Origin of the sequence: Streptosporangium sp. NBC_01469 (genome assembly GCF_036227305.1) — a bacterium.
GTDB lineage: Bacteria > Actinomycetota > Actinomycetes > Streptosporangiales > Streptosporangiaceae > Streptosporangium.
Genome location: NZ_CP109465.1, coordinates 4,534,827 through 5,457,572 on the forward strand (window position 1 = coordinate 4,534,827; position 922,746 = coordinate 5,457,572).

A 922,746-nucleotide genomic window follows, 5' to 3' on the forward strand; every position below is an offset into this window, starting at 1 on the left:
ACGGGTTCGACCTGCGGGTGGCGGCCGGAACGGTCTGCGGCCTGCTCGGTCCCAACGGAGCGGGCAAGACGACGGCGATTCGAATCCTGTCCACGCTCCTGCGCCCCGACTCGGGCCGGGCGAGCGTCGCGGGGTTCGACGTCCGGACACAGGCCCGGCAGGTACGCGAACGGATCGGGCTGGTCGGCCAGTACGCCGCGGTCGACGAGATCCTCAGCGGGCGGCAGAACCTGGTGATGTTCGGCAGGCTGAACCACTTCTCCGCCGCCGGGGCGCGCAGGCGGGCCGACGAACTGCTGGAGCGCTTCTCGCTGGCCGACACCGGGGGCAGGCCGGTCGGCAAATACTCCGGCGGCATGCGCAGGCGGCTCGACCTGGCGGCGAGCCTCATCGTGGCGCCCCCGGTGCTCTTCGTGGACGAGCCCACCACCGGTCTCGACCCGGCGGCCCGCCAGGAGGTGTGGGCGGCCATCCGCGACCTGGTCGGCTCCGGCACGACCGTGCTGCTCACCACCCAGTACCTGGAGGAGGCGGACCGGCTGGCCGACCGGATCACGATGCTCGGGGCGGGCCGGGTCGTCACCGAGGGCACCCCCGAGGAGCTGAAGTCCGCCATCGGCGGTGACTGGCTCGACCTCGTCCTCGCCGACCCGGCGGACGTGGCCGCGACGGAGGCACTCGCGGCGCGGGTCGCGTCCGGCGAGGTCCACGTGGACGCCGAGGCGCGCCGGGTCAGCGTCCCGGTCGCCGAGCGCACCCGGGCGCTCGTCACGATGGCGACCGCGCTCGGCGACGCCGGGATCGAGCCGCTCGACATCACGCTGCGCCGCCCCACGCTCGACGAGGTGTTCCTGCACCTGACGGGCGGTGGGGAAGGGGCGCGGCTCCCGGCCGATGCCCCGCTCACCCGTACGGAGGCGTCCGCTTGAGCACCGCGCTCCCGATCCAGACCATGTGCTCCGAGACGTCGTGCGGGTACGCAGGCGTCCGCTTGAGCACCGCACTCCCCGGCGCGGGCACCCGCGCGAGCACGACGACCCTGTTTCCCGGTACGGAGGTATCCCCGTGAGCACGACGACCGCGACGCCGCCCGCCAGGTCCCCGATGGCCCGGTTCGGCTGGGCGCTGGCCGACTCTTGGACCGTCACCCTGCGCGACCTGAACCACTGGGTCCGGCAGCCGGGCCCGGTCATCCTCGGGTGGTTCTTCCCGATCATGATGGTGCTGATGTTCGGCGGGCTGTTCGGCGGCGCCATCGGCATCCCCGGCGGCGGGGACTACTTCGACTTCCTGATCCCCGGCATGTTCGCCATGACGATGCTCTTCGGCCTGGAGAGCACGATGATGGCGGTCACCACCGACGCGGCCAAAGGGGTGACCGACCGGTTCCGCTCCATGCCGATGAGCGCCTCCGCGGTGGTCATGGGCCGGGGGATCGCCGACATGCTCAACTCGGTCGTCGGGCTGGCCGTCATGATCGTGACCGGGCTGCTGCTCGGATGGCGCGCCGGGGGAGGACTGACCGCGGCGCTGACCGCCGTGGGCCTGCTTCTGCTGTTGCGCTTCGCCCTGCTCTGGGTGGGGATCTTCATCGGCCTCGTCGCGGGAGGGCCGGAGGTGGTGACGTCCGTGCAGATCCTGGTCTGGCCCGTCGGCTTCCTGTCCAGCGTGTTCGTCGACCCCGGCACCATGCCCGGCTGGCTCGGGGCGATCGCGGAGTGGAACCCGCTCTCGGCCACCGCCACGGCCGCCAGGAGGCTCTTCGACAACCCCGGCTGGGGAGGTGAATCCTGGGTCGCGCAGCACGCCACGCTCATGGCGGTGCTCTGGCCGCTGCTGCTGATCGCCGTCTTCCTGCCCCTGTCGACGCGTACGTTCCGCAGGCTCGGCGGCTGACGGGGGCCTCGCCGGTCACCGCTCGGCGCGGGGGTTTGTTTTCCGATGGATCACCGACGGATCACATGGTTCACAATGTTCGCCGCCCCGGGAAGATGCTCCGTGTTTTACATCATGGTGACGGGATCCGTCGGGGACTGTAACCGACGGTAGTGAGCCTGGACGCATGAGTGAGACGGAACGGGAACGATCCGCCTCGGGGTGGACGCTCAACAGGGAACTGCTCAACGTCGGCGCGATCATCGTCGCCGCTGGTATCGCCCATCTCGTCATGGGCCTGATAGGGCACGAGAAGTACGGGCCGTTCATGCTTCTGCTGCTCGGCGGGGTGCTCGTCGTGACAGCGCTCGGTCACCGTTTCTACGAACATCGGCGCCACCGCGTCCCCATGGTCATGGAGTGCGTGAGGTGCGGGGGGATGCCCGGCGGGGGATCCTGAGGCGGCGGGAGGCGATCCCGGGAAGGCAGAGGGAGATGAAGGCCTCCGCCTGGAGCGCCGACACGCCGATCCGAGGGAGGTCCCGCACCGCGGGATAGACCAGGAAGCGGGGTTTCCACAGTGGCTGGAACTTCGCGTTGAACCGGTACAGTGACTCGATCTGGAACCACCTGGACAGGAAGACCAGGAGGACGTACCAGGCACGGAGGATCGGACCCGCGCCCAGCCGCTCGCCCCTGGCGAGCGCGGCGCGGAACATGGCGAAATTGAGCGAGACCACGCTCACGCCGAGGGCCGGGGCCGCCTGCAGGGCCTTGACGATCAGCAGGTCGTTGAGGCCCGGGTCGGCGTCGTGGTCGCGGCGCATCAGGTCGAGGGACATGCCGCTCCTCCCCCAGGGGACGAAGTGCAGGACGGCGTGGATGTCCTCGCCCGGCCCGGTCCCGCCCTCCGCCGCGGCCCCGCCGCTTTTGGCGTCCGCGGTCTCCACGGCGTTTCCGGTGGTCTCGGCGGGCCTGTGCGCCGTGACGACGACGCATTCGGCGTCGGCGGGGTCGCCGAAACGGCCGAGCGCCATGGAGAAGCCCCGCTCGGTGTCCGTGCCGCGCCAGGAGTCGGCGGCGTACCGGATCCTGTCCTTCTCCGCCTCGGTGAGGTCCCCGACCCGCCGTACGAGACAGGTGTAGCCCGCGCGCTCCACCCGGTTCACCATCTGCCGGACGTTGCGCATCGTCCTGCCCTCAAGGGTGAAGGCGGCGACGTCGATGACGGCCTCGTCACCGATCTCCAGGGCGGACAGGCGTCCCTCCCTGGTCCAGACCTCGCCGCCCGTCTCGCTGCAGCCGATCACGGCGGGTACCCAGGCGTGCCGCTCCGCCTCCTCCAGGAACCGCCTGATCGCGCCCGGCCACGCCTCGACGTCCCCGATGGGGTCGCCGCTGGCGAGCATCACCCCCGAGACCACGCGGTAGGCGATCACCGCCTTGCCCGTCGGGGAGAACACGACGCTCTTGTCGCGGCGCAGCGCGAAGTAGCCCAGCGAGTCGCGGGCACCGTGCCGGGCGAGCAGCTCGCGGACCGTCTCCTCCTGCCGGGGGTCAAGTTCGGCCACGGGCCTTTCCGGACGCAGGGCGAGATAGAGGGTGGTCACCGCGGTGAGCGCGCCGAGCCCGAGGAGGGAGTAGAAGACCAGGTCGGCGGTCCGCTCCGAGGAGTACCTGACCGGGCCCTCCACCCCGATGAGGCCGAGCAGCACGTGCTGGAGCCGCTCTCCGGCGCTGGGGTCACCGACGGTCGTCTTGGGGTGGGCGTTGACCACGACCCAGCCGAGGCCGATGTCCAGGACGAGGAGGACGAGGAGGTTCCACAGCGCCCGCCAGCGGGTCCGGGGATCGGAGAGGGCGTAGAACTCGCGCTGCCTGGCCACGAGCAGGGCGATGACCGGCGTGGTGAGGATGGCGGTGAAGGGATGGTGCGAGTGCAGGAACTCCATGAGGGCGCTCAGCGGCAGGAGCACCATCACCGCCCGCCAGGCCCGGTTCTTCCTGCGGCGGAGGCCGTGGGCGAGCATGACGATCAGGATGCCCAGGACGAGCGAGACCGCCTGGGCGAGCGAGGCGAACGTTCCGGGCAGGAACCCGGTGAGCTCGCCGACCAGGCTTTTTCTGAACGCGGGCAGCACGGCCCTGAGGATGTCCAGGACGCCGATCGCCATCGCCGCGTAACCGGCCGCGATGGGCACCCAGGAACGGGGCACACATGACCGATCCCTCATGAGAGGGACATTAATCGGTGATAGGGCCCCTAACTCCACGACAGGGCTCACCGAGCCCGAATCCACCCCGCCCGGATCGGCTGACTTTGCGTTGCGCGGCGCGGACCCTCCACGAAAACAGTGGGGGACGGTATGGAGCCCGCCGCCGTAAAATCGCCGTTCGTTTTCGGTCTGCCCGCCGCGTCGCCCTCGCCGGCTCCGCTCGCCCTCGCCGGCTCCGCTCGCCCTCGCCGGCTCCGCTCGCCCTCGCCGGCTCCGCTCGCCCTCGCCGGCTCCGCTCGTCCCCACGGGGTCTCGCGTCCCACGGGGTCCCGTGTTCCCGCTCTCCGGCCTCTCCCGTGTCCCCGCCCTCTTGCTCTCGCGCTCTCCCGCTCTCCCGCTTCTCCGCTTTCCGTCACGCCCGCCTTCCGGTGTCCCCTCACCCCGGTCGGCCTCTCTCACACCTCTTCTAACCGATTCGTTCTAGATCAAGATCTTGAGGGCTTTCCGGCTTAAGATTCCGCCGTGTCCGTGACTCCTGGGATTTACCGGTTGCTCGGTTGCCTCGCCCTCCTGATCTCGGTGATCGTGCCGGTTCCGGTGGCCGCGCACGCCGCCGAGCAGGCAGCCGCCGGCCCCGCCGCCGCGCCCGTCGACATCGTGCTGCCCGGCACCCGGGTCACCGTCAGGGAGGATTCCAAGGACGCGCTCAGGGTGACCTCTTACTCCTTCGGCAAGATGACCTACCTGCGCAGGGGTGCCGGATTCACCCGGCAGGCCGCCTACCAGGAGATCACGGTCGCGCCGAAGGGGGCCAAGGCCCTCGCGGTGCCCACCTCCTACCAGAGCGGCTACGACTCGGTCGTCCTGCTCGACCTGGCGACCTCAAAGGGCACCAGGATCCGTACGGTGAAGAAGCCGCTCGTCGCGCACTACGCTCACTGGAACCGCAACGGCGGCAAGGCGGTGCTGACCGTCGAGAGGAAGAGCGGATCCGCCTGGGTGACCTCCGGGTTCGTGGTCGTCGACGTGGTGGCGAAGACCGCCAAGACGGTGACCGTGGCCAATGTGGACAAGGCCGCGAGGTTCCGCTGGAGCTCCGACGGCGTCGACGTCGTGGCCGAGTACGCGGGGGGCGCCCGCTTCTACGGGCAGGACGGCGCGATCCGCCGCACCCTGGCCAAGACCGGCAGGCCCGCCGGCGGGGAGGACGCCTTCACCCCCTCGGGACGGGGCCTGATGACCTGGTGCCCGTCCAGCTACACCGAGCACGTCTGCGTCTGGGACCGCACCTCGGGCAAGCTCGCGGTCAAGGTGCCCGGCATCAAGCCGAAGGCCCTGTGGGGCTGGTGGGACGAGAAACACTTCATCGCCGTCATCCCCGCCTCCGGCCACTACCAGGTGGTCCTGTCCACCCTGAAGGGCAAGACCACGCGGGTCCTGGCCGCCTTCTCCGCCGCCGACTGGTCCAACAAGCTCTACCTCGGCTACACCCGGAGGTGATCGGGCTCCCGGCTCGGCGGATGAGCGGAGCGAGGGAGCCCCGCACGCCGGTTCGGGCCGCCCCTACGGGATGCCCGGGGGACCGGCCTACGACCCCGGGGACCCGGGCACGGGGATGCCGGCCGACGCGTGAGCCGGACACTCACGGGCGCGGCCGTCAAAGGTACAGGCCGGTGCCGTTGTCGGTCTGCGGGGTGGCGATGGCGTGCAGGTCGCGCTCGCGCATGACCAGGTAGAGCTGGCCGTGGACCTCGACCTCGTACTGCTCCTCGGGGTTGAACAGGACCTTGTCGCCGACCTTGACCGCGCGGGCGTTCTGGCCGGCGCCGCAGACCTCACCCCAGACGAGGCGGTTGGCCATCTTCACCGTCGCCGGGATGACGATGCCCGCCGTGCTGCGCCGTTCCTCGGACTCCTGCTCGATCTTGACCATCACGCGGTCATGGAGCATCTGGATCTCGAACTTCGGGTCACCCACAACACGAGTTTATGGGAATCGCGGAGCCGTGCCCGCTTGTCCGCGGACTCGGGGTCCGCTCGGGCGTACCCACCGGGTCCGCCGGGGCGTTCGGGCCCGGGTGCTCCTGGCCGACAGGGGACGGACGGGCGACGACACCGGTGACGAGATCATCCGCCAAGTAGGATCCGGCGTTATGACGTCTCCTGAGCTCGTGAGCGGCTTCCTCGACTGGTATCTGGCGGCGAATCCCGCCTACGCCGCCCTCGCGGGCGCGCAGGGGTACGACAGAACCCTCGGTGACTTCACCGAGTCCGGCATCCTCGCCAGGGAGCGGGAGGCGCGCCGCTGGCTGGAGCGGCTCCAGGAGGTCCAGGCTCCCGGGAGTTCCGGGAGTCCGGGGAGCCTCGGGGACGCGGAGAGTCCCGCGAGCCCCGAGAGCCCCGCGAGCTTCGAGGACGAGATCGACCGGGAGCTGGTCATGTCCACGCTGCGCGGCGGGATCGCGTACGAGACGTGGCCGATCTGGCGGCGCGACCCGTCCGCCTACGTGGGACCGATCTTCGCCTCGATGTTCGGGCCGTTCCTGCAGCGGCTGTCCACCGAGGCCGAGCTGGTGGACGCGGCCGTCGCCCGGCTGGCCGAGGTGCCGGACGTCATCGCCGCCTGCCGGGCCAACCTCGACCCCGCCCTGGCGGCTCCGCTGCTGGTTCAGCGAGGGCTGGGCCAGTCGCGGACCGCCCGGCGCTTCCTCACCGAGACGGTCCCCGGCCAGGTCACCGACGAGGCCCTGCGCGCCCGGCTGGCCGCGGCGGCCGAGCCCGCGGCGGCGGCCTTCGACGAGCTGGTGGAGTTCCTCGAGGATTTCCGGGCGACCGGCACCTGGCGGATGGGGGAGGAGCTCTACTCCACCCTGCTGCGCGAGCGGGAGATGCTCGGCTACGGCGCCGACGAGCTGCTCAGGCGGGGGCAGGCCGCCTACGACGAGCTGGACGCGCGGATGCGCGAGGTCGCCGCCAGGCTGGACGGCGGTTCCGGCGACTGGCACGCGGTCATCACCGAACTCCAGGACGACCACGCGCCGACGCTGGAGGACATGCTGGTCGAGTACGAGGCCGAGACGGAGCGGGCCAGGAGGTTCGTCCGCGAGCGAGGCCTGGTGACCTTCGCGGAGGGCGAGGAGTGCCGGGTCGTCCCGTCGCCGGAGTTCCAGCGGCCCATCGTCGCCGTCGCCTCCTACATGTCGCCCCCGCCCCTGTCGACCTCCAGGATCGGGCACTTCTTCGTCCCGTTCACCCCGTCCTCCTTCACCGAGGACCAGATTCGCCAGCGGCTGCGTACCAACTCCAGGGCGCAGATGCCCTCCATCGCCGTCCACGAGGCCTACCCCGGCCACCACTGGCACCTGTCGTGGATGGCGGACAACCCCCGGCGGGCCCGCAGGCTGTTCCGCACCCCGTACTTCGCCGAGGGCTGGGGCCTGTACGTCGAGAAGCTCATGCACGAGCAGGGCTACTTCACCACCCCGGCCCAGGAGCTCGCCTACCTTGACTTCAGGCTCTTCCGGGCGGCCCGCATCGTCGTCGACACCTCGCTGCACTGCGGCGACATGACGATCGAGCAGGCCGAGAAGTACATGACCACGAAATCGTCGCTCACCCCCGGCACGGCCAGGGGCGAGGTCGACCGCTACTGCGCGTGGCCCACCCAGGCGCCCTCCTACCTGACCGGCGCCCTAGAGATCGACCGCATCCGCGACGACTACCTGGCCGCCGGCCGTGGCGACCTGCGCTCCTTCCACGACACGCTGGCCGGTTCCGGCGGGCTTCCCCTGGGACTGGCCCGCCGGGTCGCGCTGGAGGGCTGATCCGCGGTCGCGCCTAGGTACGGACGGGGGCGCGGCGACGGGTCTCGGGGACGATCAGCGGGGTGCCGCTCTGCGGGTCCTCGATGATCTCGCAGCGCAGCTCGAAGACCTCCTCCACCAGCGCGGCCGTGATGATCGAGGCAGGGTCGCCCTCGGCGACGATCCGGCCGTCGCGCATCACGATCAGGTGGGTGGCGTAGCGGCAGGCCTGGTTCAGGTCGTGCAGCACGGCGACCAGGGTCCTGCCCCGCTCGTGCAGGTCGGCGCAGAGGTCGAGCACCTCGATCTGGTGGGCGATGTCCAGGAAGGTCGTCGGCTCGTCGAGCAGCAGGATCGGGGTCTCCTGGGCCAGTGCCATGGCCAGCCAGACACGCTGGCGCTGGCCGCCGGAGAGCTCGTCGACGCAGCGGTCCGCCAGCTCGGTCACGTCGGTCGACTCCATGGCCGCCGCCACCGCGACCTCGTCCTCGCGGGACCACTGCCGCATCAGCCGCTGGTGCGGGTAGCGGCCCCGGCCCACGAGGTCGGCGACCGTGATGCCGTCGGGCACGATCGAGCTCTGCGGCAGCAGGCCCAGCCTGCGCGCCACCTCCTTGGACGGCAGCGAGGTGATCGCGGCCCCGTCCAGGTGGACCGTCCCGGCGCGCGGTTTGAGCATGCGGGCCAGGGCGCGCAGCATGGTGGACTTGCCGCACGCGTTGGGGCCGATGATCACGGTGAACGATCCGTCGGGGATCGTGACGTCCAGGTCGCTGGCCACCACGCGCTTGTCGTAGGAGAGCGTCAGTCCGGTGCCGTACAGTCTCAACGTCGTTCCCTCCGGAGTAGAAACACCAGGTATATACCGCCGATCGCGGCGGTCATGATTCCCGCCGGCAGCTGCACCGGTGCGAAGACGCGCTGTGCGGCCAGATCGGCGCCGACCAGCAGTGTGGCGCCCGTCAGCGCCGAGGCGAGCAGGGTGACGCCGGGAGAGCGGGTGATCCGGCGGGCCAGCTGGGGCGCGGCGGCGGCGAACGCGAACCAGACGTAGAGGGAGGGGTCGCTCACCCCGAGCAGCCCGATGGCGACCGTCACCCCGAACGCGGCGCCCTGGTTGACGCCCAGCAGTCCGGGGTCGGCGAGCGGGTTGCGGGTGAGGCTCTGCATCAGCGCGCCGGCCAGGCCGAGGGCCGCACCCACGGCCGATCAGGATCCTCGGTACGCGCAGGTCCCTGATGACCGTGTGGTCCACCGACCCGTCCGGCGCGAGCAGCGCGTCCAGCGCCGTGGACAGCGGGACCGAGCGCGAGCCCACCGCGACGCTGACCATCGCCGGCAGCACCCGCGCCGCGACTCCGGCCAGCAGTCCGGCCGCCGGCGCCGCCGAGCGCCGTCCCGGCCCTTTCGCCCGCCCGGGACGCGTCCCGTCCGGTTTCCCGGCCGTCTCGGACGCGGTCGTGGCCACACCGGCCCCGCTCACCAGGTACCCCTCTTCGTCGGTAATGGTTAGGTAAGGCTAATCTAACGCATGAGTCATTTAGGTAAGCCTATCCTTTAGAGGGGGAAGTGTCCCTACCTGTCCTGCCCCGGCCAAGGTTCCGGGCCGCGGGCCGCGGGCCTCGGTCTCGCGTTCGTCCTGGCCGCGTGCGGGAGCGGAGCGGAGCCGACCGCGGCGACGGGCGCCTCCCCGGCGGCGGGTCCGTGGACCTTCACCGACGACCGTGGAAAGAAGATCGACACGCCCGGTCGCCCAGCCCGCGTCGTCGCCCAGGTCGGCGCCGCCGCGGCGCTCTGGGACTTCGGCGTCCGCCCCGTCGCCGTCTTCGGGCCGCACAGGCTCAAGGACGGTACGAAGGACCCCCAGGTCGGCGACGTCGACATCACCAAGGTCGAGTCCATCGGCAACGTGTGGGACGAGTTCAACGTCGAGAAGTACATCTCGCTCCAGCCGGACCTGCTGGTCAGCGGCAGGTACACCAAGGACGCCCTCTGGTACGTGCCGCAGAAGTCGGCCTCCACCATCGAGCAGGTCGCGCCTACCCTCGGCGTCAGCCTGATCGGGAGGTCGGTGCCCAAGCGCATCGAGAGGTACGGGCAGGTCGCCGCCCACCGCGGATCGGCTCGCCCGCCTCAGGCGTAGGTGCCGCGGACCTCGACGATGTCGGCCAGCGGGAACTCCAGATAGTCGCCCGCCTCCTCGCACCACGCGTCGAGTACGCCGCTGCGCAGCTCGCCGTGGCTGATGGTGGCGGTCAGGCCGTCGGCCAGCGTGATCGCCGCCCGGACGCCACGGTCGACGACGAAGCCGAGCAGCGACTGCTGGGCGGTCGGCAGGCGGGAGGCCATGCGGCCGATGACCGCCCACGTCCTGCCGACGGACTGTGAGGCCTCGCCCTCGGCGACGAGCAGGCGCTGGGCGTGCTCGCGCGGATCGGGAGGCGGCTCCACCAGCGGGTACGAAGGCTGCTCGAACTCGGCCACCCGGCCCCCGGGAAGCAGGATCAGCCGTCCGTTCCGCGGCTCCTCGACGCGGGCCCTGCGGATGGTGATCTCACCGGTGTCCTCGATCGGCACCGGCGCGTAGCCGTTCTCCCTCAGCGCCGCCAGGGTCTTGTCGGCGGGCATCGAGCTGGCCAGCACGGTCGGGGCGAGCAGCCGCAGGCCCAGCCTGCCCAGCCGCCGGTGCCCGGCGATCTCGGACAGCAGCACCGGGTCGGAGGCCTGCACGATGCAGGCGACCGTGGTCACCGTGACCTCGCCGTGCCGCCTGGCCACGTCGTGTACCAGGTAGTCGAGGGGCTGCGGCACCGCACCCACCTCCGCGAGGTCGGCCAGCAGGTCCTCGGCGGTGTAGCCGGAGTCCATGGCCCGGCGCACGCTGGCCGGGGTGAACCGCCACACCGAGGCCGCGCCCCGTGACTCGCGTTCGGCGGCCCGGTCGAGCAGTTCGGCGAGCTCGCCGGCGGGCGGGCCGGTCACCACGGCGGTGAGGTCGGCGCCGAAGAGCGCGCTCCGCCGCACGCTGGCCAGTGCCCTGGTGGAGCACTCGACCAGCACGGGGTCGTTCTCCACGATGGGCGTCGAGTCGTCGATCTCGTCACCGGGGAAGGCGTCCAGCCCGGCCATCGCCCGGCCGAGATCGGTGATCGTGTCGAGGGCGACCAGCCCGAGCATGCGGGCCTCCTCCAGTACGGCGGGGGCGCACTCGGCCAGCAGCGACTGGTCCAGCAGCGGGGCGTGCCAGTGCGCGGACCCGACGAGCCCCGCCCGGTCGGTGCACGCCGTGCTGGCGGGCAGGCGGGCCAGCACGCCGAGCAGCGCCCGCCGGGCGCGGGCGACCATGGCTCCGGCCGGGTCGTCGCCGAGCACCGTGCCGTACTTGCCGTCGACCTTCCGCAGCGACGAGCGCTCCATCCGCCACCACGCCGACAGCAGCACCCGCAGCCTGGCGGCGGCGTCGTCCAGCCGCCAGCGGTCGAACTTCTCGGTGGGCACCAGCCCACCGGCCGGCTCGTCCCAGGCCAGCAGCCGGGCCACCGCGCAGACCTCCAGCAGCAGCCGGGTCTCGTCCTCGTCGCAGCCGGTGTCCTTGGCCACCCGCCGGACCTCGCGCACCCCGACCCCGCCCGCCTTGAGCAGCGGCAGCGGGAACTTCGCGGTGTTCTCCAGCATGGCGGCGCAGCGCTCCACCACGTGCGGGGCGGCCAGCGTCATCAGGTGGTCGACCGCCTCGGGGTCGACGGGGATGGTGGCGAGGTCGGGCGGTGCGGGGGTGAAGGGAGGGTGGTAGTCGGGGCCGCGCAGCGCGAGCGCCACCTCGCGGGGCATCTCGGCCACGTTCCAGCTGGGGCGGAAGAGCAGCCCGTGGTCGGCCGCCCACTTCTCGGGAGCGCCGGGCACCACGAACCTGCCGCCGTCCACGTCGCGGACCGGACCGTCCCAGGCGAACTCCTCCAGCAGCCGCCTCGCGCCCTCCGGGGCCTTCTCCAGCAGCGCGGTCACCCGCCCGGGGTCGGAGAGGATCTCGGTGACCCTGGTGACCGTGCGCCGCTTGGGACCGTGCGGCAGGCCGAGGGTCCTGGCCAGCCCGCGCAGCGCGTCGGCGCTGACCGTCCAGGAGTTCAGGTAGTGGGGGAGCGGCTCGCCGAGCCCGCAGGGCGCCGTCCACCACCGGGCGACCCCCTCGGCCACCCGGACGCGGCCCTCGCCGTCCGGCCACGCCAGCGCGTGGTCGAACAGCAGGTCGAGCCAGGGTGTCACCTCTGCCTCGGGCACGCCCATGAACCGGGCGACCGTCTCCGGCCCGGCCTGCTCGCCGAGGGCCAGTGACGCCTGCGCCACCTCCAGCGAGGGCAGCGGCAGGCCGCGCATGACCTCCATCACCGCGAACCCGTTGCCCAGCCGCTGCGCCAGGGTGTCCAGGCGGCGCGGCCACGGTGGGGCGATGGCGTCCAGCCGGTTGGCCAGAACTCGGGCGAGCCGTTCTTCGTCGAGGGTTTTCAACCAGCCGAGCAGGTGATCGTCCATCTCGCAGCTCTCTCAGGAATCTCGCGCGGGGACTCTCCGTGAGCCATAAACATCCACGGTAATGCAGAGGGCATCTCTGACGGCATCTACCGCGCAGAATGCGATGCGTTATAAAGCTCTCCGTCCGGTTCTGACCGGTCCCGGGGCCGCGAGGCGGAAGGAGTGGCGGCCCCGGGACCGGTCGGCGCCTTTTAAAAGGGAAGGGACGGCGCCGTCCGGGAGGGTTCGGTAGAGGCCTTGGAAAGGCGGAGAAGGTCGTCGGAGCTCTGAAAGAACCTTCGGGGCCCGGAGAGAAGACGGGCCGGTCCGAGGGCCTTCGGAGGGTTACTCGGGGAGGGGGCTACGGGTGGTCGAGAGGATCAGGCTCCTCGCGGTGGCCCGTCCTGAGGACGGCCCACACGATCTTGCCGTACGGAGCCAGCGGTGCCCAGCCCCATCGGAGGCTCAGCGACTCGACGATGTGCAGTCCGAGGCCGCCGATGTCGAGGGGGGAGGGATCACGGAGCGCGGGGAAGCCGGCTCCCGGGTCGTTGAGTGTGCAGGCGACCAGCCCGCCCCTCCGGAGCAGGGAGAGCCGGATCGGCTCCCTGGCCCGTGACTCGGCCAGTCTCAGGCCGTGCCTGATGGCGTTGGTCGCCAGTTCTGAGACCACCAGCTCCATGTTCTCGCTCAGCTCACCGAGGTTCCAGCCGGTGAGGGTGCCCGTCGCGAAGCTGCGGGCGGAGTGGACGGACTCGGCGTGCGGCGGGAGCACGAAGGTGGCGCTGGCCATGGTCGCCGGGGATCCGGGAAGAAGATCACGCGCGGAATCGGGCCACCAGCCGGCGGGGGGCCACCAGTCGAGCGCCGTCCATGACGTTGACGCTCGGGGGGGCGCGGTTTGGGCGGACTGCACAGCCGTCATCATGCTGCAAACTCCCGTGCAGGTGCAAGAGCGAATGCACGTGCATAAGGCCTGTGCAACCGCTACCGTTACCCCTGATTGGGTGATTCCGGACGAAAGGGGATCTTGGTCGTGGCCAAGGATTCTTAGGCCATGAAGTGACAGACTGTCGATCAGGAAAGCGAGCGAGGAGCACCACGTGTCCATGGATCCGCCCGGTACCGGTTCCACCGTTCGGCGAATCATGCTCGGCGCGAGCCTGCGCCGGCTGCGTGAGGAGAAGGGACTTGCCCGTGAGGCCGCGGGATTTCACATCCGTGCCTCGGAGTCCAAGATCAGCCGCATGGAACTCGGCCGCGTCGGTTTCAAGACGCGTGACGTGGAAGACCTGCTCACCCTGTACGGCGTGCTCGACGACGCAGAACGGCGCGGCCTGCTGGAGATGGTCCGCGAGGCGAACACCCCGGGCTGGTGGCACAAGTACGGCGACCTGTTGCCGCACTGGTTCACCACCTACGTGGGGCTGGAGGAGGCGACGAACATGATTCGCACCTACGAGGTGCAGTTCATTCCCGGCCTGCTGCAGACGTCCGCCTACGCGCACACCGTGATCCGGTTGGGCTACCCGGACGTGCCGGAGGCGGAGATCGAGCGTCGTGTGCATATGCGCATGCAGCGGCAGGATCGCCTGACGAAGAAAGACGGCCCCCGACTGTGGGCGGTCATCGACGAGGCGGCCCTGAGGCGTCCCATCGGAGGCAAGGAGATCATGCGTGAGCAACTCCAGCACCTGCTGGAAGTGTCCACGCTTCCCAACATCACCCTTCAGGTGATGCCCTTCCGATTCGGCATGCACGCGGCCGAGGGTGGTGCGTTCAGCATCTTGCGGTTTCCCGAGTCCGATCTGTCGGACGTCGTCTATGTCGAGCAGCTCTGGGGTGCCCTCTACCTGGACAAACGTGAGGACATCGATCCATACCTCACGGCCATGGAGCAGTTGTGCGTGGAAAGCACCACGCCCGGGGGCACCGCCGAGATCCTCGGCGACCTTCTCAGAGAGATGTAAATGAAGCAGACCTACAACGGCATGCCCGCCACTGACCTTGCCGGGGCCAGCTGGCGCAAGAGCCGCCACAGCAACTCGACGGGTAACTGCGTCGAACTGGCCGAACTGTCGGATGGCAGCATCGCGGTCCGCAACTCGCGTTTCCCCGAGGGGCCTGCCCTGATCTACACGAGGGACGAGATTCGCGCCCTGGTACTCGGGGTGAAGGATGGGGAGTTCGACGGCTTAACGGTGTAACACCGTTTTTACATCGGGGCCGCTGGGTTAACCGTGGCGCGCCTGTGATGTAACCGGGGGAGTGGATCGGCACGGAAGAGTTTGAGATCACAGTGATTGGGGGCTCAAACCGTGCTCGACCAGATGACCTTGTATCCGGTGGCCGACGACGTGCTGTTCGCGCCAGGCGGGCGCGTCGTGATCCGCACTTACGGTGTCGCCTCGGCGGCGACGGGGGAAGGTGCGCACACTCCGGTGTCCTACCGCACATGGGTCACCGGAGTGCGCGACCAGCCGCGTTACTGGCGCTGGGGTCACTTCGAGGACGCCTGCCACGGTCATCGCAAGGTCCTCGAATGGCTGACCGGCCGCGGCCCCCAGCCCGTCGCGGCCGCCGCCTGAGCGAGACCTTCCGCCGTACGAGGTGATCGGGCTCGATCGGCGCGCGGGCCGGGGGGTTCCTCGCGGCGCGGCTCCCGTCTCTCCCCGGCCCAAGCCCCTCCGGGGTCAGACGGGGGCGTTCCAGGCGAGGACCACCGGCTCGCCGTGCTCGAAACCGAGCCGGGAGTAGGTCCCGGTGTCCAGGCGGAAGAGACGCCCGTCCCGCGGGGGCAGTCCGAGCCAGCGGGCGCACAGCACCCGCAGGAAGTGCCCGTGGGCGACCAGGACCACGTCGCCCTCCACGGCCCCGGCGCGGGCGATCACCCGGTCGGCGCGGGCGCCGACCTGTTCCGCGCTCTCGCCGGGATGGCCGGCGTCGCCGAAGACGACACCGTCGCGCCACAGATACCAGCCGGGGCGGCTCTCGCGGATCGCGGCGGTGGTGACGCCCTCGTAGCCGCCGTAGTCCCACTCCCACAGGTCGGGGTCGACCACGTAGTCCTTGACCCCGGCCAGCTCGGCGGTCTCCCTCGCGCGCCCCGCCGGGCTCACCAGGGCGAGGTCGAACGTCCGGCCCGAGATCAGCGGGGCCAGCGCCCGCGCCTGGTCCTCGCCCTTGGCGGTCAGTGGCAGGTCGGTGAGCCCGGTGTGCCTGCCGTCGCGGCTCCACTCGGTCTCGCCGTGCCGCAGCAGCGTCATCTGGTTCATGGGTCCACCATCATGCCGGTACGGCGGGTGCCGCCACCCCTCACCCTCCTCTCTGCTCTCCGGAGGGTGCCCGGGGAGCCCACCCGCGGCTCACAGACGGGCTCATAGACGGCGGGCATGGCACGCAGCCCGGGGCACGCGATCACGGTGGGGGAGCGTGCGAAACTGGATCGGTGACGTTATCTGTGGGTCTGGTAGGCGCCGGACCGTGGGCCGAGATGGTGCACGCGCCGATGCTGGCGGCTGGTCCGTACACGCGTCTGGCGGGCGTGTGGGCCCGCCGTCCCGAGGCCGCGGCCAGGTTCGGCGCCCCGGTCTTCGAGCGGATCGAGGAGCTCTTCGACAACTGCGAGGCGGTCGCGTTCTCGGTGCCGCCCGCCGTCCAGGCCGAGCTGGGGGTGCGCGCCGCCAAGGCGGGCAAGGCGCTGCTGCTGGAGAAACCGCTCGCCGCCGACCTGGACGGGGCCCGGCGGCTGGCCGAGGCGGTCGCCGAGGCGGGAGTGGCCTCGCAGATGGTCCTCACCTGGCGTTACTCTCCCGCCACCCGTGCCTTCCTGGCCAGGGTGTCGGCCATCGAGCCGTTCGGCGGGCGGGCGGCCAACGTCTCCGGGGCGATGCTCGGCGGGGCCTTCGCCACCTCCTGGCGGCTGGAGCGCGGCGCGATCCTCGACGTCGGCCCGCACATGATCGACATGCTGGACGCGGCACTCGGCAGGGTCGTCGGGGTCCGGGCGCACGGCAACCCGCTGGGCTGGGTCGGCCTGCTGCTCGAACACGAGACCGGCGCGGTCAGCGAGGCGTCGCTGTGCATGAGCGTGCCGGGTGAGAACCCGCCCTCCGACGTCGAGATCTACGGACGGCTCGGCAGGGAGTCCCTCGACGGCACCCGGCTGGGCTCCGACGTCTTCTCCCTCATGCTCGCCGAGTTCGCGCTGACCGTACGGCGCGGTGGCGGCCACCCCCTGGACGCCGCGCACGGCCTGCGTCTGCAGGAGATCATCGCCGCCGCCGAGGAACAGCTCGGCTGAGGAGCGGTTCGCCGGAGGGCACGTGCCGGGAGCCATGACGTCGAGGACCCTCGGGGGATGCCCGGTGGGATTGATACCGTTCGTCTGACGCGCAGCGTGAGCGAAGTCCGGTGTGAGCCCGGCGCTGTCCCGCAACTGTCATGGCCCCCAGAGGTCGAGCCAGGTCGCCTCCGCCGCGTCGACGTCGACCCTCGTGGAAAAGGGTGACCCGTCTCTCCTGGGTCTCTCGGTTCCGGCAACTGAAAGGACCTCGTGTGAGGCCCGTACGCAGCGCCCTCGCCGGTGCCCTGCTCGCCGCGCTGACCCTGGCCGGGTGCGGCCAGAGCTCCCCCGCCCAGCCCCCGGCCGCCTCCGCGACCACGGCGGCCACCCCCTCGGCGGCGGGATTCCCCGTCACCGTCGAGGCGGGCAACGGCTCCGTCGCCGTCGCCAGGAGGCCCGAGCGGATCGTCTCGCTGTCGCCCACCGCCACCGAGAGCCTGTTCGCGATCGGCGCCGGACCGCAGGTCGTGGCGGTGGACGACCGGTCCACCCATCCCGCCGAGGCGCCGAAGAGCGACCTGTCCGGTTTCAAGCCGAACGTGGAAGCGATCATCGCCAGGAAACCCGACCTGGTGGTGGTCGCCAACGACGCCGACAGCGTCGTGGCCGCGCTGGGCAAGGTCGGCGTCCCCGTGCTGCTGGAGCCCGCCGCGACCAAGCTCGACGAGGCCTACGACCAGATCACCGACCTCGGCGCCGCCACCGGCAACGGCGACAGGGCCGCCGAGCTCGTCGCCGGGATGAGAAAGCAGCTCGACGAGATCACCGCCGCCGCGCCGAAGGACGCGAAACTCACCTACTACCACGAGTTGGACACCACCCCTTATTCGGCCACCTCCACCACCTTCATCGGCCAGATCTACGGGCTGTTCGGCATGACCAACATCGCCGACAAGGCTCCCGACCCGGCCGGCGGCTACCCCAAGCTCTCCGCCGAGTTCGTCGCCCAGGCCGACCCCGACCTCGTCTTCCTGGCCGACACCAAGTGCTGCGGCCAGTCCAGGGACACCCTTGCCAAGCGTCCCGGCTGGTCCAGGCTCTCCGCCGTCAAGAACGACCGGGTCGTCCTCCTCGACGACGATGTCGCCTCCCGCTGGGGGCCGCGCGTCGTCGACCTCGCCAGGCAGGTCGGCGACGCCGTCCAGAAGGCGGCGGCGGGCTGACCGGCGTCAAGAGGGAACGAGAGATGCTTCCTCCCCGTTCCGAAGGTCGAGACGTCCGCCCCGGACATCCGGTGGGTCCGGGCGACGCGGCCTCGGGATCGTCGCCCCCCGCCTCCGGTACGAACACAGGCACGGACACCGCCTCCGGCACGGACGCTGGTACCAACACAGGCACAGGCACTGGCACCAAGGCTCGGGAGACCGGTGTCCAGGGGAGGCAGGCGGCCAGGCTGAGTCCGCCGGTGGCGCTCTCGGCCGTGGGGGTGCTCCTGGCGAGCATGCTCGCCGGGCTGCTGGTCGGCGCGGCGGGCATCGCGCCGCGCGGCGTGATGCTCCAGTTGCTCGACTGGCTGCCGTTCGTCTCGGTGGACTCGGGGCTGGCCCCGGTCGAGCTGGGCCTGCTGACCGAGCTGAGGCTGCCCCGGGTCCTGCTCGCCGCGATCGTCGGCGGTCTGCTGGCCGTCGCCGGAGCCGGCTACCAGGGCGTCTTCCGCAACCCGCTCGCGGACCCCTACCTGCTGGGAGCCGCCGCGGGCGCCGGCCTGACGACCACGGCGGCGATCGTCTTCACCGGTGGCGACGTCGAGGCGATCGGCATTCCCGCCGCGGCCTTCGCCGGGGCCGTCGGCGGCGTGCTGCTCGCCTACGCGCTGGGCAGCGTGGCGGGCCGGGGCGGCGGCACCGCCACGCTGGTTCTCGCGGGCGTCGCGGTCACCTCCTTCCTCACCGCCATCCAGACGTTCCTGCAGCAGCTCAAGGTGGAGGAGCTCCAGCGCATCTACGCCTGGATCCTCGGCGACGTCGGCGGCGGCTGGGGCCAGGTCACGCTCGTCGTCCCGTACGCCGTCGTCTCGGTGGTGGTCATGCTGCTGCACGGCAGGCTCCTCGACGTGCTCTCGGTCGGCGACGACGAGGCGGTCACCCTCGGCCTGAACGCCGCCCGCGTCCGCCTCGTCGTGCTGCTCGCCGCCTCCCTCGCCACCGCGGCGGCCGTCGCGGTCAGCGGGCTGATCGGCTTCGTCGGCATCGTCGTGCCGCACGTGGTCCGTCGCCTGGCCGGGGCGTCGTACCGGATCGTGCTGCCGATCTCGCTGATCGGCGGGGCCGCCTTCCTGGTCCTCGCCGACCTGATCGCGAGGACCGTGCTCGCGCCCGCCGAGCTGCCGATCGGGGTGGTGACCGCCTTCGTCGGCGCGCCGTTCTTCGTGGCCGTGCTGCGCGTGACCCGCCGGGTGGAGACGTGACGCCGCGCGTGGGCCACGGGATGAGGGCATCGGCCCGCCCGTACGGTGAGCGCGCGACCGTGACCCGCGCCGCGCGAAGGGGAGAGACGGAGGGGAGACCGGTGAGCCACCTGGTGGTGAGGGACCTGTCGGTCGTGCTGGACCGGCGCGCGGTGCTGTCCGGTGTCGGGCTCGAAGTACGGGACGGCGGCTGGCTGGCGGTCATCGGTGCCAACGGCGCGGGCAAGTCCACGCTGCTGCGGGCCCTGGCGGGAGTGCTGCCCTTCGGGGGAGAGGCACTCGTCGACGACACACCGCTCAGGCGGCTCAGGCCCAGGGAGCGGGCCAGGCTGCTGGCCTACGCCCCGCAGTCCCCGGCGCTGCCGGCCGACATGACCGTGTTCGACTACGCCCTGCTCGGCCGCACCCCGTACATCCCCTACCTGGGCCGCGAGAGCCGTCACGACCGCGAGGTGACCGCGTCGGTGCTGGAACGGCTGGACCTGTCGTCACTCGCCGCCCGCCCGCTCGCCCACCTGTCCGGTGGCGAGCGCCAGCGCGTCGTGCTCGCCAGGGCGCTGGCCCAGCGGGCCCCGGTGCTCCTGCTCGACGAGCCCACCACGGCCCTCGACCTGGGACACCAGCAGCAGGTGCTGGAACTCGTGGACCGGCTCCGGCTGGCCGACGGGCTGACCGTCGTCACGACTCTGCACGACCTGAGCCTCGCGGGTCAGTACGCTGACTCGATGACGCTGCTCTCGGGCGGCCGGGTGGCCGCCTCCGGCACTCCGGCCGAGGTGCTGACGGGGGAGCTGATCGGTGAGCACTTCGACGCCCGCGTCCGTGTCGCGACCGGTCCCGGCGGCAGGCCGGAGGTTCACCTTGAGCGTCCCTGAGCGGGACCTGGATTCGTCTGGAGCGTTCGTGAGCGGGTTCGAGGTCCGGCCGGACGTTCCCGGGCGGACCCGGGGTTCACCCGGGGCCGCGCTGACGCTGAGCCACCGCGACGAGGACGGCGCGCGGCTGGCCTCGCTGCTGTGGGAGTTCGGGCCCGGGTGGCGGGCGATCTCCTCGGCCATGGTCGGCGGCGGCATCGGCCCGGCCGCCTGGATGCTCAACGCGCAGGTGGTCGCCGGATACTCGCGGATGGACCCGGTGGACCACCTGCTGGAGCTGGCCCCGCCGGGCCCCGGGGTCGGCATGCTCACCGCGGCGTCGGTCGACCACTTCACCCGGGCCCGCGACGGGGGAGCGGAGGTCGTGGCGACCGTCGGGCTGCGCGTCCCCACCTGGGCCGCCGCCCCGGAAGGCGCCGCCGATCCCGAGCTGGCCCCGATCTTCCTGCCGGGAACGATCAACATCGCCGTCGCCGTACCGGTCGCGATGAGCGACGCGGCTCTGGTCAACGCGGTCATGACGGTGACCGAGGCCAAGACCCAGGCACTGCTCGAGGCCGGTTTCCCCTGCACCGGCACCGCCTCCGACGCCGTCTGCGTGGCCGCCCCCGACCGGGCTCCCGGCGGCCCCGAGGAGCTCTTCGGCGGCCCCCGCTCCACCTGGGGCGCCCGCATCGCCCGCGCGGTGCGCACCGCCGTCCACCAGGGCGCCCACCGATGGGCGAACCGTGATGTGTTGACTACTTAAAGTAGGGGAATTGCGGGAAGTAGCATGTGGGCGAGGGCGAGACTCCCGATACTGAGCAGGTGACCGCGATGGCAACGACGGAGCCGACGACCAGGCGGACGGTTCTCCAAGGAGAGCCGCCGTTCACTGTCGACGACCTGCTCACGTTTCCCGACGACGGGAACCGCTACGAGCTCTTCAACGGGAGCCTACTGGTGAGTTCCTCTCCTGTCCCCCTGCACCAGCGTTCGATCTTGCGTCTCGCGCGAATCCTCGAGGACGCCGCGCCACCCGAGTTCGAGCCGCTGCCGGATGTCAACCTCCGGGTGAGCAGGCGCGACTTCTTCATCCCCGACCTCGTCGTGGTGCCGACTGAGGTCATCGACGAGACGGAGCTGATGTTCGCGCCGCGCGACATCCTCTTGGCCGTCGAGATGGTCAGCCCGAGCACCCAGGCGCGAGACCGCCACCTCAAGAGGGCCGCCTACGCGGCGGCGGGGATCCCCGCCTACTGGCGGATCGAGCTGTCCGAGGGGCCGTCCGTCCACGTTCACGAGCTGGCCGGCGACGAGTACAAACCGGCGGAGAAGCACGAGGCCGGAGAGGTGGCGAACCTGCTCGCCCCGTTCGAGGTCTCCTTCGATCCCGCCGTGCTGCTGCGTCCCCGGAGCTGAGGGGGCCGGGGCCGAGGGGGCGGGCTTTTCCGTACGGACCGATCTTCGTCCGGTATACGTTGTCGCGCCGGAGGGCGGGTCAGGATTAGACTTTGCGTAACTGTCCGCGACGGGGCGTGGACGTGACGATAGGCCGCAAAACGGGATGGTCAAAACGGGGTGGCGATGCCCCGCTCATGACCTTTCACTGGTGATGGCGGAAAGAAAGTCAAGCCCTCGGGCCTGGACGGTTCACTTATTCACCCCTGTTTGCGACCCTGGTCCTATCCCCTGTAGGGAGTGGCGATGCGGCGGTTCGGTTCGGCGCTGGCGTTTTTCGGAGGACTCTCCTTGGCGATCGCCGGGGTGGCTCCCGCCCTGGCTCACGAGCACCCCAGCGGAATCACCGACCTGGTGACCCCCGCGGTGGTCAGGATCGAGGCCACGGCGCGTGTCGACATCACGTTGCTCGACCACATCGGCGAGCTGGTGCACGTGGAGCGTTCCTACGAGGTGCCGATCGGCACCGGCACCGGCACCGTGATCAACCCCGACGGGGGCATGGTCACCCTCACCCGGGTGGTCAAGACCGACCGCGACGTCCGGATCTACGCCGCCAACAAGATCTTCGCCGCGCACCACAAGGTCAAGATCCCCGAGGACTTCGAGCGGCACAAGCTCAAGGACGACCAGCTCAACCACCACCTGGAGGAGTGCTACCCGCCCAAGCAGCCCACCGCCACCTGCATCATCGACGTCACCACCGAGATCACGGTCTTCCCCAACATCGCCCCCGCCGACAAGGAGGGGTTCAAGGCCGAGATCGTCCGTACCGGCGACAGGCCCGACAGTCCCGCGGTGCTGAAGCCGGTCGGCCGCGCCGACGGGAGTGCGGGCCTGCCCACCGCCCCGCTCGCCGCCGCGGTGCCCGCCAAGGACGCCTCGCCGGTGGCGGTCGCGGGGTTCACCGGGCGGCCCGCCGCGAACCTGCCGGAGACCGTCGACATCGCCCACCTGCGGGCGGGCGGCGCCGGAGAGGGCGGCCGTGAGTTCAAGGACCCGGAGAACAAGGTCAACGAGCCGGAGAAGCTGGGTGCCCTCATCGACAGGGGCCTGCTCGGCGGCCCGGTGATCGAGGACAAGAAGGGCGAGGTCGTCGGCCTGCTGCTCGGCGGCGGCAAGGACGCCCGGATGATCGGCGTCCGCGAGGTCACCAAGGCCCTCGCCGAGGCGGACGTCGCGCCCGCCCGAGGCCCGATCGACGCCGCCTTCGAGCAGGCGCTGACCCGCTTCCACACCCACTACTACGGCGACGCCGTCCCCGCCTTCCAGCGCGTGCTGGAGCTCTATCCGGGCCACACCGTGGCGGCCGCGCACCTGAAGACGTCACAGGCCAAGCGCGGCACCGCCGAGGACGAGGCGACCAAGAGGGTGGCCGCCTCCACCGACCAGCCCGGGGGCACGCCCCTGTGGCCGTTCCTCGTCGGCGGCGGCCTGCTGGTGCTGGTCGTGCTGACCACCGCGATCCTGCTCTGGCGCCGCGGGTCGTCGGAGCCCGAGGCCGAGCCCGAGCCCGAGCCGAGCCCGGCCGCGAGGACCCGGCCCCCGATCCCGGCCTCACCACCGATACCGATACCGCCGCGACCGGCCTTCGACGAGCAGACCGACTCCACGATCGTCGTCGGACGCTCCTTCCCGGCGCTGCCCAAGATCTCCTCCACGCCCGGCCAGCCGGTGCTGGTGGCGCGCGATCCGGGTCACAACACGGCTCCGGGTCACAACACGGCACCCGGTTCCAGCCCGGCGCCGGGCACGAAACCCGGAGACGTGGCGCAGAAATACTGCACGGGTTGCGGGATGCGGCTGGGCCCCGCCCACAGCTTCTGCGGTTACTGCGGCCAGCCGACCAAGACGTGATGTCCATGAACGACAGGGCGCTGATCGGCCGGGAAGTGGCCGGCTACCAGGTCGAGGACATCATCGGCAAGGGCGGCATGGCCGTGGTCTATCTCGCGATCGACCCCAGGCTCAACCGCCGGGTGGCACTGAAGATCCTCAATCCGCTGCTCGGTGAGGACGACCGGTTCCGCCAGCGCTTCGTGCTGGAGTCGCGCACGGTCGCGAGCATCGACCACCCCAACATCATCCCGATCTACGAGGCCGACACCGCCGACGACGGCACCCTCTACATCGCGATGCGTTACGTCAACGGCCCCGACCTGCGCAAGCTCTTCTACGACCGGGGCCCGATGCCGGTCAGCCAGGTCAGCCGGATCTTCGCCCAGGTGGCCGCGGCGCTCGACACCGCGCACGCCCACGACCTGGTCCACCGCGACGTCAAGCCCGCCAACATCCTGATCGCCGGCCACACCGAGGGCGACCACGCCTACCTCACCGACTTCGGCATCACCAAGCACCGCACCTCGATCTCCGGGCTGACCCAGACCAACCAGTTCATCGGCACCCCCCGCTACATGTCGCCCGAGCAGATCAACAAGGAGCACATCGACGGCCGCTGCGACCAGTACGGCCTGGCCTGCGTGGTCTACGAGGCCCTGTCCGGGCGGCTGCCCTTCCAGCGTGACAACGAGATCGCCCTGCTCTGGGCGCATCTCGCCGAGACGCCCACGCCGCTCACCACACTCCGTCCCGAGCTGCCGCTCGAGGTCGACGGCGTCATGATGCGGGCCCTGGCCAAGTCGCCCGAGCAGCGCTACGACACCTGCGGCCAGTTCATCGCCGACCTGCGCGACGCGATCAGCGGCGCCGGGCAGCCGTACCAGCTCGCGCAGGCTCCCCCGTCACCGCCGCCGCCGACGGCGTCCGAGACGACCGAGGTGTCCGGGAAACGGAAGGAGCCGAAGAGGTCCTCGTCGGGCGGGAAGGGCATCCTCATCGGCGCGGCCGTGGCGATCACGGCGATCATCGCGCTGGTGGCGGTGCTCGCGACGTTCCTGCGCGGCGGCGACACCTGGACGGCGTACGGAGGCTCCGCCGCGGTGCCGGTCGCCTTCCAGTACCCCGGCACCTGGACGCTGCAGCCGCACGCCGACGTGTTCGTGGCGGCCTCGCCGAAGGTGGAGCAGTTCCGCGCGCTGTTCGCCACGCCCGTCACCGCCGACTGGGCCGCGGCGAACGAGATCATCAAGGACGCCCCGCAGGACGCCACCGGCCTCTACGCGCAGACGCTCGACACCCTCGACCCGCGCGGCGGCGCCAAGCAGCTGGAGGAGACCCTGCAGTCCTCGCTTCCCGGGACGGTGAGCGTCCTCTCCCAGGTGGTCCAGGTGAGCGTGGGCGGGAAGTCCGCCGTGCGCCTGCAGGGGACGATCGTCGACCCGCAGCGCGGCGGCCAGCTCGAATTCACCGGCTGGGTCGTCGAACGGCAGGACGAGCCCGCCCTCCTCATCTACTTCTGCGCGCCCGGCAGGTGTGACGACGCGGTAGCCAACCGGTTCGTGCGGAGTGTCTCGTTCCCGGCGTCCTGACCCGTTGACTTGTGTCCCACTTGTGAGCGGCTTGTCCGGGCGTTTTGTCCTATGGGCAAGACGGTCACCAGGCTTTAGTCTCCCCGCAGGGCGGTTCTCCTCTTCCCTTCTTCGGTACCCGCGCGTACGGGTTGTTGATCGCCCGGCCTCGGAACGAGGTGTCCAGCCGCCTGCCAAGGAGGAGAAGTGAACATCCGCGTCGTGATCGCCGACGACCAGGCGATGGTCCGTGCCGGGCTGAAGCTCGTCGTGGAGAGCGAGCCCGGCCTGGAGGTGGTCGGTGAGGCCCCCGACGGGATCGAGGCCCTCGCCGTGGTCCGCCGCACCAGGCCCGACATCGTGCTGATGGACATCTCGATGCCGCGGATGGACGGTCTCACCGCCGCCCGCCGGCTGCTGGGCCAGCCGGACCCGCCGAAGGTCGTGATGCTGACGACCTTCGACACCGACGAGAACCTCTACGCCGCGCTCCGCGCCGGGACCAGCGGGTTCCTGCTCAAGGTCTCGCCGCCCGAGCAGCTCGTGGAGGCCATCCGTGTCGTCGTCGCCGGGGACGCCCTGCTCGACCCGGCCGTCACCACCCGCGTCATCGCCTCCTTCGCCGGACGCCACGACCCGGCGCCCCCGCCGCAGCTGGCCGACCTCACCCCGCGCGAGCTGGAGGTACTGCGCTCCCTGGCGCGCGGCCTGACCAACGCCGAGATCGCGGGGAAGCTCTTCGTCGGTGAGGCCACGGTCAAGACCCACGTGGCGCGGGTGCTGATGAAGCTCCACCTGCGCGACCGGGCTCAGGCGGTGGTGTTCGCGTACGAGTCGGGTGTGGTCCGGCCGGGGGCGGCCGTCGGGTAGTACGCGATCCACTCCTCGCGGCTCATCCGGATCATCTTGACGCCGAGCCAGCCCAGCGCGACCGCGGGGGCGCCCCACATCGGGATGGTCACCGGACCGTACGGGACCAGCATCGAGGCGCCATAGCCGATGAGGACGACGAGTGGCACCCACCAGTGCGCGAATCCCGCCCGCCAGACGCCGAGCAGCAGGACGGGCATGCCGAAGATGGCGAAGAACAGCCACGGCATCTGGAAGCCGAAGACGACGCCGGGCAGGTCCAGCATCTCGTCGAGGATCCGCTGCGCCTGCTCAGGGGGGTTCCGCTGCCCGAGCCACCACTCCACCGGGTCGCTCATGAGCAGGCCCGACAGGTTGATGTAGCCGAGGATGGTGAGCGGGCCGGCGATGTGGCCGAAGACCACCGCGCGGCGGCGCATCACGTGCAGCAGGCTGAGGGCCGCCAGGGCCATCAGCAGGTAGGCCCAGTGGTACATCACCGACTGGACCTGGGCGAGAGCGGGGTTCTCCCCGAAGCTGACCGCCTCGCGCTCGTCGCCCCAGGTGCCGGGGTCGAGGATGACGGCGATGGCTTGGAGCAGCGGGGCGACGATCAGTAACACGCCGGAGGCGATGCGCCGGAAGTCGGCGGAGTCCTTGAACATGGGGGATTTCCTTGCCTGTGCGCCTGTGTGGGACTGTCGCCAGGAAGGTAAGCCGCCGGTCCGCCCCGGGTCGTCCGCCCCCGGGGTGACCCGGCGTCCCCCGCGCGGGGCACTCACCCGTCGCGGCACGCGTCCGGGACGGTGGCACGAGCGGGACGGGAAAGGGATGACCGGCGGTATGCCGGGTCCGGCCGGGACGGCCGCGGCAGGTCCCGCGTTCCGGGACCTGCCGACACCCGTGTTCTCAGCCCGCGCCGGGGACGATCGGGGTCTTCTCCGTGAAGTTGTAGCCGTTCTTCGTGGCGTTCTGCCGCAGGCTGTCGAAGGAGTTCTTGCTGGCCTCCAGATCGGCCTGGGTGGCGGTGCCGCTCTTCAGCTTGTTGGTCAGGTTGTCGAAGCTGTCGGTGACCGTTTTGACGCCCTTGCACAATGTCGGGTTGGCCAGGGCGAAGCGCCTGGCGACCCTCAGTTCGTGAAGGGTGAAAAGACCGGCCGCGGCGGCCTTCGCGAAGGTCCGCTTCCGCTTCTCCGCCCCGGCCTTGAAACCACCGCTTTGCAGCGGTTTGTAGATGTAGCGGTAGAAGGCCCCCAGTGCGAGGCCCGCGTGCAGCGCGAAGCGGGTCTTGGCGAACCTCTTGGTGTTGGCGCCGACCGGGCACTCCTCCGCGGTGTACTCCTCGGCGTCCGTCGCCGGGAGGTCCGCGGCGGGTGGGGCGCCCGCGGCGGGCGGAACGGCCGCGGGTGCCGTGGCCACGACGGCTTCGGGCTTCACCGCGGTCGGCCTGTCGCCGCCGCAGCCGCCGAGCAGTGTCACGGCGAGCAGTGCCGCTGCCGGGACGGCAACGGATCGTGTACTCCGTACAGGCATTTTCCCCCCTGGAGAACGTTCACGGCATCTTCGTGGCTTCCGTCCTCTTTGTACCCTTTGTAGTTGCTTCAACACTTTCTGTGAGGCATGTGGCCCTCGTCGAGAGAGGCGGCCCGGCCTGTGGGCGGCTGCGCGTGAAGATCATCGAAGGTCGCGAGGTCCGGCGGGACAGGGGGTTGCCGTGCCGTGCGCGCCTCGCCGGAGTGGATGCCGTGCCGGTCCGGCTCGACCTGGTTGGGCTTGCTGCGATCTCACTCGACCCGACCTGATCCGATGGAGATGGCCGTCGCTGCGGGCCACGTGGGACACGGTGTCTCGATCACGAGTAATCGGTTGTTTACTTGTGGTCGTTTTGGCCGCGAAAAAACAGGGTGCAGATTGACTTTCTTCGGCTAATGTCGCCAATGCCCTTATGTCGTCCTTAATACGGACATCGCCCCCTTGGCTCTCCGTAGGCGACATATTTGGCATCCCCTCGTACGAAAGGCGACTGGTGCGGTACCGTCTTGCCCCCGTTGCGGTGGCTGCTGTTTTTTCCCTTCCATTCATCTCGCTTTCAACTCCCGTACAGGCTCACGTCAAGCCGTGCCACGGCACCGGCACGGACAGTGCGGTCCAGACTCCTGTCGTGATCGACCGTTCGGCGGCGTGTCCGGGCACCGGGCCCGCGCTCGCCATCCACTACCCGCACAGTGTCGACGGGACGCTCCTCTTCCAGGACAAGCCCCCGCTGGACGAGGCGAGCGAGCACGACGACGTCAGGTTCGTCATCGGCACCGGCGGCACCCAGCCGTACATCACCTACGGCGGCCAGCGGTACAACCTGAACAACGTGCACTTCCACGGCCACGCCGAGCACAAGTTCGCCGGCCAGCCCTTCGCCCCCCTTGAGGCCCACTTCGTCCACGAGCGGGCGACCGGGCCGAAGGGCTACGTGGTCTTCTCGGTCCTCATCGACGCCAAGTCCTTCCAGGGCCTGTCCCAGCATGACCGCCTGATCAAGTCGCCCCCCGCTCTCGGCGAGTCCAGGAGCGTCCGCGGCGTCGACCTCAAGGCGCTGCTGCCCGACAGTCGCGCCACCTACCGCTACACCGGTTCCCTCACGACGCCGGACGAGACCGGTTCCTACTTCCAGCCGGTGAACTGGGTCGTCTTCAATCAGCACGCCAAGGCGCACCAGAACAACATCCAGTCCTACAGGTCGCTGTGGGGCCCGGAGGGCAACCGCCGGGAACTCCAGGAGAACGACCCGGAGCCCAACATCTACTCGTATCACTGACGCGTTCCGGGTTCGCCCGGCCCCGTGACGACCACGCCGACCGAGGCACGCCTCGGTCGGCGTGGTCGTTTCGCGCGTCCGGCGCGGCTGGACGGGGTCGCGTACGCGAGGGCGGCGGTCCGGACGCCGCCGCCGGGACCGGTCCGGGCCCGCGCGGCCGGTGGGGGATCACCCGGTGGGCCGGCCCGCCGCCCGCCCCCTCCCCGCCGCCCGCCCTTCCGCGATCTTTAACACGGTCGTTCCATAAGGGACGCGTCAAAACGGGCATAGGTTGTGTATATTTTCCGTTAACCAATCTCATCTGAAGGAGGATTTATCGTGACGGCGTTCCCGCGTGTACTGTTCGACGAGGCACACAGCGAGTCGTGGACCATCCGGCGGGACGTGGCCGAGACGATGAATCCCGGCCATCCCGACGACAGCAGCTACGCGCGCGCGGCCGGGCTGCTGCGCGGGCTGGGGCACGCCGTGGACGCGCACGTCGAGGGCCCGCTCACCCCGGGCCTGCTGAGCGCGCGGGACGTGCTGGTGATCGCGCACCCCTCCGGTGATCGGTGGGAGCGCACCACCGGGCTGGGCAGCCCGGTCCTCCCCGTCGAGGAGCTCGACGCGATCGAGGAGTACGTCGAAAACGGCGGCGGGCTGGTCGTGATGGCCGAGTACGAGCAGGAGAAGTACGGCAGCAACCTCACCGAGTTGCTCGCGCGCTTCGGCGTGGGCGTCGAGCACACCCTCGTCCGGGACCCCGGGAGCGCCCACAACGGCGTGGCCTCCTGGGTCCTGGGCACCCCCCGGAACGCCCTGGACAACCCTCGGGACACCGCGGGCACTCCGGGGAGCGGGCAGGACCTGCTCGCCGGGGCCCGGCGTGCCTGTTTCTACCGGGCGGGGACGCTCACCGCCCCCGACCACGCGACCGTCCTGTTCGCCACCTCGCCCACCGCGACCCCCGCGAACCGCCCGCTGGCGGTGGCCGTACGGCACGGGGAGGGCCGCGTCGTGGTGATCGCCGACTCCGACCTGTTCGGTGACGACTCGATCGGCGACTACGACCACGCCGCGCTCTGGGGCAACCTCGTCACCTGGGCCGCTCGCGTCCCCGCGGCCAAGAGCCGGGCCGCCGCCGGAGGCCCGGCCGCCGGAGAGTCCGAGGCCCGCGACGAGGCCCGCGCCGAGTTCCAGGGGCTCAAGGACGCCGTCGAGGCGCTCAGGCCGCTGCAGGCCAAGGACGGCTCGATCCAGGAGGAGGGCGACCGCGAGCGGGCCGCCGGGCTGGTCTCCGAGATCATCGGGCACGTCGAGCGGCTCGCGCCGCGCTTCCCGCACGACGCCGCCTACCTGGCCGCCGTCGTCGCCGACTTCCGCAAGTGGGCCGGCCAGGGGCTGGGCGTCCCCGACTTCCTCGACGCGCTCGACGCCTTCCACCCCGACACCCAGCGGGTGGACGGGCTGGAGCACCTGGTCGTCTTCCCGATGTACACCCAGAACGGCACCATCTTCCGCCACATCGAGGCCGTGTGGATCCGCACGATCTGGCCCGAGTGGCTGGCCGAGCTGGAGCGGACCGGCTACGACAACCCGATGTTCGTGCCGATCGCCTTCGAGGACTTCACCTCCGGCTACGACACCAACTCCGCGGTGCTCTTCCCCGAGACCGTCGCGGTCCGCGAGACCCCGGCCCGCTTCACCTGGGGCGGGATCTTCGCCGACCGGGAGGCCGCCAGGTTCCGCGCGGTGAGCGGTGCCGCCGCGGCCACGCTGAAGCTGGCGCTGCCGCCGGACGCGGCGAGGCTGGTCGCGTCGCAGGAGCTGGCCCAGGACACCTTCGTGCTCTGGGACCTGATCCACGACCGCACCCACAGCCACGGAGACCTGCCGTTCGACCCTTTCATGATCAAGCAGCGCATGCCGTACTGGCTCTACTCCCTGGAGGAGCTCCGCTGCGACCTGACCGCGTTCGGCGAGGCCGTGAAGCTGGAGCGGGAGGGCGTGCCGCACGCCCGCTACGTCCAGCTGGCGATCCTGTTCGACCGGCTGTTCCGCTTCCCGATCACCGGTGACCGGGTCCGCAACTACGACGGCCTGGGCGGGCAGCTGCTCTTCTCGTACCTGCACCGCAACGACGTCGTCCGGTGGACCGACAACCGGCTGAGCGTCGACTGGGACCGGCTCGCCGGAGGCGTCGCGGATCTGCGGGGCGAGGTCGAGAAGCTCTACCGGGACGGCATCGACCGCTCCAAGCTCGCCCACTGGCTCGCCGCCCACCAGCTGGTCGCCGCCCACGTCGAGCCGAACCCCGCCTCGGTCTGGGCGCGCGGGGCCGGAGCCCTGCCGGTGGAAGGGTTCCCCAAGGCCGTGGTGGACGCGGTGCTGCCCGACGAGTTCCCCCTGAGCATGTTCTACGAGGCCCTGCGTCGTAAGCTCGGCGATGTCGTCGACTCCACGAAGGGCATCCGAGCATGATCATCCTTGTCACCGGTGCGGGTGGTCCCGCGGGCCAGGCCGTCGTCCGCAGGTTCACCGGCCAGGGCCACACGGTGATCGGTGTCGACAGGAGCGGTGCCGAGGGGACCCTCGCGGTCGACCTGCTCGACACCGACGCCGTCGCGAGGCTCGCGTGGGAGGTGGAGGCCGAGTACGGCAGGGTGGACGGGATCGTGCACCTGGTCGGCGGCTGGCGCGGGTCCAAGACCTTCGCCGAGACGTCGCTGGAGGACTGGGCGCTCCTGCACGACCTGCTGATCCGTACCCTCCAGCACGTCACGCTCGCCTTCGAGCCGCTGCTCAAGGCGAGCGAGCGCGGCCGGTTCGCCATCGTCTCCGCGAAGGCGGCCGAGCGTCCCACCCAGGGCAACGCGGCGTACGGCACGGCCAAGGCCGCCTCCGAGGCGTGGACCCTCGCCTTCGCCGACGCGCTGGAGGGCACCGCCTCCACCGCGAACATCCTGGTCGTCAAGGCGCTCGTGCACGAGGGCATGCGCGCGGCGAGCCCCGAGCGGACCTTCCCCGGCTTCACCGACGTCGACGATCTCGCCGAGGCGATCGACGACCTGTGGAGGACCGACGCCAACGGCACGCGGATCGACCTCACCACCGATACGAAGGGGGAGGGGAAGGCCACGTGACGGACGCCGTCCGCAGGCACGACCCGCTGGTGAAGGGCTTCGCCAGCGACAACTACGCCGGGGTCCACCCGGAGATCCTCCAGGCGATCGCGCTCGCCAACGGGGGCCACCAGACCGCGTACGGCGACGACGTCTACACCGCCGCGCTCCAGGAGGTCTTCAGGAGGCACTTCGGCCCCGCCGCGCAGGCGTGGCCGATGTTCAACGGCACCGGCGCCAACGTGGTCGCGCTCCGCTCGATGACCGCCCACTGGGAGGCGGTGGTCTGCGCGGAGTCGGCGCACATCCACACCGACGAGGGCGGCGCCCCCGAGCGGTCGGCGGGGCTCAAGCTGCTGCCGGTCGCCACCCCGGACGGCAAGCTCACCCCCGAGCTGATCGACAGGCAGGCGTGGGGCTTCGGCGACGAGCACCGGGCACAGCCCAAGGTGGTGTCGATCACGCAGACCACCGAGCTGGGCACGCTCTACACGCCGGAGGAGATCGGGGAGATCTGCGACCACGCCCACGACCTCGGCATGGTCGTCCACCTCGACGGCGCCCGCGCGACCAACGCCGCCGCCGCGCTGGACGTGCCGCTGCGCGCGTTCACCACCGACGTGGGCGTGGACGTGCTGTCCTTCGGCGGTACCAAGGCCGGCCTGATGTTCGGCGAGGCCGTCGTGGTGCTCAACCCCGGTGCCGTGCGCGGCCTGCGCTACCTGCGCAAGAGCGCCATGCAGCTCGCCTCCAAGATGCGGTTCGTCTCGGTGCAGTTCGAGGCGCTGCTCGCGGGCGACCTGTGGCTGCGCAACGCCCGCAACGCCAACGCCATGGCCCTGCGGCTCGCCGACGCCGTGCGGCACGTGCCAGGGGTGGAGATCCCGCGCCCCGTGCAGGCCAACGCGGTCTTCGCGATCCTGCCCGGGGACGTGACCGAACGCCTGCAGAAGCGCTTCCGGTTCTACACCTGGAACGAGGCGACCGGCGAGGTCCGCTGGATGACCGCGTTCGACACCACCGAGGCCGACGTGGACGCGTTCGCCGCCGCCGTGGCCCAGGAGCTAGACTCACCGGCATGAGCAAGCACGGTCCGGGTCTGTGGCGGGCCGCCGAGAGGCGGACCCGCTAGCCAGTCCCGACCGCGCACAAACGGCCGCCGTTCACCGGCGGTCGTTTTCGCTTCTCCGGAGCGTTTCCGTACGACCGGAGCGGCTGCGCGCCCGCACCCGTGAGGCGGCCACCCTGCTGCTCGCCTGCGGCCTGGACCACTCTCTCGTCTACGTCCGGTCGCGGGTGCCCGCGCACCGGGGCACCCGGGCCGGGCCTCAGTTCTTGTGACCCGTCTCGTGCTCGTACGCGGTCAGCTGCTGTTCGAGGGCCTTCATCAGCTCGAACACCTGGCTCGGGGGGATGCGGATCCGGCTGACGATCCGGGTCGGCACGCTCACGAAGTGCTGCCCAGAGGAGGGGTCGTTGGCCAGCTGGGGCGGTCTGGTGATCACCGCGAAGTCCAGGACGAACCCATCCTGGGTATGCCACACAGAGGCGAAGTTGGCGTACTGCCCCATTTCCACCTCGGCGGAGATGCTCACCTCCAGGCGGTTCTCCGGCTCGTCGTTCACCATTCTCTTTCCTCCGGCCAGGTTGGCTCCATGCTGCCCTGGCCGGAGACCGGCCACACAGGGACGCGCCGACGCTATTAAAGGATGGAAGGCAGTCGCTGGGCGCCGCGCTGCCGCAACATGTCGGTCATCAACTCGATCTCGCCCGTCTGACCGTCGACGATGTGCTGTGCCATGGTGGCCACCTCTTCACGGTCGGACAGTTTCAGCAGACCTCTGCCCATCTGCACGCCGCCCTCGTGATGGCGGATCATGAGTTGGAGGAAGAGGACCTCCTGGTCCTTGCCTGTGGCCTCACGGAGCCTTTTGAGCTCGTCCTCACTTGCCATACCGGGCATCGTGGCGGGCGCGTCCGGTGTTACAGCGTGACCGCCGCCGTGACCGGCCATCCACGCCATGGAGGGACGCTCACTCGACGGGTTGAGGCCCCACTGCTGCAGCCAGCCCGTGAAGATGCCGCGCTGGGCCGTCTGCGTGACGATGATGTCGTAGGCCAGTCGCCGGAGCGCGTCGTCCTGACTCCCGTCCCTGGCGACGAAGGCCATCTCGACGGCCTGCGCGTGGTGAACGGACATGTCGCGGGCGAAACCCGCCTCCGCCGAGGCGTCCGTCGGGGTGGCCGTCCTCCCCACCACCAGCAGCAACACGACCGCCGTGACCAGGCAGCCGAGCAGCACGCCGACCACCACGCCACGCCTGGACTTCGCGCCATCTTTGACCGGGGTTTCCATTACCAGCCCAGAGTACCCACTGTCGGGAATCATCGCTGTATCACGCGTTGTCATCCCCTTATTCTCCACATACGCCGGTAGGGCATAGGGTGACCCGAAGTTGTTTGCTGGCTGGAGGGTTGATGACCAAGGAAAAGGCGCAGGCGAGGCGTGAGCACCTCACCCGTATGCGTGAGGAGCAGAAGCGTAAGGAGCGCAGGGCAGCGTTCCTGATGTGGGGCGCCGGAGGTGCCGTCGTCGTTCTGCTCGTCGGGGTCGTCGCCTACTACCTGGTCACCGAGCGGGCCGCGACCTCGCTGGACAGCGTCGCCACCACGAAGTACACGGGTAGCCAGCACACCCAGACCAAGGTGACGTACAAGGAGACGCCGCCGATGGGCGGTGAGCACAACCCGGCCTGGCAGAACTGCGGCATCTACGAGCAGCCGATCAACAACGAGAACGCCGTCCACGCCATGGAGCACGGCGCCGTGTGGATCACCTACCAGCCGGACCTCCCCAAGGCGGAGGTGGACACGCTGAGGGAACTGGCCGCCAAGGACTACATGCTCCTGAGCCCGTACCCGGGTCTGCCCTCCAAGGTCGTGGCCAGCTCCTGGAACAACCAGCTCAAGCTGAACAGCGCGACCGACGGGCGCCTGGCCAGGTTCGTCACCAAGTACAAGAACGGCCCGGGTACCCCCGAGCTCGGCGCGTCCTGCAGCGGGGGTGTGGGCACCACCACCGCAGAGGCGCCCATCCCGGCGACCGCGCCCAGCCAGGCCCCGTCGGGCGCCCCCGACGCGTCCACGGCTCCCAGCGACGCCCCGGCCACCGACGCTCCCGCCACCGACGCCCCGGCTCCCAGTGGCACCCCGGCGCCCTGATCGGCCGGTACCGACGCCGGTGACGCCGTCCTGACGAGGTGTCCCGGCCGTTAGACCCGCAGGATCCGTTCCAGGGGCACCGCCTCCAGCCCGTGAGCCTCGGCCACGGGCCGGTTGGTCAGGTGCCCCTCGTGCGTGTTCAGGCCCGCCGCCAGCGCCGGGTCTCTCCGGAGGGCCTCCCGCCAGCCCAGCTGGGCGATCGCGAGGGCGTAGGGGACGGTCACGTTGGTCAGCGCGTACGTCGAGGTGTGCGGGACCGCGCCCGGCATGTTGGCCACGCAGTAGAACACCGAGTCGTGCACCCGGTACGTCGGGTTGTCGTGGGTGGTGGGCCGGGAGTCCTCGAAGCAGCCGCCCTGGTCGATGGAGATGTCCACCAGGACGGAGCCCGGCCTCATCCGCGAGACCAGCGCGTTGTCGACCAGCTTGGGCGCCCTCGCACCCGGTATCAGCACCGCGCCGATGACCAGGTCCGCGTTCAGCACCGCCCGCTCGATCTCGTACGTGGAGGAGGCGATGGTCTTGCAGTGGCCCTTGTAGATCATGTCCGCCTGGCGGAGCCTGTCGATGTTGCGATCCAGCAGCAGCACCTCCGCCTGCATGCCGAGTGCGATGACCGCGGCGTTCATGCCGGACACCCCGGCGCCGATCACGACCACGTTGGCCGGGTGCACCCCCGACACCCCGCCCATCAGCACGCCGCGCCCGCCCCCCGGACGCATCAGGTGGTACGCCCCCACCTGGGGCGCGAGCCGTCCGGCCACCTCCGACATGGGGGCCAGCAGCGGCAGGAAGCCGTTCGCGTTCTGCACGGTCTCGTAGGCGATGCCGGTGACCCCTCCCTCCAGCATGGCCCGGGTGCACGCCTGCGAGGCGGCCAGATGCAGGTAGGTGAAGAGCACCTGGCCCTCGCGCATCCGGTGGTACTCCTCGGGGACCGGCTCCTTGACCTTCAGGACCAGCTCGCCCGCGGCCCACACGTCGTCGGCCGAGTCCAGGATGGTCGCGCCGACGCCCTGGAAGTCGGCGTCGGGAATGGAGGACCCCGTCCCGGCGTCTTTCTCGACGAAGACCTCGTGGCCGTGCCGGATGAACTCGTGGGCCCCGGCGGGGGTCAGTGCCACGCGATATTCGTGGTTCTTGACCTCGCGGGGAACGGAGATCTTCACGGCTCCTCCAGGGTGGGCGCGTGTCCTCTTCTTCACTGTGCGTTCCCCGAAAGAGAGTCATCACGCGCAAGGAGGCAGGAATGGGGTTGGAGTTGATGACATTCCGTCAGTGGTCGTCGACGTTCGGTCTCCCGGGAGCCGTCGTGACGTGCGGGGTTACCGGCTCCCCTCGCCGGTCGGTAGGCTCGCCGCGAACAGATGCGAGGAATACGGGGATATGACGATGGGGATGCACGCGGGGCAGGGTGGGCCGCCCGTACCGCAGGGACCTCCAGCCGGGCCTGACGACCCCTCTGACGCGTCGCGGTCCTCGTCCGGCTCCTATGACGCCTTCACGCCGCCGGGGCGCTCCGGCGGCACGCCCGGCCGCCACGCGCGCGGCCCGGGGAAACCGGACGACGACCCTCTCGGCGGTCCCGGTGGCCTCGCTGGTCCCGGTGGTCCCGATGGCTTCGATGAACCGGGTCGTGGCGATCAGGGTTTCGACGGTCCCGGTTCCGGCGGTCCCGGTTCCGGCGGTCCCGGTTCCGGCGGTTCCGACTTCGATGCCTTTGGCGGCCCCGGCCCCGGTCCCGCCGGCCCCGACTTCAATGCTTTCGGCGGCCCCGGTCCCGCCGGCCCCGACCTCGGTGCTCTCGGCGGTCCCGGTGGTTCCGGCTTCGACGCCTTCGGCCGTCCCGGTCCCGCCGACCCTGACTTCAGCGCTTTCGGCGGACCCGGCTCCGCCTCCGGCCCCGGTGACTCCGGTTTTGACGCCTTCGGCCGTCCCGGTGCCGGTTCCGGAGGTTCCGACTTCGACGCCTTCGGTGCCGGGCGTCCCGGTGTCGATGCCTTCGGCCCCGGCGGTGCGGGGCCCGGTGATCCCGGCTCCGACGGCCCGGACCCCGCCGGTACGAGGTTCGGCGATCCGGGGCCGATCGACCCCGCCTTCGGGGGACCGGCCCTCGGCGAGCAGGGCTTCGACGGTACGGAGGGTCCCGGCGTCCCGGTTCCCGAGGGTCCCGGCGTCCCGCCCCCCGCCGCGGGACAGGAGCCTCCCGCCCATGGACCCGCCGAGCCGGGATCGGACGGGCCCGGGAAGGGGACGCCCAGAACCGGCAGGAGGCGGGCCGGAGAGCCGCAGGACGGGGTGCCCAGGGCGAGCCGGGTCACCACCGCGATCCTGGTGACCACCCTGGTCGTCGTCGTGCTGATCACCGGCGTGCTCGGCACCATCGCGGTGCTCATGACCCGCAACCCCGACATGCCGCTCGGTGCCACGCCGCCCAGGCGGCTGGCGGTTCCCATCCACTTCGCCCCGGTGACCGAGGCGAAGGCCGGAGCCTGCACGGTCCCGGAGACCTACCCCGACGACCTCGGGCAGAACTGCTACTCGGTCGCCGCCGGGGTCACCGTGAACGCCGTGCGGAAGATCGAGGCGATCCAGGAGAAGAGCGGCGCCTACTCGGTCAGGATCGCGTTCGCGCCCGCCTTCCGCGAGCAGATCAACGACCTGACCGCGGAGGCGGTCAACGAGGACGACCCGGTCAGGCAGCAGATCGCCATCGTCGTGGGACAGAAGGTGGTGGCGGCCCCCAGGGTCGCCCAGGCGATCACCGACGACAGTCTCAGCATCGCCGGCTCCTTCACCAAGGAAGAGGCGGACGCGATGGTCGTCAAGCTGCTCGGCACCGTCGGCGCCGTCGTCCCGCAGCCGTCGGACGGCGCGCAGCCGAGCGCGTCGGTCTTCGTCCCGTCGGACGGCCCGGTCGCGACCTCCCCGGCCAGCCAGCCCGCGACCCCTCCGGCGAACCAGCCGGTGACCCCTCCGCTCACGACCGGAGCGCCCACCGGCAACCCGGCCGCCACGAACACCGCGGGGGCCGGGGCCGACCCGAACCGCCCGGCGAACACCACCGGGGACACCTCGGGCAACACGTCCGGCGAGGGCACCGACCGCAGGTTTCCCAGCTGCAAGGCCGCGCGGGACAACGGATACGGCCCCTACACCCGGGGCACCCACGAGGAGTACCAGTGGTACATCGACGGGGACAAGGACGGTGTCGCCTGCGAGCAGGGTGACGCCGGCTGACACGGCCCCCTCGGCCCCCGGTCAGTTCTCCAGGGCGATGTCGTGCGGGCGGATGGGCACCCGGGGCAGCCGCAGGCCGGTGGCGGCCCGCACGGCGGCGGCCACCGCGGGGGTGGACGAGAGCGTGGGCGGCTCGCCCGCGCCGCGCAGGCCGTAGGGGGCGTTCGGGTCGGGATTCTCCATGATCGACAGCTGCATGGGCGGCATGTCGAGGATCGTGGGGATCAGGTAGTCGGTGAACGACGGGTTGAGCACCAGCCCGTCGCGGACCTGGATCTCCTCCATGAGCGCCAGCCCCAGCCCCTGGGCCGAGCCGCCGTGGATCTGCCCCTCCAGCGCCAGCGGGTTCATGATCTTACCCACGTCCTGGACGGCCGCCAGCTCCACCACCTTGACCAGGCCGAGCTCCACGTCCACGTCCACCACGGCCCGGTGGACGCACAGGGCGAGCTGGGTGTGCGAGTCGCCCTGCCCGGTGACCGGGTCCAGGGGGAAGGTGGGCCGGTGCCGGTACTCCCTGGTCTCCTCCACCGCCCCGGCCCGTTCCAGCGCGGCCACCAGCGACGACCCGTCGGCCCTCAGCGCGTCCAGCCGCTCCCGTACGGCCTCGCAGGCCGCCCTGACCGCGCCGCCGGTGACGTACGACTGGCGCGACGCCGACGAGGACCCGGCGGAGCCGACCGACGTGTCCGCCCGCGCGACCGTCACCGCGTCGATCCCCAGCTCGGTCCTGGCGATCTGCTCCTGGACCATCAGCAGGCCCTGTCCCACCTCGGCCGCGGCGGTGTGCACCAGGACGTGCGGCTCGCCGCCGATCAGCTCCACCCTCACCCTGGCGGTGGAGTGGTCGTCGAAGCCCTCGGAGAAGCAGATGTTCTTGATGCCCACGCCGTACCCGACACCGCGTCGCACCCCCTCGCCGCGGGTGGTCTGCGAGACGCCGCCGGGCATGTCCAGCAGGTCTGTGGCACCCGTGACGTCCGGCGCGGCGGGCAGCGGCATCGCGGCGAGCTCCCTGAGCATCTCGGCCAGCGGCGCGGGCGAGTCGATCACCTGCCCGGTGGCCAGCGTCGACCCCTGGGAGACCGCGTTGCGGATCCTGACCTCGACCGGGGAGATCCCGCACGCCTCGGCGAGCCTGTCCATCTGCGACTCGTACGCGTAGCAGGCCTGTACCGCGCCGAAGCCGCGCATCGCGCCGCAGGGCGGGTTGTTGGTGTAGACGCCGTAGGCGTCGATCCACACGTTGTCCACCTCGTACGGGCCCACCCCCAGGGAGGCCGCGTTGCCGACCACGGCGGGAGAGGTGGAGCAGTAGGCGCCGCCGTCCAGAAGGATCTCCGCCCTGACGTAGAGCAGCCTGCCGTCGCGGGTGGCGCCGTGCTCGTAGCGCATCCGGGCCGGGTGGCGGTGGACGTGACCGTAGAAGGACTCCTCGCGGTTGTAGACGATCTTCACGGGGCGGCCCGTACGCAGGGCCAGCATGCACGCGTGGACCTGCATGGACAGGTCCTCGCGGGCGCCGAACGCCCCGCCCACCCCGGCCAGCGAGAGCCGTACCCTCTCCTCGGGCAGTCCCAGGCACGGCGCGATCTGACCCCGGTCGGCGTGCAGCCACTGTGTGGCGATGTACAGGTCCACCCCGCCGTCCTCGGCCGGTACGGCCAGCCCGGACTCGGGGCCGAGGAAGGCCTGGTCCTGCATGCCGACCTCGTACTCGCCGGTGACGACCACGGGGGCCTCGAACGTGGAGCCGACCCGGACCGGCTGGTGGCGCAGCACGTTGCCGCGCTCGTGGACCGAGGGGCAGGAGGCGTCGAAGGCGGCCCGGCGCGGGTCGGTGACGGCCTCGCGGACCTCGTACTCCACGACGATGGCCTCGGCTGCCCGCCTGGCGCGCTCGGGGTGGTCGGCGGCGACCAGCGCGACCGGCTCGCCCTGGTAGCGGACCTGGTCGACGGCGAGCACCGGCTGGTCCCTGTGGTCCAGGCCGTAGAACTTCGCGCCCGGCACGTCCTCGTGGGTGAGCACCGCGTACACGCCGGGCATGGCCAGCGCGGGACCGATGTCGATCGAGCGGATCCACGCCGACGGGTGCGGGCTGCGCAGGGTGACCCCCCAGATCATGTCCGCCAGGTACAGGTCCGAGGAGTAGGCGAACTCGCCCGTCACCTTCAGCGTCCCGTCGGGACGCAGGACGCTCTCGCCGACGCCTCGGTGCTGTCGCGTTTCGATGCCGCTCATTCCAGCAGTACATCAGCCGGGCCCGGAGCCGGACATGGCAGAGGCGACGAAACACCGGGTGGGCCGGTCGGCAACTGTTGCGGACCGGCGGCCGTCGCGGCGGCGCCCGCTCCCGCGGCGCCCGGCCGCTACGGGCGCGCCCGGCCGGCCGTGACCGGCTTCGCGGACGCGGTCAGGATCGTCGCCTCCTCCTCCGTCAGCCTCTCCACCACCGGGTTCCCCACCGCGCGGGCGGCGGAAAGGGAGAGCGCCAGGTAGGCCGCGGCCCGGTCCGTCTCGCCGAGGAGGCGCGAGGAGCGGGCCAGGCCGAGCAGCAGGTACGGCTCGGCGATCTTGAGCTTCACGGCACGGGCACAGCCGAGACCGTCCTCGAACGAGTTTCTGGCCGACTCGGGGTCCCCCCGGTCGAGGTGGACGCGGCCGAGCTTCTCGTGCACGGACGTCTCCTGGTACCTGTTGCCGTCCCGGCGGCACCTGGACAGGGCCTCCTCCAGCACCGCCAGCGCCTGGCCGGTACGGCGCATGCCGTGGTACGCCGAGCCGATCATGGTGAGGGCGAAGTGCTCGCCGGACACGTGACCGGCCTGCATCGTGACCTTCCGCTGCGCCTCGCCGCAGCTGAGAGCCTTCTCGTAGCGGCCCAGTTCGAGATAGTTCATGGCGAGACTTCCCAGTGCCTTCTGCTCGCCGTGCAGGTCGGACAGCCGCCGGGAAAGGACCAGCTGCCGCCGGATGTGGTTCTGGGCCTCCTCGAGGCGGCCGACCATGTTCAGGGCGCTGCCGAGGTGGTTGTGCGCGTTCGCCTCGATGCGGTGGTCGTTCAGCCGCCGCCCGACCGACAGCGCCTGCCGGTTGAGCGACTGGAGCCGGGCGGGGAGGCCCGCGTGCTGGAGGTGCCAGAAGAGCGCGAAGGCCAGGGCGGCCCCGAGGCGCGCGATCCGCTCCCCGGGGGCGCCCATCGCCTGGGAGGCGGCGGACACGAGGTTGGCCTGCTCCTGGTCGAGCCAGTCGCGGGCCTGCCGGCCCGAGGCGAGCGGCAGGAGGCCCGCGCCGAGCTCCAGGTCCGTCGGCACGGTGCGGGGGTAACCGCACAGCTTCACGGCCAGGAGGGTCGTCCCGAGGTAGAGGCTCAGCGCCCGGTCCAGCGCGGCGTCGCGGTCGCCCTCCGTCTCCTCGTGGGCGACCCGCTCCTTGGCGAACAGCCGCACCAGGTCGTGCAGCCGGTATCTTCCCGGCTCGTCCATCTCCGAGAGATGCGCGTCGACCAGCCGTTCCATCGCGTGCTCGGCCGTGTCCACGGGGACGCCCAGCAGGGCGCCCACGAGGTGCGCCGTCACGTCGGCCGTCTGCAGCACGCCGAGCGCGCGCAGCGCGCGGGCGGCCGTCCGGTCGAGGCGGTGGTCGCTGCCGGCGAGCATCTCGTAGCTGACCGCCAGGCTGGATCTCACCGCGAGATCGCCCGCCGACAGCTCCCGCAGCCGCCCGCGCTCGTCGTCCAGCCGGCTCACCAGGTCGGTCACGTTCCAGCGCGGCCGGTTCGCCAGCCGGGCTCCCGCGATGCCGACGGCCAGCGGCAGGTCTCCGCAGAGGTCGATCAGGCGCATCGTCGCCCGTGGGTCCTCGGCGGCCCGCTCCGCCCCGATCAGCTTCGTGAGCATCGCGGAGGACTCGGCCCGCCGCATCCCGGAGATCGGTACGCGGGCGCAGTCGTCGAGCAGGGTGAAGCTCTCCCGGCTGGTCGTCAGGATCGCGTTGCCCATCGGCACGGACAGCAGCGGGCGGATCTGGGCCAGATCCGCGGCGTCGTCCAGCACGACGAGGATCTCGCGGCCGTCGAGCTCGCCGCGCCACAGGGCCGCGGCCTCGTCGACGTCGGCGGGGACGGCGTGCGGGGGCGTGCCGAGGTCACGCAGGAACCTGCCGAGCACCTCGATCGGCTGGAGCCGCCTCATGCCCGGCGTCGCCCCGCGCAGGTTCACGTACAGCTGCCCGCCGGGGAAGCGGTCGCGGACCATGTGCGCGGCCCGGACCGCCAGGGTCGACTTGCCGGATCCGGGCGCTCCGGTGATCGCGACGACGTGATGGGGCGGGGCGCCGTCCCGGGGGGAGAGCAGCGCCCTCAGCCGCGCGAGCTCCTCCGCGCGTCCGACGAAGTCGACGGGGTCGCGCGGCAGCTGGCGGGCCACCTTCGTCCTCGCGGCCGTACGGTGCCGCGAGTCCGGGGATCTCCGCTCGCGGGCGTCCGGCTCGGGGGAGGGCCCGGAGGAGGGGATCGGCTCCGGGGAGGGGAGGGACGCCGAGGGCGGGCCCAGCAGGGGGTCGGCGCGCAGGATCAGCTCGTGGCACCTGCGGAGGCTCTCGTGCGGCTGGACGCCGAACTCCTCCATGAGCAGGCGCCGGGTCTCCTGGTAGACCCTCAGGGCCTCCACCTGCCGGTCGCAGCGGTAGAGCGCGATCATGTACAGCTCGCGGAGCCGCTCGCGCAGCGGGTGCTCGGAGGTGAGCAGGACCAGCCGGGCGGCGGCCTCCTGGGGACGCCCGAGCAGGAGCAACAGGTCCGCGTGCAGTTCCAGCGCGGTCAGGCGCAGCCCGCTCAGCCTGTGCCGCTCGAACTCGGCGAACGGGCCGGGAATCCCGCTCAGGCAGGTGCCCCGCCACAGTTCCGCGGCCCTGTCCAGGGAGCGCATGGAGGTCTCGTACGCGTTCTCCGCGCGTGCCTTCCCGGCCTGGTCAAGACGCTGCTCGAACACCAGGGCGTCCACCTGCTCCGGCGCGAGGCGTAGCGAGTATCCGCCGGAGACGGAGACCAGCACCCCTGAGGGCCTGCGCGGATCCCGGCCGGGGTCCAGGGTTCTTCGCAACCTGGACACGTATGTGTAGACGCTCTGTCCGGCCGTCTTCGGCGGGCTCTCTCCCCACACCGCGTCGATCAGCCTGTCCTTGGTGACCACCTGCCCGGCGTTGATCGCCAGGACGCAGAGGACGGCCTGTTGCCTGGGCTCTCCCAGGTCGAGCCTCTGCGAACCCCGCCGGCCGGTCACGGTTCCCAGGATGTCAATGCCGAGCCTCCCCGCCGGGAGGTCCTCCCCGACGGGGGCGGTGGCGTGCGTCTCGTCCATCAGACCTCCACGCGGTCGGGCATGGCGCAGCGAAGTCGTGGAGAAGACACTAGCCGACGAGTTCGTGACGCAGGATTTCCCGCGAACCGCCCGGAGCGCGCCCCGCGCGCCCATCCGCTCCGTCGCGGTGCCGGGTGGCGGGTGGCGGCGTACGGCGCGGGAGGCCGGTCCCGGCGGGCGGCCGACCACCTCGTCCGTCACCCTCTCCGCGGCCATTCCCGGAATGGTTTTCTCCCGGTCCTACCAGGCGGGAGACCTTTCTCCAGGAGAGTGGGGGGATGGGCGGGAAGTGGTCCAGGTGCCCCTCGCGAACCGTGCCGGACCAAACACGCCGGTGTTCCTTCCAGCGGGTGTCGCGGGGCCGCGCCGCGACGGGTTCCCGAGGCGTTCCACGGGTTCCCGAGGCGTTCCACGACGGGGGAGACGGGCGAGGGGGGAGAGCCGCGCGCGCCGGGGCGGGAGGGGCGGAAACCGGGGGAAGCCGAGGCGGAGACGGGGCTGAGAGCGGATCGCGCCCGTGGGTTTCCCGCGGGCGGATCATGTTTTCGGGCTTTCCCGACGGGCGGGCCACATTTCCGGTTTTCCGTGAACCGACTTGGCCGAAAGCTTTCTTTGTGTCCACGACAAAAAGGCGGCCCGCCTTTCGAGAATCAGGCTGACCGCTTTAGGACATTGACTTGATAGTGGATTAATTCAATGTATTTTCTCAGGTAATGGCTGGTTCAAAAGCGGGGCTGCCGAAGGAAGGCGCCGGCGACACGGGATCCGTGGGCCGACCGGCCCGAGGACCGGTCGGCGACGGAGGATGGACGGAAACGGTATGACGCCGACGAGAGAGGCCGGGTGGCCGTCACCGGCACCCTCGACCCGGGCCGTGTGGCCCGCGAGCCGTGACCTGCGATGAAGCCGTACGTATGTAGCGCGAACCATACGTGTGTGTTCCTCCGGCCGGGATCCCCCGTGAAGGACAACGACCTTCACGGAAGGGTTCGGATCCCGGCGCGGCCGCGATCGGTGGCACCCAATCCGGGGGCGCGGACGCCCCGGTGTTCAGCTGTCCCGCCTCGCCGGAGCGTGCATGACGGACGCCTGCACGCTCACGCCGGTGCGATCGCACCGGTTCCGCCAGGTGGAGCCGCTCGCTGGCTGAAAGCTCTCCACTGGGGCGGGCGGGGTTCTTTGTGTTCCTTGTCCTCGCGGTGGCCTGAGCCGCCGCTCAGTCCGCGTGTCCCCAGCCCAGGTTGGACTGGGCGACGTTCGCCTGCAAAGAATACTTGCCGGTGTCCTTCGGGGGGGCAGACGAATCAGCACTCTCGGTCGTAACATTGCTAGTGACGGCAAAAGTGGCCGTAAATAGCATGGCGAGGGCAGACAAGGCAAGACGTCGGCGCACGGGGAGACTCCTGTCGTAGGTTCTGCTGCTCAAATGATATCTTTCAAGGGGTAACGTGACTGGTCAAGACTTGGTGGGGCAGCGCATCAAAACCGTCCGTCGGCAACGTGGTCTTTCTCAGGCGCAGCTCGCTCATCCAGAACTGTCGGACAGTTACGTCTCTCTCATCGAGAGTGGCAAGCGTACTCCGACACCCGCCGTGTTGGAGCTCCTCGCCGAAAAACTCGACTGTTCCCTGACATATCTGATCAACGGCGTCACGGCCGAGCAGATGCAGGAGATCGAGCTCGCGCTGAGCTACGCGCAGATGGCCCTGAACAACGGCGAGGTCGTCGAGGCGCGCACCCGCTACGCCGAGCTCCTCGCCGACAGCGGCCTGGCGGGCCTGCCCCAGATGCGACAGGACGTCGAGTACGGCCTGGCCCTCGCGACCGAGGCCTGTGGCGATCTGGACCAGGCGATCGTCCTGCTCAACGGGCTGCGCGAGAACGACGAGGCGGTCACCGGCCCCGAGCGTCACGTCGCGGTCGCCGTCGCGCTCTCGCGCTGCTACCGCGAGAAGGGGGACCTGGCACGGGCGATGCAGGTCCCCGAGCAGATCCTCACCGGCCCGGTCCGGCCCGCCTGGACCGACGGCCTCATGAGGCTGGGCGGCCAGCTCCTCGCCGCCTACATCGACCGCGGTGACCTGCTCCGGGCCCGCCAGTTCGCCGGCGAGCTGATCGCCGCCGCCGAGCTCCTCGCCAGCCCGCAGGCGCTCACCCTGGCACACTGGGAAGCCGCGATCGCCGCCGTCGAGGCAGGTTACGCCGACGAGGCGGTCACGCACGTCGAGCGCGCCCTGGCCATCCAGTCCGAGTACGGCGACCCGCGACGGCTGGCCCGGCTGCGCAGCGACTACGCCCAGGTCCTGCTGATCGTCCGGCCCATGGAGGCCAAGACCTGGCGCGACGTGCTGCTGAAGGCGGAGAGGGAGCTCGCGGAGAGCGCCGCCAGCTCGATCGACAAGATGCGCTGCGCGATGAACCTCGTCCGGGTGGAGCTGCTGCTCGCCCAGCCCGAGCGGGCCGAGGAGCACATGCGCTTCGTCTGCGACCTGCTCGACGGCATGCCCAAGGTCCTGCAGGCGGAGGCCCGGCTGCTGCACGGCGAGACCCTCGCGGCGCTGGGCATGCAGGCGGACGCCTCGCGGGAGCTGCTCGCCGGGGCCGAATGTCTGGGGCAGGCGCCGGAGACCCGCTTCACCGCCCACGCCTGGCTGACCGCGGCCCGGGTCCTGGAGCGGATCGACGAGCCCGACCGGAGCGTCGACGCCTACAAGCGGGCGATGGCCTGCGTCGGACTGTAGATCGAGAGGGCGGGGGCGACTCGCGCCGGACCGTGGAACGGACAGGGGGGTCGAGACCGCGTGGTCGCGTCGGTAGCCTTGTGGTTGCCATGAAGACTTCCCCTGTCGCGGTCGCCCTCGCGCTTCTCGCCGCCCTCGTTCTCGGCACGGCCTTCGCCTCGCCCGCCCTCGCCCACGACCGGCTCAAGAGCAGTGACCCGGCCAAGGGAGCGAAGGTCGAGAGTCTGGAGGAGGTGAAGCTGACGTTCAGCGCCGGAGTGCGCTTCCCGAACGTCGTCGTGCGCTCCGGAGACGAAACCCACCAGGACGGCAAGCCCGCCGTCGACGGCCCCGTGGTGACCCAGAAGGTCAAGGGAGATCTCCCTCCCGGCGAGTACGTCATCGCCTACCGCGTGGTGTCCTCCGACGGCCACCCGATCGAGGGGGAGATCCCCTTCACCCTGCTCGGCTCCGCCGACTCCTCTCCGTCACCGTCCTCGGCGTCTCCCGAGCCCGCCGGGAGCACGACCGCCGGGAGTGACCCGGCCGCGAGCACGCAGGCCGCGAGCACACCGGTGGCCACGCTCAGCCCGGCCGCCGCGGCCGGGGAGTCCGAGGAGCCAGGCTCCTCGGGAGGCGTGCCAGGCTGGATGTGGATCGTCGTCGGCAGCCTGACCGGCATCGGCATCGGCCTGTTCTTCAGCATGCGCGGCAGGAAGCAGCCATGAGCAAGATCGCGCGGGCCGCGCAGGCGGCACAGGTCGAGGCGCCGGGGAACGGCCGGGCCGTGAAGCTCGCCCTCGCGGGCGCGGCGGCGGCCGTCGCCGCCCTGGTGATCGCCATGATCGCCGGAGGTGCCGCGAGTCCGCGCATCATCCCCGGCCTGCCCGACCAGGGTTCCTTCACCCGCTGGGGTCTGCCGCTGGCGAAGCTGGCGATGGACGCGGCGGGCGTGCTCACCGTCGGCACGCTCCTGGCCGCCACGTTCCTGCTCCCCAACGACAAGGGCCTGCTGGGCAAATCCGCCCTCGGCTACGTCAAGGCCGCCTCCTGGGTCGCCCTCGTCTGGGCCGGGGCCGCCGCCGCCACGATGGTGTTCAGCCTCTCGGAGGCGCTCGGGCTGCCGGTGGCCGACGTGCTCGGCGGCGACGAGCTCACCAGCTTCGCCAGCCAGGTCTCCCAGGGCATCGCGCTGACCCTGGTCGTGCTGTTCTCGGTCGCGATCGCGCTCTTCGCCCGCGGGGCGATCACCGCCGGCGCGGCCGGCGGCCTGCTGGTCCTCGCCCTGGCCACCATGCTCCCGCCCGCGCTGACCGGCCACTCCGCCTCCTCGCCCAACCACGACCTGGCCACCACGGGCGTCGCCGTCCACCTGGTCGTCCTCGCGCTCTGGGTGGGCGGCCTCGGTGTGCTCTGCGTGCACGCGCTGCGCCGTCAGCCGCACCTGGAGATCGCCGCCGCCCGGTTCTCGGCCCTGGCGCTGTGGTGCTTCATCGGGGTGGGGCTGTCCGGCCTGTTCAGCGTGATGGCCAGGCTCAGCGCGCTCTCCGAGCTGTTCACCTCCGCCTACGGCCTGCTGCTGCTGGCCAAGACCGTCGCGTTCGCGCTGCTCGGCGCCGTCGGCTGGTGGCACCGCAGGCGCACCCTGCCGTTGCTCGCGGCGGGCGGGTCCGGTACGTTCCTCCGCTTCGCCACCGGCGAGATCGTCGTCATGTTCGCGGCCGTCGGGCTGGCCGTCGCGCTGTCCCGCACCGCGCCGCCTCCGGCGGTCCTGCCCGTCGACAGGGCCTTCGAGGTGCTCGGCTACACCATGCCGCCGGAGATCTCGCTGGCCAACCTGGCCTCGCTGTGGTGGTTCGACCTGTTCTCCGGCACGCTCATCGCCCTGCTGGCCGGTCTCTACCTCGCCGGTGTCGTACGGCTCGCCCGGCGCGGCGACGCCTGGTCCAAGGGGCGCACGGCCGCCTGGTTCACCGGTGTGCTGATCCTGCTGGTCGCCACCCAGAGCGGCGTCGCCCGCTACGCCAAGGTGCTGTTCAGCGCGCACATGGCCGAGCACATGACGCTGTCGATGATGGTGCCGATCTTCCTCGTGCTCGGCGCGCCCGTCACCCTGGCCCTGCGCGCCCTGCGGCCCGCCGCCCGCAGGGGCGACCGGGGGCTCCGGGAGTGGCTGACGACGATCCTGCACAGCAGGTTCGTCCGCTTCATCGCCCATCCGGCGATCGCCACCGCGATCTTCATCGTCTCCACCTACGCGCTGTACTTCACCCCGTTGTTCGCCGCCGCGATGGAGGAGCACCTCGGCCACATCGTGATGACGGTGCACTTCCTGCTCAGCGGGACCCTGTTCTTCTGGGTGATCATCGGTGTCGATCCCGCCCCCTACCGGCTGCCGCACGTGGCCCGGCTCATCCTGCTGTTCGTGACCATGCCGTTCCACGCGTTCTTCGGCATCGCGCTGATGAGCATGACCACCGTGCTGGCCTCCGACTGGTACGACCAGCTCGGCCGCACCTGGGGCGCGTCCGCGGTCGAGGACCAGCAGACCGGTGGCGCCATCGCCTGGGGGTTCGGCGAGATCCCGACCCTCATCGTGCTCCTCGCGCTGGCCTTCCAGTGGTGGCGTCACGACGATCGCGGGGCCCGCCGCGCCGATCGCCGCGCCGACGCCGCCGCGGCCCGCGACGGTGGCAGTGGCGACGCCCAGCTCGACGCCTATAATGACTACCTGGCCAAACTCAACAGGCGAGACGGCGCGGAGTAGCCGGACAGCTACGGCCCTCTATCTTCGAGCCCCCTCACGGATACCTCCCGGTAGCCTGTATTTCAGGGGGCTCGTGCTCACCGCAGCGGGTGCAGCGCTTCGTCATCGCGCGCCACGCCCAGTCACACATCCGGTCGGGGGGCCGGTGGCTGCAATGTGCATCAGGAAGGTTGAGCAGTGTCCGAGGAAGTGCGCGTACGTGAGGGCCGGAGCCGGAGCCTGGCCCAGGCGCTCGAAGAGCATCTCACCGAATGGGCCGAGCGCACTGGGATCATCGTCGAGATCTGGGCCCTGCCCGCCCAGGACGTCCCGCCGGGGGTCGCCAGAACCGTGCTGGCCGCGCTTGGGGAGGCGCTGGCCAATGTCGAGCGGCACAGCCGTGCCCGCGTCGTCTCCGTCGCCGTCACCTTCGGGCGTGCCGGCCTGCGCATGACGGTGAGTGACAACGGTGTCGGCTTCTTCGGGGAGGCGGAGGGCCGGGGGGTCGTCGCCATGCGCACCCACTTCGAACAGCTCGGCGGTGCGCTCAGCGTCAACGGCGTTCCCGGCGAGGGAACCACCGTCACCGGAGTGGTGCCCCGCCGGGACTAGCCGGGCCCGGACGGCCGTCGGCGGGAGCGGCGCGGGGAAGATGCCGGATCCCGCGATCGCCTCGGCGCAGGGGCCTCAGGCAGCCGTCCCAGATCAGGGGTGTCGGGTCGTCGCCCAGGAGCAGGGATCCCAGGCCGGGGACGCGGCCACGGAGCGGGCCGGAGCTCAGGGAAGTGTCAGGATCTCGTGGCCGGTCTCGGTCACCAGGATGGTGTGCTCGAACTGCGCGGTCCGCATACGGTCCTTGGTGACGGCGGTCCAGCCGTCGGGCCAGATGTCGTAGTCGATGGTGCCGAGCGTCAGCATGGGCTCGATCGTGAACGTCATGCCCGGCTCCAGCGTGACCGCCAGTGACGGGTCGTCGTAGTGGGGGACGATCAGGCCCGAGTGGAACGTGGTGCCGATGCCGTGGCCGGTGAAGTCGCGGACCACGCCGTAGCCGAACCGCTTGGCGTAGGCCTCGATCACGCGACCGGCCACGTTGAGCTGGCGGCCGGGGGCGATGGCCCTGATGGCGCGGTCGGTGGCCTCGCGGGTGCGCTCGACCAGCAGGCGCGACTCCTCGTCCACGTCGCCGACCAGGAAGGTGGCGTCGGTGTCGCCGTGCACGCCGCCGATGAAGGCGGTGATGTCGATGTTGACGATGTCGCCGTCGCGCAGCACGGTGTCGTCCGGGATGCCGTGGCAGATCACCTCGTTGATCGAGGTGCACAGCGACTTGGGATATCCCCGGTAGCCGAGCGTGCTGGGATAGGCGCCGCGGTCGCAGAGGAACTCGTGGCCGATCCGGTCGAGCTCGTCGGTGGTGACGCCGGGTGCCACGTGCCTGCCGACCTCCTCGAGCGCCTGGGCCGCCAGCTTGCCCGCGACCCGCATGCGCTCGATGATCTCGGGGGTTTTGACGTCGGCCTCACCGGTCTTCGGGGATTTCCTCCCGACGTACTCCGGCCGCTGGATGTGAGAGGGCACCTTGCGGAGGGGAGAGATCCGTCCGGGCTGGAGCAGTGTCGTCATGGTCCCCCAGTCTAGTTGTGCTTCTCACTGGGCAGGATTGCCGCATGAGTGACCAATGGTGGTTCTGCCTGACGCACATGGCCGTCGAACCCGACGAGGGGTGCCCGAACAAGGACCGGATGGGGCCGTACCCGACGCGCGAGGCCGCGGCCGGCGCGCTGAAGACCGCGGCCGACCGGAACGAGGAGTGGAAGAGGAACGACCGCGCCTGGGACGGGGACGACTGAGGTCGCCAGCCGGTCGCTAGCCGTCCACCACGGCGTACGCGCGGACGGGGAAGGTCCCCATGCCGGTGGGTGACCCGCGGGCCTAGTCGGTGACCCGCGGGCCGCTGATCCGCTCCAGCAGCCTGGCCAGGCGGTCGCGCAGGCCGGGACGGTGCCCCGTCTCGCCCGCGGCCATGCTCACCAGGTGCTGGGCCCCGTCGAAGGAGAACGGTGCCCGCTCGGGCACCGTCAGCGCGTCGTGGGCCAGACCCGCCAGATCCGGGTCGCCGCCGTCCAGGGCCAGGATCGTCGTACCGGTCCTGCGGGCGTCGCTCACCCGTTCCAGCAGCGTCTCGGGGGCGCGCTCCTCGGCCACCACGAACAACGTCTCACCCCGCCCGGCCCGCTCGATCCGCTCCAGCCCGACCCGCAGGTGCGCGGGCGCTCCGGGGGCGGGCGCCCAGCGGACCAGCGTCGGGGCGAGCTGGGGCAGCCCGGCGAACCTGGCCTCGTCGCTCAGGTGCGCGGTCAGGTGCCAGGGCTCCTCCTGGGGCGTGCCGACCACCAGCAGCCCGCCGGGGGAGCGCGTCGCGCGGAGGGCGAGACCCAGCTCGCGGGTCCGCTCGATCCAGCCGGTCGAAGCGAGGATCTCGCGCAGCAGCGTCACCGACCCAGCGTCCATCGCACCATCGTGCCCCAGAGACCCCGCGCCGATCCTGGAAACGCGACCCTGAGATGATCGGGACAGGCGATATGGTCGATGAAGTCCGGCCTTGAGCGACCGGGGGACGATGAGGAGCGGTGAGTGAGCACTGACATTCCGGATGTGAGCGGGATCTCGATCGGGATCCTGGGCGGGACCGGTGATCAGGGCAAGGGCCTGGCCCGGAGGTTCGCCCTCGCCGGGCACACCGTGCTGATCGGCTCGCGGAGCGCGGAACGGGCTCAGGCCGCGGCGGAGAGCGTCGACGGATCGGTGCGCGGCGCGGACAACGCGACCGTGGCGGCGGAGGCCGACGTGGTGATCGTGGCCATTCCCTGGGACGGGCACCGCTCCACGCTGGAGTCCCTCCGCTCCGAGCTGGCCGGAAAGATCGTCATCGACTGCGTCAACCCGCTCGGCTTCGACAAGCAGGGCGCGTACGCGCTCACGGTCGAGGAGGGCAGCGCCGCCCAGCAGGCCGCCGCCGTCCTGCCCGACAGCCGCGTGGTCGCCGCGTTCCACCACGTCTCGGCCGTCCTGCTGCTGGATCCCGAGGTCGCGGAGATCGCCCTGGACGTGCTCGTGCTGGGCGACGACCGCGAGGCCGCCGGCACCGTCCAGGCGCTGGCGGGCCGGATCCCCGGCGTGCGCGGCGTTTACGCGGGCCGCCTGCGCAACGCCCACCAGGTCGAGGCGCTGACCGCCAACCTCATCTCGATCAACCGCCGCTACAAGGCCCACGCGGGCCTGCGCGTCACCGACGTCTAGCGGGGCGTCCCCGGCCGTGATCGCTGTCCGGCGGCCGCTCGCGCGAGTCCGCGGGCGGCGCCGGATCCATGGATTCACCCGGGGCCGGTTGGCGGGATCCGGTCCTCAAGCCGGACCAATCTTGCCCGATTGGATCTGACAAGTAGCTCGTTAACCGGACATCCTTGACATATGACTGATTTTCGCCCGGAGACCCGTACCGTCCACCTGCCCCAACCGCCCCTGAACGGCAGCCGCTCCATCACGGTGCCGCTCTACCAGACCTCCGGATTCGTCTTCGACGATCCGGCCGTTTTCGCCGACGGGATGGGCCGCCCGGACGGGGCCTTCGTCTACGGGCGGCTGTCGAACCCGACGGTCCGCTCCCTTGAGGAGGCCGTCGCCGGGCTGGAGGGCGGGGTCGGCGCCGTGGCCACCGGCTCCGGGATGGGCGCCATCAACTCCGTGCTGCTCGGGTTGCTGGAGCCCGGCGACCATCTGATCGCGCAGAAGCCGCTCTATGGCGGCACCGCCTCGATGATCAACGACCTGGCGGGGCGGTTCCGGATCGAGGTCTCCTACGTCCCCGAGGACGACCCGGCGGCGCTGCGCGCGGCCGTGCGGCCGGAGACGAAGCTCGTCTACCTGGAGACCATCGCCAACCCGGTGACCCAGGTCGCCGACCTGCCGGGCATGTGCGCCGCGGCTCGCGAGGCCGGACTGATCTCCGTGGTCGACAACACCTTCGCCTCCCCGATCCTGTGCAGGCCGATAGAGCACGGCGCCGACATCGTGGTGCACTCCACGACCAAGTACCTGAGCGGGCACACCGACGTGCTCGGCGGGATCGCCGTCTTCGCCTCCGACGAGCTCTACCGCAAGGTGTGGTCCTTCAACGTCAAGCTGGGCGCCACCGCGGACCCATTCGCCGCCTGGCTCACCCTGCGCGGCATCCAGACGCTGCCGCTGCGGATGGAACGCCACTGTTCCAACACCCGCGAGCTGGCCACCCGCCTGAACGCCCACCCCGCCGTCTCCGTCGTGCACTGGCCGGGACTGCCCTCGCACCCCTCGTACGAGCTGGCGGCCAAGCTCCTGCCCGACTTCGGGGGAGTCTTCTCCTTCGACCTGGCCGGCGGGCGGGAGGCGGGAGAGCGGTTCATGAGCTCGGTGAAGCTGGCCCTGCTGGCCCCGTCCCTCGGCGGCGTCGAGACGCTCATCCTGCATCCCGCGACCACCTCCCACCGTTCCCTGACGGCCGAGGAGCTCGCCCGGCACGGGATCGGCGAGGGCACCGTGCGGGTGGCGGTCGGCATCGAGCACATCGAGGACCTGTGGGCCGACTTCGAGCAGGCGCTCGCCTGACGCCACGGGGAGCGCGATCCGCGGTGTCTTCTACACTGCGGCGCGGGGCCGTCCACGAGACCGGGCGGCCCGCCGGATCACTTTTGGGGAGGGAGCACGCGTGAGCGTGTCGATCGGGGACGTGGAGCGGGCCGCCGAGCGCATCGCCGGACATGTCCTGCGCACACCGGTGGTCGAGGTGTCGCCGGGGCTGTTCCTGAAACTGGAGGGGCTGCAGCACTCGGGGTCGTTCAAGGCGCGAGGAGGCTTCAACCGAGCCCTGGCCTCCGAGGGGATCCCCGAGGCCGGGCTGATCGCGGCGAGCGGCGGCAACCACGGCCTGGCGGTGGCGTACGTGGCGCGCAGCCTCGGCGTCCAGGCGGAGATCTTCGTGCCGACGGTCTCCAGCCCGGTGAAGGTCGCCGGGCTGCGCGCGCTCGGCGCGCGGGTGACCCAGATCGGCGCCGTCTACGCCGACGCGTACGAGGCGTCGGTCAAGCGCGCGGCCGAGACCGGTGCCCTGGACATTCACGCCTACAACCAGGCCGAGGTGGTCGCGGGGCAGGGCACGGTCGGCCTGGAGGTCCTGGAGCAGACCGGGGGAGTCGACACGGTCGTCGTCGCGGTCGGCGGCGGCGGGCTCGTCGCCGGGATCACCGTCGCCCTCGGCGGTCGTGCCCGCGTGATCGCCGTCGAGCCCGAGCTCATCCCGACCCTGCACCGGGCCCTGGAGGCGGGCGGACCGGTCGGCGTCGAGGTCGCCGGGGTGGGGGCCGACGCCCTGGGCGCCAGCCGGGCGGGCGAGATCGCCTTCGAGATCACGAGCGCGGCCGGGGTGCGGAGCCTCCTGGTCTCCGACGAGGCCATCGTCGAGGCGCGGCGCGAGCTGTGGCGGAACCACAGGATGGCCGCCGAGCACGCGGGCGCCGCGGCGTACGCGGCCCTGCTGTCGGGCGCCTACACCCGGGCTCCCGGTGAGCGGGTGGCCGTCGTCGTGTGCGGCGCCAACACCGACCCCGCCACGCTCGTCTGATCCCTCGTACGGAGCCGAGAGGTCCTCGCGGAAGGGGCCGCCCCGGTGCCGCCAGGTTCTCCTGGGGCGCCGGGGCGGCCTCCCGCGAGGACCGGGTCTGTCAGCGGTAGCTGTGCTCGGCGGCGGGGAAGGCGCCGGTCGACACCTCGTCGGCGAAGCTGCGCACGGCCCTGTCCATCTCGTGGGCCAGGTCGAAATACTTCTTGACGAACTTGGCGGGGCTGGCGGTCAGGCCCATCAGGTCCTGCCAGACGAGGACCTGCGCGTCGGTGCCCGGCCCGGCGCCGATGCCGATCGTGGGGATCGACAGGGACGCGGTGACCCGCTCGGCCAGGTCCGCGGGGACGCACTCCAGGACCACGGAGAACGCGCCGGCGTACTCCAGGTCCTTGGCGTCGGCCATCAGCTCGTCGCCCGACTGGCCGCGGCCCTGTACGCGGTAGCCGCCGAGGGTGTTGACCGACTGGGGGGTCAGGCCCAGGTGGGCCATCACCGGGATGCCGGCCGAGACCAGGGCCTCGACCTGGGGGAGCACCCGCCGCCCGCCCTCGAGCTTGACCGCGTGGGCCCCGGCCTCCTTCATGAAGCGGGCGGCCGTCTCCAGGGCCTGCTGGGGAGAGGACTGGTAGGAACCGAACGGCAGGTCGGCCACGACCATCGCGCGGGAGGAGCCGCGGACCACGGCCGCCGTCAGGGGCATGAGATCGTCCACCGACACGGGCAGCGTCGAGTCGTACCCGTACACGACCATGGCGGCCGAGTCGCCGACGAGCAGCACGGGGATGCCGGCCTCGTCGAAGACCCTGGCGGTCATGGCGTCGTACGCGGTGACCATCGGCCACCGCTCGCCGCGCTCCTTGGCGGCGGCGACGTCGCGCACGGTGATCCTTCGTCCAGCCTGGCCGCCGTAGAGAGAGGTCGGCCGGTTGGTGACGGAAGAGGACATGGGACCTCCAGTGAAGTCTCGAGGCGCCCCTGTGGCGTCCCCGGACGGTTTCGATGATTGCACGCGTACGACAGGTTCAACAGACCTGATCGGCGTGGTAATCCGGTGAGGGGTATAGGGGACATATGACACGTTTATCCGGTTGACTCGGTGACGGAGGGTGACGGAGGGTGACGGAGGGCGTGTTCGCGGGGTGATCCGGCGGTGCACGGCACATCCGAGGGGCTTCCGGCGGCCGGGCCGGGACGCGGGAGGTGCGCGGTGCCTCGGTGCGGTAATCCAGTGGCGGAGGTGCCGGGGGTGTACGGCACAATGCTCGCGGAGGTAAGTAATCACAATGGCTTTCGAACCTTACCGTCGCCTGCTGGCGATTCCGGGCGTGCGGTCGTTGCTGCTGGTGGGGCTGGTCGCCCGGATCCCCTCGACCGCGGTCGCCATCACGCTGACGATGCACGTCGTCGACCCCAGCGGGCTTGGGCTCGGCTTCGCCGCGGCCGGGCTGGTGACCATGGCGAGCACGGTGGGGATGGCGGTCGGCTCACCGCTGGCCGGAAGGTTCGTCGACAGCCACGGCCTGCGCCCGGTGCTGGTGGTGACCACGCTCGCCCAGCTCGCCTTCTGGTCCACCGCGTGGGCGATGCCCTTCCCCCTGCTGCTCGCGGCGTCGGTGCCCGCGGGCCTGCTCAGCCTCCCGGTGTTCAGCGTGATCAGGCAGTGCCTCGCGGCGCTGGTCCCGGTCGACCAGCGCAGGATGGGCTTCTCCCTCGACTCCATGATCGTTGAAGTGTCGTACATGACCGGCCCCGCCCTGGCGATCGCGGGGGTGACCCTCCTCGGCAGCGTGCCCACCATGGGCATCGTCGCGGTCGGCCTGGTCGCCTCGGGGGCGACGCTGATTTTGCTGAACCCGCCCATCCGCTCGGACGAGGAGCTTCAGAGGCCGGCGGGGAAGGTCCCCCGGCGCCAGTGGCTCACCCCGGGCATGCTCGGGCTGCTCGGCACGGTCGCGGCGGCGACCTTCGTGCTGGCCGCCACCGAGCTGTCCCTGGTGGCGACGATGAAGCAGAGCGGCGACACCGCGTGGATCGGGCTGGCGATCGGACTGTGGTGCGCCTACTCGCTGACGGGCGGCTTCGTGTACGGCATGCTGCCCCGCGGGCTGTCGCCGCTGGTCCTGATCGGTGCCATGGGGGTGCTCACCATCCCCGTCGGGCTGGTCGGCGCCAACTGGCACTGGCTGATTCTGGCCCTGCTGCCCGCCGGGGTGCTGTGCGCCCCCGCGCTGTCCTCCACGGTCGACACCGTGAGCCGCTGGGTGCCCGCCGGGGCCCGTGGCGAGGCGATGGGCCTGCACGGCACGGCGCTGCTGGTCGGCGCGGGCTGCGCGGCGCCCATCGCGGGCATGATCATCGATGGTCCGGGTCCCGGCTGGGCCTTCGCCGCCGCCGGACTGGTCGGCGTGATGATGGTGCTGATCGCCCTGCCGTTCTGGCGGCGCACCGCGGCCGTGGTCGAGGAACCGGTCCCGATGGCCGCCTGACCTCGGCCGTACCCGCTCCCAGCGCGTCCCTTCGGCGGGGCGCATCCCGGGATCGGGATATTTCATGATAAATACGAAACGATACGGTTGCGTATCGTAATGATCAACGCTACGGTGGTGTTTCGAAACTCAAGCGTATCGAATACGGGGCCTTTCGTGGAACAACAGCTCGGCCACCCGCGACGGTGGCAGATTCTGGGAGTGCTGGTCTTCAGCCTCCTGGCGGTCGTGCTCGACAACACCATCCTCAACGTCGCACTGAAGACGATCGCCGACCCAGTGGTGGGCCTGGGGGCCACCCAGAGCCAGATGGAATGGGCGATCAACTCCTACACGCTCGTGTTCGCGGGCCTGCTGTTCACCTTCGGGGTAATCGGCGACCGCACCGGGCGCAAGCGCATGCTCATGGTCGGCATGGTCCTCTTCGGCCTGGCCTCGCTGGCCAGCGCCTACGCCCAGGACCCCATGCAGCTGATCGTCGCCCGCGCGTTCATGGGCATCGGCGGCGCCGCGATCATGCCGGCCACCCTGGCGATCATCTCCAACGTCTTCCCCCCGCAGGAGCGCGGCAAGGCGATCGGCGTCTGGGCCGGCGGGGTGGGCCTGGCCGTGGCGATCGGGCCGATCACCGGCGGCCTGCTCATCGAGCACTTCTGGTGGGGCTCGGTCTTCCTGGTCAACCTGCCGATCGTGCTGATCAGCATGGTGCTCATCCGCCTGGTCGTGCCCGAGTCGCGTGATCCCAAGCCCTCCAAGCTCGACCCGGTCGGCGTGATCCTCTCCATCGTCGGCCTCGTCGCCGTCACCTACGGCATCATCCGGGGTGGAGAGCTGGCCACGATCGCCAGCGCCGAGGTGCTCGTCCCGACGATCCTCGGCGTCGTCGTGCTCGCCGTCTTCGCCTGGTACGAGCGCCGCATCGACCACCCGGCCTTCGACGTCAGCTACTTCCGCGACCCGCGCTTCGCCACCGCGGTCGGCATGATCGGCATCGTGTTCTTCGCGATGATGGGCGCGATGTTCTTCCTGGTCTTCTACCTGCAGATCGTGCTGGGCTTCAGCCCGATGCAGGCGGGCGCCCTGATGATCCCCTTCGCCGCCGCACAGCTGATCTTCGCCCCGCTGAGCCAGCAGATGGCCGCACGCTTCGGCGGCAAGCTGAGCGCCACCGTCAGCATGGTCATCGTGGCCGGCGCGCTGGCCTCGTACGCGCTGATGGACCAGAACACCCCGGTCGTCCTGCTGGAGATCGTGTTCTTCGTCCAGGGCGCGGCGATGGCCAACATCATGCCCCCGGCGACCACCGCGATCATGGAGGCGCTCCCCAGGGAGAAGGCCGGTGTCGGCTCGGCCATGAGCAACACCGTCCGCCAGGTGGCCGGCGCGCTCGGCGTCGCGCTTCTCGGCTCGCTGCTCTCGGCCACCTACCGCGACCAGATCGCCCCCGCCCTGACCGGCCTGCCCGACCAGCTCAGGCACATCGCGGGCGAGTCGCTGACCGGCACGCTGGGCGTGGCCCAGGGCCTCGGCGCCCAAGGCGCGGCGCTCATCGAACCGGCCAAGCTCGCCTTCGTCGAGGGCATGCACATCACCGCTCTCGTCTCCGCGGTCATCGCGCTGCTCGGAGCCCTGGTGGTGTTCAGGTGGCTGCCAGGAAAGTCCTCCGTGGCTCCCGTCCCCGAAGAGATCAGTCCAGACAAGGAACCAGCGGTAGTGTAGGAAAGCTATGACGACCACCGACGAGATTCAGGCGGCCGGGGTTCGGACGCCCCGCCCCGCGGGCCGTCCCCGCAGCGCCAGGGCGGAGAAGGCCATCATCGACGCGACCCTCGACCTGGTCGGGGAGAGCGTCGGTCTCTCCGAGCTGTCGATCGAGGCGATCGCCGCTCGCGCGGGGGTCGGCAAGACCACGATCTACCGGCGCTGGTCGAACAAGGAAGACCTGCTCGTCGACGCGCTGGCGACCCTCAAGACGCCGCTGCCCCCGGTCGCGGGCGTCTCGGTCCGCGAGGATCTCATCGTCTACACGCGGGTGTTCCTGCGCGACGCGTGCGACGCGCGCAACCGCTGCGTGATGAACATCGCGATGAACGAGGCCGAGAGGCACCCCCGCCTGGTGGAGCGCATCCGCCAGGCGACCATCGAGCCGCGCAGGGCGGCGATCACCGCCCTGCTGCGGCGCGGCGTCACCACCGGTGAGCTGCGGGCAGGTCTCGACGTCCCCATCGCGATGGCGAACCTGGTCGGCACCGTCATGTGGTACATCCGCACCGAGGGTGCCGACGAGTGCGTCGAGTCCTCCGACCTGGCCGAACGGATCGTCGACCACCTCCTGGCGGGCCTCGGCCCCTGAGGCCTCCCGTACGGCTGTCCGGGGGCCTCTCGCACGGGCAGGCGTCCATGGATGTCGTCACGAAACTCGGGTGGGACACGGCTTTGGCCGCGTCGTGGCTCGTCGCGCACGAACGGCGTCATGAAACCCCGGCGGTGGACGCCGGGGTTTCCGCGTTTCTGGTGCTCCGGGGTTTCGGCTGTGGTGTTCCGGTGCTCTGACGCCCCGGATGCGGGACGTCGCACTCCTTCCCGGAGCCGAGATCGTCTGCCCCCTCAAGCCCGGCCCGGCTCGGCGCTTCGTGATCGGATTTCGCCCAGCCCAGCCCAGCCCAGCTCAGCCAGTCCAACCAGGCTCGTGCGCTCCGCGATCGAACGCGGGTGTCAGCCGCCGAGGTGGTCGAACTCGCCGAGCTTCACGCCCGCGATGAAGACGTCCCATTCGGCCCGGGTGAAGAAGAGCTTCGGCCCGCCGGGGTTCTTGGAGTCGCGCAGCACGTGCAGCGCCCCGAGGTCCGCCTTGTGCCCGGTACGAGGGGCGTCGACGACGGCTACCTCGACGCAGTTGCCGCCGCTGGAGCCGCTCAGGGAGGATTTGCGCCAGGTCGCGCCGGTCAGGTCTGCTGCCATTCCGTCATCACCTTCGCTATGAGATCGGCGCTTGCCCGCGCGGGCAGGGCCGCCGAGCGGACCGCTTCGTATCGCTTGCAGATCGCCGCCACGTCGCGAGGATGGTCCGTGACGTGCCCTACGGCAGCGGACTCCACGAATACACTATCCAGGCTGCCCTCGGAGCTCGCAATGAAGAATCCTCCCTCCAGACCCGCGATCGCACCACCGGTCACGTAGGCGCCTTGGGGGACGACCTGGATGGAGACGTTCCTGTGCTCGGACGCGGCCAGAAGCGCGGCGAGCTGGTCGCGCATGATGTCCGGACCCCCGACGCCCCGGTGCAGGACTCCCTCGTCGAGCACGGTCCACAGCGGCGGAGGGGTGTCGCGCGCCAGGATTTTCTGGCGCTCCAGGCGGGCGGTCAGCAGCTCCTGCACCCGCTCGTCGGTCACTCCCGGATAGGCCTCCAGGATCGTACGGGCGTAGTCGGAGGTCTGGAGAAGGCCGGGGATCAGCAACGGGTCCCAGCCACGGAGGGTGTGGGCCTGCTGTTCGATGTCCACCCAGGGGCGGAAGCGCGACGGGAGGACGCCGTAGGTCAGCATCGGCCAGATCCGGATGAGCACTCCGTTGGCGTTGAGCACCCGGTCGCACCGCTCGGTGAAGTCGAGCGACGGGTTGCGCTTGGCCCTCTCGACCATGCTGACCAGGCCGGTCGAATAGGCGATCTGCTGGGCCAGCTGCTCCTGTGACAGTCCGGCCTGATCGCGCAGGCGGCGAAGCTCGGAGGCGAAGAAGGTGAGCGGGCTGGTCTCACCGTCCGGTTCACGCGGGGCGGGCATCGCGGGCTCCTTTCTCGCGCCGGGGCCACTGGGGGACCGGCGCGTGCTTCGTCATCGGATCACTACGAAAAGTAATGGCCCGTTGCCGCAATAGGAAGTGCGTATCCGGAACGCGGTGAAAAGTGCTTTGGGTCCGCGGTCAAGTGCTCCGCCGGATGCATATTTCCCCGATGGCCGCCAGTCTTTTCTTCTCAACATCTTCAGCTGTTGAGAATCGGCGATAATCTGTTGAGGCTTTGTTGTTCTGGCGTCTGTGCCCCGAGGAGGCCGGGTCGAATGGCGGAGTTTGTCGGCATTGATCCGGCTGGCGTACGGCGTCTCATCACCTCCATGGACGACGCCGTTCAGCGCGTCCGGACGCTGAGACCCTCGCTGTCGGCCTCCATCGCCGAGGCCGGCACCGACTGCCCGCCGGACCGGGTGCCGAGGTGCTCGACGGTGTCGGGCGCTTTCTCGACGAGACGCGGCGAGATCTGACCTGGCGGACCCAGACGATCGAGCGCGTCGAGGGCGCCTCTTCGCGGGGAGGCCTCAGGACGGCGGAGTTCGCGTTCGGCGACGCGGCGGCGGCCCGGACCGCCGGGACCCTCGCCGGAAAACGAACTCTGGCGGCATGGCAGGCCTACCAGAAAGACCCCAGCGTCCAGAACTGGGAGAAGGTCCAGGGCGCGCTCCGGGAGGGGCAGGGCAGGACCGCCGACGCAGCCTATTCCGCGGGACTGCTTACCACGCTGGGCACCGGCACTTTCGCGGGGATCTTCGCCGCCGTGAGCGCGAGAAACCAGAACGACGCGCGTGGTTACAGCCCGGCCAACCTGGCGAAGGCGAAGAAGGACCTGGGCCCGCTGGCCGAGGCGTTCGCCTCGACGGACGCGGCGGGCACCCTTCCCAGGGATCTGCGCGACCGCGCATTGGGAGATCTGCCCATCGCGGACATGGCGGCGCTGCTCGGCCTGGCCCGTCAGTCACGCGAGTTCGTCCTCGCGGCCGGAGCCAAGCTGCTCCAGTACAGCGGCTCGCGGGTGGACGGGAAAGACTGGAACGTCTACTGGCTGGCCAAGGCGCTGAGCCAGGACATGAAGGCGACTCAGAGGTTTCTCACCACCGGTGACAACGCGGTGCTGTTGCTCCGCCCCGAGGTGGTGAACGGTCTCGAGGGCACGGACTTCGAGCACCTGTTGGCCAAGGCTCTGGACGGAGCCCTGGCCCCGGGCGCGGGAGATGCCACCCTCCGCCGCGACTCCTGGATCAACATCATCAGCAATCTGAGCAGGAAGAACTTCTGGCCTTCCCTGACCTCCGGTCACGAAAAGGGGGAGTGGATATTCGCGTCCGCTCCTTCTCCTGTCGGCCAGGTGCTCGCCAAACACGTGTCGCAGTACTTCCCCGAGCTCGTCGCCGTCTGGAATCAAGGACACGGAGTGCCGGGTATCACCTTGGGCGAAGGCTGGAAGAAGCTCGACTCTGAGAAGATCGCAGGATTCTTCGGAGGCCTGCTACGAGGCCACGGAACGCTTGGTCCACTCAAGACCGGCTATGGAAAATTCCTGCTCGATCTAGACCTGGGAAAGGATCACCCGTTTGGTGATGCTTCAACCGAGAGCGTGCGCGCAGAACAGCGTGAAATATTTTACGGGAAAGCAGTCGACGCTGGAGCGCTGGCATCGATGTTTTTTTCCGGCCTTCACGAGGCCGATCTGTCTGCCGAGGCGGTTAACGGGATCATCGCAGACCTTTTCCTCCTTCCCGTGGACGCGCTCATCGGATGGGGAACCGGTGAAATGATAAGCAAGGGTGTATGGATGGGGGCGTCAACAGGAAAGACGGCCGACGCGGCGGGGAAGAACGATCTGAAAGATGTTGTCACTGATTTGTTGAACAAAGGCGGTCCGGGAGAGGCGTCAGATCTGCTCGATGTTCTCGTTGATTCTCAGCTGACTGTTTTCAACGTCTCCCGCCAGGCCCACGGGCAGATGCCGCTCGGCGATTCCGATCTCCGCCAGCTCAAGGACTTGTTCTACGGGCGGCTGGAGCCGGTGCTGGAGGACGCGTTCAAAGCGCGCGGAGGGTGACGATGACAGAGAAACCGGCCGAATTATTGCGCCAGGCAGAGGAGAAGGATTTACTGGCCGACCGTTTCGAAGGCTACGTGAAAAATCTTGAGACGCTCCTGGACCGCATCAGGGTCGGTTCGGTGGGTGACGGACCGGTCTGGACGGGGCCTGCCGCTCAGCGTTTTGAACGCGACACCTCTCGGAGAAGTGCGGATGTGAACAGGCTTGCCGAACAGTGCCGGGGAGCTTCGCGAAACCTCAGGCGATCCGCCTCGGCGCTCCGGGAGCGGGCTCGCCTTTCTGGCAAACCTTTGTGATCAACGAGTCGCCGACAGGCAGTCGGTCTTGCCGATTATTTCTACGTTCGGCTGGGAAGCCTGTACGAGAACGATGAAAGTAATGCCAGGGTCCGGTTTGCGTAGTATGACAATGCTCCGGCCGGGCTGCGTCCAGCTGGCATTGCGATCGACTTCGTAGCCGTTTTTTTAAGCTCGTCTCGCAGGGGAAGGGCGAACGAATCGGCTCGCTTGGCCGGTGTGAGCTCGCCGCCTTCACCGAAATCGCCACTGAGTTGATAGAACCTGAGCGCGGTGTCGTTGTTGGAGCAGCTCGCGAAATCGTCGCCGTCCCTGCCGGTCTTGTCGACGATTTTTTTGTTCGCCGCCGGATGAAATGCTTCGAGCTTTTTCGCGTCTCGGGCCAGCATTTGGGCGGCCTCGTCAAGGCTTGGGCCGCCGGTGCTACAGCCGACGGCCAGGAGCAGTATCAGAGCACATCCCGCGATATGACGCACCCTGTCGACTGTACTGATCGCTTCCGCGGTGGGGGAGCCCAACGTCCGGAAACGGGCCGGATGTCAGGTGGTGGTCTCGCGCCAGCGGTTGGTGATGGGGAGGCGGCGGTCGCGGCCGAAGTTCTTGGGGGTGATCTTCGGGCCCGGGGGATACTGGCGGCGCTTGTACTCGGCGAGGTCGACCAGGCGGATCACCCTGGTGACCAGGGCCGGGTCGTGTCCGGCGGCGACGAGTTCGGCGGAGCCCATGTCCTTCTCGACGTAGTCGTACAGCAGCCGGTCCAGGATCTCGTACTCGGGCAGGGAGTCGGTGTCGCGCTGGTCGGGGCGGAGCTCCGCGCTGGGCTCCTTCTCGATCGAGCTCTCCGGGATCGGCGGCACCGCGAACCCGTGCAGGAACTCGCCCGACCGGCCCGCCTGGGCGTTGCGCCAGCGCGACAGCTCCCAGACGAGGGTCTTGAGCACGTCCTTGATGGGGGCGAAGCCGCCCGCGGAGTCGCCGTAGAGGGTGGAGTAGCCGGTGGCCAGCTCGCTCTTGTTGCCGGTGGTGAGGACGAGGTGGCCGTGCTCGTTGGACAGGCCCATCAGGATCATGCCGCGCACCCGGGCCTGGAGGTTCTCCGCGGCCAGGCCGGAGAGCTCGATCTCCTTCTCGAAGCCGCTGACGATCTCGGCGATCGGCACGGTCCTGGCGTTGATCCCCTGCCGGTCGACCAGTTCCCGCGCGTCACTCACCGAGTGGTCGGAGGAGTAGCGGGAGGGCATCAGCACCACGTGCACCCGTTCGGGGCCGATGGCGTCGGAGGCGATCGTGGCGGTCAGCGCCGAGTCGATGCCGCCGGACAGGCCGAGGATGACCGACCGGAAACCGTTCTTGGCGACGTAGTCGCGGACCGCGAGGACGAGTGCCGAGTAGACCTCGGCGGTGTCGTCGAGGTGCTCGGCGATCGTGGGGGCCTGCGGCTCGTACGGCTCGACGGGGCGGGCCGACAGCTCCAGCCGCTCCACCGTGATCACGGTGCCGTCCCCGGCGTCCACCTGGAACGTGCCGAGCCCTCCGTACCTGGCCTCGGGCAGCTCCAGGTCCGTGATCAGCAGCTCCTCCGAGAAGCGCGCCGCGCGCGCGACCAGCTCGCCGGAGGCCGAGACGACCACCGAGTCTCCGTCGAAGACCAGCTCGTCCTGGCCGCCGACCTGGTTGACGTAGGCGAGGGCGCATCCGGCCTCGCGGGCGCGCCTGGCCACCAGCGCCAGGCGTACGTCGTCCTTCTCCTTCTCGTACGGGGAGGCGTTCGGCACCACGAGCAGCCCGGCTCCGGCCTCGGCCACCACCGCGACGGGGCCACCCTCCTGCCAGAGGTCCTCGCAGACCGCGATCGCCACGTCGACGCCGTGCAGCCGGAAGATCGGCAGCCGGTCGCCGCGGACGAAGTAGCGGTACTCGTCGAAGACGCCGTAGTTCGGCAGGTGGTGCTTGGCGGTCTTGACGACCACCTGGCCCCGGTGCAGCAGCGCGGCCGCGTCGAGCGGGGCACCCTTGGGCTGGCCGACGCGCGGGGCGAGCTTCGCGCGGTCCACGTAGCCGACCACCACGGGGATCTCGCCGAGTCCCGCCTCGTCCAGCCGTCGCGCGGCCTCCTCGATCGCCGCGATCGACGCCTCAACGAACGAGGTGCGCAGCACGAGGTCCTCGACGGGATATCCGGTCAGGAACATCTCGGTGAAGACGACCAGGTGCGCGCCGCGGTCGGCGGCACGGCGGGTCCACTCGACCAGTCTGTCCGTGTTGGCGGCCAGGTCACCGACGGCGGGATTGCTCTGGGCCAGGGCGATGCGGAGTTGAGCCACGCGGCCATCCTATTGGGGCGTGCCCAGAGCCCGCCGTTCAGGTGATTCCTCCCCGGCGGACGGTGGATGGGGGCGGACGTCCGGCGGTGACCTCCTGTCGCCTCCCGTTGCCGGGGTTCCCCGGTCGGGCGCTCCCGCGGGAGCCTCGGGTCACTCTCCGGCTCTTTCTCGTTCCCGCTGCGAGGTCGCCCGCGAGTGTGGTCCTCAAGGACTCGCCGGTACTCCATGGTCGGTGGCAGGTGGGCGTGAAGCCCCCCGCGGGACTGAGCTCGTGAGCAACAGTTCCGGTGGGGAGGCCTCACCTCTCCTTCAACGGCACACGACGTCACGGCGAACGTCCGCCGTGGGACCGTCCGGTGTCCGTCCTGTTTCCCTCCGGTGTCCGTTCTGCGCCGGACTCACCGAGGCCCGGTGGGCTTTCGAGGAGGTCATTCGCGGATCCGCGGCGCCTGTGCGCATTCGAACCCGCCAGGCGAGACCGTCCGCCGGGTTTCACGACCGGCTTTCTGGTATTTCCCTGGATCAATAGTATTAATGGAAAAAACGGGATTAAAGGGATAGTTGCGATTGTGCTCGTCCCGCTCCGCCATGAGCGCGGCGGTGCCGTCCGACCACGATCGCGGGACGTGACGGCGCCCGTCGGTGACGGCGTCCTTGGTTCGCCCTCAGTTCGCCGACCAGCAGAAGCGTGCGTAACCGGCGTCGTAGCCGTCCAGGAAGCCCCTGTCGTAGTCGCTGGGCGGCCCGGCGTAGCTCCGTGTCCTGGGCCTGCGGCAGTCCTGCGCGGCGGCCCGGTAGCCGTTCCTGTATCCCCGCCAGTAGTCCCTCGGGTCCTCCGCCGACGGGGCCGGGTCCATCATGGTCTCGCTCTGTGAAGCGCCTGTCGTCACGGCCTGTTCGGGATCCGGTGCGGGTGCGGCATGGGAGAACGAGACCGGTCCCAGGGCGAGTGCCGCGAGAAGCGCCGGACCGAGCACCATCAGTTGTCGCTTGCCATACATGGGTTTCTCCCTTGGTCGGGCCGCGAGCGGAGCCCGCTCGACGGCCATGATTAGGGGGAAAGATATAGGGCGAGCCGTTCGGACTAAAGGACCTAGGCGCTCTTTTCCTTATTTTCGGAGTAAGTTAAGAAGGATTGGAGTTTGCCTATTTTTTATTTATTGCGGCAACTTTCGGGAAAATATCGCCTCTTGCTGGACATGGGCATTCACCGGGTTGTGAGCCGTAAAATCTCGGCGAGGTGCGGATGTCATTCGTGACGTCGCAGGGGAGAGCGGCCGATATCGGGGAACCGTGCGACCGGCGGCGTCCACGGGCCGCAGAGGAGTCCCTCACAGGTTCGTGAGGGACTCCGGTTTTGAGGACTCCGCCGCCCGGACGGCCGGTTTCGACCGCCGGGATCCGCCGGGATCCGCCGGGATCGGCTGAGATCCGTCGGGATTCGCTGAGATTCGCCGGGATCCGTCGGGATCCGCTGATCCGCGTCGGGTGACGCCGCCGAGGTTGACCGCCGGGATCGGCGGGTTCCGTATCGGGCAGCGCCGCCGAGGTTGACCGGAGGAGTCGGCGGGTTCCGTGTCGGGCAGCACCGAGGCCGACCGGAGGAGCCGGTCGGCCGGCTCCTCCGGGCCGGGGAACTCAGGCGGGGAACCCGTCAGCCGAGGACCCAGAGCAGCCCGAGGTTCTTCGCCCTGGCGGGCTCGGTCACCCGCTGGACCTCCTTGCCCGAGCGGGAGAGGACCACGATCGTGTTGGCGGCCGTGCCCCTGACCCGGACCGCCAGGCGGCCGTCGCGCAGGTAGCGCGCGCCCAGCAGCCGCCCCCTGACCGGGATGGCGACCTTCGCGCCGGTCTTGGTGTCGTAGATCGACGGGGTGAACGACAGGGGCCAGGAGCCGTCGCCGCCCTGGGCGTTCGCGCCGATGGCGTTGACCACCACCCGGCGGCTGTCGGGCGACAGGCTCTCCACGTGGTTGGCGAGCTTGACGCCCGGGGCGCGCTTGGAGATCCGCAGCCTGGTGTCCAGGAGATGGACGCCGTCGGTGTCGCCCGCGTACCCGGCGAGGGTCCTGCCGTCGGCCGACCAGGTCAGGTGGCAGGGGCCGAGGGTCTTCCCCGCGTCGAACCGGCCCCTGCCGTCGGCGCCGACCACCGCCACCGTCATCGCCTCGCCCGTGCCCTTCACCGGGTAGGCGATCCGTCTGCCGTCGGCCGTCCAGACCGGGGTCAGGCAGGGGCTGCCGAAGGCGGCGTTCCTGGCGATCACCCTGTCCGCGCCGGACCCGGTGGTCTTGACGCGCAGCCTGTTCCTGTCGTCGATCCAGGCGACCTTCCGGCCGTCGGGCGCGACCGCGAACTGGCCGGCGGAGGCTCCGGCGCCGGCCGTCAGGCTGGTCCAGCCTCCCCGGTGGGTCAGCACCTCGATCCCGCTTCCCCCGTGGCGGAAGTAGACGGCGCCCGAGACGGGAGCCGCCCCGTGCGAGGCCGCCGTAGGAGCGGCGCCCCCGGCGCCCCCGGCCACTCCGGCACCCTCGGTGGATCCGGCCACCCCGGTGTCCCCGGTGGAGGACCTGCTCATCCCGGTGACTCCGGCGGACCCGCCCGCTCCGGCGCCCCCGGTGGACTCGGCGAGCGCGGGAGCGGTGGTGGCGGCCGTCAGGGCGAGTACGACGCCGGTGGCCAGGGCCCAGTGCTTCAAGAAGATCTCCTCGGACGAATTCCGTAACGGCTGGTTAGAGTCCCGAGAGGCCGAAAAGGTTTACAGGTGACCCGCCACGACCGGCGCGGCGGGGATCGGCAGCACGGCCTCCACGACCGTCCCGCCCCCGGGGGCCGCCCCGATCACGCAGGTGCCGCCCAGCTCGGCGGCCCGCTCGCGCATGGAGAGCAGCCCGACCCCGGAGCGCGGCCCCGGGGGCAGCCCGTCCCCGTCGTCCTCGACGCGTACCACCAGCGACTCCCCGCGCCGCAGCGAGATCACCGCGGAGCCGGCCCGCGCGTGCTTGCGGATGTTGGTGAGCCCCTCCTGCGCGATGCGGTACGCGGCCACCTCGGCCGCCGCGGGCAGGTCCGACAGGTCACCCTCGGTCTCCACCGCGACCCGCGGCGTGCCCTCCTGGGCCAGAGCCCGTACGGCCCCCGCCAGGCCGAGTTCGTCGAGGGTGGGCGGGCGCAGGCCGTACACCAGTTCCCTGATCTCCTGACTGACCGCGTCCATGCCGCCGCGCAGTTCGAGCAGGAGCCTGTCCGCCGAGGCGGGGGCGGTGCGCAGGCTGATCCTGGCCATGTTGATCGACATGGCCATGTCGGTCAGCGCGTGGCCGAGCCCGTCGTGCAGGTCCCTGCGCAGGCGGCGGCGCTCCTCCTCGCGGGCGGTGAGGATGCGCTCCCGGGAGCGCTGCAGGTCGGCGGTCATCCGCACGGCGTGCGCCACGTCGGCGACGTACGGGACGGCCACCGCGACCAGGCGGCCGTTGTGCGCGGCGGCGAACCTGCGAGGGCCGGGGGAGCCGAGGAGCAGCCGCCCGACCGGCTCACCGTGCCAGACCAGCGGCACCCCGCGCGGCGCCGGGCCCAGCAGGCCGACCTGGACCTGCCGGGCGCCGGGCCCGTGGACCTCGACGGCGACGCCGGTGACGCTCAGCCCGTCCTTGACCACGGCGGCGACGGCGGCGAGCGCGTTGGCCGGCTCGGTCTCGCGGACCTCCCTGGCCAGGAGCGCGGCGAGCGCCTGCGGGTCGCCGTGCGTGCCGTACATGAGCCGGTCGACCAGGCTCCTGAGCCTGTGCCGGAGCGGATGGAAGATGATCCCGGCGAGCAGGGCCGCCATCAGGCCACCGATCCGGTCGTACCCCGACAGCGCGAGCCCGGCGACCGCGCCGACCGCGTACACGGCGCTGACCGCGGCGATCAGCCCGGCGGCGACGAAGGCGCGGCTGACGACCGTGTCGATGCCGTAGAGCTGGTAGCGCAGCACCGAGAAGACGATGGCCGCCGGGATCAGCCCGGTCCAGATCGTGCCGGCCAGCCACCAGGCGGGCCCGGCGAGCAGGAAGGCGACGTAGACGGCGAACGCGAAGACCGGCCAGGCGATCTGGCGGCGCAGCTCGGGGCCGGCCCGCCGGAAGCGCAGCACCAGGGAGACCAGGGCCAGGACCGCGAGGGCCGAGACCAGGACGGCGGTCACCTCGCGCGCCGCCATGTTGTAGGGGGCGAGGGGGCCCACCACGAGCGGGTTGGGGATGACCCGCGGCCAGGGGTAGAGCGCGGGGTCGGGGTCCGGGCGGGTGAGGTTCAGCAGCAGGTCCGCCGCGAACACGACCACGCCGGCCATCGCCAGCGGCCGCCACCGCCGCGAGGGCAGCCGCCCGTCGGGGGAGTACAGCGGGAACAGGATCGCCAGCAGGAACCCGCCGACCGCCTTCCCCGTGACCATGCTCAGGCGGAGGTGACCGGCGGACTCCAGGTCGCCCGCCGCGGCGAGGGTGAACATCGCCGACTCGGAGAAGGCGTTGACCGCGCACATCAGGCCGCCCGCGCACATCAGCCACGCCGTGGCCGGGCGCGCGCGGTGGGCCAGCAGGAACGCGCCCACCACGGGGAACGTCAGCCCGGCCGCCAGGTCGGGCGTGGCGGGCTGCCCCGGCCGCCACCCGGGTGGCAGGTCGAGACGGAGCACGAGACCGATCACGGTGAGCCCCACCGAGAGGACCGCCGCCGAGACGGCGGCGAGCCGCAGCGGGGAGAGCGGCAGCCCGCGCACCGGCGAGGTGGCGGGCCAGGCGGGGGCGTCCTCGGTCACGGTGACCGCGTCGACGACCGGCCTGGGCACGCCACCGACACCGTCGAGCGTCCGGCCGCGGTCGCGTGGCCGCGGGCGCATCGCTATCTGCCCACGTCGCCGGGGTTGACCAGCCCGGACTCGTACGCGGTGACGACGAGCTGGGCCCGGTCGAACAGCCCGAGGTGGTCGAGCAGCCTGACCACCGACCGAGAGACCGCCCCCTCGGGGACCGCCAGGGTCGCGGCGATCTGCCGGTTGGTCAGTCCCCGGGCGACGAGCTTCATCAGGTCGAGCTCCGCGTCCCCGAGACCGGCGAGGCCGGGCGGCGCCGACGGGTCGGTACGCCCGGCGAAGGCCGCGATCAGGCGGGTGGTGACGGCGGGGTCGATCAACGCGTCACCGGCCTGCGCGGCCCGCATCGCGCTGATGAGCTGCTCGGGCGCCGACGTCTTGAGGACGAACCCGCTCACCCCGGCCCGCAGCGCCGCGTAGAGGTTGTCGTCCGTGCCGAACGTGGTCATCATGACGACCTTCGGCGGCGCCTTGTCGGCCAGGATCCTGCGCGCGGCGGTCAGCCCGTCCAGCCTGGGCATCTGGATGTCCATCAGCACCAGGTCGGGGGAGGTCTCCCTGACGACCGCGATCGCCTGCTCGCCGTTCTCGGCCTCCCCGACCAGCTCGAAGCCGGGTTCGCTGTCCAGCACCACGCGCAGGCCGGTACGGACCAGCGCCTGGTCGTCCACCACCACGATCCGCAGCCCCGGCAGCGCCCGCTCCTCGGCGGGGGCCGCGCGCGCCACCGCCGGTTCCGCGGCCCGCGCGGTCCCGGCGGGCGGGTCGAGGTGGACGGCCTGGGCCAGCATGTCGGACTCCAGGCGCTGCAGGGTGGCGCCCAGGTCGAGGCCGAGCTCGTCGCGGAGCATCACCCTGGCACGCCGGAGCGCTCCCAGCGCGTCCCCCTGCCTGCCGTTGCGGTACAGGGCCAGCGCGAGCAGCCGCCAGGCCTCCTCCCGCAGCGGGTGCGCCGAGGCGTGCGCCTCCAGGTCGGCGACGAGGGCGCCGGAGTGTCCCAGGAGGAGCCCCGCGTCGGCGCGGCGCTCGACCGCGATCAGCCGCAGCTCCTCCAGCCTGCCCGCCTCGCTCGCCGCCCACGGCAGGTCGGAGAACTCGGCCAGGGCCGGGCCGCGCCAGAGCGCGAGGGCGGCCTCCAGGCGCTCCCACACCTCGGCGGGCTCGCCGCCCGCCTTGACCGCGCTCTCGAAACTCCAGGTGTCCACCTGGCCGGGGGAGGCGCGCAGCGCGTACCCCGGCGGGGCGGAGACCAGGACCTCGGCCTCCTCCCGGGGCGCGCGGCCGGGCTCCAGGGCGCGCCGCAGCCGCGACACGTATCCCTGGATGGTCGACAGGGCCTGGGCGGGCGGCTCGCCGGGCCACAGCTCGTCGATGAGCATGGTCACGGGGACGGCACGGCCTCCGGCCACGAGGAGCCGGGCCAGCACCGCCATCTGGCGCTGGCCTCCGAGGTCGAGTGCTGTCTCACCGTGGCGCGCCTGGAACGGTCCGAGAGCACGAAATGTCAGCATTGCAGGCGTAAGGGTAGGGCTACCTGGACCAACCTCATAGAGCAATACTCACCATCGTTCGCAGGCCGTAAGGAATCATCGGTGGTCAGATCTCCACATTCAAGTTCACCGGAAGTATCGCCTCGACCACGGTTCCCCCCTCGGGGGGCGTTGTGATCACGCATGTCCCGCCCAGTTCGGCGGCGCGCTCGCGCATCGACGCCAGCCCGACCCCCGAGCGACGCCCGGCGGGTACGCCGATCCCGTCGTCGCGCACCCGGATGCTCAGGTCGTCCTCGCCCCGTTCCAGCGACACCCGCACCGTCGCCGCTCCGGCGTGCTTGCGCGCGTTGGTCAGCGCCTCCTGCACGATCCGGTACGCGGCGACCTCGGTCGCGGCGGGCAGCCCCGGCAGCTCGCCCCTGACCTCGACGGCGACGCCGGGGCCCGCCATCTCCGCCACGGCCCCGGCCAGGCCGAGGTCGTCCAGCGCCGGCGGACGCAGGCCGTACACCAGGTGCCTGATGTCGCTGGTGACGCTGTCCATGCCGGAGCGCAGCTCGCCGAGCATGCGTTCGGCCGTCTCGGGGGAGGCGCGCAGGGAGAGCCTGGCCGCGTTGATGGACATCGCCATCCCGCTGAGCGACTGGCCGAGGCCGTCGTGCAGGTCGCGGCGCAGGCGGCGGCGCTCCTCCTCGCGGGTGGTGACGATCCGCTCCCGGGAGCGCCGCAGCGCGCCGACCAGCCGGACCGCGTGGGCCGCGTCGGCCACGTACGGCGTGAGCGCGGCGATGACCCGCTCGTTGTGCGCGGCGGGCAGGCGCCGGGCCCCCGGCGGGCCGATGAGCAGGCGGCCGACGGGCTCGCCGTGCCAGACCAGCCGGATGTCGCGCGTCACCTCCTCCAGCGTTCCCACCGTCGCCTCCTCGGGCCAGCCGCCCTGGAAGCGCACGCCGGTACCGGTGACCGCCAGGCCGTCGCGCAGCACGTCCAGGGTCGCGGCCAGCCCGCCCGCGGGATCGGTGCGCTGGATCCTGCGCCCGAGTTCGGCGGCCAGCGCCACCGGGTCGCCCTTGCTGCCGTACAGGAGGCGGTCGGCGCCGCGCTGGAGCATCCGCCGCATCGGGTGGAGGAACGCCCCCGCGCAGAGCGCGGCGAACAGGCCGCCGATCCGGTCCACGTCCGACAGGAACAGGCTGGAGGCGGTGCCCACCGCCACGTACACCCCGCCGATCACGCCGACCAGGCCCGCGCCGACCAGCGCCCTGGTGATGAGCGTGTCGATCCCGTACAGGCGGTGCCGCAGCACCGAGAAGGTGATCGCGACCGGGACCAGCGGGATCGTGAACGACGCCAGCCACCACACCGGATTGCCGATCACCCAGGGGACGATGACGGTGGCGATCGCGACCAGCGTCCAGAGGATCTGCCCGCGCTCCTCGCGGCCGGCCCGCCGGAACCGCGTGGCCAGCGAGGCGAAGGCCAGGATCATCACCGCGTTGGTGAGCATGTCCAGCGAGAACCGCAGCGGGTGGGGGGCGAGGCTCGTGTACCGCAGCCCGGAGAGGGGCAGGAGGTCCATGACGAGCACGTCGGCGCCCAGGACGGCGACGGAGACCCAGACCAGCGCCCGCCAGCGCGGGGAGGGCAGCCTCCCGTCCGGGTAGAGCATCGGCAGCAGCACGACCAGGAAGAGGATGGTCAGCTTCCAGCTCACCCCGGCGACCGCCCAGATCGCCTCCGGCGGGACCGCCCACTCCCGCGCCGTGTCCAGGAGCGCCAGGTTCACCGTGAGACTGTTCAGCGCGGAGCACAGCCCGCCCAGGCAGAGCAGCCAGCCGATGACCAGCCGGGGCCGCTGGAAGACCAGCAGCGCCCCGAGGACGGGGAACGCGGCGCCGGCCACGTCCTCGGGCGCGAACGGCAGCGGCGTGTAGGAGGGCTGCGGGAGCTGCGCCGTGACCCAGATGTTGACGCACTCCATCGCCACGGACGCGGCGGCGGCCACCACCGCCGCCACCCGGCTCTGGACGGGCGTCACCGTCGGGATCACCCGGTACAGCCCGCGCATGATGGTTTAGGCCCTTCATTTTGTACTTGAAGGGACCTTAACCGGCGCAGACCGCAATCTAATCAACGAGTGATCAAAGCCGGTTGGATACCGTATGGCGTCCAGAGGCCGTTGAACCCCCGGCCGAAGCCGGGGGTCCTCACGCCGGAGGTGCCCGACCCGGCACCGGGGCCGGGCGTACGGGCGGATCCACCCGGGGGCGGCCGGTCACGGCACGTCGTACCGGCTGGACTCCAGGAGCCATTCCAGCTGGGCCCTCGGCGCCGTGAGGAACGCGCACGCGACCTTGCTGACATCCCTGGCCTGGCCGGTCGAGAACCCGAACCGGTCGAACAGCGCAGGCAGCCGGCGCGCGGAGGTCCGCAGGTCCTCGGCGCGGGCGGCGATCCGGTTGTTCACCCAGGCGACGGCGGCGGTGTCGGAGAGCCCGAACGCGGTCGCGGCGACCGTCACGTAGTTGTGCACGTCGCCGTTGGCCCGCTCCTTGTGGTGCGAGGCGACGTCGTTGCACCAGGCGGTGACGTCGTTGCAGGCGTCCACCAGCGTCCGCCAGGTCGTGCTCTCGCGCAGCCCCGCGGGCACCTCCACCCCCAGGCAGGGCTCCACCAGGTCGAACAGGTAGGGGCCGGCGGTGCCCCGCCGCAGCCGCGGGTACTGCGCGGGGGAGGGCACGCGGCCCGCGCACCGGTTCTCGGCCTCGGTACGGCAGGCCTCGCCCTGCGCCGCCAGCCCCGCCAGGAACCGGTGCCGCCACCGGGTGCTCATCCGCTCGGTGGTGACCTTCCAGAGGTCGCCGAAGGCCAGCTCGATGGGCGAGGAGGCGTGGGCGGGGGCACGCGCGACGAGGTCGAGCCGCGCGAAGGTGGCCTCGACGATCTCGGCCGCGCGCCCGGCGGGCTTCTCGTCCCACTCGTCGTCGAAGTGGAACAGCCAGGTCAGCCATTTGGCGAACAGCAGCGCCGACTCCACGCCGAACCCGCAGAAGGCGCGGCCCGCCATCCGCTCGAACCCGGCGCCAGGGGGAGGTTCGAGCCCCACCTCGCGGGCCCAGACGGCGAGCTCGGCGCCGATCAGGCCGACCGAGGGGTGCATCGGGCATGGTGCCGACATCACCGGTACGAGCTCGGTGAGGGGCAGCAGCAGGGGCGCGGCCACCCCGGAGGGCCGCGGCGGCCCGGGATGTCCCGTCGTTCCGGCGGGCGAGGCGGGCGAGGCGGGCTCGGTGGAGGCGGCGGAGGCGGTGGGGGCGGGAGACGGGGAGGAGGACAGGGAAAGGGACATTGAGGATGGCAAGGGCTTAGGAAGGGGTCGGGGACGGGTGAGGGGCTCGCCGAACGTCGGGGTGAGGGCCACTACAGCGGACCGAACAGCCAGTTGCCGGCCACTTCCGGATCGGCGCTCGTGTAGAACTGCCGGGTCGCCTCGACCAGCTCGCCCACGGACACGACGCCGTCGCCGTCGCCGTCGAGCCGCTCGAAGGTGGCCCGCACGTCCTCGCGCGGGGTGCCGAACGCGGCCATCATGATCCAGAACTCGTCCGGCCCCACGGCCCCGTCGCCGTCGGTGTCGCACAGGCCGGCCACCGCCTCGGCGGCGGGCGCGAACACCGCGTCGAACCGGTCGCCCTCGATGAACGCGGAGGTCATGCCGGCGCGGAACTCCTCGGACGAGATCGAGCCGTCGCCGTCGGCGTCGATCTCCGCGGCCAGGGTCCGCCAGATCCCCTCGAAGCCCTGGGCGAGCCTGTTGCCGGCCTGCGAGGTCGGCGACTCGCCGAAGCCGACGAGGATCCGGGCGCCGAGGCCGAGGAGGTCCTCGCGCTCGATCGACCCGCTGCCGTCGACGTCCATGTGCCCGAAGGCACGGTCGAGCTTGTGATTGAGGAGCGTGGTGCTCATCGTTTACTCCAGCGTTACTTATTGAGATCGAACAGTTACCGTAAGTGACGATAGCGGGGTGTTTCCAGCAGCCACTCCAGATAGGCCCTCGGGATGGTCAAGAAAGCGCATGCCACCCGCGTCACCTCGCGGGAGGGGGTGAGGCCCAGGTCGTGCCGCTCCGTGAGTGCGGGGACCGCGCGGGCGGCCGTCCACAGCTCCTCCATGCGGGTGGCGACCCTGTCGATCGTCCACTCTTCCGCCTCCCGTTTGGAGCGTTCCAAAAAAATGGTGTCCGCCTGGCCGTGTCCGGCCACCGCCTCCTCGCACCGGGCGGCCACGTCGCCGCTCGCCTCGACGAGCGCCCGCCAGGGCGGGCTCCGCCACACACGTTCGGGCACCTCCACCCCCAGGCAGGGCTCCACCAGGTCGAGCAGGTAGCGGCCGAAGGCGCCCCCGGCGGGCTTCGCGCGATCATCGGCCAGGGGTGCCCCACGGCCGAGGACCGCCTCCCGCTGGGCGGCCAGCCCGGCCGTGAAGCGTTCGCGCCACGCGCCGCTCATCCCCGGCGCGCACGCCGTCCAGAGGCCGGAGAAGGCCCGCTCCAGCGGTGCCGGGCCCGGCTCGCCGCCCGTGGCCACGGCGAGGACCGGGGTGAGGGCCTCGGGAGCCCGGCGCAGGTGTGACATCCAGGTCAGCCAGCGGGCCAGCGACGTGACCGAGCCGGTTTCGCAACGGGCGAACGCCCTCCCGGCCAGCCGGGAGGCGACGGGGTCGGGGGGCAGTCCGGCCGCGCGCGCCCAGTCGGACGTCGCGGCCTCGACCAGGTGTGCCGACGGATGAACGGGGCAGGGCATCGCCAGGGCCGCGAGGCGTTCGGTGAGCCTGGCCGGCGGCGAGACCGCGTGCGGTGGTTCGTGGACTTCGGTGCGTGCCATCGCTTCCCCCCGGATCGAACTTCCAGCGGCTCCGGTCGCACACTGTAGGAGGAGAGGGGGGCCGGAACGCGGAGGCGCGGCGGTCCCGGTGCCACATCTCACCGTTCTTCCCCGTAACGTGTGCGAAACACTGAGAGGGCAAACTGGGAGACCACTAGGCGTGTTGCAGCACGTCGGCAATGAAGGAGAAGCCTTGGACCGCCAGCAGGAGTTCGTTCTCCGCACCCTTGAGGAGCGCGACATCCGGTTCATCCGGCTGTGGTTCACCGATGTGCTCGGGTTCCTGAAGTCGGTGGCCATCGCTCCGGCCGAGCTTGAGGGTGCCTTCGCCGAGGGCATCGGCTTCGACGGCTCGGCCATCGAGGGCTTCGCCCGGGTCTACGAGTCGGACATGCTCGCCAAGCCCGACCCGTCGACCTTCCAGATCCTTCCCTGGCGCAGCGAGACGCCGGGCGCGGCCCGGATGTTCTGTGACATCCTCATGCCGGACGGCTCGCCCTCGCACGCCGACCCGCGCTGGGTGCTCAAGCGCACCCTGGCGAAGGCCTCCGACATGGGCTTCAGCTTCTACACCCACCCGGAGATCGAGTTCTTCCTGCTGAAGAACCGGCCGGAGGGCAACGAGCGGCCCCAGCCGATCGACGGCGGCGGCTACTTCGACCACACCCCGCACAGTTCGGGCCACGACTTCCGGCGCAACGCGATCATGATGCTGGAGTCGATGGGCATCTCCGTCGAGTACAGCCACCACGAGGGCGGCCCCGGCCAGCAGGAGATCGACCTGCGCTACGCCGACGCGCTCACCACCGCCGACAACATCATGACCTTCCGCCTGGTCATGAAGGAGGTCGCGCTGGAGCAGGGCATCTGGGCGAGCTTCATGCCCAAGCCCTTCACCGAGCACCCCGGCTCCGGCATGCACACCCACATGTCGCTCTTCGAGGGTGACCGCAACGCCTTCTACGAGCCCGGCGCCGACTACCAGCTCTCCAAGATCGGCCGTTCCTTCATCGGCGGCCTGCTCACGCACGCCGCCGAGATCACCGCGGTCTGCAACCAGTGGGTCAACTCCTACAAGCGGCTGTGGGGCGGCGCCGAGGCGATCGCCGGAGCGGGCGGCGAGGCCCCGAGCTACATCTCCTGGGGCCACAACAACCGCTCCGCGCTGGTTCGGGTGCCGATGTACAAGCCGCACAAGGGCGGCTCGACCCGCATCGAGTTCCGCTCGCTCGACTCCTCCTGCAACCCGTACCTCGCCTTCGCCGTGATCCTCGCGGCCGGCCTGAAGGGCATCGAGGAGGGGTACGAGATGCCCCCCGGCGCCGAGGACGACGTGTGGGCGCTGACCTCGGCCGAGCGCAGGGCGCTGGGCATCCAGCCGCTGCCCCAGTCGCTGGACGAGGCCATCGCGGTCATGGAGCGCAGCGAGCTCGTCGCCGAGACCCTCGGCGAGCACGTCTTCGACTACTTCCTGCGCAACAAGCGCGCCGAGTGGAACGAGTACCGCAGGCAGGTCACCGAGTTCGAGCTCGGCCGCTACCTGCCGGTCCTCTAGCCGCCGCGCGGTTTCGCGGGCAGGCGCGGGCACGGCGGGCCTCCGGGGCGCTCGCCGTGCCCGCGAGGGCCGCGCGCCCCGGGGCCGGTGGTCACGCCCGGCTCGCACACCCGGCCAGGTCGTACGCGGCCGGCGGCGGTCGTGCCGGGTGCCGGACCTCGTGATCCGGGCGCCGCGGCGACGAGTTGCCGCGGCGGGTAATCCAAGGCCGCCCGCCGAACGTCATACCGGCGTTACCTGCGGCTAATGAGAGTGTCATCGATCTCGAGTTGGCTGTATGTACAAGCAGTCCGATAAAATCGGTCAGTCCCATTACGTGATTTCTGAGGATTGATCGCCATAAAGGCGACAGGAGGTGCGGCATGACGACGACGTCCGAGCTGCAGACCGTGCTGACCGTTCCGGCGCGTTTCCGTGGTCCCGAGGGGTCCGCGAACGGAGGCTGGATCGCGGGTACGGTCTCCGAGGCGTTGCACGGCGCCCGGCACGACTCGGCCGTCGAGGTCACGCTGCACGCACCCACGCCACTGGATACCGAGCTGTCCCTGCGCCACCTCGCCAACACCGCGACCCTCACCCACGGTGAGAGGCTCCTCGTCGAGGCCATCACGGTCGCCGAGGAGCTCGACGTCCCGGACTTCGTGCCCTTCAACGAGGCCGCGCGGGCCGAGGGCGGCTTCGCCGGTCTCGTCGGGCACGCCTTCCCCGGCTGCTTCGCGTGCGGCCTGCGCGACCCCGGCGACGGCCTGCGGATCTTCCCGGGGCCGGTGCCCGGCACCGACCTGGTCGCCGCCGGCTGGCGGGTCCCGATGACCATCACCGACGCGGACGGCAAAGTCCCCGACGCGATCCTCTGGGCCGCCCTCGACTGCCCCACCGGCTGGGCGCACTTCGGCCCCGGCGACTTCGCCCTGCTCGGCCGCCTGACCGTGCGGATCCACCGCCGGATCTACCCCGGCGGCGCCTACTCCGTCGTCGCCCGAGCCACCGGCCGCGAGGGCCGCAAGCTCTTCGGCGAGAGCGCCGTCTACGAGGCCGACGGCACCCTGGTCGCCGCCGCCAAGGCCACCTGGATCACTCCCGCCCAGGCCGGCTGACCCGCCTCCGGCCAGGGCGGTCCTCGCGGATCCCGCGACCCGCACGGCGTGACGCCCCGGCCCTTGGTCCTCGTGTCCCGCACGGGGGGCGGTCGTCCAGCGGTGGTCCCGTATGGCCTCTCCGGCGGCGCCTCGTGCGGGTCGCCGCCGGGGGATCAGCGGGAGAGGTGCCCGGCGACCAGCGAGGCGCAGCGGTCGTCGAAGAGGATCGTGTAGTGGTTGCAGTCGTCGATCACCTCGTCCTCCAGCGCGGGCAGCCGCCCGGCCCACGTGGCGGCCAGCTCGTCGGGCATCAGGCCGACCGGCTGGTTCAGCAGTCCCCTCGGGGCGCGCAGCAGCGACAGGGGAGAGGTGATCGCGCGCAGCGCGGCGCCGACCGCCTCCCCCTCGGTGAGCAGCCACCGGCCGTCCTCGCGGACCGGTTCCCGCCGCACCCGCGAGCGCACCGCCCCCTCAGGCCCCGACGCGTCGTAGCGGACGTACTCCTCCGCCTCCTCGGTCCACGCCTCGGCGAAGGCGGGGTGGGCCCTGAAGAAGTCCACGTACGCGCCGACGCTCGGGAAGGTACGGTCCAGCCGGGCGACGGCCGGGCCGAGCGTGGCCTCCATGACCGCGTCGGGGTCGGCGCCGGGGGGCAGCGGCATCGGGAGCCCGCCGTCGATCAGCACCACCCTGGCGTAGTCGTGCCCCGCCGCGGCGAGGGCCGCGACGTAGGCGCCCATCGAGTGACCGGTGAGCACGATGCCGGACTCGGCGCCCGCGGACCGGGCGACGAGGTTCACGTCCTCGGCGTGCCCGGCCAGGCCGTACGGGCCGGGGAGCCCGGCGCTGTGACCGCGGCCCCGCAGGTCCATCGCGACCAGCGACCACTCGGCGGGGAGCCTGCGGGCGACGCCGGCCCAGGCCATGAGCGAGGCGGTGATGCCGTGCACCGCCACGATCACGCGGGGTCCGGTGCCGAAGCGGGCGACGCGCAGCGCGCCGCCGGGGACCTCGACATCACTCAGGACGGGGTTCATCGGTTCTCCTTGGGCATGGAGCCCCGCCTCCGGTTCCGGCGGGACTGATGCCAAGGTGGCGGGTGCTCGCGTCCGAGGTCAATGTCCGCGGCCGACATGAAGGGTGGCGGTCTCGTATGTCTCTCCGGCCGTGACCGTCTTGTATGCATATCAGCTCATAATTGCCCTATGAGGATTACCGTCATCGAGCACGAGGCCGACGCGGGGCTCGGATTCCTCGCCGGATGGCTGTCCGGGGCCGGGGCCGTCTGCGAGGTCGTCCGGCCCTACCTGGGCGAGGCCGTGCCCGAGCGGATCACCGGAGGGCTGATCGTCCTCGGCGGCGAGGCGGCGGCCTGGGAGGACGAGAGGTGTTCCTGGCTGCCCGCCACCCGTGACCTGATCCGCGTCTGCGTTGAGGAGGGCGTGCCGACCCTGGGGATCTGCCTGGGGGCACAGCTCATGGCGCTCGCCTGCGGCGGTGCCGTCGGGCGCGGGGCGCACGGGCTGGAGGTCGGCGTGACCGAGGTCGTCCCTCTTCCCGCCGCCGGAGCCGATCCGCTTTTCACCGGCCTAGGCCCCTCCCCCGCCGTGCAGTACCACCGCGACGCGATCACCGAGCTCCCCCCGGGCGCGGTGCCGCTGGCCACCGGGGACCCGTACCCCAACCAGGCCTACCGGCTGGGGGAGAACGCCTGGGCGGTGCAGTTCCACCCCGAGGCCACCCCGGAGATCTTCGTCGGCTGGACGGCCGGATCGGCCGACGCCCTGACCGGCCTGGGCCACTCGGCCGAGGAGCTCAACGCGCGGGTGAAGGAGGCCGAGGACGGCCTGGTCGCCGCGTGGAGGCCGCTCGCCGAACGTTTCGCCGCCGCCGTCATCGCCGTCCAAATCGCGTGACCGCGCGATTACGTTCCGAATCCGCTAACGACGCCGCACAGTTTCGGGATTAACCTGTGCGGCGACGCTCCGAACGCCTGGGATGCGAGCGAGGGTGGGGATACGGAGGCAGATCGCGCCGATCCCCCTGCCCGCCGGGGGAACCGAGGCCCATGCGACCGCGGGGAGCGTGCACCTTTGATCGCTCGGGGTAGGGATTGAGGAAGGGCACCCGTGCTTGTGATCGAGGACCATGGAGGGTCGGTGGAAACCGTGCCCCGGATGCAGACGACAGCCGGACGCCTGGCGAGGCTCGGCTTCGCCGACGGCGCCAGGGCCGAGCGACTGCTCGACGAGCTGGGGCCGGAGGCCGTCGGTGACATCGACCTGCTGGCCTCGCTGGTCGCCGCGGCCGATCCCGACCTGGCGCTCACCTCGCTGAACCGGCTGGCCGAGCAGGACCCCAGCGTTCTTGGAGCGCTCCGGTCCGACCCCGGCCTGCGCGAGCGGCTGCTCGGCGTCTTCGGCGTCAGCGCCGCGCTCGGCGACCACGTCGTCAGGCACCCGGACCACTGGCGCATGCTCGGCGGGGCGTTGGCCGTGGACCGCCCGGCCGAGGAGGAACTCCGTTCGGAGCTGCTGCTCGCGGTCGGCGCCGAGCCGGACGACCCCGAGCCGAGGGCGGCCGACGCCTCCACCGCCACCCTGTCGGCGCTGCGCGCCGCCTACCGGGGGCGCCTGCTCCACCTCGCCGCGCGCGACGTCACCGGGGTCGTCTCGCTGTCCGGGGTGACCGCCGAGCTGTCCGACCTGGCCGGAGCCGCGCTGGAGGCGGGGCTCGCCATCGCCAGGTCCGAGCACCCGGAGGCGGGGGCGGTACGGCTGGCCGTCATCGGCATGGGCAAGTGCGGGGCACGCGAGCTCAACTACATCAGCGACGTCGACGTCATCTTCGTGGCCGAGCCGCGCGAGGGACCCGACGGCTCCCCCGACGAGCACGAGGCCATCAAGCTCGCCACCCGGCTGGCCCAGGGCATGATGCGCGCCTGCTCGACCAGCACCCCGGAGGGTGCGCTGTGGGAGGTCGACGCGGCGCTGCGCCCCGAGGGCAAGGCCGGGCCGCTGGTCCGCACCCTCGCCAGCCACCTCGCCTACTACCGGCGCTGGGCCAAGACCTGGGAGTTCCAGGCCCTGCTGAAGGCCAGGCCGGTCGCGGGCGACGCCGAGCTCGGCCAGCAGTACGTCGCCGCGCTGAACGAGATGGTCTGGCAGGCCGCCACCCGCGACAAGTTCGTCGAGGACGTCCAGGCCATGCGCCGCCGGGTGGAGGCCCACGTCCGCAGCGGCGACGCCGACCGCCAGCTGAAGCTCGGGCCCGGCGGGCTGCGCGACATCGAGTTCGCGGTGCAGCTGCTCCAGCTCGTCCACGGCCGCCTCGACCCGCTGCTGCGCCGCCGCGCCACGCTCCCCGCGCTCGGCGCCCTCTCCCGCGGCGGCTACGTGGGCAGGGACGACGCCAAGGCCCTCGCCGAGGCGTACACCTTCCTGCGCCAGGTCGAGCACCTGATCCAGCTGCACCGCCTCCGCCGCACGCACGTGGTGCCCGAGGGGAACGCCGACCTGCGCCGTCTCGGCCGGAGCCTGGGCATGACCGCCGACCCGGTGGGGGAGTTCACCACCCGGTGGCGGCGGCACGCAATGGAGGCCAGGCGCCTGCACGAGAAGCTGTTCTACCGGCCGCTGCTGCAGGCCGTGGCCCGGCTGCCCGAGTCGGAGGACCGGCTCTCCACGGCCGCGGCCAAGGCCCGCCTGGAGGCGCTCGGCTACGCCGACCCGAGCGGGGCGCTGCGCCACATCAGCGCGCTGACCACGGGGGTCTCCCGCCGCGCCGCGATCCAGCGGACCCTGCTGCCGGTCATGCTCGGCTGGTTCGCCGACGCCCCCGACCCCGACGCCGGCCTGCTCGGCTTCCGCCAGGTCTCCGACAAGCTCGGCTCCACCCCCTGGTACCTGCGGCTGCTCCGCGACGAGACCGCCGTGGCGTCGCGCCTGGCCAGGATGCTCGGTACCAGCCGCTATGTGACGGGACTGCTGATGAACGCCCCCGAATCGGTCGCGATGCTCGGCTCGGACACGGAACTGGCCCCCAGGCCCGTCGAGGCGCTGCTGTCCGAGGCGCGGACCGTGGTCGCCCGCCATCCCGGGGACGCCGAGGGCGCGGTGGCCGCGGTCCGGGCGCTGCGCCGCAGGGAACTGCTCCGCACGGCCGTCGCCGACCTCTCCGGCATCATCGGCATCGAGGAGGTCGGCCAGACGCTGTCCGATCTCAACGACGTGACGATCCAGGCCGCGCTCGACGCGGCCATCGACAAGGTCGAGATGGAGCGCCGCACCCCGCTGGGCACGAGGTTCGCGGTGATCGCGATGGGCCGCCTGGGCGGGGTCGAGTCCTCGTACGGCAGCGACGCCGACGTGATGTTCGTGCACTCGCCGCTGGAGGACGTGCCGGATCGCGAGGCCACCGAGACGGCGTTCGAGGTGGCCAACGAGCTGCGCCGCCTGCTGGCCCTGCCCGCCCCCGACCCGCCGCTGCTCATCGACCCCGGCCTGCGTCCCGAGGGCAAGGCGGGGCCGCTGGTCCGCACCCTGGCCTCCTACGCCGCCTACTACGAGCGGTGGTCCTCGCCGTGGGAGTCGCAGGCGCTGTTGCGCGCCCGCTTCTCCGCGGGGGACGCCGAGCTCGGCGTCGGGCTGCTGCACCTGGCCGACCCGCTGCGCTACCCGGAGGGGGGCATCTCCGACGCGGCCGTGCTGGAGATCCGCAAGCTCAAGGCGAGGATGGAGGCCGAACGCCTCCCGCGCGGGGCCGATCCCGCCCTGCACACCAAGCTCGGCCCCGGCGGGCTGTCCGACGTGGAGTGGGTGGCCCAGCTGATCCAGCTCCGCCACGCGGGGCTGCGGCCCTCGCTGCGTACCACCCGCACCCTGGAGGCGCTGAGCGCGGCGGTCGCGGAGGGCCTGCTCTCCGAGGCCGACGAGGCCGTGCTCGCCGAGGCCTGGCGGTTCGCCTCGCGCATCCGCGACGCCATCGTCGCGGTGCGGGGCCGCGCCTCCGACACGATCCCGGTGGACGCCCGCGAGCGCACGCTCATCGCCCAGGCCCTCGGCTACCCGCCCGACGGTGCGTCGGACTTCGTGGACGACTACCGCCGCGCCACCCGCCGCGCCCGCCGGGTCGTGGAGCGCGTCTTCTACGAGGACTGATCCGCCCGGCTCCCGGGAGAGTTCTCGGAAGAGTTTCCGGAAGAGCCGGCCGGTCCGGTCTCCGGGGCGGCCGGCTCCTTTCCGGAGGGCCGGCTCTTCCGGGTTTCCGGGCGATCGGCTCGCCCGGCGCGGACCGTGGGACCGGCCCGCGCCGAAGAGTCCATCCGTTCGTCCGCGTGCTCTCCGGATCTTCGTCCGGGTGTTCTCCGGATCACGAAAACCGACCTGTTTTGAGTGATGCGTTGCGTCGCCCGGGACGGGCGTGTATCAACGGTCCGGGTGATCCTTTTGATATCTGTTTACATTGATCTGGCCATCGGCCTGATCCTGGCCTTCCTGCTCCTGTCGCTCCTGGTGAGCGGGGTCAACGAGGCCTTCGTCCGGCTGCTCGGGATCCGCAGCAAGTTCCTGTGGGCCTACCTCAGGGACACCCTGGACGGCTCCGAGGACGGCAGGTCGTGGATCCCGTCGAGGATAGCCGACGTCTTCGCGAAACTGCCCTTCTCCAGGGACGATCCGCGCCCGGTGCACAGTCCCGACGCCGCGCCCGCGGTGGTCGAGCCGATGCGGGTCGACGCCGCCACCGTCCCGGCCTCCGAGGAGGCCGGGGAGGGGGTCTCGGAGGAGATCGCCGAGGGGATCGCCCCGGAGGGCGCCGCGCGGGAGGCCGCCGAGGAGGCGGGCACCGGCGGATCCCTCGGCTCCCCCGAATCTCCTGACTCGTCCGGCCTGTCCGGCTCGTCCGGTTCTCCGGTGGACGGTGGCCCCGCCGAGAGGCCGGTGCCGCCGGTCGACATGACCGCGCGGCTGTACGAGCGGCTCCAGGAGATCGACCACCCCAAGGGCACCCGTACCAGCATCGCCAACATCCCGCCCGAGCGGTTCTCCGGCGCGGTGATGGAGCTGGTCGCCGCCGAGGAGGGCGGGATCGACGGCCTGCTCGCCAAGCTGGAGGCGATCAACAGTCCCCTCGCGGGCCACCTCAAGGGCGTCTGGGAAGGTGCCCAGCGGGACCTGCCGAGGTTCCGCAAGGGCGTCGAGGACTGGTTCAACGGGGAGATGCAGCGCCTGTCCACGCTCTACGCCCGCTACGTGAAGTGGGTGGTGTTCGCGCTGGGCGTGGTGCTGACGCTGGCGTTCAGCATGGACGCGCTGGAGTACGGCAAGACCCTGCTGCGCGACAACGCCTACCGCGCGGGGGTGAGCGCCATCGCGGGCGGCGGCGGGGACGGGTACGCCGCGCTCAAGGACAAGTGCGCCGGTACCGAGATCGGCCTCGCCGAGCCGTACCAGTGCGTGACCGAGTCCCTCAGCTCCCCGGCACTGGTCAAGATCTTCGATCACGCGATCGTGAGCATCACGATCCCGCCCGACGGCTCCGCCGATGATCCGTCCTTCCACTGGAACGGCGGAGCGTGGTGGGACCGGCTGATCACTCCCGGGCACTGGCCCGGCTACCTGCTCACCATGGTCGCGCTGCTGTTCGGCGCCTCGTTCTGGTGGGACGTCCTGCGCCGCCTCACCGGCGTCCGGGGCGACCGCTCCTAGCGGAGCTGCCCCAGGAGCAGGTCCACCTGGGGCAGCGGGTCCGGTCCGTACGGGCGGACCACGACCGTACGGGCACCCGCCTCCCACAGCGACCTGATCTGGTCGGCGGCCTCCTCGGGAGAGCCCGTCGCCATCACGACCTCCTCCGGGGAGACCTTCAGGAACCCGGCGGTGTCCTCGGCCAGGCCGGTGACCACCGCGGCGTCGCCGCCGAGGTAGAGGTGGACGAAGACCACCATCTCGTGATCACCCTCGCCGGTCAGCTTCAGGGCCTCCTCGATCTGCCGGGGGCCGACCCCCTCGGGCAGGATCGTGCCCTGCGCCACCCGTCCCGACAGCTCCAGCGAGCGGGGCCGTACCACCCCGGCCAGCACCGGCGGCACGACGGCGGGGGGATGCACCAGGCTCACCCCGTCGAGCCGTACGGCCCTGCCCTGGAGGGTGACCGTCTCACCGCGCAGCAGCCCCCGTACCGCCATGATCGTCTCCTCCAGCAGCGCCAGCGGCGAGGGCGCGAGGGCGCCCACCTGGCGCATCCAGTCCTGGACGCCGTGCCCGATGCCGGCCGCGAGCCTGCCCGGGTGCAGCCTGGCCAGGTTGCCCAGCTCCATGGCGAGCAGGGCCGGGTTGCGCAGCGGCGCCGGGGTGATCCCGATGCCCACCCGGAGGCGCTCGGTGACGGCGAGCGCGGTGGCCGCCGACGAGACGGCCCCGGTCCAGCCGAGATCCTCCACCACCCAGACGTCGTCCACCTCGGCCGCGTCCAGATGGCGGCAGAAGGGGACGAGGGACTCGGGGGGAAGGTCACGGTCGAACATGACGCCCAGGCGCATATCTCTCCTAGTGAACGGCGGGAGTTCCCGCTGTGCCGTTTTCGCGGGACCTCAGAGGGCCCTCGCGTAGCGGAAGTAGCCGGCGAGGTCGTCGACGGCCGCGACGCGATCGACTCGCACCTCGGTCCCGGTCCTCCGTGCATTGATCATCTTGCCCTGGCCGACGTAGATGCCGACGTGGTGGGTCCTGACTTTACGCTTGCCGACCTTGCCGTAGAAAACGAGATCCCCCGGCCTCGCCGCCGCGGCGGGGATCCTCTTGAGCCGCTTGACGTGGTCGTCGGTGTTGCCCGGTCCCAGCACGTCGCGCCCGTAGGCGAGGTGGTAGACCCAGCGGGCGAGACCGGAGCAGTCGAGGCCGAGGGTCCTGGTGGCGGGGCAGGGCCGGATCGATCCCCGGTAGCCCTGGCAGGTACCGAGGGAGGGGCCCGGGTCCTCGTCGTGGCCGCCGCCCCAGGAGTAGGGGATCTCCCCGCCCCGCCAGCCGGGCTGGTGCTGCCCGGCCTCGATCGCGTACGCGATGGCGGTGATCCGGTTGGGGGTGACGGGCCGGGTCGGTATCCAGGCGGAGGCGCTCAGCAGCAGGAACGTTCCCAGGAGCACGGCCGCCGCGGCCTGCTTCCGGCGCCTGTGCGGGCCGTGACGCCCGGGGAGACCCTGACCGCCGGGAAGGTCCGGAAGGCTGGGCAGTCCGAGGAACGCCCGACGTCCGGTGAACCGGCCGCGTCCGAGGGGTTCGGGACGCCGTTCCCCGGCCCGGGGAGGCCTGAGATTCGCCTCTTCGTCCCGGAGTGCCGCTGCCACGTCACCTCGCCTGGTCGATCCATGTGGGTCATGACCAGTCTGCCCAACAAGCCGGTGATGCGCGTCGTGCGATGCTTTGCCCTATTTCCGGGCTCGGCGACAGGCGTTGATGTGGTCGTGGAACGGCCCAGGGGGTTCCTGGCCGACCCGAGGCGAGCGGGTGACGGGTGTCACGACACGCCGCGACCCGCGTGCGGGGCACGCGGGTCGCGGTGGTGCCGGGCGCGGTGCCGACGCGCGATACGGAGGCGCCGCCCGGCCGTGCCTCGCGGCCGGTCGTCAGTTGCCGTCGTCGTCCCCGTCACCGTCGTCGTCCCCGCCGGGTCCGGTCGTCGTGTTGACCACGTCGGGGCCGTCGTCCCCGTCGTCGCCGTCGCCCCCGCAACCGCCGACCAGGCCGACGAGCGCCGCCATCGCCGCGGCGGCCAGCGCCGCCTTCCGCGTGGTCTGAGCAAGCATGCACAACCTCCAGCTGGTGGGCTTCGACCGGGCGCGTGTCGTGCCCGGCCCCACCCCTCTGTCCCCTACGGCGGCGATCTAACGGCGGGACGGGATGTCATGTCGGCCGGCCACGCTCGTACCGGTGCGGGATTTCGCGGGAGAGCAGCACGCCGGCGTCCTTCGACACTCGACGCGGAGCGTTCCCGTGGGTCATCGGATCGCCTGGCCGACCTGGGGTGCGATCACTCGACGCAGAGGTAGCGCGGTGAGCACCGCGAGCGTGACAAGGAGGGCGCTGACCCATATCGGGCCAAGATCACCAGCACCGGCTCCGAGGGTCGCCGCCGCGATGGCAGGGCCACCCGCCGCGCCGATGTTGAGTGCCGCGGTCGCATATGACCCGCCCATGGTGGGGGCGCCCGCCGACTCGTAGAGCACCCTGGCGATCAAGGTGCTGCCCACGGCGAAGGACAGTGCGCCCTGTATGAACACGAGGATCAGAAGCGCCACCGGCCGGGCGGCGACGGTCGCCAACGTGACCCAGCCGAGCAACAACATCGGGCTGCCGATTCCGATCACGATGCCGGGGCGCTGATCCGAGAGCCGACCCGCGAGAGTGACACCGACGAAGGACCCCGCGCCGAAGAGCACCAGCACCACCGAGACCCAGAGCTCGTCCAGGCCCGCGGTGTCGGTCACGATCGGCGCCAGGAAGGTGAACGTGGCGAATGTGGCGGCGTTGACCAGGGCACCCAGCAGCATGACCAGGACCAGCCTGGGCATCGCGAGCTGGGCGATCTCGGTCCGTAGGGAGGGGCCGGCCGGAGCGTCCTGTATGGCTTCTTCGGCATGGTCCGGGATGCTTTTCACGATGCCGAAGGCGGCGGGAAGGCAGAGCAGTGCGATCGCCCAGAAGGTTGCCCGCCAGTCGAGCAGCGTTCCGAGCAGCGCGCCGCCCGGAACCCCGGCGATGGTGGCCACCGTCGTGCCGGAGAGCAGTACCGCCAGCGCGCGTCCCTTCTGGGCGGCTGTGACGAGCGTGGTCGCCGTACTCAGCGCGACTGCCAGAAAGCCCGCGTTGGCCAGGGCGGCGATCACACGGGTGGACAGAAGAACCGGGAAGCTCGACGTGAGGGCACCCGCGACATGGGCGACGGCGAACACCAGCACGAAGCCCAGCAGACTGGCCCGGGTAGGCCACCGGCGTGCGAGCACCGCCATCAGCGGCGCCCCGAGGACCATTCCGACCGCGAACGCCGAGGTCAGAAGCCCGGCACTTCCGACCGACACATCCAGGCCGGTGGCGATGTCCGGCACCAGGCCGGAGAGCATGAACTCCGAGGTGCCCATGGCGAAGACCGCCACGGCGAGCAGGTAGAGCGAGAGAGGCATCGAGAACTCCGAGGTGAGAGAACGAGAAGAAAGCGTCTCGTCACCGCGGCCAGCACCCAGGGGTGCGCGCACTTGCCCCGCTCAGCAAAGCTGCCGGGGAGTGGACTACGAACTCAGTGGTTCAGGGGGCTGACGGCGTGACCGAAAGCCCCCACCTTGGATGCCTCGGGGCTCGACATGCCACGAACATTACTCGAACCCGTCGGTTGTCACGCAAACGGATTCCGTCCGGAGAAGGTGCCGTCAACGTCCTGCCCTGCGACAATCAGGCGTCGACGGCGGCTTCCCCGGAGGTCGTCGCGTGGTGACGGCGCGGACGCCGGTTGGCCGGCCGGCGGACCTCACCCCGGCCGGCGGACCTCACCCCGGCCGGCGGGCGCCGCCTGACGCCGATTCCGCTTCCGGGTCCGCGGGCTCGTCACCGCCGCGATCGTGTGGCCGTCCTGGTCCCGTGCGGGCCCGCGGCGGTGACGCTCTCCCGCTCCGCCGTCCGCGGCCAAGAGGTTGACCGGGCGGCGATGATCGCTCACGCTGCGCCTGAAGCGTGTCGATTCCCACTCTCCAAGGAGCGTTCATGGCGCACATCACGCTGGGCAACGACCTGCCGGGCATCTCCGGCCTGTTCCACTACCGGCCGCAGACCGCGCGGCCGATGAGTGAGCTGGCCGAGGTGCTCCTACGCGGTGACAACTCGCTGTCCCGAGGCGAGCGGGAGCTGATCGCGGCCTACGTGTCCTCGCGGAACGCCTGCCGGTTCTGCTTCTCCTCGCACGCCGCGTTCGCCGAGGCGCAGTTGCCGGAGGGCACCGCCCCGGTCGAGGAGATCTGCGCCGATCCGGCGGCCGCCTCCATCTCCGACAAGATGAAGGCGCTGCTGGACATCGCGGGAGCCGTACAGCAGGGCGGGAAGGCGGTCACCGACGGGCAGGTGGCCGCGGCCAGGGCGGTGGGGGCCTCCGACGTGGAGATCCACGACGCGATCCTGATCGCGGCCGCCTTCTGCATGTTCAACCGGTACGTGGACGGCCTGGCCGCGTTCACCCCGGACGACCCCGCCGCCTACAAGGTCATGGCCGACCGCATCGTCGAGAACGGCTATCTGCGGGCGCTCCCCGAGGCGCGAGGCTGACCGAGGGGCTCCGGGCGGTCACCGCACGTCGACGTGCCCGCCCGGAGCCCCTGTCTCCGCCTCGTCCGGCCTGCTCGTGCCGCGGAGGCCTCGACATCACACGCCATGAGATGCGGCGGAGAAACGAAGGACCAACGCTATAAGTATCCGAAGTTCCACGAAGGGGTACTTATGGCTTTTATCTCCCTGAACTCCGACGAACCAGGAGTTCGCAGTCTCTTTCGCTACCGTCCGGAGACCGCCGGCCCGTTGAACGAGCTGGTGGAGGTACTGCTGTGCGGGGAGAGCTCCATGTCCCGTGGTGAACGGGAGCTGATCGCGGCCTACGTGTCGTCGCTGAACGAATGCCGGTTCTGTTTCTCCACGCACGCGGCGATCGCCGCCGCCCACCTCGACGAGGGCATGCCGCTGGTGGAGCAGGCATGCGCCAACCCGAGCGCGGCGCCGGTCTCCGGGAAGCTCCGGGCGCTGATGGAGATCGCGGGCGCGGTGCAGCGGAGCGGGAAGGCGGTCACCCAACGGCACGTCGACGCCGCCCGAGCCCTGGGGGCCACCGACATGGAGATCCACGACACCGTGCTGATCGCCGCCGCCTTCTGCATGTTCAACCGGTACGTGGACGGCCTGGCCACCTACGCCCCGGACGACCCCGCCGTCTACGCCGAGCGGGCGAGGCGGTCCGACGGTTATGTGGCGGGGCTGGCCGAACTGCAGCGCCAGGCCTGAGCACCTTGTGAGCGGGAACGCAGGAGGGGGTGCGGGGCCGTAAAGGACGACCACTGAAGCCATTTTTATCGCGAAATTGAGAAATAATTCGCCTGTTGCCTGATCTGGCGCCGGATGAGGGTTGACCCGGCCGCGATGATCGCTCACGCTGCGCGTGAAGTGCTCCGTCGCCGATCCCTCAAGGAGTGTCCATGGCGCATGTCACGCCGGGTAACGATCAGCCGGGCGTTCCCGGCCCGCTCGCGCGTCGGACGCGGACCACACGCCCAAGGCGCGAGCGGGCCGGGGTGCCCGGCGAGCGGGGGCCGCGCAGCCGATGACAGCGACCTCCCCCCACCGTTACCTGATCATCGGCGCGGGACCGGCAGGGTTGCAGCTCAGCTACTTCCTGCAGCGGGCCGGGGCCGACTATCTCACGCTGGAGCGTGACGCCGCCCCCGGGTCCTTCTTCCGCCACTATCCGCGGCACCGCCGCCTGATCTCGCTGAACAAGGTGCACACCGCCCAGGACGATCCCGAGATCAAGCTGCGCTGGGACTGGAACTCCCTGCTCAACGACTCGCCCGACCTGCTGTTCCCCCGCTACTCGAAGGAGTACTTCCCGCGCGCGGACGACCTGGTCGACTACCTCGCCGACTTCCAGCGCGAGCACAAGCTCAACGTGCGTTTCTCCACCCCGGTGGACCTGATCGAGAAGATCGACGGCCTGTTCGCCGTGCACGCCGCCGGCCAGGTGTTCCACGCGGAGTGCGTCATCGTGGCGACCGGCTGGGGCGGGCCGAACATCCCCGACATCCCGGGCATCGAGCTCGCCACCGGGTACGAGGACATGCCGACGGGCGGGGAGGAGTTCGCCGACAAGCGGGTGCTGATCATCGGCAAGGGCAACTCGGCGTTCGAGACCGCCCAGGCCCTGCTCCCGTACGCCGCCGTCATCCATCTCGCCAGCCCGCATCCCGTACGGCTGACCTGGGCGAGCAAGCATCCCGGAGACGTGCGCGGCCAGTACGGCGCGCTGCTCGACAGCTACTGGTTCAAGACGCTCCACGGTGTGCTCGAATGCGACATCGACCGGATCTGGCGCGAGGGCGGCACGTTCAAGGCCGCCATCACCTACACCCTGGCCGAGGGCGAGCAGGCGTTGCTGGAGTACGACGCGGTGCTGCGGTGCACCGGCTTCCGGATGGACACCGGTCCCTTCGCCGACTCGTGCCGGCCCGAGCTCGCTCCGAACGGGCGGATCCCGGCGCTCGGCCCCGACTGGCAGTCGGTCAACGTCGACGGGCTCTACTTCGCGGGCACGCTGATGCAGGGGCGCGACTTCAAACGCGCGTCGTCCGCGTTCATTGACGGCTTCCGGTACAACCTGCGCACCATGTCGAGACTGCTCGCCGAGCGTTACGAGCGGGCACCGCTCAACCACCAGAAGCTCCCGGCCGACCCCGGCAAGCTGGCCGGCACGATGCTCGACCGGGTCAACCACAGCTCGGCGCTGTGGACCCAGTTCGAGTACCTGTGCGACGCGTACGTGGTCGACCCGGCCACCGGGCAGGTCCGGCACTACGAGGACCTGCCCGAGGACTACGCGGTCGAGCGGTTCGCCGGCGAGGCCCAGGTCTTCACCGTCACCCTGCGGTGGGGCCGCCGGGACTACGGTGACGTCTTCGCCATCCAGCGCCACCCCACCCCGGACCGGGCCGAGGAGAGCGCCTTCCTGCATCCGGTCATCCGCCACTGGCGCCGCGGTGACATGGTCGCCGAACGCCACCTCCTGGAGGACCTGCTCGCCGAGTGGCGCCATCCCGTACGGCACGTGCAACCGCTGTGCGCGTTCCTGGAGGACGAGCTGGGCGCGCGGGACGGCACGTCAGCCGACGCCTCCTGAGGTGGTCTGCTCCACCAGATAGTCGACCACGTCGGCGTGCCGCCCACGCACGGCGAGGGCGGCCCGCTGGCGTGCCGCCCCCGTACCGGCGGCGCGCAGCCACGCCAGCCGCTCGGTCACCATCTCCAGGTCACCGGTCTCCTCCAGGGCCGGCCGGGTGTGCCGTACGAGCGCGTCGAGCAGGTCGCCGGTGGCCAGCAGCTTGCCGGTGACGGGGGAGATGCCGTGCCCCTCCAGGCCGTCGCGGGCGGCCCGCCAGTACGCCGCGCGCAGGAGCTCGGCCGACAGCCTCGGGCCGGGGTCGCCGGCCGTGACCCGCCCCAGCGCGGTCACCACCAGCGCCCGCACCACGGCGGCGAGCAGGGCCGACTCCTCCGCGGTGGCGGGCACGTCGGTCACCCGGATCTCCAGCGTCGGCAGCCGGAAGGACGGCCGGATGTCCCAGAAGATCGTCCCCGGGTCCACCAGCACGCCCGCCTCGGTCAGCCTGCCGACCAGCTCGTCGAACTCGGCCAGCGAGGAGAAGTACGGCGGCGGACCGGCGACCGGCCACTTGCCCCAGCAGAGCGTGCGCCAGCTCGCGTATCCGGTGTCACGACCGGCCCACATGGGGGAGTTGGCCATCATCGCGATCAGGACGGGCAGCCACGGCCGCAGGTGGTTGGAGACCAGCACCGCCGCCTCCCGGTCGGGCAGGTGCACGTGGACGTGCCCGGCGCAGATGGCCTGCTCGTCGTGGAGCGATCGGTAGGTCGCGATCCCGACCTCGTACCGGGGGTGATCGGTGATCAGAGGCGGGACGACGTCGCCCAGCACCGGGGTGCCCGAGGCCACCACGGCGAGCCCGTGCTCCCGGGCCGCCGCCGCCATCGCCGCGCGCATGTGCCGCACCTGCTCCTCCAGGCCGGAGATCCCGGCGTACGGCGGCGTCTTGGCCTCCACCTGGAACCGGGTGATCTCGGTGCTCGTCCGCTCGCCCAGTTCCTTCGCGGCCTGCGCGATCACCTCCGCGGCCCGCGGGGACACCTCGCGTGTCAGGGGGTCGACGACCAGGTACTCCTCCTCCACCCCCACCAGCGGGCGGGTGGCGTTGAAGGGCGGCACTGGCTGCGCGGACTCGACGGTTTCCGTCATCGCTGCTCCGAAGGTGAAGGCTCGGCGGTGATCATTAACGTACTCCGACGTAACCGTACTTATCCGCCTCCGCTTCCGCGGGCGATTCGGCCGCTCGTCGAAAGCCGGGGTACATCAACCCCCGGCCCTGGGGCACCCCGTTCACGCCGCAGAGTAGACCTGGTACCCGTCAACCGTGCCGGTGAACTGGAAGTCATGCGGAGTGATCCGGCCCTGCCCTGGACCGTCGAGCCGCATTATCAGAGGGAGCAGCGCGATCGCATTCGCCGGCAGTTCGAGGTCGATCGGCACGTCGAACCGGCCCAGGATCCACTGCACCCGCCCGGACGAGGGACCGTCGGACAGCACGATCGCAAGGAGCGGCTGATAAGGGCCCGGCTTTTCCCGTACGAAGAGCAGCCGGCCCGGCGGCGGCACGATCAGCCGGTCTCCGATCTGATCGGGTCCTGGCGGACCCGGCGATCGCCGCATGGGCACCGCCACCTCGACCCGAGGTAGCGGTGCGTTTTCTCGCGCCGGGAGGTACCGGTCAAGAAGCCGGCTGGTGATATGACTGAGGATCTGGCTCTGGCCCAGCAGCCAGACGAGACCGGCGAGGATCGGATCCATCTTCGCCTCAGCGCGCCTGACGCGAGGCCCGTTCCAGGACCTGGACGAGGGTTCGCACGGCATCGGTCATTTTGCGGCTGAGGTCGACTGCCTCCCGGGACGCGGTGGAGGCGTTGAGTGTCATGTCGACGTTGCCCGTCCGCAGCGTTATCGAGAGCGCCGCGGAGTCGGGGGGGCCGGAGGCGTACATGACGACCGCCTGCCGCTCGGGTCCGCGCGGCCACGTGACCACCCAACCGGTGCCGCTGGAATCGATGATCCGCTGTACCTGCTCGCCACCCACGGCCGCGCGCAGCGCGTCCTCGATGGCCGCGTGGGCGTCACCGGCGTGGTCGTTGGCACCGGACCGGTGGCCGCCGAGCGTGCGTGCCTCGGCTTCGGCGATGGCGGGTTGCAGGGAGGGAATCACATCGACCACGTGGAGGCTGTCGCCGCCCAGCCGCTTCGGCGCGCCGGGGGCGGTTCGGGTGTACATGTCGAACACCCCGGTGGACAGGCCCGCCGGTTCGAAGCACAGCCCGGAAATGAAGGCGTCCTCGTTGTAGCGGTGGTCGGCGACCGTGGCGGCGTATCCCCGCACGTCGCCGTCGCTGAACTCACGAAGGCCGTTCGGATGGTGGCTGTGCCAGGTACCGAGGTGCTCGATCTCCGGCTCGGCACGCTCGATCTGGCGGAACACGCTTTCCTGGAATTCGCCGTCGGGGTGCAGCGAGGTGGCGCTCGCTTTCGCTCTCGGCCCGGAGCCGATGCTGCCGACCAGTAGAAACGCCTCAGTGTCGGCTGTCTGGCTCCAGAACGCCTCGATCGCCCTGCCGTACGGGCTGTCGGGTGCCGCGGATCCCCGGCGGATGCGGTAGCCCAAGAGCTTGCCTCCAACCTCGATCGCCGAGTTGGCCTCCACCAGGCGTGCCGACTCCTGCAGAACGTCGGAGTGGATGTAGATGCGTTCCGGTGCGCCGCGCTCCCCACGGTGCCGTTTGAAGAACATCTCTCAAGCCTCCGCGGTGGATTTTTCGATGGGCCCGCACGACCGGCATCCGTCGATCATGGGCAATGTCAGGTGGTGAACTCCGAGTGACAGGCCGTCATCTCCGCGAATACGCATCGATATCCAGTTGGCGGTGGACGCGCCGCCGGACTTGCGGTCGAGCAGCTCACCGATGGTCAGGCGTGCGTGCAGGGCGGCAATGAGCGCGATATCGCTGGAGAGGCCGGCAGCCGAGGCGTTGCGAACATCGAGCCCGTACAGCAACTCCGTCTCGTCCTCGGTGACAGGGAGCTCGTCGTCCGAAGGCAGGTGGCCAAGACCCTCCGCGACGGTCTCCATGCAGGTGTAGCAGCCGCCGACGCCCGGCCGATAGGCGAACACGTTGCCGCCGACGCCGCCGCGGTGCACAAGCCCGACGGTCATCGGTGTTGCGTGACGCACACACTGGTCGTTGATGAAGTGTCGAGCCGCATTGGAGTCGGTGCCGGAGACGACGACGGCGGCACCGCCGATCAATTCGTCCAGGTGTGTCGCGGGAAGGGCGAGGACATCGGCGTCGACTGTCTCGCAGCGCACTCCCGGGTTGCGATCGAGCAGCCAGCGCCGGGCGATCGCGGTTTTCGGCTGCCCGAGGTCGGACCGCAGCGCAGGATGCTTGACCAGGTTGCGCTCCTCAAGAATGTCCGGGTCGACGAGCGTGAAGTTCGCCCATCCCGACATGGCGAGGTGCTGCAGCACCGGGAAGCCTCCCGAGCCGAGGCCGATCACTACGACGTGGTCGGCGGCGTTGCGCTGCTCCAGCAGATAATCGATCCTGGAGGTGTCGATGTGGCTCAATGTGTCTGCCCCCTACCCGGCCAGCGATTCGTGTGCATGTACACGTCGTGTTTGTGTATCCAGGTGAAGGCCTTGGCGACGGTATAGGCGAGGGTGTATCGGGGAGTCCACTGCTCCGGCCGCCAAAGGCACAATTCGCTGTGTGGATACGTGTGCAAGGCGCCAGGGTTCCAGCCTATGGCGTACACCCTGGGCGGACGGTAGGGATACCCGTTCGGTACGTCGATCCGGAAATCTCTAATGTTTCCGGACGCCGTCTTAACGACCCCGGCGATGTTTACGATCAAGCTGTGTAGATGGCTGATCGCAATCGTGTTCCAGGCGGACGTCAATTTGATCACCTCGAGCTGGTGGCGGTGCCGCAACGAGGTCGTCCGCTCCGTCATCAGGAACTCCGGTGAGTTGCTCAAGTCCGCCCATCGCTCCCAGGGAGCGGTCATGCGTATTCACCGTGCGGGTCGTGCAGGACAGTACTCTTCTGCCCGGGCGGCGTCGGAGCATTGTGCATCTTCAGGGAGCCGTCGTTGTTCAGCTGGATAATCTGGGCGCCGGCGCTCTGCTGACGAAGGATCTCTTCGGCACGTCGACGGGCCTCCTGGGGAGTCATATGAGTCCGAATCCTTCCGCTATGAGGCTGGTGGCACCAGCGCCGTCGTAGTGGTGGTGGCGTGAACCGTCAACGGGGGATGTGGCTGGAACCGCCACTACAACAACGATCTTCATCCGCAGGCGTCGGACCATGCTAAATACCCTTATGCCCTTTGATGGGGGGACTGGCCACTGTAAAGACGAACGACCGCGGGTGATGGTTGTCGAGTGAGGGGATTCTGTTGGAACTCCCAATCTGAGGCACGCTCAATATGACATGAATAGTCCCTTATGGGCACTTTGCTGCTGACCTTGAAAGGTGGGAGTTACGGCAGTTGAAGGATCATGCCGGTCTGGGCCGGCCAATTTCGCAGGCAGGAGCGGCTGATTCCCAATTCTTGGGCCAGAGTGATGATCGGTTTGTCGCCGAGTCGGGCCGGCGCGACGGCGCGCTCACGAAACTCAGGCGGGTGAGGTGCGGGCACGGGTCTCTTCCTTCCCGGTCGACACAAGGTCGACTCAGACAACGTGTCCGTCCTGCGGGGGGAAGCTCCAAGGCCGGGTAGTTAGCGTTTCTGCAGGTCACACAAGGTGGTGGTCTCTGGCGGAGTTACTGCTGCGTAGCGGCCGGTGCGGACCCTTTTGATCAGCCCTCTCTCGGTCCAGCGGGCGAGTTGTCGATGGGTGGCGACCAGGGTGACGTCGCCGAGAAGCTCGGCGATTTCTCTGGCCCGCCATTGCCGCTCGGGTTGCGCCTGTAGGGCTGTAAGGACGCGGTTCGTGCGGTTGCTGGTCTGGCCGGGGCCGGCGTAGTCGGGGACCGTGGCGGCCGGCAGCGCGGGACGAGGAGGCGGGGGTGGCAGGACAGAGACCGCCACGGAGGTCACGGTCAGGCTCTGGTCGGGGCGGCCGTCCATCTTCCTTTCCGCGTAGCGTGAGATGGGTGACTTCACCTTCCGGGTACTGATGCGGGGCCGACGCGGCGGGGCCAGCTCCGACATCACCCGCCGGCCGATCGCCCCGAGGCCCTGCTCGAAGACTTCTTCGGCGCGTACCAGCAGGTCACGGGCGGTGTGGAGAGCGATCGTGAAGCTGCAACGATCAGGATCGGTGCCCGGCTGGAACTCCGCTGCCTCGGTGATGGCGCGGCGCAGGAGCTGGTAGCACAGCAGCAGGGCCCACATCTCCTGCTCGACGCCGACCGGGTCGCACGAGCGCAGGACCCGGCCGCGCAGAATGGTGTGACGCAGCGCGTAGTAGGCGCTCTCGTGTTCCCAGCGTTCGTGGTAGAGGTGCACGAGACGGTCGGCGGGGTAGCGCCGGGCGTCCAGCAGGGTGGTCACCAGACGGTAGGAGCCGTTGAAGGTGCTGCCGTCGGCGCAGGTGACTCGTACGTCGGCCTCGATGATGCGCACGGCGACTCCGCCGACGACCGAGAGGTAGGAGGAATCCATGAGGGTCTTCAAGGACCGGCGGGCGACGGCACTGTCGGATGCGGCCCACGACGCGGGCGCCGGTGGCGTGCACGGCGGCGAGGAAGTCGTTGCTGTCGAAGCCCCGGTCCCACAGCAGCAGCATCTCGGGACCGAGATGGGACAACAGGCGGGTGGCATAGGAGGTTTCGCTCTCCCGGGTGGGGCCGAACACCGCGCCGATCACGGAGCGGGTGCCGGTCTCGACCAGCGTCATCAACTCGACCTGCGGATAGCCGCCGTGCGGGCATCGTCTCAGCCAGCCACGGTTACGCTCACTGTCCGGGGTCTTGATCGAGCTGCAGCCGTCGAAGGAGACCGTGCGGTACGGGCCGAAGCGCACGCCCGGCGTCCGCGGTGGAGCCAGTACCCCTGCCACCACTTCGAACAGCGCCTTCACCGGAGCGCAGCCCACGCGGCGACGTAGATCACGCAGTCCCTTCGCGCTGGGGCCCGGCAGACAGCCGCCGATGCCGGCGGTCAGCTTGTCCCACACCAGCCGGTATCCGACCTCCGGGAAGAGACACATCGCCACCAGGAAGTACACCCCGACCCGGGACGGCAGGTCTCTCAGCCGCTGCTGGACCGCCCGGGTCTCCTCCAGAACGGCATCCACCAACTCGAAGGGCAGAAACGGAGTCAGGCCACCGAGCTGCCCGGCAGCGAACCTCCCGGCGGCCACAGTGACGGTACGGGTGATGGCCATCACGGGACTCGGCGGGACATGATGAGACGGCAACGGAGCTCCTCGGATGCAAGCTGTCTTGGTCGACTGCCTGTATCAACGAGCTCCGTTGCTCCGCGTCAGGGCCCCCTCAATGGGCTTGCGTGACCTGCAGAAACGCTAACTACCCGGCCTTGGGGGAAGCTCAGGCGATGAACCGGAACCACTTCAACTCGTTCATCTGGAAACCGGCCCTCGAAGCCGGGGGAGTCATCCCGGCACGCGGGATCGGGACTCGCCGGTGGATCGAGAGCGGGGAAGAGGGCTTTCACGCCCTGCGGCATCACTTCGCGAGCGTGCTCCTGGCGGAGGGGGACATTCGCAGCCTCGCCGGGTTCCTCGGCCACGAGGATCCCGGGTTCACGCTGCGGACCTACACGCACTTCATGCCGTCGAGGGAGGAGCGCATGCGAAAGGCCGCCGAGCGTGCCCTCAACGGAGGGACGGTCGACGGCCTTTCGCGGGACGCCTGAGTGCCCTGGATGTGCCCTGGCGGGTTAACCGTCAGCGTTTCCCCAGGTCAGAAGCTTGATTGCTCAGACGTCGTAGTAGAGCTCGAACTCGTGGGGGTGCGGGCGCAGGCGGATCGGGTCGATCTCGTTCTCGCGCTTGTAGGCGATCCAGGTCTCGATCAGGTCCGGCGTGAACACGCCGCCCTCCAGCAGGTACTCGTGGTCGGCCTCCAGGGCCGCGAGCACGGCGTCGAGCGAGCCCGGGACCTGCGGGATGTTGCGGGCCTCCTCCGGGGGAAGCTCGTAGAGGTCCTTGTCGACCGGCTCGACCGGCTCGATCTTGTTGCGGATGCCGTCGATGCCCGCCATGAGCTGGGCGGCGAAGGCGAAGTACGGGTTGCAGGAGGGGTCGGGGACCCGGAACTCGATGCGCTTGGCCTTCGGGTTGGAGCCCGTGATCGGGATGCGGATGCACGCCGAGCGGTTGCGCTGGGAGTAGACCAGGTTGACCGGGGCCTCGTAGCCGGGCACCAGACGGTGGTAGGAGTTGACCGTCGGGTTGGTGAACGCCAGCAGCGACGGGGCGTGCTTGAGCAGGCCGCCGATGTAGTAGCGGGCGGTGTCGGACAGGCCCGCGTAGCCGACCTCGTCGTAGAAGAGCGGCTCGCCGTCCTTCCAGAGCGACTGGTGGCAGTGCATGCCGGAGCCGTTGTCACCGAAGATCGGCTTGGGCATGAAGGTGACCGTGTGGCCGTGCTCCAGGGCCGTGCTCTTGACGATGTACTTGTACAGCATCAGGGTGTCGGCGGCCTTGAGCAGCGTGTTGAACCGGAAGTCGATCTCCGCCTGACCGGCCGTGCCCACCTCGTGGTGCTGCATCTCGACGTCGATCCCGGCGTCGATGAGCTTGCGGACCATCTCCGAGCGCAGGTCGGTGAAGTGGTCCATCGGCGGGACCGGGAAGTAGCCGCCCTTGAAGCGCGGCTTGTAACCGAGGTTGCCGCCGTCCTGGGCCTTGCCGCTGTTCCAGGCGCCCTCGATCGAGTCGATGTGGTAGTAGCTCGAGTGGGCGTTGGTCTCGAACCGCACGTCGTCGAAGATGTAGAACTCGGCCTCGGGGCCGAAGTAGACCGTGTCGGCGATCCCGGTGCCCTTGAGATACTCCTCCGCCTTGCGGGCGACGTTGCGCGGGTCGCGGCTGTAGGCCTCACCCGTCAGCGGGTCGTGCACGAAGAAGTTGATGTTGAGCGTCTTGTGCTGCCTGAACGGGTCGAGCACGGCCGTGGACGGGTCGGGCAGCAGCAGCATGTCCGACTCGTGAATGGCCTGGAACCCGCGGATCGACGATCCGTCGAACATCAGGCCGTCGGTGAAGACACCGGCTCCGAAGTTCTCCGAGGGGAACGTGAAATGGTGCGTCGTCCCCGGCAGGTCGGTGAACCTGACGTCAACGAACTGCACCCCTTCGTCCTTGATGAACTTCAGGACGTCGTCGGCGGAGTTGAACACGCGAACCTCCCATGGGACGGGCTAACAGACCGAAAGTATGCCTGTGCCGTTACCGCCCCGTGTCTCGTTTGTTTCGCCCGTGTTAAGCGAAAGTCGCCTCCACGGTAGTCCTCAAGTCCGCTCTGGACGGGTATGGCGGGTCTTACCTTTACCCGAGTTTCACGTATCCGACTTCAGTACGCGGCAGCCCTCCGACGTGCCCTCGTCGAGTGAGTAGGGGTCCACGGCCGGGCCGTCGGCGGTCAGCTTCCTGTCGGGCGCCGAGTCCGGATAGAACGGGTGTACGAATCCGTCGTCGATATCGCACCGCGCCGGGGCGACACCCCCGCCGTTCCAGTGGGTGACCCAGAAACGCAACCGGCCGCCTTCTCTCCACGCGTCCAGTGTGCCGATGTTGTGCGCGACGAGCCTCGTCAGGGTGTCCGGCCGGCCTGGCCGCCGGATCGCGTACACGAACAGGTAGTTGACCTTGACCCGGACGCCCCGGAGACCGTTCTCCCTGAAGGCCGACAGCCGGGGCCTGCCGTGGACCTTGAAGGTCTCGCTGACGAGTTCGGCGCTCTTCGGTGCCAGGCTCGTCACCCACTCCCGGCTGTAGTACCCCTTCTTCTTGTCGGGTTTCTTGAGTCCCTTGACGAACGGCGCGCGTTGCTCCGGATCCAGCAGCCGGATCAGTTTCTCTGGCCTGCCGCCCATCAGCACCTTCCGGTCCAGGTGCGAGGCCATGAGGAGTTTTCTCGCGTGCCCCAGGGCAGCGGACACCTCTTTGCGGTTCAGCCCGCCCATCGCCCTGGGCCGCGGCATGACCAGCCCCTTGGCGCCGTCGGCGTACTTCTGGGCGGGCGAGCCGACGAAGGGGGAGACCTCCACCGGTTCCTCGCGTGCCGTCTCAGCGGGCTCAGCAGTCTCGGTGGTCTCTCCGGTCGCCGGACCCGAGAGGCGGTCGGAGACGGTGGTACGGACCCGGTCGACGACATCCGGCCGGTAGACGACGAACACCCCGGCCGCCGCCACCAGGACGGCCACAGCGATCGCCGTGTTCCGTAGCCTCCGGCGCTGCCGGAGACGGGGATGCCGCGCCCACTCCTGTGCGGCGACCTTGCTCATCCGCTTGCGTTCCCGCTCGTTGATCTGAGCCGTGAGCGCTTTGAAGCGCTCGTCGATGTCGTCGATGTCAGACACAGGGATTCTCCGGGGGATGCTCTCAGGGGATGCGGATACACATGATCCACGGCTTTCGCGTGATACCGGTAGCGGGTCCGGGTGGATGAGGGGGCGGCGTCCCGGGCGGCTACCGTTGGAGGCATGAGCAGTAAGCAGCCGCGTTGGACCCAGACCTGGCTCGGCGGCGTCAGGTCCGCCGGAGTCGATCTCGGCTACCCGGGGGAGCGGCTCGGGCTGCCCAGGGAGGGCAGCGGCTCGGTGGCCGGGTTCGGCCGCAGGATCGGCGCCCTCCTGATCGACTGGCTGATCTGCACCTGGGCCATCACCCAGGGACTCCTGCGGATCGACGCCACCGCGGCGCCCTGGGTCCCGGTCCTCGTCCTCGCCGCCGAATACCTCCTGCTGGTGGGCACCATGGGGATGACCTTCGGGATGCGCCTGCTCGGCGTTCGGGTCGCCGCGCTCGGCGGCGGCGCCCCCGGGTTCGTCTCCGTGCTGGTACGGACCTTCCTGCTCTGCCTGGCCGTGCCCGCCCTCGTCTGGGACCGCGACCAGCGCGGCCTGCACGACCGCGCGGCGAACACCGTGGTCGTACGTCTCTGAGTCGGCCCCGTAACCGGTTTCCCACTCTCACCTCTTCCCTTCCCCGGCGTCGCCCCGCGCTCGTGATCGCGCCCGCACTACCCTCGTCCGTACCCGCGCTCACCCCGCGCTCGTCCCTGTGCCCGGCCCGGCGCCGATTCCTTTTCAGGCCGCTGGCCGTCATACCGTGGACGCCCGCGCCGGGCGGGACGCCGTACGGGAGGTACGAGGTCGTGACGAAGGACGAGACAGGCCAGGAGCGGCTGGAGGACGGCGAGGTCCTGGCCGCCGCGCTGGCGGGTGACGAGCCGGCGTTCGGCGCGCTCGCGGAGAGGTACCGGCGGGAGCTGCGGGTGCACTGCTACCGGATGCTCGGCTCGTTCGAGGAGTCGGAGGACATGGTGCAGGAGACGTTCCTGCGCGCCTGGCGCAAGAGGGAGAGTTTCCAGGGGCGCTCGACGTTCAGGGCCTGGCTGTACCGGATCGCGACCAACGCGTGCCTGGACTTCCTCGACCGCCACCCGCGCCGCCCGCGCCCGCGCGAGGCGCCGGTACTGGCCACCGCCGGTGTGCCGTCGCCGTCGTCGACCGAGGTCTTCTGGCTGCGCCCCTACCCGGACCGTCTCCTGGAGCCGGCCGCGCCCGCCGGTGCCGAGCCGGACGCCGCCGTGGTCGCCAAGGAGACGATCGAACTGGCGTTCATGGCCGCCATCCAGCACCTGCCTCCCCGGCAGCGGGTGGTGCTGATCCTGCGCGACGTGCTCGGCTGGTCGGCGCAGGAGGCCGCCGCGCTGCTGGAGGTGAGCGTCGTCTCGGTGAAGAGCACCCTGCAGCGGGCGCGGTCGACGATGAGGGAGCACCTGCCCGCGCGACGGCTGGAGTGGGCGCCGTCCTCGGATCCGACCGGTGAGGAACGCGCGGTGCTGCAGCGCTACATCGACGCCGTCGAGCAGGCGGATCCCGCGATCCTGGCGGGGGTGCTGCGCGCGGACGCGTGGCAGTCGATGCCGCCGGCGCCGATCTGGATCCTGGGAGGGCCGTCGATCGTCGACGCGTGGCGCCCGGCGATGGTCGGCCCCGAGGCGTGGGGAGACTGGCGCGTCCTGCCCACCCGCGCCAACCGGCAGCCCGCCGCGGCGGCGTACGTCAGGCGTCCCGGCGAGTCCGAGTACCACGGTTCGTGGCTCGGTGTCCTGCGCGTCGAGGACGGGCTGGTGACCCAGGTCACGACCTTCGGCGCCGAGATCTTCCCGGCTTTCGATCTTCCCCAGACGCTGTGACGGGCGCCGGCGGGAACCCGGCGCCCTCGCTTCCCGGGCGGTTCGGGCCGTCGTTCGACGTGCGGACGGTCGTGGTCGAGCCCGGCGGCTCGCGCGTCCACGACGAAGCCGAGTGGCGGGGGGCGATCGTCCTGCTGGAGCGCGGGCGGATCGAGCTGGTCTGCTCCGACGGCGGTCGCCGGGCTTTCGGGCGCGGCGACGTGCTGTGGCTGGAGGGGCTGCCGGTGCGCGCCCTGCACAATCCGGGACGGGAGCCCGCCGTCCTGCTCGCGATCTCCCGGCGACCCGCGCGGCGCTGATCTCCCGGTCCGGGGACCCGGAGGATGCCGGTTCTTTCGTTCCGGGGACCCGGACGATGCCGGTTCTCCCGGTCGGGGGCGGCCGGAACAGCGTCCCGGCGCCGTCCGGAGGGCGTGGGACACGACGTCTCTTCTTTTTCCCGGCGGCGCCGGACCCCGGACCGATTCCTTTTGCGGCGTCCCGCCGTCGTACAGGTCACACGCCTCATCGCGAAGGGAAAGAACATGAACGATATACAGAAGCGGGTCCAGGAAGCGGCCGACAAGCTTGTGGAGTCCGGCGCCGAGCGGGGCCTGCAGGTCGCCGCGTACCGGCACGGCGAGCTGGTGGTCGACGTCGTCGCGGGCGTCGCCGACCCGGCCACCGGGCGCCTCGTCACGCCGGACGTCCCGTTCTGGAGCGCCTCGACCGGCAAGGGCGTCACCTCGACCGTGGCGCACGTGCTCGTGGAGCGGGGCGTCTTCGGCTACGACACGCCGATCGTCGAGCTGTGGCCGGAGTTCGGCGCCCACGGCAAGGAGCGCGCGACCGTACGGCACGCCCTGACCCACTCGACGGGCGTGCCCGGCGTACCGGTGGCCACCACGCCCGAGGACCTGTGCGACTGGGAGAAGATGTGCGCGGCGATCGCCGACGCCGGGCTCTGGTGGGAGTCCGGCACCGCGACCGGCTACCACCCCCAGTCGTTCGGCTACATCATCGGCGAGATCGTCCGCCGGGCCACCGGCAAGCCGATCTCCCAGGTCCTGCGGGAGGAGGTCGCCGGACCGCTGGGGGTGGCGGATGAGCTGTTCTTCGGCGTCCCCGAGTCCGAGCTGGGCAGGCTGGCCCGCCTGGAGGACGCGCCGAGTGATTTCGAGATGTCTCCGGAGATGTTCGCGGACATCCCGTTCTTCAAGGTCGTGGACGGCTACACGGCGGCGCCGATGGCGGCGATGCCCGACGCCGGTTTCGGCAACCGCGCCGACGTGCTGACCTCCGACATCCCGGCGGGCGGCACCATGTCCGCCCGCGCCGTGGCCCGCATGTACGCCGCCCTGCTGGGCGAGGTGGACGGCGTCAGGCTCGTCTCGCCGGAACGGCTCCGCGAGATCACCTCGGTGGAGTTCAGCGGCGTGGACGAGGTCACCACCTTCCCGACCACCAGATCCCTCGGGTACGCCCTCGGCGCCACCCAGCTCCTCGACAGCCCCACCCTGTTCGGCATGGCGGGCAGCGGCGGATCGGCCGCGTACGCAGACACGGCCACCGGGATCGCGATCGCCGTGACCAAGAACCTCGTCTCCGGCGGGGATTTCACCACCTTCGACGCCCTCGGCGGGCTCGTCCTGAATGTCGGTGGCGACCGCTAGGGTGCCGCCCGTGCCGCACGGCGGATCCGCCGTGCGGCACGCGCCACCCGCTTCGGCGCCGCCCGTCACGTACGCCCATGCCCATGAGTCCGCACGCCCGGATCTCACGCCCCCCGCGCACCGCGCGAGCAGGAAAGAGGAGTCGCCCCGTGACCGTCACCGATGAGAAGACCGGACCGCGAGCGCGGGCCGAGGCCGCGCAGGACGGCATCCGGATCGTCGGGGCCCGCGAGCACAATCTCAAGGACGTCTCCCTGACCATCCCGAAGGACAGGATCACGGTCTTCACCGGGGTCTCGGGCTCTGGCAAGTCGTCCATCGTCTTCGACACCGTGGCCGTGGAGGCCCAGCGCCAGCTCAACGCCACCTTCACCTGGTTCATCCGCAACCAGCTGCCCAAGTACGAGCGCCCGCAGGCGGACGTCGTCGAGAACCTGACGACACCGGTGATCGTCGACCAGAAGCCGGTGGGCGGCAACGCCCGCTCCACCGTCGGCACCATGACCGACATCTACCCCATGATCCGGGCCCTGTTCGCCAGGCACGGCAACGGGCTCGTCTCCACCTACTCCTTCAACGACCCGCAGGGCATGTGCACCGAGTGCGACGGGCTGGGCAGGACCGTCCAGGCCGACGTCGACCTGATGCTGGACCGGACGAAGTCGCTGAACGAGGGCGCGATCCTGCTGCCGGGCTACAAGGTCGGCGGCACCGAGTGGCAGGTGTACGGCAACTACGAGCTGCTCGACCCCGCCAAGCCCCTGTGCGACTACACCGAGCAGGAGTGGCGGACGCTGCTGCACGGCTCCGAGGGCACCGTGCAGCTGAGCATGAAGAACGGCTCGTACCAGATCGCCTACGAGGGCATCGTCGACCGCTTCACCAGGCTGGGTGTCAAGCGCGACCTGAGCACCCTGAGCGAGCGGACCCGCGAGGGCATCCAGCGGTTCGTCACCGACGGCGTCTGCCCCGCCTGCGACGGCGACCGGCTGAATCCGGCGGCGCTGGCCACCCGCGTCGGCGGGCGCAACATCGCCGACTACGCCCGGATGCAGATCAGCGACCTCATCGAGGTGCTGTCCACGCTCGACGAGCCCGCGTCCGCCTCCATCGCCGCCGCGGCGCGCGGCGCCCTGGAGCGCCTGGCCGCGATCGGGCTCGGCTACCTCAGCCTCGACCGGGCCGCCGCCACGCTGTCCGGCGGCGAGGGCCAGCGGCTGAAGCTGGTGCGGCACCTGGGCAGCAGCCTGACCGGGATGACCTACATCTTCGACGAGCCCAGCACCGGCCTGCACCCGCGCGACGTGGGCAGGCTCAACGACCTGCTGCGCGCGCTGCGCGACAAGGGCAACACGGTGATCGTCGTCGAGCACGACCCCGACGTGATCGCGATCGCCGACCACGTCGTCGACGTCGGCCCCAGGGCCGGGACACACGGCGGCGAGATCGTCTTCGAGGGAACGTACGCGCGCCTGCGGGAGGCCGGCACCCTCACCGGGCAGGGCCTGCGCCGCACGGGCGAGGTCAAGGAGGACTTCAGGACGGCGCGGGGCACGCTGCCGATCCGCGACGCCGACCTGCACAACCTCAAGAAGGTCTCGGTGGACATCCCGGCCGGGGTGCTGACCGCCGTCACCGGCGTGGCCGGATCGGGCAAGAGCACGCTCATCGCGCAGGTGTTCGCCGGGGCCTACCCCGAGGCGATCTTCGTGGACCAGTCGGCCATCGCCGCCTCCTCCCGCTCCACCCCGGCCACCTACCTGGCCCTGATGGATCCCATCCGCAAGCTGTTCGCCACGGCCAACGGGGTGGCTCCCGGGCTGTTCAGCTTCAACTCCACCGGGGCGTGCGCGGAGTGCCAGGGCAAGGGCGTGATCATCACCGAGCTGGCCTACATGGACCCGGTCACCACGCACTGCGAGGCCTGCGACGGCCGCCGCTTCAACGACGCGGTGCTCGTCCACAAGCTACGCGGGGCGTCCATCGCCGACGTTCTGGAGATGCCGGTCGAGGTCGCCGCCGACTTCTTCCACGAGCCCGCGCTCCGCGCCAAGCTGCGCACCCTCACCGAGGTCGGCCTCGACTACCTCAGCCTCGGACAGCCGCTGAGCACCCTGTCCGGGGGCGAGCGGCAGCGCATCAAGCTCGCCACCCACCTGCACCGCACGAGCAGCGTCTACATCCTCGACGAGCCCACCACCGGCCTGCACATGTCGGACGTGGACACCCTGCTCGCCCTGATGAACGGCCTGGTCGACAGGGGCAACACGGTCGTGGTCATCGAACACAACCTCGACGTCGTCGCCCACGCCGACTGGATCGTCGACCTGGGCCCCGACGGCGGCAGGAACGGCGGTGAGATCGTCTTCACCGGCACCCCTCGGGAGCTCCTGGCCTGCCAGGACTCGCTCACCGCCGAATACCTGCGCCGCCACCGGTCGGCACGCTCGGCGTGAACCGCTCTCACTGGCGGGTGCGCCCGACGTGAACGGCTCTCACCGGTTCGTACGCTGGGCGTGAACGCGCGCAACCCCGCCGGACGGTCCGGCCGCCCGGCGGGGTTCCGCGCTATCGCGCGCAGGTGAAGATCGCGGTGCCGGGCAGGTGGTGGCCGCGCAGCGGGCTCCAGCCGCCCCACTCGCGGTCGTGACCCGGTGGCCACTCGGGTTCGGTCAGCCCCCGCAGCACCAGCCCCGACGCGGTGATGAGCCCGACCCAGTCGGCCATCGTGCGGTGGTGCTCGACGTAGGAGGGTCGCCCGTCCTCGCCGATCTCCACGTACGCGGAACGGTCGAAGTAGGAGCGGTCGGAGGTGAGCCCGGCGGGGCCCGGGTCGTCGGGGAAGGCCCAGCGGACCGGGTGGCTAACCGAGAAGACCAGCAGGCCCCCGGGGCGCAACACCCGGTGGATCTCGGTCAGGACGGCCCCGGCGTCGGCCACGAACGGCAGCGCGCCGTACGCCGAGCAGGCCAGGTCGAACGCCCGGTCGGCGAAGGGCAGGACCTCCGCGTCCGCCTGGACCACCGGCAGCGCGGATCCGGCCTCCAGGTCGATCCGGCCGGAGTGCTGGAGCTGCCGGAAGGACAGGTCGAAGGCGGCCACCCTGGCGCCCTGCCCGGCCAGCCATCGCCCGCACTGCCCGGCACCGCAGCCGATCTCCAGCACGTCCTTGCCCGCGACGTCGCCCAGCAGGCGGGCGTCGGTCTCGTCCAGGCCCTCGGGGCCCCAGACGAACCCGGAGTCGCGCAGGAACTCCCCGTGCTCCGCCTGGTACTCGTCGGCGGCGCCGTCCCACCAGCCGCGGTTGGCCCGGGAGGTGGCCGCGGCGTCCACCCGGTGGCGGCCCACCCCGGCGAGGCTCATCAGCGCATCTTCGGGCGGGGCATCTTCGCGCCGCGCGGCAGCGGGCCCTTGGGCATCGGCAGCGTCTGGGGGAGAGCCTTCAGCCGGTTGTTGATCTCGTACAGGGCGGGCTTCTTGAGGTTGCGGGGCAGCTTCATCAGATGCCGCTGCAGTTTGGCCAGCGGGATCTGCCCGTCGCCGTCGCCGGACTGTACGTCGTAGACGGGGACGTCCAGCGCGACCCGCTGGACGCGCTTCTTCTCGGCGACCAGCATCTTCTGCACGCGGCTGCCCGGCCCCTCGGAGACCAGGATGATGCCGGGGTAGCCGACCACGCGGTGCACGATGTCCTGGTCGCGGGTGACGGCGACGGCGGGGGTGACCTCCCAGTTGCCGCGCATGCCCTGCAGGATCGCGGCGGCGGCGCCGACCTGCCCGTGCAACATGGAGTACTGGGCCCGCTGGGCGAGCTGGCCGAACACCACCAGCCCGACGGTGAGGGCCAGCATGATCCCGATGAAGAGGAGATACCAGAACCAGCCCGTGACCAGGCCGATCACCACGCACAGCGCGAGCGTGCCCAGCGCCGAGGCGTAGACGATCGGCATCCCCTTGGGATTGGCCTCCTTGATGATCTTCGCGATCATGCGGAGCTGCTTGATGCGCCCCGGGCGCTCTGAGTCTTCGGGCTTCTTGGCCATGTTCTGAAGGATACAAATCCAGGGGTCAAGAAGTGAAAACGTAACCTGCCGGGCGCCGGGTCCTGGGCGGGGTCACGGGCGCCTCCGTGACCGTACGTGTTCGCCGGCGCCGGGCGGCTCGTACGAGCCCGCGAACGCCGTACGGCCGCACGGGTGCGCCGCGCGCGATCCGGCCGTGCCGAGCGGAGGCGAAAACCGGAAGGACCCCGCTCGGGAGCGGGGTCCTTCCGGTTTCACGGGTTCGCCGAGGGGATCAGGCGTGCTGGCGAGCCTCGATGGCCTGCTTGTACAGCCGGCCCGCCCGGTAGGAGGAACGGACCAGCGGTCCGGAGAGGACCCCGGCGAAACCGATGGCCTCCGCCTCCTTCTGGAGCTCCACGAACTCCTCCGGCTTCACCCAGCGCTCGACGGGGTGGTGGCGCGGGGTGGGCCGCAGGTACTGGGTCACGGTGAGCAGGTCGCACCCGGCCTCGTGCAGGTCGCGCATGGCCTGGACGATCTCCTCGCGCTCCTCGCCCATGCCGAGGATCAGGTTGGACTTGGTCACCAGACCGGCCTGGCGGGCCTTGGTGATCACTCCCAGGGACCGGTCGTAACGGAACGCGGGCCGGATGCGCTTGAAGATCCGCGGCACGGTCTCGATGTTGTGCGCGAACACCTCGGGCCTGGAGGAGAACACCTCCTCCAGCTGGGCCTGGTCGCCGTTGAAGTCGGGCACCAGCAGCTCGACGCCGCAGCCGGGCAGGAGCGCATGGATCTGCCGCGCGGTCTCGGCGTACAGCCACGCGCCGCCGTCGGGCAGGTCGTCGCGGGCGACACCGGTCACGGTCGCGTAGTTGAGCCCCATCTGCCGCACCGAGTCGGCCACGCGGCGCGGCTCGTCGGTGTCGTACGCCTTGGGCTTGCCGGTGTCGATCTGGCAGAAGTCACACCGCCGGGTGCACTGGTCACCGCCGATGAGGAAGGTGGCCTCGCGGTCCTCCCAGCACTCGGAGATGTTGGGACAGCCGGCCTCCTGGCAGACCGTGTGCAGCCCCTCGCGTTTGACCAGCGCCCGGAGCTCGGTGTGGTTCGGGCCCGCCCTGAACTTGGTCTTGATCCAGTCGGGCTTCTTCTCGATGGGGGTCTCGGCGTTGCGGACCTCGAGGCGGAGGAGCTTCCGCCCCTCGGGGGCGACGGTCATGCGAGCTCCTTCGTCGGTCGGGGGACCGAGGTGGTGCACATCGAGGTGCTGTAAATGTCGTCACGCTCGCTCACCTCACCAGCTTATGTCCCGCCGTAAGCTGCGGCGGACCCGGGGCGCGGTGCGCGGGACGGTACGGAAGACGGTGCCGGAGGCGGTGCGGAAAGCGGTCCTGGAAGCGGTGCCGGAAACAGCGCCGGGAACGCCGGGAACGGCGTGGGGGGCCGATGCGGGAACCGGCTCCGGCCGCGGCCGGGGGACCGGCCCCGGAAACGGTCCGGGGCCGGTGCCGGGATCAGCGCCGGAAGAGGTCTTCCTCGGGCAGTTCGAAGGCCTGCGCGCCGAGCGCCTCGGCCAGGTGCTTCTCGGCGTACGGCAGGACCTCGTCGACCACGATCCGGCGGCCGGTCTCGGCCGACAGCGAGGAGATCCCGGCGTCGCTGATGCCGCACGGGACGATCCGGTTGTACCAGCTCGGGTCGTTGGAGCAGTTGAGCGCGAACCCGTGCATCGTGACGCCGCCCGAGACCCGGATGCCGATCGCCCCGACCTTCCTGTCCGGCAGGCCGTGCGAGGGGTCTCCGGCCACCCAGACGCCCCCGCGCCCCTCCACCCGGCCCACCTGGACCCCGAAGTCGGCGCAGATCTGCACCAGGGTCTCCTCCAGGAGCCGCACGTAGGCGTTCACGTCGAGAGGGCCGCCGAGCCTGACGATCGGGTAGCCGACCAGCTGGCCGGGGCCGTGCCAGGTGATCCGCCCGCCCCGGTCGACCTCGACGACCGGGGTGCCGTCGGAGGGCCTCTCGTGCGGCGCGGTGCGTTTGCCCGCCGTGTAGACCGGCGCGTGTTCGAGCATCAGGCAGGTGTCGGGAATCTCCTCGGCCACCCGGCGCGCGTGGATGCGCCGCTGAAGATCCCATGCCTGCTCGTAGGGGAAGTCAACGCCAAGACGGACGATTGCCAGGTCACTCACGCCTCAAGAGTAGTTGACCCGTTCGTGGTTAAGACGTGAGAAGCCGAGGCTCGATGCGGAACTCCTTGGCCCCGCCCGCCCCGTCGTGCTCCACCCGGTAGGCGTAGGCGTCCGGGTGCACGCTGACGGCCTGGATGAACTCGGTGCCCACGTAGTGCAGGGCGACGCCCTCGTCGGCGGCGTAGCCCTCGGGCAGCTCGCCCGAGGCCACCGCCTCGTGCAGCAGCCGGCGGCGCTGCGGGTCGGAGTTGTAGTGGACGCCGCAGGAGTAGGGAAGCATACCCAGGCCGTCGGACCACACCCGCAGCGTCGGCCCGAAGGAGTCGGTGTTGCCGCCCACGTGCCAGCAGAGCGCCCCGGCGCTCTGGCCCGCCAGCACGACGCCCGCCCGCCACGCCTCCTCGAAGATCTCGTCGAGGCCGTGCAGCCGCCACAGGGCCGCCAGGTTGGCCACGCTGCCGCCGCTGACGTAGATGATGTCCTGGCTGAGAACCCACTCGCGCGGGTCCTCGACGTTGGTCATCGGGAACACGGTCAGGTGGCTGACCTCGACGTCCCACGCGCCGAAGGCGCCGTACATCTTCAGCAGCCACTCCGCGTCGTCGCCGGTGGCGGTGGCGAGCAGGCCCAGGCGGGGCCGGTCCTGGCCGGTGAGGTCGAGGGCGTACCTGAGCAGCGGGCTCGCCTCCATGGTCCCCTGGCGGATGGAGGCGCGGAACGAGCCGCCTCCGATCGCGAGGATGTGCGACTGCCCGGGGCTGCCCATGTCTGTCTCCCAGTGGTTTCATCGGCCGGAACGCTGAAAACAGGGATCTTAGAGTACGGCGGTCAGTGCCTCGTTGAGACGCGTATGCCGGAAAGCGTGGCCGCTGTCGAGCAGGCGCCGCGGGATCACCCGCTGGCCGGTCAGCACTCCCTCCTCGGCGAACTCCCCGAGGGCCGTGCGCAGCAGGAAGCCCGGCACGGCCAGCGGCATCGTGGGCCGGTGGAGGGCCGCTCCGAGAGCCTTGGTGAACTCGGCGTTGGTGACCGGTTCGGGCGCCGTCACATTCACCGGCCCCGAGATTTCCGGATTTTTCAGGATGTGTCGTACGGCGAGAACCCAGTCGTCGATGGAGATCCACGACCAGTACTGCCGCCCGGAGCCCAGCGGGGCGCCCAGCCCCGCCTTGAAGATCGGGAGGATCCGCGACAGCATGCCGCCCCGGCCGCTCAGCACCAGGCCGGTACGGAGCCTCGCCACCCGGATCCCCGCCTCCTCGGCGGGCGCCGTCTCCGCCTCCCAGGGCACCACGACCTCCCGCGCGAGGAACCCGGCACCCGCGGGCGCCGTCTCGTCCACCGCCACGTCCCCGGTGTCGCCGTAGAAGCCGACCGCCGAACCGGACAGCAGCACCGCGGGCTTCGCCGTCAGCTCGGCGAGCGCGCCCGCCAGGGTCCTGGTCCCCTCGACCCGGCTGCGGACCACCTCGCGTTTGTAGTCCTCGCTCCAGCGCCGGTCGCCGATGCCCGCGCCCGCGAGGTGGACCACCGCCTCCGCGCCCTCCAGCGCCGCCCGCTCGACGACCCCCTTCGCCGGGTTCCAGAAGGCCTCGTCGCCGCCCTCCGGCGCCCGCCGGACCAAACGGACCACCCGGGCGCCGTCGTCCCGCAGAGCCCTGACCAGAGCCGATCCCAGCAGGCCCGAGGACCCGGTCACGATGATCGTCATGCCGTCCAATGTAATCGACCTCCCCCGGAGTCTTCGGAAACCGGACGCCCACCGGATTCGCGTCACCCCCGCGAGCTCTCTCGCGGCGCCGCCGGGTCCGTACGGGCCCGCCTTCGCGTACCGGCGGCCACCGGTCCTCACCCGGGGGAGAACGAGCCGGGCCGGCCCGCGACGTCGCGGACCGGCCCGGTGGGAGAGAACGGGTGACTAGCCGTGCAGGCCCAGCTGGTTCTCGAAACGGCCCTCCTCGAGACGACGCTTGATCGTCGTCAGGAAGCGGGCGGCGTCCGCGCCGTCGACCAGGCGGTGGTCGTAGCTGAGCGCCAGGTACATCATCGAGCGGACGGCGATGACCTCGCCCTCCGGGGTGTCCAGGACCACCGGGCGCTTGACGACGGCACCGGTGCCCAGCATGCCGACCTGCGGCTGGTTGAGGATCGGCGTGTCGAACAGCGCGCCGCGGCTGCCGGTGTTGGTCAGCGTGAACGTGCCGCCGGTGATCTCGTCCGGGCTCACCTTGTTGGTGCGGGTGCGCTCGGCGAGGTCGGCGATCTTACGGGACAGCCCGGCGATGTTGAGGTCGCCGGCGTCCTTGATCACCGGGACGAGCAGGCCGCGCTCGGTGTCCGTCGCGAAACCGAGGTGCTCGGTGTCGAAGTACGTGACCTCGTTGGTCTCGCTGTTGATCGTGGCGTTCAGCTTCGGGTGCTGCTTGAGCGCCTCGATCGTGGCGAGGGCGAAGAACGGCGTGAACGTGAGCTTGACGCCCTCGCGCCGCTGGAACTCGGCCTTCGCCTGGTCGCGCAGCCGCGCGATCTTGGTGACGTCGACCTCGACCACGGTGGTGAGCTGGGCCGAGACCTGCAGCGACTCGACCATGCGCTTGGCGATGGTCTGGCGCAGCCGCGACATCTTCTCGGTGCGCCCGCGCAGCGTGGTGTCCACCGCGATCGGCTCCGGGGCCTGCGGGGCCGCCTGGGCCGGGGCCTGGGCGGCGGCCTGCGGGGCCTGGGGCTGGGCCTGGGCAGCGCTGGCACGCTCGCGCTGGGCGCGGGCGGCCTCCAGGACGTCCTGCTTGCGGATGCGCCCGCCGACGCCGGTGCCGGTCAGCGCGTCGAGGTCCACGCCGTGCTCACCGGCGAGCTTGCGCACCAGCGGGGTGACGTACGGGCTGTCGCCCGACGGCTGCGCGACGGGCTCGGACGCCGCGATCGGGGACGGCGGCGCGGCCTGGGGCGCCGGGGGGGCCTGAGCCGGGGCGGGAGCCTGCTGCGCCTGCGCGGGTGCCGGGGCCTGCTGCTGGGGTGCGGGCGCCTGCTGCGGGGCGGGCTGCGGGATCGAGGAGACCGGCTGTGCCTGCTGCTGCGGGGCGGGCTCGGGCTCCGGCTCGGGGGCCGTCTCCTGCGCCGGGGCGGCGGCGCCCTCGGTGCCGTTCTCGTCGATGACGGCGAGCTCGGCGCCGACCTCGACGGTCTCGTCCTCGGCCACCACGATCTTCGTGAGGATGCCCGCCGCCGGGGACGGGATCTCGGTGTCGACCTTGTCGGTGGAGACTTCGAGAAGGGGCTCGTCGGCCTCGACGCGCTCACCCTCCTTCTTCAGCCAACGGGTGACGGTGCCCTCCGTGACGCTCTCACCGAGCTGGGGCATCTGTACGGACTTCGGCATTGGTTGTCTTCTCTCGCGTTCCGAGTGAGGGCTTGCGTTAGTTGTGGACGTGGAGCGGCTTGCCGGCCAGCGCCAGCATCGCCTCGCCGACGGCCTCGGACTGGGTGGGGTGCGCGTGGATCAGCTGCGCGACCTCGGAGGGCAGGGCCTCCCAGTTGTAGATCAGCTGTCCCTCGGTCACCAGCTCGCCGATGCGGCGGCCGACCATGTGCACGCCGAGGACCGGGCCGTCCTTCTTCGCGATGATCTTGACGGCGCCCTGTGTCTGCAGGATCTGGCTCTTGGGGTTGCCCGCGAGGTCGTAGGTCAGCTCGACGATCTCGTGGCCGCGCTCCCTGGCCTGGGCGGAGGTGATGCCCACCGAGGCGACCTCGGGGTCGGAGTAGGTGATCCGGGGCACGCCGTCGTAGTCGATCGGCACAGGGTTCAGCCCGGCGATGTGCTCGGCCACCAGGATGCCCTCGGCGAAGCCCGCGTGCGCGAGCTGCAGGGTCGGGATGAGGTCACCGACCGCGTACACGCCCGGCACGCTGGTCTGGCAGAACTCGTTCACCGTGACGGCGCCGCGCTCGATCGCGATGCCCGCCTCCTCGAAGCCCATGCCCGCGGAGACCGCGCCGCGGCCGACCGCGACGAGGAGCAGCTCGGCGTCGAGGGTCTTGCCGTTGGCCAGGCTGACGACCACGCCGGTGTCGGTGGTCTTGACGCCCTCGAAGAAGACGCCCAGCTCCTGCTTGATGCCGCGACGGCGGAAAGAGCGCTCCAGCAGTTTGGAGCTGGACTCCTCCTCCAGGGGCAGCAGGTGCGGCAGGGCCTCGACGATCGTCACCTCGGCGCCGAAGGAGCGCCAGACGCTGGCGAACTCCACGCCGATGACGCCGCCGCCCAGGACGACCACCGAGGTGGGCACCCGGTCGAGCTTGAGCGCGTGCTCGCTGCTGATGACCCGCTCGCCGTCGATCTCCAGCCCCGGAAGGGACCTGGGCGCGGAGCCGGTCGCCAGCACGATGTTGCGGCCCTCGTAGACCTCGGAGCCCACCGACACCCGGTTCGGGCCCGCGAGACGGCCCTCACCCTCGATGATCGTGATGCCCTTGCTCTTGAGAAGGCCCTGCACGCCCTTCCAGGCGCGAGTGACGATCTTGTCCTTGAACGCGTGGACCGCGGGCACGTCGATGCCCTCGAAACGGGCCTTGACGCCGTAGGTCGCGCTTTCCCGCGTCTCGTCGGCGACCTCCGCGGAGTGCAGAAGCGCCTTGGTGGGAATGCATCCACGGTGCAGGCACGTGCCGCCGATCTTGTCCTTCTCGATCAGCGCGACCGTCTTGCCCAGCTCGGCCGCCCGCAGAGCGCAGGCATACCCTCCGCTACCGCCACCTAGGACGACGATGTCGTAGGGGCCGCTGCCATCAGCCACAGGAAAGCTCCTTGTCGGATCGAAATACCGTCTTCACGGTCGCGCCCCTCGTCGTGCCCTGGGCGGCCGCGCGGATCCTCGATCGCATCCACACCGCCGCCGGGCCCGGCTCGGCGCCGCGCCGGTGCCCGCCCTTGGCCTGACCCCGGCAACCGCATCTTTTCATTTGTCTAGGTTGCTTGTGACCCGCTTGCGCGGCGACAACGGTTACCGCGAAGGCTCGCCCGCGTAGCGCTCGGCCAGGCCGACGAGCGTCCGGGTGATCGCCCCGGTGCCGCCCTTCGGCGTGTAGCCGTGGGCCTCGCCCTTGTTGAAGGCGGGACCGGCCATGTCAATGTGTGCCCAACGGACCCCGTCCGGCACGAATTCCCGCAGGAAGATGGCGGCCGTCAGCATCCCGCCGAAACGCTCGGGGTGCAGGTTGGCGATGTCGGCCACCGGGGAGTCGAGACCCTTGCGGAGCTCGTCGGGCAGGGGCATGGGCCACGCGGCCTCGCCCTGCTCGCCCGCCGTCGCGACGATCTCCGCGCGAAGGTCGTCGTCGTTGCCCATGACGCCCGCCGTCCGCCAGCCCAGCGCGACGATCTGCGCGCCGGTGAGCGTGGCGACGTCGACGATCACGTCGGGGTCGTCCTGCCCGGCGCGGGCGATGCCGTCGATCAGGACCAGGCGGCCCTCGGCGTCGGTGTCGAGCACCTCGACGGTCTTGCCCGCGAAGCTGGTGAACACGTCGGAGGGGCGCTGCGCGGTGCCGCTCGGCATGTTCTCCGCCAGGCAGAGGTAACCGACCGCGTTGACCTTCAGGCCCAGCCTGGCGATCGCCAGGAGGGCGCCGAAGACCGCGCCCGCGCCGCCCATGTCCGACTTCATCCAGTCCATCGAGGCCGTCGGCTTGAGCGACAGGCCGCCCGAGTCGAAGGTGATGCCCTTGCCGACGTACGCGAGCTTCGTGCCGGCCTCGGGGTGGCTGTAGGAGAGGCGGACCAGCCGGGGCGGGTTGGCCGACCCCTGGCCGACGGCGACGATGCCGCCGTAGCCGCCCTCCTTGAGCGCCTTCTCGTCCAGGACCTCCACCGACAGACCGGCCTCGGCGCCCACCTGCTCGGCGATCTCGGCGAAGCGGGCCGGCCACAGGTCCGACGGCGGGGTGTTGACCAGGTCGCGGACGAGCGAGACCGACTCGGCCAGGGTGGTGGCGCGCTCGATCGCGGCCTGGGCGCCCTCGGCGTCGGTCAGCACGGCCAGCTCGGACACCGGGGAGCTCTGCTCTCCGGCGGTGCGGTATCTGGTGAAGGAGTAGGCGCCGAGAAGGCCGCCCAGGGCGACGGCGCCCGCGTGCTCCGCGCTCGCGGCGGGCAGGGCGAGCGCCACGCGGCCGGTGCCGGTCAGGGCGCGGACCGCGGTGCCCGCGGCGCGGCGCAGGACCTCGGCGTCGTAACCGTCCGCGGGGCCGTCACCGGGGACGTCGCCCAGGCCGACGACGACCAGCAGGGGCGCGGTCAGCGCGCCGAAGGTGGGGATCTTGGAGATCTCGCCCGGCTTACCCTTGGCGCCCACGCTCTCGAGCGTGGCGGCGAGTCTGCCGCCGAGCGCCTGGTCGAGGCCCTCGGCCCCGGGAGCGGGAAGCAGGCCGTCCGGTCCGGTGTGGACGCCGACGACCAGCGCGTCGGTATCGAACGAGACAGCGTTGTCAGTTGGGGTAAGCCGCACAGTGGTCACGTAGGCCGATGCTAGTCGGGCTGGCGCAGTACGCATAAACGAGGGTTCGTCCTACGAATCGTGCTGCCCGATGGTGCTATTCGGAGTGGCACCATCGGGCGGCTTGGTGCTAATGTCGCTAGCACTATGTTGCTTACCTTGGATCTGAACGATCCCCGGCCGCTGCACGAGCAGGTCGCCGAGGCGATCAGACGCGCCGTCGCCGAGGGTTCGTACGCTCCGGGAGACCGGCTCCCGCCGGCTCGCGACCTGGCCGCCGCGCTGGGCATCAACGCCAACACGGTGCTGCGCGCCCTGCGGGACCTGCGCGACGAGGGGGTGCTGGAGTTCCGCCGGGGTCGCGGCGTGAGCGTGCTCAGCCGCCCCAACCCGCGCAGCGTCATCGAGGAGAAACTGCGCGCCCTGCTCGACGAGGCGGTCCAGTACGGCTACCGCCACGACGACGTCATCGAGCTCATCAGGGAACTGTCATGACCGGGCCGGGAGCCCGGTCCTTCGAAGGGGTGACCGACGTGGGGCTACGAGCCCGATTCCTGTCCATCGCCGCCGGCTGGGTCGCGCTGGTGACCGCCGAGCTGATCGCCGCGCCGCTGGTGCTGCGAGACCGGCTGCCCGATCCGATCGCCACGCACTGGGGCCCGTCCGGCGCCCCCGACAACTCGATGCCGTTCATCGCCTCGCTGCTGTTCCAGGTGGGCCTGTGGGTGCTGCTCGCGGGCGGGGCCTGGGTGCTCGCGCTCACCAACACCGCGATGTTCAGGCGCAGGGCGAGCCGCATGGGGCTCGGCGCCCTGCTGGGCGGTGCCGGCCTGTTCCTTCCGGGGTTGCAGGCGGTCACGCTGGTGGCCAATCTCGACGCCCCCGACTGGGGGCAGGCCACCGACCTGGGGTGGGGCGCGCTGCTCGCGGTCGCGGGGCTGGTGCTGGGCGGCTGGATCGGCGCCCTCGCCGCCCGCCCGGGGCCCGACGACCATCCCGAGCCGTCCGTCGTCCCCACGCGGCGGCTCCGGCTCCGCCCCGGCCAGCGCGCGGTGTGGGTCTCCTCGGTGAGCAGCGGCCCGCTCGTCGCGCTCGGCGGTTCCGTCCTGGCCGCGGGCCTGGGGTGCGCCGTGCTCGCCCTGATCGGCGGCGACGGCGCGCTGCGGGTCCCCGCGACGATCATGTCCCTCGCGGGCCTGGTAGGGGTGACCTTCAGCTCGGTGCGGGTGCAGGTCACCGAGGAGGGTCTCGCGCTCTTCTACGGGCCGTTCCGCCTGCCTCGCAAACACATCCCGATCGAGCGGGTGGAGCGGGCCTGGTCGGAGGAGTTGTTCCCGTCCAGCGTCGGAGGCTGGGGCGTCAGGGGGCTGCCGGGAGCCGTGACGGTCATGATCCGCAGCGGGGAGTGCCTCGTGGTGGGCTACGTCTCCGGTGGCCGCTTCGCCGTCTCGATCGACGACGCGGAGAGCGGTGCCGCCCTGCTGAACACCCTCGCGGACCGGGCGTCCACCGGGCCGTCCGCCCGCTGACCCCCGCTCCGGCCCGTCCATCCCTTTCCTTCTCCTTCCTTCGCCCGTTCTTTCCCACCGCGGTCTTCCGGCCCCTTCGTCCCCTTCCGCCTTCTTTCCCCTCGCGGTCTTCACGGCCCTTCCGCGGTCATGTCCGCTGCCTTTCCAGTCCTCTCGCCCGGTCCTCTCGCCCGGTCCTCTCGCGTCCAAGCACCCGAAGGCGGTGTCATGCTTCGTCGATTCCCCGACCTGTGGTTGTTCCTGCTCGTCGCGTTCGGCCTGTCCTGGTTGTTCGCCCTTCCCCTCTGGCTGGCGGACACGCCGACCGGCACGCTCACGTTCACGGCGATCGGGGTGGCGATGATGTTCACCCCGACGCTCGGAGTCCTCGCCGTCCGGTTGCGCGGCAGGTGGCTCGGGGACCCCGCCACCGGGCGCGAGTGGGCGGTGCGAACCGGTCTGTCGGCGGGCGGGAGCCGGGGCCGCACGCTCGCGCTGGTCGCGCTGGCCTGGTTCGGCATCCCCGCCCTGGTCGTCGCCGCGATCGCGCTCAGCGCCGCCCTCGGCCTGCTCTCCGTCGACCTGCGAGAGTTCAGCCTGTTCCGCGAGAGCCTGGCGGCCACGCCGGGCGGGCCGCCCCCGGCGGCGACCGGAGTCCTGGTGGCCGCGCAGGCCGCGGCGATGGTGCTGGTCGCCCCGCTGGTCAACTCGGTCGCGGCCTTCGGCGAGGAGTGGGGGTGGCGAGGCTGGCTGCTGCCGCGTCTGACACCGCTCGGCACCTGGCGGGCGATCCTGGTGTCCGGGGTGATCTGGGGGCTCTGGCATTTCCCGCTCACCCTGCGCGGATACAACTACCCCGAACTGGAGGTGTGGGCCGCGCCGATGTTCATCGTCTTCTGCGTGATCTTCGGAGCCCTGCTCGGCTGGCTCCGTCTCCATTCGGGAAGCGTCTGGCCCGCGGTCGTCGGGCACGGATCACTGAACGCCTCAGCGGGCCTGATGCTGCTCGTCGGCGACGCGGCCGACCCGCCGGTGTTCGCCGTCGCGGGGATCACGAGCCTGGTCGGTTCGGCGCTGCTGGTGGTGGTCTCGGCACTGCTGTTCAAATACCGGCCGGTCGAGCGGCCGGTCCCGGCCGCCGTCGCGTGAGAACCAGACGGGGAAGGTCCCCCGGATCTCTTCGGACCGGGCCGGGAGGGAGATCAGTTCGTGAGAATGGTGCAGGCCAGCAAGGTCGCCGCGGTGGCGATCTCGACGAGGGCGCCGAGCACGTCACCGGTGACACCACCGAGCCGCCGTACGGCCCTGCGCCGTACGGCCCAGGCCACCAGCAGCCCCGCGAGCATGGCCAGGGGGAGACCCCAGGGGGTGATGAACGGCCCCAGCCCCGACATGAGGCCCACACCGGGGATGCTTGACTCGATCTCGGGGAGGTAGTTGGTGATGTCCGCATAGGCCACATAGCCCCGCTCGAACGCGCCGGAGGACTCGGACGGGGAGCCGGAGGACCACAGGTCGAAGGCGCTCACGCCGTGGAGATAGACCAGTGCCGCCGTTCCCGCTAGCACCAGCACGGTCACGGCCACCGCGACGCTTCGCCGCACGGTGCCCGCGACCATCGCGCCGAGCCCGTCGGGGCGTGCCGGGGGAATGCCCGCGCGGCAGGCCCACGTGAGGGCCAGCCGTCCGGCCGCGCAGGCCGCCACCAGGGTGATCGCGCCCGTTCCCGCTCCCGCGCAGGCGGCCTCCCACAGGGCCGTCACCTGCACCAGCAGGACGAAGATCAGCGTCATCACCCCGAAGGGGCCGATGTCCGACCGCTTCATGATCTCCAGCGCACGCTCGGCGGGTTTGGCGCTGCCCAGCCCGTCGGCGAGGTCGGCCAGCCCGTCCAGGTGCAGCCCCCGGGTGAGCAGCGCCACGGTCACCACGGCCAGCACCGACGCCAGAAACGGTGTCGTCCCCAGGGACAGGGAGATCATCAGCACCAGCCCGCCGCCGGCCCCGATCACCGCCCCCACCAGCGGGGCCGTCGCCATCGCGATTCCCCCCGCCCGGCGGTCGACCACTCCGGGACGGACCGGGAACACGCTCAGCGTGCCGATCGCGAGACGCACCCCGTCGGCGAAGGTGGACGGACCGTCCGCGGGCGGGGGCGAGGGCTCGGACATGACCGATGATCGTAGCGCTCGGCCTCTCCGGCGCCGCGACCGCACGCGTCCACCGGATTCGGCGGTGTGCCGTCTCCGGGACGGCCTCGGCCAGGGCCGCCCCGGAGACCCGGTGGGGGTTGCCGGTCACAACGGTTGTCAGCCGCAACGGTCGCTGATCACAACGGTTGCCGACCACAGCACCGGGGAGATCGGGCGGCAGGGGTCAGATGGGGAGGGGGAGGAGGCGGCCGGCGACGACGAGGGTGACGTCCTCCGACTCCAGGGCGAGGCGCTGGTTCAACCGGCCGAGGGTGTCACGGAACATCCGCCCGCTGGCGGTGCCGGGCACCACACCGAGACCGACCTCGTCGGAGACCGCCACGACCCGGGCCCGGGTCTGCCTCCAGGCCGCCACCAGGTCGTCGCACCGGGCCGCGACAGTGTCTCTGCCGTCTCTGCCGTCCCTGCCGCCTTCGCCGTTTTTGTTGTCCCCGCTGTCCCCGCTGTCCCCGCTGTCTCTGTCGTCCCGGCCGCCTTCGCCGGTTTCCTCCGGCCAGGCGTCGCACTCGTCGAAGACGGCGGCCACCCAGGTGCCGAGCCCGTCGATCAGCAGCGGGGTGTCGGCGGACCGCAGCAGCCCGGCCAGGTCGGTGGTCTCGGCGGTCCTCCAGTGGGCGGGCCTTCGGTCGCGATGTGCCCGGACCCGGCGCAGCCACTCGGGGTCGCCGTCGCCGGACGGCCCGGTCGCGACGTAGAGCACCTCGGGCTCGGCCGCCAGCCGCAGTTCGGCCTCCGCGGACTTGCCCGACCGGCTCCCCCCGAGCAGCAGGGTCCTCCTGGGCGGGGGAGCCTGGGCGGGAGGGGGCTCGCTCGTGTCGACGACCGTGCCGTCCGGCACGACGCGCACCCCCCACAGCGCGGCCCGCCGGGTCAGTTCCGCCTCCGTCGGCACCCGGTGGTCGACATCGACGGTCACCACGTGCGTCCGCTCGCCGACGAGGCCTCGCCGGCGCAGGTCCCCCAGCCGTTCGGGCCGGTCCAGCACGTCCAGCAGCACCAGGTCCAGCGCCTCTTCCACGTCATCGGCGCCCTCCACCTGCCCGTCCCGCTCGTCGTACGAGGACTCCCCGTACGAGGACTCGTCGTACGGATAGGAAGGGGAGGAGGCGGCGTGGAGGACGCGCCGGCCGCCGGGGGTGGTGACGGTGAGGCCGTCCGGGCCGGGCGAGGCGCGGTAGCCGGGCGGGAGCGGGCCGGAGAGCGGCAGCCGCACGGAGCCGCCGAATGCCACCGGGCCGTCGGGCACCAGGGGGCCGTCCGGTGCCACCGAGACGTCAAGTACCACGGAGGTGGGGCGGCGGCCGGGCGTGACGCGGGCACAGGAGGCGCACCCGCAGTCCGGGGCCGGCCACCCGCCCGCGCCCGCCGTGCCGGAGATCAGGACCTTCACGCCCGGTCTCCCCTCGGGTTGAGACGCTGGTTGAGAAGCTGGTCGGGAAGCCGCGAGCCTCCGCCTCCGGGTGAAGGCGGACGGCACCCGAGGCGTACGGGGAGTGCCGGGAACGTCCCGGCGGCGTAGCACGAGGCCATGATCTCGCCTTCATGCCCGGGAGTGCCCGGGAGAGGTAGGGTTCGCTGAGCCGCCGAGGGGCACCGGCAGGACCCGCGAGAAGGAGCTATGGCATGACTTGGCGCTGGCGTTATGAAAACGCGAATGGTGGCGAGGTAGTCGAGGGTGTTTCGCCGTCCGACACGTTCCCGAGCCAGGCCGATGCCGAGTCGTGGCTCGGTGAAAGCTGGCGCGAGTTGCTGGAGTCCGGGGTTGAGAAAGTCACCCTGATCGAAGGCGAGCGTGTTGAGTACGAGGGAATGTCACTGCGCCCGGAATGAACCTGAGTGAATGGAAACCTCTCGGCCCCTCGATGAAGACGAGGGGCCGAGGGGTTCTTTCTGTCCCGCGAGCGAATTCCCACGCACGAACTGTCCCGCGAGCGAGCTCCCGCGCGCGAACGCGGGGAGCCACGGTGGACGCCTCCGGCGTTCACGATGACCGGTCACGACCGGTCACGATGACCGGTCACCGCTCTCCGTGACCCGCTCCTGCTCCGCGCTAGGGACGCCGCTCGGGGCTCACGGTCTTGGAGGGGTCGCGCTCGACGATCGGGCCGAGGACGTCGTCGATCTTCTTCAGTACCTCGGACTCCAGTTTCACCCCCGAGGCCTTGACGTTGTCGCGGACCTGCTCGGGCCTGCTGGCCCCGACGATGGCGGAGGCCACGTTGGGGTTCTGCAGCACCCAGGCCACCGCGAGCTGGGCCATGGTCAGGCCGAGGTCGGCGGCGATCGGCTCCAGCTGCTGGACGCGGGTGAGCACGTCGTCGTTGAGCATCCGGGCGATGAAGTTACCCCCGGCGGGGTCGGTGGCCCGGGAACCGGCGGGGGGCGGCTGCCCCGGCCGGTACTTACCGGTGAGCACGCCCTGGGCGATGGGAGAGAAGACGACCTGGCCGAGGCCCTCCTTCTCGCTCAGCGGCACGACCTCGGCCTCGATGACCCGCCACAGCATGGAGTACTGGGGCTGGTTGGAGACCAGGCGGTCGAAGCCCATCTCATCGGCGATCTTCAGTGCCCGGCCGATCTGGTCGGCGGTCCACTCGCTGACGCCGACGTAGAGGACCTTGCCCTGGCGTACGAGGTCGTCGAACGTCTTGAGGGTCTCCTCGAGCGGAGTCTCGTTGTCGAAGCGGTGTGCCTGGTAGAGATCGACGTAGTCGGTCTGCAGACGGCGCAGCGAGCCGTGTATCGACTCGGTGATGTGCTTGCGCGACAGCCCCCGGTCGTTGGGGCCCGGTCCGGTCGGCCAGTAGACCTTGGTGAAGATCTCCAGGGACTCTCGGCGGACCCCCGTGAGGGCGCGGCCAAGGACCTCCTCCGCCTTGGTGCCCGCGTACACGTCGGCTGTGTCGAAGGTGGTGATCCCCTCGTCGAGTGCCGCTCGCACGCACTGCTTGGCGGCGTCCTCCTCTACCTGGGAGCCGTGTGTGATCCAGTTGCCGTAGCTGATTTCACTGACCATGAGACCGCTGCGGCCAAGGTGGCGGAATTCCATGGTCCGAGATTAGTAGGCGTCATATTTCATGACGATTCGGGATACCCTGCCGGGCGTGTTGCGGATGATCACTTCTCGGAAGGTACGGCTCGCGCTCGCCGCCGCGGTGCTGGCGGCGGTCGTCGTGGCGGTCGCCCGCCTGTGGCGCCGAGCGGAGGAGCGCCGGGCCGCCCTTCCGATCGAGGGATCCCGGGGCGTCTCCCCGGCGGAGGGCCCGGTCGCCTCCTCGGTAAAGGAACCGGCCCCCGGAGCCGAGCGCGCGACGCGGTGGCCCCCGGCGCCCATCCTCGGCACCCCCACGGACGAGGACCTCAGGCGGTACGCCGCCAGGCCGCCCTCCGCCTTCCGGGCCGCCGTCGAGCGGACGTTCGAGCGGGGGCCGCGGACACCGGGGAAGCCGTTGGACGAGGGCACCCGGAGCCGCCTGGTCCGCTGGGGCGCCGCCGGGATCGCGCTGTGCCTGCTCGCCTTCGGCACGCAGCTTCTGGAGAGCGCGGTCTTCTCGAACGGGGTGGAGACCGTCGAGGTGACCGATTTCGGGAGCTTGTACGGCACGGACGGGGGATGCGAGCTGGAGCCGGGGCTGCACCTCACGGACGAGCAGGGGACGGCGAGCGTGTACGGGTGCGTGGAACAGGGTTCCTACCCGGCGGAACCCGTCCAGCCGTACGAGACCCCGACCCCGTACGAGACTCCGAGCCCGTACGAGACCGCTGCGACTCCCGTGGCGGTTCCCGACGCCGACTGCCACCCGCGGGCGCGGACCCCGCGGGTGCGGGCACTCAACCCCAGGGTGACCCGGGCGGTGAACCACCAGTGGCGCCGCATCGAGAGGTGGCTGGAGGCCAACGCCCCCGCGAGCCGCCGCACGCTGGGCAAGCCCGCCAGAGCCCGTACGATCGCCGTCGCGGAGGCGCAGATGGGTTTGCGTTTCCCCGACGATCTGCGTGCCTCCCTGCTGCGGCACGACGGGGCCTCCGTCGTGGCCGACACCTGGCCGTTCGGGTTCCTCGGTAACTGGAACCAGGGGGTCCGCGGGATCCGTGACACCTGGCGGCAGCTGTGCGGGATAGACGCGGAGGTCGAGGGCGCCGCCGAACTCGACGCCGACGTACGGGCGGAGTGGTGGGACGGGCGGATGATCCCGTTCGGCGCCGACGGGAGCGGCAATCACCTGGTGATCGACTCCGTGGTGCGTGACGTCGGCGACACCGATCACGAGGGCCAGATGAGTTTCACGCCCGGCGAAACCCGGATCAGTTCCTACTACGGCCTGCTGAGGATGACGGCGGATGCTCTGGAGACCGGCGGGTCCATCGGTTACTGGAAGCCGGTCGTCACCGATGGCGAGCTGGACTGGAACGTGATCGAGAGTGACGTCGTCCAGGAGTGACCTCGCCCGATTCGGATTCAGGGGCGACGTCGTTCAGAGGTCATGCTTCATCCGGCTCGGGAGTCCTGGTTCGGAAGTCCCGGTTCGAAAGTTCGGTTCAGGAGTCCCGAACCGGGAGCCCCGGTTCAAGGGTTCCGGTTCGGAAGTTCCGGTTCTGGAGCGGTGAGATCCCCCAGGGCCGGGCCGCCCCGCCACTGGGAGACGCGAAGAACCCCGCCCCCTCGTGGAGGGGACGGGGTTCGGAGACATGCTCGGCCGCGGTGCTCCTCGGGCGCCGTCGTTGGCTTCGCCGCCGTCAGTTCTTCGGCGGGACGGGCCGGCCGCCGGGCAGCACGGCGGGCGGCGGGAAGCGCAGCTTGCGGATCTGCAGTGCGCGCATGGCGGCGTAGAAACCGACGCCCTTGAGGTTCTCGTTGGGGAACTTCTCGGCGGTGAGCTTCTTCACCTTCCAAGACACCCAGATCGAGGTGAGCAGCACGCCGACCATCATGAGCGGCCAGCCGACCGTGATCACCGCGACGTAGACGTAACCGCGGACGTCCGCCGGGAACGGGATCCAGGTGAGCAGCAGGATAAGAAGGGAGAACGGCAGGAAGTACTGGCTGGCGAGACGGCGGGAGTCGACCCAGTCTCGCGCGAACTTCCTGGCGGGCCCCTTGTCGCGGGCGGGGAAGTAGCGCTCGTCGCCACGCAGCATGCCCTCGCGCGCCTTGACGCGCTCGCTGGCCTGGCGTTCGCGGAGGTTCTTGTAAGCCTCTTTGCGGTTCTGGGGGGCGTTCACCGGCTGCCGGCGACGGCCTTCGGCGTCCCGTCGCTTGGGTGTGGGACGCCCCTTGCCCGCAGGCTTAGGATCGTTAGCGGAGACGGGGGAGTCGTCCGCGGTGGTCTGGGTACGTCGGAACACAACGTCAGCCTACCGGGACTGCAACTTAGTGACGCCCCCGCGCGTTATGCGTAGGGTGAACCCTATGGTGGCTCCGGTGCTTTTTCGGGGGGCTGGAATCACTTGGGGTGACCCGAAGCGCACTTGAAGAAGGGGACGGCCGACGCGCATGAGCGTGATGAAGAGACTTTCGCTGATCTTCAGGTCCAAGGCGAACAACGCGTTGGACAAGATGGAGGATCCTCGCGAAACCCTGGACTACTCATATCAGCGCCAGCTGGAGTTGTTGCAGAAGGTGCGCCGGGGCGTGGCGGACGTCGCCACCTCGCGCAAGCGCGTGGAGCTTCAGATCAACCAGATCGAGGCACAGTCGCGCAAGCTCGAGGAGCAGGGCCGCAAGGCGCTCGGGGTCGGCCGTGAGGACCTGGCCCGTGAGGCGCTGACCCGTCGCGGCAGCCTGCAGACCCAGATCGCCGACCTCCGCGTGCAGCACGACAACCTGCAGGCCGAGGAGGAGAAGCTCACCACGGCCTCCCACCGGCTGCAGGCCAAGGTCGACTCCTTCCGTACGAGGAAGGAGACGATCAAGGCGACCTACACCGCCGCCGAGGCGCAGACGCGGATCAACGAGGCCTTCTCCGGTATCTCCGAGGAGATGGGCGACGTCGGCCTGGCGATCCAGCGTGCCGAGGACAAGACCGCCTCCATGCAGGCCCGCGCGGGTGCCATCGACGAGCTGCTGGCCAGCGGCGCGCTCGACGACTTCAGCGGGCAGCGCGGCGACGACATCCAGGCCGAGCTCGACCGCATGGGCGGCGGGCACGACGTGGAGCTGGAGATCGCGCGGATGAAGGCCGAGCTGGGCCAGGGGCCCGCGCCGCAGGGCGCGATCACGCCCGGATCGGCTCAGCCCCAGCAGCAGCCCCAGCAGCCGCCGCACTCCCAGCAGCCGCAGTCCAACCAGACGCAGCAACTGCGCCAGCCGGGGGAGGGCCTGTGATCGTCCGCATCATGGGGGAGGGGCAGATCGACATCGCCCCCGCCGACCTCGACGTGCTGAACACGCTGGACGCCGAGCTGGAGGCAGCCATCGAGGCCGGCGAGGAGGAGACCTTCCGGGTGCGGCTGCACGCCCTGCTCGACAAGGTCCGCCACGTCGGCAAGGCGCTGCCCGACGACAGCCTGGAGTCCTCGGAGCTGATTTTGCCTCCGGCCGACGCATCCATGGACGAAGTGCGGGAGATGCTCGGCAACGAGGGGCTGATTCCCGGCTAGCTTGGGCATATGGCACAAACCCGGTTCGCCCCGGACCGGGGCCTGACCAGGCGCATGGTGGTCACCATGTTCCTGCTCGGACTGCTCTACGTGGTCTTCGTGGCCGTGTTGATCGCGTTGGGCGTCCGGGCCGTCGTGGTGCTGGTGATCGCCGGCGGCATCCTGCTCGTGCAGTACTTCATGTCCGACCGCATCGCGCTGTTCGCGATGCACGGGCGTGTCGTCTCCCCGCAGGAGGCCCCGGAGCTACACGGCATGATCGACAGGTTGTGCGCCCTCGCCGACATGCCCAAACCACGGGTGGCGATCGCCGACTCGGACGTCCCGAACGCGTTCGCCACCGGCCGTAACCAGAAGAACTCCGTGGTCTGCGTGACCACGGGGTTGTTGCGCCGCGTCGACGGCGGCGAGCTGGAAGGCGTGCTGGCCCACGAGATGTCCCACGTGGCCCACCGCGACGTCGCGGTCATGACGATCGCGTCCTTCCTCGGCATCGTCGCCGGGCTGATGACCAGGGTCGCGCTCTACAGCGGCCTCGGCGGGCGCGGGCGCGACGACAGGGGCGGCCTGCCGATCGGCATGATCATCCTGCTCGTCTCGGTCCTGGTGTACGCGGTCAGCTTCCTGCTCACCCGTGCCCTGTCGCGCTACCGCGAGCTGGCCGCCGACCGTGCGGGAGCGCTGCTCACCCAGCGCCCCTCCGCCCTGGCCAGCGCCCTCGTCAAGATCAGCGGTGAGATGGCCCGCATCCCGACGAAGGATCTGCGTGAGGCCGAGCCGTTCAACGCGTTCTTCTTCGCGCCGGCCCTGTCCGGCAAGGCGGGCCTGGCCGCGCTCTTCGCGACCCACCCGCCGCTGGAGCGGCGCCTGGAACAGCTCAACGGGATCTCCGCCCAGCTCGGGCAGGGCGGGTGACCGGACACCGGGCCGCGGAAGGGCCGAAGGGGCCGGAGGGGCCGGAGGGGCTCGAGGACCCCGGCCCGGAGCCGCTCGACGGGCGCGGGTGACCGGACACCGGGTCGCGGATGGCTCTTAGAGCTCTAAGAGCTCAGAGGACTCGGGGACTCGGGGACTCGGGGACTCGGAGAGCTCAGGGGGAGTGATCTGATGCGCTGGTGGGATGTGCTGATGGGGCGCAGTGAACCGGCCAGGGCCGACCTGGACGCGCTGTTCGCGCTGCCCTCGGCCGCGGTGACCCTGCGGGCCGCCACCGATCTGGCGCCGACGGGCGTGGGGGCGGTCTGCTTCCGCTCGGCCGAGGGCGGGGCGTTCGCCGAGCTGGAGCGCGACATCACCGAGTTGCTGAACGCCGGAGGCGGCCCCCCGGTGGAGGTGTCGAAGGACTCCTTCGGCTACACGTGGCTGCTGGTGCGCCGTACCCCCGACATGCTCGGTGACCTGGTCACGGACCTGCACGCGGTCAACTCCTCCCTCGAGGGGGCGGGTTTCGGCCCCTCCCTGCTCTGCTCGCTGGTCTCCTTCGCCGCCCCCGACGGCCGCGGGCTCGCCCTGGTCTACCTCTACAAGCAGGGCACCTTCTACCCGTTCGCCCCGCTGCCCGCCGAGCAGGGGGCGGGGCGGGAGCAGCGCAGGGACAACGCGCTGGAGCTGCAGGTACGCGGCGCGATCGGCGGCGAGCTGGAGATCGAGCCCGATCTCGGCCGCTGGTTCCCCCTCTGGGGTGCGCCCGGTCTCTGAGAGGTCCTCCCGCCTGGGGTGCGCCAGGCCTCTGAGAGGCACTCCCGCGAAGCCCTTCCCGTAAGGCCTCTCCGCGCGATTCGCGAGGCTTCTGGAGCGTGCCAGGATGGCCCGTCCGGCTTGCGGTTTGATGTACGTCCTGTGACCCTTTGCCCCCACAATGGGACCGGAAATCCATCACGGGAGAAGGGGGTGACCATGGCGGACCTCGCGTCCTTGCGGCCCGGGGATCCCGAGCAGGTGCGGGAGTACCGGCTCACCGCCCGGCTCGGCGAGGGAGGCCAGGGAACGGTTTACCTGGGCGTTTCCCCGACAGGGGCGCGCGTCGCGGTCAAGTTGCTCCGCGCGGATCTCACGCAGGACGAGGAGGCGATGGAACGCTTCGTCCGCGAGGTCAGCACGACCCAGCGTGTCGCGCCCTTCTGCACCGCCGCGGTGATCGACACGGGGGTCGACCGGCATCGCCCGTACATCGTGAGCGAGTACATCGACGGCCCGACGCTCGACGCGGTCGTGACCACCGAGGGCCCGCGCGAGGGCGCGGGACTGCACCGTCTGGCGATCGGCACGGTCACCGCGCTCGTCGCGATCCACCAGGCGGGGATCGTGCACCGCGATTTCAAGCCGTCCAACGTGCTGCTGGCCTCCGACGGCCCCCGAGTGATCGACTTCGGCATCGCCAAGGCCCTCGACCGGACCTCCACGCTGACCGCGATGGCGATCGGGACCCCTTCGTACATGACCCCCGAGCAGCTGGCCGGGGAGAACGCGGGATCGCCCGCCGACATGTTCGCGTGGGGCTGCACGATGGTCTTCGCGGCCACCGGGCAGCCGCCGTTCGGCACGGACAGCCTTCCGGCGATCTTCAACCGGATCATGAACATGGAGCCGGACCTGGGGGCGATCACCGACCCCGCGCTGCGCGACCTGGTCGGGCAGTGCCTGTCCAAGGACGCCGCCCAGCGGCCCGCGGCGGGTGAGGCGCTGCTGCGGCTGCTCGGCCACGCGGGCGGCACGGGAGGCGCGGCCGCGACCGGTGCCGCGCCGCCCACCGCGCCGCGCGGCATCCTCGCCGAGGGCTCGGCCGCCGCGGCGCAGCGGACCGGCCCCGGCCCCGGCGAATACCCGGGCGGGAACGATTACCCGGGCGGGAACGATCCCGGGCACACCGTGTACGGGCAGCGGCGTCCGGGGGGCGACGAGCACGCCCAGCGGCAGCACTCCGGGCCGCAGCCCTTCGCCCAGCACGGGCCCGGCGGGGGATACCCGGCGCAGGGCCCGCAGGGCGGTCCCGCCGGCCACCCACAGCAGTCGGACCCTCGCGGCCACGCCCAGCACTTCCAGCAGTCGGACCCCCGCGGCCACGCCCGGAATCCCCAGCAGTCGGACCCCGGCGGTCATGCCCAGCGGAGCGGGCCCCACGGTCACCCGCAGCAGGGGCCGGCCCCCACGCGGCCCTTTTCCGGCGGGTATCCCGGCCCCGACGGCTACCCCCCGCAGGGCCCCGGGCACCCGCCGCCCGGATATCCGGGGCACCCCGGACCCCAGCCCTACGGCGGTCCTGCGACCTTCCCCTCCTCCGAGGGCGACTCGTACCGGAACCCCGGACCACCGGCGTACCCGGGGCGGGCGGACCCCGACCGGCGCGGGCGCGGGGCGTGGCCGGCGATCGTGGGGGGCGTGCTGGTCACCGCCCTCGTGGCCGGGGGCGTCGTGCTGGTGCTGCGCGGCAACACCGCCGAGACGCCCGGAACCATCCGGGCGGAGGGCACGAAGGGCGCGAGCACCCCGGCCCCCACGGCTCCGACGGTGCCGGAGGCCACCAGCACGATCAAACTGCCCGGCAGCTCGCTCACCCTCCACGAGAGCGACCAGGACCCGATCAGGCTGAGCTCCTACAGCCTCGACTGGGACAAGACCCTCTACGTTCGCAGGCAGGGCACCGAGCGGTTCGCCAAGAACGACAAGTACTTCCAGTACACGGTGAACGCCGAGGGCACCCAGGCGCTGGGCACCGACCGGATGTACGACGCGCAGAGCTACGCGGTCGTGTCGATCGTCGATCATCGATCCGGCGCGGCGAGTAGGATCAGGATCACCAAGGCGCCGATCTACCCGACGCTGCCGCAGTGGTCGCCGGACGGCAGGCGCGGCCTGGTGACCCTCTACGAGGCGGTCGGCGACATCAGCAAGGAGTACGGCTTCGCGATCATCGACGTCGCCACGAAGAAGGCGAGGGTCGTCCGCGTGAAGGAGAAGGACGCGGGCAAGTGGAGCTATTTCTGGCGGGGCGACGGCCGGGCCGTCGGCACCTGGGCGCTGACCGGCAAGACCCAGCGCATCCGCTTCTACGACACGCAGGGCACCGTGCTGCAGACCCTGCTGGACGTGGGCACCCCGATCACGGTCGAGGGCGACGACATCTCCCCGTCCGGCTCGTCCCTGCTGACGTACTGCAAGGAGAGCAAGAAGGAGATCTGCGTCTGGTCCACCGGCTCCGACGCCCCGGCGAAGGTCCGGATCCCGTTCGAGACGGAGCGGCTCATCGGCTGGTACGACGACGAGCACATCGCGGGCTGGCGGCGCAAGGGCTCCGGCCACGAGGCGGTGGTGTTCGACTTCAAGGGGAAGGTGCAGCGGTTGCTGGCGACCAGCACCGACGCCAAGGAGTACGAAAAGCAGTTCATGCGCTTCACGCGAGAGGGTTGACATGAGGGAGTGGACCCACGACGAGCACGCCGCGGCCGTCGCCGCGGAGATCGCCCGGATGGCCGACGTCCTGCGGGGGCGTGACATGTCCGTCTCCGTGCTGACCTGTCCCGGCTGGGATCTGGCGAGGCTCGCCGCCCACACCGGAGGCGTGCACCGGTGGGCGGCCGCGATGGTGCGCGACCTGACCGAGCGGCGCTACGACCGCGACGGCATGGACATGGGCCTGCCCGCCGACCCGGGCGATTATCCCGCCTGGCTCGGCGAGGGCGCCGCCTTCCTGCCCGAGGCGCTGCTGTCGCAGGACCCGCAGGCGCCGATGTGGACCTGGGGCGGGGAGAAGCGGGTGCGGTTCTGGTCGAGGCGGACGCTCCACGAGACCGTGGTGCACCGGGTGGACGCCGAGCTCGCGCTGGGCGTCCCGGTCACGATCGACGAGCACGTGGCGGCCGACGGGGTCGAGGAGTTCCTCGACATCCTGCCGTACGTCAAGTGGAACCCGGACGTGGCCGAGCTCAGGGGCGGGGGCGAGACGATCTCGCTGCAGGCCGACACCGGAGCCGGATGGGTGATCACCCTTGACCCCGACCGCTTCCACCACCGGCGGTCCCTGCAACCGGGCACCGTGACCGTGCTCGCCGCTACGTCGGCCGACCTGCTCCAGGTCGTGTGGGGGCGGCGCAGCCCCGACGACTACGCCATCGAGGGCGACGGCGGGCTGCTGGGCTGGTGGCGGGGGCTCGCCCGGATCTAGGCCGCGTCCACCGCCCGGACCGGGTCCCCGTCAGATCCCGATGCGGCCGGGAAACCGGATCCCGGTCAGATCCCGATGCGGCCGGGAAACCGGGTCCCCGTCAGATCCCGATGCGGTCCCGATCCGGTCAGGATCAGCCCCGGATCCACCCCGGCCGAACGCAAAACACCCGCCCGGGATTCGGCCAAGACACGACAGGGCCCGCGCAGGGCTCGCCGCCGCGACCGCGGCCCCGTGGTGCCATGACTTTATGATCAAGATGTCTCAGGCGGCCGCCTTGGCCGTGCTCGTCTCCACGGGGCTGTTCCTTGCCGGCCTGTCCGGCGGCACCGCGCTCGCGGACTCCGAGCCCTCCGCGGTGACCGTGGAGAGGAGTCGTCCCCAGATCACGGTCGTGGGCGAGGGGAGCATCTCCGCCACCCCCGACATCATGCGGCTGGACACCGGCGTCGAGGTGCGCCGCCCCACCGCCGGGGCGGCGTTCACCGACGCCCGTACCGCCGCCGCCGCCCTGACGCGGGCGCTGCTCGCGACCGGGATCGCGGCGGAGGACCTGCGGACCGACGAGTTGACCCTCAGCCCCGAGTACAAGGAATATCCCACGATCTCCGGCTACCGGGCCACGCAGGGCGTCGAGGCCGTGGTGCGCGACATCGACGACGCGGACGACGTGGTGGACGCGGCGGCCACTGTCGGAGAGGCGGTCCGGTTCGACGGTGTCACCTTCGAGGTGTCCGACAACCACGCGCCGCTCAGGCTGGCGCGCGAGGCGGCCTTCGAGGACGCCAGAAGCCGCGCCACGCAGTACGCCGAGCTCGCGAGCCGCGGGCTCGGCCGCGTCATGGAGATCAGCGAGCAGAGCGTCACCCCGCCGACGCCGGTCCGCGGCTTCGCCGGGATCGCCGACAAGGCGTCGATCAGCCCCGGCCGCCGGAACGTGTCCGTCAGCGTCAGGGTGGTCTACGAGCTCGAATAGGCCCCGCTCACGCGGTGCTCCCCCGACCCCGGGTACGCGACAGGTCCCCGGCACGCGACGGGCCCCGGCGGGTCACCACCCGCCGGGGCCCGTCCACCCTGAGATCGGGGCGGAGCCGCAGGACACCCGGACCCGGCCGGGGGCCGGGGTCTCGTCGTCAGGTCAGGGCCGGAATCAGGGCAGGGCCAGCATCCGGTCCAGGGCGACCCCGGCCCAGTGGGCGGTGTCGTCGTCCACGGTGATCTGGTTGACGACCTGGCCGGAGGCGAGCGACTCCAGCGCCCACACCAGGTGCGGGAGGTCGATCCGGTTCATCGTCGAGCAGTAGCAGACCGTCCGGTCCAGGAACGTCACGTTCTTGTCGGGGAACATGGCGCCGAGCCGCTTGACCAGGTTCAGTTCGGTGCCCACCGCCCAGGAGGACCCGGCCGGAGCCTCCTCGAGCTTCTTGATGATGTACTCGGTCGAACCGACGTGGTCGGCCTTGGTGACGACCTCGTGCCTGCACTCGGGGTGGACCAGCACGTTGACGCCGGGGATGCGGGCGCGGACGTCGTCCACGCACTCGGCGCTGAAGCGGCCGTGCACCGAGCAGTGCCCCTTCCACAGGATCACCTTGGCGTTCCCGAGCTGCTCGGCGGTGAGGCCGCCGTTCGGCCGGTGCGGGTTGTAGACGACGCAGTCGTCCAGCGACAGGCCCAGCTCCAGCACCGCGGTGTTGCGGCCCAGGTGCTGGTCGGGAAGGAAGAGCACCTTCTCCCCGCGCGAGAAGGCCCACTCCAGGGCGCGCCTGGCGTTGGAGGAGGTGCACACGGCACCGCCGTTGCGCCCGCAGAACGCCTTGATGTCGGCGCTGGAGTTCATGTAGGTGACGGGGACGGTGACCCCGGCGATCCCCGCGTCCTCCAGGGCCTCCCAGCACTCCTCGACCTGGTCGAAGGTGGCCATGTCGGCCATCGAGCACCCGGCCGCGAGGTCGGGCAGCACGACCTTCTGGGAGCTCGAGGTGAGGATGTCGGCGGATTCGGCCATGAAGTGCACACCGCAGAAGACGATGTACTCGGCGTCGGGGCGGGCCGCGGCCTCCTTGGCGAGTTTGAACGAGTCGCCGGTCACGTCGGCGAACTGGATGACCTCGTCGCGCTGGTAGTGGTGGCCCAGCACGAAGACCCTGTCGCCGAGCGCCGCCTTGGCCCTCCTGGCGCGCTCGACGAGCGCCGGGTCGGAAGCGGACGGCAGCTCGCCGGGACAGTCGACGCCGCGCTCGCTGTGCGGATCGACACCCTTGCCGAGGACGAAGAGCGGAAGCCCGGTCTCGGTGGTCGTCATGGCCACACCCCCTTATCGTCGAAGTGACGACTAATGATGACACACGGGATTGGGGCTTTATTCCTGGGGAGGGGGTTTTGTCCAAAGGCGGATGGTTCTGGCGGCTGAGGAATGTGTGCCGGGGGGCGGGTGTTGGTAGCGTCTGAGAAGGACGTCATTAACAGACAGCCGTTCCCGGGGAGCGGCTGACGCAGACGCGGGAGTCACCAACATGTCGGTTGAGAGCAGCGAGACCACGGCGCAGGGCCTGATCCTCAGTTCCGCGGCCGCGGCGAAGGTCAAGAGCCTGCTGGAGCAGCAGGGCGAGGAGGGTCTCCAGCTGCGCGTGGCCGTGCAGCCCGGTGGCTGTTCCGGCCTGCGCTACCAGCTCTTCTTCGACGACCGTTCGATGGACGGCGACGTCGTCTCCGACTTCGACGGCGTGAGCGTGGTCACCGACCGGATGAGCGCCCCCTACCTCGTGGGCGCCACCGTCGACTTCGTCGACACGATCGAGAAGCAGGGCTTCACGATCGACAACCCGAACGCCGGCGGCTCGTGCGCCTGTGGTGACTCGTTCAACTAGGCGAGTCGAACAGGCGAGAACGCCCGGCCCCGCGGGGTGACATTGGTCACCCCGCGGGGCTTTCGCGCGCGCGATCGGGGTAGCACGCAGGAACGAGCGAGACGCGAGGAAGGTCGCGTATTCTTGCGTGGCTCATCTTCCCGCGTGGCTCAATCGCCCGCGTTCCCAGAGATGCTGACAACGAGGAGAAGAACCCCGTGCGCATCGCCGTCACCGGCTCAATCGCGACCGATCAACTGATGACCTTCCCCGGCCGCTTCAGCGACCAGCTCATCGCCGATCAGCTCGACCGGGTTTCCCTGTCGTTCCTCGTGGACGACCTGCAGGTCCGCCGCGGCGGCTGCGCGGCCAACATCGCGTTCGGAATGGGCTGCCTGGGGCTCAGTCCCATTCTGGTCGGCGCGGTCGGCGCCGACTTCGCCGACTACCGCTCCTGGCTGGAGCGTCACGGCGTCGACTGCGACTCCATCCACGTCTCCGAGACGCACCACACCGCCCGCTTCCTGTGTACGACCGACGACGACCACAACCAGATCGCCTCGTTCTACACCGGCGCGATGGCCGAGGCCCGCCTCATCGAGCTCGGCCCGGTGGCCCAGCGGGTCGGCGGCCTGGACCTGGTGCTGATCAGCCCCAACGACCCCGAGGCGATGCTCAGGCACACCGCCGAGGCGCGTCAGCGCGCGATCCCGTTCGCCGCCGACCCCTCCCAGCAGCTCGCCCGCATGCCCGGTGAGCAGATCCGCGAGCTGGTCGACGGCGCCGCCTACCTGTTCGGCAACGACTACGAGAAGGGCATGATCGAGCAGAAGACCGGCTGGAGCGACGAGGAGATCCTCGACCGGGTCGGCGTCCGCGTCACCACGCTCGGTCCCAAGGGCGTGGTCATCGACCGCAAGGGCGAGCCGTCCCTGCACGTCCCCCCGGCGCCCGAGCTCGGCAAGGCCGACCCCACCGGGGTGGGCGACGCCTTCCGCTCCGGCTTCCTGGCCGCCCTGGCCTGGGGCCTGTCCCCGGAGCGCTGCGGCCAGGTCGGCAACCTCACCGCCACCCACGTCCTGGAGCGTGTCGGCGGACAGGAGTACGAGCTCGGCCAGAAGGTCTTCCTGGAGCGCCTCGCCAGCGCCTACGGCGCCGACGCCGCCGCCGAGGTGGCCGCCTTCGTGAAGTGCCACCACGCCTGAGCCGCCACGGCTCCGGGGCCTCTCCTGAGCCGCCACGTCCCGGCGTCCTCCCGGCGTCCTCCCGGGGTCCCGCTTCCCGGGACCCCGCTTTCGGAACCACGCTTCCGAACCGCCGATCGGACCACCGGCCGGGCCGACGCCCGGCGGTGGCCCGGCCGCTGCCGGACGCCCGCGCGGGGCGGGTGTGCCGGGTGTGCGGGTGCTCGCGTGAGCGGGTGTGCGGGTGCTCGCGTGAGCCGGGTGCGCCGGGGGTCAGCCGCTCGCGTAGACGCGGTGCACGAACTCGGCCAGCTTGTCGTCGGGCAGTTTCCTGGCCAGGTCCGCCTCGGTGATCATGCCGACGATGCGGCCGTCCTCGATCACCGGTAGTCGCCTGATCCGGTTCTGCTCCATCTTGGCCAGAGCCTCCTCGACGCTCGCGTCCGCGGACACCCAGACCAGGCCGGTGGCCAGGTCTCCCGCGGTCATCGTGGAGGGGTCCAGGCCGTGTGCCACGCACCTGACCACGATGTCGCGGTCGGTGATGATCCCCTTCAGCCGGTCGTCGCTGCCGCAGATGGGCAGCGCGCCCACGTTCATGTCCCGCATCATCTGCGCCGCCCGGTCGAGTGTCTCGTGTGCCTCGACGCACCGGACCCCGGCGTGCATCAGATCTCTGGCCGTCTCACCGCTCATGCCGTCCCCCCGAACCGTTTGGCGTATTTTCGGGGAGGGTCATACCCAATTTCAGGACATGTCAGTAATTGCGGCGTACGTGGATGGCCCAGCCGCGCTCCGGGAGCTCGTAGCTGCCCACGTGGTGGTGCGACTTCAACCGGCACCAGGCCGGGATGTCGGTGAAGGCGGCCGGGTCGTCGGCGAGGACCGCGACGATCTCGTTGCGCGGCACGTCGTTGATCTGCGCCGCCAGCATGATGATCGGGATCGGGCACTTCTTGCCCAGCGCGTCGATCGTGAGGGCCGGGGGCCGCGCCGATCCCGCCGGAGTGGCCTGGCTGGACGTCATCACGTCTTCACTCCCCGAATGTTGATCAAAGCTTGACCCCCGCCTCCTCGCGGATCCTCCGCACCGTGTCCGGCAGAAGGGCGAGAAAACGGTCGACATCTGTCGCCGAGGTGCCCCGGGGTAGCGAAACGCGGACGTTCCCGTGCGTGAGCACGCCCATGGCCTCCAAAACATGCGACGGACGAAGCGTACTCGCCGTGCAGGAGCTGCCGGACGATACCGAGAACCCAGCCTTGTCGAGTTCCGTTAGCAATGCCTCACCTTCCACATAAAGACACGAAAAGGTGACAATATGCGGTGCTCGTACGACCGGATCGCCGATGACCTCGACGTCCGGGACCAGCCGGGGCACCTCGGCCCTGACACGGTCCACGAGCGCCGAGAGCCTGGCCGACTCCAGGGCCGACTCGGTCACCGTGGCGCGCAGCGCGGCGGCCGCCGCGACGACCGCGGGGACGTTCTCGAATCCGGGGACCCGGCGGCGCTCGCGGTCGTCCTCGGGCAGCGGGGTACGCCACCGGGTGCCCTTGCGGACCACCAGCACGCCGACCCCGGCGGGACCGCCCCACTTGTGCGCGCTGGCGGCCAGCACCGACCAGCCGGGGGGCAGCGGCATCCTGCCCGCCGTCTGGGCCGCGTCCACCAGCAGCGGCACCCCCGCCTCCGCGCACGCCGCCGCCGCCTCGGCGACCGGCTGGAGCGTGCCGACCTCGTGGTTGGCGCTCTGCAGGCAGGCGAGGGCCGTGCCCTCGGCGCGGACCGCCTCGCCGAAGGCTCCGGGGTCGACCGCGCCGGTGATGCCGACGCCGACCGTCTCGACCGAGCCGCCGTCGCGCTCGTGGATGCCCGCCGCGTGCAGCACGCTGGAGTGCTCCACGGCCGAGGTGACCAGGCGGCGGCCGGTCCTGCGGCGGCCGTGCAGGGTGCCGAGGACGCCCAGGTGCACCGCCTGGGTGCCGGAGGAGGTGAAGGAGACCTCGTCCGGCCTGACGCCCAGGGCCTCGGCCACCTCGGTCCTCGCCTGTTCCAGTAACATCCTTGCCCGGCGGGCGGAACCGTAAAGTCTCGCGGGGTCGGCCCAGCCGACGTCGAGGGCCGCGATCAGAGCCTCGCGCGCCTGGGGGTGCAGCGGCTCCGTGGAAGCCGCGTCGAAGTACGCCACGTCCCAATCGTCGCACCACGCGCGGTGCGTGCGGGGGCTGCGGGGGAGGGCGAGGGGTGTGCGCGCTAATGTGTCCCCCAGCGTGAAGCTGTGAACTACGAAATCTTGAACGTGAACAAACGACCGCCCAGGAGTGACTCCTGGGCTTCATCTGTGGGGTAGGCGATCCGTGAGTCCGACCCGCCGTTCTGCACGGCGTCCGTTGGCCCGCCGCCGGGTGCCACGCGCTGCCGCTCTGGCGCTGCTGCTGGTTTCCCTGACGGCGTGCAGTGCCGAAGACTGGTCCCGAGCCGGCTTGCCCGAGGGCGTCACCAAGCAGTCCGAAGCCGTCCAGAGTCTGTGGAACGGATCGTGGATCGCCGCCCTCGCCACCGGTGTGGTCGTGTGGGGCCTGATCCTCTGGTCCGTTGCCTTCCACCGCAAGAAGAAGAACTCCAAGGAGGAGCTGCCGCCCCAGGTGCGGTACAACCTCCCGATCGAGATCCTCTACACGGTGGTGCCGATCATCATGGTCGGCGTTTTCTTCTTCTTCACCGCGCGGGACCAGAACTACATCACCAGCATGTCCGCCAAGCCCGACGTGACGGTCAAGGTCGAGGGCTTCCAGTGGAGCTGGCGCTTCACCACGGACTACAACGGCAAGACCGCCCAGGTGGTCGGCCAGCCCGCCGCCGACTACACCAAGGGGCCGCAGCTGGTGCTGCCGGCCGGTAAGAAGATCAGGTTCGATCTCCACTCGCCGGACGTCATCCACTCCTTCTGGGTCCCGGCGTTCCACTTCAAGCTCGACGTGATCCCCGGGGTGAACAACAAGTTCGAGGTCGAGACCTTGGACAAGCCCGGTGTCTACGCCGGCCGCTGTGCCGAGCTCTGCGGCGTCGACCACAGCCGGATGCTCTTCTCGGTGAAGCTCGTGCCCCCGGCCGAGTTCGACCAGTACATCGCTAGCCAGGCGGGTGCCCAGTGACCGCACTTAACGAACCCCTCGTCCTCTCCCCGGTGCCGACCCGCAAGGGTTCGATCATCACGAAGTGGGCGTCGTCCACCGATCACAAGATCATCGGACACCTTTACCTGATCACCTCGTTCATCTTCTTCCTGATCGGCGGCGTCATGGCGCTGATCATGAGGGCGGAGCTGGCGCAGCCGGGTCTCCAGCTGACCAGCAACGAGCAGTTCAACCAGCTGTTCACCATGCACGGCACCGTCATGCTGCTGATGTTCGCGACCCCGCTGTTCGCGGGCTTCGCCAACGAGCTGATGCCCCTGCAGATCGGCGCCCCCGACGTCGCCTTCCCGCGACTGAACATGGTCAGCTACTGGCTCTTCACCTTCGGCAGCCTCATCGCCCTGTCGGGGTTCATCACCCCGGGCGGCGCGGCCAGCTTCGGCTGGTTCGCCTACACCCCGCTGTCGAACGCGATCAGCTCTCCCGGAATCGGCGGCGACCTGTGGATCGTGGGCCTGACCATCAGCGGTCTGGGCACGATCCTCGGCTCGGTGAACTTCATCACCACGATCATCTGCATGCGCGCGCCCGGCATGACGATGTTCCGCCTGCCGATGTTCACCTGGAACGTCCTGCTCACCTCGATCCTGGTGCTGATGGCCTTCCCGGTGCTGGCCGCCGCGCTGCTGGCGCTGGAGGCCGACCGCAAGCTCGGCACGCACATCTTCGACTCCCAGACCGGCGGTGCGCTGCTCTGGCAGCACCTGTTCTGGTTCTTCGGGCATCCGGAGGTCTACATCATCGCGCTGCCGTTCTTCGGCATCGTGACCGAGGTGCTGCCGGTCTTCAGCCGTAAGCCGCTGTTCGGCTACATCGGCCTGGTCAGCGCGACGATCGCCATCGCGGGCCTGTCGATCACCGTGTGGGCGCACCACATGTTCCCCACGGGACAGGTGCTGCTGCCGTTCTTCTCCTTCATGACGTTCCTCATCGCGGTGCCCACCGGGGTGAAGTTCTTCAACTGGATCGGCACCATGTGGCGCGGCCACCTGTCGTTCGAGTCGCCGATGCTGTTCTCGATCGGCTTCCTGGTGACGTTCCTGTTCGGCGGCCTGACCGGCGTCATCCTGGCCTCCCCGCCGCTGGACTTCCAGGTGTCCGACTCGTACTTCGTGGTGGCGCACTTCCACTACGTGGTCTTCGGCACCGTGGTGTTCGCGATGTTCGCGGGCTTCTACTTCTGGTGGCCCAAGTTCACCGGCAAGATGCTGAACGACACCATGGGCAAGGTGCACTTCTGGACGCTGTTCGTCGGCTTCCACACCACCTTCCTGGTCCAGCACTGGCTCGGCGCGCAGGGCTTCCCGCGCCGCTACGCCGACTACAGCCCGATCGACGGGTTCACCGACCTCAACATGGTCTCCTCGGTGGGCGCGTTCCTGCTGGGCGCCTCCACGCTGCCGTTCCTGTACAACGTGTGGAAGACCCACAAGACCGCGCCGAAGGTCACCGTGGACGACCCGTGGGGGTACGGCAACTCCCTCGAATGGGCGACGTCCTGCCCGCCGCCGAGGCACAACTTCACCTCGCTGCCCCGTATCCGGTCCGAGCGCCCGGCGTTCGACCTCAAGCACCCGTACATCCCGGCCCATGAGCTGGAGGAGAACCGATGAAGGTCCAGGGCTGGCTGTTCATCCTCTGCGGCGTCTTCTTCGCCGCCGTGGACGTCGTCTACTGGTACTGGTCCAAGGAGCCGGTCGGCACGACGGCGATGGCCATCTCGGTGGGTTTCGCGTTCATGATCGGTTACTACCTCATGTACACGGCCCGCCGCATCGGCGATCAGCCGGAGGACGACAAGCAGGGCGAGATCAGCGAGGGCGCCGGGGAGCTCGGCTTCTTCAGCCCGCACAGCTGGTGGCCGCTCTTCGTCTGCCTGGCCGTCGCGCTCAGCGCGGTCGGCCTGGTCATCGGCTGGTGGCTGTTCCTGATCGGCGTGTTCGCGATCCTGATGAGCATGATCGGTTTCGTCTTCGAGTACTACCGGGGCAACTTCTCGCACTGACCCCGCGCCTCACCGCCACCCGAGCGGGCCACGGAAAGCTTCCGTGGCCCGCTTTTTGGCGTTTATTTGGGGGTCAAGGTGGATGTCTTATGTGGTGAACCGCTTACTCCGGGTAATAACTAAATCAGTGGTTCAGTCCGGGACAGGGGAGTTCATGTGGGACACGCGATCCGTGATTCGAGCCGGGGAGCGGGACTGCTGGCCCTCGCACTGGTGACGGCCTCCTGCTCGGGAAACACCGCCGAACCGGGCGGCAAGACGTCACAGACGTCCCAGGCGCCGTCCGCCGCGGCGGCCGTCGTCACCGTGGCCCCTCTCGACAGGGCCGGCGGCGTCCCCACGGACACCCCCGTCCTGGTCGCGGCGCAGGGCGGCACCCTGAGGCAGGTCACCGTGAGGGCCGTGAAGGGCGCCAAGGGCTCCCTGCCGGGCGTTCTCAGCGCCGACGGCACACAGTGGCGCAGCCGCGGCACGGCGGCTCCAGGGGCCTCCTACGAGGTCTCCGTGACGGCCGTCAACCCGGCGGGCGCCGTCACCACCAGGACCTCCTCCTTCTCCACGGTGAAGAAGAACCAGACCTTCACGATCGAGAGCTTCATGCCGGGCAGGGACTCGACCGGCCTGACCGTCGGCGTCGGCATGCCGGTGATGATCACCTTTGACCGCGACGTCTCCGACCGGGTCTCCATCGAGCGCAACCTCCTCGTCCGCACCTCCAGGCCGGTCCTGGGGGCGTGGCACTGGTTCGACAACCGGAACGTGCACTTCCGCCCGAAGAGCTTCTGGCCCTCCGGGACCAGGGTCCGGGTCGAGGCCCGCCTCGCCGGGGTACGCGGCGGCGACGGCCTGTACGGGGCCGCGAACAAGATCGTCAACTTCAAGATCGGCCGCTCGCAGATCACCCGGGGCAGCGTCCAGTCGCACAACCTCACGGTGAAGCGCAACGGCAGGGTCGTCCGCGAGATGCCGATGAGCGCCGGGCAGGGCGGCACCTGGAAGTACCACACGACCAGCGGCGTGCACCTGGCCATGTCCCGGGAGGACGTCACCGTCATGACCTCCCCGGGCATCGGCCCCGGTTCCGCCGGCTACTACCAGCTGACCGTCTACGACACCGTCCGCATCTCCAACAGCGGCGAGTACATCCACAGCGCCCCGTGGTCGGTCGGCTCCCAGGGCAACTCCAACGTCAGCCACGGATGCGTCAACGTGAGCCCGAGCAACGCCAAGTGGTTCCTCGACAACACCCTGATCGGGGACCCGATCATCATCACCGGCTCGCCCCGCGTCCTGGAGCCCACCAACGGGTGGGGCCACTGGCAGGAGAGCTGGAAGCAGTGGCTCAAGTGGAGCAGCCTCAAGCACTTCAACACCGAGGACGTCTGACCGCGGCGTCCCCGGCATCCGCCCAGGAAGCCGGGGACGCCCGGGGCACGGCCTGAGGGGGGTTTCGGGCCTCGGCCCGTGAAAGGCCCGGAGAAGCCCTCCTGAGAGCCTCCCTGAGGCCTCGCGGCAGTTCAGGGCATGTCCACGTCGGGAGCGCGTGCGACGGGCACTGTCCCGCCAGGGATATGCATGACGGGCGCCGTCCTGCCGGGAACACGTACGACGAGCATCGTCCGGGCGGGAACGCGTACAGCGAACATCGTCTCGCAGGGAGAGGCGCGCAACGGGCGCTTTTCCGCCGGGGACCGCGTACGACGAAGGGCCCGGACACCGTGCGGTGTCCGGGCCCTTCGTCGTGGCGTCAGCCGTGACGGGTCAGCGGGTCAGTGACTTGTCGTCTCCGCCCTGGCCGACCGCCGCGTGCTCCTCGTGACTCCCGTGACCCTCGCCGATGGCGCCGTGCTCCTCGGCGTGGCCGTGGCCGTGGCCGTCGTCGAGCGGGATCTTCTCGCCGCCGTACGCCGCGCTCATCTTGGCGCGGAGCCGGCCGAGCGGGCCGCGCATCCCCTTGGACGGGATGTCGTCGCGGTCCTTCGGGCCCGCGCCGCCTCCGGAGACGATCGGGATCGCCTCCTTGCCCCGCATGTGGGCCTCGATGGCCTCGTGCGGCGGGACGTGGACCTCGATGTACTCGCCGTGGGGCAGCCGCTTGATCACACCGGACTCCACGCCGTGGCTGATGATCGCCGCGTCGCCGCGCTGCAGGCCCAGGCAGACCCGGTAGGTGACGATGTACGCCACCACGGGACCGGCGATGATCAGGAACCGGCCGGCGTAGGTCGTCCAGTTCAGTGAGATGTGGAAGAACGCGGAGATCTCGTCGTTGGCGCCCAGCAGCCACAGGATGCCGTAGAACGTGACCGCCGACATGCCGATCGAGGTGCGGTGCGGGTTGTTGCGGGGACGCTCCGCGATGTGGTGCTCGCGGCGGTCCCCGGTGACCCACTGCTCGATGAACGGGTACAGCGCCAGGCCCGTCATGACGACGCCCATCGGCACCAGGGCCGGGATCAGTACGCTCATCGCGAGCGTGCCCCCCGCGCCGCCGAAGAGGTTGAGCTCCCAGGCGGGCATCAGGCGCAGCGCGCCTTCGAGGAAGCCCATGTAGAAGTCGGGCTGCGAGCCCGCCGAGATGTCGGCGGGGGTGTAGGGGCCGAACAGCCAGATCGGGTTGATCTGGGCGAAGGTGCCCAGCAGCGCGACGACCCCGAAGGTGAACATGAAGTAGGCGCCGGCCTTGATCATGAAGGCAGGATAGAACGGCGCGCCCACCACGTTCTCGTTGGTGCGGCCCTTGCCCGGCATCTGCGTGTGCTTCTGCACCCACATCAGGATCATGTGCGCCGAGATGAGCGCGAGCAGGATGCCAGGGATGAGCAGGATGTGCAGCGAGTAGAAGCGCGCGATGACGTCCTCGCCCGGATACTCGCCGCCGAAGAGGAAGAACGTGATCCAGGTGCCGACGAGCGGCAGGGAGATCGCCACGCCCTCGGTGATCCGCAGACCGGCGCCGGAGAGCAGGTCGTCGGGGAGGGAGTAACCGGTCAGGCCCTCGGCGAGCGCCAGCGTGAGCAGCAGCACGCCGATCAGCCAGTTCAGCTCGCGCGGCTTGCGGTACGCGCCGGTGAAGAACACCCGGAGCGCGTGCACCATCATGCCGCCGATGAACAGCAGGGCGGCCCAGTGGTGCATCTGCCGCATCAGCAGGCCGCCGCGCACGTCGAAGCTGATGCTCAGCGACGAGGCGTACGCCTCGGACATGACCACGCCCTGCAGCGGGCCGTACGAGCCGGCGTACTCGACGTGGTTCATGCCGGGCTTGAAGAAGAACGTCAGGAACGTGCCGGTCAGCAGCAGGATGATGAACGAGTAGAGGGCGATCTCACCCAGCAGGAACGACCAGTGGTCGGGGAAGATCTTCCGGAGGTTGCGCCGAAGGAAGTTTCCCGCGCCGATGCGGTCGTCGACGAAGGTGCTCGCGCCCTCGATGGGCTTGGGAACGGTCTCGATGCTCATTACTGTTGGGCTCCGTTCTCACGGACCTCGGCCTCGGCGTCGCCGCGCTCCCAGAAGCTGGGACCGACGGGGACCGGGAAATCCGCCGTTGCGATGAGGTATCCCTCACTGTCGACGGCGATCGGCAGCTGAGGCAGGGGCCGGGCGGCCGGGCCGAAGATGACCTTGGCGCCGTCGGCGGCGTCGAAGGTCGACTGGTGACACGGGCACAGGATGTGGTGGGTGGTCTGCTCGTACAGGGCCGCGGGGCAGCCGACGTGCGTGCAGATCTTGGAGTACGCCACGATCCCGTCGTGGGTCCAGTTCAGGTTGGTCCCGGACTTGAGCTCCTCGGGCCGGAACTTGATCAGGATCAGTGTGGCCTTGGCCAGCGCGTTCAGGTCGTGCTCGTAGCCCTCGGGCACCACGGAGAGGATGCCGCCGGGGGAGTTGAAGTCGGCGGCCCTGATGGGCGAGCCGCTTCCCTCGACGATGAGCTTGCGCGGCTTGCCGTCCTTGGTCTTCTCTCCCCAGACGGTGTGCCGGAGCTTGGCCGGGAAGTTGGTGTGGCTCGGGCCGAGGTCGCGCAGCAGGACCAGCGGGGCCAGGCCGAGCGGGGCGGCGGCGGCGAGCAGGGTGCGGCGCAGCAGCGGGCGCTTGGCGATGCCGCTCTCGTTCGCCCCCTGCAGGAAGGTCTCGGCCACGTAGGACCTGGTCTGGGTGTCGGAGGCCATCGGGTGGCGCTCCTGGACCAGGTTGTACTTGGGCATGACCAGGCGGACCCAGGTCGTCAGGCCCGCGGCCAGCCCGAGCAGGGCCAGCGTGAGCGTGCCGCCCAGCGCGAGGTTGGAGACCTGCGTCTTCTCGATGTCGCCGACCTGGAAGACCACGTACGACACCACGAAGCCGATGCCGCCCAGGAAGGCGACCAGGAAGCAGAGGGCGGCGTACCGCTCGCCCTTCCTCGCGGTCGCCTCGTCCTGCGGGGTCACACCGGGAACCTGGACGACGTCCGCCATCCTCGGCTCCTCGTGGCCGAGAATGGAGGTGCTCGTCGCCGGGGAGGGGGTGCCGATCACGCGCTTCGGCGCGCGCTCCTCCGGCTGTTCGATGTCGTGATTGTTGTCAGTCATTTGGCCTGTCGCCTCTTCGCGGTGATCCAGATGGCGGCCAGGGAGAGGAGGCTGAGCCCGACGACCCAGGCCACCAGACCCTCCGTGACCGGGCCGATGCGGCCGAGACCGGCGCCGCCCGGGTTGGGCTCCTCACGCACGCCCACGATGTAGGCGATCATGTCCCGCTTCTGCTCGGGGGTGATGATGCTGTCGTTGAACACCGGCATCGCCTGCGGGCCGGTGATCATCGCCTCGTAGATCTGCCTCTCGGTGGCGTCGTGGAGCGGCGGTGCGTACTTGCCCTGGGTCAGGGCGCCGCCGGAGCCGACGAAGTTGTGGCACTGGATGCAGTTCGCGCGAAACAGCTCCCCGCCCTTGGACTTGTCGCCCTTGGCGGCGTCGACCTGCTCGTCGGTCGGGATGGCCGGGCCGCCGCCGAGTGACTGCACGTAGGCGGCGAGCTGCCGGACGGTGTCCTCGTTGACCCAGGGCGCCGGGGGCTTGCGCGGTGCCTGCGCTCCGGGATTGGCCAGGGGCATGCGGCCGCTGCTGACCTGGAAGTCCACGGAGGCGGCGCCGACGCCGACCAGGGTCGGACCCTGGGCGGTGCCCTCGGCGTTGAGCCCGTGGCAGCTGGAGCAGCTCTGCTCGAAGAGCTTCTTGCCCTCCGCCACGTCGTCGGCCCTGCCGGACGCGATCGCGGCGTCGGCCTGACGGCTGGGGGAGATCGAGAGCGCGACGGTGTAGACCCCGCCGATCAGGCCCAGGGCCAGGAGCAGGACGGCGTATCTCGCGAGGGGATGCCGCCGCCCAGCGGTGATCCTATTCACAGAGATCCCCGATTCCTTAGTGAATGCCATAGATGGTTACGAAAAGGCCGATCCAGACCACGTCGACGAAGTGCCAGTAGTAGGACACGACGATCGCGCTGGTCGCCTGCTCACGGGTGAAGCGCTTCGCGGCGTACGTGCGTCCCAGCATGAAGAGGAACGCGATCAGTCCACCCGTCACGTGCAGGCCGTGAAAACCCGTGGTCAGGTAGAACACGGAGTCGTACGCGGAGTGCGACAGCGTGTGCCCCTCGTGGGCCAGCTCGCTGTACTCGTACAGCTGGCCGCCCACGAACACGGCGCCCATCAGGAAGCTGACGACGTACCAGAAGCGCAGCTTGGCGACCTGGCCCTTCTCGGCGGCCCACACGCCCAGCTGGCAGGTCACACTCGACAGGACCAGGATGATCGTGTTGGCCAGGGCGAACGGGATGTTCAGGTGGGCCTCGGGCCAGGGCAGTCCCTGGCCGATGCTCACCGACCGGATGGTGAAGTACATCGCGAACAGCGCCGCGAAGAACATGAGCTCGGAGGACAGCCAGACGATCGTCCCGACGCTGACCAGATCGGGTCTGCGGGACGAGTGTGCTGTCGTCGTCGTTGAAATTGCGGATGCTGTCGCCACGGGCAGCATTATTGCGGCTCTCCTGCTCGGGTCGCCGCACGACCCCCCGATAGGGGGTGCATACGTCCCCCCAAAGTGGACGTATAGGGCAATTTACTCGCCCCTGGCTCCGGCCTGGGTCTCCGGACCGGCTGACCGGTAGCATCCCAGGTGACCATACATCGACGAGGGATAGTGAGCGCGACCGTGAGCACCGACGACAAGATGAGGGTCCTCGTCTACAGCGACGACGCGAGCACCCGCGAGAAGGTGCGGCAGGCGATCGGCCGCCGCCCCGCCGGCGACGTGCCCCTCGTGGAGATCGTGGAGTGCGCCACCCATGCCAAGGTCATCCAGCACTTCGACTCCGGAGAGATCGACGTCGCCGTGCTCGACGCCGAGGCCCAGCCGGCGGGTGGCATGGGTGTGGCCCGCCAGGCCAAGGACGAGGTCCACGACTGCCCGCCGATCTGCCTGTTGATCGCCCGCCGCGACGACCGCTGGCTGGCCGAGTGGTCGCGCGCCGAGGCCGTCGTGCCGCAGCCGATCGACCCGGTCGTCCTCGCCGAGACCGTCGCCGACCTGATGCGCCGCCGCCTGTCCACCCGTCTGTCCGCCCGGTAGACCCCCCGGAACCCCCCTGGAGACCTCCATGGACGCGCGCACCACCTGGCCCGCGCTGTTGTCCGCCCTGATCGCGGGCGAGCACCTGACGGCCGACGAGACCGCCTGGGCGATGAACCAGATCATGTCCGGCTCCGCCACGTCCGCCCAGATCGCGGGCTTCGCGGTGGCGATGCGGGCGAAGGGTGAGACGGTCGCGGAGGTGACCGGCCTGGCGCGCACGATGCTGGAGCGGGCCACCTCGCTGTCGGTCGAGGGTCCCGTCGTCGACGTGGTCGGCACCGGCGGCGACCGGGCCCACACCGTCAACGTCTCCACCATGGCCGCGATCGTGGCCGCCGCGGCGGGGGCCAGGGTCGTCAAGCACGGCAACCGGGCCGCCTCCTCCTCCTGCGGCGCCGCCGACGTCCTGGAGCACCTCGGGATCGTGCTCGACCTGGTACCGGCCGACACCGCCAGGGTCGCGGTGGAGGCCGGGATCGCCTTCTGCTTCGCGCCGGTCTACCACCCGGCGCTGCGCTTCGTGGGCCCCACGCGCAAGGAGCTCGGCATCCCCACGATCTTCAACTTCCTGGGCCCGCTGACCAACCCGGCCAGGCCCGCCGCCCAGGCGATCGGCATCTTCGACGCGGGCATGCTCCCCGTCGTCGCGGGCGTCTTCGCCGAGCGCGGGGTCTCCGCCCTGGTCTTCAGGGGCGACGACGGGCTGGACGAGCTCACCATCGCCACGACCTCCACGGTCTGGGTGGTGCGCCGGGGCGTCCTGGAGCAGGTCGTCTTCGACCCGGCCGCCCTCGGCATCCCCAGGGCGGCGCCCGACGCGCTGCGCGGAGGGGACGTGGTGTTCAACGCCCAGGCCGTCCGCGACCTGGTCGGCGGCAAGACGGGGCCGGTCCGTGACGCGGTGCTGCTGAACGCCGCCGCCGCGCTGGTCGCCCTCGACGGCGCGGGCGAGGCCGCGGACGACGGTGCCGGTGACGACCTGAACGCCGCGATGGCCGTGGGCTACGAGCGCGCGACGCGGGCCGTCGACTCCGGCGCCGCCGCCGAGACCCTCGACCGCTGGATCGAGATCAGCCGGGCGCTGAAGCCGTCCTGACCCCGCCCTGTGACCTTGCCGGGGAAATCCCGGCCCGCGTTCCCGGAGACCGTCCTGACACGTCCCGGCGGTCTTGGGGAGCGCGGCCGGGGTCCGGGCGGGGAAGCCGTCCCGACGCGTGGCCTCCGGGGCCACGGCCCCGGAGGTCCTCCCCTCCGGGGCGGATGGAAGATCCGCCCAAGAGAGGATGTATCGCTTGGGAGAGCCGTTCTAGATTGCGGCCATGTGGCGTGCTGACCCCCTGACCGAGCAGATGTTCCCCATCCTGCTGTCGTACGCGGCGCTCGTACTGTGCGCGGCCGTGGCGAGCCTGGTGTGGGAGCGCAGACTTCTGCTGCTGAGGCTCAGGTCCTGGGAGGCCAGGTTCGCCGACCAGGGGAAGGCGCTGGCCGGTGCCCAGCTCGCCGAGAGGCGGGCGCGCATCGCCCGCGAGCTGCACGACGTCGTCGCCCACGGGGTCAGCATGATGACGCTCAAGGTGGGCGCCGGACGAATGATCATGGACAAGGATCCCGAACGGGCCAGGCAGACCCTGCGGGTGGCCGAGGAGTCGGGGCGCCAGGCGCTCGTCGAGCTCCAGCGCACCCTGTCGCTGCTCGACCTCGACGGCCCCTCGACCGGCAGGACGCCCCAGCCCAGGCTGTCCGACCTCCGCGACCTGCTCGCCGGGGTCAGGGAGCAGGGTCTGCGGGTGGACGTGATGGAGGACGGCAGGCCCGCCGAGGTCGGGCTCGCCCTCGAACTGGTGGCCTACCGGATCGTCCAGGAGGCGCTCGGCAACACCCTGCGGCACGCCGGTGCCCGCTCGGCCCGCGTCACGCTGCGCTGGCGGCCGGGCTTCCTCGACGTCCTCGTACGGGACGACGGCAGGACCGCCCCCTCGGCGGCCGCGGGGCACGGCCTGCTCGGCATGCGCGAGCGGGCCCTCCTGTTCGGCGGGACACTGGCGGCCGGGACCCTGCCCGGAGGGGGGTTCGAGGTGCGGGCGCGGCTGCCCACCGCGGGCGAGGTGGGAGGCCGCACGGGCGAGGGAGACACGCCCGTCGGGCCGCACCGGGGTCCCGCAGGCGCGGGTGAGGGGGGCGATGCCGGACCCGCCTCGCGCGCCGGTTCCACCCGTACCGGAGAAGCCGGTTTCACCCGTACCGGAGAAGAAGGGACCTCGGCGCCGCCGGACCCGCCGGGCCCGGGGTCAGTCGGACTCGCCGAGGCCGATCGAGAAGGCGGCGTCCAGGTCGTGCCGTGAGTAGGCCCGGAAGGCGACGTGGGTCTCGGTGTGCAGCACCCCGTCGACCTTGTTGATCCGGCCGGGGACGACCTCGGCGATCTCCTCGTAGGAGGTGACGCGGACCATGGCCATCAGGTCGTACTCCCCGGTTATGGAGTAGACCTCGCTCACCCCGTCGATCTCGGCGACCGTCTGGGCGACCTCGGGGATCCGGCCCACCTCGGCGTTGATGTGAACGATCGCGGTGACCACGAGCTTCCTCCTCGTTGAGTGCGGCTTGCCGCCTCAGAAGCTATCAGCGCGGCCGTCAGCCCAGCGGGCGGCCCTCACGTGCCCGGCGCGGCTCGGCCGTCCGGTAGGCGCGGTCGATGCGGGCCTTGAGCCGCCCCGCGCCGGACACGGGCAGGCTCCAGGTGCCCTCCACCTGCACCAGCCGCACCCCCGGCGACTCCAGCCAGCGCAGGACGCACTCGGTCTCCTCGGCGCTCGCCGCGTGGACCGGCCCCGGCCCCGGCTGCACCGTCTCCGCGGTGGCGGTCAGCGCCTCGACGAACGGGGTGGGGTGGGCGCCCTTGGGCATCACCCCGGCCGAGGCGAGCCGCCCGTACCGGATGACGTGGATCTCCCAGGCACCGCCCGGCTGGGGGGCGGCGGCGACCATCTGGGAGATCGCGGTCAGTGACCGCAGCCGCTGCATGCGGGCCGAGGTGCGGACGTAGGAGGCGAGCCGGTCGCGGTCGGCGGCGGCCTCCTCGTAGCGCTGGTCCAGGGCCAGGCGCTCCATCCTGGCCTCGATCGCGGAGAAGACCGGGGCCGCGTCCAGCTCCATCGCCCGGCGGGCCGCCACGACGTGCACGGCGTACTCGCCGGGGCTCTGGCGGCCCTCGCAGGGCGCCCCGCACTTCCCGATCTCGGCGAGGGCGCAGGCGGACCGCCTGGTGCGCGGGGTGATCCGCTCGGTGCACTGCCGCAGCGGGACCGTCTCGTGCAGGGCCGTGCGGGCGTCCTCGGCGGCGCGGGTGCTGTTGAACGGGCCCAGGTAGGAGGCCTCGTCGTCCTTGACCTCGCGGACGACCGACAGGCGGGGGAACAGCTCGTCGGTCAGCTTGAGCCAGAACATCTTCTCGGGGAAGCGCGACCTGCGGTTGTAGCGGGGCTTGGCCGAGCCGATCAGCCGCAGCTCCCTGACCTCGGCCTCCAGCGAGGTCGCGCAGGCGATGGACCTGACCCGCGCGGCGATGCCGATCATCTCGCGGACGCGGGGCCTGGTCTCGCTCGCGGTGAAGTAACCGCGCACGCGGTTGCGCAGGTTGGTGCTCTTGCCGACGTAGAGAGGGTCGCCGCCCTCGTCCTCGAACACGTAGACGCCGGGACCCGCCGGCACCGAGTCGGCCAGGTGCCGCTTGCGGCGCTGCTCGGGGGTGGGCGCGCGGACGAAGCCCTTGAGCTCCTCCAGCGTCCGCACCCCGAAGGAACCCGCCCGCTCCAGCAGGGCGTGCAGCACGTCGACGGTGGCCCGCGCGTCGGCGAGCGCCCGGTGGCAGGGCTCGGTGCCACTGAAGATCCTGGCCAGCGTGGACAGCTTGCAGTTGGGTGCCTCGTCGCGGGTCAGCAGCTTGCGGGCCAGGTCGACGGTGTCGACCACCTGGTGGGCCGGCGGGGGATAGCCGTGCGCGGCGCAGGCCGCCCTGACGAACCCCAGGTCGAACCCAGCGTTGTGCGCCACGAGGGTGGAGCCCGCGGCGAACTCCAGGAAGGACGGCAGCACCGACTCGATCCTCGGCGCCGCCACCACCATGCTGTCGGTGATGCCGGTCAGCACCGAGATGAACGGCGGGATCGGCGAGCCGGGGTCGACCAGGGTGGCGAACTCGCCGAGCACCTCGCCGCCCCTGACCTTGACCGCCCCGATCTCGGTGATCGCGTGCTCGCCCGCCGAGACGCCGGTGGTCTCCAGGTCGAACACGACGAAGGTGATCTGGCTGAGCGGGGTGCCCAGCTCGTCGAGTGTTCCCTGCACGGCGTAGTCCACGATTCACGACCTTAGAAGCCTCGACCGACATTTACCGCACCGCCCCCTTCCCTGGCCGGTGCGCGCCGGGCGCCGGGAGAACCCGCGGTATCCACGCGTCCGGGAGGGGGCTCCCTGGCGCCCTCAGCCCCAGTGACTCCCGTCCAGCATCCGCTCGAGGGTGGCCCGGTGCATCACCAGGTCGTCGGGGTCGCCGGGCATGGCCTGCTCGCCGAAGTGGATCCGGCGGTGCTCGACGCGGGCCATGATGATGCCGTGCCTGAGGGCGGCGTACGTCTCGTAGAACTCCATGTCCCGAGGCTTGTATCCCGTTATTTCGTGGTACGTCTGGCAGACATCCTCGCGCCGCATGAAGTCCGGCATCCCCGGCAGTTCCATGATCTCGGTGATGTCCTGGAAGAAGGCGTGCAGGAAGATCATCCAGGAGATGTCCAGCTCACGGGGGGCGACCGCGGCCATCTCCCAGTCGAGCACCGCCACCGGGGTGAAGTCCCGGTACATCACGTTGCCGATGCGGGCGTCACCCCAGTTCAGCACGTCGGGTCCCGGGTCGGCGGGCCAGTGCTCCTCCAGCCAGCCGAAGGTCCGCTCCAGCAGTGGGATGGGCATGGAGCCGTGCGCCCACTCGTAGTAGGCCCGCTGGTCCTCGACGTGCCTGCGCAGCGCCGTCCCGCCCGTCCCGGGGATCTCCAGGGGGCGCAGCTCCCCGGCGGTGAACGGGGCGTCGTGCAGCGTGGTCAGGATCTCGACGCTGCTTCGCTGCAGCCGGTCGCGGTCGGCGGGGGAGGCGTCCAGCAGCCAGCTCCCGAAGGTGTAGGGCATCAGGTCCGGCGGCACGTCGCCGGTGAGCCGCTCCATCACGAAGAACGGGGCGCCCAGGGGCCCGGGGTCGGGCTCGTACCACAGGGTCCGGGGCGCGAGCACGCCCGCGCGCTCCCTCGCCATCCGCATGACCTCGAACTGCCTGCCGAGGTCGTAGCCAGGGAAGACCGGCACCGCCTCGCTCGCCGGGGCCATCCTGGCGACGCACCGGACGTCGTGCCCGCCCTCGGCGGAGGTCCAGGAGGCGTCGAAGAGCAGGGTCTCGCTGGACAGGCCGTTGCCCGAGGGACGGGACAGCGGGGAGACCGTGACGGGGGACCCCACCCTCGCGCCGAGCCAGGAGCGCATCCGCTCCCGTAACGCTCCGAGGTCGCGGGTCGATGTCCGCATGCCCTCGGCCTGCCGGCCGCGCTCGTTCTTCGGCTCGTCCATCGCGCTCTCCCGGGTGGCGTGCGTCACAAGTCGATCCGCACAGTCGTAACCCACCAGCAAGCGCTTGTCCACAGAGCGTTCACGGCCCCGTCGGCCGCCGGTCGACTTACGGTCAGGTCGGGGTCAGGGTGCGGTAGCCGTACCCTTGACGTGAAGACCGATCCGAGTAGGGGCCGTGATGAGTTCAGCCGGAGAGGGCCTGTCTCGTCCGTTACCCGAGCAGGTCCGCTTACATGTCGTGGAGCTGGCCTCCCAGATTCTCGGTTCGATGCCCGCCGCCTCGGTGCCGCTGCCGCTGAAGGGGATCGCCAGGTTCGAGCCCCGCAAGCGGGCCAAGCTGGGCAGTGCCCCGATCGCCGCGCAGCTGGAGACCGACAAGAAGTTCCGCGAGCTGGTCGCCGAGACGCTGACCGCGGGCTGGCCCGAGCTGGTCGCGAGCCTTGCCGAGGGCACGGTCCCACCGGCGGCCGAGCCCGTCATGGTGGCCGCCGCCGCCTACCTGACCCGGCCGCCGGGCTGGGCGGACATGGTGGAGGTGGCCCGCGCCGACCTTGAGCGGTCGGTCGCCGTGGCCGAGGGCTCCGCACAGGAGCAGACGGTCTCCCGGCTGCGCGAGCAGCTGGCCGCCCAGAAGACCGCGGCCAAGGAGGAGTCCGAGCGGCTGCGCGAGCAGCTCAAGACCTCGCGTTCGGAGGTCTCCGACCTGCGCCGCAGGCTGCACGACGCCCGCGAGCGGACCAGGGCGGCCGAGGCGCGCGCCGCCGCCGCCCAGGAGATGGCCGACGAGGTGAGGGCCGGCGCGCTCTCGGCGGGGAACACGGTGGAGAGCGAGCTGCGCCGCCTGCGCGAGCGGCTGGCCGACGCCGAGCGGCAGCTGGAGTCGACGCGCAGGGCCGCCCGCGAGGGCCGCAGCGTGGAGGACACCAAGGTCCGGATGCTGCTCGACGCCCTGCAGGACGCCGCCGCCGGGCTGCGCAGGGAGCTCGCCCTGCCCTCGGGCATCCACCGTCCCGCCGACTCGGTGGCCTCGGTGGCGCCCGGCAGGCAGGGGGTCCAGGCGGTTCCCGCGCGGGCGCTCGCCGACGACGACCCCGCCCTGCTCGACCAGCTGCTCGCGCTGCCGCAGATCCACCTGATCGTCGACGGCTACAACGTGACCAAGACCGGTTACGGCACGTTCACCCTGGCCGACCAGCGCAGCCGCCTCCTCACCGGTCTCGGCGCGCTCTACGCGCAGACCCGTACCGAGCTGACCTGTGTCTTCGACGGCGCCGAGCTGAACGGGCCGGTCCCGGTCTCGGCGCCCAGGGGGGTGCGCGTGCTGTTCAGCGCCCCGAACCAGATCGCCGACGACCTGATCCGCCAGTTGGTCCGCGCCGAGCCCACGGGGCGCGCGGTCGCGGTGGTCTCCTCGGATCGCGAGGTGGCCGAGTCGGTCCGCAGGATGGGCGCCAGGCCGGTGCCCTCGGTGCTTCTTCTCAGACGTCTGGGGCGCGCGTAAACCTTTCGTGGTCGTGAAGCATCGGATCACCCAGGAGGTTTGATTCGATGAAGAAGATCATAACGCTCGCCCTCGCCGTTCTGGCCGCAGGGGCGACCGTCACCGCCCCCGCGGCGGCCACGACGGTCGCCATCCCCAAGGGCTTCCTGCTGTACGAGAAGGACGCCGCCAGGAAGGACAACGACCCCGAGACCAACTGGAAGGTCGGCAACTCGGCGAAGGCCGGGCTGGCCGTCAACCCGTGCGACAGGAGCACGCTGGCCGCGACCGGCCGGGTGGCCGCGCGGACGGTGACTTTCACCGGCGTGCCGGACTTCATGAAGGTCGAGCAGGTGATCCTGTACGGCTCGCGGGCCTCGGCCGTCTCGGCCGTCGCCCAGGTGCGCGCCGCCCTGACCAGATGCAGGGCCAGGACCGACTCGGGTGCCGGCTACCGCTACGCCTCCTCGCGCCTGACCGGACTCGGCGACGAGGCGCTGAGGATCTCCGGCCAGGTCTACTACGGGGGAAAGGCCGGGGTGGGCGGTGACCGGAGCGTGCTGGTCAGGAGGGGCAACGCCGTCCTGGTCTATCTCTGGGCTGGGGAGTACGCCAAGCCCGAGAGGAGCGACTGGGCCGTCCAGCTGCGCGACGCCAGGAAGATGACCGCCAAGATCTGCGCCGTCGCCACCTGCGGGTAGCGCGACCGGGGTCCGGCCGGACCGCTTCCCGCGATCCGGGGGTCCGGCCAGACCGCTCCCCGCGGCCGGGGCGCCGCCGCTCGTGAGGAGGGCGCCGCCGACCGCGGGTAAAGCGTTTCACCTGCTTTTCACCTGCGAGTAAGGAGCAAACCCGGCGAAAAGGTGAGCCAATCATTACTTCTTCTGTACTATTCGCCGCAGGTCTGGTGCAGTCTGGGAGGCGTTGACGTGGCCGTGGCGGGTTTGCCGGTTGGACTGATTCGGATACCGGTGGCGGCCGGGCTCGCGCTCGCGTTGCTGATGCTGCCGGTGAGCGGAGCGTTCGCCGAGCCGAAGCCGACGCTCGCCCAGGCCAAGAAGAAGCTGGAGAAGCTCAACGAGCAGGCCGACCAGATCGTCGAGAAGTACAACCAGGCCTCGGAGAAGTGGAAGCGGGCCAGGAAGAAGTACCAAACGCTGAACGGCGACCTGACCCGCCAGAACGAGCAGGTCGCCGGGTTGCGCAAGGAGCTCGTCACGATGGCCGTCAGCACGTACCAGGTCGGGGTGATCAACGGCTGGGAAGGCATGATCTACCAGGCCGACCCCGGTGCCCTGCTGAGCGGCCTGGCCGCCGCCGACCAGATGTCCACCTCCCGCGCCCAGTCCCTGAGCGCCTTCGACGAGGCCACCAAGGCGCTGCGGACCAGCAGGGACGAGGCGAAGAAGGCCCTCGCCGAGGCCGACGGGACGCGTGACGAGCTGGTCAAGGAGAAGGCCAAGGCCGACAAGATGGTCAAGGCCCAGACGAAGATCCTGCGTGAGCTCAACGTCTTCAAGACGGGCAACCCCGAGAGCGCCGGGATCCAGTACAACGGCTCCGCCTCGGGCAACGCCCGCGCCGCCCTGCAGTTCGCCTTCGCCCAGGTCGGCAAGCCCTACCGGTACGGCGGCACGGGTCCCAGCGGCTGGGACTGCTCAGGACTGCTCCAGGCCGCCTGGCGGCAAGGGGGAGTCAGTCTTCCCCGTACGACCTGGGAGATGTGGAGCTGGGGCGCGAGCCGCAAGGTCTCGCTGAACGAGCTCCAGCCGGGCGACCTCATCTTCAGCGAGGGCCTCGGCCACGTCACCATGTACGCGGGCAACGGCCAGATCGTGCACGCCCCGCAGACCGGCGACGTCGTCAAGGTCGTCCCGCTGTCCGCCTACGGCCGCGGGATCGTCGGAGCCGTCCGCCCCTGACCGCGGCGGGCCGCGGGTTCTCGCCGGCCTTGTCGGCGGTTCCGGAAGACTCGACAGCGGTGGAAGGCTCGGCGGTGCCGGAAGGCTCCACGCCGATGGAAGATTCGGCGGTGCCGGGAGACGAACCCGACGTGGCGCGGAGAAGATCGCACACCTCCTCGTCGGTCGTCTGGGTGAAGTCCCGGTACGACTGCCCGACCGCGAAAAAATGCGACGGCGTGGTGGCGCAGACGACCTCGTCCACCACGGCGGCGAGGTCCTGGCAGGCGGACTCCGGCGCGGCCGGTACGGCGACGACGGTCCTGGCGGGCCGGAGACGGCGCAGGGCCTGGAGGGCGGCGCGCATGCTCGCCCCCGTCGCGAGGCCGTCGTCCACCACGATGACGGTCCTGCCCGCGAGGTCCGGGGGCGGGCGCCCCTCACGGTAGGCCCGCTCGCGCCGGAGCAGCTCCCGCCGCTCGCGCCGGGCGACCCGCCGGACGGTCTCCGGCGCGATGCCGAGGCCCCCGACGACGCCCTCGTTGAGGACGGTCACCCCGCCGCTGGAGATCGCCCCCATCGCGAGCTCCTCCCTTCCGGGAGTGCCGAGCTTGCGGACGAGGAAGACGTCGAGCGGGGCGCCCAGGGCCGTCGCGATCTCGTACGCCACGGGTACACCGCCCCGGGGCAGGCCCAGGACGACGATGTCGGGCCGTCCCCGGTACGTGTCGAGGAGACCCGCGAGCACCCGGCCCGCGTCGTGTCTGTCCTGGAACAAGCGGTTCGACATGATTACCGCCTCCCTGAAGTACGCGCCTGCCTTACCCCGCCAAAAATTACCCAAACAGGTATATAACCCCTGTGTTCGACGCCGCGGGGGTGGACCTGCAACGGAATCGTTTCGTACGTTAAGCCGGTCAGGTCAGAGGGGGCGCTGAACGGGGTCGGCAGGGAGTCGTCAACGTACGTTCCGGTTCCGGCGCAGACCGTTTTCGATCTTGATTGTGCGGAGGATCGCCCTGGTGGAGTGATGTTCGGTGATGGTGATCTACGTGTCCGGAAGTCCCCGGTAACGGACAAGGTCATACGCGGCCCAAGGCGTCACCGTGGCCGAGATCGCCCGTGCCCTGGGGGGTCGGCCGCGGCACCATCTACCGGGCTTACCGGGCGCTGCAGCAGGCCTCCTTCTGATCCGGGTGCGAATCCGACGGTAGATAGGCCACAGGCAAGGGCCGGACAGTTGAGTGGCCGCCTCCGACAATCTGATTACCGACGACGTCTCGGATCCGGGCCGTCAGCGGTCGCGCATCGGAGTGGTCGAGTTGTTGGTCTCGGTGATGATGGCCGAGGCGAGCCGTCCTGTGCGAGTGGCGATCTCTCGTGGGGAGGATGGCCTGCCGTTCTCCAGCCACCACGTGATGGCCTGGACGAACATTCCCCCCAGGACGATCGGCACAAGCCCGTCGGACGATGGAGGCGGCCGAAGGTGCTCGGTGACCATGTCGGCCAGTGACTGCCGCATCTTCGCGGCGAACCAGGGGCTGCCGTTCTTGCCCAGTAGCGCGCCGTAGAGGCGATGGTATTCGGCGATGTGCGCGAAGAAGACCACCCATCGTTCCAGCGGTGGCTTCTGAACATCATCGGCCATCGTGCCCAGCAGAGCGTCCATCGCTTCCTCGAAGACCTGCTCCACGAGGTGGTACTTGTCGCGGTAGTTGCGGTAGAAGGCGGCCCGGCTGACCATCGCCCGCTCGGTGATCTCGCCCACGGTGAGCCGGTCGAATCCGCGCTCCTCGATGAGCTCGACCAGGGCCTCGCGGAGCAGCTTGCGGGTGCGGCGCACCCGGACGTTGTCCGGTGAGCGAGACAATTCATGGCTCCTTGTCCAGGTCGGTACATAGCTGCGGAAGTGAGACTGGTCGCCCGCCTGAAGTGGCGGCACTATTGCTTGCGGACATCATGCCTGATCTGAGACATATTGTCTCGTTTGGAGGACAACCATGAAGGCCTTGGTGGCAAGGAAGTACGGCACACCCGACACCTTCGGCATCGAGGAGCTGCCCATCCCGGATCCGGGTCCCGGCCAGCTTCAGGTGCGGATCGGCGCGGCCTCGCTCAATCCCGCAGACCTGCTGATGAGCGAGGGCACGGTCCGCGACCTGGTGCCGCTGGACTTCCCCTGTGTGCTGGGCACTGACTTCGCCGGGACGGTGACCAAGCTGGGCCCGGAGGTGGCCGGGTTCGCGGTGGGCGAGGAGGTCTTCGGGTTCGGGGCGCCGCCGTCGTTCGCCGCCGGGGTCGGCATTCCTGCGGTCACCTCGGGCGCGATGGCCGAGTACGCGCTCTTTCACGCCGGCGCATACATTGCCCGGCGCCCCCAGGGATTGAGTGTCGAACATGCGGCGGCGCTGCCGAGCACTGGCATGACGGGCCTGGCGGTGATGGCGGCCGGAGGGTTCCAGCCGGGCGAAACGGTCCTGGTGATCGGTGCGGGTGGCGGTATCGGCAGCGTGGTCGTGCCGCTGCTGGCCGGGGAGAAGCTCGAGGTCATCGCCACCACGGCACCCGCGGACGAGGGCTACGTCCGAGGACTCGGAGCGGCCGGCGTGATCGACTATCTCGCGACCGACGTGGTCGAAGAGACCCTGCGCCGCCACCCCGAGGGGGTCGACGCGGTCGTCAATCTGGCACTCGAAGGCGAGGCAGTGGTGCGGGCTGCCAAGGCGATCCGCCCGGCAGGGCGCCTGCTCAGCACCACGCCCGGCACCCCGGAGCCGTCCGCGTTCGCCCGCGAGGACCTCACGGTAACCGTGGTGATGGGCACGACCGCAGCCCGGCCCGACACCTTCTCCACGATCGCGGCCCTCGCGGTCGCAGGCACACTGCCCGACCCGATCAGCAGACGCTACCGGCTCGAGGACGCCGTGCAGGCCTACCGCGACCTCGCCACCGCACACACCCGCGGCAAGCTCGTCGTCTCCATGGACCTTCGATGAATCCTTCGATGAATGGATCTTCGATGATGCGCACTGTCGAATACGACCGGTACGGCAGCGCGGAGGAGCTGGCCGTACGCACCGTTCCCGCGCCTGAGCCCCGGGCCGGAGAGGTGCTCATCCGCGTGCACGGCTCCAGCATCAACCCGATCGACGTGAAGATCCGCTCCGGCGGCATGAAGATCATGTCCGGGCGGCGTTTCCCCAAACGGACCGGGCTGGACTTCGCCGGCGAAGTGACCGCGCTCGGCGCAGGAGTGAGTGACCTGGCCGTCGGGCAGCGGGTGTGGGGATTCCTCGGCGACGTGGCGGGCCGCGCGGGAGCCGCGGCCGAATACCTCACTGCCAAGCCGTCCGCCGTCAGCGCGGCGCCGACCACAGTTGGCCTGGTGAGGGCAGCCGCCCTGCCCAGCGTCGGCGTGACCGCGTTGCGTGCGCTACGCGATGTGGTACGGCTCAAGCCAGGTGAAGACCTGTTGGTGGTCGGCGCCAGCGGCGGGGTGGGCAGCGCCGCGATCCAACTGGGCCAGGCCATGGGCGCCAAGGTCACCGCCGTGGCCAGCCCGGCCAACCACGCCTTCTGCCGCGACCTCGGCGCCGGCCATACCCTCGACTACGCCGCCCCAGACCGTCTGAGTGGCGACTTCGACGTGATCCTCGACTGCCATGGCACCTCGCTCGACGCCTACCGGCGCCTGCTTCGCCCGCGCGGCAGGATGATGACCACCTCCGCCGATGCGATGGCCTTCGCGTTGCGCTCGGCCGTCCTGCCAGGGCCACGCGTGCGCCTGATGATGGCCCGCTCCCGCCGAACGGACCTGGCGGCACTCGCCGACTACGTCGACCAGGGCAGGCTGCGCCCGATCGTGGAGGAGATCTACCAACTGCAGGACATCGGACACGCCCACCAAGCAGCTGAGACCGGCCACGCTCGAGGCAAGAAAGTGATCACTGTCCTGGTTGATCACGATGCCGATCAGCCCGGCCCCGTTCAGTGACAACCGGCACCGACCGAGCAGGGCGCCCAGTTCGGCTACCGAGATCTGCGTGACCATCCAGACAGTCACCCCCAACAACGGCCGGCAGGATCATGAGAATGAAGTGCCGAGTTACCGATTGGCATCGGCACTTCGCGGGTTGTGAGGTATGTAACGGTCGACGCACTGTGGTTGGTCTCTTTGCAGCGGTAAGCGATCAGGCCATTACATAGCGCTCACGAACTCGTGTTGATAACCCATAATCCGATCTTGTCCGTTACTGAGGACTTCCGGACACGTAGATCACCATCACCGAACATCACTCCACCAGGGCGATCCTCCGCACAATCAAGATCGAAAGCGGTCTGCGCCAGAACCGGAACGTACGTTGACGACTCCCTGCCGACCCCGTTCAGCGCCCCCTCTGACCTGACCGGACCGGCTTAACGTACGAAACGGTTCCGTTGCGGGTCCACCCCCGCCGCCGGATTAAAGATCGTCGAGGCGGGTCTCCGGGGGGTGATCCACGGCGCCCGCGCGTGCGCCGGGCGCCGAAGTCGTCCGGCCGATCGCCCGGGAACGGTCCATCCGCCGGGATCAAACCTGGATCATGGTAAGTGTGATGAATATTACAGAATTGTGATTTATCAGGGTGTGATGCGAAGGATGTGACGAGAGTCATATCTCAATAGCATAAATAGTCATTAAGCAGGGGTAACAGGAAGATCAAGAGGCTCGTTCGACCTCCTGATTTTGAGAATGCTTTGCCGAAAGTTGGAGATCGGGGTAACTTCTGGCGTCGCGACGTGCAAGCCACGCCGTCGCGGCGAATGTCGGTCTTCGGGCCGGTGTCCCTATAGAAATCCAACCGGCCGCCGTGCCCCCACCCGGGGGCAGGGCTCATCACGGCGGCCCGCCGAATCCATGCAGCCAGGAGGCATGGAACCGGGGACCCAAAAGGCCCAGCACAGCGTGGCCAGGGGTGAATCGGCATATTTGTGCCGTAGGGCATCTTCCAAGCCCGAATCCGTCAGCTAACCCGGTAGGCATCAGTGGAAGTCCCAAGGAGAAATCCTGTCTACCACCCCGCACAACCCCCGTCTGTCGCGCCTTTTCCGCCTTTCCATCGGCGGTATCGCCCTCACGTTGACCGCCTCAGCCGGAGCGGTCACCCTCGGGTCCACGGCGGCGCAGGCGACGGCGGACGGTCCCTCCGAGATCCTGGTCAACAGCGCGGCCGGCGTTTCGGAGAAGGCCGAAAGCACCACGAAGACCGCCACTCGGGCCACGACCACGGCGAAGGCCAAGGGCAAGGGCAAGACCAAGCTGAGTAGGGCGGCACTGCAGAAGGTCCGGGCCGGCAAGGCGGTCTCGGCGGCGAAGAAGCAGATCGGCGATCCGTACCGGTGGGGAGCCTCCGGTCCCGGAGCGTTCGACTGCTCGGGGCTCGTCCGATACGCCTGGCGCAAGGCGGGCGTGTCCCTCCCCAGGGTCACGCACAGCCAGTACAGGTCGATCAGGAAGAAGGTCTCGTGGAGCAAGTTGCACCCCGGTGACCTGCTGTTCTTCAGCGGGAAGGGCCACGTCGGCATGTACGTCGGCAAGGGCAGGATGGTCCACTCGCCGAGCAGCGGCAAGACGGTTCGCATCGTGAGGCTGGCGGGCTACTACAGGTCCTCCTTCGCCGGAGCGGTGCGACCCGGAGCCTGAACCCGCGTCCGGGCACGGAGCCCGGGGCCCGCGCGCCGAGCGCGGAACCCGAGACCCGCGCCTGAGCACGGCGTCCGAAGTACGGCGTCCGAGTACAGGAGCCCGAGCCCGCGTCCGGGCACGCGCCCGAAGGCACGTGCCCGAGCACGGAAAAGCGGCCCCGGCCCTCCCCGCGGAGGGCCGGGGCCGCTCCATGCCGGTCGAGTACCATCGGCTCGTATGTCCGTCCCGAAAGGGCGCCGCGCCGTGCTCGCCGGGATGCTGGCGCTGATGAGCGCCGGTCCGTTCGCCGGGACGGGACCCCTCCTGGCCGGAGCCGCCCCGCTCCCGCGCGTCCCCCGCCACCTTTCCCCGTACGACGCCGGGACCCTCCCGGACGCCACCCCGAGCCCGCGCGACCTCCGAGACCTGTGGCCGGGCGCCGCCGTCACCGTCCGGGGTGAGCACTCCCTCGTGATCGGCCACGGCGTCCCGGCCGCCGTCCTGCGGGATCTGGCGGCCAGGGCCGACCGGGCCCGCGCGACGATCGCGGAGATCTGGGGGCCGGTCTTCGCGGTGATTCTCTTCCCCGCCACCGACGCCGAGGCCGCGGCGCTCGCCGGGGCCGGGAGCACCCACGGGCTGGCCGCGATGGCGACCGCGGACCGGGTGATCGTCCTGCCGTCGGGATACGCCAGGCTCACCGCGACCGGCAAAGACGTGGTGATCACCCACGAGCTCGCCCACGTGGCCACCGGCGCGACCCGCGGCGGGCGGGTGCCGATGTGGCTGTCGGAGGGCTTCGCCGACTACGCGGGCTACCGCGACGCCGGGATCGCGGTGCGCACGGCCGCCGCCGAGCTGGCCGCCGAGGTGCGCTCGGGCGTCCTGCCCGGCCGCCTCCCGGCCCCGGCCGACTTCGCCCCCGGCGCGCCGCGGCTCGCGCAGGCGTACGAGGAGGCGTGGCTCGCCTGCCGGTTCGTCGCGGAGCGCTTCGGGGAGAAGGCCCTGGTGAGGCTCTACGGTAGCGATGTCGGGAGCGCACTCGGGCTGCCGGTGGCCGAGTTCACCGGAGCCTGGCGCGACTACCTCAGGAAGGAACTCACGTGACGCTGAGCACGACGGACGCGCCCTCGGGCGTGCGGCCGGCGGGGGGGGCGCTGGCCGGCCTGGGGGTGGCCACGCTGGCGGTCGTGGCGTTCACCACGCCCTGGAGGACGTTGGCGGAGGGGGCTCCGGCCGTCGCCCCCGACCCGGCCCGCGACTTCACCCCCGAGCAGATCGCCAGGGCCGAGACGTTCGACGCGCTGGTGAGCCTCCCCGGCTACCTGTCGCTCGGCCTGACGCTGGTCGTGGCGGGGGTGCTGGTGGCCACCCCGCTGGGCGCGCGGCTCGCCGGCCGGCTGCCGGGGCCGTGGTGGCTGCGGGCGCTGCTCGGCGTGCTGGTGCTGTCGGTGGCCGTGGCGATGCTGCGCTGGCCCCTGGGGATGTGGTCGGAGAGCTACCTGCGCGACTTCGGGCTGTCCACCCAGGCCTGGCCGGCGTGGGCGGCCGACCGGGCCAAGAGCACCGGCATCGGCGCCGCACTGACCGCGATCATGGTGGTGGCGGTGATCGCCCTGGCGCGGCGCTTCCGGCGCTGGTGGATCCCCGCGGCGGCCGGGGCGTTCGTCCTGACCGTGGCCGCCTCCTTCGCCTACCCGGTGCTCGTCGAGCCGGTCTTCAACGACTTCAGGCCGCTGGAGGCCGGGCGGCTCCGCGACGACCTGCTCGCCATGGCCGCCAGGGACGGCGTGCCGGTCGAGAACGTGCTCGTCGCCGACGCCTCCCGGCGGACCACCGCGCTCAACGCGTACGTCTCCGGATTCGGCGCGACCCGCAGGATCGTGGTCTACGACACGCTGCTCCGCGCGCCCGCCGACGAGGTCGAGCTGGTGGTCGCGCACGAGCTGGGCCACGCCAAGGCGGACGACGTGCTGTGGGGCACGCTCGTCGGCGGCCTGGGCGCGGCGTTCGGGGCGTGCCTGCTCTACGTGGTGACCTCGGCACCGGGCGTGCGGCGCCGGGCGGGGGTCACCTCGCTCGGCGACCCGGCGGCGGTGGGGCTGGTCATGGGGTTGCTGAGCCTGGCCACGGTCCTGTCGGGGCCGGCCCAGAACCTGGTGAGCAGGCATATCGAGGCCCGCGCGGACGTGCACGCGCTGGACCTGACCAGGGACCCGGCGACGTTCGTGGCGATGCAGAAACGACTGGCAGTTACTAATATTTCGGATTTGTCGCCCGATTTCATCGAATATGTACTTTATGCATCGCATCCCACGGCACCGCAGCGCATCGCCATGGCGCGCTCCTGGGCCAGGCTGAACGGCCTCCCCGAACCGTGAACCGCACGCTGGTCGTCACGAACGACTTCCCGCCCCGCGCCGGGGGGATCCAGTCGTTCGTGTACGGTCTCATCGCCCGCCGCCCGCCCGGCTCCGTCGTCGTCTACGCCCCCCGGTGGGCCGGCAGCGAGGCCTTCGACCTGCGCCAGCCGTACCCCGTCGTGCGGCACCCCACCTCGCTGATGCTGCCCACGCCCGCCGTGGCCCGCCGGGCCGCCGGGCTGGTCGCCGAGTTCGGGTGCGACACCGTGGTCTTCGGGGCGGCGGCGCCGCTCGGGCTGATCGCGCCCAGGATGCGCGAGGCCGGGGCCCGCCGCGTCGTCATGGTCACCCACGGCCACGAGGCGGGCTGGACCGGGATCCCGATCGGCCGCCGGGTGCTCGCCAGGATCGGGGCGAACGCCGACGTGGTCACCTACCTCGGGGAGTACACCCGGCGGAGGCTGGCCGGGGTGATAGCCGAGGACAAGCTGGTGCGGCTCGCACCCGGCGTCGACACCGGGGTGTTCCACCCGGGGGCCGGGGGAGGGCGGGTACGCGCGGAACTCGGCCTGGGAGAGCGGCCGGTGGTGGTCTGCCTGTCCAGGCTGGTGCCGCGCAAGGGCCAGGACACGCTCCTGCGGGCCTGGCCCGGCGTGATCCGGGACGTGCCCGGCGCGGTGCTCCTGATCGTCGGCGGGGGCCCGTACCGCAGGACCCTGGAACGGCTGGCCCGGCCGTTGGGCGGTTCGGTCAGGATCACCGGCCCCGTGCCCGAGGCGGAGCTGCCCGGCCACCTCGCCGCGGGCGACGTGTTCGCCATGCCGTGCCGCACCCGCCTGGGCGGCGTCGACGTGGAGGGGCTCGGCATCGTCTACCTGGAGGCCTCCGCCAGCGGCCTGCCCGTGGTGGCCGGCTCCTCGGGCGGCGCCCCCGACGCCGTGCTGCGCGGGGAGACCGGCCTGGTCGTCGACGGCACCCGCCCCGACGAGGTCGCGGCGGCCCTGGTCGGCCTGCTCAAGGACCCGGCCGGGGCGCGTGCCATGGGGGAGCGCGGGCGGGAGTGGGCGGCGCGGGAGTGGAGCTGGGAGCTCGCGGCCTCCCGCTTCGCCCGCCTCCTGGAGCCCGCGGAGACCCCTTAGCCGGTTGGACGGTACGGGCCGGCTCGTCCGTCGCGAAGACTCCCGGCGTACCCGGCCCGTGGAGACCCCTCAGCGGTAGAGGGAGTCGACCTGCTTGGCGAAGTCGCGCATCACGATGTTGCGCTTGATCTTCAGGGTCGGGGTGAGGTGCCCGCTCTCCTCGCTGATGTCGATGTCGAGGACGGTGAACTTCTTGATCTGCTCGGCCTTGGAGACGAACCTGTTGGCGTCGTCCACCGCCCGCTGCACCTCGGCGACGATGGCCGGGTCGGAGCTGAGGCCGGCGAGATCCATCCCCGTCTTCCCGTTGGCGGCCTTCCACTGCTCCAGGGCCTCGACGTCGAGCGTGATGAGCGCCGCGACGAACGGCCTGTCGTCGCCGACCACCATCGCCTGGCTGATCAGCGGGTGGGCGCGGATGTGGTCCTCCATCGGGGCCGGGGCGACGTTCTTGCCCGCGGCGGTGACGATGATCTCCTTCTTGCGTCCGGTGATGCGGAGGTAGCCGTCCCTGTCGAGTTCGCCGATGTCGCCGGTGTGGAACCAGCCGTCCGCGTCGATCGCCTCGGCGGTGGCCTCGTCGTTGTTCCAGTAGCCCAGGAAGACGTGGCGGCCCTTGACGAGCACCTCGCCGTCCTCGCCGATGCCGATGGTGACGCCGGGGAACGGCTTGCCGACGGTGCCGATCTTGTTGGCCCCCGGCATGTTGACCGAGGACGGCGCGGAGGTCTCGGTGAGGCCCCAGCCCTCCAGGGTCTCGATGCCCACGCCCCGGAAGAAGTGGCCGAGCCGCTCGCCGAGGGCGGAACCGCCGGACACCGCCGTCGTCAGCCTGCCCCCGGTCGCGGCGCGGATCTTGCCGTAGACGAGCTTGTCGAACAGGGCGTGCTTGAGCCTGAGGCCCAGTCCCGCGCCGCCCGCCGACTCGGCCCTGCTCCAGGCGACGGCGGTGTCGGCCGCGGCGTGGAAGATCTTCCCCTTGCCCTCGGCGGTCGCCTTCTGCTCGGCGCCGTTGTAGACCTTCTCGAACACGCGGGGCACGCCCAGCAGGAACGTGGGCTTGAAGGCCTGTAGGTCGGGGGCGACGTTCTTCATGTTGGGGGTGTGCGCGAGGATCGTGCCCGTCTCGATCAGCACGACCTCGATCATGCGGGCGAAGACGTGCGCGAGCGGCAGGAAGAGCAGCCCCGCCCTGTCCTCCACGGTGAACAGGCGCTCCAGCGGGCCCTTCGCGACGTTCTTGGCGGTGAACAGCAGGTTGTCGTGGGTGAGGCTGCAGCCCTTGGGCCTGCCGGTGGTGCCCGAGGTGTAGACGATGGTCGCCAGGTCGGCGATGCCGCGCCCGGTCCTGCGCTCGGCGAGCGTGTCGTCGGTGATCTCGGCGCCGAGCGCGGTGAGCTCGTCCAGGGCGCCGCTCTCGATGCGCCAGACGTTCTTGAGGCCGGGCAGGCCGGACGCGTCCTCCCTGATGGTCTCCTCGTGCGACTCCAGCTCGGCGAACACGGCCTTCGCGCCGCTGTCGGAGATGATCCAGGCGGCCTGGTCGGCCGAGGAGGACTCGTAGATCGGCACGCCGACCGCCCCCGCGGACCAGATCGCGTAGTCGATCACGGTCCACTCGTAGCGGGTGCGCGACATCAGGGCCACCCGGTCGCCGGGCTCCACCCCCGCCGCGATCAGGCCCTTGGCCACCCCGGCGACCTGGTCGCGGAACTCACGGGCGGTGACGGCGATCCAGTCGTCACCGACCTTGCGGCGCAGGGCGACGACGTCGGGCTCCTCCTCCGCACGCCGGAACACCGTGTCGGTGAGGTTGGCGGAGGCGGGGACATCCACCAGCACGGGGACGCTGTACTCGCGCACGGGTCGCTCCTGGAGACGCACGATCGATGGGCTGCCTGGAAGTTATCGCGATAAGTTACGTCTGGGTAAATTCGTCACCCAGGCGTTATCAAGAGTGATTTCACCGTAGCAAGTACCGTCGCGCCGGACCGTCGGCCGCGCCGTGTGCCTCCCCGTCGCGCCCGCGCCCTGCGAGGTTCATCACATATGGCGGTATTCGTTGGTGGTTAGGATGTCCGACATGCGGGTTCACGTCGTCAGCGACGTTCACGGGAGAGCCGACGCCCTGGCCCGCGCGGGAGACGGCGCCGACGCGCTGATCTGCCTGGGGGACCTGATCCTGTTCGTCGACTACGACGACCACTCCCAGGGCATCTTCGCCGAGCTCTTCGGGGCCGAGCGGGCGGGGGAGTTCATCGCGCTGCGGACGGCCAAGCGGTTCGACGAGGCGCGGGCCATGTCCTCCGGGCTGTGGGCCTCGCTGGAGGGCGACCCGCGCGACCACATCGAGCGCTCCGTCCGGCGGCAGTACGGCGAGATCTTCGCCGCGATGCCGACTCCCGCGTACATCACCTACGGCAACGTGGATCTGCCGACCTACTGGCCCGAGTACGTCCGGGAGGGCCACCACGTGCTCGACGGCGAGACCGTGGAGATCGGCGGTCTCCGGTTCGGCTTCGTCGGGGGCGGGCTGCGCACCCAGTACCGGACCCCGTACGAGATCGACGACGAGGAGTTCGCCCGCAAGGTCGAGGCCGTCGGCGAGGTCGACGTGCTCTGCTGCCACATCCCTCCCGCGATCCCCGAACTGCTCTACGACGTGGTCGCCCGGCGCTTCGAGCGGGGCAGCGAGGCCACCCTGGAGGCGATCAGGCGGACCCAGCCGCGCTACGCCCTGTTCGGCCACGTGCACCAGCCCCTCGCCGCCCGCACCCGGGTCGGCAGGACCGAATGCCTCAACGTGGGGCACTTCCGGAACAGAGGCGTTCCCTACGTCCTGGAGTGGTAGCCGTACCGGAGCGACGGACGCGTGAGGTGTCCGCTTCGTGCCACCGCTTCCTGTCACCGTGGCGGCCACGCCCGGCCCCTCCGGGACGTACGCGGACGATCGTGAAGCAGTACGGTTGCCCCATGGCTGATCGCACCACCTCCAGCATCACGATCGGCGCGGACCGGTCGACCATCATGACGGTCATCGCCGACTTCCCCTCGTACCCGGAGTGGGCCGGCCAGGTGAAGGCCGCGCGTGTCCTCTCCACGGGGGAGGACGGCCGGCCCGCCACGGTCCGGTTCGTCCTCGACGCGGGCGTGATCAGCGACGAGTACACCCTCCGCTACACCTGGCACGGCGACGAGTCCGTCGACTGGAACGTCGCCGAGGCGGGAAAGATGGTCTCCGGGCTCACCGGGAGTTATCGTCTTGCCGACGCGGGCGGCGGCACCGAGGTGACGTACGAGCTCGCCGTCGATCTCAAGGTCCCGATGATCGGCATGATCAAGCGGAAGGCGGAGAAGGTCATCATCGACACCGCCCTGAAGGGGCTGAAGAAGCGCGTCGAGACCCCATGAGCACGAGGGGGCCGGGCGCTTGGCACGGCGCGGTCGCGGAGCGGAGCCCCGCGCCCTTGGGCCGGGAGGCGGTGTGAGCAGGGTCCTGCTCTTCACCGGCAAGGGCGGCGTCGGCAAGACGACCGTCGCCGCCGCCACGGCCACGCTCGCCGCCCGGTCCGGGCTCAAGACCCTGGTGGTCTCCACCGACACCGCCCACTCGCTGGCCGACGCCCTCGACGTGCGGGCGGGCGGGGAGCCCACGGAGATCGCGCCCGGCCTCTCCCTCTACCAGGTCGACACCCAGCGGGCGCTGGAACGCCAGTGGGGCGAGCTGCGTGACTACGCCAGGGGCGTCTTCGCCGAGCTCGGCCTCGACGAGGTGACCGCCGAGGAGATCACGGTGCTGCCCGGCGCCGAGGAGGTCATCGCCCTCCTCGAACTGCGCGAGCAGGCGCACACCGGGCTGTGGGACGTCATCGTCATCGACTGCGCCCCGACCGCCGAGACGCTCCGGCTGCTCGCCCTGCCCGAGGCCCTCGACTGGCACGTGAACCGGCTGCTGCCCATCGGCAGGCGGCTGCTGAGCACCCTCTCCCCGCTGGTCCGCCGCCTGGCGCAGGTCAGCGTGCCGGAAGACCACGTGATCGGCGCCGGGGAGCGGCTCCACCGGGGCCTGATGGAGGTGCGCGAGCTGCTCACCGGACCCGGCGCGAGCGTCCGGCTGGTGCTCACCCCCGAGGCCGTCGTGCTCGCCGAGGCCCGGCGCACGCTGACCTCCCTCAGCCTGTACGGCTACCGGGTGGACGCGGTGATCGCCAACCGCGTCTTCCCCTCCGAGGGCGCCGACCCGTGGCGGCAGAGGTGGGTGCGGGCCCAGGCCCGTCACCTGGCCGAGGTCGAGGAGTCCTTCGCGCCGCTGCCCGTGCACATCGTGCCGTACCTGGAGGCCGAGCCCGTCGGCCTTGACGCCCTCGCCGCCGTCGCCGAGGCCATGTACGGCGAGGGCGACCCCTTCGCCCCGCCCTCCGTCGACCCGCCGCTGCGGATCACCGCCGACGGCGAGCTGATCCTGGCCCTGCCGCTCGCGGACAAGGACGAGGTGGATCTGGCGCGCAAGGGTGACGAGCTGATCGTCAACGCGGGTTCCTACCGCCGTGTCCTGGCCCTGCCCGTCGCGCTGGCCCGCAGGCCGGTGCGGGACGCCGCGCTCCGAGATGGGTTTCTCCGGGTACGGTTCGAATCGGGAGGGCCTGATGACCGATAACACGAACGACGCAGAGAAGACCCCGAAGCCGCGCGCGCCGAGGAGGCCACGGAAGACCGCCGACGCCGTGACGCCACCGCCCGAGGCCGGAGGCGTCGAGGGCGCCGAGGGCACCGCGACCGCCGGAGGCGCCGGGGGTGCCGAGGACGCCGGTAAGGCCCAGAAGGGCCGACGTACCGGGAAGACGGCCCAGAAGGGGCGGAGCGCGGAGCCGGTCGGGAAAACCCCGAAGGGCCGGCGTACCGGAGCGTCCAAGTCCGTCGAGTCCGTCGAGTCCGTCGAGTCCGTCGAGTCCGTTGTGCGGGTGGAGCGGGTGGAGGCCGTCGAGCGGCCGGAGGACGCCGGGGAGCCCGCGCGGGCCGAGCGCGTCGAGAAGGTCGCGCGCCTGGAGGTGGTCGAGGTGGAGGTCGTGGCCGAGGCCGCGCCCTCCGAGCAGGCCCCTCGTGCCGAGCACACCCCGGACCCCGCCCAGACCCCGCGTACCGAGCCGGCCCCGGGTTCGGAGCGGGCCGGGCGCGACGCGCGCGCCGAGTGGTTCGAGCGCGCCGAGCGGGTCAGGCGCGAGGAGCGGGCGACCGGATGGACCCCGTGGACCCGGCCAGGCGACCGCGTCGAGCCCGCGGGGCGCGACAAGGCCGCCGCGGCCGAGGAGCGGTCTCGGGATGAGCGGTCTCGGGATGAGCGGTCTCGGGATGAGCGGTCTCGGGATGAGCGGTCTCGGGATGAGCGGTCTCGGGATGAGCGGTCTCGGGATGAGCGGTCTCGGGATGAGCGGTCTCGGGATGAGCGGTCCCAGGGCGGCAAGGACCCGCTGGGCGCCGCCGCCGAGGAGGCGTTCAAACTCTTCGACACGCTGCAGCGGAAAGCCACCAAAGAACTGCGCAAGAATCTGATCAAGGGCACGATGACCGGTTTCGGCAGCGCGCTTTCCGGTGGTGGGCGAGGAAGAAGAGAGCGGGACGTGTGGGAGGAGGCGGTCTCGGAGCATGAGGAGTACATCTGCCGGGCCTGCCCCGTCTGCCGCGCGATGGCCGCGCAGCGTGAGTCGGGCGGTGCCGTCACCGACCACCTCATGCAGGCGGGCACCGAGCTGTTCGCCGCCTTCAAGTCGGCCGTCGACGGACTCGGCAAGCCCGCGCCCGCGCAGCGGGAGCGGGAGCGCGAGCGAGGAGACACCCCTGTGGAGCACATCGACCTGGGGTGAGCCCAGGGGGAGAGGATGAACGGACAATGGCGCTGACCATCGGTGTGGACATTGGCGGTACGAAGGTCGCGGCGGGAGTCGTCGACGAGGACGGCCAGATCATCGAGCATGTTCTGCGGCCCACCCCGGCGGAGAATCCGGACCGGGTCGCCCACACGATCGGTGACGTGATCCTGGAACTCTCCAAGGGCCGGGAGATCGAGGCCGTAGGTCTCGGCGCGGCCGGGTTCGTCGACGAGACCAGGTCCATTGTCCGCTTCGCCCCCAACCTCGCCTGGCGCGAGGAGCCGCTGCAGAGGAAGGTCTCCGACATGGTCGGCCTTCCCGTGGTGGTGGAGAACGACGCCAACGCGATGGCGTGGGGCGAGGCCAGGTTCGGTGCCGGTCGCGGCGAGACCCACCTGGTCTGCGTGACCGTCGGCACCGGCATCGGCGGCGGCATCGTGTTCGACGGCTCCCTCTACCGGGGTCGCTGGGGTATGGGCGCCGAGCTCGGCCACATGCAGGCGGTCCCCGACGGACGTCTGTGCGGGTGCGGCAACCTCGGCTGCTGGGAGCAGTACGCCAGCGGCAGCGCCCTGGTCAGCGAGGCCAGGATGATCGCCGAGGCCGAGCCCGACCGGGCCGTCAAGCTCCTGGAGATCGCCGGAGGAACGCCCGACCAGATCGAGGGCCAGGAGGTCACCGAGGCCGCCAGGCAGGGCGACCCGGCCGCGCTGGCCGCGTTCTCCTCGATGGCCCGCTGGATCGGCCAGGGCCTGGCCGACCTCGCCGCCGTCCTCGACCCGGGCTGCTTCGTCCTCGGCGGCGGCGTCTCGCGTGCCGCCGACCTGTGGATCGACGAGACCCGCGAGTTCTACAACACCCATCTGAGCGGCCGGGGGCACCGCCCGCTGGCCGACATCCGCTGCGCCGAGCTCGGCGCGGCGGCGGGTGTGGTGGGCGCGGCGGATCTCGCCCGCAGGCGCTGACCGCCTCCGGCGCGTACCGGCCGCCCGCATGCCGATCGGGGCGGGTGGCTGGTACGTCCGGTGATGCGCGGTTATCCTCGCGGCACGCGTCGCGAAGTGAGGTGGCCGTGGTGCTCAGGATCGCCAGCTACAACGTGCGCTCCATGAAGGACGACGTCCCGGCGCTGGGGCGGGTGGTCGCCGCGCTCCGCGCCGACGTGCTCTGCGTGCAGGAGGCCCCCCGGTTCCTGTGCTGGCGCCGCAGGCGAAGGCGGCTGGCCGCCTTCGGCGGGCTGACCGTGGCCGCGGGCCGCCGCAGGGGCGGGGTCGCCGTGCTGACCGGCCCCGGGGTGCGGCTGCTGCACGGGGAGGGCCGTCTCCTGGAGCCCTTCTTCCCCCTGGAGCGGCGCGCCATCGCGATCGCCGTGGTGGAGTCGGAAGGACGGCGGGTCGCCGTCGGCTCCATCCACCTGGATCTCGACGAGACCGCCCGGCGTCACCACGCGGCCGAGGCGATGAGGCTCCTGCGGGAGGTGGCCGACCGGTTCGACGCGCTGCCGGTGCTGGCCGGAGACATCAACGAGCAGTCCGGCCAGCCGAGCTGGCGGCACCTCACCGAGCGGCTGACCGACTGCTACCCGGTCTCGCCGCGCGGCGACGGCTTCACCTTCCCCGCCAGGGGCCCGCACAAGCGGATCGACGCGATCTTCGCGATGGACGGCCTATCCGTGGTCTCCTGCGGCGGGGTCGACGCCGACCCCGCCGACCTGGTGGCCGCCACCGACCACCTGCCGGTGATCGCTGATCTGGACCACCCGCGCCCCGAGGCCGGAGACCGTCCGGGCCCGGCCGCGGGCGCCGATCCCGGTACGACCCCGGTGAGATCATCCGGTGTCGGCGACCACCCGGGCGCCACGCCGGGGGAGCCCGATCCCGACCCTCCCGGGGAGCCGGGAGAGCCGGGAGGGCGGGAGTTTCCGTGACGGGGGCGGAGTGTCTTTCCAGATCGCGCGGGTCAAGTGGGGAGACCGGCATGCGGGGAGCGGACGAGCCCCGTACCATTTGAAACATGACCCGTCGCCTTCCGCGGCGTGCGCTGGTTCTCTGCGCGGGAGGCCTGCTCCTGCTGTCCTCGCAAACGTTCCCAGCCCACGCCGATCCCGTCAGCCCGCCCGCGGCCGAGGCATGGCAGGCTCCGGTCAGCGCGGGCCTGAGCAGTGACGGGTCCCTGTCCGACGTGGCGGGGGTCTCGGCCACGAGCGTGTGGGCGGTCGGCCAGCAGAGCGTCTGGGACGTCTGGCAGAGCCGCGGCGCGATCACCCACTGGGACGGCACCTCCTGGAACGAGGTCGGCATCCGCAACGACCCGACCGGTGCCGGCCCCCTGCGTTCCGTCGCGGCGGCCTCGGCGACCGAGCTGTGGGCCGTCGGCGAGGGGCACGACGGCCTCCCCTACCTGGCGAGGGGAGACGGGTCGTCCTTCGACAGGGTCATCGTCGACAAGCTGCACTCGGGCGACTGGCTGGGCGGGGTGGCGGCCGTTCCCGGCCGGGTGGTCGCCGTCGGGCGCCGCGACAAGCTGCCCATGGTCGTGACCGGCACCGGCTCGAAGTGGAAGCTCACCCAGCTGCCCGACAGGGGCGCGCTGTACGGGGTGGCGCTGTCGGGCAAGAGCGACGGGTGGGCGGTGGGCGACACCGGGGGCAAGCCGTTGATCATGAGGCAGTCCGGCGGGCGCTGGAAGACCCACAAGGCGCCGGAGATTCCCGGCGGCTACCTGCGTGACGTCCACCTCGACGGGCCCAAGCGGGCCCTCGCCGTCGGGGGCGTCTACCGGGAGAACGGCGGGATCGTCCCGCTGGCCCTGTCGTGGAACGGCAAGAAGTGGTCCCGGGTGTCCCTCCCCGACGGTGACGTCCGCCTGTACGGGGTGACGGGCGACCGCAAGGGGCACTTCTGGATCTCGGGTGTCGACCTGGAGCGGCCGGGCGAGGCCTTCCTGCTCCGATACGACGGGCGTACGGTCAAGGCGCTGCGCGGTCCGGAGACCGCCGCCCCCCGGACGGTGAGGCTCCAGTCGGTGGCGTACCTGCCGGGCACCGACACCGTGTGGACCGTCGGCCACGTGGTCGACGCCTCCGGCAAGTACACCGACGTGATCGAGCGCTTCGGCAACCCGGACCGCGCCAAGTCGTAGCCAGGGCACGGTCTGCCCGGTGATCGGGCACGACCGTTCCGGGCGATCGAGGACGGTCCGATCGAGGATCGGGGATCGGGGACGGGCGCGGCCGACGCCCCGCGCCGACGGCCGCGGCCGGACGAACCGCTCAGATGACCGCGCCGTCGTCCCAGCCGGAGTCGTTGGGCGGGCCGTCGCCCATCCGGACCACCAGCGCCACGAAACCGCCGATGAACGCGGCGACCGCGGTGAAGAGCATCCATCCCTGGAGGTTCCAGCTGAGCGCGGCGCTCAGCAACAGGTAGGCGGGACCGCCGAACAGCGCCAGCCAAGCGATCTTGGTGGTGGCGTCGGTCTTGGGCAGGGGAGGTGGGGGCGGAGGCACGTAGTGGCCCTCTTCGTCCTCTCCTTCGGACTGTTCCGTGCCGGTTTCGGCCTCGTCGGCGGGGTCGTCCTCACGCAGGAGGTCTTCCTCGTCCGACTGTTTGATCACCCGTCGCGGAGGCTCGGCCGGAAGGTTCTCGCTGTCCGGCCACGGCTGATCTGCCGAGTCGCGCTCGGCGGTGTCGTTGAAGGACGCGACGATCTGACGCCAGACCTCGTCCTCATCGCTTTGAGGTGTCACCTAGTTGGGCCCGTTGTTCATCGGCCGATCACTTTCTCCCGGAGACCGCGCATCCCCCGCTCGCGATCAGTCTCTCTGCAAGGGTACAGACGCGTTCGAGGTGATGAACTCCAGGCTCCCCGCAAAGATCCGATCAGCATCGTTGTCAAGCGTCGCGACGTGGTAGCTGTCGGCGAGCTCCACCACATTCAGATTCCCCCCGGTCAGCCTCTCACGCAGAATACGCACACTCACCGGTTTCACAACATGATCCTGCGGACTATGGAAAACCAGGACAGGTTGCGTGATCTTACCCAGCTCCGACCGGGTCAGCGACCACAGCCGCAGGAGGGTGGCCGCGGCCTTGACCGGCGTACGCGTGTAGCCGAGCTCGGCCGCCCCCTCCTTCTTGATGTCCCCGGCCACGCCGGGCACCGACGCGATCACGAACTTGAGCAGCGGCGCCAGCCTGAGCAGCGGCGCGTCGTTGACGATCGAGGGGTTGACGACCACCAATCCCTTGATCCCGTCGCCGTGCACCTCGGCCAGCCGCAGCGCCATGCACCCGCCGAGCGACAGGCCCATGACGAAGACCTCGGCGCAGCTGCCGCGCAGGTCCGCCAGGGCCTTGTCCAGCTCGGCGTACCAGTCTTCCCAGCGGGTGCGGGCCATCTCCCGCCAGGTGGTGCCGTGGCCGGGCAGCCTCGGCAGCGCCACCGTCATGCCCGCCGCCGCCAGGTACTCGCCCCAGGGGCGCAACGACTGTGGCGATCCGGTGAAACCGTGGCAGAGCAGGACGCCGACCTGTCCCCCCGCATGGTGGTACGCCTCCGCACCGGGCATGACTGGCATCGCGGCTCCTAGTAAGGTTCGCCCGATCGTCGCACGACTGGGACGTGTTTTGCGAGAGGTCGATTTGGGTGGTTCGGTGGGGTAGGTGGCCGGGATCGGAAGTGGGAGGATAACTCCAGGTCCCCGCCTGCCGATCGAAGGAGCATCGAGTGTTCTACTGGGTGGTCAAGGCCATCCTCTCGCCCCTACTCCATCTGATTTTCCGCCCGTGGGTGGAGGGCGTGGGGAACGTGCCGAAGCAAGGGCCGGTGATCCTGGCCGGAAACCACCTGTCGTTCGCCGACCACTTCTTCGGGGCGCTGTTCCTGCGGCGCAAGGTGATCTCTCTCGGCAAGTCCGACTACTTCACCGGCCGCGGTCTCAAAGGGCTGATGAGCAGGGCCTTCTTCAGCGGTGTCGGCACCGTCCCCATCGACCGCTCCGGAGGCAAGGCCAGCGAGGCGGCGTTGCGCACCGGCAAGCGCATCCTCGAGGAGGGGCACGTGCTCGCCATCTACCCCGAGGGTACGCGTTCCCACGACGGCCGCCTCTACAAGGGCAAGACCGGTGTGGCCCGCCTGGCGCTGGAGTCGCGGGTGCCGGTCGTTCCGTGGGCGATGGTCAACACCTTCGAGATGATGCCCTCGGGCAGGGCCCTGCCCAAGCTGGGCATCCGCCCCGGGGTGAAGTTCGGCAAGCCGCTCGACTTCACCCGTTACTACGGGATGGAGGAGGACCGCCTCGTCCTGCGCGCCGTCACCGACGAGATCATGTACGCGCTGATGGAGCTCTCCGGCCAGGAGTACGTCGACAAGTACGCCGCGAGCGCCAAGGTCGAGGCCGCCCGCGCGGCCAAGGGGGCGAAGGAGGCCGCCAGACAGGCCGCCAAGGAGGCGCGCAGGCGTCCCTGACCGGGCGGAGGCGGGATCAGGGGGCCGACTCGCGAATGATCAGCTCGGGCTGGAACATGATCTGCTGATGGGCGTGCGACTCGGGATTGTCGCACTCGTCCAGCAGCAGCTCGGTGGCGACCCGGCCCAGCCGGTGGGTCGGCTGCCGGACGGAGCTGAGCGAGACCGCCGACGCCGAGGCGAAGTCGATGTCGTCGTAGCCGATGAGGGAGATGTCCCGGGGGACCCGCACGCCCGCCTGGAGCAGACCGCGCAGCATGCCCAGGGCCAGCAGGTCGTTCGCGCAGAACACGGCGTCGGGCAGCCGTCCCCCGGCGATCATCTTCTCCGCCGCCTGCTGCCCCGACCTGGCGTTCATCGCGTTCACCGCGATCTCCTCCAGGGTCTCCCCGGGGTCGCGGCCCGCCGCGGCCAGCGCCCGCTCCGCGCCGATCAGGCGGTCGGCGCACGGGCGGATGGTGAGGGGGCCGGTGACGTAGGCGATCCGCTCGGCCCCGGTGGACAGCAGGTGGGAGACCGCGAGCGAGCCGCCGGTGATGTCGTTGACCGCCACCGAGCACTGGTCGGCGCGTTCGGCGGGGTGGTCGACCAGCACCACGCTGATGCCGCGCTCCTTGAGCTGGTCGAGTTTGGCCAGGTTCGCCCCGGCGGGCGTGATGAGCACCCCGCGGACCCGCTGTTCGGCGAAGACCAGCAGGTTGCGCTCCTCCTTGAGCCGGTCGCCCGAGGAGTTGCCCAGGATCACCGCGTACCCGCGCTCGCTGGCCACCTCCTCGACCCCCGCCGCCACGTCGGTGAAGAAGGGGTTGCCGATGTCGATGACCGACAGGCCGACGGTGCGGCTGTGCCCGGCCCGCAGGCTGGAGGCGGAACCGTGCCGGACGAACCCCAGATCGCGGATGGCCTCCTCGACCCGGGCGCGCGTGCTCTCGGCGACCTTCTCCGGGCGGTTGAGCACGTTGGAGACCGTTCCGGGGGACACCCCGGCCCGTGTCGCGACTTCCTTTATGCTCACCGAACTCATGTGCATTGATTAAAACGTAACAACCGTTGGTCCGCCAGTCAGGCTGGTATTTTCGGCCCGCTTGACGGCTTTCGGCCCGTGATCCGGTGTGACGGCGTTGACAGTGTCGTGAGTGTCCCATAGCTTTTTCACCGTCTTTAAAACGTTTTTAAGAAGATCCAGCCCCGTCGCGTCCCGGTCTCCCGTGAGGGCCCCGCCGGATGTCCGCGGGAGATGACAGGTGGACGAGTGAGCGGAGAGGTGTCATGACGTCGCCGGTTGAGGAACTGCTGCAGCGGTCGCGCGCGCTGGGGGCCGATCCGCGGAACACCAATTTCGCGGGAGGCAACACCTCGGCCAAAGGGACGGCGACCGACCCGGTGACCGGGACTCCGGCCGAGGTGATGTGGGTCAAGGGGTCCGGGGGAGACCTGGGCACCCTGGCCGAGCGCGGTCTGGCGGTGCTGTGGCTGGACCGGCTGCGGGCGCTGACGGGGGTGTATCCCGGGGTCGGGCGCGAGGACGAGATGGTCGCGGCGTTCGGCTTCTGCGCCTTCGGCACGGGCGGCGCCGCGCCGTCGATCGACACCGCGATGCACGGCCTGGTGGACGCGGCGCACGTGGACCACCTGCATCCGGACGCGGGGATCGCGATCGCCACCGCCGCCGACGGCGAGTCGCTGACGACGCGGATCTTCGGGGACCGGGTGGTGTGGGTGCCCTGGCGGCGGCCGGGCTTCCAGCTGGGGCTGGACATCGCGGCGATCAAGGCGGGCAACCCCCGGGCGATCGGATGCGTCCTGGGCGGGCACGGCATCACCGCCTGGGGCGACACCTCGGCCGCCTGCGAGGCCAACTCGCTGGAGATCATCCGCACCGCGGAGGCGTACATCGCCGAGCACGGCCGGGCGGAGCCGTTCGGGCCGGTGCTCGCCGGGTACGAGCCGCTGGACGAGGAGGCGCGGGCCGGGCGGGCGGCGGCGCTGCTCCCCGTGGTGCGGGGCCTGGCCTCCACCGACGCCCCGCAGGTCGGCCACCACACCGCCACCGGCGAGGTGCTGGACTTCCTGTCGCGCGAGCGCCACCCCGAGCTGGCGGCGCTGGGCACCTCCTGCCCCGACCACTTCCTGCGGACCAAGGTGGCCCCGCTGGTGGTGGACCTGCCCGCCACCGCGCCGATCGAGGACGTGATCGCCCGGCTGCGGGAACTGCACGCCGGTTACCGCGAGGAGTACGCGGCCTACTACCGGCGGCACGCCGTGGAGGGCTCGCCCGCGATGCGGGGGGCCGATCCGGCGATCGTGCTGGTGCCGGGCGTGGGCATGTTCTCCTTCGGCAGGGACAAGCAGACCGCGCGGGTGGCCGGGGAGTTCTACGTCAACGCGATCAACGTGATGCGCGGCGCGGAGGCGCTCTCCTCGTACGCGCCGATCGAGGAGAGCGAGAAGTTCCGGATCGAGTACTGGGAGCTGGAGGAGGCCAAGCTGCGCCGGATGCCGCCCGCGCGCCCGCTGGCGACGCGGGTGGCCGTGGTGACCGGCGGCGGCTCGGGCATCGGGGCGGCGACCGCGCGCAGGCTGGCCGCCGAGGGGGCGTGCGTGGTGGTGGCCGACCGCGACCTCGGCGCCGCGCGCGAGGTGGCCGCCGAGCTGGGCGCGAGGGCGTACCGGCCGGAGGACGTCGCGGTCGCGGTGGAGGTGGACGTCACCGACGAGGCACAGGTGGTCGCCGCGATCCGGGAGGCGGTGCTGGCGTTCGGCGGGGTGGACCTGGTGGTGAACAACGCGGGTCTGTCGCTGTCGCGCTCGCTGCTGGAGACCACGGTGGCCGACTGGGACCTGCAGCACGACGTGATGGCCCGCGGGTCGTTCCTGGTCTCGCGGGAGAGCGCCCGGGTGATGATCGCCCAGGGGATGGGCGGGGAGATCGTGTACATCTCCTCCAAGAACGCGGTGTTCGCGGGCCCCGACAACGTGGCCTACGGGGCGGCCAAGGCCGATCAGGCGCACCAGGTGCGGCTGCTCGCGGCCGAGCTCGGCGGGTACGGGATCCGGGTCAACGGGGTCAACCCCGACGGGGTGGTGCGCGGGTCCGGCATCTTCGCCTCGGGGTGGGGGGCGAACCGGGCGGCGGTGTACGGGGTGGAGGAGGAGAAGCTGGGCGAGTACTACGCGCGGCGCACCCTGCTCAAGCGCGAGGTGCTGCCCGAGCACGTGGCGGGGGCGGTCTTCCAGCTGACCCAGCTCACCCAGACCACCGGGCTGCACATCCCGGTCGACGCGGGTGTCGCGGCGGCCTTCCTGCGCTGAACCCGTCTTCTTTTGTCCGGCTCCTGTCCCGCCGGACGGGAGCCGGGGGCATTCCTGTTTCCTGGTTTCTGAGAGGGGATCGTATGCAGCCGGCACCGGGGACCGGACAGCCCACGCGGTCCGGACAGCACGGGCGGGCTGGGCGGACCGGGCGGTACGCCGCGGTCGACCTCGGCGCGTCGAGCGGCCGGGTGGTCGTCGCCGAGATCGGACCGGACACCCTGGAACTGCGCGAGGTGCACCGTTTCGCGAACGTGCCCGTCCGGGCCGGTGGCACGCTGTACTGGGACATCCTGCGGATCTACCGGGGCGTGCTGGACGGCCTGCGCGCGGCGGGCCACGTCGACGGCATCGGGATCGACTCCTGGGCCGTCGACTACGGGCTCCTGGACGACAGTGGCGCGCTGCTCGGCAACCCCGTCCACTACCGTGACGCCCGTACCGAGAAGGCGGCCAGCCAGGTCCCCTTCGAGGAGCTGTACGCCCGCACGGGCATCGCCCGCCAGCCGTTCAACACCATCCACCAGCTCGCCGTGGAGCCCCGGCTGTCCTCGGCCTCGACACTGCTGCTCATTCCCGACCTGATCGCGTACTGGCTGACCGGGCAGGTCGGCGCGGAGCTGACCAACGCCTCCACCACCCAGCTGCTCGACGCCAGGACCCGCCGGTGGGACACCGCGCTGGTGGGCGGCCTCGGCCCCGCGGCCAGGGTCCTGCCGCCGATCCGGCGTCCCGGCGAGGTGATCGGCCCGCTGGCGCCGGAGGTCGCGGCCGAGATAGGGCTCTCCCCGGACACCCGGGTCATCGCGGTCGGCTCCCACGACACCGCCTCCGCGGTGGCGGCGGTCCCCGCGAGGAGTGAGCGGTTCGCCTACATCTCCTGCGGCACCTGGTCGCTGGTCGGCGTCGAGCTGGACCAGCCCATGATCAGTGAGGAGGGGCGGCGGGCCAACTTCACCAACGAGGCGGGCATCGACGGCACCGTACGCTACCTCCGCAACGTCACCGGGCTGTGGCTGTTGCAGGAGTGCATCCGCACCTGGGAGTCGGAGACCGCTCCGGCGGAGATCCCGCCCGGCACGGAGCCGTCCACCGGGTCGTTCACCAGGGCGTCGACCGAATCGTCCACCGAGCCGTCCACGGGGGCGTCCGCCGGGTCGCTCGAAGGGCCGCCCGCCGGGGCTTCGCCTGCCGAGGCGCCGGGAGGGCGGGTCGATCTGGAGGGGCTGCTCCGGCAGGCCGCCCGGGAGGAGCCGTTCCGGTCGGTCGTGGACGCCGACGACCCGATCTTCCGCACGCCCGGTGACATGCCCGGACGCATCGCCGACTTCTGCCGCCGTACCCGCGTCCCATGCCCGTAGCCGCCGGATCCCCTGCCGCACATCTCGGGGGATCCGGTAGCGGACACCTGCCAACCCTCCGGTGAGAACAGGCCGGATACCCGCTTGCCCTCAGCGGGATCAAGCCGGGCACCTGTCAGTGGGAACCAAGGTCGGACGCCCGCTCACCCCTAGGCGAAAACAGACTGCACGTCCGACTCACCCTTCGGCGGGAACGGGCCGGCCGAGCAGCGTCTCCGTGGACGGGATCCCGGCATCGGGACGAGGTTCGTAACGCTCCAGGTGCTGGGTGCGCCGGACCAGGGCGCGCAGGTCGGCGAGGGTTCCGGAGACGACCCCGTCCGCTCTGGCCTGGACCAGGACGTTGCCGATCGAGGTGGCCTCGACGGGCCCCGCGACCACGGGGAGGCCGCAGGCGTCGGCGGTGAGCCGGCAGAGCAGCGCGTTGTGTGAGCCTCCCCCGACGATGTGGATCGTGTCCACCGCCCGGCCGGTGAGCCGCCGGGCGTCCTCGATCGCCGCCCGGTGGGCCAGCGCCAGGGAGTCGATCACGCAGCGGACGATCCGGGCGCGGGTCTCCGGCACGGGCCCGCGCGGTGGCCGGTCAGGGCCTCACGGGGCGCCCGCCCCCGTGAGGTGGGCGCGGATCTGGCGGATGTGCTCCGGGGTGGTACGGCAGCAGCCGCCGACGAAGGCGGAGCCCGCGGCGGTCCACCCGGCCGCGGCCTCTCCGAACTCCACCGGGTCGGCCAGCCCGAGCCAGCGCCGGTTCGCCGAGTCCCAGACCTCGCCGGAGTTGGGGTAGACCATGGTGGGCTTGCCCTTGATCTGCGAGATCAGGCTGAGCACGTGGCGCGGTGCCGTGCAGTTGACGCCGATCGCGATCACCTGGGGGTTCCCGGCGAAAAGACCGGCAGCCATCTTGAGCGGGGTGCCGTCGTTGATGTGCTCGCCGTCGCGGCAGGAGAAGCTCACCCACGCCCGCATCCCCGGTGTCTCGGCGAGCAGCCGCCTCAGCGCCCTGGCCTCGGTGTAGGACGGGATGGTCTCGCAGGCCATCAGGTCGGCCTCGCTGTCGGCCAGGATGTGCCAGCGGTCGCGGTGCCAGTCGGTCAGGCCGTCCTCGTCGAGGTCGTAGTCGCCGGTGTACTCGGCGCCGTTGGCCAGGTATGCGCCGTACGGGCCGACGCTGGCGGCCACGGTGCCCGAGCCGTGGGCGTCCCTGGCCTGGGCGGCCAGGTGCACGGAGAGCAGGATGAGGTCCTCGGCCTCGGCGGCGCTCAGGCCCCGCCGTACGAAAGCGGGGATGCTCGCCTGGTAACTCGCCGTTATCGCCACCTCTGCACCCGCGGCGAAGTAGTCGAGATGCGCCTGCCGGATCACAGAGGGGTTCTCCAACAGGAGTTTCGCCGACCAGAGGTCGTCTCGCAGGTCCGCGCCCAGCTCCTCCAAATGGGTGGCCAGGCCGCCGTCCAGAATCACCATCCCGCTACTTTATGTGTAGCGGCCGGGGATGGAACCCCGCTCTTCACGCCCTCGTCCCCGCGCTGTCCCATATCGGCCCCGCGGGCATCTTCGTCGCGTACGGTGATCCGCGCCCGCGCGAAGGCCGTATCCGCGAAGGCCGTCGCGATCCGCGCCCGTGGGAGGGCCGTACCCGGGGAAGGCCGCTATGGTCCGCGCTCGTGCGAGGGCTGTACTTGTGAAGGCTGTCATGGTCCGCGTCCGTGCGAGGGGCGTCGTATTCGCGAAGGCCGTCGCGCCGACGACCGCTCCGCCGTGCCCGCCGCGCCGTGGACTCCGCCTCGCTCCCGTGAAACGGCGGAAGGCAGGTCCACTCATCGCATCCCGCTGTCGTCCGAACCGGCTCGCCACCGAGTAGATGCCTGTGAGGCTTCAGGACGGAGATCGCGAATGGACGACGGGTTCGACGGTTATGTGGCGACGCGTTACGAGCGGCTCCGACATACGGCGTATCTGCTCACGGGGAACAGGGCGACCGCCGAGGATCTCGTGCAGACGGCGCTGGCCAAGGCATGGGTGGCGTGGCGGCGAATCGAGGGCGATCCCGACCCGTACGTGCACCGGATCATCGTCAACACCCATGCCTCCTGGTGGCGCAGGAAGTGGCGCGACGAGGTGCCCGCCGAGCACCTTCCCGAGCGCGCCGATCCGCGGGACTTCACCGCCGAGGTCGGCAGTCGCCACGTGCTCTGGAAGGCGATCGGCGGCCTGTCGAGGCGGCAGCGCGCGGTCATCGTCCTGCACTACTTCGAGGAGCTCACGCTCGCGCAGTGCGCCGACGTGCTCGGCTGTTCCCTCGGCACGGTGAAGACCCAGCTCGGCCGGGCGCTGAGACATCTCCGCGTTCACCCGGAGATGCAGATGACGGGAGTACGACGATGACCCACACCGAAGAAGAGCTGCGCGCGGTGCTGGCCGAACGCGTCCCCGGCGGCCCTCCCGACATGCGGGAGATCGTGCGGCGGGGGCGCGGGATCAGGCGGCGCAGGGCCGTGGCGGGCGTCGCGCTGGCGGGGGCCGCCGCGATCACCGTGGCCTTCCCGGCCCAGGGGCTTTGGACGGGCCTGGAACCGGTGGAGAAGAAGCCGCCGATGACGGCGGCGGTCTCCCCGTCGTCCGCGCTGCCCCCCGAGAACAGAACGCCCACCTATTCGGCCCCCCTGATCGCGTCGTACGGTTCCACGACCATGCCCGCCGGAACGACGGTCACGTTCCAGCCATTGAGCCTCTACACCTCGTACAAGGTCGTATGCGCTGATCCGAAGGCGTTGGTGGTGATCCGGTCGGCTCGTGGTGGTTCGGTCAGCAGTTGTGGAAAGGACGGCGCGAACGTCTCCAGCAACAAGGAATCGGCGAGCCCCGACTGGTTGGAGCGGCCGCAGAGCTTCAAGGTCTGGGTTCTGCCCGGTGACAGGTCGACCCGCCGTGCCGGTCCGCTCAGAACCGCGTATGACGGCTGCAAGGTGGCCAGGAAGGAGCTGGGGCTGTGTGACGGCAAGTACGTGATGGCGGCGTTGCTCCGGCCCGGGGTCATCGAACGGCTGACCGCCGAACTCGGGCGGCGGCCGGGGCGGTGGGAGGTCGGGGTCTACGACCGGGCAGGTCTGACCGCACCGCCGTGGCCGATCCCGACGAGGACCGTCACCGTCGAACCGGACGATCGAACGGGCACGACCGCACGGCCGGAGCCGATCCCGACGAGGACCGTCACCGTCGAACCAGACGATCGGGTGGGCGCGACCGCACCGCCGAAGGCGACTCCGACGAGGACCGTCACCGTCAAACCGGACGACCAGGTGGAAACAACCGCACCGACGGAACCGATTCCAACGAGGACCGTCACCGTCGAACCGTAGAGACGGTGACGGTGAGACCGCCCGCCGACGGATCCGGGGCCCGGCCCGAAGCGTGGTCTTCGCGCCCTGGGGCGGTCTCGTGACCGTTCGAACGGTCACGAGACCGCCCCAGGGCTGGTCGCGTCGGCCCCGGGTCGCGGCTGCCGCAGTGTCCTGATCCGCTCCCTGTTGCGGGGGCGGGGAGACTATCGCTTCCAGAAGGGGCGCCGCTTGGCGGAGCCCGTCAGGGACTCCAGGACCTCCACGGCCCGCCGCCACAGAGCGTCCACGTCCCCTCCGGCCTGCAGTTCGCTCGCCAGGGCGGCCAGTTCCGCGTGGCCGCCGAGGTAGACGGCCAGGGCCGCGAGACGGCTGCCCAGGTCCTCCAGCAGGCGCAGCCGCTCGGCGGCGGGCAGGGACGCCGCGGCGCGCAGCCGCTTCAGCTCCTCGGCGAGCTGCTCCCTCGGCGGGTCCTGCGGCCTGGCCTGCGGCGCGCCTCCCCTCGGGGGAGCCCCCGCCGGCACGGGACGGGGCAGCATCCGGGCGCGGTCGTCGAAGCCTCCGGCCGCCGACTCCTGGGACATGCCACCGACGGCCGGGCTCGCCGCGAACTTCGGCGCGGCGCCGGGAGGGGCCATCCCGGGCGGCCCCATCGGCGGAGGGGCCGGGGCCGCGCTCCCGAAGGCCATCGAGGTCAGCATCATCGGCGCGGCGGTGACCGGGCTCTCCCAGCCGCTGGGCAGCTCCACCGGCTGGATCACCCGGTGTCCCGGACCGCCCTCGGCGACCACCTGCGTGTCGACCGCCACGAAGGCGGTGAACCGGCAGAGCACCCCGTACCTGAGCGAGGTCTCGACGATCTCGGCCTCCAGCGACCGGTCACCGGCCGCGTAACGGTCCTCCAGGGCCCGCAGCCGCGCCCGCGCCCAGATCGCCCGTACGGCAGGGTTGTCCACGACGGACGCGGTGACCCTCCGCTCCCACGGCGAGCCGTCGGCGGCCAGGCCCCGTACGGTCAGCGCTCCGGCGGCGGTGCCACGGTAGCGGCCGAGCACGGTGAGCGGGACGCCCGAGTAGATCGAGCCGACGTGGCTGACCGTCTCGGTGACCAGGTCGAGCCCGTCGGCCTTGAGGGACAGGTCGGTGACCAGGGGGGCGCCGATCCGGCGGTGGATGTGCTCCATCGCCTCGTCCAGCCGGTCCTCGGACTCGACCAGCTCGCACCTGCCCCCTCCCAGCCCGGCGAGCCTGCCCAGGAAACCGGCGTTGACCGCCCTGTCGATGCCGACCGTGTGCACCCGCACCCCGGCCAGCCCGGCGCCGGTCCGCTCCAGGATCTGGTCCTCGTTGCCGACCTGCCCGTCGGTGACGAGCACCAGCACCCGGTCCCCGGCGGAGTCGGCGAGCAGCGCGACGGCCCGCTCCAGCGGGGACAGCATCTCGGTGCCGCCGCGCGCCTCCAGCCTGGCCAGGTGCTCCACGGCCCGGTAGCGGTTGCGGTCGGACGCCTCGGACAGCCCCTCGCCGAGTCCCTCCGGGTACTCCACGACGGTGTCGAAGGAGAGCACCGCGAACCGGTCACCCGAGGTGAGCGTGTCGACGATGCGTGCGGCGGCGCGCCGGGCGGCCACCATCTTCCAGCCGGTCATGCTGCCCGAGCGGTCGAGCACCAGCACCACGTCCTTGGCCCCGGCCCCGGCGGGCGCAGGTTCGGGGACGACAGTCAGCGTGAACGTGCCCTCACCTTCGCTGTTTTCGTCAGGGACCAGCGCGAGGGAGGTGGAGGCGTCGAAGGCCAGGCGCAGGATGAAGTCGCGGTCCAGCCGCTCACCCGGCTGGAGGCGGATCACGGTGCCCTCCTCCTGGACCACGTGCAGGCTGGAACGGACCTCGCGCAGTTCCAGACCGGCGGGGTCGACGGAGACGGCCAGCGACAGGCGGACCGGGTTGGGGAAGCCGGGCAGCAGCACCGGCGGGGTGATCCGGGAGGCGTCGGGGACCGCGTCGGTGTCCGGGGCCCAGCCGTCGCCCGCCCGCTCGCCGTCCAGCGGGGTGCCCGGGATGTAGCGGGGGGCGACGACCAGCGGGAAGCGGAAGGTGGCCGCGCCGTCCTCGTACGGGAGCGGCTGGTTCAGCGTGAGGTGCACGGTGACCCGCTCGCCGGGCACGATGTTGCCGACCCTCATGGTGAAGACGTCCGGCCGGTCCTCCTCGGCGATCGCGGCCCGCCTCCCCTGGGAGATCGCCTGGTCGTAGTCGGCCCTGGCCTGGCCGCGCTCCTTGAGCACGCCCTCGATGACCCGGCCGTCGGCCTCCATCCTGAAGGCGGTCACGGCGGCCCGGTCGGGCAGCGGGAAGACGTACGTCGCCTCCAGCGCCACGTCGTGCGGGTTGCGGAAGCCCTGGACCACCTCGACCCCGGCACTCAGGCCGGACACGGCGGCGGTCACGTCCACGCTCTCCAGCGGCAGGTTGCCGCGCTCGGTGGTGAGCGCCCCCAGTCCGGCGTCGGGGACGGGGTGGCACTCCTCCGGCGGCAGCGTTGTGATCGAGGTAATCATGCGTGGATTCCTTCCGGAGGTGTGAGGCCGCGTTCGCGGAGGAGCGACAGGAGCCCCTCCGAGGCGGCGGCGATCTCGGCGAGGTCGTCGGGTGTGGGGGCGTGTCCGCCCGTGTCGAGCATCAGCGTCACGCCGTTCGCCAGCCGCACACCGTGGACGATCACGGCTCCCGGTGCGGGCGGTGGTGGGGGCGGGGTCTTGTCCGGTGACTTCTGGGCGGGCGGGGCCTTGCCGGTCTCGGCTGGAGGCGGCGGGGCCTTGCCGGACGAGGCCGGTGGGGATGGGGCCTTGCCGGGCGAGGCCGGGGGCGGTGGGGGTGGCTTCGGCGGAGCGGGGCCGGTGGCCGCCGAGGCCGCGGCCGGTCCGGCCCAGAAACGCGGGCGCGCCGTCCTGGGGGAGCCGGTCTCGGCCGGAGGGGCGGGCGGGTGTCCCGGTGAGGGCTCCGTCGTGTGCTCCGGCGGGGGACCGGGGAGGCGGGCGATCGACTCCAGGGTCTGGTCGGTGGCCCCGGCCAGCTCGGCCTGGATCTCGGCGATGGTCCGGCCGTCGGACTGGCGCCGCTTGACGGCGACGATCTGGAGCAGGTGGCGCCTGCCGTACATGGCGACGCGGCCTCGGCGGGCCGACGGGGGGTCGAGGAGGCCGATCGTGGAGTACCAGCGGATGAGGCGCTCGTTGGGCACGTCCCTGACCCGCCCGTTGAGCTGGGCGGTGGGGGTCAGCGCCGCGGATGCCCGCTCAGCCAGTTCACCGATGGTCCATTCCATGCCCCGATAGTGACACTGTAACTATGACAGTGTCAACTTGATGGCCTGAATAGGAAGGCGGATAGGTGGGTACGGACATTTCGTACCAAAGGGGAAACTAAGCTCGAAACAGGGGGAAGATTCCATGTCCGCGATCACCAGTCCGCTCAAGGCAGAAGACAAGAAAGTCGTTGGCAACGTTCTCCAGGGCTCGCTTGTCGACCTGCTCGACCTGTCGCTCCTGACCAAGCAGGCCCACTGGAACGTGATCGGTCACAACTTCCGCTCACTGCACCTGCAGCTCGACAAGATCGTTTCGTCGGCCAGGAAGCACGCGGACACCGTCGCCGAGCGCGCGGTGGCCCTCGGGTGCAACCCTGACGGCCGGGCCTCCACGCTCGCGGGTACCAGTGAGGTGCCGCAGCTGGAGTCGGGCTACATCAACGACGGCAAGGTCGTGGCCGCCATGACGGACATCCTCGGGTCCATCATCCGCCGGATGCGCGAGCGCATCGAAGCCACCGAGAAGCCCGATCTGGTCACCCAGGACCTCCTCATCGAGATCACGCAGGACCTGGAGAAGCACCACTGGATGATCGAGGCCCAGCGCTAGATCGTCTTTCGAGACGCCCCGGCCGTCACGGGCCGGGGCGTCCTTTTGGTGTTGTGCCCCCGGTCGCTCTTCGTGACGTGGGGGTTCGGTGGGGCTTGGCCGTTGTCCTGACCGTCTCGGGAAGGGGTTGGCTCCACAGATCTGAACCGCCCTGTGGGGCTTGCTTGAGCCGTGTGCGGCGACGAGTTGCACGCACGGTTCTGAGGGGAGGGCGGCGCAGTAATGTGCCGCCCTTGCCCGGCGAGTGGGGGCCTTGATCGTTCGGCGTCCGGACCGGTAGCGTTAATCCGATCTTCGTCTTCCTGTCAGGCCTTGTTCGTAACACTCCGTCTTTGATCACGACAAGCGCGAAGGGTGAAGCCATGCCTCGGGAGCCTCAGCCGACCCTGGAGGACGAGTGGTCGGAATGGGAGACCTATCCCATGAGGCAGGACTACTGGCCGGGGCTCGGCCTCGAACGCGGGGGCGGGGGCGGGGTCGAGGTCCCATACACGCGGTTACAGACGATCGGCGGGAGGCTCATCACCGAGTTCGACCACGTCTACAAACTGCTGCGCACGCCGGTGCTGCCCAGCGAAAAGGTGACCGCCGGCACCATGGACTGGTACCCGGCATGGGCCACGTTCGTCACGATCTTGACGTTCGGGGAGCATCTCTCCTGTCTCGTCGGTGACGTGATGGCGGAATGCGCGGCGGCGGGTGCCCTGGTCGCCACGAGCGGCCGGAACTACCAGTTCGTCGACCAGGGCGCCTGGCGGGCGAGTCCACCTCACTGGGATGTACTGGAAGACCCAATAAAGCGCGAGGACGAGGGTCGCTACCGGGTGAGCAACGCCTACCCGGGCCACATGAGCTGGCCGGAAGGAAACACGATCCAGCTGGCCGGTGCTTTCGGGTTGGGGTTCAACCCGATCGAGGATGTCGAGCGTACCGCTACGTACCAGTACGAAAGCAGGGAGCGGCTCCGGGAGATGCTGATGTCCTGTAAGCCCGAGGCCCTGAGCGGCCACGCCAACGGCACCACCGACATCGCCAACGGCTTGACCGAGGCGGCGCACGCGCTCATGTACCGGGCCCAGGAGATCCGCGACGCCCCCTGGGTGGGCGCCGATGCCGACAAGGCACAGGAGGCGCTTCGGAGCATCTACGAGAACATCCGGGGCCTGGCAGCCGTCCACGGCCAGGTGGCGCGGGGGACGGAGGAGTGCGCGCAGGTCCTGCGCACCGCCCAGTCCCGCTTTGACCATGTGGTCAACAAGGGCGGTTGGGAGATCTCGGATATCTGGAACGGCGACGACAAGGACGCCCGCGCGTTCATGGCGGAAGTCCAGAGACAACTGGGAGACGCGCTCAGGCGCATGCCTCAGGAGGCCAACATCAGACTGCCCGGCCTTATCCCGGAGCATGACCGGGACGTCTACTCCATGGACCTCTACTCCAGGACCAGTTACCAGAACGGCTACGTACCAAAATAGCCAGTTTGAGGATCGATGGTGAAGCCCATCCGCCGGTGGGCCGTCGGCCAGACCGGCCGGGAGGGCACCACCTCCCGGCATCGGCAGGCTGGAAGCCGCCCCCGGCAGGCATCACGATCGCGGGCGGCCACCGTTGGGCCGTGCACGTCCAGACGATGAACTCGTGGAAATGGGCCGGTCGACCAAGGCAAACCTGAACACGGCCCTCCAGCCGGGTCGGTGCCACCAGCGCCAAAGTAGAGGTGCCGGTAAGGATCACGTCATGAGTCCCAGCTTTGCGGATGGTGGGATGGGTGGCGGCGATCTGGTCGATGAGGGTGGTGCCGGCGACCGGATTCTGTACGAGGGCGGCGGTGACCAGCACCGCCGGCAGTAGTCCGAGGGGGTGGACCACGATGCTGCGCTTGCGGCCGACGACCTTCTTGGCGGTGTCGATGCCCTGGTGGGTGGTCGGGACGTTGGTGGAGGTCTTAACGCCCTGGGCGTCGATGAGGCAGGCCGACGGTTCGGGTGTGCGGCCTTCGGCGGCGCGGGCCAGGCGGCGTCACCGGCGGCCGGACCCGGAGGCCTGATGCCACACCGCTGGTGTCCGGGCTACGGGGGAAGCTCGATGGCAGGAATCAACCGATGCGTCAGGGGCCGGTCTCGTAGCTGCCCGGCTCGATCTCGGACGTCCGCCGGCTGTCCCCGAACCAGACAAGGTCGGAGTGCAGCCGCCGCGCGGCACTGTGGGCGCTTGTCCATCGGCCGAAGTCGCGGCCGTTCGCACCGACGGTCGCCGCCGTCCCGCACGGCAACGCCAGTCCGTAGGCCACCACCTCCGTGACGCTCTCCTCGTCCCTCTCGTCGTCCTCGTTCTCCTCGTAGAACAACTCCTGGACCAGGGCGAACATGCGAGGGGGGTTGCCGGTCGGCGTGCGTGCGCGCTCGTGATCCGTGTTCTGCGGGCCACGCTCGCCGAAGTCCGGGGCATGGTCGGAACCAGTGTGGTGCTCCATGTCGAGCACTCCCTTCCGATGCTGAACCTGAGTGGAGATCCGGTGGACGGCCGCGCTCCGATTCCCCTGTGTTTTCGGATAAATGCGTAGCGTGACCGCCGCTACTTCGGTAGCGTGACATCGAATTCAGGATGACGCAAGCTTGCTTGATGAGGTTGTTGGTCTTGTCCTGGTTTGTCTGGTACTAGCCGACAGTGCAAGCGGCGCGAGCTCGAAGGAGACGGCGATGGGCGCGAAGCGAGGACCGACGCTACGGGCGCAGTGGCTCGGCAAACACCTGAGGGAGTTCCGCGAGTCGGCCAAGCTGACACTCAAGCAGGCGGGCGACTACCTGCAACGTGACGCTGGAACCATCAGCCGGTTGGAGTCCGGCATCATCCCGGCGAGGGCGGCCGACGTGCTGGCACTCCTCAACTTGTACGGCGTAGGCGACCAGAAGGTCCGCGACGGGTTGGAGCAGATCAGCCGCGACATCTGGCGCAAGGGCTGGTGGGACGGTTATGCCGACGACTCCCTCGGTGGACTGTTCGACCACGCCTGGCTCGAAACCCGTACCGAGGGGATTCGCTGCTATGCGGCGATGGTCATACCTGGCCTCCTCCAGACCCGGAACTACGCCCAAGCGGTCATCGCGGCGGGTGCCGCCGACGCTCCCGGCGAGCAGATCGAGCGCTGGGTGGAGTTTCGAATGGATCGGCAGCGCGTACTCGATGCCGAATCGGCCCCGAACCTGGAGATCGTCCTCGACGAGGCTGTGCTGCACCGCACGATCGGCGGACCGCAGATGATGCGCGCCCAGCTGGAGTACTTGTCTGAGGCCATGACCAGGCCGAACGTGGTCGTTCGAGTCCTGCCGTTCGCTATCGGGGCGCACGCCAGCCCCGAGGGCGCTTTCACGATCTTCGATATGCCGGAGCCCTACTCCGACGTGACCTATGTGGAGACTCGGGGAGGTGCTGTCTACACCGAAGCGGAGGGCGCCGAGATCTTCGCGCGAGCGTACGATTCCTTACGGAGCACTGCTCTCACCCCGGATGAGTCCGCGACCGTCATCCGGGCTGCGGTTGGCCGTGTCAGACGAGCGAGCGGGAGGAGTACGTGATGATCAGCCCTGAGGAACTGGCAGGCGTGGCCTGGCGCATCAGCACCAGAAGTGCCGATGGTGGTGGTCAGTGTGTCGAGGCCGGTCCGCTGGCTGACGGCAGTGGGCGCGTCGCCGTACGGCACAGTCGTCGTCCCGATGCCGAGGTGATCGTCTACACCCGGGCTGAGTGGGAGGCGTTCGTCGGCGGCGTCAAAGACGGCGAGTTCGACTTCCCCATCGCGTAACCGCGCCGCAAGGATGGGCGTATCGATCTTCCGGGCGTAGCCAAGTGAGCGAGTGGGAGAAGTACGTGATGATCAGCCCTGGGGAGTTGGCCGGCGTGGCCTGGCACATCAGCACCAGGAGCCCTGATGGTGGCGGGCAGTGTGTCGAGGCCGGTCCGCTGGCTGACGGCGGTGGGCGGCTTGTCGGCAGAGTCGTCGAGGTCGGCGATCCGGGCGAAGATCGTGCCGGTGTACGCCGAGCCCGGGACGAGTAACGCGCGGGATCCGGGGGCGGGGGGTGTGGAGACGGCCGCCACGTGATCATTCGCAGGGGCGATGAGCCTTTCCCGGCCGTCCGCGTGCGGGCCGAAACGTACCGGCGCGAGCACGGGACCGAGCCGGTGGTGGTGGATCCGAACGGCATCACCCGAGATTGTCGCAATCATCTGGTTGCTATATGGTTGTGGCAACCAGATGGTTGCCATGGAGGTGCCGAATGCCGATTCCCGACCGCATCGAGCGGACGCTCGATCTCGCCCACCCGATCGAGAAGGTGTGGGCGGCCCTGACCACCGCTGACGGGCTCGGCGGCTGGCTCGGCGACAAGGCGGAGATCGACGACCTGCGGCCGGGTGGCCAGATCAGGATGTGCTGGGGTGGCACGTGGTCGGTCCTGCGGATCGAGACCGTCGAGCCGCCGCGCCGTCTGTGCTTCACCTGGCCCGTCGACGGGCTCCCGCCCGGCGACCCGCGCAGCACCCGCGTCGAGATCGTGCTCCATCCCGTCGGCGACGGCACCCGGCTCGGCCTGACCGAGACGGGGTTCGCGCAGCTACCCGACGAGCTCGCCGCTGCCTACCGGGGCAACGTCGAGGGCTGGCGGGAGGGGCTGGCCAAGCTGGTGCGTCACCTCGATGGCCGACACTGACCCCGAGGAGGTGGCGGTGGCCGTGTTCGCCGCGCTGGCGGACTCCAGCAGGCGGGCCATCCTGGCCGAGCTCGCCGCCCGGGGCCCGGCGACCGCGACCGACCTCGCCGATCGCCTGCCCATCTCCCGCCAGGCGATCGCCAAGCACCTCGCCCTGCTGTCCGGTGCCGGTCTCGTACGGGCGGTGCCGGCGGAACGCCGCCGCGTCCGCTACCACCTCGAATCGGCCCCGATGGCGACCGCGCAATCCTTCCTGGCCGCGCTCGCCCGCGACTGGGACCGAACCCTGCACGCCCTCAGCGCCTACCTCGACCGCGATCAGGAGACCCAGCCATGAGACCCACGTTCCAGGGCGGCCGCAACGTCGCCATGAAACTGCCCAAGGCCCAGTTCGACCGCACCGTCGCCTTCTATCGGGACGTGCTCGGCATGGAGGTGGCCGAGGAGAGCGGCGAGGGGGTGGACGGCGCGGTGGCGCAGTGCGCGTCCGTCCAGTTCGGGCCGGTGAAACTGTGGTTCGACCGGGTGGACAACTACGCCCAGGCCGAGGTGTGGCTGGAGCTTTTCACCGACGACGTGGAGCTGGCCACCCGCCACCTCGCCGAGCACGGCGTGCATCCGCAGGACGAGCTCGAACCACTGCCCTCAAGCTTGGCCGCCCACTGGATCAGCAACCCGGCCGGGATCCCGCACATCGTGCGGCTCTCGGATGACATGAGCGACACTTTGTGATCCTGACGGCGGAGGCCGGGTGGCAGACCAGCTCGGCATCGGCCGTAAGGCCCTGCGTGGCTGGGGCCGCCGAGCCGAGATCGACACGGGACAACGGCCACCCTCGGCAGAAGGGGGCCGTGCCCTGTGCGGGAGTACGAGCCGTGAACCTTCCTCCAGTTGCGGTCCTGCCCTCAGTTCGGTCTGGGTGAGGCAATCAACGGCCACGTCGGCGGCTCGGCATCGTTCCTTTCCTTGACATTGGTCACGGTAGTTCGATCCGTTCCAATCCGACCGGAACCGGCCGATCGAGCCTCAAGGAGCACGCATGAGCCTCAAGCATCCGTCGGCCGCCCGGAAGTCGTCTCTCGCCGTCGCGGCCTGCGTTCTCGCGCTCACCATGACCTGGGCGGCGCCCTCAGAATCGATGCGAACGGTGGCCCAGACCAGGGCCGGCTGCGTCTCCACACCGGCCGAGTACCTGACCGCATGGAACAACCGACAGATTCGATGCGTCTCGCCCTTTCTTTTCGCCACGACACACCCGCGCGGAAGTACGACGCTCTACCCCAGTGGCTTCTGGTACGCCTGGGGGGGATCCAACACCAATCTTGAGCGCTACCTCGTGTTGCGCAGGCTCTACGGTGACAATCCTCCGAAGGTCGGCATCGGAATCCTGTCGTACGTCGGGTTTCCAGACCTGGAAAGCTACGACACCCCGACGGACCTCGCCGTCTACACCCTGCCCCAGGACATCCAGGTGCAGGTGCCGAGCTTCGAGGAGTGGTTCCGCCTCCTCGACCAGGAGTTCGGCAACACCGGGGCGTACCCGCTCGCGGCTCAGGTCGACCTCGTCCTCGCGTACTCCCGGCTCCGCCCGAACGAAGACGTCGTCGGCGTCTTCCAGACGGTGACCGGCTGCAAGCGTGCCGCGCTGCTCAGAGGGCAGGACCTGTCACCGAAGATCGGCTGCAACAGGGACTTCCTCGGCGCGATCGCGGCCGCCGGCCCCTCCCCCTACAGCACCGGCGAGTCGAAGTCGTGCTTCCAGAACTTCGCCTCGAGATACCGGGGAGCCAAGAACGCGGCCGCGATGCGCGGAGTGCTGTACCAGTGTCAGGACGTCGGATACCTCAACACCGGCGTCGGGCTCGGATACAACACCTACGCGAACCCGTTCGTCTGCAAGCCCGCCGTCAAGCAGACAGTCCTGCAGAGATACACCGGCAGGGAGTTCATCCTCCCGAACATGGCGTTCAACGAGCTCCCAAGCTACGTGGACATCGAACTGGACCTCGGCAAGCCGTTCAAGCGAGGCTTCCTGTACTCCGGCTACTGCGGGATCGGCGACAGGGGCTGTGCGAGCGCGGGGTCCGCGTCCGGTTCGGAGGGATCGGCATCCATCCAGAGCAATGCCAAGACCCGTCTGCGGATCAGCCTCAGTCGGCGTACCTCTCCAAGCGATCGATAGATGGTGATCAGGCAGGCCGACGTTCGCAGCGTCGGCAGGGTACGCCCGTGCTCACAGTGATTACTCCTTTCGGTCGTCCAGTCCGCGCCGTACAACCGCTCCAGGCTTAGCGGACGAATTTATGGCGCAGGACACTGGAGGAACGGGCTTGCCCTGGGTCGTCTTGGACGAGCTGTGGGAGCGGATCGAGACGCTCAGCTGTCTCGTGCTCGGGAAACTCTCCAGCGGAAGACGGTGTCGTTTTCGGCGGTGAGCCAGGTGCCGTCTGCGAGCGGACGTGCGTAGCCGGTCACGGGCAGGGGGTAGCGCACTTCGCCGCGGGTGGTCCCCGTGGGGGAATCGATCAAGATGTGCCGGGCATCCTGTGGAGTCTTGGCGTAGGCCGTCGCCGTGGCGAGCACGGTGTCGGCGTCGATGTAGCCGCCCCCTACATCCCAGTAGGGTTCGTCATCGCCGGAGGCCGGACCCCATGCGTCCATGGCGGTGAGACTGCGAATGAGGGCTCCACCGGGGAAGGAGTGCCAGGCGATCTCATCCGGCAGGGTGAAGGTGATGAAGGACAGTCCGTTCGGATGGACATCGGTCAGGATGCGGTCGTCGTCATCGTGCGTCCACACGCGTAGGACGCCGTCTTCCAACCGGCCCCAGTACATGTGCGCGCCGTCTTGGCCTTCCCCGACGCCCAGACCCATGTGCTGACCATCGGGATGTGACAGATGTTCACCACCGACAGCGGCGCAGTCCAGGGTCTCCCGCGACACCACACGTCCGCTGTCGGCCTCCAGCACGAGCCACTCATCGCCGAGGTAGGAGCCACCGCCGACCTCACCGACCAGCATCGCCCACACGTACCGTCCGTCGTCGGTGACCCGGCATGAGGACCGGTTCTCCTTCGGGTGGTCCCGGCCGTGGCCACGGTGTTCCCACAGCACGACACCGGATGATGTGACCGCACAGACGGCGTCGTCCTTGCAGAACACGCCGACGTCGCCGTCGGGGCTGACCGCCGCTTCCCATGCGTGTTCATCCGGCCACGGCACCGTGAACGTATTGATCAATGAGGCTTCCGCGCGGAAGAACCTGTTCAGGTCATACAGCTTCAGGAGCGTGTCTTCTCGACGCAGCAGTCTCGGTGACCGTTCCCGCCGGACCTCGACCGCCGACGGTCTCCCCATCCAACGGGCCGCCTCCCGGATTCGTGCCTGACCGACCAGCGCCGCCCTGATCTCCATGGCGAGAAACTACAAGCTTTGAGCTTCCCCCCGCAGGACGCAGCCCGGAGATCGCCGTTCCGGGCTGCGTGTGTTCAGCCGGTTACCTGGTCAGGACCATCAGCGTGAAAAAGCCCGTGTACTCGCAGTAGTACGACAGGTATGTCCCATTCGCTCGCAGTTGCTTGCCCTTCGCCTTGCACTTCGCATCTGACGAGTAGTCGCCGTACTTGATCCATGTGGACGCGGCGGCGAACGAGGTGCTCGACGTGCCGGCGTTGGCGGGCGTCGCCAGTGCGGATCCCGCAGTTGCCAGGGCGATCGCCGCGAACGATGTCGCGACCAGTCTGGTGAGTTTGGTGGACATGAGCCATCCCTTCGGGTGGGGGGGTTGACCGTTTCCGGCGGGGCGGCGTACCGCCTTCGCCGAAACCATGATCATAGTTACCCCGGTGGCGGAGGGGGAGGGCTTGATCACAACTGTTTTGTCGGACTTGTGCGGGCGGTGATCGGCGCGGTCCCCGACGACGTGCTCGCCCGCCGACAACGAACGTGCGCGAGTTCGATGAACGGCGCCGGGCGACCCGCACCCGCCTCGGCGACGGATCCGCGGGTGTGACCACCTCGCCGGTTACCGGGCGTGATCGCCACCACCAAAGGGACCCGTGGGCGCGGAGCACAGTAGGTGCCCCGTCGGCTGAGGCTCGCTTGCCATATCGATTATCAATGGCTATGTTTATCGATACCATCGAAAAACGATACGCCTTGGAGGCGGCATAATGGCAACACGGCACAGCACGATCGGACGAGTGGCGCGCCGGCCCGCGGTCTTCGCGGTCCTCGTCCTGGTGACCGGGGTGGTCACCGGCATGGTGCTCTACTCCCGGGCCGGTTTCTTCGGCCTGACCTACCGCGTCATAGCGGCCCAGTCGCCCAATGGCTACGGCATTCCTCTCGATCACCCGGCGTTCACGCAGATGGCCCGGCCAGGCGTCATGGCCTCGGCGAACGGCCTCGAGTTCATCGACGGTTCCCCCGACGCCGGCCAGTACCTCTGGCACGCTCTGACCACCTTCCCGGGCTTCGTGGTGGCCGCCGGCGCGTTCTTCCTGCTGTGGCGGCTGTTGTGGCGCGCCCGCGGCGGCGTCTACATCTCCCAGGTCACGCGTCAGGTGCGTTTCCTGGGCTGGTGGCTGCTCGGCGGTGGTCTCCTGGCTCCCCAGATCGAGAACTTCGCGATGATGAGGCTGCTGGACACGATGGCCGTGGGCGAGGCCCGCTACCAGATAGGGGAGATCCCGCTGGTCGTGCCGCTCGTCGGACTTGGGGCGCTGGCAGTGGCGGGCATCCTGCGTGACGGGGTGCGGATGCGCGACGATCTTGAAGGAGTCATCTGATGTCGCCCGCGGAGACGGATACCCACGCCATCACCGTCCACCTCGACCGGCTCCTGGAAGAACGTGGCATGACGCTCACCGAACTGGCCGGCAGGGTCGGGGTGACCGTCGTCAACCTGTCCATCCTGAAGAACGGCCGGGCCAAGGCCGTCCGGTTCACCACGCTGACCAAGATCTGCGAAGTCCTCGGCTGTCAGCCAGGTGACCTGCTCGGCTATCACCCCGGGGAAGAACGATAAGCGGTCGCGTTGTACGGTCCCCCGCGAAGCGCCGCTCCCACCCCGGATGGTTGTCCGAGGCGCGGTCGACCGTCTCGGACGAGTGAGAGGGAGGAGCGTGTGACGATCAGCCCCGAGGAGCAGGCGGGTGTGACCTGGCGACAATGAGGCGATCCACCTTGTCCTGATCTCTGCGGGCCTGCCATACCTCGGCGGTAATCGACGGGTGGCATCCGAAACTGTGAGGATTGCGACATGAGTGATGAAACCCGTGACATCGTGGAAGAGCTGCTGCGTCGGATCGTCAAGGGCGATCACGACCGTACAGCGGAGTTGTTCGCCGAGCCGATCGACTGGCAGCTCTCTTGGCCCGCTGAGGGGCATCCGGCGGTGCCGTGGATTCGCCCCCGGTCCGGCCGGGCCGAGGTGGCGGACCATTTCCGGTCGCTGGAGGCCCATCACGTGCCCGAACTGGACGGCACATCGGTGACGCGGATCCTGGTCGACGGGGCGCACGCCGTCGTGTTCGGGGAGATCGCGCAGACGGTGCGGAACGGCGGGGTCGCGTACACCTCACCGTTCGCGCTGCACCTCACCGTCGAGGACGGACTCGTCACCCGCTACCACATCTACGAGGACAGCCTCACGGTCGCGCGGGCCCTCAGCGCCTAGTCGGTGGTTTGTTGACATGGGACTGATGCCGCGGTAAGCCGGTAGATCGGGACGATTGGTGCTGTTCGGGGGTGGTCGTGATGATGACCGCTCAGTATCTGGGCTCGGTCGGGAAGATCGAGAACGGGATCGTGGCGGTGACCACGCTCTGGGCTGACGAGCGGGTCTACTATCCGCTGCACGCGGCGCCCTATACCCCGCCACTCGGCTGCCCCGCGGCCGCAACGATCCGGCGTTTCGCACCAAGTCGCAGCTCGCGGCCGCGCTCGCGGGTCGGGCACAGGTCGCCGCCATGCCGTTTCGAGCGCTGGTGGCCGATTGCGCCTACGGCGACAATGCGGCCTTCAGCGCTGAACGGTGGGCCGCCCGGTTGCCGTTCGTGCTCGCGCTCAAGCCACACCAGGGCTCCTGGGCCCCGGCCGATGCGGCGCACACGCCGATCGACACCGCCCGAGAGCTTGTCTGGGGAGGTCCACACGCGCCGGGCGCCTGGACCAAGGTCGTGCGGCGGTTTCGCGATGGTCGCACCACCGTGTGGTGGGTCGCCGACGCGGTCCTGGGTGGCTACGGCCCGCACCAGGCGGTCCGGAATGGGCGGCCGCCAGCGTGGACCGTCTATGTGATATCGGGGTACATTTCGGCCATGCGAAAGATGATCTTATCTGCCAGAGCTCTCACCGGAGTTCTGGCCGCCCTCGGGTTATTAGTCGCTTCGGCCAGCCCGGCGCAGGCCTCCGGGCTGGTATGGAGCATATGGACCTGCGGGGTGCATGAATGGTGTCCATCTCCAGGCACCGCCTACTGGTCAGATGATCCGTCGGGCAGCGCCCCGGGTGACGCTATCGGAGCGTGCGACCCAGCTGCTGACGGTTGGGGCGTCGAGGTTCAACTTGACGTTAACCGCAACGGTACGGTGGATCGCATCGCCACTACCCGGGGTCACGCCAGTCCGTACTGCTCGCCCTGGGCGACTGGCGATCTTCCCGAAGGCGCGCCAGTCAGGGTACGGGGTTGCCAGGTAAAGGGCACGCAGCGTGCCTGCGAAGATGAATGGCATAATTTCACAGCTTGAGAAGCTGTTCGCTCGGCAAGTGGAGCACTAACTAGATGTGGTTCGGGTGCCGCGCCCGACCTCATGACCCGTTGACGAGCTCCTCGAAGATGATCCGGTTGACCACCTCCCGGTCGTCCAGGTCCGGCACTTCCGCCGCGATCCCGCGGGCCGCGAGCGCGCGAGGGTAGATCGGGCCGTTCATCGTGTATCCGGTGCCGAGCACGGCGACGCGGGTGCGGCCGTCACGGGCGGCCTGGTCGGCGACCACCTCGGCGATGTGCAGGCCAGGCAGGGCGAGGTCGGGGCCGGGACGTTCGAGGGCCATGTGGGCGGTGTTGTCCGGGCAGGCGAAGAAGGCGGGTTCGGCGGAGCCGTGCGGGCCGACACGGTGTGGCCCGAGGTGCCCGAGGGAGAGCCGCGCGGCCGTCCGCCGGCGGGGCATCCCCGCCGGCGGTGACCAGGTCGTCCATCGAGGCCCGGCGGTCAGGTTGTGGTGGGGCAGGCGCCCGGTCCGGGCCAGCCGTCACACCAGTTCGCCTTCGGTCCCCAGATCTGCCCGACCGAGGCGACACCACCGGTGGTCAGGTCCTTCAGGGTGTAACTGAGGAGATAAGGTACGTTACCGATTTTCAGCTGGTAGGACCCGCCGCCGAGGGGTCCCCAGAACATCCAGCGCTCGTTCTTACCGGGGCTTGAGGGCTTGCCGGCGTCAACGTAATGATCAGCGACGAATATCCCCACGTTCTTCCTCTTGTAGTTGATGACCTGCAAGTGCATCGACACCGCGCACTTGGGGCCGACAAGATATCCGCGGGTCTCAAAGAAGGAGCCACCGATGGGCTCGCTGCCGGGCCTGGCGCCTTTCTGGCTCCAGTACCCCTGGAATCTGCATCTGCCGTTGCGGATGTCGACCAACCGCTTCGGATAGATCACCGTGACCCACTGGTTCACCGCCGCCGCCGCGATCGCCGCCTTCCCCACCGGGGCCGGGATCGCCGTGGCGCCTGTCACGGTGGCCGAGGATGTGGTGGCCGTCAAGGTCGTGGTGTCCATCAGCGTGTCCACTCCCGGTGAGACGGTGGTGGCGGTCTGCAGGGTCCAGTCTTTTTCAGGGCTGTTGTCGGCCGTCCACTGGACCAGCTGGGCGCCGTTGGCGGTGCTGCCGCCGCCGGAAACGGACAGGAGCAGGGAGCTCTTGGTGTTCATGAGGTGGCTCTCCGAGCCCGCCGGGTCGGCCTGCAGGATCCACTGCTGCTCGGTGCCGGACCCGCAGGTCATCTGGATGGCCTGCGCACCATTGGTGATGCTGCCGTTGCGGATCGCCAGGCACTTGCCGCTGCGGGTGTTCTTGAGCTGCCGCACTGTGGTCCCGTGCCAGGTCCACCGCTGTTCGGGACCGCTGCCACAGGTCTGCTGCACGGCACGGGCGGCGTCGGCGGTGCTGGCACCGTCGATCGCCACGCATTTGCCGCTCTTGATGTTGCGGATCTGGTAGCTGGGCGATGCGGGGTCGACAAGTTCCTGGTCACCGCCACCGCAGCTGTCCGGGCCCAGAGGGACGAAGCCGTAGGTCTCGATGATCGCGGCGTTCTGGCAGATCAGCGAGGTGGCGCCGGTGAAGACCTCCCGCCACGGGCTGGTCCGCTGCTTGTCTACGGGGATCACGTTGTACAACCGGCGCACCAGCGGCTGGCTGTAGTTCGAGTTGAGCACGAACGGCCGTTTCACCACCTTGCCGTCCTGGGCGATCCCGCCCAGCACGCGTCCGTAGCGCTTGTCCGCGGCCACCCCGCTGTACCCGATCATCTGATGGATGTAGGCGTCGATGGAGTGGGGGATGACGTAGCTCGACCCCTGTGACGGCTCGTCGTACAGCGGCTGCCCGTCATCGACCGGGATCGGGGAACCGTCACTCAGGGTGGTGCGGATACACGGGTACAGACCTGTGGTTATGTCGGCCTCGGTGATGTCCACTCTCTTCAGCCACGCCGATCGTACCCAGCTCGCCATTGGCAGCAGCGGCGTCGCCGGGATTCCGCGGACCTTCGTGATCCGGCACTGGTAAAGGTCCTTCAACTCACCGGAGGTCATGTCCGGAAGGTTCGAGGAGGCGTGGGTGGTGTAGCTGACCCCGTTGGGGAACGCCGTAGAGAATGCCGCGTTGTTGGGCAGTACGGGAGGTCCCCCGTTTGGCTGGATCTTCCCCATCCGGATGTCAGGCCACCCGTGCGCCACGAACTGCCCGATCGAGATCGGCATGATCGCGGCCTGGTCCGCCGCCACGAGCGAGACGTCGTTCTCGCGGTTCGGCACGCCCGCGATGGTGTCCCTGACGCACGGGTACTTCCCGCCGCTTACGTCCTCCTCTCTGATATCGAGAGCCGCCAGCCACTCACTGCGCAGTTGCGACCCCGATGCCGGCAGAAGAGGATGCCATGTAGTCGCACTGGCACCACATGTGAAAACGTCACGCAGGAAATCCAGACTCTTCCCGAGCAAGGCGGTCCTGCGGTTCGTCACGAATGTGATCCCGTCCAGCGCGTACGGCCGGTAGGTCACATTGGCGATCGGGGAGATCGACTGCTTGATCGGCTCGCCCGCCAGCCGGGCGAAATCCAGACACCCGTCCTGCACCCCTATCGAGTACCCCAGGGCACTCTGCCCGCCGGCGTCCCCCGCCGGGCGGTTCAGCGTGCAGTCCGGATGCGTCGCGGGGTTCTTGGTCGTGATCGTGCGTGACGCGCCCGGGTCCGTCTTGTACGAGGCCAGCACCTTCTGCCCGTTCACCGTCACCACATCCGACAACGCGTCCATCAAGTCCTGCGTCGTCGCCGACCCGACACCGGAGAGCGCTCGGTACACGGGCGATCCGATTGGATCCGCCCGTGCGGGCTGGACGGGCAACCCGCTCAGCATGCTCGCGAGCGTCGCCACGCCCAAGGAGACGGCCAGCAATCCGAACCGGCCGGTCTTTCTACCTTTTCCCCATATGCCGTACAAGTGCTTCCCCATCTGCAGGATCCCCCGGATCATCACAGCAGTGCCCGGCCATGAGACGACCAGAGCACAGACCTGCTGAATGATCGCCGGAGAATCCGTACGCTACGTGAACAATCCGCCGGTTTTCGGAGAGCACCACCTGACATTCCGGTCATCACCCGCCCCCCGAGCGAGGACCCAGGCGGTCACACCCATGTGGGCGGCTCGCCCTCGGTCTCACGATGTGAGAACGCGCTCAGCCCTGACATGCACGCACCAACCCGGACCGAATCCATCACACGCAGTCACACATTTATCGGGACCAGGCACGAGAAAGGCCATGGCGCCGCCCCGTGTCCCGGTGGACATCCACCCGTTACTTCATGATCATTTACGCGTAAGGTCGCGCCCCTACGATCGGCGCTTGCGATCAAGATCACGTCCACGTTTGTGGAGTGCTTGACGATGGCCTACACGGGGTTAGTGAAGAGGGGAATTCATGCTCGGGAAAATCATCAGGACCGCACTGGCCGGCCTGATCATGGCTACGACACTTTCGGCTATAACGACGACACCGGCCCAGGCCACGGCAGCTTATCGGCATTTCAAAAGCACCTGGGCCAACAGATGCCTGTCCGTTCAAGGCGGTTCGACGAGCAACGGTGCGTTCGTCGTTGAGTGGGGCTGCAATACCACCCCTGAGCAGAAGTGGTACTGGAGCGGCCAGAACATCGTCAACGCGAAATCCGGTAAGTGCCTGACCAGCGACAGTCTCAGCCGCGCCGTCATTTGGGACTGCCACGACTGGGAGGCCCCGGAGCAGGACTGGTGGCTGAGTTCCCGCGGCCCGCAGGGCAGCGGGGAGTGGGCCGTGGTCAACTACAAGACCGGAAGGCTCCTGGGTGTTTCTCTCAGCGGACCGACTCGCGTCGCGCTGTACAAAACAGAAGTCGATCCCGAGGGCAGTCTTACCACCTGGGACATCTACGCGGTGGCATAGCGGTCACATAGGAATCTTGCCCGGTAACGACTGGTGCCGGATTCATCGTGAAGTGTCACTGAAGTCGGAGGCTCAGAGGAGATAGCGGGCGAGGTCGGCGATGGGGTGGGGGCGGGAGAGCAGGTCGCGCAGGGCGTCCAGGTGGGTGCCGCCGAGTGTGTGGTGGGCGGTGAGGCCGGTGTCGCCCACGGCCCGCTCCCAGCCCCCGTCGTCGTTCGCGGCCTCCTCCAGCCGCCGCAGCACGCTCGCCCCGTCCGTCTCCATGGCCAGCAGTGTCAGCAGGTGCGGCCACTGGACGGCGAGTGCCGCGAGCTTGGCGACCTCGCCGTCCGAGGCGGGGGCCGCCCCGGCGAGGGCGCGGCGGTAGGTGAGGAACGAGTAGAAGCGGAACACGTTCACGTACCGCTTGATCTCGCGCGGGTTGAAGAACGTCAGGGCCGGGAGCACGAACTCGATCGCCCGGTAGGCGTTCTCGTCGCTGTAGAGGTCGTCGAAGACGCGGTCGGCGGCCTCGCGGGTCGCCGCGCAGAGGCCGCCGACGGCGTCGGAGCACTCGATGCCCAGGGCGTCCTGGGCCAGTCGGGCCGCCTCGTCGAGGGTCGTCGTGGTCGGGCGCAGCGCCCAGATGGCGTCCTGCAACCGGCTCACCTGCACCGGGTCCGGCGGCTCCGCCGCCCGCGATCCGGGCTCGGGCGTCTCCATCGGCGTTCGCGTCCCGAATTCCCGCGGTTCCGTCGTCGCTCGCAGTCCGAGTCCCGGCATTTCCACCGGCGTTCGCGCTCCGGGCCTTCGCGGCTTCGCGGGTGCCCGCAGTCCCGGCACGGCCGCTCCCGGTGACGCGGCGGTGCCGGGCGAGCCCGGTGTGACCGTGCCGGGCGGGGAGGGCCGTGCGGGAGGCAGGGGACCGCGCAAGCGCGGTCCGGCCGGATCCGGTGGCGGGTCGAGCCGTTCCAGGGCGGCTGGGGGACCCGCCGGACGCGGTCCGGCCGGATTCGGTGTCCGTGTGGTGTCCGGGTCCCGCGGTCGCGCGGTCTCCGTGCCCGCGGGAACAGTGGGAACAGTGGAAGCAGTGGAAGCAGTGGAAGCAGTGGAAGCAGTGGAAACGCCCGAGTGTGCGTCCGGAGCGCCCGAGTGCGCGTACGGAACGCCCGGGGCGACGGTCGCGGTCCGCGCGACCTCGGACACGCCCAGCAGGGCCCGTACGAAGGCGGGCAGCCGGTCGGCGTCGTCCAGCAGCGGCACGCTCAGCGGGAGCTGCACGATCTTCTCCAGGAACCGCCAGCCCAGGCCGGACCGCCCGCCGCCCGGCAGCGTCCCGGCCAGTTCCGGGTAGGCCGCCTCGACGTGCGCCACGACCACCTCCGGTTCCATGGCCAGCACGAACACGCAGTTGGGGAACTCCCCGGCGAGGAAAAGGTTGATCGCCTCGATGACCTGCGCCACCGTTCCCGGGGAGCAGCGGTCCAGGTCGTCCACGAACACCACCAGCGGGCGTTCCCCGGTGGCGACCAGGTCGAGGACCTGCCGCATGTCGGTCTGCACCAGGTGCAGGAAGCCGGTCCTGGACCGGTACCCGGGGGTGGTCGCGACCTCGTTGACGAACCCCTCGGCCGCGCCGGGGCCGAGCAGGTCGGGCTGCGTGACCAGGCCGCGGAACGCGTTGTCCGCCGACTCCCCGAAGAACCGCGCCAGTCGTACGGCGCCCGCGCCCACCACCACCGCCGACCCGGCGGAGCCGACGGCCGCCGCGGCGTTCCCCAGGAAGGCGCCGAGCGCGGGCAGCAGCGCGGCGGCGGCCAGGAGCGCCCCGGTGAGGACGACGGTGGCGACCAGGCCGAGGGCCACGGGCGCCAGGCGGGTCACCGCCAGGTGGTAGGCGCGCCTGCGGACCGCCTCCCGGTCGATCCTGGACAGGTTCAGCTCCAGCCAGAACCGTTCCCGCTCGGCGCGGGGCAGCCGCCGGGTGACCTGGCTGATGATCTCGTGGGCCAGCCCGGCCCAGACCTGCTCGCCGCTCTGGTACATCCACGGGTTGAACCAGACCGTGGGCCGCCAGTCCGCCGGCCGCAGCGGGAGCGGGCCGGGCTCGGCCCGCCCGGCGTTCTCCCGGGGGCGCCGTCCCGTCCTGGCCAGTACCTCGGCGTTGGTCAGCGCCCGCTCCGCGCGGGAGCCTGGCAGGTGGATCGGGGCCGGGGCGTCCCCGGCGGCCCCGGGGTCCAGGAGGTCCTGGATCATCCGCATCAGAGAGGTCTTGCCCGCGCCCCAGGGACCCTTGACGCCGATCGTGAGCGGGGGCCGGGTCTCGGGGTGGCGGACGAACGCGGCGATGGCCTCGGCGTAGACCCGGTGTCCGAGCTGGTCCTCGGTGGTCCACCGGTCGGCGGTGAGCCTGGCCCTGGGCCGTACCGTCCGCAGCCCGGCCCGGCGGCGGCGCAGCAGCGCCGAGGTCTGTGCCCGCTCGGCGGCCGACAGCCGCGAGTGGCCGAAGGTCCGCACGTCCGGGTGGACGAACGTGGTCGTCTCGCCCAGCAGGCCCCACTGCCTCAGCTCGGCGGCGTCGCCGAGGATCTCGTCGATCGGCTCGTCCTCGTCGAGCAGGGCCGCCCTGCGCAGGATCTCCCTGGCGGGCTCGCTCAGGTGGAGCTCGTAGACCCGCCGGACGATCTCGATCCCGCAGGCGGGCGGGGCGTGGTCGCCGAGCCGCGCCAGGACGCGGGCGAAGGCGGCGTGCGGCACGGCGGCGGTGTCCCTCGCCGGGGTCAGGGCGACACCCGCGACGGCTCCGTACGAGATCAGGATGGGCGTGCGGGCGGCCGAGGCCGCCGCGTAGCGGGCGAGCGCGTAGGCGTGCAGGTCCCCGACGCTGATCGTCCCGTCCCCGTCGAGGTCGGCGGCCCGCGTCGTCAGGCCTTCCGCGATGACGTCGGTCAGCGTGCGCACCGGGCCGGGCACCGTCTCGTCGAGCCTCAGCGTGAGGGTGAGGGCCGCCGCGGCCACCCTCGGCTCCCCGGCCACGGCGAGTTGCCTGACCGGTTCCGCGGAGCCGTCCAGGGCGCTCCAGCCGAAGTCGACGATCATCAGTACGGCGGCCGCCAGCGACTCGCCGACCTGCCGCCCGAACGCGCCGATCATCGATCCCAGCTGCCCCGAGGTCCAGCCGCCGTCGGCGGGCAGCCGGATCACCAGCAGGTCGCCCTCCCGTGCCGAGCGCAGCAGGTTCCACACGCGCTCGCCGTCCGCGCCCGCTCCCTCGCTGGTCTCGGCGTCGACGGCGAATCCCTCGGCCCGCAGGGCGCTCACCAGCCGCGCGTCCGGCCGGGCGTCCAGCCGGGCGGCGTACGGCCCGGTGGCGTGGGTGTCCATGCCCATGTCCGCGCCCGCGCTCATGCCTGTGCCCATGTTCGCGCTCATGCCCACGCCTGTGTCCGTGCCCACGCCTGTGTCCGTGCCCACGCCTGTGCCCGTGCCCGCGCTCATGCCCGCGCCCGCGTCCGGCGAGGGCGGGAGCGGTGACGAGGCCGGTGACGGGGACGGGGTCGCGGCCGGGGGAGAGTCGAGGAAGACGAGAGCTCGGCGGGTGCCCACGTGGGGCGTGGTCTCGAAGACTGGATTCGCGAACGCGAGTCCCTCGCTCAACGGTCCTCCCGATCTGACGACGGTTCAAGATCCCACTGTGGACGCGCCGGGCGGGAAAGATGGCGATCTTGGCGATAGGTCGACCTGTTTTGACGGATGTTTGCTCTCCGGTTTCCGCAAAGTTTGCGGCGGGGGAGTCTCGGCGTTCATGTGGGTTCGGTCAACTGGCCACGTACCGTGAGGGACGACGAGGAGGGGCCACATGCTTCGCCGTACGGCTCCGCGCACCACGGCCACGGTCACCGCGACCGCCACCGTCCTCGCGGGCTCGCTGTGGCACGAGGCCGCGGGCGCGGTCCTCCGGCGCTCGGGAGGTCCATACGGACCGCTCCGCGAGCCCGACGCCAACGGGATCGCGCTGCCCGAGGGGTTCAGCAGCCGGATCGTCGCCCGCACCGGCCGCAGGATCGGCGGGGTGCTGTGGCACCCGGCGCCCGACGGCGGCGCGTGCTTTCCCGACGGCGACGGCTGGATCTACGTGTCCAACTCGGAGGCCCCGCTGCTCGGCGGGGCGTCGGCCATCAGGTTCGGGCCGGACGGGGCCGTCGCCGGCGCCTACCGCATCCTGTCGGGCACCGACCTCAACCGCGCGGGCGGGCGCACCCCGTGGAACTCCTGGCTGTCGTGCGAGGAGATCCTCCGCGGCCGGGTCTTCGAGTGCGACCCCTACGGCTCGCGGGCCGCGATGCCGCGCCTGGCGATGGGCCGCTTCAGGCACGAGGCCGCGTCCTGCGACCCCGACCGGGGAGTGGTCTACCTGACCGAGGACGAGCCGGACGGCTGCTTCTACCGGTTCCGTCCGGCCTACTGGGGCGACCTGACGTCAGGCGTCCTGGAGGTGCTCTGCGCCGCGTCCGGCCGGGGGCGGGTGACCTGGCGGCGCGTGCCCGACCCCGGCGGGTCGCGGGAGGCCACCCGCGACCAGGTCGGCGACGCCAGGCGCTTCTCCGGCGGTGAGGGCTGCCACTACGCGGACGGCCTGTGCTTCTTCACCACCAGGGGCGACAACCGGGTGTGGGCGTACGACGCGGAGCGCGAACACCTGGAGGTCGCCTACGACGCGGACGCCCCGGCGACCGGTGCCGTGACCACCCCTCCGAGCGACCTGTACGTCGCCGGGGGCGGCGGTGACATGGAGATCAACCTGATCACCCCCGGCCGGGTCGTCACCCCGGTCCTGCGGATCTCCGGCCACCCCAGGTCGGAGATCACCGGCCCCGCCTTCTCACCGGGCGGCGACCGCCTCTACTTCTCCTCCCGGCGCGGCCCTCGCGGTGACGCCTCCGGAACCGACGGCGTCACCTACGAGGTCACCGGCCCCTTCCGCCGCTAGGGTGATCCAAACGGCGGCTCGTGCTCACCGTCGCGCTTTGCCGGTACGGCGGTCGATCCGCGGCCGTTGGAGGATCCTGAGAAGGCGGCCGGGGAGGGAAGGCGACTCCGCCCGCGTTCCCCCCGCCCCGGCGTGCCCGTTCCCGGTCAGGGAATCTTGGACAGGTCGATCACGTACCTGCCGCTCTTGATTTGGTACGTCATCATCCGCCCGGCCCGGTCGGCGACCGGGACCTCGCCCTGCGAGGCCTCCTCCCGGATGCCCAGGTCCGCCAGTGTGTCGGTCTTCAGGTCGTAGAGCCCGAGCCCCGGGGCGTCGCTTCCGATGAGGCGCACGTAGAAGCGGCTCTGGCCGGGCGGCTCCGGGATCTGGAAGCCGGTCGGCACCTCCTGCTGTTGTGCGCCGTCACGCTGCCGGGTGAACGCTCTGGCGCCGCCGGGCGTCGTCTCCAGGCAGGACTGGACGCCGCAGGCGAGCAGTTGCGTTCCCTGGGAGGCCGGGGCCGCGTCGCTGGTCTGCCCGGTCTCCAGGTTGACCAGGTGCGTGAACGGTGCCTTGTCCGGGGGGCTCCACGCGCCCGGCGAGCCCGCCCACGGCCAGGACAACAGGTTCAGCCCGGTCCCGCGCTCGACCGGTGTCACCCGGCCCCCGTTCACGGGAACGCTGAACACCCCGCCCTTCGCCACGGAGAACACGATCGCGCCCTTCGCCACGGCGAGGTTGTCGACCATGTCGTCTCCGATCTTGTGCTCGGCCACCCGCCTGGCCTCGCCGCCGGTCAGCGGCACTGCCCAGAGGTGCACGGAGGTCTTCGTCGCCGTCCACCACGCCACCAGGCCCTCACCCACGCCGAAGTGCGCGGCACCCCCCCTCTTCGGCAGGGGCACGTCCGCGATCTTCCGCAGATCCCCTCCGGCCAGGTCGTAGAGATAGAGGACCTCGGGCCGCTCGACCTCGCGCCACGCCTTGACCAGCAGCTTCCCGTCGTCGGTCAGCGCGACGGGACGCAGTTCCCTGCCCTCGGGGTCCTTGACGGGCATCTTCCACACGGCCTGCGGCCACACCTTCCCGACGGGTTCCGCGGTGACGCCGATCACCGCGGACGGCACGTCCGACGGTCCGGCGGCGGGCAGCGCGATCTCGTCGCCGACCCCCCGCAGGCCCACGGCCACCCCGCCGGTGACCACCGTCACGGCCGCCGCCGCGAGCAGCGCCTGGAACCTGTTCCTGCGCCGCCGGTAGCCGGTCTCCAACCGTTCCGCCGCCGAGGCGTTCAGCCGCGGCGCCCGTTCGGCCACGTTTCCCAGGGTCCTGCTCAACCGCTCTTCGATGTCGGCCATCACCGCTCCCCACGATTCGACATGACGCCTTCCTCGATGTGCTCGCCCACCGCGGAGCGGAGCTTGCCGAGCGCCCGCGACGCCTGGCTCCGCACGGTTCCACGAGAGATCTTCAGGGCCGCCGCGATCTCCTCGTCGCTCAGTCCCTCGTAGTAGCGCAACACCAGCACCACCCGCTGCTTGCGGGGCAACCCGGCCAGCGCCTCCTCCATCGCCCGCTCGTCTTCGCCGGGCGTCGCGTCGTGGTACCCGTGCTCCGGCGGGTCCCAGGTGAGCAGCTCGCGCCGCCGCAGTCGCCAGGCCGCCATGTGCAGCCTGGCCATGGTGGTACGCACATAACTTTCCGGATTGTCCTTGGCGCGCAGTCTCGGCCAGGAGGCGCGTAGCTTCAGCAGCGCCTCCTGCACCAGGTCGGCCGCGTCGTGCGGGTTCCCGGCCAGGACGTGGCCGTAACGCAACAGCGCATCGCCACGCTCGGCGACGAACCCGGCGAACCGGGGATCTGCTTCCAACTGCCTTCGCCTTTCGTCGTCCCTGTCACCTCTCAGATGGAATCGCACGGCGAACTGTTGCATCGTCCTGCGGAAAGGCGGTGAAAGGCACGGAAAGGCGCGGGAGTCCTCCCACGGCCGGAACCACGGCCGGAACCACGGCCGGAGCCGGTCGCGGGAGGACTCGTCAGGGCCGGACGGCGTGGTGCGGGATCCGGTTGACGGCGGCCAGGCCGGGCCGCTCGCGGGGCGGCCTGGCCGGAAGGCTCCACCTGTCCGGCCGCCCGGCGTCGGCTCGCGCCGGGCGTCAGCCGGACGAGGCCGCCTTCCTGACGACCTCGGTCAGTTCCTCGCGCAGCCCGGCGAAGAGCGGGTCGGTGCGGGGGCGCTCCCCGTAGGGCAGGGCGGAGGCGCGGTCGAGGACCACCCGGCCCGGCCTGCCGCTCAGCGCGAGGACGCGGGTGCCGAGGTAGGCGGCCTCGTCGACGCTGTGGGTGATGAACACCACCGTCGTCCCGGCCCGCCGCCACAGCTCGCGGACCTCCTCCTGCATGCGTTCCCTCGTGAAGGCGTCCAGGGCGGCGAACGGCTCGTCCATCAGCAGCAGCGCGGGATCGGGGGCGAGCGCGCGGGCGATCGCCGCGCGCTGCTGCATGCCCCCGGAGAGCTCGTACGGCCTGGCCCTGGCGACGTCGGCCAGCCCGGTCAGCTCCAGCAGCTCGGCCACCCGCTCGCGCCGCGCCGTCCGGGGCAGGCCGCGCAGCCCGAAACCGACGTTCCCCTCGACCGAGAGCCAGGGGAAGAGCCGGTGCTGCTGGAACACGTACCCCCTGGCAGGGTCGGGCCCCGACACCGGCCCGCCGGAGGCCGTGATGGTTCCCGCCGACGGCGCGGTGAAGCCCGCCACCAGCCGCAGCAGCGTGCTCTTGCCGCACCCCGAGGGGCCCACGACCGTCACGAACTCCCCGGCGGCGATCTCCAGGTCGATCGGCCCGAGCGCGTCGACCGTCCCGGCGCGTCCCCGGTAGGAGTGCGACACCCCGGCGAGCGCGAGCGCCGTGTCCCGGGCTCCGGCGTCGAGAGGTTCCGGGTTCCCGTCGGTCACCTCCGCGCCCGTGTCGTCTGCCGCCTCGGGGTCCGTGTTCGTGCCGCCTGCCGCCTCGGGACCTGTGTTCGTGCCGCTTGCCGCCTCGGGATCCGTGTTGGTGCCGCCCGCAGCCTCGGGATCCGCGCCCGTGCGGGCCGGGCCGGTACCCGTGCCCGCGCGGGTGGCCTCAGCTTCCGGCGAAGGCATCCGCGAGCTCCTGCGTGGCCAGGCCCTTCTGGAAGACGCTCAGCTCCGGCACGGCGTCCACCTTCTTCTGGCCCTTGAGGAACTCGGCCGAGCTGCGCAGGTTCTCGGCGAATTTGCCGGGGGCCGAGGGGGTGCCGAGATACTCGGCGGAGCGCTGCTCGCCGGCGTCGAGGAGCACGAGCTGGCCGAGCTGGCGCGCGGCCTCCGCCGGGTCGAGGTTGAGCTGGCGGCCGATGGCCGCGGCGGCGGCGTCCTTGTCGCTCCTGGCCAGCTTGACCGCGCGGTCCTGCTGCTGGAGCCAGACGTGCAGCGCCTTCGGGTACCTCTTCGCGAAGTCGTCGCTCACCACCGCGAGGTCCGCGGTGAGCTTGCCCCGCTGGGCCAGTTCGCGGCTGGTGACCAGCGTCGTGCCGCCGTTCTTCTGCAGCTCGGCCAGGGTGGGCGTCCAGACGTAGGCGGCGTCGATGTCACCGCGCTGCCAGGCGGCCTGGATGTCCGGCGGCTCCATGTCGAGGATCTTCACGTCGGCCTCCGACAGTCCGGCCTCGGCGAGCGCGGCGAGCAGGCTGTAGTGGGTGGTCGAGGCGAAGGGGGCGGCGACCCGCTTGCCCGCGAGCCCCTTGACGTCGGTCACGCCGCCCCGGGCGACGAGCGCCTCGTTGTCGCCGATCACGTCGAAGATCCACGGCACCCGGTACGGGATGTTGAGGGGCGCCGACAGCCCGCGGGTGACCGGGCTGCTGCCCGCCAGCCCGATGTCGAGCGATCCGGCGATCATCGCGGTGTTCACGTCGCCGCCGGAGTCGAACTTGCTCCATGTGATCTTGGTGTTCGGCAGCGCCTTCTCCAGCCACTGCTGGTCCTTGACGATCAGGTCCCCGTTGGGGATGAGCTGGTAGCCGATGCGCAGGGTCGCCGGGGAGCCGTCGGCGGCGGGCTTGGCCTCCTCCGTACCGGACCCGCAGGCGGTGAGGGCGAGGGCGGCGGCGGTGAGGGCGAGGATCATGCGTTTCATGGGGGTCTTTCCTAGGTACGGCCGCGCCAGGGCACCAGGCGGCGGTCCAGCGTTTGCAGGAGGAAGTCGATGAGCAGGCCGGACAGGCCGATGACGATGATCCCGAGCACGACCACGTCCGTCTGGTTGTAGCGCTGGGCGTCGCGGACCATGCCGCCGATGCCGGGCACGCCGTTCACGGTCTCGGCGGCGACCACGGTGGTGTAGGCGACACCCACGGCCACCCGTACCCCCGTGATGATCTCGGGCAGCGCGCTCGGCAGCACCACCCGCAGCGGCAGCTCGTGCCGGCGGGCGCCCAGCGAGCGGGCCGCGTTCAGGTAGTCCTCGTGCACGCCGCGTACGGCGTCGGCGGTGGCCACCGCGACCGGCGGGAGCGCGGCGAGCAGCAGGAGCCAGATCTTGGGCTCCTCGTCGATGCCGAACCAGATCACCAGCAGGCTGAGGTACGCCAGCGGCGGCAGGGTGCGCACGAACGTGACCAGCGGGCCGAGCAGCGCGCGCAGCGTGGGGACCATGCCGATCAGCAGTCCCAGCGCGATGCCGCCCGTCACCCCGTACAGGCAGCCGAGCAGGATGCGGCGCAGGCTGGTGAGCAGGTGTTCTTGCAGGGTGTAGCCGCTCACGCCCTCGACGGTGGTGCGCAGGAACTGGTCCCAGACCGCGACGGGTTCAGGTACGAAGACCGGCGGCCAGATCCCGGCCATGGCCACGGCCTGCCAGATCGCGACCAGCGCGACGATCGCCCCGGCCCGCAGCGCCAGGGCCCGCCAGAACCCCTGCACGGGTCGGAGACGGGATTGGAGACGGGGGCGGGAGGTGAGGACGCTCACGCGACGAGCGCGGGAGCGGCCAGCCGGGGGAGGACGAAGTCGCCCACCCGCCAGGCCTCCTCCAGGTGCGGCCAGCCGGACAGGACGAACTCCGACAGGCCCAGATCGGCGTATTCGCGGATGCGCTCGGCGACCTCCGCGTAGCTGCCGACCAGCGCGGTACCGGCGCCCTCCCGGACCAGCCCGACCCCCGCCCAGAGGTTGGGCGAGATCTCCAGCGCGTCCGCGGAACCCCCGTGGAGGTCGGCCATGCGGCGCTGCCCCACGGAGTCCATCCGGGCGAACCGCGCCTGGGCGGCGGCGATCCTGTCGGGGTCCATGCCGTCGAGCAGGCGCCGGGCGTGCGCCCAGGCCTCCTCGGAGGTGTCGCGGGCGATGACGTGGAGCCGGATGCCGAACCGCAGCTCGCGGCCCGCCTCGGCGGCGAGCCCGCGCATCCTGGCGACCCGTTCGGCGATCATCGCCGGGGGCTCGCCCCACATCAGGTAGACGTCCGCCCCGGCGGCGGCCACCCGCTCCGCGGCGGGGGAGGCCCCGCCGAAGTAGATGTCGGGGGTGTCGGGGAGCGCAGTGGCGAGCCCGCCCCCCGACACCCGGTAGTGGGCGCCCAGGTGATCGAACGGCTCGCCCGCCCAGGTGCGCCTGAGCACCTCGATGAACTCGCCGGTGCGCTCGTAGCGGGCGTCGTGGTCGAGGAAGTCGCCGTAGGCGCGCTGCTCCCGGGGGTCGCCGCCGGTGACCACGTTGAGCAGGAGCCGTCCCCCGCTGATCTCCTGGAGGGTCTGCGCCTGCTGGGCGAGCAGCGTGGGCAGGGTGAAGCCGGGCCGGAAGGCCACCAGCAGCTTGAGCCGGTCGGTCCGTGCCGCGACGGCGCTGCACGCCACCAGCGGGTCGGGGCAGCCCGCCCCGACCGGGGTCAGCGCCGCCTCGAAACCGGCCGCCTCGGCGGCGCGGGCCACCTGGGACAGGTAGTCGAGCGTCGCGGGCCTGGCCGCGGCGCCGCCCGCCGCGACGGTGGTCGTGGCGGGCCTGACGTGGTGGCCGTCGCCGGTGGTCGGCAGGAACCAGTGCAAGCGCATCTTCGCCTCATAGGGCTCATACGGAACGGGGTGGTGCCCCCGATATTAACCACATAATACCTATCTATAAATAGGGAATTAGGGCGGGGTCCTGACCTCGGGGTTCATGGTCGGCATCCCCGCGGATGCCCCTTCGGGGCCGGTGACTCAGGCGCCCGGTTCCTGGCCGGAGTCCGTGGAGGTTGACAGGTAGCCCGTGAGCAGGGTCTTGAGCTCGGCGGTCAGTTCCGCCGCGCGTTCCGGCGGTCCCGCCGCGACCAGCGGGAGCACCGCCCTGATGGTGGCCAGCATCATCGTGGCGATCAGCAGGCGCCGCTCCTCGCCGAGACGGGGCGCGCGTACGGAGAGGACCTCGGCGATGCGCCGGGCGATGTCCCGATGGAGCCGCTCGGACGCCGTCGCCAGCCGGTCGCCGGTGGCGGAGCCGTGCAGCAGGGCCCAGTAGGCCGGGCGGGAGGCCTTGTAGGCGACGATCTCGTCGACCACCTGGTCGATCAGGTCGGCCGCGGGCATCCGTACGACGTCGCCGGTGAGCCTGGCCGCCCAGTGCGCGCTCCGCCCCTCGGTGAAGCGGTCGAGCAGGCCGTCCAGGATCTCCTCCTTGTTGCGGAAGAACTGGTACAGCGAGCCCGGGGACATGCCCGCCCGCTCGGCCACCGCGTTCGTGGTCATGTCGGCGTAGCCGGCCTCGGCGATCACCCCCTCGGCGGCGTCGAGGATCTCCTCCATCCGCCTGAGGCCGCGCGCCTGCCGCTTGACCGGCCGCCGCGTGGTCGCGGCCTGACTGCCATCGGCCTGGTCGTCGGTGGCCTGGTCGACGGCGCGCTGGCCGGTCGCCTGCCTGTCGGTCCGCGGTCTGGTCGTCGGCTGGTCGGTGGCCTGGTCGACGGCGCGCTGGTCGGTCGCCCGCCTGCCGGTCCGCCGCGCGGTCGCGGGCCGGTCGTCCGCCGGCTGTCCGGTCGCCGGACGTTTCTCAGGCATGCGTCATCCCGTTGACAAATGCGAGCATTTACTTGTATTCCTGTCTCGAACCCTAAAACACGAGCAGTTTACCGAATTTCGGGGATGATCATGAAGACTGACCCGCGCCCGGTCGCGGCGCCTCCCATACCGCCGCTGAGACGACTCGGCCACCTCCTCGTGCGGCGCCGCCGCCTGGTGATGGTCCTCGCCCTGCTCGGCGCCGTCGTGCTGGGAGCACTGGCCGCGGGCACGGTGTCCGGGCTCTCCCTGGCCAGGTACGAGGCGCCCGGCTCGGAGTCCGACCGGGCGCAGGCGGAGCTGGCCGGGCGGTTCGGCACCGGGAGCGCCGACCTGGTCCTCCTGGTCACCGCGAGGAACGGGACCGTCGACACCCCCGCCGTCGCCGCCTCCGGACGGGCGCTCACCACCCGGCTGGCGGCTTTCGAGGGCGTGGCCGAGACGGCGTCCTACTGGTCGCGGGGCAACCCCGCCACGCTGCGCAGCGAGGACGGCAGGCACGCGCTCGTGGTCGCCCGCATCCCCGGCGACGCCAACCGGGTCCGCTCCGAGATCCTGCCGAGGATCATCCCCGAGGTCCTGCGCGGCGACGCCGCGACCACCGTCAGGGCGGGCGGCGGCGAGGAGGTCTTCCGTCAGACCGTGCCGCTGGCCAGGCAGGACTTCGTCCGTGCCGAGCTGGTGGTCGTCCCGCTCGTGCTCGTGCTGCTCTGGGTCTACCTGCGGCGCGTCCTCGCCGCCGTGCTGCCGGTCGTGCTCGGCGCGCTGGCCATGGTGATCGGGCTGGCGCTGCTGCGGATACCGCTCCTGTACGCGGACCTGTCGACGTTCGCGCTGAACCTCACCCTGGCCATGGGGCTCGGCCTGGGCGTCGACTACTCGCTGTTCATGATCGCCCGATTCCGGGAGGAGATGGGGCTGGGCAGGGACCGGCAAGAGGCGGTCGCCCACGCCGTCGAGCGGGCCGGCCGCACGGTGATCTTCAGCGGGGTGACGGTCGCCGCCTCGCTGAGCGTGCTCCTGCTCATGCCCTTCGACTTCTTCCGCTCCTTCGCCTACGCCGGGATCGCGGTCGTCGTCGGGGGAGTGGTCGGCGCCGTGGTCGTCCTGCCCGCGATCCTCGCCGCCGTCGGCGACCGGGTGCTGTCGCGCCGGTCCGCGGCGGCGGGGGGAACCTTCTGGCGCGGCCTGGCGACCCGCGTCATGCGCAGGCCGGTCGTCTACGGCGGGGTCGCGGCCGCGGTGCTCCTGCTGCTCGGCTCGCCCTTCCTCGGCCTGCGCCTCGGCGTCGCCGACGACCGCGTCCTGCCCGCGTCCGCGCCCGCCAGGCAGACCTCGGACGTGATCCGCGCCGAGTTCCCCGCCGAGGAGACCGACGCCCTCCAGATCGTCTCCACGGGCGCGGCCGGAGCGCCCCCCGAGGCCGTACCCGGTTACGCCGCCGCGCTCTCCCGCCTCCCGGGCGTCGCCCAGGTCGACTCCGCCGCCGGGTCGTACGCGGCGGGCAGCCGGATCTCCGCCGGAGACCCGGCGCGGTTCGCGGGCACCGGGGGCACCTGGCTGTCGGTGGTCCCCTCCGCCGAGCTGATGGAGGACGACCCCGTCCGGCTGGTCCACGACGTCAGGGCGATGAAGGCGCCGTTCGAGGTGCTGGTCGGCGGCTACCCGGCCGAGCTGGCCGACTACCGGCAGGCCGTGATCGAGCGGCTGCCGCCGCTGCTCGGGCTGATCCTGGCGATCACCTTCGCGGTGCTGTTCGTGATGACGGGCAGCGTGCTGATCCCGCTCAAGGCGACGGTGCTCAACCTGCTCAGCCTGTCGGTGATGTTCGGCGCCCTGGTCTGGATCTACCAGGACGGCAACCTGTCGGGCCCGCTGGGCTTCACCCCCACGGGGACCCTCGACCCGAGCATCCCGATCCTGATGTTCTGCGTCGCGTACGGGCTCTCGATGGACTACGAGGTCTTCCTGCTGTCGCGGATCAAGGAGGAGTACGACCTGACCGGCGACACCTCGGGGGCCGTGGTGACCGGGCTCCAGCGCGGTGCCCCCCTCATCACGGCGGCGGGCGGGATCCTGGCGGTGTCGTTCGCGGCCTACGGCACCGCGGAGGTGGTCTTCGTGCAGATGCTGGGCGTGGGGATGGCGGTGGCGATCCTCGTGGACGCGACCGTGATCCGCGCGATCCTGGTCCCCGCCGCGATGCGCCTGGCCGGTGAGGCCAACTGGTGGGCCCCGGGCCCTCTGCGCCGCCTCCACGCCCGCATCGGCCTGTCCGGCTGAACCTCGCCCGGCGGGCCGGACGCGCCCGCCTCCGCCTCAGGTCTCCCCTACGAAGGGGGCGGGCACGTCCGGCGGGGAGACGCGCCGTCGTGGCGGATCCGGCGCTCCGGCCCGCCGAGAAGGGGGCGAGGTCAGAGGTCGCGGGCCCAGATCTCCTCGACGAAGCTCTTGTCGTCCCCGTCCCCCTCGCCCCGCTCCTTCTCGACCAGCTCGAAGCCCGCCTCCCGGTAGATGCGCCTGGCGCCCACCAGCACGTCCCTGGTCCACAGCACCATCCGCCGGTAGCCGGCCGCCCTGGCGAAGCGCACGCACTCGTCCACGAGCCGGGTGCCGATCCCCATGCCGCGGGTGGACGGCTCGACCAGCAGCATCCGCAGCTGCGCGGTCTCGTCGTCCTTGCGCACGCAGAAGACGCACCCGGCGCGTTCGCCGTCCACCTCGGCGATCCAGGCCGCCTCGTGCCGGGGGTCGTGGCCGTCCACGTAGTCGGACACGACCCTGGCCACCATCGCCTCGAAGTTCATCCCCCAGCCCCGCTCCTGGCTGTAGAGCGTGCCGTGCCGGTAGACCACCCAGCCGAGGTCGCCGGGACGCGGCGGGCGGATGACGTACGGCCGGTCCGGCTTCGGCGCCCGGCCCAGGATCTCCTCGATCGTCGCCATGCTCGCGACCAGCCGCCCGCCGTCTTCGTCGGTCACCCCGGACAGCAGCTCGCGTACCTCCTCCGCCGCGCGCTCGTCGAAGCCCGCGAACCTGGTCCTGCCCTCGGTGGTGAGCTCGACCACCTGCCGCCGCGCGTCGGCGGCGGACCGCTCGCGCACCACCAGCCCGTCGCCCTCGAACCTGCCGAGCATCCGGCTGAGGTATCCGGCGTCGAGTCCGAGCAGCCGCCGCAGGTCGCCCGTCTCCATCCGGCCCGCCCGGTCCAGCTCGAACAGCACCCTCATCTCGGTCAGCGAGTAGGAGCTGTCCAGGAGGCCCTGGTGGAGCAGGCCGATGAGCCTCGTGTAGAAGCGGTTGAAGGCGCGGACCTCCGCCACGTGTCTCTCCATGCTTGACAGCATCAATCAATTCGTTGACGCGGTCAATGAAGTTGGCGCGGTCAATGAATCGATCGGCGTGGGCCCCTGTGAGATCGGCGGTCGGCTGCGCTAGCTTCGCACTTTGGCTGAGAACGGATGATGAGCTGGGGGCGGCGCGGGCCGCGCCCACGGCGGGAGCATGATGGCTGAGGTCGCGTACATCGGTGGATACACCCCGGACACCGACGGGTCCGGGCCGGGGATCACCCTGGTCGAGCTGGGGAGCCTCGCGCGGCTCGGGGAGACGGCGGCCTCCGGCCCCTCCTTCCTCGCCGTCCATCCCACCCTCCCGATCCTGTACGCGGTGGGGGAGAGCGAGCGCGGCACGATCGGCGTCTTCGCCCGCGCCGGGGACGGCACGCTGAGCCCCCTCGCGCAGCGGCCCAGCGAGGGGTCGGCCCCCTGCCACCTGGCGGTGGACCCCACCGGCACGCGCCTCGCGGTGACCAACTACGGCGACGGCACGGTCAGCGTGCACGGCATCGACGGATCCGGCCTTCTGACCGACGTGTGGATCTTCCCCTACCGCGAGGGCGCCCACGCCCACCAGGCGGTCTTCGGCCCCGACGGGGTGCTGTACGTGAGCGACCTGGGCTGCGACGAGGTCCGCCGTTACCTGGTCGGGGACGAGGTGGTCCCGCACCCCGCGGGGCCGGTGCGGCTCGCGTCCGGCATGGGCCCCCGGCACATGGCCTGGTCGGGCGGTCACTGGTACGTGGCGGGGGAACTGGACGGCACCGTGCGCGTCTACGAGGTCTCCGGCGGCTCCGGTCCCTCTGGTTCCTCTGGTTTTTCCGGTTCCCCTGACGTCCCCGACGGCTCCGGCGCCTCCGGTGCTCCCGACGGCGGGTGGCGCGAGATCGCCGTCGTCCCGGCGAGCGGGAGCGAGGGGCGCAACCAGCCCTCGCACCTGGAGGTCTCCGGCGGCCTCGTCTACGTCGCCAACCGGGGGCCCGACACGATCTCGGTCTTCGCGGGCCCCGGACTGGAGCCGGTGGCAGAGGTCCCCTGCGGCGGCGTCTGGCCGAGGCACTTCGCCGCTGCCGACGGTCACATGTATGTGGCCAACCAGCGCTCGGACGGTGTCGCCGTACTCCCGCTCAAGGGAGGCGTCCCGCAGCCCGCGGAGGAGGTCTTCGCCGTCGGCACCCCCTCCTGCGTGCTGCCCCTGCCGTAGTGTGCTCTCAGGAGGCTTTTCCGAGGCCTTCGACCTGCCGTCGACGTGCGCGCCCGGCCGGGCCCGGGGAGCGGAGCCCGTCCCCGGGCCACCGGGTCGCTCTCCCGTCGATCGCGGAAAACGACATGTGAGGACTACTCCACTTGGTCTAGACCATTGGCCGCATCTGCGGGCAGAATGCGTTTCGTCGGTGGCGAAAATCCGTCGCCGGACCGACCGTGCCACTTAGTCTGGCCATCTTGCACCGAACTCACTACCGGAGGATGCCATGCGTATCGGAGTGCTCACCGGGGGCGGCGACTGCCCCGGCCTGAACGCCGTTATCCGCGCCGTTGTACGCAAGGGAGTGGGCGTTCACGGACATGAGTTCGTCGGATTCCGCGACGGCTGGCGGGGTCCCCTTGAAGGCGACACCATGCCGCTTGACATCGAGGCCGTACGCGGAATCCTGCCGCGCGGCGGAACGATCCTGGGCTCGTCGCGGACCAACCCGATCAAGATCGACGGCGGCGTTGAGAAGATCAAGGAAAACCTCGCGAAGGGCGGGGTCGACGCGCTGATCGCGATCGGCGGCGAGGACACCCTCGGTGTGGCCAAGCAGCTCTTCGACAAGGGCGTGAAGGTCGTCGGCGTGCCCAAGACGATCGACAACGACCTCAACGCGACCGACTACACCTTCGGCTTCGACACGGCCGTCAACATCGCCGTCGAGGCGATCGACCGGCTGCACACCACGGCCGAGTCCCACCACCGCGCGCTGATCTGCGAGGTCATGGGCCGCCACGCGGGCTGGATCGCCCTGCACGCCGGAATGGCGGGCGGCGCCAACGTCATCCTCATCCCGGAGAAGCCCTTCGACATCGACAAGGTGTGCGCCTACGTCGAGTCCCGCTTCAAGACGAAGTACGCCCCGATCATCGTCGTGGCCGAGGGCGCGCACCCGGTCGAGGGCCAGATGGCCCTGCAGGCGGGCGAGCTCGACGCCTTCGGCCACGTGCGGCTCGGCGGCATCGGCGAGAACCTCGCCAAGGAGATCGAGAAGCGCACCGGCAAGGAGGCCCGCACCACCGTGCTCGGCCACATCCAGCGCGGCGGCACCCCCACGGCCTTCGACCGGGTGCTGGCCACCCGGTTCGGCCTGCAGGCCATCGACGCGGTGCAGGACGGCGACTTCGGCAAGATGGTCGCCCTCCAGGGCACCGACATCGTCCGGGTCGGCCTCGACGAGGCCACCAAGGAGCTGAAGACCGTGCCGGTCAGCCGCTACGAGGAGGCCGAGGTCTTCTTCGGCTGAGACCCGCCCCCGAGGCTTGGCCGGGGTGTCTCCGGGGCCGGTAGGTGTCCTCCGGGCACGCCTGTAAGTGTTCTGCAAGCGGCCTCCCCTAACCTCCCGGCAGGGCGGTCGCCCGCGATTCCCCTCCATGTACGGCTTGCGCCTTGATCAGGCACCAGCGGGGGCGCAAGCCGTACATCATCGCTCTCGGGAGTCGAACAGTGAAGGACCCCTCGGCGCGGGAGCGGGCGGCGGGACGACCGGTTCCCGGAGCCGGTCCTCGTCGCGACGGCTCTCCAGCCTGGCCAGCAGGGCGGCGTCGTTCTCCAGTTCCCGCTGTGACGGCGACAGGATGACGGCCAGCAGCAGGCCGAGGGTGAGCAGGCCCACCAGGGCCAGCGTGGGCAGCATGAAGTCGACGCCCCTGGCCCCCTCGACCGGCGTCGGCGAGATCAGGGGCCGTACCTCGAGCGCGAACATGCCGGTGTAGTGCATGCCGCAGACCGCCAGGGCCATGATCAGCGCGGCGCCGCCGGTGGCGAGCGCGCCGCTGACCCGCAGGGTGAACCAGAGCGCCACCGTGGAGGCGGCGATCGCGATCAGCACCGAGACCCCGACCAGCGACAGGTCGTAGGAGACCCGCGCAGACATGTTCATCGCGAACATGCCGACGTAGTGCATGCCCGCCACGCCGAGGCCGGTGAGCACGCCGCCGGACAGGAGGGAGAGTGGTCTCTCCCCCCGCTGGGAGACCAGGAACAGGCCCGCGCCCACGACGACGACCGCCAGGACCGCCGAGCCGACCGTGAGCGGCACGTCGTAGCGGATCTGGCCACCGCCGACGGCGAAGCCCATCATGGCGACGAAGTGCATGACCCAGACGCCGGTGCCGCCGATGGACAGCGCCCCGCCCGCCAGCCAGCGGGCGCGTGCCACACCCCCCGTCGCGCGGGCCTTGGCGGTGAGCAGCAGGCCGAGCACGCACCCGACGCTCGACATGGCGTAGGCCAGTACGGGCGTGAGCAGGCCGTAGGAGAAGTGATCTACGTGGGACATGTTCCAGTTTCTCGCGATAGGGAAATCGGTGAATTATTGCAGCTCGTGGCCTTTTCGGGGAAAGGCGTGGGCGGCAGGTGACGGGAATCGAGGGTTCGTTCTGGCGGGCGGTCGCGGTTTTCCGGGTCGCGTCCCTCGCGTACGCGGCGGTCCTGCTCATCCGCGCCGGGGGGTACGCCCATCCGGCGACCGGCTGGCTGGTGATCGGCGTCATGGCGCTGTGGACCGTGGCGACGATCTTCGCCTACTCCGTCGAGGAGTTCCGCGGCCGGCCGCTGCTCGCCGCCGACATGCTCGTGACCGTGGGCTGCCTGCTCGCCACCCCGGCCGTGCAGGGCGTCTACCAGCAGGGCAGCCTGCCGATCACCGGCACCTGGATGGGCGGGGCGGTGCTCGCCTGGGCGGTGTACGGCGGGCGGCGGCTGGGGGCCGTGGCCGCGCTGATCGTCTCGCTCGCCGATCTGTGGCTGCGCGGCGTCCCCGGGGGTGGCTTCGAGATGCTGCCGATCAACGGCACCGTCCTGTTCTTCCTCGCCGGGGTGGTCGTCGGGCACGTGGCCCGGCTGGCCAAGCAGGCCGAGGAGCGCATGCAGCAGGCGATCGAGCTGGAGGCGGCCGGGCGGGAGCGGGAGCGGCTCGCCCGGGGGATCCACGACTCGGTGCTCCAGGTGCTCGCGCTGGTCCAGCGGCGCGGGCAGGAGATCGGCGGTGAGGCGGCCGAGCTGGGCAGGCTCGCGGGTGAGCAGGAGGCAGCCCTGCGCGAGCTGGTCAGGTTCAGGCCGGAGACGTCCGCCCTCGGCACCGCCGACCTGTGCGCCCTGCTGCACAGGTACGGCTCGGCCACGGTCACCGTCTCCGCCCCGGCGACCCCGCTGACCCTGCCCGCGGCCACCGCGGCCGAGATGGCCGCCGCGGTCGGGGCCGCCCTGGACAACGTCGCCCGCCACTGCGGGGCGCGGGCGCCCGCCTGGGTCTTCGCCGAGGGCGACGGCGGGCTGGTCACCGTGACCGTCAGGGACGAGGGGCCGGGCATCGCGCCCGGACGCCTGGAGGAGGCCGCCGCGGACGGGCGGCTCGGCGTCGCGCAGTCCATCCGGGGCCGCATCGCCGACCTCGGCGGCACGGTCACCGTGATCTCGGGCCCCGGCCGGGGCACCGAGATCGAGATGTCGGTGCCGGCCGGTTAGGCCGTGTCGCGGAGGTCGCGGAGGTCGCGGAGGTCGCGGAGACCGCGGAGACCGCCGGGGTCGCCGTGTCACTTCCCGCCCGCACGGCGGGCGGGGCGGGCGCCGCGTACCGGGGGCGGGGGCGGGAGGCGCCGGGAGGTCGGGACGCCGTGTGTGCGGAAGGCGAGGGGCGCCGGGGGAGAAGGGCCGTGCATGAGAGGCGAGGGGTGCCGGGGGCGGGGACGTGGCGTGAAGGAGGCTGACCGGGCGGGAGGGAACAGTTCTAAGGTGGGCCAATGCGCGTGATGGTGGTGGACGACCACCCGATGTGGAGGGACGGGGTGGCCAGGGATCTGGCCGAGGCCGGATACGAGGTCGTGGCCACGGTCGGGGAGGGGCGGCAGGCGGTCCGGGTGGCCGCGGCGGTCCGGCCCGAGCTGGTCGTGCTCGACCTGCAACTGCCGGACCTGCCGGGGGTCGAGGTGGCCAGGAGACTGGCCGCTTCGGAGCCGCCGCCCCGGGTGCTGGTGCTGTCGGCCAGCGGTGAGCAGGAGGACGTACTGGAGGCCATCAAAGCGGGCGCATCCGGATATCTCCTGAAATCCGCGAGCAAGGAGGAGTTCCTCGACGCGGTCAGGCGCACCGCCGGGGGCGACGCGGTGTTCACCCCCGGCCTGGCGGGACTCGTCCTGGGGGAGTACCGCAGGCTGGCCGCCAGGCCCGCGCCCGAGGCGACGCCCCGCCTGACCGAGCGGGAGACCGAGGTGCTCCGCCTGGTCGCCAAGGGCCTGTCGTACAAGCAGATCGCCGAGCGTCTCGTGCTCTCCCACCGGACGGTGCAGAACCACGTCCAGAACACGCTGAACAAGCTTCAGCTCCACAATCGGGTGGAACTGGTCCGCTACGCGATCGAGCAGGGCCTCGACGGGTCGTAGGCGCGACTAAAGTGACAAGGTCGAGATGTTGTCTTTGCGTGAGCACGCGAGAGACTTGACTGTGACTCCCCGGCGCCGGTTCCCCGGCGTCCTCCTGACTCCCCGTTCCCCTCGAAGTTCCACCGGAGGTCGCACCATGACCATGTCCGCCTTGGGCGAGCCCTGCGTTCTGCTCAAACTGGGCGAGGTCGTCCTCAAGGGCAACAACCGCGAGCTCTTCGAGCGCAGGTTGCAGGCCAACATCAAGGCCGCCCTGAAGGACGTCGGCGTCAAGGTTGACGTACGGCAGCGCCACGGTGTCATCGCGCTCTTCCTGCCGGACGGCAGCGGCGCCGAGATCGCCGACGCGGTCGCCGAGCGTGTCTCGTACGTCCCCGGCCTGGTCTGGGTCCACCGCGCCTGGCGGGTGGAGAAGGACCCCTCGGCGATCACCAAGGCCGCCATCGAGCTGCTGGCCGACCGCGACGACGTCAGGCGCGGTGTCTCCTTCGCGGTCCGCTCCCGCCGCCGCGACAAGCGTTTCCCGCTCACCTCGATGGAGCTGGACCGCTCGGTCGGCGGCGAGCTCAACGACATCTACGGCCTGCCGGTCGACCTGAAGCGGCCCGAGCTGGTCGTCTCCATCGAGGTCGACCGCGACGAGGCGTTCGTCTTCACCGGCGGGCAGCCGGGCCAGGGCGGGCTGCCGGTCGGCACCAGCGGCAGGGGCCTGGTGCTGATGTCCGGCGGCATCGACTCCCCGGTGGCCGCCTACCGGATGATGCGCCGCGGCCTGCGGGTCGACTTCCTGCACTTCTCCGGCATCCCCTTCACCACCTCCGAGTCCATCTACAAGGCGTACGCGCTGGTCAGGGCCCTCGACAAGTTCCAGGGCGGGTCTAGGCTGTGGGTCGTCCCCTTCGGCAAGGCCCAGCAGTCGATCAAGGCCTCGGGGCAGGACCGCCTGGCGATCATCACCCAGCGGCGCCTGATGCTGAAGACCGGTGAGGAGGTCGCCCGCCGCCTGCGCGCCGGGGCACTGGTCACCGGCGACTCCCTGGGACAGGTCTCCTCGCAGACCCTGCAGAACATCACCGCCCAGGACGACGCCGTCGACATGCCGATCCTGCGTCCCCTCATCGGCCTCGACAAGACCGAGATCATGGCCGAGGCCCGCCGCATCGGCACCCTGGCGATCTCCGAGCTGCCGGACGAGGACTGCTGCACACTCCTGGCCCCCCGCCGGGCCGAGACCGCCGCGAAGATCGTCGACCTGAAGAAGATCGAGCGCCGCCTCGACGCCGAGGAGCTCGCCGTCCAGCTGGCCGGGTCCCTGCAGGAGTACAAGCTCGACGCCTGAACCCATCCCCCCGGCGTTCCCGGGGGGATGGGGGAGGAGTCAGGCGGGGGACAGGAGGTCACCGGCGGCGACCTTGCCCAGCAGCGGCGGAAGGTGCTCCATCACCTGGGCGAGCTCGTCCAGGTCGCCGTCGACCAGCGCCTGGGGGCCGTCGCAGAGGGCCTGCTCGGGGTGCGGGTGGACATCGATGATCACGCCGTCGGCGCCGGCCGCGATGGCCGCGCGGGTGAGCGGCAGGACCAGGTCGCGGTGCCCGCCGGAGTGGGACGGGTCGACGATCACCGGCAGGTGCGACAGCCGCTGGGCGAGCGGCACCGCCGAGACGTCCAGGGTGTTGCGGGTGGCGGTCTCGAAGGTGCGGATGCCGCGCTCGCACAGCACGATGTCGAGGTTGCCGCGCTGGGCGACGTACTCGGCGGCCATCAGCCACTCCTCGATGGTGGCGCTCATCCCGCGCTTGAGCATCACCGGCTTGCCCGCCGCGCCGACGGCCTGCAGCAGCGCGAAGTTCTGCGCGTTGCGGGTGCCGACCTGGAGCATGTCGGCGTAGGAGGCCACCAGTTCCACGTCGTCGGCGTCGACGACCTCGGTGACGATCGGGAGCCCGGTCTGCTCGCGCACGTCGGCGAGGATGCGCAGGCCCGCCTCGCCGAGCCCCTGGAAGGCGTACGGGGAGGTGCGGGGCTTGTAGGCGCCGCCGCGCAGCAGGGTGGCCCCGGCCGCCTTGGCCATCAGGGCGGCCTCCAGGGTCTGCCGCGGGGTCTCCACCGCGCACGGCCCGGCGATCAGGGTGACCGTGCCCGGCCCGATCGGCACGCCGCCGACGCGGACGACGGACCGTTCGGGGTGGTTGTCGCGGCTCACCAGCTTGTACGGCGCGCTCACCCGCATCACGTCGGCCACCCCCGGCATCCCCCGCAGGTCGAGGGTGGCCAGCTGGGCGATGTCGCCGACCAGGCCGATGATCGTGCGGCTCACGCCCCGGCTGACGAACGCCTCGCCGCCCGCCGCGCCGATGATCTCCACGATCGCCTCGACGTCCTCCCGCGTGGCGCCGGGACCCATGACGATGACCATTTCTCTCCCTCTCGATCACTCCGCCGGCGCCCGCCCGTCCCGGCGGGCCCGGTGGTTCCTGTGGTTCCTGTGGTTGCGACGTTCTCGACGAAGGCCGGAAAAAGCAGAAGGCCCCGAGTCCGAAAACCGGACCCGGGGCCTTCTGTTCGCCAGGCTGTCAGCGCAGCATCTGGGGGCGAACGGTCCGACCTGAGGGTCCGTCGCCATACCAAAACCAGAACGCGGTGCGCATAGCGGCAAATGATAGCGCACGGAGGGAACGCGCCTTTCCGGCGACCCGGGGCCAGGCCGGGGAAGAGGGCTATGCGGTGGCCACCGAGATGCCGGGAAACCCGCGATGGCAGGATTACCCCGTGCCATGGGGGAAACGGCGAGGGGAGTGATGGTGGAGCAGCCCGAACCTTCGGAGGAGTCCCGCCTGCCCCCGGGCCAGTACGTCCCCCGGGGCAGGCCGGTCATCCACTACGGCCGGGTGCCCACGTTCCGCCCCGCGACCTGGCAACTGCACGTCATGGGGGCGACCGCCTCGGGCGAGCAGCACCGCTTCACCTGGCCCCAGTTCTCCGAGCTGCCGCGCACCACGATCGTGGCCGACTTCCACTGCGTCACCAAGTTCTCGATCATGGGCAACGAGTGGAACGGGGTGTCCACGGCGACGCTGATGGAGATCGCCCCGCCCGCGCCCGGCGTGAGGCACGTGATGATCTGGGGCGAGTACGGCTACAGCGCCAACATCCGCATAGGCGACTTCATCCGCTCCCAGACGATGTTCGCGATGGAGTTCGACGAGAAGCCCATCTCCCCGGAGCGTGGCTTCCCGGTGCGGATGATCGTCCCGCACCTGTACGCCTGGAAGAGCGTCAAGTGGGTCCGCGCCGTGGAGTACCTGCTGGAGGACAAACGCGGCTTCTGGGAGGAGCGCGGCTACCACAACATCGCCGACCCCTGGCGTGAGCAGCGCTACTCCTATCAGGAGGAAGCGGGCGAAGGCCCGCCGTGATCGGCGTTCGCCCCTGATCAGAGGGGTGGGTTGACTACCGTTTCCCGCATGTCGACCACCGGCTGGGTGCTGCTCTGCGCCTTCAGCACCCTCCTCGGATTCTTCCTCCCCCGCCCGCGCCGGGAGCACCCGGACCGTTCGGGCGGCCCGACGGACGAGGCCACCTTCCTCGCCCTGCACATCGTGGCGATGGCGGCCCCCTCGCTGCGGGCCGGGCTCACCCGCGAGTCCGCCCGCAAGGCGGTCCGCCACCTGCGCGCCCTGCTGGGCACCAGCGCCATCGCGGTCACCGACACCGGCGGCCTGCTCGCCTGGGACGGCGCGGCCGGCTGCCACCGCGACCACGTGCCCGAGCACGCCCGTACCGTCCTCGCCTCGGCCCGCCCGCGCGTGGTGGCCGGAGACGACCTGACCTGCGACACGCCGGGCTGCGACATCCGGGGCGGCGTCGTCGTGCCGCTCACCGTCGACGGGCGGGTGGTCGGCGCGCTCGCCGCGTACGACACCGTGGTGAGCGCGGCACTGGCGCGGACCGTCATCGAGGTCGCCCGGTGGGTCTCGGGGCAGCTGGAGCTGGCCGAGGTCGACTCCTCGCGGCGGCGGACGATGGAGGCCGAGATGCGGGTGCTGCGCGCCCAGATGTCCCCCCACTTCGTCTACAACGCGCTGACCACCATCGCCTCGTTCGTCCGCACCGACCCCGACCGGGCGCGGGAACTGCTGGTCGAGTTCGCCGACTTCAACCGGTACGCGCTGCGCCGGGTCCGCGACTTCGCCACCCTCGCCGAGGAACTGCACTGCGTGGACCGCTACCTGCTCCTGGAACGTGCCAGGTTCGGCGACCGGCTCCACGTCACCCTCAGGGTCGCCCCGGAGGTGCTGTCGCTCTCCGTCCCCTTCCTCTGCCTGCAACCCCTGGTGGAGAACGCCGTCAAGCACGGCGTGGCCGCGGCGGGACGTCGCGGCGAGGTCCGGGTGGTGGTCAGCGACGCCGGGCCCGAGGCCCACATCAGCGTGGAGGACGACGGCCTGGGCATGCCGCCCGAGCGGACCAGGATGCTCCTGGACGGTGGCTCCCCGCGGGGGGACTCCTGCGGGGGCGAGGAGGGCGGGATCGGGCTGGCCGGAGTCGACGTGCGGTTCCGCCAGATCTACGGCGAGGACTACGGCCTGGTCGTGGAGAGTGCCCCGAACGCGGGCACCACGGTGAGGCTCCGCATCCCCAAGCTCCCCCGTCGGTAGCTATTTGTAGTCAAAGCATTACCTGAAGTTGTCATGAGGCTTGCGGCGGATGTGGTTCAGGGGGCAGCGTAGGGTCATGTTGCGAGTCCTGGCCGTTGACGACGAGGTCCCCGCTCTTGAGGAGATCGCCTATCTCCTCCGCCAGGACCCCCGTATCGAGCACGTCTCCACCGCGGTGGGCGGCGTCACCGCGCTCCAGGACATGGTCCAGATGATCGGCACGGGCGAGCGGCTGGACGGGGTCTTCCTCGACATCCGGATGCCCGGCCTCGACGGCCTCGACCTGGCCAGGCTCATCGCGGGCTTTCCCAACCCGCCCCGGCTGGTCTTCGTCACCGCCCACGAGGAGTGCGCGGTGCAGGCCTTCGAACTGGAGGCGGTCGACTACCTGCTCAAGCCGATCAGGGCCGACCGGCTGGCCGAGGCGGTGCGGCGCCTGGAGTCCATGACTCCGGCGGCGGCCGACCCCGTGCCCGAGGACGTCATCCCGGTCGAGCTCGCCGGGCGGACGAGGTTCGTGCCCCAGCAGGCCGTCTGGTTCGCCGAGGCGCAGGGCGACTACGTCCGGCTGCACACCGACGAGGGCAGCTACCTGGTCCGCATGCCGCTCGCCGCCCTGGAGCGGCGCTGGGCCGGCTCGGGGTTCATCAGGGTGCATCGCAGCACGCTGGTCTCGGTGCGGCACGTGAGCGAGCTGCGTTTCGACGGCGGCCGGGTGATGCTCAGGGTGGGCACCGAGACGCTCCCGGTCAGCCGCCGCCACACCCGCCAGGTCCGCGAGCGGCTCATCCGCCAGTTCCGTGACCGCCCGGCCGTTCCCGGCGTGGTCCGGGCCAGGCCGCTGCCGTCCGCCGCCCTGCGGTAGCCGCCGCCGTCTCCTTCGCGGATCCCGCCGCCGTCCTCTTCGTCTTCTTCGCGGATCGAGGACGCCCACCGTCGCGGGCGGCGCGGGTCGTGTCCCGCCCGTTCTCCGCTTTCTGTCCTCTGGGGCTCATGGGGCTCATGGGGCTCGTGCAGCTCATGGGGCTCGTGCAGCTCGTGCGGCTCGTGCGGCTCATGGGGTGAGCTTGCCGGACCCGTGCGCGGCGGCGCCGCACGCGGTCCCGGACGGGTCCTTCGCCTCCTCGGGGCCGCACGACCGCCGTACGAGACCTCTCGCCGTCCACGGGTCCTCCGGGCCCCGTCTCGCGCCCTTACGCCCCCGTGCGGCGATTCACGCCCTTGTGGACCCCGGCACGCCCGCCCCTCGCCGCCGGATTCCCCGGTCGCCGCCCCGGCCGTGGCCCGGGTGGCGACCCGCGTCCGGGACGCCCACCTGCCGTCGCGGGACCTCCGGCCCTGGATCTCGTTCGCCGGCACGCCCTTCGTGCGCCCCGCCGGTGTTTCCCGCACCGGTGGTCACAGAGGCCCCATGAGCCTCCGATCGACCGTTCGTCGTCCGCCGGCGGCCGTTCGTCGTATCGGCACTCTCCGCACATCGACAACTACGAACCGTTAATCGCGCTGGAGGGAAAGCGCCGCTCACGCGTCTGGACGCGCCTCTAGTGTTCCCTCATCGGAGAGCGAGACCCGCCGCGTCAGGGGGGACAGAGCCGGAAGGCTCGCACAAGGCCTGACGCGCGGACACCGGGTGACCGTCGAGAGCCGGCGACATCCGGCCACTCGGCCGCCGGGTCCTTGGCCGGAAGGGGAGGGGCCGCCGATCTCCGATATGACGGGACGCCCGCGCTAGCCGACGGGCCGGACCGTGATCCGGCCACACGGGGGCGGTCGGATCACGAGGACGGGCGTCCCGTCCGATCTCGCGGATCCCGGTGACACGGCCCTGTCGGCCGGTGAACACCGGGGGCGACCGGTCGTCGCGTCAGGTGTCGCGGAGCTTCTTGAGCACGTCGATGTCCTCGCGGTGCTTCTCGGCACCGCCGGGCGTCTCGATGCAGAACGGCACCCCCGCCACCGCGGGGTGGCGCATCATCTCGGCGAAGGGGGCGGCGCCGATGTGGCCGGAGCCGATGTTCTCGTGCCGGTCCCTCCTGGAGGCGCACGGGTCCTTGGAATCGTTGGCGTGGACCAGCTTGAGCCGCCCCGGGGCGATCGCGTGCAGGGCGTCCAGGGTCTCCTTGACGCCCTCGGAGGTCGACAGGTCGTGCCCGGCGGAGAAGACGTGGCAGGTGTCGAAGCAGACGCCCGCCTTCGGGTGCCAGTCGAGGGCCTCCAGGTAGGGCTCCAGGTCCTGGACGGTCGCGCAGAGCACCCCGCCCTGCCCGGCCATCGACTCCAGCAGCAGGTCGGGCCCGTCGTCGGGGATCTCCTCCAGGAGCGGCAGGAGATGCTCGTGCAGCTGGCGCAGGGCGGCGTCACGGGGCTGGCTCACCGCCGACCCCGTGTGGATGACCACTCCCTTCGCGCCGATCGCGTGGCCGCGCAGCAGGTTGTGCCGCACGGTGGCCACCGACTTCTCCAGCGTCTCGGGGCTGGGGGAACCCATGTTGACGAGGTAGGAGGCGTGCACGAAGGAGAGCACGCCCGATTCGAGCAGCGCGGTGTCCTGGACGGGGTCGCCCGCGGCGAGCGCCCAGCCGCGGGGGTTGGTGACGAACACCTGGATCATCTCGGCACCGATGTCCGCGGCATACCGCAGCCCGCCCTTGGCGAGACCGCCGGTGACGGAGACGTGCCCGCCGATCGGAGAGAGTGAAGTCATAGTGCCACCATTTTAGGCGCTGCCCGGGGGGCCGCCCTGTCCCCGGCGATCGATGTTCCTTATCAACCACCATCGCCCGACGCCTGCGGACGGGGTGGGCGGCTCGCGGGGCCGAGTGGCGTACGGGACCGGACGGGCCGCCCGCGACGACCCGACGGTGGTCCGGCGGGCCGCCCGGCCCGTTTCTTCGAGGCCGATGACCGGTGACGGGCCGGATCCCGCGTCTCCACGGGGCCTCCGGTCGCACGTCAGGGAGGCGGGTGGGCGACGAAGATCAGCGAGTTTGGAGCATGTTACGAAAATCTGGGGCAAATCATGGCTCAGTTTGCGGTTCGTGGCGCTGGACCGCACACGCCGGCGGTGTGTGTACTGCTCACATGCCTAACGTGAACTCCGCGCCGCCGGTCCCGGGGCTGGCCGCGTTCAACGCGCTGGGCGCCGAGGAGGCCGAGGCCGGGCTGCTGGCCTGCTGCGCCTCCCGGGCCTTCGCCCGGGAGGTGGCCGCGTCGCGCCCCTACCGCGACCTCGACCGGCTGGCCGAGGTGGCGGAGACCGCCGTACGGGGACTGGACTGGTCCGGCGTCAGCGAGGCGCTGGCCGCTCATCCCCGGATCGGCGAGCCGCCTCGCGCGGCGGAGCGGCCACCCGCCGCGGAGCCGTCCCGCGAGGACGGTCCGGTGGCGGGTTCCGCGCCGTCCGGCCACCCCGGTCACCCGGAACCTGTGGCGGGTTTCGCGTCGCCCGGCCATTCGGAAAGGCGCCTGGAACACCCGGAGAGGCACTCGGAGAGGGAGGCGGCCTGGTCGCGCGGGGAGCAGGCGGGGGTCGACACGGCCGGGCGGGAGGTCCTCGACCGGCTGGCGGAGGGCAACCGCGCCTACGAGCGGCGGTTCGGCCACGTCTACCTGATCTGCGCCACCGGCCTGTCGGCCGGGGAGATGCTGGCCCGGCTCACCGAGCGGCTCGGCAACGACGAGGACACCGAGCGGGACGTCGTCAGGACCGAACTCGCGAAGATCACCCGCCTGCGGCTGGCGAAACTCCTGGGAGCCGCCGCATGAGCGCCCGCGTCCATGGGAGCCGCCCCATGAGCCCCGCGTCCATGGGAGCCGCCCGCCCCGCGCCTCCGGGAGCCGTCACGAACCCCGTACTCCTCGGGGAGGGGTCCGCGTGAGCCTGTCCACCCACGTGCTGGACGCCGCCCTGGGCAGGCCCGCGGCGGGGGTCGCCGTACGCCTGGAAAGGGACGGCGAGGTGCTCGCCGAGGGCGTCACCGACGCCGACGGGCGGATCGCGGGATGGACCTGCGGGGCGGGTGACCACCGCCTGGTCTTCGACACCGGCGGCTACTTCGCCGCCCGCGCCGTGGACGCCTTCTACCCCCGGGTCTCGATCGACTTCACGGTGGCGGACCCGCGGGAGCACCACCACGTGCCCCTGCTGCTCAGCCCGTTCGCCTACTCGACGTATCGAGGGAGCTAGCATGTCCGTCGTTCTCGGCCCCAACCGCTACGGCAAGGCGGAGACCCGCCTGGTCCGCGTCGTCAGGGACGGCGGCGTCCACCACGTCAAGGACGTCACCGTCGGCTCGGCGCTGTCCGGTGACATGGAGGCGGTCCATCTCACCGGCGACAACGCCGCGGTCCTGCCGACCGACACGCAGAAGAACACCGTGTACGCCTTCGCCAGGAAGCACGGCGTGGCGGAGATCGAGGAATTCGCGATCCTGCTGGCCCGCCACTACGTGGAGTCGCAGCCCACCGTCCACCACGCCCGCGTGGAGATCGAGGAACACTTCTGGGACCGCATCCCGGTGTCCGAGGAGACCGCGGGGGAGCGCGGGCGGCACTCCTTCGTCCGCTCGGGAAGGGAGGTGCGCACCTGCGCCGTCCACCACGACCGGGACGGCACCACCACCGTGGTCTCCGGGCTGAGGGACCTGGTGGTGCTCAACTCGACCGACTCGGAGTTCTCCGGCTTCATCGAGGACGAGTACACCACCCTGCCCCCCACCAAGGACCGCGTCCTGGCCACCGCCGTCTCGGCCCGCTGGCGGCACCTGCCGGGGGCGGCCGGGCAGGGGACGGCGTACGGGGAGTCGTACGACGAGGTGCGCCGCCACCTGCTCGGGGCGTTCGCCGAGACCTACAGCCTGTCGCTGCAGCAGACGCTCTACGCGATGGGCGAGCGGGTCCTGAACGCCCGCGAGGAGGTCTGTGAGGTGCGCCTGGCGATGCCGAACAAGCACCACTTCCTGGTCGATCTCACCCCGTTCGGGCTGGACAACCCCAACGAGGTGTTCTACGCCGCCGACCGTCCCTACGGGCTGATCGAGGGCAGTGTGCTCCGCGACGACGCCCCCGACGCCCGCTTCGCCTGGGAGTGACGAGCATGGACTTCCTGCGACCCGCCACGTGGGCGGAGGCTCTGGCCGCCAAGACGGACCGGCCGGAGGCGGTACCCATCCAGGGCGGCACCGACATGATGGTCGAGCTCAACTTCGACGTGCGGCGGCCCGCCGCGCTGCTCGACCTGAACCGGGTCGCCGAGCTGGCGGCGTGGAGCGAGGAGCCGGACGGCAGGCTCAGGGTCGGCGCGGGCGTGACGTACGCCCGGCTCATCGCCGAGCTGGGCGACCGGCTGCCGGGCCTGGCGCAGGCCTCCCGCACGGTCGGCTCGCCGCAGATCCGCAACCGGGGCACCGTGGGGGGCAACCTCGGCGCGGCCTCGCCCGCCGGGGACAGCCACCCGCCGCTGCTGGCCGGGGACGCGGTCGTGGAGGTCGAGTCCGCGGCCAGGGGCGTGCGGATGATCCCGGCCGCCGATTTCTATCTCGGGGTCAAGCGCAGTGCGCTGGAGGCCGACGAGCTGATCCGGGCGTTCTGGACGAGCCCCGCGAGCGGCCCGCAGTACTTCTCCAAGGTCGGCACCCGCAACGCCATGGTGATCGCGGTCTGCTCGTTCGCGATCGCGCTGCACCCCGGCGAGCGCCGGGTCGGCACCGGCATCGGCTCGGCCGCCCCGACCCCCCGCCGGGCCGTCGCCGCCGAGGAGTTCCTCGCCGCCGAGCTCGACTGGGAGGCCCGGCTCGACCCCGCGGTGCTCGGGCGTTTCGGGGAGCTGGCCGCCGGGGCCGCCTCGCCGATCGACGACGTGCGCGGCACCGCCGACTACCGGCGCCACGCCATCGCGGTGATGGCGCGGCGCACCCTCACCTGGGCGTGGAACGAGTTCCGCTCCGGACACTTCGAGAGGAGGGCCGGATGATGCGTGTCACCTTCACCGTCAACGGCCGCAGGGAGACCGCCGACGACGTCTGGGAGGGAGAGAGCCTCCTGTACGTCCTGCGCGAGCGGGTCGGCCTGCCGGGTTCCAAGAACGCGTGCGAGCAGGGCGAGTGCGGCTCCTGCACGGTCTATCTCGACGGGATCCCCGTCTGCGCGTGCCTGGTCGCGGCCGGACAGGCCGAGGGACGCCAGGTCCGCACCGTCGAGGGGCTCGCCGACGGCGACCGGCTCGACCCGATCCAGGAGGCCTTCGTCGAGTGCGGCGCCGTCCAGTGCGGCTTCTGCACCCCCGGCCTCCTCGTCCAGGCCCACGACCTGATCGAACGGGTCGCGAGGCCGTCCGACGCGGAGATCCGCGAGGCCCTGGCGGGCAACCTGTGCCGGTGCACCGGCTACGAGAAGATCCTCGACGCCGTACGCCTCGCCGCGGCGCGGAAGGCGGCGGCCTCGTGAGCTCCACCCGGATCGAGAACGTCCACGCGGAAGGCGGGGCCTCGTGAGTCCCACCCGGATCGAGAACGTCCACGCGGAAGGCGGGGCCTCGTGAGTCCCACCCGGATCGAGAACGTCCACGCGGAAGGCGGGGCCTCGTGAGTCCCACCCGGATCGAGAACGTCCACGCGGAAGGCGGGGCCTCGTGAGTCCCACCCGGATCGAGAACGTCCACGCGGAAGGCGGGGCCCCGTGAGTTCCACCCTGATCGAGAACGTCCACATCGCCCCGGTGGTGGGCCCGGAGATTCCCTCGGGGCACATCCACGTCGAGGGCGACAGGATCGTGGCCCTGGGCGCGGGCCCCGCGCCGGACGTCCCGGGGGCGGTCAGGATCGACGGCACCGGCTGCCTCGCCACACCCGGCCTGGTCAACACCCACCACCACCTCTACCAGTGGGCCTCCCAGGGGCTCGCCCAGGACGCCACCCTGTTCGAGTGGCTGACGGCGCTCTACCAGGTGTGGGCCGCGATGGACGCCGAGGTCGTCAGGGGCGCGGCGGGCGCGGGGCTGGGCTATCTGGCCCTGTCGGGCTGCACCACCTCCAGCGACCACCACTACATCTTTCCCAAGGGGCGCGGGGACCTGTTCGCCGCGGAGATCGAGGCGGCCCGGGAGGTCGGCCTCCGCTTTCACCCCGCCCGGGGCTCGATGGACCGGGGGAGGTCGCAGGGCGGCCTGCCGCCGGACGTCGTGGTCGAGCGGCTCGACGAGATCCTCGACGCGACGGCCGAGGCCGTCGACACCTACCACGACCCGTCCTTCTCCTCGATGCTCCGCGTCGCGGTCGCCCCCTGCTCGCCGTTCTCGGTCAGCGCCGACCTGATGACCGAGGCCGCCGCGCTGGCCAGGTCCAAGGGGGTGCGCCTGCACACCCACCTCGCCGAGACCCTCGACGAGGAGGAGCACTGCCTGCGGCAGGTCGGGCAGCGCCCGGTCGACTACATGGAGAAGCTCGGCTGGCTCGGCCCGGACGTGTGGTTCGCCCACGCCGTCCACCTGAGCGACGGTGACATCGACGTCTTCGCCCAGACCGGTACGGGTTCGGCGCACTGCCCCAGCTCCAACGGCCGCCTCGGCGCCGGGATCGCCCGCGTCTCCGAGATGCTCCACCGGGGCGCGAACGTCGGCCTGGGGGTGGATGGCAGCGCCTCCGCCGAGCTGACCTCGCTCTCCGGCGAGATGCGGCAGGCCCTGCTGTTCCAGCGGGCCAGGTACGGGCCCACCGCGCTCACCGCCCGCCAGGCCCTGGAGATCGCCACCCTCGGCGGGGCGAGGAACCTGGGCCGAGAGGAGGAGCTCGGCTCCCTGGAGGCAGGGAAGCTCGCCGACATCGCCCTCTGGCGCACCGGGGCATTCGCCTCCGCGGTCGCCGACCCGGTCTGCGCCCTGGTGTTCGGCACCCGGCAGCCCCCGCTGGCCCGGCTGCTGGTCGGCGGCGAGACCGTCGTCGAGGACGACGAGCTGCGTACCGTCGCCCAGGACGAGCTCGGCCGCGCGGGAGGCGAGGCGCACCGCCGGCTCATGCGCCTGGCCGAAGAGCAGGGCTTCACGGCGGCCAAGGAGGTCGGCGGATAGGCGGGCCCGGCGACGACGGCCCGCCGGCCTCGTCCCGCGACGCCTCCAGGGAGGACCGGGCCGCCTCCGAGGAGGACCACGATGCCTCCGGGGAGAACCGGGCCGCCTCCGGCGAGGACCGCGACGCCTCCGGGGAGGACCGGGCGTCGAGGGCGTGCGGGGGTGGATGTGATGATGGTCCTCCGTCTCACCGGGATCCGGCATCCGCCCCCGTCCGCTCGTACCGGCCGGGGACGCGTGCCCCCCATCCGTCATCAGGGAGCAGGGTTTGTCTGAGTCGTCGGGACACGTCGTGATCGCCCCGGACAAGTTCAAGGGCTCGCTGACCGGCGCCGAGGTCGCCGCGCGGGTCGCGGCGGGCCTCGGGTCCGGCGTCGCCACGGTCGCGCTGCCGGTGGCCGACGGCGGTGACGGCACCGTGGACGCGGTCGTGGCCTGCGGGTTCACCCGCGTCGAGGTCGAGGTCATCGGTCCCGTCGGTGAACCGGTCCTCGCCTCCTACGCCTGGCGCGACGCCTCCTCGCCCGAGGACGCCCCTCCGGGAGGGGACGTGCCGACGGCGGTCGTCGAGCTGGCCGAGGCATCCGGCCTGCGGCGGCTGCCGGTCGCCTCCGGGCCCGCCGCCCCGGCGGGATCCCCCGCGCACGAGGGCGTCGAGCTGGCCCCGCTCACCGCGACCAGCCACGGCACCGGAGATCTGATCGCCCACGCCGTACGGCGCGGGGCCCGGCGGGTCGTGCTCGGTCTCGGCGGCAGTGCCTGCACCGACGGCGGCGCGGGCATGATGCGGGCGCTCGGCGTCCGCTTCCTGGACGCCGGGGGACGGGAACTCCCCTTCGGGGGAGCGGCCCTCCTCGACCTGGAAAAAATCGATACGTCCGGACTTATTGCGATTGATGGTGTCGAGTTCGTCGTCGCGGGCGACGTGGACAACCCGCTGCTCGGCCCGCACGGCGCCGCCGCCGTGTACGGACCGCAGAAGGGCGCGGGTCCCGACGACGTGAGGCTGCTCGACCGGGCCCTCGCCCGGCTCGCCGCCGTCGCCGCGCACACCCACGGCCTGGTCGGGGCCATCGAGCACGACGGCGTCGTCCGCTCGATGGGCGTGGCGGGGCGGCCGGGCGCGGGCGCCGCGGGGGGAGTGGGCTTCGCCGCGCTGGCCTTCCTGGCGGCCGACTTCCGTCCCGGCATCGACTATCTCCTGGAACTGCTCGGCTTCCGCGACCGGCTTGAGGGCGCCCGCCTGGTCGTCACCGGCGAGGGCTCGCTCGACGAGCAGACGTTGCGCGGCAAGGCGCCCGCCGGGGTCGCGAGTGCCGCGGCCAAGGCGGGGGTCCCGGTCGTCGCGGTCTGCGGGCGCCGCAGCCTCGGCGACGAGGAGCTGAACGCGGCGGGCATCACGGCCGCCTACGCGCTCACCGACATCGAGCCCGACCCGGCCGTGTGCATGTCCCAGGCGGGCCCGCTGCTGGAGCGGCTCGCCCGCAGGGTCGCGGAAAGGCACCTTTGAGGAGCGACGAGGAACGGAGAGCGGATGAGCGCAGGGACTGAGGACGTACCGGATCTGGTCATCCGGTCCCGCAGGGTCGTGCTGCCTCGGGGAGAGGGACCGGCGGCGGTCGCCGTACGGGACGGGAGGATCGTCGGGGTGCACGCCCACGACGCCGAGCCGGCCGCCGTCGAGCGGGTCGACCTCGGCGGCGTCGCGTTGCTGCCCGGCCTGGTCGACACCCACGTGCACGTCAACGAGCCCGGCCGCACCCACTGGGAGGGGTTCGCCTCCGCCACCAGGGCGGCCGCGGCGGGCGGGGTGACCACGATCGTGGACATGCCGCTCAACTCGCTGCCGCCGACCGTGACCGCGGACGCCCTCGCCGTGAAGAGGAGGGCCGCGGACGGGCAGTGCGCGGTGGACGTCGCCTTCTGGGGCGGGGCGGTCCCCGGCAACGTCGGGGACCTGCGGCCGCTGCACGAGGCGGGCGTGCGCGGGTTCAAGTGCTTCCTGTCCCCGTCGGGTGTGGACGAGTTCCCGCCGCTGGACGCGGACGGGCTGCGGGCCGCCATGGTGGAGATCGCCTCCTTCGACGGCCTGCTGGTCGTCCACGCCGAGGACCCCGCGCTGCTCGCCGACCCCGAGGGGCCGGGATACCCGGAGTTCCTCGACTCCCGGCCGGGAGAGGCCGAGCGCCGCGCCGTCGAACGGGTCGCCGCGCTGGCGGGGGAGACCGGGGTGCGGGCGCACATCCTGCACGTGTCGTCCGCGCTGTGCCTGGAACCGCTGGCGAAAGCCCGGCGGGAGGGGGTCAGGCTCACCGCGGAGACCTGTCCGCACTACCTCACCCTGATGGCCGAGGAGGTGCCCGAGGGCGCCACCCAGTTCAAGTGCTGCCCGCCGATCCGCTCCTCGGCCAACCGCGACGAGCTCTGGCGCGGCCTCGCCGACGGGATCCTCGACTGCGTCGTCTCCGACCACTCGCCGTCCACCCCCGACCTGAAGGTGCCCGACTTCGCCGCCGCCTGGGGCGGGATCTCCTCCCTCCAGCTCGGCCTGACCGCCGTCTGGACCGAGGCGGCCCGGCGCGGGCACGGCCTGGGCGACGTCGTCCGCTGGATGGCGGAACACCCGGCCGAGCTGGCCGGGCTGCGGGGCAAGGGCGTCATCGCCGAGGGCGCGTACGCCGACCTGGTCGCCTTCGACGCCGACGCCGTCCACACCGTGGACGTCTCCGCCCTGCACCACAGGAACCCGGTCACGCCCTACCACGGCAGGACGCTGACGGGGGTGGTCCGCACGACATGGCTGCGCGGCCGGGTCGTGGGGAAGGATCCCCTGGGCACCCTCCTGTAGCACGGCCCCGCCGGAACGATCCCGGTCCGCGGGGCGCCCCGCCCTCCGGTGGTCTCCGGTGGCGGAACCGTCCCGGCGGCCCGGCCGGTTCCCCGCGAGAAAGGTTCACCCCTTGACCGAGTCGACCGAATTCACCGCACTGCCCGACCTCGCCCTGCGCACCCTCGGCGGCTCGGTCATCGCGGCCAACGACGAGTCCTTCGCCGAGAGGGAGAGCCTCATCAGGCCGGGCCGCCCCGGCTTCATGCCGCACACCTTCGGGGCCAAGGGCCAGGTCTACGACGGCTGGGAGACCCGCAGGCGGCGCGAGCCGGGCCACGACTGGGCCCTGGTCAGACTCGGCATGCCCGGGGTGATCAGGGGCGTCGTGATCGACACCGCCTGGTTCAAGGGCAACTACCCGCCGTACGCCTCCGTCGAGGCCGCCGAGGTCGAGGGCTATCCGACGGTCGCCGAGCTGGAGGCGGCCGACTGGGTGGAGATCGTTCCCAGGAGCGGCCTCAAGGGGGACGCCGAGCACCTCTTCGCGGTGTCCGGCGAGCGCCGCCACACGCACGTGCGGCTGAACATGTTCCCCGACGGGGGCATCGCCCGCCTGCGGGTGCACGGCGAGGTCAGGCCCGACCTGTCCCTGTACGAGGGGCTCGGCCTGGACCTGGCCGCCCTGGAGAACGGCGCCCTCGTCACCGCCTGCTCCAACGAGTTCTACTCCTCGCCCAACAACGCCATCTCACCCGGCCTGGCCCGCCATCAGGCCGAGGGCTGGGAGACCGCCCGCCGCCGCGACGGCGGCAACGACTGGCTGGTGATCCGCCTGGCGGGCTCCGGCGTTGTCGGCCTCGTCGAGATCGACACCACCAACCTGGTGTTCAACGCCCCCGCCGAGGTCTTCGTCACGGGCACCGCGGACGGCGTCACCTGGTTCCCGCTGCTGCCCAGGACCCGCCTGCTGCCCGACACCCGGCACCGCTTCCGCGTCCGGGACGCGCCCGCGGCCACGTACGCCAGGGTGGACATCTACCCCGACGGCGGCCTGGCCAGGGTCCGCCTGCACGGTTTCCTCACCGGCTGACCCCGCCCCGGCACGTCAGTACCAGATGGTGACCTCGGTGCCGGGCGGGACCGTCTGGCCGCCCGGCGGGATCTGGGCCAGGACCCTGCCCTTGCCCAGGGTGCGCTTCAGCTTCACCGTGACCCCGGCGGCGCGCAGCTCGTCTCTCGCCGCCCGATAGTCCTTGAACACGATGTTCGGGACCACCACGACGTTGCCGCCGTTGTCGCCCGGCGGGATCTCGCCCTCGCGCTCCCAGGGCCAGCGCCATTCGCTGCTGCACTGCGACAGGGTGAGCCGGACCACGGCGCCCCTGTCGATCTCGGCCTTGGGCTGCGGGTCCTGGGCGATGACGGTGCACGGCTGGGCGGAGTCGGTCTGCTCGACGAACTCGGGGGTGAAGCCCGCCCCGCGCAGCACCCCGTCGGCCTGGTCGCGGGGCATGCCCCTGACGTCCGGCATGACCAGGCCCGCGCTCACGACCAGGTCGACCTTGCTGTTCTCCTTGACCGGGTTTCCCACGGCGGGGATGGTCCGCATCACCTGGCCGCGCGGCACGGTCTCGCTGGGCAGCTTCCTGATGTCGTCGACGAGGAGGGAGGACTCCGCCAGCTTGCTCCTGGCCTGCGGTTCGGTCATGCCCACCACGTTGGGCACCGCCACCCGCTTGGGCCCGGCAGAGGGGATGAGGGTCAGCTTGCTCCCCGGCTCGGCCTCGGTGCCCGCCACGGGATCGGTGCGCAGCACGGTCCCCTTGGGAGCCTTCTCGTCGTGCTCGGCCTTGCCCGTCTCGACCGTGAAGCCGCGTTGCTTGGCCTCGCCGGTGGCGGTCGTGACGTTCTTGCCCACCAGGGTGGCGGGCACCACGATGGAGGTGTTCTGCGAGAACAGCCAGCCGGTCACCCCCACCGCGATCACCATGACCACGGCCAGCCCGATCAGGAACCAGCGGGCACCTGACCCCTTGCGTGCCCTGGGGCCGGCCACCTGGCGGTCGCCGGCCTGGCCGGTGAGCAGCTCGGTGCGGGGCTGGATCAGCGTGTGGTTGGCCGGGGCGGGAGGCGCGGGCGCCGCCGTCTCGTGGCCGTGCGGCGGGCCGACGGGGACGGACGGCACCGGGCCGCTCTCCCTGGGCAGCATCCGGTGTGCCTCGACGGCGGCGACCAGCAGCGCGGTGGCGTCCGCCGGGCGGTTCGCTGGATCGCGGGCCGTCGCCCTGGCCACCAGGGTGTCGAGCAGCGGGGAAGAGCCGGGCAGCAGCGCCGAGGGCACGGGCACCGTGTCGTGCACGTGCCGGTAGGCCACCGACATCGGGGTCTCACCCTCGTACGGCTGGCGGCCGGTCAGGAGCTCGAACAGCATGATGCCGGCCGCGTAGACGTCGCTGCGGGCGTCGGCGCCCCCAGAGGTCACCTGCTCGGGCGACATGTAGCCGATGGTGCCGATCATGACACCCGTGCGCGTCTGGTTGCTCGCCTCGATCGCGCGGGCCAGGCCGAAGTCGACGACCTTGACCCGGCCGTCGTCGGCGAGCAGCACGTTCTCCGGCTTGACGTCCCGGTGGATCAGGCCGGACTGGTGGGCGGCGCCCAGCGCGGCGAGGACGGGGATCATGACTTCCAGCGCCTCGCGGGCGGGCAGCCTGCCCCGGGCGCGGAGCACGTCGCGCAGGGTCCGCCCCGGCACGTACTCCATCGAGAGGTAGACGTTGTCGCCGTCCGTGCCCTGGTCGAACACGTGCACCACGTTGGGGTGCGACAGGCTGGCCACCGACTTGGCCTCGCCGATGAAGCGCCGCACGAAGGCGGGGTCCTCGGCGAGCGAGCGGTGCATCACCTTGACGGCGACCGTGCGGTCGAGCCGGACGTCCAGGGCCAGATAGACGGTCGCCATTCCGCCCCGGGCGATCCGGGACTCAACGCGGTAACGCCCGTCGAGGAGTTTCCCGACCAGGGGGTCCGTAAGCGTCGTGTCCACGTGGCCGAGTTTACGGGCGATTTGGCGCCGACAGGATCCCTGAATCCCAAACCGATGCCGAGACGTGGTGGTTTTCTATCGATGAACCACCGGCGGGCTGTCGATCGAGGGAGAGGAGGCTTCCGCGTAGCGACGCCGGGGTATCCGCCCGGCCATACGCGCGGCCCGGCCCGCGGAGACGGCCGAGCGCATCGCCTGGGCCATCAGGTCCGGACGCTGTGCCCGGGTGACCGCGGTGGCCAGCAGAACCGCGTCGCAGCCCAGTTCCATGGCGAGTGCCGCGTCGCTGGCCGTGCCGATCCCGGCGTCCAGGATCACCGGCACGCTCGCGAACTCCACGATCAGCTCGATGTTGTGCGGGTTGCGGATGCCCAGCCCCGAGCCGATCGGCGCGCCCAGCGGCATCACCGCCGCGCAGCCCGCCTGCTCCAGCCTGCGTGCCAGCACGGGGTCGTCGCCGATGTAGGGCAGCACCGTGAACCCGTCGGCGACCAGCCGCTCGGCCGCGTCGAAGGTCTCGATGGGGTCGGGCAGCAGGGTGCGCTCGTCGGCGATGACCTCCAGCTTGACCCAGTCCGTCTCCAGCGCCTCCCTGGCCAGCCTGGCGGTGAGCACGGCCTCACCGGCGGTGAAGCAGCCCGCGGTGTTCGGCAGCACCTTGATGTCACGCCGGCGCAGCACGTCGAGCACCGAGCCCCGCGCTGCCGGGTCGAGCCGCCGCATCGCGACCGTGGTCAGCTCGGTCCCCGAGGCGGCGAGCGCCTGGTCGAGGACCTCCAGGGACGGAGCGCCCCCGGTGCCCATGATGAGGCGGGAGGAGAACTTCTCACCGCCGATGATCAGATCGTCTGCCATGTCCGCCATATCCGTCATCGCCGATCAACCTCCCTGAACCGCGGTGAGCACCTCGACGCGGTCGGCCTCCGCGAGCGCCGTGGACTCCCAGGCGCCGCGCGAGACGACCTCGTCGTTCACCGCGACGGCCACCCCGCTCCGCACGCCGGTCAGCCGCTGCACGGCCTGTGCGACGGTCGCCCCCGGGGGCAGCTCGTGCGCGGTCCCGTTGATGGTCACGTTCATGGGTACTCCTGCGGTGTGTGCTCCCGCAGGCGGTCTTCCCGCGGCGGGGGTTCCCGGAAATCGTGTCCCCGAGGGCCTTGCTCCCGGGAGCGGTCTTCCCGGGAACGGGGTTCCCCGGGACCGCCCTCGCGGAAGCGGAGGGGTGAGCAGATCGCGGAGAGCCCCGGACCCGTCTCGTCCCCCTCGCCCGGCTCCTCGGCGCAGAGGTCGGCGGTGAGCGGTGCGAGCAGGACCCCGCCCCGGTGGTGCCCGGTGGCCAGGTGGAGGCCGGGGACGACAGTGGGGCCGATCAGCGGCAGGTTGTCCGGGGTGCCGGGACGCAGTCCCGCGGCGACCTCGGCCACCTCCAGCTCGGTCACCCCGGGGACGAGCTCCCGCGCGTCGCGCAGCAGCTCCCACAGCCCCCCGGCGGTGACGCGGGTGTCGAAGCCCATCTCCTCCTGGGTGGCGCCGAGGACCGTCTCGCCGTCGCCGCGCGGCACCAGGTAGACGTGCGAGCCGTGGACCACTCCGCGCACGCACCGCCGCAGGATCGGCGCGGGGGAGCGCAGCCGCATGATCTGGCCCTTGACCGGCCGTACCGGGGGCAGCGCCTCGGGGGGCACCCCCTCCAGGGAGCCCGACCAGGCCCCGGCGGCGAGGATCACCAGGTCGGCCCCGACGGTCTCGCCGCTCGGCAGGCGTACCCCGGTGGCCCTTCCCGAGGTCGTGAGCAGCTCGGCCGCGCGGTCGCGCACCAGGACGCCGCCCGCGCGCTCCAGGGCCGCCAGGAGTGCCGAGGTGACCCTCCGGGGGTCCACCCAGGCGTCGCCGCCCGCCAGCAGGCCGCCGCGGACGGCGGGGGCCAGCATGGGCTCCAGGCGGCGGCACTCGCGGCCGGTGAGCCGTTCGGCGGGCAGTCCCAGCTTGGCGGTGAAGGCGGCGAGGTCGTCCAGCGCGGCCAGGTCGTCCGAGCCGAAGGCGACGTCGAGCGTGCCGTCGGTGCGGTAGTCGAGGTCGTGCCCGCTCGCGTCCGCCAGCTCGGCGGCGAAGGCGGGCCAGCGTTCCAGGGAGGCCAGGCCCAGCCGCAGCAGCGGCTCCTCGGTGTAGGTGACCTCGCTGACCGGGGCCAGCATGCCCGCCGCCGCGTGCGAGGCGCCGGAGGCCGGTGCGGGGTCGGCCAGCGCCACCCTCAGGCCCCGGCGGGCGGCGCGCCACGCCACCGACAGGCCGATCACGCCCCCGCCGACGACGAGGAGGTCGAAATGGTGCGCCATACGTGCTCCGCTCCCTTCGCCGGCATGACCCGGATCAGGTTCGTGGCGGTCGAGGGCTCGCTCGCGGCCGTTTCCGGACCTCGCCCGCCGGTGCCGTGCCGGACCGCGCCCCAGGGCGCGTTTCCTCGCACATCACCAGCTCGCAGGGGGTCCTTCCTCGTCCGCAGCCCTCCTCTCAGCCCGGTGCGTTCCGGGCTCCCGCGCGTCTTCCTCCCCTACCCTAAGGGTTCGGGCAACACGCTTAGCGCGCCAGATGTGAGGTAAATCCCGTTTTCGTTATCAACGACCGTTGGTAGGAGTACGGGGTTCCCGCTTATGGTCGGGAAGTGTGAATCATGTCGTGGTGGTTGGCGCCGGCCTGGCCGGCGTACGCAGCGTCGAGGCGTTACGGGCCCGTGGGTTCGGCGGCAGGATCACCCTGATCGGAGAGGAGCGGCACCGGCCCTATGACCGTCCGCCCCTGTCCAAGGGGGTGCTGCTCGGCGAGACCGACTCCACTGTCGTCGACTCCGACCTCGACGCCCTCGAGGTCGACTTCCGCGCGGGTGTGTCCGCCAAGGGACTGCACCCCGGCGTGGTCGAGACCACCGAGGGCGAACTGGCCTACGACGGCCTGGTCGTCGCCACCGGCGCCCGCCCGATCAGGCTGCGCGGAGACGGCCCCCAGCACGTGGTGCGCACCATCGACGACGCGCTCCGGCTGCGTTCCCTGCTCAGCGAGGGGACCAGGGTCGCCGTCATCGGCGCGGGCTGGATCGGCGCCGAGGTGGCCACCGCCGCCCGCAGGGCGGGCTGCGCCGTGACCGTCGTCGAGGCCGCCGGCACCCCGCTGGCCGCCGCGCTCGGCCAGGTCGGCGCGTACACCGCCCCCTGGTACGCCGAGGCGGGCGTCGACCTGCGCCTGGGCACCATGGTCGCCTCCGTCGAGCACGGGGGGCTCATCCTGGCCGACGGCTCCGCGGTGGAGGCCGACGTGGTCGTCACCGGAGTGGGCGTGCGGCCCGCGACCGAGTGGCTGGCCGGGTCCGGCATCAGGCTCGACAACGGCGTGGTCACCGACGAGCACCTGCGCACCTCGCTGCCCGACGTGGTCGCGGTGGGCGACTGCGCGGCCTGGTGGTCGCGCCGCTACGGCATCCGCCTCCGCGTCGAGCACTGGGACACCGCCCTGGGCGCCCCGGACGTCGCGGCGGCCACGCTCGTCGGCGACGCCGCCGTCTACGACCCGGTTCCCTATTTCTGGTCCGAGCAGTTCGGCCACATGGTCCAGTACGCCGGCCACCACGACGGCGCCCGCCCGATCCGGCGCGGCGACCCGGAGGCCGAGGGGAAGCCCAGGTGGGCAGTGTGCTGGGTGACCGAGGACGACCGGCTCACCGCGGTACTCTCGGTCAACCGCCCCCGCGACCTGGTCCAGGGGCGCCGCCTCATCGAGGGCGGGCAGCGCCTCGACGTCGATCGCCTCACCGACCCTGCGATAGCGTTGCGCGACTGTACGGTGGCGTAACCTCGCCGCCAGGTGTTTGGCGAAGGGCTCGATGTGGTAGTGGTGGATTCGTGACGCTTTCTGTTGCGCAGATCGACCGGGAAACCGACCAGCTGGTGGGCGAGTGGCTCACCCTGACCGAGGTGGCCAGAAGGCTCAACCTGAGCGCCGGTCGCGCCAAGCAACTTCTCAAGGACCGCAAGCTCATCGGAGTGCGGAGGGGCGGCGGCGAGCCGCAGGTCCCCGCCGCGTTCCTCGCCGACGGAGACGTCGTCAAGGGCCTCCCGGGCACCCTCACGGTGCTGCTGGACGCCGGATACGACGACGTCGAATCCCTACGCTGGCTTTTCACCCCCGACGACACGCTGCCGGGCTCGCCGGTCGACGCGATCGTGGCGGGTCGCCATACCGAGGTGAAGAGACGTGCCCAAGCCCTCGGTTTCTGACGCCCGCCTGTACCTCTGTACGGACGGGCGTCGTGACCGGGGAGACCTCGCGGACTTCCTCGACGCCGCCCTGGCGGGCGGGGTCGACATCGTGCAGCTGCGCGAGAAGGGTCTCGAGGCGCGCGAGGAGCTCGATCTCCTCGCCGTCTTCCGCGAGGCCTGCGACCGGCACGGCACCCTCCTGGCCGTGAACGACAGGGCCGACATCGCCTACGCGATCCGCCCCGACGTGCTCCACCTCGGCCAGGATGATCTGCCGGTGCGGGTCGTGCGCGACATGCTCGGCGACGACATCCTCATCGGGCGTTCCACTCACGCCCCCGAGGAGGCGTCCGCCGCGGCCGTCGAGCCCGGTGTCGACTACTTCTGCTGCGGCCCGATCTGGCCGACGCCCACCAAGCCCGGCAGGTTCGCCCCGGGCCCCGGCCTGCTCAGGCACGCCGCGGCCCTGGAGACCGACCGGCCCTGGTTCGGCATCGGCGGCATCGACCTCGCCAACCTGGACGAGGTCATGTCGTACGGCGTGCGCCGGGTCGTGGTCGTGCGGGCGATCACCGAGGCCGACGATCCCAAGGCGGCGGCGGGGGAGTTCAAGCGGAGGCTGGCCGTCCCCGCCTGAAAGCCCTCTCCGCCCGGCGAAGACCGTGTCCCCTGCCGGGCGGACCGTGCCGTTCGCCGACCCGTCGTGAGCCGGGCCGATGCGGACCGGCCTGTCGTGAGCCGGACCGGTGCGAGCCGACCCGTCGCGAGCCGGACCGATGCGGACTGGCCTGTCGCGAGCCGGACCGGTACGAGCCGGGCGCGCGGTCAGGTCCGCCGGGAGGTGGCGGCCACCGCGAGGTCGGCCAGTGCGGCGCGGGCCTCGGGGAGGATCGGGGCGCCCTCCAGCGAGCCGAGGGCGTTCTCCAGGTATCCCTTGATCAGGTCCTCGCACGCCACGAGGGCCCCCGTCTCCTCGATGATCCCGCGCAGCCGGTCGACCCCGGCCTCGTCCAGGTCCGGGTCGCCGAGGGTGGTGCGCACCACCTGGGCCTGGGACTCCGAGGCCACGGCGAGCGCGCGGGCGATGAGCATCGTCCGCTTGCCCTCGCGAAGATCGTCGCCAGCCGGTTTGCCGGTCTCGCCCGGATCGCCGAACACGCCGAGGATGTCGTCGCGCAACTGGAAGGCGATGCCCACGGACTGCCCGTACTCCTCGCAGAGCCGGTCGATCCAGGGCTCCCTGCCCCGGGCGGCCAGCACCAGGCCGAGCCTGAGCGGCTGCTCCACCGAATACTTGCCGCTCTTGAAGAGGGCGACCCGCAGCGCGCTGTCGAAGGTGCCCTCGCCGTGCGCCTGCTCCAGCAGGTCGAAGTACTGCCCGCACATCAGTTCGGTGCGCATGTCGTCGTGGACCTTCTGCGCCGCCGCCAGCGAGGCGGCCGGCAGGCCGCTGTTCCGCCACATCTCACCGGACCAGATGAGCATCAGGTTGCCCAGCAGGATGGCGGCCCCCTCGCCGAACTGCTCGGCCGAGCCGTGCCAGCCCGCCCTCCGGTGCAACTCCTCGAACCTGCGGTGCGCCGAGGGCATGCCCCGGCGCAGGTCGCTGGCGTCCATCACGTCGTCGTGCACCAGGGCGCTGGCCTGGAGCAGCTCCAGCGAGGCCGCGGCGGAGAAGAGCGCGGGATCGTCGTCCCCGCCCGCACCGCGCCAGCCCCAGTAGCAGAAGGCGGGTCGCAGCCGCTTACCGCCCGCGAGGAAGTCCTCGGCCGCAGAGACGAGCGGCGCCAGCTCCGGAGCGCTGACCTGCGGGCGCTGCCGTTCGACGAATCGCCGAAGAGAACGATCGACCTCCGACCGGATCGTGTCCAGCGCGGCTGCAGAAGTGATCATCGAATACCTCCAGTGTGGAGACCCTGGGCTTCAGCTCTGGGGGGGAAACGCGGTACGGCGCCGTGCGTCCCGGCGGCGTGACCGGCGGTGATGGCACCCCGACCACCGTACGCATGATCGACAAGATCCTCTCCGCCGGTCCGGCGGAGAGGTGGAACGCCTGTGCAGCCGGTGTAGGGCACGACACCTCCGGGTTCCTTGCGACTGGCGATGAGGCAGGAAACCCAATCTATGAAAATTGGAATCCCCCGGCTTCGGCGGCGGGAGGAGGTCAGGTAATGAGATTAACGGTCCAAGGGGACATTTCGATCTAGGGAGGTGGTTGTTTTACTCGCTAATTGTGACAAGTCCGTTCCGCGGGCGGCGGACATGATCTGATCGGGCGCCCGAGCGGCCGGGCAAGTATCCTTGACCCCATGGCTCTGGGTCGCGCATCTGTCCTCCCTGATCGTGTCGCCACCGTCCGCGAGCTCCTCGCCGCCGGTGCCCGCTCGTTCTCCTTCGAGTTCTCCCCCCCGAAGACCGACGAGGGGGAGCGTCAGCTCTGGCGCGCGGTCCGCGAGCTGGAGTCCCTGCACCCCACCTTCGTGTCCGTCACCTACGGCGCCGGCGGCAGCACCCGCGACCGCACGGTCGACATCGTCGAGCGGCTCGCCCACGAGACCACGCTCACCCCGGTGGCCCACTTCACCGCCGTCAACCACTCCGTCCGCGAGCTGCGCCACCTGATCGGCCGCTTCGCGGGAGCTGGGGTGCGCAACATCCTCGCCGTGCGGGGAGACCCGCCCGGCGACGTGACGGGCGAGTGGGTGCGCCACCCCGAGGGTGTCCTGTACGCCGAGGAGCTGGTCCGGCTCATCCGCCAGTCCGGCGACTTCTGCGTGGGCGTGGCCGCCTTCCCGTACAAGCACCCCAGGTCGGCCTCGATCGAGGCCGACACCGAGTACTTCGTGCGCAAGTGCCGCGCGGGCGCCGACTACGCGATCACCCAGATGTTCTTCCGCGCCGAGGACTACCTGCGGCTGCGCGACCGGGTGGCGGCCAGCGGCTGTGACACGCCGATCATTCCCGGCATCATGCCCGTCACGCAGATGAGCACCATCGCCAGGTCCGAGCAGCTCTCCGGCGCGCCGTTCCCGCCGGAGGTGGCCGAGAGGTTCGCGGCCGTCGCCGACGACCCGGCCGCGGTGCGCAGCCTCGGCATCGAGCACGCCGCCGAGCTCTGCCAGACCCTGCTCGACGAGGGCGCCCCCGGCATTCACTTCATCACCTTCAACCGCTCCAGCGCGACCCGCGAGGTCTTCCAAGCCCTGGACCACACGTCGAAGATCGCCCCGCTGCCGGTCTGACACCGCGGGCCCCCGGTCCGCCGGGGGCGCGACTCCCAGGCGTGGCACACCGGGGTACGGGAGGGACGGCGTCCCGGTGGAGATCCGGAGCCGGGGCGGCCGGGTGGCTCAGCCGACCAGCGGCAGGGCGGTCCCGAGGATCGCGTAGCGCTCGTGCCCGCCGGGGAAGACGAACTGTGTGAGCAGGTCCACGAAGCCGATGCTCCGATAGAGGTGCCTGGCCGCGGTGGGCTGGTCGCGGGTCGACAGCACGGCGGTGCGCTCAAGGCGGCCCGCGCACAAGCTCATGATCATCGCCCGGCCGATGCCCTTGCCCTGGTAGTCGGGGTGGACGTGGATCTCGGCGAGCTCCAGCGCGTCGCCCAGCCAGCCGTGGGCGCCGCCCTCGCCGTGCCTGTCGGCCAGGGCCCGCCTGACCACGTCGTGCCACCACTGGCCGGGAACCCCGTGGAAGCCGTAGGCGATGCCCACCGGGGTGCCGTCGGGGAGCTCGGCGAACAGGCAGGTGAAGGCGGGGTGGGTGGCGTGGTTTCCCATGATGAGCCTGCGGCCGGCGATCTGGTCGACCGGCGGGTGCATCGCCTCGGTGTAGACGCCGAGGACCGCGTCCAGCCGGAGCGTGAACTCGTCGGGGCCGATCCGTCGCAGTCCGATCACGCGTCGCACCCTAGCAGGGCGGACGTGACGCGGGTCACCGCGTGGGGAGGGAGTGCTGTCCGGCGTTCACCAGGAGGTTTCCCCGCCGCTCCCGCCCGCCTCCGGGCCGGGCCGCGAGGGGCCTGACCGGCTCTCCGAGGCCGCCGGGACCCGTATGGGCCGTACGGGTCCCGGCGGCGCCGTGTCGTGAGCGCGGGGCCGTGAGCGCGGGGTGAGCGCGGGGTGAGCGCGGGGTGAGCGCGGTGCTCAAACGCTGGGGAAAGCCGTCATTCGACTTCGACGGGGAGCCCTCCGGTGATCCGGACGAGCTCGTCGAAGGAGGTCGGGAAGACGGTGTGCGGGTGACCGGCGGCGGCCCAGACGACCTCGTGCTTGCCCAGCCAGGTGTCGACCAGGGTTCTGACCGGGGCGGGGTGGCCGATCGGGGCGACGCCGCCGATGACCTGGCCGGTGGCCGCCCGTACGAAGGCGGGGTCTGCGCGCCGCACCCTTGCCGCGCCGGCCGTCCTGGCGATCAGGTCGGTGTCGACGCGGTGGGCGCCGCTGGTCAGCACCAGGAGCGGCTCGCCGTCGGCGTCGAATATCAGGCTGTTGGCGATGGCGCCGACCTCGCAGCCGAGCTGCGCGGCCGCGGTGGCGGCGGTCGGGGTGGCCTCCGCGAAGATGACGATCTCGCCGGGAACGCCGTGCTCGCGCAGGACGGCGGCGACCTTCTCGATGTTCGGATGCAACTTTTCTGGCACGCGGCCACTCTAAACAGATTGACCGTTGATTGCCGCTTTATAACCGGCCGCCTGCGCGGGGAAACCGTGCGCTATGGTCCCTTGACCCGATCCATAGTGATATGAGGAGTTGATTGAAAGTGGGGGCTGGACAGCGGCTGGGAGTGGCCGCGCTGATGACGGCGGGAGCCGTGCTCCTCTCTTCCGCGGGCGTCACCCTTTCCGCCGGCGCCGCCGCGGCCCAGACCTCGGCTTTCCCGGCCGTGACGGCCGTGACGGCCGTGACGGCCGGGAAACCCGTGACAGCCGGGGCGACGGGGGCGTCCCCGTTCGTCGCACCCGGCAGGACGCTCAAGCTCGGCGCGAAGGGCGCCGCGGTGAAGTTGCTCCAGACCCGGCTGGCCGAGCTCGGCTACGCCCCCGGCAGGATCGACGGCCGCTACGGCGGGGCGACCCTGGTGGCGGTCTGGGCCTTCCAGAAGGTCAACGGCGTCTCGCCGACCAGCACCGTGGCACGCGGGACCTGGGACGCCCTGGAGGCCCCGCGGGCGCCGAAGGTGCTCGTCCCCAACGGCAAGCCGACCCGGGTGGAGGTCAACCTCGCCAAGCAGGTGATGGTCCTCTACGTCGACGGCGCGGTGAAACTGGTCAGCCACACCTCCTCCGGCAGCGGGATCGCCTACTGCGAGACGGCCACCTGGGAGGGCAGGGCCCAGCGGTTCTGCGGCGACGCCCGCACGCCGACGGGCGACTACAAGACCACCTGGCGCAGGGACGGCTGGCACAAGTCCTACCTGGGCCAGCTCTACAACCCGATCTTCTTCAACGGGGGCATCGCCTTCCACGGCGCGCTCTCGGTGCCGCTGGCGCCCGCCTCCCACGGTTGCGTACGGCTGCCGATGCACGTGGCGGAGGTCCTTCCCGGCCTGCTCGGTACGGGAGTGCCGGTGCACGTCCGAGGCAGGTTCGTCCGGTAGGGCGGCGGAGCGGCCGATCCGGCGGGCGTGATCCCGCCGGTCGTGAGCCGGTCCTGAGCCGGTCGTGAACAGGGCCCCGGGAGACGACGATCTCCCGGGGCCCTTTCGCGTGCGCCACATGCCCGAAGATCGAACTTTTGTTCGTCGTTTTACTTGACAGTATTAGTGATCGAATTTATGTTCGATGTGATGACACGGGGCTCGCGGCTCGTGTTCCAAGGGCGGCCGATCGGGCCCACGTCGTCGGCGGAGACGATCGGGCCAGGTCAGGACGGGCGGGGAGAGGGGAAGCTCCTCGTCCGGCCGTCCGGTGGATTTGTCGGTGGGGTCTGCGAGTGTGATACCACCGGCGAAAACACCGGAGCCGCTTGCGACCAAGGAGGCTGAAGCACTATGACCCCTCGGCTCAGCGATTCCGGTGGGCCCCGGTTGTCCCCCACGGTGCGAGCGCACCTCTCAGACGCGCGCGACTGCCTCGAAGAGGCCGCCGCCGCCCGGACCTCCGCCGCGCGTTACGTCGCGGCCCACCTCGCCGCGCTCAGGGCGGCCGCTGCCGTCCTGGCGGCCCGTCCCCGTCCCATGGAGGGCCGCAGGAGGCGCAGGCTGCGCAGCGCCTGGGAGATGCTGCCCGAGGCCGAGCCCCGCCTGGCCGAGTGGGCCCCCTACTTCGAGACGAGCGCGGCCAAGCGGGCCGCCGCCGAGGCGGGCCTGACCCGCACGGTGTCCTCGCGAGACGCCGAGGAGCTCATCTCCGAGGCGGAGCGTTTCGTCACCACCGTGGAGAAGCTGCTCGGCATGCCGAGCCAGCCCGTGCTCCCCGGCCAGATCCCCCTAGCCGGTTAGAGCCGGAGCGGCCTCCCACCCGGGGTCGCCGCCCGTGCTCACCGGCGCCGTCCCCGCACGTCCCGCGTCCACCGGTCCCGCCGGCGGGCACAGGGCGTGCGGGGACGTTTTCGTGTCCCCGTCCCTCGTGCGACCGGTTCCTCGCTCGCGCCGCCGTTCCCTCGGCCCTCGCGTCGCCGTTCCCTCGTCCCTCGCGTTGCCGTTCCTCACGCCGCCGTGGAGCTCTGGCGGGCGGCGCGGTGGCGCAACAGGAGCATCGCGGCGTCGTCGCCCAGCGGCCTGCCCACGTGGTCGAGCAGATCGGCGCGGAGGGCGTCCAACGACCCCTGGGGGTCGTCGCCGTCCAGCAGGTGCGCCCGCTCCAGCAGCGGATAGAACTCGCCCGCACCGTCGCGCGCCTCGATGACCCCGTCGGTGTAGAAGAGGACCTGGTCGCCCGGCTCGAACGGGATGTGGTGCGGCTGCGGCTCGCTGGCCTTGAGGGCGCTCATGCCCAGCGGGAGCGCCTCGTCCGGCGGGTCGGCGAACCAGATCCCGCCGTCGGCGCCGAGCACCATGGGCGCCGGGTGGCCGCAGTTGATGACGGTGATGGTGGAACCGCCGCTGATCTCGGCCAGCACGGCGGTCACGAACTGCTCGCCGGACAGCTCGCGGGTCAGCGCGTTCTCCAGACGCGCCACGACGCCCTGGAGCGTTCTCTCGTCGTGCGCCGCCTCACGGAAGGCCCCGAGCACGACCGCGGCCGTCTCCACGGCCTCCAGGCCCTTGCCCTGGACGTCTCCCACGATGATCCGGACCCCGTGCGGGGTGGTGACGACCTCGTACAGGTCGCCGCCGATCCTGGCCTCGGCCGTGGCGGAGGTGTACGAGACGGCCACGCCGATGCCCGGTCCCGCGCGGCGGGGCACCGGGCGCAGCAGCACCCGCTGGGCGGCCTCGGCCACCGAGCGCACGTCGGCGAGCTGGTGTTCGTGGCGCAGCCGCCCGGCGCTGGCCAGCACGCTGGCCACGGTGACGCCGAGGATGGCGATGAGGGTGATGTCGGTGCGGGGCATCCAGAGGATGTCGTTGTAGACGCCGAGCGCGAGGCACAGCACCAGGGCGACGACGCCGACCACCGTGGTGCGGGCGAGGCCGCACGCCACGCTGGCGAAGGCCGGGCCGAGGGCGAGCAGCGGCAGGAGGCCGGAGGTGGGGCCCGAGCCGAAGTCGATCAGGGCCACCACGGCCATGACGACGAACGGCAGGAGTTTCAGGGTGTCCTGCGTCTTGGTGGTGCCGATCGAGGTCAGCAGCCGCAGGAAGGCGCGCGTCCTGGTCGATCCCAGCGACGCCATGACGGCGCGGAGACGGCTTTTCGGGCTCGATCGAGAGTGATCAAGCCGATCATCTCCCGGGGCCATGTCCACCACATCTCGCTAAACGCATGTTTGCCTTTTCCTACCACAACGGCTGTAGCCCGGGGCGGGACGAAGCGCACGTTTCTGCTGAGAGCAAGATTCTCTGCGGGGTGGGCACGCCGGTTCCGGCGCACCCACGACCGGTCAGGGGTCGTCAGAAGGACTCGACGGCTCGGCGAGCCTCCGGGTCCAGGACTCCCCAGCTGATGAGCTCCTCGGTGAGCTCACTGGGGGACTTGTCGTATATCACGGCGAGGGAGCGGAGGTCCTCCTGGCGGATGGACAGCACCTTGCCGTTGTAGTCGCCACGCTGGCTCTGGATGGTGGCCGCGTAGCGAGCGAGCGCGCCTGCCTTCTCCTTCGGGAGCTGGGCAAGATGCTCAAGGTCGATCACAAGCTTCGGTGTCGGGCCGAGGGGGCTCGGAGCGGCCCCTCCCGGCAGCAACTCCGAGACCGGCACTCCGTAGAAATCAGCCAGTTCGGCAAGCTTCTGCACGGTGACGGCACGGTCGCCACGCTCGTAGGAGCCGACGACGACCGCCTTCCAGCGCCCGCGGGACTTCTCTTCGACTCCGTGCAGGGACAGGCCCTGCTGGGTGCGAATGGCGCGGAGTCGTGCACCCAACGACTTGGCGTACTCAGACGGCATGGTGTGGCCCCCCGGCTCTGTTATGTGGTGCTCTCAACTTGATTGTGCTACCTCGCAACTTATGCCCCGTTCACCGGGTTGGCGCCCGAGGTAGGCACCTTCGGTGACCGGTGCGTCAGGGTTCACCCGATAACGCCACGAGGTGTGGTTACGGACAGTGACGGTAAAGCTGTGGGCGCCTAAGGTCAAGCTGATTGGAAAAAAGATGTCGAATCCGGTCCGATGGGGTCCGCCTCAAACGCCGCACTTGTCCTACTCGGGATCGCGAAACCTCCGGTTTTTTCGGGACTTTCGCCGGATTCCCGCATCTTCTGGAGGATGTCGGGGTGGCGGCATCACCGGGCGCGGCGACGGGCGTATGATCTTGAACGACACATCGACGGGGAATACCCGGTGCGACGGTCCCGTCCGGCCGGAGACGGGAATCGGTGGCGCGCTCGCGTGCCGCCCGGAGCCCGCGAGCGCCGTCCGGATGTTCGCATCTCCGGTATTTCCGGCATCTCCGTACGCCCGGTGATCCGGGGCGGGGACACGTTCCGCGCGGCCGGGTCCCCGGCGGAAGGGTTCAGATGCCGTCGCGTTCGAGCGGGCAGCTCATGCAGCGCGGACCGCCCCGGCCGCGGCCGAGTTCGCTGCCCCGGATCGTGATGACCTCGATCCCGTTCTGGCGCAGGTGGTTGTTGGTGGTCGTGTTGCGCTCGTAGGCCACCACCACGCCGGGACGCAGGGCCAGCACGTTGCAGCCGTCGTCCCACTGCTCCCGCTCGGAGGCGTACACGTCCTGCGTCGCGCTGAGGACCTTGATGTCGTCCAGTCCGATCGCCCGCGCGATGGCCCGGTGCATGTCCTCGGGGGGATGGTCGGTGATCTTGAGTTCCTTCTCGTTGTCGCCGGGCTCGACCGTGTAGGAGGGCAGCATGCCCAGCCCCGCGAACTTGGTGAAGACGCCGACGTCCACGTTGGTCATGACCGTGTCCAGGTGCATGAAGGCCCGCGCCTTCGGCATGTCCAGCGCGACGATCTTCGTCGCCGCCCCCCGTTTGAACAGGCTCCGCGCGAGCATCTCGACCGCCTGGGGCTGGGTGCGCTCGCTGATCCCCACCAGCACCGCGCCCCGGCCGATGACGAGCACGTCGCCGCCCTCGATGGTGGCGGGCGCCGCCGGGATGCCGGGCATCCAGACGTTGTAACCGCCCTCGTCCGGCCGGTCGTAGCCGGGCGCGAAGGCCGGGTGGTAGCGGTAGATCGCCTCCATGTTGACGGTCTCGCGGCGGCGGGCCTTCTTCTTCATCGCGTTGATCGAGACGCCGTCGTAGATCCAGCAGGAGGTGTCGCGGGTGAACAGGTGGTTGGGCAGCGGGGGCAGCACGAAGTCGTCCGGCCTGAGCGTGTGGAAGGCGAGGCTCTTGGGGTCGGTGCCCATGTCCACCAGCTCGCGCTTGGTGATGCCCCCGGTGAGATAGCGCTTGAGCGTGACGGAGTCCATCGAGTCGAGCGCGTTGCGGACGGCGTCGACGGCCATCGGGCCGAAGTAGCGCTCGTCGGCGACGCCGTCCAGGATGTGCCTGCGCGCCTCGGGGATCTCGACCGTCTCGCGGAGCAGGTCGGAGAGCATGTGGACGGTGACGCCCTGGTCGACCAGGAGCCTCTGCCACTCCTCGTGCTCCTCCACGGCGCGCTGCACCCACAGCACGTCGTCGAAGAGGAAGTCGTCCTTGTTCGACGGTGTGAGCCGTTTCAGGGCGAGTTCCGGCCTGTGCAGCAGGACCTGGTGGAGCCGGCCGACCTCGGAGTCGACGTGAAAGGCCATTTCTCTTCCTTCGCGGCTGGTGGCAGGGTCCACCGGGACGGCTGCGCCCGGGGCGTGGTCGTCATGCTTCGCCGTGGTGCGGATGTGAGGCGCATACCCGCAGGACCAACTGGAAGTCAGCGAAGATCGTGATGTTTATTCACTTTTGAGAAGATTACCGGGGCGGATCCGTGCTGTTCGCGGAGCGGACCCCCTCTTCGGGCGAACCGTCACCCGGCTGGTACCTTGAAGTCGTTGACTTCCTTTAAGACCCGTCCCGTGAGGCGGGAAAGGTGGTGTTCTTCCTTGGCCGAGGCCAATTCGCGTGCGCTCCAGCATGCGCAGGGCGGTGCCCGCGCCGTCCTTGAGCAGTCCGACATCAACCGGGCCCTGATCCGCATCTCCCACGAGATCCTTGAGCGGACCAAGGGCGGCGAGAACGTCGTCCTCCTGGGCATTCCCACCCGCGGCGTCCACCTGGCCCGCCGCCTGGCCGCCCACATCAAGCAGTTCGAGGGCCGCTCGGTCCCCGTCGGCTCCCTCGACGTCACGATGTACCGCGACGACCTCCGGCTGCGCCCCGCCCGCGCGCTGGGTCGCACCGAGCTGCCCGCCGACGGCATCGACGGCAGGGTGGTCGTCCTCGTCGACGACGTCCTCTACTCGGGCCGCACCGTCCGCGCCGCCCTCGACGCCCTCAACGACCTGGGCCGCCCGCAGGCCGTGCAGCTCGCCGCCCTGGTCGACCGGGGCCACCGCGAGCTGCCCATCCGCCCCGACTACGTGGGCAAGAACCTGCCGACGTCCAAGTCCGAGAGCGTCAAGGTCTACCTGGAGGAGAACGACGGCAGCGACGCGGTCCTGCTGCTGAAGGAGGGCGACCGGTGAAGCGGCACCTGATCTCCGCGGCCGACCTGACCCGCGACGACGCCCTGCTCATCCTGGACACCGCCGACGAGCTGGCGAAGATCTCGGAACGTTCCATCAAGAAGCTCCCCACCCTGCGGGGCCGCACGGTGGTGAACCTCTTCTTCGAGGACTCCACCCGGACCAGGATCTCCTTCGAGGCCGCGGCCAAGCGCCTGTCGGCCGACGTCATCAACTTCTCCGCCAAGGGTTCCAGCGTCTCCAAGGGCGAGTCGCTCAAGGACACCGCGCTCACCCTGGAGGCGATGGGCGCCGACGCCGTCGTCATCCGCCACAGCGCCTCGGGCGCGCCGCACCGGCTGGCCGGCTGGGTGCGCGGCAGCGTCGTCAACGCCGGCGACGGCACCCACGAGCACCCCACCCAGGCCCTGCTCGACGCCTTCACCATGCGCCGCCGCCTGGGCCCGCTGGACGGCAGGAAGGTCACCATCGTCGGCGACGTGCTGCACAGCCGGGTGGCCCGCTCCAACGTGCTGCTGCTGGCCACGCTCGGCGCCGAGGTGACCCTGGTCGCCCCGCCGACCCTGTTCCCGGTCCAGGTCGGCTCCTGGCCGTGCGAGGTCTCGTACGACCTCGACGCGGTGCTGCCCAAGTCCGACGTGGTGATGATGCTGCGCGTGCAGCGCGAGCGCATGAACGCGGCGTTCTTCCCCACCGAGCGGGAGTACAGCCGCCGCTACGGGCTCGACCGCGACCGCGTCGCCAAGATGCCCGACCACGCCATCGTGATGCACCCCGGCCCGATGAACCGGGGCATGGAGATCGCGGCCGAGGTGGCCGACTCGCCGCGCTCGACGATCGTCGAGCAGGTCGCCAACGGTGTGACCGCACGCATGGCCGTCCTGTACCTGCTGCTTGGCGGCGCCGACCTCGGGGGAGAGATCTGATGAACGACCGCATCGGGGCCACGCGTGACGGCATCGTCATCAGGGGCGCCAGGATCCTCGGCGGCGAGCCGGCCGACATCCTGATCCGCGACGGCCTCCTGGTGGAGATCGGCCGGGGGCTGACCGGCGGCGAGACCGTCGAGGCCGAGGGGCTGATCGCCCTGCCCGGCCTGGTCGACCTGCACACCCACCTGCGCGAGCCGGGCCGCGAGGACGCCGAGACCGTCGCCACCGGCACCCGCGCCGCCGCCCTCGGCGGCTACACCGCCGTGCACGCCATGGCCAACACCGAGCCGGTCGCCGACACCGCCGGCGTCGTCGAGCAGGTCTGGCGCCTGGGCCAGGAGGCGGGCCACTGCGACGTGCAGCCCGTCGGCGCAGTCACCGTCGGCCTGGGCGGCGAGCGCCTCGCCGAGCTCGGCGCGATGGCCGATTCCACCGCGCGGGTCCGGGTCTTCTCCGACGACGGCAAATGCGTCTCCGACGCGGTGCTCATGCGCCGCGCCCTGGAGTACGTCAAGGCGTTCGACGGCGTCGTCGCCCAGCACGCCCAGGAGCCGCGCCTGACCGAGGGCGCGCAGATGAACGAGGGCGCGGTCTCGGGGCGGCTGGGCCTGACCGGCTGGCCCGCGGTCGCCGAGGAGGCGATCATCGCCCGCGACTGCCTGCTGGCCGCCCACGTCGGCTCGCGCCTGCACATCTGCCACGTCTCCACGGCCGGCTCCGTGGAGATCATCCGCTGGGCCAAGTCCAAGGGCTGGGACGTCACCGCCGAGGTGACCCCGCACCACCTGCTCCTCACCGACGACCTGGTCGAGGACTCCCCGGTCGGCTCCTACAACCCGATCTACAAGGTGAACCCGCCGCTGCGCACCCGCGCGGACGTCGAGGCGCTGCGCGAGGCCCTGGCCGACGGCACGATCGACTGCGTGGCCACCGACCACGCCCCGCACCCGGTCGAGGACAAGGAGACCGAGTGGGCCGCCGCCGCCATGGGCATGATCGGCCTGGAGACGGCACTGGCCGTGGTCCAGGAGGCGATGGTCGACACGGGCCTGCTCGACTGGGCCGGCGTCGCCGAGCGCATGTCCCTCGCCCCGGCCAGGATCGGCAGGCTCCAGGGCCACGGGCGGCCGATCGAGGTCGGAGCCCCGGCCAACATCACCCTCTACGACCCGTCGGTGCGTGCCGCCGTCGACCCGGCGGGCTACGCTTCCAAGAGCCGCAACACGCCCTACGAGGGCCTGACCCTGCCCGGCCGCGTCGTCGCGACCTTCCTGCGCGGCAGGCCGACCGTCCTGGACGGAAAGCTCACGTGAGGACCCTCCTCCGACGCGCCCGCCGCGCCCGGCCGGCCGCCGCGGGGACCGCGTCGGATACCTTCTCCTTTCCCTCCCCGGGACGCGAGGGCGTCCCGTCCGGCGGCGGGACGGCGACCCAACGTGCCGGATATTTCATACTTTGCGGAGCTGTAACCGAGATGATCGGGGTGTGTGAGTGACCGCAGTGCTAGTGCTGGAAGACGGACGCGTCTTCCACGGGACCCCTTACGGCGCCGAGGGCGAGACCTTCGGCGAGATGGTCTTCAACACCGGGATGACCGGCTACCAGGAGACGCTGACCGATCCGTCGTACCACCGCCAGATCGTCGCGATGACCGCGCCCCACATCGGGAACACCGGGGTCAACGACGAGGATCCGGAGTCGTCGCGGGTGTGGGTGGCCGGATACGTGGTCCGCGAGCCCGCCCGGATGGCCTCCAGCTGGCGATCCAACCGCTCCCTGGACGACTACCTCAGGGAGCAGGGCGTCGTCGGCATCGCCATCACCGGCACCCGCGCTCTCACCCGCCACCTGCGCGAGCGGGGGGCGATGCGGGCCGGGGTCTTCTCCGGCAAGGCCCTGGCACCGGTCGAGGAGCTGCTGGAGCGGGTGCTGGGCAGCCCCGCGATGGAGGGCGCCGACCTGGCCGGGGAGGTCTCCACCCCGAAGCCGTACGTCGTGCCCGCGATCGGTCCCAGGCGGTTCACCGTGGCCGCCGTCGATCTCGGCATCAAGTCGATGACGCCGCACCGGATGGCCGAGCGCGGCTGCGAGGTGCACGTGCTGCCCGCCTCCGTCACCGCCGAGGAGATCCTCGCGCTCGGCCCCGACGGGGTGTTCTTCTCCAACGGCCCCGGCGACCCCGCCACCGCGGACGGTCCGGTCAAGGCGCTTCGCGGCGTCCTCGACGCGGGTGTCCCGTTCTTCGGCATCTGCTTCGGCAACCAGCTCTTCGGGCGGGCGCTGGGGCTGGGCACCTACAAGCTGCGCTACGGCCACCGTGGCGTCAACCAGCCGGTGCAGCACCGGGGCACCGGCAAGGTGGAGATCTCCGCGCACAACCACGGCTTCGCGGTACGCGCGCCGCTGGAAGGCGTGTTCGACACGCCGTACGGACCGGCGGAGGTCAGCCACGTCAACCTCAACGACGACTGCGTCGAGGGGCTGCGGCTGCTGGACCGCCCGGCGTTCAGCGTCCAGTACCACCCCGAGGCCGCGGCCGGCCCGCACGACTCGGCCGGCCTGTTCGACGACTTCTGCGCGTTGATGGCGGGCGAGCGGGGAACGGTCAGCGGGGTGAGCGCTAACACGGGCGCGACCATGAGTACGAGCACGGAGGGAAGCAAGGGTGCCTAAGCGCACGGACATCCAGTCGATCATGGTGATCGGCTCAGGGCCGATCGTGATCGGCCAGGCCTGCGAGTTCGACTACTCGGGCACCCAGGCCTGCCGCGTGCTGCGTGCCGAGGGCTTCCGCGTGATCCTCGTCAACAGCAACCCGGCGACCATCATGACCGACCCCGAGTTCGCGGACGCCACCTACGTCGAGCCCATCACCCCCGACATCGTCGAGAAGATCATCGCCAAGGAGCGGCCCGACGCGCTGCTGCCCACCCTGGGCGGGCAGACCGCGCTGAACACCGCGATCTCCCTGTACGAGGCCGGGGTCCTGGAACGCTACGAGGTCGAGCTGATCGGCGCCGACGTCGACGCCATCCAGGCGGGCGAGAACCGAGAGCTGTTCAAGGGCATCGTGGCCAAGGTCGCCGCCGAGCACGGCCTCAACGCCGAGTCGGCGCGTTCGTTCGTCTGCCACACCATGGACGAGTGCCTGGCCGCCGCGGGCGAGCTGGGCTACCCGCTGGTGGTGCGGCCCTCCTTCACCATGGGCGGGGTCGGCTCGGGCTTCGCGCACGACGAGGAGGAGCTGCGCCGCATCGCCGGGGCGGGCCTCGACGCCTCGCCGACCACCGAGGTGCTCCTGGAGGAGTCCATCCTCGGCTGGAAGGAGTACGAGCTGGAGGTCATGCGCGACCGGGCCGACAACGTGGTGATCGTCTGCTCGATCGAGAACATCGACCCGATGGGCGTGCACACCGGCGACAGCGTCACGGTGGCCCCCGCGCTGACGCTGACCGACCGCGAATACCAGAACATGCGCGACGTGGCCATCGCGGTCATCCGCGAGGTCGGTGTCGACACCGGCGGTTGCAACATCCAGTTCGCCGTCGACCCGAGCACCGGCCGCATGGTCGTCATCGAGATGAACCCACGCGTCTCGCGCTCCTCGGCGCTCGCGTCCAAGGCCACCGGCTTCCCGATCGCGAAGATCGCCGCCAAGCTGGCCATCGGCTACACCCTGGACGAGATCCCCAACGACATCACGAAGGAGACCCCCGCGTCGTTCGAGCCCTCGCTCGACTACGTCGTGGTCAAGGTGCCGAGGTTCGCGTTCGAGAAGTTCGCCGGGGCAGACCAGACCCTGACCACCCACATGAAGTCGGTGGGCGAGGCCATGGCGATCGGCCGGTCCTTCCCGGAGGCCCTGCAGAAGGCCCTGCGCTCGCTGGAGAAGAAGGGCGCCTCCTTCACCTGGGCGGGGGAGCCGGGCGACAGGGACGAGCTCCTGGACGCCTGCCGCGTCCCGCACGACGGACGGTTGTTCACCATGCAGCAGGCCATCCGCGCCGGGGCCACGATCGGGGAGCTGTCGGAGGCGACCTCCGTCGACCCGTGGTTCCTCGACCAGCTCATGGCGATCGACGAGGTGGCCGCCGAGCTGCGCGAGGCGCCGCAGCTGACCGCCGAGGTGCTGACCCGGGTCAAGCGGTACGGCTTCAGCGACGCGCAGATCGCCGAGCTGCGCGGCATGACCGAGCCGCGGGTGCGCGACCTGCGCCACGCGCTCGGCGTCCGGCCGGTCTACAACACCGTCGACACCTGCGCCGCCGAGTTCGCCGCCCAGACCCCCTACCTGTACTCCACCTACGACGAGGAGACCGAGGTCCCCTACGGGGAGCGTCCCAAGGTCCTCATCCTCGGCTCGGGGCCCAACAGGATCGGCCAGGGCATCGAGTTCGACTACGCGTGCGTGCACGCCTCCTTCGAGCTGTCGGCGGCCGGATACGAGACCGTCATGGTCAACTGCAACCCCGAGACGGTCTCCACCGACTACGACACCTCCGACCGCCTCTACTTCGAGCCGCTCACCCTGGAGGACGTCCTGGAGGTCGTCCACGCCGAGCAGCAGACCGGCCCCGTGGTGGGCGTCATCGTCCAGCTCGGCGGCCAGACCCCGCTCGGCCTGGCCCAGTCGCTCAAGGACGCCGGGGTCCCGATCGTCGGCACCTCGCCGGAGTCGATCCACCTCGCCGAGGAGCGCGGCGCGTTCGGCAGGGTCCTCGCCGAGGCGGGCCTGCCCGCGCCCAAGCACGGCGTCGCGGTGACGGAGGGCGAGGCGCTGGCCATCGCCGCGGAGATCGGCTACCCGGTGCTGGTGCGGCCCTCCTACGTGCTGGGCGGCGCCGGGATGGCCATCGTCTACGACGACGACACCCTGGCCTCCTACATGGCCAAGGCGGGCGCGGCCAGCGACCACCCGGTGCTGGTGGACAAGTTCCTCGACGAGGCCGTGGAGATCGACGTCGACGCCCTGTTCGACGGCGAGGAGCTCTACCTCGGCGGCGTGATGGAGCACATCGAGGAGGCCGGGATCCACTCCGGCGACTCGGCGTGCTCGCTGCCGCCGATGACCCTGGGCGGCTACGACATCAAGCGCATCCGCGCCGCGACCGAGGCCATCGCCAGGGGAGTGGGCGTGCGCGGCCTGCTCAACGTGCAGTACGCCATGTCCGCCAACATCCTGTACGTGCTGGAGGCCAACCCCCGCGCCAGCCGTACGGTCCCGTTCGTCTCCAAGGCCACGGCGGTGCCGCTGGCCAAGGCGGCGGCCAGGGTGATGATGGGCGCCACGGTGGCCGGGCTGCGCGCCGAGGGCCTGCTGCCCGCGACCGGCGACGGCGGCACCATGCCGCTGGACGCGCCCATCGCGGTCAAGGAGGCCGTGCTGCCGTTCAACCGGTTCCGCGGCGTGGACATCGTGCTCAGCCCCGAGATGCGCTCCACCGGCGAGGTCATGGGCATCGACGAGTTCTTCGGCACCGCCTACGCCAAGTCGCAGGCCGCCGCGTACGGCTCGCTGCCCACCAAGGGGCGGGCGTTCGTCTCGGTGGCCAACCGCGACAAACGCGCCATGATCTTCCCGGTCAAGGCCCTCGCCGACCTCGGCTTCGAGATCCTCGCCACCGAGGGCACCGCCGAAGTACTGCGCCGCAACGGCGTCCATGCCAAGATCGTGCGCAAGCACAGCGAGGGGACCGGCCCCGCAGGCGAGCAGACCATCGTCCGGCGCATCCTGGACGGGGAGGTGGACCTCATCGTCAACACCCCCTTCGGCAGTCCCGGCCAGTCGGGGCCGCGCCTGGACGGCTACGAGATCCGCACCGCCGCGGTGCTGCGCGCCATCCCCTGCATCACCACCGTCCAGGGGCTCGCCGCGGCCGTACAGGGCATCCAGGCGATCGTCCGTGGTGACATCGGCGTACGGTCCCTCCAGGAGCACGCCAAGCGTTTGCGGAGCGGCTGAGGAGCGGGGCCGGTGCCTTAGCGGAGGTGAGGGAGACGCCTGTTACCCCGGTGCAGGTGACCGGCACGGTGCTGACGACGCGCCGCGTCGACGCCTACCATGCGCTGACCGTGGTGGCGCCCGGCATCGCCGAGCGCTTCCGGCCCGGTCACTTCGTCGGGGTGGCCGTCGGCGGGGCGCAGACGTCGATGCTGACGCGCCGTGCCTTCTTCGTCCACGACGTCAAGCCCGACTACGGGGGTACGGTCGAGTTCGTCTTCTCCGTACGGGGTCCCGGCACGGCCTGGCTGGCCGAGCGGCGCGCCCGCGACACCCTCGACCTGGTGGGCCCGCTCGGCCGCCCGTTCCCGCTGCCCAGGGACCCGGTGACCTGCGTCCTGGTCGGTGCCGAGCACGGCTCGGCGACGCTGTTCACCGTGGCCGACGCCCTCCAGGGGCGCGGCTGCCGCGTCGACTTCGTCCTCGGCGCGGTCTCCTCCGACCGGGTGTTCGGCGCCCTGCGGGCCAGGCGGATGGGGGAGACCACCACGCTGACCACCGAGGACGGCTCCCTGGGCATGCGCGGCCGGGTGACCGACGTGCTGCCCGGAGTGATCGCCGACGTGCGGGCCGACGCCGTCTACGCCTGCGGCCCGATGCCGGTGCTGCGCGGCGTCACCGCGGTGGCGGTCGAGTTCGACATCCCCGTCCAGGTGGCCGTCGAGGAGGGGATGGCGTGCGGGATCGGCGTGTGCATGACGTGCGTGCTGCCGGTCATCGGGGACGACGGTGTAACCCGGATGGTCCGCTCGTGCGTCGAAGGACCGGTCTTCAGGGGCGAGCGCGTCCGCTTCGACGACGTCGGCACGATCCCGTTCGACGCGCTGGGAGCGCCCGGTGGGGGAACGCGGAATGCCGGTTGACATGCGGACGTACCTGGGGCACGTGGAGCTGGTCAACCCCGTCACCACGGCCGCCGGATGCGCGGCGTCGGGCTCCGAGCTCGCCCAGTTCTTCGACCTGGCCAGGATCGGCGCGCTGACCACCCGGTCGATCACGATGGCCCCCAGGGCGGGCCGGCCGACCCCCAGGATGGCCGAGACGCCCTCGGGCATGCTCAACGCCGTCGGGCTCCAGGGGCCGGGCGTGGACGCCTTCCTGGAGCGCGAGCTGCCCTGGCTGTCCCAGCGGGGCGTGCGGACCGTGGTGTCCATCGGCGGCGGCACCGTGGCCGAGTACACCGCGCTGGCCCGCAGGCTCACCGACGCGCCCGGCGTCACCGCCGTGGAGGTCAACCTGTCCTGCCCCAACATCGAGGACCGCGGCCGGGTCTTCGCCCGCGACGGCGCGGCCTCCGCCGAGGTGATCGCCTCGGTGCGCTCGGTCATGCGCTACGACGTGCCCGTGGTGGCCAAGCTCTCCCCGGACGTCGTGGACATCGTGAGCGTCGCCCGCGCGTGCGTGGACGGCGGTGCCGACGCGCTCTCGATGATCAACAACCCGCTCGGCATGAGCATCGACACCGAGGCCATGCGGCCCGCCCTCGCGGCGGTCACCGGAGGACTCTCGGGACCGGCCATCCGGCCACTGGCCGTACGCTGCGTGTGGCAGGTCCACGCGGCCCTGCCCAGCGTGCCCATCATCGGCATGGGCGGCGTGCTGACCGGCAGGGACGCCTTCGAGCTCATCCTCGCCGGCGCCTGCGTCGTCGCCGTGGGGACGGCGCTGTTCCACGACCCCTACGCCTGCCTGCGCATCCTCCGCGAGCTGGAGGAGCTCCTGGCGGCCCGGGGGTTCCACCGGCTGGCCGACGCGGTCGGGCTGGCCCACCGCCCGCCGGGGGCGTCCACCCGGCACCGGATAGATCTTGAGGAGAGTTCCCTGTGACGCCCGCACCCATCGCCGTCGCCCTGGACGCGCCAGACCTCGAGACAGCGGCCCACTGGGCGAGCCTGGTGACCCCGCACGTCACCACTGTCAAGGTCGGGCTGGAACTCTACCTCCGCTACGGCCCCGACGTGATCGCCTCCGTCCGCGGGGCGAGCGGAGTGCGGGTCTTCCTCGACCTGAAGCTCCACGACATCCCCAACACCGTCGCGGGCGCCGCCAGGGCCGTGGCCCGGCTCAAGCCCGCCATCCTGACCGTCCACGCCGCCGGCGGCCCCGCGATGATCCGGGCGGCCGTGGAGGCCATGCCCAACACCCAGATCGCGGCGGTGACGCTGCTCACCTCGCTCTCGGAGGCCGACCTGGAGCAGGTGGGCGTCAACGGTCCCTCGGAGGACGCCGTACGCCGCCTGTCGGCGCTCGCCGTCGCCGCGGGCGCCCAGGCCCTCGTCTGCTCGCCGCGCGAGGTCGCCGCGGTGCGCGCCGAGGTCGGTCCCGGCATCACCCTCATCACCCCCGGCGTCCGCCCCGTCGGCGCCGCGAGCCAGGACCAGGCAAGAGTGGCGACTCCCGAGCAGGCGCTGGCCGACGGGGCCGACCTCCTCGTGATCGGCCGCCCGATCACCGGCTCCGCCGACCCCGGCGCGACGGCCGCGGGCATCGCCGCGGCCCTCCGGCGCGTCTCCGCCGCCACGGGGCACCAAGTGTGACCCGCGCCCGGGGAGTGTGCCGGGCGTCGTGTGTGGCGCGGTCTGAGGGCCGTGCCGGGCGTCGTGTGTGACGCGGGTCCGGGAACTGCTCCGGGCGTCGGGTGTGACGGGTCCGGGAGTGTGCCGGGCTTTGTGCGGGACGCGGGTCCGGGGACTGTTTCCGGCGTCGGGTGTGGAGCGGTCCGAAGACCGCGCCAGGCGTTGTACGGGACGCGGTCCGGGGACCGTTTCGGGCGTTGTGCGTGGGAGCGGTCCGGGGAGTGCGCCGGGCGTCGCGCGGGACGCGGTCCGAGGCGTGGTCCGGGGAGCGGTCCGAGGCGCGATCCGAGGCGTGGTCCGGGGAGCCGTTCGGCGCCGCGCGCGGCGTGTGCCCGGAACCGCCGGGCGTCGCGGTGTCGCGCGGGCCAGGAAAGCGCCGGGCGCGGCGTGTGCCGGGGCGCGGGAAACCGCCGGGCGTCGTGGATGCCGGGGCGCCGGAGACCGTTTGGCGTCGCGTGTCGGGGCACCGGAGAGCGCCGGGCGTCGCGGGTCGGGTAACGCCGGGAAGCACCCGGTTCCGCGTGTGAGGGGGCGCCGGAGACCGCCGGGCGTCGCGGGTGGGACAACCCCTGAAAACTCGGCGCTGAGAGCAGTTTTGTCGACGTAGAGCGACACAGCGATCACACAAAGTCACGAAGTAGATTTTCTAGGGGGATAAAGTGGCCTTGACGTTGCTTGAAGCGCCATGACCAGCTAGTTTCCCTTCCCGTCCGAGTACATCGACAGGAAATTCGAGGTGACCCGGCGTGGCTCTTCCTCCCCTTACCCCTGAGCAGCGCGCCGCAGCCCTAGAGAAGGCTGCCAAGGCCCGCCGAGAGCGTGCCGAGGTGAAGAACCGCCTGAAGCACGGTGCGGTCTCTCTGGCTGAGGTGCTCAAAGACGGGCAGGCCGACGACGTCATCGGCAAGATGAAGGTTTCGGCCCTTCTCGAGTCGCTTCCCGGCGTGGGCAAGGTCCGCGCCAAGCAGCTCATGGAGCGGCTTGGAATCGCAGAGTCCCGCCGTGTGCGGGGCCTGGGTACGAACCAGCGAGCTTCGCTCGAGCGTGAGTTCGGCGGGGCCGAGAGCTAATCTCGGTTCATACGACCACGCTCGCCCCGCATGGGGGACAGCATCACGGGGGGTTTGGAGTGACCGGAACGTCGTGGTCCGACGAGAGTCGGACTCCGGAGGCAACCGCCGAGGGCGGGGCCGGTCGCTCCACATCCTCGGCCGGAAGTCCGGAGGGGGCGCGAGTCTTCCCCGGGCTCCCGGCCGGTAAGCGCCTGACGGTCCTGTCCGGGCCGTCGGGCGTCGGCAAGTCCACGGTCGTCGCCGAGCTTCGGCGGGCACACCCGGAGGTGTGGCTGTCGGTCTCGGTGACCACCAGGAAACCCCGTCCAGGGGAGACCCACGGCGTCGAGTACTTCTTCGCCGACGACGAGGAGTTCGACCGCCTCGCCGCCTCGGGCGAGCTGCTGGAATGGGCCGAGTTCGCCGGCAACCGGTACGGAACCCCGCGCGGCCCCGTGATCGAGAAGCTCGAGGCCGGGGTGCCCACGCTGCTGGAGATCGATCTCCAGGGCGCCAGGCAGGTCCGCGCGACCATGCCCGAGGCCCTGCTGGTCTTCCTGGCCCCCCCGACCTGGGGAGAGCTGGAGAAGCGCCTGCGCGGCCGGGGCACCGAGCCCGAGGACGTCATCGCCCGCCGCCTGGCGGCCGGCCGGATCGAGATGGCGGCCGAGCAGGAGTTCGACCTGACACTCGTCAACACGTCCGTCCAGGGCGTATGCCATCGGCTGATAGCCTTATTGGCTGATGCTCCCGAGGATTCGCGCCTCGGACGTTCACCTAGCTAGGGGAAATCACACGTGGCAACCAGCGCCGCCTACTCCGAAGGCATCACCAACCCGTCGATCGACGCCCTGCTCGACATCGTCGACAGCAAGTACAGTCTCGTGATCTTCGGCTCCAAGCGGGCGCGTCAGATCAACGCCTACTACTCCCAGCTCGGCGAGGGCCTGCTCGAGTACGTCGGCCCGCTCGTCGAGACCCACGCGCAGGAGAAGCCGCTGTCCATCGCGCTGCGCGAGGTCAGCGAGGGCCTGCTGACCTCCGAGCCGATCGAGGGCTGAACCACCTCGATGCGGACTCCGGAAGAAGCCGGGTCCCCCGGCGGACCCAGGGTCGTCCTCGGTGTGAGCGCGGGCATCGCCGCCTACAAGGCGTGCGAGCTGCTGCGCCTGTTCACCGAGTCGGGCCACGACGTGCGCGTGGTCCCGACCAAGGAGGCGCTCCGCTTCGTCGGTGAGCCGACCTGGGCCGCGCTGTCCGGCAACCCGGTCACGACCGACGTCTGGGAGTCCGTGCACGAGGTGCCGCACGTCCGCATCGGGCAGGGCGCCGACCTGGTGGTCGTCGCGCCGGCCACCGCCGACGTGCTCGCCAAGGCCGCCCACGGGCTGGCGGGCGACCTGCTGACCAACACCCTGCTCACCGCGCGCTGCCCGGTGGTGTTCGCCCCGGCGATGCACACCGAGATGTGGGAGCACCCCGCGACCCGCGCCAACGTGGCCACGCTCCGCGAGCGCGGCTCGATCGTCGTGGACCCCGCCGTGGGCCGCCTGACCGGCGCCGACACCGGCCCCGGCCGGCTGCCGGACCCGAAGGAGATCTTCGAGGTCTGCCGCCGCGTCATCGCCGGACGCCCGGCCGACCTGGCCGGTCGCCGTCTGGTGATCTCCGCCGGGGGCACCCGCGAGGCCATCGACCCGGTCCGCTTCATCGGCAACCGCTCCTCGGGCCTGCAGGGCTACGCGCTGGCCCGCACGGCCGTCGCCCGGGGGGCCGAGGTCACCCTGGTGGCCGCCAACGTCGGCCTGCCCGACCCGGCGGGGGCCAGGGTCGTCCGGGTCGAGTCGGCCCTGGAGTTGCGCGCCGCCGTGCTCGACGCGGTGGAGGGCGCCGACGCCGTGGTCATGGCCGCCGCCGTCGCCGACTTCCGGCCCTCGGCGCGGAGCGAATCGAAGATCAAGAAGACCGCCGACGAGCCTGACTCCATCCATCTCGTGAAAAATCCCGACATTCTGGCGGAGCTGGGTGAGCGGCGCCGCGAGGGGCTCAAGCCGTACCCGCGGGTGATCGCGGGATTCGCGGCCGAGACCGACGACGTCCTCGCCAACGGGCGGGCCAAGCTCGCCCGCAAGGGCTGCGATCTGCTCGTCGTCAACCAGGTCGGCGACGGCCTCGCCTTCGGCACGCCCGACAACGCGGCCGTGGTCCTGGTCGCCGGCGGGGAGCAGATCGACATCCCGCGCGGTCCCAAGGAGGCCCTCGCCGACAGGGTCTGGGATCTTGTCGCCGCACGCCTGGCCTGACCTCTTGCCGCGGGCCACCTCCCGGCGGATACTGCCTCCGAGATGACCTGCAATGTCGTGGCTGGGAGGGGTTTCGATCATGCCGGTCGCCGCCGCCGTCAGGGCTCGATGCCGGGCGCTGCTTCCGCCGGGTGAGGAGATCCACTACGTCCTGCCGGCGCTGTCGGTGGGCACCCCGGGCATGGCGACCTTCCTCATCGTGGTCACCGACCGCACCATCTGCGTGATGTCCACCAAGTTCTTCGACCGCGACGCGCCGACCTCGGTGTACGCCACCCACTCCCGGCGCACCCGGCTCGGCCCGCTGGAGTTCTCCGCGGGTGCGGCCATCGAGCTCGGCGGCATGGTGTTCGAGATCGACGAGGAATACGCCGCGGTGGTCGCCGCCGCTGACGCCGAGGTCTTCGCCCCCGAGACGCTACCGCCCGATCCGCTGCCCGATTTGTAATCCAAATACCGTTTTGGTGTGATTGCTCCTCGTGGCGCGATCGAACCCTCCTCGCACCGCGGTCGCGTGCGTTTCGAGCCTGGATTTCCTTGAGACAGAGCTCTTTTCCGTACGCGATCCGAGACTTTAGAGTGACATGATCTGAGACGGTTTCACGGCTCCACATCAGGTGGGGCTAGAATTCGCCGGAGCGCTACTGGTGTCCGCCGACGCCAGAGCCCCCAAACGCCAGCAGCCGCTGCATGAGGAGCCACTGACTTGTCCCGTCGCCTGTTCACCTCCGAGTCGGTCACAGAGGGCCACCCGGACAAGATCGCCGACCAGATCAGTGACGCGATTCTCGACGCCATGCTCAAGGGTGACCCCAAGAGCCGCGTCGCGGTCGAGACGCTGATCACCACCGGTCAGGTCCACGTCGCCGGAGAGGTGACGACGGAGACCTACGTCGACATTCCCGGTCTCATCCGGGAGAAGATCCTCGAGATCGGTTACGACGCCTCGCACAAGGGCTTCGACGGCGCCTCCTGTGGCGTGTCGGTGTCCATCGGCGCGCAGTCGCCCGACATCGCCCAGGGCGTCGACGACGCCTACGAGAACCGCGAGGGCGAGGCCGGCGACGAGCTCGACCGCCAGGGCGCCGGTGACCAGGGGCTGATGTTCGGCTACGCCTGCCGTGAGACCCCCGAGCTGATGCCGCTGCCGATCCAGCTGGCGCACCGCCTCGCCGAGCGCCTGTCGCAGGTCCGCAAGGACGGCACGGTGCCCTACCTGCGTCCCGACGGCAAGACCCAGGTCACCGTCGAGTACGACGGCGACACGCCCGTCCGGCTCGACACCGTGGTGGTCTCCACCCAGCACGCGGCCGAGATCGACCTCAAGGAGATGCTCGCTCCCGACATCAAGGAGCACGTGGTCGACCCGGTCCTGGCCGGCCTGGAGATCGCCACCGAGGGCTACCGCCTCCTGGTCAACCCGACCGGCCGCTTCGAGATCGGCGGCCCGATGGGCGACGCCGGCCTGACCGGCCGCAAGATCATCGTTGACACCTACGGCGGCATGTCCCGCCACGGTGGCGGCGCGTTCTCCGGCAAGGACCCGTCCAAGGTCGACCGCTCGGCCGCCTACGCCATGCGCTGGGTCGCGAAGAACATCGTGGCCGCCGGTCTGGCCGACCGCGCCGAGGTCCAGGTCGCCTACGCCATCGGCAAGGCTCACCCGGTCGGCGTGTTCGTCGAGACCTTCGGCACCGAGAAGACCGACGTCGAGAAGATCCAGCAGGCCGTGCTCGAGGTCTTCGACCTGCGCCCGGCCGCGATCATCCGCGACCTCGACCTGCTCCGCCCGATCTACTCGGCCACCTCCGCGTACGGCCACTTCGGTCGCGAGGGCTTCTCCTGGGAGTCCACCGACCGTTCCGACGCCCTGCGCAGCGCCGCCGGTCTCTGACCCGCACCACCTTTTCGTACGGCCCCCGTGATCTTCTTCACGGGGGCCGTACGCGTTCCCGGTCCTGTCCCGCCCGGCGGGATGCCGGATGGTTCCGTCACGGTCATGGGGGCGCGTCGCCGACGAGTCGCGGGGGGCACGTCGCCGACGGTAAGTGATATCACTTTCAAGGCTTTGATTGATATCATTGACGCATGAAGCAACTTCTTCTCCGAATCGATGACGATCTTCATCAGCGCATAACGCGCAGGGCCCGCCGCACCGGCCGCTCCATCAACGCGACCGCCGGGGAGATCCTCGCCCATGGCGTGTCCGACGAGGCGCTGGACGCTCGGGCGGAGCTCCGCGCTCGAGCGCGGAGACTCGGGGTGCTCGCCGAGCGGCCCCTCTCTCCTCCTGCTCCTCTCGTGACAGAAGCCGACCGTGAGCGTGCGCTCGCGGCCACCGAGGGCGCCGGCCCGGTTCTCGACGACCTCTGGGCGGAGGGTCGCTGACCCCGATGCTCACCTACGTCGACTCCTCGGTCCTGGCCTGCGCCTATCTCCGCGACGAACCCGGTCACGACCGGGCCAGAGAACTCCTCGAAGACCCCGAGCATCTCCTCGTCACGAGCACCTTGACCGTGGTGGAGGTGACCGGCGTGCTGGTCCGTGCCTCCCGTGCCAGGCGGCTGCTGGAACTGGACACCAGGATTGCCGTACTGGCGGCAGATCTTGGAGAGAACGGCCCGGTCACGTTGCTGAGCGCGCCCCGCGACGCCGTGGAGCGCCGGGCCGTGGAGATCGTTTACGCTCATGCCCTTCGTGCGCTCGACGCCATGCATCTCGCCACGGCCGAGCTGGCGGCCGTATCGCTCCTGGAGGACCCGGGAGACAAACTCGGCTTCGCCAGTCGTGACACCGCTCAGAGTGAGGCCGCCGCGGCACTCGGTTTCACTCCCGTTTGAAGACTGCGACGGCCCGCCGGGTTTGTGTGTCGTACGCCGGTGTCATGCGCTTGGGGGTGCGGGGAGTCTCTCGCCGGTGAACTGAGCCCAGACGGCGTGGCCGTGGGATCGGCTGCCCTGGCAGCCGACCTGGGAGGCCAGGGCGATGACGAGGGGAAGTCCCCGGCCGCCCTCGCCGAGGAGGGCGGGGTGGGTGACGGCGGGGACGGCGCCCTGGCCGGAGTCGTAGACCGTCACGCGGGTGGTCTCGGGTTTGCGGACGACCTCGACGACGAACGTGCCGTACGGCCGTCCGCTGGCGGTGTGGCGGACGGCGTTGGCGGCGAGTTCGGCGACGACCTGCTCCGCGTCCCGGCCGAAGGGGGAGTCGGCCAGGAGGAACCGCACGAAGCGCCGGGCCTCGGGAACCTGGGAGGGGCGGCCGGGGAAGGTCCGCCGCCAGGTCATGCCGCCGGGGCGGAGCCGGACCATCGCGTCGATCAACTCCGGGGCCACGCCGTCGTGGGTAGCGGTCATCTGGGCTCTCCTGGTCGGCGGAAATCGTCAGGAGAACAGTGACCCCGTCTCTCCGGGGAGGTGAACCTCCGGATGGCCGTCGGGGGAATACCCCTCGCATGTCACCTCTGAGCTGCGAGAACGTCTCGTCCGACGGGTGGGCATCCCCACTTCCACGCCGTGCTGTCATTCTCCGTGATCGCTCGAATACGATCCGTGTGTGTTCGGGAAAGGGTTTCGAGCGAGGGAGTGACGATGCCCGGAGAGGGATATCGGATTCTGCTGGGGTGCAGGCGGCGCAGCGAGGCGCTGCGTGCCTGTTCCCTCACGTTCGACCAGATCGCCGGCGTGTTCGCCCTGGACCACGAGGTCAGCCCGCTGCGCCTGTACCGCTACGCCCACGGCCGCACGGCGGGTGAGGTGGTGGCCGCCTACAACGATCTCGACCCGGCGGGCACCGCCACCCTGCGCGCCCCGCGCTTCTACGACTACGAGGCGTGGCCGCAGGCTGGACGGCGTCCCAGCGCCGGGGCGGTCGCCATCTTCGCCCGCGTCTACCAGACCGCGGCGCGGCGTCTGCTCACCGACGAGGTGTACGCCTCCTACGGCGTACGCGACCGGGACCTGCTCGACCAGGCCGACCACCGTCACCTCGACGCGAACCACTCTCGCCAGGTGTCCGCACCGGCCGTCCCGGGCACCAAGGGAACGAAGGCACTTCCCCCACTCGTTCCCGTGCCCGCGCCCGCCCGCTGTGCCGACCTGCTGCGCGCGGTCGGCGCAGAGGAGGCCGACGTGAAACGCCGCGAGCTGCTCTTCGAACTGGCCCTGCTTCTGGGCGGGACACCGGCCCTGGGCCTGCTGCGCCATCTCACCCCGCCGGAACGGGAACGCCTGGCCGCGGCCGCCCGGCACCAGGGCCCGATCGACGCGGCCACCATCGACGTGCTGGACAATCTCACAACTCGTCTCTGGAGGATGGACGAGACGATGGGTCCTCGGCAGATCATTCCGGTAGCCAACGCAAAGCGCGCCCTAGTCCAAGATCTGCTCAAGCAAGGCTCCCTCAGGCCGGCCTCGCGTGATCGTCTTCTTCACGTCTACTGGAGCCTCTCCCATCTCGCTGGATGGGCTCACTACGACCTCATGGACTATCAAGGTGCCACCCAGAGGTATGAGGAAGGGCTGGCGGTGGCTCACGAGCTGCGTGCTCCCGCGCTCCTTGCCCATCTTCATAGCCTGTCAGCCAACATGGCTCTTTATCAGGGAAAGCCCACCGTCGCGATGGACCACTCCTTTGCTGCCGAAGGGTGGGCAAAGAACAGTGGCAACCGTCTGCAGCAGGCGGCCATCTCACTCATGATGGCCCGGGTTTCCGCCGGAGTGAGGCGCGATGAGGGCGGCCTTCGCTTCCTCGACCGTGCCATCGATCTGGCATGTGAGAAACGTAACGAGTCTGATCTTCGTCACCTTTTCTGGATCAGCCCCGAGCGCATCGCCCGTCATGCCGTGTTCTGTCTGGTAGAGCTCAAGCAGCCTGAGCGGGCGATACCTTTGGCGCAACAGACCCTGGTCAAAGCGGATCCAGGCTGGAATCGGGAACGCGGCATTCTGCACCTCGAATACGCTACCGCGCTGATCCAGAAGCGAGAGATCCCGGAGGCGTCGGCGATGATCGGTGCTGCTGCTCAGATCTCCGTGAGACACAGTTCCGTCAGACTTCTGCACTCGATACGGCAGGCCCGTGTCCGGCTCGCGCCATGGGAGGACAACAAACATGTCCAGGACCTGGACGAGAGACTGCGCTCGCTGGCCATCTTAGTTTGACGCGTTCAGGGGCTTTTCCGGGAAATCACTTTATTGTTAGGCATCATTGGAGTTGGGTGATGTTGGTTGACGTGAACGGAGAGCCCGTGATGCACCTCGATTGCGCCCGTGTCGGGTCGGCTGCGATCGTCGCCTTGGGGGTACTGGTGTTGGGGGCGTGCTCCTCTGAACCTCCGGGGCCGACGGTGGCTCAGGCCGAGGTGACATTGAAGGCCGACATCGACTGGTTGGTGAAGTCGACCCACGCAAAAGATGTCACGGTGACGGACGAGGGTGGCAAGGACATCCCCTGCGGAGAGGGGATGGCGAAGCGAACATATGGAGTTGCCGGAGTGGACGCTTCCAGCGTCGACGAACCGGTCATTATATTCAACATGCTGACCGGCGGCCTGGGGAGGCGTGGATATAAAGTTGTTTCCGTTGACTGGAAAACGCCGAGCAATGAGTCTGTCAAGGGTGAATCGCGTGTCAAAATCACTGTCGACTCTTCGAAGAAAAAGCGCTTCGAACTTTCCGGTGAGACTCAATGCCTTAGGGTCGCTTTGTGAACTACCCCAAGGGGCTGGGGTTTGTTTGCGTGTTGTCCTTGGCTCCCCCGAAAGCGTTGTTGAGCCGGGTGGCCGCCTCTCCGACGGTGCTGTCGTCTCCGCTGCCCGAGCCGTTGCGGATCAGCCAGTCGGCGAGGTTCTTCAGCGCCTTCGGATCCTTGGCCAACTCGTTGAAGGGGAGCAGGTTGCCGTCTTTCCCGGTGATGGGAGGCTGGCCGAAGGCCGGATCGTTCGGGGGCACCGGGTAGGAGAACCCGTAGCGCTTCAACTCGTGAAAGATCCAGTATTCACGCCCAAGGGTGGCCAGGCGGTTGTTCTCCTTGAGTTCGTCCAGGCGGGTTCCATCGATGTCCTTGTGCGAGTCGATGGTCTCGCTCATGGACTTGCTGATCATCAACCAGACCAGCTCGTCGGCCGCGTCCAGAGCCAGACTCTTACCCGACGCGTCCAGTGCTGCGGCCCCCAGCTCCCCGATGCCGAACCCCACGATGTCGACTCCCAAGCCCAGGAGGAAGAAGAGTCGATCCCTCATCTTCTGGTCGTACTCATCCATTTTCCCCTGGACCTCGTTCGCCGCGGCGAACTGCATGCCGGAAACGTAGCCCAGGCTCGCGAAGGTGTTTCCGAGGTGCTTGATGCCTGCCCCGCGGTCCTTGGCGCCCGCCTCGTCCATCAGGTGCCTGGAGAACCTGCCCATTCCCGCGTCGAACGGCTTCATCCGCTCCGCCGAATCGGCGAAGATCTTGATGAAACGGTAGGTGTCACCGGGGCTGAGGCGGAACTTCGGATGCAGGCCGGCGGTGAGCGTGGTGGTTTTCTCGAACGCGCTGTCCTGCGTTCGGTTGGCGTCTCCGGCATTGGCACCCTCGATCATCTCGGCGGCGTAGGCGCCCGCGAGCATCGACATGAAGATTCTCGCGCCCTTCGCCACCTCCATCGGCTGTCCCTCCGGATCGCGGAAGTCCGCTCTGGTCCGGAGGTCGCCCATGGTCGTCATGACGTTGAAGGCGAATCGCACCGCTTCGGGGCCGGGGGAGCGTTTCTCGAAGACACCGGCCCCGGCGGCGAGCATCCGGCCGAACTCCGCCTCGGGGTCGAAGGCGATCGCGTCGTGCTCGTTGGTGTAGAGCGCGACCTCCCGGTTGAGCTCGGAGAACAGATCCCGGAGATCTTCGCGCGACAGGTCGTTGAACAGGGCCCTCGCCGTTTCGGGATTGTTGGCCAGGGCGGACAGGAAGTGGTTCAGGTCGGCGGTCCAGCGGGCGAGGACCTCGTCGCCGGGGGACTTCCGGACGCGGGGACGGATCACCTCGGTAAGCCACCCGGAGGGGAACCTGCCGTGGCCGAGCACCAGGCCCAGGCCGGATGCCTGCATCTTCCCGAGGCTCTCCGGCTCCCAGGCCGGGCCGAGCGTTTTCGGTCGCCGGGCCACCGCCGTGGCGAGAGCCTCCCCCATGGTCTTCCAGTGCTCCTTGGCGGACTCGCCACCGTAGTGATTCAGCTTCCGAAGCGCCGCCGCCGCGCCCTGCGGGCCGAGGGTGGCGAAGAACCCCGCGGTGAAGTCGGCGTCCTTCCGCCGGTCGGCGAGCCGGTCGAAGATCCGGTCGTGGTCGTCTCCGAGGGAGTAGGGGGCCGGGTGTCCCAGGGCAGTGAGGGTCTCGGCGAGCCTCTCGCCCTCGTCGGTGGCGAGGGCGCGCGTCGTGAGGGCCCTCTCGTCGAAGGCCGTGAGTCCTCCGCCCCCGGGCCCCGGCGTGAGTCCCGGCGGACCCGGCCCCGCAGCCCAGTCGTTCAGGAGGTCGGGCTCCTGGATCAGCTGGTTGCGCCTGCGTAGCCGCGGGATCTCCTGGTCCAGCCAGCCTTCGATCTCTCGGATCCGCAGCGCCGCGGACCGGTCGGCGTCCACGGAGGAAAGCGCCCTGAGGATTGCCGAGATCTCCTCGCCCACCACTTTCCGCGCCTGCTCCAGCGACGCGATGAATCGTTCCATCAACTCCGGATTGATTCCCGAGTATTCACCCGGAGATGACCCGTTTTCCGATGACGCAGGCGGCGTCGGCCCCATATCGAAAGTCTCCTGCCGAAGGCGGTCCACGTTCACCTTAAGCACCCGGATCGCGGCCGGACAGCAGTTCGGTCGCCCGGGAGCGCGCGGAATGCGGTGCGGGAGAGCGGAGCACCGGTTCCGGTCTCTCGCACGGGCGGCGGCGCGGTGCGTGACAACTCTCTTGCACGGGCGGCGCGGTGCGTGCCAATGCTGTGTATGCCAATGCGGTGCGTGCCAATGGGGGGAGAACGATATTCGGGAGGAACGACGGCCGGGAGGAACGCCGGTCCCCGGGGGAGCGCGCGTCGGCCGTCCGCCTAAGTCCTCCTAAGTCCGCCTAATCTCTGCCTTATGTCCTCACCGTCTTCTCGCCTGCTGCTGCGCAACGCGCGGCTGGGTCCCGGCGGCCCGCTCCGCCACGTCCTGATCGTCGGCGGCCGGGTCGCGGAGGTGGCCGCAGAGCCGCCCCCCTGCGACGAGTCCGTCGACGTCGGGGGCGGCACCCTCCTGCCGGGCCTGTGGGACGCGCACGTGCACTCCGCGCAGTGGGCGCAGGCCCGGCGCAGGATCGACCTGACCTCGGCGCGGTCGGCGCGGGAGGCGGTCGGCCTCGTCGCCCCGCCCTCCGGCGCCGGGGCGTCCGGGGCGTCCGGGTTCACGATCGGCTACGGCTTCCGCGACGCCCTGTGGCCGGACGCGCCGCACAAGTCGCTGCTCCAGGCGGCGGCGCCCGACCGGCCGATCGTCCTGGTCAGCAATGATCTGCACACCGCCTGGTTCAGCCCGGCCGCGCTGGCGGCGATCGGCAGGGGCGGGCACCCGACGGGGGTGCTGCGCGAGCGCGACTGCTACGACGCGATGGCGGAGATGCCCCCGCCGCCCGGGGACGAACTGGACCGCTGGGTCGCTGAGGCCACCACAGCCGCCGCGGCCAGGGGAGTCGTCGGCGTACTGGACTTCGAGTTCGCCGACAACGTCACCGACTGGACCCGGCGGGTCCGGTCGGAGCGGATCGACGTCCGGGTCGGCTGCTCGATCCCGGTGAACCGGCTGGAGGAGGCGATCGGCCGCGGGCTGCGTACCGGCGAGCCCGTCGCGGGTACGGGGGGCCTGCTGGAGGTCGGGCCGGTCAAGACGTTCGTGGACGGGTCACTGAACACCAGGACCGCCTACTGCGCGGACCCGTACCCCGGCGGCGACGCGCGTGGGCTGCTGGAGACGGCGCCGGAGGAGCTGTACGGCGTGATGGCCCTGGCAGCCCGGCACGGGATCGACCCGGCGGTGCACGCGATCGGCGACCTGGCGGTGGGCATCGCGCTGGACGCCTTCGAGCGGACCGGCTGCCCGGGGAGGATCGAGCACGCGCAACTGGTCCGCCCGGAGGACTTCGGGAGGTTCGCCAGGCCAGGCCTGGTCGCGGGCGTGCAACCCGCCCACGCGCCCGACGACCGCGACGTGGCCGACCTGCACTGGTCCGGGCGGACCGGCAGGGCCTTCGCCTACGCCGACCTGCTGGCGGCCGGAGCCGTCATCGAGCTGGGCTCCGACGCCCCGGTGGCGCCGCTCGACCCCTGGGACGGGATCGCCTCGGCGGTGGCCAGGACAGACGACGATCGGCCGCCGTGGCACCCGGAGCAGGCGATCCCGCTGCCGGTGGCGCTCGCGGCGGCCGCCAGGGGACGCGCGGGAGTGCGTCCCGGTGACCCCGCCGACCTGGTGATCACCGAGTACGACCCGGCCGGGCTGGACGGGGACGGCCTGCGCCACATGCCGATCCTCGGCACCCTGCTCGGCGGACGCTGGACCCACCGCCGCTCCATCTGACGCTCCCATGCCAGGCGACCGCCGGAGCGACCGCCGGAGCGACCGTCAAGCGACCGCCGGGTGGCCGCCAAGCGACCCGCCGGAGCAACCGTCAAGCGACCGTCAAACGACCCGCCGGAGCGACCGCCAAGCGACCGCCAAGCGATCGCCGGGCGACCGCTCCGGCGGGTCGCGGCCGGGCGGCGGGTCGAGCCTCCGTCCGACCGGCTCCGGCGGCGGTCCCGTCGGGCACGTCTCCCGTCCTCCCGGCCCGGTCCCGGCCCGAGGCCGGCCCGGGACCGGCCCGCCTCCCCCGCCGTCGTCTGGGCGGGGGCCAGGGTCTGGTAGGACAGGTGGGTGACCCACGCCAGCCCCTCGCCGGACGACGACGCCCTGCTGCCGCTCGACGCCGTCCGTGAGCGGCCCGCGCCCGGCGGTCCCGCGAGGGCGCGGGGCGGCACCGGCAAGGCCGCCAGGCCGGCCAGGGTCGTCAGGGCCGCGGGGACGGCCAGGCCGGCGGGGGTGGCCGAGCCGGTCAGGGGGGTGCCGGAGCCGGCCGCCGAGCTGCCGGTCGCGCGGGTCGTCGTCGACACGCCGCTGCCGCACCTCGACCGGCTGTTCGACTATCTCGTCCCCGCCCCCCTGGACGCCGCCGCCGTGCCGGGGACCCGGGTCCGCGTCCGGTTCGCGGGCAAGCTTGTCGACGGCTTCCTTCTGGAACGGGTGGAGACCACCGAGCACGAGGGCAAACTGACCCGCCTGGAGAGGATCGTCTCCGCCGAGCCCGTGCTCACCCCGGAGATCGCCGCGCTGGCCCGCGCGGTGGCCGACCACTACGCCGGGACCATGGCCGACGTCCTGCGCCTGGCCGTCCCGCCCCGCCACGCCAGGGTCGAGGCCGAGACCCCCGCCCCGGCCCCCCAGGACCCGGCGCGGGGAGTGGGAACGGGACCCGGGCCGTGGGCGGACTACCCGGAGGGGGAGGCGTTCCTGGCGGCCCTGGCGCGGGGGGGCTCCCCCCGCGCGGTGTGGACCGCCCTGCCCGGAACCGGGGAGAACGGGCCGGGGTGGCCGGAGGCGGTCGCGGTTGCCGTCCGGGAGACCCTGCGTGGGGGCAGGGGGGCCCTCGTGGTGCTTCCCGACGGCAAGGACGTGGCCCTGCTCGACGCGGCCCTGAGCGCCGTCCTGGAGCCCGGCGCGCACGTGGCGCTCACGGCCGACCTGGGGCCCGCCGAGCGCTACCGGCGGTGGCTGCGGGTGGCCAGGGGGCAGGTGCCGGTCGCGGCCGGGACCAGGGGCGCGGCGTTCGCCCCGGTCAGGGATCTCGGGCTCGCGGTCATCTGGGACGACGGCGACGACCTGCACTCCGAGCGGCTCGCCCCCTATCCCCACGCCAGGGAGGTTCTCGCCCTGCGCGCCCACCGGGCGCGGGCGGGCCTGCTCATCGGGGGATACGCCCGTACGGCGGAGGCCACCCAGCTCATCGCGGCGGGCTGGGCCGGGCCGATCGTCGCGACCCGCGAGACGGTCAGGGCCAGGGCGCCGAGGGTCCGCCCGGCGGGGGAGGACTCGGAGCTGGCCAGGGACGAGGCGGCCAGGGCCGCCCGGCTGCCCAGCCTCGCCTGGCGGACCCTGCGCGCCGGGCTGGAGAGCGGCCCCGTGCTGGTGCAGGTCCCCCGGCGGGGCTACCTGCCCGCGCTGGCGTGCCAGAGCTGCCGGGCACCGGCCCGCTGCGGGCACTGCGGCGGCCCGTTCGCGCTGCGCGGCGGCCACGTGGCCCCGTACTGCCGCTGGTGCGGCCGGATCGCGGGTGACTGGCGCTGCCCGTCCTGCGGGGGCGTCCGGGTGCGTGCCCTGGTGGTCGGTGCCCGCCGTACGGCCGAGGAGCTGGGGCGGGCCTTCCCCTCTGTGCCGGTCAGGACGTCGGGCAGGGACGGGGTGCTCGCCACGGTCGGCGCGGGCCGCGCCCTGGTGGTGGCCACCCCGGGGGCCGAGCCGGTGCCCGAGGGCGGGTACGCGGCGGCGGTGCTGCTGGACGGCTGGGCACTGCTCGGCCGGCCCGACCTGCGCGCCGCCGAGGAGACGCTGCGCCGGTGGATGAACGCGGCGGCCCTGCTGCGGACCTCGGCCGAGCTGGTCGTGCTGGCCGACTCCTCACTGGCCGCCGTGCAGGCTCTGCTGCGCTGGGATCCGGTGAACCATGCCGAGAGAGAACTGGCCGACAGGACAGAACTCGGTTTCCCCCCCGCGGTGAAAATGGCGACGCTCACCGGATCTCCGGCCGCGGTCAGGGAAATGATCGGCGAGATGATCCTGCCCCCCGAGGCACAGGTGCTCGGCCCCGTCCCCGTGGCCTCTCCCAAGGGGGACCAAGTGCGGGAACGCGCCATGGTCCGGATCGCGAGGGGGTCCGGATCGGCACTGGCCACGGCGCTGAAAGGGGCCGCCGGAGTACGCTCCGCGCGCAAGGCTCCGGAGGTGGTCAAGGTATGCATTGACCCCCTAGATGTGATTTGAGTTGTTTCCCCGATTCGCGGTGCTGGCAGTAAGCCGTTAATTTTCCCCTGTGTCGATCGAATGGGTGAATCGGGCCGTAGACGACCTGCGCGCGTGGGGGCGTGCGCACGGCCTGGACGTTGACGTGGACGAGGTGCGGCTGCTCTGCGACTACGCGAGTGACTATCTGGACGTGAACGAGCTGGGTGACTTCACCCCCGTCGCCTTCGAGGAGCTGCTGCTCAACATCTATCCGCGTAAGGTCATCGCCCCCCCGGAGAGTGCCCCCGAGACCGTCGCCGCCGCCCGTACCCTGGTCGACTTCCTGCTCGCCACCGAGGAGATCGGCGGCAAGATGGCCGTCCGGATGAGGGGCGTCCTCGACCGGATCGAACCCGAGATGCCCATCGCCCTCGCCGACACCTCCCGGTTCGGCATGGCCAAGAGTCTCTTCAGCGCGATGGGCGCCGACTCGCTGGAGCGGGCCACCGAGAGCACCGAGAGCGGGTTTCTCTCCGTCTCGGCGGTGCAGGAGGAACCCGCCGTCGAGCACTGCGACTGTCCCGGCTGCTCGCCCCTCCCGCCCGTGCGCCTGGCGCCCCGCGAGACGCTCGCCCAGAGCGCCCTGCGGGTGCCGCTGGTGACCGACGCGCGCAGGCTGGTCCAGTGGATGCTCGCCGGGGGCCGCACCCCGACCCTCAAGGGCCGGCTCAGGGTCCGCGACGCCGCCGAGGCGACCGCCCAGCTCTCGGTGGCCGACCCCGGCCTGCTGTGGGAGCTCGCGGTCCACACCGGCCTGGTGACGGTCGAGGGCACCGCCATCTTCGACGGCGAGGACTTCGACCCGCTCGACATCTGGGCCGCGACGGTCGAGTTCGTCGTCGAGAAGGAGACCGGCGGCGCCGTGACGGGCGACGTCTCCCTCGACGAGGAGCTCTACGGCCTGTGCGACATGCTCTACCGTCTCCAGGCGCCCGTGCCGATCTCCCTCGTCAGGGAGTACCTGGAGGAGATCGGCCTGGTCGAGGACGGCGAGATCGACGTCCCCGAGGCCGTCAGGCGGCTCGCCTACTGCGGGATGGCCGAGCCGGACGACGAACTGCTCGAGCTCAGCCCGCTGGCCCTGTGGGGGCTGCACGAGCTCTACACCGACCTGGGCATCGAGGCGCCCGAGGCGGCCGACCTGACCACCGCCGACGCGCCCGAGCTCATCGAGGGCCTGCTCTCCGGAATGCCCGCCGAGATGGCCGAGGCCGACATCGGGGGCTGGCTGGAGAACAGGACACCGGAGCAGGCGGTCACCGAGCTGCTCGGCTCCGTCTCCGGCGCGCCCTCGGTCGCCAGGGGCGTCGCGGTGACGATCGTCGACCGCCTCGGCCCCGATGCCGAGGAGGCGGTGCGCGCCTTCCTGGAGGAGCCCGAGCTGCGCCCGCACGCCATCCACTGGCTGAGCTCGCGGGGCCTGGAGGCCCCCGCGCTCACCCAGGAGGAGGTGCTCTGGATGAGCGTGGACATGCTCGCCCTCGCCATGCCCGCCGCCGAGGAGGATCCGGAGACGTTCGCCGAGAACATGTCCGCCTCGGGCCCCCCGCCACACGTGATCGAGGAGATGTGGCGGGTCGACCATCCGGAGGTCGTCGACGTCCTTGAGCTGCTCGGACGCTCCCTCAGAGATCACGGAGCGGCCAAGGCGGCCCGCAAGGCGGCCTTCAAGGCACGTTCCCGCGCCATCGGCTGAGCCGTGTATGCGTGAGGCGCGAGTGCAGTAAGTTTCACGGGTGGCAAAGAGCGGGAACAGTGGGAACGTCTTCGACATCGGCGAACTGCGCAGGCTGGTCGACGAGCTGGGAACGGCGCCCCGCGAGCTGCGGGCGGCCGTTCTGGAGGAGTCCGTCACCGCAACGGGCCGCGGCTGCCCCCCGCGTGGCGACGCGCTGAGCTTCCCACCCGTCGACCTCGCCGACGACGCGGAGCTGGCCGCGCGGGTGCCGTACGTGCCGCTGGTGATCGACGCCCAGCGCCTGGCCGCCTGGACCGGCGCCCGCCAGGTGACCCCCGAGGGCCTGCTGCCCGACCCGTTCGCGCCCTGCGCCGAGCTCGGCCTGCCGGGTCCGGCGCGGCTGCACCTGCTCTGGGTGGTCGCGGTCAACACCGGCATGCTCCGCATCTCCCGGGGCAGCGTGACGCCCGGCCCGCTCGTGCTCTCCCCCGACCTGCCGCCCCGGGCGCTGCTGGGATTCTGGGACGGCGTGGTGATGGACGTCCTCGACCGCGCCGACGACGACCTGACCGGTTCCCCCGTGATCGACGACCACCTCGCCGAGATGCTCGCCACGCTGTACGCCGTGCGCGAGGGGCTGTCCACCGCGACCCTGGCGAAGGGCATCCTGCAGTCGCACCAGGTGGCCTGCGGGGCTCGCCAGGCGGAGATGCGGGTGCTGGCCGGCGCGCTTCCCGCCCAGCTGGAGTCGGCCCTGTCGCTTCTGGGCTACTGCGGGCTGGTCGAGACCTCGCGGGCGGACCGGCCGAGGCTGACCCCGCTCGGCATGTGGGCCGTCCGCCAGGACCTGATGCGGGAGGGCCACGACGCGCCGACGGGCGCCGAGGTCGCCGTCTTCACCGACCTGGGCGCGGCCGAGCTGGTCGAGGCGATCATGAAGGGTTCCGCCGCGCCCAGCGCCGTCACCGTGTGGCTGGAGTCCCGCCACCCCGAGGCCGCCGCCCGCGAGCTGGTCAAGGTCGCCGCCTCGGGCACGGCCGGCCGCCGTGGCGCCGCGGGCACGATCCTGGAGGAGCTCGGCCCCGAGGCCGAGGCCCCGCTGAGGGAGGCGCTCTCCGAGCCCGCCATGTGGCGCTACGCCGCCTCCTGGCTGCACATCCGCGACCTGCCCGCGCCCGCCCTCACGCCCGCCGACAACACCTGGCTCGCGGTCGACTCGCTCGCCTCGCTGCTCGAGCGCGGCGACGCCTCCGAGGCGATCTGCGAGTTCGACGCGCTCGAACCCGGCGAGGACCTCGTCCGCGTGATCGAGGAGATGGCCCTGGCGGACCACCCCGACACCTTCACCGTCCTGGACCTGCTGGGCTCCCGCCACGGTGACGCGGCGGTGGCCAAGTCCGCCCGCAAGGCCGCCATGAAGGCCCGCTCCCGCTGACCCCGGCTCTCCCCCCGGTCCGGGCGGCGGCCCGGGTTCCATCGGTGGCCAAGTCCGCCCGTTCCCGGTAACGGCACGTCGGCCCCCGGTAACGACCCGTTCGCCCCTCCCGGTAACGGCCTGTCCGCTCCCGGCGATGGCCTGTCCGCCCGCTCCCGGCAGCGGCCCGCCCGTCCGGTCCCCGCGCCCGGTCCCGGAGAAGGCCCGGGGGAGGCGGCCGTCGCCCTTAGACTGGGGCAATCCCCTGAAGCGTGAGGAGATCCCTGTTGGCCATTCAGCCGATCCGCCTTTTCGGCGACCCGGTGCTGCGCACTCCCGCCGAGCCGGTCAAGGACTTCGACAAAGAGCTGCGCAAGCTCGTCAAAGACCTCACCGACACGATGATGGACGCGCCGGGGGCCGGGCTGGCGGCGCCGCAGATCGGGGTCGGCCTGCGGGTCTTCACCTACTACGTGGACGACCAGCTCGGGCACCTGATCAACCCCAACCTCGACCTGTCGGAGGACAAGGACGAGGAGGGGGAGGAGGGCTGCCTGTCGTTCCCCGGCCTGTCCTTCCCCACGCCCAGGTCGATACGGGCCGTGGCGACCGGTTTCAGCATGCACGGCGAGCCGGTGACCCTTGAGGGCACCGACCTGATGGCCCGCTGCTTCCAGCACGAGACCGACCACCTCGACGGCGTGCTGTTCATCGACCGGATGGACGTCAAGCAGCGCAAACTCGCCATGAAGGCGATCCGCGAGGCCGACTGGAACGGACTGTCGGCCCCCGCGTTCAAGTTCTCCCCGCACGCCACCCAAGGGAAGGCTCTGTAGGAACCTTGCGCCTGGTCTTCGCCGGAACCCCGGACACCGCCCTGCCCTCGCTGCGGGCCCTGATCGACTCGCCTCGCCACGACGTCGTCGCCGTCGTCACGCGCCCGGACGCCCAGTCGGGCCGGGGCCGCAAGGTCCATCCGAGCCCCGTCGCCGAGCTCGCCGAGGAGGCGGGCATCGAGGTGCTCAGGCCGCCCAAGGCGGGTGACCCGGAGTTTCTCGACCGGCTCGCCGAGCTCGCCCCCGACTGCTGCCCGGTGGTCGCCTACGGCGCGCTCCTGCCGCAGGCCGCCCTGGACATTCCCCGGTACGGCTGGGTCAACCTGCACTTCTCGCTGCTGCCGGCCTGGCGCGGCGCGGCGCCGGTGCAGCACGCCGTGCTCCACGGTGACGCGATCACCGGTGCGGCCACCTTCCGGATCGTCAAGGAGCTGGACGCCGGCCCGGTCTACGGCGTGGTCACCGAGGAGATCCGCCCCGCCGACACCAGCGGGGAGCTGCTCGCCCGGCTCGCCGAGTCCGGTGCGGGGCTGCTGGCGGCCACCCTCGACGGGATCGAGGACGGCAAGCTGGAGGCCGTGCCGCAGCCCGCGGAGGGGGTGAGCCTCGCCCCGAAGATCAGCGTCGACGACGCCAGGGTCGACTGGTCCGCGCCCGCCATGCGGGTCGACCGCCTGGTCCGTGCCTGTGCCCCGGCCCCGGGCGCGTGGACCGGGTTCCGCGGCCAGCGGATCAAGCTGGGGCCCGTGCGACCGGTTCCCGACGCCTCCGGCCTGGCCCCCGGCCAGATCGCGGCGTCCAAGAACTCCGTCCTGGTCGGCACCGCCACCTACCCGGTCGAGCTGGGCGAGGTGCAGCCGCAGGGCAAGCGTCTGATGGGCGCGGGGGAGTGGGCCCGCGGAGTGCGGCCCACCGACGAGGATCGGCTGGCCTGAAGATCATGAGCAGTGGTAACGGCCGTAACGTCCCGCGCGGCGGGGATCACGGCCCGGCGGGCCGCTCACGCGGTGCCGGAGGCAGGGGCAAGGGCGGACGCCCGCCCAAGCCGGTCCGCGACGAGGCGCGCAACGCCGCGTACGACCTGATGCGCGCGGTCGACGAGCGGGACGCCTACGCCAACCTGCTGATGCCCGCGCTGCTGCGCGAGCGCCGCCTCTCCGGGCGCGACGCGGGCCTGGCCACCGAGCTGGCCTACGGCACCCTGCGCGGCCTCGGCACCTACGACGAGATCATCGCGGCCTGCAGCGACCGGGCGCCGGAGGACGTCGACCCGCCGCTGCTGGACGCCGTCCGCCTGGGCGTGCACCAGCTGCTCAAGACGCGGGTCCCCCCGCACGCCGCCGTCGGCACCACGGTCGACCTGGTGCGGCTGCGGGTGGGCATCGGCGCGTCGAAGTACGCCAACGCCGTGCTGCGCAAGGTCTCCACCCGCTCCCTGGAGCAGTGGATCCCGATCGTGGCGCCCGACCCGGCCGACGACCCGGTGGGTCACCTGGCGGTGGCCCACAGCCACCCGAGGTGGATCGTCGACGCCCTGCGCGACGCGGTGGGCGGTGACTTCGACGAGACGGCCGCCCTGCTCGCGGCCGACAACGAGCGTCCCAAGGTGACCCTGGTCGCCCGCCCCGGCCGCTCGTCGGTCAAGGAGCTCCTCGACTCGGGCGCGGAACCCGCCAGATACTCCCCGTACGCGGCCTACCTGCCCGAGGGCGACCCCGGTGCGGTCCTCGCCGTGGCCGAGTCGCGCGCGGCCGTCCAGGACGAGGCCAGCCAGCTCGTCGCGCTGGCCCTGACGCGGGTCCCGGTGGAGGGCTCCGACTCCCGCTGGCTCGACCTGTGCGCGGGGCCCGGCGGCAAGGCGGGCCTGCTCGACGCCATAGCGACCCGCGGCGACGAGGCGGGCCTGGGCGGACCCGGCGCCGAAGGGCCCCTCCTGGCCGCGACGCCCGGACCGGCCACCGGCACGGCCCGGGTCACCGATATGGCCCCGGCCGCCGGTGCGGCCTCGTCCATCGGCACGGCTTCGGCCACCGATACGGCCCAGGCCACCAGCACGGCCTCGTCCACGGGCGCGGCCCAGGACATCGGTACGGCCCCGGTCACCGGTACGGCCACGGGCGCGGCCTCCGGGCCGGGCACGGGCCCGGTGGCCTTCCCCGGCGGGGCACGCCTGCTCGCCGCCGAGCTGCAGTACCACCGGGCGCGGCTGGTGTGGAAGACGACCCGGCAGGCCGCGGTGATCACTGCGGACGGCACCGCGCCCGCCTGGCGGCCCGGGGTCTTCGACCGGGTCATGCTCGACGCCCCCTGCACCGGCCTGGGCGCGCTGCGCCGCCGCCCAGAGGCCCGCTGGCGCCGCGATCCCCGAAGCCTTCCCGAGCTGGGCAGGATCCAGCGCGCCCTGCTCGACTCGGCGATCGACGCGGTCCGTCCCGGTGGCGTCGTCGCGTACGTGACCTGCTCGCCGCACCTGGCCGAGACCGTCGCCGTGGTCGGCGACGTGCTGCGCCGCCGCGACGACGTCGAGGCGCTGGACGCCCGTGAGCACCTGCCCGAGGTCGAGGGGCTGGGCGAGGGGCCGTACGCGCGGTTCTGGCCGCACCGGCACGGCACCGACGCCATGTTCCTGGCCCTGCTGCGCCGCCGCTGAACGAGCGCCTCCCTCCCCTCCGAGGGGGACAACCGGGGTCATCTCCGCAGGTCAGAGGGGGTTGCCTGGGCATATATGGGCACCGCACGCTGTTCGATTGAATGTAACTGCCTCCGAACAGGATGCGGAGTTGTCGAAATGTGCGGAATCTGCGGATGGGTGGACTTCGAGCGCGATCTCCGGCAGGAACAGGCCGTCGCGCAGGCCATGACCGACACCATGGCCTGCCGCGGGCCCGACGACGAGGGGCTGTGGCTCGCCCCGCACGCCGCGATAGGTCACCGGCGCCTCGCCATCATCGACATCGAGGGCGGACGCCAGCCGATGATCGCGGACGAGGACGGGGAACCGCTCGCCGTCCTCACCTACAGCGGCGAGATCTACAACTTCATCGAGTTGCGCGCGGAACTGACCGCCCGCGGCCACCGCTTCCGAACCCAGAGCGACACCGAGGTCCTGCTGCGGGCCTACCTCGAATGGGGCGAGGGCTTCGCCGAACGGCTGAACGGCATGTTCGCCTTCGCGATCTGGGACACCCGCCGTGAGGAGCTGCTGCTCGTCCGGGACCGGATGGGCATCAAGCCGCTGTACTACCAGCCGTTCCCCGGCGGAGTGCTGTTCGGCTCCGAGCCCAAGGCGATCCTCGCCAACCCCCTGGTCGGGACGCCCACGGTCGACGCGGACGGTCTGCGCGAGCTGATCGCCTTCGTCAAGACCCCGGAAAGGGCCGTCTACCAGGGCATGTACGAGGTGCGCCCCGGCTACACCGTCCGGGTGACCCGTGAATACCTGTGCCGCCGCCCCTACTGGAGCCTGGAGTCCCACGAGCACACCGACGACCTCACCACCACCGTCGGGACCGTGCGCGAGCTGCTGGACGACATCGTCACCCGCCAGCTCATCTCCGACGTGCCGCTGTGCACCCTGCTCTCCGGCGGCCTCGACTCCAGCACCATCACGGCGCTGGCCGCCCGCGGGCTGGAGGGGCTCGGGGCCGGGAAGGTCCGGTCGTTCTCCGTCGACTTCACCGGGTACAGCGAGAACTTCACGCCCGACGAGATGCGCGACACCCCCGACACGCCGTACGTGCACGACGTCGTGCGGCACATCGGCGCCGACCACAGCGACATCGTCCTGAACTCCGCCGAGCTCATCGAGCCGGCGGAGCGCGCCGGGGTGCTGAGGGCGCGTGACCTGCCGATCGGCATCGGGGACATGGACACCTCTCTCTACCTGCTGTTCCGCGCCATCCGGAGCCACTCCACGGTGGCGCTGTCCGGCGAGTCCGCCGACGAGGTCTTCGGCGGCTACCGGTGGTTCTTCGATCCCGAGGCGGTCTCCGCGGACACCTTCCCGTGGCTGGTGGCTCCCGGGTTCGGACGGTTCGCCGGGGTGGGGGCGCTCCTCGACGAGGACCTGGCGCGCAAGCTGGACATCCCCGGCTACCGCGCGGACAGCTACCGGCAGGCACTCGACGAGGTGCCCCGGCTGCCGGGCGAGGAGGGCCTGGAACGGCGCATGCGGGAGATCTCCTACCTGCACCTCACCCGGTTCGTGCAGATCCTGCTGGACCGCAAGGACCGGATGAGCATGGCCCACGGGCTGGAGGTCCGGGTGCCGTTCTGCGACCACCGGCTGGTGGAGTACGTCTTCAACGCCCCCTGGGCGTTGAAGACCTTCGACGGGCGGGAGAAGAGCCTGCTGCGCGCCGCCGCCGCGGACCTCCTGCCGCCCTCGGTCCTCGGGCGCCGCAAGAGCCCCTACCCGTCGACGCAGGACCCCTCCTACGAGGAGGCCGTCCGCGCCGAGGTGGTCCGGCTGCTCGACGGCGGGGAGATCGCCGCCGCGCCGCTGATCGACCCGGACAAGGTACGGGTCGTGCTCGACCGGCCGGAGGCGGACGGCGGCCCCACGGGAAGCCGGGCGTCGCTGGAGGGGCTTCTCCAGTTCAACGCCTGGCTGGAGAGGTATCGCGTCCGGGTCAACATCTGACCCGCGCTCTTGAACCCCCGCCCGGCCGGCTTCGGCTCCCGGGGTGGGGACGTTCCATCGGAAGGAGGTCGTCCCATGGCCGATCTGGGACTGTCCGAGCTGCTCATCATCGTGGCGGTGTTCGTCCTGCTGTTCGGTTCCGCGAGGCTGCCCGGCGCCGCCAGGTCGGTGGGCCGCTCCCTGCGCATCTTCAGGGCCGAGGTGACCAGGCCGGACGACGCCTCCCCGCCCCCCGGCGGGACCGGCGACCGGGACGAGCCGCCGCCCGCCCCGCCCGTCTCCCCCTGATGCCTCCGGGCCGTCAGCGCGGCCGGGGCGTGTAGAGGAGCCTCGTCCCGTCCCGGCCGCCGGAGCCGTCCCTGGCCAGGTCGGTCAGGATCCGGCCGTGGAGATCCATCACGCTCGCCGCGTGGCCCTCGCCGTGGCGGCGCCACACCAGCAGATGCTCCTCGTCGTACCAGCGGATCAGATACCGCAGGCTCGTCTCGATCCGGACGAGCGGGGTCCCGGTGGCGGCGTCGTGCACGCAGAGATCCTTGGGACGGTCCGGGCACCACCCGGCCAGCCGCCGCCCGGTGGGGGAGTACGGGTCGAGGATCTCCCCGTCCGGCCTGCCCAGCCGGGGCACGGTGGACAGCGGGGTGCCGTCGACGCCGAACGTGCGCAGCTCGTAGGAGGCGTACCGTTCGCTGGTTCTCAATGTTTCTCTGTGAGGGTTAGCGAGCCGCCGCGTTGCCGTGGCGGCGTTCTCCCTTCCGGGAGTTCCCGTTTCACCGGGGCGAGCCTGGCGCGAACGACAGGGCTTACCGCTCCTCCACGGGCGTTTACCGTCTCCCCGCAACTCTGGGCGACGCCGGCCGCGAGCGCGGCCAGATTCAGCGCGGCATTCAGATCCCGATCCAGGACCAGGCCACACTCGCTACAGGTGTATTCACGGTCGGACAGGGCGAGTTTGGCCTTCACCGCGCCGCATCCCGAACACGTCTTACTGGAAGGAAACCAACGGTCGGCGACCACCAGCCCGCCGCCGCTCCACCCGGTCTTGTAAGTGAGTTGCCGCCGCACCTCGGCCATCCCGGTATCGGCGACCGCGCGGGCGAGGCCGCGATTGGCGAGCATCCCGGAGACGTTCAGGTCCTCGACCACCACCATGCCATAGGTGACCGCCAACCGAGTGGTGAGCTTGTGCAGGCCATCACGCCGCTGGTTGGCGACCCGTGCGTGTGCCCTGCCGAGCGCCGCCTTGGTTTTGGCCCAGCGGGCTGAGGCCTGCCGTCTGGCGCCGTCCGGGGTGCGGGGGCCGACGCGGCGGGCGAGCTGTTTGTTCAGCCTGCGCAGCCGTTTCAGCGCCGAGCGGTGGTGCCTGGGGCTGGCGATGACCTCGCCGGTGGACAGCACCGCGAGATCCTTCACCCCCAGATCGACCCCGACGACGGCGTCCGGCCTGGCCGGGACGCGTTCGGCACGGTCGATCTCGCAGGTGAACGCCACGAACCACCGGCCTCCCTCGGCGCGAACGGTGGCCGACAGGACGCGTCCCGTCCGGCGCTCCAGGTGGCGGGCGAGTTTGCGGGTGGACTCGTGGGTGCGGATGGTTCCCAGCCGGGGCAGCGTCACGTGACGGCGATCGACCTCCACCCGGATGGTGCCGGTGGTGAACCGGCACGACAAGGCAGCGCGGTGCTTGGCCTTGAATCGGGGGAACCCGACCGTCTTGCCTGCCCGCACGCCTTTACGGGAAGCCGCCCAGTTCTTCAACGCCCGCGCGAGGCCGTCCAGGCCGGTGTTGTAGGCCTCCTTGGAGTTCTCCGCCCACCACGGGGCGACGACGTCCTTGGATGCGTTCCAGGCGCGTCGCAGGTCATACAACGACCACGGCACCTCGGTCAACGCCCCATCCGCGATGCCGTAGGACCGCTCAGCCGCACGCTGGTCCATCGCCGCCTTGACGCGGGCCAGGCCCCAGTTGAACGCGAACCGCGCCGCCCCGCAATGCGAGGCCGGCAGACGCGCCTGCTCGGGGGTGGGGTCGAGGGCGTAGTGGTAGGCCTGATGAACCCGCACTACCCCTCCCCTGTCACGGTACGTCGCCGAATATGAACTTACCGTGGACATCATGATCGATGACTACCTGACCAGCGAAAAGGCATGCGCCCGCCTTGGCATCACCTGGCGCACCCCCGACAACCCGCCCAAACGCTCTGAAGGGTCCCTGGCGGCCCATCAAGGTCGGCCCCGCCCGCTGCGGCCCGCTGATCAACTCGATGCCTGGCGTGCTGTTCATCCCACTAGACGGAAGAAGCACAACAAGGGCTGACGAACGCTGATGAAAAGCCGAGCAGTTCGTTACCCTCTCCCTGGTCGGTGTAGAAGTCGCCGAGGCCTGCGCCTACGCCCAGCCGGTCACCACGGCACCCGCGATGATCGTCGCGAGTCCCCGGTCACGGTGAGCCCGAGCCACTTGAGCGGCCAGGCGGTCGCGGGCACTCCTCCCCGCCCGCCCCAGCCGGGCGGGGAGGCGAGGGCGGCCGCGGCGTCCTCCTCGGTCAGCGGCGCCGAGAGCGTCGCGAGCGTGCGCCCGTCGGCGGGGTCGAGGAGGGTGAGCCCCTCGACGAGGATCCTCCCCGCCGCCGCGCCCACGAGGTGGAAGAACGGCCGGGCCGGGCCGTCTCCGACGTAGCCCGAGAGGACGCTCCAGGTCCGCAAGCCGGTCAGGGCGTCGATCACGAGGTGGCGGCCGGTGGAGGCGGTGCTCGATTTTTCCTCCCAGCGATCCTCCTCCGGGTCCATCGGTTTCCCGGACTTTTCCATCAGCACGTCGAACGCGTCCAGCGGCTCACCTTCCCGGGTGCTTTTCCAGAGCACCCGGCCGGTGCGGGAAACCCTCGCGCTGAGGATCCCGTCCTCCTCGGAAACGCGGATTCCGGCGATCGGTGACGGCTCGGCGGTACGGGGCCGGGACGCTGGAACTGCGGCGGGCGGGACGTGGTCGGCCACTACGGACCGGGCGTCCCGTGGGGGTTCGGCCCCTCGGCCCGGCCCCGCTCCGAGGGGGAGGACGGGCAGCGGGCCCCCGCCGCTAGAATCGGCCAATCATGGCCGTACAGATCTCGCCCAGCATCCTGTCCGCCGACTTCGCCCGCCTCGCCGAGGCGGCCGCGGCGGTGCCCAACGCCGACTGGCTGCACGTGGACGTCATGGACAACCACTTCGTGCCCAACCTGACCCTCGGGCTGCCGGTCGTCGAGTCCCTGCTCAAGGCGACCTCGACGCCGCTCGACTGCCACCTCATGATCGAAGATCCGGACCGCTGGGCCCCCGCCTACGCCGAGGCCGGTGTCGGGAGCGTGACCATCCACGTGGAGGCGGCCAAGGCCCCGGTGCGCACGCTGCGCCAGATCCGCCAGGCGGGCGCCCGCGCGGGCCTGGCACTGAACCCGGCCACCCCCGTCGAGCCGTACGAGGACCTGCTCGGCGAGCTCGACATGCTGCTGCTGATGACCGTCGACCCCGGTTTCGGCGGGCAGAAGTTCCTCGACATCGTGCTGCCCAAGATCCGCAGGGCTCGCGAGCTCGTCGACCGGCACGGCGGGCAGATATGGCTCCAGGTGGACGGCGGCGTCTCCGACACGACGATCGAGCGCTGCGCGGAGGCGGGCGCCGACGTCTTCGTGGCGGGCAACGCCGTCTACGGGGCGGAGGACCCGGCCCGCGCGGTCGACGGCCTGCGCGCCCTGGCCACGTCCGCCGAGCCGCCGGGCCGCCGCCTCGGCGGCCACTGAGCCCCGCCCCGGCCCGCCGGAGGGGGCCGGCCGTTCGAGCGGGGCCGGGCTCCTCCCAACGGCGCTCCCCTTGGCGTCAGACAGCGTCAGAGGCCTTTACCGTCGGAGGGCGGGACCCCGATATTGGGGTCCCGCCCTCCGATGTTCCCGGGGAGCCGCGGGGGGACGCGGCGGACGGGAGCCGTCCGGTGAAGGAGGCCGGGGAGGCCGGTCCGCGGGCGCCCGGCACCGGCGGGGATGCCGCTACGGGGTCCTCAGGACTGCAGCGCCGGGTCCAGCACCACGTCCCGGCCGTGCACGGTCGGCTGCTCGGGGAAGTGACAGGCGGTCAGGTGACCCTCCTCGTTGCCCTCCAGCCTGACCAGCGGGGGCTCCTCGGTCGCGCACTTGTCCTGAGCCTTCCAGCAGCGGGTGCGGAAGCGGCAGCCGGACGGCGGGTTGATCGGGGAGGGCACGTCCCCGGCCAGGCGGATGCGCTCGCGCGGCTCCTCGTCCTCCAGCACCTCCGGCACCGCCGACAGCAGCGCGTGGGTGTAGGGGTGACGGGGGCGCTCGTACAGGGAGGCGCGGTCGGCGACCTCGACGATCTTGCCGAGATACATGACCGCGACCCGCTGGGAGAAGTGCCGCACGATCGCCAGGTCGTGCGCGATGAACAGGAACGCGATGCCCATGTCCCGCTGGAGCTGCTGGAGCAGGTTGACGACCTGAGCCTGGATGGAGACGTCGAGGGCGGAGACCGGCTCGTCCGCGATGATCAGCTTGGGGTTGAGGGAGAGCGCGCGGGCCACCCCGATGCGCTGCCGCTGACCGCCGGAGAACTCGTGCGGGAAGCGGTTGAAGTGCTCGGGGTTGAGCCCGACGATCTCCAGGAGCTCCCGGACCCGGTTGTCCCTGCCGCCCGGCGGGTTGATGCCGTTGATCTCCATCGGGCCGCCGACGATGGTGCCGACCGTGTGCCGGGGGTTCAGCGACGAGTACGGGTCCTGGAAGATCATCTGGATCTCGGCCCGGATCGGCTTCAGCTCCCTGCGCTTGGCGTGGCCGATCTCCCGTCCGGCGTACCTGATGCTGCCCGCCGTGGGCTCCAGCAGCCGGGACGCCAGCCGCCCGGCGGTGGACTTGCCGCAGCCGGACTCGCCGACCAGGCCGAGCGTCTCACCGGCGTGCACCGTCAGGTCGATGCCGTCCACCGCGTGGACCTTGCCGACCTGGTGTTTGAAGACGACACCGCCCATCACCGGGAAGTGCTTCTTCAGCCCGGACAGCTCCAGCAGCGCCTCGCCGCGGGGTTCGCCGGTTGTCTCGCTCATTTCTGGATCTCCCTCTTCTGGGCGAGGGTCAGGTAGCACGCGTCGCCGTGGCCGCGGTGCGGGGACAGTTCGGGCCGCTCGGAACGGCACAGCCCGGGGCCGGCCAGCTCCATGAAGTCGCACCGGGGGTGGAAGGGGCAGCCGGACGGGACGTTGATCAGGCTCGGCGGGGTGCCGCGGACCGGCCGGAGCGGCACGTCCACCGGGGCGTTCAGGCGGGGCATGGAGGCCAGCAGGCCCCAGGTGTAGGGGTGGCGGGGCTCGTGGAGGACCTCCCTGACGGTCCCGCGCTCGACCGCCCGCCCGGCGTACATCACCAGCACGTCGTGCGCGGTGTTGGCGACCACGCCGAGGTCGTGGGTGATCAGGATGATCGAGGCCCCCGTCTGGTCCTGGAGCTCCTTGAGCAGGTCCAGGATCTGGGCCTGCACGGTCACGTCCAGGGCGGTGGTGGGCTCGTCGGCGATCAGCAGGTCCGGGTCGCACACCAGTGCCATCGCGATCATCGCGCGCTGGCGCATGCCGCCGGAGAACTGGTGGGGATAGTCGTCCACCCTGGTCTTCGGCTGGGGGATGCCGACCCGCGTCAGCATCTCGATCGCGCGGCTCCTGGCCTCGGCGCGGCTCGCGCCGGTGTGCTTGCGGTAGACCTCGGAGATCTGCTTGCCGATGGTGTGGTACGGGGAGAGCGAGGTCAGCGGGTCCTGGAAGATCATCGCGACCTTGTTGCCGCGCAGCTTCTCCATGGTGGACCGGGAGGCGCCGATCAGCTCCTCGCCGTCCAGCCGGATCTCTCCGCCGATCTTGGTGGTCTCCGGGTTGTGCAGGCCGAGCACGGTCAGGTTGGTCACCGACTTGCCGGACCCGGACTCGCCGACGATGCCCAGCGTGGTGCCCTTCTCCACGTCGAAGGAGAGCCCGTCCACCGCGTGGACGACGCCGTCCTCGGTGTGGAAGTCAACGGTCAGGTCACGGACCGAGAGGAACGGAGTTGACACTTTCTTCAAGGCTCCTAGCTCAGCCGCACGCGGGGGTCGATGAAGGCGTACGCGATGTCGACGACGATGTTGAAGAGGACGATCGCGGCGGCCGCGACGAGCACCGTCGCCATCAGCATGGGCAGGTCGGAGTTGGTGACCGCCTTGACCGACAGCTGGCCGAGCCCCTGGAGGCCGAAGGTCTGCTCGGTGATGATCGCGCCGCCGATCAGCGCGCCGAGGTCCACACCGAAGATCGTGATGATCGGCGTCAGTGTGCCGCGCATCGCGAAACGCATCACGACGCTGCGGCCGGACATGCCCTTGGCCCGCGCGGTGCGGACGTAGTCCTCGCCGAGCTGTTCCACCATCGTCGAACGGGTCATGCGGGTGTAGTTGGCGGTGAAGATGATCGCCAGCACCAGCCAGGGCAGCAGCAGGCCGGTGGCCCAGCCGACGGGGTCCTGGGTGAACTCCACGTACTTGGGACGCCAGAAGATCTGGTTCTGGTAGACGAGGAAGTACAGCGCGAGGGTGCCGATGAAGTAGATCTGCACGGAGGCGCCGATGAGGGACGACACACTGGCGATCTTGTCCAGCGGCTTGCCCTGCCGGAGCGCCGCGATGATGCCGGTCGCCACACCGAAGGTGAGGAAGACGACCGCGGCCCCGATGGTGAGCGAGATGGTCAGCGGGAGCCGGTCCAGGATCGTCTCCCACACCGGCGCGCGGTTGACGAAGGAGAAGCCGAGGCAGGGGGCGGGGCAGTCGCCCAGGCCCCCGTAGTCGCGGCCGACGAAGATCCCGGCCAGCCAGGCCACGAACTGGGCGAACAGGGGCTGATCCAGTCCCAGGTTGTGCCGCGCCTGCTCCAGCAGCTCCGGCGGGCAGACCTTGCCGCAGGCGAGTCTCGCCGGGTCGGCGGGCACGGCGAAGAAGAGGAAGAACGTGACCGCGGAGATGATCACGAGTGTGACCACGGCGCCGAGTATGCGGCGAGTGATGAATGGAAGCATTGCCTGTTTTCCCGAGGTGGCTGGGACCGGTGGGGCCGGGAGGCCCCTGGCCGCGGCCCGGCGGGGATGTCGTCATCCCCGCCGGGCCACGGCCGCCGGTTCTCCTACGGTTTCGTGGGCCGTTACGGCTTCACGAAGATGCTGTTGGGCGAGACGACCCACGACTGCGGGTCGATCTCGGCGCCACCGACCTTGGAGCCGTGCAGGGTGTTGGCGATCCGGTTCTCGGCGACGACCAGCGGGGTGATCGTCTCCTGGATCTTCTTGTCCAGAGCCATCCACGCCTTGTTCTGCGCGTCGATGTCGGTCATCGCCGTGATCTCCTCCATCTCCTTGGCGAGCGCCGGGTCCTTCAGGTGCGCGTAGTTCGGCGCACCGTCGGCGATCGGGCCGAAGATGACGGGCAGGACCGTCGTGCCGGACGGCCAGTCGGCGCCCCAGCCAGCCCAGTAGAGGTCGAACTCGTTCTTCACCTTGCCGATGGAGTCGTAGTAGGTCTTGCGGTCCAGGGGCTTGGCCACGACCTTGATGCCGGCCTTCTCCAGGGCGTTCTTGATCACGACGGTGATCTGCTCCTGGAGCGGCGTCTGGTTGTAGGCGTAGACGATGGTCGGCGTCGGGTTGGTCGACTCGGCGAGCAGCTGCTTGGCCTTCTCGACGTCACCCTCGGGCTTGGCCTCCTTGCCGAACAGGTCGTAGGACTCGTAGCCGACCGTGGTGTTCTCGTTCAGGATCGTGGTGGGCAGCGCCGCCGCCGCCGGGCCGCCGTAGACCTGCTGGATCTGCTTGGACGGCCACGCGTGGTTGATGGCCTGGCGGATCTTGATGTCCTTCACCCGGTCAAGGTTGAAGTAGTAGTAGTTGCCGTACGGCGAGGGGCTCTTCATCAGGCGGGGGGCCAGGTCGGCGTCGCCGAGCACCTGCTGCAGCCGCTCCGGCTGGGTGGTCGCGTAGGGGGTGAACGCGGTCTGGTCGGGGCCGGTGTCCGCGATCAGGCGGTCGTTGATCTGCAGGTTCTCCTGGCCGAACTCCAGGCGCCAGGCGTCGGGGTAGGCGCCGCGGATCGGGTCGGTGGCCGCGTCCCAGTTCGGGTTGCGCTCCAGCTCCATCGACTTGTCGACGACGTGGCTCTTGATGATGTACGGGCCGCTGGAGACAGGCTTCTTGTCGTACTGCTCCTTGGTGTCCTTCTCCTTGGGCACGATGCCGTAGCCGCCCATGGCGAAGGCGTAGTTGGCGTCGGCGTGCGGCGTCTTGAACTTGTAGACGATCGTCTTGTCGTCCGGCGTCTCGATGTTCTCAAGGCGCTTGCCGTCGTACGGGCCCTGGTAGGCCTTCTTGTGGTCGACCTCGGTCAGCCACTGCTGGATGTAGGTCGGGCCCTGGGTGACGAACGGGGCGAACGTCCGTTCCATGCTCCACTTGACGTCCTCGGACGTGATCGGGGTGCCGTCCTGCCACTTCACGCCGTCCTTGAGGGTGAAGGTCCAGGTCTTGCCGCCGTCGGAGACGGTGCCCGAGTCGGTGGCCAGGTCGCCGACCAGCTTGTAGTCACTCGGGCCGATGCGCTTGTAGCCCGTCAGGGTGCGGCCGATGAGCAGGCCGAAGTTCGACATCGTGTTGACGTAGACCTGGGCCGGGTCGAGGTGGCCGATGTCGTCACGGTCGATCATCGTGACGGTGCCGCCCTTGACGACGCCCTCGGGCTCGATGGCCGGGCCCTTGGAGTCGTCGGCCGTTCCGACGGTGATCGTCGGCGGCTTGTAGGTCGCCGCGGGGGCCGCCGCGCCGGACGCGCCGGATGCCGCGCCGCTGGGGGCCGCGGGAGCGCCCTGGTTGCCCTGGGCGCAGGCACTGGTGAGTGCGAGCGCGCCTATGGCGAGTACGGCCATCGCTGACCGTGTACGGACTTTCATCTTTCTCCTATTTCCGATCTAGCGCTTGAGCTTGGGGTCGAAGGCGTCGCGAACCGAGTCGCCCAGGAGGTTGAACGCGATCACGAAGATCAGGAGGGCGACACCGGGAAATATCAGGTAGGTGATGTCGTTCTGGTAGATCTCGGTGCCGCGACGGAACATGCGGCCCCAGTCGGGGATGGGCTCGATCATGCCGACGCCCAGGAAGGACAGCGCCGCCTCGGCCGTCACCAGCGCGGGGAGCAGCAGCGTCGACTGGATGAGGATCGGGGTCCAGAGGTTCGGCAGCAGTTCCTTGAAGACGATCCTGGCGGGAGAGGCGCCGGTCACCTTCGCGGCCTCGACGAACTCCCGCTCGCGCAGGGAGAGCACCTGGCCGCGCAGCAGCCGCGCGAGGCCGGCCCACTGGAAGATCGTCAGCGCGATCACGAGGGTGACCGCTCGCAGCCAGATGGGCGTCTCCTCGTCCGGCCTGACGAACAGGTTCTCCACGACCGGCATGAACGCGATGATGAAGAGCACCGAGGGGAACGACAGGACGATGTCGATGAGGCGGCCGATGAAGTAGTCGGTCTTGCCCCCGGCGTACCCGGCGACGATGCCCATCACGATGCCGATCGCCGTCGCGATGATCGTCGCGGTGACCGCGATCGACAGGGAGGTCCTGATTCCGTAGACGAGCTGGGTGAACACGTCACGGCCGAGGCCGGGCTCGATGCCGAACCAGAACTCCGAGCTGATGCCGCCGTTGGGCAGGACCGGGTAGCCGTAGTCGTTCAGCAGGCCCGGCATGTCCTGGCCGTACAGGGCGTAGGGGTCCTTGCCGTACAGCCAGGCGATGACCGGCGCGAGGAGCGCGACCAGGAAGAAGAAAATCACCACCACGGCCGAGACGATGCCGGTCCGGTCGCGTCGGAAGCGCAGCCACATCAGCTGCCCGGGTGAGCGGCCCACCGTTTCCGGTGTCTTCGCCGCCAGTACCTCCCCGGTCGTGGTCGTGGCTGGTGCAGGGATGGTCATCGTGCGGAGGCTCCCAACGAGCATGGTGAGCGGGATCCCTGGAACCATTGCAAAGCAGACCATGACAATCAATGGCCTGGTCATTACTCATTTTTTTGTTGTATAACGTCCACCTGTTTGTGGCTGCAATTCCGTTGACGTAGATAGGGGGTGACGTGGGAAGATAGGGCTCCCGAAGGTGGATATTCACGGATTTGTGACACGTTCATGACGCGTCCGGGATGGATTTGTCCGGGTCTGACCCTGCTTGTGTCACAAGCTCGTACAGTGTCACAGATCCGAGACAATGGCGTGCCTGGGCGTCGTGCGGGGGTAACCCTCCACTTACCGGGATGCGGGGCATGAATCACGGCCTTTTCGGACCGGAGTCGGTGACCTGGAAGGTGATGGGCGAGCGGATCCTGCTCGCCGCGGGTTTCCGCGCACTCCTCATGCAGGGCCCGCGCCCTCGGGTGACGCGCTCCTGTGGTCGCTCGACGCGCCGCCTCCGGCCCGCCTGCCCCCCGGACGCGCGGAGGGCGTAGAAGGCGCGGCGTGACCCGACCAAACGCTCGCTTGTTCCACATGGTGGAAGAGGGTGCCGCCCGGTTTTCCGGACATGGCACACTGGTAGAGGAGGGTGAACCGTCCGCGGCATGCCCTCCGCGAGAACGAGAGAAGCAGAGCAGCGTGCTCCGGGGTCGGTGAAATTCCGAGCCGGCGGTTACAGTCCGCGACCCGGTCGAAGCCATCGACCGGTTGACCTGGTGAAACTCCAGGACCGACGGTTAGAGTCCGGATGGGAGGAAGCGCGCGAGCGGAGAGTGTCTTCGGGCACCCTCCGCTGATCGGGTGTACGCACCCGTTGATCCCCCGGGGCCCGCCGTGGCAAAAAGCTACTGGCGAGTAGGAGACCTCGGGTGACTGATCCGGCGCGGACGCGCCAAGCAGCCGGGCGCGCCCCTCACGGGCACGGCGCCGTCGGCCCCCGTCATTTTCCGCATTCCCCGTCCGGCCGTTCCCGATCCGGGCACACCGGCACATCCCTTCCTTCGCGCGCGCCCCGCCCTCCGGACGCGCGCCCTTCCGCGCCCCGCGCTCCCGGCCCCCGGACGACTTTCCCGCGGCCCGCAGGAAGGCTTCCCGTTCCCCCGGAGTTCACCTTCGACGGAGAGCCCGGCGGGCGCGACCGCCCGCCCTCGCCCGGTGCCGCCGGGCCGGACGGCGGTCGCGCCCGCCGGGCGAGAGCCTCCCGGAGTCCGAGGACGCCGCACCGCACCGGCCACGACCCGCGCCCGGCCCTCCGGGCGATCCCCCGCAAGGAGCTGTGAATGTTCACCGGAATCGTCGAAGAACTGGGAGAGATCGCCGGGATCGAGCCGCTGACCGACGCGGCCCGGCTGTCGATCCGCGGCAGAACGGTCACCGCGGACGCCGGGCACGGCGACTCGATCGCCGTCAACGGCGTCTGCCTGACCGTGGTGGACGTCGTGGATGGGGTGTTCACCGCCGACGTGATGAAGGAGACCCTCGACCGCAGCTCCCTCGGCGCGCTGAGACCCGGCTCCCCGGTCAACCTGGAGCGCGCGGTCCGCGCCGACCAGCGGCTGGGCGGCCACATCGTGCAGGGCCACGTGGACGGGACGGGCGTCCTGCTGTCGCGGGAGCCCGCCGAGCACTGGGAGGTCGTCCGGATCTCCCTGCCGCCCGAGCTCGACCGCTACGTGGTCGAGAAGGGTTCGATCGCCGTCGACGGCGTCAGCCTGACCGTCATGGGCGTCGGCTCCGGCGGCTTCGCCGTCAGCCTCATCCCCACCACCCTGAGCCTGACCACCCTCGGCGCGAAGCGGCCGGGAGACCCGGTGAACCTCGAGGTCGACGTGATCGCCAAGCACGTGGAGAAGCTCGTCGGGGCGTACGCCCCGGCCGGGGACGCCACGACGGACCAGGTGAGAAGGCCGTGAACCACCTCGAAACCGGATCCGAGGTCCCCGGGACCCCCGGGACCCCTGGGACCCCTGGAAACACGGCCGCGCCGGCCGGACTCGTCAACTGGCTCAAGGAGTACCGGTCGAGGGCCGTGCTCGTCCCCGAGGAGGCCTTGTGATCAAGCTGGACCCGATCGAGCGCGCGATCGCCGACATCCGCGAGGGCAGGGCCGTCGTGGTCGTCGACGACGAGAACCGCGAGAACGAGGGCGACATCATCTTCGCCGCGTCCAGGGCCACCCCGGAACTGCTCGCCTTCACCATCCGGCACAGCAGCGGCGTGGTCTGCGTGCCGATGCGCGGCGAGCACCTCGACAGGCTCGGCCTGCCGCTGATGGTGTACGACAACAAGGAGCGCCTGCGCACCGCGTACACGATCAGCGTGGACGCCAGGGACGGGGTGAGCACCGGCATCTCCGCCGCGGACAGGGCCCGCACGATCCGCGCCCTGGCCGACTCGGCGACCGAGCCGTCCGAGCTGGTACGGCCGGGACACGTCTTCCCGCTCCGCTACCGGGAGGGCGGCGTCCTGGCCCGGCGCGGCCACACCGAGGCGTCCGTGGACCTGGCCAGGCTCGCCGGGCTGAGCGAGGCGGGCGTGCTCGCCGAGGTCGTCAACGACGACGGCACCATGATGCGGCTGCCGGAGCTGCGTGACTTCTGCGACGAGCACGACCTGGCGCTCGTCTCGATCGAGCAGCTGGTGGAGTTCAGGCGCCGGACCGAGCGGATGGTCACCAGGGTCGCCGAGACGCGGCTGCCGAACAGGTACGGCGAGTGGCGGGCCTACGGCTTCGCGAGCTCGCTGGACGGCGGCGAGCACCTGGCCCTGGTCCTCGGCGACATCGAGGACGGCGAGAACATCATGGTCAGGGCGCACTCCGAATGCCTGACCGGCGACGTGCTCGGGTCGCTGCGGTGCGACTGCGGGGTGCAGCTCGACCACGCCATGTCGCGGATCGCCGACGAGGGCCGGGGCGTGGTCGTCTACCTGCGCGGGCACGAGGGACGCGGCATCGGGCTGCTGGCCAAGCTCAGGGCGTACAGCCTCCAGGACGCCGGAAGTGACACCGTCGACGCCAACCTGGAGCTCGGGCTGCCGGTGGACGCGCGGGAGTTCTCCAACGCCGGGCAGATCCTCGCCGACCTGGGCGTGAAGTCGATCCGGCTGCTGACCAACAACCCGGCCAAGCTGCGCGGCATGGACGGCTACGGCATCAAGGTGCTCGGCCGCGAGCCCATGCCGGTGGCGATGAACCCGCACAACGAGAAATACCTGTCGGCCAAGCGCGACCGCCTCGGCCACGAGATCCCCAGGGAGGGCGAATGAGTGAGCGAGCGGGTCGGACGGAGCGGGACGAGCGCGTGAGCGGGCGCGGGGTGATCGCGTGAGCGGGGCCGGGCGACCGTCGGCCGGGGCCGTCGAGGCGAAGGGGCTGACCGTCGGCGTCGTCGCCGCCCGGTGGCACGAGAAGATCACCGATCAGCTCGTGACGCGGGCCGAGCAGGCGGGCAGGGACAGCGGCGCGGCGGTGACCGTGGTGCGGGTGGCCGGGTCGCTGGAGATCCCGGTCGTGGCGCAGGCGCTGGCCAGGAGGTACGACGCGGTCGTCGCCCTCGGGGTCGTGATCCGCGGTGAGACCCCCCACTTCGACTACGTGTGCGACTCCGTCACCTCGGGCCTGACCCGGGTCTCCCTCGACGAGGAGGTCCCGGTCGGCAACGGCGTGCTGACCTGTGAGTCCCTCGACCAGGCCCTCGACAGGTCGGGGCTGCCGGGCAGCCACGAGGACAAGGGCTACGAGGCCACCGTCGCCGCCCTGGGGACGGCGCTGCTGCTGCGGGAACTCCGCTCCTAGGGTCGCCCCGTGCGAGCCTGCCCCGCCGTGCCGCGGTGATCGGTGCGGCGGGGCCGTGCGGTAGGTTGCCATCGGCGCCGTGACCAGCTGTCACAGCCGTTCCGACCGGTGGTTTCCAAAGGATCGTGATCTGAGAGTGAGCCCGGAGAGCGTCTCCCCGCCCCCGTTGCCCGTCGTGTGGCGACCCAGGAAGGGGCGGATCGCGGCCTACGGCTTCGCGGGCCTGATCATGCTCGGCGCGGTGCTGATGGCGATCTTCCTGGCCGAGCCGTTCACCCTGGCCGACAGGATCGCGATGATCGGGCTGGGCGGGCTGGTCGCCGGGGTCCTGCACCTGCTGGGACGGGTCCGGGTGGAGGCCGACGAGCAGGGGATCACCGTCGTCAACCCGCTGCGGGTGCACCGCTACGAGTGGCCCGAGGTGCTCGGGGTCACCCTGGTCGCCCACGAGCCCTGGGCGAAGATCGACTTCACCGACGGGGCCACGGTCGGCGCGATGGGCCTGCAGGGCTCGGAGAAGGACCGCACCGTCCGCCAGGTCCGCGAGCTCGCCGCCCTCATCAGGGAACGCGGCGAGGCGTCCGAGACCCGCTGAGCCGCCGCGCGGGGGCTCGGCGGCCCGCTACCGGCCTCGCCCGACCCGCCGGACAAGGGATCGGGGCCGGGCCGCCGTACGGGGCTCACGGCCGGGATCCCGCGCTCAGGTCTCCTCGGCGAACCGCTCGACCTTGTCGGTATCGCCCGCCACGAGCAGGGTGTCGCCGCTCTGGATCACCGTGTCCGAGGTGGCGTACGTGAATCTGCCGTCGGGTTTCTTGATCCCGACCACGGTGACCCCGTACTTGCTGCGGACGCCCAGGCTGCCCAGGCTCCTGCCGTCCGCCCACCGGGGCGCCATGGTCTTGATCATGGCGTAGTCCTCGTCGACCTCCACGTAGTCGAGCATCCGCCCGGTGACCAGGTGCGCGACCCGCTCGCCCATGTCGTGCTCCGGCTGCACCACGTGGTGTGCGCCGACCCGCTGCAGGATCCGGCTGTGCTGCAGGCTGATCGACTTGGCCCAGATGTCGGCCACTCCCAGGTCCGCCAGGATCGAGGTGGTCAGGATGCTCGCCTCGATGTCGGTGCCGATGCCGACCACGGCCCGGCCGAACTCCCTGATGCCCAGCTGTTCGAGGGCGTCGGGATCGGTGGAGTCGGCGCACACCACGTGGGTGAGCCGCCCGGAGAAGTGCTGCACGTTCTTGGAGTCGTTGTCGACGCCGAGCACCTCGATGTCGCGGCTCACCAGTTCCGCCGCCAGCGCGCCGCCGAACCGGCCGAGGCCGATCACCACGACCGCGTCGCCGCGATTCTTCTTGTCAACCAACGAGGGGACGCTCCTCCGGGTATCGGAACCGACGGGTCTGGACGTGCAGTGCGAGCGCGGCGCCGAGGGTCACCGGGCCGAGCCGTCCGACGAACATCAGGAGGGTCAGGATCAGGTGTCCCGCGGTGCCGACGTCGGCGGTGATCCCGGTCGACAGCCCGACCGTGCCGAAGGCCGAGATCACCTCGAACAGTACGCGGTCGAGCTTGAACGGGGTCACCGTCATCAACGCGAACGTGCCCACGGCGACCGACGCCACACTCAGCAGGGCGATCGTCAGCGCCTGCCGCTGCAGCTGCTCGGGAATGCGGCGGCGGCCCGCCGAGACGTCGGGCTCGCCGCGCAGTTCGGCGAGGATCACGAACCCGAGCAGTGCGAACGTCGTCACCTTGATGCCGCCCCCGGTACTCGCGCTGCCCGCTCCGATGAACATCAGCACGTCGCTGATCAGCCAGGAGCTCTCGCTCATCTGGGAGGTGTCCACGGAGTTCAGGCCGCCGCTGCGGGTCATCGCGCTGTGGAAGAACCCGGCCATGACCCGGAGCCCGGGGGAGAGGCCGCCCATCGTGCCGGGGTTGTTCCACTCGGTGACGGTGACGGCCACCGCCCCGCCGAACAGCAGGACGGCGGTCATCCCCAGCGTGATCTTGGCGTGCAGCGTCCAGCGCGCCGGGCGGCGCCAGTTCTGCCGCAGTACGGCGTAGACGGGGAAGCCGAGACCTCCGGCGACCACCGCGAGGATGAGCGGGAGGCAGATCCACGGGTCGGTGACGAACCTCATCATGCTGTCCGGCCAGAGCGCGAACCCGGCGTTGGTGAATGCCGAGATCGCATGAAAAATCCCGTAATAGATGGCGCGGCCGACCGGCTCCCCGTACCCGATCACGAAGCGGGCGGCGAGCACCGCGGCGGTCAGCGTCTCGGCGACCAGCGTGACCTTGGCGACCCCCACGATCACCCGTCGTACGTCGCCGGGACCGAGGGTCTTGGTCTCGGCCTGGGTGTTGAGGCGGGCGCGCAGGCCGAGCTTGCCGGAGACGACCACCGCGAGGATCGAGGAGAGCGTCATGATCCCGAAGCCGCCGATCTGCATCAGCACCAGGAGCACGATCTCGCCGAAGAACGACCAGTGCGCCGCGGTGTCGTGCACGGCGAGCCCGGTCACGCACACCGCCGAGGTGGCGGTGAACAGGGCCGACGTCCACGAGGCACTCTGGCCCCCCTCGACCGCGATCGGCAGCGAGAGCAGCCCCGTCCCGGTGAGGACCACCGCCAGGAACGCCGCCACGACGACCCTGGACGGGGTGTTGATCCGGTCGAGCAGGTTCTTCACAGGGGGTGACAATACTTCTTCGCGGGGAACGGCAGTATGCCCGCCGGTCCCCGAGTCCCCCGGCGGGCCACCCGCCACGGAGCCGTCACCGGCGTGCCCCGCGTGCCACGGGGTTCCTGTGAGACGCCGGTTCCGGGTCGCGGTGTGATCACGCGAGGACCCGCCGCCGGGCGTAGCCTGAGGTGGTGGTGAGGCGGACAATCGAGGCATCTGATGTGGAGTCGCCCGCGCAGCTGGCCGGGCTGCTCGACGAGCGGTCGTACCTGGCCGACGAGGGGCTCGTCACGGCGGCCTTCCTCGCGCTGCGGATGGGCCGCCCGCTGCTGATCGAGGGCGAGGCGGGCGTCGGCAAGACCGAGCTGGCCAGGACCCTCGCCGAGGTGCTCGGGGCGCCGCTGATCCGCCTGCAGTGCTACGAGGGGCTCGACGCCTCCCAGGCGCTCTACGACTGGGACTTCGCCCGCCAGCTCCTGCACCTGAAGGCGGCGGAGGCGGGCGGCGTCACCGACGCCGCCCGGCTGGAGGGCGAGGTCTACGACCGGAGGTTCCTGATCGCCAGGCCGCTGCTGAAGGCGATCGAGACCCAGCCCTCGGTGCTGCTCATCGACGAGGTCGACCGGGCCGACGTGGAGTTCGAGGCGATCCTGCTGGAGGTGCTCTCGGACTTCGCGATCTCCGTCCCCGAACTCGGCACGATCCGCGCCGCGCGGCCGCCGGTGGTCGTGCTGACCTCCAACCGCACCCGCGAGGTGCACGACGCGCTGAAGCGGCGCTGCCTCTACCACTGGCTGGAGCACCCCTCCTTCGAGCGGGAGGTGGCGATCCTGCGCAGGCGGCTCCCCGAGTGCTCGGGGATCCTGGCCGAGCAGGTCGCCACGGCGACGGGGCGGCTCCGTACTGCCGACCTGATCAAGCCGCCGGGGATCGCCGAGACCCTCGACTGGACCGAGGCGCTCCTGACCCTCGGCGCCCGCGAGCTAGACCCCGACGTGGCGGCCGCCTCGCTGGGCGCCCTGCTCAAGCACAGGGAGGACCACGAGACGGTGCTCGGGAACGGATTCTTCGGTGCGTCCCGGCGCTGACGGCGTTCCCCCCGCCGGGGTCCCCTCCAGCGAGGGGGTTCCTCCTTCCACGATCGGTGCCGGGGAGGACCTGGTCGCGGTCATGACCGGTTTCGCCAGGACCCTGCGCGCCGCGGGGGTGCCCGCCGACCACGAGCGGACCCAGGGCCTGCTGCGTGCCCTGTGTCACCTGGACGCCTCCAGGCCCGACGACGTCTACTGGGCGGGCCGGGTCACGCTGTGCGCCTCGGCCGACGACCTGCCCCGCTACGACCGGGTGTTCCGGGCCTACTTCGGGGGGCTGCGCGCGGGCCGCGCGAGAGCGGCGGCGGTCACCGTCACCCGGCACACCGCGGCGCTGCCGGAGACTCGCCCCGACCGGGGGGAGAGCGGCGAGCCCGCCCTCGCGGCGACCGCGAGCGCGACGGAGGTGCTGCGCACCCGGGACGTGGCCGCGATGACGGCGGCGGAGCTCGCCGAGGCGCACCGGCTCCTCGCCCTGCTGCGGGCGGGCAGGGAGCGGCGCGCGTCGCGGCGTTTCCGGCCCGCCCGCCGGGGGCGGCTGGACGGCCGGGCGACCGTCCGCGAGACGCTGCGCAGGGGCGGGGAGATCGCCGGGCTCCGCTACCGCGCGCACCGGACCAGGCCCCGCAGGGTCGTACTGCTGATCGACGTCAGCGGTTCCATGACCCCGTACGCGGACACGCTGCTCCGGCTCGCCCACGCACTGGTCAGATCGGAGCCGGGGGCGACGGAGGTGTTCAGCGCGGGCACCCGGCTGACCCGGCTCACCGCCGAGCTGCGCCACCGCGACCCGGCGACCGCGATGAACGCCGTCTCCCTCGCCATTCCCGACTGGAGCGGCGGCACCCGCCTGGGTGAGGAGCTCCGGCGCCTCCTGGCGCTGAACGACGCGGCGGGAGCGGTGGTGGTGATCGCCTCCGACGGGTGGGAGCGCGGCGACGTCTCGCTGCTGGGCGCGGAGATGGCCCGGCTGTCCCGGACGGCCCACCGGGTGATCTGGGTGAACCCGCACAAGGGCAGGGAGGGCTACCGGCCGCTCACCGCCGGGATGCGGGCCGCCCTTCCCCACATCGACGACTTCGTGGCCGGGCACAGCCTGGCCGCCTTCGAGGAACTGGCGACGCTGCTGGGAGGCGCTCATGCGTGACGTGCTGTCACAGATCCTGCGGTGGTGGGAGGCGGGAGATACGTTCGGCCTGGCCACCGTGGTCAACACCTTCCGCAGCGCGCCCCGCCCGCCGGGGGCGTCCATGGCGGTGCTCGGCGACGAGGCCGAGGGCAGCGTCTCCGGCGGCTGTGTCGAGGGCGCCGTCTACGAGCTGGCCCGGGAGGTGGTCTCCTCGGGCGCGCCCGTCCTGCAGCGGTACGGCGTGAGCGACGACGACGCCTTCTCCGTCGGCCTGACCTGCGGCGGCATCCTGGACGTCTTCGTCGAGCCCGTCTCCAGGGAGACCTTCCCCGAGCTGGGGGCGGTCGCCGCCTCGGTGCTGCGGCGCGAGCCGGTGGCGGTGGCGACCGTCCTGTCGGGGCCGGGCACGATCGGCACCCGCCGGGTCGTCTGGCCGGACCACTCCTCCGGCTCCCTGGGCGTGACCCGGCTGGACGACGCGGTGGACGACGACGTCCGGGGCATGCTCGCGCAGGGACTGACGGGCGTGCGCAGGTACGGGGCCAGGGGACAGCGGCGGCTCGACGAGCTGTCGGTCTTCGTCCAGTCCTTCGCGCCGCCGCCCCGGATGCTGGTCTTCGGCGCGATCGACTTCGCCGCCGCGGTCGCCAGGGTCGGCAAGTTCCTCGGCTACCACGTGGTCGTGTGCGACGCCCGGCCGGTCTTCACCACGGCCAAGCGCTTCCCCGAGGCCGACGAGGTGATCGTCAAGTGGCCGCACGACTATCTCACCTCGACCGTCGTGGACGAGCGGACCGCGATCTGTGTGCTCACCCACGATCCCAAGTTCGACGTCCCCCTGCTCGAGGTCGCCCTGCGCACCCCGGCGGGCTACGTCGGCGCGATGGGCTCGCGCCGCACGCACGAGGACCGGCTGGCCCGGCTGGCGCAGGCGGGACTGGGGGACGCCGAGCTGAAGAGGCTCCGCTCGCCGATCGGGCTGGACCTGGGCGCGCGTACGCCCGAGGAGACGGCGATCTCCATCGCCGCCGAGCTGATCCAGCTGCGCTGGGGCGGCTCGGGCCGGCCGCTGACCGACGGTTCCGGCAGGATCCACGGGGACGGGCCCGGCGCGTGAGCGAGGAGGCGGGAATCCCGACGGAGGCCCCCGCGGAGGTCCCGGTGAGGCTTCCGGCCGGGGACACCGAGGGGGGCGCGGAGGGGGGTCCCGCGGGGTCGGCGGGCGGGCGCCCGGCGAGCGCCGGGCTGCTGCTGGCCGCCGGGTCCGGCTCGCGGCTCGGCACTCCCAAGGCGCTGGTGGACTTCCACGGGGAGCGGCTGGTGGACCGGGGGGTCAGGGCGCTCCACGACGCCGGCTGTCGTCCGGTGGTCGTGGTGCTCGGCGCGGCCACCGTACGGGTACGGGGAGCGGTGACCGTCCACAACCCGGAGTGGAGCTCGGGGATGGGCTCCTCGCTCAGGGCCGGTCTGGGCGCGATCCCCGCCACCGCCGACCACGTGGTGATCGCCCTGGTGGACCAGCCGTTCGTCGGCCCGCGGGCGGTGGAGCGGCTCATCGGGGCCGCGGCGGGGGGCGCCTCGGTCGCCGTCGCCACCTACGGCGGCGCGCGGCGGAACCCGGTGCTGATCGCCAGGGAGCACTTCGAGGAGGTCGCCCGGCTCGCGACCGGCGACGCCGGCGCCCGCCCGTTCCTGAAAGCCCATCCCGAGCTGGTCGTCGCGGTCCCCTGCGACGACGTCGCCGACCCCGCCGACATCGACACCCCGGCCGACCTGTCCGCGCTCCGGGCCCGCCCGGACCTCGCCACCTGAGCCGCTTCGGCCCCCGAGCCGCCGGGCCGTCCGAGTCGCTGGGCCGTCGGACCGTCCGGGGCCGCCGGGGTGCCGGGTCATCCGAGCCGCCAGGTCATCCGAGCCGCCAGGTCATCCGAGCCGCCGGGGTGCCGGGGTGCCGGGGTGCCGGGGCCGCCGGGCTGCCCGGTCATCCGAGCCGCCGGGCCGTCCGCGTCATGGGAGTTCGAGGCGGCCTCGGCCCCGGGTCGTCTCGGCCACCGAAGCCGTCCGGGTCGTCCGGGTCATTCCGGTCGTCCGGACTCTCCTGGGCGGTCAGGCGGCCAGGCGCAGTGAGGCGACGGCGGCGCGGTGGTCGCTGCCCGCGGCCCGCTCGACGCCCGCCCTGGTGGCGACCATGCCGCGGTAGAGGATGTGGTCGGGGCGGGTGACGGGGAAGGACGCGGGCCAGGTGAAGCCGAATCCCGTACCGGCCTCCTGCTGGGCGTCCGACAGCGGCGGCACCAGGCCGGAGCGCTTGCGGTCGGTGGTGGCGGTGTTGAGGTCGCCGAGCAGCAGCAGGTGCTCGCTGTCGTCCCTGTCGACCATCCTGCGGGCGTAGGAGAGGGTCTCGTCGCGCTGGGCGGTCTGGCCGGGGCGGGCGGAGGCGAGGTGCATGACGTACACGGTCAGCCTGCCCTTGGGGGTGACGACCACCGCGCGCAGCGCCCGCGCCCAGTCGAGGCCGATGTCGGCCTTGCGGGCCTCGGCGATCGGGAACCGGCTCCACAGGCCGACCGTGGCGATCCGGTAGCGGTACGGGAAGCGGTCGTTGAGGACCTTCGCCGCCGGGCCGCCGGCGGTCAGCTCCTGCACCGCGACCAGGTCGCGGTCCCTTGAGACGGTACGCATGGCGTCGGCCGAGTCGGCGTTGGTCGCGCCGACGTTGAGCGTGGCGACCGACAGGTCGCTGGGCCCGCCCGGCGGGCTGCGCAGCAGCGTCGGACCGAACATGAGGCCCCACACGGTCGCCGGGACCAGCGCCGCGAGGATCACCTGCCACGAGCGGGTGGCCAGCGCGCCGACCAGCAGGACCGGCACGACGACCCCGAGCCAGGGGAGCAGACTCTCCAGCACGGGTGTGAAACCGCCCAGCTCAGGCAGGAGCCGGTGCCCCCCGAGTGTCAGGGCGAGCGCTCCCGCCGTCACGATGATCGACTGCCTCAGCACACCGCTCCTCGTCCACCCCTCCGGCGGTCACCTACCGCCGGGACACCCGCCCTCCGGGGTCCCCTACCCCGGAATGCGTAGGCTACCGGCCCGGCGGCGACGGCGCGGGGCTTGGTGCTTCGGCGGTGAGTCGATAACCTTTGTCGTCGAGACAAACGGAACAACATTCGGTTTCGTCGGCACCGCGGAAGGACGATCTCACGATGCGCATCGGTATGGCCCTGAACTACTCGGGGGGCTTCAAGGAGACGGTGGCCGAGCTGGCCGACTACGAGAAGGCCGGTCTCGACATCGTCTTCGTCGCCGAGGCCTACAGTTTCGACGCGGTCAGCCAGCTGGGCTACATCGCCGCCAGGACCGAGAGGCTGCAGATCGCCGCCGGCATCCTGCCCATCTACTCCCGAACCCCCGCCCTGCTGGCGATGACCGCCGCGGGCCTGGACTACGTCTCCGACGGCCGCTTCACCCTCGGCCTGGGCGCCTCAGGCCCCCAGGTCGTCGAGGGCTTCCATGGCGTCCCGTACACCGCCCCGCTCGGCCGCACCCGCGAGGTCATCGAGATCTGCCGTCAGGTCTGGAGGCGCGAGCGCCTGACCTACGAGGGCAGGCACTACACCATCCCGCTCCCCGCCGACCAGGGGACCGGCCTGGGCAAGCCGCTGAAGCTCATCAACCACCCGGTCCGCGAACGCATCCCCGTCGTGATCGCAGCCATCGGTCCCAAGAACGTCGAGCTGGCCGCCGAGCTGGCCGAGGGCTGGGAGCCGATCTTCTACGTGCCGGAGAAGGCCGCCGACGTGTGGGGCGCCTCCCTGGCGGCGGGCAAGGCCAAGCGGGACCCGGCGCTGGGCGAGCTGGACGTGATCGCCCAGGCGGCGCTGGCCATCGGCGACGACGTCTCCGGCTGGCTGGAGCTGGGCCGCCCGATGGCCGCCCTCTACATCGGCGGGATGGGCGCCAAGGGCAGGAACTTCTACAACGACCTCGCCCGCAGGTACGGCTACGAGAAGGAGGCCGAGCAGATCCAGAACCTCTACCTGGACGGCAGGAAGGACGAGGCCGCCGCGCTCGTGCCGCACGAGCTGCTGGAGAAGATGTCCCTGATCGGCCCCGAGGGGCACGTCCGCGAGCGCCTGCAGGCCATGCGCGAGTCGGGCGTCACGACCGTCAACGTCGCCCCGCTGGCCGGCACCCACGAGGAGCGCGTCCGGCTCATCGAGAGGGTCAGGGAACTCGCCTCCTGACCCGGCCTCTCCCACCGGCGTATGGGCAGGGCCGCGGTTGAGGTGAGGGCATCGGTCTGACCCGGCCTTTCCGGACGGGCGGGCGTATGGGCAGGGCCGCGGTTGAGGTGAGGGCATCGGTCTGACCCGGCCTTTCCGGACGGGCGGGCGTATGGGCAGGGCCGCGGTTGAGGTGAGGGCATCGGTCTGACCCGGCCTCTCCCGGCGGATGGGTGTGCGGGCGGGGGCACGGTCAAGGTGACGACATCGGTCAAATCGGTTAATAGCATGCGTACCATGACCGCCACCCATGCCCGGCGCCGCGCGAACCTCGCGGCCCTGCTGCCCGCTCACGAGGCGGACGCGATCCTGGTCACCGGCGGCGTGAACGTGCGCTACCTGACCGGTCTGGCCAGCTCCAACGCGGCCGTCCTGGTCAGGGCCGACGCCACCGCCACGCTGGCCACCGACTCCCGCTACCTCGGGGCCGCCCTGCGCGTCTGCGCCGACATCGAGGTGATCGAGAAGCCCGACGTCGCCGGGGGCCTGCTGCCCGAGACCGGCCGGACGGGCATCGAGGCCGACCACATGTCCGTAGCCGGCTACTTCCGGCTGGGCGGGGAGCCCCTCCGCCTGTCAGGGGTGGTGGAGTCGGTGCGCATGGTCAAGGACGACGAGGAGATCGACCTCATCCGCACCGCGTGCGAGCTCACCGACCGGGCCTTCGCCGAGGTCCTGCCCGAACTGCGCCCGGGGCTGACCGAGAAGGAGGTCGCCAGGGCGCTGGAGCGCCGGATGATCGAACTGGGCGCGGACGGGCTCGCCTTCGACTCGATCGTCGCGAGCGGGCCCAACGGCGCGATCCCGCACCACTCGCCCTCGGACCGGCCGCTGGAGCGCGGGGACCTGGTCACCATGGACTTCGGGGCGCTGTACCGGGGCTACCACGCCGACATGACCAGGACCGTGGCGATCGGCGAGCCCGCGGGGTGGCAGCACGAGCTGTACGACCTGGTCCACGCCTCCCAGCGGGCCGGCGTCCTGGCCGCGCGGACCGGCGCGGCGCTCCACGAGGTGGACGCCGCCGCCCGCGACCTGATCGGGGAGGCGGGGTACGGGGAGTTCTTCAAGCACGGCCTCGGCCACGGCGTCGGGCTGCAGATCCACGAGGCGCCGTTCCTGTCCCGGAGAAGGCCCGAGGACTCCCAGGGAGAGCGGGACGGCTCCCCGAAGCTGGAACGATCTTCACGAGAGCCGGAGCGCGACCATGAGCACGCTAGACTAGAGGATCGAGTTCCGGTAACCGTCGAACCCGGGGTTTACCTTCCCGGCAGGGGCGGCGTCCGCATCGAGGACACGCTCGTGGCGCGCGATGGCGGGCCGGAACTTCTCACACGGACGACCAAAGAGCTGCTCGTCCTTTAAGAGCGGCCGTACGCAGGAGAGACTAGTGGCGACGACGAACGACCTCAAGAACGGCCTGGTGCTCAAGCTCGACGGCGGTGAGCTCTGGGCCGTCGTGGAGTTCCAGCACGTCAAGCCCGGCAAGGGCGGCGCGTTCGTCCGTACCAAGCTCAAGAACGTGCTATCGGGCAAGGTCGTCGACAAGACCTTCAACGCGGGCGTCAAGGTCGAGGTGGCCAACGTCGACAAGCGCGAGATGCAGTTCTCCTACATGGACGGTGACGACTACGTCTTCATGGACACCGAGAACTACGACATGCTCCACGTCACCAGGGTGGCGGTCGGAGACTCGGCCAACTACCTGCTGGAGAACATGCTGGCCACCGTGGCGATCAACGAGGGCAACGTCCTCTACGTCGACCTGCCCGCGGCCGTGGAGCTGCTCGTCGCCGAGACCGAGCCCGGTCTCCAGGGCGACCGCTCCACCGGCGGCACCAAGCCCGCCACGCTGGAGACCGGCGCCGAGATCAAGGTGCCGCTCTTCATCACCACCGGCGAGAAGGTCAAGGTCGACACCCGCACCGGCGATTATCTCGGCCGCGCCTGATGTCGGCACGAGGTAAGGCGCGCAGGCGCGCGCTGGACATCCTCTTCGAGGCCGAGGCGCGCAGTGAGGACCCGCTGAGCGTCCTCGCGGAGCGCCTGGAGCGGGCCGAGCCGCCCGTGAACGAGTACACCACGACGATCGTCGAGGGCGTGTGCAGGCACCGGTCGCGCATCGACGAGCTGATCACCACCTACTCCGAGGGCTGGACGCTCGACCGCATGCCGGCGGTCGACCGCAACCTCCTGCGCGGCGGCACCTACGAGCTGCTGTGGATGCCCGACGTCCCCGAGGGCGTCGTCATCAGCGAGTGGGTCAGCCTGGCCTCCGAGCTGTCGACCGACGAGTCGCCGCAGTTCGTCAACGGCCTGATGGCCCGTTTCAAGCAGCTCAAGCCGTCCCTGGCGCTCTAGCCGCCCCCACGGGGAGCCCGGATCTCCGGTCTCCCCGCCCCGGCGCGCCGCTGCCCGAGGCGTCCCCTTTCCTCCAGGCTTGCCGGCGGGATCCGTCCGCGTCAGGAAAAAGACTCGATCAAGCGGGAGTATGGATACTCCTTGGGCCGCGCCGGGGGGCACGCGGCGTAGGCTGGGTTCGTCACCGGATGAGGAGGCGATCTGAAGTTGCACGCCGTAGGCATCTCACGGCAGGCGGGCACCCCCGCGGTCCGCACAGCGGTCGTGTGGGACGTCCTGAGTGCCGTGCTGGCCGAGCGGGTGGCCGCGACAGGCCGTGAGCGGCTCGACATCGTCGACGCCGGGGGTGGTACGGGTGGTTTCGCCGTCCCCCTGGCCGACCTGGGGCACGCCGTGACGGTCGTCGACTCCAGCCCCGACTCGCTCGCCGCGCTGGAGCGCCGCGCGGCGGAGGCGGGGGTGGAGGTGCGCGCCCTGCAGGGCGACGCCGCGGATCTGGGGGAGCTGCTGCCGACCGGCGGCGCCGACCTGGTGCTCTGCCACAGCGTGCTGGAGTACGTGGAGGACCCGATCGGCGCGGTGAAGGCCATGGCCGGCCTGCTGCGCGAGGGCGGCGTGATCAGCGTGCTCGCCGCCAACCCGCTCGCCGCCGCGCTGCACCGCTCCATCGCCGGCAGGTTCGACGAGGCCCGCCAGGTCCTGGACGATCCCGAGGGCCGCTGGGGCGACCGCGACCCCACACCCAGGCGTTTCACCCGCGAGGCCCTGGAGCGGCTTCTCACCGCGACGGGCTTCGCGCCCGGCGAGGTGCACGGCGTACGGGTCTTCGCCGACCTGGTGCCCAGCAGGCTGCTCGACGGCGAGCCCGGAGCCGCCCGCGCCCTGGTCGCCCTGGAGCAGGCCGCGGCGGCGCACCCGGTGCTCCGCGACATCGCGACCCAACTGCACGTGCTTGGCCACCGGTGAACGCCGCGTCGAACGCGTGTTCCCGTAGGATGGCGGTGTGTCGAGAAAGCAGCAGATGTCGCGTCCGGACTCCGATCTGGGGACGGACGACACCGGCTGCCCGATCCTCCACGTCGACATGGACGCCTTCTACGCGGGCGTCGAGCTGCGCGATCGTCCCGATCTCCGGGGCACCCCCGTCATCATCGGCGCGCCCGGGGCGCGCGGGGTGGTGCTCAGCGCCACCTACGAGGCCCGGAGGTTCGGGGTGCACTCGGCGATGCCCATGACCCGGGCCCGACGGCTCTGCCCGCACGCGGTGATCATCCCGCCGAGCCGGGGCAAATACGCGGAGGTCTCCCGGCGCGTCATGGAGATCTTCCAGACCTTCACCCCCGAGGTCGAGCCGATCGCCTCCGACGAGGCGTTCCTCGACGTCGGCGGGGCGCGCAAGCGCCTCGGCCCGCCGACGGCGATCGCCCGGATGATCCGTGAGCAGGTCGTGCGCGAGCAGGGCGTCACCTGCTCCGTCGGGGTCGCCAACAGTAAATTCGTGGCGAAGCTCGCCTCCCGCCACTGCAAGCCCGACGGCCTGTTCGTGGTGCCCGCCGACCGGGTGGTCGACTTCCTGCACCCGCTGCCGGTGGCGGCGCTGTGGGGCGTCGGGGAGCGCACCGAGCAGTCGCTGGCCCGCCTCGGCATCAGGACCGTCGGAGACCTCGCCAGGGTCCCGGTGGACACGCTCCAGCGGGATCTGGGCCAGGCGGCGGGCGCGCACCTGGCGGCGCTCGCCTGGGGGCGCGACGAACGGCCGGTGACCCCCGACGTCCCCGACAAGAGCATCGGCGCGGAAGAGACTTTCGCCACAGACATCGCCGACCCGGTGGAGATCCGCAGGGAGCTGCTCCGGCTCTCGGAGCGGGTCGCCGCCAGGCTGAGGCGAGGGGGCAGCGTCGGCCGCACGGTCAGCGTCAAGCTGCGCCGCGCCGACTTCACCACCCTCACCCGGTCCCGGAGCCTCCGCGAGCCCACCGACGTCGCCAAGATCCTGTACGACGTCGCCTGCGCCCTCTACACCGCCTCCGGCCTGGAGAACGCGAGCCTGAGGCTGGTCGGCGTGCGGGTGGAGAACCTCAGCCCGGCCGCCGGGGCGACCCGCCAGATCGGGCTCGGGGAGCGCGAGACGGGCTGGCGGGAGGCCGAGCAGGCGATGGACCGGGCGGCCCGCAGATTCGGTCACGACGCCGTCCTTCCGGCCTCCCTTGTTCGCCCGCCGTTTGATGGAATGGATCCATGACGCCGCCTCCGGTTTGGACTACGTTGGACGTTTTCTTTCGTCTACGTCTACAGCCTCGTATTCTGGGGATAACCGACCGCGAGGTTCGGACACCCCGTGTCGTCCGTCACCGTCTTCCCCGTCCTGGGGCTGTCCTTGGGAGGCGCCGTGCCGCTCTCTGAGCACGAGCAGCGCTTGCTCGACCAGATCGAGCAGGCCCTCTACGCCGAGGACCCGAAGTGGGCCAATACCGTCAGGATCAGTGATCCCCGCAGCCACTACAGGCGCCGCCTGGTGAAGGCCTCCATCGGCTTCATCCTGGGTGTCGTCCTGCTGATGGTCGGCGTCGTGATCATCAACATCCCGCTCGGCGTCGGCGGTTTCGTGGTCATGCTCGCCGCGTGTCTGTGGGGTCTGTCCAGCTGGAAGCGGATGAACGGGTTCGGTGAGGCCAACGCGGCCACGCCGTCCGATCAGCCGCGAGGCAAGGGGGGGCGCCGTTCGGGCTCCCGCCAGAGCTTCATGGAACGCATGGAGGAGCGCTGGCGCCGTCGCCACGACGAGCGCTAGCCCGCCAGGGTCCGCCACCGTCCGCGGCGGATCTCCCTGACGATCCCCCTGTGACGACGAGGGTCACTCCCGGTGTGGGAGCGGCCCGCGTCATCCACCGAGTCCGCCCCTCGCGTGCCCCGGCGGCTTCGGACTCGCCGTTCCCCCTACCCCCGGTGATCGATGTTCGACGCTCCGCGCTCCCGGAGTCGCGGCTGTGTCCCTTCGATGTCCCCTCGACGTCCCTTCGACGCTCCGGGTTCGCCACCCGCCGGCTTCGAGGCCCGAGGATCCCGGCCCGCGCCCCCGATCGACCGGAACCTTGCCCTCCCTTGGTGATCGGGACGCGTCGTCGCGCGTCCCGATCACCAAGGGGCGCTCAGGCGCCCTTCCTGGCCGGTCTGCGGAGCCGGATGTTCTCCAGCCGGTCGAAACCGTCCAGCACCCGCCCGCCCATCGCCCGCATCCGCAGGAGCGTGGAGGGCGGTAGCAGCACCGCCCTGATCCGTCTGCCGCGGGTCACGGTGGCCGCCAGCGCCCGCCGTACGCTCCGCATGTCCTCGCGCAGGGTGCCGATCTCGCCCGGGGTCCTGGCGTAGAGCATCCGCTCCACCGCCGAGGCGATCCGTGCCAGCGCGGCGGCGGCCTCCGGCTCGAACACGTACTGCTCCGCCAGCCGCCTGGCCAGCGCGCGCGGGCTCTCGCTCGCCTGCCGCGACATCCCGTAGTCACACAGGGCGTCGTCGAGCTCGGCCCACGCGGCCGTCACCGCAGGCTCCCAGCGGAACCCCCTGACCGCCACGGGGGAGACGACGCCGGTGGAATCCCGGACGGCCGGTCCCTCGCCCGCCGGGTCCCCGGCCCGCCGTGAGTAGGACCTGCCACGGCGGACCCGCAGTTGCCATCGGACCAGCCCGGGGATCAGCGCGACCAGCAGCGCGATCGCGACCCCGATGCCGATCCGCGCGGCCAGCGGCATTCCCTCGTCCACCGGGGTGAGCACGCCGCCGAACTCCCGGTCGAGCATCTCGTCGCGGCGGTCGGCCGCCGACCCGGTGGGCGAGTCGGAGCCGGTGGGGTCCGACGACGGTGCCGCGCTCGGCTCCTCGGGGGTGGCCGGTGCCACCTCGGGGCGGGTGTAGGACGGTATCGTCGCGCTGCCCTGGCCCGCTCCGCCCGCCGGGGTGGGCTCGAAGCGGAGCCACCCGGTCCCCTCGAAGTACAGCTCGGGCCAGGCGTGCGAGTCGTGGGTGCGCACCTGCCACCCGTCGGAGGTGACGCTGCCCCCGGTGTAGCCGATGGCGACCCGGGAGGGGATGCCCAGGACGCGCGCCAGCACCGCCATGGAGGAGGCGAACTGCTCGCAGTAGCCGGTCCTGTTGCGGATCAGGAAGTCCGTCAGCGCCGAACCGTCGTGCCCCTGGGTGGCCAGGCTGTAGGTGAACCCGCCGGTCTCGGTGAAGAACTCCTGCAGCTGGATCGCCTGCTCGTACACGCCGGCCCCCCGCTCGGTCTCCCGGAGGGCCAGCTGCCTGATCTCGTCCGGCAGGTTGTCCGGCAGCGCCAGGTACCGTTCCCTGATCGCCGTGGCGGGCGGGGGCGCCGCCTTGAGGCTGTCCGCCGTGGGCTCGGGCTCGGCGGTGACGGCCTGGTACGTCAGGCCCCCGGCGGTGTTCCGCGTGGAGAAGACCATGAGCGTGTCGCGGTCGGGCCGCCAGTCGCCCGCCACGGTGACCTTGGACACCGGATAGGGCAGGGGGAGGAAGCTCAGCCTCCTGACCTGCTCGCTCACCGTGACGCTGAGGGTCGCCGGCGTGACGGGCACGCCCGCGCCCTGGCCGGGAGGCGGGGGCATCGGCGCGTCGGAGGTCCGGTCCTCCGGGCGGCCCCTGGGCTCCGACATCGTCCACTGCTCGCCGTCGAAGATGTCGAGCGAGTACATCCTCAGGTAGCGCGACGTGCTGTCACTGGCCTTGTAGGTCAGGACGGTGGAGTTCTCCGGCAGCGACAGCTGGCCGCGCAGGTTGACCATGGGGTTCGGGATGCTGATCGAGTTGCCGCCGCCCCTGCCGTTGCCCACGCCGAACCCGAACAGCGGGTCGGGCTCCAGGGTGGGCAGCAGCGCGGGCAGCAGGACGGCCAGCGCGATCGCGGTGAAGCCGATGCGCTTGCCGGAGAGCCGCAGCGCCCCGGTGTCGGAGGGGGCGGGCCGGGTGACGGTGAAGGACGACGTGCGGCGCACCAGCACCGCGCGGCCCCAGTGGCTGACCCGCTCCCGCCCGTCGGCGACGAGGATCCCCAGGTAGCCCAGGGCCCCGATGATGAACGCCGGCCAGCTGATCGGCTCGGCGACCACCGCCGCCGGGACCGTGAACAGCGCCAGCAGCGGCAGCCCGGTGAGCGCGGCCCTGCGCAGCCGCGCGGCCAGCAGGTCCACGAGGACGGCGATCAGGCCGACGCCGCCGCAGGTGAGCAGGACGATGCCGGTGCTGTCGGGCACCGGGGCGGCGAACCGCTGGATGTCGGCGAAGCCCGTCGTCAGCAGCCCGTCCAGCCTGGCGATCGAGTCCCAGGTGGGTATCACCCTCGCCCAGGCCTCGTCCCCGGCGAACGCCGCCGTCAGATAGAGGAACACCGCGAGCACCTGCGCGGGCGGCGCCAGCCAGCCGGGCAGCGTGTAGTGGCCGGCCAGCATGCCGATCCCGGTCACGATCAGGATGGCGCCCAGGCTCGACCAGAACCAGGCGCCCCCCTGGAAGAGCGGGTAGAGCGCGATCGCGACCGCTCCCGTGGCCACGCCCGACGCGATGGGAAGTCTCATGAGCCACCCCTGCTCGCCGCGAATCGTCCGCGCTGCGCGGCGTTCTGCCACACGTCCGCGACGGAGCCGCCGGCGGGCAGGCGCACGACGCGCCAGCCCGTTCCGGTGAACACCGACCGCGCCGCCTGGAACTCCTCGTCCTCGTCCAGCTCGGGATTCTCCCATCCCGCCACGTCCAGCATCACGGCCACGCCGGTCACGTTGCCGTGCCTGGCCCTGGCCAGCTCCCGGGCCTGGTCGAGGTCCATCTTGCCGAGCACGGCCACGATCAGGCCGTCGCCGCCCTGCCGCAGCGCGCCGACGCCGTACTCCAGCGACCGCGCCGTGCTGGCCCGTACCACGGCCAGGGTGTCCAGCAGCGACAGGCTCAGCCCGCTGTCGGTGAGGTGCTCGGCCCCCTGGTCGGTGACCAGGCGCAGGCCGAGACCCTCGTGGGCGAGGTGCACGCCGATGGAGGCCGCGGCCGAGACCGCCGTCTCGAACGACGAGCGCGGGCCCTCGCCCCGGTGGGCGTAGCGCCGGGTGTCCAGCAGCAGCGCGCCCCTGCTCTGCCACTGCTGCTCCTCGCGCCGCACCATCAGCTCGCCGTGCCTGGCGGTCGAGCGCCAGTGCACCCGCCGAAGGTCGTCGCCCTGCCGGTACTCGCGCGGCGCGATGTCGTCGTCTCCCGCCGCCGCCACGCTTCTCGTACGGCTGTCGCCCCCGCCCGTCCACTCGCCGGCCAGGCGGACGTGCGGCAGCGCCACCACCTGGGGGGTCACCATCAGCGTGTCGCTGATGGTGAACGACCTGGTCAGCTCGACCAGGCCGAAGGGGTCGCTGATCCGGACGGAGAGCGGTCCGATGTTGAAGCGTCCGCGCAGGTCGGAGCGGACCCGGTAGTCGATCTCCCGGATGCCCTGCGCCTCCACCCGGTCCAGGACGAACCTGGGCCGGGCACCGAGGGCGTAGGGAACGGTGTCCTCGATCATCAGCAGACCGGTCGGCAGCCGGGTGATGTTCTCCAGCCGCAGCGTCACGGTGGCCTCGCTGCCCACCTCGGCCCTGGGCGGGTCCAGGCGCCGGGCGCAGCTCAGCCGGTAACGGGTGCGGGCGACCACCATGGCCGCCAGCAGCGGCAGCGAGACGATCAGCACACCGATCCTGAGCAGATCGTGCTCGCCGAGGATGAAGGCGCACAGCAGCGCCGCGACGCCGGACGCGAGGAAGGACCGGCCGCGGGCGGTGAGCGCCTTGAGGCCGGAGGTCACCGGGCCTGGGCCTCGGGTACGGGTACCCGGCGGACCAGGTCGGCGATCACCTGCTCGGGCGGGCGGCGCTGCCCCTGGGCCTCGATGCTGGGCAGCAGCCGGTGCGCCAGGACGGGGACGCACAGCTCCTGCAGGTCGTCGGGGATGACGTAGTCGCGGCTCGCGAGCGCGGCGTGCGCCCGCGCGGCCCTGACCAGCTGCAGGGTCGAGCGGGGGGAGGCGCCCAGCCGCAGGTCGGGGGACTGGCGGGTGGCGGTCACCAGGTCGATCGCGTACTTCTTGATCGGCTGGGAGACGTAGACCCCGCGCACCGCCTCGATCAGCGCCTTCACCTCCTCGGTGGTGGCCACCGGCTCCAGCTTGTCCAGCGGGGAGGCGGCGCCGTGCACGTCGAGCATCTCCAGCTCCGCGGAGGGCGCGGGGTAGCCCATCGCGATCCGGGCGGTGAACCGGTCGCGCTGTGCCTCGGGAAGGGGGTAGGTGCCCTCCATCTCGATCGGGTTCTGCGTCGCGATCACCATGAAGGGGGAGTCCAGGCGGTAGGTCGCGCCGTCGACGGTGACCTGGTGTTCCTCCATGCATTCCAGCAACGCCGACTGGGTCTTCGGCGACGCCCGGTTGATCTCGTCACCCACCACGATGTTGGCGAAGATCGGGCCGGGCTTGAATTCGAACTCCCTGGTCTGCTGGTTGTAGGCGCTCACTCCGGTGATGTCGCTCGGCAGCAGGTCGGGGGTGAACTGCACGCGGCGCACCGGGCAGTCGATGGACCGCGCCAGCGCCTTGGCGAGCATGGTCTTGCCGACTCCGGGCACGTCCTCGATGAGGAGGTGCCCCTCGGCGAGTAGTACGGTCAAGGTCAGGCGGACGACGTCGCTCTTGCCCTCGATCACCGATTCGATCGACTGGCGGATCCGGTGCGCGGTGACAACAAGATCATCGAGCTGTGGTGAGACGTCATGGGTTACTGCCACCAGGCCTCCATGAGGGTGCGGCGGTTACGCGCCGGGGGGTTGCCGTTGCGGAATCTTTGTGATCCCGTAACTCATTCTGCTTACCGACACTACGGCGCCATGCGTTCCCACGGCGACTTTATGCGGTCATCAGGGATGATTCCGGGTAAACAGCCATAGTGTGTGCCGCGACCGTCGCGATCCTGTACGGGTGACGTGCCGGTCCTGTGGCGGCGCGGGGGTCCTCGCCTTCCATCATTCTTCACCGTCCTCCGGCTTATTTCATGATCTTTAGTCTATTCGGCGGCCTTACTCGACACGCCCGTGGCATGTGAGGGGCCGCTTACCCCCTCCACTCCGCACCACCCCATTTGAACTGGGGAAATGTCGTCGAAACCCGTCGTGAAGAGGCGTGGAATCAGTTGACGGTGGAGAGAAGTGGAGTATGGTGGTGCGCAGTGGAGGGCAGGGCTGCGACGCCTGGTGCTCCACTGGGCACGGGAGGTGAGGCCGGTGTTCCTCGGCACCCACCACCCGCGTCTCGATGACAAGGGACGGCTGTTCCTGCCGGCGAAGTACCGCGAGGAGCTGGCGGAGGGTCTGGTGATCACCAAAGGCCAGGAGCGCTGCCTCTACGTCTTTCCCGTAGAGGAGTTCCAGCGCATAACCGAGGCTCTGCGCACCGCGCCGGTGACCGCCAAGGCGGTCCGTGACTACAGTCGTGTCCTCTTCGCCAGTGCATCCGACGAGGTCGCCGACAAGCAGGGCCGGATCACCGTTCCACAGGCTCTGCGCGAATACGCCAGCCTGCGCCGCGACTGCGTTGTCATCGGGGCCAACACCCGGCTGGAGATCTGGGACGCAGCCGCCTGGAGCGCCTATCTGGCCGACCAAGAGCAGGCTTTTGCCGATCTGTCGGAGGAGGTGCTGCCAGGGATTCTGTGACTCCACGGTCGACTCATCGGTAAAACGTCGTTCGGCGAGGTCTCCACCCGCAACCACCTGCCCGTCAGCTGATGCACCTTCCCCGGTGTCAGGTGACGGGTGGACACGCGGGTGCGGATGGGGACCTGGCCGGACGGCCCCGAGGGTGGGGGCCAGTTTGCAAGACACCGGTGAGCGTCCGCCGCTCGTCCACGGGACGAGGCGGGAAAGAGGGGGGTTGCGCTTCATGCGCGCCGAGAACCACAACCATGATCTCCAGGCGGATCTTCCCGCACCCGGGGGTCACATCCCCGTCATGCTCGACCGGGTGCTGGAGTTGCTCGCTCCGGCGCTGGCCCGCCCCGCCCCCGTGCTCGTCGACGCCAACCTCGGACTCGGCGGCCACGCCGAGGCCCTGCTGGCCGCGCACCCCTCGCTCCACCTGATCGGGATCGACCGCGACCCCACCGCCATCGAGCGCTCCACCGCCAGGCTCGCCCCGTACGCCGACCGGATCACGCTGGTCCGCGCGGTCTCCGACGAGCTTCCCGAGGTGCTGGCCGAGGTGGGCCGTCCCCGCGTCGACGCCGCGCTGTTCGACCTGGGCGTCTCCTCCCCGCAGCTGGACGAGGCCGAGCGCGGTTTCGCCTACTCCTACGACGCGCCGCTGGACATGCGGATGGACCGCGACGAGGAGCTGACGGCCGAGGTCGTGGTCAACACCTACCCGGCCGCCGAGCTGATCCGGATCCTGCGGGATTACGGAGAAGAACGATTCGCCCCGCGTGTCGCGCACTTAATCCTCAAGGAAAGGGCCAGAGAGGCCATAACGTCTACCAAGCGGCTTGCGGAGATCGTCAGGACGGCGATCCCGGCCGCTACTCGCAGGACCGGGGGCAACCCCGCCAAAAGGACTTTCCAGGCGTTGCGGATCGAGGTGAACGCGGAGTTGACGGCGCTGGAACGCGCGCTCCCAGCCGCGCTCGACGCATTGACGCTGGGCGGGCGCGTCGTCGTGCTCGCATACCACTCCCTTGAGGACCGGCTGACGAAGCAGGTCATCACCGCGCGGACCAGGGACACCGGCCCTGTTGGCCTCCCCGTCCCGCTGCCGGCTCACCAGCCGCGGTTCGCGCTCCTGACAAGGGGAGCCGAGCTTCCGAGCGAAGAGGAGGTGGCCCGCAACCCGCGGGCGGCCTCCGCCCGGTGTCGGGCGGCAGAGAGGATCCGTGAGGCAGTTGACGAGGAGTGAGACAGACGTCCGACGCGCCGCGCCCAGCCGCGGCGCGCGCCCTGTGCGCGTCCCCCGCGCGGTGCCGCAGGGATACGGGACCGGGCCGGCCAGGCCTGCGCCCGCCGCCGCTCCGGCCGCGCAGGTCAAGGCGCCCCCCGCGCCCCGCCGCGCCCGGCCGCCGAGGGCTCCCTTCCTGCTGCTCGTGGTCGGCCTGCTCTGTGGCGGCCTGGTCAGCCTGCTGCTGCTGAACGCCGTGCTCGCACGGGACTCCTACAAGGCCAACGGGCTGAACAACGAGATCAACGGCCTGCGCATCGAGAAGGAGAGCAAGCAGAGCGCCATCATGCGGCAGGAGATGCCCGCGGCGGTCGCGAGGAACAACGAGCTCCAGGGGCTGGGGCCCGACTGGGACACCGCGCGCGTCATCGACCCCGACAGGCCCGCCGTCGGGGCCGCCGGCGACGTCAAGACGCCCGCGGGGCAGGAGCGAGTGCCGGGCACGGGCCAGTGAGGGAGAGCGGGGGGCCGGGGCCTGGACAGGGCCGAGGCGGTTCCGCGGGGGGACCGGCCGGAGGATCGGGCCGCCGCTCGCCCGGCGGTCCCGGCCGTACGGCCAGGCCGGGCGGCTCCTCGGATGTTCCCGGCAAGCCGCGCCGGCCGGGTTCCGGCGACGCCGGGCCCTCCGGCGCTCCCGGCGTGCCCGACAGCCCTCAGAAACCGGCCTCCCCGCGCAGGCCTCCGGCCTCGGGCAGGCCGGGTTCCGGCCGCGCGGGTTCCTCCGGCGGGGCCCGGGACGCCGACGGGCCGGCCGGGTCCGGTTCGCCGGGCAGGTCGTCCGGTTCCGGCCGTGCGGGTTCCCCCGACGGGCCGGGCTCGCCCGGCAGGCCGGGCTCGCCCGGCAGGCCGTCCGCCGGTTCCGGCAGGGGAGCCCCCGCCAGGGGACAGGGCGCGGACGGGACGGGCAGGCCCGGTTCCTCCAGGGGGCGGTCGTCCCCCGCCGACGGTCCGGGCAAGGGGCAGGGGTCCGGGCGGCCCGGCAGGCCCGGTTCCGCCGCGAGGCCGTCCGCCGCGGGCGGATCCGGCCGGGTGCCCGCTCCAGGCGGTTCCGGCAGGACGGGCTCGTCCGGCAGGCCACCGGCCTCGGAGGGCCCCAGCAGGCCCGACAAATCTGACAAATACGATAAATCGGCAAGGCCTGGCAGGCCGGGCTCCCCGGCGAGACCGTCGGCCGCGGGCCCGTCCGGCAGGCCGGGTTCCACCGGCAGGCCCGGCCCCGGCGCGCGACCGCCCGCTCCCGACGGGCCCGGCAGGCCGGGCGGCAGGGGCGGTACCTCCGGCGCTCCCGGGGCCTCCGGGGCCTCCGGGGCCTCCGGCAGGGCCGGCCGTCCCGGGGCGCCGGGCAGGCCCTCCGCCCCCCAGCCGGGCAGGCCGCCGGGCCCCGCGGCGCCGCGCAGGTCCCCGGGGCCCGAGGCCCCGCGCGGGCCGGTGCGGTCCTCACGGACGGAGGGGCCGCCGGACCCGCTGGGCTGGGTGCGTTCCGCGCCGAGGCGCGGGGGCGAGCGGCCCGGGGATCACGAGCACACCCGCATGACGGCGCGCGGCGGCGACGGTGGCAAGCCGCCGCGGCCGCCGCGGCCTCCGGCGCGCCCGTCGGCGGTGCTGCGCCTGGGCAACCCCCGCAGGCGCATCGGCATCGGCCTGATGGCGATGACCTTCGTGCTGTCCATCTTCGCGGGGCGGCTCATCCAGCTCCAGGGCCTCGACTCGAAGGTCTACACGGCGGAGGCGGCCAAGCAGCGCGTACAGGGCGAGAAGCTGCCCGCCAGGCGGGGGTCGATCACCGACGTCAACGGCCACGAACTCGCGCTGACCCTGGAGGCCCGCGAGGTCTTCGTGGACCCGTCCGAGGTCTCCGCCGACCAGCGCGACCGGGTGGCCACGATCCTCGCCAAGGAGCTGGGCACGCCCAAGGAGCCGATCGCCGCCAAGCTGGCCCAGAGCACCAGCCACTACCAGCAGCTCGCCGCGGCCGTCGACCCGGCGCTCGCCCAGCGGATCATGAAGTACGACCTCAAGGGCGTCGGCAGCAAGCACCGCTACCGGCGCGACTACCCCGGCGGCGACCTGGCGGGCACCCTGCTGGGTTTCGTCGGCACCGACGGCACGGGGCTGGCCGGGCTGGAGAGCACCTACGACAAGCTGCTCGCGGGCCGCGACGGCGAGCAGGTCATCGAGACGGGCGCCAAGGGACAGCGCATCCCGATGACCCGCAGTACCGTCCGGGCGCCGGTCGAGGGCAGGGACGTGCGGCTGACCATCGACCGCGACGTCCAGTGGGCCGCGCAGAAGGCGATCGGCGAGCAGGTCAAGGCGACCGGGGCGCGCACCGGCAGCGCCATCGTGCTGGACACGCGGACCGGCCGGGTGATCGCCATGGCCAACGCGCCCGAGCTCGACCTGAAGAACTGGATGAACTCTCCCGTCGCCGACCGGGTCAACCGGTCGGTCACGGACGTGTTCGAGCCGGGCAGCACCAACAAGGTCATCACCGCCGCGGCGGCCCTGGAGTCGGGAGCCGTGCGGCCGGAGAGCCTGTTCACGGTCGCCGACGAGATCAGGTGCGCCGACCGGGTGCTGAAGGACTCCCATCCGCACCCGACCGAGCGCCTGACCTTCTCCGGCATCGTGGCGACCTCCAGCAACGTGGGCACGATCCTCGCCACCCAGAAGATCGGCGACGAGAAGCTCCACTCGATGCTCCAGCGCTTCGGGTTCGGCGCGAAGCCCGGCACCGGGCTGCCGGGGGAGGAGGCCGGGCTCCTGCCCGACTGGAAGAACTGGTCGGGCAGCCAGCGCTGCACGATCGCGTACGGCCAGGGGGTCTCGGTGACGGCGCTCCAGACGGCCAGCGTGTACCAGACCATCGCCAACGGCGGGGTGCGCGTCACCCCGCAGATCGTGGCCGGCACCACCGGGGAGAACGGCGCGTTCACGCCGTCCGCGCCGGGCAAGCGGACCCGGGTGGTCGGCGAGCGTACGGCGCGGGAGGTCGCCACCATGCTGGAGGCCGCGGTGAGCGAGGAGGGTACCGGCAACCTCGCCGCGATCGACGGCTACCGGGTGGCGGGCAAGACGGGTACCGCGATGCGCTACGACACCAGATGTCAGGGCTATTGCGGATATACCGCGACATTCGTTGGTTTCGCCCCCGCGGACAAGCCCCGCCTGGTCGTCCTGGCGGTCCTCCAGGACCCCCAGGAGGGCCACTACGGTGGGGAGATCGCCGCTCCGGTCTTCAAGAAGGTGATGACGTTCGCGTTGAAGAGCGGGAAGATCCCGCCGACCGGAACCAGGCCGTCCCCGGTGCGGATACGCGCCGGAGAGTGACGAGTGAAGGTACGCTCTCGCCGTGCGTCCCCCGTCGTCAATGCGACCCTCAACCAGTTCACCCCGTCCGCTCTCGGGGCTGGCGAGCCTCATCGGCGCGCCCTCGGGCACGTCGCGAGCCCCGCTTGCCGCGGTGTCCGGGATCACCATCGACTCGCGCCAGGTGTGCCGGGGAGATCTCTACGTCGCGCTGCCGGGGGCTACGGCCCACGGGGCCGACTTCTCCGCCCAGGCCCTCGCCGCGGGTGCCAGCGCGATCCTGACCGACGAGGCGGGAAGGGCGGCCGCGGTCGCGACCGGCCTCCCGGTCCTCGTCGTGCCCGATCCGCGCCGCCTGCTCGGGCAGGTCTCCGCCTGGGTGTACGGCAATCCCGCGGCGGACGTCATGGTCGTCGGGGTCACCGGCACCAGCGGCAAGTCCACCGTCACCTTCATGCTGGAGGCCGGGCTGCGGGCCGCGGGGCACAGTCCCGGGCTCATCGGGGGCGTGGAGATCCACGCCGGTGAGCTGCGCTTCGCGCCGAAGCTCACCACGCCCGAGGCCAGCGACCTGCAGGCCCTGTTCGCCCTGATGCGCGAGCGGGGTGTCACCGCCGCGGCCATGGAGGTCTCCAGCCACGCGCTGGCGCTCGGCCGGGTCGACGGGGTGTTCTACGACGTGGCGCTGTTCACCAACCTGTCCCAGGACCACCTCGACTTCCACCGTGACCTCAACGACTACTTCGCGACGAAGGCCCGGCTGTTCACCCCCGAGATGAGCCGCATGGGGGTCGTCAATTTCGACGACGCCCACGGGCGGGAGCTCCTCGGCATCGCGAAGATCCCGATGGCCACCTTCTCCGCCGAGGGCGCCCTGGAGGCCGACTGGCGGGCCGTGGAGGTGCGGCTGGGTCCCGAGGGCAGCACCTTCAAGGTCGTGGGGCCCGGAGGCGTCGAGGAGGCCGCGTCGGTCGCCCTGCCGGGGCCCTTCAACGTGGCCAACGCCCTGGGCGCGATCGTCGCGCTGGTGGAGGCGGGTGTGCCGCTGCGGGCCGCGGTGGCGGGCGTCGGTACGCTGGCGGGAGTTCCCGGCCGGATGGAGCGGGTTCCCGGTGGCGAGGACTTCCAGGCCATCGTCGACTACTCGCACAAGCCCGGCGCGATCGAGTCGGTCCTGCGCTCGCTGCGCGAGGTCACCGAGGGCAGGCTCATCGTCGTACTCGGCTGCGGAGGTGACCGTGACCGTGGTAAACGCCCAATGATGGGAGAAGCCGCCGCAAGGCTGGCAGATGTGGCTATTCTCACCAGCGACAACCCCCGCTCTGAGGACCCCCTGCGGATCCTCGCGGAGATGATGGACGGAGTTCTCGGCGTGTCCCAGGACGGGCGCGCACATGTGATCATTGAGCCGGACCGCGCCGCGGCCATCGACCTGGCCATCGGCCGGGCGGGTTTCGGTGACGTCGTCCTCGTGGCCGGCAAGGGCCACGAACAGGGCCAGTACGTCGGCGACCAGGTGCTTCCTTTCGACGACAGGCAGGTCGTGGCCGACGCGATCGTCAGGCGCAGGAACCGCACCGGGCGCCGAAGCACGTATGGAGAGTAGGGAAGACGCATCATGATCCCGTTGCCGCTGGCCAGGATCGCCGAGATCACCTCGGGGGCCCTCGCGGGCATGGCCGACCCACGCGCGGTGGTGCGCGGCCCGGTCGTCACCGACTCCCGCGCCGTCGAGCCGGGGTCGCTGTTCGTCGCGATCAAGGGTGAACGGGTCGACGGGCACGACTTCGCCGCCCAGGCCGTCGCGGCCGGGGCGGTCGCCGTGCTGGCCTCCCGGCCCGTCGACGCCCCCGCCGTCATCGTCGGCGACACCGTGACCGCCATGACGGGCCTGGCCGCCGCCGTCTGCGCGGCCCTGCCGGCGACCACGGTCATCGGCATCACCGGCTCCGCGGGCAAGACCACCACCAAGGACCTGCTGGCCAGGCTCACCGCCAGGATCGGCCCCACGGTCGCCACGGCCGGCTCGTTCAACAACGAGATCGGCCACCCGCTGACCGTGCTGAAGTCCGGCGAGGACACCCGCTACCTGGTGCTGGAACTCGGCGCCAGGGACGCGGGGCACATCGCCCACCTGACCCGCGTCGCCCCGCCGAGGATCGGCGTGGTCCTCAACGTCGGCACCGCCCACCTGGGGGTCTTCGGCGGCAAGGAGGAGATCGCCAGGGCCAAGGGCGAGCTGGTCGAGGCGCTGCCCGCCGAGGGCGTGGCCGTGCTCAACGCAGACGACCCGCTGGTGGCCGCCATGGCGGGACGCACCGGCGCCCGCGTCACCTGGTACGGCCGGGGCGAGGGCGCGACCGTGCGGGCCGAGAACGTGACCGTCGACGAGCGGGGACGCGCCTCCTTCACGCTGCGCACCCCCTCGGGCGCCGCCCCGGTCGGCCTGCGCCTCTACGGCGAGCACGCGGTGGAGAACGCGCTGGCCGCCGCCGCGGCCGCCTACGAGCTCGGCCTGCCGGTCGCCACCATCGCCGAGGAGCTGTCGGAGGCCGAGCCCCGCAGCCGCTGGCGGATGGAGGTCACCGACCGCGCCGACGGCGTGACCGTGATCAACGACGCCTACAACGCCAACCCCGACTCCATGCGGGCCGCCTTCGGCGCCCTGGACGCGCTCGCCGGCGACCGCCGCCGCTTCGCGGTCGTCGCCGCCCTGCGCGAGCTGGGCGACGAGAGCGCCGCGCTCAACGAGGAGCTGGGACGCCTGGCCGGAGGCGCGGGCCTCGCGGGCCTGTTCGTCGTCGGCCCCGACGCCGGCCCGGTCCTGGCCGGGGCCAGGAGCGCCGTACAGGCCACGGGCCGCGTACCGGTCGGCTCCGCCGCGCACGTCGGGGCGGGGGGACCGCCGGGCGGCCCGCCCGGCACCGGCCGAGCCGGCCTCTCGCCCGTCGCCGCGTTCGGGGAGAGCACCGGAGCGGGCGGCGGGGTTCCGGCCGCCACCGGGATCTCGCACGCCGCCGACGCGGCCCAGGCGGGCGCGGAGCTGTCGGCGCTGCTCGCGCCCGGCGACGTCGTACTGATCAAGGGACCGCGGGCCGCGGGCCTCGAACGCGTGGCCGCGGCGCTGCTCGGGGGTGACCGCCGATGAGGGAGATCCTCGTCGCGGCGGTGGTCAGCCTGCTGCTGTCCATGCTGGGCACGCCGCTGGCGATCCGCCTGTTCTCCCGGCGCGGCTACGGGCAGAGCATCCGGGAGGAGGGACCCTCCGGCCACCACGACAAGCGCGGCACCCCCACCATGGGCGGCACCGTGATCGTGATCGCCGCACTGGTCGGCTTCGCCTGCGCCCACCTGTACAGCTTCACGCCTCCCACGGTCTCCGCGGTCCTCGTGCTGTTCCTGATGACGGGACTGGGCGCGGTCGGCTTCCTCGACGACTTCATCAAGATCTACAAGCAGCGCAGCCTCGGCCTGCGGAGCGGCGCCAAGGCGCTGGGCCAGCTCATCGTCGGCGCGGTCTTCGCGGTCCTGGTGACCCGTTTCCCCGACGCCTACCTGATCACCCCCGCCGAGACGCGCCTGTCGTTCCTGAGGGACTTCGGCCCCTCCATCGGCCTCATCGGGTTCACCATCTGGGTGCTGATCATGATCGTCGGCTTCTCCAACGCGGTGAACCTCACCGACGGCCTCGACGGCCTGGCCAGCGGCGCCACCGGCGTGGTGCTGGCCTCGTACGTGCTGATCGGCAACTGGCAGCTGCGCAACAGCTGCACCACCCAGCTCGGGCCCAACTGCTACTGGGTCCGCGACCCGCTGGACCTGGCCGTGGTCGCCGCCGCGGTGCTCGGCGCGCTGGTCGGGTTCCTGTGGTGGAACGCCCCGCCCGCGAAGATCTTCATGGGCGACACCGGCTCGCTCGCCCTGGGCGGCGTGCTCGCCGGGCTGGCCATCACCACCAGGACCCAGCTCCTGCTGATCATCCTCGCCGGGATGTGCGTGCTCATCACCATGTCGGTGATCATCCAGGTCGGCTTCTTCAAGATGACCGGGAAACGGGTCTTCAGGATGGCCCCGCTCCAGCACCACTTCGAGCTGAAGGGGTGGGCCGAGACGACGATCGTGGTCCGCTTCTGGCTGATCGCCGCCCTGTGCGCCGCCGCCGGGCTGGGGATCTTCTACGTGGAATGGATGCCCAGGCTGTGACCGTACGGACGAGCGCGGCCGGGGAGGGCGCGTGATCTGCGTCGCGGGGCTGGGGGTCTCGGGCACGGCCGTCGCCCGCACGATGGCGGGGCGCGGTGAGAAGGTGGTCGTCCTGGAGGGCAGGGACGGCGAGCGGGCCAGGGCGATCGCCGGGGAGCTGGCCGCGCTCGGCGTCGAGGTCCGCTTCGGCGAGCCCGCCGAGCCTCCCGCGGGCACCTCCCTGATCGTCACCACCGGCTGGCCGCCGCACCACCCGCTGCTCGCCGCCGCGGCGGCGGCCGGGATCGAGGTGATCGGCGAGGTCGAGCTGGCCTGGCGGCTCCGCCCCGAGGGCGCCGCCCCCTGGCTGGCGCTGACCGGCACCAACGGCAAGACCACCGCGGTGCGTATGCTCACCTCGATGCTGCTGGCCGCCGGCCACCGGGCGCTCGCCGTCGGCAACGTCGGCACCCCGGTGGTGGAGGCCGTCACCGGACCCTGCGACGTGCTCGCGGTGGAGCTGTCCAGCTTCCAGCTGCACCGCTCGCCCAGCGTCGCCCCGTACGCGGCCGCGGTGCTCAACGTGGCGCCCGACCACCTCGACTGGCACGGCTCCATGGAGGAGTACGCCCGCGTCAAGGGGGAGATCTTCGCCAGGGCCGGGACGGTCGTGCACAACGCCGACGACGAGTGGGCGGTCCGCCTCGCCGCGCCGTACGAGAGCGCGGCCGGGCGCGGCGGCGCGGTGCGGAGCGTGGGCTTCACCCTCGGGACGCCCCGGCCCGGCCAGCTCGGCGTGGTCGAGGACCTGCTGGTGGACCGAGCGTTCGTGGCCGATCCCGCGAACAACGCCGAGGAGCTCGCCTCGCTCGCCGACGTCCGCCCGTTCGCGCCGCACAACGTGGCCAACGCGCTCGCCGCCGCGGCCCTGGCCAGGGCCTACGGGGTGCCCGCCGCCGCCGTCCGAGAGGGGCTGCTGGCCTTCGTGCCCGACCCGCACCGGATCGCGCACGTGGCCAGGGTCGCCGAGGTCGACTACGTGGACGACTCCAAGGCCACCAACCCGCACGCCGCCGCCGCCTCGCTGGCCGCCTACCCGTCGATCGTCTGGGTCGCCGGAGGACAGCTCAAGGGCGCCGACGTCGGCGAGCTGGTACGCCGCGCCGCGCCCCGCCTGCGCGGCGCGGTGCTCCTGGGCGCCGACCGCGAGCGAATTCGCGAGGCTCTGGCGCGACACGCCGGGAATGTTCCGGTGGTGGAGGTGGCGGGGCAAGACACTGGGGTCATGGACCGCGTCGTCACCGAAGCCGCCAGGCTCGCCGCCCCCGGAGACACCGTGCTGCTGGCCCCGGCCGGCGCCTCTCTGGACATGTTCGCCGGTTATCCCGCCCGAGGGGAGGCGTTCGCCCGGGCCGTGCACCGTCTCGCCGAGGGGCACGACGGGGGAGCGGCGTGAGCGCCACCACCCACGAGGGCGCGCCCGCCCTGAAGGGCGCGCCCGCGCGCCCGAGCGGCTTCCGCGAGCACCTGCTCGCCTTCCGCGAGCTGCTCAACCGGCCGCTGACCTCGTACTACCTGATCCTGGGATGCAGCGCGCTGCTGCTCACCCTCGGCCTGATGATGGTGCTGTCGGCCTCCAGCATCGAGGCGCTGGAGCTGAAGGACACACAGGGGAACCCGTTCTACTGGTTCTTCAAGCAGTCGATCTCGGCCGCGCTCGGCCTCCCGCTGATGTGGATCTGCGCGCAGCTGCCGCCGCGGTTCTTCAGGCTCGCCGGCCTCCCGCTGGTGGCGCTGTCCATCCTCGGGCTGGTGCTGGTGTTGTTCGTCGGCGAATCCCATCTCGGTGCCCAGCGCTGGATCGACCTCGGCCCCATTTACCTGCAGCCGTCCGAGCCCGCCAAGCTCGGGCTGATGCTCTGGGGCGCCGACCTGCTGGCCCGCAAGGCGCGCAACGGCCTGATCGAGTGGCGCAGCCTGTTCATCCCGCTGATGCCGGGCACCGCGATCCTGGCCGTCATGGTCATGCTGGGGCGAGACCTCGGCACCACGCTGATGCTGATGCTGATCTTCCTGGCGCTGCTGTGGGTGGTGGGGGCGCCGCTGAAGCTGTTCGGCGGGATCTTCTCGGTGGCGGTGCTCTCGACCATCGTCATGATCAGCACCGAGGGCTACCGCTCGGCTCGGATCGCGGGCTGGCTCAACCCGTGGGGCAACGCCCAGGGGTCGGGTTTCCAGGCCGTGCAGGGGCAGATCGCGATGGGCAGCGGCGGCTGGTTCGGGCTGGGCCTGGGCTCAAGCAGGCAGAAGTGGGGCTGGATCCCGCACGCCGAGAGCGACTTCATCTTCTCCATCCTCGGCGAGGAGCTCGGCCTGATGGGCACGCTCGTCGTGGTGGCCCTGTTCGGGCTGCTGGGCTACGCGGGGCTGCGGGTGGCCACCCGGGTCAAGGACCCGTTCGTCAGGCTCGCCTCCGCCGCCGCGGTCGCCTGGATCGTGGGCCAGGCGATCGTCAACATCGGCGCGGTCATCGGCGTGCTGCCCATCACCGGCATCCCGTTGCCGCTGGTCTCCTACGGCGGATCGGCCCTGCTGCCCACCCTCGCCGCCCTCGGCATGCTCCTGTCGTTCGCCAAGCACGAGCCCGGCGCCCGCGAGGCTCTCGCGGCCCATGGCCCCGGACCGGTGGCGCGGGGCCTAAGCTGGCTTGGCCTGGGTGGTCCGGCCGGAAAACGACGGCCGGGCCGCGGAAGACGATAAGCGAAAGGACCGACATGAGGGTGGTCCTCGCCGGCGGCGGGACGGCCGGTCATATCGAACCGGCGCTCGCTCTGGCCGACGCGTTGCGCCAACTCGACCCGAACATCGGGATCACCTGCCTCGGTACGGAACGCGGCCTGGAGACCAGGCTGGTGCCCGCCCGGGGATACGAGCTGCAGCTGGTGCCCGCGGTGCCGCTGCCCCGGGCCCTGACGCCCCAGCTCCTGAGCGTGCCCGGCCGTCTGGCGGGCGCCATCAACGCGGCCGCCGGCGTCATGGACCGCGTCCAGGCCGACGTCCTGGTCGGCTTCGGCGGTTACGTGGCGACCCCCGCCTACCTGGCGGCGCGGCGGCGCAACGTGCCGATCGTGGTCCACGAGGCCAATCCGCGCCCCGGCCTGGCCAACCGGCTGGGCGCGCGCCTCACCGAGCACGTGTTCACCGGCCACCCGGACACCCCGCTGAACCGCGCCGAGCACATCGGGATCCCCCTCCGCCGCGAGATCGTCAACCTGGACCGGCTGTCCATGGGCGACAAGGCCAGATCCTGGTTCGGCCTGGAGGCCGACCTGCCCACGCTGCTGGTCACCGGCGGCTCCCAGGGGGCCCGCTCGCTCAACCAGGCGGCCCTGGCCGCCGCCCCCGCGCTGCGCAGGGCCGGGGTGCAGGTGCTGCACGTCATCGGCCCGAAGAACACCCTGGAGGAGGAGCCGCCGCCGGGCGACCCGCAGTACGTCGTGCTGCAGTACGTCGACCGGATGGACCTGGCATACGCGGCGGCCGACTTCGCCCTGTGCCGCAGCGGCGCGATGACCTGCGCCGAGCTGACGGCCGTGGGCCTGCCGGCCGCGTACATCCCGCTGCCGCACGGCAACGGCGAGCAGCGGCTCAACGCCACCCCGATCGTGCAGGGCGGCGGCGGTCTGATGATCGACGACGCGGAGCTGTCGGCGGAGTGGATCATCCAGAGCGTGCTGCCCATCCTGTCCGACCCCGAGCGCGTGGTGACCATGTCCGAGGCGGCCTCCCGGATGGGCAGGAAGGACGCCGACGTGACGCTGGCGCGCAGGGTGCTGCGGATCGCGGCGCAGGGGAGGGGCTGAATGGGCGCGAAGGGGATCCGGGACGGTGAGCGCGAGGCCGCGGAAGACGGACGACGGCCGGACGCGGCGCGAACGCGCACGCGCGGCGAACGAGGAGGGGTGAGCGGCCGATGAGCCTGGTCAAGCTGGTGGATCCGGTCGCGGCCGGCGACCTGGGACGGGTCCATTTCATCGGGATCGGCGGTTCCGGGATGTCCGGGATCGCGCGCATCCTGCTCAAGCGGGGAGTGCCGGTCTCCGGCAGCGACGCGCGGGGCTCGGACATGGTGACGGAGCTGCGGGATCTGGGGGCCAGGGTCCACCTCGGCCACGCCGCCTCGCACATCAAGCACATCGACACCGTCGTGGTCTCCACCGCGATCCGCGACTCCAACCCCGAGCTGGGCGAGGCGCTCCGCCAGGGCCTGCGGGTCATCCCCAGGGCCGCGGCGCTCGCCTCCGTCATGGCGGGCAAGACCGGCGTCGCGCTGGCCGGCACCCACGGCAAGACCACCACGACCTCGATGCTCACCGTGGCGCTGCAGAAGTGCGGCGCCGACCCCTCGTACTGCGTGGGCGGGCAGCTGGTGACGACGGGCCTGGGCGCCGACGAGGGCTCGGGCGATGTCTTCGTCGCCGAGGCCGACGAGAGCGACGGCTCCTTTTTGATGCTGGCCCCCGACATCGCCGTGGTGACCAACGTCGAGCCCGACCACCTGGACAACTACGGCGACCCGCGCGCGGTCCACGACAGCTTCGCCCGGTTCGTCGAGCGCATCACCCATACCATGGTCGTCTGCGCCGACGACCCCGGCTCCGCCGCGCTGATCCCGATCGCCCGCGCCCGCGGCCTGAAGGTGATCACGTACGGTGAGTCGGAGGACGCCGACCTGCGGGTGAGCGGGATCGTCCCCGAGGGGCTGGGCATCACCTTCACGGTCGTGGGGCGCGGGGAGGTCAGGCTCGCGGTGCCCGGCCGCCACAACGCGCTCAACGCCGCCTCCGCCATCGCCGTGGCGGGAGAGCTCGGTGTCTCCTTCGACGAGATCCGCGACGGCCTGGCGGCCTTCACCGGTGCCAAGCGCCGCTTCGAGGCCAAGGGCGAGGCCGGCGGGGTGGCGGTCTTCGACAGCTACGCCCACCACCCGACCGAGCTCGCCGCCGACCTGCGCGCGGCGCGGGACGTGGTGGCGTCCTTCTCCGGCGACGGCAGGGTCATCGCGGTCTTCCAGCCGCACCTGTACTCACGCACGAGGTTCTTCGCCGACGAGTTCGGCGCCGCGCTCGGGCTGGCCGACGAGGCCGTCGTCCTGGACGTCTACGGAGCCCGCGAGGACCCCGAGCCCGGCGTGTCGGGGGCGCTGGTGGCGGGAAAGGTGCCGCTGCCCGCGGAGCGGGTCGCCTACGTCCCCCACCGTGACAGCGTGCCCGCCCTGGTGGCGGACCGTGCCAGGCCCGGTGACATCGTCCTGACCATGGGGGCGGGCGACGTGACGGAGCTGGGCCCCAGGATCGTGGCGGAGCTGGCCGCGCGGTGACCCACGCCAGCGGGCGCGGGTCGCCGGAGGGGGAGTGGCGATGAACGGGGTGTGGCGGTCGGCCTTCCTGGCCCTGCTCACCGTGGGGGTGGTGGGCATCGCCGCGTGGCTGGTGTTCTTCTCCCCGGTGCTCGGGGTGCGGGACATCCAGGTGGTGGGCAACGCGGGCCTGTCCGCCGAGCAGATCCGGCGGGCGGCGGAGGTGGCCGCGGACAAGCCCCTCGCCACCGTCGACGTGGCCGAGGTCGAGGGCAGGATCGGCAAAATCCCGCAGGTCGAGTCGGTGACGGTGAGCCGCGCCTGGCCGGGCACCCTGCGCGTCGAGGTCGTGGAGCGCGAGCCGGTGGCGGTGGTGCCGGTCGGTGACAGGTCCGCGCTGATGGACCGCCACGGGATGGTCACCGAGCTCAGGGACGTCGCGCCCCCGGCGCTGCCCGTGCTACGGGTGTCCCGGCCAGGCCCGGCGGATCCGGCGACCGCGGCGGCGCTCACCGTCATCACCGCGCTGCCGGAGAATCTCGCCCGCCGGGTCGCGGAGGTGCTCGCGCCGTCGGCGGAGACGGTCTCGCTGCGCCTCAAGGACGGCCGCGCGATCGTGTGGGGCGGCGGTGACCGGCCCGCCGACAAGGCGCGGATCCTTGTTACGCTGCTCAAGCGTCCGGCCGACACCTATGACGTCAGTTCGCCTGACGTCGTGACGGTTAAGTGATCTCATCGGATGGCGGGCGTTCCCGGAAAAGGACGGCCCGCGACACGCTGGACGCGCTTGCGGCGCGGTTAGTTGACCCGCCAGGAGCGTAACTCCTACTGTCCGTATCACTCCTCAGGTTGACATAAAGCTAAATCTCAACTTGAGGGTGAGGGTTTTGGAAACGACGGCACGGGCCCCGTGCCGCATGAAATTGCAAGTCAACGAGCGGAAAGGCCCCTCGTCGTGGCAGCACCGCAGAACTACCTCGCGGTCATCAAGGTTGTAGGAATCGGCGGAGGCGGAGTCAACGCCGTCAACCGGATGATCGAGGAGGGACTCAAGGGCGTCGAGTTCATCGCCATCAATACCGACGCCCAGGCGCTGCTGATGAGTGACGCCGACGTCAAGCTCGACGTCGGGCGCGAACTCACCCGTGGCCTTGGCGCGGGAGCCAACCCCGAAGTCGGGCGCAAGGCGGCCGAGGATCACCGTGAGGAGATCGAAGAGGTCCTCAAGGGGGCCGACATGGTTTTCGTCACGGCGGGTGAGGGCGGTGGCACGGGCACCGGCGGCGCCCCGGTGGTGGCCAACATCGCCCGTACGCTGGGCGCGCTGACCATCGGTGTCGTGACCCGGCCCTTCAGCTTCGAGGGACGGCGCAGGGCGATGCAGGCCGACGCCGGCATCGAGACCCTCCGCGAGGAGGTCGACACCCTCATCGTGATCCCGAACGACCGGCTGCTGTCGATCTCCGACCGGCAGGTGAGCGTGCTGGACGCCTTCAAGGCGGCCGACCAGGTGCTGCTCTCCGGTGTCCAGGGCATCACCGACCTGATAACCACACCCGGCCTGATCAACCTCGACTTCGCCGACGTGAAGTCGGTCATGTCCGGGGCGGGCTCCGCCCTGATGGGCATCGGTCACGCCCGCGGCGACGACCGCTCGGTCGCGGCGGCCGAGATGGCCGTCTCCAGCCCGCTGCTGGAGGCCAGCATCGACGGCGCGCACGGCGTGCTGCTGTCGATCGCCGGTGGCTCCGACCTCGGCCTGTTCGAGATCAACGAGGCGGCCCAGCTCGTCTCCACCGCCGCCGCGCCGGACGCCAACATCATCTTCGGTACGGTCATCGACGACGCCCTCGGCGACGAGGTGCGTGTCACGGTGATCGCGGCCGGGTTCGACGAGCCCGCTCCCGAGCCCAAGCCGCTCCCGCAGCCGGCCGCCCGCCCGCAGTCCGTCTCGCGCCCGGCCCCGCCCTCGGCGGCGCCGCAGCAGGTCCGCCCGCTGGCGCCCACGGTCAAGGCCGAGCCCCGCCCCGAGCCCAGGGTGGAGCACGCGCCGCCCCCGCCGATGCGGCCGGTCGCCACCCCGCAGCCGGCGCAGGCGGAGCCCGCACCCCAGCCGCAGCAGATCTACCCGGTCCATCAGCCGCAGTCCTCTGCGGAGCAGGCCGAGCCGCACCGCGTGGAGGAGCCGCACTCCCCGCCGTTGTCGATCCCGCGGCCGGCTCCCGAGCCCTCGCAGCCGACACCGATCTCCGCCAGGGCCGCCGATCCCGCCCGGCGCCGGCCGGTGATCTTCGAGGAGCAGGAAGAGGAGCTGGACGTCCCCGACTTCCTGAAGTGACATCTCTCACGGTGGGGGCGGCGACGGACCGCCCGGCCGTGCCGGGAAGAATGGGCTCCGCCGGTTTGCCAGTGTCCGAGCGGCGGAGATGTGACGGAAACAACACGACGTGATGAGATCGCGGCCGGGCTGGCCCGGGTCGAGGCGGAGATCGCCCAGGCCTGCCGGGCCGCCGGCCGTCACCGCGAGGAGCTGACGCTCATCGCGGTGAGCAAGACCTACCCCGCCTCCGACGTACGGCTCCTGGCCGAACTCGGGATCACCGACGTCGGTGAGAACCGCGACCAGGAGGCCTCGGTCAAGGCGCGAGAGTGCGCCGGTCTCGGCCTCCGCTGGCACTTCGTCGGCCAGTTGCAGACCAACAAGGTCCGCTCGGTGGTCGGGTACGCGGACGTCGTCCACTCGGTCGACCGCACGCGCCTGGTCACCGCGCTCAGCCGGGAGGCGCTCGGAGCGGGACGCCCGGTCACCTGCCTGGTGCAGGTCGCGCTCGACGGCGATCTCGCGCGGGGCGGCGCGCGACCGGAGGAGGTGGAGGCCCTGGCCGACGCCGTCGCCGGAGCCGAGGGGCTTGAGCTGGGCGGGGTGATGGCGGTCGCGCCACTGGAGGAGGAACCGGGCGGGGCGTTCGCGAGGCTGAGGGAGATCGCGCGGTCCGTCCAGCGGGCCCACCCGGGCGCCGATGTCATCTCGGCGGGAATGAGTGGGGACATATCCCAGGCTATCGCCAACGGCGCGACACACCTGCGTGTTGGTACGGCGTTGCTCGGTCGCAGGAAGCCCTTCGTCAGGTAATGTCCCTTCAAGTGGGCCTTGGCGTCCGCGTATCCGAGCAGCGGTCGAACGGTGGTGAGCTCAGGGCGGTCGGGCTGGCCCCTGGGGCACATCTGAAGCAAGACGGAGGAAGAAGTAGCGATGGCCGGCGCGATGCGCAAGATGGCGGTCTACCTCGGTCTTGTTGAGGACGACCGCTATGAGAGATACGACAGCTACCCCGACGACGAGTACGAGGAATTCGACGACGCGCGCCGCGAGGGCGACGAACGTCCTGGCACGGTCCACGACCTCCAGGATGACACCGACCCCGGCGTCCCCGCTCCGAGGCCCGCGACGGCCCTTCTGGAGCGCCGCACGACCGATCTGGCGCGCATCACCACCCTTCACCCTCGTACGTACAACGAGGCGCGGACCATCGGCGAGCACTTCCGCGACGGTACCCCGGTCATCATGAACCTGACCGAGATGGTTGACAGCGACGCCAAGCGACTCGTTGATTTCGCGGCAGGTCTGGTCTTTGGCCTACACGGCAGCATCGAACGTGTTACCAACAAGGTGTTCCTGTTGTCCCCAGCCAATGTCGAGGTGACCGCCGAGGACAAGGCCCGAATCGCGGAACGCGGATTCTTCAACCAGAGCTAGAGTTCCACCATGAACAGTGACCGGCCCGACAGGTCCCGACGGGACAGAGGACGGCAGAGCGGAGTGGAGGCGGGCACGGACCGTGGGGATCGTTAGCGGGATCTTGGTCTTCGTCCTGTCCATCTACCTCGTCCTGCTGATCGGCAGAATGATCTTCGAGACGGTGCAGGCGTTCGCACGTCAGTGGCGCCCCACCGGCATCGTCCTGGTGCTGGCGGAAGCCGTATACACGGTGACCGACCCACCTCTCAAGTTCCTCCGCCGTTTCATTCCACCACTCCGGTTGGGTACGGTGGCCTTTGACCTAAGCTTCACAGTGCTGTTCATTGTGGTCTTGGTCTTGATCCAACTCGTGTCCGCGCTTCGTTGATCGGGTACCGTCCCCCCGGACAGACTCCAAGCGCGCCAAGGAGACCGAAATGCCGCTGACACCCGCCGATGTGCGGAACAAGCAATTTAGTACGACCCGACTCAGGCCGGGTTACGACGAGGAAGAGGTAGACGCCTTCCTCGATGAGGTCGAGTCCGAGTTGGACCGTCTCATTCAGGAGAACGAGGAGCTCCGCGCCAAGCTGGCGGAGTGCCTGCGGGGCAAGGTCCCCGGCGGTATGGGCATGGCCATGGCGCCCGCCCCCATCGCCGAGCCCAAGCCCGAGATGATGATGCAGCAGCCGGAGCCCATGCGTGCTCCCGAGCCGGTGCAGCATCAGCAGCCCGTTCCCGTCGGAATGGGAATGCCTCCGGCCGAGGACAACATGGACACCGCGGCCCGCGTCCTCGCCCTCGCCCAGCAGACCGCCGACCAGGCCATCGCCGACGCCCGCCGTGAGGCGGACGAGACGGTGACCCGGGCGCGCCGCGAGGCCGACGACATTCTCGGCAAGGCACGTCGCCAGGCCGAGCAGGTCATCGGTGACGCGCGCGCGCGAGCGGAGACGCTGGAGCGCGACGCGCAGGAGCGGCACCGTCAGGCCATGGGCTCCCTGGTGCAGACCCGCGACGAGCTGGAGCGCAAGGTCGAGGAGCTCCGCAGCTTCGAGCGCGAGTACCGCAGCCGCCTGAAGCTGTACCTGGAGAATCAGCTCGCCGAGCTGAACGTGGCTGCCGAGGGCAGCGGCGGATTCCCGATCGTGAGCGGGCCCCCGGCCATGTCCCACGCGGTGCCTCAGGGCGGTCAGCCGACCCTCCAGAGCGCGCCCAACCCGTTCGGCGGCGATCCCTCGCAGCATTCTGGCGCCTTCCAGGGCGTTGACGGTCCTCACAACGACCGCCGCTAAGGTGTCGGGTCATCCTGTTGACCCGCATCCGGGAGTCTCTCTGTGATCCTTATCAGCGCCGGTTTGGTACTCACGGCCATCGTCCTGCTCATCGCGGGGTTCGTGCTGGCCAAGCCATTCCTGGTCATGTGGTCGATCGCGGTCAGCGTGCTGTCCGCAGTCTTCCTGGTGATCGGGGCGTTGTTGCGCCGCCACGAGTTGTTCCCCGGCGGGGACGCCGGGGCCTCTCAGCCCCTTCCCCCGAAGGGACCGATGCCGGCCGGGCCACTGCCCGCGCCGCACGGTGTGCCGAACCAGCCTTCCGCGCCACAGCAGATGATGGTGCGGCACGGGATGCCGCAGGCGCCCGCCGCCCCGACCCAGCCGCGACGCGGCCCGGTGGCCGGGCCGGCCACCGCCGCCGCGGCGAGGCGGGGCGCCCTGGACCCCGGGGCGATCGTGCTGGTCATCCCCGGCCGCAAGCGCTATCACGTCGCGGGATGCCGCCAGCTGGCCGGCAGAGATCATGAGGAGCTCACCCACGAGGAGGCGCTGGAGGAGGGCTTCACGCCCTGCACCACGTGCCTGCCCGCCGGCTCCACCTCCGGGCCCCAGTCGCGGGAGACCCCGCCCGGGGTGCGGAAGCCCGACGAGTCCCTGACCGTCTCCCGGGAGTCCGGCCCCCTGGCCGGTGCTCACGAGCCGGGAGCACACGAGGCCACCGCCCGCTTCACCTCCCCGTACCGGCCCGTGCAGCCCGCGGCCCCGTCCGGCGGGCAGCAGGCCCCCGGAGCGCGGCCCGAGCCCCAGCGGCCCGACCCTCAGAGGTCCGAGGCCCAGCGGCCCGAATCTCAGAGATCCGAACCTCAGCGGCCCGAATCCCGGCGGCCCGGGGCCGAGAGCCCGCAGGCCCGGTTCGAGACCTCGCAGACCAGGGCTGAGTCCCCGGCGTCCCCAGTGCCCCCGGTATCCCCGGCACCCCCGGCGCCTCCGGTGGCCAGGCGCGACGTCGCACCCGCCAGGCCGGAAACCTCCGCGGAGCGGCGCGAGAGCACCACGTCCCGCGAGGAGGCCCGGCGCTCCCCGCAGGAGCCCGTCGTCCCGGTCGCCCGGCCCTACGTCAAGCCTCCCGAGCCGCAGGCGCGGCCCCAGGAGCCCGCGAGTCCCCCGGCCCGCCCGGCGGAGCAGCCGACCCGTCCGGCGATCCGGCTGCCGAAGATCCCCGAGATCCCGCACGCCGCGTCCGAGGCCACCAGCTGGTTCAACCGCGACGCGGCCGCGCGGACGTCCGGACAGGAGAGTCCGGAGGCCTCCACCGGGTCCGCGGACACCTCCGCCAGGCCCGATTCCGCGAAGGCCGGGCCCAAGACCGGCAGACCCGCAGGGACCGGGTCCACCGCCTCGGGCTCCCCAGGCTCCTCAGGGACGTCCGCCACGACCGCCTCCGCGAGCCGGGCCGAGGCGCCCGAGCCCGACGAGCCGGACACCCCCGTGGTCGCGCCCGCGAAGTCCGGGTCCACCGGACCCGGGCAGGCCGAGGCCGAGGCCGAGCCCACCAGGCTCGCCAATCCCAAGCCGGCGAAGGCCGAGCCCGTGAAGCAGGCCAGGGGCGGGTCCGCGAAGGCCGAGCCCGCCGAAGGGAAGGCCGGCGCCGGGGCCGTCTCCGGCGCGAAGGCCTCCCCCGAGGGAGCGGAAACCGCGACCGCCGGGCGGGACGCCTCCCCGGAGCCCTCGGGTTCCGCCGGGCGGGCGACCCCCGCCGAGGGCGGTGCCCCCGAACCGGTGGAGCCGGCCGAGACCGCGTCCGGGCGCGCCGGGCGGCAGGTGGCGGCCGACTCCACCTCCGCGAAACCCGCCCCGGCACCCGAGGCGGCCTCTACCGGCGCGACGTCCGAAGCCGCCGAGGCCGGGGGGTCCGCCCCCTCCCGCGATGACCGTGACGCCGATGACCGCGGCGACGACACCTCCCCCGGCGGCATCCCCGCCATCAAGGACCGGCCGCGTCCCGCCGCCCAGGAGCGCGGGGCGGACGGCGAGACGGTCACGGTCATCGTCGGCACCCGCCGCTTCCACGACTCCGACTGTCCTCTCGTCAAGGGCGCCAGCGTGGGCGGCAGCGGCATCGAGACCATGTCCCGGGCCGAGGCCGAGCAGGCCGGTCTGAGCAACTGCCCGATCTGCAGGCTCGACCGCCGGACGTGAGCCGACCGGGCACCGGACCGGTCGCCTCCGGGCTATCCGGACATCGGGCCCGTCATTTTCGCAAACCAGGACGGCCGGGGTGCCGGGGAGGACATCCCCGGCACCCCGGCCGTGTCCGGTCTCACCGGTCCTTCCAGGCCGGTCCGGCCGGTCGGAGCAGGCAGACGGGCCAGACCGGTCAGACCGTCGTCGTCGTGCGGCGGAGCTGGAAGGTCAGGCCGAGCTCCGCGTCGCCGTGGGCGGGGAGGTCGTCCACGCCGCCCTCGGTGAGGGAGACGGCGAGGACCTCGTCGGCCACCGTCCGGCCCTGGGTCCGCAGGGCCTCGGCCAGGTCGGCGTCGCCGGTGGACCACCACACGTCGATCCGGTCGGTGATCGCCAGACCGGTGGACTTGCGGGTGTCCTGGAGCAGGCGGATGACGTCGCGGATCAGGCCGGAGCGGCGCAGCTCGTCGGTGATGGTGAGGTCGAGGGCGATGGTCTCACCGGCCCCGGCCTCCACCGCCCAGCCGGACCTCGGCTGCTCGGTGACGATCACGTCGTCGGCGCCGAGTTCCACGGTGCCCAGCTCTCCCGCTTCCACCGGGACCGGCGAGCCGGTACGGAGCGCGCGGGCGAGCTCGGCGGGGTCGGTGGCGGTGACGGCCGAGGCGACCAGCTTGGTCTGCGAGCCGAACCGCCTGCCCAGCGCCCGGAAGTTGGGCTTGACGGTGAAGGACACCAGGTCCGCCCCGATCCCGGACAGGTCCTCCAGGTCCTTCACGTTGAGCTCGTCGGCGATCAGTTCGCGCAGCTCCGGGGAGAGCGCGGCCCAGCCGGGGGCGCCGACCAGGGCGCGGCCGAGCGGCTGGCGGGTCTTGACCCCGCTGGAGGCGCGGGCCGAGCGGCCCAGCTCCACCAGGCGGCGGACCAGCGCCATCCGCTCGGACAGCTCGGGGTCCAGCAGCTCGCCGTTGACCTCGGGCCAGGAGGCCAGGTGGACCGAGGAGGGCGCACCGGCGTCGCGGAGCACGTCCCAGACGTAGTCGGTGGTGAACGGAACCACCGGTGCCATCAGCCGGGTGACGGTCTCCAGGCACTCGTACAGCGTGGCGAACGCCGCGGGGTCACCGGTCCAGAAGCGGCGCCGGGAGCGGCGCACGTACCAGTTGGACAGGTCGTCGAGGAACTCGGCGAGGCGCCGCCCGACGCGGGCGGTGTCGAAGACGTCCAGCGACGCGGTGACCTCGGACACGGTCCGGTGCAGCTCGGCGAGGGCCCAGCGGTCGATCAGCGGGCGCTCCTCGTACGCGGGCGCCTCGGAGAGCCGGGACGGCGACCAGGACTCGGTGTTGGCGTACAGGGTGAAGAACGACGTGGTGTTCCAGTAGGTGAGCAGGACCTTGCGGACGATCTCCTCCAGGGCGCCGTGTCCCACCCTGCGGGCCGCCCACGGCGAGCCGGAGCAGGCCATGTACCAGCGCAGCGCGTCGGCGCCGTGCTGGTCCATCAGCGGCATCGGCTTGAGGACGTTGCCCAGGTGCTTGCTCATCTTGCGGCCGTCCTCGGCCAGGATCAGGCCGAGGCAGAGCACGTTCTCGTACGAGGACCTGCCGAAGACGAGCGTGCCGACCGCCATCAGCGAGTAGAACCAGCCGCGGGTCTGGTCGGTGGCCTCGCAGATGAACTGCGCGGGGTAGGCCTTCTGGAGCATCTCCTCGTTCAGGTACGGGGCGCCCCACTGGGCGAACGGCATCGAGCCCGAGTCGTACCAGGCGTCGATCACGTCGGGCACCCGGCGCGCCTCGTTGCCGCAGGTGGGGCAGGGCAGCGTGACGTCGTCCACATAGGGGCGGTGCGGGTCGAGCGCGGAGACGTCCTGGCCGGACAGGCGGCCCAGCTCGTCCAGCGAGCCGACGCAGGTGACGTGCGACTCGTCGGCCGTGCAGACCCACAGGGGCAGCGGGGTGCCCCAGTAGCGCGAGCGCGACAGGGACCAGTCGACGTTGTTGCGCAGCCACTCGCCGAACCGGCCCCACTTGATCGTCTCGGGGTACCAGCTGGTCTTCTCGTTCTCGGCGAGGAGCTGGTCCTTGATCGCGGTGGTGCGGATGTACCAGGCGGGGAGGGCGTAGTAGAGCAGCGCGGTGTGGCAGCGCCAGCAGTGCGGGTAGCTGTGCTCGAAGTGGCTGCCGCGGTAGAGCAGGCCGCGCGCCCGCAGGTCGGCCGTGAGCCCCTCGTCGGCGTCCTTGAAGAACTCGCCGCCGACCTGGGGCACGCTGTCCAGGAACCGGCCGTCGGGGCCGATCGGGTTGACCACGGGCAGCCCGTACCGCTTGCAGGTCGTCATGTCGTCGGCGCCGAAGGCGGGCGCCTGGTGGACCAGGCCGGTGCCGTCCTCGGTGGTGACGTAGTAGCCGAGCACCACGTAGTGCGCGCCGGGGATGTCGACCAGGTCGAACGGGCGCGAGTAGGTGGTGTGCTCCAGGTCGGCGCCCTGGAAGGAGGCCAGGACCTCGGCGCCCTCGCCCAGCGCGGAGACCAGCAGCGGCTCGGCCACCACCAGGACCTCGTCGGACCCGGCGGGGCGCGCCGCGACGTAGGTCACGTCCGGGTGCAGGGCCACGGCGGTGTTGGAGACCAGGGTCCACGGCGTGGTGGTCCAGATCAGCAGCGAGGCGCCGAGGTCGGCCAGCGGTCCCGAGGTCGCGGGCATGCGGACGTAGACCGACGGGCTGGTGACGGTCTCGTAGCCGCCCGGCTGGCCCAGTTCGTGGTCGGACAGGCCGGTGCCGCAGCGGGGGCAGTACGGGGTGATGCGGAAGTCGCGGGTCAGGAGGTCCTTGTCGAAGATGACCTTGAGTGACCACCAGACGGACTCCACGTAGGCCGGGTCCATCGTGCGGTAGGCCTGGGACAGGTCGATCCAGTAGCCCATCCGCTCGGTCATCTCCTCGAAGGCGTCCACGTGCTTCAGCACGGACTCACGGCACCTGTCGTTGAACTCGGCGATGCCGTACGCCTCGATCTCCTTCTTGCCGGAGAGGCCGAGGGACTTCTCGACGGCGACCTCGACGGGCAGCCCGTGGCAGTCCCAGCCCGCCTTGCGGGGGACGTTGAAGCCCCGCATCGACTTGTAGCGGGGGAAGAGGTCCTTGAAGACGCGGGCCTCGACGTGGTGGACGCCGGGCATGCCGTTGGCGGTGGGCGGACCCTCGTAGAAGACCCAGTTGGGACCGCCGGCGTTCTGCTCGACCGAGCGCTCGAAGATCTTGCCGTCCCGCCAGCGGTCGAGCACCTCGTGCTCAAGCGCGGGAAGATCGACCTGCGCAGGAAGAGAACGGAAATAGGCGGACATAATGGGTTGGACCTCCACGCTGGAACCGGCTGTGGCGTGGAGGGACGAGGCCGTCGGGCCCCGCGGTACCACCCTCCTTGACCCCGCGCGCGAGGTCCTCTTCCTTTGGTCTGCTGCCGGGTCTACTGGGCCGTCGCGAGCCTCTGGCGGGTCGTCGCGGCCGTTCTTCCGGCGGCTCCGGGGTGATCGTGCCTCCGCGCCTCGCCCCGGGCTCGCACCGTCCCCGGGTCGCTCGTGCGAGGGGATGCGGAGGTTGCTGTCCCCATCAACGCCTTGCAGGCTCAAACGATAACGCACCCGCCCGCTGGAAGCTTCCCCGTATTGAGGTCGGCTGGGTGGAATCAGGGGGAAGCGACCGGATGTTACGGGAGTGGTAAACATTGCGGCGGGTCGTTTGCCGTTCTGTTATGGGAGACCTAAGCTGCCCGCACCGTTTACCACATTGGAGACGGTCCATCGAGCAAGGAGGCCGCCATGGCCGCGACCGTGCGCGCAGACAAAAGCGCGGTGGCGCCGTCCCAGGACGGCGCCGTCGTCACCTGGTCGGCCGAGGAGCTCAAGGAGGTCCGCGGGCAACTGGCCACGGAGATCCGCGAGCTCAACGAGGAGATCGCCAAGGCCGAGACGGAGATCGCGTCGAGCGACGTCACCGACGGGGCGGGAGACGATCAGGCCGACGCCGGAGCCCGGACGTATGAACGCGAGCGCGAAATCGCCCTTACCCTGAACTCGCGCGACCTGGTCGCGCAGAACGAGCGAGCGATCGCCCGGATCGACGCGGGGACCTACGGAGTGTGCGAATCGTGCCATCAGCCGATCGGAAAGGAGCGCCTTCAGGCGTTTCCGAGGGCGACGCTGTGCGTGGCCTGCAAGCAGCGGGAGGAGCGCCGCTGACCGGCGACACCGAGGACGGGGCGGTTGCGGCCGCCCCGCTCCCGGGGCGGCGGATCGCCGTCCTCGCGACGATCGTCCCCATTATCTACGCCCTCGACCTGGCCACGAAGACCCTCGTGCTGAAGACCCTGGAGGGCAGGGAACCGTTCGTGGTCATCCCGGACATCCTCCAGTTCCGGGTAATCTTCAACCCGGGGGCCGCCTTCAATCTCGGCACCGGGATGACGATCGTCTTCACCTGTGTGGCGGCCGCCGTCGTGGTGGCGATCCTGCGCACCGCGCGCAACCTGCGCAGCCTGCCCTGGGCGGTCACGCTGAGCCTGTTGCTCGGCGGGGCGCTCGGCAACCTCACCGACCGGGTCTTCCGCTGGCCCTCGGGCTTCGGCCCCGGCAGGCCCTCGCCGTTCCAGGGGCACGTGGTCGACTTCATCGAGACCTTCCCCGGCCACTTCCCGGTCTGGAACGTCGCCGACTCGGCGATCGTCTGCGGGGGCATCCTGGCGGTTTTCCTCGCCTGGCGGGGCTACCAGATCGACGGCACGCGCGACACGGGAGCCACGAAGGACACGAAGGAAACGAAGGAGAACAACGATGGCTGACCGGCGAAGCCTCCCCGTCCCCGACGGGTTGGAGGGCGAGCGCCTCGACGCCGCCCTGTCACGTCTGTTCGGCCTCTCCCGCACGCGCGCGGCCGAGTTGATCGTCGCCGGCGACGTGCTGGTGGACGGCTCGACCGCGATCAAATCCGACCGGGTCCACGGCGGCGCCTGGCTGGAGGTCACCCTCCCGCCGCCGCCCACCACCCCGATGCCGGTCGCCGAGCCGGTGCCCGGCATGCACATCGTGTACGAGGACGACGACATCGTCGTCGTCAACAAGCCCATCGGCGTGGCCGCCCACCCGACCACCGGCTGGACCGGGCCCACCGTGATCGGCGGCCTGCTGGGCACCGGCCACCGGGTGGCCACCAGCGGCGCGGCCGAGCGCCAGGGCATCGTGCACCGGCTGGACGCCAACACCACCGGCGCGATGGTCGTCGCCAAGAGCGAGCACGCCTACTCCCACCTGAAGCGGGCCTTCAAGGAGCGTACGGTCGACAAGCGCTACCACGCGCTGGTCCAGGGCCACCCCGACCCGCACCGCGGCACCGTGGACGCGCCGATCGACCGCCATCCCGTCGGGGACGGCCGCTGGGCGGTCGTGTCCGGGGGTAAGGACTCGATCACCCACTACGACACGATCGAGGCGTTCCGCGCGGCGTCGCTGCTGGACATCAAGCTGGAGACGGGCCGCACCCACCAGATCCGGGTCCACATGTCGGCGCTGCGCCACCCGTGTGTCGGCGACATGCTGTACGGGGCCGACCCCACCCTGGCCGCGCGCCTGGGGGTGAGCCGGCAGTGGCTGCACGCGGTCTCCCTGGCCTTCGAGCACCCCTCCACCGGCGAGTGGGTCTCCTTCAGCACCACCTACCCCGACGATCTGGCCAACGCCCTGAAGATCGTCGCCGCCGAGTCCTAGCGCGGTCCGCCGGGTTAGGGAGGGGCCGGACCGGGCGGTGGTCCTCCGGGTCCTCCTGCCCAGGTCTTCCCCGGGCCCTTCTCAGAACCCCCCGGCGCCCTTCCCCTCGCCGGTCGCCCCGGCCCTTTCGGCCTCGCCTGCGGTGCCCGTCTCCAGCGCGGCCCTCCCGGCGTTGGGGTCAACCTGGTCGGGTGAGTCGCCCTGCTGGCCCTCGCCCGGCGCGTCGTCCTGGCCCGAGCCCTCGTCGGTCCCCTCGCCCTGGCCCTCCTCCTCGTCCTGTCCCGGTTCGGTGGGGTCCTCCTCGGGCTCCGCGGAGGGGTCCTGTGACGGCTTGCCCGAGGGCTTCTCCGACGGTTCGCCCGTCGGCTTGCCCGACGGCCTGTCCCTGGGCGCGGGGTCGCCGTTCCCCGACCTCTCGGGGGCCTGGCGGCCGGAGGTCCCGCCCCCGTTGTCCCGCGCGGGCACCTTCGCCTGCTCGGGCTCCTTCGAGGGCTTCTTCTCGTCGGGCGCCACGCTCGAAGAGGCCGGCGGATCCTGGGGGGCCTGGGGCGAGGAGTTGACGGCGACCCACGCCATCCCTCCCGCGGTCGCGGCGATGGCGAGCGCCGTCGCGACCAGGGCGGCCGTCGCCGGACGCCGTCTCCTCCGGGGGGCGAAGGCCGGGACCGGCTCGGGTTCGGGGAGCTCGGATGGCATGGGCGGCATGGCCCCGGCCGGGGTGGTGGGGGCGCCGTCCGGGCCCGGGACCGCGGCCACCACGGGAATCGCGGTGGCCGGCCCGGTCCGCGTCCCGACCGGTGGCTCGACGGGCAGCTCGATGGGCATGGTCGGCTGCGGAGCGGTGCCGTTCACCAGCGAGGTCAGCTGGATCTGCACCTCGCGGGCGGACATGCGCCGCGCGGGATCCTTGTGGAGCAGGCCGAAGATCACCGGGGCGAGCGGTCCGGCGAACCGCATCGGTGACGGCTCCTGGTGCATGACGGCGCTGAGCGTCGCCAGCGGGTGGGCCCGCTCGAAGGGGGAACGCCCCTCGACCGCCACGTGGAGCGTCACGCCGAGCGACCACAGGTCGGAGGCGAACTCGGCCGGCCCGCCGCTCGCCCGCTCCGGCGCGATGAACGCCGGGGTGCCGATGAGCGAGCCGGTCCTGGTGATCGACGAGTCGCCCTCCAGGACGGCGATGCCGAAGTCGGTGAGCACGGCCCGCCCGTCCTTGGCGAGCAGCACGTTGTCGGGCTTCACGTCGCGGTGCAGGACGCCCGCCTGATGGGCGGCGAGCAGCGCGCCCAGCACCTCCAGCCCGATCCGCGCCACCCGCATCGGCGGCAGCGGCCCGTCCTCCCTGATCACCGCTCCGAGCGTGCGGGAGTCGACGAGCTGCATGACGATCCAGGGACGCCCGTACTCCTCGATCACGTCGTAGACCGTCGCCACCCCGGGGTGGCCGATCCGCCCGGCGGCGCGGGCCTCCCTGAGGGTCCGTACGGTGAAGACCTCGCGCTCGGGGCCGGTGAGGTCGGGGGAGGGGATGACCTCCTTGACCGCCACCTCGCGGCCCAGGACCTCGTCCCGCGCTCGCCAGACCGTTCCCATGCCTCCTCTGCCGATGCGTTCGAGCAGGCGGTAGCGGGCTCCGATGATCCCCTGAGAATCGGTCATGTGGTGGCGAGTACCCCGGATTTACGCTGGCATTCAGAAAAGTTTACGCAGACCAGGGTATATGTTCCTGCTCGCTCATGAGCGAGTCCACGAATCCGGTGCCGTGCTCACCGGCCGCGAACCGAGGTTGTGCGAGCAGGGCGCGCAGCAGCGGGATGGAGGTGACCGCCCCCGGCCCCTCCACGGCGAACTCGGCGAGCGCGCGGTCGGCCCTGGCGACGGCCTCCTCCCGGGTGGGCGCCCAGACGACCGGTTTCGCGATCACCGAGTCGTGGTCCGGCGGTGGAGGTCGTCACAGGGCACGCTCCTCGGGGGTCCAGTGGTAGAACCGCCGTGCCATCGCGTCGGCGGGGCCGCGCCAGGTGTCCGGGTCGTACGGCCTGACGTGTGGTTCGAGCTCCCGGCTCAGCCGCAGGAAGTCCTCGCGTCCGCGGGCCGCGGCCATCGCCTCGGCGGCGGAGCCCTCGAACTCGACGCGGTGGAGGTAGAGGTCCCGGTAGAGGAACAGGTCGCGGCGCGTCACCCCGAGCGCGCGGGGCAGCTCGCCGGCGTCGGACTCGCCGAAGAGGCGGGAGACCTCGCCGGAACCGCCGGGGGTGAGGCGGGCGACGATCAGGATCTGGTCGGGCACGGGCACTCCTCGGTGGCCGGTCGATCGGGTCCGTCCCACCGTAGGAACCGGCCCCGGCCGCTGTCGCCCGCCGCCGGCGTGAACCGGGGGCTCCTCCGGGGAGGGGACCGTCTCCTTCCCCGGGGGGAGCCGTGCCTCTTCTCCCGGCACTTCTCCCGGCACTTCTCCGGGCGCTTTTCCGGGGACCGGACGGGAGGTGGCTCTGCGGGACGGCCGGACGCGAGACGGCCGCCTCCCGACGAGAGGGAGACGGCCGCCTTCGCGCGCCGGAGCCGTGTCAGCCCCGGGGGGTGGCCGCCACCAGGCCGTTCTCGTACGCGAAGATCACTATCTGGACCCGGTCGCGGACCCCGAGCTTCTGGTAGAGATGCTGGACGTGTGACTTGATCGTGCTGTCGCCGAGCACGAGCGTGCGGGCGATCTCGTCGTTGCCGTAGCCCCGCACGAGCAGGCGGAACACCTCCCGCTCCCGCTCGGTGAGCTGGTCGAGCACGGCGGTCGGCGCGGCCGAGAGCACCGGGCGCCTGGCGAACTCGTCGATGAGCTTTCGCGTCACCGAGGGCGACAGCAGGGCGTCGCCCTCGGCGGCCTCGCGCACGGCGTCCACCAGCCGGTCGGTGGGCGTGTGCTTGAGGATGAAGCCGCTGGCCCCGCTGCGCAGCGCCTCGAAGACGTGCTCGTCCTGGTCGTAGATGGTCAGGATGACGACCTTCGCGGGATAGGCGGGACCCAGCTTGCAGATCTCCCTGGTGGCGGTGATGCCGTCCATACGCGGCATGTTGATGTCCATCAGCACGACGTCCGGGCGGAGCGACTTGACCGACTGCACCGCCTGTATCCCGTGTCGTGCCTCCCCGACCACCACGATGTCGGGCACCCCGTCGAAGATGGCGTGCAGGCCACTGCGGATCAGCGGCTGGTCGTCGGCGATCAGGACACGGATCTTCCGCATGGCTCGTCCTCTCTGAAGATGGCAGAAGTCACGGGAATGACGGCCCTGGTGGCGAACCCGCCCCCGGCCAGTGGCCCCGACTCCAGGTGGCCCCCCTGCTCCGCGACCCGCTCCGACAGGCCGGGCAGCCCCGCGCCGCCCTGCCCGCCGGGAACCCGCCTGCCGGGAAAGGGCACCGGAACGGCCACGGCCATCACACCGGGGCGCGTCTCGTTGACCACCGAGACGCTCAGCTCGTCACCGAAGCAGACGTCCAGCCGGACCGGGCCGGTGTTGTGCTTGAGCGCGTTCGTCAGGGCCTCCTGCGCGACGCGGAACGCGGTCTTGGCGACCTCGGGTGGCACGTGGCGCTCGTCGGCGATGTTGCGCAGCCGTACGGCCAGGTCGGGAAAGGGGAAGCGCCCGGCGAGCTCGGTCAGCCTGGTCGACAGCGGCACCCCGTCGTCGCCGCGCGGAGGTTCTTCCCAGGAGAGGCGGTGTGGCGGCTCCTTTCGTGACGGACCGCGCGGAGGTTCCTCCCACGCGGGGCCGCGTAGCGGGTCCTTCCACTCGGGAAGGTCGCGCCGCCCCCGTGGGAGGGACGGCTCGTGCCGCAGGGCGGCCAGGGTTTTCCGCAGGTCCTCCAGGGTCGCCTGGGCCGTCTCCTCGATGATCTGGGCCACGTGGTGCCCCGTCGCCGATGAGCCGGACAGTCGTCTGGCCTGGAGCGCGATGACGGTCAGGCCGTGGCCCACGCCGTCGTGCAGGTCGCGGGCGATCCAGCGTCGCTCACGGAGCATCGCGCCGGTCTCGCTCCCGGCCGGTGTGGTCCGGGCGTGGCGGGCGTCGATCGTGGACGACACGACGGCCAGGATCACGGCCACCGTGGAGCACAACAGATCGGTCCAGCTCAGCTCGGAGACGAGATAGCCGAAGAAGGCGCTCACCGGACCCACCCCGTTGGGTTCCGTTGAGATCGGCTAATCGGTGAACATGAGAGGTGCTTGCATTTCTGGGTTGTTTTGCCCCGTCGTTCCCCCATGAAAGGTGAGCGTAGTCAGAAAAAGTGGCTATATCAAGCAAATCATATGGGGCGTCACAGAATTCATTAAGATTCTATTCTTCAGGTATGCGAGGTGTCGATCGTCCACCGGGAAATGTTCTCCGGACGGTGGCCCGGATAACTCGAGGGCCTCCTTCCGGCGGATACCATCGGCACGCGTGTCATTCAAGTGATCTATGAGTTCTCACAGAGAAGCCTTGGGGATTCTTAAGATGTGTTGGCCGAATCGCAATATATGCGATGGCTGAATATGTGGGTAAAACGGTACGAATCATCGTGTGTGGCATTGTTTTAATAGCGTTTTAAATTAAAAGCGGGGCGGGTCGGGTCCCGGTGCAATGGCACCCCCGCCCCCGGGAGACTCCACGGTGAGGGGACGCGGGCTCCCACCCGCGGCGGAGACGACCCCACCGCCGGGGGACCACCGGGTTCGGTCACGTGGTGGAAGACAGCCGGACCCGCCGCGAACAGGCTGGTTCCCGAAGGCGGCGGAGGGCCGCCCCCGGCCAAGGGAGACCGATGCGGCGCTACGCGATCACTTTCCAGATCAGGCCCGGCACGGAGGCGGCGGTGCGGGAACTGCTGTCGGGCTACGCGCCCCCCGAGGGGGAGACCCCCGACGGGACACGCCTGCTCAGTACGTCGATCTTCATGCACGGCACCACGGTCGTCCGTGTCATCGAGATCGACGGCAACCTGCCGAGCGTGATGGCACACCTGTCCAGGCAGCCCGGCATCCAGAAACTGGAACGCGAGCTGGACGCCCACCTCGTGGTCCCGCGCGACATGAGCGACCCCGCAGGGGTGCGGGCCTTCTTCGCGTCGGCGCTGATGGACCACGTGACCACCCGCGTCGCGGAACCGGTCCGAACGGAGCCGGCCCGATGAGCGCCCCCGTCTTCCTGATCACCGGAGCCACCGGGCAGCTCGCCGGGCCCGTGATCGAGCTGCTCGGCGGCCGGGGCGACCGGCTGCTGCTCACCGGCCGGGACAAGGACCGGCTCGACGGGCTGCGGCGGCGGCACGGGGTCGCCGGGCGGATCGAGACGCTGGCCACGGACGTCTCCGATCCCGAAGGCGCCCGCCTCGCCGCCGAGGAGGCGATCAGGCGCTTCGGCCGTCTCGACGGGCTGGTCCACCTGGTCGGCGGCTTCCGGGCGGGACCGCTGTTCCTGATGGACACCGGGACCTACGAGCGGATGCTGCGCGACAACTTCCTGTCGGCGGTGACCGCCACCCAGGCGGTCCTGCCGCACCTGGCCGAGGGGGCGCGGCTGGTCTACTTCAGCACCCCGCTCGCCGGCGAGCCGCTGCCCGCGCTGTCGGCCTACACCGCCGCGAAGGCGGCCCTGGTCGCCTGGGTCCGCTCCATCGCGCACGAGGTGAAGCGGAGCGGCATCCACGCCAACACGATCGTCATGACCATGGCCGACACGCCGGACAAGCGCAGGGAACGTCCCGGGATGAACTTCGACCACACCGTCACCCCCGAGCTGGTCGCCAGGGTCGTGGGGTTCCTCACCGGTGAGGCCTCGGACGGCCTGTACGGCAGCTGCGTCCCGGTACTGGGCCGGTTCGAGTTCACCTCCGAGCTCGGCGGCCCCCCGCCCGGTGTGGGGGGTCCCCGATGAGGGCCAGGATCGTCTTCCTGATCAGGGTGCCCGCCGAGCGGTGGGAGGACTTCCTGGCGGCCTACGAGAAGATCCGCCACCAGGTGTCCGGAGGTGTCCCCGGGCACCTGAGGGACCAGGTATGCCAGTCGGCGACCGACCCCGAGCAGTGGCTGATCACCAGCGAGTGGCGCGAGCTGGCCGACTTCCTCACCTGGGAGGCGGCCGAGGAGCACCGCGCGCTCGTCGGGCCCATGCGCGAGTGCGTGACCGAGGCCCGCTCTCTGCGCTTCCTGGTCCGGGAGGAGACGGAGACGGCCGTACCGCCCCCGGAGGGGACGGGGGCGGTGGGGGGCAGGGGAGGCGCGGTGGCCGCCGCCGTCGCGCGGGGGCCCTCGTGAGGGTGGTCGTCGTCGGGGGCGGCATCGGCGGGCTGACCGCGGCGCTCGCGCTGCGGGCCGCGGGAGCCGAGGTCACCGTGTACGAGCGCGCCCCCGAACCGCGTGCCGCGCGGGCGGGACACGGCCTGGTGCTCTGGCACAACGCCGTGCTGGCGCTGCGCGCGCTCGGCCTGGAGCCCGGGGTCGGGAAGATCGGGCACGAGCTCCACCGGCACCTGTTCCAGGACGCGCGCGGCCGGAGGATCGCGGAGTGGTCGATGGCGCGCATGGCGGGGCACTACGACGCCCCCGTCCACGCCGTCGGCCGCCCCGGGCTGCACGCCCTCCTCGCCGATCAGGTCGGGGACGACCTCGTGACCGGCTCCCGGTTCACCGGCCTCACCGCGACCGGGGACGGCGTCGTCGCCCGGTTCCACGGGGGCCGCGAGGAACGGGCGGACCTGCTCGTCGGCGCGGACGGGCTGCGCTCGGCCGTACGCGCCGCGCTGCTCCCCGGCGAACCGCCGCCCCGCTACGCCGGGTTCACCGCCTTCCAGGGGGTCATCCGGCTGCCGGGCTCCGGGGTGCCCGAGCACACCTTCCTCAGCACGTGGGGCCGAGGCCGGTGGTTCGTCTGCTACCGGCTCGCCGACGACCACGTCTACTGGGACGGGGTGCTCGGTGACCGGGTCGCCCCGCGGCTCGGCGAGAGCGCCCTTGACCTGCTGGCCGCGGAGTTCGCCGGCTGGCCCGACCCGATTCCCGGCCTGATCGCGGCCACCGGGGCGGACGACGTCACCCCGGTGCACATCTTCGACCGTCCGCCGCTGCGGCGCTGGAGCCACGGCCCGGTGACGCTGCTGGGGGACGCGGCCCATCCGATGACGTTCAACCTCGGCCAGGGGGCCGGGCAGGCGATCGAGGACGCCCTCGTGCTGGGCGAGGAGCTCGCCGGCGGTGACGTCCCGGCGGCACTGGCCGCCTACGAGGCCCGGAGGGTGGAGCGCACCGCCCGGATGGTCCGGCGGTCGCGGGCCAACGGCGAGCTCACCCGCTGGCGGCACCCGGTCGCCTGCGCGGCGCGTGACGCGTTCATGCGCCTGACGTTCGACCGGCTGGTGTACCGCGAGACGTACCGGCTCACCATGGCCGTCGACTTCACCGGCGACAGGGGTTTCACCGGAGACAGGGGTTCCGTCGGCGACGGAGACCTCACGGAAGACAGGAGCGAGGCGTGACCAGACCAACGGGGGAGCCCGGCCCGCCCACGGGCGTGAGCCGTACCGCGGTGGTGATCACTCAGGCCAGGGAGGCGGAGAGCGCGCGGCCCGACCGGCTCTTCGACGACCCGCTCGCGGGCCCGCTCGCCGACGCCGCCGGGCGGATCACCGGGATCAGCGAGGCGGGCCGCCAGGCCGCCGAGCACTTCGTCCTGCGTACCCGCTTCTTCGACGACCGGCTGCGCGAGGCCGAGGGGGCGGGCCTGCGGCAGGTGGTCCTGCTCGCCGCCGGCCTGGACACCCGCGCCTTCCGGCTGCGCTGGCCCGAGGGCACCCGCCTGTTCGAGGTCGACCTGCCGGACCTGATCTCCTTCAAGGAGAAGGCGCTGGCCGGTCAGGGCGCCCGGCCCGCCTGCGATCGCGCGGTCGTCCCCGCCGACCTGCGCGAGGACTGGCCGTCGGCGCTGCTGTCCGCGGGCCTCGACCCGGACGCGCCGACCGCCTGGCTGATCGAGGGCGTGCTGATGTATCTCACGCCGGACGACGCGGGGCGCGTCCTCGGCCGCGTCTCCGAGCTGTCGCCCCCCGGCAGCAGGCTCGCCGTCGAACACGTCAACAAGGCGTACGCCGAGCTGCCGCAGATGCGGCCCGCCATGGGCAGGCTCGCCTCCACCCGGGCCGCCTGGCGGTCGGCCGTGGAGGACCCGGTGGGCTGGCTGGCCGGGTACGGCTGGCATGCCACGGTGACCCACCAGGCCGACCTCGCCCGAAGGCTGGGCCGTCCCGTCCCCGCGATGGCGGATCTCCGGGCGGTCGGCTCGGCCCGGATCTGGCTGGCCGACGCCCTGCGGGACGACGGCTGACACCCCGGGCCACCGGCCCGCGGCCTTCCGGGACACGGGCCGTTCCGCAGGGAGACCGACTCGCGCCTTCCGTGACGCGGGCCGGTTCCGCCGAGACACCGACGGGACGCGGGCCGATTCCTCCGGGAGACCGGCCCGCCCTTCGACCACCCGGCCCGTGCTCCCCGGGACACCGACGACACACGGGCCGTTCCGCCGAGACACCCGACCCGCGCCTTCCGAGACACCGACCGACGACAGGAAACGATGACGATGCCATTCACCGAAGAGAACGCACGCGAGTTGCTGCTCTCCGTGGGCCTGGACCCCGCGGCCGGGGACGACGTCCTGGAGCTCAGCTTCGACGAGCTGGACCTCGACTCGCTGGCCCGGGTGGAGATCGCCACCCGCATCCAGGACCGGTTCGGCGTGGACGTGGAGGAACAGCTGACGGCCCGGGCCACGCCGTCCCTGATGAGGAAACTCGTGATCGAGCGGCTGGCGGCGACCGGCGTCGGAGGAGGCGAGCGCACATCATGATCGGACACACCGACAACGCGATCGAGATCGACGCGCCCATCGGATTCGTCTGGGACCGGACGAACGACGTCCGGGCCTGGCCGGAACTCTTCTCCGAGTACGCGAAGGTGGAGATCCTCACCGAGTCGGACGACTCGGTGACCTTCCGGCTCACCATGCACCCCGACGAGCAGGACCGCGTCTGGTCCTGGGTGTCGGAACGCTCCTGGGACCGCGACACCTGGACGGTCAGGGCGCGCCGGGTGGAGACCGGGCCTTTCGAGTTCATGAACATCACCTGGGTCTACGAGGAACTCGGCCCCGACCGCACCCGCATGCGCTGGGTGCAGGACTTCCACATGAGGCCCGGTGCGCCGGTCGACACCCGGGGGATGACCGACCGGATCAACGCCGGCTCCGCGATCCAGATGTCGCTGATCAAGGAGAAGGTGGAGAGGCTCCGCCGGCGCGTGGTGGGTTTCCACGACGTGCCGTCCAACACCAGGCGCGGTGGCGACCTGCGCACCCTGGTCTCCCCGGCGACCTGCGGTTCCTCGTCGGGCTTCTGCGGGGCCGTGCGCCTGGCGCCCGGCGAGAGTGTCTCCGAGCACTACCACCCCTACTCCGAGGAGTACGTGTTCGTCGCGACCGGGACGCTCAGGGTGGACCTCGACGGCGAGCCGCTCACCGTCGGCGCCGAGCAGGCGCTGCTGATCCCCCGCGAGGTCAGGCACCGCCTCACCAACGTCGGTGAGGACGACGTGCTCGCGGTCTTCCAGCTCAGCCCGCTCGCCCCGAGGCCCGAACTCGGGCACGTGGACACCGAGCCCCACCCCGGGAAGGTGGGAACGTGAGAAGAGTCGCCGTCACCGGCATCGGGGTGATCGCCCCGGGCGGGGTGGGCCGGGAGGAGTTCTGGAACCGGATCGTGGACGGCAAGCCGGCCGTCCGCCGGATCACCGCCTTCGACCCGTCCCCGTTCCGCTCCCGGATCGCGGCCGAGGTCGACTTCGACCCGGCCGCCCACGGGCTCACCCCGCGCGAGGTCCGGCGCATGGACCGCTTCGTCCAGCTGGCCGTGGCCGGCGCCGACGAGGCGCTGGCCGACTCCGGCCTCGACCTCGGCGCGGCCGATCCCGAGCGGGCCGGGGTCAGCCTCGGCTCGGCGGTCGGGGCCACCATCACCCTGGAGGAGGAGTACGTGGTCGCCAGCGACCGCGGCACGGACTGGGAGGTGGACCACCGCCACCTCAAGCCGTTCCTCTACCAGTCGCTGGTGCCCTCCAGCGCGGCGGCCGAGCTGGCGGTCAGGTTCGGCCTGAACGGCCCGGCCGCCGTCGTCTCGACCGGCTGCACCTCCGGCATCGACGCCATCGGCCGGGCGTACCGGCTCATCCAGGACGGCGAGGCGGACATGATGCTCGCGGGGGCGTCGGACGCGCCGATCTCCCCGATCACCGTGGCGTGCTTCGACGCCATCCGCGCCACCAGCCCGGACAACGCCGAGCCCGAGACGGCCTCGCGGCCCTTCGACGCCGGGCGCAGGGGTTTCGTCCTCGGCGAGGGCGCGGCGGTGCTGGTGGTGGAGGAGCTGGAGCACGCCCGGCGGCGCGGTGCCCGCGTCTACTGCGAGGTCACCGGCTACGCCGCGCGGGCCAACGCCTTCCACATGACCGGGCTGCGGCCCGACGGCCTGGAACTGGGCAGGGCCATCGGCCACGCGCTCGACCAGGCCGCGCTCAACCCCGAGGACATCGGCTACGTCAACGCCCACGGGTCGGGGACCAAGCAGAACGACCTGCACGAGACGTCCGCCTACAAGCGGAGCCTCGGCGACCACGCCCGGCGGGTGCCGATCAGCTCGATCAAGTCGGTGATCGGCCACTCGCTCGGCGCGATCGGATCGATCGAGATGGCCGCCTGCGCCCTGGTCCTGCAGCGGGGCGTGGTCCCGCCCACGGCCAACCTGACCGTGCCCGACCCCGAGTGCGACCTGGACTACACGCCCCTGGTCGCCCGCGAGGTGACCGCCAGGCACGCGCTCTCGGCGGGCAGCGGCTTCGGCGGGTTCCAGTCCGCGATGATCTTCTCTGACCCGGAGGCGGTCCGATGAGCGACCGCAGGGCGGTGATCACCGGGATCGGGGTGGTCGCCCCGACGGGGATCGGCGCGGCCGGGCACTGGGAGGGATCCCTGTCCGGGCGGAGCCGGATCGGCCCGGTGACGTCGTTCGACGCCTCCGGGTCGCCGATCGGGCTGGCGGGGGAGGTCACCGGCTTCGACGAGCGCGAGTTCGTCGACAGCAGGCTGCTGGTGCAGACCGACCGGTGGACCTGGTTCGCCCTCGCCGCCACCCGGCTCGCGCTGGCCGACGCCGCCCTCGACCCCGCGAGGGAGGACCCGTTCGACCTGTCGGTGGTGACCGCAGCCGCCTCGGGCGGGAACGTCTTCGGCCAGCGGGAGATCCAGGCGCTGTGGAGCGAGGGGCCGAGGTCGGTGAGCGCCTACCAGTCCATCGGCTGGTTCTACGCCGCGAGCAGCGGCCAGCTGTCCATCAGGCACGGGATCAAGGGCGCCTGCGGGGTGCTGGTCGCGGACGCGGCCGGGGCGATCGACGCGCTGGCCGAGGCGGCACGGCTGATCCGCGCGGGTACCGAGGTCGTCGTGACCGGGGGCACCGAGGCGCCGCTGTCGCCGTACGCGCTGGCCTGCCAGGCCGGTGAGGCGACGGTGAGCCGCGCGACCGACCCCGTACGCGCCTACCGGCCCTTCGCGCCCGACGCGGCCGGCCACGTTCCCGGTGAGGGGGGCGCGATCCTCATCGTGGAGGACCGGTACAGCGCCCTCGGCCGGGTCGCCCCGACGGTCTACGCCGAGATCGCCGGGACCGCCTCCACCCACGACGCCCACCACGTGAGCGACCCGGCCCCCGATCCCCGCCAGTACGCCAGGGCGATGCGCGAGGCGATCGCCCGCGCCGGGCTCGGCCCGGACGAGGTCGGCGTGGTCTTCGCCGACGGGGCGGGGGACGTGACCAGGGACTCCCTCGAGGCGGCGGCGCTGCGGGAGGTGTTCGGGGAGCGCCGCGTGCCGGTGACGGTGCCCAAGACGATGACCGGCCGCCTGTGCTCGGGGGGCGCGGCCCTCGACCTCGCCTGGGCGGCCCTGGCCCTGGCCGAGGGGGTGCTCCCGCCGACCGTCGGCACCGTCGCCCCCGAGGGGATGGACCTGGTCACCGAGCCCAGGAGGGTGGAGGGGCTCTCGTCCGCGCTGGTCGTGGCCCGCGGCTCCGGGGGTTTCAACTCCGCGGCGGTGCTGACCGCCGTCTGACGATCCGGGGAAAGCCGTCCGACGGCCCGGAAGAAGGAAACACGTGAACGGCCACCGCCTCCCCGGGGCGGTGGCCGTTCCTCGTTCTTCGCGCGGTGGCGTCGTCCCGTCGATGGCCGGGGGGCGGGTGAACGGCCACCGCTGTTCTTCGCGGTGGCGTCGTCCCGTCGGTGGCCGGGGGGAAACGGGTGAACGGCCGTTGCTGTTCTTCACGGTGGCGTCGTCCTGCTGGTGGCCAGGGGAAACGGGTGAACGGCCGTTGCCGTTCGTTGCCGGGTGGGTGGTGTCGTCCCGCCGGGGGAGGGGAGACGTGAACGGCCATCGCCGTTCCGGGCGATGGCCGTTCACGCCGCCGGGTGGACTCCGGGCCGGTGGCCTGGCGGGGCCTAGACCGGTTCCGGGATCCGGGCGGGCTCGGGGTTCTCCCTCCGTAGCGGCGAGGGCTCCACCCGCAGCAGCCGCGCGGCCCAGGCGGGCAGCCACCAGTTCCATCGGCCCATCATCGCGACCACGGCCGGGACCAGGACGCCGCGGATGAGGGTGGCGTCCAGGAAGATGCCCAGGGCCAGGCCGCTGGCGAACACCTTCACGTCCAGCTCGGGGGTCATGGCCAGCGCGGTGAAGGAGATGAACAGGATCAGCGCCGCCGAGGTGACCAGCCGCCCTGTGCGGCCCACGCCCTCGATCACCGCGTGCTCCGTGCTGCCGGACCTGTCGTACTCCTCGCGCATCCTGGCCAGGATGAACACCTCGTAGTCCATGCTCAGGCCGTACAGGAAGGCGAAGATGGTGAGCGGCACGAACTCGCCGATCGAGCCGGTCGGCTGGATGTCCAGCAGCTCCCTGGTCCCCCAGCCGAACTGCCACAGCAACACCATCGCGCCGATCACCGCGCCCAGCGAGAGCAGGTTGAGGACGATCGCCTTCAGCGGCAGCAGCAGCGAGCGGAACGCCCGCGCCAGCATGACGAACGTGACCAGCGCGATCAGGCCGAGCATCCAGGGGAACGCCCCGTAGGTGCGCTCCTGGAAGTCCATGCTCTGCGCGGCGTTGCCGCCGACGCGCGCGGTGGCCGGTGCCGCCTCGCGCACCCGGGTGATGGTCGCCTCGCCGGCCTCGGTGCCGTTCTCCGAGATCGGGAGCACCGTGATGACGGCGGTGCCCTCGCGGCGCCAGGACGGGTCGTCGGGGGCGAGCACCGCGGACACGCCCTTCACGCCCCTCAGCCGTTCGGCGGCCCGGCCCGGGTCGCCGGTCACCAGGACGTCGAACGGGGTGATCGAGCCCTCGGGGACGCCCGCCTGGCGCAGCGCGGACAGCCCCTCGTGGCCGGTGCCGGTGGCCAGCAGGTTCCCGCTCGCGGGCAGGCCGAGGTTGACGTTCAGGGCGGTCACCGTCAGCGCCACCAGCACCCCGCCGGCGAGCAGGGTGGCGAGCAGGCGCATCCGCACCACGCCGCGGGCCCATGCTGACCAGGCCCGCCCGGCCCGCGCCTCGCGATGGAAGGGGACCTCGTCCCGGCCCGCGCGGGCGCGCCTGCGGTCGAGCCGCTGCCCGGCCAGGGCGAGCAGCACCGGCAGCACGGTCAGCGTGGTGGCCACGCTCATCGCCGCGATGATCATCCCGGCGAGGCCGAGGCTGCGCAGGAACGGCACCGGCAGCACCACCATGGTCACCAGGCCGACCGCGACCGCCACGCCGCTGAACAGCACCGCCCGCCCGGCGCCCGCCATGGCCCGGTGCACGGCCTCGTCGCCGCGGTGCCCGCCCGCCTGCTCCTCCCGCCAGCGGGCCACCAGCAGCAGCGAGTAGTCGACCGCGATGCCCAGGCCCAGCAGGGGCATCGTGGTGAGGGCCACGTCGTGCACGGTCGTCACCAGCGTCAGCAGCAGGATCACGATGAACGACAGGAAGATGGACAGGACCGAGATGAGGAGCGGTACGAAGGCCAGCGCCGAGCGGAACACCAGCAGCAGGACGGCCACCGCGGCGAGCACGCCGATACCGATCTTGGCGGGCACGTCCACGCCGCCCGCGTCCACGCTCGGCGCGAGGGTGTCCAGGCCCGTGACGTGGACGCTCGTGCCCGCCGGCAGCGCCGGGGTCATCGCCCTGACGATGACCGGGCTCTCGTCCGGGGTCTCCCCGAGGCCGCCGCCCGGCGGGCTGCCGTCGGAGTAGGTGCCGGGGAAGACCAGCCCGAACGTGGTCCGGCCGTCGGTGCCGATCAGCCGGGGGTCGCCGGTGCTCGCGTAGGAGACCACGCGGGCCTTGGGCAGCTCGGCGGAGACGGCGGCGAAGGCGCGGCCGAGGATCTCCTTGCTCTCCTCGGCCCGCATTCCCTCGGGAAGTACGACAACTGGGACGAATGGTCGCTGATAGCCGCCATTCCCGTAGATCCTGACGATTTCCTGATTGGCATCGAAAGCGGGCATTCCCGGGTGTGAGTATTCCTCGGAGAGCCGCTGAATCGCGATCGGCGTCGCGCCCATGCCCACCAGGAATCCCAGCACGGCCAGCAGGGCGACCAGTCCCTTGCGCCGCAGTACGAAAACCGAGATTCTCTCCATGGCCTCCAGTGCAACAAAATGATCTTCGACGGTTGTGTGCCCGCCCTTAGAGCGGCATGTGAATCACTCTTCACAGAGTTTTCTATGGTCTTTTGAAGATCTTCCGAGTGAGACTTGTCGGGTGAGCCGCATACTGGTCGTAGATGACGAGCCCTATCTCGCCGATCTCGTCGCAACCGCACTTCGCTACGAGGGGTTCGAGACGGCGATCGCCGGGACGGGGGCCGCGGCGGTGTCGCTGGCCGAGACCTTCGGACCCGACCTGATCGTCCTGGACGTGATGCTGCCCGACGTGCTCGGCACGGAGGTCTGCCACCGGATCAGGTCCACGGGCTCCGAGGTGCCCGTGGTCTTCCTCACCGCCCTCGACGCCACCGAAGACAAGATCGGCGGGCTGACCGTGGGAGGTGACGACTACGTCACCAAGCCGTTCAGCCTGGAGGAGCTGATCGCCAGGATCCGCGCCGTGCTGCGCCGGACCCGGCGGACCGGCGCCGAGGGCGGCAGGGTGACCTTCGCCGACCTGGTCATCGAGGAGGACGCCCACGAGGTGTGGCGCAACGGCCGGCGCGTCGACCTCACCCCGACGGAGTTCAAGCTGCTGCGCTTCCTGGCGGCCAACGCGGGCAAGGTCGTCTCCAAGCGGCAGATCCTCGACTACGTGTGGGAGTACGACTTCGGCGGCAACGACGGGGTCGTGCAGACCTACATCAGCTACCTGCGCCGCAAGGTCGACGCGTCACACCCGCCGCTCATCCACACCGTGCCCAGGGTGGGATACGTCCTGCGCCTGCCGAGGGAAGACTGATGTCGCTGCGGACCCGCCTAGTGCTGACCGTCGTGGGCCTGGTCGCCCTGGCGCTCGGGACGGCGGCGGGGGCGACGTTCGGCGCGCTGCAGGACTGGCGCGGCCACAACAGCGCCCGGCTGCTCGCCCTCACCACCCCCGAGGCGCTCGTGGCCGCCTCCGACGAACTGACCGAACGCGTCGCCCTGGTCATGATCGGCTCCTCGGCGTTCGCGCTCGTCTGCCTGACCCTGCTCGCCGCCCACCTGATCCGCCGGGGGCTGCGCCCGCTGGACCGCATCGTCGAGACCGCGGCGGCCATCGGCGAGGGCAACCTGGAGCGCCGCATCGAGGCGGCGCCGGCCACCGGGGAGGTGGGTCGCCTGGGTCACGCGCTCAACCAGATGCTCACCCAGATCGAGGAGGCGTTCCGCGAGAGGGAGGCGTCCGAGGACCGGCTGCGCCGCTTTGTCGCCGACGCCTCCCACGAGCTGCGCACCCCGATCGCCTCCATCCGCGGCTACGCCGAGCTGTTCCGGCGCGGCGCGGACACCCGGCCGGAAGACCTGGCCAAGGCCATGCGCAGGATCGAGGCCGAGGCCACCCGGATGGGCTCCCTGGTCGACGAGATGCTGCTGCTGGCCCGCCTCGACCAGGGCCGTCCCCTGGAGCGCGCCCCGGTGGAGCTGACCGCGCTCGCCGCCGACGCGGTGGCCGACATCCTCGCCATCGAGCCGCTCAGGCCGCTGTCGCTGGAGTGCGACGGACCCGTCGAGGTGCCAGGCGACGCCGCCAGGATCCGCCAGATCGTCGGCAACCTGCTGGCCAACGTGCTCAGCCACACCCCGGAGGGGACCGCGGCGGTCGTCAGGATCCGGGTGGACGACGAGCACGCCGTGGTCGAGGTGGCCGACGAGGGGCCGGGCCTCACCGAGGAGCAGGGCGCCCTGGTCTTCGAGCGTTTCCACCGGGCAGGTCACCCTCGCGAGGGCGCCCGCCAGGGGGGCGCGGGCCTCGGGCTGTCCATCGTCGCCGCCGTCGCCGCCGCGCACGGCGGCGACGCCACGGTGATCTCCCGCCCCGGCGCCGGCGCCACCTTCCGCGTACGGTTCCCGCGCGGCACGGGCGACCTCAGCTCAGGACGTGGCGCAGCGCGGCGGTGACGACGGCCGCCGCGGCGAGGACCACCAGGAACGGGGCGCGCAGCAGCAGTGCCACGACGGCGGCACCCATCCCCGCGGTACGCGGCCAGTCGAGGTGCAGCCCCTGTCCCTCACCGAAGGTCTGCACCGCGATCAACGCCGCCAGCAGGGCCACCGGGACCAGCGTCGCGAAGCGCTGCACCCCCGGGTGGTCGAGGACGCGGCGCGGCGCCGACAGCCCGGCGAGCTTCAGCGCGTAACAGGCGACGCAGGTGACGACGACGGCCCACCAGATGGTCACTTCGGTCTCCTCAGGATCACCGCGAGCACGGCCACGGACGCGAGCAGCACGGGCACGCCCGGCGGGGTGAACGGGGTCGCGGCCAGCGCGACCGCCGCGCCGCCGCCCGCGATCAGGCGCAGCGCGCGGGTCTCGGCGCCGCTCCCGGTGAGCCGGGGCCACAGGATGGCCAGGAATGCCACGGGGCCGACCGCGTCCAGGCCGAACACCGAGGGGTCGGCCACCCAGGAGGTGCCCAGCGCGCCGACCAGGGTGGTGGCGTTCCAGGTCAGATAGAGGCTGGCGAAGGTGACCAGGAACGCGGTCCTGGCCGACTCCTCGTCCGGCTGGGCCAGGGCGACCGCCGTCGTCTCGTCGATCACCCCCTGGGCCGTCAGAGGCCTACGCCATCCCCGGATGTCGAGCACCCCGGCCATGCGGAGGCCGTACAGGCTGTTGCGGGCGCCCAGCAGCATCGCGCCGGCCGTGCCCGCGACCAGGTTGCCGCCGCCCGCGACGACGCCGACCAGGGCGAACTGCGAGGCGCCGGTGAAGGCGAACAGGCTCAGCACGCACGCCTGCGCGACGCTGAGCCCCGCGGTGACCGCCGCGGCGCCGAAGGCCACCCCCGACAGCCCGACGGCGATCCCCACCCCCAGTCCGTCCCTGATCGCGGAGGAGCGAGTGATTGTTTCCATGGAAAGGGAGCTTATGTACGGTTTCAGGCCCCGGTCTTGTACGTTCCTGCGCGCTGGTACGCGGCCGGTGGCACGCCCACCGTCCGCTTGAAGTGCCTGCTCAGGTGGGCCTGGTCGGTGAACCCCACGTCCCCGGCGACCTGCGCGGGAGGCGTGCCCGCCTGGAGCAGCCGCCGGGCCCGGATGATCCGCAGCGTGTTCAGGTAGGCGTGCGGGGGCAGCCCGGTGGCCGCCTTGAAAGCCCGGATCAGGGCGAAGGGGCTCATGCCCACCGCCCGCGCCAGGTCCTCGATCGTGGGCGGGCCGACGAGCCGCTCGTGCAGGATCTCCCGGGCACGCCGCACCGCCGGGTCGTTGTCCCAGCGAGGCGTGCCCGGGGGACGGCGGGAGGCGTGCCGGCTGAGCAGGGCGGCGAAGGCCGTGCGGGCCAGCGTCGAGGAGGCGAGGTCGTCGCCCCCCTCCGCGGCGTCGTGCGCGGCCAGTAGCAGCGCGACGGTGGGCGGGTGATGGACGACGGTCTCGGGGAAACAGGGGGTGCCGGGCCCGGTCATCAGCTCGTCGGCGATGTCGGAGACGAACTCGACCGACGGGTACAGCACCCGGTAGGACCACCCGTCGGGGACGCCCGCGTGGCCGTCGTGGGCCTCCTGGGGGTTGAGCATGGCCAGGCTGCCCGGACCCACGCGGTGGACGGTGCCCCGGTAGGCGAACTCCTCCAGCCCGGACAGGATCATCGCGATCGTGTACCCCTCGTGCGCGTGCGGCGGGAAGCGGTGGGTCACGTATCTGGCCTTGAGGAGTTCCACCCCCGGCAGGGCCGGGGTACGCCAGAAACGCGCCCTCTCCAGGTCGCTCACGGCCGGAAGGTCCTGGTGAACATGTCGAAGAACGAGCGGTCCCACCCGGAGGCCGGGCTCTCCCAGTAGATCGCGTACGGCCTGTCGGCGAGGGTGCGGAAGCCCCGGTCCAGGACGCGCGTGCGGACCCCGTTCTTGAGGTAGGTGAACTCCCAGTCGGCGGCCGGCACCCCCCGGTACACCAGCGGGGTGATGCCGATCCGCCGGTAGCCCGGCCAGACGTTGTCGGCCGTTCCGGCCCGCTCCACCTTCTCCCAGTGCCTGACCGGGTTCGTCTCCGGGTCGTCGGTCGACTCGATCCACAGGACACCGCTCGCGCCGGGGGCGCGGAACTCCACCCTGTCGCGGCCGGAGAACCGCTTGACCTGCCAGTTCCTGGGCACCGCGACGGAGAAGCCCATCGGGTCGCGGTGCAGCCGCCAGCCCCTGGGGACGGTTCTGGCCGGACGCGGCGTCGCCGTCGGGGTCGCCTCCGGGGTGGAGGTCGCCTCCGGCGGCGTGGCGGGGGTGGGGGCGGTGATCGGGGCCGTGGCGTCGGCCCGGTTGTCACCGGTGTCCACCGGAGCGCCCGGATCCCGCAGGACCAGCCACGCGCCGATCCCGACCGTCACCACGAGCGCGGGCACCCCGGCCAGGAGCGCCAGTCGCCCCGCCCTCGCCCGCCGCGCGGGCTCGGCCCCCGTGTCCGTGGTCTGCTCCCGCCCCGGCCAGGAGCCGGGAGGCGGGGGTTCGGAGCCGTACGCCTGCTGCCCGACCTGCCCGACCTGCCCGACCTGCCCGACCTGCGCGTACGGAGGCTGCTCGTGGTGCGCGTAGGCCTGCTGCCCGGGGTGTGTGTACGGGGACTGCCCGGGGTGCGTGTACGGCTCGGGGGGCGTGTGGGGCGTGTACGGAGGCTGCTCCGGCCGCGTGCGCGCCACCGGGGGACGGGACTGCTCGGCGGGCGTGTGCCCGGCCGCGTACGGGGACTGCCCGGGGTGCGTGTGCGCGGCCGGGTGGCGGGGCTGCCCGGGACCGCCCAGGGGATCCCCGTATTCCGGCCGCCACGCGTCCCGCGCCGCGTCCTGAAGCGGCGGCGGGTCGGCACGCGGAGGGTCGGTCTGGAACCCGGGGGAGCCGTACGCCCGCTGCCCGGGACGTGCCGCCCGCCCGGAGGCCGGACCGGAGGAGGAGGCACGGTTGAGCAGGGCCTCGACCTGGTCGGGGACCATCCGGGCGGCGGGGTCCCTGGCCATCAGGCCGAGGATCGCCATCGGCAGGGGACCCGAGTGGGCCATGGGGCTCGGCTCGCCGTGGAGGACCGCCATCATGGTGGCGGCGGCCGTAGCCCGCTCGAACGGGGGGCGGCCCTCCATGGCCGCGTACAGCGTCGCCCCGAGCGACCACAGGTCCGACTCGGGGGTGGCGGGCAGCCCGTGCAACCGCTCGGGGGGCAGGAACGCGGGGGTGCCCACCATCGCGCCCGTACGGGTGATGCCGGTCTCCTGCGTCATGGAGGCGATGCCGAAGTCGGTCAGCACCACCCGGCCGTCGTCGGCCAGCAGCACGTTCTCCGGCTTGACGTCGCGGTGCAGCACCCCCGCGGCGTGCGCGGCCCGCAGCGCGCCCAGCACGTGCAGCCCCACCGTGGCGACCCGCTCGGGCGGGAGCGGCCCGCCCGAGCGGACGATCTCACCCAGCGAGCGGGACCGGACCAGCTGCATCACGATCCAGGGCCGCCCGTCCTCCTCGACCACGTCGTGCACGATGACCACGGAAGGATGGTCGAGGCGCCCCGCGGTCCTGGCCTCGCGGATGGTGCGCCGGTTCAGGTCGGTGCGGGTGGCCTCGTCGACCCCCCGGTGGCGGACCTCCTTGACGGCCACCACCCGGTCGAGGAGCTCGTCGTGGGCGCGCCAGACGATGCCCATGCCGCCCTCGCCGATGTGTTCGAGCAGCCGGTAGCGGCCCGCCACCTTTCTTTCCGCCATCCCCGCCCTCCCAAGCTCACTGACCGCGGGCGGTAGGGCTCCCGCTCACTTTTTCGAGGAGAAGGTCGCGGTGAACCCCTCGAAGAGGTGCATGTTCTTCTTCCAGTCCTTGGCCAGGGTATGCCAGTAAATCGCATACCCCCGGCCGCCCTTGGTGACGAACCCCCGGTTGATCACGCGGACCTTGCCCGAGCTGGTGTTCCAGGTGAACTCCCAGTCGGCGGCCTTCACCATGTACTTGACGTTCGCGATCCTGATCCGGTCGTAGCCGGAGAAGCCGCCCCGGACGACTCTCTCCTGGTTCTCCCAGTCCTTCTTCGGATCGGGGCCCGCCTTGTCGACGTACTCGACGAAGACGAAGCTCGTCCGGTCGGGGCCGCGGAACCACACCTGATTGCCGGGCCGCTTGTCCACGCCCCACCCCTTGGGCAGGCCGATCGAGAAGCCGTTGCTGTCCTTGTGCATCTTCCAGCCGGAGGGGAGGGGGGACTTCTCCTCCGTCTTGGTGGGGCTCGGGCTGGACGACGGGGACGCCGAAGGGGACCCTGACGGGGACGACGGGGACGTTGAGGAGGACGGTGACGTCTCCGGGTCCGGCGAGCCCTCCGGGGTCGTCTCGGTGGCACCGCTCGGGGCGTTCGACGCGCTGGACGCGCCCGCCTCGCCCGGCCTGGCCTGCGGGGTCTCGTCGCCGCTGCGCATGCCGAGCCAGCCGGCGATCCCGCCGACGATCAGCAGCGCGGGCACGAGCACCAGCAGACCCCGCTTCACCCGGGAGGTGTCCGGCCCCCCGGGGGCGAACGTGCCGGTCCCGTGGCCGTGGTCCCCGTAGGAGGGGGCCGGGGGCTCCTCCCGTGCGGCGGGCTCGGCCCTGGAGGCGGAGGCGGGTTCCCGTTCCCCGGCGGGCTCCGGCCTCGGCGCGGGCTCGCGCCCCACGGGCGGGAAGGGGTTGGGACGCGAGACGGGCCTCCGACGCTCGGATCCCGGCTCCGTGGCCGGCGGGGCGTTCTCGCGGCTCGTCCTGGGCGCGACGGGTCTCTTCCCGGCGGCGAGGCCGGCGGACGCGGAGGGCACCGTGCCAGGCTTCGTCTCATGGGCCGGTGCGACGTCGGCGGCGGGCTCGGGTTTCGGGGTGGGCTTCGCGCCGGTGGCGGGTTTCGGTTTGGGCGCGAACCTGGGCAGGACCGGGGGCGCCGCGTCCTCGGGCTCCGGGGCGGGCTCGGGGCTCGGGGCGGGGCCGGTGGCGGGTTTCGGCTTGGGGGCGAACCTGGGCAGGATCGGAGGCGCGGCCTCGGCGGCGGGTTCGGGTTCGGGTTTCGGGGTGGGCTTCGCGCCGGTGGCGGGTTTCGGTTTCGGGGCGAACCTGGGCAGGACCGGAGGCGCGGCCTCGGCGGCGGAGGACGCCGGGGGAGCGGGGGTGGCCTCGCCGGTGGGACGGCTCGCCTTCGAGCCCGCTCCCGCCTCGGGAGCCAGTGCACCCGCTCCGGCGTCCGCGGCGGGTGATCCCGCTCCGGCGTCTGAAGCGGGTGATCCGGCTTCGGCCTCGGGAGGCTGGCCGCCCTTCGCGGCGGACGAGGCCTTCTCCGGTGCCTCCTTCGCCTTCTCCGCTGAACCGGCCGCCGCTGAACCGGCCGCCGAGGGAGCGGGCTTCGCGGGGGCGGGCTTCGGCCGTACGGCTTCGGCCGGTGCCTTCGCGGCGGCCTTGCGCGGCTTCTCGCGGGGCGCGGGAGCGGCCTCGTCCTTGGAGTCCGAGGGTTCCGAGGGTACGGAGTCCAGCTTCGCGCCCGTCTCGGGGACGGCGCCGGGCTGGAAGCGGATCCCGGGATCGGTGTCGTCCCCGGGGTTCACGGCCGGCATGACGGCGGTCCTGGCGGGCCGGTCCCGGTCGCTCTCGCCCTCGGCCACCCTGCGCAGCAGCCGTACGGCCTCCTTGTAGGGCATGCGCAGCGCCGGATCCTTGCGGAGCAGCCCTTCGAGGACGGGAGCCAGCGGCCCGGCGTGGACCGGGGGCTCGGGCTCGTCGTTCAGGATGGCGTGCATGGTCGGCAGCGCCCCGCCCCGGTCGTGCGGGGGCTTGCCCTCGACGGCGGCGTACAGGGTCGCGCCGAGCGACCACAGGTCGGACTCGCGCTGCGCGCTGCCGCCCTTGATGCGCTCCGGCGGGATGAAGGCGGGCGTGCCCGCGATGCCGGTCATGGTCAGCGCGGTCTCGGCCTCGAGCGTGGCGATGCCGAAGTCGGTCAGCACCACCCGGCCGTCGTCGGCCAGCAGCACGTTCTCCGGCTTGACGTCGCGGTGCAGCACCCCCTGGGCGTGGGCGGCGCGCAGCGCCTCCAGCAGCTTGAGGCCGATCTCCGCGACCCGCTGCGGAGGCAGCGGCCCGTCCTGGCGCAGCACCTTGCCGAGGGAGCGCGACTCCACCAGCTGCATGACGATCCAGGGACGCCCGTCCTCCTCGACGACGTCGTGGACGACCACCACGTTCGGGTGCGTCAGGCGCCCGGCCGCACGCGCCTCGCGCTTGGTGCGCCGGTTGAAGTCCTCCTGGCTGTCCTCGCCGAGCATGTCGGCGTAGCGGACCTCCTTGATCGCGACCTCACGGTCGAGGAGCTCGTCGTGGGCTCGCCACACGATGCCCATGCCACCCCGCCCGATGGCTTCGAGCAGCTGGTAGCGGGAGGCGATACGGCGCCCCTCGGGCTGTGCTTCGGCCATCAACCGGCTTACCTCCTTCTGAACCCCCGAATACTCTCATAGCCCGGTAAAGTGATCGACTCACACGCCGTAGAAAAGTCCATATCTTGAGATGCGCTGTCCAGTACGTGGCGGATGTCAGGAAGGTGACCTAGGATTGCCCCCATGACCTGTCACTTCGCGTTTATCGAGCCGGCTCCGGAGAGCCGGTCGTGACGGTGTGAACTAGCGACCAGCCGGAGCCGGCACCAGGCGGAGACGCGAAGTCTCTGCCTTTTTCTCTGTCCGAAGTCCGAAGTCCCTTTCCGAACGGCCGCCGGCTCGCGGGACGCGCGTCGGCCGAACCTGGGGAGTCTCATGTCGTCCACCGCACAGTGCACGGTACACACGGAACGCGCGGCGGTGCGGCTGGGCGCGCTCACGGTGGGGACCGGGCCGGCCGTGGTGATCGGCGGGCCCGGCGCGGACGCCCACTGGATCAGCCTGCGAGACCGCCGCGGGGAAGTCTCCGCGGCCGAGTCCATCGCGGCGGCCCGCGCCCGGGGGGCGGGACCGGTCCTGGTGGAGCCGTCCTCGGCGGGAGACCTGCCGCTGATCGCCGAGAGGGCCGACGGCACGGTGGTCGGCGCGGCCTGGATGCGGGACTCCGGGCTGGTGCGCGCCGCCGCCGGGCTCGGCCTGCCGGTGCTTCTCCAGCGCCACCCCTCCGCGACGCTGGAGGAGTGGCTGGCGATCGCCGGCCGCTGCGTGGCGGAGGGCAACGGCAGGGTCGTGCTCTGCGAGAGCGGCGGCCGTGCCCCCCTCGGCGCGGCCACTCCCGACCTGGCCCTGATGCGCGCCGCGCGCGAGAGATCGAACCATCCCGTCCTGGCCGGGCTCGGCGCCGACCCCGCGCTGGCCTCCGCCGCGGTCGCCGCCGGTGCCGACGGCCTGCTGCTGGACCCCTCCTCCAGCGAGCGGGACGCGCTGGCCGTGCGCGAGGCCGTGAAGATCGTCGGTGCCCTCACCCGCAGGGAGACCCCCGACTCGGTCGTCGCCGCCCGGGAGGCCATCGACCGCGTCGACGCCGCCCTCGCCGTCCTCCTGGAACGCCGCGCCGAACTGGCCGGGACCATCCAGCGCCTCAAGCCCGTCGGAGGCTTCGCCGGTCGCGACGCCGACCGCGAGCGCAGCCTGGTCGCCGAGATGGCCCGCCGCGCCCCCGTCCTGGGCGAGGCCAGGCTCGGCCCCATCATGAACGCCGTCATCGAGGCGGGTCTCCACCTCGCCGAGGAACGCCGGTCCGCGTCTCGGGAGCGGGGCGCGGAGACACCCGGGACCGAGGCGTCCCCGGAGTGAGGGGGAGCCCGAACGGGAGGTGACCCGAAGCGCATGAGTCACTTTCGAAACTCAGATTTGGATACGCTTTCCTCGCCGACGGTGCGACTAGGGGAGGACGGGGCCGCATGTCAGACTCGTTTGTGCATCTGCACGTTCACACGGAATACTCCATGCTGGATGGAGCCGCCCGTTTGAAGCAGATGTTCAAACAGGTCGGTGACCTGGGCATGCCCGCCATCGCGATCACCGACCACGGCAACATGCACGGCGCCTACGACTTCTACAAGCAGGCGACCGGGGCCGGGATCAAGCCGATCATCGGCATCGAGGCCTACGTCGCCCCCGCCTCCCGGCACCAGAAGAAGCCGGTGCTGTGGGGCGAGCCGCACCAGAAGCGCGACGACGTCTCGGCGGGTGGCTACTACACCCACATGACCATCTGGGCGAAGAACGCCACCGGCCTGGGCAACCTGATGAAGCTCTCCTCGCGCGCCTACACCGAGGGCTTCGTCCGCAAGTGGGCCCGGATGGACGCCGAGATCCTCGCCGAGCACTCCGAGGGCCTGATGGCCACCACCGGCTGCCCGTCGGGTGAGGTGCAGACCCGCCTGCGCCTGGGCCAGTACGACGAGGCGGTCGCGGCGGCGGCCAGGTTCCAGGACCTGTTCGGCAAGGACAACTACTACCTGGAGATCATGGACCACGGGCTCGACATCGAGCGCCGGGTCCGCGACGGCCTGACCCGCATCTCACATGAGCTGAACATCCCGCCGCTGGTCACCAACGACTCCCACTACACCTACGAGTCGGACGCGACCTCGCACGACGCGCTCCTGTGCATCCAGACCGGCAAGCAGCTGTCCGACCCCGACCGCTTCCGCTTCGACGGCAGCGGCTACTACATCAAGAACGCCGACGAGATGCGCGCCGTCGACTCCTCGGACCTGTGGGCCGAGGGCTGCCGCAACACCCTGCTGGTCGCCGAGAAGGTCGACCCGAGCGGCATGTTCGGCTTCAAGAACCTGATGCCCATCTACCCCCTGCCCGACGGGGAGACCGAGGAGAGCTGGTTCCGCAAGGAGATCTGGTCGGGCATGGAGCGGCGCTTCCCCGAGGGCGTCGACGAGGAGCACCGCGCGCAGATCGAGTTCGAGATGAACGTCATCCTGCAGATGGGGTTCCCCTCCTACTTCCTCGTGGTCGCCGACTTCATCATGTGGGCCAAGAACAACGGCATCCGGGTCGGTCCCGGGCGAGGCTCGGCCGCGGGCTCGCTGGCCGCGTACGCGCTGGGCATCACCGACCTCGACCCGCTGCCGCACGGGCTGATCTTCGAGCGGTTCCTCAACCCCGACCGCGTCTCCATGCCCGACGTCGACATCGACTTCGACGAGCGCAGGCGCGGTGACGTGATCCGCTACGTGACGGAGAAGTACGGCGCCGACAAGGTCGCCATGATCGCCACCTTCGGCACCATCAAGGCGAAGGCCGCCATCAAGGACGCCGCTCGCGTCCTCGGGCACCCGTACGCGCTGGGCGACAAGGTCTCCAAGGCGTTCCCGCCCGCGGTGATGGGCAAGGACATCCCGCTGTCGGGCATCTTCGACAAGGACCACCCGCGCTACAACGAGGCCGGTGAGCTGCGCAGGCTGTACGAGGAGGACGTCGACGTCAAGTCGGCGATGGACCTGGGCAGGGGCCTGGAGGGCCTGATCCGGCAGACCGGCGTGCACGCCGCCGGGGTCATCATGTCGTCGGAGGTGCTGACCGACTACATCCCGATCATGCGCCGCGACTCCGACGGTGTGATCATCACGCAGTTCGACTACCCGACCTGCGAGACGCTCGGCCTGCTGAAGATGGACTTCCTGGGCCTGCGCAACCTCACGATCATCGACGACTGCCTGAAGATGATCGAGGCCAACACCGGTGAGGCCATCGACCTGCTCAAGCTGCCGCTGGACAACTCCGACGCCTACGCGTTGCTGGCCCGCGGCGACACCCTGGGCGTGTTCCAGGTCGACGGCGGTGGCATGCGGTCGCTGCTGCGGCTGATGAAGCCCGACAACTTCGAGGACATCTCCGCGGCGCTCGCGCTGTACCGGCCCGGCCCGATGGGCGCCAACTCCCACACCAACTACGCGCTGCGCAAGAACGGCCAGCAGGAGATCACCCCGATCCACGCGGAGCTGGAAGAGCCCCTCCAGGAGATCCTCGGCACGACGTACGGCCTGATCGTCTACCAGGAGCAGGTCATGGCCATCGCGCAGAAGGTCGCCGGGTTCTCGCTCGGCAAGGCCGACCTGCTGCGCCGCGCGATGGGCAAGAAGAAGAAGTCGGAGCTGGACAAGCAGTACGAGTCCTTCGAGCAAGGCATGAAGGACAACGGCTACTCGGCGGCGGCGATCAAGTCCCTCTGGGACATCCTGCTGCCCTTCTCCGACTACGCCTTCAACAAGGCGCACACCGCAGCCTACGGCCTGGTCTGCTACTGGACCGCCTATCTCAAGGCCAACTACCCGGCCGAGTACATGGCCGGGCTGCTCACCTCGGTCAAGGACGACAAGGACAAGTCGGCCCTCTACCTCAACGAGTGCCGTCGCATGGGCATCAAGGTGCTGCCGCCGGACGTCAACGACTCCGACTTCGACTTCACCCCGCGCGGCACCGACGTCCGGTTCGGCCTGTCGGCCATCCGCAACGTCGGCGGCAACGTGGTCGACGGGATCATCGCCGCGCGCCGGGAGAAGAGCCGCTTCGCCGACTTCAAGGACTTCCTGCGCAAGGTTCCCATGGTGGTCTGCAACAAGCGGGTCATCGAGTCGCTGGTCAAGGCCGGCGCCTTCGACTCCTTCGGACACGTGCGCAAGGGTCTGGTGATGGTCCACGAGCAGGCCGTCGACAGCATCATCGGGATCAAGAAGAACGAGGCCCAGGGGCAGGACTCCCTGTTCGGCGCCATCGAGGGCGCGGAGGACCAGACCTTCGACGTGCAGATCCCGCTGGGCGAGTGGGACAAGAACACCCTGCTGCAGTTCGAGCGGGAGATGCTCGGCCTGTACGTCTCCGACCACCCGCTCTTCGGCGTGGAGCACATCCTCGCCTCCGGCGCGGACTGCACCGTCGCCGCGCTGCAGGACGAGCACCGCCCCGACGGCCAGGTCGTCACCGTCGGCGGCATCCTGAGCGGCCTGCAGCGCAAGGTCACCAAGAAGGGCGACACCTGGGTCCTGACCCAGCTGGAGGACCTGGAGGGCGCGATCGAGGTGATGATCTTCCCTTCGGCGTACCAGCTCTGCGCGACGGTGCTCGCCGAGGACGCCATCGTGTTCGTCAAGGGCCGCCTGGACAAGCGCGAGGACGTCGGGAAGATCATCGCCATGGAGGTGACGGCCCCCGACCTGACCCGCGAGGCCGGTGGCCCGCTGGCCGTCAGCCTCGCCCTGGCCCGCTGCACCCCGCCGGTGGTCGGCCGCCTCAAGGAGGTGCTGATCGCGCACCCCGGCACCACCGAGGTGCACCTACAGGTCCACAACGGCCCGAAGACCACCATCGTGCGCCTCGCCGACCGCCTGCGCGTCTCGCCCTCCCCGGCCCTGATGGGTGACCTGAAGCAGCTCCTCGGCCCCGCCTGCCTCGGGGCCTGACGGTCAACGGCGGCCTGCGCTTCCGCGCGTCTCGAAGATGATCGGAACAGCTTCGGATCTCAACGGGAACCCGTCATGTCATCGCCGATGGGTGTTCTGCGGCGTGGACACCTGATCCGTTGACCGGGCCGCTCGTCTGCTCTGCCGAGTGGGTGGCCCTGCCTTTTCACTGCAGAGTTGGACGAAGATGAGCTCAGCGGCGGCCGTAACCAGAAAAGGTGTCCCAGCATGATCTCGTACGTGACAGGCGACGCCACCGTCCCTGTCGGCAGCAGTCCGAAGATCATCGCGCATGTCTGTAACGATGCCGGTGGCTGGGGGCGCGGCTTCGTCGTCGCGCTCTCTCGGCGCTGGCCCGCACCGGAGGCCGCCTACCGAGCCTGGTATCGCCAGAATGACGGGTTCGCGCTGGGCGCCGTGCGACTGGTCCAGGTCGATGAGGGCCTGTGGGTCGCCAACATGATCGCCCAGCACGGTGTCCGCGCCACCAAGGCGGGCCCACCCATCCGCTATCAGGCCGTGAACCGTTGTCTGGAGACCCTCGCCGACCATGCCGTCGAGCTTGACGCCGGCGTTCACATGCCTCGCATCGGATGTGGTCTGGCAGGCGGCACCTGGGACCGAATCGAGCCGATCATCACCGATTGCCTGGTAAAACGCGACGTTGAGGTCACTGTTTACGATCTGGACGATCACCGGTGATTTGTTGAATCCGGATGTGGAGGTTGAGGGCGTGTCCGGCTTCGACCGCGGTCCTTTCTGCCGGACTTCAGCGAGACATCGCGCCTTCACCCCGGTCGAGCCAGTCGCGGTAGCGGATCTCTCCCAGGGAGGCGCCGTCATCGGGCACCAGCGTGCGCTCGTCCGGCACGCTGCCGAAGTAGCGCGCCTGCGGGTCGGTGACCACCTCGCGCGGGTCGCCCCAGGCGGTCAAGGCCTTCCGGAAGAACTCATCCATCCTGAACTGCTCGGGCCCGCCGACCTCCACCCTGCCGTTCAGCGGAGATCCCACCGCGACCCGGCCGACCGCCCGGGCGACGTCATCGCCCGCGATGGGCTGGAAGAGCACGGGCGCCATCCGCACCTGGTCGCCGTCCGTGGCCTCGTCGGCGATGCGCCGGACGAACTCGAAGAACTGGGTGGCGTGCACGAGCGAGAACGGGATCGACGACTCCGCGATCAACTCCTCCTGAGCGATCTTCGCCCGGAAGTAGGCGTTCCCGGGCGGCCGCTCCGTACCCACCACCGACAGCGCGACGTGGTGGCCGACGCCGGCCTGCGCCTCCGCAGCGAGCAGGTTGCGGGTGGAGGTCGTGAAGAACTCCATTACGGCGGCCTCCTCGAAGGAGGGGGAGTTCGACACGTCGATCACCACCTGCGCGTCCTTGAGCACCTCGGCCAGCCCTTCGCCGGTGAGGGTGTTGACGCCGGTGTTCGGCGACGCCGCCACGGCCTCGTGACCGTGCTCCCCCAGCTTCGTCACGAGCTTCGACCCGATGAGACCGGTCCCGCCGATTACCACGATCTTCATGGTGAACCCTTCTGTCCGCCGGGGCACTCGCTCGCCCTCGGTCTCCAGCTAAGACAGGACAGCCCTCCGGCCTGTGACAGATCCCGCGAAAAATTTTGGGGGCCTGCGTCGTCGCGGCGGCCCTTCCCGTCCTGTGGCTCTGCGAGATCATCCTGGCCCAGCTCGGCGGGGGGGGCTGATCGCCGGCGCCTACTGGCTCGTCGTGGGCCGCCTGCTCACCTCCGGCACCCTGGAAGGCGCCGCCCCGGCCAGGCCATGACATTTTCCATCGAGGTGCGTACCGGAGGTCATCCTGACGGATTAGGAAGAAGTCGTCCGCGCAGCGGAGGGAGGAATCGGTGAGAATTGCGATGATCGTTATGTCGTACATTCCGGATCTGAGGAGCTGACAGCCGATGACTCTCGCGCGACTTCCCCACCGTGGACGGGCGATCGCCGGCCTCGGGTTGAGCGCGATACTCGTGACATGGGCCGTCGCGCCTCCCGCGTCCGCCGAGCCGGTCCCCGGGCCCTCGGCGTCGGCAGGCAAGGAGGCCGGTCAGGCGGCCGGGCTCGACAGGGAGGCACTCCGGCGGAGCCTCGACGCGATCCACGAGGCCGGCATGTACGGCACCTACTCCGCCGTCCGGGACGGCGGGTCGAAGTGGCTCGGGGCGGCGGGGGTCGCCGACGTGCGGACCCGGCGGCCCGTCCAGTCCGGGATGGTCCACCGGGTGGGCAGCATCACCAAGACCTTCACGGCCGTGGCGATCCTCCAGCAGGTCGAGCGGGGCCGCGTCGAGCTGGACGCTCCCGTCGCCCGATACCTCCCCGGCCTCCTGCCGGGCGAACTCGGCCAGAAGATCACGGTCCGGATGCTGCTCAACCACACCAGCGGCATCGGCGACTACGTCGCGGGCGCCTTCCCCTCCCTCGTCCAGGCGTCCCCGCAGAGCCTCGACGAGCACCGGTTCCGCAGGATCCGCCCGTCGGAGCTGGTGAGATTCGGGCTGGAGGCGCCGCGCACGGGCGAGCCGGGGCAGGTGTGGTCGTACTCCAACACCAACTACGTGATCGCCGGCCTGCTCCTGGAGAAGGTGACCGGTACCGGCGCGGAGGCGTACATCACCCGCCACGTGATCCACCGGGCCGGGCTGCGCGACACGTCCTTCCCGCGCACGCCGGTCATCCCCGGGCCGCACTCCAAGGCGTACGAGGCGCTGTACGGCTACATCGACCCGCCGCGCGACTACAGCGTCTACGACATGTCGTGGGCGGGTACGGCGGGCGCCGTCGTCGCGACGATGGAGGACCTCAACCGGTTCTACCGGGAACTGCTGGGCGGCAGGCTCCTCGCCCCGGCGCAGCTCGCCCAGATGCGGACGACGGTGCCGGTCACCGACGCCCAGGGCAACGTCGTGATGAACTACGGTCTCGGCATCTACGCCCAGGACCTGCCCTGCGGCCGGTTCTGGGGCCACGACGGCGGCGTGTTCGGCATGGGCACGATCTCCCTGTCCGGCGAGGACGGCCGCCGCCAGCTCTCCCTGGGGTTCAACCTCATGAAGTACCAGCAGCTCGACGCGAACGGTTACCCGCAGCCGCACGCGATCGACTACGCGATGGGAGGTTACTTCATGCAGGCGCTGTGCGGCCCGTCTGCGGCGGCGGCGAAGGGCTCCCGGCCTCCGGTGCTCCTGCCGACCCAGCAGGTGCTGGTCAAGCGCTGACCCGCCGGTCGACCGGTTCAGGTGGCGGCGTGCGGGTGCATGTCCGCTGAATCGGGCACCGGGTCGTCGGGCAGGTGCTGACTCACCGGTCAAGCGCCGGTCCGCCGGTCGCCGACCGCCCGTCCCGGGAGCGCCAGGGTGGGTGGTCAGCGGTGGCGGGGGTGGTGAAGGGCTTCCAGCCTTCGGAGGCTCACCCGCTGAATCGGCACCGGTCAGCGGTAGCGGGGGCGGTCGCGCCACTGGGGGGCGCGGTAGCGGCGGTGCGGGCCGTTGTCGCGGTAGCGCCGCTCCTCCCGATATCCGCGTCCCTCCCGGTGCCTGTACTCCTCGCGGAAGCGGCGCCCGCGGTCTCCCCTGGCGCCGCGACGGCCCTCGCCTTCGGCGTCCGCGGCGTCCGCGCCCTCCGCGCCCTCCTCCTCGCGCTCCCTGGCCAGGGCCTCCTTCAGGCCGGGGGTGAACCCGCCGCCGAAACGGCTCATGTCGGGGTGGTGGAAGCGGGTCTCGCGCGTACCGTCGAGGGCCGCCGACATCGACGAGACCCAGATCGGTCCCGGCAGGGAGGCGCCCTGGACCGCGCCGAAGTACTCGCCGCCGATCTCGACGTCGGTCAGCGGGTAGCGGTAGGAGCCCCGGATGTCGCCCACGCTGACCGCCGCGGCCAGGTCGGGGGTGTAGCCGGCGAACCAGGCCGACGTGTAGCCGTTGTTGGTGCCGGTCTTGCCCGCGGCCGGGCGATCGATGCTCTGGCCGGTCATGGTCCCCTTGGTGAACACCCCGGCCAGGAGGTGGTTGGCCGCGTCGGCCACGCCGCGGTCGATCGCCCGCGCGCAGCTGGGCGGGATCCGGACGCGCCTGCCGTCCCGCTCGACGATCTCGACGATGGCCATCGGGCGGCAGTAGCGGCCCCGCGCCCCGAACGCGGCGAACGCGGACGCCACGGTCACCGGGTCCATCTCGTTCACGCCGAGGGTGAAGGTCGGTACCTCCCGCAGCGGGGTGCCGTCGGCGCGGGCGATGCCCAGGGCTTTGGCGGTCGTGACGACCGGGCACAGGCCCACCCGCTGCTCCAGCATCATGTAGAAGATGTTCACCGACTTCCAGGTACCGGTGGACAGGCTCTGTGGGCCGCCCTTGCCCTCGCCGCTCGCGTTGAAGATCTCCGCGCCGGGGTCGTTGACCTTGCGGCCCCTGCAGTCGGTGAAACCGCTGTCGGGGACGAAACCGCCGGGTGTCATGAAGCCCTGGTCGAACCGCCAGCCCTGGGCCAGCGCGGTCGCCAGGGTGAACACCTTGAACGTCGATCCCGCCTGGAAGCCCTGGCCGCCGCCGTGCGCCATGTCTGCGGGCAGGTTGTAGGTGGTGCTGGGGCCGTTCCTGGCGTTGCCGGCGTTGCTGCCGTACCGCTTGCTCGCCGCCATGGCCCGGATCCGCCCGGTGCCCGGCTGGACCATGGCCTCGGCCGCGACCTCGGTGTCCTTCCTGCCGACCCGCGCGGCGATGGCGCGTTCCGCGGCCCGCTGCGCCTTCGGCGCCAGCGTGGTGCGCAGCACGATGCCGCCCCTGGCCAGGCGGCGTTCCCGCTCCGCGCGGGTGTGGCCGAAGGCCGTGTTGGTCAGCAGCTCCCGGTGCACGTAAAGACAGAAGTAGGGGTAGACGCTCCCGTCGCAGCCGCCCGGCTCGGGCTTGAGGCGGATGGCGAGCGGGCGCCTCTTGGCGGCCTCGGCCCGCGCCGGGGTGACGTACGACAGCTGGGCCATCCGGTCCAGGACGATGTCCCTGCGCTCGCGCAGCCGCTCCCGGCGCGCGGCGTCCAGCGACGGGTCGGTGGCGTACGGCGTGCGGACCGCGCCGGCCAGCGCCGCGGCCTGGGGCAGGGTCAGCCGGGAGGCCGGGACCGAGAAGAACCGCTGGGCGGCGGCCTCCACCCCGAAGGCGCCCGCGCCGAAGTAGGCGATGTTGAGATAGCGCTCCAGGATCTCGGCCTTGCTGTACTTCCGCTCCATCGCCAGCGCGTACCGCAGCTCGGTGATCTTGCGCTGGACGCTGGGCGCGCGGGCCTGGGCGCGCTCGGTGTCGGTCTCGGAGTTCTCGAGCAGGATGTTCTTCACGAGCTGCTGGGTGAGCGAGGACCCGCCCTGTCGCACCCCGCCCGCCCTGGTGTTGGTGACCAGGGCGCGCAGGGTGCCCTTGATGTCCAGGCCGGCGTGCTCGTAGAAGCGCGAGTCCTCGATCGCCACGATCGCGTCACGCATGACGGGGGCGACCTGGGCGAGCGTCACGACCGTCCGGTTCTCCGTGTAGAACTGGGCGAACCGCTTGCCGTTCTTGTCCAGCAGCACGGTGCGCTGCGGGAGCGGGTTCTCCCGGGGGCTCGGGGGCAGGTCGGTGAGGGTCCTCGTGACGTTGTTGACGGTGAGCCCGGCCGTGCCGACCAGCGGCAGCGCGGCCATCGCGGCCAGCAGCCCGCCGAACACCCCGCAGGCCGCCAGCAGGCCCAGGCACACGCCGGGACCACGTCTCACCTCTGGGCGCGATGTCACGCATAGTAACGTGCGACCAGATGATCACCTACAAACGCCCGATTGCCAATTCTTACCCGTCCTGCACCTTTTCTCGACTGATCTTCAGCCCGAGCGAGGCGAACTGCTCGAACGGCCGGTGGTAACCCCGCTCGATGTGGTGCACCCCGCGCAGGGTGGAGGTGCCCTCGGCGGCGGCGGCGGCCAGCACGGCCGAGAACCCGGCCCGGATGTCGGGCAGCGTCACGTCGGCGCCGCTCAGCCTGGACACGCCGCGCACGACCGCCGAGTGCTTGGCGTTGGTGTCGTGGTAGCGGCAGGCGGGGCCGCCGAGGCAGACGTCGAAGACCTCGATCTCGCAGCCCATCTTCTGCAGCGCGGGCACGTAGACCAGGCGGTTCTCGAACACCGTCTCGTGCAGCACCGACATGCCCTGGGCCTGCGTGAACAGCACCATCAGGGGCGTCTGCCAGTCGGTCATGAACCCCGGGTGCGTGTCGGTCTGCACCGCCGCGGCCCGCAGCCCGTGCGGCGCGGACGCCGACAGGTAGTCGTCGGTGATGTCGACCTCGGCGCCCATCCTGGCCAGGGTGGTGATCGCGGTCACCAGCCGGTCCTGCGGGCAGCCGTGCACCCGCACCTGCCCGCCGGTGATCAGCCCGGCCGCCAGGTAGGAGAACGCCTCGATGCGGTCGCCGTTGAGCCAGGTGGAGGCGCCGTGCAGGCGCTCCACGCCCTCGATCACGATGCGCCGGTCGGGGCTCAGCTCGATGCGCGCCCCCATGCGCTGCAGGAACAGGGCGAGCTCCACCACCTCGGGCTCCATCGCCGCGCCCTTCAGCACGGTCTTGCCCTCGGCCAGCACCGCGGACATCAGGATCGTCTCGGTGGCCCCGACGCTGGGGTAGGGCAGCTCGATCCGGGTGCCGCGCAGCCGCTTGGCCTTGGCGTACACCCCCGTGTCGCTCACCTCGACCTCGGCGCCCATCGCGCGCAGCGCCTCGACGTGGAAGTCGACGGGCCGGCGGCCGATCGGGTCGCCGCCGACCAGCGGCACGAACGCCTCGCCCGCCAGGTGCAGCAGCGGGCCCAGCATCAGGATCGGGATCCTGTTGAGGCCGGTGAACGCCGCCGGGACGTGCGGGTTGATCTGCTTCCCCGGGGCGACGGAGATCTCCCCGGCGCTGATCTCCACGTCGATGCCGAGTGCCCTCAGCATCTGAGCGGTGATCCCCACCTCGCCCACGTCCGGGGCGTTCTGGATCGTGCTCTCACCGGTGCCCAGCATCGCGGCGACCATGTGCTTGGAGACGCCGTTCTTGGAGCCGCGGACCTCGACGTCACCGCGCAGCGGCCCGGAGGGTTCGATCAGCCATACCTCTTCGTTCACACCGCCAGAGTAACGGGATTCGATCGAGGCCTCGGATGGCGCCGGGCCGAGAGGTATGTAACATCGGGCACATCTGCACAGAGGGTGAGGGAACCATGGTGCGCGGCGTGCGTGATTTTGTGATCACCGTGCTGGTGCTCGCGCTGATCGGGGTCGTCGCCGGGATCCTGTGGTCGCTGGCCGCGCCGCGCCCCCCGTACGTCGTGACGAACGGGGGGCCGCTGCTGGCCGATCCCTCCACCCAGGCGCTGATCGCCGCCGACGGCTGGTTCGCCGTGATCACCGGTGCGCTCGGGCTCGCCTGCGGGGCCGTCGGCTACAGCGTGTCGCGCGGGGGCCGCCCGCTGCCGGTGGTGGTGGGCCTGTCCGCGGGCGGCCTGCTCGGCGCGTACCTGGCGCTGGTGGTGGGGGAGACGGTCAATCTCGGCGCCGTGAGCGTGAGCGCCTCGGGGACGTCCGCGTCGCTGATCGCGGGGCCGCTGGCGCTGACCGCCCAGGGAGTGCTGTTCGTGTGGCCGACGCTGGCCGCCGGCCTCTTCTTCGCCCTGGAGGGCATCGCGGGCTACCGCGACTCCCCGCTGCGCCGCCCTTTCGGCGGGAACGACCCCTACGGGCCGCTGTCGTCGTACGACATCAGCGACCGGACCGGCGACCGGTAGGCCGGCCCGCGTGATCCCGGTGGCGGGTGCGGGGCCGAAAGCCGGGAGGGCGGCAGGGGTCAGAGGGGCGGCCGGTGCGAGCCGTGACCGTGTCCGGGTGTGGCGGGCGCGGGACCGGGACCCGGCCGAGGTCAGAGGGGCGGCCGGTGCGAGCCGTGGCCGGTGGCGCGCTCGAACGCGTGGGCCAGCCGCAGCACCGCCATGTCGGCGAAGGGGCGCCCGACGATCTGCACGCCCACCGGCAGCCCGCCGGAGGTGAACCCGCACGGCACCGACGCCGCAGGGGCGTGCAGCACGCTGACCCAGTAGGCCGAGCGCATCCAGGCCAGGTAGTCGGGCAGCGCCTCCCCGTTGATCTCCGAGACGTACGGGGCGTCCACCGGGAACGGCGGCACCTGGCTGACCGGCGCGATCAGGAAGTCGTAGGTGTCGAAGAAGGAGTTCATCCGCCGGTAGAGCCCGCTGCGCAGCCGCTCCGCGCGAGCCAGGTCGGCGCCGGTCACCTCGCGGCCCCGCTCGACGTTCCAGCGCACGTTCGCCCCCAGGCTCTCCTGCGGCAGGTCGCCGAAGGAGAGCGCGTAGTACCAGGCGCGGTAGATCCGGAAGGCGTCCTCGGCGGCGGACAAATCCAGGTCCACCCGCTCCACCCGCGCGCCCAGCTCCGCGAGCGCGGCCGGGGCGTCCGCGGTGACCTTGGCCGTCTCCGCGTCGACCGGCAGCCCGCCCAGGTCGGGGCTCCAGGCGATCCGCACCCCGGTCAGGTCGAGGTCCAGGGGCCCGGCGAAGGCGGAGCCGCTCTCGGTGATCGACAGGGGGGAGGCGGCGTCGAACCCCGCCACCGCGCTCATCAGCAGCGCGAGGTCCTCCGCGGTACGGGCCATCGGTCCCGGGACGCCGAGGGTGAACCAGGCCGCGACGGGTGACGGCGAGGGGATCCGACCCGGGGTGGGCCGCAGCCCCGCCACGTTGCAGAAGGAGGCCGGATTGCGCAGCGAGCCGCCCATGTCGGAGCCGTCGGCCAGCGCCACCATGCCGGTCGCCAGCGCCGCCGCGGCCCCGCCGCTGCTGCCCCCGGCCGACCTCGACAGGTCGTAGGGGTTGCGGGTGGCGCCGAAGATCTCGTTCACGGTGTGCGAGCCGGTGCCGAACTCCGGGGTGTTGGTCTTGCCGACCGTGATCGCCCCGGCCTCGCGCATCCGCCGCACGATCGGCGCGTCGGAGACGGGGACGTGGTCGGCGAAGATCGGCGAGCCGTACGTGGTGCGGATCCCCGCGGTGTCGGCCAGGTCCTTGTGCGCGACCGGCAGCCCGTGCAGCGGCCCCCGCCACCGGCCGCGGGCCAGGTCCCGGTCGGCCTCCTCGGCCTCCCGCCTGGCGCGCTCGGCCACCAGCGTGACGATCGCGTTGACCTTCGGGTTGACCTCCTCGATCCGCCGCAGGTGCGCGTCGAGCAGCTCGACCGCGCCGACCTGCCTGGTGCGCAGCAGCTCGATCATCTCGGTAGCGGTCAGGTAGTGCATCTTGCCCCCGATGTCCCCGGTCAGGTACGTCCCGTCATACCGAGTCTGACCGAACGCCGCCGCGCGCCGCGTCGGCAACCTTCGACAGGACCCGCCCGGGGGAGCGGGGTCGTCTTGTGGGACTCGCGGGACCTCGCGGGAGCCTCAGTCGGCCTTGCCGATGGGGGCGGTGACGGCCTGGGTGAGCCGTACCAGCTCCGACGGGCCGGTCTCGATCTGCAGCCCGCGCCGCCCGGCGGAGAAGTAGATCGTCGCGAAGCCGAGCGCGGAGGCGTCGACCACGGTCGGCAGGCGTTTGCGCTGCCCGAGGGGGCTGATTCCGCCGACCACGTAGCCGGTGACCCGCTCGACCTTGGCCGCGTCGGCCATCGCCGCCCGCTTGCTCCCCAGCGCCGCCGCGAACGCCTTGAGGTCGAGCTTGCCCGACACCGGCACCACCGCGACGGCCAGCCCGCTCTCCACCTCGGCCACGAGCGTTTTGAAGATCTGTCCGTACGGCACCCCGAGGGCGTCGGCCGCCTCCTCGCCGTAGGCCTGCGCGTTCGCGTCGTGCTCGTAGGGGTGCAGGGTGAAATCGACCTTGGCCTGGGTCAGGGCCACCGTCGCGGGGGTTCCCTGGCCGCCCTTGTTCTTGCTCTTACTCACAGGGAAAGCGTAGCGGCTGGTTAAAATCTACATAGTAAAGGCGTTGTCCGGATAATGGACGGGACGATATCGGGTGGCGGACCTCCGTAGACTGAACGGGTGATTTCGCGTACCGACCTGCGAGGGCCCCTTCCGGGGGACCTCCGCGACGTGCTGCCCCGTGCCGACCTCGACGTCGAAGCCGCCCTGGAGAAGGTGCGGCCCATCTGCGAGGACGTGCGTCATCGCGGGGTCGCCGCCGTGCGGGAGCTGACCGCCAGGTTCGACGGTGTCGAGCTGGAGTCCACCCGCGTGCCCGCCGAGGCGGTCACCGGGGCGCTGGAGGGGCTCGACCCGAAGGTCAGGGCGGCGCTGGAGGAGTCGATCCGCCGCGCCCGCCTCGTCCACCGCGACCAGCGGCGCGCCGACGTCACCACCCAGGTCGTGCCCGGCGGCACCGTCACCGAGCGCTGGGTGCCCGTCGACCGCGTGGGGCTGTACGTCCCCGGCGGCCGGGCGGTCTACCCCTCCAGCGTGGTCATGAACGTCGTTCCCGCCCAGGAGGCGGGGGTGCCCTCCCTGGCGGTCTCCTCGCCCGCGCAGCGCGAGTTCGGCGGGCTGCCGCACCCGGCCATCCTGGCGGCGTGCGCGCTGCTCGGCGTGGACGAGGTCTACGCGGTCGGCGGCGCCCAGGCGGTGGCGATGTTCGCGTACGGCACCGAGGAGTGCCCGCCGGTCACCATGGTCACCGGCCCCGGCAACATCTGGGTGGCCGCCGCCAAGCGCCTGCTCAAGGGCCGCATCGGCATCGACTCCGAGGCCGGCCCCACCGAGATCGCGATCCTCGCCGACTCCACGGCCGACCCGGTGCACGTCGCCGCCGACCTGATCAGCCAGGCCGAGCACGACACGATCGCCGCCGCCGTGCTCGTCACCGACTCGGTGGAGCTGGCCGAGGCCGTCGAGCGGGAGCTGCCCCGTCAGGTCGCCGCGACCAAGCACGCCGAGCGGATCACCGAGGCCCTGTCGGGGCGCCAGTCGGGCATCCTGCTGGTCGACGACATGGAGGCCGGGCTGCGCGTCGTCGACGCGTACGCCGCGGAGCACCTGGAGATCCACGCCGCGGGGGCGCACGCGCTGGCCGCCCGGGTGCGCAACGCCGGAGCGATCTTCGTCGGCTCCTACGCGCCGGTCTCGCTCGGCGACTACATGGCCGGTTCCAACCACGTGCTGCCCACCGGCGGCTGTGCCTGCCACTCCTCGGGGCTGTCGGTGCAGACGTTCCTGCGCGGTGTCCACGTCGTCGACTACAGCCGCGAGGCCCTCGCCGGTGCCGCCGCCCACGTGTGCGTGCTGGCCGACACCGAGGACCTCCCGGCGCATGGCGCGGCGATCCGCGCCCGTTTCGGCTGGGAGGTGCCTTCATGAGGACCTCCCGGCCCGTGCTCATCGGGCGCGCGGCGATCCGCGCCCGTTTCGACTGGGAGGTGCCTTCATGAGGACCTCCCGGCCCGTGCTCATCGGGCGCGCGGCGATCCGCGCCCGTTTCGACTGGGAGGTGCCTTCATGAGGACCTCCCGGCCCGTGCTCATCGGGCGCGCGGCGATCCGCGCCCGTTTCGACTGGGAGGTGCCCTCGTGAGGGCCTTCCCGCCTGTGCTCGTCGGGGATGTTCGTTCCCGGTTCGACTGGGGGACTTCGTCGTGAAGCTTGAAGATCTGCCGATCCGCGACGACCTTCGGGGGCGCACGCCGTACGGTGCTCCCCAGATCGACGTCCCGGTCAGGCTCAACACCAACGAGAACCCCTACGGGCCCTCCGCGTCCCTCGTCGCCGACCTGGCCGAGGCCGTACGCGCCCAGGCGGCCGAGCTCAATCGCTACCCCGACCGCGACGCGCTCGCCCTGCGCGGGGAGCTGGCCGCGTATCTGGGGCACGGCCTGGCCGTGGAGCAGGTCTGGGCCGCCAACGGCTCCAACGAGGTGCTCCAGCAGATCCTGCAGGCCTTCGGCGGCCCCGGTCGGGTCGCGATGGGTTTCGAGCCCTCCTACTCGATGCACCCGATCATCACGACCGGTGCCTCGACCGAGTGGATCTCCGGGGCGCGTGAGGACGACTTCGGGATCGACCCGGACAAGGCCGTCGCCGCGATCGAGGAGCACCGGCCCGACGTCGTCTTCCTGACGTCGCCCAACAACCCGACCGGCACCGCCCTGGATCCGGCGGTGATCGCCAGGATCGTCGAGGCTGCGCCGGGCATGGTGGTGGTGGACGAGGCCTACTTCGAGTTCGCCCGCACCGGTACCCCGTCGGCGCTGACCCTGTTGCCGGACAATCCCCGGCTGATCGTCACGCGGACGATGTCCAAGGCGTTCGCCATGGCCGGGACCCGGCTGGGATACCTGGCCGCCCACCCGGCGGTGATCGAGGCGCTGCTGCTGGTCCGGCTGCCGTACCACCTGTCCACGCTCACCCAGACGGCGGCGCGGGTCGCGCTCGCCCACGGCGCGGAGTTGCTCGGCGCGGTCGACGCGCTGCGGGCCGAGCGGGACGCCACGGTGGAGTGGCTGCGCGGCCGGGGGCTGGCGGTCGCCGACTCGGACGCCAACTTCGTGCTGTTCGGGCTCTTCGAGGACCGGCACGCGGTGTGGCGGGGCCTGCTGGATCGCGGGGTGCTGATCCGCGAGGTGGGGCCGCCCGGGTGGCTGAGAGTTTCGATCGGTACCCCTGAGGAGATGGCGGCGTTCCGCGCCGCCCTGGAGGAGATCCTGTGAGCAGCATCACTGGCGGCGAGACGGCACCGCGTCGCGGTCGCGTCGAGCGTGTCACCAAGGAGACCTCGGTGCTGGTCGAGGTCGACCTCGACGGCACCGGGAACGTCGAGGTGTCCACCGGTGTCGGGTTCTTCGACCACATGCTGAACCAGCTCGGCAAGCACGGGCTGTTCGACCTGACCGTGAAGACCGAGGGCGACCTGCACATCGACGCCCACCACACGATCGAGGACACCTCGCTCGCGCTGGGGGCGGCGTTCCGCGAGGCTCTGGGTGACAAGTCGGGCCTGCGGAGGTTCGGTAACGCGTCCTGCCCGCTGGACGAGTCGCTCGCGGAGGTCACGGTCGACCTGTCGGGGCGCCCCTACCTGGTGCACAGCGAGCCCGAGGGCATGGCTCCCATGATCGGCGCGGAGTACGACACGACGATGACCAGGCACATCCTGGAGTCGTTCGTCGCCCAGGCCGCGATCTGCCTGCACGTGCGCGTCCCGTACGGCCGCAACGCCCACCACATCGTGGAGGCGCAGTTCAAGGCCCTGGCCAGGGCGCTGCGGGCGGCCTCGGAGCGCGACCCGCGCGCCACCGGGGTGCCCAGCACGAAGGGCGTGCTGTGACAGCTTCTCGCGCAGGGAGGGGGACGCGCCGGTGAGCGGCAACTGGGCGGCCGTCGCGATGGCCTTCGTGGCCCTCTTCCTCGTCGGCGGGATTGTCTCATTCCTCAAACAGGGTCTGAGGAAGGGCGCGGTGCTGCTCGCCGTCCTCGCGGCCCTGTCGACCACGGCGGCGGTGCTCTGGTGGTGAAGAAGAAGGTGGCCGTTCTCGACTACGGCTCGGGCAACCTCCGTTCCGCGGAGCGCGCGCTGGCCCGGGTCGGCGCGGACGTCACGGTGACCGGCGACTACGAGACGGCGATGGAGGCCGACGGCCTCGTCGTGCCGGGGGTGGGGGCGTTCGCCGCGTGCATGACGGGGCTGCGCGCCGTGCGGGGTGAGCGGATCATCGGCCGGCGCCTGTCGGCGGGGCGGCCGGTCCTCGGCATCTGCGTCGGCATGCAGATTCTTTTCGAGACGGGCGTCGAGCACGGCGTCACGACCGAGGGCTGCGGGGAGTGGCCGGGCACGGTGGAGCGGCTGGAGGCTCCGGTGCTGCCCCACATGGGCTGGAACACGGTCAAGGCGCCCGCCGGGACCGCGCTGTTCGCCGGGCTCGACGCCGACACGCGCTTCTACTTCGTGCACTCGTACGGCGTGCGCTCCTGGGAGCTCCAGGCGGGGCCGGGTTTCACCGACCCGCTGGTCACCTGGTCCGAGCACGGGGTGCCGTTCGTCGCGGCGGTGGAGAACGGCCCGCTGGCGGCCACCCAGTTCCACCCGGAGAAGTCGGGCGACGCCGGTGCGCAGCTGCTCACGAACTGGCTCGGGACCGTCACGTGATCTCGCGGGTCCCGGGTGGGTTTCCGGCCGAGGTTCCCGGCCGGGTTTCCGGTGGGGTCCTCCGCCGGGTCCTCGTCCGGGTTTCCGGTGAGCGTCCGGTGAGTTCTCGATGAGCAGGGAGCGGGCCAGGCGCAGGGCCGAACGGGAGGCCGAGCAGGCCCGTCAGGCGGCTCTGCGCGCCGAGCGGGAGGCGCGGCTGGCGCGGCGGCGCGAGCGGGTCGGCAGGATGGTCGCGCTGCTGCCGGGCAGGCCCGTGCGCATCGTGTCCCAGGGTGGCATCATGGCCCGCCGCCGCCGGGCGCAGAACGGTGTCGCGGTGGTGCTGTTCCTGATCGTCCAGGTGCTCGTCTGGCTGCTGTGGTCCTCGTGGGCCGCCCGGTTCGGGGCGTTGGTCATCTCTCTGCTGTTCGTACCGCTTTTCATCACCCTTGTTTTCGACCGGAGGTCCTGAACAGATGTCGCTTGAGCTGCTCCCCGCCGTGGACGTCGCCGACGGTCAGGCGGTCCGCCTGGTCCAGGGCGCGGCCGGCACCGAGACGTCGTACGGCGATCCCCTGTCCGCGGCGCTCGCCTGGCAGGAGGCCGGTGCGGAGTGGATCCATCTGGTCGACCTCGACGCGGCCTTCGGCCGGGGCAGCAACCGCGAGCTGCTCGCCACCGTGGTCGGCGCGCTCGACGTCAACGTGGAGATGTCCGGCGGCATCCGCGACGACGCCTCCCTGGAGCTCGCGCTGGCCACCGGCTGCCGCCGGGTGAACATCGGCACCGCGGCGCTGGAGAACCCCGCCTGGTGCTCCAAGATCATCGCTGAGTACGGTGACCGGATCGCGATCGGGCTGGACGTGCGGGGGACGACCTTGGCCGCCCGTGGCTGGACCCAGGAGGGCGGCGACCTGTGGGAGGTCCTCGCCCGCCTGGAGGGCGACGGTTGCCCCCGCTACGTCGTCACCGACGTCACCAAGGACGGCACGCTGCGCGGCCCCAACCTCGACCTGCTCCGCGAGGTCTGCTCCCGCACCGACAAGCCGGTGGTCGCCAGCGGCGGCGTCTCGTCCCTGGACGACCTGCGCGCCCTGGCCTCGCTGGTCCCGATCGGCGTCGAGGGGGCCATCGTGGGCAAGGCGCTGTACGCGCAGGCCTTCACCCTCGAGGACGCCCTCGCCGCCGTGAGTTCGTGAGGGGGCCGCAGATGACTGTCGCGGTACGAGTGATTCCCTGTCTGGACGTGGACGCCGGGCGGGTGGTCAAGGGCGTCAACTTCGAGAACCTCCGCGACGCGGGCGACCCGGTCGAGCTGGCCCGCCGCTACGACGCGGAGGGGGCCGACGAGCTGACGTTCCTGGACATCACGGCCTCCAGCTCCGACCGGTCGACGATGTACGACGTGGTCCGCCGGACGGCCGAGCAGGTGTTCATCCCGCTGACCGTGGGCGGGGGGGTGCGCTCGGTCGAGGACGTCGACAGGCTGCTGCGGGCCGGCGCCGACAAGGTGGGCCTGAACACGGCGGCGATCGCCCGGCCGGAGCTGCTGACCGAGGCGTCCCGGCGGTACGGGGCGCAGTGCGTCGTGCTCTCGGTGGACGCCCGCCGGGTCGTCGACGGCCCGCCGACGCCGTCCGGTTTCGAGGTGACCACGCACGGCGGTCGCCGGGGCACCGGCATCGACGCGGTGGAGTGGGCTCGGCGGGGTGAGGAGCTCGGGGTCGGTGAGATCCTGCTCAACTCCATGGACGGTGACGGCACCCGTGACGGCTACGACCTGGAGATGATCCGGGCCGTACGGGCCGCGGTGTCGGTTCCGGTCATCGCCAGCGGCGGGGCCGGTTCCGTCGGGGACTTCCCTCCCGCGGTCGAGGCGGGGGCGGACGCGGTGCTGGCGGCGTCGGTGTTCCACTTCGGGCAGCTCAAGATCGGTGATGTCAAGGACGCGCTGCGGGGGGCGGGGTATCCGGTCCGCTGACGTCGTCTCTGTTCGTCGTCGTGCGCCGTCGTTCGTCGTTTCGGGGGCGGAGATCTCGGTGCGGGTGGCCGGTTCGTGGTCGCCGTAGCCGAGGCGTCCTCGAGGCAAGGAGTTAGGGACTGAGCTCTTTGGCGTACAAAATGCCAGTGTGCGCGAATTTGACGGCATAAGGTAACTCCGGTGAACACGATCGGCGGCTACGTGCTCAGACGTGAGCTGGGCCGGGGTGGTATGGGCGTGGTGCACCTCGCCGCGACCCCGACGGGGGGCCTGGCCGCGGTGAAGGTGATCCATCCGCAGCTGGCCCGAGACCCGGCCTTCCGGCGGCGCTTCGACCGCGAGGTGGCGGCGGCGCGCAGGGTGGCCAGGTTCTGCACCGCTCCGGTGCTCGACGCCGGGGTCGAGGACGGCGTCGCCTACCTCGTCACCGAGTACGTCAGGGGGCCCGACCTGGCGCAGGCCGTACGCGAGCAGGGGCCGCTGACCGGCGCCAACCTGGAGGCGCTCGCGGTCGGGATCGCCACCGCGCTGCACGCGATCCACGGGGCCGGGGTGATCCATCGCGACCTGAAACCGTCGAACGTGCTGCTGTCGCCCCTCGGCCCGCGCGTGATCGACTTCGGTATCGCGCAGCTCGTCGACACCCAGACCCTGGCCAGCCAGGCGATCCTGGGCACTCCCGCGTTCATGGCGCCCGAACAGGTGCGCGGCGAGCCGCTGACGCCCGCGGCCGACGTCTACGCGTGGGGCGGGGTGATCGCGTTCGCCGGTACGGGGCGGTTGCCGTTCGGCGGTGGCTCGCCGTCCGAGGTCCTCTATCGGATCGTCAACGACGGGCCGAACCTCGACGGCCTCGACGAGAGCGTACGCGCCGTCGTCGAGGGGGCGATGGCCAAGGACCCCGCGCGGCGGCCGAGCGCCCAGCGGCTGCTGGACGAGCTGGTCGGCGGCCGGCCGACCCCGGCGACGGCCAGCCAGGCCGTCGAACGCGCCTGGGCCGTCGGCGGCGGAGGGCCGGCCGGCGGTGGCGGAGGGCCGGCCGTACCCGGGGAGCCGACCGTGCTCGGGGAGCCGGCCGTCGCCGGGGGACCGGCCGCGCTCAGGGAACCGGTCGTGCTCGGAGAACGGGACGTGGCCGGGGAACCGGCTGCGCTCGGGGGACCGGCTGGGGGCGGTGGATCCGTTGGGGCCGGGGAGCCCACCCGGTCGGGTGCGGTGACCTCGAGGAGACGACGGTGGCCGTGGGTCGCGGGCGCCGCCGTGCTCGTGGCGGTCCTGGTGGGCGGGTGGGTCCTCTACGCCGGTCTCGGCGCGCCCGCGTCGTCCTACCATGCCGACTTCGCCGAGTCCTGGGCCGTCGGCGTGTCCAACGGCGGCAGGACCGAGCTGGACGGCGGGGTCTATCTGCTGACCGCCAATCCCGGATGGCGGCTGTGGAAGTCGGCCCCCTTCTCGGAGGGGTCCGCCGGGGGGGTCGTGATCAGTTCCAGGATGCGGCTGGAGGGGGGCTCCGGGGAGTTCGGCGTGTGGTGTCGCGGCGACGCGGACACCGGTGACCGCTACGAGTTCGCGGTCACCGCCTCGGGGGAGGCCTCGATCACCAAGCGGCGCGGCGGGCGGGGCGTCGTCCTGCACGGACCCGTGCGGATGAGAAAGTCGGCCGACAACCGCGTCGTCGCCCAGTGCGCGCAGCGGGGCGGACGGGTCGTCCTCAGTATGTGGCTCAACGAGAAACCGGTGGGGGAGGCCACCGACGCCGAGGACCCCTACGGCCCGGGGGCCACCGGAGTCCACGCGGCGCCGGATGCGGCCACGCCCGTCCGGGTCGGGTTCCGCTCGTTCGAGGCCCGTCCGATGGAGGGGTGAGCGTGCAGTTCAACGTGCTGGGAGTACTGCGGGTCGTCGAGGGTGAGCGTGACCTGACACCCAGTCCCGCCAAACATCGCGCGCTGCTGGCCGCCCTGCTGCTGAGGCCGGGACGGACGCTGACCGTCGGACGGCTGATCGCCGAGGTGTGGGACGAGGAGCCGCCCGCCTCGGCGGAACCGGTGCTGCGGGTGTACGTGAGCGCGCTGCGCAAGGTGGTCGACGGGATCCGCACCGTACCCGGCGGCTACCTCCTCGACGTCGATCCCGACCAGGTGGACGCGCACAGGTTCGAGCGCCTGGTGATCGCGGGCCGGCGGGCCAGGGACGCGGGCAGGACCGCCGAGGCGGCCGACGAGCTGCGCGCCGCCCTGGCGCTGTGGCGGGGACCCGCGCTGGCCGATGTCGACTCGGCCGAACTGCGGCGCGCGTACGCCGTACCGCTGGAGGAGCTGCGGCTGACCGCCCTCGAGGAGCGCGTCGAGCTGGACGTGGCGCTCGGCCGGGGTGCGGAGGTGACGGGGGAGCTGCGCGCGCTCGTGGCCTCGCACCCCCTGCGGGAGCGGGCGTGGGGACAGCTCGTACTGGCGCTCGGCCAGGCGGGGCGCAGGTCGGAGGCGCTGAGCGCCTACCGGGAGGCGCGGCGGCTGCTCGTCGGGGAGCTCGGTCTCGAACCCGGTCCCGAGCTGCGGGCGGCGCACGAGCGCGTGCTGGCGGGGGGCGCCCCCGCGCGGGCCGTGCCGAACGACGTGCCGAACGAGACGCCGCCCGACGTCGCCGACTTCACCGGGCGCGAGCGCGTGCTGGACTGGATCCGCCGGTCCGTGCCCGTCGCCGGGACCGCGCCCGTCCACCTCGTGCTGCACGGTCCCGCGGGGACGGGCAAGTCCGCGGTGGCGGTCCACGCGGCCGGCGGGCTCGACTTCCCCGGCGGGCGGCTGCACGCCTCGCTCGGGGCCAGGACACCGGGCGCGGTGCTGGAGGACCTGCTGCGCTCGCTCGGCTGCCCTGAGGGGGCGGTGCCCGCCGACCTGGCCGAGCGGACGCGCCTCTACCGCAGCATGGTGAGCGGGCGGCGGCTGCTGGTGGTGCTGGACGACGCGGCCGACGAGGCTCAGGTGCGCCCGCTGCTGCCCGTCGGGCCCGGCTGCCTGACGCTGGTGACCAGCCGCTCGCCGCTGTCCGGCCTGGAGGCGGCGCGAGCCTTCGAGGTCGGCGTGTTCGACACGGACGAGTCCGTGGAGATGCTGGCGAGGGTGGTGGGGGAGCGGCGGGTGCGGGCCGAGCCGCAGGCGGCCGCGCGGATCGCGGTGCTGTGCGGAGGGCTGCCGCTGGCGCTCAGGATCGCCGGGTCCAGGCTCGCGCGTCGGCCGAGCTGGACGCTGGAACACCTGGCGGGACGCCTTGAGGACGAGCGTGGCCGCCTCGACGAGCTCAGCGCGGGAGACCTGGCCGTGCGCGGCAGCCTGGCGCTCGGCTACCGCGCGCTCTCGGATCACGAACGCCTGCTGCTGCGCCGTCTCGGCGCGCTGTCCGCGCCCCACGTCGCCCCGTGGGCGGCCACCGCCGTTCTCGGGGCGCCCGCCGGCCGGCTGCTGGAGGCGCTGGCCGAGGCGGGCCTGCTGCGGGCGCGCGGGCTCGACGCGAGCGGCCAGGAGAGGTACGACTGGCATGACCTGACCAGGCTCTACGCCGCCGAGCGGCTGGCCGCCGAGGAGGGGCCGCCCGCCCGGGTCCTCGCCGCGGCCGCCGGGGAGATCCTCGACCGTGCCCGGCGGGCCAGGACGCTGCTCCTGCCCGCCGAGCCGGGTTCCGGCCAGACCGTGGCCCGTACGGCGGAGCAGGCCGCGGACCTGGACACCACGCGGCTGCGGGAGTCGGCCCGCTGGCTGGCCGCCGAGCGGGGGTTCCTGGTCGCGGCCGTCGCCGACCTCCAGCGGGCCGGCCTGGACGAGGCGACCTGGCGGCTGGCCTTCTACCTGACCCCGTTCTTCGAGCTGGGCGCGCACCGGGAGGACTGGCACGCGGTCGTGGAACTCGGCCTGCGGGCCGCGCGGCGTGCGGGCCACCGCCACGGTGAGGCGCTGCTGCTGCGCTCGCTGGCCGACCTGCGTCGTACGGAGGGCCGTCTGGAGGAGGCCGCCGACGCCCTCGGGCGGGCGCTTCCGCTCTCCGAGGCGCGCGAGGTGGCCCGTACCCGGCACCGGCTCGGCCTGGTGCGCCTCGCCCAGGGGCGGCGGCCTGAGGCGGAGGCCTGTTTCGTGGCCTGCCTGGCCGCGTTCTCGGCGGCGGGGGACCGGCGCGGCAGGGCCGACGCGCTGCGTGCCCTCGGCGGGTCGCGGCAGGCCGAGGACCTGCTGCACGGGAGCCTCGCGGCCTACCGGGAGCTGGGCGATCCGCGCGGCGAGGCGGCCGTCTCGCTCGACCTCGCCGGGCTCTACCTGGACCGGCGGCGCCCCTCCGAGGCGCGTGAGCGGGCCGAACGCGCTCTCGGCCTGGCCAGGCGTCTGGGGGACCGGCTCCCCGAGGCCGCGGGACTGGTGCTCCTGGCCAGGGTGGCCCTGGCCGAGGGCCGGCCCGATACCGCCCGCGGGGCCGCGGAGGAGGCGCTGGGGGTGTTCCGTGAGTACGCGGACCGCCGGGGTGCCGGGCGGGCGCTGCTGACCCTGGCGGCGGCACTTCTGGATCTCGATGAGGTGGATGAGGCTATTGGTGCTATATCAGACGCTGTGGGAGAGTTTGACGGCCTCGGCGACCGACACGGCCTCGCCGAGGCCGAAGAGCTCGCCCGTGAGGCGTCGCGGCGCCGTGGCCTGCGCGTGTAGCGGGCTATGCGGCTTCTGAAGGTCGCCCGCCTACGGTCGGGCTCGACGCGATCCACAACGGGCGAAGGGGGACGAGATGCGAAGAGGGACCACACCGGTGGCAGTCGTGGCGGTGGTGGCCGCCATGCTGAGCGGCTGCGGGATGCTCCCCGGGCAGCAGGGGAGCGGCGGGGAGGAGCGGGTGACGGGGACGCTGGAGGTCGCGGACCCCACGAAGGCGACGGAGGCGGCGGAGCCCACGGAGGCGGTGAAAGCGACGGAGGTCCCGGAGGCCACGGAGACCGTGCCCGCCGAGCGGGAGAGGGTGATCGCCCGCAGGGAGGTCAAGGCGAGTGGCGCCGACCTGACCGTGGAGATCACCGGTCTCCGGCGTCAGGGCAGGCTGTCCACGCTTACCTGGACGGTCACCAACAACAGCGACGAACGGTGGCAGATGAACAGCGACATGGGCGACACCCCGGGCGGTCTCGGCCTGACCGTGGCCGGGGTCAGCCTGGTCGACCCGGTCAACGGCAAGCGGTACGCCGTCGCGCGCACCGCGAAGCAGCCCAAACCCTCGTGCCTGTGTTCCGAGTACGACGTGTTCACCCAGCCCGGGGAGGTGCTGCCCCTGCACGCCTCGTTCGCCGCCCCGCCGCCGGACGTCACGAAGATCAATGTGGACCTCAAGGTGCTGGGTGTGTTCAGTGATGTCCCGATCTCCTGAGCGCCTCACGATCCTGGCGCTCGGGCTCGCCCTGGTCGCGGGCCCCGGGACGACCGCGTGGGCGGATCCGGGCGACGAGGCCACGGCCGCGGTGGAGGACGTCGTCGCCCTTGTCGAGGACATCTTCGCCGAGGTGGAGTCCCTCGACGGCGCCGAGAGCGAGTCGCGGCGGGGTGAGGAGATCACCGTGGCGCTCACCAGCGACGTGCTGTTCGCGCTTGACAAGGCCGTGCTGACGCCTCGGGCGCGGCAGCGGCTGGGGAGGGTCGCCGAGAAGGTCCGGGCGGACTCCGCGGGCGGGGCGGTCAGGATCGAGGGGCACACCGACGACCAGGGCGCCGACGCCTACAACGCCGCGCTGTCGCTCAGGCGGGCGCGGGCCGTGCGGGAGGCCCTCCAGGGGACGCTGACGGGCGTGACCTTCCAGGTCGAGGGCTTCGGCGAGCGGCGGCCCCGGGTGCCCAACGTCGTCGAGGGGCGGCCGCTGGAGGAGAACCGGGCGAAGAACCGGAGAGTGGAGATCGTCTTCACCGCCAAGGAGTGATCCCACGGCCCGCCTGGCGCGTCTGGCCCGTTTGACCTGCTAGGCCCGCCTGGCCCGCCTGGCCCGTCTGGCTCGTCTGGCTCGGCCCGCCTGGCCCGCTCGGCCCGCCCGGTCCGCGTGCGTCCACCGTCGCCGTTCTCCCGGTCGGCGGCGCCCCGCTGTGCCGGTTATCTACCTTTAAATCATGAAATATCTAATTTATGACTATGTGAGTGCTATGTGTGATGGGGGGAGGGAAAGGGGGAAGCTGAATCCAAGGGTTCGGAGGATGTCGTGGCGCATGTCTGGGCGAGGCGGGAGGATGCGCGGCTGCTCACCGGCCACGGCCGGTACGTCGCAGACATCGTGGTGCCGGGCTGCCTGGACGCCGTGTTCGTACGAAGCCCCGTCGCGCACGGCCGCCTGCGCGAGGTGGACTGCGCCGCCGCCCGCCTGGTCCCCGGGGTCCGGGGTGCCTGGTCGGCCGCCGATCTGCCGGGGCTGCCCCCGGTTCCCTTCACGGTCCTGGCGGGACTGTCGGCGCGGGACGCGGTGGCCGGGCACGAGTGGCCGTCCCTGGTCTCCGACCGGGTCCGCTACGCCGGTGAGGCGGTCGCCGTCGTCGTCGGAGACGACCGCTACCACGCCGAGGACGGCGCCGCCGAGGTCGTCGCCCGGATAGACCCGCTCCCGCCGATGGTGTCGGCCGCCGAGGCGCTGGACGGCCCGGTCTCCCTGTTCGACGGGCTGGAGAACGTGGCACTGGAACGGTCGGTGGGGACCCCGATCGACGAGGCCGTCTGGCAGGGCGCGGCGGTGGTGGTCGAGGCGCGCTACCGCCAGCAGCTGCTGCTGCCCTCGCCCATGGAGTGCCGGGCGTTCCTCGCCGTCCCCGAGGGGGACCGGCTGACCGTGTGGTGCTCCCACCAGGCGCCGCACCGGCTCCGCCGTGAACTGGCCGAGGCGCTGGACCTGCCGTCGCGGCGGATCAGGGTGGTGACCCCCGACAGCGGCGGCGCGTTCGGGTCGAAGAGCGCGACGTTCCCTGAATACGTCACCGTCGCCTTCCTGGCCGTGACGACGGGCCTGCCGATCCGGTGGATCGAGGACCGCGCCGAGTCGCTGCTGGCCGCGACCCGGGGCCGGGGGCAGGACCAGCGGGTCCGGCTGGCCGCCGACGCCGAGGGACACCTGCTCGCGTACGAGCTGAGGATCGACGCCGACGTGGGGGCCTACCCGCACATCGGGGCGGGGCTCCCGACGCAGACCGCCCGGATGTCCACCGGCGCCTACACCACGCCCCTGGTGCACGCCACGCTCCGCTCGGTGCTGACCACCACGATGCCGACGTACCCCTACCGTGGCGCCGGGCGGCCGGAGGCGACGTTCGCGCTGGAGAGGTCGATGGACGTGCTGGCCCGGCGGCTGGGCATGGACCCGGCGGAGCTGCGGCGCCGCAACCTCATCCCGCCCGAGCGCTTCCCGTACGAGACCCCCACCGGGCGGCTCTACGACAGCGGGGACTACGCGGCGGCGCTCGACCTGGCGCTGAAGACCCTGGAGTACGACCGGTGGCGAGCCGAGCGGGACCGGCGCCGGGCGGATCCGGCCGCCACGCCCCTCGGCATCGGGCTGTGCTGCTACGTGGAACGCTCCGGGGGTGAGCGGGGCGGCCTCCACGAGTTCGGCGGCGTCGAGGCGTGCCCGGACGGCACGGTGGTCGCCCGCTGCGGCACCGCCTCCACCGGGCAGAGCCACGAGACGACCTTCGCCTCGCTGGTGGCCACCGCCCTCGGTCTGGACGAGTCGCGGGTCCGGTTCGTCGAGGGGGACACCGACGAGCTGGCCGACGGCGTGGGCTCCTACGCCAGCCGCTCGGCGCAGGTGGGCGGTCCGGCCCTGTGGCGCGCGGCCACCACGCTGGTCGACCGGGCCAGGGAGCGCGCCGCGCGGCTGTGGCGGCTGCCGGTCGACGAGGTCGCCTGGTCGGGAGGCGTGCTGAGTTCCCGCTGGGACGGGTCCGTAACCCTGGACCTCGGCGGCCTGGTCGCGGCCACCGGGCCGCTCCGGGTGGACGACCGGTTCGAGACGGACATGGCGTTCCCGTTCGGCACCCACGCCGCCGTCGTCGAGGTCGACCCGGAGCTGGGCACCGTACGGATACTGCGGCTGGTCGGGGTGGACGACTGCGGGGTGATGCTCAATCCCGCGGCGGTCGCCGGGCAGGCCAGAGGGTCGATCGCGCAGGGGATCGGCCAGGCGCTGTACGAGGGGGTGCCCTACGACGAGGCCGGGGTGCCGATGCTGCCCTACGGGCTGCTGGACTATCTGCTGCCGACGTTCACCGAGATGCCGCCCGTGGAGATCAGGGAGACCACCACGCCGACCCCGTGGACGATGCTGGGCGCCAAGGGCGCCGGGGAGTCGGGGTGTATCGGCGCCCCTCCGGCCATCGTCAACGCGGTGGCCGACGCGCTGGGGGTGACCGATCCGGACCTGCTGCGGATGCCGCTCACCCCGGACGTGGTGTGGCGGGCCGCCCGCGCCTCGGGCTCCGCCCCGGGGGACGCCTCGGACCCGGGGACCTTGAACTCTGGTCCGGGGGCCGCTTCGGGCTCGGAGGGCGTCTCGGAGACGGGGGCGAAGCCGGATCCGGGGACCTCGAACTCTGCTCCGGGGGCCGCCTCGGGCTTGGGGATCACCTCGGAGACGGGGGCGAAGCCGGGACCGGGGGCCGCTTCGAAGGCGGGGGAGGACCTGTGAAGCCCGCCGCCTTCGACTACGTCGCGCCGGGCACCGTGGACGAGGCGGTGGCCGCGCTCGCCGAGGCCGGGGAGCAGGCGTCGATACTCGCCGGTGGCCAGAGCCTGATCCTGGAGATGCACTACCGGCGCGCCCGCCCCGACCTGGTGGTGGACATCAACCGCGTCCGCGGTCTCGACCGGCTGCGGGTGGACGGCGGCGCCCTGCACGCCGGGGCACTGGTCCGCCACGAGGCCTTCGAGGCCTTCGAGTCGCCCCGGGTCGCGCCGGGGCCGCTCGGCCGGTTGCTCTCGCTCGTCGTCGTCAACATCGCGCACCCGCCGATCCGCGCCCTCGGCACCATGGCGGGCAGCCTGGCCTGGGCGCACCCCGCCGCGGAGTGGTGCGCCGTCGCCGTCGCCCTGGACGCCGGCATCGAGCTGCGGGGGCCCGGCGGCACGCGGGTGGTCGGGGCCAGAGACTACTTCCACGGCCCCCACCGGACCGCGCGCCTGCCGCAGGAGATGATCACCGCCGTACGGCTTCCCCTGCTCGACGACGTCACCGGGGTCGCCTTCGCCGAACACCGGCGGACGCACGCCAGCTTCGCCCAGCTCGCCGCGGTGGTGACGCTGACCGTGCTCGACGGCGTGATCACCGAGGCCCGCGTCGGGCTCGCCAACGCCGCCGACCGGCCGGTGCGGGCCCACGCCGCCGAGCGGTCGCTGGTCGGCTCGTCGCCGCTCGACGACGACCTGTTCGGCCGTGCCGGGCGGATCGCCGCCGAGCGCGACGCCGCCCCCATCGCCCGGCCGTACGCCGACGTCGAGTACCAGCGGCAGGTCATCGCCGTCCTCGTCGGCCGGGCTCTGCGCCAGGCGTACGCCGACCACGGGGGAGCCCGCCGATGAACATCACGCTCACCGTCAACGGCCGGGCGTACAGCCTGGACGTGGAACCCCGTCGCGTCCTCGGCGACGTGCTGCGCGAGGAGTGCGGCCTGACCGGTACGCACCTGGGCTGCGAGCAGGGCGTGTGCGGCGCGTGCACGGTCGTGGTGGACGGCGGTGCGGTGCGGTCGTGCCTCATGCTGGCCGTGCAGTGCGACGGGCGCTCGGTGCGGACGGTGGAGGGGCTCGCGGGCCCCGGCGGCGAACCGCATCCGCTCCAGTCGGCCTTCTCCGCCGAGCACGCCCTGCAGTGCGGCTTCTGCACGCCGGGCTTCCTCATGCTCGCCGCCGCCGCGCTGGAGTCCGACCCCGCGATCGCCGGCGACCCGGAGCGGCTGCGGGAGCTGCTCACGTCCAACCTGTGCCGGTGCACCGGCTACGAACCCATCCGTCGCGCGATCGTCCGCGCCGCGGTGAGGCCATAGCGTCGAGGGGCTCTTAGGCGAGCGTTCCCGGATCTATCGTCAGGGGAACGGGGCCGGGCAGGGTGGCGGCGGTGCCGGGGGTGAGGGCGGCCACCTGCCTGTAGAGATCGCCGTCGAGCTGATAGACGTCGATGACCAGTGTGTTCTGGTCGATGATCCAGTACCACTCGCACTTGGTCCGGGCGTAGCGGTTCATCTTGGTGAGGCGGTCGCGGTTGGAGTTGGTGGACGTGACCTCTGCGAGGATCTCGATCTCGTGCGGTTCCACGTAGAGGTCACTGTCGGTGCCACGCTGGAAGACGGCGATGTCGGGGGCGAACACGGTGTCGGAGTTGAGGCGGTAGTTGACCGGCCCCTCCACGTCCAGGTCCAGATCGTCGGCCTGCAGACATGCCTCTATGGCGTTGATGAGGCGGCGGGCGATGCGCTGGTGGCGGATGGAGGGCGCGGGGGTCATGACGATGCAGCCGTCCTCAAGCTCGAAGCGACGGCCGACGTCGCCGAAATCATGGTTCATGAACTCATCCGCGTTCCAGTAACGCGGAGCCCACGGAAGTGCTCCGTGGGGTTCGTGGCCATGCGGGACGGTCATGCGTACCACGGTATCGGGGTTCGTACGCGCCTCACAGCGTGGCTGAGCGGTGCGCTCGCCGGTGTGGAGGTTTGTGGTTCTCGGTGGGCCGCTCATGGGTTTGATGGTCCTCTTGGAGGTTCTTGGTTCTTGGTTCTTGGTTCTTGGTTCGCGCTGCGGCGGGCCGGTGCTCCGGGCGGCCGTCGTGGCCGGGGTCTGGTTGTCCAGGCCTCCGGCCTGCTCGGGCGCTCGGGGTTGCGCTTTCTTATACGCCGCCCGGAACACCGGCCCGCCTCCGCGCACTGGTGTCCGGCCGTAGGGGGTGTGGACCGTAGTTGCTCCGTTTCCGGCGGCCCAAGGTGCGGTTGGGTGCTGAAGCCTTCGTACGGCCTGGTTCGAGGATTGATCGCCGTAGCTGAAGCGCCACTGCGGAAAGGAGCTCAGGGTTGGGCTCCCACGCGCTCGTGGCTGTCCGGGCTCGACGTCCCGCTCTGTACGGGGGTGCGTTTCAGGCGGTGATGGAAAGGGCGCGGAGCCGTTCGTCCAGGGCGCGGACGTGCCTGTTGTCCTCCCATGGGTGGAGGCGGGCGCGGGCCTGGCGTATGGAGTTGACGAGTCGGGCAGAGCTGTGACCGATGACGATCTGGGTGGCCTCGCCGATCATCGCGGCGGCTGCGGGGATCTCGCGTTTCTGGATCAGCGCGGTCGCGTACTCCAGATACAGGAGGCCCTGTTCTCTGGTCGCCTTGGAGTCCATCGTCGCCAGCCTCTGCTTGGCTTCGGATATTGCTCGGTCGGGCCGTTGGAGTTCGATGAAACAACGGATTCCGTAGGTGGGGACACATTCCGGGGTGAGCCAGAAGAGATGCTGGAGATCGGAGTCGCCTCGTTCGCTGCCTGCCAGATCGGCGGCGCGGTCGAGGAGACGGAGAGCGCCTTCCTCGTGCTTGACCTTGGAGACCGCCCGAGCCACCTGGATGTAGGTGGCTGCTTGTTGCAGGCGGTTCCCGCTTTCCTTTGCCCATCCTTCGGCGGCGAAGGCGTGGTCCAGGGCGATACTGGGTCTCTTTTGGTGCAGCGCCGTATACGCCAGCAATCCGTGCAGATGGGCGATGCGGGCCGGGTCGTTTAGTTCGTGGGCTGCGGCCAGTCCTTCGTTGTACTGGTGTGTGGCGCCTGCGTAGTCGGTCAGATCGAAGCGGCTCCAGCCGGTCATGAGGGAGAGATTCCAGTAGAGGCGGAGGAGGCGGTCGCGGAGGGTGGGGGTGAGGGTTGTCTGGTGGAGGAGGTCGTTGATCAGGGCGCGTTTGGCTTCGGCGACCGGGAGGACCTGCTGGGGGCCGGTGGACTCGTCGGTTTCCCAGAGGCGGGCGGTGAGGCGTTCCAGCAGGTCGATGGTGCGGCTGTCGATCGGGGTGCGCTGCTGGGCGGCGGCGGCCAGGCGTTCGCGTTCGGGTGGGGTGAGGTGGCGGAGCAGGCCCAGGGCGGGGGTGCCGCCGAGGAGAAGAGCGAGTTCGAAGAGCAGTTCGCGTCGTTTCATGTCCGTCTCCTCGGCGCGCAGGGCGCGTAGAAGTTCGGTGCAGTGGGCGGGGCTCGGGTGCTGAACCTTTGCGAGGACCGGTTGCCGTTCAATGCTGTCATGACCGCCTGGAGTGGGCGCCAGACTCCAGGCGGGTAGCCCTTCGTCACGGATGGCCGAGGCGGGCGCCGGGCACGCCGGGGGGATCGCGTCGCCCGAGGTAGAGGGTGGGGGCGGGGTGAGCTGTTGATGGGGGTCGAGGTGGCGGTGGTCGGCGCGGTCGAGGAGGTCGCGGTGAGCGGCGTTGTAGCGGGCGTAGATCTCGTCGGTGAGCAGGCTGCGGGCGGTGGTCTGGTAGATGCGGGAGAGGATGACGACGGTGCGGGCGGGGACGCGGCGGCCGGTGGCGGGCCAGGCCTCGTAGTCGTAGAGGCGGGCCTCGCGCAGGGAGGCGGTGCCAGCGGGGTCGAGGTCGTTGTGGGCGGCGACGATGTCGCCGGCGGTGCGGCCGTGGGCGTAGCGATACAGGCGCAGGGGGCTGACGTCGTGATCGAGGGCCAGAATGTAGGCGATCTGGTCGAAGGTGAACGAGCGGGCGCGCAGCGCCCTGCTGCGGCGTCGGCAGTCGAGCAGGGTGCGGTATCCCTCGCCTGGCATGGCCCCTCCTTGAATCGAACGTGAGCGAATAGTATCCGAACGATTACGCAGAGCGATAGGCGTGTGCGGAAAAGGGGATGCCGGAGAGGCGGAGTCGGCATCTGTGCAGGTCAGTGGGGTGGAGGGTGGGGTGGTGCGGTGTTTCGAGGACGGGGGTTACCGGGTGGGGCGGGGTGGGTCACCCTGCTGGAGGTGAATTTCCCGACGTCCCGCAGGAGATGACATGGCCGTTGTCTGGAACGATGTGGCCCCCGCGCTGATCGAGGCGATGGTGGGGCTGCGGCCCGGTGGGATGATCTACCGGCGGGTCTTTCCCGGCCGGATGGATCAGGTTCCGGTCGCTCGCCGGTTCATCCGGTTCCTGCTGGAGGACTCGCCGTGCCGGAACGACGCCGAGCAGATCGTCGCCGAGTTCGCGGCGAACGCCGTCGCCCACACGAGCAGCGGGCGCCCTCAGGGGACGTTCATCGTCGAGTTGACCCGCAGGACCACGGTCGTCCGGATCACCGTCTACGACTGCGGCTGGGGCGCCACGCCCAGATTCGGTCCGCGTCGCGGCGCCGATCCGCTCGCCGAGCACGGTCGAGGTCTAGCCGTGGTCGCCGCCCTGGCCTCCAGGGTCGGTTTCCGTGGCACCCAGGCGAAGGGCCACGCGGTCTGGGCCGAGATCTTCCCGGTCTGACCGCCTCATACGGCACCATCGCCCTCACGAAAGGGACTCTTTCTGCGTGCGGAAGCCGGCCTCGGACCGGATTGAGGTGGTGTCCAGTCTCTCTGCGGACAACGCGCCTGATTCGGGTTCGAGCACACCGTCACGCTGGGATTTCATGGTTGCCGTGCCGAAGGTGGCACGATCACTATGATGAGACGGTGTCACAACAGAGGACGGAATCGATGGCGGACGCCGCGCAGCGCGAGGTGCTCGAAGAGCATTTCCTTGACAAACCGCTGGACGTCGAAGCTGAGACCGATGGTGAAGACGAGGAACGAGGGCTTCCTTGGAAGCCGGACAGCATCCGGGTGACATCACGGAATTACTCGCTCCGCAACGTCCTTGACATGATCGAAGAGGGCGAGCTGGAGCTTGCCCCTGATTTCCAGCGTAACCAGGTGTGGAAGCTTCCTCAGAAGTCGGGATTGATCGAGTCGATCCTGTTGCAGATCCCGTTGCCCGCGTTCTATTTTGCGCAGGACAAGGACGGGACGATGAAGGTAATTGACGGCCTGCAGCGATTGTCGACGGCGTACGGCTTCGCGCGCGAGGAGGCTTTCACGCTCAGCCACCTGGAATACCTCAAGGACGAGGAAGGCAGGGGCTTCAAGGATTTGTCGCCGGTATGGCGGCGTCGGTTCCACCAGACTCAACTGGTGGTTCACGTCATCGATCCGCAGACTCCGCCTCAGGTCAAGTATGACATCTTCAAGCGGATCAACACGGGTGGCACGCCGTTGAACGCGCAGGAGATCAGACACTGCCTGACCAGTCGCCGCTGCAGGGATTTCCTGAAACGGTGTGCGGAACTACCCGTGTTCCTGGAAACCGTCGGCGAGACCTTTCGCGGTCACGTGCGGATGGCGGACCGCGAGTTGGTGTTGAGGTTCTGCGCGTTCAGGCTGCTCGGCCTCGACGCGTATCGGGGTTCCATGGACCCTTACCTCGACGAGGCAGCCGCGTGGATCGATGACCCCGGGAAAACCTCAGAGGAAGATCTCAGGCATCTCGAACGGGAGTTCGCCGCTGCGATGATACTGGCTCGTCAGGTCTTCGGCCCGCATGCCTTCCGCAAGTGGCCGCTGGAGACCGATTGGCGTTTCCCACTGAATCGCCCGCTGTTCGAGAGCTGGGCCTTCGCGTTCGCCGAGGTCGCAGTTCTTAGTACATCGGCCAACTTCGCCGCGATAGTCGCCGGGGCTCGCGAGCTCATGACGCATGACCAGGAATACGTTGACGCGATCAGCACCTCGACCGGTAGCACGAGGAAGGTCAAGTACCGTTTCGACAAGGCGCGGGAGCTGGTGATAGGAGCGTGATCACCCGGCTGGGGATTCGCAACTTCAAGCGGTTCCTTGATCTGTCACTGCCTCTGCGCCCGTTGACCGTGCTGACCGGTCTCAATGGATCCGGTAAGAGCACGCTGATCCAGTCGCTGCTGCTCGCCCGCCAAGCGGCGTGTCTGCCGGAGGCTCAGGTGGTGGCTCTCAACGGGTTCCTTGGTCTTGCGCTTGGCGAAACCGAGGACATTCAGCACCCCGATGCGGAAGAAGCGACCGAAGTCTCCGTGTGGTTCGAGATCGATGGCGGCTCCCCGGTGAAGTTCGGGTTCGCGGCGCCTGGCGGACGGTCGCTCAATCTCGGTGTCGTGGAGCCGCGGCCGTCGGCCCCGTCAATCCTGTGTGGGCGTGGAGCGGCATTCACCTACCTGTGCGCGGAGAGGTTGGGGCCACGGGACCAACTCGGGGTAACCGCGGAGGATGTCGCGCATCTTGGGGTCGGTGAGCAGGGGCAGTACACCGGCCAAACGCTCGCGGTCCATGAGAACAAGGAGGTCCGTGCGGAGCTTCGGCATCCGCACACCGAGCAGCATGGCGTCACGACACTGCGCGCCCAGGTTGAAGACTGGGCGACGGACATCATCCGGCCGATCCGGGTGACCGCGCAATGGCCGACGGGCATCGCCGCCAGCGTGATCCGTTATCAGGAGCCGGGTTCTCTGCTCGACGGGATCCGGCCTCCGAACATGGGTTTCGGAGTCTCATACGCACTGCCGATCATCGTGGCCGGATTGCTGGCCCCGTCTGGTGGCTTGTTCATCGTGGAGAACCCGGAGGCTCACCTGCATCCGGCGGGCCAGTCCCGGATGGGGCGTTTTCTGGGGCGCTTGGCAGGAGCCGGTATCCAGGTCATCGTGGAGACTCACAGCGATCATGTCCTTAACGGGATTCGCCTCGCTGCCGTGGCTGACGAGAAGGTGGTCACCTCCGATGTCATAGTTCACTTCTTCGATGGTGCCGAACCGATCACGATTGAGATGACTGATCGTGGTGGTCTGACGGAGTGGCCCGACGGATTCTTCGACCAGTTGGAAAACGACCTCGGAGGTATCGCCCGTGCCCAACGACGCTGACTCCCCACGCGTCGTCATTGACGAGAACAGTTTCGACTTCAGAGAGCTGACCGCAGATCGGCTCTCTTCTTTGTTGGATCGTTTCAATGAGGAGTTGAGCACCCTAAAGGCGAGCGGCTGCCCTGCCTGGAAGCCGCCGATGTTTGAGAATGTTCTCTGTGATGACCATCATGAGCTCTACACCTACCTGACCTCCGAACTCGGGTCTCGTATCGATCGTGATGTTCGCAATCGATTTTACAGCTTAGTCCAGAAATGCCGAGAATGGGATGATTCGATTCCCGGCGTCGATGAAGTGACGTTGGGGGATGCGTCGCCGGTTGTCGCATGGTCTGTCGCCTACGCCCTCACCTCCACGCTCAAGGGGAGGGGGGTGGCCTGCCTTGTTCTCGCGGCCTCACCGCACTGCGGTTTCGTCGAGGTGGCTGCATCGGTCGGCCGAGCTGAGATTTACTTCTTTGTCGAGAGTTCGGCGCTTTCGCCTTTCTGGAGATCACTTTACGAGCTGGAGAATGTTCCGGAGAGTGCGTTCTTTCAGTTGGCGGAGCGTTCCTTTTCGAATTTAATATTCCATGAGGATCTGACCTTCGGAAGGTTCGAGGGTTCGTATCGGGAGCTTCGGCCTGAGGTCGTCCGGCATCTCGCCGTGCTCAACGACCACTTCCTCGCCGCGCACGCGACCGCACTGGGCCGTGCCAATGAGGTCGGGGCGGCACTGACGGCCCACGGCCTTACTCGTATTTCTCCTGAAAGTCCCAACACTCATCGAAACGCCAGGGCCATGCGTCATCGATATGTTTGGTACCAGGGCCGAGAGGTCTGCTGTGAGTGGCATTCGAAAATAGAAGGCCATCGCAATCGAATTCATTTCGCCTTTGGCGGCGACTTCGGTGATCGGATTCTTATCGGGATCTTCGTCAATCACCTAATGACCTGACAGGCGATGGATTGCTTGGTCCGTTGACTCCATTGGATATGAGCGGGGAGGGGCGAGATGTCAGATGATTCAAGGACGTTGAGTGAGCTCCTCGCGCTGGCGGCGGAGCGCGACGGGTACAAGGTCGAGTGGTACGCGGGGAAGATCGTGATGCAGGCGTCCGCGTCCGCCTTTCACAATCTGATCGTCAGCGAGACGATCCGTCAGATTCCCTCCGACGCCTGGTGGGCCCTGCCCGACATGAGGGTCGGGACCCCGGGTGACCATCGGGGGCCGCAACCCGACATCGTGATCATCCCTGCCGGAAGCCTCAGCGACGACGAGAATCCGGTCCGCAAGGAGATCGTGGCGGCGGTCATCGAGGTCGTGTCGAAGAACACCCGTTCCGAGGACTACGGCGACAAGCCGGAGACGTACGCCTCGATGAGGATTCCCGTCTACGTGATCATCGACCGTCAGCGCGAGACCATCAGGGTGTTCAGCGAGCCCGACGTCAACCGCTACACCCGCGAGAACGTGAGCCCTTTCGGTAAACCGTTCACGCTGCCGGAGCCGGTGCTGCTGACGGTCGACACGGAAGGTTATCCGGCCGCTTTGTAGCGGGGGTGATTTGGTCGGGACCCGGTGTCTCACCAGCCGCCGGTGCCGAAGGTGCTCTCGTCGCGGTCGCCGTCCGTCGCCCACCACAGGGACAGCGCCGAGCCCCACTCCGGGACGTGGCCGGTGGGGGACCAGGTCAGCAGCAGTTCGTCCCGCCCGTCGCCGTCGTAGTCGGCCGCCGCCCGGGGGTGTGCCAGGCGTTCCAAGGGGCGCAGCCTCCCGCCGTTCGGGTCCGTGGCCGGTCCGGACCGGCGGATCACCTTCCCGCCGCGTCGCAGCCCGTTCCTCCCGCCGTGGAGCAGTTCGACGCCGTCGGGGCCACGGTCGATCGCGAGGTCGTCGGTCCCGTCGCCGTCGTAGTCTCCTGCCACCGTCTCCCGCGCGAACCTGAGGTTCTTGAACACCTGTGGCGCGCGCCGGGCCCCGCCGAAGTAGACGGTCATCACGCCGTCGACCCCGGGGGGCTCGGTCTCGTACCCCGGCTCGTTGTTGCGGCTACCGCTGTCGGCGACCACGACGTCGCCCCTGCCGTCCCCGTCGAAGTCCCCGAACGCGAGGGAGTTGCCCTTGTTCAGCTCGCGGCTCCGGCGGGACAGCCCGCCGGGGCCGCCCCTGACGAGCCACGACGCTGCCTGCCCGCCGTCGCTCCCATCCCGTACGAGCAGGTCGGTGGCGCGGCGTCCGTCGATCCTGCCCGCGATCAGGCCCTGGATGTCGACGCTGACCGGCGAGGGCTGGACGGTGTGACGGCGGGGGACGCCCTTCCGGGTGAACGGCCCGTACAGCACGGCCAGGCTCTCCTGCCTCTCGCCCGTTCCGTTCGTCATCGGCGTCTTCAGCGCCAGGTCGGCCTCGCCGTCGCCGTCGAAGTCACCCGGCACCGTCTCGTGGGAGAAGAAGGGAGGGGCGGCGGACGTCGGGACCGCGGTCGGTACCGCCTCCGGGTCCACCCCCTTCGGGCCGCCCCACAGGATGTGCGGGACATCCGAGTCGGCGCCGGCCTGTACGACGTGGCCGTGGACGAGGACGTCGGCGAAGCCGTCGCCGTCCAGATCGGCCGTGTCGGCGGGCCCGGTGAACTCAAGGTGGGCGCCGGGCACCACCGTCCTGGTCCGGGGATCCAGGCCGTCCTTCGAGCCGTACACGATCACGAGGTCGGGCGACCAGGGGCCGTGGGACATGACGAAGGTCAGGTCCGCGAAGCCGTCGCCGTTGACGTCGCGGGGGTCGCGGCTCCCCTTCCCCTCGGCGGGCGGTGATCCCTGCGACCGTAGTGACGCGGGCCGGGGGGACGACGACGGTGGCGGCGACGGCGGCTCGGGGAGCAGCGCGGACGGTGTCACGTACGGGGCCGGAGACGCGTCCCGCCCGTCTCCGAGGCTGCATCCGCCGAGCAGGAGGGCGAGTGCCAGGACCGTCCCGGTTCTGCTCTTTATCACGCCTCCCGGACATGTGGGATGTACGGCGATCTTAGGGTTTCGGGGCGCTAGAAGACCCGGAAGTGGTGGAACAGTTCGTAGACGGCGTCCTGGGCGGCGAAGGATCGGGCCTCGGAGCGTTTGACGGCCAGGTAGGCGGAGGCTCGGAGGGGGCCGAGGGCGTTCATGAGGACGTCATCGGCCTCCAGGGCGTCGAGGGCCTCGTCCAGGGAGGCAGGCAGACGGGGGACGCGCCCGGAGGGGAGGGTCGCGGGGTCGACGTTGACGGGGTCGCCGGGGTCGAGGCCGCGGCGGATGCCGTCCAGGCCCGCGTGGATGACGGCGCCCAGCGACAGGTAGGGGTTGGCCGAGGAGTCGGAGGGCTTGAGCTCCAGATTGGCGGACGCCGCGGCGTCGCGTCCGGTGGGGGAGCAGATCCGCACCGCCGCCTCACGGTTGTCCATGCCGTAACAGGCGTACGCGCTCGACCACGACCTCGGCGTCAGGCGCCGGAAGCCGTTCACCGAGCCGCAGGTCAGCGCGGTGAGTGCCGGGAGGTGGGCGACCAGGCCGCCGATGAAGCGGTAGGCGGTGGCCGACATGCCGTAGCGGTCTGCGGGGTCGGCGAAGGCGTTGGTCTTGAGGTCGGGGTCCCAGAGGGAGACGTGCAGGTGGGCGCCGTTGCCCGGCTGGTCGGCGAGGGGTTTGGGGGCGAGGGAGGCCCACATCGACATGCGGGCGGCGACGCCCCTGACCGTCTCGCGGTAGATCACGTGGTTGTCGGCGGCCTGGAGGGCGGGGGCGTGGCGGATCGACAGTTCGTGCTGGCCGTGGCCGAGTTCGGGATGGTAGTGCTCGGGCCGCAGCCTCTGGCTCTCCAGGGCACGGACCAGGGCCATCGTGTAGTCGTGGAGCTGGTTGAAGCCGACGGTGGAGTAACACAGGCTGTCGTCGGCGGGGACCAGGCGGTCCGGGCCGCCCGCGGGGTCGGGCTCGCGGCGGCCGAGGGTGAACTCGGGTTCGTAGGCGGCGACGAGGGTGTGGCCCTCGGCGGCCAGGGCGGCGACGGCCTCGCGCAGGAAGGTGCGCGGGCACACGGGCCAGGGGGAGCCGTCGACCCGGCGCAGGTCCGCCAGCATGGCCGCGGCGCCGGGAGCGTAGGGCAGGTGGACGAACGTCGCCGGATCGGGGACGATCCGCACCTCCCCGACCGGGCCGAGGCCCTCGACGTCCTGGAGTTCGTCGAGCATGTTCATCGCCATCATCGCCACGGTGTGCCCGATGCCGGTGTGGATCCGCTCCGCCAGCCGGGAGCGGGAGGTGGCCTTGCCCCTGATCACGCCGCCGTGGTCGGCGTACAGGAAGCGAACCAGCTCGACGCCCTCCGTGTCGGCGCGTTCGACGGCGCGCAGCGCCGCGGCGTCGAGCGTGTGAGGGCCGGTCATGGCCTGGTGGTCTCCCATGCCTCCTGCGTAACACGTCCTCGGGGGGAGGGGAAGCACCGGGGACGCTCGCCCTCGGGTGATCCGGGAAGGTCGCGAGGTTCCGGTCCGGGGCTATGGGGTGAGCGCGTCGGTCACGAGGTGAGCACGTCGCTCGCACCGCTGTCGGAGCAGGGCGCGCCCGCAGAAGGGAGGGACGAGGGGGACGAACCGGCGCACTCGCAGGTGACGGTGATCGTCACCGCGCCGGTGTTGCAACCACCGGAGGCGACGCACGCCTCGACCGGGACCGTCCAGGTGCCGGATACCCGGGAGGTGCCGCCGAGCAGGCCGTCGGCGTCGAGCGTGATCCCGGCGGGCAGGAGGGCGGGGTCGGTCACCTTGAAGGCGAGCGTCTCGCCGGTCGGGTTGGCCAGTGTGATCCTTCCGCTCAGCGGCCGGTCGACGGCGACGCCGAAATGGCCGAGGAAAGGGCGGGCCGAGAGAGACGAGGAGCCTCCCGCGACCGGCTGCCCGGACCCGCCCGCGACCGGTGTCCGGACGGAGGGCGGCATCGGGGCCGGCGCCTGGGTGGATGGCGGCGTCGGTGCCGAGACTTGGGCCGAAGGTGGTGACGGCGCCTGGGCGGAGGGCGGCATCGGTGCCAGGGTTTGGGCCGAAGGCGGTGTCGGTGTCGAGGTCTGGGCGGAGGGCGGCATCAAAGCCGGGACCTGGGCCGAAGACGGTGTCGGGTCCGGGGTCGCGAAGGCGGCTCCCGGGGTCGCCAGCACGCCGCACGCGACGGCTCCGGCGACGATCGCCCCGATCCCGGGGAAACCCTGCTTGCCATGCATGAACGATCCCCCGTACGAGAAACGGACTTTCCCCCAGGGTGCCGGAAAGATCATCAAGGAAGTGCCGTGATGTCTTCCGTGGTCATCCATGATCGGGTCAGGGCGTTCGCCGTACGGGTGGTCTCCGTGTCACGTCGTGTGGGTGTTCTTCCGGACCACCCTGTTTCCGTACCACTCTGTACGGCGGGGCCGCGCGGTCTCGGGCGGGGCGCGGGTGTGACCTCGTCGCTGGTTCGCGGGGGCGGGGGTGCCGTGACGGCTTCCGGCGATCGTCGCGGTACGTTTCCGGGATCGGCGGGGCCGACGGCATGGCGTTCGGCGCGGGGGGTGTGCGCTCCCCTGTGGATCAGCCGGGAGCGCGGGTGACGCGGCTCGGGGCGGGGGAACCCCGCCGGGCGGTTAGGTGAGCACTCGGGTGAAGAACAGAGCCAACTGGTCTGCCCCCCTTATGATCCCGTCGAAGACTCCGTTGACCGCGCTCGCCGCCTCGGCGGGCTTGGTGAACAGATAGAAGACCACGAACGCTACCGCGAGGTAGGTGAGGACCTTCTTGACCTGCATGGGGGCCTCCTGGCAGTTCCAATCCCAGCCGTATATACCCGAATTTTATCGATCTTTGGCATCTGCGGCCCGGGTGGCTCCCGGATTTTGATGATCATACCCGTCCCGCAGCGGCAAGCCGTGGTCTGGTCGCGAGTTTGGCATAGGTCACACCCGCCATCGTGCGGTCGCGAGGCGCTCCTGTCCAATATTCATTGCCAGATATACCGGTAGGGCTAGCCCGGCGCTGTGCATACGCCGATCTCGGGGATTGTTTTTGCCGGTCATCGCCGATTCGGCGACCGGCCGGGCGTGTCGCCCCATGCCGGGGTTCCGGCGCGACGGGCCGATGTCAGAAAATGCGCGGAGACGCCGTCGGGTGGGTCGGGGTGGGCCGCGGCCGGAGTACGCGGGCGGTAGGAAGACGCCCGGCTCGCCGGGACCTCCGGCCTGGCCCGCCCGGCGTGGCCGAGGTGTCGCGCCTCGGGCCCGCGCGGGGCGGGCGGCGCGCAGGTGGCCGGTGCGGCGTTTGTGACCTTAAAAAGGGGGAATTTGTCGATGTGTCATAACTATGGGTAATTATAAATGAGCAAGGAGTGAGGACGATGACATCGCCCGTCGGATCAGGCCAGCCAGGTGATCGGCCGCGCAACGTCTCCTCCAGCAGGCTGACCACAGAGACAAAACCGGCATTTCAGACAACCGAGTTCATCGCCTACATCGTCATCCTGATCGCGATCGTGATCACGGCCTTCGCGGTCGGCGGCGACCCGCGCGGTTACGGTGACCCCTTCGGGGCGGAGCAAGCCCTCAGGTACATCACCTTCCTCACTATCGGCTACATGCTCTCCCGGGGTCTGGCGAAGGCCGGGAGCTGGGACCGGGGCGAGGACGTCCGCTGACGTCCCCGGTCTCCCGGCGTCGGCCGGTCGGCCGCGTGGCCGCGAACCGCCGGCGCCCGGACCTCGGTGGGCCCGGGTCGTCGTCACGGCCGCTTCCCGCTCCCCGGGAGGCGGCCTCGCTCAGACGCCCAGCGGGGCGTCCATCAGCTTGGCCACGGTCTCGTCGTCGCCGCTCACGTCGACCTTGGCGTGGGACTGGCGGCCGAAGCAGAACAGCAGCAGCTCCCCGGCCGTGCCCGTCACCTCGACCTGTGGGCCCTCACCGGGGCCGCCGATGGCGACACCTCCGCCGATGCGGTGCAGGACGACCCGGACGGGAGAGCGGCGCAGGAACAGCCGGGCGCCGCGGTGGATCTGCTTCCAGAACCTCTCCTCCAGGTCGGCGGGCAGCTCCCGCGGCTCCCAGACCCGCTGCGCCCGCCGCACGTCCTCGTGGTGGACGAAGAACTCCGTCGTGTTGGCCGCCTGGTCCAGGCCGGGCAGGCGATAGGCCCCCGAAGGGCCGGAACGCACGAGCTCGACGAGACCCGCGTACCCCTTCCTGGTCTTCATGGACTCCTGCACCCTGGCGGTGTGCCCGGCCAGGGGCTTGAGGATGATGCCTCCGGCGGCGTCGGGGCGGCGCTCGCGGACGACGAGGTGGGCGGCGAGGTCGAAGGTGGTCCAGCCCTCGCAGAGTGTGGGAGCGTCCGGGCCGAGCTGGGCGAACAGGTCGCTGAGCGCGGCTCGTTCGGCGCGGGCGTAGTTCATCCGTGGTCCTAACGATGTCGTTGTGCGGGCAACCAGAGGTGTAGGCGTGACACTACCGAAGGTGGTTCGGGAATAACCGCATGATCCACAGTGATAGGGACTTAGGTAACAACGTTTCCTGTCGAAAGGACACCCCCCGCGTGGCGAGCAAGATGACCACCGCAGTCATGCGCAGGGGACTCGGGGTCCTCGGGGTGGCCATCCGGGCGGAGAAGGCGATCTTCTCCGCCGCGGTGCTGTCCAGTGCCCTGTACGGCGTGATGACCGTCGCCTCGGCGTGGGCGCTGGGCTGGGCCACCGAGAATGTCGTGCTCCCGGCTTTCAGGAACGGGCAGATCACGACGGGCACGCTCACCCTCGGCGCGCTCCTCATCATGGGGGCGTCCCTGTTCAAGGCGCTGGGCGTGGCCGGGCGGCGATACTTCGCCGGGGTCATGCAGTATCGGATGCAGGCCCGCTCCCGCCGCGACGTCACCCGCCAGTATCTGAGGCTTCCCCTGGCCTGGCACCACAGGCACCCGACCGGGCAGCTGCTGTCCAACGCCGGGTCCGACGTGGAGGCCGCCTGGGCGCCGCTCGCCCCGCTGCCGATGGCCGTCGGCGTGGTCGTGATGCTGGTCACCGCCGCCGTCGCAATGGTGATCACCGATCCGATCCTCGCCCTCGTCGGTTTCCTGGTCTTTCCCGCGATCGCCGTGCTCAACCTGGTCTACCAGCGCAGGCTGAACCCGCTCGCCACCCGCGCCCAGCAGTTGCGCGCCGAGGTCAGCGAGATCGCCCACGAGAGCTTCGACGGCGCCCTGGTCGTCAAGACCCTCGGCCGCGAGGACGAGGAGACCGCCAGGTTCCTGGCCAAGGCCCACGAGCTGCGCGACGCCAACATCGCCGTGGGCCGGGTCCGCGGCCTGTTCGATCCGATGCTGGAGGCGCTGCCCACCCTGGGCGTGCTCGCCGTGCTGCTGATCGGCGCGATGCGGCTGGAGAGCGGCGCGATCGGTTCCGGCGTGCTGGTTCAGGTCGCCTACCTGTTCACCCTGCTGGCCTTCCCGATCCGCGCGCTGGGCTGGGTGCTCGCCGAGCTGCCCCGGGCCGTCGTCGGCTACGAGCGGGTCCAGGCCGTGCTCGACGCCACCGGCTCCATGGAGCACGGCGCCGTCGAGCTGCCCGGCACCGAACCCGCCAGGCTGGAGGTGCGCGGCCTCGGTTACGCGTACGGCGACGGCGAGTTCCCCGTCCTGCGCGACGTGAGCCTGGAGGTCGGGTCCGGCCGCACCGTCGCCCTGGTCGGCCCCACCGGCTCCGGCAAGTCGACCCTCGCCCAGACCCTCGTCCGCCTGGTCGACCCGGCGGAGGGCGTCGTGCTCGTGGACGGCACCGACCTGCGCGACGTCGCCAGGAACGGGGTCAGCGACGCGGTGGCGCTGGTGCCGCAGCAGACGTTCCTGTTCGACGACACCGTGCGCGGCAACGTCACCCTCGGCCTGCCGGTCGGCGACGAGGACGTCTGGGCGGCGCTGCGCCTGGCGCAGGCCGAGGGGTTCGTCAGCGCCCTGCCCTCGGGGCTGGACACCCGGGTCGGCGAGCGCGGCACCACCCTGTCGGGCGGCCAGCGCCAGCGGATCGCCCTGGCCCGCGCGCTGGTGCGCCGCCCGCGGCTGCTCGTCCTGGACGACGCCACCTCCAGTGTCGACCCGCAGGTCGAGGCGAGGATCCTGTACGGGCTGCGGGACGCGGCCCAGGTCTCCACCGTGGTCGTCATCGCCTACCGGATGGCCACCATCGCCCTGGCCGACGAGGTCGTCTACCTCGACCACGGCCGGGTCGTCGACCGGGGCGGCCACGCGGAGCTGCTCGCCCGATGCGAGGGCTACCGCAACCTGGTCACCGCCTACGAACGCCAGGGCGCCGAGCGCGAGGCGCTCGACGCCGAGCGAGAAAAAGAGGTCAGCGCGTGAGGAAGCACAACCGGCCGGGGCGGCGCCCCGCCGGGCCGACGCGGGGCGAGCGGGGCCACGGCCCGCTGGGAGGACGGTGCCGGTGAGCTCGTTCCAGGGGGTCGAGCGCTCGGGACTGGCCACCGTCAGGCACGGCCTGTCGCTCACGCCGGAGTTCCGCAGGGGGATGGCCGGGACACTCGCGCTGGCCGTGATGGCCACGGTCGGCAAGATCATCGTACCGATCGCCGTCCAGCAGACCATCGACACGGGGCTCGGGGGAGGGGCCCCGGACGTGGCCTACATCCGCACCGCCGTGCTGCTGTGCGCCGCCGCCGTGGTGCTCACCGCGCTGTGCGCGTACCTGATGAACGTCCGCCTCTACCGGGCCACCGAGTCCTCCCTCGCCACGCTCAGGGTGCGCGGCTTCCGGCACGTGCACGACCTGTCGGTGCTCACCCAGAACACCGAGCGCCGAGGCGCCCTCGTCTCGCGGGTCACCGGCGACGTCGACCAGATCAGCGTGTTCATGCAGTGGGGCGGGCTGATGATCATCATCGCCCTGGGCCAGCTCCTGGTCGCCACCGTGCTGATGTTCGTCTACTCCTGGCAGCTCGCCCTGCTGGTGTGGCTGTGCTTCCTGCCGCTCATGGTCGTCCTGCCGCGCTTCCAGCGGTGGCTGTCGGGCGCCTACACGCGGGTCCGTGAGCGCACCGGCGACATGCTCTCGGCCGTCAGCGAGTCGGTCGTGGGCGCGGCCGTGATCAGGGCCCACGGCTCCGAGGCCCGTACGGCCGAGCGGCTCGACGTCGCGATCAACGCCAACAGGGCGGCGCAGGCCCGCACCCAGCGGATCGTCGCGACCGTGTTCCCGCTGACCGAGATCGTCGCCGCCGTGGCCCTGGCCGCCGTGGTGCTGGTCGGGGTGCGGCTCGGGCTGGCGGGCGACATCACCGAGGGGCGCCTGGTCGCCTTCCTCTTCCTCATCACGCTGTTCGTCTCGCCGCTGCAGATCGCCACCGAGGTGCTCAACGAGGCACAGAACGCCGTGGCCGGGTGGCGGCGCATCCTCGGCGTGCTCGACACCCCCGCCGACGTCGCAGACCCGGGCCCCGACGGCGTCGAGCTGCCGCGCGGTCCCATCTCGGTGTCCTTCGAGGACGTGGGATTCTCCTATCCCGGAGGCGTGCCGGTGCTGCACGAGGTCTCGGCGGACATCCCGCCGCGCTCGCGGATCGCGGTGGTGGGGGAGACCGGCTCGGGCAAGACGACCTTCGCCAAGCTGCTCACCCGCCTGATGGACCCGGTCTCAGGGCGGATCACGGTCGACGGTTACGACCTGCGGGACGTCCGGTTCTCCTCGCTGCGCAGCCGCATCGTCATGGTGCCGCAGGACGGGTTCCTGTTCGACGGCACCCTGGCGGAGAACATCGGTTTCGGCCGCCCCTCGGCGACCGAGGCGGAGATCCGGCTGGCGATGACCGAGCTGGGGCTCACCGACTGGCTGGAGGGGCTGCCCGCCGACCTGGCGACCAGGGTCGGCCAGCGCGGCGAGTCGCTGTCGGCGGGCGAGCGCCAGCTCGTCGCGCTCGCCCGCGCCTATCTGGCCGACCCCGACCTGCTGCTGCTGGACGAGGCCACCTCCGCGGTGGACCCGGCGACGGAGGTGCGGCTGGCCCGTGCCCTGGAGGGCGTCACGCGGGGCCGCACCGCCGTCTCCATCGCCCACCGGCTCTCCACCGCCGAGGCGGCGGACGAGGTGTTCGTCTTCGACAAGGGCCGGATCGTGCAGCGCGGCCCGCACGCCGAGCTGGTACGGCGGCCCGGCGTCTACGCGGACCTGTACGCCTCCTGGGTCTCGGCCGCCCGCTCCTAGCGGAACCGGCCGCGACCCCAGGGAGCGGGGCACGTCTACCCCGATCCCCGGATGGTCTTCTCGAAGGGGTGGGGGCCGACGGCCTCGGGGTCGGCCGCCAGGTCGTAGAGCGGGCTGTATCCGGTCGAGAGATACAGCCCGGCGGCCTCGGGCTGCCGGGGACCCGTGGTCAGATAGACCCTGCGGTAGCCCTGCCGCGCGGCCTCCCGTTCCAGCTCCCGCACCACGGCGACACCCAGGCCGCGCCTCCGGTGGTCCGGATGGGTCCAGATCCGCTTGAACTCGGCGGTCTCCTCGTCGTGACGGAAGAACGCGCCCCCGGCGACGGTCCGCCCGCGCTCGACGAGGATGAGGAACGCGCCCCCGTGCTCCGGGGTGAACCGCTCGTCGGGATAGCGGTTGATCTCGTCGTTGGGGCCGTACCGGCCGGTGTACTCGGCGTGCAGGTCCTTCAGGAGTGGCCTGACCGCGGGGTCGCGGACGGCCACGTACCGCACCTCGAAGGGCTCGCCCGGTGCCGGGGTCGGCGGGGTGTGCTTCGGGTACGGGGACGGTGCCGGGGGGAGGGGCCGTTCGGTGCCCGGGGCGGCGGGCCTCGCGGAGTCGATCGTCACTTCGGCTGCCTCGGCAGGCCGGGCGGGTTGATCCTCGACGTGGGCAGCGCCTCGTTGTCCAGGCCCCAGCGCTTGAGCACCTCGGCGTACTTGCCGTTCTCGATGAGCGTGTTGATCGCCTCGTTGACCGGCTGGATCAGGCCGTTGCCCTTCAGGGTCATCACCGCGATCAGGCCCTCGACCGACCCGCCGCCCGAGAGCGTCCCGACGATCCTGCTGTCGCCGCCCACCGCGACCTGGTAGGCGATGGGCGGGTTCGGGCCCAGGTAGGCCTGGACGCGGCCGGACTTCAGTGCGAGCAGGACGTCGCCGTACTTCTCGTAGTACTGGATGTTCGCGGCCTTGAGCCCGGCCTTCTGGTTCTGCGTGTCCCACTCCAGCAGGATCTTCTCCTGGTTGGTGCCGGATCCGACGGAGACGTTCAGCCCGGCGATGTCGGCGGCCTTCTCGATCTTGGTGATCGGGCTGTCCCTGCCCACCTGCCAGGCGAGCTGGTCCACCCGGTAGGTGGCGAAGTCGTAGATGTCCTTGCGCTCCTCCGTCACCGTGACGTTGTTGAGCACCAGGTCGTACTTGCCGGACTTGGCCGCGAGGAACAGGTTCTCCCAGGAGGTGTTCTCCTCCTTCAGCGGCAGGCCCAGCACGTCGGCGATCAGGTGGGCGAGGTCGGTCTCCACGCCGACCAGGGTGGTGTCGTCGTCGGCGAGGAAGACCAGGGGCGGTGCGCCCTCGCCGTTGAATCCGGCGGTGAGCGCGCCCTTGGACCGGATCGCCTCGGGGACCTTGGCGGCGATCGCCTCCACCTTGTCGGCGCGGACACGGTTCTGCTCGGGCGAGGTGTTGATCTTCACCCCACCGGTTCCCGACGGGGCCGCGGCCGGGGCGGCCTCGGCTCTGTCCGTCGTACCGGCTGAGGTTCCGGTACCGCCGCAGGCGGCGGCGAGGAGGAGAGGCAGGGCGGCGATGGCGGGGGCGAGCCGCGATATGAACGACATGTCGATCCTTGCTGGGGTGGGGTGGCGGGACGGGGGTTCGGAGAGAGGTCAGAGGACCTTGCTGAGGAAGAGGCGGGTGCGCTCGTGCCGGGGGGCGTCCAGCACCTCGGCGGGGGTGCCCCGCTCGACGATCCGGCCCTCGTCCATGAAGACCACGGTGTCGGCGACCTCGCGGGCGAAGCCGACCTCGTGGGTGACGACGATCATGGTGGTGCCGCTTCCTGCGAGGCCCTTCACCACGTCGAGCACCTCGCCGACGAGTTCCGGGTCCAGCGCGGACGTCGGCTCGTCGAAGAGGATGACCTTGGGCTCCAGGGCCAGGGCGCGGGCGATGGCCACCCGCTGCTGCTGGCCGCCGGAGAGTTTGCGGGGGTAGGAGTGTGCCTTGTCGGAGAGCCCGACCCGCTCCAGCAGCCGGGTCGCCAGCGCGTCCACCTCCGCCCTCGGCCTGCGCTGGGCCGACAGGGGCGCCTCGGTGACGTTCTGGTGCACGGTCAGGTGCGGGAAGAGGTTGAAGTTCTGGAAGACGAAACCGATCCTGGTCCGCTGCCGGAGAATCTCGCGCTCGGGCAGCTCGTACAGCCTGTCGCCGGACCTGCGGTAGCCGACCAGCTCGCCGTCGACGCTGACCGACCCGCTGTCCACCTTCTCCAGGTGGTTGACGGTACGCAGGAGCGTGGACTTCCCCGACCCCGACGGGCCCAGGATCACCGTGACCTCGCCCGGGGCGACCCGCAGGTCCACTCCGCGCAGCACCTCCAGCGACCCGAAGCTCTTGTGCACGTCCCGCAGCTCGACCATCGCGGCGCTCATGCGCGGCCCTTGCCGTAGTGCCGCTCGACGTAGTGCTGCGCGACGGACATCACGGAGGTCATGACGAGATACCAGATGGTCGCCACCAGCAGCAGGGCGATCACCCTGCCGTTGCGGTTGTAGATCACCTGGACCTGGTAGAAGAGCTCGGGCAGGGCCATGATGTAGACGACCGAGGTGCCCTTGACCAGGCCGATGATCTCGTTGCCGGCGGTCGGCACGATCGACCGCATGGCCTGCGGCAGGACGATCCGGAACAGCTGTCTGGTTCTGGGGATGCCCAGCGCCGCGGCGGCCTCCCGCTGGCCGTGGTCCACCGAGAGCAGGCCCGCCCGGACGATCTCCGCGGCGTAGGCGGCCTGGTGCAGGGCGAGGCCGAGCGCGGCGGCGGTGATCGGGCTGATCAGATCCATCGTCCCGACGTCGAAGAACGCCGGGCCGAACGGCACGCCGAAGGAGATCCTCGGATACAGCAGGGCCAGGTTGTACCAGAACAGCAGCTGCAGGATCAGCGGTACCGACCGGAACAGGGCGATGTAGCCCCAGGCCACCGAGTTGAGCAGCGGATTCCCCGACAGCCGCATGAGCGCCAGGACCGTGCCGAGCAGGAAGCCGAAGACGATTCCCAGCGCGGTCAGCTCAAGGGTGAACACGACCGCCCGCAGCACGGAGGGCGCGAACAGGTACTCCCCGACCACCTCCCACTCCCAGGCCGGGTTGGTGACCAGCGCGCTGACCGCCATGGCCAGCAGCACCGCGACGCCCAGGGCCGCCACCCATCGTCCGGGGTGGCGGGTGGTGACCACCTTCAGCGGGGGCTCACCGGCCTCCGAGTCTTCCGGGCCGGCCGGGGGGCCGCCCGCGGGAGGAGCGGCGGCCCGGATCACGCGGGGCCCGCCGGGGGCGGACGCGGGGATGAGCCGTGCCCGGCTCCACACGTACCCGTGGTGCGCGCGCCCCCGGCCGTTCTTCGTCGGGGGCGGCGCCTTCGCGGGGGCCGTGAGGGCCGCGGGGGCCGCGGGGGGATCGTGCGTGTCACCGCCGTCGGCGCCTGAGAGTTCGACGGGCATGGCTGAGGCCTTTCTGGCTGGTCGTACCGGGCGGGGTGGGGGCGCGCCGTCGACGGATCGTCGGAGGGGCGGCGGCGACACGGGAGGGGGTGGGGACGGCTTGGGATGACGTGCTCGCCCGTCACCGGCCGGAGCTCCGGGCGCACGGCATCACTTCAACACACGTTCACAATCCCGTCAAGACCTACTTGTTTAGTGGGTTTTTAGTCGAGATGGATCGCCTAGCAGGAGAAAGGGGCGATCGGGAAGGATTAGCCTGCTCAGGGCGAGGTAGAGGCAGGGCGGAGGCGGGCCCCACGCCCGCCCGAGGGAAGGGACCGATGGCAGAGTTGGTTGGTGGGGAGCCTTCGGGCAGCCAGTTCCCCGTGGTGGACGTCCACGCGGCGATAGACCGCAGCGACCTGCTCGACGAACTGTCCGACCTGCGGGTCAACGACGATGACGACGACGACCCCGTCCTGATCCGCCAGGACGGCAGTCCGGTCGACACCTGGCGGGAGAAGTATCCCTACGACGAGCGGATGGACCGGGCGGAGTACGACCGGATCAAGCGGCTGCTCCAGATCGAGTTGCTCAAGCTCCAGTACTGGATCAAGGACACCGGGGGGCGGGTGGTCGTCCTCTTCGAGGGGCGCGACGCCGCGGGCAAGGGCGGCACGATCAAACGGTTCATGGAGCACCTCAACCCCCGGGGCGCGAACGTGGTGGCGCTGGAGAAGCCGAGCGAGCGCGAGAGCACCCAGTGGTACTTCCAGCGCTACGTCTCCCACCTGCCCGCCGCCGGGGAGATGGTCTTCTTCGACCGCTCCTGGTACAACCGCGCCGGGGTCGAGCGGGTGATGCGCTTCTGCACCCCCGAGGAGTACCTGGAGTTCCTGGAGCAGGCCCCGGAGTTCGAGCGCATGCTCGTCCGGGACGGGATCCACCTGGTGAAGTTCTGGTTCTCGGTCTCGCGTTCCGAGCAGCGCACCCGGTTCGTGATCCGCCAGGTCGACCCGGTGCGGCAGTGGAAGCTGTCGCCGATGGACCTGGAGTCACTCGACAAGTGGGAGGACTACACCGCGGCCAAGGAGGACATGTTCGTCACCACCGACACGGAGGAGGCCCCGTGGACGGTGATCAAGAGCAACGACAAGAAGCGGGCCAGGACCGAGGCCATGCGCCACGTGCTGAGCCTGTTCGAGTACGAGAACAAGGACCGCGAGATCGTCGGCACCCCCGACCCCAAGATCGTCGTCCATGCCGCCGACGTGCTCGACGACGATCGCAGCCACTGACCGGCCGGGCCTTCCCACCTGGGCCTGGACCTCGCGCCCGGTGGATCGCCCGGACCGCTCGCGCGGCCGGGCCGGACGTCACCCCTCTCCCCGGTTGCGGCACAATTGCCACATGTCCCTTGACCCCGCCATCGCGGCCCGGCTGAAGCGCACCGCCGACGGGCTGGTTCCCGCCGTCGTCCAGCAGTACGACACCGGCGAGGTGCTCATGCTCGCCTGGATGGACGACGAGGCGCTGCACCGCACGCTCACCACCGGCAGGGCCACCTACTGGTCGCGCAGCCGCGGGGCCTACTGGGTGAAGGGCGACACCTCCGGCCACGTCCAGCACGTCAGGTCCGCCGCCCTCGACTGCGACGGCGACACCGTCCTGCTGCGGGTCGACCAGGTGGGCGCCGCCTGCCACACCGGCGACCGGACCTGCTTCGACGCCGACGAGCTGACGGTGACCCGGGCGTGACGGCCAGGCGGGAGCTGTGGACCTGGCTGGCGGTCTGCGTGGCGGGTGCCGCGCTCGTGCTCCTCGCCGCGGGACGCGACTGGTTCACCGTGACGTACGACACCCGCGAGGTGGCGGTCTCCGCCGCCGAACTGGCCCCCGCGCTCGGCCCCGCCGCCTGGGCGGCGCTCGCCGCGGTGGTCGCCGTCCTCGCGACGGGAGGCGTGTGGCGCCGGCTCGTCGGAGCGGTGATGGCGCTCGGCGGAGCCGGGATGATCGCCGGCTCCTGGTGGGGGAGCGGCGCGGGCGCCGCGCTGCGGATCTCCGCAGCGCAGGCGCCGATGTCCGCGGGCACCGCCCCGCAGGTCACCTCGGCCGTCGTCTGGCCGCTCCTCGCCTCCGCCGGAGGGCTTCTGCTGCTGGCCGGGGGAGTGGCGGCGATCCTGCGCGGCGGGCGCTGGCCGGGCATGTCCGGCCGGTACGACCGGCAGGGAGCCGGTCCCGGTGGCGCGGGCGGTCCCGCTCCCGTTCCCGCCGAGAGCGCCCCCAGCGAGCGGGCCCTGTGGGACGCCATCGACGAGGGCACCGACCCGACGGCCGATCCGGATCCTCGCGAGCGCTGACTCCCGCGAGGTCTGGCCTCGTGAGCTCTGGCTCCCATGAGCGCTGACCCCCGCGAGCGCAGCCCCGGTGGAACGTGGGCTCGGCCCTCCGCGCTTCCGCCGTGCCCGTGATTCCGTCGTTCCCGCCACCGGGACCTTCTCGCGGTCTCGCCGTCGGGAGGGCCGGGATTGTGCGCCCCCGGCTACGACTTGCTCACAACGTGCTCACAAGCGTGAACGGCTTCCCTCTTTGCGAGAGCGTTTTCGCTAGGATTTCGCCCGCAACTCGGATAATTGGGGGTCATTCATGAGCTATGGCGATCAGTCGGGTGGCTATGGCCAGCCCCCAGGGAGCGGCGGTCACGGCTCCCCGGGGGGCTACGGTTCATCCGGTGGGTACGGCCCCGGAGGCTACGGCCCGCCCGGTGGCGGCTACGACCCCTACGGCGGGTACGGCGCGCCGCCGCCGCGGGGCAACAACGGCATGGCGATCGCCGCGCTGATCATGGGCATCGCGGGGCTGTTCCTCTGCGGTTTCACCTCGATCGTGGGCGTGGTGCTCGGCCACATCTCGCTGGGACAGATCAAGCGGACGGGCGAGGAGGGGCGGGGCATGGCCATCGCGGGCCTGGTCCTGTCCTACTTCGGCATCCTGTGCTGGCTGGCGGTGCTGGCCTGGCTGGTCGCGGTCGGCGCCATCCTCGGCAGCGCCTCCCTGGGCGCCTGACACGGGGACGGGCGTCCGGGTCGGGTGTCCGGGCCGGTCCGCGACCGGCCCCGATCTCGCCACGGTGGCGCGCCCGGTACATTCCCGTACCTGCCGGGTCCCGCGCCCCTGCCCGGGAGGCGGGCGGGGGTTCGCGCCGGTGGCGCGGGGACGGCGTGAGTAGGGTGGCCGGTGAGGGCCGGCCACGGGTGAGGTGAGGGCCGGCCACGGGTGAGGTGAGGGCCGGCCACCGGTGAAGGGTGCTGACGGGCCGTGGTGACGGGGAAGGTCGCGGGTTCGCGTGCGGCGGCCGTGCTGGCGCCGCTCGGGGTCGCGCTGGCGGCGGGCGCGGCGGTCGCGTTCGTGGGCGCGGTGGACCCCAACGAGCCCGGCCATTATCCGACCTGCCCGTTCCTCCTGCTCACCGGCCTCTACTGTCCCGGCTGCGGCGGCCTGCGAACGGTGTACGCGCTCGTGCACGGAGATCCCGCGACGGCCCTGGGACTCAACCCGCTCGTCGTGCTCCTGATCCCGGTGCTGGTCCTGCTGTGGGGCCGGTGGGCGCTGCGTGCCTGGTCAGGAGGCGGGTCCACCGGAAAGTCCGGTGCCGCGCCCGCGGGTAAATCCATCCGCCCGGTCTATGTGTGGTTATTGCTCGCCTTGATGGTCGCGTTTTGGATAGTGCGAAATCTTCCTTTTGGGGAATTCCTAGCCCCATAGTCACCGATAGGTCTCACCCCGTGGCGGGGCGACCCCGGCCGGGCCGATAGCATCGGCGGAACAAGGGCAGTCGACCGGGAGGGGCCTTACTCGTGAGCGAGCGGAGCGAGCGAACCACGGATGCGGCGGCGTTCGCGAACCCGGCCCCGGAGCTTCGCGAGGAGGGCAAGTGAGCGTGCTTGAGGAAATCCTCGAAGGAGTCCGCGCCGATCTGGCCGAGCGGCAGGAGCGGGTGACGCTGGCCGAGCTCAAGGAGCGGGCCGGGCGGGCGCCCGCCCCCCGCGACGCGTACGCGGCGCTGGGCGGCGACCAGGTGGCGGTCATCGCCGAGGTCAAGCGCTCCAGCCCGTCCAAGGGCGCCCTGGCCGCGATCGCGGACCCCGCCGCGCTGGCCGGCGACTACGAGTCGGGCGGCGCCCACGTCATCAGTGTGCTCACCGAGCGGCGCCGCTTCGGCGGCAGCCTCGACGACCTGGCCGCCGTGCGCGCCGTCGTCGACATCCCGGTGCTGCGCAAGGACTTCATCGTCACCTCGTACCAGCTCTGGGAGGCCCGCGCCTACGGCGCCGACCTGGCGCTGCTGATCGTCGCGGCGCTCGACCAGAACGCGCTGGTCTCGCTCATCGAGCGGGCCGAGTCGATCGGGCTGACCCCGCTGGTCGAGGTGCACACCGAGGAGGAGCTCGACCGGGCGCTCGCCGCCGGAGCCAGGATCATCGGTATCAACGCGCGGGACCTCAAGACCCTCGAGGTCGACCGTGAGGTGTTCGCCAAGCTGGCTCCCAAGATCCCCGAGGGCATCATCAAGATCGCCGAGTCGGGTGTGCGCGGCCCCCACGACCTGCTCGCCTACGCCAGGGCGGGTGCCGACGCCGTCCTGGTCGGCGAGAGCCTGGTGACCGGCAAGGACCCGCGGGCCGCCGTGGTCGATCTGGTCACCGCCGGTGCCCATCCCGCATCCCGACCCGAGGGGCAGTAAGCAGTGACAACGCACGAGGGAACCGTCATCACCACCGCCGACCTCGCGGGTAACGCCGCCCACGGCGACGACCCGGACGTCCACGGCAAGTTCGGCGTCTTCGGCGGCCGCTACGTGCCCGAGGCGCTCATCCCGGCGCTGGACGAGGTCGCGGCGGAGTACGACAAGGCGAAGAACGACGTGGCGTTCCTGCGGGAGTTCGACCACCTGCTGCGCACCTACGCCGGGCGGCCGACCACGCTGACCGATATCCCGCGCTTCGCGGAGCAGGCGGGCGGCGCCCGGATCATCCTCAAGCGCGAGGACCTGACCCACACCGGCGCCCACAAGATCAACAATGTGCTCGGCCAGGCCCTGCTGACCAAGCGCCTGGGCAAGACGCGGGTGATCGCCGAGACCGGTGCCGGACAGCACGGCGTCGCCACCGCGACCGCCGCGGCCCTGATGGGCCTGGAGTGCGTGATCTACATGGGGGCCGTCGACTGCGAGCGCCAGGCGCTCAACGTCGCCCGCATGAAGCTGCTCGGCGCCACCGTCGTCCCGGTCACCAACGGCAGCCAGACCCTCAAGGACGCCATCAACGAGGCGTTCCGCGACTGGGTCGCCAACGTCGACAGCACCCACTACCTCTTCGGCACCATCGCCGGCCCGCACCCGTTCCCGGAGATCGTCCGCGACTTCGCGCGCATCATCGGCGTCGAGGCCCGCCGCCAGATGCTGGAGCTCACCGGCAAACTGCCCGACGCGGTCGCCGCCGCCGTCGGCGGGGGATCGAACGCCATCGGCATCTTCCACGCCTTCCTCGACGACCGGGACGTTCAGCTGCACGGCTACGAGGCGGGCGGCCGGGGCCTGGAGAGCGGCGAGCACGCCCTCACCCTCACCGCGGGCTCCGTCGGCGTGCTGCACGGCTCGCGCACCTACGTGCTGCAGGACGACGAGGGCCAGACGATCGAGTCGCACTCGATCTCGGCCGGGCTCGACTATCCCGGCGTCGGCCCCGAGCACGCCTGGCTCAAGGACAGCGGCCGTGCCACCTACCACGGCATCACCGACGCCGAGGCGATGGACGCCTTCTCGCTGCTCGCCCGCACCGAGGGCATCATCCCCGCGATCGAGTCCTCGCACGCGCTCGCCGGGGCACTCAAGCTCGGTCGCGAGATGGGCCCCGAGGCGACGATCCTGGTCAACCTCTCCGGCCGGGGCGACAAGGACATGGGCACCGCGATGAAGTACTTCAACCTCTGAAACCTGACGGCCGACTTGCCTCCCCTCCGGCGGGCCGAAGGGGACGAACCGCAACGGAAGTAACGATGACGACTCTTCAGACGGTGTTCGCCAAGGCTAAGGCGGACGACCGCGCCGCCCTCATCGGATACCTGCCGGCTGGGTTCCCCAGCAAGGACGGTGCGATCGCCGTCGCCACCGCCATGGTGGAGGCGGGTTGCGACGTGATCGAGATCGGCCTGCCCTACTCGGATCCCCTCATGGACGGCCCGACGATCCAGGACGCCGTCCACCGGGCGCTGACCAACGGCACCCGCATCGCCGACGTGCTTCGCACGGTCGAGGGCGTGGCCGCCACCGGTGCCGCCACCCTGGTCATGACGTACTGGAACCCGATCGACCGCTACGGCGCCGAGCGCTTCGCCCGGGACCTGGCGAACGCGGGCGGGGTGGGCACCATCACGCCGGACCTGACTCCCGAGGAGGCCGGTCCCTGGCGCGAGGCCAGCGCCGAGGCCGGGATCGACACGGTCTTCCTGGTCGCGCCCAGCTCCACCGAGGCCCGAATCAAGGCCGTCGTCGACAGCTGCACCGGCTTCGTCTACGCGGCGTCGCTGATGGGCGTCACCGGCGCCCGCGACTCGGTCGGCGCGGCCGCGCACGGCCTGGTCGAGCGCACCCGCCTCCACACCTCCCTGCCGGTCTGCGTCGGCCTGGGCGTCGGCACCGGACGGCAGGCCGCCGAGGTCGCGGGGTACGCCGACGGCGTCATCGTGGGTTCGGCGTTCATCCGCCGCGTCCTGGACGCCCCGGACGAGGCCTCCGGCCTGGCGTCCGTCCGCGAGCTGGGCGCCGAGCTGGCGGCAGGCGTCCGAGGCTGAGGATTTCGCCGGGTGCGGTCCCCGTGACGGGGGCCGCACCCGGCTTTCTACCTGTCAGGCAGGCTTATTCGACGCTTATCCAGCCCGTGATGAGGTTTCCTTCGGATACCTTGCGTTCGCCGGAGACGTCCGTGCCCGGGGCCTGGAATAGGAGAATGGTGCTCGTGACCTCTGATAACCCCGCGCCCAATAGGTCGCGTATCGTGATTTCGGCGCTACCCTGGGTAACGACCGTCTCGCGGCTGGTGCTGGCGGGCGTGCTGATCGTCGCGGGTTGGGGCAAGATCGGCACCCCGGTGCTCTCGGTTCAGGCGGTCGAGGCATACGAACTGCTCCCTGAATCGCTCGCCACGGTGGTCGGCTACGGCCTGCCGATCCTGGAGATCGTCGTAGGGGTGTTGCTGGTCGTCGGGCTGCTCACCCGGGCGGCGGGTGTCATCTCGGCACTGCTCATGCTGGCGTTTGTCATCGGGATCGCCTCGGCGTGGGCGCGCGGGCTGCGCATCGACTGCGGCTGCTTCGGCGGCGGCGGTCAGCTGGCGGCCGGGGTGGAGCCCGACTACCTCATCGACATCCTGCGTGACTTCGGTCTCTTCGGACTCGGCGTGCTCGTCGCCTGGTTCCCTCCGGGCCGCTTCGCGCTGGACTCCGCCCTGGGGCTCACCCCGGGACGGGAGCCGTACGACGACCTTGAGGGCGACGACGAGGAGGAGCACCAGGAAAAGGAGACTGACTGATGGGCAAGGCCGCGCGGGACCAGTCGGCGCGTGATCGGATCAAGGCACAGCGCGAAGAGCAGATGCTGAAGGAGAGGCGCAAGCGCATGGCGACCATCGGAACGGCCGCCGTCCTCGCGATCGCCGCCGTCGGGGCGGGCTGGTGGTTCGCCGCCCAGAGCAGCAGGTCCGAGCTGGTCGGTGCCGAACTCGCGCCGATCACCGTCGCCGCGGACGGCTCGGTGGTCATGGCCAAGGCGGGCGTGGAGAAGCCGGTCCTGGACGTCTTCGAGGACTTCCAGTGCCCGGCCTGCAGGGCGCTCGAGGAGACCAGCGGTCCCACGATCAAGAACCTGGCGGCCGAGGGCAAGGCCAAGGTGGTCTACCACCCGATCACGATCTTCCAGGAGCAGACCAACAAGGGCATCACCCGGGGCAACTCCGTGCGCGCGGGGGCTGCCTCCCGCTGCATCCCCGGAGGCGTTCCCTGGAGCAGGTTCCACGACAAGCTGTTCGACGAGCAGCCCTCCGAGACCGAGGAGGGCTTCAAGATCCCCGACCTGATCGCCTGGGGCAAGGACGCCGGGGTGACCGATCCCGGGTTCGACACGTGCGTGACCAGCCAGGCGAAGGCCGCCGAGCACCTCGCCTACAGCACCAAGGTCCTGGAGACACAGAAGCTCACGGGCACCCCGACGCTGAAGCTCAACGGCACCGAGGTGGACACCGGCGTGGCTTTCAAACCGGCCGAGCTACGCCAGGCCGTTCTTGATGCCGCCAAGTAGCTCGTGACACGGTAACGTCACCTGACATGCCCCTCGCCTCGATTCCCAGCCCCTCTCAGGGGGTCTGGCATCTCTTCGGCGTGGTCCCCATCCGGGCCTACGCACTGTGCATCGTGCTCGGCGTCGTCGTCGCGGTCGCCATCGGCGAGCGCCGCTGGCGCGCCCGCGGCGGTGCCCCTGGAACGATCGTGGATCTCGCCGTCTGGGCCGTGCCGTTCGGCCTGGTCGGTGGACGCCTCTACCACGTCATCACCGACTGGCAGCTCTACTTCGGGCCGGACGCGCCCAACGAGCCGATCGAGGCGCTGTTCATCTGGAACGGTGGCCTGGGCATCTGGGGCGCCGTCGCCCTCGGCGGCGTGGGCGTCTGGCTGGGCTGCCGCGGCCGGGGCATCTCCCTGACCGCGGTGGCCGACACCGTCGCCCCCGGCATCGCGGTGGCCCAGGCCATCGGCCGCTGGGGCAACTACTTCAACCAGGAGCTGTTCGGCAGTCCCACCGACCTGCCGTGGGGCCTGGAGATCGACCCCGACCGGCCGGGCACGGTGCCGGGCGAGGACACCTACCACCCCGCGTTCCTGTACGAGTCGATCTGGGACCTGGGCCTGGCGCTGGTCCTCATCTGGATCGGCCGCAAGTACCTGCTCCGCCACGGCCGCCTGTTCGCGCTCTACGTCGCCGGCTACACCGTGGGCCGCTTCTGGATCGAGGGCCTGCGGGTCGACACCGCCCACCACATCCTCGGCCTGCGGCTGAACCAGTGGACCTCGATCATCCTGTTCATCGGGGCGATGGCCTACTTCTGGTTCACCAGGAACAAGACCGGGGAGGAGCGGGTCAGCCCGGTGCCCGACCCCGCCGACCTTGAGGACGGGGCCACCGCTCCGGACGAGGAGGCGGACGCGGATTCGGATTCGGATTCGGATTCGGCGAAGGGCGGGGCCGCCACCCTGGCCGCGGCGGCTCCGGGGGACGGCGCGGGAGATCCCGTCGATCCGGCCCATCCGTCCGACCAGGCAGACCAGACCGAGAACGACGGTGAGGCCGGGCAGGACGACGGGGCACGGCCCGCCTCGGCGACGCTCGCCGCCGAAGGGCCGGTCGAGGCCGGGGGCCCGGTCGATCCGGCCCACCCGTCGGATCAGGCCGAGCCGGTGGAGAGCGACCGGGCCGAGGACGAGCCGGACCGTACGGTTCCGGCCGCCGCCTCTGACAAGGTCGCCTCTGACAAGGCCGCTCCGATCAAGGCCGAACCCGGCAAGGTCGCCTCGGACAAGGCCGTTCCGGGCGGCACCGCTTCGGAGAGCACGACCTCGGACAGGGCCGTCCCCGACGATGCCGCCGACTCCGACGGCACCGCTTCGGGTGCGGAGGGCGGCGATCTCCCCGAGGAGGTCGCGACCAAGGTCGTTCCCGAGGGTGAGAAAGAACGACGGTGACGTTCTTCCCACGGTCGAGGCCCTGGAGCCCCGGACGCGCCGCCGGATCGTCCGGCACGCCGGTGCGTCTCCACTCCGGGGCCGAGACCGGTGGCCCGTCGTCTCCCCCCGGCGCTGAGCCCCGGGGCCTGCCGCCCGAAGGACCAGGGTGAGCTCGGACACCTCCAGGGGACGTGCCGAGATGCACCACCGGCACCGCGACGTCAACGGCGGCTGGCTGCGGCCGTCGGTGTTCGGCGCGATGGACGGCCTCGTCTCCAACTTCGCCCTGATCGCCGGTGTCGCCGGCGGCGCCGCGAGCACCAGGGTCATCCTGCTGGCCGGCATCGCGGGACTGGCCGCGGGCGCGTTCTCCATGGCGGGCGGCGAGTACGTCTCGGTGGCCAGCCAGCGGGAGCTCGCCCTGGCCGAGATCGACGTCGAGCGGCGCGAGCTCGAACGCCACCCCGAGGCCGAGCTGGAGGAGCTCGCCAAGCTCTACGAGGAGCGGGGTGTCGATCCCGCCGTGGCGGCCGAGGTGGCCCGGCAGATCTCGATGGACCCCGACAGGGCCCTTGAGGTCCACACCGAGGCCGAGCTCGGCGTCACCTTCCGCGACCTGCCCTCGCCCAGGACCGCCGCGATCTCCTCGTTCCTGTCGTTCGGCGTGGGCGCCCTCCTGCCCCTCCTGCCGTACCTGCTCGGCGTCACCAGCCTGGTGGCCTCGGCGGTGATCTCCTGCCTGGCGCTGTTCGGCGCGGGCGCGCTGGTCTCCCGGGTCACCGCACGCAGCTGGTGGTACAGCGGGCTGCGCCAGCTCGTCGTCGGCGCGGTCGCCGCCGGCCTTACCTTCACCCTGGGCACCTTCCTGGGAGGAACCGGACTGTGACCACCCCAACCTCGACTCCGCCCCCCGCCTCCGGGCGCAAGCGCCGCCGTACCTCCGGCAAGAAGCCCGGCAGGAAAGAGGAGCCCTGGAGCATCCCCCAGCTGGAGGAGTGGGGGCTGACCCTGACCCAGCAGCGGCTGGTGGTGGTGTTCGGATCGCTGGCGGGGGTGCTGGTCGCCGCGGTCGCCCTCACCCTCGCGATCTCCGCGATCGGCAACGACTTCGAGCCCGAGCGGGTCACCGCCTCGGTCATCGGCACCGAACCCCGGCCCGACGTCTACAGGGGATGGCCCTCCTCCAAGGTGTTCGCGCCGATCGCGGAGAGCAAGGCCGACCCCAAGCCGCTGACGGCCAAGGACCTCTTCGCGAAGACCCTCAAGGAGGGCAGGACCACGCTGAGGCTGGCGGGCAGCCCGCGGCTGGAGACCGACTGTGTGGCGGCGGTCTGGGGCCAGGGTCTCGCCGACCTGCTCACCCGGGGAGGGTGCACCCAGGTGGCCAGGGGCCTGTACGCCAGCGCCGACGGCCGTTACGTCGCCCAGTACACCCTGTTCAACCTCCGCGACACCGCCTCCGCCGACACGCTGGTGACCATGCTGACCACCATGCACCGGGGCGGCTGGGTCCGGCCGCTCCAGGCGTCCAGGGCCGCCTTCCCCGCCGCGGGCCACACCGAGGCCAGCGGTCACGCCATGGGGCACTACGCGGGCCTCGTCTGGCTCGGCAGGGCCGACGGGGTGGAACCGGGCCCGAGGGACGACTTCGTCTCGCTGTCCCTGACGGTCCGCGCCACGGAAAAGGCGATCTTCCGCCGCATCGTCGCCGCCTCCCCGGCGCCCGCCCCGGCCCAGTAGTTCCCGTACGTCATTTCGTTCGCCGGATTGTGCGGGCAGGTCTCGCTAAGCTGGCCGAGTCGGCGATAGCCAAGCCGATATTGTTCGACCGCCCCAGGGCATGGGGTGGCAGCGCGGGGAGCCCTCCAGCCGTTGGGCGGGGCTACGAACCGTGAACCTCTGATTTCGGTCAGGAATCCTGGTTCTTCAAGGACTGGGAGGATGTCAAAGTAAGCTTTTTTCATGCGCAAGTGGATCATCGTTGTCGTGCTGGCCGGGGTCGCCGGGGTGGGGGCTTTTTTGTGGCTCGGGAGCGAGCCCGCCCCGCGCGCCGCGGTCCTGCGCGCGGAGTCCGGTACGGCCCACTACGCGCCCATCGCGACCCGCGTCCTCGATCCCCAGCCGCTGACCGTCGCGGAGATGTTCCCCGGCCCCTCGGTGTCGGCGGGCACGACCAGTCTCGCGCTCAGGACCACCGAGACCCTCGCCGACTGCGCTGAGGCGGCCTGGGGGAGTGCGGAGGACGTGCTCGGCGGGTGCACGCAGGTGCTGCGGGCCCGTTACGAGACCGAGGACGGCGCGGTCTCCGGCCAGTTCCTGATTTTCAATCTCGCCGACTCCGCCGCCGCCGACAGGCTCGTGGCGGCGCTCAAGAGCGGGGGCTTCGTCCGGCCCGCCCCCGACACGCCCGACGGCTTCGACGGCTCGCGCAGCTGGGCCCAGGTCCGCGGCCTCGGGCACTACGTCACGGTGAGCTGGGTCGCCCCCGTCGTCCAGGGGAGCCAGGTGGATCTCACCTATCCGCAGGTCGCGATGGACGGCCTCGGTCTGGTCATCCAGCGTCGGCTGGTGCGCTGAGGGAGCTCTCCACCGCGGCCCGGAGCTCCAGCAGCCGGTGGGCGGGCAGTTCGAGGACGGTGACGTCGCCCGCCCACGGGGCCACGGCGGTGACGACCGCCCTGGCCTGCTTCTTCGTCAGGTCTCCCCTGACCCTGATCAGGGCCTCGCGCCAGGTGTTGGCGAGTTTGCCGTGCGCGTTGTCCAGGACGCGGCGCAGGATCCGGGCCGCGTCGTCCGCGTTCCCGGTGCTCTCTGTGTCTCCCGCGTTCCCGCTGTCCCCGGTGGGCGGCGCCACCCGTACGGCGCGGACGGACGTGCCCTCGGCGGTGAGGTCGTAGACGGGGGCGAGCAGGTCGGCGGGGAGGTCCTTCGGGGCCGACGCCAGCGTGACCCGGACCTCCTCGGCGCGGGTGGCCAGCAGCAGCCGGGGCAGCGCGGCCTCCAGGCCTGCGGGTACGGAGATCGCCACCTTGGTGGGGTCGCTGGCGTAGGGCTTGGCCAGCCAGGTCGTCAGGCGCGCTCTGGGGGCTTTGGGCAGCACGTCGCGGGGCCAGTCGCCCACCAGCACCTCGGGGACGAACCCGTCGCCGGAGTCTGCGGTCGGGGCGGTGGGGGAGGCCGCCGACTCCACGGACTGGGGGCCCTGCGTGTAGATGGCGGTGCCGGGCGCCTCGGCGCGGGCGGCCGCGGCGGGCCAGGTCTTCGTCGTGGGACGCAGGACGTACAGGTCGGCGGCCGAGCCGATGGCCTCGGCGCCGAGGTAGCGGTTGAAGTCGGGATAGATCGCCTCGTTGACGAGGTTGAGCTGCGACAGGGCCTGCTGAACCTTGAGGGCGAGCGCGGGGGTGCGCTCGCTGGCGCCGTACGCCAGCATGATCCGGCCCTGCTCGCGGTCGCGCAGTCCCTCCGCGCAGCGGGCGACGAACAGCCCGACGCCCTCGGGGGTGTAGGGAGGGTCGGTGATCGCCAGGTCGGCCCAGGACCGCGCGGAGGCGGGCAGGCCCAGGCGCAGGTCGGCCCAGCGGGTTCGCACGGCCAGGCCGAGCCGGTCGGCCTCACCGGCGATGTAGGCGAGGATGCGCTCGTCGACGTCGACGACGGTCACCTCGACGCCGGGGTGCAGCATCGCGGTGGCCAGCGAGGTCAGATCGTGGTCGCCCACGCACAGCAGCCGGGCGCCGTCCAGCCAGAACCGGGCGTCCAGCAGCAGCGCCCGCCTGACCACGGTCTCGCCGGTCGCGGCGACGTGGTCCAGCGTGTGGCGGCCCCGGGGCGCCTTGGCGATCAGCTCGTCCATGCGCGCGACCAGGTCGGCGTGGCCGGGGAGCAGGTGGGCCACCGGGTCCGCCGGCCCGAGGGGGTGCGCGCCCGCTCCGGTCGGTGTGGGGTCGGTCACTCTCGGTCCGGCCGGTGGGGGGCCGGTCACTCCTGGGTCGGTCGGTGTGCGGCCGCTCACCCCCGGGCCGCTCACCCGCGGGTCGGTCGGCGGGGAGCCGTTCTCCTGCCGGGCCGGATCCAGCCAGGCCGGAGGGGCCGGGAGCCTGAATCGATCGCCGGACCGCTCCAACTCCCCGTCCACCTCGCGCAGCAGCGCCTCGATGGTCCGCCGTGACGTCGCGGTCTCCCTGACCAGGTCGGCGAGCGTCCACCAGCGCCCGCCGCCCAGGGCCGCCAGCGCGCTCCGCAGTCGCCTGCCGTCGACGCCCGCCCGCGCGACGAGCGCCTCGGCCCCGGTGCCCTCGGGGGTTTCCGGCAGGCCGGGCCGTCCCGACACGCCCGGGGCGTCCGGAGTGGCGCTGTCTGTCAGACCGGTGGGGTCACCCGGGGCGGCGGGGTCGCTCGGTTCCATTGGGCCACCCTAGAGCCAGGACCTGGAATGTTGCGCCACCGTGACGTGTTGAATGAACCGGGCGAACCTGCACTAATTCGGCGGGACCTCACCGGGTAGGTAGGTATCCGGCAGGGTACGGTAATCTCTACCCACCACGCAGCAGGGCCAACGTCGTCCCTTGCTTGTTCGAAAGAAGCAAGACGACGGGAGGGATTCAATGCCTGCTGCCCACCTCGGCTTTCCCGAGCCTCAGGGCCTGTACCACCCCTCGCACGAGCACGACGCCTGTGGTGTCGCCATGGTCGCGGACGTGGCCGGCCGCCGTAGTCACGACATCGTCGCGAAGGCCCTGACCGCCCTGTGCAATCTTGATCATCGGGGGGCCCAGGGTAGCGAACCGGACACCGGCGACGGGGCCGGGATCCTGACCCAGGTTCCCGACGCCTTCTTCCGCGTGGTGGCGGACCTCCCCCTGCCCGCGGCCGGTTCCTACGCCGCCGGCATGGCCTTCCTGCCCGCCGAGGCGCAGGCCCGCGAGACCGCCGTACGGCTGATCGAGGAGATCGCCGCGGAGGAGGGCCTGACGGTTCTCGGCTGGCGCGACGTCCCGATCACCCCCGGCCTTCCCGGGCCGAGCGCCCGCGCGGTGATGCCGTTCTTCGGCCAGCTGTTCGTGGCGTCCCCGGACGGCGAGAGCGGCCTGGAGCTGGACCGGCTGGCCTTCTGCCTGCGCAAGCGGGCCGAGCACGAGGCGAACGTCTACTTCCCCTCGCTGAGCTCCCGGACCATCGTCTACAAGGGCATGCTCACCCCGCTGCAGGTCGAGCAGTTCTTCCCCGACCTGAGCGACGAGCGCTACGAGACCGCGATCGCGCTGGTCCACTCGCGTTTCTCCACCAACACCTTCCCCTCGTGGCCGCTGGCGCACCCCTACCGCTACGTCGCCCACAACGGTGAGATCAACACGGTCAAGGGCAACCGCAACTGGATGCGCGCCCGCGAGGCCATGCTGGGGACGGCGAACCTGCCGGGCAACCTGTCGCGGCTCTTCCCGATCTGCGACCCGGCCGGCTCCGACACCGCCTCCTTCGACGAGACGCTGGAGCTCATCCACCTCGCGGGACGCAGCCTGCCGCACGCGGTGCTGATGATGATCCCCGAGGCGTGGGAGAGCCACACCGAGATGGACCCCGCGCGGCGGGCGTTCTACGAGTTCCACTCCACGATGATGGAGGCCTGGGACGGCCCGGCCTCGATCACCTTCTCCGACGGCACCCTGGTCGGCGCGGTGCTCGACCGCAACGGCCTGCGCCCGGGACGGTTCTGGGTCACCACGGACGGCCTGGTCGTGCTCGCCTCCGAGGCGGGCGTGCTGGACATCGCCCCCGAGGACGTGGTCCGCAAGGGCCGCCTGCAGCCCGGCAAGATGTTCCTGATCGACACCGAGCTCGGCAAGATCATCGAAGATGACGAGATCAAGGCCGAGCTGGCGGCCGAGCTGCCGTACGCGGACTGGCTGCACGCCGGGCTGGTCCGCTTCGAGGAGCTGCCCGCCCGCTCGCGTGAGGCCCTGTCGCACGAGACGCTGATCAAGCGGCAGCAGACCTTCGGTTACACCGAGGAGGAGCTGCGGATCATCCTGGGGCCGATGGCCAGGGCGGGCATCGAGCCGATCGGCTCGATGGGCACCGACACCCCGGTCGCGGTGCTCAGCGAGAAGCCCCGGCTGCTGTTCGACTACTTCAGCCAGCTGTTCGCGCAGGTCACCAACCCGCCGCTGGACGCGATCCGCGAGGAGCTCGTCACCTCCCTGGCCAGCACCATCGGCCCCGAGGGCAACCTGCTCGACCCGGGCCCGGCCTCCTGCCGCCAGCTCGTGCTGCCCTACCCGGTGCTCGACAACGACGAGCTCGCGAAGATCATCCACATCAACGACGAGGGCGCGCTGCCGGGCTTCCACCCGCACGTGGTCTCGGGCCTGTACGAGGTCGCGGGCGGCGGCGAGGCGCTGCTGCGCCGCATCGAGGAGATCCGCGCCGAGGTCTCCTCGGTGATCGAGGGCGGGGCGCGGATCATCGTGCTGTCCGACCGCGGCTCCTCCGACGTCCTGGCGCCGATCCCCTCGCTGCTGCTCACCGGTGCCGTCCACCACCACCTGATCGCCGAGAAGACCCGGACCAAGATCGGTCTGGTCGTCGAGACCGGCGAGGCGCGCGAGGCGCACCACATGGCGCTGCTCGTCGGCTACGGGGCGGGCGCGGTCAACCCGTACCTCGCCATCGAGACCGTCGAGGACATGGTCGACTCCGGTGCCCTGAAGGTCGACAGGCACAAGGCCGTGCGCAACCTCATCAAGGCGTACGGCAAGGGCGTGCTGAAGGTCATGTCCAAGATGGGGGTGTCCACGGTCGCCTCCTACACCGGGGCGCAGATCTTCGAGGCGCTCGGCCTGAGCCAGGAGGTCGTGGACGCCTGCTTCACCGGGACCACGTCCCGCCTGGGCGGCGTCGGCTTCGACGTCCTGGCCGAGGAGGCGGCGCAGCGCCACCTGCGCGCCTACCCCCGGGCCGAGAACGCCCACCGCCGCCTGGAGGTCGGCGGCGAGTACCAGTGGCGCCGCGAGGGCGAGCCGCACCTGTTCAACCCCGAGACCGTCTTCAAGCTGCAGCACGCCACCCGCTCGCGCCGCTACGAGATCTTCAAGGAGTACACCGGCCTGGTGGACTCCCAGGCGGAGAAGCTGATGACGCTGCGCGGCATGTTCAAGCTGCGGGAGGGCGTCCGCGAGCCGGTGCCGATCGACGAGGTCGAGCCGGTCAGCGAGATCGTCAAGCGCTTCTCCACCGGCGCGATGTCGTACGGCTCCATCTCGATGGAGGCGCACGAGACGCTCGCCATCGCGATGAACCGGCTGGGCGGCAAGTCCAACACCGGCGAGGGCGGCGAGGACCCCGAGCGGCTCCACGACCCGGCCCGCCGCTCGGCCATCAAGCAGGTGGCCTCCGGCCGGTTCGGCGTGACCTCCGAGTATCTGGTCAACGCCGACGACGTGCAGATCAAGATGGCCCAGGGCGCCAAGCCCGGTGAGGGCGGCCAGCTGCCCGGCCACAAGGTCTACCCGTGGATCGCCAAGACCCGGCACTCCACCCCGGGCGTCGGCCTCATCTCGCCGCCGCCGCACCACGACATCTACTCGATCGAGGACCTCGCCCAGCTCATCCACGACCTGAAGAACGCGAACCCGGCCGCCCGGGTGCACGTCAAGCTCGTGGCCGAGGTCGGGGTCGGAACGGTCGCGGCGGGCGTGTCCAAGGCCCACGCGGACGTCGTGCTGATCTCCGGCCACGACGGCGGCACCGGCGCGTCCCCGCTGACCTCGCTCAAGCACGCGGGCGCCCCCTGGGAGCTCGGCCTGGCCGAGACCCAGCAGACGCTGCTGCTCAACGGCCTGCGCGACCGGATCGTCGTGCAGGTGGACGGCCAGCTCAAGACCGGCCGCGACGTGGTCATCGCCGCGCTGCTCGGCGCCGAGGAGTACGGTTTCGCCACGGCCCCGCTGGTCGTCTCCGGCTGCGTGATGATGCGCGTCTGCCACCTGGACACCTGCCCGGTCGGCGTCGCCACCCAGAACCCCGAGCTGCGCAAGCGGTTCACCGGCAAGCCCGAGTTCGTGGTCAACTTCTTCGAGTTCGTCGCCGAGGAGATCCGCGAGTATCTCGCCGCGCTGGGCTTCCGCAGCATCGAGGAGGCCGTCGGCCACGCCGAGCTGCTGGACACCACCCCGGCCGAGAGCCACTGGAAGGCCTCGGGGCTGGACCTGGCGCCGATCCTGCACCAGCCCGAGCTGCCCGAGGGCGCCTCGCTCCGCCGTACCGTGGAGCAGGACCACGGGCTGGCCAAGGCGCTGGACAACACGCTGATCCAGCTCGCCGAGGGCGCGCTCAGGGGCGGTTCCCGGGTCACGCTCGACCTGCCCATCCGCAACGTCAACCGCACGGTCGGCACCATGCTCGGCCACGAGGTGACCAAGCGGTACGGCGGCGCGGGGCTGCCCGACAACACCATCGACGTGCGCTTCACCGGCTCCGCGGGCAACTCCTTCGGCGCCTTCCTGCCCAGGGGCGTCACCCTGCGGCTGACCGGTGACGCCAACGACTACGTGGGCAAGGGCCTGTCCGGTGGCCGGATCTCGGTCCAGCCGCACGACGCGGCCCCGCTCGACGGGCACATCATCGCCGGAAACGTCAGCCTGTACGGCGCGACCTCCGGTGAGGCCTTCATCCGCGGCGTCGTGGGAGAGCGGTTCTGCGTCCGCAACTCCGGTGCCACCGCGGTGGTCGAGGGTGTCGGCGACCACGGCTGCGAGTACATGACCGGCGGCAAGGTGGTCGTCCTCGGCCCGACCGGCCGCAACTTCGCGGCGGGCATGTCGGGCGGCGTCGCCTACCTGCTCGACCTCGACGTCGAGCGGGTCAACCGGGAGATGGTCGAGATCGAGGAGCTGGACGAGGCCGACTCCGAGGCGCTGCGCGAGGTCGTCGAGGCCCACCTGGCCGAGACCGGCTCCACGGTGGCCAAGGCGCTCATCGCCGACTGGGACCCGTCCCGCTTCGGCAAGATCATGCCGACGGACTACAAGCGGGTCCTGCGGGCCGCCGAGTCCGCCCGGCTGGAGGGCCGCGACATCGACGAGGCCGTCATGACCGCCGCGGTCCAGGGGTGACGCCGATGTCTGTTTCGAAGACCTTTCAGGCTTTTCAGGGATAAGGGAGGTACGACCGATGGCTGACCCCAAGGGTTTCCTCGCTCACGGACGCGAGCTGCCGGCGCGCCGCCCGGTGGACGTGCGCATCCGCGACTGGCGCGAGGTCTACGAGGACTTCCCCAAGCCCGCGCTGACCAAGCAGGCCGCGCGGTGCATGGACTGCGGCATCCCGTTCTGTCACAACGGCTGCCCGCTGGGCAACCTGATCCCCGAGTGGAACGACCTGGTCTACCGGGACGACTGGCACGAGGCCATCGAGCGCCTGCACGCCACCAACAACTTCCCGGAGTTCACCGGCCGCCTGTGCCCGGCTCCGTGTGAGGCGGCGTGCGTGCTCGGCATCAACTCCGACCCGGTCGCGATCAAGCGGGTCGAGGTCGAGATCATCGACCGCGCCTTCGACGAGGGCTGGGTCACCCCCCAGCCCGCCGCCTCGAAGACCGGCAGGCGCGTCGCGGTCGTCGGCTCGGGCCCTGCGGGCCTGGCCGCCGCGCAGCAGCTCACCAGGGCAGGGCACGACGTGGTCGTGTTCGAGCGGGCCGACCGGATCGGCGGCCTGCTCCGCTACGGCATCCCCGAGTTCAAGATGGAGAAGCGGCACATCGACCGCCGTCTCGACCAGATGCGGGCCGAGGGCACCGAGTTCCGTACCGGCGTCAACGTCGGCGTGGACATCACGGCGGCGCGGCTGCGCGAGGAGTTCGACGCGATCGTCCTGGCCGGCGGCGCGACCCAGTGGCGGGACCTGCCCGTCGCCGGGCGCGACCTGAAGGGCGTCTACCAGGCGATGGAGTTCCTGCCGCCCTCCAACCGGGTCCAGGAGGGCGACTTCCCGGTCTCGCCGATCAGCGCCGAGGGCAAGCACGTCGTCGTGATCGGCGGCGGCGACACCGGCGCCGACTGCATCGGCACCGCGATCCGCCAGGGGGCCGCCTCGGTCACCCAGCTGGAGATCATGCCCCAGCCCCCGGCGAACCGTCCCGGCAGCCAGCCGTGGCCCACGTTCCCCATCCTGTTCAAGATGGAGAGCGCCCACGAGGAGCTGGCCGAGGGCGACGGCGCCCGGGTCTACGCGGTCTCCACCACCGAGTTCGTCGGCGACGCCGACGGCAACGTCAGGGCGCTGCGCCTGGTCGAGGTGGAGGGGCCGGCGGCCGGGTTCAAGCCGGTGCCCGGCTCCGAGCGGGAGATCCCGGCCGAGCTGGTCACGCTGTCGATGGGCTTCGTGGGCCCGGAGAAGAAGGGCCTGCTGGAGGAGCTCGCCGAGGTCGCCGGAGGCGAGTTCTTCGACGCCAGGGGCAACGTCGCCAGGGACAAGGGCTACATGTCCTCGGTCGACGGCGTCTTCGTCGCCGGGGACATGGGCCGCGGCCAGTCGCTGATCGTGTGGGCGATCGCCGAGGGCCGTTCGGCCGCCTCGGCCGCCGACCGCTACCTCACGGGCCGGACGGCCCTGCCGGTGGCGATCCCGCCGACGGCACGACCGCTGGTCTGACACGGCATGGCCGGTCCGGGTGTGTCATGGTTGGTTCATGCGCCCCCGGACCGGTTCGTGTGTGCCACGACTGATCTGGTCGGGCCGCGGTTGGTCTGGTGGGAACACGGCGGGTCTGAGCACATCACGCTTCCGGGGGCGGAGCCGTGCCCGGTATGCCCGGGAATCGTCCGCGTGCCGGATGTCTTACCAGCTGCTTACCGATAAAAACGCGCAGAGCGGGAGTTCGGATTGCTTTGGCGTACATATGCCTGAAAGATAAATGTCTTTGATCAGGCCAGGTGCGGAGGATCGATGAATCGCGGGATCAAAAGCCTGACGGGCGCGGCGACGGTGCTCGCCCTGGCGGCGACCCTCACGGCGGGAGCCCTGGGCGGGACCACGACGGCTGCGGGCCAGACCCGCGAATACCTGGTCTTCTACGCGGACGGCGCCCGCGACCGGGCGATCGGCGCGATCGGCGCGAGCGGCGGCACCGCCCTGTCGACCGACACCAGGATCGGCTACGTCCTCGCCAGCGGTCCCGGCCCCCGCTTCGTGGAGAGCCTGGCCGGCAGCGACGCCGTCGAGGGGGTCTCCTCCGACCGCAGGATCGGCTCCGCCACCGCGATCCCCGCCGCCCCCGCGACCAGGACCCCCGGTGCCGAGAGCGCCTCCGGGGCCGGGATCGCGACCAGCACCGAGGCCGGGACCGCGACCGGCACCAGGACCGCCTCCGAGGCCGCCTCCCAGGTCAGGACCCCGGTCGCCTTCCCCTCCGCCGACGCCCTCGGGCAGGCGGGCACCCCCGCCTCCACCGGTGCGCCGGAGCCGCTGGCCGGGCGGCAGTGGGACATGAAGATGATCGGCGCCACCGCGGAGGGCTCCTACGCCACCGAGCCCGGTGACAAGAAGGTGCTGGTCGGCGTCATCGACACCGGCATCGACGGCAAGCACCCCGACATCGCCCCCAACTTCAACCGCGCCCTGAGCCGCAACTTCGTGACCGACCGGCCCAAGGACCCCAACGGCAAGGCCCTCGACGGGCCCTGCGAGTTCAAGAGCTGCAAGGACCCGGTCGACTGGGACGACGACGGCCACGGCACCCACGTGGCCAGCACCATCGCCTCGCCGCTCAACGGCGTGGGCATCGCCGGGGTCGCCCCCCAGGTGTCCCTGGTGAACCTGCGCGCCGGCCAGGACTCGGGCCTGTTCTTCCTCAAGCCCAGCATCGACGCGCTCACCTACGCCGCCGACGCCGGGATCGACGTGGTCAACATGAGCTTCTACGTCGACCCGTGGCTGTTCAACTGCAAGGCCAACCCCGGCGACTCCAAGGCCGAGCAGCTGGAGCAGCGCGGCATCATCACCGGCATGCAGCGCGCCCTCGACTACGCCCGCAAGCGCGGCGTCACCCTGGTCAGCGCCATCGGCAACGGCGCCACCGACCTCGGCAGGCCCAGCAAGGACACGACGAGCCCCGACTACCCCAAGGACGCCGAGCGCACCCGCAAGGTCGACAACTCCTGCCTGAACGTCCCGGCCGAGTCCAAGGGCGTCATCTCGATCACCTCGGTGGGTCAGAGCGGGCGCAAGGCCTACTACTCCGACTACGGCGTCGAGCAGGCCGACCTGGCGGCCCCGGGCGGGGACGAGTTCGACGGCGGCGGCACGTACGACACCACCAGGGGCATCCTGGCCGCCGCGCCGGAGAACGCGCTCAAGGCCAAGGGGCAGATCGCCGCCGACGGCACGCCGAAGTCCGAGTCGATCATCCGGGACTGCGAGGGCGGCACCTGCGCCTACTACCAGTACCTCGTCGGCACCTCCATGGCGGCCCCGCACGCCACCGGCGTCGCCGCGATCCTGATCAGCCGCTTCGGCAAGCCCGGCAAGGGCGGTCTCACGATGCCCCCCGCGGACGTCCAGCGCCAGCTGTACTCCACCGCCACCGAGAAGGCCTGCCCCTCGCCGCGCGAGTACGCCTACAAGATCGACCTCGTGGTGGACACGGTGCACAAGTGCGAGGGTCCCAAGACGCGCAACGGCTTCTACGGCCACGGCGTCATCAGCGCCGAGAAGGCCGCCAAGGCCGCCCCCCTCGCTCCCTGACGGCCGGTCCCCGGGGCGCCCGCCGCTGCCGGCGGGCGCCTCGCCGACCGCCTTCGCCGGAGGGCTGCCCGGCCTCCACCTCAGGACGCCGGGCCTGCGGGAGGAGGGCGGCCTGCGCCCCTCGCCGCAGGGCATCGTCGTCGCCAAGGACGTATGGCTGCCGGGCATCGGCGCCGGGCCGGTCGCGGAGGAGGCCGTCCGCGACTGCCCCGGGACTTTCGGGACGCGCGGGGCTCCGGTGACCGGTGCGCCCGGGGACCTCCGCGACCGGCCCGCCCGGGACACGCGTTCAGGAGTGTTTTTTGTGAAATCCGGCCTCATGATTCTGGTGACGCCCGGCCTCCCGAGTGGGCCCAAGGGGCGATTCGCAACCTCCTGTTCATCCGGGGTAGCTTTGTGTCACCGAATTTTTCATCGGCGCTATGACCAACGTCACGACCAAGTGGTCTGTACCAATTAGGGTGGGATCCGTGACTCGTCGCGCGAAAATCGTCTGCACTCTCGGCCCCGCCACCTCCTCTCCCGAACGCCTCCGCGAACTCATCGCGGCCGGGATGGACGTGGCCCGTTTCAACCTCAGCCATGGCAGCCACGAGCTGCACAAGGAGGTTTACGACAGGGTGAGGGAGGCTGCCGCCGAGCTCGGGCGTGGCGTGGGTCTGCTGGCCGACCTCCAGGGCCCCAAGATCCGGGTCGGCAAGTTCGGTGAAGGCCCCGTCCGCCTCGGCTTCGGTGATGTCTTCACGATCACCACTGAGGAGGTCCCCGGCGACCGTGACCAGGTCTCCACGTCCTACCTGGGGCTCCCCAAGGACGTCAACCCCGGGGACAGCATCCTGGTCGACGACGGCCGCGTCCACCTGGAGGTGACCCGGGTCGACGGCCAGCGCGTCACCACCCGCGTGATCATCGGCGGCATGATCTCCGACAACAAGGGCCTCAACCTGCCCGGCGTCAACGTCAGCGCCCCCGTCCTGACCGACAAGGACGAGACCGACCTGCGCTGGGCGCTGCGCACCGGCTTCGACCTGGTCGCCCTCTCCTTCGTCAGGCGTCCCTCCGACGCCGACGTGGTGCGCAACATCATGGAGCAGGAGGGCATCCGCCTCCCGCTGCTCGCCAAGATCGAGAAGCCGCAGGCCGTGGAGCGGCTCCCGGAGATCATCGAGGCCTTCGACGGCATCATGGTCGCCCGCGGTGACCTCGGTGTCGAGCTGCCGCTGGAGGAGGTGCCCATCGTGCAGAAGCGCGCCATCGAGCTCTGCCGCGAGAAGGCCCGCCCGGTCATCGTCGCCACCCAGATGCTGGAGTCGATGATCACCTCCCCGCGTCCCACCCGCGCCGAGGCCTCCGACGTCGCCTACGCGGTGATGGACGGCGCCGACGCGGTCATGCTCTCCGGCGAGACCTCGGTCGGCAACTACCCCATCGAGGTCGTCGAGACGATGAGCCGCATCGCCACGACCGCGGAGAAGAGCTCCCTGCAGGCCACGCACAGCCTCGACCGGCTGCCGGAGACCACCGGCGGCGCCATCGCCCGCGCCGCGGCCGAGGTCGGCGCCATCGTCGGCGCCAAGGCGCTGGTGGCGTTCACCATGTCCGGTGAGACGGCCCGCCGCCTGGCCCGCTACCGCTCGCCGATCCCGCTGCTGGCGTTCACCTCCGCCCGCCACGTCCGCAACCAGCTCGCGCTGACCTGGGGCGTGGAGACCTTCGAGGTGCCGTTCGTCCACCACACCGACGACATGGTCCGCCAGGTGGAGGCCTCGCTGCTCGCGAACTCCCGTCTGGAGAAGGGCGACAAGGTCGTCATCGTCGCCGGTTCGCCTCCCGGCACCGCGGGTTCCACCAACGCCCTGCGCGTGCACACCATCGGGGCGGCGGTCTCCAACCCCGCCTGATCCGCGTGATCGCGTACGGCCACCGCTCCGGCGGTGGCCGTACGCGTTTCCGGGGCCTTCCGCGCGACCGCGTATTCACAAAAGCCGAAAAATACGCTCTTGTCGTGTCCGAATAGGTGTCAGAGGATCGGTGCATGGCATGCCCGAACGGGGCTCGCCTGGCGAATCGAACAAACTAAACGAAAGGCGCCGGATGATCCAGGGCAGTCGGCCGGTGGGAGCGGAGCGGCAACGCGAGGGGGACGAGGGGCGACCTTCAGGCCAACCGGGCCGCCCGGGGCAGCGCGTGTCGGCCGCGGACACGGTCGCGGAGATGATCGAGGCCCGCCTGGGCCGGACGGTCGATCCCGACGAGAACTTCTTCGAGGCCGGGCTCAACTCGATGGCGCTGGTCGAGCTGCACGCGGACATCACGGGGGTGCTCGGTATCGACATCCCGGTCACCTCGATGTTCACCCGGCCGAACGTGCGGGCCCTCAGCCGCCTCGTCGAGGGCGCGCAGGAACCCGTCAGGAGCGAACCCGCGCGCCTGCGCCCCGTCGGGGGCAGCCGCCGGGACGTGCGCGCCCGTATCCGCCGGGACGGCGGGGCGCCTCGGTGACGAATACCGCGCCGATCGCGGTGATCGGCATGGGCCCGCGTGCCCCGCTCTCTCCCGGTGCCCTCCCGATCGAGGTCGTCGAGGCCACCCTGGAGAACGCCGGACACGATCCCGCGCGCCCACCGCGCGGGTTCGCCGTCCACGACACGGCCGAGGCCGCCTGCCTGGCCCTCGCCCTGGGTTTCTGCGACCTCGTGGTCACCGTCTCGGGTTCGAGCCTGGGCGCCATCGCGGAACGGGGCACCGCGATCGCGCTCAGGCGCCTGGACGACGCTCTCCTCGACGGGGATCTGGTACGCGCCGTGGTCGAGGCGGTGGTCGGGGAAATGGTCGACTCCTCGCCCGGCGCCGTTCCCTCCCGCACCGGTCCGGCCCGCAGCGGGCCCGGTGGCGATCTGTCCGGAGGCGGTTCGACCGCGCGCCTGCGGGACCCGTTGAGGGTGAAGGAGGGATTCCCGCCGGTCCACCTTCCGGCGGACTCCCGGCCCCGCGTCGTCGCCTGGTCGGGACGTACGGCGGAGGAGGCCGACGCCGTACGGGAAAGCCTGGCGGGGTTCTTCGCCACCCTCGCCGCCGACCGGTTCGCCGACGCCGTGGCCGTCCTCCAGCGGGGCCGCACCCCGCATCCCGTACGCGGCGCGGTCGTGGCCGCCACCCCGGCGGAGGCGTCCGCCGCCCTCGCGAATCCGGTGGCCCCACCCGCGCACGAGCCGCCCCTCGGCGGTGCGGCCGAAACGGGCGTGAGATTCGTCTTCCCCGCCGGTGGCGCCGGACGGCTGGGGGCCTCGCTGTACGGGGTCGAGCGGTTGTTCAGCGAGGCGATGGACGTCTGCCTGGAAGGTTTCGAGCGGCACGGCGTCGATCTCTGCGACGCCTGGCTCACCGGGGAGCGTGACGACGACCCGGTGACGTTCGCGGTGACCTACTCCCTGGCGGCGACCCTGACCGGCTGGGGTGTCACCCCCCGGGGCTGTACGGGAGACGGTGTCGGCGAACTCACCGCCGCGGCCTTCTCGGGAACGCTGGAACTGGACGAGGCGATCGCCCGGGTGGCCGCCTCCGTCGCGGTGCCGGAGCAGGTGCCGGAGCAGGTGCCGGAGCAGGTGCCGGAGCAGGTGTCCGAGCAGGTGCCCGAAGCGGTGGCGGATGACGCGATGGCGGTGTCCGAGCCGGTGGCGGCCGACATCACGGCGCCCGAGCCGGTGCCCGGACCTGAAACGTTCCACGAGCCGGAGACCCGTCGCGAGGTGGTCCCGGGGCAGGGGGCCTCGCCCCGGGGGGAGACCGGGCCGGGAACCGCCGCTGCGGGAGGCACGCTGTCCCTCCTGGTCGGGACGGCGAGGACGGCGGCCGACGAGAGAACGATCGACTGCGGGGACGACCGCGGAGGTCTGCTCACGGCGCTCGCCCGGCTGTGGACGCTCGGCTGCCCGGTGGACTGGGTCGCCCTCGACCCCGACCACCCCCTGCAGCGCCTGCCCGTACCGGGAGGGCGTCGCCCCGCCCAGGTGACGCCCGCTCCCGACTCCGTACCGGCTTCCGAGGCGCGGGAACGTGAGAGCGCGCCGCGGGTCCCGGAGGGCCTGCCGGAGTCCGCCGAGCCGCTGCGCCGACCCGAGGCGGTTCCGTACTCGTTCTGGGTGCTGGAGCAGCTCGCCGGGTCGAGCGGGGTGTCCAATCTGGCGGTGGCGTTCAGGACCCGCGAGCCGCTGCGCAGGCTCCCGCTGCAGATCGCGGTGAACCGCCTGCTCAAGCGGCATCCGGCGCTGCGCCTGCGGTTCCCCGAGGTGGACGGCGCGCCCGTGCGGCACCTCACCGCCCCGAAGGACGCGCAGATCAAGCTGGTGAACGGGGAGACCACGGAGGAGACGCTGGTCGCCGACCTCCAGGGGTTCCTGGACGACCCCTTCGACCTGGGCCGCGACCTGCTCTTCCGGGCCGGGCACTTCGCGCTGCCCGACGGCGGCGGGAGCGTGGTCTGCCTGGTGGCCCACCACATCGTCATCGACGCCACCTCGATGCAGTTCCTCGTCGAGGAGCTGGGCGGCTTCTACGACGCGCAGACGAGCCAGGAGCCGCTCCCCGCCGCGCTCTCCGGCACCGCGCCCATGCTGGAGCCGGGGCAGGCGTCGCGGGAGTCGCTGGACTACTGGCTCGACCGGCTCAGGGACGTCGATCCGGCCGCGATGGTGCTCCCCGGCAGCAGGCCGTCGCCCGCCCGGCCCACCTTCGCCGGGCACACCTGTTCCTGGGAGGTGGACGCGGACACGCGGCGGGCGCTCGACACGTTGCGGACCGGCCTGCGCACCACCGACAACATCGTGCTGGCCGCCGCGTTCATGCTCACCCTGCGTGCCCACGGCGCCGGTCCCGAGCTGGTGGCCGCGATGCCGGTCACCACCAGGACGGCCGCGATGCGCGGCCATGTCGGCTACGGCGTCAGCACCCTGCCGATGCGGGTGCGCACCGACCCGGACGAGGGTTTCGCCGCCCTGGTCAGGCGGGTCGAGGACGTCTTCTTCGAGGGGGTCGAGCACGCGGACGCCTCGGTGGAGGCGGTGCTGGTCGAGCGCGGGCACGGTACCGGCGACTGGAGGGTGCCGCTGTTCCGGCACATGTTCAACTACCGGCCGTGGACCGACGACCAGGTCAGCATCCTGGGCTCCGTCCCCGAGTACGTCGAGGACCTGTTCGACCGCAGCCGCCTGGACCTGCAGTGCATCGCGGTGCAGGAGCCCGGCAGGCTCACGCTCAGGGTCTGGCACAGCACGGAGGTCCACGACGAGGCCGAGATCGCCGCGTTCGTCGCGCGGATGACCGCGCTGCTGCGGCGGGCCGCCGAGGACGCGCACCGGCCGCAGCGGGAGCTGGACTCCCTCTCCGCGGCCGACCGGCGGCTGCTCGACCGGCTCAACGACACCGCGCGGACCTGGGAGGGCCCGGCCACGCTGCTGGAGCGGATCGTCACCCGCACGGAGGGTGTCCGGGGGGTCACCCGAGAGGCCCGCACCGGGACGGCGGTCCGTGACGGTGATCGGGAAGCCGTCCGCGAGACCGGTACCGGGACGGTGACTCATGACGGTGACCCGGAGGTCACCCGAGAGGCCCGCACCGGGACGGCGGTCCGTGACGGTGATCGGGAAGCCGTCCGCGAGACCCGTACCGGGACGGCGACTCATGACGGTGACCCGGAGGTCACCCGAGAGGCCCGCACCGGGACGGCCGTCCGTGACGGTGATCGGGAAACGGTCCGCGAGACCCGCACCGGGACGGCGATCCGCGACGGCGACCGGGAGGTGACCTACGGCGAGCTGCTCGCCTGGGCGGCCATCGTCAGGGACACCCTCGTAGCGCGCGGCGCGGGCCCCGGCGACATCGTGGCACTCGGCCTGGGCCGTTCGGCGGAGATGGTCGCCGCCGTGCTCGGCGTCTGGGCGGCCGGAGCCGCCTACCTGCCGCTGGACCCGCGCCAGCCCGAGCTACGCCTGGCCTACCAGGTGGAGGACTGCGGGGCCCGCCTGGTCATCGCCGACTCCGAGGCTCCCTGGGCGGGTGAGGTCCCCGTACTCTCCATGCCGCAGGACCTCGCGTCCGCCGCCGGGACCGGAACCGATGCCGCCTCCGATGTCGGAACCGGGGCTGGAACCGATGCCACGTCCGGCGCTGATACGGCCGATCGCGATGGCGCGTCCGCGTACCGGCTGGATCCGGCCGAGGTCGCCGCGACGGTCACCGGGGAGTCGATCGCCTACGTGATCTACACCTCGGGGTCCACCGGGAGGCCCAAGGGGGTGGCCGTCACCCACGGCAACCTGGCCAACCTCGTCCTCGACTTCGCCGACCGGCTCGGGACGGGCCCGGCCGACGCGGTGCTGTGGTCCACCACGACCTCCTTCGACATCTCGGCACTGGAGCTGATGCTCCCGCTCACCGTCGGCGGCACCCTGGTCGTCGCCTCCGACGACGACCAGCTCCAGCCGCGCAGGTTCCTGGAGCTCATCGCGGCGCGGGATGTACGCGTCGTGCAGGCCACCCCGACGGCGTGGCGGCTCATCGCCCCCGAGGCGCGCGACGAGCTGGCCGGGCGCGTCGTGCTCTGCGGCGGAGAGCCCATGCCGGCCGCGCTCGCCACGGACCTGCTGGGCCTCGGCTGCCGGTTGTTCAACGTCTACGGGCCGACCGAGACGACCATCTGGTCCACCGCAGCCGAGATCCTCGGTCCTCCGGCCGACCCGGTGCCGATCGGGGTGCCGCTCGCCAACACCCGGATCTTCGTCAGGGACGCCGACGGGCGCGAGGCCCCGCCGGGCGTACCCGGCGAGCTGTGCGTGGCGGGCGACGGGGTGAGCGCCGGATACGTCAACCGGCCGGAACTGACCGCCGAGCGGTTCGGCGAGCACCCCCGCCACGGGCGCTTCTACCGGACCGGGGACACGGCCAGGCTCAGGCACGACGCGACCCTGGAGCTGCTGGGCCGCGACGACCGCCAGATCAAGCTGCGCGGGCACCGCATCGAGCTGGGCGAGATCGAGGCGGTGCTGCACCACCACGACGCCGTCAAGGTCGCGGCCGTCATCGTGCACGACGACCGGCTGGTGGCGTTCGTGCAGCCCACGGACCTGCCCGACGGGGAGACGGGAGCCGCGCTGCGGGAGGAGCTGTGGCGGTACGCGGGGACGCGGCTGCCGGACTACGCGGTCCCGTCGGGGATCGTGCTGGCCGGCGAGTTCCCGACGACCGCCAACGGCAAGATCGACTATCGGGGGCTGACCGTACCCGAGGAGGAGTCCGCGCCCGCCTCCCGCACCCCGGCGAGCTCGGAGCTCGCCGAGGGGGTGCTGCGGCTCTGGCGGGAGGCGCTGCGCCGCCCGGGACTCGGCGAGCACGACAACTTCTTCCTCAACGGGGGACACTCGGTGCTCGCCGTGCGGCTGATCGCCCCGCTGGAGGAGCTCGCGGGCCGGGCGATCAACGTCCGCGCGGTCTTCGACCATCCCACCCCGGCGGAGTTGGCCGCGTTCATCCAGGAAGGGGTGGGTTCTTGATTTCCGCTCCTTCGAAGCCGGGGCCCGGACTTCCCCGGGCCGAGGCCCGCACGCCTTGTCCCGGGATCGCGCTCCGTTCCGGAATCACGCCTTGTCCCGGAGAATCGCCGGGACCGCCGGCGTCCCCGTGGCCATGGGCCTCCCCGAAACCGCCATACTTCTCGCGACCGCCGTCCTTCTCGCGACCGCCGTCCTTCCCGGGGCCCGGATACGACGTCCTCACACTGGAGGGACCCAGATGACCGCGCCGTGGTTCGTACCGGTGGGGGAGCGGCCGGGGGGCCGGATCCGCCTGTACACCTTCCCCAACGCGGGCAGCGGCCCCGCCTCGCTCGTCGACCTGGCCGAGCGGTTCCCCGACGAGGTCGACGTGTGGTCGGTGAACCTCCCCGGCCGCCAGGCCAGGCTGGCCGAGCCGCCGATCGAGGACCTCGACGCGCTCGTCGACGTCCTGGCCCGCGACCTGCTGGCGACCGCCCGCGAGCCGTACGCGCTGTTCGGCTACTGCAGCGGCGCGCTGCTGGCCTACCTGGTCTGCCGCCGTCTGACCGAACTCGCCCCCGCCTCCGGACCGGCCGGGACCGGGCTCCCGGCGTCCGCCGGATCGGCGCCCTCGCCCGCACCCGCCGGGCCCGCCGGAGGCCCGTCACCGGAGTTCGCCGGATCGGGTTCCTCGTCCGGGGCCGGCCGGTGGCCGGAACGGCTCCTGGTGGGGTCCTTCGCCGCGCCGGACGTCACGCTCCTGCTGCGCAGGCTGCCGTCCCTGCCGTCGTGGCTGTTCTGGGACCAGCTGATCGAGCTCGGCGGCGTACCGGCGGAGGTGGCCGAGCGCGAGGTGCTCAGGCCGATCCTCGAACCCGCCCTCCGCGCCGACTTCGGGATGCTCGCCCGATACCGGCACCGGCAGGGGCCGCCGCTGCCCGTGCCCGTCACCGTCCTGTACGGCAGCCGCGACGGCTCCATGTCGCGCGGCGGCCTGCTCGGCTGGCGCAGGCAGAGCGTCCGGCGGCCGTCGATGCGCGAGCTCGACGCCTCACACTGGCTGGCCGAGGAGACCCCGGACCTGCTCGCCACCGTCATCGCAGAGGAGATCGGATGCGTCTCGGTTACAGCATGAGCTACTGGGGCGGTGCCGGGCTCGGTCCCGCCGACCACCTCACCCTGGTCCGCGAGGCCGAGCGGCTGGGCTACGAGTCGGTGTGGGCCGCCGAGACGTACGGCACCGACCCGGCGAGCCTGATGGCGTGGATCGCTGGTCAGACCGAGCGGATCGCGCTCGGTACCGGCGTGCTGCAGATGTCGGGCCGCAAGCCCGTGGTGGCGGCGATGACGGCCGCCACGATCGACCAGATCTCCGGCGGCCGGGCCCGGCTGGGCGTGGGCGTGTCGGGGCCCCAGGTCGTGGAGGGCTGGCACGGGGAGCGCTTCGACTGGCCGATGGCCCGCGCCCGCGACTACCTGTCGGTGCTGCGGCTGGCCCTGGAAGGCCGCCCGGTGAGCTATTCGGGCGAGACCATGACGCTGCCGCTCCCCGGCGGGCAGGGCAAGGAACTGTCCCTGGGCGTCTCCCCGGTCCAGAAGCACCTCCCCGTCTATCTCGGCGCGATGGGCCCGGAGACCACCGCGCTCGCCGGGGAGCTGGCCGACGGCTGGCTCGCGATCCACTTCCCGCCCGAGCACCTGGCGGAGCGCACGGCCCAGCTGCGCGCCGGAGCGGCGCGGGCGGGCCGCACCCTGGACGGCTTCGACGTCGCCCCGATGATTCTCACCCTCGTCGACGAGGACGAGGAACTGGCCTTCGACATGATGCGGCCCATGCTCGCCCTCTATCTGGGCGGCATGGGCTCGCGCCGTACCAACTTCTACAACCGCCTGGCCCGCTCCCTCGGCTTCGAGAAGGAGGCCGAGGCGATCCAGGAGGCGTTCCTGGGCGGACGGCAGGGCGAGGCGATGTCGCTGCTCCCGGACGGCCTGGTCGACGCGATGACGATGTGCGGGCCACCGGGCAAACTCCGCGAACGGGTCGCCGCCTACCGTGAGGCGGGCGCGACCTCCCTCGTCGTCGGCCTGGTCACCCCGACCCTCCGCCTCCGCCTGGAACAACTGGAACTGGTCGCCGACCTGGTCACCTGACCTGCCGGGTTCCCCGCCGCCGCGTCAGCAGGCTTGGGCGACGGCGGTGGGGTCCCAGTAGAACGGGCGGCATTCAAGCATGCGCCCGTCCCTGACGGTGATCAGCTGCAGGATCAGGGTGTCGACCTCCCTGCCGGTGGCGCGGGCACGGAAACGCACCCGGTTCCGCACCACGACGGTGTCGCCGTCACCCCAGTGTTCCTGCTCCAGGAACTCCATCGACTCCCAGACCTCGCTGAACGCGGCCAGGAACCGCTCCATGCCGTCATGCCCCCGCCAGGTCCCCGTCCCCGTGAACGGCAGCCCCGGGGCCTGGTGCAGCACGACCTCGGGATCCAGGTAGGCGGCGACCTCGCCATAGTCGGCCTTGCCGAACCCACCTGCGGTCACGTACGCGGCCTCGGCGGCGTAGAACCGCTCCATCACCGCCCAGGCGTCATCCCGTGACCGCCCGCCCGCCTGCTTCCCTGTCTTCTCCGTCGTGTTCATGATCCCAGCGTCCCCGGTACGCAGGCTCGGTGCTTGCGGTTATCGGACCTCTCGTTCTCTGTCTTCGACCCGCCGGAGGGAAACCTGTGGGTGCCGGAGAACGACTTTTCGTGCTCGGAGGACTGGCGGCGGCCTGGTCGAGGAGCGGGTTCGTCGTCCGGGTCGACGCGATGACGATGTGCGGGCCGTCAGGGAAGCTCCGCGAACGGGTCGCCGCCTACCGTGAGGCGGGCGCGACCTCCCTCGTCGTCGGCCTGGTCACCCCGACGCTCCGCCTCCGCCTGAAACAGCTGGAACTGGTCGCCGACCTGGTCACCTGAGCCGCCGGTTCCCCGCCGCCCGCGTCAACGGGCGTGTGCGGCGGGGTCCCAGTGGAACGGGCGGCGTTCGACTAAGGCCATTCCAGGCCGGCCGCCGATGGTCCGTCAAAGGTTCTCGCGGGGAAATTCTTAGATAGGCCTCTGTTTACAGTCCATTGTGATGATCGATATCTGCGCACACTGTATTTACGAGGCCGTTGGATATTTATGAGGGCGGCAGGCCGAAGGTCGAAAAAAACCCCGTTGAGTGAGCCCTTTTCGTCTTGGGCAACGGCCCTCTCCGATGAATTGCGGCACCAGGATCGCATGTGCGGATGAGCTTGGCCAGGCGGATCAACGCGTGGTTGGACAGTGGAATCGAGGCACGGTACGACAGTGACGAGTCTCCTGGCCGGGACATCGGATCTTGGTCGACCGCTGCCTTGTCGGGAGCCTCCTCTCCTCCGCCATCGCCATGCGTGAAGCCTCGCCGACCAGGGCCGTCAGGGCGGAAATGGCTCGGTGTGCAACCGCTGGGAATCAGCGGTTGCACACGCCTTTCGCAGTGATGGTTCTTTCCTGAAACCAATCTTTACTTTCACGTCGGCCTTATGTGAAGATCGCCTGGTTCGATCGAATCGATCATGGAAGGCCGGAGTGAACACACGCCGACTGAGACTTGGTGCCTTATCCCGCAGTCGCCGCCGTACATCCCTGATAGCTATTCTCGGGCTGTCCGCATCCATACTGGCGGCCGTACCCGCCGCTGCCGATCCCGCCCCTACTCCCGCCCCTTCACCTTTGACGCCGTCCACCGCCTCCGATCCTGTGCGGGCTGCCACGCAGAAGGCGGAACGGGAGAACAAGCAGATCGAAATCGAGAGTCTCCACACCGAGAACTCGACCACGGTCGCCAATCCCGGCGGCGGGACGCTGGGTACCTACGTCTACAGCCAACCCGTCCGCGTCAAACGGGACGGCGCCTGGCGGGCGATCGACACGACCCTGGTCGTGGAGAACGGCGTGGTCAAGCCGCGTGCGGTCAAGCTGGACATCAGCCTGTCCAACGGCGGGAACACCACGCTGTTGACCGCCAAGGGCGAGTCCCTGGGGACGAAGAAGGGCAAGGCCGGCGAGGTGGAGATCACCGCGCCGGGTGAACTGCCCGCTCCGAAGCTGTCGGGCAACAGGGCGGTGTACGAGTCCGCCTACGGTCGCGGCGTCGACCTGGTGGTCACCGTGACCCCCACGGGGTTCCACCGGGAGATCGTGATCCGGGAACGGCCCGGCGGGCAGCTGACGCTGCCGATCTCCGCCGACCTGCCCGCCGGGATGAGCTACGGCAGGACCTCCTCCGGGACGGCGGCCGTGCTGGACGGCGACAAGCCGGTCACCGAGCTGGCCACGGTACGGATGCTGGACGCGACGGCGGCCAAGGACCCCGGCTCCGGCCGCGTCGGCACGGCGAGGACCGCCGTGGAGCGGAAGCAGGACGGACCGGCGCTGGTGCTGTCGCCGGACGCGGGCTTCCTGGCCGATCCGCGGGTCGTCTACCCGGTCACCCTGGCGGCGGACGAGTCGGACTGGTACGGCCCGGGTTACCCCGACGACACGTTCATCAACAACAAGACCTGGAACACCGGCGGCCCCAACCAGAGCATGTTCAAGCTGCTGGTGGGCAACGGCGGCAACGCCATCTCCAACGGCCCCACCAACGACCCGAGCACCGTCTGGCGCAGCTACCTGCGCTTCGACCTGACCGGCACCCCCTTCATGGGGCGGACGATCATCAACGCCGACCTGCGGCCGTGGAACTACCGCTCCCACGCCTGCGGCGACGCCAAGGGCGACATTGTGGTGCGCCGCATCACCAGCAACTGGTCGGTCAACTCGCTGAGCTGGAGCAACCAGCCCACGGTGACCACCAGCGGCCAGGGCGTCAAGGGCAGCGCCGTCGGCGACCACTGCTCCGGCAACCTGACCTCGCGAGACGTGTACTACACCATCGAGGGCATCGTCCGGGACTGGGCCGCGGGTCAGCCCAACTACGGCCTCCGGGTCGGCGCCTTGCAGGAGGGCAACGTCGTCAACTGGCGCGAGTTCCGCTCGGCCAACTACACCGACTTCGACGGCCACCCCCCGCACCTCTTCGTCAAGTACGAGGTACCGCCCCAGGACCTGATGGTGGTACGCACGTACTCCGACGAGCAGGACGCTCCGACGGCTTCGTACGAGGAGGACAAGGCATGGGTGGACGCGGGTAACGTCTACGACGATCTCCCCCCGCCCCAGGAACTGACCCCGGAGCAGGCCATCGAGGAGTCCCTCGCGGACGGTGTTTCGATGGACGCCAAACTCGTCGACGGCGCCTACATTCCCGAGGGGATCTCCGACGAGGATCTCCTGGAGACGGTCGACAACCCCGGGGAGGGGGCGGACTTCCCCGGCGAGGTGCCCCCGGGGAACCCCGTACCGGTGCCGAGGCCCCCCGACCGCCTGCTGAACGCCAACCCCTTCTTCGAGACCGAGTCCGCCCCGTGGACGGTCGCCGACGGCACCCTGCAGCGTTCGACGGACCGCGCGCACGAGGGCACGGCATCGGCGAAAATCGTCGCGGGCGCGCAGGGCGTTGTCCGCTCCGAGGCCGGCCTCCCGGTCGTCGCGGACCGCCTGCACGCGGCCACCGGCTGGTTCTTCCCCGTCGGTGCCGACGCGGAGGTGCAGTACGGGCTCGACTGGTTCAAGGCGGACGGCTCCTCGGCGGGTTCGTCACCGGTGTCGAAGACGCTGCCGCGCGACACCTGGACCGAGGTATCGATCGAGGAGTTCCCGCCGGCTGAAGCGGTGACGGCCCAGCTCAAGCTGATCGTCCCGGGCGCCGTCACGCTGTACGCGGACGAGCTCAAGGCTCTCGGCGCCACCGCTCAGGCCCCACCGGTCCCCAGTTTGGTGGCGGCCTACGGGTTCGACGAGGGTACGGGTTCGACGGTGGGTGACGCGTCGGGCAAGGGCAACGTCGGTACCGGCCGTGACATCTCGTGGACGGACGGCAAGTTCGGCCAGGCGGCGGAGTTCGACGGCTTGACCAGCTGGGTGACGGTGCAGGATTCGGCGTCGTTGCGGCTGGGCTCGGCGATGACGCTGTCGGCGTGGGTGCGGCCGGAGACGGTCACCTCCTGGCGCACGGTGGTGATGAAGGAACTGGCTCCCGGGTCGCAGGGCGCCTCGTACGGGCTGTACGCCTCCAACGGCAGCGGCCCGTCGGGGTGGCTGCAACTGGACGGCACGGTGAATCAGGTCAGTGGATCGTCGGCGTTGCCGATCCACGCCTGGAGCCACGTCGCGGTGACGTACGACGGCGCGAACGCGCGGTTGTACGTCAACGGCGCTCTGTCGGGTGAGGCGCCCGCGAGCGGCGCGCTGGACGACGAGGGCGCTCCGCTGCGCATCGGCGGCAACAACGTGTGGAGCAATGAGCTCTTCGAAGGGGACATCGACGAGGTCCGGATCTACAACGAGGCGCGGACCGAGGCGCAGATCCAGGCCGACATGAACACCCCGATCAACGGTTCCACACCCCCCGACCCGGACCCGGACCCCGATCCGGACCCCGATCCGGACCCTGACCCGCCTGTTCCGGGGCTGGTCGCGGCGTACGGCATGGAAGAGGCCGTCGGCAGCACCGTCGCCGACTCCTCCGGCCACGGCAACACCGGCACCGCCCTTGACACCACCCGGACGACCGCCGGGAAGTACGGCAGGGCGATGGCGTTCGACGGCGAATCCAGTTGGATCACCGTCAACGGCGCCCCCTCCCTGCGACTGGCGGACGACATGACCGTGTCGGCCTGGGTGAAGCCCGACACGGTCGACAACTGGCGCACCGTCGTCATGCAGGACTGGGGCAATGGCGAATACGAGTCCTACGGCCTGTACGCCTCCAGCGAGGACGGCCCCCCGACCGGATACCTGGCCACCGAGTCGGACGAAGCGGTATCTACCGGGACCAATTCCCTGCCGACCGGCACCTGGAGCCACGTAGCCCTTACCTACGACGGCACTCGCGCCCGTCTCTGGGTGAACGGCGTCGCGGTGACGTCAGCACCACTTACCGATGTTCTCATCAGTGACGGAAGCCCGCTCTACATCGGCGGCCACTCCGTCTGGGGCGACTACTTCGACGGTCTCATCGACGAGGTCCGCGTCTACAACGTGGCGCAGACCGCGGCGCAGATCCAGGCCGACATGAACGCCCCGGTCCCGACGGCGACCGGCGCGGCGGCCTCCGCGCGGACGCTCAGGACGGCACCGGTGGCGAAGTCGGCGATCGGCAAACTCGTGTCGGAGGGCACCGTCGTGTCCCGGGGCAGCGCGCTGACCGCCACGCGGAATCCGGAACTGGCGGCCTGGGTGACCGGGAAGGCAGGGGCCTCCTCGGCGGAGTTCGAGGTCGCCGCACCGCCCGCCAGGCTGTCGAAGGCGGGCAGGACGATCTGGTCGGGCACGAGCGCGGCGTCGGCCGAGCCGAGGAAGACCGTGCGGATCCCGGCCGGCAAACTGGACGACGGCACGCGCGTCCGCTGGCGGGCACGTACGATCATCGCCGGTACGCCCGGCCCATGGTCGGCCTGGCAGCCGCTGACCGTCGACGTGTCTGCCAAGCCCGCCTCCGCCAAGCCTGCCTCGGCCAACCCCGTGAAGGCCGGGTCGGAGAAGCGCGCGACCGCGACGTCGGCTCAAGCTCAGGCGCAGGCCAGCGACCCGGTCGAGATTCGCCAGATCTTTCCGGAGCAGAGGGCGAACGCCTCCCGGATGACGCTGGCCGACTGCAAGCAGCAGACGGCGAACACCAATCCCGACAAGATCACCGAGTACAAGCGGAACAGGTTCGACTACTGCCGGCGTATTCCGTTCCGCGCCACGCAATGGCTGAACGGGGAGAAGGCCGGAGAAGTGCTCGCTCACTCCTACTGGCGGATCACCACGAACCAGAACAACCGCGAGTTCAAGACCCAGGAGCACATGGTCATCAGGTCGGCCACGGGAACACTCGCGAACGCTCCCATTATGCTCTCCCGCTACATCTTCCCCGTCGGGGACCGCAACATGGGAACCTGCCTCGCCAGCCAGTCCGACGAGGGGTTGAAGTATTGGCACCGGGTCAGCGCGTGGCAGGCGGCGGCCCCCGATGACTGGCACATCACCGGAGGTTTCAGGTCGACCGAGATGACGGGAGTGGACAAGGAGGGATCGTGCACGGAGACCAACATGTTCGGCGTCAAGTTCCCCATGCCCGATGGAAGCGAGGAGCTGAAGTTCTCGGTGGGTAAGGCGCGCGGCATACGTTGCGACACCTCGCCGCTCTTCAAGAAGTCGTACCCCAACGGAGGGTGTGTGATTTTGCGCGGCGGGCTCACGCTGGCCATGGCTGAGAGCGATCAGACATACAACGCGAGAGAGGATCGCTACACCTCGATCGCGGAAATATACCGTCACGTCAAAAGCGCTTTGCAGTCCCCGGGGCTCAGTAAGCCGGGCAGGAAGACCTATTACGACCTGGATCCCAGCACGAAGAAGTTCGCGGGCGCCTGGGGCGACAAGGAACATCCGCTGACAAGGGCCAAGTACAACACCACTCCCGCGGGCAGCCACGGCATCGTCCACAAGGCGTGCGAGAACGAGTACACCAAGGCCGAGCGGGTGGGCAAGTCGTGCGACGAGTACCCGTTCGCCAGCACCGAGCAGAGCGCCGAAAACGCCAATCCGAAGAACAACTACTCCATCCGCCTCGTGGATGCGAAGGTGAACAGTTTCCATGGACGCGCTCTCGGCTTCTGGTACGCGAACAACCGGGTGACCCGAAGCGATAAGTTCTGGGTCAAGCTCCTCAACTAGCCGAATCGACTAACCGAAAGGCCCCGGCGCGTGCCACCGCGGAACGCGCCGGGGCCCTTCTCCCATCACCGGAAGGCGGGGCTCCCATGGCGGTCCTTCGCGCGAGCGCCCTCGACAGCCTGCGTATCTGGTCGGGCTCCGGCTTCCTCATCACCGAGATGAAGGACGGCGTTCCCATGGGCAGCCCCTCGCCGGGCGACGGCATGAGGCATACGCTCCCCAGAATCGGGGCGGGGCCCAACGGCGTCAGCATCACCAGCGTGGTCCACCCCGGGAACGAGCTTTCCCGGGGCGGTCCGATCCACGTCCGCTACGAGGTCTGGGACGCCGAGCCCGACCTGCTCCCCTCCTGGGAACGCATGTGGGAAGGCCGCCTCCACCTGCGCACCGGCCTGATCGGCATCGCCGAGGACTACGGGGACCCGTACGCGTCGGACGACGAGTACCTGGAGTTCGACACGGGTGAGCAGGACAGCACCTGGTCGGCTCGGGTGTTGACCAGGCTCCTGGTCAACACCGGGGAGCCCGACTTTCCGGCCGGTATCGTCGAGGCCGATCTCTACCGGATGCAGCTCTGGCCGTCCCGGACGGTGTAGCGCCACCCGCCGGCAAGCGGCTCTGCCGCGTCGATCTTGTCAGGCTGCGGTTCCGGCCGCTGGAGAAGGGCTCCCGGTGATCGTGAGAATGAGCCGAGGCCGCCTTCCCGTGTGCGGAGGGGCAGGCGGCGGCTTGGTCAGGGGATGGGCTCATCGCTCGGCGGCGCGGGGCCGGGTTCCGGTCCGGAGCCGGCCCCGCCGGGGAGCTACGCGTCGCTTTTGAGGCCCGCGACGAAGGCCGACCAGGTGGCGCGGGTGAAGACGAGTCCGGGGCCGCCGGGGTTCTTGGAATCGCGGACGGCCACGACGTCGCCCAGGTCCGCGACCTCCACGCAGTCGCCGTTGGCTCCGCTGAGCGAGCTCTTGCGCCACGTGGCGGTGGTCAGGTCTACCGGGTTGGACATCCCGCGCCCCTTCGGCTGGACACTCACGCCAGGTTGTTCGGCGCGTTCATCAGCATAGTCGCCGTGTCGGCGGGGCTGAGGGCCGCTGCCCTGAGGTAGTCGAACACCGAGACGTACCGCCGGACGTCCAGGGCGTCCTCCAGGTACAGGCCGCTGGACATGTTCTCCAGATAGATGAGATCACGCCGAGGCGGGTGGAGCGGTCTGGTTCCGGCTCCCGTATGACGGGCCGAAGGACTCCTGACGTTCGCGAAGCGGGGAAGCCGAACCGTGGACGCTCCGCCCGGTTTTCGCGCCGATCGATGGGCTCGCCGATGCACGGGTTTACGGCGAAGGTACCCGCGCGTGGCCGGGGGAGATCGGCGGTGATGCGGATGTAACAGCCGGGCGCGGACATTTGTGACGTCTACGTAACGCCTGTTTCTTATGTTTCCGTCGTTGGCACCGCCCGATGCGGCTTTGGCGTTCCCGCTGTTCGGCGGAGGGCGTCACGGGCCCCTACTCAGGGAGAAGGGACCTATGACGGCGGCGGAGAGAGTGAAGACGGTCTGCTCGTACTGTGGTGTCGGCTGCGGGATCGTGCTGGAGGTGGACGGGCGGCGCAGGGTCGTCAAGGCCTCCGGTGACCGGAGCCACCCGGCCAACGCCGGTCGGCTGTGCACCAAGGGAGCCACCACCGCGGACATGCTCGCCGCCCCCGGCCGCCTCGAAAGCGGGCTGGTCAGGCCGGACCGGGGTGCCGAGCCCGTGCCGACCGACGTGGACGCGGTGATCAGCGAGACCGCCCGCAGGCTGCGGCGGATCCTGGACGAGCACGGGCCGGACGCGCTGTCGTTCTACGTGTCCGGCCAGATGACGCTGGAGGCGCAGTATCTGGCCAACAAGCTCGCCAAGGGTTTCGTCGGCACCAACCAGATCGAGTCCAACTCCCGGCTGTGCATGGCCAGCGCGGGCAGCGGCTACAAGCTGTCGCTGGGCTCGGACGGCCCGCCCGGCTCCTACCAGGACTTCGACCACGCCGACCTGTTCTTCGTGATCGGCGCGAACATGGCCGACTGCCACCCGATCCTGTTCCTGCGGATGATGGACCGGGTCAAGGCCGGTGCCAGGCTCATCGTGGTCGATCCCCGCCGTACCGCCACCGCCGACAAGGCCGACCTGTTCCTGCAGATCAGGCCGGGCACCGACCTGGCCCTGCTCAACGGGCTGCTGCACCTGCTGGTCGAGGGCGGCCACGTCGACCACGAGTTCGTCGAGCGGTACACCGACGGCTGGGAGGCGATGCCGGACTTCCTGCGGGACTACCCTCCCGAGACGGTCGCGGCCCTCACCGGCATCCCCGAGGACGACCTGCGCCGGGCGGCCGAGTGGATCGGCGCGGCGGGGGAGTGGATGAGCTGCTGGACGATGGGGCTCAACCAGAGCACGCACGGCACCTGGAACACCAACGCGCTGTGCAACCTGCACCTGGCCACCGGAGCGATCTGCCGCCCCGGCAGCGGCCCGTTCTCCCTGACCGGCCAGCCCAACGCCATGGGCGGGCGCGAGATGGGCTACATGGGACCCGGACTGCCCGGCCAGCGCTCGGTGCTGGTGGAGGAGGACCGGCACTTCACCGAGGAGTTGTGGGGCCTGCCGCCCGGCACCCTGCGCACCGAGGTAGGCCAGGGGACCGTCGAGATGTTCTCGCGCATGGCCGAGGGCGAGATCAAGGCGTGCTGGATCATCTGCACCAACCCGGTCGCCAGCGTCGCCAACCGCAGGACCGTCATCGAGGGCCTGGAGGCCGCCGAGTTCGTCGTCACCCAGGACGTCTTCGCCGCCACCGAGACCAACGCCTACGCCGACGTGGTCCTGCCCGCGGCCATGTGGGCCGAGACCGAAGGCGTGATGGTCAACTCCGAGCGGAACCTCACCCTGCTCCGGCAGGCCGTGGAACCACCGGGACAGGCGCTGCCCGACTGGCGGATCATCGCCCGCGTCGCCTGTGAGATGGGCTTCGAGGACGCCTTCTCGTACGCCGACGCGGAGGAGGTGTTCGAGGAGATCAAGCGAACCTGGAATCCCAAGACCGGCTACGACCTGCGGGGCGTCACCTACGAGCGGCTGCGCGAGACCCCCGTCCAGTGGCCGAGCCCGCCGGGCGGCGGTGACCGCAATCCCGTCCGCTACCTCAACGACGGCGTCAGCCAGGCGCCGCTCACCCGGTCCGACGGCAGCCGCCCGCGCCTCGCCTTCGCCACCGCGAGCGGCCGGGCCGCCTTCTTCCCCCGCCCGCACCTGCCCCCCGCCGAACTGCCCGACGACGCCTACCCTTTCGTTCTCAACACCGGCCGACTGCAGCACCAGTGGCACACCCTGACCAAGACGGGGAGGGTCGCCAAGCTCAACAAGCTCAACCCCGGGCCCTTCGTCGAGATCCACCCGCAGGACGCCGCCGAGCACGGGATCGGCGAGGGCGACCTGGTGGAGATCGCCTCCCGGCGCGGCAGGGCCGTGCTGCCCGCCCGGCTGAGCGACCGGGTCATGCCGGGCAACTGCTTCGCGCCGTTCCACTGGAACGACCTGTTCGGCGAGTACCTCAGCGTCAACGCGGTCACCAGTGACGCCGTCGACCCCATCTCCTTCCAGCCCGAGTTCAAGGTGTGCGCGGTCTCCCTCACCAGGGTCGTCTCCGAGGCGTTCCCTGCGGCTCCGGAGCAGGCCTGGACGGCGGGGTCCCCCACGGTTTCCGGGCCCACCCGGACGACCGCGTTCCCCGAGCTCTCCGCGTCCCCAGCGTCCCCAGCGTCCCCAGCGTCCCCGGCGTTCCCCGTGGTTCCGGAGTACGCCGGAACGGCCCCGGAGGCCACCCGGCACGCCCGGATCGCCGCGCTGGCCGGCCTGCTCGGGGTGGCCGACCTGACGCCGCCGGTGCTCGCCGACCACGAGCGCCGCTACATGGCCGGTTTCCTGTCCGCCCTCGACAGTGCGGCGTCCGTGCTCGACGGCCCGGCCTCCGCCCTCGAAGGCCCGGCGTCCGCTCTCGACGGTACGGGGTCCGCTCTTGACGGCACGGTGTCCGCCGGTACGGCCGTGCCGGTCCTGCCGGAGCAGGCTCCCGTCGACCCCGCCCACGCCCTGTGGATCAACGGGGTGCTGGCCGGGATGTTCTCCCGAGCCCTCGCGCCGCCACCTCAGCGGGCGATCGGCGATCCGGTGTCGCCGGCGCGCGACATCGTTGTCCTGTGGGCCTCCCAGACCGGGAACGCAGAGGAGTTCGCCGCCGCCAGCGCCGACCGGCTGACCGGCGCGGGGCGAGCCCCCCGGCTGATCAGCATGGCCGACTGCGCCCCGGACAGCATTCCCCGTGGTGCGGACCTGCTCGTCATCTCCAGCACCTTCGGCGACGGAGAGGCACCCGACAACGGCGTCGGATTCTGGGATGCCCTCATCGGGTCCGGTGCCCCCCGGCTCGACGGCGTGCGCTATGCCGTACTCGCCTTCGGCGACTCCAGCTACGACGACTTCTGCGGCCATGGGCGACGGCTCGACCAGCGCCTTGAGGAGCTGGGCGCCCAACGCCTGGCACCCCGCGTGGACTGCGAGCCCGACGACCATTCACGGGCCCTCGGCTGGCTTGAGCGGTTGCTCACCGCCCTCGCCGAGTCTCCCGTGTCTCCCGTCCCGTCATCGACGCGTCCAGAACCTGAGTCGGCGCGTCCAGAGCCCGAGTCGGCGGGCTCGGAGTCCGAGCCGACACGCGCGGGATCCGGGCCGACGCTCTCAAGCCCTGTTTCGGCCCCCTCGGACCCCGGATCGGTCCCCTCGGGTCTTGGGCCGGTGTCCTCGGGGCCCGAGCCGTCGGCGGGCTCCGGCAGGGCAGCGCGGTTCAGCGCCCCGCTGACCGGTAACCGGCTGCTCAGTCTGCCCGGATCGGCCAAGGAGGTGCGGCAGTTCACCTTCGACACCGGCGGCGAGCTGACCTACCAGGCCGGTGACGCGCTCGGGGTAATGCCGGTCAACAGTGCCGACCTGGTCGCCGAATGGCTGGCCGTGACCGGCCTCGACTTTGCCGACACCGTCGAGATCCCCGGCCTCGGCTCCGTCCCGTTCGGCGAGGCCCTGCGGGGTCACCTGGAGATCACCAAGATCACTTCTGGTCTGCTCAGGTTCGTCGCCGACCGTACCCGCGACCGCGATCTCACCCGGTTCCTGCGCTCGGGCAACGGGGGCGAACTGGCCAAGTGGACCTGGGGCCGCCAGGCCGTCGACGTGGTCGGCGAACTCCCCGTCCGGGCCACGGCCCAGGAGTGGGCGGGCGTCCTCAAACGCCTGCGGCCGCGCCTGTACTCCATCTCCTCCAGCCCGCTGGTCGATCCCCACCGGGTGAGCCTGACGGTCTCGGTCGTCCGCTTCGACAACCCGCGCGGTACGGCGCGCAGGGGGGTGTGCTCGTCCTTCCTGGCCGACAGCCCCGAGCACACTCCCGTGCCCGTCTTCGTCCAGCGCACCAGGCACTTCCGTCCCCCGGCGGATCCGGCGGCCTCGATGATAATGATCGGCCCGGGTACGGGCGTCGCGCCCTTTCTCGGCTTCCTGGACGAGCGCCGGGCACTGGGCCACTCCGGCCGCAACTGGCTTTTCTTCGGCGAGCAGCGCCGTTCCACCGACTTCTACTACCGCGACGAGCTCGACGCGTCTTACCGCGACGGGCTGCTGACCCGGCTGGACCTGGCTTTCTCCCGCGACCAGCGCGCCAAGGTCTACGTCCAGGACCGCATGCGCGAGCACGGCGTCCAGCTCTGGTCCTGGCTCCAGGACGGCGCCCACCTGTACGTCTGCGGCGACGCCAGCCGGATGGCCAAGGACGTCGACCAGACTCTCCGCGAGATCGCCACCGTCCACGGCGGCCTCAGTGACGACGAGGCCGTCGTCTACGTCAAACACCTGGCCACGAGCAGGCGCTACGTACGCGACGTGTACTGAGCCCTCGCCGACCGCGTCCGGGCCGGGGTACGGGCGGGGTTGTGGCCGCCGTGTCCGATTAGGGATACCGGCAGGAAACGTGTCATGAGCCCCGAACAGCATTGATCCTTGTGTGTCGGTGGGTGAGGTGCCGGCTCTCGGAGGCTGTCCGCTCACCAGGTCACCGGCAGCGTGTGCAAGCCGTACACGAGGCCGAAGGCCCGGAAGTCGGCCTGCTGGTCCGGGTCGGCCAGGGCGAGGCCGGGGAAGCGGCGCAGCAGTGCCGGGAAGGCGATGCGCATCTCCATCCGCGCCAGCGGTGCCCCGAGGCAGTGGTGCACGCCGTGGCCGAAGGCGATGTGGCCGGCGGCTCCCCGGGTGATGTCGAGGGTCTCGGGATCGTCGATGAAGGCAGGGTCGCGGTTGGCGGCGGGAAGCGAGCAGATCACGAGCGAGCCTGCGGGGATGGCGTGCCCGGCGATCTCCACATCCGCCGTGGTCGTGCGCGGCGGCAGCGACTGCACGACGGACAGCCAGCGCAACAGCTCCTCGACGGCGGGTTCGACCTGGGCCGGGTCCTCGCGGATCACGGCGAGCTGGTCCGAGTGCCGGAGCAGGGCCAGGGTGCCCAGGCCGAGCATGTTCGAGGTCGTCTCGTGCCCGGCCAGCAGCAGCAGTCCCGCGATGCCGATCAGCTCATCGGTACTGAGATCGTGGCCGTGCTCGCGCACCAGCATGCCGAGCATGTCCTCGCCCGGATCCGCCTGGGCGCGGGCCACCAGGCCGGCCAGGTAGGCGCGGTCCTCCCGCTGCGCCGCGACGCGCTGGTCCATCGGCAAGGAGGTGTCCAGCAGGCGCACGGCACGCTCGTGGAACTCGGCGCGGTCGGCATACGGCACGCCCAGCAGCTCGCAGATCACCAGCGACGGCACCGGCAGCGCGAAGTGCTCCACCAGGTCGGCCGGCTTACCGGCCCGCTCCAGATCGTCCAGGGCCGCCTGGACGATCTCGGTGATCCGCGGCTCAAGCCTGCGCATCCGCCGTACCGTGAACTCCGGGGTGAGCATCCGGCGCAACCGCGTGTGCTCGGGCGGGTCGAACCCGATCAGCTGCCCGGCCCGCATCGTGGCCAGCTCGTCGGCGTTCATCTGCCCAGCTCCTGGGAACGGCGTCAGGGCGCTGCTGAACCGGGCCGGATCCGCCAGCACCTGGCGAACGTCCTCATGGCGGCAGACCAGGTACGCGGGCAGGCCGAACGGCGTCTCCATCCGCACCACACCCTCGCCGTCGCGAGCCCGGGCCAGCTCCTCGACCGGGTTGAGACCGTTCCGCCGCATGTACAGCGGCAAGTCCAGTGCTTTCATCATCTTTTGTCCTTTCATCCGGTGATCGTGTAAGAGCGTCAGGCGTGGGTCTTGGCCAGCAGGTCGATGATTTCGGCGGTGGTAGCGCTCTCGCCGAGGAGTGGGAAGATCCGTTCCATGCTGTGGCGATGCACCTCCGCATCCCGATCGGCGATGGCGTCCGTCACCAGCGTGACGTTGTAGCCGTGTTCGTAGGCGGCGCGGGCGGTGGACTCCACGCCGATGCTGGTGGCGATCCCGGCCAGCACAAGCTGTGTGACACCGCGGCGGCGCAGCCGCAGGTCAAGGTCGGTGCCGTGGAAGGCGCTCCAGGTGCGCTTGGTCACGGTGATGTCGCCGGGGTGGCCGGTCAGGTCATCGACGATGACGTCCCAGCCCGCGGGCAGGGGGCCGGGCGGGCGCGGAATCCCGGTGCGCCCTGGAGCAGCATCCGGTCCGTCCGGGCCGCCCGTGAGCCGGACCAGGACAACCGGAGCACCGTGGTGGCGAAAGGCGTCAGCCAGGTCGACCGCACGGGCCACCACCTCGGGGCCGGTGTAGGGGGTGGTGGGGAGGCCGACGACGAGGTTCTGCAGGTCGATGAGGACGAGTGCGGTCGTTGTGTCGATCGTGGTGAGGGGCATGAGTGAGTCCCTTTCTGAGGATGCGGTGACGAATCCAGGCGCCCAAAGGGATCGGACCGTGCGTTTGGCTCGGAGGGAACCACTGAGTTCCCTAGGGCGAGGTTCGGAGGAAGCCCTTGTTCTCGAAACTCCGGGCCGTGGCGTTCCGAGAACAAGGGCAAGGCCGTACCGCACGGCCGGCTCAGGGTTGGGTGTCGAGCCACTCCCGGAAGGTGGGTCCGGCGAGCTTGGCGTGCGGGCTGGGCAGGAACCCGCCGTTGGCGGCGATCTCGGCATCGGGTATGCCGGAGCCGTCGACGCCGACGACCTTGATGCCTCGGCGGGCGCCGAGGAGTTGGGCCGCCTCCGCCATGGTCTCCTTACGGGGTCCGGCGATCTCGGGGATCGGCGTTCCCGGGGCGGGCGCGTCGGGGTCGGTGGCCAGGTCGACCAGTTCCTCGGCCACGGTGCGGCAGGCCACGAGCTGGGTGGGCAGGGCCGGGAGGTAGGCGACGTCGCCCTGCTGCCAGTCCAGGAGCTGACCGACGAACTCGTGGAACTGCGCGGACCGCAGGATGCGGACGGGAAGCGGGCCGGACAGCAGGAGCTCCTCGTGCACCTTCTTGGCGGCGACGAAACCGGCGGTGGCCTTGTCGACGCCGATGATGGACGCCATGGCGATCTGGGTGACTCCCGCCTTCTGGCCGTACTCGTGCAGATTGCGGGCCGACGTGCGGAAGAACTCCGTCGCCGCCTCCTGCTCGGAGGCGTGCCAGGAGGCGACGTCGATGATGGCATCGACCCCGGTGAGAGCCTCGGCCAGGCCCTCACCGGTGATGATGTCAACGCCGGTGGCTCGGGACATCGGCACCACCTGGTGCCCCCGTTCGGTGAGGATGTCGACGACGTGGCGGCCCAGCCGCCCGGTCGCCCCTGCCACCGCGAACTTGGTGATGCTCATGGTGTGTACCTTTCTCACTCGCTGTAGTTCTGGCCGGGGGGCATGCCGGGGATCGGCTTGGCGATGAGAGCGGCGGGGGTGAAGAAGCCGATGTGGGCGATCGCCATGATGAGCGTCCACATCGCCTTGTCGTCGTAGTGCGCGGACGCCTTGGCGTACAGCTCGTCGGGGACGCGCTCCCCGGACGGGTTCGGGGTGAGGACGGCCTCCACGAGCTCCAGCGCGACCCGTTCGGCGTCGGTGAAGTAGGTGGCGTCGTGCCAGGTGGCCACGGCGGTGATGCGCTCCTCTGATTCCCCGATCCTGCGGAGGTTGTTGGTCTCCCGGATGGTGAAGTACGTGCTGCCGAGGATCTGCCCAGCGCGCAGCTGCAGCAGGCTGATGGTCGTCGGGGAAATCGCGCCGTTCCTGAGGACCTTGTGCAGGCCTTCGCCGACTTCTGCAAGCTCGGGGACGAAGGGGAGGGGGTTGGGCATGCGCGACCGCAGGTCCTCCTGCTTGGTCGTCGTGGGTGTGGACATGGTGAGGTCTTCCTTGTCTTGCGTGCCGTAGTGCCGTACGGATCGTTCGCGCGGCGTCCTGACGAACACGAGACGCCGGCGCCCCGATCCCTGTAACAGCGCGGCCATGTGACATAGGCCACCTGCCGTGGGTGTTACAAAGCGGTGGGGAGCGGCGTCTTGTGCGTGTGGCAGTGCTGGGAGCGAACAGGCGGGAGCCGGGCATGAGCGAGCGCAGCGAACGAAGCGAACAAAGTGCGGACCCAGCCGAGCCGCTCGACCGTGCCGACCGTGCCGACTTCGTGGACTCCGCCACCGAGGCGTTCGTTGCCCACCGCAACCTGCTGTTCACCGTTGCCTACGAGATGCTCGGCTCGGCCGCCGACGCCGAGGACGTCCTGCAGGAGACCTGGCTGCGCTGGGTGGACGTCGATCTGACCACCGTGCGGGAGGAGCGTGCCTACCTGGTGCGGATCGTCACCCGGCAGGCGCTGGACCGGCTGCGCGCGCTCGGCCGGCGTAAGGAGTCCTATGTCGGGCCGTGGTTGCCCGAGCCGTTGCTGACCGCGCCTGATGTGGCCGAGGACGTCGAGCTCGCCGAGAGCGTCTCGATGGCGATGCTGCTGGTGCTGGAGACGCTTCAGCCGACCGAGCGGGCGGTGTTCGTGCTGCGCGAGGTGTTCGATCTGGAGTACGACGAGATCGCCGAAGCCGTCGACAAGAGCCCGGCCGCGGTCCGCCAGATCGCCTACCGGGCGCGGGCGCACGTCGCCGCGCGCCGACCACGCGGCATCGCCTCCCCGGCCGAGACCCGAGCCGCACTCCAGGCCTTCCAGCGAGCGGTCGAAACCGGCGAGTTGCAGAGCCTGCTCGACGTCCTCGCGCCGGATGTCGTCGCCCTGAGCGACGGCGGCGGAGTCAGGCATGCCCTGCTGCGGCCCGTTGTGGGGCTCGACAACGTGGCTCGTTTACTGGCCGTCGGCTGGTGGAAACGCGACGCGGAAAGGTCGACCGAGCTGGTGCAGATCAATGGCGGCCCTGGGCTGCTCGTGCGAGTCAACGGGGAGATCGACGGAGTGGTGGCGGTGCGCGTGGAGAGCGGCTATGTCACCGGCGCCTACCACGTGCGCAATCCCGAGAAGCTGTCGCGCGTGGAGCGGGAGACCGCAGTGAGCCGCTGAGGCCGGAACGACCTACCGCCCGCCGCGCTTCGCCCTCACCCCGGTGTCGGCCAGGCGCTCAGCGACGCCGTAGTAGCCACGACGGTCCCTTCGCCGGCAGAACGGTCAGGAACCCGGCGAACGGTTCCACGTAGTGCGTGTGCTCGGGCAGCATGACGGCGATCCGGTCAGCAAGCTCGGCCGTCCCGCCGTGGTAGGTGATCGGGGGCGGCACCCTGCTCCTCCTACGCCGAGACCGCCTTGTCGAGCTCGAGTCGTTTGTGGCTCATGACACGTTTCTCATCGGCACCCGACTAGGGTCGTGGGGTCGGCGTTCTTGACGAGGAGCACGTGTGATCGGCAACCTGCAGTGCGTGGTGCTGGACTGTCCCGACGCGCCGGCCCTCGCCCGGTTCTACCGGTCGCTTCTCGGTGGCGAGCTCAACCGGCCCGATCCTCGATGGTCGCTCGACGACGACTGGGCGACCCTTCACACCGGCTCCGGCCTCGTGCTCGCGTTCCAGGGTGTGCGGGAGTATCGGCCACCGCGCTGGCCGGACCCGGCGCGCCCGCAGCAGTTCCATCTGGACATCGACGTGGCGGACCTCGACCGGGCCCGGCGGCAGGTCCTCCAGCTCGGCGCCACCCTGCTGGACGCCGGAGACGGCACCCGCGGCTGGCACGTCTACGCAGACCCGGCCGGACACCCCTTCTGCCTGCTCCGCGGCTGACCGGCGACCGCTCGCTCCCCGATCGAGGCCGCGGCTTTCCAGGGTGATACGGAAGGCGCCGTCCACGGGCCGGGCGGTCGTCAGATACCGGGGAACACCCGGCGGAGGTCGTCGAGGATGACGCCGTCGCCGGTGACGGTCACCGACGGCGGGGTGTGCTCGGGGGCCAGCCTGCCGCCGAGCAGGCGCGCCCAGGCCTCGCAGGGAAGCGTCAGGGTGACGTCGGCCGGTTCCGGCGCCTCGCTGAAGCCGACGGTCTCCCCGAGGGTGAGGCCCAGGACGTGCTCGGGGTCGATCGTCTCGACCCGGAGGGTCGTGGCCACGCGCGGGTCCAGGGCGTCGGATCTGCCGATGAAACCGATCATGAAATCGAGCGGCCCGGTGTACAGGTCGGTCAGCACCCCGGCGGCGTCCCGCGCGACGGTGGCCTTGGGGTCGAAGGCGACCTTGACGTCCCAGGCGTGCAGGGCGGCCTCGTTCAGGCGCATCCCGGCCACCAGCGCGACGCTGCCGGGCATGGGGAGGAATCCCAGCTTGATCTGCAGCCGCTCGCGGGCGTCGGCGTCGAGGCTCTCGTACGCCGAGACGATGTCGGCGTCGGCGGTGAGGAAGTCCGCGGCCTGCTCCTCGGGGTCCTTCGCGTTCCAGCGGTCCCACACCGGGTGGTTGAAGTCCTGACCCGGGGCGTCCCGGCCGTCCTGCGCCGCGCGCAGTGTCGCCAGGCCGATCTCGGCGCCGCTGCCGAGGTGGCTGAGCACCTGGGCGACGGTCCACTCCGAACAGCCCGAGGGCCGGGTGAGGTCGGCGGCGTCCAGCCCCCGGACGAAGGCCGCCAGCTCGTCGTGGGTGGTGCGCAGAGCCGTGATGGTCCTGTCGGTGAGTGTGGTCATGGTTCTCCTACCGGGATGGGAACGGGTGGGGACGACGTGGGTCGTCGCGATCGAGCCGGGCGGCCACCCGGGGTCTCCTCCCGATCGTGCCCGCTGTCGTCCGGCCTACCATCATCCTCTCCCGTACCGGCACCCGTCCCCGGTGGGGCCCGGGGACAGGTGCCCGTCGCGCGGCCGCTCAGGTGCCGGGGATCTCCCTCACCTTCGGGATCGGGGAGAAGACCAGCAGCAGGATCGGCAGGATGGCCCCGGCGATCACCGCGAACAGGATGGCCGGGCGCAGGCCGAGGGCCTCGCCGAGCAGGCCCGCGCCCAGGGCACCGAGCGGGGCCGGGATCAGTCCCAGGGAGTAGATCGTGCCGATCACCCTGGCCTGGAGGTGCGGCGGGGTGATCGACTGCACCAGGGTCATGTTGCTGACGAAGAAGACCTGGTTGCTCGCCCAGACGACGAACTGGGAGAGGCCGAGCATCCCGGCGGCCAGCCAGACCGGTCCCGACGCGAACGGCACCAGCAGCAGCGCGCAGTTGCCGATGATCGTGCTCCACAGCAGTGTCGGGCCGATCCCCATGCGGCGCATGGTCCGCACCGACAGGGTCGCGCCGAGGATGGCGCCGACGCCGCCGGTCGCCATCACGATCCCCACCCACTCCACCGGCAGGTCGGGCCCGCCCCGCAGCAGGAACAGCACGTAGATCGACTGCATGGCGCCCATGACGAAGAACGAGTACAGCCCGCTGGCGATGGCCAGCGGCCGGATCATCGGCTGGTCCATCACCCACCGGAAGCCCGCCCAGATCGCCCGGTGCACGCTCCCGGCCGTCTCGTCGTCCGGGGCGGGCACCTCCTCGCGCTTGCGGATGAGGAGGATGGCGATCGCGGAGAACAGGTAGGAGAGCACGTCGATCATGATCAGCAGTGGCGCGGCGACCACCTTGATCAGCGCCGCCGCCGCGCCGGGACCGGCCGTCTGCGCCAGTGACTCGCTCAGCTGCAGCTTGCCGTTGCCGTCCCCCAGGTGACGCAGCGGGACCAGCGACGGGAAGTAGGAGCGGTACGCGACCTGGAACAGCACCGACAGCAGGCTCAGCACGAACACGACCGCGTACAGCACCCCGAGCGTGAGGCCGTCCATCACGTACAGCAGCGGTACCAGGGCCAGCACCGCCGCCCGGCCCAGGTCCGACCAGATCAGCACCGGCCGCTTGCGCATCCGGTCGATGTAGACGCCGAACAGCAGGAATCCCAGCATCGGCAGCCGTACCAGCGCGCCCAGGACGCCCATCTCGGTCGCGCTCGCGCCCAGGGTGACGACGGCGATCAGCGGGATCGCCACGTACGAGATCTGGGAGCCGAACTGGGAGAGGGTCTGGCCGGTCCACAGCCGCAGGAAGTCCTGGTTACGCCAGAGACCGCCGTCGTCACCGGTCTCCTCGGGCCGCTTCTCGTCCCCGGGGGCACCGGGACCCCCGGAGGCCCCGGGTCCTCCTGAGCCTTCGGAGGTCTCGGGACCTCCGGCGGCTCCGGGGACTTCAGGGGCTCCGGCGACCGGGGTGTCGGCCGTTCCGGTCGTCGTTGGAGCCCCGACCGTCGCGGTGCTCCCGGTGCTCTGTGGCGGTCCCGTGCTCCCCGCGTTCCGGGTGCTCTCAGTGTCCGGTGACGCCATGGTCGATCCAACTCCTCAGCTTGGCGGCCGCCTCGGCGACCAGGGGTTCGAACAGGATGACCACGCGCTCGCCGGGAATCGCCTCGATCGCGAGGTTCCCCTTGACCACGCCGTTCCAGCCCAGATCGGGCCGGTCACCGGCGGGGGCGAACAGCGCCACGTCACCGTCGTACGGCTCGTGCCGGTAGCGGCCGACCGCGTGGGCGTTGGCCCGGAACACCCGGAGGAAGCGCCGGGCCTGCTCGACGTCGGCGGTGTCGGGTGCCAGCCGCTGCTCCCGCCCGGCGGCGGCGATGACCGCCACCAGCATCTCCTCGGGGCCGAGCCCGGCGAACTCCGCGCCGCTCGTCTCCAGCGGTCCTCCCGCCAGCGCGTGGGTCATGAGCGAGGCGTCGTCCTCCAACGAGCTGGTGATCACGGGTTCGTCCGCGTCGGAGTAGAACAGCACCAGCAGCGGGACGTCCTCGCCGAGGGCGCGCAGCCGCCTGGCCATCTCCATCGCGATGTTCCCGCCGATGCAGAACCCGCCCAGTACGTACGGCCCGCCGGGACGGACGGCGCGCAGCCGGTCGACGTAGTCCTCGACCATGTCGGCCATGGTGGTGTGCGGGTCCTCACCGGGCATCAGCCCGCTGGCCGCGATCGCGTAGACGGGCTGGTCGGGGCCGAGCCTGCGGGCCATCGGGTGGTAGCGGAAGACCTGCCCGCCCAGGGCGTGCACCAGGACGATCGGGGTACGGTCGCCTTCCGCGTTGAGCGTCACCACCCGCTGCTCGCCCAGGTCCTCCGGGCGGCGCAGCACGTCCGCCAGGCCCGCCACGGTCGGCGAGGCCAGCACGGCCGCCACGGGCAGTTCCCTGCCGAACTCCTGCCTGATCCGCACGGCCAGCCGGAGCGCCAGCAGCGAGTGCCCGCCCAGGTCGAAGAAGTCGTCGAACACCCCGACCATCGGGACGTCGAACAACTCCTCCCAGATCGCCGCGACCCGTCCCTCGACCGGGTCCCTCGGCGGCACCCTGAATCCGTCCGCGCCCGCCGGTTCCGGCGCGGGCAGGGCCTTCCGGTCCAGCTTGCCGTTGGGGGTGAGGGGGAGTTCCTCCAGCGTCACCCAGGCCGACGGGATCATGTGGTCGGGCAGCGTGGCCCGCAGTCTGGCCCGCCAGTCGATTGTCGGCCTCGTTCCGGTCTGCGTGTTCTGTTCGGGGGTGGCGTCCGTTCCTGGCCGGGTGCCAGGGGCCGGGTTCGGGTTCGGGTTCGGGTGAGTCTTCCTGTCCGTACGCGCCTCCGTGCCGATGGCCGCGCCGTCGACCGTCTCGGTGGTCACCACGTAGCCGATCAGGCGGTCGCCGTCCGCGACGACCGCCGCCGCGCGGACCTCGGGCTCGGAGAGCAGCGCGGCCTCGATCTCGCCGGGTTCGACGCGCATGCCGCGGATCTTGGTCTGGGTGTCGAGGCGTCCGAGGTATTCGAGTTCGCCGTCGGGTCGCCATCGGGCGCGGTCTCCGGTGGCGTACAGGCGGGAGCCGGGTGGTCCGTGGGGGTCGGGGAGGAAGCGTTCGGCGGTGAGGGCCGGGCGGCCGAGGTAGCCGCGGGCCAACTGGACCCCGCCGATGAACAGCTCGCCCGGGGTGCCCACGGGTGCCCGTCCGAACCGCTCGTCGAGCACCTCAAGGCGGGTGTTGTCGACCGGGCGGCCGATCGGGACCACCTGCTCGGCGGGGTCGCACCGGTGCCAGGAGACGTCGACCGCGGCCTCGGTCGGCCCGTAGAGGTTGTGCAGCTCCACCCCGGGAAGCCGCTCGGCGAAGCGGCGCACCAGGTCGGCGGGGAGCGCCTCACCCGAACACACCACCCTGCGCAGACCACCCGCGCCCGGCCCGTCCACAGCCGGGACGCCCGTGTCCGGCCCGTTCGCGTCCGGCCTGCCCACGACCAGACCGTCCGCGCTCAGCCTGTCCGCGCCGGGCTCGCCCGCGTCCGGCCCGTTCGCGCCCAGCCTGTCCGCGACCAAGTTGTCCGCGTCCGGTCCGTCCACGGCCGGGACGCCCAGTGCCTCCAGGCCGGGCGTGTCGAGGAACGGATCCAGCATGGACGGTACGAAGTGCGCCGTGGTGACCCCCTCGGCGCCGATCAGCTCGGTGAGGTAGCCGGGCTCGTAGTGCCCGCCGGGCCTGGCCACCACCAGTCCCGCGCCGGTGACCAGCGGCCAGAACAGCTCCCACACCGACACGTCGAACGAGACCGGCGTCTTGTGCAGGACCCGATCCGCCGGGGTGAGCCCGTACGTCTCCTGCATCCAGCGCAGCCGGTTGACGATCGCCCGGTGCGACACCCCGACACCCTTGGGCCGCCCAGTCGACCCCGACGTGAAGATCACGTACGCGAGCGAGTCCGGCGGATCCTCCTGCGAGGGGACCCCGGAGGGATCCTCCGAGGCGGTGGGCAGCAGGACGACCCGCGTACCCCCGGGAGCCTCGCCCGCCAGGTCGGCGGAGGTCAGCAGCACCGAGGCGCCCGCGTCGTCGAGCATGCCCCGCACCCGCCCGGCCGGGTGACCGGGCTCCAGCGGCAGGTAGGCACCCCCGGCGGCGAGGACGCCCAGCAGCGCGGCGGGCAGGTCCGCGCTCCGTTCGAGCAGCACCCCCACCGGCCGGTCGCGTGACACCCCGGCGCGGCGCAGCTCCCCGGCGATCGCCAGGGCCCGCCCGGCCAGCTCACGGTAGGTGGTCCACGAGCCTTCGAAACCCACGGCCGGGGCGTCGGGCGTCAGTTTCGCCTGCTCGAACACCAGGCCGTGCAGCGTGCCGCCCGGGTGCTCGCGCCCGGTGGCGTTCCAGCGGTCGATCGCCTCGTTCTCCGCCCTGCCCACGCCGGGCTCGCCGGTCAGGGCATCGATCACCCGCCCGGCCAGGGACTCCATCTGCTCCGGCGGGAACTGGGAGGCGTCGTAGGAGACCGTGAGGGTGAGGCCGCCGCCGGGCACCCGGACGAAGGCCACCGTGCACGGCATGTCGGTCTGCTCGAAGAACTCCTGCCCGGTGATCGCCACGCCGTCGCCGGACAGCCCTCCGTACACGTGGAAGTCCCGGAAGTCGAACAGCGTGTCCAGCAGCGGTGAGCGGCCCGCGGCCCGCTGGATCTCGAACAGCGGGTAGCGCCGGTACGGCACCGCGGCCACCTCGGCGTCGAAGACCCGCCTGACCAGTTCGGCCCGGTCGCCCGTGTCGAGGCGGACCCGCAGGGGCAGCGTGTTGAGGAACAGCCCCAGCACCTCGCCGCCGCCCTCGGTCTCCGGCCTGCCGTGGCTGAGGACGCCGGTCATGACCTCCCGCTCGCCGGTGACCAGGCCCAGCGCCGTCACGTACGCGGTCAGCAGGGTCGTGCGCAGCGGGACCCGCAGCTCGCGACTCTGCCGTTCCAGCGCCGCCACCGTCTCGTGGGGCACCGGTACGGCCACCACCTCGGCGGCGCGCGGCCCGCCGGACGGGAACCCGGGCAGCCGGGGCAGGCGGCTCTCCGGGGCGTCCTCGACCCGTTCCCGCCAGAACTCCCGCGCCGTCTCCGAGCCCACCGCGGCCCGCTCGGCCGCCACCAGATCCCTGAACAGGGCTCGCGGCGGGTCGGTTTCGTCGTGCGAGTCGTGCGAGTCGCGCAGGCCGTGCGAGCGGTTCGCGGTGTAGCGGCCCAGTAACTCGGTGACCAGCGCCGCGACGCTCCAGCCGTCGAGGACGGCGTGGTGGAAGCTGAGACTCAGCGCGAACTCGTCGTCGTCCAGCACGTGCGCGTACGCCCGCAGCAGCGGAGGTGACGACCAGTCGAACCCGATGTGCTTCTCGGCCTCCCGCCACGCCGCCAGCCGCTCCCGGGGGCCGTCTCCGTCCGGACCGTCCCCGTCTGGTCGCAGGTCGACGACCTCCAGCGGGATGGTCGCGGTGTCGTGGACGAGCTGCAGCGGCTCGCTGAACCCGGTCAGGTCGAACGAGGTGCGCAGCACCGGGTGCCGGGCCGCGACCCCGGTCAGCGCCCCGGTCAGCGCCGGGACGTCCGGGGCGCCGCGCAGGGTGATGGTCATCAGGTCGTGGTAGGTGGGACCGCCCGGTTCGAGTTCGCTGTGGTAGATCATCCCCGCCTGCAGCGCGGCCAGCGGATATGCGTCCTCGATCATCGCTCGCCCTTCCTGAGCTTGGCCAGATCCGCGGCGCCGAGCATGCCGAACGCCCCGGTCGCGGCCTCCGGCCCCGGTTCCGCCACCGCGGAGGGTCCGGTGTCCGGTGTGTCCAGTACGGCGGCCAGTTCGGCCACGGTCTGGTGGGTGAACAGCCGCTGCAGGTCGAGCCCGTAGCCCAGCCGGCGCAGACGGGCCACCACCGAGAGGCTGCGGATCGAGTCACCTCCGACGCCGAAGAACCCGTCGTGACGGCCGACCTTGTCCAGGCCGAGCACGTCCTGCCACACCTGGGCGACGGCGCGTTCCGCGTCGGTGCGCGGCGGCTCCCAGGGAAGGTCGCCCCGGCCGGGCGGCGGCGGCAGAGCGGTCCGGTCGAGCTTTCCGTTGGGGGTGAGCGGGAGGGCGTCCAGCGTCACCCAGGCGGTGGGGATCATGTGCTCGGGCAGCTCGCCCCTGAGCCACTCGCGGGGATCGGCGTCCACCGGCCCCCGCGCCCCTTCGCGCCGCACCCCGTACCCGACCAGCCGGGCTCCGGCGCCGTCGTGCCAGACGCCGACCGCCGCCGCGCTCAGATCCGGGTGCCCGCCGAGTACGGCCTCGATCTCGCCGGGTTCGACGCGCATGCCGCGGATCTTGGTCTGGGTGTCGAGGCGGCCGAGGTATTCGAGTTCGCCGTCGGGTCGCCATCGGGCGCGGTCTCCGGTGGCGTACAGGCGGGAGCCGGGTGGTCCGTGGGGGTCGGGGAGGAAGCGTTCGGCGGTGAGGGCCGGGCGGCCGAGGTAGCCGCGGGCCAGCTGGACCCCGCCGATGAACAGCTCGCCCGGCGTCCCGACCGGCACCGGGCGCGACGCTCCGTCCAGCACGTACAGGCGGGTGTTGGCCACCGGGCGGCCGATCGGCACGACCTTCTCACCCGGCGTGTAGCGGTGCCAGGAGACGTCGACCGCGGCCTCGGTCGGCCCGTAGAGGTTGTGCAGCTCCACCCCGGGCAACCGCCCGGCCAGCCGCTCCGCGGCCCCCGCCGTCAGCTCCTCGCCACTGCAGATCACCCGGCGCAGCGAGCGGCACTCCTCGATCCGCTCCTCCGCGGTGAAGGCGGCGAGCATCGAGGGGACGAAGTGGACCGTGGTGACCGCCCGCTCGGTGACGAGGTCGCGCAGGTAGGCGGTGTCCCGATGGCCGCCGGGGCGGGCGAGCACCAGGCGCGCCCCGCTGATCAGCGGCCAGAAGAACTCCCACACCGACACGTCGAACCCGGCGGGGGTCTTCTGGAGCACGGCGTCGCTCGCGTCCAGGCCGTACGTCGCCTGCATCCAGCGCAGCCGGTTGACGATCGCCCGGTGCGACACCCCGACACCCTTGGGCCGCCCAGTCGACCCCGACGTGAAGATCACGTACGCGAGCGAGTCGGGCAGATCCCTCGCCCGGCGGCCCGAGTCCCCGGGCCCCGCCGGGGTGTCCTGGGCCGCGGTGAGTTCCACGGCCCCGGCGTCGGCGAGCATGGTGTCGACCCGGCGCTCGGGCAGCCCCGGATCGAGGGGAAGGTAGGCGGCCCCGGCCTTGAGCACGGCGAGCAGCCGTACGGGCAGATCGAGCGAGCGCTCCGCCCGTACGGCGAACACCCTCCCCGCACCCGCACCCGCACCTGTCCCGGTGTCGGTGTCGGTGGCGCGCAGCCGCGCGGCCAGCAGGTCGGCGCGGGCGTTCAGCTCGGCGTAGGTCAGCGTCTCGCCCTCGAAGACCACGGCCGGGGCGCCGGGAGTCCGCGCGGCCTGGGCCTCGACGAGACCGTGCAGCGTCTCCTCCGGCGGGTACGCGGTCTCGGTGGCGTTCCAGCCGGTCAGCACCAGGTCCCGCTCCCCGGGGGAGAGCAGCTCCAGGTCGCCCACGCGGGTCCCCGGAGCGGCGACGGCCGCGCGCAGGAACGTCTCGAAGGACACGGCGAGCCGCTCGACGGTCTCCGGCAGGAACAGGTCGCGGTTGTAGACGAACCTCGCCGCGAGGCCGTCACCGGTCTCCGAGGCGTACAGCTCCAGGTCGAACCGGGTCGAGGTGGTGTCCGGCGCGAACGGCTCGACCACCGGATCGTCCGCCCGACCGGCCGCGAGCCGGGTCTCCTCCCCGGCCGCGGGTTCGGCCATCCGACCGTTCCCCGCCGTGGACGTGCCCCCGGCCACGGGGGCGGTCGCGGGCATCAGGTGCCCGGCCGCCGGTGCGGATCGCCCTGCCGGGACCGTGCCGCCCAGGTAGCTCTGCAGGGCGAAGAGCACCTGCACCACGGGCGGACGGGTGGCGTCCCTGGCCAGGTCCAGTTCGGCGACCAGCTTCTCGAACGGCAGCTCCTGGTGGGAGTAGACCTCCAGGGCGGCGTCGCGGGTGCGGCCGAGCAGCTCGGTGAACGTGGGGTCGCCCTCCAGGCGGGCCCGGAGCGGCAGCAGGTTCACGAACAACCCGACCACGTCCTCGAACTCCGTCCGGTCCCGGCCGGCGACCGGTGAGCCCACCGCGAAGTCGTCCTGTCCCGACCAGCGGGAGAGCACGGCCTGGAACCCGGAGAGCAACGCCATGTAGAGGGTCGCGCCGCCTTCCCTCGCCAGTTCGCCGAGCGCCCCTGTGAGCCCGGCGTCCAGTCGCAGGTCGTGCCAGGCACCCCGGTGCCCCTGCCGAGTCGGCCTGGGCCGGTCGAGGGGGAGTTCGAGCGGGGGCAGCGCGGACAGCTCCTCCCGCCAGAACTCCAGGTGCCGTTCCAGCCGCGGCCCGGCCAGGCGCTCGCGCTGCCAGAGCGCGTAGTCGCCGTACCCGACACGTGGCTCCGGACGGCCGCCACGAACGTCACGGCCGTGCTCGTCACGCCCGTCACGCCCGTCACGCCCGTCACGCCCGTCACGCCCGTCACGCCCGTCACGCCCGTCACGCCCGTCGTGCCCGTCGTGCTTGTCTCGCCCGTCGTGCCCGGAGAGCAGCTCGTCCAGCAGGATCTCCGCCGACCAGCCGTCGGCCACGATGTGGTGTACGGCGACCAGCAGCACGTGGTCCTCGGAGGAGAGCCTGACCAGGGTCACCCGGAGCAGCGGGCCGTCGGCGAGGTCGAAGGGGCGTGCCGCGTCGGCGCTGACGATCCGCCGCGCCTCCGCCTCCGCCTTCGTGTGCGCCCCCGCGGGTGCCCCCGCGTTCGCCGCCGTTTCCGTCGGCTCCGAACCCGCCTGTGTCCCGGCCCGCGCCCGTGCCCGTACCTCCGTCTCCGTTCCGGAGTCGGCCGCCGAGACGGTTCCCGGCAAGGCCGATCCCCCTGAGGTCGATCCCGTCAAGAGCGTCCCCGCCGACGATCCCGTCTCGACGACGCGGATCGCGATCCGTGCCTCCGGGGCCCCGGCCGGGACGATCCGTACCTCGGGCCTCCCGTCGGAGGAGGCGGGGAAGCGCATCCGCAGGCTCTCGTGCCGCGTCACGGCGGCGTCCAGTCTCGCGCCCAGCGCCGCGAGGTCCAGCGGCCCGCGCAGCCGTGCCGCGGCGGGCAGCACGTAGGCGCCGGTCCCGGGACTGAACTGCTCCATGAACCAGAGCCGTTCCTGCGCGAACGACAGCGGTGGCGTCGTGCCCTCCGGGCGCCGCACCGGTCCGGGGCCCACCCCGGAACCCGCGCCGGGCCCGGCCTCCGCCAGCGCGTCCAGCGCCTGCGCCAGCCTCCGTACGGACGGGTGGCTGAAGGCCAGCTTCAACGGCACGTCCAGGCCGGTCGCCGCCGAGAGCCTGGCGATCGTCCTGGTCGCCAGCAGCGAGTGGCCACCGAGCTGGAAGAAGTCATCGAGTGCTCCCACTCGCTCCACCCCCAGGACCTCGGCCCACACCGAGCACACCAGCTCCTGCGTGGCGGTCTCCGGGGGCAGGTACCCCTCACCCGAGCGGTGCTCGGGGGCGGGCAGCGCGCCCTGGTCGACCTTCCCGCTCGGCGTGAGCGGGATGTGCCCGACCTCCACCACGGCACTCGGCACCAGGTGCGGCGGCAGCTCCGCCGCGAGACGCTCCCGCAGTTCCCCGGCGTCGGACCGGTTCCCGGACCGCTCGCGGCTGCCTTCCACCCGGCCGATGCCGCCGTCGATCGGCCGCCCGTCGGTCGTCCTTTCGGCCGCCCGCCCGTCGACTGTCCTCTCGGTGGCCCGCTCCTCGGTCGGCCCCCCGTCGGCGGTCCGCTCGTCGGCGGTCCGGTCGGTCCGGTCGGTCCGGTCGGTCCGGTCGGTTCGGTCGGTTCGTACGACGTAGGCGACCAGGCGGCGGTCGCCGGGAGTGTCCTCCCTGACCGTCACGGTCGCCTGGCCCACCCACGGGTGGGCCAGCAGGCGGGCCTCGATCTCGCCGGGCTCCACGCGGTAGCCCCGGATCTTGACCTGGCGGTCGAGGCGGCCGAGGATCTCCAGGCGCCCGTCGGGCCGGAACCTGGCCCGGTCGCCGGTGCGGTACAGGCGCGAACCGGCCGGACCGTACGGGTCGGGCACGAAGCGTTCCGCCGTCGGGGCGGGCGACCCCAGGTAGCCACGAGAGAGCCCGTCTCCGCCGACGCACAGCTCGCCGGGCACGCCGACGGGCACCCGCGCGCCGTACTCGTCCAGCACGTGGACGCGGGTGGCGGACAGCGGATGACCCACGGTGGGTCGCCTGGACGCCTCGGTGGGGTCGAGCTCACCGGCGGTGGCGATGATCGTCGTCTCGGTCGGCCCGTAGCTGTTGACCAGGGTGACGCGCTCGCCGTGAGCCTCGTACCAGGCGGCGAGCGCCGGTCCCGGCAGCGGGTCGGCGCCCAGGATCAGCAGGCGCAGCGCGGGCGGCCAGGAGGTCCGGGCGGCGACCAGCTCCTGCCAGTAGGAGGTGGGCAGGTCCATCACCGTCAGCGACGAGCCCCGCGAGGTCCGCAGGAAGTCGGGAAGCGGCTCGTCGGGGGCGAGCACCAGCTCGGCCCCCGAGGTGAGCGCCGGATAGATCTCCTCGGCGTGCGTGTCGAAGCCCACGGAGGCGAACTGGAGCACCCGGTCGTCCGGCCGGATGCCGTACTCGGCGCGCATCCACGCCACCCGCGTGTCCAGCGCCCGCCGCTCGACCTGCACGCCCTTGGGAGTGCCGGTCGAACCGGAGGTGTAGATCACGTACGCCACGTTCCCCGGCCCGCCGGGCCTGGTCACCCGGCCGTCTTCGGTGGGTGTCCGGGCGCCGTGCTCGCCCGGCCGGTGGGGGTGGGCGCCGGGCGGTGAGCCGTCCTCGGCGCCCTGACCGTCCCCGGTGTGTGAGCTCTCTCCGGTGGCGGAGCCGTCCGCGACGCCGGCGAGCGGCATCGTCGGCAGGTCGCACCCCGGCGGGCCGTCCTGGGAGAGCAGCAGCGCGGCTCCGCTGTCGCGCAGCATCCAGCGCAGGCGCTCGGCCGGGTAGGCGGGGTCGAGCGGAAGGTAGGCGCCTCCCGCCATGGCCGTCGCCAGCAGTGCCACGACCAGCTCGGGACCGCGCCGGGCGCACACCGCGACCACGGTCTCGGGGCCGATCCCCGCCGAGGTCAGTCGTGCCGCCAGCCTCGCGGCGCGCTCGTGCAGCTCGGCGTAGTTCAGCCGCCGGTCGCCGTGGCTGACCGCCACCGCGTCCGGCGCCAGCCGCACCCGCTCCTCGAACAGCTCGATCACCCCGGCCACTCCCGCGCCTCCGGCCGGACCGGCCGCCGCCCCGCCCACGAGCCCGGGGGCCGCGGACAGAGCGTTGGGCAGAGCGGTGGACAGGGACGCGGTGACGGCGGGCAGGCGGTCCTCGGGGAGCAGCATCGCGGCCCGCAGGCGGGACAGCGGGATGTCGGGGTCGTCGGCCACGGCCTCCAGGACGCGCTCGTACCTGCGCAGCATCCTGGCCACCGTCTCCGGTTCGAACAGGTCGGCGTTGTAGGACAGCAGCGCGTACAACGACTCCGAGCGGGGTGTCACGTCGAGCATCAGGTCGAACTTGGCCTGCCGCGCGCCCGGGTCGAACACGTCGGTCTCGATGCCGGGCATGACCAGCTCGGACGCCTCCTTGTCCTGCATCACGAACATCGCCTGGAACAGCGGCGTGGTGCTCAGGTCGCGCTCGACGTGCAGCTCGTTGAGCAGCCGCTCGAACGGGATGTCCTGGTGGGCGAAGGCGTCGAGCACCGTCGCCCGGACACGGCCCAGCAGCTCCCTGAAGCCGGGGTCGCCCGACAGGTCGCCGCGGAGCGCGAGCGTGTTGGGGAAGAACCCGACGATCCGCTCCAGCTCCGGGCGTTCCCGCCCGGCGATCACCGACCCCACGCACACGTCGTCCTGCCCGGAGTGGGCGCCGAGCAGCGCCTGGAAGGCGGCCAGCAGCACCATGAACGGGGTGCACCGCTCGTCCCTGGCCAGCCGGTCCAGCCGGGCGGTCAGCTCCCGCCCGATCCGCCGTGCCGCGTAGTCGCCGTTGGACGACTTCACCGGCGGCCTGGGCCGGTCGGCGGGGACGTCCAGCGCGGGTACCCCGGCCAGTTGCCCGCTCCAGTAGTCGAGCTGGCGGCGCACGCCCTCCTCGTCCAGCAGCTCGCGCTGCCAGGCCGCGTAGTCGGCGTACTCCAGCACCGGCGCGGGCAGGTCCGGCTCGCGTCCCTCCAGGTACGCGCCGTAGCAGGTGGCGAGCTCGCCCAGCAGGATCTTCAGCGACCAGCCGTCGGCCACGATGTGGTGCAGCACCACGCACAGCACGTGGTCGGTCTCCGACAGGGTGACCAGGTGGACCCGCAGCAGCGGCCCGGCCGCCAGGTCGAACGGGCGGTTGGTGAGGTCGGCGACCAGCTCGGTCGCGCGGGCCTCCCGTTCGGCGGCGGGCATCCGGGTGAGGTCGATCAGGTCGGGCTCGATCGGCCGGGGCGGCTCGATCTCCTGCACCGGGCTGCCCTCACGCGAGGTGAAGCGGGCGCGCAGGGTCTCGTGCCGCTCCACCAGGCGGCCGAGCGCGTACCCGAGCGCCTCGACCGAGACGTGCCCGCGCAGCCGCTGCACCATGAACATGTTGTACGAGGCGTCGGACGGGTCCAGTTGCTGCAGGAACCACAGCCGCTCCTGGCCGAACGACAGGGGCGGCGGCCCGTCGCCGTCCGCGCGCCGGGGGATGCCCGACGGCCGCCGCGGCGGCGGTTGCCGCCGCAGCCTCTCCTCCAGCGCGGCCCGTTGTTCCGGGCTGAGCCGCGCCAGCCTTGCCCTCAGGTCACTCATCCGCGGGGTCCTCCAGCGCCGCGAGCAGCGCCGCCAGCTCCTCGTCGTCGTTCCCGAGCTGCAGCTCCAGTACGGCGAGGGCGTGCTCGGTCACCGTGGTGATCTCGAAGCACCGCCGCAGCGGCATCTCCACGCCGTACGTGTCCCGGTAGCGGGTGACCAGCAGCACCGCGAGCAGCGAGTGGCCGCCGAGCTGGAAGAAGTCGTCCTCGACGCCGATGCGCTCCCGGCCGAGCAGCTCGCCCCACAGGGCGCACAGCTCGGTCTCCAGCGGGGTGCGCGGCTCCGTGTACGGCGTGCCGAGGTCGGCCCGGCCCGAGCCGGTCGGCGCGGGCAGCGCGCCCCGGTCGAGCTTGCCGCTCGGGCCGAGCGGGATGTCGTCGATCCCGACGAACGCCTGCGGGATGAGCGCGGCGGGCAGTTTTCTGGCGAGCGTCCTGCGCAGCTCCGCGGTGAGCGCCGAGGCGTCTCCCGACCAGTCGACGTACCCGACCAGCCCGCGCCCACCGGGGGCGTCGTCGCGCAGTGCCACGACCGCCCGGCGCACCCGGGGGTGTTCGGCGATCACGGCCTCGATCTCGCCGAGCTCGACCCGCCAGCCGTGCACCTTCACCTGGTCGTCCATCCGTCCCAGGAACTCGAGGCTCCCGTCGGCGCGAACCCTCGCCAGGTCGCCGGTCGCGTACAGCCGCGAGCCGGGCGGCCCGTACGGGTCGGGTACGAACCGCTCGGCCGTCAGGCCGGGCCGGTCCGCGTAGCCGCGCGCCACCTGGACGCCGCCGATGTGCAGGTGCCCGGGTACGCCGACCGGCGCCGGCTGGAGCAGGTCGTCCAGCACGTGCAGGCGGTTGCCCGGCATGGGCGGGCCGATGGGCAGCGTGTGCCGCGTGCCCGCCCCCTCCGGCTCCACCCGCCAGGCGGTCACGTCGACCGCCGCCTCCGTCGGCCCGTAGAGGTTGTGCAGCTCCACCCCGGGCAGCCGCTCGAAGAAGCGGGCGGCCAGGTGCGGCGGCAGTTCCTCTCCGCTGCAGATCACCCGCTTCAGCGAGCGGCACGACTCGATGCCGGTCTCCTCCAGGAACAGGGCCAGCATCGAGGGGACGAAGTGCGCGGTGCTCACCGAGTGCGCCTTGATCAGGTCGCGCTGGTGGTTGGGGTCGCGGTGCCCGCCCGGCCGGACCGGTACCAGGGACGCCCCCGTTACCAGCGGCCAGAAGAACTCCCAGACCGACACGTCGAAGCTCGTCGGGGTCTTCTGCAGGACCGCCTCGGCCGGGGTGAGGCCGAACCGGTCCTGCATCCAGGCGAGCCGGTTGACGATGCCCCCGTGGGTGTTGACGACGCCCTTGGGACGCCCGGTCGAACCCGAGGTGTAGATCACGTACGCGGCGTCGTCGGGACCGGCCACCGGAAGCGCCGTTCCTGGGGGCTGCGATCCCCAGGTGTCGGGCGCGTCCAGCAGCACCGGTTTGACGGCGCCTTCGGGGAGCAGGTCGCGCAGGTGGCGCTGGGTCAGCATCACCCGGGCCCCGCTGTCGGCCAGCATGAACGCCAGCCGCGACGGCGGGTACTCCGGGTCGAGGGGGACGTACGCCCCGCCCGCCTTGAGCACCGCGAGCAGGCCGACGACCAGTTCGGCCGACCGCTCGGCGCACACCGCCACCGGGCTGCCCCGCCCGACCCCGATCCCGCGCAGCCAGTGGGCGAGCCGGGTGGCGCGCTCGTCCAGTTCCGCGTACGTCAGCGTGGCGTCGCCGGTGACCACGGCCGGAGCGTCCGGAGTCCTGGCCACCTGAGCCTCGATCAACGAGGTCAACGAGGTCGGCGAACTCGCCGGGGCTGGAGTCGTGCCGGCCCCGGCGGCACCACCGACGTCCCGGGCGACGATGCCCTCGGCACCGCCGACGTCGCGGGTGTCGCCCCTACCGGCACCACCGACGTCCCGGGCGCCGGCCGGATCGGTCACGCCCGCCGGGCCACCCAGGAGGTGCACGGCACGCCCCGGGTCCTCGCCGACGCCGAGCGCGACGACGCGGTCCCGTTCCGCGGGGGTCAGCAGCGGCAGCCGGGAGATCGGCGTCCCCGGGTCGGCGACCGCGGCCTCGACCAGCGTCTCCAGGCAGGCGCCGAACCGCTCGATCGTGGACGGGTCGAACAGGTCGGTGCTGTACTCCAGGCGGGTGTGCAGCCGCCCTCCGCGCATGTTGAGGTCCAGCTGCAGGTCCACCTTGGCGGTGCCGTTGGCGATCTGGCCCTCGTTGGTGTCGCCGGCCAGGTTGAACATCACCTGGTAGATCGGCGGCACGCTCAGATCCCTGGTCGGCTGGAGCGCCTCCACCAGCCGTTCGAACGGCAGCTCCTGGTGGTCCAGGGCCTCGGCGACCGTGGTGCGCACCCGCCCGGCCGCCTCGGCGAACGTCGGGTCGCCGGTCAGGTCGGCGCGGAGCGCCACGGCGTTGACGAACATGCCGATGACGGGTTCGGTCTCCGGCAGCAGCCGCCCCGCGATGGGGGTGCCCACCACGACGTCGTACTGCCCCGACCAGCGGGACAGCACGGTCGCGAACGCGGTGAGCATGACCGTGAACAGTGTCGAGTTCAGGTCCTTGGCCAGGCGCTGGATCCCGGCCGACACCTCCGGGGAGAACGCGCCCAGCTGCATCTCACCCCGGTAGGAGCGGCTGCGCGGGCGCGGCCGGTCGGCGGGCAGGGCGAGGTCGGACGGGATCCCGGCCAGCCGCTCCCGCCAGTGCGCCAGCTCCTCCTTGACGAACTTCCCGGTCAGCCGGTCCCGCTGCCAGACGGCGAAGTCGGCGAACTGGATGGGCAGCTCCGCCAGCTTGGGCTCGCGTCCCTCGCCGATGGCGTCGTAGCACTCCTCCAGCTCGTTGACGAAGATGTGGCTGGAGACGCCGTCGAACACGGTGTGGTCGAACACGCAGATCAGCCGCAGGTCGTCGTCGGCCATTCGTACCTGCCGCAGCCGCCACAGCGGCGCCCGGTCCAGGACGAACGGCGTGACGGAGTCCGACTTGGCCAGCCGGGCGAGCTCGGCCTCGCGCAGGTCGGCGGGCAGGTGGGTGAGGTCGGTCTCGGTGAGCCGCACCGGGGGGACGGCGCCGCTGACGATCTGCACCACCTGACCGTCCCTGAACTCGAAGACGGTGCGCAGCACCTCGTGGCGGCGTACCACGTGGGCGACGGCCGCCTCCAGCCGGCGCGGGTCGACCGGCTGGCGGGCGCTCATCGGCATGAGCATGCCGATGTTGTAGACGGCGAGCTCGGGCTCGAAGCGGGCGAGGAACCACATCCGTTCCTGCCCGGAGGAGGACGGGAAGACGTCCACCACCTGTTCGGTCATCCCGCGTCTCCCGCTTTCATCGCCTCGCGCAGGCTGCGCGGACGCATGTCGGTCCAGACCTGCTCGATGTGGGCCAGGCACTCGTCCTTGGTGCCGGTGAAGCCCGCGTCGTGCCAGCCGTCCGGGTTGTCGCGGCCCGAGGGCCAGATGGAGTACTGCTCCTCGTCGTTGAGAACGACCTTGGTGTCGGGAAGGGATCCGCTCACTGCTGCTCACTCCTGCGGGGGAGACGGGGAATCATGCTCTGGTTCGCGGCCGGGGCGGTCTCCGCCGCCGGCGTGGTGGCGCGTGCCTGCTCGATCAGCGAGGTGACCCCGGCCACCGTGGGCTCCTCGAAGAGGCTGCGCATCGGCAGCCGTACGCCCAGCTCCTTGCGGATGAGGGCGATGAGCTGCACGGCGATCAGCGAGTTGCCGCCGAGCTCGAAGAAGTCGTCGTCGACGCCGATGCGCTCGCCGCCGAGCACCTCGCTCCACAGCCGGGCGATGGCGGTCTCGACGTCGCCGCGCGGCGCCACGTAGTCGTCGGCCGCCGCGCCGCCGGGACGGGGGCGGTCCGACACGGCGGCCGGGTCCAGCTCCGTCTCGACCGTTTCCTGGGTGACCGACCCGACACCGGCCAGGTAGGCGGCCACCGGGGTCGCGGCGATCACCACCTGCGCGCCGAGGGGGGTGGCCAGCAGCCGGTGGAACGCCTCGGCGCCCTCGGCGGGGCGGATGCCGACCGCGTCGGGCCCTCCGGCGGTCGTCGCGACCTGGCCGCCCTGGTCGGGGACGGTGACCGTGCCCGCCCGCTGGGCTCCGGCGTCGGCCGTCACCCCGGCCACCACGGCGTCGGTGTTGATGCGGCGCAGCACGTAGTCGGAGATCTCGGTGACGATCGTGCCGCCTGCGTCGATGAGCGTCACGTCGACCGCCAGCACCTCGTCGGTGCCGCTGTCGCGGAAGCGCATGTGGCTCCAGAACCTGCCGGGCAGCCGGTCCCTGACGGTGATGCGGCCGTAGCCGAGCGGCAGGTAGTGGCCGACGACGTCGATCCAGGTGAAGGAGGTGGCGCTGTCGAGCAGTGCCGGGTGCAGGCCCCAGCCGTCCAGGTCCTCCGACAGCTCCTCGGGCAGCTCGAACAGTCCCAGGGCCTCGTTCTGGCCGATGTACCACTTGCTCATGTGCCCCCAGTGGGGGCCGAGCGTCAGCAGCCCGGACAGCGGTACGCCGCCCTGCTCTTCGGACGCGGGGGTGCAGCGCTCGATGATCGCCGCCACGTCGGCGTGCCCGGCGGGCCCGGCGTCGACCTTGGCAGCGGTGCCGCGCGCGTGGGTGCGCTGCTCGCCGCCGATGACGCTGCGCACCTGGAAGTCCGCGCCGTCCGCCTCGGTGCTGAACGTCACCCGTACCTCCGCGGAGGACCCGTCGGCCACCGAGAGCGGTTCGACGAACACCACGTCGCGCAGCTCGACGGCGCCGGGGCCGGGCAGCACCACCTCGCTGGCGCAGCGGGCCAGCTCCAGGTGCCCGGTGCCCGGCAGCACCGGCACCCCGGAGATGCGGTGCCCGCCGAGCGCCCAGTGGGTCTCGGGGGAGAGGCTGCCCCCGGCCCAGCCGAGCCCCTCGCCGTCGGCCTCGTGCCAGGCGGACAGCACGGGGTGGTCGACGGCCCTGATCCGGTCGCCGCGCTGCAGCGCCACGAACCCGGCCGGGGCGGCGACCTCCGCCGCCATGCCGACCTCCAGCCACTTGCCCCAGTTGGCGGAGACGACCGTGGCCGCGCCCCAGCCGTGCTCGCCCCTGGCGTGCGCGTCGAGGAAGTTGTTGGCCGCGCAGTAGTCGACCTGGCCGAAGCCGCCCGCGACCGCGGTGATCGACGAGCAGAGCACGACGGCCTCCAGGTCGAGGTCGGCGAAGGCCTCGCGCAGCGCGAGCGTGCCGACCACCTTGGGTGCCAGCACCTCCTCGGCGGCGGCCCGCTCCTTGATCTCGGCCATGCCGCCGCCGGGCAGTCCCGCGGCGTGCACGATCACGTCCACCCGGCCGAACCCGGCGATCGTCTCCTCCCGCACCCGGCGCATGTCGGCGGGGGAGGTGACGTCGGCGGCGAGCACCAGGACCTCGGCCCCGGCCTCCTCCATCCTGCGGATCGCGGCGATCGCCCGGCCCGCGCGGCCGGCCTCGTGCGCGTCCCACTCCGCCCGGTCGGGCAGCCCGGCCCTGGACAGCAGGACCAGCCGTACCCGGGCCCGCGAGGCCAGGTCCTCGGCGAGCGAGACGCCGATGCCGCCCAGGCCGCCGGTGATCAGGTAGACCTGCCCGTCGCGGGGACCGGCCTGCCCCCCGATCGCCTCAGCTGTCTCCGCAGAAGACGCGGGCACCTCCAGCTGCTCGTAGTGCTGCAGCCAGCGGCGGCCACCCCTGACGCTCACGGTGGGCAGCAGCCCCGCCTCGTCCGGCTCCGGCCTCCTGCCCAGCTCCGCGGCGGCGTGCCTGATCCAGTCGCGTCCCTCGACGTCGACGTGGCGCACCCGCAGCCACGGCGTCTCCAGCGGCACCACCCGGGGGAACCCGGCGAGCGTCGCGTGCTCCGGGCGGAGCAGGTCGCCGCCGGTGACGTCCTGGGCCCCCGAGGTGAGCAGGGCCAGCTCCACCCCGTCCGCGGCGTCCGCGGGCTGCGCCGCGGTCAGCGCCTGCACCAGGGCCAGCACGCTGAAGAAGCCCCGGTCCTGGGCCCGCCAGGTCTCCTCGGCCCCGGCGGCGGGCTCGTCGCCGACGGTCCACGCGTGGACCACCCGGCCCGGCACCTCGCCGACGGCCGCCAGCAGCGCGTCGTAGTCGGCGCGCTCGGAGGGACGCACGGTGTAGACGCCCCCCGAATTCTCGGGGTTCTCCGAGGAGAACCCGTCGCCGGGCCGCACCTCGATCACCTCGGCCCCCGTCGCGCGCAGCGCGTCCACCAGCCCGGCCGAGCCGTCGTCGGCGAACACCAGGGCCCGGGTGACCGGCGACAGCGGCACCGGTCCCGGCGGGACCTGCCGCCACACCGGCACGCTGAACCAGCGGTCCAGCGGCAGGTCGTCCTCGACCGGCGCGGGGTTGGCCACGCCGCCGACGAACGCCCCCTGCGGGTCGGGGTCGATCCAGGCGCGCTGGCGCTCCCACGGGTAGGTCGGCAGCGAGACCCGGCGGCCCTCCTCGCCGAACGCCTCCAGCGCGACGCCGTTCACCCACAGGGTGCCGTACGCGGCCGACAGCACGGCCACGTCGCCACCGACGTCCTTGGGGCCGGGCAGGGAGGGCAGCGGCGCGACCGCGCCCGGCGGGGTCTGCGCCCTGGCCAGCCCGGCCAGCTGCCTGCCGGGACCGCACTCGATCATGATCCAGTCGCCGTCGGCGAGCAGGGCCGCCACGCAGTCGCCGAACAGCACCGGCTCGCGCAGGTGCCGGGCCCAGTACGACGGGTCCGTCGCCTCGTCCGCGGTGATCCAGGTGCCGGTCACGTTCGACAGGAACGGCAGGCTCGGCGCCGACCGCTCGACGCCGGCGACCAGCGCGCGGAACTCGCCCAGGATCGGGTCCATCATCGAGGAGTGGAAGGCGTGCGAGGTGCGCAGCTCCATCCGCCCGATGCCCTCCTCCTTCAGCAGGGCCGCCAGCTCGGCGATCGAGGCCGGCGGACCGGCCACCACGCACGTGCCGGGGCCGTTGACGGTCGCCACCGACACGTCGTCGGGCAGCAGCGGCCCGATCTCGTCCGGCGCGAGCTGCACGGCGAGCATGGCCCCCGCGGGCATGCCCTGCATCAGGCGGCCCCTGGCGGCCACCAGCCGCAGCGCGTCCGGCAGGCTGAAGACCCCGGCCACGGTCGCCGCGACGTACTCGCCGATGCTGTGGCCGATCATCCCGGCGGGCTCGGCGCCCAGCGAGCGCCAGAGCGTGGCCAGGGCGTACTCCACGGTGAACAGGGCGGGCTGGGTCAGCGCCGTCCGTCGCAGCCGCTCGCCTGCCTCCCCGCCGGTGGCGAAGATCAGCTCACGCAGGTCCTCGCCCAGCACGGGCCGCAGGATCTCGGCGCACTCGTCGACCGCGTCCCTGAAGACTTTCTCGGTGCGGTACAGCTCGGCGCCCATGCCCGCGTACTGCGAGCCCTGCCCGGAGAACAGGAACGCCGGGCGCGGGGTGCGCCGGGAGACGGCGCCGGAGACCGTCCGCTTGGGGTCGCGGAGCGCGGCGATCGCGTCGGCGACGTCGGAGGCCACCACCGCGCTCCTGCGCGACAGCTCCCTGCGCCCCACCCGCAGGGTGTGGGCGACGTCGGCCAGGTCGGTGTCGGGATGGGCCTCCAGGTGCGCGGCCAGGCGCTCGGCGGCGGCGGCCAGCGCGGTGTCGGTCCTGCCCGACAGCCGCAGCAGGTGCGCCGGGCGGGGCTCGCGCTCCTCGCGGGCCGGTGCCGGGGCCTCCTCCAGCACGATGTGCGCGTTGGTGCCGCCGATGCCGAACGAGCTGACGCCCGCCCGCCGGGGGAAGCCGTTGCGCTCCCACTTGGTCGGCGTCCCCGTCACGTAGAACGGGCTCCGCGTGAAGTCGATCTTCGGGTTGGGGCTCTCGTAGTGCAGCGTGGGCGGGATCAGCCCGTTCTCCAGGGCGAGGATCGCCTTGATGATGCTGGCGATGCCCGCCGACTGGCCCAGGTGGCCGATGTTGCTCTTGACCGAGCCGATGCCGCACCACTGGGTGTCGTCGGTGTCCTGGCCGAACACGCTGCTCAGCGCCGCGACCTCGATCGGGTCGCCCAGCGCGGTGCCCGTGCCGTGCGCCTCGACGTAGGTGATCGTGCGCGGGTCGATCCCGCCCACCCCGAGTGCCTGGGCGATCACCGCGGCCTGGCCGTCCATGCTGGGCGCGGAGAACCCGACCTTGCTCGCGCCGTCGTTGTTGATCGCGTTGCCGAGGATGACCGCCCGGACGTTGTCGCCGTCCTCGATCGCCTCCGACAGCCGCTTCAGCACGACCACGCCGCCGCCGCTGCCCCAGATCGTCCCGGCCGCCTTGGCGTCGAAGGCCCGGCAGTGGCCGTCGGGGGAGACGATGCCGTCCTCGTCGTACACGTACCCCTGGCCCTGTGGCAGGTCGAGCATCGCGCTGCCCGCCAGGGCCATGTCGCACTCGCCGTTGCGCAGGGCCTCGGCGGCGACGTGGATCGCGACCAGCGAGGTCGAGCACGCGGTGTGCAGGGTGTAGCTCGGGCCGCGCAGGTCCAGCTTGTACGACGACAGCGTGGCGCAGTAGTCGACGTGGTTGCCGACCATGACGGCGAGCCAGCCCGCGTTCGCGTGGGCCTGCGCGTTGCTCCTGATATTGATCCACTGGTAGAAGTCCGAGCCGGAACCGGCGTAGACGCCGATCTCGCCCGGATACCTGAACGGGTCGTACCCCGCGTCCTCCAGGGCCGTGTGCGACAGTTCGAGGAAGAGCCGGTGCTGCGGGTCCCGGATCTCCGCCTCCCTGATCGACATGCCGAAGAACGCGGCGTCGAACCCCTGGTGGTCGTCGAGCATCATCGCGGCCGGTACGAAGTCCGGGTCGTCGAGGATGTGGTCGGGCACGCCGAGCGCCCGCTGCTCCTCGCGGGTGAAGTGCGTCAGCGACTCGACTCCGTCGGCGAGGTTGTGCCAGAACTGCCTGGCGTCCCCGGCTCCCGGCACCCGGCACGAAAGGCCAATGATCGCGATCGGTTCAACGGTGGGCTCCTCGGCCATGCGGGGGTCCCTTTCTTTCTTGCCGGGCGCGGTCGGCGCCGGCGCGGGGGGTTGGACGGGTATCGACTCGGTTGCCGGTACGGAAGGTCGTGCGGGTTCCGGCTGGATCGCCGGTCCGGTCACCGGCTCGCTGGTCTGCCGGGTCGCCGGTTCGGTTCGAGGTTCGCGGTAGGGGGATCGTGCGGTCGCGGTTTCGGTTCGCGGTGTGGGGGGTCGTGCGGTCGCCGGTCGGGGCGCCGGTTCGGTTTCCGGTGAGAGGGGGTGGACGGGTGCGGGCTCGGCCTCGGGGGCCGAGGGGGTGCGGACGTCGGTTCGGGGTCGGGTACGGGAGATTGCGCGGTTGTCAGCTCGGCTTCCTTGAGCGGTCCTTGAGGCGGTCTCGCCGCACGGCGAGTCGTCGTGCGGCGCGGTCGAGGCCGGGACTGGGGCCTCCACCGTCGAGGTGCGCGGCCAGGGCGCGGATGGTCGGGTGGCGGAACAGGTCCACGATGGGGATCTCCCGGCCGAGGGCCGAGCCCAGGCGGGCCTGGACGGCGGCGATCGCCAGCGAGTGGCCGCCGATCTCGAAGAAGTTGTCGGCCGCGCCCACCCGCGGCACGCCGAGCACGGCCCGCCACACCTCGGCCACGGCCCGCTCGGTCGGGCCGGACACCTCCCCGCCCGCCTCGCCTCCCGGCCGGGACGCGGGGCGGCGCAGCGCGGCGCGGTCGACCTTGCCGTTGGGGGTGAGCGGCAGCGTGGGAACCACGATCACCTCGGCGGGCACCGCGTGCTCGGGCAGCACCGCGCGCAGGTGGTCGAGCAGCCGCGGCGCGGCCAGCCCCGGCCTGCGGGGCACCGCGTAGGCGTGCAGCACGGTCTCGCGCCGCTCGTCCCGGTCGGCCACCGCGGCGGCGGCGCGGACCTCGGGGTGGGCGGACAGCGCCGCCTCCACCTCGCCCAGCTCCACCCGGAAGCCGCGGATCTTCACCTGGTCGTCGCGCCGACCGGCGATCGTCACCGTACCGTCGGGGTTGAGGCGGCCGAGGTCGCCGGTGGCGAAGGCGTCCCCGGTGAAGCGGAGCCGGGTGAGCCCGGCGTCGAGATAGCCGGTCGCCAGGTTGGCGCTGCGCACGACCACCTCGCCCAGCTCGCCCACCCCGGCCCGGCCGCCGTGCTCGCCGGTCACGACCAGCTCGCTGCCCTCGACACCGCGCCCCGCGGGGACGGGTTCGGCGCTCTCGCGCACGTCGGCGGGGATCTCGTGCCAGGCGTGCGCCTGCGGGGTCTCGGTGGTGCCGTAGAAGGCCACCAGGCGGGCGGCCGGGACCAGACGGCGCAGCCGCGCGGCGTCGGCGTGGGTGAGCCGGTCGCCGCCGGTCGCCACCAGCCGCACCTCGGGCAGCACCGCGCCGGTCCCGCAGAGCATCCTGGCCAGCTGCGGGGTCAGGTGCAGTACGGTGACGCGGTGCTCGCGCAGCCACGCGACCAGCCGGACGGGGTCGCGGAGCAGTTCCCGCTCCGGCACGCACAGCCGGGCGCCGGTGGCGAGCGGCACGAACACGTCGCGCAGCGCGGGGTCGTGCGCCAGGCCCGACAGCAGGGCGAAGCGATCGGCCGGGGTCACCGCGAAGGTCGCCGCGTACCAGGCGACGAAGTGCGCGAGCGGCCCCTCACCGGTCACCACCGGCTTGGGGTCGCCGGTGGTCCCCGAGGTGAGCGAGAGGTAGCCCCGCTCGGGATGCGGTTCCCACGGCGCCCCGCCGGTCCGGGACAACCTGCCGCCGTCCCCATCCGGCCTCGCCACGGCCGTCCGAGGCCCACCGTCACCGGGCTCCCCGTCACCGGCCGGCCCGGTCTCGGACGGCGGGGTCTCCGGCAGCGCGATCTCCGGGAGGCCCGCCAGGGAGGGCGCGTCCGGGCAGCGCAGCGCCGCCACGGCCCCGGCGGCGGCGGCCTGGCGGGCCAGTACCGGCGCCGGGTGCGCCGGGTCGAGGATCACCCAGCGGGCTCCGCCGGCCAGCACCCCCAGCAGCAGCCCGGGAAGCTCGGGGACCCGCGCGGCGAGCACCGCGACCGCCTGGCCGGGCTCCACCCCGGCCGCGCGCAGCGCCGAGGTCGTACGGTGGCGCAGCGCGGTGAGCTCCGCGTGCCCGAGGACCCGCCCCGCGCCCTCCACCACGACGTCGCCGTGCAGGGTGTCCAGCGGCCCGGGACCGTCCCAGACCGGCAGCGCGGTGGGCGGCTCCTGCGGGGCCAGCCGGGCCTCGCGCGCCGCCTCGCCGGGGGCGGCGAGCAGATCGCCCAGCAGGTGCGCGTAACCGGCCAGCAGGGCGTCCATCCTGGCGGCGGAGAACAGGTCGGGGTTGTAGACGAGCTGCAGGGCATATCCGTCGCTGCCGTCGCCGCGCTCGCTGACGTACATCGTCAGGTCGAACAGCGCACCCGGCAGCCCGGCGGGCAGCGGCTCGGTCACGCACCCCGGCAGGTCCAGTTTGGGCTCCGCGAAGTTGTACATGTTGAACAGCACCTGCGTCACCGGGTTGCGCCCCAGGTCGCGCGGGACGCGCAGCGCCTCCACGACGCGCTCCAGCGGCACGTCGCCGTGCGAGACGACCTCGGCGAGCTCGTCGCGGCAGCGGGCCACGTGCTCCTCGAACGATGCCCCGGGGTCCTGGCGCAGCCGCAGCGGCAGCATCCGCACGCACATGCCGATCAGCGACTCGAACGCGACGTGCCCCCGGTCGGCGTACGGGGTGCCGACGAGCAGGTCCCGCTGCCCGGACAGTCTGGAGAGCAGCTGCGCGAACGCGGCCAGCAGCACCGGGTACGGGGTGACCCCCAGCCGGACCGCCAGCTTCCTGACACGGCCTCCGATCTCACCGTCAATCTCCGCGGTTCGGAGCGCTCCAAAAAAAGTCTGGACGGGAGGCCGGGGGGTGTCCCTGGGCAGGTCAAGCACCATGGGGGCGTCCTTCAGGTGCTCGCGCCACCAGTCGACCCCGTCGCCGTCGGAACGCTCCCTCGACCAGCGCGCGTAGTCGGCGAACGACGCGCCCGCCGGCCCCGGCGGATCACCGCGGTAGGCGGCGCTCAGGTCCCGGTAGAAGACGTCCTGGGACCAGCCGTCGAAGACGATGTGGTGCGCGGTCACCGCGAGCACGTGGTCGTCCTCGGCCAGCCGGATCAGCCTGGCCCGCACCAGCGGGTCGCGCGCCAGGTCGAACCGCGTCCGCGCCTCCCTCTCCAGCACCGCCTCCAGCGCCTTCTCCGGCGCGGTCCCGGGATCGGGAAGCGCCGAGAGGTCGTCGAGCGGGAGCGGCACCTCGCCGGGCGGGACGACCGACACGTGGGGCACGCCGTCGCGGGAGGCGATCCGCCAGCGCAGCGTCTCGTGCCCGGCCACCACGGACTCCAGGGCGCTCCGCAGCGCGTCGTGGTCCAGCGGGCCGCGTACGCGCTCGGCCATCGCGATGTTGTGCGCGGGGGTGTCGGGGGCGAGCCGCTCCACGAACCACATGCGCCGCTGCGCGGGCGACAGCGCCGGGGGCGCCGGGGTCTCGCCGGGCCGGGCGCCTCCGGTGTCTCCTGCGGGCGTGGCGTCCCGGAGGGGGGCGGTCTCGACGCCGGACGAGAGGGCGCCGTAGGTGCGGGCCGCGTAGACGTCCTCGACCGAGATGTCCCGGCCGAGCTCCGCCCTGACGGCCGATACCAGGCGCATCGCCCGCAGCGAGTGCCCGCCGCGCTCGAAGAAGTCGTCGTCGGGGCCGGGGGGAGGGGCGTCGAGCACCCGCGCCCAGATCCCCGCCAGCCCCGAGGCCCCGTTCGTGTTCCCGGTCGTGTTTTCCGAAACCCCGGAGGCGTCCCGGGCGAGGCCGCGCAGGGCGGCGAGGTCGACCTTGCCGGAGGTGTTCAGCGGCAGGACGGGGACGCGCACCACGCGGGTGGGCAGCATGTAGACCGGCAGCCGCCCCGCGCAGTGCTCCCGCAGGGCGGCCAGCCCGGGGGCGTCCAGTGGCGCGACGTAGGCGACCAGCTCGCCGGGGGCGTCGACCACCGCCTGCGTCACCCCGGGGTGGGCCCGCACCACCGACTCGACCTCGCCGATCTCGACCCGCTGTCCCTGGATCTTCACCTGCCGGTCCAGCCGCCCCATGAAGGCGATCCGGCCGTCCTCCTGCCAGGCGACGTGGTCGCCGGTGCGGTAGAGCCGCGCCCCGGGCACGGCCTCGAACGGGTCGGGTACGAACCTCTCGGCCGTCATGCCGGGCAGGCCCAGGTAGCCGCGGCTCACCTGAGGCCCGCCGATGTACAGCTCGCCGGGGACGCCGACGGGACACTCGCGCATGTCCTCGTCCAGGACGTGCGCCCGGCAGCCGCGCAGGGGATACCCGATCGGCAGCGACCGCTCCCACGTCCCCGACAGCTCGGTGCCGACCACGCAGACGGTCGTCTCCGTGGGGCCGTACCAGTTGTGGAAGCGGGTGTGCGCCGACCAGCGGGCGACCTGCTCGGGGCCCGGCGGCTCCCCGGCCGTGACCAGGTCGCGCAGGCGCGGCAGCCGGGCCGGGTCGACCAGCGGCAGCAGGGCGGGCGGGATGAACCCCCAGGTGACGTCGTGCGCCTCCAGGAACCGCTGCAGGCGGGCCGGGTCGGTCCTGTCCTCGTCGGGCACCAGCTGCACGCAGCCGCCCACGGTGAGCGGCGCGAGCATGTCGAGCACCGAGACGTCGAACCCGAGCGCGGAGAACGCGATCGACCGGCACGTGCCGTCCAGGCCGAAATGGGCCGCCGCGGCCGAGGCGAACGCGACCGCGGAGGCGTGGCTCACGACCACGCCCTTGGGCCGCCCGGTCGACCCGGACGTGTACAGAACGTAGGCGGCATTCCCCGGCAGCGCCGGACTCCCGGCGACGATCTCGCCGCCGACTGCCGGCCCGGTCCCGGCCGGGGGCGCGGTGGTTCCGGAGGTAATTTCGGACACGGTTGCGGTCGCGGCGCTCGTTTCCGGCTCGACCACGGGACGCCCGCATCCGTCCAGCAGCGCGCGGCCGTGACCGTCGGCCACGACGACCGCGACGCCCGCGTCGTCGAGCACCTCGTCAAGCCTCCGGCGTGGATGCGCCGGGTCGAGGGGGACGTACGCGCCGCCCGCCATCATGATGCCGAGGACGGCGACGGTCATCAGCGGGGTGCGCCTGGCACAGAGTCCGACCCGGTCCTCCGGACCCACCCCGAGGGCACGTAACCGCAGCGAGAGCGCGGTGGCGGCGCCGATCAGATCGCGGTAGGTGAGGCCGGTGTCCCACTGGCGGATCGCCGGGGCGGAGGGCGTCCGCGCCGCCTGGTCGGCGACGAGGTCGCACAGCAGCGCGTCCGGGGCGAGGTGGGACGGTCCGGCCGTCCGGGCGGTGGGTGTGGGGGCCGTCGGCGGGGCCGGTGGAGTGGACGACGGACCGTGCAACGAGGCGGACGATGAGTCCCCCCGCATCGCTTCGAGCATTCACCCCCCATAGCCCCAAACAGGGTTTTTGCCCTGTCAAGTATTCACAAGCGATAAGCCAGATCATTCCTATTATTTGTGTCATCGGCAGTCAAGGATTGAAAGTTAAACGTATGTCGGAATGCCGATTTCGGCTGCACGGGAAGATCGTCTGGCCTCCTGGCGCTCCGGGATCGCCGCAGTTCACGGCGATCCCGTGAACGGAAGGTGACCGGCCACTTCCGTACGTCGTGAAGCGTCTCACTCTGTGGACACCGAATGTGGCCGGGGGCTACCAAGAGCAAGCACCCAAAATGCCGATTTCGGTCCTAGTTCACCGCGCTGTCATCTCGGTCGTATTCACCGGCGATCCGCTCGGCCTCCTCGTCCGTGAGCCGGTCGATCTCCGCGGCCAGACATTCCTCCACCACCAGCGCCAGCCCGCGGACCGAACGTGTGGTGAACAGGGCGTTGAGCGGCAGGTCGATGCCCACCGCCGAGCAGATCCTGGCGACGACCTTGGTGCCGAGCAGCGAGTGCCCGCCGACGTCGAAGAAGTCGTCGTCGATCCCGATGCCGTTCCTGCCCAGCACCTCGCACCAGATCTCGTGCACCAGTTCCTCGCTCGCCGTGACCGGTCCGGCGGGCGCCGCCGGGGCCTCCTCCGCGACGGGTGAGGGCAGCGAGGCGCGGTCGAGCTTGCCGTTGGGCAGCCTCGGGAAGTCCCGTACCGGGACGAAGAGGCTCGGCACCATCGTGGCCGGCAGCCGCGACGCCAGGAACGCCCGAAGCTCCCCGGCCGTCACCTCCGCGGCCGTCCCCGAGCCCGTACTCCCGCTGACCTCCGCACCCGCCGCCGCGCCCGCGCCCGCGCCCGCGCCCGCGCCCGCGCCCGCGCCCGCGCCCGCGCCCGCGCCCGCGCCCGCGCCCGCGCCCGCGCCCGCGCCCGCGCTCGTGTCCGCGCTCGTGTCCGTTCCCGTGTCCACGTACGCGACCAGTGCCCGGCCGCCGGGGGCGTCGTCCCTGACCGCGGCGACCGCCCGGCGCACCCCGGGGTGCGCCGCCAGCGCGGCCTCCACCTCGCCAAGCTCGATCCGCACCCCCCGCACCTTCACCTGGTCGTCCGCGCGCCCGAGGAACTCCAGGGTGCCGTCGGGCAGCCGCCGCACGAGGTCACCCGTCCGGTAGAGACGGCCGCCCCGGCCGAACGGGTCGGGGACGAACCGCTCGGCGGTCAGCCCCGGCCGCCCCCGGTAGCCACGGGCGACCCCGTCGCCGCCCAGGAACAGCTCCCCGGCGACACCGGAGGGCACCGGCTCCATCGCCTCGTCCAGCACGTACGCGGTGGTGCCCGCGACCGGCATGCCGATCGACATCGACTCCGCGCCCTTCGGCACCCGGTGCGCCAGCGACCAGATCGTCGTCTCCGTCGGCCCGTAGAGGTTCCACAGCTCACCGGCGACCCGGTGGATCCGCCCGGCCAGCGAGACCGGGAGCGGCTCCCCGCCGCTGAACACGCGCGGCAGCCCGGCGGGCAGTCGCTCCAGGATCTCCTCCAGCACCGACGGCGGCGCCTGCACCGTCGTCACCCCCGCCTCCGCCATCAGCTCGCCCAGCTCGCCGTCGCCGTACGGGGGAGCCAGGACCACCGCGCCGCCCGCCGTCAGCGGGCCGAAGATCTCCAGCGCCGCGATGTCGAACGACAGCGAGGTCAGCAGCAGCATCCGCTCCCGCTCGGTGAACCCCAGCCCGGTGACCAGGTTCACCACCCCGCGATGCGGCACCACCACCCCCTTGGGCACCCCCGTCGACCCCGAGGTGTAGATGACGTACGCCGGAGCGTCCGGGGAGACGGGGCCGGGGACGAACCCGGACGCCTCGCCCGGCGGCAACGCGTCCAGCAGGATCGCCGGAGGATGGTCGGACGGCAGCCGCTCCACCAGCGCCGAGCGGGTCAGCAGCAGCGGGCTGCCCGAGTCGGCCAGCATGAACCCCAGCCGCTCCGCCGGGTAGTCCGGATCCAGCGGCACGTAGCAGCCGCCCGTCTTCAGCACCGCCAGCAGCGCCACGATCAGCTCGGTGCTCCTCGGCAGGCACACCGCGACCGGCGTCTCCGCCCCCACCCCGCGTTCGCGCAGCCGCCGGGCCAGCGCACCCGCCCGCTCCTCCAGCCGCCCGTAGCTGAGCGTCCCCTCGGACGAGATGACCGCCGGGGCGTCCGGCGTCCGCTCCGCCCGTTCGGCGATCAGCTCGTGCAGGCAGCGCTCGGGGTACGAGGCCGCCGGACCGTGCCAGGAGGCCAGCAGCCGGGCCCGCTCCCGCCCGTCCATCAGCGGCAGCCGGGAGATCGGCAGCTCCGGGTCGTCGACGGCCGCGCCGAGCAGCGTCAGGAACGCCGACACCAGGCGGCGGATCGTGTCCTCGTCGAACAGGTCCGTGCTGTACTCGACCCAGCCCTCCAAGGTGCCATCCGGATTGTGGAGCTCCATGGTGAGATCGGCCTTCGAGGTGCCGTTGCCGTACCGGCCGCGCCCGTCCACCGCGATCTGGTTGAACCCCACCTGGAACAGCGGTGTCCTGCCGGGGTCGCGGGGCGGGCTCACCGCCTCCACGAGCTTCGCGAACGGCACGTTCTGGTGGTCGAACGCCTCCAGCACGGTCGTGCGGACCCGGTCCAGCGCCCCGCCGAACGCCGGGTCGCCGCCCAGGTCGGTACGGAGCGGCAGCGTGTTGACGAACATGCCGATCAGCGGGTCCAGCTCCGGCAGCTCCCGCCCGGCGACGGGGGAGCCCACCACGACGTCGGTCCGCCCGCTCCAGCGCGCCAGCAGCACCGAGAACGCCGTCAGCAGCACCGTGAACGGTGTGGTGCCCCGCCGCCGCGCCAGCGCGCCCACCCGCTCGGTGAGCTCCTCCGGCACGGCGAAGTCCAGCACCGAGCCCAGGTAGCTCATCTCCGCCGGGCGCGGCCGGTCGGACGGCAGCTCCAGCGGGACGCTCCCGCGCAGCCGCTCCCGCCAGTAGGCCAGGTCGCCGTCCAGCTCGCCGCCGCCCAGCCGGTCGCGCTGCCAGACCGCGTAGTCGGCGTACTGGATCGCGAGCTCGGGCAGTTCGGGTTCGCGGCCCTCGCGCAGCGCCCGGTAGACCTCGCCCAGTTCCCGCCACAGGACGCCGGACGACCAGGCGTCGAAGATCGTGTGGTGCAGGATCATCAGCAGCCGCCACTCCCCGCCGCCCAGCGTCACCAGCCGCACCCGCCAGAGCGGGGCGCGCTCCAGCCGGAACGGCCTGCGCGCCTCCTCCGCCGCGACCCGCTCGAACTCCTTCGCCGCCGCCTCCGGGGGCAGCTCCGACAGGTCGGTCCTCGCCACCGAGACCGGCACCCGGCCCGCGATCGTCTGCACGACCCGCTCGTCGCGCAGCTCGAACGCGGTCCGCATCGACTCGTGCCTGTCCGCGAGCACCGCCAGCGCCCGCTCCAGGAGATCGGGGTCGACCGGCCGCAGACCGGTCGCCTCCGAGCACACGGCGATGTTGTAGACGGCCAGGTCGGGCAGGAGCTCGTGCAGGAACCAGATCCGCTCCTGGGCGAACGAGGCTGGAAAGACGTCCATTTACACTCTCTCCTTCAGGCACTCGCGAAGCTGTTCCGCGATCACGGGCAGGGCGGCCGTCTCGCCCAGGGTGGCCAGCCAGTGCCACTGCTCCAGGGCGTGGCAGAGCCGGTAGAAGGCCAGGCGCTCGGCCCAGTCGTCCGGCAGGTCGCCGTACCCCTCGAGCAGGTACCGCTGCCGCTCCGCGTCACCCCTGACCGCGAAGTAGTCGGTCCGCGCCAGGTCCATCAGCGGGTCGCCGCCCAGCGCGTTCTCCATGTCGATCACCCCGGTCATCCGCAGCGGGCTCCCTGGCCCGTCCTCCCCGGCGACCATGACGTTGCGCTCGTGGAAGTCGTTGTGGCACAGCACGGGGGAGTCGCAGCGCGCCAGCAGGTGGCGGTTGCGCCCGACATACGCGGAGAGCTCCGCGTGCAGCCCCGGGTCCCCGCCGAACTCGGTGAACTGCGCCAGCCTCAGGTCCAGCTGCCCGCCCACGTACGCCTCGTTGGAGCTCTCCAGCGGCCCGTCGATCGGCCCGAACCTCTCCACCCGCACCTCGTGCACCGCCCGCAGCGTCCGGCCCATCTCCCGGTACAGGCCCGCGACCTCCCCGGCCGCCAGCCCGCCGGAGACCTCCGACAGCGGCCGGCCGGGCACCTTCGTCATCACCGCGTACGCGTGCGGCAGGTCGCGCCGCGAGACGTCCCAGTGCACCATCTCGGGACAGGAGGCACCGCTGCCGCGCAGCAGCTCGTAGACGCGCGCCTCCTTGTGCAGCCGCGCCGCCAGCACGTCCGGGTAGATCTTCACGATGAGCTCGCGGTCGGCGCACCTGACCTCGTATACCGCGCTGATCTCCCCGCCGGTCCGCAGCACCACCTCCCGCACCTCCGCGTCCGGGTACGGGGTGCGCAGCACCGCCCGCGCGCGCTCCAGCGGCAGCGGCATCGTGATCGCCTTGGCGAACGCCGGGGCGGTCCAGGCCACGCTCACCCGGTTGCCCGCCCGCTCCCGCAGGATCTGGGCCCCGACCAGGTCGTCCGCCGGGGCGTCCGGCATCTCGTCGTCGAACCGCGACAGCACCCGGGTGCGCATCGAGATCAGCACGTGCACCGCGATGCCCAGGCCCAGCAGGATGTACATGAACGCCACGCCGCGGCCCTGGCCGACACCGATCACCGAGCCCACCGTCGACGCCAGCGCGCCACCGGGAACCAGCAGCGGGTTGAGCAGCCGCTCGCCCAGCGGCGCCACCACCGCCATGCCGATCGGCAGCGTCGACCACGACACCATCTGGTTGAGCGACTGCACGCGACCGTGGAAGCGCTGCGGCACCTTCGTGTGGATGATCGTCAGGAAGGTGCCGTTCACGATCGACAGGCAGCCCCACAGGCCGAACGCCCCGATCCCCACCACCCACGCCGAGGGCTGCAACCCGGTGATCACCGCGAACACCGACAGTCCCAGCGTCGCCAGCATCACCCCGCGCATCCGCCGCCGCCTCGGCCCGCCCCACAGCGCGATCACCATGCCGCCCAGCGTCCCGCCCAGGCCGCCGACGAAGGAGATCTGCCCGGCGACGGTCAGCGTGGAGAACGACAGCACCAGCGGGGTTATCGACAGCAGCAGCGCCGCGAGCATCACGTTGAGCGTCGCGAAGTAGATCATCGCCGCCCGCAGGTGACGGTTGCCGATCGACATCCGCAACCCCTGCGCGATCTCCTTCGACAGGGGCTCCCTGGGCGAGTGCGCCATCGTGTCCGGGAAGCGGATCAGCAGCAGGGCGCCCAGCACCAGCACGAAGCTCGCCACGTCGACCACCAGGATGCCGCCCAGGCCGATGGTGGACAGCAGTGCGACGGCCACCAGCGGCGCCGCGAACTGCGCGGTGCCGATCACCATCTGCACCACCCCGGCCGCGTGCCCCATGTACTCCTTCGGGACGAGCTGGGGGAGCGCGGTGGTGAAGCCCAGCCGCTGGAAGATCAGCGCGATCGACAGGCACGCGGTCAGCGGGTAGATGTGCCAGATCTGCAGCGTGTCCGTCCAGAACAGGGCGCCCAGGACGAGCTGCGTGCCACCGGCCATGCAGTTGCCGAGGATCATCATCGAGCGACGGCTCGACCGGTCCACGATCGCCCCCGCCAGCGGCGCGATCAGCACCCCCGGCATGATCGACAACGCCACGAACAGGGCGAAGTCCACCAGCGACCCGGTGGTCAGATAGATCCACACCGGGATCGCGAAGTCCGTGATCGCGGTGCCGACCATCGACACCAGCTGGAACGCCGCCACCACGAGGAACCGCCGCAGGCTGGGCGGCGGCGCCTTGAGCCCCGTCCCGGCCTTCCCGGCGCCCGTGGCCTTCCTCGTCCCGGTGGTCTTCCCGTTCTGGGGGGCGGCCGTCCTCTCGTTTCGGAGACCGGTGGCCGTTCCGTTCCCGACGGCCTTCCCGTTCGCGGGACCGGCCGTCCTCCCGTTTCCGGAGCCGGTTCCCCCGCCGTTCGGGGAACCGGACGGCCCCTCGGAAGCGGGGTCGGCGTCACTCTTCGGTACGGCGGGTTCCGCCGATACGCCTGACTCCTCCGCTCCGGCGGCTCCCTCCGCTCCGGCGGCTCCCTCCGCTCCGGCGGCTCCCTCCGGTATGGCGGGTTCCTCCGGATCCGAGGAGCGGACGGAGACCTCCTCGACCCACCATCCGGCCCCGGGCCCCCGCGAAGACCGGTCGAGCGTGCCCGCCGCGCCGTACCCCATGGCGATGTGCGTGTTGGTGAGGATCTCCGACAGCTCAGCAGCCCGATATTTCAGGAAATAGTGACCCGCCTCGTCCAGGATCACCAGTGCCGTCGTGTCACTCAGGAAGTGCCACTCCCGGTAACGCTCCTGGTAGTAGTCGGTCGTCGGATCCTGCTCGCCCACCACCGAGACCACCGGCGCCCGCAGCCGTTCCACCCGCTCCGCCAGCACCCGCGTGAAGATCTCCTCCGCGATCAGGGTGTCACGCCGCTGGTTGCGCACCATGAACCGGACCTGCTCGTCGTCCAGCCCCGAGATGTCGGTGCCCATCGACTTCATCCGGTTCTCGTACACCCGGTCGCCGCGCAACCGGTCGTAGCGCGTCAGCCGCGCCAGCGGCCCCGCGATCCGGCCCCTCGGCTTCGCGAACGGGAAGATCGCCCCGATGTACACCGCCTCCAGCGCGCGGCCCCGCTCCTCCAGCCGCCGCGCCACCTCCACCACCAGTGCGCCGCCGATGCCGCAGTGGCCGTACAGGGCCAGGGGGCCCTCGACGTTCTCCAGGATCTCGGTCACGCACAGGTCCGCGACCTCGTCGATCGGCCTGGTCTCCTCGTCCGGCAACCCGGGGTCGTGCCCGGGGAAGGCGAGCGCGTGCAGCGAGCACCCGTCCGGCAGCGCGTCGGCCAGCGGCTGGAAGATCAGCGGGCTGCCCCCGCCGTACGGTATGCACACGTACGTCATCAGCGCGGGCCCCGGCCTGGTCAGCTCGTACAGCAGGCTCCGCGGCCCCGCGGGTCCCGCGGGCCGCTCCACCAGGGCCGCCAGCTCGCGCACCGTCGGATGCTTGAACAGGTCCATCACCCCGACCGCGCGCCCCCCGACCACCGGCAGCGCCTTGCGCATCCGCGCCACCGCCTGGATCGCGACCAGCGAGTGCCCGCCCAGCTCGAAGAAGTCACCGTCGGCGCCGACCGACGCCACCCCCAGCAACTCCCGCCAGATGTCGGCGATCGCCCGCTCCACCGGCGTCCGTGGCTCGGCGCCCGGCCCGGCCGCCTCGGCGACCGGCCGCTCCGGCGCGGGCAGCGCCTTCCGGTCCAGCTTGCCGTTCGGGCTCAGCGGCAGCGCGTCCAGCACCACGAACGCCGACGGCACCATGTGGTCGGGCAGCGTCACCTTCAACGCCCGCCGCAGCTCCGCCCCGTCCAGCTCCGTTCCGTCCGGCCCCGTACCGTTCCTCGGCGTCCCGTCCGGTCCAGTGCCGCTCCCTCGCGTCCTGTCCGGCTCCGCTCCGGGCGGTCCCTCACCGGCCGCGCCGGCCGCCGCCACGGGCACCACGTACGCGACCAGCCGCCTGTCGCCCGGCGCGCCGTCCTCCCGCACCGTCACCACCGCCTCGCGCACCCCCGCGAGCCCGCGCAGCACCGCCTCGATCTCGCCCAGCTCGATCCGCTGCCCACGGATCTTCACCTGGTGGTCGATCCGCCCCAGGAACTCGATCGCACCGTCACGGCGGAGCCGCACCAGGTCACCCGTCCGGTACAGGCGCGCCCCCGCCGTCCCGAACGGGTCGGGCACGAACCGCTCCGCCGTCAGGCCCGGCCGGGCGTGATAGCCCATCGCCACCTGCGCCCCGCCGATGTGCAGCTCACCGGGAACCCCGAAGGGCACCGGTCGCAGGTGCCGGTCCAGCACGTACAGCGAGGTGTTCTCCACCGGGTGCCCGATCGGCACCGTCGCGTCACCCGGGCGGCACCGCCACAGGCTCACGTCGATCGCCGCCTCCGTCGGCCCGTACAGGTTGAACAGCCCCGTCTCCGGCAGCCGCCCGAAGAACCGCTCGGCCACGTGCGCCGTCAGCTCCTCGCCGCTGCACACCACCCGGCGCAGCGACCCGCACGCCTCGACGCCCTCCTCCTCCAGGAACGCCGCCAGCATCGACGGGACGAAATGCGCCGTCGTCACCCCACGGTCCACGATCAGGTCCCGCAGGTACGCCGCGTCCCTGTGCCCGCCGGGACGGGCCAGCACCAGCCGCGCGCCCGTCACCAGCGGCCAGAAGAACTCCCACACCGACACGTCGAAACCCGCCGGGGTCTTCTGCACCACCGCGTCGTCGCCGGTCAGCCCGTAGACCCTCTGCATCCAGCCCAGCCGGTTGCGGATGCCCCCGTGCGTGTTGGGCACCCCCTTGGGTCGTCCCGTCGACCCCGAGGTGTAGATCATGTACGCCGCGTCCGCCGACGTCGCCGACGGCTCCACGGGCGTGCCCGGCCCGTCCAGCGGATCGTCCAGCACGACCGTCACCACCCCGCCGCCCCGGGGCACCTCCCTCGCCGCCTCCGCATCCGCTTTCGTGCCCGCACCCGCTTTCGTGCCCGCACCCGCTTTCGTGCCCGCGTTCGCCTCCGCACCCGCGAGGGTGTTCACCGCGCCACCGGAAACCGCGTCCGGCCCGCCGAGGACCGTGTCCGGAGCCGCGCCCCGCAGGTTCTCCGGGAGCACGTCGAGCACCGCCCGCTGCGCCAGCAGCACCGGCACCGCCGCGTCGGCCAGCATGAACGCCAGCCGCTCCGGCGGATACTCCGGATCCAGCGGCACGTACGCCCCTCCGGCCTTCACCACCCCCAGCAGCGCCACCACCAGCTCGACCGATCGCTCCGCGCACACCGCCACCAGCGAGCCGGGCCCCACCCCCAGCCCGCGCAACCGGTGCGCCAGCCGGTTGGCCCGCACCTCCAGTTCCGCGTACGTCAGGCGCTCACCCTCGAACTCCACCGCCACCGCCCGAGGCGTCCGGGCCACCTGCGCCTCGAACATCCCGCCCAGCGTCGCCCCGTCCGCGTACGGCTCCCCGGGACCCGCCGCGCACGCCAGCACCCGCCCCCGCTCCTCGGTGGGAAGGACGTCCAGCTCCGAGATCCGCGCGGCCGGGGCCGCCAGCACCGCCCCCAGCAGCGCCTCCAGCTGCGCGGCCATCCCCTCGACCGTGGCCGCGTCGAACAGGTCGCGGTTGTAGACGAACAACCCGCCCATCCCGCCCGGCTGCTCGGTCAGGAACAGCTCCAGGTCGAAACGCGTCGCCCTGGCCTCGAACTCGAACGGCTCCACCGACAACCCGGGCCAGCGCGTCCCCTCCCTGCGCCCGTAACTCTGCAGCGCGAACACCGCCTGGAACACCGGCGACCTGCTCACGTCCCGCTCGATGCCCAGCTCCCCGACCAGCTGCTCGAACGGCAGCTCCTGGTGCGCGTACGCCTCCGTCGTGGTCCGCCTGACCCTCTCCAGCAGCTCCAGGAACCCCGGGTCGCCCGACAGGTCCGCGCGCATCGCCAGCACGTTCACGAACATGCCGATCACGCTCTCCAGCTCCCGCCGGGGACGCCCGCCCACCGGGGAACCGACCGCGAAGTCGTCCTGGCGCGCGTACCGGCCCAGCAGCACCTGGTACGCCGCCAGCAGCACCATGTACAGGGTCGCGTCGGACTCCCGCGCCAGCCGCGTCAGCCCCTCCACCAGTTCCCGCCCCAGCGTGAAACCGTGCGAGGCCCCCGCGAACGTCTGCTCGCCCCGCCGCCGCCCGTCCACGGGGAGCTCCAGCGGCACCACCCCGGCCAGCCGCGACCGCCAGTAGGACAGCCCGGCCTCGGAGACCGGCCGCTCCCGCTGCCACAGCGCGTAGTCCCCGTACTGCAGCGGCGGCTCGGGAAGCTCCGTCCCCGCGTAACAGGCCCGCAGCTCCTCGGCCAGGATGTCGGTGGACCAGCCGTCACCGCAGATGTGGTGCAGCGCCACCAGCAGCACGTGATCCCCGGTGCTCTCCGCGTCCCCGGCCGAGCCCCCCGCCACGTCTCCGGCGCCCTCCGTGTCCCCGATGTCCCCGGTGTTCCCGATGTCCCCGGCTGTGTCCCCGGCGTTTTCGGCATGCCGGGCGGCCCCGACATTTCGGGCTTCCTCAGGATCCTGGGCATCTCGGTCATTCTTGGCGTCTTCGCTGTTTACGCCGCCCACCCGTACCAGCAGCGTCCGCAGCAGCGGTCCCCGCGCCAGGTCGAACGGCAGCGCCGCCGCGTCGCTCACCAGCCGTATCGCGGACCGCTCGTCGTCCGCCTCCGCCCTCTCCAGCGGAACCTCGACCCGCTCCTCCACCACCGCCGTCGGACGTCCGTCCTCGTCGGCGGGAAAACGCGTCCGCAGGCTCTCGTGTCTGGCCACCACCGCCCCGATCGCCCGCTCCAGCGCCGCGACGTCCAGCGGCCCCGTCAGCCGCAACGTCATCGGGATCGTGTACGCGGCGGTGCCGGGAGCGAACTGGTCCATGAACCACAGCCGCTCCTGCCCGAACGAGAGCGGCGCCCCCTGCCCGGGTGGCCGCCGGGGGATCGTGAACACCGGATCCGGCGCGCGACGGCGCAGCCGTTTCTCCAATAGCGCTCGCTTGGCGTCGGAAAGCTCTGTGCTGCTTAGGGACTGGCCAGGCGAGGACGTCACACGTGTCTCACTTTCGGCAGGGGGGTGAGACGCGCTCCGCGGCCGGGGAACGCGTCAGATCTCTCCGGGACCGCTTACCTTTCCTCGGGATTAATGACATTCATACATATCTGTCTGACCGAGTCGAGATCAACAACGTAACCCACCGACCCGCCACCCGCGTGGCGACTTCGGCCGCGCCTCCCGCCCGCGACCGAGGGACGAACTCCGCGTCCACATCGAGAGACCGGAGCTCCCACCCGCCTGTCCCGTTCACCGGCCTGTCCCGTGCTGTCACCGGCGCGTGCCGTCACCCGTGAGAGTCGGTCTCCGCGTACTCCCACGTCCGCAACACCATTCGCCGTCCCTTCTCCTCCGAGGGGACCGGCGGCGCGTCCGTCAGCTGGTAACCCGCCGCGCGGGCCACCGCCACGCTCGCCGCGTTGTCGGCCTCGATCTCCAGCAGCAGCCGGGACACCCCCACCGTCCTCCGGGCGAACTCCGTCATCACTCGCACCGCCCCCGACGCCAGGCCCCGCCCCCGGTAGGCCGCTCCCAGGCCGTAACCGATCTCCGCGACGTCCAGGCCAAGACCACTCAGCATCAGCAGCACCTCGCCCGCCGGCTCGCCGCCGTCCACGGTGATCGCCAGCTGCACCCGCTCCCCGGTCGCCCGCCGCCGCCGGGCCCGCTCCAGGTAGGCGCGCGCCGCCTCCGGGTCGAACGGCGAGGCCAGCGGCGTCCAGTACGCCACCTCGGGGTCGTCGAACAGTTCCACCATGGCCGCCAGGTCGCCGTCCCCCCACTCCCGCAGCACCACCCCGTGCCCGCTCAGCCTCACCCGCTCGGGAAGGCACACCCGCCCGGCACCGAGATCGCCCCGCTCCATCCGGCCGTCCTCCACAGCTCCCACGCCGCCGCCTCCCGCTACGCCACTTCACGCCATTTCCGAGCAACCTACTCCGCACGCGGAACCACCATCCGCTCGAGTCCGCAGACACGGCAGGGGAGACGACGGCGATGCCGTCTTTTGTATTAGATGTCACCGGTGCGCCGTTTTCGGATCGCTCCAGTCGAGACACCTTGGGGGAGTTAGCTGGTAGTGAAACCATCAGCTTTTATCAGTGCTTCTCTGGGATGATCAGTGTGTGAAGCTTTCCGAGTGGGCGCGGCGGAACGGCGTGCACTACCAAACCGCCTGGCAATGGGCGCGGGACGGCAAGATGCCGGTCCCCGTTACCAAGACCGCCACTGGCCGATACTTGGTGCTCGAACAGCACGCCGCCCCGCAGGGGCGGACGGTCGCGTACTGCAGGGTCTCCAGCGCCGACCAGAAGGCCGACCTGGAGCGGCAAGCCGGGCGGGTCGTGGTTGCCGCCACCGGCAAGGGTCTGAGCGTCGCAGAGGTAGTAAGCGAGGTCGGATCGGCCTTGAACGGTAAACGACCGAAACTCGCCCGGCTGCTGCGTGACCCCTCGGTCACCACGATCGTGGTCGAGCACCGCGACCGCCTGACCCGGTACGGGCTGGAACACCTATCCGCCGCGATGGAAGCCACCGGCAGGCGCATCGTCGTCATCGACGACACCGAACTCGATGACGATCTCGTACGGGACATGACCGAGATCCTCACCTCGTTCTGCGCTCGCCTGTATGGTCGCCGCTCCGCCTCGCGTCGGGCCAAGGCCGCGATAAGCGCGGCCGGCGAAGCCGCATGAGCGATCGCCAAGGCTTCCGTGTGGAGCTTGCGCCGACACCCGAGCAGCGTCAGCGTCTCGGCCGGCACGCCGGCTTGTCGCGGGTGGTGGAGAACTTTTGCCTGGAGAAGGTCAAGGCTGCTCTCGATCAGCGGGAGGCGGAGAAGACCTATGGTGTCGCGGACATCGACCTCACACCGGTTCCCTGGTCGGCGCCCGCACTGGAACGCGCATGGCGCACCGAACACCCCGAGCGCTTCTCCTGGTTCGCCGGCAATGGCCTGTCGTCGCGGGTACCGAAGGAAGCATGCCGAGTCCGCGCTGCTGGGTTCAAGAACTTCTTCGACTCCCGCAACGGCGCCCGCAAGGGCAAGAAGATCGGGTTCCCCGACTGGCGCAAACGCAAGCACGGTTCGCGGTTCCGCTACGATGCCAACCGGGCCACGCCTGCTGACGCCCGGCTGGTGAAGGTGCCCGGCGTGGGCAAGGTCCGAGCACGTGAGGATATGTCGTGGCTTACTGAGCGTCTCGCTGACGATCGGGCGCGAGTGATCGGCTCGACCGTCAAGGAGGTCGCGGGCCGGTGGTGGATTTCCTTTCAACTGGAGATCGACCGCAGCGACATCAACAAGCACCGCACCGCACTCACCGACGCGCCCGCGTGCGGGATCGACGTTGGAGTGAAGACGTTCGCGACCGTGGTGGATGACGACGGCACCGTCACTGAGATCCACGCACCCAAGCCGCTCAAGGCCGCGCTGCGTAGGCTGCGTAGGGCGAACAAGGCGGTGTCGCGTAAGCAGCGAGGCTCCGCCAACCGAGTCAAGGCCGTCAAGCGTCTCGGCCAGGTTCACCTCAACGTGGCGAACCAGCGCGCCGATTTCCTGCACAAGACGACGACTGGCCTCGCGAGAACCAAGCGGGCCATCGCCATCGAAACCCTGAACGTCACGGGCATGATCGCTAATCGGCGCCTTGCCCGCGCGATCTCCGACCTCGGGTTCGGCGAGTTCTTCCGCCAACTCACCTACAAGACGGCTTGGTACGGGTCGAGCGTGTGGGCGGCCGACCGCTGGTTCCCCTCCACGAAGTTGTGTGGCGGGTGTGGCACCATCAACCGGCACCTGACCCTCGCCGACCGAGTGTGGTCTTGTGGATGTGGTCTCGTCCATGACCGGGACGTCAACGCGGCCGGCAACCTGCTCGCCGCGATGACGCTCGATCAGCAAGCCGCTTAGGTTCACGTCGCCGGGCAGTTCCCCGAAGACGCTAAACGCCTGTGGAGGCGACGTAAGTCCCCGGTCCGCCGGGGCAGATGCCGATGAATCAGGAAAGAGAATCACTGAGATTCTCCGAACGGTTCGACCACCCGTCGGTCGATGAGGCCGAGCGCCGAGAGGTGAATAGCGCGGTCGACGGTTTCGCGGGGGAGGGGCCACGCCAAGCGCCACCGACGGTTGTCGAGCGCTCCGTATCGTGCCGGAGAGGTCTGAATCAGCTGATTCGGGGGTCAACCCAGATAGAGGTGCCCCGAGTGGGATTCGAACCCACACTGAATGGATTTTGAGTCCATCGACTCTGCCGTTGGTCTATCGGGGCATTTTTCTGCATTTGTCCGAGTCTTGCGCGCCAGCTAAGAGCTTACCTAGAAGTAGATCACTCTCGGGCACCGGCGTGGTCCCAATCTAGCGGACGTCGGTACTCTCTTGCTCGTGAGTACGCAGCGGCGAGTGGTGATCGCGGAAGACGAGGCGCTGATCCGCCTCGATCTCAAGGAGATGCTGGAGGAGGAGGGGTATGCGGTCGTCGCGGAGGCCGGGGACGGGGAGTCGGCGGTCAAGCTGGCGATGGAACAGCGGCCGGATCTGGTGATCCTGGACGTGAAGATGCCCATCCTGGACGGGATCTCGGCGGCCGAGCAGATCGTGTCGCAGCGGATAGCGCCGTGTCTCATCCTCACGGCCTTCTCGCAGCGCGATCTGGTCGAGCGGGCGAGGGACGCCGGTGCGATGGCGTACCTGGTGAAGCCGTTCACGAAGTCGGACCTGGTTCCGGCGATCGAGATGGCGGTCAGCAGGCATCAGGAGATCGCCGCGCTGGAGCGGGAGGTCGGGACGCTCTCGGAGCGGCTGGAGACGCGCAAGCTCGTGGAGCGGGCCAAGGGTCTGCTGATGGAGCGGCACGGCTGGAGTGAGCCGCAGGCGTTCCGATGGATCCAGAAGGCGTCGATGGATCGCAGGTTGAGCATGCGGCAGGTGGCGCAGATCGTGGTGGCGGACGGGACGGAGCCCGAGGCAGAGGCCCCAGAGTCCTGAACGGGTGGTTTTGACCATTTTTGAGGGCCGTGCCCGCCGGGTGCCCGCAGGGTGCGTTCCAGGGGGCGCGGAGCGGGTCTCCGGACGGCCCGAGCGACTCCCGTGGAGACCGTAAGGTTGCCAGTGACCACGGCTTTTGTATCTGATAGCCGAAAAGGATCGGTGTTATAACGAAGCGGTAACGGTGGGCCGTCCTGTATCGACCCGTGACATCCGCTAGTTGTACTAACCGACACAACCCCTGGCCACCCGCCAGGGAAGGGCATCTGTGAACTCGGTCCTGACGAGGGACCGGGCGAAAGGAAGGCAACCTTGCGGCCTAAGACTGCACGCCTCGGTGGAGTGCTTGCCGCCGGTGTGGCGCTCACCCTCGGTCTCGCTGCCTGCAGCAGCGGTGGTACGGAGGCCACGCCGGCGGCTGAGGGTGGCTCCAGTGCTGCCGCCCCCAGTACCGTCAAGCTTGGCTTCATGGGCGACCTGACCGGCGCCAACGCCGGCATCGTCATTCCCCCCCGGAACGGTGCGAAGCTCGTCGTCGACGAGTACAACAAGACCAACCCGGCCGTGAAGATCGAGCTGGTTGAGTACGACAGCCAGGCGGACCCGTCGAAGGCGGTCGCCCTGGCCCAGCAGGCTATCAAGACCGACAAGATCGTCGGTTTGATCGGCCCCGCGTTCTCCGGTGAGTCCGCCCAGGTGGCGCCGGTGCTGGAGGAGGCGAAGCTGCCGAGCATCTCGGCGTCCGCCACCAACGCCGCGCTGGCGACGAACGGCTGGAAGTACTGGCACCGCGTGCTGCCGAGCGACAGCATCCAGGGCCCCGGCATCGGCGACTTCATCGCGACCGGTGTCGGCGCGAAGAAGGTCTTCGTCATCGACGACAAGTCCGAGTACGGCAAGCCGCTGGCCGACGCCGTCAAGGGCGCGCTCGAGGCCAAGGGCGTGAAGCCCGAGACCGACTCGCTCGACCCGGCCGAGAGTGACTTCTCCTCCGTGGTGAACAAGGTCGCGGCGGCCAAGCCCGAAGCGATCTTCTTCGGCGGTTACTACGCCGCGGGCGGCAACCTGCTCAAGCAGCTCCGCGACAAGGGCGTGACCGCGAAGTTCCTGTCCGGCGACGGTTCGCTGGACAAGGGCCTGATCGACGGCGCCGGTGCCGACAACGCCGAGGGCGCGCTGGTCGGCTGCCCCTGCTACATCGCCACCCCGGACGTCACCGACGCCAAGGTGAAGGCCTTCGCCGACGCCTACAAGGCCGCCTACAGCGCCGACCCGGCCATCTACGCGGCCGAGGGTTTCGACGCCGCGACGGTCTTCGTCGACGCCATCAAGGCGGGCAACGTCACCCCTGACAAGATCAACGAGTTCATCGCCACGGTGGACCTCGCGGGCGTCTCGAAGCAGGTCAAGTTCGAGGCCAACGGTGAGGTCGCGGCGAAGGACATCTACATCTACCAGGTCAAGGACGGCGCCATCGGCCTGCTGGGCAAGGCCAACGAGGCCAAGCTGGGCTAGTCCGGCGCTGAAGGACAGTAGGTAGTTCGACGCGCGGGGAGCGGGAACGCCGCGGATGCGTTCCCGCTCCTCTCGTACTTCCAGAGAGTCCACGAGGTTCTGCTGGAGGCGGTGTGCTACCCGGACGTGCAGGCGACCCCCGCTAGAAGTGGTAAACCCTAGTGCTCAATGACTTCATCAATCAGTTCTGGCCGGCGACGATCGACGGCCTGGCCTTTGGCTCGATCTACGCCCTGATCGCGCTCGGTTACACCATGGTGTACGGCGTGCTACGGCTGATCAACTTCGCGCATTCCGAAGTTTTCATGATCGGCACCTTCGGTGCGATGTTCGTACCGTTCGTGTTCGGCATCAACTCGCCCCTCACGGGCATCGCGCTGGTCGGCCTCATCCTGGCGATGATCCTGGCCGGCATGCTCGCCTCGGCGGGCACCGCGGTGGCGCTGGAGCGAATCGCCTACCGGCCGCTGCGCAAGCGCGGCGCGTCCCGGCTGGCGGCGCTGATCTCGGCGATCGGCGCTTCGATCTTCCTGCAGGAGCTGTTCGCGCTCCTGGTGATCCCGAACGTCTTCAACCGTCCCGAGCAGGGCAGGATCCAGATGGGTCTGCCCCGCATCATGGAGCGGACCGAGCTCTTCTCGATCTTCGGCCATGTGGTCCGGGTCGACCAGATCTTCGTCATCGTCGCCGCGGTCGGCATGATGATCGCGCTGGACGCCCTGGTGAACCGGACGAAGATCGGCCGGGGTATTCGCGCCACCGCGCAGAATCCCGAGGCGGCCGTCCTGATGGGCGTCGACATCAACCGGATCGTCCGGATGACCTTCCTCATCGGCGGCGGCATGGCCGGTGTGGCGGGCGCGCTCTACCTGATCTCGTACGAGAACACGAACTACTACATCGGATTCCTCTTCGGTATCAAGGCGTTCACCGCGGCGGTCCTCGGTGGCATCGGTAACCTGCGCGGCGCCCTGGTCGGCGGAATCACGCTCGGGCTGGTGGAGAACTACGGGGCCATCTTCTTCGGCTCCGACTGGAAGCACGTGATCTCCTTCACCATCCTCGTCTTGGTCCTGATGTTCCGCCCCACCGGCATCCTCGGTGAATCACTCCAGCAGGCGCGCGCATGAACCAGAAGAATCCCCTGGCAGGCATCCGCACCGGTCTCGGCCGCTTCGGTGACGACATGCACGATCGCTGGCAGATCACTCCCGGCTGGCAGCGCTGGATCCTGTATGTGGCCCTGATCGTCGGGGCGCTGCTGTTGCCGTCGGAGAGCCTCGCCCCCTTCATGTCGCCCTACACCGACTGGGCGAGCATCCTGTTCTTCCCGATCGGGACGTACGTGGTCCTGGCGATCGGCCTGAACGTGGTGGTCGGCCAGGCCGGCCTGCTCGACCTGGGCTTCGTCGCGTTCTACGCGGTCGGCGGTTACGCGATGGCGCTGATCGGCACCCGGCTGGGCTGGAACTTCTGGCTCATCCTGCTGGTCGGCATCGCGATCTGCGCCCTGTCGGGCATCACGCTGGGCGCTCCGACACTGCGGTTGCGCGGTGACTATCTGGCGATCGTCACGCTGGGCTTCGGCGAGATCATTCGCATCACCGCCCGCAACACCGACGAGATCGGCGGCCCGAACGGCATCCGCGGCATCCCGCACCCGCCGAGCTACGAGGACCTGCACCTGTTCGGGATCAGCATCCCCAACGTGTTCGGGGTCGATCCCCTCAAGTACGGCGTGCTGGATCCGCGGCCCTACTACTACCTGCTGGTCGCGCTGGCCGTCATCGTGATCATCCTGGTGAAGCGCTGGGAGAAGAGCCGGGTCGGGCGTGCCTGGGCGGCGATCCGCGAGGACGAGGACGCGGCCGAGGTCATGGGCGTGCCGACGTTCCGCTTCAAGATGCTCGCCTTCGCCATCGGCGCCTCCATCGGTGGCGCGATGGGCGTGCTGTGGGCGGCGAAGGCCATCTCGATCAACCCGAACGACTTCCAGTTCCTGCTGTCGGCGACGATCCTGGCCGCGGTGGTCATGGGCGGCGCGGGCAACCTGCCGGGTGTCATGCTGGGCGCCTTCGTGGTGGCGTGGCTGCCCGAGCGGTTCCGCGGCCTGCAGGAGTACCGCATGCTGATCTTCGGCGCGGTGCTCGTGGCACTGATGATCTTCCGTCCGGAGGGTCTGCTGCCATCGCGTCAACGCAGGGCGGAGCTGAAAGAGGGGTCAGGCGGGATGGGTACGCTCGGGGCCGAGGTTCCCGGGCCCGAGTCGCACGGTGAGGAGGTGGCTTCCAAGTGAGCACCGAAGCGAACGCGGCCGAGGTGAACCCGGCCGCTACGAACCCCAAGGCGGTCGAGGCGGAGCGCACCGGCCGCGTCATGCTGGAGCTGAAGAACCTCGTCATGCGGTTCGGCGGTGTCACGGCACTGCGTGAGGTCAACCTGACCATCAACGAGGGAGAGATCTTCGCTCTCATCGGCCCGAACGGCGCGGGAAAGACCACGGTCTTCAACGTGGTGACCGGCGTCTACCAGCCGACCGAGGGCGAGGTCCGCTTCCTGGACGACAGGATCAGCGGCGTCAAGCGCTTCAAGATCACCAAGCGGGGCATCGCCCGCACGTTCCAGAACATCCGGCTGTTCCACAACATGACGGCCATCGAGAACGTCATGGTGGGCGCGGACGCGCACCACAGGTCGGGCATGGTCAGCGTGGCGCTGGGGCTTCCCTGGCACCGCCGGGCCGAGAAGGACGGGCGCAGGCTGGCGATGGAGTTGCTCGACTTCGTCGGCATCTCACACCGCGCCAACGAGCACGCCAAGAACCTGCCGTACGGTGACCAGCGCCGTCTGGAGATCGCCCGCGCGCTGGCGACCAACCCGAAGCTGCTGCTGCTGGACGAGCCCGCCGCCGGTATGAACCCGGCGGAGAAGGTGGCGCTGCAGCAGTTGATCCGGGACATCCGCGACGCGGGCCGGACGATTTTGATCATCGAGCACGACATGAGCCTCATCATGGGCATCAGTGACCGCATCGCGGTGCTGGACTTCGGCCAGAAGATCGCCGATGGCCTGCCGGACGAGGTGCGGACCGACCCCCGGGTCATCGAGGCGTATTTGGGAGCTCCCGCCGATGCTTCTTGAGGTCAAGGACATTCATGTCCACTACGGCAAGATCGAGGCGCTCAAGGGCATCTCGGTCGAGGTGAACGAGGGCGAGATCGTCACGCTCATCGGGGCGAACGGGGCGGGCAAGACCACGACCCTGAAGACGATCTCGGGCCTGCGCGGCCTGTCGTCGGGGAGCATCACCTTCGATGGCAAGGACATCAGCAAGATGCCCGGCCACCAGCGGGTCCTCGCGGGTCTGGGGCAGGCGCCCGAGGGCCGGGGGGTGTTCCCCGGCATGACGGTGCACGACAACCTGCTCATGGGCGCGTACACGCGCTCGGGTGACTTCAGCGCCGACCTGGCCGAGGTCTATGAGCTGTTCCCCCGCCTGGCGGAGCGCAGGACCCAGATGGGCGGCACGATGTCCGGCGGCGAGCAGCAGATGCTCGCCATCGGCCGCGCGCTGATGGCCAAGCCCAAGGTGCTGCTGCTGGACGAGCCGTCGATGGGCCTGGCGCCGCTGCTGGTGCAGCAGATCTTCGAGATCATCGAGGAGATCAACCGCCGCGGCACCACGGTGCTGCTGGTGGAGCAGAACGCCCAGCAGGCGCTGAAGCTGGCTCACCGCGCCTACGTCCTGGAGACCGGGAAGGTGGTCAAGAGCGCGCCCGCGGACGAGCTGCTCAACGACCCCGCCGTGCAGGCCGCCTACCTGGGCGGCGGCGCGGAGCTCGACCTGGAGGCGGAGGTGGCGCAGGTCGCTCCCGCTCCGGCGCCCCCGGCTCCCGCTCCGCAGGAGAGGCGAGAGGTCACGGAAGAGCTGCCCTGACGTCGCGCACCCGCGGGTCGCGGTCCCGCAAAGGACGGCGAGAGGTCACGGAAGAACCGCCCCGGCTCGTGCTTCCAGGACCTTCACGGCCTCGTGGCAGGTGACGGGCCCGTCGCGCACTCGCGCGGCGGGTCCGCACCCGCCGGTACGGGAGCCGGTCCCGCAGGTCCCCCGCTCAGGGCAGCGGCACCTGCACGCCGTCGGTGCTGCCGGTCACGCCGAGGGGCGGATCGCCGAACAGCCGGATCGCGGAGACCTTCGCCTCCTTGGGGATGTCGTACCAGAGGTCCATCTCGACCCTGACCTGGGCGCCGAGCGGGAGCTCGTCGGGCTGCCGCTTGATGGCCTGCGCGAACTTGTCGATCCCGTAGGTGGTGCCGTCGGCGGCGACGAGCCTCTGCCGCTTGGCGTCGAAGCGGGCGTTGGTGCGGCCGGGGTTCTCCACGAGGATCCGTACGACCACGTACTGGCCCTTGGCCTGCCACTCGGCGTGGCTGCCGAAGAAGCCGCTCAGTCCCTTCTGCAGGCCGATCACCTGGAACCGGGTGTCGCCGTCGGTGACCGGCGCGGCCCTGACGGGGCTCTCGCTCGGCCGTACCGGGCGCGGCGGGAGCTCGTAGGTCGGGGTGGGCGTGGCCTGGGGAGAGGCGGGACCGGCCGGGCCCGCTCCGGAGCAGCCGGACAGGACGGTGGCGGCGAGGGCGGCACCGGTGAGCAGGACCAGGGGATCACGCACACTCGGCAACGTAACCGAGGTAGATCCTGGAGTTCAACGGCTCCCCGGCTGTCGGTTGGCGATTCGGCAACTGTCGGCGCCCGGATCCGCGCGTGGGCAGGGTATTGAACAGAAAACTCCGGACGCGGTTGTTGTCCGAATTGTGTCGTAGTGGTGATCTGCATGATTATGCAGGTGATGAAGCATGACCTGCACTGAGGTATCCATACAAGAAGCGACATTGACCGTAAGGAGGCCTTCGTGGGCCTGAGTTTTGTTTCCCGTCGTGCGATGGCGGTGGGCGCCATGGTCGTCGCCGGTGCGCTCGGCCTTTCGGCCTGCGGTGGTGGCGGGTCCACCTCCGCCAGCCCGAGCGATGGTGCCTCGGCAAGCGCTCCCGCGGCTGCGGCCGGCCCCAAGCTCGTCACTCCCGGCAAGCTGACCACCTGCACCAACCTTCCGTACGAGCCCTTCCAGTTCAAGGAGGGCGACAAGGTCGTCGGCTTCGACGTCGACATCGTCGACCTGGCCGCCAAGAAGCTCGGCCTGACGCAGGAGATCGTCGACATCGACTTCGCCGTCATCAAGAGCGGCGCGGCGATGGCCACCAACAAGTGTGACGTCGCCGCCGCCGGTATGACGATCACCGAGGAGCGCAAGGCCAACATCGACTTCTCCGAGCCCTACTTCGACGCCACGCAGGCTCTGCTGGCCAAGAAGGGGAGCGGCGTCAAGACCCTCGACGAGGTGAAGGCGAAGGGCCTCAAGCTCGGCGCCCAGGCCTCGACCACGGGCCTCGACTACGTCAAGGGGAAGGGTCTCGACCCGAAGGAGTTCGCCGACTCTCCCAAGGAGCTGCTGGGCCTGCAGTCCGGCCAGGTCGACGTGATCGTCCAGGACCTCCCGGTCGTCCTGACCTGGCTGAAGAAGCCCGAGATCGCCGACAAGTTCGAGCTGGCCGCCAGCCTCGACACCGGCGAGCAGTACGGCATCGGCCTGAAGAAGGGCTCCGACCCGATCCTGCTCAAGGCGATCAACGACTCGATCACCGAGGCCAAGGCCGACGGCACCTACGAGCAGATCTTCGTCAAGTGGTTCGGTAAGAAGCCCGGCGAGCTCGGTTAATCGATGACCGACCAGCCAACGACGACCGAGCCCACTCCCGGCGGGGGCGCCCCCGCCGGGAGTGGGCTCAGTCCCCGCAAGAGGCAGCAGATCAGCAGAGGCGTCCAGTACCTCGTACTGGCGGCCGTGGTGGTCTTCCTCGCCCTGCGCATCGAGTGGGGCAAGCTTGGCGAGAACTTCACCAGGCTCGACGTCGCCGAGAAGACGCTTCCCGACCTGTTCACGATCGCGTTGAAGAACACGATCATCTACTCGGTCGGCGGTTTCGTCTTCGCCTTCCTGCTCGGCCTGCTGTTCGCGCTGATGCGGCTGTCGTCGGTGCGGCCCTACCGGTGGATCGCGGTCGCCTACATCGAGATCTTCCGTGGCCTGCCCGCCCTGCTGATCTTCCTGCTCATCCTGTTCCTGCCGCTGGCCATCACCGGCTTCGAGGTGCCCGGCGGCACGTACGGCCAGGGCATCCTGGGCCTGACGATCGTCGGCTCGGCCTACATGGCCGAGACGCTGCGCGCCGGACTCCAGGCGGTGCCCAAGGGGCAGATGGAGGCGGCCCGCTCGCTGGGCATGTCGTACACACGGGCCATGGTCACCATCGTCATCCCGCAGGCCGTGCGCATCGTCATCCCGCCGACGACGAACCAGTTCGTGTCCCTTCTCAAGGACTCCTCGCTGGTGCTGTTCCTCGGCGTCTCCGGCGACTACGTCGAACTCACGAAGTTCGGCAACGACATGGCCTCGACCTATGCCAACGCCACGCCCATCCTGGTCGTAGGCGTGACGTATCTACTGGTCACCATTCCGCTGGGCTATCTCGCGTCCCGGCTGGAGAAGCGCCAGGCGAGGGGACGGTGACAGTGAGCCCAGCGAATCCGGAAACCCCGGCGGCCCCGGTGAACCACGCGGTCGAGATCCGTGCCCTGCACAAGTACTTCGGGAAGAACGAAGTCCTCCGGGGCATCGACTTCGCCGTCGACCCCGGCCAGGTGGTCTGCGTCATCGGCCCCTCGGGGTCGGGCAAGTCCACGCTGCTGCGCTGTGTGAACCTGCTGGAGCAGCCCACGTCGGGCAAGGTCGTCGTCCACGGCGTGGAGCTGACCCACCGCGACGTCGACATCGACGCCGCCCGCCGCGGGATCGGGATGGTCTTCCAGCAGTTCAACCTGTTCCCGCACATGACCGTCCTGCAGAACGTGATGGTCTCGCAGCGCCGGGTGCTGAAGCGGGGCAAGGCGGAGGCCGAGCGGATCGCCAGGGAGAACCTGGAGAAGGTCGGCATCGGAGAGAAGTGCGACGCCTTCCCCGCCCAGCTCTCCGGCGGGCAGCAGCAGCGCGTGGCCATCGCCAGGGCACTGGCGATGAGCCCGGCGCTGATGCTCTTCGACGAGCCGACCTCCGCGCTCGACCCCGAGCTCGTCGGAGACGTGCTCACGGTCATGCGCAAGCTCGCCGAGGAGGGGATGACCATGCTCGTGGTCACCCACGAGATGGCGTTCGCCCGCGACGTGGCCGACCGGGTGGTGTTCATGGACGGCGGTGTGATCGTGGAGGACGGCACCCCGGAGCAGGTGATCGGCGCTCCGCAGCACGAGCGCACGAAGACCTTCCTGCGCCGCGTGCTCGACCCGACGCACACCGACATCTGACACGCGCCGGCAGCTGATTTCCACCTCGCACGGCCCGCGCCCGCCCGGCGCGGGCCGTACGCGTGCCGGGGTGTACGGATCTTGGGCCATACGTGTGCCGGGGTGTACGGGTACGCCCGGCGTGTCACCGGGTCCATGCGCGGGAGGACGGCGCGCGGGAGTCCGCGTGGACGGTGTGCCGCGGGTCCGCCGGAAACGGGGCGCTGTAAGGGCGAGTGGGCGGGGCGGTGGGGAAGGGCCGATGATCCGGGCCCGCCCGCGGGTCTCGCGGGCGCGGGGAAACCAGGCGAGCCCGGGGGAGGCCTTTGGCGCCATACGGAGCTTCCCCGACCCCGTACGTTTTCTACTCGGCCTCCCCACGGGCATCGCCGTCACCCACCGTAGCGGACCCGTTGCGCGAGGAAGGCAAAAAGGCGGTCCGAATATGATCGAGGACGAGATGTGATCAGCCGATCGGCGGATGTGATCGGACGTGATCGGGCGTGCTCAGACGTCGCGGAGCATGCACGTGAGGCGCGAGGTGCACACCCTGCGGCCCTGCTCGTCGACGATCTCGATGTCGTAGGTGGCGAGCGTACGGCCACCGTGGATCCGGGTGGCCACCCCCGTGACCAGCCCGGACGTGGCCGAGCGGTGGTGGGTGGCGTTGATCTCGATGCCCATGGCGACCCGCCCGGGACCCGCGTGGATGGCCGCGCCCGTCGAACCCAGGGTCTCCGCCAGCACGCAGGAGGCGCCGCCGTGCAGCAGGCCGTAGGGTTGGATGTTGCCCTCGACCGGCATCGTGCCGACCACCCTCTCCGGGGTGGCCTCGGTGATCACGATGCCCATCCGGTCCACCAGCGTGTTCCGGTGCGAGGCGCCGAGCGCCTCCTCGATCCGCCGAGCGGCTTCGTTGGGGTCTGTCACGGTCAAGGGGACGTCTCCAGTCGTGCGGGGCCAGGTTTTCTGTCGCACCAGGAGACTAGGCTTTCGGTGTGCCGAAGAGCGAAGCGACCCCCACTCGTCCGTGTCTCCTGCTGCTGGATGGGCATTCACTGGCCTATCGGGCGTTCTATGCCCTGCCGGAGGAGAATTTCTCCACCACCACGGGGCAGACGACCAACGCGGTCTACGGTTTCACCTCGATGCTGGTCAACGTGCTCCGCGACGAGCGGCCGACCCACGTGGCGGTCTGTTTCGACCGCTCGGAGCCGACGTTCCGCCACGAGGAGTACGCCGACTACAAGGCGAACCGGAGCGCGAGCCCCGACAGTTTCCGCAGCCAGATGAGCCTGATCCACGAGGTGCTCGACGCGATGAGCGTGCCGCACCTGTCGCTGGCCGGATACGAGGCCGACGACCTGATCGCCACCCTCGCCACCCGCGCCGCGGAGCAGGGCATGGACGTGCTGATCGTCACCGGCGACCGCGACGCGCTGCAGCTCGTCGACGAGCGGATCACCGTGCTGATGACCCGTGTCGGCATCAGCAACATGACCAGGTTCACCCCCGAGGCGGTGCTGGAGAAGTACGAGCTCACCCCGGCGCAGTATCCCGACTTCGCGGCCATCCGCGGCGACTCCAGCGACAACCTGAAGAACATCCCCGGCGTGGGCGAGAAGACCGCGGCCAAGTGGATCCGCGAGTTCGGCTCGCTGGAGGAGCTGGTCAACCGCGTCGACGAGGTCAAGGGCAAGGTCGGCGACAAGCTTCGCGACCACCTCGACCAGGTGCTGCTGAACCGGCGCCTGACCCAGCTGATCCGCGACGTGCCGCTGGAGCGCGAGGTCACGAGCCTGGAGATCGGCGCGGCCGACCGCGACGAGGTCAACAAGATCCTCGACACGCTGGAGTTCCGCGGTGAGATCCGCGACCGGCTGTTCAAGACGATCGGCTCGCCCGAGACCGAGGTGGAGGAGGGTTTCGAGGTCGAGGTCGTCACCCTGGGCCCCGACGAGGTGGCCCCGTGGCTGCGCGCGCTGCCCGAGGGCCGCGCGGGCCTCGCCTTCAAGGGCGCGTACGGCAGCGGCACCGGCCGCGTCGACAGCATCGCCATCGCGGCGGCGGGAGCGGGGGCGGGGAAGGGCGGGCCGGGCGCCGCGTTCATCGACCCGACCACGCTGACCGAGGCCGACGAGGCGGCCCTGCGCGCGTGGCTGGCCGACGAGGCGAGGCCCAAGGCCGTGCACGACGCCAAGGGCCCGATGCTCGCGCTGTGGGCGCAGGGCATGGAGCTGCGCGGTCTCACCTGCGACACCGCGCTCGCCGCCTACCTGGCGATGCCGGGGCAGCGCTCGTCGCTGGAGGACCTCGTGCGGGTCTACCTGCGGCGCGGGCTGCGCGGCGAGGCCGACAACGGCGGTCAGGCCAGCCTCTTCGACGCCGAGGACGACGACGGCGCCCACGACCTCGCCCTGCGGGCCCTGGCGGTCGGCGAGCTCGCCGACGCGCTGGAGACGTTCCTGGAGCCGCTGGGCGGCACCCACCTCATGCGCGACGTGGAGCTGCCGCTCGTCACCGTGCTGGCCGAGCTGGAGCGGGCCGGCATCGCCGCCGACAGAGAGTATCTCAGCGGCCTGGAGGCCGAGTTCGGGGCCGCCGTCAAGCAGGCGGTCGAGGCGGCGCACGCGTCCGTGGAGGGCGAGCAGTTCAACCTGGGCTCGCCCAAGCAGCTCCAGGAGATCCTGTTCGTCAGGCTCAACCTGCCCAAGACGAAGAAGACCAAGACGGGCTACACCACCGACGCCTCCGCGCTGGCCTGGCTGGCCGCCCAGACCGAGCACGAGCTGCCGACGATCATGCTGCGCCACCGCGACCAGGCCAAGCTGAAGGTCACGGTCGAGGGCCTGATCAAGGAGATCGCCGACGACGGCCGCATCCACACCACGTTCAACCAGATCGTGGCGGTCACCGGGCGGCTCAGCTCGGAGAAGCCCAACCTGCAGAACATCCCGATCCGCACCGCCGAGGGCCGCCGCATCCGGCAGGGCTTCGTGGTCGGCAAGGGCTTCGAGACCCTGCTGACCGCCGACTACAGCCAGATCGAGTTGCGCGTCATGGCCCACCTGTCCGGCGACGAGGCGCTCATCGCCTCCTTCGAGTCCGGCCACGACTTCCACATGGCCACCGCGGCCCGGGTCTTCGACGTCGAGCCGGAGAAGGTCACCGGCGAGATGCGGGCCAAGATCAAGGCGATGAACTACGGCCTCGCCTACGGCCTGTCCGACTTCGGGCTGTCGGAGCAGCTCAACATCCCGGTCTCCGAGGCGCGGGCGCTCAAGGAGGAGTACTTCGAGGAGTTCGGCGGCGTCCGCGACTTCCTCAACGCGATCGTCGCGCAGGCCAGGAACGACGGCTACACCGAGACCATCCTCGGCCGCCGCCGATACCTGCCCGACCTCAACAGCGACAACCGCCAGCGCCGCGAGATCGCCGAGCGGATGGCGCTCAACGCGCCCATCCAGGGGTCCGCGGCCGACATCATCAAGGTCGCCATGCTCAACGTGCAGGGCGCGCTGAAGGAGGCGGCCCTCGGCTCCCGGATGCTGCTGCAGGTCCACGACGAGCTCGTGTTCGAGGTGGCCCCCGGCGAGCTGGAGACCCTGCGGGAGCTGGTCACCGACCGTATGAACGCCGCATACTCCCTGCGCGTCCCGCTCGCCGTCTCGGTGGGCGTCGGCCGCACCTGGGAGGACGCCGGGCACTGACGGCCCCCGGGGGGCCGGCGACTCCCTCAGGGTGCGCCCGGAGAGACCGCTTTTTCGGAAGGTGACTTCTCGGGACGCCGACGCCCCCTCCGGGCGCCCGGAGGGACCGCTCCCTCTGGAGGTGACTTCTCGGGACGCCGTCGACCTCCTCCGGGCGTGCCCGGCAGGCTCCTCTCCCGGGAACCGGTGTGCCCTCGGGGCCGGTGACTCCCCGGGGCGCCGCCGGCCTCCTCGGAGCGTGCCCGGCCGGGGCCAGGCGGCGGCGACCTCCCCGGGGCGTCGACGGCCTCCTCGGGGCTCCTGGGGGCACTGCCCAACCGGTTCTCGTACGCACTTGTGAGGGCGTCGGCCGCCGGGAGCCTCCCCGGTCCCACCTGCGAGGACGCCGGGCGTCGGCGATCACTCCCGGGCGGGTGGAGACCGTCTCCGGGAGGCCGGACATCGCCGGTTGGCCGGGCCTGTCCGAGTCTGTTCTAGGCTGGTGATCCAAGCCGAAAAGCTCGACGGGCACGGGAGTTCTGTGCGGAGTCCAATCCCCCTGACGAAGATCATCATCCTGGCCAATGTGGTGGTCGTCGTGCTGGCGGTGGTGGTGCTCCTCGTGCTCCCGCCGCCCTCCGCGCCGCCCGGCGCGGCCAGGCCGGGCGCGTCGACGGCCGGCCCGCCGCCGTCCGCGACCCCCTCGCCGGTGCCCGAGCTGCCCTCGGCCGAACTGCCGCCACCGATCACCGCCTCGGCGGAGTTCGCGCGGCAGGTGAAGGCGAACGAGGCCGGAGCGGTCCCGATCCTGATGTACCACCGGATCACCGCCAGGAGGCTGGCCTCGATCGACCGCACCCCCGCCCAGATGCGCAAGGAGCTGGAGCGACTCGCCAGGGACGGCTACGTGCCGGTCACCGCCCGGGAGTTCGCCACCGGAAGGATGGACATCCCGGCGGGCAAACACCCGGTCGTGCTGACCTTCGACGACGGCCATCCCAGCCACTTCGCCCTGGAGGCGGACGGCACCCCGGCCAAGGACACCGCGGTCGGCATCATCTACCAGGTCGCCGTGAAGTACCCCGGCTTCCGGCCCGTCGCCACCTTCTGGGTCAACCGGCACCCGTTCGGCCTGCGCGAGGAGGAGGACCAGGAGCGGGCCGTGCGCTGGCTGGCCTCGAGGGGCTTCGAGGTGGCCAACCACACCTGGAGCCACCCTAATCTGCCGAGCCTGCCCAAGAAGAAGATCGTCGAGCAGGTCGCCAGGGTCGAGCGGCTGCTGAAGAAGCTCGGGGTTCCCCCCTCCGAGACGCTGGCGCTGCCGTTCGGCGCGATGCCCCACAAAAGATCTACCGTGCAGTCGGGAAAGTGGCACGGTGTGTCCTACCGGTTCAAGGGCGTCTTCCTGGCCGGCGCCGAGCCGTCGGTCTCGCCGTTCGTCAAGGACTACAACTGGCGCGCGATCCAGCGGATCCAGAGCAACGGCAGGAAGGGGGAGTGCCGGAAGTGGTGTTCCGAGTACTGGCTCGGATGGCTGAACAAGCACCCCCGCGAGCGCTACACGGCCGACGGCGATCCCGATCGCATCTCCGTCCCACACGGGCTTCGAGGTAATATCAGAACGAACCGGGAGCAGAAGATCAACGCCTATTAAGCGAGATCGTTATCCTTTCGGCACGCGGGCGCGTAGAGTCGTTGGATTGACCATACCCGTCTGGTCTCATATGCTGATCGCTGCGTTGTGGGCTCGCGCGTGTCTCGGACGGAGTGGGCTCGCGCTCGATCACGCCGATGTCAATTCTTCGGCTGACGGTAAGAGGCCTGCCGCGCGTTCGCCACATCGACATCTGTCCGCGTTCGGAGCAACTCCACACATGACGAGCAGCACTGAGGCCACCTCGAGCACCCCGCAGGTAGCGGTCAACGACATCGGCTCCGAGGAAGAGTTCCTCGCAGCGATCGACCTGACCATCAAGTACTTCAACGACGGCGACATCGTCGAGGGCACCGTCGTCAAGGTCGATCGAGACGAAGTTTTGCTCGACATCGGCTACAAGACCGAGGGTGTCATCCCCTCGCGCGAGCTCTCGATCAAGCACGATGTCGACCCGGCGGATGTCGTCGAGGTTGGCGAGCACGTCGAGGCCCTTGTTCTCCAGAAGGAGGACAAGGAAGGCCGCCTGATCCTGTCCAAGAAGCGCGCTCAGTACGAGCGGGCCTGGGGCACGATCGAGAAGATCAAGGACGAGGACGGCATCGTCACCGGCACGGTCATCGAGGTCGTCAAGGGTGGTCTCATCCTCGACATCGGCCTGCGTGGCTTCCTGCCGGCGTCCCTGGTCGAGATGCGGCGCGTCCGCGACCTCCAGCCGTACGTGGGCCGCGAGCTCGAAGCGAAGATCATCGAGCTCGACAAGAACCGCAACAACGTGGTTCTGTCCCGCCGTGCCTGGCTTGAGCAGACCCAGTCCGAGGTTCGCCAGACGTTCCTCAACACCCTGCAGAAGGGTCAGGTCCGCAAGGGCGTCGTCTCCTCGATCGTCAACTTCGGTGCGTTCGTCGATCTCGGCGGCGTCGACGGTCTGGTCCACGTCTCCGAGCTCTCCTGGAAGCACATCGACCACCCCTCCGAGGTTGTCGAGGTCGGCCAGGAGGTCACCGTCGAGGTGCTCGACGTCGACATGGAGCGCGAGCGCGTCTCCCTGTCGCTCAAGGCGACGCAGGAAGACCCCTGGCAGCAGTTCGCCCGCACCCACCAGATCGGTCAGGTCGTCCCGGGTCGCGTCACCAAGCTGGTGCCGTTCGGTGCGTTCGTCCGCGTCGAGGAGGGCATCGAGGGCCTGGTCCACATCTCCGAGCTGGCCGAGCGCCACGTCGAGATTCCCGAGCAGGTCGTTCAGGTCGGCGACGAGATCTTCGTGAAGATCATCGACATCGACCTCGAACGCCGCCGGATCTCGCTGTCGCTCAAGCAGGCGAACGAGGGTGCGATCGGCGCCGACGTCGAGTTCGACCCCACGCTTTACGGCATGGCGGCGACCTACGACGACTCGGGCAACTACATCTACCCCGAGGGTTTCGACTCCGAGACCGGCGAGTGGCTCGACGGCTTCGACAAGCAGCGCGAGGAGTGGGAGCGGCAGTACGCCGAGGCTCAGACCCGCTTCGAGGCTCACAAGAAGCAGGTCGAGGAGGCCCGCAAGGCCGAGGCCGAGGCGGGCGAGGCTGCCCCCACGTCCTACTCCGGCGAGACCCCGTCCACGGGTTCCACCGGTGCCTCCAGCAGCAGCAGTGGCTCCTCCGCTCCGGCGGCGGGCGCCCTGGCCTCCGACGAGGCTCTCGCGGCTCTGCGCGAGAAGCTCGCGGGCGGCCAGAACTGACGGTGCCGACGGCGCTGACAACGCGGTAGAAGATCGACGGAAGGGCCCCGCTCCGGCGGGGCCCTTTCCCGCGTTTCCGGCGGGGTCTTCCCGTCGCCCGGCCTCTCGTCCCGCCGCTAGGGTGGCGCCGTGACCGTGATCGAGTGGGCGGAACCCGAGGACGCGGGCGAGATCCTGACCGTGCAGCGCGCGGCCTACGTGGGCGAGGCCCAGCTCTACGGCGACCCGTTCATCGCGCCGCTCGTGGAGTCCATCGCCCAGGTCCGCAAGGCCGTCGAGACGGCCACCGTGCTCGTCGCCCGCGACGGGGCGAGGATCGTGGGCGCGGTCCGCGGCCGGATGTCCGGAACAACCTGCCTGGTAGGCCGCCTGGTGGTCGCCCCCGACCGGCAGGGCGCGGGCGTCGGCGGAGCCCTGCTGGCGGCCCTGCACGACGAGGCCGCCACGGCACTCGCCTTCGACCTGTTCACCGGCCACCTGTCGGAGGGCAACCTCCGCCTCTACCGCCGCCACGGCTACCGCGAGACGCGCCGGGAGCGGATGACCGACCACCTGACCCTGGTGCACATGCGCAGGGAGCTGTGAGGGCCTCAGAGACGTTTCCGTACGCCGATCGGTGCCAAGTGAGCATCTCGTCCTGAAGGGCGGCAGACGTGACCTCCGGCGCCGCGAGGGGCGATTCCTGCCCGCTTGTCGGGATGCACCGCTGGGATCGTCAGCCGGGGGTGCGGTGAAGATCGATTCCTGCTCGCTTGTCGGGACCCAACCGGTGGGCATGGCGAGGGGTGATTCCTGCCTGCGCGCCGGGGGCCACCGGGGCCGTCAGCCGGCGGGCATGGTGAGGGGCGATTTCGGCCCCCCGCCGAGGAGACGACCGCCTCGCACGACGGGATGAACGGCGGGCCCAGGCCCGGCGACCCGAGGTGGAGCCCCGTCGCCGACCGCGCCGGAACGCGGCCCGTACGGCGTATGCTGCGGATCATGTTGAAGGTGGGGCTTACCGGTGGCATCGGGTCGGGCAAGAGCGAGGTCTCCCGGCGGCTGGGCGCCCGTGGCGCCGTGGTCATCGACGCCGACAAGATCGCCAGAGAGGTGGTCGAGCCGGGCACCCCCGGGCTGGCGCGCGTGACCGGGGTCTTCGGCACGGAGGTCCTGCGCGAGGACGGCTCACTCAACCGGGAGAAGCTCGGCTCGATCGTCTTCGCCGACTCCGAGAAACTCGCCTCGCTCAACGCCATCGTCCACCCGCTCGTCGGCGCGCGGGTCGCCGAGCTGCAGGAGCGGGCGGCTCCCGGCAGCATCGTGATCTACGACGTGCCACTGCTGGCGGAGAACAAGCTCGCCCCCATGTACGAGGTGGTGATCGTCGTCGACGCCGACGACGAGGTGCGCGTCGCCCGGCTGGTCGAGCTGCGCGGCATGAGCGAGCAGGACGCCAGGGCCAGGCTCGCGGCCCAGGCGACCCGCGAGGAGCGGCTGGAGATCGCCGACATCGTCGTCCCGAACGAGGGGACCCTGGAGGAGCTGGAGGCCCGGATGGACGGTATCTGGGCCGACCTCACGGCCCGCGCCACCGTCTGAGCGCGAAGGCCCTCTGAGCGGGGCTCGGTGCCCGCCTGAGCGGGAGGGCCGTACGCGGCCCCCGATCTCGGAAACCATCTCGGTGGACCTCCGCACCCGCCTGGGCCGGACGACCTCCCGGGGACCTCACCGCCCGCGCGGACATCCGGGCGCGATCACCCCTGGACCGGTTCGCGCAGGTGAGGCGTGCGACCATGTCCGATGTGCTGCGGAGATTGAGCGTTCTGGACCGGATCCGCTTCGGACTGCTTGGCCTCGGCCTCCTGTTCGTCGCGACCGGTCTGCTTCCCGTACGGGAGGCCTGGAGCGAGATGGAGCGGATCGCGCCGATCCTGCTGTTCCTCGGCGCGGTGATCATCCTCGCGGACCTCGTCAAGGAGGCCCAGCTCTTCGATGTGATCGCGATCCGGCTGGCGGCGGTGGGGCGGGGAAACCACGTCGCGCTCTTCCTGCTGTGCACGGCCTTCGCCTCGGTGGTCACCATCTTCCTGAACCTGGACACCACGGTGGTGCTGCTGACGCCCGTCATGCTCGCCCTCGCGGCCAGGACCGGGATCGCCGCGCTGCCGCTGGCCATGACGACCCTCTGGCTGGCCAACACCGCCGCCCTGCTCCTGCCGGTGTCGAACCTGACGAACCTGCTGGCCGTGGAACGGCTCGGCATGTCCGCCCGCGAGTTCGCCGGGCGGCTCTGGCTTCCCCAGCTCGTCTCCATCGCGGTCACCATGGTCTTCCTGTGGGTGTTCTTCTGGCGCCGCGGCCGGCGCGGTGCCGTCCGCTACGACCCGCCGACCCCCGGGCCGGTCGCCGACCCGGTGCTGTTCAGGATCGCGGCCTCGGCGTGCGTCCTGTTCGTCGCCGCGATCCTGCTGGAGCTGCCGATCCAGTTCGCCGCCCTGGCCGGGGCGGCCCTGATGATCGCCGCCTTCGCCTGGCGCGACCGCTCGAAGCTCACCCTCGCGCTGTTCCCCTGGCAGCTGCTCGTCTTCGTCGTCGGTCTGTTCCTGGTGGTGCCCACCCTGAGCCGGTACGGCCTGGCCTCGGTAATGAGCTCCCTCGTCGGGACCTCCGGGGGCCCGGGAGGCGACGGGGCCTACCGCGTCGCGGCCGTCGGCGCGGTGCTGTCCAACCTGATCAACAACCTGCCCGCCTACACGGTCGTGGAGCAGGCCATCCCCCCGGGCGACCGGGACCTGCTGCTCGCCCTGCTCATCGGCACCAACGCCGGCTCGGTGATCACCCCGTGGGCCTCCCTCGCCACCCTGCTGTGGTTCGAGTGGTGCCGCCGCAGGGGAGTGCGGGTGCCGATGGTCACGTTCGTCCTGGCCGGGACGGCGCTGGCCGTGGTGGGCGTGACCGCCACGGTGACGGCGCTGCTGCTTACTGCCTGAGCAACGACCGCGGACGTGTCACGCGGCTTGAGCGTACGAACACCACGGTCACAGTCGTCGCCCGGCATGACACGAATGCCGTCAGTTCACATAGGTCTCGTGCATACGCTTCGCGACCTCTTCGGCCTGGGGGGCACCCATGGGCGCCCATATGTCGAGCGCGGTCCTCCAGTGCTCCACGGCCTCATCCGTCCGCCCCAGGGCTCGCAGCGCATTGCCCAGCCCTTCGTGGGAGAATCCCCGCTGGTAGACGTCCTCCGCCTCGTCGGCGTAGCGGGCGGCATTTCGGTAGTGCTCCAGGGCGGTTTGGGCGTCTCCGCTCGCGAGACAGGTGTTCGCGAGGCTGCTGAGCATCTCGCTCTCGATCGATTTGTCCTGCAGGGTTTTCGCGAGGGTAAGTGCCGTCCCATGGCGCTCGAAGGCTTCGCGGTAACGTCCCTCCTGCCGCAGAACTACGGCGATGCCGTTGAGAGCATCGAGTTCGATCCGCTGGTTGCCCTGCTCGCGACCCATCAGTAATCCTTGCTGGAGGCAGTCCAGGGCGGTCGCCGACTCTTTGAGTTTTCCCCGGACGAGGCCCAGTTGCACGAGGCAGTATGCCTCGTCGTATTCTCTGTCGGCTTCACGCCATTCGGTCAGGCACTTCGACAGGACCTCTGCCGCCTCGTCGAGCCTGCCCATGAAGAAGTAACTGATCGCCAGGGTGTCCATCATGGCGAACTCGTCGACCCGAGCCCCGATGTTGCGGGCGAGCTCCAGGCACTGCTCGCCGAGTTCGATCGCTCTGGCGGGTTGTCCGGCCAACTGGAAGGCGTAGCTCACATGCCGTAGTGCCTTCGCCTCCCCCATACGGTCGCCGGAGGCACGCCAGATCTCCAACGCCTTCTGCTGGTGGTCGAGATGCTCGGCGTACCGTCCGGTGAACATCTTGGCGTAGCCGAGGTCACTCAGGATCTCGGCCTCGCCGGCGCGGTCACCGATCAGGCGGGCGGAGGACAGCGCGATCTCGCCTGTCGTGAGGAGATCGTCGAGGTGGTTCCTCGAGTAGAAGAACCACGACAACCTGGTGAAGGTCTGCCACGCGTGGGTGTGCCGGTTTCGCCGCGCGGCATGGACGATCACGGCCACGAGAGTGTGGTGCTCTCGTTCCAGCCAGGCCATCGCCTCGTCGAAGCCCGAAAAGTCCGGCGTCCCGTCGATCGGGGTGATCGCCATGAAGGTGGTGTCCGCGGGCGACAGATGGTCCATGGCTTTCAAGACCGAGTGCCGGTACCAGTCGAGCGTTCTCGTCAGAGCGTTCTCATGGTCGTCCACGGCCTCGTCATCGGCGCACCGCTCCTCCGCGTAGACACGCACGAGGTCGTGCATCGACAGCCTCCGCTCGTCGTCCTCCTGCAGTAGATGTGCGTTGACCAGCGTCTCGGCCGCCGCTGTGGCGTCCTCGGCGGGCATGTCGGCGAGGATGGCCGCGGCGTCCGGCCCGATGGACGGCCCTGGATGCACGGCGAGTAACCGGAACATCCGCCGGACCGGTGTCGTGAGGCTCCGGTAGGACAACTCAAGCGCGGAGCGGACACCGATCTCCGGATCCTCTTTGAGATCCAGGACGGTCAGCCGGTTCTCCTGCTGAAGCTTGGCGACGAATTCCCTGACCCGGGCGGGGGACCTGCCCGCGAGTTGGGCCGTCGCCAGCCGCAGTGCCAGCGGCAGATATCCGCAGAGCCGGGCCAGTTCGCTGATCACCTCCGCCTCGTGAGCCGCCTCGCTTCCGCCCAGGAGGCCGTTGAGCAACGCGATCGCCTCACCGGGCGACAGCACATCGAGTGAGATGCCGCGTACGTCGTGTGTGACGGACAAACCTCGCAGGGTGTCGCGGCTGGTGATCAGAACTCTGGAGGGTGAGGAACCGGGAAGCAGAGGGCGAACCTGGTCGGGTGTGGCGGCGTTGTCCAGCACGATGAGCATCCGCCTGCCCGCCAGCAGCGACCTGTAGAGCGACGCGCGTTCGTCGACGTTGTGCGGGATCTCGTCGTCGGCCACGCCGAGTCCGCGGAGAATCTGGTCCAGTGCCTGTGCCCCGGTGGTGGCCCGTCCCAGCGAGTAGCCGTGCAGGTTGATGTAGAGCTGTCCGTCCGGGAACCGGGCAGATGCCCGGTGCCCCCAATGGGTCGCCAGAGCGGTCTTGCCGACTCCGGCGGTGCCCGCGATAGCTGAGATCACCACGGTCGGCGTGTCCTCCTTCTCGACCAGGAGCATGTCCAGCTGACGCAGCTTTTCCGTACGGCCCGTGAAGCGCGTGATGTCGGCGGGCAACTGCCGGGGCACGTGTGCGGCGGGAACATGTTCCGTCGTGGCAGCCTTGGGGGCGGACTCTCCGGACAGGATCGCCTGGTGGATGCGGGCGAGCTCCTCTCCGGGCTCCAGGCCGAGCTCGTCGCGGAAGTGCCGGTGGCCGGCCCTGAATTCCTCCAGCGCCTCCGCCGTGCGGCCGGCGCGGTGGAGCGTGAGCATCAACTGGCCGCGCAACCTCTCGTTCAACGGATGCTCGGTCACCAGCAGGCGCAGTTCACCGATCAACTCGGGATGACGCCCCAAGATAAGGTCGGCCTCGACTCGGCCGATGAGCGCGGCGAGGCGTTGCTCCTCCAGGGCCGACCCCTCCGTCGCCTGCAGTTCGGGGTGCGTACCGCCGAGTGCGGTGCCGCGCCACAGCGCCAGAGCCCGGCGGAATCCCTCCGCGGCCCGGGAGGCGTCACCCGCGGCCAGAGCGGAGCGAGCCAGTGTCGTCTCGGTGACGAACACGTCAAGATCGGAAGCACCCGGTCGCAGACGCAGCGAGTAGCCGGTGGGCATGCTCACCACGGTGTTGTCATCGGTGAGTAGACGCCGCAGTGACCACAGATGGTTGTGCAACAGCCGTTGGCCGGTGGCCGGGATCTTCGCACCCCGCAGAGCGGTCAGGAGCCGATCGTGGGAGACCACCCGATTGGCCTCCAGGACCAGGACGGCCAGCAGGGTCCGTTGCTTCGGCCCGACGATCGTGACCGAACGGCCGTCACGCCAGATGTCGACCGGACCGAGAACGCGAATTTCCATTCCAACCCCCAATGAATCGCGGCCGTCACGATGCGCGATGTTTCCCTGTCAGCCGGTGAATGTTTACCGCCGCGCATTCGCTGAACTGCGATTTCTCCACGAGAAACAGCAGGTGATGAATCTCTTGGCAAGATCACGACATTCTATACGACAAGATCAACAGCGCCAGCCGTGATGCTTGTGACGATCATCTCCGGCTGGGCGCTCCCATTTCCCAATTCCTGGCCGGTCCTTCGTAACCATTGGAGGTAATCGGTGGGGATTCCCTTACCGAACCGTCCTTCCATGCCGCCGCGGCGTGGATCGTCCAACCGAATCGCACTTACGGTCGTGACCGTTTCTGCTCTGGCCGCGTCACTCCTGGTGGCCGGTGGATCCGTCCCCGCGCAGGCCGCGCCCGAACCGGCCGCCCCCGCCGTACCCAAGGTGACGGAATTCCCTCGCCCGGCGGATCCCGACGCGCCGCTGAGGGCCGCGCTCGAAGAAGCCCGGAAGCAGAACAAACCGGTGGAGGTCGAAGCGGCCTACACAGAGGGGTCACGTACCTGGGCCTATCCGGACGGGCACCTGACGACACAGTCGTACGCCGGTCCCGCTCAGCTCAAACAGGCCGACGGATCGTGGGACTGGATCGACACCACCCTGGTGGAGCAGGACGGGGTTCTGAAGCCCAAACTGGCCAAGGCGAAAATCGAGTTCTCCGCGGGTGGCGCGGATCGTCCTTTCGCGTCCATGGAACGCGGTGACGGGCAGAAGGTTTCGTTCGGCTGGCCGACCGAACTGCCCAAGCCGACCGTCAAGGGAAATGTCGCGACCTTTGTCGACGCGGCCGGTCAGGGGGCCGATCTCGTCGTCACGGCCCTGCCCACGGGATTCCGGCATGACGTGGTATTGCGGGAACAGCCCAAGGGGCCGGTGGAGTTTCGTATTCCGGTCGAGACGGACGGGCTCGACTTCGCCAAGAACAGGCGAGGCGGACTCGAACTCACCGACAGCAAGGGCAGGCAGGTGGCGTCGGCCGCCGAGCCGGTGACCATCGACGCCGGTCCCAGTGCCGCCGAAACCAGAACCGCCGGAGCGGTCCCGCCGCGTACCGGGAAAATCGACACGCGAGTGGTGGAGGAGAAGGGCGAGCAGACACTGGTCCTCACTCCGGATCTGGCGTTTCTCGCCGACCCGGCGACCAGGTATCCGGTCACGGTGGATCCCACCACCACCCTCACCCTGCAGAGCGATCTGGTGGTGAGCAACACCGGCAACGCCGACACCTCGCCCGCCTCGCAGCGGCTGGTGACGAGCATTGAGCGCACCAACTCCTCGGGGGCGCTCACCTACAGTCACTCTCTCCTCAAGTTCGACACCGGAGTGCTGGCGGGCAGGTCCGTCGGCAGCGCCAGGCTGGACATGTACGCCGACCAGCTCGTGGGTTGCCGCTGGTACGGCCCCGGGGGGATCGAGGCCAAGCGGGTGACCTCCGCCTGGCCGCAGTACGTGAGCTGGAGCAACCAGCCGTCCGTGACCAGCTTCGGGTCGTCCGTCCAGCTCTGCCCGAGCACGTCGTCGATCGACGACCTCGGCAACTGGATCCCCAGGACCTTCACCTGGAGCGTCACCGCGATGGCCCAGGCGTGGGCCGCGGGCCAGCCCAACGAGGGCATCCGGCTCTCGGGCACGGGCACGACCGACCCCACACAGAACTCGGGATGGTCGGTCTACTTCCACTCCGCGGAGAAGGTCGGCGGCACCAAGCCGAAGCTGACCGTGTCGTACTTCCTGCCACCGGAGATCCCCACGGTCACCGCCGAGTCCATCGACTCCATGGACGGCAACGACGCGATCGCCCGCAGCACCAGCGTCAAGGTCGGTTTCAAGTCCAGCGTGCCCGAGGGCACCAACCTGGACTACACCGTCACCGTCAACGACTCCACGATGGTGCCCCCGCCCTCCTTCCCCACCGGGCACGTGGCGCATTGGAAATTCGACGAGCCCGCGGGGGCGGCCTCCGCGGCCGACGCCGGCACAGGCGGCCACACCGCCACGTACACCGGCAGCAGGAGAGCGGCCACCACCGGCAAGCTCGGCGGCGCGATCCAACTGAACGACATGACCGGCAGCAACGGCTGCTGCGTACCGAACTCCTACGCCGCCACCAGCAGGTCGGTGCTGAACCAGAACTCCAGCTTCAGCATCAGCACCTGGGTCCGTCTCAAGGACAGCGAAGCCGTCCAGTACGTCGCCAGCCAGGATGGTGACCCGTCCGGCCTGAGCATCTACTACCTCGGCGGCAGCCACCAGAAGTGGCGGCTGCAGGTCTCCGGCACCGGAGGCACGACCGGGTACGGCGTCTGGGTCGACTCGGCCAAACTGGCCGCGGTGGACACCTGGTCGCACCTCGTCGCCATGTACGATTCCAGCGCATCCAAAATCCGCCTCTACGTGAACGGAGTGCTGTCCGGCGAAGCCGACTACCAGCCCTCCGGCACTGTGGCCGCCGGCCCGTTCCGCATCGGCGGCCACAAGTCGGGCCTCAACCTGCTGCAGGGCGCGGTCGACGACATGCGCCTCTACCAGCGGGCCCTGTCCCTGGCGGACATCAAGAAGCTGTATGGCGAGGTCGCCGCCACCAGCTACAACGCCAAGCCCTCCGGCCAGGTGATCGAGCAGACCTTCGCCCTCCACAATCCGGCCAGCCTCAAGTTCGTGGTGCGGGCCTGCCGCAGCGGCGTCACCCAGCCCTCCTGTAACGAGAGCCCGGCCTACCGCATCACCAGCGACGCTCCGATGCTGCCCACCGACACCGAGACGGGCATGGCCGACCCGACCCGGCCGATCCTGTCCGGCATGGTCAACCGTCCCTCGGGCGGCCCGGTCACCGCCAAGTACTTCCTGTACGACAGCACCGGTGCCCCAGTCGGCTCCAGCCCGCTCGGCGAGCGTACGGTCAACGGCGGGGAGCGTGCGTCCTTCCAGGTGCCGGAGAACACCGTTCAACTCGGTAGGACCTACACCTGGCAGATGCAGGCGTGCGCCCTGGAGATCTGCACCGCCAAGACGGCTGCGATGAGCTTCACCACCCCGGGTACTCCGGCCGAGCCGCCCGTTGAGGATGCCAAGCGCCTGACGCTGGGGAAGGACAACTTCGTCATCAAGACGGCGAAGACCGATCCGACGGCATGTGATGGTGCTCCGTGCCCGCTTACGGACACCGACCGAATCCAGGTCGGTGGCGCCGGGGCGGACAAACTCGCCACGGTAATCGGAATCCGGCTGGAGGAGGTCCCTGATGGGGCAACCTTCACCGAGGATGTCCTGAAGCTGGGGACCCCGAGTTGTCCCGGTGGGGTCTGCTCGCCTGAGACGGTCGTTACTGCGGCGCCACTCAAGAGCGATGTCACCGGTGACACCAAGGCATCCGATTTGCCCGGTGACGTTGACACAGCAGCGCTGTCGTTCGACTTTCCGATCGCGGCCCCACAGGCCGACCTCGCTCATAGCGCTTATTCCTGGTACCTGTTGACCTCCAATCGTGAAGAGCTGGTGAGCTTCAGCGATCCAGGGGCCGCCGAGCAGCTTTCTACGACGATCACGTACTTTTTGCCGAAGCCGCCCAGCAAGGTTCTCAATCTTGTCGCGCAGGCCGGTGACAGTGGTGTCGTCGCGAGCTGGGGCCTGCCGGTGGACAACGGCGGCATGGTTCTGCTAGATGGCTTCGACGTCGAAGTGCTCGACGGGGAGGGTCAACCGGTCAAGGGATTCGACTCGATCGATCCGACCATTGCCATCGGTGGCCTGGCCAACGGAATCACCTACACGATCCAGGTCCGGGCGCGGACTTCCATCGGCACGAGTGAATGGGAGTCGGCTGCTTTCACTCCCAAGGCGGCGCCCCCGCCCCCGCCCCCTGCATCTTCTCAGTCATGTGGCTTCGGCCTCCCCGCACCCGCTCAGACCAGGAGTTCGGGAAGGGCGGAGTCGGTTTTGTCCTCGTCCGTACAGGAGTACGCGGAACGGATCAAGGATTACTACCGGGCGCAAGACGCGGTTCTGGAAGGCCGCGCGGCAACTGTGTGGGAGGCACCCGGGGTTACTCCCGAGGCGCCGAGCACCGCGAAGTTGTCGCTTTTGAATGATTCTCTGGTCACGGAGAGGCAGCTGATGGATGCCTCGGATATCAGCCGGACCAACTCCACCGTCACATTGGAGAACGTGGTTCCGCGAGACGCCGGTGACGGCATGGTTTATGTGACCGCTACGGTCAAGCGCACGTGGGAGCATGCTTCCACCGCATCGCCTACTGGGCAGAAAGCCGCCATTGGTGCCATGGCGGATACTCTCGGGCAGATTGAGCCGAGCGAGCCTTTCATCGATATCTTTGCCTTCGATCGGTGCGGCAAGGTGACCATTATCCAGGTCCCTGTGGAGGTGGAGATGGACAGCACGGACTCCCGTGACAGGGGCACCGGTGGAAGCTGCGAGGAGGATGAAATCCCGGGGCACACGACGGCTGCATCCGCGATTTCAAGAACGGCTGCGTCTCCGACGTGTCAGAAGCCCACTTCGACGATCTGCAGTGCACCAGGCCGGTCATCATCGTCGACTACTAAACCCGGCTTCCTTGGATGTCGCGTCGAGGATTACCTGGGGAAGGGATGGTATTACATCACGCAAATGTCATCCACGTGGGGTCCCCCGACCGAAAACACCGAGCACGACAGAGACCAGCGGTGGAAAATCGATAAAATACACCAGGAAGCAGGGATTTCCTGGTCGGGGCACGGAGACAACCGATGGGGTCCAGGAACAAGCTTCGGCAAAGCGTTGCTCGGCTGGGGCCCGAGCAGGGAGAACCCTCGGATAAATGAACCTGCCGCAAAATTGACAGCCGCCGGCACTGCTTGCTTCTACAACGTATCGGATACCTACACCGCTGGGACCACTGTCGGGATTTCCGGAGGGTTCTCGGCAGCCCCGGGTATCACGGGTGAGCTTGGGTTCGGCGTTAACTGGGAGCGTAACGTCAAAGAGCAATGCGAGAGCGTAGACCCGAAAAAGGTGTCAGACAAGCGATGGATAGATAACTTCCATCGCGATATTCTGGCGACCTGCGAGGAGGCTGGGGCCAACAGCTGCAGCATTGGGACATATCGTCATGCTTTCTACAGCGAGCTAGAAATAGGTTTCGACTATACATACAAATCCGACGGAAAGAAGAAGACCAGGAAATTTGACTGGCATCCAATGACCCACAAGACCCGCGTACGGATCATGCGTGATTCCAATAACCTATCTGACTACCATGTGGTCGACTCAAGTCCTTCGTCTACCAGATGTGATTACCCTCAGCAAAAGTTCTAGACAGTTATAATTCCGGGAGTCCATGGATGCCGGACATCCATGGACTCCCTTAAATTTCATCGGGGAAAACGCGATTTGCCCAGATGGCATATGCAGATAGGCTGGGCTTATACTTGCGGTAAGCTCGCGAACGGAGTCTCTGAAGACATGTGTCGATACGGGCGATCGATCAGGCTTGCAGCCTGGGCGTTTGTAATGCTTGGCATAGGTGTAAGCGCCGCCTGTGGAGTAAGTATCAACAATTCGCGTCGCCCGGTTGCCGAGGTCGGCGCACCGGCCCTGCCCTCGGCTCGTAAAGTTTGGCCACAAGCGTTTTTTGTCGTCCCTCAATTCATTAAGGGGATTGGTGATGTGACCCCGGTGGTCATGCTCGACAGGAACACCGTGTTGCTGGCTCACGGGGATGTCGTCGCCGACGACACCCGTCCGGCCATGATCAGTTACGATCGCCGAACCGGCCGCCATCGCGTACTCGCCACCGCACCCAAGGGAGGCGTCTACCACGATGTGCTGAAAGTGGCCCTGACCGACGATGAAATCATATGGATAGCGGGTGGAGATCCGAGCCCACAACAGATTTGGGCCATGCCGCGTACAGGTGGATCGATGAGACTCATCGCCGCTCCGATTTCCGGTCCGGAAACTGTTGATGGTATGGAGGTCACAAAAGATGAGGTGATCTGGTGGGAAGAGGGGGAAGTTTATCGAGTTCCCCTTGCTGGCGGGATTCCGCAAAAAAGCTCGATAGGTAAACATCGGTCCATCGCGTCCTGGCCGTGGGCTTACGACGAGCAGAGTGATGATATCACAAATCTTGTTACTTCTGAAAAACGTGATACAGGAGCGGTGGACGGCCTGTTCAAACGTTGCGGTCCCACCTGGTGCGTGGGTGCCGCCAGGCCGGAGCAGAATGAGATCACTCAAGTGGTGGTACAGCGCTCTGATGGGACAGATCGACGTGTGTTTCCGGGCCAACATCGGCAAAGAGGTCTTGCTGCTGAGAGGTTTGGTTTTTCTGACCCACCACTTGTGTATGGCCGGAGCGGCGGAACGACCATCAGTTCTGGCTGGAGCTCGGATAGTCTGGGCAACGTAGCAGTGATCTATGATCGCTGCACTGGAAAAACCGCGCTCCTTGACCCGCCCGACGTTAAGGCATCTTTAAGTGCCGGTCTCCAATACGATCCAGGCGTGATTCGTATTGGTGCAGATAAATCTGGAACTCTTCTGCTCTGGAATGCCTTACGCGAACGACATGCAGTGATGGACCTAGCCGGTATTCCTAGCGGTAGTTGTGGGGACATCCGGTGAGAAATCTCAGGTGTATTCCCTCTGAGCCGAGTCTGTCCCTCATAGACTCCTAGTCATCGATCTGGGTGAGCGGGGCCCCTCGTTCGTGGGGCCCCTACTCACCTGGATTTCGGATCTCAGAACTGATGCGGATTCGGACTGCGTTCGGGTTCCTCAACAGATGCAGGACTGTAGTGGTATTTCCTCCTGGGAGGCAATGCGTGATTAGAACACTCAATCTGATGCGCGTCATTTCGCTGGCGATACTGGTAGTCATGGTCGGGGTGACTGTGTGGTGGACCTATGATCATTGGCGCGGTCCCTGGAGTCGATATTCCGATTCGGTTGACGCTCGCCGCGTATTGGTGAATGCGTTTAGCATTGCGAACCCGGGATATTACATCGACTTTTTTGGCTTGGATCCAGATGATTTCGATATCGATGGGACGGGTGGTACGATCGATATGTTGATCAGTCCTAGAGTGCCAGATTTGAGGTTCACGCCGCAATGGTATCGTTCGGCTACCACAATCCATCTGGGTGCTGATCCATCCGCCAATTGGGTGCCGCTGAATGAAACGCTGACCACTCAAGCTCTTGATGACATCTTTAAATTAGATGCAGTTAGGACTGAGCGGCAAAGGCGATACACAAGCAGATTGCTGGGCGCACTCAATTCTCCAATGCACGCAACTGCGGTTGTGAGCTTGAAGGCCCCCGCGAGCGAAGAATATCTCGACAGCGACTGGAAGTTTTTCGATAGCCGAGTCAGTGCGGTTGTTTTTAGCGCAGGCGGAGCTGCTGAGAAGAAACCGATAACATGGTCGGGCGATATATGTGGTACGCCTGGTTTCTCGTGCTCGCGCGGCCGAGCATCGCATGTGGAGGAGTTTCAGCGCTGGGCGTCTTCGCTTGAAGAAGAAGATGCTCAGGCCCTAAGTGCATTTGGTCTAGACTTGAGAGATATTCGCAGACATGCCCTTAGCGGGCTGATCCAAGGCTTCGTCATCACTGCAAGCTCGGAAGATCTTCGAAAGCTTCAGGATGATTCCCGAGTGCAGTGGCTTAGCGTGACTGATGTGATCCTGGAATACTGACCGCCCGGACTCGATTCGCTTCTCCATCTCGGCCTTGATTCATCAGTAGTTCATGCTTGGTGATTGGCCCTGCGACTTGCGCTTCATGCCCCTTGTGTGGTTGAGGTGTGCCGTCGCGTGACGCTGCGGGGAGCTAGGTTCCAAACTGAGTTGCCGGGAGCGGTCTAACCGATCAGTCGAAGTGGCCCGACTTCACGGCGGTGAGGAAGGTGTGCCACTCACCCAGGGTGAAGACGAGAGCCGGGCCGGTGGGGTTCTTGCTGTCGCGGACGGTGACGGCTTCGGGGAGGTTTCCGGCGACTTCGACGCAGTTTCCGCCACTCCCACCGCTGAGGGAGCTTTTCTTCCAGGCAGCCCCCGAGAGGTCAGGGGTGGTCAGGTCTATCGCTTCCATTGGTCCCTCGCTTCTTTGGTCATCTCTAGCGACTGGCCGGGACGGTGCGCCTCTGCTCGGATCTTGTCGTATCTATTCTGGAATCTGAAATTTCTGCTTATTTCCTATCCCGTGGTGCTATGGATGACACATGCGAAGATCACTGGTGGTGCCTGTAGCGATCACAGGAGCGTTGCTCGCCGTCGTCGGGCTCGCGGTCGCAGCCGTGGCGCTGGTGTTCGCCGCGTCCGGCCCGGCGTCCCTCGCCCCCGGAGTCGGCGCGTCACCTGGGCCCGTGGACTCCCTGCCGTCACCGACTCCGGTCGCGGGTACGGGCGCGGCGACAGCTCCCGAGGAGAAGCCCGGTGAGAGCGCGGACGAAGAAGAACCCGAGGAGCGCCTGGCCGCAGGGAGAGCCTGGCCTCTCACGATCAGTCAGGCCACCCGTGACAAGCTGGCCGCCGCGAGCCGCGCTGCCGTCGGCCCTTCCGCGGAATCTGCCCGGGTGACTACTGAGGGAGTCGTCTACTACGGCGTGGTCTACGGCGAAAGCGAGGCGGCCGACACCTACTACGTGGTCGCGTCGCTGAGCAGGCTGCACTTCTGGACACGGGAGGGGCGCGGAGACTGGCGTTTCCAGGGCGACTACGACGCGCGGGTCTGCGCGCCTCCCGCGCCCACCTCGATGTATGCCGCGTGGGGGTTGAATTTCTCGACGCGGAAACCGGGTAAATACGAGCTTTGCCGCGAATAGCCGTGGTTTCTGATTAGATGCCTCAATCCGCGATTTCAGGTTGAAACGGCAGTTCCAGCGTTGGGTCTCCCTGCTCGATGAGAACGACGCGCCTGCTTTGAGGCAGCTGAACCTCGATCTGCATGAGGTGCGGACCCGTGTCCAGGAGGGGGCTGTGCACCGATGCCTCGAGACGGGGCGCCCTGTGGAGCTGGCGAAGCTCTCCAAGGACCGCAGTATCCGGCAGATGCAGATCGTTGATGTCGTTCTTGACACCTGAGCGCCCGCCAGCGGGTCGTGTGCCGGGAGCGTGGCGGTCTGCCGGGTATCTCCGGACGCGGCGGAGCGTCAGGTCGATCTTCCGATGACGAGTTCAGCAGGACGGGCGCCAGGGGCGTGGAGCCGCTGGCGATCATGACGACCGACCGGCTGGCTGCCGGTCTCGCGGTGGGTGCCAAACCCGTCCTGCCTCGGGTTCGTGGGATCCCCATGACCCATAGGCCAAGCGCGACAAGCCGCACTTCCACCGTCAGTCGAAGTGGCCCGACTTCACAGCGGTGAGGAAAGCACCCCATTCGCCCCGGCTGAGGACGAGGGCCGGGCCGGTGGGGTTCTTGCTGTCGCGGACGGCGATGGCTCCGGGGAGGTTTCCGGCGACCTCGACGCAGTTTCCGCCGCTCCCGCCGCTGAGGGAGCTCTTCTTCCAGGCGGCCCCGGAGAGGTCGAGGCCGGTCAGGTCTACTGCTTCCATTGGTCCCTCGCTTCTTCGATCATTTTTAGCGACTGCCCGGGACGGTGCGCCTCTGCTCGGATCTTGTCATATCTGTCCCAGACGACGCCTACCAAATTGTGTTCCGCTGAGACTTCGCCTGCCCCTGCCGACTCCACGGAGACGGCGGTCGGCGCGTCCGTCAACTGGGCGAGCACGAACCCGGACATCAGGCCGGTCGTGCAGGAGGTGTCGTGCGGAACAATCTGCACCGTCACGTTCTGGCGACCGGCGACGGCCGCGAGGTGGTCGAGCTGCTCGTACATGACCTCCGGGCCTCCGATGGGGCGGCGGAGCACCCACTCGTCGAGAAGGGCCCACAGCATGGGCGGACTGTCCTTTTTGAGGATCAGCTGCCGTCGCATGCGGGCGCCGACCTGCTCTTCGACCTCCTGGTCCGAGGTGGCCAGGTCGCCACGGAAGACGGCTCGCGCGTACTTCTCCGTCTGGAGCAGGCCGGGCACCAGGAGCGGGTCCCAGCTGCGCAGCACGCGGGCCCGGGGCTCGATCTCGTCGGACCACCTGAGGAACCAGCTTGGCCCGGAGGGGGCGGCGATGTTCCGGCAGAGATGGGTGAAGAGGTCGTCCGTCTCGAAGAACCTGTCGCAGTCGGCCGCCAACTTGGTGCTGGGCCTCCGGTTGCCGGTTTCGATGTGCCCGACGAACGATGACGAGACGCCCAGGTGATTGCCCAGCCGGGCCTGCGACAGGCCCGCCTCCTTGCGGGCCCGCCCCAGCTCGCGGCCGAAGCGCTGAGTCGGTGTCAGGCGTGGGTCGAGATCGTTTCCCATGTTCACCCCTCAAGCGTTGCGATGACGTCGGCCGTCGAATGAACAACAAACGCCTACAGGTCGTGTAGCTTTTTGTCGCCGATTTGTCAGCCGATCTGTTCTGCAACGGCAGCATAACTGTGTGCACTCTATAGGCCAAGACTTTATCCGGGCGATGTCGGGGAACTAAATGGACAATTCGCCTGGTTAACGGAGCCATTGGGGCAGACGAATTTTCGACGTCTGCGACCTCACAGGAATGGCGGTGATTCGATGGGTGCCGAGACGGTTCCCGAGCTTGGTCTGCTGGGCCGTGTCGATCTGCCCGGGGTGGCCGAATCGGTTTCTTCGGCCCGGCGATACGTTCGGAGCGTGCTGGAGAACTCCGGCCAAAAGGATACGTACGACGCCGAGCTTCTGGTCAGCGAGCTGGTCTCGAACGCGGTCAGGCATTCGGAGTCGGGACGCGTCGGCGGCCAGGTGACGGTCGCGGTGGCGAGCCATGGGGACGCCATTCGGATAGCGGTGATCGACGAAGGGTCCGCCACCTGTGCGCCTCGGGTTCCCGCAGAGCCGGACGAGGACGCGGAAGGTGGCCGTGGGCTCTGGCTGGTCCGCGAGGTGGCCCTGTCGTGGGGCTGGCACGAGTGCGCGTCGGGGCGCAGGCGCGTCGTCTGGTTCCAGCTGGCACGGCGATGACCGGCACACCGGACGACGCGAGACCCGGGACGATAGCCATCCTCATCGCCCGGTACGGCAGGCACTGGCTCATCTCCGAGGCGATGGGGGGCGGCTACTACGCCGTACGCCGCCAAAGCCTGTCCGAGGAGGTTCTCGACAGGAGGAACCTGTCCAACGTGATGTGCGCGGGCACCCTCGGGGAAATGGCGCGCCGCCTGGCGGCCGAGAATGAGCGTGAGGGGCGACTGCTGGGACAATGACTCGAGGAGAAACGGAGGTGCGGAGGCTCTTTTCGAGTTCGGTCGCGGTTCTTCGCATACGGATGGCGCGGCAGGTGAACCGAATTGTGATCCTCGGCCGCTCGAATGCCCGGCAAAGCTTCCGAGCACGCCGGTGTGCGTCCGACGGATTCAATCCGTTCCCCGGAAAATAAAGCCTCAAGTTTTGACCGGCTTGGATCCCGGCGAGCGGGAACCAGGCCGGTGGGCAGGGCGGCGGGCGGGGGAATCCGGGAACGGGCTATGAGACCTTGGCGGAGGGAACGATCCAGGTCTTGCAGGACCGGGGGTCGGCGGTGGAGTAGCCACGCTTGGTCCAATAGACGACATTGGCGCTCTTGCCGAAGTAACGGGACTTGCCCTTGGGGTCGGCATCGGCCTTGGCCAGGTTCAGCAGGCGCCCGGCGTCCTTGGCGGGGTAGCCGAGGGCGGACCACACGCTCTTCGCGGTCATTCCGCCCAGGCACTTCGCCTGCAGGCTGTAGCGGCGGAGCTGCTCCTGGATCTCGGCGTCGTCGTCGGCGTGCAGGGCGTTGTAGCCCTCCCTGATGTCGACCAGGCTCTGCACGTACTCGCCATAGACGGAGCTCAGCTCCGTGAGGATCGGAAGGTCATCGGACGCCTTGATCCAGTCGGGACGGATGTGTACGGAGATGTTGGTTCCGAAGCAGGTGACGGCCTCCGACCTGGCGGGGTCCATCCTGGCCCCGAAGCAGTAGCGCTTGAATTTCGTCCCCAGAGGGGCTCCCGTCATCTCCAGGCCGGGTGGTACGAACGACAGGTCGGCCTCCTCCAAGTAGGGGCCCCAGGCGTCGTTCATACAGGTGATGAGCGCGCTGACGTGCTTCTTGACCGAGGCGAGGCTCTTGCCTTTGGCGGGTTTTTTCGCGCAATTCGCGGCGGGGAGCTTGCCGGCGGAGTAGAGGGGGTTGCCGGTCAGGAGCGGGGCGTCCTCGACCGGGTATGCGAGGGCGGTGGCCGTACCGGGGAAGAGCAGGACGGAGGCGGCGGCCATCGCCATGATCACGCGGATTTTCATGGTCATGGACATTAGGGGATATGGCGGCACTTGGTAAGCCAAGGTGCGGCCCATCTGGGTGAGCCGCGTGACAGCTCGGACATGGCGTTCCGGCGACGGCCGAGCCTGACACGTCGGCCTCCCCAACGGGTGCCGATTTGCCCGGCAGAATCTTCCGGGCAAAGCATCTCCGGCAGAACCTTCTCCACGGAATCTTTCGACAGGTCCTTCCGGCCGACACGACCGACGGCCCTACCGTTCGTCCGGCCGTCTAATTGGTTTGCCCGCAAGCCCACGCCGAAGACATGATCGAGCATGGCGATGACACCGGAACTGCTCGCCTACTACGAGCAGGACAAGGAAAACGACAGGCTCCGCGCGGGGCGCGGGCGGCTGGAGTTCTGGCGGACGCAGGACGTGCTGCGCAGGGCGCTGCCTCCGGCTCCGGCCAGGGTGCTGGACGTGGGCGGCGGCACCGGGGTGCACGCGGAGTGGCTGGCCGCCGACGGGCATGAGGTCGAGCTGATCGACCTCATGCCGTCGCACGTGGAGCGGGCGGCGCGGCTGGCCGGGGTCACCGCGCGACAGGGTGACGCCAGGCGACTGCCGGTGCCCGACGAGAGCGTGGACGCGGTGCTGCTCCTCGGCCCGCTCTACCACCTCGCCGACCGCGCCGACCGGGTCCGCGCGCTGGCCGAGGCGGTACGGGTGGTGCGGCCCGGCGGCCTGGTGGCCGCCGCGACCATCAACCGCTACGCGGCCGTGCACGACATGGTCTACCAGGGGTTGTACCTGCGGGAAGAACCGAGGGAGACGGTGAACTCGGCTCTGGCGGACGGGGTCCTGTCCGGTCCGGGCATTAAGTTCACCGCCTACATGCACGACCCCGACGACGTCCCGGCGGAGTTCGCCGACGCGGGGCTCCCGGATGTCACCCGCTACGGCCTGGAGGGCGCCTTCTGGCTGTACGGCGACGTCGACGACTGGCTCGACGACCCCGAGCGCCGCGCTCTCATGCTCGACGCCCAGCGTCGCCTGGAGCTGGTCCCCTCCCTGCTGGGCGTCAGCGGTCACCTGCTCACCCTCGCCCGCAGGGCAGGTCCGGCATCCGCGAGGTTCACCCGGCCGGGATAGCGTTGAGCGCCGATTCCGGGAAACCCGGACGGGACAGTGTCGAGCGCCGATTCCGGGAAACCCGATCGACAAGCGGGCTCGCGACGCACTGTGATGATCCCGACTGCCCGCCGCACGGAGCGGGCCGACCGCAGGAGTTGCTCTTGGCGACCGTGAGAACCACGGACATCCGCCCCGCGATCGACGCCGCACTCGTCAGGCGTCTGATCGATACGCAGTTCCCACAATGGGCCGAGTCGCCCCTGGAGCTGCTCGACCCGGCCGGCTCGGACCATGTGATCTACCGGCTGGGGGAGGAGCTGGCTGTCCGGCTGCCCCGCCACGCCGACGCCATCGGGCAGGCCCGGAAGGAGTTCGAGTGGTTGCCCCGGCTCGCCGCGCACCTGCCACTCGCCATCCCGGTACCGGTGGGGGTGGGGGACCCCGACTTCGGCTATCCGTGGCCGTGGGCGGTGTCCCGCTGGCTGGAGGGCGAGGTGGCGACCGTCGAGGCACTGGCCGACTCGTCCGGGGCCGCCGTCAAGCTGGCGGAGTTCCTGACCGCCCTTCAGCGGTTCGCGCCCGAGGAGATCCCGGCGGTGGAGACCCGGGAGGACCTCGTCATCTGGCCGCTGGCCGACCGGGACCGCGAGACGAGGGCCGCCATGGCGGAGGTCGGCGACGTGTTCGACACCGTGGCCATGACCGAGCTGTGGGACGCGGCGTTGAGCGCCCCCGGATGGGGTCGCCCTCCGGTCTGGGTCCACGGCGACTTCCACACCGGCAATCTGCTGGTCGACGGCGGACGCCTCAGCGCGGTCATCGACTTCGGCGGGCTCGGCGTCGGCGACCCGGCCTGCGACCTGACCATCGCCTTCACCCTGATGTCGGCCGGGAGCCGGGCCGCCTTCCGCGCCGCGCTCGGTGTGGACGACGCCACCTGGACCCGGGGCCGCGGCTGGGCCCTGGCCACCGGCCTGAACGCCTACACCTCCTACGCCGCCGTCAACCCCCGGGTCGCCACCCAGACCACCCGTCAGATCAACGAGGCCCTTGCCGGTTAGGCACGTGGCGGAAGGCCCGTGCTTCTGTGACGTCCCCGGCACGGCGGCAGTTCGGTTCGAGGCGACGCCGAGCGTCCTGCGCCGACACCGGCGACCGCGTCACCGCCGACACCGCCTACCGCCTGGTCCGCGAGGGCACCGCGCTGTTGTGGCGCGGTGACTTCCACAACGCCCGCCAGCTCCTGCGCGCCATGGAGCGGCGCGCGGAACGCCGTACGCCTGGGGCGACGCCTGCCTCGCCGACGCCTTCCACCTGCACCGGCAGGCGCGCTCCCAGCGCGCTCGTACGCTGGGCGGGCTGCTGGTGCCGCTCGATCACGACCACGCCGTTCCCCTGCGGCGCGCTCCGGGTGTCCGGCGATAGGGTTCACACGTGCGTTGATCCTCTGGGCGGCGGCCGGGTGCCGCCGCGGACGGTGCGGGCGACCCCGGCAGACGGGGCCGCCTCGGCAGGCATACCCGCCACCATCCCACCGGAGATCACACGATGTCCGCTCAGCGCCCCCTCACCTACCACGCGTTCGTCGAACTCGCCGCCGCCGACCCCGCCGTCGTCGGCTTGGTCCTCAAGGGCTCCCGCGCCCACGACGGCATGACCACCGAGCACTCCGACCACGACCTGTACGTGGTCCTCGCCGACGGCGCGACAACGGACCTCACCCGGTTCACCGGCCACCGCACTCCCGAGCTCGACCTCGTCATCATTCCCCTCGCCGAGTTCCGCACGGTAGGAATGCCCGGCTTCGAGCGTTACGCCCTCGCCCGCGCCCGGATCGTGCTCGATCGGCTCGACGGAGGCATCGCCCGGATCCTGGCCGCCAAGGCGCGACTCGACGCCGATGAGGCGTTCCGGGACTCCGGTGAACGGCTCGACGCCTACGCCAACTCCCTCTACCGCTCCGTCAAGAACGACCGTGACGGACACGCGCTCGCCGCCCGTCTCGACGCCGCCGACAGCATCCGGTTCCTGCTGGAGCTGCTCTTCGCGCTCGACCGCCGCCCATGCCCCTACAACAGGTACCTGGAATGGGAACTCACCCGGTACCCGCTGCCCGGCTGGGACACCGGCAGGCTGCTGGACGCCGCGGACCGCATCTCGGGAACGGGCGACGTGCCCCTGCAACGGCGCCTCTTCGCCCAGGTCGAGGCGGCGGCCCGCCGCGCCGGGCACGGCGCGGTGCTGGACGCATGGGGTGAGGACCTCGACCTGATGCGACCGCGATAGGGCATGTCGTGAAAGGTCCCGCGGTGCCGCTCGAGCCTTTCGCGAAACACCCTGGGCCGTGTCGCCTCAAGGCCGCCTGAGCCGCTGGACAGAGACAGATCATCCGGGTGGCCGAGGGTTCGAGACGTCCCTGACCCGGGATCCCGATGACGCCGGACAGGCCGCGGCCCGGCCACCGAAGGAATGGTGGCCGGGCCGCGACGCGAGGAAGGTTAGAACCAGCCGCGCTTCTGGGCCATGGACTGCAGGCCGCCGCGCAGGGACTGCTCCACCTGGCCCGGGTGGTCGTTGTAGCGGACGGTGAAGCGGCTGAAGGTGTCGTTGCTGGAGCCGAAGCTGCCGCGCTTGTCGGCCTCCAGGATGATGTCCATGGCCTGGGGGCCGGCGATGAAGGTGAGCTCCAGCTCGTTGAAGTGACGGCGGTAGTCGTTGCCCGCGTAGTACTCGATCTCCTGGAAGAACGGCATCCGCGAGCCGGACAGGGTGCCCCGCTCCAGGTCGGCCTTCTTGAAGCGGAAGCCGAGGTTGTCCAGCGCGCCGAGCACGTGGTCCTGGGCGGGCAGCGGGTTGACGAACAGCGCGTCGAGGTCACCCTTGTCGAGCGCGCCCGCCAGGGCGAGCTCGGTGGAGACACCGAGCTGCATGCCGCGCAGCGGCTGGCCGCCGATGGCGCTGATCGGGGTCTCCCAGGGGACCTGGATCTCGAAGGGGGCCGACTGAGGGGCGCCCGCGGCGAGGTGGAAGGGGCCGGTGATCTGCTGGCGCAGGAAGCTGTACGTCGACTTGTACTCGTTGTCGCCGCTCTCGACCTCGACGACGGCGGTGAAGTCGATGAAGATGCCCTCCACCTTGTAGTCGGAGCCGCCGCCACGGAAGTTGACCTGTCCGCGCAGGACCTCGCCGGGCCGCACCTGCGAGTTCTGCAGCACGGTGTCGACCTCGACACCGGCGCCGAACGCGGCCATCAGCTTACGGAACACCATCTAGGACTCCCAGGGGTTGGAGATTGTTCTCATCAGGGGACTTGGTTCGGTGGCTTGGCCTGGCCGTTGCCGCCGCTCAGCTGGGGCAGGATCTGGGCCAGAAGCAGGGTGGACAGGGCGGAGGTGTCGCCCGAGGCGCCGGAGGTGCGGACGACGACGGGGCGCGGGGCGCTCTCGGCGAGCTTGGCGCCCACGTCGAGCCTGCGGCGGGCCAGCTCGTACTGGAGTACGGCGCGGTTGTCGCGGTAGGAGTCGGCCAGCCTGCGCAGCCCCTTCGCCTCGTTCTCGGCGGAGGTGAGCTCGGCCCGGCCCTTCGCCTCGATCTCCCAGCGCACCCGCTGCGCCTCGGTCTCGTGCTCCTCCAGCATGCGGGCGACGTCCTTACGGGCGGTGTTGGCGGCGGCTCTCACCTCGACGATACGCGCGTCACGTGTCTTTTTGGAACGTTCGATCTCCATCAGCAGGGTGTCGATCCGGCGCTTGCGGGTGAGCTCCCACTCGCGCTCGAAGGCCGACAGCTCCTTGGCGACCTTCTCGCGGGTGGCCAGGTGCTGCTGGTACTGGTCGGGCAGCTGCACGTCGGGGATGTTGGCGCCGGTGATGCGCACGCCGTACCGGCCGAGCTGGCGGGTGAGGAGCTCCTGCATGTCGCCGACGTCGGATCCGCGCAGGTCGTAGGCCCGCTCGGTGTTCACCAGACGGCTGCGCTGGCGGATGGCGTCCTGTACGGCACTGCTGAGCACCAGGTCGAAGTTACCGGCGCCGATCGTACGGACGAAGGCCACCGGGTCGACGATGCGGAACTTCAGGAAGAACTCGATCGACTTGAGCGGGACGTTCTCCGCCGTCGGGCAGGCCACGATCGGCGCGGAGTAGGGGATCTCGGTGGAGGTGTCGACGACCGCGTCCACCCGGTCCCACGGCAGCCACAGGTAGTGGCGCCCCGGGGGCAGCGTGCCGACGATGGCGCCCCACCGGCTGCGTACGCCCGTGGTGCCCTCCTCGATCTCGATGATCGCCCGTCGCCACAGCCACACCAGCGCCGCGACCAGGGAGAACACCGCTCCGACCGCGGCCAGCAGGGAGAGGGCCCCGTTGGCGAACACCGCCGTGCCGGCCAGGTAGAGGGCGAGGAGGAGCAGCGCCACCCAGGCGAAGCCGCGGCGGTCCTTGGGGATCACCACCGGGACCAGCTGGCCCGACTCGCCGCCGCGCAGCAGCTGGCGGATCTCCGACCAGGAGGCCAGGGATTCCTTGATCTTGGAGAACTCTCTGCCGCTCATCGGACCTCTTCTTCCTGGGCAACCTGGCCCGCGACGGGGGCGGGGACGGGGACGACGGTGTCGGCGGGAGTGTTGAGCAGGGAGCTGATCTCCGCCCCGCGCTCCTCGACGCGGCTGCCGATCTCGCTCATCCGCGCCCTGATCGCGGCCATGTCCGCCTGGGAGAACAGCTGGGCCTCGGGGTTGCCGACCAGCTGCCTGGCCAGGGCGAGCAGGTCGATGTCGACGACGTCGCCGACCTGCACCAGGCGCGGCAGGTGCGAGGCGACGGACTCCAGCTTGTCGAGCAGGTCCTGCTGGAAGCGGTAGTCGAGGATCTCCGGCGCCTCGGCGGCGCTCAGCGAGCGGATGTCCAGCGCCTGCGCCTCCAGCAGCGCCGCGTTGGCCTTCGCGGTGGACTCCGCCTCCACCAGCCGCTGGCCGCCCTGGGCCTTGGCCTGGTGGGACGCGCGCTCCAGCGCGGTGTCGATCCTGGCCTGGTGCCCGGCGATCTCGGCGTGGATGGCCGAAAGCTGCTCCTGCAGCCCGGCCAGCTCCTTGATCAGGTCACCCTCGTTCTGCTCCTTGCGCAGCTGGAGCTCGTACTCGTAGGTGTACGCCTCCTTGGCGACCCTGATCATCTCGGGGGCGGCCAGGTCCATCCGGTACTCCTGGCTGGACGGCTCGGCGTGCGTGATGTTGACGTCGGTGAGCCGTACGGCGGGCAGGAACTGCTGGTTGAGGTTGTCCAGCATGCCCATGGTGCTCTCGCCGACCAGGTCGTAGATCTCCTCGGCGCGCTGGGCGTAGATGAGGGAGCGGGTGACCTCGCTGATCGCGTTCTGCAGCTTGGCCTGGAAGCCGCCGACCGAGCCGAGCACGAAGATGAACTCGGCCGGGTCCTCGATCCGGAACTGCAGGAACAGGTCGACGCTGGCCTTGACGCCCTGCTGGGTGGGGGCCTCGCGGATGGGGGCGTTGAAGGGATACTCGCGGGTGGTGTTGACGATGTAGCTGACCCGCTTCCACGGGTTGAACAGCGTCACCCGGCCAGGCTCGGCGATCTGCACGAGCTTGCCGAACTTCGTGATCAGGGCCTTGCAGCCCTCGGGCACCATGACCACGCTCCTGCGCCACCACAGGAACGCCGCGGCCAGCACCAGCACGGCCCAGTAGTGCGGGCCGAACAGCACCCGGGCCCCCTCGGGCAGCCCGGTGGCGACGAGCCCGACCAGGCCGAGGCCGGCCAGCACGACCAGCGGGACGACCACCCTGGCGGTGGTGCCCTTGGGGATGACCACGGGGGAGATGACGTGGACCGGCTCGCCGTTCGGGCCGTTGCCGCCGAAGCTCCGGTTGACGATCTCCCCGGCCTCGTTGAGCGGGGCGCTGCGGGCCTCGATGACCGTGCCCAGGGACGAGCCCTGGTCGCGGGCGGCCATGAAGTCGGAGGGGTTGAGCGCGAAGCCCTTGTCGGCGGCGGACCCGGCGTTTCCGGCGTTTCCGGCCGCCTGGCCCATGAACTGCTCGGCCACCTGCCCGGCGTACTGTCCCGCGGCCTGGCCGGCGTACTGCCCCACGGCCTGCCCGACCATCTGGCGCACGTCGCCGCCCTGTCCTATGGCCTGGGCTGCGGCCCTCGCGTACTGCGCGGCTTCTCTTGGCCGGGACATCACACCTCCGGGTTAGTGATATATCGAAAGCTCGATATATCACGCTTTGTGATCATTGGCACGCGAGACAGTAAAGGGGATCTCACTTGCGGATCGCTTGACACGTGATTGACGGCGGTCCGCCTGTACACGGACCCGTGCGGTTGACGGCGGTCCGCTCGTACACGGACCCATGCGGTTGACGGTGGTCCGCCCGTACGCGGACCTATGAGGAAGGATTGTCGGTCACGCCACCTACAGTGGGACAGGTGAGGCCGGTAACAGATTTGCAGCGCAAGGTGGCTCCCTTCGAAGTCGTCACCGACATGATCCCCTCGGGCGACCAGCCCGCCGCGATCGCCGAGCTCGAACGGCGCGTCAAGGCCGGAGACAGGGACAACGTCCTGCTGGGCGCCACGGGCACGGGCAAGACCGCCACGGTCGCCTGGCTGATCGAGCGCCTCCAGCGGCCGACCCTGGTCATCCAGCCCAACAAGACGCTCGCGGCGCAGTTCGCCAACGAGCTGCGCGAGATGATGCCCAACAACGCCGTCGAATACTTCGTCTCCTACTACGACTACTACCAGCCCGAGGCGTACGTCCCGCAGAGCGACACCTACATCGAGAAGGACTCCTCGATCAACGAGGAGGTCGAGCGGCTGCGCCACTCGGCGACCAACTCGCTGCTGACCCGCCGCGACACGATCGTGGTGGCCTCCGTGTCGTGCATCTACGGCCTGGGCACCCCGCAGGAGTACGTCGACCGCATGGTCAGGCTCAAGGTCGGCCAGGAGATCGACCGCGACACCCTGCTGCGCCGCCTGGTCGACATGCAGTACACCCGCAACGACATGGCCTTCACCCGGGGCACCTTCCGGGTGCGCGGCGACACCGTCGAGATCATCCCCAAGTACGAAGAGCTCGCCGTGCGGATCGAGATGTTCGGCGACGAGATCGAGAAGCTCTCGACCATGCACCCGCTGACCGGCGAGGTGATCACCGAGGACGAGGAGCTCTACATCTTCCCCGCCTCCCACTACGTCGCGGGCGCCGAGCGGATGGAGAGCGCCGTCCGGGGCATCGAGGCCGAGCTGGCCGAGACCCTGGAGACCATGGAGCGCCAGGGCAAGCTCCTCGAGGCCCAGCGGCTGCGCATGCGCACCACCTACGACCTGGAGATGATGCGCCAGATCGGCACCTGCTCCGGCATCGAGAACTACTCGCGCCACATGGACGGCCGCACCCCGGGCAGCGCGCCCAACACCCTGCTCGACTACTTCCCCGAAGACTTCATGCTGGTCCTGGACGAGTCCCACCAGACCGTCCCGCAGATCGGCGCGATGTACGAGGGGGACGCCTCCCGCAAGCGCACGCTCGTCGACCACGGTTTCCGCCTGCCGTCCGCGATGGACAACCGCCCGCTGAGGTGGGAGGAGTTCCTGGGACGGATCGGCCAGACGGTCTACCTGTCGGCCACCCCCGGCTCCTACGAGCTGGGCCGTTCCAAGGGCGACGTGGTCGAGCAGGTCATCCGGCCGACCGGGCTGATCGACCCCGAGGTGATCGTCAAGCCGACCAAGTCGCAGATCGACGACCTGGTCCACGAGATCCGCACCCGTACGGAGAAGGACGAGCGGGTCCTGGTCACCACGCTGACCAAGAAGATGTCCGAGGATCTCACCGACTACCTGCTCGAGCTCGGCATCCGGGTCCGCTACCTGCACAGCGAGGTCGACACCCTGCGCCGCATCGAGCTGCTGCGCGAGCTGCGGATGGGCGAGTTCGACGTGCTGGTCGGCATCAACCTGCTCCGCGAGGGCCTCGACCTGCCCGAAGTGTCGTTGGTGGCCATCCTCGACGCCGACAAGGAGGGCTTCCTGCGCTCGGAGACCTCCCTGATCCAGACCATCGGCCGCGCGGCCCGCAACGTCTCCGGCCAGGTGCACATGTACGCCGACCGGGTCACCCCCTCCATGGAGCGGGCGATCGATGAGACCAATCGCCGCCGGGCCAAGCAGATCGCCTACAACGAGGCCAACGGCGTCGACCCGCAGCCGCTGCGCAAGAAGATCGCCGACATCCTCGACTCGCTCAACCGCGAGGATGCCGACACCGCCCAGTTCCTCGGCGGCAGCGGCCGCCAGCAGTCGCGCGGCAAGGCCCCCGTCCCCGGCTTCGCGGTCAAGCAGGCGGGACAGCACGCCAGGGCGATCGCCGGAGAGATGCCCAGAGCCCAGCTGGAGGCGCTGATGGAGTCGCTCACCGAGCAGATGCACCAGGCCGCCGTCGACCTCCAGTTCGAGGTCGCCGCCCGGCTCCGAGACGAGATCAAGGAGCTCAAGCGGGAGGTGCGCGACATGCGCGAGGCCGGGGTCTCCTGACTCGGTCGTTTTCGTGTGATCCGGTTCATCGTGGAGACGGGCGGGGACGACGGACCCGGTGATCCGTTCCATCGCGGGGACGAGCCGGGACGACCGGGCCCGACGACGATGAAGGGGACACGCGGATCACGAGGGCGACGCCCGAGCGCCGGGGGAGGCACGGCAAGGTCGGGGTGAAAACGGTTCGTCCGTCGCGGGTGCGGCCGGATACGGTCGCCTGATGCGACGGTGCGCCGAGTGCGGCTGCTGGGAGTACGGCGGGGCGCCCGGCTGCGTCCGGTGCGCGGCGCTGGTCGACCGGATCGTCGAGGACGGCTGGCGGGGGTTCCTGCGAGAGCGGTTCGGCACCGCCGGGCCGCCCGGCGGGTCCGGAGCATCTGCCGGGCGTGCTGGAGCCGGATCGTCCGCCAAGCGTGGTGAGGCCGGGCTGTCTGCCGGGCTCGGTGCGGCGGGGCTGTCCGCCGAGGAGGAGTCGGTGATCGCCGAGATGGTCGCCGACGAGCCCGACCGGCACGACTGGCGGGTCGTCGACGGCGCCCTCGACCGGCTGATCTGCCCCGACTGCGGGGCCCGGCGGGGCAGGGGCCCCTTGGGCTGCCCGCCCTGCGACCTCGCCGACGGCTTCCGCTACTCGGCGATCGAGACCGACCGCCCAGGCGTCCCGCCCGGCAACGAGCACGCGATCAGGGTCGGCGTCTCGGTGATTCGCGCCGGGCACCGGCAGTCGCCGCGCGCCCTGCTCGGCTGGCGCCTCGGCCTTCCCGCCCTGCTCGACGGTTTCCTGCCCACCACCGCCCAGGCCCAGGCCATGCGCGCCCGCATCAACGCCGGGGCCACCTATGACGACCTCGCCGGGATGTGGAACTCATCGGATACCTCCGGTGCGGAGGCCGCGGGCTTTGGCCGTGGGGAGGATGTCAAGGGCCGATGAACGTGCCGAGGTCGAGATCGATGTCGACCTCGAAGCCGACGTCCGTCTTCAACCGCCCCCGATGGATGCCCGTCGGGACGTACGCCTTGACGGCGGGCTCCAGCTCGAAGGTGTAGACGACGGGCCTGTCGTCCTCCTGCTCCACGCGCCAGAGGTGCCTGATCCCGGCGTCGGAGTATTTGATGGGCTTGGTGGTGCGGTCTCGCTCCAGCGACTCGGGAGACACCACCTCGACCACCAGGTGCACGTCCTCGGGCTTGAACGAGGTCGTGCTCAGGCTCGTCAGCGCGGAACTCGCCACCACCATGATGTCGGGCTCGGGCCGCTGCCTCATTCCCAGGGTCACGGTCATCTCCCGGACGACCCTGAGGTGAGCCGGTGGTCGTATGCCGCGTTGCTGGTCGATCATCAAATTGATGACGAACATGTGGAAAGCGGTCTGCGGAGGCCTCATGATGAGCGACCCGTCGATCAGTTCGACATGCCGGGGCGCGCCGGGGGGAAGATGATCGAGCATGTCGGCGGTCCACCCGCCGGTCGGCCCCGGGTAGAACCACTCGGGGAAAACGGCTGTCATCAGAGAACCTTCTTCGGCGACATCCAGGAACATTGCCTGACGGAGTCATCCTGACACTCACCGTGTGTGGCCGGTGGGTCATCTGGATCACTGTGACCGTAAGAGGTCATCGGTGACCTGGCCGATCACCGGCAACCGGTCCGGCGACGATCTCCGCCCACGGCGGGAGGCGCCGTGGGGGGACGGTCAGCGGGAGTCGTCTGGGTGGGTGCGGTTGATCATCGTGCGGTTGTAGAGCTCGTCGATCTGGTCCAGGGGGTCGGGGGCCCGGCGGCGTGCCTCGATCTCCAGGTCGGTGCGGCCCTGGATCTCGTCGATGCTCCCGGCCGAGTGCGCCATCTGGTCGTCGCGCAGGTCGGCCCTGATCCTGGCGCAGGACGTGGTCAGCTTGGCGTGGTGCTCGCGCAGGCGGCCCAGCGCCGTGTGGTCGATGTAGGGCGAGACCCGGCGCTCCTGGGCGTAGTGGGCCAGCTGGGCGTCGAGCTGCTCGGCGTGCGCCGAGATCTCCGCCACGAGGTGGGGAAGGTCGCCCAGGCCCCAGCCGTCGCGCAGCGCGTGGTCGACGGCCTGGCGGGTCAGGGAGATCTCGCGCCGCAGGTCGAGGCGCATTCGCTCGGTCTCTGCGGCGTCGCCGGTGCCCATCGCCGCCACGTGGGTGGCGACCCTGGTGGACACGGCCCTGGCCTTCTTCGTGGCCTTCCTGCCGACCTTGACCAGCAGGTAGATCCCGACTCCTCCCAGGAGAAGAAAGAACAGCAGGATCACCATCAGGACGATGAGGAAATCGCCGATCGGAGCCACCTCCCGGCAAGGGTTGAACGGGCTGGACAGGGTGTTTCGAGCATAGCCCGCGCCGAGGCCCCCGCGCGGGCGTCGAACCTCGCGGAGCCGGTCGGCGCGGACGGGGGTGCGGCACCCGGCGGGGGGCGTGGCGCCAACCGTGACGGTCACCAGGGCGCGGTCCGCGACGAGCGTCACGGCGCGATCCGTGGTGGGCGGCACGATGCGACCTGTGACGGAAATCGCGCCGTGGTGTTCGGTGCGGTCCGTGGCATGGTCCTTGGTGGGGGCGCGGTGTGGTGGAGGGCGCGGTCGCCCGGGTGTGGTCTCATCGCAGGCTCGGGGCGGCCACCCGCCGCCGTCGCCGTATCCTGCGGGTCGCCCACCAGGCGAACAGCGCCAGCCCCGCCACCACCACGACGACCAGGACCGGCAGGAAGATCGCCACCAGGCTGATGCCCAGTGCCCCGGCGTCCTCCACCGTGCTGACCACGGGCGCGCCCACCCCGGCCGTGGTGGCGTTCACCACGGGCCTGGTGGCCGCCTTCATGGTGTGCACGGCCAGGGCGATCCCGATCCCCAGCACCCAGCTGAGCCAGGGGTTGTGGCTCATCCAGGTCGAGCCGTCCAGCCGGGCCGCGGCCTCGGTGGCGCTGAAGACCACGCCGCCGGAGGCGGGGCGGACAACGGTCTGGATCATGTCGTTGACGCTGTCGACCACCGGGACCTTGTCGAGCACGAACTCCGCCAGGAGCAGCACGCCGATGATCCCGAGAACCCACCCGTTGGACAGCCAGGCGAACTCCTGCGGCAGCCGTACCTGGTCGGTGAAGTTGGCGAGCAGGCCGACCACCAGCAGCGGGATGTAGGCGTTGAGCCCGGCCGCGGTGGAGAGTCCAAGGCCCGTCAGTGCCGCGAGCATCGCACCTCCGTAGTGTCTCTCTCCTTCTTCAACGGTTCCCGGCCGTCGATCGATCCCGATCCGTCCCCTATCGCGGTATCACTCCGGTCTCGGTGTCCATGACCTCCGCGGCGTCCACAGCGTTCACGGTGCCCATGGTCTCCACGACCTCCAGGTGCGGCGGCAGCCACCCCTGGCCGGGTACGTAGTGGCGCACCACCTTGGCGGGGATGCCCGCGATCACGCTGTGGTCGGGGAACTCCCCGCGTACCACCGCCCCGCCCGCCACCACGCACTGCCTGCCGATCCGGGTGCCCGGCAGGATGATCGCGCCGGTGCCCAGCCACGATCCAGAGCCGATGGACACCGGGTTGTTGCGCGGCCACTGGCGGCCGATCGGCGCCTCGGGGTCGTCGTAGACATGGTTCTGGTCGGTGATGTAGACGTACGGGCCGGTGAAGACGTCGTCGCCGATGTCGATCGACTGGTGGCCGACGATGTGGCTGCCCCTGCCGATGGAGCAGCTCCCGCCGATCCGTACGACCGAGTCCGGGCCCAGGTCGACCCCGGGACCCATGCCCGCGGAGATGGAGACCCGCTCGCCGATCAGGGTGTGGTCGCCGATCTCGATCCAGGCCTCGCCGAAGACGGCCCCGAGCGGGAACGACAGGCAGGCGCCCTCGCCGAGGCGCCGGAAGCGGTATCCGGCGGGGCTGACGGGGGTGACGGCGCCGGCCGTGCGGGCCGCCGCCCAGAGCCGGTGGACGAGGCTGCCCATGGCACGCCGTACCACGCCATGAAGTGACATAACGGATCAAATTACCGCTTGGTTGGGTTTGGAGGGAACGTGGGTGGGGGGTTGTTCGGGCACTTCGCCGGTACCGTTTGATATTCTGAGAGCCCGTGGACCTGTAGGCCATTCATAAGGGTGCGCCGACGATCTGTAACGACCACGGGAGCCTTCTTGCGCAGCGCCGCACACACCAAGCATCTGTTCGTCACCGGCGGCGTCGCCTCCAGTCTTGGGAAGGGACTGACGGCCTCCAGCCTCGGGCGCCTTCTCAAGCTGCGCGGCCTGCGGGTCACCATGCAGAAACTCGACCCCTACCTCAACGTCGACCCCGGCACCATGAACCCGTTCCAGCACGGTGAGGTGTTCGTCACCGACGACGGCGCGGAGACCGACCTCGACGTCGGCCACTACGAGCGGTTCCTCGACACCGAGCTGCACGGCTCGGCCAACGTGACCACCGGCCAGGTCTACTCCAACGTCATCGCCAAGGAGCGCCGCGGCGAGTATCTCGGGGACACCGTGCAGGTCATCCCGCACATCACCAACGAGATCAAGGACCGCATCCGGTCGATGGCCGGTCCCGACGTGGACGTGGTCATCACCGAGGTCGGCGGCACCGTGGGCGACATCGAGTCGCTGCCCTTCCTGGAGGCCGTCCGCCAGGTCCGCCACGAGGTCGGCCGCGACAACGTGTTCTTCCTCCACGTCTCGCTGCTGCCGTACATCGGGCCGAGCGGCGAGCTGAAGACCAAGCCGACCCAGCACTCGGTCGCCGCGCTGCGCAGCATCGGCATCCAGCCCGACGCGATCGTCCTGCGCTCCGACCGCCCGGTCACGAACGCGATCAAGCGCAAGATCAGCCTGATGTGCGACGTGGATGAGGACGCGGTCGTCTCCGCCATCGACGCCGCCAGCATCTACGACATCCCCAAGGTTCTGCACTCCGAGGGCCTGGACGCCTACGTGGTGCGCCGTCTGGGCCTGCCCTTCAGGGACGTCGACTGGAAGGAGTGGGAGCAGCTTCTGCGCCGGGTGCACCGCCCGGCCAACGAGGTCACGATCGCGCTCGTCGGCAAGTACATCGACCTGCCCGACGCCTACCTGTCGGTCACCGAGGCGCTGCGCGCGGGCGGCTTCGCCAACGACGCCCGCGTCAACATCCGCTGGGTCAAGAGCGACGACTGCGAGACCCCCGAGGGCGCGGCCCGCGAGCTCGACGGCGTCGACGGCGTCCTGGTGCCCGGCGGCTTCGGCGTACGCGGGATCGAGGGCAAGGTCGGCGCGATCCGGCACGTCAGGGAGAACAAGATTCCGCTGCTCGGCATCTGCCTGGGCATGCAGTGCATGGTCATCGACGCCGCCCGCAACCTCGCGGACATCGAGGACGCCGGAAGCACCGAGTTCGACGCGGAGACCACCCACCCGGTCATCTCCACCATGGTCGACCAGGAGGACGTCGTCTCCGGCGAGCGCGACATGGGCGGCACCATGAGGCTGGGCCTCTACCCGGCCAGGCTCGGCGAGGGCACGCTCGCCCGCCAGCTGTACGGCATGGCGAAGGTGGACGAGCGCCACCGGCACCGCTACGAGGTCAACAACTCCTACCGCGAGCAGCTGGAGAAGGTCGGCATGGTCTTCTCCGGCCTCTCGCCCGACGGCCGCCTGGTGGAGTACGCCGAGCTGCCCGCCGACGTCCACCCCTTCTTCATCGGCACCCAGGCGCACCCGGAGTTCCGTTCCCGGCCGACCCGGGCGCACCCGCTGTTCAAGGGCCTGATCGGCGCCGCCCTGACGTACGCCGACATCCGCGGCACCGTCGCCAAGGCGGGGCGGGGCAAGTGAGCGGCTCGCGAGCGGACGAGGGCGCGGGCGCGGGGGAAAGCCAGGAGGGGCAGGACGTCCTGGAGGTCGTGGACGTTCCCGAGGAGTGGAAGGTCGTCTCCTCTACCGAGCACTTCCGCGCCCGTGTCATCACCGCGGTCACCGACGCGGTCGTCATGCCGGACGGCGAGGCCGTCAACCGCGACTACGTGGTCCACCTGGGCTCCGTGGCCGTCGTGGCCCTCGACGACAGGGAGCGGGTCCTGCTGATCCGCCAGTACCGCCACCCCGTACGGCGGCTGCTGTGGGAGCTGCCCGCGGGGCTGCGCGACGTCGACGGCGAGTCCCTGCCGGACGGCGCGGCCCGCGAGCTCGCCGAGGAGGCGGGCTACCGGGCGGGCACCTGGCACACCCTGATCGACGCCTTCCCCTCGCCCGGGATGAGCGACGAGCGCACCCGCATCTTCCTCGCCAGGGATGTCAGCCCCATCCCCCAGGAGGAACTGGACTTCGTCCAGCGGCACGAGGAGGCCGACATGCCGGTGGTGTGGATCCCCCTGTCCGACGCGGTTCGGCGTGCCATGGCGGGAATGATCCACAATTCCCAAGCCGTGGCCGGTATTCTCGCCGCATACGCCGCTTCGGCGGATGGATTCGCCTCACTGCGGCCCGCCGACGCACCGGAGGCATGACAGGAGGACACCCTGAGCGAGACGGAGGCCGTCCTCTCCAGCTACCTCGCCCATCTGGCCGTGGAGCGGGGCCTGGCCGCCAACACCCTGGCCTCCTATCGCCGTGACCTCCTGCGGTACGTAGGGCATCTCAAGCAGCGCGGCCGCGTCACCTTCGGCGAGGTCGCCGAGGACGACGTCACCGCCTTTGTGACGGCGCTCAGGGAGGGCGACGGGGAGCACCAGGCCCTCGTCGCCGCCTCGGCGGCGCGGGCCGTCTCCGCGGTGCGCGGCCTGCACCGCTTCGCGTTGAGCCAGGGCGTCTGCCTGCACGACCCGGCCCACGAGGTGCGCTCGCCGCGCCAGCTCAGGCGGCTTCCCAAGGCGATCAGCGTCCGCGACGTGGAACGCCTGATCGCCGCCTCGGGGCCCGACGGAGCTCCGCTCACGCTGCGTAACCGGGCGCTGCTCGAGCTGCTGTACGGCACCGGCGCGCGCATCTCCGAGGCCGTGGGGCTCGCCGTCGACGACGTCGACCTGGGGGCCGAGGCCCAGCGGGTGCGCCTGCGCGGCAAGGGCGGGCGCACCCGCCTGGTGCCCCTGGGCGGCTTCGCGGGGGAGGCGCTGCGCGCCTACCTCACCTGTGCGCGGCCCAGCATCGCCTCACACGGCCGGGGCACCTCGGGGCTCTTCCTGAACGCCAGGGGCGGGCGGCTCACCCGCCAGGGCGCCTGGGAGGTCCTCCAGGGCGCCGCCGAGCGCGGCGGGCTCGAAGGAGTGTCGCCACATATGTTGCGACATTCGTTCGCAACCCACCTCCTTGACGGGGGTGTGGACGTTAGGGTGGTTCAGGAACTACTCGGCCACGCCTCGGTGACCACCACCCAGGTGTACACACAGGTCACGGTCGACAAGCTCCGCGAGGTCTATGCCGCCGCGCATCCGCGCACGCGGGATTGACCTTGCTTATGTCCGGGCGTGCCGCCTTGCCGCATACGTGTTGACGCCATAGTGTCCGTCCGGACGGTCCGGTTAGAGGCCGTCAGGGAGGTTCGACTGGTGACTGTGACCACCGACGGTTCTATCCGGGGAACGACCCCAGCAAACCCCGAGAATCCCTGGGGCGACACCAAGACCGCCGGGACCCCTCGCAGTGGGGGAGTTCTCGGCCCGACCGGGCGTCCCCGCCCGGTCTTCCCCGACCCGCCCCCCCGCACGGTGCACGGACCGGCGAGGGTTGTCGCCATGGTCAACCAGAAGGGCGGCGTCGGCAAGACGACCACCACCATCAACCTGGGCGCCGCGCTGGCGGAGGCCGGGCTCAAGGTGCTGCTGGTCGACTTCGACCCGCAGGGTGCCCTCTCGGTCGGCCTCGGGATCAACCCTCTCCAGCTCGACCTGACGGTCTACAACCTCCTCATGGAGCGGCAGATCACCGCCAGGGACGTGCTCCTGGAGACCGGCGTCGAGGGCATGGACCTGCTGCCCAGCAACATCGACCTGTCGGCGGCGGAGGTCCAGCTCGTCACGGAGGTCGCCCGCGAGCAGGTGCTCGGCCGGGTGATCAAACCCCTCCTGCCCGAGTACGACGTGTGCCTGATCGACTGCCAGCCCTCCCTGGGACTGCTCACGATCAACGCGCTGGCCTGCGCGCACGGCGTCATGGTGCCGCTGGAGTGCGAGTTCTTCGCGCTGCGCGGTGTCGCGCTGCTCATGGACACCATCATCAAGGTCCAGGAGCGCATCAACGACGAGCTGGTCATCGAGGGCCTGCTCGCCACCATGTACGACGCGCGCACCCTGCACGGCCGCGAGGTGCTGGCCCGGGTCGTCGAGGCGTTCGACGAGAAGGTCTACCACACGGTGATCAACCGGACGGTTCGCTTCCCCGACGCCACCGTGGCCGGTGAGCCCATCACCAGCTTCGACTCGTCCTCGCTCGGCGCCAGCGCGTACCGCGAGCTTGCCAGGGAAGTCCTGGCCAGGTGGGCCGCGCTGGAGCGGTGATCCTGCCTCCGGGTGCGGGACAATGGAGGGATGACCGAGCAGCCGAAGACCGACGATGACACCTTCAAGGTGCATCTGGAGGTCTTCGAGGGCCCTTTCGACCTCCTGCTCGGTCTGATCTCCAAGCACAAGCTGGACATCACCGAGGTCTCGCTCAGCCAGGTCACCGACGAGTTCATCTCCTACATCCGGGCCAGGGGCCCGGAGTGGGACCTGGACCAGACGAGTCACTTCCTGCTCGTCGCGGCGACCCTGCTCGACCTCAAGGCCGCCAGGCTGCTGCCCTCGGGCGAGGTCGACGACGAGGAGGACCTGGCCCTCCTGGAGGCCCGTGACCTGCTGTTCGCCCGTCTTCTGCAGTACCGGGCCTACAAGGAGGTCGTCAAGGTCTTCTCCAGCCGGATGGCCGAGGAGGCGCTGCGCTTCCCCCGTACGGTGCCGATGGAGGCCGAGTTCGCGAACCTGCTGCCCGCGCTGATCCTCGGCATCGGCCCCGACCGCCTCGCGGAGATCGCCCGGCGGGCCTTCGCCCCCAAGGTGCCTCCGTCGGTCTCGGTGGCCCACATCTACCAACCGCTCGCCAATGTCCGCGAACAGGCGGTTATCCTTGTCGAGCGGCTGCGGCGGATGCGCCGGGCGACTTTCCGGGCACTCACCTCCGACTGCGCCGGCACCTTCGAGGTCGTCGCGCGTTTCCTGGCCGTCCTGGAGCTCTACCGGGAGGCGGCCGTCTCCTTCGAGCAGGTGGAGCCTCTCGGGGAGTTGCACGTGACCTGGACCGGCAGTGACGACGGCGACGTCGCCGTGGCCGACGACTACGACGAGACCCTGAACAGCCCGGAGAGGGAGCCCGCCGATGACTGACCTGGCACCCGACCTCGGCCCGCGTGCCGAGGTCGGTTCGCGTGCCGAGCCGGACCCGCGTATCGAGCCTGGTTCACGTGCCGAGATCGGTCCGGATGCCGAGCTTGGTCCGGGTGCCGAGCCGGACCTGCGCGCCGGGCTGGAGGCCATCCTGCTGGTGGTCGACGAGCCCGTCGCCGAGGTGACCCTCGCCCAGGTGCTGGAACGGCCCGTCCACGAGATCGGGCGGGCGATTCGTGAGCTCTCGGCGGAATACACCGCTTCCGGGCGGGGTTTTGACCTGAGAGAGGTCGCGGGCGGCTGGCGGTTCTACACGCGGGCCGAGTGCGCGCCACTCGTGGAGCGGTTCGTCCGCGACGGCCAGCAGACGCGCCTGACCCAGGCCGCTCTGGAGACCCTGGCCGTGGTCGCCTACCGGCAGCCGGTGAGCCGGGCCCGGGTGGCGGCCATCCGCGGTGTCAACAGCGACGGCGTCATGCGCACGCTGATGACGAGGGGGCTGGTCGAGGAGGCCGGCACCGAACCGGAGAGCCAAGCCGTGCTCTACCGGACAAGTTCGTATTTTCTCGAGCGGATGGGCCTGCGGGAGCTCGAAGAGCTTCCCGAGCTGGCACCTTTCCTGCCCGACGACATGGAATCCCTAGAGGAGCAGAAGTAGTGAACAACAGGCGCAGTACCCCGTCCGGTGATGGACGCGGTCAAGGCCGTGGCGGAGCCCCGCGCGGTGGCAATCCCCGTGGGGGCTCGCAGTCCGGTGGATTCCGGGGCGGCTCCTCCCGAGGCGGATCCTCCTCCGGCGGGTTCCGAGGTGGTTCGCAGGGTGGTTTCCGTTCTGACGGTCCGCGTCGTGATGATCGTGGTGGTTCTTCGTCCGGCAGGCCTTCGGGCGGTTCGCAGGGCGGCTACCGTTCCGACGGTCCGCGTCGTGACGACCGTGGTGGTTCTTCGTCCGGCAGGCCCTCGGGCGGCTCCCAGGGCGGTTACCGCTCTGACGGTCCGCGTCGTGACGATCGCGGTGGTTCTTCGTCCGGCAGGCCCTCGGGCGGCTCCCAGGGCGGTTACCGCTCTGACGGTCCGCGTCGTGACGATCGCGGTGGTTCTTCGTTCGGTGGTTCGCAGGGTGGTTTCCGTTCTGACGGTCCGCGTCGTGATGATCGTGGTGGTTCTTCGTCCGGCAGGCCCTCGGGCAGCTCCCAGGGTGGCTTCCGTTCCGACGGCCCGCGTCGTGACGACCGCGGTGGTTCGTCCTTCGGTGGTTCGCAGGGCGGTTTCCGCTCTGACGGTCCGCGTCGTGATGATCGTGGTGGTTCTTCGTTCGGCAGGCCTTCGGGTGGTTCTTCGTCCGGTGGTTACCGTTCCGACGGTCCGCGTCGTGACGATCGCGGTGGTTCGTCCTTCGGCGGGCCCCGTGACGATTCGCGCAGCCGGTATGGCAGGCCCGACGGTGGTTCGCAGGGTGGTTTCCGTTCCGACGGTCCGCGTCGTGACGATCGCGGTGGTTCGTCCTTCGGCGGCTCCCGTGACGATTCGCGGAGCCAGTACGGCGGTGGCAGGCCCTCGGGCGGTTCGCAGGGCGGTTTCCGCTCCGACGGCCCGCGCCGTGACGACCGCGGCGGCTTCCGCGCCGATCGTGACGGCTCGCGTGGCAGGCCCGGCTCCGACCGCGGTCGCGGCGACGCGCCCGCCGGTGGTGGTTCCCGTGGCCGCTTCGGCAGGACCGGCCGCCGGGACGACGTCCAGACCATCGGCGGCGACCGCGCCGGGGCGTACGGCGAGCGCCGTGCTCCCGCTGACCGGTCCGCCAACCGCGCCCCCGCGGCGAAGGCGCCGCTCAGGCCGGGCGCGATCGCGAACGACCGGTTCAAGACCGCCCGCCAGCCCAAGCGCGACTCCGACTTCTACGACCGCGACTACGTCGACGAGCGCGACACCACCGAGGTCCCCGACGGCATCCGGCTGCAGAAGGTCCTCGCCCAGGCGGGCGTCGCCAGCCGCCGGGCCTGCGAGGACATGATCGGCGAGGGCCGGGTGACGGTCGACGGCCAGGTGGTCCGCCGCTTCGGCGCCCGGGTCGACCCCGCCAAGCAGGTCATCCACGTCGACGGCAAGCGCCTGCCGACCATGCCCGACCTGGTCTACCTCGCGATCAACAAGCCGATCGGCGTCGTCAGCACCATGTCCGACCCGGACGGCCGCCCCTCGCTGGCCGACTTCGTGGCCGACCGCACCGAGCGGCTGTTCCACGTGGGCCGTCTCGACACCGAGACCGAGGGCCTGATCCTGCTCACCAACGACGGTGAGCTGGCCAACAGGCTCACCCACCCGAGCTACGGCGTCCAGAAGAAGTACTGGGCGAAGGTTCCCGGCCGGATCGAGCGCGACCTCGGCCGCCGCCTGAAGAAGGGCGTCGAGCTGGAGGACGGCCTCGCCAAGGCCGACTCCTTCGCCCTGGTCCAGGAGCACGGACAGCAGGCCCTGATCGAGATCGTGCTGCACGAGGGCCGCAAGCACATCGTCCGCCGCATGCTGGAGGAGGTCGGGCACCCGGTCATCGACCTGGCCCGCATCGAGTTCGGCCCGGTCAAGCTCGGCCGCCTCAAGCCGGGCACCGTCCGGGCACTGACCCTCACGGAAGTTGGGGAGCTCTACGCCGCCGTCGGGTTGTAACCTTCCCTGACACGTGTGTTAGGACGTGCCGGACCATCCTCGGGGGTGGTCCGGCACGGTGGATTGGAGGAACGGCGATGATACGGGCGATCCGAGGTGCGACCCAGGTCGGGGCCAACAGCCGGGACGAGATCCTGTCCGGGGTCACCGAGCTGGTCACGGAGGTGATGGGGCGCAACAGGCTCACCACCGAGGACGTGATCAGTGTGATCTTCACGGCCACCCCCGATCTCACCGCCGAGTTTCCCGCCCTGGCCGCCCGCAAGCTCGGCTTCCACGACGTTCCGCTGATCTGCGCCTCCGAGATCGACGTTCCCGGCGCGCTGCCCCGCGTGGTGCGGCTGATGGCCCACGTCGACGTCGACCGGTCCCGCCAGGACATCCAGCACGTCTACCTGCGTGGCGCGGTCGCCCTCCGCGTGGACATCGCCCAGTGATCCTCTCGTGCGTCACCATCTCGGAGGAGCGCGCGTGAGCGGTCTCGAAAGCGTCCTGGTCGTCGGTACGGGCCTGATCGGCACCTCGATCGCCCTGGCCCTGCGCGAGCAGGGCGTGGCCGTCCACCTGGCCGACCGCGACGCGGGATCCCTGCGGCTGGCGCGGGAGCTGGGCGCCGGGGTCGAGTGGGCCGAGGGCGTGACCGTGGACATCGCGATCATCGCGGTTCCGCCGCAGGTGGTCGCCGGGCGGCTCGCCGCCCTCCAGGAGGCCGGCGCGGCCCGTTTCTACACCGACGTGGCCAGCGTCAAGGCGCTCCCGCTCCGGGAGGCCGCGAGCCTCGGCTGCGACCTGACGACCTATGTCGCCGGGCACCCGCTCGCCGGACGCGAGCGCTCCGGGCCCGCCGCGGCGCGGGCCGACCTGTTCCTCGGGCGCCCGTGGGCGCTGTGCCCGACCGAGGAGACCTCGCCCGACGCCCTGGAGGCTCTGTACGGGCTCGTCAAGCTCTGTGGCGGCGAGGCGGTCAGGGTCGGCGCCGAGGAGCACGACAGGGCCGTCGCGGTCGTCTCGCACGCCCCCCACGTGGCCGCCTCCGCGGTGGCCGCCCGTCTCGCGGAGGCGCCGGTCACCGCGCTCGGCCTGGCCGGTCCCGGGGTGCGCGACGTCACCCGCGTCGCGGCGAGCGACCCGAGGCTCTGGACCGGGATCCTGTCGGGTAACGCGCTGCCGGTGGCCGAGGTGCTGGAGGCGGTGGCGGCCGACCTGGCCGCCGCGGCGTCCTCCCTCCGCGCCTCGGCCGCCTCCGACGATCCCGACGCCATGGCCCGCGTCACCGAGCTGCTGTACCGGGGCGTCACGGGCACGGGCAGGATTCCCGGCAAGCACGGCGGTCCCGCGCGCACCTACGCGGTCGTCCAGGTCATCGTCGGCGACCGTCCCGGTGAGCTGGCCCGGCTGTTCCAGGTGGCCAAGGAGGCGGGCGTCAACATCGAGGACGTCAGGCTTGAGCACGCCCCCGGCCTGCCGCTGGGTGCCGCCGAGCTCTGGGTGCAGCCGGAGGCGGTGACGGCGCTGGCCGAGGCCCTGCGGGCGAACGGCTGGCACCTGCCGTGACCCCTTCCGGGTGATCTCAACCTCTGCCCGGCCTCGCTTCCGCGTGGTGTCGTCTCCGCGTGATCTCGCCGCTGTGTGACCACGCGCACGCGGTGTTTCCCCGATGATCCACCGGGGGTTCGGCCGGCCCGCCACCGCGTCCGCCCGTACCGCCGTGGCGATCTTCGTGAGGCCCGCTCATGTCCGGGGCGGGCATCCGCCTTCTCGCTCGATGCGCGGTTCCTTCCCCGCTCCCGGTAGCCTCGTACGGACAACTGAAGCGGGCTGCAAGGGAGAGGCGTCGTGACCGGACTGGTCGTCGCCATGGACGGTCCTTCGGGATCGGGCAAGTCGAGCGCGTCACGAGGGGTGGCGCGGGCCTTGGGGCTGCGCTATCTCGACACCGGGGCGATGTACAGGGCGATCACCTGGTGGATGATCCAGCGGGGGGTCGACCTCGCGGACCCCGAGGCGATCGCGGCCAGGGCACTCGACCCGGTGCTCACGCTGGGCACCGACCCGGACGCCCCCGTGGTGGCGGTCGACGGCGTCGACGCCGTCGCGCCGATCCGCACCGCCGAGGTCACCGCGGCCGTCTCGGCGGTCAGCGCGGTGCCCGAGGTGCGGCGCCGTCTGGTGGCCGAGCAGCGTGAGATCATCGGCTCGGGTGGAATCGTCGTCGAGGGCCGTGACATCGGCACGGTGGTGGCGCCCGGCGCCGCGGTCAAGATCTACCTGACCGCGAGCGCGGACGCCAGGGCACTGCGCCGCACGGCGGAGCTCACCGGCACCACGGTGGCGGCGCAGCGGGCCGCGATGGCCCGCCGGGACACCCTCGACTCGACCAGGAAGGCAGACCCGCTGGCGAAGGCGGCCGACGCCGTCGAGCTCGACACCACGGCGCTGAACCTCGAAGAGGTCATCGCCGAAATACTGCGTGTGATTAAGGAAAAGGCGTGACCGGGGTATACGACGACGAAAACGGCTGGATCGACGCGGAGCTCGCCGATTCGGGGACCGATGACAGCTCTCAGCGGGATGTGGGGCCCGACACGGCCCCGCAGCCGGTCGTGGCCGTGGTGGGCCGCCCCAACGTGGGCAAGTCCACCCTGGTCAACCGGATCATCGGCCGCCGGGAGGCGGTCGTGGAGGACGTGCCGGGGGTGACCCGCGACCGGGTCACCTACGACGCCACCTGGCGGGGGCGCCGGTTCACGGTGGTCGACACCGGCGGCTGGGACCCCGAGGCGACCGGCATGGCGCTGAAGATCGCCGAGCAGGCCCAGGTCGCGGCCGAGTTGGCCGACGTGATCCTGTTCGTGGTCGACGCCGTCGTGGGCGTGACCGACGCGGACGAGATCGTCGGCCACGTGCTGCGCGGGTCCGGCAAGCCGGTCATCCTCGCCGCCAACAAGGTCGACAACCAGCAGATGGAGCTGGAGGCCGCCGGGCTGTGGGCCCTCGGCCTGGGCGAGCCGCAGCCGGTCTCGGCCCTGCACGGCCGCTCCAGCGGCGACCTGCTGGACGTGATCCTCGAGAAGCTGCCGGAGACGCCCGAGCAGCGCTTCGGCCCCGAGCGCGGTCCGCGCAGGGTCGCCCTGGTCGGCAAGCCCAACGTGGGCAAGTCCTCGCTGCTGAACAAGCTGGCGGGCTCCGAGCGCGTGCTCGTCGACCCGATGGCGGGCACCACCCGCGACCCGGTGGACGAGCTGGTCGAGCTCGGCGGCAAGACCTGGCGCTTCGTCGACACCGCCGGGATCAGGCGGCGCGACCGCGAGCTCAAGGGCGCCGACTTCTACGCGAGCATGCGCACCCGGGGGGCCCTGGAGCGCTCGGAGATCGCGGTGGTGCTCATCGACGCCAGCGACGTGCTGACCGAGCAGGACCTGCGGATCATCTCCCTGGTGATCGAGTCCGGCCGGTGCATGGTCGTGGCGTTCAACAAGTGGGACCTGCTCGACGAGGACCGCCGCTACTACCTGGAGAAGGAGATCGACCGCCAGCTCGTCCGCGTGCCGTGGGCGCTGCGGATCAACATCTCCGCGAAGAACGGCTGGCACGTCGACCGGATCGTCCCCGCGATCGAGAAGGCGCTCGACTCCTGGGCGACCCGGGTGCCCACCGCCAGGCTCAACGCCTTCCTGACCGACCTGGTCGCGGCCACCCCGCCTCCGGTCCGCAGCGGCAAGCAGCCCAAGATCCTCTTCGCCACGCAGGCGTCGACGGAGCCGCCGAAGTTCGTGCTGTTCACCTCGGGCTTCCTGGAGGAGACCTACCGCCGTTTCATCGAGCGCCGGATCCGCGAGGAGTTCGGCTTCGCCGGGTCGCCCATCGAGGTCACCATGAAGATCCGCGAGAAGCGCCAGGGGCAGAAGAAGAAGTAAGAACCTCACCGCGAACGGCCCGGCCTCTCCGCCGGGCCGTTCGTCTTTTTCTCTCAGGGTCCGATCAGGCCCGTCTCTCAGGGTCCGATCAGGCCCGCGCGGTTGGCCGGTCCCCTGTGCGCCGCCGCGCCGCCGTGGGTGATCGTGCTGGGATTCGTCGGGGGTCAGCCGTCGGCCGAGGGGGACAGCCCGAGTGCCCGGCGGGCCAGGCGCAGGGAGTCGTTCTGCTGCGCCGCGTAGAGGTCGAAGGGGTCGTGGACAGGGCGCTCGATGGTCTCGGAGAGCCGGCGCGCGTCGTAGTGGGCCCCGCTCCGGGTGGTGTCCCGGGTGCCCTCGTTGGCGAGGTTGGATTGGAAGATCCCAGCGGCCGAGCGGGGCAGGAAGTCCTCGTAGACGATGGGGTCGGCGGTGATCCAGCCCCCCTCCAGCAGACCGGGGAGGTCCGCGGGCGGCCGCTGCCCGTCGTGGGGACGTCTCGTGGCCGGTTGGTAGGTGAAGTACGCCATTTTCTCGGCGGCCAGTTGACGCTCGTCGCGAGGAAAGCGGGCCCGCCAGATGTCGCGGGCCAGGTCCTGTCCGGAGGCGCCGGGGTGGTCGGCGAGCCGCCGATCGGTCTCGGCGATGAGCTCGTCGTACAGTGCGCGTCCCACCTGGGTGAGGGCGATGCCGCGGGCCTCGACCTCGCCGAAGCGGACGCGCAGGGAACCGGTGGTGACGCCGCCGTCGGGCCGGCGGAACCTTCGCGGTTCGGCGAGCGCGCGGAAGGAGGTCTGCCGCAGCAGGACGTCCGGCCCCTCCCAGCGTGGAGGGCCCTGGATCTCGTCGATCATGACGATCCCACGGTCTCCCATGCGCCGGTAGAGCCGGTCGATGTCCAGTACGCGAGGGGTGAGGTGGTTGATGTGAGTGCTGGACACGCCGCCGATGTCGGCGGCGACGGCGGAGACGCGTTCCAGTTCGGCATACCAGGTCTGGTCGACGGGTTCGGCGGACAGTTCGAAGGCGGCGACGGCCAGGGTGAGGAAGCGTTCGGCCTGTTCCCGGGGCAGTCCCGCCTCGTGTTCGGCGCGGTGGGCGAGGTCGAGCAGTTCCGGTGCGAAGATCTCGCGGCGGGAGAGGAACGTCTCCAGGCGGGCCTGCAGATCAGCGTCGAAGAAGCGGCGATCGGCGGGAGTGAGCAGCGAGGTGAAGACCCGGAAGGGGTTGCGGGCCAGTTCGGCGGCGTCCAGGGGGCGGAAGGCGGTGGAGATCACCGGTATGGCACTGGAGGCCGCGTCACGCAGGTCGTAGAAACCTGCCGGGTGCATGCCGAGGGCGGCGAAGATCTGGGCCGCCTGACGCATCTCCTGAGGGGTACCGACGCGAATGGCGCCGTGGCGTTCCGCGGTGACCCGTTCGATGCTCCCGAGGCGTTCGGCGTCGGCGTTCTCGCGTGCGGCCTCGTGGTTGACCTCGCCGGCGACGTCGAGGAGCGTGGTGTAGGCGGGTACCTCGGTTCCGTACATGTCCGACAGGCGATGGGCGAATGCGGCGCGCAGCCGCCAAGTGGGGATCATGCGAGCCTCCTGGTGTGGTCGTTCCGTGGAACGGGACGCGGCCGGCAGCGGGGGCGGGGCCGCGTTCTCAGCCGGGGTTCTCAGCCTGGAGGGGAGGAATCCGAAAGCCAAGGCCAAGGAGACCGGTAGCTTTTGGCCGTGAGAGCAAGAGCTCCTTTCTCTTGGGACTCCCTTGGGGCGGCCCGATCATCCCTGCGGCGGGGCGAGCCAGGGACGGTTCCTCGGGACGGCCGCCCTGATGGCCCGCAACGCCGGCTGCAGGAGCGGGTTGACGTTGGCCCTGCGATAGGCCATCAGGACACGGCGGTGGGCCGGCGCGGAATCGACGGCCTGGGCGTGGACGCGTTCGTCGGGGATGTGTCCCAGCGCGGGCACGACGGCCACACCCAGGCCCGCTCCGACCAGCTGCCGCACGACGTCGTAGTTGTTGCTGCGCCGCGTTATGGCGGGCGCGAAACCGGCGGCGGCACACAGCCGCTCCAGTGAGATCGCCCCGTCGGTGCCTTCACGACTGGCGATCCAGTTCTCCGTACGCATCGCCGGCAACCGCGCCGTGGCCTCACCGGTGTCCGCGGGCCGTCGCCGGCGCGTCAGGAGCAGCAGCGCTTCGTGCAGCAGTGGCACCATCACCAGGTCTTCCGGCCACCGCTGGGGTACATGGCCGTATTCGTACAGCAGGGCGGCGTCCAACTCGCCGTTGACGAGCATCGGGGCCAGTTCCCGAGGCTCCCCCTCCTCCAGCAGGATCTCCGCCGCCGGGTGGTCCGTGGCCAGGGCCGCCAGCGCGGCGGGTACCAGTCGCACGCTGGCGGTGGGGAAGCTTCCCAGCCGCAGGCGGCCCACGCGTCCAGCGGCCAGGTCCCGCACCTCGTCCTCGAACTCGCCGAGCACCGCGAGCACGCGGCCGGTCCGTTCCACGAGCTGATCGGCCGCCGCGGTCGGACGGATTCCATGGGCCTCACGCTCGAACAGCACAAGGCCGCAGGCTCGCTCCAGCGCCGCCATCTGCTGGGACACACCGGAGGCCGTGTAGCCGAGTTCGCGTGCGGCGACGGCGAAGGAGCCGGTGCGGCAGACCGTCTCAAGGGTGCGCAGGTGGGTCGGATTCAACATCGGCACGCTCCATCAGGAGAAGGAACTCTTGCTCTCATGGCCAAAAGCTACCGGTCTCCTTGCCCTTGGCTTTCGGATTCCTCCCCTCCAGGCTGAGAACGCGGCCCCACCCCCTGCTGCCGGCCGCTCCCCGTGACCTTTTAGAACGGAGCCTCACATGGCGAGAACACCGGAGGCCGCCACGGCGCCACCGACCCGCGAAGCGGTCCTCGCCGCGCTGCGACGCACCGTCCGAGGCGAGACGACCGCTGATCCCGGCCGTCTCGCGCAGTACTCCGCGGACGCCTCCAACTACCGGCGGATCCCGCTGGGCGTGGTCTTCCCGCGAGACCGCGACGACGTGATCGCGGCGGTGGCGGCATGCCGGCGGTACGGCGTGCCGCTGACCTCTCGTGGCGCGGGAACCAGCACCTCCGGTCAGGCGATCGGGGCCGGGATCGTCGTGGACTTCTCCCGGTACTGCAACCGGATCCTCGAACTCGATCCGCGAGCGCGCACCGCACGGGTCGAGCCCGGCGTGATCCTGGACGACCTCCAGGCGGCCGCGGCTCCTCACGGCCTGGCGTTCGGTCCGGATCCCTCCACCCACAGTCGATGCACCATCGGCGGGATGATCGGCAACAACGCCTGCGGATCGCACTCCATCGTCTGGGGCCGCACCAGCGACAACGTCATCGAGCTTGAGGTCCTCACCTACGGCGGCACGATCCTCACCGTCGGCCCGATGACGAGTGGTGAGCTGGACGAGGCCATCGCCGAGGGCGGCGAGCGCGGCCGGCTGCTGGCCGGCGTACGCGACCTCGCGACGGGCAACCTGAGCACGCTGCGCACCGAGTTCGGCCGTTTCCCACGGCAGGTGTCCGGTTACGCGCTGGAGCACATCCTGCCTGAGGCACGCTTCAACCTCGCGCGCGCCCTGGTCGGTTCCGAGGGCACCTGCGCGGTGGTGCTGTCGGCCAAGCTCAGCCTGGTACAGCGTCCCCGTGCGCGGGCGATGGCCGTACTCGGATACCCCGAAGCGGCCGTGGCCGCGGACGCGGTGCCGTTCCTGCTCCGGCGATCCCCGATGACGCTTGAGGGGCTGGACCGCGCCCTGACTCGGATGGTCACACGCCCGGCCGCCCTGTCGGCCACCGATCGCCTCCCCGAGGGGGACGCCTGGCTGTTCGCCGAGGTCGGGGCGGACACCCCGGAAGAGGCCTTGCTCAAGGCCACCGAGCTGGCCGAGGAGGCCGAGCGGACCACGGGATTCCAGGGTGCGTACGTCACCGCCGACCCGGTCGAACAGCGGGCCCTGTGGGGTATCCGCGAGGACGCCGCCGGGCTGGCGACCCGGCTCCCCGACGGCTCGGAGGCGTGGCCGGGCTGGGAGGACGCCGCGGTCCCGGCCGAGCGGCTCGGCGCCTACCTGCGGGAATTCAACGACCTGATGGCTCGCTACGGCCTGCGAGGGGCTGTCTACGGCCACTTCGGTGAAGGCTGCCTGCACGTTCGCATCAACTTCGACTTCGCCACCACCCGAGGCACGGAGAGGTTCCGCGACTTCATGGCCGACGCCGCCCGTCTGGTCGCCGAGCACGGCGGTTCTCCTTCCGGGGAGCACGGTGACGGGCAGGCACGCTCGGAATTCCTGGAACTGGTCTACAGCGGCGAGGCCGTGGCCCTGTTCGAAGCGTTCAAGCACATCTGGGATCCCGACAACAAGCTCAATCCGGGGATGATCGTCCATCCTCGACGCTCCGACCACGACCTGCGCGTCACGCCGCACCGCACCGTGATCCCGCTGCGGACCGTGTTCTCCTACCCCGACGACGGTGGTGATTTCAGCCGCGCGGCGCGCCGCTGCGTCGGCGTCGGCAAGTGCCGCACCGGCAGCGCCGACGGGTCGGTGATGTGCCCCAGTTACCGGGTGACCCGCGACGAACGTGACTCCACCCGCGGCCGTGCGCGGCTCCTGTACGAGATGACGCAGGGCGAGGTGATCAGCGATGGGTGGCGCTCCCGGGAGGTCCGCGACGCACTGGATCTGTGCCTGTCATGCAAGGGCTGTAGCTCCGACTGCCCCGTCGGGGTCGACATGGCGACGTACAAGTCGGAGTTCCTGCACCACCACTACAGCGGTCGCGCGCGCCCGCTGTCCCACTACTCCATGGGATGGCTGCCGTTGTGGTCCCGGCTGGCCGCCCATGCCCCGCGCCTGGTCAACGCCGTCACGCGCTCATCGCTGGCGCCCCTGATCAAGCGGCTGGGCGGGATCGCGTCCCAGCGCGCCATTCCCTCCTTCGCGGGCGAGACCTTCCTGGACTGGTTCGGCCACCGCGACGGCGTGGACGAGGGTAAGCCGGTCCTGCTGTGGGTCGATTCCTTCAACAACCACTTCAGCCCGCACGTGTTGCGTGCCGCCGTCACCGTCCTGGAGGCCGCCGGCTTCCGGGTCCACGTTCCGCCCGGCACCCAGTGCTGCGGGCTGACCTGGATCAGCACCGGCCAGCTCAAGATCGCCCGCCGCATGGCCGGGCGTGCCGTCGCGGCGCTGGAAACCCTCCCGGACATGCCCGTCGTCGGCCTGGAACCAAGCTGTACCTCGGCCCTGCGCTCCGACCTGCCTCGACTGCTGGACACCCCGGCCGCGCGGAACGCCGCCGAGCGCGTCCACACCTTCGCGGAACTCCTCCTTCGGCACGCCCCCCACTACACGCCGCCGCGAATCGACGTCCGGTCCCTCAGCCAGACGCACTGTCACCAGCACGCCGACACCGGATTCGGTGCCGACAGCGAGCTGCTGCGGCGCGCGGGCGTGGACAACACGGTCCTGGACTCCGGCTGCTGCGGGCTCGCCGGGAACTTCGGCTTCGAAAGAGGCCATTACGACGTCTCGGCCGCCGCCGCCGAGCAGGTCCTGCTCCCCGCGCTGCGCGACGCCGAGCCGGAGACGCTGATCCTGGCCGACGGCTTCAGCTGCCGAACCCAGATCGACCAGCTCAGTGACCGCACCGCCGTGCACATAGCCGAACTGCTCGCCTCCGCCACCCCGAACCGCACCGGGTGACACGCGGGCGTTCATCAGCCCCCAGCCTGCTTCGCAGGACAGCCAGAAGCAGGACAGCCAGAAGGAGAATCAGCCGTGACGGACACGCTCGCGATGATCGACGAATGGGGACCCGAGAAAATCGTGGTCGTCTCACACCGCCGTAGCGGGATGAAGGGCGTGCTGGTCATCGACAACACCGCCCGAGGTACCGGCAAGGGCGGAACCCGGATGAGCCCCCACGTCACCGTTGCCGAGGTCGCCCGCCTCGCCCGTGTCATGACCTGGAAGTGGGCGGGCATCGACATGTTCCACGGCGGCGCCAAAGCGGGCATCGTCGCCGATCCGGCCTCACCCGACAAGGAGGGCGTCCTTCGCGCCTTCGTCCGTGCCCTGTCCAACGAGGTCCCCCGCGAGTACGTGCTCGGCCTGGACATGGGCCTGACCGAGAACGACGCGGCGATCGTTCAGGACGAACTGGGGGACCGGGGCGCCGCCGTCGGTACGCCCCACGAGCTCGGCGGCGTTCCCTACGACGTGTTGGGTGTCACCGGGTACGGGGTCGCGGAGGCCGCGGACGCCGCGGCCGAGGCCGGCGGGCTGTCCCTGACCGCCGCCCGGGTCGCCATCCAGGGCTTCGGCGCCGTCGGCCGCGCCGCCGCCCGGCGTCTGGCCGAACTCGGTGCGACCGTCGTCGCCGTCTCCAGCGCGCACGGCGCCATCCACGACCCGGCGGGCCTGGATGTCGAGCGACTTCTGAAGCTTCGCGAGATCCACGGAGACGCCCTGGTCAACGAGTACGGTTCCGTTCCCGTGTCCGCCCCGGGCACCGAACTCCTCGTGCCCTGCGACGTCCTTGTCCCCGCCGCCCTGCAGGACGTCATCGACACCGACATCGCGACCCGCCTGCGGGCCCGGATCGTCGTCGAAGGCGCCAACCTCCCCACGTCCCCCGACGCCCAGCGGATCCTGGCCGAACGTGGCGTCATCCTGGTCCCCGACTTCATCGCCAACGCCGGCGGTGTGATAGCCGCGGGCTTCGCCATGGACGCCCGCTACTCTCCCTTCCGGCCCGATCCGGCACAGATCTTTTCCCTCATCTCGGCGAAGCTGCGCGGCAACACCGAAGCGGTGCTGTCGGAGGCCCGTAGGCGGGACATACGCCCCCACGAGGCGGCGCTCCTGATCGCCCAGGAACGCGTCCGCGCCGCCATGCGGCTCAAGGGACGCGTCCCACTGGGGCAGTGATCATGACGGCGGACGTCCCGCTCCGGACCATCCAAAAGATCTTTAGTGGTATTCAAGTGATCTTGAGGGTCGTCCCTTCTCGACAGATCGATCGCATTAGTTTCACTAATGTGAACGGCGGATTTTTCGGTTGAACGATACCGGTCGGTCTCGCACAATCAAACGCACCGGATCCTGAGTAAGCACGGGGAGATTTCATGACCGAGACGGCGGGTAAAGCCGCGTTCGAGATCGTCAAAGGGGTTCGCGAGATCCTCACCCTCACCGAGGCGGAGGTAGAGGAGAACCTTGACCTGCAGGAGCTGCTGGACGGCCTGGAGGACGGGTTCCGCGGCCTTGAGCTGGGCGAGGTGCAGTCGCCTTTCAGACCGGAACTGACGGTCCCCGGCGAGGGCTTCTCGCTGGCCATGTCGGCTTGGCGGCCGGGCATGCAGATGTGCGTGAAGGTGGTGAACGTATTCGACAGGAACCTCGACATCGGGTTGCCCAATCATCTCGCCATGATTAATTTGTTCGACCCGCTCACCGGGGCGACGACCTGCGTCATGGACGGGACGTATATCACCGGGATTCGCACGGCGGCGTCCGCGGTGTTGTCCGCACGGCTGCTCGCGCGGCCCGACGCACGGGTCGCCACGATCGTCGGCGCGGGCGTCCAGGCTCGCGAACACCTGCGACTGCTGCCGTTGATCCGTCAGTTCGATCGCATCAACATCTGCTCACTCCACTTCGACGACGCCGAGCGGCTGGCCTCGCGCGACGAAACGGCACGCGCGTCAGCGGACCTGGAGGCGGCGGTACGCGAATCCGACGTCGTCTGCCTGGCGACACACGCGGCCGCACCGGTGATCGACCCCGACTGGCTGAAGGCGGGCACGCACGTTTCTTCCGTGGGCTACTACCCGCCGGAGGGCGAGCTGCCCAGGGAACTGGCCCGGCGGCACCGGTTGTTCGTGGAGTCCCTCGACGCGTTCGAACCGGTGCCCATCGGTTGCGCGGAGCTGTCCACCGCGGATCCCACCAAGTCCACGACGCTCGGCGCGGTCGCGGTCGACCAGCGTGCGGGCAGACGGGACGACACCGAGATCACCGTCTACAAAGCCATGGGAATCGGCATGGAGGACATGGTCGCGGCCAACCTGGCCTACCGTCGTGCGCTGCGCGACGGGGTCGGCGGAACCATGGCCTGGTAACGAGCTGAACCGGAGATTCATCGTGACAACATCCCCCCCGACGTCGGCTCACCCGCTATCCACCGAGGAACTACGCCAGATGGCTCGGGAGAGCCTGCGGCGGTGCGGCGTCGCCGTCGGCACCTCGGCACTGAGCGCCGTCACCGCACGCACGCCGGTGACCGGAGACGACCTGTTCGACATCCCCGCAGTAGGTGCCGCTGACGTCGAAGCCGCCGTCCGCGCCGCCCACGACGCGTTCCTCCAGTGGCGAACCGTACCCGCCCCGGTGCGCGGGAGACTGGTGAAGCGGTTCGGCGAGCTGGTCGACCGGCACAGGAACGACCTGGCCGAACTGATCATGATCGAGGTCGGCAAGATCCGCTCTGAGGCGCTCGGCGAAGTCCAGGAGATGATCGACATCTGCGACTTCGCCGTCGGGCTGTCCCGCTCCCTGGAGGGGCGCACCATGCCCTCGGAGCGACCGGGACACCGGCTGATGGAGACCTGGCATCCTCTGGGAGTCGTCGCGGTCATCTCCGCGTTCAACTTCCCGGCCGCTGTCTGGGCGTGGAACGCCGCGATCGCGCTCGTCTGTGGCGACACGGTCGTGTGGAAACCCTCACCGACGACAGTCCTGACCGCACTCGCCTGTTCCGCGCTGATGGAGCGCGCCACGACCGAGTGCGGGATGCCGTCCGACGTCAACCGGCTGGTGGTCTGTGACATTCCGGCGGCCGAAGTACTGCTGGACAGCCCTTTGGTGCCGCTGGTCAGTGCGACCGGCTCCGAGCGCATGGGCGCCGCGATCGCCCCTCGGGTCGCCCGGCGTTTCGGACGCTCGCTCCTCGAACTCGGCGGCAACAACGCCGCGGTGGTGGCGCCGTCGGCCGACCTCGACCTCGCGGTGCGTGGCATCCTGTTCGCCGCGGCGGGGACCGCGGGCCAGCGGTGCACCACCATGCGAAGAGTGATCGTCCATGAGTCGGTGGCGGACGAGCTGGTAGGGCGGCTCAGCAAGGCCTACGAAGGGCTTGTGGTCGGCGACCCGTTCGCCGAGACCACCCTGGTGGGTCCGCTCATCGACGGCGCCGCGTTCGGCGCCATGCGGCAGGCGCTGGATCACGCCGTCAACGACGGTGGCGAGATCGTCGCGGGCGGCACCAGGGTGTGCTTTGAGGGAGCCCCGCAGGCTTACTACGCCCGGCCGGCCATCGTGCGCATGCCCGGCCAGACCGGCATCGTGCGGCAGGAGACCTTCGCGGCGCTCCTGTACGTCATGACGTACGACACCTTCGAGAAGGCCGTCCGGCTGCACAACGACGTACCGCAGGGGCTCTCGTCCTCGATCTTCACCCTGGACCAGCGTGAGGCGGAGAGGTTCATCGCCGGCAGCGGCTCCGACTGCGGCATCGTCAACGTGAACATCGGCACCTCCGGCGCCGAGATCGGGGGCGCGTTCGGCGGCGAGAAGAGCACGGGGGGCGGCAGGGAGTCCGGCTCGGACGCGTGGCGAGGCTATATGCGGCGGGCGACCAACACCATCAACTACTCCTCCGCGTTGCCGCTGGCCCAGGGCATCTCGTTCGGCTGACGGAAACAGGGGACCCGCGGCACGAGAAGAGCCTCCAGTCATGACATGTCACACCTCATAGAAGGGAGGGGTCGCACATGCGTGCCATCCCTCTGAAGTCCCTCGCGGCGGTCGCCGCACTCGGCCTCCTGGCCACCGGATGTGGTCAGGGCCTGCTCGGTGGAGAAGCCGGCGGTGGCGGGAAAGAAGGCCCGATCGTTCTTGGCATGCTGATCCCGCAGTCGGGCGGCGAGGCCTCGATCGGTCCGTACATGAGTAACGCGGCGCAGCTGGCGATCGACGAGATCAACGCCAAGGGCGGGGTGCTGAGCCGGAAGCTGGAGTTGAGGACCGCCGACGACGCCTGTGACGCGCAGTCGGCCTCGGCGGCGGCGAACAAGCTGGTCACCGAGGGAGTCCACTTACTCCAAGGACATCGCGCTGCGTACCCAGGCGAGCCTCGGCTCGTCGGCCGTCATCGTCGAGGCGGTCACCCCGAAGGAGAGCGACTACAGCGCCAACATCACCAACGTGCTGGCCAAGAAGCCCGACTTCGTCTACTGGACCGGCTACTTCCAGGAGGGCGGCCTGATCGTCCGCCAGCTCCGGCAGGCCGGATACAAGGGCTCGATCATGGTCGGCGACGGCTCGGTCTCCCCCAAGCTGGTCGAGATCGCCGGAGACGAGGCCGCCGAGGGCCTCTACGCCACGATGACCCAGACGCCCGACACCCTCCGGGGTGCCGAGGGCTGGGTAGAGGCGTACAGGAAGAAGTTCAACGCCGAGCCGGGCCCGTACTCCAACCAGGCCTACGACGCGGTGCGGCTCGCCGCCGAGGCGGTGACGAAGGCGGGTGGCACCGACGGCGCCAAGGTGATCGGCGCGCTGGAGGCGATCGACGGTTTCCCGATGTTCTCCGGGCCGCTGAGGTTCACCCCCGAGCACACGTTGACCGGCGGGGGGTTCCAGATCCTGGTGGTCAAGAACGGTGTGTTCGCCCTGCAGGACGCGCTGACATGACGCAGCTGGTTTGGAACGGGTTGTTCGTCGGCTCGTTCTACGCGCTGGTGGCGTTGGGGTACAGCATGGTGTACGGGATCATCAAGCTGCTCAACTTCGCCCACGGCGACCTGTACATGCTGGGGGCGTTCGCTGGTTTCGCCATTCTCGGCGCGGTGGGTGGTGTGTCCTCCTCGATGGCTCTGCCGCTGCTGCTGGCGGTGCTGGTGGTGACGATGGTGGTCACCGGCCTGGCCGGGGTGGCGTTGGAGCGGATCGCCTACCGGCCGTTGCGTCGGGCGCCGCGGTTGTCTCTGCTGATCACCGCGGTCGGGGCGTCGTTCGCGTTGGAGTACGGGATGCGCGCGGTGGCCGGGGCCGACCCGCGGGTGTATCCGGTGCGGCTGGGCGGCACCTCGATGGAGGTGTTCGGGGCCAGGTTCACCGTGCAGCAGTTGGTGCTGGTCGGGGTGGCGGTGGCGTTGATGGCCGGGTTGAACCTGCTGGTCACCCGCACCCGTGAGGGCCGGGCGATGCGGGCCATCGCGTTGGACCCGCGTACCAGCGCGTTGATGGGTATCGATCCTGCAATCGGCGCTGGTGTTGATGGCCGTGGTGCTGGGCGGGATGGGCTCGGTGCCCGGCGTCGTGGTCGGCGCCGTGGTGATCAGCATCCTGCCGGAGGTCCTGCGTGACCTCGCCGACTACCGGTTCTTCCTGTTCGGCGTACTTCTCATCGCCTTCATGCTGCTGTGGCCGCAGGGGATCTGGCCGGCCCGTTCTCAGGAGGCGCTGCGATGAGTCTGCTACACGTCACCGATCTGCGTCTGGTCTTCGGCGGGCTGGTGGCCATCGACGGCCTGTCGTTCTCGGTGGACGAGGCGGAGATCGTCTCGGTGATCGGGCCCAACGGGGCGGGCAAGACGTCGGCCTTCAACTGCGTCACCGGCTTCTACCGGCCGACCTCGGGCCGGATCACCTTGCGTGGCAGGGATTTGGCGGGGTTGCGGCCCTCGGCGATCGCGGGGTTGGGCGTCGCGCGGACCTTCCAGAACCTGCGGCTGTTCGGCGGCGAGCAGCAGATGCTCACCATCGGCCGAGCCCTCATCACCGGACCCCGGCTGCTGCTGCTCGACGAACCGTCCATGGGCCTGGCCCCGCTCATCGTCGTCCAGGTCATGAAACTCATCGCCCAGATCAACGCCGAGGGCACCTCCGTCCTGCTCGTCGAGCAGAACGCCACCGCCGCCCTCAAGATCGCCCATCGTGGGTACGTCATCGAGAACGGTGCGTGCGTCCTGGACGGCCCCGCCGCCGTGCTGCGCAAGGACCCCAGAGTGGCCGAAGCCTACCTGGGCGGCATGACACATGAGAAGAACTAATGTAACTTCCAGCTATGGAGGTAGACTCAGGCACTTTGACAAAGCTCCGAGCTTTCGAAGCGGTCGGCCGGCACCTTAGCTTCACTAAAGCCGCCGAGGAGCTGTACGTGACGCCGGCGGCCCTCAGCCATCACGTCCGCCACCTCGAAGAGGAGCTTGGGGTTCCGCTCGTCACGCGCCTGCACCGGCGCATCGAACTCACCAAGAGCGGCAAGAAGCTCCTCCCGGAGTGCTCACAGGCGCTTCAGATCCTCAGCCGCGCGGTGAGCGAACTGAAGCGAACCGACCAGAAGGAGACTCTTACCGTCAGCGTCGCCCCATACTTCTCGGCGAGGTGGCTGACGCCACGGCTTGGCAGGTTCTGGTCCCACCACCCGGACATCGACCTGCGGCTCCACCACGCCTACCAGCCCGCCGACTTTCTCACCGACAACCTGGACGCGGGGATCAACTGGTGTCCGGGCAACTGGCCCAACGCGGAAAGCACCCTGGTGCTGCACGGAAGGCTGACGATCGTGTGCGCTCCCGAATACCTGAAGCGGCTGCCACCCGATCCCTCGCCGCGCGACCTGCTTGACCACAAACTCATGTTCGAGTTCGACATCGACCATCTGACCAGCTGGTTCGGCGCCGCCGGCGTCGAACTCCCCGAACCGCCCAGAGCCGACCAGGTGGACGACTCACACACTTTGCGGCAGCTCGCCCTCGACGGCCACGGTGCCGCCCTCTTCTTCTCGGACCTGCTTCATGAGGACCTGAGGGCCGGCCAGCTCGTCCGGCCGTTCGACGTCGAGATCGATCCAGGCAGCGCGTACTACCTGATCAGACCGAAGGACCGTCCGGTCGGACGACGGCTGAAGCTGTTCACCGCATGGCTGATGAGCGAGATCGCCACCAGTCCCTACGTCTGATCACGCGTGGGATGCCAAAACCGTCAGGCCCCGTCCACCCGCCCTGACCCGCGCGGCAGCAGCAGCGCGACCAGCACCCCCACCCCGCACAGGACGGCCGTGATCAGGAAGATCTCGCTGTACTCGGTGTGCAGTGCCGCCTTCACCGCGCTCTCGTACTCGGCGAGCCGCTCGGCGTAGACGACGGGGTCCACGCCGAAGGGCAGCGGGGTGTCCAGGTCGGCGGTGAGCGACTGGAAGCGGTGGAAGCCCCACGCCGACAGCCCGGCGACGCCGAGCAGCATGCCCATCATCCGGGCCACGACCACCGCGGCCGAGGCGACCCCGTGCTGGGCGGCGGGTACGGCCCGCAGCACCGCGGAGGAGACCGGGGCGATCACCAGGCCGAGGCCGAGGCCCGCGACGACCAGGTCGGCGTCCATGCGGTATCCGGCCGAGGCCAGATCCAGGGGCCACTGGCCGATGCGTGCGTACCCGGCCGTGGCCACCGCGAGCCCGATCACCGTAACCGCGCGCTCGCCGTAGCGGCGGGCCATGAGACCGCCCACCAGCGCGGCCACCGAGAGCGCGACGAGGAAGCGCGACAGCACCAGGGCGCCGTCCAGGGCGTCGAGGCCCAGCAGCGTCTGCGCCGACAGCTGCACGTCGACCAGGGTGACCAGCAGCGCGGCGCCGGTCAGGAAGCTCACCCCGAGCGTGGCGAAAAACGGGCCGCGCGACACCCCCGTCATGTCGATCAGCCGGGTCCTGGAGCGCCACTCCCACCCGACGAACGCGGCGCCGGACACGACCCCGGCGACGATCATGGGCATGCCCCACGGAGGGAGGACCGATCTGCCCGGGTCGGGGTTGTAGAGGCCGGCGACGAGCAGGCCGAGCGCGAGCGCGAGCAGCAGCCCGCCGACCACGTCGACGCGCCTCCCCGTCCCGCGGGCCCGGTCGCGGGCGGGCGCCGGCACCGACCGCTGCACGGCGACCGCGGCCAGGGCCACCAGCGGGATGTTCAGCCAGAAGATCGACCGCCAGCCGCCGAGCTGCACGCCGCCGACCTGGAGGCCTGCCGGGATCAGGGCGGCGAGGGCCGCGCCGTACAGGGGGCCCAGCACGCTGCCGAGCTCCTGGGCCGACCCCACCGCGCCGAGCGCCACCGGGCGCTCGTCCTCGTCCCACAGGTCCCCGATCAGGGCCATGGTGATGGGCAGCAGCGCACCGCCCGCCACCCCCTGCAGGGTCCGGCCCGCGACCAGCCAGGGCACGGTCTCGCCCAGTGCGGTGACGACCGAGCCCACGGCGAAGCCCGCCAGGCACAGGTGGATGAGCGGGCGCCTGCCGTACCGGTCGGAGAGCTGGCCCAGCAGCGGCATGGCCGCGATGTAGCCGAGCAGGAAACCGGTGACGATCGGGGTGGCCCGCTCCAAATGGTTGAGGGGAACGTCGACGTCCCTGGCGATGTCGACGAGGACGGTCACCACGACGTACGCGTCCAGGGCGGCCAGCAGCACCGCGGTGCCGCCGACGCCGAGGGCGGTCCGCCGCCGGGCCGGGGAGGCGTTCCCCGGGGCGGTGCGGGTCACCGTCACTCCGCCGGAGCGGTGACCTGGACCGGCACGTCGTAGTCGCTGAAGGCCACGATCACCTTGCCTCCGGTCAGGGGCAGGTCCGCCTTGAGCAGCCGGTTGGTGGCCCTGTCGATCCAGAGCACGGCGTCGACGCTCTGGGCGAGACCGGGCACCATCGTGGCGAGCACCTGCTGGGAGAGCGTCGCCGAGACCCGGTAGGCGTCGACGCCGTCCAGCTTCTCCGCCGCCTGGGTCTTCGCGTCCAGCGCGTTGGTCAGCAGCTGCACGACGCCCTTCTCCGGGTTGAGGATGGCGGACGGGTCGTAGATCGCCGCCAGCTGGCTCCGCGACATCTGCTGGAAGCCACCGGTCACGCCCTTGAAGTGGACGGTCTCCCCGATCAGCACGAAGTTGATCTCCTGGAGGCTGCCCATCACGTCGATCTGGAGGGTGCCGTCCGCGTCGCCGGTCCCGCTGAGACGGCCGGAGGCCTTCTTGACCGGTACGGGCGGCGTGCCCTCGGTCTCCATCGAGAAGGCGGCGGACTTCACGGCGCGCGTCGCGTCCGCGGACTTCCTGACCAGCTCGGCTCCGTTGGGGAGGGCCGTCGTGCCGTCGGAGGCACCACCGCCGCTGCACGCGGTGACCAGGAAGGACGCGGCGATCACCGCGGTGATGAGGATCCGGCGAGCAGACATGGGCGGATCGTAACGACACTCCGGTCTACTAACGAGTAACGACCGGTATCGGTTTCGCGTCGGCGGACGCCTTCGAGGGGCCCACCCGTCGGTTTCGCGTCGGCGGAAGGTTCCTGGAAGCCCCTGAGAGCCGCACCCTCCCGGTGCCGCTCCTGGACCTCCTTGAGGGTTCCACTCGTCGGCTCGTCAGCGGGCGGCTCTTGGCGGCTCGGGTCAGCGGATGCTCTTGAGGTGCTCCACCACCGGTGCGTACGCCGCCTCCAGCTCGATCAGCTGTTCGTCGGTGAGCAGGTCGATGAAATGCCGGCGCACGCCGGCCACGTGGTGTGGCGCGACCTTCTGGATGGTGGCCCAGCCGTGCTCGGTGAGGACGGCGAAGGTGCCGCGCCGGTCGTCGGCGCAGGTCTCCCTGGCGACCAGGCCGGCGGCCTCCATCCGGGAGATCTGGTGTGACAGGCGGCTGCGGGACTGGATCGTGGCCTCCGCCAGATCGCTCATTCGCATGCGGTGACCGGGGATCTCCGACAGGTTCACCAGGATCTCGTAGTCGTTGACCGAGAGCCCGAAGGGCTGGAGCTCACGGTCGAGGCGATGGTCGAGGAGCTTGTGCGCGGCGAGGTGGGCGCGCCATGCCCGTTGCTCGACGGAGGACAGCCAGCGGGGCTCCTGGTCGTTCACCGGTCGCTCACCACTTTCGTTCACCGCGCGGGTGGTCGCGACTGCGACGGGTCCGTCCCCCAGCCGACCACTCCGCTCGCCGGGCGGGGCTTGCTTCAGGGTCATAGATCAGAATCTACCTCAGAAGGCGCCGATCGCTCGTGGTAGTGGTCCGGCGACGTGGCGGAACCCGCACGTTTCCCCGCCGCCGGTCCCACCCCGGTGACCAGGCGGGATCGGCCGCGCCACCACTGGGGGGTAAGGGGTGAGGTGCACATAAAGTAACCGTATGCCGGAAATGACGGAAAATGGGGTGGACGGCGACAAGGGCGGTTCGGAAAGCCTCGCCACGGTGGTCGTGGCGGGTCTGGCCAACCTCGCGATCGCGGTGGCCAAGCTGGTCGCCGGTCTGGTCAGCGGCTCGTCGGCGATGCTGTCCGAGGCCGCCCACTCGGCCGCGGACACCGTCACCGAGGCCCTGCTGTTCGTCGCGGTGCGCAGGAGCGGGCATCCCGCCGACGCGCGGCACCCGTTCGGCTACGGCAAGGCGGGGTTCTTCTGGGCGCTGATGGCGGCCTTCGCCACCCTCATCGGCGGAGCCGGATTCTCCATCACCCACGGGGTGCACGAGATCCTCACCGGGGAGAGGCTCACCGACCTGACGGTCTCGTACGTGGTCCTCGCGGTCTCGTTCGTGATCGAGGGGATCTCGTTCCGCAGGGCCCTCACACAGGTGCGGGGGGAGGCCCGCCGCCATGAGGTGAGCCCGCACTCCTACGTCGCCAGGACCTCCGACACGGCGCTGAAGGCCGTGCTCTTCGAGGACGCGGCCGCCCTGGCCGGGCTGCTGATCGCCGCGGCCGGCCTGCTGGCCTCCCAGCTGACCGGCTCGTCCGTCTGGGACGGGACCGCCTCCGTGGTGATCGGCCTGCTGCTCCTGTGGGTCGCGATCCACCTCATCCGCACCAACGTCTCCCTGCTGATCGGCCAGTCCGCGCCCGAGGGGCTGACGGAACGGATCAGGGAGGAGATCGCCGCCATGCCCGAGGTCGAGAACGTGGTCGAGCTCCTGACCATGATGCTGGGGCCCGGCGAGATACTGGTCGCGGCCCGCGTCGACTTCGTGGACGACACCACGGGGGCGGGGCTGGAGCGGGCCGCCGACCGGGTGGAACGCACGCTCAAGGAGCGGTTCCCCCCGGTGGCGCAGGTCTTCCTCGACCCCACCCCCGGCCGCTCAGCCCGCGATGCCTGAGGCCTCCATCCACCTCTCCACCTCGTCCGGGTGGCGGGGCAGCCCGGACGACATGAGGCGGGCGCCGTCGGCGGTGACGACGAGGTCGTCCTCGATGCGCACGCCGATGCCGCGCAGCTCCGGCGGCAGCGTCAGGTCGTCCGGCTGCAGGTAGAGGCCGGGCTCGACGGTCAGCACCTGTCCTTCCTCCAGCACGCCGTCCAGATAGACCTCCGCGCGGGCCCTGGCGCAGTCGTGCACGTCCATGCCGAGCATGTGGCCGCTGCTGCACAGCGTGTAGCGGCGGTACAGGCCGCTCTCCGGCTCCATCGCCTCGTCCGCGCCGATCTTCAGCACGCCCCAGTCGTGCAGTCCCTCCGCGATGACCCGCATGGCCGCGCGGTGGAAGTCGCGGAAGCTCGCACCGGGGCGCAGGGTGGCGATCGCCGCCTCCTGGGCCTCGTACACCAGCTCGTAGACCTGGCGCTGGACCGGGCTGAAGCGCCCGGACAGCGGGAGGGTCCTGGTGATGTCGGCGGTGTAGAGATGATCGGTCTCCACGCCCGCGTCGAGGAGCAGCAGCCCGTTGCCGTCCAGCCGCCCGTCGTTGCGGATCCAGTGCAGCACGCACGCGTTGGCGCCGGAGGCCACGATGCTGTCGTAGCCGACCGCGTTGCCCTCCAGGCGGGCGCGGAGGCCGAAGACCCCCTCCAGGTAGCGCTCGCCGCGCCGGTGCCCCAGCGCGGCGGGCAGGGCCCGCGCCACGTCCTCGAACCCGCGCGTGGTCGCGTCGACCGAGAACTGCAGCTCGGCGATCTCCCACTCGTCCTTGACCAGCCGCATCTCGGACAGGAACGTCTCCAGCTCGTCGTCACCGCCGCCGGGCGAGACCCGTCCGTCGACGGACGCGTCCACCCCGCGCAACACCCGCGCGGGCCCGCCGAGCGCGTCGCCCAGCCTGTCGATCGGCGCGCAGGCGATCTGGTGGAGAGCCTCCGCCTCGGCCAGGTCGGGACGGCGGCCCACCCAGAACTCGCCGTAGCGGCGGTCGCGGTAGAACTCCTGTCCGGCCTGTCCCGGCGCCGACCGCGGCGAGCGGGGGCGCAGGAACAGCGTGGCCTCCCCGGAGGGCTCGACGACCAGCACGTCGTCGGGCTCCTGGTCGCCGGTGAGGTAGGCGAAGGCGCTGTGCGCCCGGAACCGGTAGTCGCTGTCGTTGCTGCGCGCCTTGAGCGTGCCGGAGGGGACGACCAGCCGCTCGCCGGGAAAGCGGGCGGCGAGCGCGGCACGCCGCTTGGCGGTGTAGGCGGCCTGCGGCAGCGGGGCCAGGTCGTCGCGGTGCGTGTCGGCCCAGCCGGTGTTCATGAACGCGGCGAGGGCGTCGGAGACCGGCAGGTCGTGGCTGCCGGTGTTGAGCTTCTGGGTCATCGTGTCCCCGGGCGCGGAGGTCTTCTGGATGCCGACACGCTAGCTCGGAGCGGTGCGGCCCGCACCCCTGGCGGGTTACGGAGCCGCACCGCGGACCGGGGTCAGCCCACCGGGACCCGGTACTCCTTGGCCAGGTCGGACGTCGCGGCCTCCTTGAAGACGACCGCGCCGCCCAGGGCGGCCTTGTCCGGCTTGGCCACGTACGACAGCAGCGAGGCGGGCTTGTCGAACGTGGTGAAGTCCATGACCGTGCCGAACTCCGCGCCCCAGGCCGACCGGCCGCGGTGCGCGGCGACCACGGCGCCCCGGGTCAGGTCCTTGCCCTCGCACGCCTTCTTGAGCGCGTCGACGACGATCGCCGCCGCCGAGTAGCCCGAGGGGACGCCGCTGTCGATGGCCGTGTCCGGATACTTCGCCGCGTAGTCGGCGGCCAGCTTCTTCATGGCGGGCATGTCGGAGCTGATCGGCGTGCCGGCGGTCATGTAGTAGAAGTCCTTCAGCAGGGCGGGCCCGGCCGGGGTGGGCAGCAGCTGCGGGGAGTAGGCCGAGTTGCTGCCGACGAACGGCACGTCCATGCCCTTGGCGAGCGAGACGCCGACGAGCGAGGCGGTCTGCTTGGGGCCGACGGAGACCAGGACGGCCTTGACGCCCTCCGCCTTGAACGCGGCGACCTGGGCGCTCATGTCCTGGTCGGTGGCCTTGATCTTCTGCTCCACGAGCGTGAGGCCGAGCTTCTCGGACGCGTATTTGGAGCCGTTCAGCGCGCTCTCGCCGTAGTCGCCCTCGAAGTACAGATGACCGATCCTGTCCCCGGACTCGATGCCCTTCTCCCTGGCCAGGAAGTCCACCCCGTTGATCATGTCGATGTCGTAGGTCGTCCCGGTGACCTGGATGGACCTGCTGCCGAGCAGCCCGGTCGCCCAGGCCTGCGGGATGGTGAGCATCTGGTCGGCCTCGATGCGCTGTTTGAGCGCGTTGACCATGGGCGAGCCGACGAAGTGGGCGATCGCCACCACCTTCGGGGCGATCTCGGTGTAGGCCGCGACCGCCTTCTGCGCGTCGTAGCCGTGGTCGCGCACCAGGGCCTCCAGCTGCCGCCCGCACACGCCCCCGGCCGCGTTCGTCTGCTCGAAGTACAGCTGCTGCGCCTGGGTCAGGCTCTTGCCGAACGAGGCGTACGGGCCGGTGAGGTCGGTCATGAGACCGATCGTGATCCTGTCGGCGGTGACGCCGGGCCCCGTCTTCACGCCGTCCCCCCCGACGACGGAGGGGGCGGCGCCCCCGCTGCCCCCGGTGGCCTTCTCGCTGGCGCACGCGGTGACGGCCAGGGCCAGGGCGGCGAGCGCCGCGACGTGTCGGACCGGGGTTCTTGGGATCTTCATGTCATCAGTTCCTTGTGTCGGGAGAGGGGGAGGGGGACGGCGGGGTCTTCGTCGTCGCGGTCGTCGCGGTCGTCGGGGAAGTCGCGGAGGCCGGGGGAGCGGAGGCGGGGGTGAGCCTCCGGCCGGCGGCCACGCGCAGGCGTCCGGCGAGGCCGAGCAGCCCGCCGGGCAGGAAGAGGACGATGACGACGACGGCGGCGCCGTACAGGATGCGGGCCGCCTCGGCGGGCGACACCCCGCCCGAGCCCGGCTCGGCCACCAGCGGCAGGGCGTCGCTGTAGCGGCTGAGCAGCTGGGGGAGCATCGAGATGAAGAACGCGCCGATCACCGCGCCCGCGACGGAGCCGAGACCGCCGATGATGATCATCGCCAGGTAGTCGAGGGAGAGCAGCAGGCCGAAGTAGTCGGGCACGGTGCGCTGGAAGACCAGTGCGATCAGGACGCCGGCCAGCCCTCCGTACATCGACGACAGCACGAACACCCCGGCGCGGTAGCGGGCCACCGGCACGCCCATCACCCCGGCCGCGATCTCGTGGTCGCGGATGGTGTTCATGGCCCGCCCGGGACGGCCGCGCAGCACCCCGCGGGCGAACAGCGCCGCGCCGGTCAGCAGGACCAGCCCCAGGAACCAGAGCCGCTCCAGCGAACCGAACGGCACCTGGGCCACCACCAGCTCGGGGGTGTCGGCGAACGCGAACCCGAACAGCTCCATCGGCGGCACCGCCCGCCCGTTGTAGCCGCCCGTCACGGGTTCGGCGTTGAACAGCACGTGCTGGCCGACGAAGATCAGCGCGAGGGTGGCGATGCCGAGGTAGGCGCCTTTCAGGCGTCCCGCGATGGGGCTGAACACCCCGCCCGCGACGCCCGCCGCGAGCACCGCGAGCAGCGCCGCCACGGGCGTGGGCAGGCCCAGGCCGCCGAGGGCGTGCGCGCCGCCCTCCGGCTCCGAGGCGAAGTAGACGTAGGCGTACGCGCCGACCGCGAGGAAGAACGCGTGGCCCATGGACAGCTGCCCGGTGGCGCCGGTGAGCAGGTTGATGCCGATCGCGCCGATCGCCGCCGACATCGCGAAGAGCCCGGCCTGCAGCCAGAAGCCCTCCAGGTAGAACGGTACGGCGACGGCCACCGCGACCAGCGCGACGCAGGAGAGGACGACCTTCTTAGACACGTGCCAGCTCCCTCGTCCCGAACAGCCCGGCGGGGCGGATGAGCAGGACCACGATCATCACGAGGAACGGCGCGACGTCGCCGATGCCCCGGCCGAGGAAGGCCAGGTCGTTCTGGTAGCCGCTCATCATGGCCTCGGTGACGCCGATTATCAGCCCCCCGGCCAGCGCTCCCGTGGTGGAGTCGAGGCCGCCGAGGATCGCCGCGGGGAACGCCTTCATCGCCGCGAACGTGGTGCTGCGGTCCAGCCCCGGGGTGGGGAAGACGCACAGGAAGAGCGCGGCGACGGCGGCGAGCGCCCCGGCGACCGCCCAGGCCCCCATCGAGACCCGCCCGCGCCGCACGCCCATCAGCGCGGCGGTCTCCGCGTCCTCCGCGGTGGCACGCATGGCGATGCCCCAGTTCGTGTACTTGAACGCCAGCAGGAAGGCGGCGATCAGGGCCGCCGCGACGGCGAGCGCGACCACCCGGGTCTGGGCGACGCTGACGGCTCCCAGATGCAGCACCCGGTCGCGCCACGGGTCGCCCAGGGCGAGCACGTCGGTGCCGATCTGTCTCGTCAGCTCGGTCGTCAGCACGATGTCGACGCCGATCGTCACGATCGCGAGGACGCTGTGCGAGGCGACGTTCGCCCTGCGGATGATCAGGAACTCGATCAGGGCGCCCACGACGGCGGCTCCGGCGACGCCGAGCAGCAGGGCGGTCCAGAAGCCGACCGACGGGTGCGCCTTGGCCACGATGAAGCCGCCGACCAGCAGCAGTGAGGCGTGCGCGAAGTTCACCACCTCGGTCGCCTTGAAGATGATGACGAAACCCAGGGCGATCAGCGCGTACACGGCCCCGACGGAGATCCCGTTCACCAGGAGTTCGAGAAAAGTGATCACGAGGCGACCTCCTCGTCCTTGCCCGTCGCGCCCTCGTCCTTGCCCGTCGCGCCCTCGTCCTTGACGGTCTCGGCGGTCGTGTTCTCGTCTTCGGTGCTCCGGGCGGTGGCGCTTTTGGCGTTTCCGGCCGTCGTGTCCTTGATCGCGGCGCCTTCCGCCGCCGCGCCAAGGTAGGCGCGGATCACCTCGGGGTCGTTCTGCACCCGGCCCGGAGGCCCGTCCGCGATGCGCCTGCCGAAGTCCAGGACCGTCACCGCGTCGGCGAGCCGCATCACGATCCCCATGTCGTGCTCGACCAGCAGGATCGAGATGCCGAGGCTCTCCCGTACCGCGACGATCAGCTGGGCCATGTCGCGGCGCTCGCCGCCGGTCATCCCGGCGACCGGCTCGTCCAGCAGCAGCAGCCGGGGCTCCATGCACAGGGCCCGTGCCAGCTCCACGCGCTTCTGCACGCCGTACGGCAGCAGCCCGACGGGTGTGGCCAGCCGCTCGGAGAGCCCGACGAACGCGGCGATCTCGGTCACCCGCTCGCCGTGCGCGGCCGCCTCGCGCCGGGCCTGCGGCAGCCGCAGCCCGGCCGAGAGGAACCCAGCGCGGGTCAGCCGGTGGCGGCCGAGCATGAGGTTGTCCCGCACCGACAGGCGCGGCGACAGGGCGATGTTCTGGAAGGTGCGTGCCACGCCCAGGGCGGCGATGCGGTGCGGGGCCAGGGAGGTCAGCTCCGCGTCGCCGAACCGCACGCTGCCCGAGGTGGCCCGGTAGACGCCCGACAGGACGTTGAAGCAGGTCGACTTGCCCGCCCCGTTGGGCCCGATCACCGCGTGGACGCTGCCGGGCTCGACGCTGAAGCCGACCGTGTCCAGCGCGGTGAGCCCCGCGAAGCGCACGGTCACGTCACGCACGTCGAGCCGGGGAATGGAAGTATCCATACCGTCCGGTTGGTATGTATCACTCACGCGGACCACCTCGCCAGGGCCGGGCGAGCGGCCTCCCGCGTCCCCGGGGCGGACGCGGACGCGTCCTCGATGCCCAGGTAGCGGCGGCGCACCTCGTCGCTCGCGGCGAGCTCGGCGGCCGGTCCCGACAGCACCACCTCGCCGACCTCCAGCACGTAGGCGTGCGAGGCCAGGGAGAGGGCCATCGCGGCGTTCTGCTCCACCAGGAGCACCGTGGTGCCCCCGGCGTTGATCTCGCGAACGGTGTCGGCGATCCTGGCGGCCGTCATCGGCGCGAGACCGAGGGTGGGCTCGTCCAGCAGCAGCATCCTGGGCCTGGCCATCAGCGCGCGGCCGATGGCGAGCATCTGCTGCTCGCCCCCGGACAGCAGCCCCGCGCGCTGTCCGGCGCGCTCGGCGAGCACGGGGAAGAGCGCGAGAACCCTCTCCCTCGTCTCGGCCGCCGACCGCCGGTCGGGCGCGCCGAGGGCGCCGGCCCGCAGGTTCTCCTCGACCGTCATCCGCGCGAAGACCCTGCGCCCCTCGGGTACCTGGACGACGCCCCTCGCCACGACGGCCGAGGTGGCGGTGCCGGACAGCCGCGTACCGCCGAACCCGACCTCGCCCGCGGTGATCCCGCCCCGGTGGAACCCCAGGGTGCCCGACACGGCGCGCAGCAGGGTCGACTTCCCCGCGCCGTTGCCGCCGAGCACCGCGACGACCGAGCCGCGCGGGACGTCCAGCGAGACACCCCGCAGGGCCAGGACCGGGCCGTAACCCACCGCCAGATCCCTGACGACCAGCCCGTAATCTTCGGGCGGGCGGGGGTCGTGCACGTCCATGTGTGCCTCCTGACAGCCGATGAACGCACCCAACCGAGGTGCTTCACCGGCGTCCAGAGGGCGGGGTGAAGTCGGGGCGGGTGCCCATGCGGGGCGGGTGCCGGTTGTGCGCGGGCACAACCCCGGGTCACGAAACAGAACAGAACCTTGTTCGGCCAGGTGTCTTGCTGTCACGATCCCCAGATGGGGACCCGGCCGGTTACGGACGACGAAGTACGCAGGATCATGCGCCTGGCCGCCCGCAGGCTGTTGCGGAGACTTCCCGAGCTCACCGACGAGCTCGTCGCCAAGATCCGCGACACCGACGAGGCGTACCGGCGGATGGTTCCCACCGACGACCACTGGCAGAGCGTCTACGAGGCGATGCGGGACGGTATCGGGGCGATCCTGCTGCCCCGCTCCGAACGATGCGACCTGCCGCAGGCGGAGAGGACCGCCCGGCGCAGGGCGGAGCAGGGGCTGCCCATGGACTCCCTGCTGCGCAGCTACCGGCTCTCCGCGCAGGTGATGTGGGACGGTCTCATCGACGTGGTCACCGAGGAGGAGTCGGACAGCCTGCCGGTCCTGATCCGCAGTGCCACGAAGGTGTGGCACGCCATCGACCGGCAGGCGATCGCCGCCGCCGAGGCCTACCGAAGACGGGAGGCCGAGATGTTCGGCCGTACAGCCGAGAGGGTCCAGGCCCTGCTCGACGCGCTACTGGAGGACCGGACCGACGCCGCCCTCGTCCGCAGCGCCGCCGCCGCGCTCGACCTGCCGGAGCTGGGCCGGTACGCCGTCGTCATCACCCGGCTGCCCGGCCGCCACGACCACGGGGACGACTCCCCGCGGCCGACCGCCCTGGGCGTGATGCGGCTGCTGTGGCGGATGCGCCCCGACTACGAGGTGTCGGTCGTGCTGCTGCACGACGCGGACATGGACGACCTGGCCGGAGAGCTCCGCCCGCACGTCACCGGATGCGCCGGGATCAGCCCGGTCGTCGAGGGACTGGCGGAACTGGGCCGCGCCAGGCGGCTCGCCGAACTGGCCCTGCGGACCTGCGTGGGTGAGGGTCCGGAGATCGCCAGGCTGGAGGACAGGCTGCCCGCCGCGCTGATCGTCAGCCAGCCCGAGCTCGCGGGCCACCTCAGCGGCGCTGTGCTGAGGCCCATCCTCGCCCTCGACCAGGCCGACAGGGATGTGCTCCTCGGCACCCTGGAGGCGTGGCTGCGGTGCGAGGGTTCGGCCATGCGCGCCGCCGGGCAGCTGTACTGCCACCGCAACACGGTCTTCAACCGCATCCGCCGCATCGAGCAGCTCACCGGCCGGTCGCTCGCCCGCCCGCTCGACATCGTGGAGCTCACCCTGGCCCTCGACGCGGTGCGGTTGCTCCCCATCACCTGACAATCCACACTTTGCCCCTTCCGGCGCTTAGCGTGTGGCACAAGAGGGCAAAGGTAGGGGATACCCGCGCCAGGCTGAACCGAGGTGGTGTCAATGCTGATCGGTACGATTCTGCAAGGCAAGGGAGTGGAGGTGGCGACCGTCCGCCCGGATGCGACGGTCACCGCGCTCCTGGCCGTTCTGGCCGAGAAGAACATCGGTGCCGTGGTGGTGTCCGAGGACGGCTCGTCCATCGCGGGCATCGTCTCCGAGCGCGACGTCGTGCGGCGGCTGCACGACCGCGGCGCCGGTGTGCTGGACGACCCGGTGTCGTCCATCATGACGACCGAGGTCCGCACCTGCCCGCCGGACGCCAACGTCGACGACCTCCGCCAGACCATGACCACGCACCGCATCCGGCACGTGCCGGTCGTGAGCGCCGGCCGGCTGGCCGGGATCGTGAGCATCGGCGACGTGGTCAAGAGCGCCATCGAGGCGCTGGAGACCGAGAAGGCCCACCTGGTCGACTACCTCCACCGCTGAGCCGGGGTCCGGTTCGCGAGCCCGGGTCCGAAGGGGCTCGATCCCTGAGCCCGGGTCCCCCGGGATCCGGGCACTTGAGTCCGGGTAGGCCTTTGGGATCGTCCCCCGAAGCCCGGATGGGCCCGGCGCGTCGCGCCGGGCCCATCACGTTCCCGCTACTGCACGGTTATCTTGTCCACCTCGATCGTCAGGCCCTTGACCTGCGGTGTCGAGGTACCCGTCGTCACCGTTCCGATCCCGGGGCTGACGCCCTTGATCTTCATCGTGTAGCTCAGGCTGCCTCCCGGGGCGCCGGGCGTGCTGGACACCCGGAGGTCCTCGGTCGGCGGGCCGGTGATCTGGCCGCCCGCGGTGCCGTCGGCGTTCTCCGCGCCCACGGTCAGGCCGTAGCCCGCCGGAGGATCACCGGGCAGGTTGGCCGAGTCGTAGGTGTAGGTGATGTCCTCGGTCCCGTTCAGGCCGATCCACTGCTGGAAGACCTTGGTGTCGCTCGTACCGTAGATGTTGACCCGCCACTCGATGACGAGCCAGTCACTGACGCCGTCGGTCAGCGTGCCGGCGTAGACGCCCGGCGTGCCGGTGCCGTCCAGGTCGGTCCAGTAGGGGGCGAGCACGTTGTTCGGGACCGCGGGGTCGGGCAGGGTCTGCGGCTCGAACGAGACGTCGGCCGAGCCGGAGGTTCCCCCGGCGACCGTGTAGCCGTTGGAGACGACGCCGAGCCTGGTGTAGGTCCTGCCCGCGTACTGGAACGCGGGGACGGTGAAGTTGATCGCCTGCTCGTCGCCGATCGGCGTCGGCGCGATGCCGAAGGCGTCGAGCGGCAGGTACGGTGCCGGACCGGTGCCCGGGGTGACGTTCGGCCTGTCCGGCTGCTTGGCCGCGAGGGTGGTCTTCGTCGTCGCGATCTGGGAACCGACCTTGGTGGCGCCGGTCACCGAGTTCAGGCGCAGCCTGCCGTCCAGCGTGCTGACCGCCGTGACCTCGGCGTCCTCAAGGGTGTCGTTCTGCACGGTGACCGTACAGGTGGACTCGCCGGTGTTGCGCGGGATGGTGGCCGGTGCGCAGGTCTGGTCCACCGGGACGGCGCCCTCCTTGCGGACGAACGCAACCGGCAGGTGCAGGTTGCGCGAGCCGCCCACCTGCTTGAGGTTCACCTGGCCGAAGTACTGGCCCTCGGGCAGGTCCGGCGCGGTGATCACCACGCTGAGCTTGACGCTCTTGCCCGCCTTCACGCTGAACAGCGGCGGCAGCACCGTGATGTTCGCGCCGCTCACGGTCGTGCCCGTGGCGGTGAAGGTGAGCGTCTTGTTCGTGACGTTGGTGAACGTCCGCTTGGCGGTGATGAGACCCGGCATGATCGGGGCGTTCACCGACGGCAGGTTCAGGTCGATGCGGTTCAGCGGGTCGTTGGCCGAGGCGGTGAAGTTCGCGCCCGTCTCGTCCAGGGTCAGGCCGGGATCGCCGGCCTTGGTCAGGTCGATGCGCCCGCCGCCGGTGTCGAACGGGTCGGCCGGGGTGACGCGGTCCTGCTTGGTGACCGAGGTCTTGGCCGTCGTCTCCAGCGCGGACTTCACCTGGCCCGGCGTCCAGTCCGGGTGCAGCGCGAACACCAGGGCCGCGGAGCCCGCGACGTGCGGCGACGACATCGAGGTGCCCGAGATGACCTGGTACAGGTTGCCCTGCGGGCCACCGGCCGGACCCTCCAGCGTCGGCGTCTGCCCGGCCAGGATGTGCAGGCCGGGGGCGGTGACGTCCGGCTTGAGGAAGTCGCCGCCGGGGCCGCGCGAGGAGAACGTGGTGATCGCGTCGCCCTGCCAGGAGGCCTTGGTGCCCTGGGTGAAGGAGGCCGTCGCGCCGGGGTTGGCCGACAGGAACGCCAGCAGGGCGTCGCCCTCGGGCTTGTCGATGTGGACGGAGGGGATCCAGTGGTTGTCCGTCATCACGTCGAGCGCGGTGGAGTTGTACAGGATCATCCCGGCCGCGCCGCCCTGCCGGATGTTGAAGCCCTTCAGGACCCGGTCGGGACCGCGCTCACAGACGACGATCTTCCCGACGAACAGGCCCGGGGGAGCGGGCGAGGTGCAGAGCGGGTTGGAGTACGGGGGAGCCGAGGCCCGCACCACCGGCAGCGGGGAGGCGAGGCCCGGGGTGATGGAGGCACCCTTCACCGTGGCCGTCGCGCCGCCGGAACCGGACAGCGTGACCGTCGACTGGAAGGTCCTGGTCTGGGTGGAGGCCGCCACCGTGGTCACCCACGGGCTGACGTGGTTGACGGTCGCCGCGCCGGGGCCGGCGTTGCCCGCCGAGGCCGAGACGAGCACGCCCGCCGCGTACGCGTCGAGGAAGGCCAGCTCCACCGGGTCGCTGTAGGGGGAGGTGCCGCCGGAGATCGAGAAGTTGATCACGCGGACGCCGTCGAGGATGGCCCGGCCGACCGCCTGGGCGGAGTCGGAGGGGTAGCAGCCCGCCTGGCCGCAGACCTTGTAGACCGACACGTGCGCCGCGGGGGCGATGCCGTGGATCGGTCCCCGGCTGATGCCGAGCGGGTTCGTGTCGGCCACCGGGCCGCCCGCCGAGGTCGTCGCGGTGTGGGTGCCGTGACCGTTGGAGTCGCGGGCGCTGTCCGGGTAGACCTCGCCGCCGACGATCGCGTTGTAGGTCTCCAGGAACGGGGCGCCACCGATGATCTTCCGGTTGCAGGCGAACGTGTCGGCCGCCGGGGTGAGCGGGTTGTCGCCGAAGTCGCAGGTACGCGGCGTGCCGTCCTTGGTCGGCGGTGCGGCGGGCAGCGTGCCGGGGTCGGCGAACTGGGGGTGCTCGGGCCAGGCGCCGGAGTCCAGGATGCCGACGATGACACCCTTGCCCGACGAGGAGCTGCCGCCCAGCTTGCTGTAGATCGCGGGCGCTCCGATGAACGCGGGGCTGGAGTCGGTCAGCAGCTGCTCGGGCTTGTCCTCCTGGACGGCGGCCACGCCGGGCAGCTTCAGCAGCGAGGCCGCCTTGTTGGCGGGGACGCGCAGCGCGATGCCGCCGTAGACGGTCCGCAGTTTCTGGCCAGCCTTGGCGCCTGGCACGTTCCTGGCCAGTTCGGCGAGGAAGGTGTTCTCGACGTCCTCGATGTGTTGCTGGTATTTCCTCGCGTCGCCACTCTTGATATCAAGGGCCTTTCCGGTCTTCGCCGGACTCGTCGCGGGAAGCCCTTCGAGGCCACCCTGATAGGCGGCGAAAGAGTCGTAGTCGAGCTTGACCATCACGTTGACCGTGGCGCCCGAGGTCGACTTCAGCAGCCCCTCGTCACTCCGGGCGAGTTTGCCGGTGGGGGACTTCGCGCCCTGGACCGGCTCACCCCCGGTCAGGGGAGTCGCCGTCCACTTGGCGGACGGCGTGGGGGTGGGGGTGGGATCCGCGCTCGCCGGCGGCGCCATCGCCGCAACGAGCCCGACGCCGGCGGCGAGCGCCGCCACGCGTCTGATCCTCGGTGAGTAGGGCTTTCTGGTCAACGAGACCTCCCTGTAGGCACGCATGAACCGCTCACGTGGCAGGGAGGGGAGGCCACCCGCACGCCTGGGGCAAGGCATGCCTGGGAGGGCGCGACCCTCCCCGTCGGGTGACACGCGATCGGCCACCCGGTAAGGGCGGCCGATCATGACAGGGAGCCTAACTAGAGACCATTTGTTTGCCTAGATCATGAAATTGACACAATCATCGTGGGAATTGGTCAAATTTGATCGCAGACTCGGCGGAGTTTCCGTACTTCCGCGGCTCGGGCGTCTCCGTGCCCGCCTTATCCGCGACCGCGGGGAGGGCGTGACCGGGGGAGGGCGCGACCGAGGGAGGCGTGACCGCGAGGAGGGGGCGACCGCCGCGAAGGCGGGGCGTTCCGCCGCGCGTAAACTGGCCTCACCTGACACGCGGGAGGCTCGGTTGAAGCTCAAGCTTGATCTACACCCCCTCTACAACAAGGGCGGAGAGATCGACAAGGCGCTGCGGGGCATCATCGACGAGGCCATCAGGAAGAAGGCCACCGAGGTCGAGATCATCCCCGGCAAGGGCTCGGGCCAGCTGAAGAAGAAGGTCCTGCGCTTCCTGGAGCAGAAGGAGATCAAGGCCCTCTACCACCGCATCGACAAGGACGCCAAGAACCACGGCCGCCTCTTCGTCTACTTCCGCTACAAGTAGGGAAGGGAAGTCTCCGACCTGCGGTGACCTATTTCGTGGGCGAGTACCGCCGACCCGCGGGCGCGTACCGAGCCCGGCCGGGACGCGTTCCTCGCCCGCTTCGAACCTCCTCGCCGCGGCGGGTTCGTTCGTCCGCTCCCGCACACGGCGACGCCGCTGACACAAAGGCGCTTATACGGCCTGGGCGGGCCCGACTCCTGGGTGATGTGCAGGTCGACGGCGCGGCCGGGGGTGTCCGCTCGACTCGACGCCGTCCCGGAGCCCGCAGCCCGCAGCGCAACTGCCACACCCGGCCCCACTGCTGCACCGCGTACGACACCTGCGGGGAACGGGTCGCCTTCGCCCCGGCCAGATCCCACAACTCGGCACACAACTCCTCGGCGTAGCGACCTCGATGTCGTGGGGGTGGAACTCTCATCGCCAGATCGACCAGGCGTCGCGCCGATGGGGCCGGCTCGATTGGGTGTACGACGAACTGTGCCTATCCTTCTCCCGTGGCACTGTGGTTCGAGACTCGCGCGTCCGACTCGCCCTGGGTCGACACCGTGTGGACCTGTACGAGCGAGTGGGTCGCGGAGATGACCTCGGTGGCGACGGTGTGCTGGGGTCTGGTGTTCTGGGAGCTCGAGGGCACGGCGTACGCGAGCGTCTCCGGCCCTGAGACCAGGACCGGCACCGCGCCGGTGCCGGAGGGCGCTACCTTCGTCGGCATCGAGTTCGCGGTGGGCACCTGGCTCCGGGCCGTGCCCACGCCGGCCCTGGTCGACTGTGGCGTCGAGCTCCCCGACGCCACGCACAGGACCTTCCGGCTGGACGGTCTCCGTTGGGAGACTCCCGGCCCCGACGACGCCGAGGCCCTGGTCGACCGCCTTGTGCGCGCCGGAGCCGTGGTCCGTGACCCGCTCGTCGCCGAGGTCTGCCGAGGTCACCGTCCAGTGGTCTCGGGACGCACCGTCGAACGCCGGTTCCGCGCGGCGACCGGGCTCACCCGGGGGGCCGTACGGCAGATCGAACGCGTCCGCAAGGCCTCGGCGCTGCTGGCCGACGGCACCCCGGTCACCGATGTCGTCTCCAAGCTCGAGTACTTCGACGAGCCGCACCTGGCCCGTGCGCTGCGACGGTACGTCGGGCGTACGGCGCGACAACTCCGCGAGGGCACCGGCGGTGCGATCGCCCTGGATCTGGATCAGCCGACGACGTCGTAGATCAACTTGATGACACCGTTGGGGTAGGCCGCGGACGCCCGAAGGCTCAGTGCCTGCTTGTCCTTGTCCGCGCTGCTGAACAGGCTCTTCCCGGCTCCGAGCAGCACCGGGAAGACGAGCAGGTTGTACCGGTCGACCAGGCCCGCGTCCGACAGGCGTCGAGCGAGCTCCGCACTCCCGTGGATGAAGATCGCGCCACCCTCGCTCTTCTTGAGCTCGACGACGTCCTCGGTCGAGCGCAGGATCGTCGTCGGCCCCCAACCCTCGACGAGGGCGTCGTCGGGCAGCGTGGTCGAGACCACGTACTTGGGCAGTTCCCTGTAGGCGGCGTGGTCCTCCGAGTCGCGCCAGATCGGTGCGAACACCTCGTAGCTGCGGCGGCCGAACATCAGCGCCGTCGTATCCTCGAGCTCCTCGCCCTTGAGTGAGAACGCCTCGGGCAGGAACTCGATGTCCTTGACCACCCAGCCACCGCTGCGGTGGTCTTCGCCCGGCCCGCCACCCGGGGAGTCCACAACGCCGTCGAGCGAAACGAACGCGGTATAGACCAGATCACGCATGTGCTGTTCTCCTCATTTTGCCGGGCGACGAGGCCGCCAGGTAGATGGTGTTGCCACGCCGACGCACCGCGGCGGAGTGCCCACGCCCATGCTAGGAAGCGCCACCGCGGCCGTCTTGTACGGAAACGACGGCCCGAGGAGGTAGCGGACGACGCCACGACCGGGCAGTGGCCGATCCTCCCGGTGTGATTCCACGTCCCCGTTCCTGGAACTTTATGTTTGCTTTATCCGTCACTTCTGGAAAAGGGGGCTTTCCGAAGCGGGGGAGACGGGGGTAGCGATAGGCGCGAGACGATCGCTCGCCGGGGGCGGGTGTGAGATGGGGGTGGACGACGGTTGTCTCGTCGTCGAGGTGCCCGGCCGTCATCCGATCCGGTTGCCGCTCACCGGTGAGGAACGCGCGGCCTTCCTGGTCCTGTACCGCCTTCCCCGCGAGATCGGGGTCGTGTACGGGGTCGCGGTCCTGGACGCCGAGGGAAGGGTCATGCTCGACTCCCCGGGAGCCAGGCCCCGTCATCTGGTGGAGACGCTCGCCGCGGACGCCGGGCTGACCTTCGAGTACCGGCTCTACGCCACCGAGTGGGAGGGGCGCGCCGCCCTTGAGAACCGGGCGCCGCTGTGGCGCACCACGGCGGACGCGGGACTCCCGGTGCGCGGCGACCACTCTCACGAGGCGGCGGCCCGGCTCAGGCCGTCCGACGAGGTGTCCGGCGAGCTCCGGCCGTACGAGGGGGCGTTGGAGGGCACGCCCCGCCCGGCGACCACCCTCGGCTGGGACGGCCCGACGCTGGTCGCGAGGGACCCGGTGGCCGGACGTTCGCTGCTGCTCGCGCCCGCCTCCCTGTACCACTACCGGTACGAGCGCCGGGTGTTCGTCTCCGGTAAGGAGGAGTCGCGCTCCCTCACCGGGCTGGCCGTGCTCGACGCCGACGGGCTGGTGCTCGCCGACCTTCCCGGCGCGTGGACGGCCCACGAGGTGGCCGCCTTCGCGGCCGGGCGGCAACTTCTCGTGCACGACGCCCTGGTGATGTCGTCGAGGATGGTGCGTACCGTGCTGAGCAGGCGGGCCCCCGGCTGGACGCGCCTCACCGGGCTGGAGGTCCCCCGGCTGTCCAGGGCCAAGAAGACCGTGGCGGTCTGCGCGGGGGTGGCCGGGTTGTTCGCGATGGCCTATGTCGTCGCGACGGGTGGCTGGTTCGCGTGGCGGGGGCTGTCCGCGCTGGGCGGGATGCTGCTGGACCTGCTGGACGCCAAGTGGCTGGCGGTCTTCTTCGCCCCCCTGCTCGTCCTCCTGAAGCCCGTGCGGCAGGCGTGGCACAACCGGCGTGTCCGGCGCGGCTCAGCGCTCGGGCCGCCCGGAGGGCCGTACCTCTCCGTCCCGCGCGGGAAGACGCTGCGTGTTCCGCACGGGAGGACGCTGCGTGTCCGGCTCGGCTCGCGGATGGTCTCCGACGACATCGAGATCGGGCCCGACCTGGGCTGCGCGGCCGCCCTGATCGCCTACCGTCACGAGAAGTTGCCGGGGCTCTTCGTGGTGGACGGCGAGGGAAGGCCCGTCCGCCACCTGCCGGGCCCGTGGCCGCTGGAGGACACGCACCGCTTCGCCGCGCGGCACGGACTCGGCTTCGAGGTACGGACGCTGTCCCGCGAGGAGTATCTCGACCTCACCGCCCGTGCCCGCGACGCCGTACCCTGACCAGCACGACGACGGTGCGAGGGGCGCGTCTCGATGCCCGCTGCCTCTGAGCGTGAGGATTCCACCGTGACGGATCGACGCAGGGTGGGGTCGTACGGCACCATTATGTGACGCATGACGGCAATGTCCTCTCCAGTGATCGGCGAAGCCTCCGGCAGCCCGCGGATCGCGGCGGGGTTCTGCCCGGGTGGAGGCCCGATCCTCTCGTGAACGACCTTCCAGAGAACTCGCCGCTCCCACCCGCATACTTCTCACCTCCCCTGAAAGGCCCCCTATGAGCGACATCAACGCACTCCTCGCCCAGCGCGCCGAGCTGGATCGCCAGATCGAGGAACTCCAGTCCGGAGACCTGAAGGAGCGCGAGAACACGCTCGGTGACATCCTCGCGGCCGTCGCCGAGTGGGCCACCGTACGCGGCCACGAGGCGCTCAGGAGGGAGCTCAAGAACTGGGAGTACGTCACCTTCGCGGGTATCGAGGTCGGCGTGGGTCACGACGGCGGTGAGCGCTGGGGGCTGCCGCAGAGCTCGGTCACCGTGATGGACTCCGTCAGCGGGACCGACGTGGAGTTCGGGACCACGCCCCCTCCGGTCCAGGCCGTCCTCGGCCTGCTGGAGGGCCTGCTGGCCACGCGCTGACCCCGCCTCGCGCGTACGTCGGAGTCTCGGTCCGCACGGACCGGCCCTGCCTCGCGCGTACGTCGGAGTCTCGGTCCGCACCGACCGGCCGGGTCTCGCGGGTACGCCGGAAATCCCTGTTCTCCCCGGAGGGCGGGGGTTTCCGCCTCAGAGCTTGCGGAAGGTCCTCGCCTCCTCGGCCGCCGCGAGCACGGCCTGCAGCGAACAGCCGGTGCCCGCCGACACGACGGCCGAGATGGTCCCCTCCACGAACGGCACGTCGGCGATCACCACACGTTCGTCCGCGAAGAGCCGGGCGGTGAGCACCGAGCTTCCCAGGTCGGGGATGAGGATCACCCCCTCTCCCCGGTCCACCTCCTCGATCGCCGCCGCCACCAGGTCGGGACTGGTCCCGAGGCCGCCGTCCTCGGTGCCGCCCGCGGCGGCCAGCGGCACGTTCGTGCCGCCGATCTGCGCGGCCAGCAGCGCCACCGCGGCCGCCAGCGGGCCGCTGTGCGAGATGAGGACGATGCCTACCACGGGGCCACCGGCCGTCCCGCCAAGCGGGTCATCGCGCAGTCACCGTGTGCAGGGCGGAGATGATGAGCGCGGTGGAGGCGGCGCCGGGGTCCTCGTGGCCCACGCTGCGCGGCCCGAGATAGCTGGCCCGCCCCTTGCGGGCCTGCATCGGGATCGTCGCCTCGGCTCCGGTAAGGGCCGCCGACGCCGCGGCGCCGATCGCCTCCGCCGGGTCCTTCCCATCCCGTACGGCCTGCTCCAGTGCCCGTACGGCCGGGGCGAGGGCGTCCACCATGGTCTTGTCGCCCTCGGCCGCCGACCCCAGCTTCCGCACCCCGGCGAGCCCGGCCTCCAGGGCCGCGTGGAGCTGCGCGACGGACACCTCGGGGGTGTCGCCCAGCGTCTTGCCCGCCTCTCGGAACGCCGTGCCGTACAGGGGACCGGACGCCCCGCCGACCTTGCGGATCAAGGTGTTGCCCACCAGCACCAGCAGCGCTCCCGGGGTGCCGGGTTCCCCGGCGGCCAGAGCCTTGGCGACCGCGGTGAGACCCCGGTCGAGGTTGGCCCCGTGGTCGGCGTCGCCGATCGCGGCGTCCAGGCCGGTCAGCCGCTCCCTCTCGGCGGCGACGGTCCTGGCGGTCTCCTCGATCCAGGCGGTGAAAAGGGCGGTGTCCATCGCGGTGTTCATCCCAGCGTCGTCCGTGTCGGTGTGCGGGCCGGCGTCCGTGCCGGTGTGTGTCCCAGTATCCGGGTCGGTGTGCGGGCCGGCGTTCGTCTCGGTGTTCGTGTCGCTGTGCGGATCGGTGTGCGGGGCGGCGTCCGCGTCGGAGGTCATCAGCGGCCCCAGCGCAGGGCGGGGGTCTCGACGGGGGCGTCCCACAGCCGGGTGAGTTCCTCGTTCAACCGGCAGACCGTGATCGAGAACCCCTGCATGTCGAGGCTCGTGACGTAGTTGCCGACGAGGTTCCGCGCCGCCCGCGCCCCCTTCTCCGCCAGATGGTCCACGACGGCCGCGTAGGCGATGTACAGCTCGATCAGCGGCGTGCCGCCCATGCCGTTCACCATGACGAGGGTGTCGCCGGAGATCGGCAGGTCCTCGTGGATCGCGTCCATCGCCAGGTGGACCAGCTCGCGGGCCGGGCGCATGGCCGAGCGTGTCCGGCCGGGCTCGCCGTGGATGCCGATGCCCAGCTCGATCTCGGTGTCGGCGAGGTCGAAGGTGGGCATGCCCGCCGCGGGCGTGGTGCAGGGGCTCAGCGCGACCCCGAAGGAGCGGCTGCGGGCGTTGACCTCCCTGGCCACCCGCGCGACCTCGGTCAGCGGCGCGCCGGTCTCGGCCATCGCCCCGGCGATCTTCTCGACGAACAGCGTGGCGCCGGTGCCCCTGCGCCCCGCCGTGTAGAGGGAGTCGCGTACGGCCACGTCGTCGTCGACCAGCACGCTCTCCACCCGCACCCCCTCCTCGCCGCTCAGCTCGGCGGCCATCTGGAAGTTCAGCACGTCGCCCGTGTAGTTCTTCACGATGTGCAGGACCCCCGCCCCGCCGTCCACCGCCGCGGTGGCCTCGATCATCTGGTCGGGTACGGGAGAGGTGAAGATCTCACCGGCGCAGGCCGCGTCGAGCATGCCGTACCCCACGAATCCGGCGTGCAGCGGCTCGTGCCCCGACCCGCCGCCGGACACCAGGCCCACCTTGCCCGGACGCGGCCCCGAGGCCCGGAACACGATCTGGTTGTCCACGTCCACCCGCAGCCCGGGATGGGCCGCCGCGACGCCGCGCAGCGCATCGGGAACGACTGACTCGACCTCGTTGATGAGCTTTTTCACAGTTCCCAAACTCGCCCTGTTCGCGGGCGATGGCAAGCATCGGCCGGCGGAAGCCCTCTCCTCCCGGGCTCCGAGCCGCGGACCGTGCCGGAGGCGAGGGCCGATGCCCGGCGGGCGCGGGAGGGGCCGGTATGGGGCCGGTGCGGGTCCTGGCGCCTGGCGGCCCGGCGCGCGGTGGGCGTCGGCCGGTGCGTGCGCGAAGGTGGCGGCGGAGATGGCGGTGTAGGAGGATCTGCCCAGGTCTTATCCCAGCTGGAGGCGTCATGTCGGTGTTGCGGAACCTGGTGGAGAGCATCCGGAACGGCGGGATCGAGGTGATCGACCTGACGGCGCCGCTGTCGTCGGAGACGCCGATCCTGCGGCTGCCGGAGCCGTTCGGCAACACCGTCCCGTTCACGCTCAAGGAGATCAGCCGCTACGACGACCGCGGCCCCGCGTGGTACTGGAACGACATCGTGACCGGTGAGCACACCGGCACCCATTTCGACGCGCCCGTTCACTGGGTCACGGGCAAGGACGGCGAGGACGTCTCGCAGGTGCCGGTCGAGCGGCTGATCGCCCCGGCCGTGGTCCTCGACTTCGCCGCCGAGGCGGCCGAGGACCCCGACTTCCTGCTGGAGATCGCGCACGTCAAGGCGTGGGAGGAGGCCAACGGGCCGCTGCCGGAGGGCGGATGGCTGCTCTACCGCACCGGCTGGGACGCCTACTCCCACGACCAGGAGCGCTTCCTGAACGCGAGCGAGACCGGCCCGCACACGCCCGGCGTCTCGGTCGAGTGCGCCCGGTGGCTGGCCGAGGAGACCTCTGTCGCCGGGCTGGGTGTGGAGACCGTGGGCACCGACGCGGGCGCCGCGCACGGCTTCGACCCCGCCTTCCCCTGCCACTCGTTCCTGCTGGGCGCGGGGAAGTACGGTCTGACCCAGCTGCGCAACCTCGACCGGCTCCCGGCGACCGGCGCCGTGGTCGTCGCGCCGCCGCTGCCCATCGCCGGAGGCTCGGGCAGCCCGCTGCGGGTGCTGGCCCTGGTCGAGAGGTGAACGTCGCCGAGGTCGTGGGGCGGACCCTCGCCTCACTCGGCGTGGACACCGCCTTCGGGGTGGTGGGCAGCGGCAACTTCCACGTGACCAACGCCCTGGTCGCGCAGGGTGTGCGCTACGTCGCCGCACGCCACGAGGGTGGTGCGGCGACCATGGCCGACGCCTACGCCCGCCTCAGCGGCGGGGTCGCCGTGCTCAGCGTCCACCAGGGGCCGGGGCTCACCAACGCGATGACCGGTATCGCCGAGGCCGCCAAGAGCCGTACCCCGCTCGTCGTGCTGGCCGGAGAGGTGACCGAGCCCCGCTCGAACTTCTTCGTCGACCAGACCGCGCTGGCGGAGGCGGTGGGTGCCGTCCCGCTGCGGATCGGGTCGGCGGAGACCGCCGCCGCCGACACGGCCGAGGCGTTCCGCACCGCTCGCGACGGGCGCCGTACGGTCCTGCTCAACCTTCCGCTGGAGGTGCAGGGGCTGGCCGTCCCGGACGCGGGCCGGGATGTTCCTGCGGCTCTCGGGGGCGGGGAGGGGGTGGGCGCGGCCGTACCGGGAGCGGGGGAGGCCACCCGGCCGGTGGAGCCCGGGACCGACGAGGTCGTCCGGCTGGTGGAGCCCGGAGCCGAACGGATCGTCCGGCCCCCGGAACCCGGCGCAGGGGCTGGGGCGATCGCCCGGCTGGTGGAGCCCGGGACCGACGAGGTCGCCCGGCTGGTGGAGATCCTCGCGGTGGCACGCCGTCCCGTCTTCGTGGCCGGGCGGGGCGCACGCGGGGCCCGGCGCGAGATCGAGGAGCTCGCCGAGCGGACCGGGGCGCTGCTGGCCACCTCCGCCGTGGCCAGGGGACTCTTCAGGGGCAGCCCGTGGGACCTGGACGTGAGCGGCGGTTTCGCCTCGCCGCTCACGGTCGAGCTCATCGGCGACGCCGACGTGCTCGTGGGCTGGGGCTGCGCCCTCAACATGTGGACCATGCGCCACGGCACGCTGATCGGCCGCGGCACCACCGTCGTCCAGGTCGACCTGGACGTCGCCGCGCTCGGCGCTCACCGGCCCGTCCACCTCGGTGTGGCCGGCGACGTCGCCCTCACCGCGCGGGCCGCCAACCGCCTGCTCGGCGAGCGTGCCGGTGCCGGTTACCGTTCGGCGGGGCTGGCCGCGCGGATCGCCGGGGAGAACCGCTGGCGGGACGTTCCCTACACCGACGAGAGCGGCGACGGCAGGATCGACCCCCGGACGCTCACGATCGAGCTGGACGACCTGCTCCCCGCGGAACGCGTCGTCTCCATCGACTCCGGAAATTTCATGGGATATCCGTCGATGTTCCTCGATGTCCCCGACGAGCGGGGATTCTGCTTCACGCAGGCGTTCCAGTCGATCGGCCTCGGCCTGGCCACCGCGATCGGCGCGGCCCTGGCCCAGCCGGACCGGCTCCCGGTGGCCGCGCTGGGCGACGGGGGCGCCCTGATGGGCGTCGCCGAGCTGGAGACGGTCGTACGGCTCGGCCTCCCGATGGTGATCGTCGTGTACGACGACGACGGTTACGGCGCCGAGGTGCACCACTTCGGCCCGGACGGGTATCCCCTGGACACCGTCACCTTCCCGCCCGCCGACATCGCCGGCATCGCCCGGGGCTTCGGCTGCGAGGCGGTCACCGTACGGGACCGGGCGGATCTCGGCGCGGTCGCCCGGTGGCTGGAGGGAGCCCGCGACCGGCCCCTGCTGATCCACGCCAGGGTCAGCCGCGCGCGGGGGGCGTGGTGGCTGGAGGAGGCGTTCCGGGGGCACTGAGGTTCCGTCCGCGCGAGGGCGTCGGGGAAGGATCGGGAGGTCGGGCCGGGTGGAGAGCTGGGGTACGGTTCAGCCATGGCTGAGATCGTGTACCCCCCGGTCCTCGGGGCGGCGTTGACCGTGTTCCGCGCGCTGGACCTCAAGATCACTGTCGAGGGTGCCGAGCACATCCCGCGGACCGGCGGGGCCGTGCTGGTCAGCAACCACATCAGCTATCTCGACTTCATCTTCGCCGGGTGGGCCGCGCGCCCGGCCGGGCGCCTGGTGCGTTTCATGGCGAAGAAGGAGGTCTTCGACCACCGGATCTCCGGCCCGCTGATGCGTGGCATGCACCACATCCCGGTCGACCGCGCGGCCGGGGCCGCCGCGTTCGGCGCGGCGCTGAAGTCGCTCAGGGGCGGCGAGGTCGTCGGGGTGTTCGCCGAGGCCACCATCAGCCGGTCCTTCACGGTCAAGGAGATCAAGAACGGCGCGGTCCGGATGGCAGTCGGCGCGAAGGTGCCGATGATCCCGGTCTCCCTGTGGGGCACCCAGCGGCTGTGGACCAAGGGCCACCCCAAGAAGCTGCTGCAGCGGCACGTGCCGATCACGATCCAGGTCGGCGAGCCCATGCACCCCCAGCGCGGCGACGACTACGACGCCGTCACCGCCGACCTGCGCGAGCGCATGGCCGAGATGCTCGACAAGGCACAGCGGAGCTACCCGGAGATCCCGCAGGGTGTCTGGTGGCAGCCCCGCCACCTCGGCGGCACCGCCCCCACCCCGGAGGAGGCCGCCGAACTCGACGCCGCCGAGGCCGAGGCGAGGGTGAGGCATCACGGGGCATGACGCCCCGGCGGTGTCCGGAAAGGTTCAGGGGTGCGACGATCCTCGGTCCGTCCCGACCTCCGCCGGCCCGGGGACTCGGCGTCGATCCGCTCAGCGCCATCGGGATGGCGAGATCGGGAAAGTACTCGCTGCTTGTCGAGATCCGCGTGAGCCAGGCGATGCCGCCCGCGACGAGCAGGGTGCCCACCACCGTGACGGGCCTCGCGCCCAGCCTCACCGTCAGCCGGGGAGTGAACGCCGAGGCCGCGATGAACCCCATGGGCAGAAGGGCGGCGGTGAGGGCGCTGCGTCCCGCATATTCTCGGGACGAGATGTTTCCCCGGCGTTTTCTGCGCGAATGGCGTACGACGGCCGGTCTCAGCCATCCCCATGTGATGCCGATCTACGGCGTTGGTGAGAATGGCGGTTTGCTTTATGCGGTCATGCCTTATATCTATGGCGGAGATCTGCGGGCACTACTCGAATCGAATGGTCCTCTCACTCTTGAAAACGCCGTATCGGTCATCGCGCAGACGGGGGAGGCCCTGGACCATCTCCACTCCCAGGGTTTGGTCCATCGGGATGTGAAACCGGTGGTCGACCGCCGGTCCGATGTCTACGCCCTCGGATGTGTGCTCTACGGGTGTCTGACCACGATGGCCTCCTTCCAGGGACACAAGCCGGCTCTCGGCCCGCGCCCCCTTCCCTTGCCGTGCTGCGCCCCGATCTCCCACCCCAGGTAGATCGTGTCGTCGCCAAAGCGATGGCCGCGAATCCGCGAGATCGCTACAGCGGCTGTGGCGGGCTCGCCGAGGCGCTGCGGCGGATCGCTATTCCCTGACCTCACGCAGTTCGGTGTCCTTGTCGGTGTTCTTGGTGCTGTCTTCGCTGTTCTCGCTGTTCTCCGTGCCCTGGCCGGGAGTGCTCCTGCGCAGCACTCCCGGCAGGGTCAACGCGACGAGTACGGTGGCCAGCGTGCCGCCGGCGCCCGCGATGATGAGGGTCACCGGCGCTGAGGTGGCGTCGAGCAGGAAACCGCCGCCGACGTAGGACAGGGCGGCCGCCAACCCGATGGCTCCGTAGAGGTTGCCGAAGACCCTGCCGAGCATCCTCGGCGGGACCAGCCGCTGCAGCATGGTGTTGGTGGCCACGTCCATCGCCGCGATGCCGAATCCACGGATGAACTGGGTGGCGAACGCGGCCGCGACGGCCCAGGCCAGCCCGGTGAGCAGGTTGCCCACGCTGCTCACCGCGAAGCCGGCGATCAACAGGACCACCAGCGGCACGCGGCTGCTGTAGCGGGTCATCAGGGCGTATCCGAAGATCAGCCCGATGCCGACCGCCCCCAGAAGCAGTCCCACCGCCGAGTCGCCGGCGGCGAAGGTCACCTTGGCCAGGAGCACCAGCGCGACGTCGTCGACTCCGTTGAACGCGACGATGGCACAGAAACCCAGGGCGATGATCCGCACCACCTTGGCCGACCAGATGTAGCCCAGCCCGGACTTCGCGTCCTGCAGGAGCGAGGACTTCTCGCCGTCCTCGGCGGGGATCGGGGGAAGGGACTTCAGCCGGAGCAGGAGCGCTCCCGCCAGCAGGAAGGAGGCGGCGTCGACCAGGAGAACGCCGCGGATGCCGATGAAGGGGAACAGCACCGCCGCGATCAGTGGCCCGATGGCCTCGGCGGCGTTGGTCCCGAAGCCGAGCGTGGAGTTGGCGGTCTCCAGGTCCTTGTCTCGCACCAGACCCGGTATCGCCGCCCGTGAGGCCGGCAGGAACACCTGCCCCGCGATGGCACGGAGACCCACCAGCACCAGCAACAGAGGCAGCGGCGGCAGCGAGAGCGCGATGAGCAGGAGGATCACGCCCTGGGTGACCTCGCAGACGATCATCACCCGCTTGAGGTCGAAGCGGTCGCTGATCGCGCCGGCGATCGGGCTGAGCAGGGAAGGAACGAAATCCCCGACAAGCAGAAGCAAGGAGACCGCGATCGCCTGCCCCGTCGTGTCGGCCACGTGAAGCATCAGCGCGACAAGGCTGAGTGTGTCGCCGGTGGCGGAGATGACTCGCGACGACCACAGCGACAGGAACCTCGGGTTGTCGCGCAGAATGCTCAGTGCGCTCGGCCCTTTCTCGGTTCCCGTGCTGGCATCAGAGGCTGACATGCTCTCTTTTCTCCTCCGCTTGGGTGGGCCGGGGCACGTCCCTTCCGGTCACCTATTGTTTCCGGTGACGTGCCCGGCCGGTTCGGTGAAGCGACGCAGGCTCAACGGGCGCATGTCGGTCCAGCGCTCGTCGATCCAGGCCAGGCATTCGTGCTTGGTTCCTTTTTTTCCTGCCTCATTCCATCCGGGCGGGTTATCACGACCCTGCGGCCAGCTGGAATACTGCTCTTCATGGTTGACCACGACCTTACAGGGATCTTCGTCTTCGATAAGCAACATGACTCCTTTTTGTTTTGATGGCGTTATTTATCGCTACTTGCACCCTTGTTGATGAGGAGTGATACGTCGTTGGTGTTGTGGCACGGCCCCGGCATCTTGGAGCTTTGACCGGGTTTGATTCCTTGTGTGTGGCTGGTAGCAGCGTTCTCCTCAGGTAATAACTGGCCCAATCCGGGCGCGAAAAAGGGCACGACTCCCGAAGATCGAGGTTCTCAAGCCATCCGATCCCAGGGGAAGCCGTGCCCGTCGCTCTATCATCACTGATCAGTCCGGCCGAGAGCGGGAAGACGACGGGATCGGTGCCCGATCGGGTTGCCCGCGAAGGGCTGCTGGCCGGGGCAGGCACTGACCTACGCGTACGGTGCCAAGATTTGGCATGACGCGCGCGAAATCGCGCGCCGTCGCCTCGGGTCCGGCTTCGATCCGCGAAATTTCCATTCCCGCATGCTCGGGCTGGGCCCCTGCGGCCTGTCGGCGGTGACGGACGTCGCGGCGACTTCGACGCTGCCCTGAGATCCCGCCGGGCGTCTGGCGGCAGCCACGCCACCTCGGCGGCACCGCCCCCACTCTCGAGGAGGCCGCCAAACTCGGCGCCGCCGAGGCCGAGGCCAGGGCGGTCGGCGACAAGCCATGAACAGGTAGTTCACAAGTGGCGTGTCCCATCCTTTCCGTATGAGCAGCGCATTCGACGACATCGCAAACGCCTTCCAGCCGGTGCCGACCCCCGGCCCGGGACGCACACCGGGGAAGGTCGGCATGGCCATCCTGCTGATCCTCTGGACGGGGCTGGGCGTGCTGCCCTTCGTGGTCGCGGTGCCCGGCCTCAAGCTCGCGACGGGCTCGGTCGGCACCCCCGGAACGCTCACGGTCGTCTCGTGCCAGGATCTGGGGCAGGGCCGCTACGACTGCGAGGGCAGTTTCGCGCTCGACGGCGGCGGCGACGCGATCCCGGTCGACGCCTCGCCCGACTCCACCGCCGGTGACGTCAGGCGGGCCCAGCTCACCCCCGAGGGCGACCGCGCCGTCCCGACCGGCACCTCCGGCGTCCTCGCCGCGCTGACCATGCCGTTCCTCGGCGTCGGCGTGCTGGGCTTCCTGCCGTACGTGTTCCTCCACGTTCTCAAGGCGCGTCGCGGCAGGCGCACGGCGGTGGTCCTCGGTTGCGTCCTCACGCTCGTCTCGCTCGCCGGTGTCGTCACCGGCATGGTCGCCGCCTACTCCTGAGCCGTTCCCGGATCTCAGCCCAGGATGAGGCCGACCAGGTCGCCGACGGTCTTCAGGCCGCCGCGTTCGTCGTCGGTGAGGTCGAGGTTGTAGTCGTGCCTGGCGGCCGCGACGATCTCGGCCAGGAACGCCGGGTCGAGGATCTCGTCCATGGTGATCCCTGAGGCCGGTGTCCCGGTGATCTCGCCGATGAGCCGGCCGAGGCCCGGCAGGACGTCGTGTTCGGTCACCAACATGCCCGTCTCCCTCTCGCTGGTTGCCCGTTCCCCTATGACAGTGACGCCGAGAGCCCCGCGGACCTGGCGAGGTCCATGACGTACCGGCCGTAGCCGGAGCTCGACATCCGGACGCCCAGCCGGTAGCACGCGTCGGCGTCGATGAAGCCCATCCGCAGGGCGATCTCCTCCAGGCAGGCGATGCGCACGCCCTGGCGTTCCTCCATGGTCTGGACGTAGTGGCCGGCCTGCAGGAGCGAGGTCGGCGTGCCGGTGTCCAGCCAGGCGAAGCCCCGGCCCAGGACGACCAGGTTCGCCTGGCCGCGGCTCAGGTAGACCTGGTTCACGTCGCTGATCTCCAGTTCGCCCCGGGGCGAGGGCCGGAGGTTCTTGGTGATGTCGACGACGTCGTTGTCGTAGAAGTACAGGCCGGTGATCGCCAGGTTGGAGCGCGGGCGGACCGGCTTCTCCTCGATGCTCAGGAGCCGGCCGGAGGCGTCGATCTCGGCGATGCCGTACCGCTCGGGATCGCGCACCTCGCTGCCGAAGAGCACGCACCCGCGCACGTCCTTCGATTTTTCCAGGAGGAGGTCGGAGAACGCCGTGCCGTGGAAAATGTTGTCGCCCAGTATCAGCGCGACCGAGTCGTCCCCGATATGGTCGGCGCCGATGGTGAATGCCTGCGCTATGCCACCGGGCTCGTCCTGGACCGCGTAGTCGATGCGCAGGCCGAGCTGCGATCCGTCCCCCAGGAGAGACTGGAACCGGGGAACGTCGACAGGTGTCGAGATGATCAGAATATCGCGTACGCCGATGAGCATGAGCACGGAAAGCGGATAGTAAATCATCGGCTTGTCGTTCACCGGAAGCAGCTGTTTGGAAACGACCAGCGTGGCCGGATGGAGCCTGGTGGCGGAGCCACCTGCCAGGATGATCCCCTTCATGGCACGTACCCCCATCTAGATATGCGCAACGAGGAGAAACGATAATAGGCTCGGCCTTCCCTTCGAAAGGGCAATCCACTATCGCGAAAGGACGTAAGGGTAAGTTAGGGGTTGTCCGGCGTACGGATCCCCGGCTTATTCTCTTGTTTCAAGAGGTGCGCGACGAATTCGTTGCCCGCTGCTCACCGCTGCGGAGTGTGAGTCGATGTCCGTACTCGTTGAGGACGCGTCATCGGGTCCCGGCGTGCCGGAAGTGGATTTTCGCGCTCCGGAGGTCCGGCTGGGCAGGTTGTTCGATTCCGGGTCGATGAGCCCGCTGTCCGCGGCCGGCGGCGTGTACTCCCCGCGGCACGAGGGAAGAAGACGAACGAAGAAGGAGCGCGTCATGCCGGACACCGCCGTTGACAGCGACATGTGGATCCGCCGGTTCCACCCGGCTCCCCGGGCCGGGCACCGGCTGGTCTGCCTGCCGCACGCCGGGGCCTCGGCCAGCTATTTCTTCGGTGTCTCGCGGGCGCTCTCCCCGGCCGTCGAGGTGCTCGCGGTGCAGTATCCGGGACGTCAGGACAGGCGCGGTGAGCCCTGTGTCGACAACGTCCCCGAGCTGGCCGACTCGGTGGCCGAGGCCGTGAGCGGGTGGGCCGACCGGCCGCTGGCCCTCTTCGGTCACAGCCTGGGCGCGACCGTGGGGTTCGAGGTCGCCCGGCGGCTGGAGAAGCGGGGGATCGCGGTGACCGTGCTGTTCGCCTCGGGGCGGCGGGCGCCGTCACGTGAGCGTGACGAGACGTTCCACCTGCTGGACGACGAGAAGCTGCTGGCCGAGATCCGCGGCCTCGAAGGCACCAACGCCAACGTGCTGGCGGACGACGAGATCATCCGCATGGTGCTGCCCGCCGTCCGCGGGGACTACGCGGCGGCCGAGACCTACAGGTACGTCCCCGGCCCCGATCTGCGGGCCCCCATCCGCGCGCTCGTCGGTGACAGCGATCCCAAGGTGACGCTGGAGGAGGCCGAGGCCTGGGGCGAGCACACCGGCGCCGATTTCCGGCTGAAGGTCTTCCCGGGGGGCCACTTCTATCTCAACGCGCACCAGGCCGCGGTCCTGCGACTGGTCACGGACTGCCTGGCATCCACTTCCGCGTCCGACACCCCTACCCGGACAGAGGTCAAATAGGGGGTTGTCCCCTGCGGGGCACCGCTGGCAACCTTGGAGAGGTTACTCACCAAGGAGCGAGATCCAGGTGCCCTGTTTCCCGCACGCCGGAAAATCGGCGGAGTTGCTCGTCACACCCACTTCTGACCCCCGCGAGAGCCTCGACGAGGCAGAGGTCCGCCGATGACGACGGTTCCCGCGGTCGCCACCTCGCATCACCCGCCGGCACGCGAGCCGATGAGACTCTCGCGTCACCAGAGGTCCGTCATCGTGCACGGCACCGAGCGGGACGCCCACCGGCACTCACGTCTCGACGCCCGGATGGTCGACCACGATCACCCGCGCGTCTCGCGGACCCCGTGGCACGACGGCATCCGGCTCGGCGAGGTGTCGCTCGGCCGTTCACGTGAACGGAAGTCCCGGCGAGCGCCACAGGGCCGCTCACGGATTCTTCCAGTTCCGTGACCGAAAGGGTTCCGCCGCCCACGGGAAACGGTCCCGGTCGGTGTGGTGGAGCCCGCGTGGTCAACCGTAACGCGCTGGAAAACTCGTCGTTCACCGGATGGACGGCCGACGGGTGTAATTCACGAGTCGTTTCACCGCCACTGATGTTTTTGAAGCATTGTTCGGTGCGGGCGGAGTTGCCATGACACTGGGGGCCACGGGGTGGTTCGCCGATCTTGTGTCGTGTATTCCTCTCGCGAACGTCGCAGGTCAGATGCCGGATTCTCGCCATCGGGCCGGCGCTAGCCTCCCGAAAACAATTGTTTACCGGGGTCGACGATTTCACCGCACCATTTTGTAGTTATTACTGCGCGAAGCGTGGCCTGTGTCGCATATCTAGACACTTGTATGGGGTGGATGGTAGATTCACCGTGACGGGCATCGGGGGATGCCGGGGCAGGCACTGGGGGCTGAAGTCTGACCGAAGTCGGAGTACTGATTTGTTTGACCGGGGCGCAATTTCCAAAGGGCTGAGAAAACTCTACTTAGAAAGTGCCGAAGGGGACGGGCATGTAGTACTGGTCAGCGGTGGAGTGGCAAGCGGTAAAACCGAGCTCATTTATCATTTCGCTCAATACGCGGTCGAATCGGGTGCGCTGCTCCTGACCGCCGCCGGCTCGCCCGCGGAACGCACACTGCAGATGGGCGTGATGGGACAGCTCTTCCACAGCGCGCACCTGCCGTCGGATGTCTACGGGGAACTGGCATCCTGGGGTGGCGGGGACGTGCTCGAGGCGGCGCGCCTGGTGCACGAGGCGTGCGCCACCCTGCTGAGGCTCGCCAGGCAACGTCCGGTGGTGATAGCCGTCGACGACGTGCACTTCGCGGACGAGGCCTCGATGCAGACCCTCCTCTACCTGCAGCGCCGGATCCGGTCGGCACGGGTGCTCCTGATCCTGAACGAGCGGGCGGCACCGAGCAGGGCACACTCTCCCCTCGAACTCGAACTGGCCCGCCAGCCGTACTTCCGGATGATCAGACTGCGGCTCCTCTCGCCCGAGGGGGTCGAGCGGCTGATCGAAGCCGAACTGGGGTCGCCGGTGGCGCGCGAGCTGGCCGCCGAGTGCCATCGGCTGAGCGGCGGAAATCCGCTCATCGTGCGCGCCCTGATCGACGACTACCGGACCTACGGCGACGAGAGGCGCTCCGGTGAGGTCCAGGCGGTCGTGTGCCAGGCCTTCGCCCGAGCCGTGCTGGCCTGCCTGCAGCGCGGCGAACCGGAACTGCTGCGGGCCGCCCGCGCCACCGCGGTGCTGGGGGAGTCGGCGACGCCGGACACGATCGCCAAACTGCTCGAGACGGAACCCTCCACGGTCACGGCGCTGCTGCGACAGCTGGAGACGGACGGGCTCATGGACGGCGGAAGGTTCCGCCACGAACGGGCCCGTACCGCCGTACTCGGCGACATCCCGGCTGAGGAGTGTGCCCCGCTACACCTGCGCGCGGCCGGGATACTGCACGACGAGGACGCCCCGCACCTGGAGACGGCCGGACACCTGGTCGCGGCGGGAGCGGCGACCGAGTCCTGGGCCGTCCCGATCCTGGAGAGCGCGGCGAAGCAGGAGCTCGCCAGGGGCAACGCGCGGGAGGCGATCGACTGCCTGGAGCTGGCCAGGCGGGGCCGGCACGTCGACGAGGTGAGAGCCGCCGCGCTGACCGCGGAGCTGGTCCGCGCGCAGTGGCGGCTCAACGCCGCGGCCGCCGTCAAGGAGCTGGAGTCGCTGCTGGAGGCGGACGTCAAGGGCCTCCTCAGCGTCATGGACGCGCTCCTGCTGCTCAGGGCACTGGTGTGGTTCGGGCGCTGGCGCGACGCCGCCGCCGTACTGGCCAGGCTGGACGTGACGGCCGGGCACCTGGACGCGGCCGAGTACCGGACCACCCTGGAGTGGCTGCACTGCTGGTATCCGCAGGTGATCACTACCGCGTCCGGGGTGAGCGCCGAGAAGAGGTCGGCCACGAGCTGGACGGCGATGCTGACGCGAGGAGGCAGCCCCGAGACGGTGGACAACGCGGAGCTGGTGCTGCAGAGCTGCCAGGCCGGTGACACCGTGCTGGAGGCGGTTATCTCCGCCATGCACGTGCTGATCCACTCCGGGCGCGTCGACCGGGCGAGCTTCTGGTGTGAGTACCTGCTGGGGGAGGCGGCCCTGTGGCGGGCGGCGACCTGGCGCGCGGTCCTGCTGGACGTCCAGGCGGGCATCGCGTTGCGCTACGCCGACCTGCCTTCGGCCGAGCGGCACGCCCGCGCGGCGATGGAGATCCTGCCGGCCCAGGGCTGGGGGGTCGCCATCGGCTCGCCGATGGCGAAACTCGTCCTCGTCAACACCCGGATGGGGAAGTTCGCCGAGGCCAGGAGCCAGCTCCGGCAGATCCCCGCCGACTCCATGCGGAACACGAGGTTCTGGCTGCAGGTGCTGCACGCCCGCGGGCACTACTACCTGACCACCGACCGGCTGCACGCCGCGCTCGGCGACTTCCAGAGCGCGGGCATGCTGGCCGGCAACTGGGGTCTGGACTTCCCCTCGGTCATCCCGTGGCGCAGCGGCCTGGCGCAGGTCTACGTACGGATGGGGAAACTCGACGCCGCCCGCGAGCTGGCCCGCGAGGAGCTGGCCCTGAGCGGCGCGGACGAGGCGAACGTCAAGGGGGTCTGCCTGCGCGTGCTCGCCGCCGCGAGCGACGTCAAGCAGGGGCTGGTGCTCCTGCGGAAGTCCGCGGACCTGCTGCAGGCGTGCGGCGACCGGTACGAGCTGGCGCTGACCTTCGCCGAGCTCAGCCAGGCCAGGCAGGAGACGGGCGAGGTCGACCGGGCGCGGATGATGACCAGGCACGCGCTGCAGCTGGCCAAGGCCTGCCAGGCGAACGTGCTGTACGAGCGGCTGCTGCCCGACTGGAATGTGGCCGACGAGGCCGAGAAGGGCGGGCTCGACGTGCTCAGCGTCGCAGAGCGGAGGGTGGCGACGCTGGCCTCGCGCGGGCTGACGAACAGGGAGATCAGCCGGAAGCTCCATGTCACGGAGAGCACCGTCGAGCAGCACCTGACCCGGGCCTACCGCAAGCTCAACGTCAACAGGCGGACCGAGCTGCCCGTCGGCCTGCCACGGGATCTCACCGACACCGCGTGAACCGGGCACTCAGCCCTCTATCCAGTGATGCGACAGGGCGAACCTCGCCAGGTGCGCGCGCAGCTGGAGGATCTGCCTGGCGCTGAGCGAGGGCACCGCGACGACGATCACCTCGGTGATCTCCCGGAGGAACTCGCTCCGGGGCAGGACGTCGCAGAGGTCCTCCTCGGCCTCCTCCCGCCTGCTCGACAGCACGTACAGCACCGGCCCCCCGGTGGAACCGGCGAGGGCCACGTCGTACGCCTTCAACCCGTGGCCGCTCTCCTCGATCTCGAACGAGACCTCGGTTCCGGGAACGAACAGGTACTTGTCATCCCGCAGGTCGGCCGCGTGCAGACGGATCTCCTCGTCATCGTCGGAGACGATCGAGCCGTAGCCGCTGATGCCGTCGAACCGGAGGATTCTCCCGGAGTGCCTCACGCGAATCCTCCGTGTCGAGAACCTGTGGAGAGCGGCTGGTTCAAGGAACCCCCTCGCTAGATCGCCGGTCTGTCACTTCAGTAGCGTCACCCGTGGCCGCTCCTCGGGTGTCGGCTCCGGCGCGACGGTCCGGCCCAGCCGGGACGGCCACCAGTTGAAGCGGCCGAGCATCACCATCAGGGAGGGCAGGACGAGGATGCGGATGACGACCGCGTCGAGAAGCACGGCGACCGCGAGCGAGAGCCCGAGCTGCTTGAGCTCGACCATGCTCGGGAAGACGAAGCAGACGAACACCGAGACCATGATCACAGCGGCGCTGGTCACGACTCCGGCGGAGCTGACGATGCCGTCCGCCACCGCCTGGCGGGTGGTCACCCCCTCGCGTTCCGCGGCCTCCTTGATCCGGCTGACCAGGAAGACGTGGTAGTCCATGGAGAGGCCGAAGAGCACCACGAACAGGAACAGCGGCACCCACGAGATGATGGCGCCGTTGGAGCGGAAGTCGAGGAGCTGCTCGGCCCACTCGTACTGGAACACCGCCACCAGCACGCCGAACGCGGCGGCGGCCGAGAGCATGTTCAGCAGGATCGCGGTCACGGCGACGACCAGGGAGCGGAACGCCGCCACCATGATCAGGAGAGTCAGCAGCAGGACGAAGCCCACCACCCACGGCATCCGCTGCGTCTGGATGTCGACCTCGTCGATGTGCTTGGCGACGTCGCCGCCGACCGCGTGGTCGGCGCCGGGGATCGTGCCCATCCGGGCCGCGACGACCTCCTTGAGACGCCTCAGTGACTCCGCGGCCTTCGCGGTGTCGGCGGTGTAGGGGGTGGCCAGGTCGATCGTGTGCACGCGGCCGTCGGTGGACGCGCGGACGTTCGCCTCGGGGACCGGGACGAAGAGCGGACTGCCCTGCAGGTCCTGGACGATCCCCCTCAGCGCCGCGCCGACCTGGCCGGCCTGCGCGGCCTCGGCCCGCACCGCGACGACGTGCGCCGCGCCCTCCGAGGGGAAGGCCGCGGTCAGCCGGTCGTAGGTCTGCATCGCGACGATCTGCCGGGGCATGGTGTCGAGGCCCGCGGCGGTCAGCTTGAGGTTGAGGGCGGGAAGCGCCAGCGCCAGCATGGCCACCGTCGCGACGAGGAAGGTCAGCGCCGGGTGCCGCAGCGCGGGGCGCAGCATCGCCCGCCACATCCGGGGCTCCCTGCTCTCCCCGCCGAACCGGCCGAAGAAGGGGACGCGGGGGCTGTCGAGCCTGCGGCCGAGCTTGGCCAGCAGGGCCGGCAGCACCGTGAGCGAGCCGACCACGGCCACGGCGACGACGATGACCGAGCCGGTGGCGAGCGAGGAGAAGACCGCGATGCCGCCGAGGTAGAGGCTCATCATCGAGACGATCACCGCGAAGGCGGAGACGAGGATCGCGTGGCCGGAGGTGGCCGCGGCCAGCTCGACCGAGGCCGCGTAGTCGAGCTTCCCGCCCGACTTCGCGCGCTCCTCGCGCTCGCGCTTCACGTAGAACAGCGAGTAGTCGACGCCGACCGCCATGCCCATCAACAGGATGATGTTGTTGACCATGCCGACGTCGGGGAAGACGTGCGAGGCCAGCGCGGACAGGCCGATCGCCGCCACGATCGAGGAGATGGCGAGGATCAGCGGCACGGCCGCGGCGACGAAGACGCCGAAGGCGATCAGCAGGATCACCAGCGTCACCGGGGCGGTGAGCAGCTCGGCCAGCACCAGGTCCTTGGCGACCTGGTCGAAGATCCCGCTGTCGATGGTGACGCCACCGGTCTGCTCGACCCTGAGGGAGCGGTACGCGGACTGGGTGGCGGCGGTGGCGTCCAGGAGGGGCGTGACGTGCTCGACCGCCGACTGCTGGTCGGCGCGCATGGTGACCGTGACGAGGAGGGCCTGGCCGTCCGGCGACGGGATGGGGGAGCCGACCTCGGCGACCTCGGGCAGCGCGTCCATGCGCCGCGTGACGTCCTGCGCGGCGGCGTCGGCCGCGGCCTTGTCCAGGGTGCCGGTCCGTGCGGTGATCAGCACGTTCTCGACCGGCGGGTTGGGGAAGCCGCCCGTGGCGATGATCTCCTGCGTCCGGCCCGACTCTCCCGTCCAGAAGTCGGAGTCGACGGTCCCCCGGGTGCCCGCGAGCGAACCCGCGGTGATGCAGATCGCCACGAAGAGGATCCACCCGACGATGGCCTGCCAGGGGTGCGTCGCGCTCCACCTGGCCATACGTACTGCGAACCGTGCCACGTCGGTCATCTCTCCCTCGGTTGTCCGGGCTGCTGCCCCGCCGAACTATACCAATGTCTTATACGTTTGTACATCAAATGCCGGGGGTCGTGGCAGCCCCTCGAGAACGGCATGCCGTGAGGAGGGCACCCCGGATATGTCCCGGCTGGATTGCGCGGAAACATATTGAATTTTTTGCCGCCGATCGGCGATCACGATGTGTCACCGACGCGCCCTCACCGCGCTACTCGCGCGTTTAGGGGGACGATAAGGGGCGTTAAGGGGTGAGGGGGCGACCAGTCCGGCCGGTAACGTACGCCTGGAGAGAAGTGCGACAAACGCGAGGCGCCGAACCGCCGGCGACGTCCGCATTCGCGAACCTTTATATCGTCGGGTTGGAGAGATCCGTGCGTGTTTTGTTCACGACCTTCGCGGCAAGTACTCACCTGTACAACATGGTTCCGCTCGCATGGGCACTGCGTGCCGCCGGCCATGAGGTATGCGTGGCCAGCCGGCCCAATATCCAGGCCGACATTCTCGCGGCGGGACTGACGGCCGTCTCCGTCGGCGACGAGATCGACATGGTCAATGACGCGAAAATGCTGGAACAACTCCCCGATGACGGCACCCCTTACCGGATGGGTTACGACATCGCCGAGACGCGGCCGGAGAAATTGACACTCGAATACGTCAGGGACACGCTCGGCCTGTATTCCAGTTTCATTTCCGAGTACCAGGCGAACCAGGCGATGCTGGACGACCTCGTCCGCTTCGCGCGGTCCTGGAAGCCGGATCTGGTCATCTGGGACGCCCTGACCTACGTCGGTCCCGTCGCGGCCAGGGTCACCGGCGCGGCCCACGCCCGGATGCTGTTCGGGATGGACCACTTCGCCAGGATGCGCGAGCTGTTCCACCGGCTCCGTGCCCAGAACCCCGAAGGGCCGCAGAACGACCCGATGGGCGACTGGCTGGCCGGAAGGCTCGCCCCGTTCGGGCACGAGTTCGACGAGGAGATGGTGACCGGTCAGCTCACCATCGATCCGCTGCCCTCCTGGATGCGGATCTCGGGCGACCTGCCCGTCCTCCCCGTGCGTTTCGTGCCCTACAACGGGCCCTCGACCATCCCGGACTGGCTGGCCGAACCTCCCCGCGCGCCAAGGGTGTGCCTGACCTTCGGGGTCACGGCCCGCAACGTCGGCCTGCACCACATGCAGATCGGCGAGCTGCTCCAGGCGGTGGCCGAGCTCGACGTCGAGGTGATCGCGACCCTGAACGCCGAGCAGCTCGAGAGCGTGTCCTCCGTTCCGGCCAACGTCCACGTGCACGACTTCGTGCCGCTCAACGCGCTGCTGCCCAGTTGCTCGGCCGTCGTGCACCACCTGGGCGCCAGCACGATGGGCACCGCCATCGTCCACGGCGTGCCGCAACTGCTGGTCCCCGGCAACCTGTGGGGCGAGCCGCAGATGGCGCGTCTCCTGGAGGACCGTGGCGCCGCGCTGTTCATCGCACCGGAGGAGCTCTCCCCCGAGACGCTGACGTCGAATCTGGCCCGCCTGCTGGACGACCCGTCGTTCAAGGAGGGCGCGGCGCAGATCCAGAAGGAGATGCTGACCAGACCCAGCCCGGGAGACGTCGTGTCGACGCTGGAACAGCTGGTCGTCAGGCACGCGACCACAGGAGGGTGATGTCGATGGGAGACGAGACCAAACTTCTCGACTACCTCAAGCGTGCGACCGCCGACCTGCGGGAGACCCGCCGCCGCCTGGCGGAGGCCGAGCAGCGCGAGCGCGAACCCATCGCGATCATCGGGATGGGGTGCCGGTTCCCCGGTGGGGTGACCTCGCCGGAGGAGTTGTGGCGGCTGGTGGCCGGCGGCGGCGACGCCGTCTCGGACTTTCCCACCGACCGGGGCTGGGACCCCGATCTCTACGACCCGGATCCGGAGCACACCGGCAGGTCCTACACCCGGCAGGGCGGGTTCCTGCACGAGGCGGGGGAGTTCGACCCGGCGTTCTTCGGGATCAGCCCGCGCGAGGCGCTGGCGATGGATCCGCAGCAGCGGCTTTTGCTGGAGACCTCGTGGGAGGCGTTCGAGAACGCGGGCATCGTCCCCGGCTCGCTGCGCGGCGGCGACACCGGGGTGTTCGCCGGGGTGATGTACCACGACTACGCCTCCCGCGTCGGCAACGTCCCCCCCGAACTCGACGGTTATGTCGGCGGTGGCAGCGCGGGCAGCGTGGTCTCCGGGCGGGTGGCCTACACCTTCGGTCTGGAGGGGCCGGCGGTGACGGTGGACACGGCCTGCTCCTCCTCCCTGGTGGCACTGCATCTGGCGGTCCGGTCGTTGCGCGGTGAGGAGTGCTCGCTGGCACTGGCCGGTGGCGTGACGGTGATGGCGCTGCCGGACAGCTTCGTGATGTTCTCCCGCCAGCGCGGCCTCTCTCCTGACGGCCGGTGCAAGGCGTACTCCTCGTCGGCCGACGGTACGGGCTGGGCCGAGGGGGCGGGTGTCCTGCTGCTGGAGCGGTTGTCGGACGCTCGTCGTAACGGTCACCGGGTGCTGGCGGTGGTACGGGGCAGCGCGGTCAACCAGGACGGTGCCAGCAGCGCGATGACCGCGCCGAACGGCCCCTCCCAGGAGCGCGTCATCCGCGCGGCCCTCGCCGACGCGGGGCTGGGTTCCGCCGATGTGGATGTGGTGGAGGGGCACGGTACGGGGACGACGTTGGGTGATCCGATTGAGGCGCAGGCGTTGTTGGCGACGTATGGGCAGGGTAGGTCGGCCCCTTTGTGGTTGGGGTCGGTGAAGTCGAATCTGGGTCATACGCAGGCTGCTGCGGGGGTGGCGGGTGTGATCAAGATGGTGATGGCGATGCGGCATGGGGTGATGCCGAGGTCGTTGCATGTGGATGAGCCGTCGTCGCATGTGGACTGGTCGTCGGGTGCGGTGGAGCTGTTGAGCGAGTCCCGATCGTGGCCGCTGGGGGAGCGGCCTCGTCGGGCGGGGGTGTCGTCGTTTGGGATCAGTGGGACGAATGCGCATGTGATTGTGGAGGGGGTGGTGGAGGAGTCTGCCGTGCGGGTGGTGGAACGCGCGTTGCCGGTGGTGCCGTGGGTGGTGTCGGCCAAGTCCGCTGAGGGGTTGCGGGCGCAGGTCGCGCGGTTGGTGTCGTGGGCGGGGGATGCGCTGGATGTGGGGTATTCGCTGGCGGCGACTCGGACGGTTTTGGAGCATCGTGCGGTGTTCTGTGGGCCGGGTCGTGGTGAGCTGGCGGGGTTTGTTCCGGGGGTGGAGGGTGTGGCCGGGGGTCGTCACGCGGTGCTGTTCTCGGGTCAGGGGGCACAGCGGGCCGGGATGGGGTCGGGGTTGTATGCGGCGTTCCCGGTGTTCGCGGAGGCGTTCGACGCGGCCTGCCCGGTAGCGGTGAGGGAGGTGCTGTTCGGTGGTTCGGACTTGATCGACCAGACGATGTACGCCCAGCAGGGTCTGTTCGCGTTCGAGGTGGCCCTGTTCCGGTTGTTGGAGTCGTGGGGGGTGGTCCCGGATTTTGTCGGGGGTCATTCGGTGGGGGAGATCGCGGCTGCTCATGTGGCGGGGGTGTGGTCGTTGGAAGATGCGTGCCGGGTAGTGGAGGCGCGGGGCCGGTTGATGCAGGGGTTGGCCTCGGGTGGGGCGATGGCGGCGGTGGCGGCCTCGGAGTCGGATATCGCGCCGTATCTGAACGGGCGGGTGGGGTTGGCGGCGGTCAACGGCCCGGTCTCGGTGGTGGTTTCCGGTGATGAGGACGCGGTCGAGGCACTGCTGAACCGGCTGGACGGGGCGTACCGGGTCAAGCGGTTGCGGGTCTCGCATGCTTTCCATTCGGCGCGGATGGATCCGATGCTGGCGGAGTTCCGCACGGTCCTGGAGTCGGTGGTGTGGAACCACCCCCGCATCCCGCTGGTGTCGACGTTGACCGGTCACCTCGCCGACCCCGAGGAGATCGCGTCCGCCGACTACTGGGTGCGGCAGGTGCGTGAGCCGGTCCGGTTCGGCGACGCGGTGCGGACCCTGGAGGCCGAGGGCGTCACCACGTTCATCGAGGCCGGGCCGAGTCCGGCGCTGTCGGCGATGGAGACCCGGAACGCCGTGTTCGTCCCGTTGGCGCGTAAGGATCACGACGAGGTCGAGGCGGCGGTCCGTGGACTGGGCCAGGCGTGGGCCCGAGGCGTCACGGTCGACTGGCCGGCGATGTTCACCGGGTCGGGTGCTCGGCGGGTCGACCTGCCGACCTACCCCTTCCAACGACAGCGCTACTGGCTGCGGAGTGACACGTCCGCGGCTCCCTCGTTCGGGCACCCCCTCTTTGACGCCATGGTGCCGATGGCGGGCTCCGGTGGAGTGACGCTCACCGGGCGGTTGTCCGTGGAGACGCAGCCCTGGCTGGCCGACCACCGGGTGATGGGCGCGGTGATGTTCCCCGGCACCGGGTTCGTCGAGCTGGCCGTCCGCGCGGGTGACGAGGTGGGCTGCCCCACCCTGGCCGAGCTGACGCTGGCCGCGCCGCTCGTCCTGCCCGAGGACGGCGACATTCACCTGCAGGTCACGGTGGAGGCGGCGGACCAGGCGGGCAACCGGCAGGTGGCGGTGTACTCCCGCGCGGACAACGTCTCGCCGGACATGCCCTGGACGCGGCACGCCGGAGGAACGCTGACCCCGGCCCCGTCCTCGATTCCGGCCGACCTGAGCGCCTGGCCCCCGCCCGCCGCGGTGCCCGTCCCGCTCGACGCGCTGTACGAGCGGCTGGCCGAGCACGGCTACGCCTACGGGCCGGTGTTCCAGGGGCTGCGGGCGGCGTGGCGGCGCGGTGAGGAGCTCTTCGCCGAGGTCGAGCTCCCCGACCACGCGGCGGCGGACGCGGCACGGTTCGGACTGCACCCGGCACTGCTGGACGCGGCCCTGCACGCCACCCTCCTCGACGAGGGCGGGCGACGGGCGGCGGGAGAGACCTGGATTCCCTTCGTCTGGACGGACGTCTCGCTGCACGCGGCGGGAGCGTCGTCGGTGCGGGTGAGGCTCGTGCCGTCGGGGCCCGACGCGACGACGGCGTACCTGGCCGACGTCACGGGAGCACCGGTCGCGACGGTGGAGTCGGTCCTCGCCCGCCGGGTGTCCGCGGAACAGGTCACCGCCGCCCGGACGCGGCGCAAGGAGTCGCTGTTCCGGCTGGACTGGGTGACACCACCCCCTCCGGCCTCGGTCCTCGCCCAGGACACCTGGGCCGTCGTCGGACCGCAGGCCGGCGCCCTGCCGGGAATGACGCGCTATCCCGACATGGCGTCGCTGACGGCGATGGTCGACGGCGGCGGGTTCCCGCCCGGCGTGGTGATCCTGTCCCGCGTCCCCGGCGACGACGGTCCGGTGACCGTACGGCTGCGGGAATCGGTCAACCGGGTCATGGGCCTGGTGCGGTCCTGGCTGGCCGATGAGCGGTGGTCGACGTCGCGGCTGGTCGTCGTGACCAGGGGCGCGGTGGCCGCGATACCGGGCGAGGGCGTCACCGACCTCGCGGACGCCGCCCTGTGGGGCCTGGTGCGAGCGGCCGAGGCGGAGAACCCGGGCAGGATCGTGCTGGTCGACCTGGACGGGCAGGAGTCCTCGGAACGGGCGATCACCGCCGCCGTCGCCGGAGGCGAACCCGAGACGGCCATCCGGAAGGGCGAGCTGCACGTGCCTCGCCTGTCCTGGATCATGGACGACGGCGCGGGAGCGGGCGACCGTTGGGACACGGGCGGAACGGTTCTGATCACCGGCGGGACCGGCGGCCTCGGTTCGCTGGTCGCCCGCCACCTCGTCGTCAAACACGGCGTACGGTCGCTGTTGCTGACGAGCAGGCGCGGCCTGGACGCGCCGGGCGCGCGCGAGCTGCGGGAGGAACTCACCCTGCTGGGCGCGGACGTCAGGATCGCGGTGTGTGATGTGTCCGATCGGGACGCCGTCCGCGACCTGCTGGCGACCGTCGCGCCGGAGCGGCCGCTGACCTCCGTGATCCATACGGCGGGCGTCGTCGCCAACGGTGTCTTCGGCGCGCTCACCGAGACGCAGGTGGACACGGTGCTGCGGGCGAAGGCGGACGCGGCCTGGCACCTGCACGAGCTGACCGAGGGCATGAACCTGTCCGCATTCGTGCTGTTCTCCTCGGCCGCGGGCCTGGTGCTCGGCGCGGGCCAGGCCAACTACGCCGCGGCGAACACCTTCCTCGACGGGATCGCCGAGTACCGCAGGTCGCGAGGTCTGACCGCCACGTCCCTGGCCTGGGGGCCGTGGGCGAGCGAGAGCGGGATGAGCGCGTACCTGGACGAGGGGGGACTGCGCCGCCTGCGGAGGCTCGGCATACCCGCCATGTCCGAGGAGGAAGGGCTCGCCCTCTTCGACATGGCGCTGAACCTGGAGGAGGACGCCACCGTCGTGCCGATGCGGCTGGACGTCGAGGCGTTGCGCTCCCGGCCCGACGGGATCCCGGCGATCCTGAGCGGCCTCGTCCGCGGGCCCGTACGACGAGCCGCCCCGGCCGGCGGCAGAAACGCGGGCGGCACCGACCTGCGAGGACGGCTGGCCGCCCTGCCCGAGCAGGAACGTGACCACCTCCTCCTCGAACTCGTCCGCACCCAGGTGGCGGCGACCCTGGGGCATGGCGGGCCGGACTCGATCGCCCCCGACCGCGCGTTCCAGGAGCTCGGCTTCGACTCGCTGCTCGCGGTCGAGCTGCGCAACACCCTGGCCGCGGCCACCGGCCTGCGCCTGCCCGCCACGCTGGTCTTCGACAGTCCCAACGCCGCGGCGCTCGCCCGCCACCTCGGGCAGGAGATCGCACCGGCGGACGCGGACGCGGCCACCCCGGTCCTCGCCGTGGTCGACCAGCTGGAGTCGGTGCTCTCGGCCGCGGACCTGAACGGCTCGCATCCCCGGATCACCGCACGCCTCGAGGCGCTGTTGCGCAAGTGGCGCGAACGGCACAGCGACGCCGAGCCCGAGACGGTGGAGGACGGCTACGACGCCGTCAGTGACGAGGAGCTCTTCCTGGCCCTCGACACCGAGCTCGGCACCCCCTGAACGAGCCACGTACTACTCGCGGAGTTGGTGCACAGCCGATGGCCGATGACGACAAGGTCGACAAGCTTCGGGACTACCTCAAGCGCGCTACCGCGGACCTGCGGCAGACGCGCAGGCGGCTGCGGGAGATGGAGGACCGCTCCGCCGAGCCGATCGCGATCGTGGGCATGGCCTGCCGGTACCCGGGCGGGGTGCGCTCGCCCGCCGACCTCTGGCGGCTGGTCGACGAGGGCAGGGACGCCATCGGCGGCTTCCCGCGGGATCGCGGGTGGGACGTCGCCGGGCTCTACGACCCCGAGCCGGACCGGCCGGGCAAGATCTACGTCCGCGAGGGCGGGTTCCTGTACGACGCCGGGGAGTTCGACGCCGGTTTCTTCTCGATCTCGCCACGTGAGGCGGCCGGGATCGACCCGCAGCAGCGGCTGCTGCTTGAGGTGTCGTGGGAGGCGCTGGAGGGCGCCGGGATGATCGCCGCCGCGCGCGGCAGCATGACCGGGGTGTTCGCGGGCGTGATGTACCACGACTACGCGGGGAGCACCGGCGCGGGCAGCCTGGTCTCCGGCCGGGTGGCCTACAGCCTCGGCCTGGTCGGGCCCGCGGTGTCGGTGGACACCGCCTGCTCCTCCTCGCTCGTCGCCCTGCACCTCGCCTGCCAGTCGCTGCGCCTGGGTGAGTGCTCCCTGGCCCTGGCCGGTGGCGCCACCGTCATGGCGACCCCGGACATGTTCGTGGAGTTCTCCCGGCAGCGGGGCCTGTCGAAGGACGGGAGGTGCCGCTCGTTCTCCGGTGACGCCGACGGCGTCGGCTGGTCGGAGGGCGTGGGGGTGCTGGTGCTCGAACGGCTCTCCGAGGCCCTGCGGCACGGGCACGAGGTCCTCGCCCTGGTCCGCGGCTCCGCGGTGAACTCCGACGGGGCCTCCAACGGCCTGATGGCGCCGAACGGCCCCTCGCAGCGGCGTGTCATCGAGCAGGCGCTGGCCAACGCCAGGGTGACTCCCGACGAGGTCGACGCGGTCGAGGCGCACGGCACGGGCACCACGCTGGGCGACCCGATCGAGGCGCAGGCGCTGCTGGCCACCTACGGCCGGGACCGGCCCGCGGACCGGCCGCTGCGCCTGGGGTCGATCAAGTCGAACATCGGGCACCCGCAGGCGTCGGCCGGGGTCGCCGGGGTGATCAAGATGGTGCAGGCGATGCGGCACGGCACGCTGCCCCGGACGCTGCACGTGGCGGAGCCGACCCCGAAGGTGGACTGGACGGCCGGGGCGGTCGAACTCCTCACCGAGCCGATGCCCTGGGCGGAGAACGGCCATCCCCGCCGCGCGGGCGTGTCGTCCTTCGGGGCCAGCGGCACGAACGTCCACGTCATCCTCGAACAGGCGCCCACGCAGGAACGCGAGGAACCCGAGGACGGCACCGCCCGGCCCGGCGTCCTCCTGTGGCCGCTGTCCGGGCGCTCCGAGGCGGCGCTCCGCGCGCAGTCCGCGCGGCTGCTCTCCCATCTGGACGAGCATCCCGGACTCGACCCCGCCGACGTGGCCCTGTCCCTGGCACTGGGCAGGGTGCCCTTCGAGCACCGGGCCGTGGTCGTCGGCCGGGACCGTGCCGGGCTGCTCGCCGGGGTCGGCGAGGTGGCGGCGGGAGAGCCCGGCGCGGACGTCGTCACGGGAACGGCGAACCTGAGCGGGAAGACGGTCTTCGTGTTCCCGGGGCAGGGCTCGCAGTGGGTGGGCATGGCCGTCGGGATGCTGGACGCGTCGCCGGTGTTCGCCGAGCGGATCGCCGCGTGCGAGCGCGCCCTGTCGCCCTTCGTGGACTGGAGGCTCACCGACGTCCTGCGGGACACCGACCCCCGGACGCTGGAGCGGGTGGACGTGGTGCAGCCGGTGCTGTGGGCCGTGATGGTCTCGCTCGCCGAGGAGTGGCGGTCGCGCGGCATCGAGCCGGACGCGGTGATCGGGCATTCGCAGGGCGAGATCGCCGCCGCCTGCGTGGCCGGGCTGCTGGAGATCGAGGACGGCGCCAGGATCGTCGCGCTGCGCTCCAGGGCCATCCGCGAGTCGCTCGCCGGGTCCGGCGGTATGGCCTCGGTGGCCCTGCCCGCGGAGGAGGCGGGCAAGCGGCTCGCGAGATGGGCCGGAGACCTCTCCATCGCCGCGATCAACGGCCCCGGCTCCGTGGTGCTGTCCGGAGCCTCGGACGCGCTCGACGAACTGCTGGCCGAACTCGCCGCGGAGGGCGTACGCGTCAAGCGGGTGCCGGTCGACTACGCGTCCCACTCGGTGCTGGTGGAACCTCTTGAGGAGAGGCTGCGGCGGGAGCTCGCGCCGGTCGGCCCGCGGGCGGGCACGGTACCCATGATCTCCACGGTGACCGGCGACTGGATCCGGCCCGCCGATCTGGAGGCCGGGTACTGGTACACCAACCTGCGGCGGACCGTCGAGTTCGAGGCGGCCGTGCGCACCCTGGCCGGCATGGACCACGTGGCGTTCGTGGAGATCAGCCCGAACCCGGTGCTCACCATGGGGCTGCAGGAGACGCTCGACGACCTCGGACGCGAGGCGGTGGTGACCGGCAGCCTGCGCCGCGACGACGGCGGCCCCGACCGCCTGCTGAGGTCGGTGGCGGAACTGCACGTCCGTGGCCTGAGCCCCGACTGGTCCGGCATGTACGGCGGAGCCCGCCGGGTCAGGTTGCCCACGTACGCCTTCCAGACCCGGCGGTACTGGGCGCGGAACGTCGTCCGGGCCGCGAACCCCCTGCCGGACGAGGACTTCTGGGCGCGGGTGGCCGACGGCGACGGCCCCGCGCTGGCCAGGACCCTGGGGGTCGAGCCCGCCGAGGTGGAGGGCGTGCTCCCGGCCCTGTCCTCCTGGTGGAACCGCGCCAGGGACGAGTCCGTGGTGACCGGCTGGCGCTACCGCGCGGAATGGCGGCCGGTGGCCGACGCGTCCGGGCCCCTGGAGGGGACCTGGCTCGTCGTCGTCCCCGCCGGGCTCTCCGAACCCGTCCTGATGGAGGGGCTCGCCGCCTCCGGGGCCCGGATCGTGCCGGTCGAGGTGGCCGACGACTCGCCCGCGGAGGCGGTCGCCGGCCTGCTCCGCGAAAAGCTCGAAGCACCCGAAGCACCCGAAGCACCCGAAGCACCCGAAGCACCCGAAGGACTCGAAGGACCCGAAGGACCCGAAGGACCCGAAGGACTCGAAGGACTCGAAGGACTCGAAGGACCCGAAGCGCTCGAAGGACTCGAAGGGCTCGGTGGCGCGGCCGTCGCCGGGGTGCTCTCCCTGCTCGCGCTCGACGGCCGCGAGCACCCCCGGCACCCGGAACTGTCCCGTGGAGTCGTCGCCACCGTGACCCTGGTCCGGGCGCTCGGCGCGGTCGAACCGACCGGCCGGCTCTGGTGCGCGACGAGGAACGCGACACCGGTTCCGGACGGCGCGGAGCCGGTGGACCCGATGCAGGCCGTGGTGACGGGCCTGGGCACGGTGCTCGCCCTGGACGCCCCCGGCACGTGGGGCGGCACCGTCGACCTGCCGGCGGTCGTGGACCGGCCGGTCGCCCGCCGGGTGGCCGGACTGCTGGCCGGGTGGAACGACGGGGGTAAAGAGAACGGTGAGGACGGCCAGGACGGTGAGGACAGGGTCGCCGTCCGGTCCTCGGGGACGTTCGCCCTCCGCCTGGTGCGGGCCCCGCTGGCCGGGAACGGCACGGGCGACACCTGGCGGCCACGCGGAACCGTACTGGTCACCGGGGGCACCGGCGGGGTCGGTTCGCGGGTGGCGCGCCGGCTGGCGGAGAACGGGGCCGAGCACCTGCTGCTGACCAGCAGGCGCGGCCTCGCGGCGGAGGGCGCGGCCGAACTGGCCGCCGAGCTGTCCGAGCTGGGGGCCAGGGTCACCGTCACGGCGTGCGACGTCGCGGACAGGGACGCGCTGAGCCGGCTGCTGGACTCCCTGCCCGAGTCCGACGCGGTGACCGCAGTGGTGCACGCGGCCGGGATCCTGCCCGAGCCGAAACCGCTCGCCGCGATGGAGCCGGAGGAGTTCGCCGACGCGGTCCGCGCCAAGATCGCGGGCGCGCTGCACCTCGACGAGCTGCTGGCCGGGCACCCGCTGGACGCCTTCGTGCTCTTCTCCTCCGGTGCCGCCGTCTGGGGGTCGGCGGGACAGGCGGCGTACGGCGGAGCCAACGCCTTCCTGGACGCGCTCGCCTCCCGGCGCCGGGCCGGGGGACAGGTCGCGACGTCGATCGCGTGGGGTTCCTGGGGCGGGGGCGGGATGGTGGACGAGGCCGCGGGGGCGCACCTGCGACGGCTCGGCATCCGCGAGATGGACCCGGACCTGGCCCTGACCGCGCTGGCCCAGGCGCTCGACCGCGACGAGAGCCACCTGGTGGTCACCGACACCGACTGGACGCGCTTCGTCCCGCCGTACACCCTCGGCAGGCCGCGCCCCCTCCTGCGGGATCTGCCCGAGGCGCTCGCCGTACTGGCCGAGGCGTCCGAGACGGACGACGAGCCGGGCGGCGGATCACCCCTGGCCGAACGGCTCGCGGGACTGACCGCGGCCGAGCGGCAGCGGGCGCTGCTGAACCTGGTCCGCACCCAGATCGCCGCGCTCCTCGGCTACGGGAGCGACGACATCGACCCGGGACGGGCGTTCAAGGACCTCGGCTTCGACTCGGTGGCCGCGGTCGACCTCCGCAACCGGCTGAACAAGGCGGCGGGCGTCAAGCTGCCCGCGACCGTGGTGTTCGACTACGCCACGCCCGCCGCGCTGGCGGAGCACCTCGGAACCCTGCTCTCCTCCGGCGACGTGGTGGAGCTGCCGATCCTGGCCCAGCTCGACCGGCTGGAGGCGGCGGTCGCCGACCGCTCGCGCGCGGAGATCGAGGGCGACAGGGTGGCCGAACGGCTGAGGGCGCTGCTGCTCAGGCTGGCCGAGCAGGACGCGGGCACGACCACCGTCAGCGTGGCCGACCAGCTCGAATCCGCCTCCGCGGACGACGTTTTCGACTTCATCGACAAGGAACTCGGCATCACCTGAGGCTTCGGGTGGAAATGGGCGGGGCTGGATATGGCGAACGAGGACAAGCTGCTTGACTACCTCAAGAGGGTAACGGCCGATCTCCACCAGGCACGCGAACGGCTGCGCCAGGTGGACAGGGGCGAGCAGGAACCGATCGCCATCGTCTCGATCGGCTGCCGGTACCCCGGTGGCGTGCGCTCGCCCGAGGACCTGTGGCGGCTGGTCGACGAGGGACGGGACGCGGTTGGACGTTTCCCCGCCGACCGCGGCTGGGCGCTCGGCGACGTCATCGGGGACGAGTACGCCCACGAGGGCGGATTCGTGCACGACGCGCCCGACTTCGACGCGCGGTTCTTCGGGATCTCCCCGCGCGAGGCGGTCACCATGGACCCGCAGCAGCGGCTGGTACTGGAGGTGTGCTGGGAGGCGCTCGAACGGGCGGGCCTCGTGCCCGAGTCCCTGCGCGGCACCTCGCTCGGCGTCTTCGTCGGCAGCGGCGGCCAGGACTACTCCACCCTGCTGGCCGCCGCCCCGGAGACCGCCGCCGCGTACCTGAGCACGGCCAGCTCGGGAGGTGTGATCTCGGGCCGGGTCTCCTACACGTTCGGCTTCGAGGGGCCCGCCGTCACCGTCGACACGGCCTGTTCCTCCTCGCTGGTGGCGCTCCACGTGGCCTGCCAGTCGCTGCGGCAGGGGGAGTGCTCCATGGCGCTGGCCGGCGGGGTGAACGTCATGTCGACGCCCGCGCCGTTCCTGGCGTTCAGCAAGCAGAGCGGGCTGGCCGTGGACGGCCGGTGCAAGGCGTTCTCCGACTCCGCGGACGGCACGGGCTGGGCGGAGGGCGCGGGAATGGTCCTGCTGGAGCGGCTGTCCGACGCCCGCCGCAACGGGCACCAGGTGCTGGCGGTGATCCGTGGCAGTGCGGTCAACCAGGACGGGGCGTCGAACGGCCTGACCGCGCCGAACGGCCTGTCGCAGCAACGCGTCATCTGGCAGGCGCTGGCGAACGCGGGGGTGACCGCCGACCAGGTGGACGTGGTGGAGGGGCACGGTACGGGGACGACGCTCGGCGACCCGATCGAGGCACAGGCGCTGCTGGCGACGTACGGCCAGGGACGGACCGCCCCCCTGTGGCTGGGATCGGTGAAGTCGAACATCGGGCACGCGCAGGCCGCCGCCGGGATCAGCGGCGTGATCAAGATGGTGCAGGCGCTGCGGCACGCGTCGCTGCCGAAGACGTTGCACGTCACCGAGCCGTCGTCGCACGTGGACTGGTCGGCGGGGTCCGTCCGGCTGCTGACCGAGGCGTTGCCGTGGCCGAGGCTCGATCGGCCGCGCCGGGCGGGAGTCTCCTCCTTCGGCGTCAGTGGGACGAACGCGCACGTGATCCTTGAGGAGGCGACCCCGGTCGAGGACGGGACCTCCGGTCCAGAGGCCCCCGGGGCGCGGCGACGGTCGGCGGGCGGCGTGGTCGTGCCGCTGTCGGGGCGCGGGCCGGAGGCGCTGCGGGCCCAGGCGGCGGGCATCTCCTCGCTGCTGGCGGCAGGGGCCGACCTCGTGGACGTCGGATACTCGCTGGCGACGACCCGGACCGCTTTCGAGAACCGGGCCGTGCTGGTGGCCCGGGACGAGGCCGCGGCGACCGCCGGTCTGGACGCGGTGGCCGCGGGGGGCACGGACCAGGGACCGGTCGCGGGTGGGTTGTGCGCGGTGGTGTTCTCGGGGCAGGGGGCGCAGCGGGCCGGGATGGGGTCGGGGTTGTATGCGGCGTTCCCGGTGTTCGCGGAGGCGTTCGATGAGGCGTGTCCGGTAGCGGTGAGGGAGGTGCTGTTCGGTGGTTCGGAGCTGATCGATCAGACGGTGTATGCCCAGCGGGGGTTGTTCGCGTTCGAGGTGGCTCTGTTTCGGTTGTTGGAGTCGTGGGGGGTGGTCCCGGATTTTGTCGGGGGTCATTCGGTGGGGGAGATCGCGGCTGCTCATGTGGCGGGGGTGTGGTCGTTGGAGGATGCGTGTCGGGTGGTGGAGGCGCGGGGCCGGTTGATGCAGGGCCTGGCCGCTGGTGGGGCGATGGCGGCGGTAGCGGCCTCGGAGTCGGATATCGCGCCGTATTTGAATGAGCGGGTGGGGTTGGCGGCGGTCAACGGTCCGGTCTCGGTGGTGGTCTCGGGTGATGAGGACGCGGTCGAGGCGCTGTTGAACCGGCTGGGCGGGGCGTATCGGGTCAAGCGGTTGCGGGTCTCGCACGCCTTTCACTCGGCGCGGATGGATCCGATGCTGCAGGAGTTCCGCACGGTCCTGGAGTCGGTGGGGTGGAACCGCCCGCGCGTTCCCTTGGTGTCGACCCTGACCGGTGCGCTCGCCGACCCCGGGGAGATCGCGTCGGTGGAGTACTGGGTGCGGCAGGTGCGTGAGCCGGTCCGGTTCGGGGATGCGGTGCGGACCCTGGAGGCCGAGGGGGTGAAGACGTTCGTCGAGGCCGGGCCGAGTGCCGCGTTGTCGGCGATGGGTGCGCGGGATGGTGTGTTCGTCCCGTTGGCGCGTAAGGATCACGACGAGGTCGAGGCAGCGGTCCGTGGGGTGGGTCAGGCGTGGGCCCGGGGCGTCACGGTCGATTGGCCGGTGATGTTCGCCGGGTCGGGTGCTCGGCGGGTTGATCTGCCGACTTACTCCTTCCAGCGGAGGCGTTATTGGTTGGAGGGGTCTGTTGTTTCGGGTGATGTGGGGTTGTTGGGGTTGAGTGCGGCTGGTCATCCTTTGTTGGCGGCGGCGGTGGTGTTGGCTGATTCGCAGGGGGTGGTGTTGACGGGGCGGTTGTCGGTGGAGACGCAGCCCTGGTTGGCCGACCACCGGGTGATGGGGGCGGTGATCTTCCCCGGCACCGGCTTCGTCGAGCTGGCCGTGCGGGCGGGCGACCAGGTGGGCTGTTCGAACCTGGAGGAGCTCACGCTGGAGAGTCCGCTGGTGCTTCCCGAGCAGGGCGGCGTGACGGTTCAGGTGACGGTCGGCGAACCTGACGGGACGGGCAGGAGAGCACTGTCCGTGCACAGCAGGGCCGAGCGCCTCGGGCCGGACTCCCCCTGGACCCGGCATGCCACCGGCCTGCTCGGCACGGTGATCCGGCCGCCCTCCTTCGACCTGCGCAGCTGGCCGCCCGCCGGTGCCGAGCCGATCGACTTCGACGGCGTCTACGAACGGCTCGCCGACAGCGGGCTTGTCTACGGGCCGGTCTTCACCGGGTTGCGGGCGGCCTGGCGCAGCGGGAACGAGGTGTTTGCCGAGGTGAGCCTGCCCGAGGTCGCGACGGCCGACGCGGCGCGGTTCGGGCTGCACCCCGCGCTCTTCGACGCGAGCCTGCACGTGCTGGGCATGGCGGGGATCGCCGAGGACCCCGTACGGGATGAGGAGAGCGGGGCCTGGCTGCCGTTCTCGTGGTCCGGCGTCACGTTGTACGCCGGCGGCGCGTCGACGGTGCGGGTGCGCCTGGTGCGGGACGCGGCCACCGGAGCGGTGGCGATGCGGATCGCTGACGGCGCGGGCGCGCCGGTCGCCGTGGTGGACGCGCTGGTGACCCGGCCGCTGCCCGACGCCCGTTCCGTCTCCGGGCAGTCCGGCTCGCTCTACCGGCTGGCCTGGCAGCGACTCGACACCACGGCCCCCGAAGCGCGGGGCCCCGTGTCCTTCGAGGATCTGGCGGACACGGTGGTGGTCGAGTGCGACGGCGGTGACGACGCGCGGGCGGTGCGGGTCGCCGCCTACCGGGCGCTGGCCGCACTGCAGTCCTGGCTCGCCGACGACCGCGCCGCCACGTCGACGCTGGTCATGCTCACGCGGGGCGCGATGGCGGTGAGCGGTGACGAGAGGGTGGACGTGGCCGCCGCGACGGTGTGGGGACTCGTGCGGTCCGCGCAGGTGGAGAACCCGTCCAGGATCGTGCTGGTCGACACCGACCGGGAAACCGCTGACATCGCCCGCCTCCTCCCCTCGGTGCTCGCCACCGGTGAACCCCAGGTGGCGGTGCGCGGCGGGGTGCTCCACGCCCCGCGCCTGGCCAGGGCGCGGGCGGAGGACGGCGCCTCGCCGAGCACGTTCGAGGGCGCCGGCACCGTCCTGGTCACGGGGGCCACGGGCTTCCTCGGCGGTCTGGTCGCCAGACATCTCGTCACCGAGCACGGGGTCCGGAACCTCCTGCTGGTCAGCCGGTCCGCGACCGACACCGGACTGATCGCGGAGCTGACCGGTCTCGGGGCCACCGTCGAGCTGAAGGCCTGCGACGTGGCCGACAGGGACGCGCTGGCGGCCCTGCTCGAAGCGATTCCCGCGCAGCATCCGCTGACCGGCGTGGTGCACGTCGCCGGGGTGCTGGACGACGGGATCACCGCCTCGCTGACGGAGGAACGCCTGGACACGGTGTTCCGGCCGAAGGTCGACGCCGCGCTGAACCTGCACGAGCTGACCAGGGATCTCGATCTGACCGCGTTCGTGCTGTTCTCCTCCATCGCCGGAGTGTTCGGCAACGCGGGGCAGGGCAACTACGCCGCCGCGAACGCCTGCCTCGATGCCGTCGCCGCGCGTCGGCGAGCCGACGGGCTGCCCGCGCTCTCGCTGGCGTGGGGGCTGTGGGCGCAGGAGGCGGGGATGTCCGAGACGCTGGTCCGGGCGGACCGCTCCCGTATTTCCCGCAACGGGGTGCTCCCCCTGTCCGAGGTGGAGGGGCTGGCGCTCTTCGACACCGCGATCGGAGTGGACGAGGCGACGGTGATCCCCGTCCGGCTGGACACCTCGGCACTGCGCGGCGCCGGTACGTTGCCGTCGATCTTCCACGGGCTGTGGCGGCCGGCGCGTCCGTCCGCCGATTCCGGCTCTCCGGCCGGTGGTCTCGCCGAGCGGGTACGCGCGATGGCGGCGGACAAGGGCCTGGAGACGTTGCGTGATCTGGTGGTCGGCCAGGTCGCGGCGGTTCTCGGGTACGGCTCGCCCGGTGAGATCGACCAGGCCCGCGCGTTCCAGGACCTCGGTTTCGACTCCCTGACCGCCGTGGAACTGCGTAACCAGCTGGGGATCGCCACCGGCCTGCGGCTGCCCGCGACCCTGGTGTTCGACCATCCGACTCCGGCCGCGCTGGCGCGCTTCCTGGGTGAGCAGATCCTGGGCGCGCCTTCCCCGGAGGTCACCCTCTCCGCGAGCTCCTCGGTGGGGGTGGAGGAGCCGATCGCGATCGTGGGGATGGCCTGCCGCTATCCGGGCGGGGTGCGCTCGCCCGAGGATCTCTGGCGGCTGCTCGACCGGGGAGAGGACGCGATCTCCGGATTCCCGACCGATCGCGGCTGGAACCTCGGGGAGCTGTACGACCCGGAACGGAGCCGGCCGGGGACGAGCTACGTGCGGGAGGGCGGGTTCCTGCACGAGGCGGGGGAGTTCGACCCGGCGTTCTTCGGGATCAGCCCGCGCGAGGCGCTGATCGTCGATCCGCAGCAGCGGCTGCTGCTGGAGACGGCGTGGGAGGCCTTCGAGCGGGCGGGGATCGACCCGGCTCTGCTGCGGGGCAGCTCGACCGGGGTGTTCGCCGGCCTGATGTATCACGACTACATCGGTAGCAGCAGTACCGGCGCCATCGCGTCCGGGCGGATCGCCTACACCTTCGGTCTGGAGGGCCCGGCGGTGACGGTGGACACGGCCTGCTCCTCCTCCCTGGTGGCGCTGCATCTCGCCGGCCAGTCGTTGCGCCAGGGGGAGTGCTCGCTCGCCCTGGCCGGTGGAGCGACGGTGATGGCGACGCCGGAGACCTTCGTGGAGTTCAGCCGTCAGGGCGGACTGGCCGGGGACAGCCGGTGCAAGGCGTTCTCCTCGTCGGCAGACGGTACTGGCTGGGCGGAGGGTGCCGGGGTCCTGGTACTGGAGCGGTTGTCGGATGCTCGTCGTAATGGGCATCAAGTGTTGGCGGTGATTCGTGGTAGTGCGGTGAATCAGGATGGGGCGTCGAATGGGTTGACGGCGCCCAACGGTCCGGCGCAGCAGCGGGTGATTCGTCAGGCGTTGGCGAATGCTCGGGTGTCGGCGGATCAGGTGGATGTGGTGGAGGGGCACGGTACGGGGACGACGTTGGGCGACCCGATTGAGGCGCAGGCGTTGTTGGCGACGTATGGGCAGGGTCGGTCGGTTCCGTTGTGGTTGGGGTCGGTGAAGTCGAATCTGGGTCATACGCAGGCTGCTGCGGGGGTGGCGGGTGTGATCAAGATGGTGATGGCGATGCGGCACGGCGTGATGCCCAAGACGCTGCACGTGGACGAGCCGTCGTCACACGTGGACTGGTCGTCGGGTGCGGTGGAGCTGTTGAGCGAGTCCCGATCGTGGCCGCTGGGGGAGCGGCCTCGTCGGGCGGGGGTGTCGTCGTTTGGGATCAGTGGGACGAACGCGCATGTGATCGTGGAGGGGGTGGTGGAGGAGTCTGCCGTGCGGGTGGTGGAACGCGCGTTGCCGGTGGTGCCGTGGGTGGTGTCGGCCAAGTCCGCTGAGGGGTTGCGGGCGCAGGTCGCGCGGTTGGTGTCGTGGGCGGGGGATGCGCTGGATGTGGGGTATTCGCTGGCGGCGACTCGGACGGTTTTGGAGCATCGTGCGGTGTTCTGTGGGCCGGGTCGTGATGAGCTGGCGGGGTTCGTTCCGGGGGTGGAGGGTGTGGCCGGGGGTCGCCACGCGGTGGTGTTCTCGGGTCAGGGGGCGCAGCGGGCCGGGATGGGGTCGGGGTTGTATGCGGCGTTCCCGGTGTTCGCGGAGGCGTTCGACGCGGCCTGCCCGGCACCGGTGAAGGAGGTGCTGTTCGGCGGTTCGGAGCTGATCGACCAGACGGTGTACACCCAGCAGGGGTTGTTCGCGTTCGAGGTCGCCCTCTTCCGGTTGTTGGAGTCCTGGGGAGTGACCCCGGACTTCGTCGGAGGTCACTCCGTAGGAGAGATCGCGGCTGCTCATGTGGCGGGGGTGTGGTCGTTGGAAGACGCGTGCCGGGTGGTGGAGGCACGCGGCCGGTTGATGCAAAGCCTGGCCTCAGGTGGGGCGATGGCCGCGATAGCCGCCTCGGAGTCGGACATCGCTCCGTATCTGAGTGAGCGGGTCGGCCTGGCGGCGGTCAACGGTCCGGTCTCGGTGGTGGTTTCCGGTGATGAGGACGCGGTCGAGGCACTGCTGAACCGGCTGGACGGGGAGTACCGGGTCAAGCGGTTGCGGGTCTCGCATGCTTTCCATTCGGCGCGGATGGACCCGATGCTGGCGGACTTCCGCACGGTCCTGGAGTCGGTGGTGTGGAACCACCCCCGCATCCCCTTGGTATCGACCCTGACCGGTCACCTCGCCGACCCCGAGGAGATCGCGTCGCCGGAGTACTGGGTGCGGCAGGTCCGTGAACCCGTCCGGTTCGGCGACGCGGTGCGCGCCCTGGAAGCGGAGGGCGTCACCACGTTCATCGAGGCCGGGCCGAGCCCGGCCCTGTCGGCGATGGGAACCCAGACCGCCGTGTTCGTCCCGTTGGCACGCAAGGACCACGACGAGGTCGAAGCCACGATCCGTGGACTGGGCCAGGCATGGACCCGAGGCGTCACGGTCGACTGGCCGACGATGTTCACCGGGTCCGGCGCCCAACGAATCGACCTGCCCACCTACCCCTTCCAACGCGAGCACTACTGGCTGGACAGCAGTACGGCGAGCGGATCCTTCACCTCGGGGCACCCGCTGCTCGCGAGCGTCGTGGAATTGGCGGGCTCGGCAGGACTGCTGTTCACCGCCCGTCTGTCCAGGCGGACGCATCCCTGGGTAGCCGATCACACTGTTGGCGGAGCCATGATCCTGCCCGCGACCGCCTACGTGGAGATGGCCTTCCACGCGGGGGACCGGGTGGGCCTCGACCGGCTGGCGGAGCTGACGATCCAGGCGCCTCTCGTCATCCCCGAACGGGGGGCGGTCGACGTCCAGTTCGCCGTCGGCGCCCCCGATGAGAACGGTTCGCGGACCGTCAACGTCCACTCCCGCCACGACAGCGCGCTGGGCGACACGCTCTGGACACACCACGCGACCGGTCTGCTCACGGCTGGGACCCGTCGTCCGCCCGCCGTTCCGGGAGCGTGGCCGCCCCCGGATGCCGAGCCGATCGAGCTGGCGGGGTTCTACGAACGGCTGGCCGACGCCGGGCTGAGCTACGGGCCTGCCTTCCGAGGGCTGCGCAGGGCGTGGCGGAGGGACGGGGAACTGTACGCGGAGACGGAACTCGCCGAGCAGGCGAGGACCGAGGCCGCCAGGTTCGGATTGCACCCGGCCGCGCTGGACGCCGCGCTGCACGTGGTCGCGGCGAGTGGTCTGGGAGGCGAACAGGTTCTGCTGCCGTTCAGCTGGTCCGATGTGGAACTGCACGCCACGGGTGCCTCCGATCTGCGCGTCGTGATCCGGGCGGAGAGCGCGGAGGCGGAGGCGGTGACGGTTGAGGTGAGGGACGTCACGGGCGCCCCGGTGGCCTCGGCGGCACTGGCGCTGAGACCGGCCGCGCTCGACCGGCCTGCCCCGGAGCACGAGTCGCTGTTCCGGCTGGACTGGGTACCCTGCCTGGCCGAACCGGTCGCCACCACGGCTCGCTGGACGGTCGTCGGCCCGGCGGACAGCGGGCTCACCCACGCGCCGGCCGGTCAGGTGGCGGTCGAGTCCGCGGAGGATCCGGCGATGGCCGCTGAGGACGACATCGTCGTCATCCGCTCCGGACCCGGAGGGAACACCGCCGACGCCGTACGGGCCGAGACGCATCGGATCCTGGCGATCCTGCAGGAGTGGATACGTGACGAGCGGGCGGGCAGACTCGTCGTCGTCACCCAGGGAGCGGTCGAGGCGGGCGGCTCCGAGGTCACCGATCTGCCGGGTGCGGCCGTGTGGGGGTTGGTCCGCTCCGCGCAGTCGGAGAATCCCGGCCGCGTCGTGCTGGTGGACCTGGACGACGACGCCGAGTCCCAGCGCGCCGTGGTCGCGGCCGTCGCGACGGGCGAACCCCAACTCGCCGTACGGGCCGGCCAGGTCTGGATGCCACGGTTGTCGCGAATCGGCCGTTCTCCCGATGCGGAGGGAGGTGTCGCGGTCGTCCCCGGCACCGGCGTGCGGTGGGACGCTCGCGGCACCGTGCTCGTCTCCGGTGGCACCGGGACGCTGGGCCGGTTGGTGGCCAGGCACCTGGTGACCGGCCATGGTGTCAGGCACCTGGTGCTGGCCAGTCGCGGTGGCGATCGAGCACCCGGCGTCACCGAGTTGGTGGCCGATCTCACCGGCCTCGGCGCGCACGTCGCGGTCGTCGCCTGTGACCTCGCCGACAGGGATGAGACGAGGCGGCTGCTGGCCGGCATCTCCGGTGACCATCCCCTGACCGGGGTCGTGCACGTGGCGGGGGTGCTCGCCGACGGCGTGCTGCCGTCCCTGACGCCGGAGCTCATGGACACGGTCCTGCGTCCCAAGGTCGATGCCGCGCTGAACCTGCACGAGCTGACCAGGGATCTCGACCTGGGCGCCTTCGTGCTGTTCTCCTCTGCCGCCGGCCTGTTCGGCACACCCGGACAGGGAAACTACGCCGCCGCCAACGCCTTCCTCGACGGGCTGGCCCGGCACCGGCAGGGCCTCGGCCTTCCCGGGCTCTCACTGGCGTGGGGGGTGTGGGCGGGCGAGGGTATGGCGAGCGGGCTGGCCGGTGCCGACGCCCGCCGGATCGAGCGGCTGGGCATCGAGCCGCTCACCCCGGAACGGGGCCTGGAACTGTTCGACGCGGCCTGTGCGACCGGCGACCCCTCGGTGGTGCCGATCGCGCTGAACGCCACGGCGCTCGCCGCGCTCGGCGACAACCTGCCGCCGGTGTTGCGCGGTCTCGTGCGCACCCCGCTCCGCCGTACGGCGAGCGGCACGGACGCCTCGGCGGCGCTGAGGGATCGTCTTGCCGGACTCACGGAGGAGAAGCGGTCGGCGGAGCTGGTGGAACTGGTGCGGGCCACCGCCGCGGCGGTACTCGGCCACGCGGACGCCTCCCACATCGAACCCGACCGTGCCTTCACCGAGCTCGGCTTCGACTCGTTGACGGCAGTGGAGTTCCGCAACCGCGTCAACGCGACCACCGGGCTGAGACTGCCCGTCACGGCCGTCTTCGATCACCCGAATCCCCGGGCCCTGGCCTCGGCGCTGGACAAGGAACTCGCCGTCGCCGTGCCCGCCTCCGACGACTCATCGGAGATCCGGGCGATCCTGCAGTCCATTCCGCTGACCCGGCTGCGCGAGGCGGGGCTCCTGGACAGCCTGTTCGAGCTCGCCGGAGTCCGCCGCGAACGCGAGCCCGACGCGGATGACCCGCCGGCTGACGGGGTCATCGACGAGATGGACACCGAAAGCCTGATCAGCATGGCCCTGGGAACGCACGACAACGAAAGAGGATGACGCCGCAATGACGAGTCCTGACACGAAGGTCGTCGAAGCACTCCGCGCGTCTCTCAAGGAGAGCGAAAGGCTGCGCGAGCAGAACAGGAAACTCGTGGCCCAGTCGCGCGAGCCGATCGCGGTCATCGGTATGTCCTGCCGGTTCCCGGGCGGGGTGACCTCTCCGGAGGAGCTGTGGCGGCTGGTGGCCGACGGCGGCGACGCGATCACGGAGTTCCCCGGCGACCGGGACTGGGAGATCGAGAAGCTCTACCACCCCGAGCCGGGCCGTCCGGGGACCAGTTACACCCGGCAGGGTGGGTTCCTGCACGACGCGGGGGAGTTCGATCCGGCCTTCTTCGGGATGTCCCCCCGCGAGGCGCTGGGCACCGATCCGCAGCAGCGGTTGCTGCTGGAGGGCGCGTGGGAGGCGCTGGAGAGCGCCGGACTCGACCCCATCGCGCTGCGCGGAAGCCGGACCGGCGTGTTCGCGGGGGCGATGTATCACGACTATCCCGGCAGTTTCGGTTCGGGAAGCATCGTGTCCGGGCGGGTGGCCTACACCTTCGGTCTGGAGGGCCCGGCGGTGACGGTGGACACGGCCTGCTCCTCCTCCCTGGTGGCACTGCATCTGGCGGTTCAGTCGTTGCGCGGTGAGGAGTGCTCGCTGGCACTGGCCGGTGGCGTGACGGTGATGGCGACGCCGGGGACGTTCGTGGAGTTCTCCCGGCAGCGGGGCCTGTCGGCCGACGGCCGGTGCAGGGCGTTCGCCACCTCCGCCGACGGAACCGGCTTCGCCGAGGGCATGGGACTGCTGGTGTTGGAGCGGTTGTCGGATGCTCGTCGTAATGGGCATCGGGTGTTGGCGGTGATTCGTGGTAGTGCGGTGAATCAGGATGGGGCGTCGAATGGGTTGACGGCGCCCAATGGTCCGGCGCAGCAGCGGGTGATTCGTCAGGCGTTGGCGAATGCTCGGGTGTCGGCGGATCAGGTGGATGTGGTGGAGGGGCACGGTACGGGGACGACGTTGGGTGATCCGATCGAGGCGCAGGCGTTGTTGGCGACGTATGGGCAGGGTAGGTCGGCCCCTTTGTGGTTGGGGTCGGTGAAGTCGAATCTGGGTCATACGCAGGCTGCTGCGGGGGTGGCGGGTGTGATCAAGATGGTGATGGCGATGCGGCATGGGGTGATGCCGAGGTCGTTGCATGTGGATGAGCCGTCGTCGCATGTGGATTGGTCGTCGGGTGCGGTGGAGCTGTTGGGGGAGTCTCGGCCGTGGCCGGAGCGTGGGGGGCTGCGTCGGGCGGGGGTGTCGTCGTTTGGGATCAGTGGGACGAATGCGCATGTGATTGTGGAGGGGGTGGTGGAGGAGTCTGCCGTGCGGGTGGTGGGGCGGGTGTTGCCGGTGGTGCCGTGGGTGGTGTCGGCCAAGTCCGCTGAGGGGTTGGGTGCGCAGGTCGCGCGGTTGGTGTCGTGGGCGGGGGATGCGCTGGACGTCGGGTACTCGCTGGCCACGAGCCGGACGGTTCTGGATCATCGTGCGGTGGTGGTGGGTCAGGGGGTGGTGAGTGGGTCGGTCGCGGGTGGTCGCCACGCGGTGGTGTTCTCGGGGCAGGGGGCGCAGCGGGCCGGGATGGGGTCGGGGTTGTATGCGGCGTTCCCGGTGTTCGCGGAGGCGTTCGACGCGGCCTGCCCGGTAGCGGTGAGGGAGGTGCTGTTCGGCGGTTCGGAGCTGATCGACCAGACGATGTACACCCAGCAGGGGTTGTTCGCGTTCGAGGTGGCCCTGTTCCGGTTGTTGGAGTCGTGGGGGGTGACCCCGGACTTCGTCGGAGGTCACTCCGTAGGGGAGATCGCCGCTGCTCATGTGGCAGGGGTGTGGTCGTTGGAAGACGCCTGCCGGGTGGTGGAGGCGCGGGGCCGGTTGATGCAGGGCTTGGCCGCTGGCGGGGCGATGGCCGCGGTGGCTGCCTCGGAGTCGGACATCGCGCCGTATTTGAATGAGCGGGTGGGGTTGGCGGCGGTCAACGGTCCGGCCTCGGTGGTGGTCTCCGGTGATGAGGACGCGGTCGAGGCACTGCTGAACCAACTGGACGGGGCATACCGGGTCAAGCGGTTGCGGGTCTCGCATGCTTTCCATTCGGCGCGGATGGACCCGATGCTGCAGGAGTTCCGCACGGTCCTGGAATCGGTGGTGTGGAACCACCCCCGCATCCCGCTGGTATCGACCCTGACCGGTCACCTCGCCGACCCCGGGGAGATCGCGTCGCCGGAGTACTGGGTGCGGCAGGTGCGTGAGCCGGTCCGGTTCGGGGATGCGGTGCGGACCCTGGAGGCCGAGGGCGTCACCACGTTCATCGAGGCCGGGCCGAGCCCGGCCCTGTCGGCGATGGAGACCCAGACCGCCGTGTTTACCCCGCTGGCACGCAAGGACCACGACGAGGTCGAAGCCACGATCCGCGGACTGGGCCAGGCATGGACCCGAGGCGTCACGGTCGACTGGCCGACGATGTTCACCGGGTCCGGCGCCCAACGAATCGACCTGCCCACCTACCCCTTCCAACGACAGCGCTACTGGCTGAACGTTCCGTCGGGTGACCTCGCGGAGCAGGCCCTCGCCGCCGTGCCCGAGGTGGAGCCGTTGCTGCCGGATCTCTCGCCGGAGGAGCGGCGGCAGCGGGTGCGGGAACTGGTGCTGACCCGTACCGCGTACGTCCTGGGCCACCCGTCGGCCGACAGCGTAGATCCGGAAGCCGGGTTCTTCGAGTCCGGTTTCGACTCCGCGACCGCGATGGAACTGCGCGGCGCGTTGAGCGCGGCCATCGGGCTGGACCTCCCGGCCACGGTCGTGTTCGACCATGCGACTCCCGACGACCTCGTCCGCCACCTCGTGGCCGCGCTGGCCGAGAGCCCGCCCGTGGACAGACCCGTGGAGAGAGCGGAGAGCCCGGCCCTCGTCGCGTCCGCCGCCGACACCCTGAGCGAGATCTTTAGGGAGGCGGTCTACTCCGGCCGGATGCAGCGGGGGTTCGACATGCTGGACGGGGTGGCCGCCACCCGGACCTCGTTCGCCTCCGTCAAAGACCTCGGACAGGTGCCGGCGCCGGTGAAGCTCGCCGATGGGCCTCGGCATCCGGTCCTGTACTGCTTCCCCTCACCGATGGCGCTCGGCGGTGTCCAGCAGTACGCGCGTTTCGCCAGGTACTTCCGCGGTGAGCGAGAGGTCTCGGCGCTTCGGGTGCTCGGTATCTCCAGGGGCGAGAGCCTGCCCGAGTCGGTGGAGGCGGCGGTTGAGGTGTTCGCCGAGAGTGTGCGCGCGGATGCGGGCGAGCGGCCCTTCGTGCTCGCCGGGATGTCCTCGGGCGGGATCTTCGCGCACGCCGCGGCCGGTCGTCTGGAGCGGCTCGGCCGAGGCCCCGAGGCGGTCGTCATGCTCGACACCTACCTGGTACGCGACGAGGACAACAAGGCGGTCTGGGATCAGATGCTCTACGGGCTACTGGAGAGAGAGCCCGAGATCGGGCCGTTCAACAGCGCGCGGCTGTCGTCGATGGGGCGCTATGTCCGGCTGATCGGCGAGGTGACGCTGGAGGAGATCGAGGCGCCGGTGCTGTTCGTCCGTGCCGAGAACTCGATTCTCGGTGACGTCCCCGCCGGGGCCGACGGCTGGCGGGCCGACCTCAAATCCGCTCACACCACGCTGCAGGTGCCGGGCGACCACTTCACGATGATGGAGGAGGCGCACGCGGGTACGACGGCTCAGGCGATCGAGGGATGGTTGCGCGCCACGCTGTGATCCCGGAGCGATGAATCCCCGGGGCTCGCCCACGGGGGTTCATCGTTCGTTCGTCAGGTCCGCCGTGACGGCGGACCCGTCCTTCTGGGCGTCCGAGTTCTTTTGGGCGTCCGAGTCCTTCTGAACGTCCGACCGCAGGTGCCGCAGCAGCAGCACGGCCAGGACCGCGGTCACGGCCAGGATCGCGGCGCCGACGGTCGCCGCCGTTCGCATCCCCTCGGTGAAGGCCTCCTGCGCGACCTGGACGAACACGGCCGGATCCGGCAGGAATCTGGACACCTCCATGGCGCCGCCGAGGGTGTCCCTGGCCGCCTCCGCGGCCTCCGGTGGGAGTCCGGGCGGGATCGCGTCGTCCATCTGGGCGTGGTAGGCGGTGGCGCCGACGCTGCCCAGGATCGCGACCCCGAGGGCGCCGCCGAACTCCGATCCGGTCTCGGACAGCGCCGAGGCCGCACCCGCCCGTTTCGGTGGCGCGGCTGCGACGATCATGTCGACGGCGAGCGCGCCCACCGCGCCCGAGCCGCCCGCGAGCAGCATGAAGCCCACTCCCACGATCAGCAGCGAATCGCCGATGTAGACCTGGCTGAGCGCGGCGAAGCCCGCAGCCATCAGCGCGAGCGCCCCGGCGACCACGTACGCCGGGCGGAACCATCGCACCAGCAGGGAGGCCGACAGGACGGAGACCGCCATCGCCGGGGCGATCAGCAGGGTCCACAGCGCCGCGGTGAGCGGTCGCATCCCCAGGACGAGCTGCATGTACTGGGTGCCGAAGAAGCCGAAGCCGACGATGCCGAAGATGCTGAGCACGTTGGCCCCGATGGAGGTGCTGAACGCCCGGTCGGCGAACAGCCGCACGTCGATGAGCGGGTCGGTCAGCTGCCGTTGCCGTCGTACGAAGACGACCCCCATCACGACCCCGAAGGCGATCGCGGCCAGGGGCGACCACTGCACGCCGTCCTCGGCCAGCATCTTGACGCCGTAGATGACCGGCAGGACGGCCGCCAGGGAGAGGAACGCGCTGAACAGATCGAACCTGCCCGGGTTGGGGTCGCGGAACTCGGGGAGCAACAGGGGCGCGAGCACCACCAGGAGCAGCATGACCGGGACGTTGACCAGGAACACCGATCCCCACCAGAAGTGCTCCAGCAGCACGCCGCCCAGCATCGGGCCCAGCCCCGCGCCGCCGGAGAACCCGGCGGTCCAGATGGCGATCGCGGTCCGTCGCTGGCGGTCGTCGAGGAACATGCTGCGGATCAGTGACAGGGTCGAGGGCGCCAGGGTGGCTCCGGCCAGGCCCAGCAGCGCGCGCGTGGCGATCAGCATCTCCGCCGAGTCGGAGAACGCGGCCGCCACCGACACCACGCCGAACACGGCCCCGCCGATGATGAGCATCTTGCGCCGGCCGACCCGGTCGCCCAGCGTGCCCATCGTGATCATCGAACCGGCGAGCAGGAACGCGTAGATGTCCATGATCCACAGCAGCTGGGCGCTGCTCGGAGCCAGGTCGGCGCTCAGATTGGGCAGCGCGAAGAACAGCGCCGTCATGTCCATGGAGATCAACAGAGTGGGAAGCACCAGGACCGCGAGCCCTACCCACTCGCGCTTTCCTGCCTTCGCTGGGACTGTCATGCGATCAATGTACATATGTCTTATATGTTTGTATAGACGATGATGGGGCGGTCCGCCAGGTCGATGATCAGGTAAGATGATGATCGTGGGACACCGGGATGATCTGCTGGCGGGTGCCAAACGCTGCCTCCATGAGCGCGGATACGGGCGCACGACCGCCCGCGACATCGTCGCCGCCTCCGGCGCCAACCTCGCCTCCATCGGCTATCACTTCGGTTCCAAGGAAGCCCTGCTGACCGCCGCCATCATCGAGTCGTTCGCCGAGTGGGGCGACGAGCTCGACGCGGTCATGCTCTCGCTGTCCTGGGACGCCGACGCCGATCCGATCGAGCAGTTCGAGAAGGCGTGGACGCACCTCATCCAGTCCTTCGCCACGCATCGCCCGCTCTGGGTCTCCAGCGTGGAGGCGTTCGCCCAGGCCGAGCACATTCCGGAGCTCCGCGAGCAGCTCGCGACGAGCTTCGAGGAGACCCGCGCGGGGATGGCCTCGGTGATCATGAAGGCCACCTCGGGGATCGACGAGGGGGCCGCCCGCACCATCGGCTCGCTGGTCCTCGCCCTGCTCCCGGGCCTGGCGCTGCAGTGGCTCCTCGACCCCGACCGCGCCCCGTCCGGTGGGGATCTGGGCGAGGCCATCCGCGCGGTCCTGAGAAGCCTCCCCGCCGCCGGGCCGCAGACGCCGGATGACGCCGCCGCCGAGCCGCAGCCGGATCCCCCTGCTCAGGGGAGCTAGGGGCTCCGATAGGGGTTGTCGCGGCAAAGTCGCCGACCATAGTCTCGTTACACAAGCACTGTCGGTGAATTCGACGTTTCGCGGACCTTTTCGCTTTTTCCATGCCTCCTGGTGACGGTGCTGTTCTGGGTCGGGGCGGTCGCGGCGAACGGCTTCCCCCGGTGTGCCGATGTTGCGCGAGTTCTGAATCTCCGTGCGATTCCCTCCCGGACGATCAGGGCTGCTGCCGAATGGAGCGAGCATGCAATTCCTGCCGGATTCCGAAGACATCACCGCGGCCGTTCTCGGCCTGGGTTATGTCGGTTCCTGTGTGGCGGCCGTCCTCGCCGACAGGGGGGTCGAGGTGATCGGTGTCGACACCGACACGACTCTCGTCGAGGAGCTGAACGACCGGCACTGCCGGTTCAGCGAGACCGGCCTGCCCGAGCTGATGGCCGGCGGACTCGACGCGGGCAAGCTGCGGGTGACCACCGACTACGACGCGATCACCGGGGCGGACGTCGTCATCGTGGCGGTCGGCACCCCCATCCACGGCCGCGGTGTGTTGAAGGACGCCCAGCTCAAGGGCGCCTGCGAGGAGTTGAGCCAGCGGATCCGGCGAGGCCAGCTCCTTATCTTCAAGAGCACCGTGCCACCGGGGGTGACCAGGGAACTGGTCGTCCCGATCCTTGAGCGGAGCGGCCTCACCTGCGGGGTGGACTTCGGGCTCGCGTTCTGCCCCGAGCGTCTCTCGGAGGGCACGGCACTGGCGGAGATGCGGAGTTTCCCGATAGTCGTCGGAGGCTGGTGCCAGGAGAGCACCGAGGCGGCCGTGGCCTTCTGGCGGCGCGCGATCGGGGTCGAGGTCATCGCGTGCGCCTCGCTGGAGGCCGCGGAGATGGTGAAACTCGCCGACAACTGGTGGATCGACCACAACATCGCGCTCGCCAACGAACTGGCCAAACTCTGCGCCACTTTCGATATGGACGTCCTGGACGTGATTTCGGCCGCGAACACCATTCCGAAGGGAAACGGAAACGTCAACATCCTGCTGCCCAGTGTCGGGGTCGGCGGTTCGTGCCTGACCAAGGATCCGTGGATGGTGTGGCAGGCGGCGAAAGGCCGGGGAATCGACATGCTCACCATTCCGGCGGCCCGCGAGGTCAACGCCGGCATGCCGCTGTACACCGTGGAGCTGATCCTCGCCGAGCTCGCCAAGCTCGGTAAGCGACCTGAGGGGGCCAAGGTGGCGGTGCTCGGGCTCGCCTTCAAGAACGACACCGGCGACCTGCGGGAGACACCCACCCAGCCGGTGGTGTCCGGTCTGCGCGACGCCGGGGTCGAGGTGACCGCCTTCGACCCGCTGGTGCACCCGGACGAGGTGGAGAAGACCTTCGGGCTGAAGGTGTCCGAGTCGTACGAGGAGGCGGTGTCCGGCGCCGACTGCGTGGCGGTGCTCGCCTGGCACAGGGAGTTCGGGGCCATCGACTTCACCGAACTCCGCGAGATGGTGTCCGGCTCCTGCGTGCTGATCGACGGCCGGGCCTACTACCCCAGGGAGACGATCGCCGAGCTGAGACGGGTGGGCTTCGCCTACCGCGGGATCGGGCGGTAGAGCGATGGCGAAGGTGGTGGTGACCGGCGGATGCGGTTTCGTCGGCAGTCATCTGGTGTCGCGGCTCGTGGAGCGGGGCGACGAGGTGACCGTGTTCGACGGCGGCTCGCCGCCGCCCGACCAGGGGCCGGGCGACACGCGATACGTGGCCGGTGACATCCGGGACCGCGCCCAGGTCGCCGAGGTGATGACGCCGGACGTCGACGTGGTCTACCACCTGGCGGCCGTGGTCGGCGTCGACCGCTATCTCGACCGCCCGCTGGACGTCATCGACATCAACCTGCTCGGTACCAGGAACGTCCTCGACCTCGCGAACGAGACGGGCGCCAAGGTCGTGGTGGCGAGCACCAGCGAGGTGTTCGGCAAGAACCCCGCCGTCCCGTGGTCCGAGGACGCCGACCGGGTTCTCGGCTCCACCGCCACCGAGCGCTGGAGTTACTCCTCGAGCAAGGCGCTGGCCGAGCACCTCACCTTCGGGTTCGTGCGCGCGTACGGCCTGCGCGCCACGATCGTCCGCTACTTCAACGTCTACGGTCCGAGGCAGCGCCCCGCCTTCGTGGTGAGCCGCAGCATCCACCGGGCGTTGCGCGGGCTGGCGCCGGTGGTCTACGACGAGGGCGGGCAGACCCGCTGCTTCACCTTCGTCGACGACGCGATCACCGCGACGATCCTGGCGGCCACCAGCCCCAAGGCCGACGGCGAGTGCTTCAACATCGGCAGTTCGGACGAGACCCCGATTCGGCGGGCCATCGAGCTGGTCGCCGAGCTCACCGGCACGGAGCCGGACGTCATCCCCGTGGACATGGAGGAGCGGCTGGGAAACAGCTACCAGGACCTGCGCCGCCGCGTTCCCGACGCAGGCAAGGCGGCCGCCGTCCTCGGCTGGCGAAGCACCACCTCACTCCGCGACGGTCTGGGCGAGACGATCGCGTGGGCGCGGGCCAACCCGTGGTGGCTCGCACAGCCGGAGAGCGGCCAGAGCTGACCCGGCCCGCACCTTCCAAGACCGGTTCGAGAGGACGACAGCATGTACGACGGTGAACTCCCCGAGATCTACGACATGATCTACCGCAGCCGCGGCAAGGACTACGCGGAGGAGACCGCCTCCGTGGCGCGGCTGGTGCGGGAGGCCAGGCCGGACGCCCGGTCGCTGCTCGACATGGCGTGCGGGACGGGCCCTCACCTGGCGCACTTCGCCGAGCTGTTCGAGCACGTGGAGGGCGTGGAACTCTCCGAGGACATGCTCGCCCTGGCCAAGCGGCGGCTGCCGGACGTGCCGCTGACCAAGGGGGACATGCGCGACTTCGATCTCGGCCGTACGTTCGACGCGGTCACCTGCATGTTCAGCTCGATCGCGCACATGGCCGACGCCGGGGAACTCGACGTCGCGGTGAGCCGGCTGGCCCACCACCTGGTCCCCGGCGGGGTTCTGGTCATCGAGCCGTGGTGGTTCCCCGAGCGCTTCGCCTCCGGCTACGTCGCAAGCGACAGCGCGAGCGAGGACGGGCGCACGGTCGTCAGGGTCTCCCACTCCCGGGTGGAGGGCAGGATGACCCGGATGGAGGTGCACTACCTCGTCGCGGAGGCGGAGGAGGGGATCCGGCACTTCACCGACACGCTGTTCATGACGCTGTTCACCCGCGAGGAATACGAGCACGCCCTCAGGAAGGCCGGTTGCGCGCCCACCTACATCGAGGGCGGGCCGTCCGGCAGGGGCCTCTTCCTCGGGGTCAGGGACTGATCTCCCGGCCGGGTCCCGTCTCTCGTGGCCCCCTGCCTCCGGCCAGGTCCCTCGCCCCGCGCGTCCACCCCGCTCCCGGCCGGGCACAGACGGGTCCCGCCCGCGAGACCACCCCGTTTCCAGCCGGAGGCGGGGTGTTCTCGCCGGCCCCCGGTGAGCCAGGCCCCGGTGAGCCGGGAGGTCACCCCGCTTCCCGGCCGGGCGCGGGACGAACCCGTGCCCGGCCAGGGCTCACACCGCGGCGCGTACGGCGGCCACCACCGAGTCGACCGCCTCGTCGGACATGTGCGGTCCCATCGGCAGGCTCAGCACCTCGTCGGCGATCCGCTCGGCCAGCGGCTGCGAGCCCGCGAGCCGACGATCGGAGGCGAAGGCGGGGGAGAGGTGCACCGGGACCGGATAGTGGATCAGCGTGCCGACGCCGGCCTGGGCCAGGCGCTCCCGCAACTGCTCCCGGGTCGCCGAGCGCACCACGAACAGGTGCCAGGCCGGGTCCGCCCACGAGGCCACCTCGGGCAGCACCAGGTCGTCGAGGTCGGACAGCTCCTTGAGATAGCGCTCGGCGACCGACCTCCTGCGGGCGTTCCAGTCGTCCAGCCGGGCCAGCTTGACGCGGAGCATGGCCGCCTGCAGCTCGTCCAGACGGGAGTTGCCCGCCTGGATCTCGTGCTGGTACTTGATCCGGGAACCGTAGTTGCGCAGCAGCCGCAGCCGGGCGACCAGATCGGCGTTGTCCGTGACGACCGCGCCCCCGTCTCCCAGCGCGCCGAGGTTCTTGCCCGGGTAGAAGGAGAAGACGGCGGCCAGTGAGCCCTCGCCGACCAGGCGGTCCCGGTAACGGGCCCCGTGCGCCTGGGCCGCGTCCTCCACCACGGCCAGGCCGTGGCGGTCGGCGATCTCGGCGATCGGCACCAGGTCGGCGGGATGGCCGTAGAGGTGCACGGGCACGATCGCCCTGGTGGACGGGGTGATCGCCGCCTCGATCAGGGCCGGGTCGATCGTGTAGGTGCGCTCGTCCGGCTCCACGGGGACCGGCCGCGCCCCGATGGCCGAGATCGACAGCCAGGACGCGATGAACGTGTGGGAGGGGACGATCACCTCGTCTCCCGGGCCGACGCCCAGCGCCCGCAACACGAGTTCCAGCGCGTCGCCACCGCTGCCCATGGCCACGCAGTGACTGTTGCGGCAGTAGGCCGCGAACTCCTCCTCGAAGGCCTCGAGCTCGGGGCCGAGCAGGTACCAGCCCGAGGAGAGCACGCGCTGGACGGCGTCGTCGAGCTCGGCGCGCAACTCGGTGTAGGGCGCCTTCAGGTCGAGAAAGGGCGCCTTCACCGGGAGGCCCTCGCGTCGCGCAGGAACTCCGCGTAGTCCCGGTAGTACTCCGACTCGTCGTAGGGCTCCGACACCAGCCACAGCCCCACCGCGTCCGGCGTGAAGTTCACCATGTCGCGCCAGATCATCGGGACGACGTAGAGCCCCCGGCTGGGATTGTCCAGCACGAACCGCTCCTTTTCGAAGCCGTCGTCGACGATGACCTCGAAGCTGCCGTGCATGGCGATGATCAACTGGCGCAGCCGCCGATGACCGTGCGCGCCCCGGGTCACCTCCTCGGGGACATGGTGGATGAAGTAGGCCCTCTTGATGTCGAAATCAATGTCTTTCCCGCCTTCCACCACGGTGAGAAGGCCCCGAGGATCGGAATGCTCGGGAAGCTCCACCATTCGACACCGGTCAATTTTTCCGGCCGCCTGGCCGCTGTCCAAGGTCTTTCGAGGATTCATTGTTTCCCTTGCTGTCCGGACCGCCGAGCGGCGTGTCCCATTGGCGAGGTGAAATATCGTCGTCACGCTCATGACGCTACGCCCCGGTGAATTTCTTCCCCTACCCCTACGTGCCCCCTAAGCCCCCGGTACTTCCGTACGTGTCATGGGTTTCTCTGCCCTTTCATGCATAGGCTGTGCTTGCCATTCCGGCAAGCCGGGGCTTCTTGTCTGCTCGTAAGTAAACATCCTTCGACAGGAGAGAGCATGACCACTGCGTTGATCATCGGGGGCGGCGTGGCCGGACCGGTGGCCGCCATGGCGCTGCAGAAGGCCGGCATCGAACCGCGGGTCTTCGAGGCCTACGACAAGAGCGCCGAGGGGATCGGCGCCAACCTGGTGCTGGCGGTCAACGGGCGCAGCGCGCTGCTCGAACTCGGCATCACCACCGCCCTGGACGCGGGATTCGACATCCCCTACAACCGCTACTTCATGGGCAGCGGCAGGCGCCTGTCCAAGGTCGCGAACGGCAAGAAGCTGGACGACGGGACGGTGAGCCGGGCGGTCAAGCGCGGCGACCTGTACGGGGCGCTGCGGGACGAGGCGCTGCGCAGGGACATCCACTTCGAGTTCGGGATGCGGTTCATCGGGGCGGAGAACACCGCGGACGGCGTCGTCGCCCGGTTCGAGAACGGCACGGAGGTGCACGGAGACCTGCTCATCGGCGCCGACGGCCTGCACTCGACCGTACGGACCATCATCGATCCGGACGCGCCGAAGCCGCGCTACGGCAAGCTCATCAACACCGGCGGCTACGCGCGCGACATCTCCGTGCCGGGCGAGCCGGGAACCGAGTTCATGTACCTGGGCAAACGCTGTTTCTTCTGCTACATCCACCACCCCAACGGGGAGATCTGGTGGTACGCGGCCCCGTCCTGGCCCAACGAGCCGAGCAGGGAGGAACTCGCCTCGATCACCCGGGAGGACTGGCGGGCCCACCTCTGCGAGCTGTTCGCCAAGGACAACAGCCCGGCCGTGGACATCATCAAGGCCACCCCGGAGATCTGGGCGCCGTGGCCGATCAACGACCTTCCCACCGTCCCCCGGTGGAGCAACGGCCGGATGCTCCTCATCGGCGACTCCGTGCACGCCGTCTCCCCGACCGCGGGGCAGGGGGCGTCAATGGCGATCGAGGACTCCGTCGTGCTCGGCAAGTGCCTGCGGGACATCCCCGACATCCCCGAGGCGATGGCCACGTTCGAGCGGATCCGGCGCCCGAGGGTCGAGAAGGTGGTCTCCTTCGGCAGGAGGGCGGGTGACCTGCTGATCGTCGGCAGCCAGGCGCGCAGGCGCGCGCGGGACCTGGTCATGCCGCTGTTCTTCAAACGGATCGCGCTCAACGAGGCGGCCGCGCTCAGCTGGGTCTACGACCACCGAATCCCGTGGGACGAGCCGATTTCACCGCAGCCCGCACCGGCCTGAACCGCAGCCGGGAAAAGCCGTCACCAGAAAAACAGGCCGGTCCCCCTTTTTCTTTTGTTGTTTATTTCATTCAGGCGTCGCCCAAATGACGTCGAAGCGTGGAGGTTCGCGACTAGCGATGGCTGGCAGCGGCGAGAAAAATACTCCTGGAACATATTCGGAACGTAATGATCTCATCGCGATAATCGGATTGTCCGCGCGGCTGCCGCACGCCGACGGGCCGGCCGCGTTCTGGCGGCTGCTCCGATCCGGTGAGGACGCGATCACCGAGGTTCCCGCCGGCCGCTGGGACGCCGACGCCCTCTACGACCGTGACGTGACCGTCGCCGGCAAGGCCAACACCCGCTGGGGCGGCTTCCTCGACGATGTCGCCGCCTTCGACGCCGGGCTCTTCGGCATCTCGCCGCGCGAGGCCGTCGCCATGGACCCCCAGCAGAGACTGATGCTGGAGCTGAGCTGGGAGGTCCTGGAGGACGCGGGGCTGGCTCCCGACACCCTGTCCGGGAGCCGCACGGGCGTCTTCGTCGGTGCCGTCGCGGACGACTACGCGACGCTGCTGCACCGGCGAGGGCTGCCGGCCATCACCCAGCACACGCTGACGGGCCTGCACCGCGGCATCATCGCCAACCGGATCTCCTACGCGTTCGGGCTCGCGGGTCCCAGCATGACCATGGACACCGGGCAGTCGTCGTCCCTGGTCGCGGTGCATCTGGCCTGCGAGAGTCTCCTGCGGGGCGAGTCCACGCTCGCGCTGGCCGGCGGCGTCAGCCTCAACCTGGCGCCCGAGAGCACCGTGAGCGCCGCCAAGTTCGGCGCGCTCTCACCGGACGGCCGGTGCTTCGTGTTCGACGCCAGGGCGAACGGATACGTCCGCGGCGAGGGCGGCGGCCTGGTCCTGCTGAAGAGACTCGCGGACGCCGTCGCCGACGGCGACGAGATCAGGTGCGTGATCCGGGGCAGCGCGGTCAACAACGACGGCGGTGGCGCGGGCCTGACGGTGCCCCGGGGCGGGGCGCAGGAGGAAGTGATCCGGCTCGCCTGCGAACGGGCGGGGGTGGAGCCGGGCGAGATCCAGTACGTCGAGCTCCACGGCACCGGTACCAGGGTGGGCGACCCCGTCGAGGCGGCCGCCCTCGGCGCCGTTCTCGGCGCGGCACGCGCCCCAGGACACCCCCTCGCGGTCGGTTCGGCGAAGACCAACGTCGGGCACCTCGAGGGCGCCGCGGGAATCGTCGGGCTGCTCAAGGTGGCGTTGAGCATCGGGCACGGTGAGCTGCCCGCCAGCCGCAACTACGAGACGCCCAACCCGGCGATCCCGCTGGAGAGCCTGAACCTCCGGGTCCAGTCGGAGACGGGACCGTGGCCACGCCCAGACCTGCCGGTGCTCGCCGGGGTGAGCTCCTTCGGCATGGGCGGCACCAACTGCCACGTCGTGCTCTCCGGTCCGCCGCCCGCGAGCGGCGAGGAGCCGGTCCGGCACGGGATGGGCCTGGTGCCCTGGGTGGTGTCCGGAAACGGGCGGGCCGCGCTGCGGGAGCAGGCGGAGAGGCTGCTGTCCTTCGTGGGGGAGCGGCCCGGACTCGATCCGCTCGACATCGGTCTGTCCCTGACGACCACGAGAGCAAGCCTCACGCATCGGGCCGTGGTGACCGGAGGCGACCGCGAGGAACTGCTGGCCGCGCTGACCGAACTGGCCCGGGACGGCGTCAGCCCGGAGGTGTCGAGGGATGTCGCCTCGTCCACCGGTCGTTGTGCGGTGGTGTTCTCGGGGCAGGGGGCGCAGCGGGCCGGGATGGGGTCGGGGTTGTATGCGGCGTTCCCGGTGTTCGCGGAGGCCTTCGACGCGGCCTGCGCCTCTTCGGTCAAGGAGGTGCTGTTCGGCGGTTCGGACCTGATCGACCAGACCATGTACACCCAGCAGGGTCTGTTCGCGTTCGAGGTCGCCCTCTTCCGGTTGTTGGAATCCTGGGGAGTGACCCCGGACTTCGTCGGAGGTCACTCCGTAGGAGAGATCGCCGCTGCTCATGTAGCAGGAGTGTGGTCGCTGGAAGACGCCTGCCGGGTGGTGGAGGCACGCGGCCGGTTGATGCAAAGCCTGGCCTCAGGCGGGGCGATGGCCGCGATAGCCACCTCGGAGTCGGACATCGCTCCGTATCTGAACGAGCGGGTCGGCCTGGCGGCGGTCAACGGCCCGGTCTCGGTGGTGGTCTCCGGTGATGAGGACGCGGTCGAAGCGCTCCTGAACCAGCTGGACGGGAAGTACCGGGTCAAGCGGTTGCGGGTCTCGCATGCTTTCCATTCGGCGCGGATGGATCCGATGCTGGCGGAGTTCCGCACGGTGTTGGAGTCGGTGGTGTGGAACCGCCCCCGGATCCCCTTGGTATCGACGCTGACCGGTCACCTCGCCGACCCCGGGGAGATCGCGTCGCCGGAGTACTGGGTGCGGCAGGTCCGTGAGCCGGTCCGGTTCGGCGACGCGGTGCGCACCCTGGAGGCCGAGGGCGTCACCACGTTCATCGAGGCCGGGCCGAGTGCGGCGCTGTCGGCGATGGAGGCCCAGGACGCCGCCCTGTTCGTCTCCCTGGTGCGGAAGGACCAGCCCGACCCCGAGGCGTTGACGCGGGCCGTGGGCCGGTTGTGGACCCGGGGTGTGGCGGTCGACTGGCCGGCGATGTTCGCCGGGTCCGGTGCTCGGCGGGTCGACCTGCCCACCTACGCCTTCCAGCGCGAGCGCTACTGGCTCGATGCCGCCACGAACAGCGACACCGGTGCGAACACGAACACGAACACCGAGGTCCCGGTGGCGGCCGAGGAGCCTTCGTCCCCGGTCGACCGGCGCCGCCCCACCCTGGAGCTGGTTCGCGCGCACGCGGCGACCGTACTCGGCCATCCCCGGCCGGAGCTCGTGGACACCGGCCGTACGTTCAAGGAACTGGGCTTCGACTCGCACCTGACGGTGGAGCTCCGTAACCAGCTCGTGGCCGCGACCGGGCTCTCGCTGCCGACCACGCTCCTGTTCGACCATCCGACGTGCCTCGCGCTCGCCGAGCACCTGTCGAGCCGGGCCGCCGACACGCTCGAGGGCACCGGGGAGCCGACGGTCTCCGCCGGGAGTGACGAGCCGATCGCCATCGTCGGCATCGGGTGCCGGTTCCCCGGTGGCGTCGCCTCCCCCGAGGACCTGTGGCGGCTCGTCGCCGACGAGCGTGACGCCATCTCCGAGTTCCCCACCGACCGGGGCTGGGACCTGGACGGGCTCTACGCCCCCGACGCCGACCGGCTCGGCACCAGCTACACCCGTGCCGGCGGGTTCCTCGACGACGTCTCCGGCTTCGACCCGGCCTTCTTCGGCATCTCACCGCGTGAGGCGACGGCGATGGACCCGCAGCAGCGGCTCCTGCTGGAGACGTCCTGGGAGGCCCTCGAACGGGCGGGCGTCGTGCCCGGGTCGCTGCGCGGCACCCGTACTGGGGTGTTCGTCGGGGCGATGGCGCAGAGCTACGGCCCGCCGCTGCACGCGCCGGAGGAAGGGCTTGACGGATACCTGCTCACGGGTGGCAGCCCCAGTGTCGCGTCCGGCCGGATCGCCTACACCCTCGGGCTCGAAGGGCCCGCGATGACCGTCGACACCGCCTGCTCCTCGTCCCTGCTGGCCCTGCACCTGGCGGTGCAGGCCCTGCGGCGCGGCGAGTGTGAGGCCGCCCTGGCGGGCGGGGTGGCGGTGATGGCCACGCCGGGCATGTTCGTGGAGTTCTCCCGGCAGCGCGGGCTGGCCGCGGACGGGCGGTGCCGGGCGTACGCCGCGGGCGCGAACGGAACGGCCTGGGCCGAGGGCGCGGGAATGGTGCTGCTCGAACGGCTGTCGGACGCGCGGCGCAACGGCCACCCGGTGCTGGCCCTGGTACGCGGTACGGCGACGAACTCCGACGGCGCGTCGAACGGGCTGACCGCGCCGAACGGCTCGGCCCAGCAGCGGGTGATCAGGCAGGCGCTCGCGGACGCCGGGGTGGCCGCGCACGAGGTGGACGTGGTCGAGGGACACGGTACGGGTACCGCGCTCGGTGACCCGATCGAGGCGCACGCCCTCCTGGCGACGTACGGCCGGACGCGGCCGGAACCGCTGTGGCTGGGATCGCTGAAGTCGAACATCGGGCACGCCCAGGCGGCGGCGGGCATCGGCGGCGTGATCAAGATGGTGCAGGCGCTGCGGCACGCGACGTTGCCGAAGACGCTGCACGTGGACGAGCCCTCTCCTCACGTGGACTGGTCGGCGGGCGCGGTGCGGCTGCTGACGGAGGCGGTGCCGTGGGAGCGCGGCGGGCACTCGCGCCGGGCCGGGGTCTCCTCGTTCGGGATCAGCGGCTCCAACGTGCACGTGATCCTGGAGGAGGCGCCCGAGGCCGGGGACGCGGCGGCCGAGGGCTCCGTCCCGCCGGTGGTGCCGGTGGTGCTGTCCGGCAGGTCGGAGGAGGCACTGCGGGCCGCCGCGGGCAGGCTCGCAACGCTCCTCGACATGGAGAACGCAGAGAACGGCGGGAACATCGCGAACGGCGTCGAGCCGGCGGACGTCGCCGCGTCGCTGCTGCGCCTGCGCTCGGCCTTCGACCACCGCGCGGTCGCGGTGGTCGCCGACCGGCACGAGCTCGGACGGGCGCTCGCCGCGACGGCGGAGGGGGAGCAGGTCCCCGAGGTGGTGGAGGGCGTCGCCACGGACCCCGGCCGTACGGTCTTCATCTTCCCCGGCCAGGGGTCGCAGTGGCTCGGCATGGCCGAGGACCTGCTCGAATGGTCCCCGGCGTTCGCCAAGGTGATCGCCGACTGCGAGGGCGCGCTGTCGGCGTTCGTGGACTGGAAGCTGACCGACGTGCTGCGTGGCGCCCCGGGCGCGCCCTCGCTGGAGCGGGTCGACGTCGTCCAGCCCGCGCTGTTCGCGGTGATGGTCGGGCTGGCCGGGCTGTGGCGCTCGTACGGTGTCGAGCCCGACGCGGTGGTCGGGCACTCCCAGGGGGAGATCGCCGCCGCGTACGTGGCCGGCGCCCTGTCCCTGGAGGACGCCACGCGCATCGTCGTCCTGCGCAGCAGGATCGTCGCGGAACGGCTGTCGGGAGCCGGTGGGCTGCTCTCGGTCGCGCTGTCGTCGTCGGACGCGTCCGCGCGGATCGCACGATGGGCGGGGCGGCTCTCCCTGGCGGTGGTGAACGGGCCGTCGGCCGTGGTGGTCGCGGGTGAGCCGGAGGCCCTGGACGAGCTGGCCGCCGCCTGCGAGTCGGAGGGTGTCAGGGCCCGGCGGATCGCGGTCGACTACGCCTCCCACTCCCCGCAGGTCGAGCTGATCGCCGAGGAGCTGCTCGCGGCGCTCCGGCCGGTCACCCCCCGGGCGGGCACGGTCGGGTTCTGCTCCACCGTCACCGGCGACTGGGTGGACACGAGCACGCTGGACGCCGGGTACTGGTTCAGGAACCTGCGGGAGACCGTCCGGTTCGAACAGGCCGTGCGGCGCCTGGCCGACGAGGGCCACGGCGTCTTCGTCGAGGTGAGCCCGCATCCGGTGCTGACCGCCGGGGTGGAGGACACGGTCGGGGACGACGCCCTCGTGGTGGGGTCCCTGCGCAGGAACGAGGAGGGGCCCAGACGCTTCCTCACCTCCCTGGCCCGGACCTGGGTGCGGGGTGTGCCGGTGAACTGGGAGCCGGTCTTCGCCGGTGCCCCGGCTCGCCGGGTGGATCTGCCGACCTATCCGTTCCAGCGCCGGCCGTACTGGCTGGCCCCTTCCGCCGCCGCCGGTGACGTCTCGGGGCTGGGGTTCACCGCCACCGGCCACCCGCTGCTGGGGGCGGTGCTCTCCCTCGCGGGTACCGGGACGGTCGAGACGGTGCTGACCGGGACGGTGTCCCTGGAGACCCACCCGTGGCTGGCGGACCACGCGGTCGCGCACGCTCCCGTGCTGCCGGGAACCGCGCTGGTGGACATGGTCGTCAGGGCGGGCGACGAGGTGGGGCACGACGTCATCGAGGAGCTCACCCTGCGGACGCCGCTGGTGCTGCCCGAGCGCGGCGGGGCGCGGGTACAGGTCAGGGTCGAGGCCCCGGCCGAGCCCGGCACGCGGGCCGTCTCGGTGCACTCCGCGCCGCAGGGCGACCCGGGAGCCGCGTGGACGCTGCACGCGACCGGGACCCTGACCGAATCGCCCCACCCGGCGGACGGTCCGGTCCGGCCCGTGGCCGAGGGCGGTACCTGGCCGCCGGACGGCGCGGTGGCCGTGGACGTCGAGGAGGGCTACCTCCGGCTGGCGGAGCGCGGCTACCACTACGGCCCGGTGTTCCGCGGGTTGCGGGCGCTGTGGCGGCGTGGCGAGGAGGTGTTCGCCGAGCTGGCCCTTCCCGAGGAGGCGCGCGGTGACGCGGCGCTGTTCCTGCTGCACCCGGCCCTGCTGGACGCCGCCCTGCACGCGGCGCTGCTGCGCGGGGGTGCCGGGGGCGACGCCGATCTGCGCCTGCCGTTCTCCTGGAGCGGGCTGGAACTCCACGCCGCGGGTGCGTCGAGCATGCGGGTACGGGTGGCTCCGGCGGGAACGGACGCGGTGTCGATCACGGCTGTGGACGCCGAGGGCGAGCCGGTGGTCTCCGCCCGCTCCCTCGTCTTCCGGCCCGTCTCGCCGGACCAGCTGGTGACCTCCGTACGGACGGAGCCGGACTCGCTGTTCGGCCTGGAGTGGGCCGAGGTGCCGACGGCCGCCGGGAGCCTCGTGCCGGACGGCGCCGCGGAGGTCACGGTGCTGCCCGCGGGAACGGCGGCCACCGGGCCCGACGAGGTGCGGGCCGAGGCGTGGCGGGTGCTGGCCGGGATCCGCGCCTGGCTGGCCGAGAACAGGTCTCCCGGCGCGCGGCTGATCGTGACGACGAGGGGCGCGGTGACCGTCGACGGCGACGGGGACGTGCCCGACCTGGCCGGAGCCGCGATCTGGGGCATGGTCCGCGCGGCGCAGGCCGAGCAGCCGGGCCTGATCGCGCTCGTGGACCTCGACGCGGACGCGCCCCCGATGGAGACGGCCGAGCTGGCCGGATACCTGGAGAGCGGGGCGGACACCCAGCTGGCGATCCGGGCGGGACGGGTCCTCACGCCGAGGCTGGCACGAGCCTCCTCCACTGGTGTTCTGACCCCGCCTTCGGACGCCGTCCGCTGGCGGCTGGACCGCACGCCCGGCGGGACGCTGGAGAACCTGGCCCTCGTCGAGTGCCCCGCCGCGTCCGGCCCGCCGGGCCCCGGCCGGGTCCGGGTCGCCGTACGGGCGGCGGGCCTCAACTTCAGGGACGTGCTCGTCTCCCTTGGCATGTATCCCGAGCCGGACGTCCTGATGGGGATCGAGGCCGCGGGCGTGGTCGTCGAGGTGGGCCCCGGCGTGACCGGCCTGCGCGAGGGCGACCGGGTGCTGGGCCTGTTCGACGGGGCCTTCGGCCCGGTCGCGGACACCGACAGGCGCTCGCTCGCCCCGATGCCCGACGGCTGGTCCTTCGGCGACGCGGCGTCGATCGCCACCGTGTTCCTCACCGCGTACTACGGCCTGGTCGACCTGGCCGGTCTGCGCGCGGGCGAGGCGGTGCTGGTGCACGCGGGGGCCGGCGGAGTCGGCATGGCGGCGGTCCAGCTCGCCAGGCACCTCGGCGCGGAGGTGTTCGCCACGGCCTCCCCCGGCAAGTGGGACACGCTGCGCGAGCTGGGCCTGGACGACGACCACATCGCCTCCTCCCGCACCCTGGAGTTCCGCGACAGGTTCCTCGCGGTCACCGGCGGCCGGGGCGTCGACGTGGTGCTCAACTCGCTGGCCGGGAAGTTCGTGGACGCGAGCCTGGACCTGCTGCCCAAGGGCGGCCGGTTCGTCGAGATCGGGAAGACCGACCTCAGGGACCCGGAAGAGGTGGCCGCCGCGCACCCGGACGTGCTCTACCGGTGGTTCGACCTGACCCGCCTCGCCGCCGCCGAGGGGGACGAGGCGATCCCCGAGCGGATCCACGCGATGCTCGCCGAGGTGCTCGCGCTCTTCGAGCGGGGGGCGCTGCGGCGGCTGCCGGTCCGTACCTGGGAGGTGGGCAGGGCGCCCGAGGCGTTCCGCTTCCTGTCGCAGGCCAGGCACGTCGGCAAGGTCGTGCTCCTGATGCCGGCGGCGCTCGACCCCGGGGGCACGGTGCTGATCACCGGCGGGACCGGCACCCTCGGGGCGCTGACGGCCCGGCACCTGGTGACCGGGCACGGCGTGCGCAACCTCCTGCTCACCAGCCGCAGGGGGGCCGGGGCACCCGGCGCCGGCGAGCTGGTGGAGGAGCTCACCGGGCTGGGCGCCGACGTGACGGTGGCGGCCTGCGACGTCGCCGACCGCGACGCCCTGGCGGGCCTGCTCGCGCAGGTGCCCGCGGACCGGCCGCTCACCGGTGTCGTACACGCGGCGGGACTGCTGGACGACGGGCTGGTCACCTCGCTGACCCGGCAGAGCCTGGACGCCGTGATGCGGCCGAAGTCGGACGCGGCGTGGCACCTGCACGAGCTGACCCGTGACGCGGACCTGGGCATGTTCGTGCTCTTCTCCTCGATCGCGGGAGTGGCCGGCGTCCCCGGCCAGGCGAACTACGCGGCGGCGAACGCCTTCCTCGACGGGCTGGCCCAGCACCGCAGGTCGCGGGGGCTGCCCGCCACGTCGCTCGCGTGGGGCCTGTGGGCCGAGGACTCCGGCATGACCGGGCACCTGGCTGACGCCGACCGGGCGAGGATGTCCAGGCTGGGCATCGGCCGGCTGGCCACGCCCGAAGGGCTCGCCCTCTTCGACGCCGCCAGGACGAGGACCGACGCCGTGCTGGTTCCGGTACGGCTGAGTACCGGGACCGAACCGGACGGCGTACGGCCGCTGCTGCGAGGCGCGATCGACGTCCCCTCGCGACGCCGGGGGGCCGCCGCGGACGTCCCGGCGCGGCCGGAGACCGGTGCCGAGCCGCTGGGCACGCGGCTGGCCAGGCTGTCCCCGGCCGAGCGGGAGACGGCCGTGCTGGAGCTGATCCGCCGCCAGGTCGCCACCGTGCTGGGGCACGCGTCGGTCTCGGCCGTGGGCGACGGCCGCACCTTCGAGCAGCTGGGCTTCGACTCGCTCACCGCGGTCGAGCTGCGCAACCGGCTCACCGGCCAGACCGGGCTGCGGCTGCCGGCGACCCTCGTCTTCGACTACCCGAGCGTGACCGCCCTCACCGGCCACCTGCTCGCCGAGCTGGTGCCGGACGACACGCCCACGCCGGCAGGCCTGCTGGACGACCTCGGCAGATGGCGGGCGGCCTCGTCCGCGCTGACCCCGAGCGAGGCCGAGCGGGCGGCGATCACCGATGGGCTGCGGGCGCTCCTGGCCCGGTGGGGCACCTCGGGCACCTCGAGCACCTCGGGCACCGAGCTGGATCACGACCTGGAGGCGTCCACCGCGGACGAGCTCTTCAACATCATCAAGAACGAGTTCGGCAAGTCCTGATGACCCGGCGGGCTGAGTGAGGATCTGATGGATAACGAGAACAAGCTGCTGGAACACCTCAAGTGGGTTACCGCCGACCTGCGCCGGGCCAACCAACGGGTGCGGGACCTGGAGGGCCGGGCCGCCGAGCCGATCGCCATCGTCGGCATGGCGTGCCGCTACCCCGGTGACGTCCGCTCTCCCGAGGACCTGTGGCGGCTCGTCGCCTCCGGTGGCGACGGGATCGGCGAGTACCCGACGGGCCGCGAATGGGACTCAGGCCTGTACGACCCCGACCCGGACGGGCACGGCACGGTGTACGCGCGAGAGGGCGGCTTCCTGCCGGACGCCGACTCCTTCGACGCCGAGTTCTTCGGGATCACGCCGCGCGAGGCGCTCGCCATGGACCCGCAGCAGCGGCTGCTGCTGGAGGTCGCGTGGGAGTCCTTCGAGCGGGCCGGAATCGACCCCGGGTCGCTGCGCGGCAGCCGGACCGGCGTCTACGCCGGCGTGATGGCGCAGGACTACGGGCCGAGGATGCAGGACGGGCCCGAGTCCGTGGAGGGCTACCTGCTGACCGGCAACCTGCCCGCGGTCGCCTCGGGCCGCCTGGCCTACACCTTCGGGTTCGAAGGGCCGACGGTGACGGTGGACACCGCCTGCTCCTCGTCGCTGACCGCGCTGCACCTGGCGATCCAGGGCCTGCGCAACGGGGAGTGCGGGCTCGCCCTCGTCGGCGGGGTGACGGTGATGTCCGCGCCGGGACTGCTCGTGGAGTTCTCGCGCCAGCGCGGGCTCTCGCCCGACGGCCGCTGCAAGGCGTTCTCCGCCGGCGCGAACGGCACGGGGCTCGGCGAGGGGGTGGGCGTCCTGCTGGTCGAGCGGCTGTCGGACGCCGAGCGCAACGGCCACCGGGTGCTCGCGCTGGTGCGCGGTTCCGCGGTGAACTCCGACGGCGCGTCGACCGGCCTGACCGCGCCGAACGGCCCCGCCCAGCAGCGGGTGATCCGGCAGGCGCTGGCCAACGCCGGGGTGGCGGCGGCCGAGGTGGACGCGGTCGAGGCGCACGGCACGGGCACCGTGCTCGGCGACCCGATCGAGGCCCAGGCGCTGCTGGCGACGTACGGGCAGGGCAGGCCGGCGGACCGGCCCCTCTGGCTGGGCACGGTCAAGTCCAACATCGGGCACGCCCAGGCCGCGGCCGGCGTCGCGGGCGTGATCAAGATGGTGGAGGCCCTGCGGCGCGGCGTCCTGCCCAGGACGCTGCACGTGGAGGAGCCCTCGGCGCACATCGACTGGACGGCGGGCGCGGTCGCGCTGCTGACCGAGTCCAGGCCGTGGACCGAGAACGGGCACCCGCGCAGGGCCGGGGTGTCCTCGTTCGGCATCAGCGGCACGAACGCCCACGTCATCCTCGAACAGGCCGCCCCGGCGGAGCCCGAGCGCGAGCGCGGCGCCGCCGCCGATACCCCCGATGGCACCGACGCCGCCGACGGCATTGACGGCACTGAGGGCACTGACGGCGGGCCCACGCACTGGCTCGTCTCCGCCCACGGCGAGGAGGCGCTCAGGGACCAGGCCGCGCGGCTGCTGGAGTTCGCGACGGCCGTCCCCGAGCCTGCCGTGGCCGACATCGGCCACTCGCTGGCCGTCACCAGGACCGCGCTGCCGCACCGGGCCGCGATCGTCGGCGACGACCGCGCGGAACTGCTGGCCGGGCTCACCGCCCTGGCCCAGGGGCGGCCCGCCCCGAACCTCGTACACGGCCGGAGCGACGCCCCGGTCAAGACGGCCTTCCTCTTCGCGGGGCAGGGCAGCCAGTACGCCGGGATGGGCGGCCGGCTCTACGACACCCACCCCGTGTTCGCCAAGGCCTTCGACGAGGTGTGCGGCCTGCTCGACCCGCTGCTCGGCCGCTCGCTGGCCGAGGTGATCAGGTCGGGAGGGGCCCGGCTGGACAGGACGGGCTTCACCCAGCCCGCGCTGTTCGCCCTGGAGGTCGCGCTCTACCGGCTGTTCGAGGACTGGGGCGTCGTCCCGAACTTCCTGCTCGGGCACTCCGTCGGGGAGATCGCCGCAGCCCACGTCGCCGGGGTGTTCAGCCTCGCCGACGCCGCCACGCTCGTCGCGGCCCGCGCCCGGCTGATGGACGCCCTGCCGCAGGGGGGCGCCATGGTCTCGCTGCGCATCCCCGAGGACCGGCTCGCACCCCTCCTCGGCGACGGGGTGAGCGTCGCCGCGATCAACGGCGCGGACTCGCTGGTCGTCTCGGGCGACGAGGCCGCGGTCGAGGCCCTCGCGCTCGCGGTCGCCGAGCGGGGATACCGGACCCGGAGGCTCCAGGTCAGTCACGCCTTCCACTCCCACCACATGGACCCGATGCTCGCGGCGTTCCGGCGGGCCGTCGAGGGGCTCACCTTCAACGCTCCGGGCATTCCCCTCGTCACCAACCGCACCGGCCGGATCGCCGGTGCCGACGAGTTGCGCGACCCGGACCACTGGGTGCGGCAGGTCCGCGACCCGGTCCGCTTCCATGAGGGGGTGCTGACCCTGGGCGAGCTCGGGGTGGGCGTCTACCTGGAGATGGGCCCGGACGGCACGCTGGCGGGCCTGGTCGGCAGCTCCTCGGCCATCCCCACGCTCCGCCGCGACAGGGACGACGCGCGGCAGGTCGCCACCGCCGTCGCGACCGCGCGGGTCCAGGGCGTGTCCGTCAACGCGGAAACCGTCCACGAGGGGCGGCGGATCGACCTGCCCACCTACCCGTTCAGGCGGACGCGCTACTGGCTGTCGCCGAAGCGGACCGGCCAGGCCGCCGACCGGTGGGCGCGGCCGTTCTGGACGGCCGTCGACGAGGGCGATCTGGGGCCGCTGGCCGAGACGCTGCGCATCGACGACACGGAGCGGGCGGCGCTGACCTCGGTGCTTCCCGCGCTGGCCGCCTGGCGCAGGCGAGGGCGGGAACAGGATCTCGCGGACGGATGGCGCTACCAGGTCGTGTGGCGACCCGTTCCCGCCGCCCGGCCCGGGACCCCGGCCGGTACCACCGGCATCTGGCTGCTGCTCGTCCCCGCCGCGCACGCAGAGGACCCCTGGGTGGCGGCCCTGACGGCGTCGCTGGCCGGAGCGGGTCTCGACACGCGGCGGATCGTGGTGACCGACGCCGACGACCGTACGGCACTGGCCGCGCGGCTGCGGGCCGAGAACGAGGTAGGAGGCGAGGCGGGAGACGGGGCCGGGGGCGAGGTCGCCGGGGTGCTGTCGCTGCTCGCCCTGGACGAGCGCCCGCATCCGGCGTACCCGAACGTCCCCGCCGGGATGGCGGCCACCCTGGCGCTCGCGCAGGCGCTCGACGACGTGGGCGGGGAGGCACCGCTGTGGCTGATCACCCGGGGCGCGGTGCGCGCGGGCCGCTTCGACCGGCTCGGCCGCCCGGCGCAGGCGCAGGTCTGGGGCTTCGGCCGGGTCGTGGGACTCGAACACCCCCGGCGGTGGGGCGGGCTCGTCGACCTGCCGGAGACCGCGGACGCCAAGGCGTTCGGCCGCCTGCGCGCGGCGATCGGAACGCCGGAGGACCAGCTCGCGATCCGCGCCTCGGGGGTGTTCGCCCGGCGGCTCGTCCCCGCGGCGCGTGGCGGCTCCGTCGTACCGGAATGGAGGGCGCGGGACACCGCGCTGATCACCGGTGGCACCGGCGCGCTGGGCGCGCACGTCGCGCGCTGGCTGGCGCGGGCGGGCACGACGCACCTGGTGCTGGTCAGCAGGAGCGGCCCTGAGGCGCCCGGCGCGGAGGAACTGTGGCTGGAGCTCACCCGGCTCGGTGTCACGGTCACGATCGCCGCCTGCGACACCGCCGACCGGGACGAGCTGGCCGCGCTCGTGGCGCGGGTCCGGCGTGACCACGGCCCGATCAGGACGGTGGTGCACGCCGCGGGCGTCAACCAGAACACGCCGATCATCGGCACCACACTCGCCGAGTTCGCCGAGGTCAACGCCAAGGCGGCGGCGGCCGGCCACCTGAGCGACCTGTTCGGCACCGACCAGCTCGACGCCTTCGTCCTGTTCTCCTCGATCGCGGGCGTGTGGGGCAGCGCGGGCCAGGCGGCCTACAGCGCGGCGAACGCGTTCGCCGACGCCCTGGCGGAGCACCGGCGCGGGCTGGGGCTTCCCGCCACCGCCGTCTCCTGGGGACTGTGGGCGGGCGCCGGCATGGGAGCGGAGGCCGGTGTGACCGGCGGCCTGAGCAGGTACGGCATCCGCGCGATGCCGGTCGAACCGGCGATGAGCGCGCTGCACCGGGCACTCGCGGACGACGAGGCGTGCGTCACCGTCGCGGACGTCGACTGGGCGCGGTTCGCCCCCGCGTTCGCCGTCGCCCGCCCCCGGCCGCTGCTGGACGAGATCCCCTCGGAGACGAGGCCCGCGGCCGGCCCCGAGGCCGGCGCGGATTCGGAGTTGCGGCGGCAGGTGACCGAGCTGACGGCCGCGCAGCGGCACGAGCACCTCGTGAAGCTCGTCGGCGCCCACACCACGGCCGTCGCCGGAGCGGCCACCGCCGACGGCCTCGACCTCGCCCAGCCGTTCCGCGCGCTCGGCTTCGACTCGCTGATGGCCGTCGAGCTGCGCAACCGGCTCGTCACGGCCACCGGGCTGGCACTGCCCACCACGCTGGCCTTCGACTGGCCGACGCCCACGGCCGTGGCCGGGCACCTGCTCGCCAGGCTCGCCGGTGACGAGGACGCGCGGACCGTCCCCGCGACCAGGGAGGCGGCCGACGACGACCCCATCGCCGTGGTCGCCATGACATGCAGGCTCCCCGGCGGCGTCCGGTCACCGGAGGACCTCTGGCGGCTGGTGTCGGAGAAGGTCGACGCGATCGGGGAGTTCCCCACCGACCGGGGCTGGGACGTGGACGCGCTGTACGACCCGGACCCCGACCACCCCGGGACCACCTACGCGAGGACGGGCGGCTTCCTGCGTGACGCCGCCGAGTTCGACCCCGGCTTCTTCGACATCAGCCCGCGCGAGGCCCTCGCGATCGACCCGCAGCAGCGGCTGCTGCTCGAACTGGCCTGGGAGACCTTCGAACGCGCCGGCATCACCCCGGCGGGCCTGCGGGAGAGCGACACCGGGGTGTTCGTGGGCACCTGGTCGCAGGAGTACGGCGGCGGCCTGGCCCACCCGCAGGAGGAGGCGGCGGGCTACCTGATAACCGGCAACGCCTCCAGCGTCACCTCCGGAAGGATCGCCTACACCTTCGGGCTGCACGGGCCCGCCGTCACCGTGGACACCGCCTGCTCCTCGTCGCTCACGGCCGTCCACCTGGCCGCCCAGGCGCTCAGGTCGGGCGAGTGCGCGCTGGCACTGGCCGGCGGCGTCACCGTGATGGCGAGCCCGGGAGCCTTCGTCGAGTTCAGCCGCCAGCGCGGGCTGGCGGCCGACGGCCGGTGCAAGCCGTTCGCCGCCGCCGCCGACGGCACCGGCTGGGGCGAGGGCGCGGGACTGCTGCTGCTCGAACGGCTCTCCGACGCCGAGCGCAACGGCCACCGGGTGCTCGCCCTCGTCCGGGGCAGCGCCATGAACCAGGACGGCGCCAGCAACGGCCTCACCGCGCCGAACGGGCCCTCGCAGGAGCGGGTGATCCACCAGGCGCTGGCCAACGCGGGTCTGCGCCCCTCCGACGTGGACGCGGTCGAGGCGCACGGCACGGGCACCGTACTCGGCGACCCGATCGAGGCACAGGCGCTGCTGGCCACTTACGGCCAGGACAGGCACGAGGGAAGGCCGCTCTGGCTCGGCTCGCTCAAGTCGAACATCGGCCACACCCAGGCGGCGGCCGGAGTCGCCGGGATCATCAAGACGGTCATGGCCATGCGCCACGACCTGCTTCCCCCGACGCTGCACGTCGACCGGCCCACCCCGCACGTCGACTGGACCTCGGGCGCGGTCTCGCTGATCACCGAACCGACGCCGTGGCCGGAGACCGGACGGCCGTACCGGGCGGGCGTGTCCTCCTTCGGCATCAGCGGCACGAACGCGCACGTCATCCTCGAACAGGCCGGGGCGCCTGTTCCGGCACCCGAGGTCTCCGGTGCCGGGCCGGCGGTCGTTCCGTGGCCGATCTCGGCGAAGTCGGAGACGGCGTTGCGGGCCCAGGCACGCCGGTTGGCCGACCACCTGGCCGGGGAGCCGGGGCTGAGCGACGCCGACGTCGGCCACGCGCTCGCGACCACCCGGCAGGTGTTCGACCAGCGCGCGGTGGTGGTCGGCGCCACCAGGGCGGAGCTGCTCGCGGCCCTCGACCTGGTGGCCGAGGGCGAGCGGGGACCCGGCGTCGTACTCGGCGCCGCCGCCGTACCGCCCGGTGCGACCGCCTTCCTCTTCACCGGCCAGGGCAGCCAGCGGGCGGGCATGGGCCGGGAGCTCTACGAGGGCAACCCGGTGTACGCCGACGCCTTCGACGCCGTCTGCCGACACCTGGACCCGCACCTTGAGCACCCCCTGGCACACGTGCTGTTCGGCCCCGGTGAGGCGCTGCTCGGCAGGACCGAGTACGCGCAGCCCGCGCTGTTCGCCCTGGAGGTCGCGCTCCACCGGCTGCTGGAGCACCACGGCGTACGGCCCGACTACCTCATCGGGCACTCCGTGGGCGAGATCGTCGCGGCGCACGTCTCCGGCGTGCTCACACTGCCCGACGCCGCGACACTGATCACCGCCAGGGCCGGGCTCATGCAGCGGATCACGGCCGACGGCGCCATGATCGCGATCCAGGCGGGTGAGAACGAGGTCCGCGAGTCGCTGGCCGGGCTTGAGGACAGGGTGTCGATCGCCGCGGTCAACGGCCCGTCGGCGGTCGTCGTCTCCGGCGACCGGAGCGCGGTCGAGAAGGTCGGCGCCCGATGGGCGGGCGCCGGACGCAAGGCGACGAGGCTCAAGGTCAGCCATGCCTTCCACTCGCCGCACCTCGACGCCGTGAGCGAGGAGTTCCGCCAGGTCGTGGCCGGCCTCTCCTTCGCGGCCCCCTCGATCCCGATCGTCTCCAACGTCACGGGCGAGCTCGCCACGGAGGCGCAGCTCCGCTCGCCCGACTACTGGGTGCGGCACGCCAGGCAGGCCGTACGTTTCCACGACGGCCTGCGCACGCTGCACGGCCAAGGCGTCACCACCTACCTGGAGCTGGGACCGGACGCCGTGCTCAGCGCGCTGGCGCAGCAGAGCGTCCCGGGCGGGTTCGTCGCGCTGATGCGGGCGGGACAGCCCGAGTCCGCGACCGTCGTCACCGCGCTCGCGAAGGCCCACGTGCTCGGTATCCCCGTCGACTGGGCCTCCTGTCACGCCGGGCACCGCGCCCGCCCCGCGGAGCTGCCCACCTACCCCTTCGAACGCGGCCACTACTGGCTCCGGCTCGCCGCGGACGACGCGCCCGGCGGCGCGGGCACCGTGAACCACCCGCTGCTCCGGTCGAGGATCGATCTGGACGACTCGGGAGTGCTGTTCCTCGGGCGCATGTCGCAGCGCTCGCAGCCGTGGGTCGGCGACCACCACGTGCTCGGCAGCGTGGTCGTGCCCGGCACCACCTGGGTCGAGCTGGCGGCGTGGGCGGGCAGGGAGCTCGGCTGCGCGCGGGTGGCGGAGCTGACCCACGAGCTGCCGCTCGTACTCACCGAGAACCGGGTGTTCGAGATCCAGCTGAGAGTCGGTGCCCCGGGGGAGGACGCCTCTCGGCCGCTCACCCTGCGCTGCCGGGCGACGGAACCCGGACAGCCCTGGGTGGGGCTCGCCAGGGGCGTGCTGGCCCCCGCCGAAGACGTGTCCGCCAGGCCCGCTCCCGCCGAGCTGCTGGAATGGCCGCCACGGGACGCGGTGCCCATCGACACCGGCGAGTTCTACCCGCGCCACAACGAGCGGGGTCTGTACACCTGGGGGCCGTCGTTCCAGTCGCTGCGCCTGGCCTGGCGGCGGGGCGATGACCTCTTCGCGGAGGTACGGCTGCTCGACGAGGTCGGCTCCGCGTCCTTCGACCTGCATCCCGCGCTGATGGACGCGTCGATGCACGCGCTCGGCGCCGACCTGATCCCCGACGAGCTGACCGCGCTGGTCGCCGACCCCGACGAGAGCAGCGAACGGCCGCGCATCCCGTTCACGTGGCGCGGCGTGGACCTGCGGGCGCACGGGGCCCGCGCGCTGCGGGTGTGGATGTCGGTGCCCGAGGGCGGCGGGACCACCATCGCCATCGCCGACGAGTCGGGCCGGCTGGTCGCCTCCGTCGAGTCGGTGGTGATGCTTCCCATCTCGGAGAAGCAGCTGCGAGCCTCCCTCACCGCGCCTCAGCACGAGTCGCTCTTCCACGTCGACTGGAGCGCGCTGCCGCTCTCCCCGGCCCCCCGGGAGGGGAACTGGGCGGTGCTCGGTGCCGAACTGCCGGGCGCGGCGCACCACGCGGGCGTATCCGCCCTGCGCGAGGCGATCGCCTCGGGCTCGCGGGTCCCCGACGTCGTCGTCGCATTCACCCCGTCGGACGCCACGGACCCGGAGCCGGCACTCCGGAACGGCACCGCGGATCTCGCGCCGCTGCCCCGGGCCGTCACCAAGGATCTCGCCTCGACGACCCGCGCCGCCACGGCGGACCTGCTCGGGTTCGTGCAGTCCTGGCTCGCCGAGGAGACCTTCGGCTCGCCCCACCTGGTCGTGGTCACGCGGGGCGCGGTCGCGGCCCTGCCCGGCGACCGGGTCACCGGCCTGGCCCACGCGGCCTGCTGGGGTCTGCTCAGGGTCGCCCAGGCGGAGCATCCCGGCCGGATCACCATCGTCGACCTCGACGACCTTGGCGGCGTCGGAGAACGGGCGCTGTCACGCGAGGTGCTCGCGAGCGTGCTGGCCACCGGAGCCCCGCAGGTCGCCCTCCGCGAGGGGCGGGCCTACTCGCCGCAGGTGGCCAGGCTGCCCGCGACGGCGGCCCGGGAGCGTCAGCCCCTGCTCGATCCGCGGGGAACGGTCCTGATCACCGGTGGCACCGGCACGCTCGGCGCCCTCCTGGCCAGGCACCTCACCACGAGGCACGGAGCCAGGCACCTGCTGCTGACCAGCCGCCGAGGCCCCGACGCCGAAGGGGCGGCGGCCCTGGCCGACGAGCTCGCCGGGCTCGGTGCCGAGGTGTCCGTCGTGGCCTGCGACGCCGCCGACCGGGACGCGCTCGCGGACCTGCTCGGCTCGATCCCCGCCGAGCATCCGCTCACCGCCGTGGTCCACGCGGCGGGCCTGCTCGACGACGCGGTCATCACCACGATGACCCCGCGGCAGCTGGAGGCGGTGCTGCGTCCCAAGGTGGACGCCGCCTGGAACCTGCACGAGCTGACCAGGGACCACGACCTGTCCATGTTCACCCTGTTCTCCGCCGCCGCCGGGATCCTCGGCGGTCCGGGGCAGGCCAACTACGCGGCGGCCAACACCTTCCTGGACGCCCTCGCCGTTCACCGCCGCGCCGCGGGACTTCCCGCGACGGCGCTCGCCTGGGGACTGTGGGGCCAGGCCAGCGGGATGACCGGGCAGCTGGGCGAGGCCGACTTCGCCAGGATGCGCCGCATCGGGGTCGTCCCGCTCCCCAGCGAGGAGGGGCTCGGGCTCTTCGACCTGGCCCACGCCGTGGACGCGGCGTGCGTCATGCCCATCCGGCTGGACCTGGCCGGGCTCCGCGAGCAGGACACCGCACCCGCGGTGCTCGAAGGCCTGCTCCGGGGGGTGCCGAGGCACACCCCGCGTACGCCGGTATCCACAGAACCGGTGCTCCGGCTCGAAGGGCTGACCGCGAGCGAGCAGCACGTCAGGCTCGTCGAGCTGGTCACCGCGCAGATCGCCACGGTCGCGAACCACCGCAGGCAGAGCATCGACCCCGGGCGGCCGTTCAAGGAGCTCGGCTTCGACTCGCTGATGACGGTGGAACTGCGCAACCGGCTGGCCTCGGCCACCGGACTCTCCCTGCCGCCGACGCTCGTGTTCGACCACCCCACGCCGGACGCGCTCGCCGGCCACCTGCGGAGCAAGCTGGCCGTCAGCACGTCCACGGGGCCGGTGGACGACGGCAGGGACACGACCGTCAGGGACGCGCTCGCCTCCATCCCGATCAGCCGGCTGCGCCGGTCGGGACTGCTGGGCCCGCTGCTGCAACTGGCCGGCGCCCCCTCGGAGCAGCCGGGCACGCACGACGACGACCACGACGAGGCCGACGAGTTCGACGGTATGGCGGCCGACGACCTCATCCGCATGGCGTTGAGCGACGAGATCGACTCCTGATCTGTGACTGACGATGGGAAAGCCCATGGCGAACTCTGACGACAAGCTTGTCCGAGCGCTGCGGAGCGCGCTGAGAGAGAACGAGCGGCTGAAGCAGGCGAACCTCGATCTGGTCTCCGCCTCCAACGAGCCGATCGCGATCATCGGGATGGGGTGCCGGTTCCCCGGTGGGGTGACCTCGCCGGAGGAGTTGTGGCGGCTGGTGGCCGGCGGCGGCGACGCCGTCTCGGACTTTCCCACCGACCGGGGCTGGGACCCCGGCCTCTATGACCCGGATCCGGAGCACACCGGCAGGTCCTACACCCGGCAGGGCGGGTTCCTGCACGACGTGGCCGAGTTCGACCCGGCGTTCTTCGGGATCAGCCCGCGCGAGGCGCTGGTCATCGACCCCCAGCAGCGGCTGCTTCTGGAAGTCGGCTGGGAGACCTTCGAGAACGCGGGCATCGTCCCCGACTCGCTGCGCGGCAGCGACACCGGGGTGTTCGCCGGGGTGATGTACGGCGACTACGGCTCGCGGCCGTCCTCGCTGACGTCCGGCCAGGAGGCCAACGTGGGCCTCGGCAGCGCAGGGAGCGTCGTCTCGGGACGGGTGGCCTACACCTTCGGTCTGGAGGGCCCGGCGGTGACGGTGGACACGGCGTGCTCGTCTTCGCTGGTCACCATGCACCTGGCCGCCCAGGCGCTGCAGAGGGGGGAGTGCTCGCTGGCGCTGGCCGGTGGCGTGACCGTGATGGCGACGCCCAGCGTGTTCTTCCAGTTCAGCCGCCAGCGCGGGCTGGCGGCCGACGGCCGCTGCAAGCCCTACGCCGAGGCGGCCGATGGGCTCGGGTGGTCCGAGGGCGCGGGCCTGGTGCTGCTGGAGCGGTTGTCGGACGCGCGCCGCAACGGTCACCGGGTGCTGGCGGTGATCCGTGGCAGCGCGGTCAACCAGGACGGCGCCAGCCACGGGCTGACGGCGCCCAATGGTCCGGCGCAGCAGCGGGTGATCCGTCAGGCGTTGGCGAACGCGGAGCTGGGTTCCGCCGATGTGGATGTGGTGGAGGGGCACGGCACGGGGACGACGTTGGGCGACCCGATTGAGGCGCAGGCGTTGTTGGCGACGTATGGGCAGGGTAGGTCGGCCCCTTTGTGGTTGGGGTCGGTGAAGTCGAATCTGGGTCATACGCAGGCTGCTGCGGGGGTGGCGGGTGTGATCAAGATGGTGATGGCGATGCGGCATGGGGTGATGCCGAGGTCGTTGCATGTGGATGAGCCGTCGTCGCATGTGGACTGGTCGTCGGGTGCGGTGGAGCTGTTGGGGGAGTCTCGTTCGTGGCCGGAGCGTGGGGGGCTGCGTCGGGCGGGGGTGTCGTCGTTCGGGATCAGTGGGACGAATGCGCACGTGATCGTGGAGGGGGTGGTGGAGGAGTCTGCCGTGCGGGTGGTGGAGCGGGTGTTGCCGGTGGTGCCGTGGGTGGTGTCGGCCAAGAGTGCTGAGGGACTGCGGGCGCAGGTCGCGCGGTTGGCGTCGTTCATGCGGGAGCGGCCGGAGCTTTCGCCGCTGGATGTGGGGTATTCGCTGGCGACGACTCGGACGGTTTTGGAGCATCGTGCGGTGTTCTGTGGGCCGGGTCGTGATGAGCTGGCGGGGTTTGTTCCGGGGGTGGAGGGTGTGGCCGGGGGTCGTCACGCGGTGCTGTTCTCGGGTCAGGGGGCGCAGCGGGCCGGGATGGGGTCGGGGTTGTATGCGGCGTTCCCGGTGTTCGCGGAGGCGTTCGACGCGGCGTGCGCCTCTTCGGTGAAGGAGGTGCTGTTCGGCGGTTCGGACCTGATCGACCAGACCATGTACACCCAGCAGGGGTTGTTCGCGTTCGAGGTGGCGCTGTTCCGGTTGTTGGAGTCCTGGGGAGTGACCCCGGACTTCGTCGGAGGGCACTCCGTAGGAGAGATCGCCGCTGCTCATGTGGCGGGGGTGTGGTCGCTGGAGGATGCGTGCCGGGTGGTGGAGGCGCGGGGCCGGTTGATGCAGGGCCTGGCCGCTGGCGGGGCGATGGCCGCGATAGCCACCTCGGAGTCGGACATCGCGCCGTATCTGAGTGAGCGGGTGGGGTTGGCGGCGGTCAACGGTCCGGTCTCGGTGGTGGTCTCGGGTGATGAGGACGCGGTCGAGGCACTGCTGAACCGGCTGGACGGGGCGTACCGGGTCAAGCGGTTGCGGGTCTCGCATGCTTTCCATTCGGCGCGGATGGATCCGATGCTGGCGGAGTTCCGCACGGTGTTGGAGTCGGTGGTGTGGAACCGCCCGCGCATTCCGCTGGTGTCGACGTTGACCGGTCACCTCGCCGACCCCGGGGAGATCGCGTCGCCGGAGTACTGGGTGCGGCAGGTCCGTGAGCCGGTCCGGTTCGGCGACGCGGTGCGGACCCTGGAGGCCGAGGGCGTCACCACGTTCATCGAGGCCGGGCCGAGTCCGGCGCTGTCGGCGATGGAGACTCAGAGCGCCGTGTTCGTTCCGTTGGCGCGTAAGGATCACGACGAGGTCGAGGCGGCGGTCCGTGGACTGGGTCAGGCGTGGGCCCGAGGCGTCACGGTCGACTGGCCGGCGATGTTCGCCGGGTCGGGTGCTCGGCGGGTTGATCTGCCGACTTACTCCTTCCAGCGGAGGCGTTATTGGTTGGAGGGGTCTGTTGTTTCGGGTGATGTGGGGTTGTTGGGGTTGAGTGCGGCTGGTCATCCTTTGTTGGCGGCGGCGGTGGTGTTGGCTGATTCGCAGGGGGTGGTGTTGACGGGGCGGTTGTCGGTGGAGACGCAGCCCTGGTTGGCCGACCACCGGGTGATGGGCGCGGTGATCTTCCCCGGCACCGGCTTCGTCGAACTCGCCATCCAGGCCGGTGACGAGGTCGGGTGCGGAACTCTCGAAGGTCTCACGCTGGAAAGCCCGCTGGTGCTGCCCGACGCCGGAGCGGTACGGCTCCAGATCATCGTCCGCACACCCGACGAGGCCGGACTGCGGGCGTTCTCCATCCACTCCCGGCTCGACGACTCCGATCCGGATCTCCCCTGGACCCGTCACGCCACCGGCACGGTCCGCCCCATGGAGCCTGCCGCCGACCTCCCCTCCATGGAGTCGGACGTCTGGCCGCCGCCGGACGCGACACCGGTCGAGCTCGACGGGGCCTACGAGAGCCTCGCCGCGCGCGGCTATGACTACGGTCCCGCGTTCCGGGGGCTGCGGGCGATGTGGCGCCGGGGCGACGAGGTCTTCGCCGAGGTGGCCCTGCCGGAGGACATGAGCGGCACCGGCTTCGGCCTGCATCCGGCGTTGCTGGACGCCGCCATGCATCCCAGGCTGCTGAACGAGGCCACGGGGACGCGGATTCCCTTCGAGTGGCACGGCGTCTCGCTGCTGGCCACCGGCGCCGAGGCGTTGCGGGTGTGGATCCGGCCGGTCGGCGAAGACGCCATGTCGGTGACGGTCACGGACTCGTCGGGGGCGCCGGTCGCGGGTGTCTCCCGGCTGCTGGCCCGCCCGGTCTCCGCCGACCAGCTCGGCCGGCCCGGACGCGACGTGCTGTTCGAGGTGGACTGGCCCCTGGTGTCCCTCGCTCCGGTGCGGGACGAGGAACACCGGCGGGAGGTCGGTGGCCCCGACCGCCCTGGCCTGGCCGACCTGGGCCGTTCGATCGGGCCGGACACGCCGATGCCCGACGTCGTACTGCTGGCGTACGCCCTCGAGACGGACGAGCCGACGCGTGTCACGGAATCGAACGACGAGGATCTGCCCGGACGGGTACGGGCGGCGACTCAGCGAACGCTGCGGGACCTGCAAGCCTGGCTGGCCGATGAGCGGGCCTTTTCCTCGCGGCTCGTGGTGGTGACACGCGGGGCGGTGAGCACGGGCGCCGACGACGCGGCCGTGGATCTCCGGCAGTCGGCGCTGTGGGGGCTGGTGCGCTCCGCCCAGGCCGAGCATCCGGGGCGATTCTGCCTCGTCGACCTGGACGATCACCCCTCCTCCGAACGGCTGCTCGCCGCGGTCGTCGCGTCGGGCGAGCCGGAGGTGGCGGTGCGCGCCGGTGCCGCACGGGTGCCCCGGTTCGTCCCGGTGGCTCCCGGCCAGGCGGCGTCGAGCTGGTCCGCCGCCGGCACGGTGCTGATCACCGGAGGCACCGGCGGGCTGGGCGCGCTGCTCGCCCGCCACCTCGTCGAAGCGCGCGGAGTCAGACACCTGCTGCTGGTCAGCCGCCGAGGCCCGGAGGCGGCCGGGGCGACGGAGCTGCGGGACGAGCTGGCCGCGCTGGGCGCCGAGGTCACGGTCTCCGCCTGCGACGTCACCGACAGGGCGTCGCTGGCCGCCGTACTCGCCGAGGTGTCCCCACGGCATCCCCTCACCGCCGTCGTGCACGCCGCGGGGGTGGCGGACGTCGGAGTGCTCGGCTCGCTCACCCCCGAGCAGGTGGACCGGGTGATGCGTCCGAAGGTTGACGCGGCCTGGCATCTGCACGAGCTCACCAGGGAGCTCGACCTCTCGGCCTTCGTGCTCTACTCGTCGGCGGCGAGCCTCGTTCTCGGCGCGGGCCAGGCCAACTACGCCGCGGCCAACGCCTTCCTCGACGCGCTGGCCGGATATCGCGATGCGGCGGGACTGCCCGCCACCTCGCTGGCCTGGGGGCTCTGGGCCGAGGCCGAGGGGATGGCGGAACTGCTCGACGAGGCGGGCCTGCGACGGATGTCCCGGCTGGGTCTGCCGCCGCTGGCCACCGAGGAGGCGCTGGGACTGTTCGACGCGGCCGTCGGGCTTGGCAGACCCGTCCTCGCACCGATCCGGGTGGACCGCGTCGCGCTGAACGCCCGCACCGACGAGATCCCGCCGCTACTGCGCGGCCTGCTGCGGACCAGGTCCCGCCGGGTGGTCGAACCGGGACGCGCCTCGGCCGACCCGGCGCTTTCCCGTCGTCTCGGCGCCCTCACCGAGCCGGAGCGGGATCGGGTGATGCTGGATCTGGTCCGTACCCGTGTCGCCACCGTGCTCGGATACTCCGCGAACGAGTCCGCGGAGCCGGGAGCAGCCTTCCGCGAGCTGGGCTTCGACTCTCTGGCCGCCGTGGAGCTCCGCAATCTGCTGAACGAGGCGACAGGCCTTCGGCTTCCCGCCACCCTGGTCTTCGACTACCCCAACTCGATCGTCCTGGCACGCCACCTCAAGGACGAGTTGCTCGGTACGGCTCCCGTCCAGACGGCGGCGCTCACCGTGGCGGCCGATCTGGAGCCGATCGCGATCGTGGGAATGGCCTGCCGTTATCCGGGCGGGGTGACCTCGCCCGAGGAGCTGTGGCGGCTGGTGGCCGACGGCCTCGACGTGATCTCCGACTTCCCCGCCGACCGGGGCTGGGATCTCGGCGCGGTGTACGACCCCAGCAGGTCCAGGCCGGGCACCAGCTACGTCCGCGAGGGCGGGTTCCTCTACGACGTGGCTGACTTCGACGCGGAGTTCTTCGGGATCTCACCGCGTGAGGCGCCGATGCTGGACCCGCAGCAACGTCTGTTCCTGGAGATCTCGTGGGAGGCGCTGGAACGCGCGGGCATGGACGCCGCCTCGCTGCGCGGCAGCTCGACCGGGGTGTTCACCGGTGTGATGTACCACGACTACCCCGGGAGCAGCGGGGCGGGAAGCCTGGTCTCCGGCCGGGTCGCGTACACGTTCGGGTTCGAGGGACCGGCCGTCACCATGGACACCGCCTGCTCCTCCTCGCTCGTGGCGCTGCACACGGCCTGCCGGTCGTTGCGGCAGGGCGACTGCTCGCTGGCGCTGGCCGGTGGCGTGACGGTGATGGCCACGCCGGACATGTTCGTCGAGTTCTCCCGGCAGGGAGTGCTGTCCGGTGACGGCCGTTGCAGATCGTTCGCCACCGCCGCGGACGGCGCGGGCTGGTCGGAGGGGGCAGGTGTCCTGCTGCTGGAGCGGTTGTCGGACGCGCGCCGTAACGGACACCCGGTGCTGGCGGTGGTACGGGGCAGCGCGGTCAACCAGGACGGGGCGTCGAACGGCCTGACCGCGCCGAACGGTCCCTCACAGCAGCGCGTCATCCGGGCGGCCCTCGCCGATGCGGGGCTGGGTTCCGCCGATGTGGATGTGGTGGAGGGGCACGGTACGGGGACGACGCTCGGCGACCCGATCGAGGCACAGGCGCTGTTGGCCACCTACGGTCAGGATCGGTCGGCTCCTTTGTGGTTGGGGTCGGTGAAGTCCAACCTCGGGCATCCCCAGGCCGCTGCCGGTGTGGCCGGGGTGATCAAGATGGTGATGGCGATGCGGCACGGGGTGATGCCCAAGACGCTGCACGTGGACGAGCCCTCGTCACACGTGGACTGGTCGTCGGGCGCGGTCGAGCTACTGAGCGAGACCCGGCCGTGGCCGGAGCGCGAAAGACCCCGCCGGGCGGGAGTGTCGTCGTTCGGGATCAGTGGGACGAACGCGCACGTGATCGTGGAGGGGGTGGTGGAGGAGCCGGTCACGCCGGTGGTGGAACGCGCGTTGCCGGTGGTGCCGTGGGTGGTGTCGGCCAAGAGTGCTGAGGGGTTGGGTGCGCAGGTCGCGCGGTTGGCGTCGTGGGCGGGGGATGCGCTGGACGTCGGGTACTCGCTGGCCACGAGCCGGACGGTTCTGGATCATCGTGCGGTGGTGGTGGGTCAGGGGGTGGTGAGTGGGTTGGTCGCGGGTGGTCGCCACGCGGTGGTGTTCTCGGGGCAGGGGGCGCAGCGGGCCGGGATGGGGTCGGGGTTGTATGCGGCGTTCCCGGTGTTCGCGGAGGCGTTCGACGCGGCGTGTCCGGCACCGGTGAGGGAGGTGCTGTTCGGCGGTTCGGAGCTGATCGACCAGACGGTGTACACCCAGCAGGGGTTGTTCGCGTTCGAGGTCGCCCTCTTCCGGTTGTTGGAGTCCTGGGGAGTGGTCCCGGACTTCGTTGGAGGTCACTCCGTAGGAGAGATCGCCGCTGCTCATGTAGCAGGAGTGTGGTCGTTGGAAGACGCCTGCCGGGTGGTGGAGGCACGCGGCCGGTTGATGCAAAGCCTGGCCGCTGGCGGGGCGATGGCCGCGATAGCCACCTCGGAGTCGGACATCGCGCCGTATCTGAATGAGCGGGTGGGGTTGGCGGCGGTCAACGGTCCGGCCTCGGTGGTGGTCTCCGGTGATGAGGACGCGGTCGAGGCACTGCTGAACCGGCTGGACGGGGCGTACCGGGTCAAGCGGTTGCGGGTCTCGCATGCTTTCCACTCGGCGCGGATGGATCCGATGCTGGCGGAGTTCCGCACGGTCCTGGAATCGGTGTCGTGGAACCGCCCCCGGATCCCGCTGGTGTCGACGCTGACCGGTGCGCTCGCCGACCCCGGGGAGATCGCGTCGCCGGAGTACTGGGTGCGGCAGGTGCGTGAGCCGGTCCGGTTCGGGGATGCGGTGCGGACCCTGGAGGCCGAGGGCGTCACCACGTTCATCGAGGCCGGGCCGAGTCCGGCGCTGTCGGCGATGGAGACCCAGACCGCCGTGTTCGTCTCCCTGGCACGCAAGGACCACGACGAGGTCGAAGCCACGATCCGCGGACTGGGCCAGGCATGGACCCGAGGCGTCACGGTCGACTGGCCGACGATGTTCACCGGCTCCGGCGCCCAACGGATCGACCTGCCGACCTACCCCTTCCAACGACAGCGCTACTGGCTGAACGCCGACGTCGCCGGGGTGAAGGAGGAGAACCCCGAGGAATCGCGGTTCTGGGCGGCCGTGGAGCAGGGGGACGTCGAGCGGCTGGCCATCACCCTGGGCATGACGGACGGCGAGGACGGCGCGCTGCGCACCATGTTGCCCATCCTCTCCTCGTGGCGCAGGCAGCGGGACGAGCAGTCCACCGTGAACGGCTGGCGTTACCGCGTCGGCTGGGACGCCGTACCCGATGTGCCCGTGCGCGTATCCCCGCAGAGCTGGCTCGTGGTGGTCCCCGCCGACCACCTCGATCACCCCTGGGTGGCGGCGCTACGGACGCTGGAGCAGCGCGGCATCACCACGCTGACGCTGGAGCTGACCGAGCAGGACCGGGACGCCCTGGCGGCCCGGATCCGGCAGGCCACCGGCGGTTCCTGCGACCGAGTGCTGTCCCTGCTGGCGCTGGAGAACCGGCCACACCCCGGCCATCCCCTCGTGGACCTGCGCGTGGCGAACACCATCCTGCTGGCGCAGGCCCTCGGCGACGCCGGAACGACGGCACCCCTGTGGGCACTCACCCTGGACGGCCAGGTCGACACGGGCCAGGCCCGGCTCTGGGGGCTGGGCAGGTCGATCGGCCTGGAGCGTCCCAGCCGGTGGGGCGGGCTCGTCGAACTGCCCGAGGTGATGAACGAGCAGGCGCTGAGCCGGTTGGTGAACGTCGTCGCGGGCCCCTCCGACGAGGATCAGCTCGCGGTGCGCGCGTCCGGAGTCTTCGTACGCCGCCTGCACCGCGCGCCGACCGCCGAGCCCGCCGAGACCTGGCGCCCGCACGGCACCGTCCTGGTGACCGGTGGTACGGGAGGCGTGGGCGCGCACGTGGCCAGGTGGCTTGTCGGCAGGGGAGCCGAGCACCTCGTACTGGCCGGTCGCCGAGGAGCCGACGCGCCTGGCGCCGGGAAGCTCGCGGAGGAACTCGGCCGGGCGGGCGCGCGCGTGACCATCGCGTCCTGTGACGTGACGGATCGGTCGGCGTTGCGTGACCTGCTGGCGGAACACCGGGTGACGGCCGCCTTCCACACCGCCGGGATCGGCGGCTGGGCCACCCTGGACGAGACGACGATGAGCGACACCGAGGCCGTGTTCGGCGCGAAGGTCACCGGTGCCGAACATCTCGACGAGTTGCTCGACCGTGATTCGGACCTGCTGGTGCTGTTCTCCTCGACGGCCGGGATCTGGGGCAGCGCCGCGCAGGCCACCTACGCGGCGGCGAACGCCTCCCTGGACGCCCTGGCCCGGCGGCGGCGGGCGCGCGGGCTGAAAGCCACGTCGGTCGCCTGGGGACTGTGGGCCGGTGAGGGACTGGCCGCCGAGACCGACCTTGAGGAACGGCTGCGACGCCAGGGCCTGCGAGCCATGGACCCGAGGCTCACCCTCGCCGCTCTCGGCCAGGCACTGGATCACGACGACACCGATCTCGTCGTCGCCGACATCGAATGGGAGAGGTTCGCCCCGGCCTTCACCGCAGCGCGGCCCAGCCCCCTGATCGACCGGATTCCCGAGGTCCAGCGCGTACTGGTCACCCCGGACACATCGACGGGCCAGGCGGAGAGATCGGAGCTGGCCCGCCGCGTCGCGGAACTGCCCGACGCGCAGCGCGAGCCCCTCCTCCTCGATCTCGTACGGATCGAGGCGGCCACCGTGCTGCAGCACGCCTCGACGGAGGCCGTCCCCGTCGATCGGGCCTTCCAGGACCTCGGTTTCGACTCACTCACCGCGGTCGAACTGCGCAACCGGCTGAGCACGGCCACCGGGCTGGCTCTCCCGGCCACCCTGGTCTTCGACCGGCCCACCCCCTCGGCGGTCGCCGCGTACCTGAAGGCCGAACTGGTCGGGACGGGGCACGAGCCCGTCACGGTCGCGACGGCGAGCCTGGGGACCGACGAGCCGATCGCCATCGTGGCGATGAGCTGCCGCTTCCCCGGGGACGTCCGATCCCCCGAGGACCTGTGGCGGTTGGTCGACGAGGAGGTGGACGCGGTGTCGGCGTTCCCCGAGAACCGCGGCTGGGACGTCCAGGGACTGTACGACCCCGATCCCGACCGGCCGGGCAAGAACTATGCCCGCGCGGGCGGCTTCCTGCACGACGTCGCGGAGTTCGACGCGGAGTTCTTCGGCATCTCCCCGCGCGAGGCCCGGTCGCTGGATCCGCAGCAGCGCCTGCTGCTGGAGAACTCCTGGCAGGCGTTCGAGCGTGCGGGCATCGACCCCGTCTCGTTGCGCGGCGGCCAGGTGGGCGTGTTCGTCGGTACCAATGTCCAGGACTACAACGTCGAGATCGGCAACGCCGCGAGCGTCGTCTCCGGAAGGCTCTCCTACACCTTCGGCCTGGAGGGCCCGGCGGTGACGGTGGACACGGCGTGCTCGTCGTCGCTGGTCGCCATGCATCTGGCCTGCCAGTCGCTGCGGCAGGGGGAGAGCACGCTGGCGCTGGCCGGCGGCGTGACGGTGATGGCGACACCGGAGATGTTCGTCCGCTTCTCCCGACAGCGGGCACTGTCGCCCGACGGCCGCTGCAAGTCCTTCGCGTCCACCGCCGACGGCGCGGGCTGGTCCGAGGGCGTGGGAATGCTGCTGCTGGAGCGATTGTCCGACGCGCGCCGCAACGGGCACCCGGTGCTGGCGGTGGTACGGGGCAGCGCGGTCAACCAGGACGGGGCGTCGAACGGCCTGACCGCGCCGAACGGCCCCTCCCAGGAAAGGGTGATTCGTCAGGCGCTGGCGAACGCCGACCTTGAGGTGTCCGACGTGGACGTGGTGGAGGCGCACGGCACGGGGACGACACTCGGCGACCCGATCGAGGCGCAGGCGCTGCTGGCCACCTACGGCCAGGACCGGTCGGCCCCCCTGTGGCTGGGATCGGTGAAGTCGAACATGGGTCACGCTCAGGCCGCCGCCGGGGTGGCGGGTGTGATCAAGATGGTGATGGCGATGCGGCACGGCGTGATGCCGAAGACGCTGCACGTGGACGAGCCCTCACCGCACGTGGACTGGTCGTCGGGCGCGATCGAGCTCCTGACCGAGTCTCGGCCGTGGCCGGAGCGTGAGGGACTCCGTCGGGCGGGGGTGTCGTCGTTCGGGATCAGTGGGACGAATGCGCATGTGATCGTGGAGGGGGTGGTGGAGGAGTCTGCCGTGCGGGTGGTGGAACGCACGTTGCCGGTGGTGCCGTGGGTGGTGTCGGCCAAGAGTGCTGAGGGGTTGCGGGCGCAGGTCGCGCGGTTGGCGTCGTGGGCGGGGGATGCGCTGGACGTGGGGTATTCGCTGGCGACGACTCGGACGGTTTTGGAGCATCGTGCGGTGTTCTGCGGGCCGGGTCGTGATGAGCTGGCGGGGTTCGTTCCGGGGGTGGAGGGTGTGGCCGGGGGTCGTCACGCGGTGCTGTTCTCCGGGCAGGGAGCACAGCGCGCCGGGATGGGAGCGGCGTTGTATGCGGCGTTCCCGGTGTTCGCGGAGGCCTTCGACGCGGCCTGCGCCTCTTCGGTCAAGGAGGTGCTGTTCGGCGGCTCGGACCTGATCGACCAGACCATGTACACCCAGCAGGGGTTGTTCGCGTTCGAGGTCGCCCTCTTCCGGTTGTTGGAGTCCTGGGGAGTGACCCCGGACTTCGTCGGAGGGCACTCCGTAGGAGAGATCGCCGCTGCTCATGTGGCGGGGGTGTGGTCGCTGGAGGATGCGTGCCGGGTGGTGGAGGCGCGTGGCCGGTTGATGCAGGGGTTGGCCTCGGGTGGGGCGATGGCGGCGGTGGCGGCCTCGGAGTCGGATATCGCGCCGTATTTGAACGGGCGGGTGGGGTTGGCGGCGGTCAACGGTCCGGTCTCGGTGGTGGTCTCCGGTGATGAGGACGCGGTCGAAGCGCTCCTGAACCAACTGGACGGGGCGTACCGGGCCAAACGGTTGCGGGTCTCGCACGCCTTCCATTCAGCGCGGATGGACCCGATGCTGGCGGACTTCCGCACGGTCCTGGAATCGGTGTCGTGGAACCACCCCCGGATCCCGCTGGTGTCGACGCTGACCGGTCACCTCGCCGACCCCGACGAGATCGCGTCCGCCGACTACTGGGTGCGGCAGGTCCGTGAACCCGTCCGGTTCGGCGACGCGGTGCGCGCCCTGGAAGCGGAGGGCGTCACCACGTTCATCGAAGCCGGGCCGAGCCCGGCCCTGTCGGCGATGGGAACCCAGACCGCCGTGTTCGTCCCGTTGGCGCGTAAGGACCACGACGAGGTCGAGGCGGCGGTCCGCGGGGTGGGCCAGGCGTGGGCCCGAGGCGTCACGGTCGACTGGCCGGCGATGTTCACCGGGTCCGGCGCCCAACGAATCGACCTGCCCACCTACCCCTTCCAACGCGAGCACTACTGGCTCGACACCGTCGCCGACACCGGTGACATGGGCTCGGTCGGGCTGGCCGCCGCCGAGCACCCGCTGCTCGGCGCGACGATCTCGCTGGCCGACGCGGAGACGACGGTCCTGACCGGGAGACTGTCGCTTGCGACGCACCCCTGGCTGGCCGATCACCGGGTCGGCGCGGTGGCCGTGTTCCCCGGCACCGCCCTGGTCGAGCTGGGAGTCTGGGTCGGAGACCAGGTCGGCTGCGGCTTCCTGGAGGAGCTGACCCTGCAGGCCCCGCTCGTCCTGCCGGAAACCGGCGCGGTGGCGATCCAGGTCGCGGTGGACGCCGCCGACGAGAACGGGCGGCGCAGGCTCGCCGTGCACTCGCGCGCCGCCGAGGCCCCCCTGGACGCGGCCTGGACCCGGCACGCCGTCGGCGCCCTCACCCCCGACACCCCGGCCGAGCCGGACAGCCTGGAGGTGTGGCCGCCGGAGGGCGCGACGCCGATCGAGCTCGACGCGATCTACGACCACGTCGTCGAGGGCGGCCTGGCCTACGGCCCGGCCTTCCGCGGACTCCAGGCGGCCTGGCGGCGCGGCGCGGACGTCTTCGCGGAGGTGACCCTGCCCGATCAGGTCAGGGACGAGGCGGGACGGTACGGCGTGCATCCGGCCCTGCTGGACGCCGCGTTGCACGCCGTCGGGCTGACCGGTCACCCCGACGCGGGCGCCGCGCTCCCGTTCGCCTGGAACGACGTCGCCCTGCACGCCACCGGAGCCACCGGCCTGCGGGTCCGCATCTCCACGGCCGAGGACGGCGCCGTCTCCGTGCACACCGCCGACCCCAAGGGAGCCCCCGTGGCGTCGATCGGGTCGCTGGTGCTGCGCCCGGTCCAGGCGGTCGGGCCCGAGACCGGGCCCGTCGTCCAGGACTCGCTGTACCGGGTCGCCTGGGTGGACGCGCCCGTCACCGGCGCCCCGGTTCACGCGGTGGAGCACGCCGACATCGACGCTCTGCGAGCGGCGCTCGACGCCGGTGCGCCGCCGCCCCGGGCGGTGCTGTTCCCCGTCGGTGCCACCTCCCCGTCCGACGCGCGGCCGGCGACCGCGCGGACCCTCGCGGCGGTGCGATCCTGGCTGGCCGACGAACGGCTGGTCGCGTCCACCCTGGTGATCCTGACGCGGAGGACGGGAACGCCCGCAGACCTCGCCTCGGCCTCGGTCGCCGGATTCGTCCGATCCGCCCAGGCCGAGCATCCCGGCAGGATCGTGCTGGCCGACGTGGACGAGGACCCGGAGTCGTGGCGGCTGCTGCCCGCCGCGATCACCGGCGCCGAGCCGCAGATCGCCGTCCACGCCGGAGCCGTCTCGGTGCCCCGCCTGGTGCGGGCGACGCCGGGCGACCGGTCCGCGGGACCGGACCTGACGGAGGGCACCGTGCTGATCACCGGTGGCACCGGTGGCCTGGGCGGACTGCTCGCGCGGCACCTGGTCGCCGAGCACGGCGCCCGCAGGCTGCTGCTGGCGAGCAGGCGCGGCGCGGACGCGCCGGGGGCGGAGAGCCTCCGGGCAGAGCTGGCGGATCTGGGCGCGGAGGTCGTACTGGCCGCCTGCGACGTCACCGACCGTGACGCGCTGGCGCGGCTGCTGGCGGACATCCCCTCCCGGCACCCGTTGACGGCGGTCGTGCACGCGGCCGGATCGCTGGCCGACGGCCTGGTCTCCACCCTGACCCCGGAGCGGCTCGACGAGGTGATGCGGCCGAAGGCGGACGCGGCCTGGCACCTGCACGAGCTCACGAAGACGCTGGACCTGTCGGCGTTCGTGCTGTTCTCCGCCGCCGCCGGCACGCTCGGCACGGCGGGCCAGGGCAACTACGCGGCAGGGAACGCCTTCCTCGACGCGCTGGCCGCGCACCGGAGGTCCCTGGGACTGCCGGGCATCGCGCTGGCCTGGGGACTGTGGGAGCAGACGAGCGAGATGACCGCGCACCTCGTCGGCGAGGGGGTCGCCAGGGTGGGGCGCGGGGGTGTCTCGCCGCTGCCCACCGCGGACGCGCTGGCCCTGTTCGACCTGGCGGTCACGATGGAGGATCCCGCCCTGGTACCGGTCAGGCTGAACCCGGCCGTGCTGCGCGAGCAGCGCGACGCGGGACTGCTTCCCGCCCTGCTGGCCGACCTGGTGCCGGGACGGCGGCGGCGCTCCGCCTCGGCGGCCACCGACGGGTCGTCCCTGGCCGACCGGCTCTCCGGGCTCGGGGAGGCGGAGCGGGAGGAGGAGCTGCTCGCCCTGGTCAGGGCGGAGGTCGCCGCGGTCCTCGGCCACGCCTCCGTCGAGGCGGTACGGTCCTCCCGGGCGTTCGACGAGCTGGGCTTCGACTCCCTCACCGCGATCGAGCTGCGCAACCGGATGAACGCCGTCACCGGCACCCGGCTGCCGGCCACCCTCGTGTTCGACTACCCGAACCCGGCGGCACTGGCCAGACACCTGAACGACCGCCTGCGCCCGGAGCGGGTGGCCGTGCCGCTCTCCCTGCTCGGCGAGCTCGACCGGCTGGAGGCGATCCTGGCGACGCCGGACCCGGACGAGATCGAGGCGCTCGGCCACGACGCGCGAGCGGACGTCACGGCCAGGCTCAGGACCCTGGTCGCCACCTGGCAGGACCTCCACCGGGCCGACGGGGAGGACACCGTCGTCGACGACCTCGACGCGGCCTCCGATGACGAGATCTTCGCCTTCATCGACAGCAAGCTGGGCACGTCGCAAGCAGAGCGGACGGATGTGTGATGGGGAACGAAGCCAAGCTCCGCGATTATCTCAAGCGGGTCACCGCCGAGCTGCACGAGACCACCGAGCGCCTGCGCGAGGTGACCGACCAGGCGAGCGAGCCCATCGCCATCGTCGGGATGAGCTGCCACTATCCGGGGGGCGTACGCTCACCCGAGGACCTGTGGTCGCTGGTGGCCGAGGGCAGGGACGCGATCTCGGGGTTCCCCGTCAACCGGGGCTGGGACGTGGCGAGCCTGTACGACCCGGACCCGGAGCGGCCGGGCACGAGCTACACCGACCAGGGCGGATTCCTGCACGACGCGGCCGACTTCGACGCCGGGTTCTTCGGGATGTCGCCGCGTGAGGCGCTGACCAGTGACCCGCAGCACCGGCTGCTGCTGCGGGCGTCGTGGGAGGCGCTGGAGGACGCGGGGATCGCCCCCGACTCGCTGCGGGAAAGCCAGACCGGTGTCTTCGCCGGCCTGATGTACCACGACTACGGCGCGCGGGTCCGCGAACGCGGCATGGAGGAGTTCGAGGCCTACCTCGGCAACGGCAGCGCGGGCGCCATCGCCTCCGGGCGGATCGCCTACGCCCTGGGGCTGGAGGGCCCCGCGGTCACCGTGGACACCGCGTGCTCCTCGTCGCTGGTGGCACTGCACCTGGCGGTCCAGGCGCTGCGGCAGCGCGAGTGCGGCCTGGCGCTGGCCGGCGGTGCCACGGTGATGGCCACTCCGGGAACGTTCGTCGAGTTCAGCAGGCAGCGCGGGCTGGCACCCGACGGGCGGTGCAAGTCCTTCGCGTCCGCCGCCGACGGGGTCGGCTGGTCGGAGGGCGTGGGCATGCTGGTCCTGGAGCGGCTCTCGGACGCCCGCCGCGCGGGACACCCCGTGCTGGCGGTGGTCCGCGGCACGGCGGTGAATCAGGACGGCGCCAGCAACGGGCTGTCGGCGCCCAACGGGCCCTCGCAGCAGCGGGTGATCCGCCGGGCGCTCGGCAACGCGGCGCTCACCTCCCGCGACGTCGACGTGGTCGAGGCGCACGGCACCGGCACCAGGCTGGGCGACCCGATCGAGGCGCAGAGCCTGCTGGCGGTCTACGGCAGGGACCGGCCGACGGACCGCCCTCTCTGGCTGGGCTCGCTGAAGTCCAACATCGGGCACTCGCAGGCCGCCTCGGGGGTCGGCGGGGTGATCAAGATGGTGATGGCGATGCGGCACCGGGTGCTGCCCAGGACCCTGCACGTGGACGAGCCCTCGCCGCACGTGGACTGGTCGGCGGGAGCCGTCAGCCTGCTGACCGAGGCCAGGCCGTGGCCGGAGTACGAGAGGCCGCGCCGCGCGGGGGTCTCCTCGTTCGGGGTGAGCGGCACCAACGCGCACGTGATCCTGGAAGCGGCCGAGACCGAAGCCGAGCCGGGGCCGGAGGAGCCTCGGGACAGCGGCGACGGGCCCGGCTCCGCCGCCGTACTGCCGTGGGTGCTGTCCGCGCGGGACGAGGCCGCGCTGCGCGCGCAGGCCGCCCGCCTGCTGGCCTTCGTGGACGAGCGTCCCGGGCTCGACCCGCTCGACGCGGGCCTGTCCCTCGTGACGACCAGGGCCTCCTTCGAGCACCGCGCGGTCGTGGTCGGTCACGACCTCGACGGTCTGCGTACCGGCCTGGCCGGGCTCGCCGGGGGAGTCCCGGCCGCCGGGCTGGTGCGGGGGGTCACCGGAGAGGAGGGGGGCAAGGCCGTCTTTGTCTTCCCCGGGCAGGGTTCGCAGTGGCGGGGGATGGCGCTGGACCTGCTGGAGTCGTCCCCGGCCTTCGCGGACGAGCTGTCGGCATGCGCGGCGGCCCTCGCCCCGTACGTGGACTGGTCGCTGCCGGACGTGCTGCGCGACTCCTCCCTGGACCGGGTGGACGTCGTGCAACCGGCGCTGTTCTCGGTGAACGTCTCCCTGGCGGCGCTGTGGCGCGCGCACGGGGTGGAGCCCGCCGCGGTGGTCGGCCACTCCCAGGGCGAGATCGCGGCGGCCTACGTCGCGGGCGCGCTCTCGCTCGGGGACGCCGCGCGGGTGGTCGCGCTGCGCAGCCGCGCGATCGCCGAGGAACTGGCGGGCCAGGGGGGCATGGCGTCGGTGTCGCTGCCGGAGGCCGACGCCCAGGAGCTGCTGGCCGCCTGGGACGGCAGGCTCACGATCGCCGCGGTCAACGGCCCCTCGGCCGTGGTGGTCTCCGGCGACGGCGACGCCCTGGACGAGCTGCTGTCCCGCTGCGAGACGGACGGGGTGCGGGCCCGCCGCATCGCGGTGGACTACGCGTCACACTCGGTGCACGTGGAGCGGCTCAGGGACCGGCTGCTGGCCGACCTGGGGCCGATCGTCCCGACGCCCTCCACCGTGCCGTTCTTCTCCGCGGTGACCGGCGGCCGGTTGGACGGCGAGCTGCTCGACGCCGAGTACTGGTACACCAACCTGCGCAGAACGGTCCGCTTCGAGCAGGCCACCCGCGCGGTCCTGGACGAGGGGTACGGGTTCCTGATCGAGGTCAGCCCGCATCCCGTGCTGACCGTGAACGTCCAGGCGACCATCGACGAGAGCGGTTCCGCCGCCTCGGCCGCGGGGACGCTACGCCGCGACGAGGGGGACCTGCGCCGCTTCGCCGCCTCGGCCGCCGAGCTGTACGTCCGGGGCCTGCCGGTGGACTGGCCGTCCTTCTTCGCGGGCACCGGCGCCCGCCGGGTCCGGCTGCCGACGTACGCCTTCCAGGACGAGCGGTACTGGCTGGACGCGGTCGAGCCGCGCGGGGACGTGGCCGCCGCCGGGCTGACCTCGCTCTCCCACCCGATCCTCGGCGCGGCCGTCTCGACGGCGGGCAGGGACGGGGTGGTGCTCACGGGGCGGCTCTCCGTCGAGTCACACCCCTGGCTGGCCGACCACGCCGTGGCGGGCACGATCCTGATGCCGGGCACCGGCTTCGTCGAGCTGGCGATCAGGGCCGGTGACCAGGCCGGCTGTCCCGCGATCGAGGAGCTGACCGTGTACACCCCGCTCACCCTGCCCGAACGGGGGAGTCTGCAGGTACAGGTCGTGGTGGAGCCCTCGGACGCGCCGCACCGGCGGGTCCTGTCGGTGTACTCGCGCGCCGAGGAGGAGACGGAGCCGTGGACGCTGCACGCCGACGGCGTGCTCGGCACCGCGACGCCCGCGGAGCCCTTCGCCCAGGAGGCGTGGCCGCCGCCCGGCGCGACCCCCGTCCCACTGGACGGCTTCTACCCCCGGCTGGCCGAACTCGGGTACGGGTACGGGCCGGTGTTCCAGGGGCTGCGCGCGATGTGGCGGCGCGGTGAGGAGGTCTTCGCCGAGGTCGACCTCCCCGAGGACGCGGACGGCGCGGGCTACGGCCTGCACCCCGCCCTGCTGGACGCGGCGCTGCACACCGGCCTGGTCGACCACGAGGGGCCGATCAGGCTCCCGTTCTCCTGGAACGGCGTGGAGCTGTACGCGACCGGCGCCTCGTCCCTGCGGGTACGGCTGGCGCCGTCAGGCCCCGACGCCGTCACCGTGCAGGCGGCCGACCCCGAGGGCAGGGCGGTCTGCTCGGTCGCCTCGCTGGCCGTGCGGTCCGTCCCCGAGGCCCTGACCCGCACGACGGGCGACCCCCTCTACCGGCTCACCTGGACGCCTCTCCCGATCATGGACCCGGCCCCGTCGGGGCCGTTCGCCGTGCTCGGCGCGGACGAGTTCGGGGTGGGGGCCGTGCTGAGCGGCTGCGCGTCCCACCGGGATCTGGCCGCCCTGACGCAGTCGCTGGACGCGGGGGATCCCGCCCCCAAGATGGTCTTCGCCGCGTGCCCGCGCGCACCGGGCGACCCGGCGGTTCCCGACGCCGTCAGGTCGAGCGCGAACCGGACGCTCGCGCTCCTGCAGGGCTGGCTGGCCGATCCCCGGCTGGCCGACTCGCGGCTCGTCGTCCTCACCGAGGCCGGTGTCGCGATCGGCCCGGACCGGGTCGCCGTGACGCCCGGTCCCGACGGGGCGGACGCGTCGGCGCCCGGTGCCGCGACCGGTCCCGGCCTGGCCGCCGTGACGCCCGCTCACGCCGTGACGCCCGGTTCCGCCGTGACACCCGGTCCCGGCGAGACGGGCACGCCGGCGCCCGGCGAGGCCGGCGCGCTGGCCGGCGCGGCGGTGTGGGGGCTGGTGCGGTCGGTCCAGGCCGAGCACCCCGAGCGCCTGGTCCTCGTCGATCTCGACGGGCCCCTGCCGGTCGACGTCCTGCGGGCGCTCGGCTCGGACGAGCCGCAGCTCGCCCTGCGCGCGGGCGAGGTGCTCGTGCCCCGGCTGGCGCGGACCCCCCTCCAGGCCGCCGCCCAGGTCCCGCCGCGGGCGTGGGATCCCGCGGGAACCGTGCTGATCACCGGCGGCACCGGCGGGCTCGCCGCGGTGCTCGCCCGGCACCTGGTCACCGAACGCGGGGTCAGGCACCTGCTGCTGGCCAGCCGCAGCGGCCCGGTGAACGGGGACGCGGCCCGGCTGAGCGCCGAGCTCACCGAGCTGGGCGCCGAGGTGACCGTCGCCGCCTGCGACGTGGCGGACAGGGCCGCGGTCGGGCGCCTGCTCGCCGGCGTTCCCGGCGAGCACCCGCTCACCGCCGTGGTGCACGCGGCGGGCGTCCTCGACGACGGGACGGTCGCCTCCCTCACCCCCCGGCGGATGGACGCGGTGCTGCGGCCCAAGGTGGACGCCGCCTGGCACCTGCACGAGCTGACCCGCGAGCTGCCCTCGGTCGAGCTCGTCCTGTTCTCCTCCGCCAGCGGGGTGCTCGGCGACCCCGGGCAGGGCAACTACGCCGCCGCCAACGCCTTCCTCGACGGCCTGGCCAGGCACCGCCGGGCGCTGGGCCTTCCCGCGACGTCGCTCGCCTGGGGGTTCTGGACCCAGCGCAGCGGGATGACCGGCCACCTCACCGACGAGGACGTGGCCAGGATGGCGCGGTCCGGTGTGCTCGGGCTCTCCTCCCCGGCGGCCCTGGACATGTTCGACCGCGCCCTCGCGCTGGACGAACCCGTCACCGTACCGATCGCGTTCGACCTCCCCGCGCTGCGCGCCCGCGCCGCGTCGCTGCCCGCGCTGCTGCGCGGCCTGGTCCGCGCCCCCGCCCGCAGGGTCGCCGCCGAGCGCGGCGCCGAGGGATGGGCGCAGCGGCTGGCCGGGCTGACCGAGCCCGACAGGGAACAGGCCATGCTGGAGCTCGTACGCTCCCACGTCGCCGCGGCCCTGGGCCACGCCACCCCCGAGACGGTCGACCTGCGCCGGGCCTTCAAGGACCTCGGCTTCGACTCGCTCACCGCCGTCGAGCTGCGCAACGGGCTGGGCGCGGCCACCGGGCTGCGGCTGCCCGCCACCCTCGTGTTCGACCACCCCTCGGGCAAGGCGCTGGCCGGGTACCTGCTGTCGCGGCTGCTCGGCACCGGCCAGGCGGCCGCGGCCGCCGCCACCGCGTCGCCCGACGACGACCCGATCGCGATCGTCGCGATGAGCTGTCGCTTCCCCGGCGGCGTGAACGGCCCCGAGGAGCTGTGGTCCATGGTCGCCTCGGGCGGGGAGGGACGGTCGTCGTTCCCCACCGACCGGGGCTGGGACCTCGAAGGGCTGTACGACCCCGACCCCGCCACCCCGGGCACGACGCACACCCGTACCGGCGGGTTCCTCCACGACGCCGCCGACTTCGACGCGGAGTTCTTCGGCATCGGCCCGTACGAGGCGCTGGCCATGGACCCGCAGCAGCGGCTGCTGCTGGAGATCTCCTGGGAGGCGCTGGAGTCGGCCGGAATCGACCCGGGGTCGCTCCGGGGCAGCCGCACCGGCGTGTTCGCCGGGCTGATGTACTACGAGTACGGCAGCAGGCTCACCGCCGTCCCCGACGAGGTGGCTCCCTACCTCGGCAACGGCAGCCTGGGCAGCGTGGCCTCCGGGCGGCTGTCCTACACCTTCGGTTTCGAGGGACCGGCGATGACCGTCGACACCGCGTGCTCGTCGTCGCTGGTCGCCCTGCACCTGGCCGCGCAGGCGCTGCGGCGGGGCGAGTGCGACCTGGCGCTGGCGGGCGGGGCGTCGGTGATGTCGACCCCGGCGACGCTGATCGGGTTCAGCTCCCAGCGGGGCCTGGCGGCCGACGGCCGCTGCAAGGCGTTCGCCGAGGCAGCCGACGGCACCGGGCTGTCGGAAGGAGCCGGGATGCTCCTGCTGGAGCGGCTGTCGGACGCCCGGCGCAACGGGCATCCCGTCCTCGCCGTGGTGCGCGGCTCCGCCGTGAACCAGGACGGGGCGAGCAACGGGCTGACGGCCCCGAACGGCCCCGCCCAGCAGCGGCTCATCCGCCAGACGCTGGCGAGCGCCGGCCTGGCCACGGCGGACGTCGACGTGGTCGAGGCGCACGGCACCGGCACCAGGCTCGGCGACCCGATCGAGGCGCAGGCCCTGCTGGCCACCTACGGCCAGGACCGGCCGGCCGACCGGCCCCTGCTGCTCGGCTCGATCAAGTCCAACCTCGGCCACACGCAGGCGGCGGCGGGCGTGGCCGGAGTGATCAAGATGGTGCAGGCGATGCGGCACGGGGTCGTGCCCAGGACCCTGCACGTGGACGCGCCGTCCGGCGAGGTGGACTGGTCGGAGGGCGCCGTCGAACTGCTCACCGCGCAGACCGCCTGGCCGGACAGCGGCCGCCCGCGCCGCGCGGCCGTCTCGTCCTTCGGGATCAGCGGCACCAACGCGCACGCGATCATCGAGCAGGCCGCCGGGGAACGGGCCGCCAAGCCCGAGCCGGGCCCGCCCTACGGCGAGGTCCCCGGTAGCAAGGCTCTCGGTGGCGCGGCCCCCGGCGGTGAGGTCCCCGGCGGCGAGGACCCCGGCCACGCCGTGCCGTGGGTGCTCTCCGGCCGTACGGAGGCCGCGCTCAGGGCGCAGGCGGGGCGCCTGCTCTCCTTCCTGCGGGACCGCGAGGAGTCGTCCCCCGCCGACGTCGGGCTGTCGCTGGCCACCTCCCGCGCCGCGCTCGACCACCGCGCGGTGGTGACCGGCCGCGACCGGGCCGCCCTGCTGCGCGGCCTGGCCGGGCTGCGCGACGGCACGCTGCCCGCCGGACCTCCCGCCGCCCCGGGACCCGTCGCGTTCCTGTGCACCGGGCAGGGCGCGCAGCGCTCCGGGATGGGACGCGAGCTGTACGAGGCCTTCCCCGCCTACGCCGAGGCGTTCGACGCGGTCTGCGCGGAGCTGGACCCGCTGCTGGACCGCTCGCTGGCGAGCGTGGTGTTCGGCGAGTCCGAGGAGGAAGAGAAGGTCCTGGACCGGACGGTGTTCGCCCAGGCGGGCCTGTTCGCCGTCGAGGTGGCGATGTTCCGGCTCCTGGAGTCGTGGGGCGTGCGCCCGAACCTGCTCGCGGGCCACTCCGTCGGCGAGGTCGTGGCCGCGCACCTGGCGGGCGTGCTGTCGCTGGCCGACGCGTGCGTGCTGGTGGCCGCCAGGGGCCGCCTGATGCAGGCACTCCCCGCGGGCGGCGCGATGGTGGCGGTGAACGCCCCCGAGGCCTGGGTCGTGCCGCTGCTCACCGGCGACGTGAGCGTCGCGGCGGTGAACGGCCCCTCCTCGGTGGTGGTCTCCGGCACCGAGGAGGCCGTGTCGGCGCTGGTCGGGAGGCTGGACGGCGTCCGCACGAAGCGGTTGCGCGTCTCGCACGCGTTCCACTCCCCGCTCATGGAGCCGATGCTGGAGGAGTTCGCGCTGGTGGTCGGCGGGCTGTCGCCGCGCCCGCCGCGGATCCCGATCGTCTCCAACGTGACCGGTGAGGTGGCCGATCCCGAGGAGCTGTGCACGCCCGCGTACTGGGTCCGCCACGTGCGGGCCACCGTGCGCTTCCACGACGGCCTCGAGACGCTGGCCGCCCAGGGGGTGACGACGTTCCTGGAACTCGGCCCCGACGCCGTGCTCACCGCGATGGGCCAGGAGTCCCCGGACGACGCGCGGCTCTTCCTGGCCTGCCAGCGCGCCGAGCGGCCGGGGGCGGACACGCTGGTCGAGACGGTCGGCCGCCTGCACGCCCGGGGTGTGCCGGTCGACTGGCCCGCCTTCTTCGCCGGCACCGGCGCCCGCCGGGTCGAGCTGCCGACCTACGCCTTCCAGCGCCGCCGCTACTGGCTGGACGCCTCGGACCCGGCGGGCGGCACCGGCGCGTTCGGCCGGCGGGACACCGGGCACCCGTTCCTGGCCTCGGCCGTCGGGCTCGCCGGTTCCGGCGGCGTGCTGATGACCGGCAGGGTGTCGCTCGGCTCCCACCCCTGGCTCGCCGACCACACGGTGCGCGGCTCGGTGCTCGTGCCCGGCACGGGCCTCGTCGAGATGGCCCTCACGGCGGCCGGCGAGGCGGGATGCGCCGCGCTGCGGGAGCTGACGCTCCAGGCACCCCTGCTGGTGCCCGAGCACCGGTCCGTCCTGCTGCAGGTCGTGGTCGGCCCGGCGGACGAGAAGGGGGAGCGGCCGGTCGGCGTCCACTCCAGGATCGAGTCCGCCGGTGAGGAGACCGGCTGGACCTGTCACGCGACCGGGGTGGCGGGCGAGCCGGTGGTAGCCCCGCAGGCGGGTCTGTCGTCGTGGCCTCCGCCCGGCGCGGAGCCGATCGGGCTCGACGGGGCGTACGAGAGCCTGGCGGCCCGGGGGCTCGGCTACGGCCCGGTGTTCCAGGGGCTCACCGCGGCCTGGCGGCGGGGCGAGGAGGTGTTCGCCGAGGTCACGCTGGCGGACGAGGTACGGACGCAGGCCGGACGCTTCCAGCTCCACCCGGCGCTCTCCGACGCCGCCCTGCACGCCGGTCTCGTCGCCGGTTCCGGCGGCGAACCCCGGCTGCCGTTCGCGTGGACCGAGGTGGCGATCCACGCGCGGGGAGCCTCCGCGCTGCGGGTGCGGCTCGCCCCCGAGGGAAAGGACGGCGTCTCCCTGCACGCCGCCGACCAGGACGGGACGCCCGTGCTCTCCGTCGGCTCGCTCGTCTCGCGCCCGATCCCGGCCGGGCGGCCGGGGGAGGCCGGGCACGAGTCGCTGTACCACCTGGACTGGACACCGGTGCCCGCGGAGGGAACGGCGCCGGTCCGCCGCGCCGTACTGGGCGGGGACGATCTCGGGCTGGACGGAGCGGAGCGGTACGCGGACCTGGAGGCCCTGGCCGGCGCGATCGACGCCGGCGGCGCGGTGCCGGAGGTCGTGGTCTACCCCGTGCCGAGGGTGCCCGGCGCGACCGCGCGGTCGGTGACCGGCGACGTGCTCGGCGTGCTGCGGGGCTGGCTCGCCGACGAGCGGTTCGACGCCGCCCGCCTCACCGTGCTGACCAGGGGAGCCGTCGTCACGGCGGACGGCGACGCGCCGGACCTCCCGTACACGCCGGTGTGGGGGCTGGTGCGCTCCGCCCGCGCGGAGAACCCGGGCAGGTTCGCCCTGGTCGACCTCGACGGCGAGGAGTCCTCGCGCCGGGCGCTGCCGAAGGCGATCGGCTCGGCCGAGCCGGAAGTGGCCGTCCGCGAGGGGACGATCCGCGCGCCACGCCTGGCCAGAGTCGTCCAGGGGCCGTCGGGGAAGGGCCGCGCGCTCGACCCCGACGGCACGGTGCTGATCGTCGGCGGCACCGGCGGGCTCGGCGGGCTCGTCGCCAGGCGGCTGGTGACCGGCCACGGCGTCCGCCACCTCGTCCTCGCCGGCCGCCGGGGCCCGGCCGCGTCCGGCGACCTCGCGGCGGAGCTCAGGGGGTACGGCGCGGAGGTCGAGGTCGCCGCCTGCGACGCGGCGGACCGGGACGAGCTGGCGGCGCTGCTGGACCGGATTCCCGCCGCGCACCCGCTCACCGGCGTCTTCCACACCGCGGGCGTGCTCGACGACGGCACGGTGCGGGCGCTGACCCCGGAACGGATCGACACCGTGTTCCGGGCGAAGATCGACGTGGCGACGAACCTGCACGAGCTCACCGCGTCCGCCGATCTCGCGGCGTTCGTGCTGTTCTCCTCCGTCGCCGGGGTGTTCGGAAGCGCGGGACAGGCCAACTACGCCGCGGCCAACACCTTCCTGGACGCCCTCGCCCAGGCGCGGCACGCGGCCGGGCTGGCCGGGTCGGCGCTGGCCTGGGGCTCGTGGGCCGACCACGGCGGCATGGCGGGCAGGCTGTCCGGGACCGGCCTGCGCCGGATCGCGCGCACCGGCGTCCTGCCGATGGAGGCGGAGGAGGGCCTCGCGCTGTTCGGCGCCGCGCTCGGGCTCGACCGGCCGCTGCTGCTGCCCGCGCGGCTGGACCTCGCCCGGATCAGGGTGCGGGCCGCCACCGAGGAGGTGCCGCCGATCCTGCGCGGCCTGGTCCGTACCCCGGCCAGGAGGGCGGCCGGACCCGACGGCGGGCAGGTCCTCGCCCGGCGGATGGCCGCCGAGACCGGCCAGGCCCGGGACAGGCTGATGCTCGACGAGGTGCGCTCCCACATCGCCGCCGTGCTCGGTCACGAGGACCGCGAGTCGATCGAACCGGGCCGAGGCCTGCTCGACCTGGGCTTCGACTCCCTGTCCGCGGTCGAGCTCCGCAACCGGCTCGGTGCCGCCAGCGGCCTGCGGTTGCCCGCGACGCTGGTGTTCGACTTCCCCTCGGCGAGCGCCATCGCCGGGTACCTGCTCCGCGAGCTGTCCGGCGACGTGACCGAGCCGGCCCTGGACGTCGAGATCGCCAAGCTGGAGTCCGCGCTGACGGACGTGGCGTGGAGTGAGGAGCAGCGGCGGCGGATCGCGTCCCGGCTTCGCGGGCTGGCCTCGAAATGGGGCGCGACCGACCAGGAGGAGGACATCACCGCGCTGCGCTCGGTGACCGCCGACGAGCTCTTCGAGATCCTGGACAACGAGCTGGAGTCGAGTGGCTAGTGTCATTTCCCCCTTCCGGACACGTCCATAGGCCCGGAAGGGGATTTGTTTAAATTCGCGAAACGTGGGGGTGAGCTGGCGAAAGGTCCGATTTCGCTGGCTCATCGCTGGTTTCGTCGGCATGGCTTCTCCGGAAGCGGGCAGTCTTCCCCGCGCCCTCGATGGAGGACCACGACCGGGCGGTGGTCCTCGGTCTCGGCGGCGGGCGTGAGCACCCCATCGACGCCCCCGCTGGTTCCGGATCAAACCAGATGGAGGAACAAGGTGACGCTACAAAATCCCGACAGGCCCAACGCGGTGTCGTCGAGCGGATCGGGCGGACCACCACGGCGCGTCCCGCGCCCGATGGTCGTCGCCACCGCCGTCGTGCTGGCGGCGTCGGGCGGTGTCGGGGTGTCCTCGGCGTCAGCGGCATCGCCGCCGCCCGCCCCGACGGAATCGCCGACGCCGACGCCCAGCGTGTCGGTGACGGTGAGCGAGACACCCACGCTGACCCCGACTCCCAGCCCGACCCTGACCGAGACGCCGACGCCGTCACCCACCGCCACGACGCCGCCGCCCCGGGTACCGCCGCTGGCGTTCCCCGGCACGCTGCACGGCGAGTTCGTCCTACCGGCGAAGGACGGCTGCGGCTTCACGGTGTTCGCCCAGACCGGCGAGGCCACCGTCCTGGCGGAGGACTCGATCACCGTCAAGAGCCAGGACGGCTTCGAGAAGGTGTATGCGATCGCCGAGACCACCAAGGCCCTCTCCGGGCGGCGGGGCAACGCGCTCAGGCAGGGCGACTGGGTCTCGGTGACCGCCACGACCTCGGGCGATACGGCGACGGCCGCCTACGTCTTCGACCTGACGCGGCCCAGCAAGAAGTTCTGGCGCAACGGCGGCTGGTGGTCGGTCAACCAGTGGCGGCCGGGCAGCAGGTGGCGCACGCCCGTCATCTGTCCCACGCCGCCCGTCGAGACCCCCACGGTGCCGCCTCCCTCGGAGCCCCCGCTACCTCCCTCGGAGCCCCCCCTGCCGCCTACCGAGACCCCGGCGCCTCCCTCGGAGACCCCGGGCGTCCCCACCCCCGAACCGACCCCCACCGTGCCGGAGACCCCGACGCCGACCCCCACTCCCACCCCGACTCCCTGAGCGCTCAGGGACCGAACGCGGCCGTCACACGGCCCTGACCCGGATGACCGCGCCGTGGCTCCGGGGCCGTCCGGCACGAGGTGACGGGCCCCGGTTCCGGCCCCGCGCGACCTGAGAGGACGTCGCCCGGGTCTCCGATCGGAGACCCGGGCGACTGTATATGAAGAATGACCGGAATGTCGCGATGGGATGGTGGTCGATTGGGCGGGAAAGGCCTCCGAGAATTCGGGTCACCGACGGCGTGTTCTCGCCGCCGTCACCGGCCGCGTCCGGGCCCTGGCCGCGTACGCGGTTGTTCGCCGATGCCATTCTCCGGGTCGAGCATTTTTTGATTCGGCCATCCTTGGCAGGTCCTGGAATTTCCGTATTGTATGGCCGCCCGATAATCGGGAAACGGTGGTTTCCCTGAGGTGGCGATGTTCACCTCCCAACTTTTGAAACGTTTTGTGGCGCGGTTCGACGCCTTTGGCCCGCGATTCTGCGACCGGGTCCTGTGGGCGGTCCGCGCGGGAGCGGGCGACGGTGACCGAAATCCGGGGTCGCCTCGCCTCGTCACGCCGGGCCGCCGGCGCCCGATGTCGTGACCGGCCGGCCGCCAGGCGGAAAGTGGCGGATCTGCCCTGGTAAACCGCCACCTCTGCTTTGTCGTCCCCCGGCCGCTGGCCTCTTTCCCCGGGCTTTCCGGTGCTTACCCGGGTTTCCCCGGGGCGACGCAGTGTGACACATTATGTCGCGGTAAAAATCAGTATTACGTCGGGAGATTTATGCTTCCCGGCTGCTTATTGACCTTGGCTGCGCCATTCATGGCCGACTTGCCATATACGGGGTAATTTGCTATATGTGAAGAGAGGGAGGGTATTGTTAAGTCAAGATCATGTGCGCGGTCATGCTGAATAGTGATCGTCCGGAATTGGCGGTATGGGTGCGTCACATTCGTTCCGCGTCACCGCTCCGTCGCCGAAACGGCGAGCCATCGGGAAAGGAAAACGCGAGGTGACGAACGACCGTGACGGTCCCCGCCCGTGGCCGGCCGGGCGCCGTGAATATCCGGTCAGGAATGGGGATTGATGATGGGGCGAGGCGAGATGATCCGATTACACAGCCGTTAGCGGGAATGTCGAGGCGCATATGCTGTTTCGTATACTGGGTCCACTTGAAGTGCTGATCGGTGACACACCGGTCGTCGTCGGCAAGAACCGGCAGCGCATCGTGCTCACGATGCTCCTGGACAGTGCCGGCCGCATCGTGACGGTCGGGGAGATCGTGGAGGCCCTCTGGGCGGGCAGGCCGCCGCGGACCGCCGCCGAGCAGGTGCAGACGTGCATATGGCAGTTGCGTCGTTCTTTCGCGCTCGCCGGGGCCGTCGCCGATCTCATCGAGACGACGTCACCGGGTTACGCCCTGCGCGTCGCCCCGCAGACCGTCGACGCGCACCGGTTCAACGAGCAGGTCGCCGACGCCCGTTCGCTGGCCGCGCAGGGCGATCGGACGCTGGCGGCGTCCCGTTTCCGCTGCGCGCTGTCGCTGTTCCGCGGCCCGGTGCTCGCCGAGGTCGACAGCCCCGCCGTGCAGGCCGTCGCCGCCAAGTGGGAGGAGCGGCGGCTGTCGGTCATCGAGGAGTGCATCGACCTGGAGCTCCAGTGCGGTCGCGGCCGGGAGCTGATCGACGAGCTGATGGCCCTGGTGGAGCGGTATCCCCTGCGGGAGGGCCTGCGCGCGCAGCTGATGTACGCGCTGTACTGCGCCGACCGGCGGGCGGAGGCGCTGGAGACCTACGCCGCGGGTCGGGCGCTCCTCGTCGACGAGCTCGGCCTCGAACCCGGCCCGACCCTGCGAGAGATGCACCAGCGCGTCCTGGCGGGCGAACCGGTTCACGTCTCCGAGGACGCGCCCGTCAACGTGCCCGCCCAGCTCGTCGCGGACCTGCCCGACTACGTCGGCCGGCCGGAACACGAGCGCCGTATCCGCGCCGCGCTGACGGCCGACAGCCACGGCGCCCGCATCTGCGGCGTCTACGGCAAGTGGAGCTCCGGCAAGTCGGCCACGGCCCTGCACGTGGCCCACCAGCTGCGCGACGAGTTCCCCGACGGACAGCTCTACGCCGACCTGCGCGGTTCCCGGCCCGACCCGGTCGACGTCGGCGACGTGCTGTCCTGCTTCCTGCGTTCCTTCGGCGTCGCCGACACCGCCATCCCGAAGCAGCTCGCCGAGCGGGCCGCGATCTACCGCAGCCTGCTCGACCACAGGCGCGTGCTCATCATGCTCGACGACGTGCTCGGGGCCGGTCACGTCTGGCCGCTGATCCCGGCCACGCCCGAGGCGGCGGTGCTGATGACCAGCCGGTCGAACCTGTCCGACGTCCCGGGCAACTTCCCCGTCGAGGTGGGCATGCTCACCGTCGACCAGTCGGTCGAGCTGCTGCGCAAGGTCGTGGGCGTCCACCGCGTAGCGGCGGAGCCCGAGGCGGTGGACCAGGTGGTCGGCGCGACCGGCAGGCTGGCGCTCTCGGTGCGTGCCGCCGCGGCCCGGCTGGCCTCCCGTACCCATCTCAAGATCGGTGGCCTCGCGCAGCGGCTGAGCGATCCGGACCGCCGGCTGGACGAGCTCTCCCACGGCGCGTTCGACATGCGCTCCTACCTGGCCCCCAGCATCGAGGCCCTCGACCCGGACGCGCGGCGGGTCTGGTACGCGGCGGGCATGCTGCAGGTGCCCGACTTCGGCGCCTGGGTGGCCGCCGCCGCCGTCGACACCCCGATCTCCGAGGTGGAGCCGATCCTGGAGCACCTCGTCGACCGGGGACTGCTGGACGTGGCGGGCACCGACCACATGGGGGTGTTGCGCTGCCGGATGCACCAGCTGATGGGGGTGTACGCCAGGGAACGCTCCCTCAGCGAGCTGCCCGTCGCGCAGCGGGCCGGCATGCTCGATCGTGCCGCGGACTGCTGGCTGGGGCTCGCCCAGGGCGCCGAGCGACTGCTCAAAGGCGAGGCGGGGGGATCCGGCCTGATCGAGTGCCCGACGGCGGTGTGCGAGCAGATGATCGAGATGGTGACATCCGACCCGGGTGCCTGGCTCGAACTCGAGACCGAGGGGCTGCGATTCGCCGCCCGCCATCGCGGCCGGCTGTCCCGCGTGCCGTCACCGGCCCGTTCCAGGCTGGGCCGCCGGGAACTCGGCATCGCCAAGGTCGGCGCGGACACGGACGACCAGGACGGTGTCGCGGCCGTGCCGTCCGCGAGCTGACGGCCGTCATGCGGAGCGAGAGCCGTCACACGGAACCGGAGCCGGCGTACGGCCATGCGGGATCCGGCAATGAACAGTTGAGAGGTGGACCAATGAATATCCGAATCGCAGTGATCTACTACTCGGCGACGGGAAACGTGCACGCGCTCGCCGAGGCCCTGGCCCGTGGCGTCGCCTCGGCGGGGGCGGAGGTCCGGCTGCGCCGCGTTCCCGAGCTGGCGCCCCGTTCGGCGATCGACTCCAACCCGGCCTGGCGGGACCACTGTGACGCCACCGCGCACATCGAGGAGGCCACCGTCGACGATCTCGTCTGGGCCGACGGTTTCGCCTTTGGCACGCCCACCCGCTTCGGCAACGTCAGCTCCCAGCTCAAGCAGTTCCTCGACATGACCGGCAAGATCTGGCAGGAGGGCGAGCTGACCGGCAAGGCGGCGACCGGATTCACCAGCAGCTACGAGGTCCACGGGGGGCAGGAGACCACCCTGGTCGCCCTCTACAACGTGATGCACCACTGGGGCTCGATCATCGTCCCCACCGGATACGCCGACTACGACCTCATCCACGCCGCGGGCGGCAACCCGTACGGCATCAGCATCCGCGACGGCGACGAGGACCTGGCCAAGCACGTGTACGCCGCCGCCGAATACCACGGTGCCCGCTTCGCCCGGATCGCCGGGGCGCTCAAGCCGCTGCGAGCCGCGACCGCGTGACGTCCGCCCGACACCACAGGCGCCACCCGAGGCCGCCGGAGCACCGCTCCGGCGGCCTCGTCGTCCCACGGCCCCGCCCAGGCCGGGGCCGGTGAGAGAAGGGAAAGAGAGCATCGAGAGCCGACGCTCATAGCGTGAGCTCACGTGATTGCAGGCGGTTCCCGGACGTCGTCGCGTACGGTCCGGACCGGCGCTCCCGGCCAGCAGAGGCGGTATCACATGCGCGAAGCACCGAGTACGAACCAGACCGGCCAGGATGACTTCCGCGCCCTGATGGCGGGCTTCCCCACCGGGGTGGCGGTCGTGACGGTCGTCTCCGCTGACGGCAGTCCCAAAGGCATAACCTGCTCGTCGGTCTGCAGTGTCACCCTCGCCCCGCCCACCCTGTTGGTGTGCGTGCGCAACGCCAGCCCGACCCTGGCGGCGGTGCTCGCCGCCCGGCGGTTCACCCTCAATCTTCTCGACCACAACGCCCGGCCGACGGCCGAGCTGTTCGCCTCCGGCGATCCGCGCCGCTTCGAGCGCGCCGAGTGGACGGTCGACGGCGGGGCGTGCGGCCCGCACCTGGTGCGGGACGCCCACTCCATAGCCGACTGCCTGGTGTCGCGCGCCGACCGGGTCGGCGACCACACCGTCGTGATGGGCGCGGTCCAGCGCGTGCTGCGCCGGGAGTCGCGCCGCCCACTGCTGTACGGGCTGCGCCGCTACTCGGTGTGGCCGGAACCGCACGAGCCCGTCCCCGCGGACATCGCGGGACCCGCCTCCGCGGGGCACCGCCACCGGCCCGCGTTGACCGCGGAAACAGCGAGCCACCGAATGTCATGAAGGAGCACAGATGACCAGCTCGACGAGGAGCACCTTCGCCCCGGTCTCCGACCCGTACCAGCACACCGAGAACTTCCGCCGCGCCTTCAACTCCGGTGACGTGGCCGCCGTCGAGGCCGGTCTGGCGGACGGCGCGGTGTTCGTCCGCGGACCCGGTGATCCCGTCACCGGCGGCGAGGCGAGCAAGGCCATCGCCGACTTCCTCGCGCTCGGGCTGCCCATGGACATCCGCGACCGCCACGTCTACGTCGCGGACGACATCGCGCTGATCATCGCCGACTGGGTCGTGGAGGGCGCCGGTCCCGGCGGCGGCCACATGCGGATGGAGGGCACCAGCACCGACGTCATCCGGCGCGGTGCCGACGGCCTCTGGCGCTCGGTCATCGACAACCCGCACGGCACCACGCGGCCCGCGGTCTGACCACCGGAGACACCCCGGTCCGGTCATCGCGTCCGGCCACCGCGGAGACCTGCGGCCCGGCCCCGGAGACGCCCTGGTCTGGCCACCGCGTCCGGCCACCGCGGAGATCCGCGGCCCGGCCGCCGGAGACACCCGCGAGCCGATCGTGGGCCACACCCGTGAGCCGGCCGCCGGAGACACCCGCTGGACGACGCCGTCGCCCCGGCGGTCCGACCGTCCCGGCGCCCCGGCGTCCCCGTCCCCCCTCGACACCTCAAGGAGAGAACGTGACCATCACCACGCCCGCCCCCGCAGGGTCCATACCCCGGCCGGACTGGTCGGCCAGGCCGAACACGCCGACGGACTGGATCGACCGCGCCCGGGAGGTGGCCGACGTGCTGAGCGTCGGCGCGGCCGAACGTGACCGCGCCAACCGGACGCCGCACGAGGAGATCCGGATTCTCAAGGAGTCGGGACTGGTACCGATCTTCGGTCCCGTGGAGCACGGCGGCGCCGGCCAGGAATGGCCGACGGCCTACCGGGTCGTGCGGGCCGTCGCCTCGGCGGACGGGTCGATCGGCCAGCTGCTGGGCGACCACTACACGTGGTGCTGGCTGCCCCGGTGGCTGGGCACCGCGGAGCAGATCCGGCGGCTGGAGATCGAGGCCACCCGAGGCAACTGGTTCTTCGGGTGCGCCCTCAACCCGCGCGACGCCGACGTGGTCGCCACGGACGAGGGCGACCACCTGGTCTTCAACGGCAGCAAGCACTTCTGCACCGGGGTGAAGGTCTCCGACCACACGGTGCTGGAAGGGGTGCTGAACGGCAAGGACCACGTGCTGGCCGTCGTGCCCACCGACCAGCCGGGCATCGTCCACCACAACAACTGGGACAACATGGGCCAGCGCCTGACCGAGAGCGGCGGGATCACCATCCGCGACGTCAGGGTGCCCTGGGAGGACGCGCTGGGCTACCGGGACAAGGTGTTCACCCCCCGCACCTACGCGACCACGAACGTGCCGACCGGCCAGCTCCTGTTCTGCAACATCTGGCTGGGCGTGGCCGGCGGCGCGTTGCGCGCCGCGATCGAGTACACCCAGACGGGCCGGGGCTGGGGCGGGTACGAGCGCACCGTCGACGAGCCCCGCGTCCAGGACACCATCGGCGACCTGACCGCCAAGCTCTGGGCCGCCGAGGCGCTGGCCGACCAGGTCGCCGAGGAGGGCATGGCGCTGCACCGCGACCCAGACTCGGTCACCCCCCGGATCCGCGGCGAGTACAAGGTGCGGACCGCGGCGGTGAAGGCGCGGGCCGACGAGGTGGCGCTCGAGGTCACCTCACGGATCTTCGAGGTCACCGGGGCCCGCTCCACCGCGAACCGGTTCGGCTTCGACCGGTTCTGGCGCAACGCCCGCACCCACACGCTGCATCACCCGGTGGCCTACCAGCGCCGCGAGGTCGGCCTGTACCAGCTGCTCGACGAGGTGCCCGAGCCCGGCCGCTACTCCTGACAACGGCCCCAGAACAGGAAGGACGAACCTGCCGTGACCACGATCCCGCATGTGCCCCTCAACGATGGCGTGTCCATCCCGCGGCTCGGGTACGGGGTGTTCCTCATCCCCGCCGACCAGGTGGTGGAGCCGCTGACGACGGCGATCGAAGAGGGCTACCGCCTCATCGACACCGCCGCCGCCTACCAGAACGAGGCCGGAGTCGGAAAGGCGATCGCCAACAGCGAGGTTTCGCGCGAGGAGTTCTTCGTCACCACCAAGCTGTGGAACGACGCCCACGGCTACGACGAGACCATGCGGGCCTTCGACGAGAGCATGGCCAGGCTCGGCCTCGACCACCTCGACCTGTACCTGATCCACTTCCCGCGCCCCGCGCTGAACCGGTACGTGGACAGCTGGCGGGCGTTCGAGAGGCTGCGGGCCGACGGCCGCGTCCGGTCGATCGGCGTGTCGAACTTCGGCGTCGCCGAGCTCGACCGGCTGGCCGAGGAGTGCTCCGTGGTGCCCTCGATCAACCAGATCGAGCTGCACCCCCTGTACCCGCAGCACGAGCTGCGCGCGGCGCACGCCGAACGCGGCATCGTGACGCAGGCCTGGAGCCCCATCGGCCGTGACCAAGGACTGCTCCAGCACCCCACGGCGGTGGAGATCGCCCGGGAGTGCGACCGGACCCCCGCGCAGGTCGTGCTGCGGTGGCACCTGCAGCACGACATCGTCGTCATCCCGAAGTCGGCCAAGCCCGAGCGCATCCGCGCCAACATCCAGGTGTTCGACTTCACCCTCGACGAGTCCCAGATGGCACGGCTGGACGACCTGGGCACCGAGCAGAGATGCCATCCCGTCCCCGGCACGCTGTTCGACGTGTCGTGACGGCCCCACGCGCGAGAACACGGGAGGAGAACGCGGTGTCCCCTGAGAACCCCAAGAACCCCAAGAACGCTGAGAACGCTGAGAACGCTGAGAACGCTGAGAACGCTGAGAACGCTGAGAACGCTGAGAACGCTGAGAACGCTGAGAACCCTCACGGCCCCCGGAAGGTGCGGTCACGTGAGGATCTCGTCGGCCCGCTGTTCGGGGCGGCGGCGTTCCAGATGCTCAACGCGGGCTGCGAGCTGGGCCTGTTCGCCCTGTTGCGCGACAAGGACGAGCTCGCCGCCGAGGACGTCGGCGACCTGCTCGGGCTGGGCCCGCGGCCGACGGAGATCCTGCTGCTCGGCGTCACCGCTCTCGGGCTCACCGAGGTGACCGGCGGGCGCTACCGCAACTGCGCGGTGATCCAGGAGATGTTCGAGGACGGCTCCTGGGAGGTCCTGGCCGACATCGTCGCCTTCCAGGCCAGGCTCGTATACCTTCCGCTGGCCGACCTCGTCGAGTCACTGCGGGAGAACACCAACGCCGGGCTGGCCCGGTTCGTGGGGACGGGCGACGATCTGTACCACCGGCTGCCCGAGACGCCGGAGCTGGAGCGGTTGTTCTACCGCTGCATGCGCTCCTGGTCGCTGCTGTCCAACCCGGTCCTGGTCGCCAAGGCGGACCTCACCGGGGTGCGCCGGGTGCTCGACGTCGGCGGCGGCGACGGGGTGAACGCGATCGAGCTGGCCCGCGCCAACCCCGGGGTCGGGTTCACCGTGCTCGACCTGCCGGGCGCGGTGGACATCGCCCGGCGCAAGATCGCCGACAACGGGCTGAGCGACCGCATCGACGTGCGGGTGGGCGACATCTTCAACGACCCGTACCCCCAGGGCCACGACGCGGTGCTGTTCGCCAACCAGCTGGTCATCTGGTCCCCGGAGCAGAATCTCGGCCTGCTGCGCAAGGCGCACGCGGCACTGCCCGAGGGCGGCAGGGTGATGGTGTTCAACGTGATGTCCAGTGACACCGGCGAAGGACCGCTCTACTCGGCGCTGGACAACGCCTACTTCGCCACGCTCACCGCGCCGCGCAGCATGATCTACAGCTGGAGCCACTATGAGCGGTGGATGCGCGAGACGGGGTTCGACGAGGTGCGCAGGCTTCCGGGGGAGACCTGGACCCCGCACGGGGTGATCAGCGGGATCAAGCGGACCTCCGCCACGGGGTGAGGTGAGGATCCGGACGGGCCGTCCCCCGGGGCCCGTCCGGACTCGCCGCCCGTGCTCTCCGTACGAGTTCCCTGTCCACGCGCCCCCCGTGTCCGGGCCGTGCGCCCGCGCCCCCCCGCGGGCCCTCCGCCCTGGCTCTCCGTCGCGGAGAGCGGAGCGAGAACGCACCGGACTAGCGTCGGGAGCAGTCGAACCGTCGGACGCCCCCGAACCGTCGGGAGCACCCGAGCCCCGAGCCTGCCGTACATCTGAGCCGGTCCTGTCGTACACCAGAGCCCCGAGCCGGTCCTGCCGTACAGGAGTCATCGAGATGAGTGCCGCACGGCGTGTCGAGGGAATCCTCGACGAGATCCGCGCCATCGCCCCCGCGTGGCGCCGCGAGCCGGACCACGCCGCCCTGCGCAGGCTGCGGGAGCTGGCCACCGAGCTGACCGCGACGTACCCGGCGGGTGACGCGCGGTACCGGCACGTCCTCGCGGTGGCCGGGCGCGACGTCGACGTGCCGCACCGGCGGGTACGCGACCTCGTCGGCGGTCGCACCGTGCTGGTCATCGGGTCCGAGGGGCGGATCGGCGGCACGCTGGTCGCCGAGCTGGCGGGCATGGGGCCGGGCAGGCTGCTGACGGCCGGCCTCTCGCCGGACGCCGCCGTGGACGGCGCCGAGCACCGCGTCCTCGACATCCGCGACCGGGAGCGGGTGTCCCGGCTGATCGCCGCCATCCGCCCCGACGTCGTCTTCCACCTGGCCTCGCGCCCCGTCACGGGAACGGCGGAACACGGCGCCCACCACACCCACGACTCGGTGTGCACCGACGTGCTGGGCACGCGCCACGTCGTGGACGCCTGCGCCGCGGCGCGGGTCGGCGTCCTGGTCGTCGCCTCCACCGAGGAGTCCCTGCTCCTATACGCCCACGACGTCCGGTCGGCCGGCAAGCGGGCCATCGAGCTGATCGTCGCCGACGCCGCGGCGCGGGGGCGGGTGAACGCCGTCATCGCGCGGCTCGCCCACGTCGCCGACGACTCACCGCTGCTGCGCCGGTTCCGCCGCTCGTGCCGTGAGGGGACGGTGCTGTGGCTACCGGCGCCGGCCCGGCGATTCCACCTGCAGTCCGCGCGGGAGGCCGCGCAGCTGCTGCTGGTGGCGGCGACCGGCGCCCGTACCGGCGCGGCGGCCGTGCACGCCGTCCGCGACCTGGCCCTGCCGGCGACCTCCCTGGACCTGGCAGTCGGAGTGATGAGAGAGGAAGGGGTGACGGCGATGCGCATCGCCGACGACGTGACGGGCAGACCGCCGCAGCACTGCCCGGACCTGACGGGCCAGGCGGGCCTCACCGGGGTCAGCCCGCTGTTCAACGCCTTCGAGGCGTCCGGAGCCGAACGGTCGGTCTCGCCGGACATCGACGTGGTGACCTGCCGGTTCCGGCTGCCCACGGCGGCCGTACGGCAGCTCGACCATCTCGCCGGTCTCTGCCTGGGCCCCCGGGAGCACGACATGGCCGACGCGTTCGACCGGTTCGCGCGCACCCTGCTGGAGGCCGGCCTGGCGCAGACGCCGAGGTCCGTCGTACGCCGCGTCGCGCACCTGAGCGAACCCCACCGCGAGCACATGACGGCGACGGACCGAATGGTGAACGACCGTGTCAGGTGGTGGGCGGCGCGATGAGCACCTCGAACGCCTCGACGCGGGCCCACCTGCCCGGGACGGTCCTGCTGCTCTGTCTGAGCCAGATCGTCGGATCGCTCGGGCTGGCCGCGGGCGCCACCGCGGGCCCCCTGCTCGCCGAGCTGGTCACCGGATCCGCGGCCTACGGCCCGACGGCGATGGGCGCGCTGGTCACCGGGTCGGCGCTGGCCGGTCCCGCCGCGGGCGCGATCATGCGGCGGCTCGGGCGCGTGTGGGGCCCGGCCGCCTGCAACCTCTGCGCGACCGTGGGTGCGGCCATCGTCGTGTTCTCCGTGAACTGGGGGCTGGTGAGCCTGCTGGTCGGCACCGTACTCCTGGGCGCGGGCACCACCGGCGTGATGCTCGGCCGGTATCTGGCCACCGACCTCGTCGACGAGCGCAGTGCCCCGCAGGCGATGGGGCTGGCGGTCGCGGCCGTCACCGTCGGCGCGGTCCTCGGCCCCGTGCTTCTCGGACCGACCGGCGCGGTGGCGGAGGCGGCCGGCCTGCCCCCGCAGACGGGTCTGCACCTGCTCGCGGTGGTGGTGTTCCCGCTGGCCTCGCTCATCCTGCTCAGGCTACGCGGTGGCGGCGGGCCCGAGGCGTCCGCGACGGGCACCCCGGCCACCGGACGCGGGCCGGGACGGCTGCTGCCGCTGCTGGTCCTGGGCACCGGCAACCTGTCGATGGTGGCGATCATGGGTTCCGTGCCGAACCACCTGCAGCACAGCGGGTGGGACCTGCAGGCGGTCGGGATGTTCGCCGCCCTGCACATCGGCGCGATGTTCGCCTTCGCGCCGGTCTCCGCGGCGCTGTGCAGGCGGTTCGGCCCCCGGCCCGTGGCGCTGGTCGCGGCGCTGTGCATGACCGGCTCGCTGGTCTTCGGCGTGCTCGGCGGCGGGATCGGCTCCGACCTGGCGCTGCTGGCGCTGGTCGGGGTGTCCTGGAACCTGCACCTGGTCAGCGGCAGCATGTGGCTGGTGGAGGTGACGCCCGAGCCGCTGCGCCACCGCGCGGAAGGGCTCGGCGAGCTCGCCATGGGCGCCGCCGCGGCGGCGGGCAGCCTCGGCCTCGCCGGGCCGCTGCTCTCCCTGGGCGGGCTTCCGCTGCTCTGCCTGGCGATGGCCGCGGTCAACGTCGCGACCGCCGTGGCGCTCTCCGCCGGAGTACGGTCGCGCCGCACCCCGGCGGTCCCGGTCCCGGTCCCCGTGGATTCGTCGAAGTCGTGATTTCCCGAAGTCGTCATGCCCCGGCGCGTACGGGGAAGCTCTCCGTCGGAGAGACCGACCACGATTCCATGGAGCCCGAATTGAGCGCAGAGTCCGAATCCGTGATGTCTCCCAGCCGCTTCGACGCCCGGATCACCGCGGATCCGGGCTCTGCCTGGCCCGCGGAACCGCATCGCTACCGGCTGGTCGCGAGCCGCGCGTGCCCGTTCGCAAGCAGGGCCGTGGTGAGCCGCAGGCTGCTCGGCCTGGAGGACGCGATCTCGCTGGCCGTCGTCGACCCCATCCAGGACGACCGCGGCTGGAGTTTCGCCCTAGGCCCGGACGGCAGGGATCCCGTCCTCGGCTACCGCCACCTCAGCGAGGCGTATCTGGCCGCCGACGCGGACTACGACGGCGGGTTCAGCGTTCCCGCGCTGGTCGACGTGGACACCCGGCGCCTGGTCACCAACGACTTCGACAGGATGACCCTGGACCTGGCGACCCAGTGGACGGCCCTCGCCCGCCCCGGCGCCCCGGACCTGTACCCCGAGCCGCTGCGCGCGGAGATCGACGAGCTGAACGAGCACGTCTTCCACGACGTCAACGCCGGGGTGTACGAGGCGGGCATGGCCACCACCCAGGAGGCGTACTCACGGGCCTACGACGCGCTGTTCGCCCGCCTGGACGCGCTGGAGGAGCGGCTGCGGACCCGCCGCTACCTGGTCGGCGACACGATCACCGAGGCCGACATCAGGCTGTTCACCTCGCTGGTGCGCTTCGACGTGGTCTACCACGGGCACTTCCGGTGCAATCGATCGAAGCTGACGGAGATGCCGGCGCTGTGGGCGTACGCCCGTGACCTGTTCCAGACCCCCGGCTTCGGCGACACGGTCGACTTCGACCACATCAAGCGCCACTACCACATCGTTCTGGACGAGAACAATCCCCATCACATCGTGCCCGGCGGCCCGGACCTGTCCGGCTGGCTCACCCCGCACGGCCGCGAGGGTCTCGGCGGCAGGCCGTTCGGGGACGGCACCCCGCCGGGTCCGCCGCCCGGCTCGGAGGCCGTGCCGCCCCGGGGACGCGCGGCCTGAACATGATCTCCCCGACATGACCGTGATCCCCCCGACATGACCGTGATCCGTCCCGGTTCCGGGACGGATCACGGTCATGCCAAGGTCGGACGGGGTCAGGTCGCGCAGTGCCGCCGCAGCAGCCGCGCCACGGCGAAGGCCAGCTCGATGGACTGGCCGGCGTTCAGCCGTGGGTCGCACGCGGTCTCGTACCGGTGCCCGAGGTGGATGTCGAGCACCTCCTCCGCCCCGCCGAGGCACTCGGTGACGTCGTCGCCGCTCAGTTCGAGGTGGATGCCGCCGGGGAAGGTGCCCGCGGCCCGGTGCACGGCGAAGAACCCCGCGATCTCGCGGGTGATGTCCGACAGCCGCCTCGTCTTGTAACCGCTCCGCGAGCGGAAGGTGTTGCCGTGCATGGGGTCACAGGCCCACACCACCGGCCGCCCGGTGGCGCGGATCTCGTGAACCAGCGGCGGAAGCAGGTCGAGTACCCGGTCGGCGCCCAGCCTGCTGATCAGCACCAGCCTGCCGGGCGCGTGGCCGGGGTCCAGCCGCTCACACAGCAGCCGCAGCTCGGTGGGCGTGACGTCCGGTCCTATCTTCACCCCGATCGGGTTCGCGATCCCGGACAGGTACTCGATGTGCGCGCCGTCGAGCCCGCGGGTCCTGTGGCCCACCCACAGCATGTGGGCGCTGGTGCCGTACCAGGCCCCCGTCTCGGCGTCGGGACGGGTCAGCGCCTCCTCCCAGCCGGGCAGCAGCGCCTCGTGCGAGGTGTAGAGGTGGTCCTGCGGCGCGCTCCGGTCCGTCCTCTCCGCGCCGCACGCGGCCATGAAGCGCAGCGCCCACGCGATGTCGGCGGCGACGCCCTCGTGCTGCCGGGCCGCCGGGTTGCGCCGTACGAACTCCTGGTTTCCGGCGTGCACCCGCTCCAGGTCGGCGAAGCCCTCCCGCAGGAGGGCGCGCAGCACGTTCAGCGTCGCCGACGCGTGGTGGTAGGCGCTGCGCAGCCGTTCGACGTCCGGGGTGCGGGCGGCCCGGGTGGGTGCCGTGTCGTTGACGATGTCGCCCCGGTAGACGGGCAGCTCGACGCCGTCGATGATCTCGGTCGGGCTGCTGCGCGGCTTGCCGAACTGCCCGGCGATCCGGCCGACCTTGACCACCGGCAGGCCGGAGCCGTAGGACAGCAGGATCGCCAGCTGCAGGATCAGCCGGAGCTTGCCGCGCACCCCGTTCTCGATGCAGGAGCCGAATCGCTCCGCGCAGTCACCCGCCTGCAGGAAGAAGGCGCGGCCGTCCGCGACGCGGGCGAGCCCCGCCCGCAGGTCCTCGATCTCGCCGGGCAGCACCAGCGGCGGAAGCTGGGAGATCTCGCCGAGGACGCGGCCCAGCCCGCCGGGGTCGGCCCAGTCGGGCTGCTGGGAGATGGGCAGCCCGCGCCAGGAGTCCGGACGCCAGCCGGACGGCGGCAGGTGCGCACCGGTACGGGCCGACGGCGGGGGAGGGGCACCAAGGGTCGGAACATCAATCATCTGCATGCCGCTGACAACTCCTTCACCAGATCTGCGCGATCGCGTCCGCTCTCGGGTGACGCGTCGCGATCGCCGTTCTCGGCCACCGGAACCTCGCGGGCGGCCACGGGGACCACGGAAGCCACGAAGGTCACGAAGGCCACGGAAGTCAAAGGGGACACGGGGGCGCGGTGCTCCCGGCGGGCCGGTCACCCGCTCCTCAGGAAGTTCGCCATGAGCCGCTTTCCCATGGGGGTGAGCACGGACTCCGGGTGGAACTGGACGCCGAAGGTCGGGTGCGACCGGTGACGCAGCCCCATCAGCACGCCGTCGTCGGTCCACGCGGTGGGCACGAGCTCGTCGGGCAGGGTCGCGTGGTCCACCGCCAGCGAGTGGTACCGGGTGGCGGTGAACGGATTGGGCAGCCCGGACAGGACGCCCGTGCCGTCGTGCCTGATCGTCGAGGCCCTGCCGTGCATCGGGGCCGTCCGCACCACCTCGGCGCCGTACGCCGCGGCGATGCCCTGGTGGCCCAGGCAGACGCCCAGCACCGGCATCCGGCCGGTGAGCGCCCGCGCGGCCGGTGCCGACAGGCCGGCCTCGGCGGGGGTGCGGGGGCCGGGGGAGATCACCAGCATGTCGTGGCGGGCCAGCCCGCCGATCGTCGTCTCGTCGTTGCGGAACACCGACACCGCGGCGCCGAGTTCGGCCAGGTAGTGGACCAGGTTGTAGGTGAAGGAGTCGTAGTTGTCGATCACGGCCACCTTGGGGGACGCGCTCATGTCGTGGCCTCCATCTCGCCGGGGGGTGCGGTCATGTCGTGGCCTCCGCCTCGCGTACCGCGCTGAACAGCGCGTTGGCCTTGTGCAACGTCTCCAGATACTCCGCGGTCGGGTCCGACTCGGCCACGATCCCCGCGCCCGCCTGGACGTACACCGTGTCGTCGGCGATCACCATGGTCCGCAGGCCGATGGCGAGGTCGGCGGTGTCGCCGACGCCGACGAAGCCGATCGCGCCGCCGTACACGCCGCGGCGCTCCGTCTCCAGCTCGGCGATGATCTCCATGGCGCGGATCTTCGGCGCCCCGCTCAGCGTCCCGGCGGGGAAGGCCCAGCGCAGCGCGTCCAGGCAGGTCGCCTCCGGCAGCAGCTCTCCCGCCACCGTCGAGGACAGGTGCATCACGTGCGAGAAGCGCTCCACCTCCATCAGGCGCTCCACGCGCACGGTGCCGGGGGCGCACACCCGGCCGATGTCGTGCCTGCCCAGGTCCACCAGCATGACGTGCTCGGCGCGCTCCTTCGCGTCACCGCGCAGGTCCCGCTCCAGCGCCAGGTCGTCGTGCGGGTTCGCTCCGCGGGGCCGGGATCCGGCCAGCGGCCTGGTACGGGCGGTGCGGCCGTCGGTGCGCACCAGCAGCTCCGGGGAGGCGCCCACGACGTGACGTCCCCCGCCGAGGCTCAGGTGGTACATGTACGGCGACGGGTTCACCGCGCGCAGGTGCCGGTACAGGTCCAGCGGGGTGACGCGCAGCGGCCGGGAGAACCGCTGCGAGAGCACGATCTGGAACGCGTCGCCCGCGGCGATGTACTCCCGCGCCCGGGTGACCCGCCGCTCGAACTCCTCCCTGGTGACGTTGGAGTGCCAGCCCTCGCTGTCCGGCGCGGCGCGGGGCCGCGACCGCGCGGCCCGGCCGACGAGGTCGGGCGCCGAGGGCGCGGACCGCAGGCACAGGCCCATCCGGTCCAGCCTCTCCACGGCGTCCCCGTAGGACTCGCGGTCGGGCCGGTACAGCGTCAGCACCAGCAGCTTGCGGGTGGCGTGGTCGAACACCACCATGTCCTCCGCGGCCATGAACGCCGACTCCGGCACGCCCGGCGCCGGCCCGGCCGGAACCGGCAGGCGCTCGAAACGGCTCGCGGTCTCGTAGCCGAGGTAGCCGACGACCCCGCCGTGGAACGGCGGCACCCCGGGCACCGGGGCGGCCCGCGTCGCGGCGATCCCGCGCGCCTCGGCCAGCGGATCGCCCACCGGCGGGTCCAGCAGCCGGGGGCGGTGCCCGATGTAGGAGTATCTGCCGACGTCACCGCTGACGGGCACGCTCTCCAGCAGGAATCCGGTGTCGTCAGGGCCGCAGAGCCGGTCGAACACGGTGATCGGGGTGAGCGCGTCGGCCAGGAACTCCCGGTACACCGGGATGACGGCGTAGTCGCCCGCCAGGGCCCCGGCCTCGGCACAACCGGGCACGGTGTCCAGGCCGAAGGTGGCACGCGTGTGTGAAAAGGTCATCAGGGCCTACTCCTCGACAGCGCATCGGGTCCGTTCGGGCGCCATGAAGATCCCCTGTTGCCGCGCGGGAGGGATCGGCCCGGCCGCGCGCATGCGGACCGAGGACAGCACCATCGCCAGGATCATGCGCATCTCCGCGCGGGCATACCCGCGCCCCACGCAGGTGCGGGCGCCCCCGCCGAACGCGCCCCACCCGTAGGGGTCCACCGAGGCGTCCACGAACCGCTCCGGCCGGAACAGCGACGGGTCGGGGTAGAGGTCCGGGTCGCGCTGCAGCAGGTACGCGCAGTGGACCAGGAACGTCCCCGGCGGCAGCTCGTAGTCGCCGAGCCGCATCGGCGAGACGACCATGCGCACCCCGTTGAGCGCCGAGACCGGGTGCAGCCGCAACGCCTCCATGAGCGTGGCGTCGAGGTAGTCGAGCCCGCGGAAGTCCTGGGCGCGCACCGGGCGGGAACGGAAGCGGTCACCGAGTTCGCGGCCGAGCTCCGCGCGTACCCGGTCGTCGTCGAGCACGTGCAGGAACGTCCAGGACAGCGTGTTGGCCGTGGTGGAGAAACCGGTGTACAGCAGGCTGAACACCTCGTCCCGCACCACCTCGTCGGTCAGGGACCCGTCGCCCTCGGCGGCGTGGCGGAGCAGAGCGGCGAAGACGTCGTCCACGCCCGCCTCCGCGCAGCGCTCCAGGTGGCCGGGCAGGCGCTCGTCGACGAAGGCGCGCACGGCCCGGTCGGCCCGCAGGACCTCCTCGCGCCCGCACGCGGCGTTCTCCATGGGCAGCAGCAGCGCCGCGAGGCCGGCCTTGTCCTCGGCGCTCATCCCCCCGCAGACCACCTCGACGATGATGTCGCTCGTCAGCGCCTGCAACGCGGTGAACAGGTCGAACGGCACCCCGCGCGGCCACCGCGCCACATGCGCGTCGACCGCGTCCGCGGTGATCGCGGCGTAGTCGCGGCTGCCGCTGAAGGCGGGGTGCAGCTGGGCGCGGCGCCTGCGGTGCATGGTGCCGTCGATGTAGCCGACGGACTCCTCCTCGGTGCCGAAGAACACCTTGTTGGCCAGGGCGCCACTGGTCCGGTCGTCCGAGCCGTACATCACCCTCAGCTGGTCCGGCCGGGTCAGGAACACCCAGTCGCCGCCGTGCTCGACCGCGGTGAGGTCCTCGTTGCCCAGCGCGCCCAGGCGCAGGGTGAACATGTCGCCGTAACGCCGGGCCATCCGTTCGACGCACCCGAACGGGTCTCCTTCGAACGCGGCGAGCTGCTCGGCGACCGGCTCGTCCGGGCCGGGGGGAAGCTGTCGTACAGGGGTGGTCAGCATCGTCCTCTACTCCTCTCCGAGCCTGCGCAGGGCCCAGCGGACGTCATCGACGAACCGGTCGATGACCCCGGCGTCGGTCTGGTGGTGCATGATGCACGCGCGGATCACGTGCCCTTCGTGCGGCAGCTCCGAAGTCGCCACGTAGACGTTGCCCCGGGAGCAGATCAGCTCGCAGGCCCGCTCCGTGAGCCGGTCGGCCTCGGCCGTGTCGTTCGCGTCGGCTGGGTCGCCCGCGCGCACCTTCAACGCCACCGTGGGCAGGTGCGGCTCTCCCCGCGAGACGATGTCGATCCCGTCCACCGCGGCGAGCCGCCGGGCCAGGTCCTCGGCGAGGTCGAGCTTGTCGTCGAGGCACCGCTCGAAGGCGTTGATACCGTGCATCTTGATCGGCAGCCACGCGGTCAGGCCGCGGAACTCGCGGGTCAGCTCCGGGCCGTAGTCCATGAAGTCGGGGCGGTCGTCGTCCTGTGACAGCTCCGGGATGTAGGCCGCGTCCGGGATGGCGAACGCCTGCTTGAGCGTGGTCTTGTCCCTCACCAGCAACGCGGAGCTGCCGTGCGGCAGGAACAGCGACTTGTGCGCGTCGACCGCGATCGAGTCGGCCTCCTCGATGCCGTCGAGCAGCACCCGCCCGCGCCGGGTCAGGCGGAAGAAACCGCCGAAGCAGGCGTCGACGTGGAACCAGACCCCGTGCTCGCGGCACAGCGCGGCGACGGCGCGCAGGTCGTCCACCGCGCCGGTGTTCGTGGTGCCCGCGGTGGCCACCACGCAGGCGGGCGGGGTGCCGTACCGCACGTCCCGCTCGATCATCTCGCGCAGCGCGACGAGGTCCATGCGGTACGCGCCGTCGGTGGGCACGGTCCGGTGCCCACCGACGCCGATGCCCGCCAGCCGCGCGGCCTTGGCCACCGAGAAGTGCCCCTGCTCTGAGACGTACACGGCCGCCCGGTGGTGCTGGTGTTCCGGGAGGCGTTCCAGCGCGCACCGCAGCGCCATGAAGTTCGCGATCGACCCGCCCGTGGTCAGGTAGCCGAACGAGCCCTCGCCGTATCCCATCAGCGAGCAGAACCAGTCGATGACGTTCGCCTCCAGCCGGGCGAAACCCGGCGCGGCCGCCCAGGCGCCCGCGAACCGGTTGAGGCTGCGGGCCACGAACTCGCCGACGGCCCCCTGGAACAGCCCGCCCGAGGGCACGTGGGCCATGAACCCGGGGTGGGGGTGCATCATCCCGTCGGGGAGCGCGGAGTCGAAGATCTCGTCCAGCAGGGTGGCGACGGCCGTGCCGGTACGCGGGGCCCGCTGCTCGGCCCGCGGCGGCTCCGCGGCGGCGACCCGGTACCACGCGGGGTGGTTGCCCTTGCTCAGGTCCTCGTGGAAGTCCATGAGACGGGCCGCCACGACGTCGAGCAGCTCCTTCTGCTGCGCCGAGTCCAGGTGCAGGTCCGTCCCCGGCGCCACCGCCGCGCGCCGCTCCGCCGAAGGAGCGGGAACGACGCCCTGCTCCGCGCGAGGACCGGGAGCGAGGTGCCGCTCCGCTCGCGGGCCGGCAGCGACGCGCTGTTCAACCCAAGGGGCGGGAGCGACGCTCTGTTCCATCTGCGGGCCGGGAACGACGTGCTGTTCAACCCGAGGGGCGGGAGCGACGCTCCGTTCCGTCCGCGGGCCGGGAACGACGTGCCGCCCGGTTCGCGGGTCGGGGACGAGGTGGCCGGCCCCCGCCGCCCGCCGCCCGTTCCGCGGGCCGGGGGTGACGCGGCCGATCGCCTCCGCGTACTCCGCGATGATCAGCTCCACCTCGTCGGCGGGATCGTGGCGCGAGCACAGCTCGTCGAGCACCGCCCGGTGTCGCTCGTGGCGGGCCACCGCGTCCTGGTACGGGGTGTCGGTGAACGCCACGGCGTGGTAGAGCGGCACGTACAGCCCGGGGTGCCGCAGGTGAAGCTCCTTCTCCAGCCGTTTGCGGGCCTGGAACGCGACGTCCCCGCTGCGGTCCTTGAGCTCCGAGGCCATCGCCAGCGACAGGTCGGCGATGGCCTCGCCCGCGGGCCTGCGCCACTCGGTGTAGGCGGGCAGCGTGGCGGCGAGAGCGGTCGCGGCGTCGTGCCCGGTCTCGGTCTCGGTGAGGTTGCGGTCGAAGATGGCGAAGAAGGTCCGCACGTCCTCGAAGCTGCAGTTGATGCCCTGGCCGAAGAACGGCACCAGGGTGTGCGCCGAGTCGCCGATGAGCACGGTGCGGCCGTGGTGGTAGGGATCGCACCGCACGGTCTTCAGCGGGGCGGGTGACCACTGGAGCACGTCCTCGGCGTACGACGAGGCCAGGTCCACCACGTCGGGGAAGTGCGACTCGAACAGCTCGCGCACGGCTCGCGGTGTGCGCACCCGATCCCAGCCGAGCCGCTCGCCGCCCTCGCCGTCCCCGCCGACCAGCGGCATCCACAGGCCCGCGGTGTACGAGCCGTCCACGTTCGGCTGGGCGAGCAGCATGAACTCGCCGCGGGGCCATATGTGGAGTCCGTGCCGGGTGTGTCGCGGCCGGTCCGGGTCACGCGCCGCGTCCAGCAGCGCGTGGCCCCCGTCGGGGAGAGCGGGTATGCGGATCTCCACGAAGCCGTCGGCGACGTAGTCCTGGGAGATCCGCATCTGCGCTCCGCGCCGGAACATCTCGTGGCGGACGATGCTGTTCGCGCCGTCACAGCCGATCAGCAGGTCCGCGCTCGTCCGCACGATCCCCGCCCCGCCGTCCACGAACGTCGCCGACCCCGACCCGGGCTCGACACCGATGCACTCGAACCCGAAGTTCAGCCTCGCCCCGGCCTTCTCGGCCTCGTCGAGCAGCATCTCGTGCAGCAGGCCCCGCGGGATCGACAGCAGGTGATGCAGGTCGGGGTCGGTGCCGTAGGGCTGGCAGGACGTCGTCCCGTCCACGTGGTGGATGACCCGCTGCGGCAGCACGACCCCGTTGCGATAGAGCATGTCCACGATGTGTTCGTCCAACGAGGTGAGCCCACGCCTGGTCAGGGTCAGGTTGAACGAGTGCCCTCGGGCTCCGTCCGCCAGGCGCACGTCCGAGCCGCGCTCGTAGAGACTCACCTCGAATGATCGTTTCCGCAGTTCGATCGCCACCAGACAAGCGACCGGTCCGGCGCCGACGACCGTCACCCGCAGATCCCGGGCTGCCAGCATCGCGTCTCCTCCCCGTTCGATGGACTCCTGTCAAAGCTTGCGACCGACGCTATGAGCGGCGTCTCTCGCCGCCCTCTCGCCCTACTCTCCGTACCGGCGCGGACCGGAACGAGAGACGGGCGAGAGCGCGGCGGAGTAAGGAGGGCCACCCGGCGACGCCGGTGAGCCCGGTCGTGGACGCCTTGACCGTTTTCCGTCCCCCGGCGAACGTGAGAGGAGACTGCGAGGGGATCAGCCTGGAGTGAGGAAGTGGCCGTCGGTCCTGATGGCCTCGCCGGTGGTGTTGGTGTTGGCGGCCGAGCACAAGTAGACGATCATGCGTGCGGCGTCGTCGGGATGGCTGACGCGCTTGGTCGCGGCGGCCTCGCCCGCCTTGTCGAGGAGGTGCTGCGGCATGGGTTTGTCCGCGGGGGTGAAGCCCGGCATGACGACGTTGGTGAGGATGCCCGCGGAGGCGAGCTCCCTGGACATCACGCGGGTCAGGCCGTGCAGCCCCGCCTTGGCGGCCACGTAGGAGACGTTGCCGGGGAAGCCGTCCTCGACCAGTCCGGTGGAGACGTTGACGATGCGGCCCCATCCGTTCGCCCGCATGTCGGCCAGCACGGCGCGGGCGAGCAGGTAGGGGCCGACCAGGTTCGCGGTCACCGACGTGGTGAACCGCTCGGTCGGCGCGGTCTCGAACAGCTCGCCCGGCTCGGGCCAGTCCGGCCAGCGGACGGCGTTGTTGACCAGGACGTCGACCGGCCCGAGCCGGTCGCGGGCGTGCGTGACCGCCGCCTGCAGCGAGTCGGGGCGGCCGAGGTCGAGTCGCCAGGCGATCGCCTGGGCTCCGCGCCGTTCGGCCAGGGCGACGGTCTCCTCCGCGGCCCGGAGGTTGGTGTGGTAGCCGACGGCGATGTGCGCCTTCTCTTCGGCGAAGGCCAGCGCGGTGGCCCTGCCGATGGCCGTGCTCGCACCGGTCACCAGGACGACTTTTCCTGCGAGTCCGAGTTCCATGTCTTCTCCTGCGGGTGGTGGTCAGGTGAGGTTGTCGCGGACGGCGTGCAGCAGCCGGATGAGATGTGCGGCGTCGGCCGTGGAGAGCCCGGCGCTCGCCTCGCTCTCCACCTGCGCCCACGCGGTCACGACCGCGTCGACCACGGCCTCGCCGCGTTCGGTCAGCCGCAACCGGGTCACCCGGCGATCGCCGGGGTCCGGGGCGCGTTCGACGAACCCGGCCCGCTCCATGCGGGTGATCGCCTTGGCGATGGTGGGCTGTTCGATGCCCATGCGCTGGACGAGGTCCGCCTGGGTGGTCCCGGGATTGTGGTGAAGGTCGACGACGAGAAGCTCCTGGCCCAGGTGCAGGCCGAGCTCGGCCATCCGGCGCTGCATCTCGGCGCGGTGCGCCCTGGTGACCTCGGCGAGGGCGTAACCGATCGGCCCCCGCGCGGCCGCGATCTGCCGGCCCGCGGTCACGCCGGCACCGCCGGCCGGTCATCCGCGACGCGGGCGAGGACGCGCCGCCAGAGCCGGGTGATGTCGTCTCGCGCCTCCTCCCCCGTCAGGACTCCGTCGGCGTCGATGTGACGGTGGGCGAAGCCGACCGCCACATCGAAGTCGGAGAGCACCTCGGCGCCGACCCGCCGCAGCATGTCGCCGAGCTGCAACTGGGCGAAGACTCCGCCGAACCGGTTGGGCGAGGCGCTCATCAGCACCACCGGCTTGCGCACCAGCGGGCGCGGGGGCGCGAGGATCGACAGCCAGTCGACGAGGTCCTTCATCTGCCCGGGGATGCCGCGGCTCAGCTCCGGCGTCACCAGCAGCAGCGCGTCGGCCACCGCCACGCGCTCGCGCAGGGCGCCGACGGCCGGAGGGAAGGGACGCCCCCGAGTGGCGTCCAGGCGGGGGATCCGGGCGTGGTCGTCCCACACCTCCACCCGCAACGGGGCCTCCGCCAGCTGTTGCGCGGTTCGAAGGAGCGACCGGTTGTGCGATCCCTCCCGGGTGCTCCCGCAGATCGCCAGTACGTCAACGATTTCCATAGTCGGCTATCTTATAGTCGGCTATGGAAATGCCGCAAACCCGTGGTCCTTGGAGACGGCACCTCCCCGATCGGCCGGTCGCCGTCATGGGCGGATGCCGGCCATCACGACGAAGGAACACGATGCCCAACCCCGCGACCCCGAACACCACCGAGCGCAGCGACACCGTTCACCTGCGCAACAGCCCAGACCTGATCCAGCCGCCGGGCCACTACTCCCATGTCGCCATCCACGGAGACCTCGTCTACGTGTCCGGCCAGCTGCCGGTGGACCAGCACGGCACTGCCCTGAGCGACCAGGCGTTCGACGTTCAGGCACGCCAGGTCCTCCACAACCTCGACCGGTGCCTGATCGCGGCAGGCACTGACCGGTCCCGCCTCGTCTCGGTCACCGTCTACGTCACCGACATCGGTCAATGGCCGGCGTTCGACGCCATCTATGCCGACTGGATTGGTCAGCACCGCCCCGCTCGCGCTGTCACCGGCGCCAGCCAGCTCCACTACGGCGCCGCAGTCGAGGTCCAGGCCGCCGCGGCTCTTTCCTGAGAAGAGCCACCCGGGACTGTACGTCACTGGCTCTGGCGCGAACGCAATGGTTACGGAGTGTGCGGACTGCAAGATGATCTTGATGTGGGCTGGTGCCGGCTGGATGCGAGCGGCGGCACCTCATGGGTGGGATCAATGCCTGGCCGTAGCCGGAAACGAATGGCGCCTGGACTTCGTATACGAAGCCCAGGCGCCATTGTTCTTCCGGCCTATTCGGGAAAGCCGAGCTGCTTGAGGTCGGGCTGCTGCCATCCGGATTGCGGAATGTCACCCCTATATGGTCCCTTGACAATCGGGGGCACGACCGGCCGGCTGTCAGCCCTTCCGGCAGGCATGCCAGTTGAGGTAGGCGACGGAGAGCAGCGTGGAGCCGTACTGCGATTCGACTGCGTGGTCGTCGTAGACCGCGCGGGCATGGGTGAAGAGGGTCTCGTCCCACTGGGTCACCGGCATCCAGCGGGGAGCCTGGAGATACTGCCCTGAGGTGGCCAGGGCTCCGCTGCCGTCGACCCGGACGAAGGTCGTCGCCACACCGTTGTCGGAGGTCGCGAGGTTCTTCGTGTAGGTGCGGGCGAAGCGCTGCATGTCGCGGCCCCTGTAGTGGATCCCCCGGCGGAAGGCCAGCGCGGCGAACTCGACGTCGATCGCGGCGTGGCTGAGGTCCTCGATCTGCTGGGCGCCCTTGCCCGGCGATCCGTACGACGGGGTGTACTCGGAGACGTCGTCAGCCTTGGTGTAGCCGTTGTACATCTTGCCGAACGCCGGCCAGTACGGCCAGACGTAGGCGTCGTCCGCGTCGACCTTCAAGTCCCCGGCGAACGCGCGGGCCAGGCGGCGGGTGCGGTCCAGATAGGTGGGGTCGCCGGTCGCCGCGGCCAGTTCGGCGTAGGTCTGGCCCAGCCCGAGGCTCTGGTTGATGGGTTGCTCCGCGCCGTCGTAGGGGACGGGCATCCCCTTGGGCCAGATGAAGTGGCCGAGCCCGGCGTCGTTCTGCACCCACTCGCGATCGTGGACGGCCGCGGCGGCCCGGACGGCCGCGAGGTACTCATCGGCCTTGGCCTTGTAGCGTCGATCACGGCGCAGGCCCGGGGTGCGGTAGACGATCCGCACGAACGACGCCAGCGGATAGGTGATCATTCCGGTGTGCACGGAGAAGTGCACCGGCGCGGCGGCCAGACTGATCGTCCCCAGGGCGGGGATCGGCCCCGCGGCCGGCGAGTCCCTGGGATCACGGGCGGTCACCATGGTCGCCGACGGGTAGGCGTCGAGGACGCGGCGCACGGCGTAGTCGGGGCTGGCCGGGTCCATGGTGAGGTCGGCGAAGGTGGACACCTTGGCCTTCGGGGTGTTGGCCACCTCGAGGGTGAATCGGTCCTCGCTCGTGCCCGCCCGGACGGTCGCGACGGCGTCGTCGACATTGGTCAGCGCGCTGCGCACCTCCAGTAGCGGCTGCCCGGCCGGGTCGAGCAGGGTGACGCCTCCGGCGGTGTAGCTCCGGTTGCGCCAGGCGGGCAGCGAGAGGCCGCGGTAGTCGGTCACGCCCCGCTCCGAGTCGCGCGTGCCGAGCATGAGGTCGGCGTTGTGGATGAGCCGGTCCAGGTAGGTGGTGTCGCCGTAGGCCTCGTACATCCGGATGAAGGCGGCGAGCACGTAGGACTGCCCCCAGCCCAGGCCGCCCTGCTCGTTGTGGTCGGTCGGCTGGCCGAGGTTGCCGCTCGCGTGGAAGACCTTGTCGAACAGGTCGAAGGTCTCCCTGGCCGTGTAGTCGTAGCCCGCGGCGGCGCGAGCCGTACCTGTGGTACCGAGAACTCCCATGGCGAGGGTTCCCAGCGTGAATTGCCTGCGTGACAGCATTTTCAGACCACCTCTCGCGCGACGTCAGCCCTTGACCGCGCCGCGCATGCCTTCGAGTACGTGACGTTGCATGATCATGAAGAAGATGACGACGGGCAGGATCGAGATGACGGTTCCGGCGGCGAGACCGCGGACGTCGGTGCCGGTGACGCCCGCGAGGTAGGAGATCCCCAGCGCGATCGGGTACATCGCGGAGTCCTTCAGCACGACCATCGGCCAGATGAAGCTGTTCCAGACCGAGATGAAGCCGAAGATGCCGAGAATCGCCAGGGTGGGACGCGCGGCGGGCAGCATGACGTGCCAGAAGATCCTCAGCTCGTGACAGCCGTCGGTGCGGGCGGCGTCGATGACCTCGCGTGGCACGCCCGCGAAGGTCTGGCGGAGCAGGAAGATCCCGAAAGCGGACAGCAGTCCCGGCAGGATCACGCCCGCGTAGCTGTCGGCCATGCCGAGCTGCGAGACCACCAGGAAACGAGGGAGGAGCATGACCTCGCCCGGCAGGAACATCGTCGACAGGATGGCGAAGAAGATGAGGTTCCGGCCGCGGAAGTTCATCTGGGCGAGCGGGTAGGCGCACAGCGCGGAGACGACGATGTACACGGGCACCATCACGCCGACGTAGACGACCGAGTTGAGCAGGTAGCTCAGGTAGGGGACGGTCGTCCAGGCCTCCTTCACCCAGGTGAGGACCGGGGGCCGGGGGATGATGTCGGGCGGGAAGGAGAAGACGGCCTGGCCGGCGGGCTTGAAGGCCGCCGAGAGCAGGATCAGGAACGGGCCGACGAAGACGAGGGCGATCGCGGTCAGCAGGACGTACATGCCCGCGCGCCGCAGCCAGAAGGCGAGCTTCGGCGTCATGTCATGACCGTCCTTCCCTTGGTGATCCGGTAGTTGGCGAGCGCCATGAGGATCAAAAGGAGCCATAGGACGAGGCCCATGGCGCTGGCGTAACCCATGTCGTACTTCTGGAAGGCCGCCGACCAGATGTAGTAGCCGAGTGTGAGGGTGGAGTCCTGTGGGCCGCCCTGGGTCATCACGTAGACGGACGTGAAGACCTGCATCGCCTCGAGCATCTCCATGGTCAGCGTGACCGCGAGATAGGGGACTATCAGCGGGACGGTGATGTGGCGCAGGCGGTGCCAGGCCGAGGCGCCGTCGACCTTGGCGGCCTCGTAGAGATTCGTGGGGATGGTCTGCAGTCCGGCGAGATAGATCATCATGAAGACGCCCATGCTCTTCCAGCCCTCGACGAGGACGAGGGCCGGCAGCGCCCACACGGGGTCGAGGAGATACTGGATCGGCTGGTCGAGGATGCCGAAGCCGGTGAGGATCCAGTTGAGCACGCCCTGCTGGTTGAAGACGTACTCCCAGGCGACGCCGACCGCGACCATCGAGGTCACGACGGGCAGGTAGTAGAGCATCCGGAACGTTTTGATGCCCGGCAGTTTCTGGTTGACGAGTACGGCCAGCAGCAACGGGATGACGACGAGCAGCGGGAACATCCCCACCAGGAACAGCATCGAGTTGCCCAGGCCGGTCCAGAACCTGCCGTCGCTCGCGAGCCGGGCGAAGTTGTCCAGGCCCACGAAGATCGGCTGGGACACCGCGTCCCATTTGAAGAACGACAGCTGGATCGCGGTGACGGCGGGCCACGCGAAGAAGACTCCGAACAGGATCAGGGCCGGGATGGGGAACAAGTAGGGGGTGTACCAGCGCTGGCCGGGGATCCTGCCGGGCTGTGGCCCCTTCCGATCATCTCCTGACGTGCTCTTGCGGCTACGCGTCCTCGGGGCCGCCGAAGGCGCGTGGCGCTCTGGTACGTGTAGGGCCATCGGCGCCAACACCCTTCAACGCTATTTGTGAGGGCCGTAGTCTAGATAACGGCAGGCCGGAATTTCGGGAGCGTATCTTTGTCTATTCGCCGGAGTCAAGGCTGAATGGGCTGATCGGCGGCGTCGCGAGATGGTGGGGATGTGGGCCTTGACGGGCTTGGGTTGGGCTGACATTGTGCCGAAAGGATGCTTTAAGGACGGCCGCAATTCAGGAGGTTCGCATGGCTCCACCCAGGACGGTGTTGGCGGCAGGGCTGCTGGCACTGACGGTTCTCACCACCGGTTGCGTGGCGGGCACCTCCGCGGGCACCCCCTCCGCCGCGGCCGACGAGCCGTTCGAGGGCGAGGTCGAATTCTGGACGATCAACCTGAAGAAGAACTACAACGACTACGTCACCGGGCTGATCACCCAGTACCAGAAGGAACACCCCAAGGTCACCATCAAGTGGGTGGACGTCCCGGGTCAGGACAGCGCGACCAAACTGCTCGCGGCCGTGGCCAGCGGCGACGTGCCCGACGCGGTCAACCTGGGCTCTCCCGACCTCGGCAGGTTCATCCCGTCGCTGGCGCCGATGGACGACTACTTCAAACCGGAGGAGCTCGCCGACTTCCAGCCGAACCTGGTGGAGCCGCTGCGCCAGGACGGCAAACTCTACGGGATTCCCTGGTACAACGGCGGCGCCCCGGTGGCGATGTACCGCAGGTCGGTCGTGTCCAAGGTCGGCTTCGACGAGAAGGCGCCGCCGAAGACCTACGACGAGGCGCTGGCCCTGGCGGCCAAGGTCTACGCCGACACCAAGGTCTACGGCATCAACGAGATCCCCGGGCTGTCCGTCGTCTCCGTGCTGCGCTACTACGGGGTCACGCTGCTGTCGGAGGACAAGAAGAAGGCGGCGTTCAACACCCCCGAGGCCGCCGCGATCATCGAGAAGTTCAAGAAGAGCTACGACGAGCACGGCATCGCGCCGGGCTCCGTCTCCAAGGACGTCCGAGCCCTCCCGCAGAGCCTCGACAACGGCCAGGTCGCCTTCACGGCCAGCGCCAACGGCTCGACCCTGGTCAACATCCAGAAGAACGCCCCTGACATCTACAAGGACCTCATCGTCACCGAGCCCGTCCAGAAGGTCGGCGGCGGCTATCTGCTCAGCGCCCAGCAGACGTTCACGATCCCCAAGGCCTCCAAGCACAAGAAGGCGGCGGCCGAGTTCATCAAATTCTTCACCAACGGCGCCAACCAGCTCGCCTTCTGCAAGATCGTGCCGATCTACCCGTCGACGATCTCCTCGACGAAGGACTCCTTCTTCACCGGCACCGGCGGCACCGAGCCGATGGACGTCGCCCGCCAGGTGATCGTCAAGGGACTGCCCAGGCTGGAGTACGCGCCGCTGGGCACCGCGAAGGACGCCGAGCTCACCGAGTCCCTGGCGGAGGAGCTCCGGGCCGTGTTCCAAGGACAGAAGAGCGTGAAGGAAGCGCTCGAAACAGCGGAGAAGAATTGGAATGACGCTCTTGTCTAACCTGCGAGTAGGCATCGTGGGCGCCGGAATCATGGGCCGCGGGCACGCCGAGGTGCTGGCGGCCCATCCGCGTGCCGAGATCACCGCCGTGGCCAGCCGTACCCGGGAGCACGCGGAGGAACTGGCCGAGCGGGTGGGAGCCGCCGTCTACCCCGACTACCAGGAGTTGCTGTCCTCGGGCACGGTCGACGCGGTGTCGATCACCACGCCCGACCACCTGCACGCCGATGTGATGGTGGCGGCGGCCGAGGCGGGCGTCCACATCCTGGTGGAGAAGCCGTTCACCACGACGGTGGCCGACGCCGACCGCGCGCTCGCGGCGATCCGGCGGGCGGGCGTGGTCGCGATGTGCCTGTTCAACCACCGTTGGGTGCCCGCCTACGCCCAGGCCAAGGACCAGATGCCCCTGCTGGGCGAAGCGGTCGTGGGCTACGCGAGGAAGAACGACACGATCCACGTGCCCACCGAGATGATCAGCTGGGCGGATCGGACGACCTGCGCCTGGTTCCTTTCCAGCCACGACATCGACCTGGTGACCTGGTTGTTCGACGACGAGGTGGTCGAGGTCTTCGCGACCGCCCGTTACGGCAAGCTCCGGGCGATGGGCATCGACACCCCGGACGCCATGCAGATCCAGGCCCGGTTCAGCCGGGGGGCCACAGCCACGTTCGAGTCGGCCTGGATCTATCCCAACACCTTCCCGACCATGGTCGACAGCTACGTCACGGTGGTCGGAGAGGACGGCGTGGTCCAACTCGACCGGCAGCGGGAGAACATCCAGCTCGCCACCGACAAGGGCTACACCTACCCGCGGAACATGCTCCAGCGCGTCGTCCACGGCATCCCGGCCGGCGCCTACCGCGACGCCATCGAGCACTTCGTGCACTGTGCCCGGACGGGAAGCGAGCCGTTGATCACGGTTGAGAGCTCCCGCCACGTCACCGCGGTGCTCGCCGCCGCGCACGAGTCCGCGCGGACGGGCCTGCCGGTGAAGATAGTGGGGAAGGACTGACGTGCAATACGTGGAGAAACCGCCACACGTTGACCCCGTGCGGATGCGCCACATCACCGATGAGGACCTGCTCGCGGCGACCGGGACCGCGACGGTGGAGGAACTGCGCCGTCACCTGTCCACCAGGACCGGGCCCCGGCCGGTGTTCGACGTCGCCCGCTGGGCGGCGGGCATGTCCGGGACGGAGGCCGCCGCGCAGGCCGTCGCCGCCGCCGACGAGCTCCTCGGCACCGAGGCCGACTTCCTGGACAGGGGGCACGGACGGTCGAGGCTCTACGGGTTCCACTACCTGAGGTGGATGTCGCCCCTGGTCTCGGCCTACGCGCTGACTCGCGACCCGGCCTACGCCAAGGAGTGGGACCGGCTGTTCGGCCAGTGGTACGACAGCCGGGACCGGGTGGTCGGCGACTGGCCCGGTCTCGACGTCGTCTGGTACTCCCTCGGCGTCTGGGCGCGCTCCTCCCTGGTCACCCAGGCCCTGGCGGTCTTCGGCGAGGAGCCCGCGCTCAGCCGCGAGGGCTGGCTGCGGATGGTGAAGACCGTCCTCGGCGGCGCCCGCTGGGCGGCCGAGGAGCACGACGAGTTCCGGCAGGGCAACTGGCAGTTCGCGTGCGCGTCCGAGCTCCTGCACGTCGCCGCCGTCTTCCCCGAGTTCGGAGAGGCGAGCGGCTGGGCGGAGGTCGCGAAGGCGCGGATCCTCGACCACCTCGAACTCGACGTGCGGGCCGACGGCGGGCACCACGAGCGCTCTCCGGGCTATCACAGCATGTGCGTCGAAGCCGTCCAGCGGGCCGCCGTCATCGGCGAGCAGTACCTCGGCTGGGACCTGGCCGCCCACCCGCGCGTCCGGGCCATGCACGACTGGTACGTCGCGCTCGTCACCCCCGCCGGGTGGATTCCCCACCTGCAGGACAGCGGCCTGTTCTGGCCGGCCGCGCACCTGCTGCGCGGCCACTACCTGCTCGGCGATCCCGGCTACGAGGTGCTCGCCCGGCGCTGGCTGTCGCCCGAGCAACTGCGCGGCGAGCTGGCGTGGCTGCCGCCCCGCCCGGACGACGCGCCCGCGCCCGCGCCCGCTCCGGCGAGCGAGCCCGACGCCTCCTCCCGCACCCTGGACACCAGCCAGTACGCGGTCTTCCGCACCGGCTGGGAGCCCGACGCGTTGCACACCGTGGTGAACTACGGACCGTTCGTCGGCCACGAGCTGGAGCCGCACAGCCACCACGCGGCGCTGGACTTCGTGCTGTCCGGCTGGGGTGTGCCGCTGGCCTGGGAGGCGGGCGGTCCACCGTCCTACGACGACCCCGGCTACCACGACTGGTTCCAGGCGACGCGCGGCCACAACACGGTTCTCCTGCCCGGCGCGGCGTTCTCGGCCGACCGCGACGCCACCTGCGACACGTTCGCGGCCCTGCCGCACGTGGACGTGTTCGCGGGCCATCACCACGGCTATCCGAACAGGCACGACCGGCGGATCGTCTTCGTCCGCGAAGCCCCGTCGTACTGGCTGGTGACCGACGAGATAGAGGACGCCCCCGAAGCCGTGTGGCAGCTGCACGGCCGTTCGCCCTGGACGGAACGTGCCGGAGGGCACGCCAACGTGCGGGGTCCCGGGCTCTACGTGCTTCCCGCCGACCCCGAGGCGGTCACGGGCGTCCTGCACAGCACCGGGCCCAGCCGGATCCCCGACCCCGCGGCCCGGACCGCGGAGTACGGCGAGGTGCACACCCTCGGCCTGCGTCAGCGAGCCGAGACGTTCACCGTAGGGCTCTTCCCCTTCGCCGAGAACCCGCCCGCCGTACGGCTGCGCGGCGGGGAGGTCTGTCTCGACGGGGTCGTCGACGTGTTCTCCGGCCACCAGTGGACGCGCTGTGACACCGCCGGCGTCCTGCTCGCCGCCGCCTGCTGGGGCCCCTCCCTCGTCCAGGATGGGATCGCCCTGGTCGAGGCCCGGGGACTGGTCGCGGCCGACATCACCTACCGCGGGGGATTCACCGCGGTGGTGGACACCGACCGATGCACCGAGCTGAGGGTCCACGCGCCCGGTGTGACCAGGCTGGCGCTCAACGGGGTACGGCTGCGCCCGGGCCTCACGGTCACCCTCCCGTCGTCGGGCCGATGGCACCTGGAAGCGGCGGCCGATGACTAGGCGCGGACCGGTGCTGATCGACGCCGACGCGATGCTGGGACGCCATCCCGCCCGCGACGTCGGTGCGGGCAGCGTCGTCGAGGCGCTCGCCTCGATGGACCGTTTTGGCATCTCCGAGGCGCTGGTCGGGCACACGCTGTCGTGGCTGCACGACCCCCGCACCGGTAACCAGGCGCTGCTGGAGCTGGTCGCCGGCCAGCCCCGGCTGCTCCCCTGCTGGGTGATGCTCCCCGACACCTGCGCGGAGACGGGCACCTCGGCCGAGTTCGTGTCCGCCGCCCTGGCGGGTGGGGTCCGTGCGGTGCGCGCCTACCCCGTGGACCACGGCTACGACCTCGCGGGCGTGGACGCGGCCCCGGTGCTCGAGGCCATCGCGCGGGCCGGGCTGCCGCTGCTCCTGGACGCCACCCAGACCACGTGGCCGCAGGTGGAGGCGGTCGCCGTGGCTCACCCGCACCTCACGGTCGTGGTCGGCGGCCTCGGCTACCGCGTCCTGCGCCAGGTGGCCGGTGTTCTGGCCCGTACGGACAACGTCCACCTCGGGCTGGCCAACCTGTCCTCGCACTGCGGCCTGGAGTGGCTCGTCGAGCGGTTCGGCGAGCAGCGGCTGGTCTTCGGCACCGGTGCGCCCACTCGTGACCCGGCCGAGGCGGTCACCCGGCTGTTGTGGTCGGAGCTCGACGACGGCGCGGTGTCGGCGATCGGCGGGGGCAACCTGCGGAGTCTGCTCCACAAGAAGGCGAGAGCAGCATGAACCCCCTCACATCCGCCCTGTGGGAACGCCGTCCCCAGCACAGCCTGCGGATCGTCGACGCGCACGCCCACGCCGGGCCGTACAGCCTGTTCTTCATCCCCGAGGCGGGCCCGGCGGCGATGGTCAGGGTGATGGACCGGTGCGGGGTGTCGCACGCGGTCCTGTCCAGTCACCTGGCGATTCAGCTCGACGCGGCGGCGGGCAACGCGGCGACCGCCGCGGTCGTCGAGCACGCGCCCGACCGGTTCACCGGCTACCTGACCGTCAACCCGTGGCAGGACCCGGTGGGGGAGCTCGGGAAGTGGGGTGACGACCCCCGTTTCGGGGGCGTCAAGCTCCACCCGGACCTGCACCTGTATCCGCTCACGGGCCGCAGATACGCGCCGGTGTGGGAGTTCGCGCAGCGCACCGGCTGCCCGGTGCTCACGCACACCTATGAGGGCTCGGCGTACAACGACCTGCCCATGGTGGAGGAGACGGCCATCCGGTATCCGGGAGCGGTGATCCTCGCCGGGCACGCGGGCGCCACCCCGCTGGGGTTCGACGCGGCCATCGAGGTGGCGCAGCGCCGTCCGGGGGTGGTGCTGGAGGTGTGCGGTTCGTACAACACCGGCGCCGACCTCGCCCGGATGGTGCGTGAGGTGAGGCTGGGGCAGGTGGTGTTCGGTTCGGACTTCCCGTTCATCGATCTTCGGATGTCGCTCGGACGGGTACTCTTCAGTGATCTCAGTGACGACGCCAGAACCGCTGTGCTCGGTGGCACGATGACCGATCTGCTCCAGTGGCGAGACAGCGCCCGGCAAGCACGTTCCAGCCAGGTGGTCGCACCCTGAGCACGATTTATGATCCCGGTGGGGGCAACTTGGATAAGGAGGGATCACCGTCATGGAGCGGCTACGGTCCGAGACACGATCCAGGGTGACGATCGGCGTCGTGGGGCCGCACGATCTGGTCGAGCAGATCATGTCGATCGGGGCGGATCTGCCCGCGGCCGCCGACTGGCGCCTGGTCGGCGCGCCGCACGCGGAGGAGCACGAGACGTACGAGAAGTTCTGCAAGATCGCCGATAGCGTCGACGTCGTCCTCTTCACCGGACCTCTCCAGCATGACCTGGCCCGGCAGTCGGGCGAGCTGCCGGTGCCCGCGACGTTCGTCCCGGTCAATGGCTCCGGCCTCTACTCCAGCCTGCTGCGGGGCGTGCTCAGCCACGGCATCGACCCGGCCAGGGTGAGCATCGACTCGATCTCCGCCGCGGATGTGCACGAGGCGTACGGCGAGATCGGCGTGAGCACCGACCACGTGCACCTGTCGGAGTACGACCGGCCGGAGTCGGCGCGTGGCTTCATCGGCTTCCACGAGAAGCTCTACCGGCAGGGGGCCACGACCGCGGCGCTGACCACGATCAGGACCGTGGCCGGGAAGCTGGCCGCCGCCCAGGTGCCCGTGCTGCGGATGCTGCCGACCCCGCACACGTTGCGGCTCGCGCTCAACACCGCGGCGCTCCTCGGGACGGGCAGCCGATTGGAGGAGTCACAGATCGCCATCGTCCTGGTGGAGCTGGCGGCCTCGGCCCGGCCCAGCTATTCGGGGCCGGGCAACTACTGGCAGCAGGAGCTGAAGCTCTCGCTGCAGCAGGCGCTGCTGACCGACGCCAGACTGATGGGCGCCACCGTGGTTCCGCGCGACGAGAACAGCTACGTGGTCACCGCCACCGTCGGCTCGCTCTCGCAGGCGACCGACGGCTTCCGGGTCGCGCCCTTCATGGACCGGATCCGCGCCGACGTGGGTGTCGCGGTCGAGGTCGGCATCGGCCTGGGCAACACGGCCAGGGACGCCGACTCCAACGCGATGCTCGCCGTGGAGAAGGCGCGCAACGCCGACGCCACCGCGGCCTTCCTCGTCGGCTTGGACGGCACGGTGCTGTCCCTGCCGATGCGCCGGCGCCGCAAGGTGGAGCCGGTGAGCGAGCCCGTGGCGGCCTCCAAGGCGGTGAAGATCCTGGAGCGGCTGGTCAAAGGGCTCGGCGACGGGCCAGAAGCGATGGTCGTGGACGCCGAGATCGTGGCGGACGTGCTGTCCATCGCCCCGCGCAGCGCCCGACGGGTGCTGCAGAGCCTGGTCGAGGAGGGCCTGGCCTGGCCCCTGCCCACCGTGCGCCCCGCCCAGGCGGGGCGGCCGCGGCAGCCGTACCGGCTGGTGATGGAGCGGTCGCTCCGCTAGCGGTCACGCGTCGCCGAGCCGTGCCCGCCAGCCGTACCCGGCCAGGAGCAGGTCGTTGTGGACGTCGCCGCCTGGGGTATCGGCCGACCTGAATACGGGCGGCGATACGCCCGCGGTGACGTACCGGCCGGCGACCCGCGACCAGGAGTTGGGCGACCAGGACGTCGGTGAGGTTGGGGACCGGGCAGATTTATGGTCGCATCCGATATGTCTGGCGTCGATATTCGGTGGGTGAGCAGCCGACGTGGCGCCGGAACACGCTCCGCAGGGCCTTCGCGCTCAAGTAGCCCGACTCGGCGGCGACCACGTCGACCGGGAGGGCGGAGGTGCTGAGCAGGGTCCGCGCGTGGCGCAGGCGCAGCCCGGTGAGGTGGCGCAGGAACGTGGTCCCGCGCTCCTCCGCGAACAGGTGCGAGATGTAGAAGGGGCTGGCGGAGATCGCCTCGGCGACCGTGGAGAGCCTGAGCCGGGGATCGTTGTAGTGCGCGGTCAGGTAGCTCTCGGCCATCGTGAGGATGTCCTTCGCGCTGTCGCTCCGCACCAGCCGCCTGATGGTCTCCTCCAGCCAGATGTGCAGGTAGGAGCGCTCGTGGATCTCGGTTACGGTGATCAGCTTTTCGATCGGCAGGCGGGCGCAGGCGTCCAGCCAGTCCGTGGAGCCGCCGGTGAGCCGGGAGCCGTTGGCCACGTCGACGACGAACAGCAGCTCACCCATGAGCCAGTTGTACAGGGTCTTCGGGTCCAGGTCGCGTTCCTGCAGGCACCGGTCCACCCAATTGGAGAGCAGTCCGGCCGCGCCGCCGGCGTCGCCGGCCTGGATCCGGCGGGCCAGCTCCGGCTCGATCCGCACCGGAGGCGGCGAGCCCGGCCGGTCCGGTGTGGGCGAGGTGATCACTCGGTCCCCGCCGAGCAGGAGCTTGTAGGAGTTCGTCCATCGGGCGTCCCGCTCGGCCGCCGCGACCCCGCCGGGCCCGTCGTGCGGGGTGCCCAGGCTGACGGTCGCGGTGAGCTCGGTCTCACGCACGATGCGGGTGCGCAGCTCCTCTGCCAGCCCGCCCGCGTCGGTCATGAGCGCGTGGGGATCGTCGCCGGTCAGAAGCACGAGCCACTCGTCGGGAGGCGTCGAACGGCAGCTCGCCGCCGGTCGGCCGTACGTCACCGCCAGAACCGCTCGCTCGGCCCGGTCGAGCTGGCGGCGGGCCCACGGCTGCCCGCGCGACCGCCGCGAGGCGACGAAGTCATCGATGTCGACCAGCGCGGCGACCGCAAAGGGCGCGTCCATGCGCCGAATAATACTATTTAGGCGGTCCTAAAAGTAACCCTGTTGACCAGTGTTCCGACGCCGGCCACCGTGGCCCGCATGACGTCGCCCTCCTGGAGCGGGGCGATCCCGGCGATGGTGCCGGTCGCGATGAGGTCACCGGGCTCCAGCGTCATTCCGTCCGACAGGTCGGCGATCAGCTGGGGGATCCCGAACACCATCTGCCTGGTGTTCGCCCGCTGCCGCACCTGGCCGTCCACCTCCAGGCGGAGCTCGAGCGCCTGGGGATCGGGCACCTCGTCCATCGTGGCGAGATACGGCCCCGTGGGGGCGAAGGTGTCGAACCCCTTGGCCTGATCCCACGGCACGTTGCGGTCGATGTTCGCCAGCTGCAGGTCGCGGGCGGTCATGTCGTTGATCACCGTGTAGCCGGCCACGGCCTCCCGCCAGCGCTCGGCCGGCAGGTCGCGGGTCACCGATCCGATGACGAGGGCCAGCTCGACCTCGTGCTCCAGGTGCTTCGTACGCGCCGGTGCCTCGACGGGGCGGTTGTGGCCGGTCAGCGCCGACGGCGGCTTGAAGAACAGCACCGGCGCGGGTGGCACCTCCAGCCCGCTCTCCTCGGCGTGCTCCAGGTAGTTGAGCGCCAGACAGCAGATCTTGGTGCAGGTGGCCACCGGCGGCTCGAAGAACACCGACGACTCCGCGAGCAGCGCCGGCGCGACGGTCCAGAGCCGGTCCACCTCCGCGGTGAGCCGGTCGAGCCCGTACGTGTTCAGCAGGGCCACCGGATCGGCTGGCCCGTCGAGGCCGGACAGGCTGAGAAGCTCGCCGCCCTCGCGCCAGGCCACTGCTTCGACTTGGTCGGCGGGGGTCCGCCGGATACGCCCGAGATACACGGCCATTCCTTCCTGAGGGGTGTGCCTCAGCTCACCAGCTCGGCCTGGGCCTCACAAGAACCCATCCTTGCGATGACGACCCCTCCCTTGCGCTCTTCCTTGTACGTGGTGGGCGGTGCGCCTTTGATGGTCGTCATGACCCGCAATCTGGACGTCAGCCGCGACCTCTACTCCACCGCGCAGCAGTACCTGGCTGGAGGGGTATCCAGCGACGCTCGCCGCACCACCGGCGTCCCGCTCTACGTGGACCACGCGCAGGGCGCGCACCTCTGGGACGTGGACGGCAACGCCTACATCGACTACGTCCTGGGCCAGGGGCCCGCGCTGCTGGGCCACTGCCCGCCCGAGGTGGTCGAGGCCATCTCGGCCCAGGCCGCGCGCGGCATGGTCTACTCGGCCCAGCACGCCGCGGAGGTGCGGGTGGCCGAGCGGCTGTGCGCGATGGTGCCCTCGGCCGAACGGGTCCGCTTCAACACCGTCGGCTCCGAGGCGGTTCACGCCGCCCTCCGGCTCGCGCGCGGTTTCACCGGCCGGTCCAAGATCCTCAAGTTCGAGGGCCACTACCACGGCTGGCTGGACCCCGTCCTCTACAGCGTGCACCCCGCCCTGGAGCTGGCCGGCCCGGCCGACGCGCCCGTCGCGGTCCCCGGTACGGCGGGGCAGCAGCAGGGCCATGCCGAGGACCTCATCCTCTGCCCGTGGAACGACCTCGAGGCCCTGACCCGCCTGATGGACCGGCACGGTGCCGAGATCGCCGCGGTGATCACCGAGCCGGTGCTCTGCAACACCGGGGCGATCCTGCCGGACCTCGGCTACCTCGAAGCCGTACGGAAGCTCTGCGACCGGCACGGCAGCCTGCTCGTCTTCGACGAGATCATCACCGGCTTCCGGCTCGCGCCCGGCGGCGCGCAGGAGTACCTCGGGATCACCCCGGACCTGTCGGTGTTCGGCAAGGCCATGGCCGGCGGCATGCAGGTTTCCGCCCTGGTCGGCAAGGCGTCCGTCATGGACCACATCTCGACGGGGAAGGTCGCCCACGCGGGCACGTTCAACTCCCAGCCCGTCGGCATCGCGGCGGCCGAGGCGACGCTGCGCATCCTCGACGAGCAGCGGGACGAGGTCTACGGCACGCTGTTCGCCCGGGGCTCGGCGCTGATGGAGGGCATCAGGGACGCGGCTGCCAAGGCGGGTGTGCCGCTGCTCGTGGACGGTCCCGGGCCGGTGTTCCAGACCTACTTCACAGACGCCGAGGCCGTGCGTGACTATCGCGGGTTCGCCGCGACCGACCGGGCGATGATGGCTCGGCTGCACGCGGAGCTGCTCGACCGCGGAGTCAACATGGTGCCGCGTGGCCTGTGGTTCCTGTCCACCGCGCACACCGAGACGGACATCGCCGCCACCGTCGACGCCTTCACCGAGGCGCTCCGCGCTCTCTGATCGCCGGGGCCGGGGGAGGACCCGTGCACGGAGCCGGTGTTGCTGCGGGCGGCGTACGGGCCGGGCTGGTATCGGCTGGACGCGAGCGGTGGCACCTCGTGGGTGGGGTCGATGCCCTGGCCGCAGCCGGAAACGACGGAAACGAATGACGCCTGGGTTTCGTATGCGAAACCCAGGCGTCACCGCTTTTCACGGCCTATTCGGAATAGCCGAACTTCTTGAGATCAGGCTGCTCCCAGCCGGACTGGGGAATGTCACCCCTATATGGTCCCTTAACGATCGGCGGGGCGAAGGTCTCCTTGATGGTCCTGGCGCTGACCCAGCGGGTCAGGTTGAGGATCGACCCGGCCTTGTCGTTCGTACCCGACGAGCGGCCCCCGCCGAAGGGCTGCTGGCCGACGACCGCGCCGGTCGGCTTGTCGTTGATGTAGAGGTTGCCCGCCGCGAAGCGCAGCCGCTCCGACGCCGAGGCGATCGCGTAGCGGTCCCGGGCGATGATCGAACCGGTCAGCGCGTACGGGGAGACGCCCTCCATCTGGTCAAGGACCGCGTCGAAGTCCGCGTCGTCGTAGACGTGCACGCCGAGGATCGGCCCGAAGTACTCCTTGACGAAGATCTCGTCGGTGGGGTCGGCCGACTCCAGGATGGTCGGCCTCACGAAGTAGCCGGTCGAGTCGTCGTACGAGCCGGTCAGCACGTTGATCGAGTCGAGCGAGCGGGCCCGGTCGATCGCGGCCCTGTTCTTGGCGAACGCCCGCTCGTCGATGACCGCGCCCATGAAGGTCGACAGGTCGGCGGCCACGTCCCCGACGGTCAGCGACTCGGCGGTGCCCACGAGCTCGTCGCGGATCACCGACCAGACCGAGCGCGGCACGTACGCGCGGGAGGCGGCCGAGCACTTCTGCCCCTGGTACTCGAACGCGCCGCGGACCAGCGCGGTGGTGAGCGCCGCGGGGTCGGCCGAGGGGTGGGCCAGCACGAAGTCCTTGCCGCCGGTCTCGCCGACCAGGCGCGGGTAGGACCGGTACGAGGCGATGTTGGCGCCGACCGTGGACCACAGGTGCTGGAAGGTGGGCGTGGAGCCGGTGAAGTGGATGGCGGCCAGCTCCGGGTGGGTCGTCGCGACCTCGGAGACGGCCGCGCCGTTGCCGGTCACCATGTTGATGACGCCCGGCGGGAGCCCCGCCTCCTCCAGCAGGCGCATGGTGAAGTGCGCGGAGAACTGCTGGGTGGGGGAGGGCTTCCAGACGACGACGTTGCCCATCAGGGCCGGGGCCGACGGCAGGTTCGCGGCGATGGCGGTGAAGTTGAACGGCGTGATCGCCAGGACGAAGCCCTCCAGCGGCCGGTACTCCATCCGGTTCCACACGCCGGGCGACGAGACCGGCTGGTCGCTGAGAAGCCGGCGCGCGAAGTCCACGTTGAAGCGCAGGAAGTCGATCAGCTCGCAGGCGGCGTCGATCTCCGCCTGCTGCGCGGACTTGGACTGGCCCAGGATCGTCGCGCCGTTCAGCGTCTGCCGGTAGGGGCCGGCCAGCAGGTCGGCGGCCCGCAGGAAGATCGCGGCCCGCTCGTCGAACGGCAGGGCGCGCCACGCGGGCGCCGCCGCCAGCGAGGCGTCGATCGCCGCGCGCACGTCGTCGGCGTTCGCGTCCGTCATGCGGCCCAGCACGGAGGCGTGGTTGTGCGGCTGGACCACGTCGATTGGGGCGCCGCCGCCCATCCGCCGCTCGCCGCCGATCGTCATCGTCAGGTCCAGCTGGGCCCCGGCCAGCTCCTTGACGCGGTTCTCCAGCGCCGCACGCTCGGCGCTGCCGGGCGCGTAACCGAGCGCCGGCTCGTTGAACGGGGCGGGAACGGCGGAGATGGCATCCATCACTTGCCTCCAAGGGCACGAAGAAAGAAGGCGATGTTCGCCGGGCGCTCGGCCAGCCGGCGCATGAAGTAGCCGTACCAGTCGTCTCCGTACGGGACGTAGACACGCACGGTGTGACCCGCTCCCGCCAGGGCCTGCTGCTTGTCGGCCCTGATCCCGTAGAGCATCTGGTACTCGTAGTCGCCCCGGGACCTGGCGAACCGGTCGGCGAGCGTCTCGGTGATCGAGATCAGCCGGTCGTCGTGCGTCGCCACCATCGGGTGGCCCGCACCCGACATGAGGATCCGCAGGCAGCGCACGTAGGCCTTGTCGACCTCGCTCTTGTGCCGGTGCGCCACCGAGGCGGGCTCGGCGTAGGCGCCCTTGACCAGGCGGACCCGCGACCCCTCGTACGCCAGGTCGCGGCAGTCGGCCTCGCTGCGGAAAAGGTAGGACTGCACGGCGACACCGGTGGAGGGGAAGTCCTCGCGCAGGGCCCGCAGGGTCTCCAGCGTGGAGTCGACCGTGGTGTGGTCCTCCATGTCGAGGGTCACGTTCGCCCCGCGGGCGCCGGCCGCCTCGCAGATCTGCCGCGCGTTCTCCAGGGCGATCTTGTCGCCGTCGGCGCCGAGCGCCTGGCCGACCGCGGAGAGCTTCACCGACACCTCGGCCCGGTCGCCGAGCCCCAGCCCGCCCAGCGCGCCGAGCAGCGTGACGTACGCCCGAGCCGTCCGGGTGGCCGCCGCGGAGTCTGTCGTCTCCTCGCCCAGATGGTCGACGGTGACGGCCAGACCGGTGGCGGCGAGCCCGCGGATCGCCTCGACCGCCTCCTGGGGCGTCTCGCCCGCGACGAAGCGATCGACGACCTTGCGCGTCAGCGGCACGCCGGAGACCGCGTGCCGCACCAGCGGCAACCGGGACGCGCCGAGAAGCAGGGAACCGAGCATGCTTCCAGCCTAAAACCTCCGCCCGACCGGCCGTCATGTGCATCTGCCACGATCAACGGGCAGGGCGTTCATACACATGTACGACAATGGTGGGGTGTTACAGGAGACGGTAGACGAGATCGCCGCCAGGCTCGGCGCCTCGGCCACCCTGGAGGACCGGGTCTTCCAGCTCCTGGCCTACGCCGCGCAGAGCGGCGACATCGACGTGGTGCGCCAGGAGTCCATCCTGCGGCGCCGCGCGACGGACCAGGTGCGAGCCTACTTCGAGGGCTACGGCATCGCCGGGGCCCGCGGGCCCGTCCGCATCCCCGCCGACGCCGACCTGGGCGTGCTCGCGCGGGTGTGCGTGCCGCTGCGGCACCACGAGGTGACCTACGGCTACCTGTGGCTCCTCGACGACGGAACGCTCGGGGACGACGCCCTCGCCTCGGTCGGAGACCTGGTCTCCCGGGCCGCCACCGTCCTCGCCCAGGAGGCCCGCAGCCGCCAGGACCTGGGCGCGAACCTGCGGGAGCTGTTCTCCTCCGACGCCGAGGAACGCTCCCGGGCGCTGTCACGGCTGGACGACGTGCGCGGCCCGGTGACGGCGATCGCCGCCCGCACCTCCCCGGACCGGGTCGCCGCCCTCTGGACGCTCCCGCGCGCCGTGCTCGCCGACCCCGCGTTCCCGGTACGGGGCGAGCCGCTGGTCGCCCTCCTGGTCCCGGCGGGCCAGGCCGGAGAGCTGGCCGACCGGATCCAGGGCATGTACGGGACGCTGGTGGGCGTCGGCGCCCCCAGGGACGAGCCCGCGCAGGCCTGGCGGAGCTGGCGGGAGGCCGTGCACGCGCTCGGCGTCGCCGGCCGGGTGCCCGCGCTGGCCCCCGTCGCCACCTGGCCGGGGCTGGGCGTCTACCGGCTGCTGGCCCGCATGTCACCGGCGGGGCTGCGGGAGCTGGCGGAGGAGACCGCCGGGCTGGCCGAGGATCCGGAGCTGGCCAGGACCGTGGAGAGCTACCTCGACCGCGCCGGCCACGTCCAGGAGACCGCCGGCGCGCTCGGCGTGCACCGCCAGACGCTCTACTACCGGCTGGCCAAGGCGGAGCGGCTCACCGGCAGGGACCTCGCCGACGGCGAGGACCGCCTGCTGATCCACCTCGCCCTCAAGGCCGCCCACCTGCTCTGAGCTCCGGCTCCCGTAGGCGCTCCGGCTCCCATCGGCCCGGCCCTCACCCATCTGGACCCCGGCCCTCACCCATCTGGACCCCGGCCCTCACCCCTCTGAGCCCCGGCTCCGGTCAACTCTGAGCCCGGCTCCCGTCGGCTCTGACCACCGGCTTCCGTCAGACGGGGGCCCGGTAGACCTTCACCCAGTCCACGTACATGCTGACCGTCGGGGGAGTGGAGCGGTCGCGGCACGGCGACCACTCGTTGCACGTCACGTCGTTCTGGAGCGTCAGGTGCATGGAGCGGCTCCTCGGCACGTTCGGCCCCCGGTAGTCCCACACCTTCCTGCCGTCCAGCCAGAACGTCAGCCGTCCGGGCAGCCAGTCGACCGCGACCGTGTGCCACCGGGTGAAGTCGGCCCGCATCTGCCGCTGGGCCTGGGGCCGGTCGCCGCGGTGCACGAAGATCCCGCCCGACCTGCGGCCCGGGTCGATGATCTCGGCGAAGTCGACCTCCGCGTACTCCCCGCCGCCCTGGTCGGACGGCCAGAGCAGCGCCACGGGGGTGTAGCCCGCGCCGCGCTCGGCCCGCAGCCGCACCTCCCAGCGCCCGTACCGCTGCGCGCTCCGGGTCGCGATGCCCCCCGACAGGTCCCTGCCCCCGTAAAAGCCACCCTTGAGCCGCAGCACGCCACCGCCCACGGTCGAGGCCCGCCCGGTGCGCGGGTTGGTCTCGGCGCCGGGGGAGTGGTAGACGACCCACCTGCGGCCGTCGACGCGGGTGCCGTTGAAGTTCTCCACCAGGACCGGGGCGCCCCAGCCGCGCCCGGCGGACGGGCCCGTCTCCGCGGACGCGCCCGTCGCGGGCAGCGAGGAGAACGCGAGGGAGGCGGCCAGAACACCCAGGAGCGTGCCACGAATCGACATGGGGCCATCAAAGCAACGATCCCACTCCAGTAACAGGGGTATCCCTTCTTCGCATACGTCCCAGTGGTTCGGGGGGTGCCGTCCAGATCCGGGTGTGTCACGATTCCGCACATGAACGACGTTGACGCCGTACGGCGGGCGCTGGCCCGGCTGGTGGAGTCCGGCGAACTCCGCCCCGAGCAGGTGGAGCCGGTCGCCCTCGCCGTCGGCGAGGCGCTGCGTGAGCCGGGCGCGGGAGACCGGGTCAGGTGGAGCGAGATCCTCGCGTACGTCGGCGGGGGACTCGTCCTGGCAGGTGCCGCGGCCTTCGTCGGCCTGGGCTGGGACCGGATGACCCAGCCGGCGAGGATCACGGTCCTCGTCGTGGTCACGCTGCTCCTGTTGGCGGTGGCCGCGGGGCTCGGCGCGGCGGCGCGGTCGGCGACCGGCAGGACGGCCGCCGTGCAGGGCAGGGTCGCCGCCACGCTCGCCGCACTGGGCTCGGGTACGGCGGCCCTGTGCGCCGGGGTGGCGGTCGACCGCCAGGAGGTGCTCGTCGGCGGCGTGGCCGGGCTGGTGGTCGCGGCGGCGGCCTACGCGCTGCTGCCCACCGCGATCGGCCTGCTGGCCTGCGGCGGCTTCGCCCTGGTCACGCTGACCGGCCTGGTGGACGCCTCCGCGGGGGAGGGACCGGGCTGGGGCCTGGCCTACGTCGCGCTGGGCCTGCTCATCCTGGGGGCCGCCCTGGCCGGACTGCTCGTCCCGCGCGACCTGGGCCTGGGCATGGGCGCCGCCATCGCGCTCTTCGGCGGCCAGTGGCCCGTTCTGTGGGACGGAGGCGCCTGGGGATACTGGCTGACCGCGCTGATCGCGCTGGCCTGCCTGGCGCTGTACGGGCGGTGGCGCACCTGGGTGCTGATCGTCAGCGGCGTGGCCGGGCTGACGCTCGCCGTCCCCGAGGCCGTCTGGGACTGGACGGACGGGGCCGTGGGCGGCGCGGTGATCCTGGTCCTGGCCGGGGTCGTCCTGCTCGCCGCCAGCGGCCTCGGCGTCCTCCTGCACCGCCGCGCGACCCGGTCGCAGTCGCAGGCATAGGCGTAGCCGCGGGCCACAGGCGTCACGGGAGCCGGTGTAGGTGAGGGCGGTGAATCGCGGAGGCGGGCCGTCGCACGAGCCTCACCCACCCTGACACGGGCGTCACTCGCCCGAGACGCGGGCCTCACCCACCCCTGACGCGGGCCTGCACACCCGTGATGTGAGCTCATCCGCCCGTGACACGGGCTGTCACCCGCCCCTGACGCGAGTCCCGCGCACCCGCGATGCGGGCCCCGTACGCGAAAACCGGGGGTCCCCCTTCGGGGACCCCCGGTCTCGGGGTGTGTTCCGCGCGGCCCGCGGTGTCCGGCCGGCGCGGCCGGGTGCGCTCAGCGGGCGGAGCCGGAAAGAGCGGTCTCGTAGACGTGGACGAGCTCCTGGCTGATCCGCTCCCACGAGTAGCGGGACCGGGCGCGGTCGGCACCGGCGAAGCCGAGCGCGGTGCGACGGGTCGGGTCGGCGAGCAGCTCGCGGGTGAGGCGGGAGGTCTGCGCCGGACGGTCGGCGGGCACCAGCAGGCCGGTCACCCCGTCCACCACGGAGTCGAGGTGGGCTCCCACCGCGGAGGCGATGACGGGAACGCCGCAGGCCATGGCCTCCAGCGCCACGACGCCGGCCGGGGCCTCCCTGGGCAGCGAGACGACCACGTCGGCGCTGCGCATCAGCTTGGCGACCGAGGAGTGCGGGACGTGCCCGAGAACGGTGATCCGGTCGTCGACGCCGATCTCCTTGGCCAGCAGCATCATGCGGTGCGCGTCGGCGTCGTGCTCCAGGTCCACGGACGCGGGGCCACCGGCGATGATCAGCTCGGCCTCGGGAATGCCCTCCAGCGCGCGGATCGCGGTGTGCACGCCCTTGTCCGCCGTGAGCGGGCCCACGTGCAGCAGGCGGGGCCGGGTACCGCGGGCGGCGGCCGGACCCTGGCGGCGGAACCGCTCGACGTCGACACCGCACGGGATGACCGAGATGTTGCGGCGCGGCACGCCCAGCCGGATCAGCGAGCTCTCCTCGTCGCCGCACCCGGCGATCACCGCGCTGGCCCGGCGCCCGATGGCCCGCTGCACCCGGACCTTCCTGACGTCGCGGGAGTTCTCGTTGCTGAAGGTCTGGGTGAACGGCACGTTGAGGCCGTTCGCCCCGGCGATCGCGGCCAGCCCGCCGGTCCAGGAGTGCGCGTGGATGACGTCCGGGCGGTCCTGCCCCCAGCGGTGCATCAGCTGGTCGCCGAGGTCGGACAGGTAGGGCAGCACGCCGTCCTCGGGAAGGTCCTGCGCGGGCCCGGCGGTCAGGTTCTCCAGCGTGACGCCCTGCGACACGCGGACCCTGGCCTTCTCCGAGTCGGAGTTCCTCCGGGTGTAGATCGTGACCTTGTGCTCACGGCCGAGCTCACGGGCCACTGCCATCAGGTGAGCGCGCTGGGCGGCGAGGTCGGACTCGTCCTGGGTGGAGGAGAGAGCCTCGGAGGAAACGAATGCAATGTTCACGGCACACCTCTGGGAGGAGATTAGGCATGAAAAGCCTGTGATTCCTTCAGGGGTGCCTGCGTCTTAGGCACACGTCTGTATGGCCTTAACCATACCCCGATCTCCGTGGAAGCCAAACCCTTGGGACGAGGCCAAGGCCTTCTAATACTTCCTGCTCTGCCGCGACTCCTCGGCCCTGGCGCTCGGAACGTGCAGCTGGATCACGCATCCGCCCTGGTCATTGTGGATGTCGAGGCGGTCGCACAGCTGCCGGGCGATCCACAGCCCGTCGCCGGGACCGGCCGCGGAACCCGGCGGGAGGAATCCGGCGACCGGGTCGGCGACCCGCCCGCCCCGGCGGTCGACGTGACAGGTGATCGCACCCAGCCGCTCCCACAGCCGTACCGTCACGGGCGGCTCCAGCAGGGCGGCCACCTCGTACGCGGCGACCGAGAGCAGGCTCGCGCGGTCGGGGCTCAGCCCCATGAAGGACGCGTGGCCGGTGACGAACACCCGCAGGGCGTGGAGCGTCTCCACGTGCGCGGCGGCCGAGTCGCCCGGCGGTTCGAGGGGCGGGACGGAGTCGCACTCGGCGATGAAGCCCGCGGGATCGGTGTACTCGGGGCAGGACGTCATCGAGACGCCGTCCTTGGAGAGGGTGGGGTGGGTGCGCCGCGCGGTGGCCACCACCCCCGGATCCGCCGTCCTCTCGTCGTACGGGCAGATCATCCACACGTTGGTGTCGCGCAGCAGCAGGTTCAGGCCCGACTCCATGCGCTGCCAGGCCCGCACGTCGGCGGTCCCGCGTCCGGCCCACACCGGCTCGGCGAGGATCCGCACGTGCCCGCCACGCGGGGCCTCGGGGCCGCGTCGCTGCCAGTAGCGGTGGAAGGCGGTGGCACGTTCCACCGTCCTACGGCCCAGGAACGCGGTCTCCGCGTAGTCGACCTGGCGACCCTCCCTGCCCAGGGCGTCCCCGAGAAGCTCCAGGTTGGCCGAGGTGGTCGCGACCATCACCGGATCGCCCTTGGCCAGCCCGTCCTGGACGAACGGCAGCGCCATCGCCAGGAAGCACCCGTCGGAGCCGTACACCGCGGCCTGGTGGATGGAGGTCATATGAGGTCCTCCCCGCTCAGGCGCAGGCCGGGTGTCGCGTCCCGGCAGATCGTCTCGCGCTCGTCGTCGCGGTCGGAGGCGAGGCAGGGACGCTCGCCCGGCTCGATCCGGCTGGAAGGGGGCCGATCCTGAAGTGATCTCATTCTCCGCCCGCTCCGTCGAACACGGGTGCCGCCGGGTGCGGCCCCTGGTCATCGCTCGGTGGGACCGGAGAGTCACACCGAGTTAGCCAAGTTATACGACACGGAGGGCGAGTATCACGATCTCATCCCAAACTCTCCCGCTGGAGAACGCGTGCCGGTCCTCTTCCACGGTCTTGACGATCTCGGCGGGGGACTGCGCCACGCAGCGCGCCAGCACGTCCGCCAGCCTGGTCTCGCCGTAGGACTCACCCAGCTCGTTCTGCGAGGCCACCAGGCCGTCGGAGTAGAAGACCAGGGTCTGGCCCGAGGTCAGCGTGAGCTCCTCGGTGAACATCTCCGCCTCGGGGGCGATGCCCAGCGGAACGCCGCCCCCCGCGGTGAACCGCACCCCGCCGTCGGGCCGCAGCAGCGCGGCGGGGTGGTGCCCCGCGCTGGCCAGCCTGATCTTGCGCGCCTTGACGAACCCGGTCACCGCCATCACGAACATGCCGTTGTGCTGGGCGGTGAGGGCCTGGTTCAGCTTGCGCATCACCTCGCCGGGATCGGTCTCCCAGACGCTGAGCACGCGCAGGCCGTTGCGCACCATGGCGCTGACCGACGCGGCCTCCTCACCCTTGCCCGCCGCGCCCCCGAGGGCGAAACCCCACCCCTCGCCGACGCGGAAGACGTCGTAGAACTCGGCGCCGACCGGGCTGGAACCCGCGTTGTAGATGGCCGCGGCCTCGAATCCCGGGATGTCCGGCAGGCTCCGGGGCACCACGCTGGTACGCAGCGCGTCGGCCGCCCGCGAGCGGGTCTGGAAGCTGCGCCGCGCGCGCAGCGCGAGCCCCAGATGGGCGCCGATCTCCTCCATCAGCCCCAGATCGGCCAGCGAGAACGGTTCGCGGTCGCGCAGCCGCACCAGGGTCAGGGCCCCCAGAACGCCGTTCTCGCCGCCGATCGGCACGATCAGCACCGAGGCGGCCCCCATCACCCGCAGCAGCGGCGGGCCACCGGGGACGTCGCCGAGCAGCCCGTCGTCCTCCAGCATCTCGTGCACCACACCAGAGCCGCCGGTCAGCACGTGCGCGATGGCCGGCGCGGTCAGCGGGTTCATCCCCTCGGCGAGGCGGACCAGCTGGGTCACCGGCTTGTCGCTCGGGCCGAGCACGCAGGCCCGCCGGGGCATGCCGTCACGGACCACGTCGGCGATCACCCAGTCGGCCCACTCGGCGACCAGCAGCCGCGAGGCCCGGGTGACGGTCACCGGCTGGCGCAGGCTCTCCTCGTCGAGCAGCAGGCGGGTCATCCTGGACAGCAGCTCCTGCCGGCGCGCCGCGGCCACGACCAGGGTGGCGTCCGAGCGGTCGGCCGGGCCGTGCGGCGGCCCCGCCACCTGCGCCTCCAGCGGCAGGATCATGACCGCGACCATCTCCTGCGGCTCTCCCGGCATCGTCAGCCGGGTGACGGCCAGCTGCACCGTGTGCGCGCGGCCCTGGTGGGCCAGCCGCGTCTGGAGGGTCGCGGTCTGGCCGCCCTGCTGGACCGCCGTCAGGTGCGAGCGGAACGCCGCCCGCCGGGAGACGTCGACGAACAGCGGGAACGAGCGGCCGATCAGGTATCCCGCAGGGCTGCCGAGCATCCTGGACGTCTCGGCGCTGATCCGCCGCACCACCCCCGAGGCGTCCAGCACCACCACCGGGATGGGGAAGGTGCGGAACACCTGCCGCAGCAGCTTGAGCTCCCGCTGCGACCCGCTCTCCCGCTCGCCCGACCGTTTGGGCGCCTTGCGCAGCTCTCGCACCGAGGCGTCCAGCAGCTCGCGGGCGGTGTCGAGCTCCGCGAGCGCCGCGTCGAGTGTGGACCGGGGGTCGGCGGGGTAGGCGGACTTCGCCTCGCGCAGGGAGGAGACCCTGGTGGTCAGCGCGTTCAGCGCCTGCTCCAGGGTCTGAAGGCCAATGGCGTCGGTCAATGCTCGTCCTCGTCAGGGGCCGGAGTGGGCTGGTCCCGTCGTAGACGGTACGCCACCCGCTCGGCCGAATCGATGCGCGGTCGGATAGTGGTTAAGTTAGCGACACAGGGAAGGGGAGTCGCGAGATGGACATGGTCACCCCCGTTCTCGCCCGGGACCTCGCGGTCCTCGGCAGGGTCAGCGAGGAAACGTCGAGCGAGAGCGTGCTGCGCGGTCTCACAGTCACCCTCGCGGGCGGCGTGCCCGGTTGCGCGGGCGGCTCCGCCGAGCTCTGGCGCCAGGAACGGATGGTCGTCTCAGCCTCCCACAGCGAGCTCATCGTCCTCCTCGACAGCGAGGGGGAGATCGGCGAGGGGCCCTCGTCCGAGGCCCGCGCCACCGGGCGCCACGTGATCGTCCAGGACGTCCTGCGCGAGCCCCGCTGGCCCGCGTACACCGGCATGGCCGTCCGCTGCGGCGTCCGCTCGGTCCTGGCGATGCCCATCGTCATCGAGCACGCCGTCCTGGTCCTCGGGATGTACGGGGTGCGCCCCGGCGTCTTCGCGGCCAGGAACGTCCCGCCGCTGGCGGACATGCTCGCCGAGCAGGTGGGCGTGGCCCTCGCCAACATGTGGGACTACGACGAGGTCCGCACCGACGCGGCCCAGATGCAAGAGGCCCTCGCGGGCCGGGCGATCATCGACCAGGCCAAGGGCATCATCATGAAGTCCAGCGGCTGCTCGGCCGAGGCCGCCTTCGACGAGCTGCGCCGCATCTCGCAGCACCACCAGGTGAAGGTCGCCGACCTGGCCAAGCTGCTGGTCGAGGAGCACCAGCGCAACCGCGAGGCGAAGAAAGAGGACTGAGGCTCCGGTTTCCCTCCCCGACGGATCGCCTCGGCCAACCGGGGATCGTCCGGGGACCACCACCGATTGGCCGAGATGATCGGCCGCTAGCCGAAGGCGGCGATCGCGTCGTCGATCGTGTCGTACAGGGGCAGCCGCTGGGCCAGACCAGTGATCCACATCACCTTGGTCTTGGCGTACTCCACCCCGATGAGGGCGAACTTGGCGCCCGCGGTGGTGCTGACCTGCCAGTGGTGGACGATGAGTCCGAGCGCGCGCGAGTCCATGAAGGTCACCCCGCTCAGATCCAGCGCCATGTCGAGACCGTGCTCGCCGGTCTCCGCCGCCAGGTAGTCGGCGAACTGATCCCTCGTCGTCGCGTCCAGCAGACCCGTCACCCGGATCACGTTGATCCCACTGACCAGCGCCGACGTGAGAGTCAGGGCTGCCGATCTCTCGCCGTTCTCCGACACCGTCACTCAGGGCCTCCTCGTGCCATTCGATTAGCAACCTTACTGTTACCTGGGGGCGAGTAATACTCCAGGTTTCCGGGGAATACTGGAAGCAGAGGTCCAGCAGAGGGCCTCGCCTCGAAAATTAGTCGAGGCGATGCCGTCTGCCCGGATGTTGCTTCCGTGGTCGGCTCGCCCGACAGTAATACCAGGGAGCAGCAATGTCTGTTCAGGCACTCGCAATCACCGACATGACCGCTGAGGACCTCCTCGCCGAGATGTCCCTGCCTGAGATCTCCGAATACCGCGCCGAGCGTCTGCGTGAGCGCATCGTCGAGATGCACCGCCACCTCGCCATGGAGATCGCCCGCCGCTACCGCTACCGCGGCGAGCCACTGGAGGACCTCCTGCAGGCCGCGTACGTGGGGCTGATGAAGGCCATCAACGGCTTTGACCCGACTCTCGGGCACCCCTTCCGCGGCTACGCCGTGGTCACCATGACCGGTGAGGTCAAGCGCCACTTCCGCGACCGCACCTGGGCCATCCGCGTCCCCCGCGTCTACCAGGAGCGCAGGGCCGAGCTGAACCGCCTGGTCGCCGACCTCAGCCAGGACTTCGGCCGCGCCCCCACGGTCGCCGAGCTGGCCGTGAAGATGCGGATCTCCGAGGAGGACGTCCTGCTCACCCTCGACGCCTCCGCCGCCTACAGCGCGCTCTCGCTGGACGCCCCCCTCGGCGCCGACGACGACGCCGCCGCGCTGGGCGACGTGATCCCCGACGAGGACGACGCGCTGGGCACCCTTGTGGACCGCGAGGCGGTCAAGCCGCTGATCGACAAGCTGCCGGAGCGTGAGAAGAACATTCTCCTGCTGCGTTTCTTCGGCAACATGACCCAGGCCGAGATAGCGGCGGAATTCGGGATCTCCCAGATGCACGTCTCCCGTATCCTGCGGAAGGTGCTTGACCAGCTCCGTGAGGAACTTGTCGCCGAATGCTGAATACACCGCCCGTTACAGGGCACCCCAGTCGGCGACAACGGACGTGGCGTAAGGTGCGTTTGAATGGATCCCGGATGCTGAGGACAACGGCGGACTGGGACAGGGGAGGCGGATCTCGGGTGAACGAGGACGGTGTTCGTCCCGCTCGCTTCATGGCGAGTGGCGGCCGTTCCCGGATGATCCCCGCCGACGCCGCTGTCGCCGAACTCGCCTTCTGCCTTCCCGACCTTCCCGACGTACGCGACTTCGCCGCCACCCAGGCCGTGCGGAGCGGTATGTCCCAGGAGAGCCTCGCCGACTTCCTGGTGGCGCTGAACGAGGTGGCCACCAACGCGGTCACCCACGGTCACACCACCGCCAAGGCCGTGCTGCGGATGTGGACGGTCGGCCGTACCCTCGTCGTGGAGATCCACGACGAGGGCCGGTGGGACCCGGGACCCGCTCCGGGGGAGACGCCTCCCGGGCCCCACGCGACCAGCGGCATGGGCCTGTGGGTGGCCCGGATGGTCAGCTCCGACATCAAGTTCGAGACCGGGGCCTCGGGCACGTTCATCACCATGTCGTTCAAGGTCTGAACCGCCTTTTTCCGGGATACGCCCGGAGGATCCGTGCCAGGGATCGTGGGCGGCGTCACGTGGCCACGTGACGCCGCCCACCCGGCCTTCACCCTTTTCCTCACCTTCACCTTCACCTTCACCGGCGCGAGGCGCGTCCCACCGCCATCGACGCCGGTTTTCTCATGTCCCACGGTGAACGCCGGAAGGCACCGCCGAGGCTTCGCATGCCCGGCGGACGGGCCGTGGACCGGCGATGTGCCGGTGATCGGCTCGGAGGAGTACGCCGGCTCGGCCGGTGATTCAGCCGGTAATGAGGTGGACAGGCGTCACCTGCCGGCGGTGGGCGATGACGTCGAACCAGTCGGTGAGTGAGCCGCCGGACAGGTGGTACGCGGCGTCGTCCCCGGGATCGTAGACGGGACCGATCAGCCGCGTCCTGGTCGGCGCGTCGGACCAGGCCCGAACCGGATCGGGCCTCTCGGCGCGCAGATCCAGCAGGAAGGTGTCCGGGCCGGCTGCGCCGAGGGGGGTCTCGGCGAAGTCCGCCGGTGGGGCGGGGACGGGATAGGGCAGCGAGCCATGGTGGAAGGTCAGCCCGAGGGACAGGTAGCCGGGACCGAAGCGCTCGCGCAGGTGACTGCCCGCGTTGTGGTGCGTCGCCGGCGGGGACGACGGGGAGACGGTCCGCGGGGCGCCGTTGGCCGTGTGCGCGATGCCGCCCCAGTAGACGATCTTGTCTCCGGTGTGCTCGTGCCACCGGATCGTGTCCTCGGCCAGGCGTCGTTCGATGGCTTCGAGGCCGTCGGGTTGTGGTGTGGCCTGCCCGGGATGGTCGAGGACGCCGGCGAAACGGACCGGGTCGGCCGGGTGTCGCTCGTTGTGGGCGCGCATCCATCGGATGACGCCGAGGATTTCCTCGGTCTGCCAGAAGGACCTGGCGTCGGCCAGCAACGCCCGCGGGTCGCCCTGTCCGGTACGTAGGTACTCGTCGAGTTTGAGGCGTCCCGCGTCGTCGCCTTCCAGGGCGAGGGAGCGGAACCCCAGCTCCTCGACCAGGAACCTCAGGATCCGGTGAGCGATGACGGACAGCTCATGGGCCTGGCGGGTCGACACGCCGAGGGCGACGACCGTGGCATCGCGCGCCATGTCGCGCAGTGGCAGCAGATCGGCGAGCGGGGCCTGGGGGTCGAGGGTGGTGAGGGGATGGGCGTGCTGGCTGATCCACTGGGGGACCGTCTCGGCCATCGCAGTCTCCTTGCTTCCTTGGTGGGTACGGAGGGGTGCCGCGAGTCCGGGCCGCGTCCGTCGGGGTCAGGCGGGGTAAGGGCTCGCGGTCCTGCCCTCGCGCGGCGTCCGCGCCCACCGGGTGAGGGGGTTTCCGGTGTCCTCGCGACACCGTGTGAACAGCCTCGTACCTAAACAAAGGTTCATGTCAAGCTAGGGTGGGCCCATGCCGGAACCCGCGACGATCGCCAAGGAGCTGACCATCGGTGAGTTGTCCGAGCGCAGCGGCGTGCCGACCTCCGCGCTGCGCTTCTACGAGCGGCAGGGGCTCATCTCCAGCCGCCGGACCACCGGTAACCAGCGCCGCTATCACCGCAGCACGCTGCGCCGGGTGGCGTTCATCCGCGCCTCGCAGAGCGTCGGCATGCCGCTGTCGGTGATCGGGGGAGCGCTGGGCTTCCTCCCGGAGGACGCCCCGCCCACCCGGGAGTTCTGGATCAAGGCGTCGGCGTGCTGGAGCGAGGAGATCAACGCTCGCATCGAGAAGATGGAGAGGATGCGCGACCGGTTCACCGAGTGCGTCGGCTGCGGATGCCTGTCGTTCGAGCAGTGCGCGCTGATCAACCCCGGCGACGCACTCGCCGACCACGGACCGGGGCCCCGCCGCCTGCTGAATCCCTGACATCGGCCAGGCGGCGACGGAGCGGAAAACGGGTGTCGGCCTCCGGACTCACCGTGGCCGCACCACCGGACGGGGCGGAAGAACGGGAAGGGCCCCGTCCGAGTGGACGGGGCCCTTCCCGTTTCGACAGCCGTACCTCCGAGGCGGGCTTCCCCAGGTGTTGGGGTCCGCCTCCGGCAGGTCTAGCGCCTGCGGCGCCAGCCTCCTCCGCCCCCGGTGGTGGTCCGCGGGCCGGCCGAGCCGACCCCGGCCTGGTGCAGCGCGAGGAGCAGGAGTCCGAGGAGCAGGAAGCCGGTCCCGGTGAGCGGGCCGAGCCTGGTGTTGATCAGGTCGAGCAGAAATCCGAGGCCGAATACGACGGCGGCGGCGATTGCGAGCATGGTTACCTCGTTCCGGCGGAGATGTTCAGGAGCTGTTCCAGAGTCGCCCGGTAGTCACGCAGGGCGGTCCGGAGATCTTCGGTGTCGTTCTTCTCGGTGTTCTTCCAACGCCCCTGGAGCTCGCCGGTTCGGGTCTCCAGCGCGTTCCTGAGAGAGCTCGTGACCTCGTCGAGCAGGGAGTCGGCCCGTTCCACCGCGTCACGCGGGTCGTCCACGAAACCGGCCTGGACCTCCTGCCAGCGCCGCCGTACGTCGTCGGAGTCCTGGTCGAACAGGGCCCCGGCCGTGGCGGGCGCGGTGACGGCGGGCGTCTGGTCGGCCCGCTCGGCGTCGGTGAAGCCCGTACCCTCGTCGAGCACGTCGTCCGGCCGGTCCGCGGTGCTCTCGGGGAAACCGGGGGTCACCGGTGAGCCCGCGCCGGGCACGGGGGCGTGCGCGCCGATGCCGGTCACCGGGGTGCCCGGGGTCGCGGCGGGGGGCTGGGCGTGGGCGAACGGGCTGTCGTTCCTGCCGTCGTCGGGATCACCCGGCACGTCGTGCCGGTCGTCGTCGAGCAGGACGTCCGAACCGGTGGCGCGCCGGTCGTCGCTCGATTCGACGACGAGGACGTCGTCGCGGTCACCGGCCAGAGGGTCGCGCGTACCGGTGTCCGGGTCGAGGGGTGAGGCGTCCGTATGGTCGGCGTCACCGGGGCGCGGCTCCTGGAACTCGGGGGCCGTGTCCTGGCTGTCCTGTCCGTGCCGCGTCGCGTTCAGGTCGTTCTCGTCGAACTTGCGGACCGTCCGGTCGTCGTCCTCGTCCACCTTGTGGACCAGCCGGTCCTTGTCCGGGTTGAATCGGTCGTTCATATCGGGTCACCGTCCTTGGGGATCGCGTCGGGAGGCTCGCTCGGCGTCGTTGGTGGTCTCCGACTCGGCGGATTCCGTCCGCCGGGCGGCGGGGGCGTCGGGAACCGCGGGATCCCGGTCGACGGTCTCGGTCCGCCGGGGGGTCCGGTCGCCGTTGGCCGGGCTGCCGGGGGCCGCGAGCAACTCCTCGAACAGGGCGCGGTAGTGAACCATGGCCTGCCGGAGTTCCTCGGTGGAGGCCTCCTTGTGGGCGGCCCGGGTGCTGATCTCGTGAGCCTGCCGATAGTGATCGAGAGTGCGGCCGTGCGCGACCGACAGGTCGGAGAGCCGCTGCTCGAAGTCCTCGGTCGGGTAACCCCGCTCCGCCATCACGGAGGTGACCAGGTGGTCGGCCTCCGTCACCGCGAAGCCGGGAGCGTCCACGAAACGCTCCTGGACCTCCATCCACTTCTTCGTGTAGATCTCGCGCGTCCCGGCGTCCAGGGCGCGGATGTCGAGAGAGCTGAAGCGCTGCTCGCGGGCGATGAGTTCCTGCTCGGCATCGCGCCGGTTCTCGCGCTCCTGCACGGTACGTTCGTATTCGGGGCCGAAGCGGTCGCGAAGTCGGTGCCGGCGCTGCTGCTGCAGCACGAAATAGCCGACTGCGACGATCGCCGCCACCGCGACCACGACGACGGCCACCCAGATCACGGTGGACATGTCTGCCTCCGGTTGTGTAGGCGCTTGTACCCGTGCGCTGCCCTGGGGTCAAGGCTCGAAACCGGCTGCCGACATCTGTGGCGTGCCACTACTCGGTCTGGATTTGATGTTTTACCGGGATTTTTCGGGTATTGAATATCCCTTTATCGGGCTTTCGATCGCGGCCCCCGCGTTCACTTTTTTCCCTGATCCTTGATGGCTTCGGGGACATCGGCGGCGCCGGCGGCCTTCCGGGCCTCGTTCAGCATCCTCTCGACCAACCAGTCCCCGGGAGAGGCGGGAACCTCCAGAAATCCCCGGCCGCGCTCGTACGAGATGTCCATCCCGGCGGCGACCAGCCGTCCGGCCCAGCGCAGCGCCGTGTTCAGCTTCTCGGCGGGGATCACCCGCCCCTGCGCCACGGACGACAGGTTCCGCAGGTTCGTCGCGGGCCCGGACTGGCCGTGCGCGCGGTCCAGCTTCCACGGGATGGCCCGCGAGTGATCGAGCATCGGCTTCGAGAGCCCGGCGGCCCGCTTCGCCTGCAAGATCCCGGACTCGCTCACCCCGAACCGCGCGGCCAGCTCCGCGTTCGACAACCCCTGCCCCGCCAACCGCCGTAGCTCCTCCTGGTCGATCAACGCCTTACGCCCCACAGCGCCCCCGCCCTTCACACGATCGCCTGCCCTCGCGGGCGTCGCCGTGTGCGAAGCCCCCTCGATCTGCGCTAAGGTTAAGACCGTTCAGCCCGCGAGGGCGACGAACAACCGGGACGTAGCGCAGCTTGGTAGCGCACTTGACTGGGGGTCAAGGGGTCGCAGGTTCAAATCCTGTCGTCCCGACCAGGTTTTAGCTGGTCGGCAAGGGTGTCACCCGAAAGGGAGGCACCCTTTCTTCGTTCTGGGTGACTATGGCTCCCGTCACGTGAAGATCCGATCCATCGCCTCCGCACCACCGAGCAGGACCGGGCGGATCTGCTTGCGGTAGGCCGCCTCCATCACGGGGGTTCCGCTGCTCGCGCCTGGCGGCACTGCGCTCCGGTGTCCATGGGGCGCACCTTCACTGTGCGATCAAGGAACCCGTACGGCGTGTCCGCGCCTGCGGGTTCCGCTTTTTCGCGGTCCCTCCATGACATCGCCCATACACGTGCTCGCACAGGAGGCGATAGGGGAGACGGCAGGTCTCCCATGTCTCCCCCAGAGTGCGGTGATGGACGAGATTCCGGGTTGGGCGCTGAGATTGCGCGCCGAGCGACGCGAGCGGCTGTGGTCGCAACGGCAGATGGCACGAGCACTCACCGAGGCGGCCGATGAGAACACTCGCGCTCACCTGCCGACCCGCGAGTCCCTGATCCGCATGATCAAGGATTGGGGGAAGGGCAGGCACCGAACGCAAGGATCTCTACCGGGTGCTGTACTGCCGGGCGTTCGATCTCCCCGAGGCCGAGCTGTTCGACCTGGCGAACAAGGCTGCCCGGAAGTCACCGGCCCAGGTACTCGCCGCGATCATGCCCGAAGGCGACCCACTGTCCCGCCTTCCCGCCGGGGCAGGGCGGAGGGGTGGGATGGGCACCGCACAGGATCTGGCGGCACGGGTTCACGGTCTGCGGCTCGCCGATGACGTCATCGCCGGAAGCGACCCGACATTCCCGAGGTTCGGGAGCTACTGGCTCGCCACCCTATGAGCGCCTGAGTGGGCTAGGTGTTCTCCCCGAGTCTGGCTCGGGCCTGGGCCATTACATCGGGGTGGGGATCCTCAGCGAGAACTCGTAAGACGGTCTCCGGCGTCGTGGGCCATAGGGCCAGACACCACCGCACGTCGACCGATCGGTCATGGGCAAGGCGTTGCAATTCGTCGTAAGGGAGTTTTTCCGACGTTACTGCGGCTCTGCGCACGGTTGCGGACTTGTCGTTCGAGAGAAGGCGGTGTTGGTTTGTTGTGGTGATCGGGTTCTGGGTCGCACCGACATGAACCTTGGGGTCGGCGTCGGTTATTAGGGCAGTGAGGATGTCCGGATCGTTAGTGTGAGCCGCCAGGCACGCTCGGACATGAGGAGAGGGGTCTCCGGCGAGTACCGAGTTCGTCTCCTCGTCCAGCCCGCCTTTCTCGGCGAGCAGTCGACGCAGAATCTCATCCGCGGACCGGCAGATGGCGCGGCGGACCTCGGCGTCGGCGGCCGGATGGTCCGGCAGTGACCATCGCACCGACCAGTGAGGGTCTTCGATCAGGGTGACCAGGACATCGGCTGGACAGGAGGGATTCTCGACAAGGCTCTGGCGGGTCTTCACATCCGCGTCCTGAGCGAGTGCACGCAAGACCCCGTCTGGTGCGTCAGGCCGAGCCGCCAGGGCACGCTTGACCGCGCGGGAGGGGTCTGCCGCCATGGCTTCGAGGATCTCCGAGGGTGTGGCGGGATCGCTTGCCACAGCCAACCGGACCTGGACCTTCTTATGATGGGCGCGTATGTCCAGATCCGCCTTGCTCGTGCCGCCATCCGTTTCCGAAGCACCTGATTCCTGCACTCGTCAGTCCTTCCTCGACCATGTGAGTAGCATGATCGCAGCCATCACTGATAATGGGCGCTTGGACACCAATCGGCGGAGGGACGCCGGACGGCGTCGATGAAGATGCTTGTTCGCAGCCATTACTTTCTGGGTGACCAACCGGGGGACAACCCCCCTGGACGGGACCGGATGCCGGTGGACAGCCAGAGACGTCAACCGCAGGTCAGAGCCGATATCAACTCTGGTCGGGGAACCGTTTGGATCGCCCGGGGATGAAGGGGGCACAGGTTCGAATACTGCTTTCCGGGTGGGGCTTTCTGCTGTTCCACGCCGTCCCGTTATAGCTGGTAATCCGTGAGGCCCCCCGCGCGATGACTGGCCGCCGGTCCCAACTCCAACAAGGGAAGCCAGGAGCAGCCAGCAATTTCGTTTGCCAGATTTTTGCCTTTCGCTAAGTTGACCTCCATGCGCGTCCTCCCCTCCATGGTGTTCTCCAGCGTGTTGGTGAGCCTCCTCCTCACTGGCACCGCCGCAGCCGGCACCGAACGGCTCAGGCCGGTTCCCGTCGGCGCGGCCGCTCTCACGGCCAACCCGATCTACAAAGCCGGCGAACTGAAGCTGGACACCTGTCCGGAGCGGCCGGTTCGCGATGACGATTTCAAAGGCGTTACCAACTACCTCAACGGCATCCTCCACTGCCTCAACACCAGCTGGAAGCGTCAGTTCACAGCGGCAAAACTGCCCTTCGCCATGGCGAAGCTGCGGACCATACGCCGCTCCGGCGTGAAAACCGGCTGCAACACGTTTCCCAAGGACGCCCAGGCGATCTACTGCTCGAAGGACAAGACCATCGTCTTCCAGCTCGACAAGAACGTCCTCACCGGCACGAGCGACCTGTTCCTGTTTGAGGCCATCGCCCACGAGTACGGCCATCACGTCCAGCAGCTCTCCGGGATCATGACTACCTTCGACTCCCGTAAGTACCGCACCAAGGAGGACTACAACGCCGCCTCGCGCCGCCTCGAACTCCAGGCGGACTGCCTGAGCGGCGCTTTCATCGGCAGCGTCTGGTCCTCCCTGAAGCGACCGGCGTCGGACTTCGCCTACCTGCGGCGTATCGCGACGAATTCCCCCACCCACGGCAAGGCCGCGAACTACTCCTACTGGCTGAACCGTGGCTTCCGGGCCAAGGGACCCGATGCTTGCAACACTTTCGCCGCCAGGTCCAGGGTGTCTTGACCGATGTGGCGTGCCGGGCGTGGGTGGAGTACCGCACCCGCTGAGCCCACAAGCAGCAGTATGAGGGCCGACGAAGTAGCGGAGTCCCCGCCTGAGGACGAGTCAAGGGAGGATTATGGCTCTCAGCCTCCGGGCCGCGGACTGGAGATCCGTGACTTGAACGATGAACTGTGTGGCCGCGCCCGCTTCAGCAGGTGGCGCTCACTTCAAGCCGACAGGGATCTGATGGCCGGTCTCCACCACCTGGCCACCGTCATCCTCGCCGTACAGGTCGGCCGGCACCCCGACCGGGGAGTAGTCGCCGACCGTGCGAACGAGCGGCACCTTTCTACGCAGGTACGGGCGGGCGGCCAGTGCCTCGCTCACGTGCGCTTTGCACGCGGGCGGGTGAGCTGTGGGCCAGGGCGATCAGAGGTCACCTGCCACTGCGGAGGGCATGATCCAGCTGATACGCCCGGTGTCGGGGTCAGTGGCCGACTTCCCGCAGACGCGGCACAGCCCTTTCGGCATGCACCGGCGTTGGCGCAGCATATGCACCAGGTGCCACAGCGAGCCCGCAAAGCCCCGAACATCCACTCCTGCGGGAGCGCATCACATCGGTATTGCCGTGGCTAGGCAGGTGGCGACCGCTGGTGTGACGCCACCCACGACTTCTGCACCACTTTCTGACCTGTTGGGCGGGGTTGTACGCCGGGAGGCGGCTCCCGGAAGATGAGATCTTCGCCGCTGGGCCGGAACGGTACGGGAGGATACGGATGACCTACGACATCGCCGAGCCCTACGGGCCACTGATCACGACGACGTTCCGGCTCGTCACCTGGAACGTGTGGGGCAGATACGGCCCATGGGAGAGTCGCGAGGTCGCGATCCGCGCCACCCTGGAACGGCATGACCCCGACGTGGTGGGGCTGGTGGAGGCGTGGGACGGGCAGGGCGCCCGGCTCGGCCTGCCGTACCACGTGTTCGAAGGCGACTACGAGGTCGACGGCGTGCGCTCCGGCCTGGCCGTCCTGTCGCGCTGGCCGATCGGCGCGCACGAGTCGCGCAAGCTGACCGGCGGGCCGGACACCGGCGGGCAGGTGCTGTATGCCGGGATCGACGGCCCGCGCGGCATCGTCCATATCTATGTGGCGGCGCTGACCTGGCGGCCGGAGCACAGCGGCGAGCGCCAGCGGCAGGTGCGCGAGGTGGCCGCCTTCGTCGCCGATGGCCCCGGCCAGGTCTGGTCGTGGGACATAACGAAATTGAAAGGACCCGAAAAGGGGGTCGTCTACAACCTGTACGTGATGATCGATATCTACTCGCGGTACGTCGTGCACTGGGAGACCTGGCCCGCCGAGAACGCCCGCCTCGCAAAACGATTCATCAAGAATGCCATCGAGCGGAACGGCGGATCGGCGCCGAAGACGATCCATTCCGACCGGGGTACCCCGATGACATCGAAAACCGTCGGCCAGCTCCTCATCGACTTGAAGGTCGACCAGTCACATTCCCGGCCGAAGGTATCGAACGATAATCCCTATTCGGAGGCGAACTTCCGGACGTTGAAGTACTGCCCGGCGTTTCCCGGACGATTCGGGTCCATCCAGGACGCCCGCCAGTTCTGCCGGCGGTTCTTCACCTGTTACAACAACGAGCACCGGCATTCGGGGATCGCTCTGCACACGCCGGCCTCGATCCACCACGACACCGTCGGCCAGGTCCAGACCGAGCGCGCCCGAGTCCTGGCCGCCGCCTACGCCGCCAACCCCGAGCGGTTCCGACGCATGCCCACCCCGCCCCGACTGCCCGAACGTGCCTGGATCAACCAGCCAGAAGCCAAGATCGAAACGGAGCAATCAGCACAGAACGCTGCAGCCTGACCTGTGTCACCCGGTTTGACAGGCGCCGGCGACTACCGTTATCGTCTTGCCCCACGTCCGATGGATTTGCACTGTCTCATTGGATCCGGGGCACTAACGCCCGTTCAACGCTCCGCTGGCCTTGAGGCCAGAGCGTGATGCGATATGCCGGTGAACGCCGAAGCCACCGCCATGGTGCAGGCCGCCCTGGTGCTCGACGAGGGGCCAGTGCGGCGGGGGAGAAGAGTGGCCAGGCGGGGGGTCACTCGCTGGCGCGCGCGGCCTTCCACAGCTGCATCCTGGCGGCGTACTGATCGTCCACGTCCTGCAGCCACGGGTGCTGGTCGCGCTTCTCCTGCGCCTGCAGCCGCACCTCGCGGGCCTTCTGTACTTCGTCCTCCTGCTTGTCGGTGGACTTCGGTTTGCCGGTCATGATGTCTATCGCCGAGGGGAGAGCGGCGACCAGTTTCTCGAAGAGGGCGTCGGCTTGCTCGTAGTCGCGCTGAATCTCTACCAGGTCATTCGGAAATTCGTATGCAGACACGTGTGAATCCAATGGTTTACGGCATGTCGCCCCGGAGGGGTCTCCGTGGTCGGCTTGGACCTGCGGCCGATGTCCTAGGCATGTGCCCGAGGACTGCCGTGCTAAGCGCGTGAAGCTGAATCGGGCACACGAGACAGCCGGGCGGCGAAGCCACAGAGCAGGCCGTACCGGGCGAGCCGCGTAGTGAGCCCCTGTATATACGCGCTGCCTGATCCTGAAGACGGCTGAGCACCAGGACTATGTCGTGACGCGTGGTGTCGGCTGGGAAGAAGACATGGAGACCGACCGGGACCCCAGCAAGCTCGCTGGGTTCGCTCCCGCGTCTGATCCGAACCGCATGAGGACCTATCCGCCTGGAAGATCATCGAGGAGAGCGACACCCGAGTGGCGCTCATCCAAGAACTTGACGCCCCACAGGTACAGGGGCAGGAAACGGTGTTCACTCACGCGTTTTTGGAGGTCGAACGGTTCGGCGAGCCCGACGAGGACGGCCGCCCCGGCTGGCACATGAAGACGTCCAGCCGTTGCGACCTACGGAAGGACCTCGGTGCTCTCGACATAGCGGATGTGACTCTGGATCCTGCCGTACCACCACCGGGTAAAGACGCGCGGAAGATACATGTGCTGGTCAACGAACGAGAGTGCGCCAGCGGACAACGGGCGGACGGCCGCGTACACCTAATCGAGATGAAACCGACTCCATGTTGACGACGCGCGAACGGTGACCCCCTGGCGACGGCCGAATGGTGACCCCCTTGTAGTCACTCTGGAGGGTGATCAAGGTGGAGGACTGGGCGGAGATCCGCCGGTTGTATCGAGCCGAGGCGATGCCGATCAAGGCGATCGCTCGGCATCTGGGCATCTCGAAGAACACCGTGAAACGGGCGCTGGCGGCCGACAGCCCGCCGAAGTATGAGCGGCCGAGCAAGGGATCGATCGTGGACGCGGCCGAGCCGCAGATCCGGGCGCTGTTGGCGCAGTTTCCGACCATGCCCGCGACGGTGATCGCCGAGCGGATCGGCTGGACGCGGTCGCTCACGGTCCTCAAAGACCGAATCCGTGTGCTGCGGCCGCAGTTCAAGCCGGTCGATCCGGCGTCGCGGACCGCCTATCAAGCGGGCGAGCTGGCCCAGTGTGATCTGTGGTTCCCGCCGGTGAAGGTGGCGGTGGGAGCCGGGCATCTGGCCAGCCCGCCGGTGCTGGTCATGGTCAGCGGCTACTCGCGGTGGATGATGGCCCGGATGCTACCCTCGCGCACCGCGGGGGATCTGTTCGCCGGACACTGGGCTTTGTTGTCGGAGCTGGGCGCGGTGCCCAAGACGCTGGTATGGGACAACGAGAGCGCGATCGGCCGGTGGCGGGGCGGCAAACCGCAGCTCACAGCGGATGCCAACGCCTTCCGCGGAGCGCTGGGAGTGGGCATCCTGCAATGCAGGCCGGGCGATCCCGAGGCCAAAGGGATGGTGGAGCGGGCCAACGGCTATCTGGAGACCTCGTTTCTGCCCGGCAGGGAGTTTGCCTGCCCGCAGGACTTCAACGCCCAACTGGCCAACTGGCTCCCCCAGGCCAACAGCCGTCATCACCGGCGCATCCAGTGTCGGCCGCTGGATCGGCTGCACGTCGACCTGGCGGCGATGGTGGCGTTGCCACCGGTCGCGCCGGCCGTTGGCTGGCGCACCTCGACTCGGCTGGCGCGTGATCACTATGTGCGTGTCGCCTCGTGTGACTACTCGGTGCACCCCTCGGTGATCGGCCGCCTGGTGGAGGTGGTCGCCGACTTGGAGGAGGTCACCGTGACCTGCGGCGGGCAGCTGGTGGGCCGCCACCGGCGGTGCTGGGCGCCGCACCAGACCATCACCGATGCGCTGCATGCCCAAGCCGCTGCCGCGATGCGCCGCACCTGCCTGCGCACCGCCGCTGCCCCGGCCAAAGCCGAGGTCGAGGTCGAGGTCGAGGTCGAGCAGCGCCGATTGAGTGACTACGATGCACTGCTCGGCGTCGAGGGGGTGGCGTGATGGCCACCGCCCAAACCCAGCCGAGCAGTGGACGTAACGTCGCGGCCGAGTTGGCCTATCTGACCCGGGTGCTCAAGGCCCCGTCCCTGGCCGCGGCCATCGATCGGCTGGCTGAGCGGGCCAGGGCCGAGTCGTGGACGCATGAGGAGTTTCTGGCCGCGTGTCTGCAACGCGAGGTCGCCGCCCGGGAATCACACGGCGGCGAGGCCCGGATCCGCTTCGCCCGCTTTCCGGCCCGCAAGGCGTTGGAAGACTTCGACTACGACCACCAGCGTTCTCTTAAACGCGAGGTCATCGCACATCTGGGCACGCTGGACTTCGTCACCGCCAAGGACAACGTGGTCTTCCTCGGCCGCCCGGAACCGGCAAGACCCATCTGTCCATCGGGTTGGGCATCCGGGCCTGTCAAGCCGGCCACCGAGTCGCCTTCGCCACCGCCGCCCAATGGGTCGCCCGGCTGGCCGACGCCCACGCCGCCGGCACGCTGCAGGGCGAGCTCATCAAGCTGTCTCGGATCCCGGTGCTGATCGTGGACGAGGTCGGCTACATCCCCTTCGAACCCGAGGCGGCCAACCTGTTCTTCCAGCTGGTCTCCAGCCGCTACGAGCGGGCAAGTCTGATCGTCACCAGCAACAAACCCTTCGGACGCTGGGGAGAAGTGTTCGGCGACGATGTCGTGGCCGCCGCCATGATCGACCGCCTGGTCCACCACGCCGAAGTCATCAGCTTGAAGGGAGACAGCTACCGCCTCAAAAATCGTGACCTTGGCCGCGTGCCAGCGGCCAATCCCAGCAATGACCAGTAACAATCAAGTACACGACAGGGGTCAGCTTTCAGACGCCGATAGGGGGTCACGGTTCGGACGACGTCGACACTCCAACAGAGGTACGTCTGGTCATCGGTGTGGAGCCCCTCTCGGCAGATGGTCCTCGGACGTGCCAGGCGAACCCTCCGACACCGTTCACCGTCGAACTGGACGAACCACTCGGCGACTGCACCCTCGTCGACACGTCGGTCTACCCGCCTCGGCGAGTTACCGGCGATAAGTAAAGATCAGTAGACATGAGCACGTCCATAAGCCCACGCCCTGCTTGTGCTGTGAAGCGCGGTCGGCCATGGCGGAAGTGAGCTGGACGGATCCACGCTGAGAGGTTTCCCGGGTGACCAACTGGGCGCCCTTGGTGAGCGCGGTCCTGATCTCGTGACGGTAGACCGTCTCGGTCACGTGCGTGCTGACGTGGCCCACGAGAGGACTTGGTCGGCGGATATCAGCCGCACCGGCACGGTGCCGTCCGGCTTGCGGGTAAGGGAGCGATAGATCATGATGATGACATGACCAAGAGAAAGGGCGATCTCCGCCCAGGCCGTTGAGGCCCCACGAGCCGGTCCGGGGACCGGCCGATCATGTCACTGCCGAATCGCTGAAGCACCTCGACCCCCTGCCGTACCCGCAACGCATGCGGGAGCTGGCACTGCTCGCCCGCCGTATGGCCGGCACCTCTCAGCTGCGCGACCTTCTGGCCGATCTCCATCGGCAGGGCCGGGACGAGCGACGCACGGCACTCCACATGGCCATGGCGGCCCGGGAACTCGGTTTCGTCGAAGCGGTTCTCGCCGGGCCGGACATGGATCTGCGTCGTGCGGCCCTGCGAGCGGTGCGGACCCTCCCCATCGGGGACCAGGCGGTCACTGCCGCTCTGCACGACGCCCCTGCCGAGCTGCGTCTCGCGCTGTACCGCACGCTGGTGATCGCCCGCCGCCGGGAGACGGCGGAGAGGCTGCTGCCGGACGTCCACGCCCGGTGGGGGGACCGCGAGGCGGCCGCACTGCTGCCGGCGTGCGGCGGTCCGACCGTCTCGCGATGGCTGCCCGACCTCGCTCACGCGGTGACATCGTGGCACGCGCTGAGCAAAAGCCATGCCGGCGCCGTGCTGGAGGCCGCGGATCAGGAGCTGTCCGCCGGGATCCACGCGTGGAGCTGGTGGCGCCGCCGTGGCGTGGGAACGGCACTCGCGGCGCTCGCCGAGCCGACGCGCATGCTGGACCTGCTGGAGCGGCACGACCTGTGGTTCCCGCGCATCCCGCTCCCGGCGGGGGTTCTGGGCGCGCTGTTCGAGGCTGACGCCGTCCGTACCACGCGGGTGCTCACGCGCGGGTCGAGGACCAGTTGGTCCTGGCCGCCGAAAGCATTGGTCAAGCGTCTGCGGTCATGCCCGGAGGCGGAGATCCTGGCCGTGGCCTCCGATAACCCTCATCAGCTGGTCACCGTACTGCGGTCGCTGCCGCCGGAACGCAGGGGGTCGATCTTCGATGCCGTCGCCGAGCAGATGGGCGGTTCCTCAGGCCTGTGGGCGATGCCGCTGCTGGACTCGCTCCCCTCCGAACGCGCGGCGGCCGAAGCGCGGCGGATGCTCGCATGGCATGCCTCGGTGTGGCAGTCCCCCCGAGCACACCTGGACGATCCCTCCATCCCGCTGGAACTCGCCTCCTACCTGCCGCTCGCGGAGGCCACAGGCCCGTTGCGGGAAGCCGCCTTCGGCGGTGATCCGCGACGGCGGGGACTGGGCCGATCCCTGCTGTTGCGCTGCGCGGCCCGTGCTCGGGACGGTGAGACGCTGCGTGAGCTCCTCGCCGAGCTGGCCGGACGCATCGCCAACGAACAGGACCCGCTCCGCCGTGACCTGCTGACCGCGATCGGCGGCGTCGCACCGGCTCTACTGGACGACTCCTTCGCCGATATCCTGGAGCGCGTCGCCGCCGCCGCGGTCGACGCGCCGGATTCCTCCCTCGCCACCCAGGAGGCGCTGCGACGCCTGGCCGGACGGGTGGTACGACACCACGATTCCGCGACGACGCCTGCCTTGACGGCCTGGGCATTGGGGACGTACGCCAAGCTGGTGGCGCGCCACGGAGCCGACGGGCTTTCCGCTCCGGCGGCGCAGTCCCCTCCCTCGCGCAGGCGCCGATGGGGGACTGAGCCGGCGGCGACGTCGCACGGCCTGGACCGGGTGTTGCGCCGCGGCCAGGAGCGCGACCTTTTCGCGGTGCTTCGCCCAGAGCTGCGCGCCGCGCGGGACCGGGGGGATTTCACTCTGGCCGTGGCACTGGCCCGGGCGCTCGGCCGGAGGTCGTGGACACTGGACGAACTCCAGGACGACCTTCGGGCCGCGGTGCGCGTGGCACCAGAGCCGATCGCCCGCCAGGCGGCCTGCCTGTGGCTGGCACGCCCGGCGGAGCGGGAGGAACGGGTCGTCGAACTCGTGCGGGAGGACCCGTCCGCCGTGAGGTTGCCCGCCGTCTGGCGCACGGTGGCCGGACGGCGTACCGACCTGCTCCTGCCGTCGCTGAGCGGAGTCCATCAGGGCCGGTTCACCGGGGGGCCGTGGGTACCTCCCGTCGACGGCGTCGTCGCAGGCAGGTGGACCCCCGGTCAACGCGACCACGTGCGCGCACGGCTCGTGTCCGTCGTCGGCGACGGCGGGCTGCCCGTCACCGATCGGCTGGCCGCCATCCAGGCGGCGGGCCGGATCGGCGGTGGCCTGGAGCTTCTGAGGGAGTGGGCGGCCCGAGAGGAGACGGTGCTGGCCGAAGCGGCCATCGCGGCGATGGCGAGCACGGATTCGCCCGCCCAGGCGCTGCCCGTGCTACTCGAACACGCTCGGGGAGCCGCCTCCCGGGTGGCGGTGGCCGCCCTGGCACGGTGCTGCCGCTCGGTCACCCCGTCTCGGCTCGGTCCCCTCCTGGAACAGGCGTTGACGGACCCCGGTGGCAAGGTGACCCTGCGCAAGCACGTCGCGCGCCAGGTGGAGCGGAACCGTCCGCTGGGAGCGGCTGACCTGCTCCTTCGGGTGTGGGCGGATGCCGACCTGCACCGCGACGTGCGAGCAGCGGTGGCCTCGGCGCTGCTCCGGATGCCGGAGGACGCACGGACTCTGGACGCGCTCGGGACGGCGGTCGGGCGGTACGCCAACGAATCGATGTTTCGCATGCTCTTCCAAGCCGGCCCGCTGGAGTACGCGCCCCCCGTCCGCCCCGGCTACGCGGATCTGATGGGCCGGCTCCTCTCGGCGGCCACCCTTCCTGGTGTGCGGTTCCGAGGATCGAAGGCGTTCACTGCCTGGGCGCACTGGTACCGGGGCGACGTGGAGCAGATCGCGACGGCCGTGGGCGACCCCCAGGCGGAAGGCGGCGAGTCCGTCCTGTCGATGTTCCTCGCCCTGCTGCGGACCGGGACCATCCGGCCGCAGGCGCTCGACGTCCTCACCCGGCTGGCCGCCGCCGTACCCGACGACGGCCAGGCCGGCTCTCTGAAGACCCCCTCGCGAGACCGGGTGACCGCCATAGTCGAGGAGCTGATCTCTGTCCGGTACTCCGACGGCAACTCCTGGCGGAACCGGTTGATCCGCGACGCCGTGGGCATCCTGGCTGCTCAGCCGCTCCTGCTCTCCCAGGCCGTCCGGCTCGGCGCGGCCCTGCTCGGGGAATCCGCTGAGCGCGGACCTGTGGAACTCGGGGATGACCTGTGTCTTCTGGCCGACCTGCTTCGTGACCGGCCCATCCTCGCGGCGGCGACCGCGGACAGCGCGATATCAGGTTGCCTCGGGTATGGAGCCGTGCGCGACATCGGACCCGATACCGTACTGCCGGCGGCACGGCGCCTGGCGAACCGGGACGACCTCGCCGCGGGCCTGTTCGCCCTCGCGCTCACCCGCGTCGTCGGAGAACGGACCGACTGGGCCGATCCGTGGCGCGAACTCCTCCGCGACCTACGCGACGCCCCGCATCTGGAGGTACGGCAGGCGGCCTGGGACACCTTCGCCCCGTAGGCATCACTCCGGCGGGAGATCCCTGACCATGAGGTGAACCTCTGCCGTAGGCCGCCGTACGGGGGTGAAGGAGAAGACCGGCTACGACGTCGAGGTGACCGAAAGGTCGGCCTCTACCTCGACGCCCGGCACATCATCGCCTACAGAGGCGGAGAGGTACGCCGCCAGTTCAACTGAAATGAGTCCCCTGAGAGTTGGGGTCTTGGCCCGTGATGGGCGAGGGCTCTCCTTGTCGTACGGCTACAGGCAGTTGACCGACTCGACCCGGGAGCTGTTGTACGAGCAGGAGTCGATGAGCTTTCCAGCCGGGTTGCGGACGTACCCCGTGTCTGAGGCCTGGTTCCAGATGTAGGCGAACGTCCCTCCGGCCCGGCCCCAGTAGCGGGTGGTCGAGGTGTTCGTACCCTTACCGGTCCGCACCGTGACCGTCTTCCCGGCGCCGAGGGTGAACGTACCGAAGGTGTAGACGTGATCCGGTGCGGATGTCTTGTCGCGGAGGGTCCACCCCTTGAGGTTGATCGCCTTCCGGGTGGTGTTCTTGAGTTGCGCCCACTCGCCGTTCAGGCTGCTGTTCGCCCCGTTGTCCGGCGACCCGGGCGAGTTGTAGTAGATCTTCGCGAACTGGACCGCGGGGAGCGCGGCGGCTTGCGCCGGCACAACGGGAACAAGCGCCATGGCCAAGGCGACAGCGGACAGGGCCAGGGGGAAAGAGCGCACTGGTGCATCCTCCAGCATGTGAAATATGGGGCGAATGTAGACGGTCGGTTCGTGGCGTAGGTTGGCAGGTGAATTCAGTTTCTTTGGGGCACCAGGACATGACGACGCCCCCACCCGATCGAGGAGTGAGGGCGTCGGCGTAGGTCAGAGGTACGGCTAACACGCGGCGGCGTACAACCAGCCGAGTCACCTCAGGTTTTCACCCGTGTAGCGGCAAAACGAGTTGTCCATCAATAGCGGCCAGGGCAGGCCGAGCCCTGCCATGTGGTGACCATCCGCATTTCCGGCGGCAGCACCAAACCCTTCGCACTGCGAACGGCGGCTCACTGAGGTTGTCACATGCCGCGCCCGGGTCGGCGTGTGCGCTGTTTCACCGGTGAGCTCAGCCGCCCCGCCCTGCGCAGGCTCAACGAATCGGTCCGGCTCGGCGGTCCCCAGCAGCCGGTGGTCCGCTCCACAACCAGGCCGCGCCGACGATGGCGGCCACGATCACCCACCCTGACGTCTGCTTCTTTTTTGATCCGGACTTTCTCCCTCAATGTCCGCGCCGAACATACTTGTCTGCCATAACGCCTTCCTGTGGGGTGACCGAATGATATTCATCGGCGTCACCGCTCTTCTGGGCCCGCGTCAGCCGGCCGCGCATCGCGGCGATCCTGTGGTGCGCCTTCCTGCTCTGCTCATTGAGTTGTTGTCAGTAACCGAAGATCACGTTGTGTGATGACGGCAGGGTCCAATCGTGCTCGCGGTAGAGCAGGACCAGTGCCGCTTGGGTGATCTTCGCGATGCGCCACGGGTCGAGACTGACCCGGCGCAGGGCTTTGAAGGTGACGGTGAGCAGGGCGTTGGCGCGTTCGCCGACTCCGCGCAGGCCGCGCAGGAGCTTGTTGTAGGTGTGCTGATCGTCGCTGAGCTTGTGCTGGCCGGCTTTCTTCTTGATCGGGACGTGGATGATGTCGGCGGCGCCTTCGTAGCCCAGGTCGGCCAGGATCGGCAGGTCTGCGCGGATGGCCGCCAGGGCGGTGATGGTGCCGTGGTGGCGGGCGCAGGTCATGTCGTGTTCGCGGCCGCGCCGGGTGCCCCGGCGGCGGCGCTCGGCGTGCAGCTGGGCGGACAGGAACAGCACGGTCTCCCGGCGGACGTCGAGGGTCGCCGAGTATGTGACACTGGTGGGCGCGTGAAGCCTCTGGTTATGAAGTTGATCTCTAGTCAAGACCACTTCTATCAGGGGCTTTACCCATGTCGACCACCGGGCCGCGGCATACCGAGACAATCGAGCCCTACGCAGAGCGACGAACAGTTACAGACGACAGCTCATTGCCTGCAAGTCCGCGCCGGCCAGGTCCGCGGTGACCGGCTCAGCGCCTATCAGTGAAGCACCGACTGCACCATCCTCCGCGTTCAGGCAGCGCGCACCGTCCCACCTCAGCCTTCAGGCTGAGATCGGAATGGCTCGCTGTGAACGTGGAGGATATATGACGACGGAGTCGACGAAGTGGCGTGGTGTGGCCGTGGTGGGTGCGCTCATGCTGGGCGCGTTCGCCTTCAATACCACCGAGAATTTGCCGATCGGCATTCTCAAGCTGATGTCGGAGGACCTGGGCCAGTCGTTGTCGGCCGTCGGTCTGCTGGTGTCTGGCTATGGCCTGACCGTGGCCCTCGTCTCGGTGCCGATCGCCACGGTGACCCGCTCGGTCCCCCGTCGGTTAGTCCTCTGCGTCCTGCTGGCCACGCTGTTCCTCGCGAGCGTCGTGGCGGCTCTGGTCTCCTCGTACTGGGTGCTGCTGGCGAGCCGATTGGTCACTGCGGTGGCCCAGGCGCTGTTCTGGGCGGTGATGGGGCCCGTCGCGGTCGGCCTGTTTCCCCCGCGCGTCCGCGGGCGCGTCATAGGAGCGCTGTCCGTGGGCGGTTCGCTCGCCCTCGTCCTCGGGGTGCCCGGCGGCACCTGGCTGGGCCAGCAGGCCGGCTGGCCGGTGCCGTTCCTGGTGGTCGGCGCGCTGGCCATCCCCTCCTTCATCGTGATCGCCACTGTGCTGCCGACGTCCCGTCCGGAGGAGGCGGGGCACGCCGTGCGCGGCGTGGCGCCGGACACCCGCCGGTTCGCGGTCGTGCTGACCGTCACCGGGCTCACGGTCACCGGCGTCTTCGCCGGGTACACCTACATCTCCACGTTCCTGGTGGACGAAGCTGGGTTCAGCGAGTCCTCCGTCAGCACCCTGCTCCTGGTCCTCGGCATCACCGGCATCGTCGGCGTCGCGGTGTACGGGCGGCTCCTCGACCGCTTTCCCCGGGCGACCCTCACGCTCCCCGTGACGACGCAGGCGGTGGCACTGCTCGGCCTGTCCGCCGCAGGCGAGTCGCAGACCCTGGCAGTGATCACGATCGTGTTCCTCGGCGCCTCGCTGGGGCCCATCTTCATGGCCACACAGAGCCAGGTCATGCACTTCGCGCCGGGCCGCACGGAAACAGCCATCGCCGCGAACGGCGCCGCCTACAACCTGGGCGTGGCCGCGGGCGCCCTCGCGGGCGGCCTGCTGCTTCCCCTCATCAGCGTGCGCGGCACCTTTCTGGTCGGCGGCCTGATGACGGCCGCCGCGCTGCTGCTCCTCCTTGAGGAGCAATTTCTGTCCCTGGGCCGCAAAGAGCGGTGCACCGACACCCCCGAGAAGGCGCAGGGAAGGCACGAAACGCAGGATTCTCTCTCGCAGGGGTAGTTCGAACGTTGCACGTTTGATCGCAAGGTAGGTCCGGACGTCGCGAGGTTCGCGTGGGCTGGGCAGTTGTGGTGGTCCGGAAAGCACCAACACCACGGCGGCAACATCCAGGTCATCTCCGCTCCCGACGGCTGGCCCCTGTGGGTCTCCGACGTCCGGCGCGGCCGCGAACACGACATGACCTGCGCCCGCCATCACGGCACCATCACCGCCCTGGCGGCCATCTGCGCAGACCTGCCGATCCTGGCCGACCTGGGCTACGAAGGCGCCGCCGACATCATCCACGTCCCGATCAAGAAGAAAGCCGGCCAGCACAAGCTCAGCGACGATCAGCACACCTACAACAAGCTCCTGCGCGGCCTGCGCGGAGTCGGCGAACGCGCCAACGCCCTGCTCACCGTCACCTTCAAAGCCCTGCGCCGGGTCAGTCTCGACCCGTGGCGCATCGCGAAGATCACCCAAGCGGCACTGGTCCTGCTCTACCGCGAGCACGATTGGACCCTGCCGTCATCACACAACGTGATCTTCGGTTACTGACAACAACTCAATGAGTTGAGCCATCCGAGCGCTTGCGACGGTGTCTTCCGCTGAGGTGATGGTCATGTGCTCGATGAGCTCCTGGTGGCCCAACGGTCAGACATGGTCCATTGACGGCGGCGGATCCCTGCACGACTGAGAAGGATCAAGGAAGATCATGAAGGTCACCGTTGACCAGGACAAACGCTGGGGTACGGGACAGTGCGCACTACTCTCCCCGTGCACCTGTTTCGATCACGGGAGTCGTCTCCCGTCGAGTCGGGCAAAGGCCTCGCCGAACACGGCCGGCGGGCCCGCCTCCGCGAGGAAGTCGCCGGGGAAACCGAGGGTGAAGTCGGTGGCCTCCTCCAGGCTTCGCAGCGCTTCGTCGCGCAGGACGAGGTCGAGGGCGCTCAGGGTGTCCTGGAGTTGCTCGGCGGTTCTGGCGCCCAGGATCGGGTGCACGGCCCGTGACCGCGCCCGCGCCCAGGCGATGGCTACCTGCGCGGGGGTCGACCCCACGTCATCGGCGACCTCCTGTACGGCTCGGGCGGCGGCGTGCTCGTGAGCGCCGAGGGAGCCGGGGGCGATCCGGGTGCTCCCTTGCGGGCCTTGGGGGCGGGTGAACTTGCCCGACAGGACGCCGTGGGCGAGCGGCCCCCAGGCGGCGACCGTCAGGCCGAACGCCTCGGCCATCGGCAACAGCTCGCGTTCGATATCGCGGTTGAGCAGGTTGTAGGGCGCCTGCAGGGCCGCGAACGGTGTCCAGCCGCGTAGCTCGGCCAGGGTGTTGGCCTGGGCGACGATCCAGGCGGGGGCGTCGGAGATGCCGACGTACAGGATCTTTCCGGCGCGGACGGCGTCGTCCAGCGCCCGCATCGTCTCCTCGATTGGGGTGTGCCGGTCCCACAGGTTGACCCAGTACAGGTCGAGATAGTCGGTGCGCAGTCGCCGCAGGCTCTCCTCCAGTGACAGGGTGAGGTTCTTGCGGTGGCTGCCGGCGGCGTTGGGGTCGGTGCCGTCGCGGGAGACGGTGTACTTGGTCGCCACGACGAACCGGTCTCGGCGGCCCTCCAGCAGCTCGCCGAGCAGACTCTCGCTCTGGCCGCCGGCGTAGAAGTTCGCCGTGTCGACGACATTGCCCCCGGCCTCGGCGTATACGTCCAGGATGCGGCCGGACTCCTCCCGGGACGCGCCGAACCCCGCCTCACCGAAGGTCATGGCACCCAGGAACACCTCGGAAACCCGCAGTCCGGTACGGCCCAGCAGTCGGTAACGCATGGGATCGTTCTCTCTTCCTCTGATGCGTGCCTGTCAGGCGGATACCGCCTGCGAGGTGACCTCGCGCAGCGGCTTGAGGGCCCGGGACCAGGCGATTACCTCGTCGAGCAGCTCGTTCAGGGTGGGCTCCTGGTAGGGGCCGGGGGCGATCACGCCGGGCTCGGCCGGGTCGGTGATCTCGAAGTCGGTGAACGCCGACAGCGCGACTTGGGTGCGCACGTTGGCGACCTGCAGTTCGGTCATGGTCAGCCGCAGGTGCTCCACGGCCCGGGTGCCGCCGTGCACGCCGTGGCTGACGAACCCGGCGGCCTTCGGCTTTCAGGCGTCCGGGATCCAGTTTCCGTGGAAGCCGAGGGGCACGCGTACCGGCAGGTGGACGCGGGCCACGGGCTGCCCGGTGAAGTCCTGAGCGGACAGGATCACCAGGTCCGAGGCGCCGCGCTCGGGGTCGGCGACGTAGGCCATCAGGTAACCGGCGTCCTCCGCGCCCTCGTTCTGATCGCCGCTCGGGTCTGCGGCGAACGCGGCCTCACCGACGGCGGCGTCCCGCGCGAACCCGTGCACCTCCGTCGTGCCCCGCACCAGGTCGTGCTTGACCAGCGCGTTGGTGAACGCGTCGTCAGGGTGCGGGCCTTCGGGAGTGAACTGCATGCCGTACACCGGGGTCACCGCGGAGTAGCCGTAGCGGTGCGGACGGGAGGCGTAGGCGTCGTTCACGCGCGGGAAGTCCTGGGCCCGGTCGTCCACGCATCGCTGCTCCAGCCGCCCGGCGCGTAGGTCGATGGTCCAGCGGTCGAGCCTGGGCTTGATGCCGCCGGGATCGGTGACGTCCACGGGTCCCTCGGCGACGATCAGGTCCACGGTGATCGTCGAGCCGTCGTCGTGGGCGTTGAGGATGTGGCTGACGTAGAAGGAATCGACGGGGAACCAGCGGACCTGCCCTTCCGCCCGGGGCAGGACGCCCACGTGGGCCTGGTGCGCGGGGTCCCAGCCGAAGCGCATCGCGTCCATGCTGAACGTCAGCGGGATGTCGAAGACGACCACGAAGTTCTCCGACAGCGCGAAGTCGTGGAGGAACGGGAGGTCCCCAGGCAGCGGGATGTCAGCGACCCGGGTGACCGTTCCCGCCGGATCGGTGACGATGTGCTGCGCGAACGGACGTCCCAGCACGTACGCCACCGAGTGTAGGTCGCCGGTGCGCGGATCGATCTTCGAGTGTGCGTTGGCGCTGGAACCCTCGGGCGTGGCGCCCATGGGGCACTCCCCGATCGTGTCGAGTTCGTAGCCGAGTTCGTGCGGCAGTCCGCCGGCCTCCGACAGGGCCAGGGTGCGCCCGGCGTGACGGAGCACGTGGATGTTCGGGGAGGGCGGCAGGAACGCGGGCGGCTGCAGCCCGCGCTGCATCCTGTCCAGTGCGTCAGAGACCTCCGTCGAGCGGACCCAGCGGTTGCGGTACCACTCGGCTCGGCCGTCGCGGATGCGCACGCCGTGCACCATTCCCGCGCCGAAGGCCCAGAAGTGCGTGATGGGGTCCTCCACGCCGAGCGGGTTCGGGCCCAGCCGCAGGTAGCGGCCGTTCAGGTCGGCGGGCAGGCGTCCGGTCACGGGCAGGTCGTAGGCGGTGACCTCCTCCTTTACCGGGGCGAAAGGCCCGTGCAGGTAACGGTCGTAGTGGCGCATGCTCACCTCAGGTCGATTCGTTGTACGGTGTACGAAGCGTGACGGTACACCGGGAAAACACCGGTACAGGGCGGCCGCCCGCGATGTACTAGGCCAGTGAATCGGCCGCTCACCAGGGGCGGGACGATGGCTGCCCGGCCGCTGCGATCGAGTCGTAACTGCCCTAGTGCAGGAGTTGGGAGGCGATCGGCCATGCAGCGAGCTGGGAGCGGCTCCGCGCCGCCGTACCTGCGGATCGTGCGGGAGATCGAGCGGCGCATCGACACGGGCACGTTGCGGCCCGGCGACCGCGTCCCCTCCATCAGGCAGGCCGCCGCACAGTGGGGAGTGGCCATCGCGACCGCCACCAAGGCGCTGGACACGCTGCGCCGACGGGGGAGGGTGGTGGCCGTCCCCCGCGTCGGCACCGTCGTGGCCGAACCCGTCCCCGTATCCACCCCCGCACCCGCGCCTCGTCGCGGGGCGGGCCACGCGAGCCGGGAGCGGCGTCCGATGGTGGCCGATCAGAACGTCGAGCGCGAGCGGGTCGTGCGCGCGGCGATCGCCATCGCGGACGCGCAGGGCTTTGAGGCGGTGTCCATGCGCGGCGTCACGACGATGCTCGGCATGCCCACCATGTCGCTGTACGGCCTGGTACGCGACAAGGAGGAACTGGCCACGCTCATGGCCGACGCCGTGTTCGGCGAGCTGGAGCTACCACAGGAGCCTCCGGCGGGTTGGCGGGCCCATCTGGAACTCGCGGCGCGCCTGCAGTGGCGCCTTTATCTGCGCCACCCCTGGTTGTCCCGTCTCATGTCGCTCACCCATCCGCAGCCGCTGTCCAACATGCTCAGGTTCGGCACCTGGAGCATGAACGCCGTGCTCGGGCTCGGCCTCGACCCCGAGGCGGCCCGGGTCGTGTGGTGGGCGGTGGCCAACCACGTAAGAGGAACGGCCACGAACCTGGAGGCGCAGCACGACGCGGAGCGGCACACGGGGCTGTCGCCCGACCAGTGGTACACCGCCCACCTCCTGACGTTTCATGCCAGGCTCTCAACGCCCACGGCGCCTCTCGACGACCACCTGGAATTCGAACTGACCGCGTTCTTCGAGGCCGGGCTGCGGCTCCTGCTGGACGGGGTCGCGGTCCAGATCGGGCGGCAGCACCGGCCGTAGCCGGTCGCGGTCAGGTCAGTGCTGGAGCGCGTCGTCCGGGTGTCGTCCTCAACCGGAAAGCCGCCGAACCGGTGGGCGTAGGTTCACCCCTGTCGGCGCAGATTGTCGATGTGGGTGAGCACTTCGTCCACGTGCGGGCGCACCTGGGCCTTCAGTTCGTGACTCCAGCTCTCATCCTCGTAGTGACAGTTGCGGTACAGATACCTGGCGTGCTCTAGGACGCGACGGTGTTCCGGGGGGAGGTGGGCGAGAGCCCAGCCCGCGGCGGCGTCCTTGGATTTGATCTTGCCCGTGGCGAGGATCGCCATCTCCGGTCCTCCCTGCCGAAGATCACCAGTAGCGGCTTGCCGAGGACCGTCAGTCGATCGGGGAGCGCGCGCTGCTTCAGGTAGTCGTCGGCCGCCCGCGATGTCGCGGTGGACGCGTGGTAGGTCGTGCCACGCACATCGTCCACCAGCTGTTGTGGGATCTCGTAGCCGCGGCAGGGCGGCGCATCGGCGAACTCTCGCCGTCCCTCCGCAGGGTCGGGGTCGACGTCCGCCGCAGTAGCGGCTCGCATCATGCGAGACCGTCCCAAGGGGCGTCAGCGTGGCAGGAGAGGTCAAGGCCGGTTCCTCGGCCACCGGCTGCGCTGTTCTTCTTGGCATGGGCGCGTCGGCGCGCCACCCGGTGGCCGCCGGGGCGCGCCGACTTTGTCAGGTGCGGCCGGAACTCAGGGGCTCGTGCACCGGTAGCCGGACGGCGTCTGGGTGTTGCCGTTGGGGCGGCTCGCCTGGAAGCCGAAGGTGGTGCTCTGGCCGGCGCCGAGCGCGCCGTTGTGCCCGGCGCTCCTCGCCGTGACGGTCTGCCCGCCGGCGGTCAGCGCGGCGTTCCACGAGCCGGTGACGGTGTGGCCGCTCGGCAGCGTGAGGGTCACGGTCCAGCCGTTGATCGCGGACGTGCCGGTGTTGGTGACCGTGACCGGCTGGATCACGTACCCGTTCCCCCACTGGGACTGGACGGTCGCCGTCACCGAGCATCCGCCGGTGCCCCCGCCGCCCGCGGTGGTGGTGACCGTCGCCGTGTTCGATACCGGCGAGAGGTTGCCCGCCGCGTCGCGGGCCCGGACCTGGTAGCGGTACGTGGTGTTCGCGGTGAGCCCCGTTTCGGCGAACGTGGTGGTGGCCGAGGTCCCCACCTGGGTGAAGGTGCCGCCGGACGCGCCCGGTGCGCGCAGGACGTCATAGCCGGTCACGCCCGTGTTGTCGGTGGAGGCGGTCCAGGTCAGGGTGGTGGCGGTGGAGGTCGTCCCCGACGCGGCGAGGCCGGCCGGCGCGGTCGGCGGGGTGGTGTCGCCCTCGGTGGCGGCCGGCGGGACGCGGACGATGCGGTCGTCCTGCGCCACCGGGGTGCCGCGGCCGTCCCGGTTGCTGGTCGTCACCCAGAGCCAGCCGTCAGGTCCGACCGCGACCGTGCGGAGCCGCCCGTAGGCGGACTGGAACTCGGCCAGCGGCGTGCCGGGCGTACCGGCGCCGGTCAGCGGCACCGCCCAGAGCCGCTGGCCGCGCAGCGCGGCGACGAAGAGCGTGTTGTTGGCCCAGACCAGCCCGCTCGGCGAGGCCTCGGCGGTCGTCCACGTGACGATCGGGTTGCGGAAGGAGGGGTTGGTGCATGTGCCCTCGCACGTCGGCCAGCCGTAGTTGGAGCCCGCGACGATCTGGTTGACCTCGTCCCGGGTGTTCTGCCCCAGTTCGGCGGCGTACATCCTGCCCTGGGAGTCCCAGGTCAGGCCCTGGACGTTGCGGTGGCCGTAGGTCCAGACGCGGGAGCCCGCGATCGGATTGTCCGCGGGCACGCCGCCGGTGGGCGTCATGCGCAGGATCTTCCCGGCGGGGCTGTTGACGTTCTGCGCGTTGGCGGTGTTTCCGGCGTCGCCGGTCGCCACGTAGAGCATGCCGTCCGGCCCGAAGGCGATGCGGCCGCCGTCGTGGAAGGTGTTGCTCGGGATCCCGGAGTAGATCACCGTCTGTGTCTGGGGTGCGGTCAGTTGCAGCCTGACCAGGCGGTTGTCCCCGGCGGTGCTGGTGAAGTACGCGTACACCCAGCCGTCCTGGGCGTAGGCGGGCGACACGGCGATGCCGAGCAGGCCGCTCTCACCCGAGGCGCTCACCCCGCTGACGGTGGCGACCGCCGTGGGCGTCTGGCCCGGTCTCACCTGCAGGATGCGTCCGGTGTTGCGCTCGGACACCAGCGCGCTGCCGTCCGGCAGGAACGCCAGGCCCCAGGGAACCTGAAGGCCCGTGACGGAGACCTGCGCCCGGGAGAAGTCGAAGCCGCCCACCACCTGGGCGCGGGCCTCGGGGGCGGTGATGACCAGCGCGAGCAGGGCCAGAATCAGGGCCGGGACGAAGCGGGCGCGCATAGATGAACTCCTTGACCGGATCACTGTGCGGATGCCAGCACCGTAGGCACGCGGGCCGCGGAACCTCAAACACCGCGCTCGGTCCGCCCTGATGATCTGGGCGGACGACACCGCGCCGGTGAAACTTTCACGTATGTGACGAAAGTTGCGGCTCGGCGGACGCTCCGGCTCTTCGAGATCGCCCGGGGGAGGACGGGGAGGACGGGGACACCCTCGCGTCAGCGGTGGACGGTGTCCGAGGTGTCCTCTTCGAGCAGGAAGCCGCCGGACTGGTGGTGCCACAGGCGGGCGTACGGCCCTTGGGCCTGAAGGAGCTCACGATGGTCGCCCTGTTCCACGATGCGGCCCTGGTCGAGCACCACCAGGCTGTCCATGCGGACGACGGTGCTCAGCCGGTGCGCGACCACGAGGGCGGTACGGTCACGCATCAGACTCCACAGGGCTTCCTGGACGAGGATCTCGCTTTCGGAGTCCAGTGCGCTCGTGGCCTCGTCCAGCAACAGGATCGGCGCGTCGCGCAGGATGGCGCGGGCGAGGGCGACGCGCTGCCGCTGGCCGCCGGAGAGTTTGACGCCGCGCTCCCCGACCAGCGTGTCGAAGCCGTCGGGCAGAGCCTCGGCGAACTCCGTGACGTGCGCCGCCCGCGCGACCTGGTGGATCTCGGCGTCGGTGGCGCCCGGCCGGGCGAAGGCGATGTTGTCGCGCAACGACCGGTGGAAGAGGGCGGGCTCCTGGGGAACGTAGGCGATCAGGCCGCGCAGGTCGGCCTGGCGGAGTCGGGCGATGTCCTGGCCGCCGATCAGGATCCGGCCGCCGTCGACGTCCATGAGGCGGAGCAGCAGCCGGGTGAGGGTGCTCTTGCCGCCGCCGGACCGGCCGACCAGGCCGACCTTGGTGCCGGCGGGGATGTCCAGGTCCAGGCCGTCGAACAGGGGCGGATTGCCGGTGTGCGCGAACGTCACCCGCTCGAACCGGACGCGGGCGTCGGCGGGACGCAGCGGTTGCGGGTCGTCCGGGTCGACCACCGCGGGCGGCGTGAGGAGCAGCTCGGTGAACTGGGCGGACTCGGTGAGCACGCTCTCCATGCGACGGTAGATCTGGTTGAACTCGAACATGATGCCGATCGAGGTCGTGTAGTAGCTGAACGTCACCACGACCGCCTCCACGCCCAGGCCACCGCGGAGGGCGACGGCGAGCAGCAGGCCGACGGTGCTGGTGAGGATCGACAGCGGTGCGATGACGGTGTCCACCCGGAGGTTGCCGTAGTCCCAGGAACGGAGCGTCAGCCTGCGCTGCTCGGCGACCCGGGTCCGGTGCTTCAGGGCCTCGCGGTCCTCGGCGGCGAACGCGCGGACCGTCTCCATGTTGGTCAGCACGTCGGCGACGTGCCCGGACACCCGCACCTTGGCCGCCTCACGCTGGTCCACCAGCCTCTGGCGACGGCGAATGAGCGGGGCGACGAGGAGGCCGGTGACGACGATGAGGCCCAGGAGCACGAAGACCAGCAGCGGGTGGTATCGCCACAGCACCACCGAGGCGAACGCGAGTGGCACCACCTTGGCGATGATCGAGAACGTGAGCGTGTCCACGAAGCTCTCGAACCCGCCGGAGAAACTCAGCACCCGTTTGGTCAGCGAGCCGGCGAAGTTGTCGTGGAAGAACGCGGCGTCCTTGGCCAGCAACTCGTCCATGCCCGTCGCCCCGAGCCGTTCGATGCCCACGGCTTCCGTGCGGTACAGGAAGTGCAGACCCACCCGCCACAGGACCTCGCCCGCGAGCAGCAGCGCGCCGAAGCCGAGCACGTACGGCATGAGCACGGCGATGGTGGTGCCGTCCCCGTCCTCGGACAGACGCCCCACGATCGCGCCCACCGCCAGCGGCGCCATGTAGAACAGGCAGGTGTTTCCCAGCGCCGGCAGGATCAGCGCGGGCACGGCGACCCGCCACTGCTTCAGCAGCTCCCCGTTGTAATACCGCAGCGTCAGCAGGACGGCCGACCTTCGGGCGGACGGTCTGTCTCCGGGGAGATCGGGTAATCCCAGCATGGCCATCCATCCCTCTGAACACCCACGGTCATGACCATGTTGACGCAGGGTGGCCGGAGGAGGCGAGCGATTTTCCGCCGGTCCGGCCCGCCGCCGGGAGTTTCCCGGGCATCCTGCTCATGCAGGGAATAAGATTCCTATCTCTACTATTCATGTAGGAATAGAATAGATAGAGAGGAACGACATGCCGAAGGCGTACACGTACACCCAGCACGGCGGGCCCGAGACGGAGACGTTCGCCGACCTTCCCCGCCCCGTCCCCGGCCCCGGTCAGCTCCTGGTCGCGGTGAAGGCGGCGGGGGTCAACCCCGTCGACTGGAAGCGGAGGGCGGGGTACCTTCCGCCCGGCGCGGCGGCGGCCGAGCTGCCGGCCGTCCTCGGCGGAGAGGTCGCCGGGGTGGTCGAGGAGGTCGGCGGGGGCGTCGAAGGGTTCGAGCCCGGTGACGCGGTGTTCGGCAACCCCCTCACCGGAGGCTACGCGGAGTACACGCTCCTGCCGGCCGAGCTGGCCGCGCACAAGCCCGACGCCGTGTCGTTCGCGGACGCCGCCACGTTGCCCATCGCGGCGGCCACCGCCTACGACGGCGTGCACCAGCTCGAACTGCCCCCCGGTGCCACACTGCTGATCGTCGGCGTCGGCGGCGGGGTGGGCGTGGCCGCGGCGCAGATCGCCGGGAACGCCGGGCTCAGGGTGATCGGCACCGCGAGTGCCGCCAAGAAGGACTTCGTCGAGCAGTTCGGCGTGGTTCACGTCGAGCCGGGGCCGGACGTCGCCGACCGGGTGCGGGCCGCCGCCCCCGACGGAGTCGACGCGATCTACGACCTGGTCGGCGGGGACGCACTGGTGGCAGTGGCCGGCCTCCTGGATGACCCCTCGAAGCTGATCACCGCCGCCGACCGGGACACCGTGGCGCGGTTGGGCGGTTCGCCCGTGGCGCGTAAGCGCAACCGCGAGGTGCTGGAGGCGGTGGCGCGGCTTGTCGCGCAGGGCGTGCTGCGGCCGTACGTGACCGAGACCTTCCCGCTCGACGAGGCGGCCGAGGCACTGCGGACGGTGGAGGCCGGTCACGCGCGAGGCAAGATCGTCATCGAGGTGGCCGGGTGAGCGAGCCCCACCTGCTGGACGATCCCGCCCGGTCGTCCCCGGTCAGGCGGGACGTGCAAATTTCCCTATTAAACCTGTAGGAATAGTTGACATTTATTTTCTCCCGGCACACGCTGTGATACGGCCCACCCGTACATCGCCCATCGAAAGGTGCCAGGGAATGACCCAGCTCCATGACCACGAGGCGCCTGTCGTCGCCGACGGCTCCTACCAGCACATCGACGTCACGCAGGTCGGCGGCGTGATCGGCGCGGTCGTCGGCGGCATCCGGGTGGGCGGCGACGCCGACGCGGCGGCGGTCGCCGAGTTGCGCGCCGCGCTGCTGCGCCACCGTGTGGTCTTCCTGCGCGACCAGCAACATGCCACCGACGCCGACCAGCACGCGTTCACCAGGCTGCTCGGCACCGTCACCAAGCCGCACCCGACGGTGACCGGCGACGGTGAGGCCGTGCTCCCGATCGACTCCGAGCAGGGCAAGGCCAACAGCTGGCACACGGACGTGACCTTCGTCGACCGGATCCCGGCGATCAGCGTGCTGCGCGCCATCACGCTGCCGCCCTACGGCGGGACCACGGTGTGGGCCAACACGGTGGAGGCGTACCGGCGGCTGCACCCCGGCCTGCAGGCGCTGGCGGGCCAACTGCGCGCGGTGCACTCGAACCTGTACGACTACACGGCGCAGCGCCCGCAGATCGGCGGGATCGACGTCAAGGAGCAGGAGTACCGCGAGCAGTTCCGGAGCAGCGAATTCGAGACCGAGCACCCCGTCGTCCGCATCCACCCGGAGACCGGAGAGCCGTCCCTGCTGCTCGGCCACTTCGTCCGGTCGTTCACGGGCCTGAGCAGTGCCGATTTCCACGATCTGTTCTCCCTGCTGCAGCGGCACATCACCCGCCTGGAGAACACGGTGCGGTGGAACTGGCGCGAGGGCGACATCGCCATCTGGGACAACCGGGCCACCCAGCACTACGCCGTCGCGGACTACGACGACCTGCCCCGGCTTCTCCACCGCATCACACTGGCCGGCGACATCCCGATCGGCGTCAACGGTGACACCAGCGTGGTCCGCAAGGGCGACGCCACCGCCTTCTCGCCCATCGCCGCCCGAGCGGTGTCTTTCACCGCCTGAACGGTGTCTTCCGGCGCCCGATGAACGACGATCGACGGCGGTGCCTCGCGGGGTGACGGGGACAAGCCTGCGGCGGGGCCGGCGAAATCGCCGAACGCCTCCACGGTCACCTCCGGCTCCAAGTGGCCCGAGAATGTGATGTGGCAACCGCGGGACCGAGGCCCCGAAGAAAGGCGAGCAGTTGAAGATTGTCCTCGACGACCTCTCCGGTCCGGAGATCGCTGGATTTCTCGATGAGCACGTCCAGGAGATGCGATCCATCACGCCCCTGGAGAGCAAGCACGCCCTCGATCTGGACGGGCTCCGCAAGCCCGAGATCACGTTCTGGTCGGTCATGGACGGTGACAGCCTGGTGGGCTGCGGTGCGATCAAGAGGCTGGACGCGGGCCACGCCGAGGTGAAGTCGATGCGCACCGCGCCGACGCGCAAGCGGAGCGGGACCGCGTCCCTGCTGCTGGAGCACATCATCACCGAGGCCAGATGCATGGGGTTCACCCGGCTCAGCCTCGAGACCGGCGCTGACGAGTTCTTCCTGCCCGCCCGGAAGCTGTACGAGAAGTTCGGATTCGATTACTGCGAGCCGTTCGCGGACTACCGGCCCGACCCGTACAGCGTGTTCATGACAAGGGTGCTTTGAAAGACCTTGGTCCACGGGACCTGATGATCGCTCGGGTCCAGACCGGGGGAGGCCCACTGATCGGCCGGAGCCCCGGCCTCTACGGGGTCCGCCTGTACGGGGTCCGCGCCACCTGCAAGAAGGGCGAGGGCGCCCACCACCTCCCCGCACCGGCATCCGGCACGAGCACGCGCCGAGCGGCTTGACCAGGACACGGAGTGGCCCGGACGCGCGGCCGGAAGTCGAGCGGGACTCACGGCGATCCACGCTGGTCAGGCTCTACTCGCCCTGTGCGGAATCCGGCCAGTACGGGACCAACCGCTCGGCGGCGGACATGGTGTGCCGCCTCATGGCGATGTCCACGTTCATCAGGCAGCCGGTTCTGAAAGCCTGGATCGTCGGCAGGGTGATGACGATGTCCGGGGTGCGGGCCAGCACCAGACCGCTGGTCATCACCGCGCCCATCTCCTCCGCCGGCGGAGCGTACCAAGCGGGCAGTCCGGGCTTGGGTGGGCGAGTCGATTCTTCCTGTGCCGGCGGGGGCTCGAAGAACATGATCTCACCGTACGGAAAAAAATCCCGCGGTCGCGCGGGCCGCGGATCACGAGGATCGTCTCGGGGTAGGTCGTCGCTGTGGCCGGTGGGCCATACCCTGGCCGCGAGACCTGAGGAGGCCCCAATGGTGAGCGACGCCGAGCGGATCGAGCACCGACGCCGCGACGAGGTGCACAACTGCGTGGTGCCCAGATGCGCGATCCAAGCGGTTGAAGCGTTCGTCGCCGACGGGACCGGCTGCCTCGCGGACCGAAACTGGCAGCGAGGCGATCTCATCGACCTGTGCGCACCGCACGGCTACGACGTCCGGCAAGCCCATCGCCTGCCTCGGCATCAGGTCGCCGAGTGGATCCGGGTGGATATGAAACCCGACCCCTACGATGCGCTGTTCCGCAGGGCGAACGGGTGGTGAGCGCCAACCGTGAGAGCGACGCCGCTCGGCAACAAGGACGCCGCACGGCAACGAAAGCGGCAACGAGAACGGGTCCCCGGCTGCGAGCTTCCGGGGACCCGTGAACGTGGCTGACTCCAGCCGGGCGCCGCTACTTTGTGAGCGGGGCCAGCTTGGGGTCGTTGGCGTACGCCTCCACGACGTTCTCCTTGGTCACGATCAGCGGCTCCAGCAGGTACGACGGGACGACCTTCACCCCGTTGTTGTACGACTTGGTGTCGTTGACCTGGGGCTGCTTACCGGCCTGTAGGTCCTTGGCCATCTGGATGGTCTGCTTGACCAGCTCGCGGGTGTCCTTGTTGATCGTCGAGTACTGCTCGCCGGCCACGATCGACTTGACCGACTCCACCTCGGAGTCCTGGCCGGTCACCACCGGCAGGTCCTTGCCGGCACCCTTGACCGAGGTGATGATGGCGCGGGCCAGCGTGTCGTTGGGGGAGAGCACCCCGTCCAGGGTCTTGCTGCCGTAGGTGGAGGTCAGCAGCGAGTCCATCCGCCGCTGGGCGTTCTCGGCCTTCCAGCCGTCGGTGGCGGTCTGCTTGACGTCGGTCTGGCCGGAGCCGACCACCACGGTGCCGTCGTCGATCTTCGGCTTCAGCACGTCCATCGCGCCGTCGAAGAAGACCGCCGAGTTGTTGTCGTCCGACGAGCCGGAGAACAGCTCGATGGTGTAGGGGCCGTTCGCCTTCTTCGCCTTCATGCCGTCGAGCAGGGCCTGGCCCTGGAGCTGGCCGACCTTGAAGTTGTCGTACGCGATGTAGTAGTCGACGGCGCCGGTGTTCTTGATGAGCCGGTCGTAGGCGATGACGGTCGCGCCGGCGGCCTTGGCGGCCTCCACCTGGGTGCTCAGCTGCGCGGCGTCGGTCGCGCCGATGACGATGACCTTGGCACCCTTGGTGACCATGGTCGAGATCTGCGCCTGCTGGTCGGCGACGGTGGTGGAGGAGCCGGCGTACTGCACGTCGGACTGGAAACCGGCCTCCTTCAGGCCGTTGGTGAACAGGTCACCGGCGAGGACCCAGTTCTCCGAGGTCTTCGACGGCAGCGCGACGCCGATCAGCGAGTCGGCCGCGAAGCCCTTGGCGGCCTCGGTGGAGCCGGGGGAGGCGCCCGTACCGGTGGCGGGGGTCTGCGAACGCTCGGAGGCGCAGGCGGTGAGAGCCAGGAGCGCGATGGCCCCGGCCGCCACCCCCCTGACGAGGATATTGCGCATTTTCAAGACGCCCTTCTTCGAAGTAGGACGGGGCGGAGGTCTTCCGCCCCGCCTGTGGTGGCCGTCAGCCGGCCACCGGACTCTTGCCGCGTTCCTGGTCCGCCTCGGTGCCGGACGCCGGGCCGGTCGGTGCCTCCCGGCGGAACGGGCGCGTCAGCGATCCGATGACCGAGAAGCGCCCCTGCCTCTTGTTGTAGACGTCGAGCGCGACGGCGAGCAGCAGGACCAGACCCTTGATGATCTGCACCCGGTCGGATCCCACGCCCATCAGCTGCAGGCCGTTGTTGAGCACGGCCATGACGAGACCGCCGACGATGGATCCGCTGATCGTGCCCAGGCCGCCGGAGACCGCCGCGCCACCGATGAAGACGGCGGCGATCGCGTCCAGCTCCCAGCCGATGCCGTCCTGCGGCCCGGAGGCGGCCGAACGGGCGACGAAGATCATGCCGGCCAGGGCCGCCAGGACCGACATGTTCATCATCACCAGGAAGTTGACCCGCCTGAGCTTGACACCGGACAGCTCGGCGGCCCGGGCGTTGCCGCCGACCGCGTAGATGTGCCTGCCGCCCGCCGTGTTGCGGGTGACGAACCCGTAGACCACGACCAGGACGCCGAGGATGATCCCGGAGATCGGGAAGCTGGTCCCGATCCGGCCACCGGCGAACTGCAGGGCCGCGAACACCACCACGACGATCGGGACGGCGACCCGGATCGCCGAGATCCACATCGGGGCGACGTCGGCCGCCATCTCCCGCCGGGTCCGGCGGGCCCTCCACTCCCGGACCACCACCGCCACGCAGATCAGCAGGCCGAGCAGGAGTGTGAGGTTGTTGTACCCGGTGTCCGGGCCGACCTCGGGCAGGAAGCCGGCACCGATCACCCTGAACCCCTCGGGCACGGGAATGGTGTCGGCGTTGCCGATGTACTGGTTACCGCCCCGGAACAGCATCATGCCGGCCAGGGTGACGATGAAGGCCGGCACCCCGACGTAGGCCACCCAGAAGCCCTGCCAGGTGCCGATGAGGACGCCGACCGCCAGGCCGATCAGGATGGCGGGGAACCACGGCACCGAGTAGTCCTGCATGACCTTCGCGACCACGATGCCGACGAACGCGGCGATCGAGCCCACGGAGAGGTCGATGTGCCCGGCGACGATCACCATCAGCATCCCGATGGCCAGGATCAGGATGTACGAGTACTGGCTCACCAGCGAGATGAGGTTGCCGGAGTTCAGCGTCAGGCCGTCGGTCAGGATCTGGAACAGCAGGACGATCGCCACCAGCGTGAAGATCATCCCGAACTGCCGGGCGTTGGAGGTCGTCCCTCCGAACAGGGACTTCTGGAGTTCTTTCACGCGGCTCATGATCGGCGGGCCTTCTTCGCTGAGGTCATCTGCTTCATCAGTAGCTCCGGGTCGGCGTCTCGCCGGTCGATGTTGCCGGTGATGGTCCCCTCGAACACCGTGTAGATCCGGTCGCACAGGCCGATCAGCTCGGGCAGCTCCGAGGAGATGACGATGACGCCCTTGCCCTGTTCGGCGAGTCGCTGGATGATGCCGTAGATCTCGTACTTGGCGCCCACGTCGATGCCCCGGGTCGGCTCGTCGAGGATCAGCAGGTCGGGATCGGTGAACATCCACTTCGCCAGCACCACCTTCTGCTGGTTGCCGCCGGAGAGCTTGGTCACCCCCTCGTCGACGGTGGGGGCCTTGACCCGCAGGCTCGTCCGGTAGCTCTCGGCCGCCCGATGCTCCCGCACCGGGTCGACCACGCCGCGGGTGGAGACCTTGGACAGCTTGGCGGACACCATCGAGGTCTTGATGTCGTCGAGCAGGTTCAGGCCGATCGACTTGCGATCCTCGCTGACGTACGCCAGGCCGTGCGCGATGGCGTCCGACACCGATTTCAGCACGATCTCCCGGCCGTCCTTGAAGATCCGCCCGGAGACGTAGGTGCCGTACGACCGGCCGAAGACGCTCATCGCCAGCTCGGTGCGTCCGGCCCCCATCAGGCCGGCGAACCCGACGATCTCGCCGCGGCGCACGGTGAAGCTGGAGTTCTTGACCACCAGGCGCTCGGCGGAGACCGGGTGCCGGACCGTCCAGTCGCGGACCTCGAAGAAGACCTCGCCGATCTCGGGAGTGTGGTCGGGGAACCGGCTGTGCAGTTCCCGGCCGACCATGCCCCGTACGATGCGGTCCTCGTCGACGCCGTCCGCCTTGACGTCGAGGGTCTCGATCGTCCGGCCGTCCCGCAGGATGGTGATGGCGTCGGCGATCTGCGCGATCTCGTTGAGCTTGTGGGAGATGATGATCGAGGTGATGCCGCGCTGCTTGAAGTCGCGCAGCAGGTCCAGCAGGTGCTGGGAGTCGGCCTCGTTCAGGGCTGCGGTGGGCTCGTCGAGGATGAGGAGCTTCACGTCCTTGGCGAACGCCTTCGCGATCTCCACGAGCTGCTGCTTGCCCACGCCGATGTCCTTGATCAGCGTGTCCGGGTCCTCCTCCAGGCCGACCCGGGCCATCAGCTCCAGTGCCTGGCGGTTGGCGACCTTCCAGTTGATCACGCCGCCGCGGCCCGGTTCGTTGCCGAGGAAGATGTTCTCGGTGATGGACATGCCGGGCACCAGGGCGAGCTCCTGGTGGATGATCACGATGCCGGAGTGTTCGCTGGCCCGGATGTCGGAGAAGCGGCTCTCCGTGCCCTGGTAGAGGATCTCGCCGGAGTAGGTGCCGTACGGATGGACCCCGCTGAGCACCTTCATCAGGGTGGACTTGCCCGCGCCGTTCTCCCCGGCGATCGCGTGGATCTCACCGGCCCGCACCACCAGGTTGACGTCGGAGAGTGCCTTGACCCCGGGGAACTCCTTGGTGATCGAACGCATCTCCAACAGGACGGGCGCGTCGCTCATGGCCGGCTCACCGCGATCCGGACCCGTGCCGGGTACGGCCGGGAGACGGCGGCGTCGCCGTCTCCGGGCCGGCAGAGGGATCCGCACACGTCCTGCAGGGGACCGCGCCAGGTCACCACCGACATGCTTTCCTCCGGGAGGTTCGTATCGGTTCGTCAACCGTGGTGCGGCTGGGCCGCATCTGGAAGACAGGGGCTTTCCACAGAATCTAAATTAATTCATTCCTCGCACGATTCGCCCGATGGGTGGTGTGCGTGCGCTGTCGCCTCGGTCGTAAGCGGTTACGCGCCGCGGGCCGGTCGCCGCCGGGGGACGAGCCCGGCCGCCTCGTCGTGAGGGCCGGAGGCGAAGTCCGGCGGGGGCGATCGTCGCGGTGCCCGCGGGTGGATGTGTCCATGCCTGAGCGTGGCTCTCGGCTAGACAAGAGGCGGCAGGAGGCAGAAGTCAATGATCATAACGATTCCGGTTCCCTCCGATCAGCCATGACATCGTTGTCATGGTGGGCAGCGGCTAGAGACTTCACCCGCGTTACGGGCGTGTCAATTGCCCTCCTGTCAATGTGGCCATTTTGTAACGTATCGTGACGTCTGGTGATTTTGGCCGCACATGATCCTTTGGGTAGCTCTTACCCCGGTTCCCGGACCAGTACGTCGAGACAGGCCAGAAAACGGGAAATGTCGTGATCAGGGTTGAGTATTCGAGCTAGATCGGCACGCCCGACCCTGGAACCTGTTCGTTTTGGCTACCGGGATATTCCCGAGGCCCGGAGTGGCGCCGATCGGATGGGCGCGCCGAAAAAGAAGGGGCTCCCGGCCGGATTCGAACCGGCGCCGCCGGGTCCCCGAAGGGCGCCCGGTCGTCCTGGGCCGCTGGACGCACGAGAGCAGCGGTGACCGCGTATCGGGAGCAGGATTCGAACCTGCGACCTGCGGATTATGAGCCCGCCGGGCTAACCACTGCCCCATCCCGACCTGATGAGATGAGACTACCGACGGGCTCCGGCGGTCTCACCTCATTTGTTTTCACGGCATTCTCGCGGCGCGGATACCGGTGACGAGAACGGGGCCGACCCGCTCCCCGGGGCCGAGCCGGAAGTGGCCGGGGGAGAACTCTTCCCGGAGCGGGAGAGGACACGTCGAATCCGCGTGCCGCCGTACGGGCGGATGGGGTGCCGCTGGTTTGCCGCACCTTTCGCGGGGCAGGCGGTCGAAGATGGGAAATATCGTTTCCGCTCACCGTCGGCAGCCAGGGAGGTGCGATCCCGATGAGCGTGCACGCACTGTCAGTCGCGTTCAGCTGGGCCCTTCTGGCGGCCGGATGCGTGATGGCCGCGCACGGCGTTCACGTGCTGATGACGAGCCGGGTTCCGCGCGTGATCTCCGGACGAGGCGGGGTCCTGCAGGTGAGGCCGTACGGATGGTCGCTGCTGTTCTTCGGGTTGTTCGCCGTCTCGACGGCATCGCCCCGGCTGCTGGGCTGGACGGACGAACTGTCGCTCACCCTCTTCACCCTGCTCGCGCTCGCCTTCGCGGCGGTGGCGCTCACGCTGATGGCGAAGGCGAAGAAGGTGCTGAAGCCCACGACATCACGCGACCGGGAAATGTGACGACGCCCCGCCGGATGTCAGGCGACGGCGGGAACCCGCCGGCCGAACGCGGCCACCGGCCCTGAGGGAGCGGTGGCCGTGGCCGGACGCGAAGCCGCTGGACGAGGGGCAGGTGACGGGTACCTCGGCGGCGAGCTTGAAGGTCCAGGGGCAGAGGAAACGGCCGGGCAGGAAGGCGCCGCCCGACCGTCGACCGCGGTGAGCCTCCTGGGCGGGGGCTCACCGCCGGGCCACCGGGACGCGCCGGCCTGGGACGGCCAATGCCCGCGGGACGGTCCCGGCAGGAATCGCAGGGTCCCGGTAGGAATCGCGTGGGCGGGAACAGAACTCCGTGGCGGGTTCTTCACGCGATGACAAAAGGCCCGCCGAACCCAACACGGGTTCGGGGTGATACAGCCGCGTTCACAGCCACTGGTAGTAACCCGCCGTCACGGTGAATCCGAGCGGGGACCTTACGGGCACCCCGGCGCCTTCGTGGCTGATATGAACAGCGTCTGGGCCGGCTTGGGAGCCAAGTTGGTGATCCGCGAGGGGCAGAAATTGGTTCTGGAACCATCGTTGTACTGGACGTATCCCGACCAGCTTCCCCCGCTTACCGTGGCGGCCACTTTGGGGGGGAGGAAATTCGCTATTCCCGGGGCGTTCCTGGAAATGGTGGTGCTGTCCGCGAATCTGAGGGTCACGGGGCTCGCCAGCGTCGCCTCGGCGTCCGCCGACGCCGCAGCCGGGGTGAAAAGCAGTCCGGCGGCCATGCCGAGGGACGCGAGCGCGCCGGAGAGTTTTGCCGTTCGATTCATCAGGCCGTACCTTTCGTTCTTCTGTCCGCCCTTGATTGGGATTCACGGACGCTTTGTGGAATGGTGACACGCGTGAACACGATTCGTGTTGACGATGCGCGCCAGGTGATTGTCTGTCCGTGCAGGGAACTTTCGGCGGCGGCGGCGCGCGTGCGGGCACACAGCGGGCGGCGGCGCGCGTGCGGGCACACAGCGGGCGGTGGTGCGTTGCGGGCACACAGCGGGCGGGGAGCGGGTCGGGGGAGTCGTCTCGCGGTGGCGTGCCGGTGCCGGGGGCCCGGGAGGGCGCCTGCCCGCGGGCGAGCCTCACATGGGACGCGCGGGACGAGTGATGCTCCGGAGACAATCAGGTCACACTCATTGACACGCGAAGAGATCAAGTGATCTATTCACTTTATGAGTTACAGCGAGCAGTCGTTGTCCGAGCGTCTGGCGGACGACATCGTCGAGATCATCCGCAGTGAGCGGCTGGGACCGGGCGACGTGCTGGCCTCCTCGCGGGAACTGGCGCGTCGCTTCGAGGTCACCACCCCGACGGTGCGCGAGGCACTGCGCCGGTTGGAGGCCACCGGCGTGGTGGAGTTCCGGCACGGGTCGGGCACCTACGTGGGACCCGGCGTCGACCGGCGGCTGCTGGCCAATCCGCACCTGCCCCGCAGCACCCGGGAGTCGGTGCTCGAACTGGTCGAGGCCCGCCTGGTCGTCGAGCCGGTGATCGCCGCGCTCGCCGCGCGTACCAGGGTCCCCGAGGCCGTCGAGAAACTGGAGGCGGCGTCCGTCAACGCCCTGTACCCGCCGCGGGAGTCGCTCCGCCAGGCCGCGCACTTCCACGTCGCCCTGGCGGCGGCCAGCGGCAACGCGCTGTTGCGGGAAACCGTCGAAGCGCTGTTCCACGTACGGGCGCGCGAGCAGGTCGAGATCCGGCACCGGTACAACGACCGGGCCCGCGACCACGCCGAGCACGTGGAGATCTTCGAAGCCGTACGCGACGGCGACGCGGCGGCGGCCGAACGGCTCACCCGCGAGCACCTCACGGCGATCCGGGACGCGGTCGTGGCCGCCGAGTTTCCCGAGGCGGACCGTTGAGCCCGCGACGCCCCACGCGGCTCGGCGAGATGACGACGCTCGAAGCGGCCGAGGCCGTGCGCGCCAGTCCGCTGGTCATCATTCCGGCGGGCGCGTTCGAGCAGCACGGGCCCGGAATGCCGCTGACCACCGACACCGTCCGCGCCGAGCACGTCGCCGAGCTGGTGGCCGCGGAACTCGCCGGTTCCGCGGTGATCGGACCGTCGGTGCCGGTCGGCGTCTCGCCGCACCACCTCGCCTTCGCGGGCACCGTCACCCTGACGACCGCGACGCTGGCGGCGGTGGTTCGCGAGTACGCCGACAGCCTGTACCGGCACGGCTGGCGGAAGATCCTCGTGATCACCGGCCACGGAGGCAACAACGCCACCCTCACCACGGTCGCCCAGGACCTGCTCACCACCCATCCGGACCTGCAGTTCGCCTGGACCCCGCTGACCTCGCTCGCCGGTGACGTGGTGGCCGGCCTGGGGGTCAGCGAGATCCACGGGCACAGCGGCGAGGCGGAGACCGCCCAGATGCTCCATTTGGCACCTCACCTGGTGCACACCGAGCGGCTCGCCCCCGGCACCACCCATGCCGGTGAACTCGACCCGGTCCACCGGCTGTCGCTCAACGGTGGCCACCCCACCCTCACGGTGCGCTACGACCTGCTCAGTTCCAACGGCGTGCTCGGCGACCCCCGCGACGCCACCCCGGAAGGCGGCCGGGCCATCGTCGACGCGGCCGTCGCCCGCATCGTCACCTTCGTCACCACCTGGTTAGACGCCTAGCCCCGATCCAGCCTGGATCTCATCTTTCCTCACCGCATCTTCGTCATCACCTGGCTGGACGTCAGCCCGATCCAGCCCCGGTCCCCCTCCTCACCTGGCCGGACGCCAATCCCATCCAGCCCCGGTCCCACCCCTCACCGTTCGCCGGCGTGCCGTGCCACGAGCACGGCGGCGAACGCCGTCGCGAACAATCACGAACGGCCGTCTGGACGCGGCCGACGATAGGAGCCGTCATGACAGGCGCGAGAGTTCTCCTGCGCACCCTCACCGCGACGACAGCCGCCGGTCTCGTACTCCTGGGCGGCACGCTCGCTCCCGCGTACGCCATGGCCCCGAACACCGAAACCTCGGCGCCTCCGTCCGGCGGGTGTCGCACCCCGGCACCCCAGGCGCCGGGGACGAGTGTCCTGCACTCCCTGACCAGCCAGGGGATCGAGCGGACCTACCAGCTCCATCTCCCGCCGGACTACACCCCCCGCCGCGCGTGGCCCGTCGTTCTCGCCTTCCACGGGCGCGGCAACACGGGCGCCGGAACCGAGGAGTTCTCCAAGCTCTCCGAACTACCCGCCGTCGTGGCCTACCCCAACGGCGTCATCGGCACCGGGGACGGCGACCGGCAGGCATGGCAGGGTGCGCCCTACGCGGCGCCCGGGGTGGACGACGTCGCGTTCACCTCGGATCTGCTGGACACGCTGGAGGACCGGCTCTGCGTGGACCGGCGTCGCGTGTACGCCACGGGGAAGTCCAACGGTGCCGGACTCACCGGCCTGCTCGCCTGCCGGATGGCCGACCGGATCGCCGCGATCGCCCCGGTGGCCGGGGCCTTCTACCCCGCCACCGGCGAGGACTGCCGTCCCTCCCGCCCCGTGCCGGTCATCGACTTCCACGGTACGGGCGACGTCACCATTCCCTACACCGGAGACGCCGACCGGGGCCTGCCCGCCATCCCCGACTGGGTCGCCGCGTGGGCACGGCGTGACAACTGCGCGAAGCGGGTCCCCGACCGAGTGATCGAACCCGACATCACGATCTCCCGCTGGGTGGGTTGTGACAGGGGAGCCGAGGTGCGGCACGTCGCGGTCCGCGAAGGCGGTCACACCTGGCCGGGCGCCGACAGCTACAGCGGTGGCGGATACACCACCCAGACCATCGAAGCCCACCGGGTCCTGTGGGAGTTCCTGCACCGTCACCGGCTGTCCCGCACCACGACTCGCTGACCCCCTCTCACCGAACTCTTTTCCCCGACCCTCGCCGTTCCTCTCACCGAACCCCTCTCACCGACCCTCGCCGTCCCTCTCACCAGCCGCCTTTCGCCGCCTCCCGGCACCTCTCGCCGATCCCTCTCACCGACCGCACTTCCGGCATCGCCCCGGGCCTTCGAGCCGGCACCGCCTCGGGCCCGGTCCGACACCGCCGCCCCCGTTCCCGACGGCCGCCTCCCGACGGCCGCCTCCCGCCTCCCGGCGTCCGGCGTCCGGCGCCCGGTGGCGGTCAGGTCAGGTCCGGTCGCCGTCGCCGCGCCCTCGGCCGTGACCGTCCCGCACCGCGGGCGGGACCGCCGACATCCCCCACAGCAGCACCCGTTCATACCGGGCTGCCCTTTTCCCCGTACGGAGCCGCCATGTCCGCCACCAGTCCTGCGACACCGGAAACACCACCGGAGTCCGCCGACCCCCCGCTGCCGCGCATCGTCAGGGCGATGGCGGTCGTCGAACGCGCCGGAAACGCCCTGCCCCACCCGTTCTGGCTGTTCTGGATCCTCTCCGGGATCCTCGTCGTCGTCAGCGCGGCACTGGCCGGGATGGGTGTCTCCGTGGTCTCACCCGGCGACGGCGAGACCGTCGCGGTCCGGAGCCTCCTCAGCGGTGACGGCCTGGCCATGGCCGTCTCCACGATGATCGAGAACTTCGCCACGTTCCCGCCCGTGGCGACCATCATCGTGGTCATCATGGGCGTCGCGGTGGCCGAACGCAGCGGATTCCTCGCGGCGCTGATGAAGGTCGGGGTCTCCCGCGTCTCCGCCTCATGGGTCGTGTTCGCGGTCGCCTTCGCGGGCACCGTGGCCCATGTCGCGTCGGCGGCCGCCTACATCATCCTGGTGCCCCTCGGCGGCCTGGCCTTCCGCGCCGTCGGCCGCTCACCGATCCTCGGCATCGTCGTCGCCTACACGTCCATCGCCTCCGGGTACGACGCCAGCCCGGTCCCGACCCCCAACGACGCCATCTTCGCCGGCATCACCACCGCCGCCGCGAAGATCGTCGGAGGGGAGGACGCCTACGTGCTCCTCGCCGCTGAGGGGCGAGAACGGCAGCATCGTCCAGTCCCCGCTGCTGGACGGCATCGCCGCGGTCGTCGCCATGTTGTTCGCGCTCGTCGGCATCGTCTACGGGACGCGCTCCGGCTCCATCACCAGGCCCGGTGACGTGCCAAGACTGATGGTGGAGGGCGTCAAGCAGATGGCGCCGGTGCTCGTCCTGTTCTTCGCGATCGCCCAGTTCCTCGCCTACTTCGACTGGACCCACATAGGGGACGTCCTGGCGGTCAACGCCGCGGAGGCGCTGAAGCAGAGCGGGATGCCGATCGTCGTCGTCTTCCTGCTCATCCTGATCGTGCTGACCCTGGTCAACGTCATGGTCACCAGCGGCTCCGCCATGTGGGCCCTGGCGGCACCGGTCCTGGTCCCCATGCTGATGCTCGTCCATGTCCCCGCGGAGACCACCCAGGCCCTGTTCCGCATCGCCGACTCGGGCTCCACCGCCATCACGCCGATGAGCCCGTACTTCCTGATGGCCCTGGGATTCCTCCAGCGCTATCGCAAGAACGCCGGTATCGGCACTCTCGCCTCGTACACCCTGCCGCTCGCCATCGCCATGACCGCCGCCTGGACCCTGCTCTTCCTGGCCTGGTGGGCCCTCGGCATCCCCCTGGGGCCGGGCGCGCCGGTCAACTGAACCGGCCCGGCGCCACAGCGGTCCCCGCCGTGACCGGTCGGGGACCGCGTCGGCGTCGGTCGCGGTGGTCGGCACGCCGCCGGCGCGGTCTACGCCCCGGTGTTTTCGTCCCCGGGAGCGGTGTTCCAGAGCCGGGCGAGGAAGAGGGTGAGCGTGTCCGCGACGGAGTCACCGGGCTCGCCCGGGTGGTCGAGCGCCCACGTGTCGAGCGCGTCGAAGACGCCGACCGTCGTCACGGTGGTCAGCTCGACGCCGGGGAACGGATCGATCAGTCCGATGCGCAGGCCGTTCGCGACGAGCCTGTGGATCCAGGAGTGGCTGTCGCGGGCGAGGTAGGGCTGCTCGGCGAGTACGGCCCGGTCGTCCGGATGCTCGCGCAGGTGCGCCACCAGCCGTGTCGTACCCGCCGCCACCTGCTCCCACAGCTCGTCCCCGGTCGCCACGTCGGCCCAGGGGCCGAGCGCGGTGAGCGTCCGGCCGCCCGCGTCGGCGACCACGGCGCCGAAGAGGTCGTCCTTGCCGTCGAAGTAGTGGTAGGCGGAGGTCTTGGAGATGCCGGCCTCGGCGATGATCTGGTTGAAGGACGCGGCGTCCTTGCCGTCGCGCGCGAAGTGGGTGCGGGCGACGGTGAGGATGGAGGCTCGCGCGTCGGCCGGCAGCCGGTCGAAGCGTGGAAGCGGCATGGGTTTCCTAAAGGCTCTCTGTCAGCGGGACGGCCGGCTGCCGGGTGGCAAGCCTGCGGTTGACGCGGCCCGTCATGATCCAGTGTGCGGCCCACAGCGGGAGGGCGATCGCTCCGCCGACGTATCCGGCTGTTCCCGGGAAGAGCGACAGGATCTGGAAAGCGCACCAGCCGTATCCGATCACCGTCCACCATCGGACGAATCCGCCCCGCACGCGTGTGCCGGCGGTCGTCGAGGCGGCCAGCGACGTGGAGACGGCCCGCACGATGAAGAAGTCCTCGGTGAAGTTGTAGGGGATCGCGAACATCCACCACACCGACGCGGGGGAGGCGGTCCTGGCCTCGGGCCCTATCAGCGTCATCGTTCGCTGGAGGGCGCGGCAGTACAGGGCGACGAGCCCGAAGAAAACGGCGATGGCGATCAGTCCGCCGGGCATTCCCAGCGCTCCGATCTCGCCCAGGATCCCCAGCCCCCACTCCGGCGCCCAGAACGGGTAGCTGAGGAGGATCGCGCTGAGGACGGTGCCCACGGTTTTGATGACAACTCGCATGCTCGGAGTGTACTGGTGGTACACACCACTGGTACACGCCTGGCCGGGAATCGCGAGGCGTACGCGGAGGGGTCCGAGGGTTCCGGAACTCGCGATCGGGAGACGGGGCGAACCTCGGCCGGCCGTTCCCGTGGGGGCGGAATGTTCTCCCGCATATCCATCACGGTCCGTGGCGGTGGCGGCGTTTCTCGTTACTCGGAGCGATCTTCACTGGTAGTGGTGGCACATGCTGACACGACCATGGCGCCGTACGGCCGCCGCCCTCACAGCCCTTCCCGCCCTCCTCGCCACCCTCGCCGGGCCGGCGGTGGCCGCGGTCAGGCTGCCCGAGCCGTCGGTCCCGCCGATCGCCCGCGCCAAGCTGAACCTGCTGACCGTCGTGGAGCCGCGGTCGATGGCGGGCTACGGTCCGGACCGCTTCCCGCACTGGAGCCCGCGCGCCTCGGCCTGCGACGCCCGCGAGATCGTGCTGGCGCGCGACGGCCAGAACGTGGAGCGCGACGACGCCTGCCGGGCGGTGTCGGGCTCCTGGTACTCGGTGTACGACGGGCGCACCCTCAGCTCCGCCGACGACGTCGATGTCAGCCACATCGTGCCGCCGGCCAACGCCTGGCGTTCCGGTGCCGACACCTGGAGCGACGCCGAGCGCGAGAATTTCGCCAACGACCTGGAACGGCCGCAGCTGCTCGCCGTCTCCGCCGCGTCGAACAGGAGCAGGGGCGACCGGGGGCCGGAGTCGTGGAAGCCGCCGCTCGCCGCCTCCCGCTGCATGTACGCCCGCGCCTGGGCGGACGTGAAGTACCACTACCGCCTCACCGTCACCGCCGAGGAGAAGGCCGCCCTCGGCGAGATGCTCGACACCTGCCGCCCCGAGCCGGTCGGCGGAAACCGTAAGTGAGCGACGTGGCCGGCGGACGGTACGAAGACGGCGTCGCCGCCGTACCGCGGGGCGCCGCTGTCCGGGCCGGTGGTGTCCAGGAAGGTGGCGTCTAGGAAGGTGGCGCGAGTCGCGCCACCTGGTCGCGGACGGTTTCGCCGAGGTCCGCCTGGAGCAGCCCGTTGTCGACACCCGGATCGCAGGACGGTGAGACCCGGACGTCCGCGGGCGGCCCGTCCGGGTAGCCGAACAGGACCCGGAGGTCACCGTCCCGCGTGCCCCCGGTCCTGCGGCACACCTTCTCGCTCGGCCAGGTGTCCAGGGAGTTCAGTGTCGCGGCCAGGGCCTCGGCCGTCTGCCTGCCGTGCTCCAGCCGGGGGGAGCGCCCGCCGTACGAGGTGGGCTGCCCGCAGACCAGGACCGAGACGGGCTCGCCGGGCACCATCCGCTCGTTCTGGCCCCGGCGCCCGGTGGGCCCGTGGCAGGGGTCGTCCGGCCGCACGGGGCTCCACGTTCCGGTCCGGTAGGCGACGGTGATGTCCCGCCCGACGTACGAGCGGGTGCCGACGGTGCCGTTCGTCGTCGTCACGCAGGAGTTGACCTCCTCGGCGCTGCCCACCCACAGGGCCTCCCCGCGGGGATAGGCGAACCGGATGAGATAGTTCGTCATCGCCCCGCCCGCCTGCGTGCACGGACCGCCGGGATCGTCCGTGGTCACCGGGAGGTAGCCCAGGTCGTGGGCGATGGCCCCGGCCTCGCCGGTCAGGATCCGGGATCCGGCGAGCCGCTCGCCTCCCGGGCGGGTGCTGTCCCCCGGGTAGGCGCAGATCATCGCCGAGAGCGGCTCTCCGGGGACGAGTGACTCCCCGGCCCCGTCGAGGTCGGTGGCGGCGGGCACCCAGCCGCCGGGCCCGTCGCCACCCCATCGCTCCGGGCACGACGCGGGCACGGAAGACGGCACGCGCACCGCCTGTGAGATCAGTACGGCCGCCGCGCATGTCGCCGTCAGGGCCAGGGCGACGCGCACACCGTGGAAAGGCTTCACGATACTGAAACGTCAATCCCCTGCGAAAGGTTCGAACGGCGGCGGGAAAGGATCACGTGTCTGGCCGGCACGGGGGATTTCCGGGAAATCCCGGTGTGCGTGTCATGTGCCGGGCGGAATTCCGGTTTCCGGTGGAAGGCGGATGGGCGCACCGGGAGACTCCTCACGTCCTGCCTCCGGGTCACTTCTTGGGAGCGAAGCCGTGCTTGACCTCGCCCTTGCTGCAGCGCGGGCAGGGACGGTACTGGCGAGGGAAGAAGGTGGATTTCAAGGTGCCGGATCCTCGGCACTTGCGGCATTTGGATAGGTAATTACGTATCCAGTCGGAGATAACCCATATGACGAGCACGGCGACGATGAGCAGTGCGGGTTCCATTGTGAACTCCACCGGGTGAGGGTTCCGTGAGGCCTTAACCCATAACACCTCGCGTTCGCGTGAACGCGTTACGTTTCGGTGGACGTTATACCGCCTGCTCATAGCGGTTGCGGAGACAACCGGAATTGTGATTGCCCCTCTTATGATATTTGAAGGTGAGATAGCAGGTGGTAGTGCGGGCCGGTCACCCACCGGAGACACCGAGCGGCACGCCCTGGCCCCGGCTCCCCCCGTGGGAGCCGGGACCGGGACGCTCAGCCGGTCGCGAGGTGCTCGGCTTCGTGGTGCAGTACCTCGACCAGGATCAGCTCCAGACGGAGGTCTGGATCCGTGAGGTCGTCGGACGGTGTCATCGGATACCTCCAGCCTCGCTGGTGGGGACGCCCCGCCTACCTCCGGGGTTATCCGCCATAGCAGGCCGGTATGGACACGAGGGCGCCCGCCCGCCGTCCCGCGCGTGCTCGTCCCCGGCCGGAGGCGCTCGATACCCGGAGGTGGCGGGCGCTCCGCCCGGCGTCTCGCGCGCCCGCGCCCTCCGGCCCCGGCGTCGCGAGGGACGGCCGGGGGAGCGCGGTTCGGTGGGGTGTGGCGCCTACGCGGTTCCCGGTTCCGCCCAGAAGACCGTGCCGGGGCCGTACAGCTCGACGGGCCCGTGGGCGGCGGGGACGAAGGCCGACTCGCCGGGACGCAGGGTGTGCCCGCCGGTCTCGACCTCGCCCTCGGTGCACAGCAGGATGCGCGGCACCCCGCCCTCCAGGGTGAGGCCGGAACCGGGGACGGCCGTACCGAGACGGAACTCGGGGGCGGGCGTGCGGTAGAGGTTGCCGACCGGCTCGACCCGCAGGGCCGGGACCGAGGGGTCGGTGACCCGCAGCAGCTCCTCCACGTCCATCGGCTTGCCGGTCAGCCCGGCGCGCAGCACGTTGTCGGAGCCGCCCATGATCTCCACACCGAACCCGCTCAGGTAGCAGTGCAGGACCCCGGCGCCCAGGAAGAGCGCCTCGCCGGGCCGCAGCTCGTGGCGCCGCAGGAACAGCGGGGCCAGGCAGGCGGGGTCTTCGGGATGGATCCCCGCCAGGCGTACGACCAGCTCGTTCTCGGGGCCTCCCGCGGCCGTGGCCGCCCGCACGATGGCGGCCACGAGATCCGCCCTGCCGTCCTTGGGCCACTCCACCAGCGCGCGGAGCGCGGCGGAGGCGTCTCCGGCCGCCAGCGGCGCGACGACGGCCTCCAGCTCCGGTACGCCCAGCCCGCCGATGAGGGCCGCGGCCTCCTCGGGAGGACGGAACCCGGCCAGCGCGGTGAACGGGGTCAGCGCGCAGATCAGCTCCGGCTTGGGGAACGGGTCGACGTAGGTGCCCCGGGTGAAACCCTCCCGCGCCTGCTCCTGGGAGGGGTGGACCTGGAGCGAGAGCGGCAGGTCCACGGCGATCAGCTTGAGCAGGTACGGCAACCGCGAGCCGAACCGCTCGACGGTCTCCTTCCCCAGCTCGGTCTCCGGGGCGGCGGCCACCGTCTCGGCGAGGGAGTGCCACGTCCCCCGGCGCAGCACCGACGAGGAACCGGACGGGTGGGTGCCGAACCACATCTCCGCCTCGGGCAGCTCGGCGGGGGAGGGACGCCCGGCCAGCGTGGCGATGGCCGTGTGCGAACCCCAGTCGTAGTTCTTCACGGGGTTCCGCAGGAGGTCCGTCATGACGCCTCCACCGGAGCGGGCGTGGCGGTGCCGTTCTCCGACCGAGAGGACCGCCGCGCGGGCGTGCCGCCGGGTCCGGCCTTGCCTGCCGCCGCGCGGGCGGCGGGGATGAAGGAGTCGTTCATGATCCTCTGTGTGTCCGTGTGAGTTCGTGAGCAGGAATCGAATGAATGTCGCAGAACGCCGATGTTACGCGTCCTCGGTGTCGTACGGCTGTCAGGGCGTCGTCAAGGCCCGGTGCCGGGTCCGCCGACGGCCACGGGGCCACGTGACCGCGTGGCCCCCTTCGGCGCCTTCGATGGCCGGAAGTGGACAGCGCGGCCGGTCACCGGCCTGATGGGTGCCCACCTGGGACAACCCGCCCGCCGGGCTCTGGAACGGTCCCCCGGAAGGCCGCGCGTGCCTTCACGGCGCACGGCGGCGGGTTCACAACGGGCCGGCGGTCCTGAAGACTCCGCTGGGGAGCACCCGCCACGCGTGCCGTTCCTCCGGGAGCCGCCCCCGGATGAGGCGGGGCCACGGAAGGAGAGGTGAGCATGCGTCCGCTCGGCATCGAGGGTGCGTGGGTGTTCGAACCGAAGGTGTTCCCCGACGATCGGGGCAGTTTCCACGAGTGGTTCCGGGTGGAGGCCTTCCGCGAGACCACCGGCCAGACCCTGGCCCTCTCGCAGGCGAACTACTCGGTCTCGCGCCGGGGGACGCTGCGCGGCGTGCACTTCGCCGACGTTCCGCCGAGTCAGGCCAAATACCTCAAGTGCGTCAGGGGTGCGGTTCTCGACGTGGTCGTCGACATCCGCGTCGGGTCGCCCACCTTCGGGCGGTGGGAGTCGGTGATCCTGGACGACGAGGACCACCGGGCCGTCTACGTCTCCGAGGGGCTCGGCCACGCCTTCATGGCGCTGACCGACGACGCGATCGTGGTGTACCTCTGCTCGGAGGGATACGCGCCGGGGCGCGAGCACGGGGTCGATCCGCTCGACCCGGAGCTGGGGATCGAGTGGCCCGCCGGGGTGACGCCGCTGCTGTCGGACAAGGACGCGACGGCCCCGCCCCTCGCCGAGGCCCGGCGGCAGGGCCTGCTCCCCGCGTACGAGGAGTGCCGCCGGCTCTACGCCAGGCTCCGGGCCTGAGGTGGGGCCTCGCTGTCACGAGGCGTGACGTCGTCTGAGGTCCCGGGCTCCATATCCGCGGGCTCCGGGTCGCCTCGGGACTCCGTGCCCGCGGGCGCCACATCGTGCGACGGTTCGTCGTGTACAGGTCCGTCGTGTACCAGTTCGTCGTGTATCGGTCTGTTGTGCGGCGGTTCGTCGTGTGGCGGTCCCGTCCGGCGGCTCTCTATCAGGACGGTGAGACCGTCGAGGAGGCGCCGCAGGCCGAACTCGAACCACTCGTCGAGGTCGATCGCGTCGCCCCGCTCCTCGTGCAGCCTGGACAGCATCGGGAACCGGCCGGACTCCAGGATCTCCTGGAGCATCGGCGCCTTCAGGGCGCGCCACTGTCTCGTGGTGACGCCGGTACGCCGTTCGGCCTCCACCTCGTTGACGAGCAGCAGGGCCGAGCCCTGTACCTGGGCGCTCACCATGATGGCCACCCAGTGCATCGTCATCGGATCCAGGCCGAGGCCGTCCACGGCCCGCATCGACCGTTCGACGTCGGCCAGCACGTTCGGCCCGAGCGGCGGCTGGGGGGTGGCGATGACCCGCAGCACCCACGGATGCCTGGAGTACATCGCCCACTCCCGCCTCGCGGCGAGCTCAAGCCCCGCGCGCCAGCCTCCGGGAACGGGGTCCGGGGGCGCGCTCTCAGCGAAGACGGCCTCGACCATCAGCTCGATCAGGGTGTCCTTGCCCGGTACGTAGCGGTACAGCGACATCGTGCCCGCGTCCAGCTCGGCCGCGACGCGGCGCATCGACAGCGCGTCCAGCCCCTCGGTGTCGGCGATGCGGATCGCGGTGCGCACGATCCGCCCGGTACTCAGCCCGTCCCGGGGCTCGCGGGGCTCCGCTCCGGCCTCCGCCACCCGGGTGGACCGCGCGAGCGTGCCGGAAATGTCGCGGGCGGGGGAGGGGGCAGGCGCGGGTGCGGGTGTGGGAGGGGACGCGGCCCGCTCGGCCGTCCTGGTCCGGTACGCCCGCGCCTGGCAGGCCCGCGAGCAGTATCGGGGACGCCGCCCCCGGGCCGCCGCGCTCAGCGGCTCCCCGCACTGTACGCACGTCGACACGCGTTTCCCTCACTCCATTACGTCACACTCGGCTGCCGGTGACGAAACTCTAACACGCGTTTTTCCGTGACGTAATAGATATCGGTGTGATGAAATTCGAGCCCAGGCGGGCAGGAGCCATCTTCGTTGGCCTGAAAATCCGCGTGTTCTGGCCCAGCTTGGATCGTTGTTGATTTCCAGCAGTTGTGCGTACGATGTATGCGTTCAGAGGCGTACAGCGTACCCACGGAGGTCGGGACATGGTGAAGGGCGTGGCCGGCGGGAAGGAGTGGCTCGGGCTCGCGGTGCTCGTGCTGCCCGTGCTGCTCGTCTCGGTGACGGTGACGGTGCTGTACTTCGCGCTGCCCTTCCTGAGCGCCGACCTCGCGCCCACCGGACCCCAGCTGCTGTGGATCGTCGACGTCTACGCGTTCCTGCTGGCGGGCCTGCTGGTGGCGATGGGCGCCCTGGGCGACAGGATCGGCCGCCGCAGGCTGCTGCTGGCCGGTGCGGCCGTCTTCGGCGTCACGTCCGTCGCCGCCGCGTACGCTCCCAGCGCCGAGCTGCTCATCGCGGCCCGCGCCCTGCAAGGGGCCGCGGCGGCGAGCCTGATGCCGCCGACACTGGCCCTGATCCGCGACATGTTCCGCGACCCGCGACAGCGCCGGACGGCCGTCGCACTGTGGGCCGCGAGCTTCGCCGGGGGAAGCGTGCTCGGGCCGATCGTGGGCGGGTGGCTGCTGGAGCGCTTCTGGTGGGGCTCGGTCTTCCTGATCAGCGTTCCGGTCATGGTCCTGCTGCTCGTCCTGGGACCCGTCCTGCTGCCCGAGTACCGTGCCCCGGCCTCCGGAGGATTCGACCTGCCCGGTGCCGCGCTGTCGCTGGCGGCGGTGCTGCCGGTCGTGTACGGAGTCAAACAGTTCGCCACCGGCGGCCCGGGTCCGGTGGCGGTGCTCGCGGTCGCGGCCGGGCTCGCGGCCGGCGCGGTGTTCCTGCGCAGGCAGCGCGGGCTGGCCGACCCCATGCTCGACCCGCGCCTGTTCGCCGATCGGGGCTTCACCATGCCGCTGGTCACGAGCACGCTCGCCGTCTTCGCGCTGGTGGGCCTGTTCTACTTCGTCGCGCAGTATCTGCAGCTGGTGCTCGGGCTGCGGCCGCTGGTGGCCGGGCTGCTGACGCTTCCCGCCGCCGGCATGGCACTCGTCGGCTCGCTCCTGGCCGCGGGGATCTCGCGCCGGGTCCGCCCCGGATACGTCATGGGCGCGGGCATGGCGCTCGCCGCCGCCGGGTTCCTGGTGATGAGCACGATCGACGCGGGCTCCGACCGGTGGCTGCTCGTCGCCGGGCTGCTCCTGCCGGGAGCCGGGATCGGCGCGGTGCAGGCCCTGGCGTCCGGGATGATCGTCGAGGCCGCCCCGCCGGAGCGCGCGGGCTCGGCCTCGGCGGTCCTGGAGGCCGCCACCGAGCTCGGCGGGGCACTCGGCGTCGCGATACTGGGCAGCGTGGGCCTGGCCGTCTACCGAGGGCGGTTCGCCGCCGCGGCCCCCGAAGGCCTGCCCCCGGACGGCTCGGGGCCGGCCGGTGAGAGCCTGGGCGGGGCGGCGGGGGAGGCCGCCCGGCTGCCGGAACAGGCCGCGGCGGAGCTGCTCGACGTCGCCCGCACCGCCTTCACCGGCGGGATGCAGCTCGCCGCGCTCCTGTGCGCCGCCCTCATGGCGACGGCGGCGGTGTCGGTCGCGATCCTGCTCCGGACGGTGCGGGCAGATCCCGGCGGATCGACGCCTCGACGCCTTCGACAGCGGTGATCGCGCCGTACACGAGCAGCCGTACCAGGTCGGCGTCGTCCGGGTGGCCGCCGCCCGGCCGAGGAGCGCGGCGTGCCCGGCACCGGAGGCGTAGTGGCCCGGAACTACGACCCACGTCAGAGGGTGTCCCTCCGCTCACCGGACAAATCCGGACGGCTGGGGTGCTCACCGGGTGAAGCGGGCGGCCCGTTCCGCGACGAACTCCTCCACCGTCGTCGCGGGCCGTCCCGTAACCGCCTCGACGTCCCGGGTCGCCCGGTCGTAACGGTTCTCGCGGTGCAGGCGCGCCATGGTGACGATGTGCTCCTCGGTGTGCGGCGGCAGCCCCGCGGGTGCGAGAACCTCGTCGACCCAGGTGTCGAGCGGGACGTCCACGTAGGTGACCTTCCTCCCCAGCGCCCGGGAGTACTCCTCGGCGACGCCGGTCATCTCCTGGGAGCGGGGCCCGGTCAGCTCGTAGACGTGCCCGATGTGCGGTCGCGGGTCCTCCAGGATCGTGGCGACCACGGCCGCGACGTCGCCGGCCGCGACCGGTGACGTGCGGCCGGTCCCGAAGGGAAGCCGGATGGTCCCGCTGTCGGCGATGGAACGCTCGGCCAGCGTCGTGAACATCGGGTTCTCCAGGAAGGCGGTGGGCCGGACGTGCACGACGGGAAGCCCGGACCAGTCGAGCACCTGCTCCGACAGCCAGTGCAGCCGCTGCTGGTGGGACTCCTCGGTGCTCAGCGCGCTCATCTGGGACACGGTCATCTGCGAGATGCCGACCAGGGCCTCCAGGGCGCCCACCGCGCGGGCCACCGTCGCGACGGTGGCGGCGGCCTCCAGGTACGACGGTGACACGCTCATGCCGAAGAACATCCGGGAACAGCCGTCGAGTGCGTCCGCCACGTCGGCGGGCCGGGTGAGGTCACCGACCACCACCTGGGCCCCGAGGGCACGCAGCGCGTCCGCGCGCTCGTCGTCGCGGTGCGCCATCGCCCGCACGGGCAGGCCGCGCCCGCGCAGCAGCCCGACCACGGTGTGGCCGACACCCCCGACGGCCCCACCGGCACCGGTGACGAGAATGGGCTCGTCGTTCATCGCTGTGCCTCCTCATTCCGGAGCAGTGGCTCCAGGCACCGGCGCCCGGATCGGCCGTGGATCGACGTACCGGCTCACGGGCCGGTCGGGCACCGATAGTGGGGGGCGTGTACGTCGGGGCAGCCGACCGCGGCGGTGTGGCCGAAGCGTTCCCCTTTCAACCAGTGTCCCCACGCCATGCTCCCGCAATGCCTCAGCGCGTCTCCGGCGACCTGGAGTCGCTCAGGCCCGCTGCCCAGGTGTTTTTCCTGGCCGGGGTAGGCGAAGGACGGCTCAAGCTGCCGCCACTGCTGATCAAGCCAGCCCAGCACCGTCTCCAGGTCGCCGGTTATTTTGATGTGGGTGGGCGGTTTCAGGAGCCAGTCACACATGCGGAACGGCGGCAATGGAGAATTGCGAAACTCTTCCGGAGATGTCGGCGGAAGCGGAGGTCTGCGGAGTCCATCCGCTTTGCCCAGAGAGGTGGAATGACCGAAACGCTGTGCTCCCCTGTGGGGATGGCTCTCTGGCCCGGACCGGGCGTGAACATGTCGGCCAGTACGGCGGCGGGCTGGGCGCGGGCGACGGTGCAGACCGTCGAGGAGATTCCGAGCTGAGGGCAGGTGGCCAGCGCCTCGGGAATGCAGGCCCGGCAGGTCGGGGGCGCACTCGTGAGGCCCCCGGCGGGGTCCTCGGGGAGTTCGCGGAACGCGGTGTCGGTCATGATCCAGGGGATGCGTCCCGTGCCGGGGTCGGTCGCGGCCTGCCCGCAGACCTGGTACCGCAGCTTCTGTCGGGTAGCCCCGGCGCATTGCTGCGCCAGGGCCCCCTCAGAACCGGGCGAGCGGGTTTTCCCCGCACCTCGGCTCAAGCAAGCCACGGAGGGCTTCACGGGTGTGTTGATGGTGATGGTCGGGGTGGGCGCCCCCTTAACCCCGGGGCCAGCGGTGTCCGCACGACCGGCGTATGAACTCCGGCCGCCGCTCGCCGCCTCTTCCAGCGGCCAGGCCCTAACACTCAGATCTTCATCCCGCCTGCCTGAGCTTGGCGTGACGAGGCGTCATCAGGGGTTTACTCACGTTCGCCCGTCCGGCCTTCCCCTCGCCCGGTTGCTCCCCCAGACGGAACAGGGGCCCTTGGGCTTCTACCCTGGGCTCCGTACCCCCACAGGCAAGACCTGCGGACGCACGCCAGGGCGGGGACCGATCTCGAACACCGATCAGGAACTACACACCCGGCATAACCGGCCTCCAACCTGTCCGTTCACTCGTAATGCGCGACCTCGCGTCGCACCCATGCACCGCCACTGACGCAACGTGTTGAGCTTGCGCCACTGCGGCGGCCCCTGCCGGTTGTTCAGGACGCGAACGCGCAGCACCCCGCAGGCCATGTCGCCCCGGCGCGGATCGTCGTAGACGAGCCGCAGCCCACCAAGCGGGCGCCGGGCGAACCGCAGGCGTTGCGGCGCGACCTCGTCGGCATGCGCGATGACATAGGGAACACGAAGCTGTGTCGGCACGGCGCCGGTCATTCTGTCTCCCTGTCCGGTACGAGTGACCACACCACCCGCGCGGCCGGGCACCCCAGCTGAAGACCTCGGAACGTCGCCGCGCTCACCTCGTCCGGGGCGTTCGCGAGACTGCCCTCACGACGTGCTTCAAGAAAGCCGTCCGGGTTCTTCGTGCCGTCGCACTCCGGGATCTCCCGCCTCACGCGACATCCTTCGACAGCGCGGCGAGGATCAGGTCCACCACCGCGTGCTGCTGGTCGGCGTTCACCATCTGGGTCGTGACCCTCACCGAGGGCAGCGAGACCACGAAGCAGCCGGAACGGTCTCCCACGGTCACGCTCGCCACCTCCCAGCCGTCGTGGCTGTGGGCGATCAGCTCGAAGCGGTCGTCTCGCGGAAACGGGAGTGGCCGGTGGCCGCGGAGGTGGAGCCCCACATAGTGAATGATCGACGTTCGAACACCTTGCGCACTGACCAGCCGTGCGAGGTCAATCAACCCCTCGGGAAGTTCTTGCCCGGCAGGGCTCGCCGTTTCGTCGCTCTCTTGCCCCCCGGCGCGGGCCTCTGTCACTGTCTGTCCGGATGCCATAACCCAGACAGTAGGAGCGGGGGTTTCCAGAGCACCACAAGCTTGCGGATACTTGCGGACACCTACTCCAGAGAGTCCATGGCTGCCTTGATTAGGGTCCGTGCCTCCCGTCCGAAAACGGCTATCTCATGAAGCCTGGTGAACGTCTCGGCGTACATGGTGATCTCTCTCGGCTGCGTGATCGTGAGAAAGCCGGACACCAGTTCCACGTTCGCCTGCACATGATCGAAAATGTAGAAGTTCTCGACAGGCCACCGCCCCGCCCGCTCGACATGGGGCGGGATCACCGCCAAAGAAACAGAGGGAAGCGCCATCGCTTCCAGCAGGTAACCAAGCTGACCGATCATCACTTCAGGACCGCCGCGCCGGTAAGTCAGCGCCGCAGCCTCCAGGATGAACACGAACCGGTGGTCGCCCTCGTACAGGATGTGCTGGCGAGCCATCCGCTCGGCAACGGCTTCGGCAACGTCGTCGACAGGTACCCGCCTGCCGTCGCGAATCGCCGACAGGGTGGCCGTGGTGTACCCGGCCGTCTGAAGAAGGCCGGGAATGACGTCCTGGCAGTAGGAGCGATACAGCTTGGTCCGCTCGTACAGTTCCCGGACGGCGGCATTCAAGTGGGTCAGGCCCGATTTCTCGGCTCGTTGCCAGTCCAACCATGCCGAGTCCACCGCCCGCAGTTCGGCGATCAGCTCGGGGAGCAGGCCGGGCACTCCGCATACCTGCACCCACGCCGCTATATCGCTCTCGGACGGCTGCTTTTTGCCGTGTTCGATCCGTGAGGTCTTGGCCTCATGCCACCCCGCCAAAGCCGCCAGGGCTCGGGAGGTCAGGCGCGCGTCAAGCCGTAGGTCGCGCAGCCGGGAGGCAAGGGCCTGTCTGGCCGCCTGAGCGCTGGAGCTGGAGGAATGCGGGGTGGGCATGAGCGTGTGCGAGTCGTGATCAGCAGGACGACTGGATCCGATACTCCTCGTGGTCGGTGGCGCGATCCCAGGCAGCCGCGAACGCCGATGAACACAACGTCACGATTGCCGGATCATCGGTCTCATCATTGAAGACCCACGCGCCGTCGCCCGCGAAGTGGCAGAACTGCACCATGCGGCCATCGAAGATCCACACGTCGTTTCCCGGAAGGGCCAGATCTGAGGCCAGGCGCCTCGGGAGCCACCTGATCGCCTCGCCGGCCGCCAGGTTCACCCCCGGCGTCACGGCGTGCTCGAAGGCGATGTAGGTGCTCACCGGCTCGGACACGACGCGGACTCTCCGCATGTCCACCCCCCGCGCGATCGCCGTACGGGCGGTGGCGGTCCACTCTGAATACAGCCGTACCGCCTCGGTGAGATCTCCGGCTTCCCAGGCAAGGTAGCCGGGATCGCCGGTCATGTACTGGTCCCGGAACTCCAGCTTGAAAGCTGTGCGCTCACACTTCGCCAGCAGGTCGCCGAACTCTGTCACGGCATGCCTCCAGGATGATCTCGATCATGCGCTCGGGGAGTCGCACCACTGACTCCGTGTCCAGGATGGGGCTGTCGGCTGCGACCCTCGCCAGGGTCTCTGGGTCGACAACGGTCTCCCCTGGAAGAAGAAGTCACCCGTTGACTCGTCCCGGAACACGGCCGGACAGTTGTTGCCAGGATTGGTCGGGTCCTTGCCGTAGAACGTTATCGCCACGGTGGTCTCCTACCTCTGGGGTTTGCGGCTCCTTGCGTACATGCGAGCCTGAACGCAGGTAGGGAGGTAGTCACGAGGGTCCTTGGGGGCGAGACCATCACGGGGTCGGCACCGGGACGGGAGCAACGGCCATCAACCGGAGAAAGTAGAAGACCGCCAAGGTCCCTGAGGCGGGGCTTTGACGGCCGTTCCGTTCGATCCACGATGGATGGTGGACGATACAGGGAATCTCTCATTTCGGGGCAAAATCTCCTATTTCGCCAGGGTTGCCGCGCTGGGCAGTCAGCACATAGTCAGCACGCCGTCTTGGTGCTCGCAGCCGCATAGGTGGCCTCCATCGTCTTGGCGTGCTGGGTCCACTTGGCCTTGACGCGGTGGGTGTAGCGGACGGTGGTCCGGAAGTCGCCGTGTCCGACCATCATGGCCACGTCGGTCAGGTTCACCCCGTCGGCGAGTTGGTTGAAGGTGAAGTTGTGCCTCAGGTCGTGGGTGCGGAAGTCGGCGGGTAGTCCGACCGTCTTGAGGCGGCCTTGAAGTGCTTGCGGTAGGCGTCATCGTTGATGACCTTGGCTCGGGTGCCGGGGAACAGATAGCCGTCTTCCTTGATCCCGTAGTCCTTGATGTGGCTCTTGATGGCATCGCGGAGGAAATCGGGCAGGGGGACCGGGCGGTCCTCGCCGTCCCGGCGGTGCTTGAGGGAGCCTTTCTGGCCGCCGTGCTTTCGGGTGTAGGAGCCGGACAGGGTGAGGATGTTGTCATCCTCGCTGAGAGCGGTGGGGGTCAGTCCCAGGACTTCGCCGATTCTGGCGCCGGTGTAGCCCATGACGAGGGTGGGCAGTCTCAGGTTTTCCGGCATGGCCTCGACCAGGCGCACGATCTGTTCCCAGATGGCCACTACCCGCTCCTTGTGCGGCGGCTTCTTGGGGAGGGTGATACTGAGCCGATCATAAGTTTTGGTACGTGCTGGGTGGCGGTGGGAGATCGAGCTCTGGCGGGCGCATGCTGGGGGTATGGCCAGAAAAGGTCGCAGAGCGACGTTCGAGGAGAAGGTCTTCGTCCTCCGGTTGCTGGAGGGGGGCATGTCACCGGATCGGGTGGCCGACGCGCTGGGGGTGGGCCGTGAGTCGGTGTTCCGGTGGAAGCGCCAGGCGCGGGCGGGCGGTGTCGAGGCGCTGCGGATCAAGAAGGCGCCGGGCCGGCCGCGGCGGTTGGCGGCCGGGCAGGAGCAGACCGTCAAGGCGGTGGTGCGTGATGTCACCCCCCGTCAGGTGCTGGGGGTGGCCGTGGCGTTGTGGACGCGGGCGCTGGTGGCGATGGTGATCGCGGCCTGGTTCGGCATCGGGGTGTCGGTGGCGGCGGCCGGTCGGCTTTTGCGCGGGCTGGGCCTGTCGCCGCAGCGCCCGGCCTATCAGGCGTTGCGGCGCGACCCGGCGGCCGTCATCCGGTGGATGACGGTGCTCTTGCCGTGGATCTGCCGCCTGGCCCGGGCGCCTGGTTCAGCGCCGCGGCCACCGCGCGCGGCTACGAGAGCGCGGTCGTCGACGAGGTCTGGCGAACGCTCGCCGCGTTCGGTGCGTTCGGGTTCGCCAAGGCGCACGCCGCGGCGTTCGCCCAGCCCACCTTGCAGTCGGCGTGGCTGAAGACCCACCATCCGGCCGCTTTCTACGCCGGGCTTCTCACACATGACCCTGGCCAGTACCCCAAAAGACTGATCTTGGCCGATGCCCGCCGCCGAGGCGTGGCCATCTTGCCGCTGGATGTCAACCGCAGTACCGGCTCCTACCAGGTCGAACCCCTCCCTGCGGAGGGCCGACCCCGGCCCAGGTCAGGCAGTAGACGGGCAGCTCAGGTCGTACCCCCGCAACGAGAAAAGGGCCCGCGGGGGAGACCGCGGGCCCTTCTCTTCAACTAGTGGTTAGCCCTTGTAACGAGGGGCCAGGCGGTCGCCCGGCAGGCAGAACTCGCCCGTGAAGAAGGTGCTCTCCGGGACGCAGCGCCACATGCTGGGGTTGGTGTAGCTGGGGGCGAGGCGGTCGTCGATCGCCTGCTCCAGCGCGTAGCCGCCGGCCAGCAGCTTCGCCTCCGAGAAGGCGCCGCCGATCAGCGTCACACCGATGGGGTTGCGGCCCGACGAGCTCTGCTGCGCGCCATACCCGGCGGGGATGGTGAGCGCGGGGTAGCCGGCGCGGTCGGCGTAGCCGATCACGTTGCTGCCGCTCGGGACCAGGATCAGGTCATACCCGCTCAGGACGCTGTTCAGGACGGCCTTGTTGGCGGCCTTGCCGGCCTCCAGGTCGGCCGTGTACTTGGCGTTCGTCGCGGGGTCGGACAGGTCGATCGCCTGGGCGGCCAGCAGTTGACCCTGCTGGTACTTCAGGCCCTCGACCGGGTTGGCGTTGTTGTAGTCGATGATGCTCTGCAGCGTCGTGCCGGGCTTGGCCGCGCCGAGGTAGGCGTTCAGGTCACGCTTGAACTCGGTGGCGACGACGCTGTCGGTTGCGGCCGGTGTGGCGATCGAGACCTGGGTGACGGTCGCGCCGAGGCCCTGGAGCTTGGCGATCGCCTCCTGGTAGGGGGCGCTCGTGCTGGACACCACGGCGATCTTCTTGCCCGCGAGGGCGTCGGCCTTGAGGTCCTTCGTGTAGTCGACCGGGCTCGCCGGGTCGGCGATCACGTTGAGGATCGTCGCGGCGTCGCCGACGCTGCGGGTGATCGGGCCGGGGGCGTCCTGCGACTTGGCCGCAGGGAGCACACCGGTCGTGCTGACCAGGCCGACGGTCGGCTTGAGGCCCACCACACCGGCCGCGTCGGCCGGGGCGAGGAGCTGCGCCGAGTCGAGTGAGGTCTCCATGCCGATCGTGATCGCGGCCAGACCCGAGGCGGTGGCCGCCGCGGCGCCGGCCGACGAACCCGCCGGGGTCTTGTCGGTGTCGTTCGGGAGCAGGACCTGGCCGCCGAGCGAGGAGTAGCCCTTCGGCAGGTTGGCGTCGAAGACGCCGTTCAGCTCGGTGACGTTGGTCTTGCCGAGCACGATCGCGCCGGCGGCCTTCAGCTTCGCCACGAGGGCGGAGTCGTTGGCCGGCTTGAGACCCTGGAGGGCGATCGAGCCGCCCGTGGTCGACAGCGACTTGGCGTCGATGGTGTCGTTGACCAGCACCGGCAGGCCCCAGAGGGCGGGACGCAGCGGGCGCGTGTCGTTCGGGCTGGTGGGCTCGCCGGTGCGGTACTTCCACCGCTCCTGGTCGAGCTTGCGGGCTTCCTTGATCGCGTCGGCGTTGATCTCGCGGACGGCCTGGGTGGCCGGGCCCTCGGCGTTGGTCAGCGCGATGCGGTCGAGGTAGGCGCGGGTGAGCTCCTCGGCCGAGACCTCGTCCTTGTTCAGCTTCTGGATCAGGCTCTGCGCCGTCTCGGTCTCCAGCGAGAAACCGAGCGGCCGGGAGTCGTAGCCGGTCACCTTGAGGACGGCGTCGTAGCCGGGGTTGCAGGCGCCGCGCTCGGCGAACGGCGGAGCCGGGGTCGTCTTCGCGCAGCGGTACATGCTCGGGTTCACGAGGCTGGCCGGCTGGCGCAGCTTGGTGGCCTGCTCGATGACGTAGGCGACGCCGAGCAGGTTGAACTCGCTGTAGGCGTTGCCGTGGACCTGCGCGTTCTGGGCGCGCCGCTGGGTCGCGGTGTAGCCCATCGGGATCGTGATCGACGGGTAACCGGCCTGCGGGGCGCTCGGCGCGCTGCCCAGGATGGCGATCACCGGGTCGGCCGGCTGCGCCGGGTCCGAGTTGGTGTACGTCACCATGTCGTCGATGGCCTTGTGCCAGGCGGCCTTACGGATCGCGAGATTCGTCCGGTACGCCTGCTCGTTGGCCCCACCCGGGGTCACGTCCGCCTGCGACGAGTTCAGGTGGTTGACGTTGCCGAACTTGAGCGCCTGGTGAGCTTCGGCCTGGTTGACCTGCACCTCTTCGACCAGCGAGTTGATCGGCGCCTGCGGGCCGAGCCGCTCGTAGTAGGAGTCGATGCTCTTGTGCTGCTCATAGCCGCTGGGCAGCGCGGGCAGCGAGGGGATCGTCGCCTGCGGGCGGGGCACCAGGATGGCGCCGGCGGCGGTCAGGGCGTCGTACGCGATCTTGAGCGGGCTGCCCTCGGTGAGGGTGCCGTTGTACCCGATCTTCTTGCCGCGCACGAAGTCGAGATCGATGGCCTTGGTGTAGTCGGGCAGCGTCGCGGGGAGCGGCGGGATGATGCCCTTGGCGATGTAGTCGTCGCCGAACATGGCCTTGTACCCGGCGTCGGCCACCGGGTCGGGCCCGGCGATCGAGGCCAGTGTGAGCGCGGCGTCGGAGACCGTGCGGACCATCGGACCGGCGATGTCCTGCGAGGCCGAGATGGGCGCGATGCCGTAACCGGGCACGAGCCCCACGGTCGGCCGCAGACCCACGAGCGACTGCGTGTTCGACGGCGAGATGATGGAACCGGAGGTCTCGGTCCCGATGCCCAGCGTCGACAGCGCCGCGGCCATGGCCGCGCCGGTGCCCGACGACGACCCGGAGGGGTTCTGGTCGGCGTCGATGCCGTTGATGACCTGGCCGCCGTAGTTGCCGAACCCGGAGGGCTGCGAGCCGAAGCTGTTGGCGTATTCCGACAGCCCCACCTTGCCGAGGATCACGACGCCGCGTTCCTTCAGCTTCTTGGTGATGCCGGCGTCGGAGGCCGGGAAGGACTGGCGCAGCGACCAGTTGTTCGCCGTCGTGGGCATGCCCTCGACGTCGATCAAATCCTTGAGCAGGATCGGCAGCCCCATGGCCGGGCCGAGCGACTTGCCCTTCTTACGCAGGCGGTCGTACGCCTCGGCCTCCTTTAACGCGTTGGGGTTGAGGTCCGTGACGGCGTTCAGGCCGGGCCCGCGCTTGTTCAGCGCGGTGATCCGGTCGATGTACGCCTTGGTCAGGTCGACCGAGGTCAGCTTGCCGGCGGCCATGAGGGAGCTGGCCTCGGCGCCGGTCAACGTCTCAAGGTCGAGTGCGACCTTGGCGTTGGCCTGCTGGGGTTGCACGGCGACGAGAGTGAGGGAGAGGGAGATGAGGGAGATCAGGACTTTGCGCACCACGTGCTCCTTGAGGACCCCGGTATTGCGCATGACGCTATAGATCACCCGTTACGGTGATATGTCGTATATGTTCCCTGGGAGAAACGTGCCGTACTGACCGGTTTATTACGGCGTCCGATTACCTGGAACCTTCCATTGGCTACGGTGAGGATCATGGTCGAGCGGATCTCCAGCCGGGTCGTCTACACCTGAGCCTGGTCCGGTTTGACGGACATCCGAGATCAGGGGTTCGTCCCCGGAAGGATGTCCATCATGGAGAGCATGGGGAAGAGGAAGCCTCGGCCTCGCCGTTCGTTCACGCCGGAGTTCAAGGCTGAGATCGTTGAGTTGTGCCGGCGGGGTGACCGGTCGATCAGGCAGGTGGCCGCGGACTTCGATCTGACCGAGACCGCGGTACGCGCCTGGGTGCGCCAGGCCGAGGGGTGGATTAGGACTTCTCGGACATGGCTGGTGCGATGGGGGCGGATGTCTGAGGTCAGCACAACGTCAGCACCGAGACGGGAAACAACCCGGAACAACGGACATCATCCAGAGAAGCCAGAAGGCCGCCAAGGCCCCTGAGTTGGGACTTTGGCGGCCGTTTGACCTGGTCAGCCCATAGCTATGGGCGGTGGTGGACGATACAGGGATTGAACCTGTGACCTCTTCCGTGTCAGGGAAGCGCTCTCCCGCTGAGCTAATCGTCCTCGCTGAAAACCAGAGGTGGAGACGGGATTTGAACCCGTGTAGACGGCTTTGCAGGCCGTTGCCTCGCCTCTCGGCCACTCCACCGAGTGGGGGGTTGACGCCCCTTTCCCGAGCGGAAGACGGGATTCGAACCCGCGACCCTCACCTTGGCAAGGTGATGCTCTACCACTGAGCCACTTCCGCGTGCCTCCGGGACCGGCCCGGACTCACTGTGAGAACTCTAGCGAATACCCGGCGACTCCCCAAACCGAATACGGCCGGTATCTTGAGATGTAAGGAGCCAGCTATGGTTTCACCAGTTACCACGACTCACCCTACGCGAGAGAGTTGACAGCATGCGCGACAACGAGGTCGTGAACATCGGGCCGGAGCCGCTGAGCTTCGAGGAGGTCGTCAGGGTCGCCAGGCACGGCGCCCCCGTACGCCTCGGCGACGACGCCGTGGCCGCCATGGCGGCGGCCCGCACCCGCGTGGACGAGCTGGCCGAGAGCCCCACCCCCGCCTACGGCGTCTCGACCGGGTTCGGCGCCCTGGCCACCCGTCACATCGACCCCTCGCTCCGCGCTCAGCTGCAGCGATCCCTCGTACGCTCGCACGCCGCCGGGTCGGGCCCCGAGGTCGAGATCGAGGTCACCCGGGCGATGATGTTGCTGCGCCTGCACACCCTGGCCACCGGCCACACCGGTGTGCGCCCCAAGACGGCCAAGGTGCTGGAGAGCCTGCTCAACGCGCGGATCATCCCCGTCGTGCACGAGTACGGGAGCCTCGGCTGCTCCGGCGACCTCGCGCCGCTCTCCCACGTGGCCCTCACGATCATGGGTGAGGGCGTCGTCCGTGACGCCTCGGGGGAGCGGGCCGACGCCGCGGAGGCCCTCAAGCGGGCGGGCATCGAGCCCGTGGAGCTGGTGGCCAAGGAGGGGCTCGCGCTCATCAACGGCACCGACGGCATGCTCGGCATGCTCATCCTGGCCATGGACGACCTCGCCCGCCTGTTCAGGACCGCCGACGTGAGCGCGGCCATGAGCGTGGAGGCGCTCCTCGGCACCGACCGCGTCTTCGCCGCCGACCTGCAGGCCCTGCGCCCGCATCCCGGGCAGGCGGCCAGCGCCGCCAACCTCAGGGCCCTGCTCGGCGGCTCGCAGATCATGGAGTCCCACCGGGACGGCACCTGCACCCGCGTCCAGGACGCGTACTCCCTCAGGTGCGCCCCGCAGGTCGCCGGGGCCGCCCGTGACACCCTGGCGCACGCCGCCCTGGTGGCCGGGCGGGAGCTCGCCTCCGCGATCGACAACCCGGTGGTCCTGGCCGACGGCCGGGTGGAGTCCAACGGCAACTTCCACGGGGCCCCCGTCGGCTACGTGCTCGACTTCCTGGCCATCGCGGTCGCCGACATGGCGAGCATCTCCGAGCGCCGCACCGACCGCATGCTGGACGTGGCCCGCAACCACGGCCTGCCCGCCTTCCTCGCGGACGACCCCGGCGTCGACTCCGGTCACATGATCGCCCAGTACACCCAGGCGGCGGTGGTCTCCGAGCTCAAGCGCCTGGCCGTGCCCGCGAGCGTCGACTCCATCCCGAGCTCCGCCATGCAGGAGGATCACGTCTCCATGGGGTGGTCGGCCGCGCGCAAGCTGCGCCGCTCGGTGGACGGTCTCACCCGGGTGCTCGCGGTGGAGGTCCTCACCGCCGCGCGGGCCCTGGACCTGCGCGCCCCGCTGCGGCCCGCCCCGGCGACCGGGGCCGTGGTGGACGTCCTGCGCCAGTCCGTCCCCGGCCCCGGCCCCGACCGCTTCCTCGCGCCGGAGATCGAGACGGTGGTCCAGCTCGTCGCGGCCAACGCGGTCGTCGCCGCAGCCGAGACGATCACCGGCCCCCTGTCGTAAGGCGTCGCAGGGCGGCCACGGCGCCGTCGCGGGCCGGACGGCGCGGTGATCCCGCCGCCACGGCCCGCCGACGAGAGCGGTGGGGGCGGTCGCCGTCACCGGTTCGCGGGGATGGCGGCGATCACCTCCACCTCGATGAGCAGACCCGGCCGGAACAGCCGCGAGACCTCCACGGTCGTGCTGGCCGGGGGTTCGCCGGTGATGAAACGCTTGCGAACGGCCCCGTACTCCTGCAGCCGCGACATGTCGGTCAGGTGGCTCCGGATGTGGGTCACGTCGTCGAACGTGCAGCCCTGGTCGGAGAGGACGCGTGACAGCAGGTCCATCACGTACTCGGACTGGCGCGTCATGTCCCCCTCGCCGACCACCTTCCCCTCCTCGTCCAGCGCCACCTGCCCCGAGACGAACAGCAGGCCCGCGGTTTTGGTGGCGTGGGAGTAGAGGCCGTTGGTGGCGGGAACCGTGGCCGGGTTCAGCCTCTCCACCGCGGTACGGCCCTCCGGCCCGTCCGGGTCTCCTGCCCCGGCTCTCCCGCTGTCCCTGACCGGCCTGGCGTCCACCTCCCGCCCCACCTTTCCCGCCTTCCCCACGTGAACCGGATGACCCGCGTCGCCTGTCCGGCCCGCCCCTGTGGGACCGGTCGCGGCGACGTGCGTGAAGATCGCTGAGAGGTCCGCCCCGCCGAGCCCGGCCGCCACCGCGCCCGCCAGCCTGGTCCCGGCCGCGGCGGCGAGCGTCTGGGTCCCGTGCGCGGCCAGTTCCACGTCCTTGGCCGCCAGGCCGAGGGCGTAGCGCGTCTCGTAGGGACCGCTCTCGACGGCCGGGCGGACCCGTTCGACGAGCGTCCCCAGCGGGGTGCCGCCGAGCACGTCCAGCAGGGCCGCGGTGTCCACTCCGGTCGCCCTCGCGTACGCGACGGTCTCGGCGAGCAGCACCTGGGCCGGCACCAGCGCGCCCATCACGGCCAGCTTCATCGCCGCGCCCGCGCCGGGGCCGCCGACCTCGCGCACCCGGCCGAACACCTCCAGCACCTTCCGGCAGCGGGCCAGATCCTCGGGCAGGCCCCCGGCCAGCACCGTCAAGGTGCCGTCCCCGGCCGGTCCCACGCTGCCCAGGACCGGCGCGTCGACCAGTCCCACCTCCGGGGGAAGCAGGTCACGCAGTCCGGCCACCGCCTCGGGCCCGATCGTCGACATCTCCGCGACCACCGTTCCGGCCCGCAGCCCCGGTGCGGCGTCCGCGAGCACCCGCCTCACCGCCGCGGGGTCGCTGAGCATCGTGACGACCAGTTCCGCGCCCGCCACGGCCTCGGCGGGCGAGGCAGCCAAGGCGGCCCCCTCGATCGCGCGGGGGGTGCGGTTCCACGTCGTCACCGCGTACCCGGCCCCCACCAGCCGCCGGGCCATCGGGACGCCCATGTGTCCCAGACCAAGAAAGGAAATCATGCGCTCCACGCTACGAACCGGGAAGGTATTCCACCAGCGACTAGATTGCATGTAAGCCATGCGAGGGAGGAATGTGTTCGACGTAGAAGCGTTGCGCCTGCTGGACACCGTGGCCCGTACCGGGTCGTTCACCGCGGCCGCCGCCAGGCTCAACTACACACAGTCGGCCGTGTCCCGCCGCATCGCCGCGCTCGAACACCGGGCGGGCGGCCCGCTGTTCGAGCGGCTGCCGCGCGGGGTGCGGCTCACGCCCGCAGGTGAGGCGCTGCACCATCACGCCCAGGTCGTCCTGAACCGGCTGACCAGGGCGGAGGAGGAACTGGCCGGGATCCACGGCGGCTACCGGGGACGATTGCGCGTGGGGGCGTTCGCCACCGCCAACGTCGCGCTCGTGCCGAACGCCCTGCGCGCGTTCCGCGAGGACTTCCCCGAGGTCGAGCTCGTCCCGATCGAGGGACCCAGCCGGAGCCTGCTGCGCCGCATGCGTGAGGGCGGCCTGGACGTCGCGGTGGTCAGCGACTACCCGTCCGAGCTGCCCGGCGAGGTGGGCGAGGGGGAGGTGGAGCTGGTCGAGCTGGCCGACGACGAGCTGTTCGTCGCGCTGCCTCGCGACCACCGGCTGGCGGCGGAGGAGATCGTCGACCTGCGCGAGCTGCGGGGGGAGACCTGGATCGAGGCGCCCCTGCCCGGCCGGGCCACCGCGCTCGCCGCGGCCTGCGCCCGCGCCGGGTTCGCGCCCCGCGCCACGGTCAGGATCGGCGAGTGGACGGGCAAGTTCGGGTTCGTCGCGGCCGGGCTCGGCGTCACGCTCGTGCCCGCCATCGCCGCGTACGCCGTACCGGCCGATCTGGTGCTCCGCTCTCTTGGCGACCTCGCCCCGCGCAGGACCGTCTACGCGGCTCTGCCGCCCGCGCCCCTGGCCGCCGCCCGCACCCTGGTGCGGCTGCTGGCCGGGCAAGCGGGACAATAGGGCGGTGCATGACTCTTTTGCGCATGTCACCGGATATCTGGCCACCGGTCTTCGGGACCTCACCACCGATCTCGCCGCGCTGGACGGCGAGGGGTGGTGGGCCGTCGTGATCGACTACGAGGGCAAGGTGACGTGCGCCAGGTTCGGCGACGTCCGCCGGGCCCCGCTGCCCGTGCCGAGCGGCCCCTGGCGCGGGCCGCACCCGTCGTCGTGGCACAGCTCTCTCGACCGGGCCGCGTACGAGGACGGCGTGCGGCGTATCCGCGCCCACATCGAGCGGGGCGAGGTCTACCAGGCCAACCTGTGCCGGGTGCTGAGCGCGCCGCTCCCGGCGGGGAAGGAGCCGGACCCGCTGGCCCTGGCCGTACGGCTGGCGGAGGGCAACCCCGCCCCCCACGCCGCCACGGTGAGCCTGCCGGGGCTGAGCGTCGTGTCGGCCTCCCCGGAGCTCTTCCTGTCCAGGGACGGCGACGTGGTCGAGTCCAGGCCGATCAAGGGGACCGGGGTCACCGCGGGAGACCTGCTGGAGAAGGACTACGCGGAGAACGTGATGATCGTCGATCTCGTCCGCAACGACCTGGGCAGGGTCGCCGCGGTCGGTTCGGTGAGCGTGCCCGCCCTGTGCGAGGTGGAGGAGCACCCCGGTCTCGTGCACCTGGTCTCCACGGTCCGGGCGCGGCTCGCGCCGGAGTACGGGTGGCCGGAGCTGCTCTCCGCGACCTTCCCGCCGGGGTCGGTGACCGGGGCCCCGAAATCCTCCGCCCTGCGGATCATCGATGAGCTCGAACCCGAGCCGCGCGGGCCCTACTGTGGGACCGTGGGCTGGGTCGACGCCGATCGGCGGCGGGCGTCGCTGGCGGTGGGGATCCGCACGTTCTGGCTGTCGTCCGACGAGATCCGCTTCGGTACGGGCGCGGGCATAACCTGGGGTAGCGATCCGCGACGCGAGTGGGACGAGACCGAGCTGAAGGCCTCCCGGCTCATCGCGCTGGCATCAACATCAGGTTCAGAAGGAGTCGCATGAACGTACCTATATGGCTTAACGGGACACTTATCTCTCCGGATGAGGCCGTTGTTTCGGTGTTCGATCACGGCCTGATGGTCGGTGACGGGGTGTTCGAGACCATCAAGTGCGTGAACGGCGTCACGTTCGCGCTCACCCGCCATCTCGACCGGCTCACGCTCTCGGCACGGCGGATGGACCTGCCCGACCCCGACGTGGACGCGATCGCCGACGGGATCCGCGCCTGCCTGGCCGAGGCCCCGCCCTGGAAGCTCGGCCGCGTCCGCGTCACCTACACCAGCGGCCCGGGGCCGCTCGGCTCCGACCGGGGCGACCAGGGGTGCACGACCGTGGTGATCGTCGACGAGCAGAAGCCGTTCCCGGCCACCGCCGACGTCACCGTCGTGCCCTGGCCGCGCAACGAGCGCGGCGCGCTCGCCGGGGTGAAGAGCACCTCCTACGGCGACAACGCCAAGGCGCTGTTCTACGCCAAGGCGAGGGGCGGCGGCGAGGCGATCTTCGAGAACCTCGCGGGCGACCTCTGCGAGGGCACCGGCAGCAACGTCTTCGTCGTACGCGACGGGCGGCTGCTCACCCCCACGCTCGCCTCGGGCTGCCTGGCCGGGGTCACCCGCGCGCTCGCCCTGGAGTGGTGTGGGGGCGCCGAGGAGGACGTCCCGCTCTCGGCCCTGTACGAGGCCGAGGAGGCGTTCCTGACCTCCACCACCCGCGACATCCAGCCGATCCGGGCGGTCGACCAGACCGTGCTGCCCGCCGCGCCCGGCCCGATCACCGCCAAGGCGATGCAGGTCTTCGCCGAGCGCTCCGCCGCCGACCTCGATCCCTGAGCCCTGTTCTCCCGGGCTCCGGTCCATTCCCGTTCCCGGTGAGGGCACGCCCTCACCGGGAACGGGCCCGCGGGCTAGTAGGAGACCTGGGTCTGCGCGTTCAGCTCCTTGATCCTGACCTTGGAGGCCGGATCGGTGAGCGGGTTGTCGATGCGGAGCACGTCCAGGCCCTTGGTGATGTCACTCGAGTAGATGTGGCCGTTGTAGTAGTACGCCGACCAGGAGCCGCCGACCCCGGGGATCGGGCCCCGCTCGAAGAAGCCGATCTCCCGGGGCTCGGTCGCGTCGGTGAAGTCCCAGACGGACACCCCGCCCTGGTACCACGACTGGACCATGATGTCCTTGCCCGGCACCGGCAGCAGCGACCCGTTGTGCGCGACGCAGTTCTCGTCGGACGCCTGCTCCCTCGGGATCTTGAAGTAGCCGCGGAGCTTGAGCCTGCGGTCCTTGCCGAGGTCGTACACCGCGTTGGCGCCCTTGGTCTTCGGGGTGTTGGCGTCGCAGGTCGCGCTGACGCCGCCGCCCAGCTCGTCGCCGAAGACGACCTTGGTGGCGTCGTTGTTGAACGTCGCCGAGTGCCAGATGGCGAAGTTCTCCTTGTCGCTCACGTGCTGGAGCACCTTGGGGTTGACCCGGTCGGCGATGTCCAGCAGGATCCCGTCGCCGAAGCAGGCGGCGGCGGCGAGGTTCTTCTCCGGGTAGACCGTGAGGTCGTGGCAGCCGCCGACGCCCCCCTCGACGGGCTTGTCGGAGAGCACCGGCTTCGAGACCACCTTGGCGGTCTCCGGCGCCTTGACCGGCACCTCGACCACGGAGATCTTGTTGTGCGGCGCCGGGCAGGTCGTCGACTCCGGCTCCGGGCCGGGGGAGGAGATGTAGAGGTAGACCTTGTCCGAGGTCTTGCCGGGGACCAGCGTGTGGGTGTGCGAGCCGCAGTCGGTGCGGACCGCCGAGACGAACCTGGGGTGACTCTTGTCCGAGATGTCGAAGATCCGGATGCCCTCGAAGCCGTCCGACTCCGGCTCGCCGCGCTGGGCGTCGCACTCCGGGCCGCTCCGGACCGAGTCGATCGACAGGAACAGCAGGTCCCCGCTCACCGAGACGTCGTTCTGCTCGCCGGGGCAGAGCACCCGGCTGACCACCGAGGGACTCGACGGGTCGGAGATGTCGAAGACGGTGAAACCGTCGAAGTTGCCGGTGAACGCGTAGTCGCCCTGGAAGGCCAGGTCGGTGCCCCACGACTGGGGCCCGTCGAGCGGGGCGCCGGGAGGCACGTTGGCCAGGTGGGTGATGTTGTCGCTGTGGGTGCCGTCCCCCGAGATCCCGGGCGCGGGGGTTTCCTCCGTCTGTCCCGAGGCGCTCGGGCTCTCCGCCGGGGCGGATGGAGGCGCCGAGGCGGCGGCGGACGGTGGCGAGGCCGAGGGGGTCGGGTCCGCCCCGCACCCGGCCACGAGAAGTAGCGCGGCCAGCCCGAATGTCACGATCGGTCGCACGGTGCCCCCATTACGTCGGTCCACTTGCCCCATTATTGAAGCTATGCGGAGGATGCGTGTGCCGAGTCAGGTTATCGCGATGATCATCGTGGCATCGGTTCTCGGCGGATGCGCGGAGACCGCACCGGAGCGATCGGCCCCGCTCGTCGCCGAATCCGGCGCACCTGTGATCATCCCGGGTGGCCCGGGGGAGGGGGGCCGTACGGCGAGGCCGGGCGAGAACCTGGGGGAGTCCGAGGCGCGCGTCACCGCGGCCGACGTGAGGTTCGCCGAGGGCATGATCCCGCACCACCGGCAGGCGCTGGAGATGGCGGCGCTGGTGCCGTCCCGGTCGTCCTCGCCGGTCCTGCGCAGGCTCGCCGAGCGGATCACCGCCGCGCAGCGGCCGGAGATCGCGGCCATGACCTCGTGGCTGAAGGCGGCCGGACGGACTCCGGGCGAGCACGGCGGGTACGGCGGCCACGACGACCACACTCTCCCGCTGGAGGAGATGAACCGGCTCAGGGCCGCCAGGGGGGCGGCCTTCGACACGCTTTTTCTGACCCTCATGATCACTCATCACGAGGCGGCGGTCACGATGGCCGGGCTTCAGCTGCGCGAGGGCGCCGACCGGGCCATGCTGGCCACCGCCAAGGACGTCGTGGCGGGTCAGGGCATCGAGATCGCCCGGATGCGGGACCTGCTCAAGCCCGGGGTGTGACCCGGCTCGGCCGATCCCGCCGGGAACCCGTCAGGAACTCCAGAGCATGTTGCTGAGCTCGGCGTCCAGATCCATGAAGTCGGTCTCGCGACCGGCGGGGACCAGCTCGTACGTCCGGTGCAGGAACTCCGTGAGCGGAGCCAGCGGCACCTCGAACAGGGCCTGCCCGAACGGCGACGTGAGGCTTATGTGCAGCGTGCGCTCGCCGTCGGCGCGCGCCGGCCACACCTGGACGTCCCCGTCGCCGACCCGCCGCACGATGCCGACCGTCAGCAGCTCGCGGGCGAAGATCCACTCGACCGGTTCGTCGTTTCCGACGTGGAAGGCCATCCTGATCGCGTACGGATCCCCGGCCGTATAGCTGAGCCCGGCGAGCAGGGGGACGGTGGTACGGTCGGGGACCACAAGCCGAAGGCCTAGCTCGGCAGAGACGGTGGCGCTGTTCATCGTCAGCCAAACCTTTTTCGTCGTCGGTCCCCTCTGCGGGGCTTTCACTGCTCTCACTGCTCTGAACGGCTTCGTCCCTCGCGAGCTATCACGCGGAACAAAGAAACCTGTAGGAAAGATTCCGCCTCCACGCCCTTCTGTAACACACATCACAGCGCGACATTTGGGCATCTACCTGGCTAAACATCACCAACAGGGCCGTATTTGCAAGGGTTTTGCGTCTCGTTTTGGTCACCGTCGACTCCCCGGCGGGGCGTCTCGGGTGATTCGGGTCGAGCGCGGGTCGTTCGGTGCTTCTACGGATCAGGACGATGCTATGACACCGTAGCCCCCCGCCGGATGCATCCTCAGACCTTTGCCTCCCGACCGTGTCGTCTTTCAAGATCATTGAGTGGCGGATACCGCTTCGCGAGTGCTCCCGGATTGCTGTATGGTTTTCCACGTCGGCACCGTGAGGGGCCGCACAGGGCGGGCGATTAGCTCAGCGGGAGAGCGCTTCGTTCACACCGAAGAGGTCACTGGTTCGATCCCAGTATCGCCCACACTAGCAAGAAGCAGGTCAGAGCCCCTCGGTTGACACCAACCGAGGGGCTTTCGTCTGTCCATGGGGCCGCGCGACCAACCGGGCGACCACGCCTCTTCGGCGGTGCCCGGAAGGTCCGATCCATCGCCGGCGAACGTTGCCCGCGTTCAAAGCCGTTCCGCGTGGTGAACACACGAGCACGCTCCTTCCGGGTGGCGCCGGCTTTCTCGCGGAGGGCGGCTTGCCGCTTCCGGTGAAGCCGTGGCGAGTCCATGCACCGCTTCGGCATGGCCGGGGTCCGCCGCGACTTGCGGGTCTGATGTCGCCCCGGCCCGAACGGAGCGCCACATCATGACCGAGGGAGGTGCGGGCGGGACCGTGTCCGGCTTGCCCTCCGGATCCACGTGCAACCAGGTGAGCGCCCTGAGTTCCTCGGTGCGCGCCCCGGGAGACGGGGACGGCGGGGCGGGTAGGCGTGCGGACTCGTTCCCTCCGCTGGGGCCGGCACAGCCTCCGCCCGGTCGAGTGTGGGCGACTCGGAAGGGTGCCCCTCCGGTCCCTTCGGGACTTCGCAGAGTAGAACCACCGCCATATGAGGATCACTCGGTGGCGGTGCTCGACGTGGTGCGCCCGCGACGCCTGGGCGATCCCGATGTTGTCCTCGCTGTCCGCGGGCGCAGGCGCCGATCTTCGATCGCATCGTCACAGGGACGGATCGCTTACCGATCGGTCGGCCCCGTCGAATGCGAGCGTCAATAGGTATCTAAGGACGCCTGAATAGGCGACTATGCTGCCGTTGGATCGCAAGTCACAATATGTCCGACAAATATTGACTCCTATTGAAAGCTGCAGGGCAGCCGGGTGCCTTGGGGGTAATGGATGCTGGTGACCGAGTTCACTACGGAGGTTGTGGCGGCACCGGAGCGGTTCGCGCTGTGGCAGGAAGTCGCAGCACAGTCGCATATGCCCAACCGGCACCGCAGCAACGACCACGATGACTTCCGCGCCAGGATGCGCATCATGGACTTGGGGTCGTTACAGGTGTCCGCGCTGGCCTATCCGCATCTGGAGATCGCGCGGACGGCGAAGGTGATACGGCAGGCCGATCCGGAGGCGTACCAGATCAACTACTTTCTCGCCGGGGGCGCGGCCATCTCCCACGGCGGACGTGACACGGTGTTGTGCGCCGGTGACTTCGTGGTGGTGGACAGCAGTCGCGCCTTCCACGCCGACGTCCAGGCTCTCCCGGACGGCTGGTCGGGTCTGGTCGTGCAGTGTCCTCGCGGGGTGCTGCCGCTACCGGAGAAGGCGATGCGGAATCTGCTGGGTGTCCCCATCGACGGGCGCCGCGGCATGGGCGGGGTACTGGCCCGCTGGCTGACCGACCTCAACGCACGTGCCGGTGAGTTCACCCCGGCCGACGTCCCCACCCTGGCTCAGGTCACCCGGGACCTCCTGGCCTCCGTCTTCGCCGTCTGCGTGGACGCCGAGGACGCCATACCCCCAGAGATCCACAGACATGCCCTGAAGCGGCGCATCGACGCCTTCATCGAGCAGCATCTCGGCGAACCGGCCCTCACCCCCGACACCATCGCCACCGCCCACGGGATCTCCGCCCGCCATCTGTACACCCTCTTCGAGGAGGAGGGCCGCACCGTGGCCGCCTGGATCCGCGAACGCCGCCTGGAACACTGCCGCCGCGACCTCGCCGATCCCTCTCTCCGCAGCCGCTCCATCCACGCCATCGCCACACGCTGGGGCTTCATCAACAAGGCCCACTTCAGCCGCGCCTTCCGCGCCCGCTACGACATGACCCCCAGCGACTACAGACACGCCCTCCCGCACGCCATGGCCGTGCAGAAATGATCAACAGGCGTGCAAGGAGAGTCAACGACAAAACAAGCGCTGGAACGCAGACTTTCCGCAGGAGCCACGCGGTGGCCCACCTCGCGGAAGGAGATCCATGCGTATTCGTCATGTCCTCGCAACCGCTGCCGGCGCGATGGTCGCGGAATGCAGTTGAACGTATCCGACAGGACGCAGGAGATTCGTAGCGGCACGTCCGGCACGACCGCTCGGTTGGATACCCACGCGCCGGGCGGCCTGGCGGAGCCCGGCAGCCGAAGGAACGACGACGGTGCCCGCTGAGGCGAGCGCCGCCGGGCGGGGGCCCTCGTCGTGGCCGGTGAGCACCTCGCATGCCGGATGTGGGATCACTGTCCGGCCAGGGCCCCTTACGGGGTCGGGGTAGACGCCGATATCCGCTCACCGCCGGTCAAGGATCCCTGTGATCTCCTCGGGCGCCCGGTCGTCGTCGATCCGGATGTTCGCCCCGCGCGAGTACGCGCGGTTCCACGACCGGCACCGAGCCCATCGAGCCCATCGAGCCCTGATCCTGGCGGCCCCGCCGCGTACCGTCCCGGATCCGAAGCGAATCGCCGGCCTGCGCGTACATCCCCTACGGGACGGAGAGGGCGGGCCGGTGAGGTCCAGGAGGGAACGTTGGTCGGCCCGGTGCGGCAATGGGAAGCGAAAAGGCTTCGTCGGATGGGAAAATACATTGGTTAACCAGACCGTGGAAACGGCCTCGTCGCGTGTGAACCGGACCCGGGAAGAAGCGCTGGGGGAGGACTACCACTCCAGGCTCTCGGGAATCGAGACGGTGCCCGTCCGCTCGCTGCGCTCGGCGGACACGCCGCGGAGCGCGGGGGAGAACCTGGAGCACGTACGTCTGCTCTCCAGGCTGGAGGCCGTACTGCCACCGGTGATCGTGCACCGGACCACCATGCGGGTCGTGGACGGGATGCACCGGCTGCGGGCAGCGGTGTTGCGCGGTGACGAGAGCATGCGCGTGCGGTTCTTCGACGGCGACGAGCGTGATGCCTTCGTGGTCGCGGTCAAGGAGAACGTCGCTCACGGCCTGCCGCTGTCGGCCGCCGACCGCGCCGCGGCCGCCGACCGGATCGTGCGGTCGCACCCCTCCTGGTCCGACAGGGCGATCGCGGGAGTCGCCGGATTGTCCGCCCGGACGGTGAGCGACATCCGTCGTACGGCATTTCCCCAAGGCGCCCGGATCGAGGCACGGCTGGGGCGCGACGGACGGGTCCGTCCGCTGGACAGTTCCGCCGGGCGGATACGCGCGGCCGAACTGATCGCGGAAGAGCCGCAGGCCTCGCTCCGTCAGATCGCACAGCAGTCCGGGATCTCGCCGAGCACGGTACGGGACGTCCGTGAGCGTCTGAGGCGAGGAGAGGACCCCTTGCCGAACTCGCTGCGGTCCGCCGCCGCGCCACCCGTGCCAACCACTCAGAACCAGACGGATGCTTCGAGTGTCCCGCTTCCGGGTATCGCGACCGGGCCTCGCCCGGGGTCGAAGCACGGCCGCAGCCAGACAACGGCGCTGAGCATCCTGATCAAAGATCCATCTATCCGGTCCAGGGAGCGTGGCCGACTCCTCCTCCGGATGCTCGGCGCGAGCGCCTGCCTCACGCCGAGCCGGGAGCAGCTTATCGACGCGGTTCCCGAGCACTGTGTCGACCTCGTCTGCCAGGTGGCCAAGGAGTTCGCCGCGGCCTGGGCGAAGTTCGCCGAGGACCTTGAAGTCAGGGTGAAATGACGCCCGGATGAGGGTCCTTGTCTCCGCCACGGGGGTTCTGTCGGTGACCGGTGGCATCCTGGGGACGTGAGAGCCCACACGGTAAGCCCCCTGTTCGTCGGCCGCGCGGACGAGCTCGCCATCCTGGAGGGCGCCCTCGCCAGGGCGCGCTCGGGGGCGGCCTCGACCGTGTTCGTCGGGGGCGAGGCCGGTGTCGGCAAGACCAGGCTCATCCGTGAGTTCGCCACCCGGGCCGACGCCACGGTGCTCATCGGCGGGTGCCTGGAGCTGGGCACCGAAGGCCTTCCCTTCGCCCCCTTCACCGCGGTGCTGCGCGGGCTCGCCCGCGACCTCGGGCACGACGGGGTCGCCGCGCTGCTGCCCGGCGGGTCCACGCGGGGGCTGGCCCGGCTGCTACCGGAGTTCGGCGAGCCGGAGCGGGAGGGCGCCGAGGCGCGCGCCCGGCTCTTCGAGCAGGTCCTGGGCCTGCTGGAGCGGCTCGCCGAGACCCGGCCGACGGTCCTGGTCATCGAGGACGCCCACTGGGCCGACCGCTCCACCCGCGACCTGCTGTCGTTCCTCGTCCGCTACCAGCGCACCGACGCCCGCCTGCTGACCCTGGTCACCTACCGGGCCGACGAGCTCCACCGCACGCACCCCCTGCGCCCGCTGCTGGCCGAGCTGAGCCGGGTCGACTGGGTCACCCGGCTCGACCTGCGCAGGCTGAGCCGCCGGGAGGTGGACCAGCAGGCCGCGAGCATCCTCGACGGCGGGCCGGTCGCCGACCTCGACCTGGTCTACGCGCGCAGCGAGGGAAACCCGCTGTTCGTCGAGGCGCTGCTCAGCGGCGGCGAGGGCGAGACGCTGCCCGACTCGCTGCGCGACCTGCTGCTGGCCAGCGTCGAGCGCCTGCCGGAGGAGACCCAGGAGCTGATGCGGCTGGCCGCCGCCGGCGGGGCGAGGATCGAGCACGCGATGCTCTCGGCCGTCGCCGGGGCCGACGAGGGCGAGCTCTCCCGGCTGCTGCGCCCGGCGGTGGCGGGCAACGTGCTCGTGGTCGACGGCGAGACGTACGCCTTCAGGCACGCCCTCATCCGCGAGGCCGTCCACGACGACCTGCTGCCCGGCGAGCGCACCCGCCTGCACACCCGTTTCGCCGAGGCCCTGGAGGTCAATCCCGGCATCCTGCCCGCCCCTCGGGGCGCCATCGAGCTCGCCCACCACTGGCACGCCGCGCACAACTCCCTCTGGGCGCTGATCAGCGCGTGGCACGCGGCCGCCGCCGCCAGGAAGACGGCGGCCTACGACGAGCAGCTGCGGATGCTGACCAGGGTGCTCGAGCTGTGGGAGGCGGTGCCCGACGCCGCGGAGCGGATCGCGGCCGACCACGTCGACGTGCTCCGGCAGGCCGTCACCGTGGCACACCTGGCGGGGGAGTTCGAGCGGGGCATCTCCCTCGCCAGGGCGGCCCTGCGGGAGATCGACACCGCGACCGACCCGATCCGCGCGGCCCGGCTGCTGCGGCAGCGCGGGCTCGTCAGGTACGACCTCGGCAGGGCCGGGTTCGTGGAGGATCTCCGCGCCGCCGCCGCGCTCGTTCCCGCCGAGCCGCCGACCTCCCTGCGCGCCCAGGTCCTGGAGAACCTGGCGCGCGTGCTCGGCCACCCCCGCGACCGGGCGGAGAAGGAGGCGACGGCCGAGGAGGCGATGCGCATCGCCCAGGAGGTGGGCGACGCCGACGCCGAGGCCCACGCGCTCGTCACGCTCACCTGGGCGAGCTGCCGTTACTCCCAGACGGAGGACCGGCTCGCCGCGTTCGCGCGGGCGCGGGAGATCGCGGGCCGGGCCGGCACCTACCACGCGCTGATGCGGGCGGTCATCTTCGAGTCCGACGCCCTGGAGGGGGCCGGACGGCACGAGCAGGCCGCGGAGGTCGCCCGCCGAGGCGTCGCCGACGCCGAGGTCTACGGCCTGGCCCGCACGTCCGGGGCCTTCCTGGCGATCAACCTCGCCGAGCCCCTGGTCTCGCTGGGCCGCTGGGACGAGGCGTCCGAGGTGGTCGAGCACGCCCTGGAGGTCACCCCGCCGCCGCCCTACCGCGCGAGCCTGCAGGGGCTGGTCACCGACATCGCGCTGGCACGCGGCGACCTCGACCGGGCCGGGTCGCTCTTCCAGGCCTCCCGGGCCGCGCTCGCCCCGGGCACCCACAGGGACCAGACGGTCCTGCCCCAGCTGCGCAGGGAGATCGAGCTGCTGGTGGCGCGCGGCCGGGACGACGAGGCGTCCGCGCTCGTCGGGCGGACCCTGGACGAGCACGACCTGGAGACCACTCCCCGCTACGTGTGGCCACTCCTCCGCGCCTGCCTGCCGGTGGCGGTGTCCTCGCCGTCCCCGCTGTCCCCGCTGTCCTCGTCACTCTCGTCCCCGCCGTCGCCCTCGCCCTCGCCGTCCTCCTCGCCGGTGCTGTCCCGGCTGCGCGCCGTGGCGGAGAAGCTTGGCGTGGAGGGGGAGCTCCAGCGGGCGCACAGCCTCACCTTCGAGGCCGAGGCCGCCCAGGCGGAAGGAGCGCCCGACCGGGAGGCGTGGAGGGCGGCCGTCGCCGCCTGGGCCGCGCTCCGCCAGCCCTACGCCGAGGCCCGCGCCCTGCTCGGCGTGGCACGGGCCGCCGTCGCGGCGGGGGAGCGCGACGAGGCCGCCCTGGGACTGCCCCGGGCTGCGGAGCTCGCCGCCCGCCTCGGGGCCTCGCCGCTGGCCGCCGAGATCGGCTCCCTCGCCAGGCGGGCCCGGATCACGCTCCCGGGCGAGCCCGTTTCCGCGGAACCGGTCCCTGGGGAGGCGGGGTTCGGGCTCACCGCGCGCGAGCACGAGGTGCTGGGCCTGGTGGCGGCCGGCCGCAGCAACCGCGAGATAGCCGGTGAGCTGTTCATCTCGGCGAAGACCGTCAGCGTGCACGTCTCCAACATCCTCGCCAAGCTGGGCGCCGCCTCGCGCGGTGAGGCGGCGGCCACGGCACACCGGCTGCGCCTGTTCGAGCGGTGACGCGCCACTGCGTTTCAAGCAGCTATCCCTTAAGCCACATATTTCAGGCTAAATAGTCCAAAGCCGCATTTTTTATTGATGTCCGGGTGTGCGGCCCTGAGGTGCGCGTCCCCGGGGATGTCCTCCGGAGGCCCCGGCGGTCGCATCGCGGGCTGTGCCGGCGCGGGCCCGCGGAGCCCGTTTCCCCGCTCCCGCCATGCAAGCCGTGTGGTCCGGGCGTGTTTCCGGGACGTTTCGCCGCGCCCCGTCCGGCACCGGACCCCCTCCTCGTCCCGCCCCGCGCGACGCTCCCGGGAGGGGTGGGGAACGTCCTCACGCACCGGTCCGGGCGGCGGCCCGAAGGCCGCCGCAGCAGGCGAATCGGCCGGATCGCACTTGGGGCCGCGGGTCAAAGCAAGCCACCTTTCTCGACCCGTTGACTCGGCCGTAGCACGTATGTAACATTTGGCCATCGCGATGCAAAAATATTGCAAAGTCCTGTTAAATTCTCTCTGTTCTCCGCAACTTCTGGCAGTGATGTGCTGCGCCTGCACACCCGCCCCACCCCTCCGGAGAGGCCCCAGGTGATGTCGTTCTCGGCATTGCGCGGTCGGTCGCCGCCCTGGCGGCCCCGGTTGCGACACTCATCGCCCCCCGCTCGTCCCCCACGCCGACGCTGACCGGCAGCCAGCCGGTAACCGGCCGGTGCAGCCACCGAGGCCCACGCCCGTCAGAGCGTCCCGCGCCGCCGTCGCGGCCGGTCAGGGGCCCGCGGTCCCGGACGCCCTCCCGCCCCGGACCCCCCGAAGACCCGACGTTCGCACATCGCTCGTCCCGCCGGCCGCCTCCACAAGAGACACCGCCGGCGCACACGGCGACCAGCACCCCCCAGCGACGAACGAGGCAAGGCTCGCGGATCGGCCCGCACAGACCACACGGCCGGCCCGCCCGCCGGATTCCAGGCACTCGAAGAGGACTCGAAGCACTCCGGAAAGAGGACTTCGGAATCCGCACCCCCGTGAGCGAGGCGCCCCGGGCGCCGAGCGCGTCGCGAGGCGGAGGCCACGGCCTCCCTCCCGACCCTGTCGTTCCAGACGAGAGATAGAGGAACGCAATGAGAAAGCAGTACCTGGCGTTACGGCTGATGGCGGCGATGGCCGCGACCAGCCTGCTCGCCCTGGCCGGGGCGGTCGTCGCACCGGCCTCGGCGATGGCCGGCCCCAACCTGGCGGTGGGCAAGCCGGTCTCGGCCAGCAGCGGCGGCGCCCCCTACGCCGCGGGCAACGCCACCGACGGCAACGCCACCACCTACTGGGAGAGCAACAACAACAGCTTCCCGCAGTGGGTCCAGGTGGACCTCGGAGCCGCGACCAGCGTCGACCAGGTCGTTCTGAAGCTGCCGCCCGCGGCGGCCTGGAACACCAGGACACAGACCCTGTCGGTGCTCGCGGGCACGACTTCGCCCACCAACACCATCGTGGGCTCCGCCGGCTACACCTTCAATCCGGCGACCGGCAACACGGTGACGATCAACTTCGCCGCGACCACCGCCCGCTACCTGCGGCTGAACATCACCGCCAACACGGGCTGGCCGGCCGCGCAGATCTCCGAGTTCGAGGTGTACGGCCCCGTCAGCGGCGGCGGCGACACCACGCCGCCGAGCACGCCGTCGAACCTGGCCTACACCGAGCCGGGCTCGGGCCAGATCAGGCTGACCTGGAACGCCTCGACCGACACCGTCGGCGTGACCGGTTACGACGTCTACGCCGACAACGTCCTGCGCGGCAGCGTGGCGGGCAACGTCCTGACCTACACCGACACCCAGCCGGCCACCGCGACGGTGTCCTACTACGTCAAGGCCAAGGACGCCGCGGGCAACCAGTCGGGCAACAGCAACACCGTCACCCGCAACGGCACCACCCCGCCCGGGTCGAACCTGGCCATCGGCAAGGCGATCACCGCCTCCTCCTCGGTCTTCACCTTCGTGGCGGCCAACGCCAACGACAACAACACGGCGACCTACTGGGAGGGCAACGGCGGCAGCTACCCCAACACGCTGACCGTCGCCCTCGGGGCTAACGCCACCCTCAGCTCGGTCGTGGTGAAGCTGAACCCCGACAGCGCCTGGGGAACACGCACGCAGAACATCCAGGTCCTCGGGCGCGGGCAGAGCTCGACCACCTTCACCAGCCTGGCGGCGGCGGCCAACCACACCTTCAACCCCGCCTCGGGCAACACGGTGACGATCCCGGTCAGCGGCGCCTACGCCGACGTCCAGCTCAGGTTCACCTCGAACACCGGCGCCCCCGCCGGTCAGGTCGCCGAGTTCCAGATCATCGGCACCCCGGCACCGAACCCGGACCTGACGATCACCGGTCTGACCGCGTCCCCCGCGTCCCCCATCGAGACCGACTCCGTCACGCTCTCGGCCACGGTGCGCAACGCCGGCACGGCGGCCTCCGGCGCGACGAACGTCAACTTCTACCTGGGCACCACCAAGGTCGGCACCGCCTCGGTCGGCGCGCTGGCCGCCGGAGCGTCCGCCACGGTGACCGCCAACGCCGGTCCCCGTGACGCGGGCAGCTACACGCTGAGCGCCAAGGTCGACGAGGACAACGGCGTCATCGAGCAGAACGAGTCGAACAACACCTTCGCGGCCTCCGCCCCGCTCGTGATCAGGCCGGTCGACACCTCCGACCTGGTCGCCACGACCAGCTGGACCCCCAGCAACCCGTCCAACGGCGCCGTCGTCACCTTCTCCGTGGCGATCAAGAACCAGGGCACCGTGGCCTCCGCGAGCGGCGCCCACGGCATCACGCTGAACGTCCTCAACGAGGCGGGCACCGTCGTCCGTACCCTGACCGGCTCCCACACCGGCGTGATCGCGCCGGGCGCCACCACCAGCCCGGTGAACCTGGGCACCTGGACGGCGGCCAACGGCAAGTTCACCGTCAGGACGGTCCTCGCCGACGACGCCAACGAGCTGCCGGTCAAGCGGGCCAACAACACCTCCACCCAGCCGTTCTTCGTCGGCCGCGGCGCCAACATGCCGTACGACATGTACGAGGCCGAGGACGCCGTCGTCGGCGGCGGGGCGGCCGTGGTCGGCCCCAACCGCGAGATCGGCCACGTGGCGGGTGAGGCGTCCGGCCGCAGGGCCGTGACGCTGAACAGCACGGGCAGCTACGTCGAGTTCACCACCAAGGCCAGCACGAACACCCTGGTCACCCGCTTCTCCATCCCCGACTCCGCGGGCGGCGGCGGCATCAACTCGACGCTGAACGTCTACGTCGACGGCACCTTCCTCAAGCCCATCAACCTGACGTCCAGGTACGCCTGGCTGTACGGCCCCGAGGCCGGTCCCAACAACTCGCCCGGCTCCGGCGGCCCGCGTCACATCTACGACGAGGCCAACGTCATGCTCGGGACCACCGTCCCGGCCGGCAGCAAGATCAGGCTGCAGAAGGACCCCGCCAACACCACGACGTACGCGATCGACTTCATCAACACCGAGCAGGTCTCGCCGATCGCGAACCCCGACCCCGCCAAGTACACGACCCCCACCGGCTTCACCCACCAGGACGTGCAGAACGCCCTGGACCGGGTGCGGATGGACACCACCGGCAACCTGGTCGGCGTCTACCTGCCGGCGGGCACCTACCAGACCTCCAGCAAGTTCCAGGTCTACGGCAAGGCCGTCAAGGTGGTCGGCGCGGGCCCCTGGTACACCCAGTTCCGCGCGCCCGACACGCAGGACAACACCGACGTCGGCTTCCGCGCCGAGGGCACCGCGAGGGGCTCGTCCTTCGCGAACTTCGCCTACTTCGGCAACTACACCTCGCGCATCGACGGTCCCGGCAAGGTGTTCGACTTCTCGAACGTCAGCGACATCGTGATCGACAACATCTGGAACGAGCACATGGTCTGCCTCTACTGGGGCGCCAACACCGACCGTGTGACGATCAAGAACTCCCGCATCCGCAACATGTTCGCCGACGGCATCAACATGACCAACGGCAGCACGGACAACCTCGTCAGCAACAACGAGGCCCGTGCCACCGGTGACGACAGCTTCGCGCTGTTCTCGGCCATCGACGCCGGCGGCGCCGACATGCGCGGCAACGTCTACGAGAACCTGACGTCCATCCTGACCTGGCGGGCCGCGGGCGTCGCGGTCTACGGCGGGTACGACAACGTCTTCAGGAACATCTACATCGCCGACACGCTGGTCTACTCCGGCATCACGATCAGCTCGCTGGACTTCGGTTACCCGATGAACGGCTTCGGCGCCAGCCCGCCCACCAGGTTCGAGAACATCTCGATCGTCCGCGCCGGCGGTCATTTCTGGGGATCGCAGGTCTTCCCGGCGATCTGGGTCTTCTCCGCCTCCAAGGTCTTCCAGGGCATCCGCGTCAACAACGTGGACATCGTGGACCCGACCTACGGCGGCATCATGTTCCAGACCAACTACTCCGGAGGCCAGCCGCAGAACCCGGTGACCGACACGATCTTCACGAACGTCTCGATCACCGGTGCCCAGAAGAGCGGGGACGCCTTCGACGCCAAGTCCGGCTGGGCGATCTGGGCCAACGAGATGCCCGAGCCCGGTCAGGGCCCGGCGGTCGGCTCGGCCACGTTCAACAACCTCCAGTTGAGCAACAACTTCCAGAACATCAGGAACACGACGTCGACCTTCACGATCAACGTCAACCCGTGACCCTGCTGTAGGGGGACCGCGGGAAAGCAGTGCCGGTGCCGCCGGGAGGTCCGACCCTCCCGGCGGCACCTTTCCCTGTCCCATCTCTGTCGTACCGTCACACTCCGCCCCGTACGGCCCCGGCGCTTCCGGCCCGTTCGCCGCCGACCAGCGGGAAGATCCTCGTACAATGTCCCGATGGCTTCCCCCGAGAACGGCCCCGAGGTGAGCGACGCGTCGCGGGTCCTGCAGCGCGTCTTCGGCTACGACTCGTTCCGGGCGGGCCAGCAGGAGATCATCGAGCATGTCGTCTCCGGTGGCGACGCCCTCGTGCTCATGCCGACCGGTGGCGGCAAGTCGCTGTGCTACCAGATCCCCGCCCTGGTGCGGAAGGGCACCGGGGTGGTGATCTCGCCGCTCATCGCGCTCATGCAGGACCAGGTCGACGCCCTGACCGCGCTCGGCGTACGGGCCGGGTTCCTCAACTCCACCCAGGACTTCGAGGAGCGCCGCCGGGTCGAGTCGGCCTTCCTCTCCGGCGAGCTGGACCTGCTCTACCTGGCGCCGGAGCGCCTGCGGGTCGACGCGACGCTGCGGCTGCTCGACAGCGGGGTGATCTCGCTGTTCGCGATCGACGAGGCGCACTGCGTGGCCCAGTGGGGGCACGACTTCCGGCCCGACTACCTCGCCCTGTCCGCGCTGCACGAGCGCTGGCCCGACGTGCCGCGCATCGCGCTGACCGCGACGGCCACCGAGGCCACCCACGCCGAGATCGCCTCCCGCCTGAACCTGGAGGGGGCCCGCCACTTCGTGGCGAGCTTCGACCGCCCCAACATCCAGTACCGCATCGCTCCCAAGAACGAGCCCAAGCGGCAGTTGCTGGAGCTGCTGCGCACCGAGCACGCCGGGGACGCGGGCATCGTCTACTGCCTGTCGCGCAACTCGGTCGAGAAGATCGCCGAGTTCCTGGTGCAGAACGGCATCGAGGCGCTGCCCTACCACGCGGGGCTCGACGCCCGCGTCCGCGCCGCCAACCAGGCGCGCTTCCTGCGCGAGGACGGCCTCGTCATGGTCGCCACCATCGCGTTCGGCATGGGCATCGACAAGCCCGACGTGCGCTTCGTCGCCCACCTCGACCTGCCCAAGTCCGTCGAGGGCTACTACCAGGAGACCGGCAGGGCCGGGCGCGACGGCCTGCCCTCCACCGCGTGGCTCGCCTATGGTCTCCAGGACGTCGTACAGCAGCGCAAGATGATCGACAGCTCCGAGGGCGACGACGCCCACCGCCGCCGCCTGGCCGCCCATCTGGACGCCATGCTGGCCCTGTGCGAGGCGGTCGAGTGCCGCCGCACGCGGCTGCTCGCCTACTTCGGCCAGGAGGGCACCGCCTGCGGCAACTGCGACACCTGCCTGTCGCCGCCGGAGTCGTGGGACGGCACGGTCGCCGCGCAGAAGGTCCTGTCGACCGTGTTCCGGCTCATGCGCGAGCGCCGCCAGAAGTTCGGCGCCGGCCAGATCATCGACATCCTCCTCGGGAAGAAGACGGCCAAGGTCATCCAGCACGACCACGACGGCCTGACGGTGTTCGGCATCGGCACGGAGCTGGGCGAGGCCGAGTGGCGCGGCGTGGTGCGCCAGCTGCTGGCGCAGGGGCTGCTCGCCGTCGAGGGCGACTACGGCACGCTGGTGCTGACCGAGGCGAGCGCGGAGGTGCTGGGCCGCAAACGCCAGGTTCCGCTGCGGCGCGAGCCGGAGAAGGCGCCGCGGGCCGCCAAGACTCCCAAGTCCTCCACCTCACGCCGGGCCGAGCCCGTCGAGATGCCGGAGGAGGCGATGCCGGTGTTCGAGCTGCTCCGCGCCTGGCGCGGGGCCACCGCGAAGGAGCAGGGCGTGCCCGCGTACGTGATCTTCCACGACGCGACCCTGCGCGAGATCGCCACCAGGGCCCCCTCGTCCCTGGCCGAGCTGGGCACGGTCAGCGGGGTGGGGGAGAACAAGCTGGCCAAGTACGGCCAGCAGGTCCTCGACACCCTCGCGGGATCCGGCCGGGAATCCGAGGGCGAAGAGGAAGCCCTTCTGGAGTTCCCCTGAGGTAGAATCAGGCGAATTCGGGCCTGATGGCTCGCGCAGTGAGACGCAGGTAGAAGCCTGGAGGCTGTCGTCCGCCTCCGGGCTTCTCGCGTTGGCGGATCCCCCCGTGGCTGCGGACTCCCGAAAGAGGACGATCGTTGGCTGACAGAAGGAACGATCCGGTGGTGGTCGTCGGGCTCGGCCGCTTCGGCAGCTCCCTGGCGGTCGAGCTGTTCCGCAGGGGCACCGAGGTGCTGGCCATCGACAGCCGCCCCAAGGTGGTGCAGAGCCTGGCGGGAAAGCTCACCCACGTCGTCGTCGCCGACTCCACCGACATCGAGGCGCTGCGGCAGATGGGGGTGCCCGACTTCTACCGGGCGGTGGTCGCCATCGGCACCGACCTGGAGTCCAGCATCCTCACCACCTCCCTGCTCGTCGAGCTGGAGATCGAGGACGTCTGGGCCAAGGCGATCAGCCGCGAGCACGGCCGCATCCTGGAGCGGGTCGGCGCCCACCACGTGATCCTTCCCGAGCACGACATGGGGGAGCGGCTGGCCCACCTGCTCAACGGGCGGATGCTCGACTACATGGAGGTGGACGGCGACTACGCGGTGGTCAAGACCCGCCCGCCCCGCGAGTACGTCGGCGTGCCCCTGGGCGAGTCCAACCTGCGGCGCAAGTACGGCGTGACCGTGGTGTGCGTGAAGGGCCAGCACGACGAGTTCACCTACGCCGACGCCGGGACCGTGCTGGGGTACGGGGACGTGATCGTCATCGCGGGCAAGATCGACCAGGTGGAGCGGTTCACCGAGCTTCCGTGAGCCTTCCCGGCTTTCCGCTGTGCTCCCGGGCCTGCCCGTCGTGTTCTCCCGTGCTCCCGTCCCGTTGTTCCGCTCGTGTTCTCGCATGTTCCCGTCGCGTTCCCGGGGGTTCCGCGCGCCCGCGATTCGGCGTGCCCGTACCGCTGTGTGATCTCCGTGATCGATCTAGACTGGGCGGAACTTACTAGAATGGAGTTCGGTAACGATGCGATTCGGACTGTTCCTCAGCGGCTCCCAGAAACCGGACGCGTTCGGCGACCTGCGGGAGCGCATCGCCCGCGGGGCCGATGACGGCTTCTCCTCCGTCTGGATGTCCCACACGTTCGACCTCGACACTCTGACCGCGCTCGCTGTGGTCGGAAGCCAGGTGCCGGGGATCGAGCTCGGCACCGCCGTCGTCCCGACCTACCCGCGCCACCCGGCGGCCCTCGCCCAGCAGGCGCTCACCGTCAACGCCGCCCTCGGCGGGCGGCTCGCCCTCGGCATCGGGCTCTCGCACCAGATCGTGATCGAGGGCATGTACGGCATGAGCTTCGAGCGGCCCGCCCGCCACATGCGCGAGTACCTGTCGATCCTGATGCCGCTCGTGCGCGGGGAGAACGCGGCCTTCGAGGGGGAGACCCTCACGGGACGGCTGGGGCTGAACACGCCGGGGCCCAGGGACATGCCCGTGCTCCTCGCCGCCCTGGCCCCGAGGATGCTCAGGCTGGCCGGGGAGGTGGCCGACGGCACGGTGCTGTGGATGACCGGTGCCAAGACGGTGGCCGAGCACGTGGCGCCCGCCGTCACCGAGGCCGCGCGGGCCGCCGGGCGCCCCGAGCCGAGGATCGTGTGCGCGCTGCCCGTCTGCGTCACCGACGACGCCGAGGAGGCCAGGGCGCTGGCCGCCAAGCGGTTCGAGATCTACGGCCGGCTGCCGTCGTACCGGGCGGTGCTCGACAGGGAGGGCGCCGAGGGCCCGGCGGACGTGGCGATCGTCGGCGACGAGGACGAGGTGGCGGCGCGGATCGAGGCGCTCGCCAAGGCCGGGGTCACCGATTTCGTCGCCGCCGAGTACTCCCCGGGCACCCGGACGCGGGAGTTCCTCAAGGGCCTTCTCTGAGGGCTCTCCCGCACGAGGGGCGCCCGCCCTCCGGGGGAGGCCGCCCGTTCAGACGCCGAAGGCGCTCAGGGCCGCCCAGGCCGTCCCCGCTCCGGTGACGGTCCCCGCGGCGACCTGGGCGGGCGTGTGGTGGGTGAGCCTGACCCGCGCCCAGCACACCGTCGCCACGACCAGCGCGCCCGCGACCAGCGTGGGCGCGGCGGGCAGCACGTGGGCCAGCACCACCACGGTGCCCGCCGACACGGCCGCGTGGAAGGAGATCTTCCACCGGAGGGTGATCGGGACCGTCACCGCGAGCGCGGCCAGCATCGCGGTCACCGTGGCCACCAGGAGCCGGGGCGCGCCCAGGAGGATCAGCAGCGTCAGCGCGACGGCCACCGCCGCGACCGCCACCAGCAGCGGAACCGTCCGGCTCGCCCGGTCGACCAGATGGTGGGAGTCGAGGCGCCCGGAACGGACCCCGGCCAGGATCACCACGGCCGGGATCCCGCCGCACAGGGCCGAGGCCACCAGGCCCCAGGCCGCGCCCGGCCAGCCGTCGGCCATCAGCCCGACGAGCGGGGGCAGCCCGATGACCAGCACCTGCGGCGCGAACAGCCCGGTCACCCACCGGGCCGCCGCCCCCGCCGTGCCCCCGTCGTCGTCCGCCATCCCCTGACCGGTCATCTGAATCCTTCCAGCGCGGAGACCCCGCTCCCGAGTTCCGGTGAGGGAGCCGGTCCGCCCGCGTCGACATGAGGGCCGTGAGGCCGGTGGGGCCCGTGGGCCACCCTGTCAGCTGAGGGGCCCGCGGACGAACATCCACGGGCCCCCGCGGCCTCCGGGTCGCGCGGGGGCACCCCGGACGGCGCCTGTGGACAACATCCCGACAGCTCCCGACAGCTCCTGACAACCCCGGGCGTCCCCGCGCTCCGTGAGGCGGGTGCGGACCGCGCTCACGGGGGCTCACAGGGGCTCAGGGAGGTTCAGGGGACGCTCCCGGGTGATGAAACGATGATCAGTCGTTGGCGTGCAGGACGCTGTTGAGCTCCACGCTCGTCCCCCGGCGGGGCACGGCCTCGACCGCGCCCGAGGTGGAGTTGCGGCGGAACAGCAGGCCGGAGGCGCCGGAGAGCTCGGCCGCCTTGACCACCCGCCCCTCGGGCAGGGCCACCTTGGTCCCGGCGGTGACGTAGAGGCCCGCCTCCACGACGCAGTCGTCGCCCAGGGAGATGCCGACGCCGCTGTTGGCGCCCAGCAGGCAGCGCCGCCCGATGGAGATGACCTGCTTGCCGCCGCCGGACAGGGTGCCCATGATCGAGGCGCCGCCGCCGACGTCCGAGCCGTCGCCCACGACGACGCCCGCCGAGACGCGGCCCTCGACCATGGAGGTGCCGAGCGTCCCGGCGTTGAAGTTGACGAAGCCCTCGTGCATCACGGTCGTGCCGCTCGCCAGGTGCGCGCCGAGGCGGACCCGGTCGGCCTCGGCGATCCGGACGCCGGTGGGCAGCACGTAGTCGACCATCCTGGGGAACTTGTCCACGCCATAGACGGTCACCTGCCCCCGGGCGCGCAGGCGGAGCCGCACCTGTTCGAAGCCCTCGACGGCGCACGGGCCGTGGTTGGTCCACACCACGTTGCTGAGCAGGCCGAACAGCCCGTCCAGATTCTGGCCGTGCGGCTGGACGAGACGCGCCGACAGCAGGTGCAGGCGCAGGTAGGCGTCGTGGGCGTCGGCCGGGGCCTCCGACAGCTTGGTGATGCCGGTACGTACCGCGACCACCTCCACGCCGCGGTCCTCGTCGGGACCGAGGAGCGCGGCGACCCCGGAACCGAGCTCCTCGACCGCCTCCTGTTCGGTCAGCCGCCTGGTGCCCGGCGAGGAGGGCTCGCCCAGCTGCGGGGACGGGAACCACGTGTCGAGCACGGTCCCGCCGGAGGTAATGGTCGCGATGCCGGCCGCGTGCGCACCGGAGATCTGAGCTGCTGCGTTCACGCCGACCAAGCCTAGCCAAAGTGGCCGCAATGGCAGTACGCCGAGGGAGCGTCGGGCGTGTGCCCGGGGTGTCCGGTGGTTAGCGTGGCCGCCATGTTGCAGGGGATCGACGTGTCGAACTGGCAGGGCGCCGTCAACTGGGGCGCGTACGCGAGGGGCGGGGTCTCCTTCGCCTTCGCCAAGGCCAGCGAGGGGAGCACCTTCACCGACAAGTGGTTCGGCACCAACTGGAACGGCATGCGCGAGAGCTGGATCGTCTGCGGCGCCTACCACTTCGCCCGCCCGGCGGGAGACCCCGAGGCGCAGGCGGTGCACTTCCTGCGGATCGTGCAGCGGGCCGGCGGGCTGCGCAGGGGGGACCTGCTCGCGCTCGACCTGGAGACCAACGACCACCTCCCGGCGCCCAGGGTGGCGAGGTTCGCCCGCAGCTGGTGCCAGGCGATCGTCGCGCTGGCCGGGGTCAAGCCGGTGGTCTACACGTTCCTGTCGTTCGCGCGGAACGGCAACTGCGCCGGGCTGGAGCCCTACCCGCTGTGGATCGCCGCGCCCGACCACCCCCGGGGCAGGCCGGAGGTGCCGAGGCCGTGGAACAGATGGACGATCCACCAGCACTCGAACAAGCCCGTCGATCGCAACGTCTTCCGCGGCACCCGGGCCGAGCTGACCTCCCTGGGCTACCGCCGAAGCCGCGACGCCTGAGAAATCGCGTTCCCGACACCGGTAGCATCGATTCCCAGACCATTCGTCGACGTCTCCCAGGGAGCAACAGTGTCCGCCGTGCCAGAACTTCGTATCACCCTCGCCGGAGCCGCGCGTGTGGTGGCGGGAGGCACGACGTACGGGGAGGCGCTGGAGGCGGACGGCCGCTCGGTGGTCGCCGCCCGCGCCAACGGCGAGCTGAGGGACCTCGCGGCCCCGGTGGCCGAGGGCGACGTGATCGAGCCGGTCCCCGCGGGCAGCCCCGACGGGCGCGCCATCGTCCGCCACTCCACCGCGCACGTCATGGCCCAGGCCGTCCAGGAGATCTTCCCCGAGGCCAGGCTGGGCATCGGCCCGCCGGTCGAGAACGGCTTCTACTACGACTTCGACGTCAAGGACCCTTTCACCCCCGAGGATCTCAAGCGCGTCGAGAAGCGCATGCGCGAGATCGTCAAGCAGGGGCAGATCTTCTCCCGCAGGCCCGTCTCCGACGAGCAGGCCGCCGAGGAGCTCGCCTCGGAGCCGTACAAGCTGGAGCTGATCGGCCTCAAGGGCGGCGTGGCCGACGAGGAGAGCGTCGAGGTCGGCGGCGCGGAGTTGACCATCTACGACAACCTCGACGCCAAGACCGGCGAGTTGCGCTGGAAGGACCTGTGCCGCGGCCCCCACGTGCCGACCACCCGGTCCATCCCGGCGTTCAAGCTGATGCGCTCCGGCGGCGCCTACTGGCGCGGCAGCGAGAAGAACCCGCAGCTCCAGCGGATCTACGGCACCGCCTGGGAGTCGCGCGAGAAGCAGGACGAATACCTCCACATGCTGGAGGAGGCCGAGAAGCGCGACCACCGCAAGCTGGGCGTCGAGCTCGACCTGTTCTCCTTCCCCGACGAGCTCGGCTCGGGCCTGCCGGTCTTCCATCCCAAGGGCGGCGTGATCCGCCGCGTCATGGAGGACTACTCGCGCAAGCGGCACGAGGAGGCGGGATACTCCTTCGTCAACACCCCGCACATCACCAAGAGCAAGCTCTACGAGATCTCCGGCCACCTCGACTGGTACAAGGACGGGATGTTCCCGCCCATGGAGCTGGAGGGCGCCGAGTACTACCTCAAGCCGATGAACTGCCCGATGCACAACCTGATCTTCAAGTCCCGCGGGCGGTCCTACCGGGAGTTGCCGCTGCGGCTGTTCGAGTTCGGCGCGGTCTACCGCTACGAGAAGTCCGGCGTGATCCACGGCCTGACCCGGGTGCGCGGCATGACGCAGGACGACGCGCACATCTACTGCACCCGCGACCAGATGCGCGACGAGCTCAAGTCGCTGCTGCGCTTCGTGCTCGACCTGCTCCGCGACTACGGGCTCGACGACTTCTACCTGGAGCTGTCGACCAAGGACCCGGAGAAGTTCGTCGGCTCCGACGAGGTGTGGGAGGAGGCGACCGAGACGCTGCGCGAGGTCGCCGAGTCCGAGAAGCTGGAGCTCGTCCTCGACCCCGGCGGCGCCGCCTTCTACGGTCCCAAGATCTCCGTGCAGGCGCGCGACGCGATCGGCCGCACCTGGCAGATGTCGACCATCCAGCTCGACTTCAACCTGCCCGAGCGCTTCGAGCTCGAGTACCAGGCCGCCGACGGCACCCGCCAGCGGCCCGTCAAGATCCACCGGGCGCTGTTCGGCTCGATCGAGCGCTTCTTCGGAGTCCTGGTCGAGCACTACGCGGGCGCGTTCCCCCCCTGGCTCGCGCCGGTCCAGGTGGTCGGCATCCCGATCGCCGAGGCCCACGCGCCCTACCTTCAGGATCTGGCCAAGAAGGCCCGCGAGCGGGGCATCAGGATCGAGGTCGACGCCTCCGACGACCGCATGCAGAAGAAGATCCGCAACGCGCAGAAGTCCAAGGTGCCCTTCATGCTCCTGGCGGGCGACGACGACATCGCCAACGGCGCGGTCTCCTTCCGCTTCCGCAACGGCGAGCAGAAGAACGGGGTGCCGGTCGACGAGGCGATCGCCGAGATCGTCGACGCGATCGAGCGCCGCGTCCAGGTCTGAACACCCCTCCCGTGGGCGGCTGAGGCCGCCCACGGGTGTACGGGGGGCCGTGAGGCCCCCCGTACGTCGTTTCCGGGCCTTCGCCGGAGGCCCTCGGCGTGCTACGCGTCGCTTCCCGGCTGTGCGGGAGCCTCGGAGCCGGTCTCGCCCGGCATGCGGACGTCCGCCACGTCGACGTTGACCTCCACCACCCGCATGCCCAGCATCCGGCTGATGGTCCGGGCCACGTTGGTCTTGACCTCGTTGGCCACGTCCATCACCACGTGCCCGTACTCCGCCACGATCGTCACGTCCACGGCCGCCGTGCGGTCCTGCACGTGGGCGTTGACGCCCCGGGGGCCGCGCCTGGCGACGCCCGCGCGCTCGCGCATCGGCTCCACCGCGCGGGCGGCGTCGGCTCCCAGTTCGGCGACGCCCGTGACCTCCAGCGTGGCGAGGGCCGCGACCTTCTCCACCACCTCGTCGGCCACCTTGATCCGGCCCTTCACCACGGCCGAGGCCACCGGCGCCACCGGGGACGGCGAGGGGGGCGTCGCGGCCGGTGCCGTCCTGGCGGGGACGGGGGAGGGCGCGTCGTCAGGAGCCTCGGACACGGGTGACGGCTCGGGGAGCGCCTCGACCACGGCGAGGAACGGCTCGCCCGGGGAGGAGGCCTGCTCGCCGGGGGACGACCCCGACGACAGCGACGACACTGATGACACTGACGACACCGGGGGCGCGGGGGGCGCGGAGGGCTCTGTGGCGTCGGACAGGGACAGGCTGAGGGAGAACGGGCGGGTGGGCCGCCCGCCCGTTTCGGCGGAAGACGCGGAAGACGCGGAAGACGTGAGAGACGCTGGGGACCCGGGGGACGCGGTCTCCTCGGTCGGCTCCTCGACGGAGACGTCGGTCATGGGTTGCTCCTCGGCTGTCGGTGGGCGTGCTGGGGGGATTCTGCCGGAAATCCGCCGCATTCGTCCGTCAATACCGTGTGACCAGACTCACCAAAGGGCGTAGGCCCCGTCCTTCGGAACGGGGTAGGCCCGGCACGTCACAGAAAGTTGATCACTTCAAGTTCACCTTGCCATACGCCGCGCGTCCCGTACCGGCGCCGGATCCCGGCCGCTCCGGGCGTCCGGGCGGGGCGCGGGGGAGGGCGGGGATCCGCGTGGCAATATGCTGGCGACCATGAGCAACGAGCCGGAGGCGCAGCACGGAGCGGGGACACCGGACGCGTTCCAGAGACTCTGGACTCCCCACCGGATGGCCTACATCAAGGGAGCCAGCAAACCGACCGGTTCCGGCCCCGAGGACGGCTGCCCGTTCTGCGAGATCCCCCGGATGAGCGACGAGGACGGCCTGATCGTCGCCCGCGGGGAGACGGTCTTCGCGCTGCTCAACCTCTACCCGTACAACTCCGGCCACCTGATGGTCTGCCCCTACCGGCACGTGCCGGACTACACGGATCTGGACGAGACCGAGACCTTCGAGCTCGCCGACTTCACCCGGCGGGCGCTGGTGGCCCTGCGCAAGGCCAGCGGCGCGCAGGGTTTCAACGTGGGCATGAACCTGGGCGGCGTGGCGGGCGCCGGGATCGCCGCCCACCTGCACCAGCACGTGGTGCCCCGGTGGGGCGGCGACACCAACTTCATGCCCGTCGTCGGCCAGACCAGGGTGCTTCCTCAGCTGCTGCGCGACACCAGGGAGTTGCTCGCCGGGTCCTGGCCCGGCTCGTCGTAGCGCGGGGCGCCGCCGTCCAGGGCCTTGATGCCCGCCGACAGCGTCAGCGGCACGGCGAGCGCCAGCGCCATGGACAGCACCGCGGCGCCCGAGTCGTTGACCAGCATGCCGACCACCCCGCTGACCAGGGTGCCGATCAGCCCGGCCCGCAGCGCGGGGGAGTGCGCGAACGCGGCGGGCAGCACCCCCGCGGTCGCCTGCTCGGGGCGTAGCAGCGCGTAGACGAGGAACGCCACCGCGGCGATCACGACCGGCATCAGGTTGGGACTGAGCAGCGTGCCCAGCATCGCGCCGAGCTTGCGGCCGATCACCTCCAGGGCCTCGCCGGTGAACACCTGGCCGACGAAGCGGCCCAGGTGCGTCTGCGAGCCCGGCGGGCGCAGGTAGTCGAGGTAGGCGATGGCCATCACGATGACGCCGCCCGCCACGCAGAACGCGCCCAGCTTGACGATCGAGACCCGCCTGCCCGCGATCAGCAGCGCGGTCACCGCGATGCCGGGAACGAAGGCGATCACCCCGCCGAAGTCGCTGCCCACGCCAGGCCAGCCGCCCAGGATCATCGCGAACCCGCCCAGCACCGCCACGACGGCGGCCGCCACCACGCTCGCGCGGCTCCCGCCCGCCGGCCGATCCGCCACGGCGGCGCCCGCGGCGTCCCCGTGGTCCCCGTGGTCCCCGTGGTCCCCGTGGTCATCGTGCGCCGGCCGATCCGCCGGTGCGTTCGCCCGGTCGCCGCGCGTCAGGCGGTGCGCGATCGTGGCGGCCAGCAGCAGCACGGAGGTGGAGAAGAGCGCGAACGGGATGTTGCCCAGCCCGTAGTAGCGGGCCCCGACCACGGCGCTGTAGCCCATCACGCTGTTGAGCTGCAGGGTCGTCCCGGTCAGCAGGTCGCCCGCCAGCACCGCCGCGGTCACCCCCGCCACCACCCCCAGCGGACCGAGCGGCGCCCGGCGCCAGGGCCCCGCCAGCGCGGCCGAGGCCAGCAGCAGCGCGCATCCGGCGATCCCGCCGACCAGCGCGAGCACCGGCGATCCCGCGTGGTGCCAGGGGGTGAGGTTCACCAGGTACGTCGACACGGGCACCGCGGCCAGCGCGACCGCGGCCACGCGGATGCCGGTCAGCCCCCGCCTGCGGCGCAGCAGCAGGAAGGCGGTCAGGTAGAACGCGACCTGCAGTACCGCGACCGCGGTGAAGAAGATCCCGCCCACGTTCCTGATCGTCTCCCCGGCCACGTCGGCCCGCTCCAGCCCGACCCGCGCCGCCTCGGTGCCGCCGGTGCGCCTCTCGCTCGCCTGCCAGGGAACCCCGATCACGCCCGGAGGCGTCGCGACACCCGTCAGGGAGAGCATCGTCGCGGTGATGTCCGGCAGGATCGTGGTGTCGTCGCGGTGGGTGGAGGCCGCCCCCAGGAAGCGGCCGGAGACGTCTCCCCCGCGCATCATGGCCACCCGCAGGTGCGGGTTGCCGCCGTGGTCGGACAGGCCCGCCAGCAGCACGCCGGTGTCCCCGGGCAGCGCGGTCAGCACGCTCAGCACCGCCCCCGCCTTGGCGTCGGCCAGGCGCAGCGCCGCGGCCCGCTCCTGCGCGCTGAGCCGGTCCTCGTCCGGCGGCAGCCGGTCACCGGTCACGTACGGCCTGATCAGGTCGTCGACGTCGACGGCCATCACCCGGCATCTGGTCAGCGCGTCGGCGCCGATCCGCTCGAGGGAGGGGGCGTAAACGTCGACCCTGCCCGAGCGGTCGGCCAGGGCCAGCGCGGCCCCCGGGCCGATCGCCAGCGTGCACTCACCGGCGGCGTGGACGGCCTCGCCGAGGGCGCCCGCGTAGCGCTGCCCGGCGACCTGGTGCAGGTATTCGTAGTCGGGGATGACCGCGCCCGCCCCGTCGGACTCGGGCGTCGGAGGCAGCCCGCAGCCGTAGCCGACCGCCGACCTCACCCCGGCCGACACCGTCAGCCACCCGTCGTAGGGGCAGGTGACCCGGCCCACCGCGCGGACCGACAGGGATCCGACCGCGCTCTGTCCGGCCAGCCGCCACAGGTTCGGGGTGCCGGCGGGGCTGAGGTCACTCCAGCGCAGGCCGGGAATGCCGATCAGCGCCACCCGTCCGTCCGCCCGCGTGGCGGACTGCGCGGCTCCCGGCCACAGCAGGCCCAGCACCACCGCGAGCGCGACAATCGTCCGCTTCACGAACGACCTCCCCTTCGACTCCTGCCAAGTGCTGGCACCGTAGGGGAAGATCGTGCCACGGGTCCAGCCGCTCCGGAGACCGGCTGGACCGGGTTCTCACGTCCCGTCTACGGTCCCGGTGGGGGCGCTCTCGTTCTGCAGGCGGTCGAGGGCGGTGACCAGGTAGGTGCCGCCGCCCGTCGCGGTGAGGGCCTGGCGGTCGCCGGCCGCCGCGGGCACGACCGCGACCAGGTTGCGGGCGTCGGCGGTGGCGCACTCTCCGGGCTTGCCCGAGGCGATCCGGTAGACCGCGTACGAGCGGGCGTCCGGGGAGCTCCTCCAGCTGAGCGAGGTGCCCTGGAGCCGCACGTCGGCGGGCTTGGCCGGGGCACGGCCGCCGCGGTCCCTCATCAGCGGCAGCAGCGCCGGACGGGTGTAGTGGTCCTTGGCGACGCGGTCGAGCGCGCCCAGGGGGTTGGTGGAGAGCTGCTTGGCGCTGAAGTAGACGTCGCCGGAGACCTGCCCGTGCTTGCGGTTGCGCGTGAGGTGGGAGGACATCTCGCCGGGCCTGGTCCAGGCGGCGGTGTCGGTGGCGCCGACCCGGTACAGGCCCTGGCCGATGTAGAGCTGCACCCCGGTGCCCTTGACCTCGTTCGCCCACCAGGGCATCAGCACGTCGTAGTCGGCGATCTCGAACCCGCGCGGCCAGTACAGCTGGGGGATGACGTAGTCGACCGTGCCCTTCTTGATCCAGTGACGGGCGTCGGCGTAGATGGAGTCGTACGCGGACATGCCGCCGGTGGCCGAGCCGCTGGGGTCCTCGGCCTTGTTGCGCCAGATCCCGAACGGGCTGACGCCGAACTTCACGCTGTTCCTGACCTCGTGCACGGTCTTGTCGACCTGCGCGATCAGCTTGTTGACGTTGGCGCGGCGCCAGTCGGCGAGCTTGGCGCCCTTGCCGTACCTGGCGAAGGCGGCGCCGTCGGCGAACTTCGCGCCCGCGACGGGGTAGGGGTAGAAGTAGTCGTCGAAGTGGACCCCGTCGACGTCGTAGCGGGTCACCACGTCCTTGACGACCTTGGTGACGTAGTCGCGGACCGCGGGCAGGCCGGGGTTGTAGTAGGCCAGATCCCCGTATTTCACGATCCACTCGGGGTGGAGCCGGGCGGGGTGCCTCGCGGGCAGCTTGGACAGGTCGCCGTCGGCGGCCGCGCGGTAGGGGTTGAACCAGGCGTGGAACTCCAGGCCGCGCCGGTGGGCCTCGGCGACGAGGAAGGGCAGCGGGTCCCAGCCGGGGTCCTTGCCCACCGTGCCGGTCAGATACTGCGACCAGGGCTCCAGGTCCGACTTGTACAGCGCGTCGGAGGCGGGGCGGATCTGGACGAACACCGCGTTGAACCGCCGCTCGACCGCGCTGTCGAGGATCTTGACGTACTCGGCCCGCTGGCGGGCCGGGGACAGCCCGGTGCGCGAGGGCCAGTCGATGTTCTTGACCGTGGCGATCCACACCCCGCGCAACTGCCGCTTGGGGTACTTCGCGTCCACGTCGCACCGCGCCGACGCCGAGGCGGCGGTCGTCGAGTCGGCCGTCTCGGCCGAGACCGCCGAGCTCTTCGCGGCCTTCGGCCGGGCGGGCGCGGCCTCGGGGCCGAAGGTGTAGGCGGCTCCCGTGGTCAGGGCGGCGAGGGCGGCAGCGGCCAGAAGAGGGCGTCCGATTCGCATGGTTCCCCAGTGTGGCACCAGCGCCGGTGTGCTTTGACCGGAAAAACGAAATCCTTTCGTGATGACTCTGTTACATAAGCGCATGCTGTGAGGCGTGTGCCGGACGGTGCGTTTCTCCTGCGCGGCGGGGCATCGTCCGGCACACGCGTCACTGCCCTGTCAGCCGGTGACTTTGTCCATCAGATGCGAAGGAAGCGGCTCGTAGCGCAGGAAGACCCGCCGGAACGTCCCCGTCCCGTGCGACATGGATCTCAGATCGATCGAGTATCGCGTGATCTCCAGCTCGGGCACCTCGGCCTTGACCAGGGTACGCCCGACGCCCACCGGCTCCGTGCCGAGCACGCGGCCCCTGCGCGAGGACAGGTCGGACATCACCGCGCCGACGTAGTCGTCGGCGATCAGGACGGACATCTCGTCGACCGGTTCGAGCAGCAGCGTGGGCACCTTGGCCGCGGCCTCCTTCAGCGCGAGCGCCCCGGCGATCTGGAACGCCATGTCGGAGGAGTCGACCGAGTGGGCCTTGCCGTCGTACAGGGTGACCCGCACGTCCACCATGGGATACCCGGCGAGCACTCCGCGCTGCATCTGGGTGCGCACCCCCTTCTCCACCGAGGGGATGAACTGGCGCGGCACCACCCCGCCGACGATCTTGTCCACGAACTCGAAGCCGCCGCCGGACGGCAGGGGCTCGACCTCCAGGTGGCAGACGGCGAACTGGCCGTGGCCACCGGTCTGCTTGACGTTGCGGCCCAGGGCCTGGCAGCTGCCGCCGAAGGTCTCCCTGAGCGGCACCCGCAGCTCGATCTTCTCCACCTCCACGCCGTGCCGCCTGCTCAGCCGGTCGAGGAGCACGTCGGTGTGGGCCTCGCCCATGCACCACAGCACGAGCTGGCGGGTCTCGGGGTTGTTCTCCAGCCTGAGCGTCGGGTCCTCGGCGACCAGCCGTTGCAGCGCCTGGCCCAGCTTGTCGTCGTCGGCCTTGGACCTGGGCTGGATCGCCACGGGCAGCAGCGGCTCCGGCATGCTCCAGGCCGTCATCAGCAGCGGGTTCTCCCGGTCCGACAGGGTGTCGCCGGTCTCCGCGCGCGACAGCTTGGCCACCGCGGCGATGTCCCCGGCCACGCACTTGGCGATCGTCCGCTGGTGCTTGCCCAGCGGTGAGGAGAGAGCGCCGATGCGCTCGTCCACGTCGTGGTCCTCGTGTCCGCGGTCGGACAGGCCGTGCCCCGAGACGTGCACCGTCATGTCCGGGCGCAGCGTGCCGGAGAAGACCCGTACCAGGCTGATCCTGCCCACGTACGGGTCGCTGGTGGTCTTGACGACCTCGGCGACGAGCGGTCCGTCGGGGTCGCAGGTGATGCCGGAGACGGGCTCGCCGCCGATCGACATGATCTCCGGCATGGGGTGCTCGGGCGGGGAGGGGAACCCCTGGGTGACGAGTTCCAGGATCTCCAGGGCGCCCACTCCGGCCCCCGAGGCCAGCACCGGGTAGAAGCCGCCGCGCGCGACGGCCTTCTCCAGGTCCTCGATGAGGGCCTTGGTGTCGATCTCCTCGCCGGAGAGGTAACGGTCCATCAGGGACTCGTCCTCGCTCTCCTGGATGACGCCCTCGATCAGGGCGCCCCGGTAGAGCTCGATCTGGTCGGCGTAGGCGGGGCCGGGGGAGTTCTCCGTCCGGGTGCCGGTCGCGTAGTTGTAGAACCTCTGGCTCAGCAGGCCGATCAGGCCGTTCACCTTGCCGTTGGTCACCACCGGCAGGTAGAGCGGCGAGACGCCGTCGCCGAAGGCGTCCTGGCAGGCGGCGAGGGCGTCCTCGAAGTTGGCCCGATGGTGGTCGATCTTGGTGATCACGACCGCGCGGGGCATCCCGACCGCCGCGCACTCGTCCCAGAGCATTCTGGTCAGGCCGTCCACGCCCTCGACGGACGAGACGACGAACAGCGCCGCGTCGGCCGCGCGCAGCCCGGCGCGCAGGTCGCCGACGAAGTCGGCGTAGCCGGGCGTGTCCAGCAGATTGATCTTGATGTCGTTGTGGACCACGGGGGCCACGGTCAGGTTCACCGAGCGTTGCTGGCGTACCTCTACCTCGTCGAAGTCGCTGACGGTCGTGCCGTCCTCGACCCTGCCGGGCCGCTGGACGGTCCGCGTCGCGGCCAGCAGCGCCTCCACAAGCGTTGTCTTCCCGGCGCCGGAATGGCCGACCAGCACGACGTTTCGTATCATGCCCGGCTGGTCGGCCGCGGGTGCCCTCCCCGCGGCTCCCGCTGTTCCGCCGGTTGCTCTTTCCGCCACATCGCCTCCCGCGTCGTTGCCGAAGGGGCGCGGCCTGGTGGGGCCACACCCCCGGGGTCCGCTGCCGAGCTCGCGCATCGCGCGGACTCGGTCTGTTCACCAAATACCCATGTGGCGAATATCACAAGAGGGATGGGGCGATCCTCTTGCGAGAGGAAGACCCGATCGCTACGTATCCGGGCCACTCCGGCGGTCGCGAGCCGCACCCGCGAACGCCGTTTCCCCGCGGCTCGCCGCTCTCCGCCGCCGATGCGCACGCGCAGGCCGGGTGGCCTACGATCGGAGCGCGATGCTGAAACTTCTGCGCCCCGCCGTCACCAGGCTCTTGACCCCGCTGGGCAGGGCACTCACCCGCCGCGGGATCGGCCCCAACGCGGTCACCGCCGCGGGCACGCTCGGCACCGTCGCCGCGGCCCTGTTCTTCTACCCGCGAGGCCAGCTGTTCGTCGGTACGGTGGTGATCACCTTCTTCGTGCTGGCCGACCTCCTCGACGGGGTCATGGCCAGGATGACGGGCCCGGGAAGCACCTGGGGCGCCTTTCTCGACTCCACCCTCGACCGGGTCGGCGACGCGGGCATCTTCTCCGGGCTGGTGTTCTGGTTCGTCGTGAGCGGGCAGCGGGTGCTGGCGGGGGTCGCGCTCTTCTGTCTCGTCGCGGGGGCGGTGGTCTCGTACGTCAAGGCCAGGGCCGAGGCGCTGGGCATGACGTGCGACGTCGGCCTCGCCGAGCGGCCGGAACGCCTGGTGGTGGGCCTGGTCTCCGTCGGCATCGGCGGCCTCGGCGTGCCGTACATCCTGGCCGCGGGGCTCTGGCTGCTCGCCGTCGCCAGCGCGGTCACGGTCGGCCAGCGCCTGCTGCACGTGCGCCGGCAGGCCGTCTCCCACCCGCCACGGACCCTCCGCTGATCGGAAAGATCGATGACCGACAAGCCCTCCCCCCAGGATCGTCTCGTCGCCGCGGCGTTCGGCGCCGGTTGGACGGTCGTGCCCCGCCTGCCCGAGAGGCTCACGGCCTGGGCCTTCCGCGCCGCCGCCGACCGGCTGTGGAGGCGCCGCGGGAAGTCGGTGCTCAGGCTTGAGGCCAACCTCGCCAGGGTCAAGGGCACCTCGCCAGGCGACCCGGCGATCCGGGAGCTCAGCCGCGACGGCATGCGCTCCTATTTCCGTTACTTCCACGAGGTGTTCCGGCTGCCCTCGATCCCCCTCGAGGAGATCGTCTCCCGGATGCGGGTGACCGGGACCGAGCCCGTCTACGACAACCTCGCCAGGGGGCGCGGGGTGGTCCTCGCCCTGCCGCACATGGGAAACTGGGACCAGGCGGGCGCCTGGTTCGCCGGTACGGGCCATCCGTTCACCACGGTCGCCGAGCGGCTCAAGCCCGAGTCGCTCTTCCACCGCTACACCGCCTTCCGCGAGGGGCTCGGCATGGAGGTGCTGCCGCTCACCGGCGGTGACGGCCACACCTTCGGCACCCTGGCGCAGCGCCTGCGCGCGGGCCTGCCGGTCGCCCTGCCCGCCGAGCGCGACCTGACCGCGAACGGGGTCGAGGTGCAGTTCTTCGGCTCGGCCACCCGGATGCCCGCCGGTCCCGGCCTGCTGGCCGTGCACACCGGGGCCGCCCTCATCCCGGCGATCCCCTACTTCGAGGAGAACGGCTGGGGACTGCAGTTCCACGAGGAGATCGCGATCCCGGCCGAGGGCACCAGGAAGGAGAAGGTGGCCGTCGTCATGCAGAGCCTCGCCACCGTCTTCGAGAAGGGCATCGCCGAGCACCCCGAGGACTGGCACATGCTCCAGCGCCTCTGGCTCGAGGACCTGGAGCCCCGAGAGGCGCCGGGGAGCAGGCCATGAGGATCGGCATCGTCTGCCCCTACACGTGGGACGTGCCGGGCGGCGTCCAGGTGCACATCCGCGACCTGGCCGAGGCGCTCATGGCCGACGGCCACCACGTCTCGGTGATCTCCCCGGCCGCGGAGAACGCCGAGCTGCCCCCGTACGTGACCTCGGCGGGCCGCGCCGTCCCGGTGCCCTTCAACGGGTCGGTGGCCAGGATGTCGTTCGGGTTCCTGTCGGCGAACCGGGTGCGCCGCTGGGTGCGCGAGGGCCGCTTCGACGTGCTGCACGTGCACGAGCCGGCCATCCCCTCGCTGGGGCTGCTCGCCTGCTGGGTGGCGAGGGGGCCGATCGTGGCCACCTTCCACGCCTCGTACGGCAACTCCCGCTCCTTCTCGGTCGGGGTGCCGGTCATCATGAGCGCGCTGGAGAAGATCGGCGGCAGGATCGCCGTCTCCGACGCCGCCAGGAAGACCCTGGTCGAGTTCATGGGCGGCGACGCCGTGCTCATCCCCAACGGGGTGACGGTGAGCCGCTACGACGAGGGCGAGCCGCTGCCCGGCTGGGACGAGGGCGAGGTGATCGGCTTCCTCGGCCGGATGGACGAGCCGCGCAAGGGCCTGCCGGTGTTGCTGGAGGCGTTCGCCCTGCTGGCCGCCGAGCGACCGGCGCTGCGCCTGCTCCTGGCCGGGCCCGGTGACGCCGACGAGGTGCTGGAGCGGGTCCCGGCCGCCTTCCACGACCGGATCGGCCTGCTCGGCATGGTCAGTGAGGAGGACAAGGTGCGCGCCTACCACACGGTCGACGTCTTCTGCGCGCCCAACCTGGGTGGTGAGAGCTTCGGCATCGTGCTGACCGAGGCGATGTCGGCCGGCGCGGCGATCCTGGCGAGCGACATCCCGGCCTTCCGCAAGGTGCTCGACGACGGCGGGGCGGGGGCGCTGTTCGAGACGGGCGACGCCGGGTCGCTCGCCCGCGAGGCCGCCGCGCTGCTCGACGATCCCGCGCGCCGGGCCAGGCTGTCGGACGCCGCCCGCCTCGCCGTGCGCAAGTACGACTGGTCGACGGTCGCCCGCGACGTCCTGCGGGTCTACGAGACCGTGGCGAGCACGGACGGGGTCGAGGAGGACTCGGCGGTGAGCACGGTGACGGGCACGGTGACGGGCGCGGCCGAGGCCGGTGGGGACGCGGCGAGGACCGGGGAGGACGACGCGCTGTGACGACCACGCTGATCCTGGTGGTGGGCGCGATCGTGGTGCTCCTCGCCGTCTACATCTCCTGGCGGGCGGGGCGGCTCGACCGGATGCACATCCGGCTGGAGCTGGCCCGCGAGTCCCTGGACGCCGCCCTGGTGCGGCGGACCGCCGTCAGCCTGGAGCTGGCGGCCTCCCGGCTGCTGGACCCGGCCACGAGCCTGGTGCTGGCCGCGGCCGCCCACGAGGCCCGTACGGCGGGGCCCGAGGAGCGCGAGCACGCCGAGAGCGACCTGTCGCGCGCCCTGCGCGCCGTCGTCGACCAGGAGCGCTTCCGCGACCGGCTGGCCGACACCCCGGCGGGGTCCGACCTGCTGGAGGAGCTGGGCGCCGCGGTGGCCAAGGTCCTCTACTCCCGCCGGTTCTACAACAACGCGGTGGGCGTCACCCGGACGGCGCAGCGCCGTTGGCTGGCCCGCACGCTGCGGCTGGCGGGGTACACCGAGTACCCGGGCTTCTTCGAGATCGACGACGCGCCCCCGAAGGCCTTGGCGGCCGAATAGGGGTAAATAAGGCGCACATAAATCGGACTATCTGACAAGTCGGACACCGGTAAGCTCTTGGCGATTCATGACTGAGTGGCCGAGTAACCGAGTGGCCGACTTGAGGAGATGAGCCGTGCGGGTGTCCCGGATGATCGCCGTCACACTGGCGGGAGTCGCGGTCCTGGCCCCGGCCGCCGCCTGTTCCTCCGACGATCCGGCCGCGCCGGGCAACCCCGCGGGCGCGGCGGGCGAGCCGAGCGCGGCCCCGACCCCCACGCCCGAGCCGACGCACCCCTTCACCGGCCTGCCCGGCGCGGCCCGCAGGGCGGTGCTCACCGCGAAGATCGAGAACACCTCGGCGGGCAAGCCGCAGCTCGGCCTGAAGAGCGCCGACATCGTCTACGTCGAGCAGGTCGAGGCGGGCCTCACCCGCCTGATGGCGGTCTTCTCCTCGAAGATCCCGGCCAAGATCGGCCCGGTCCGCAGCGCCCGCATCTCCGACCTGCACATCGTCCCGCAGTTCGGCAGGCCCGCCTTCGCCTACTCGGGCGCGCAGACCAAGATGCTCCCCTTCATCGCCGAGGCCCCGCTCTTCGACGTCTCCGACAGCAGGCAGCCGGGCGCGTACTTCCGCCAGCCGGGGCGGTTCGCCCCCTACAACCTGTTCGCCGAGACCCGGAAGCTGCTGGCCGGGGCGCCCAAGGCGAGCAGGGCCAAGGACATCGGGTTCACCTTCGGCGACGCCCCCGAGGGAGGCGTGCCGCGCAGGACGTACAGCGTGAAGTACCCGGCGGCGAGCTTCACCTTCGGCTGGTCGAAGGCGGCGGGCAAGTGGCTGATCTGGCAGGACGGCAAGAAGGACATGGCGGCCGAGGGCGGCCAGCTCGGCGCGCACACGATCGTCGTGCAGTACACCAAGACGGAGCGTTCGGAGTTCCACGACAAGAACCAGAGCTACACCCCGCTGGTGCACAGCACGGGCAAGGGCAGGGCGATCGTGCTCCGCGACGGGCAGGCGTTCAAGGCCCGCTGGTCGCGGCCCAAGGAGAAGGACGGCACCGTCTTCACCACCGAGACGGGCGAGCCGATGAACTTCGCCCCCGGACAGGTCTGGGTCGTGCTCGCCTCCGCCAAACCCGTCATTCCCTGACGCGCAAGCCCTACATCCTGTCCAAGAAGATCGCCCAAGAGCGACAAGGCGTCGTGTAAGGGGGCACGGCGCCAGCACCTACGATGGAAGCGTAGTGGCCGTCCCCCGGACGGCCCGTGATCCGCAGCCAGCCGTCGTGAGGTAGAGACCGTGTCCAGCAGCACGCCCGAAGTCAGCGAGACGACCGTCACCGGAACCGCCCGGGTCAAGCGCGGCATGGCAGAGATGCTCAAGGGCGGCGTCATCATGGACGTCGTCAACGCCGAGCAGGCCAAGATCGCCGAAGACGCCGGCGCCGTCGCCGTCATGGCCCTCGAGCGGGTTCCCGCCGACATCCGCGCCCAGGGCGGCGTCTCCCGGATGAGCGACCCCGACATGATCGACGGCATCATCGCCGCCGTCTCGATCCCGGTCATGGCCAAGGCCCGCATCGGCCACTTCGTCGAGGCCCAGGTGCTCCAGTCGCTCGGCGTCGACTACGTCGACGAGTCCGAGGTGCTCACCCCGGCCGACTACGCCAACCACATCGACAAGTGGCGGTTCACGGTGCCCTTCGTCTGCGGCGCGACCAACCTGGGCGAGGCGCTGCGCCGCCTCACCGAGGGCGCGGCGATGATCCGCTCCAAGGGCGAGGCCGGCACCGGCGACGTCTCCAACGCCACCACCCACATGCGCAAGATCAGGGGTGAGATCAAGCGTCTGGGCTCGCTGCCCGAGGACGAGCTCTACGTCGCGGCCAAGGAGCTCCAAGCGCCGTACGAGCTGGTCGCCGAGGTCGCCAGGACCGGCAAGCTGCCGGTCGTGCTGTTCACCGCCGGTGGCATCGCCACCCCGGCCGACGCGGCGATGATGATGCAGCTCGGCGCCGAGGGCGTGTTCGTCGGCTCGGGCATCTTCAAGTCCGGCAACCCCGCCGAGCGCGCCTCCGCGATCGTCAAGGCCACCACCTTCTACGATGACCCCGACGTCATCGCGAAGGTCTCCCGAGGTCTGGGTGAGGCCATGGTCGGCATCAACGTCGACGACATCCCCGCCCCGCACCGGCTGGCCGAGCGCGGCTGGTAGGGCGGGCAGCGGACTCCAAGGGGCCCGGGAAAGCCCGGAAACCCCTGGAAACGCCGGGAAACCGGGAAGTAGGCGATCTCTGTCATGGAGGTCGCCTTTTTCCTGACAGTGGGAGTTAACTCCGTAGTCATGCTGCTCCGCGAGGCTGACGGGCGTTCGTGCCCGATCACCCGGGAGGTTCCCTTGTCGAAGTTCACCCGCCGATCCTTTCTCGTCACCGGCATCGCGGCCGGCGCGGCGGCGGGCATCCCCGCCGCCGCGCACGCCGGACCCGAGCCCGCCCAGGAGAGCGCCGCGTCCCTGGCCTCCCGCGGCCTGCGCTCGGACCCCTTCACACTCGGCGTCGCCTGCGGCGACCCCGACTCCGGCGGCTTCGTGATCTGGACCCGCCTGGCACCCCAGCCGCTCGCCGAGGACGGCCTGGGCGGCATGCCCGCCCGGCCCTTCCCCGTCGAGTGGCACGTCTACAGCGACGAGAGCGGCCGCCGCGTGCTGCGCCGGGGCGTGGCCACGGCCACTCCCGAGTGGGGCCACAGCGTCCACGTCGAGTTGAACGGACTGCCCTCCGACAGGGACTACTGGTACCGCTTCAAGGTCGGCCCGTACGTCTCGCCGATCGGCAGGGCCAGGACGGCCCCGCACGCCCTCTCCCACGGCTCGGCCCTGGCGATGGCCTTCGTCTCCTGCGCCCAGTACGAGCACGGCTACTTCACCGCCTACCGGCGCCTGGCGGAGGAGCGGCCCGACCTGATCCTGCACCTGGGTGACTACCAGTACGAGTACCGGCGCGACACCTACACCATCCCCGGCGGCAACATCCGCCACCACGAGGGGCCGGAGACCGAGAGCCTGGCGAACTACCGCCAGCGGCACGCCCAGTACAAGACCGACCCCGACCTGCAGGCCGCGCACGCCGCCGCCCCCTGGCTGGTCGTCTGGGACGACCACGAGCTGGACAACAACTGGGCCGACGAGGTGCCCGAGAAGCCCGAGATCCCCCAGCCGAACTTCCTCGCCCGGCGCGAGGCGGCCTTCAGGGCGTACTACGAGAACATGCCGCTGCGGCGCGCCTCCATCCCCCGGGGCGTCGACATGCAGCTCTACCGGCGCGTCCGGTGGGGGAGGATGGCCACCTTCCACATGCTCGACACCCGCCAGTACCGCAGCGACCAGGGCTGCGGCGACGGCTACAGCGACTGCCCGGCGGCGGTCGACCCCGCCCGCTCGATCACCGGCGCCGCGCAGGAGCGCTGGCTGCTGGACGGCATGCGGCACTCGGAGGCGCGCTGGGACGTCATCGGCCAGCAGGTCTTCTTCGCCCAGCGCGACAACAACGCCGGGCCCGCCAAGATCACCAGCCAGGACGCCTGGGACGGCTACGTCGCCTCGCGGCAGCGCATCACCCAGGGCTGGGTCGACGCCGAGGTACGCAACCCCGTGGTGCTCACCGGCGACGTGCACGCCCACTGGGCGAGTGACCTCAAACTCGACTACGACGACCCGACCACCCGCACGGTCGGCTCCGAGCTGGTCGCCTCGTCCATCTCCACGGGCGGCGACGGCCTCGACTCCGACCCGGCGACCCACCCGTACCTGACGATCAACCCGCACCTGAAGTTCTACAACAACCAGCGCGGCTACGTGCTGACCAGGATCGAGCGCGACCGGCTCACCGCCGACTTCAAGGTGGTGCCGAAGGTCACGCAGGCGGGTTCCGCGGCGCACACCAAGGCGACCTTCGTGATCGAGGACCGGGTCCCCGGCGTGCAGCGGACCTACCTGCGCCCGGTCGACCCCTCGGCCGCCAGGACCCCCGGGATCGACTGGATCCAGGAGACCGTGGACCTGGAGACCAAGCGTCCCTGACCGTGCCGTGATCGCCGACGATCACCCGGCACCCACCGTCACGGGCGCCCCGCCGAACGTTCGGCGGGGCGCCCGTGACGCGTTCGGGCGGGGCCGGCCCGGGAGATCCGGGAAGATCCCGGAAGAACGAGGCGCCGCCGGGAACGAGGGCCGGGGCGCGAACCGGTTTGGGACCGTACGAGCGGTAGCCATACGCTGAAGGGGCACTTTACCCGCGCGGGAAGGACCATCGGTGACCATCGTCCCCACGATCGGCGTGTTCGCGCTGCAAGGAGACGTGCGCGAGCACGTGCGCTCCCTGGAGGCGGTGGGCGCGAGAGCGGTCACCGTACGGCGTCCCCGCGAGCTGGAGGCGGTCGACGGCCTCGTCATCCCGGGCGGCGAGTCCACCACGATGTGGAAGCTCGCCGAGACCTTCGAGCTGCTCGAACCGCTCCGGATGCGGATCAAGGCGGGCATGCCCGCCTACGGCTCCTGCGCCGGGATGATCATGTTGGCCGACCGGATCGAGGGCGGGATCGAAGGTCAGCAGACGATCGGCGGCATCGACATGGTCGTCCGCCGCAACGCCTTCGGACGCCAGGTCGACTCCTTCGAGGCAGACGTCGACTTCGCCGGCCGCGGCGGCATGCGGGCCGTCTTCATCCGCGCCCCCTGGGTGGAATCCGTGGGTTCGGAGGTCGAAGTGCTGGCACTGGCCGAACCTGGGGATAGGATCGTCGCGGTCCGTCAAGGACCGTTGCTCGCCACGTCCTTCCACCCGGAACTTACCGGGGATGTCGGTGTGCATTCATATTTCGCTGAGATGGTGAGGGAGCTCTAGGCGATGTCCGGCCACTCCAAATGGGCGACGACGAAGCACAAGAAGGCCGCGCTCGATTCCAAGCGCGGCAAGCTGTTCGCCAAGCTCATCAAGAACATCGAGGTCGCGGCCCGGACGGGCGGACCCGATCCGGACGGCAACCCGACGCTGTACGACGCCATCACCAAGGCGCGCAAGAGCTCGGTCCCGATCGACAACATCGAGCGCGCCCGTAAGCGCGGCGGCGGCCTGGAGGCCGGCGGCGCCGACTGGCAGACCATCATGTACGAGGGCTACGCCCCCGGTGGCGTCGCGGTGCTGATCGAGTGCCTCACCGACAACCGCAACCGCGCGGCCTCCGAGGTCCGCGTCGCGCTGACCCGCAACGGCGGCTCGCTGGCCGACCCCGGCTCGGTGTCCTACATGTTCAACCGCAAGGGCGTCGTGCTCGTCCCCAAGGGTGAGCTGGCCGAGGACGACGTGCTGGTCGCGGTTCTCGACGCGGGCGCCGAGGAGGTCAACGACCTGGGCGACCAGTTCGAGGTCGTCTCCGAGGCCACCGACCTCGTCCCGGTCCGCAAGGCCCTGCAGGAGGCCGGGATCGACTACGACTCGGCCGAGTCCAGCTTCATGCCGACGATGAACGTCCCGCTGGACGAGGACGGCGCCCGCAAGGTCTTCAGGCTGATCGACGCCCTCGAGGACAGCGACGACGTGCAGAACGTCTGGGCCAACTTCGACGTCTCCGACGAGGTCATGGAGAAGCTCGACGCGTAACCCGGTCGTTCGGGGTGACCTCGTATTGTCTGCGAGGTTTGTCCGCGTGGTCGAGGGCATATCACGCGGACAATGGGCAATCCTGACCTGATTTTTGCCGTCGCGGGCGTCGCCGCGTTACTCGCGGCCACGCTGCCCCGGCTCCTCAACCGGCGTCCCTTCTCCCTTCCTCTGGCCTGCCTGCTGGGCGGCCTCCTTCTCTACGCCCTGCCCCTGGACCTGCCGGAGCCCGATCCGGTGGCCCACCGGGCACTGGTCGAGCACGCCACCGAGATCTGCGTGCTGATCTCGCTGATGGGCGCCGGGCTGGCCATCAACCGGCCCTTCGGGCGGCGCGACTGGTCCTCCACCTGGCGCCTGCTGGGATGGACGCTCCCGCTGACCGTCCTCGCCGTGGCCGCCGCCGCGTACGGCCTGCTCGGCTGGCCCCTGGCGGCGGCGCTGCTGCTGGGCGCGGTGCTCGCGCCGACCGACCCGGTGCTCGCCTCCGACGTGCAGGTCGGCGAGCCCGTCGACTCGGAGAACGCCGACGACGAGGTCCGCTTCACCCTCACCTCCGAGGCGGGCCTCAACGACGGCCTGGCCTTCCCCCTGGTGTACGCCGCGATCGCGCTGGCCGTCAGCGGGGGCGCCGGCTGGATCGGCGAGTGGACGCTGGTGGACCTGCTCTACCGGTGCGCCGCGGGCGTGGTGTGCGGCCTGCTGATCGGCAAGGGGCTGGGGCGGCTGTTCTTCCGAGCCCAGAAGTCCGACCTGCGGCTGGCCGAGCACCGCGACGGCTTCGTGGCGCTGGCCGCGACGTTCCTGGCCTACGGCCTCACCGAGCTGGTGCACGGGTACGGCTTCATCGCGGTGTTCGTGGCCGCCTGCACCATCAGGGCGGCCGAGCGCAGCCACGGCTACAACGGGGTGCTGCACGGCTTCATAGAGCAGCTCGAGCGGCTGTTCACCGCCTGGCTGATCCTGCTGCTCGGCGGTTTCGTCGCGGTGGGCGGCCTGTCCGCGCTCACCTGGCGGGGCGCCGCGGTCGGTCTCCTGCTGCTGCTGGTCATCCGGCCGCTGACCGGGTGGCTCGCCGAGCTGGGCGGCAGGGCAGGGCCGCGCGAGCGCGTGGCGACGGCGTTCTTCGGCATCCGCGGCATTGGCTCGCTGTTCTACCTCGCCTACGCCCTCGGCCAGGCCGACTTCGGCGTGCCCGCCGAGGAGCTCTGGGCCGTGGTCGCCTTCACCGTGCTGGCCTCCCTGGTGATCCACGGGATCTCGGCCTCGCCGGTGATGAACCGCCTGGACCGGCTCCGCGACAGGGCGGGGGAGGCCCGGGACACCGAACCGGCCGCCCAGCACCTGTGAGCCGAGGGTCCGCCTCCGGCCCCTCCGGCGGGGCCGGGGAGAGTCGTTTCGACGGGCCGGGGGAGAGCCGTGCGCGGGCCGCTCTCACGCGGTAGAGTCTGCCACCGAACAGGTGTTCGGCGAGCGGAGGCGTGTCGGTGCGGTTGCCCGAGCTGCGGGTGATGGGGGTCGATCCGGGGCTGACCCGATGCGGGCTCGGTGCCGTCGAGGGGCGGCCCGGCGCACCGCTGAGCCTGGTCAAGGTCGGGGTCGTCCGCACCCCCGCCGACGACGAGATCGGCGCCCGGCTGGTGGCGATCGAGGCGGGCATCGAGCAGTGGCTCGACGAGATCCGGCCCGACGCGGTGGCCGTGGAGCGGGTCTTCGCCCAGCACAACCTCAGGACCGTGATGGGCACCGCCCAGGCCTCCGCCGTGGCGATCCTGTGCGCGTCCCGCAGGGGCCTGCCGGTCGCGCTGCACACGCCGTCCGAGGTCAAGGCCGCCATCACCGGCAGCGGCACGGCCGACAAGCAGCAGGTCGGCACGATGGTGACCCGCCTGCTGCGGCTGGACGCGATGCCCAAGCCCGCCGACGCGGCCGACGCGCTCGCCCTCGCGATCTGCCACGTGTGGCGGGGCGGGGCGCAGAGCAGGCTGGCCGAGGCCGCCGCGAAGGCCGCGAGTGCCACCACGACCCCCGCCGCCTACTTCCGAGGCCGGGGCAGGGCCGGATACCCGAGAGGAACCGCGAAGTGATCGCCTCGGTGCGAGGACAGGTGACCGCGATCGCGCCCGACGGGGCGGTCGTCGAGGTCGGCGGGGTGGGAGTCCTCGTGCACTGCACGCCGGGCACGCTGGCGACGCTCAGGACGGGCGAGGAGGCCAGGCTGGCCACCTCGCTGGTGGTCCGCGAGGAGTCGCTGACCCTGTTCGGCTTCGTCACCGACGACGAGCGCGGCATCTTCGAGATGCTGCAGACGGCCAGCGGGGTCGGCCCCAAGGTCGCCCTGGCGATGCTGGCCGTGCACACCCCCAACGCGCTCAGGGTGGCCGTGGCCTCCGCCGACGTCAAGGCGCTGACCAGGGTCCCCGGGGTGGGCCCGAAGGGCGCCCAGCGGATCATCGTCGACCTCAAGAACAGGCTCGGCACGCCGGAGGAGGCCGTCAGCGCCGCGCTCAACGGCCACGCCGCCGTGCCCGCCTGGCGCGTCCAGGTCCACTCAGGGCTGGTCGGCCTGGGCTATTCGGCGCGAGACGCCGACGAGGCGGTCGCCACCGTCGAGCCCCAGGCCGACACCGAGCTGGCCGAGGGCCGGACCCCCCAGATCGCGGCCCTGCTCAAGGCCGCGCTCCTCGCGCTGAGCGTGCGATGAGGGGCCCGGCGGCCGGGATCGCCCGGGTCGCTCGGGAGAGCGGCGGGGATCGGGGGCGCGTTCGCCGTACGGGACAGGTGCCCGGAGACGGTGAGCGGGGTCGCGCGACGCCGGAGGGGCGCGGGCGGTTCCACCGCACGGCGGGCGGGGGAGGGGCCGCGTGAGTTCCGACCGCGACCTGGTGTCGCCGGACGCCGAGGGCGACGAGAGATACATCGAGGCGGCGCTGCGGCCCAAGCGGCTGGCGGAGTTCATCGGCCAGGCGAGGGTGCGCGAGCAGCTGTCACTGGTGCTGCAGAGCGCACTGCGGCGCAACCGGCCGCCGGACCACGTGCTGATGAGCGGCGGTCCCGGACTGGGCAAGACGACCCTCTCCATGATCATCGCGACCGAGCTCTCGGTGCCCCTCCGGATCACCTCGGGGCCCGCGCTGGAGCGGGCCGGCGACCTCGCGGCGATCCTGTCGACCCTCTCGGAGGGCGAGGTCCTGTTCATCGACGAGATCCACCGGATGGCCAGGCCCGCCGAGGAGATGCTCTACCTCGCGATGGAGGACTTCCGCGTCGACATCGTGGTGGGCAAGGGGCCGGGGGCGACCGCGATCCCGCTGGAGATCGCCCCGTTCACCCTGGTCGGGGCCACCACCCGGGCCGGCATGCTCCCCGCGCCGCTGCGCGACCGCTTCGGTTTCGTCGCGCACATGGACTTCTACGGGGTCGCCGAGCTGGAGGAGGTGCTGCACCGCTCCTCGCGCCTGCTGGGCGTCGAGCTCCCCGGCGACGCCGCCCGCGAGATCGCCGGCCGCTCCCGGGGCACCCCCCGCATCGCCAACCGGCTGCTGCGCCGGGTCCGCGACTTCGCCGAGGTGCGCGCCGAGGGCGTCGTCACCCGGGATGTCGCCTCCGCGGCCCTCAACCTCTACGAGGTCGACGCCGAGGGGCTCGACCGGCTCGACCGGGCGGTGCTCGGAGCGCTGCTGCGCAAGTTCGGCGGCGGGCCGGTGGGGCTGTCGACGCTGGCGGTCGCGGTGGGGGAGGAGCCGGAGACGGTCGAGGTGGTCGCCGAGCCGTTCCTGGTGCGGCAGGGACTCCTGGCTCGCACCCCCCGTGGCCGGGTCGCGACCGCCGCGGCCTGGACCCATCTGGGGCTGGTGCCCCCGCCGGACGCCTTCGGAGCCTCGTTTTTGATCGATCTTGAGGATGATCCCGGGCAAATCTAACGTTGGGAGTCGGTAGGGGAGTCGTACAGGGTTGATCACAGAACGATGACAACTGTATCGAAATGGGAACTTCCCTGCGTGCCGAATCGTGACTTCGTTGCCGCGCTCTTAACAGCTCGCCTAAACTCCGAGCCTTGGCTGGCTGTGTAGGCTGACGTGCTGAGCGGCGTGGCCGTATATGACGTCCGGCTTTCGCCGGTCATTCTCAAGAGAGGGAGCGGCCCTGTGGGCGGCAACTATTCGAGCCTGATCATGATCGCTCTCATGGTCGTGGTGTTCTACTTCCTGCTCATCCGGCCGCAGCGCAAGCGGCAGCAGGAGCAGGTCAAGATGCAGAACAGTCTCACGCCGGGCACCGGGGTCATGACCACGACGGGTCTTTTCGCGACCGTGGTGGCCATCGACGCCGACGACGTGATCCTGGAGATCGCCCCCGGTGTGGAGACCCGCTGGGTCAAGGCGGCGATCGGCCGTGTCCTGGTTCCGGTTGACGACGCGGAGGAGGAGAATGTCAAGGCTGTCGACCACGATGTCGTGGAGACGGCCGAACAGCAGGGTGCAGACCACGACACGACGAGCAAGAAGCCGTGAGTAGCCTCACCTCCAACCCCCTATAGCCGAAAGAACTGACGACCAGTGGCCCGACCGACCAGCGGCCAGAGCAGACCGGGGCGCATGCTCCTGGTGCTTCTGGCGATCATTCTCGCCATGGGCGGGGCGATGCTCCTCAACAAGGCGTACACCCCGGAGTATGGCCTCGACCTCGCCGGCGGCACGACAGTGACGCTGCAGCCCATCACGCCGAACGGGAGCGCTCCCTCGCAGGAGAGCCTCGACCTCGCCGTGAACATCATCCGCGAGCGGGTGAACGGCAGCGGCATCTCCGACGCCGAGGTCGCCAAATCCGGCGACAACATCGTCATCTCCGTTCCCGGAGCCGGCCAGGAGGAAGTCGTCAAGCTGGTCGGCACCACCGCGGAGCTGAGGTTCCGCCAAGTGCTGGCGATCGGGGCCGGGTCGCCTCCGCCCCCGGGGCAGCTCTCCACCCAGGCGCCGACGCCGACGCCGTCTCCCACGGCCTCCGGGCGCAAGGGTTCCAAGGAGCCCAAGCCCGCCGAGTCGGCGACCCCGAAGCCCGGCGCGACCGCCGCGCCCGACACGGGCGCCTCTCCGGCCGGCCGTGCCCTGTCGTCGGCGCTCACCAACCCGAGCCCCGGCACCAGCACCGCGCCCTCCACCGAGCCGAGCGGCGGCCGCTCCGCCGCCCCGGACAAGAGCGCCGCTCCGGACGCCAGCGCCGCGCCCGACGCCGGCACCGTGCCGACGGCCCCGCCGGCGGCGCCCGAGGACCCGATGGCGGGCGTCGACCCCAACGGGATCGACCCCGCGGCGCTCAAGCAGTTCGAGACGCTCGACTGCAGCAAGGACACGGGCCGCGGGGCTCAGGACGCGCCGGAGAAGCAGTACGTCGGCTGCAGCCAGGACGGCAGCACCAAGTTCGTGCTCGACAAGGCGGCCGTGACCGGCACCTCGATCGACAGCGCGTCCTCCGGCGTCGACCAGACCACCGGTGAGTGGCTCGTTCAGCTCGCCTTCAAGGGCCAGGGGCCCGACCAGTGGTCGAAGGTCACCACCACCGCCTTCAACTCGCAGACTCCCCGCAACCAGGTCGCCATGGTCCTCGACGGCGTGGTCATCTCCGCGCCCGTCATCCAGGAGCCCATCACCGGCGGCCGGGCGCAGATCTCCGGCAGCTTCACCCAGGTGACGGCCGACGAGCTGGCCAACCAGCTCAAGTACGGCGCGCTGCCGCTGAAGTTCGAGAAGCAGTCCATCGAGGAGGTCTCCTCCACGCTGGGCGCCGACCAGCTGCGCGGCGGCCTCATCGCGGGCGCGATCGGCCTCCTGCTGGTCGTCATCTACTCGATGCTCTACTACCGGGGTCTGGGCATCGTGTCGGTGCTGAGCCTCGTGGTGGCCACGATCGTGACCTACCAGTCCGTCGTGCTGCTCGGCGCGTTCGCGGGCTTCCGCCTCTCGCTGCCGCACATCATCGGACTGATCGTCTCGATCGGTATCACCGCGGACTCGTTCATCGTCTACTTCGAACGAATCCGCGACGAGATGAAGGAGGGCCGGCGCTCGCTGCGCACGGCCATCGAGGTCGCCTGGGTTCGCGCCCGGCGGACGATCCTCATCGCCGACGCCGTCATGTTCATCGCCGCCGTGGTGCTCTACTTCCTCGCGGTCGGCGGCGTGGCCGGATTCGCCTTCGCCATGGGCCTGACCACGCTCATCGACATCGCGGTGGTGTTCATGTTCACCAAGCCGTTCGTCGCGATGCTGGCCAAGTTGAAGTTCTTCGCCAAGGGGCACAAGCTCTCCGGGCTCGACGCCGAGCGTATGAGCGAGGCCCCCGTAGCGTCCAAGACCGTTCCGCAGGAGGCCTGATGTCCGGCATCGCGCGCCGGCTGTACCGGGGCGAGGTCGACGTCGACTTCGTCGGCCGCAAGAAGCTCTGGTACACCCTTTCCGCAATCCTGCTGGTGATCTCCATCGCCGGTCTGGTCTTCAACGGGCTCAACCTGGGCGTGGAGTTCAAGGGCGGATCCGTCTTCTCCTTCAAGGCGCCGACCGCCAACATCGAGCAGGTGCGCGCCACGTTCACCGACGCAGGTGCGCACCAGGTCATCGCGCAGACGACCCAGAACGGCTGGCGGGTCACCACGGAGAGCCTCCCGGCCGACCAGGTCACCGCGGTCCAGAAGGCGGTGGCCACCGAGTTCAAGATTCCGGCGGACCAGGTCAACCTGCAGGTCATCGGCGCCTCGTGGGGCGGCCAGGTGGCCAACAAGGCCATCATCGGACTGGTCGTCTTCATGCTGGCGATCATCCTGTACCTGACGATGGCCTTCGAGTGGAAGATGGCGCTCGCCGCCGTCGTGGCGCTGCTGCACGACCTGGTGATCACCGCCGGCGTCTACGCCTGGTCCGGTTTCGAGGTCACCCCGGCGACCCTGCTGGGCTTCCTGACGATCCTCGGATACTCGCTGTACGACGCCGTCGTCGTCTTCGACATGATCAAGGAGGTCACCGCCAAGCTCGGCACGACCTCCAAGCTCACCTACACCGAGGCCGCCAACAACGCGCTGAACCACACGCTGATCCGGTCGCTGAACACCACCCTGGTGGCGATCCTGCCGGTCGCGGCGATCCTCTTCATCGGCACCACGCTGTTCGGCGCGGGAACGCTGAAGGACCTGTCGCTGTCCCTGTTCGTCGGCATGATCGTCGGCACCTACTCCTCGCTGTGCGTCGCGACGCCGCTGCTGGTCACGCTCAAGGAGCGCGAGCCGCGCTACCAGGCGCTCGCCCGCAGGATCGCCTCCCACGGGGGGAGTTCCGGGATCAAGACGGTGCGTCAGCCGGTCACCGCCGGAGCCTCCAACGGAGCCTCCAACGGCGCCGCCACGGCCGCCGGCGGAGCCACCTCCACCGGTGACAAACGGAAGAAGAAGTAAGCACGGGCACGTCGGCGCCTCCGCTCCCCGCGCAGGGAGCGGAGGCGTTTTCCTTACCCTCCCGGACACCCTCCCGGCCTGCTCGTGTCCGTTCTCCCGAGCCCCTCCGAGACCTTCCGGCATTCCCCCGACCCTTTCGTCCTCGCTCTCCCGAGCCCCTCCGAGCCCCCCTCCGAGCCCTTCCAACACCCTCCGAGACCTTCCGCACCCTCCGGCACCGGCGGTACCCCCGGTGTCTCCGGCCCCGAGACCTCCACAGGAGCGCCGATCATGACCGAGCTGAGCAGCCTGATCCTCGACCGCATCCGCGACGTGCCCGACTATCCGCAGCCCGGGGTGCTGTTCAAGGACATCACCCCCCTGCTGGCCGACCCGGTGGTGTTCGCCGCGGTGACCGAGGAACTGGCCGGGCTGTACCAGGTGGACAAGATCGTCGGGATCGAGGCGCGAGGGTTCATCCTGGCCGCCCCGGTCGCCATCCGGGCGGGCGCGGGCTTCGTCCCGGTACGGAAGAAAGGCAAACTGCCCTCTGAGACGCTTGAGGCGTCCTACGATCTGGAGTACGGCTCCGCCACCATCGAGGTTCACCGGGACGCCTTCACCCCCGGAGAGCGCGTTCTCATCGTCGACGACGTGCTCGCCACGGGAGGTACGGCGCGTGCGGCGGTGGAGCTGGTCCGCAGGGCGGGCGCCGACGTCGTCGCCATTGCCGTGCTCATGGAGCTGGCCTTTCTCAAAGGCCGTGAGCGTCTGACCGACGTGGAGCTGCACTCCCTCGTCGTCGTCTGATGACCCCGCGGACGAAAGCACACAACCCCGTCTGGATACACTGAGGGATCTGGACTCGAACGTAGGGAGTCTGAGTGCCCCGTGATGTGGTCGTCCCCGACGCGACCGCCGACGGCGGCGGTCCCGAGACGGCCGTCCCAGCAGGCGATGCCGGTTCCGCCATGTCCGGAACCGCGGAGGAGAAGCCTGCGGTAAGGCGAAGGCTCGCACGTTTTGGGGGGACATGGGGTGGCGGCATGAATCCGGTTCTGGAGCCGCTGTTCCGGACGGTCCGCGCGACCCATCCGAAGGCGGACCTGCGGCTCATCGAGCGCTCCTACGACGTGGCGGCCTACCACCATCGCGACCAGAAGCGTAAGAGCGGCGACCCGTACATCACCCACCCGCTGGCGGTGGCCACGATCCTGGCCGAGCTCGGCACCGACGACGAGACGCTGTGCGCGGCGCTGCTGCACGACACCGTCGAGGACACCGCCTACGGCCTGGACGAGCTGCGCTCGGACTTCGGCGACAACATCGCGCTGCTGGTCGACGGCGTCACCAAGCTCGACAAGGTCAAGTTTGGCGCCGCGGCCGAGGCCGAGACCGTGCGCAAGATGGTCGTGGCGATGTCCCGCGACATCCGGGTGCTGGTGATCAAGCTCGCCGACCGGCTGCACAACATGCGCACCATGCGTTACCTGCCCGAGCACAAGCGGCACCAGAAGTCGCGGGAGACGCTGGAGATCTTCGCGCCGCTCGCCCACCGGCTGGGCATGAACACCATCAAGTGGGAGCTGGAGGACCTCGCGTTCGCCATGCTCTATCCCAAGCGCTACGACGAGATCGCCCGGATGGTGTCGGAGCGCGCCCCGCGCAGGGACCTGTTCCTGCAGGAGGTCATCGAGAAGGTCTCCGGCGACCTGCGCGACGCCAAGATCCGCGCGGCCGTCAAGGGACGCCCCAAGCACTACTACTCCGTCTACCAGAAGATGATCGCCAGGGACGTCGCCTTCGACGACATCTACGACCTGGTGGGCATCCGGGTGCTGGTCGACTCGGTCCGCGACTGTTACGCGGCGCTCGGCACGATCCACGCGCGATGGAACCCGGTCCCCGGCCGGTTCAAGGACTACATCGCGATGCCCAAGTTCAACATGTACCAGTCGCTGCACACCACGGTCATCGGCCCCGAGGGCAAGCCGGTGGAGCTGCAGATCCGCACGCACGGCATGCACCACAGGGCCGAGTACGGCGTGGCGGCGCACTGGAAGTACAAGGAGGACATGACCACCTCGGGTCCTCCGGGGGCGAAGCTGAAGCCCGCCAGCGACATGGCGTGGCTGCGCCAGCTCCTCGACTGGCAGAAGGAGACCGCCGACCCGGGCGAGTTCCTGGAGTCGCTCAGGTTCGACCTGTCGGTCTCCGAGGTCTACGTCTTCACTCCCAGGGGCCAGGTCATCGCCCTGCCGGAGAACGCGACGCCCGTCGACTTCGCCTACGCCGTGCACACGGAGGTCGGCCACCGCTGCATCGGGGCCAGGGTCAACGGCCGCCTGGTGCCCCTGGAGTCGCGCCTGGGCAACGGCGACACCGTGGAGATCTTCACCTCCAAGTCGCCTGACGCGGGCCCCTCGCGCGACTGGCTGAAGTTCGTCAAGTCCGGCCGGGCCCGCAACAAGATCCGGCAGTGGTTCTCCAAGGAGCGCCGCGAGACCGCGATCGAGGCGGGCAAGGAGGCGATCGGCCGCGCCATGCGCAAGCAGGGCCTGCCGCTGCAGCGCCTGATGTCCGGAGAGTCCCTCCTGGCCCTCGCCAGGGACCTGCGCTACCCGGACGTCTCCGCGCTCTACGCGGCCGTCGGCGAGGGCCACGTGGCCGCGCAGACGGTCGTGCAGAAGCTCGTGACGTCCATCGGGGGCGTGGAGGGCGCCGAGGACGACATCGCCGAGACCTCCGTGCCGACCAAGCTGCGCGGGCGCCCCCGCGGCAGCGGCGGCGCGGGAGTGGTCGTCGCGGGCGACTCCGACGTCTGGGTACGCCTCTCGCGATGTTGCACGCCCGTACCGGGCGACGAGATCGTTGGTTTCGTCACCCGCGGGCACGGCGTGTCGGTGCACCGCACCAACTGTCCCAACATGGACCAGCTCCAGTCCGAGCCCGACCGCCTGGTCGAGGTCGCCTGGTCCGCCGCCGACGACTCGGTGTTCCTGGTCGCGCTGCAGGTCGAGGCCCTCGACCGGCCCCGCCTGCTCTCCGACGTGACCCGCACCCTCTCCGACCAGCACGTCAACATCCTGTCGGCGTCGGTGACGACGTCCAGGGACAGGGTGGCGATCAGCAAGTTCACCTTCGAGATGGGCGACCCCAAGCACCTGGGGCACGTCCTGAAGGCCGTCCGCAACATCCAGGGCGTCTACGACGTCTACCGGGTCAGCGGCGCCGGTTCCTGAGGCCTCTCCCACCCAATCCGTTCCGTACGCGCTCCCTCGGGCCGCCCCGCCACAGGCGACGGGGCCGCGAGGAGCACTCCGTGGTGTGGAGTGTCCCCGCGGCCCCGCGGGTCGCGTCAGCCGGTGACGGGCGTCAGGAGAACTCGGCGAGCGTGCGCTCCGCCTCCTCCAGCCAGGAACGGCGGGCGGCCAGGGCCTCCTCGGCGTCCTTGACGTCCTTGTCCTTGCCCGCGTCCCTGGCCTTGGCCAGGCGGCCCTCCAGTTGCGCGATCGACTTGCGCAGCTGGTCGACCGTGTTCTGGGCGCGGGCCCTGGCCTCGGGGTTGGAGCGCTTCCACTCCGTCTCCTCGGCCTTGCGGACCGCCTCGTCGATCTTGCGCAGGCCACCCTCCAGGCGGTCACGCTGCTCGCGCGGAACCGGGCCCGCGGCCTCCCAGCGCTCCAGGAGGTTGCGCAGGGCGCCCCGGGCGGCGCGGGCGTCGGTGACCGGAAGGATCTTCTCCGCCTCGACCAGGAGCTGCTCCTTGATCTCGGCGTTCGCCGCCAGCGAGGCGTCGCGCTCGGCGAAGACGGCCGAACGCGCCTGGAAGAACTGGTCCTGGGCGCCCTTGAAGCGGCCCCAGAGCTCGTCCTCGACCTCGCGGGAGGCCCTGCCGGCCGTCTTCCACTCCTGCATCAGCTCGCGGTAGGCCGACGCGGTGGCGCCCCAGTCGGTGGACGAGGCCAGCGTCTCGGCCTCGGCCACGATGCGCTCCTTGGTGGAACGCACGCCCTCACGCTGCTCGTCCAGCCCCGCGAAGTAGGCCTTGCGCCGCTTGGCGAAGGCCGTACGGGCCGCCGAGAGGCGTTTCCACAGCGCCGCCTCGGTCACCCGGTCGATGCGCTCGGCGGCCTTCCACTCCTCGATCAGCTGGCGCAGCCGCTCACCACCGGTCTTCCAGTGGGTCGTGTCGTCGGCGATGCGCTCGGCCTCGGCGACGATCCGCTCCTTGACGCCCTTGGCCTCGGCCCTGGCCACGTCGCGCGCGGCCTTGACCTCCTCCCGGCGCTGGGCGACCAGCTCCGTGAGGGCGTTGAGGCGGTTCAGCAGCGCGTCGAGATCGCCGACCGCGTGCGCGTCGGTGATCGCCTCACGGAGCTTGACGATCGTCGCCTCGGCCTGGGCGGGTGGCAGGTCGGTGCCGCGAACCCGCTGTTCCAGCAGGGCGACCTGCCCGGCCAGCTCGTCGAACTTGCGATGGAAGTAGGCGAGTGCCTCTTCCGGTTCGCCGGCCTTCCAGGACCCGACGGCCCGCTCTCCCTCAGCCGTACGTACGTAGACGGTGCCGTCGTCGTCTACCCGGCCCCACGGGTCGGTGCTCACCGTGTCCTCCCGCACTTTCATCAGCCTTTCGGGACTTACCGCCCCTTGTATGTATTACGTCAGCTCTAGCTGGACATTGTCACGTCTTTGATTTCGACGGTTTCCTTTGGTGCCCCGGTACCGTCGGGGCCCGGGGTGATGACGCCGGCCTTGTTCACCTTGTCGAGGATCTCCAGACCCTTGGTGACCGTACCGAACGGTGTGTAGTCCGGGGTCAGCGGGGCGTCGCCGAACACGATGAAGAACTGGCTGCCGTTGGTGTCGGGACCGCTGTTGGCCATGGCCACGACGCCGCGCGTGTATTTGGCGCCCTCCAGGTTCTCGTTCACGAAACGGTAGCCGGGGCCGCCCTGGCCGTCGGTCTGGCTCTTGCCGTCGGCCTTGGCCAGTGGGTCGCCACACTGCAGCATCGGGAACTGGTCGGACCCCAGCCGGTGGCACTTGGAGCCGTCGAAGTACTTCTTCTTCGCCAGGAAGGCGAAGGAGTTGATCGTGCACGGGGTCTTGTCGGCCGACACCTTGATGACGATGTCGCCCTGGTTGGTCTTCAGGGTCATCGTCTTGGGCGTCAGGTCGACCTTCTCCGGGGGCAGGCCCACGTTCTTGGCCGGGCCGCCACCGGCCTCCGCGGCGTAACCGCAGGTGCCGCCGGCCGGGTCGAAGGCCTTCGGCTGCGCTCCCGCGGCCGCCGACGCGGCCGGTGAGGCGTTGTCCGACGGGGCCGGGTCGGTGGTCGCGGTCGCCGTCGTGTCGGAGCCGCCGAACAGGGTCGTCGCGGCGATCACACCCGCCACGACGACCACGCCGGCCACGGTGCTGCCGATGATCGCGTTGCGCTTGGCCCTGGCCTCACGTTCGACGCGTCGCTGCGTCTGCCGCTCGTAGTGCTCGCGCGCCAACTGCTTCTGACGCTCCTTGCCGCTCACCGCTTCGCCCTCCCGAGTGCCGAGTAGTACTTAATGAGGTGGGCGAATCGTATCGGCCAATGGGTAATGGTTCGCAGCCCGCCGACCCGCACCGGTACCCTTCGGTTACATTCCCATCCGCATTCTTGACGAGATCAGCTGAGGCAGATGCTCATCGCCGGCTTTCCCGCAGGGTCCTTCCAGACCAACTGCTACGTCGTCGCTCCCGCCGCGGGCGAGGAGTGCGTGGTCGTCGACCCCGGTCAGAACGCCGTCGGCGACCTCGACGACCTGCTGCGCGAGCACCGGCTCAAGCCGGTCGCGGTGCTGGTCACCCACGGGCACATCGATCACATGTGGTCGGTCGCCCCGGTCTGCGGCGCGCGTGACGTTCCCGCGTGGATCCACCCGGAGGACCGCGAGCTGCTGTCCGACCCGGGCAAGGGACTGTCGCTGTCGACGAAGCAGCAGCTGTTCGGGGGGCTCACCTTCACCGAGCCCGACGACGTGCGCGAGCTCGCCGACGGCGAGGTGCTGCGGCTGGCCGGCCTGGAGCTCACCGTCGACCACACCCCCGGCCATACCAGGGGGTCGGTGACGTTCAGGCTGCCCAGCACCGAGGAGATCCCGGACGTGCTGTTCTCGGGCGACCTGCTGTTCGCCGGCTCCATCGGCCGCACAGACCTTCCGGGCGGCGACTACCCGACCATCCTGCGCAGCCTGGCGGCCAAGTGCCTGCCGCTGCCGGAGGACACGGTGGTCCTGCCCGGCCACGGATCACAGACCACGATCGGCCACGAGCGTGCCACCAACCCGTATCTCGCGGAGGCGAAGGCGGCCGCGGGCGCGGATCCCGCGAACGCCGGGCACGACCGCGGCCCCGGCAGGGGACTTTAGACAATGACTTTGCAGGCGCCCAAGGGCACCTTCGACTGGCTTCCGCCGCGCTCCGAGCGGGCGCTCGCCGTGCGCGAGGCGCTCACCGCGCCCGCCCGCCGGGCGGGTTACGGCTACATCGAGACCCCGGTCTTCGAGGACACCGCGCTGTTCGTACGCGGTGTCGGCGAGTCGACCGACATCGTCTCCAAGGAGATGTACACCTTCGAGGACAAGGGCGGGCGCTCCATCACGCTGCGCCCCGAGGGCACCGCGTCGGTGGTGCGGGCGGTCCTCCAGCACGGCCTGCACAACGGGCAGCTTCCCGTGAAGCTCTGGTACTCGGGCAGCCAGTTCCGCTACGAGCGGGCCCAGAAGGGCCGCTACCGCCACTTCTGGCAGGTCGGCGCCGAGGCGCTGGGCTCGGAGGACCCGGCGCTCGACGCCGAGCTGATCCTGCTGGCCGTCGACGGCTACGCCGCCCTGGGGCTCACCGGGGTCCGGCTGCTGATCAACACGCTGGGTGACAGGGAGTGCCGTCCCGTCTACCGGGCCGCGCTCCAGGACTTCCTGCGAGACCTCGACCTCGACGAGGCCACCCGGCAGCGAATCGAGATCAATCCGTTGCGCGTGCTCGACGACAAGCGCCCCGAGGTGCAGGCCCAGCTGGCCGGGGCGCCGCTCGTCGTCGACCACCTGTGCGAGGCGTGCAAGGCCTACCACGAGGAGGTCCGCTCGCTGCTGACCGCCTCCGGCGTGGCCTACACCGACGATCCCCGGCTGGTCCGCGGCCTCGACTACTACACGCGTACCACGTTCGAGTTCGTCCACGACGGTCTCGGCTCGCAGTCCGCGGTCGGGGGCGGGGGCCGCTACGACGGGCTGAGCGAGATGCTCGGCGGGCCCGCGCTGCCCAGCGTCGGCTGGGCGCTGGGCGTCGACCGTACGGTCATGGCCATGGAGGCCGAGGGCCTGTTCGGGGACGAGAGCGCCGAGGCACGCGTGCAGGTGTACGGTGTGCCGCTGGGCGAGGAGGCGCGCCGCCGGATGTTCCTGCTCGTCACCGAGCTGCGCCGGGCGGGCCTGGCGGCCGACATGTCGTTCGGCGGCAAGGGCGTCAAGGGCGCCATGAAGGGCGCCGACCGCTCGGGGGCCGGCTACGCGGTGATCCTCGGCGAGCGGGACATCGCCGCGGGGACCGCGCAGGTCAAGGACCTGGCCAGCGGGGACCAGACCGCCGTACCGCTCGCTGAGATCGTCACGATGTTGAAGGAGAGACTGGACAAATGATCCGCACGCACGAAGCGGGATCACTGCGCGAGGAGCACGCCGGGCAGCGGGTGACGCTCGCCGGGTGGGTGGCGCGACGCCGCGACCACGGCGGCGTGGTCTTCATCGACCTGCGTGACGCCTCGGGCTCCGCCCAGGTGGTCTTCCGCGAGGAGGACGACGCCCACGGCCTGCGCGCCGAGTACTGCGTCAAGGTCGTCGGAGAGGTGCGGGTCCGCCCCGAGGGCAACGAGAACCCCGAGCTGCCGACCGGCGCGATCGAGGTCGTCGCCTCCGAGGTCGAGGTGCTCAGCGAGTCCGCGCCGCTGCCGTTCCCCATCGAGGGCACCGCGGGCATCTCGGAGGAGGCGCGGCTGAAGTACCGCTACCTCGACATCCGCCGCCAGCAGGTCGCGCACGCCATGCGCATCCGCTCCCGGGCCACCTACCTCGCCCATGAGGTGATGAACGAGCAGGGGTTCACCTACGTCGAGACCCCGACGCTGACCCGCTCGACCCCGGAGGGCGCCCGCGACTTCCTGGTCCCGGTCCGGCTCCAGCCGGGCAGCTGGTACGCCCTGCCCCAGTCGCCCCAGCTGTTCAAGCAGCTTCTCCAGGTCGCCGGGATCGAGCGCTACTACCAGCTCGCCAAGTGCTACCGCGACGAGGACCTGCGCGCCGACCGGCAGCCGGAGTTCACCCAGATCGACGTCGAGATGTCCTTCGTGGACCAGGACGACGTCATCGCCCTGGGCGAGCGGCTCATCGGCCGCGTCTGGAAGGAGACGGTCGACTACGACCTGCCGACGCCCCTGCCCCGGATGACCTACCGGGAGGCCATGGCGCGCTACGGCTCCGACAAGCCGGACCTGCGCTTCGGCCAGGAGCTCGTCGAGATGACGGAGTTCTTCGCGGGCACCACCTTCCGCGTGTTCCAGGCGCCGTACGTGGGCGCCGTGGTCATGCCGGGCGGCGCCTCGCAGACCCGCAAGGAGCTGGACGCCTGGCAGGAGTGGGCCAAGTCGCGCGGAGCCAGGGGTCTGGCCTACGTGCTGGTGGGCGAGGACGGCACGCTCGGCGGGCCGGTCGCCAAGAACCTGTCAGAGACCGAGGCGGCCGGCCTGGCCGCCAAGGTGGGCGCGGCACCCGGTGACGCGATCTTCTTCGCGGCCGGCGCGGCCTCCGCCTCCCGCGACCTGCTCGGCGCGGCCCGCCTGGAGATCGGCCGTCGCTGCGGCCTGATCGACGAGTCGGCCTGGAACTTCCTGTGGATCGTCGACGCCCCCATGTTCGAGGAGGACGGCGAGGGCGGCTGGACCGCGGTCCACCACCCCTTCACCGGCCCCAAGCCCGAGTGGGCCGACACCTTCCAGGACCACCCCGGCGAGGCCCTGGCCTACGCCTACGACATGGTCTGCAACGGAATGGAGATCGGCGGCGGCTCGATCCGTATCCACCGGGCCGAGATGCAGCAGCGCGTCTTCGAGGTGCTGGGCATCTCCAAGGAGGACGCGGAGAGCAAGTTCGGCTTCCTGCTGGAGGCGTTCAAGTACGGCCCGCCGCCGCACGGCGGCATCGCCTACGGCTGGGACCGGATCTGCATGCTCCTGGCCGGCACCGACTCCATCCGCGACGTCATCGCCTTCCCGAAGACGGCCTCCGGATTCGACCCGCTGACCGGCGCGCCCACCCCGATCACGGTGGAGCAGCGCAAGGAGGCGGGCGTCGACGGCAGGCCCAAGGCCGACGCCTGACCCGGTGCCCGCCCCGGAGGTGAGGCGGGTGTGACGAGGGCCCCCGGACGGTGTTCCGGGGGCCCTCGGCGCGTCCGGGACCGCTCAACCGCCGGGGGGCGAGCCACGGTGACGCTCTCCGCGCGCCTCACGGGCCTCCTGAGCGGTCGGCGGGGCTCCTCCGGCCTTTGGGGACGATGGGTGCCCACGGCCCGCGTACGGCCGCGCTGGGGTCTGTGCGGGCCGTGTACCCGGGACTGGACGAGGACGGCCCGCGTACGGCCGTGGTGAGGTCTCGTACGGGCCCCGCATGCCCGGGACGGGCGGACGACCCGGAGGGCGCGGGGCGTACGGGCGAGGAGGCCCTCGGTGAGGTCTGTGCGGGCCGCGGGCCGGCCGTGCCCGTCGCCGGGACCGTGGGGCCGACGTGGAAACGCCCCGGCGGTCGTCCGACCGCCGGGGCGTCCTGTGGCGGCGGGCCGCCGCGGGTCCGGTTAGGAGAGCCGCACGTTCTTGATGACCACCGGGATCTTGGGGGCGTTGGAGCCGCCGTCACCGGTGATGTCGTCGGGGTTGGTGATCCACCCGCCCTTGGAGATCTCGTCAAGGATCTCCAAGCCCTGGGAGACGACGCCGAAGGGCGTGTAGGCCTTCTCCACCTGCTGGGTCTCGTCCCCCAGCGAGATCCAGAACTGGCTGCCGTTCTGGTTGACGGCGTCGACGGCCTGGGCGACCGCGACCGTGCCCCTGGTGTACGGGATCCCGCCGAGGTTCTCGCTGTCGTAGACGTAACCCGAGCTGCCCTGGCCGTCGGTGGGGTTCTTCCCGTCGGCCTTGGCCTGCGGGTCGCCGCACTGCAGCAGGCTCAGGCCCGAGTTCTCCGGGGTGGCCAGGCGGTGGCACTTGGTGTTGTCGAAGAAGTGCTTCTTGGCCAGGAAGGCGAAGGAGTTGACCGTGCAGGGGGCCTGCCCGGTCGCCAGGTCGATCACGATGTTGCCGTGGTTGGTGGCGATCGTCATGGTCTTCAGCTTCAGGTTGGGCCTGGTCGGCGGTGTGCCCACGTTCTTCATCGGGCTGCCGCTGGTGTCCTTGCGGTAGGCGCACTTCGTGTTGGTCGGAGCGGTCGTGACGCTCGGCTCGGGCGTCGCGGCGGGGGTCTCCGAAGGAGACGGTGAACTGCTGGCGGCGGCTTTGGCCTTCGCGTCGTCGTCGTCTCCGAGGAGGGTGACCCCGGCGAACAGTCCTCCCGCGACGACGACCACCGCGGCGACGGCTCCGATGACGACGTTGCGCTTCGACGTGGTCGTCTGCTCAGCACGCTTCGCCTGCCGCTCTTTGTGTTCCCGAGCCAGCTGGCTCTGGCGGTCCTCGGCGCTCACCGCTATGTCCTCCAAGATCGCTGTTTCATGGTTTGTGGGCTGGCGAAAAGAGTACCGGCCCTAACATGTGCTGGACGTAAGTGGCGGAATTCATCAGATGGGGACAGAGGGGAAGACGAGATCTCTTCACGCTCTCCATAACCCGCCCATGGTGGGATCCGTACTTGCTGATGATGAACCACGCACAACCGGAGTGCCCCCATGTTCGATGAGATCCTCGGCCTGCCCCTCCATCCCCTGGTCGTGCACGCGGCCGTGGTTCTGACGCCGCTCCTCGCGGTGCTCGCCGCCGCGTACGCGCTGGCGCCCCGCACCCGGCCCGTGCTCACCTGGGCGGTGGCCGGGCTCGCCCCGGTCGTGCCGGTGAGCGTCTTCGTGGCGCAGGAGAGCGGGGAGGCGCTGCAGGAGGGCCGCTTCGCCTCCGTCAGCGGGGAACTCGGCGAGCTTATCGACGAGCACGCGGGCTTCGGCACCCCGCTGCTGGTCGTCACCTTCGCCCTCGGGGTGATGTCGCTGGCTCTCGTCTACGTCACGCGCGGCGACAGGTTCGGCCGCCCGGCCGAGCTCGCGGTCTCGGCGCTGACCGTGGTCCTGGCCGTCGCGGCGCTCTACTACGTGGTAAGGGCCGGGCACAGCGGGGCCACCGCGGTCTGGAGCTGAGCCCGGCCGGCCGGTGAGGCGCACCGTCTCGGGAGGGCGGGGGCTCCATCGGGCGGCGGTACTGTCTCAGGCGTGGACAGCCTGTTCGATTCGGCGGCGGAGGAGGCCCATCGCGGCCAGGAGCCCCTGGCGGTGCGGATGCGCCCCCGGGGCCTGGACGAGGTGGTCGGCCAGCGGCACCTGCTGGGCCCCGGCACGCCGCTGCGCCGCCTCGTCGAGGCCGAGGCGCCCATGTCGCTGTTCCTCTGGGGCCCTCCGGGGACCGGCAAGACCACCCTCGCCTACGTGGTGGCGGGTGTCACCAAGCGCCGTTTCGTGGAGGTCTCCGCGGTGTCGGCGGGTGTCAAGGAGGTCCGCGCGGCCATCGAGCAGGCCCGGCGCGAGCTGGGCATGTCCGGCCGCCAGACCGTCCTGTTCGTCGACGAGGTGCACCGCTTCAACAAGGCGCAGCAGGACGCCCTGCTGCCCGCCGTGGAGAACCGCTGGGTCACCTTCATCGGCGCCACCACCGAGAACCCCTTCTTCTCCGTCATCTCGCCCCTGCTGTCGCGCTCGCTGCTGCTGACCCTGGAGTCGCTGTCGGAGGACGACATCCGGGCGGTGCTGGAGCGTGCCGTCACCGACCCGCGCGGCCTGGACGGGAAGGTGCGCCTGGCGCCCGAGGCCGCCGAGCACCTGGTGCGGCTGGCCGGCGGCGACGCCCGCAGGTCGCTCACCTACCTGGAGGCCGCCGCGCTGATCGCCGACGGCGAGGTCACCGTCGAGGTGGTGGAGCGGGCGGTCGACAAGGCGGCCGTGCGCTACGACCGCCAGGGCGACCAGCACTACGACGTGATCAGCGGCTTCATCAAGAGCATGCGGGGCTCCGACGCCGACGCCGCGCTGCACTACCTCGCCCGGATGATCGAGGCGGGGGAGGACCCCCGGTTCATCGCCCGCAGGATCGTCATCTTCGCCTCCGAGGACGTCGGCATGGCCGACCCCACCTGCCTGCAGGTCGCGGTGGCCGCCGCCCAGGCGGTGGAGTTCATCGGCCTGCCGGAGGGGCGGCTCAACCTGGCCCAGGCCGTCATCCACTGCGCGCTGGCCCCCAAGTCCAACGCGGTGATCAACGCCATCGGCGCGGCCTCCGAGGACGTGCGGCGCGGCAACATCGGCCACGTCCCCAACCACCTGCGCGACGCCCACTACGCCGGGGCCAAGCAGCTCGGCCACGGCAAGGGCTACCGCTACCCCCACGAATTCGAGCACGGCCTGGTACGCCAGGAGTACGCCCCCGAGGAGCTCAGGGACCGGCGCTACTACCAGCCCACCCGCCACGGCGCCGAGGCGGGCTTCGCCGACCGCTGGTCCAGGATCCGCGCCTTCCTCCGCGGGGAGTAGCCTCCCGCGAGGGCCACCCCGGGGCGCGCGGTAAGCGGGGATGAGTGATATCGGGCACGATAGGGTTTCGCCAATCCGCCCGACCATGGCCGGGGTCACCTATGAACCTTTGAGGGGAGCGGGTCCGCACATGCTTACCGCAGGAGAGGTCGCGGGGCTGATCGCCGCGATGGCCTGGGCGATCCTGGTCTCCTTCATGGCCGTCGTCATGGTCAGGCTGGCCCGGCTGCTCACCGAGACCACCAAGATGGTCTCCCAGCTGGGCGACCGCGTCGTGCCGCTGCTGGAGGACGTGTCGGCCGCCGTCGGCGAGACCAACCGGCAGCTGGTCGCGATCGAGGCCATCACCAAGGACGTCAAGCAGGTCAGCGGGCATGTGGCCAAGGTCAGCGACGTCACCCAGAACCTGGTCACCGGTCCGATGATCAAGGTCGCGGCCCTCACCCACGGCGTCCGCAGGGCCCTGGGCGCCCGCAGGCGCGCCAGGCCCGCCGCGGCGCTGGAGAGGCGCCCGGGATGATCCGCAGGCTGTTCTACATGGGGCTGGGCGCGTTCGGCGCGGTGTGGGTCATGCGTAAGCTTCAGGCACTGCACCCGAACCACCTGGCCCGAAGGGCCGTGCACAACGCCGCCGGGACCCTGGAACAGGCACGCGACCTCGCCGGGGAGGCCCTGCGGGGCGCGGCCGAGCGGGAAATCGAGTTGCGCTCCAGGTTCGGGCTCGACACCGTGGAAAACCCCTATCACTCCAACGTAAAGGATGGCCGCTGACATGGAGTCGGCAGAGATCGCCCGCCGCTTCCTGCGCTTCTTCGAGGAGCGTGGGCACACCGTTGTGCCCTCGGCCAGCCTCATCGCCGAGGACCCGACGCTGCTTCTGGTCAACGCGGGCATGGTGCCCTTCAAGCCCTACTTCCTGGGCCAGCAGAAGCCGCCCTACAAGCGGGCCGCCAGCGCGCAGAAGGTCGTGCGGACCCTCGACATCGACGAGGTCGGCAAGACGACCAGGCACGCCAGCTTCTTCCAGATGCTCGGCAACTTCTCCTTCGGCGACTACTTCAAGGAGCAGGCGATCCCGTTCGCCTGGGACCTGCTGACCAGGCCCGAGTCCGAGGGCGGGTTCGGCTTCCCCGAGGACCGCCTCTGGGCCACCGTCTACCTCGACGACGACGAGGCCGCCGACATCTGGCGCAAGGTGGGGGTGCCGCAGGAGCGCATCCAGCGCCGCGACCTGGCCGACAACTACTGGCACATGGGCGTGCCGGGGCCCGGCGGCCCGTGCAGCGAGATCTACTACGACCGCGGTCCCGAGTACGGGCGCGAGGGCGGCCCGATCGCCGACGAGAACCGCTACCTCGAGGTGTGGAACAACGTCTTCATGCAGTACCAGCTCAGCGCGGTCCGCACGAAGATCGACTTCGACATCGCCGGTGAGCTGCCCGCCAAGAGCGTCGACACGGGCATGGGCCTGGAGCGCATGGCGGCGATCCTGCAGGGCGTCGACAACATCTACGAGATCGACACCACGTACAAGATCCTCGACCGGGCCGCCGACCTCACCAAGACGCGCTACGGCCGCGACGAGCGCGCCGACGTGTCGCTGCGGGTCGTCGCCGACCACGTCAGGACCGGCGTGATGCTCGTCGCCGACGGGGTGCTGCCCTCCAACGAGGGCAGGGGCTACGTGCTCCGCCGCATCCTGCGCCGCGCCATCCGCAACCTGCGCCTGCTGGGCGCGGGCGAGGAGCGCTACATGCACGAGCTCACCGCCGTGACCGTCGAGGTCATGGGCGAGCAGTACGCCGAGCTGCGGGCCGACGCCCCGCAGATCCACGGCGTCATCGACGCCGAGGAGGCCTCCTTCCTCGGCACCCTTCGCACCGGCACCGCGATCTTCGACGTGGCGGCCGAGGAGACCAAGCGCAAGGGGCGGGCCACGCTCGCCGCCGACCAGGCCTTCCAGCTGCACGACACCTACGGCTTCCCGATCGACCTCACCCTGGAGATGGCCTCCGAGCAGGGGCTGCAGGTCGACGAGGAGGGCTTCCGCCGGCTGATGAAGGAGCAGCGCGACCGGGCCAAGGCCGACGCCGCCGCCAAGAAGACCGGCAACGCCGACATCTCGATCTTCGGCACGCTCCTGGAGAAGACCGGCAGGGTCGAGTTCCTGGGCTACGACCACGTGACGGCCGAGGCCGAGGTCGTCGGCCTCCTCGTCGACGGCGTCTCCGTCCCCGCGGCGGGCGCCGGCACGTCGGTCGAGGTCGTGCTGGGCCGCACCCCGTTCTACGCCGAGGGCGGCGGCCAGCTGTCCGACCAGGGCGTCATCCGCACCGGCGGGGCCGAGGTGGAGATCGTGGACGTGCAGTCCCCGGTCTCCGGCGTCGTCGTGCACCGGGGCAAGATCCGCTCCGGAGAGATCCGGGTGGGCGACCAGGCCCAGGCGGAGATCGACGTCGAGCGGCGCCGGGCCATCTCCCGCAGCCACACCGCCACCCACCTGGTGCACCGCGGTTTCCGCAACGCGCTGGGCGAGACCGCGGCGCAGGCCGGTTCGGAGAACTCCCCGGGCCGCTTCCGCTTCGACTTCACCGCCGCGGGCGCCGTGCCGCCCAGCGTGCTGCGCGACGTCGAGGACGAGGTCAACGCCGTCCTCATCAACGACCTGCGGGTCAACGCCTTCCACACGTCCCAGGCGGAGGCCCGCGCCATGGGCGCGCTCGCCCTGTTCGGCGAGAAGTACGGCGACACCGTCCGCATCGTCGAGGTCGGCGAATACTCCCGCGAGCTCTGCGGCGGCACCCACGTCGCCAGCTCCGGGCAGCTGGGCCTGGTCAAGGTGCTGGGCGAGGCCTCGATCGGCGCGGGCGTGCGCCGCGTGGAGGCCCTGGTCGGCCTCGACGCCTTCCGCTTCCTGGCCAGGGAGAGCGTGCTCGTCGCCCAGCTGTCGGAGCAGCTCAAGACCCGCAGGGAGGAGCTGCCCGAGCGCATCGAGGGCATCGTCACCCGGTTGCGCGCCGCGGAGAAGGAGCTGGGCGCGCTGCGCTCGGCCCAGGTGCTCGCGGGTGCGGGTCAGATGGCGGAAAGCGCCCGTGATCTGCAGGGAGTCTCCGTCGTGACGCACCGCGCGCCTGATGGAACCTCTCCCGACGACCTGCGTAGGCTCGCGCTTGACGTGCGCGGCAGGTTCCCGGGTGATCGCGCCGCGGTGGTCGTCGTCGCCGGTGTCCCCGGTGACCGGCCGGTCGTCGTGGCCGCGGTCAACGAGGCGGGACGCGGTCGCGGCCTGAAGGCGGGCCGTCTGGTCGGCGTCGCCGCGAAGGCACTCGGAGGTGGCGGTGGCGGCAAGGACGACGTCGCTCAGGGAGGCGGTGTGCGTCCCGAGGCGATCGGTGAGGCGCTCGCCGCCGTCGAGCAGGCGATCGCGCAGACGCTCACCTGATGAGGAACGACGCCCCCGCGCCGTGTCCGGCACCGGGATGGGGACGGAAACGATGAGAAACGGCATTCGGCTGGGCGTCGACGTCGGCTCGGTCCGCATCGGCGTGGCACGCAGCGACCCCTCGGGGTTGCTGGCCACGCCGGTGGAGACCGTCCGGCGCGGTAAGGGCGACCTCGACCGGCTCGCGGAGATCGCGGCCGAGTACGAGGTCGTCGAGGTGGTGGTCGGCCTGCCGACCTCGCTCTCCGGGCGGGAGGGGCAGGCGGCGGAGGCCGCCCGCGACTTCGCGAACCGGATCTCGCTGCGGCTGGCACCCGTCCCGGTGCGGCTGTTCGACGAGCGGCTGACCACCGTCACCGCCCAGCAGGGCCTGCGGGCCAGCGGGGTGAAGGCGAAGAACCAGCGCGGCGTGGTGGACCAGGCGGCCGCCATCGTGCTGCTCCAGGCCGCGCTGGACGCCGAACGCGCCACCGGCAGGCCCCCCGGCGTCCCCGCCGGGTCTCCCTCGAGCGGAGGAAACGTCGAAAGGCCGGGTGACGGGACCGCCCGGTGAGCCTTCCTCGGCCGATACGGCTGCCGGCGGCCAGGACGTTTGTGACCGCTTCGGATGCTCTCGCCGCGATGGTGGAACGTTACAAACAGGTGGCGTCTCAGCTAAAACTGAGGGAACGGACCGCTAAGAAAGGATCGTCACCCTTGGATGCCGCCACGGTGGCGGGCATCGTCCAGGCGGAGGGCAGGCGGGATCCGGGCCATCCGAAGATCGCTAGAATGATCTACAACCGGTTCGGGGCCCGGACGCCGCTCCAGCCGGACATCACGGTGCCGTACGCGCAGGGGCGCGGGACCCCGGAGGTTTCGGAGAAGGGCACCGAGGTGAGGTCTCCGTACGACACCTGCTTCAAACCCGGCCTGCCGCCAAAACCATCGCGAATCCCGGGGAGAAGGCATTGATCACGGCACTCCAACCAGATCAAGGTGATTGGTTTCGGTTTGTTACTACCAATCTGGAGCATAGAATCACGAAATTCACTGACACAGAGAGTGAGTTTGTGAGATACCGGGAAGAGCTGAACAGACACCTCGGGAAGCGTTGATGCCCGGCGGAATACTCCCCGTTCCGCCGCAGGCGGCGACCCGCACCCGCGGATCAGACGACGGCTCCCGGAGCACCGGGACGTCTGGCCGGGTGCTCTCCTTCGGTTCGGCACACCCGCTTGACGCCAGGCCGTCTCTAGCGGGAGATTGGCCAACGCCTCTATGAACGATCTCGATATGGACTTCCTGGTCGGCTCCGACGACGAAGGTCGGTCGCGCCGAGGATCCAACACGTCTCCAGGCCGTGACTCCGGAGGCCGGCGTGGCCGCCGCAGGAGGCGCCGCCGCAATCGGGGCGGCTTCCTCGCCCCCATGCTCGCGATCATCGTCCTGATCGGCGGCGTCGGCGCCGCCGGCTTCTACGGCTACACCTGGGTCCGCGACGTGATGACCCCCGACGACTACACCGGCAAGGGGTCCGGCGAGGTCGTCGTGGAGATCAAGGACGGCCAGAACGCCTCCGACATCGCCCAGACCCTGCAGGACCAGGACGTGGTGAAGAGCGTCAAGGCCTTCGTCAACGCCGTCGCCGAGGCGGGCAAGAGCTCCTCCCTGCAGCCGGGCGAGTACACCATGCGCAAGCAGATGGCGGCCGCGGAGGCCGTCAAGCTCCTCGACCCGGACAAGCGGCTGCGGGAGAAGGTCACCCTCAAGGAGGGATTGCGCCTGGTCGACACCCTCAAGCAGCTCTCCGAGAAGACGGGCAAGCCGCTGCGGGAGTTCCAGCAGGCCGCCAGGAACGTTCGTGAGCTAGGCCTGCCCCCCTACGCCAGGGGCAAGCTGGAGGGTTACGCCTTCCCGGCCACCTACGAGATCACGCCCAAGATGACGGCCTCGGAGATCCTGACCAAGATGGTCGACCGCTTCAGCGAGACCGCCGACAAGGACGACCTCCAGAGCAAGGCCAAGGCTCTCGGGCATACCCCGCACGAGATCATGACGATCGCCAGCATCGTCCAGGCGGAGGCCGGCACCAAGGAGGACATGGGCAAGGTGGCCCGCGTCGTCTACAACCGGCTCGACGGCAACCCGCCCATGAACCTGCGGATGGACAGCACGGTGATGTACGGGCTGAACAAGTACGGCATCGAGTCCTCCCACAAGGATCTTGAGAGCACCTCGCCCTACAACACCTACAAGTTCGGAGGCCTGCCTCCCGGCCCGATCGCCAACCCGGGTGACGACGCCATCCAGGCGGCGCTCAACCCCACCAAGGGCGACTGGCTCTTCTTCGTGACCACCTGCCCGGCCAAGGGCCTCACCAAGTTCGTCACGCTGGAGTCCGAGTTCACCGCCCTCCTGAGCGAGTACGAGAGGAACAAGGTGAACGGGTGCTGAGGGCGGCGGTCCTGGGATCGCCGATCGTCCACTCGCTCTCCCCGCACCTGCACCGCGCCGCCCACGAGGGCATGGGACTGCACGACTGGCGCTACGAGGCGATCGAGTGCGACGAGGCCGGGCTCCCCGGTCTCCTCGCCGGGCTGGGCGGCGACTGGGCGGGGCTCTCGCTCACGATGCCGCTCAAGCGGGCCGTGCTGCCGCTGCTCGACACCGTTTCCGAGCTCGCGGTCCAGGTGGGCGGCGCCAACACCGTGATCCTGCGCGACGGCGCCAGGCACGGGGACAACACCGACGTGTACGGCATCGTCCAGGCGCTCGCCGAGGCGGGCGTGGCCCCGCCCCGGGCGGCAACCGTCCTCGGCGGCGGCGCGACGGCCGCCTCCGCGCTGGCCGCCCTGCGCGAACTGGGCCTCGACGAGGCGATCCTCGTGGTCCGCGACCCCGCCAGGGCGGGGGAGACCGTGGAGGTCGCCGAGCGGCTGGGCATGGACCTGTCGCTGCGGACCCTCGACAAGCTCGACACCGCGCTGGAGGTCGACCTGGTCGTCTCGACCCTGCCCGCCGGCGCGGCCGACGGCCTCGCCGGGACGCTGGCGGGCGTGCCCGCCCTCTTCGACGTGGTCTACGCGCCCTGGCCCACCCGGCCGGCCGTGGCGGTGGCCGAGCGGGGCGGGGTCGTCGTCGGAGGCTTCCCGATGCTCCTGCACCAGGCGGTCCGGCAGGTCGAGATGATGACCGGCCGCGCGGACGTGCCGGTGGAGGCGATGCGCGCGGCGGGAAAGGCCGAGATCGTCAGGCGTGCCGCCCCGGCGGGATGATTCTGCGTGAGCGGGCCGTTGTGGTAGAGTAACGACTCGATCGGTCCGGCGTGCCTGCTGGACGCGCAAGCGGAGGTCGTCCTCCCACCTCGTCGGCCGCAAGGCTGACAGGTCAGGATCACAACCGGGGTAAATCTCCGGAGAGCTTACGGCGTGAAGCCTTCGAGTTCATGTGGCCCCGCATGCGTGACGTGCGGGGCATCTTGCGTTCGAACGTCCTCAACGGGGCGTGCGTTCTACGACCTCCCGGCACGATCGAGCATGTTGCGGCCTCCTCCCGGATGGCCGCGGATCGCAACCTAGGAGGCCCCATCAGCGCCGAGCCCCGCATCAATGACCGCATTCGCGTGCCCGAGGTCCGCCTCGTCGGCCCGAACGGCGAGCAGGTGGGCATCGTCTCCATCGGCGATGCCTTGAAGCTGGCTCAAGAATCCGACCTCGACCTGGTCGAGGTCGCGGCAACGGCTCGTCCGCCAGTGTGCAAGCTCATGGACTACGGCAAGTTCAAGTACGAGTCCGCGATGAAGGCACGCGAGGCGCGCCGTAACCAGGCGTACACCATCATCAAGGAGATCAAGCTTCGGCCGAAGATCGACCCGCACGACTACGAGACCAAGAAGGGTCACGTGGTGCGGTTCCTCAAGGCCGGCGACAAGGTCAAGGTCACCATCATGTTCCGCGGTCGGGAGCAGTCCCGGCCCGAGCTGGGCTTCCGGCTCCTGCAGCGACTGGCGGAGGACGTGACGGAGCTCGGCTTCGTCGAGTCCCAGCCCAAGCAGGACGGTCGAAACATGATCATGGTGATCGGCCCGCACAAGAAGAAGGCCGAGGCCAAGGCCGAGAAGGCGGCGGCCAAGGCACGGCATGACGAGAACCCCTCGGGTGACGGTTCGCCGGTCGCCGACGAGACGCACGTCAACGACGAGGTGTCCGTCAGTGGAGCGGTGGCGGCTCCGCAGGAGTAACTCGCATAGCCTGGATCGTCAGGTAGTCGTGAGATCAGTCCGAGACCGGGTCCGGTCTCGTAGTCAGGCACGCCCTTGACTTGGGTTACCGGCCCGGGACATCGGCACGATCGAGGGAGAGACGGCTGAGATGCCGAAGATGAAGACGCACAGCGGTGCGAAGAAGCGGTTCAGGCTCACGGGTTCCGGCAAGCTTGTGCGCCGCCGCGCCAACCGTGCGCACTACAACGAGCACAAGCCGTCCACCTTGACGCGTCGTCTCAAGCCCGAGGTCGTGCTCTCCGACGCCGACTCCAAGAAGATCAAGAAGTTGCTCGCTAAGTAACCGCCCCCGGGGAGATAGATACACATGGCACGCGTGAAGCGGGCGATCAACGCCAAGAAGAAGCGCAAGGTCGTTCTCGAGCGGGCGAAGGGCTACCGGGGTCAGCGATCCAGGCTGTACCGCAAGGCCAAGGAGCAGATGCTCCACTCGATGACGTACGCCTACCGCGACCGCAAGGACCGCAAGGGCACCTTCCGCCGTCTCTGGATCCAGCGCATCAACGCCGCTGCCCGCCAGAACGGCATCACCTACAACAGGCTCATCCAGGGCCTGCGGCTCGCCTCCATCGAGGTCGACCGTAAGATCCTCGCCGACCTCGCGGTCAACGACACCGCCACGTTCGCGACGCTGGTCGAGGCCGCCAAGAAGGCGCTTCCGGCCGACGTGAACGCGCCGGTCGCCGGCTGAGCGAGGCACTGACGACCATGCGGCCCGCAGCGATCACGCTGCGGGCCGCATTCGCATTCTTGGGGGACGGGCATGGCCGGGTCTGAGCTGACCAACATCAAGTCGCCGCGGGTCAAGGCCGCGCGGAGGCTGACCAAGCGGGCCTTCAGGGACCGCGACCGTTCCTTCCTGGCTGAGGGGCCGCAGGCGGTCCGCGAGGCGCTGGCGCTGGACGGGGTCGTGATGGAGCTGTTCACCACGGCCGAGGCCGAGCTGCGTCACGCCGACGTCGTCACCGCCGCCACCGCCGCCGGGGTGCCCGTCCACCGGGCCAGCGGCGAGGTCATGGCCGAGCTGGCCCAGACAGTCACCCCCCAGGGACTGCTGGCCGTGTGCCGCTTCGTGCACGTGCCCCTGGACGCCTCCGTCGTCCCCGGCTCCACGCTGGTGGCGGTGCTCGCCCACGTCCGCGACCCCGGCAACGCGGGCACCGTGCTGCGTACGGCCGACGCGGCGGGCGCCGACTCCGTCGTCTTCACCGACGCCTCGGTCGACCCCTACAACGGCAAGTGCGTGCGGGCCAGCGCCGGCAGCCTGTTCCACCTCCCGGTCAGCACGGGCGTCCCGGTGGCGCGGGCCGTGGAGCACCTGAAGGGGGCCGGGCTGCGGGTGCTCGCCGCCGACGGCGCGGGCAAGCAGACCCTGGACGACGTGGACCTGTCCGGCCCGACGGCCTGGATCTTCGGCAACGAGGCGTGGGGGCTTCCGGAGGAGATCCTGAAGCTGGCCGACGAGGTCGTCCGGGTTCCCATCTACGGGCGGGCCGAGAGCCTGAACCTCGCGACCGCCGCCGCGGTCTGTCTGTACGCATCTGCCCGATCTCAGCGCACCGCCCCCGGCCCCAGGTGAGGCACCCCGGCCGGCGAGGCTGCCGTACGGTGTGGGAAACCCGCTATTGTCGGCCATGTAGCGTCGAGGAGGCGGGGTCGTGCACGGCGAACACACCGGCGAGCGGAGCACCGATGCCGCTTCTGTGATCGACGTCGACGAGCTTCCCGACGGTCTCGTGGTGACCGACGGCGACGGCCACGTGCTGACCGTCAACCGGGCCGCGGCCCGCCTGACCGGCGTCACCCGCGAGCAGGCCGTGGGGGGGCACCTGCGCGACGTGTTCTCCTTCCGCGACCACGACGGGCGCGACTGGTGGAAGTGGCTCGACACCTACGGCGGCTTGCCCAGCCGCGCCCGCCAGCCCGAGCTGCCGCTGCGCACCCCCGGCGGCCAGGAGCTGCTGGTGGCCGCCCGGCTGGTGCGCGAGCCACGGCGGGGCGGAGAGGTCGTCCGGGTGGTCATCACGTTGCGTGACGCCGGGGCCCGTGCCCGCCTGGAGCGCAGCCGCGCCGACCTGGTCTCCACCGTCGCCCACGAGCTCCGCTCCCCGCTGACCAGCGTCAAGGGGTTCACCGCGACCCTGCTGGCCAAGTGGACCCGCTTCACCGACGACCAGAAGCTCGTCATGCTGGAGACCGTCAACGCCGATGCCGACCGGGTGACCCGGCTGATCACCGAGCTGCTCGACGTCTCGCGCATCGAGTCGGGACGGCTGGAGATCCACCGCCAGGTGGTCGACGTCCCGGCCAGGGTCTCCAGGATCATCGCGGGCCGGGTGGCGGCGGGCGAGCCGGAGGACCGCTTCGTGCTTCAGGTGCGCGGTGAGCTGCCCGAGACCTGGCTCGACCAGGACAAGATCGACCAGGTGCTCGCCAACCTGATGGAAAACGCGGTGCGTCACGGGCGCGGTACGGTGACAATAGTTGTCGAGCCGAGCGAATGGGGAGTGACCGTGTCCGTCCGCGACCAGGGGGAGGGCATCCCGCCCGAGCTGGTCACGCGCGTCTTCCGGCAGTTCTGGCGGGGCAACGCCCGCCGCCGTGGCGGCACCGGGCTCGGCCTGTTCATCGTCAAGGGGCTGATCGAGGCCCACGGCGGCACCATCTCCGTGCAGCGCGGGCCCGAGGGCGGCGCCGAGTTTCGATTTATGGTGCCCACCGGCACCCCTGACTTCGCCTGATCGCGAATGTCGGCCCGGTGGGCTCACCCGACTAGACTCATGGCCGCTCAAGCCCTGGATTCGGAGCTCTCTCTTGTCAAACTACGACCCGGTCGAGGTGACCCCGCTGCACGCCGACGAGATGGCGCGCATGCAGGCCGACGCGCTCGACGCCGTCAAGGCGGCGCGCGACCTCGAAGAACTCAAGCAGGTGCGCCTCGCGCACGCCGGTGACCGCTCACCGATCGCCCTGGCCAACCGCGAGATCGGCGCCCTGCCCCCGGCGGCCCGCTCCGAGGCGGGCAAGCGCATCGGCGGCGCCCGCAGGGCGGTCGCCGACGCCCTCGCCGAGCGGCAGGCACAGCTGGAGGCCGAACGCGACGAGCGAGTCCTCGTCGAGGAGACCGTCGACGTCACGCTGCCCTCCGCCCGCGCCTCTCGCGGCGCCAGGCACCCGCTGACCACCCTCCAGGAGCGCGTCGCCGACGCCTTCGTCGCGATGGGCTACGAGGTGGCGGAGGGCCCCGAGCTGGAGGGGGAGTGGTTCAACTTCGACGCGCTGAACATCTCCGCCGACCACCCGGCGCGCTCGGAGCACGACACCTTCTTCGTGGAGTCCGTCGACTCCGGCAAGGTGCTGCGCACCCAGACCTCTCCCGTCCAGATCCGGGCGCTGCTCAGCAGGGAGCTCCCGGTCTACGTGATCTCGCCGGGCAAGGTGTTCCGCACCGACGAGCTCGACGCCACCCACACCCCCGTCTTCCACCAGGTCGAGGGGCTGGCGATCGACGAGGGCCTGACCATGGCCCACCTCAAGGGCACCCTCGACCGGTTCGCCGAGGTCATGTTCGGCGAGGGCATCACCACCCGGTTCCGGCCCAACTACTTCCCGTTCACCGAGCCCTCCGCCGAGATGGACCTGAAGTGCTTCGTCTGCCGCGGCGCCTCAGCGGTGCCCGGCAACCCGCCCTGCCGCACCTGCAGGTCGGAGGGCTGGATCGAGTGGGGCGGCTGCGGCATGGTCAACCCGCGGGTGCTCATCGCCTGCGGCGTCGACCCCGCCCGCTACAGCGGCTTCGCCTTCGGCATGGGCGTCGAGCGCACCCTGATGTTCCGCCACAACGTCGAGGACATGCGCGACATGGTCGAGGGAGACGTCCGCTTCACCCTTCCCTTCGGAATGGAGGTCTGATGAAGGTCCCGCTTTCATGGCTGCGGGAGTACGTCGATCTCCCCGCCGTCACGGCGCACGAGATCGCCGAGAAGCTCACCGCCGCCGGGCTCAAGCTCGAGTCCGTCACCTCCTACGGCCACGACATCAAGAACGTCGTCGTGGGCGAGGTGATCTCCATCGAGACGCTGGAGGGTTTCAAGAAGCCCATCCGTCACTGCCAGGTCGAGGTGGGGGAGGCCGCGCCGCGCGAGATCGTCTGTGGCGCGACCAACTTCGAGGCCGGCGACCGCGTCCCGGTCGCGCTGCCCGGCGCCGTGCTGCCCGGCGGGTTCGAGATCGCCTCGCGCAAGACCTACGGGCGCCTGTCCGACGGCATGATCTGCTCGGAGTCCGAGCTCGGCATGGCCGAGTCGTCGCCCGGCATCCTCGTGCTGCCCGAGGGCACCCCGATCGGCGCGGACGTGGTCGAGCTGCTCGGGCTGCGTGACGACGTGATCGAGCTGGAGATCACCCCGGACATCGGCTACGCGCTCTCCATCCGGGGCGTGGCCCGCGAGGCCGCCACCGTCTTCGACTCGGCGTTCATCGACCCGGCCGACGTCTCCCCGCCCGAGGCGTCGAGCCCGTCCTACCCGGCCTCGATCGCCGACCCGTCGGCCTGCGACCGCTTCGTGCTCCGCGAGATCCGCGGGTTCGACCCGTCGGCGCCGAGCCCGCTGTGGATGCGCGCCCGGCTCTCCCGTGCCGGCGTGCGCCCGGTCTCGCTGGCCGTCGACGTCACCAACTACGTCATGCTGGAGCTCGGCCAGCCGCTGCACGCCTTCGACGCCGCCAAGCTCACCGGCGAGGTCGTGGTGCGCAGGGCCGAGCCCGGCGAGACGCTGGAGACGCTCGACCACGTGGTCCGCAAGCTCCACCCGGACGACGTCCTGATCACCGACGGGTCGGGCGCGATCTCGATGGCCGGCACCATGGGCGGCCTGCACACCGAGATCTCCGACGCCTCCACCGACATCGTGATCGAGGCGGCCCACTTCTCCGCCAGCGGCGTCGCGCGCATGTCGCGCCGGCACAACCTGGTCAGCGAGGCCTCCAAGCGCTTCGAGCGGGGTGTCGACCGGGAGCTCCCGCTGTACGCCTCCTGGCGCGCGGCCCGGCTGCTGGCCGAGCTCGGCGGCGGCACGATCCAGCCGGGCGCCACCCACGCCGAGGTGAAGGTCGAGCCGGTCCACATCGCGATCCCGAGCGGCTACCCGGGCAGGGTCGCGGGCACCGTCTACGACCGCGAGACGGTGATCCACCGCCTGGAGCAGGTCGGCTGCACGGTCGAGAGCACCACCACCGCGACCGGCCCGATGACGGACGGCACGGCCGACGGCACCGCGGCCACGGGCGCCCCGGCCTCCGCCGGGATCGCCGCGAAGCTCGCGGTCACCGGTGACGACATGCTGGCGGTCACCCCGCCCTCGTGGCGTCCCGACCTGACCGACCCGAACGACCTCGCCGAGGAGGTCATCAGGCTGGAGGGCTACGAGAACCTGCCCTCGATCCTGCCCGCCGCCCCCGCGGGCGCCGGTCTCAGCGAGGGCCAGCGCCTGCGCCGCAGGGTCGGCCGCGCCCTGGCCGCCGCGGGCTACGTCGAGATCCTCGCCTACCCGTTCAACGGGGAGCGCGACTTCGACAACCTGCAGCTGCCCGTCGACGACGTGCGCCGCCTGGCCGTACGGCTGGCCAACCCGCTCAGCGAGGACGAGCCGCTGATGCGGACGACCCTGCTGCCCGGCCTGCTCAAGACGCTGGTCCGCAACGTGGGCCGGGGCTTCGGCGACGTGGCGCTGTTCGAGGCGGGCCTGGTCTACCGGCCCTCCTCCGACGCGCCCGCCGTCGCCCCCGTGCTGGGCGTCGACCGCAGGCCGAGCCCGGAGGAGCTCGCCTCGATCGAGTCCGCGCTGCCCGCCCAGCCGCTCCGGGTCGGGGTCGTGCTGGCCGGGGAGTTCGAGCCGTCCGGCTGGTGGGGCAAGGGCCGCGTGGTCGGTTGGGCGGACGCCGTCGAGGCGGCCCGCGTGGTGGCCGCCGAGGCCGGCGTCACCCTCGACGTCCGAGCGGACCGGCACGAACCCTGGCACCCGGGCCGCTGCGCCGCGCTGTACGCTGGTGACGTGCTCGTCGGTCACGCCGGTGAGCTGCACCCGCGCGTCGTCGAGGCGTACGGCCTGCCGCCGCGCACCTGCGCGATGGAGCTGGAGCTGACCCGGTTGGAGCCGCTGACCGCCGGTCCGCCGCAGGCCCCGGCGATCTCCGCGTACCCCGTCGCGGGCCAGGACGTCGCGCTCATCGTCGACGCGGCGACCCCGGTGGCCGCCGTGGAGGCGGCGCTGCGCGAGGGCGCGGGCCCGCTGCTGGAGTCGATCCGGCTGTTCGACGTCTACACCGGCGCCCAGGTCGGCGAGGGCGGAAAGTCCCTCGCCTACTCCCTGCGCTTCCGGGCGCCCGACCGGACGCTCACCGTGGAGGAGACCACCGCGGCCCGCGACACGGCAGTGGCCCTGGCCGGGGAGCGCACCGGGGCGCGGCTGCGCGGCGTCTGACCGGTCGCGAGGGGCCCGGGGCGTGTCCCGGGCCCCTTTTCGCCGTACCGGGGCGGGATGTTCGCGTCCCGGGTGGATTCTCCTTCAGGAGGCGACGATGACGTACTCGCCGGTCGCTCGGGGCGGAGAAGAGCCCTTCCCCGGGAGGGGGCGATGAGGCATCTGCTGGTGTTCGCCGAGCGCGACGACGCCGAGGAGGTCGCCGAGACCGTGGCCGGGGAGTTTCCGGTGATCGGCGTGCCCGCGGTGGTCAGGGAGACCCTCGCGGGCGAGGACGACGCCGAGGACGCCCAGTGGCTGGTGGTGGTCGAGGACCCCTCCGGGGCACTGCCGCCGGAGGGCGTGGCCCGCCTGGAGGCGCTGGCCGAGGAGTACGACGGCTGGCGCGAGAGCGGGTGAGGCACGGCCTCGTCCGGCGGACTCCCGTGCGGAGAGGCGAAGCTCGTGACGAGCGGCGGACGTCTGGCGGTTCGGCGGGACGTCTGGGCGGTGCGGCGAAGTCCGCAGCCGACGGGGATGTCCGGGCGGTGTGGCGGAGCCTGCCCCGGGCGGCGGTGAGCGCCGCCTAGGGCCGGACCCTAGAGCCGGTCGATCCCCGTCAGGTCGATGTCGATGTCGAACGGCGCCGAGATCTTGAGTCGGTCATGGTGGATGCCGGTGAGAACGTAGGACCTGGCGACCGGGTCGAGCTCGTAGACGTAGATCGCGGGCCTTCCTGACTGGTTCTCGACCAGCCAGAAGTGCGCGATGCCCGCCTCGGCGTACAGCACCGGCTTGCGGTCGCGGTCGCGGCCCCTGGAGTCGGGGGAGATGACCTCCACGGCCAGCACGACGTCCTCGGCCCGGTAGAAGGTTTGCTCCGGGCTGTGCTCGGCGGAGGCGTGGATGACGCTTATGTCGGGTTCGGGCCGCTGGCGCGTACCCAGCACGACGCTCATCTCCCGGCGCGCTCGAAGATCTTCCGGAATGGTCCGGTGAAGACCCGCTTCCAGGAGATACATGGTGCGCGTGTGAAAAGAAGCCTGAGGACTCACGAAGACCAGGCTTCCATCGATTAACTCTGTGTGTGCAGGCAATTGCGTAATGCGATCGAGATCCTCCGCGACGAACCCTTCCGGTGGGGGGAAGGCCCAGTCGGGCAGCGAGGACTCAGTCATCTCGAGGCTCCGTACGTCGACCGTCATGCCCTCACAGTAGCAATGGGATTCCGTTCCGTGAGGATACTTGCCGGTGCCCGGTGCCCGGTGCCCGGTGCCCGGTGCCCGGTGCCCGGTGCCCGGTGCCCGGTGCCCGGTGCCCGGTGCCCGGTGCCCGGTGCCCGGTGCCCGGTGCCCGGTGCCCGGTGCCCGGTGTCAGGCGCGGGCGGCCTCCTCGCGGCGGGCGCGCTCCCTGATCGCGTGCTCGTCGATGCGGGCGTCGTAGTCGCGGAACCTCGGCAGCAGCGCGGCCATCGCGGCCACCGCGCCGACGCACAGCAGGCCGCCGGCGCCGAGGGAGAAGCGGGTCCCGCCGAGCTGGGCCATCAGGCCGGCTCTGGCGTTGCCGAGCATCGGGCCGCTGGTGTACGAGAGCAGTTCGATGCCCGCCAGGCGGCCGCGGAACTCGTCGGGGATGGTCTGGTTCCAGATGGTCGAGCGGAAGACACCGCTGATCATGTCGGCGGCCCCGGCCACGGCGAGGAAGGCGAAGATGCCCCAGACGCTGGGCATCAGCGCCGCCAGCGCCACCGCGACGCCCCACACGGCCGCCGCGACGATCACGCCGAGACCGTGCCGGTGCACGTTTTTGGTCCAGCCGGAGGTGACCGAGGCGATCAGCGAGCCGATGGCGGAGGCGGAGAAGAAGAGCCCCAGGGCCTCGGGGGCGCCCAGCTCGTCGGCGAGGAACGGATACAGGGCGGTGGAGAACGCGAAGATCATCGCGGCGATGTCGACCAGGTAGGTGCCCATCAGGTCGGGACGGCCCACGGCGTAGCGGACCCCCTCGACCAGGGACCTGATCGAGGCCGCGGGGGTGTCCTCCGGCCGCGGCTGGGCTCGGACCATCCACAGCAGGACCAGGGACACCAGGAAGGTCACCACGTTGACGCCGTACGCGACGGCGACGCCGAACCAGGCCGCGATCAGGCCGCTGAGGCCCGGGGCGACGATGGCGCCCAGGTTCCAGCGGAAGGCGCCGAGGGCGGCGGCCGCGGTCAGCTGGTCGTGCCTGACCACGCGAGGCATCAGCGACTCCAGGCTGGGCCGCTGCAGGCTGCCCAGCCCGGCCGAGAGCGCGCCGACCACGTACAGCACCCAGATCTGCGGTTTCGGCAGCAGCGCGTTGACGGTCAGGATCGTGACCGTGAGGCAGAGTCCCACCTCGGTGAGAAGAATGATCTTGCGCCGGTCGAGGGCGTCGGCGATCGCCCCGCCCCAGAGCCCGCACACCACCATCGGGACGAACTCGGCCACGCTGACCAGGCCGACCGCCAGGTAGGAGCCGGTTAGCTCCTTCATCTGCAGCGGGACCGAGACCAGCGTCAGGAAGGTGCCGAACATCGTGATGACGCCGGAGCCGAAGAGCAGCCGGAAGTCGCGCGAGTCACGAAGGGGGCTGAGATCCATCGCCAGATGGCGAAGCAGGGTTCTGATCGGTCGATCGGCGTTTTCCGGCACGAACAGCTAGTTTCGGTGGTGATCTACGCGAAGGCAAGTCGTTTTCCGGCAGGTCACCGCCGGGCCGGGCGCGGGGAAGCCGCTCTCCGTCGCCGGGCGCACGGCGACGGCGACGGGGCGGAGCGGCGTCCGGCGGGCGTCAGGGGGTCAGGGGGTTAGGGAGAACCTCCTGGCGCGGAGCGGGTGTCCAGGGGCCGGGAAACCTCCTGACGCGGGGCGGGTGTCAGCGGCTCAAGGACTTCCTGGCGCGGGGCGGGTGTCAGGAAGGGCCCAGGACCTCCTGGCGCAGACGGGTCTTGAGGATCTTGCCGCCGGGGTTGCGGGGAAGCTCCGTCTCGCGCACCCAGAACCTGACCGGGACCTTGAAGGGGGCGATCCGCTCGCGCAGGAAGGCCCGCAGCTCCTCGTCGGTCGCCGGGGACGACAGCCGGAGCACCACGCCGACCTCCTCGCCCAGCTCGTCGTGGGGGATCCCGATCACCGCGGCGTCCTCGACCGCCGGGTGCTCGAACAGGGCGGCCTCGACCTCGGCGCAGTAGACGTTCTCGCCGCCGCGGATGACCATGTCCTTGGCCCGGTCCACGATGAACACGAACCCCTCCTCGTCCACCCTGGCCAGGTCACCGGTGTGCAGCCAGCCGCCGACGAAGGTCTCCGCGGTGGCCTCCGGCCGGTTCCAGTAGCCCAGGATGACGTTCGGGCCGCGCAGGCAGAGCTCGCCGACCGTGCCGACCGGTAGTTCGCCGCCGACGGGGTCGGTGATCCTCACCTCGACCACGGCCATCGGCAGGCCGATGCTGTCGGGCTTGGCCAGGTAGTCGGCTCCGGCGTTGCCGATGGCGAGCGCGGTGGTCTCGGTCATGCCGTAGCCGTTGGAGGGGGCGCGGTTGGGCAGCTGCTCGGTGATGCGCTCCAGCAGCTTCGGAGGGGCGGGGGCACCGCCGTACCCGAGACCGCTGAGGCTGGAGATGTCGTACTTGTTCAGGTCGGGATGCGACAGGAGCTGCCACACGTTGGTGGGCACGCCGGTGAGCCCGGTGATCCTCTCGCGTTCGATCAGCTCCAGTGCGCGGTCCGGGTCCCACTTGTGCATCAGCACCAGGCCGCCCCCGGTGAACATGGTGGTGGTCATCACCGCGAAGCAACCGGTGACGTGGAAGAGCGGTACGGTGAGCAGGGTGACCCGCCGCTGTCCGGCCGCCTCGCCCGGGTCCCTGCCCGCCTTGATCACGCTGCGGTACAGGCTGTAGGCGACGGTCATCGGCGACTGCCCGAGGTTGCGGTGGCTGCCGAGCGCGCCCTTGGGGCGGCCCGTGGTGCCGGAGGTGTAGAAGATCGTCGCCGGGTCCTCGGGGGAGAGTTCGACCGGCGGCAGTGTCGCGCCCGCCTCCACCTCGCCCATCACGTCCTCGAAGGAGCGGGCGCCCTCGGGCGCCTCGCCGCGGGTCACGATCAGCGCCGGGCCCGATCCGGTGAGCCCGGACGCCCGCTCGCCGTCGGCGATCAGCACCTTGGCCCCGGAGTCCGACAGCCCGTACTCCAGCTCCTGCGGCGTCCACCACGCGTTGAGCGGCACGGCTATCGCCCCGGCGGCCAGTGTGGCGGAGAAGGCGATCACCCACTCGGGGTAGTTGCGCATGGCGATGGCCACCCGGTCGCCCTTGACCACGCCGTACTCGTCCACCAGGCGTCGCGCGAGCGTGGCGGCCCGCCGGAAGTGCTCCTCGTAGGTGAGGTGCTCGTCCTCGTACGTCAGGAAGACCTTGTCGCCGTGGAACCTGCTCGTCTCAAGGAGTGCCCGGAAGTCGCGGGGCGCGTGCTTCCAGGTTTTGACGGTCCCGCCGTGGCTGAGGACCTCTTCCGTCTCGAAAAGCTGCCCTGCGCCGGTGAGCTGGGCCCGAACCTGGTCGTGGGTGACAGTCATGCGTTCGTACTCCCGGAGGCTGAGGGACCGGAAACGTTACGATACCGACCGGTAGGTATGTGCAACAGTGCCGAAACACGCCCGATGACCTCGTGCCCGCGTTCACCGGCCGTGAAGCGCGATTTTCGCGGTGTTTCCAGCCGAGTGCGGCGTTTCTGAGCGTTGGAGCCCTCTGTCGTATCGGCTTGCATGGCAATCCTCCAAGATGCATAATCTTTCTAGTAAGTCCATGAGTAGCAATGCATGAACATGCAGACATCGGGGGGACGGATGAGAGCGGCGATCGCGGGTGCCAGCGGCTACGCCGGAGGTGAGCTCCTGCGCCTGCTGCTGTCCCACCCCGGCATCGAGATCGGCGCGCTGACGGCGGCCTCGAGCGCGGGCACCGCCCTCGGCGCCCACCAGCCACACCTGGCCCCGCTGGCCGACAGGGTCCTGCTGGAGACCACCCCCGAGACCCTCGGCGGCCACGATCTCGTCTTCCTCGCCCTGCCGCACGGGCAGTCGGCCGCCGTCGCCGAGCGGCTCGGCGACGGCACTCTCGTGGTCGACTGCGGCGCCGACTTCCGGCTCGCCGACCCCGCCGCCTGGGAGCACTTCTACGGCGGCGTCCACGCGGGCACCTGGCCGTACGGGCTGCCCGAGCTGCCGGGGCGGCGCGAGGAGCTGCGCGCCACCCGGAGGATCGCCGTGCCGGGGTGCTACCCGACGGCCGTCACCCTGGCCATGTTCCCCGCCTTCGCCGCCGGTCTCGTCGAGCCCGACGTGGTGGTGGTCGCCGCCAGCGGCACCAGCGGGGCGGGCAGGACGCCCAAGCCGAACCTCCTGGGCAGCGAGGTGATGGGCTCCGCCAGCGCGTACGGCGTCGGCGGCGTCCACCGGCACACCCCGGAGATGGAGCAGAACCTCTCCCCGCTGGCGGGCGAGCCGGTCACCGTCTCCTTCACCCCCGTGCTGGTGCCGATGAGCCGCGGCATCCTCGCCACCTGCACCGCCCCCGCCAGACCCGGCCTCACCCCGGCGGTTCTGCGCGAGGCCTACGAGGTCGCCACCAAGGACGAGCCGTTCCTGCGGCTGCTCCCCGAGGGCCAGTGGCCCGCGACCTCGATGACCCTCGGCGCCAACACCGCCGCCCTCCAGGTCGTCCTGGACGAGCGCGCGGGCCGCGTCGTCGCCGTCGTCGCCATCGACAACCTCACCAAGGGCACGGCCGGAGGCGCGATCCAGAGCGCCAACCTCGCCCTCGGCCTGCCGGAAGAGCTCGGCCTTCCTCTCAACGGAGTCGCCCCATGAGCGTGACCGCCCCTCTCGGCTTCCGCGCGTCGGGTGTCGACGCCGGGATCAAGTCCGGCGTCGACCGCGACTTCGCACTGGTCGTCAACGACGGCCCCTCGCGCGCCGCCGCCGGGGTCTTCACCGCCAACCGGGTGAAGGCCGCACCGGTCCTGTGGTCCGCGCAGGTGCTGGCCGGCGGCCGGGTCCACGCCGTCGTCCTCAACTCCGGCGGCGCCAACGCCTGCACCGGGCCGCTCGGCT

The 922,746-nt window shown here is 70.8% G+C and carries 733 protein-coding genes, 8 tRNA genes, 9 pseudogenes and 2 riboswitches (2 of these 752 running past the window's edge); of the genes and pseudogenes, 458 read left to right on the plus strand and 292 right to left on the minus strand.

Annotated features, from left to right (window positions below):
- The 3 genes from OG587_RS20225 to OG587_RS20235 form a co-directional block, all read left to right on the plus strand.
- Window positions 1-929, plus strand: the 3' portion of a protein-coding gene (locus tag OG587_RS20225; protein ID WP_443075593.1) for an ATP-binding cassette domain-containing protein. 91 nt of this gene lie to the left of the window's left edge; only the last 929 of its 1,020 coding nucleotides appear in the window; its start codon lies beyond the left edge, outside the window; the stop codon is at window positions 927-929.
- A 136-nt stretch (window positions 930-1,065) separates the two neighbouring features.
- Entirely contained in the window at window positions 1,066-1,896 is an 831-nt protein-coding gene (locus OG587_RS20230; protein WP_329092545.1) for an ABC transporter permease, read from the plus strand.
- Between the two features lie 166 nt (window positions 1,897-2,062).
- On the plus strand, window positions 2,063-2,335 hold the full coding sequence (locus tag OG587_RS20235; protein ID WP_329092547.1) for a hypothetical protein: 273 nt from the start codon (window positions 2,063-2,065) through the stop codon (window positions 2,333-2,335).
- On the opposite strand, the gene OG587_RS20240 is transcribed toward OG587_RS20235, so the two are convergent.
- Window positions 2,289-4,091 carry a phosphatidylglycerol lysyltransferase domain-containing protein gene (locus OG587_RS20240; protein WP_329092548.1) on the minus strand — a complete coding sequence of 601 codons (1,803 nt, stop codon included), beginning with the start codon at window positions 4,089-4,091 and terminating at the stop codon, window positions 2,289-2,291. The genes OG587_RS20235 and OG587_RS20240 overlap by 47 nt on opposite strands.
- A gap of 522 nt (window positions 4,092-4,613) precedes the next feature.
- Between OG587_RS20240 and OG587_RS20245 the strand changes: the two genes are divergently transcribed.
- Entirely contained in the window at window positions 4,614-5,591 is a 978-nt protein-coding gene (locus OG587_RS20245; RefSeq protein WP_329092550.1) for a hypothetical protein, read from the plus strand.
- A gap of 157 nt (window positions 5,592-5,748) precedes the next feature.
- On the opposite strand, the gene OG587_RS20250 is transcribed toward OG587_RS20245, so the two are convergent.
- The gene (locus tag OG587_RS20250) at window positions 5,749-6,069 is read right to left on the minus strand and encodes a GroES family chaperonin (RefSeq protein WP_329092552.1); all 321 of its coding nucleotides are present in this window, start codon (window positions 6,067-6,069) and stop codon (window positions 5,749-5,751) included.
- Between the two features lie 175 nt (window positions 6,070-6,244).
- Between OG587_RS20250 and OG587_RS20255 the strand changes: the two genes are divergently transcribed.
- Entirely contained in the window at window positions 6,245-7,915 is a 1,671-nt protein-coding gene (locus tag OG587_RS20255; protein ID WP_329092554.1) for a DUF885 domain-containing protein, read from the plus strand.
- 13 nt (window positions 7,916-7,928) lie between these two features.
- On the opposite strand, the gene OG587_RS20260 is transcribed toward OG587_RS20255, so the two are convergent.
- Together OG587_RS20260 and OG587_RS20265 are read right to left on the minus strand one after the other, a co-directional pair.
- The gene (locus OG587_RS20260; RefSeq protein WP_329092556.1) at window positions 7,929-8,723 is read right to left on the minus strand and encodes an ABC transporter ATP-binding protein; all 795 of its coding nucleotides are present in this window, start codon (window positions 8,721-8,723) and stop codon (window positions 7,929-7,931) included.
- Window positions 8,720-9,097: an iron chelate uptake ABC transporter family permease subunit gene (locus tag OG587_RS20265; protein WP_329092558.1), complete on the minus strand. Its 378-nt coding sequence runs from the start codon at window positions 9,095-9,097 to the stop codon at window positions 8,720-8,722. The genes OG587_RS20260 and OG587_RS20265 overlap by 4 nt, the downstream gene beginning before the upstream one ends.
- Before the next feature lie 35 nt (window positions 9,098-9,132).
- On the opposite strand from OG587_RS20265, the gene OG587_RS20270 reads away from it, so the two are divergent.
- Together OG587_RS20270 and OG587_RS20275 are read left to right on the plus strand one after the other, a co-directional pair.
- Window positions 9,133-9,411, plus strand: a complete 279-nt coding sequence (locus OG587_RS20270; RefSeq protein WP_329092560.1) for a hypothetical protein — start codon at window positions 9,133-9,135, stop codon at window positions 9,409-9,411.
- A 392-nt stretch (window positions 9,412-9,803) separates the two neighbouring features.
- Window positions 9,804-10,037 carry a hypothetical protein gene (locus OG587_RS20275; RefSeq protein WP_329092562.1) on the plus strand — a complete coding sequence of 78 codons (234 nt, stop codon included), beginning with the start codon at window positions 9,804-9,806 and terminating at the stop codon, window positions 10,035-10,037.
- On the opposite strand, the gene OG587_RS20280 is transcribed toward OG587_RS20275, so the two are convergent.
- Together OG587_RS20280 and OG587_RS20285 are read right to left on the minus strand one after the other, a co-directional pair.
- On the minus strand, window positions 10,028-12,424 hold the full coding sequence (locus OG587_RS20280; protein ID WP_329092564.1) for a helicase-associated domain-containing protein: 2,397 nt from the start codon (window positions 12,422-12,424) through the stop codon (window positions 10,028-10,030). The two genes, OG587_RS20275 and OG587_RS20280, sit on opposite strands and share 10 nt — an antisense overlap.
- Before the next feature lie 340 nt (window positions 12,425-12,764).
- The gene (locus OG587_RS20285) at window positions 12,765-13,196 is read right to left on the minus strand and encodes an ATP-binding protein (RefSeq protein ID WP_329092566.1); all 432 of its coding nucleotides are present in this window, start codon (window positions 13,194-13,196) and stop codon (window positions 12,765-12,767) included.
- A gap of 316 nt (window positions 13,197-13,512) precedes the next feature.
- Here OG587_RS20285 and OG587_RS20290 point away from each other — a divergent pair, with 316 nt between their 5' ends.
- From OG587_RS20290 to OG587_RS20300, 3 genes are all read left to right on the plus strand, one after another.
- On the plus strand, window positions 13,513-14,373 hold the full coding sequence (locus OG587_RS20290; protein WP_329093929.1) for a helix-turn-helix domain-containing protein: 861 nt from the start codon (window positions 13,513-13,515) through the stop codon (window positions 14,371-14,373).
- Window positions 14,374-14,610: a DUF397 domain-containing protein gene (locus OG587_RS20295; RefSeq protein ID WP_329092568.1), complete on the plus strand. Its 237-nt coding sequence runs from the start codon at window positions 14,374-14,376 to the stop codon at window positions 14,608-14,610.
- A 123-nt stretch (window positions 14,611-14,733) separates the two neighbouring features.
- Window positions 14,734-14,991 (plus strand): hypothetical protein, encoded by a 258-nt coding sequence (locus OG587_RS20300; RefSeq protein WP_329092570.1) that lies wholly within the window; start codon window positions 14,734-14,736, stop codon window positions 14,989-14,991.
- Window positions 14,992-15,096: 105 nt separating this feature from the next.
- On the opposite strand, the gene OG587_RS20305 is transcribed toward OG587_RS20300, so the two are convergent.
- A complete protein-coding gene (locus OG587_RS20305) occupies window positions 15,097-15,678 on the minus strand; it encodes a histidine phosphatase family protein (RefSeq protein WP_329092573.1) in 582 nt (193 codons plus the stop codon).
- A 173-nt stretch (window positions 15,679-15,851) separates the two neighbouring features.
- On the opposite strand from OG587_RS20305, the gene OG587_RS20310 reads away from it, so the two are divergent.
- The 9 genes from OG587_RS20310 (at window position 15,852) to OG587_RS20350 (ending at window position 25,747) form a co-directional block, all read left to right on the plus strand.
- Window positions 15,852-16,706, plus strand: a complete 855-nt coding sequence (locus OG587_RS20310) for a Gfo/Idh/MocA family protein (RefSeq protein ID WP_329092575.1) — start codon at window positions 15,852-15,854, stop codon at window positions 16,704-16,706.
- A 254-nt stretch (window positions 16,707-16,960) separates the two neighbouring features.
- Complete coding sequence (locus tag OG587_RS20315; RefSeq protein ID WP_329092577.1) at window positions 16,961-17,911, plus strand: ABC transporter substrate-binding protein; 951 nt, start codon at window positions 16,961-16,963, stop codon at window positions 17,909-17,911.
- Between the two features lie 278 nt (window positions 17,912-18,189).
- On the plus strand, window positions 18,190-19,155 hold the full coding sequence (locus OG587_RS20320) for a FecCD family ABC transporter permease (RefSeq protein ID WP_329093931.1): 966 nt from the start codon (window positions 18,190-18,192) through the stop codon (window positions 19,153-19,155).
- Between the two features lie 101 nt (window positions 19,156-19,256).
- Window positions 19,257-20,030 carry an ABC transporter ATP-binding protein gene (locus OG587_RS20325; RefSeq protein WP_329092579.1) on the plus strand — a complete coding sequence of 258 codons (774 nt, stop codon included), beginning with the start codon at window positions 19,257-19,259 and terminating at the stop codon, window positions 20,028-20,030.
- Between the two features lie 91 nt (window positions 20,031-20,121).
- A complete protein-coding gene (locus OG587_RS20330) occupies window positions 20,122-20,778 on the plus strand; it encodes an adenosylcobinamide amidohydrolase (protein WP_329093933.1) in 657 nt (218 codons plus the stop codon).
- 68 nt (window positions 20,779-20,846) lie between these two features.
- A complete protein-coding gene (locus OG587_RS20335; protein WP_329092581.1) occupies window positions 20,847-21,431 on the plus strand; it encodes a Uma2 family endonuclease in 585 nt (194 codons plus the stop codon).
- Between the two features lie 285 nt (window positions 21,432-21,716).
- A complete protein-coding gene (locus tag OG587_RS20340; RefSeq protein ID WP_329092583.1) occupies window positions 21,717-23,327 on the plus strand; it encodes a S1C family serine protease in 1,611 nt (536 codons plus the stop codon).
- Entirely contained in the window at window positions 23,327-24,898 is a 1,572-nt protein-coding gene (locus tag OG587_RS20345; RefSeq protein WP_329092585.1) for a serine/threonine-protein kinase, read from the plus strand. Before OG587_RS20340 ends, OG587_RS20345 begins: the two co-directional genes overlap by 1 nt.
- Window positions 24,899-25,084: 186 nt before the next feature.
- Window positions 25,085-25,747 (plus strand): response regulator transcription factor, encoded by a 663-nt coding sequence (locus tag OG587_RS20350; RefSeq protein WP_329092587.1) that lies wholly within the window; start codon window positions 25,085-25,087, stop codon window positions 25,745-25,747.
- Here the strand turns inward: OG587_RS20350 and OG587_RS20355 are convergent.
- Both OG587_RS20355 and OG587_RS20360 read right to left on the minus strand, forming a co-directional pair.
- A complete protein-coding gene (locus tag OG587_RS20355; protein WP_329092590.1) occupies window positions 25,687-26,391 on the minus strand; it encodes a hypothetical protein in 705 nt (234 codons plus the stop codon). The genes OG587_RS20350 and OG587_RS20355 overlap by 61 nt on opposite strands.
- Window positions 26,392-26,635: 244 nt before the next feature.
- On the minus strand, window positions 26,636-27,259 hold the full coding sequence (locus tag OG587_RS20360; RefSeq protein WP_329092591.1) for a hypothetical protein: 624 nt from the start codon (window positions 27,257-27,259) through the stop codon (window positions 26,636-26,638).
- Window positions 27,260-27,887: 628 nt separating this feature from the next.
- Between OG587_RS20360 and OG587_RS20365 the strand changes: the two genes are divergently transcribed.
- From OG587_RS20365 to OG587_RS20380, 4 genes are all read left to right on the plus strand, one after another.
- Complete coding sequence (locus OG587_RS20365; RefSeq protein WP_329092593.1) at window positions 27,888-28,538, plus strand: carbonic anhydrase family protein; 651 nt, start codon at window positions 27,888-27,890, stop codon at window positions 28,536-28,538.
- A gap of 318 nt (window positions 28,539-28,856) precedes the next feature.
- Complete coding sequence (locus OG587_RS20370; RefSeq protein WP_329092595.1) at window positions 28,857-31,001, plus strand: DUF6421 family protein; 2,145 nt, start codon at window positions 28,857-28,859, stop codon at window positions 30,999-31,001.
- On the plus strand, window positions 30,998-31,663 hold the full coding sequence (locus OG587_RS20375) for an SDR family NAD(P)-dependent oxidoreductase (RefSeq protein ID WP_329092597.1): 666 nt from the start codon (window positions 30,998-31,000) through the stop codon (window positions 31,661-31,663). The genes OG587_RS20370 and OG587_RS20375 overlap by 4 nt, the downstream gene beginning before the upstream one ends.
- Window positions 31,660-32,724, plus strand: a complete 1,065-nt coding sequence (locus OG587_RS20380; protein ID WP_329092598.1) for a threonine aldolase family protein — start codon at window positions 31,660-31,662, stop codon at window positions 32,722-32,724. The genes OG587_RS20375 and OG587_RS20380 overlap by 4 nt, the downstream gene beginning before the upstream one ends.
- 246 nt (window positions 32,725-32,970) lie before the next feature.
- Here OG587_RS20380 and OG587_RS20385 read toward each other — a convergent pair whose 3' ends face one another.
- Window positions 32,971-33,270, minus strand: coding sequence for a DUF3467 domain-containing protein (locus tag OG587_RS20385; protein ID WP_329092600.1), 300 nt, complete (start codon window positions 33,268-33,270; stop codon window positions 32,971-32,973).
- A gap of 74 nt (window positions 33,271-33,344) precedes the next feature.
- Window positions 33,345-33,998: a DUF305 domain-containing protein gene (locus OG587_RS20390; RefSeq protein ID WP_329092602.1), complete on the minus strand. Its 654-nt coding sequence runs from the start codon at window positions 33,996-33,998 to the stop codon at window positions 33,345-33,347.
- Window positions 33,999-34,120: 122 nt separating this feature from the next.
- Here OG587_RS20390 and OG587_RS20395 point away from each other — a divergent pair, with 122 nt between their 5' ends.
- Window positions 34,121-34,864, plus strand: coding sequence for a DUF3105 domain-containing protein (locus OG587_RS20395; protein ID WP_329092604.1), 744 nt, complete (start codon window positions 34,121-34,123; stop codon window positions 34,862-34,864).
- A 50-nt stretch (window positions 34,865-34,914) separates the two neighbouring features.
- Here OG587_RS20395 and ald read toward each other — a convergent pair whose 3' ends face one another.
- Window positions 34,915-36,033 carry an alanine dehydrogenase gene (gene ald / locus OG587_RS20400; RefSeq protein WP_329092605.1) on the minus strand — a complete coding sequence of 373 codons (1,119 nt, stop codon included), beginning with the start codon at window positions 36,031-36,033 and terminating at the stop codon, window positions 34,915-34,917.
- Between the two features lie 217 nt (window positions 36,034-36,250).
- Here ald and OG587_RS20405 point away from each other — a divergent pair, with 217 nt between their 5' ends.
- The gene (locus OG587_RS20405) at window positions 36,251-38,104 is read left to right on the plus strand and encodes an excalibur calcium-binding domain-containing protein (protein ID WP_329092607.1); all 1,854 of its coding nucleotides are present in this window, start codon (window positions 36,251-36,253) and stop codon (window positions 38,102-38,104) included.
- A 21-nt stretch (window positions 38,105-38,125) separates the two neighbouring features.
- On the opposite strand, the gene OG587_RS20410 is transcribed toward OG587_RS20405, so the two are convergent.
- Together OG587_RS20410 and OG587_RS20415 are read right to left on the minus strand one after the other, a co-directional pair.
- Window positions 38,126-40,348 (minus strand): xanthine dehydrogenase family protein molybdopterin-binding subunit, encoded by a 2,223-nt coding sequence (locus OG587_RS20410; protein WP_329092609.1) that lies wholly within the window; start codon window positions 40,346-40,348, stop codon window positions 38,126-38,128.
- A 128-nt stretch (window positions 40,349-40,476) separates the two neighbouring features.
- Entirely contained in the window at window positions 40,477-43,467 is a 2,991-nt protein-coding gene (locus tag OG587_RS20415) for an AfsR/SARP family transcriptional regulator (protein ID WP_329092611.1), read from the minus strand.
- A 1,466-nt stretch (window positions 43,468-44,933) separates the two neighbouring features.
- Here OG587_RS20415 and OG587_RS20420 point away from each other — a divergent pair.
- The 4 genes from OG587_RS20420 to OG587_RS20435 all read left to right on the plus strand — a co-directional run bounded on the left by OG587_RS20420 (window position 44,934) and on the right by OG587_RS20435 (window position 49,545).
- Entirely contained in the window at window positions 44,934-46,208 is a 1,275-nt protein-coding gene (locus tag OG587_RS20420) for a helix-turn-helix domain-containing protein (RefSeq protein WP_329093935.1), read from the plus strand.
- Between the two features lie 89 nt (window positions 46,209-46,297).
- The gene (locus OG587_RS20425; protein WP_329092613.1) at window positions 46,298-46,915 is read left to right on the plus strand and encodes a copper resistance CopC family protein; all 618 of its coding nucleotides are present in this window, start codon (window positions 46,298-46,300) and stop codon (window positions 46,913-46,915) included.
- On the plus strand, window positions 46,912-48,954 hold the full coding sequence (locus tag OG587_RS20430) for a cytochrome c oxidase assembly protein (protein ID WP_329092615.1): 2,043 nt from the start codon (window positions 46,912-46,914) through the stop codon (window positions 48,952-48,954). The genes OG587_RS20425 and OG587_RS20430 overlap by 4 nt, the downstream gene beginning before the upstream one ends.
- A 177-nt stretch (window positions 48,955-49,131) precedes the next feature.
- On the plus strand, window positions 49,132-49,545 hold the full coding sequence (locus OG587_RS20435) for a sensor histidine kinase (protein WP_329092617.1): 414 nt from the start codon (window positions 49,132-49,134) through the stop codon (window positions 49,543-49,545).
- Between the two features lie 165 nt (window positions 49,546-49,710).
- Here the strand turns inward: OG587_RS20435 and map are convergent, their stop codons facing one another.
- Complete coding sequence (gene map / locus OG587_RS20440; RefSeq protein ID WP_329092619.1) at window positions 49,711-50,559, minus strand: type I methionyl aminopeptidase; 849 nt, start codon at window positions 50,557-50,559, stop codon at window positions 49,711-49,713.
- A 44-nt stretch (window positions 50,560-50,603) separates the two neighbouring features.
- Between map and OG587_RS20445 the strand changes: the two genes are divergently transcribed.
- Window positions 50,604-50,786 (plus strand): hypothetical protein, encoded by a 183-nt coding sequence (locus OG587_RS20445; RefSeq protein ID WP_329092621.1) that lies wholly within the window; start codon window positions 50,604-50,606, stop codon window positions 50,784-50,786.
- 82 nt (window positions 50,787-50,868) lie between these two features.
- Here OG587_RS20445 and OG587_RS20450 read toward each other — a convergent pair whose 3' ends face one another.
- Complete coding sequence (locus OG587_RS20450; protein ID WP_329092623.1) at window positions 50,869-51,447, minus strand: hypothetical protein; 579 nt, start codon at window positions 51,445-51,447, stop codon at window positions 50,869-50,871.
- A gap of 123 nt (window positions 51,448-51,570) precedes the next feature.
- Here OG587_RS20450 and npdG point away from each other — a divergent pair, with 123 nt between their 5' ends.
- From npdG to OG587_RS20465, 3 genes are all read left to right on the plus strand, one after another.
- Window positions 51,571-52,236, plus strand: coding sequence for an NADPH-dependent F420 reductase (npdG, locus tag OG587_RS20455; protein ID WP_329092626.1), 666 nt, complete (start codon window positions 51,571-51,573; stop codon window positions 52,234-52,236).
- 171 nt (window positions 52,237-52,407) lie between these two features.
- On the plus strand, window positions 52,408-53,580 hold the full coding sequence (locus tag OG587_RS20460) for a trans-sulfuration enzyme family protein (RefSeq protein WP_329092627.1): 1,173 nt from the start codon (window positions 52,408-52,410) through the stop codon (window positions 53,578-53,580).
- Window positions 53,581-53,680: 100 nt separating this feature from the next.
- Window positions 53,681-54,592 (plus strand): serine/threonine dehydratase, encoded by a 912-nt coding sequence (locus tag OG587_RS20465; RefSeq protein ID WP_329092629.1) that lies wholly within the window; start codon window positions 53,681-53,683, stop codon window positions 54,590-54,592.
- A 100-nt stretch (window positions 54,593-54,692) separates the two neighbouring features.
- Here the strand turns inward: OG587_RS20465 and panB are convergent, their stop codons facing one another.
- Window positions 54,693-55,538: a 3-methyl-2-oxobutanoate hydroxymethyltransferase gene (panB, locus tag OG587_RS20470; RefSeq protein WP_329092631.1), complete on the minus strand. Its 846-nt coding sequence runs from the start codon at window positions 55,536-55,538 to the stop codon at window positions 54,693-54,695.
- Between the two features lie 337 nt (window positions 55,539-55,875).
- Here panB and OG587_RS20475 point away from each other — a divergent pair, with 337 nt between their 5' ends.
- The 4 genes from OG587_RS20475 to OG587_RS20490 all read left to right on the plus strand — a co-directional run bounded on the left by OG587_RS20475 (window position 55,876) and on the right by OG587_RS20490 (window position 59,631).
- The gene (locus OG587_RS20475; protein ID WP_329092632.1) at window positions 55,876-57,078 is read left to right on the plus strand and encodes an MFS transporter; all 1,203 of its coding nucleotides are present in this window, start codon (window positions 55,876-55,878) and stop codon (window positions 57,076-57,078) included.
- Between the two features lie 156 nt (window positions 57,079-57,234).
- Window positions 57,235-58,797, plus strand: a complete 1,563-nt coding sequence (locus tag OG587_RS20480) for an MFS transporter (RefSeq protein ID WP_329092634.1) — start codon at window positions 57,235-57,237, stop codon at window positions 58,795-58,797.
- Window positions 58,798-58,804: 7 nt separating this feature from the next.
- On the plus strand, window positions 58,805-59,431 hold the full coding sequence (locus OG587_RS20485; RefSeq protein WP_329092636.1) for a TetR/AcrR family transcriptional regulator: 627 nt from the start codon (window positions 58,805-58,807) through the stop codon (window positions 59,429-59,431).
- A 47-nt stretch (window positions 59,432-59,478) separates the two neighbouring features.
- The gene (locus OG587_RS20490; RefSeq protein WP_329092638.1) at window positions 59,479-59,631 is read left to right on the plus strand and encodes a hypothetical protein; all 153 of its coding nucleotides are present in this window, start codon (window positions 59,479-59,481) and stop codon (window positions 59,629-59,631) included.
- Between the two features lie 162 nt (window positions 59,632-59,793).
- Here the strand turns inward: OG587_RS20490 and OG587_RS20495 are convergent, their stop codons facing one another.
- Together OG587_RS20495 and OG587_RS20500 are read right to left on the minus strand one after the other, a co-directional pair.
- Window positions 59,794-60,039 carry a DUF397 domain-containing protein gene (locus OG587_RS20495; RefSeq protein ID WP_329092640.1) on the minus strand — a complete coding sequence of 82 codons (246 nt, stop codon included), beginning with the start codon at window positions 60,037-60,039 and terminating at the stop codon, window positions 59,794-59,796.
- Window positions 60,024-60,863 carry a helix-turn-helix domain-containing protein gene (locus OG587_RS20500; protein WP_329092642.1) on the minus strand — a complete coding sequence of 280 codons (840 nt, stop codon included), beginning with the start codon at window positions 60,861-60,863 and terminating at the stop codon, window positions 60,024-60,026. The genes OG587_RS20495 and OG587_RS20500 overlap by 16 nt, the downstream gene beginning before the upstream one ends.
- Window positions 60,864-61,193: 330 nt before the next feature.
- Here OG587_RS20500 and OG587_RS20505 point away from each other — a divergent pair, with 330 nt between their 5' ends.
- The 3 genes from OG587_RS20505 to OG587_RS20515 are packed head-to-tail and all read left to right on the plus strand — an operon-like array spanning window position 61,194 to window position 63,234.
- Entirely contained in the window at window positions 61,194-61,340 is a 147-nt protein-coding gene (locus tag OG587_RS20505) for a hypothetical protein (protein ID WP_329092644.1), read from the plus strand.
- Window positions 61,292-62,935, plus strand: a complete 1,644-nt coding sequence (locus tag OG587_RS20510; RefSeq protein WP_329092645.1) for a hypothetical protein — start codon at window positions 61,292-61,294, stop codon at window positions 62,933-62,935. Before OG587_RS20505 ends, OG587_RS20510 begins: the two co-directional genes overlap by 49 nt.
- A gap of 2 nt (window positions 62,936-62,937) precedes the next feature.
- Complete coding sequence (locus OG587_RS20515) at window positions 62,938-63,234, plus strand: WXG100 family type VII secretion target (protein WP_329092647.1); 297 nt, start codon at window positions 62,938-62,940, stop codon at window positions 63,232-63,234.
- 41 nt (window positions 63,235-63,275) lie between these two features.
- Here OG587_RS20515 and OG587_RS20520 read toward each other — a convergent pair whose 3' ends face one another.
- From OG587_RS20520 to OG587_RS20565, 10 genes are all read right to left on the minus strand, one after another.
- The gene (locus tag OG587_RS20520) at window positions 63,276-63,710 is read right to left on the minus strand and encodes a hypothetical protein (RefSeq protein ID WP_329092649.1); all 435 of its coding nucleotides are present in this window, start codon (window positions 63,708-63,710) and stop codon (window positions 63,276-63,278) included.
- Between the two features lie 63 nt (window positions 63,711-63,773).
- Window positions 63,774-65,558, minus strand: a complete 1,785-nt coding sequence (locus OG587_RS20525) for an NAD+ synthase (RefSeq protein WP_329092651.1) — start codon at window positions 65,556-65,558, stop codon at window positions 63,774-63,776.
- Window positions 65,559-66,223: 665 nt separating this feature from the next.
- The gene (locus tag OG587_RS20530) at window positions 66,224-66,559 is read right to left on the minus strand and encodes a hypothetical protein (RefSeq protein WP_329092652.1); all 336 of its coding nucleotides are present in this window, start codon (window positions 66,557-66,559) and stop codon (window positions 66,224-66,226) included.
- A gap of 653 nt (window positions 66,560-67,212) precedes the next feature.
- Window positions 67,213-68,256, minus strand: a complete 1,044-nt coding sequence (locus OG587_RS20535; RefSeq protein WP_329092654.1) for a TolB family protein — start codon at window positions 68,254-68,256, stop codon at window positions 67,213-67,215.
- Between the two features lie 60 nt (window positions 68,257-68,316).
- Complete coding sequence (locus tag OG587_RS20540) at window positions 68,317-70,440, minus strand: sensor histidine kinase (RefSeq protein WP_329092657.1); 2,124 nt, start codon at window positions 70,438-70,440, stop codon at window positions 68,317-68,319.
- A gap of 2 nt (window positions 70,441-70,442) precedes the next feature.
- A complete protein-coding gene (locus OG587_RS20545; RefSeq protein ID WP_329092658.1) occupies window positions 70,443-71,924 on the minus strand; it encodes a BTAD domain-containing putative transcriptional regulator in 1,482 nt (493 codons plus the stop codon).
- A gap of 85 nt (window positions 71,925-72,009) precedes the next feature.
- Complete coding sequence (locus tag OG587_RS20550) at window positions 72,010-73,974, minus strand: sensor histidine kinase (RefSeq protein ID WP_329092660.1); 1,965 nt, start codon at window positions 73,972-73,974, stop codon at window positions 72,010-72,012.
- A gap of 207 nt (window positions 73,975-74,181) precedes the next feature.
- Window positions 74,182-75,255 carry a terpene synthase family protein gene (locus OG587_RS20555; RefSeq protein WP_329092662.1) on the minus strand — a complete coding sequence of 358 codons (1,074 nt, stop codon included), beginning with the start codon at window positions 75,253-75,255 and terminating at the stop codon, window positions 74,182-74,184.
- A 71-nt stretch (window positions 75,256-75,326) separates the two neighbouring features.
- The gene (locus OG587_RS20560; protein WP_329092664.1) at window positions 75,327-75,872 is read right to left on the minus strand and encodes an EF-hand domain-containing protein; all 546 of its coding nucleotides are present in this window, start codon (window positions 75,870-75,872) and stop codon (window positions 75,327-75,329) included.
- 35 nt (window positions 75,873-75,907) lie between these two features.
- A complete protein-coding gene (locus OG587_RS20565; RefSeq protein ID WP_329092667.1) occupies window positions 75,908-76,789 on the minus strand; it encodes a terpene synthase family protein in 882 nt (293 codons plus the stop codon).
- 193 nt (window positions 76,790-76,982) lie between these two features.
- Between OG587_RS20565 and OG587_RS20570 the strand changes: the two genes are divergently transcribed.
- Window positions 76,983-78,344, plus strand: coding sequence for a glutamine synthetase family protein (locus tag OG587_RS20570; RefSeq protein ID WP_329092669.1), 1,362 nt, complete (start codon window positions 76,983-76,985; stop codon window positions 78,342-78,344).
- 362 nt (window positions 78,345-78,706) lie between these two features.
- On the plus strand, window positions 78,707-79,441 hold the full coding sequence (locus OG587_RS20575) for a hotdog fold domain-containing protein (RefSeq protein WP_329092671.1): 735 nt from the start codon (window positions 78,707-78,709) through the stop codon (window positions 79,439-79,441).
- 155 nt (window positions 79,442-79,596) lie between these two features.
- Here OG587_RS20575 and OG587_RS20580 read toward each other — a convergent pair whose 3' ends face one another.
- Complete coding sequence (locus OG587_RS20580; RefSeq protein WP_329092673.1) at window positions 79,597-80,460, minus strand: alpha/beta hydrolase; 864 nt, start codon at window positions 80,458-80,460, stop codon at window positions 79,597-79,599.
- Between the two features lie 168 nt (window positions 80,461-80,628).
- Here OG587_RS20580 and OG587_RS20585 point away from each other — a divergent pair, with 168 nt between their 5' ends.
- From OG587_RS20585 to OG587_RS20595, 3 genes are all read left to right on the plus strand, one after another.
- Window positions 80,629-81,339: a type 1 glutamine amidotransferase gene (locus OG587_RS20585; RefSeq protein ID WP_329092675.1), complete on the plus strand. Its 711-nt coding sequence runs from the start codon at window positions 80,629-80,631 to the stop codon at window positions 81,337-81,339.
- Between the two features lie 261 nt (window positions 81,340-81,600).
- Window positions 81,601-84,582 carry a bifunctional [glutamine synthetase] adenylyltransferase/[glutamine synthetase]-adenylyl-L-tyrosine phosphorylase gene (locus OG587_RS20590; protein ID WP_329093936.1) on the plus strand — a complete coding sequence of 994 codons (2,982 nt, stop codon included), beginning with the start codon at window positions 81,601-81,603 and terminating at the stop codon, window positions 84,580-84,582.
- Window positions 84,583-84,861: 279 nt separating this feature from the next.
- The gene (locus tag OG587_RS20595; protein WP_329092677.1) at window positions 84,862-86,130 is read left to right on the plus strand and encodes a hypothetical protein; all 1,269 of its coding nucleotides are present in this window, start codon (window positions 84,862-84,864) and stop codon (window positions 86,128-86,130) included.
- Here the strand turns inward: OG587_RS20595 and OG587_RS20600 are convergent.
- The 4 genes from OG587_RS20600 to OG587_RS20615 form a co-directional block, all read right to left on the minus strand.
- On the minus strand, window positions 86,127-86,963 hold the full coding sequence (locus tag OG587_RS20600; RefSeq protein ID WP_329092678.1) for an LLM class flavin-dependent oxidoreductase: 837 nt from the start codon (window positions 86,961-86,963) through the stop codon (window positions 86,127-86,129). The two genes, OG587_RS20595 and OG587_RS20600, sit on opposite strands and share 4 nt — an antisense overlap.
- A 51-nt stretch (window positions 86,964-87,014) precedes the next feature.
- The gene (locus tag OG587_RS20605) at window positions 87,015-87,566 is read right to left on the minus strand and encodes a C40 family peptidase (RefSeq protein WP_329092679.1); all 552 of its coding nucleotides are present in this window, start codon (window positions 87,564-87,566) and stop codon (window positions 87,015-87,017) included.
- A 480-nt stretch (window positions 87,567-88,046) separates the two neighbouring features.
- Window positions 88,047-88,226 carry a hypothetical protein gene (locus OG587_RS20610; protein WP_329092680.1) on the minus strand — a complete coding sequence of 60 codons (180 nt, stop codon included), beginning with the start codon at window positions 88,224-88,226 and terminating at the stop codon, window positions 88,047-88,049.
- Window positions 88,227-88,418: 192 nt separating this feature from the next.
- The gene (locus tag OG587_RS20615) at window positions 88,419-89,600 is read right to left on the minus strand and encodes a Cmx/CmrA family chloramphenicol efflux MFS transporter (RefSeq protein WP_329092681.1); all 1,182 of its coding nucleotides are present in this window, start codon (window positions 89,598-89,600) and stop codon (window positions 88,419-88,421) included.
- Between the two features lie 574 nt (window positions 89,601-90,174).
- On the opposite strand from OG587_RS20615, the gene OG587_RS20620 reads away from it, so the two are divergent.
- The 3 genes from OG587_RS20620 to OG587_RS20630 all read left to right on the plus strand — a co-directional run bounded on the left by OG587_RS20620 (window position 90,175) and on the right by OG587_RS20630 (window position 93,340).
- Complete coding sequence (locus OG587_RS20620) at window positions 90,175-90,729, plus strand: carboxymuconolactone decarboxylase family protein (protein WP_329092683.1); 555 nt, start codon at window positions 90,175-90,177, stop codon at window positions 90,727-90,729.
- A gap of 171 nt (window positions 90,730-90,900) precedes the next feature.
- Entirely contained in the window at window positions 90,901-91,455 is a 555-nt protein-coding gene (locus OG587_RS20625) for a carboxymuconolactone decarboxylase family protein (RefSeq protein ID WP_329092685.1), read from the plus strand.
- A 316-nt stretch (window positions 91,456-91,771) separates the two neighbouring features.
- Entirely contained in the window at window positions 91,772-93,340 is a 1,569-nt protein-coding gene (locus tag OG587_RS20630; protein ID WP_329092687.1) for an NAD(P)-binding domain-containing protein, read from the plus strand.
- Here OG587_RS20630 and OG587_RS20635 read toward each other — a convergent pair.
- The 8 genes from OG587_RS20635 to OG587_RS47215 all read right to left on the minus strand — a co-directional run bounded on the left by OG587_RS20635 (window position 93,323) and on the right by OG587_RS47215 (window position 99,674).
- Window positions 93,323-94,474, minus strand: coding sequence for a carboxylate-amine ligase (locus OG587_RS20635; protein WP_329092689.1), 1,152 nt, complete (start codon window positions 94,472-94,474; stop codon window positions 93,323-93,325). The genes OG587_RS20630 and OG587_RS20635 overlap by 18 nt on opposite strands.
- Window positions 94,475-94,615: 141 nt before the next feature.
- Window positions 94,616-95,083, minus strand: a complete 468-nt coding sequence (locus OG587_RS20640) for a hypothetical protein (RefSeq protein ID WP_329092692.1) — start codon at window positions 95,081-95,083, stop codon at window positions 94,616-94,618.
- Between the two features lie 7 nt (window positions 95,084-95,090).
- The gene (locus OG587_RS20645) at window positions 95,091-96,071 is read right to left on the minus strand and encodes a hypothetical protein (RefSeq protein ID WP_329092694.1); all 981 of its coding nucleotides are present in this window, start codon (window positions 96,069-96,071) and stop codon (window positions 95,091-95,093) included.
- Window positions 96,072-96,074: 3 nt separating this feature from the next.
- Window positions 96,075-96,908 carry a ThiF family adenylyltransferase gene (locus OG587_RS20650; RefSeq protein ID WP_329092696.1) on the minus strand — a complete coding sequence of 278 codons (834 nt, stop codon included), beginning with the start codon at window positions 96,906-96,908 and terminating at the stop codon, window positions 96,075-96,077.
- Window positions 96,909-97,344: 436 nt separating this feature from the next.
- Window positions 97,345-97,515 (minus strand): hypothetical protein, encoded by a 171-nt coding sequence (locus OG587_RS20655; protein WP_329092698.1) that lies wholly within the window; start codon window positions 97,513-97,515, stop codon window positions 97,345-97,347.
- 307 nt (window positions 97,516-97,822) lie between these two features.
- Window positions 97,823-97,981, minus strand: a complete 159-nt coding sequence (locus OG587_RS47210) for a transposase (RefSeq protein WP_443075594.1) — start codon at window positions 97,979-97,981, stop codon at window positions 97,823-97,825.
- An 81-nt stretch (window positions 97,982-98,062) separates the two neighbouring features.
- Window positions 98,063-98,680 carry a hypothetical protein gene (locus tag OG587_RS20660; protein WP_443075595.1) on the minus strand — a complete coding sequence of 206 codons (618 nt, stop codon included), beginning with the start codon at window positions 98,678-98,680 and terminating at the stop codon, window positions 98,063-98,065.
- On the minus strand, window positions 98,598-99,674 hold the full coding sequence (locus tag OG587_RS47215) for a transposase domain-containing protein (RefSeq protein WP_443075596.1): 1,077 nt from the start codon (window positions 99,672-99,674) through the stop codon (window positions 98,598-98,600). The genes OG587_RS20660 and OG587_RS47215 overlap by 83 nt, the downstream gene beginning before the upstream one ends.
- Window positions 99,675-99,844: 170 nt before the next feature.
- On the opposite strand from OG587_RS47215, the gene OG587_RS20665 reads away from it, so the two are divergent.
- The gene (locus tag OG587_RS20665; RefSeq protein ID WP_329092702.1) at window positions 99,845-100,165 is read left to right on the plus strand and encodes a tyrosine-type recombinase/integrase; all 321 of its coding nucleotides are present in this window, start codon (window positions 99,845-99,847) and stop codon (window positions 100,163-100,165) included.
- Window positions 100,166-100,228: 63 nt separating this feature from the next.
- On the opposite strand, the gene glnA is transcribed toward OG587_RS20665, so the two are convergent.
- A complete protein-coding gene (gene glnA, locus OG587_RS20670; RefSeq protein WP_329092704.1) occupies window positions 100,229-101,653 on the minus strand; it encodes a type I glutamate--ammonia ligase in 1,425 nt (474 codons plus the stop codon).
- 159 nt (window positions 101,654-101,812) lie between these two features.
- Window positions 101,813-102,835, minus strand: a complete 1,023-nt coding sequence (locus tag OG587_RS20675; protein ID WP_329092706.1) for a hypothetical protein — start codon at window positions 102,833-102,835, stop codon at window positions 101,813-101,815.
- A 123-nt stretch (window positions 102,836-102,958) separates the two neighbouring features.
- On the opposite strand from OG587_RS20675, the gene OG587_RS20680 reads away from it, so the two are divergent.
- The 5 genes from OG587_RS20680 (at window position 102,959) to OG587_RS20700 (ending at window position 108,787) form a co-directional block, all read left to right on the plus strand.
- Entirely contained in the window at window positions 102,959-103,420 is a 462-nt protein-coding gene (locus OG587_RS20680; protein ID WP_329092708.1) for an RDD family protein, read from the plus strand.
- Between the two features lie 212 nt (window positions 103,421-103,632).
- A complete protein-coding gene (locus OG587_RS20685) occupies window positions 103,633-104,679 on the plus strand; it encodes an RNA polymerase subunit sigma-70 (protein WP_329092710.1) in 1,047 nt (348 codons plus the stop codon).
- Window positions 104,676-104,978 carry a hypothetical protein gene (locus tag OG587_RS20690; RefSeq protein ID WP_329092711.1) on the plus strand — a complete coding sequence of 101 codons (303 nt, stop codon included), beginning with the start codon at window positions 104,676-104,678 and terminating at the stop codon, window positions 104,976-104,978. The genes OG587_RS20685 and OG587_RS20690 overlap by 4 nt, the downstream gene beginning before the upstream one ends.
- Window positions 104,979-105,203: 225 nt before the next feature.
- On the plus strand, window positions 105,204-106,331 hold the full coding sequence (locus tag OG587_RS20695; protein ID WP_329092713.1) for a serine hydrolase domain-containing protein: 1,128 nt from the start codon (window positions 105,204-105,206) through the stop codon (window positions 106,329-106,331).
- A gap of 149 nt (window positions 106,332-106,480) precedes the next feature.
- A complete protein-coding gene (locus tag OG587_RS20700; protein ID WP_329092715.1) occupies window positions 106,481-108,787 on the plus strand; it encodes an excinuclease ABC subunit UvrA in 2,307 nt (768 codons plus the stop codon).
- A 112-nt stretch (window positions 108,788-108,899) separates the two neighbouring features.
- Here the strand turns inward: OG587_RS20700 and OG587_RS20705 are convergent, their stop codons facing one another.
- The 8 genes from OG587_RS20705 to lpdA form a co-directional block, all read right to left on the minus strand.
- Window positions 108,900-109,694 (minus strand): class I SAM-dependent methyltransferase, encoded by a 795-nt coding sequence (locus OG587_RS20705; RefSeq protein WP_329092717.1) that lies wholly within the window; start codon window positions 109,692-109,694, stop codon window positions 108,900-108,902.
- Window positions 109,694-110,374, minus strand: coding sequence for a DUF4191 domain-containing protein (locus OG587_RS20710; RefSeq protein ID WP_329092721.1), 681 nt, complete (start codon window positions 110,372-110,374; stop codon window positions 109,694-109,696). Before OG587_RS20710 ends, OG587_RS20705 begins: the two co-directional genes overlap by 1 nt.
- Window positions 110,375-110,627: 253 nt before the next feature.
- Window positions 110,628-111,557 carry a lipoyl synthase gene (lipA, locus tag OG587_RS20715; protein ID WP_329092723.1) on the minus strand — a complete coding sequence of 310 codons (930 nt, stop codon included), beginning with the start codon at window positions 111,555-111,557 and terminating at the stop codon, window positions 110,628-110,630.
- 295 nt (window positions 111,558-111,852) lie between these two features.
- Window positions 111,853-112,530, minus strand: coding sequence for a lipoyl(octanoyl) transferase LipB (gene lipB, locus OG587_RS20720; RefSeq protein WP_329092725.1), 678 nt, complete (start codon window positions 112,528-112,530; stop codon window positions 111,853-111,855).
- A 28-nt stretch (window positions 112,531-112,558) separates the two neighbouring features.
- A complete protein-coding gene (locus OG587_RS20725; RefSeq protein WP_329092727.1) occupies window positions 112,559-113,296 on the minus strand; it encodes a peptidase E in 738 nt (245 codons plus the stop codon).
- Between the two features lie 48 nt (window positions 113,297-113,344).
- Complete coding sequence (locus tag OG587_RS20730; RefSeq protein ID WP_329092729.1) at window positions 113,345-114,241, minus strand: TIGR01777 family oxidoreductase; 897 nt, start codon at window positions 114,239-114,241, stop codon at window positions 113,345-113,347.
- 207 nt (window positions 114,242-114,448) lie between these two features.
- The gene (sucB, locus tag OG587_RS20735) at window positions 114,449-115,909 is read right to left on the minus strand and encodes a 2-oxoglutarate dehydrogenase, E2 component, dihydrolipoamide succinyltransferase (protein ID WP_329092730.1); all 1,461 of its coding nucleotides are present in this window, start codon (window positions 115,907-115,909) and stop codon (window positions 114,449-114,451) included.
- Window positions 115,910-115,946: 37 nt separating this feature from the next.
- Complete coding sequence (gene lpdA / locus OG587_RS20740; RefSeq protein WP_329092732.1) at window positions 115,947-117,326, minus strand: dihydrolipoyl dehydrogenase; 1,380 nt, start codon at window positions 117,324-117,326, stop codon at window positions 115,947-115,949.
- Between the two features lie 11 nt (window positions 117,327-117,337).
- Here lpdA and OG587_RS20745 point away from each other — a divergent pair, with 11 nt between their 5' ends.
- The gene (locus OG587_RS20745) at window positions 117,338-117,469 is read left to right on the plus strand and encodes a hypothetical protein (RefSeq protein WP_329092734.1); all 132 of its coding nucleotides are present in this window, start codon (window positions 117,338-117,340) and stop codon (window positions 117,467-117,469) included.
- 64 nt (window positions 117,470-117,533) lie between these two features.
- Here the strand turns inward: OG587_RS20745 and OG587_RS20750 are convergent, their stop codons facing one another.
- Window positions 117,534-119,081 carry a leucyl aminopeptidase gene (locus tag OG587_RS20750; RefSeq protein WP_329092736.1) on the minus strand — a complete coding sequence of 516 codons (1,548 nt, stop codon included), beginning with the start codon at window positions 119,079-119,081 and terminating at the stop codon, window positions 117,534-117,536.
- Window positions 119,082-119,183: 102 nt separating this feature from the next.
- Between OG587_RS20750 and OG587_RS20755 the strand changes: the two genes are divergently transcribed.
- The 3 genes from OG587_RS20755 to OG587_RS20765 all read left to right on the plus strand — a co-directional run bounded on the left by OG587_RS20755 (window position 119,184) and on the right by OG587_RS20765 (window position 121,681).
- Window positions 119,184-119,519 carry a GntR family transcriptional regulator gene (locus tag OG587_RS20755; protein ID WP_329092738.1) on the plus strand — a complete coding sequence of 112 codons (336 nt, stop codon included), beginning with the start codon at window positions 119,184-119,186 and terminating at the stop codon, window positions 119,517-119,519.
- The gene (locus tag OG587_RS20760; protein WP_329092741.1) at window positions 119,516-120,553 is read left to right on the plus strand and encodes a DUF1648 domain-containing protein; all 1,038 of its coding nucleotides are present in this window, start codon (window positions 119,516-119,518) and stop codon (window positions 120,551-120,553) included. Before OG587_RS20755 ends, OG587_RS20760 begins: the two co-directional genes overlap by 4 nt.
- A 207-nt stretch (window positions 120,554-120,760) precedes the next feature.
- Entirely contained in the window at window positions 120,761-121,681 is a 921-nt protein-coding gene (locus tag OG587_RS20765; protein WP_329092743.1) for a CPBP family intramembrane glutamic endopeptidase, read from the plus strand.
- Window positions 121,682-121,734: 53 nt separating this feature from the next.
- On the opposite strand, the gene OG587_RS20770 is transcribed toward OG587_RS20765, so the two are convergent.
- Window positions 121,735-122,703, minus strand: a complete 969-nt coding sequence (locus OG587_RS20770; RefSeq protein ID WP_329092745.1) for an adenosylcobinamide-GDP ribazoletransferase — start codon at window positions 122,701-122,703, stop codon at window positions 121,735-121,737.
- Between the two features lie 205 nt (window positions 122,704-122,908).
- Window positions 122,909-124,135 carry a bifunctional adenosylcobinamide kinase/adenosylcobinamide-phosphate guanylyltransferase gene (locus OG587_RS20775; protein ID WP_329092747.1) on the minus strand — a complete coding sequence of 409 codons (1,227 nt, stop codon included), beginning with the start codon at window positions 124,133-124,135 and terminating at the stop codon, window positions 122,909-122,911.
- 233 nt (window positions 124,136-124,368) lie between these two features.
- Here OG587_RS20775 and OG587_RS20780 point away from each other — a divergent pair, with 233 nt between their 5' ends.
- The gene (locus OG587_RS20780) at window positions 124,369-124,575 is read left to right on the plus strand and encodes a hypothetical protein (protein WP_329092749.1); all 207 of its coding nucleotides are present in this window, start codon (window positions 124,369-124,371) and stop codon (window positions 124,573-124,575) included.
- Window positions 124,576-124,795: 220 nt separating this feature from the next.
- Here OG587_RS20780 and OG587_RS20785 read toward each other — a convergent pair whose 3' ends face one another.
- Window positions 124,796-125,794: an aldo/keto reductase family protein gene (locus OG587_RS20785; RefSeq protein ID WP_329092751.1), complete on the minus strand. Its 999-nt coding sequence runs from the start codon at window positions 125,792-125,794 to the stop codon at window positions 124,796-124,798.
- 28 nt (window positions 125,795-125,822) lie between these two features.
- On the opposite strand from OG587_RS20785, the gene OG587_RS20790 reads away from it, so the two are divergent.
- On the plus strand, window positions 125,823-127,187 hold the full coding sequence (locus OG587_RS20790; protein WP_329092753.1) for an SMI1/KNR4 family protein: 1,365 nt from the start codon (window positions 125,823-125,825) through the stop codon (window positions 127,185-127,187).
- A gap of 295 nt (window positions 127,188-127,482) precedes the next feature.
- On the opposite strand, the gene OG587_RS20795 is transcribed toward OG587_RS20790, so the two are convergent.
- Window positions 127,483-128,091 carry a DUF3043 domain-containing protein gene (locus OG587_RS20795; RefSeq protein ID WP_329092754.1) on the minus strand — a complete coding sequence of 203 codons (609 nt, stop codon included), beginning with the start codon at window positions 128,089-128,091 and terminating at the stop codon, window positions 127,483-127,485.
- A 148-nt stretch (window positions 128,092-128,239) separates the two neighbouring features.
- On the opposite strand from OG587_RS20795, the gene OG587_RS20800 reads away from it, so the two are divergent.
- The 7 genes from OG587_RS20800 to OG587_RS20830 all read left to right on the plus strand — a co-directional run bounded on the left by OG587_RS20800 (window position 128,240) and on the right by OG587_RS20830 (window position 135,482).
- Window positions 128,240-129,070 carry a PspA/IM30 family protein gene (locus OG587_RS20800; protein WP_329092756.1) on the plus strand — a complete coding sequence of 277 codons (831 nt, stop codon included), beginning with the start codon at window positions 128,240-128,242 and terminating at the stop codon, window positions 129,068-129,070.
- The gene (gene pspAA, locus OG587_RS20805; protein ID WP_329092758.1) at window positions 129,067-129,345 is read left to right on the plus strand and encodes a PspA-associated protein PspAA; all 279 of its coding nucleotides are present in this window, start codon (window positions 129,067-129,069) and stop codon (window positions 129,343-129,345) included. The genes OG587_RS20800 and pspAA overlap by 4 nt, the downstream gene beginning before the upstream one ends.
- A gap of 9 nt (window positions 129,346-129,354) precedes the next feature.
- The gene (htpX, locus tag OG587_RS20810; protein ID WP_329092760.1) at window positions 129,355-130,260 is read left to right on the plus strand and encodes a zinc metalloprotease HtpX; all 906 of its coding nucleotides are present in this window, start codon (window positions 129,355-129,357) and stop codon (window positions 130,258-130,260) included.
- A gap of 192 nt (window positions 130,261-130,452) precedes the next feature.
- Entirely contained in the window at window positions 130,453-131,043 is a 591-nt protein-coding gene (gene pspAB, locus OG587_RS20815; protein ID WP_329092762.1) for a PspA-associated protein PspAB, read from the plus strand.
- A 198-nt stretch (window positions 131,044-131,241) separates the two neighbouring features.
- A complete protein-coding gene (locus OG587_RS20820; protein WP_329092764.1) occupies window positions 131,242-133,752 on the plus strand; it encodes a serine/threonine protein kinase in 2,511 nt (836 codons plus the stop codon).
- A gap of 1 nt (window position 133,753) precedes the next feature.
- Complete coding sequence (locus OG587_RS20825) at window positions 133,754-134,506, plus strand: maleylpyruvate isomerase family mycothiol-dependent enzyme (protein ID WP_329092767.1); 753 nt, start codon at window positions 133,754-133,756, stop codon at window positions 134,504-134,506.
- A gap of 250 nt (window positions 134,507-134,756) precedes the next feature.
- Complete coding sequence (locus tag OG587_RS20830; protein ID WP_329092769.1) at window positions 134,757-135,482, plus strand: SIMPL domain-containing protein; 726 nt, start codon at window positions 134,757-134,759, stop codon at window positions 135,480-135,482.
- Window positions 135,483-135,656: 174 nt separating this feature from the next.
- On the opposite strand, the gene nadA is transcribed toward OG587_RS20830, so the two are convergent.
- Window positions 135,657-136,811 (minus strand): quinolinate synthase NadA, encoded by a 1,155-nt coding sequence (gene nadA / locus OG587_RS20835; RefSeq protein ID WP_329092771.1) that lies wholly within the window; start codon window positions 136,809-136,811, stop codon window positions 135,657-135,659.
- Window positions 136,812-137,022: 211 nt separating this feature from the next.
- Between nadA and OG587_RS20840 the strand changes: the two genes are divergently transcribed.
- Both OG587_RS20840 and OG587_RS20845 read left to right on the plus strand, forming a co-directional pair.
- Window positions 137,023-137,376, plus strand: a complete 354-nt coding sequence (locus OG587_RS20840) for a HesB/IscA family protein (protein WP_329092772.1) — start codon at window positions 137,023-137,025, stop codon at window positions 137,374-137,376.
- A gap of 197 nt (window positions 137,377-137,573) precedes the next feature.
- Window positions 137,574-138,560 carry a carbohydrate kinase family protein gene (locus OG587_RS20845; protein WP_329092774.1) on the plus strand — a complete coding sequence of 329 codons (987 nt, stop codon included), beginning with the start codon at window positions 137,574-137,576 and terminating at the stop codon, window positions 138,558-138,560.
- A gap of 252 nt (window positions 138,561-138,812) precedes the next feature.
- Here OG587_RS20845 and OG587_RS20850 read toward each other — a convergent pair whose 3' ends face one another.
- The 3 genes from OG587_RS20850 to OG587_RS20860 all read right to left on the minus strand — a co-directional run bounded on the left by OG587_RS20850 (window position 138,813) and on the right by OG587_RS20860 (window position 140,728).
- Complete coding sequence (locus OG587_RS20850; protein WP_329092775.1) at window positions 138,813-139,235, minus strand: CBS domain-containing protein; 423 nt, start codon at window positions 139,233-139,235, stop codon at window positions 138,813-138,815.
- 61 nt (window positions 139,236-139,296) lie between these two features.
- On the minus strand, window positions 139,297-139,566 hold the full coding sequence (locus OG587_RS20855; protein ID WP_329092777.1) for a sulfurtransferase TusA family protein: 270 nt from the start codon (window positions 139,564-139,566) through the stop codon (window positions 139,297-139,299).
- Window positions 139,567-139,591: 25 nt separating this feature from the next.
- Window positions 139,592-140,728 (minus strand): cysteine desulfurase family protein, encoded by a 1,137-nt coding sequence (locus OG587_RS20860; RefSeq protein ID WP_329092779.1) that lies wholly within the window; start codon window positions 140,726-140,728, stop codon window positions 139,592-139,594.
- A gap of 217 nt (window positions 140,729-140,945) precedes the next feature.
- Between OG587_RS20860 and ctaC the strand changes: the two genes are divergently transcribed.
- The 4 genes from ctaC (at window position 140,946) to OG587_RS20880 (ending at window position 145,128) form a co-directional block, all read left to right on the plus strand.
- Window positions 140,946-141,695 (plus strand): aa3-type cytochrome oxidase subunit II, encoded by a 750-nt coding sequence (gene ctaC, locus OG587_RS20865; RefSeq protein WP_329092781.1) that lies wholly within the window; start codon window positions 140,946-140,948, stop codon window positions 141,693-141,695.
- Window positions 141,692-143,350, plus strand: a complete 1,659-nt coding sequence (gene ctaD, locus OG587_RS20870; protein WP_329092782.1) for an aa3-type cytochrome oxidase subunit I — start codon at window positions 141,692-141,694, stop codon at window positions 143,348-143,350. Before ctaC ends, ctaD begins: the two co-directional genes overlap by 4 nt.
- Window positions 143,347-143,742 carry a cytochrome c oxidase subunit 4 gene (locus OG587_RS20875; RefSeq protein WP_329092784.1) on the plus strand — a complete coding sequence of 132 codons (396 nt, stop codon included), beginning with the start codon at window positions 143,347-143,349 and terminating at the stop codon, window positions 143,740-143,742. The genes ctaD and OG587_RS20875 overlap by 4 nt, the downstream gene beginning before the upstream one ends.
- Window positions 143,743-143,898: 156 nt before the next feature.
- Window positions 143,899-145,128: a L,D-transpeptidase gene (locus OG587_RS20880; protein WP_329092786.1), complete on the plus strand. Its 1,230-nt coding sequence runs from the start codon at window positions 143,899-143,901 to the stop codon at window positions 145,126-145,128.
- Window positions 145,129-145,503: 375 nt separating this feature from the next.
- Here the strand turns inward: OG587_RS20880 and qcrB are convergent, their stop codons facing one another.
- Genes qcrB through ctaE form a run of 4 tightly spaced genes read right to left on the minus strand, consistent with a single transcriptional unit; the run spans window position 145,504 to window position 149,762 of the window.
- Window positions 145,504-147,204 (minus strand): cytochrome bc1 complex cytochrome b subunit, encoded by a 1,701-nt coding sequence (gene qcrB, locus OG587_RS20885; protein WP_329092787.1) that lies wholly within the window; start codon window positions 147,202-147,204, stop codon window positions 145,504-145,506.
- Complete coding sequence (qcrA, locus tag OG587_RS20890; protein WP_329092789.1) at window positions 147,204-148,316, minus strand: cytochrome bc1 complex Rieske iron-sulfur subunit; 1,113 nt, start codon at window positions 148,314-148,316, stop codon at window positions 147,204-147,206. The genes qcrB and qcrA overlap by 1 nt, the downstream gene beginning before the upstream one ends.
- Window positions 148,313-149,128 carry a cytochrome bc1 complex diheme cytochrome c subunit gene (gene qcrC / locus OG587_RS20895; RefSeq protein ID WP_329092790.1) on the minus strand — a complete coding sequence of 272 codons (816 nt, stop codon included), beginning with the start codon at window positions 149,126-149,128 and terminating at the stop codon, window positions 148,313-148,315. Before qcrC ends, qcrA begins: the two co-directional genes overlap by 4 nt.
- A gap of 16 nt (window positions 149,129-149,144) precedes the next feature.
- A complete protein-coding gene (ctaE, locus tag OG587_RS20900; RefSeq protein WP_329092792.1) occupies window positions 149,145-149,762 on the minus strand; it encodes an aa3-type cytochrome oxidase subunit III in 618 nt (205 codons plus the stop codon).
- A gap of 195 nt (window positions 149,763-149,957) precedes the next feature.
- Between ctaE and OG587_RS20905 the strand changes: the two genes are divergently transcribed.
- The 3 genes from OG587_RS20905 (at window position 149,958) to OG587_RS20915 (ending at window position 152,701) form a co-directional block, all read left to right on the plus strand.
- Window positions 149,958-150,356, plus strand: coding sequence for a hypothetical protein (locus OG587_RS20905; protein ID WP_329093937.1), 399 nt, complete (start codon window positions 149,958-149,960; stop codon window positions 150,354-150,356).
- A 28-nt stretch (window positions 150,357-150,384) separates the two neighbouring features.
- Window positions 150,385-151,455 (plus strand): anthranilate phosphoribosyltransferase, encoded by a 1,071-nt coding sequence (gene trpD, locus OG587_RS20910; RefSeq protein WP_329092794.1) that lies wholly within the window; start codon window positions 150,385-150,387, stop codon window positions 151,453-151,455.
- Window positions 151,456-151,678: 223 nt separating this feature from the next.
- Complete coding sequence (locus tag OG587_RS20915) at window positions 151,679-152,701, plus strand: sensor histidine kinase (protein ID WP_329092795.1); 1,023 nt, start codon at window positions 151,679-151,681, stop codon at window positions 152,699-152,701.
- Here OG587_RS20915 and OG587_RS20920 read toward each other — a convergent pair.
- From OG587_RS20920 to OG587_RS20930, 3 genes are all read right to left on the minus strand, one after another.
- A complete protein-coding gene (locus OG587_RS20920) occupies window positions 152,648-152,935 on the minus strand; it encodes an Lrp/AsnC family transcriptional regulator (protein ID WP_329092796.1) in 288 nt (95 codons plus the stop codon). The two genes, OG587_RS20915 and OG587_RS20920, sit on opposite strands and share 54 nt — an antisense overlap.
- A gap of 55 nt (window positions 152,936-152,990) precedes the next feature.
- A complete protein-coding gene (locus tag OG587_RS20925) occupies window positions 152,991-154,715 on the minus strand; it encodes a DEDD exonuclease domain-containing protein (RefSeq protein ID WP_329092798.1) in 1,725 nt (574 codons plus the stop codon).
- A gap of 123 nt (window positions 154,716-154,838) precedes the next feature.
- Complete coding sequence (locus tag OG587_RS20930; RefSeq protein ID WP_329092800.1) at window positions 154,839-155,996, minus strand: phosphotransferase family protein; 1,158 nt, start codon at window positions 155,994-155,996, stop codon at window positions 154,839-154,841.
- Window positions 155,997-156,147: 151 nt separating this feature from the next.
- On the opposite strand from OG587_RS20930, the gene OG587_RS20935 reads away from it, so the two are divergent.
- The 3 genes from OG587_RS20935 to OG587_RS20945 all read left to right on the plus strand — a co-directional run bounded on the left by OG587_RS20935 (window position 156,148) and on the right by OG587_RS20945 (window position 159,371).
- Entirely contained in the window at window positions 156,148-157,470 is a 1,323-nt protein-coding gene (locus tag OG587_RS20935; protein ID WP_329092802.1) for an NYN domain-containing protein, read from the plus strand.
- 47 nt (window positions 157,471-157,517) lie between these two features.
- Complete coding sequence (locus tag OG587_RS20940) at window positions 157,518-158,150, plus strand: hypothetical protein (protein WP_329092803.1); 633 nt, start codon at window positions 157,518-157,520, stop codon at window positions 158,148-158,150.
- Window positions 158,151-158,420: 270 nt separating this feature from the next.
- Window positions 158,421-159,371 (plus strand): C40 family peptidase, encoded by a 951-nt coding sequence (locus OG587_RS20945; protein WP_329092804.1) that lies wholly within the window; start codon window positions 158,421-158,423, stop codon window positions 159,369-159,371.
- On the opposite strand, the gene OG587_RS20950 is transcribed toward OG587_RS20945, so the two are convergent.
- Together OG587_RS20950 and OG587_RS20955 are read right to left on the minus strand one after the other, a co-directional pair.
- Complete coding sequence (locus OG587_RS20950; RefSeq protein WP_329092806.1) at window positions 159,313-160,140, minus strand: phosphoribosyltransferase; 828 nt, start codon at window positions 160,138-160,140, stop codon at window positions 159,313-159,315. The two genes, OG587_RS20945 and OG587_RS20950, sit on opposite strands and share 59 nt — an antisense overlap.
- A gap of 504 nt (window positions 160,141-160,644) precedes the next feature.
- On the minus strand, window positions 160,645-161,220 hold the full coding sequence (locus tag OG587_RS20955; RefSeq protein ID WP_329092808.1) for a TetR/AcrR family transcriptional regulator: 576 nt from the start codon (window positions 161,218-161,220) through the stop codon (window positions 160,645-160,647).
- A gap of 130 nt (window positions 161,221-161,350) precedes the next feature.
- Here OG587_RS20955 and OG587_RS20960 point away from each other — a divergent pair, with 130 nt between their 5' ends.
- The 6 genes from OG587_RS20960 (at window position 161,351) to OG587_RS20985 (ending at window position 168,517) form a co-directional block, all read left to right on the plus strand.
- Window positions 161,351-162,346: an NADP-dependent oxidoreductase gene (locus tag OG587_RS20960; RefSeq protein WP_329092810.1), complete on the plus strand. Its 996-nt coding sequence runs from the start codon at window positions 161,351-161,353 to the stop codon at window positions 162,344-162,346.
- A 23-nt stretch (window positions 162,347-162,369) separates the two neighbouring features.
- Window positions 162,370-163,344: an NAD(P)-dependent alcohol dehydrogenase gene (locus OG587_RS20965; protein ID WP_329092812.1), complete on the plus strand. Its 975-nt coding sequence runs from the start codon at window positions 162,370-162,372 to the stop codon at window positions 163,342-163,344.
- A gap of 883 nt (window positions 163,345-164,227) precedes the next feature.
- A riboswitch (cyclic di-AMP (ydaO/yuaA leader) is annotated at window positions 164,228-164,387 on the plus strand.
- An 82-nt stretch (window positions 164,388-164,469) separates the two neighbouring features.
- Window positions 164,470-165,033 carry a C40 family peptidase gene (locus OG587_RS20970; protein WP_329092814.1) on the plus strand — a complete coding sequence of 188 codons (564 nt, stop codon included), beginning with the start codon at window positions 164,470-164,472 and terminating at the stop codon, window positions 165,031-165,033.
- Window positions 165,034-165,252: 219 nt separating this feature from the next.
- On the plus strand, window positions 165,253-166,122 hold the full coding sequence (locus tag OG587_RS20975; protein WP_329092815.1) for a hypothetical protein: 870 nt from the start codon (window positions 165,253-165,255) through the stop codon (window positions 166,120-166,122).
- Window positions 166,119-167,396: a M48 family metallopeptidase gene (locus OG587_RS20980; RefSeq protein WP_329092817.1), complete on the plus strand. Its 1,278-nt coding sequence runs from the start codon at window positions 166,119-166,121 to the stop codon at window positions 167,394-167,396. The genes OG587_RS20975 and OG587_RS20980 overlap by 4 nt, the downstream gene beginning before the upstream one ends.
- Complete coding sequence (locus OG587_RS20985) at window positions 167,393-168,517, plus strand: glycosyltransferase family 4 protein (protein ID WP_329092819.1); 1,125 nt, start codon at window positions 167,393-167,395, stop codon at window positions 168,515-168,517. Before OG587_RS20980 ends, OG587_RS20985 begins: the two co-directional genes overlap by 4 nt.
- 69 nt (window positions 168,518-168,586) lie before the next feature.
- On the opposite strand, the gene OG587_RS20990 is transcribed toward OG587_RS20985, so the two are convergent.
- The gene (locus OG587_RS20990; protein WP_329092821.1) at window positions 168,587-170,380 is read right to left on the minus strand and encodes an AMP-dependent synthetase/ligase; all 1,794 of its coding nucleotides are present in this window, start codon (window positions 170,378-170,380) and stop codon (window positions 168,587-168,589) included.
- 220 nt (window positions 170,381-170,600) lie between these two features.
- Between OG587_RS20990 and OG587_RS20995 the strand changes: the two genes are divergently transcribed.
- The 7 genes from OG587_RS20995 (at window position 170,601) to OG587_RS21025 (ending at window position 177,525) form a co-directional block, all read left to right on the plus strand.
- Window positions 170,601-171,368, plus strand: a complete 768-nt coding sequence (locus OG587_RS20995; protein WP_329092823.1) for a metallophosphoesterase family protein — start codon at window positions 170,601-170,603, stop codon at window positions 171,366-171,368.
- Window positions 171,369-171,490: 122 nt separating this feature from the next.
- The gene (locus OG587_RS21000) at window positions 171,491-171,928 is read left to right on the plus strand and encodes an SRPBCC family protein (protein ID WP_329092825.1); all 438 of its coding nucleotides are present in this window, start codon (window positions 171,491-171,493) and stop codon (window positions 171,926-171,928) included.
- Window positions 171,929-172,001: 73 nt separating this feature from the next.
- Complete coding sequence (locus OG587_RS21005; RefSeq protein ID WP_329092827.1) at window positions 172,002-173,174, plus strand: ArsA family ATPase; 1,173 nt, start codon at window positions 172,002-172,004, stop codon at window positions 173,172-173,174.
- Window positions 173,164-174,378 carry a hypothetical protein gene (locus OG587_RS21010; protein ID WP_329092828.1) on the plus strand — a complete coding sequence of 405 codons (1,215 nt, stop codon included), beginning with the start codon at window positions 173,164-173,166 and terminating at the stop codon, window positions 174,376-174,378. The genes OG587_RS21005 and OG587_RS21010 overlap by 11 nt, the downstream gene beginning before the upstream one ends.
- Window positions 174,379-174,404: 26 nt before the next feature.
- A complete protein-coding gene (locus OG587_RS21015; protein ID WP_329092829.1) occupies window positions 174,405-175,349 on the plus strand; it encodes an ROK family glucokinase in 945 nt (314 codons plus the stop codon).
- 110 nt (window positions 175,350-175,459) lie between these two features.
- Window positions 175,460-176,311 (plus strand): endonuclease/exonuclease/phosphatase family protein, encoded by an 852-nt coding sequence (locus tag OG587_RS21020; protein WP_329092830.1) that lies wholly within the window; start codon window positions 175,460-175,462, stop codon window positions 176,309-176,311.
- Window positions 176,312-176,397: 86 nt separating this feature from the next.
- Window positions 176,398-177,525: a hypothetical protein gene (locus OG587_RS21025; RefSeq protein ID WP_329092831.1), complete on the plus strand. Its 1,128-nt coding sequence runs from the start codon at window positions 176,398-176,400 to the stop codon at window positions 177,523-177,525.
- 130 nt (window positions 177,526-177,655) lie between these two features.
- Here the strand turns inward: OG587_RS21025 and OG587_RS21030 are convergent, their stop codons facing one another.
- Together OG587_RS21030 and OG587_RS21035 are read right to left on the minus strand one after the other, a co-directional pair.
- Window positions 177,656-178,132 (minus strand): hypothetical protein, encoded by a 477-nt coding sequence (locus tag OG587_RS21030; RefSeq protein WP_329092833.1) that lies wholly within the window; start codon window positions 178,130-178,132, stop codon window positions 177,656-177,658.
- 66 nt (window positions 178,133-178,198) lie between these two features.
- Window positions 178,199-178,963: an alpha/beta hydrolase gene (locus OG587_RS21035; protein ID WP_329092834.1), complete on the minus strand. Its 765-nt coding sequence runs from the start codon at window positions 178,961-178,963 to the stop codon at window positions 178,199-178,201.
- A 149-nt stretch (window positions 178,964-179,112) separates the two neighbouring features.
- Here OG587_RS21035 and OG587_RS21040 point away from each other — a divergent pair, with 149 nt between their 5' ends.
- The gene (locus tag OG587_RS21040; RefSeq protein WP_329092836.1) at window positions 179,113-179,853 is read left to right on the plus strand and encodes a lysophospholipid acyltransferase family protein; all 741 of its coding nucleotides are present in this window, start codon (window positions 179,113-179,115) and stop codon (window positions 179,851-179,853) included.
- Between the two features lie 16 nt (window positions 179,854-179,869).
- Here the strand turns inward: OG587_RS21040 and OG587_RS21045 are convergent, their stop codons facing one another.
- On the minus strand, window positions 179,870-180,877 hold the full coding sequence (locus tag OG587_RS21045; protein ID WP_329092838.1) for a LacI family DNA-binding transcriptional regulator: 1,008 nt from the start codon (window positions 180,875-180,877) through the stop codon (window positions 179,870-179,872).
- A gap of 200 nt (window positions 180,878-181,077) precedes the next feature.
- Between OG587_RS21045 and OG587_RS21050 the strand changes: the two genes are divergently transcribed.
- Together OG587_RS21050 and OG587_RS21055 are read left to right on the plus strand one after the other, a co-directional pair.
- Window positions 181,078-183,165: a bifunctional aldolase/short-chain dehydrogenase gene (locus OG587_RS21050; protein WP_329092840.1), complete on the plus strand. Its 2,088-nt coding sequence runs from the start codon at window positions 181,078-181,080 to the stop codon at window positions 183,163-183,165.
- An 83-nt stretch (window positions 183,166-183,248) separates the two neighbouring features.
- Window positions 183,249-184,526 carry a rhamnulokinase gene (locus OG587_RS21055; protein WP_329092842.1) on the plus strand — a complete coding sequence of 426 codons (1,278 nt, stop codon included), beginning with the start codon at window positions 183,249-183,251 and terminating at the stop codon, window positions 184,524-184,526.
- Between the two features lie 177 nt (window positions 184,527-184,703).
- Here OG587_RS21055 and OG587_RS21060 read toward each other — a convergent pair whose 3' ends face one another.
- Both OG587_RS21060 and mmuM read right to left on the minus strand, forming a co-directional pair.
- Window positions 184,704-185,090 (minus strand): FGGY-family carbohydrate kinase, encoded by a 387-nt coding sequence (locus OG587_RS21060; protein ID WP_329092844.1) that lies wholly within the window; start codon window positions 185,088-185,090, stop codon window positions 184,704-184,706.
- Window positions 185,091-185,117: 27 nt separating this feature from the next.
- Window positions 185,118-185,990: a homocysteine S-methyltransferase gene (mmuM, locus tag OG587_RS21065; protein WP_329092846.1), complete on the minus strand. Its 873-nt coding sequence runs from the start codon at window positions 185,988-185,990 to the stop codon at window positions 185,118-185,120.
- A gap of 429 nt (window positions 185,991-186,419) precedes the next feature.
- On the opposite strand from mmuM, the gene OG587_RS21070 reads away from it, so the two are divergent.
- Window positions 186,420-186,911: a SigE family RNA polymerase sigma factor gene (locus OG587_RS21070; protein ID WP_329092849.1), complete on the plus strand. Its 492-nt coding sequence runs from the start codon at window positions 186,420-186,422 to the stop codon at window positions 186,909-186,911.
- On the plus strand, window positions 186,908-187,885 hold the full coding sequence (locus OG587_RS21075) for a hypothetical protein (RefSeq protein ID WP_329092851.1): 978 nt from the start codon (window positions 186,908-186,910) through the stop codon (window positions 187,883-187,885). The genes OG587_RS21070 and OG587_RS21075 overlap by 4 nt, the downstream gene beginning before the upstream one ends.
- Window positions 187,886-188,070: 185 nt before the next feature.
- Here the strand turns inward: OG587_RS21075 and OG587_RS21080 are convergent, their stop codons facing one another.
- Window positions 188,071-190,425 (minus strand): VIT domain-containing protein, encoded by a 2,355-nt coding sequence (locus OG587_RS21080; RefSeq protein WP_329092853.1) that lies wholly within the window; start codon window positions 190,423-190,425, stop codon window positions 188,071-188,073.
- A complete protein-coding gene (locus tag OG587_RS21085) occupies window positions 190,422-191,192 on the minus strand; it encodes a helix-turn-helix domain-containing protein (RefSeq protein WP_329092855.1) in 771 nt (256 codons plus the stop codon). Before OG587_RS21085 ends, OG587_RS21080 begins: the two co-directional genes overlap by 4 nt.
- Before the next feature lie 124 nt (window positions 191,193-191,316).
- Here OG587_RS21085 and OG587_RS21090 point away from each other — a divergent pair, with 124 nt between their 5' ends.
- A complete protein-coding gene (locus OG587_RS21090; protein ID WP_329092857.1) occupies window positions 191,317-191,784 on the plus strand; it encodes a Dps family protein in 468 nt (155 codons plus the stop codon).
- Between the two features lie 362 nt (window positions 191,785-192,146).
- Window positions 192,147-193,259 carry a hypothetical protein gene (locus OG587_RS21095; RefSeq protein ID WP_329092858.1) on the plus strand — a complete coding sequence of 371 codons (1,113 nt, stop codon included), beginning with the start codon at window positions 192,147-192,149 and terminating at the stop codon, window positions 193,257-193,259.
- 632 nt (window positions 193,260-193,891) lie between these two features.
- Here the strand turns inward: OG587_RS21095 and OG587_RS21100 are convergent.
- Window positions 193,892-194,257 carry a hypothetical protein gene (locus tag OG587_RS21100; protein WP_329092860.1) on the minus strand — a complete coding sequence of 122 codons (366 nt, stop codon included), beginning with the start codon at window positions 194,255-194,257 and terminating at the stop codon, window positions 193,892-193,894.
- Window positions 194,258-194,399: 142 nt separating this feature from the next.
- Here OG587_RS21100 and OG587_RS21105 point away from each other — a divergent pair, with 142 nt between their 5' ends.
- From OG587_RS21105 to OG587_RS21135, 7 genes are all read left to right on the plus strand, one after another.
- On the plus strand, window positions 194,400-195,359 hold the full coding sequence (locus OG587_RS21105) for a helix-turn-helix domain-containing protein (protein WP_329092862.1): 960 nt from the start codon (window positions 194,400-194,402) through the stop codon (window positions 195,357-195,359).
- The gene (locus OG587_RS21110) at window positions 195,359-195,586 is read left to right on the plus strand and encodes a DUF397 domain-containing protein (protein ID WP_329092864.1); all 228 of its coding nucleotides are present in this window, start codon (window positions 195,359-195,361) and stop codon (window positions 195,584-195,586) included. Before OG587_RS21105 ends, OG587_RS21110 begins: the two co-directional genes overlap by 1 nt.
- Before the next feature lie 126 nt (window positions 195,587-195,712).
- Window positions 195,713-195,886 carry a hypothetical protein gene (locus tag OG587_RS21115; protein WP_329092866.1) on the plus strand — a complete coding sequence of 58 codons (174 nt, stop codon included), beginning with the start codon at window positions 195,713-195,715 and terminating at the stop codon, window positions 195,884-195,886.
- Between the two features lie 175 nt (window positions 195,887-196,061).
- Entirely contained in the window at window positions 196,062-196,493 is a 432-nt protein-coding gene (locus OG587_RS21120) for an SRPBCC domain-containing protein (protein ID WP_329092867.1), read from the plus strand.
- Window positions 196,480-196,830: an ArsR/SmtB family transcription factor gene (locus OG587_RS21125; protein ID WP_329092868.1), complete on the plus strand. Its 351-nt coding sequence runs from the start codon at window positions 196,480-196,482 to the stop codon at window positions 196,828-196,830. Before OG587_RS21120 ends, OG587_RS21125 begins: the two co-directional genes overlap by 14 nt.
- The gene (locus OG587_RS21130; protein WP_329092869.1) at window positions 196,827-197,225 is read left to right on the plus strand and encodes a VOC family protein; all 399 of its coding nucleotides are present in this window, start codon (window positions 196,827-196,829) and stop codon (window positions 197,223-197,225) included. The genes OG587_RS21125 and OG587_RS21130 overlap by 4 nt, the downstream gene beginning before the upstream one ends.
- 307 nt (window positions 197,226-197,532) lie before the next feature.
- Window positions 197,533-198,675, plus strand: a complete 1,143-nt coding sequence (locus OG587_RS21135) for a hypothetical protein (RefSeq protein WP_329092870.1) — start codon at window positions 197,533-197,535, stop codon at window positions 198,673-198,675.
- Between the two features lie 194 nt (window positions 198,676-198,869).
- Here the strand turns inward: OG587_RS21135 and OG587_RS21140 are convergent, their stop codons facing one another.
- Together OG587_RS21140 and OG587_RS21145 are read right to left on the minus strand one after the other, a co-directional pair.
- The gene (locus OG587_RS21140) at window positions 198,870-199,907 is read right to left on the minus strand and encodes a hypothetical protein (RefSeq protein ID WP_329092872.1); all 1,038 of its coding nucleotides are present in this window, start codon (window positions 199,905-199,907) and stop codon (window positions 198,870-198,872) included.
- A gap of 82 nt (window positions 199,908-199,989) precedes the next feature.
- Window positions 199,990-200,253: a hypothetical protein gene (locus OG587_RS21145; RefSeq protein ID WP_329092874.1), complete on the minus strand. Its 264-nt coding sequence runs from the start codon at window positions 200,251-200,253 to the stop codon at window positions 199,990-199,992.
- 442 nt (window positions 200,254-200,695) lie between these two features.
- Here OG587_RS21145 and OG587_RS21150 point away from each other — a divergent pair, with 442 nt between their 5' ends.
- From OG587_RS21150 to OG587_RS47220, 4 genes are all read left to right on the plus strand, one after another.
- Entirely contained in the window at window positions 200,696-201,283 is a 588-nt protein-coding gene (locus OG587_RS21150; protein ID WP_329092876.1) for a hypothetical protein, read from the plus strand.
- Entirely contained in the window at window positions 201,283-201,522 is a 240-nt protein-coding gene (locus OG587_RS21155) for a helix-turn-helix domain-containing protein (RefSeq protein ID WP_329092878.1), read from the plus strand. Before OG587_RS21150 ends, OG587_RS21155 begins: the two co-directional genes overlap by 1 nt.
- 234 nt (window positions 201,523-201,756) lie before the next feature.
- Complete coding sequence (locus OG587_RS21160) at window positions 201,757-202,173, plus strand: nuclear transport factor 2 family protein (RefSeq protein ID WP_329092880.1); 417 nt, start codon at window positions 201,757-201,759, stop codon at window positions 202,171-202,173.
- A gap of 208 nt (window positions 202,174-202,381) precedes the next feature.
- Complete coding sequence (locus tag OG587_RS47220; protein ID WP_443075627.1) at window positions 202,382-203,245, plus strand: transposase; 864 nt, start codon at window positions 202,382-202,384, stop codon at window positions 203,243-203,245.
- 61 nt (window positions 203,246-203,306) lie between these two features.
- Here OG587_RS47220 and OG587_RS21165 read toward each other — a convergent pair whose 3' ends face one another.
- Together OG587_RS21165 and OG587_RS21170 are read right to left on the minus strand one after the other, a co-directional pair.
- On the minus strand, window positions 203,307-203,669 hold the full coding sequence (locus OG587_RS21165; RefSeq protein ID WP_329092882.1) for an aspartate/glutamate racemase family protein: 363 nt from the start codon (window positions 203,667-203,669) through the stop codon (window positions 203,307-203,309).
- A 41-nt stretch (window positions 203,670-203,710) separates the two neighbouring features.
- A complete protein-coding gene (locus tag OG587_RS21170; RefSeq protein ID WP_329092884.1) occupies window positions 203,711-206,239 on the minus strand; it encodes an RICIN domain-containing protein in 2,529 nt (842 codons plus the stop codon).
- Between the two features lie 466 nt (window positions 206,240-206,705).
- Here OG587_RS21170 and OG587_RS21175 point away from each other — a divergent pair, with 466 nt between their 5' ends.
- A complete protein-coding gene (locus tag OG587_RS21175; protein WP_329092887.1) occupies window positions 206,706-207,206 on the plus strand; it encodes an RICIN domain-containing protein in 501 nt (166 codons plus the stop codon).
- Between the two features lie 72 nt (window positions 207,207-207,278).
- On the opposite strand, the gene OG587_RS21180 is transcribed toward OG587_RS21175, so the two are convergent.
- The gene (locus OG587_RS21180; RefSeq protein WP_329092889.1) at window positions 207,279-210,842 is read right to left on the minus strand and encodes a KAP family P-loop NTPase fold protein; all 3,564 of its coding nucleotides are present in this window, start codon (window positions 210,840-210,842) and stop codon (window positions 207,279-207,281) included.
- Between the two features lie 202 nt (window positions 210,843-211,044).
- Here OG587_RS21180 and OG587_RS21185 point away from each other — a divergent pair, with 202 nt between their 5' ends.
- Window positions 211,045-212,175 carry an alkaline phosphatase PhoX gene (locus tag OG587_RS21185; protein ID WP_329092891.1) on the plus strand — a complete coding sequence of 377 codons (1,131 nt, stop codon included), beginning with the start codon at window positions 211,045-211,047 and terminating at the stop codon, window positions 212,173-212,175.
- Between the two features lie 146 nt (window positions 212,176-212,321).
- Here OG587_RS21185 and OG587_RS21190 read toward each other — a convergent pair whose 3' ends face one another.
- The 7 genes from OG587_RS21190 to OG587_RS21220 form a co-directional block, all read right to left on the minus strand.
- Complete coding sequence (locus OG587_RS21190; protein ID WP_329092893.1) at window positions 212,322-213,515, minus strand: hypothetical protein; 1,194 nt, start codon at window positions 213,513-213,515, stop codon at window positions 212,322-212,324.
- Window positions 213,515-214,027: a SigE family RNA polymerase sigma factor gene (locus OG587_RS21195; protein WP_329092895.1), complete on the minus strand. Its 513-nt coding sequence runs from the start codon at window positions 214,025-214,027 to the stop codon at window positions 213,515-213,517. The genes OG587_RS21190 and OG587_RS21195 overlap by 1 nt, the downstream gene beginning before the upstream one ends.
- Window positions 214,028-214,313: 286 nt before the next feature.
- Window positions 214,314-215,300, minus strand: a complete 987-nt coding sequence (locus OG587_RS21200) for an ABC transporter ATP-binding protein (protein WP_329092897.1) — start codon at window positions 215,298-215,300, stop codon at window positions 214,314-214,316.
- Window positions 215,281-216,315 (minus strand): taurine ABC transporter substrate-binding protein, encoded by a 1,035-nt coding sequence (locus tag OG587_RS21205; protein ID WP_329092898.1) that lies wholly within the window; start codon window positions 216,313-216,315, stop codon window positions 215,281-215,283. The genes OG587_RS21200 and OG587_RS21205 overlap by 20 nt, the downstream gene beginning before the upstream one ends.
- An 11-nt stretch (window positions 216,316-216,326) precedes the next feature.
- Window positions 216,327-217,100, minus strand: coding sequence for an ABC transporter permease (locus OG587_RS21210; protein ID WP_329092900.1), 774 nt, complete (start codon window positions 217,098-217,100; stop codon window positions 216,327-216,329).
- A gap of 44 nt (window positions 217,101-217,144) precedes the next feature.
- Complete coding sequence (locus OG587_RS21215) at window positions 217,145-218,227, minus strand: LLM class flavin-dependent oxidoreductase (protein WP_329092901.1); 1,083 nt, start codon at window positions 218,225-218,227, stop codon at window positions 217,145-217,147.
- Window positions 218,228-218,374: 147 nt separating this feature from the next.
- Window positions 218,375-219,208 carry a TetR/AcrR family transcriptional regulator gene (locus tag OG587_RS21220; RefSeq protein ID WP_329092902.1) on the minus strand — a complete coding sequence of 278 codons (834 nt, stop codon included), beginning with the start codon at window positions 219,206-219,208 and terminating at the stop codon, window positions 218,375-218,377.
- A gap of 90 nt (window positions 219,209-219,298) precedes the next feature.
- Here OG587_RS21220 and OG587_RS21225 point away from each other — a divergent pair, with 90 nt between their 5' ends.
- Window positions 219,299-221,491 (plus strand): MMPL family transporter, encoded by a 2,193-nt coding sequence (locus OG587_RS21225; protein WP_329092903.1) that lies wholly within the window; start codon window positions 219,299-219,301, stop codon window positions 221,489-221,491.
- A 131-nt stretch (window positions 221,492-221,622) separates the two neighbouring features.
- Here the strand turns inward: OG587_RS21225 and OG587_RS21230 are convergent, their stop codons facing one another.
- Complete coding sequence (locus OG587_RS21230) at window positions 221,623-222,543, minus strand: bifunctional helix-turn-helix transcriptional regulator/GNAT family N-acetyltransferase (protein ID WP_329092905.1); 921 nt, start codon at window positions 222,541-222,543, stop codon at window positions 221,623-221,625.
- Between the two features lie 169 nt (window positions 222,544-222,712).
- On the opposite strand from OG587_RS21230, the gene OG587_RS21235 reads away from it, so the two are divergent.
- On the plus strand, window positions 222,713-223,750 hold the full coding sequence (locus OG587_RS21235) for a lactonase family protein (protein WP_329092907.1): 1,038 nt from the start codon (window positions 222,713-222,715) through the stop codon (window positions 223,748-223,750).
- 268 nt (window positions 223,751-224,018) lie between these two features.
- Entirely contained in the window at window positions 224,019-225,044 is a 1,026-nt protein-coding gene (locus tag OG587_RS21240) for a 6-phosphofructokinase (RefSeq protein WP_329092909.1), read from the plus strand.
- 177 nt (window positions 225,045-225,221) lie between these two features.
- Here the strand turns inward: OG587_RS21240 and OG587_RS21245 are convergent, their stop codons facing one another.
- Window positions 225,222-226,079: an MHYT domain-containing protein gene (locus OG587_RS21245; RefSeq protein WP_329092911.1), complete on the minus strand. Its 858-nt coding sequence runs from the start codon at window positions 226,077-226,079 to the stop codon at window positions 225,222-225,224.
- A gap of 77 nt (window positions 226,080-226,156) precedes the next feature.
- Between OG587_RS21245 and macS the strand changes: the two genes are divergently transcribed.
- The 3 genes from macS (at window position 226,157) to thiI (ending at window position 229,519) form a co-directional block, all read left to right on the plus strand.
- A complete protein-coding gene (gene macS, locus OG587_RS21250; protein WP_329092912.1) occupies window positions 226,157-227,266 on the plus strand; it encodes a MacS family sensor histidine kinase in 1,110 nt (369 codons plus the stop codon).
- A 284-nt stretch (window positions 227,267-227,550) separates the two neighbouring features.
- Window positions 227,551-228,180 carry a response regulator transcription factor gene (locus tag OG587_RS21255; RefSeq protein ID WP_329093938.1) on the plus strand — a complete coding sequence of 210 codons (630 nt, stop codon included), beginning with the start codon at window positions 227,551-227,553 and terminating at the stop codon, window positions 228,178-228,180.
- Window positions 228,181-228,316: 136 nt separating this feature from the next.
- Entirely contained in the window at window positions 228,317-229,519 is a 1,203-nt protein-coding gene (thiI, locus tag OG587_RS21260) for a tRNA uracil 4-sulfurtransferase ThiI (RefSeq protein ID WP_329092914.1), read from the plus strand.
- Between the two features lie 39 nt (window positions 229,520-229,558).
- Here thiI and aroF read toward each other — a convergent pair whose 3' ends face one another.
- Window positions 229,559-230,596 (minus strand): 3-deoxy-7-phosphoheptulonate synthase, encoded by a 1,038-nt coding sequence (aroF, locus tag OG587_RS21265; RefSeq protein WP_329092915.1) that lies wholly within the window; start codon window positions 230,594-230,596, stop codon window positions 229,559-229,561.
- 358 nt (window positions 230,597-230,954) lie between these two features.
- On the opposite strand from aroF, the gene OG587_RS21270 reads away from it, so the two are divergent.
- From OG587_RS21270 to OG587_RS21280, 3 genes are all read left to right on the plus strand, one after another.
- Complete coding sequence (locus OG587_RS21270; protein ID WP_329092916.1) at window positions 230,955-231,596, plus strand: molybdopterin-dependent oxidoreductase; 642 nt, start codon at window positions 230,955-230,957, stop codon at window positions 231,594-231,596.
- 48 nt (window positions 231,597-231,644) lie between these two features.
- A complete protein-coding gene (locus tag OG587_RS21275) occupies window positions 231,645-232,838 on the plus strand; it encodes a histidine kinase (RefSeq protein WP_329092919.1) in 1,194 nt (397 codons plus the stop codon).
- A gap of 76 nt (window positions 232,839-232,914) precedes the next feature.
- Window positions 232,915-233,703, plus strand: a complete 789-nt coding sequence (locus OG587_RS21280) for a LytR/AlgR family response regulator transcription factor (protein WP_329092920.1) — start codon at window positions 232,915-232,917, stop codon at window positions 233,701-233,703.
- 999 nt (window positions 233,704-234,702) lie between these two features.
- Here the strand turns inward: OG587_RS21280 and OG587_RS21285 are convergent.
- Window positions 234,703-235,542 carry a deoxyribonuclease IV gene (locus OG587_RS21285; RefSeq protein ID WP_329092922.1) on the minus strand — a complete coding sequence of 280 codons (840 nt, stop codon included), beginning with the start codon at window positions 235,540-235,542 and terminating at the stop codon, window positions 234,703-234,705.
- 377 nt (window positions 235,543-235,919) lie between these two features.
- Here OG587_RS21285 and OG587_RS21290 point away from each other — a divergent pair, with 377 nt between their 5' ends.
- The 9 genes from OG587_RS21290 to alc all read left to right on the plus strand — a co-directional run bounded on the left by OG587_RS21290 (window position 235,920) and on the right by alc (window position 244,819).
- Window positions 235,920-236,603 (plus strand): 2-oxo-4-hydroxy-4-carboxy-5-ureidoimidazoline decarboxylase, encoded by a 684-nt coding sequence (locus OG587_RS21290; RefSeq protein WP_329092925.1) that lies wholly within the window; start codon window positions 235,920-235,922, stop codon window positions 236,601-236,603.
- A gap of 109 nt (window positions 236,604-236,712) precedes the next feature.
- Complete coding sequence (gene uraH, locus OG587_RS21295; protein ID WP_329092927.1) at window positions 236,713-237,024, plus strand: hydroxyisourate hydrolase; 312 nt, start codon at window positions 236,713-236,715, stop codon at window positions 237,022-237,024.
- Window position 237,025: 1 nt separating this feature from the next.
- Window positions 237,026-237,928 (plus strand): factor-independent urate hydroxylase, encoded by a 903-nt coding sequence (gene pucL / locus OG587_RS21300; protein WP_329092930.1) that lies wholly within the window; start codon window positions 237,026-237,028, stop codon window positions 237,926-237,928.
- A 5-nt stretch (window positions 237,929-237,933) separates the two neighbouring features.
- On the plus strand, window positions 237,934-238,809 hold the full coding sequence (locus OG587_RS21305) for an FAD binding domain-containing protein (protein ID WP_329092932.1): 876 nt from the start codon (window positions 237,934-237,936) through the stop codon (window positions 238,807-238,809).
- Entirely contained in the window at window positions 238,809-239,282 is a 474-nt protein-coding gene (locus tag OG587_RS21310; RefSeq protein ID WP_329093940.1) for a (2Fe-2S)-binding protein, read from the plus strand. The genes OG587_RS21305 and OG587_RS21310 overlap by 1 nt, the downstream gene beginning before the upstream one ends.
- A 231-nt stretch (window positions 239,283-239,513) precedes the next feature.
- Window positions 239,514-240,899 (plus strand): 8-oxoguanine deaminase, encoded by a 1,386-nt coding sequence (locus OG587_RS21315; RefSeq protein WP_329092934.1) that lies wholly within the window; start codon window positions 239,514-239,516, stop codon window positions 240,897-240,899.
- A gap of 268 nt (window positions 240,900-241,167) precedes the next feature.
- Window positions 241,168-242,409, plus strand: coding sequence for a glycerate kinase (locus tag OG587_RS21320; RefSeq protein WP_329092935.1), 1,242 nt, complete (start codon window positions 241,168-241,170; stop codon window positions 242,407-242,409).
- A 24-nt stretch (window positions 242,410-242,433) separates the two neighbouring features.
- Window positions 242,434-243,747 carry an allantoinase AllB gene (gene allB / locus OG587_RS21325; RefSeq protein WP_329092937.1) on the plus strand — a complete coding sequence of 438 codons (1,314 nt, stop codon included), beginning with the start codon at window positions 242,434-242,436 and terminating at the stop codon, window positions 243,745-243,747.
- 112 nt (window positions 243,748-243,859) lie between these two features.
- Window positions 243,860-244,819 carry an allantoicase gene (gene alc / locus OG587_RS21330; RefSeq protein WP_329092938.1) on the plus strand — a complete coding sequence of 320 codons (960 nt, stop codon included), beginning with the start codon at window positions 243,860-243,862 and terminating at the stop codon, window positions 244,817-244,819.
- Window positions 244,820-244,834: 15 nt separating this feature from the next.
- Here the strand turns inward: alc and pknB are convergent, their stop codons facing one another.
- From pknB to thiO, 4 genes are all read right to left on the minus strand, one after another.
- Window positions 244,835-246,775 (minus strand): Stk1 family PASTA domain-containing Ser/Thr kinase, encoded by a 1,941-nt coding sequence (pknB, locus tag OG587_RS21335; RefSeq protein ID WP_329092940.1) that lies wholly within the window; start codon window positions 246,773-246,775, stop codon window positions 244,835-244,837.
- Between the two features lie 75 nt (window positions 246,776-246,850).
- A complete protein-coding gene (locus OG587_RS21340; RefSeq protein ID WP_329092942.1) occupies window positions 246,851-247,630 on the minus strand; it encodes a thiazole synthase in 780 nt (259 codons plus the stop codon).
- A 24-nt stretch (window positions 247,631-247,654) separates the two neighbouring features.
- On the minus strand, window positions 247,655-247,855 hold the full coding sequence (gene thiS / locus OG587_RS21345) for a sulfur carrier protein ThiS (protein ID WP_329092944.1): 201 nt from the start codon (window positions 247,853-247,855) through the stop codon (window positions 247,655-247,657).
- On the minus strand, window positions 247,852-249,111 hold the full coding sequence (gene thiO, locus OG587_RS21350; RefSeq protein WP_329092947.1) for a glycine oxidase ThiO: 1,260 nt from the start codon (window positions 249,109-249,111) through the stop codon (window positions 247,852-247,854). Before thiO ends, thiS begins: the two co-directional genes overlap by 4 nt.
- A 328-nt stretch (window positions 249,112-249,439) precedes the next feature.
- On the opposite strand from thiO, the gene OG587_RS21355 reads away from it, so the two are divergent.
- From OG587_RS21355 to thiE, 3 genes are read left to right on the plus strand one after another with little or no spacing between them, the layout of a single operon-like run.
- A complete protein-coding gene (locus OG587_RS21355) occupies window positions 249,440-250,618 on the plus strand; it encodes an NAD(P)/FAD-dependent oxidoreductase (RefSeq protein WP_329092948.1) in 1,179 nt (392 codons plus the stop codon).
- 50 nt (window positions 250,619-250,668) lie between these two features.
- Window positions 250,669-251,043 carry an Rv2175c family DNA-binding protein gene (locus OG587_RS21360; RefSeq protein WP_329092950.1) on the plus strand — a complete coding sequence of 125 codons (375 nt, stop codon included), beginning with the start codon at window positions 250,669-250,671 and terminating at the stop codon, window positions 251,041-251,043.
- A complete protein-coding gene (gene thiE / locus OG587_RS21365) occupies window positions 251,021-251,662 on the plus strand; it encodes a thiamine phosphate synthase (RefSeq protein WP_329092951.1) in 642 nt (213 codons plus the stop codon). The genes OG587_RS21360 and thiE overlap by 23 nt, the downstream gene beginning before the upstream one ends.
- A gap of 188 nt (window positions 251,663-251,850) precedes the next feature.
- Here thiE and OG587_RS21370 read toward each other — a convergent pair whose 3' ends face one another.
- Window positions 251,851-252,918: a polyprenyl synthetase family protein gene (locus OG587_RS21370; protein WP_329092952.1), complete on the minus strand. Its 1,068-nt coding sequence runs from the start codon at window positions 252,916-252,918 to the stop codon at window positions 251,851-251,853.
- Window positions 252,919-253,334: 416 nt separating this feature from the next.
- Between OG587_RS21370 and metF the strand changes: the two genes are divergently transcribed.
- Entirely contained in the window at window positions 253,335-254,267 is a 933-nt protein-coding gene (gene metF, locus OG587_RS21375; RefSeq protein WP_329092954.1) for a methylenetetrahydrofolate reductase [NAD(P)H], read from the plus strand.
- Window positions 254,268-254,375: 108 nt separating this feature from the next.
- On the opposite strand, the gene OG587_RS21380 is transcribed toward metF, so the two are convergent.
- On the minus strand, window positions 254,376-254,924 hold the full coding sequence (locus OG587_RS21380) for a GNAT family N-acetyltransferase (protein WP_329092956.1): 549 nt from the start codon (window positions 254,922-254,924) through the stop codon (window positions 254,376-254,378).
- Between the two features lie 266 nt (window positions 254,925-255,190).
- Window positions 255,191-255,667, minus strand: a complete 477-nt coding sequence (locus OG587_RS21385; RefSeq protein ID WP_329092958.1) for a YbaK/EbsC family protein — start codon at window positions 255,665-255,667, stop codon at window positions 255,191-255,193.
- A gap of 119 nt (window positions 255,668-255,786) precedes the next feature.
- Between OG587_RS21385 and OG587_RS21390 the strand changes: the two genes are divergently transcribed.
- Both OG587_RS21390 and OG587_RS21395 read left to right on the plus strand, forming a co-directional pair.
- On the plus strand, window positions 255,787-256,623 hold the full coding sequence (locus tag OG587_RS21390; protein ID WP_329092960.1) for a L,D-transpeptidase family protein: 837 nt from the start codon (window positions 255,787-255,789) through the stop codon (window positions 256,621-256,623).
- A gap of 393 nt (window positions 256,624-257,016) precedes the next feature.
- Window positions 257,017-257,466 (plus strand): SAV_6107 family HEPN domain-containing protein, encoded by a 450-nt coding sequence (locus OG587_RS21395; RefSeq protein ID WP_329092962.1) that lies wholly within the window; start codon window positions 257,017-257,019, stop codon window positions 257,464-257,466.
- A 206-nt stretch (window positions 257,467-257,672) separates the two neighbouring features.
- Here the strand turns inward: OG587_RS21395 and OG587_RS21400 are convergent, their stop codons facing one another.
- The 3 genes from OG587_RS21400 to OG587_RS21410 form a co-directional block, all read right to left on the minus strand.
- Window positions 257,673-258,803: a PP2C family protein-serine/threonine phosphatase gene (locus OG587_RS21400; protein WP_329092964.1), complete on the minus strand. Its 1,131-nt coding sequence runs from the start codon at window positions 258,801-258,803 to the stop codon at window positions 257,673-257,675.
- Window positions 258,804-259,020: 217 nt separating this feature from the next.
- Complete coding sequence (bldD, locus tag OG587_RS21405; RefSeq protein WP_329092966.1) at window positions 259,021-259,515, minus strand: transcriptional regulator BldD; 495 nt, start codon at window positions 259,513-259,515, stop codon at window positions 259,021-259,023.
- Window positions 259,516-260,080: 565 nt separating this feature from the next.
- Entirely contained in the window at window positions 260,081-261,325 is a 1,245-nt protein-coding gene (locus OG587_RS21410) for an arginine deiminase (RefSeq protein WP_329092968.1), read from the minus strand.
- Window positions 261,326-261,610: 285 nt separating this feature from the next.
- Here OG587_RS21410 and pyrR point away from each other — a divergent pair, with 285 nt between their 5' ends.
- From pyrR to OG587_RS21490, 16 genes are all read left to right on the plus strand, one after another.
- Window positions 261,611-262,192 (plus strand): bifunctional pyr operon transcriptional regulator/uracil phosphoribosyltransferase PyrR, encoded by a 582-nt coding sequence (pyrR, locus tag OG587_RS21415; RefSeq protein ID WP_329092970.1) that lies wholly within the window; start codon window positions 261,611-261,613, stop codon window positions 262,190-262,192.
- Window positions 262,189-263,118: an aspartate carbamoyltransferase catalytic subunit gene (locus tag OG587_RS21420; RefSeq protein ID WP_329092972.1), complete on the plus strand. Its 930-nt coding sequence runs from the start codon at window positions 262,189-262,191 to the stop codon at window positions 263,116-263,118. Before pyrR ends, OG587_RS21420 begins: the two co-directional genes overlap by 4 nt.
- Window positions 263,118-264,437 carry a dihydroorotase gene (locus OG587_RS21425; RefSeq protein ID WP_329092974.1) on the plus strand — a complete coding sequence of 440 codons (1,320 nt, stop codon included), beginning with the start codon at window positions 263,118-263,120 and terminating at the stop codon, window positions 264,435-264,437. Before OG587_RS21420 ends, OG587_RS21425 begins: the two co-directional genes overlap by 1 nt.
- A gap of 178 nt (window positions 264,438-264,615) precedes the next feature.
- Window positions 264,616-265,797, plus strand: coding sequence for a glutamine-hydrolyzing carbamoyl-phosphate synthase small subunit (gene carA, locus OG587_RS21430; protein WP_329092975.1), 1,182 nt, complete (start codon window positions 264,616-264,618; stop codon window positions 265,795-265,797).
- Window positions 265,790-269,086 carry a carbamoyl-phosphate synthase large subunit gene (carB, locus tag OG587_RS21435; RefSeq protein WP_329092976.1) on the plus strand — a complete coding sequence of 1,099 codons (3,297 nt, stop codon included), beginning with the start codon at window positions 265,790-265,792 and terminating at the stop codon, window positions 269,084-269,086. Before carA ends, carB begins: the two co-directional genes overlap by 8 nt.
- A gap of 26 nt (window positions 269,087-269,112) precedes the next feature.
- Complete coding sequence (locus OG587_RS21440; protein WP_329092977.1) at window positions 269,113-269,988, plus strand: dihydroorotate dehydrogenase electron transfer subunit; 876 nt, start codon at window positions 269,113-269,115, stop codon at window positions 269,986-269,988.
- Complete coding sequence (locus OG587_RS21445) at window positions 269,978-270,952, plus strand: dihydroorotate dehydrogenase (protein WP_329092979.1); 975 nt, start codon at window positions 269,978-269,980, stop codon at window positions 270,950-270,952. The genes OG587_RS21440 and OG587_RS21445 overlap by 11 nt, the downstream gene beginning before the upstream one ends.
- Complete coding sequence (gene pyrF, locus OG587_RS21450; protein ID WP_329092981.1) at window positions 270,949-271,662, plus strand: orotidine-5'-phosphate decarboxylase; 714 nt, start codon at window positions 270,949-270,951, stop codon at window positions 271,660-271,662. The genes OG587_RS21445 and pyrF overlap by 4 nt, the downstream gene beginning before the upstream one ends.
- A 785-nt stretch (window positions 271,663-272,447) precedes the next feature.
- Complete coding sequence (mihF, locus tag OG587_RS21455; protein ID WP_030909986.1) at window positions 272,448-272,771, plus strand: integration host factor, actinobacterial type; 324 nt, start codon at window positions 272,448-272,450, stop codon at window positions 272,769-272,771.
- Window positions 272,772-272,965: 194 nt separating this feature from the next.
- On the plus strand, window positions 272,966-273,538 hold the full coding sequence (gmk, locus tag OG587_RS21460) for a guanylate kinase (protein ID WP_329093941.1): 573 nt from the start codon (window positions 272,966-272,968) through the stop codon (window positions 273,536-273,538).
- A gap of 12 nt (window positions 273,539-273,550) precedes the next feature.
- Window positions 273,551-273,814: a DNA-directed RNA polymerase subunit omega gene (gene rpoZ, locus OG587_RS21465; RefSeq protein ID WP_030909981.1), complete on the plus strand. Its 264-nt coding sequence runs from the start codon at window positions 273,551-273,553 to the stop codon at window positions 273,812-273,814.
- A gap of 9 nt (window positions 273,815-273,823) precedes the next feature.
- The gene (gene coaBC / locus OG587_RS21470; protein WP_329092990.1) at window positions 273,824-275,056 is read left to right on the plus strand and encodes a bifunctional phosphopantothenoylcysteine decarboxylase/phosphopantothenate--cysteine ligase CoaBC; all 1,233 of its coding nucleotides are present in this window, start codon (window positions 273,824-273,826) and stop codon (window positions 275,054-275,056) included.
- Between the two features lie 79 nt (window positions 275,057-275,135).
- Complete coding sequence (locus tag OG587_RS21475; RefSeq protein WP_329092992.1) at window positions 275,136-275,504, plus strand: hypothetical protein; 369 nt, start codon at window positions 275,136-275,138, stop codon at window positions 275,502-275,504.
- A gap of 258 nt (window positions 275,505-275,762) precedes the next feature.
- On the plus strand, window positions 275,763-276,950 hold the full coding sequence (metK, locus tag OG587_RS21480; RefSeq protein WP_329092994.1) for a methionine adenosyltransferase: 1,188 nt from the start codon (window positions 275,763-275,765) through the stop codon (window positions 276,948-276,950).
- Window positions 276,951-277,144: 194 nt separating this feature from the next.
- On the plus strand, window positions 277,145-277,444 hold the full coding sequence (locus OG587_RS21485) for a FitA-like ribbon-helix-helix domain-containing protein (RefSeq protein WP_329092996.1): 300 nt from the start codon (window positions 277,145-277,147) through the stop codon (window positions 277,442-277,444).
- Between the two features lie 5 nt (window positions 277,445-277,449).
- Complete coding sequence (locus OG587_RS21490; RefSeq protein WP_329092998.1) at window positions 277,450-277,896, plus strand: type II toxin-antitoxin system VapC family toxin; 447 nt, start codon at window positions 277,450-277,452, stop codon at window positions 277,894-277,896.
- 42 nt (window positions 277,897-277,938) lie between these two features.
- Here OG587_RS21490 and OG587_RS21495 read toward each other — a convergent pair whose 3' ends face one another.
- Window positions 277,939-278,412 carry an ATP-binding protein gene (locus OG587_RS21495; RefSeq protein ID WP_329092999.1) on the minus strand — a complete coding sequence of 158 codons (474 nt, stop codon included), beginning with the start codon at window positions 278,410-278,412 and terminating at the stop codon, window positions 277,939-277,941.
- Window positions 278,413-278,646: 234 nt separating this feature from the next.
- Between OG587_RS21495 and OG587_RS21500 the strand changes: the two genes are divergently transcribed.
- Together OG587_RS21500 and OG587_RS21505 are read left to right on the plus strand one after the other, a co-directional pair.
- Window positions 278,647-280,218 (plus strand): hypothetical protein, encoded by a 1,572-nt coding sequence (locus tag OG587_RS21500; protein WP_329093000.1) that lies wholly within the window; start codon window positions 278,647-278,649, stop codon window positions 280,216-280,218.
- 59 nt (window positions 280,219-280,277) lie between these two features.
- A complete protein-coding gene (locus OG587_RS21505) occupies window positions 280,278-280,766 on the plus strand; it encodes a hypothetical protein (RefSeq protein ID WP_329093002.1) in 489 nt (162 codons plus the stop codon).
- A 1-nt stretch (window position 280,767) separates the two neighbouring features.
- On the opposite strand, the gene OG587_RS21510 is transcribed toward OG587_RS21505, so the two are convergent.
- Window positions 280,768-282,753: a hypothetical protein gene (locus OG587_RS21510; protein ID WP_329093004.1), complete on the minus strand. Its 1,986-nt coding sequence runs from the start codon at window positions 282,751-282,753 to the stop codon at window positions 280,768-280,770.
- A 408-nt stretch (window positions 282,754-283,161) separates the two neighbouring features.
- Between OG587_RS21510 and OG587_RS21515 the strand changes: the two genes are divergently transcribed.
- From OG587_RS21515 to OG587_RS21555, 9 genes are all read left to right on the plus strand, one after another.
- Window positions 283,162-284,634: an amidohydrolase gene (locus OG587_RS21515; RefSeq protein ID WP_329093005.1), complete on the plus strand. Its 1,473-nt coding sequence runs from the start codon at window positions 283,162-283,164 to the stop codon at window positions 284,632-284,634.
- Window positions 284,635-284,970: 336 nt separating this feature from the next.
- Window positions 284,971-287,130, plus strand: coding sequence for a primosomal protein N' (locus tag OG587_RS21520; protein ID WP_329093008.1), 2,160 nt, complete (start codon window positions 284,971-284,973; stop codon window positions 287,128-287,130).
- Window positions 287,131-287,179: 49 nt separating this feature from the next.
- The gene (locus tag OG587_RS21525) at window positions 287,180-288,847 is read left to right on the plus strand and encodes a hypothetical protein (protein ID WP_329093010.1); all 1,668 of its coding nucleotides are present in this window, start codon (window positions 287,180-287,182) and stop codon (window positions 288,845-288,847) included.
- 40 nt (window positions 288,848-288,887) lie between these two features.
- Window positions 288,888-290,264, plus strand: a complete 1,377-nt coding sequence (locus OG587_RS21530; RefSeq protein WP_329093012.1) for a hypothetical protein — start codon at window positions 288,888-288,890, stop codon at window positions 290,262-290,264.
- A 266-nt stretch (window positions 290,265-290,530) separates the two neighbouring features.
- Complete coding sequence (gene def / locus OG587_RS21535) at window positions 290,531-291,079, plus strand: peptide deformylase (protein WP_329093014.1); 549 nt, start codon at window positions 290,531-290,533, stop codon at window positions 291,077-291,079.
- A gap of 5 nt (window positions 291,080-291,084) precedes the next feature.
- On the plus strand, window positions 291,085-292,014 hold the full coding sequence (gene fmt, locus OG587_RS21540; RefSeq protein ID WP_329093015.1) for a methionyl-tRNA formyltransferase: 930 nt from the start codon (window positions 291,085-291,087) through the stop codon (window positions 292,012-292,014).
- Between the two features lie 5 nt (window positions 292,015-292,019).
- Window positions 292,020-293,729 (plus strand): RsmB/NOP family class I SAM-dependent RNA methyltransferase, encoded by a 1,710-nt coding sequence (locus OG587_RS21545; RefSeq protein WP_329093017.1) that lies wholly within the window; start codon window positions 292,020-292,022, stop codon window positions 293,727-293,729.
- A gap of 138 nt (window positions 293,730-293,867) precedes the next feature.
- Window positions 293,868-295,721 (plus strand): asparagine synthase (glutamine-hydrolyzing), encoded by a 1,854-nt coding sequence (gene asnB, locus OG587_RS21550; RefSeq protein WP_329093019.1) that lies wholly within the window; start codon window positions 293,868-293,870, stop codon window positions 295,719-295,721.
- 75 nt (window positions 295,722-295,796) lie between these two features.
- Window positions 295,797-296,009, plus strand: a complete 213-nt coding sequence (locus OG587_RS21555) for a twin-arginine translocase TatA/TatE family subunit (RefSeq protein WP_329093021.1) — start codon at window positions 295,797-295,799, stop codon at window positions 296,007-296,009.
- 13 nt (window positions 296,010-296,022) lie between these two features.
- On the opposite strand, the gene OG587_RS21560 is transcribed toward OG587_RS21555, so the two are convergent.
- Together OG587_RS21560 and tnpB are read right to left on the minus strand one after the other, a co-directional pair.
- Window positions 296,023-296,421 (minus strand): hypothetical protein, encoded by a 399-nt coding sequence (locus OG587_RS21560; RefSeq protein WP_329093023.1) that lies wholly within the window; start codon window positions 296,419-296,421, stop codon window positions 296,023-296,025.
- A complete protein-coding gene (tnpB, locus tag OG587_RS21565) occupies window positions 296,418-297,785 on the minus strand; it encodes an IS607 family element RNA-guided endonuclease TnpB (protein WP_329093025.1) in 1,368 nt (455 codons plus the stop codon). The genes OG587_RS21560 and tnpB overlap by 4 nt, the downstream gene beginning before the upstream one ends.
- A 52-nt stretch (window positions 297,786-297,837) precedes the next feature.
- Between tnpB and OG587_RS21570 the strand changes: the two genes are divergently transcribed.
- Window positions 297,838-298,038, plus strand: a complete 201-nt coding sequence (locus tag OG587_RS21570) for a hypothetical protein (RefSeq protein WP_329093027.1) — start codon at window positions 297,838-297,840, stop codon at window positions 298,036-298,038.
- Window positions 298,039-298,124: 86 nt separating this feature from the next.
- Here OG587_RS21570 and OG587_RS21575 read toward each other — a convergent pair whose 3' ends face one another.
- A complete protein-coding gene (locus OG587_RS21575; protein ID WP_329093029.1) occupies window positions 298,125-298,718 on the minus strand; it encodes a hypothetical protein in 594 nt (197 codons plus the stop codon).
- A 98-nt stretch (window positions 298,719-298,816) separates the two neighbouring features.
- On the opposite strand from OG587_RS21575, the gene rpe reads away from it, so the two are divergent.
- Window positions 298,817-299,503, plus strand: coding sequence for a ribulose-phosphate 3-epimerase (gene rpe, locus OG587_RS21580; RefSeq protein ID WP_329093030.1), 687 nt, complete (start codon window positions 298,817-298,819; stop codon window positions 299,501-299,503).
- 254 nt (window positions 299,504-299,757) lie between these two features.
- On the opposite strand, the gene OG587_RS21585 is transcribed toward rpe, so the two are convergent.
- The 5 genes from OG587_RS21585 to OG587_RS21605 form a co-directional block, all read right to left on the minus strand.
- The gene (locus OG587_RS21585; protein ID WP_329093032.1) at window positions 299,758-300,816 is read right to left on the minus strand and encodes an ABC transporter ATP-binding protein; all 1,059 of its coding nucleotides are present in this window, start codon (window positions 300,814-300,816) and stop codon (window positions 299,758-299,760) included.
- Window positions 300,813-301,814 carry an ABC transporter ATP-binding protein gene (locus OG587_RS21590; protein WP_329093034.1) on the minus strand — a complete coding sequence of 334 codons (1,002 nt, stop codon included), beginning with the start codon at window positions 301,812-301,814 and terminating at the stop codon, window positions 300,813-300,815. Before OG587_RS21590 ends, OG587_RS21585 begins: the two co-directional genes overlap by 4 nt.
- A 14-nt stretch (window positions 301,815-301,828) precedes the next feature.
- Window positions 301,829-302,809, minus strand: a complete 981-nt coding sequence (locus OG587_RS21595) for an ABC transporter permease (protein ID WP_329093035.1) — start codon at window positions 302,807-302,809, stop codon at window positions 301,829-301,831.
- 122 nt (window positions 302,810-302,931) lie between these two features.
- On the minus strand, window positions 302,932-304,725 hold the full coding sequence (locus OG587_RS21600; RefSeq protein ID WP_329093036.1) for an ABC transporter substrate-binding protein: 1,794 nt from the start codon (window positions 304,723-304,725) through the stop codon (window positions 302,932-302,934).
- Window positions 304,726-304,743: 18 nt separating this feature from the next.
- Window positions 304,744-305,745 (minus strand): ABC transporter permease, encoded by a 1,002-nt coding sequence (locus OG587_RS21605; protein ID WP_329093038.1) that lies wholly within the window; start codon window positions 305,743-305,745, stop codon window positions 304,744-304,746.
- Between the two features lie 665 nt (window positions 305,746-306,410).
- Window positions 306,411-306,541: riboswitch (FMN riboswitch) on the plus strand.
- Window positions 306,542-307,055: 514 nt separating this feature from the next.
- Between OG587_RS21605 and OG587_RS21610 the strand changes: the two genes are divergently transcribed.
- From OG587_RS21610 to OG587_RS21630, 5 genes are all read left to right on the plus strand, one after another.
- Window positions 307,056-307,688 (plus strand): riboflavin synthase, encoded by a 633-nt coding sequence (locus OG587_RS21610; RefSeq protein ID WP_329093040.1) that lies wholly within the window; start codon window positions 307,056-307,058, stop codon window positions 307,686-307,688.
- Window positions 307,685-307,831 (plus strand): hypothetical protein, encoded by a 147-nt coding sequence (locus OG587_RS21615; RefSeq protein ID WP_329093042.1) that lies wholly within the window; start codon window positions 307,685-307,687, stop codon window positions 307,829-307,831. Before OG587_RS21610 ends, OG587_RS21615 begins: the two co-directional genes overlap by 4 nt.
- The gene (locus OG587_RS21620; RefSeq protein ID WP_329093043.1) at window positions 307,828-309,042 is read left to right on the plus strand and encodes a bifunctional 3,4-dihydroxy-2-butanone-4-phosphate synthase/GTP cyclohydrolase II; all 1,215 of its coding nucleotides are present in this window, start codon (window positions 307,828-307,830) and stop codon (window positions 309,040-309,042) included. Before OG587_RS21615 ends, OG587_RS21620 begins: the two co-directional genes overlap by 4 nt.
- Before the next feature lie 58 nt (window positions 309,043-309,100).
- Window positions 309,101-309,571: a 6,7-dimethyl-8-ribityllumazine synthase gene (gene ribH, locus OG587_RS21625; RefSeq protein WP_329093045.1), complete on the plus strand. Its 471-nt coding sequence runs from the start codon at window positions 309,101-309,103 to the stop codon at window positions 309,569-309,571.
- A gap of 136 nt (window positions 309,572-309,707) precedes the next feature.
- Window positions 309,708-310,166 (plus strand): PH domain-containing protein, encoded by a 459-nt coding sequence (locus OG587_RS21630; protein WP_329093047.1) that lies wholly within the window; start codon window positions 309,708-309,710, stop codon window positions 310,164-310,166.
- A 105-nt stretch (window positions 310,167-310,271) separates the two neighbouring features.
- Here OG587_RS21630 and OG587_RS21635 read toward each other — a convergent pair whose 3' ends face one another.
- Window positions 310,272-310,940: a potassium channel family protein gene (locus tag OG587_RS21635; RefSeq protein ID WP_329093050.1), complete on the minus strand. Its 669-nt coding sequence runs from the start codon at window positions 310,938-310,940 to the stop codon at window positions 310,272-310,274.
- A complete protein-coding gene (locus OG587_RS21640; RefSeq protein WP_329093052.1) occupies window positions 310,933-312,273 on the minus strand; it encodes a TrkH family potassium uptake protein in 1,341 nt (446 codons plus the stop codon). The genes OG587_RS21635 and OG587_RS21640 overlap by 8 nt, the downstream gene beginning before the upstream one ends.
- A 185-nt stretch (window positions 312,274-312,458) precedes the next feature.
- Here OG587_RS21640 and OG587_RS21645 point away from each other — a divergent pair, with 185 nt between their 5' ends.
- The 4 genes from OG587_RS21645 to OG587_RS21660 all read left to right on the plus strand — a co-directional run bounded on the left by OG587_RS21645 (window position 312,459) and on the right by OG587_RS21660 (window position 316,299).
- Window positions 312,459-313,355, plus strand: a complete 897-nt coding sequence (locus OG587_RS21645; protein WP_329093054.1) for an AAA family ATPase — start codon at window positions 312,459-312,461, stop codon at window positions 313,353-313,355.
- On the plus strand, window positions 313,339-314,505 hold the full coding sequence (locus tag OG587_RS21650) for a vWA domain-containing protein (protein ID WP_329093056.1): 1,167 nt from the start codon (window positions 313,339-313,341) through the stop codon (window positions 314,503-314,505). Before OG587_RS21645 ends, OG587_RS21650 begins: the two co-directional genes overlap by 17 nt.
- Window positions 314,498-315,604: an XdhC family protein gene (locus OG587_RS21655; RefSeq protein ID WP_329093058.1), complete on the plus strand. Its 1,107-nt coding sequence runs from the start codon at window positions 314,498-314,500 to the stop codon at window positions 315,602-315,604. Before OG587_RS21650 ends, OG587_RS21655 begins: the two co-directional genes overlap by 8 nt.
- A gap of 128 nt (window positions 315,605-315,732) precedes the next feature.
- The gene (locus tag OG587_RS21660) at window positions 315,733-316,299 is read left to right on the plus strand and encodes a nucleotidyltransferase family protein (protein WP_329093942.1); all 567 of its coding nucleotides are present in this window, start codon (window positions 315,733-315,735) and stop codon (window positions 316,297-316,299) included.
- Window positions 316,300-316,593: 294 nt separating this feature from the next.
- On the opposite strand, the gene OG587_RS21665 is transcribed toward OG587_RS21660, so the two are convergent.
- Window positions 316,594-317,487, minus strand: a complete 894-nt coding sequence (locus tag OG587_RS21665; RefSeq protein ID WP_329093060.1) for an endonuclease/exonuclease/phosphatase family protein — start codon at window positions 317,485-317,487, stop codon at window positions 316,594-316,596.
- A gap of 203 nt (window positions 317,488-317,690) precedes the next feature.
- Here OG587_RS21665 and OG587_RS21670 point away from each other — a divergent pair, with 203 nt between their 5' ends.
- The 7 genes from OG587_RS21670 to OG587_RS21700 all read left to right on the plus strand — a co-directional run bounded on the left by OG587_RS21670 (window position 317,691) and on the right by OG587_RS21700 (window position 323,922).
- Entirely contained in the window at window positions 317,691-318,731 is a 1,041-nt protein-coding gene (locus tag OG587_RS21670) for an LLM class F420-dependent oxidoreductase (protein ID WP_329093062.1), read from the plus strand.
- Window positions 318,732-319,007: 276 nt separating this feature from the next.
- Window positions 319,008-320,135, plus strand: coding sequence for a M24 family metallopeptidase (locus OG587_RS21675; RefSeq protein WP_329093064.1), 1,128 nt, complete (start codon window positions 319,008-319,010; stop codon window positions 320,133-320,135).
- Window positions 320,136-320,160: 25 nt separating this feature from the next.
- Window positions 320,161-320,721, plus strand: a complete 561-nt coding sequence (gene efp / locus OG587_RS21680) for an elongation factor P (RefSeq protein WP_329093065.1) — start codon at window positions 320,161-320,163, stop codon at window positions 320,719-320,721.
- Window positions 320,721-321,131, plus strand: coding sequence for a transcription antitermination factor NusB (gene nusB, locus OG587_RS21685; protein WP_329093067.1), 411 nt, complete (start codon window positions 320,721-320,723; stop codon window positions 321,129-321,131). Before efp ends, nusB begins: the two co-directional genes overlap by 1 nt.
- A 207-nt stretch (window positions 321,132-321,338) precedes the next feature.
- The gene (locus OG587_RS21690) at window positions 321,339-322,097 is read left to right on the plus strand and encodes a class I SAM-dependent methyltransferase (protein WP_329093069.1); all 759 of its coding nucleotides are present in this window, start codon (window positions 321,339-321,341) and stop codon (window positions 322,095-322,097) included.
- 55 nt (window positions 322,098-322,152) lie between these two features.
- Window positions 322,153-323,373 (plus strand): DNA polymerase IV, encoded by a 1,221-nt coding sequence (locus OG587_RS21695; RefSeq protein ID WP_329093944.1) that lies wholly within the window; start codon window positions 322,153-322,155, stop codon window positions 323,371-323,373.
- Between the two features lie 147 nt (window positions 323,374-323,520).
- On the plus strand, window positions 323,521-323,922 hold the full coding sequence (locus OG587_RS21700) for a DUF3040 domain-containing protein (RefSeq protein WP_329093946.1): 402 nt from the start codon (window positions 323,521-323,523) through the stop codon (window positions 323,920-323,922).
- 358 nt (window positions 323,923-324,280) lie between these two features.
- On the opposite strand, the gene OG587_RS21705 is transcribed toward OG587_RS21700, so the two are convergent.
- The 3 genes from OG587_RS21705 to OG587_RS21715 are packed head-to-tail and all read right to left on the minus strand — an operon-like array spanning window position 324,281 to window position 328,946.
- The gene (locus OG587_RS21705; RefSeq protein WP_329093070.1) at window positions 324,281-326,722 is read right to left on the minus strand and encodes a transglutaminase family protein; all 2,442 of its coding nucleotides are present in this window, start codon (window positions 326,720-326,722) and stop codon (window positions 324,281-324,283) included.
- Window positions 326,719-327,972 carry a DUF58 domain-containing protein gene (locus OG587_RS21710; RefSeq protein WP_329093072.1) on the minus strand — a complete coding sequence of 418 codons (1,254 nt, stop codon included), beginning with the start codon at window positions 327,970-327,972 and terminating at the stop codon, window positions 326,719-326,721. Before OG587_RS21710 ends, OG587_RS21705 begins: the two co-directional genes overlap by 4 nt.
- On the minus strand, window positions 327,969-328,946 hold the full coding sequence (locus tag OG587_RS21715; protein WP_329093074.1) for an AAA family ATPase: 978 nt from the start codon (window positions 328,944-328,946) through the stop codon (window positions 327,969-327,971). Before OG587_RS21715 ends, OG587_RS21710 begins: the two co-directional genes overlap by 4 nt.
- 492 nt (window positions 328,947-329,438) lie before the next feature.
- On the opposite strand from OG587_RS21715, the gene mraZ reads away from it, so the two are divergent.
- The 3 genes from mraZ to OG587_RS21730 all read left to right on the plus strand — a co-directional run bounded on the left by mraZ (window position 329,439) and on the right by OG587_RS21730 (window position 331,594).
- Window positions 329,439-329,870 carry a division/cell wall cluster transcriptional repressor MraZ gene (mraZ, locus tag OG587_RS21720; protein WP_329093076.1) on the plus strand — a complete coding sequence of 144 codons (432 nt, stop codon included), beginning with the start codon at window positions 329,439-329,441 and terminating at the stop codon, window positions 329,868-329,870.
- A gap of 226 nt (window positions 329,871-330,096) precedes the next feature.
- Window positions 330,097-331,101: a 16S rRNA (cytosine(1402)-N(4))-methyltransferase RsmH gene (gene rsmH / locus OG587_RS21725; RefSeq protein WP_329093078.1), complete on the plus strand. Its 1,005-nt coding sequence runs from the start codon at window positions 330,097-330,099 to the stop codon at window positions 331,099-331,101.
- 43 nt (window positions 331,102-331,144) lie between these two features.
- Window positions 331,145-331,594 (plus strand): hypothetical protein, encoded by a 450-nt coding sequence (locus tag OG587_RS21730; RefSeq protein WP_329093079.1) that lies wholly within the window; start codon window positions 331,145-331,147, stop codon window positions 331,592-331,594.
- 199 nt (window positions 331,595-331,793) lie between these two features.
- Here the strand turns inward: OG587_RS21730 and OG587_RS21735 are convergent, their stop codons facing one another.
- Window positions 331,794-332,258, minus strand: a complete 465-nt coding sequence (locus OG587_RS21735; protein WP_329093080.1) for a hypothetical protein — start codon at window positions 332,256-332,258, stop codon at window positions 331,794-331,796.
- A gap of 412 nt (window positions 332,259-332,670) precedes the next feature.
- On the opposite strand from OG587_RS21735, the gene OG587_RS21740 reads away from it, so the two are divergent.
- From OG587_RS21740 to OG587_RS21810, 15 genes are all read left to right on the plus strand, one after another.
- Entirely contained in the window at window positions 332,671-334,470 is a 1,800-nt protein-coding gene (locus OG587_RS21740; RefSeq protein ID WP_329093083.1) for a peptidoglycan D,D-transpeptidase FtsI family protein, read from the plus strand.
- Between the two features lie 40 nt (window positions 334,471-334,510).
- Window positions 334,511-336,055 carry a UDP-N-acetylmuramoyl-L-alanyl-D-glutamate--2,6-diaminopimelate ligase gene (locus tag OG587_RS21745; RefSeq protein WP_329093084.1) on the plus strand — a complete coding sequence of 515 codons (1,545 nt, stop codon included), beginning with the start codon at window positions 334,511-334,513 and terminating at the stop codon, window positions 336,053-336,055.
- Between the two features lie 12 nt (window positions 336,056-336,067).
- Window positions 336,068-337,597 carry a UDP-N-acetylmuramoyl-tripeptide--D-alanyl-D-alanine ligase gene (locus OG587_RS21750; protein WP_329093085.1) on the plus strand — a complete coding sequence of 510 codons (1,530 nt, stop codon included), beginning with the start codon at window positions 336,068-336,070 and terminating at the stop codon, window positions 337,595-337,597.
- Window positions 337,594-338,652 (plus strand): phospho-N-acetylmuramoyl-pentapeptide-transferase, encoded by a 1,059-nt coding sequence (gene mraY, locus OG587_RS21755; protein ID WP_329093087.1) that lies wholly within the window; start codon window positions 337,594-337,596, stop codon window positions 338,650-338,652. The genes OG587_RS21750 and mraY overlap by 4 nt, the downstream gene beginning before the upstream one ends.
- 31 nt (window positions 338,653-338,683) lie before the next feature.
- A complete protein-coding gene (gene murD / locus OG587_RS21760; RefSeq protein WP_329093088.1) occupies window positions 338,684-340,087 on the plus strand; it encodes a UDP-N-acetylmuramoyl-L-alanine--D-glutamate ligase in 1,404 nt (467 codons plus the stop codon).
- Complete coding sequence (gene ftsW, locus OG587_RS21765) at window positions 340,084-341,391, plus strand: putative lipid II flippase FtsW (RefSeq protein WP_329093090.1); 1,308 nt, start codon at window positions 340,084-340,086, stop codon at window positions 341,389-341,391. The genes murD and ftsW overlap by 4 nt, the downstream gene beginning before the upstream one ends.
- Window positions 341,392-341,405: 14 nt before the next feature.
- Window positions 341,406-342,494, plus strand: a complete 1,089-nt coding sequence (murG, locus tag OG587_RS21770) for an undecaprenyldiphospho-muramoylpentapeptide beta-N-acetylglucosaminyltransferase (protein ID WP_329093092.1) — start codon at window positions 341,406-341,408, stop codon at window positions 342,492-342,494.
- 110 nt (window positions 342,495-342,604) lie between these two features.
- Complete coding sequence (gene murC / locus OG587_RS21775) at window positions 342,605-344,011, plus strand: UDP-N-acetylmuramate--L-alanine ligase (RefSeq protein ID WP_329093094.1); 1,407 nt, start codon at window positions 342,605-342,607, stop codon at window positions 344,009-344,011.
- 40 nt (window positions 344,012-344,051) lie between these two features.
- Window positions 344,052-344,720, plus strand: a complete 669-nt coding sequence (locus tag OG587_RS21780) for a cell division protein FtsQ/DivIB (RefSeq protein WP_329093095.1) — start codon at window positions 344,052-344,054, stop codon at window positions 344,718-344,720.
- A 225-nt stretch (window positions 344,721-344,945) separates the two neighbouring features.
- On the plus strand, window positions 344,946-346,328 hold the full coding sequence (gene ftsZ, locus OG587_RS21785) for a cell division protein FtsZ (protein ID WP_329093097.1): 1,383 nt from the start codon (window positions 344,946-344,948) through the stop codon (window positions 346,326-346,328).
- Window positions 346,329-346,418: 90 nt separating this feature from the next.
- Window positions 346,419-347,123: a YggS family pyridoxal phosphate-dependent enzyme gene (locus tag OG587_RS21790; RefSeq protein ID WP_329093099.1), complete on the plus strand. Its 705-nt coding sequence runs from the start codon at window positions 346,419-346,421 to the stop codon at window positions 347,121-347,123.
- 120 nt (window positions 347,124-347,243) lie between these two features.
- A complete protein-coding gene (locus OG587_RS21795; protein ID WP_329093101.1) occupies window positions 347,244-347,747 on the plus strand; it encodes a cell division protein SepF in 504 nt (167 codons plus the stop codon).
- An 82-nt stretch (window positions 347,748-347,829) separates the two neighbouring features.
- Entirely contained in the window at window positions 347,830-348,117 is a 288-nt protein-coding gene (locus OG587_RS21800) for a YggT family protein (protein WP_030909817.1), read from the plus strand.
- A gap of 49 nt (window positions 348,118-348,166) precedes the next feature.
- A complete protein-coding gene (locus OG587_RS21805; RefSeq protein ID WP_329093103.1) occupies window positions 348,167-349,024 on the plus strand; it encodes a DivIVA domain-containing protein in 858 nt (285 codons plus the stop codon).
- Between the two features lie 42 nt (window positions 349,025-349,066).
- Window positions 349,067-351,205: a hypothetical protein gene (locus tag OG587_RS21810; protein WP_329093105.1), complete on the plus strand. Its 2,139-nt coding sequence runs from the start codon at window positions 349,067-349,069 to the stop codon at window positions 351,203-351,205.
- Between the two features lie 178 nt (window positions 351,206-351,383).
- Here the strand turns inward: OG587_RS21810 and ileS are convergent, their stop codons facing one another.
- Window positions 351,384-354,542 (minus strand): isoleucine--tRNA ligase, encoded by a 3,159-nt coding sequence (ileS, locus tag OG587_RS21815; RefSeq protein WP_329093107.1) that lies wholly within the window; start codon window positions 354,540-354,542, stop codon window positions 351,384-351,386.
- Window positions 354,543-355,016: 474 nt separating this feature from the next.
- Here ileS and OG587_RS21820 point away from each other — a divergent pair, with 474 nt between their 5' ends.
- From OG587_RS21820 to OG587_RS21830, 3 genes are read left to right on the plus strand one after another with little or no spacing between them, the layout of a single operon-like run.
- Window positions 355,017-355,436, plus strand: a complete 420-nt coding sequence (locus OG587_RS21820) for a TraR/DksA family transcriptional regulator (protein ID WP_329093109.1) — start codon at window positions 355,017-355,019, stop codon at window positions 355,434-355,436.
- On the plus strand, window positions 355,400-356,035 hold the full coding sequence (locus OG587_RS21825; protein WP_329093112.1) for a signal peptidase II: 636 nt from the start codon (window positions 355,400-355,402) through the stop codon (window positions 356,033-356,035). The genes OG587_RS21820 and OG587_RS21825 overlap by 37 nt, the downstream gene beginning before the upstream one ends.
- A complete protein-coding gene (locus OG587_RS21830; RefSeq protein WP_329093114.1) occupies window positions 356,028-356,957 on the plus strand; it encodes an RluA family pseudouridine synthase in 930 nt (309 codons plus the stop codon). Before OG587_RS21825 ends, OG587_RS21830 begins: the two co-directional genes overlap by 8 nt.
- Window positions 356,958-357,038: 81 nt before the next feature.
- Here the strand turns inward: OG587_RS21830 and OG587_RS21835 are convergent, their stop codons facing one another.
- The 5 genes and pseudogenes from OG587_RS21835 to OG587_RS21855 form a co-directional block, all read right to left on the minus strand.
- Window positions 357,039-358,616 carry a serine/threonine-protein kinase gene (locus tag OG587_RS21835; protein ID WP_329093116.1) on the minus strand — a complete coding sequence of 526 codons (1,578 nt, stop codon included), beginning with the start codon at window positions 358,614-358,616 and terminating at the stop codon, window positions 357,039-357,041.
- Between the two features lie 43 nt (window positions 358,617-358,659).
- Window positions 358,660-358,887 (minus strand): annotated as a pseudogene (locus OG587_RS21840) (hypothetical protein); the annotation flags it as partial.
- 21 nt (window positions 358,888-358,908) lie between these two features.
- Window positions 358,909-359,247 (minus strand): TcmI family type II polyketide cyclase, encoded by a 339-nt coding sequence (locus tag OG587_RS21845; protein ID WP_329093118.1) that lies wholly within the window; start codon window positions 359,245-359,247, stop codon window positions 358,909-358,911.
- Window positions 359,248-359,524: 277 nt separating this feature from the next.
- On the minus strand, window positions 359,525-360,199 hold the full coding sequence (locus OG587_RS21850; RefSeq protein ID WP_329093119.1) for a response regulator transcription factor: 675 nt from the start codon (window positions 360,197-360,199) through the stop codon (window positions 359,525-359,527).
- On the minus strand, window positions 360,178-361,125 hold the full coding sequence (locus OG587_RS21855) for a sensor histidine kinase (RefSeq protein WP_329093122.1): 948 nt from the start codon (window positions 361,123-361,125) through the stop codon (window positions 360,178-360,180). Before OG587_RS21855 ends, OG587_RS21850 begins: the two co-directional genes overlap by 22 nt.
- A 635-nt stretch (window positions 361,126-361,760) precedes the next feature.
- Between OG587_RS21855 and OG587_RS21860 the strand changes: the two genes are divergently transcribed.
- From OG587_RS21860 to OG587_RS21900, 9 genes are all read left to right on the plus strand, one after another.
- Window positions 361,761-362,129, plus strand: a complete 369-nt coding sequence (locus tag OG587_RS21860; protein WP_329093124.1) for a SchA/CurD-like domain-containing protein — start codon at window positions 361,761-361,763, stop codon at window positions 362,127-362,129.
- Complete coding sequence (locus OG587_RS21865) at window positions 362,126-362,872, plus strand: SDR family oxidoreductase (RefSeq protein WP_329093126.1); 747 nt, start codon at window positions 362,126-362,128, stop codon at window positions 362,870-362,872. Before OG587_RS21860 ends, OG587_RS21865 begins: the two co-directional genes overlap by 4 nt.
- Window positions 362,869-363,252 carry an antibiotic biosynthesis monooxygenase family protein gene (locus OG587_RS21870; RefSeq protein WP_329093128.1) on the plus strand — a complete coding sequence of 128 codons (384 nt, stop codon included), beginning with the start codon at window positions 362,869-362,871 and terminating at the stop codon, window positions 363,250-363,252. Before OG587_RS21865 ends, OG587_RS21870 begins: the two co-directional genes overlap by 4 nt.
- Window positions 363,249-364,469 carry an FAD-dependent oxidoreductase gene (locus OG587_RS21875; protein ID WP_329093130.1) on the plus strand — a complete coding sequence of 407 codons (1,221 nt, stop codon included), beginning with the start codon at window positions 363,249-363,251 and terminating at the stop codon, window positions 364,467-364,469. Before OG587_RS21870 ends, OG587_RS21875 begins: the two co-directional genes overlap by 4 nt.
- Window positions 364,466-365,314, plus strand: coding sequence for an SAM-dependent methyltransferase (locus OG587_RS21880; protein ID WP_329093132.1), 849 nt, complete (start codon window positions 364,466-364,468; stop codon window positions 365,312-365,314). Before OG587_RS21875 ends, OG587_RS21880 begins: the two co-directional genes overlap by 4 nt.
- Window positions 365,315-365,566: 252 nt before the next feature.
- On the plus strand, window positions 365,567-365,833 hold the full coding sequence (locus OG587_RS21885; RefSeq protein ID WP_329093135.1) for an acyl carrier protein: 267 nt from the start codon (window positions 365,567-365,569) through the stop codon (window positions 365,831-365,833).
- On the plus strand, window positions 365,830-366,666 hold the full coding sequence (locus OG587_RS21890) for a cupin domain-containing protein (protein WP_329093137.1): 837 nt from the start codon (window positions 365,830-365,832) through the stop codon (window positions 366,664-366,666). Before OG587_RS21885 ends, OG587_RS21890 begins: the two co-directional genes overlap by 4 nt.
- The gene (locus OG587_RS21895) at window positions 366,663-367,925 is read left to right on the plus strand and encodes a beta-ketoacyl-[acyl-carrier-protein] synthase family protein (RefSeq protein ID WP_329093139.1); all 1,263 of its coding nucleotides are present in this window, start codon (window positions 366,663-366,665) and stop codon (window positions 367,923-367,925) included. The genes OG587_RS21890 and OG587_RS21895 overlap by 4 nt, the downstream gene beginning before the upstream one ends.
- Entirely contained in the window at window positions 367,922-369,142 is a 1,221-nt protein-coding gene (locus OG587_RS21900) for a beta-ketoacyl synthase N-terminal-like domain-containing protein (protein ID WP_329093141.1), read from the plus strand. Before OG587_RS21895 ends, OG587_RS21900 begins: the two co-directional genes overlap by 4 nt.
- Before the next feature lie 386 nt (window positions 369,143-369,528).
- Here the strand turns inward: OG587_RS21900 and OG587_RS21905 are convergent, their stop codons facing one another.
- Complete coding sequence (locus OG587_RS21905) at window positions 369,529-371,712, minus strand: MMPL family transporter (protein ID WP_329093143.1); 2,184 nt, start codon at window positions 371,710-371,712, stop codon at window positions 369,529-369,531.
- Between the two features lie 121 nt (window positions 371,713-371,833).
- On the opposite strand from OG587_RS21905, the gene OG587_RS21910 reads away from it, so the two are divergent.
- On the plus strand, window positions 371,834-372,520 hold the full coding sequence (locus tag OG587_RS21910; RefSeq protein ID WP_329093144.1) for a response regulator transcription factor: 687 nt from the start codon (window positions 371,834-371,836) through the stop codon (window positions 372,518-372,520).
- A complete protein-coding gene (locus OG587_RS21915) occupies window positions 372,520-373,662 on the plus strand; it encodes a sensor histidine kinase (protein WP_329093146.1) in 1,143 nt (380 codons plus the stop codon). Before OG587_RS21910 ends, OG587_RS21915 begins: the two co-directional genes overlap by 1 nt.
- On the opposite strand, the gene OG587_RS21920 is transcribed toward OG587_RS21915, so the two are convergent.
- From OG587_RS21920 to OG587_RS21940, 5 genes are read right to left on the minus strand one after another with little or no spacing between them, the layout of a single operon-like run.
- Entirely contained in the window at window positions 373,631-373,942 is a 312-nt protein-coding gene (locus OG587_RS21920) for an AzlD domain-containing protein (protein WP_329093148.1), read from the minus strand. The two genes, OG587_RS21915 and OG587_RS21920, sit on opposite strands and share 32 nt — an antisense overlap.
- A complete protein-coding gene (locus OG587_RS21925; protein ID WP_329093150.1) occupies window positions 373,939-374,619 on the minus strand; it encodes an AzlC family ABC transporter permease in 681 nt (226 codons plus the stop codon). Before OG587_RS21925 ends, OG587_RS21920 begins: the two co-directional genes overlap by 4 nt.
- A 23-nt stretch (window positions 374,620-374,642) precedes the next feature.
- Complete coding sequence (locus OG587_RS21930; RefSeq protein WP_329093152.1) at window positions 374,643-375,476, minus strand: AraC family transcriptional regulator; 834 nt, start codon at window positions 375,474-375,476, stop codon at window positions 374,643-374,645.
- Entirely contained in the window at window positions 375,473-377,446 is a 1,974-nt protein-coding gene (locus OG587_RS21935) for a serine/threonine-protein kinase (RefSeq protein WP_329093154.1), read from the minus strand. The genes OG587_RS21930 and OG587_RS21935 overlap by 4 nt, the downstream gene beginning before the upstream one ends.
- 45 nt (window positions 377,447-377,491) lie before the next feature.
- Window positions 377,492-380,161: a serine/threonine-protein kinase gene (locus tag OG587_RS21940; protein WP_329093156.1), complete on the minus strand. Its 2,670-nt coding sequence runs from the start codon at window positions 380,159-380,161 to the stop codon at window positions 377,492-377,494.
- A gap of 336 nt (window positions 380,162-380,497) precedes the next feature.
- Here OG587_RS21940 and OG587_RS21945 point away from each other — a divergent pair, with 336 nt between their 5' ends.
- From OG587_RS21945 to OG587_RS21955, 3 genes are all read left to right on the plus strand, one after another.
- Window positions 380,498-381,478 carry a chorismate mutase gene (locus OG587_RS21945; RefSeq protein ID WP_329093158.1) on the plus strand — a complete coding sequence of 327 codons (981 nt, stop codon included), beginning with the start codon at window positions 380,498-380,500 and terminating at the stop codon, window positions 381,476-381,478.
- A 107-nt stretch (window positions 381,479-381,585) separates the two neighbouring features.
- Entirely contained in the window at window positions 381,586-385,107 is a 3,522-nt protein-coding gene (dnaE, locus tag OG587_RS21950) for a DNA polymerase III subunit alpha (RefSeq protein ID WP_329093160.1), read from the plus strand.
- A 228-nt stretch (window positions 385,108-385,335) separates the two neighbouring features.
- Entirely contained in the window at window positions 385,336-385,809 is a 474-nt protein-coding gene (locus tag OG587_RS21955; RefSeq protein WP_329093162.1) for a macro domain-containing protein, read from the plus strand.
- Window positions 385,810-385,876: 67 nt separating this feature from the next.
- Here OG587_RS21955 and OG587_RS21960 read toward each other — a convergent pair whose 3' ends face one another.
- Window positions 385,877-386,638: an SDR family oxidoreductase gene (locus tag OG587_RS21960; protein ID WP_329093164.1), complete on the minus strand. Its 762-nt coding sequence runs from the start codon at window positions 386,636-386,638 to the stop codon at window positions 385,877-385,879.
- Between the two features lie 395 nt (window positions 386,639-387,033).
- Here OG587_RS21960 and OG587_RS21965 point away from each other — a divergent pair, with 395 nt between their 5' ends.
- Window positions 387,034-388,347 carry a serine hydrolase domain-containing protein gene (locus OG587_RS21965; protein ID WP_329093166.1) on the plus strand — a complete coding sequence of 438 codons (1,314 nt, stop codon included), beginning with the start codon at window positions 387,034-387,036 and terminating at the stop codon, window positions 388,345-388,347.
- 212 nt (window positions 388,348-388,559) lie between these two features.
- Here the strand turns inward: OG587_RS21965 and OG587_RS21970 are convergent, their stop codons facing one another.
- Window positions 388,560-390,887 (minus strand): transglycosylase domain-containing protein, encoded by a 2,328-nt coding sequence (locus OG587_RS21970; protein WP_329093168.1) that lies wholly within the window; start codon window positions 390,885-390,887, stop codon window positions 388,560-388,562.
- A 52-nt stretch (window positions 390,888-390,939) separates the two neighbouring features.
- Window positions 390,940-392,256: a UDP-N-acetylglucosamine 1-carboxyvinyltransferase gene (gene murA, locus OG587_RS21975; protein ID WP_329093170.1), complete on the minus strand. Its 1,317-nt coding sequence runs from the start codon at window positions 392,254-392,256 to the stop codon at window positions 390,940-390,942.
- A gap of 107 nt (window positions 392,257-392,363) precedes the next feature.
- Here murA and OG587_RS21980 point away from each other — a divergent pair, with 107 nt between their 5' ends.
- A complete protein-coding gene (locus tag OG587_RS21980) occupies window positions 392,364-392,915 on the plus strand; it encodes a hypothetical protein (protein ID WP_329093172.1) in 552 nt (183 codons plus the stop codon).
- A gap of 131 nt (window positions 392,916-393,046) precedes the next feature.
- Here the strand turns inward: OG587_RS21980 and OG587_RS21985 are convergent, their stop codons facing one another.
- Both OG587_RS21985 and ybaK read right to left on the minus strand, forming a co-directional pair.
- Window positions 393,047-394,513, minus strand: coding sequence for an amidase (locus tag OG587_RS21985; protein ID WP_329093174.1), 1,467 nt, complete (start codon window positions 394,511-394,513; stop codon window positions 393,047-393,049).
- A 66-nt stretch (window positions 394,514-394,579) separates the two neighbouring features.
- Window positions 394,580-395,080, minus strand: coding sequence for a Cys-tRNA(Pro) deacylase (gene ybaK / locus OG587_RS21990; protein WP_329093176.1), 501 nt, complete (start codon window positions 395,078-395,080; stop codon window positions 394,580-394,582).
- 99 nt (window positions 395,081-395,179) lie between these two features.
- Here ybaK and hisD point away from each other — a divergent pair, with 99 nt between their 5' ends.
- The 15 genes from hisD to OG587_RS22065 all read left to right on the plus strand — a co-directional run bounded on the left by hisD (window position 395,180) and on the right by OG587_RS22065 (window position 411,265).
- A complete protein-coding gene (gene hisD / locus OG587_RS21995; RefSeq protein ID WP_329093177.1) occupies window positions 395,180-396,487 on the plus strand; it encodes a histidinol dehydrogenase in 1,308 nt (435 codons plus the stop codon).
- Between the two features lie 274 nt (window positions 396,488-396,761).
- The gene (locus tag OG587_RS22000) at window positions 396,762-397,832 is read left to right on the plus strand and encodes a histidinol-phosphate transaminase (protein WP_329093179.1); all 1,071 of its coding nucleotides are present in this window, start codon (window positions 396,762-396,764) and stop codon (window positions 397,830-397,832) included.
- Window positions 397,829-398,449 carry an imidazoleglycerol-phosphate dehydratase HisB gene (hisB, locus tag OG587_RS22005; RefSeq protein WP_329093181.1) on the plus strand — a complete coding sequence of 207 codons (621 nt, stop codon included), beginning with the start codon at window positions 397,829-397,831 and terminating at the stop codon, window positions 398,447-398,449. Before OG587_RS22000 ends, hisB begins: the two co-directional genes overlap by 4 nt.
- 31 nt (window positions 398,450-398,480) lie before the next feature.
- Window positions 398,481-398,636 (plus strand): hypothetical protein, encoded by a 156-nt coding sequence (locus OG587_RS22010; RefSeq protein ID WP_329093183.1) that lies wholly within the window; start codon window positions 398,481-398,483, stop codon window positions 398,634-398,636.
- Window positions 398,633-399,268 carry an imidazole glycerol phosphate synthase subunit HisH gene (gene hisH / locus OG587_RS22015; RefSeq protein ID WP_329093948.1) on the plus strand — a complete coding sequence of 212 codons (636 nt, stop codon included), beginning with the start codon at window positions 398,633-398,635 and terminating at the stop codon, window positions 399,266-399,268. The genes OG587_RS22010 and hisH overlap by 4 nt, the downstream gene beginning before the upstream one ends.
- A 109-nt stretch (window positions 399,269-399,377) precedes the next feature.
- A complete protein-coding gene (locus tag OG587_RS22020; protein WP_329093185.1) occupies window positions 399,378-399,719 on the plus strand; it encodes a hypothetical protein in 342 nt (113 codons plus the stop codon).
- Window positions 399,720-399,723: 4 nt separating this feature from the next.
- Entirely contained in the window at window positions 399,724-400,446 is a 723-nt protein-coding gene (gene priA, locus OG587_RS22025) for a bifunctional 1-(5-phosphoribosyl)-5-((5-phosphoribosylamino)methylideneamino)imidazole-4-carboxamide isomerase/phosphoribosylanthranilate isomerase PriA (protein ID WP_329093186.1), read from the plus strand.
- An 11-nt stretch (window positions 400,447-400,457) separates the two neighbouring features.
- Window positions 400,458-401,228, plus strand: coding sequence for an imidazole glycerol phosphate synthase subunit HisF (hisF, locus tag OG587_RS22030; protein ID WP_329093188.1), 771 nt, complete (start codon window positions 400,458-400,460; stop codon window positions 401,226-401,228).
- 180 nt (window positions 401,229-401,408) lie between these two features.
- A complete protein-coding gene (locus tag OG587_RS22035) occupies window positions 401,409-403,094 on the plus strand; it encodes a serine/threonine-protein kinase (RefSeq protein WP_329093190.1) in 1,686 nt (561 codons plus the stop codon).
- Window positions 403,091-405,919 (plus strand): AfsR/SARP family transcriptional regulator, encoded by a 2,829-nt coding sequence (locus OG587_RS22040; protein WP_329093193.1) that lies wholly within the window; start codon window positions 403,091-403,093, stop codon window positions 405,917-405,919. The genes OG587_RS22035 and OG587_RS22040 overlap by 4 nt, the downstream gene beginning before the upstream one ends.
- A 97-nt stretch (window positions 405,920-406,016) precedes the next feature.
- On the plus strand, window positions 406,017-406,625 hold the full coding sequence (locus OG587_RS22045; RefSeq protein WP_329093195.1) for a hypothetical protein: 609 nt from the start codon (window positions 406,017-406,019) through the stop codon (window positions 406,623-406,625).
- Window positions 406,609-407,169: an OmpA family protein gene (locus tag OG587_RS22050; protein ID WP_329093197.1), complete on the plus strand. Its 561-nt coding sequence runs from the start codon at window positions 406,609-406,611 to the stop codon at window positions 407,167-407,169. The genes OG587_RS22045 and OG587_RS22050 overlap by 17 nt, the downstream gene beginning before the upstream one ends.
- 273 nt (window positions 407,170-407,442) lie before the next feature.
- A complete protein-coding gene (locus OG587_RS22055; protein WP_329093199.1) occupies window positions 407,443-409,911 on the plus strand; it encodes a xanthine dehydrogenase family protein molybdopterin-binding subunit in 2,469 nt (822 codons plus the stop codon).
- Window positions 409,908-410,801, plus strand: coding sequence for an FAD binding domain-containing protein (locus OG587_RS22060; protein ID WP_329093200.1), 894 nt, complete (start codon window positions 409,908-409,910; stop codon window positions 410,799-410,801). The genes OG587_RS22055 and OG587_RS22060 overlap by 4 nt, the downstream gene beginning before the upstream one ends.
- Window positions 410,798-411,265 (plus strand): (2Fe-2S)-binding protein, encoded by a 468-nt coding sequence (locus OG587_RS22065; protein ID WP_329093201.1) that lies wholly within the window; start codon window positions 410,798-410,800, stop codon window positions 411,263-411,265. The genes OG587_RS22060 and OG587_RS22065 overlap by 4 nt, the downstream gene beginning before the upstream one ends.
- Window positions 411,266-411,278: 13 nt before the next feature.
- On the opposite strand, the gene OG587_RS22070 is transcribed toward OG587_RS22065, so the two are convergent.
- Together OG587_RS22070 and OG587_RS22075 are read right to left on the minus strand one after the other, a co-directional pair.
- Window positions 411,279-411,782 (minus strand): Uma2 family endonuclease, encoded by a 504-nt coding sequence (locus OG587_RS22070; RefSeq protein WP_329093203.1) that lies wholly within the window; start codon window positions 411,780-411,782, stop codon window positions 411,279-411,281.
- Between the two features lie 562 nt (window positions 411,783-412,344).
- Window positions 412,345-414,012 carry a hypothetical protein gene (locus OG587_RS22075; RefSeq protein WP_329093204.1) on the minus strand — a complete coding sequence of 556 codons (1,668 nt, stop codon included), beginning with the start codon at window positions 414,010-414,012 and terminating at the stop codon, window positions 412,345-412,347.
- A gap of 223 nt (window positions 414,013-414,235) precedes the next feature.
- Here OG587_RS22075 and OG587_RS22080 point away from each other — a divergent pair, with 223 nt between their 5' ends.
- The 5 genes from OG587_RS22080 (at window position 414,236) to OG587_RS22100 (ending at window position 418,674) form a co-directional block, all read left to right on the plus strand.
- Window positions 414,236-414,694, plus strand: a complete 459-nt coding sequence (locus OG587_RS22080) for an ATP-binding protein (protein ID WP_329093205.1) — start codon at window positions 414,236-414,238, stop codon at window positions 414,692-414,694.
- 212 nt (window positions 414,695-414,906) lie between these two features.
- Window positions 414,907-416,043, plus strand: a complete 1,137-nt coding sequence (locus OG587_RS22085) for a DUF262 domain-containing protein (RefSeq protein ID WP_329093207.1) — start codon at window positions 414,907-414,909, stop codon at window positions 416,041-416,043.
- Entirely contained in the window at window positions 416,040-417,137 is a 1,098-nt protein-coding gene (locus OG587_RS22090; RefSeq protein WP_329093209.1) for an AAA family ATPase, read from the plus strand. Before OG587_RS22085 ends, OG587_RS22090 begins: the two co-directional genes overlap by 4 nt.
- Window positions 417,121-418,074, plus strand: a complete 954-nt coding sequence (locus OG587_RS22095) for a hypothetical protein (protein WP_329093212.1) — start codon at window positions 417,121-417,123, stop codon at window positions 418,072-418,074. The genes OG587_RS22090 and OG587_RS22095 overlap by 17 nt, the downstream gene beginning before the upstream one ends.
- 57 nt (window positions 418,075-418,131) lie before the next feature.
- Window positions 418,132-418,674: a Uma2 family endonuclease gene (locus OG587_RS22100; RefSeq protein ID WP_329093214.1), complete on the plus strand. Its 543-nt coding sequence runs from the start codon at window positions 418,132-418,134 to the stop codon at window positions 418,672-418,674.
- A 29-nt stretch (window positions 418,675-418,703) separates the two neighbouring features.
- Here the strand turns inward: OG587_RS22100 and OG587_RS22105 are convergent, their stop codons facing one another.
- The 3 genes from OG587_RS22105 to OG587_RS22115 form a co-directional block, all read right to left on the minus strand.
- Window positions 418,704-420,113, minus strand: coding sequence for an FG-GAP repeat domain-containing protein (locus tag OG587_RS22105; protein ID WP_329093216.1), 1,410 nt, complete (start codon window positions 420,111-420,113; stop codon window positions 418,704-418,706).
- A gap of 47 nt (window positions 420,114-420,160) precedes the next feature.
- Window positions 420,161-421,555 carry a glutamine synthetase family protein gene (locus OG587_RS22110; protein WP_329093218.1) on the minus strand — a complete coding sequence of 465 codons (1,395 nt, stop codon included), beginning with the start codon at window positions 421,553-421,555 and terminating at the stop codon, window positions 420,161-420,163.
- Between the two features lie 113 nt (window positions 421,556-421,668).
- Window positions 421,669-422,088, minus strand: coding sequence for a putative Ig domain-containing protein (locus tag OG587_RS22115; protein ID WP_329093220.1), 420 nt, complete (start codon window positions 422,086-422,088; stop codon window positions 421,669-421,671).
- A gap of 16 nt (window positions 422,089-422,104) precedes the next feature.
- Here OG587_RS22115 and OG587_RS22120 point away from each other — a divergent pair, with 16 nt between their 5' ends.
- Entirely contained in the window at window positions 422,105-422,437 is a 333-nt protein-coding gene (locus OG587_RS22120) for a hypothetical protein (protein ID WP_329093222.1), read from the plus strand.
- 329 nt (window positions 422,438-422,766) lie between these two features.
- Here the strand turns inward: OG587_RS22120 and OG587_RS22125 are convergent, their stop codons facing one another.
- Complete coding sequence (locus OG587_RS22125) at window positions 422,767-422,928, minus strand: hypothetical protein (protein ID WP_329093223.1); 162 nt, start codon at window positions 422,926-422,928, stop codon at window positions 422,767-422,769.
- Between the two features lie 584 nt (window positions 422,929-423,512).
- Between OG587_RS22125 and OG587_RS22130 the strand changes: the two genes are divergently transcribed.
- On the plus strand, window positions 423,513-423,809 hold the full coding sequence (locus OG587_RS22130) for a hypothetical protein (RefSeq protein ID WP_329093225.1): 297 nt from the start codon (window positions 423,513-423,515) through the stop codon (window positions 423,807-423,809).
- Window positions 423,810-423,929: 120 nt separating this feature from the next.
- Here OG587_RS22130 and OG587_RS22135 read toward each other — a convergent pair whose 3' ends face one another.
- Window positions 423,930-424,559 (minus strand): TIGR03085 family metal-binding protein, encoded by a 630-nt coding sequence (locus OG587_RS22135; RefSeq protein WP_329093227.1) that lies wholly within the window; start codon window positions 424,557-424,559, stop codon window positions 423,930-423,932.
- 152 nt (window positions 424,560-424,711) lie between these two features.
- Here OG587_RS22135 and OG587_RS22140 point away from each other — a divergent pair, with 152 nt between their 5' ends.
- On the plus strand, window positions 424,712-426,514 hold the full coding sequence (locus OG587_RS22140; RefSeq protein WP_329093950.1) for an ABC transporter ATP-binding protein: 1,803 nt from the start codon (window positions 424,712-424,714) through the stop codon (window positions 426,512-426,514).
- A gap of 76 nt (window positions 426,515-426,590) precedes the next feature.
- Window positions 426,591-428,369 (plus strand): ABC transporter ATP-binding protein, encoded by a 1,779-nt coding sequence (locus OG587_RS22145; RefSeq protein WP_443075597.1) that lies wholly within the window; start codon window positions 426,591-426,593, stop codon window positions 428,367-428,369.
- A gap of 35 nt (window positions 428,370-428,404) precedes the next feature.
- On the opposite strand, the gene OG587_RS22150 is transcribed toward OG587_RS22145, so the two are convergent.
- From OG587_RS22150 to OG587_RS22165, 4 genes are read right to left on the minus strand one after another with little or no spacing between them, the layout of a single operon-like run.
- Complete coding sequence (locus tag OG587_RS22150) at window positions 428,405-428,983, minus strand: GNAT family N-acetyltransferase (protein ID WP_329093231.1); 579 nt, start codon at window positions 428,981-428,983, stop codon at window positions 428,405-428,407.
- Window positions 428,980-429,978, minus strand: a complete 999-nt coding sequence (locus tag OG587_RS22155; RefSeq protein WP_329093232.1) for an ABC transporter substrate-binding protein — start codon at window positions 429,976-429,978, stop codon at window positions 428,980-428,982. The genes OG587_RS22150 and OG587_RS22155 overlap by 4 nt, the downstream gene beginning before the upstream one ends.
- A 48-nt stretch (window positions 429,979-430,026) precedes the next feature.
- Window positions 430,027-430,791: an amino acid ABC transporter ATP-binding protein gene (locus OG587_RS22160; RefSeq protein ID WP_329093233.1), complete on the minus strand. Its 765-nt coding sequence runs from the start codon at window positions 430,789-430,791 to the stop codon at window positions 430,027-430,029.
- On the minus strand, window positions 430,788-431,861 hold the full coding sequence (locus OG587_RS22165) for an amino acid ABC transporter permease (RefSeq protein ID WP_329093234.1): 1,074 nt from the start codon (window positions 431,859-431,861) through the stop codon (window positions 430,788-430,790). Before OG587_RS22165 ends, OG587_RS22160 begins: the two co-directional genes overlap by 4 nt.
- Before the next feature lie 320 nt (window positions 431,862-432,181).
- Between OG587_RS22165 and ppk2 the strand changes: the two genes are divergently transcribed.
- The 14 genes from ppk2 (at window position 432,182) to OG587_RS22235 (ending at window position 444,191) form a co-directional block, all read left to right on the plus strand.
- Complete coding sequence (gene ppk2 / locus OG587_RS22170) at window positions 432,182-433,138, plus strand: polyphosphate kinase 2 (protein ID WP_329093235.1); 957 nt, start codon at window positions 432,182-432,184, stop codon at window positions 433,136-433,138.
- A 112-nt stretch (window positions 433,139-433,250) separates the two neighbouring features.
- Window positions 433,251-433,598, plus strand: a complete 348-nt coding sequence (gene hisI, locus OG587_RS22175) for a phosphoribosyl-AMP cyclohydrolase (RefSeq protein ID WP_329093236.1) — start codon at window positions 433,251-433,253, stop codon at window positions 433,596-433,598.
- Window positions 433,595-434,200 carry a Trp biosynthesis-associated membrane protein gene (locus OG587_RS22180; RefSeq protein ID WP_329093237.1) on the plus strand — a complete coding sequence of 202 codons (606 nt, stop codon included), beginning with the start codon at window positions 433,595-433,597 and terminating at the stop codon, window positions 434,198-434,200. The genes hisI and OG587_RS22180 overlap by 4 nt, the downstream gene beginning before the upstream one ends.
- A 286-nt stretch (window positions 434,201-434,486) precedes the next feature.
- Window positions 434,487-434,906, plus strand: a complete 420-nt coding sequence (locus tag OG587_RS22185; protein ID WP_329093238.1) for a DUF4190 domain-containing protein — start codon at window positions 434,487-434,489, stop codon at window positions 434,904-434,906.
- Between the two features lie 252 nt (window positions 434,907-435,158).
- Window positions 435,159-435,605: a DUF2752 domain-containing protein gene (locus tag OG587_RS22190; protein ID WP_329093239.1), complete on the plus strand. Its 447-nt coding sequence runs from the start codon at window positions 435,159-435,161 to the stop codon at window positions 435,603-435,605.
- A gap of 169 nt (window positions 435,606-435,774) precedes the next feature.
- Window positions 435,775-436,584 carry an indole-3-glycerol phosphate synthase TrpC gene (trpC, locus tag OG587_RS22195; protein WP_329093240.1) on the plus strand — a complete coding sequence of 270 codons (810 nt, stop codon included), beginning with the start codon at window positions 435,775-435,777 and terminating at the stop codon, window positions 436,582-436,584.
- A 27-nt stretch (window positions 436,585-436,611) separates the two neighbouring features.
- A complete protein-coding gene (gene trpB / locus OG587_RS22200) occupies window positions 436,612-437,832 on the plus strand; it encodes a tryptophan synthase subunit beta (RefSeq protein WP_329093951.1) in 1,221 nt (406 codons plus the stop codon).
- A gap of 65 nt (window positions 437,833-437,897) precedes the next feature.
- On the plus strand, window positions 437,898-438,692 hold the full coding sequence (gene trpA / locus OG587_RS22205) for a tryptophan synthase subunit alpha (RefSeq protein WP_329093241.1): 795 nt from the start codon (window positions 437,898-437,900) through the stop codon (window positions 438,690-438,692).
- 203 nt (window positions 438,693-438,895) lie between these two features.
- Window positions 438,896-439,429 carry a MauE/DoxX family redox-associated membrane protein gene (locus OG587_RS22210; RefSeq protein WP_329093242.1) on the plus strand — a complete coding sequence of 178 codons (534 nt, stop codon included), beginning with the start codon at window positions 438,896-438,898 and terminating at the stop codon, window positions 439,427-439,429.
- Window positions 439,429-440,193 (plus strand): DsbA family protein, encoded by a 765-nt coding sequence (locus tag OG587_RS22215; protein WP_329093243.1) that lies wholly within the window; start codon window positions 439,429-439,431, stop codon window positions 440,191-440,193. Before OG587_RS22210 ends, OG587_RS22215 begins: the two co-directional genes overlap by 1 nt.
- Window positions 440,194-440,219: 26 nt before the next feature.
- Window positions 440,220-441,632 carry a prolipoprotein diacylglyceryl transferase gene (lgt, locus tag OG587_RS22220; protein WP_329093244.1) on the plus strand — a complete coding sequence of 471 codons (1,413 nt, stop codon included), beginning with the start codon at window positions 440,220-440,222 and terminating at the stop codon, window positions 441,630-441,632.
- 148 nt (window positions 441,633-441,780) lie between these two features.
- A complete protein-coding gene (locus OG587_RS22225; protein WP_329093246.1) occupies window positions 441,781-442,500 on the plus strand; it encodes a VIT1/CCC1 transporter family protein in 720 nt (239 codons plus the stop codon).
- On the plus strand, window positions 442,497-443,354 hold the full coding sequence (locus tag OG587_RS22230) for a hypothetical protein (protein ID WP_329093248.1): 858 nt from the start codon (window positions 442,497-442,499) through the stop codon (window positions 443,352-443,354). The genes OG587_RS22225 and OG587_RS22230 overlap by 4 nt, the downstream gene beginning before the upstream one ends.
- A 222-nt stretch (window positions 443,355-443,576) precedes the next feature.
- Window positions 443,577-444,191: a hypothetical protein gene (locus tag OG587_RS22235; RefSeq protein WP_329093250.1), complete on the plus strand. Its 615-nt coding sequence runs from the start codon at window positions 443,577-443,579 to the stop codon at window positions 444,189-444,191.
- On the opposite strand, the gene OG587_RS22240 is transcribed toward OG587_RS22235, so the two are convergent.
- On the minus strand, window positions 444,166-446,022 hold the full coding sequence (locus OG587_RS22240) for a bis-aminopropyl spermidine synthase family protein (protein WP_329093251.1): 1,857 nt from the start codon (window positions 446,020-446,022) through the stop codon (window positions 444,166-444,168). The two genes, OG587_RS22235 and OG587_RS22240, sit on opposite strands and share 26 nt — an antisense overlap.
- 199 nt (window positions 446,023-446,221) lie before the next feature.
- On the opposite strand from OG587_RS22240, the gene gltB reads away from it, so the two are divergent.
- From gltB to OG587_RS22280, 8 genes are all read left to right on the plus strand, one after another.
- A complete protein-coding gene (gltB, locus tag OG587_RS22245) occupies window positions 446,222-450,727 on the plus strand; it encodes a glutamate synthase large subunit (RefSeq protein WP_329093252.1) in 4,506 nt (1,501 codons plus the stop codon).
- A gap of 58 nt (window positions 450,728-450,785) precedes the next feature.
- Window positions 450,786-452,264 (plus strand): glutamate synthase subunit beta, encoded by a 1,479-nt coding sequence (locus OG587_RS22250; RefSeq protein WP_329093253.1) that lies wholly within the window; start codon window positions 450,786-450,788, stop codon window positions 452,262-452,264.
- A 294-nt stretch (window positions 452,265-452,558) separates the two neighbouring features.
- On the plus strand, window positions 452,559-454,355 hold the full coding sequence (locus OG587_RS22255; RefSeq protein WP_329093254.1) for a S8 family peptidase: 1,797 nt from the start codon (window positions 452,559-452,561) through the stop codon (window positions 454,353-454,355).
- Between the two features lie 470 nt (window positions 454,356-454,825).
- Window positions 454,826-456,256 carry a pyruvate kinase gene (gene pyk / locus OG587_RS22260; protein ID WP_329093255.1) on the plus strand — a complete coding sequence of 477 codons (1,431 nt, stop codon included), beginning with the start codon at window positions 454,826-454,828 and terminating at the stop codon, window positions 456,254-456,256.
- Between the two features lie 286 nt (window positions 456,257-456,542).
- On the plus strand, window positions 456,543-456,857 hold the full coding sequence (locus tag OG587_RS22265; protein WP_329093256.1) for an acyl carrier protein: 315 nt from the start codon (window positions 456,543-456,545) through the stop codon (window positions 456,855-456,857).
- Window positions 456,854-461,902, plus strand: coding sequence for a non-ribosomal peptide synthetase (locus OG587_RS22270; protein ID WP_329093257.1), 5,049 nt, complete (start codon window positions 456,854-456,856; stop codon window positions 461,900-461,902). Before OG587_RS22265 ends, OG587_RS22270 begins: the two co-directional genes overlap by 4 nt.
- A gap of 238 nt (window positions 461,903-462,140) precedes the next feature.
- Entirely contained in the window at window positions 462,141-463,019 is an 879-nt protein-coding gene (locus OG587_RS22275) for a thioesterase II family protein (RefSeq protein WP_329093258.1), read from the plus strand.
- Complete coding sequence (locus OG587_RS22280) at window positions 462,998-464,035, plus strand: LLM class F420-dependent oxidoreductase (protein ID WP_329093259.1); 1,038 nt, start codon at window positions 462,998-463,000, stop codon at window positions 464,033-464,035. The genes OG587_RS22275 and OG587_RS22280 overlap by 22 nt, the downstream gene beginning before the upstream one ends.
- Window positions 464,036-464,059: 24 nt before the next feature.
- On the opposite strand, the gene OG587_RS22285 is transcribed toward OG587_RS22280, so the two are convergent.
- Window positions 464,060-464,524, minus strand: coding sequence for a nuclear transport factor 2 family protein (locus OG587_RS22285; protein ID WP_329093260.1), 465 nt, complete (start codon window positions 464,522-464,524; stop codon window positions 464,060-464,062).
- A 110-nt stretch (window positions 464,525-464,634) separates the two neighbouring features.
- On the opposite strand from OG587_RS22285, the gene OG587_RS22290 reads away from it, so the two are divergent.
- The 3 genes from OG587_RS22290 (at window position 464,635) to OG587_RS22300 (ending at window position 471,314) form a co-directional block, all read left to right on the plus strand.
- Window positions 464,635-464,844, plus strand: a complete 210-nt coding sequence (locus OG587_RS22290; protein ID WP_329093261.1) for a hypothetical protein — start codon at window positions 464,635-464,637, stop codon at window positions 464,842-464,844.
- Between the two features lie 807 nt (window positions 464,845-465,651).
- A complete protein-coding gene (locus OG587_RS22295) occupies window positions 465,652-470,718 on the plus strand; it encodes a LamG-like jellyroll fold domain-containing protein (RefSeq protein WP_329093262.1) in 5,067 nt (1,688 codons plus the stop codon).
- Window positions 470,719-470,804: 86 nt separating this feature from the next.
- Window positions 470,805-471,314, plus strand: a complete 510-nt coding sequence (locus OG587_RS22300) for a hypothetical protein (RefSeq protein ID WP_329093263.1) — start codon at window positions 470,805-470,807, stop codon at window positions 471,312-471,314.
- A 206-nt stretch (window positions 471,315-471,520) separates the two neighbouring features.
- Here OG587_RS22300 and OG587_RS22305 read toward each other — a convergent pair whose 3' ends face one another.
- Window positions 471,521-471,718, minus strand: coding sequence for a DUF397 domain-containing protein (locus tag OG587_RS22305; protein ID WP_329093264.1), 198 nt, complete (start codon window positions 471,716-471,718; stop codon window positions 471,521-471,523).
- Window positions 471,719-471,741: 23 nt separating this feature from the next.
- Entirely contained in the window at window positions 471,742-472,038 is a 297-nt protein-coding gene (locus OG587_RS22310; protein WP_329093265.1) for a Scr1 family TA system antitoxin-like transcriptional regulator, read from the minus strand.
- Window positions 472,039-472,237: 199 nt separating this feature from the next.
- Between OG587_RS22310 and OG587_RS22315 the strand changes: the two genes are divergently transcribed.
- The gene (locus OG587_RS22315) at window positions 472,238-476,686 is read left to right on the plus strand and encodes a bifunctional nitrate reductase/sulfite reductase flavoprotein subunit alpha (RefSeq protein ID WP_329093266.1); all 4,449 of its coding nucleotides are present in this window, start codon (window positions 472,238-472,240) and stop codon (window positions 476,684-476,686) included.
- Between the two features lie 152 nt (window positions 476,687-476,838).
- Here the strand turns inward: OG587_RS22315 and OG587_RS22320 are convergent, their stop codons facing one another.
- The 4 genes from OG587_RS22320 to OG587_RS22335 all read right to left on the minus strand — a co-directional run bounded on the left by OG587_RS22320 (window position 476,839) and on the right by OG587_RS22335 (window position 480,113).
- Window positions 476,839-478,032 (minus strand): cytochrome P450, encoded by a 1,194-nt coding sequence (locus tag OG587_RS22320; RefSeq protein ID WP_329093268.1) that lies wholly within the window; start codon window positions 478,030-478,032, stop codon window positions 476,839-476,841.
- A 35-nt stretch (window positions 478,033-478,067) separates the two neighbouring features.
- Window positions 478,068-478,652: an isochorismatase family protein gene (locus OG587_RS22325; RefSeq protein ID WP_329093270.1), complete on the minus strand. Its 585-nt coding sequence runs from the start codon at window positions 478,650-478,652 to the stop codon at window positions 478,068-478,070.
- Window positions 478,653-478,833: 181 nt separating this feature from the next.
- Window positions 478,834-479,592, minus strand: a complete 759-nt coding sequence (locus tag OG587_RS22330; RefSeq protein ID WP_329093271.1) for an SDR family oxidoreductase — start codon at window positions 479,590-479,592, stop codon at window positions 478,834-478,836.
- Window positions 479,593-479,606: 14 nt separating this feature from the next.
- Entirely contained in the window at window positions 479,607-480,113 is a 507-nt protein-coding gene (locus OG587_RS22335) for a carboxymuconolactone decarboxylase family protein (RefSeq protein WP_329093273.1), read from the minus strand.
- A gap of 344 nt (window positions 480,114-480,457) precedes the next feature.
- Here OG587_RS22335 and OG587_RS22340 point away from each other — a divergent pair, with 344 nt between their 5' ends.
- Window positions 480,458-481,273, plus strand: a complete 816-nt coding sequence (locus OG587_RS22340) for an RNA polymerase sigma-70 factor (RefSeq protein WP_443075628.1) — start codon at window positions 480,458-480,460, stop codon at window positions 481,271-481,273.
- A 58-nt stretch (window positions 481,274-481,331) separates the two neighbouring features.
- On the opposite strand, the gene OG587_RS22345 is transcribed toward OG587_RS22340, so the two are convergent.
- A complete protein-coding gene (locus tag OG587_RS22345) occupies window positions 481,332-481,487 on the minus strand; it encodes a hypothetical protein (protein WP_329093278.1) in 156 nt (51 codons plus the stop codon).
- 118 nt (window positions 481,488-481,605) lie between these two features.
- Here OG587_RS22345 and OG587_RS22350 point away from each other — a divergent pair, with 118 nt between their 5' ends.
- Window positions 481,606-481,983: a VOC family protein gene (locus tag OG587_RS22350; protein ID WP_329093280.1), complete on the plus strand. Its 378-nt coding sequence runs from the start codon at window positions 481,606-481,608 to the stop codon at window positions 481,981-481,983.
- Between the two features lie 80 nt (window positions 481,984-482,063).
- Here OG587_RS22350 and OG587_RS22355 read toward each other — a convergent pair whose 3' ends face one another.
- The 13 genes and pseudogenes from OG587_RS22355 to OG587_RS22405 form a co-directional block, all read right to left on the minus strand.
- Window positions 482,064-482,873 carry a maleylpyruvate isomerase family mycothiol-dependent enzyme gene (locus OG587_RS22355; RefSeq protein WP_329093282.1) on the minus strand — a complete coding sequence of 270 codons (810 nt, stop codon included), beginning with the start codon at window positions 482,871-482,873 and terminating at the stop codon, window positions 482,064-482,066.
- Window positions 482,874-483,051: 178 nt separating this feature from the next.
- Complete coding sequence (locus tag OG587_RS22360) at window positions 483,052-484,539, minus strand: MFS transporter (protein WP_329093284.1); 1,488 nt, start codon at window positions 484,537-484,539, stop codon at window positions 483,052-483,054.
- On the minus strand, window positions 484,520-485,965 hold the full coding sequence (locus OG587_RS47225) for a thioesterase domain-containing protein (protein ID WP_443075629.1): 1,446 nt from the start codon (window positions 485,963-485,965) through the stop codon (window positions 484,520-484,522). The genes OG587_RS22360 and OG587_RS47225 overlap by 20 nt, the downstream gene beginning before the upstream one ends.
- A gap of 165 nt (window positions 485,966-486,130) precedes the next feature.
- Window positions 486,131-487,459, minus strand: a pseudogene (locus OG587_RS47230) (AMP-binding protein); the annotation flags it as partial.
- A pseudogene (locus OG587_RS47235) lies at window positions 487,436-488,704 on the minus strand (condensation domain-containing protein); the annotation flags it as partial. The pseudogenes OG587_RS47235 and OG587_RS47230, both read right to left, overlap by 24 nt.
- Window positions 488,701-495,942 carry a non-ribosomal peptide synthetase gene (locus OG587_RS22370; RefSeq protein WP_329093286.1) on the minus strand — a complete coding sequence of 2,414 codons (7,242 nt, stop codon included), beginning with the start codon at window positions 495,940-495,942 and terminating at the stop codon, window positions 488,701-488,703. The pseudogene OG587_RS47235 and the gene OG587_RS22370, both read right to left, overlap by 4 nt.
- Window positions 495,935-499,303, minus strand: coding sequence for a non-ribosomal peptide synthetase (locus OG587_RS22375; RefSeq protein WP_329093288.1), 3,369 nt, complete (start codon window positions 499,301-499,303; stop codon window positions 495,935-495,937). Before OG587_RS22375 ends, OG587_RS22370 begins: the two co-directional genes overlap by 8 nt.
- Window positions 499,300-499,509 carry an MbtH family protein gene (locus OG587_RS22380; protein ID WP_329093291.1) on the minus strand — a complete coding sequence of 70 codons (210 nt, stop codon included), beginning with the start codon at window positions 499,507-499,509 and terminating at the stop codon, window positions 499,300-499,302. The genes OG587_RS22375 and OG587_RS22380 overlap by 4 nt, the downstream gene beginning before the upstream one ends.
- Window positions 499,506-505,049, minus strand: coding sequence for a type I polyketide synthase (locus OG587_RS22385; RefSeq protein ID WP_329093293.1), 5,544 nt, complete (start codon window positions 505,047-505,049; stop codon window positions 499,506-499,508). The genes OG587_RS22380 and OG587_RS22385 overlap by 4 nt, the downstream gene beginning before the upstream one ends.
- A 343-nt stretch (window positions 505,050-505,392) precedes the next feature.
- On the minus strand, window positions 505,393-510,519 hold the full coding sequence (locus tag OG587_RS22390) for a non-ribosomal peptide synthetase (RefSeq protein WP_329093294.1): 5,127 nt from the start codon (window positions 510,517-510,519) through the stop codon (window positions 505,393-505,395).
- A gap of 320 nt (window positions 510,520-510,839) precedes the next feature.
- A complete protein-coding gene (locus OG587_RS22395) occupies window positions 510,840-514,124 on the minus strand; it encodes a non-ribosomal peptide synthetase (protein WP_329093296.1) in 3,285 nt (1,094 codons plus the stop codon).
- On the minus strand, window positions 514,125-521,273 hold the full coding sequence (locus OG587_RS22400) for a non-ribosomal peptide synthetase (RefSeq protein WP_329093297.1): 7,149 nt from the start codon (window positions 521,271-521,273) through the stop codon (window positions 514,125-514,127).
- A 352-nt stretch (window positions 521,274-521,625) separates the two neighbouring features.
- Entirely contained in the window at window positions 521,626-522,228 is a 603-nt protein-coding gene (locus OG587_RS22405; RefSeq protein WP_329093299.1) for a GNAT family N-acetyltransferase, read from the minus strand.
- A gap of 235 nt (window positions 522,229-522,463) precedes the next feature.
- Between OG587_RS22405 and OG587_RS22410 the strand changes: the two genes are divergently transcribed.
- Both OG587_RS22410 and OG587_RS22415 read left to right on the plus strand, forming a co-directional pair.
- Window positions 522,464-523,033, plus strand: a complete 570-nt coding sequence (locus OG587_RS22410) for an IS607 family transposase (RefSeq protein WP_329093301.1) — start codon at window positions 522,464-522,466, stop codon at window positions 523,031-523,033.
- Window positions 523,030-524,250, plus strand: coding sequence for an RNA-guided endonuclease InsQ/TnpB family protein (locus tag OG587_RS22415; protein WP_329093303.1), 1,221 nt, complete (start codon window positions 523,030-523,032; stop codon window positions 524,248-524,250). Before OG587_RS22410 ends, OG587_RS22415 begins: the two co-directional genes overlap by 4 nt.
- A gap of 288 nt (window positions 524,251-524,538) precedes the next feature.
- Here OG587_RS22415 and OG587_RS22420 read toward each other — a convergent pair.
- Window positions 524,539-524,611: transfer RNA gene (locus tag OG587_RS22420), tRNA-Leu, on the minus strand.
- A 113-nt stretch (window positions 524,612-524,724) separates the two neighbouring features.
- Here OG587_RS22420 and OG587_RS22425 point away from each other — a divergent pair.
- The 6 genes from OG587_RS22425 to OG587_RS22450 all read left to right on the plus strand — a co-directional run bounded on the left by OG587_RS22425 (window position 524,725) and on the right by OG587_RS22450 (window position 530,779).
- Window positions 524,725-525,327: an ANTAR domain-containing response regulator gene (locus OG587_RS22425; protein WP_329093305.1), complete on the plus strand. Its 603-nt coding sequence runs from the start codon at window positions 524,725-524,727 to the stop codon at window positions 525,325-525,327.
- A 357-nt stretch (window positions 525,328-525,684) separates the two neighbouring features.
- Complete coding sequence (locus OG587_RS22430) at window positions 525,685-526,842, plus strand: branched-chain amino acid ABC transporter substrate-binding protein (protein WP_329093953.1); 1,158 nt, start codon at window positions 525,685-525,687, stop codon at window positions 526,840-526,842.
- A gap of 161 nt (window positions 526,843-527,003) precedes the next feature.
- Complete coding sequence (locus tag OG587_RS22435) at window positions 527,004-527,972, plus strand: branched-chain amino acid ABC transporter permease (RefSeq protein WP_329093307.1); 969 nt, start codon at window positions 527,004-527,006, stop codon at window positions 527,970-527,972.
- Window positions 527,969-529,138, plus strand: a complete 1,170-nt coding sequence (locus tag OG587_RS22440) for a branched-chain amino acid ABC transporter permease (RefSeq protein WP_443075598.1) — start codon at window positions 527,969-527,971, stop codon at window positions 529,136-529,138. The genes OG587_RS22435 and OG587_RS22440 overlap by 4 nt, the downstream gene beginning before the upstream one ends.
- Window positions 529,135-529,983 carry an ABC transporter ATP-binding protein gene (locus OG587_RS22445; RefSeq protein ID WP_443075599.1) on the plus strand — a complete coding sequence of 283 codons (849 nt, stop codon included), beginning with the start codon at window positions 529,135-529,137 and terminating at the stop codon, window positions 529,981-529,983. Before OG587_RS22440 ends, OG587_RS22445 begins: the two co-directional genes overlap by 4 nt.
- Entirely contained in the window at window positions 529,973-530,779 is an 807-nt protein-coding gene (locus OG587_RS22450) for an ABC transporter ATP-binding protein (RefSeq protein WP_329093309.1), read from the plus strand. Before OG587_RS22445 ends, OG587_RS22450 begins: the two co-directional genes overlap by 11 nt.
- 175 nt (window positions 530,780-530,954) lie before the next feature.
- On the opposite strand, the gene OG587_RS22455 is transcribed toward OG587_RS22450, so the two are convergent.
- The gene (locus OG587_RS22455; RefSeq protein ID WP_329093311.1) at window positions 530,955-531,515 is read right to left on the minus strand and encodes a DUF4352 domain-containing protein; all 561 of its coding nucleotides are present in this window, start codon (window positions 531,513-531,515) and stop codon (window positions 530,955-530,957) included.
- A gap of 240 nt (window positions 531,516-531,755) precedes the next feature.
- Between OG587_RS22455 and OG587_RS22460 the strand changes: the two genes are divergently transcribed.
- From OG587_RS22460 to OG587_RS22470, 3 genes are read left to right on the plus strand one after another with little or no spacing between them, the layout of a single operon-like run.
- The gene (locus OG587_RS22460; protein WP_329093312.1) at window positions 531,756-532,619 is read left to right on the plus strand and encodes an ABC transporter substrate-binding protein; all 864 of its coding nucleotides are present in this window, start codon (window positions 531,756-531,758) and stop codon (window positions 532,617-532,619) included.
- 3 nt (window positions 532,620-532,622) lie between these two features.
- On the plus strand, window positions 532,623-533,471 hold the full coding sequence (locus tag OG587_RS22465; protein ID WP_329093313.1) for an amino acid ABC transporter permease: 849 nt from the start codon (window positions 532,623-532,625) through the stop codon (window positions 533,469-533,471).
- Between the two features lie 2 nt (window positions 533,472-533,473).
- Window positions 533,474-534,262, plus strand: coding sequence for an amino acid ABC transporter ATP-binding protein (locus OG587_RS22470; RefSeq protein WP_443075600.1), 789 nt, complete (start codon window positions 533,474-533,476; stop codon window positions 534,260-534,262).
- A 486-nt stretch (window positions 534,263-534,748) separates the two neighbouring features.
- On the opposite strand, the gene OG587_RS22475 is transcribed toward OG587_RS22470, so the two are convergent.
- The gene (locus tag OG587_RS22475) at window positions 534,749-535,093 is read right to left on the minus strand and encodes a PaaI family thioesterase (protein WP_329093961.1); all 345 of its coding nucleotides are present in this window, start codon (window positions 535,091-535,093) and stop codon (window positions 534,749-534,751) included.
- A 146-nt stretch (window positions 535,094-535,239) separates the two neighbouring features.
- Here OG587_RS22475 and polA point away from each other — a divergent pair, with 146 nt between their 5' ends.
- The 6 genes from polA (at window position 535,240) to OG587_RS22505 (ending at window position 544,282) form a co-directional block, all read left to right on the plus strand.
- On the plus strand, window positions 535,240-537,951 hold the full coding sequence (gene polA, locus OG587_RS22480) for a DNA polymerase I (protein ID WP_329093315.1): 2,712 nt from the start codon (window positions 535,240-535,242) through the stop codon (window positions 537,949-537,951).
- Window positions 537,952-538,471: 520 nt separating this feature from the next.
- Window positions 538,472-539,584 carry a polysaccharide deacetylase family protein gene (locus OG587_RS22485; protein ID WP_329093317.1) on the plus strand — a complete coding sequence of 371 codons (1,113 nt, stop codon included), beginning with the start codon at window positions 538,472-538,474 and terminating at the stop codon, window positions 539,582-539,584.
- A 220-nt stretch (window positions 539,585-539,804) separates the two neighbouring features.
- Window positions 539,805-541,310 carry a 30S ribosomal protein S1 gene (gene rpsA / locus OG587_RS22490; RefSeq protein ID WP_329093320.1) on the plus strand — a complete coding sequence of 502 codons (1,506 nt, stop codon included), beginning with the start codon at window positions 539,805-539,807 and terminating at the stop codon, window positions 541,308-541,310.
- A gap of 129 nt (window positions 541,311-541,439) precedes the next feature.
- Window positions 541,440-541,895, plus strand: coding sequence for a GNAT family N-acetyltransferase (locus OG587_RS22495; protein WP_329093322.1), 456 nt, complete (start codon window positions 541,440-541,442; stop codon window positions 541,893-541,895).
- Window positions 541,896-542,291: 396 nt separating this feature from the next.
- Complete coding sequence (gene coaE, locus OG587_RS22500; RefSeq protein ID WP_329093324.1) at window positions 542,292-542,891, plus strand: dephospho-CoA kinase; 600 nt, start codon at window positions 542,292-542,294, stop codon at window positions 542,889-542,891.
- Window positions 542,892-543,106: 215 nt separating this feature from the next.
- Entirely contained in the window at window positions 543,107-544,282 is a 1,176-nt protein-coding gene (locus OG587_RS22505; RefSeq protein WP_329093326.1) for an SLC13 family permease, read from the plus strand.
- Between the two features lie 81 nt (window positions 544,283-544,363).
- Here OG587_RS22505 and OG587_RS22510 read toward each other — a convergent pair whose 3' ends face one another.
- Window positions 544,364-547,378 (minus strand): AfsR/SARP family transcriptional regulator, encoded by a 3,015-nt coding sequence (locus tag OG587_RS22510; protein ID WP_329093328.1) that lies wholly within the window; start codon window positions 547,376-547,378, stop codon window positions 544,364-544,366.
- A 330-nt stretch (window positions 547,379-547,708) separates the two neighbouring features.
- On the opposite strand from OG587_RS22510, the gene OG587_RS22515 reads away from it, so the two are divergent.
- The 3 genes from OG587_RS22515 (at window position 547,709) to OG587_RS22525 (ending at window position 555,120) form a co-directional block, all read left to right on the plus strand.
- Window positions 547,709-552,733: a LamG-like jellyroll fold domain-containing protein gene (locus OG587_RS22515; protein ID WP_329093329.1), complete on the plus strand. Its 5,025-nt coding sequence runs from the start codon at window positions 547,709-547,711 to the stop codon at window positions 552,731-552,733.
- A gap of 195 nt (window positions 552,734-552,928) precedes the next feature.
- Window positions 552,929-554,044: a hypothetical protein gene (locus OG587_RS22520; RefSeq protein ID WP_329093331.1), complete on the plus strand. Its 1,116-nt coding sequence runs from the start codon at window positions 552,929-552,931 to the stop codon at window positions 554,042-554,044.
- A 200-nt stretch (window positions 554,045-554,244) separates the two neighbouring features.
- Window positions 554,245-555,120: a hypothetical protein gene (locus tag OG587_RS22525; protein WP_329093333.1), complete on the plus strand. Its 876-nt coding sequence runs from the start codon at window positions 554,245-554,247 to the stop codon at window positions 555,118-555,120.
- A 172-nt stretch (window positions 555,121-555,292) separates the two neighbouring features.
- Here OG587_RS22525 and OG587_RS22530 read toward each other — a convergent pair whose 3' ends face one another.
- Window positions 555,293-555,514: a DUF397 domain-containing protein gene (locus OG587_RS22530; RefSeq protein ID WP_329093334.1), complete on the minus strand. Its 222-nt coding sequence runs from the start codon at window positions 555,512-555,514 to the stop codon at window positions 555,293-555,295.
- 130 nt (window positions 555,515-555,644) lie between these two features.
- Between OG587_RS22530 and OG587_RS22535 the strand changes: the two genes are divergently transcribed.
- Together OG587_RS22535 and OG587_RS22540 are read left to right on the plus strand one after the other, a co-directional pair.
- Window positions 555,645-556,247: a hypothetical protein gene (locus tag OG587_RS22535; protein ID WP_329093336.1), complete on the plus strand. Its 603-nt coding sequence runs from the start codon at window positions 555,645-555,647 to the stop codon at window positions 556,245-556,247.
- A 40-nt stretch (window positions 556,248-556,287) separates the two neighbouring features.
- Entirely contained in the window at window positions 556,288-556,506 is a 219-nt protein-coding gene (locus tag OG587_RS22540) for a hypothetical protein (RefSeq protein WP_329093338.1), read from the plus strand.
- Between the two features lie 249 nt (window positions 556,507-556,755).
- Here the strand turns inward: OG587_RS22540 and OG587_RS22545 are convergent, their stop codons facing one another.
- Both OG587_RS22545 and OG587_RS22550 read right to left on the minus strand, forming a co-directional pair.
- Window positions 556,756-556,977, minus strand: coding sequence for a DUF397 domain-containing protein (locus tag OG587_RS22545; RefSeq protein WP_329093340.1), 222 nt, complete (start codon window positions 556,975-556,977; stop codon window positions 556,756-556,758).
- A complete protein-coding gene (locus OG587_RS22550; protein ID WP_329093341.1) occupies window positions 556,965-557,786 on the minus strand; it encodes a helix-turn-helix domain-containing protein in 822 nt (273 codons plus the stop codon). Before OG587_RS22550 ends, OG587_RS22545 begins: the two co-directional genes overlap by 13 nt.
- A gap of 252 nt (window positions 557,787-558,038) precedes the next feature.
- Between OG587_RS22550 and OG587_RS22555 the strand changes: the two genes are divergently transcribed.
- Window positions 558,039-558,464 (plus strand): ATP-binding protein, encoded by a 426-nt coding sequence (locus OG587_RS22555; RefSeq protein ID WP_329093343.1) that lies wholly within the window; start codon window positions 558,039-558,041, stop codon window positions 558,462-558,464.
- Window positions 558,461-558,706 (plus strand): hypothetical protein, encoded by a 246-nt coding sequence (locus tag OG587_RS22560; protein ID WP_329093346.1) that lies wholly within the window; start codon window positions 558,461-558,463, stop codon window positions 558,704-558,706. Before OG587_RS22555 ends, OG587_RS22560 begins: the two co-directional genes overlap by 4 nt.
- A 259-nt stretch (window positions 558,707-558,965) precedes the next feature.
- Here OG587_RS22560 and OG587_RS22565 read toward each other — a convergent pair whose 3' ends face one another.
- Complete coding sequence (locus OG587_RS22565) at window positions 558,966-559,769, minus strand: hypothetical protein (protein WP_329093347.1); 804 nt, start codon at window positions 559,767-559,769, stop codon at window positions 558,966-558,968.
- A gap of 288 nt (window positions 559,770-560,057) precedes the next feature.
- Here OG587_RS22565 and OG587_RS22570 point away from each other — a divergent pair, with 288 nt between their 5' ends.
- Window positions 560,058-560,876 carry a class I SAM-dependent methyltransferase gene (locus tag OG587_RS22570; protein ID WP_329093349.1) on the plus strand — a complete coding sequence of 273 codons (819 nt, stop codon included), beginning with the start codon at window positions 560,058-560,060 and terminating at the stop codon, window positions 560,874-560,876.
- A gap of 152 nt (window positions 560,877-561,028) precedes the next feature.
- Window positions 561,029-561,919, plus strand: a complete 891-nt coding sequence (locus tag OG587_RS22575) for an aminoglycoside phosphotransferase family protein (RefSeq protein ID WP_329093963.1) — start codon at window positions 561,029-561,031, stop codon at window positions 561,917-561,919.
- A gap of 115 nt (window positions 561,920-562,034) precedes the next feature.
- Here OG587_RS22575 and OG587_RS22580 read toward each other — a convergent pair whose 3' ends face one another.
- Window positions 562,035-562,244 (minus strand): hypothetical protein, encoded by a 210-nt coding sequence (locus OG587_RS22580; RefSeq protein WP_329093350.1) that lies wholly within the window; start codon window positions 562,242-562,244, stop codon window positions 562,035-562,037.
- A gap of 162 nt (window positions 562,245-562,406) precedes the next feature.
- On the opposite strand from OG587_RS22580, the gene OG587_RS22585 reads away from it, so the two are divergent.
- The gene (locus tag OG587_RS22585) at window positions 562,407-563,144 is read left to right on the plus strand and encodes a hypothetical protein (protein ID WP_329093352.1); all 738 of its coding nucleotides are present in this window, start codon (window positions 562,407-562,409) and stop codon (window positions 563,142-563,144) included.
- 212 nt (window positions 563,145-563,356) lie between these two features.
- Here OG587_RS22585 and OG587_RS22590 read toward each other — a convergent pair whose 3' ends face one another.
- The 3 genes from OG587_RS22590 to OG587_RS22600 are packed head-to-tail and all read right to left on the minus strand — an operon-like array spanning window position 563,357 to window position 567,062.
- Window positions 563,357-564,127, minus strand: coding sequence for a sporulation protein (locus tag OG587_RS22590; RefSeq protein WP_329093354.1), 771 nt, complete (start codon window positions 564,125-564,127; stop codon window positions 563,357-563,359).
- 32 nt (window positions 564,128-564,159) lie between these two features.
- Window positions 564,160-565,410, minus strand: coding sequence for an SPFH domain-containing protein (locus OG587_RS22595; RefSeq protein WP_329093355.1), 1,251 nt, complete (start codon window positions 565,408-565,410; stop codon window positions 564,160-564,162).
- A complete protein-coding gene (locus OG587_RS22600) occupies window positions 565,407-567,062 on the minus strand; it encodes an SPFH domain-containing protein (RefSeq protein WP_329093358.1) in 1,656 nt (551 codons plus the stop codon). The genes OG587_RS22595 and OG587_RS22600 overlap by 4 nt, the downstream gene beginning before the upstream one ends.
- Window positions 567,063-567,310: 248 nt before the next feature.
- Here OG587_RS22600 and uvrB point away from each other — a divergent pair, with 248 nt between their 5' ends.
- Together uvrB and OG587_RS22610 are read left to right on the plus strand one after the other, a co-directional pair.
- Window positions 567,311-569,422, plus strand: coding sequence for an excinuclease ABC subunit UvrB (gene uvrB / locus OG587_RS22605; protein ID WP_329093360.1), 2,112 nt, complete (start codon window positions 567,311-567,313; stop codon window positions 569,420-569,422).
- A gap of 220 nt (window positions 569,423-569,642) precedes the next feature.
- Window positions 569,643-570,353, plus strand: coding sequence for a hypothetical protein (locus OG587_RS22610; protein ID WP_329093362.1), 711 nt, complete (start codon window positions 569,643-569,645; stop codon window positions 570,351-570,353).
- Here the strand turns inward: OG587_RS22610 and OG587_RS22615 are convergent.
- The 4 genes from OG587_RS22615 to OG587_RS22630 all read right to left on the minus strand — a co-directional run bounded on the left by OG587_RS22615 (window position 570,340) and on the right by OG587_RS22630 (window position 573,419).
- Entirely contained in the window at window positions 570,340-570,930 is a 591-nt protein-coding gene (locus tag OG587_RS22615; RefSeq protein WP_329093364.1) for a Uma2 family endonuclease, read from the minus strand. The two genes, OG587_RS22610 and OG587_RS22615, sit on opposite strands and share 14 nt — an antisense overlap.
- Before the next feature lie 186 nt (window positions 570,931-571,116).
- Window positions 571,117-571,908 carry a hypothetical protein gene (locus OG587_RS22620; RefSeq protein ID WP_329093367.1) on the minus strand — a complete coding sequence of 264 codons (792 nt, stop codon included), beginning with the start codon at window positions 571,906-571,908 and terminating at the stop codon, window positions 571,117-571,119.
- 130 nt (window positions 571,909-572,038) lie between these two features.
- Window positions 572,039-572,632 (minus strand): DUF4126 domain-containing protein, encoded by a 594-nt coding sequence (locus tag OG587_RS22625; RefSeq protein WP_329093368.1) that lies wholly within the window; start codon window positions 572,630-572,632, stop codon window positions 572,039-572,041.
- A gap of 67 nt (window positions 572,633-572,699) precedes the next feature.
- Window positions 572,700-573,419 (minus strand): acyltransferase, encoded by a 720-nt coding sequence (locus OG587_RS22630; protein ID WP_329093370.1) that lies wholly within the window; start codon window positions 573,417-573,419, stop codon window positions 572,700-572,702.
- A 156-nt stretch (window positions 573,420-573,575) separates the two neighbouring features.
- Between OG587_RS22630 and OG587_RS22635 the strand changes: the two genes are divergently transcribed.
- The 11 genes from OG587_RS22635 to der all read left to right on the plus strand — a co-directional run bounded on the left by OG587_RS22635 (window position 573,576) and on the right by der (window position 585,351).
- Complete coding sequence (locus OG587_RS22635) at window positions 573,576-575,246, plus strand: CTP synthase (RefSeq protein ID WP_329093371.1); 1,671 nt, start codon at window positions 573,576-573,578, stop codon at window positions 575,244-575,246.
- 59 nt (window positions 575,247-575,305) lie between these two features.
- On the plus strand, window positions 575,306-575,917 hold the full coding sequence (locus OG587_RS22640) for an NUDIX hydrolase (RefSeq protein WP_329093965.1): 612 nt from the start codon (window positions 575,306-575,308) through the stop codon (window positions 575,915-575,917).
- Window positions 575,918-575,929: 12 nt separating this feature from the next.
- Window positions 575,930-576,856, plus strand: a complete 927-nt coding sequence (locus OG587_RS22645) for a tyrosine recombinase (RefSeq protein WP_329093967.1) — start codon at window positions 575,930-575,932, stop codon at window positions 576,854-576,856.
- Window positions 576,857-576,955: 99 nt separating this feature from the next.
- Complete coding sequence (locus tag OG587_RS22650) at window positions 576,956-577,903, plus strand: ParA family protein (RefSeq protein WP_329093373.1); 948 nt, start codon at window positions 576,956-576,958, stop codon at window positions 577,901-577,903.
- A 30-nt stretch (window positions 577,904-577,933) separates the two neighbouring features.
- On the plus strand, window positions 577,934-578,767 hold the full coding sequence (locus OG587_RS22655; RefSeq protein WP_329093375.1) for a segregation and condensation protein A: 834 nt from the start codon (window positions 577,934-577,936) through the stop codon (window positions 578,765-578,767).
- A complete protein-coding gene (gene scpB, locus OG587_RS22660) occupies window positions 578,760-579,425 on the plus strand; it encodes an SMC-Scp complex subunit ScpB (RefSeq protein ID WP_329093377.1) in 666 nt (221 codons plus the stop codon). Before OG587_RS22655 ends, scpB begins: the two co-directional genes overlap by 8 nt.
- Window positions 579,425-581,434, plus strand: coding sequence for a pseudouridine synthase (locus OG587_RS22665; protein WP_329093379.1), 2,010 nt, complete (start codon window positions 579,425-579,427; stop codon window positions 581,432-581,434). The genes scpB and OG587_RS22665 overlap by 1 nt, the downstream gene beginning before the upstream one ends.
- A 77-nt stretch (window positions 581,435-581,511) precedes the next feature.
- Window positions 581,512-581,871 (plus strand): chorismate mutase, encoded by a 360-nt coding sequence (gene aroH, locus OG587_RS22670; protein WP_329093381.1) that lies wholly within the window; start codon window positions 581,512-581,514, stop codon window positions 581,869-581,871.
- 34 nt (window positions 581,872-581,905) lie between these two features.
- Window positions 581,906-582,988, plus strand: coding sequence for a prephenate dehydrogenase (locus OG587_RS22675; protein WP_329093383.1), 1,083 nt, complete (start codon window positions 581,906-581,908; stop codon window positions 582,986-582,988).
- A 282-nt stretch (window positions 582,989-583,270) separates the two neighbouring features.
- Window positions 583,271-583,927 (plus strand): (d)CMP kinase, encoded by a 657-nt coding sequence (gene cmk / locus OG587_RS22680; protein ID WP_329093385.1) that lies wholly within the window; start codon window positions 583,271-583,273, stop codon window positions 583,925-583,927.
- Window positions 583,924-585,351: a ribosome biogenesis GTPase Der gene (der, locus tag OG587_RS22685; protein ID WP_329093387.1), complete on the plus strand. Its 1,428-nt coding sequence runs from the start codon at window positions 583,924-583,926 to the stop codon at window positions 585,349-585,351. Before cmk ends, der begins: the two co-directional genes overlap by 4 nt.
- A 164-nt stretch (window positions 585,352-585,515) precedes the next feature.
- Here der and hglS read toward each other — a convergent pair whose 3' ends face one another.
- Together hglS and OG587_RS22695 are read right to left on the minus strand one after the other, a co-directional pair.
- Window positions 585,516-586,907 carry a 2-oxoadipate dioxygenase/decarboxylase gene (gene hglS / locus OG587_RS22690; RefSeq protein WP_329093389.1) on the minus strand — a complete coding sequence of 464 codons (1,392 nt, stop codon included), beginning with the start codon at window positions 586,905-586,907 and terminating at the stop codon, window positions 585,516-585,518.
- A gap of 186 nt (window positions 586,908-587,093) precedes the next feature.
- Window positions 587,094-588,020: a LysR family transcriptional regulator gene (locus tag OG587_RS22695; RefSeq protein WP_329093390.1), complete on the minus strand. Its 927-nt coding sequence runs from the start codon at window positions 588,018-588,020 to the stop codon at window positions 587,094-587,096.
- A 157-nt stretch (window positions 588,021-588,177) separates the two neighbouring features.
- Between OG587_RS22695 and OG587_RS22700 the strand changes: the two genes are divergently transcribed.
- The 10 genes and pseudogenes from OG587_RS22700 (at window position 588,178) to OG587_RS22745 (ending at window position 598,333) form a co-directional block, all read left to right on the plus strand.
- Window positions 588,178-591,069: an FAD-binding and (Fe-S)-binding domain-containing protein gene (locus tag OG587_RS22700; RefSeq protein ID WP_329093392.1), complete on the plus strand. Its 2,892-nt coding sequence runs from the start codon at window positions 588,178-588,180 to the stop codon at window positions 591,067-591,069.
- A 75-nt stretch (window positions 591,070-591,144) separates the two neighbouring features.
- Entirely contained in the window at window positions 591,145-592,296 is a 1,152-nt protein-coding gene (locus OG587_RS22705) for a Glu/Leu/Phe/Val family dehydrogenase (RefSeq protein ID WP_329093394.1), read from the plus strand.
- A 197-nt stretch (window positions 592,297-592,493) separates the two neighbouring features.
- Entirely contained in the window at window positions 592,494-593,489 is a 996-nt protein-coding gene (locus OG587_RS22710) for an ornithine cyclodeaminase family protein (protein WP_329093395.1), read from the plus strand.
- A gap of 79 nt (window positions 593,490-593,568) precedes the next feature.
- Entirely contained in the window at window positions 593,569-595,062 is a 1,494-nt protein-coding gene (gene amaB, locus OG587_RS22715) for an L-piperidine-6-carboxylate dehydrogenase (protein ID WP_329093398.1), read from the plus strand.
- Between the two features lie 251 nt (window positions 595,063-595,313).
- Window positions 595,314-595,412 (plus strand): annotated as a pseudogene (locus OG587_RS22720) (hypothetical protein); the annotation flags it as partial.
- Window positions 595,408-596,061, plus strand: coding sequence for a branched-chain amino acid ABC transporter substrate-binding protein (locus OG587_RS22725; protein ID WP_329093400.1), 654 nt, complete (start codon window positions 595,408-595,410; stop codon window positions 596,059-596,061). The pseudogene OG587_RS22720 and the gene OG587_RS22725, both read left to right, overlap by 5 nt.
- The gene (locus tag OG587_RS22730; RefSeq protein WP_329093968.1) at window positions 596,058-596,735 is read left to right on the plus strand and encodes a branched-chain amino acid ABC transporter permease; all 678 of its coding nucleotides are present in this window, start codon (window positions 596,058-596,060) and stop codon (window positions 596,733-596,735) included. Before OG587_RS22725 ends, OG587_RS22730 begins: the two co-directional genes overlap by 4 nt.
- Window positions 596,641-596,841 carry a hypothetical protein gene (locus tag OG587_RS22735; protein ID WP_329093403.1) on the plus strand — a complete coding sequence of 67 codons (201 nt, stop codon included), beginning with the start codon at window positions 596,641-596,643 and terminating at the stop codon, window positions 596,839-596,841. The genes OG587_RS22730 and OG587_RS22735 overlap by 95 nt, the downstream gene beginning before the upstream one ends.
- Window positions 596,838-597,422 carry an ABC transporter ATP-binding protein gene (locus tag OG587_RS22740; RefSeq protein WP_329093405.1) on the plus strand — a complete coding sequence of 195 codons (585 nt, stop codon included), beginning with the start codon at window positions 596,838-596,840 and terminating at the stop codon, window positions 597,420-597,422. Before OG587_RS22735 ends, OG587_RS22740 begins: the two co-directional genes overlap by 4 nt.
- A gap of 14 nt (window positions 597,423-597,436) precedes the next feature.
- Window positions 597,437-598,333 (plus strand): LysR substrate-binding domain-containing protein, encoded by an 897-nt coding sequence (locus OG587_RS22745; RefSeq protein ID WP_329093407.1) that lies wholly within the window; start codon window positions 597,437-597,439, stop codon window positions 598,331-598,333.
- A gap of 23 nt (window positions 598,334-598,356) precedes the next feature.
- Here OG587_RS22745 and OG587_RS22750 read toward each other — a convergent pair whose 3' ends face one another.
- The 3 genes from OG587_RS22750 to OG587_RS22760 form a co-directional block, all read right to left on the minus strand.
- Window positions 598,357-599,907, minus strand: a complete 1,551-nt coding sequence (locus tag OG587_RS22750; protein WP_329093408.1) for an MFS transporter — start codon at window positions 599,905-599,907, stop codon at window positions 598,357-598,359.
- A 2-nt stretch (window positions 599,908-599,909) separates the two neighbouring features.
- Window positions 599,910-600,590 carry an LppX_LprAFG lipoprotein gene (locus OG587_RS22755; protein ID WP_329093410.1) on the minus strand — a complete coding sequence of 227 codons (681 nt, stop codon included), beginning with the start codon at window positions 600,588-600,590 and terminating at the stop codon, window positions 599,910-599,912.
- Window positions 600,591-600,803: 213 nt separating this feature from the next.
- Entirely contained in the window at window positions 600,804-601,373 is a 570-nt protein-coding gene (locus OG587_RS22760; RefSeq protein WP_329424316.1) for a MarR family winged helix-turn-helix transcriptional regulator, read from the minus strand.
- Between the two features lie 163 nt (window positions 601,374-601,536).
- Between OG587_RS22760 and OG587_RS22765 the strand changes: the two genes are divergently transcribed.
- Entirely contained in the window at window positions 601,537-602,502 is a 966-nt protein-coding gene (locus tag OG587_RS22765; protein ID WP_329093411.1) for a cation diffusion facilitator family transporter, read from the plus strand.
- Here OG587_RS22765 and OG587_RS22770 read toward each other — a convergent pair.
- From OG587_RS22770 to OG587_RS22795, 6 genes are all read right to left on the minus strand, one after another.
- Window positions 602,485-603,909, minus strand: a complete 1,425-nt coding sequence (locus OG587_RS22770) for an aminopeptidase P family protein (RefSeq protein ID WP_329093412.1) — start codon at window positions 603,907-603,909, stop codon at window positions 602,485-602,487. The two genes, OG587_RS22765 and OG587_RS22770, sit on opposite strands and share 18 nt — an antisense overlap.
- Window positions 603,910-604,010: 101 nt before the next feature.
- On the minus strand, window positions 604,011-605,291 hold the full coding sequence (locus OG587_RS22775) for an ABC transporter substrate-binding protein (protein ID WP_329093414.1): 1,281 nt from the start codon (window positions 605,289-605,291) through the stop codon (window positions 604,011-604,013).
- 4 nt (window positions 605,292-605,295) lie between these two features.
- Window positions 605,296-606,459, minus strand: coding sequence for a branched-chain amino acid ABC transporter permease (locus tag OG587_RS22780; RefSeq protein ID WP_329093415.1), 1,164 nt, complete (start codon window positions 606,457-606,459; stop codon window positions 605,296-605,298).
- On the minus strand, window positions 606,452-607,342 hold the full coding sequence (locus OG587_RS22785; protein ID WP_329093416.1) for a branched-chain amino acid ABC transporter permease: 891 nt from the start codon (window positions 607,340-607,342) through the stop codon (window positions 606,452-606,454). The genes OG587_RS22780 and OG587_RS22785 overlap by 8 nt, the downstream gene beginning before the upstream one ends.
- Complete coding sequence (locus OG587_RS22790) at window positions 607,339-608,271, minus strand: ABC transporter ATP-binding protein (RefSeq protein ID WP_329093418.1); 933 nt, start codon at window positions 608,269-608,271, stop codon at window positions 607,339-607,341. The genes OG587_RS22785 and OG587_RS22790 overlap by 4 nt, the downstream gene beginning before the upstream one ends.
- A 23-nt stretch (window positions 608,272-608,294) precedes the next feature.
- On the minus strand, window positions 608,295-609,119 hold the full coding sequence (locus OG587_RS22795; protein WP_329093420.1) for an ABC transporter ATP-binding protein: 825 nt from the start codon (window positions 609,117-609,119) through the stop codon (window positions 608,295-608,297).
- A 183-nt stretch (window positions 609,120-609,302) separates the two neighbouring features.
- Between OG587_RS22795 and OG587_RS22800 the strand changes: the two genes are divergently transcribed.
- Both OG587_RS22800 and OG587_RS22805 read left to right on the plus strand, forming a co-directional pair.
- Window positions 609,303-610,502, plus strand: coding sequence for a PucR family transcriptional regulator (locus OG587_RS22800; RefSeq protein WP_329093423.1), 1,200 nt, complete (start codon window positions 609,303-609,305; stop codon window positions 610,500-610,502).
- 93 nt (window positions 610,503-610,595) lie between these two features.
- Window positions 610,596-611,024, plus strand: a complete 429-nt coding sequence (locus OG587_RS22805) for a CBS domain-containing protein (protein ID WP_329093424.1) — start codon at window positions 610,596-610,598, stop codon at window positions 611,022-611,024.
- 155 nt (window positions 611,025-611,179) lie between these two features.
- Here the strand turns inward: OG587_RS22805 and OG587_RS22810 are convergent, their stop codons facing one another.
- The gene (locus OG587_RS22810; protein ID WP_329093426.1) at window positions 611,180-614,524 is read right to left on the minus strand and encodes a S8 family serine peptidase; all 3,345 of its coding nucleotides are present in this window, start codon (window positions 614,522-614,524) and stop codon (window positions 611,180-611,182) included.
- Window positions 614,525-614,948: 424 nt separating this feature from the next.
- Here OG587_RS22810 and OG587_RS22815 point away from each other — a divergent pair, with 424 nt between their 5' ends.
- The 3 genes from OG587_RS22815 to OG587_RS22825 all read left to right on the plus strand — a co-directional run bounded on the left by OG587_RS22815 (window position 614,949) and on the right by OG587_RS22825 (window position 616,408).
- Entirely contained in the window at window positions 614,949-615,203 is a 255-nt protein-coding gene (locus OG587_RS22815; protein ID WP_329093428.1) for a Smr/MutS family protein, read from the plus strand.
- Window positions 615,204-615,409: 206 nt separating this feature from the next.
- Entirely contained in the window at window positions 615,410-615,589 is a 180-nt protein-coding gene (locus OG587_RS22820) for a hypothetical protein (protein WP_329093429.1), read from the plus strand.
- 108 nt (window positions 615,590-615,697) lie between these two features.
- Entirely contained in the window at window positions 615,698-616,408 is a 711-nt protein-coding gene (locus OG587_RS22825; protein WP_329093431.1) for a helix-turn-helix domain-containing protein, read from the plus strand.
- Here the strand turns inward: OG587_RS22825 and OG587_RS22830 are convergent.
- On the minus strand, window positions 616,390-616,968 hold the full coding sequence (locus OG587_RS22830) for a dihydrofolate reductase family protein (protein ID WP_329093434.1): 579 nt from the start codon (window positions 616,966-616,968) through the stop codon (window positions 616,390-616,392). The genes OG587_RS22825 and OG587_RS22830 overlap by 19 nt on opposite strands.
- 325 nt (window positions 616,969-617,293) lie before the next feature.
- Here OG587_RS22830 and OG587_RS22835 point away from each other — a divergent pair, with 325 nt between their 5' ends.
- Both OG587_RS22835 and OG587_RS22840 read left to right on the plus strand, forming a co-directional pair.
- Entirely contained in the window at window positions 617,294-618,664 is a 1,371-nt protein-coding gene (locus OG587_RS22835; protein WP_329093436.1) for a hypothetical protein, read from the plus strand.
- Between the two features lie 274 nt (window positions 618,665-618,938).
- Window positions 618,939-619,301 carry a hypothetical protein gene (locus tag OG587_RS22840; RefSeq protein ID WP_329093437.1) on the plus strand — a complete coding sequence of 121 codons (363 nt, stop codon included), beginning with the start codon at window positions 618,939-618,941 and terminating at the stop codon, window positions 619,299-619,301.
- Window positions 619,302-619,448: 147 nt separating this feature from the next.
- On the opposite strand, the gene OG587_RS22845 is transcribed toward OG587_RS22840, so the two are convergent.
- Genes OG587_RS22845 through dhaK form a run of 3 tightly spaced genes read right to left on the minus strand, consistent with a single transcriptional unit; the run spans window position 619,449 to window position 621,626 of the window.
- On the minus strand, window positions 619,449-619,820 hold the full coding sequence (locus tag OG587_RS22845; protein WP_329093439.1) for a PTS-dependent dihydroxyacetone kinase phosphotransferase subunit DhaM: 372 nt from the start codon (window positions 619,818-619,820) through the stop codon (window positions 619,449-619,451).
- Window positions 619,821-619,848: 28 nt separating this feature from the next.
- A complete protein-coding gene (gene dhaL / locus OG587_RS22850) occupies window positions 619,849-620,634 on the minus strand; it encodes a dihydroxyacetone kinase subunit DhaL (protein ID WP_329093441.1) in 786 nt (261 codons plus the stop codon).
- Window positions 620,634-621,626, minus strand: a complete 993-nt coding sequence (gene dhaK / locus OG587_RS22855; RefSeq protein WP_329093443.1) for a dihydroxyacetone kinase subunit DhaK — start codon at window positions 621,624-621,626, stop codon at window positions 620,634-620,636. Before dhaK ends, dhaL begins: the two co-directional genes overlap by 1 nt.
- Before the next feature lie 263 nt (window positions 621,627-621,889).
- On the opposite strand from dhaK, the gene OG587_RS22860 reads away from it, so the two are divergent.
- The 4 genes from OG587_RS22860 to OG587_RS22875 all read left to right on the plus strand — a co-directional run bounded on the left by OG587_RS22860 (window position 621,890) and on the right by OG587_RS22875 (window position 625,994).
- Window positions 621,890-622,663, plus strand: coding sequence for a cyclase family protein (locus tag OG587_RS22860; RefSeq protein ID WP_329093444.1), 774 nt, complete (start codon window positions 621,890-621,892; stop codon window positions 622,661-622,663).
- Window positions 622,660-624,444 carry a thiamine pyrophosphate-binding protein gene (locus tag OG587_RS22865; RefSeq protein ID WP_329093445.1) on the plus strand — a complete coding sequence of 595 codons (1,785 nt, stop codon included), beginning with the start codon at window positions 622,660-622,662 and terminating at the stop codon, window positions 624,442-624,444. The genes OG587_RS22860 and OG587_RS22865 overlap by 4 nt, the downstream gene beginning before the upstream one ends.
- Before the next feature lie 75 nt (window positions 624,445-624,519).
- Window positions 624,520-625,272, plus strand: a complete 753-nt coding sequence (locus tag OG587_RS22870; protein ID WP_329093446.1) for a lysophospholipid acyltransferase family protein — start codon at window positions 624,520-624,522, stop codon at window positions 625,270-625,272.
- Between the two features lie 104 nt (window positions 625,273-625,376).
- Window positions 625,377-625,994 carry a protein kinase domain-containing protein gene (locus OG587_RS22875; RefSeq protein ID WP_329093447.1) on the plus strand — a complete coding sequence of 206 codons (618 nt, stop codon included), beginning with the start codon at window positions 625,377-625,379 and terminating at the stop codon, window positions 625,992-625,994.
- A gap of 87 nt (window positions 625,995-626,081) precedes the next feature.
- Here the strand turns inward: OG587_RS22875 and OG587_RS22880 are convergent, their stop codons facing one another.
- Both OG587_RS22880 and OG587_RS22885 read right to left on the minus strand, forming a co-directional pair.
- Window positions 626,082-627,413 carry an MFS transporter gene (locus tag OG587_RS22880; RefSeq protein WP_329093449.1) on the minus strand — a complete coding sequence of 444 codons (1,332 nt, stop codon included), beginning with the start codon at window positions 627,411-627,413 and terminating at the stop codon, window positions 626,082-626,084.
- Window positions 627,414-627,461: 48 nt separating this feature from the next.
- A complete protein-coding gene (locus OG587_RS22885; RefSeq protein WP_329093451.1) occupies window positions 627,462-627,692 on the minus strand; it encodes an MbtH family protein in 231 nt (76 codons plus the stop codon).
- Between the two features lie 312 nt (window positions 627,693-628,004).
- On the opposite strand from OG587_RS22885, the gene OG587_RS47240 reads away from it, so the two are divergent.
- Together OG587_RS47240 and OG587_RS22890 are read left to right on the plus strand one after the other, a co-directional pair.
- The gene (locus OG587_RS47240) at window positions 628,005-628,205 is read left to right on the plus strand and encodes a DUF885 family protein (RefSeq protein ID WP_443075601.1); all 201 of its coding nucleotides are present in this window, start codon (window positions 628,005-628,007) and stop codon (window positions 628,203-628,205) included.
- 159 nt (window positions 628,206-628,364) lie between these two features.
- A complete protein-coding gene (locus tag OG587_RS22890; protein ID WP_329093453.1) occupies window positions 628,365-628,916 on the plus strand; it encodes a hypothetical protein in 552 nt (183 codons plus the stop codon).
- A 14-nt stretch (window positions 628,917-628,930) separates the two neighbouring features.
- Here the strand turns inward: OG587_RS22890 and OG587_RS22895 are convergent, their stop codons facing one another.
- Together OG587_RS22895 and rfbA are read right to left on the minus strand one after the other, a co-directional pair.
- Window positions 628,931-629,152 (minus strand): acyl carrier protein, encoded by a 222-nt coding sequence (locus tag OG587_RS22895; RefSeq protein WP_329093454.1) that lies wholly within the window; start codon window positions 629,150-629,152, stop codon window positions 628,931-628,933.
- A 32-nt stretch (window positions 629,153-629,184) separates the two neighbouring features.
- Window positions 629,185-630,075 (minus strand): glucose-1-phosphate thymidylyltransferase RfbA, encoded by an 891-nt coding sequence (gene rfbA / locus OG587_RS22900; protein ID WP_329093456.1) that lies wholly within the window; start codon window positions 630,073-630,075, stop codon window positions 629,185-629,187.
- Window positions 630,076-630,460: 385 nt separating this feature from the next.
- On the opposite strand from rfbA, the gene OG587_RS22905 reads away from it, so the two are divergent.
- Window positions 630,461-631,249, plus strand: a complete 789-nt coding sequence (locus OG587_RS22905; RefSeq protein ID WP_329093457.1) for a thioesterase II family protein — start codon at window positions 630,461-630,463, stop codon at window positions 631,247-631,249.
- Between the two features lie 854 nt (window positions 631,250-632,103).
- Window positions 632,104-634,857 (plus strand): ATP-binding protein, encoded by a 2,754-nt coding sequence (locus OG587_RS22910; protein WP_329093971.1) that lies wholly within the window; start codon window positions 632,104-632,106, stop codon window positions 634,855-634,857.
- A gap of 9 nt (window positions 634,858-634,866) precedes the next feature.
- Here the strand turns inward: OG587_RS22910 and OG587_RS22915 are convergent, their stop codons facing one another.
- Both OG587_RS22915 and OG587_RS22920 read right to left on the minus strand, forming a co-directional pair.
- A complete protein-coding gene (locus tag OG587_RS22915; protein WP_329093459.1) occupies window positions 634,867-635,277 on the minus strand; it encodes a hypothetical protein in 411 nt (136 codons plus the stop codon).
- A 72-nt stretch (window positions 635,278-635,349) separates the two neighbouring features.
- Window positions 635,350-637,545 carry an MMPL family transporter gene (locus OG587_RS22920; RefSeq protein WP_329093461.1) on the minus strand — a complete coding sequence of 732 codons (2,196 nt, stop codon included), beginning with the start codon at window positions 637,543-637,545 and terminating at the stop codon, window positions 635,350-635,352.
- A 377-nt stretch (window positions 637,546-637,922) separates the two neighbouring features.
- Between OG587_RS22920 and OG587_RS22925 the strand changes: the two genes are divergently transcribed.
- From OG587_RS22925 to OG587_RS22945, 5 genes are read left to right on the plus strand one after another with little or no spacing between them, the layout of a single operon-like run.
- A complete protein-coding gene (locus OG587_RS22925) occupies window positions 637,923-639,200 on the plus strand; it encodes an activator-dependent family glycosyltransferase (protein WP_329093463.1) in 1,278 nt (425 codons plus the stop codon).
- Entirely contained in the window at window positions 639,200-644,608 is a 5,409-nt protein-coding gene (locus OG587_RS22930; RefSeq protein ID WP_329093465.1) for a type I polyketide synthase, read from the plus strand. Before OG587_RS22925 ends, OG587_RS22930 begins: the two co-directional genes overlap by 1 nt.
- Window positions 644,609-644,646: 38 nt before the next feature.
- Window positions 644,647-649,656: a type I polyketide synthase gene (locus tag OG587_RS22935; RefSeq protein WP_329093468.1), complete on the plus strand. Its 5,010-nt coding sequence runs from the start codon at window positions 644,647-644,649 to the stop codon at window positions 649,654-649,656.
- 30 nt (window positions 649,657-649,686) lie between these two features.
- Window positions 649,687-660,075, plus strand: a complete 10,389-nt coding sequence (locus tag OG587_RS22940) for a type I polyketide synthase (RefSeq protein ID WP_329093471.1) — start codon at window positions 649,687-649,689, stop codon at window positions 660,073-660,075.
- Window positions 660,076-660,082: 7 nt separating this feature from the next.
- Window positions 660,083-663,850 carry a type I polyketide synthase gene (locus OG587_RS22945; protein WP_329093473.1) on the plus strand — a complete coding sequence of 1,256 codons (3,768 nt, stop codon included), beginning with the start codon at window positions 660,083-660,085 and terminating at the stop codon, window positions 663,848-663,850.
- 39 nt (window positions 663,851-663,889) lie between these two features.
- Here the strand turns inward: OG587_RS22945 and OG587_RS22950 are convergent, their stop codons facing one another.
- Window positions 663,890-665,494 carry an MFS transporter gene (locus tag OG587_RS22950; protein WP_443075602.1) on the minus strand — a complete coding sequence of 535 codons (1,605 nt, stop codon included), beginning with the start codon at window positions 665,492-665,494 and terminating at the stop codon, window positions 663,890-663,892.
- A 70-nt stretch (window positions 665,495-665,564) separates the two neighbouring features.
- On the opposite strand from OG587_RS22950, the gene OG587_RS22955 reads away from it, so the two are divergent.
- The 4 genes from OG587_RS22955 to OG587_RS22970 all read left to right on the plus strand — a co-directional run bounded on the left by OG587_RS22955 (window position 665,565) and on the right by OG587_RS22970 (window position 669,547).
- A complete protein-coding gene (locus OG587_RS22955) occupies window positions 665,565-666,212 on the plus strand; it encodes a TetR/AcrR family transcriptional regulator (RefSeq protein WP_329093477.1) in 648 nt (215 codons plus the stop codon).
- A 241-nt stretch (window positions 666,213-666,453) separates the two neighbouring features.
- The gene (locus tag OG587_RS22960) at window positions 666,454-667,806 is read left to right on the plus strand and encodes a nucleotide sugar dehydrogenase (RefSeq protein ID WP_329093479.1); all 1,353 of its coding nucleotides are present in this window, start codon (window positions 666,454-666,456) and stop codon (window positions 667,804-667,806) included.
- A 4-nt stretch (window positions 667,807-667,810) separates the two neighbouring features.
- The gene (locus OG587_RS22965; protein ID WP_329093482.1) at window positions 667,811-668,791 is read left to right on the plus strand and encodes an NAD-dependent epimerase/dehydratase family protein; all 981 of its coding nucleotides are present in this window, start codon (window positions 667,811-667,813) and stop codon (window positions 668,789-668,791) included.
- A gap of 42 nt (window positions 668,792-668,833) precedes the next feature.
- Window positions 668,834-669,547: a class I SAM-dependent methyltransferase gene (locus tag OG587_RS22970; RefSeq protein WP_329093484.1), complete on the plus strand. Its 714-nt coding sequence runs from the start codon at window positions 668,834-668,836 to the stop codon at window positions 669,545-669,547.
- A gap of 231 nt (window positions 669,548-669,778) precedes the next feature.
- Here the strand turns inward: OG587_RS22970 and OG587_RS22975 are convergent, their stop codons facing one another.
- Both OG587_RS22975 and OG587_RS22980 read right to left on the minus strand, forming a co-directional pair.
- The gene (locus OG587_RS22975; protein WP_329093487.1) at window positions 669,779-670,879 is read right to left on the minus strand and encodes a DegT/DnrJ/EryC1/StrS family aminotransferase; all 1,101 of its coding nucleotides are present in this window, start codon (window positions 670,877-670,879) and stop codon (window positions 669,779-669,781) included.
- A complete protein-coding gene (locus OG587_RS22980) occupies window positions 670,876-671,268 on the minus strand; it encodes a sugar 3,4-ketoisomerase (RefSeq protein ID WP_329093489.1) in 393 nt (130 codons plus the stop codon). Before OG587_RS22980 ends, OG587_RS22975 begins: the two co-directional genes overlap by 4 nt.
- A 306-nt stretch (window positions 671,269-671,574) precedes the next feature.
- On the opposite strand from OG587_RS22980, the gene OG587_RS22985 reads away from it, so the two are divergent.
- From OG587_RS22985 to OG587_RS23005, 5 genes are all read left to right on the plus strand, one after another.
- Window positions 671,575-672,789 (plus strand): FAD-dependent oxidoreductase, encoded by a 1,215-nt coding sequence (locus OG587_RS22985; protein ID WP_329093491.1) that lies wholly within the window; start codon window positions 671,575-671,577, stop codon window positions 672,787-672,789.
- A 118-nt stretch (window positions 672,790-672,907) separates the two neighbouring features.
- Window positions 672,908-682,291: an SDR family NAD(P)-dependent oxidoreductase gene (locus OG587_RS22990; protein ID WP_329093492.1), complete on the plus strand. Its 9,384-nt coding sequence runs from the start codon at window positions 672,908-672,910 to the stop codon at window positions 682,289-682,291.
- A 27-nt stretch (window positions 682,292-682,318) separates the two neighbouring features.
- Window positions 682,319-692,560, plus strand: a complete 10,242-nt coding sequence (locus OG587_RS22995; RefSeq protein WP_329093494.1) for a type I polyketide synthase — start codon at window positions 682,319-682,321, stop codon at window positions 692,558-692,560.
- A 25-nt stretch (window positions 692,561-692,585) separates the two neighbouring features.
- Window positions 692,586-707,411 carry a type I polyketide synthase gene (locus OG587_RS23000; protein WP_329093496.1) on the plus strand — a complete coding sequence of 4,942 codons (14,826 nt, stop codon included), beginning with the start codon at window positions 692,586-692,588 and terminating at the stop codon, window positions 707,409-707,411.
- Window positions 707,411-718,315, plus strand: a complete 10,905-nt coding sequence (locus OG587_RS23005; RefSeq protein WP_329093498.1) for a type I polyketide synthase — start codon at window positions 707,411-707,413, stop codon at window positions 718,313-718,315. The genes OG587_RS23000 and OG587_RS23005 overlap by 1 nt, the downstream gene beginning before the upstream one ends.
- A gap of 242 nt (window positions 718,316-718,557) precedes the next feature.
- Here the strand turns inward: OG587_RS23005 and OG587_RS23010 are convergent, their stop codons facing one another.
- Complete coding sequence (locus tag OG587_RS23010; RefSeq protein WP_329093500.1) at window positions 718,558-718,803, minus strand: hypothetical protein; 246 nt, start codon at window positions 718,801-718,803, stop codon at window positions 718,558-718,560.
- Here OG587_RS23010 and OG587_RS23015 point away from each other — a divergent pair.
- From OG587_RS23015 to OG587_RS23065, 11 genes are all read left to right on the plus strand, one after another.
- Entirely contained in the window at window positions 718,787-719,449 is a 663-nt protein-coding gene (locus tag OG587_RS23015) for a hypothetical protein (RefSeq protein ID WP_329093502.1), read from the plus strand. The two genes, OG587_RS23010 and OG587_RS23015, sit on opposite strands and share 17 nt — an antisense overlap.
- Before the next feature lie 1,158 nt (window positions 719,450-720,607).
- Window positions 720,608-722,692: an AfsR/SARP family transcriptional regulator gene (locus tag OG587_RS23020; RefSeq protein ID WP_329093503.1), complete on the plus strand. Its 2,085-nt coding sequence runs from the start codon at window positions 720,608-720,610 to the stop codon at window positions 722,690-722,692.
- A gap of 92 nt (window positions 722,693-722,784) precedes the next feature.
- Window positions 722,785-723,402 (plus strand): NAD(P)H:quinone oxidoreductase, encoded by a 618-nt coding sequence (gene wrbA / locus OG587_RS23025; RefSeq protein WP_329093505.1) that lies wholly within the window; start codon window positions 722,785-722,787, stop codon window positions 723,400-723,402.
- 219 nt (window positions 723,403-723,621) lie between these two features.
- A complete protein-coding gene (locus tag OG587_RS23030) occupies window positions 723,622-724,227 on the plus strand; it encodes a flavin reductase family protein (protein WP_329093507.1) in 606 nt (201 codons plus the stop codon).
- Between the two features lie 10 nt (window positions 724,228-724,237).
- Window positions 724,238-724,648: a YybH family protein gene (locus tag OG587_RS23035; RefSeq protein WP_329093508.1), complete on the plus strand. Its 411-nt coding sequence runs from the start codon at window positions 724,238-724,240 to the stop codon at window positions 724,646-724,648.
- A gap of 266 nt (window positions 724,649-724,914) precedes the next feature.
- A complete protein-coding gene (locus OG587_RS23040; protein ID WP_329093509.1) occupies window positions 724,915-726,138 on the plus strand; it encodes an acyl-CoA dehydrogenase family protein in 1,224 nt (407 codons plus the stop codon).
- A 51-nt stretch (window positions 726,139-726,189) separates the two neighbouring features.
- A complete protein-coding gene (locus OG587_RS23045) occupies window positions 726,190-727,008 on the plus strand; it encodes an aldo/keto reductase (protein WP_329093511.1) in 819 nt (272 codons plus the stop codon).
- A 167-nt stretch (window positions 727,009-727,175) separates the two neighbouring features.
- Window positions 727,176-728,219 (plus strand): methyltransferase, encoded by a 1,044-nt coding sequence (locus OG587_RS23050; protein ID WP_329093512.1) that lies wholly within the window; start codon window positions 727,176-727,178, stop codon window positions 728,217-728,219.
- A gap of 310 nt (window positions 728,220-728,529) precedes the next feature.
- Window positions 728,530-729,882, plus strand: coding sequence for a polysaccharide biosynthesis protein (locus OG587_RS23055; protein ID WP_329093514.1), 1,353 nt, complete (start codon window positions 728,530-728,532; stop codon window positions 729,880-729,882).
- Window positions 729,879-731,111, plus strand: coding sequence for an MFS transporter (locus tag OG587_RS23060; RefSeq protein ID WP_329093515.1), 1,233 nt, complete (start codon window positions 729,879-729,881; stop codon window positions 731,109-731,111). The genes OG587_RS23055 and OG587_RS23060 overlap by 4 nt, the downstream gene beginning before the upstream one ends.
- Window positions 731,112-731,179: 68 nt before the next feature.
- Window positions 731,180-732,187 carry a glutathione S-transferase family protein gene (locus tag OG587_RS23065; RefSeq protein WP_443075603.1) on the plus strand — a complete coding sequence of 336 codons (1,008 nt, stop codon included), beginning with the start codon at window positions 731,180-731,182 and terminating at the stop codon, window positions 732,185-732,187.
- 95 nt (window positions 732,188-732,282) lie between these two features.
- Here the strand turns inward: OG587_RS23065 and OG587_RS23070 are convergent, their stop codons facing one another.
- From OG587_RS23070 to OG587_RS23105, 8 genes are all read right to left on the minus strand, one after another.
- Entirely contained in the window at window positions 732,283-733,704 is a 1,422-nt protein-coding gene (locus OG587_RS23070) for a class II 3-deoxy-7-phosphoheptulonate synthase (protein WP_329093517.1), read from the minus strand.
- Window positions 733,705-733,886: 182 nt separating this feature from the next.
- Entirely contained in the window at window positions 733,887-734,459 is a 573-nt protein-coding gene (locus tag OG587_RS23075; RefSeq protein ID WP_329093518.1) for an anthranilate synthase component II, read from the minus strand.
- 31 nt (window positions 734,460-734,490) lie between these two features.
- Window positions 734,491-735,963: an anthranilate synthase component I family protein gene (locus tag OG587_RS23080; protein WP_329093519.1), complete on the minus strand. Its 1,473-nt coding sequence runs from the start codon at window positions 735,961-735,963 to the stop codon at window positions 734,491-734,493.
- A gap of 6 nt (window positions 735,964-735,969) precedes the next feature.
- Entirely contained in the window at window positions 735,970-737,283 is a 1,314-nt protein-coding gene (locus OG587_RS23085) for a cytochrome P450 (RefSeq protein WP_329093520.1), read from the minus strand.
- A 6-nt stretch (window positions 737,284-737,289) separates the two neighbouring features.
- The gene (locus OG587_RS23090; protein WP_329093522.1) at window positions 737,290-740,466 is read right to left on the minus strand and encodes an aminotransferase class V-fold PLP-dependent enzyme; all 3,177 of its coding nucleotides are present in this window, start codon (window positions 740,464-740,466) and stop codon (window positions 737,290-737,292) included.
- A 231-nt stretch (window positions 740,467-740,697) separates the two neighbouring features.
- Window positions 740,698-741,462: an SDR family NAD(P)-dependent oxidoreductase gene (locus tag OG587_RS23095; RefSeq protein WP_329093524.1), complete on the minus strand. Its 765-nt coding sequence runs from the start codon at window positions 741,460-741,462 to the stop codon at window positions 740,698-740,700.
- Window positions 741,463-741,483: 21 nt separating this feature from the next.
- A complete protein-coding gene (locus OG587_RS23100) occupies window positions 741,484-741,924 on the minus strand; it encodes a MarR family winged helix-turn-helix transcriptional regulator (protein WP_329093525.1) in 441 nt (146 codons plus the stop codon).
- Window positions 741,921-742,490 carry an NADPH-dependent FMN reductase gene (locus OG587_RS23105; protein ID WP_329093526.1) on the minus strand — a complete coding sequence of 190 codons (570 nt, stop codon included), beginning with the start codon at window positions 742,488-742,490 and terminating at the stop codon, window positions 741,921-741,923. The genes OG587_RS23100 and OG587_RS23105 overlap by 4 nt, the downstream gene beginning before the upstream one ends.
- A 122-nt stretch (window positions 742,491-742,612) precedes the next feature.
- Here OG587_RS23105 and OG587_RS23110 point away from each other — a divergent pair, with 122 nt between their 5' ends.
- Entirely contained in the window at window positions 742,613-743,035 is a 423-nt protein-coding gene (locus tag OG587_RS23110) for a RidA family protein (protein WP_329093528.1), read from the plus strand.
- Window positions 743,036-743,350: 315 nt separating this feature from the next.
- Here the strand turns inward: OG587_RS23110 and OG587_RS23115 are convergent, their stop codons facing one another.
- The 3 genes from OG587_RS23115 to OG587_RS23125 are packed head-to-tail and all read right to left on the minus strand — an operon-like array spanning window position 743,351 to window position 746,586.
- Entirely contained in the window at window positions 743,351-744,889 is a 1,539-nt protein-coding gene (locus OG587_RS23115; RefSeq protein ID WP_329093529.1) for a hypothetical protein, read from the minus strand.
- Window positions 744,890-744,913: 24 nt separating this feature from the next.
- Entirely contained in the window at window positions 744,914-745,747 is an 834-nt protein-coding gene (locus tag OG587_RS23120) for a carbohydrate ABC transporter permease (RefSeq protein WP_329093530.1), read from the minus strand.
- On the minus strand, window positions 745,744-746,586 hold the full coding sequence (locus OG587_RS23125; protein WP_329093532.1) for a carbohydrate ABC transporter permease: 843 nt from the start codon (window positions 746,584-746,586) through the stop codon (window positions 745,744-745,746). Before OG587_RS23125 ends, OG587_RS23120 begins: the two co-directional genes overlap by 4 nt.
- Window positions 746,587-746,942: 356 nt before the next feature.
- Here OG587_RS23125 and OG587_RS23130 point away from each other — a divergent pair, with 356 nt between their 5' ends.
- Genes OG587_RS23130 through OG587_RS23155 form a run of 6 tightly spaced genes read left to right on the plus strand, consistent with a single transcriptional unit; the run spans window position 746,943 to window position 754,373 of the window.
- Entirely contained in the window at window positions 746,943-748,238 is a 1,296-nt protein-coding gene (locus OG587_RS23130; RefSeq protein ID WP_329093534.1) for an ABC transporter substrate-binding protein, read from the plus strand.
- Window positions 748,222-749,250: a Gfo/Idh/MocA family protein gene (locus tag OG587_RS23135; RefSeq protein ID WP_329093536.1), complete on the plus strand. Its 1,029-nt coding sequence runs from the start codon at window positions 748,222-748,224 to the stop codon at window positions 749,248-749,250. Before OG587_RS23130 ends, OG587_RS23135 begins: the two co-directional genes overlap by 17 nt.
- Before the next feature lie 43 nt (window positions 749,251-749,293).
- Window positions 749,294-751,399, plus strand: a complete 2,106-nt coding sequence (locus OG587_RS23140; protein ID WP_329093975.1) for a heparinase II/III family protein — start codon at window positions 749,294-749,296, stop codon at window positions 751,397-751,399.
- On the plus strand, window positions 751,392-752,153 hold the full coding sequence (locus OG587_RS23145; RefSeq protein WP_329093537.1) for an amidohydrolase family protein: 762 nt from the start codon (window positions 751,392-751,394) through the stop codon (window positions 752,151-752,153). Before OG587_RS23140 ends, OG587_RS23145 begins: the two co-directional genes overlap by 8 nt.
- A complete protein-coding gene (locus OG587_RS23150; RefSeq protein ID WP_329093540.1) occupies window positions 752,150-752,986 on the plus strand; it encodes an amidohydrolase family protein in 837 nt (278 codons plus the stop codon). The genes OG587_RS23145 and OG587_RS23150 overlap by 4 nt, the downstream gene beginning before the upstream one ends.
- Window positions 752,987-753,038: 52 nt before the next feature.
- On the plus strand, window positions 753,039-754,373 hold the full coding sequence (locus OG587_RS23155) for a GTP cyclohydrolase IIa (protein WP_329093542.1): 1,335 nt from the start codon (window positions 753,039-753,041) through the stop codon (window positions 754,371-754,373).
- A 190-nt stretch (window positions 754,374-754,563) separates the two neighbouring features.
- Here OG587_RS23155 and OG587_RS23160 read toward each other — a convergent pair whose 3' ends face one another.
- Together OG587_RS23160 and OG587_RS23165 are read right to left on the minus strand one after the other, a co-directional pair.
- A complete protein-coding gene (locus OG587_RS23160; protein ID WP_329093544.1) occupies window positions 754,564-755,655 on the minus strand; it encodes a helix-turn-helix transcriptional regulator in 1,092 nt (363 codons plus the stop codon).
- A gap of 17 nt (window positions 755,656-755,672) precedes the next feature.
- On the minus strand, window positions 755,673-756,533 hold the full coding sequence (locus tag OG587_RS23165) for a fumarylacetoacetate hydrolase family protein (RefSeq protein ID WP_329093546.1): 861 nt from the start codon (window positions 756,531-756,533) through the stop codon (window positions 755,673-755,675).
- 135 nt (window positions 756,534-756,668) lie between these two features.
- Between OG587_RS23165 and OG587_RS23170 the strand changes: the two genes are divergently transcribed.
- Window positions 756,669-757,970: an aspartate aminotransferase family protein gene (locus tag OG587_RS23170; RefSeq protein ID WP_329093547.1), complete on the plus strand. Its 1,302-nt coding sequence runs from the start codon at window positions 756,669-756,671 to the stop codon at window positions 757,968-757,970.
- A gap of 196 nt (window positions 757,971-758,166) precedes the next feature.
- Here OG587_RS23170 and pruA read toward each other — a convergent pair whose 3' ends face one another.
- Window positions 758,167-759,846, minus strand: a complete 1,680-nt coding sequence (pruA, locus tag OG587_RS23175; RefSeq protein WP_329093549.1) for an L-glutamate gamma-semialdehyde dehydrogenase — start codon at window positions 759,844-759,846, stop codon at window positions 758,167-758,169.
- Complete coding sequence (locus OG587_RS23180; RefSeq protein ID WP_329093551.1) at window positions 759,846-760,772, minus strand: proline dehydrogenase family protein; 927 nt, start codon at window positions 760,770-760,772, stop codon at window positions 759,846-759,848. Before OG587_RS23180 ends, pruA begins: the two co-directional genes overlap by 1 nt.
- Before the next feature lie 94 nt (window positions 760,773-760,866).
- On the opposite strand from OG587_RS23180, the gene OG587_RS23185 reads away from it, so the two are divergent.
- A complete protein-coding gene (locus OG587_RS23185) occupies window positions 760,867-761,937 on the plus strand; it encodes a PucR family transcriptional regulator (RefSeq protein ID WP_329093552.1) in 1,071 nt (356 codons plus the stop codon).
- A gap of 157 nt (window positions 761,938-762,094) precedes the next feature.
- On the opposite strand, the gene OG587_RS23190 is transcribed toward OG587_RS23185, so the two are convergent.
- Window positions 762,095-762,844: a glycoside hydrolase family 16 protein gene (locus tag OG587_RS23190; protein WP_329093554.1), complete on the minus strand. Its 750-nt coding sequence runs from the start codon at window positions 762,842-762,844 to the stop codon at window positions 762,095-762,097.
- A gap of 111 nt (window positions 762,845-762,955) precedes the next feature.
- Here OG587_RS23190 and OG587_RS23195 point away from each other — a divergent pair, with 111 nt between their 5' ends.
- Window positions 762,956-763,918 carry a hypothetical protein gene (locus OG587_RS23195; RefSeq protein ID WP_329093556.1) on the plus strand — a complete coding sequence of 321 codons (963 nt, stop codon included), beginning with the start codon at window positions 762,956-762,958 and terminating at the stop codon, window positions 763,916-763,918.
- A gap of 329 nt (window positions 763,919-764,247) precedes the next feature.
- Here OG587_RS23195 and OG587_RS23200 read toward each other — a convergent pair whose 3' ends face one another.
- From OG587_RS23200 to OG587_RS23215, 4 genes are all read right to left on the minus strand, one after another.
- Entirely contained in the window at window positions 764,248-765,402 is a 1,155-nt protein-coding gene (locus OG587_RS23200) for a glycosyltransferase (protein ID WP_329093558.1), read from the minus strand.
- A gap of 141 nt (window positions 765,403-765,543) precedes the next feature.
- Window positions 765,544-766,497, minus strand: a complete 954-nt coding sequence (locus OG587_RS23205; RefSeq protein WP_329093559.1) for a sensor histidine kinase — start codon at window positions 766,495-766,497, stop codon at window positions 765,544-765,546.
- The gene (locus tag OG587_RS23210; RefSeq protein ID WP_329093561.1) at window positions 766,494-766,640 is read right to left on the minus strand and encodes a hypothetical protein; all 147 of its coding nucleotides are present in this window, start codon (window positions 766,638-766,640) and stop codon (window positions 766,494-766,496) included. The genes OG587_RS23205 and OG587_RS23210 overlap by 4 nt, the downstream gene beginning before the upstream one ends.
- 91 nt (window positions 766,641-766,731) lie before the next feature.
- Window positions 766,732-768,591, minus strand: a complete 1,860-nt coding sequence (locus OG587_RS23215; RefSeq protein WP_329093563.1) for a SpoIIE family protein phosphatase — start codon at window positions 768,589-768,591, stop codon at window positions 766,732-766,734.
- A gap of 125 nt (window positions 768,592-768,716) precedes the next feature.
- Here OG587_RS23215 and OG587_RS23220 point away from each other — a divergent pair, with 125 nt between their 5' ends.
- Window positions 768,717-769,436 carry an ANTAR domain-containing response regulator gene (locus tag OG587_RS23220; RefSeq protein ID WP_329093565.1) on the plus strand — a complete coding sequence of 240 codons (720 nt, stop codon included), beginning with the start codon at window positions 768,717-768,719 and terminating at the stop codon, window positions 769,434-769,436.
- Between the two features lie 86 nt (window positions 769,437-769,522).
- On the opposite strand, the gene OG587_RS23225 is transcribed toward OG587_RS23220, so the two are convergent.
- A complete protein-coding gene (locus tag OG587_RS23225) occupies window positions 769,523-769,894 on the minus strand; it encodes an STAS domain-containing protein (protein ID WP_329093567.1) in 372 nt (123 codons plus the stop codon).
- Between the two features lie 194 nt (window positions 769,895-770,088).
- Between OG587_RS23225 and OG587_RS23230 the strand changes: the two genes are divergently transcribed.
- Both OG587_RS23230 and OG587_RS23235 read left to right on the plus strand, forming a co-directional pair.
- On the plus strand, window positions 770,089-770,865 hold the full coding sequence (locus tag OG587_RS23230; RefSeq protein ID WP_329093569.1) for a SigB/SigF/SigG family RNA polymerase sigma factor: 777 nt from the start codon (window positions 770,089-770,091) through the stop codon (window positions 770,863-770,865).
- A gap of 74 nt (window positions 770,866-770,939) precedes the next feature.
- Complete coding sequence (locus tag OG587_RS23235; RefSeq protein WP_329093571.1) at window positions 770,940-771,440, plus strand: ATP-binding protein; 501 nt, start codon at window positions 770,940-770,942, stop codon at window positions 771,438-771,440.
- Between the two features lie 282 nt (window positions 771,441-771,722).
- Here OG587_RS23235 and OG587_RS23240 read toward each other — a convergent pair whose 3' ends face one another.
- Window positions 771,723-772,667: an erythromycin esterase family protein gene (locus OG587_RS23240; protein ID WP_329093572.1), complete on the minus strand. Its 945-nt coding sequence runs from the start codon at window positions 772,665-772,667 to the stop codon at window positions 771,723-771,725.
- Between the two features lie 205 nt (window positions 772,668-772,872).
- On the opposite strand from OG587_RS23240, the gene soxR reads away from it, so the two are divergent.
- On the plus strand, window positions 772,873-773,328 hold the full coding sequence (gene soxR / locus OG587_RS23245) for a redox-sensitive transcriptional activator SoxR (RefSeq protein ID WP_329093574.1): 456 nt from the start codon (window positions 772,873-772,875) through the stop codon (window positions 773,326-773,328).
- A gap of 182 nt (window positions 773,329-773,510) precedes the next feature.
- On the opposite strand, the gene OG587_RS23250 is transcribed toward soxR, so the two are convergent.
- The 4 genes from OG587_RS23250 to OG587_RS23265 form a co-directional block, all read right to left on the minus strand.
- Window positions 773,511-773,708 carry a hypothetical protein gene (locus OG587_RS23250; RefSeq protein WP_329093575.1) on the minus strand — a complete coding sequence of 66 codons (198 nt, stop codon included), beginning with the start codon at window positions 773,706-773,708 and terminating at the stop codon, window positions 773,511-773,513.
- A 2-nt stretch (window positions 773,709-773,710) separates the two neighbouring features.
- Window positions 773,711-774,556, minus strand: coding sequence for a hypothetical protein (locus tag OG587_RS23255; protein WP_329093577.1), 846 nt, complete (start codon window positions 774,554-774,556; stop codon window positions 773,711-773,713).
- Between the two features lie 6 nt (window positions 774,557-774,562).
- A complete protein-coding gene (locus tag OG587_RS23260) occupies window positions 774,563-775,255 on the minus strand; it encodes a hypothetical protein (RefSeq protein WP_329093579.1) in 693 nt (230 codons plus the stop codon).
- Between the two features lie 173 nt (window positions 775,256-775,428).
- Complete coding sequence (locus OG587_RS23265) at window positions 775,429-775,890, minus strand: hypothetical protein (protein ID WP_329093581.1); 462 nt, start codon at window positions 775,888-775,890, stop codon at window positions 775,429-775,431.
- Window positions 775,891-776,002: 112 nt separating this feature from the next.
- Here OG587_RS23265 and OG587_RS23270 point away from each other — a divergent pair.
- Together OG587_RS23270 and OG587_RS23275 are read left to right on the plus strand one after the other, a co-directional pair.
- Window positions 776,003-776,079: transfer RNA gene (locus OG587_RS23270), tRNA-Pro, on the plus strand.
- A 563-nt stretch (window positions 776,080-776,642) separates the two neighbouring features.
- Entirely contained in the window at window positions 776,643-776,918 is a 276-nt protein-coding gene (locus OG587_RS23275) for a hypothetical protein (RefSeq protein WP_329093583.1), read from the plus strand.
- 13 nt (window positions 776,919-776,931) lie between these two features.
- Here OG587_RS23275 and OG587_RS23280 read toward each other — a convergent pair whose 3' ends face one another.
- Entirely contained in the window at window positions 776,932-777,756 is an 825-nt protein-coding gene (locus OG587_RS23280) for a hypothetical protein (RefSeq protein ID WP_329093585.1), read from the minus strand.
- 447 nt (window positions 777,757-778,203) lie between these two features.
- Here OG587_RS23280 and OG587_RS23285 point away from each other — a divergent pair, with 447 nt between their 5' ends.
- Entirely contained in the window at window positions 778,204-778,977 is a 774-nt protein-coding gene (locus OG587_RS23285; protein WP_329093586.1) for a neutral zinc metallopeptidase, read from the plus strand.
- 201 nt (window positions 778,978-779,178) lie between these two features.
- Here the strand turns inward: OG587_RS23285 and OG587_RS23290 are convergent, their stop codons facing one another.
- Complete coding sequence (locus tag OG587_RS23290) at window positions 779,179-779,343, minus strand: hypothetical protein (protein ID WP_329093588.1); 165 nt, start codon at window positions 779,341-779,343, stop codon at window positions 779,179-779,181.
- Window positions 779,344-779,732: 389 nt separating this feature from the next.
- Here OG587_RS23290 and OG587_RS23295 point away from each other — a divergent pair, with 389 nt between their 5' ends.
- Complete coding sequence (locus tag OG587_RS23295; protein ID WP_329093590.1) at window positions 779,733-780,839, plus strand: DDE-type integrase/transposase/recombinase; 1,107 nt, start codon at window positions 779,733-779,735, stop codon at window positions 780,837-780,839.
- A 241-nt stretch (window positions 780,840-781,080) separates the two neighbouring features.
- On the opposite strand, the gene OG587_RS23300 is transcribed toward OG587_RS23295, so the two are convergent.
- On the minus strand, window positions 781,081-781,362 hold the full coding sequence (locus OG587_RS23300) for a hypothetical protein (RefSeq protein ID WP_329093592.1): 282 nt from the start codon (window positions 781,360-781,362) through the stop codon (window positions 781,081-781,083).
- A 773-nt stretch (window positions 781,363-782,135) separates the two neighbouring features.
- Here OG587_RS23300 and istA point away from each other — a divergent pair.
- The 4 genes and pseudogenes from istA to OG587_RS23320 all read left to right on the plus strand — a co-directional run.
- Window positions 782,136-783,377 (plus strand): IS21 family transposase, encoded by a 1,242-nt coding sequence (gene istA / locus OG587_RS23305; RefSeq protein ID WP_329083819.1) that lies wholly within the window; start codon window positions 782,136-782,138, stop codon window positions 783,375-783,377.
- Window positions 783,377-784,182: pseudogene (istB, locus tag OG587_RS23310) on the plus strand (IS21-like element helper ATPase IstB). Before istA ends, istB begins: the two are co-directional and overlap by 1 nt.
- A gap of 652 nt (window positions 784,183-784,834) precedes the next feature.
- On the plus strand, window positions 784,835-788,203 hold the full coding sequence (locus OG587_RS23315; protein WP_329093594.1) for a hypothetical protein: 3,369 nt from the start codon (window positions 784,835-784,837) through the stop codon (window positions 788,201-788,203).
- Between the two features lie 64 nt (window positions 788,204-788,267).
- Window positions 788,268-788,377: pseudogene (locus tag OG587_RS23320) on the plus strand (DNA mismatch repair protein MutT); the annotation flags it as partial.
- A 66-nt stretch (window positions 788,378-788,443) separates the two neighbouring features.
- On the opposite strand, the gene OG587_RS23325 reads toward OG587_RS23320, so the two are convergent.
- Together OG587_RS23325 and OG587_RS23330 are read right to left on the minus strand one after the other, a co-directional pair.
- Window positions 788,444-788,920 (minus strand): lamin tail domain-containing protein, encoded by a 477-nt coding sequence (locus OG587_RS23325; RefSeq protein ID WP_329093596.1) that lies wholly within the window; start codon window positions 788,918-788,920, stop codon window positions 788,444-788,446.
- 694 nt (window positions 788,921-789,614) lie between these two features.
- A pseudogene (locus OG587_RS23330) lies at window positions 789,615-789,995 on the minus strand (transposase family protein); the annotation flags it as partial.
- 400 nt (window positions 789,996-790,395) lie between these two features.
- On the opposite strand from OG587_RS23330, the gene OG587_RS23335 reads away from it, so the two are divergent.
- Window positions 790,396-791,634: an MFS transporter gene (locus tag OG587_RS23335; RefSeq protein ID WP_329093598.1), complete on the plus strand. Its 1,239-nt coding sequence runs from the start codon at window positions 790,396-790,398 to the stop codon at window positions 791,632-791,634.
- Window positions 791,635-791,700: 66 nt separating this feature from the next.
- Window positions 791,701-792,171, plus strand: a pseudogene (locus OG587_RS23340) (transposase family protein); the annotation flags it as partial.
- A 234-nt stretch (window positions 792,172-792,405) separates the two neighbouring features.
- On the opposite strand, the gene OG587_RS23345 reads toward OG587_RS23340, so the two are convergent.
- The 3 genes from OG587_RS23345 to OG587_RS23355 are packed head-to-tail and all read right to left on the minus strand — an operon-like array spanning window position 792,406 to window position 795,111.
- A complete protein-coding gene (locus tag OG587_RS23345; protein ID WP_329093599.1) occupies window positions 792,406-793,431 on the minus strand; it encodes an aldo/keto reductase in 1,026 nt (341 codons plus the stop codon).
- A 33-nt stretch (window positions 793,432-793,464) separates the two neighbouring features.
- Window positions 793,465-793,716: a hypothetical protein gene (locus OG587_RS23350; RefSeq protein ID WP_329093600.1), complete on the minus strand. Its 252-nt coding sequence runs from the start codon at window positions 793,714-793,716 to the stop codon at window positions 793,465-793,467.
- Between the two features lie 33 nt (window positions 793,717-793,749).
- Entirely contained in the window at window positions 793,750-795,111 is a 1,362-nt protein-coding gene (locus OG587_RS23355) for a carotenoid oxygenase family protein (protein ID WP_329093601.1), read from the minus strand.
- Window positions 795,112-795,303: 192 nt separating this feature from the next.
- On the opposite strand from OG587_RS23355, the gene OG587_RS23360 reads away from it, so the two are divergent.
- Window positions 795,304-796,266, plus strand: a complete 963-nt coding sequence (locus tag OG587_RS23360) for a GntR family transcriptional regulator (RefSeq protein ID WP_329093603.1) — start codon at window positions 795,304-795,306, stop codon at window positions 796,264-796,266.
- 83 nt (window positions 796,267-796,349) lie between these two features.
- Here the strand turns inward: OG587_RS23360 and OG587_RS23365 are convergent, their stop codons facing one another.
- The 3 genes from OG587_RS23365 to OG587_RS23375 all read right to left on the minus strand — a co-directional run bounded on the left by OG587_RS23365 (window position 796,350) and on the right by OG587_RS23375 (window position 800,712).
- Window positions 796,350-796,574, minus strand: a complete 225-nt coding sequence (locus OG587_RS23365) for an aminoglycoside adenylyltransferase domain-containing protein (RefSeq protein WP_443075604.1) — start codon at window positions 796,572-796,574, stop codon at window positions 796,350-796,352.
- Window positions 796,575-796,978: 404 nt separating this feature from the next.
- On the minus strand, window positions 796,979-798,667 hold the full coding sequence (locus OG587_RS23370; protein WP_329093604.1) for a PQQ-dependent sugar dehydrogenase: 1,689 nt from the start codon (window positions 798,665-798,667) through the stop codon (window positions 796,979-796,981).
- Window positions 798,668-798,885: 218 nt separating this feature from the next.
- Window positions 798,886-800,712 carry an ABC transporter ATP-binding protein gene (locus OG587_RS23375; protein WP_329093605.1) on the minus strand — a complete coding sequence of 609 codons (1,827 nt, stop codon included), beginning with the start codon at window positions 800,710-800,712 and terminating at the stop codon, window positions 798,886-798,888.
- 184 nt (window positions 800,713-800,896) lie between these two features.
- Between OG587_RS23375 and OG587_RS23380 the strand changes: the two genes are divergently transcribed.
- The 3 genes from OG587_RS23380 to OG587_RS23390 all read left to right on the plus strand — a co-directional run bounded on the left by OG587_RS23380 (window position 800,897) and on the right by OG587_RS23390 (window position 803,583).
- Window positions 800,897-801,817, plus strand: a complete 921-nt coding sequence (locus OG587_RS23380) for an NADP-dependent oxidoreductase (protein ID WP_329093607.1) — start codon at window positions 800,897-800,899, stop codon at window positions 801,815-801,817.
- A gap of 160 nt (window positions 801,818-801,977) precedes the next feature.
- A complete protein-coding gene (locus tag OG587_RS23385; protein ID WP_329093608.1) occupies window positions 801,978-802,946 on the plus strand; it encodes a TauD/TfdA dioxygenase family protein in 969 nt (322 codons plus the stop codon).
- Between the two features lie 181 nt (window positions 802,947-803,127).
- Window positions 803,128-803,583, plus strand: coding sequence for a GNAT family N-acetyltransferase (locus tag OG587_RS23390; RefSeq protein WP_329093610.1), 456 nt, complete (start codon window positions 803,128-803,130; stop codon window positions 803,581-803,583).
- A 258-nt stretch (window positions 803,584-803,841) separates the two neighbouring features.
- Here the strand turns inward: OG587_RS23390 and OG587_RS23395 are convergent, their stop codons facing one another.
- A complete protein-coding gene (locus tag OG587_RS23395) occupies window positions 803,842-804,117 on the minus strand; it encodes a hypothetical protein (protein WP_329093612.1) in 276 nt (91 codons plus the stop codon).
- 124 nt (window positions 804,118-804,241) lie between these two features.
- Between OG587_RS23395 and OG587_RS23400 the strand changes: the two genes are divergently transcribed.
- Complete coding sequence (locus tag OG587_RS23400; protein ID WP_329093613.1) at window positions 804,242-804,529, plus strand: hypothetical protein; 288 nt, start codon at window positions 804,242-804,244, stop codon at window positions 804,527-804,529.
- Between the two features lie 130 nt (window positions 804,530-804,659).
- On the opposite strand, the gene OG587_RS23405 is transcribed toward OG587_RS23400, so the two are convergent.
- From OG587_RS23405 to OG587_RS23425, 5 genes are all read right to left on the minus strand, one after another.
- A complete protein-coding gene (locus OG587_RS23405; RefSeq protein WP_329093977.1) occupies window positions 804,660-805,781 on the minus strand; it encodes a sugar-binding protein in 1,122 nt (373 codons plus the stop codon).
- Between the two features lie 64 nt (window positions 805,782-805,845).
- Window positions 805,846-807,135: a multiple monosaccharide ABC transporter permease gene (mmsB, locus tag OG587_RS23410; protein WP_329093615.1), complete on the minus strand. Its 1,290-nt coding sequence runs from the start codon at window positions 807,133-807,135 to the stop codon at window positions 805,846-805,848.
- Window positions 807,136-807,140: 5 nt separating this feature from the next.
- A complete protein-coding gene (mmsA, locus tag OG587_RS23415; protein ID WP_329093617.1) occupies window positions 807,141-808,688 on the minus strand; it encodes a multiple monosaccharide ABC transporter ATP-binding protein in 1,548 nt (515 codons plus the stop codon).
- Window positions 808,689-809,493: 805 nt separating this feature from the next.
- A tRNA-OTHER gene (locus OG587_RS23420) sits at window positions 809,494-809,573 on the minus strand.
- A gap of 13 nt (window positions 809,574-809,586) precedes the next feature.
- Window positions 809,587-809,659: transfer RNA gene (locus OG587_RS23425), tRNA-Met, on the minus strand.
- A gap of 293 nt (window positions 809,660-809,952) precedes the next feature.
- Between OG587_RS23425 and OG587_RS23430 the strand changes: the two genes are divergently transcribed.
- From OG587_RS23430 to OG587_RS23460, 7 genes are all read left to right on the plus strand, one after another.
- Window positions 809,953-810,294, plus strand: coding sequence for a hypothetical protein (locus OG587_RS23430; RefSeq protein ID WP_329093618.1), 342 nt, complete (start codon window positions 809,953-809,955; stop codon window positions 810,292-810,294).
- A gap of 483 nt (window positions 810,295-810,777) precedes the next feature.
- Window positions 810,778-811,158: a hypothetical protein gene (locus tag OG587_RS23435; RefSeq protein WP_329093620.1), complete on the plus strand. Its 381-nt coding sequence runs from the start codon at window positions 810,778-810,780 to the stop codon at window positions 811,156-811,158.
- 329 nt (window positions 811,159-811,487) lie between these two features.
- On the plus strand, window positions 811,488-812,177 hold the full coding sequence (locus tag OG587_RS23440; RefSeq protein ID WP_329093622.1) for a FadR/GntR family transcriptional regulator: 690 nt from the start codon (window positions 811,488-811,490) through the stop codon (window positions 812,175-812,177).
- Between the two features lie 29 nt (window positions 812,178-812,206).
- Window positions 812,207-812,947 carry a creatininase family protein gene (locus OG587_RS23445; protein ID WP_329093623.1) on the plus strand — a complete coding sequence of 247 codons (741 nt, stop codon included), beginning with the start codon at window positions 812,207-812,209 and terminating at the stop codon, window positions 812,945-812,947.
- A gap of 233 nt (window positions 812,948-813,180) precedes the next feature.
- Window positions 813,181-814,164 (plus strand): alpha/beta hydrolase family esterase, encoded by a 984-nt coding sequence (locus OG587_RS23450; protein ID WP_329093625.1) that lies wholly within the window; start codon window positions 813,181-813,183, stop codon window positions 814,162-814,164.
- A 404-nt stretch (window positions 814,165-814,568) separates the two neighbouring features.
- Window positions 814,569-815,369, plus strand: coding sequence for an AbgT family transporter (locus OG587_RS23455; protein ID WP_329093627.1), 801 nt, complete (start codon window positions 814,569-814,571; stop codon window positions 815,367-815,369).
- On the plus strand, window positions 815,287-815,898 hold the full coding sequence (locus tag OG587_RS23460) for an AbgT family transporter (protein WP_329093979.1): 612 nt from the start codon (window positions 815,287-815,289) through the stop codon (window positions 815,896-815,898). Before OG587_RS23455 ends, OG587_RS23460 begins: the two co-directional genes overlap by 83 nt.
- A gap of 89 nt (window positions 815,899-815,987) precedes the next feature.
- Here the strand turns inward: OG587_RS23460 and OG587_RS23465 are convergent, their stop codons facing one another.
- Together OG587_RS23465 and OG587_RS23470 are read right to left on the minus strand one after the other, a co-directional pair.
- Window positions 815,988-816,581, minus strand: coding sequence for a TetR/AcrR family transcriptional regulator (locus OG587_RS23465; protein ID WP_329093629.1), 594 nt, complete (start codon window positions 816,579-816,581; stop codon window positions 815,988-815,990).
- A gap of 7 nt (window positions 816,582-816,588) precedes the next feature.
- On the minus strand, window positions 816,589-817,131 hold the full coding sequence (locus OG587_RS23470; RefSeq protein WP_329093631.1) for a hypothetical protein: 543 nt from the start codon (window positions 817,129-817,131) through the stop codon (window positions 816,589-816,591).
- 226 nt (window positions 817,132-817,357) lie between these two features.
- On the opposite strand from OG587_RS23470, the gene OG587_RS23475 reads away from it, so the two are divergent.
- On the plus strand, window positions 817,358-818,029 hold the full coding sequence (locus OG587_RS23475) for a GmrSD restriction endonuclease domain-containing protein (protein WP_329093632.1): 672 nt from the start codon (window positions 817,358-817,360) through the stop codon (window positions 818,027-818,029).
- Between the two features lie 91 nt (window positions 818,030-818,120).
- Here OG587_RS23475 and OG587_RS23480 read toward each other — a convergent pair whose 3' ends face one another.
- The 4 genes from OG587_RS23480 to OG587_RS23495 all read right to left on the minus strand — a co-directional run bounded on the left by OG587_RS23480 (window position 818,121) and on the right by OG587_RS23495 (window position 821,250).
- Window positions 818,121-819,053 carry a hypothetical protein gene (locus OG587_RS23480; RefSeq protein ID WP_329093634.1) on the minus strand — a complete coding sequence of 311 codons (933 nt, stop codon included), beginning with the start codon at window positions 819,051-819,053 and terminating at the stop codon, window positions 818,121-818,123.
- Window positions 819,054-819,234: 181 nt separating this feature from the next.
- The gene (locus OG587_RS23485; RefSeq protein WP_329093636.1) at window positions 819,235-819,429 is read right to left on the minus strand and encodes a hypothetical protein; all 195 of its coding nucleotides are present in this window, start codon (window positions 819,427-819,429) and stop codon (window positions 819,235-819,237) included.
- A gap of 592 nt (window positions 819,430-820,021) precedes the next feature.
- Window positions 820,022-821,125 carry a mannose-6-phosphate isomerase, class I gene (gene manA / locus OG587_RS23490; protein WP_329093638.1) on the minus strand — a complete coding sequence of 368 codons (1,104 nt, stop codon included), beginning with the start codon at window positions 821,123-821,125 and terminating at the stop codon, window positions 820,022-820,024.
- Window positions 821,122-821,250 carry a hypothetical protein gene (locus OG587_RS23495; RefSeq protein ID WP_329093640.1) on the minus strand — a complete coding sequence of 43 codons (129 nt, stop codon included), beginning with the start codon at window positions 821,248-821,250 and terminating at the stop codon, window positions 821,122-821,124. The genes manA and OG587_RS23495 overlap by 4 nt, the downstream gene beginning before the upstream one ends.
- Before the next feature lie 411 nt (window positions 821,251-821,661).
- Here OG587_RS23495 and rfbC point away from each other — a divergent pair, with 411 nt between their 5' ends.
- Entirely contained in the window at window positions 821,662-822,255 is a 594-nt protein-coding gene (rfbC, locus tag OG587_RS23500) for a dTDP-4-dehydrorhamnose 3,5-epimerase (RefSeq protein ID WP_329093981.1), read from the plus strand.
- Here the strand turns inward: rfbC and OG587_RS23505 are convergent.
- Window positions 822,234-823,346: a TetR/AcrR family transcriptional regulator gene (locus tag OG587_RS23505; protein WP_329093642.1), complete on the minus strand. Its 1,113-nt coding sequence runs from the start codon at window positions 823,344-823,346 to the stop codon at window positions 822,234-822,236. The two genes, rfbC and OG587_RS23505, sit on opposite strands and share 22 nt — an antisense overlap.
- A gap of 239 nt (window positions 823,347-823,585) precedes the next feature.
- On the opposite strand from OG587_RS23505, the gene OG587_RS23510 reads away from it, so the two are divergent.
- Window positions 823,586-825,130 (plus strand): MFS transporter, encoded by a 1,545-nt coding sequence (locus OG587_RS23510; RefSeq protein ID WP_329093644.1) that lies wholly within the window; start codon window positions 823,586-823,588, stop codon window positions 825,128-825,130.
- Between the two features lie 165 nt (window positions 825,131-825,295).
- Here the strand turns inward: OG587_RS23510 and OG587_RS23515 are convergent, their stop codons facing one another.
- The 9 genes and pseudogenes from OG587_RS23515 to OG587_RS47245 form a co-directional block, all read right to left on the minus strand.
- Window positions 825,296-826,210: an NAD(P)H-binding protein gene (locus OG587_RS23515; protein WP_329093645.1), complete on the minus strand. Its 915-nt coding sequence runs from the start codon at window positions 826,208-826,210 to the stop codon at window positions 825,296-825,298.
- A gap of 74 nt (window positions 826,211-826,284) precedes the next feature.
- On the minus strand, window positions 826,285-826,581 hold the full coding sequence (locus OG587_RS23520; RefSeq protein WP_329093647.1) for a hypothetical protein: 297 nt from the start codon (window positions 826,579-826,581) through the stop codon (window positions 826,285-826,287).
- Between the two features lie 827 nt (window positions 826,582-827,408).
- Window positions 827,409-827,720, minus strand: coding sequence for a hypothetical protein (locus OG587_RS23525; protein ID WP_329093649.1), 312 nt, complete (start codon window positions 827,718-827,720; stop codon window positions 827,409-827,411).
- Window positions 827,717-827,902: a hypothetical protein gene (locus OG587_RS23530; protein ID WP_329093651.1), complete on the minus strand. Its 186-nt coding sequence runs from the start codon at window positions 827,900-827,902 to the stop codon at window positions 827,717-827,719. The genes OG587_RS23525 and OG587_RS23530 overlap by 4 nt, the downstream gene beginning before the upstream one ends.
- Complete coding sequence (locus tag OG587_RS23535; protein ID WP_329093653.1) at window positions 827,899-828,135, minus strand: hypothetical protein; 237 nt, start codon at window positions 828,133-828,135, stop codon at window positions 827,899-827,901. The genes OG587_RS23530 and OG587_RS23535 overlap by 4 nt, the downstream gene beginning before the upstream one ends.
- A gap of 215 nt (window positions 828,136-828,350) precedes the next feature.
- Complete coding sequence (locus tag OG587_RS23540; RefSeq protein ID WP_329093655.1) at window positions 828,351-829,211, minus strand: helix-turn-helix domain-containing protein; 861 nt, start codon at window positions 829,209-829,211, stop codon at window positions 828,351-828,353.
- Between the two features lie 19 nt (window positions 829,212-829,230).
- Complete coding sequence (locus tag OG587_RS23545) at window positions 829,231-829,743, minus strand: DUF6879 family protein (RefSeq protein ID WP_329093657.1); 513 nt, start codon at window positions 829,741-829,743, stop codon at window positions 829,231-829,233.
- 509 nt (window positions 829,744-830,252) lie between these two features.
- Window positions 830,253-830,387: a hypothetical protein gene (locus tag OG587_RS23550; protein WP_329093658.1), complete on the minus strand. Its 135-nt coding sequence runs from the start codon at window positions 830,385-830,387 to the stop codon at window positions 830,253-830,255.
- Window positions 830,388-831,040: pseudogene (locus tag OG587_RS47245) on the minus strand (tyrosine-type recombinase/integrase); the annotation flags it as partial.
- On the opposite strand from OG587_RS47245, the gene OG587_RS23560 reads away from it, so the two are divergent.
- Entirely contained in the window at window positions 830,970-831,599 is a 630-nt protein-coding gene (locus OG587_RS23560) for a winged helix-turn-helix domain-containing protein (protein ID WP_329093662.1), read from the plus strand. The pseudogene OG587_RS47245 and the gene OG587_RS23560 sit on opposite strands and share 71 nt — an antisense overlap.
- A gap of 275 nt (window positions 831,600-831,874) precedes the next feature.
- Here the strand turns inward: OG587_RS23560 and OG587_RS23570 are convergent, their stop codons facing one another.
- A complete protein-coding gene (locus OG587_RS23570; RefSeq protein WP_329093664.1) occupies window positions 831,875-835,060 on the minus strand; it encodes an amidase family protein in 3,186 nt (1,061 codons plus the stop codon).
- A gap of 264 nt (window positions 835,061-835,324) precedes the next feature.
- Between OG587_RS23570 and OG587_RS47250 the strand changes: the two genes are divergently transcribed.
- Window positions 835,325-835,624 carry a transposase gene (locus OG587_RS47250; RefSeq protein ID WP_443075630.1) on the plus strand — a complete coding sequence of 100 codons (300 nt, stop codon included), beginning with the start codon at window positions 835,325-835,327 and terminating at the stop codon, window positions 835,622-835,624.
- 50 nt (window positions 835,625-835,674) lie between these two features.
- Here OG587_RS47250 and OG587_RS23575 read toward each other — a convergent pair.
- From OG587_RS23575 to OG587_RS23585, 3 genes are all read right to left on the minus strand, one after another.
- Window positions 835,675-835,749 (minus strand) — tRNA-Val (locus OG587_RS23575).
- Between the two features lie 14 nt (window positions 835,750-835,763).
- Window positions 835,764-835,834, minus strand: a tRNA-Cys gene (locus OG587_RS23580).
- A 27-nt stretch (window positions 835,835-835,861) separates the two neighbouring features.
- Window positions 835,862-835,933: transfer RNA gene (locus OG587_RS23585), tRNA-Gly, on the minus strand.
- A gap of 152 nt (window positions 835,934-836,085) precedes the next feature.
- Between OG587_RS23585 and hutH the strand changes: the two genes are divergently transcribed.
- Window positions 836,086-837,633, plus strand: a complete 1,548-nt coding sequence (gene hutH / locus OG587_RS23590; RefSeq protein WP_329093666.1) for a histidine ammonia-lyase — start codon at window positions 836,086-836,088, stop codon at window positions 837,631-837,633.
- 95 nt (window positions 837,634-837,728) lie between these two features.
- On the opposite strand, the gene OG587_RS23595 is transcribed toward hutH, so the two are convergent.
- Window positions 837,729-839,078 (minus strand): NAD(P)-binding domain-containing protein, encoded by a 1,350-nt coding sequence (locus OG587_RS23595; protein WP_329093667.1) that lies wholly within the window; start codon window positions 839,076-839,078, stop codon window positions 837,729-837,731.
- A 73-nt stretch (window positions 839,079-839,151) separates the two neighbouring features.
- Between OG587_RS23595 and OG587_RS23600 the strand changes: the two genes are divergently transcribed.
- Genes OG587_RS23600 through OG587_RS23610 form a run of 3 tightly spaced genes read left to right on the plus strand, consistent with a single transcriptional unit; the run spans window position 839,152 to window position 841,899 of the window.
- Window positions 839,152-840,048, plus strand: coding sequence for a LysR family transcriptional regulator (locus tag OG587_RS23600; protein WP_329093669.1), 897 nt, complete (start codon window positions 839,152-839,154; stop codon window positions 840,046-840,048).
- 4 nt (window positions 840,049-840,052) lie between these two features.
- Window positions 840,053-841,072, plus strand: a complete 1,020-nt coding sequence (locus OG587_RS23605) for a chorismate-binding protein (protein ID WP_329093670.1) — start codon at window positions 840,053-840,055, stop codon at window positions 841,070-841,072.
- The gene (locus tag OG587_RS23610) at window positions 841,069-841,899 is read left to right on the plus strand and encodes an aminotransferase class IV (protein ID WP_329093672.1); all 831 of its coding nucleotides are present in this window, start codon (window positions 841,069-841,071) and stop codon (window positions 841,897-841,899) included. The genes OG587_RS23605 and OG587_RS23610 overlap by 4 nt, the downstream gene beginning before the upstream one ends.
- A gap of 74 nt (window positions 841,900-841,973) precedes the next feature.
- Here the strand turns inward: OG587_RS23610 and OG587_RS23615 are convergent, their stop codons facing one another.
- Window positions 841,974-843,425 (minus strand): LVIVD repeat-containing protein, encoded by a 1,452-nt coding sequence (locus OG587_RS23615; protein WP_443075605.1) that lies wholly within the window; start codon window positions 843,423-843,425, stop codon window positions 841,974-841,976.
- A gap of 46 nt (window positions 843,426-843,471) precedes the next feature.
- On the opposite strand from OG587_RS23615, the gene OG587_RS23620 reads away from it, so the two are divergent.
- Window positions 843,472-844,092, plus strand: coding sequence for a DUF305 domain-containing protein (locus tag OG587_RS23620; protein ID WP_329093675.1), 621 nt, complete (start codon window positions 843,472-843,474; stop codon window positions 844,090-844,092).
- Between the two features lie 30 nt (window positions 844,093-844,122).
- Here the strand turns inward: OG587_RS23620 and OG587_RS23625 are convergent, their stop codons facing one another.
- Window positions 844,123-844,539, minus strand: a complete 417-nt coding sequence (locus OG587_RS23625) for an SsgA family sporulation/cell division regulator (RefSeq protein WP_184547867.1) — start codon at window positions 844,537-844,539, stop codon at window positions 844,123-844,125.
- A 470-nt stretch (window positions 844,540-845,009) separates the two neighbouring features.
- Between OG587_RS23625 and OG587_RS23630 the strand changes: the two genes are divergently transcribed.
- The 8 genes from OG587_RS23630 to OG587_RS23665 all read left to right on the plus strand — a co-directional run bounded on the left by OG587_RS23630 (window position 845,010) and on the right by OG587_RS23665 (window position 860,364).
- Window positions 845,010-845,081, plus strand: a tRNA-Val gene (locus OG587_RS23630).
- A gap of 866 nt (window positions 845,082-845,947) precedes the next feature.
- Entirely contained in the window at window positions 845,948-846,928 is a 981-nt protein-coding gene (locus OG587_RS23635) for a helix-turn-helix domain-containing protein (protein WP_329093679.1), read from the plus strand.
- Between the two features lie 730 nt (window positions 846,929-847,658).
- Window positions 847,659-848,678: a ParB/RepB/Spo0J family partition protein gene (locus tag OG587_RS23640; RefSeq protein ID WP_329078857.1), complete on the plus strand. Its 1,020-nt coding sequence runs from the start codon at window positions 847,659-847,661 to the stop codon at window positions 848,676-848,678.
- Window positions 848,679-848,744: 66 nt separating this feature from the next.
- A complete protein-coding gene (locus OG587_RS23645; protein WP_329078859.1) occupies window positions 848,745-851,696 on the plus strand; it encodes a helix-turn-helix transcriptional regulator in 2,952 nt (983 codons plus the stop codon).
- 1,093 nt (window positions 851,697-852,789) lie between these two features.
- Window positions 852,790-856,392, plus strand: coding sequence for a galactose-binding domain-containing protein (locus OG587_RS23650; protein ID WP_329078861.1), 3,603 nt, complete (start codon window positions 852,790-852,792; stop codon window positions 856,390-856,392).
- 177 nt (window positions 856,393-856,569) lie between these two features.
- Window positions 856,570-858,462: a DNA helicase RecQ gene (gene recQ, locus OG587_RS23655; protein WP_329078864.1), complete on the plus strand. Its 1,893-nt coding sequence runs from the start codon at window positions 856,570-856,572 to the stop codon at window positions 858,460-858,462.
- A 137-nt stretch (window positions 858,463-858,599) separates the two neighbouring features.
- Window positions 858,600-859,262: a potassium channel family protein gene (locus tag OG587_RS23660; protein WP_329078866.1), complete on the plus strand. Its 663-nt coding sequence runs from the start codon at window positions 858,600-858,602 to the stop codon at window positions 859,260-859,262.
- A 205-nt stretch (window positions 859,263-859,467) separates the two neighbouring features.
- Window positions 859,468-860,364: an LLM class F420-dependent oxidoreductase gene (locus OG587_RS23665; RefSeq protein WP_329078869.1), complete on the plus strand. Its 897-nt coding sequence runs from the start codon at window positions 859,468-859,470 to the stop codon at window positions 860,362-860,364.
- Window positions 860,365-860,412: 48 nt separating this feature from the next.
- Here the strand turns inward: OG587_RS23665 and OG587_RS23670 are convergent, their stop codons facing one another.
- Together OG587_RS23670 and dapD are read right to left on the minus strand one after the other, a co-directional pair.
- The gene (locus OG587_RS23670) at window positions 860,413-861,030 is read right to left on the minus strand and encodes a hypothetical protein (RefSeq protein WP_329078871.1); all 618 of its coding nucleotides are present in this window, start codon (window positions 861,028-861,030) and stop codon (window positions 860,413-860,415) included.
- Between the two features lie 331 nt (window positions 861,031-861,361).
- On the minus strand, window positions 861,362-862,339 hold the full coding sequence (gene dapD / locus OG587_RS23675) for a 2,3,4,5-tetrahydropyridine-2,6-dicarboxylate N-succinyltransferase (RefSeq protein ID WP_329078872.1): 978 nt from the start codon (window positions 862,337-862,339) through the stop codon (window positions 861,362-861,364).
- A gap of 93 nt (window positions 862,340-862,432) precedes the next feature.
- On the opposite strand from dapD, the gene OG587_RS23680 reads away from it, so the two are divergent.
- Window positions 862,433-863,038, plus strand: a complete 606-nt coding sequence (locus OG587_RS23680; protein ID WP_329078874.1) for a glycoside hydrolase family 25 protein — start codon at window positions 862,433-862,435, stop codon at window positions 863,036-863,038.
- Window positions 863,039-863,107: 69 nt separating this feature from the next.
- Window positions 863,108-865,075, plus strand: a complete 1,968-nt coding sequence (gene thrS / locus OG587_RS23685; RefSeq protein WP_329078876.1) for a threonine--tRNA ligase — start codon at window positions 863,108-863,110, stop codon at window positions 865,073-865,075.
- A 101-nt stretch (window positions 865,076-865,176) separates the two neighbouring features.
- On the opposite strand, the gene OG587_RS23690 is transcribed toward thrS, so the two are convergent.
- Complete coding sequence (locus OG587_RS23690; protein WP_329078878.1) at window positions 865,177-865,776, minus strand: Asp23/Gls24 family envelope stress response protein; 600 nt, start codon at window positions 865,774-865,776, stop codon at window positions 865,177-865,179.
- Between the two features lie 466 nt (window positions 865,777-866,242).
- Between OG587_RS23690 and OG587_RS23695 the strand changes: the two genes are divergently transcribed.
- The gene (locus OG587_RS23695) at window positions 866,243-866,794 is read left to right on the plus strand and encodes an HIT family protein (protein ID WP_329078880.1); all 552 of its coding nucleotides are present in this window, start codon (window positions 866,243-866,245) and stop codon (window positions 866,792-866,794) included.
- Here the strand turns inward: OG587_RS23695 and OG587_RS23700 are convergent.
- The 3 genes from OG587_RS23700 to OG587_RS23710 all read right to left on the minus strand — a co-directional run bounded on the left by OG587_RS23700 (window position 866,737) and on the right by OG587_RS23710 (window position 872,976).
- A complete protein-coding gene (locus tag OG587_RS23700) occupies window positions 866,737-868,983 on the minus strand; it encodes a hypothetical protein (protein WP_329078882.1) in 2,247 nt (748 codons plus the stop codon). The two genes, OG587_RS23695 and OG587_RS23700, sit on opposite strands and share 58 nt — an antisense overlap.
- Window positions 868,984-869,079: 96 nt before the next feature.
- Window positions 869,080-870,684: a glycoside hydrolase family 10 protein gene (locus OG587_RS23705; RefSeq protein WP_329078884.1), complete on the minus strand. Its 1,605-nt coding sequence runs from the start codon at window positions 870,682-870,684 to the stop codon at window positions 869,080-869,082.
- A 159-nt stretch (window positions 870,685-870,843) separates the two neighbouring features.
- Complete coding sequence (locus OG587_RS23710) at window positions 870,844-872,976, minus strand: elongation factor G-like protein EF-G2 (RefSeq protein ID WP_329078888.1); 2,133 nt, start codon at window positions 872,974-872,976, stop codon at window positions 870,844-870,846.
- A gap of 289 nt (window positions 872,977-873,265) precedes the next feature.
- Between OG587_RS23710 and pgsA the strand changes: the two genes are divergently transcribed.
- From pgsA to OG587_RS23800, 18 genes are all read left to right on the plus strand, one after another.
- A complete protein-coding gene (gene pgsA, locus OG587_RS23715) occupies window positions 873,266-873,883 on the plus strand; it encodes a phosphatidylinositol phosphate synthase (protein ID WP_329078890.1) in 618 nt (205 codons plus the stop codon).
- A 12-nt stretch (window positions 873,884-873,895) separates the two neighbouring features.
- Complete coding sequence (locus tag OG587_RS23720) at window positions 873,896-874,828, plus strand: phosphatidylinositol mannoside acyltransferase (RefSeq protein WP_329078892.1); 933 nt, start codon at window positions 873,896-873,898, stop codon at window positions 874,826-874,828.
- Window positions 874,825-876,030, plus strand: coding sequence for a glycosyltransferase family 4 protein (locus OG587_RS23725; protein WP_329078894.1), 1,206 nt, complete (start codon window positions 874,825-874,827; stop codon window positions 876,028-876,030). The genes OG587_RS23720 and OG587_RS23725 overlap by 4 nt, the downstream gene beginning before the upstream one ends.
- Entirely contained in the window at window positions 876,027-876,566 is a 540-nt protein-coding gene (locus OG587_RS23730) for a hypothetical protein (protein ID WP_329078896.1), read from the plus strand. Before OG587_RS23725 ends, OG587_RS23730 begins: the two co-directional genes overlap by 4 nt.
- A 130-nt stretch (window positions 876,567-876,696) precedes the next feature.
- Complete coding sequence (locus OG587_RS23735; RefSeq protein WP_329078898.1) at window positions 876,697-877,698, plus strand: DUF3048 domain-containing protein; 1,002 nt, start codon at window positions 876,697-876,699, stop codon at window positions 877,696-877,698.
- Window positions 877,699-877,848: 150 nt separating this feature from the next.
- Window positions 877,849-878,763 carry a pyridoxal 5'-phosphate synthase lyase subunit PdxS gene (gene pdxS / locus OG587_RS23740; RefSeq protein WP_329078900.1) on the plus strand — a complete coding sequence of 305 codons (915 nt, stop codon included), beginning with the start codon at window positions 877,849-877,851 and terminating at the stop codon, window positions 878,761-878,763.
- Between the two features lie 183 nt (window positions 878,764-878,946).
- Window positions 878,947-880,629 (plus strand): alkaline phosphatase D family protein, encoded by a 1,683-nt coding sequence (locus OG587_RS23745; RefSeq protein ID WP_329078902.1) that lies wholly within the window; start codon window positions 878,947-878,949, stop codon window positions 880,627-880,629.
- Between the two features lie 232 nt (window positions 880,630-880,861).
- On the plus strand, window positions 880,862-881,452 hold the full coding sequence (pdxT, locus tag OG587_RS23750; protein WP_329078904.1) for a pyridoxal 5'-phosphate synthase glutaminase subunit PdxT: 591 nt from the start codon (window positions 880,862-880,864) through the stop codon (window positions 881,450-881,452).
- A gap of 3 nt (window positions 881,453-881,455) precedes the next feature.
- Entirely contained in the window at window positions 881,456-882,208 is a 753-nt protein-coding gene (locus tag OG587_RS23755) for a YebC/PmpR family DNA-binding transcriptional regulator (protein WP_329078906.1), read from the plus strand.
- 72 nt (window positions 882,209-882,280) lie between these two features.
- Entirely contained in the window at window positions 882,281-883,558 is a 1,278-nt protein-coding gene (locus OG587_RS23760) for a cation:proton antiporter (RefSeq protein WP_329078908.1), read from the plus strand.
- 152 nt (window positions 883,559-883,710) lie between these two features.
- Entirely contained in the window at window positions 883,711-884,295 is a 585-nt protein-coding gene (gene ruvC / locus OG587_RS23765) for a crossover junction endodeoxyribonuclease RuvC (RefSeq protein ID WP_329093983.1), read from the plus strand.
- Window positions 884,292-884,912 carry a Holliday junction branch migration protein RuvA gene (gene ruvA / locus OG587_RS23770; RefSeq protein ID WP_329078910.1) on the plus strand — a complete coding sequence of 207 codons (621 nt, stop codon included), beginning with the start codon at window positions 884,292-884,294 and terminating at the stop codon, window positions 884,910-884,912. Before ruvC ends, ruvA begins: the two co-directional genes overlap by 4 nt.
- Window positions 884,913-885,072: 160 nt before the next feature.
- Window positions 885,073-886,131, plus strand: a complete 1,059-nt coding sequence (gene ruvB, locus OG587_RS23775; protein ID WP_329078912.1) for a Holliday junction branch migration DNA helicase RuvB — start codon at window positions 885,073-885,075, stop codon at window positions 886,129-886,131.
- A gap of 225 nt (window positions 886,132-886,356) precedes the next feature.
- The gene (gene yajC, locus OG587_RS23780) at window positions 886,357-886,722 is read left to right on the plus strand and encodes a preprotein translocase subunit YajC (RefSeq protein ID WP_329078914.1); all 366 of its coding nucleotides are present in this window, start codon (window positions 886,357-886,359) and stop codon (window positions 886,720-886,722) included.
- An 84-nt stretch (window positions 886,723-886,806) separates the two neighbouring features.
- A complete protein-coding gene (gene secD, locus OG587_RS23785) occupies window positions 886,807-888,582 on the plus strand; it encodes a protein translocase subunit SecD (protein ID WP_329078916.1) in 1,776 nt (591 codons plus the stop codon).
- Window positions 888,582-889,652: a protein translocase subunit SecF gene (gene secF, locus OG587_RS23790; protein WP_329078918.1), complete on the plus strand. Its 1,071-nt coding sequence runs from the start codon at window positions 888,582-888,584 to the stop codon at window positions 889,650-889,652. The genes secD and secF overlap by 1 nt, the downstream gene beginning before the upstream one ends.
- A gap of 267 nt (window positions 889,653-889,919) precedes the next feature.
- Complete coding sequence (locus OG587_RS23795; protein WP_329093984.1) at window positions 889,920-890,441, plus strand: adenine phosphoribosyltransferase; 522 nt, start codon at window positions 889,920-889,922, stop codon at window positions 890,439-890,441.
- A 236-nt stretch (window positions 890,442-890,677) separates the two neighbouring features.
- Entirely contained in the window at window positions 890,678-892,873 is a 2,196-nt protein-coding gene (locus OG587_RS23800) for a RelA/SpoT family protein (RefSeq protein WP_329078920.1), read from the plus strand.
- Between the two features lie 133 nt (window positions 892,874-893,006).
- On the opposite strand, the gene OG587_RS23805 is transcribed toward OG587_RS23800, so the two are convergent.
- Both OG587_RS23805 and OG587_RS23810 read right to left on the minus strand, forming a co-directional pair.
- Window positions 893,007-894,236, minus strand: coding sequence for a DUF349 domain-containing protein (locus tag OG587_RS23805; protein ID WP_329078922.1), 1,230 nt, complete (start codon window positions 894,234-894,236; stop codon window positions 893,007-893,009).
- 65 nt (window positions 894,237-894,301) lie between these two features.
- Window positions 894,302-895,162 carry a peptidylprolyl isomerase gene (locus OG587_RS23810; protein ID WP_329078925.1) on the minus strand — a complete coding sequence of 287 codons (861 nt, stop codon included), beginning with the start codon at window positions 895,160-895,162 and terminating at the stop codon, window positions 894,302-894,304.
- 147 nt (window positions 895,163-895,309) lie between these two features.
- Here OG587_RS23810 and OG587_RS23815 point away from each other — a divergent pair, with 147 nt between their 5' ends.
- From OG587_RS23815 to aspS, 3 genes are read left to right on the plus strand one after another with little or no spacing between them, the layout of a single operon-like run.
- Window positions 895,310-896,038: an MBL fold metallo-hydrolase gene (locus tag OG587_RS23815; RefSeq protein WP_329078927.1), complete on the plus strand. Its 729-nt coding sequence runs from the start codon at window positions 895,310-895,312 to the stop codon at window positions 896,036-896,038.
- Window positions 896,039-896,041: 3 nt separating this feature from the next.
- A complete protein-coding gene (hisS, locus tag OG587_RS23820) occupies window positions 896,042-897,307 on the plus strand; it encodes a histidine--tRNA ligase (protein WP_329078929.1) in 1,266 nt (421 codons plus the stop codon).
- Window positions 897,304-899,040, plus strand: coding sequence for an aspartate--tRNA ligase (gene aspS, locus OG587_RS23825; RefSeq protein WP_329078932.1), 1,737 nt, complete (start codon window positions 897,304-897,306; stop codon window positions 899,038-899,040). The genes hisS and aspS overlap by 4 nt, the downstream gene beginning before the upstream one ends.
- A gap of 473 nt (window positions 899,041-899,513) precedes the next feature.
- Here the strand turns inward: aspS and OG587_RS23830 are convergent, their stop codons facing one another.
- Window positions 899,514-900,398: a peptidylprolyl isomerase gene (locus OG587_RS23830; RefSeq protein WP_329078934.1), complete on the minus strand. Its 885-nt coding sequence runs from the start codon at window positions 900,396-900,398 to the stop codon at window positions 899,514-899,516.
- A gap of 201 nt (window positions 900,399-900,599) precedes the next feature.
- On the opposite strand from OG587_RS23830, the gene OG587_RS23835 reads away from it, so the two are divergent.
- The 17 genes from OG587_RS23835 to OG587_RS23915 all read left to right on the plus strand — a co-directional run bounded on the left by OG587_RS23835 (window position 900,600) and on the right by OG587_RS23915 (window position 917,028).
- Window positions 900,600-901,058: a hypothetical protein gene (locus OG587_RS23835; protein WP_329078936.1), complete on the plus strand. Its 459-nt coding sequence runs from the start codon at window positions 900,600-900,602 to the stop codon at window positions 901,056-901,058.
- 72 nt (window positions 901,059-901,130) lie between these two features.
- Complete coding sequence (locus OG587_RS23840; protein ID WP_329078939.1) at window positions 901,131-902,441, plus strand: replication-associated recombination protein A; 1,311 nt, start codon at window positions 901,131-901,133, stop codon at window positions 902,439-902,441.
- 130 nt (window positions 902,442-902,571) lie between these two features.
- The gene (locus tag OG587_RS23845; protein ID WP_329078941.1) at window positions 902,572-902,961 is read left to right on the plus strand and encodes a DUF948 domain-containing protein; all 390 of its coding nucleotides are present in this window, start codon (window positions 902,572-902,574) and stop codon (window positions 902,959-902,961) included.
- Complete coding sequence (locus tag OG587_RS23850; RefSeq protein WP_329078943.1) at window positions 902,958-903,212, plus strand: hypothetical protein; 255 nt, start codon at window positions 902,958-902,960, stop codon at window positions 903,210-903,212. The genes OG587_RS23845 and OG587_RS23850 overlap by 4 nt, the downstream gene beginning before the upstream one ends.
- 1 nt (window position 903,213) lies before the next feature.
- Window positions 903,214-905,883, plus strand: coding sequence for an alanine--tRNA ligase (gene alaS, locus OG587_RS23855; RefSeq protein WP_329078945.1), 2,670 nt, complete (start codon window positions 903,214-903,216; stop codon window positions 905,881-905,883).
- A 52-nt stretch (window positions 905,884-905,935) separates the two neighbouring features.
- Window positions 905,936-906,436 carry a Holliday junction resolvase RuvX gene (gene ruvX / locus OG587_RS23860; RefSeq protein WP_329078947.1) on the plus strand — a complete coding sequence of 167 codons (501 nt, stop codon included), beginning with the start codon at window positions 905,936-905,938 and terminating at the stop codon, window positions 906,434-906,436.
- A 68-nt stretch (window positions 906,437-906,504) separates the two neighbouring features.
- Window positions 906,505-906,837 (plus strand): endolytic transglycosylase MltG, encoded by a 333-nt coding sequence (locus tag OG587_RS23865; RefSeq protein WP_329093985.1) that lies wholly within the window; start codon window positions 906,505-906,507, stop codon window positions 906,835-906,837.
- 456 nt (window positions 906,838-907,293) lie between these two features.
- Complete coding sequence (mltG, locus tag OG587_RS23870; RefSeq protein WP_329078949.1) at window positions 907,294-908,319, plus strand: endolytic transglycosylase MltG; 1,026 nt, start codon at window positions 907,294-907,296, stop codon at window positions 908,317-908,319.
- Window positions 908,316-909,140, plus strand: coding sequence for a shikimate dehydrogenase (locus OG587_RS23875; RefSeq protein WP_329093986.1), 825 nt, complete (start codon window positions 908,316-908,318; stop codon window positions 909,138-909,140). Before mltG ends, OG587_RS23875 begins: the two co-directional genes overlap by 4 nt.
- Window positions 909,141-909,487: 347 nt before the next feature.
- Complete coding sequence (gene infC / locus OG587_RS23880) at window positions 909,488-910,105, plus strand: translation initiation factor IF-3 (protein WP_443075209.1); 618 nt, start codon at window positions 909,488-909,490, stop codon at window positions 910,103-910,105.
- A 130-nt stretch (window positions 910,106-910,235) separates the two neighbouring features.
- Window positions 910,236-910,430 (plus strand): 50S ribosomal protein L35, encoded by a 195-nt coding sequence (gene rpmI / locus OG587_RS23885; protein WP_030920046.1) that lies wholly within the window; start codon window positions 910,236-910,238, stop codon window positions 910,428-910,430.
- 24 nt (window positions 910,431-910,454) lie between these two features.
- Window positions 910,455-910,838 carry a 50S ribosomal protein L20 gene (rplT, locus tag OG587_RS23890; RefSeq protein ID WP_329078953.1) on the plus strand — a complete coding sequence of 128 codons (384 nt, stop codon included), beginning with the start codon at window positions 910,455-910,457 and terminating at the stop codon, window positions 910,836-910,838.
- Window positions 910,839-910,910: 72 nt separating this feature from the next.
- Complete coding sequence (locus OG587_RS23895; RefSeq protein WP_329078954.1) at window positions 910,911-911,726, plus strand: TrmH family RNA methyltransferase; 816 nt, start codon at window positions 910,911-910,913, stop codon at window positions 911,724-911,726.
- A gap of 79 nt (window positions 911,727-911,805) precedes the next feature.
- On the plus strand, window positions 911,806-912,888 hold the full coding sequence (locus tag OG587_RS23900; protein WP_329078955.1) for a sensor histidine kinase: 1,083 nt from the start codon (window positions 911,806-911,808) through the stop codon (window positions 912,886-912,888).
- 121 nt (window positions 912,889-913,009) lie between these two features.
- Entirely contained in the window at window positions 913,010-914,059 is a 1,050-nt protein-coding gene (pheS, locus tag OG587_RS23905) for a phenylalanine--tRNA ligase subunit alpha (protein ID WP_329093988.1), read from the plus strand.
- Entirely contained in the window at window positions 914,059-916,629 is a 2,571-nt protein-coding gene (locus OG587_RS23910; protein ID WP_329078957.1) for a phenylalanine--tRNA ligase subunit beta, read from the plus strand. The genes pheS and OG587_RS23910 overlap by 1 nt, the downstream gene beginning before the upstream one ends.
- A 153-nt stretch (window positions 916,630-916,782) precedes the next feature.
- Window positions 916,783-917,028 (plus strand): hypothetical protein, encoded by a 246-nt coding sequence (locus OG587_RS23915; protein ID WP_329078959.1) that lies wholly within the window; start codon window positions 916,783-916,785, stop codon window positions 917,026-917,028.
- A gap of 179 nt (window positions 917,029-917,207) precedes the next feature.
- Here OG587_RS23915 and OG587_RS23920 read toward each other — a convergent pair whose 3' ends face one another.
- From OG587_RS23920 to OG587_RS23930, 3 genes are all read right to left on the minus strand, one after another.
- Entirely contained in the window at window positions 917,208-917,813 is a 606-nt protein-coding gene (locus OG587_RS23920; RefSeq protein ID WP_329078961.1) for a Uma2 family endonuclease, read from the minus strand.
- Window positions 917,814-917,981: 168 nt separating this feature from the next.
- Window positions 917,982-919,235, minus strand: a complete 1,254-nt coding sequence (locus OG587_RS23925; RefSeq protein WP_329078962.1) for an MFS transporter — start codon at window positions 919,233-919,235, stop codon at window positions 917,982-917,984.
- Between the two features lie 310 nt (window positions 919,236-919,545).
- On the minus strand, window positions 919,546-921,210 hold the full coding sequence (locus OG587_RS23930; RefSeq protein WP_329078964.1) for a class I adenylate-forming enzyme family protein: 1,665 nt from the start codon (window positions 921,208-921,210) through the stop codon (window positions 919,546-919,548).
- A 270-nt stretch (window positions 921,211-921,480) separates the two neighbouring features.
- On the opposite strand from OG587_RS23930, the gene argC reads away from it, so the two are divergent.
- Window positions 921,481-922,503, plus strand: a complete 1,023-nt coding sequence (gene argC, locus OG587_RS23935) for an N-acetyl-gamma-glutamyl-phosphate reductase (protein WP_329093989.1) — start codon at window positions 921,481-921,483, stop codon at window positions 922,501-922,503.
- Window positions 922,500-922,746, plus strand: the beginning of a protein-coding gene (argJ, locus tag OG587_RS23940; protein WP_329078966.1) for a bifunctional glutamate N-acetyltransferase/amino-acid acetyltransferase ArgJ. It continues 908 nt past the right edge of the window; 247 of the gene's 1,155 nt are visible here — the first part of the coding sequence; it begins with the start codon at window positions 922,500-922,502; its stop codon lies beyond the right edge, outside the window. Before argC ends, argJ begins: the two co-directional genes overlap by 4 nt.

Excerpts from the sequence above, each read along its gene's own strand:
- OG587_RS20235 (WP_329092547.1), top strand. The coding sequence starts at position 2,063 with ATGAGTGAGACGGAACGGGAACGATCCGCCTCGGGGTGGACGCTCAAC.
- OG587_RS20255 (WP_329092554.1), top strand. The coding sequence starts at position 6,245 with ATGACGTCTCCTGAGCTCGTGAGCGGCTTCCTCGACTGGTATCTGGCG.
- OG587_RS20270 (WP_329092560.1), top strand. The coding sequence starts at position 9,133 with ATGACCGTGTGGTCCACCGACCCGTCCGGCGCGAGCAGCGCGTCCAGC.
- OG587_RS20280 (WP_329092564.1), bottom strand. The coding sequence starts at position 12,424 with ATGGACGATCACCTGCTCGGCTGGTTGAAAACCCTCGACGAAGAACGG.
- OG587_RS20285 (WP_329092566.1), bottom strand. The coding sequence starts at position 13,196 with ATGGCCAGCGCCACCTTCGTGCTCCCGCCGCACGCCGAGTCCGTCCAC.
- OG587_RS20290 (WP_329093929.1), top strand. The coding sequence starts at position 13,513 with ATGGATCCGCCCGGTACCGGTTCCACCGTTCGGCGAATCATGCTCGGC.
- OG587_RS20295 (WP_329092568.1), top strand. The coding sequence starts at position 14,374 with ATGAAGCAGACCTACAACGGCATGCCCGCCACTGACCTTGCCGGGGCC.
- OG587_RS20300 (WP_329092570.1), top strand. The coding sequence starts at position 14,734 with ATGACCTTGTATCCGGTGGCCGACGACGTGCTGTTCGCGCCAGGCGGG.
- OG587_RS20305 (WP_329092573.1), bottom strand. The coding sequence starts at position 15,678 with ATGAACCAGATGACGCTGCTGCGGCACGGCGAGACCGAGTGGAGCCGC.
- OG587_RS20320 (WP_329093931.1), top strand. The coding sequence starts at position 18,190 with ATGCTCGCCGGGCTGCTGGTCGGCGCGGCGGGCATCGCGCCGCGCGGC.
- OG587_RS20335 (WP_329092581.1), top strand. The coding sequence starts at position 20,847 with ATGGCAACGACGGAGCCGACGACCAGGCGGACGGTTCTCCAAGGAGAG.
- OG587_RS20340 (WP_329092583.1), top strand. The coding sequence starts at position 21,717 with ATGCGGCGGTTCGGTTCGGCGCTGGCGTTTTTCGGAGGACTCTCCTTG.
- OG587_RS20345 (WP_329092585.1), top strand. The coding sequence starts at position 23,327 with ATGTCCATGAACGACAGGGCGCTGATCGGCCGGGAAGTGGCCGGCTAC.
- OG587_RS20355 (WP_329092590.1), bottom strand. The coding sequence starts at position 26,391 with ATGTTCAAGGACTCCGCCGACTTCCGGCGCATCGCCTCCGGCGTGTTA.
- OG587_RS20360 (WP_329092591.1), bottom strand. The coding sequence starts at position 27,259 with ATGCCTGTACGGAGTACACGATCCGTTGCCGTCCCGGCAGCGGCACTG.
- OG587_RS20375 (WP_329092597.1), top strand. The coding sequence starts at position 30,998 with ATGATCATCCTTGTCACCGGTGCGGGTGGTCCCGCGGGCCAGGCCGTC.
- OG587_RS20385 (WP_329092600.1), bottom strand. The coding sequence starts at position 33,270 with ATGGTGAACGACGAGCCGGAGAACCGCCTGGAGGTGAGCATCTCCGCC.
- OG587_RS20390 (WP_329092602.1), bottom strand. The coding sequence starts at position 33,998 with ATGGAAACCCCGGTCAAAGATGGCGCGAAGTCCAGGCGTGGCGTGGTG.
- OG587_RS20395 (WP_329092604.1), top strand. The coding sequence starts at position 34,121 with ATGACCAAGGAAAAGGCGCAGGCGAGGCGTGAGCACCTCACCCGTATG.
- OG587_RS20405 (WP_329092607.1), top strand. The coding sequence starts at position 36,251 with ATGACGATGGGGATGCACGCGGGGCAGGGTGGGCCGCCCGTACCGCAG.
- OG587_RS20410 (WP_329092609.1), bottom strand. The coding sequence starts at position 40,348 with ATGAGCGGCATCGAAACGCGACAGCACCGAGGCGTCGGCGAGAGCGTC.
- OG587_RS20415 (WP_329092611.1), bottom strand. The coding sequence starts at position 43,467 with ATGGACGAGACGCACGCCACCGCCCCCGTCGGGGAGGACCTCCCGGCG.
- OG587_RS20425 (WP_329092613.1), top strand. The coding sequence starts at position 46,298 with ATGAAGACTTCCCCTGTCGCGGTCGCCCTCGCGCTTCTCGCCGCCCTC.
- OG587_RS20430 (WP_329092615.1), top strand. The coding sequence starts at position 46,912 with ATGAGCAAGATCGCGCGGGCCGCGCAGGCGGCACAGGTCGAGGCGCCG.
- map (WP_329092619.1), bottom strand. The coding sequence starts at position 50,559 with ATGACGACACTGCTCCAGCCCGGACGGATCTCTCCCCTCCGCAAGGTG.
- OG587_RS20445 (WP_329092621.1), top strand. The coding sequence starts at position 50,604 with ATGAGTGACCAATGGTGGTTCTGCCTGACGCACATGGCCGTCGAACCC.
- OG587_RS20450 (WP_329092623.1), bottom strand. The coding sequence starts at position 51,447 with ATGGACGCTGGGTCGGTGACGCTGCTGCGCGAGATCCTCGCTTCGACC.
- OG587_RS20460 (WP_329092627.1), top strand. The coding sequence starts at position 52,408 with ATGACTGATTTTCGCCCGGAGACCCGTACCGTCCACCTGCCCCAACCG.
- panB (WP_329092631.1), bottom strand. The coding sequence starts at position 55,538 with ATGTCCTCTTCCGTCACCAACCGGCCGACCTCTCTCTACGGCGGCCAG.
- OG587_RS20475 (WP_329092632.1), top strand. The coding sequence starts at position 55,876 with ATGGCTTTCGAACCTTACCGTCGCCTGCTGGCGATTCCGGGCGTGCGG.
- OG587_RS20485 (WP_329092636.1), top strand. The coding sequence starts at position 58,805 with ATGACGACCACCGACGAGATTCAGGCGGCCGGGGTTCGGACGCCCCGC.
- OG587_RS20490 (WP_329092638.1), top strand. The coding sequence starts at position 59,479 with ATGGATGTCGTCACGAAACTCGGGTGGGACACGGCTTTGGCCGCGTCG.
- OG587_RS20495 (WP_329092640.1), bottom strand. The coding sequence starts at position 60,039 with ATGGCAGCAGACCTGACCGGCGCGACCTGGCGCAAATCCTCCCTGAGC.
- OG587_RS20500 (WP_329092642.1), bottom strand. The coding sequence starts at position 60,863 with ATGCCCGCCCCGCGTGAACCGGACGGTGAGACCAGCCCGCTCACCTTC.
- OG587_RS20505 (WP_329092644.1), top strand. The coding sequence starts at position 61,194 with ATGGACGACGCCGTTCAGCGCGTCCGGACGCTGAGACCCTCGCTGTCG.
- OG587_RS20515 (WP_329092647.1), top strand. The coding sequence starts at position 62,938 with ATGACAGAGAAACCGGCCGAATTATTGCGCCAGGCAGAGGAGAAGGAT.
- OG587_RS20530 (WP_329092652.1), bottom strand. The coding sequence starts at position 66,559 with ATGTATGGCAAGCGACAACTGATGGTGCTCGGTCCGGCGCTTCTCGCG.
- OG587_RS20540 (WP_329092657.1), bottom strand. The coding sequence starts at position 70,440 with ATGCGCCCGCGGCCACGCGACCGCGGCCGGACGCTCGACGGTGTCGGT.
- OG587_RS20545 (WP_329092658.1), bottom strand. The coding sequence starts at position 71,924 with ATGCTGACATTTCGTGCTCTCGGACCGTTCCAGGCGCGCCACGGTGAG.
- OG587_RS20550 (WP_329092660.1), bottom strand. The coding sequence starts at position 73,974 with ATGCGCGGGCTGTACCGGGTGATCCCGACGGTGACGCCCGTCCAGAGC.
- OG587_RS20555 (WP_329092662.1), bottom strand. The coding sequence starts at position 75,255 with ATGTCCCTTTCCCTGTCCTCCTCCCCGTCTCCCGCCCCCACCGCCTCC.
- OG587_RS20560 (WP_329092664.1), bottom strand. The coding sequence starts at position 75,872 with ATGAGCACCACGCTCCTCAATCACAAGCTCGACCGTGCCTTCGGGCAC.
- OG587_RS20565 (WP_329092667.1), bottom strand. The coding sequence starts at position 76,789 with ATGGCACGCACCGAAGTCCACGAACCACCGCACGCGGTCTCGCCGCCG.
- OG587_RS20575 (WP_329092671.1), top strand. The coding sequence starts at position 78,707 with ATGACGACGACGTCCGAGCTGCAGACCGTGCTGACCGTTCCGGCGCGT.
- OG587_RS20580 (WP_329092673.1), bottom strand. The coding sequence starts at position 80,460 with ATGAACCCCGTCCTGAGTGATGTCGAGGTCCCCGGCGGCGCGCTGCGC.
- OG587_RS20585 (WP_329092675.1), top strand. The coding sequence starts at position 80,629 with ATGAGGATTACCGTCATCGAGCACGAGGCCGACGCGGGGCTCGGATTC.
- OG587_RS20590 (WP_329093936.1), top strand. The coding sequence starts at position 81,601 with ATGCAGACGACAGCCGGACGCCTGGCGAGGCTCGGCTTCGCCGACGGC.
- OG587_RS20600 (WP_329092678.1), bottom strand. The coding sequence starts at position 86,963 with ATGCGCCTGGGCGTCATGTTCGACCGTGACCTTCCCCCCGAGTCCCTC.
- OG587_RS20610 (WP_329092680.1), bottom strand. The coding sequence starts at position 88,226 with ATGCTTGCTCAGACCACGCGGAAGGCGGCGCTGGCCGCCGCGGCGATG.
- OG587_RS20615 (WP_329092681.1), bottom strand. The coding sequence starts at position 89,600 with ATGCCTCTCTCGCTCTACCTGCTCGCCGTGGCGGTCTTCGCCATGGGC.
- OG587_RS20620 (WP_329092683.1), top strand. The coding sequence starts at position 90,175 with ATGGCGCACATCACGCTGGGCAACGACCTGCCGGGCATCTCCGGCCTG.
- OG587_RS20625 (WP_329092685.1), top strand. The coding sequence starts at position 90,901 with ATGGCTTTTATCTCCCTGAACTCCGACGAACCAGGAGTTCGCAGTCTC.
- OG587_RS20630 (WP_329092687.1), top strand. The coding sequence starts at position 91,772 with ATGACAGCGACCTCCCCCCACCGTTACCTGATCATCGGCGCGGGACCG.
- OG587_RS20635 (WP_329092689.1), bottom strand. The coding sequence starts at position 94,474 with ATGACGGAAACCGTCGAGTCCGCGCAGCCAGTGCCGCCCTTCAACGCC.
- OG587_RS20640 (WP_329092692.1), bottom strand. The coding sequence starts at position 95,083 with ATGGATCCGATCCTCGCCGGTCTCGTCTGGCTGCTGGGCCAGAGCCAG.
- OG587_RS20645 (WP_329092694.1), bottom strand. The coding sequence starts at position 96,071 with ATGTTCTTCAAACGGCACCGTGGGGAGCGCGGCGCACCGGAACGCATC.
- OG587_RS20655 (WP_329092698.1), bottom strand. The coding sequence starts at position 97,515 with ATGACTCCCCAGGAGGCCCGTCGACGTGCCGAAGAGATCCTTCGTCAG.
- OG587_RS20660 (WP_443075595.1), bottom strand. The coding sequence starts at position 98,680 with ATGTGGGCCCTGCTGCTGTGCTACCAGCTCCTGCGCCGCGCCATCACC.
- OG587_RS47215 (WP_443075596.1), bottom strand. The coding sequence starts at position 99,674 with ATGGCCATCACCCGTACCGTCACTGTGGCCGCCGGGAGGTTCGCTGCC.
- OG587_RS20665 (WP_329092702.1), top strand. The coding sequence starts at position 99,845 with ATGAACCGGAACCACTTCAACTCGTTCATCTGGAAACCGGCCCTCGAA.
- OG587_RS20680 (WP_329092708.1), top strand. The coding sequence starts at position 102,959 with ATGAGCAGTAAGCAGCCGCGTTGGACCCAGACCTGGCTCGGCGGCGTC.
- OG587_RS20695 (WP_329092713.1), top strand. The coding sequence starts at position 105,204 with ATGAACGATATACAGAAGCGGGTCCAGGAAGCGGCCGACAAGCTTGTG.
- OG587_RS20705 (WP_329092717.1), bottom strand. The coding sequence starts at position 109,694 with ATGAGCCTCGCCGGGGTGGGCCGCCACCGGGTGGACGCCGCGGCCACC.
- OG587_RS20710 (WP_329092721.1), bottom strand. The coding sequence starts at position 110,374 with ATGGCCAAGAAGCCCGAAGACTCAGAGCGCCCGGGGCGCATCAAGCAG.
- lipA (WP_329092723.1), bottom strand. The coding sequence starts at position 111,557 with ATGACCGTCGCCCCCGAGGGGCGGAAGCTCCTCCGCCTCGAGGTCCGC.
- OG587_RS20725 (WP_329092727.1), bottom strand. The coding sequence starts at position 113,296 with ATGGGCAGCCCCGGGCAGTCGCACATCCTCGCGATCGGAGGCGGCTCG.
- OG587_RS20730 (WP_329092729.1), bottom strand. The coding sequence starts at position 114,241 with ATGACGATCATCGTGACCGGGTCCTCGGGCCTGCTGGGATCGGCTCTG.
- sucB (WP_329092730.1), bottom strand. The coding sequence starts at position 115,909 with ATGCCGAAGTCCGTACAGATGCCCCAGCTCGGTGAGAGCGTCACGGAG.
- OG587_RS20750 (WP_329092736.1), bottom strand. The coding sequence starts at position 119,081 with ATGCGTACTGCGCCAGCCCGACTAGCATCGGCCTACGTGACCACTGTG.
- OG587_RS20760 (WP_329092741.1), top strand. The coding sequence starts at position 119,516 with ATGACCGGGCCGGGAGCCCGGTCCTTCGAAGGGGTGACCGACGTGGGG.
- OG587_RS20765 (WP_329092743.1), top strand. The coding sequence starts at position 120,761 with ATGCTTCGTCGATTCCCCGACCTGTGGTTGTTCCTGCTCGTCGCGTTC.
- OG587_RS20770 (WP_329092745.1), bottom strand. The coding sequence starts at position 122,703 with ATGTCCGAGCCCTCGCCCCCGCCCGCGGACGGTCCGTCCACCTTCGCC.
- OG587_RS20780 (WP_329092749.1), top strand. The coding sequence starts at position 124,369 with ATGACTTGGCGCTGGCGTTATGAAAACGCGAATGGTGGCGAGGTAGTC.
- OG587_RS20785 (WP_329092751.1), bottom strand. The coding sequence starts at position 125,794 with ATGGAATTCCGCCACCTTGGCCGCAGCGGTCTCATGGTCAGTGAAATC.
- OG587_RS20790 (WP_329092753.1), top strand. The coding sequence starts at position 125,823 with ATGACGATTCGGGATACCCTGCCGGGCGTGTTGCGGATGATCACTTCT.
- OG587_RS20800 (WP_329092756.1), top strand. The coding sequence starts at position 128,240 with ATGAGCGTGATGAAGAGACTTTCGCTGATCTTCAGGTCCAAGGCGAAC.
- htpX (WP_329092760.1), top strand. The coding sequence starts at position 129,355 with ATGGCACAAACCCGGTTCGCCCCGGACCGGGGCCTGACCAGGCGCATG.
- pspAB (WP_329092762.1), top strand. The coding sequence starts at position 130,453 with ATGCGCTGGTGGGATGTGCTGATGGGGCGCAGTGAACCGGCCAGGGCC.
- OG587_RS20820 (WP_329092764.1), top strand. The coding sequence starts at position 131,242 with ATGGCGGACCTCGCGTCCTTGCGGCCCGGGGATCCCGAGCAGGTGCGG.
- OG587_RS20825 (WP_329092767.1), top strand. The coding sequence starts at position 133,754 with ATGAGGGAGTGGACCCACGACGAGCACGCCGCGGCCGTCGCCGCGGAG.
- OG587_RS20830 (WP_329092769.1), top strand. The coding sequence starts at position 134,757 with ATGATCAAGATGTCTCAGGCGGCCGCCTTGGCCGTGCTCGTCTCCACG.
- nadA (WP_329092771.1), bottom strand. The coding sequence starts at position 136,811 with ATGACGACCACCGAGACCGGGCTTCCGCTCTTCGTCCTCGGCAAGGGT.
- OG587_RS20840 (WP_329092772.1), top strand. The coding sequence starts at position 137,023 with ATGTCGGTTGAGAGCAGCGAGACCACGGCGCAGGGCCTGATCCTCAGT.
- OG587_RS20850 (WP_329092775.1), bottom strand. The coding sequence starts at position 139,235 with ATGAGCGGTGAGACGGCCAGAGATCTGATGCACGCCGGGGTCCGGTGC.
- OG587_RS20855 (WP_329092777.1), bottom strand. The coding sequence starts at position 139,566 with ATGACGTCCAGCCAGGCCACTCCGGCGGGATCGGCGCGGCCCCCGGCC.
- OG587_RS20875 (WP_329092784.1), top strand. The coding sequence starts at position 143,347 with ATGAAGGTCCAGGGCTGGCTGTTCATCCTCTGCGGCGTCTTCTTCGCC.
- qcrB (WP_329092787.1), bottom strand. The coding sequence starts at position 147,204 with ATGAGCATCGAGACCGTTCCCAAGCCCATCGAGGGCGCGAGCACCTTC.
- qcrA (WP_329092789.1), bottom strand. The coding sequence starts at position 148,316 with ATGACTGACAACAATCACGACATCGAACAGCCGGAGGAGCGCGCGCCG.
- ctaE (WP_329092792.1), bottom strand. The coding sequence starts at position 149,762 with ATGCTGCCCGTGGCGACAGCATCCGCAATTTCAACGACGACGACAGCA.
- OG587_RS20905 (WP_329093937.1), top strand. The coding sequence starts at position 149,958 with ATGAGGGTCCTCGTCTACAGCGACGACGCGAGCACCCGCGAGAAGGTG.
- trpD (WP_329092794.1), top strand. The coding sequence starts at position 150,385 with ATGGACGCGCGCACCACCTGGCCCGCGCTGTTGTCCGCCCTGATCGCG.
- OG587_RS20915 (WP_329092795.1), top strand. The coding sequence starts at position 151,679 with ATGTGGCGTGCTGACCCCCTGACCGAGCAGATGTTCCCCATCCTGCTG.
- OG587_RS20935 (WP_329092802.1), top strand. The coding sequence starts at position 156,148 with ATGAGTTCAGCCGGAGAGGGCCTGTCTCGTCCGTTACCCGAGCAGGTC.
- OG587_RS20940 (WP_329092803.1), top strand. The coding sequence starts at position 157,518 with ATGAAGAAGATCATAACGCTCGCCCTCGCCGTTCTGGCCGCAGGGGCG.
- OG587_RS20950 (WP_329092806.1), bottom strand. The coding sequence starts at position 160,140 with ATGTCGAACCGCTTGTTCCAGGACAGACACGACGCGGGCCGGGTGCTC.
- OG587_RS20960 (WP_329092810.1), top strand. The coding sequence starts at position 161,351 with ATGAAGGCCTTGGTGGCAAGGAAGTACGGCACACCCGACACCTTCGGC.
- OG587_RS20965 (WP_329092812.1), top strand. The coding sequence starts at position 162,370 with ATGATGCGCACTGTCGAATACGACCGGTACGGCAGCGCGGAGGAGCTG.
- OG587_RS20975 (WP_329092815.1), top strand. The coding sequence starts at position 165,253 with ATGTCCGTCCCGAAAGGGCGCCGCGCCGTGCTCGCCGGGATGCTGGCG.
- OG587_RS20995 (WP_329092823.1), top strand. The coding sequence starts at position 170,601 with ATGCGGGTTCACGTCGTCAGCGACGTTCACGGGAGAGCCGACGCCCTG.
- OG587_RS21000 (WP_329092825.1), top strand. The coding sequence starts at position 171,491 with ATGGCTGATCGCACCACCTCCAGCATCACGATCGGCGCGGACCGGTCG.
- OG587_RS21010 (WP_329092828.1), top strand. The coding sequence starts at position 173,164 with ATGACCGATAACACGAACGACGCAGAGAAGACCCCGAAGCCGCGCGCG.
- OG587_RS21015 (WP_329092829.1), top strand. The coding sequence starts at position 174,405 with ATGGCGCTGACCATCGGTGTGGACATTGGCGGTACGAAGGTCGCGGCG.
- OG587_RS21025 (WP_329092831.1), top strand. The coding sequence starts at position 176,398 with ATGACCCGTCGCCTTCCGCGGCGTGCGCTGGTTCTCTGCGCGGGAGGC.
- OG587_RS21035 (WP_329092834.1), bottom strand. The coding sequence starts at position 178,963 with ATGCCAGTCATGCCCGGTGCGGAGGCGTACCACCATGCGGGGGGACAG.
- OG587_RS21045 (WP_329092838.1), bottom strand. The coding sequence starts at position 180,877 with ATGAGTTCGGTGAGCATAAAGGAAGTCGCGACACGGGCCGGGGTGTCC.
- OG587_RS21050 (WP_329092840.1), top strand. The coding sequence starts at position 181,078 with ATGTCCGCGGGAGATGACAGGTGGACGAGTGAGCGGAGAGGTGTCATG.
- OG587_RS21055 (WP_329092842.1), top strand. The coding sequence starts at position 183,249 with ATGCAGCCGGCACCGGGGACCGGACAGCCCACGCGGTCCGGACAGCAC.
- mmuM (WP_329092846.1), bottom strand. The coding sequence starts at position 185,990 with ATGGTGATTCTGGACGGCGGCCTGGCCACCCATTTGGAGGAGCTGGGC.
- OG587_RS21070 (WP_329092849.1), top strand. The coding sequence starts at position 186,420 with ATGGACGACGGGTTCGACGGTTATGTGGCGACGCGTTACGAGCGGCTC.
- OG587_RS21075 (WP_329092851.1), top strand. The coding sequence starts at position 186,908 with ATGACCCACACCGAAGAAGAGCTGCGCGCGGTGCTGGCCGAACGCGTC.
- OG587_RS21080 (WP_329092853.1), bottom strand. The coding sequence starts at position 190,425 with ATGATTACCTCGATCACAACGCTGCCGCCGGAGGAGTGCCACCCCGTC.
- OG587_RS21085 (WP_329092855.1), bottom strand. The coding sequence starts at position 191,192 with ATGGAATGGACCATCGGTGAACTGGCTGAGCGGGCATCCGCGGCGCTG.
- OG587_RS21090 (WP_329092857.1), top strand. The coding sequence starts at position 191,317 with ATGTCCGCGATCACCAGTCCGCTCAAGGCAGAAGACAAGAAAGTCGTT.
- OG587_RS21095 (WP_329092858.1), top strand. The coding sequence starts at position 192,147 with ATGCCTCGGGAGCCTCAGCCGACCCTGGAGGACGAGTGGTCGGAATGG.
- OG587_RS21100 (WP_329092860.1), bottom strand. The coding sequence starts at position 194,257 with ATGGAGCACCACACTGGTTCCGACCATGCCCCGGACTTCGGCGAGCGT.
- OG587_RS21110 (WP_329092864.1), top strand. The coding sequence starts at position 195,359 with ATGATCAGCCCTGAGGAACTGGCAGGCGTGGCCTGGCGCATCAGCACC.
- OG587_RS21115 (WP_329092866.1), top strand. The coding sequence starts at position 195,713 with ATGGTGGCGGGCAGTGTGTCGAGGCCGGTCCGCTGGCTGACGGCGGTG.
- OG587_RS21120 (WP_329092867.1), top strand. The coding sequence starts at position 196,062 with ATGCCGATTCCCGACCGCATCGAGCGGACGCTCGATCTCGCCCACCCG.
- OG587_RS21125 (WP_329092868.1), top strand. The coding sequence starts at position 196,480 with ATGGCCGACACTGACCCCGAGGAGGTGGCGGTGGCCGTGTTCGCCGCG.
- OG587_RS21130 (WP_329092869.1), top strand. The coding sequence starts at position 196,827 with ATGAGACCCACGTTCCAGGGCGGCCGCAACGTCGCCATGAAACTGCCC.
- OG587_RS21135 (WP_329092870.1), top strand. The coding sequence starts at position 197,533 with ATGAGCCTCAAGCATCCGTCGGCCGCCCGGAAGTCGTCTCTCGCCGTC.
- OG587_RS21140 (WP_329092872.1), bottom strand. The coding sequence starts at position 199,907 with ATGGAGATCAGGGCGGCGCTGGTCGGTCAGGCACGAATCCGGGAGGCG.
- OG587_RS21145 (WP_329092874.1), bottom strand. The coding sequence starts at position 200,253 with ATGTCCACCAAACTCACCAGACTGGTCGCGACATCGTTCGCGGCGATC.
- OG587_RS21155 (WP_329092878.1), top strand. The coding sequence starts at position 201,283 with ATGTCGCCCGCGGAGACGGATACCCACGCCATCACCGTCCACCTCGAC.
- OG587_RS21160 (WP_329092880.1), top strand. The coding sequence starts at position 201,757 with ATGAGTGATGAAACCCGTGACATCGTGGAAGAGCTGCTGCGTCGGATC.
- OG587_RS21165 (WP_329092882.1), bottom strand. The coding sequence starts at position 203,669 with ATGCCCCGCCGGCGGACGGCCGCGCGGCTCTCCCTCGGGCACCTCGGG.
- OG587_RS21170 (WP_329092884.1), bottom strand. The coding sequence starts at position 206,239 with ATGGGGAAGCACTTGTACGGCATATGGGGAAAAGGTAGAAAGACCGGC.
- OG587_RS21175 (WP_329092887.1), top strand. The coding sequence starts at position 206,706 with ATGCTCGGGAAAATCATCAGGACCGCACTGGCCGGCCTGATCATGGCT.
- OG587_RS21185 (WP_329092891.1), top strand. The coding sequence starts at position 211,045 with ATGCTTCGCCGTACGGCTCCGCGCACCACGGCCACGGTCACCGCGACC.
- OG587_RS21190 (WP_329092893.1), bottom strand. The coding sequence starts at position 213,515 with ATGGCCGACATCGAAGAGCGGTTGAGCAGGACCCTGGGAAACGTGGCC.
- OG587_RS21200 (WP_329092897.1), bottom strand. The coding sequence starts at position 215,300 with ATGCCTTCGCCGGAAGCTGAGGCCACCCGCGCGGGCACGGGTACCGGC.
- OG587_RS21205 (WP_329092898.1), bottom strand. The coding sequence starts at position 216,315 with ATGAAACGCATGATCCTCGCCCTCACCGCCGCCGCCCTCGCCCTCACC.
- OG587_RS21215 (WP_329092901.1), bottom strand. The coding sequence starts at position 218,227 with ATGCGCTTGCACTGGTTCCTGCCGACCACCGGCGACGGCCACCACGTC.
- OG587_RS21220 (WP_329092902.1), bottom strand. The coding sequence starts at position 219,208 with ATGCCTGAGAAACGTCCGGCGACCGGACAGCCGGCGGACGACCGGCCC.
- OG587_RS21225 (WP_329092903.1), top strand. The coding sequence starts at position 219,299 with ATGAAGACTGACCCGCGCCCGGTCGCGGCGCCTCCCATACCGCCGCTG.
- OG587_RS21230 (WP_329092905.1), bottom strand. The coding sequence starts at position 222,543 with ATGGAGAGACACGTGGCGGAGGTCCGCGCCTTCAACCGCTTCTACACG.
- OG587_RS21235 (WP_329092907.1), top strand. The coding sequence starts at position 222,713 with ATGATGGCTGAGGTCGCGTACATCGGTGGATACACCCCGGACACCGAC.
- OG587_RS21240 (WP_329092909.1), top strand. The coding sequence starts at position 224,019 with ATGCGTATCGGAGTGCTCACCGGGGGCGGCGACTGCCCCGGCCTGAAC.
- OG587_RS21245 (WP_329092911.1), bottom strand. The coding sequence starts at position 226,079 with ATGTCCCACGTAGATCACTTCTCCTACGGCCTGCTCACGCCCGTACTG.
- OG587_RS21255 (WP_329093938.1), top strand. The coding sequence starts at position 227,551 with ATGGTGGTGGACGACCACCCGATGTGGAGGGACGGGGTGGCCAGGGAT.
- thiI (WP_329092914.1), top strand. The coding sequence starts at position 228,317 with ATGACCATGTCCGCCTTGGGCGAGCCCTGCGTTCTGCTCAAACTGGGC.
- aroF (WP_329092915.1), bottom strand. The coding sequence starts at position 230,596 with ATGGTCATCGTCATGGGTCCCGGCGCCACGCGGGAGGACGTCGAGGCG.
- OG587_RS21270 (WP_329092916.1), top strand. The coding sequence starts at position 230,955 with ATGGGGGAAACGGCGAGGGGAGTGATGGTGGAGCAGCCCGAACCTTCG.
- OG587_RS21275 (WP_329092919.1), top strand. The coding sequence starts at position 231,645 with ATGTCGACCACCGGCTGGGTGCTGCTCTGCGCCTTCAGCACCCTCCTC.
- OG587_RS21280 (WP_329092920.1), top strand. The coding sequence starts at position 232,915 with ATGTTGCGAGTCCTGGCCGTTGACGACGAGGTCCCCGCTCTTGAGGAG.
- OG587_RS21285 (WP_329092922.1), bottom strand. The coding sequence starts at position 235,542 with ATGACTTCACTCTCTCCGATCGGCGGGCACGTCTCCGTCACCGGCGGT.
- OG587_RS21290 (WP_329092925.1), top strand. The coding sequence starts at position 235,920 with ATGCCTAACGTGAACTCCGCGCCGCCGGTCCCGGGGCTGGCCGCGTTC.
- pucL (WP_329092930.1), top strand. The coding sequence starts at position 237,026 with ATGTCCGTCGTTCTCGGCCCCAACCGCTACGGCAAGGCGGAGACCCGC.
- OG587_RS21305 (WP_329092932.1), top strand. The coding sequence starts at position 237,934 with ATGGACTTCCTGCGACCCGCCACGTGGGCGGAGGCTCTGGCCGCCAAG.
- OG587_RS21310 (WP_329093940.1), top strand. The coding sequence starts at position 238,809 with ATGCGTGTCACCTTCACCGTCAACGGCCGCAGGGAGACCGCCGACGAC.
- allB (WP_329092937.1), top strand. The coding sequence starts at position 242,434 with ATGAGCGCAGGGACTGAGGACGTACCGGATCTGGTCATCCGGTCCCGC.
- OG587_RS21340 (WP_329092942.1), bottom strand. The coding sequence starts at position 247,630 with ATGGCAGACGATCTGATCATCGGCGGTGAGAAGTTCTCCTCCCGCCTC.
- thiS (WP_329092944.1), bottom strand. The coding sequence starts at position 247,855 with ATGAACGTGACCATCAACGGGACCGCGCACGAGCTGCCCCCGGGGGCG.
- thiO (WP_329092947.1), bottom strand. The coding sequence starts at position 249,111 with ATGGCGCACCATTTCGACCTCCTCGTCGTCGGCGGGGGCGTGATCGGC.
- OG587_RS21370 (WP_329092952.1), bottom strand. The coding sequence starts at position 252,918 with ATGATCACTTCTGCAGCCGCGCTGGACACGATCCGGTCGGAGGTCGAT.
- metF (WP_329092954.1), top strand. The coding sequence starts at position 253,335 with ATGGCTCTGGGTCGCGCATCTGTCCTCCCTGATCGTGTCGCCACCGTC.
- OG587_RS21395 (WP_329092962.1), top strand. The coding sequence starts at position 257,017 with ATGACCCCTCGGCTCAGCGATTCCGGTGGGCCCCGGTTGTCCCCCACG.
- OG587_RS21400 (WP_329092964.1), bottom strand. The coding sequence starts at position 258,803 with ATGGCGTCGCTGGGATCGACCAGGACGCGCGCCTTCCTGCGGCTGCTG.
- bldD (WP_329092966.1), bottom strand. The coding sequence starts at position 259,515 with ATGCCGTCTGAGTACGCCAAGTCGTTGGGTGCACGACTCCGCGCCATT.
- OG587_RS21410 (WP_329092968.1), bottom strand. The coding sequence starts at position 261,325 with ATGGCCTTTCACGTCGACTCCGAGGTCGGCCGGCTCCACCAGGTCCTG.
- OG587_RS21425 (WP_329092974.1), top strand. The coding sequence starts at position 263,118 with ATGAACGACCGCATCGGGGCCACGCGTGACGGCATCGTCATCAGGGGC.
- OG587_RS21445 (WP_329092979.1), top strand. The coding sequence starts at position 269,978 with ATGCCGGTTGACATGCGGACGTACCTGGGGCACGTGGAGCTGGTCAAC.
- coaBC (WP_329092990.1), top strand. The coding sequence starts at position 273,824 with ATGCGGACTCCGGAAGAAGCCGGGTCCCCCGGCGGACCCAGGGTCGTC.
- OG587_RS21475 (WP_329092992.1), top strand. The coding sequence starts at position 275,136 with ATGCCGGTCGCCGCCGCCGTCAGGGCTCGATGCCGGGCGCTGCTTCCG.
- OG587_RS21485 (WP_329092996.1), top strand. The coding sequence starts at position 277,145 with ATGAAGCAACTTCTTCTCCGAATCGATGACGATCTTCATCAGCGCATA.
- OG587_RS21490 (WP_329092998.1), top strand. The coding sequence starts at position 277,450 with ATGCTCACCTACGTCGACTCCTCGGTCCTGGCCTGCGCCTATCTCCGC.
- OG587_RS21495 (WP_329092999.1), bottom strand. The coding sequence starts at position 278,412 with ATGACCGCTACCCACGACGGCGTGGCCCCGGAGTTGATCGACGCGATG.
- OG587_RS21500 (WP_329093000.1), top strand. The coding sequence starts at position 278,647 with ATGCCCGGAGAGGGATATCGGATTCTGCTGGGGTGCAGGCGGCGCAGC.
- OG587_RS21505 (WP_329093002.1), top strand. The coding sequence starts at position 280,278 with ATGTTGGTTGACGTGAACGGAGAGCCCGTGATGCACCTCGATTGCGCC.
- OG587_RS21510 (WP_329093004.1), bottom strand. The coding sequence starts at position 282,753 with ATGGAACGATTCATCGCGTCGCTGGAGCAGGCGCGGAAAGTGGTGGGC.
- OG587_RS21515 (WP_329093005.1), top strand. The coding sequence starts at position 283,162 with ATGTCCTCACCGTCTTCTCGCCTGCTGCTGCGCAACGCGCGGCTGGGT.
- OG587_RS21545 (WP_329093017.1), top strand. The coding sequence starts at position 292,020 with ATGAGCAGTGGTAACGGCCGTAACGTCCCGCGCGGCGGGGATCACGGC.
- asnB (WP_329093019.1), top strand. The coding sequence starts at position 293,868 with ATGTGCGGAATCTGCGGATGGGTGGACTTCGAGCGCGATCTCCGGCAG.
- OG587_RS21555 (WP_329093021.1), top strand. The coding sequence starts at position 295,797 with ATGGCCGATCTGGGACTGTCCGAGCTGCTCATCATCGTGGCGGTGTTC.
- OG587_RS21570 (WP_329093027.1), top strand. The coding sequence starts at position 297,838 with ATGATCGATGACTACCTGACCAGCGAAAAGGCATGCGCCCGCCTTGGC.
- rpe (WP_329093030.1), top strand. The coding sequence starts at position 298,817 with ATGGCCGTACAGATCTCGCCCAGCATCCTGTCCGCCGACTTCGCCCGC.
- OG587_RS21585 (WP_329093032.1), bottom strand. The coding sequence starts at position 300,816 with ATGAGCGAGACAACCGGCGAACCCCGCGGCGAGGCGCTGCTGGAGCTG.
- OG587_RS21595 (WP_329093035.1), bottom strand. The coding sequence starts at position 302,809 with ATGCTTCCATTCATCACTCGCCGCATACTCGGCGCCGTGGTCACACTC.
- OG587_RS21600 (WP_329093036.1), bottom strand. The coding sequence starts at position 304,725 with ATGAAAGTCCGTACACGGTCAGCGATGGCCGTACTCGCCATAGGCGCG.
- OG587_RS21605 (WP_329093038.1), bottom strand. The coding sequence starts at position 305,745 with ATGACCATCCCTGCACCAGCCACGACCACGACCGGGGAGGTACTGGCG.
- OG587_RS21610 (WP_329093040.1), top strand. The coding sequence starts at position 307,056 with ATGTTCACCGGAATCGTCGAAGAACTGGGAGAGATCGCCGGGATCGAG.
- OG587_RS21655 (WP_329093058.1), top strand. The coding sequence starts at position 314,498 with ATGCGTGACGTGCTGTCACAGATCCTGCGGTGGTGGGAGGCGGGAGAT.
- OG587_RS21670 (WP_329093062.1), top strand. The coding sequence starts at position 317,691 with ATGCGCATCGGTATGGCCCTGAACTACTCGGGGGGCTTCAAGGAGACG.
- OG587_RS21675 (WP_329093064.1), top strand. The coding sequence starts at position 319,008 with ATGACCGCCACCCATGCCCGGCGCCGCGCGAACCTCGCGGCCCTGCTG.
- nusB (WP_329093067.1), top strand. The coding sequence starts at position 320,721 with ATGTCGGCACGAGGTAAGGCGCGCAGGCGCGCGCTGGACATCCTCTTC.
- OG587_RS21695 (WP_329093944.1), top strand. The coding sequence starts at position 322,153 with ATGTCGCGTCCGGACTCCGATCTGGGGACGGACGACACCGGCTGCCCG.
- OG587_RS21705 (WP_329093070.1), bottom strand. The coding sequence starts at position 326,722 with ATGAGACTTCCCATCGCGTCGGGCGTGGCCACGGGAGCGGTCGCGATC.
- rsmH (WP_329093078.1), top strand. The coding sequence starts at position 330,097 with ATGCGCGCCGAGAACCACAACCATGATCTCCAGGCGGATCTTCCCGCA.
- OG587_RS21740 (WP_329093083.1), top strand. The coding sequence starts at position 332,671 with ATGACGGCGCGCGGCGGCGACGGTGGCAAGCCGCCGCGGCCGCCGCGG.
- OG587_RS21745 (WP_329093084.1), top strand. The coding sequence starts at position 334,511 with ATGCGACCCTCAACCAGTTCACCCCGTCCGCTCTCGGGGCTGGCGAGC.
- OG587_RS21750 (WP_329093085.1), top strand. The coding sequence starts at position 336,068 with ATGATCCCGTTGCCGCTGGCCAGGATCGCCGAGATCACCTCGGGGGCC.
- mraY (WP_329093087.1), top strand. The coding sequence starts at position 337,594 with ATGAGGGAGATCCTCGTCGCGGCGGTGGTCAGCCTGCTGCTGTCCATG.
- murG (WP_329093092.1), top strand. The coding sequence starts at position 341,406 with ATGAGGGTGGTCCTCGCCGGCGGCGGGACGGCCGGTCATATCGAACCG.
- murC (WP_329093094.1), top strand. The coding sequence starts at position 342,605 with ATGAGCCTGGTCAAGCTGGTGGATCCGGTCGCGGCCGGCGACCTGGGA.
- OG587_RS21780 (WP_329093095.1), top strand. The coding sequence starts at position 344,052 with ATGAACGGGGTGTGGCGGTCGGCCTTCCTGGCCCTGCTCACCGTGGGG.
- OG587_RS21795 (WP_329093101.1), top strand. The coding sequence starts at position 347,244 with ATGGCCGGCGCGATGCGCAAGATGGCGGTCTACCTCGGTCTTGTTGAG.
- OG587_RS21805 (WP_329093103.1), top strand. The coding sequence starts at position 348,167 with ATGCCGCTGACACCCGCCGATGTGCGGAACAAGCAATTTAGTACGACC.
- ileS (WP_329093107.1), bottom strand. The coding sequence starts at position 354,542 with ATGTCCGCCTATTTCCGTTCTCTTCCTGCGCAGGTCGATCTTCCCGCG.
- OG587_RS21820 (WP_329093109.1), top strand. The coding sequence starts at position 355,017 with ATGGCCGCGACCGTGCGCGCAGACAAAAGCGCGGTGGCGCCGTCCCAG.
- OG587_RS21830 (WP_329093114.1), top strand. The coding sequence starts at position 356,028 with ATGGCTGACCGGCGAAGCCTCCCCGTCCCCGACGGGTTGGAGGGCGAG.
- OG587_RS21835 (WP_329093116.1), bottom strand. The coding sequence starts at position 358,616 with ATGACCGATTCTCAGGGGATCATCGGAGCCCGCTACCGCCTGCTCGAA.
- OG587_RS21850 (WP_329093119.1), bottom strand. The coding sequence starts at position 360,199 with ATGCGGAAGATCCGTGTCCTGATCGCCGACGACCAGCCGCTGATCCGC.
- OG587_RS21860 (WP_329093124.1), top strand. The coding sequence starts at position 361,761 with ATGCGGCGCTACGCGATCACTTTCCAGATCAGGCCCGGCACGGAGGCG.
- OG587_RS21865 (WP_329093126.1), top strand. The coding sequence starts at position 362,126 with ATGAGCGCCCCCGTCTTCCTGATCACCGGAGCCACCGGGCAGCTCGCC.
- OG587_RS21870 (WP_329093128.1), top strand. The coding sequence starts at position 362,869 with ATGAGGGCCAGGATCGTCTTCCTGATCAGGGTGCCCGCCGAGCGGTGG.
- OG587_RS21885 (WP_329093135.1), top strand. The coding sequence starts at position 365,567 with ATGCCATTCACCGAAGAGAACGCACGCGAGTTGCTGCTCTCCGTGGGC.
- OG587_RS21890 (WP_329093137.1), top strand. The coding sequence starts at position 365,830 with ATGATCGGACACACCGACAACGCGATCGAGATCGACGCGCCCATCGGA.
- OG587_RS21900 (WP_329093141.1), top strand. The coding sequence starts at position 367,922 with ATGAGCGACCGCAGGGCGGTGATCACCGGGATCGGGGTGGTCGCCCCG.
- OG587_RS21905 (WP_329093143.1), bottom strand. The coding sequence starts at position 371,712 with ATGGAGAGAATCTCGGTTTTCGTACTGCGGCGCAAGGGACTGGTCGCC.
- OG587_RS21915 (WP_329093146.1), top strand. The coding sequence starts at position 372,520 with ATGTCGCTGCGGACCCGCCTAGTGCTGACCGTCGTGGGCCTGGTCGCC.
- OG587_RS21925 (WP_329093150.1), bottom strand. The coding sequence starts at position 374,619 with ATGGAAACAATCACTCGCTCCTCCGCGATCAGGGACGGACTGGGGGTG.
- OG587_RS21935 (WP_329093154.1), bottom strand. The coding sequence starts at position 377,446 with ATGGCGGAAAGAAAGGTGGCGGGCCGCTACCGGCTGCTCGAACACATC.
- OG587_RS21940 (WP_329093156.1), bottom strand. The coding sequence starts at position 380,161 with ATGGCCGAAGCACAGCCCGAGGGGCGCCGTATCGCCTCCCGCTACCAG.
- OG587_RS21945 (WP_329093158.1), top strand. The coding sequence starts at position 380,498 with ATGTCGTCCACCGCACAGTGCACGGTACACACGGAACGCGCGGCGGTG.
- dnaE (WP_329093160.1), top strand. The coding sequence starts at position 381,586 with ATGTCAGACTCGTTTGTGCATCTGCACGTTCACACGGAATACTCCATG.
- OG587_RS21955 (WP_329093162.1), top strand. The coding sequence starts at position 385,336 with ATGATCTCGTACGTGACAGGCGACGCCACCGTCCCTGTCGGCAGCAGT.
- OG587_RS21960 (WP_329093164.1), bottom strand. The coding sequence starts at position 386,638 with ATGAAGATCGTGGTAATCGGCGGGACCGGTCTCATCGGGTCGAAGCTC.
- OG587_RS21965 (WP_329093166.1), top strand. The coding sequence starts at position 387,034 with ATGACTCTCGCGCGACTTCCCCACCGTGGACGGGCGATCGCCGGCCTC.
- OG587_RS22020 (WP_329093185.1), top strand. The coding sequence starts at position 399,378 with ATGAGCAGGGAGCGGGCCAGGCGCAGGGCCGAACGGGAGGCCGAGCAG.
- priA (WP_329093186.1), top strand. The coding sequence starts at position 399,724 with ATGTCGCTTGAGCTGCTCCCCGCCGTGGACGTCGCCGACGGTCAGGCG.
- hisF (WP_329093188.1), top strand. The coding sequence starts at position 400,458 with ATGACTGTCGCGGTACGAGTGATTCCCTGTCTGGACGTGGACGCCGGG.
- OG587_RS22050 (WP_329093197.1), top strand. The coding sequence starts at position 406,609 with ATGTCCCGATCTCCTGAGCGCCTCACGATCCTGGCGCTCGGGCTCGCC.
- OG587_RS22065 (WP_329093201.1), top strand. The coding sequence starts at position 410,798 with ATGAACATCACGCTCACCGTCAACGGCCGGGCGTACAGCCTGGACGTG.
- OG587_RS22070 (WP_329093203.1), bottom strand. The coding sequence starts at position 411,782 with ATGAACCATGATTTCGGCGACGTCGGCCGTCGCTTCGAGCTTGAGGAC.
- OG587_RS22075 (WP_329093204.1), bottom strand. The coding sequence starts at position 414,012 with ATGCCAGGCGAGGGATACCGCACCCTGCTCGACTGCCGACGCCGCAGC.
- OG587_RS22080 (WP_329093205.1), top strand. The coding sequence starts at position 414,236 with ATGGCCGTTGTCTGGAACGATGTGGCCCCCGCGCTGATCGAGGCGATG.
- OG587_RS22085 (WP_329093207.1), top strand. The coding sequence starts at position 414,907 with ATGGCGGACGCCGCGCAGCGCGAGGTGCTCGAAGAGCATTTCCTTGAC.
- OG587_RS22100 (WP_329093214.1), top strand. The coding sequence starts at position 418,132 with ATGTCAGATGATTCAAGGACGTTGAGTGAGCTCCTCGCGCTGGCGGCG.
- OG587_RS22110 (WP_329093218.1), bottom strand. The coding sequence starts at position 421,555 with ATGGGAGACCACCAGGCCATGACCGGCCCTCACACGCTCGACGCCGCG.
- OG587_RS22115 (WP_329093220.1), bottom strand. The coding sequence starts at position 422,088 with ATGCCGCCCTCCGTCCGGACACCGGTCGCGGGCGGGTCCGGGCAGCCG.
- OG587_RS22125 (WP_329093223.1), bottom strand. The coding sequence starts at position 422,928 with ATGCAGGTCAAGAAGGTCCTCACCTACCTCGCGGTAGCGTTCGTGGTC.
- OG587_RS22130 (WP_329093225.1), top strand. The coding sequence starts at position 423,513 with ATGACATCGCCCGTCGGATCAGGCCAGCCAGGTGATCGGCCGCGCAAC.
- OG587_RS22135 (WP_329093227.1), bottom strand. The coding sequence starts at position 424,559 with ATGAACTACGCCCGCGCCGAACGAGCCGCGCTCAGCGACCTGTTCGCC.
- OG587_RS22140 (WP_329093950.1), top strand. The coding sequence starts at position 424,712 with ATGACCACCGCAGTCATGCGCAGGGGACTCGGGGTCCTCGGGGTGGCC.
- OG587_RS22155 (WP_329093232.1), bottom strand. The coding sequence starts at position 429,978 with ATGTCGTTCATATCGCGGCTCGCCCCCGCCATCGCCGCCCTGCCTCTC.
- OG587_RS22160 (WP_329093233.1), bottom strand. The coding sequence starts at position 430,791 with ATGAGCGCCGCGATGGTCGAGCTGCGGGACGTGCACAAGAGCTTCGGG.
- OG587_RS22165 (WP_329093234.1), bottom strand. The coding sequence starts at position 431,861 with ATGCCCGTCGAACTCTCAGGCGCCGACGGCGGTGACACGCACGATCCC.
- ppk2 (WP_329093235.1), top strand. The coding sequence starts at position 432,182 with ATGGCAGAGTTGGTTGGTGGGGAGCCTTCGGGCAGCCAGTTCCCCGTG.
- hisI (WP_329093236.1), top strand. The coding sequence starts at position 433,251 with ATGTCCCTTGACCCCGCCATCGCGGCCCGGCTGAAGCGCACCGCCGAC.
- OG587_RS22185 (WP_329093238.1), top strand. The coding sequence starts at position 434,487 with ATGAGCTATGGCGATCAGTCGGGTGGCTATGGCCAGCCCCCAGGGAGC.
- trpA (WP_329093241.1), top strand. The coding sequence starts at position 437,898 with ATGACGACTCTTCAGACGGTGTTCGCCAAGGCTAAGGCGGACGACCGC.
- OG587_RS22215 (WP_329093243.1), top strand. The coding sequence starts at position 439,429 with ATGGGCAAGGCCGCGCGGGACCAGTCGGCGCGTGATCGGATCAAGGCA.
- lgt (WP_329093244.1), top strand. The coding sequence starts at position 440,220 with ATGCCCCTCGCCTCGATTCCCAGCCCCTCTCAGGGGGTCTGGCATCTC.
- OG587_RS22235 (WP_329093250.1), top strand. The coding sequence starts at position 443,577 with ATGCGCAAGTGGATCATCGTTGTCGTGCTGGCCGGGGTCGCCGGGGTG.
- OG587_RS22240 (WP_329093251.1), bottom strand. The coding sequence starts at position 446,022 with ATGGAACCGAGCGACCCCGCCGCCCCGGGTGACCCCACCGGTCTGACA.
- gltB (WP_329093252.1), top strand. The coding sequence starts at position 446,222 with ATGCCTGCTGCCCACCTCGGCTTTCCCGAGCCTCAGGGCCTGTACCAC.
- OG587_RS22250 (WP_329093253.1), top strand. The coding sequence starts at position 450,786 with ATGGCTGACCCCAAGGGTTTCCTCGCTCACGGACGCGAGCTGCCGGCG.
- OG587_RS22255 (WP_329093254.1), top strand. The coding sequence starts at position 452,559 with ATGAATCGCGGGATCAAAAGCCTGACGGGCGCGGCGACGGTGCTCGCC.
- OG587_RS22275 (WP_329093258.1), top strand. The coding sequence starts at position 462,141 with ATGACCGCGCCGTGGTTCGTACCGGTGGGGGAGCGGCCGGGGGGCCGG.
- OG587_RS22280 (WP_329093259.1), top strand. The coding sequence starts at position 462,998 with ATGCGTCTCGGTTACAGCATGAGCTACTGGGGCGGTGCCGGGCTCGGT.
- OG587_RS22285 (WP_329093260.1), bottom strand. The coding sequence starts at position 464,524 with ATGAACACGACGGAGAAGACAGGGAAGCAGGCGGGCGGGCGGTCACGG.
- OG587_RS22300 (WP_329093263.1), top strand. The coding sequence starts at position 470,805 with ATGGCGGTCCTTCGCGCGAGCGCCCTCGACAGCCTGCGTATCTGGTCG.
- OG587_RS22305 (WP_329093264.1), bottom strand. The coding sequence starts at position 471,718 with ATGTCCAACCCGGTAGACCTGACCACCGCCACGTGGCGCAAGAGCTCG.
- OG587_RS22315 (WP_329093266.1), top strand. The coding sequence starts at position 472,238 with ATGACGGCGGCGGAGAGAGTGAAGACGGTCTGCTCGTACTGTGGTGTC.
- OG587_RS22320 (WP_329093268.1), bottom strand. The coding sequence starts at position 478,032 with ATGATGAAAGCACTGGACTTGCCGCTGTACATGCGGCGGAACGGTCTC.
- OG587_RS22325 (WP_329093270.1), bottom strand. The coding sequence starts at position 478,652 with ATGCCCCTCACCACGATCGACACAACGACCGCACTCGTCCTCATCGAC.
- OG587_RS22330 (WP_329093271.1), bottom strand. The coding sequence starts at position 479,592 with ATGAGCATCACCAAGTTCGCGGTGGCAGGGGCGACCGGGCGGCTGGGC.
- OG587_RS22335 (WP_329093273.1), bottom strand. The coding sequence starts at position 480,113 with ATGTCCACACCCACGACGACCAAGCAGGAGGACCTGCGGTCGCGCATG.
- OG587_RS22340 (WP_443075628.1), top strand. The coding sequence starts at position 480,458 with ATGCTCGGCTCGGCCGCCGACGCCGAGGACGTCCTGCAGGAGACCTGG.
- OG587_RS22355 (WP_329093282.1), bottom strand. The coding sequence starts at position 482,873 with ATGACCACACTCACCGACAGGACCATCACGGCTCTGCGCACCACCCAC.
- OG587_RS22360 (WP_329093284.1), bottom strand. The coding sequence starts at position 484,539 with ATGGCGTCACCGGACACTGAGAGCACCCGGAACGCGGGGAGCACGGGA.
- OG587_RS47225 (WP_443075629.1), bottom strand. The coding sequence starts at position 485,965 with ATGCGCGTCGAACCCGGCGAGATCGAGGCCGCGCTGCTCTCCGAGCCC.
- OG587_RS22370 (WP_329093286.1), bottom strand. The coding sequence starts at position 495,942 with ATGAGTGACCTGAGGGCAAGGCTGGCGCGGCTCAGCCCGGAACAACGG.
- OG587_RS22375 (WP_329093288.1), bottom strand. The coding sequence starts at position 499,303 with ATGACCGAACAGGTGGTGGACGTCTTCCCGTCCTCCTCCGGGCAGGAA.
- OG587_RS22385 (WP_329093293.1), bottom strand. The coding sequence starts at position 505,049 with ATGGCCGAGGAGCCCACCGTTGAACCGATCGCGATCATTGGCCTTTCG.
- OG587_RS22390 (WP_329093294.1), bottom strand. The coding sequence starts at position 510,519 with ATGCGGGGGGACTCATCGTCCGCCTCGTTGCACGGTCCGTCGTCCACT.
- OG587_RS22395 (WP_329093296.1), bottom strand. The coding sequence starts at position 514,124 with ATGGACGTCTTTCCAGCCTCGTTCGCCCAGGAGCGGATCTGGTTCCTG.
- OG587_RS22415 (WP_329093303.1), top strand. The coding sequence starts at position 523,030 with ATGAGCGATCGCCAAGGCTTCCGTGTGGAGCTTGCGCCGACACCCGAG.
- OG587_RS22440 (WP_443075598.1), top strand. The coding sequence starts at position 527,969 with ATGAACCAGAAGAATCCCCTGGCAGGCATCCGCACCGGTCTCGGCCGC.
- OG587_RS22450 (WP_329093309.1), top strand. The coding sequence starts at position 529,973 with ATGCTTCTTGAGGTCAAGGACATTCATGTCCACTACGGCAAGATCGAG.
- OG587_RS22465 (WP_329093313.1), top strand. The coding sequence starts at position 532,623 with ATGACCGACCAGCCAACGACGACCGAGCCCACTCCCGGCGGGGGCGCC.
- OG587_RS22475 (WP_329093961.1), bottom strand. The coding sequence starts at position 535,093 with ATGGGCATCGTGATCACCGAGGCCACCCCGGAGAGGGTGGTCGGCACG.
- rpsA (WP_329093320.1), top strand. The coding sequence starts at position 539,805 with ATGACGAGCAGCACTGAGGCCACCTCGAGCACCCCGCAGGTAGCGGTC.
- coaE (WP_329093324.1), top strand. The coding sequence starts at position 542,292 with ATGTTGAAGGTGGGGCTTACCGGTGGCATCGGGTCGGGCAAGAGCGAG.
- OG587_RS22510 (WP_329093328.1), bottom strand. The coding sequence starts at position 547,378 with ATGGAAATTCGCGTTCTCGGTCCGGTCGACATCTGGCGTGACGGCCGT.
- OG587_RS22520 (WP_329093331.1), top strand. The coding sequence starts at position 552,929 with ATGCTTGGCATAGGTGTAAGCGCCGCCTGTGGAGTAAGTATCAACAAT.
- OG587_RS22530 (WP_329093334.1), bottom strand. The coding sequence starts at position 555,514 with ATGGAAGCGATAGACCTGACCACCCCTGACCTCTCGGGGGCTGCCTGG.
- OG587_RS22535 (WP_329093336.1), top strand. The coding sequence starts at position 555,645 with ATGCGAAGATCACTGGTGGTGCCTGTAGCGATCACAGGAGCGTTGCTC.
- OG587_RS22545 (WP_329093340.1), bottom strand. The coding sequence starts at position 556,977 with ATGGAAGCAGTAGACCTGACCGGCCTCGACCTCTCCGGGGCCGCCTGG.
- OG587_RS22550 (WP_329093341.1), bottom strand. The coding sequence starts at position 557,786 with ATGGGAAACGATCTCGACCCACGCCTGACACCGACTCAGCGCTTCGGC.
- OG587_RS22555 (WP_329093343.1), top strand. The coding sequence starts at position 558,039 with ATGGGTGCCGAGACGGTTCCCGAGCTTGGTCTGCTGGGCCGTGTCGAT.
- OG587_RS22560 (WP_329093346.1), top strand. The coding sequence starts at position 558,461 with ATGACCGGCACACCGGACGACGCGAGACCCGGGACGATAGCCATCCTC.
- OG587_RS22565 (WP_329093347.1), bottom strand. The coding sequence starts at position 559,769 with ATGACCATGAAAATCCGCGTGATCATGGCGATGGCCGCCGCCTCCGTC.
- OG587_RS22570 (WP_329093349.1), top strand. The coding sequence starts at position 560,058 with ATGGCGATGACACCGGAACTGCTCGCCTACTACGAGCAGGACAAGGAA.
- OG587_RS22585 (WP_329093352.1), top strand. The coding sequence starts at position 562,407 with ATGTCCGCTCAGCGCCCCCTCACCTACCACGCGTTCGTCGAACTCGCC.
- OG587_RS22590 (WP_329093354.1), bottom strand. The coding sequence starts at position 564,127 with ATGGTGTTCCGTAAGCTGATGGCCGCGTTCGGCGCCGGTGTCGAGGTC.
- OG587_RS22595 (WP_329093355.1), bottom strand. The coding sequence starts at position 565,410 with ATGAGCGGCAGAGAGTTCTCCAAGATCAAGGAATCCCTGGCCTCCTGG.
- OG587_RS22600 (WP_329093358.1), bottom strand. The coding sequence starts at position 567,062 with ATGTCCCGGCCAAGAGAAGCCGCGCAGTACGCGAGGGCCGCAGCCCAG.
- OG587_RS22610 (WP_329093362.1), top strand. The coding sequence starts at position 569,643 with ATGCGACGGTGCGCCGAGTGCGGCTGCTGGGAGTACGGCGGGGCGCCC.
- OG587_RS22615 (WP_329093364.1), bottom strand. The coding sequence starts at position 570,930 with ATGACAGCCGTTTTCCCCGAGTGGTTCTACCCGGGGCCGACCGGCGGG.
- OG587_RS22625 (WP_329093368.1), bottom strand. The coding sequence starts at position 572,632 with ATGCTCGCGGCACTGACGGGCCTTGGACTCTCCACCGCGGCCGGGCTC.
- OG587_RS22630 (WP_329093370.1), bottom strand. The coding sequence starts at position 573,419 with ATGTCACTTCATGGCGTGGTACGGCGTGCCATGGGCAGCCTCGTCCAC.
- OG587_RS22655 (WP_329093375.1), top strand. The coding sequence starts at position 577,934 with ATGACCGAGCAGCCGAAGACCGACGATGACACCTTCAAGGTGCATCTG.
- scpB (WP_329093377.1), top strand. The coding sequence starts at position 578,760 with ATGACTGACCTGGCACCCGACCTCGGCCCGCGTGCCGAGGTCGGTTCG.
- aroH (WP_329093381.1), top strand. The coding sequence starts at position 581,512 with ATGATACGGGCGATCCGAGGTGCGACCCAGGTCGGGGCCAACAGCCGG.
- hglS (WP_329093389.1), bottom strand. The coding sequence starts at position 586,907 with ATGATCCCCACTTGGCGGCTGCGCGCCGCATTCGCCCATCGCCTGTCG.
- OG587_RS22695 (WP_329093390.1), bottom strand. The coding sequence starts at position 588,020 with ATGTTGAATCCGACCCACCTGCGCACCCTTGAGACGGTCTGCCGCACC.
- OG587_RS22700 (WP_329093392.1), top strand. The coding sequence starts at position 588,178 with ATGGCGAGAACACCGGAGGCCGCCACGGCGCCACCGACCCGCGAAGCG.
- OG587_RS22710 (WP_329093395.1), top strand. The coding sequence starts at position 592,494 with ATGACCGAGACGGCGGGTAAAGCCGCGTTCGAGATCGTCAAAGGGGTT.
- amaB (WP_329093398.1), top strand. The coding sequence starts at position 593,569 with ATGGCTCGGGAGAGCCTGCGGCGGTGCGGCGTCGCCGTCGGCACCTCG.
- OG587_RS22730 (WP_329093968.1), top strand. The coding sequence starts at position 596,058 with ATGACGCAGCTGGTTTGGAACGGGTTGTTCGTCGGCTCGTTCTACGCG.
- OG587_RS22740 (WP_329093405.1), top strand. The coding sequence starts at position 596,838 with ATGAGTCTGCTACACGTCACCGATCTGCGTCTGGTCTTCGGCGGGCTG.
- OG587_RS22745 (WP_329093407.1), top strand. The coding sequence starts at position 597,437 with ATGGAGGTAGACTCAGGCACTTTGACAAAGCTCCGAGCTTTCGAAGCG.
- OG587_RS22755 (WP_329093410.1), bottom strand. The coding sequence starts at position 600,590 with ATGTCTGCTCGCCGGATCCTCATCACCGCGGTGATCGCCGCGTCCTTC.
- OG587_RS22760 (WP_329424316.1), bottom strand. The coding sequence starts at position 601,373 with ATGACCCTGAAGCAAGCCCCGCCCGGCGAGCGGAGTGGTCGGCTGGGG.
- OG587_RS22765 (WP_329093411.1), top strand. The coding sequence starts at position 601,537 with ATGCCGGAAATGACGGAAAATGGGGTGGACGGCGACAAGGGCGGTTCG.
- OG587_RS22770 (WP_329093412.1), bottom strand. The coding sequence starts at position 603,909 with ATGACCCAGAAGCTCAACACCGGCAGCCACGACCTGCCGGTCTCCGAC.
- OG587_RS22775 (WP_329093414.1), bottom strand. The coding sequence starts at position 605,291 with ATGAAGATCCCAAGAACCCCGGTCCGACACGTCGCGGCGCTCGCCGCC.
- OG587_RS22790 (WP_329093418.1), bottom strand. The coding sequence starts at position 608,271 with ATGGATACTTCCATTCCCCGGCTCGACGTGCGTGACGTGACCGTGCGC.
- OG587_RS22795 (WP_329093420.1), bottom strand. The coding sequence starts at position 609,119 with ATGGACGTGCACGACCCCCGCCCGCCCGAAGATTACGGGCTGGTCGTC.
- OG587_RS22800 (WP_329093423.1), top strand. The coding sequence starts at position 609,303 with ATGGGGACCCGGCCGGTTACGGACGACGAAGTACGCAGGATCATGCGC.
- OG587_RS22805 (WP_329093424.1), top strand. The coding sequence starts at position 610,596 with ATGCTGATCGGTACGATTCTGCAAGGCAAGGGAGTGGAGGTGGCGACC.
- OG587_RS22830 (WP_329093434.1), bottom strand. The coding sequence starts at position 616,968 with ATGCGTGATCTGGTCTATACCGCGTTCGTTTCGCTCGACGGCGTTGTG.
- OG587_RS22840 (WP_329093437.1), top strand. The coding sequence starts at position 618,939 with ATGAGCGACATCAACGCACTCCTCGCCCAGCGCGCCGAGCTGGATCGC.
- dhaL (WP_329093441.1), bottom strand. The coding sequence starts at position 620,634 with ATGACCTCCGACGCGGACGCCGCCCCGCACACCGATCCGCACAGCGAC.
- OG587_RS22860 (WP_329093444.1), top strand. The coding sequence starts at position 621,890 with ATGTCGGTGTTGCGGAACCTGGTGGAGAGCATCCGGAACGGCGGGATC.
- OG587_RS22870 (WP_329093446.1), top strand. The coding sequence starts at position 624,520 with ATGGCTGAGATCGTGTACCCCCCGGTCCTCGGGGCGGCGTTGACCGTG.
- OG587_RS22875 (WP_329093447.1), top strand. The coding sequence starts at position 625,377 with ATGGCGAGATCGGGAAAGTACTCGCTGCTTGTCGAGATCCGCGTGAGC.
- OG587_RS22880 (WP_329093449.1), bottom strand. The coding sequence starts at position 627,413 with ATGTCAGCCTCTGATGCCAGCACGGGAACCGAGAAAGGGCCGAGCGCA.
- OG587_RS22885 (WP_329093451.1), bottom strand. The coding sequence starts at position 627,692 with ATGTTGCTTATCGAAGACGAAGATCCCTGTAAGGTCGTGGTCAACCAT.
- OG587_RS22890 (WP_329093453.1), top strand. The coding sequence starts at position 628,365 with ATGAGCAGCGCATTCGACGACATCGCAAACGCCTTCCAGCCGGTGCCG.
- OG587_RS22895 (WP_329093454.1), bottom strand. The coding sequence starts at position 629,152 with ATGTTGGTGACCGAACACGACGTCCTGCCGGGCCTCGGCCGGCTCATC.
- rfbA (WP_329093456.1), bottom strand. The coding sequence starts at position 630,075 with ATGAAGGGGATCATCCTGGCAGGTGGCTCCGCCACCAGGCTCCATCCG.
- OG587_RS22905 (WP_329093457.1), top strand. The coding sequence starts at position 630,461 with ATGCCGGACACCGCCGTTGACAGCGACATGTGGATCCGCCGGTTCCAC.
- OG587_RS22920 (WP_329093461.1), bottom strand. The coding sequence starts at position 637,545 with ATGACCGACGTGGCACGGTTCGCAGTACGTATGGCCAGGTGGAGCGCG.
- OG587_RS22930 (WP_329093465.1), top strand. The coding sequence starts at position 639,200 with ATGTCGATGGGAGACGAGACCAAACTTCTCGACTACCTCAAGCGTGCG.
- OG587_RS22935 (WP_329093468.1), top strand. The coding sequence starts at position 644,647 with ATGGCCGATGACGACAAGGTCGACAAGCTTCGGGACTACCTCAAGCGC.
- OG587_RS22940 (WP_329093471.1), top strand. The coding sequence starts at position 649,687 with ATGGCGAACGAGGACAAGCTGCTTGACTACCTCAAGAGGGTAACGGCC.
- OG587_RS22945 (WP_329093473.1), top strand. The coding sequence starts at position 660,083 with ATGACGAGTCCTGACACGAAGGTCGTCGAAGCACTCCGCGCGTCTCTC.
- OG587_RS22950 (WP_443075602.1), bottom strand. The coding sequence starts at position 665,494 with ATGTACATTGATCGCATGACAGTCCCAGCGAAGGCAGGAAAGCGCGAG.
- OG587_RS22960 (WP_329093479.1), top strand. The coding sequence starts at position 666,454 with ATGCAATTCCTGCCGGATTCCGAAGACATCACCGCGGCCGTTCTCGGC.
- OG587_RS22965 (WP_329093482.1), top strand. The coding sequence starts at position 667,811 with ATGGCGAAGGTGGTGGTGACCGGCGGATGCGGTTTCGTCGGCAGTCAT.
- OG587_RS22970 (WP_329093484.1), top strand. The coding sequence starts at position 668,834 with ATGTACGACGGTGAACTCCCCGAGATCTACGACATGATCTACCGCAGC.
- OG587_RS22980 (WP_329093489.1), bottom strand. The coding sequence starts at position 671,268 with ATGGTGGAGCTTCCCGAGCATTCCGATCCTCGGGGCCTTCTCACCGTG.
- OG587_RS22985 (WP_329093491.1), top strand. The coding sequence starts at position 671,575 with ATGACCACTGCGTTGATCATCGGGGGCGGCGTGGCCGGACCGGTGGCC.
- OG587_RS22990 (WP_329093492.1), top strand. The coding sequence starts at position 672,908 with ATGGCTGGCAGCGGCGAGAAAAATACTCCTGGAACATATTCGGAACGT.
- OG587_RS22995 (WP_329093494.1), top strand. The coding sequence starts at position 682,319 with ATGGATAACGAGAACAAGCTGCTGGAACACCTCAAGTGGGTTACCGCC.
- OG587_RS23000 (WP_329093496.1), top strand. The coding sequence starts at position 692,586 with ATGGCGAACTCTGACGACAAGCTTGTCCGAGCGCTGCGGAGCGCGCTG.
- OG587_RS23005 (WP_329093498.1), top strand. The coding sequence starts at position 707,411 with ATGGGGAACGAAGCCAAGCTCCGCGATTATCTCAAGCGGGTCACCGCC.
- wrbA (WP_329093505.1), top strand. The coding sequence starts at position 722,785 with ATGAATATCCGAATCGCAGTGATCTACTACTCGGCGACGGGAAACGTG.
- OG587_RS23030 (WP_329093507.1), top strand. The coding sequence starts at position 723,622 with ATGCGCGAAGCACCGAGTACGAACCAGACCGGCCAGGATGACTTCCGC.
- OG587_RS23035 (WP_329093508.1), top strand. The coding sequence starts at position 724,238 with ATGACCAGCTCGACGAGGAGCACCTTCGCCCCGGTCTCCGACCCGTAC.
- OG587_RS23055 (WP_329093514.1), top strand. The coding sequence starts at position 728,530 with ATGAGTGCCGCACGGCGTGTCGAGGGAATCCTCGACGAGATCCGCGCC.
- OG587_RS23060 (WP_329093515.1), top strand. The coding sequence starts at position 729,879 with ATGAGCACCTCGAACGCCTCGACGCGGGCCCACCTGCCCGGGACGGTC.
- OG587_RS23065 (WP_443075603.1), top strand. The coding sequence starts at position 731,180 with ATGGAGCCCGAATTGAGCGCAGAGTCCGAATCCGTGATGTCTCCCAGC.
- OG587_RS23070 (WP_329093517.1), bottom strand. The coding sequence starts at position 733,704 with ATGCAGATGATTGATGTTCCGACCCTTGGTGCCCCTCCCCCGCCGTCG.
- OG587_RS23075 (WP_329093518.1), bottom strand. The coding sequence starts at position 734,459 with ATGAGCGCGTCCCCCAAGGTGGCCGTGATCGACAACTACGACTCCTTC.
- OG587_RS23080 (WP_329093519.1), bottom strand. The coding sequence starts at position 735,963 with ATGACCTTTTCACACACGCGTGCCACCTTCGGCCTGGACACCGTGCCC.
- OG587_RS23085 (WP_329093520.1), bottom strand. The coding sequence starts at position 737,283 with ATGCTGACCACCCCTGTACGACAGCTTCCCCCCGGCCCGGACGAGCCG.
- OG587_RS23090 (WP_329093522.1), bottom strand. The coding sequence starts at position 740,466 with ATGCTGGCAGCCCGGGATCTGCGGGTGACGGTCGTCGGCGCCGGACCG.
- OG587_RS23095 (WP_329093524.1), bottom strand. The coding sequence starts at position 741,462 with ATGGAACTCGGACTCGCAGGAAAAGTCGTCCTGGTGACCGGTGCGAGC.
- OG587_RS23105 (WP_329093526.1), bottom strand. The coding sequence starts at position 742,490 with ATGGAAATCGTTGACGTACTGGCGATCTGCGGGAGCACCCGGGAGGGA.
- OG587_RS23110 (WP_329093528.1), top strand. The coding sequence starts at position 742,613 with ATGCCCAACCCCGCGACCCCGAACACCACCGAGCGCAGCGACACCGTT.
- OG587_RS23115 (WP_329093529.1), bottom strand. The coding sequence starts at position 744,889 with ATGCTGTCACGCAGGCAATTCACGCTGGGAACCCTCGCCATGGGAGTT.
- OG587_RS23120 (WP_329093530.1), bottom strand. The coding sequence starts at position 745,747 with ATGACGCCGAAGCTCGCCTTCTGGCTGCGGCGCGCGGGCATGTACGTC.
- OG587_RS23130 (WP_329093534.1), top strand. The coding sequence starts at position 746,943 with ATGGCTCCACCCAGGACGGTGTTGGCGGCAGGGCTGCTGGCACTGACG.
- OG587_RS23135 (WP_329093536.1), top strand. The coding sequence starts at position 748,222 with ATGACGCTCTTGTCTAACCTGCGAGTAGGCATCGTGGGCGCCGGAATC.
- OG587_RS23140 (WP_329093975.1), top strand. The coding sequence starts at position 749,294 with ATGCGCCACATCACCGATGAGGACCTGCTCGCGGCGACCGGGACCGCG.
- OG587_RS23145 (WP_329093537.1), top strand. The coding sequence starts at position 751,392 with ATGACTAGGCGCGGACCGGTGCTGATCGACGCCGACGCGATGCTGGGA.
- OG587_RS23150 (WP_329093540.1), top strand. The coding sequence starts at position 752,150 with ATGAACCCCCTCACATCCGCCCTGTGGGAACGCCGTCCCCAGCACAGC.
- OG587_RS23155 (WP_329093542.1), top strand. The coding sequence starts at position 753,039 with ATGGAGCGGCTACGGTCCGAGACACGATCCAGGGTGACGATCGGCGTC.
- OG587_RS23160 (WP_329093544.1), bottom strand. The coding sequence starts at position 755,655 with ATGGACGCGCCCTTTGCGGTCGCCGCGCTGGTCGACATCGATGACTTC.
- OG587_RS23170 (WP_329093547.1), top strand. The coding sequence starts at position 756,669 with ATGACCCGCAATCTGGACGTCAGCCGCGACCTCTACTCCACCGCGCAG.
- pruA (WP_329093549.1), bottom strand. The coding sequence starts at position 759,846 with ATGGATGCCATCTCCGCCGTTCCCGCCCCGTTCAACGAGCCGGCGCTC.
- OG587_RS23180 (WP_329093551.1), bottom strand. The coding sequence starts at position 760,772 with ATGCTCGGTTCCCTGCTTCTCGGCGCGTCCCGGTTGCCGCTGGTGCGG.
- OG587_RS23190 (WP_329093554.1), bottom strand. The coding sequence starts at position 762,844 with ATGTCGATTCGTGGCACGCTCCTGGGTGTTCTGGCCGCCTCCCTCGCG.
- OG587_RS23195 (WP_329093556.1), top strand. The coding sequence starts at position 762,956 with ATGAACGACGTTGACGCCGTACGGCGGGCGCTGGCCCGGCTGGTGGAG.
- OG587_RS23205 (WP_329093559.1), bottom strand. The coding sequence starts at position 766,497 with ATGACCTCCATCCACCAGGCCGCGGTGTACGGCTCCGACGGGTGCTTC.
- OG587_RS23210 (WP_329093561.1), bottom strand. The coding sequence starts at position 766,640 with ATGAGATCACTTCAGGATCGGCCCCCTTCCAGCCGGATCGAGCCGGGC.
- OG587_RS23220 (WP_329093565.1), top strand. The coding sequence starts at position 768,717 with ATGGACATGGTCACCCCCGTTCTCGCCCGGGACCTCGCGGTCCTCGGC.
- OG587_RS23230 (WP_329093569.1), top strand. The coding sequence starts at position 770,089 with ATGTCTGTTCAGGCACTCGCAATCACCGACATGACCGCTGAGGACCTC.
- OG587_RS23235 (WP_329093571.1), top strand. The coding sequence starts at position 770,940 with ATGCTGAGGACAACGGCGGACTGGGACAGGGGAGGCGGATCTCGGGTG.
- OG587_RS23240 (WP_329093572.1), bottom strand. The coding sequence starts at position 772,667 with ATGGCCGAGACGGTCCCCCAGTGGATCAGCCAGCACGCCCATCCCCTC.
- soxR (WP_329093574.1), top strand. The coding sequence starts at position 772,873 with ATGCCGGAACCCGCGACGATCGCCAAGGAGCTGACCATCGGTGAGTTG.
- OG587_RS23250 (WP_329093575.1), bottom strand. The coding sequence starts at position 773,708 with ATGCTCGCAATCGCCGCCGCCGTCGTATTCGGCCTCGGATTTCTGCTC.
- OG587_RS23255 (WP_329093577.1), bottom strand. The coding sequence starts at position 774,556 with ATGAACGACCGATTCAACCCGGACAAGGACCGGCTGGTCCACAAGGTG.
- OG587_RS23260 (WP_329093579.1), bottom strand. The coding sequence starts at position 775,255 with ATGTCCACCGTGATCTGGGTGGCCGTCGTCGTGGTCGCGGTGGCGGCG.
- OG587_RS23285 (WP_329093586.1), top strand. The coding sequence starts at position 778,204 with ATGCGCGTCCTCCCCTCCATGGTGTTCTCCAGCGTGTTGGTGAGCCTC.
- OG587_RS23295 (WP_329093590.1), top strand. The coding sequence starts at position 779,733 with ATGACCTACGACATCGCCGAGCCCTACGGGCCACTGATCACGACGACG.
- OG587_RS23315 (WP_329093594.1), top strand. The coding sequence starts at position 784,835 with ATGCGGGAGCTGGCACTGCTCGCCCGCCGTATGGCCGGCACCTCTCAG.
- OG587_RS23335 (WP_329093598.1), top strand. The coding sequence starts at position 790,396 with ATGACGACGGAGTCGACGAAGTGGCGTGGTGTGGCCGTGGTGGGTGCG.
- OG587_RS23345 (WP_329093599.1), bottom strand. The coding sequence starts at position 793,431 with ATGCGTTACCGACTGCTGGGCCGTACCGGACTGCGGGTTTCCGAGGTG.
- OG587_RS23355 (WP_329093601.1), bottom strand. The coding sequence starts at position 795,111 with ATGCGCCACTACGACCGTTACCTGCACGGGCCTTTCGCCCCGGTAAAG.
- OG587_RS23360 (WP_329093603.1), top strand. The coding sequence starts at position 795,304 with ATGCAGCGAGCTGGGAGCGGCTCCGCGCCGCCGTACCTGCGGATCGTG.
- OG587_RS23365 (WP_443075604.1), bottom strand. The coding sequence starts at position 796,574 with ATGGCGATCCTCGCCACGGGCAAGATCAAATCCAAGGACGCCGCCGCG.
- OG587_RS23370 (WP_329093604.1), bottom strand. The coding sequence starts at position 798,667 with ATGCGCGCCCGCTTCGTCCCGGCCCTGATTCTGGCCCTGCTCGCGCTG.
- OG587_RS23375 (WP_329093605.1), bottom strand. The coding sequence starts at position 800,712 with ATGCTGGGATTACCCGATCTCCCCGGAGACAGACCGTCCGCCCGAAGG.
- OG587_RS23380 (WP_329093607.1), top strand. The coding sequence starts at position 800,897 with ATGCCGAAGGCGTACACGTACACCCAGCACGGCGGGCCCGAGACGGAG.
- OG587_RS23385 (WP_329093608.1), top strand. The coding sequence starts at position 801,978 with ATGACCCAGCTCCATGACCACGAGGCGCCTGTCGTCGCCGACGGCTCC.
- OG587_RS23395 (WP_329093612.1), bottom strand. The coding sequence starts at position 804,117 with ATGTTCTTCGAGCCCCCGCCGGCACAGGAAGAATCGACTCGCCCACCC.
- OG587_RS23400 (WP_329093613.1), top strand. The coding sequence starts at position 804,242 with ATGGTGAGCGACGCCGAGCGGATCGAGCACCGACGCCGCGACGAGGTG.
- OG587_RS23405 (WP_329093977.1), bottom strand. The coding sequence starts at position 805,781 with ATGCGCAATATCCTCGTCAGGGGGGTGGCGGCCGGGGCCATCGCGCTC.
- mmsA (WP_329093617.1), bottom strand. The coding sequence starts at position 808,688 with ATGAGCGACGCGCCCGTCCTGTTGGAGATGCGTTCGATCACCAAGGAG.
- OG587_RS23430 (WP_329093618.1), top strand. The coding sequence starts at position 809,953 with ATGAGCGTGCACGCACTGTCAGTCGCGTTCAGCTGGGCCCTTCTGGCG.
- OG587_RS23435 (WP_329093620.1), top strand. The coding sequence starts at position 810,778 with ATGAACAGCGTCTGGGCCGGCTTGGGAGCCAAGTTGGTGATCCGCGAG.
- OG587_RS23440 (WP_329093622.1), top strand. The coding sequence starts at position 811,488 with ATGAGTTACAGCGAGCAGTCGTTGTCCGAGCGTCTGGCGGACGACATC.
- OG587_RS23445 (WP_329093623.1), top strand. The coding sequence starts at position 812,207 with ATGACGACGCTCGAAGCGGCCGAGGCCGTGCGCGCCAGTCCGCTGGTC.
- OG587_RS23450 (WP_329093625.1), top strand. The coding sequence starts at position 813,181 with ATGACAGGCGCGAGAGTTCTCCTGCGCACCCTCACCGCGACGACAGCC.
- OG587_RS23455 (WP_329093627.1), top strand. The coding sequence starts at position 814,569 with ATGTCCGCCACCAGTCCTGCGACACCGGAAACACCACCGGAGTCCGCC.
- OG587_RS23465 (WP_329093629.1), bottom strand. The coding sequence starts at position 816,581 with ATGCCGCTTCCACGCTTCGACCGGCTGCCGGCCGACGCGCGAGCCTCC.
- OG587_RS23470 (WP_329093631.1), bottom strand. The coding sequence starts at position 817,131 with ATGCGAGTTGTCATCAAAACCGTGGGCACCGTCCTCAGCGCGATCCTC.
- OG587_RS23475 (WP_329093632.1), top strand. The coding sequence starts at position 817,358 with ATGCTGACACGACCATGGCGCCGTACGGCCGCCGCCCTCACAGCCCTT.
- OG587_RS23485 (WP_329093636.1), bottom strand. The coding sequence starts at position 819,429 with ATGGAACCCGCACTGCTCATCGTCGCCGTGCTCGTCATATGGGTTATC.
- manA (WP_329093638.1), bottom strand. The coding sequence starts at position 821,125 with ATGACGGACCTCCTGCGGAACCCCGTGAAGAACTACGACTGGGGTTCG.
- OG587_RS23495 (WP_329093640.1), bottom strand. The coding sequence starts at position 821,250 with ATGAACGACTCCTTCATCCCCGCCGCCCGCGCGGCGGCAGGCAAGGCC.
- rfbC (WP_329093981.1), top strand. The coding sequence starts at position 821,662 with ATGCGTCCGCTCGGCATCGAGGGTGCGTGGGTGTTCGAACCGAAGGTG.
- OG587_RS23510 (WP_329093644.1), top strand. The coding sequence starts at position 823,586 with ATGGTGAAGGGCGTGGCCGGCGGGAAGGAGTGGCTCGGGCTCGCGGTG.
- OG587_RS23515 (WP_329093645.1), bottom strand. The coding sequence starts at position 826,210 with ATGAACGACGAGCCCATTCTCGTCACCGGTGCCGGTGGGGCCGTCGGG.
- OG587_RS23520 (WP_329093647.1), bottom strand. The coding sequence starts at position 826,581 with ATGTGTGACTGGCTCCTGAAACCGCCCACCCACATCAAAATAACCGGC.
- OG587_RS23525 (WP_329093649.1), bottom strand. The coding sequence starts at position 827,720 with ATGACCGGCGCCGTGCCGACACAGCTTCGTGTTCCCTATGTCATCGCG.
- OG587_RS23540 (WP_329093655.1), bottom strand. The coding sequence starts at position 829,211 with ATGCCCACCCCGCATTCCTCCAGCTCCAGCGCTCAGGCGGCCAGACAG.
- OG587_RS23560 (WP_329093662.1), top strand. The coding sequence starts at position 830,970 with ATGGCCAGAAAAGGTCGCAGAGCGACGTTCGAGGAGAAGGTCTTCGTC.
- OG587_RS47250 (WP_443075630.1), top strand. The coding sequence starts at position 835,325 with ATGGGGAAGAGGAAGCCTCGGCCTCGCCGTTCGTTCACGCCGGAGTTC.
- hutH (WP_329093666.1), top strand. The coding sequence starts at position 836,086 with ATGCGCGACAACGAGGTCGTGAACATCGGGCCGGAGCCGCTGAGCTTC.
- OG587_RS23595 (WP_329093667.1), bottom strand. The coding sequence starts at position 839,078 with ATGATTTCCTTTCTTGGTCTGGGACACATGGGCGTCCCGATGGCCCGG.
- OG587_RS23610 (WP_329093672.1), top strand. The coding sequence starts at position 841,069 with ATGAACGTACCTATATGGCTTAACGGGACACTTATCTCTCCGGATGAG.
- OG587_RS23615 (WP_443075605.1), bottom strand. The coding sequence starts at position 843,425 with ATGGGGCAAGTGGACCGACGTAATGGGGGCACCGTGCGACCGATCGTG.
- OG587_RS23620 (WP_329093675.1), top strand. The coding sequence starts at position 843,472 with ATGATCATCGTGGCATCGGTTCTCGGCGGATGCGCGGAGACCGCACCG.
- OG587_RS23625 (WP_184547867.1), bottom strand. The coding sequence starts at position 844,539 with ATGAACAGCGCCACCGTCTCTGCCGAGCTAGGCCTTCGGCTTGTGGTC.
- OG587_RS23650 (WP_329078861.1), top strand. The coding sequence starts at position 852,790 with ATGAGAAAGCAGTACCTGGCGTTACGGCTGATGGCGGCGATGGCCGCG.
- recQ (WP_329078864.1), top strand. The coding sequence starts at position 856,570 with ATGGCTTCCCCCGAGAACGGCCCCGAGGTGAGCGACGCGTCGCGGGTC.
- OG587_RS23665 (WP_329078869.1), top strand. The coding sequence starts at position 859,468 with ATGCGATTCGGACTGTTCCTCAGCGGCTCCCAGAAACCGGACGCGTTC.
- OG587_RS23670 (WP_329078871.1), bottom strand. The coding sequence starts at position 861,030 with ATGACCGGTCAGGGGATGGCGGACGACGACGGGGGCACGGCGGGGGCG.
- OG587_RS23680 (WP_329078874.1), top strand. The coding sequence starts at position 862,433 with ATGTTGCAGGGGATCGACGTGTCGAACTGGCAGGGCGCCGTCAACTGG.
- OG587_RS23695 (WP_329078880.1), top strand. The coding sequence starts at position 866,243 with ATGAGCAACGAGCCGGAGGCGCAGCACGGAGCGGGGACACCGGACGCG.
- OG587_RS23705 (WP_329078884.1), bottom strand. The coding sequence starts at position 870,684 with ATGCGAATCGGACGCCCTCTTCTGGCCGCTGCCGCCCTCGCCGCCCTG.
- pgsA (WP_329078890.1), top strand. The coding sequence starts at position 873,266 with ATGCTGAAACTTCTGCGCCCCGCCGTCACCAGGCTCTTGACCCCGCTG.
- OG587_RS23720 (WP_329078892.1), top strand. The coding sequence starts at position 873,896 with ATGACCGACAAGCCCTCCCCCCAGGATCGTCTCGTCGCCGCGGCGTTC.
- OG587_RS23725 (WP_329078894.1), top strand. The coding sequence starts at position 874,825 with ATGAGGATCGGCATCGTCTGCCCCTACACGTGGGACGTGCCGGGCGGC.
- OG587_RS23735 (WP_329078898.1), top strand. The coding sequence starts at position 876,697 with ATGATCGCCGTCACACTGGCGGGAGTCGCGGTCCTGGCCCCGGCCGCC.
- OG587_RS23755 (WP_329078906.1), top strand. The coding sequence starts at position 881,456 with ATGTCCGGCCACTCCAAATGGGCGACGACGAAGCACAAGAAGGCCGCG.
- OG587_RS23760 (WP_329078908.1), top strand. The coding sequence starts at position 882,281 with ATGGGCAATCCTGACCTGATTTTTGCCGTCGCGGGCGTCGCCGCGTTA.
- secD (WP_329078916.1), top strand. The coding sequence starts at position 886,807 with ATGCTCCTGGTGCTTCTGGCGATCATTCTCGCCATGGGCGGGGCGATG.
- secF (WP_329078918.1), top strand. The coding sequence starts at position 888,582 with ATGTCCGGCATCGCGCGCCGGCTGTACCGGGGCGAGGTCGACGTCGAC.
- OG587_RS23800 (WP_329078920.1), top strand. The coding sequence starts at position 890,678 with ATGAATCCGGTTCTGGAGCCGCTGTTCCGGACGGTCCGCGCGACCCAT.
- OG587_RS23815 (WP_329078927.1), top strand. The coding sequence starts at position 895,310 with ATGCTCATCGCCGGCTTTCCCGCAGGGTCCTTCCAGACCAACTGCTAC.
- hisS (WP_329078929.1), top strand. The coding sequence starts at position 896,042 with ATGACTTTGCAGGCGCCCAAGGGCACCTTCGACTGGCTTCCGCCGCGC.
- aspS (WP_329078932.1), top strand. The coding sequence starts at position 897,304 with ATGATCCGCACGCACGAAGCGGGATCACTGCGCGAGGAGCACGCCGGG.
- OG587_RS23835 (WP_329078936.1), top strand. The coding sequence starts at position 900,600 with ATGTTCGATGAGATCCTCGGCCTGCCCCTCCATCCCCTGGTCGTGCAC.
- OG587_RS23845 (WP_329078941.1), top strand. The coding sequence starts at position 902,572 with ATGCTTACCGCAGGAGAGGTCGCGGGGCTGATCGCCGCGATGGCCTGG.
- OG587_RS23850 (WP_329078943.1), top strand. The coding sequence starts at position 902,958 with ATGATCCGCAGGCTGTTCTACATGGGGCTGGGCGCGTTCGGCGCGGTG.
- alaS (WP_329078945.1), top strand. The coding sequence starts at position 903,214 with ATGGAGTCGGCAGAGATCGCCCGCCGCTTCCTGCGCTTCTTCGAGGAG.
- ruvX (WP_329078947.1), top strand. The coding sequence starts at position 905,936 with ATGAGAAACGGCATTCGGCTGGGCGTCGACGTCGGCTCGGTCCGCATC.
- OG587_RS23865 (WP_329093985.1), top strand. The coding sequence starts at position 906,505 with ATGGTGGAACGTTACAAACAGGTGGCGTCTCAGCTAAAACTGAGGGAA.
- mltG (WP_329078949.1), top strand. The coding sequence starts at position 907,294 with ATGCTCGCGATCATCGTCCTGATCGGCGGCGTCGGCGCCGCCGGCTTC.
- rpmI (WP_030920046.1), top strand. The coding sequence starts at position 910,236 with ATGCCGAAGATGAAGACGCACAGCGGTGCGAAGAAGCGGTTCAGGCTC.
- rplT (WP_329078953.1), top strand. The coding sequence starts at position 910,455 with ATGGCACGCGTGAAGCGGGCGATCAACGCCAAGAAGAAGCGCAAGGTC.
- OG587_RS23895 (WP_329078954.1), top strand. The coding sequence starts at position 910,911 with ATGGCCGGGTCTGAGCTGACCAACATCAAGTCGCCGCGGGTCAAGGCC.
- pheS (WP_329093988.1), top strand. The coding sequence starts at position 913,010 with ATGGCGCGCATGCAGGCCGACGCGCTCGACGCCGTCAAGGCGGCGCGC.
- OG587_RS23910 (WP_329078957.1), top strand. The coding sequence starts at position 914,059 with ATGAAGGTCCCGCTTTCATGGCTGCGGGAGTACGTCGATCTCCCCGCC.
- OG587_RS23915 (WP_329078959.1), top strand. The coding sequence starts at position 916,783 with ATGAGGCATCTGCTGGTGTTCGCCGAGCGCGACGACGCCGAGGAGGTC.
- OG587_RS23920 (WP_329078961.1), bottom strand. The coding sequence starts at position 917,813 with ATGACGGTCGACGTACGGAGCCTCGAGATGACTGAGTCCTCGCTGCCC.
- OG587_RS23925 (WP_329078962.1), bottom strand. The coding sequence starts at position 919,235 with ATGGATCTCAGCCCCCTTCGTGACTCGCGCGACTTCCGGCTGCTCTTC.
- OG587_RS23930 (WP_329078964.1), bottom strand. The coding sequence starts at position 921,210 with ATGACTGTCACCCACGACCAGGTTCGGGCCCAGCTCACCGGCGCAGGG.
- argC (WP_329093989.1), top strand. The coding sequence starts at position 921,481 with ATGAGAGCGGCGATCGCGGGTGCCAGCGGCTACGCCGGAGGTGAGCTC.